The sequence below is a fragment of the Rickettsia parkeri genome, assembly GCF_051427245.1.
Taxonomy (GTDB): Bacteria; Pseudomonadota; Alphaproteobacteria; order Rickettsiales; family Rickettsiaceae; genus Rickettsia; species Rickettsia rickettsii.
In genome coordinates this window covers 1-922,746 of the sequence record NZ_CP195774.1, presented here as the reverse complement: position 1 = coordinate 922,746, position 922,746 = coordinate 1, and the positions used below count along the sequence as shown (strand labels likewise).

Sequence of the window (922,746 nt, the reverse complement as noted above, 5' to 3'; positions counted from 1 at the left end):
AGTACCGATTGCATATCATAATTCAGGTCTTGATAATAAAGTATTAAACTTTTTTAATATTAATATCATGCCATCTAAATTAGATAAATGGCATGATATAATTAATAGGCTAAAAGATTCTAATTCAAAAGTAAGAATCGCTATAATAGCTAAATATCATAAATTAAAAGATGCTTATAAATCAGTAATCGAGGCACTTGATCATGCAGGTATTTATTACAAATACAAAATTGATTTAGTATGGATAAATGCTGAAAATCTAACTGAAGAGAATATTAATAAAAAATTATTAGATATAGATGGGATTTTAGTACCAGGTGGATTTGGAGAACGGGCAACTAAAGGAAAAATTATAGCAATAAAATATGCCCGTACTAATAACATACCTTTTTTTGGAATATGTTTCGGTATGCAACTTGCGACGATCGAAATAGCTCAGAATTTAATCGGTATTAAAGATGCAGTAACGGAAGAATTTAAAGTAGACGGTACAAAAATTATTGAGAAAATAAATAAAAACTGTGAAGACTCAAAAATAACAATTGAAAATGTAAAAAAGACTATGAGGCTCGGCTCTTATCCTTGTAGTTTGGTCGCAAGTACCATTGCAGCTAATGCTTATAAAAGCCTTGAAATAAATGAGAGACATCGTCATAGATATAAATTTAATAATGAATTTCAAAATATTTTTGAAAAACACGGAATAGTATTTAGCGGTTTTTCAAAAGATGAAGAGATTGTAGAAATAATTGAACTACCGCTACTGCGTTGGTTCGTAGGAGTACAATTTCATCCGGAATTTAAATCTAAACCTTTTGAAGCTCATCCGTTATTTATTCAGTTTATTAAAGCAGCGATTGAGTATAACAAATGTAATTAACAACAATATATGAGACTATTTTAAAAAATCTTGACATAGTTTTTATTATAGTCTACGGTGCATAAAAAATAATAGCCGGACAGTTTCTAAAAAGCGTTTGAGGTCATTCCCGCATATGCGGGAATGACCTATAACACTCTAAGCCTTGCAAAAACATAACATTTTTAAAAACTATCCGGTACTAAAAAAATAAGCTCATAGTAAATCAATGGATAGCGTGGATTCTAATTTCACAATTTGGAATAAAGCCAGAAACAGTAAATTTAGGCATATAGTATGGCCGATTAGATCGTATGAATTAACCAAGTTCATCCCGATGGCTTTACTAATGTTTTTTATTCTACTTAATCAAAACTTAGTTCGTAGTATTAAAGATAGTTTTGTTGTTACCTTAATTAGCTCGGAAGTATTGAGTTTTATCAAACTTTGGGGCGAAATGCCGATGGGAATTTTATTTGTTATTTTTTATTCTAAACTCTGTAATATTATGACAACAGAACAAGTTTTTAGGATAATTACCGGTACTTTTTTATTTTTCTTCGCAATTTTTGGTTTTATTTTATTTCCGTACAGAGAGTTTTTTCATCCCGATCCCGAATTAATTAAGCACTATATCACTGTTCTTCCTCACTTAAAATGGTTTTTAATAATTTGGGGACAGTGGAGTTTGGTATTATTTTATATTATGGGAGAGTTATGGCCGGTTATAGTCTTTACTCTTTTATATTGGCAGCTTGCAAATAAAATTACTAAAGTCGAAGAAGCACCAAGATTTTACTCATTTTTTACTTTATTCGGACAAACTAATTTACTCATCTCAGGAACCGTAATTATTTATTTTGCTAAGAGTGAGCATTTCTTATTACCTTTATTTTCTCATCTAAACGATACAAATGAAATTCTTTTAAAATCATTTATTACGGTTATTTTAATATCCGGATTAATTTGTCTAGCTCTTCATAAACTTATTGATAAATCAGTCGTAGAAGCTGACAAAAATATTAAATTTAAAAACCAAAGAATGGATATATTAAAATTAAGCTTGGTCGACAGTGCAAAAGTAATATTAACTTCTAGATATCTCGGTTTTATTTGTCTTCTTGTAATGTCTTATTCTATGAGTATTAGCCTAATAGAAGGATTATGGATGTCCAAAGTAAAACAACTCTATCCCGCTACAAAGGATTTTATAGCCTATCACGGTAAAGTGTTTTTTTGGACGGGAATACTCACGTTAGTTAGTGCGTTTTTAGGCAGTAGTTTAATTAGAATATGCGGCTGGTTTTGGGGAGCTATTATAACACCGATTATGATGTTTGGAGCAGGTGTTATGTTCTTTTCATTCACGGTTTTTGAAAATCACCTAGGAAATATCGTAAATACTCTCGGCTATAGTGCACCGCTTATCGTTATAGTTTTTATCGGCGGACTTTGGCATGTACTTTCTAAATCCGTAAAATATTCACTTTTTGATGCTACCAAAGAAATGGTATATATTCCGCTCGATAGTGAAATGAAGACCAAAGGTAAAGCTGCAGTTGATGTTATGGGTGCTAAAATCGGTAAATCAATAGGTGCTATTATTCAATTCATATCCTTTAGTATTTTCCCGAACGCCATACATAACGACATAGCCGGTTTATTGATGTTTAGTTTTATTATCGTATGTCTATTATGGCTATATGGCGTGAAAGTTTTATCAAAATATTATAATAAAATGATACAACGTTGATAAGGATATCCATTCCTGCGAAGGCTTGCTTGCGTTGATACCTATAATCTTCATGAGCTACGTAGGCGTTGTTGCATGACTCAGAAAAGGCGTACGATGTCATTCGTAGCTCAATATTGTTGCGTAGACCGGTAAAATCCCCTGTGTCATCCCGTGGCTTGACCACGGGATCCATAAAAACAATAAAAAATACTAATAATTCTAGTATTTTTAACTGGATCCCGTGATCAAGTCGCGCGGGATGACATCGGGAAAACTGATCCACGCAACAAGGCCCAAAAGCGGGGATCTAGCACAATAACTTCAAATATCGATATAGAGAAGTTATTTATTAAAAAAATAAACCTAAAAAAACAAATTTTTTATAGGTTTTACTAGATTTCCGCCTACACGGGAATGATATAAAACGATCCATGTATACAATGCTGAACAGAAATGACCAGTGCTTTTCAAAAATTGCTTGATGCTATGAATCAAACTACTGTATTTTGAACATCCTCTCCTATTAAATCCTTGATCAAGCAAATTAAAAGCCTCATCCAAGCACTTATATACTGCATTTTCTTGAGCTACTTCCGAATAATTTTCGATTAACCCTAGCTTTTGACAATAATAACAAGTTGAGCTTTTAAACCATCACTCTATTGATTTTTAATATTTTTAAAACAGCTTGGCTACTATCCTTTGCTTTTTCATATTTATTTTTTAAGCTCTGTAATCTGTCAACATATATTCTTAACGTCTCTACTTCTTGACTTTGATATATTAAGCTCTCTATTTTTTCAATTTTATTAACCGCTCTGCCTCTTCATACGGTTCTTTACATTGTCTTACTAAATTTGCTTTTGTAAAATTAGTATTAGCATTGTTATGCATTAATAGTGAAAGAATAATTTTGTTTTCTACTAAGTTACGACCACAGTAATGTAATACTTCAGTCATCTGTTTATAAGTCATTCACCGTAGCACCATATTCAAGTAACATTTTGGCTTTTTTAAAATTACCTGTAACCTCTAAAGCAGTATCACCATTTTCATCTTGTATATTAAGATCAATACCTTTTTGCAGTAACTCTTTAAGGTCTGCTAAGTCAGTTACATAATGTAGGGTACTTTTGTTTTCTGGGCTATCTACCGTATCAAAACTAACGTCTTTACTGTTTTACTATTAAGATTATTGTTAATACTAATGCGTAAATCATGAAACATTTCTGGAGCGGTTTTACATTCTTTTGCATTACTCCCCTTTCCTATACAAGATTTAAAAATATTTATTAACTTAGAAATTTTAGGCATAATTATTTTTTTAGTTATTTTATTAAAATTCCATGTTTCATGGTATTTTTGACTCGACATTACATTATATTAATATATTTTAATAAAGTCAATGTGAATGGTTAATTTTTATGAATTAACCAATTAACAATATAATTTAAAAATTCTTTTTTCTTGAATCTATTTGTAATATAGTAATAGGCATATTTAATATTTGTAGAGGGAGTAATGAAACAAAATCCAAAAATCTCATTAATAGGTAGCGGTAACATAGGTGGTACACTTGCTCACTTAATTAGCCTTAGAGAACTCGGCGATATCGTGTTATTTGATGTGACTGAAGGAGTACCGCAAGGAAAAGCATTGGATCTCATGCAAGCCGGTACAATAGCCGGGTCTGATATCAAAATAAAAGGCACAAACGACTATAAAGATATTGAAGGCTCTGATTCCATAATTATTACTGCCGGTTTACCAAGAAAACCAGGGATGAGTAGAGAAGATTTAATTAGCATTAACACCGGTATTATGAAAACGGTTGCAGCAAATGTTAAAAAATACGCTCCTGATGCCTTTGTAATAGTAATTACCAATCCACTTGATGTTATGGTATATGTCATGCTTAAAGAAAGCGGATTGCCTCACAATAAAGTAATCGGTATGGCAGGAGTACTTGACTCATCAAGATTTAATCTTTTTCTTGCTGAAGAGTTTAAAGTATCGGTTAGCAATGTTAATAGCATGGTTCTCGGCGGTCACGGCGATGCTATGGTACCTCTTGCAAGATATTCTACAATATCAGGCGTGCCAATACCTGACTTGATAAAAATGGGATTATCAAGTAATGAAAATATTGAAAAAATAATCGATCGTACTAGAAACGGCGGCGGTGAGATTGTTGCATTACTTAAAACAGGTTCTGCTTATTATGCTCCCGCAGCCTCAGCAATAGAAATGCTTGAGTCATATTTAAAAGATAAACGTCAGATTCTAACTTGTGCCGCTCATTTACAAGGTGAGTACGGCGTACATGATTTATATGTCGGAGTGCCTATTATGATCGGTAAAGAAGGTGTTCTAAGAGTAATAGAACTGCAGTTAACCGCAGAGGAAAAAGCACTATTTGATAAATCAGTCGAGGGAGTTAAAAAACTCATTGAGACGATAAAATAAATGATAAAATTATATTATTGAAGCACAAATGCAACAAGATTTAAAATATTGAATTAATACTAATTATTAGTATTGTTAATTGAACATAAATGGTATTACATTTTGGTTTATTTTTATTAATAGAGGGAAATTATGAAACATAAGAATGAATTAGACCGGCTAATAAGAAATCTTTATTTAATAAAAAATACTAATTTAAATAATATTTTAGAAACAGATAAACTAGCTATAACACGTACAACTATTTTATAGAAGCTCTAATAAACAAAATAGACCCTAGAACGCCGGGACCGTATGTTTCTCAACAACAAGCTAACTTCAAAGTAACAAATGATAAAAATATACAGGGTGCTAGTAAAGAAATTTATTTAAAAAATCTACCTATTAGTATTGGTAAAGTTGAAGGCTTTAAGGAAGACGGAAAAGGTCGAAAAACAAAGGCTCAACTTGATATCCTAATATCCCCTTCAGATTTTTCAGCATTATTAAGACTAAGTACTTCATTACCGATCACTAATGAGCAAGAACTAGAAATAAAGGGCAATATTAATCTATTGCAATTGATGGAAGAAGTTGTTCAGAAAGTAGGGGAAAAGAACTTAAATATAAAGCAAGATAAAAAAGTACTTACCTCACAAAAAAACGAACAAGCTATAACACACGGTCAACAAAAAGTAGAACTTAGCCTTAAAGAAGAAATAATCAAGTTAAGGGAAGCAGTTCAAGAAACAATCAAAAATCCAACTAATAATGAAGAATTTAATAAGACATCAAAAGAAATTTTAGGTTTGATTAATAATATCAACGCTCATCAACCATCTAGATTACAGGCAACTAGAAATAAAATCCTGAGTAGCGGAGAAATCCCTAATACTAAAAATACAAAAATAGAGGGGTTTTTTCTTGAACAACATGAATGGGATAAATTTCAAGAATTACGAGAGAGATTACAAAAAATAAAAGAGCCTAGAGAAAAATAATATGAAATGAAAAATTTTTATGATGTGATTAATTCATTAGATAAAAATATCATTCTAGGAGTAATGCAAGAGAAACAAAAAGTGCAACAAGCGTCCAATCAAAAAGCGCAAGAGATTATAAGAAGTAAATTTTTATACCTTGATAATGCCTGGGATTTTTCAGATGGTTTACAAAATTTATTTGAGAAGTTAAAAAATAAAGAAGCGACAGGGGAAAAAGAACTTATAGAAGCTTCTAAAAATATACTCAGCAAAAGTATATCAGTAAATAAAAATTACCTCCGTAATACTAATAATTCAAACGAATTAGATTTACAATATAAGATGTTGTTAAGATAATATCTCGCAAAATATAAAGGAGGCTCTAGTCTTATATGCCAGAAGTAATAACAATAACAAAATTGATATATTATCCAAATAAATTTATATCAAATTTAATCAAGCAAAATGAATCGGTACTACAAAAAGAAACAGGTAAATATTCTCGTTCTTTAGAAACTATACCTGAAGATTCTATACCTAAGTTATCACCGGCAATAGTACATTCCTCAACAGAACTTTTTGCAAAACTAGAAAATTCATTCAATGAACTAGCACAATTCACTGATAAAATATTAATAGATACCGGCAAATCTTATGTACAACAGGCAAATATTAATCCTCAATCTAATACCGTTTCTAGATCTTCTTCTATTGATTCAGGAATAGCATCAAGTCAAGAAGAATTATCTACCACATTTGGAAAAAGCAGCTCTACTAATTTAATTGAAGCTCTTTTTAGTACAAGCGAAAATTTTATCAAATTCAAATATAGCAAAAGATAAGTTAACGGTAACAAAAGAACTACAAAAATCTATCCAACAAAAAGAAGTAAGCAATGAAAGACTTACTCAAGAAGAAATAGATAATATTTATAAGACACTAGGTATATTTGAAGAAATTAAGGAATATGAAAAGAGCGACAATTCACGTGTTCCTCGTTTACTAAATAAAAATTACTATAAGCTAACTGATCCTCGTGAGGAGCGTAGAAGCGATAATATCGCTTTAGAGCAGGATGATACAATGCTAACTACTGATACTGATTTAGAGTGGGATGACACCGGAATACTGCCTCCTGCCCAAAATAGTGCCGTTTCAGATAAATTAAAAGAAGCAGTAGATGATTATATATCTGAGCTACAAAATGAAAAGCTATCTAAAGATACATCCCCGAAACAAGTTGAGGCAATAACTCATCCAATGCAGGAAGCAATACCGACTCCTCTTGCTCTTTCCTGAAATACTCATCCTATATTCGATGATACAATAAAGTTCTTAAAGAGGTTTAAAGAAGAGATCGATAAATTTCCACAAGATTATACTAAAGCCTCTACCATACCTCTATATTGAAATAATGTTAATAGAAATTTAGGAAGAAGTGAATTTTTAGCAAGTATGGTATCAACTTCTCAACAAGATGAGAGAATTAATGATATATTAGATAAACTTCAAAAAATTTCTACTAATTGTAGTAAGATAATAATGATGATAAATTTAATCAAGAGATTAAAGCATCTTTTTTAGAAATTAATACCACATTAAAAAATATAATGGAATATAAAGGACCCGAAATAGAATATTTAAATTCCAATATAGAAAAAGTTTAAAAGAATTTATCTAATTTAGAATCTTTGACTTATGAATTATCTAAAAATACATCTCCGAAACATATTAAGCAATCAACCCAAGATCAACCTAAAATATCTACAGGAGCAGTTACCGGTATAAAAGATAGAATAGCAAAAATTGAAGCAGACTCTGACAGCAAAATCAAAAAATACTGGACAGAAGAAAAGAAACAGACTGTAGAAAAACAACATGAAAATACTCAATCTGACTATATAACTCCTCAGAAAAATTTTGAGTTTGAAAATCGAGGTAAAGAAATTAAAGAGAATAGTACCAAAAATTTAATAAACAAATTTGAAAAAGGCTTTGATAGTAAAACAACAAGATACTGGACATCACCGGCTGGATAGGATAAATGGGAGGAAGAAAAACAGAAAGGTATAGGAAAAGAGAATGAACTAATAAGACCTCGTACAAAATTTGCAATAGAACATTCTAAACATACTCAATCTAAAGAGCCTATATATCATCCAACTCCTGAAAAATTGAATATTAACGAAATAACTCACGATTTAAAGCTAAAAGGCAATACAAAAAACTTAAAAGACAAATTTGAAAACTTAGCAAAAGAAGCGAAGCAAATTGGGACACAAGCACAGCAACGCTCCAAATCTTCAAGTAGTCCTAACATAAAACCTACAGGTTGCAGTAAAGACGGAAGAAATATATAAGGCAATTGATGTTATTCTTGTTTTTGGGTCTTGTTGCATGGCTCGTTTATGTCATTTCCGCGGAGGCGGGACTCCAGTAAAAAAAACAAGTTTTTTATGTGTTTATTTTGTCAAATATATCAATATTGAAGTTATTTTGCTAGATCCCCGCTTTCGCGGGGATGACATTGAGTAGGTTTTTCAAGCCATGCAACAAGACTTTACTGTTGTGAGGATGACATCCTACGTAAAACCAACACTGTACTCATTAATATTATAAGCAAAAATATGAAAAAGCTTAAAGTGAGAGATAGTGACTTAAAATTTTGCCATAACAACATACTAAAGAAAGGAGTAGTTGAGGATAGAATAATACCTCCAAAAGAATGTGATAGACTATAAAGCCTCATTTTAACATTAGTCTTAAATAAGGATTGAACAATAATTTGTAGCGGTACTGCATAAAATGCTGCAAGTCCTATTAATATAACGGGACAGAGAATATTAAATATTTGTTTGTATAACATTATTTGCATTCCTAAAGCAACAATAATGCTGACAAATAAAGCCCATGTAATCTGTCTTAAAGGGTTTATTTTATCGGCAAACAGCCCTGCAAAAACAGCTGATATTCCATAGGTAGTAGTAAGAGCTATATTCATAAATCTTATTTCAGGATGATTTATAAGAGCTATTTTTGTTAAAAAAACTCCTAAGAAAATTACTAAAAAGTGATACACTCCTCCAATAGCACCGTTTATTAGTAATGCTATTATAACGGATAGTTTATTATTCCATATAATTTGCCGCAAGGTACTTTTTGATGACGTTCTTAAAAACTCGCTACTTTCTTTAAAAAAATTTCTCATCAAAATAGCAAATAAACCAAATATTGCACCAATAAAGAAATTAAAACGCCATAAATATTGGATATCGGAATTACTAGCGTAATAATAAGCTATAGCCGCAAGTAATGCACCTATTTGGCCACAGCATGAAACTATTCCTATATTTAAATTTTTCTGATTATCTCCTGTTTTTTCAGCTACATAAACCTTTATTCCGTCAACCTCTCCGGCAAGGCTTGCTAAAAAAACCATTCGACATAATGTTAGTATTACCGTAGCAAAAATACCTATTATCTCAAAGGAAGGAGTAATAGCAATGAATCCGGTAGCAATGCTACTCATGCACATTGATATCTTGATAGATTTAGTACGCCCGTATTTATCTCCGATAAATCCAAAAATTAAGGACCCTAAAGGTCGTACTATAACAGCTGCACTAAGAATAGCAAAAAAACCAAGTAGTTGTTTATCCTGCTCTATATTAGGTAAGAAATTTTGTGCAAGAATACTAGCCGATAAACCGAATAGAGCATAATCATAATAACGGATAATCGTTGTAAAAAATGCAACTAAAAAAGCTGAATTAGACATATAATATTTTCTTTTTGTGGCAACAGCATATGATACCAACTATTTAGGCTGTGTGAAAGAAAATTAATTTAATCTATTTTTACTCTTTGCGTCTACAAATTATAAGATTTTTTTGAAATAGGAACAACTACAGCATAATTTCAATATAGAAATCTTTTATATTTATTTTACTATTGTAGTTTTAATTATAATATTTTATATTTGGTATATATTTAATTTTTAACCGTTTTAAAAATATGCACTTAGAATATAAAGTTACTATATCTGAAAATGGCAGAATAAATATTCCTGCAAAAATTCGTGATCAATTACATCTTGCTTCAGGAGATCAGTTAATGCTAATACTTGATAAAGAATTAACATTGATTCCTCTAAAAAATAAAATTAAAGAATTTCAAGCATTAGTAAAATCTAGAAATAAAGATAACATATCATTAGTTGACTCTTTAATTGAATCAAGAAGAAAGGAATTTAATAATGAATAAATATATTTTAGATTCATCTGCTTTACTTGCATTATTTAACTTAGAAACTGGTAGTGACAAGGTCGAAGAATTATTACCGTTATCTATTATGTCTACAGTAAATATAGCAGAAGTAGTAGCTGAACTAGATAAAAAATTGAACATATCTTTTATTCAAAGTAAAGAAATGATCTCAGCTTCCATAAATAAAATTGTAGCCTTAGATTTTGATCAAACTATAGAAATTGGACGCTTAAAGAAAGAAACAGAACAATTTGGCTTATCTCTTGGTGACAGAGCTTGCATTAGCCTAGGATTAATTACAGGCTATCCTATATATACTGCAGATAAAATTTGGGCTAAACTGCAATTAAATTGTAAAATCGTTCTAATTCGCTAAGCTCTACGAAGATTTCTAATTGATTTGCTATTTTGAGGTATTTTTTAGCGAAAATTAATAAGATTTTTGAAAGAATAGCTACTCCTATTTCAAAGAAACCTTATAATTTGCAGCAAAAAATAACCAAAATTAAATCTTCTTAGAAATCTTCATAGAGACTAACAGCTCATTTTATGATAAAATTTGAAAAAAGAGCCATTATGATACTATAATAATTACCTTCCTCTTCCTGAGTTTTGCTTTTCTATTTTTGCTCTTCGTGCTTTCATAGCCTTTGCTAGTTCTTCTTTATGCTGATCTCCTCCTTGAGGCATTTGTTTACCAACATCCTTTGCCTCTTTTTTTATAGTTTTTGGAATTGATATAGGTGGTGGCGGAGGCGATGGGGGAATAGGAATACCGCTTCCAGGCATTAGAGGCGGCATCGGTATAGTACCGCTAGGCATAGTTGGAGTATTTTTTGAAGATTGATTAACAGCTGCTGCTTTATCTTCTCTTCTTTCATACGTTTTATAGCTGCTAATGCTCCTTGTTGCTATAAATCTGCAGCTATCGGCTCTCTTTTTGTAGCAGTTAAGTGTTTTATTTTTATTATCAAACTTTTGTTCTATATCGGAAGCACTATTAATAGTATTATGTTCTTTTTCTATAGCCTTAAATTGATCATTAATAGCTTCTAATTCTGCAGCGATTTTCCATCTTTCTTCTCTAGTAATATTAGAATTAGCTTTTTTTTCTTCAAGCCACTTTTTCCTCTCTTCTAGTTCTTTCTGTTTTTGCTTTAATTCTTCTATACGTTTTGCATGATTATCTATTTTTTCTTCTATACTCTTTGTTTGCTGCTCGAAAACATCCTGTACTTGTCTGCTTTGAACTTTTTTCTTTAACTCTTCATCAAAAGAAAGCGGTTTATTTCGTACAGGCTGTCCTAAATCAGAATGTATTAGATCGTCAAAATTTTCTCTAGAAGCTAACGGTTTTTTACTGGCATCAGGTATTTAAGGATCATGTTTTCGTAAATCTTTTGTAATTTCTTGTATATTTTTATGAAGTTCTGTAATCGACGCCACTTTACCTCTCACAAGTTAATTGATTTTAAAGATATAGTAATTAAACCTCGTTTATAGCTTCAACGCAAGCAAAAGTTGCTATTTTTAGTATTTCATTAGCTGTTGCTGCAGCTTGAAGTATTTGAACGGGTTTTTCAAAACCGTTTGTTATAGGACCTATAAAGCTGTTTGACGAAAATTCTTGTAACAACTCAGTAGAAATAGCAGCTGAATTTAAACCAGGCATAATTAATACATTTGCAGATCCTGATAATCTACAAAATTTATATAATTTACGTAAATCACCATCTAAAGCCACTTTAACCGACATCTCTCCGTCATATTCAAAATCTACCTTCATGCCGCTCAGCTCTTCTTTGTCATTGCTAAAATTATCTAGTATATTTACTGCTTCACGAATACGAGCTGTTTTTGCCTTAGAAGAATTACCGAATGTTGAAAAAGAAAGAAGTGCAACACGAGGCGTGATTCCCATATTTTTAGCAATTTCTGCAGTTTGGGTTGCTATTTGTGCAAGTTCCCAACTGTTTGGATATTCTGTAATACAATTATCGGCAATAATAATATTATTATCTTTAGCAATCATAATTGAATAGCCAATGATGCTACGATTAGTTTTTGGTGAAATGACTTTCATGATATCTTCTAAACTATCGATATAACTTTGTGTAACACCGGTTAGAAGAGCATCACCGTCACCGCATGCTAACATACAAGCAGCGAAAATATTCTTATCAGTTTTAACAAGCTTTGCACAATCACGGTATAAATAACCTTTTCTCTGAAGTCTTTTATATAAATAATCAGTATATTTCTCTAAACTATCGCTTAAGGCCGCATTCATTATTTGAATTCCGTCTAAGCTAATATCTTGACCTATCTTTTTTAACATAGCCTCAATTCGTTCAACACGACCAATTATAATCGGATGACCGTATTTCTTGTCTCGCATCATAAGAGCGGCAGAAATTACTTCTTCTTCTTCACCTTCAGCAAAAACAATCCGTTTAAGCGGTGCATTATGAATTTTTTCAGCTAAGAAATTCATATAGTTAGCAGTAGGATTTAATCTGCTACCTAATTCTTTCTTATATTTACCTATACTAAAATCTTTAACCCTAGCAACGCCGCTTTCTATTGCAGCAACGGCAACCGCCGCTGCTACTACGGTAATTAAACGAGGATCAAACGGTACAGGAATGATATATTCCTTACCAAAAACCATCTTACGCCCTGAATAAGCTTTATACACCTCTTCCGGTACAGGTCTACGGGCTAAATCTGCAATGGCTTTTGCTGCAGCTATTTTCATTTCCGTATTAATAGTCTTAGCTCTTATATCTAATGCTCCTCTAAAAATATAAGGAAATCCCATAACATTATTAATCTGATTATTATAATCAGATCGCCCTGTTGCTATAATCGCATCATCGCGTACAAGTTGTATATCTTCCGGAGTAATTTCCGGATCAGGGTTAGCCATAGCAAAAATAATTGGATTACTTGCCATTCTACTCACCATATCTTTAGTTACTGCGCCTTTTACCGATAACCCTATAAATACATCAGCGTTATTTAAGCTTTCCGCTAAAGTTCTAAACTTGGTATCACTTGCATATAGCTCTTTCCATTTATTCATACCTTCTAGGCGTCCTTTGTAAACAACGCCTTTAGTATCACATACAATAATCTTTGATTTATCAGCTCCAAGAGCAATTAATAAATCAATGCAAGCAATAGCTGCTGCACCTGCTCCGTTAACTACGATTTTTAAATCTTCAAGCTTGCGATTAGTAAGATACGCAGCATTTATTAGCCCTGCGGCGGTAATAATCGCTGTTCCATGCTGATCGTCATGAAAGACCGGTATATCCATTAAAGATTTTAATTTTTCTTCTATAATAAAACATTCCGGAGCTTTAATATCTTCAAGATTAATACCCCCAAAACTATAACTGAGATACTTCACGGCATTAATAAATTCTTCAGGATCTTCCGTATTCACTTCCAAGTCAATTGCATCAATATCAGCAAATTTTTTGAATAGTACCGCTTTACCTTCCATCACCGGTTTTGAAGCGGCAGCTCCTAAATTACCAAGCCCAAGTACGGCAGTACCGTTAGAGATTACGGCAACTAAATTACCGCGAGCAGTATATTTATATACATCCTCTAAATTTTTAGCAATTTCAAGGCAAGGAGCCGCAACCCCTGGGGAATAAGCAAGTGATAAATCTTGCTGAGTAACTAAAGACTTTGTTGCAGAAATAGCGATCTTACCAGGCTTATCTTTTTCATGATATTCAAGGGCCTCAGCATAATTTATTTTATTCATTTCATCCATTTTAGAAATTCCTGTTTTATTTGTTTGTTTTAGTTTGTCGTCATTGCGAGCAGACGCAATAGGCATCGACGAAGCAATCTCAGGCAACATTCCTGAGATTGCCATGCTCCTTTCAGTCGCTCGCAATGACGTGGTAAATTCACCCCATTATATACATAATAATTGATATAGTAACTACCGAGAAAAAAGTAGTAAATGTTATAATCGACGCCATAGAATCAGGATCACCGTCAAGTTGACGAGATAAAACATAAGCCGTACTCGCACATGGAAGGCAGCTATATAATATTCCTACCGATCTATTTAATCCGTCAATAGACATTAACCATAGTACTACTACACTAACTAGAGGAAATGCAACTAATTTAACAAAGCTTGTAAACATTACATTATGTAAAAGCTCTTGTCTAATAGTAAAATTAAGCCCTGCCCCAACATTTAGCATACCGATAGCTAAAGCGGCATTAGAAAGGCTATCTAACGTTTTCTTAAGCCCTAAATGTAATTCAAGATTTGAGTAATTAAAAACGAATCCTACTAAACTTGCGATAATTAACGGATTACGCACAATTAATTTCATCATTAAAACAAAACTAGTGCTAATAGTATTAGTCACGGATTTATTAGGGATATAATAAGCGAAAATCATTACCGATAAAATATTGGTAAAAATAATCATATAAGAAGAAATAATGGCAACGATTGAAAGTCCGCTAGAACCAAGCAAGGGGCTACTTACCCCAAAAAAAATGTAGCTATTATAACGAATCGATCCTTGAAAAATGGAAGTAAATTGGACTTTATCTATGTTGTATTTTTTTTGGTAAATTATAAGACCGATTGATACAAGAATAGTGGATATAATAAGAGCCACTACTAATTTAATTATGGGTGCAATGCTTAAATCGGCAGTAGATACGTAACTAAACAACATGGCAGGAAATAGTACAAAATACGATAATTTCTCAATACCACGCCAAAATTCTTCTGAAGTTAACCATTTATTTTTGATAATACTACCAAGCAGCGTAATTAAAAAAATAGGTAACGTACTACAAAAAATTTCATTCATTTGTTAATAGTTTTTATTTTAACGTCATTGCGAGGAGCGAAGCGACGTGGCAATTTCGTCCAACTTCCTGAGATTGCCACACTCACTTCGTTCGCAATGACGCTTAGATACCCATGCGGGAATGATATATAGGCTACAACTGCCCTTCAACCAGCTTTTTCATTTCCTGCACCCCGTAAAGCTTTATCAAAGTCCCAAGTCTTGGACCTTCATTCTGTCCAAGCAATATTTGATATAAATCTTTGAAGTAATCACGCAGATTTTCATATCCTGCTTTCATTCCTATATCATATATTGCTTTCTGAATTGCTTCAGCTTCGGTTTGATCAGCTATATCAGATAACATATCTAATATATCCTGCAAAATAACCTTATGCTTTTCAGAAGGAGATAAATATGATTTATGTGCTTTAATAAAGTCATTATAATATCTTATAGCAAATTCTGCTAAATGGTCAAGATAAGGGTTAGTATTTGGAGTTGCTTTTGGCTCATATTTGCTAATAAATCCCCAAAGCACCGATTTATCCGAAGGATTACACACAGAAGTAAGATTTAAAAGCAACGAATAGGTAATTCCAAAAGTCTCAATTTTCGGTACATTTCCGTGATGGATGTGATAAACGGGATTTGCAAAACGCTTTGCCCTGTCCTCTTCTAAATGATATTTCTGGTTAAAAGTAATATATTCATCAACATTTTTAGGAATTACATCAAAAAACAAACGCTTAGCTCTAGTCGGATTTTGATACATAAATAATGCCATACTTTCAACAGGAGCATATTTAAGCCAATCATCAATGCTAATACTATTACCTTTTGATTTTGATATTTTCTCACCGTTTTCATCTAAGAATAACTCATAACATAACTGCACCGGCGGCTTTCCTCCTAGGATTCGGCAAATTTCCGAATAAAGACGAGCATTTGCCAAATGGTCTTTGCCGTACATCTCATAATCGACTTTAAGCGCAGCCCAACGCATACCAAAATCCGGCTTCCACTGTAATTTGCAATGCCCTCCCGTTACCGGTACTTCTATATAATTACCGGCTTTGTCTTTATACGTTACAGTGCCTGCTTTAGCATCCCATTTCTCTATAGGTACTTGCAGTACCTTACCTGTTTTCGGACATATAGGCATGAAAGGTGAATAGGTAGCCTTGCGCTCTTCTCTAAAAGTCGGTAGCATTAGCTCCATTATCTCGTCATATTTCTCAAGCACCATTATCAGCATCTCATCAAACATACCAGCTTTATAACAGTTAGTACTGCTATAAAATTCATACTCAAAGCCGAATTTATCAAGGAATGAGCGAAGCTTTGCATTCATATAATGCCCATAACTTTCACATTCACCGAATGTATCAGGGATAGAAGTAAGCGGCATATCCATATACTGTGCCACCATTTCAGGATTTGGGATATTGCTAGGTACTTTACGAAGCCCGTCCATATCATCGGAAAAGCAAATTAGTTTAGTCGGAATATCGGATAATTGCTCAAATGCTTTCTGTACCATCACCATACGGGCATTTTCACCAAAAGTACCGATATGAGGTAAACCTGAAGGACCGTAACCCGTTTCAAATAATACATACCCCTTCTCAGGAATTTGACCGTTTAAGCTATCTAATATCTTCTTAGCCTCAACAAAAGGCCACGCGTTTGACTTAATAGCATCTTCCCAAATTTCTGACATTGATTTTTCTTGCGCTTTAATTAATAATCAGTGACAATATACTAAATTTATTTATTTGTAAAATATCAAATTAAACGCCGTCATTGCGAGGAGCGAAGCGACGTGGCAATCTCATCAAACTTCCCGAGATTGCCACGCTCCTTGCAGTCGCTCGCAATGACATTAAGAAAAAAAAAACATGCCATTTAATACTATTATAAATTACATCAGAAAAGATAGCTATAAAGTTCTACATTTAGGACTGATCGCAATTTCTATAATAGCACTTTCTACCGCTTATATTGCTGAATATATATTCCATTATACACCCTGTCCTTTATGCGTTTACGAACGATTTCCCTATTTAACCCTAATCAAAATTTGCTTAACTGCTTTAATCATCCGACAGTTAAGTAAGTATACTTTAATATTCATTCTCCTAACTATCCTTAGCTCTTGTATATTATCAACCTATCATAGCTTCATAGAAAGAGGCATATTACAACCAAGTGCTCTTTGTTCATCAATGCTTCATATCCCGAAAGGCTTGTCTATACAACACATCAAACAAATGTTCTACTCACAGCCAATCACGTCCTGCATGAAACCCGCCATCAAAATCTTTGGTATTTCTATGACAGAGTATAATCTACTCTTAAATATCGGTCTTCTAATCTGTTTACTCCTCGTTTGGTTTTATCCAAAATCTAATAAATAGTTAAAAAATTAACTATTGGATTGCAGAAACTCAAAATATTATGTATAATGCTCGCACGACAAAATAATATTTAAACATAAAGAAATATTTATATGATGAATCAACCAACAAATAATGCAAATTACAGACTTCCAGACGGTAGTACGGTTTTACATAATGCAGCAACATATAGGGAATGTAAATAATGTTAGACTTTTACTTTCACAAGGTGCCGATGTTAATGCTTTAGATGCTAAAGGAAAAAAACTATAGATTATGCATCTAAACCAGAAATTAAAGAAATACTAACTGATTCCGCTAATGCACGCTCAGCACTACCTGAATTCAAAGCAGAACAAAAGCTTGCTGAGATGAAGAAAAATATTAAAAATGAGGATGATAAAAATAAAATTATCAACGGATTAATTATGAATCCTGAATTTTATTCTGATATAGATGATGTTACAAGAGAGAAATTAATAGAAAAACTTTTTAATTATAATTTAACGATAATAATCCAGTAATAGCTCCGGTAGCAGCACCGGCACCAGTAACAACCACTACTTCTACAGAAATAGCAGCAGAGGACAATGTACGTGCACCAAACCCTGAAATATATGACACCTTAATTGAAGCTGAAGACAACTGTACACCGTTTAGTATAGCAGCCTCAGCTGGAAATGCAAATATTGTTCAAAAATTAATTGAGCAAGGTCATAATGTCAATGCTAAGGATGAACAAGGAAATACGGCATTATTGTATGCAAGCACTAAAGAAATAGCTAAAATTTTATTAGACAAAGGGACAAGTTTTGAAGTTGAGCATAAATATCTATACTCACCTATACATTATGCGGCAACAATAGGAAATAAGAAGTTTTTTACTTAAAAAAAAATGTGGATGTTAATACTAAAGATGGAAAGGGACGTATACCTATACATTATGCAACTTATTCTAAACAGCACGAAATAACTCAAATTTTATTACAACCCGGCAGTGAAATTGATACAGTAGACAATTATGGCGGCACACCTTTTTTCTATTTGCTACTAAAGCATGAATCAGGTCAAAATAAAACGTTACTGGACTTCTTTTTACGTTAATCTTAAGATTAATACGTGTGGTGAGTCAATTTTTAATCACGCACTAACATCAAGAGATAAATGGTTACTTGAGAAGTTAAGATCTAAAGGTGCTGATATAGGACGACAAGGCGTTCTATTGCATAATCCATTCGATCACAGAGCAAAACTTGTAAAGATAGGTGTTGATAAAGAAAAGATAATTCTCATATTAATGAGCAATTAAAAATTAACACCATACAAAAATACTTGGGTGCAAAATCAGCTAACAATTATAAAGACATGGATGTTAATGATTATAATTATGATTTACCGGATGAAGAAGGGTTTGCAAAAAATACACACGAAAAATTATTAAAAGATGTTATGCAACGTCTTAAAAACGGTGAAGATAAAGATGGCATTATTAATACATTAATTGAGATTAGTATTAATGAAGATACAAGAACAGAGTTAATAGAAAAAGTTTTAAATTATAATGTTAATGATAATAATCCTGTAGCAGCTCCAGCATTAGTTACTCCTGTAGCAACAGTAGTACCGGCTCCATCAACTTCAACAGAAGAAAAGTTATCGGCTGAAGTGAAGACACGCCTTACAATAGGGAAAATAAGGATGATATTATTAATTTCGTGCTTCTTTATCAGACTACTAACGAGAATGTAAAAAGTGAGTTAATAGATTATATCTGTGAATATTCTTTCGATACTGAATTAGCCGGACAGATAGGTGCAGATATTCAATTCTAATTTAAAATCTCTTTAAGTTCTTTTAAAGAAAAACCCGGTGGTTTTAGGTAGTCTAGTACTACCTTACCACTATCTAAGACTATAAGCCTTTTGCCGTAATTTACGGCATCTTCTAAATTATGCGTGATCATAACGGAAGTGATCTTATGTTTCTCTATAATCTCTGCTGTTTTTTTCATCACTTCCAAAGAAGCTTTCGGATCTAAATTTGCCGTATGTTCGTCTAGAAATAATATTTTAGGTGGATGAGCTATGATAAGTGCCAGCAGTATCATCTGCTTTTCTCCACCGGAAAATTTACCTAATGGCTGTGAAAGTAAAGGCAAAAAGCGTTGAGGCGCACCTGTAAGCTCTAACAACTCGCTACTTGCTAACCGTTCATTACTAGAGAATCTACTTTCCCACAAAATGATATTTTCTTCAAGGGTTAGCTCGGTAAATAGCCTCTCTTCAACTTTTTGTGTTAATGTAACTAATGTAGAAGCTTTTTGTCCTTTAGGTATTTTATCGATTCTGACTTGATCTAGAAACACTTTCCCGCTAGTAGGTTTTAAATAGCCGGCAAGTATTTTAGCTAAAGTAGACTTACCGCTACCGTTATGACCCAATATTACAACAAACTCTTCTTTAGCAATATTTAAAGTAGTTTCAGCAATTATAGGTTCGGTTCTTTCTTTAACTTTAAACTGTATATTTTCTGCATATAAATAAGGTTTCATAAAGCCTCTCTTTTTACAGAACTCAACGAAATAAACAATACTATACCTAAAATAAGCTTAAGATTTATGGGATCGATTCCAATTCGGAGTAAAAAGCCCAGAGCAATAAAGTAAAATAATATACCTATCAAACAAGACAATATCTCTTTAAGCGCATTAAAATTATTAGCATGGATTAAAATATGACGCCCTATAACAATTGCACCAATACCGACTAGTGCCACCCCGAAACCCATATTAATATCGGCAAAACCATTTACTTGTGCAGATAAAGTACCGGTTAAAGCAGCCAAACAATTACTTATGCTAAAACCGATAGTACGGTAAAGCTCAGCAGGTTTTCCTAAATTAATCAATAAATCTTTATTAAAACCAAAAGCACGAAGAAATAAACCGAGCTTACCTTTTAATAAAATTATAACTGAACATATAATAAGACAATTGATTATTACTAAAGGTATTAACCAATTTTCGAGATCTAATATAGATAATAGAGTCGGCATACCAAGAACCGATATATTAGGACGCTGCATAATTTGTAAGTTAACCGAATAAAGCATAAAACTTGCAAGTATTCCGGCTATAAGCCCGTTAATGCGGTTATTCTTCTGCATAACACTAACTATACTGCCTATAATTCCGCCTGCTATTACGGCAAATATTAATGCAGGAAATAACCCAAATGAAAGGCTGCGGGCAAACACTGCCGCACCAAGTACATAAGTACCGTCTACGGTAAGATCGGTAATTTTGAGAATCCGATAACTTATATACATCCCTAAAATAAGCGGCAGCATTATTAAGGATTGCTCAAGAGCAGTAACTAAAATGTTCATGTTACTACTCTTCAAGTTCTTTACGCGCGAAAGGCAGTACGGATAAATTTTCTTTAGTAAGAATATCTTGTTTAACAAATGATTTAAGGTTAATAAATAAAGTTAAGTCTTTCATATCCCCAAATGGAATATCTTTCGGTTCTATTCCTTGTAAGATTTTTTTTGCCATTAAACCTGCTTCTACGCCTATTTGCTTCTCTTGTACTCCTACCGCAATAGTTGCCCCGCTAATTACCGAACCTTCATCGGAAGCAATTATCGGAATACGGCGTTTAAATGCTTCTTGCTTTAAAATATTAATCCCACTGACTATTAAATGATCTTTCAAAATTATAAAACTCTGCGTATTTTCAGGAGCATTTTTTACAGCCACAGGCATATCATTGAAATTTTGTATAATTACCGTGTGCAGAGAAATATTGTTTTTTCCAGCATATAATTTTAACATTTCTACTTCAGGTATAACTTTCTCACTACTGCTATAAATTAAAGTGATATTCTGTAAAAAAGGTAATTTACTAATGGTGTCAGTGATTTTTATCTCATCGTTAACACCAGTAACTAAAGGTAGGTTTTTACTATTAATCATAGCAGCAGCACAAACAATCGGTTTATTTGTTATATGAGAAATAACAGTTTGGCTGGCTGTCGTGCCTATTGGAATTATTACATCAATATCCTGATCTATTATTTGCTTTATAATGGCAAGTAAAATATTAGAATCAGCATGAGCATTTTTAACTATAATTTCTGCATCTATATCTTTTAGCGACTCTTTAATTCCTGATATAATCTCAGTCATTGCGGCATGTTCAAGTGGCACAATGACTGCTACTTTTTTTTGATCCGCATAAACTGCAGCTGTGATGAATAAAACAAAAAGAAAAGAAAAAAATTTTTGAAAAATATTAGAGATAAACATTTTAATATCCTGTTATAAGTTATAATTTAATAATCAAAATTTAAATTTGCATATAGCAAACACATAAACGCAAAAAATTATCTACGCCAACGCCAATTTTGTATTAAACTATTAACCTTTAAAGATATCATAAATATTTTTAACTGTAGAAATATAAAGTAAAGATAAAAAACTTAGCTTTCTTTGACTAGAAGCTAAATAGTCAAGAAAGCTCTACCTTAATGTCAATAACCAATAAATAGTACTAAAAGAATTACTTGAGATAGCCTATACTTCGATGTCATGACCACTTTTACGAAACGTTATTATTGCATAAAGTTGTTGCACGGCTACAAACAACCTACTCGATGTCATCCCCGCATAACATTGTTGCGTAGATCGCAAAATGTATTTGGTGTCATACCGTAGCTTGACCACGGCATCCATAAAAGTAACTTTAAGATACTAAATTTTTAGTATTTTAAATTGTATCCCGCGATTAAGTCGCGGGGATTACAGGGGTGGAATCGATCCACGCAGGAATAACCTAAACAAGCCATTAATCCTCTTAATGACGATTCAGTACCCATGCAGCAAGGCTTGCAAAATGAAAAAGGAATTCATTTCTTAAACTATGCATTTTCTGTTTGTTCTAATACCGTTTGCCCTAGTAATTGCGATAGAACATCTTGACCTGCTTCAGTCCAACTTACAGGTGGCTCTTCGTTTGGTAAACCTGTACCATAACGATCATTAAATACTCTCACTGCTTGCTGAGTAAATTGATCAAATGTACTTGTGGATTCCACTCCATAGCCATATTCTTTTAAATTTTCCTGTAAAGTATTAACTTTTTCTCCAGTACTATCAAGACTTAATAATAATTTACTCTTTTGCTCTTGCGTAGTCTCAAAATATCTACCAAAACCAGCTTCAGCTAATTCTTTCCAAGGAAATTTTGATCCAGGAGCTATATGAGCATTGCCTTCTCGGTTTACAGTTACTTCACCAAGGCCGACTAAATCATGTTTTAAATCTAAATTTGGATATCTTTCTGTTACATCCTTAAGAAATTCTTTTAATTTCCCTATTTGCTCTGCAGGAAAATCACTTTTTGCATCATTAATAAGCATGACTCCAATACCAAACTTATTAACACCTACTTCTCCTTTCCAACTACTCTTGCCTGCATAAAAAGCTTGATCTGTTAAATCATTATGATATTCTTTTTGAGTCCCATCCTTATCAATTATGTAATGAACACTTGCACCTCGCTCATCCAATACTTCACGAACAGCCTTAATATCCTTGCTTACAGAATAAGTAATTACTACACAGGTAGGTTTTACTCCTTCCGGTCTTGGGGCCATATATTTACCATTTGGACTATTGGTATTACTAATACCGTTATTTTCAATAGCCTTACTTTTACTCATAACCTTCCTCCAATATATTTAATAATTGTTGACGGTTCAGAATTTACTAAACCTTAACGAAAATTAATACTTTGGTAATGCTAAGTCAATGAAAATTTAAATATTATTCACAAGGTATCGATACTGATCTGACACGTTCAATGATTATTTTTCTAATATTTGTAGTAAATGCTCTAGTTAACGATAAAAGTGCTCTTTCCATAGTCCTTGATAATTCTTTAGAATCAAAAGAGACGTCATGTTCATATTGCCCTTCTGCTTCAGCAATATTATTTAAGAAATCACTTTCTATTTCTTTGAATAGATATTCAATTTTATTATTAGGAGTATTTTCATTGTCAACTTTTAACTTTTCTTCTTCAGAACTATTAAAGAAATATTTTAAAGGCGTATTTAAAACTTTTGCAAAAACATATAACCTACTTATAGGTATATTACTTAAACCTTCTTCATATTTTTTAACTTGGAGAGCACTAATATCGCAAAAACTTGCCCTAATTCTTTTTGGATAATACCTACAGCAAGACGTCGTTCTTTTAAACGTTCACTTGCGAGTTTGTCTGGATGTTTTATTGAATAATTCATTTTAACAATAAGCTTTAATTAAAAATTAATTATTAATAAAGACTATTCAACTTTAAATGCAGTATATATTACTTTATATTTAATCAAGCAACTTTATTAAAAATTTAATATAATAATGCTAAAACCCTTTGGTGATCAAGAATCAAGGCTAATAAATAATTAATTAAAAGTATAAAAACGATGAGTAATAAAATAGTAAAATTACCGAATTGTGAGAATATAGTGGGAGAGATTAGTTTTTTAGGAATTAAACCTTGAGTACCATTTATTTCATTTAGATTTAGTTTTTTTATTGTTCTGCCAAAAGGATCTACTATAGCTGAAATACCGTTATTCGCTACTCTAATCATAGGTAAACCGTTCTCTACGGCTCTACTTCTACTAATATGAAAATGCTGATATGGACCGCTGGATTTACCATACCATGCATCATTTGTAATATTAATTATTACATCGGCTATTTCATTATTCGTCCGTACAAAATCAGGAAAAATAGATTCATAACAAATTAAAGGTTTAATTTTAAGATTATATTTTTCAAGATAAACAAGCCCTCCGTTTCCTTCTTTATAATCAATTAAACCATGAGTTAATTTTTTAAACGGTAGTATCTTTTTAAGGGGCATATACTCACCGAAAGGTACTAAATGTGATTTATGGTATTCAAATAATTTATGATTATTTTTATCAAGAGCATACATAGCTGAGTAAAGTTCAAACTCATCACCTTGTTTTTTATTATCCGAAATTCCTCCTGTTATCAAAATAGCATTTGTAGAATTTAGCATTTTTAATAATTTTGATTTAACTTGCGGTATATCATCAGGTACTACTAATGCTGCCTCAGACCAAATAATTAAATCGGTAGGTTCCAAATTTTCCGATAAATTAATATGTAGCATTAAATTATGCCAAAATTCTTCTTCATTCCATTTTTCGGTTTGAGGTATTGAAGGTTGCACTAATCGTACTTTTATATCAGTGAAATTTGTATGGTTATTACTTAGCCTTACTGCTCCATAAATGACAATGATGGTTAATACTAGGACTGAACTAGCTAGTAATATTTTTAACTGAGTAAATTGCTTGCTAAATAAAGGATAAGCTGATGTAGAAATATATATAACTATAAAACTAAGCCCATATATCCCTATTATACTTAAAGGCTGTATTAAAATATCTGAAAACGAAAAAGCATAACCAATCAAATTCCAAGGAAGACCGGTAAAAATCCATGAACGTACCCACTCAAATAATACCCAACATAAACAGAATATAAATTGGTAATATTTATTATTTTTAGCAAAAAAACTAAGAGTGCAGCTTGCCGATATAAAGCAAGCTAAAACTATAGGTAGTCCAAATAACGCAAAAGGAATTGCCCACCAAAAATCTGCAATATAAACGCTAACACCGATACTTATCCAATATATTCCACTTAAAAAATGCCCAAAACCGAATAAATAACCAAATTTTGTGGCTTCTTGCCAATTTTCGGATTTTTGAACTATATAACATAAGTAAGATAACGTTAATAATGCCGGTATAAAGAAAGTCGGAGCAAAAACTAAACCGCTTAATATCCCTAGCAGTAAACATATAATTTTAGGTTTATACATTTTTATCGATTATTTGTTTACAAAATAATACATCATGCTATCATTTCAGCAAGTTTTAATATAATGAGTAAATAAATGACTACAGGATTACTACAAGGAAAAAAAGGCTTAATTACAGGTATTGCAAATAATATGTCAATATCGTGGGCGATTGCACAGCTTGCTAAAAAACACGGAGCAGAGCTATGGTTTACTTATCAATCGGGAGTACTAGAAAAACGAGTTAAACCACTCGCTGAGGAAATAGGTTGTAATTTTGTTAGCGAACTTGATGTTACGAAGCCAAAATCAATTAGTAATTTATTTGATGATATAAAAGAGAAATGGGGTAGCTTCGATTTCTTACTTCACGGTATGGCTTTTGCCGATAAAAATGAATTAAAAGGACGTTATGTTGATACTAGCTTAGAAAATTTTCATAATTCTTTACATATATCATGTTACTCTCTTTTAGAACTCTCAAGGTCCGCAGAAGCCTTAATGCATAACGGCGGAAGCATTGTGACATTAACTTACTACGGCGCTGAAAAAGTTATACCTAATTATAACGTTATGGGAGTAGCCAAAGCTGCACTTGAGGCTAGTATAAAATATCTAGCAAACGATATGGGAGAAAATAATATTAGGGTAAATGCTATTTCGGCAGGACCTATCAAAACTTTAGCATCTAGTGCAATAGGTGATTTTAGTACTATGCTTAAATCTCACGCTGCAACCGCACCGTTAAAACGTAATACTACCCAAGAAGATGTAGGAGGAGCAGCAGTATATTTATTTAGTGAATTATCTAAAGGTGTTACCGGTGAAATCCATTATGTAGATTGCGGTTATAATATTATGGGAAGTAATAAATTATAAATTATTGTAGGGATTAATGTCATTCCCGCAAAAGGCTTGCTTGTGTAGACCAATAAAATCCACTGTGTCACCCCGTGGCTTGACCACAGGGTCCATAAAAACAATAAAAATACTAATATTATTAGTATTTTAAGCTAGATCCCGTGAATAAATCACGGGATGACAACTGTATTTTTCAAGTCACACAACAAAATCATCACAATCCATGATTTCTTTTTTTGAGGTGTTCAGGTTTTGGAGGAACAGGCGGTTTTTTAGATTTTGCCTGAACCTTTTTAGCCTCTAACGGCAATGCCAGATTATTGAATCTATTTAACTCTTTTGAGATTTGTTTTAACTGTTCTTGTACTTCTATCTTTAAAGGAGTATGAGAATTTTTCATTTCCCTATTTATTATTGTGCCTATTTTCTCAAGATTTTCTTTAGAAATAGAATATGATTTTATACCTATATAATTAACAATCTTTGACCACCAAGTTTGTCCTTTATCTAATCCTTGATATACTACATCTACTAAATCATTTTTTTTGAATGTTAATATATAATCAGAAGCTCCTTCTAAAGATTTAGATAAATGCCTTTTTATTTCTCCTTGTCTCTTATCTTCAATATTTACTTTTTTGTCTTTCTTGAGTTTTGTTATTGCTTTTTCAATTATTGAAGATATCTTAGTTTCTTTTCCTTCATGTGCTTTATTTTCTAAATTTTCTTTGGTATTAAAATTTATATTAGTTCCTATTTTAGCATCTACTAATTGTTTAGCATACTTACCGTTAGGATCTTGTATTTCTCGCTCTATCTCAGCAGATTTTAAACCTAATTTTGTATATATATCTGATTCTCGGAAAAGTGGAGCATATAATAAAAAATTAATACTTTGAGCTATTCTACTATCTATCAAATCTTTAGAATCTCTTTTGGAATAAAATTTTTCTTGTAAAATACGATAGTGATCTAATATTTCCTGTGTTATATCTTTTACATCAAGAGATTGTAATTCTCCTTTATCATTAAATTTTGCTTTCATACCTGAGCGTTTGGCTTCCAATAATAATATTTCTTGAAAAACTTTATTATTAGGAGTACGACAAACGAAATTAGGATCGTTATCCGGCATTAATTCATTTGCATTTTCCATTATTGCTTGATTGAGTTTATGTAATTGCTCTTTATTAAGTTTTTTATCTAACAAACTTATAAAAGCTTCTCTTTGTTTTTGCTTACTTGCAGTACTAAAAGCCTGCTGCATCTTTTGCAAAACAACAAAATCAAAATTTTTGTTACCTATTTCTTGGATAACTAAATTTGCTAAATTTTTTGTTTCAGTATTCACTGTTTCTTTTTTATTTTTTGTAGCCATATTGAGTATTAATCTCACTTATAATTATTTAAATATTAATGATAGATTAAATCAATTTCTAGATGTTTTTACTATATTTATAATCAAAACTTTAAAACAGTATCTAGCAAGTCATACTGGTTCTGAGCTATTACCCAAAATTTCTATTGATTCTATTGTTTCATTATGCGATTGACTATACATTACTAAATCTAAAATATTTGAAGATGTTAAATTGCTAATATAAACACCTTGTATATCATTTAATACATAATCAACCACTAATAATTTAGAATCAGCAGAAGTTCCATATAATGACATTTTTGCCTCAAATAATTTTTTAAATGTATCTAATTCAAGTAATTCTTCACATACAGCATATTCTTTAATATCTCTACTTACAAATAAACTCATTATGCTTCGTGCTAAACTATTTTTAATATACAAGCCTTTTAAGCATTCAATAAAATTTTCAAAAAAATTTAGTTCTTCAAAAGGAATGTTGAAATCAGGTAATAATTCTTGATATAATTTTTTCTGCAATTCCTTTTTTTCAATTAGTTCTTCAAAAGGAATGTTGAAATCAGTGAACAATTCTTGATATAATTTTTTCTGCAATGCCTCCTCCTCAAATTTTTTCAAATAGAAATTATCAATTAATAGCTTGTAAAGCTCAAGTATCCCACTAGGAAAGTTAATTTTCAAAGTTCCTTTTTTATCAATTTCTACAGTAAACCTGTTTTCTTTTGCTTCTAAATATATTAGATCTCGAAATATACTATCCTCTTTTGTTCTACGAAGTAAAAAAGCTGCATCTTTAGAATCAACTAAATCTAAAGCATGTTTCATTATTGTTGCATTAAGCTCATGTAACATATTGTTAGATATCACCTCTGCTGCATCTGCTAGAAAAGATTTTTTATCATCTATTTTTAATTTCCTTAAATTTTCTAGAACTTCTAAAGTTATTTCTCCTTGTTGAATTTTTTTAAGTAACTCATAATAGTTGCGAAATTTTACTTCTTGATTTTTGCATCCTAACCCGGCATAAACATTGCATCCTGATTCTTGCTTTTGAGCTAATCCAGGATATTCTTTTTCAATTTCTCTAGGTTTACTAATACAAGAACTCATAATGTCTTTTAGCTTCATATAATTTATTCCTTACATTTAATAAGGATTATTATATTTAGTTAAGAAATATTAACAAGTACTTTATAGAAGATTAAGATAAATTAATTTTTATTGAGAGGATGATGCAACAATGCTTTTTTGAGATGATTAGTTTGAAGATGAGTATATATTTGGGTAGTAGATATATCAGCGTGACCAAGCAGCTCTTGAATTACTCTTAAGTCTGCTCCGCCCTCAAGCAAATGACTTGCAAAACTGTGACGTAATATATGCGGAGAAATATACTCAGGGTTAAGTCCTGCATAAAGGGCAGCAGATTTTAACAGAATAGCAAAATTTTGCCTAGTCATATAACCCGCTAAAGCTGATGAAGGAAATAAATAAATTAGATTTCTTGGTTTAGCTTTATTCACAAAAACACCTCTAATTGCAAGATATTTAGCAATACTGATAACTGCCTGTTCATTTATTACTATGACTCTTTCCTTATTACCTTTACCAAGTACCGAAAATATTTTTCTTACTTCTCCTTTAGACGTTTTATTAGTCAGAATATCAGCAAGCTTAAGACTAACAAGCTCCGAGACTCTAAGACCGCTAGCATAAAGCAAATGAATCATAGCATTAAGCCTGATACCTTCAGGAGAATTATCTTGAGAGCAATGTTCAAGTAACGATTTAATTTGAGCTATAGATAATATTTCGGGAAGTTTATTTTGATATTTGGGCAAATCTACGTTAAGAACCGGATTAAACGCGGTATGGTTTTCGCTAATTAAAAATTCATAATAACTTTTTATAGTTGAGATTTTTCTGTTGATTGAGCGTGCTTGCAAATCATTACTTGCTAGATACTCAATCCAGTCTCTAATATTCTCAGTAGTAATATTTAATTCGGATAATTTGTGTTTAGCAAGATAATTTTGAAAATCGAATAAGTCACGCTTATAGCTAAGTATAGAATTTTTTGACAATGCTCTCTCGGCTAAAAGCATTTCTAGGAATTGCGCAATAAATCCCATAAGATGTTTTAATTTCTATAATGGAGGCCAGGGTCGGAATCGAACCGACGAATAGAGGATTTGCAGTCCACGGCATTACCACTTTGCTACCCAGCCTAATCAGTGTCATACCACAATCCTATGTCATTCCTGCGAAAGCAGGAATCCATAAACGGATAATTGTATTTTTACTGGATTCCCGCTTTCGCGGGAATGACATAAATACTACCAACATCGATACAAAAAAGCAACTATTTTTATATTAAACTCCTAATCCTTGCAGGATATTTAAACGATTTATCCTTCATACAATTCAAGAACTGCTAACTGAATCTACTATATCGTCATTTTTAATATGGGGAACATTCAGTAATTCCTTTAAAATTATGCTTGATTGTTTAGGTATTAGAACACTAGCCGATTGAAATAAAGGAACTACCGAGGCGAATCTTGTAACTTTATCAAAGCTTGGCTTAATTCCTATCACTCTAATATTACCACCTAAAAATCCTATATCTTGAATCAATTGTTGACCACTTGCTTTATCTTCGATTAATATAAATTTTGGCTGATATTCTCTAGCTAATTTTTCCATCAAATTCTTAAGCTCAGGATAATTAATTTTTTTCCGTACTAATGATACTAGATAATATTTCTGAATCCCCCATATATTACAAACACTATAATCGGAATCTTCGGAACTCTTAATTGCCGTATCCCAGCTTTGCACAAAATAATCAAATCTTGAAGGTAGATTTTCATAAAATCTAATATCTTCCATATTCAGTAACGATGACCTTTGTGCTATCGGTTCTTGTAAATATTGAGCATTATCATTATAGCTACCTATTTCCTGCTCTAATTTCATTAAACAATCAAGAGGTTCTTTAATAGCTGTCTAATAACTTTACCACTAAGATATTGATATTCTTTATTCATTAATTTAAAGGAGTAATCTTGAATGCTAATCGCCGGAATTTTTAAATGATGCCATGAATTGCTATTATTAAGTAGATAACCGGATAAATCATCCGTATGCAGACGCTGCATAACTAAAACTATCGCTCCCTTATTACGATTATTTAGTCTGCTAACAAAAGTTTGCTCAAACCAATCTATAAACTTTCTTACGTATTTTATAAGAATGAATTTGCGTGGGGTTATGAGGATCATCGATAATTAAGATATCACCACCCTCACCTGTTGCCGATCCTCCAACCGATGTTGCAAATCTAAAGCCACTAGCTGTCGTTAAAAACTTACTTTTTTGATTATGGGGTTTACTAAGGATAGTACTTGGGAAAAGTTCTTTATACCAATCAGAATTTAAAATGAACTGACAATCTAGTGAGTGTTTAATGCTAAGTATTTGAGAATAGCTGGCAACCATAATCCTTTTGGTAGGATTAACCCCCAATAAATAAGCAGGCCAAGCAACGCTAACACAAATAGATTGTAGTAAGCTCCTTGGCGGTATATTAATTATTAAACGATTAATATCACCGCTTTGCACGGCATTTAAATAATCGGTAGATATTCTTGTAAGAGTTCTTTAGAGTGGAGCATATTGTACCTACATCGTCATTGCGAGGAAAAATTGTAAGTTTTGACTAAGCAATCTCAGGCAAAATTCCTGAGATTGCCACGCTCCTTGAAATCGCTTGCAATGACCTTAAAATCTTATCATAAATTATCATTGCCATTAATCCCCTATAGTATATAATTTTGAAAAATAATATATTTATCTATGAAATTACTAAAAATTATTTTTATCATTACTATATGCATTAATTTTCCCATATTCGCAGAAAATTTAGAGTCGGTTACTACAACCGAAGATATTGAAGATGACGTATTTATCCCTCTTGATGAAAATCATCCTATTTTAAATCCAAACGATAATATTAATGATAGTTCTGAGTTTAAAAATTATACAAATGGCAAAATTATTGCTCTAAATAACATTACTGCTACTTCTGAAGAGATAGATTTTAAAGTCGGGGAAGAAAAATATTTCGGTAATATAAAAATCAAATTGCACAAATGTATAAAAAACCTTGATCCATATAATGAAGATAATTATTTGTTGATGACCATAACGGAATATAAAATAGACGAAGATCCTAATTTACTCTTTCAAGGATGGATGATTTCTTCAAGCATTTCACTTTCAACGTTTGAACACCCAATCTACGAAATTTTTGCTAAAGATTGTTTTTAGATGCAATATTTAATTTCAAGTTTAATATTTTTAATTCCAAGCCTTGGGATGCTGGCGGGCTTATCCGCTGCAGCTACTGTTACAATTTTTTTGCTTATATCATTCCTGCGAGGTATTAATCGTCATTGCGAGCGACTGAAAGGAGTGTGGCAATCCAGTAACAATGTCATACCGTGGCTTGACCACGATATCCAAAAAATAAAAAAAGACTGGATCCCACTACAAGCTCACGGGATAACAATGTTATTCACCGCTTGGTGCTTTATATCTTGTTTATTCGCAATTCATCTTATTAATAGCTTAGCTACTTTTACTCAAGTTTTTATACTCTTATTTCTTGGCTTTGCAGTTAGTAATTCTGCTCCTTTTCAAAATCGCTTACAACTTAAAAAAGCCTTAATATTCGGAATTCTCACAGCAATATTATTATTCTTCATCGAATATTCTTCTAATGGATTTTTAACAAGAATATTCAAAACTAGTTTTGGCTTATATATGCTAGATCGTGGTTGTGCTTTACTTTCAATTACCGCTTGGGTAGCGATTATAATTTTACTTTCTAACGGTAAAAAACGACATACCTTAATGCTATATATATTAGTACTTTATTTACTAAGTATTTCCGATAGTTTAGCAAGTTTTTTAGGCTTCGGTATAGGAGGAGTAATATTTATTTTAACAAGATTTATGAAGCCGATATTTTTCAAATTAATCGCAATAAGTTTAATTACCGGCTCGTTACTATTTCCTGTGATAGCTAAACAAATAGAACCACAAGATTTATCTGAAAAATATTTAGCTACACAACCTTCCGCTGCTCATCGTTTATTTATTTGGCATTTCGTCGCAAACAAAATCATTGAAAAGCCGATTTTAGGCTATGGCTTAGCTTCTTCTAAATATATCAAAGCTGGTGATAGTGAAATGATCAATTACAACGGAGAAAAATGGCATCCTTTGCCGCTTCATCCTCATAATAATATATTACAAATTACTCTTGAACTCGGTATAATAGGTTTAATATTATTTTTATGCTTAGTTTATAAATATCTCAAACAAATTAGTAATCTCGAAAATAAAAATTTCAAGGCAATTTCCTATGCATGTTTTATAAATTACTATATTATCGGCATGATTTCATATAATATTTGGCAAATATGGTGGATATCAAGCGGTATTTGGGTACTAGTTTTAATGAAGCTACTAGTTAAACCTGATATTGTCATTGATAATTGATGTTATTTGAGGTAAATATAGAGTTAAGTGTCATTAAATCTACGTCATTGCAAGCAGCCGTAGGCTGCGTGGCAATCTCATCAAATATCCTGAGATTGCTTCGTCGCATTACTGTGCAATTCTTCTCGCAATGACGGAACAATATAATAAAAAACATATGCTACAAAACTCAGAACTTTTACAAGAATATCTACCGATTGCTATATTTTTTGGTATTGCGGTATTGGTTTCCGGTTTAATAATGATTCTACCTAACCTATTATCGACAAAAAAATATAATAAAGATAAGCTAGAACCTTATGAGTGCGGTTTTGAGCCTTTTAGCGATGCAAGATCAAAATTTGACATATGTTTTTACTTAGTTGCTATTTTATTTATTATCTTTGATCTTGAAATTGCATTTTTAGTGCCTTGGGCTATTAGTCTTAATACGATAGGTAAAATAGGCTTTTTCTCAATGATGTTTTTCTTATTCGTACTTATTATCGGGTTCATATATGAATGGAAGAAAGGAGCTTTAGACTGGTAGTAATATGAAAAATAATTTTTATCAAGAAGACGAATTATTAAGTAATGAGCTTTCTAATAGAGGATTCTTACTCACTAAAGTTGATGACGTTATAGGCTGGGCGAGAGCTAATTCCTTATGGCCTATGACTTTTGGGCTTGCTTGTTGTGCTGTTGAGATGATGCAGGCAGCAGCAAGTAGATATGATATGGATCGCTTCGGTATGTTATTTAGACCAAGTCCAAGACAGTCCGACCTTATGATAGTTGCAGGAACGCTTACTAACAAAATGGCACCAGCTCTACGTAAAGTATATGATCAGATGGCTGAACCTAAATGGGTGCTTTCAATGGGTAGCTGTGCCAATGGCGGCGGCTATTACCACTTTTCCTATTCGGTAGTGCGTGGCTGTGATAGAATCGTACCGGTTGACGTATATGTCCCTGGCTGCCCTCCTACCGCCGAAGCATTAATTTACGGGCTGATGCAGTTACAGAAAAAAATTAAACGCACTACAGGTTTTAAGTATGACGCTAGACAAACTCATTGAAAGACTTGCAGCTAAATCTAGCATTTTAATAACTCCGATCACGGTTAAAGATTACCTAGCTTATAAAATCGAGCCGAATTTTTTATTGCCGTTTTTAAAAGCTTTAAAAGAATCGGAAGAATTACGCTTCACTTTACTTACTGATTTATTTGGGGCTGATTTTCCTCAGAATAACGTAGTCAATTCAGTTGGGCTTGGCCACAAGGAGCAAGGCGCGAAGCCTATAACTAATAGGAGAACGACGAGCGACAATGTAGGCGAGTCCAAATCAATTGACTATAAAAGGTTTGAAGTAGTATATAATTTATTAAGCTTAAAATTAAATAAGCGTCTTATAATAAAAGTATATATATCTGAAAAAGAAACTATACCTTCAGCAATGAATATATTTAGTGCCGCTTGTTGGTATGAGCGTGAAGTTTATGATATGTACGGGGTAAATTTCGAGGGTAATGACGATAAAAGACGCATACTAACCGATTACGAATTTGAGGGGCATCCATTACGTAAAGATTTCCCGTTAACAGGCTATACACAAGTTAAATATGATGAGAAGCTAAAGAAAGTAGCTTATGAACCGGTCGACTTAGACATAGAATATCGTGAGTTTGATTTTAGTTCGCACTGGCATAGCCCGAGTTATGTATTGCCAGGTGATGAGAAGGCAACCGATGTCATTCCTGCGAAAGCAGGAATCCAGAAATAAAATGAATGTCATCCTGTGACTTGATCGCGGGATCCAGAAAAAATACAAAAGACTGGACCCCGTGGTCAAGCGAACTAGGTGACAGTAGGAAAAATACTATGACTAACAACACCAAAACTATAACTCTAAACCTTGGTCCACAGCATCCGGCAACTCACGGAGTTTTAAGGTTAATCCTTGAGATGGACGGGGAAGTAGTAAATAATGCCGCCCCTCATATTGGGTTACTTCATCGTGGTACGGAAAAGCTTATTGAGCATAAAACATATTTGCAGGCTATACCATATTTTGATCGTCTTGATTATGTTTCACCGATGTGTCAGGAACATGCATTTGCTTTAGCTGTTGAGTCGTTATTAGAATGCGAAGTCCCACGAAGAGCTCAGTTTATCAGGGTACTATTCTCAGAGCTAACAAGAATTTTGAACCATACTTTGAATATTGGCAGCCAAGCTTTAGATATCGGTGCTACTACTCCTTTATTATGGCTCTTTGAAGAGCGAGAAAAGATCATGGAATTTTACGAGCATGTTTCCGGCTCTCGTATGCATTCAAACTACTTTAGACCGGGCGGGGTTGCAGCAGACTTACCCGAAGGTTTACTTGAGGATATAGATAAGTTTATAGAACAGTTTCCTCCTAAACTTCACGATATTGAAAGTCTACTAAATGAAAATAGATTATGGAAACAACGTTTAGTAGATATCGGCGTTGCGTCTCAAAAAGAGGCAATGGACTGGGGGTTTTCAGGACCAATGCTTAGAGGTTCGGGTATAGCTTGGGATTTACGCAAATCAAACCCTTATGACGTTTACGATGAAATGGACTTTAAAGTACCAATCGGCAAAAACGGTGATTGTTACGACAGATATTTCGTTCGTATGCTTGAAATGTACGAATCAATCAAGATAATCAAGCAATGTATAGAAAAAATGCCGAAAGGTGCAATTAAAACCGATGATCCTAAATTAACACCACCGACAAGAGCCAAAATGAAAGAATCTATGGAAGCAATGATTCATCATTTTAAGCTCTATACGGAAGGATATGACGTCCCAGCCGGCGAGACCTATAAAGCCGTAGAAGCCCCTAAAGGCGAATTTGGTGTATATTTATACTCGCAAGGAGGTAATAGACCTTATAGATGTCGTATTAAAGCACCCGGCTTTGCTCATTTGCAAGGACTAGATTTTATGTCTAAAGGTCATTTAATGGCAGATGTTATTACTATTATTGCAACGCTTGATATAGTATTTGGTGAGATAGATAGGTAATATATTTGTCATGCCGCGGGCTTGTACTTGCGTTACTCTGTCATTCCTGCGAAAACAGGATCCATAAAATAAAACAATACATTTAAAAAGCAAAAAATGTATTGGGTATATATATTATGCTCTAATAAGCATGGTACTTTATATATTGGTATTACTAATAATATAATAAGTCGTGCTTATGAACATAAACAAAAAATAATAAAGGTTTTACCTCAAAATATAATATTATAAAACTTGTTTATACAGAAGAATTTACTGATATTCAAAAAGCACTTACAAGAAAAAAACTTGAAAAAATGGCAACATAGTTGGAAAATAGAACTGATAGAAAAAACTAATCCTGAATGGAAAGATTTAATTAAATAGTTCTACGGATTCCTGCTTGCGCAGAAATGACATAAAACTATACCGTACTAAAAATATATGAATACAAAAATTACAAATTTTACATTTGATAAGAAAAATTTAAATCTAGCAGAAGAGATTATAAAAAAATATCCACCGCATGGAAAAAGAAGTGCAATACTTCCGCTGCTTGATCTAGCACAACGTCAAAACGGCGGCTGGCTACCTGTTCCTGCTATCGAATATGTCGCAAATATGTTAGCAATGCCTTATATACGGGCTTATGAGGTTGCAACATTTTATACTATGTTTAACTTAAAGCGAGTTGGTAAATATCATATCCAAGTATGTACTACTACTCCTTGCTGGCTGCGTGGTAGTGATGATATAATGAAAATTTGCGAAAAGAAATTAAGTGTACAACTCAAAGAAACTACTGAAGATCAACAATTTACTTTAAGCGAGATAGAATGTTTGGGAGCATGCGTTAACGCTCCGGTCGTACAGATTAATGACGATTATTATGAAGATCTAACTCAAGAAAAAATGGGGGAAATAATAGACAAGCTTCAAAATGACTAGAATCTTATTATTATTACTTGGATTTTATCAATATTTCATTTCTCCACTACTTGGCAATAATTGCCGGTTTCACCCCACTTGTTCTGAATATGCCAAAGAAGCTATATCAATGCACGGCAGCATAAAAGGCTTGTGGTTTACCTTTAAAAGAATCATCAAATGTCAACCGTTTTGCGACGGTGGATATGATACCGTTCCAATCTCTATAAAAAATTCTAAACCACTTAATAAAAAAATATAAATTATGTTTATTGTAAACCTTAAATATACCTTAGGCTTAGATCTTTCTTCTGTTGAAAAATTTATTACGAAACATAGAAAATGTTTAGATACATGTTATGATAAAGGACATTTTATTAGGTCCTATACATCCAAGAATTGGCGGTATTATTTTAGCTAATATAGAAAAACTAAGTCAACTTAAAGATATATTAAGATAAGATCCTTTTTATATAAATAATATAGCTGAATATGAAATTACTAACTTCACTCCTATAAAATGGAATAAGAATTTAAATATTTTTTTTCAAAAACATGAATAAACTAATTCCTGTACCTCGTGAATTTTTTGCAAGAGATACTAATGTAGTAAGCACTGAGTTAATCGGTAAAGCTCTTTATTTCCAAGGTAAAACAGCTATCATTACTGAAACTGAAAGCTATATAGGGCAGAATGATCCTGCTTGCCATGCAGCAAGAGGGCGGACAAAAAGAACGGATATAATGTTTGGTCCTGCAGGCTTTAGCTATGTCTATTTAATTTACGGAATGTATTATTGTTTAAATTTCGTAACCGAAGCTAAAGGCTTCCCTGCTGCAACCTTAATAAGAGGCGTACATGTTATTTCGCCTGAAAATCTATACCTCAACGGTCCGGGTAAATTATGCAAATATTTAGGAATTAATATTTCTCATAATAAATGCGATCTTATAAATAACAACGAATTTTTTGTCGGCGATATCGGCTTAAAGCTACCCTACTCTACTACTGCTCGTATAGGTATTACTAAAGGCACGGATAAATTATGGCGTTATGTTGTTACAGATATCACTAATTTAATCTCTCAATATAATGTACAGCCTTAATAAGGTCATATTGATTTACGGCAAAAGGACCTCGAAAAGGTTTGTCTAATATAAATAATAACAAAAGCATTGATGATGAAGTGATACAAACTAAACCAACCGAAATCTTATGTAAATAAGCTTGGTGCCAAACATACAGACAAAAATTAAATTAATAGCAGTCATTATACATACAACTATCCAATATTGAATATTTAAGGAAAAATAGGACATTTTAATCCTGTTATACCTTACTGTATAAAGCTCTTTTATCTCCTCAATGATTTCCTGCTTAGTCAATAGCTGCATTTGCTCACTTGCTTTATAAGCTTGTAGTCTCTTATTAATATCTTGGAGGAAACTAAGAGCTTCATGACCGATTTGCTTGCCGTCTTTCATTAATTGCCATTCACGCCGCATTACACCTTTGGTATAATTTTTAATATCTAGATAAATTGTAGGCCTCATTTCATGAGGAAGCCAACCTACACTATCTGCAAGCCTCATCAACACTATAGATTCTGCTGCCACCCCTTCTTGTGCTTTATTAAAATTACCGAGTAAATAAATTAATACCAAACCGGTTGATACCGCATACATACTACCGACTACACCCGATAAAAACCCGCCAAGACTTCCAAGCTCTTCTTTTTGAAAATTATTAGGAATAATGTATTTTGTTAAATATAAACATCCCGCACAAAAACTCATCAAAACAATATTTATTATGATGAATAAAACAATATTAGGAACGGTATAGATAAAGTCAATTATATGATTACATAGGTATTATTAACCATGTCCTGCTGAATATTTATGTAATATACTAGAAATAAGATTTGATAAGGTAATCCCTCATAAGCAGCTTTTTGTTTTATTCTCATTAAATCACTACTAGAAATACGAATATTTATTCGAGTATCTTTTTTTAAATAATTAGCTGCTGCCACTTGTGATATATGTTTCTCTTGTTCAAAATTTTTAATTCTTTACCATTCATCATTTTCAAAAGACTCCAGCAATGCGTTTTCTTCAGCATCTAGTATTATATTTGATATATTCTCTTTATTTCTCATTACTTTTTCCTATTTTTAGATATTTCTGAGTAGCTTTGTGACGTGGAATAATAGTATTTAAAAAAACTGTTCCATCAACTTCACTAATAAAAGGCACTAAATAGGCGTATTCATTAAATTTAACTATATACATTTTTTGCTCTGAGTATTTATTAGGATTTGGATGTTCTATTATATCCAATAAACAATTACTTTCTATAACTTATATTATTTCTTCAAAACTTACCTTGCGCTCACTTATTAACTTATAATTTTTTTCAGCAGAAAAGCTATAATTACATTTCTTTGTCATCTTATGATATTAGTACAATGTATGCTTGATGTCAACACTACACTTCCATCTCTTCTAAGACCACTGTAGAATCAGCAAGTTTAGTAATTTTTTCAATTTTTAACCGAGCTTCTTTTAGTTTTTTCTCACAATGATTCTTAAGTAAAATACCTCTTTCAAAGCTATTAACTGCCGTCTCTAGACTCTCTTGTCCGTTATCTATTTTTTTAACAATTTCCTCAAGCTCTTTTAAAGCTTCTTCAAAGCTAATATTTGCTTCTAAAGTTTTAGTATTAGTCATTTATTTTTATTTTTTAATGGTTATCTGTAGTAATTGTGTCTTCAGTTGTTTGGGGCATAAGTAATTTTTTTAGCTCACTACTATCAAAAGTTTTCTTAGGAGCAAAAATACTCCCTTGCATTTTTATATTAAGATGTGCCAAGCTATCTTTATCAGAACTTGTATTTGAGGTATTTAACTTAACAAGCCTTGCCGGCACGTAAAATGATAAAATACTAGATGCATCCATATCAAAATTATATATATTAACTGCAAAAGAGGCCGCACCGCTACTATATTGTGTTGCAAATTTTACTTTCTTTAAAAGGGCAATACCTTTTTGTAGTTCAATATCACCGCTTATACCTCTAATATTTTCTTGTCCTGTGGTTATAGCACTATTTATATCTTTATCTAAATTTTGTACCTTATAATCAGCTGTATCAATTTTTTCTATAAAAGCATCAATTGCAAAATTATTAACATCTATATTGTTTATAGCAAATTGTGATTTTGTAGTAAGGTTATATAGCTGGCTTTGAAGAGTGTTACCGTTAGTTCCTAAACTACCGCTTATACTTATTTTTCCGCCACTTACAGTAAATATTTTAGGCATAAGAGCTGAAACTTTGTTTAAATCTATTGTATTTAAAGCATATACGAAATTTATAGCATAAGGTTCTAATAAAATATTGCCGTTACCTTGAAACTTACCACCTAATAATTCTGCTTCAATATTATTAAATTGTAATAAATTATTATTATTTGCTACATAAAATTTAACATTTTTCAATATTAAATCATTTTGTAATAATGTCGACAATGTACCGGAAACTTGTAAGGTAGCTTTATCTAAACTATAATCATTTATTAATTTATTTCTTAAATTAAGCATTCCTGCCGGTGATAATAAATCAGTAGTAAGATTACCGTCCTTAATTTCTACGGTCAAAGACGGTAATACACTCGATGCATCTAAGTTCCAGCTAGTTGATAAATAGCTGTTAGCAGTTTTAAAATCTAAATTACTAATTTTTATATTAGCTGGTACGATTTTAGCAAGCAAATTCATTTTGTCAAATACATGATCGTTATACTTAACGCTATCTATCAGAATATCTAAATTAGCTAAATATCCTATTGTTCTAATAGGGATGAATTTACTTGGATAATCTAGAGCTTTCATATCTTTAGTTAAATTTTTTGTAAATTCGATAAGCGGCGAAATTATTGGATACGTTCTACTGCTTAAATCAAGCGAAGATATATTAAGCGTAGCGTCTAAACGAGGTGTTTGAGCAATAAATTTACTAGAAAAATTTCCTGATAAATTTAAATTATCTGTTTTGAGTAATAAATTTTTAAAAAATAAATCTATTAAAGTGAGTTTTAAATCCGATGACAAGCTAAAAGGAATAGCTTCTTTAATAGTAACGTCGTTAAATCCTAAAATATTCAGTAACGAATTTATATCGTTGTGCTTTAAATATAGCTGTCCATCGAACATACTTCTAACGGCATTCTGTGTTACATTACCTGTAAGCTTAAATTCTCCACCTGATTTAATATTACCTGAAAATTCATTTATCTTTAAAGTACCATTTAATAAGTTAGAAGAAAAGACTATTTTTTTTAGTTCTTCATTATTACTTAAAATTATTTCGTTAATTGCCACGTCTGCTTTAAGTAATTTATTGGCAAAAATAAATCTACTATTTGAAGAAGAAGTATTAAATGTTACCTCTGCATTTGGAGAAATTAACGAACTTAAATCTATTTTAGGAAAATCCAGTTTTACACTAGTAGTAATATTATCATTTTTAGCAATGTTAACAAATCCATGACCAATAATAAAAGATGATGCTATTACTATGTCTTTTAGTTCTATTTCATCTTCATTATTTGAAATATTAAATTTAACGTTTACTGCCTCATGTTGATTAAATTTATTAAAAAGATGGTTTAAATCCGGTAATATATTATACATTACCGATGCTAAATTTTTAATCTGATATTCACCACTACCGCTAGTAAGCTTAGAATCTTTGTACATTTGCGATAACTTAAAACCATAATCATTATTATCAATATTAAGACTAAAATCTACTATATCGTCACGTTTATTAATTGAACCTGAAATTTTACCTATATAGTTACTTGTAGTTTTAAATATGTAATTAGACGATAAAGCATTTTCTTTTTTTAATATACAATTATTAAAATTTAAAATAGAATAATCTTGTTTATTAATAATACTTAGATTAGTAACATTTAGATTTATATTTTGTAATTTATATTTAAAGAAATTCTTTATTAACTCTTCATGATTATAAATATTTAATACATTAGAATGTGAATAAAATTTAGCATCTAATATATCTATTTTATTAATTTTAGGATTAAATTTTATAAGCGACCACAACGAAAAATGAATTTTAATCTGCTCTAAATCTAACTTTCCTTCTTCTCTTATCGTCTCAATAACTAAATAGGACAAAGGAAATTTATTCATCTTTATTTTTCCGATATTTTCTTTCGCAATTCCTAAATGACTGGTAAAATTATTAGTAACCGAATTATAGTTAACAAACGATAATGCACCAAACATTATAAATAACAATAATGAAAAACAAATTATGACGCAGGCAGCTATTTTTTTTATCATGTCTGTAAAAAAGTTTTTAAATATATTATTATATATAACTATCAAAATTTAAAGACAAATTAATGAATTCTTTAGAAAATTTAATTTTAGTCGGTGTAATAAAATCATGTCATGGAATTAAAGGTCATGTAATGTTAAAATCTTTTACCGACCCTGCTACAAAAATACTTGAAAGAAATTTAGTAAATGAGTCAGGAGCAAATATACATATTAAGCTAATTAGCCAAAATGCCAAAGGAGAATTAATTTGTACATTTAATGATATAGCTACTCGAAATGAAGCTGAAAATTTAAAAGGTTATAAAATATTTTGCTTAAGAGCAAGTTTACCGGAACTAGAAGAAGATGAATTTTATATAGCAGATTTAACTCATTTACCGGTATTAAACCAAGATCATAAAGAAATAGGCAAAATTAAAAATATTCTTAACTTTGGTGCCGGTGACATAATTGAAATAGAATTTTCAGATCAAACAACCGAATTATTACCTTTCAATAAAGAATTTTTTCCTATTATAACTAAAGATTATGTGATTTTAAATTATCAAAGAGAAGCTTGAATAATTACCGTAGTTTTCAATTTCTTTATAGTACCCTACGATTCTTATTCACCTCTGTCTCATCCCGTGGCGTGACCACGGGATCCAGTTAAAAATACTAAATTTATTAGTATTTATTGTTTTTATGGCCCCCGTGGTCAAGCCACGGGGTGACACAGTGGGTTTTACCGGTCCCACGCAACAACGCCTCGTGGGAATGACATAGAATATAATTATTTTAATCCTTAATTGAGTAAATTATATAAAATTGACAATTAATCCTTAAATACTATAATTAATATTATGTATATAAATAGAAGGTTAAGCTCTATGCCTAAAACTTTAAAATACTCACTTATTATATTTATAAGTATAATATTATTATTAATTGTTATTCCTTTCTTTATTCCTTTAAATAATTATAAAGGAATAGTAATAGATAAAGTTAAAGAGGCTACAAATAGAGATTTAACTATTAACGGCGACATAAAATTATCTTTACTACCGAATCCCGCAATATCACTATCAGAAATTAAATTATCATCAATAAACGGTACAAAAGAACCTCATCTAGTTTCCGTTGAAGGTGCTAAAGCGTCATTGCGACTTTTTCCTCTTTTTAGAGGAGCAATTGAAGTAGCTTCTATAAAACTGCAAAAACCGATTATAAATCTAGAAGTTTTAAGTAATGGACAAAAAAATTGGCAATTTTCTACACCTAATAATGCATCCAAAACAAATGAACTTAGCTCTGTAGAATCTACCGATACTAAAACTGAATTAGCACTTCCTATTTTGATTAGTCATTTTAAACTTATAGACGGCAAAGTAATATATATAGAAAAAAACAGTGAGAAAATATTTAACGATATTAACTTAGAGACTAAAATTAAAAGCCTTAAAGGTCCTATAGATTTGACTTTAGCTTTAAAGGCTTTGGAACAACAAATTAATATAGACGGCAATATTGAAGAAATCGGTAAAATAATTCCGTTAAGTGCCAATATTAATCTTGCCGGTGAAAAAATTAAAATCGAAGGAAAATTTGATAGCGAAAATAATTCGTTCATAGGTAACGCAAATATTAAAGGTAATACTAAAACTTTAGGTATGCCTGCTGATTTACAAAATGACTACGAACTCACTACGGCAATTACTGCCGATAGTAAAAATATAGCTATTAAAGATGCTAGACTTAATTATCCAAATATAGAATTACTAGCAAATGCAAATTATGATATAGAGCGTAATAACCTGAAATCAAATATTATTATCAATCCCGGTAACATTATAACCGAGATTAGCTCTAATTTAGATAAGACAAATATTATGCTACAAGCTGATAGTTTAAAACCTATACTTGATGCTCTAAAACTAAAGACCGATAAATTACCGCCTATTATTAACCAAAAACTTATACTTACTTCTAATGTAATTAGTAATTCTCAAGCAATAAAATTACAAAATATTAATTTATCGGCTGCAAATAGTAATCTAACGGGAGATATTGAGCTTAAAAATTTAGCACAAGATATAACTATTTCGCACAATCTAAAAATTAATAATTTTGAGTCGTTTATGTCTCTTATGGGAGTAAGTAATTTAAGTCAGATTGGAGTATTGCAGTTAAACGGAGGAGTGCAAAAAATTAAAGATACTTTCCATATTAATAATAAAATATCCGCTTTTAATACTAATATATCTATTAAAGGAGATATTAATTTAGAAACTCAGAAGCCCAATTTTAATCTTAACTTATATAGTCCGTTAGTTAATTTGGATAAAATTCTTACAAGTAATAGTCCTACTCCTGCTCCAAATAAAACTAATAGTCCTGCTACTCAAAACATACCTACAGCTAAAAATAATTCTCCTTGGTCAAATAATCCTATTAATTTAGGGTTTTTAAATGAAATTGAAGGGCAATTATCCGCAAATATTGATAAATTAACTAACGACTCATTAATCATAAATAATTTAAAAGCAAAATTAAATATCACCGGCGGCACGCTGAATATTACTTCAGTTAATGCAAGCATTTACGGTGGCGAACTAAGTAGCACCGGTTATGTGAGTTCAGCCAAAGATCAAAATGCTGCAATTAAAATCGATTTAAAAAATGCCTATCTCAAAAGTTTCACTCCGCAATCGGATAAAATAAAAATAACTGATGGGCGACTAAGCTTTAAAGCCGATCTTACTTCTCGCGGTAATAGCGTTTATACATATGTTAATAATCTAAATGGACAATTTAACGTAAATAGCGATAACGGGGAAATAAGCGGATTTGATTTAAACCGAATCGCAGATGCGGTAAATAATGCTAAAAATACCGAAGGAGTATTGCGACTTATTAACAGCTCCTTTAGTGGCGGATCCACATCTTTCAAAAATTTAATTGCCAGAGGAAATATAACGCAAGGCAAGCTTAATTTAAATGAATGTAGTTTAGATGCTTCACCTGCCACAACAAATGCAAGCGGTCAAATTAACTTACCACAATATATGATGGATGTTAGTGCAAGCGTTACTATTGCGGATTTACCGCCTATAGCCGTTAAATTATACGGATTCATAAATAATCCGCAGCATAAATTAGACGTTCAAGCCTTTCAAACATATTTAGTTAAAAACGTATTTAATAGCGTTATTAAAGACTTAAAAAGCGGAGAGAAGAAACCTGAAAATATTATTAAAGATGCTTTGAGTCTCAGAAAGAAAAAGGATACAAATACAGAGGAACAAAACAGCCCTCCGCAGGAAAACCAACAAGCAGATCCTGTGAATAAGCTTCTACAAAAAGGATTGAAAAAACTGTTTTAATGTGACCGTCACGGATGTTGTGTGACTTATTATTCCTCTCTATGTCATCATCCAGCAAAACATATAATATAGTGTAGTAACAATGTTGAAGTTATTTTTTCTAGACTTAGTTAGCAAGCAACTAGATGACAGTGCAAAACTCATAAATACCCACGTTTTGATACAGTTATTCCTGTGCCAAACCTAATTGGATACAAATCCTTTGTTTCCTCAGTATCTAATACCAAATTAGGTATGTTTTTAGGGAAATCTTGAATTACTTTAGTAATTTTTGCTGCTTCTTCATCATAATTTGCCTTTTTCAACAAAATAATAAGGTCTTCATATAATGATTTTTTATTTGGATTTAACCCTATAGCTCTTTTGATAGAAGCGAGTGCTTCCTCCGGATTTATTTTATGTAATTTATTAAAAAACTCTTCGTGATAGTATGCTTTACTTGGATCTCGTTCAATAGCTTTCTTTAATGATTTAATCGCATTATCTTGTTGTTTTTCCATTAAAATAGAACTTAAACTATGAAAAATTTCAGCTTCTCTATTGTTATATTTTTCAGTTTTATCATAAGTTTCAATAAAATTTGAAAGTTCTTCAGGATCAGTTTCAACGAATCTTCGTAGATTGTCTTTTTCTTCTTGATATTGGATATTTGTTATGAAGATCGAGATATTTTTTCACTACTTGCTTTAGCAATTTCAGAAGTTTTAAACTTCCAATAAGGCAAAATTTCATTTTTATATGGTTGACAAATGCATACTCCTTGCTCCCCTTTACCTACTCTATAGCTTTCCGGGCATTTACGATACTCAATATCATTTTTCCATTTATAACTTTTATTATCACAATTTAGATAGCTTGGTTTTTCCATAACTTATGATATATTTGTAATTAATAATTTATAACCACAATTTCAATGTAAGTAAATAAATCTGAAGTTTGTAAAGCTAAGTAAGTAGTTTAAATAAACTTTAATTTAAAATCGTATGATTAAGAAAATAGTACAAAATACGAAAACTTTGCACGTACGTCCTAATGGAAGATCAGCTGATTACATAACGCCTAACTTCATGTATGGCTGTACCGGAGGTTGCAGAAATAGTTATTGTTATGTTATGCATCATAACTATGAGACATTATATATCAATGAAAATATAGATCAAATACTTGACGTATTGGATAAACATATAGCAAATTTACCGACTAAAATTTCCAATCAAACAGATTCTAAATATTGGACATATGATATAGGTTGTTCTACCGATGTAAGTTTGCATTGGAAACACACTAATTGGTTAAAGATATTTAATTTCTTTAAAGAAGATCCACGTGCTAAAGCAACTTTTGCTACTAAATATGTCAATCCTAAATTACTTAATTTTAATCCTGAAAACAAAATAAGGATTAGATTTAGTTTGATACCGACAAGAATGCGTGAGATATTAGAGCCAAAAACGAGTCCAATTATCGAGAGAATAAAAGCGGTGAATATTTTTTATTGAAGCAGGTTACGAAGTTCATCTAAACTTTGCTCCTATTATTGCTTATGAAGGCTGGCTTACCGAATATGCAAAGTTATTTGAAGATTTAGCTCAATACATAAACAACCAATATAAACCGTTTATAAAAGCGGAATGCATATTTTTAACGCATAACGATAAGCAGCATGAAAGAAATATTGCCTCAAATAGATTAGAGAGTGAAGCTTTAATTTGGCAACCAAATTATACAGGAAAATAAAGTAAGCAAATATGGAGGCAAGGCGGTATGTTATAAAGCCGGTATTAAGAGTAGTTTTATCCAACGATGGAGTGTGTTGCATGACAGGTTGCGCCCATGGAATAAAATACGATATATATTCTAACTCTTCTTATCAAAATTATGAAACAAAAGCATAAAATTTAAAAATTACAGTTATAAATAAAAAATCACTTGCATGAAAATACACTTATGATATGTTTCTTCACGTTGGGTTTCAATTTTAGCTTCTATAAAAGTAACCCAACACTATTATCTCTCAGCTAATAGTGGATATAGTGTTAGTTGAGTACAAAAGTAAAAATATAAAAAACAAGTAAAATATCGAATAGGCAAAAAATCGTTTAGCTTGTTTGTTATCAGGGGTGTCATAGAATAAAGAACCGGCATAATATAGAAATACTACCCCAAGGATACCAGAAATTATTAAATATATAAAATTATTCATTCCAATAAAAAAAGGCATTAGCGAAACAATAAATAAAAGAATACTGTAAATTAGAATTTGTTTTTTAGTATATAAAGTCCCCTTTACTGCAGGCATCATCGGTACTTTACAGTTTTTATAGTCATCGTTACAGAATAAAGCAAGAGCCCATGAATGCGGCGGCGTCCAAATAAAAATAATCAAAAATAATATAATCGACTCTAGAGATATAGTATTGCTTACCGCTGCATAACCTATCACAGGAGGTAATGCTCCCGATACTCCGCCAATAACGATATTTTGTATAGAACGACGCTTTAACCAAATAGTATAAATACAGATATAATAAAAAATAGTGAATAGCAGTAAAAAGGATGCAAGTAGATTAACACATAAAGCCATAAAAAATACTGCAAAAAATCCCGTTATCAAACCAAAAGATAAAGCTTCATCAGATTCTATAACTCCTCTTACTATCGGTCTTTTTTGGGTACGTTTCATTAAGCTATCGATGTCTCTATCGTACCACATATTAATTGCCCCTGCACTACCTGCCCCAAGCGCTATGCAAACAACTGCAATACCAGCAATAAAAGGATGCACGGAATAAGGAGCAAGCCACATACCTACAAAACCCGTAAAAATCACAAGCGACATTACACGCGGTTTCATAAGTAAAATATAGTCTTTAACAGTACTTTGTGAATGATTGATTTTACCTAAATTGATTGGTCTTACTAAGGAACTCATATGAAATATTTTTTAATTAAATATAAAAAGTTTTAGGTTAAAAATCAATGATTGACTTTGATGCAAGAAATGTATATATTTTTTTGTAATTCAAATAATAAATAATAAGTTAAGGATATTATCAGTGACAAAAATTGTTCGTTCTAAATATAAAGCTAGTAGAAGACTTGGAGTAAGTCTATGGGGTGATAGCAAGGATGCTTTCAATACACGAAATTATCGTCCCGGGCAACATGGGCAGAATACCATGATTAAAACTTCAGATTATGGTTTACATTTAAAAGCTAAGCAAAGATTGAAATGCCACTACGGTCGTGTCACTGAAAAACAATTTAGAAAAATTTTTGCACTTGCTCAAAAAATGAAAGGTAATACCGGTGAAAATTTCATTGGGTTACTTGAAAGTAGACTTGATACGGTAGTTTATAGAATGAATATAGCTCCAACTATTTTTGCTGCAAGACAGTTAGTTTCACACGGACATATTAAATTAAACGGTAAGAAAGCCGATATCGCAAGCATACGACTAAAGGCAGGCGATGTTATAGAAGTTAAAGAATCCGTAAAACAAATACCGCTTATCCAAGAATCCGTTTCAAAACAAGGTCAAACAACACCGGGGTATTTATCATTTGATGTACCTTCATTAACCGGTAAATATTTAAGAGTTCCTGCTCTTTCTGATGTCCCATATCCTTTTGAAGCAGAAGTGCATTTAGTAATCGAGTTATATTCTCGTTAATAATTATAAAAAGGCAGGTTTTATTTAGCTGCCTTTTTACTTTCTTCCCTACACCTACATTTTTTCTTTATACTATAATACAACTTATCACCTAATTCGGCAGCTTTTATTAAAGATAGATTAGTTAAAAATTTAACGTCTGAGCTAAGAAAAAACTATAATTTTTGACGAAGCAAGGAAGTATAAAAATGCTAATTTTTAGTATTTTTTTATTATTTTTATGGAGTGCCACGCTACTTTCAATCGCTCAAAAGGTAATTGCTGCGTGGATCAGTTTTTCAGTTGTTTTTGGATACCGTGGTCAAACCACGGTATAACACCGAGTGCCTTTTTCGATACACACAACAACGCCCACTCACAATAACGATATCTATTTTTAATAAAAATAATAGCTGCTTCTACCTTTTCCAAAAAGTTAGCATATGGAACGCATTTAATAATTAGCGGTATAATTGGTTTTATTGTAAATGGGACAACAGGAAGCAGTCTTTTTGTTTCGGCAACTCTTGCTGATGAAATCTTAATAACCGAAGGGTATTTTCAGAAACATTATCTTACTTCTGCCACCACATTTAAAGGAAATTTAATCTACCCTATTACTACAAATCTCATCACAACTTTTCCTAATTATTCAGTACCAATTTATTTAACTTCTACAGCTGCAATAGTAGGCTTAGCGCATATTATGGGGACTGATTTCTTAAATTATCAGGAAAATTTAAAAGAAATTCAGATAAACTTAACTCCTAATATTAGGGTAATTGATCCTAATATACTTTCTAACAATTTTAAAAATGATTCAAAAAATGAAATTAAAGATGTAACCCAAGGGTTTTAGATTTAATTGAAGCATACATAAATAGTAGTTTTATTAACTATACCGGAAATGATGGCAATACATTAATTGCATTAACCTTACTCATACAGGACCCTAATGCTGATATCGGACCTCTTGTTTCTCAAGGAGCAAAAATCAGTATTTTATGGTGTGGAAAAAATATAATAAGCACACTATTCCAATCATATAAAGTTTCTTTAACACAAAATACTCAAGATTTAATCGAACAAAAAACTTTAGAACTGTTACTAAACGAAGAATATAAAAGTAAAATCTTAGGATTAAAGGATATAGAAGCTATTACTAATAATTTATTTAATGATCTTAATAATACTTTCACTATTGGAATTTTACAATTAGGGAATTTAACCACTCAAAAAATTATACAGCTTATTGCATTGCAAGATATAATGAATTTAGTTCCAGGAGCTATTATATTTAATGCGTTTGAAAATATTAAGGAAAGATTTTTAAATATATTATATCAACTGAATATTTCTTACAGGCAAGAAGCCAGAGGAAATTAACGAAAATACAGCTTCTATAGTAAGAAATATATCCTCTAATACTTCAAATATCTTGTTAACTGATTCTGCTCAATTTGTACAAAATCAATATGCCAAGCAACTTAAAGCTAAAAAAGAAATATCAAAGAAAATGTTGTTTTTAGATAGCACAAAAAATACTATAACTACTATACTAGATATCTCCGATAAATTCATAAAATCACTTTACTATATTTATAAAGTAAAAAATGGAGAGATTACGCCTGAGCAAACTCTACTACTTAATCCTTGGCTTGAAACCTTAAAATCATTCTTAACAAGTTCCTCATTAAAAATAATCTTTAGTGGAGCAGTTAGATAACAAGCGAGAATTACAAAATTAATAGAGGCAATTTCTTCTGAGAATAAAAAAGGAATAACATGGTCTACTAATGATACAAACGATGAACTTGTAATTTCTGATTATAACCTAATTATAGAAGAAAGAACTATTTTGAGTTTTGAAAAATTAGTATTCAAACTAGGAGCACATGATCTTTTTTCAGCTTCCTCAGGAAAAGGCAACACTACTTTTTTAAAGAGTTTAGTCAATTGTATTGCTGATCCATGCCATAGCGTTGGTGAAATTTCCATACCTACCCATTATCAAAATCCAAAAATAATATTCATTGATCAGAATAGTTACATACCGGTTTAATCTACTTTATTTGAAATAATAACCTCCAACCTTGATCAATCAATCATTAAAAGTAATAAGCAATTATTAGAAGAAAAAATTAACACACTACTTATAAAATTAGATCTAGGTACATTAATTAAGCACTTAAGTGATAAAAATTATGATGTAATAAATGCACCAAGTGGCAGCTGTCAAAAGAAAAAAATTGGAATCATTAAAGCTATAATTTCAAACCCTAAAATATTAATTTTAGACGAGGTATTTGCTAATCTTGATAAAATATCTATAGAAAATGCATAACAAGCTTTAAAAGAATTTTTACCGGAAACTTTAATGCTTGTAGTGCATCATGATGGTAAATCTCATGACTATAATAATTTTTATGATCAGTATAAATCTTGAAGATTTGTATGCTGAAATAAAATTATTAGGAGAATAGCTATTCTATTCAACCCTATATACTTGACTACTTTTCATTTATCATGAGTATATACTAAATCTAGATGTTCAATTATGGGAGTTTTTTAAGATTTCTTTATAGATTTCAAGGTTTTTTCTTAGCATCAGATCAAGAGAGAAATTATTAATTACCGTATGTCTTGCCGCTTCTTGGATTTTCTTAGCAAGATCAGTACCTAAAATCGAGAAACAATAATCGATTTTCTGTGCTAACGCTTCGGCATTATTTGGTTCTACGTGGAAACCGGTTATATTATTATTTATTGTCTCTACTGCCCCACCGATATTAGTTGCAATAACAAGCTTCTTCATCGCCTGCCCTTCTATAATAGTACGCCCGAAAGCTTCAGGCTCGATTGAGGCAGAAATGATAATATCGGAAATCCCATATAGGTTTATTATATCCGAATCATTACCAAAAATTTGAATTTTATTTTGAAGTTTTAAATTAGCTATAAGCTCTTTTACTCTATTAGTAAAATTGGGATGTCTAGATATATCACCGACCATTAAACAATAAAAGTCTCTATGTTTTAATTTACTTAATGCTTCTACTAGAACAAGATGTCCTTTCCAACTTGTCATTCTAGAAGGCATTAATATTATCGGCACGTTACTCGGTACATCATATTTATCACAACATTTTTCAAGTTTTTCCGGCGTTAAATTTGCGGGATCGAAATAATCACAATTCACTCCACGCTCAATTACTACTATTTTATCTTCATCAATTTTATAGTTTTCGAGCAAGTGTTGTTTTACAAAATTAGACACGGCAACAACTTTCTTGCCTTTTAGCATTATGCTATTATAATATTTTTTAAAACTATTCGGAATATTATAAACCCCATGAAAGGTAGTCAAAAATTTAGCATTTGTCCATTTTGTTGCTAGATATGAACTCCATGCCGGTGCTCTTGATCTTGTATGAACTATATCAACATTATATTTTTTGATTATTTCTGCTATCAATTTTGCATTATTCAGAATTACAAAAGGATTTTTACTGTTACTATTCATTTCAATATGCAATATATCTTCCTTATCTAACTCTTTAACTAGAGTACCGCCTGCTGAAATTATGATAGGAGTATGACCGAGAATTTTAAGATATTTTGCAACTTCTATAGTACCTCTTTCAACCCCTCCCGAAACTAGAGCAGGCACTACTTGCAAAATAGTATATTTATTGTATCGTTTACTTGACTTTAATGAAGGCATTAAATCTCAATCTATTAAAATAATTATTTAAAATGCACAAACTTTATAATAAAACACAAGACAAATTTATTGTCTATGATAATTATAGAATAATTAATACAAATATTCCATCTGTAATTTTTTTACACGGCTTAATGTCTAGTATGCAATCAACTAAGGCTATCTATTTAATAGATTATTGTAAAAAAAACAATTATAATTTTATTGTTTTTGATAATTTCGGCCATGGAAACGCATCAGGACAATTTAAGGATCAAACAATTAGTGATTGGTTAGAAGGAGTATCACTAATTTTAGATAAATTAATTAATACGGAGGCGATATTAGTAGGTTCGAGCATAGGAGGATGGCTAGCACTTCTTGCGGCTTTAAGATTTCCTGATAAAATAAAGGGACTTGTGTGTGTAGCCCCTGCTCCAGATTGTACTGAAAATATTTGGCAAAATATATCTCTAAATGATCAAAATAAGATGCAAAAAGAGGGAATACTAGAAGTAAGCGGTAAAAATTGTGAGCATAAATATCCTATAAGCTATAAACTGATAGAAGATGCAAAAAAACATTTATTATTGACAAAGAAACAGATTGATATAAATATACCGGTACATCTCATTCATGGGATGTTAGATGAAGACGTGCCTTATAATGTTTCAGTAAAATTATTAGAAAAAATAACGAGCAAACAAATAGTAATGAAGCTAATTAAAGACGGTCACCATAATTTATCTAGAGAAGAAGATTTAAAGGTAATGACAAATTCCTTAGAAGAAGTAATTAGACTCTTAAGTAAGATTAAATAAACAATAACTATGTATAGCAACATACATAAAGTTCATGATTTTAAAGAAGTTATAGAAGCGGTAAAACAAGCCGATAATACTAGCTTGGTGCTTTTTGATGTAGATGAAGTAATTGTAATGGATAGTGATGAATCTAGGTTAACACATGATTATAGAAAAGAATTAATGAAGAACATTGAAAAAAGACTTACTAGAAAAGAATGTGAATTGTTACTTAGTATTGTTCTTAAAGATAGGAAAGCTAGATTTGTTAACCCAGATATCTTAACGATATTTGCTCTACTTACAGAAAAAAATGTACCGGCAATGGGTCTTACTAAACTTCCTACCGGTAAATTCGGCGTAATTGAAGATATGATCGAATGGAGAATTCGTGAACTCACTGAATTAAAGGTAAATTTTCAAGAATTTTCACCTTTAGAAGATGAGATAATAATAGAAGATTTTAATGCCGGTTACGGTAAACCTACATTAAAAGACGGAATAATTTACACTGCGGAATATGATAAAGGAAGCATACTTGAGTATGTATTACGAAAAACAAGTTATTATCCACAATCAATAATATTTATCGATGATATAGAAGAAAATTTATTATCATTACAAGAAATTTGTAAGAAACTAAAAATTAACTATCAAGGATTTGAGTTTACCGGTTCTGCTATCGTTCCTGAACCTGTTCTTGATGCACAATTAGAAAAAATTAGATTTGAAATTCTAGAAAAAGAATATAAATGGTTAACGGATGAGGAACTGAAAAAGCATACTTTGTCATCTAGTAGCTTGTCCACAGTATCCAGCTAAAAATGTCACAACAACATACACTTTTAGTTGCTTTTCCTAGATGCCGTGGACAAACTACTAGATGACACCTATGCACCTTAGAGTATAATATATGATGTTTGCAAAACTTATTGTTCTTTTTACCTTACTTATCTCGTTTTCTACTATGGCAAGTAAAAAGGAAGAAGAAAAAATTACAGCAGTAAAAGCAACTAAAGTACAAATTGCTGAGCTTTACGACATATTTAATATTGTAGGGCAATGCCAGAATGATAATAGTCGTGATTATTATGCCAATGCCACCGGAGTAGTTGAACAAGTCTCAGCACATCAAGGAGAAATAGTAAAAAAAGGGGATATATTGCTAGTTATAGATAAAAACATAGCAGAAACCACTAAATCTAGAGCAGCAGCGTTATTAAATACAAAACAAGAAGATTATAATAGAAAAGAAGCTTTATTCGCTAAAAAATTTGTAAGCAACGAGGAATATAAAAGGTCAAAAAGCGAACTTGAAGATGCAAAATTTAATTATTCCAAAGCTCTAAAAACATATAATGATATGATAATTACTGCACCCTACTCTGGTAAAATAGGCGTAATTAAGTCTATGGTCGGCGATGAAGTAAAAATAGGTGACTATCTTTTTAGCATTACCGGAACAGAAAATTCACAAGGTATTTTTATTGAATTGCCGGAGTCTTTAAGCGGAAAAGTTGGCGTCGATACTGAAGTTTTAATTGCAGGAAAAATTAAAAGTACAATCGGGGCAGTATCGCATTACTTATCAGATAATGGTACTTTAACAGCTAAAATTATTTTACCTATGGGTACAAAAATCCTGCATAATAGCTTTGTAGATGTTACGCTTATAATTAACCCTCATAAAAACCTAACCGTTCCTGAAAGTTGTATTCAACGAAATAATCAAGGTACTTTTATTTATAAAATAGAAGGTTATACGATAAAACAATTATATGTAAAAATCGGTACACGTACAGAAGGTCTAATTGAAATTATCTCTGACGATATTAAAGCAGGTGACTTAGTCGTTACCGAAGGTATGACTAAAATTGGTGATGGCTCAAAAGTTAAGATACTTGAGGAATAGTTATTTATATATGCTTTTTAAGCCATCTCTGTATTCTAGAGATTGTTGCACGTATTCCTTCTTGCCTTATAGAAGTAATAGTTAATAAAATCAAAATTTTTGTCACAAAGCAATAGGTTCGTATTTTTTGAATTACATAATTATTTTTGAAAAAAGAAATATTACTTTTTTTATAGTCTTTATTTTTATTTTCTAGTAATCTTAATTGTGTCACAGCTGCTAATAACAAATTAATAGTAAACGGACTAAATTTACTTAAATAAGAATCATTAAGAACATAAGAAGTAATATTTATTAAACCTACTGAATATTTATTTGGGTCCATAAACGTATTAGTACCACCGCTAATTCGTACTTTAGACAATTCTTTGTCTATACCGCCTATTGAGTTTTTACTAGCAATAGATATCCATAAACAACAATCTTCACCGCTTCTTATATTTTCAGGAAATAAATTTTCTTGAAATAATGTCAAAGTTCCCATAACTGTCGGCATTGCTATTGGACAAGTTTGTATGACTTGAGGAAAAACATTGCCACTAAAAAGCCCGGAATGAACAGATTCGATATATTTTCCTTTTTCATTTATTTTTTGATATGAAGTATGAGAAAATATAAAATTATTTTCTTCCATAAACTTTAATTGGATTTCTATTTTATCCTTATAAAATAAATCGTCCGAATCAAGGAAAGCAATATATTTTCCTATAGCATTTTTAATACCTAAGTTACGTGCAGCAGCAGGTCCTTCATTTTTTTTATGAAAATATTTTATTCTTTTATCTTTTTTGCATATTGCAGTTAATTCTGATATATCATCAGTCGACCCATCATCTATTATAAGTATCTCAAAATTTTTGTGTGTTTGAATAAGTACACTTTCTATAGCTTCAATTGCCCAATTTATTCTATTATATACCGGTATAATAACACTAATTTTAGTATCATTTAGTACTTGTTTAGCCATAGTATTTGCTAAATCACAGGCTTTTTTATACGGAGTATTATTGGATAAAAAAGTAGCTGTACGAGTTAAAAATAAATAAGGAGAACCTTCCATTTTGATCATTTCTTCTTCTGTTAACTCGTGAAGAAACGATGACCATAATACATTACATTCTTCGTTATGATTTGATATTTTTTTACTACCTTGCTCTGAATGAAAACGAGATTTAATTAGGATAGATTCGTCAAAATGAATAGGGGCAACACGGAAAATTTTAAACCATAAATCATAATCTTGCGTTGTCGGTAAAGCCTCATTAAATATACCGACTTCATGAAAATATTTAGCAGGCATCAATAACGAACAACCATGTATTAATCCTCGTAATAAAGGTAATAAAGAAATATTAAGTTTATTTATAGGTAGCACACTATCCGGTTTAATATAACGTAGAGAGTTGCCTTTTTCATCGATTAATTCATAACCACCGTAAATGATAGTATCTTTATTATCTAATTTATTTAATATGTCAACTTGATGCTCGATTTTATTAGGATAATATATATCATCATGGCTAAGCCACGAAAAATATTCCCCTTGCATGTTTTTTATACCGTAATTTAAGGCCGAACCGCAACCTCCGTTTTCTTTATGAAAATAGCGTATTTTATCACCATATGATAATGCTACACGTTCTGTCTCTCCATTATCTTTTGAACCATCATTAACAACAATAATTTCAATATTTTTGTAAGTTTGTGCTAAAGCACTATTTATAGCTTCTTTCATATAATTAGCCCCATTATAGACAGGTATAATAATGGAAACTAAGGTATGATAAATATTTAGAGGTTTATCTTTTCTAGTTGTCATAACTTTTAAAAATAATTTATAAATTGTTTAAATTTTCTATAGAGCTTTAGAAAAATAGATTTTTCTTCTTCACTAATAATTAGTTTATTTTTAAATTTTTATTTCTTCTAAAGCATTATTTAGCTCTGTTACAGTATTATTTAATTTAGTGTTTCTCTTCGCTATGTTTAAATGCATCTCTAGTTTGCAGCAATTGTTTTAATATATCTTGGGATTGCAAACCTAGCTTTTCTAAAAATTCCAGAGTCCAAGCTGAGATTGGATAGTGAAATAATTGTTTTATAGGCTTTAAATCTGAGTTACTATATATACAGATTATAGAATTAGGAGGATTTTTTCAGAATGCGTGTCGTTAGTTACACCATCTACTCCTTCATAGAAAAATTCTTTGTTCGGATATGATTCAAAGTCTTTTTCAGTAATTCAATTAACTAAATGATGTATATTCCCTTCCGATTCATTAAAAGGTACATTTACTATTAATCGTTTTTTATATTTAAGATTAAGTGCTAGATTTAACCCATCTTCAATATGCTCAAGTGCATGTCGTGATACAATATAATCACATTCTTCTGCCTTTTTAATAAAACTAACTAAATCAGATTTAATATATTGTATATTAGATGCTCCACAATTTTGTTCAGCATAAATTATAGATTGTTTACTGATATCTATTGCTGTAATTTCTACTCCTAATATATCGCTAAGCATGAAAGTTCCGTGTCCCGTTCCACAACTTATATCTAAAATTTTTATTTTTTGATTTAGCATTAATGGGCTATTAAGTATATCGGCTTCTATAATTTTTTTAAAAATCTTATAGCTACTTTTATGACGCATTACCTTTAAAACATCATAAGTTGCCCCAAGAATTAATCTTTCTCCATCATTATAAATTTCTTCTAACATAAATTATTTAAACTATTATAATTTTAATAAATATTCGGCGATAAATGCAGCAGGGTTTTCTACAGGATCAAGCATCTTTTTAAATTGATTTCTGCCACTACTATTTTCATAATAAGGTAAATAATGATTTTGCTTAATAAATTCTATATAGTTAATAATATCTTGCGGCTCATAAGCAAAATACATATATTTTTTTAATTCTTTAGATAGAGCATTGCTATTAAATTCATTATTCCAACCATTACTTAAGTAAATTATAGGCTTATCGGCAACTACTACTTCAGCAAGAGATGAAGTACCGTCACTTATTACAATATCTGACACCATTATATCATCCAGTAACGACCTGAATGCATGTGCAGAAATAGTAACATTCTTTAAAGAGTTAAATCTACTTAATATATTATCCATATCACTTTGGCTTAAGTAATTTTTACCGACTGCATAGGTAAATAGTGTAACATGCGGTCTTATAATAAGATGAATATTAGGATGTTGTAATGCATAATTATAGAAAAAATAGTGATAATTTAAGAAAGTAGAACCTCCTTCATATAAATCTCTATTTTTAAATGATAATTCCCATCTAGGAAGCCATAAAATGGTTTCCGAGTTTGGTTTTTCTTTAATATTATAATTTCTTACTTCATAGTATGGTTGATAACCTGAAACAATAACTCTATCCTTAGGAAATTTATAATTACTAATAAAGATATCCTTTGTACTTTCTGAATCAACAAATACCGTCTCTATGCAACTTGATAACTTATCATCATCAATATTTTTTTGATGAAAGATATGCGGACCATAGACTATATACATAATTTTTGTTTTAGTTCCTCTAAAGCTCTTATACAAATTAGCAGCCGTAAAAGGTTCTGATATATAGCCTTGAAAATTTTCGTAAGGATTTTGCGTAAAGATAAAATCCGGCTGATAATTTTTTAGTTCAGAAATTTCACATTTTGTATTAACATTTGAATAAGAAGCATACTTACCGCATGGATATATCACATCTTGTGCATCAAATTTACTAATAAACCCGGTATCTATTCCTCCTTGAATATTGGGATGAGGATGAGGTACTATTACAATTTTGACATCATGACCTATTTTTTTCATCTCATTATACATTGCGTATACGCCTTTGCCGCCGAATGTCTCTGTACTAACAAGGAAAACTATTTTTTTATAAGAATTTTCTTTGGAATAGCAAAAAGAAGATATAAGAGTTATTAGTAAAAAAACACTTAAACATAAAGTGTTAAGTTTTATTAATTTAAAAAATTTCATGTTTTTGATATGATAATAATGAATAGGATTACTTTTTAAACCATACTGTATGGTTAACATAATCCACATAACTTAAAACTATACGTAATATTTTCTTTGATACAAGTCCTGCTTCTGCATAATCCGGCACGATCTCTTGCAAGCGTTTATTATTCTCGTGTTCTTCCGTAATAGCTTTCACCGATTGTAGTACCCGTTCAGCCTTAAAACCCGACATAATAAGCGTTCCGGCGTCCATACCTTCAGGACGTTCATGTGCTTCTCGAATATTTAAAGCAGGTAAATTAAGTATAGATGCCTCTTCAGTGATAGTACCGCTATCGGATAAAATACAAAATGCATTCATCTGAAGTTTGACGTAGTCCGTAAACCCGAAGGCTGGCAAAAATCTTATTTTATCGCCAAGTTCTTTAAACTCCTCTAAATCCTCAAGCCTTTTTTTAGTCCTTGGGTGTGTTGAGAAGATTACAGGAAAATTATACTCTTTAATAAGCGTTTGTAAACTACTTAATAATTCTTTCAGATTATTTTTGACATCAACATTTTCCTCACGATGTGAGCTAATTAAGAAATATTGCTTTGTGGTAAGTGACAATTTATCTAAAATATCAGACTTTAATATTTTAGACATAAAGCGATCAAGGACCTCAGGCATATGCGAACCTGATTTAAAAATAAGCTCAGGCGGTAAACCTTCAAAAATTAAATAACGTCTTGCATGCTCGGTTAACGTAATGTTAACGTCACTAATATGATCAATGATTTTACGGTTTATTTCTTCAGGTACACGCTGATCAAAACAACGATTTCCCGCTTCCATATGAAAAATCGGAATTTTACGGCGTTTAGCGGCAATTGCCGATAAACATGAATTAGTATCACCGTAAAATAGAACGGCGTCGGGCTTTTCTTTCTCAAGTACTGCATCAACTTTTTCGATAATAAGCCCGATAGATTTTGCCGTATTATCTGCTGCTACTTCTAAGAAATAATCGGGTTTTCTAATTCCCATATCATCAAAAAAAACCTGATGTAATTCATATGCATAATTTTGACCGGTGTGAACTAGGATGTGATGAGTATATTTATCAAACTCAGAAATCACGCAGCATAGTTTAATAAGTTCAGGACGAGTACCAACAATCGTCATTACCTTAAGCATTTTTTAGCTCCTCTTGTACGTAATCAAGAGTCAGTAATAACTCTTTTACTTCTTCTAAATTTAAACGTTTTGTATTATGGGAAGTGTAATCCTCTAAAAGTGCTACTTTCTTTTCACCTTCAACAAAATATTTTGCATAATTAAGATCGCGCCCGTCCATAGGAATACGGTAATAATCCCTTAAATCATCAGCTTTTGCCATTTCTTCTGATGATACTAATGATTCGTAATGTTTTTCGCCGTGACGTGTACCGATAAAACGTATTTCATTTTTACTATCGAATATATCTTGTAACGCTTTTGCGAGTACTTCAATTGTGCTTGCCGGAGATTTTTGTACGAAAATATCACCCTGATGACCATGCTCAAACGCATATAAAACTAAATCCACCGAATCTACAAGCGACATTAAAAAACGTGTCATTGACGGTTCTGTAATGGTTAATTCCTTACCTTGTTTTATTTGATTGATAAAAAGAGGAATGACCGAACCTCTAGAAGCCATAACGTTACCGTATCTAGTAACGCACAGCACAGTCTCACCTGGAGAACGCATACGTGCTTTTGCTATTGCTAACTTTTCCATTAATGCTTTAGATAATCCCATTGCATTAATTGGATATACAGCCTTATCGGTACTCAGTACAATAACTTTTGTAACTTTGTTATTAATAGCAGCACTTAAAACATTTTCAGCACCTAAGACGTTAGTATTTATTGCTTCCATAGGATAAAATTCACAAGTCGGAACCTGCTTTAAAGCAGCGGCATGGAATACATAATCTACACCATGCATTGCCTCATCAATACTTTTATAATTGCGTACGTCCCCGATATAGAATTTAAGTTTCGGATTATTTAAAGCAATACGTATATCCTCTTGCTTTTTTTCATCTCTACTGAAAATACGAATTTCCTTAATATCGTTAATAATACCGGATTTAAGAAAACGAGAAAGCACTGCATTACCAAACGAACCGGTGCCTCCTGTAATCATTAAAGTTTTATCTACAAACATTATATATAAATACCTATTTTGTTATTATTCATTCTGTCATTGTGTCAATCGAGAAACACTCTAAGGTAGTCATCCTGTGGCTTGTCCACAGGGTCCAGTTATAAAAAATACAAACATAAAAAGCTCGATTTATCTCACTTTATGCTGGATTCCGTGTACAAGCCTATATTCGCAATGACAATTTACTTAAACTCACACATACGCTTTACAAGCTCACGCCATTCAGGAGGCGTATATCCCGTCACCTCATTAAAACGAGTGCTATCTAGTGAGCGATCTACTACAAGCTCATCTGATGAAATAATATCGATGTCTTTATTATATATTTCTGCTACTAATTTTAACAATTCTAACTTATTAATCGGTTTTGAGGCAACATGATAAAGCCCGTGCAACTCTTTATTAGGTAACACAAAATCCCTTATTATTCTTGCAAGCTCTACTGTCGGGAATCCTGAATAAATAGCTTTCTCAAACCCTTTCACTGAACCTTCTGCACTTAAAAACCAATTGATTAAGCTTCTATTGCCTGCTAGCTCATGACCTATAATGGAAGTACGCAATGTGATAGCATGCGGATAATCTACCTCACCAAGAAATTTTGAACGACCGTAAAGGTCATAACAGTCAGAAAAATCGCTTTCCTTATAATTACCTTTTTTTCCTGAAAACACACAATCAGTACTAATATGGATTAACCTTGAATTAGCTAGTTTACATAAATTAGCTAGCCTATGAGGCAGCAAACTATTTATCGGTAATGCTTTTAACGGGTCATTAGCATCTGCCAATTGTTTTACAAGCCCTATACAATTTATTACTATATCGGGTTTTGTTTGATCAAATACCTCAACTAACGCATCATGGTTCTCAACATTTACATTTGTAATTAATTTATCGGATAAATCCTTAGAAAAGTAAGAACGAGCTGAATTATTTCGGGCTGTCGCAAAAATGTCAAATTTTTTATCACTACTTAAAAACCTGAATATGCTATTACCTAGCATACCGGTAACACCTAAAATTAATATTTTCATAGTATATTTTATTTATTTTTACCGAATCGGTTCGGTTCTATCATAAATAATATATCTTTACAATAGTGTTTTGAGTGCGTAACAATATTGAGTTATAAATAATTAACTTGCCATAGAAAAGGTTCTTATTCTATCTTCTGTAATTTTCCAACCTTCATCTTCTGCAAGCTCTAAATCATATTGGTCTTGCATATTCCCAACGAGGATTAATATTAAAATACTTACCCAAACGAAGGACTGTATCAGCGGCAATTAAACGATGATGCTTAATTCTATTATTGATCCTAGTAACGGGTACATCAATATCACGAGCAAGTTTGCTTTGACTAATCCCCATAGGTTCCATAAATTCTACTAGTAAAATTTGTCCCAGTGAAATAGGAGGTAATTTATTCTTGGCTTTGTTGCATGGACCGTTTTATGTCATTCCCGCGTAGGCGGGCATCCAGTAAAACCTATAAAAACTTGTTTTTATAGGTTTATTTTGTCAAATATGCCACTTCTATATCAATATTGAAGTTATTTTGCTGGATCCCCGCTTTCGCGGGGATGACATTGAGTAGGTTTTTCGATCCATACAACAACTCCTCAATTCTTTCCTAATTAAATATTTTTTATAGAATCAAGCACGGTTTCAAGAATCATACTAGCAGCTACTGCATCATCGTTATTATTACGGTCTTTTCTTTTCACTCCAAACGATTTAAGCAAATTATTTGCAGCTTTGGTAGTTAATCTTTCATCTTGTAAATATATAGGCAAGTTTATAGATTTTGCTAGCTCTTCAGCAAATTTCATCACTATATTTGTTTGCTCCGTTACTGCTCCGCTCATATCAATCGGTAGACCTATTATAACACCACAAACTTTATATTTCTCGATGATATTAAGCAAGGAAGTAATAACAATTTTTTTATTTATCTCGGTTATAGTATTTAAGGGCATAGCAATACTACGTTCTTGATTAGATAATGCGATTCCTAATTTTTTGCTTCCGTAATCAATAGCGATAAGCGGAGCATTTGGTATTAAAAGCCGATAAAATTCTTGAAGATTTTTTATGATCATGATAGTTATAAAAATTACTTTATTAATTATTATTTATGCTAAAAACTATTCAGAAACATTTAGATACGAAATTAATTAAATTATCGGCGATTTTAGCCTTTATTTATTGTTTATTATTTAATACCGCAATATTGATTTATAAATTTGATTATTATAAAGCAACAATCTTTAGAGGGATATTAGAGTTATCAAAAGATTTTTGCTATATTTATATATTTTCTTTTATAGCATTTTTCGGTCTTAGCGTACATAGATTAGTGTTAAAAATCGGCGTGGGGTTTTTATTTATAACATCCGCTATTGCTAGTTATTACATTTATTTCTTCAAAATCAATCCTACTAAACAAGTAATAGGTAGTTTTTTCTCAACGGATTTAAACGAAGTTTATGAATTAACCAGCATTAAGTTAATAATATGGATAATTTTTTGCCTTTTTACCTGTTTTTATACTCTCAAATCTTTTGCCGCCGAAAATTCTAAATCATTCGTAACAAAACTATTATCTACCGCTTGCTTACTTATTTTTGTATATAACATTATCACGCCTTCATTTAAGATACTAAAAAATTATTTTCCCATTCAGTATTTACATAATAGCTACCTTAATTTTGCCGGAAATTTCGGCGAAAAAAATTATGCATGTATAGATATTAGCAAACAATATAACTTTATAGATAAGTCAGATAAAGATATTATCGGTGTTTTAGTTATAGGAGAATCAGCAAGATTTGATCATTTCAGTATTAACGGTTATGAAAGAGATACGACTCCTTACTTAAAGACTATTCAAAACCTAATTTCTTTCAAAGCTAAATCTTCTTCTAACCTTACCTATCTTTCCGTACCGTCGTTACTTTCACGTTATCCTGCAAGTCAAATTGAAAATAGTAGACAAGAGAACAGCTTTTTATCAATTTTAACAAATCTTGGCTTTAATACTACCTGGATCGGTACTCAAACTTTAATGAGGAGTTTTGCAAATTTTGACCTCAGTAATATATATAATGACGTTAATTTTACTATAGTACCGGGCGGCTCTGCCCTATTTTCTTTAAATGATCATGATGAAAAAATATTGCCTTTTATAAAAGAAATACTAACAAACTCAGAGAAACAATTTTTAGTAGTTCACACTTCCGGCAGCCATTGGAACTATAATGCGAGATATCCAAAAGAGTTTGAGTATTTTACCCCTACCTGTCCTATTAAGGTTAAGGGAGATGCAAGTGATTGCGATAAGCTTGCTTTAGTTAACAGTTATGATAACTCTATTTTATATACCGATTTTTTTTTATATAATTTAATAGATTTGCTTAAAGATAAAAATGCATTTTTATTATATGTATCTGATCACGGCGAGTCCCTCGGAGAAAATGGTTATTACGGTCACGGCGGTCCACTACTTGCAGAACAAATAACCGTACCTCTTATAGTTTGGGTATCAGATGATTTTCAAGCCAAATATCCTAAATCAGTATCTTCAATTAAAAATTATGCTAATACCGAAATTAGCCATGATTATGTATTTCATTCAATCCTTAACTGTTTAAATATAGAGTCCGACATAATAGATAAAGACTTAAGTATATGTAAATCTAGTTAAAAATTATTGAATTATTAAAAAATTTATATATAAATTAAGAAATCAATAATTATATGATTTATTATTATGTCTGATATACCTAAACTAGACGACTATTATTATAGATTTTTACAAAGTATTTTACTTAAAACACTAGAACAAAATAAAGCTGCTGAAACGTATTTATTGCAGAAAGATTTTAATAGCGCTTTAAATGAGATACAAAATGTAAATGAACAACTTGAAGAATATTCAAGCATTCTTTCTTTACTCAAAGTAATTAAAACCCATTTTAATGATAAAAAAAATATATAATTAAGTACCGTTTAACTTAAATCCTTTTTTTATAATTAAAAATAATATAGAGTGGAAATAAAAAAAGGTATTGAATTATGGAATATGCATTATTAATTTTCAGTATTATAGCGATTTTAGTTATAATACAAATGGTTAAAGTTGTACCGCAACAACAAGCATGGGTAGTAGAAAAACTTGGAAAATTCGATAAGGTACTGCAGCCTGGCTTAAATTTACTCATCCCTGTTATTCAGAGAGTAGCATACAAACATACTTTAAAAGAAGAAGCAATAGACGTTACCGCTCAAACAGCTATTTCAAACGATAACGTAACATTATCTATAGACGGTGTTTTATATGTTAAGATCATTGATCCAATGGCAGCATCTTATGGTGTTAATAATCCTTACTATGCCATAACACAGCTTGCTCAAACTACTATGCGTTCGGAAATCGGTAAACTCCCTTTAGATAGAACTTTTGAAGAGCGCGAAACTTTAAACGTAGCAATTGTAGCAGCTATTAATCAGGCTGCTATAAATTGGGGCATACAATGTATGCGTTATGAAATTAAAGATATTCAACCTCCGCAAACTATACTTAAAGCTATGGAATTGCAGGTAGCGGCAGAGCGTCAAAAAAGAGCTCAAATTCTAGAGTCGGAAGGTAATAGACAAGCAAAAATTAATCATGCAGAAGGTGAAAAAGCACAAATCGTACTGAATTCAGAAGCTTCTTATACAGATCAAGTTAACAGGGCAAAAGGTGAAGCTGAAGCAATAGGCTTAGTCGCTACCGCTACGGCAAATAGTATTGAGATTGTCGCAACTGCCGTACAAAAAACGGGAGGAAGTGATGCAGTAGCTCTTAAAATAGCCGAGCAATATATTAGTGCGTTCGGTAATTTGGCTAAAGATACCAACACCGTAATTTTACCTGCAAATCTTTCAGAACCGAGTAGTTTTATAACCGAAGCATTAACTATATTTAACCAATTAAAAGCTTCTTCTTCGGGAACGAAAATAGATAAGTAGCAATTTATAACGATTTATTATTGTAATAATAATTAGTTTTATATATCATATCAGATTATTAATTAATAAAAGGTTATGAATATGTCAGTATTTGTCGGCAAAACTGCTCCCGATTTTACAGCTAAAGCTATTATGCCTAATAATAATATAGACGATAAGTTTAAACTTAGCCATTATGCTGCAGGGGATAATATAGTATTATTTTTTTATCCCCTAGATTTTACTTTTGTTTGTCCATCGGAAATTATAGCATTTCACAATAAGCTTGGTGAATTTACCGAAAGACGTACTAAAGTAGTAGCTGTTAGTGTTGATTCTCATTTTAGCCATTTAGCTTGGAAAAATACTCCGCATAATAAAGGCGGGCTTGGACAAGTACAATTCCCAATGGTTTCCGATATAAAAAAGGATATTTCTTCAAAATATAATGTACTTAATGAAGACGGTGTTGCTTTGCGTGGAACTTTTTTAATCGATAAGGATTTCATAGTACGTCACATGCTAGTTAACGACTTACCTATCGGTCGTGATATTAATTATACATTAAAAGTAATCGATGCTTTAACTCATCATCAAAAGCACGGCGAAGTTTGTCCTGCCGGTGGCATAAAGGTGAGGAAGCAATTACCCCATCACATGAAGGTATAGCACATTATTTAAGCTCACATGCAGAGAAGCTGTAATATATTACTACTGTGTTATTAAAGTGGAAAACTGTCCTACCGTGGCTTGTCTAGTGTTGTTGCATGGTTCGATGTCATATCCCGCGAAAGCGGGAATCCAGCAAAAAATAACCTTAACATTGATAAACAATTACATATTTAACAAAATAAACATATAAAAACACAAATTTTTATATGCTTGACTGGATTCCCGCCTAGGCAGGAATGACATACAGCACTAACGCAATATCAAATAACCCTAAATAATGTTGAAAGAATTATTTTCTGCTCCTAAAATATCTTATAATATTGAAACAATTAATATTTTACGTCTTATTAGGAGTGAAATATCGGTCCTAAAACTTTCTTTAGTTTAATTAAATTATTTGGTGATGTAGCAACTGCCACAGATAACGTTCCGGATTTTTCATTGCGAGGCGGAAAGTCAAAACCAATTAAATTTTTCAGTAAAAGCGATGCTGAAAAAGAGTTAGAGCTTCTCGAAAAAGACAATGCTAAGATCATCACATATAAATCTCCGGAATATCAAAATTATTACTTGAAATTTATGATCCACTGCTAATATTAAGCTATAATAATATAGAGTTATTAAATCATACTATATAAATGTGTTGCAATAGTAGGTACAAAAACGCTGCTGCAAACGGAAGAAGCTTTGCGCATAAAATTGCAAATGATTTAGTAAAAGAAGGTTATATAACCGTTTCAGGGTTAGCACGAGGAATAGATAGCAGCGTACATCAAGCTGCAATTTCTCAAACTATCGGAGTTATTGCAGGCGGTATTGATCATATATATCCACCGGAAAATAAAAAACTATTTGAAAATTTAGCAGAAGAAGGTTTAATATTATGAGTTACCTATCGGCTTTACCCCGCTTGGAAAACATTTTCCACAGCGTAACAGGATAATATCGGGACTAGCCTTAGGAGTAGTGGTAGTAGAAGCAAGCTTAAAATCCGGTTCATTAATAACTGCAAAATTTGCACTTGAACAAAATAGGGAAATATTTGCCGTTCCCGGCTTTCCTTTAGATCCAAAATGTCAAGGTACAAATAAATTGATTAGAGAGGGAGCATATTTAGTGGAATCAGTAGACGATATTGTAGCTAATTTACCGCAATATGAAGAATTTATGAAAAAAGATGATGGATTATTTAAGGATTTTGTTGAGCTAGGAACAGTAAATACGAGATATGTTAAAGAACCGTTACAAAAGGAGCGTACTGCTTGCTATATTGGAATTATTATCGGCAGTACCCATAATAGACTTGGAATATTTACAAAAAGAAATAGAATTACCGCTTCCTATCCATATATACGGTAATATTAGAATTAGAATTCGCCGGGACAGTAATGCGTCACGCCGGTAATAAAATATCATTAGTTTATAATAAGTAGATGAAATTAGTAATAGTAGAATCGCCGGCAAAGGCAAAAACGATAAATAAATATTTAGGTGATGAGTTTAAGGTCATTGCATCATTCGGTCATATTAGAGATTTACCTTCTAAAAAAGGCTCGGTGTTACCTGATGAAAATTTTGCAATGAAATATGATATTTCCGATAAAGCCGGTAAATATGTAGATGCCATAGTTAAAGATGCTAAAAAAGCTGATGCAGTATATCTTGCAACCGATCCTGATCGTGAGGGTGAATCTATCTCATGGCATGTTGCAGAGGTAATAAAAGAAAAGAATCAAGTTAAATCCGATGATTTTTTCAAAAGGATAGCCTTTAACGAAATCACTAAAAAAGCAATTATTCATGCCGTTGAAAACCCTAGGAAACTTGACACTAACTTAGTAAATGCCCAACAAGCAAGAAGAGCTTTAGACTATTTAGTCGGCTTTACCCTTTCACCTCTTTTATGGCGTAAGTTACCGGGATGTAAATCGGCAGGACGTGTGCAGTCCGTGGCTCTGCGATTAATATGTGAGCGAGAAGATGAAATAGAGCGTTTTAAGTCAGAAGAATATTGGGATATTAGCCTTAAAATGCAAAATAGTAATAACGAACTATTTACTGCTAAATTGACTCACGTAAACGATCAGAAGTTAGAAAAATTCTCAATTATTAACGAAAAAAACGCCAAAGATTTAACCAAAAAATTAAAATCTCAAAAATTTCATGTTGATAAGATAGAAAAAAAACAACAAAAACGTCAACCACAACCTCCTTTTATTACTTCATCACTACAACAAGAAGCAGCAAGAAAATTAGGTTTTAATGCTAAAAAGACTATGCAAATAGCACAAAAACTTTATGAGGGTGTTGATATAGGTAAGGAAACTATAGGGCTTATTACTTATATGAGAACCGACGGCGTTACATTATCAAATGATGCAATAGCAGATATACGTAAGTTAATCGATAAAAGTTACGGCGATAAATATTTACCGACTAGCCCTAGAATTTATAAATCCAAAGTAAAAAATGCTCAAGAAGCTCATGAAGCAATAAGACCCACAAATATTACTTATACTCCTGATAGCTTAAAAGAAAAGCTAGACAAGGATTATTATAAGCTTTATGAGTTGATTTGGAAAAGAACTATAGCCTGCCAAATGGAAAATGTTATAATGGATTTGGTAGTTGCAAATTTAGCTTCGGAAAATAAAGAATATTTGGCAAAAGCAAACGGATCGACTATAGCCTTTGACGGATTTTATAAGGTTTATCGTGAAAGTATGGACGATGAAGCTGAAGAAGAAAATAAAATGCTGCCGCCTTTAACAGAACAAGAGCAGCTGAAAACTAAAGAAGTTATTCCAAATCAACATTTTACCGAACCGCCTCCAAGATATTCAGAAGCAAGTTTAGTGAAAAAACTTGAAGAGCTTGGGATCGGTCGTCCTTCGACCTATGCTAGTATTTTATCGGTTTTACAAGATCGAAAATATGTTGCTCTTGAGAAAAAACGATTTATACCTGAAGAGCTTGGACGTTTGGTAACGGTATTTTTAGTCGGTTTCTTCAAAAAATACGTTGAATATGATTTTACTGCAGGACTTGAAAACGAATTAGACGCAATAGCAGCCGGCAAACTTGAATGGAAAGCTGCTTTAAATAATTTTTGGAGCGGTTTTAACCATAATATTGAATCAGTAAACGAGCAGAAAATAACCGAGATTATTAGCTATGTACAAAAAGCCCTTGATTATCACCTGTTCGGTGAGAATAAAGAATCTAAAATTTGTCCTTCATGTAACACGGGCGAGCTTAGCTTAAAGCTTGGTAAGTTCGGAGCGTTTTTAGCATGTAGTAATTACCCTGAATGTACTTTTAGAAAATCTATTGTTAGCGGTAACGATAACAACGAGAATGAAGGCGAGCCTGCCGCTATGCCTAATGAGAATAAAGTTTTAGGTACGGATAAAGACGGAGTAGAAATATATCTGAAAAAAGGACCTTACGGACCTTATATTCAACTTGGCAAACAAGAAGGCAAAGTAAAGCCGAAACGTAGCCCCGTGCCTGCTAGTTTGAACCAAAATGATATTACACTTGATATAGCATTAAAGCTTCTAAGCTTACCGCTAAAAATAGGTATTCATAAAGATAGCGACGAGGAAATTATGATAGGATACGGTAAATTCGGTCCTTACATAAAATATATGGATCAATTTATTTCGGTGCAAAAAAAATATGATTTTCTAAATTTAAGCTTAGATGATGCGATGAAGCTAATTGAAGAGAATAAAGCGAAATTAGAGAAGAAACAGGCGTAAATGGTTTAGTGTCACCCCGTGACTTGATCACGGGGTCTCAGGACACAGGCTGTGATACAAGATCCCGTGGTCAAGCCACGGGATGACAATTAATAAAATTACTTATTTATGACAAAAGTTATAACACGATTTGCTCCGTCACCGACCGGTATGTTACATGTCGGGAATATCAGGGCAGCATTGCTTAACTGGCTATATGCAAAGAAGCATAACGGACAGTTTATTTTAAGATTTGACGATACGGATTTAGAGCGTAGTAAACAGGAATATAAAGACGCTATCGAGGAAGATCTAAAATTTTTAAATATTAATTGGGATCAGACATTTAATCAATTAAGTCGTTTAAGTAGATATGATGCAATCAAAAATCTATTACTAGACAAAAAAAGATTATATGCCTGCTATGAGACTCCTGAAGAGCTAGAATTAAAGCGTAAATTTCAATTATCTAAAGGTTTACCACCGATTTATGATCGAGCTAGCTTAAATCTAACTGAAGAGCAAGTAAAGAAATATATAGAACAAGGAAGAAAACCGCATTATAGATTTTTGGTAAATCATAAACCGATTAGCTGGCATGATATGATCAAAGGCGAAGTTAAATATGACGGCAAGGCTTTAAGCGACCCAATAGTGATAAGAGCAGACGGTAGTATGACCTATATGTTATGCTCAGTTATTGATGATATTGATTATGATATTACTCATATTATTAGGGGTGAAGATCACGTTAGCAATACCGCCATTCAAATGCAAATGTTTGAGGCTTTAAATACTACTCCTCCGACTTTTGGGCATTTAAGTTTAATAATCAATAAAGATGAGAAAATTTCTAAAAGAGTTGGAGGGTTTGAGATCGCAACTCTTAGAAAAGAAATCGGAATCGAAGCTATGGCAATCGCTAGCTTTTTTAGTTTACTTGGTTCATCAGCACAAATCTTGCCTTATAAATCAATGGAGAAGCTAGCAAATCAATTTGAGATAAGTAGTTTCTCTAAAAGTCCAACTATCTATCAGCCGGAAGATTTAGAAAGATTAAATCATAAATTACTTATAAGTTTAGATTTTGATACAGTAAAAGAACGCCTTAAAGAAATAGATGCCGAGTATATTGATGAAAATTTTTGGTTATCGGTAAGTTCTAACTTGCAAAAATTACGTGATGTAAAAGATTGGTGGGACATTTGCCATCAAACTCCGAATGTAGAAAATCTAAATTTAGATAAGGACTATTTAAAGCAAGCAGCAGAATTATTACCGAAAGGTGAAATCACTAAAGATAGCTGGAGCATTTGGACTAAAGAAATAACAAATAGAACAGGCAGGAAAGGTAAGGAGTTATTTTTACCTCTTCGCCTTGCTTTAACCGCCAGAGAATCAGGACCGGAAATCGCAAGCGTTTTACCTTTGATTGATAGAGAAGAGATAATAAAGCGTTTAACTAGTGCGTGACTCTCTATGTCATTCCCGCGAAAGCGGGGATCCAGTAAAAATAATCTTATTGGTACAAAAATTGTATATTTGGTAAAATAAACATATAAAAACAAGTTTTTATATGTTTTACTAGATTCCTGCTTTCGCGGGAATGACATAGAAACCATGCAACTCCTCGCAATGACAATTGAGTATGACAATATTTTAATTATAATACTCTATCATGTGAGTATTAATAGCACCGGCAAGCTTTGCGGTATCACCGTAAATATTATCGGCAATCAGAGAAACTATACCTGCTGTTCCTGCTACTAAACCTTCCCACAGTTTCATAAGCTACATATCCTGCAGTTAGTCCTGCTTTTACTGTATTTTTTAATCGGACGGCGAAATTAAAATTGCTCCTAATGTAAAAGCACCGATAAAAACCGGAGGATTGTAATAAGCAAAAGTTGCAAGGCTTGCTACAGTTGCTTGAGCAAATGTAGATACAACAGAATAATTAGAGTTGTTCACATCAGAAACACAACCCTGAACGGAACATACAGTTTTTGCACCGTTTTCTATCACATTAATAGCATGTTCCGTTGCTAAGGTAGCACATACATTGTGAAATCTGTCGCAGCTTTGGTAGCATTTTGAAAATGAATTGTAGCACTGTCAAAGTAACTAGATGTTTTTTTTGAAGTTTTTACAATCATTATTATTGTAATTGACGTTTCCGCCATTTATTTGTGGCCCCGTATAGTTTTTTGTCATGATTGTTCCCCTTAAAATTAAATCGTGACGCAATTATAATTTAAATGTTGTTGTGTCAATGGATATTATTAATAAATAATTAAAAAATTAATAATACTTTAAGGCAAAAAGAAGTTTTAGCTGTTAAAAAACTTTTTGATTTTTAGCTTATCTTCTTTAGACAAAGTAGGCTTGAACCCGTATATATCTTTTTTATTAGCACTTTCAGGTCTAAATTGAAACTCGCCTTTAATTGTGTTGCTTGTAACTATCTGATCAGGAGAACCCCATTTAGGAAAATCATATTTTATAACTATGTCCCTGTTTCTAAGTCCAGATTTATAAGCGTTACTATTTTCGTCAATATCTTTTATTGTATAATTATTTATTAAAGCATCTCTATCAAAACCACGATCATATGCCCACATTGTTATTTTCTCGATCGGCAGCACTTTTAGCAACATTAGCTAAATCTATAGTTTTACCTTGTTCTATATATTCGTTTATCTCTTTATCTATGCCCTTTGGAACATAATTTTTAACTATTGTTTTAAAATAATCGCTTGAAAATTCTTGTTCTTTTGAGGTTTTAAATAAATCAAGCATAACATTATCCAGCGATTTACTCTTATTATTCTCTTTAATGAAATTGTCCAAATAAAGTGCCAAAACAAATCCACGATAATATGGCAATCTTTGTACTACATAATCTTGCCAATAATCTGTTTCGATTAAATTATTAGGTTCATTTATAACAGGTGATAAATAATAATTCTCAAAGAATTTATTAAATTCTTCTACAAATTCCTCAAGCGTTATAACACTAGAACGTAAGGCTAAAACCCTGCTATAATAATCGGTAAATCCCTCACTCCACCAATAATTTAATCGTTCTAAGTTATTACGTATTTTCTTCCCTGTCCAATTATGTAGATGTTCATGAGCAAGTAACGTTATATAATCCTGTTTTGTCCAAACCTTGAGGAATAAATGCAGTAAAACTATGAGTTAAGCCCGTTCTGCCTATATGTCTAGGTTGATTCCCCTCGATTAAGCTTAGTAGATAATAAGGAAAATCATTATCATGGAAAAATGTTCTTTGTCCCTTGATAATTTTATTTATATAAGCAGCTATTTCTTAATCTTTAAAATCAAATTGACCATGTAACGAAAGATATACAGGATTTTTTTGATCGACAATTTTGTAAACACGTAAATCACCCGCTGCATAAACTGCACTATATAATTCAATCGGCATAGCTTTAAATTTCACGCTTTTACCAAGACCATAATCTGATATTGTTTCCCAACTATCAGGAATATTATTCCATTCAATGTTAAACGCTACTATATCATTTCCATTTAGATCACCGGAAGTAGCAAAAAGCCCATAACCCGATGAATGAATTAAATTTTGTCTAATTATTGCTTCGTGGATATCACAAGGATTACCGGTTTTTTGATATATTGCGTAGCTTAAACGAATAATATTGATTTTTCCCGTATTTAAAATAGCTTTATTCGAGTCTTGATTTCTAAACTGTAATTTTCCAATGGATATTCTAGCTTAACATTTTTGATTTGCTTGTAATATGTAGGCATTTGCCCATGCATAGGGTAAATCTAAAACAACCTCACCACTCATATTGCCGATTATTTCCGTCTCAACTTTGATAGCTGAAACAGACGTATTAGACAAAGGTGTTATTTTGTAATGTATCTGCCTATAAGTATTTGCGGATACTAGATTTGAAATTAGAATTCTGATTTACAGAATTTTTATTATTTTTTATGGATTGCCACACCGCCTATATGGCTGCTCGCAATGACGATATCTATTGTATGCATGTATTCTATTTAATTATTACTGCCTGACCATTAGCCCATAAGCTTCTATGTCTTCAAGCTATTTAGCGTTTTCTATTAAATATGATTCTTAAAATTCGGCAAGTGTAGGATCAGGTTCGCCTGTTAAATTTTTAAGCCCGTCAAATAAAATGTCTAAAAAAACTATTTTATTCTTTTTACAATAATCTCCTACATCTTCAATATGCTTCGCACGATCATCAACAAATACAATAAACTAGCATTTAGCTCTTCAGAAAATTTTGATAAAGTACCACTTTTTGAGTGATTACCGGTTATAAATATACCTTTATAAAAAATAGCATCATCCTTTTGTCCTGAATTATAAATTGCTAATTTTTCATTATCTGAAAATTCGATACCCAGCTCTTTTAGTTCTTTATATCGCCAATCTTGCATAGAAGGAATATTGCCGAATGCTCCCGTATTCATTTGTGTAAGACCATAAACCGAAAACTTTTCCTTGAGCTTGTTTATAACTTCTACCCACTCTTCATCAATTAATATTACTTTTCGCTGCAAACGCCAATTACTGATAATTTCCTCATAATTGTCATAACTACTTTTATTTTCCTTAATTCTATCAATTATTTGATTATAAGGCGGCTGCTTAAAAGTTTTTGATTTAGGAGTTATAAGCGTATCGTCAACATCAATGAATATAGATGCACGAGTAGGAGCATTTTTTATTATTAAATCATAAACTTTTTCGGCACTATCGGCAGTTTCAAAATCTTTCATATATACTCCGAAGTAAAATGAAGAGTAGTGATACGAAGTTTAACTTGGAAAAGAGTAACCGGTCTGTCAGCCGAGGAGCGGATCGTATATTAAACGTTCAGCATCCGAGGTCTTACAAAGACATTGTTGCTAATTTTTCAAGTGTGGCGAGTATCAAATTTAATATTAAGTTCTTCAGTTAAAATAGCCATTAATTCAAGCCCTGCTCTATTTGTCCATTCGCCTTGTTCATAAAAAAAATGATAAGGACCGCTAACCGGCGACGACAACCAAATTTCTTTGGCGGCACTTTGTTTATTTATTACATATACCCCTTTATCAGTATCAAGATTTAATATATCGCCTTGTAAATCTACATCTATACTTGCTTCTTTATCCTGCTCTTCTATCTTTTCTGCTATATATGCAATTGTTGTCTCGGCTATTTTACTAAATTCACTATTATTCATGATAACATCCCTTAAGTAGATAAAAATATACGCAAATCAACTTCAAAAAGAGTAAGGAGTCTATAAGGCAAGGAGCGGAGCGTATACTTAATACATAAGCACCACAGCTCTTATAAGACGACGCAGCCAATTTTGAAGTTCATCGAGTAGATGGTTTTTCAGGATCAATTGCCGGCTCAGGTACTTTAATCAAACTTTTTCGATAAATTTCAACAAATCTATTATGATCATTAAGATTGTTAGAAAAATTATGCCCGCCTTTACCGTCAACTACAAAAAATAATGCATCCGTTTTAGCAGATTTTACCACTGCTTCTAAAGATTTTAACGACGGACAAGAAATTGGACCGGGTGGTAAACCTTTTATATAATAAGTATTATAGGGTAGTTCTTGCAATAAATCTTTTTTTGTTAAAGCTCTTGCTAATTTAAATTTTCCTTCAGTCAAAGCATATATAGTAGTCGAATCGGCTTGTAGCTTCATATTTTTCTTTAAACGATTAATGAATACTGCTGCTATAATAGGCTTTTCTGCATTTGAGCCGGCTTCTTTTTCAATTATCGAAGCTAGCGTTAATACCTCAAGTCTAGTTTTTAATGGAGAATCCGGTGCAAGATTTTGCATTACTTTATCTAAATTAGCAGACATTAAATTTCTCATGTGATCAATTATCTGCTCTTTTTGATCACCGTAAGAAAAAAAATACGTGGAAGGCATTAAAAAACCTTCAGGTATTATCCCTTTTATTTCTCCAAGTAATCGACTTTCTTCATTAATTTTCTTTATAACCTCACTAACTACCGTACCTTCCGGGACAATTATCTTGTGTATTATAGATTTACCGCTTGCTAATATTCTTAAAGTTTGCAGAGGCGATATATTACGAGTAAACACATATTCACCACTTTTAAGAGGTCTTTTTATAGAATAAATTTTAGCAATTACCTTAAAAATTCTTGGATATTTGATTACTTCATTTAGAATAAAGTTTTGTAACTATTTGATTTACGGATAATTTAGGTTCAATAATTATCGTTTTATTTTGAGTAAGATCACCCGGCACAAAAATATAAAATATACTAAAATTTAGCAAAGTAATAAATATAGTTAGAGATACTATAACTAAAAAAAGTTTAGTTTTTAATAGGTTGTTTAACATAATAACTATTATTTTTATAAGGCTTAGAAATATTGATAAAAATAATTACCATGAAATGTGGTTTTTTTCTTGACATTTGAAATAACATATAGTAAAACTAACTTTTTGCTAAATTTAAATTATATAGTTTGTGCTAAATCAATCAATAGTTTTAATATTTGGTAATTAAAATGAGATAACTAATGAGCAACACATTAATAACGCAAACCAATTTACTATAACAATAGTATACTCCTGTAAAATGAAAAGTTAGAATTTTTATTACAAACAAAAAATATACATCTTTATTCATAGTGCATATTTACTATACCGGCGTTAATACTGATCTTATAATGGGCATTATATATTATGATACAAGATCACAATACCGATCTAAAACACGAAGAACAGACTGAAAGGTTAAAAGCTTTACAAAATAAGTTAGGAAACTTATCCGGTTTCTTGACAACAATGCGTTCTGATAACAATGAGGAATACAAAAAAATTTCCAATGATTTAAAAATTTTAATGAAACAAATTAATACTATAAGAAAAAACATGGAAATATATTTTGTTATTATATTAATATTAATGTTTATTATAATTCAGAAAATGTTGTGGACCACCGGTTTCAAGTACTAATCTTTCTCTTTTAACAACTTTATTTTAGGTTCTAAGAACTCCTGTTTAATAATTGCTGCAGCTATATAAGAAGGTACAGCGTCATCTCGATCACTTGATACAAGCGAATTTTCCAAGCTAAGCCTGTGTTCACGTACTTTTGTACACCTAGCTAGCTTGCCTTTAAATTCATCGTGTCTAAAACTTTCTGAATTTAGCTGTAATCGGTTTGATTTAAATCCTAATTGCTGCAAAATTTTTTGGCTTTCTATTACCTGCTCATAAGCTTTCTTAGAATTAAATAATAACTCTTGAAGCTTATTACTAATAAGATTAGCTCGGCAATTAAATTGGATAAATTCCGGAACTATTTCTTTATCGGCTATAATATTTATCAACGTAACATATTTTATTTTTATCAATAGCCTGATAATAAAAAAGCTTATAAGATTAACTTTATAAGCCACAATCATAGGAGTACCGGAAGCTGCTATCTCTAAAGTATTAGTACCGGATTTTGCTAAAGCTACATCCGCAACAGCATAAGTTTTAAGTCTCTCACTTGAAAATAAATAATTAAACTTAACATCTTCTAGAAACGGTTTTATTATTGCCTCATGAGCAGGATTTGCAAGAGTAAATATAACTTTAAGATTATTACAACTCTTGAATATTTCTTCAATAGAAGAAACAAAAACCGATAAATGCCTTAGAATCTCACCCTTCCTACTACCAAGAGTAACACACAAAACTCTCTCATTCTCATCTATTTTAAACTCTTCACGTAAAGCTATTTTATCACTATAAAACTCTTGCTCCATAATCGGATGACCTATATATCTACAATCAAGACCGACTTTAGTAAAATATGGAGGTTCAAACGGTAGTAAAGCAAATAAACAATCATAAATTTTAGCGTATTTTACTGCCCTACCCTCTTTATATGCCCAAACTGATGGTGCAACGATATGAATCATTTTCAGCTTTGGTAAAAGTTTCCTTACTCGCTTTGCCACACGATAAGTAAACCCTGGTGAATCTATGGTAATTAATAAATCAGCTTTACTATTTATTATATCCTCCACAGTTTTATCAATTAATTTTTTAAGCTTAAAAATATGAGGCAAAATTTCTACAAAACCCATTAAATTTATGGAAGTAATAGGAAATAAGCTTTTAAAGCTACCGGCTTCCTCCATATATTTGCCGCCAACACCAACAAACTGTACAGCGTCATTCACAAAACTTGATACAGGTGAATTGAGTTGTACTCCTGTATTGTTTTTTAAATGCTGCATTATACGACCACCTACAAAGTCTCCTGACACCTCACCAGCTATAAAGTAAATTTTTGTCATTAAAGATAGTTATTTTTTAAGGTTCTCAATTTCTGTTTGTAATCGCTATATTTCTTTTATAGATACTTCAGTAATCTCATGTATTTTTTCTATCGAGTTTTTTTTCATTAACATCTTTGTTGCTATTTTTATACTTTTTGTAACTTCACCTTCTTGTTTACCTTTTTTCCTCCCCTCCTCTATTCCTTTTGCCATACCTTGTTCTCTACCTTTTTCTTCAGCAGAAACTATATAATCACGCTCTTTATAGCTTTTATTCATATAGGCATGATAAATTATTTGCTCTTTAGGAGTTATCTTCAGTATATCAAGACGTTTTGCTACTTTCTTCATATATGGTGATTTAAAATCTTTCTTAACTTCAGAATGTTTTACTACATATAGCCATTCATCCAATTCATCTCTTATAACATCATTAAATAATGGTACTGATATTACAACATATTCTGGCAATACATTATATAAATCAAATATTTTACCTCTCATATCTCCCAAAGAAAATTGCATAGGGTGTTTTTTATCAACTTCTCTAAAAATAGTCTTACCGTGATATAAAGGTGCTTTCATATTATCAAAAGGAAAATACAATAAATTAATATGAAATATTTTTTTATAGTAGAATAATCCTCGCTCTTAGAAATACTATCAACTATTAATCTACTAGAATTAAAACAAGCTTTATGCATAAAAAGATTTGTATAGGATTTATCTATTTCTACTATATATTTATGTCCTTCTTCATCTTCCACAATGACATCTGCTACGCTAGATTTTAAGCTATCATTTTCTTTATTACTGGCACTTTCTAGTAAGGAGCTTTTATTTTAACAGCACTATAACCAGCATCTTTAAGAATAGCCGAAATAAATCCCTCAACTATTTCATAATCCCCTTTATCTCTTAATAAATATTTTATAGCGTAATCAAAACTTATTATAGTACTCATATCTCTTTTCTTGAATTAAACTTACTTTCTCAACTCTTGCAGCTATATATTCAGATTCTTCCTCAGAGTTATCTACAATCAAGTCATAATTATAAACATTAATACTAGATACTTCTATATGCAAATCAAATCTATCCATAATAGGTCCCGATACTTTCATTTGATAGTCGCTAGCACATTTTGGAGCTTTCATACATTCTTTATAAGAATCGCCTCAATAACCGCATTTACAAGGATTCATAGCTGCTATTAACTGGAAATTTGCCAGATATTTTATATGAGCATTTGATCGTGAGATTAGTATTTCACCGTTTTCAATAGGCTGTCTTCATGCATCAATAACCTGCTGTGGAAGTTCAGGTAGTTCATCTCAAAATAATACTCCGTTATGAGCTAGCGTAATTTCCCCAGGCTTTACTTTTTTTCCGACACCGCCACCGACCATAGCGGCCAATGAGCATGAATAATGTGGAGTTCTACACGGCCTTGCTTTGGTAAGTTTACCGTCTAAAAATTTTCCTGCAACACTTGTAATCGTACTACATTCTAAAATTTCTTTTGTAGACATTTTAGGTAGTATACTGAGAAGACAGGCAGCAAGTCTTGATTTACCGGTTCCGGGAGGACCAAACATTAAAAGGTTATGCCACCTGATGCTGCAATTTCTAAAGCTTGTTTAGCAATTTTTTGACCTTTTATATCTTTAAAATCGGGATAATTTATCGGCTCATCTTGTAGCTTAGCTTCCGGAGGAGTTAAAACTTGTGAACCTTTAAAATGATTTACTAGTTCAATTAAATTACCTGCAACAAGTATATTATCATTACCCGACCAAGCAACTTCCGAGCTGTTTTTACTTGAACAAATAAGACCTTTACCTCTAACAGAAGCCCCAATCGCTGCAGGTAAAGCTCCACTTACCGGTAAGCTTGAACCGTCTAATGATAGCTCTCCTATTATCCAACATTCCGCAATTTCAAGTTCAGATAAAATATTCATTGCGGTAAGTATCGTACAAGCAATCGCAAGATCGAAGTGGCTTCCTTCTTTTACTAAATCTGCCAGAACTAAATTTATTAAAATCTTTTTAGTATGTAGTGCAAGCCCTATAGAAGATAACACTGCTTTAACACGTTAGACTTGCTATATGCCTTATCATGAAATTTTTCTTAAAATACTATTTTGCTAGGTTGTAGATGTTATTGCATGAATACTACTAAATCGTCATTGTGAGCAGACATAGGCTGCGTGGCAATCTCATGAAATAATAACAAACTCCTGAGATTGCTTCGTCAATTACTGACGTAATTGCCTCGTAATGATGAAAAATAACAATCTTACCTTAACCATTGATTGAAAAACGTACTATAGAACAAACTTAGCTAAGTCGAGATTAGTTATTATTTTTGATAATTGATTTTCTACGAATTTATCATCGATAGTTATTTTTTTGCCTTTCATTTCGCTAGCTTCAAAGCTTATATCCTCAAGCAAATTCTCAAGTATAGTATGCAGCCTTCTAGCCCCTATATCTTCGACTTCTAAATTAACGGTGATCGCATAATCCGCTATCTTCTCAATAGCAGAAGCAGCAAATTCAAGACGTACATCTTCAGTACCTATTAACGCCGAATATTGTTTTATTAAACTAGTTTCAGGCTCAAGCAATATTTTAATCATATCATCTTTGGTAAGCGAATTTAATTCTACTCTAATCGGTAACCTTCCTTGTAACTCCGGTAATAAATCAGAAGGTTTAGCAATATGAAAAGCACCGGAAGCAATAAATAATATATGATCGGTTTTAACCGGTCCATATTTAGTATTAACCGTCGTGCCCTCTATCAAAGGTAGCAAATCTCTTTGCACTCCCTCTCTACTTATTTCGGCATTTTTTGCTCCGGAACTACCAGTTGAAGCTATTTTATCAATTTCGTCAATAAAAACTATACCGTCATTTTCAGCTAAATTTATAGCTTGCTGAATAATTTTTTCTTGGTCTATTAATTTTTCTGATTCTTCAGGTATAATAATAGCCATAGCATCTTTAACTAGCATTTTTTTTGTTTTAGTCTTACTACTGCCAAGGGCTCGTCCAATCATATCGCCAAGATTAAGAACGCCCATAGATGCTCCCGGCATACCCGGTATTTCAAAACTTCCACCGCCGACAGGTGTAGTATCAGCTACGCTAATTTCAATTTCCTTATCATCAAGTTCGCCGTTTAAAATTTTTTCTTTGAACTTTTCTCTAGTCTCACTACTAGAAGTTTTACCTACTAAACTATCTAATATTCTCTCGATCGCTTTTTCACGGGCATGAATATCTACTTTCGTTTTTGCTAAAGTTTTTTCAGTATTAACGGCTATTTCGACTAAATCACGAATTATTGATTCTACATCACGCCCTACATATCCGACTTCGGTAAATTTAGTTGCTTCAATTTTATAGAAAGGAGAATTAGTCAGTTTTGCAAGGCGTCTTGCTATTTCCGTTTTCCCGACACCGGTTGAACCAATCATTAAAATATTTTTCGGTACTATTTCATTACGTAAATTACCTTCTACTCTTTTACGACGACAACGATTTCTAAGTGCAATAGCAACAGCTTTTTTGGCCTTTTCTTGACCTACGATAAATCTATTAAGTTCATTCACTATTTGAGAAGGGGTAAGCCCCATAGGGTCTTTTTTATAAGTAGTTTTAGTAGCTTTCATACAACTTTTTCCATTATAATATTATGATTAGAAAATACACACAAATCTGCAGCTATATTCATAGATTTTAAAGCAATTTCTTCAGCAGTTAAATTATTCTCGTAAGACATTAGAGCGCGAGCGGCAGATAGCGCAAATAAACCGCCTGAACCTATTGCTGCAACATTATTTTCAGGCTCTACAACATCACCGTTACCGGTTAAAATTAATATATGACTACGATCAGCAACAATCATCATTGCTTCCAAACGTCTCAAATATTTATCGCTACGCCAATCTTTTGCAAGCTCAACTGCACTTCTAAGTAAATTATGCTTATGTTGCTCTATCTTTACTGCAAGCTTTTCAAATAACGCAAGACCGTCAGCCGTAGAACCCGCAAAACCGGCAATAATTTTATTATTTGCTATAGTCCGAAGTTTTCGTGCTGTAGATTTTAGTACGGTATTACCATGCGAGACTTGTCCATCTGCTGCTATAATTATTTCTTCGTTCTTTTTTAAACAAAGTATTGTTGTACCGTGTAAGGATAAATTATCTGACATAATATAAAATTTATTGATATTAAGTTGTTAATTAAGTACTATTAGAATTACTGTTAAGTAGACGAATAGACGAAGTTTAATTTGGAAAAGAGCAAGGAGTCTGTAAGCCGAGGAGCGGAGCGTATATTAATACGTGAGCACCCGAGGACTTACCAAAACGACGTAGCCAATTTTCCAAATTAAACGAGTATACTTAGACTAATCCAGAGTATACTTGAGTATACTTGACTAATCCAATTTAATTAATTATTGTCCCTTGAATTTTCAAGGCTTAAACTTAAATAATGAATATATACGCAATATACATTAACTCCACACAAAAAAATAATAATTTTATTGTTATTGCAGAAGGCTTTTCATGGATAGCAGCTCTTTTAAGTATATTTTGGGCATTATACCATAAAATGTGGTTAATTGTTGCTATTGCCGTAATAGCGAATATAATCGTTACGGCGATTAATATCGAAGAGTTAAAGTTTATATTTAAGATAGTCTTAATATTAGGCTTCGGCTTTTTTGCTTCAGATATTAGAGAAAATTATTTAAAAAGAAATAATTACCGACTAGAAGATATAATAATTGCCAACTCTAGAATTGAAGCTGAATTAAAATTTCTAAAACGTAGTATGCTTGTTTAACAGCAACGTGGTTTCATACATATTAAATCGTCATTGCGAGAGCAGTCGTAGACTGCACGGCAATCCAGAAAAAAATTAAAGAAATGCTAAAATTAGCATTTCTTACTGGATTGCTTCGTCAAAACTTACATTTTTTACTCGCAATGACGGAAAATTAAGCCATACAATAAAGCTTTTAACAGGAATAAAATGATGTATAACAAAGAAAATGTTTTTGCAAAAATCATAGGTAAAAATCTTCCGGCAGAAATAATTTATGAAGACGAACAAATTTTAGCATTCAAAGATATAGCACCCGTAGCACCTGTACATATTATCGTTATACCTAAAAACGAATATATAGATTATGCCGATTTCATCTCTAAAGCTTCTATAGACGAAATAAAACATTTTTTTGCTAAACTTTCTGATATAGCAAATGAAGCGGGTTTAGATAAAGACGGTTATCGTTTAATAACTAATAAAGGCGAGAAATCGGGACAAACTATTTTTCATTTCCATTTCCATATTATCGGAGGTGAAAAACTCATCGGATTAATAAATAATGACTAAAAAATACAATATTGCAGTAATCGGAGCTACAGGAAATGTAGGGCGTGAAACTCTCAATATTCTAGCTGAGCGTAATTTCCCCATTAATAAAGTTTATGCTATAGCTTCAGATAGCTCTCTAGGGCGGAAAGTAAGCTTTGGAGAAAAAATACTACAAATTAATAGTTTAAAAAGTTTACATTTTGACGATATCGATATTGCTTTTTTTTGTGCAGGTTCAGAAGTGTCAAAAGAATTTATACCAAAAGCTACTGCTAGTAATTGTGTAGTTATCGACAAATCCTCACTTTTTAGAGTTGATAATCAAGTGCCGTTAATTGTACCTGAGGTTAATTTATCAACACTTAAAGAGTTTAATACTAAAAATATCATAGCTAACCCTAACTGTATCGTCATTCCGCTTGCAGTAGCATTAAAACCGCTAGATAATGAAATAAAGATTAAAAGAGTAGTGATATCTACTTATCAATCAGTATCAGGAGCAGGTAAAGCAGGAATGGACGAACTCTACGACCAAACAAAATCTAAATATGTTTTTGGAGAGAATGATCCTAAGAAATTTCCAAAACAGATTGCATTTAATCTTTTTCCTCATATAGGTGATTTAAATAAAGATGGCTATACAAGTGAAGAAGCAAAAATTGCTTCTGAACTAAACAAAATTATAGGTAATCACTTTAAAGCTAGCATTACTTCTGTTAGAGTACCAGTATTTATCGGTCATTCTATATCGGTTAACATAGAATTTAACGACAAAATTGATGCCAAAGAAGTCGAAGAAATATTACAAGATGCCGATGGAATTGTTACAATTTCTAATAATAATTACCTTGCGTATATCTCACCCGTTGAAGTGGTAGGCGAAGATGCCGTATATGTCTCCCGAATTAGAAATGACGTAAGTAGAGATAATACGATAAATCTATGGATCACATGTGATAACTTACGTAAAGGAGCAGCTTTAAACAGTGTTCAAATTGCTGAAGAATTAATTAATAATTATTTATAATAATAACTAATATGGATAATAAAAATAATAATCTAAATAAAAAAAACCCACTAGTAATAGCATTAGGCGAATGTATAACAGCTTTTTGGATAGTCTTTTGGTTTGCTTTTGTAATCAACTTACTAATGTTAATTACTCCTCTTTACTCACTACAAGTTCTTGATAGAGTCCTTGGAAGCGGTAATCTACAAACATTATTATTTTTATCAATAATAATCGCATATATTTATTTTGTTTACGGATTATTACAAATTGCTCGTTCTTTTACACTTATAAAGGTAGGAGAATGGCTTGATAGAACAGTAGCTCCCGTAATTTTTGCTTCTTCAATTTCTGCAGCTGCAACACGAGCAAATATGGGTTCTAGCCAATTATTACGTGATTTTCAAGCCGTCAAAACATTCCTAACAAGTACCGGAATTAATACTTTATTCGATGCCCCTTGGAGCCTTATCTATATTGCGGTTATTTTTTCAATTCATCCATATATCGGTCTTATTACCGTTTTTGGTGCAATTATAATAGTTTCAACCGCTTTCTTTAACGCTGCAGCTACTAATAAAACACTTGGTGAAGCTACCGAATTTTCGATAAAAGGTATGACACAAGCCGATATTGCAAACAGAAATGCAGAAGCAATTGAAGCAATGGGAATGATGAAGAATGTTACAAAAAATTGGCATAAATTTAACATATTAGCACTTGATAAGCAATCGGTTGCTAGCTATCGTAACAGTGTTATTTCTAACTTTTCAAGGTTTATCCGTAATATAATGCAAATGGCTGTTACCGGAGTCGGTGCTTACATTGTTGTAAAATCTCACAGTGCAGATATGACTCCCGGTAATATGATTATGAGTTCTATCATAGTCGGTAGAGCTCTTGCTCCTTTCGATAATGCTATTGATTTATGGAAAAGTATGAGCGGTGCTATTAAATCATACAAAAACATTAATAATTTATTTAACACTTATTCTTCTAGAGACGAAACGATGCCAATTCCGAACGTTGATGGTCATCTTACTGTTGAAAATATTTATTATGCTCACCCTATACCGCAATATTTACCGCAACCTCCCGTACCGAAATATATCTTAAAAGGCGTTAGTTTTGCAGTACAACCGGGCGAAGTTTTAGCAATTATCGGTCCTTCGGCTACAGGAAAATCAACTTTAGCTAAAATCATAGTCGGGGTATGGAAAGAATCATCAGGTTCCGTACGTTTAGATAGTGCTGAAATTTATCGTTGGAATAGAGAAGATTTCGGTAGACATGTCGGCTATCTTCCTCAAGGAATAGAACTTTTTAGCGGTAGTATTAAACAAAATATAGCTAGAATGGAAGAAGATGCCGATCCGCAAAAAGTTATTGAAGCAGCTAAAATAGCCGGAGCTCATGAAATGATATTAAGATTCCCTGACGGTTATGATTCTGATATCGGTCCTGCAGGCTCTAATCTATCAGGTGGTCAAAGACAGCGTATCGGGCTTGCTAGAGCTTTTTACGGTAATCCAAAACTCATCATTTTAGATGAGCCTAATGCTAATTTAGATGAGGCAGGTGAAGTTGCCCTTGCAAGTGCCTTAAAACAAGCAAAACTTAAAGGAATAGCAGTTCTTGTAATTTCACATAGACCATCCGTATTATCCGTTGTTGATAAAATTCTAATATTACAGGATGGAGCCGTTGCAGTTTACGGAACGGAAGAAGAGATTCAAAAACACTTTAAAACTTTAAAAAGCGGTACAATTCATATTAATAACTAAAGTGTCATATCGTGACTTGATTGGCATTGTTGCATGGCTTCCAAATCATCATTGTGAGGGAACTTTAGTGAGCCTGGCAATCTCATGAATTCTATCAAGATTGCTTCGTCAATTACTACATCATGTCCTCGCAATGACGCAAAATACAAACAATACTGACTAAATATAATAATGATTAAATATTATGCAGGACTTAAAACACAATAAACCTCAAATTACTCCGGAACAATTAAAACAATTATTGTCCTTAAGAGCAGATGCGTTAAATCTTAAAGGTCAAAGTTCTAAACGTAAAGCTTTAATAAATACTACATTAAAGAAAACCTCTCATGCTATAGAATTCTTATTAGTAAAACTTGATAGGTTTGTTAATTTTATTACCAAGAAAACCGATAAAGATCGTAATAACGTAGCCCAAGCTGCAAGATCACCTATACTTTTCGGTATTTATGTTATGATCTTTTTAGTATTAATAGGTGGATTATGGTCAGCTCTTGCTCCACTTGATAGTGGTGCTGTAGCTGTCGGTATCGTAATGCCAAGCACAAATAAAAAAACGATTCAACATCATGAAGGCGGAATAATCAATGCTATTTATGTGAAGCAAGGTGATAAAGTCAAAGAAGGCGATAAATTAATAGAGCTTGAAGAAACTAGAATAAAAAGCGAACATGAAAATATTCTTGGTCAGTACCGTAATTTTTTAGCAACTGAAAATCGTTTAATTGCCGAACGTGATAATTTAGAACAAATCGAATTCTCTGATTTTCTAATGCAGGATATCAATTTACCGGAAGTAGCTAAAATAATTCATACGCAGGAAAATTTATTTAGATCTAGAAAAGAAGTATATAACTCAGAGAAAGATGCATTACATCAAAATATTGCTCAACTTGAGAAAAAAATTGAAGGTTTAGAAGCAAAAAAAGTTGCCGCCTCCAAAACTGCTGAAGTTTATCAAGACCGTTTAAAAGCTTTAAGAACGTTAAAAGAAAAAGGCTTTGTACAAAAAGCAGCCTTATTAGACCAAGAGGCAAAAGTTGCAGCTTCAAAAAGCGATGTTGCAACAACTGAAGCCGAAATAGCAGGAATACGCCATGCTATTACCGAAACTCAAATTAAAATTATAAATCAACAAAATAAATACACTGAACGGACTTTAACAGAGCTTCGTGAAGCTCAAGTACAAACCGCATCTCTTAAAGAAAAATATAATGCCCTAACGGATTCGCTTAATCGTGTGATAATCAGATCACCTGTTGACGGTATAGTTAATAGTTTAAAATATCATACAATAGGCGGTGTTATAAGTCACGGACAACCTATTATGGAAATTTCGCCAACTAATGACCCATTAATAATAGAAGCAAAGGTATCTCAAAAAAACATTGACTCAGTACATGAGGGATTAGTTGCAAAAATACGTTTCAGTGCATTTAAATCAAGAACAACTCCAACATTTACCGGTAAAGTAGTAAGCATATCTCCCGATATCGTACAAGATGAAAGACAGTATCCAGGACAACAGCAAGATAATTATTATGTTGCAAGAGTTGAAATCGATATGGATGAATTTAACAAAGTTGCTAAAGTTAAAAATCTTGAATTACACCCCGGTATGCAAGCTGAGGTACAAATCGTAACAGGTACTAGAACACTACTTAGATATTTACTTGATCCCGTTACTGATACTGCATTTAAAGCTTTCAGAGAAAAATAGATAATTTGAAAATTTTAAGTTAGATAACTTTACGAAACCTAAATATTTACAATATTTATTAAAAATTCTTAATCCTTTATTGACTTTGAATCAAAAGCAGTATAGCTTATTTTGTAATCTAATTAATATACAAAGGTTATGTTAGGCTACGAAAAAGAACAAAGAAGTTTAAATACAGAACAAAAACAAGCAGTCGGATTACTTTCTATAGGTACATTTCTAGAGTATTTTGACCTTATGCTTTATGTGCATATGGCGGTGCTTTTAAATAATTTATTTTTTCCGGAATATGATCCTTTCACTTTTTCGTTGCTTACTGCCTTTTCTTTCTGTTCTACCTATTTGCTAAGACCTATAGGAGCATTAATATTTGGGTATATAGGCGATCATTTTGGACGTAAGATTGTAGTTGTTTTAACTACCCTATTAATGGCTATTACTTGTGTGATTATAGGCAGCATGCCAACATATGCACAGATAGGTATAACAGCCTCTTGGGTTTTTACTATATGTCGTATAATTCAAGGTATGTCAGCAACTGCAGAAGCACGAGGTGCAGAGCTGTACTTAACCGAAAATTCATCTCCTCCTATACAATATCCATTAGTAACAATTATAACCGTATTTTCTGCCGTAGGCACTACGGTAGCACTAGGTATTGCATCAATTTTTACTAATCAAAATATTTATCACCATGAGTCAAGTTGGCGTATAGCCTTTTTCGTTGGTGCAACTATCGCTTTTGTAGGTACTATTGCAAGGACTAGTTTAAAAGAAGCAGAGGCATTTTCAAATAAAAGAAACCAATTAAAACTAAGACTTCAAGAAAATAATATTATGCTTGAAGAAATTGACAAAGATATTCTAGATCAAAAAGTTCCAAACACCACTTCTATTTGGTATTTCTTTATCCAGTGTGCTAGACCACCGTGTTTTTATTTCGTATATATATATTGCGGTGATATATTAAAAAGAGAATGTGGATTTACTCCAAGTCAAATTATAAATCAAAATTTTTGGGTATCTATAATAGATTTACTCGGTATTATCGGTCTTGCATTTATTAGCTATAAAATCCATCCTTTAAAAATCCTAAAGGTAAAATTATATCTATTTTTTACCTCTCTCATTTTTTTTCCTATAATGTTAAATTATAACCCTACTCCCTTATATATTTTTATTTTTCAATGTTTAGCTGCATTATTCGTATTTGATCACGTACCAGCAGCTCCTATATTTTATAAATATTTTCCGGTTTTTAAGAGATTTACATATACTAGTATGCTAAGTGCAATAGCAAAATTATTTACTTATATTATAACGTCATTTGGTTTAGTTTATATTACCAATTATCTAGGATATTGGGGATTATTTTTAATTTTCATTCCGGTAGGTATAACTTTTTTTATGGGAGTAACTTATTTTGAGAAAATGGAAACGAACCGAAATTTATAATTTTATTAAAAGTAGAATTTATATTAAATTTTAAATTATTTTTATAACATTCAGCATATATAAGCTCTGAAACTGAAGGTATTTCAAGTATTTCACTTAACACTAAAAAGCTTTTTAATGTCTCTTTAATTATTTTATGAGCTTTTTCAGGCGATTTTGCTTCCAAAGTTTGTAAATTATGTATTCTATCAAAAAGTTTTATAAGAGCAGTATCGTATCTTTTTTGTTTAATTAATAAAATAAGACTTTTCTCGCTACTTATTTTGCCCCAAGGTTTAATTCTAGTTAGACCTGCTACATGCCTTGCTACTTCTTCATCAAAAATATTGCTAATTATTTCTTCAGTAAGTTCAGTATCTTCAATAGTGTCATGAAGTAATGCAGCTTGTAGCATTCTAAAAGTAAAGAGTTTAGGCACTTCTTTTGCTACAAATTCCGCTACCATAATCGTTACTGCGATTGGATGAGAATAATAAGGGTCACCTGATTGACGCATTTGCTCACCATGATATTTACGAGCATAATAAATACCTTTTTGAACTTCTCTAATATCGATAGGTTGTTTGACTTGGGTATTTAAAAATAAAAGCCTTTCGATTAATTGATCTGAATATTTACAGCTTTCAAAATTTTTTTCCCAATATTCTATATCTTTCATACAATCGTCCCATATATATATATATATTATTTTATTGTTTTTTTTGATGATTATCTTTTATATTTTCTTTTTAAAATCCAATTATTATTTATTAAAAATCTCTATATTTAATAAATTTTCTATTTTTAATGCTAAAAAATAATTATATATTAAAAATAGTTTTTTACAAAGGTTTATATGTCATTCTTAACTATCACCTACATTTTTTCTCATTACAACAATATTTCTTTTTCGTCTGTATGGCTTAGGAAGTATTCTTTCGAGGGTTTTTTAAAAGAACATTACAAAATCTTTTACCAGAACAGCAGATTTTAGCTGTTATTATAGCATCTTTAATATTTGGGATTACATATTTTCAAGGCAGAATATATAGCTTTAAGCACTATATGCGGTTTTTTCTATGGTTATGCATATTATAAAACAGGCAAAATATTTATGCTCTGTGATAGTTCATTTCGGTCTAAATTTATGCCATGTATTATTATTTACTTATCCTGCTCTTAAAACTTTGTGAAATAAATGTAATTTTAATAGACAAAGTTATAGAGTTTTTTTATTTACAAATAGTAAACATAATAACTAAGTTTTATGAACAAAGACATCCCTACAGATTTATTACCTTCAGAATATGAAGTTAGCAAGCTCTAGTAATGCTGCTTTGACCCTATTTTTAATGGAAGCAACCTTATTACTCTTGTTTGGTTATTGCTGCTACTGTTGTTTCAATAATGAGCCAAAAGATATGGGGCTTGAATTAATCGGTAATCAACACGAACATGATGAATAATATTTTTTAATTATTGCATGGTTCTTAATGTCATTCCTGCGAAAGGCTTGCCTACGTGGCTCGAAAATAGTCATTGCGAGGAAATTATGAAATAATTGATGAAGCAATCTCAGGAGTTGGTTATTATTTCATGAGATTGCCATGCAGTCTACGACTGCTCGTAATGACGGGGTGGTATCCACGCAGGCAATGCCCAACCTACAATTTACTTGGATCAAAGCTAAAATTAATCTCTTTCCAATGGTTAAAGCGTGCAGAGTCAAGGTTTTCGATAGGGCTTGCCTGCCATACCGCTCTAATTGCATTATCTGCCAAAGCTTCACAAACACTAGCCGGAATATTAGGACAGATTTTTTTGTTAACCTTTGCCTGCTCAACATTACCTGCTTTATCTAGCGTAATACTAATAATGACTTTTACCTTATTATTACCTCTAACTCCTGCCGGTACATTACTCCAATGTCTTTCAATCTGTCTTTTTATCAAAGATGTTTCACTATCGGAAAGAGGCAGCCCATCCGTATAAACCCCTTTAGCTTCTTGTGCATTATCAGCTTTTTTTGACCTTTGATGCTTATTGGATTTTACATTATCCCCTTCTGAAGATTGCTCTAAATGCTTCAGCAAAGAATCAAGCTCATCGGTTTTAGGCTCTTTTTTCTTCACATCTTTAGGTTTCTCAGCCGGTTTCGTTTCCTCTTTCTTTTCTTCGTGCTTCTTCTTTTCTTCTGCTTGTTTTTTTTCTTCTTCTTTAGGTTTTTCTTCCTTTACTTCTTCTTTCTTCTCAGGTAACGCTTCTTTTGCTTCTTCAGACTTTGGTTCTTCTATAGGTTTTTTCTCTTCTATTTTAGGCTTTGCTTCCATTGTTTTAGCCTCAGGCTCTTTTGCTTTTTCTTCTTTAGGCAAATCTTGCGGTTCTTCTTTTGGCTTACTCTGCTCAGATTTTTTAGCGTCTTCGTTTTCTATAGGGGCTTCTTTTTGCTTTGTCTGAGTGATAATATTTGATTTATCGCTAACAGGTAACATTTCAAAAGTTATAGTTTGCTCTTCCGGTAATTTTTCAAAAAGTGACGGCATACCGAATAGAAAAAAATATAAAAGAAGTAAGTGCAGAACAATAGAGAAGCTAAGGAAAACCGTAAAATTATCCTTATTTTGATTACTTTTCATTATTTTTAATATTTGAAATAAGAGCTACACGAGAAAAGCCGGCAGCATGAATTTCGGCAACTATCTCTACTACCTGCCCATAAGAAACATTTCTATCGCCTCTTACAAAAATTCTAGCATCCTTTTTTTCTTTAGTGATATTTGCAAGCTTGTCGGTTAAATGCATTCTTTCTATTGGAATTTCAAGTAAGAAAATTTTGCCTTTATTATTGATCGTAACAACCAAAGGCTCATCCTGACCTGAAATCGGGCTTGAATTTGTCTCAGGCAAATCCACGTTTACTCCTGACACAAGCATTGGAGAAGTAATCATACAAATAATTAATAGCACAAGCATCACGTCAACAAGCGGCGTAACGTTAATTTCGCTAACTACCGCTCTTTTACTTTTTCTATTACTTCCGGCAAGCTTTATAGCCATTACATTTTCTCCTGATCAATTGCCTTAGAAAGTATAGAGTTTAACTCACTAATAAAATCTTCAATCTTATTATTGATAAGAGTAATACGGGAAATCAGATAATTATAAAAAATTACTGCCGGAATAGCTGCAAATAAGCCTATCGCAGTTGCAAGTAACGCCTCAGCAATTCCGGGAGCTACTACGGCAAGAGAAGTATTTTTTGAAGTAGCAATCGATTGGAAGCTATGCATAATCCCCCAAACGGTACCGAATAAACCTACGAAAGGAGCACTTGATCCAACAGTTGCCAAGAAGCTTAAATTTTTCTCGAGCTTTTCAACTTCCCTATTTTGAGCTAAGTACATTGCACCCGTTATACGCTCTTTATGGTTGTTTTTTAAGCCTTCAGAAAGCCCTTTAGTACTTAAGCTTTTACACTCATCCATAGCTGAGACAAAAATTAAAGCTAGCGGATTATTAACCGACCTCTTTATGCTTTCATATAATTGTTCTAATACTCCACCGGACCAAAACACATTTTCAAATGCCCGCATGCTTTTCTGCACTTGCACTAGCTTAAATATTTTATCCAAAATAATAGCCCATGACCAAATAGAGGCAATAAGCAACATCAGCATAACTGACTTACCGATAATGTCGGAGGAGCTTATTAAAGAAAAAATCGATAAATGATCTTGCGTAATGACTTCTAAACCATCGCTAATATTAGTATCTGCACTCATTGAATATATATTATTTAAATTATTCTAAAATTAAATAATATATTCATATTTTATTTTTGTCATTAGGTTATGTGAAAAATTTTAGTCATCAATTTAGTATGGCTTTTGAAAAACACTTCAGTGTCATACCGTGGCTTGACCACAGTATCCAGAAAACAACTAAAAATACTAATATTATTAGTATTTTTAACTGGATTCTGTGAATAAATCACGAGGTGACACATATTTTTAAACCATTAGTTTAATATCTCTTGACTCATGTCAATTTTTCATATAAAATGCTGCTCTTAAATTTAATCTAAAGTTGCACATAAGATTAATTCAATATTTAAAAAAACTTGAATCTATAGCTTTTGTTCCATGGCTTAATAAATACAAACAATTATTTACCTCAGATGAATTAGAAACTGAGTTGTTTGATGATATAATCATTCAAACTCACGAAAATAAAAAACATTTTAATAAAGAGTTATTTATATTATCTAATAACGTTATTGAGAGAGCAAAGAGAAGAGGTAAAGCAATCAGAAGTTGCTGTTATTTTTTCTTCGGACTATAGAGCAAATTTATATTCTATATTTACTTGGTTAACTAACTTTCAGTTAGAACAATATGCTAGATTTATATTAAATCTTCCAAAGAATTATAAGGACTATGAAGATTATTTTTTACAAGAAAAACAACAAGACAGATATTCAAAAATCAAAGCTTTTAATAATGTTCAAGATAAGAAATTCTTGGCGAGAAAATATTTCAATTTATCAAAGCACGAATAATCAAATAATTACCCATTGTTTCAAAAAAATACTTTAAAATTGCAAAAATATTTAGAATATCCTTATGAATATAATACTGCAATTGATAAATCTGAATTTCTAGGTTCTGTAGATAGCTATTATAATTATTCTTGTGATAATATATAAAAATTATATATTAATAAAACAATCATTTATTAATAAAATTAATATGCTGAAATCAGAAAATATACAAAAATCCGATAAAGCTCCTAAAGTTATAAGTAAAGACACTTTTTGTAGACCTTATGGCCTTCCATCTTATTCTATTTACTATATGGATGACGGCACAACTATATATCGTGAATCTGAATCACCTTATTATTATGATAAAGTTAAAATGATAGGTCATGATACCGGATATTTTCATAAATATTTTACTGGATTTGGGTTTGAATAGACATTACTTAGAAAGAATTGCTTTGTGAGTTAATTGAGCCTCTCGATGTCATTCCTAGCTAAAGCAGGAATCCAGTAATAAAAAGTTCATACACTGTAAGTTTTTAATAATAATTCTATGTAAAATTTTAAACCTTTCCTATCACATTGTAGCAGTTCTTAAGCCCAACTAATACTAAATTATATTCATGAACAATGCAGAACCTTCAATTACTTTTAAGCTTGATATTATCACGGTTTATAACACCCTCAATATATTATCAGAAAGTAACATAAGAAATTTTAGAAAAAACTTTTCCGGTCTTGATGTAGTAGAAATGGATAAAAACTTTTCATCTATACCAACTGTTGGTGCCGCTATAGAAGTAATGCATTATATCAGTAAGTAGCAAGAAAGTTACAGAAATTAAGCATTCACTAATACATAAATTAATGCCTAATTATCCATATGAAAGTTACACAAATCATGAATTGTTGAAAAATTATGAAATAATACCAGGCTTTTTTGAATATCAATTAGATGGTGAACTCATAAAATGGATGCCGGATAAAATCATTTCTATACCACCTGATACGCTAACCAAAATTCAAATAATGAGTCTTGCCTTTCAATGTAGTATATTAAATAGACACAATGAAGCTGCTAAAGAGATATTTAAATGTATAATTGCAGCAATAAATCTATATTTTAATTACTTTGCAAAAGAAGTTGAACAATATAGCAAATGTGCAGAATATCTACTCCCCGTACTAAAGCTTATTGAACCGGAATCTAAGCTTAAAATTACCCAAGCACTAGTACCGTATATAAAATCCAACTTAGATTTGTCAGGTCAATTCTCTGATTTATTAATGGAAAATAAAAATTTTGAAGGGGTCAAAGCTTTACTTGAAGAATCTATTTTTTCGTTAAATACTCACACTGAAAATCAGGTTTTAGCCCAGTGGTATTATAGAACAGGGCGTGTTTATGAAGAAACCGGGAACTATGATATGTCCACTAAATGTTATGAACATGCTTTTGTGCTTCTACCTACACATCCAACAGCAGCCTATCATTTATGGTCTAATTATAGAATACAAGGCAAATGTGATAAAACTAATGACTTAATACAATATGTGCCGGTAGAATATATACAATACATTCTAGAAATGTTAACTAATCCATATGAAATTTCTTATAAGACGTTAGATATAATAAAACAAATACCTTAGTTCTTTTCTATTCATCAATATATGATGGCTGTGAATACATGGCTTTTTATAACAGCATTTCCAATAAAAAAATTAACAAAAACCAGCAATCAATATTAACCGCAAAACTAAAAGCAATTAGTGATACCCCAAACAACATACTTCTAGCATTCTCACTTGCCCTATGTAGTAAGCAATTTAAAACGGCTTCTGATCTTTTAAATAAGATACCTGAGCATCAAATAAATTTGTATGAAAAGGCTATTATAAAACTTCGAAGTTACGTGGACCCAAATTATACGTTACCTCAAAATAATACTCTAACATCCAATGAAAAAACAGAGGTTCTTAACGCCGTTAATACCGGTTTAATAGCAGATAACGAGACTAAATTAACTTCTGAAAAATCTAAAAAGATTTTCCAAAATGTTGAAAATGCTCTGCAAAATGATTCTTGCAATGAAAACACTTTAGAAATTGGAGTAGTTACCGCCTTATTAAATAATAACCTAAAAAAGTACAAGAATATGCAAGTAAATGAAGTCAACAAAACAAGAAGGGATTATTGCAAGCTATTCCCCCGATAATAAGCCAATAGAAAACTTAGAACAATTAACCCTTCAATATTATACAAAAAAAATCCATCAATATTATCAACTAAAAAAGAAACATGAATTTTATCTAGCCACTCACAAAATTACCAACTTCAATAATAATTCTTGGAATATTCCTAAAGAAGGTCAAATTAAAATTGATAATCAGGAAGTAACAAAAGGTACGGATAAATTTCTTGGCAAATATAGAGGATTTGATTGTTACGGTACAATAAAAAAATCTATAACACCTTTGATAAAAGTAAAGTTACCTCTTTTGTTTCTGCTTTAAAAAAAGGAATAATATATCACAAACACGGAGTAACCGAAGTTAAACTTATTAAAGAAAATGCTTTTAAAGCTAAGTGGGACTGTGATGACTGATTATTTACGAATATATTATATTTTAATGAACAAGGGTTATTATTAAATGTTGATGAGTATGGTAACCATGCTGAAATAAAAAAGTTTATTAGCGGTCATCATTTGGAGTTTTATAATGTGGAGTGATTAACTTTAAGATTCTGCTTTGTTGTATGACTCGATTTTTATTGTCATTGCGAGGAAATTGCATAGCAATTGACGAAGCAATCTCAGGATATTTGACGAGATTGCTACGCAGCCTATGGCTGCTCGCAATGACGATATCTATATTTCATGAGCAATACCTAAAACTTAGGATAATTTTGTAGTAGAGCTTAAATAATCGTTGCCGTATTTCTCAATATAATCATCATAAAGATTGTTGATTTTAATTTACCTTTAAAATCAACAATCTTTTTCCTATGGGAAAGAGCAATAATTCCGATCGTACGTTACTAATATTACCGTACCATCAAAATCAATTAGCGATTTTTTAAGAGCTTCTCTTGACTCTATATCAAGATGGTTTGTCGGTTCGTCGAGTAGTAAAATATCGGGATTATTAAATAGACTTTGTACGAGTAATACACGAAGTTTATAACCTTCTGACAACGCAGAAAGCGGCTCATAATGGTATTTTTTGGCTATTCCAAGACCTACAAGCAAGCTAGCTGCAAAAATTCCAGCAGTATAACCGTCATTAAAGAAACTGATCTTGTTTTAAACAACCTATTTTGGAGTTTTTTGGTATGTTAATCTCACCGAAAGCTGGCTCTTCTTCCTTAGTTAAGACTTTGAAAAAAGTTGTTTGACCTGCTCCGTTGGCACCTACTACACCATATCGTTTATTGTTTTTAATATGCAAATTTACATCGGTAAATAGTATTTCTTGTACCATAACTCATGGCTAAATCGTTTATAATAATCATATTTTTAGATGTCGTGGTTAAATGGTGTTATTGTATAGACACCTAATCGCCATTGTGAACAACTGCAGATCTTGTTGCATGGCTCGTTTTATATCATTCCAGCGAAGGCGTTGTTGCATAGATACCGCCCTGTCATTGCGAGCAGTCGTAGACTGCGTGACAGTCCAAAACAATAATAAAAAAATTCTGTAAATCAGAATTTTTACTGGATTGCTTCGTCAAAACTTACAGTTTTCCTTGCAATGACGACCTTCAGTATCCACACAACAAGACCTATGCAGGCATAACATAAGAGCCATGCGGGCAATGCCGAGCTTGTGGCAAGAGTCATAAATGCTTATTACTTAAAGTTAGTTTTGATGGATACCATGGAAGGTTCACGGTATAACAATAAAAAATCTTATTTCTTCAATAGCTCAAGAGCTTTTGCAAAATCTACTATATATTCTTCTGCTTTTTTTAAGTCTTTAATTTTTAAGTTATTATTCGCCTGCTCTTCGTCACCTATAAAAATAATAAATTGAGCATTTTCATTAAAAATGCGTTGCATTCTTTTAGCTATTTTACCTAGAGATTCTATGATAATAGCAATATTTTCTGTTCGCAATTTATCTACAATTTCTAAAGCATAGCAAATATTATTTTTGCCTATAGGTAATACAAATACCGGCTTAACTTCAGATATATTATATTCCCGCATTAAAGCAATTCGCTCAATACCGGCAGCAAAACCGATAGCCGGCACATCATCGTTATTACCCATGATTTTAGCAAGCCCTCATAACGTCCACCAGCTAGAATAGTAGATTGGCTCCCTAACTTTTTTGTAGTGAATTCAAAAGCAGTATGGCAATAATAATCAAGCCCTCTAACCAAGCGTGGATTTATGCTATATTTCACACCTAAAATATCTAGATACTGTATTAACTCCTCAAAATATTCTTTGGATTCATCAGTGTAATATTCAGATAAAACCGGTGCGTTTGCTATTATTTTCTGATCAGTCTCACTTTTAGAATCAAGTATCCGCATTGGATTTTTGGATAACCTTATTTTGCTTTCTTCTGATAATTGATCTTTAAAATCATTTAGATATTCTACTAATTTTTGCTGATAAACGCTTCTTGATTCATTACATCCAAGAGAGTTAAGCTCTAAGGTAGTATCCTGCTCTATTTCGAGTGCTTTTAATATATCAACGGCTAACTTCAAAGTATCAGCATCAGTAATTGCTCCTTTAGCACCGATATACTCATAATTTAGTTGGTGAAATTGTCTTTGACGCCCTGCTTGCGGTCTATCATAACGAAAAACAGGACCGGTAGAGAAAAACTTTAATGGTAATTTATGTTGTAATCTGTTTGAGATGAGGCTTCTTATAATACATGCTGTAAATTCAGGTCGTAATGCTACGAAATCATTGCTTTTATCTAAAAAACTATAGATTTCTTTGCTGATTACGTCAGAGCTTTCACCCATCGAACGGTTAAAGACTTTAGTATACTCCACAATAGGAGTACTCATTTGTTTATAGCCGTACAATACTCCAACATCTCTTGCTTTGTTAATTATATAGTCGTGAACTTTATAATCATCCGGCAAGAGATCTTTCATTCCTCGGAGTGGTTGCAGCTTTTCAGTCATTTGGTTAATTTTGTTTTGTTGCGCGGATACTACTAACTCGTCATTGCAAGGAGAGGCAAAGCCTTGACTTGAAAATCTCAGGAATTTTGTACTACTTCATGAGATTGCCATGCTCTCTACGTTCGCTCGCAATGACGGATATCCCCCTCTTAATTCTGCTCTTTTTGCATAAAAAACGATCTTATAATATATAAAACAAATATTGTAATAAACCAATATATTAATGCACGACCTGCGGTTAATAGATTAAATTCACCGTCATATATTTGAATAAATAGTAAATATGCACAAGCAATTAAAATAAACGGTACGATAATAAATACTAAAGGACATCTAAAAGGTCTTTGAGCATCAGGTAGCGTGACCCTAAATAATACCACTATTATTGTAACGGTTATATAATCAATAAGAGCTCCCATTGAAGTTAATTGCGTTAATAATTCCGTAGAACAAAATCCTCCAAGGATAGCGGCTAAAGAAGCAAATATTATAATCGTAATATACGGACTATCATATTTTGGGTGCAGCTTTGCAAAACTTTTCGGTAGTAAACCGTCACGTGCAATAGCATAAAAAATACGAGAAGTACCGTAAATATTCATCATCAACACCGTCATCATACCGCAAACTGCTCCGGTTGCAACAATAGCAGAGCCGATCTTGCTATTATTGATAGTTAAAGCATAAGCAAGCGGTTGATCGTTATTTAACTGATCAAAAGGTGCAATACCGGTAACAAGCCCTGCCATTGTTACATAAACTATAGTAGTTAGAACAAGTGAGCCAATAATACCGATCATTATATCGCGTTTTGGGTTTTTACACTCCTCAGCTGCGGTTGCAATCGTTCCAAAACCCGTAAAAGCTAAGAATAAAATAGACGCACCTACTAAAACATTACTAAAACCGAAAGGCATAAAATTACTCCAGTTAGTAGCATCAAAATGAGGGGCAGCAGCGAGTATAAATACAAATATTGCAGTCATTTTTATGAAAACTAAAATTGCATTTAGTCTCTTACTATCTTTAGTACCTAAATATAAAATAAATCCAATAAATCCCGAGATTAAAAATGCCGGTAAATTTATTATACCTCCGTTTGTCGGTACAGTAGTTAATTCTTTCGGTAAATTGATTCCACCTGCTGCTAGTATTCCTTGTACGTAGCCCGACCAGCCTGCAGCTACTATTCCTGCAGCAACACCAAGTTCTAATATTATAACACTACCGATCATCCAAGCAAATACTTCGCCAAATGCTACATAGGAATAAGTGTAAATACTTCCTGATGTCGGAAGCATTGCAGCAAGTTCAGTATAAACAAGCGCTACAAAGATACAGGTAATACCTGCAATCGCATAAGATAACATTACCGCAGGTCCTGAATATTTAGCAGCAATTATACCGGTAACGACGAATACGCCTGTGCCGATCATCGCACCAAGACCCAGTAATATTAAATCGAATGCTCCAAGTGTCTTGCTAAGACCGCTTGAACTGCCTATCTCTTTTACTGATTCAAAACTTTTCTTCCTTAAAAAACTCATTAGTTTCTCCTGTTTTAGTGAGCTTATTTTTTTGTGAATTGTGTCTCATTGCGAGCGACTAAAAGGAGCGTGGCAATCTCAGGAGGTCTAACTAGATTGCCACGTCGCTTCGCTCCTCGCAATGACACAATTACCTTATCTCTCTAGTAATCCATCCGCCGCCAAGTACTCTTTCACCGGCATAAATAACGCATGCTTGCCCAGGGGCAACGGCTTTTTCTTCGCATAAAAATTTTACTTTCATTTTATCATCACCGAGTTTACTTATTTCGGCTAGACGCGGCGGTCTTGTCGAGCGAATTTTAACTGCTACTTCTAACTTTTCGTTATCTTTAATCTCATCTGCAAGCCAATTCACATCTCTAATGATAAATTCCTGCACGTTTAATGCGGACTCCGGTCCTACATATACTATATTGTCCTTAGGATCAATCTTTACTACATATAAAGGCTCATTATAAGCTATACCAAGACCACGACGTTGCCCTATGGTGTAGTTAATTATACCGCTATGCTCTCCTAGCTCAAACCCGTTTACATGAATAATTTTACCGCTTTCACTGCTATTTGGACGTATTTTATTTATTACACTCTTATAATTTCCGTCAGGTATGAAACAAATATCTTGGCTGTCGGGCTTATCCGCTACCTCAAGCCCAAATTTACTAGCAAGCTTTCGTGTTTCATCCTTAGTAAGCCCTCCTAGAGGGAAACGTAAATATTCTAATTGCTCTTTAGTTGTCGTAAATAAAAAATAACTTTGATCTTTTGCTGGATCAAGCCCTGTATGTAATTCCGCTCCGTTATCACCGTTTATTTTTCGTACGTAATGACCGGTAGCAAGCTTATCTGCTCCAAGCTCTCTAGCCGTTTTAATTAGATCCCTGAACTTTACCGATTTATTGCATTGCACACATGGAAGCGGTGTTTCACCTTGTAAATAGCTATCGACGAAATTATCTATTACCGACTCTTTAAATTTGCTCTCATAATCAAGTACGTAATGGGGAATACCTAGCTTATTTGCTACCATTTTAGCATCGTAAATATCCTGACCGGCACAACAGGCATTTTTCTTCCCTACTGCCATACCGTGATCATATAGCTGCAAGGTAATACCTATAACATTATGTCCTTGTTCATGCAGCATTGCGGCAACCGCCGAACTATCAACCCCGCCTGACATTGCGACAACTATAGTAGACTGCTTATCCCCTAAATTAATCATATCAACCTTAAACAAACAGCAAATTATACTAAATTTATAATTAAATTACAACACTATCTTTTAATATATTAAAATGCTATAATTGGCGTTGTCTAATAATTATCGATTTCGTCATTGCAAGCAGCCCTAGGCTGCGTGGCAATCTCATGAAATAATAACAAACTCCTGAGATTGCTTCGTCAATACTTCGTATTTCCTCGCAATGACGCTTTACTAATCCACCTGGGAATGACAAAATGCTTCAAATAATGCAAAAAAATTATATGTTATTTAAAATATTATACAAAACAGTTATTATATTAGTTCTAATTTATTTCATACTGATTATTTTAGAATATGCACGTCAAGGTTTTCTTAATGACTTATCGTTACAAAAAGTAGATTTATCTATTCAGAATTCCATAAAAGAACCAATTTATTTAGTTTCTTATGCCGACGGTCTGGAGTATGTTTATCGTAATCAAAATGCAACCACTCATTATGCAATTAATAAAGGTATAGACTTCATATTTAACTATAAGAAAAAGCACATAAATCAAGCGTTTATAGAAAAAAACCAAGAAATTTTTAATGAACCTGCAGGAGCGGGGCTATGGTTATGGAAGCCTTATATTATACTTGAAACAATGAAAAATGCACCAAAAGGAGCTATTATAGTATATTTAGATTCAGCATTTGTTATTAAAAAACATATCAGTAATTTAACAAATCTTTTAGGCGATAATGATATATTACTGGTACATGATCGCAATCGTAAAAACGGTAGTTTTGTTAAAGGCGAAACCTTTGCTTTAATGGATTGCCTTACAGACGAATGCAGAAATGACGATCACATTTGGAGTGCCGTTATTATTGTACGTAATACCAAGCTTTCTCGTTCTTTCATTGAAAAATGGCTAAAAAGTTGTGAAGATATTAGAATTCTTTCAGGTAAAAATTATAATATCCATCCTAATTACGATGAATATAAATGGCATCATTCCGATCAATCGGTACTGAGCCTTATATATCATAAAAATCCACAATCGGTTAAAGTAATAGAATATGAAAAAACAACACCTTCTTTATCTTGGTTCCACCGTAAATATTCAAATAGCTCACCGTTAAAACCTTGGTATAGCATATACGGTATAGATCCTATAATTAATTTTAATACTAACGGCAAAGTTTTACCTGCTACCTCTCTTATAAATACTCCGGCGATTGTTAGACTTCGTAAATGGGTTGTCGAGTATATTCAATGAGCCGGTGTTGTTGCATAATTCCAAAGCCGTCATTACGAGCGAACGTAGAGAGCGTGGCAATCTCATGAAATAATAACAAACTCCTGAGATTGCTTCGTCAATTACTTACGTAATTTCCTCGCAATGACGACATCTCTCGTACTTTAAAAAAACTATAAGATAAAGTAAGTACTTTAATGTCTTGCATTTCAGGATCAAGCTCAAAATCCTTATCTATATAAAATGTAACCGGCATTAAGACTCTTTCGCCGGCTTTTAATAATTGTTCTTCAAAACAAAAACAATGAATTTTTACGAAATATTTTCCTGCTTTATTTGGAGTAACATTATATACGGAAGTACCTATTATATCGTTATCGCTTAGATTCTCCGTTTCATAGAACACTAGAGTATTCTGCCCCGGAACAATTTGCACTCTTTGCTGCCTTGGAATAAACCGCCAAGGTAAATCTTTACCAACATTAGCATCAAACTCGATAATTATAGGTTTAGTGCCTTTTACCTTAGAATATACACTCACCGTTTCTTTTGCAGTAGTGCCGCCATATCCTGTAACTTTACAAAATAAATTATAGATAGGTACGGAAGCAAAACTGAGTAACACCATACTAATTATTAATCCCAGCAAGGAAAAAGCTAAATTTTTATTGGATTTTTTAGACATTATTTGATTTTATTTAAAAATACTCTAGAAAAAGTTTATTTTAGATCATATATGTGTTAGTATAAAAAAAATAGTTTTTAAGGTTAGTATGACTAATAATATTAATGCATTAGCAATTTCTAGCGAATCAGGATTTTATAGCTACTTACAGAAAATCAATAAAATTCCTTCACTTACGCAAGAAGAAGAATTGTTATTAGCAAAATCCTATTTAGAAGGGAATGATCTACAAGCTGCACATAAATTAGTAACAAGCCATCTTAAACTTGTTGCAAAAATTGCAAGCGGCTATAGGACTTACGGTCTTCCTATGACCGAATTGGTTTCAGAAGGTAATATAGGTTTAATGCAGGCAGTAAAAAAATTCAATCCCGAACTTGGTTTTCGCCTATCAACATATGCGATGTGGTGGATTAAAGCAGCCATACAAGAATATATATTAAAATCTTGGTCATTAGTAAAGATGGGAACAACGGCCGCACAAAAAAAATTATTTTTTAGTCTTAATAAAGTTAAGCATAAAATTACTAATTTATACTCAAGGGCTATTACTACCGATGATTTTGTACAAATAGCAGATGAGCTAGGCGTTTCGGTTAATGAAGTTTCTGAAATGAATACTAGAATTTCAGGTCCTGATTTATCGTTAAATAACTCTATAAATAGTGACGATGCAGAATCCGGAGAATTAATAGAACTATTACCGGAAACACGCCCTACTCCTGAAACTATGGCTATTAATAAGCAAAATTCTACCAGTAAAAGGCAGTTACTATCAAATGCTATGAAGATTTTAAACGACAGGGAACTGCGTATTTTAACAGAACGTAAATTAACGGATACTCCTAAAACTCTAGATATTCTAAGCAATGAGTATAATATTTCTAAGGAACGTATTAGACAAATAGAAAATACGGCTTTTGAAAAAATAAAGAAGTTTATTTTAAACCATAGTAGAGAAGCAGCTTAAGCCTTATTGGACTGTCATCCCGTGGCTTGACCACAGGATCCAAAAACAACTAATAGTATTTTTACTGGATACCGCGATTAAGTCACGGTATGACAACGGAAAAACGATCCACCCAACAATGCTTTCGTAGAAATGACATTAGTTCAGTACACCTGACCATTCTGGATCAGAAGCATCTGCCGGTGTCATAATTTCTCTTTCATTATGACCTGTTAGATCAATTGCAAAAATTTTGTTTTTTCCCGGAGCTTTAGCGCTCGACGGCCAACCTTTAGCAAACATAATAACTCGTCCGTTAGGCGACCAACAAGGACTTTCAACTAAATATCCGCTTGTTATTATCCTTTCACTATTCTCATCATCTTGAGGACATGCTTTCATAATTCCGATATTAAAAGTTTTTCCTCCGTCTCCTTTAGTAATCTTAGTAAATGCTATATAGTCTCCTCTAGGCGACCAGCTAGGAGCTGCGTAAGAACCACCGCCAAAACTAATACGCTGAACGTCACTTCCGTCTGAATTCATGATATATAATTGAGGCACACCGTTTCTATCGGAATTATATACAATTTTTTTACCGTCCGGTGAATAGCTAGGAGAGGTATTAATACCGAATCCGTCAGTTAATTTATGAAGCCGTTTAGTAGCAAGGTCGATTTCATAAATATGCGTCGAGCCGTTTTTAGCTATCGACATTACAGCTTTTCTACCGTCTGGTGAGAATCTAGGAGCAAAAGATATACCGGGAAAATCACCTACTACACTTTCTTTGCCTGTTTTTAAATCTTTTTCATAAACAAGTACTCTTCTTTTAGTAGCATATGAAACATAAAGAATCTTATCCGCCGAACGAGCAAATCTTGGGGTTAAGACTAGTGACTTTCCATTGGTAAGGTATTTATTATTAGCCCCGTCATAATCCATCAAAGCAATTCTTTTTATTTTCGGTAAAGAGCTGCTTTCTGATACATACACTATTTTAGTGTCAAAATAACCGGCATCACCGGTAATTTTTTCATAAATTTTATCGGCAATTTTATGTGCTGCTCTTCTCCATAGATTTTTCGGTACTTCAAGCATTTCACCGGCGAGCTGTTTTTCAAGCAACGTATCCCATAATATAAAGCTAACTTTAAATTTACCGCTTTCTAGTTTTTTAACTTCACCGTTTACTAAAAGACTAGCATTAATTTGACGCCATGCAGCAAAAAGCGGTTTATATTCTATTCCTGTCTTCTCTTCTATAAAAGAGGCAGCAGAAATAGGACGGAATAACCCCGAAAGCTTTAAATCATTAGAGATAACTTTAACCATATCGTGACCTAATACATCAGCGGCAGAATTATCGGCATCAAATTTATTGACCGCTATAGGTGTTGGGTCAGCTCGCCCATGCTCAATGTTTATTGTTTCAAGTGCATAGCTGGTAACGCTAAATAATAGTGATAATATAAAATATATAATATTTCTCACTTAAAATACTCCTTTTTATCAAATTCCGTTATGGTTGTTGTATGTCATTCCTGCTTTCGCAGGAATGACATATATTACCCAAAAATCTTCATCAGTTCTTCCCATTCTCTCTTAGTCATATCACTAGTTTCATGGGTAACTTTTTCACCGTTTATCATTCTTTTAATTACATCCAAACCTTTACGTGAAATGTTTGCTCCCTGCAAACGATATTCTTCAAACGCTTCGTAAACAAAAGGAACCCAAGCTTTGACTATCTCAAGCATCTTTTCAGCATAAACTCTAATTTCATATTGAGCGTGAGGGTCGGCTCGCAATCTTAAAAAATGAAGTAAATTATGTAAATTAATCTTCCAATACCATTCCGTATAATAATTTAAAGTTAAATTCATACGAGCAAGCTCTCTTGCTATCCCTGTGGCGTTCTCATCTATAATATTACCCTCTTCATCGGCATTCATCAGTTCCTTATAATGCCCGTAGCACTGTCTAGCATCTTCCTCTAAAATTGCAAGGACCTTTTCAGCCACTTCTTTCGGTAAGCTATCCCCTTCCCTACATTGTTTATTTACAGCAGATTGGGAAGCAATATTTGCCGGTTCAGGTAGATAAAATTCATTACCTAAAATAGAATACCTTGCCGAATATTCGTTAACGCTAGCTGTTCTATGCCTAATCCATTGCCTTGCAATAAATATCGGTAGTTTAATATGGAACTTGATATCACACATCTCAAAAGGAGTGGTATGATAATGACGAAGCAAGTAGTTTATCAGCCCTTTATCTTGGTTTAATTGCTTCGTACCCTTACCGTAAGAAACACGAGCTGCTTGTACTATAGCACTATCATCCCCCATATAGTCGATCACTCTAATAAAGCCGTAATCTAACACTTTTATAGGCTCATATAAGATTTCTTCAAGTGCCGGGACTGTTACTCTTTTTGTGGTGTTATGCATTCTATTTATCCTTTATGTTTTTCTTTAAATTAACCTTTCCGATGTCATTACTGCGTTGTTGCATGGCTCGTTTTATGTCATTTCCGCTTTCGTGGGAATGACATAAAGTTATGGAAAATAACTATATAAATTCTTACCGTTTCTTTTTAGCCATAATTTTGCCGGTTGGTATTCGGGATATATATCCTCAACTAGCTCCCAAAAATTTTTACTATGGTTCATTTCTTTTAAATGTGCCATTTCATGAGCTACTAAATATTTCAGTACTTCAAAGGGGGCAAAAACTACCCGCCAATTAAAAACAAGATTCCCTTTGCTACAACAACTCCCCCAACGGCTAACATTTTCCATTATTCTAATATTGGAATAAGTCAAATTATGTTTTTTAGATATATTCTCTACTATTATTTTTATTTCTGCTAATAATTTCTTTTTAAGGAATACTTCTATACTAAGTTTTTTTAGTACCTGACTACAACAATACACTTCTAACGTAGAATCATTTAATTTTATCTGATTTTTAGACGAATCAATATGTATTATTTCATAAGATTTACCCAAAATAGAAATCTTATCTTCATCTTTTGGTATCGCAGTTACATTACGACGTAATTTTTGCCTAACCCAATATTCTTGACTTAACAAAAAATTATAACCTTTTTCGGCTTTTACCTTAAGAGGTAATACAAGCTCTGCACCTTTAGACGTAATGCGGATGGCTATATCTTTAGCTTTGCTACTCCTTCTTACTATAACATTTTGAGGTTCACCATATTTGGTAAGAGTAATAACATCTTCCATTTAAAATTCTATATACTTATTAGGATCAACTGCTATTTTATTTTTACGCATAGCAAAATATAATTTATGTTCTACATGTCCGATAACACTATTTCTAGCAATTTTATCACCTTTTTTCAGTAATAAATCATCTAAACTCGCATATGCTACTTCTAGATCGTCTTTATCTAATTTAACTATTACTAAATTACCGAATTGCTTATTATAACCTGAATATATTACCGTTCCTGCAGCTATCGATTTAACTTCACTATATTCTTTAGCTACAATATCTATCCCTTTACTTTTACCGGCTTTAAACTCGGTAATAATTACCCCATTTAACGGTTTTACAAAGTTTAATTGTTCTATCGATTCTTCATCTTCGTCTTCATTCCGAGACATAGGAATCTCAATATCATCATTATCATCTTCTATAATTTTTGCCTTTGGCTCTTCGAGTCTACCGCTAACTTTTTCTGACGTGGGATTGTCTTCCATAGTTCTTTGAACTATCATACCCTCATCGTAATCTAGTGCGGTAGAATTATTATTTGCAGTAACATCTCCTACTTTATACTCAATTGGAGCCGGTGGCTGATCAACACAAGCAACTAAACAAAAACATATAACGATACTAAGTACAACAGGATATTTCATATATTTAACAAAACTATTATTTACATTAGAAAACAAATCTTACATAGTATATAATTTTTATCATTATTTTCCATCAAAAAGTTAACTATGAAAACTTATAATATTGTCATAGCTAGTGATCATTCAGGTTATGAGCTTAAGTCTGAAATTATCAATTATTTAGAGCAGAAATCTCTAAAGATTTATGACTGCGGAACAAATAATACACAAACCGTTGATTATCCTGATTATGCTAAGAAAGTAGTAGATATTATTATTGAAAAATCAGCACCTATCGGTATTTTAATTAGTGATACGGGGATTGGTATGTCTATAGCTGCGAATCGTAGCTCGGAAATAAGAGCCGCTTTGTGCAACAATATATTAACTGCCGAAAATGCTAAAGCTCATAATGACGCTAATATCTTGATACTCGGAGCAAAAACCATAGACCAAAAAATAGTATATGATATTATAGATAAGTTTTTAACTACCCAATTTGAAGGCGGCAGACATAGCACCCGCCTATCAAAGATAAAATAGTTGTATAAACTGTTAAACATTGTTATTATCCGTCATTGCGAGGAGAGGCAAAGCCTCGACGTGGCAATCTCAGGCATGTTTTGCACTATTTCATAAGATTGCTACGCTCCTTGCAGTCGCTCGCAATGACGATTCGGTATCCATGCAATAAAGCCAAACTATAATATAAATTATGCTGCTTAATATGAATCTTCAAGAGTTGAAACAAAAATATAATTACGATGTTGCAACGAAAATGATGCAGCAATATCTAGACATTAAATTTGCTCATTTAGATTGTTTACTACTATTTAGAATGGGTGATTTTTATGAAATGTTCTATGAAGATGCAATTCTAGCAAGCAATGTACTTGGCATTGCTTTAACAAAGCGGGGCAAAAACGGCGAAGAAGAAATTGCGATGTGCGGGGTACCTTATCATGCCCTTGAGAATTATTTAACTAAGTTAATTGAAGCAAATTATAAGGTTGCTATTTGTGATCAACTAGAAACACCTGAAGAAGCAAAGAATAGAGGCGGTTATAAAGCGGTCGTTACTAGGGATGTTACACGTATTATAACTCCGGGAACTATAATTGAAGAAAATTTGATTGCTTCAGCCGAACCTAATTATTTAGCAAGTCTCGTAATACCGAAAAATAAAGAAACAGCTAGCCTTTGTTATGTTGATCTTTCTACTTCCGAAATTGTTGTAGTTAATGTACCGGAAACGGAAATTCTTAATGAGCTGGCTCGTTTAAAACCTCGTGAAATTCTGCTTAGCGAAAATCTGAGATCTTCTAATCTTGCGGATAGTATTTTCAAACAATTAAATTTTCGTATTACCTATCAAGTTGATAGTTTTTTTGCGATTAATAAATGCGAAAAAATCATTTTAGATTTTTATAAAATGAAAGATATTAAAGGAATCGGCGAGATATCTAGTAGTCAAATTTGTGCCATAGGTAGCGTTTTAGAATATTTATCGTTAACGCAAAAACAAAATATTCCTCATTTGCCAATCCCTAGAATTATCAAATTTCATAGCTATATGACTATTGATTTCTCTACTAGACGCAACCTTGAAATTGTCACAAACTCACAAGGCGGCTCGCAAGGAAGTTTATTAAGCACCCTTAATCATACGGTTACTAAACAAGGTGGGCGTTTACTATATAATTTTCTTTCAAGTCCTTTAACCAACATTGCTAAAATAAATCATCGTTTAAATATTACCGAGTTCTTTTATTCCAACTTAGAAATAGTAAAAAAAATTAGAGAACTTCTAAAAAAAACTAGTGATATAGAACGCTGCTTAACACGTATTACGATGAACAGAAGTTCAGGTCGTGATTTACTTAGCATTAAATATACTTTAGAAACGGCAACGATTATTAAAGGAGTATTCTTTGACGCTTACGGTTTTAATTTACCTGATTTTATCGAAAAAATTATTAAACCTCTATCAGGTGATGCAGAATTATATAATTTAATAGACGAAACAATACGAGAAGATGCACCGAATAATTTAAATGACGGAGGTATAATAAAACATGAATATCATCCGAAAGTAGCCCAATTACATGATTTAATTAATAACGGAAAATTATATATTGAAAAGCTAAAAGATCAATATCGCAAAGAAACGGGAATAGACAGTTTAAAAATATCTCATAATAATGTTATAGGGCTTTTTATCGATATCACCGCTAAAAATGTTAATAAAATCCTTGATCCCAAATTTATTCACCGTCAAACAACGGTTAATCATGTTCGTTACACTACTGCTGAACTACAAAAGCTTGAAAGTGAGTTAGTCAATGCTAAAACCTTAGTAATAAGCTTAGAAAAAGAATTATATGCGGATATTTGTAGCCAAGTAATCGAAAAAGCTTCCTATTTACGAATGCTTGCAAGCTCCTTAAGCGGGCTTGACGTATTTTGTAATTTTGCTTACATCGCTGATGAATATGATTATGTTAAGCCTGAGTTTACCGATGATTTAAGCTTTGATATCGTTAAAGGACGGCATCCTGTAGTAGAGAAAGCACTACAGCGAGAAAGCAAAAGCTTTGTATATAATGATTGTAATTTATCAGAGCTTGAGCGTATTTGGTTAATTACCGGTCCTAATATGGCAGGTAAAAGTACTTTTTTACGTCAAAACGCCATTATTGCAATCATTGCTCAAATAGGTTCGTTTGTGCCGGCAAAAAGTGCTAAAATAGGGGTAGTCGACAAAATATTTAGCCGAATAGGTGCTGCCGATGACTTAATTAAGGGACAATCGACCTTTATGGCAGAGATGCTTGAAACCTCGGCAATTCTTGCTCAATCTACAAAAAACTCACTAATCATACTTGATGAGGTAGGTAGAGGCACATCCACTTATGACGGGGTATCTATAGCATGGTCGGTGCTTGAATATATTCATGATAAACTGAAATGTCGCTGTTTATTTGCAACGCACTATCATGAGCTAACCGTTATGAGTAATTTCCTGCCGGCTTTGCAAAATTATACTATTGCTATTGAGGAGTCAGGTAAAGATATTCTATTTTTACATAATATTATATCAGGTGCTGCCGATAGGTCCTACGGTCTTCATGTTGCGGCTCTTGCCGGTCTTCCTGCGAGTGTTATAAACAGAGCTGAGCAGATTCTGCTTAAATTTGAAAAAACTTCTACAGGTAAAGGAAAAAATATTTTATCAACGGAATCAAATAATTTGAGTTTGTTTTATCTTGAACCTAATAAAACTACTATAAGCAGCAAATTAGATAAAAAATTCAGCACTATCGATCCTGATAAACTATCCCCTAAAGAAGCACTTGAGTTAATTTATGAGTTAAAGAAGTTGGTTTGATGCGAGTTTGGCAGTGCCTGCGTGGATCAGTTTTTTCATCATTGCGAGGAAAAACTGCAAGTTTTGACAAAGCAATCTCAGGAGTTTGTTATTATTTCATGAGATTGCCACGCAGCCTACTGCTGCTTGCAATGACGATCTAGTATCTATGCAACTTTGCCTCCCTTTCCAACCAATATTTACTACAGGCGAAAAAATTAGGATTAGCAAAACTTTCTTTACCGTAAGTAATTTCTTGTCCATGCGTATCTAAAATATTACCACCGCCGGCTTTAATTAAAGCATGACCTGCCGCTATGTCCCATTCCATAGTTTGACCGAATTTTGGATATATATCAGCTGCTCCTTCAGCAATTAAGCATAGTTTCATTGAACTGCCTATTGCATTTATTTGACCGAATGAATACTTACTTAAAAACTCTTTAGTAGCTTTATTTGAATTATAAAAACCTATTACCGCCTTAAGCTCTTCATGTTTCGGTTCATGATTAACAAATATTTCTTTAGAATTCTGTTCGATTTTTAACCGACCGTTTACATCAGTATAATATAGCTTTGCTGTTTCAGGGTGATATATCAAGCCGATGGTTGGAAAACCGTTTTCAATAAGCCCTATATTGACCGTATATGTACTTTTACCGTTTACATAGCTCCATGTCCCATCAATAGGATCGATTAACCAAAAAGTATCACTGCTGAATATAGGTAGCGGCTGCTCTTCACATACTATAGCTATTTGAGAGGTTAAGGTTTGTAGAGTTTGATAAATTATTTTACTAATTTCTTTATCGGCATTAGTGACTACTGACCCATCTGATTTAATATCAGTCAACATTCCTGCCTTTTTTATATCTAGTGCAATCTTGCCGGTATTAATAATTAAATCTTTTAAAGCATTAATTAAATTGTCATTCATAATTATTTATTTAACATCTTTGCAGCTGTATCATCTTCTAACCACTGACCGGTATTTAAAAACGTAGATTGCTGCAACTCAGCGATTTGATGATCAGGTGACCCCGGTAACATTTGCCACCCCAAATATTCAATTCCATAATATCCTATATCAACCATACTTAAATAAGAGTCCATATTTTCTAAATCTTTTTTATTATTTGCAAAAACTACTATTTTTTTAGGTTGTTTCGGTATAATTTTTAAGAACTCTATAAGAGCTTTTACTCTATTTATATTACCGGTAAATATTATACCTAAATAAAAAATAGGGGCTTCAGCATCGCTTGGATTAAATCTAAATACATCTTTATCATTAACTTTATTAGTAAAATTAATATTGAGTCCGTAAAGTAAGGTATATAACCATCCTTCATAATTTTCAATTAAATTACATGGGGCCGTTATTTCCTGAAGACCTAAAACCGTTGCACCTTGCTGTTTCATCTTATTAATTAAATCTACCCATTTAGCTTCAACAAGCATCATCTGACGCTGCACTATCAATTTTGCAATAGTTTTATTAACTGATGCGTTATCCGCTGCAAGACTATATAAATATTTAGTAAAATTTATATAAGAATTATCCTGATATCGAAATAATTTGGATTTCGGTGTTATGATAGTATTATCTATATTTATAAGTACCAGCGTATCTGCATCTATCTTCGGTAATAAGTTTTTCATTGTTACTGAATCTACGGAGTAAGTAGGAATAATTTGACCGTAGCCCGCATACGCAATAACTAAGCAAAGTAAACTCAATAAAACTTTATTTATTCGTGTCATAAGGATTTTTACCTTTTGCATTATTATTCTTTAAAGGTGGATTATTTCTTTTTAGCTTATTTATTTGAGATATTAAATCATTAATCAGTTTAGTATAATATGCAACATCTTTATTTTTCGGAGTATTTTTATTATTATAATGATAACCAATAAATAATATATTAGAACTATAACTACTAAGTTGCAATTCCATTGAGCTTAGCAATTCTATGCTACTACTAATCATTATAAAGCATTTCGGTATAAAATTCATTTGAATAAGGAAATTGAGCATCATTTCCGCTTCCGATATATTATTACTCGTCAATATACCCTTATAAAATACCGGATAAGTATTAGCAAAACTGTCTAAATTATTAAAAATAATATAATTATTGTTTGGAAAACTATTTGAAAAATCAATATCGAAATTTTTCTTTAAATAATCGGCAAACCATATCTCAAATTTAGGAATATTATTAAAATTACCGGTAAACCCATCATTTACTGCTATTATAGGGATTTTACTATTACTCATTTCATTTACAAAATTTGGAAAATCAGATTCTTGTAATTCTTTCTTATAACTATCATTAGTTAAAATCAATTGCTTTATATAAATAGTTTTTGAATTTTTATTAATATTACGTAAAAGAGGAGTTAGTGTAGTAAGATAAATGTCTTTATCAAGCTGTGCAACGATAGGCACTAAAGACTTAAACAAAAATTCATCTAGAACCGTTACTACTAATAAATCCTGAGGTACATAATTTTTATTATAATTTTCTTTAAAATCTTGTTTTATTTTATTTAAACTATCCACTTCTATAATTTCTGCACGAGCTATAGAAGCAATAAATAATATTAGAATAAATATATATTTTTTAAACATTTATGATTTCCATTTTTTTAAAGGCAGCATATCATCCTGTGATTTTCTATGTCATTCCTACGAAAGCGGGAATCCAGAAAAAATAACCTTAATACTTGGTACATGTTTGACAAAATAAACATATAAAAGCTTGTTTTTTTATATGTTTTCCTAGATTCCCGCTTTCGCCAGGAATGACATATATTAGTGTTATCACATCATACTGCTAATATCAATCCATATTAAATTATAATATGGTAAATATGTTTGGAAGTTTTTTTAGTTCGCTTGGCTGTACTGTTGGAAATGCATTTGGCGGCGGCATATTTTCAAGCGTGGGAAGATTTGTCGGCAAAATGCTTGGTGAGTATTTAGATTAACTAAATCACGAACCGATAGAATATGACAATATTAAAAATTTCAAAGAAAGTTTTAAATATGTAACAGCTAATTACGGCAAACCTATACCGCTAATTTTCGGTACTGCAAGAATTAACGGACAAATAATTTCAAATCAAAATAAGCAACTAAATTGTTATGTTCTATAACCAGTTCCGTAACAAGAGCCGGTAGTAAGTAAATCTCTTTAGGGTACGAGTCTAGAGCTGATAAAATATAACTATTACCGAATAATAATTTGCTTGCAATTAGCTCACTAACAAAATCCGCTCCGGCTTTTTTGGGATTCGGTTTTTTTAGTAAATAATGCACCGGATAGTCTAAATATTACTTCTCCGGTTTTACTTTTAAGCACTTTCCATGGAACATGTCCCGCCGATTGTGCAATTAAATTAATACATCTATATACTATAACATTTTCTCGATAAGCTTCTATGTCGACTCTGATTAAATTACCATATGCAATGTCGTTTAGTTCAATAAAATTTTGTGATTTGGTAGTACTATTCTTCCAAAACTTTTTCCGATAATTTTTTATCATATATCCTAATATATTTATTGTTTTCAGGATTATATAATAATTTGGGAGGTAGACTAAGAGAGCTTAATAAGATGTTAATGTTCGTTAATGTAATTAAAATTATTTCTTTACAAATAGAAAGATATACTGTTTAAAACATATTACCATGAAATATAGCAACTTGATAGGATATAAAACATTTCTTTACCATCTGAATATTATTCACAATGACCCACAACAGCTTTGAATAAGCTAATAAAAAATTTTATAAAAACTAAAAAATATGACGAAATAAAATCAATTTTAGCATCTAAGAACAGCTATAATTTGTTAGGGTTACATCATGCCATTACGTCATTTGATCTAGAAGCATATACACTTATTATTTCTTATGCTAACCCTAGCCACTTTACTTCTGCTGAATACGATAGATATATACATAACATCGATGATACATCTATGCTTGATGTAGCAGCATTTATAAATTTTGATACTATACAATATAGAGATACAAAAAGCAGCATGTTGCAAGAGTTGATTAAGTTTAAGAAGAGAACGATTGAGGAGCACAATAACAATGCAATTAGTGAATTTAAAATAGAAGGATTTGAATTAAAAAATTAGCTAGTTATTTAAGTTTTCAAGAGTTTAAAAGCTTTATTGAAGATAATAAAATTGAGATAAATATTGAAGAACTTAATATTGCAAAATTTAAAATAGAAAAATTATCACCGATTGCATATAGCGAAAACTCTGATATTACTATTTTAATGACAAGGATTTACAATGTAAGCGATTTAAATGACAATATAATTCTTCATAACTATACAAAGCTTTTGCAATAGGGGCCTACAAATAAGTTATTAGCCTATATAGCAGCGGTTAATATTAAAGTGCAAGATAGCCTAAAAATAATATTTGATAATAAATCATTTTCTCATTACGATTGAGACAATAACCTAATATGTATAGGCGCAGAAAAATTAAATTTAGAATCAATAATAGCACATGAATTTGGACATTATGCAATAGAGAAAATTTTATACAATGCAAGTATCCCACTAAATAATAGTTTTCAAATTTTGAAAACAGATTTCGTAAAAAATGTACCATATCAAAATGATGATAAAATATTTTTGCCTAAAAATTTTGAAAGCTTAAAGCGCTTAATTAATAGTTCATATGAATATAGTAGAGCGGCAAAACCAATACTTGATTTAACGGCAAATTTAATATTAACACCAGAGGAAAAAAATGAAATTAGTAGTAAATATAACGATAGTAAAGAATTGATTAAATATTTAAAAAACGAGACTATATTACCTATATTTTACTTTAATCATTATAGACCGGAACAGATACAAGAGAATTAGAGGAAGTTATAAAAACTAATTCTCATGCCCATATTATGTGACCAATTTAATTATTAATTTACTAAAATTACCTTGTGTAAACGAACAGGATTATTATGAATTATTTGCAACTGATCAAAAAGTTCAATTGCAATGTATATTAACCAAGATTCTACCGCAAATAATAAAAGATAAAGATCTTACTAGCGAGCAAGTTTACTACTTAGAAAGAATTGGAAATCTTATACACAGAGAATCAGATGATAGCGCTGCAGAGTTCATAGTTAGGTATCTAGAAATTAATATAGATAATTTATTGCATCCTATCGAAGATTCACTTATTATTAATGCAATGCAACCACTGGCAGATTTTTGGGAGGAACACATAGTTCCTAAAATGGAATCTACTATTATATGATGTACAAAGGAATATAATTGTGACACATTTGATGGAGCGTAATTAATTTAGCTATTGTTGTGTGGCGCTTTTTATGTCATACCTACGCAAGTAGGAATCCAGTACTTTAAAGCTTTTTAAAGATTTTACTTTAAAAGTGAAACAATCTAATAAAAAAATCTTTGCAATCAAGATTTTTTTAGCCTGTATCCCTGCCTTCGCAGGTATGACATCACTGGCTTTTCGAAAACTATCCGGCACTATAACAAAAAAACCCTAATCACTAAAATTATACCTAATATTTTTTCTAGCAGAACTTATATCTTTTAAACGTTCACAAACCTTTTCAAAGACTTGTTTAGGCAAGATATTTGAAGCATTAATTTGTAAAAATTTATCGTCTTTTAATTTAATCGAAAAAGAAGGCTCTTGAAATTCTGGCCCATCAATTTCTCTAGCAATTTTTATATAATAACCGATTATATGACTGTTATAATAATCACTTTTACTAATCATTTTCTTAGCTATTTTATTAATCTGCATGTCAGTTTTAGCAGTATAAGTAACCGTAAGGGCAATACCTAGCATAAGACGCTGTCTATGACTAAAAGGAATGTCTGAAGATAATATAAATTCCGAAACAAAATTTGCTCTAAGCGTTTTATCAATATTTTTATTATATTGTGCTAACATTATAGCGAGTTCAATAACAATAAGAGTCGTGGCATCGGCATTAATTAAAAGATATTGTACTGCTTCAATATATTTTTCAATTTTACATATATTTCTATCAAATTTTACTAATCTCTTCACCCTCTCATAAATAATATCTTTTTCTGTTTCATGAGACGGCAACGAGTCAAATCTTACTCCTTCTTTTAAACCGTAATTTGAGATAATAATTTTTTCCGGTGAAAATACCTTAATCATTGCTTTTATTACTAAAACTGCATTATAATTTATGACTTTCTGCTCATAATAACTCAGCTTTAATTTATCGATTTGCGATAATTTCTCTAAATATAACTCAAACTCTACACGATTTATTTCAAAATTATGTAAATTTTTAAGGGGATAATTTATAGACTCCATGTATATACGGCTCATTAGACGTAATGCACCGCCAATTAAATATAAATTAGGATAATGTGCAGCTCCAAATTCTTCCTCTAGCATTTTAGTAATCAGCCCGACATCACCAAAATTGCTACTAACAATAATTTTTGTACCAAGCGGCAATGATTTTAATTTACCGACTTTTTTATTTCCAATCTGTGCAAGCTCAAGACTTCCACCTCCAAGATCAGCTACAATACCGAAAGCATCACTAATACCGGAAATTAATCCGGCAGCAGTTAAATAAGCTTCACGTTCACCTGAGATAATTTCAATATCAATATTAAATCTCTTTTTAATTATAGCTTTGAATTCATCTGCTTTAGGATGCCCCCTAAGTATAGCTGTTGCAACACATCTAATATTAGTAACAGACAGTTTGGTAAAAATATGAATAAGATATTGTAGAGATAAATATGTTTGATGTTTTACGTCTAAATTATCTAAATTAAGTAAATTTGTAAGATAATTTCTAAATTTATAATTAAAAATTTCCGGCGCTCCAAGCTCATCACTTTCATAAACTACAGCTCTTAAAGCATTTGAACCGATATCAATAATAGCTGAACGCATTTTACTCATTATTTTCCGGAACAGTTATTGTTTCGGTCTCTTCCGAAGCCCCATTATTATTTGCCCTAGGGTCAAAAGGTACTTGAGTAGGTACAAAAGTCGGCGGTAATAATCTACTAGTAAAAAACTTATCTTCATAATACTTAATTTTACGCGATTTTATAGGCGGAAAGGATTCTATTAAAACAATTTGCTCATCTCTCGGTAACTGTATTACTTCTTGAGGTAAAAGTAAAGCTCTTTGAACCTGAGAAACGTTTTGGGTTCTAGTAGCAATATTAAGATCAAAAAATAAAGGTTTACTAAATGATCTTTGTTCTACCGTCTTATTACCGACAAGCTGCGATATTAAATTTGCCGTTTCATAGTTATTAGCGGCAAAAGTAATACGATATGTTGCATTAGATAAGAAAGAATTCATCCCTGCATCTTCATATGTTCCTTTTAACTGCTGTGTATCTTGGATAATTAAAAATAAACGAACTCTATAACCTCTAAAATAAGCTATACCGGCTTTAAAAGTATCCATCTTCCCGAGCGTCGGGAACTCGTCAAGTAAGAACATTACTCCATACGGCTCTTCCTTTAAATCCGGCATTTTGCGGCTTAAAAATTCTGTCGCCTGCTGATAAAACACCTGCATTAATTTTTGTAAACGCTGTATATTATCGGGTGTTAACCCTACATATACGGTTGTTTTGACTTTTTTAAATTCTTGTATATTGAAATCAGAAGATGCTGTAGCTGAATCAATAAGTGGATTTGCCCATAATTCAAGCGATGAGTTCATTGTAGATATTACACCGGAACGCTCTTTATCGGCTTTTTGCAAAAATGCAGCAATATTCATATATGCAACAGGATGTATTACACCACCAAGCGTATCGAGTACGACCGCTAGATTATAAACTACGTCGTCACTCCTCATAGTACGCACTACTTCACCGAAAGATTTAGTTTTAGTAGGATCGGCTATTAAATATAGAGTTACGCCTAAAAATAAGCTTCGTGCCTCATTATTCCAAAAATCCTTTTCCGGCATTATAAGATTTGAAATTTTTTGAACGTCATCAACCATTTGCCCAGGCTTAGTACTAACCCAATCAATCGGATTATAACAATGAGTAACACCATCGGGATTAGAAGGCTCCCATACAAAAACTTTCTGCCCTTGCTTCTCACGCCAACCACTTGTCAACCCGTGATTTTCAAGCTTTATGTCATGCACTACTACCGAATCACTCCAAAATAACAAATTAGGTATCACAAACCCTACACCTTTACCTGAACCGGTAGGAGCAAATAATAAAGCATGCTGGAACCCGTCTGCAACAAAATATCCACCAGCATCAACACCGATCAGCATACCTTTCTTAGATCTAAGACCTGCAGCCTCTATATCTGACGGATTAGCCCAGCTTGCATCTCCATATACTTTTTCATCTTGTTTGAAAAATTGTAATGATTTTATTCTTTCAAAATTTTTAATGTAACATATTATAACAATAATAGCCGGACTGAGAAGAGAGGCAAGTAGCTTCAATTTTAAATAATTATAGTCGGCAATTTTTAACTGCCCCCAAACGTTAATAAGCCAATAAGCCCACTTATAAGCAATATTTATAGCATTTATATTTACACCTAAAGCTCCAACCTCATTAGTAAAAATTGCAACAAATGCACCGCTTATCCAAATGGTACAAAAAATAACAACCGGATGAATTATAGCATGACCGAATATATTTCTAGTAACTTTAAGTATCTTATGCCATTCCATGAATTGATATTCCTAGTTTATGCTTATATATTAGTTTTTGCGTCATTGCGCACAACTAAAAAGAGCATGGCAATCTCAGGATTGTGGCCTGAGATTGTGCTTAGTCAATTACTTCGTAATTTCCTCACAATGACCTTTTTAAACCATCCCCTCAGCGTTCTTGTTCTTCTTATAATATACTTCCGAAACATATCTTTTCCCGCCGCTACCGCGTTTTAACTGCACAACGATATCTACAACGGTTAAAATATACTTCTTTACTTCTTCAGGCGGCATACCAAGATCTGCTTGCATAACCATAAGCTTTAACTGCTCAATAGCCATAGCGGGACTATCAGCATGCAGTGTTGATATTGAACCGGGATGACCTGTATTAATAGCACGCAAAAAACTAAAAGCTTCCTTACCTCGAAGCTCACCTACTATAATCCTATCTGGTCTTAAACGCAAACAGGCCTCTATTAAATCTTGAGTAGTAACATTTGCACGCCCCTGTCCTCCTTTGGAAGCCAGTAAATGCACTCTGTTAGGATGGCGTGATAGCACAACCTCACGAGCATCTTCTACAGTAATTAATCTTTCTATTGCAGGTATTTCAGTGAGTGCCGCATTAGTAAAAGTAGTTTTACCGGTTGAAGTACCGCCGCTAATTATGATATTTTTCTTTGAAACAACTGCATGTCTAATAAATTCTTTAATCTTTTTTTCAGCTAAGAAATTATTTAAAATTACTGCATCTTCATCTACTAAACTCTCTGTTGCAGTATCATCAAATGCCCCCATTTTAGCATATTCATCTAAAGTTAGATTCATACCGCTAGGCTTTCTTATAGCATAAATGATTTGTCCTATCTCACAAGCAGGAGGAAATACTATTTGAATACGGTAGCCATTCGGCAAAGTTGCCGAAAGAAGCGGTTTTTCTTCTGAAATCATCTGTTCGGTAGATTGAGCGACTAAACTCCCTAATGCAAGTAGATGTTCGCTATCCAGTTCCGGTATTTGCTTAGAATATATATCGCCTTTTTTTTCAACCCATACTTCTCCGGGCTTATTAACCATAATTTCGTTAATACCGTCTTCAGCAAATAAATTTTTAAAAGGAAGTAAAAACGTCTCTAAGGCTGCAAATTCTTCACTCATTTCATTACCTTCGATTTTAATAAAACGGCTTTTGGGAATTTATAATCCTTATTAACGTATATTCTAACCGGCGTACCTTGATTAACCGTTGTAGTCGGCTTAAACTGCTGCTGAGTTATCATATTTTTTACAACATTCGTTACATCCGTAAAAGCTTGAGTAGAAGCTTGTTGTGCTTGAGTCGGAGTTGATGCTATAGAGGTAGTAGTAAGCAAACTTGAAGCTGCCGTATTAACTGCCTGTACTAAGGTTTGAAGTCTCTGCTCAGCAGTATTCGCTGAAGAAGCAGTTTGTGCGGTTGTACATGCTTGAGTCATAGTAGTATAAGCAGTCGAAGTTTTATCGGTAATAGCAGCAAGTATATTAGTACAAATTGTAACTATCCTAGTATTTGCATCCATAGCGGTATTAGACGCAATAGTTTGAGCAATATTTAACAATTGTTTTGCCGTAGCACTATTGGTAGCCGCTGCCTGAGAAGCTATAGGAGGCGGCACTAACTTATCAAGGACTTTAGCAAGCCCTATATTAAAGCCGGATTGTAATACGGCATCTGCAAATTGTTCTTTATATTTATTATCAACTCTTCCTTGTAATCCCGGTCTACCTAAATTATCAACTGCAGGTGAGTCGAATTCTATAGTATAACCGCTCGTTAAATCGATTCTATCCCATATTATAGAAACTCTACCATAACTATCGGACGAAGTTGAGGTTGCATATTTACCGAATATTTTTGACCCTTTCGGTATCAATATCACTTTATCTTTCTCAGAAAATACGTCTCTACTAATAATGGCTCTTATTTCACCGCCGAGATCACTATTTATTGCCGTCTCAAGGACTGCATCAATTAATTTACCGCGTCCGAGAACCAAAGACATATCACCGCGATCTTTAAAGGTCGTTTCTGCCGTAATCTGTTCCGGTGTTTTTTTAGGCTCTACACCACCAATTAACACTATAGCTGATTTTCTTTTTGCTTCACGACGTCGCTTCCCTGCATCGCTCTCAACTAACGTTCCTGAAGTCGAAGACAACGAAACCGGCGGCAATGGAAGCGTTTTGGTTTTGTCTTTATTCTCTTCTACAGGAGTAGTAGGAGGTAAGACCGGTGGAACTTTTACTACCAGAGGGGGAGGCGGTGGAGGAGCGGTGGGCGTCTCAAGCTTAGGCGGATCAGGTAACTTTGGAATCTCCGGAATACTATCATCAACCTCCGTAACAGGTTTTACAATATTACTCGGTATCTGAGTCTCCGGTATTTCTTCTTTTGCAGTACCGAAAAAAAGAGTATAAAAAATATATATAAAAATACCACAAATTACGACTACTATCGCAATACTCTTATTAAAGCTAACCGAAACTTTTGATAATTCTCTTTGTACTTCAGGAGAATCTGCTCCTGATAAAGAACCGGTATTATGATTGTTATTTTGCTCTTCAGCCATATCTAAATTATATCAGTTAAAGTGTTTTTATTGTCATTGTTACGTGGATCGATTTTTCCGTCATTGCGAGGAAATCTCAGAACAATTGTACGTCCGCAATCTCAGGAGTTTGTATTATCTCATAAGATTGCCACGCAGTCTACGGCTGCTCGCAATGACATATCTACGCAGAAATGACATCGATTAAAATCTTGCCATGTAATTACTATTTTTCTTAGGGTAGTAAAATTTAATTACATATACTAAATCCCTTTCGTTACCCATCATAAGTTCCGTAGAAGCGATATCAAATTCATATATTCTTTTATTAGTTATAATAGTCATATTTGTACGAATATCTTTTTCAAGAGGCTTAATAAATAATCTATTTGCCAAAGGAGTTATTTTCCAAGCATAAGCATCCCCAAGAATTATATTTTGGACTTCTTCGTTTTTAGCAAATTCTATATGCGATTGAAAGCCAAAATGCAAAACTAATAAATAAACTTCATTTGGATTATATATATAAGTTTTTATCCTATTATCTTTAGTTATAGATAAATCATCTACATAATTATTACTACTATTACATGGATCATCTACAAGTGGACATTCTCGTTGTACTGTAAAACCGCTTAATAATATAAAAACTAAAAAATAAAATCTAACTATTGTCATCGTCTACCCTATATCCGTTCACTTGAAACCCTACCGGATTTACATCAAGTTCTGAATCTGTTAATTGCATAGGCACATAAGCATAACTTACTACCGCTATTTTATTATAAACTAATTGGTTTCCTGATGTTTCATTTACGGAAAATCTAACTATATATTTATCTGCTGCGATTTTTGACCATGATTTTATTACTAAAAATGTAGTATTCTCTTCTTTATATTTTAAAGTAGGATCAAAATCTTTATTTCTTATATAGCCAAGATAATTGTAATAAACACTGCTTGTTGAAAATAATCTTATTGTCGTACGAGCTATCGTTGCAAAATCAACCGGATTATATGTTTCCCGTGCCGTTATGTATTTCTTTATAAAATACCTTGTAAGAGACTCATCCGTCGTTAACACTGGTGATGAAATAGGTTCTACCACTGAGGCACGTCCGGTATTACTATTAAGCTGAACAACAAAAGGCTCAAACTGTTTAGATTTCACTACAAAGGCTATTACTAAAGTTGCTATAACCATAAAAATGGTTAGTAGTATTATTAATATGATAAGTAAGTTACGTTGAACAAGTAACTTATCAGATCGCTCTTCATACCAATTCTGAGTAATTTTTAAAGGATTAGCCGATTTAATACTTTCTTGCGTTTGTGTATCTCCTGCACCGCTTTGCGAGTTATTACTTGATTTAAAGAAGCCAAATATATTATTCATATCAAAGGTATTTTTATTATTACATTGTTATTGTGTAAAACTATTACTTTTATACTATATTTACTGAATTAACAGGTCTTCTTATACAAGGATTTACGCTTACACTCGAACCATCATCTATATCAGTAGAAACGCACGGGCTTTTAATTTCATAAGGAGCTGAAGGGGTACATGACAACAATTGAGCAAGCATAATTAATACTAATAAAAGCTTTAATGATTTTAACATTCTAATTATACATTATTAAATTATCTTGTTACTATTTTAAAATTACCTTACTATACAATAGTTCACAAGCATTTTTTAAAAAAATCTATTTATACATATAAAAAAATATTAAAAAGAATTGTAAACTATTATACTCTGAAGTAAATAAAGAGTAGTTTTATACGAAGTTCAGCTTAGGAGAAGAGCGTATACTTCATACGTGGCTACCTGCGGACTTATAAAGACATTGTCGCCAATTTTTCAAGTGGGATGAGTATAACATAATAACTACCATCAATAATTGTTATTGTATAATTTTAATTTATAATTTATTTATTTTAATTTTAAAGTTAAACAATATTTGGTATTGTAGCAACAATATAAACTTATCTTATAGCTTAAAATAACATTAAATTAAATCATAATCATATTATAATAATTATATGATAGAGTGTTAAAACAGAATAAAATTAGATATTAATCTAGTAATTATGGACCCATTAACCAACGCAATACAAGAATATATAAAATCCGGCGAATATTTTATTGATGCAAGAAAATGGTATAATTTTAAGTATATCTTACCGTTAAGTCATAGAAGTCTTCTGCTTTTAATATGCACGATTTTTACCTTATTATTAACCTTAATTTGTATAAGTATCAACATATTGCTACCTATAAACAAAAAAGTAACTTATTTAATAAAAGATGATGCCGAAAAACAAGCTACCGTTACTAATACTAAACATTCAACATTAGTAAAGCCTTATATCTCTATTGCAAATATTATGATTCAGCATTATGTAAACCAACGAGAAGAATACAATTACGATATATTAAAAGAACAATTTACCTTTATCAAAAATGCTTCTACGAGTATTGTTTATATGCAATTTGCTAATTTTATGAATATTGATAACCCATTATCACCGGTCATAAGATATCAAAAACTATATAGACGCTCAATTAATATATTATCAATTAACAATATAAACGATAACGAGGCAGTTGTTACTTTTGAATCATTGGCAAAAAATAGTACGGATGCAATTTTAGAAAATATGGTATGGGAAGCAAGAATCGGATTTATAATGGATTCTATCAGTACAAATACATCACCTAATATGCCGTTCAATTTTACCGTTACTAGTTACAAGCTAAAGTTATTAAGGAATAAAAATCAGAAATAATATGAAGCAACTAATAATATTTTGTACTTTTATAATACTTACATTAGATGTATTTGCTCTTACTCTATCACGACCTCTAGGTCGAGACCCACGTCTAAGAGTTATGACTTATAACCCTGACGATGTTTTCAAATTCACAGGATATTACGGCTATCAAGCAAGTATAGAACTAGCAAGAGACGAGGAAATAGTAAGTATTTCTATGGGAGATACTACTTCATGGCAAATAGTACCTGCCGGTCATAGGATTTTTATTAAACCGATGGAACCGGATGCTACTACTAATATGACTTTAATTACTAATAAACGGACGTACTTCTTTGAACTATATGCCGCCGAAACTCTTGATATGCGTGATCCTGAAATGGTCTTTAACGTAAAGTTTCTTTATCCGGATGACGAAAATGACAATATGAGCGGTCATATGCAAACTTTTTCTGCTGCCCTAGCAAGTCCCGACCTGACTCATCCTGAAAAATATAACTTTAATTACTATATTAGCGGCAGCGAAGAAATAGCTCCTATTAAAATTTTTGATGACGGCGAGTTTACTTATCTGCAATTTAGAGATAAAAACGCTGAAATTTCCGGTATTTTTGCTGTAGATGATTCACTTCGAGAATCTTTAGTAAATTATCGCCTTGCTCAAGATAATCCTAATATGGTGATCCTTGAACAGGTTTTTCCTAAGCTCGCTATACGTAAGGGCAAAAAAGTCACATGCGTATTTAATCAGTCTTTCAAAGCGTATTAATGTCTACCAACGTCATGGCGGCAATGACGATGAAACTGATTCACGTCACAATACTTTTCTTACAATAACAATATAATTATGCATAATTTAATATATTTCTTTGCCTTGATCTTACTAAATAGCGGCTTATTTATAATGCTTACAAGTCGTAATTATATTCATAAAATTATCGGGCTTGGAATCTTTCAAAGTTCGGTGTTAGTATTTTATTTAAGTATCGGAAAAATTAAAACAGGCGGTGTACCTATTTTCCAAGAGGGCATCACTACTTACACTAGCCCTTTGCCTCATGTATTAATGCTAACTGCTATAGTAGTTGGGTTTGCTACTCTTAGCGTAGCTTTAAGTTTAATATATCAAATTTATAAACATTTTGGTACAATATCAGAAAATGAAATTAATTTTGATAAATGATTCTAGCTAACCATGTCCCTATCATACAAATATTATTCCCTTTATTTGGGGCTTTACTCTCAATAATATCTTTTCGCTTTATTACCTTTGCACGAATAATTACTACGATTTGTATTTTATCTAGCCTTTTGGTCAGTGTTTATGGATATAGCATTATACAAAATACGGAGCTATCTTACACCATGGGAGGATGGACTTCAAAAATAGGAATAGAATATCGGCTAAATGCACTAAACCAAGCTATTATTATTTATCTTAACTTGGTTTTATTATTCTTTTTAGTTTTTTGTCATAAGATTACTAATCAAACTATCTTAAAATATATAAACAATAATAGAAAATCTTTATTTTACGGTATATTATTATTCGCTCATACGGGCTATTTAGGGATGATGGCTACTCACGATTTTTTTAATCTATATATATTTATAGAGATTTCGGCACTTAGTAGCTATGTCCTGATAGCCTCAGGTAATAATCCAAAATCTTTAATCGGAGCTTTTGATTATTTGATAATAGGTAGTATCGGTGCAACTCTTATTCTTATATCTATAGGATTTCTGCTAAGCATTACGGGTAGTTTGAATATGGCAGAAATTGCAGCGTATTTACAAGAACATACTAATTCCCGTATAATCACTATAGCTATCGGTTTTTTCTTAATAGGTGCTATTTTAAAAACAGCTTTTTTCCCTATGCATTTTTGGATGATGAGAGCTTATAATAACACGGCTTCAGTTATTTTAGTATATTTAGCAGGGATTTCTACTATAATAGGAATATATATAATATATAAATTTACTTATATTATTATAGGCTATGAGACAATTAAAACGGCTATTACAAATTTTATAAAACCTATCGCTTTAGCTACTCTTATTATAGCCCCATATTTTGCTTACCAAACAAAAGATTTCAAGAATATTATAATTTATTCATGTTGTACTCAAATAGGTTACGTATTTTTATTATACGTAACCGAAAACGGTATAATAGTTTTACCAAGTTTATTACTTGCGGATAGTATAAATAAAATAGCTCTTTTCTTGATAGATGCTTATAATGGAAGCTATAAAAGAGAGCCTAACAAAGTTTTAATAATAATTGCTATTATGTGCAGCTGTGGCTTACCTATCAGTCCATTATTTTTTATCAAAGTAAATATTCTTGAATTATTATTAACACACAATCTACTATTAGATTTTATTATAATTTTACTTAGCTCCGTAGGATCGTTATTTTACCATTATAAAATGGTACTATTGTCATTCCCGCGAAAGCGGGAATCCAGTAATTAAAAAATATAAACACAGTAAGTTTTTAAAACTAAAAGCACTATTTATCTCGCTTTTTCTGGATTCCCCCACTTTTAGCTAGGCATGACATAGAAAGCCATACAGGTAATGCTCTAACCATACTATCAAAAAAAGTATAACAGCTTATCATGATTACACAATTTACTACTCCGAATCTTTTGATTCTATCAACTTTGCTAGTTGGTGCATTAAACTTAACTAGCCCGTATGCCACTCAAAAAGATAGCTTTATACGTAATTTTTTACTTATTACTATTGCTATTTTTTTCTTCGGTAATATTTTAATTATAGACTGGTTGTTTTTAAAAGGTATTAGAGCAGGATTTGAATTTAATATATTCGGTAATTACTCTATAGGATTCCATCTTGAACCTTTAGGGCTTATTTTCTTAAGTTTAATAGGCTTTTTATGGATTTGTGCTTTACTTTACACTCCTAAATATCTTGCTATTAATAATATAGACTATTCTTCTAGATTCTTATTTTTCTTTAACTTCACTATTCTAATCGGTGTTTTAATTGCTTTATCTAGCAACTTATTCACGATGTTTATTTGCTATGAGCTTTTAACTATTTCTACAGCTTTTTTAATAGGACATACCAAAAATAATATAGTACTTAGCGGGTTATATAAATATCTAAAAATTCTGATGATTTCTGCCACAATATTATTTTTACCGGCAGTGATAATTATTTATACTAAAACCGGTAACGGAGATTTTGCAAGTGGAAGTTTAGTAGAAAATTATTTTTCCAAAAACCAGTCAATTATTTTATTGTTAATGTTTATTTGCGGTATTGCTAAAACTGCCATTTTTCCGGTGCATTCATGGCTTCCTGCTGCAATGGTTGCACATTACCCCATTAGTAGTTTGCTGCATGCCGTAATAGTGGTTAAAACCGGATTATTTTGTATTTACAAAATCCTATTATATATATTCGGTTTATCGTATTTACAAATGATATTTGCCGAGTTTAACTGGTTAATTTTTATACCGATAGTAAGCATATTTTATAGCTCAATCAAAGCCCTAGACACGGATAATATCAAAAAAATACTCGCCTACTCCACTATGAACCAATTAAGCCTTGCATTGCTTAGTGCTTTCATGTTAACACCTAAGGCACTTGGAGCCGCAATACTCCATTTAGTTTCACATTCTTTTACAAAAATCTGCTTATTTTATAGTATGGGAAGTATTTACAGTTTAAAGAAAACCAATCAAGTACAGAATTTACATGGTACATCCAAAGAATTTCCTTTAATTTCTTTTATTATATCTATCTCTTCATTATCATTAATCGGTATACCTATCTTTAGCGGATTTATTAGCAAATTCTCAATATTACTTGCCGCAAGCGAACAGAATCAAATCATTGTTATGATTGTCGTAATAGCTAGTAGTATATTCTCAAGCCTTTACCTGCTCAAAATATTAAGCTCTATTTATAACCCTTCTTTAGTAGAATCTAGCGTAACAAAACCACTCCCCTACTCTATGCAAATTAGTATAATAATGTGCTGCTGTGCCGTAACTCTTTTCTATTTTATTCAAATCTTAATCAGAGAATTTTTAGCTTATATTACATAAACATATTTACATAATCTACACATAATCATATAATATTTATACCGTAGATACTTCAAAAGTTGGAAGTCAAATAAGCAGTGCACCTACACAGCGTACAATAGTGAGCACAGGCGAATCCCGAAATTTGACGTACCAAATCTTGAAGTATCTACGGTATAAATATGGTAATTATTTTTGAGGATAAATATGGCACAAATTATTAGAGCAACAGAATTTGTACGATCTTTTTCAGATATTATGAATAGAGTTTACTATAAAGACGAAAGCTTTGACGTTCAAAAAGGTAATCATATCGTAGCAAGGATTACGCCTGCAGAAATCAAGCCTTCTGTAGCAGTAAGAGACTTAGAGGAAGCTTTTAAAAATGGTCCACATCTTGATCCTGAAGATGCTGATCAATTCATGAAAAATCGCGAAGAAATAAGACACAATACTAAACAAGATATTAAAAAATTGGTTGAAAGTGGGATTAATTATTGATACTGCTATAATCATAGCTTTAGAAAGAGAAAAGGTCAGTACTAAGCAATGGTCACATTACGGTCAGACTTATATTAGCCCTATTGTGTTAACTAAACTATTAATAGGAGTAGATAGAGTCAAGAATGAGAATAAACGTATAAAATGTTTAGCTTTTATAGAATACGTAAAAAGTCTGTTTACTATATTACCTTTCGATATTGAAGAAGTATATACATATGCACGTATTACTCATGATTTATACACACAACGTATAACTATAGGAACTCATGATATGCTTATTGCAGCAACGGCTATTACAAAAGGTTTTCTGATATTAACTCTAAATGTAAAAGACTTTAAAAGAATCCAGGGACTAGAGGTTTTAACAGTTTCTTCTAAGGATTAAAATGTTTATTCAAAATACCAAGTGTACATTTCCGCTTACTAATTTTGAGCTTATGTTTGATTTTCACCCACAAAATCAGCTAATAGCTCTAGCATTTCTAATTGTTACTGCTATCTTAAATCTTTATACAATTTCCCAAAATAGAAAATTAGAATGCTTAATCGGTAGTTTATACTGTTTATCCTCTATTATATGCATATTTGCAGCTGATTTTATTTCCATGATAATCTCGCTTGAATTCATGACGATTTTTGCCTGCATAATTATTTTTTGTGACCAATTAAAGATAAAACCGGCACGTCAATATTTCCTCACTCATTTATTCAGCAGCGGGCTAATCTTAATCGGTATGACTCTTCTAATCCAAACAACAAGTAATACGACTTTTACTTCTTTAACAGAATCAGTAAATAATTTTGAGTTACCAGCAATATTCATACTTGCAGGTTGTTTAATTAATGCCTCGGCTATTTTTGTAAACGGCTGGGTGGTTCATTGCTATCCTATAGCTTCAAGTAGCGGTATTGTATATTTAATTAGTTTTACTACTAAAGTTATTTTAATTATCATTTTAAAATTATTTAGCGGTCTTGAGATATTAAAGTTTTTTGGGATATCAATGATCATTTACGGATTAGTATTGTCTCTAATTGAAAAAAAACTTAAACGATTAATATGTTATCTTACCGTATCACAGCTTGGTTTTATATTAACGGCTATTAGCATAAACTCTCCAAATATAGCTTATCTTATTACAAGCTTTATATTCATACATATATTATATAACGGATTATTTGCTTTATATTTCGCTTATATAGAAGATGAGTATGATATTAAAAATTACCAAGATCTTCAGAATACTCAAATTAATTTTATTTTATTAAGCGGATTTGTTATTAGTATATTGATCTATACATCTATACTGCCTATTCGTTCTTCTTATATTAAAGATGAAATAGCTAATATTTTAAACGAGAATAGTGTAATGCTATTTTCCAAGATAGCGACTTGTACCGTATTATTTGGGTTGTTGATGGAGAGTTCTACGTCATTCCTGCGAAAGCAGGAATCCAGTAAAAACCTTAAAAATAAAAGCTTTATAATATTTCTGGATTCCCGCTTTCGCAGGAATGACATAAGAACTATAACCTACCTCTCTTTCTGCATCATAACTTTATGCATATGTTTATTCTACCCTATTCAAATATCACATACTGCTAACTTTAAGCTAGTGATCCTTGCAATCTCACTGTTATTGGCTTTAATATTTAGAAAAATACCACGCATTTCGACAGAAAACATAAACCTTGACCTATACCAATATATTGAAAAATTTATATATTTCAGTATCGATAAATATAAAGAAACGACAGACAATAACGAAGATGCGGCAGAATATCTTAATTTTAAGGTTATTTGGGATAATATTTTAAGTAAAATATCTGCTTGGCATAATCAGCAAACTGCTATATTGATTGTATTATTCCTATTAATTAGTTTGATTTTAACACTACAATAATTCGATGTTGTATAGATACCAAAATCGTCATTGCGAGAAGAAACTGTAAGTTTCAACGAAGCAATCTAGTAAACAATTCTGATTACAGAATTTTTTTATTATTTTACTAAATTGCCGCGTCGCCTACGGCTCCTCGCAATGACGACTTTAGGCATAACAACACAAAAAAATAAACAACATGAAACCACCAATAACAGACAAACAAAATTACAGCTTTGAAGTTCACGAAGCAACAATAAACGATGATTATCACTGGCTGCGTGATCCTAAGTGGCCAAATGTAGAAGACTCTAAAATTTTAGATTATTTAAAAGCTGAGAATCAATATACCGAAAATTTCTTTGCCGATCTGCAAAATGATAAGGAAAAGATTTTTAAAGAATTAAAAGGACGGGTTAAATTAGACGATGAATCGGTTTATGTTAAGAACAAAGATTATTACTATTACCATAGAGTAGAGGAGAATAAAAATTATCCGATATATTGCAGAAAGCATAATAATATGGAGTCAGCAGAAGAAGTAATATTAGATGTCAACCTTCTTGCTCCAAATAGCAGTTTTACTGATGTTGCTACAGTTGCAATGTCACCTGATCACAATTTAATGGCTTATAGTGTTAATTTTACAGGTAATGAACAATACAATATCAAAATATACAACCTTAAAGAACAAAAATACTTACCTGATGAATTAGGCAATGTACAGCTAAATCTCGATCGCTTCAGACAAGACGAATTTCAGGACAAGCCTGCGGAACGTACAAATGTACGTGAGCATAGGCGAATGCCGCAAAATTCGCTTGTATCAAGCGATCGAGATTTAGCTGTAGCTCCTACTATAATTTGGCATGAACACTTAAACGGCTTTTTCTATATTACTATTAATGAGAATCAACGCTGGGATAAGGTAATGTTTCACCGTCTAGGTGAAGAGGTCACTCAGGATAAATTAATATTCGAGGTAAAAAACCCTCTTCATTTTATCAGCTGCAAGAAATCAGCAAGTCATGAATATATTTTTATAAATTCAGGCGATCATAATGAAAATGAAATTTACGTAATTTCTATGCAGGATGATAGTTTTACGCCTAAATTAGTACGAGCTGCAGAAAACAAAATATTCTATGAAATAGAATATAATGGCGATTATTTTTATATTAAAACTAATTATAAAGCTAAAAATTTCCATGTTATAAAACTGCCGGTAAATAATTTTGAAAATACTAGCTGGGATGATTGGGATGATATTTATATTAAGGAAGAACAAGACAAATATTTAAAAAGCTTTAATGTTACAAATAATTATTTAATCTTAAACTATCGTGACCAAGGTTTACCGCTAATTAAAATAAAGCGATTTAAAGATTTACAAGAAAATACAATTTATTTTCCCGACGAAAGTTTCCAAGCAAGTAGTTTTTCTACAAACTTTGAGGAAGACGATATCAGAATAGATTACTCTTCTCTAGCAAGACCCAATACCACTTATAGTTACGATTTTAATAGCGATAAATTAACGATATTAAAGAGCCACGAAATACCTTCAGGCTTTAACCCGGAGGAGTATAAAGTAGAGAGAATATTTGCAGATAATGAAGATGTAAAAGTACCTATAACCTTGTTTTATAAAAAATCTTTATTTAAAAAAGACGGTTCAAATCCTTTATATCTAATGGGTTACGGTGCTTATGGCATCGCTATGCCCGTCAATTTTAGAAATACAGCAGTGACACTTGCCGATCGCGGTTTTATTTACGCAGTTGCTCATATTAGAGGTGGCGATGATCTAGGTCATGATTGGTATGAAGCTGCTAAGTTTTTAACCAAAAAAAGAACATTTGAAGACTTCATAGCCTGTAGTAGAGCTTTAATTAACGAGCAATATACACGTAACAACAATATAGTAATAATGGGCGGTAGTGCCGGCGGTATGTTAATCGGTTACATACTCAACGAAAAACCGGAAATCTATAGAGCAGCAATCGCGCATGTACCGTTTGTTGATGTTTTGAGTACCATGCTTGACGAAAGCTTACCGTTAACTCTCTTGGAATATAATGAGTGGGGTAATCCGAAAGAGAAAGAATATTTTGAATATATTAAATCATATTCCCCTTATGATAACGTAAAAGCACAAAACTACCCTGCTCTATTCGTTACTTGCGGTATATCCGACCCACGTGTAGGTTACTGGGAACCTGCTAAATGGGTAGCAAAATTACGAGCACTAAAAATGGACAATAATCCCTTATTATTAAAAACAAATATGGATACGGGACATAAAGGTTCTGCCGGTCGTTTTGATTATCTGAAAGAGATAGCTGACGAATTAGTATTTATTTTTAAGGTGTTTGATGTTGAGGTTTAGTTAGCAGATTTGTGGCTGGAATCCTGTTATGTCATTCCTGCGCAAGCAGGAAGCCAGGAACAAGCGCAATAAATTGAGCTTTTAAAAAGCTTTAAAGTACTGGATTCCTGCTTGTGCAGGAATGACATACAACACCTCTACTGAATACAAAAACAATGCATAAAAATTATCTAGAACAATTACAAAAATTACCGATTACTTTAATTTTACTAATTAGCTTAATTTGCTGTATTGGTTTCATTGTGCTTTATTCTGCAGCAAATAGTAATTTGCAGCCCTGGGCTTATAAACAAATTATAAATTTTTGTATATTCTTGCCTTTAGCTATTATTATTGCATTAATTGATTTACGCATAATATTTAGGTTATCGTATATCTTTTATTTGTGCGTACTCGCTTTACTAGTAGCCGTGGAGCTTTTCGGCTCAACTGCCATGGGCGGTAAAAGATGGATTGATATCGGTATAGTTAAGCTTCAACCTTCCGAACCGATAAAAATCGCCGTTGTACTAATGCTTGCTAGATATTTCCATTCACTAACAATTGATGATCTTACAAAATTTCATAAAGTTATTATACCGATTATAGGAGTTTTAATACCGGCTTTTCTAATAATTAGAGAACCAGATTTAGGTACGGGAATGATTGTTTTAATTGTTTCGGCAATTATATTTTTTGCGGCAGGTCTTAGAATAAAATATTTTATAATACTAGGTCTTGCTGCTCTTATTAGCCTACCTATTGCTTGGAATATGATGTATGATTATCAAAAAAAACGGGTAATGGTTTTTTTAGATCCCGAACATGATCCGCTCGGTGCTAGTTATAATATTATTCAGTCTAAAATCGCTATAGGTTCAGGTAGCCTATTTGGACGCGGTTTAAATCAAGGTAGCCAAAGCCATTTGGATTTTCTTCCCGAACATCAAACTGACTTTATCTTTGCTACCTTCGCTGAAGAGTTCGGCTTTATAGGAGGAATGTTTTTACTAATATTATATTTTGCACTTATAACTATTTCTTTATTAATTGCCGCAAATTGCCGAGAGATTTTTAGTAAATTAATGGTAATAGGTATTACTTCAATCTTATTTATTCACGTATTTATTAATATAGCTATGGTTATGGGCTTGCTTCCCGTAGTAGGCGTACCGCTACCGTTTATTTCTTACGGCGGAACAATGATCGCATCCATGTTAATCGGCTTTGGGCTTGTGATGAATGCTCAGGTACACAGACATACCGCTTTAAACTAGTGCAATTATATTGACAAAATGGATAACATAAATTAATAATAAGTTGCACTTCACTTTCTGATTTTCGTATAAAGCGAAATTTCCTATTGACTTTTATATAAAACAGTATAGATTTCTTTACAATTTAATTTTTTATAAAGAATTTATGCTCGGCTATGAAAAAGCACAAACAAGTTTAAATAGAGAACCAAAACAAGCATGAGGTATTTTGTCTATTGGCACTTTTCTTGAATATTTTGATTTATATTTATATGTACATATGGCAGCAGTGCTTCTCAACGAGCTTTTCCTCAAGCTGATCCTCAAACTGCTCTAATCTATGAAGCAGCTGCATTATGTTCAACATATGTATTTAGACCGATAGGAGCATTAATCTTTGGTTGGCTTGGTGATAATATAGGAAGAAAATCAACTATAATAATAACTACTTTGCTTATGACTATAGCTTGTTTTATTATGGCAAATCTTCAGCTTATGATGAAATAGGAATTGTAGCTACATGGGTTATGATAGCATGCCTTATGGCACAAGGCATATCCTCAATGGGGCAAGTAATAGGAGCAGATGTATATTTAACTGAATTTATTAAACTACCTGTACAATATCCAACTGTAGCAACTTTAGATAGTTTTTGTATATTAGGTGGTTTTGGAGCATTATGCTTAGCTTCTTTAGTTACTTCATTTGGTTTTAGTTGGCGTATAGCTTTTTTAATCGGTGCTGGAATCACTATAGTAGGAGTCATCGGGAGAACTTCGCTTAGAGAGACACCGGAGTTTGTGGATGCTAAACGATATTTAAGAAAAACTTTAGAACAAGCTAATATTGATCCTAAGAAGATAAAAGTAATATTAAAACTATTATAGCGTTTTTTTTTATTAGATTGTACAGGTCCTGTAGCATTTTATGTATCATATATTTATTGTGCTAATATATTAAAAATACTGTGAATTATAGCCCTGCAGAAATTATTCATCAAAATTTATTTGTAGCACAGTTTAATTAATTGTTGTTTTATTTCATGTGCCTCTATATACACAACAATTTTTACAACACTAATTAAACTTTCCTCATTTTTTCAGGTGATTTAGCACCTAAAGTTTGTAAATTATACATTCTGTCAAAGAACTTTATTAATACTGTATCATATCTTTTTTGTCTAACTAACAAATTCAGACCTTTCTCACTACTTATTTTTCCGTAAGGTTTTATTCTAGTTAAACCCTCTACGTGCTTTGCTACTTCCGGTCCAATAGTTATTACTTCTTCAGTCAGTGCTATATCTTCAATAGTATCATGCAGTAAAACAGCTTGCAGCATAATAGCATTATAAAGCTTAGGAGCTTCTTCGGCTACAAACTCTGCGAGCATAATCGCTACTTCAATCGGGTGAGAATAATAAGGATCGCCTAATTGACGTATTTGTAAGTCGTGATACTTGCGAGCGTAGTAGATACCTTTTTTAACTTCTTCTATATCAACAGGATTTTTTACTTTAGCATTTAAATATTCGATGTTGTCTAATAGTTTTTGAGCGTAAACGCAAGTTTCAAACTTTTCTTTCCAAGAGCTTAAATCTTCCATAAAAGTCATTTCTTATTTTTATTAATAATAGTTGATTACAATTAAAACAAAAATTAAAAATTGTAATAATAAATAGCTTTTTAATCCTAAAGAAGCATAGTAATTTTAACCTTTTGGTATTTAAGCAACTTCATTATGTTTTATTAGTGCTGTTATTACTTATCCCGTATAAAGCTTATCTGCCAAAAACTTTCTTCTTTATATTATCTTCTTCTAAAAAATATATCACTTTTTTCATTCAATATATCATCACGGTTTGTATATAAAGATTCAATAAATAAAATAGAGTCCTTTAAAGCTAGTTGCACAGCTATATTATCCTGATCATGTCTTTCTATAGCTTTAGAAAGCCTAAATTCTTTAACTACATTACCTAATTCTTTTATATTAGCTCGAAATCTAGTAGAATCAGAATTTGATATAGGTGTTTTTGAGAGATTTATTATTTCGTTTCTACGTGCTTGTGTTTTAATAATAACTATTTTCTTTAAGTTATCGTCTAAATCTTCCATTCCAATTTTATTGCGAATAATATCGTTTATACTAATTACTTTATTTCCATGCTTTCTCTCATGCCTTGCTGCTACTATACTGCAAGCCACATCTGTTAATATATCTATTAAGAAACTTTGCGTTATTAAATCTATACCTTTTACTAATATTTTTATTATACCCTCTTGCTCATTAATATTATTTTTAAATATTTTAGTTTCAGCAATACAGCAAGCATTTATGATATTTTTATATTCCAATAAAATGCATTACAGTAATCGTATAATAATGGGCTTTCTTGTACTAAACTTTCAATTTCTCTAAAGATTTCTGCTTTTTGCATTGTTCCACTATAGTGTTTTATTGTGGCTATCTATCTTAATTTCATAGGCACCTAATCTTTTATTTGCCCCGGCATCTAGTAATTTAAAATTACTGGTTTTCAACCTTATTTTTGCATCTTGAATTATTTCACTTGCAAACTTCATCTTACTACTATATTTAAATATCTGTTTTTCTTCTTCAGGCTTAAGCTTTTCATTCTTAATAAAGCAATCACATTGTTCTTGGGCTGCTAATTCGTTAAATAGTTGCCCTCTTAGTTCTGTGTTAATTTCTGCTGGATAAATAGTGGCTATTTTCTTTAAATTATCCTCACCAAATTTATATATTAGATGATCACTGAAAATACTTCACTTATCTTTATTATCACCTGCATAAGATAAAATATATTTTCAGTTGTAATACTACTTACGTAATTAATATCACTTGCTGCTATTTTAAGAGCTAATCCTTTGTTTAGGAATAGAGGTTTATTTTATATTGTTCTGCTAACGGAGCATCTGTTTCTGCAAGTAATTTAGTTATAAACTCCTCTAAACTTACTATTTTGCTTGCTGAATTATCGGTTGTAAATATTTCATAGTTTCTATCTTCAAATATTATCTTGCCTTCTATTCCTGGTGCTTTACTAACCGATACCGTAAAAGTAAAATTATATTTCTTTATACTATTTAAAATAAACTTACGCTCAACTCATTTATCACACCGCTTTTTAATATGCTTTTACATATTTCTTTTAAAAAGATTTGCGTTTCGCTTATATTCGGTAATTCGTTAAAACTCGCAATAAACCATTCTATTACTTCAGGATTTTTACTTTTTTCATATTCTTGAGTGATGTAATCGGTTATTGTGTGTAGAGTAGTTTTGGCGTCTATTTCTAAATATAAATCCTTATCAAAAATTTGAGTTCTATGTAGATCAATTATTTTTATTAACCTATTAACTTGTTTATAACTAGCTTTATCAAATGATCTTACATTTATTATATTAATTAAACTTACAGCAACTGCATACTTAGCATATCTGTCAACATAAGGGTCACTGAGTATATCTTTGAACACTTTAAATGCTTCTTCTACCGGTTTTACCTTTCCTAATTCAACTAAACTTAAAGCAGACTCGGATTTGTCAGAATTACTAAATAAATTTTTCAGTATTTTAGATACGTCATGTGATATATTGGGGTTTATTTGTATTATCCAACCTAGGATTTTGGCGATTGTGAATTCAATATAATTACTAGGGTTATTAAGTAGTGTATTCAATATTTTTAATGTCTCTTGGGCTAAACTAGGATTTATACGTACTGTTTCAGTTAAGCTCCAAATAACTACAATAATGTTAAACTTGGTACAATATATATTAACTATAAGCTTACAACAGCCGTAGCCTTAATATAAATATTAGAATCATTTAGTAGATCTTGCAGTGTATTTAAAGCTTATTGTTCATACATTACACTTAGCATTTCAGTTAAGCTTCTCGAGTAGCTTGATATAAAATTTCATTATTAGGGTTACCAAATAGTTATTCTGATTTTAAACATTGCACAGTATCAAATTTGACATAATTAGGCATTACGGATTAGTGTTTTCAATATGTTCAATGCTTCTTTTACTAAACTAGGCTTTGCCTTTACTATTTCAACTAAAACTGAAACTGCCTCGAACTTGAAATTTTCTATAGGATCATTAAATAATTCTTGCAGTGCATTAAATGCCTTGGGTGCTATATTAGGTGTTGTATTTACTATCTTAACTAAGCTTTTAGTAACTAAGTATTTGTTGTATAATTTTTTTTACCTGATTTAATATTTTTATATCTAAATTAGGCATAATATTAATTATTTCAATCAATATTATATTTACATATTCATTTAATACCTTTTTATTTAATAACGGTATTATTTTTTTTTAACTTTCCTGTAATACTGTCTTATCTATCGTCTCATCTCATATTTGGGCTAATTTTTGTAATTGTTCATCTTTAATTTCTAATAGGCTTGTTAACTTCTTATAAATTTTTGTTTTACTGCCCCATTCATTTCTTATTTGCTAATCCTGTGATGATTCCTATAACTTTTTTAAATTCTTGAGGGTCAGTTTTTTTATTTTGTAATTTTTCATTTACTGTTTTAACAATCGCTTCCGATAAATAACCACTGTCTATTATATGTTGTTCCCAACCTGTAATATCTTTTAGCACAACTTCATCTATTAAATTTTGTATTTGTTTTAAATTCGGTATTCTACTATCAAATTTCCCGTTAATGTTGCTTTGAGCTAATAAATGCATTAAGAGTATAATCTTTCTTTCAATCCCTAACTCTAATATCCTATCCACATTACATGTTACAGCTTTCCAAAATATTTCTATTAACTCTTGATTATTTTCATTACTTACCATCCCTGCTAGAAACTTCAGAGTCATTAGATATTTCGGATCGTTTCGATGCGCACCTATAAAATTTGCTGCTTTATATTTTGTGTTGTTATCTGCTAACTGATTTTTTAAATAACATGCAGCTAGATATTCTTGAAATGTTAAATGAATAAATTGAAAATTTTGCCCTTCTATTCTTAATATCCCTTGTTCTATAACTTCGTCTATATCTAATATATCTTTCTTGCTTTCTACTACTTTGTTCTCTACTCACTTCCCTGTTGCAACAAACGACTCATAAGCTATTTGCTCTAAAAAACTCATTTTGTTTTTTAAGTGATTATTAGCTTCAGTTTTATTTTTATATTTAAGTCGTTTATATAGTGAAATAATAAACTGGCTTAATAATAGGCATCTAGAAAAAAAACAAATTATTATTTCACTATATAAACGACTTATATTAAAATCTTGATTACTGTTTTTTTTGAAATTTATCCCTTATTTCTTGATCGCTCCAAATCAAACATATTAATGCAGTATTGATAGGAACTGCACATATTTCTTTTATTTGGCCATGAGTATCCAAAAAGATTTTTAATGGTGTTCCAAGCTCTTTATCATACTCAAAATTTTTATGTACATATTGCTCTATTCCCTCACTATCCCAGCCTGTATTGTCTACTTTCTGCTCAAATCTGTTGCTCATTTCTTCTATAACCGCATTAGGCCTAGAACTCATTACGATATTTTTATACTGAAATACCGAATCCATAATATCTCGGTCATCACGATTACTCTGTGATAAAAACGCTACCTCATCATAACCATCCAGTAGTAATAATATCCTATCTTTATCTTGTATGCTTTTTATATCTTCAAGTTTTATATCGTTAGAATCTAAACAATAATGGACAAAACAACTTAGTATATCGTCATCTATATTAGTACCATAACGTACTGTCCAGCTTAACAATTCCTTTAACCTGATTCTAAATACATAATCAAATTTGTTGTTCCATAGTTTTTCTTTTCCCCATTTATAAGATAGATAATGCATTAACGTGGTTTTACCTATTCCTGCACTACTGAGTAACAATACTTTACCTATATCAACTTGCATTCTGTTTATTTTCTCAACTATATTTTTTATTTCTGAGGTACTTTTATTAGTTAGATTTCTGCGAAGTATCGCAAACTTATTTTCTTCATTTAGTGACTTAGCTATATTATCAATTTTTTCTTCTTGAACTTGATAATTTTTATCAAACAACTCCCTTATCTTTTCTTCCGTATCTATGGCTTTAAAAATATTCTCTATTTCTGCCGGTGATGAGACAGAAGTAGATTTCGGTACGTGGGCTAGTCCTTTTGTCGGCAATAGTCCTCAAAAGGCACAAAATAATCTAAGCGGTTATAAATATAACTCAACCAGCAGTACTGTCGGTTTTGATAGTTGAATAGGCGATGATTTCTTACTTGGCGTTGCTAGTGCATGGCAAACGAACTCTTACGACTGATATGGCACTGAGATTAGGTAAATATTTTCACACTTCAGCCCAGTTATGGATTAATTTACAAGCAAGATATGATTTAAAATTAGCCTAGCGTAATGAATGGCCTCATATTAAAATCGTATTCGTACTATGGAAGCAGCAAGAAAAGCTAGTTGATCATTTCCTAGCAACGGCAAAAGATTCAGGATGTCTTATGGCAATATCGATATCCTGCATAAATCTTATTCTTATACTGTCGCTTGTACCAAGTGCATAAGGGTTAACTAACACATCTAATACTCCCCATTGCCCGACATAAAATATTAAATAATACTTTTTATCACGGAGTAATACATTATAAAAAAGGCAACAAATACTACCCTCATATTTACAAGCCTATTGTTACTAAAGAATTATAGAACAAATAGAAAAAGTTTTTGCATCAATGTATATTGAGCCTGATTTATTGAGCAAAATAATTAAAAGTGTTAAAGAATCGGCAAAATATGAAAAAGATTATTATAACACAAGAATAACAGAATGAAATAAAGAGCTTATCAGTGTAAAAAATAGCCTTGATAAGCTTAGAAGTAAACTTTTAGAAGGTATATTTACAAATGAAGAATACGAAGAAGATAAATATAAATTAACAACACGTCGTGATAAAGTAATGTTAGAGATAGCAGAGCATAATAAAGGTGATGATTGTTTTACGGACAAAATGATAGATGTACTAAATTTAGTTGCCAATGCACATCAATATTTTGTTTTGTCGAATGCTGAGGGAAAAAGACACCTAATAAAAACTGTGTTTTCAATTAAATTAACAGGCAAAAAGCTTGACTTTATGCTGCATTCGCCGTTTGATTCATTCGTAAAGTTGTCAAAAATTGAGGAATGGCTCCCCGGGCCGGACTCGAACCAGCGACCGAACGGTTAACAGCCGTTTGCTCTACCACTAAGCTACCGAGGAACATTAGAAGCATCTGGAAGATTCAGATACTTTCTTATAACAAATCTTTATTATAACGTCTAGCGTTTTCTTTATATAAAATAAAAAAGTTTTATTCATCACCTATTTTTAAAGCTGCAATAAACGCAGCTTGCGGAATTTCGATATTACCGTACTGTCTCATTCTCTTTTTACCTGCTTTTTGTTTCTCAAGTAATTTACGTTTACGACTTATATCACCGCCGTAACATTTAGATAAAACATCTTTACGTAGGGCTTTAATAGTCTCACGAGCGATAATACGACTACCTATACTTGCTTGAATTGCTATATCAATCTGCTGTCTCGGTATTAAATCCTTTAACCTTACGCATAATGCCCTCCCCCTTTGCTCGGCACGTGAGCGGTGTACGATTGTGGATAGTGCATCAACCACCTCTGCGTTAACCAAAATCCCAAGCTTAACAAGTTCGGAAGGTTCATAAACATCCATTTGCCATTCAAAACTTGCATAACCTTTAGAACAGCTTTTTAAACGATCGTAGAAATCGTAAACTATCTCATTTAGCGGTAATTTATAAATTATTTTAGCCCTATTTGCTATATAGCTATGATCAAGCTGCATCCCTCTCTTTTCCGTACAAAGCGATAGTACCGCACCTAAAAACTCATCAGGTACCATTATAGTTGCCTTAATCCAAGGCTCTTCCATTGATTCGATTTTTTGTAAATCAGGCAAATCTGCTGGGTTATGTATCTCTAAGTCCTCACCGTCCCGCATATGAATTTTATACACCACGCTTGGAGCGGTAGTGATTAAATCTAAATCGAATTCCCTACTTAAACGTTCTTGTATTATCTCTAAATGTAACAGCCCTAAAAAGCCACATCTAAAACCTACTCCGAGTGCCGAAGAGCTTTCCATTTCATACTCAAAACTAGCATCATTAAGGCGTAATTTAGCCAGTGAATCCTTTAGATGCTCAAATTCCGAGCTATCCGTTGGATAAAGACCACAAAACACTACGGGTAAGTTTGGTTTAAAACCCGGTAGAGCTTGCTCACAAGGCTTTTTTTCATCAGTGATAGTATCCCCAACTTTACAATCCGCTACTTGCTTTATAGCCGCAGTAAAGAAGCCGATTTCGCCTGCATGCAGAACATCCGAAATATGTTTTTTCGGAGTAAAATAGCCAACATTCTCAACGGTATAAACTGAGTTAGTAGCCATCATTTTAATACGCATATTCTTACGTAAGTAGCCATCAATAACACGTACTAAAATAACCACGCCAAGATATGGGTCATACCAACTATCAACAAGCAAAGCTTTCAAAATATCAGAACTACTTTCTTTTGGCGGAGGTAATTTATTTACTATAGCCTCTAAAACTAAATCAATCCCTATACCGCTTTTAGCAGAGATTAGCACAGCCTCACTTGTATCGATTCCGATTATATCCTCTATTTGCTGCTTAACCTGTTCAGGTTCTGACGCCGGTAGGTCAAGCTTGTTAAGCACCAGTACAATCTCATGATCATTCTCGATTGCTTGGTAAACATTGGCAAGCGTTTGTGCTTCTACTCCTTGCGTACTATCAACTACCAATAACGAGCCTTCACAAGCAGCAAGTGACCTACTAACTTCATAAGCAAAATCGACATGCCCGGGAGTGTCCATTAGATTCAAATAGTAGGTGTTACCGTCTTTAGCTTTATATACAAGCCGCACGGTTTGTGCCTTAATAGTTATACCTCTCTCTTTTTCAATATCCATCGAATCTAGCACTTGCTGGCTCATTTCCCTAGCCTGCAAGCCGCCGCAATGTTCAATTAACCTATCGGCTAACGTAGATTTACCGTGATCAATATGGGCGATTATTGAGAAGTTCCTTATATATTTTTGATGATTCATAATTATTGTGATATAATTTGCATTTGTTTATTGTCTGTTATCCCGCGATCAAGTCGCAGAATGACACTAAACTACGATAATATATAACAAAATCGAACTTTATAACAGGAAAAAATAATGCGAGCTGAAATAGAAAATTATGTAAAAAAAATTGAGCAGTCTTTAGAACTACTTTGGAGGTCACTTTGACGTTGAAGCATCAACTGAAAGACTGAACGCGTTAGAAGAGTTAACAGCCGATCCTAGTTTATGGAATGATCAGGCTAATGCTCAAAAATTACTGCGAGAAAAAAGTAATCTAGAAGAAAAACTAAACGCTTTTAATAAACTCAAATCCAATTTAAAAGATGCTTTAGAACTTGAAGAAATGGCTGAAGCCGAAAACGATTTAGAAACACTTTCACAAATTGAACAGGACTTAAAAAATTTAAGCATCATTGCTGCCAAATTTGAAACGGAATGTTTGTTTTCAGGTGAAGCAGACGGTAATAATTGCTTTTTAGAGATTAATGCTGGAGCCGGGGGAACTGAAAGCCATGACTGGGCGTCTATTATGATGCGTATGTATTTGCGTTTTGCCGAAAGACTCGGCTTTAAAACCGAAATAATCAATATGATTAACGGCGAAGAGGCAGGCATTAAATCATGCACGATTAGGATAATAGGAAAGCATGCTTACGGCTGGTTTAAGACCGAAACTGGCGTTCACAGATTAGTGCGTATTTCTCCGTTTAATGCAGCCGGTAAAAGAATGACTAGCTTTGCAAGTAGCTGGGTATATCCCGAAATTGATGATAATATAGCAATTACTATTGAGGATAAAGATTTAAGAATCGATACTTTTAGAGCATCGGGAGCCGGCGGGCAGCACGTTAATACTACCGATTCAGCTGTACGTATCACTCATATACCGACCGGTACGGTAACACAATGCCAAAGCGATAGATCGCAGCATAAAAATAAAGCTCAAGCTATGAAAATGCTTCAAGCCAAACTCTATGAGCTTGAAATGCAAAAACGTACCGATAGCGTTAACGAGCAGAATGCCGCTAAAACCGATAATAGCTGGGGACATCAAATTAGATCATATGTTTTGCAACCTTATCACATGGTAAAAGATTTACGTACTGATTATGAAACTTCCGATACTAAAGGAGTGCTTGACGGTGACCTTGAAGAATTTGTTTCCGCAAACCTTGCTATGAATGTGGGTGGTAAGAAGTAGTGAAAATCAATGAGCAATACTTTAAGTAATGAATCATATACTAATTTAATTAAAAATTTAAAACAAGAAATTAGCAAAGCTCGTATTAGAGCCCATTTAGCAGCAAATAAAGAATTGATAGTTCTTTATTAGCATATAGGAAAATTAATTTTAGAACGTCAGAATAAAGAAAAATGGGGATCAAAAGTGATTCAAAATATTTCTGATGATTTGCGTAAAGAATTTCCTAAAATGAAAGGATTATCATATCAAAACCTTTCTTATATGCGTCAGTTTTTTGCAGAATATAATAATGACCAAATTCTCCAACAGGCGGTTGGAGAAATCCCATGGAGTCATAATATTATTATTTTTTCAAAACTAAAAAATATAAATCAAAGAATTTGGTATGCACAACAAACCATCGAAAATGGTTGGTCAAGAAATGTATTATCTTTGCAAATTAAAAGTAATTTACATGAAAGGTCAGCGAAAAAGGTATAAATAACTTTTCCAATACTTTACCTGAGCTACAGTCCGATTTAGCCAGGTCGATTATAAAAGAACCGTATAACTTAGAATTTTTAGATATTCAAGGTAAAATAATAGAACGAGATTTAGAAAATAAATTGATAGATAATATTAAAAACTTTTTATTAGAGTTAGGACAAGGTTTTGCATTTGTTGGCAATCAGTATCATATAGAACTTGAGGGAGAAGATTATTATTTGGATTTAGTTTTTTATCACATAAAACTCAAATGCTATGTATGTTGTTATTGAATTAAAAACCGGCAAGTTTAAGCCGGAATATGCCGGTAAACTAAATTTTTATCTTAATTTAATGGAGCGCACAATTAAAGATAATTCGGACAATCCTACAATTGGATTAATTTTGTGCGAAGAAAAACAAGGTATTACTGTAGAATACGCTATAGAAGGCATCCAAAAACCAATAGGAGTATCACAATTTAAGCTTACAGCAACATTACCTAAAAAGCTTGAAAAATTCCTGCCTACCCCTCAAGATCTAGCAAAACTAAAAAGCGAATAAATTACTAAAAGTTATTTTTCTTGATACCATGGTCAAGCCTTGGTATGACCTCTTCATATTTCAACCTTATTATTTTTATCGCAACATGAAAAACTAGAAAAACTTTACTACTGCTATTTCTATATTTATTATAGCTATAGTCTCGGTTCTAGGATTTCAGAGTTATCAAAAATTTACTCAAGATAAACATTTTGAGCAGGTAATAACCGTAAATAATCTAGAGTTTGATCCTGCTAATGAAAAAATCCGCAAGACATTCTTATATCAAAATACCTATCAATTCCGATACTCAAAATATAGAGGCTGCAGATAAAGAGGACGGATATAATAGGATGAGGCTTGGCATAGATAGAGATTGCAAGAGAAGTAGCAAATAAAAAACTTGATAAGCAAATATCTAGCCTAACATATGAAGAATTGCAAAAATACGGACCGATGATTTTGTTTAACGGCGGAGCGTATGATATAAATTACTACAAGAAGCGCTTGATAAAAATATTATTACCGATTATCCAAAAGAAAATTTTTATATTTTTACGCTGCCGGAATACCAAACCAATACCGGCGCGGACAATTTAACACTCTATATAAAGAGCATGAAAACGGTAATATTGACTTAAGTAATGCCGAAATTGCTATTGTTACTCATGCTTATCATTTTCCGCGTGTTAATCGATATTTTGATAACAAACCGAATTTTGACTTCTTCTTTATTCATAACACTAAACCTATAATTTTCTTAGTCGATCGAAAATTTGAAACCATAGGAGTAGATAATGAACTAAAGCATGAGCTAATAAAACTACCTAACTATATATAGAGAAAGGTTTTGTTTCAGAAAAATTAGCAATGCTTGATTAATTAATGACTATCTCTCTTGCTTCTTGTTCTTTAATCTCAATACGAGGTAGAATAATAGTAAGTATTCCATTCTTAAGGCTTGAAGAGATATTTGCCTGATCTACATCTTCATATAATGATATTACATAATTAAAATTTTTATTCATATAATTATCTGAATAATCAGCTTTATTTTTTTCTTCTATATTCCCTGTAATAAATAATTTATTACCGTTTACTTTAACCTTAATTTGACTTTTATCAAAGCCAGGTACTTCCATAACAATAATATACTGCTTATCTTTAGTAATAAAATTGCTTTTTATGCTATTAGATTCATAAAGCGGCAATCTATTTTTAAATAAATTATCAATATTTGTAATTTGATTATCTATTAAATCTGCTACCTGACGCAGTGGCGTTGCATTACCGGCATCATAATTCTTATTAGCTATTGCAATATTACTAGATAAAATCATAGCTGCTATAGACGGAATATATAATCTTACGCTCTTTAACATAAAACCACCATTAATTTTGTTAGTTATATACTTAAATATATAAAATTATCTATTTAAAATTCAAGTCTTATATTTCCATAATTTGCTGAAAGTACGCTGCCCAAAATAAAAACTAATAATCTCCGCAAAAATAGTTTGATCTTCTATGCTCCATAATATATCTAGATATTCAACTAGCAGAGCAGAACTTTTTAATGATTTATATTGAACATATTTAACTCCTCCATACATTGCAAAAAAGCTATAGGCAAGCACGGGTCTTACCGAGCCATTTAAAGCATCAACCCAACTAACACCTGATTTATAAGTGGAGTAAAGAGAATATTACTCCGCCATTTCTTGTGATATGGTAAGCTCTGTAAAAGTTTTAGACTGATTAAGTTTTTGTTATTAGCAATTTGACGGTCTAAAATATTTATCTCGTGTTTTTTGTCGTTAATATCTTTATATATTTTCAAAATTTCAGGAATTATTGAACTCATAAATCCTGTTATCGCCACAAGTAAAGTAATCATAAATACCTATCTATATAAATTTTAGGATAAGTATAGCAAAGATAAGTCATTATACTAAGAAAGAGGCAAAAAGGGGCAGCATGGACTGATTATTTATGTCATTTCTGCGAAAGCAGGAATCCAGTAAAAAATGATAAAAACACAGCAAACTATATAAAAATTTAGTATATAATTAGATTAAAAAACTAGATTCCTGCTTTCGCAGAAATGACATTGAACATGTTTAATGATCCATGCAACAACGCCAATAATAGGAAAACTGCTCCACTCAACAATTACTTTAAATTAGACCAAATGCGGTTTTTTGCAATATAGAAAAAGATAGTAAATACCGCTAAAAACATCATAACTTTAAGACCCATAGATTTACGATGTTCCATTTCCGGCTCAGCTGCCCATTGTAGAAATACCACAATGTCTTGCGACATCTGCTCTACACTTGCGTTAGTACCATCCATATAGGTTACCTGCCCGTCTGTAAGCGGCGGCGGCATTGCTATTTGCTCGCCAGGGAAATAGGGATTATAATGAGTTCCCTGCATCAACTTAAAATCTGCCGGCGGTTCGGTATAGCCGGTAAGTAGCGAATATATATAATTAGCTCCGTCATGACGTGCTTTTATTATCAACGATAAATCAGGAGGATGGGCACCGTTATTAGCTGCTCTTGCTGCTTGCTCATTAGGGTAAGGAGGTACAAAACGATCAGAGGGAAGAGCGGGGCGGTCAAACATCTCACCATCATCATTAGGTCCGTCTTGTATCGTATAGCCTTTGGCAATCTCTTTTATCTCATCATCCGAAAAGCCGATATCTTTAAGATTACGGTAATATAAATTGTTTAAACCGTGGCAGACACTACAAACTTCTTTATAGACCTGAAAACCTCTTTGTGCTGCTTCACGATTAACTGTACCAAATACGCCGTCAAACGACCATTTCATCTTTTTTGGATGTAATACTTCTTCGTTGGCTAAACTTAAGCACGAAGTTAGTAGTATGATGATAGAGATAAGTAGTTTAGTTTTCATAAATTTTTTTGAGTCGTCATTGCAAGGAAAAATTGAAAATGTTGACGAAGCAATCTCAGGAGTTTATATATTATTTTATAAGATTGTTGTGTTGAGATTTTGTCTTTCCTTCCAATTTATTCTATTAATTTAATTTTTTTGTTGCTTAAACCGGCTTTAATTTGTTTTTCTCTATTTATTGCTGAATTCATAGTTGATGAACCTCATAAAATATCAATTTTTACTAAACTCCTTAATTGTATCATTTTTGTGTTGATATATTCTTTTTATTAAATTAAAAGTAACACCAGTATAGAGTATACCATTTTTCTTATTAGTTACTATAATATACTATTGGTTACTTCATAAATTTGTATAATACAAAAAACGTCATTGCGAGCAGCCATAGGCTGCACGGCAATCTCATGAAATAATAACAAACTCCTGAGATTGCTTCGTCAATTGCTATGCAATTTCCTCGCAATGACATCTCTTCGCAATGACTTAACTCTTACAACTCCTCCGGCAATGGCAGCGGTTTTTCATATTTACCTATCAGCGGCAGAGCTACTAAGACATGAAAAAAGTAATAACAAGCAGCAAAACGGCTAATGGTAATATACGGCTCTTCTGCCGGCTGCCCACCTAAATAACCAAGCAATAAACAATCTGCCATAAATATCCAAAAAGCCATTCGGTATATCGGTCTATAATTGCTACTTCTAACTTTTGAAGTATCAAGCCAAGGTAGTAAAAATAACACAAATATACTTCCGAACATTAATAGCACCCCACCGAGCTTAGACGGCATGGCTCTAAGTATTGCATAAAACGGCAGAAAATACCATTCAGGGACAATGTGGGCAGGCGTAACTAACGGATTTGCTGGAATGTAATTATCGGGATGTCCTAAATAATTAGGTTCGTAAAAAATAAAATAGGCAAATATTATGAAATAAACTCCGAAACCGAAAAAATCCTTTACGGTATAATAAGGGTGGAACGGAATAGTATCTTTAGGGCTTTTAACATCTATACCTTTTGGGTTATTTGAACCATGCTGATGCAAGGCCACTAAATGCAGCATCACTAAAGCAACAATAATAAACGGCAATAAATAATGCAGTGAGAAGAACCTATTTAATGTCGGGTTATCAACAGAAAAACCACCCCATAACCACGTAACTATGAATTCCCCTATTAACGGAATAGCGGAAAATAAATTAGTAATAACCGTTGCTCCCCAGTAGCTCATCTGCCCCCAAGGAAGCACGTAACCCATGAAAGCAGTAGCCATCATGGTTAGAAAAATGATGATACCGATATGCCAAAGCAGTTCTCTAGGTGCTTTATAAGAGCCGTAATACAAACCTCTTGCTATGTGTAAGTATACGGCGGCAAAAAACATCGATGCACCTACCGCATGAGTATAACGCAGTAACCAACCGTAATTCACGTTACGCATGATTCGCTCAACACTATCGAAAGCATGATCAACATGCGGAGTATAGTGCATAGCAAGTATGACGCCGGTGATTATCTGAATCACTAACGCAATACCGGCAATAGAGCCTAAATTCCACAAATAGCTAAGATTTTTCGGAGTTTGATAATGACTAAAATGCTTTAGGAATGCAAAAATAGGAAGACGATAATCTATCCATTCTATAATAGCATTAGGCTTTTTAGGGGTAATATCTTCATTCATAAATAATTACCCGATTCTAATTTTTTTGTCGCTAATAAAAGTGTAAGGCGGCACAGCTAAATTTAAAGGAGCAGGACCTCTTCTAACTCTACCTGAAGAATCATATTGTGAACCATGGCACGGACAGAACCATCCATCATATTCACCTTGATTAGCAAGCGGTACACAACCTAAATGCGTGCAGATCCCGATCGTCACCAGCCAATTATCATGCCCTGCTTTCACACGTGCTTCATCTGCTTCAGGATCAATCAGCTCTGACATTTTAACGGCTCTTGCTTCAGCTATTTTGTCAGGCGTACGGTTAGTGATAAAAACCGGTTTACCTTGCCATTTAACCGTAACTGTTTGACCTACCGCAATATTTGATAAATCAACCTCAATTGATGATAAAGCTAGCACGTCCGCAGAAGGGTTCAAAGAATTAACGAGAGGCCAAAGAGTACATGCTGCCCCAATTGCTGCAACACTACTAGCCGTTAGAACCATAAAATCACGACGTGTTGTTTGTTTGTTTTTATTATCTTCAGTATCCGACATATAATATTAAAGTGACATAAATTAACGATTATTATTACTACCGCTTGGGGTATTATTAAGATTATTTGGATTTTCTAGTGCTTCATAAGGATTTATTATAGGACGTTCAGCGTCTGCAGCACTATCTGCTTGTTTTGGCGTAAGTTTATTGATTTCATCTTCTAACACTTTTGCTCCTGTCCCTTCTTCATGCTTATATTCGCCAGGATCACTTAAGCAATTCCAAAAACTAACTAAACGATTCCAATTAGGACCGAGTTTTGTAGTACAATTTTGAGCAACTGCTTTAGTTGTATCTAATATCTCGACTGTAGTTTCAGTAAAATAATCTATAAACCCAATTTTTTTTAAGCCCAATACTGTATAATATAAAGTAATTAAGGAAGAAACTGCTATAATTAAATACCATTTAGTGATAATAGACCACAGAAAAAATCCCATAGGATTTGCTGCCATTAACCTTCGTAAAGCCTGCCACATATATTTTGCTCAAAAAATTTATTAATAATATTCATCTTATTTTATATCACTACATTAGTAAAAATAAAGCAAAATCACGTAATATTATAAATATTTTTAATTAAACAGGAACTCAAGAAGAATGAAATCGGTAAAAATACTAAATTAATTCCTATCATAATAAAAATTAATTGTAAGTTATTATCTTGTAATATTAAACCTGTCATTATAATATTCGGAATTAATAACGGCATGATAAACGTACCGACAAAGTTAGCATTCTTCTTAAAATAACATTGCACGCTACCGGATAACACTACTAAACTACTTGATAACACTAATATCATCCATACACTAATAAAGAAAAATATTATCTCAAGCAAAGTTTTATCAAACAAGACATAAATAATGGGTAAAACAAAAACCAGCCCTATCGTACTACTGATAAATATAGCAAAAAATTTAGCCAATATAATTTTTTCATGACTAACAATTGATAATAATAACTCTAAGCTTCCGTCTTCCAAATCAGATTTAAATATAACCGAAGAAAAACCGATTAATGAAATTAATAAACAAATGACCGCAAAAATTAAACCGAATTTGTTAATATCCCTTTCACTGTTAATTAAAACAGTACTAATTATGCAAAATAAAAAAAATATAACTAGATATTTAATTATATTATTAATGCGATTCTGCACTATCAATTCACGCTTAATTAGTACAAATAGACTATTCATAATTATTAAATACGTTGTAAATTAAGTACATAATAGCTGCAACAGTTAAACCTATACCAATTTCAACAATAACTATCGCAATATGCTGAGCAAGTAGCTTATCATTGATAAAATTTGTTAGTGCATAATAATTTAAATAATTATCGTTAAAAAAGAGTGATATTGTTCCTACAATTGCATATATTGCTACACCTAAAACCGCAATACAAACTAGCACGTTAGGAGGAAAATATCGGCTTAATTTTCGATTACCGTAAACTAAATCATAAGCAATAAGACTAGATGCAAATATAACACCTGCTTGAAACCCACCACCCGGCGAAGACTCACCGTTAAGCTGAATATATATACTATATAAAATTATATAAGGTATTATAAAACTAGTAATATATTTTATTATTGGATTTGTCATCCCGTGGCTTACCACGGGATCTTGTATCGCCTGCTGTGTCCTGAGATACCGAGATCAAGTCGCGGTATGGCATCATCAGACTTTCTTGAAAATATCAACAGCACGGCAATTCCTGCAATTAAAATTACGCTAGTTTCACCTAAAGTATCATATCCACGATAACTTGCAAGAATAGCTGCAACAAAAGAAGGTATACCTATATCTCTAGAGGTATTTTCGATATAATATTTACTTGAATGCATATGAATAGGAGCATTATCATCACCGTAATTCGGTAATTCTAGCCCCATATAAGCAAGCGTTACTACAAACAATAAACATATTAAACTTGCTGGAATAATATTAGTTCTCTCAATATTCTTTAAATCCGAAGGTAATTTACGCAACAAATTCAAATATACGCATGTTGATAAGCAAGCTCCAAGTGCTGCCTCGGTCATTGCGACATCAGGAGCATCCATAATAAGATAGGATACACCAATTAATAAGCTAAATACAGAAGCAGCAATCACTGCATTTAGTAAATCTTTAGCAAAAATTATTTTTATCGAGATTAAGATCAATAAAAAAGCAATTAAGTTAAGTAGGTAATTGCCGAGATCAAAATTTAAAGCTGTCTTTACTGTCATATGGTTATTAAAATTTAACGTCATTGCGAGGAGAAACGTAATTTCGACGTGGCAATCTTATCAAGCATCCTGAGATTGCTTCGTCAATTACTTCGTAATTTTCCTCGCAACGACGGTACTATCAGCTCTAATTTTCATAAATAAAGATGCTTTACCAAGTGCATGAGTTGCTACCGGATTTAGTATAAAAATCAATAAAGCCGCTAAAATTAATTTAACAGAGTTCACAATATCTGCTTCAATGCACGCAAAACCTATTAAGCAAATAGGCACGCCGAAACTCTCAATAACACTTGCTGCATGTAATTTAGTATAAAAATCAGGAAATCTAAAAAAACCGATTATTCCTGAAAATATAGCAAATAATCCAATAATTACTAATAAAATTCCTATATAGTATAGTGTCATTGTGTTTATCCTTTTTTCATCATTGCGAGGAAATTATGAAATAATTGACGAAGCAACCTCATGCACAAGTCCTGAGATTGCCTCACGAACTAAAGTTCACTCGCAATGACGTTTTTACTCACCTTGAGCCAAGCTATAACCTGCAACCCCGTCAAATTCAAACAGATTCTCTACTTTGATAAAATCGATATTTGCTGTGCTTAAAGCTTCAAGCAATCTTGTTATATCTAAATGCTTTATTTCTGTGCCGTCTTTATTCATAAAACGACAACACCAATGATCGGAAACAGTTTCAAACCTTGTATCACGAGGCCACAGCTTTAATCCTTTTGACGAGATTGTTTTTAACTCAAAATTACCAAGATCAAGTTTATTAATTTTATCTGCTATATCATGAGCGGAAGATACATTCATATTCACAAATATATCCGTACCAACCAATTTCTTAACTTCTTTAGTATCAATTTTATAATCTATATTGCTTTCTTGCTTCTCAGCAATTAAGGGATAATCTGCTTTAGGTAGCTTTGTCGGTAACTGTCCTAATCTTTTCGTTACTTCTGCGGCAAATTCTTTTGTACCGACTTTTTTACTAGAACTCTGCTCGTTATATATATCGGCTGTATGAACGCCATCCTCTATAGTTTTTTTCCAAGCATTTTCGATTAATGTAGCGATATCACCCTGCCCTATATGTACTAGCATCATTATTGCAGCATTTAAAAGCCCTGAAGGATTTGCGATATCTTTACCGGCAATATCGGGAGCACTTCCATGTACCGCTTCAAACATCGCATAATGCTGCCCAATATTTGCAGAACCTGCAAGACCTACCGAGCCTGAAATTTCAGCAGCTACGTCAGATATGATATCACCGTATAAATTAGAAGTTACGATAACGTCAAATATTTCCGGTTTGGTAGCAAGCCTTGCCGTCCCAATATCGATAATATAATGCGCGTTATTAATTTGCGGGTATTCTTTTGCAATCTCATTAAATACTTTATGCAAAATCCCATCGGAAAATTTCATAATATTATCTTTGCTTAAACACATGACTTTTTTACGGTTATGTTTTACTGCATATTCAAAAGCATATCTAATAATCTTCTCACATCCTGTATGACTTATCAACTTCATTGACTCATACATATTATGCGTTTGACGGTATTCTATACCTGCGTATAAATCTTCCTCATTCTCACGTATAATAGTTAGGTTCAAATTTGGATGTAATGTTCTAGTAAAAGGATGAAACGAAACGGCAGGACGAATATTAGCAAAAAGCTGTAATGTTTTACGAATCGTGACATTTAAACTTTTATATCCTCCACCTTGCGGAGTAGTAATCGGGGCTTTAAGTATAATACCGGTGCGTTGTATTGATTCCCAGCTTTCCTCGCTTATGCCTGAAGTATAATGCTTCTTGTAAAGCTTTTCACCTACTTCAATGGTTTCTAAACGAATACGAGCCTCGGCTTTACGTAATATATAAAGCACTGCCTCCATTATTTCAGGACCTATACCGTCCCCGTATGCAATTGTAATCGGTGTAAATTCTGCCATATTAAATACTCTCTTGTTTATATCATTCCCGCGTAGGCGGGAACCCAGTAAAATCTATAAAAACTAGTTTTTATAGATTTATTTTATCAAATATGTAACTTCTTGTATCAATATTGAAGTTATTTTTCTGGATTACCACCTACGCGGGAATGACACACAAAAATCCATAAAATACTATCAATAGTTTATCGTTACTTCTTTTAATCTCTCATTCAACATAAAAGTCACTTCGGAAGTTATATTCAAATTATTTTTGGCATATAAGACTTGAGCACTTGGAATTACCAAATTAAGGTTATATTTCTCGGCAAGTTCACTAATTATTGTAATAGTTGTTTCATGGACTCTACTCATAGCCTCAGCGTGGGCTTGTTCAAGCTTTGTTTTCTTAATCTGAATTTCTTTTCTAACGTGGCTAACTTTTGCATTAAATTCGTTTACTTTATGCTCAAATTCAGTTTCACTTAAATGAGAACGCTCATTTAGCAGCTTCTCTTCCAGCGGTTTAAATTCTGCTTCTTTTGCAGCAATATTCTCTTGAATTTTATGATTAAGCTTTTCGATTTTATTACGCAAATCTTTTATAGCGATCGAACCTTCCAATATAGATTGTACATCAGCAACAGCTACTCTAACTTTAAAATTATCTTCTTTAATTGGCACATTTTGTGCCTCCGTAATCGTTGAGAAATTTATTATGAATATGCATAAACATAATATTCGATATATCATCCTTTGATCCTTTTAGGTTAAACGGTATCGGCTAGAATTGTCATCCCGTGGCTTGACCACGGGATCTTGTATCACAGGCAGTATCCTGAAATTCCGCGATCAAGTCGCGGGATGACATTCAAGATGACTGGATTCCCGCCTACGTGGGAATGACACTGGAGCAACACCCTTATTAATCTAAGAATAAATAATATCAAGCAATTTGTCTATAATTAAAAACTTAACCTTTACCTAACATTGGCACATTCCCACCTCCCCATGGTATATATTCGCCATCTGAATAATAATCACTAGAAATAGGTTCAAACGAAATAGCTTTTATTGCTTCAGGACTTAAATAGGTACTCTCTCCATCACTAAGCAAAGGTTCAGTAGCCGGTTCTTCTAGCTCAACATAAATTTCATGCTGTTCATTTCATTAAATTCATATAAAAAAAGCTTCATGAATATGCTCTGTTCCTTTGTTCTTAACCAAAACTACTGTAATACCATAATCTTTTGCAGCACTGACAGTTATTTCGGTATGATTAATTATTTCTCTTATATATTCTTTTTTAGTACAATTTTGTATTTCTTCAAAATTATTAGAAGGTAAAGCTGATTTTATATAAATTTTTGCTGCATCTTCCTTTCCTAGTAACCTTGCTAATGCATATTTTACAGCATGAGGATAATCATTAAATGATGCTATAGCTATTTTATGACCGGATAATATAATATTCTTAAAAAGGCGTGCTATTTGCTCTTCATTTTCCAACCTAAATTTTCATTATCTAGGAATTTCTCCATCAGCTCTATAGAAAATTTTTGCTCAAGCCTAACTTTTTCTTGCTCTCGTTCTTCATAGGAGCTAAAAAAGCGATGTTGTATATTACGTACTATTAAACCTCCTAACCTCTCTCCGATATAATTATGCGAATGTCCAACTAAAGTATTGTCACAATCAAATATAAATAAAACTGTATTATCGTTCATTAATTTCTCTTATTTTAAAGTTTAAAAATTCTTAGTAATTTTTATTCTACAGTTAAATCCATTTCTTTTTCAAGAACTTATATTCCAATTTTTGGTATTTTAGTGTATAATACGAAAAACTATTGTAAACTTGTGAGAATTTTTAAAGATGACATCTATTCGTAATATAGCAATTATTGCCCACGTTGATCATGGAAAAACTACGCTTGTTGATAACATGCTTAAACAAAGCGGAACATTTAGAGCTAACCAAGCAGTTGCTGAGCGTGCTATGGACTCTAACGATCTTGAGCGTGAGCGTGGAATCACGATACTTGCCAAATGCACTGCTCTTATGTGGAACGATATCCGTATCAATATAGTTGATACGCCAGGACACGCCGATTTTGGCGGTGAAGTAGAACGCATCCTTAGCATGGTTGACGGTGTAGTACTACTTGTCGATGCATCGGAAGGACCAATGCCGCAAACAAAATTCGTGCTTTCTAAAGCGTTAAATCTCGGCTTAAAACCTATTGTCGTTATTAATAAAATCGATAGAGATGACCAAAGAATTAAAGAAGTTATCGATGAAGTATTTGAGCTATTTGTGGCACTTGAAGCAAACAACGATCAGCTTGACTTCCCTATAGTTTATGCATCAGGTAGAGCAGGTAGAGCATCTTTAACCTTTGATGATAAAATTAATCCTTTAGACAATTTAGCAGATGATTTAGCACCGCTTTTCGACCTTATAGTACAGCATGTACCAAAACCCTTAGCCGATGACAAAGCACCGTTTTCTATGCTTGTTACTACTAGAGAATATAACTCTTTCTTCGGTAGGGTTTTAACAGGTCGTGTACAAAGCGGCACTGTCAAAATTAACCAAAACGTAAAAGTATTAAATCGTGAGAATAAAGTACTTGAAACCGGACGTATCACTAAAATATTAGCCTTTAGAGGCTTAGAGCGAATCGCTATAAATGATGCTACAGCCGGCGATATTATTGCCGTAGCAGGCGTTGAAAACGCCAACGTTGCCGATACTATCTGCTCCCCTGAGGTAACCGAGGCCGTACCGTCTCTACCTATCGATCCGCCGACTTTATCCATGACTTTTAGCGTTAATGACTCACCGCTTGCAGGAAGCGAAGGGACAAAAGTTACGTCGAGCTTAATTGGAGCTAGGTTAATGCGTGAGCTTGAAAGTAACGTTGCCTTAAAAGTTACTGAAGCTGCCGAGAAAAATGCTTTCCAAGTTGCAGGGCGTGGTGAGTTACAACTTGGTATCTTAATTGAAACTATGCGTCGTGAAGGATTTGAGCTATCTATTAGCAGACCCGAAGTATTATTCCAAACTGATGAGAAAGGTAATAAGCAAGAACCGATGGAAGAAATCCAAGTTGACGTTGATGATGATTATGTTGGAGTAGTCGTAAAATCTTTAACACTGAGAAAAGCCGAAATGACTGATATGAGGCCGTCAGGCGGCGGTAAAAGCCGTGTTACGTTTATCGGACCGTCTAGAGGGTTAATCGGCTATCACAGCCAGTTTTTAACCGAAACACGAGGCACAGGGATTATGAATCGTATTTTCCATGGATATGCTGATTATAAAGGAAATATCGAGGGAAGACGTAACGGTGTGCTTATCTCTAACGGTAACGGGGCAGCAGTCGCATATGCTCTATGGAATCTAGAAGAAAGGGGAAAAATGTTTATAAACCCTAGTGACAAAGTATATAGAGGCATGATTATCGGCGAACATAATCGTGATAATGATTTAGAGGTAAACCCACTAAAAGCGAAACAACTGAGCAACGTTAGAGCAACAGGTAAAGACGAAGCCATAAGGCTAACTCCGCCAATGCTTTTAACGTTAGAGCAGGCAATCAGCTATATACAAGATGACGAGCGAGTTGAAGTCACACCGAAATCTATTCGTTTACGTAAAGCTCTGCTTGACCCTAACGACCGTAAAAGAGCTGCAAAGTAGATATGCCTAAAAAAGTTGACATCGTCATTGCGAGGAAAAACTGTAAGTTTTGACAAAGCAATCTCTGGAATCTTGCCTTATGAGATTGCCACGCTCCTTTCAGTTGCTCGCAATGACGAAAAAACTAAGCTAATACATTAAATACTATAATAATAAACCTTTTTAACGGCTTCTATTACATCGCTCTCACTCGGCAGAGCTAGTGTTTCTAAATTAACAGCATAAGGAAGGGGAAGATCTTTGCCGCTTACAATCTCTATCGGAGCATCTAAATAATCAAATGCTTCTTTCATAACAATAGAAGCTATACTTGCACCAACACCTGCAAAAAACCACCCTTCTTCCACTACAACTAAACGATTAGTTTTTTTCACTGATTCTATTATTGTCTCAGTATCAAGCGGTTTAATAGTGCGAAGATCAATAACCTCACAATCAATATTATCATTCTGCACAACATTTGCAGCATCTAAGGCAAGTTTTACTTGAATCGAGAAAGTTACTATAGTGACACTACTACCCTCTCTTAAAATTTTTGCCTGACCAAAGGGTATAGGCTCGATTGTTTTCGGCACGTCAAAACTATGACCGTATAAAATTTCATTTTCTAAAAAAACAACGGGATTATCGTCCCTAATAGCTGTAAGCATAAGTCCTTTATGATCTTCTGCACTATAAGGAACTACTACTTTTAATCCCGGAATGTGGGAATAGCAAGCTGTATAATTTTGGCTATGTTGTGCAGCTACTCTACTTGCTGCTCCGTTTGGTCCTCTAAATACTATCGGACATTTGACCTGCCCGCCTGACATGTAATGCGTTTTTGCAGCTGAATTAACTATGTGATCGAATGCTTGCATAGCAAAGTTAAAGGTCATAAACTCTACGATCGGGCGAAGTCCTGCAAAAGCTGCTCCGACTGCAAGCCCTGCAAAACCATATTCCGTTATCGGTGTATCAATTACCCTCTGAGGACCAAATTGCTCTAGTAATCCTTGAGTTACCTTATAAGCTCCTTGATATTCTGCAACTTCCTCGCCTATGACGAAAACCTTGTCGTCTCTTATCATCTCTTCTTGCATGGCATCACGCAATGCTTCACGTACCGTTATTTGCATTTTTCTTTTTTATTTGATTAAATTAAACGTGAACGTCATTGCGAGCAGCCGTAGGCTGCGTGACAATCTCATGAAATAATAACAAATTCCTGAGATTGCTTCGTCAAAACTTACAGTTTTTCCTCGCAATGACGCCTTAACAGTACACCTGTGTATACAACTCCCCTTCATCAGGGAGCGGTGAATTTTCTGAGAATTCTACTGCTTCTTTCACAATTTCTTTTACCGACTGTTCTATTGCTTTTAAATCCGCTTCGGTTACATATTTATTGTCGAGTATCGTTTTTCTTATTATTACCAACGGATCACGCTCTTTATATTGCTCAACTTCTTCTTTACTACGATATTTTGCCGGGTCGGACATCGAATGCCCACGATAACGATAAGTTTTTACCTCTAATATCAGAGGAAAGCTATTTTCTCTAACATACTCGGCTGCTTGCTTAGAGCCGTCATACATTTCTTCAAAATCCATACCGTCTAGCTGAAATCCTTTAATCCCAAACGATGCCCCTTTCTTATATAAATCACGCATAAAGGTAGAACGTGCTACAGACGTCCCCATCGAATATTCGTTATTTTCAATAATATAAACTACCGGCAAACCCCATAAAGCAGCCATATTAAAAGCTTCATATACCTGACCTTGATTAACGGCACCGTCACCTAAAAAAGTAAAACAGATATTATGCGTATCGTTATATTTTTCAGCAAACGCAAGCCCTGTGCCTATTGGTACTTGAGCCCCTACTATACCGTGTCCACCGTAAAATTTGTTTGGTACATTAAATAAATGCATCGAGCCACCCTTACCTTTCGAGCAACCTGTAGCACGCCCCATAAGCTCGGCAAGAACATACTTAGGCTCAGTGCCTGCTAAAATAATATGAGCATGGTCACGATAGCTAGTAATAGTGCTATCACCTTTTTGTTTAACCATATCTACCGCAGAAATTACTGCTTCTTGCCCTATATATAAATGACAAAAACCACCGATTTCTCCCATTCCGTATAACTGACCGCATTTTTCTTCAAAACGACGCAGTAGGAGCATATCTTTAAAGCTTTTTATATATTCTTCCTTTGTCGGCTTATATTTTCCTAACTTAATATCCACTAATTACTCCTTAAGACTATTGTCATCCCGTGGCTTGACCACGGGATGACATCTGTAAATTAAAAGTCACAAAATATGGTACATGATCCGAAGGTGAAGACCAATCACGTGCTTCTGATAGTAAATGCATAGAAAATAATGCACCTTTTAAATTATCGCTAACCCAAATATGATCAAGTCTTCTACCTCTGTTAGATTTTTTCCAATCTATATTTCTATAACTCCACCAAGTATAAAATTTTTCGTCAAGCGATACGAAATATCTGCTACTATCAATAAAACCTAACGCATTTTGTAGCTCTACCAATAACGAGCGTTCAATATCGGTATGACTGATAACATTTCGCAACTGCTTACTAGACCATACATCATGTTCATGCGGAGCAATGTTCAAGTCCCCAACAATAATCATTTTATCGTTTTTAGTACGGTTAGTCGTTAACCATTCCTGCATTAACCTTACATATTCGAGCTTATGCTTAAATTTTGTATTTACCTCGATATCAGGTATATCACCGCCGGCAGGAACATAAAAATTATGTATTTCTATATCATTAACTATAGCTGCTATATGCCTTTTATCACTATTATATAACTCCAATGAAAAAACATTATTCAAAGGAAATTTTGAAATAATAGCAACACCGTTATATGATTTCTGCCCTGAATATATTACATGTTCATAGCCTATATTTTTAATAACTTCAAGAGGAAATAATGAGTCAGCTACCTTTGTTTCTTGAAGTAAAATAATATCCGGCTGATGTTCATATGCTAATTTTCTTAATAAATCGATCCGTAGACGCAATGAATTAATATTCCAAGTAACTATCTTCATTAGACTTGTTGTATAACCTCCTTCTAAAGGTAATTTGTATGTCAATCCGGTACTCGCATCCTCACGTACTAAGTGTACGCTGCGGTGCTGCGTTCCGTGTTTCTTTCAAATTCCTCTTTATAAGATAGGTTACACAACAAGTCTATTTAATTTTTTATAGCTGCCCCTATTATTGCATCTCTAAAATAAATTATTCCAAGTTGATTTAAAGGATTTTTCATGTCAATTTTATCTTTTTCTTCTTCAGGAATTTTTATCATAGTATTACTGAGTATAGCAAAATAAAGATTATCAGGCAAAACATATCCTGCTTCACTTTGTATTCCAAGGGCCTTTCCCGTATAATGAATCATTAAACGCTTAGAATCAAGATCAGTAAGAAAAATACCGTAACCCATATAAGACTTACGCCCTTCTATATCTTGTGCTAAAAAATATTTAGTAGTCATAAGTTTATACGACTTCTTAGAAAGAATTTTCTCCTCATTTAATGCCCTATACCATCTAATAAGATCAACCGGTGTTGATATTATACCACCGTCAGCACAAGGAACTGCTACAAAATCAGCAGTTACAGGAGTAAATATAGGTTTATTACTATTATTAGGCGTTAAAAAATATCTTACTGGATAATTAGAACTAATAACGTTTTTCTGGATTCTAGCGGCTTCACTATATGAAGCAAAACTAGTAGATTTCATATTAAGCGGTTTAAAAAATTCATCATAAAAAAAGTTAGCTAAATCTTTTTTAGCCACCTTTTCTATAATCATACCGAGTATAACAAAATTAGTATTACTATATTTAAATTTTTTCCCTATAGATATTTCTAAAGGCTTAGAAGAAACAAATTGTAATATTTTCTTGTGAATCTCTTTCTTAGGCATATTTAAATCAAGTTTAACAAAACTAAAATATTCAGCAATACCGCTACTATGCGTTAATAAATTATGGATAGATATTTTATATGCCCAATCCGGCACTTTTCCACCCCACATTTCCGGATCAAGATATTTATAAATTTTATCGTTAATATTTAATAATGCCTGTTCTTGTAATTTTAAGATTCCCGCTGCTGTAAAAGGCTTTGTAGCAGAAGCAATAGGCATCATTTCATTTGCTTTTAATTGCTCACCATTTAAAGCAAAAATTCCTTTAGCACCGGTTAATAAAGGTTTATAATCATCGGCAAACATAAAAACGGCATTTAAAAATCTATTACTGATATATTCTTTTTCTGCTTCATTGATTCTTTGCTGTATATCTGCAAAACAATCAATACAATTAGTAATAAAAAAAAGCAACAATAAAAAATATCTACGCATCATAACTGCAACACTCCACAAACTTATCAATAGATGTCTTACATAACGCAGCTAATAAAAAGAAATTTGAAGGAGACACGGAACGCAGAACCACAGCGTACACTTGACATGAGGATTCGAGTACCGGATCGACGTACAAATTACCTTTAGAAGCAAGTTATGTAAGACGTCTAGTAAAATAAAACGGTAATTTTGCTTCTAACTTACTCTCTTGACCAAAAATTTTTTCAGATAAACATATATTATTAGCATGCAAGAACATATATTTACTATATGGCATTATTTCTTTATTACCATATTTATCATCTCCCAGTATCGGACAACCTAATAATTTAGCATGCAACCTTAATTGATGCATTCTACCTGTAACCGGCGTAAATTCAATTAAAAATAAGTTATTATCAAGTGATTTAAGTACTTTATAATAAGTAATGGCAAGTGTACCATTTTCACTATCAATATCAGTAATTTTAGGTGTACTTCCTTTACTCTTTTCTATATTACTTCTAACTTCGCCTACATTTTTAATTGGCTTCCCATAGGTTACGGCAAAATATGTTTTTACAACCAATTTTTCTTTAAAAGCATTATGAAGTTTTACACTACTTAAATAATTTTTGGCTATTAAGAGCAAACCACTTGTTTTTTTATCTAATCTATGTACTAGCTTAAAATCAGCACCTTTATAATTCAAATATTTTAATGCAGAGTCAATAGATAAATTTATTTTAGTGCCGCCTTGAGTAGCAAGACCTGCAGGTTTATTTATAGCTATTAAATTATCATCTGCATATACCAAATAATCGGTAGTAATTTTCTTCGCTAGCTTAATTTCAGCGTCGGTAAAAACTAATTTTTCAGGTTGCTTAACAGGTAAATTAAACTTATCGTTAATAAAAATTTTATCGCCGCCCTTTACTCTTAAACTCGCTTCTGCTTTCTGAGCATTAACGGTAATTTGTTTTTGACGTAATGCTTTCTCTATTACTCCTTGAGTCAATAAGGGATATAGACGTTTTAAATACTTATCTAATCTAGAAGAAATAGGAGTATTGACATCGATGATCATATTTTTAATAAATTAGGAACTTTTTATTAAAAAATAGCACCAAATTATTATAGATAAAAGGATTATAGCAAAAAGCTGATGTATAGAGGCAATTATTATAGGTACAGAGTATAAAAGAGTAATTATTCCGGTAGATACCTGCATAAATAATGCAATCATTAGAAAATACGCTATCTTATTTAATTTCGGATGCTCTATTTTTAACAAGCAAATTATCAAAACTACAACAACCAAAAATACGCTATAGCCGACTAAACGATGTATGAATTGTATAAAAACCGGATCATACCAATTTTTAAGATCAAAGAAATTATCTTTTATCTCCATCGGGATAAATCTATCATCCATTAGCGGAAAACTATTATATATCAGCCCTGCATCAAGCCCCGCAACTAAAGCACCTAAAAAAATTTGCACATATACTACAGTAATAGCAATACCGGAAAATATTAATGGTAATTTAAAATCTGTTTGTGACGGGATTAACAAAATATCACAACGATTTTTTATTAGTTGATAAAAAAGTATGTGATAAATAATTACGGCGATAATTAAATGAAAAGCAAGTCGAAAATGACTAACATACGGGCTATTCAACAAGCCGCTTTTAACCATATACCACCCTATAAAGCCTTGTACGCAAAATAACAACAAAGCAATTATATAAGGTAGCATGTCACGATTTTTTATAACATCTTTAAAATAAAAATATATTAAAGGTACAATATATATTAAAGCTGTAATTCTACCGAGTAATCGATGTATAAACTCTAACAGATAAATAAACTTAAACTGTGATAAAGTAATTCCGTAATTAACGGAGTTATATTCAGGAAAAGCTTTATATTTAGCAAATTCCGATTGCCAGCTTTCAAAACTAAAAGGCGGCAAAATACCGGTTACCGGACGCCACTCAACTATAGATAAACCAGAACCGGTAAGCCTTGTTATCCCCCCTATAACAATCGTCGCTATGACCATTATACAACTTATACACAACCATTTTGTAATTAAACTTTTCTGCACTTTTATTTTAAGTTTATGTTTTTTATCGCGTCATTACAGCATTGCTATGTCATCCCCGCGTAGGCCTTGTGGCGTGGATAGGTTTATCATTTATCATCCCGCGACTTGATCGCGGGATCCAGCTAAAAATACTAATATTATTAGTATTTTTTATTATTTTTATGGACCCCGTGGGCTTGACCACGGGGTGACATTAAGGATTACTGGATTCCTGCTTTCGCAGGAATGACATATTAGCCCTCAAATCAAGACTCTGCATTCTTTTCCGTATCTTCGACGGTATCAGAAGGACATTTCTTATTTGATGTTTTATTACGATATCTACGTTTTGTCTTTTTTGGAGCAGCTTGTGCTTCTTCTAAGCCGGCATTACTTTCTACAACTTGCACCTCTTCCACAACGCTTACGGTTTGCTCCACCGATTCTTCTGCCTCTAAACTCTTATCTTTTACTTCATTAGCAACATTATTACTATTATTAGCTGTTTTCCATTTATGTTTATTTTTGCGTAACTGTTCTTTTTTCAGATCTTCTTCAGTATAATCGGCATTATGATTCTGAATTACCGGCTTAACAGAATTAAAATTATTGTTAGTTTTCTTAAACAGCTTCACTTTTTCAATCGAATAACTATCTGATGTAGCATTAGGATCGGAATAAAAATTAAGCTTTATATTATATTTTTCTTCAATAAATTTTATCTCAGCACGTTTATTATTAAGTAGATAAAGAACTGAAACGATATTGGTAAAAACATTTATTACATCAATTCTTTCTTCAAAAATTTCATTCTCTATAGTACGTAAAATTAACATAGCATTAGCGTCACTTGCTCTAATGACTCCTTTACCGTTACAATGAGAACAAATTGCCGAATTAGTTTCTAAGAAAGAAGAACGTAATCTCTGCCTTGAGAATTCAAGTAGTCCAAACTGACTAATATTACCGGTTTGTATACGAGCACGATCACGACTTAAAAACTCTTTAAAGGATCGTTCAATAATTTTACGATTCTTAGCTTCGCTCATGTCTATAAAATCAACAACTATCAAACCTGATAGATCTCTAAGCTTTACTTGCTTTGCTACTTCTTTGGCTGCTTCTAAATTAGTTTTTAGTGCCGTTTCTTCAATATTTTGTTCAGAAGTTGATTTACCGGAATTTACATCAATTGCAATAAGAGCTTCCGTGGGATTAATAACGATATATCCTCCTGAAGGTAACGTCACTACAGGCTGATATAATTTAACTAATTGCTCTTCTACTTGAAACTTAGTAAATATAGGAGTTTTACTTTTATGCTCTTTCAGCTTTACAAGCTCTGAAGGTAATAAATCCTGCATAAATTTTGAAGCATCTGCATAACCCTCTTGTCCTTGAATTACCACCTCTTTAACATTGTGATCGCACATATCACGTATGGTTTTACGTATTATACTATCTTCCTCATGAATAAAACACGGAGCCGGAAATTTAATAGTACTTTTACGAATTTTATTCCATAACCTTGCTAAATAATTATAGTCTTTCTTTAAATCTAAGGTGCTACTTCCTCTACCTGCTGTTCTAACAATGACGCTATAAGCATTTTTGTCACCGCTTACTATTTTATTTAAAATATCTTTCAGTCTTTTTCTTTCTTCCCCGTTTGATATTTTACGCGATATACCGTTTTGCGAACCTTTATTAGGCATTAAAACACAATATTTACCAGCCAAGGATATATAAGTAGTAAAAGCGGCGCACTTATTTCCTCGTTCTTCCTTAGTAACCTGCACTAATAATATTTGGTTTTTTCTTATTACTTCTTGAACTTTATATTGTTTATATTGCGGAATATTTGACTCAGGGGTACCGCTTTGAATCATTTCAATATCATCAGCCGCTTCTAAATTAAGTTCTGACTGGAATGTACTCTCTACTAAATCTTCTATGGTTTTTAGGTCAATTTCTTCACTATCAACCAAAGAATCATATATAGCAGCCGGTTTCTCTTTATCATCCTCAACCGTAATATTTGAAAGAGCTATTTCAGGAAAAGCATTAACCGGAAAATTTCTCTCCGAGGTAGGCAAATTGTAATAGTTAGGATGGATTTCACTAAACGGTAAAAAACCGCTTTTATCCATTCCGTACTCTATAAAAACAGCTTGTAGCGACGGTTCTATTCTTGTAACTTTTGCTAAATAAATGTTACCTTTATTTTGTTGTCTTACGGTTGTTTGAAATTCAATATCTTCTATATTGTTGCTTTGTCCTAATAAAACTACTCTTGTTTCGCTTGGAAAATTAGCATCAATTATAATCTTTTTATTCATTTATCTTGCTCACTAACTTGAAGAACAAATAATTAATATAATGCTTGTATCTTAAGAAAAATCATTGTTTATCTTGTATTAATTTATTTAAATAGATAATTTATCTATGAGTAAAGAGCAAAAATGAAATTCTAGATAAACTTCAAATAACACCTCTTTAAAATACTAAAAAATATATTATTATTTTTCTTACATTAAAATATTTTCATATTATTTAATTCATTAATTTTTTTTAAAATTCAACAATAATTATATACAAATTACAAATAAGACTACCATACTTGATTAAAAGCTGATAATCTAATAACTATCCATATATACTTAAATAATGGAATTATGAATCTCTTTAATTTTTAAGATAATAATCTTAATCATTATAATTATGAGTTATATACCATGTATTTATGTTTAGCAAACACTTAATTTATGACTTTAAAAAACGATTACAAAACTATTTTTTTCTCACTTTTGGGAATATTTATTTTTTCCTGTATCAATGCTATAAATTTTTATAATTTTAAAATCTTTTTACTGCTAAATAAAAATCTAGGCGGAGAACAAATAAATCATATCAATCAAACTAAATTTATAGGTTCGATAATCGCAGGCTTTGCCTTAACACAGTTAATTAATAAGTTAAGTAATCAAAAAATTATTTTAATTAGCTTATCTTTATTAATTATTTGTACAATAAACCTAATTTTATTAAATAATTATACTCTAATTAAAATTAATTTTATTGTAATTAATTTTGGAACATTTTCATATTTCACTTCTATAACATTAGACATTATTGAGAGTAGCAAAGAAAAGAAATATTTTTTTTTAGCTTGTATAATGTTGTTATGGGCGGGTGGAAACTTAATGGTAGATTTATTAAATCCATTTATAACACCGACAAATAATACTATAGTAATTTGTGCATTGTTATATTGTATCAATATACTAACCGAATTTCTGCATTATAATCCTACATCTCATAAATTAAATTTAAATTCCAAATTTTCATCCTTAATAAAAAATGTCGAATTACAATTATTGACAGGCTTCGTAGTTGCTTATGTCACCTTGGATATATTATGGTATTATGAAGCTTTTGCATTAAAGAAAGAATTAGCATTAATTAATTTAAGACTTATACTAAAATATATTTTTCTAGCAATATGTTTTTCTATAATTCCTATATGCTATATATTAAGCAAAGTAAATAAATATTTGGCTAATTTATCACTAACTATAATTCTGCTCGTCTGCTTTATTTTACTACCGCTTCATGGAACTAATAAAAACCTTAATATATTATATATAATACTAATCGGTAGTTGTTTAGGATCCATTTATATTTGCAATATTTTAATACTAATTGATAAATTTAGGGATTACGAACTTAGAACAGCTTTATTTTCGTATTTTTCAATGTGCAGCATCGGTACATATGCCGGAGCTTTATCATCTCATGTACCTTACGGCACTATTAACGGCAGTGATTTCTTATTTTCTATTTTTGCCGTAGTCGGTAGTTTTGTAGCTTATCATTTTTGGTATTTTATTAAGTATACATTATATAGATTTTAATAAGACTCTTGCATAACTTGCTAATAAAGGTAATTTGTACGTCGATCCGGTACTCGAATCCTCACGTTACTTGCGTGTACGCTGCGGTTCTGCGTTCCGTGTCTCCTTCAAATTTCTCCTTATTAGCAAGTTATGCAAGAAGTCTTATACTAACAGACGAAGATCAACTTCAAAAAGAGCAAGGAATCCACAAGGTGAGGAGCGGCGCGTATAATTAATACGTGAGTATCGCAACTCTTGTAGGATGACACAGCCAATTTTTGAAGTTCATCGAGTATATGTGTAATATTCTGTAACATACTATAACTTGTATAATTTGGCATTAAATATTAATATCTAAATATATTTTTACAATGCCTAAAATGCAGCAAAGTACATTATTAAAACCGGTTAGTTGTTACGGAATCGGGGTCCACTCAGGAAAACGTACCCAGTTAACTATAGAGCCCGCTAAAGAAAATACCGGAATTATATTCATTAGAACCGATATATCTTCTGAAAATAATTATATTGAAGCTAGCTATTTCAATGTTTCCGATACCTTGTTATCTACCACTATCAGTAATGATCATAAAGTTCAAATTTCAACAATTGAACATTTAATGGCAGCACTTTGGGGATGCAGCATTGATAATGCAATTATTAAAATTGACGGTCCTGAAGTACCAATTATGGACGGCAGTAGTAAACCTTTTGTGTTTATGATTGAGTGTGCAGGAAAAAAATTACAAAATGCTCCTAAAAAATATCTAAAAATTTTAAAAGATATAAAAGTAGTTCATAAAGATTGTGAATTATATTGTACTCCTTCCGATCACATGACTGTAGATTTAACCATTGATTTTAGTAGTAAAGCTATAGGCAGACAAAATCTAAGTTTTAGGGCTCAAGAATCTTTTACTAAAAATATTGCGGATGCTAGAACCTTTGGCTTTATAAGAGATGTTGATTATTTGAAAAGCAAAGGGCTTGCCCAAGGTGCCTCATTTGAGAATGCTATAGGAATAGATGAGCAGGATAAAATCTTAAACCCAAACGGCTTACGTTATGAAGATGAATTTGTTCGCCATAAACTATTAGATTTATTCGGTGATTTATATACCAACGGCACTAGCATTGTAAGTGCAATTAAAGGCTACAAAACTAGCCACGCTCTTAATAATGAACTATTGCATAGAATATTTAGCGATACTACCTCTTACAAATTTGTAACTAGCAGTGAGTTATAATAATCATTTCATATTGTTAAATTTCGCTTTCTTTTTTGCATCCTTTTTAAATTTTCACTTTTTGTCCTTTTTATTTCAGCATTATTAACTTTATCTTTATCCATAGCTTTAGTTAAAGGATTATATCCTTCGGCTTTACTAGGATTTTCATAAAATGGATTCATTACATTTTTAATATCTTTAACATAGCTCTCTTTGCTATTATCCATTGTTATTTTATTTTCTCTAAAAAATTCTTCTAAACCGTTTCTTTTTATTTCAGAATTAAAACTGCCTATTATTTCTCGAAATTTTTGTATTGTTTGGTCTTTATTCATACTCCAATAATTCTTATCCGTTATTAATTTTTTTAAAGCTAATGTTTGCAATACTTGATTCTTAGTATAATTCTCTAATTGTTCTAAATTTTTATATATAGGAGTATCTTGTTTTTTATATTCTTCATTTATATTTAATTTAAATATTGCTTTTATTTCTATTTTTTCCTTTTCAGTAAGACCGTCGATAATTAATGATGCGGTCGTAACTACACCGTAACCCGTAGCTTTTAATATATCAAGCACATTACCGCTCGCACCTTTAATAATAGAAGCGGCCCAATTTGCGGCTCCACCTAAATTATTGCCAAATATTCGTCCTGTACTTTTCAATTTATTTACATTTAACTCATACTTATCTTGAGTAGCATCCTTACCTGCCGTTTGCGGCGTATATAATTCATTTTTCAAAATATCTTTTAAGCTCGGTTCTAATGATAATATATAATCTTGCTGACTTTTAGCATTTCTGTTATGTACTAATAAATTATTCTCTTTATGAAGTTTACGCAAATCATGCACTTTCAAAGTCTCATTTACAGCTTGAATTCCTACGCTAACTCCTGAAACAACAGCTACAGCTATAATTATCGGTGATATAGGAGTAAAAAGTCCAGAAACTGTAATTGCTATAGAAGCTATGGAAACTGCATAACTTAAACTATTGCTAAATAATATTTTACCGATTTTACTTTGTCTAAAACTAGTCCAATAAGATTTTAACTTATTAAATATTTTTCTCACCCTTGATTTTTTTGACATTTATTTTTTTCTCCAAAGAACAAATATTTTTATAAATTTTTCTTTTATTTATTTAATTAACTTCTCTTACAACTGAAATTATAGTATAAATTCTAATAAAAAAAACAAAATAAATGTCTGGAAAAGAATTAAATAAAATTGTTGCAGCCATCTTATTTGCTAGTTTAATTGCTATGATGGTTGGATTTGTTGCAAATATATTATACAAGCCCACTCTAGAGTTACAACATCGCGGCTATAGCGTTGCGGTTCAAGAATCATCAGAAAATCAAAATACTACCGCACTAGAGCAAGCACCGGTAAATATACCGGAATTAATGAAGACTGCTAACACCGATAACGGTCGTGAAATAGCCAAGAAATGTTTAATGTGTCATTCCCTTGATAAAGACGGTCCAAATAAACTAGGACCGCATCTTTGGGATGTCGCAGGCAGACCAAAAGCAAGCATAGCAGACTATAAATATTCCCCTGCTCTATCAAAACTTGGCGGCGTATGGGATGATGATAGTTTATTTGCTTTCTTACATAAACCAAGTAGCTATGCACCAGGAACTAAAATGTCCTTTGCCGGTATCTCAAAACCACAAGACATAGCTGACGTAATATTATTTTTAAAAACTTATGTTCATGATAAATAATTATCTCACCGAAATATGGTTAATAATAGGTATAATTTGCATAGTTGTTGAATTCTTTACAGTTCCAAGTATTGGATTCTTATTCTTTGGGCTTGGAGCGTTATCAAACACTCTTGTGGTATATAACTACCCTCTAGTTAGCTTAACAAATCAAATAACATTTTTTGGTATATTATCACTTATTTGGTTTTGCATATTATATTATCCTCTTAAAAAATATGTTTATAATAAAACTGATAAAACAAAAAATTACTCGGATATGATAGGCAAAACGGTAGAGGTTTATAGTGCTACAGTTTCTTCTGATACTATAGGACAAGTAAGATGGTCCGGTGCTATTATGAATGCTTACCTTGTTCCAAATGAAATCGATGCAAAAACAGGCGACCGACTTTTTATTATCGAAGTTAAAGGGAATGTACTAATTTGTTCTAGAGAAAAACCTAATAATAATTCTTAGCAAAATATTTCTAAATGACATTGCCCGCGTAAATACAATTCCTCATTGCAAGTAGGTATTGTTGCGTGGATCATTTTATGTCATTCCCACGGAAGCGGGAATGACACTAAATGCATTTTCCAGTCCAACGCGGGCAGCCTCTCTAAATATTCTCTTTAAACCAATCAAAAGCTTTTTTAAAGAAACTACTATTTGCATCAAGTCTAATATGAGTAAATTCTTTTTGCTGTTTTAGAGCATGAATTTTTAGCATTCCTATAGTTGCTGAATACATAGCCGGATTATAGTCTTCTATAAAACCGGCAATAATCTCCGGTTTACCGATTCTACTCTGTTTTTCAAAAATTTTATTTGAAAGCTCTTTAAGTCCTCTAAGCTGAGACCCGCCGCCGGTAATTACAACTCTAAAAACTTCAACCTGCCCTTTTGTTGCTTTATCATATTCGGCTTTTACCATTGATAATATTTCTTCGGCTCTTGCTCTTATTACCTCAGCCAATTTATAAATTGTTACGGAAGTATTTAAAGTATGATGAGTATCAACCTGAAAATCCTCCATATTTACAATACTATCTTTCTCAAATAAAGGTATCATTGCATTACCGTATAAAATTTTTAATTTCTCTGCCGTAACAAGATCAATACCAAAGACTTTAGCAATATCCGAGCTAATATGAAAACTACCTATATTTACATGCCCCGTATATATTAATTTACCGGCAAAAAAAATGCCGAAAGAGGTAGTTTTATCCCCCATGTCGATGATAAGCGAACCTAGATTTTTTTCATCATTCGTAAGACAGCTAATAGCAGAAGCATAAATTGCTAGAGTAATATTTGTGACTTCAACATGACATTTAGCGAAGCATTGTACAATATTTGATAACATATTTGAACTAGCAGCAATAATATGTAATTCACAACTAAGTTCTCTACCGTACATACCTATAGGATTCTCGACTGAATTATTATCAAGGGTAAATTCAAGAGGAAAATAATGAATAATTTCCTGGTTTTTAACTTTAAATTCAAGTAATGCTTTTTGTAGTAACTTTTTAATATCCTGCTGCGTTACGGTTTGCCCGTTAACTTTAATGGTATAATTAATATAATAAGATTTAGTGTCGGCACCTGATAACGATAATATAACTTTTTTTATATTTTTACCGCAATCTTTTTCAAGTGCGTAAATTGCTGAAACAATGCTAGTTTCAGCATTTTTTAAATCTGATATAACTCCTGATTTAATACCTTTAGAATGATGCAAATTTTGGCTAGCTACTTTAATTTCACCTTTTTTACTAATATAGGCAGCAATTACGGCAATCTTACTACTACCGCAATCAAGTGTAACAAAATTTGATATTTTCTCTTTCATTTTTTTATGCTTGTTATTCCAAAAACGTCATTGCGCGAAGAATTACAAAGTAATGAGACGAAGCAAGCTCAGGATGCTTGACAAGAGTACCACGTCGAAACTACGTTTCTCTTCGCAATGACGATTCTCAGTACTTCTCTATATAATACTTATTCTTATCCCTTAAATCCAAAACCTTATAATTTTGGTTAAATAGCTTATTAGCTTTATTTAGTGCATCGACATATTTTAATGCTTCTTCAAACTCTTTTTCAGGTAACTTAATACTTATATTACCTTTAAGATTTAAATCCCACCTTCTATCTCCGAGTCTTACAGCAGCTGAAGTTTTATTCATTAATGCCGGATATTTCTGCAGCTCTAATACTAATGTACCTGCATAGATATTCGCCCCTTCTCCTACAACATGTAATAAATGAGGAAAAGGTTGAATATTTTTACTAATTTCGTAACCTTCTTCATCGACTAAGAAAAGCTGATTATTAATTTGCCAAATAGCAATAGGTTCTCTTTCAAATAATTTTATATATACCGTATTTGGTAATCTTCTACTAACATATACTTCCTTGATCCATTTATTTTTCTTTAAATTATTTCTAATTTCGTCTAATTTAAGAGCAAAAATAGGACTGCCCTTATTCGCATTTAAAACCTTTAATATTGTAGGCTCATCGACATTTTGCTGTCCTTCAATGATAACATTCTCAAGTTTAAACCCAAGTTTTGTTGTTGTTTGGTATATATTTGTTGTTAAGTAGGTTTTTATGCCGGCAAAATATTTTGTAAAAACAAATAGACATACAAAGATAATTAAAGCAATCTTAAGCCCTAATATTGCTTTTTTGTAAATTAGTCCTAATTTTCGGCGTAATGAGATATTATTAGTTTTTTTTGTTTGTTTTTTTTTATTGGAGCTTGTTTTTTTTCTCATGATTCAAAGCTTGCCGTCTTTATAATTTCTTCAATTAAGTTAGTAAAATTTATCCCTGCATAAGCTGCAATTTCCGGCACTATTGATAAAGACATCATACCTGGGTGAGTATTTATCTCCAAAGCATATAACTTGTTTGTCTGCTCTTCTAAAATAAACTCTGCTCTAGCAGGACCTTTACAATTCATTGTTTTATAAATTTTTTCTGACTCTATAAGTAATTTCTCATATAAATTAGCAGGTAGCGGAGCAGGACAAAGATGATCAGCAAATCCTTCGGTATATTTAGTTTCATAATCATAGAAACGATTCTTTAGTAATTTAATCTCTAAAGCTCCAAGAGCTTTGCCGTTTAATACCGCTACTTGCAATTCTCGCCCTTTTATATATTGTTCTATTATTACCTGATCACCGTAAGGAAAATCATAATCGGCAAAGTTAAAATCGTCTTCTGCAAATATCACCTCAACACCAATACTTGAACCTTGCGTAAGAGGCTTAATAACGTACGGTCGTTTCATAGGATCATTTTTTATATTATCGCTTTTATTTACAACAATGCTTTCTGCCATATTAATATTATTCGTTAAGAACCAGATCCTAGAATGTATTTTATCGAATGCTAAAGCTGAAGATAACACGCCGCTATGAGTATAAGGAATCCGCATTATATTAAGTAATCCTGGTAAACAACCGTCTTCACCATATGTACCGTGCAGGCAATTAAAAACGATATCAGGTTTTATTTCTTGTAATCTAACTGCAATATCCGCTCCCATATCAATAAAGGTAACTCTATATCCTAATTCAATTAAAGCTTTACTAACTCCTTCACTTGACACTAACGATACTTCACGCTCAGCAGACATACCGCCTGCCATTAATGCTATATGCTTTTTACCGGTACTACTTAATATTTTGACTATAGAGTGTTCTACCCAATGTGTTTGATATTTATGCACGTTTTTTCCTTTCTTATTAAATCCATTGTAATTCCTAACTAAAAGCGGCCTTGTTGCATAGCTCGAAAAACCTACTCGATGTCATCCCCGCGTATGCGGGGATCCAAAAAAATAACTTCAATATTGATATAGAAGTTACATATTATAAAATAAACATATAAAAAACTTGTTTTTTATATGTTTTACTGGATTCCCGCCTTCGCGGGAATGACATAAAACTAGCTGCAACAACGCCATTTTTAATTAGGGATGACGTCCGATTCTCTTAATCTCCCACTCTAACTTAACCCCGCTATCTTCACATACTTTCTGCCGGACAAAATCACCTAAATCTTCTAAATCCTTAGCGGTAGCATCACCATTATTTATCATAAAATTACAATGAAGTTCTGACATCGAAGCACCGCCTATTCTATAGCCTCTAAGCCCCGCTTTGTCAATAAGTTCCCAAGATTTACGCCCTTCAGGATTTGCAAAAGTACTACCGCCCGTACGCTCTTTAATAGGCTGTGTAGATGATCTTGCGTTATTTATTTCATTCATCCGTAATAATATATTTTCACTATTGCCTTTATTTATTTTAAAAACAGCTTTGAGAATAATTAAATTCTTTGGTAAATTATTACTGCGATATTTAAAACCGATTTCTTCATTTGTGAATGTTAAAAAGTTTCCTGCAAAGTCAATCGCTTCAATCTGCACTACAATATCTTTAAATTCAGAGCCGTAAGCACCGGCATTCATAGCAACACCGCCGCCGATAGTCCCTGGAATACCTACTAAAAACTCAAAACCGGAAATAGCATTTGCTTGACAAAATTTTGCTAAATTATAATTAAGGCAGCTGCTACCTACTATTAAATGATTATCTATAAACTCAATATTGCTAAAATTCTGACCAAGTTTTATAACGACCCCTTCTATGCCGCCGTCTCTTATAATAACATTTGAGCCTGCTCCAAAAGTCTTTATAGGTAATTTTTGCTTATTTTGTATTAAGAAACTTTTTAAATCTTCGCTATCTAAAGGTTTAAAGAAAATTTCAGCATTACCGCCTACTTTAAACCATGTTAAGTGTTTTAAATTATAATCTTTTTTATACTCGCCTTTTACTATCGGTAAAATTAACATATTTAGTCCTGCTATTCGCTTTACTGTTATCTTCACTCTTTTGTCCCTTAGTTCGCTTGACCCTATGTTATACGAACAGATGTCATTCCCGCTTTCGCGGGAATGACATAAGAGCTATGCAACAATACCAGTCAAACCACGGTATGACAGCTAAAGCCACGGGATGACAATCTCCCCTCTAATTCATTAGCAAAACTTGAAATATTACCTGCTCCCATCATAATTATCATATCACCAGAAGCTGCATTATCTATAATAACTCCAACCGCATCATCTAGCTCTGCTAGAAAATTTGCTTTATCGTGATGTTTACGCTTAGTAATCTTATCAACTAAACTTCGTCCTGTAATTCCTTCTATAGGGTTTTCACCTGCAGCATATATATCAGTAATATAGAGTATATCGGCATCAGCAAAGCAAAACATAAAATCATCAAATAAATACTGCATTCTTGAATATCTGTGAGGCTGAAAAATAGCAATAACTTTACCGTTTTGTTTATTTGCTATATTTTTAGCCGTCGCAAGCGTTGCTTTGATTTCCTCAGGGTGATGAGCGTAATCATCGATAATTGAAGCGTTATTATATTCAGCTACTTTAGTAAATCTCCTCTTCACTCCTTTAAAATTATTAAAACCGTTTTTAATAGCTTTAATACCGAAATCTAATTCTATCCCAACGGCAATTGCAGCAAGACTATTTAAAATATTATGTCTTCCGGGCGTTGGAATAGTAATTTTTTCAATAATTGTTGTACCTAGTACATTTGGTAGACTAATTTTTACGTCAAAAGTAGAGGAGGCAATATCAGTGTTAATATTAAATGCTATAATATGAGCATCTTCCGAATCGATGCCATAAGTAACAATCTTCCTTTCAGTAGTATCGTCTACTAACTTACGAACTATTTTATGATCGATACAACAAACGGCAAAACCGTAAAACGGCAAATTAGTAATAAAGCTTCTAAAAGCACCAATTAATGTTTCAAAATCTCTATAATAATCTAAATGTTCAGGATCAATGTTAGTTATTATCGCAATAGTTGATGGAATATGAATAAACGTTGCATCCGATTCATCGGCCTCCGCAATTAAATAATTACTTGAACCAAGATATGCATTAGTCGATTTATTATTGATGATCCCACCGTTAATAACCGTAGGACATAAACCAGCTGCCTCAAATAAACAAGCAACTAAAGAAGTAGTAGTGGTTTTACCGTGCGATCCCGAAACTGCTACTGAACATTTTAATCTCATAAGTTCAGCAAGCATGTCCGCACGTCTAATAATTGGAATTTTACGCTCCAAAGCTTCTTTTATTTCAGGATTCTTTGGATTAATTGCCGATGAAATAACAACATACGACACATTGGTAATGTTCTGCTCGGCGTGTCCTAAAAATATTTTAATACCGTATGACTCAAGCCTTTTAGTATTATAATTTTCTACTAAATCGGAACCTTGTACTTTATAACCTAGATTATATAATATCTCGGCAATACCGCTCATGCCAACGCCGCCGATACCTATAAAATGTATAGTTTCTAAGGTTTGATTAGTTTTTTTTAATTCAAGTAACAGCATTTAAGTTTAATCATTTAAAATTGAGTTCTGCATATAGGTTTTAAGTAACATTGTCAAGCACTAACTGTGTCATACCGCGACTTGATCGCGGTATCCAGTTTAAAATATTAAAATCATTGATATTAAAAGTTATTTTTATGGATACCGTGGTCAAATCACGGCATGACATCGGAGTCTTTTTCAAGAGCCATACAACAAAACCGGTTCAGTATGACAATCATTAAACCTCATCCACCCTATCAAATTTTGCTTCGGAATAGAAGTTTCCTTGTAGCCCACCGACTTTTAGATCAATTAAAAATTTAGCTATTTCTCCGTTTTCTACGAATTCAGCTACCGTTTCAATACCTAAATCTTCTGAAATTTTAATTAATCTTTCTACGAAATACCTACTTTGTACATCACTTGTAATACTACGCACATATTTACCGTCAATTTTGATAATATCAATTGGTAAGCTTTGAAGTTGTTTAAAAGAAGTAAAACCCGCACCAAAATCGTCTAATGCAAATTTACATCCGTACTTACGTAGTTTATTAATAAATAAAGTTATTTTATCGTAATTCTGATTGAAAGAAGTTTCCGTAATTTCAATAATTAAACGATCCCCAACATTATGAGCTTTTAATAAGTTTTCTGCTATTTCCCATAAAGCTTCATCGCCTGTTCCTATATTTGAAATATTAACGGCTAACATTAAGTTTGGGTTACGGGCAAGTTCATTAACAGTCATTTCTAAAACAATTTGATCAATTATAAAAATTAATCCTTTATTTTCAGCAATAGGGATTATAGGACCTACGGAAATATAAACACCGTTCTCGTCAGGTATACGAAGCAGACATTCATAATAATGAATCTTCATAGTATTACGATCTATTATAGACTGATAAGCAAATCGCATAGTCTTTTTTGCTAAGGCTTGTCGTAGTAAGTTAAGCTGAAGATTAGATTTTCTTATATTTTCCAAATCATGTTCTGTACTGCTATATTCACGGTAATAATAATTATTATTTTGTGAAAGTAACATATTTAATGTTTTTTCAATTTCTTTAGCATTATTACTTACTTTTTTTGGAAATTTAATACTAGCAATATAACAATTCATATAAATTGCCGGCTTCTGTTCATTAATATAAAGCTGCAAAAATAAATATAATTTTCTAGCAAAATTTTTAATTAAGTCAGAATTAGTAGTATTTAGGATAAATAATATTCTATCTTTCTTTATTTTCTTAAACTTTGAAAAAATATTAAGTTCTTTGCTTACATCTTCAATGATTTGATCTAAATCTTCAATTATAAAATGCTTACCCTGCTCTATAAATTCTATTTCATCATAATTAACTAATCTACAAGCAAAACATACGCCTTTTTCCAATTTATCTATCGCATCTTGTAAATCTTTATAATTCGTTCTTAATTCCGACATTGCCATGTGTATCATAAAATTATATACTTAAGAATATTAGGGCATTTTTACTGTAAATGAAATAAAAATATGAACCGCATAGAAATGATACAAGAAAAATTAAGTGTGTTAAAACCACATTTTCAAGAAATAATAGATGAAAGCTATAAACATGCTAGTCATTATAACGGAATTCACAGCCATATAAAAATAAGAATTTCTGCAGAAACATTACAGGGGAAAAGCCTAATTGCCAATCATCGCACTATTAATAACTTACTTGCCGATGAATTTAATAGCGGCTTGCATGCTTTATCGATAGAGGTACTATGAAAACAAATAATATTTTAAAAGTAGCCGTTGGAGCTAGCAGCGTAGCACAAAAAGCCTTAAATAGTATAACGGATAAAAGCTGTGGCATAATTGAGGATAAAATACTTAAAGGTAATTACGTCACTCGCGAAGAATTTGAAAAATTACAAACTTTAGTAATAAAACTCAAGAAAGAATTAGCAGAGTTAAAGAGCAAATAATTAATCAACTAGTTTCAGAATGTTCTATTTTTGCTTTTAACTCTTCTATTTCTTCTATAGTTAGCCCTGTTGAATCTGCTATTATATTGTGACATCTATATCTTTAAGTCACAAGTTCTTTGCTATTTCTATGCTTCTTTCTTTCCCTTTTTCACACTGTTCTTCCTAAAGCTATTTCCTCGGCATCTTCCATTAATTTCGCTCTTATATAGGCATCATATTCTTCGGCGGTGAGGTTATGCATTTCTATTATATTGTATACATCTAATAACTTCTCGCTCTTTATATTTGCAGGTGGGCTGTTTTCTGTTTCTGCACACTTAAATAAATGTAGCCACTCATCTATAGTAGTTTCAAGCTTATCTTTATCAAAATTTTAAGCTCTATAAATACATAGGAAAAATCAAATAAATATTGCTTATTTGTTTCGGTAATAAATCTTTATGCTTTATTCCTTGTGTAAGTTGTAAGCTCGATTATATACCAGCTACCGGCTTCATCTTTAACCTTTAAAATCAAATATGCTTTTTGTTCCCTTTATCGAGCATAGGTACTTGCTCTACAGGTATAAATTCTATTGCTTTAATTCTAAGCCCCTCAGGTAGTTCAAGAACTGCATTGATAAATTCCTTGAACCTCTCTAAATCACGAAAGATTTTTTTAAATACACTATCAATTAGTGGGATCTAAATATCTTTGCATATTAATTATTACTTTTGGTATTACTCATATTATATAGCTTTTTAAGTAATCAGTAAATAATACTAGAATATGTACTTTTAATAGAATAATTATTGCTATTTTTTAACAAAAATTACGTACTTTGATCCGTTCTAATGGATACGATTGCTGACATGCCGGGAACTAGATTAGCATTTGGGGATTCAAAATCTATTAAAACAGGTACACGTTGTACGCTTTTAGTAAAATTACCGGTAGCATGATCTGGTGGGATTAAGCTAAATTTAGAGCCGGTCGCAGGAGCAATATTACGAATCTTCCCGTAAATTACCTTTTTAGGCAAAGCATCAAATTCAATTTTGACTTTCATGCCGGACTTAAATTTCTGAATTTGTGTTTCTTTAAAATTAGCCTGAATATACATAGTATTATCTTGAACTATAGAAAACAACGCCCTACCCGGTACTATGTAATTTCCGACTTCTAAACTACTATTACCGAATATACCGGGTACCATAGCAATAAGTTTAGTATTTTGTAAGCTCCTTAAGGTTACTTTTTTATTTTCTGTTAGCTCTTTAAGTTTTTCCTGTTCTGCTGCTTTTTCAAGCTCAAGAAGCTGTAAATGTTGCTTAGATATATCTAAATCTAACGTTGCTTGTTTATAATCCGTTTTGGCTTTTTGATATGCGTTTTTAGAATCATCTAACGTTTTAGAGCTAGCAAATTTTGCCTTATTTAACTCCTGCACTCTCATAAAATCTGTTGCAACAATATCAAAGCTTATTTTATTAAGCTTTAATTTTTCAGCTGCTTGCTCTAGGCTAATCTGCCCTATTGAGATTTTTTGCTCTATAATTTCTATATTTTTTATGCAAGCTTCAATAGATGCTTCAAGTGCTGCAAGCTTTGCCTTATAATCTCTATCGTCAATTTCACCTATCAGATCGCCTTTATTAACTTTAGTATTATCGGTAACAAATAACTTTGTTAAAACACCGCTAACTTCAGCACTAACATTTGAAATATCTGCATCTATGTAAGCATTATCCGTAGATTGTGTATTTGCCCAAACATAAATTCTATATCCCAAATAAATAAATATGATTAAGGCTATAATAATTACATATTTAGTAAATGGATGATGTTTATATTTGTCGATAGCTTGTTGTAATACACTCGGCATAATTAACTTTACCAATACCCTCTATGTTTAAAAAAATAACAAATTGGTATAGAAAGAATATATATAACTGCAATTAACGGCAGTGAATACCATGGATATATGATAAGATTTATAATAACAATAGCAACTAAAATCATTGCAAGCGATAAATATTCAGGTTTAATACTCAAATTTTTTGTTGAGATTGTAGGAAGCCTACTAGCAAGTAGAAAAGCTATAATAGCCAAATATATATTAATTGTTATAGTATGAGTACGGGTATTGATATTTAATAACGTACCGATTTCAAAATCTATCATTACAGGCATTAAAGCAAGTAAAGCACCGCATGGGGCAGGTACACCGGTAAAAAAATAGTCAGTTTTATCTTGTTTCGGTTGATAAATACCAACGTTAAAGCGAGCTAAACGTAGTGCCATACACACTATAAATAATAACATTACCGCTGATGAAAATACCTTATACTCATATTGTTGAAAAGACCATAAATATATCAGATAGGCAGGAGCTATACCGAAATTAGCAAAATCGCATAATGAATCAAGCTCTGCACCAAATGGACTAACTGAATTTAGCATCCTTGCTATTCTACCGTCGATACCGTCAATAATTGCCGCTACTATAATGCAATATACCGCAAGTTCCCATCTGCTATCCAAAGCAAATTTTATAGAACTCATACCGGTTACTAAACCAAGCAACGTAATAAAGTTGGGAATTAATTTTATTAGAGGTACAGGCTTAGTTATTATAGATTTACGAATTTTTAACAATTTTTATACTCAAAATGTATTTATCACGTCATTGCAAGGAAAAAACAGTGTGGTTGCATGGCTGTCGATGTCTCATTCCTGCAAAAGCAGGAATCCAGAAAAAAATAATCTTAATTGGTACAAAATTATATATTTGATAAAATAAACAGATAAAAAACTTGTTTTTTATACGTTTCACTGGATTCCCTCCCGCCTACGCGGGAATGACATAAACAAACCATGCCTACAGCTGCTCGCAATGACGGTTTTAAAGTGATGAGGCTACTTCCTCTCAAACTTAAATTCTGTTGTCTTTTTACGTCCAAAATCAGCAATGATAGTTTCACCGCCTATAGCAGTCTGCCCTTTACTCACTAATAAAGCTGTTTTCAACGGTAAATAAACATCTACTCTGCTACCGAAACGAATTATACCGTATCGCTCGCCCGTTTTAACTTCATTACCCTCTTCTAAATCACAAACTATACGCCTTGCTATAAGTCCGGCTATTTGAACAAAAACAATTTTCTGACCTTGAGCAGTTTCCATTAATACTGATTGACGCTCATTATAAATACTAGCTTTATCGAGTGAAGCATTAAAAAATTTTCCTGGATTATAATGAAGTGCTAAAATTGTTCCGTTTGCCGGGATTCTATTAACATGTACATTAAAAATATTTAGAAAAATACTAACTCTAATCATTTCCACATCACCAAGTCCTAATTCCGGAGGCGGCAATGCTTCCTTAATTTCTTGAATTATTCCATCTGCAGGACTTATTACCAGATCATCACTTATAGGCACAAAGCGATCAGGATTACGGAAAAAATAAATACACCAAGCAGTAGCAATACATCCAATACAGCCAAGTTTTTCATTAAATGATGCTAATAAAAAACTTACTAATGCAAAGCTAGCAATAAATATATATCCTTCGCGGTGAATAATTTTAAATAAATCATTATATTGTTTCATTTTAATCTCTATGAATCTCCTTATTATTTTTAACTATGCCTGCTCTACTTTATCCTCTTGGTTCTCACTCTCATTTTCATCTTCGTCTTGAGGGGTAGCTTGGACTTCTTGCGCAGAACCAAGAGCATATACGCATAAATCCGAGAGTGGAACACCGTTTTTTTTGGCAAGATCATTTAGCTGTGATATTGCTTTCATAACATCATCAGGAATAGTACCGCCTCTTTCGTCAGATAACCATTTTGCTTGAAATTGTAGCGGATGATGCCCTTCTTGAGGCGTACCTATATAAAACTTAAACTTGGCTCTTTGTCCACTAAAATCGCAGTCAAATGCAAACTCTTTATAATGTGCCATAACTTTATGAATTAATAATTATATTAATATTATTATAACAATAAAAATGCAAATCTAAAATAATTTCTTGTCTAATATTTTTTAAGTTTTTTAGCAATATAACGATTTGAATATAGAAATTTATCGCTAGAATCTATAATTATCCCGCCTGCTTCCTTAATAAAAAGCTCAAATGCATAATATAATGTAAAATTTAATAATGATAAACATATTAAATCCGCTTTACCTGACGCTACAAGCGTAGCCCCATAGCAAAGAGAACCAAAAGATCTAATATTATCTACCTCTATCTCCTCCAAATCATTATGATTTACACCTTCAATAATTGCTAAACAGTTTTTTAAATCGGCATTATCGGAAACTCTAAGTCTTAATCCTTGATAATTAGAGTTTAAATTATTTTTTTCTATCCAAGCTCCCTTACCTTTTTCAGCATAATAAATTTCATTAAGAGCAGGAAAATATATTACTGTAGAAGTAGGAATTAAAACTTCTTGATTCCTTTTTAAATAAGTTACGGATATCGCAAAAAAAGGTATGCTTCTGGCGAAATTATTTGGGCTATCTATAGGATTAATTAAAAAAACACCCTCATAATTATTATTTAAATCGAATTTATCCTCCGGAAAAAATAAATATTGTGTATATTTTTGTAATTCTTCACATAATAAAGTTTTTAATTTTAAATAAGATCGCTTACAAAATTCTTCATTTCTTACAGAGTTTTTTTGTAGCATTTCAAGTTCTAAAAAATCTCTATGCAAAAACTTAACAGCTTTACGCAGGGCATTAATTAATAAATTAGTTATAGGTTGCATTTGATATTTTTAATTATTAGTTTTAGAAATTATGTCGTATGGCTTTAAAAAATTGATACCATTCCTAGCTAAAAGCATTGCCTGAGTGGATGCTGAAAGTCGTCATTGCGAGGAAAAACTGTAAGTTTTGACTAAGCAATCTCAGGATATTTGACGAGATTGCCACGCAGCCTACGGCTGCTCGCAATGACGGGGTGGTATCCATAGTTCAATAAAACAGCTTACTTCGCTCGCTCGACATATGTCATATCATCAGTTTTAACCACAATTTTTTCTCCTATTTCTAAATATTGCGGGACCTTAACTTTAATACCGTTTTCTAAAATTGCTGGTTTATAAGAAGCGGTAGCGGTTGCTCCTTTTATTACCGGATCAGTTTCACTAATTTCAAGTATAACAGTTGGAGGAAGCTCAATATTTAAAGGCTTGTCATTATAAAATTCGACTTTAACAATCATATTTTCAGTTAAGAAAGATAATTTTTCTTCTAACATTTCCTTGGAAATATTTATTTGATCAAAATGTTTGGTATCCATTAATACCAAATCATCACCTTCAAAATATAAAAATTGATAATCTTTTTGTTCAAGTTCAGCTTTTTCTAAATAATTGGCAGAACTGAATCTTTCGTTACGCTTTGTCCCTGTTTTTAAATTTTTCATCTCAACTTGTACATAAGCTCCACCTTTCCCGGGTTGAGTATGTTCCGGTGTTTTGCTGACAACCCATAAATCATTATTATACACTAATATGTTACCTGTTCTAATTGAATTTGCTGAAATTTTCATATATCTTACATTTAAGACTTAAAATTAAAGTATAAATATACAAATTATTTCCTTTAAAAACAAGAATTTAATCTTATGACCACAATATTAGTAGTAGATGATATAGAACCCAATATTAAGTTACTAACAGCCAAACTTTTAAAAGAGTATTATACGGTTCTTACTGCAAATAGCGGTAAAGAAGCACTAGCAATTCTTAAAAAAGAAAAAATTGATATTATACTACTTGATGTTATGATGCCGGAAATGGATGGATTTGAGGTATGTAAAACGATAAAAACCGATCCGGAAACTACTCATATACCGGTTGTAATGGTAACTGCACTTTCCGATATTGATGATCGAGTTAAAGGTCTTGAGGCAGGAGCTGATGAGTTTTTAACAAAGCCGATTAACGATACTGCTCTATTTGTAAGACTTAAATCGCTATCTAGAATGAAAAGTTTAATTGATGAGTTAAAGCTTCGTAATAGCACTAATGCATTATTAGGCGTAACAAATATCGAAATGCATGACACTTTTGCAGATAAAAAAATATTACTAATTAATGATGATGTGGTACAAGCTAAAAATATAAAAAAAATGTTACTTAAGCTTACCCAAAACGTAAAGGTAATAAGTAATTCCGATGAATTAGATATTATAAATGAATATACCCCCGATTTAGTAATTATCAGTAGTACGCTCGAAAATGACGATCCTTTGAGGATCAGTGTTATTTTAAGAGGTAAAGTAGAAATAAACGGCGTAGTAATAATTTTACAAATTGATGAAGACGGTATGCCTTTGGTTGTGAAAGGTATTGAACTCGGTATTAATGATTATTTCGTTTATCCTATAGAGGAAAGCGAATTGCTTGCTAGAATTAGAACACAATTAAGACGTAAGCAATATCAAGATAATTTACGTAATGATCTTGAACAAAGTGTCAATTTAGCAGTTAAAGACGGTCTAACCGGCTTATTTAATCGTCGCTATTTCGATATACATCTCAAACAAATTATTGAGAAAACTAATAAAGAAAGTATTAAATTATATTTACTTATGTGCGATATCGACAATTTTAAACATGTAAACGATACTTACGGTCATCAAGCAGGCGATAAGGTTTTAACAATTGTATCCCGTATTTTGAAGAATACTCTCAGAGTAACAGACTTAATAGCAAGATTCGGCGGTGAAGAATTTACTATACTCTTAACGGATATAGATATTTCTAAAGCAATTGAAACTGCGGAGAGAGTTAGAGTTAAAATAGAATATATGAATTTTCACATTGAAGATCAAATTAAACCTTTAAAAACAACTATTTCAATCGGAGTTACGAAATATAAAAAAGAAGAATCAATAGAATCTTTCATTGAACGTGCTGACAAAGCTATGTATGAAGCTAAAACAACGGGTAAAAATAAAGTAGTAAAATTATAATTGATTTTTTAAAGTAAAAAAATAATGAGCAATTCTTCCAAAAAACATCTTGATTTACCATATAGACCAGGGGTCGGCATGATGATATTAAATGCCGATAACCATATATTCGTCGGTAAAAGAATAGATACAAAAATATCTGCATGGCAAATGCCGCAAGGTGGGATAGTTCCCGGCGAAACACCAAGTATTGCAGCAATGCGTGAGATGTTAGAAGAAATAGGCAGCGATAAAGGATATATTATTGCCGAAAGCAAATTCTGGTATAGTTATGATGTACCAAGCTTTTTAATACCTAAACTGTGGAACGGTAATTTTCGTGGACAAAAACAACGCTGGTTTTTAATTAGGTTTACCGGAAATAACGAAGATATTAATATAAATACCTCTAATCCGGAATTTGACCAATGGCGTTGGGCATCACTTGATGAACTCTTATCTATTATAATACCGTTTAAACGTAAACTTTACCAAGCCGTCGTAAAAGAATTTGAATCATTAATTCAGTAAAAATTTTATATATATAGTACTTGTAGAACAGCACTATTTACCTCTTTATCACCTTCAATTCATTCATTTATAGCACTAAATAATGAAATATCCCCGTATTATTGCCTAAAGTAAATACAGCACACTCATTTGTTCCTCTAGACAATAAACTAATCTTTATCGCAACTAGATTCAATCATATAATATGTACGTACTATCATTCTTTATTAGGTTATAATTATTATCACCGATTATATGTGCAGTAAATGCATTTGCTAGATTAGATATAGTTATATTAGCAATAAAATCTTTTACTTCTCTTATATGAAATAAGTTTATAATGAATATTACTTAGACAGTAATTTGTTGTTGTTTCAGTTTCCCAATTAACCGTATCAATTTGAGTTTCCGGCATTAAAAATCATGAATTTATATCTTCAAACGCAAATTTTAGCTCTCTAACCAATCCATATAAAATATATTTTTTATCAGCAATATGTACAAAGGTATGATCAGGATGCTCATCTAAAAAATATGTAGAGGTATTAGAAAAAGGTTTTAAATGTACAGAATATACCTTATTTCTATCAAGGCTTTGGTCATAACTATTTTCACTAGAATCAGCTGGTATTAAATTTGGTAATAAAATAAGTCTACAAAAATAACCGATTAACTTAACTCTATTTGGTAAAAATTTAATATGATAATTTGGCATAACGTTACTTTATGTTTATTATAACATGTCTTATTATTAAATTTTCTCACTTAATACTGTCATAGTTTTTTTTCTATATCAAAGTTAAAATATTGATCTTTATAAGGCTCATCTGCAAGTTGTATAATGCCACCACTCAATTTTACATGCTTTAAAATTATGGTTTTGCATCTTAGAACATAAATAATTACGTTTTGCTAAATATTGCTTATCAATTAATTTACTATCATGAGGTAAAGCTTCATCAAATAAGTCAAAAGAAGTATAAATGTCTACCGTATTGTCATCTAAAGAGGATTATAACACGCGCGTCTTTCAGCTTTCTCTTAATAATGACTTCAGAATTATTATTAACTTCCTTCTGAAGCTTTATTATTGATCAATCTACAGTACTCCTACTATGACTAGATCTTTCAGCTATATAACCTAATATAAAACATTTAGACTTATCTGTATACGGGTAAAAGCTTTCCTTATTTTTTTGATCAATATTATCTTTGCTCCATCTTAAAAATGTTGTACAGCTTTTTGTGGTCTATATACATATAATCAGTGAATAACCATCTTTTTGTACCTCAGCTTGTACTGCTTTAAGAGCCTTAACAGCTTATATGGTTAAAATTGCTTCCGGTGCTTTATAACCATCTACCTTTTTACCAACAAAATTTTCATCTGAATAATAATGCATATTTTGAATAATTGTAGGGTCGATATCTTTCAGATACATGCACCCTTTAAGTAAGGATTTAGCATATATTGGAAGAAAACTCATAAATATAAAAATTAAACTTGTTAAAATCAATTTCATAAAATGCTAGGCTTTGTAAAGATTTCTAATTGACTTTATTTTGAGATATTTTTTAGTGCAAATCAAATCGTTTTAGAGATCTTCACAGAACCTAATATAAAATAGACTCCTTGGCATAATCTCTTTCTAAAGGTAATTTGGATCTGGTACTCGAATCCTTACATAGATTTGTTGGCTACGCTCCGGTTCATAGAACTGTCAAAAAGACGGATGAATGGTAGCGAGGGAGGGATTTGAACCCCCGACACACGGATTATGATTCCGTCGCTCTAACCAGCTGAGCTACCCCGCCAGGGGAAAAGTGTTTATATAATTTGTTAAGAAGTGTCATTCTAGATAAAAGCGGTTGCATGGCTTGGAAAATGTACTTATTAATTTAAATATTTTAAGCTGGATCCCACGATCAAGTCGCGGGATGACAATAAAAAATTGATCCATGCAACAATTGACTAGCAACTTCTCAAATTGTATCTTAACGTTTAGAGAATTGTGTTTTCTTACGTGCTTTACGTTGTCCGTATTTCTTACGCTCTACTACCCTAGAATCACGTGTTAAAAGACCACCTTTACGCAAAATAGCATGAAAATCCGGAGCAGCTTTATCTAAAGCTTTAGAAATTCCATGTAAAATAGCACCTTTCTGTCCTGAAATTCCTCCACCTCTAACAGTACAAATTATATCATACTGATCAATAGTTTTTGTTAAGACAAACGGCTTTAAGATAGTTTTTACATAAGTTTCAGAAGGAAAGTACTGGGCTATTGTTTTTTTATTAACAACTATTTTTCCTTTTCCTACTTTAAGCCATACTCGTGCTATAGCATTTTTTCTTTTACCTGTAGCATAAAACTTGCCTAAATTATCTATTTTTTCTTTAGGAGTTTTTAATACTAAAGGTTCTTTAGTTAACTGCTTTTCTACTTTTTCTGTTTTAATTTTTAACTCGGGCATATTCTATTACTTTTTATTTTTTGGATTTTGGCTTGCAAAATCATAAACAGTAGGTTGCTGTGCCATATGAGGATGATCACCATTTGCATAAACATACAAATTACTCATTTGCTTAGCACCTAAAGCATTTCTTGTAATCATTCTTTTTACGGCCATTTTAATAACTCTCTCAGGGTGTTTACCACTTAAGATTTTACCTGCCGTAGTATCTTTTATCCCACCTGGAAATCCTGTATATCTGTAATATATTTTTCCGTCTTTGGGATTTGCTTTTTTACCTGTTAATTTTACATGCTCCGCATTTATTATGATTATATTATCACCACAATCTAAATGAGGTGTAAAGCTAGGCTTATGCTTACCACGTAGCATATTAGCAACTCTGCTAGCGAGTCGTCCTAGTACAATATTTTTTGCGTCTATGACCCACCATTTCTTTTCAATTTCCGATGGCTTTGCCGAGTAAGTTTTCACAATAGTATCTTTTTAATTAGAATTTAAAATTAAAGAATCAAGCAACATACTTAATAGCATTAATACCCGCTATCTGTCAAGCTAAATATAATTTATTTACTTCCGAATATTATTTTTCTATCGGTAGAAAAATATAAATTATTATTTGCGCTTAGCCCATAATAACGAATATTTTTTATAATTTTGACAACATGAGGTATCATGTTTAATCCATTATTATCAACATCAAAACTATATAAAACACCGTTAACGGAAATAACATTTAAACTTCGCTTATTGTTATTATTAACTCCAACAAAAGGTACTAAAAAAGCAGCAGATTTTAGTTTCTTAGGATCTTGTCCATCATTTAAATCAGCTACAAACTTTACTTTCCCTGTTTCAGGATTAAATGCTGCTATTTGTCTAGCATTATTTGTTACAAATAGACTATTACCGATTAAAGACATTGATTGAATATCCTCGGCATTTACCTGCCAAATCACACTGCCGGTTGCTACATTAAGCTTAATAAGCTTACCAAGACCGGTTGCTATATACAGATTCATATTATCATGAACGGGAGTACATAAAATACTTGATTCGTCAAAATTCGGTATAGCTGTACGATCATTAAGATTTGTAAACTCAAAATTCCATTTTACTTCACCGTTTGTTATATTTAAGGCAAGTATTTGCCCGGAATTATAAGTTACTATTACATTGTCATACTGTACTATCGGCGTCATAAAATAACTAGCCGACAAAACTTCCGCTAGGCTTTCATGTTCCCATACGGTTTTTAAAGTTTCTGCATTTAAAGCAATAGTTTGATTACTGATAGTTTGCACTAAGACAGTATTATCATTGAGCACAATAGGCTTAATTCTAATAATATCCGGAAGTTCTTTTCTAATTATTTCATAACCTGATTTTGCATCTAGCACTACTAACAACCTTGAACCGTATGTTACGTATAATTTTCCGTTATGGTGTAAAATTCCGCCGCCTATATAATTATCTTTTTTATGTCTACTTAAATTATAAGACCAAATAATCTTATTTTTCTCTATAGAAAATGCAGAAATATTCGATCTAATATCCAATGCATAAATCATATCGCCTATAAAAACCGGCTCGGTAATCGTTTTACTTCTAGCGAAACTATACTGTTTATTCTTAAGCATATTTGCATTAAATGCATATATATTTGCATTAGAATCTAAATATATAGGCTCATGAGTCTGAATTGCTAATTTAGAAGTCAACTCAACAATATTTTTTACCCTTTTTGGTCCAAGCCCGTTACATGAAATTAAAATAAACGGTAATAACAGAAGTGCTATTTTTTTTGTCATATTTTTCCTTAAGTACGAATTATTATTTATTTAAATTTACAAGCAATGCTTTAGCCTGATCTTTTATTAGATCAGATACATTATTTGAAATTAATAAATTTTTTAGATTTTTTTCTGCTTGCGGTTTCATATTATTCTTAATATCCCACATAGCTTTTATAATAGTTGCTGTAGCCCAAAAAGGTTTTTTCTCGTCATCAAAATAATTTAAATATTTGGTCAATTTCTCTTTATCTTGAATATCTAGATTGTGATCATCAATAACAAGACTACACCATGAAATACGTGCATAAGAAGTAGAAATTTCGGAATATTCTTTATTTTCAATAATTTTATTAAGCAGGTCTTTCGCTTCTGAATATTTTTTTTTTGAAATCTTTATGGCTACTTGTTCTAATGCAGCTATTTCTTTGATTTTAGTATTACTAGTAGTAACTAAATTCTCTAAAGTATTAAAAGCTAATTCTTCATTATCTTTTGTTGTTTCCAAACCAACAGTCTTAACAAGAATATCTCCGTTTTTTTGGTTATTTTTAATTCTTTTATCTTTATTATTATTAATAACAACCATTATAGTAATAGCTATTATAGAAATGATTATTATTATAGGTAAAAGCTTTTTGAAAAAAATTAACCTTTTTTCTTCATTGTGATCACTCAGTACTTCATCCAAAATATCAGTCATATTTTATTATTTTTATTTATTTTTACAGCCAAATTTAATCTTAGCATCTTCTGCCATTTTCTTGGATGCGGCAGTTCTATTAGTTGGAAATTCCTTATCAAACTTAGCAAGCATATTACATGCTTCCTGAGTTTTTTTTAGTTCGCCTAAGGAAAGTGCTAACTTCAATAACCCATCGGAAGATTTTGCCCCTTTCGGTAACTCTTTATAGCCTTTTAAATAGTTAACCGCTGCCCCGTTATAGTCTTTTTGTTTAAAAAAGCATTCCCCATACCAGAAATAAGCATTACTAATTAGCAAACTGTTAGGATATTTTTGGATAAAATGTTTAAACTTATCTTTTGCTTCAGTAAGTTTATTATCTTTATAAGCAGCAAGAGCCAAATCGTAGGCTTGCTTATCAGGAGCTATATCCTTATTAACCGCAATAGGTTTTTTAGGCGCATTATCCGGCATATCTTTAAGCAAAGCTATATCAAAAACATCTTGTTTTTTTGAATCACCGGCTTCTAAAACTTCAGTATTTTCTTCTTGATTTGAAATATTTGAGTTCTGCGTTAGCATATCAATTTTATGCTGTAAAACCTCAACTTTACCGATTAGCCTTCTGATTTCTTGTTCCTGTTCATCTAGTCTATTTTCAAAATCATTATTTGCTGCATATTTTAAAGGCTTTCCTTTAATAGTTTCGCTTTCTCCGAAAGAAAACATAGAAAATAAAAAAGTAAATAATAAGACAATCAGTTTCATATATTTTTTAAAAATTTATAATTTTTTTATAATACCGAAATTTTTTTAATATTCCACACAATTTTTTATATTTCAATACTACAGTCATATGTAAACGTTATTGTTATGGTGGTACCTTCATTTATCTTACTTTGCAAATCAAATTTACCGTTCATAAGTTCAACCAGCTTTTTAGTAAGCGGCAACCCAAGACCGGTACCTTCATATTTTCTACTAAGCTCACTATCAATTTGACCGAACGCCGATAAAGTTTTTGGGATATCTTTTTCCTCAATACCGATACCGGTATCTATAACTTTTATATATACTAATTTTGCTAACTCATCTTTTTCAAGTGCAATAGTAACACTTCCTCCGGAATTCGTAAATTTCACGGCATTTGATAAAAGATTTAAGAATACTTGTTTTAGCCTTTTTGGATCAGCCTTTATAACCACATGCTCTTTCGGTAATCTACTAATTAAAGCCACTTCGGCTTGATCGGCACGAGTCTTAACAAGTATCAGCGAAGAACGAATTAATTTATTTAAATCAAGATCTATACTATCTACTTTTAATTTATCGGCAGAAGCTTTAGAAAGATCTAAAATATCATTAATCATACTAAGCAAATGCTTACCGGCATCATTTATATCTTTAATATAATTTTTACTTTTTTCTGCATCTCTTTCCGACATAAGAATTTCCGAAAAGCCTATTATAGCATTAAGCGGTGTACGCAATTCATGACTAATATTAGTAAAAAACTTTGTATTTGAAGAGCTGGTTTTTTCTACTTTTACTATTTGAGCTTTTAAATTTCTATTTGTTTCAAGCTGCTCCTCAATGATTTGTCTAGCATAGTTAGTATTACTAATAATTATAGTGCAGAATATTATAAAAATAATGATAAAAGTTATAAAAACCTTTTGCTCAAGAGAGGTTATATTTTGCCACTGGCTGGTAATATTAGTGTTAATCTCAAATACTACATCTACGGGAAAATCTAAATTATTACTTATAACAGGGATATAGCTAGTAACAAAAGAAGCCTCTTCCACTGTTAAATCACTTTCATTTTCTATTACTACCCTTGGTAATAATATATGACTTGTAATACCTTCAAAAGCATCTCGAAGCGGAGCTTTTGAAGTAAAGGATTTTAAAAAAAATTTATCGATTTTTGCGGTAACTATCTCAACCAAACTATCATCTTTATAATTGTCTACACTATACATATGTAACATATTACTAGTGATGAATTTATTACCTTTGAGATCGTAGAGAGAAATATTAATATTAAGATTGGTGAACCATTGAGCGGTAATCTTTGCAAAATTAATAAACTCTTGATCTTGTAATAGTTTTAAATAATCGAATTTGTGTAATTTACTGATTACGTTCTGATGAGTATTCCAAATATTATCAGTGTAAAGTTCTACAATTTTAGTATGTTCCAAAGCCACTTGTTTTACTATCATTTCTTTTATCATAAAATAACGATAAAACATCATATTTATGACAATATTAAGAAACAATATAATGAATGACAATCTTACTATATACTTATTATGGTTCATTATAAGACCTAGTAGTTATTTTTAACTCAACTGATGTCATCCCTGCGGAAGGCTTGCTCGCATACCAAATCGTCATTGCGAGTGACTAAAAGGAGCGTGGCAATCTCATAAACCAGGGTTCCTGAGATCGCGTACGTACAAAACTTACAGTTTTTCCGTAGCTTATGACGAAGAATCTATCCATGCAGCAAAACCGAGAATGATATTATCCTCTCTACTTATCTTCTTGTTTAACTCTCTCTTTTGTTTCCAGCTTCTTATTAATAATCAACCCTGTAATTACATCATAAGCACGAGCAAATTGATAATCTTTTTTGTATAATTCCGATAATTCATTCTCTTCTTGTTTATTATTTTTGGCTTTTGTTTCTTTTTGGCTATCTTTGTTTTTAGATGCATTATCTTTGTTTTTTTCATTATCATTCTTCAAATAATTTTTTAAAGAACTCTCAGAAAAACGCTTATCTATTTTTTTCACTTCTGGATACTCAACTTTCGCCGACTCAATTAAAATATCAGGCTCTATTCCTTCTGCTTGAATAGAACGACCGCTTGGGGTGTAATATTTAGATATAGTCAGTTTTACGGCAGCCCTAGAATTGATTTGCGTTAAAGCCTGAACTGATCCTTTACCGAAAGACTTAGTGCCAAGTATTATTGCTCTTCTATGATCTTGCAAAGCTCCGGCAACTATTTCCGAGGCAGAGGCAGAATTACCGTTTATTAAAACTATCATAGGTACTTTGGGAGCTTTTAACGAAAACTCATTTGCTTTAATTTCGCTATTACTTGATGTAGTTCTACCTTTTGTTGTTACAATTACACCGGAATCAATAAAATAATCACTAACAGCAATAGCTTGATCGAGTATACCTCCGGCATTATTACGTAAATCTAGAATTATACCTTTAAGGTCATCTTTACTCTCAGTTTTTAACTTCTTTACTGCTGCCTTCAGCTCAGAAATTGTTGACTCATTAAAAGTAGTTATACGTATATATGCAATATTATTTTTTTCTAAATGTGCTTTTATCGGCTTGATTTTTACTATTTCGCGAGTAAGCTCTAGCTCTTGCGGTTTTGCCTCTTCTTCCTTAATTATCAACAATTTAACCTTAGTACCAGGCGTACCACGCATCTCTTTTATAGCTTTATTAGGACCAAGCGTAGAGACTAACTCGTCATTCACGCCTACTATATAATCCCCACCTTTAAGCCCTGCTTTAAAAGCCGGCAAATCGTCAATAGGCGATATTATCTTAATTGCTCCGCTATCATACATTATTTCAACACCGATTCCGCCGAATTCACCTTTTGTAAAAGTAAAAATATCTTCTAAATCCTCATCGGTATAATAGCTTGAATGGGGATCAAGTGAGTTTAACATACCGTTAATTGCTTCATCTATCATTTTTTGCTTATCGGGTACCTGTACATAAGCCTTTTCGATACGTTCAAATACGTCTTGAAATTGCTTATAAGCTTCCTGATTTGATATTTTATTTTCAGTTTCTTTTTCTCCTTCTGCAAATGCACAAATAGAATTTATAATAAAAAATAGTGTTATAATTAAACGTAATAACATAATACTCCAAATATGTGTGTTTTTTTAAGCAAAGCGTCATTGCGAGGAAAATTACGAAGTAATCTTAGGATATTTGACGAGATTGCCGCGTCGCCTACGGCTCCTCGCAATAACGATTAAATATCCAGCTCACTAATAATTTTATCCATTTTAACTAAAGCCTGTTCATAAATAAATTGAAATCTTTTTTCCGGCTTTTTACCCATTAAATCATCTACTATTTTATCAACATTTTGAAAATCTGCTAAAGTTACCTTTAAAAGCGATCTTTTTTCCGGATGCATAGTAGTTTCCTTTAATTGTGCAGGCATCATTTCACCGAGACCTTTAAACCTACCTACTTCAATTTTAGCTTTACTAGCTTTTAATAATTTATCCGTTAACTTAGCTTTTTCCTCTTCATCGCCTGCATAATAAGTTTTATTAGACTGCGTTAAACGATAAAGCGGAGGCTTAGCTAGATATAAATGCCCCTCTTCTACCAATTTCGGCATTCGTAAAAAAAAGAAAGTCATTAATAATGAAGCTATATGAGCACCGTCAACATCTGCATCAGTCATAATAATTATTTTTTCGTAACGCAGATTTTCTTTTTTATAATTCTTTAAACTACCGCAGGCAAGAGCTATTTCTAAATCTTGTATTGCTTGATTATTAACGATTTTCTCAAGCGTAGAACTCGCAACATTTAGAACTTTACCCCATAGCGGTAATACTGCTTGCGTTTCTCTATTACGTGCTTGTTTTGCAGAGCCTCCTGCCGAATCACCTTCTACAATAAATAATTCCGTCCCTTCAGGTGAAGTGCGTGTGCAATCGGCAAGTTTACCGGGTAAACGTAATTTTTGAGTGGCATTTTTACGGGAAATATTTTTTTCGTTTTTCTTACTGATTCTAAACTCAGCAATGCTAATTACATGCTCAAGTAAATTAGTAGCTAAAGCTTTATCGCTACTAAGAAAATGGTCAAAATGATCTTTTATTATATTCTCGACCGGTTTACTTACACCGTTTGATACTAATTTTTCCTTAGTTTGTCCTTGAAAAGACGGCTCAGCTATAAAAATAGAAAGTACGACACTTGCGGTTTCTAAAATATCCTCAATAGTTAGATTAGCAGCTTTTTTATTCCCTATCATTTCACCATATGCTTTAAGCCCACGTAAAATAGCCGACTTAAGTCCTTGCTCATGTGTTCCTCCTTGAGGAGTCGGAACAGTATTACAATATGATTGAACAAATGCCGAGCTATCGTTATTTTGCCAACAAATCGCCCATTCAAGTTTTATCCTGTCCGACGTAGACTCTATATTACCTGCAAAAATTCCGGAATAACTAAATTATCTAAAGTTATTTTTGAACTTAAATAATCTTTTAAACCGTTCGGGAAACTTATTAATGCCTTTTTAGGTATATCTGACTGTACTTCTACTTCGCATGCCCATTCTATAGTAACACCGCGATATAAATAAGCTTTTGACCTTGCAAGCTCATAAATCTTTTTAGGATTAAAATGTAATTTTTCACTAAAAATTTCCGGATCGGGAGTGAAATTTATTGATGTACCTCTTAGCCTTTTAGATGCTTCTTCACATATTAAATCAGTTAATTTTTCTCCTTTAGAATAACTTTGGCTATATAATTTACCTTGTTTATAAACCTTTATTTCTAAATGTTTAGATAAAGCATTTACTACCGATATTCCAACACCATGCAATCCGCCTGCAGTATGATAAACATTATTTGAGAATTTACCTCCTGAATGAAGAGTAGTTAAAATTACTTCTAAAGCTGATTTGTCAGGAAATTTAGGATGATTATCAATAGGGATACCGCGACCGTTATCAAATATAGTAATACTATGATCATGATGCATTGTTATCGTGATGATACTTGCAAAGCCGGCAACTGCTTCATCCATAGCATTATCCAGCACCTCAGATACTAAATGATGCATAGCATTTGAATCAGTACCCCCGATATACATCCCCGGTCTTTTACGAACAGGCTCAAGCCCCTCTAATACTTCAATATCTTTTGCACTATAGTTATTATCGACTAGCTTATTTTTCTTTTCTTTGTTAAAGCTGAATAAATCGCTCATATATTAGAGATTTAATTAATTATTTTCTCTCCTAAATTAAACTATTTAACATAGAAAAGCAATTAAGCTTTAAAGAAATTGTTTGAAAATTCTACGTAATTGCGAGGCAAAACTGTAAGTTTTGACGAAGCAATCTCAGGATTTTATACTATTTTATGAGATTGCCACGCTCCTTACAGTCGCTTGCAATGACGATAAAAATAATCTTATCAATATCCCTTAGCTTTGATTAACATACAAGCTATGTTAGCGTTGCCTTGAGCTAATGCAATATCTAATGGATATTGGCACTCATCATTTAGAGTAGAAATTTTAATACCTCGTATGACCAAAAATTTTGCTAAATAGTAATTATCGTTATAAATAGCAGCAGTTAGTAATGTCTCACCGCTTCTACCTTTTTCTTGCAATATAGGATAAACGTCAAGTAACGCACGCAACCCAAAAAGATTGTTTCTATCCACTGCTCTAAAAGCATTCTCTACTGCACTACAATAAGATAGATTGGCATAAATATCTTTCTTTTTATTTATATCATTACCATATTTAATAAAACTCTCTACAACTTTTCTTCTTTCGGCACTTGCTATCCATTCTGCTTTCTTTTGGAACAGCTCTATATATGCATACATATCCATCTGCTCTAAAGTCGCCTGCTCTGTTAGTTTACCAAGAACTATATCATCATCAGGTAAAAGTAACATTTGTATCTCATCTTTAACAAATTTTGTTACCAACTCCGATGTTTCATTATTTACGTTATTATCTTGTTTTTGAATCGTGACATTTGGAGAGCTTACCGGAGGTGATTTCTCTTGATTATTTGTAGTTTGATTATTATTAATTTGTAAAGGCTGAAGTTGATTCAGCTTCACTACAACAACGGGTATAAGCGGCTTATTCCAATCTTGTTTTTTTGGGACATCTGAAACAGCTACAAATGTCTCTTGCGAGTTATTGAGTGCTGCTGAAGAATCGGTTGTAGGAATTACTTTAGACGGAGTAGTAACGGGTGTATTTGGGCTAGTCGGTGTTATAGGCTGTGTAGAAGGTTGATTTGTAGGCATTACCGAAGGTGCAGGTACATTACGAGGTACTGCCGGAGGTACTGTTGTCGGCATAGTACTTGATGTATTATCTTGGGTTACCGGCGGGCTAACCACAGGCGGAGAAACAGCAGGTATATTAGTTATAGAGGGCGGTGCTATCGGTGCTACGCTTTCTTCCTCTTTATTAGCATCAGGAGGGGGATTAAGCGGAATAGGCTTATGCACAGGCGGCAAATTGGTTGGTTTATATATTTGCACCGGTCGCTGCGGAGGCACTACATAACTTTCTGCTTGAGCCGGAGGCATAGATACTATCGGTCTCGGTACGTTAGGAATTATAATATTAGAAGCTAAATTTGTATCATTATGCTCATTAGAAGCAACTTGTGCTTCATGCATTTCATTACTTGTAACACTAGGTAACGTTGCACTACCAATATCTATAAAAGGTTCAGATACCTCGGCTTCATTAGATTCCTGAATGTCATGAGAAGCTAAATTTACACTACTTTCATGACTGGGATTTGTATGAACGTTATCACTTGTAGCACTAGGCAATGCTGTATTACCGACATCTATAAACGGCTCAGCTTGTTCATTGTCATTAGGCTCTTGGGAAGCTAGCTTTGGTTCTTCTTGATGGGCTGCTTTAGTTTGTTCACTTGCTTGTTTAGGGGGTATATCTTTCTTTTTTGGTTTACTAAAAAATTGCTTAAATTTATCAAAAAAAGAAATATCGGCACTAGAGCGAACATCCTTATCTTTAGTATCTACTTCGGCAGCCGGTAATGATGGCGGTAAGGACGGAGGTGAAGCATAACTTTGAACTATCACTAATAATAGATTTATAAAAAATAATATCTTACATAATTTATTTAACATATAATGCCTTATTAAATAATTTATTTGATAGCAGGAGGTTGTTCGATGTCATTCCTGCGAAAGCAGGAATCCAGGGTAAAGCGAGATAAATCGAGCTTTTAATATTAAAACTTACTGTGTATATACCTTTTAATTGCTGGATTCCCGCGCCCGCGGGAATGACATAAAAAAGCCATACACCTCCCCCGCTTTTAGCTAGCAATGACATTCACTGCCCTACCTCTTACTATTCTGCACCAATTTCTTTATCTCAATCTCTACTAACTCTTTAACAAGTACAGGTAGATTTTTATCAAGCCAAGCTTTAAGTTCTGGTTTTAACATCTCAATTACTAATTCTTCAAGTGCATTTTTAGATGAGATATTATTACCCAGCTTTTTATCTTTAATAGTATCGGTAAAATTTTTAAAAATATCACCTACCTCTTCAGCAGATTTAGTTGATATTAACTTTTCTTCTTCATCTTGATTTACTATTTCCGTTAGCTCTAATACATCTTCATCTTCGCTATCATTTTCATGAATAGGATTTTTACGCTCGTTTATTACTCCTTTAATCGATTTTAATATGTCTTCTATCGACATATCTTGGTTCTTTTTATTGTCCTTACTCACGTTAGAAACCTATAAACATTTTCTTTTTAATAGTCTTAAACTCTTCTTCAGGACTAAAATATTTTACTTTAAGTTTTAAACTTTGAGCCGTTAGCTCGCCAGTTAACAATTTCATTTGATATGCCGCAAGTACTGAAGATTTATACGCATCCACACGAGTTATTTTTGCTTCGTATAATTTTTCTTCGGCAGTTAAAACATCTAATATTGTTTTAGATCCGACTATTTCCTCTTGCACAGTACCGTCATATGATATTTGAGCAGCATCCACTCCTTGATTAGCGGCAACAATACGAGATTTTGCTGCTTCAAATCCCTCCCACACGCTTACAACCCTGCTTGGGTCTGCTTTATCACATTATCAAGCTGAACTGCACTATTTCTTGTTTGATTTTTAGCCGATCTGATTCTTGAATATTGAGCTCCTCCCTCAGGATAAATAGGGATATTTACCGAAAGAGTAGTAGTATAGCTTCTATTATTTATAGCATTTATATCACCTTGTGGATTGTAGTATGTTCTACCGGATTGCAGTTGCACACTTACTTGCGGTAATAATTTCCCTTTTTCTGCCATTTCTAAAGCTTTAGCCGCAGTTACATTATGCCTTGCCGAATCAATATCAGGATTGAGTTTAGCAGCTCTTCCAGTTAACTCATCTAATGAAGCAGGTAACATTTTAGGTAACTCAGGCATAGTTATATTAGTCGGCTCTATTCCAAATACTCTAATAAAATTTGCTTTTTTTCCTTGAAAATCGGCATAAGCAGCTAGTTTATTCGTTTCTGCTGCTGCAAGCCCCGCTCTTGCGGTTGCTATATCTACTTCCGTTGCTTCTCCAAGTCTTAATTTTTCCTCAACGGTGTTAACTTGTTGTATGTTAGTGCGAACTCTACTTTCGGAAATATCATATTTCTCTTTGCTCTCAAAACAATCAAGATACGCAGTTATTAAATTTAATAATATTTTTTGTTCACCGGCATAATATGCACCCCGTGCAGCTCTAAATCCTGCTTGAGCAGCTTTAAGAGCCGCAACGCTAGAACCACCATTAAATAGAGACTGTTGAATTGTTAATGCACCTTGATCACTATCTGTGTCCCTTGGAGTAAGACCAAGCCTATCAGCATATTTTTTATTATATTTAGTCTTATTATGTTGTCTATTAATCTGTAATCCGGCACTAGGCATAAACCCCGAAAAAGCTCGCGGAAACTGCTCAATCGAGTCTAAAAACTTAATTCTAGCAGCTTTCAGCTCCTCATTATTCTTATATCCTTCAGTTAAAGCTCCCTGCAAATCAACTGCTGCAACCGAACTAGTTAGTAATAATGTAACAATAAATGTAATTAATTTACGCATAAATTTCTTGAATCATTGATAATATGTTAGTTAGTTTAATCTTTCAAGAATATACCCATATCCTAATAAAACAATATAAATCTATTGTAGCAATGTTAGCACGTAATATAACAAAAATTAATATCAAGGGCAATGATAACTATTTTACTATGTCTATACTTGATTTTTCTAGTTTCAGCGGATTAAATAAAGAATAACAAAGATTTTTAATAAAATTAAAAGGTTTTACCAAATCTTTGAAAATGAATGTAAAAGATTTAGAAGATCTTATTTTATATTTTACAAAATTCTTTAATGAATTATCTCACACTGAAAATATCGATGTAGCTAAAATAGAAAAACTTTTTAATAGGACAATCCAAGAATCTATAAATACTTTATCTGAAGCACTTGAGAAAGCATATCAAGAACAGTTAAAAAACAAAAGATATCTTTTTATTTGACAGGATTATTGTAGAAAAATGTTTAAATGTTTTAGAACACATTTTATTTCAGCAAGAATGAGATAAACTCTATCCTGGAGCTTCTAAAAAAATTATAGAATCATTAGACAATATATTAGTCGGGGTTATATCGACTCAAATACCGATGCTTGGAATATTTATACAAACAAGAGGAATACTTGAAAAAGTAAATAATCTTATTGACTCTGAAAAAATTATTGCCAAAAATAACAAAATTGCATAATAATATAAAAGAAATAAGGGAAGAAGCTAAATCTCATGAGAAGCTTGAAAACATCTATGAAAAAGCCAAAAAAGTTGCTACAATTTCAGAAATATCAAAAGAACCGACTCGAAAAATTATTGAAATAGCAAATAAAAACCCTAATAACCAAGCTTCACTAGAGAATATTGTAAAAGCTACTAAAGCTATACCAAAAAGCAAAGATGAAGTAGAAGAAAAAATAACAAAACTAAAAAGTAATATTGAAAGTGCAATTCCACAAGATACAAATATTGACAAATTAAACTTTGTAAAGAATACTATTTCTGGTAATCTAAATGAAGCTAAAACAGAATTATTAAAAGTATTACATCCGGAAGCTTCTTGTAGCGAAAAGATAGAATCCTTATGTAAAGCAGCAGAAAAAGCTACGAAAATTGCAAGCAACATAAAAAAATAGTAGGAGTAATACCAGGAAGTCAAGAACTCGGAAATGTTATAAGTCTCACAATAAAAACTAACTTATTACCGCCTCCGGTCTTAGCAATTGCAAAGCTCACTCCTGATATAGCTAACTTAGTTAATATAGGTAAAGCAGTGGTTACTATACTTTCTAAAACACACAACTTAACTCAACAACAAGGAAGAGCAAAATAGTGTCTAATTTTAATACTCATGTTTTAATTGCCATAGGTTGCTTATTAGCATTATTATTAATATTTTTTAATGTATAAGCAAATAGCAAGCACATAAAAAAAAAATATATTACCTGTGAAGGAGGTAATGACTTCATGATGCCAAATGTGGCCCTTATAGTCAAAAACCAGAAAATAAAAAGCTGACATTACAAGAAAGAATAGAACTATCTTGGAAATTCCTTTATAACATCACGGAAGTTATTTTAAATAAAAAAAATTCTCTTCTCTAAAGAAGATGTTATTCAAGTGAATAAATGCGGTCAAGTTTTATTTGAAAATGGCGTTAGATATGAACATGTAGTCGATCTTGCAATTCCTCAAGTTAAGTCTCATACTCAAACAGTTGAACAAGAACAATCTAAAGGAAAAAAAGCCTTAGGGGTATAACTCTTTTCATGAAAAGTAGTACTTTATACTTTTCTATAAAGCCATGTTAAAATTCTCAATTATGTTTAGTTATCTTACTTATATACTAATGTAACTATTTAGGAGTTTACTCCTAAATAGTTATTTTTTAGCAATAAACTCCAATTAAGTTAGATTATAAAAGGCAGCATTCTTAGCTAAATAGGTAAATTTTATTTAAACTATGTCTAATATATATCTTGTTACTATATCGTTTAATAAAAGTAAGCAATTCTTATTATTGGCATTTACTTTGTAGTTTTATCGGTTCTTTATACCAAAACGGTAATATATTAAATAATGGAGAATTTTTAGTCTTACAAAAAATAAATTGGTTTTTTATGCAGTAATTCCTAATAAAGATGCTTTGCATGCTTCACATTTAAGACATATCATGCATTGAAAGATAAAGATGAATTAGAGCAATTGGGCGTAATAATTAGTTATAAAATAACAGCAGACTATGTTAGTGAAACACCTATTGATATCGAAAAAAATATTGAAAATGCAAAATTCCTCTATAACCTATTTCCTATGGTCAAAACGCTTTATGAAGAGCAACTTATATTACGTACAGATGAGGGGAGATATCTACCTTTATATATAATAAATGATAAAGACTGATATCTCGGAGGAACAATTACTTCTTGGCAAAATGATTATGCGGCAGCTTATGGCTTTCAAGCTATAAACATTAGAACCTTTAATGGAAAAACAATTAGCAGAATTAGATAGTGATATTTCTATAAAAGGAAGAAAAATGAGTAAGCGAATACAAAAATGTTTAAAAAAGAAAGTTTTTTATCCTATAGCAGCACTGGTATCAGGAAACTCCTATGCACGTTCTAATTATTCAAATTGTCCATCTTGTAAAAAAGATTGGCAATTCAAAACAACATTTCCTGAAATATTTGATTATAAATGTAATAAATGCCTTTTATTAGGTTATGAACTTCATAGTTAGCTTTTTGTTGCCTAGAGATACCTTACATATTCTTAATATAACGCCGGTTTAAACAAATCCGTTAACTTGATGCTCCCAGAGTTCCTTAAAAGTGCCGTCTTCTACGATCTTGCCTTTATCCATAACAATAATTCTATCCATATGCTTGATAGTAGATAATCTGTGGGCTATAGCAATTATTGTGACATTCTCAATATCAAGCATGGTATTAATAGATTTTTGTACTTCTTGCTCTGTATGGCTATCAAGGCTTGAAGTTGCTTCATCTAAAACCAAAATCGGAGCGTTTTTAAGAATAGCACGGACAATTGCTATACGTTGCCTCTGTCCACCACTTAGCTTTACTCCTCTCTCACCGACAATGGTGTTATATTTTTCCGGTAAACTTTCGATAAATTCATGGATATTTGCAGCTTTGGCGGCATTTTCTATTTCCCAAGGCAAAGCTTTTGCATATCCGATATTCTTACCTACTGAGCGATGAAAAAGCATAATATCTTGAGGAATTAATGATATCTGCTCCCACAGGCTGTCAAAGGAAGTATCGTAAAGGCTTTGGTTATCGATTATAATATCAAGTGGATTTACCGCTACCTGAATTCCCGACAATACCCACTTTCTCACCGGCTTTAATATACAAAAATTAAGAGACTGGAATACACTACTCCCCTCTTTATAAGCAAACGATATATCCTTAAATATAATCTCCCCTTTGAAGATTTTTAATGCAGCAGCATTTTTTATCTATAGTATCTTGTGGGATTTGCATGATTGTAAAGGCGGAGCGAAACGCTGCTATATCTTCTAAAAAGTCTTTAAGTTCCATAGTGGCATGCCACGAATTTTCAGTCACTAAAAAAGTAAGGGACATAATAAAAGCAATATCGCCGATACTAATTTCACCAAGATTACGTTAAATGAATTACATACACAAATACACCTATATACCCAATATACTAAACTGAGTATTATACAAATAATTAAATCATATTTGTAATATTTTTATTAGAGGGTTATGTACATTATGGTAATAATCATTTACTTTATTTAATTCTCGCTGCTTTGCTGCAAACGAAAAAATAGTAAAGATGTTTATAATACAATCAGCTACCAAGAATCTTGCTTATCTTGTTCCATTGTAACAAGTTTAGTAAAAAACTGTAAAGCAAGCGGTAAGTCAATAGCCATAAAGGTACTAATGACAACAAATACTTTAATATTAGTAAGACCCAGTGCAATACCGGAAAGCAAGGTAATTAATAACGGTTTGCTTAATTGATACTCGATTGCTTGGTGCATTTTATAATAATTATCACCTATGCCCCGTACTCTTCCAACGATAGAACCGGAAAGGTTATTTTGAAAATAAGTATACGGCAAATTAAAACAGTGATTACATATTTTATTCATCATGCCTTGAAAGATATGAGGCATTGCTTTAAGTTGTGCAAAGTTATGAGCACGCCAAGCACCATCAAGTATAGCTTGTGCTGCTACAAACCATATTATCGGTTTATAACTTTGAGCAAATATAATCTTTTCATTTTGGGTAAATAAATCAAGCACAAGCTTTACGGCATAATTATATATAATAGGATGAAAGCCGCTTGCAATAGGCCCAAGCATCATAACAAAATACCAATATTTATACGGCTTTATAACAGACCATAAAAAAGAAACATGATAAGTTTTGATTTTCATAAGTTGAGAAATGTATGTTATTCTTAGATAAAAGCGGCCTTATTACATGGCCCGTTTCATATCATACCTGCGTGCCCTTGTTGCATGACTCTTATGTCATTCCCGCAAAAGCGGGAATCCAGTACCTTAAAGCTTTATTTGAAAAGTAAAATTTATAAATCTTGGTCTAACCTTAAGTTGTCACCCATGTGCGATCAACGGAATGACATTATTGTAGATAATCTATTAATATATTAGTATCAAAGGTAGCTTTCATTCGTTCCACTCATTACATAATTTAGCCTGATATTCTACACTATCTAGATTTTTATCTTTCCAGAGTCCAAAAGCGTTTTCAAATGCCTTATTATTGTGATCATTACTAGCAATGTAACTAGTTAAAGCTTGCCCAATAATTTTATCTCTTGATATTTTTTTCTTGGATATTTTATCTAGAATTTTAATTTGCGAATCAGCTATATTAATATAATAGTTCTCACATAATCTCCTTAGGATTTTTTCCTAATTAGGATATCATATCCCTATGATACGTATTATTATCTTATATAATCCTTTAGATTTAAAATCTACAAATATTTCTCATTCTCTTCTTTAACCACAGCTATTAACTGCTCAACCGATAATACTTCTTGGTCAGTAGTTCCGAGCCTTCTAATCGCTACTTGTTTATTTTCTTGCTCTTGTTTACCAATTACTGCAATCATCGGTATTTTTTGATTAGAAAACTCACGAATCTTATAGTTAATTTTATCAGGTGAGATATTAAAATCCGTTCTTACCCCGTTATCAATTAAAGCTTTCTGCACTTCCAAAGCGTAATCGTTCAAATCGCTGGTAATAGTTGCAATAGCAACCTGCACTGGTGCAAGCCAAAGCGGAAACCTACCTGCATATTCTTCGATCAATATACCAATAAAACGCTCAAGTGAGCCAAGGATCGCTCTATGTAGCATTACGGGTCTTTTTTTCTCTCCGCTTGCTGCAACATAGCTAGCGTCTAACCGCTCCGGCAAAACAAAATCCATCTGAAGCGTACCGCATTGCCATTGCCGCCCTATCGCATCGGTTAATACAAACTCAAGCTTCGGACCGTAAAATGCCCCCTCGCCCGGGTTTAGTGTATAATTAAACCCTGATTGTTCTACTGCTTCTTTTAAAGCATTCTCAGCCTTATCCCAAACTTCATTGCTCCCTGCTCTGATTTCAGGACGATCAGAGAATTTTACCTTTATATCAGTAAAGCCGAAATCCTTATAAACTTCAGTCAGTAATTTACAAAAACTAACCGTTTCATCGGTAATTTGTTCCGCAGCACAAAATATATGTGCATCGTCTTGCACTAAACTCCGCACTCTCATTAAACCGTGCAATGCACCGGATGCCTCATTACGATGGCACAAACCAAACTCCGACATACGAAGAGGTAAATCACGATAACTCTTGATACCTTGTTTGAAAATCTGCACGTGGCAAGGGCAGTTCATCGGCTTCAAAGCTAATGTCTTGTCGTCTGTTTCTAACGCAAACATATCATCACGAAACTTTTCCCAATGTCCTGAAGCCTCCCAAAGGCTTTTATCGACCAAAACAGGAGTCTTAACTTCGGTATAACCATTTTTACGAATCTTTTTCCTAATATACTGCTCAATGGTACTATATATACTCCAGCCTTTATCATGCCAAAATACCATTCCTTGAGCTTCTTCTTGGAAGTGGAATAAATCAAGCTCACGCCCAAGCTTTCTATGATCACGCTTTTCGGCTTCTTCAAGCATCAAGAGGTAACTATCTAGCTGCTCCTTCGTGGCCCAAGCAGTGCCGTATATACGCTGCAACATCTCATTACGACTATCACCTCGCCAATACGCTCCTGCAACTTTCATCAACTTAAAATGCTTAACAACCCCTGTAGAAGGAGCATGCGGACCTCGGCATAGATCAATAAAATTACCTTGCCTGTATAAAGTAATTGGCTCACCTGCCGGAATTGAAGCAATAATTTCGGCTTTATAATGCTCTCCTATCGATTTAAAAAACTCTACGGCTTTATCCCTATCCCATAGCTCTCTTGTTACTTGCTCGTTCTTTTGTGAAAGTTCTTGCATTTTAGCTTCTATAACGGCTAAATCATCAGTGGTAAAAGGTTTATCACGAGCAAAATCGTAATAATAACCGTTTTCAATTGCAGGACCAATCGTTACCTGAGTTTCAGGGAATAGTTCCTTTACTGCTTCTGCTGTTAAATGTGCCGCATCGTGCCTTATTATCTCGAGACATTCAGGATCTTTCGCAGTTAAAATACGAAGCTTGCAATCATTGTCAATTACGATACTTAAGTCTTGAAGCTCACCGTTTATTTCAGCAACCATTGCTGCTTTAGCAAGTGACATTGAAATTGCATTTGCTACTTCATAGGCAGTAATGTTTTTTGCAAATTGTTTTATACTCCCATCGGGAAAGGAAATATTAATCATTCTTTTATAACTTATTTTTTCTTCAAATTTTTTACTTGTAGACCTTATCTCGTAGCTCTTATGTCATTCGTGCAAAAGCAGGAATGACACTTAGACTACTTGCTTTCTTGATCTATCATAGCCATGGCATTTATAAATTCTAATACTCTTGCATCACTAAGGATCTGATCAATAGCTTTATCGTTAAAAGTTAGTCCGGCGTCTTTACTTTTTACATCCACTACTAAAGATTCACCGTCTTTTAATTCAGAATTTTTACTAAAAACTTCTATTGCCCTAAAGCCGTATTGCTTTATTACTGAAGATTGTTTTCCTAGATTTAAAGCAAATTCCTTAGAATCTTCTATTTTATTAAGCACCGGTACAATAGCATTATTAGTATAATGCACAAAATTATTTATAACCACACTCGGATCCGATAATTTTATTACGCTTTCTAGATTCAGAGGATTATCTATAGTAGGCATATCAATATCAATAGCAAAATTAAAATCATCCATTACAAGATTAGTTTTACCGGATAATTTTTTTGCTTCAGGATCAAACTGACCTTTTAAATTAAATTCGGAATTATTTATTTTTGCAAAAACACCCATTACTCTTTCCCCATCTTCTTGAGTAATAGGGCTAGTTAGTTTAAAACTTTTATCTAACTCAGCTCTTTTGTTTAAACCATTACTAAAGTAGCTGCCTAAAGCTTCAGCTGCCGTTTTTTGGTATGTTTCAGAAGGTTCTATAGTAGATTTAATATTTAAAGCAAAATCAAAAATTTTATCTTTTTCTATATTTAATTTATATAAATTACTTTCTACTTTTCCTTTTCTTTCAATATCACAAGCAACTAAAAACGGCTTACCTTTTACTAATTCTCCTAACATCTGCATAAAAATAACAGCATACATCTTCTCATCTTGCCTTTGATCTAGAGAAAAATTTTGAATTAATAATTTCCCAAGAGCTACTAACTCATCACTATATTTTAGTTTTAATTTGGAATTGTAAGAAATAGGTAAATTCAATATATCTAACTTTGTCAAACCATACTCAAAGAAAGCAGTATCAGAGTCATTAGCTATTTGATTTCTCAAAAATTCAAAAATTTTATCATATAAATTTCTTCTGTAATTTTCAGAAATAAAAGAAACAGTATTTTTTCCATCCAAAATTAACAAATTAAGGTTATCCGATGTCTTAGTATTAGTAATTACAGAATTACTAATATCACTCTCTGCTAATTTTTCTGCATCTAGAGAACTATAAAGAGTTGATTTATTGTCACTCAAGCTTAATTTCCAATAATCAGGCTCTCTATTAAACAAAGATTTTCTAAACCAAATTGTTGTATGATGATCAGGTGAGTAAAAAATATTTTTTTCATCTTGAGCGGTAGTAATTTTTACATTATTTCCGTAAGAATCAATTTTTGTAATATTCAAAAATGGTATATGTCTAATAACTATTTCATCAAAATAAAAATCTATAGGTTTTAACATTACTTTATTTAAAGTAACACTAAATCCATATTTATTAACTTTTATTGCATCATAAGTTATATATTCTTCATATTTATCAAGAATAGAGATAATATTTTCTTTACTTTGATGTTCAAATTTATAGGCAGCATATCCCCACCCTACTAGGATTAGAGCTATAAAGCTTATTATAATAAATCGTATTTTCATCTTTTTTACCGTAAAAAATTATTAAAAATCAGAAATGTTGTTCCTGCGTAGACACCTAATCGTCATTGCGAGCAGCAGTAGGCTGCGTGGCAATCTCATCAAATATCCTGAGATTGCTTCGTCCATTACTTCGTAATTTTCCTCGCAATGACGAAAAACTGAACTTTGTAATAAAACCTTAAACAGTCCAAAATAGTATATATCGCTTAAAAAATATATTTATTTTTCTTTTAAACGATCAGCTATTAGCTGATATGATTCAAAAACCTTATTTGGTTCTTTTTCAAGCAATTCAAATCCCAATTTTTCATTACTGTTAATATGCCATAATCTACAATTATCCGGACTAATTTCATCAGTTAACATAATGATAGATTCTTCACCGTTAAACACACGCCCAAATTCTAATTTACACTCAACAAGCCGAATCCCGACACCGATAAATAAGCCGCTTAGAAAATCATATATACGCAAAGCCTGCTCTTTTACCGCTTTAATTTCATCCCTAGTTAACCAACCGAAATTTAATATTTGATACTCATTAACTATCGGATATTTAAATTCACGACTTCGGACCTTAAAATCAATAATAGGTTTATCAAATACATACCCTTCATCAATTCCGAATTCTTTTACAAATCTACTGCACGCTACTGATGATATTATTACTTGTATCGGGAAAACCTCAACATATTGAATTAATTGCTCCCTCATATTTATTTTTTCGATAAAATGATTTTCAATGCCGATCATTTCCAGTTTATCCATTAGAAAGGAAGAAATATTATTATTAAGTACTCCTTTACCTGATATATCAACAATCTCACCTGTTTCTAAAATAGCCTTATCGGAAAAAGCCATTATAAGTAAAAAATCTTCTTCGGCAGAATATAAAATTTTACTTGAACCTTCATATAATTTTTTTTTCATTTATTTGTCTCAAAATTCATTTTCCTCGTCATTGCGAGAAAATTACGAAGTAATTGACGAAGCAATCTCAGGAGCTTGTTATTATTTCATGAGATTGCTACGCAGCCTACGGCCGCTCGCAATGACGACTCTGGTATCCACACAAGCATATCATTAAAATCCCTGAAGATCATTCGGACCGATAATTGCCGACGTAGTAGTACCACTAAATATTTTATTTGCCGTATTAATAATATCATCAGCTTTTATGCTCATGATAATTTCCATAATCTCTTCAGGAGAAATATATTGACCGAAAACAGAATAATTTTTACCTATTTCTTCTGACTTATAGGTATTTTTCTCTTGAGCCATTTGTAAATTACTACGTAGTTGTGTTTTAGCTCTAAGAATCTCTTCTGTGCTTACTTGTTCAGTCATTTTTATTATTTCGTTTTTAATCTCTCTATATAATAATTCTAATTTATCATGTGCAGTGGATGCATAAATTGTAAACACTCCACTATCAAAATAAGCACTATTATAACTACCTACTGCATATGCTAAACCTAATTTCTCACGAATACTTTGAAATAAACGCGATGACATACCGCCACCAAATATTATAGAAAGTAGATGGGTTTGGTAAAGCTTTTCTAAATTAATATATGATGTACCTTCAAACCCTAGCACTAAACTAGTTTGCTCTAACTCCTTATTAATAAAGCCGTTTCCGCCTATATATTTTGCCGGAATAAAGCTACTTTTTACTCCTTGCTTCAAAGAAGAAAATAACTGTTCCGCTATAATTACTATTTTATCATGATCAATATTACCGACAATTGATAAATAGAGATTTTCAGCATTATAATGCTTATCTATAAAATTAAAAAAATGTTCTTTCGTAAAAGTTGCAAGGGTTTTAGCAGTACCTAAGATTGACTTACCCAACGGTTGTTCGCTATAAACTTTATTATAAAATTTCTCATATACTAGGTCATCTGGATTATCCTGATGATGAGCAATTTCCTGCATGATCACCTGATATTCCTTAGCTATTTCCTCATCAGAAAAAATAGAATTTTGAATTATATCGGCAAGTATATTAAGTGCTTTATCACAATTTTCAGACAAGACTCGTGCATAATATACCGTATTCTCATGACCGGTATAGGCATTAAAATGTCCGCCTATAGAGTCAAACGCTTCCGCTATCTGTTTTGCCGTTCTAGTTTTTGTACCTTTAAAAGCCATATGCTCAAGAAAGTGAGATATGCCATCCTCTTCTGCATTCTCATAACGTGCTCCAACTTTAGCAATTAAATTTATTGCTACCGAATTAACATAAGGCATATTATATGTTAAAATTGTCAAACCGTTTTTTAATTTACTAACATTAAAATTTTCTTTCATAATTTATCTTTTATTTTCTAAATCGTCATTGCGCGGAGATGCATAGCATCGACGTGGCAATCTCAGGAATTTTATATTACTTCATGAAATTGCCACGCTCCTTATAGTCGTTCGCAATGACGTTTTTTGATTTAAACGATGACTCTCTTAACTTCGTAAGCCTTAGAAATCTTGCAAAAGCAAAAATTATTGAATCTACAAAACCGTCAAAACCAAATACAAAATAGCGTCTGATAAAAAACGCTTTAAAAAACCACCATATCATTTCTGTTGTTAAACGAAAATTTGAAAGCTTTTTTCCTTGCTTAACTAAATCTTTTGCTTGCTCGTTAGAATAAAAATTTGCTTTAGTGACCAACTGCTCAATTGAAGTACCAGAATAATGATAAGCAGCTTCATTTAATAGATAAATTTTACCTGCAAAATCAACATCTTTATTAAATATTACCGAATCATGAGTAGTACTATTTACGGTATTTGCAAAGCTTGCAAATTTTTTATTATACAACCGAGTACATTTATTAAATGGAGCAAACATTCGTGGCTTTTGATCATTACGATGCATTATTAACAGCTTTATTTGATAAGCTAAATAACGATCTTGATTATGAGAGGCAAAAATATACTCTATTTCGTCTTGTAACTCTTTAGACAACTCCTCATCGGCATCAATATTAAGAACCCAATCATTTACGCAAAGGCTTTCGGCAAAAGATTTCTGTCCTACATAACCAAGCCACGGTTTTATTACTACCTTTGCTCCTAATTTTTCAGCTATTGCTACCGTATCATCAGTACTTTCACTATCGACTACTATCACCTCATCAGTAATATTTTTTACGCTATTTATAGCTCGTGCTACCCTTGTGGATTCATTTTTGGTAATAATAAATGCTGAGATTTTTTCAGTTAATGACTTATTCATAATACGTATACATTCTAAGAATTTTTACAACTTTTTCTTGTTTATAAACTTCATAAACCAACCTATGTTGAATATTAATTCTTCTTGAATAGCAACCGCTAAAGTCACCAACGAGCTTTTCATATGGAGGGTAAAGTTTCCAAGGATCAGTACTAACTATGTTTAATAAAACTTCTACTTTATTCTTTAAACTGGCTTGCACTATTTTCTTAGCATCTTTTTGTGTTTGTATAGTATAACGAATTATATACATTTATAAAAAATTACCAATTTAATTTATCGCTACACTTTGCTATAGGCTCTGCTCGTCCTTCAATTATAGACTTATGCATATTTGGAATAGATAATAAATATAAAGTTTCTTCCATATTACGATAATCTTCTTCTGAAATTATAACTACATTATTTCTTTTACCTTTAATATAAACAGGTTTGTGTACATCAGAAACATAATCTATAAGTTTATAAAGCTTACTTCTTGCTTCGCTTGTATTATATATTTCCATTATTTTTTCCTTATAGTTAGTGAGACTTAATATTAATAACGTACTATAAACAGTACGTTTTGTCAAGGTTATATTCCTACTATCACCCTAAACACCAGCTTAACTACATAAGTTAAAAGTAATGTGGATAATAATCCGCTAAGCCATAGGATAATAAACCATTGCCACCCTTTGAGACAAGAGGTTATTTTTTTAAATTTTTTAATATATCGGATGATGAGATGATTTGCCACGAAATATATAATAACAATAGAATGTGTAGCCAAGTATGACAGGTAGGAATATCCCAGCCCCTATCAACAGTAAAGACTGTGACTCCGGTGCTGCTGCAGCAGTTTCAAGCGTAACTTTATAAGGAACGATATATGGCCATATGCTTATCGCGAGCCCTAAATATCCTAATAAAAATAACAAGATCGTATAAATAAACGGCTTTACTTCTTTTTTCTGCTTAACGGCTTTAATTAACTTGATAAATATTAAAGCAGTTACAATAGGTACAATAGATAAATAGTAAATATTAGGTACACTAAACCAACGATGATTTATGTGGTTATTTAAGAAAGGAACCCATAAGCTCACAAGCCCCATAAAAAGTGCAACGTAAAATAAAATATATAAAGCAGATTTATAAGCCCAATCTTGTGTTGTCTTTTCTGTTTTCAGAATAAGCCAAGTAGCACCCAAGAGTGCATAACCGAATATTAATGCTATCCCCGTCATAACGGAAAAGGGAGTAAGAAAATCAAAGCTCCCTCCTGCAAATTCTCGTCCTTCTATCTCTATTCCTTGGACAAACGTACCAAGCATTAAACCTTGACAAAAAACAGTAATCATAGAACCGAAATGAAAAGCGTAGTCCCAAATATAACGATGACCTATATGAGCCTTAAAACGGAATTCAAAAGCTACACCACGAAATATTAGACCGAGTAACATCAATATAATAGGAATATATAAAGCCGGCATTAATAGCGAATACGCCAACGGGAAAGCCGCAAATAAACCACCGCCGCCAAGTACTAACCAAGTTTCGTTACCGTCCCAAAAAGGAGCAATAGAATTGATCATTTTATGACGGCAATCATCGGTAGGTGCAAACGGAAATAAGATTCCTACTCCTAAATCAAAACCGTCTAATAAAACATATAAACAAATAGCGGTAGCTATAAGCCCACCCCAAACAAGCGGTAAATCTATATAAGGTGCAAAATTTAACATAAGCTTATTACTTTTCTAATAATGGGTTATTCAAACCACTCTCTCCGTACATTTCTTTATTATCTATCACTTCTATACCTTTCTTTATCAAATGCATTATATAATATATACCCGCTCCGAAAATGATCACATACACTACTATAAAAGCAATTAGAGAAATAAATACATATTTGCCGAGTACCGGTGATACCGTATCCACGGTTTTTAAAATATTATATACTATATAAGGTTGTCTACCTACCTCGGTTACGAACCAACCAGCAAGTACTGCAATAAAACCTGAAGGTGACATTAATATATACCAATATTGAAACCAATGCGTAGTATATAATCTTTTCTTCAAGTAAAGATATAACCCCACAATACCTATAAATACCATTAAGCAACCGATTCCTACCATAATACGAAAACTAAAAAATACTACTGCAACCGGCGGACGCTCTTCTTTTGTCCATTCTTTTAATCCTTTCACTTCACCATCTAAACTATGCGTTAAGATTAAACTACTAGCATAAGGTATTTCTACAGCATATTTTGTTTTTTCTTCTTCCCCATCAGGAAAGCCGATAAGATTAAAAGCTGCTCCTTTGTCTGTATTCCAAATACCTTCCATAGCCGAGACCTTGACCGGCTGATATTTAAGAGTATTTAAACCATGCAGATCACCAATAACTATTTGAATAGGTGCAACGATTAACGCCATTAACACCGCCATAAAAAGCATAATTTTAGCATGCTCTTTATAACGATTATTTAGTAAATAAAAGCTAGCTACACCACCGATAACAAAAGAAGTAGTTAAATAAGCCGCCGTAATCATATGGAAAAAGCGATATGGGAAAGAAGGGTTAAAGATAATTTCTAGCCAATTTAAAGGATAAAAGAATCCTTCGCCTCGCAGTTCAAAACCAGCAGGCGTATGCATCCAACTACTAGCTGCAAGTATCCAAAAAGCTGAGATTACAGTACCAACGGCAACTATTAACGTAGAAATAAAATGTACTTTTTTACTGACTTTATTAAAGCCGAATAACATTATACCTAAAAAAGAAGATTCGAGGAAAAAGGCAGTAAATACTTCAAAACCGAGAAGCGGACCAAGGACATTTCCAACCTTATCTGAAAAATTCGACCAGTTAGTACCGAATTGATAAGACATTACAACACCCGAAACTACTCCCATACCGAAAGTAACGGCAAAAATCTTCACCCAAAATTTGTATATTTCTTGATAAACCGGCTTTTTTGTTTTCAACCATAACCCTTCAATTACCGCTAAAAAGCTTGCAAGCCCTATAGTAAAAGCAGGGAATATTATATGAAAACTTATGGTAAAAGCAAATTGAATCCTTGATAATAATCCTTGATCAAATTCCATATTTAAGCTGCTGTTTTAAAATAATAAGCTTTGTGACAATAACAATATACTCCCAGTGTAATAACGTATACTTAATAAGTGAGTACCACAGTACTTATAGGACGACGACGTAGCCAATTTTTCAAATTAAGCGAGTATACAGTATTTGATTTAATCATCCACCTTTGCTATTATTAAATTCTATCTGATTAGTTTTAACAAATTTTCCTTTTTCGGAGTTCCAATTATAATGAACATTTACTATTCTTACTTCTGTAACATTAATATCACCATTGGGCAATTGCGTTACATCATACCCTTTTCGGATAGAATCCGTAATTAATAAACTTGCTTGACAAATATATTTTACATCAAAGAACGGAGAATTGTCTTCCTTAGACTTTTCTTGTTCTTCTAAAAAATTATTAGATACTTCTTTTTCTTGCATTTCTAATGATGTTGAAGTTATTTTCTGAATTTTGTAGCATTATTTAAGGTAAGAAGCAAGGCTTGTTTATTATTTTTCCACAGATTTAATATTTTTAGGTATATTTTAAAATAATTAAAATATGCTCCAAAATAACACGAATTAATATATTATTTTAAAATCGAGGTACATTATCGTGATAAAATACTCTACTTTATCTAAATCAACATTTAGCTTAAGTATTTATTTTTTAAAATTCGATAAAGTTAAAATGACTTTATTGACTGTAATTTGTATTTTACTCGGTATGATTCCAGCGATTGATAGTATATTACTTCAGAAAATCATTGATTTAATAGAATCTTTCAGCGATAAGAACGCTAATAATCTTTTATCTTCCATGATTTACTGGGCAGTATTTTATGCTCTTTGGTGGGAGAGTATTAATATAGCATATCGTTCATATGATTATTTGTATCTCAAGACTATGCCCATAATAAAAGGGAAAATACTAAATGAACTTTATAATTATACCCAATATCATAGCCATAAATTCTTTCAGGATAATCTAGCAGGACATATTAGCAATCGTATTACCGAAACTGCAAGATCGTTTGAGATTATTATTTCAATATTCGGTGAAAACATTCTTCGTAAACTCGCTATTATTGTATTTGCATTAATTGCTTTACATTCGGTACATTACGTTTTTGCTACGATATTTATTTTATGGATTACGGTTTTTTTAGGACTTAGTGTTCTTTTCTCCGATAAAATCAATAAATACTCATTAAATTATGCTAGAAGCCAATCTTTTGTTGCCGGTAGTATCGTAGATGCAATTAGCAACATTAATGCGGTTAGAATGTTTACAGCCCATAAATTCGAACGTCAACATCTCGAAACAAGAGTAGAAAATGCCGTAGCCGATGAGCAGACTATGCAATTCTTTATGTTCAAATTGCGTTATGCTCTTGGGACTTCTTGTTCAATAATGATTTTTATAATGATTTATTATTTATCTAAACTTCGTAGCGAATTATCTATAAGCATAGGTGATTGCGTATTAGTACTAACATTATGTATAAATGTAGCAGACGATATTTGGGATTTAACGCAAGAAATCGGTGATATGTTCGAGCAGGTCGGGGCATTTAATCAAGGCTTATCTTTAATGGCACCGCATATTATAACTGATATTGCAAACGCTACTCCATTAGATATCAAAGAGGGGGTTATTGAATTTAGAAATGTTACATTTAATTATCATCATAATAACAAGCTATTTTATAATAAATCGGTATTAATACCGAGTAAACAAAAAGTAGGACTAGTTGGATTTTCAGGTTCAGGGAAAACCACTTTTATTAGTTTACTCACGAGGTTACATGATATAGAAGAAGGAATGATTTTAATAGATAATCAAAATATTAAAAACGTAACTCAAGATTCTTTAAGAAAAGCCATTAGCCTTATACCTCAAGAACCGGTGCTTTTTCATCGTACCATTTTGGACAATATCAGATACGGGAAAAAAGAAGCTACTCTTGAGGAGGTTATAGAAGCAGCAAAAGCTGCACATATTCATGATGTTATCGATAATCTACCGGACGGTTACGATACTATGTGCGGTGAACGGGGGAATAACTTATCAGGCGGTCAGCGTCAAAGAATTATCATAGCAAGAGCCATCTTAAAAAATGCTCCTATTTTAATTCTTGATGAAGCAACAAGTAGCTTAGATAGCGAGACGGAAAGCCTGATTCAAGAGTCAATGGATTATTTAATGCAAAATAAAACCGTGATAGTCATTGCCCACAGATTATCTACTTTACTCAATATGGATAGAATTTTAGTTTTTGAAAAGGGAAGTATAATCGATGACGGTAACCATGCAGAATTACTAAAAAATAGTAAGCTATATCAAAAATTATGGAACTCTCAAGTTAAAGGGTTAATAGTGTGAGGAGGTATTACCCATGTTTTATGTCATTCCTGCGAAAGCAGGAATGACATAAAACCAGCCTCAACCTTTAAACTAAATCATTATGAGCCACTATTTCTCCTGTTGCTTCAACTTGAAGTAGTCCGCACTCTGTCATCGCTTTTATTGCACTCTTAGGTAATTCTATCTTATCTGTAGCGTTACTATCAATAATATCTTCAATTTTTTAAATGCATAAAAACTCTAAAGGCGGTATCAATTTAGCTATCTTTCCTACTAATTCTATTAATGGTTGTTTTATAGAATCATCATTAGAAACATCTTTTACAACCGGTAATATTGCTGCTTTCCATTGAACAAACGCAGCTAAATCTTTCTTGTCAATAGCCTTAATTTTCTTGTAATCATTCTTACGCAATGTGGATTCAAGCGTTAAAAGAGCTTTCAGAGGTTCATAAATTGCTTCCTTGTCACGGACCATTTGACCGTCAGGATCGAGTATATCCGATTAGCACCATATTGTAACAATACTTTTACCATATCTGTACTCTGCTTACTATCATTAAGCTCTCTAGTTAGGTCTACTAAACTTTTAAATGCGGTTTTTCATATTAGCACCATAAGCGAGCAATTTAGTTACCATGGCTATATTTAGGTATAGGACGTACATATTTCTAAATAAGTCATATTGTCACCTGTTACGTAATTAGGATCCGCACCATTTTCAATTAGAAATGTTGCCATATCAAAATGTTGAGCTGTTAGGGCAGTGTGAAAAACGGTACCGCTGTTGTGGTCAAGGATTATATTTGCACCTTTTGCAAGTAGAAGCCTTACTATCCCTTTCTGATTATTATGACACGCAAAATATCAAAAAGATTTAGCCTCACCTTCCAATGTATATACTTCTGTATTTGGATCAATATTTAAAGCGGTTAACATACTATAAACTAAATCATAATCACCTTGACAAATTGCTTTAACTATAGCAGTGTCAGGAGATCTTGCTATTTTATCTACAGTGCAGTATGCCATATTGTACACACTAGAAATATTTGTATTTGGATCTTCAATCAAAGCTTTGAATTCTTTGACAAAACTTTCTCTAAAAAATTCATATCTTTTTATTTTATATATATTATTAAATCCCATATTTTCTTCTATATCTCTTAATATCTCATGAAATTTATTTCTAATTATATCATCGATTATCAAGTATTTCCCTTAATGATTCAATTGATAGTATTTTGTATCGTACAGAAAAAAATCATTTTATCAACAAATAGTTTATTTATTAGTAAGCAATCAATAAACTAAAATATTATATTAAATATTGTCATATGCTGTTATAATTACTTTTTTAGCCACTAATATTTAAACAATGAAACTATCTGATTTTGACTTTGATTTACCAAGCGAACTGATCGCACAATATCCATCTAGTGAACGTGATAACTCAGATTTACTAATTGCTGTTACGCCGCCTATTAAAACCAAATTCTACAACATAATAGATTACTTAAAAGAAGGGGACTTATTAGTCTTTAATAATAGTAAGGTAATAAAAGCAAAGTTAAATTTGGGGAAAAATATTACAATAAATTTGAATCAAAAATTATCAGATGATAGTTGGTCGGCTTTTGCTAAACCAGCTCGAAAGCTTCATGTAAATGATGAATTTTATTTTGATAATCATAAGGTAATTATTACCGAAAAACTTGCAATGGGTGAGATTAAAGTAAAATTTGAGCTTAATGATATTTCTGTATTCGAGTTCTTAAATAAATACGGTGAGATGCCGCTACCGGTTTATATTAGGCGTTCACACTCATTATGTCATCCCGTGGCTACGACCACGGGATCCAAAACATATTTAAATAATGACTGGATACCGTGGTCAAACCACGGGATGACAAACACTCAAAACGACAACGACCGCTATCAAACTGTCTATAGCCAAATAGAAGGTTCAGTTGCAGCACCGACAGCAGGCTTGCATTTTACAAAGGATATACTTGATAAGCTTAAGGCAGAAGGCATACAAGCCACATTTTTAACATTACATGTGGGAGCTGGAACTTTTTTACCTGTAAAAACCGAAAATATTCATGAACATAAAATGCATACCGAATATTGCTCTATTACTCCTGACACTGCTGAAATTATCAATAAAGCAAAGCAAGAAGGGAAACGTATTATCGCAGTCGGCACTACAACACTTAGAACACTTGAGAGTTCTTGCAATAACGGCATCGTAAAAGCAGGTAGCTTTAAAACCGATATTTTCATAACCCCAGGTTTTAAATTTCAAACAGCCGATATGCTACTTACTAATTTCCATTTTCCTAAATCTACTTTATTTATGCTTATATGTGCTTTTGCCGGATTTAAAGAGATGCATGAATTATATAAATATGCTATAAAAGAAGCAATGCGTTTTTTTAGCTACGGCGATGCAACGCTTTTATGTAGGAAATGATAATCACAACCGTCATTGCGAGCAACTAAAAGGAGCGTGGCAATCTAGCAAAAATAACAAAAAATGCTAAAGGTTAGCATTTTTCACTGGATCCCGTGGTCAAACCACGGGATGACGGAGGTGACATTGATCCACACAACAAAGCCTTCCTGCTTTTAGCTAGGAACGACATTTTAGAAAAAACCTATAACAAACTAGATAAAAAATATTTTGGATGATTAAATCCTCTACTTCATTAATACGAGATTCAAAACAAACTGCTTTACGAGAAGAATTAAAACAGCTGGCAGCAGCACTTAATAAACCTAAAAGGTTATTCAAATTCTTTAATCAAAACAACTTAGAAAGCGGAATTTATTTATACGGTCCGGTGGGCAGCGGTAAAACTATGCTCATGAATTCTTTTTGTGAAGAATTAACCACACCTAAAATAATAATACATTATCAGAACTTTATGCAGGAAATTCATAAATCTATGCATAAATTACAAACAGCAAATCAGAAAGATATCATCCCTAAAATTGCTAAAAACTATACTAAACAAACTAAAGTGTTATGTATAGATGAGTTTGAAATTAAAGATATTACTGATGCAATGATAATCGGTAGATTATTTAATGAATTAATAAAGCAAAATATTTTTATTTTTATAACTTCTAACACGAGTCCCAATAATCTGTACAAAGACGGATTACAACGAGAATCTTTCTTACCTTTTATAAAGATAATCAATAATACATTTTATGTTAAATATCTAGATAATCAACATGATTATCGATTTGATAAAGCGTTAAGAGTTAAAGAGGCAAGGATAATTTATCCTTTAACTTTAGAAAACCAAAACAAACTTGAAAAAATTATCACGGATATTAGTGATAATAATCTTGCTCCTCAAAATATACAGGTTCTAGGTAGAGAAATATCCTTTCAAAAAGTGCATAAAAGAATATTAGTAACAGATTATAATGAATTATTTACAAGAGGCTTAAGCTATATCGATTATGTTAATATTTGCCAAAATTTTAACGTTATTATAGTGGGGAACGTTCATACTATCGATTCTAACGATACAAATACAGCCGTTAGATTTATCAACTTTATCGATAATGCCTATTTCTATAAAATACTCTTATTTATGAGCCTAGAAGATAACCCAAATAAAATATATCAAGGTTCAGCACGAGCCGCAGAATTTAAACGCACTATTTCAAGACTAAATGAAATGAATAGCGAATCTTATTTATTAAATAATGAGATTTTAAGAATTAACTTCAATTTTCGCTAAAAAAGCTCTTTAATTACTAATTAAAATTTATTTACAGATGACCTCTAAGAAACTTAATAAATTCATCAATATTGATCTTTATATCGTCTTCTAAATGCTCTTCTGTTGTCTGATGATCTACATAAAAAGGATAATAATCGCATGACATATAATTTGCCATTCTTTTATAAAAACTTCTAGAGGAAGTTGTACCGTGATCAATCTCTACTAATTTGCATTTTGGAGCCGCAAAAATAAAGTTAGCAAATCCTGATCCGTGCGATCCAACTATTATTTTTGCTTTATTAAAAAGCCGAGCCTGTTCATACGGGAAGGATAGCTCTAGATATATTACTTTCAAACCGGATCTCTCAATTTTTTCTATTAATTCCTCTTCATTAACTATTTTTCGGGTAGAAGCGTATTTACGAGAAATATATATTTTATCGTATAGTATACTTTACTATTATCTTTAATAAAAATATTTCTTAAATCTTTTTTTAACCATAAAGGCAAAGGTGTACCTTTTACCGGAATAAACGGTACAGATGGAACAATTAGTCTAGTAGCTTGAATTATACAGTCACTATTTACTACAAAAAGCTTATCTTCCGGTATATTTAAATAATTTAATACTATTTCTAATGACTTAATTTGCCATGAATATTTTAAATTATTAATATAGATACGATCATATTCAAGAGCTGATTCTTTTAATATAATTAATCTAGGCAAAATTTGTAGCAGCCAATGATACCAATTTTCAGAACCAAAAGATAAAATTACTGCTAATTTTCCATTAAAATATAAAGGATTTTCAGTATTAATATCTCGTTTTTTTAATAAACGATGTTGATCACCTAAGCTTGTTTGAGTATCTTGTAGAATATAACCTTCTTGAGTTAAAATTCCACCTTCATTAATTACTGTGACGTTTGGTAACTCTAAAATAAATTGATGTTTATTCTTTAATACGTAAGCATTACTAATATAGAGAAAGGTAAAAATTATGAATATAAAATATTCTCATAAAGAGAAAGAAAGGTAATTAACAATTTGCATTGCAAGCTTGGCAGCGACTTACTCTCCCATGCCTTATGACATAGTACCATTAGCGCTATGAGGTTTCACATTCGAGTTCGGGATGGGATCGTGTGTTTCACTCATGCTATAACCACCAAGCTAGCAATACAAACTTTTAAAAAGATAGATTTGTATTATAGTTTGCTGTTAATGTTGTTGCACGACTCAAAAAAATTCTCAACATCATATCTTAACTTTTATACGATACTCAGCAAAATCATTTTCGCTGGATATCGTGGCAGGGCTACAGTATAAAATTAGTTATGCAATAACATTTTTATTAGTTGATAAAACTATTTAACCTGATAACTTGTGAGTAGATACTACACTCTTATAGCATTAACACTATATGCATATGTAATCTCACAGCAAAGTAAATCAATCGAGCTATTAGTATCGGTTAGCTACACACATTACTGTGCTTCCACATCCGACCTATCAACGTGGTGGTCTTCCACGGCTCTAATGGGGAAGTCTAGTTTTGAGGTGGGTTTCCTGCTTAGATGCATTCAGCAGTTATCCCTTCCGTACTTAGCTACCCAGCTGTGCCGTTGGCACGACAACTGGTCCACCAGGGGTACGTCCACCTCGGTCCTCTCGTACTAAAGGCAGATCCTCTCAAACTTCCTACACCCACGGCAGATAGGGACCGAACTGTCTCACGACGTTCTAAACCCAGCTCACGTACCACTTTAATCGGCGAACAGCCGAACCCTTGGGACCTTCTCCAGCCCCAGGATGTGATGAGCCGACATCGAGGTGCCAAACGATTTCGTCGCTATGGACGCTTGGAAATCATCAGCCTGTTATCCCCGGAGTACCTTTTATTCGTTGAGCGATGGCCCTTCCACTCGGGACCACCGGATCACTATGACCGACTTTCGTCTCTGCTCGTCTTGTCAGACTCGCAGTCAGGCTAGCTTATGCCATTGCACTCTAAAAGTTGATTTCCGACCAACCTGAGCTAACCATCGCGCGCCTCCGTTACTCTTTGGGAGGCGACCGCCCCAGTCAAACTACCCACCATGCATTGTCTCGGATCCTGATTCAAGGATCTCGGTTAGATGTCAAGCACCAAAAGGGTGGTATCTCAAGGGTGACTCCACAAAGGCTGACGCCTTCGCTTCGTAGTCTCCCACCTATCCTGCACATCTGATTCCTAACACCAGTGCAAAGCTATAGTAAAGGTTCACGGGGTCTTTCCGTCTGACCGCGGGAACTCCGCATCTTCACGGAGAATTCAATTTCGCTGAGTCGATACTGGAGACAGTGGGGAAATCGTTACGCCATTCGTGCGGGTCGGAACTTACCCGACAAGGAATTTCGCTACCTTAGGACCGTCATAGTTACGGCCGCCGTTCACTGGGACTTCAATTCAGAGCTTGCACCCCTCCTTTTAATCTTCCAGCACTGGGCAGGCGTCAGACCCTATACATCGTCTATTGACTTTGCAGAGCCCTGTGTTTTTAATAAACAGTCGCTACCCCCTAGCTTGTGCCACCTGCACATGGTTGCCCATATACAGGTCATCTTTCTTCCGAAGTTACAGATGCAATTTGCCTAGTTCCTTCAGCATCGTTCTCTCAAGCGCCTTGGTATACTCTACCTGTCCACCTGTGTCGGTTTCGGGTACGGTCTATAATAAAGGTGTTATTTCCTGGAAAATATTCACCGCACAATCAATCCAATAAGACTGTACAATTTACTATTTTCGTCACATCCTTCAGGTTCAGGAATATTAACCTGATTCCCATCGATTACGCCTTTCAGCCTCATCTTAGGGGCCGACTAACCTTGCGCAGATTAACTTTACGCAAGAACCCTTGGACTTTCGGCGAGAATGTTTCTCACATTCTTTATCGCTACTTATGTCAGCATTCTCACTTCCGATACCTCCAGCAAACCTCACGGTTCACCTTCGCAGGCTTACGGAACGCTCCGCTACCATTTATGCCAAATGCATAAACCCGCATCTTCGGTACATGACTTGAGCCCCGTTACATTGTTGGCGCAAGAAAACTTATTTAGACTAGTGAGCTATTACGCTTTCTTTAAATGATGGCTGCTTCTAAGCCAACATCCTAGTTGTTTTGGTCTTCTCACATCCTTTAACACTTAGTCATGATTTAGGGACCTTAGATGGCGGTCTGGGCTTTTTCCCTCTCGACTATGGACCTTAGCACCCATAGTCTGTCTGCTATGCTGTACTCATCGACATTCGGAGTTTGATTGAGTTTGGTAAGTCTGTGGGACCCCCTAGCTCATTCAGTGCTCTACCTTCGATGGTAATCGCTATAACGCTCTACCTAAATAGATTTCGCGGAGAACCAGCTATATCCGAGTTTGATTGGCCTTTCACCCCTAACCACAGCTCATCCCCTACTTTTTCAACAGTAGTGGGTTCGGTCCTTCAGTGGATTTTACTCCGCTTTCAACCTGGCCATGGCTAGATCACCCGGTTTCGGGTCTAATTCATCTAACTAAACGCCCTATTCAGACTCGCTTTCGCTACGCCTACACCTAACGGCTTAAGCTTGCTAGATAAACTAAGTCGCTGACCCATTATACAAAAGGTACGCCGTCACAAGACATATAAATACGCTTGCTCCGACTGCTTGTAAGCATTTGGTTTCAGATACTATTTCACTCCCCTTGTCGGGGTACTTTTCACCTTTCCCTCACGGTACTTGTTCACTATCGGTCACTAGAGAGTACTTAGGCTTAGAGGGTGGTCCCCCTATGTTCAAACAGGATTTCACGTGTCCCGCCTTACTCAAGGACTTCAAACTTTTTACCTATACGGGACTATCACCCTCTATGGTCAACCTTTCCATGTTGTTTTAGTTATTTTTTTGAAGCCACTGGCCTGATCCGCGTTCGCTCGTCACTACTAACGGAGTCTCGGTTGATGTCCTTTCCTCCAGCTACTTAGATATTTCAGTTCGCTGGGTTTGCCTCATATAGCTATGTATTCACTATACAATACCTAATAAATTAGGTAGGTTCCCCTATTCGGAAATCTTCGGATCAAAGTTTATTCGCAACTCCCCGAAGCTTATCGCAGCGTATTACGTCCTTCATCGCCTTCTAGTGCCAAGGCATCCACCAAATGCTCTTATTATATTTACTTATGCTTTTAACTTGAGATTACACAATGCATACAGAATTAATTTCACAATTATTTTTCTTATTTTCAGCATCTACTCACGATATAAATTTTTATTATCGCGGTGTATTTAGTTTTTAGCTTTATCAACTTTTTAAACAGCTACAAAGTTTTACGTTTCAAACTTTGCGTGATAGTTTTATATCTATATTTTTAAAGCTTGTCAAACACTAATTTCAAATAATTTTAATTTTATTTCTTATGAGAGGGCTTAAAGTTATTTTAACCTCTTTTTAAAATAGGCTTTGTCGGCTTTTTGTTTAGATTTGTGGTCCCTAATTTTGTATCTACCTTACCGCCTAAATCTTCAAACAAAAATCTGCCTTTTTGTAAAATATGATTTACTGCTGTCATTTCTCCTTCTCTATTTATCAAACCGCTTTGAGTTTTAACCCATAATAATTTACCGTCTTTTCTAAAGACTGGATTTTCATCAATTGCAAAATCTTTAGTTATACTTAAATTACCGTTCTTATCAAATTTACCTAAAATATTTTTCTGTAAATCAGCAAATACGGCATGAGCGTATAATTTTGAAATTTCTTTTATTTGCTTTGGATCGTTTATATGTGCGCCGGCTTTGTTAATAAAGCCGCTAATTTCATATTGAGATGTTTTACCATGTGGAGTTTTTTTCACAAGAAATTGAGTTTCCGTAAGTAGCTTAGTTTGATCCTCTACTTCATCATCTACTATATTAATTACTTTCCTTTTTAAAGAATAAATATCACTATTCTTTTCAAACTTTGAGGTAAACTCCTTAACGTCTCAATTATCATTAAACCTAACTTCTTTTTTATCTTTACCCATAATAATACTCTTATTTTAATACTGTATCTTTTAAAATATTTGTACCACGTAAAAATTCTTCTATATTCAAAGCTTTTTTACTCTCTTGCTGAAGTTTTTTCACTCGTAATATACCGCTTCCACAAGCTATTTCCAGCTTATCGCTAATAACGGTACCGGAAGTAAAGTGATGATCCGCATTTAAATATTCTGCTTCAAGGATTTTAATTATTTTATCATTATAACTAAAATATGCTCCGGGCCAAGGATTCATGCCCCTTATTTTACAATCTATTTTATATGCGGATTCATGCCAATTAATTTTTCCTTCTTCTTTAGTTAATTTATGAGCATACGTAACGCCGTCACTTGGCTGTGTTATTGGTACTATATTATCGATATTTGCAAGTGTTTTAATTAATAACTCCGCTCCGAGATTTGCACATTTGTTATGCAGTTCTTCCAATATTATTCTTTCTTCTAAATCAAAATCTTCTTTCATCAATATATCACCTGTATCAAGCCCTGTATCCATACGCATAATACATACACTACTTTTCCGGTCACCCTCTATAATAGTACGCTGCAGAGGAGCCGCTCCTCTGTGACGAGGCAAATCGGATGGATGGATATTAAGACAGCCGTATTTCTTAGCTTCTAATATAGCTTTCGGCACAATAAAACCATAGGCAATAACAACTATAATATCAGCATTAACTTTATTAATTAGATTTATTATTTCATCATTACGAAGAGTAGAAGGAGTATAAACAGGAATTTGATGCTCAAATGCTAATTGATGTATTGGAGATTTAGCTAAGTTAAGTCCTCTGCCCTTAGCTTTAGGTTGCTGTGTAAAAACAGCTTTAACTTCGTGATGAGTTATAAGTTTTTTAAGAGCGGGAACAGCGAATTCAGGCGTTCCCATAAAGATTACTTTCACACTATATTATTTTTGAGTTTCTTAAGCTTACGAAGTACTACATCTCGTTTTAAATTACTTAAATAATCAATCATAAGCTTACCTTCTAAATGATCATACTCATGCTGGATAACTCTTGCAAGCCAATCATTTGCTTTAAGCTCTTGCGATTTACCATGATAGTCTAAATACCTAATCTTTATAGATTCCGGTCTTGCCACCTCAATACGTTGCTCCGGTAATGAGATACAACCTTCGTTAGCCGTAACTAGCTCTTCTGCTTTTTCTATTATTTCAGGATTCACTATAAAAAGCGGATAAAAATCTTTTGGTCTTGCTACCGAATCATGATCTTGTATATCAATTACTAAAATACGTTTCAATACCCCTACTTGTACTGCTGCAAGCCCTGCACCATCTTCATGGTACATAGTTTTAAGCATATCATCCATAAATTTTCGTGTTTGATCGGTAAACTCTAAAACCGGCTGAGATTTCTGCTTTAATCTTTCATCAGGTGCCATTACTATCGGTAATATTGACATAATTAAATCTTAATATTTAATTTTAATATACTATAAAATCACCAAAATGTAAAGAAAGCAAACCTGCCTAATTCCGGCAATAGTTGCATAATAAACTCACCTATTTGCAATAATTTGTCGAATTAATAATATTTAGTAAAAAATAATAGCAAATATCAGATAACATGTTAATAAATAAGGCTTGCATAAAATTAAGGAGGAATAATAATGCATTGGGATGATATTGAAGAAATTGCCGAACAACTCGAAGAACATTGTAGCGATCAGTATAATGAAAAAAAAATTTCATTATTAAAGCTAGAGAAACTAATTAGAGATTTAAAGGACTTTGAAGATGGAGAAAAAAAAGTCGAAGAAGTTACATTAGAAGAAATTTTAGACAAATGGGAAGAATTACGTAAAGAAATTAGAGAAATCGATTAAGTAGCTTTTGAGTTATTTTCAGACATTTATAAATTAACTTTATAAAAATACATTATAATCAATAAAAATATAGCAACTGCCTGAAAAAAAACCCTTAAAGTCATTAACTTTGAACTAAATTTCTTATCAAACTTTCCTTCGATAGCCATCGATACTACCCCTATAATAAGAACCGCAACGGTTAAACCAATTGCAATTAATAACCACATCATAATTTATTACCAATATATCACTTTCCACACAAAGATTATATGCTTTTTCTCTTTTAAATCAATTATATAATATTTGAGATTTGATTAAAAAATTCACTAATTCTTCGTAAAAAATAATAATTCAAGGAACACACACATATCTAATTTATCAAATATAGATAATTCAACAATTACTTTAAAAGCAAAAGAGATATTAGGCTCTTGCGTTCTTATTAATTTTTGCTCAAAAATATCTAAAAATACAAATAATTTAATTTTCTGCACGCAAGAACCTAGAGTATTTTGAGAAACCTCGTCCTATTGCTAAAATATTTATTAATGCTCACGGTGGAACATGACTTGCTTAAATTAAGCTTTCTGAGTTACACTATATATATTATCTATCAGTTTAACAAAAGCACCATTTCCTAAAACATTAGCACAAGTGATCACAGGATCAAATAAGATATAAAGAGCTGTAATCAGAGACATCATATTAGTATTAAAACCTAGATATTGTTCAAGTATAGGGAGCATTACAATAATTCTACCACCTGGTATAGCTGCTACTGAAAATTTTGCCAATACAAAATAAAAAGTAAAATAATTAAATAAAGTAGGTTCAGCTAATCCATAACTTTTTAGTATAGCATAAGCCAAAATCGATATGGCAAAACAATCGCCAACAAGATGAATATTGACTGTTATTGGTCAACGGTACGAGCGAGTGCTTTATTATTTGTATTATTTTCCGCTCCTATTTTATACTAAGTGGCATACTTAATAACACTAGACATTGCACTAAATCCACTTATAGACGCTGGCATCATATTACTAAGGCTAGCTATGCATTCCTTAACTCGACAGTTACTTAAAATAAAATAAGCAAGAAAGATATAACCAAACTGAGCAAATACGATCGTCACAAAAATGAACATATAATCTTTAATAATTATATCTAATACTTCATCAAACTGTAGTTTTACGATAAAGCCCATTATAAATAAGGGCATTATATAGATCAACAATCACAATATTTTTGCAACAAATGCTTCTAGCTTACAAGCCAATCCAATTGCAACTTCAGCACACAATTTTGAGGAAATAAAGCCTAAGATAATACTACTAAATACGATTTTATCATTAGAAATAATATTAGGAAAATTAAGCAACCATAAAGGCTTTAAACTATCATTTTCTATAGGAGAGATCATTGATAAAGCGAATTGATATATGTATTACCTACATAATAACTTATGAAGGTAGAACAAACATTAGACCCACATACTAGTAATAATATTAAGAAAACTATACGTGTTGCATCCTTTGGCTAGCATTACAACAGATTTAAAAAGTAAACCAAAAATAATTAAAGGCAGAAATAATCCAATTATAGAAATAGATAGACTTATTGAATACAATAACCTTTGTACTTCTAAACTCATTAGTGGGTTTAACAATATGATAGCTATTAATAGCCATTAAAATAAGTGGCATTTTACGCAACATAAAACTTACCTAATAATTAGTTAATTTAAATAGATGAATATAATTAAAAGAAAGATATAGAGCTATTGTTACCGGCTTAGACCGGCTATAGTAGTAAAAAAAGACTGGAAAGTTAATATTTGCATATTAATTTTATTATAGAGAGAAAAATTAGTGTTGCAATACTTTTCTAGAAGTTCTTTTGGGGGGGTATTGTTAACTAAAAGCAGATCAATTAATAAATTAACGTCATTGCGAGGAAAATTACAAAGTAATTTGTACGTCCGCAATCTCAGGAGTTTTATTATTTCATGAGATTGCCACGTTAGCCTATGGCTGCTCGCAAGGCATTGTTGCGTGAAGCAATTTCACCTCTGTCATCCCGTGGCTTGACCACGGGGTGACACAGTGGGTTTTACCGGTCCACGCAACAATACCTCCTCGCAATGACGACTTAGGTATCTATGCAAAATGCTTTCGCAAGAATGACATCGAGAGCTTTTTAAGAGCTATGCGGGAATAACAACGCCTCAGCCCTTACACCTCTTCAGATTGCTCTAATCCCTCTTCCTCTAACTCACTATCTTCTTCACTTTCAGCAGTTTCAGCAATTAAAGAGACAGACACGACTTTTTCACCATCATCTAGCTTAAATAGGATTACGCCGCTAGTGTTACGTCCCGTAATACGTACTGACTCAAGTTTACAGCGAATTAACTTACCGCTATTGGTAATCAGCATTAACTCATCATCCATTTTAACCGGCATAACACCGACGACTAAACCAGTTTTGTCGTTAATATCCATATTGATTATACCGCTACCGCCACGGTCAGTAATTCTATAGCCATAAGCTGAGCTTCTCTTACCAAAACCGTTCTCAGTTACGGTTAAAATGAATTCTTCGGAATTTGCCATTTCTACAATAGCCGGGGCAGTTAAGCTTACGCCAAGTTCTTCAGGATTAAACTCCTCACCTTTAGCAATCTCTAATCTCTGCTCCCACGGCACGGATAAATAAGCATCTCTATCCTCTTTTGTACTACTAATACCTTTAAGCACAGTCATAGAAATTACAGAATCCTCTTTGGCAAGCTTCATACCTCGTACCCCATCAGAAGTACGGCTCTTAATAACACGCAGCGATTCAACAGGGAATCTTAAAGCTTTACCGGCTTTGGTAGCAAGTAAAATATGCTCGTCTTCTTTACATGGTTTTACGTCTATTAATTTATCGTCCTCATCAAGCCTAATAGCAATTTTACCATTCGACTGAAGCTTTTTGAAATCTAATAAATCGCTTCTTCTGATATTACCTTTGGCAGTTGCGAACATAATGTTTAAATTATCCCTCTCATCCTGATTTTCAGGTAGCGGCATAATATTCGTAATATGCTCATTTGCTTTCAGCGGTAATATATTAACCATCGGTCTACCCTTACCCTGCGGATTACTTAAAGGCAGTTTATACAGTTTTAAACTATAAACCTGACCGATATTTGAGAAGAACAACATAGGAGTATGGGTACTACCGACAAAAACTTGCGTGGTAATATCTTCATCACGCATTGAAAGCCCTGATCTTCCTTTACCGCCACGTTTTTGCGCACGATAGCTACTTAGAGGTACACGCTTGATATACCCGCCAAGCGTTACGGTTACAACCATTTCTTCACGCTGAATTAAATCTTCTATATCTTGATCAAATTCGCCGAATTCAATTGAAGTAAGACGAGGAGTCGCAAATTCTTCTTTAACTTTAATGAGCTCTTCCTTTAAAATTTCAAGTAACCTTGTACGAGAGCCAAGTATATTAAGATATTCGGTGATTTCCGTAATGAGGTTCTTTAAATCCTCTTCAAGCTTGTTTTTCTCCATAGCGGTCAGGCGTTGCAATCTCATTTCTAAGATTGCCTTAGCTTGCACTTCGGTAAAGTTACATTTACCCTGCTCGTTTAACATTGCTTTATCATCAACCAACTTTACAAGAGGTAGGATATTTAATGCTTCCCACTGACGAGCCATTAATTCTTGTTTAGCTGCATTCGGGTCATTTGAAGCTTTAATAATACGTATTATTTCATCGATATTACTAACGGCAATAGTTAGTCCTAGTAAAATATGAGCTCTATCTCTTGCTTTATTGAGTAAATATATAGTACGGTTAGTAATTACTACTTCCCTAAAACTAACGAAAGCTGCAATTACTTCTTTCAAATTCATCACTTTCGGTAGCCCGTCTTTAAGAGCAAGCATAATAACACCGAAGCTAGTTTGTAGCTGCGTACATGCGTATATTTGATTTAAGACTACTTCAGCAACTACGTCTTTCTTTAACTCAATAAAAATCCTTACACCGTTTTTATTCGATTCATCACGTAAATCACTTATACCTTCTATACGCTTTTCCTTAACCATTTCAGCGATTTTCTCAACGAGCCTTGCCTTATTTACCATATACGGTATTTCGGTAATAATAATTGCTTGACGGCTATTACCGATATTCTCAATCTCGGCTCGACCTCGCATAATGATACTCCCTCTACCGGTAAGATATGCCGATCTAATACCGCTAATGCCTAAAATCATTGAACCTGTAGGAAAATCCGGTCCTTTAACAACTTCCAGTAAATCTAATATTTCTATATCGTTATTATCTATATATAAACAGCACGCATCGATAACCTCACCAAGATTATGAGGCGGGATATTAGTTGCCATACCGACCGCAATGCCTCCGCTACCGTTCACCAATAAATTGGGAAACATTGCAGGAAGTACGGAAGGCTCTTCTTCAGAACCATCGTAATTAGGGTTAAAGCTGACAGTCTCTTTATCGATATCCTCTACGAGCTTATACGAAACTTTGGCCATTCGAGATTCGGTATATCTCATTGCTGCCGCCGCATCACCATCCATCGAACCGAAATTACCCTGCCCGTCTACAAGCGGTAAACGCAAGGAAAAATCTTGTGCCATACGTACTAACGCATCGTAAATAGCACTATCGCCGTGCGGATGGTATTTACCCATCACGTCACCGACTATTCTAGCGGATTTTCTATAAGGTTTACTAGCATGATTACCGGCTTCATGCATGGAATAGATAATTCGGCGATGTACCGGCTTTAAGCCGTCCCGAACATCCGGTATAGCTCTACTTACTATAACGCTCATAGCATAATCAAGATAAGATACTTTCATCTCATCTTCGATATTTACCGGTACTAAATTAGAAGAAGATTTATCAGTCACGATTACTTAGCCTTAAATTTAATGAATTATATTTAATAATAGAGACATAATAAATTTCTTTCAAGGATTGCTTGTATTTATAATCGTGGCATTATTTCTAAGTTACCGATGTCATTGCTGCGGGACATTGTTGCGCGGATGCCGATGTCATTCCTGCGAAAGCAGGAATCTAGTTTTTTAAGCAAATTATATACTAAATTTTTATGTAATTTTCTTTGTTTTATCATTTTTTACTGGATTCCCGCTTGCGTGGAAATGAAATAAACGAACCATACAACAAGGCCTTTAGTCACTTACAATGACGACATCAACCGTTTCTATGCAATAACATAATCGTAAAAGTTAACAAACTTTATTATATATTAGAATTATTTTATACTTTCTAAATATAATGAACGCTGCTCTATTTTTGTTATCTCATCTACCGTTACCTGTTCTGCTAACCTTTGTTTAAACTTAGATCTTAGTTTTTCTAAATCTTTATTTTTCTTAGAGAACGGTAATATTTTAGATAATAATTTATTATTTTTGTTGAACATGTAGTTGCTCCCGTGATTACACTTAAATTGCTCAAGTTTTAACCACCGAAGATTTTAACTTCGGGTGGTTGGGACATTCAAAGAACCGTCACAGAACAATTATAATAGCTTTTAGGTTTAAAGCTTACACTTTAAACCTTGTACATAGCTACTATCCCCCGACCATGAAGTCGAGGATTATACCATTTATACGGCTGATAATACCGCTTAGGATAGAGGCTTTGAAACCCCGGAATAACGTCACCGCTATTCTTGCAAGAGATTTTAGCCAATTTTTTGAAATATCAATTAGCTATCCATGTCATTCCTGCGTGGATCAGTTTTTTTGTCATTGCGAGGAAAATTACATAGTAATTTGACGCAGCAATCTTGAGAAGAATTCCTGAGATTGCACGCTCACTAACGTTCGCTCGCAATGACGACTTGATATCCACGCAACAACACCTCCGCGGGAATGACATCGAGCTGGTTTTACCAAACCACTTAACAAAGCTTGTAGTTGATATAATGATAAATTTTAAGAATGTTCCTCTTCTTGCTATTTATACCAAAGTTCGGCATAATAGCCTTTGTGCTGTAGCAAGGTTTTATGGTTGCCCCGCTCAACTATATAACCGTTATCTAAAACGATAATCTCATCTGCATCGATAATAGTTGAGAGTCTATGGGCAATGATAAGGGTAGTATGGTGAGCCGAGATCTCTTTAAGGCGTGCTTGAATTAGCTTTTCGGCTTTAGTATCAAGCGAACTTGTTGCCTCATCAAAAACATATATTGCTGGATTTTTTAAGATGGTTCTTGCAATTGCAATACGCTGTTTCTCACCGCCCGAAAGCTTTAAGCCTCTCTCGCCTACCTGCGTCTCATACCCTTCAGGTAACGTGCTAATAAACTCATGAATATGAGCATTTTTTGAGGCTGCTATAACTTCATCGTAGCTTGCTGCATTATTACCGTATGCGATGTTGTAATATATCGCGTATCGTTAAACAGTACCGTATCCTGTGGGACAATTCCAATAGATTTACGCAGCGATTGTTGCGTGACTTCTCTTATATCCTGACCATCAATAGTAATATTGCCGCTATTAATATTGTAAAACCTAAAAAGCAAGCGTGATATCGTCGATTTCCCTGCCCCGCTACTACCGACTACTGCTAAAGTTTTACCGCTCTTGATCGTAAAACTTATATTATGTAAAATCAGACGTGCCTGATTATAAGCAAAGCTAACATTATCGAAACTAACCGCACCTTTTAAGATAATTAGCTCCTTAGCGTTCAAAGCATCCTCTACTTCTACAGGTATATCAAGCAGCTTAAACATATCTTCCATACTAACTAGAGCGTTTTTAATTTCTCTATAAGCAAAGCCAAGTATTGAAAGCAGAATTGATAGCTGAAATAGATAAGTATTAACCATTATTAAATCGCCGACGGTCATTTTATTTTGGTTAATAGCATTTGCTGAAAGTATCATAAGGCTAACAAGCCCTAAGGATATTATAACATCCTGCCCGATATTTAAAATCGATATGCTGTTAGTAGTTTTAGTAGCTGATTTTTCATAAGTTTGTAAAACCTCATTAAACTTTATCGCCTCATATTCTTCATTACCGAAATATTTAACGGTCTCAAAATTCAGTAAACTATCGATTGCTCTATTATTGGCGGTGTATCGCTTTGGTTTATTTCCCTTGCAAAAGAAATACGCCAAATACTGATTAGGCAAATATAACCAACATAAACTATCATTGTTATTAAAATAGTTACGGCAAACCAAATACTGTAAACATACCATAACATCCCGCTTACTAATATAATTTCTACGCTTGTCGGAAAAATATTAAATAACGAATACCGCAGTACCACTTCAATACCTTTAGTACCACGCTCTATTGACCTACTTAAGCCCCCTGTGTTTCTAGTAATGTGAAAACGCATACTTAAAGCATGTACTTAAAGACATTTAGAGCAACTAAGCGAGTTGCTTGATGCCCTACTTTTGAAAAAATGATATTTCGTAATTCACTGTTGAACAAGTATTTTTGTTCCGCCATATGCAACAATAATCCCGATCATAACCGAAAGAGCAAAGTTTTTATTTAGCACATTTATTATATATTTATAAACAATAGGAACGAAAATATTTATTACTTTAGCTATGACTAGACAAATTAAGAGAGGTAACAATACGCAGGCGTATATCAAAATCCTTCGACCATAAATACGGCAGAAGTAGAGAGAATGAATTTTTGCGAGTTTTATTTTTGAACATTTTAAAGTTTTGGTAGTTTTCAGCATCATTGCAAGCGGGCATTGCTCGCGTGGATACTAAATCGTCATTGCGAGCGACCGTAGGAGCGTGGCAATCTCATAAAATAATAACAAACTCCTTAGATTGCTTCGTCAATTACTTCGTAATTTCCTTGCAATGACGTTTTTATTAATTACGCTCCGGCAGCAGGTGAAGTCGTCTTTGGCTGATTTTCTAACAGCTTATCTAACCTTCCCTCTTTTTCAAGATCAAACAGAGCATCACAACCGCCAACATGCATATTATCTATAAATATCTGCGGGACGGTCTTTTTTCCACCGGATTTCTTAATAAATTTTTCTTTCTCTTCCTGAGTAAAATTACTTACTTCAATTTCCTCATAAGCAACATTTTTCTCATCAAGCAATGCTTTAGCTTTTATACAATAAGGACAACTAGCGAGAGTATAAACAATAATTGTGTGTAATATAGCTTTATTCATAATATTATATTTTTTTGTGAGATTTTAATATATTATCTTAAACTATAGTTTTTAAAGCAAGTAAAAATGCATGAATAATTTTTCTATTATCTCAGAATATAAACCGGCAGGCGATCAACCAAAAGCAATAGATGAAATTATAGCAGGGTTAAGTAGCAAAAAACGCTCACAAATGTTGCTTGGTATTACGGGATCAGGCAAAACCTTTACTATGGCAAATATTATAGAGAGAACTAATCGTCCTACTCTTATTATGGCTCATAATAAAACTTTAGCTGCCCAAATCTATTCAGAGATGAAATCGCTTTTTCCAAAGAATGCCGTTGAATACTTTGTCTCATATTATGATTATTACCAGCCCGAAGCTTATATAGCACGCACCGATACTTTTATAGAAAAAGACTCATCAATTAACGAACAAATTGATTTAATGCGTCATGCCGCTACAAGATCACTATTAGAGCGTCGTGACGTTATAGTAGTTTCTTCCGTTTCCTGTATTTACGGCCTTGGCTCTCCCGATTTATATTACCAAATGATGGTTAATCTAGAGCCTGGTCAAAGCTACCCTCGTGATCAGCTACTAAACAATTTGATAAATCTACAATATGAGCGTAACGATATCGGATTTGAGCGTGGCTGTTTTAGAGTTAAAGGCGACAACATCGATATTTTCCCCTCACATTACAGCGATAAAGCTTGGCGTTTATCGTTTTTCGGTAATGAACTCGAATATATCCATGAATTTGATCCCCTAACAGGTGAAAAACTTGCTAAGCTCGATAAAGCTATGGTTTTTGGTAATTCACATTTTGTGATGCCTCAAGAAACGGTCAATAATGCCATATCAGGTATTGAAGAAGAATTACAAAAACGCTTAGAGTTTTTAAAGTCACAAAACAAACCACTTGAAACTCAAAGGCTAAATCAACGTACTCAATATGATCTTGAAATGTTAACGGAAACCGGCAGCTGTAAAGGCGTTGAAAACTACTCTCGCTTTTTCACAGGACGTAATGCCGGTGAGCCGCCTCCTACATTATTCGAATACCTACCAGAAGATGCATTATTATTTGTTGATGAAAGCCATGTATCCGTACCGCAAATTAGAGCGATGTATAACGGCGATCGAGCAAGGAAAAAAGTTTTGGTAGAGCATGGGTTTCGTCTACCCTCTGCACTTGATAACAGACCTTTAAAATTTGAAGAATGGGACAAATTTAGACCACAAACTGTGTTTGTATCTGCAACTCCAGGACCGTTCGAGTTAGAAGAAACCGGCGGCACGGTTGTAGAATTGATTATCAGACCTACTGGGCTGCTTGATCCTGAATGTATTATCAAACCCGCTACTAACCAAGTTGAGGATTTAATTAGCGAAATTCAAACCACTATCGCTCAAGGTTTTCGTGTTCTAGTCACCACCTTAACTCAAAAAATGGCAGAAGATTTAACCGCCTATTTACAGGAGCTAAAATATAAAACTTCTTATTTACATTCTAACGTTCATACTCTAGAACGTATAGAGATTTTACGAGATTTAAGACAAGGTACTATTGATGTTTTAGTCGGTATTAATCTATTAAGGGAGGGGCTTGACATCCCTGAATGCGGCTTAGTTGCTATACTTGATGCAGACAAAGAGGGGTTTTTGCGGTCGGAAGTATCGTTAATACAAACAATAGGAAGAGCTGCAAGAAATAGCGCGGGTAGAGTTATACTTTATGCCGATAAAATGACTAAATCTATCGATAAAGCCGTTAGTGAAACGTTGCGTAGAAGGCAAATTCAGCAAGAATATAATGAAAAACACGGCATAATTCCAAAAACCATCAACCGTGCTATTCACGCTTTAGCAGAATTTGAGAAAATCGATAGTAAGCTTGATAAAAAACAAGCTCATACTTTATTTGATAATCCTGCTAAGCTAAAAACCCATATTGATAAATTAAAGAAAGAAATGCTTAAAGCCGCAAGTAATCTTGAATTTGAACAAGCCGTAAAACTTCGTGATCAGCTAAAAACTCTAGAAGAGGCGGCACTCGAGTTGAGTTAATGGTGTGCGTTGTGGATACCAAAATCGTCATCGTCATTGCAAGGCAAAACTGTAAGTTTTGACAATCTCAGGAGTTTGTTATTATTTCATGAGATTGCCACGCAGCCTATGGCTGCTCGCAATGACTATTCAGTGTCCACACGGGCAATACCATTAACAACACCTAAAACTCCTACGATGATACGGTGATAAGCCATGTATATTAATAGCTTCGATATGTTCTTTGGTACCATAGCCGGAATTTTTGTGCCATAAATATTGGGGAAATTCAGCACTTAAGTCTAGCATCAAACGATCCCTAGTAACTTTTGCAACAATAGAAGCAGCAGCAATCGATAATGATAAATTATCACCGTTAATTATACTGACAAATCTTTCATCCTTAAACTGCATATTACCGTCAACTAACACTATTTCTGGCTCAAGGCTAAGATTTGCTACAGCAATAGAACAAGCTTTTTTAGTTGCCTCTAATATATTAATATCATCAATTTCGGTATGAGAAATAATAGCAGTTGCCCAAACATAATTACTAGTGATTTGTTCATATAGTAATTCTCTTTTCTTTTTGGAAAGCTTTTTAGAATCTTTAATTCCCGTTATAATATTGGCGTTATCTACTATAACGGCACTTGCTACTACCGGACCTGCAAGCGGTCCTCTACCTGCTTCATCTATACCTGCTACAATACAGTTATGATATTTTTTTTCAAAATGTAATAGATCTACTTCCATAATTGTATTTTTTTAATTTTTGATATATGATAGAGCAGTTTAGAATTACAAAAAAGGAAAAGTGCAAAATTATTTTCAATTATTAGGACTTCCGCAAGAGTATAATATTAATTTAAAGATATTAGAAAAGCAATATTTTGCTATGCAGGTAAAATATCATCCCGATAAAGCAAAAACTTTGCAGGAAAAGGAACAAAATCTAATTACTGCGGCTGAATTAAATAACGCTTACTCTACTCTTAAAGATGCCTTAAAGCGTGCTGAATATATGCTGCTTTTGCAAAATATAAATTTGAATGACGAAAAAACACGTAGTTTACTTTCGCCTCTAGAATTAAGCATATTCTGGGATGAAATGGAAATAATCGAAAATACTATCTTATTTAGTGATTTAGAAAAAATAAAAGACAAATATGAATTAATGAAAAAGCTTGAAATTGATTCTTTAAAACAAGCTTTTGAAGAACAAAATCTATCAGACGCAACTATAAAAACTAGCAAGCTTAAATATATTGGGACATTGCTGCATAAACTGCAAGAAAAAATAAAATCATGCAAATAATAGAAATTAGGGAACCGGAGCAAGCTGATTTTAAGCAAGAACGGCAAATAGCAGTCGGTATCGATTTTGGCACTACTAACTCATTAATAGCTATTGCAGCTAATAGACAAGTTAAAGTTATTAAATCTATAGATGATAAAGAATTAATCCCAACTACTATAGATTTTACAAGTAACAATTTTACTATAGGTAATAATAAAGGACTGCGTTCTATTAAAAGACTATTCGGTAAAACATTAAAAGAAATTCTAAATACTCCGGCACTTTTTTCGTTAGTTAAAGATTATCTAGATGTAAATAGTAGTGAGCTTAAGCTAAATTTTGCAAATAAACAACTGAGAATCCCTGAAATTGCAGCAGAAATTTTTATTTACCTAAAAAATCAAGCAGAAGAACAATTAAAGACTAATCTAACTAAAGCAGTAATAACAGTACCTGCACATTTTAACGATGCAGCAAGAGGCGAAGTAATGCTTGCGGCTAAAATAGCAGGTTTTGAAGTATTAAGGCTAATTGCCGAACCTACTGCAGCTGCCTATGCTTACGGCTTAAACAAAAATCAAAAAGGCTGTTATTTAGTATATGACCTAGGCGGCGGTACTTTTGACGTATCTATTCTTAATATACAAGAAGGTATTTTTCAAGTTATAGCAACAAACGGCGATAATATGCTTGGTGGCAACGATATAGATGTAGTAATTACACAATATCTTTGCAATAAATTTGATTTACCTAATTCTATAGATACTTTACAACTTGCAAAAAAAGCAAAAGAAACTTTAACATATAAAGATAGTTTTAATAATGATAATGTATCAATTAATAAGCAAACATTAGAGCAATTAATTTTACCCTTAGTAGAACGTACTATCAATATAGCTCAAGAGTGTTTAGAACAAGCAGGAAATCCAAATATAGACGGAGTTATTTTAGTAGGGGGTGCAACCCGCATTCCTTTAATAAAAGACGAATTATATAAAGCATTTAAAATAGATATTCTATCAGATATCGATCCTGATAAAGCAGTTGTATGGGGGGCTGCATTACAAGCAGAAAATTTAATAGCACCCCATACAAATTCATTATTGATTGATGTAGCACCTTTATCGCTGGGTATGGAATTATATGGCGGTATAGTTGAAAAAATCATCATGCATAATACTCCGATTCCTATTTCGGTCGTAAAAGAATTTACGACTTATGTCGATAATCAAACCGGTATACAATTTCATATATTACAAGGTGAACGTGAAATGGCTGCCGATTGCCGCAGTTTAGCCCGATTTGAGTTAAAGGGACTTCCTCCTATGAAAGCAGGATGTATTAGAGCCGAAGTTACTTTTTCTATTGACGCAGACGGTATATTATCCGTTTCTGCTTATGAGAAAATCAGCAATACATCACATGCTATAGAAGTAAAGCCAAATCACGGTATTGATAAAACGGAGATTGATATTATGTTAGAAAACGCGTATAAAAATGCTAAAATAGATTATACTACAAGATTATTACAAGAAGCAGTAATTGAAGCAGAGGCTTTAATCTTTAGCATAGAACGTGCTATAGCGGAATTAACAACTTTATCATCGGAAAGTGAGATATCTATAATTAATTCTTTATTAGATAATATAAAAGCAGCCGTACACGCTAGAGATTGGATCTTAATTAATAATTCTATTAAAGAGTTTAAATCCAAAATAAAAAAATCTATAGATACAAAGTTTAATATAATAATTAATGATTTGCTAAAAGGCAAAAATATCAATCAAATTAAATAGCCTCAGTTATATATAATATATTATATATAATCGAACTAATTTAGATAAGGAAAAATAAGAAGAATGTCAGGAAAAATAAAAGTAACATTTATTATAAATGATGGAGAAGAAAAAACAGTAGAAGCACCGATAGGGCTTTCTATTTTAGAAATTGCCCATAGTAACGATCTAGACCTTGAGGGAGCTTGTGAAGGATCGCTTGCTTGTGCTACTTGTCACGTTATTTTAGAAGAAGAATTTTACAACAAATTAAAAAAACCTACGGAAGCAGAGGAAGATATGCTTGACTTAGCCTTTGGTCTTACCGATACTTCTAGATTGGGATGTCAAATTATTTTAACCGAAGAATTAGACGGCATAAAAGTACGCCTTCCTGCTGCTACTCGTAATATAAAATTATAATGGATTAAAAAAGTGATACGTAAAATACTTCTTTTTGTGTTTTTAGCCTTTACTATAATATGGTTTGCAACTGCATATACTATAAAAAATAACGTTGTAAGTTTAATGACGAATTCTGAATCCGATAATCTTAAAATATCTTATAATGTAGTTAAGTTTTCAGGCTATCCTTTTAATTGGAAAATTACCGTAACGGATCCTAAAGTAAAATTAATTGATCATGTAAATTCTAAAGAATTTACATGCGAAAATATTGTCCTAAATATAGCTTTTAGTACTAAAAGAGCCGCTCTTAATTTCGGTCCTTTTATTAGAGAAGTCGATAATTACGGCGACAAAACATTTACCTATGATGTACGCAGCGATGATGACATAAAGGGTATAGGAAAATTTAATAAACCTTTATATAAAATATCAAAAGATGATAATTTAAAAGAAATATTAAAATCAATTCAGTTAAATAATAAAGCATTATTGATATTTAAAGATAATCAAGAAATCTTTAAAATTAATGATTTAGCATTTCTTATAAGAAAACAGAATTTAGCAAGTGAGGAAAATATATCCTTATTTTTAAACATGAATTATTATTCAGAAAAAGATATTTTGAATTTTAAAAATGCTAATTTAGATATTGCTGCTTCTTTAAAATTTGCTGAAGACGGAGAAGATTCAGCTATTTTACAAGATTTTAATATAGAAAGATTTATTTTTACTTGTGATAATGATTCTAAAATTAATTTAAACGGTGATTTACAACTCTTTGCCAATAAATTACCGAAAGGAAAACTATATTTTGAGCTAGAAAATTATAATTCCATAGTTGATAAATTATTACCGAATAATATTATTTTTTCTAAGAAACTAATTAAAACAATTATTGCTAAAGCAATTAATAAAGCTTCCGACATGCAATTAAATACAGAGCAAAATGATTCAAATTCGGCTTACAAAAATATAGAAAAAGCTAAGTTTGATATTGAGTTTTCAGACAAAGGAATAAATATCGGTGCTATTAATTTATTAGAACTAAAACTTGGTGAACATAAAGAAGACCAAAATACCACAAATAATTCAAATTAGCTTTATGAACAATTTTAAACTAGCGACTATTATTAGCATATTTCTTATTTGCAGTAATATTTATGCTGCTCCAAAAGTCATTAAAATCGGTACCGGCTCTATTTTAAAAGGATATTATGCTATTGGACTTGATTTATGCAAGACTATTACAAATGACGATAAAAATAATGAACATATTAAATGCGAAGTTGTTGCAACAAACGGTAGTATAGAAAATTTAAAATTATTACAACAAGGCAAAATTGATTTAGCCCTAGTGCAAGCTAATATTGCAGTAGAAGCATATGAGGGCATAGGTTATTATCACGATCAAGAAAAAATGCAAAATTTACGTCAGGTGCTTAATCTACATGATGAGTTTTTTACGGTTATTGTAAAAGATGAGGATAAAATAAAAGGTTTTGCTGATATTGACGGAAAAAAAATAACTAACGGTCCAGCATTTTCCAGTAGTCATATTACTTATGATATCGTACGTTCTTTATATAAATTTGCTAAGGAACCTGAAGAGCTACACATTAATTATGAAGATTCTAGTGATCAATTCTGTAATAAGGAAATAGATGCTATAATAATGATGGTTGGACATTCTAACCCCTTAGTAAATTTAATAGCTAATAAGTGTAAAATTGATTTCATTTCTATTGACAATGATAAAATAACGGAATTAATAAAACAAAATAGAGCTTTTCATAAAGCCATACTTCATAAGGGCTTATATCCAGGGATTACCGATAATCAAACTACAGTAAAAGTATCGGCAATCCTAGTAACTAGAGATGAGGCAAATCGTGATATTTTAGATAAATTTATCGGAGCTTTTCATAGAAACGTAGCAAATTTTAAACTTTCTAATTACTTATTAAATAACCTGGACATTAACTATTTCGCCGATACTAAAAATTTTGTTCTACCAAAACATGATTCAGTAAGAAACAAAAACTAACAATATCTTATGTCTGAAAATACTATATTTAAAAATATACTGATACCTATAGATTTAAATGATAAAAAATCTATAAAAGGTATTCTTTCTAAGGCTTTAATGCTTGCGACGAACTTTCAAGCAAAATTACATTTTATGTATGTAATTCCTGAATTCGGTACGAAAATGTTTGAAGATTATTTACCTAAACATTGGAGAACAGAGAAAAAAGAAAAGTATAAAGCTCAAATTAAAGAGCTTATCAAACAATATATTCCTGATGAAATTGAAACAGATTATTATATAGGTAGCGGTGCCGTTTATGATGAAATAATTAAGCACTCTAATGAAATTAAAGCCGATTTAATCATAATCTCTGCAGTCAGACTACAATTAAAAGATTATATGCTTGGACCTAATGCTTCTAAAATCGTCCGTCATTCAGATATATCAGTGTTAGTAGTAAGAGACGAGTAATAAGTATTATTTACGACTCTTGGGAGTGCATTGCTAGCGTGGATCCATAATCGTCATTGCGAGCAGCCGTAGGCTGCGTGGTAATCCACAAAAAATAAAAAAAATGCTATAAATTAGCATTTTTTACTGGATTGCTTCGTCAAAACTTACAGTTTTTTCTTGCAATGACGATTTTGGCTGTTATAACTTCACTTTCAACTTCACAAAGCCTTGATAGCTTTGATATTTCTTTTGTAAATGACAGTGATATTCAAGTAATACGCTTACATTATCTTTTTCAGTTAAAACGCTAGCACCGATATTATAAGCGACTTTATGTTGCTTCGGTAATGCGATAGTTTCATTAGCTTCTCTATCTTTCCATTTTACTTTAGCATTAAGTTTTTTACTATTATCATTAAGTAATGTTCTACAGATGCTTGAAGTGCAGGCATAACACTGAAACCTTCAGCTATTTTCTGCGGTGCTAAAGAACTACCTTACCGCCTAAAATACCGCTCTATAAATGCTACTTTTAGAAGCAATACTCAAATGCTGAATACCTACAACATCACTTTCTTGATATGTATCGTCTTTAGAGTGGCCGTATCTTATACCAAGATTTGGAGTAAGAGTAATATCACCATTCATAAGATGATTATAACTTAATAAAGTTTCAAAGTTATAATTATTATCCTTATATTTACCGGTTGCAATAGTACCTAAACGGTTGATTTACTCTTTACTATATTATGATTGTAAGCAAACATAGCTTGTATCATAAAGTTTTTCGGTAATTCTTTTTGTCCGTATAAAGTTACGATATGGCTATCGATATTAGTATTTGACCTGCTACCGTTAGATTTAAACTTTGAATCCAATTTAGTATAAGCAATACCGACTAAATCTTTGTAGTTATCAGAACCAATATCAAAACCTATAGTACCACCCGCAACATGACTTTTATAACCGGCAAAACCTTTTTGCGTATTAGTACCGTAAGTACCTGCAATCCAAAGGCTTTTATCTAACACTTTTTCATCTTCATCACCCGCAGCAACCACAGCACTAGAGAACATTCTATGCGATATAATATTACAGCTCATTTGAGTGATATCATGAATCGGATTATATATTGCTCCAATCATTTCTTCGTCTTGTTTTACTGCATTTTGCATTTCTACAACTTCAGCAGCTTCAACTCTTACAGCTTCAGCAATGCTTGCTTCTGCGGCTTCCTTTATAGAAGCAACTACTTTTGCCTCCTCTTCTTGTCTAGCTTCCTCTTGCTTCGAGTTTTCAAGGCTAACTTCAGAATCCTTAGATTCTGATTTATTTGTACTACTAGATACTTCTACTTTTGTTCGCTCCTGTATTATATTATAATCATCATTTTCATAATCTTCTTCAATGTTAAAATCATCATCTTTATCATCAAAGCCTTCAATATTGCCCTATAAAGGAACAATCCTCTCTATACGTTGAACAATCATAATTTCTGCACCAGTATGTGGAACTTCTTCCACCGGAGGCGGAACTACCCCTACATCTTCCATATTAATAACTACCGGTGCCGGTGCTAATGGAGCTGCAACTGCAGGAACAGCTATTACCTCTTCTGCATCCTCTTCAGGATCTGCCGGTAAAACCAACGGTGCAACAGGAACCACAAAAGCAACAGCAGGAGCTACTACAACTACTCCACCATAGCTTACGTCTCCATTTGCTACTGCTTGTGCTGCTGCTGACTCAGGATGTCTTGTAGCAACTTCTGCTTCATTTACAGCTACCGCTTCTATAATTGCTGCTAACCTAGAATTATTCGCTTTAAGTTGCTGCATTAATCCTGCATCTTGATTCATTCTAACATATAGATTTCTTGTTTCCTGATCTATACCACTTGCTACTTCTCTTTTAGGACCTATGAACTCAATATTGATTCCTTCTTTTATAGCTTGAGCTAATTGATTTATATTACCATCAAGTGCATCTGCATTTTTAGTTGTATATTTCTCAAAAACTTCTTCTACAATTAATGCTTTTAGTTTTTCCTTTCCTTGAGTCTTTATTGCTAACTCTCTTTTTAAATCCGTGTCAACTGAAGCTGCTATAGCTTGAACAACGGTTTCGTATTTTTTCCCCTATTTTAGAAGTAGGAGCAATATAAGCTACTGCCACTGCAACCGCAGCATTTTTTTTAGGAAAAAGATTTACGATAGGCTTTAGACTGTTCCTCTTTCTGACTAAACCGTCCATACCAAGCCCATTATATCCTATCCTCGTAGGTAGTGGCAGTCCACCTGCTACCACTATTACTGGTGCAATAACAGGGGTATTAGCAGCTTTACTCCTTCTTAATACCGCTTCTATTTTCTCATCACTTAATTATATTAAGAAATTTTCCTCTTTTAAGAAATCTTTAGTATTAGGTATTAAAGCTTTCATTTTTGCATTAAAATTATTTTGTACGGCGTCTGTTATATTTTTCTCTGTAATGGTTTTAGAAGCTTTAGATAAACCAGCTGCATTATCGGCTAAAACTTTTCTTAGTAATCTAGCATTAGTATCAACTGCCGTTTCATAAATTCTTGATAATGTTGCCGGTACAGCTTTATTGTGTAAAAATGTTAGCCTCTATCTATATTACTTTCCACTGTTAAATTAACAATATTGTTATTAATCCAATTATTTATTTGAGTATTTACTTTGTTTGCTTTAGGAGTAAGGGCTATATTATCGTGTACTTCTCCTTTATTAGGAGCTAGATCTAGTACATCGGAAAATTTTATCTCTATTTCATTATTTAAAGAATTTGCTCCTAAAACATTTTCATTTTTAGCAATATAATCTATTCTTGATATAACTGTTTTCTTATCTTGTAGTTCATATTTTATTTTTATTTCAGTACTTCTTGCCGTAATATGATTTTGTAAGTCCAGCGGTAATTTATCAAAAGTATAGTTTAACGGTCTATTGCATTATGTTCTTCTTCATTAAATAGCTCTTTAAAAAATTCCTTGTTGGCTATTTTATTATTTAAAGTTAAAGCTTGCCTTGAAATTTGCTTTATTACATCATCATCTTTTAGTCTATTCCAAATATTCTCAGCTTTTATCATTAATTGTGCTTTATCAGGCTTTGCTTCTGAAAATAATGTTAAAGACTCAAGTGAACTTTTCCTTTCTTCTAAAGTTAAAAGTGTTTTGATAGTAATCCCTAAATCTGTTTCTGCACCTAATCTAATGTTCTTACTTCTAGCTTTCCGGGATTTCCATTATTTTTAGCTAAATACATCTCATTATGAAATATTCTGTCTAAAGTATTCGGAGCTACAAGAACTTCTGCGACTGCTCTGCCTACAACCGGTGCCGGTGCAGCTATTCTTCCTCTTAATGCAGCATCTTCTTTTGCCTTTAGATTTATAACCTGCTAATTTTAGTTCATCATCACCTATGGCATCTAGATTTGCTATATCCCTAGCTATTGCAAGTCTTATACCTACACCTGCCGGAGGAGGAGCTGCTACTCCACCCGGTAGAGGTGGAGGAGGCGGTACTACTCCTGCCATTGCTTGAGGTGCTATATTACAAGACCTACTAGACCCTCATTATCTATTCTTATTTCACCTACAGTCTTTTTTAGGACAAGTGCCAGATCACTCATTGTTTAAAGCATCGAAATTATTTATCAATGCCTGCATTTTCTTACCATCCAAATCTTTAGTTATTAAACCGGCATCTTTTAAAATCTTGTTATAACTTTTTAGACCTTGCTCATCAACTACCTTATCGTTTTCATTCACTATCTTAATTTTACCGTTATCAATATATGCTTCTTTTAATTTAGCCATCTGCTCTCAATAATTAACTACTATTGCAGGATCAGCTAACTTCATTACGGATTGTCTTATGGGAATACTAGATTGTTTAGACTCAAGCTCAACTAAGTTTTGATTAACATAGTTTTTAAATTGATCTAATAATTTATGTTTTGCTTCCGGAGTAGCTACGCTTTTAAACTTATTTAAAAGGGCTGTTTCCTGATTCAGAGTATTTAGCATTAATATAGATGCTTCTTACAGATTATTTACAACTTTTAAATCGTCATTAGCATCTACACCGCCTGTCATAGCTATATATTTTAACTGCTCCAAAGGTGTATTTAAATTTTCTATGTTATAAAATTTATAGCCTTTTTAATTTTATCGTTAATACTGACAGCATTTGCCCCTTCAGCTTTAGCAAGGATTTCCAATACTTGAAGTCTATTTTCTAGAGCCATCTCTTGCTCGTTACGTCCTGTTTCTACTGCTGTATTACCTGTTAAATCAACAACTTCAACACCGGCTGCACGTGCTTCTCTTCTTTCTCTAGCACCGTTAAGTACAGGAACAACTGCTTGAAGTCTAGTGACTTCTATTATTGCGTTATTGAATAATCTTCTTTCCCCCGGCATAAGATCGTCAACAAGGTCACCAAAATCTGTACGGTCCTGAATTCCTTTTATAACATTAAGCTTTTGAGCAGGAGTTAATATTTGGTAGTCAGCAGCATGGTTCAATATATCATAGATTTTCTATATCTGCTCTTGCTTCCCCGGTCACAGCGGTAAGGATTGCAGCATTAGCACAGTTAAGTAAGAATAATTTTGTAAGTTTAGAATTTATAGATTTAATATTTTTTCCATAATATCTAATTTCTCTTTAATAAATTTATTACTTAAAATATTAATACTTTTTTGTTATTAAAGATAATGATACATAATCTATTATGTCAAAAATTTATATTGATGAGTTATAAAATAGGATAGTAACATGGATTTTATATGATATTTTAGTATTTATAGGAAATGTTATTTTTGTTAATGTTTAGTTAATTTATTAAAATCTCGTAGCACATTATACGATATTACTTCTATACATGCAAGCTATATTATTAAAATTTTCATTATTTTTAAAATGCTTTATAATGATTGTTATATAAAATGATGTCATTCCCGCATGAATACCCAAGTCGTCATTGCGAGCGAACGTTAGTGAGCGTGGCAATCTCAGGAATTGTTCCAATATTGCTTAGTCGAAACTTGCAGTTTTTCCTCGCAATGATGCAAAAATCGTTCCACGCAACCGCGCTTTCTTACCTACACGGGAATGACATTAAACCATAAGGTATATTACTTTGTCTCTCAAAACCAAATTACTTTTTATTACAATTAGCGGCATTATAATATTATATTTTGCTATTCCTCCTGCACCTTTACTTAAAGACGTAAGTTTCTCACAAAGAGTATTTGACCGAAACGGCGAGTTAATGCGTATTTCGCTTTCTAAAGACGATAAATATAGGATATTCACTCCTATACGTGAAATACCGGCAAGTTTTATAGAAACAGTACTATTATATGAAGACAAGCATTTTTATGCGCATTTTGGCGTTAACCCCGTTTCTTTAGCCAAAGCTTTTGATTCTACTTATTTACAGAATAATCGTAAAATAGGCGGCTCTACTATAACAATGCAAGTAGCACGTTTAAGATATGGAATAAACTCTTCTACTATTCTTGGTAAAATACATCAAATCATTAAAGATATTCATGTAGAGCTACATTATTCAAAAGATGAAATCCTAGAAGCTTATCTAAATCTAGTGCCTTACGGTAATATTGAAGGGATAGCAGCCGGCAGTTATATTTACTTCAATCGTGACCTAAAAGATTTAAATTTGATCGATATTCTAAGCCTTGCAGTAATCCCACAAAATCCGCTTAAAAGAGGCGGGAATGATATTAATATTTTTAAAGCACGTAAATATCTATTTACCGAGTGGCTCACGATTCACCCACAAGATATTATTTATAATAAGTTAATTAGTTTGCCGGTTAAATTTAATCAAAATAAAAAGCTTCCTTTTATTGCACCGCATTTTACTTTAGACATACTAGCAAATAATGATAGCCCTATTATACGCACTACTATAGATAAAAATCTGCAAGCTGCTATAGAACAACAAGTTCGGCTATATATTAATGATCGGAAAAAATATGGCATTAATAATGCCTCCGTAATTCTTATTGATTTTACTACTATGGAAGTGCTTGCAAGTATTGGCTCCGGAGAGTTTTTTAATAACGATATTTGTGGACAGATTAACGGCACTAAAAGCCATAGATCTCCAGGCTCAGCTTTAAAACCGTTTGTCTATGCACTTAGTTTTGATCAATCACTAATACATCCGTTAACTTTACTAAAGGATACACCTACTTACTATGATTATTATAAACCGGAAAATTTTGATAGTAGGTTTGCAGGCGGTTTAAGTGCTAGAGAATCGTTAATAAAGAGCCGTAACGTACCTGTAATATTTCTAGCGTCTAAGTTAAAAAACCCGAATTTTTATGAGTTCTTACAACAAGCAAAAATTAGCGGCTTACGAAAACCTGAAAATTACGGTTTATCTATAGTGCTCGGCACAGCAGAAATTACTCTTGAAGAGTTAACTACTCTTTATGCTATGCTTGCTAATTTCGGTACTTATAAACCGCTTAGAAAAGTATTGGATTCTACTATGTCATTCCTGCGAAAGCAGGAATCCATAAAAAATTACCTAAATGTTGGAACAAAAATTTCATATGATTTACTGGATTCCCGCTTTCGCGGGAATGACACAGGAGAGGACAAGGATGACACAGACACCGTACTACTATCCCCCGAGGCAAGCTATTTAACACTTGATATTATAAAAGATACGACTCGTCCTATTACCTATAATAATACAAGACATAACTTACCGATTTATTGGAAAACAGGTACTTCCAGCTCATTTAGAGATGCACTTAGCGTCGGCATATTCGGGAAATACGTACTTGCTGTTTAGGTTGGGGATTTCAAAGGGCAAACTCACGGAACATTTACGGGTAATATTGCTGCAGCCCCTTTATTCTTTAATATTATCGAAGCCATAGCTAGACCAAATAAAGATGAGGATTTAATCCTTTCAAAAATTAATGCACTAAATATTACTAAAGTAAGAGTTTGTGCAGATACGGGAGATATCGATAACGATATGTGTCCGGTTAAAGCAGAAACCTTATTCATTCAAGGCAAATCACCGATAAAACAATCCGGTATTTATAGAAAAATGTTGATAGATTTAAAAACCGGTATGCCTGCTTGTAACTTTATTAAAGGACAAACAGAATATAAAACAGTAAATTTATGGCCAACAGATATGCTTGCGGTTTATCAAAAAGCAGGAATACATATATTACCGAAACCGATACCTACAAACCATTGCAATAGGTTGATAAATTGGCATCATCAAAAACCTAAAATTATATACCCGTTAAAAAATTCCGTACATTCAATTAAAAATAGTGATAACATTACTTTTAGTGCGATTAGCGATAATAAAACCAACAACATTTTTTGGTTTGTGGAAAATGAATTAATAGCAACCGCGAAACCAAACGAAGCAGTAATATGGAAAGCAAAAGCCGGTGAATTTATTATTAGAGCTATCAGCGATAGCGGCGAAAGCGACAGTATAAAAATTTATATTAAAGAATAGATTAGCGGTTATATATGAAATTTAAAATTCCCACAGAAATTGAGATTAAACCTTTCACAGAAGAAGAAACTGCTCTTGATGCTTTAAAAGCAAATATTCTCAATGCATTGACTGAAGTGAATTATTCACTAATACCAGCAGGAAAAACACCAGAAGCTACAGAGTAGTAATAGGGTTACCTTATAGCGGAAAAAACACATTTTTAAATGCTCTTGAGAACAACCTTAAGATTAACGGTGAAGAATTTACATTTGATAAATTATTTGATTTTGAAACAACGCCGGAAATTCAGCATAAATATGAACCGGCTATATATGATCCCAAAAAATTTGAAATTGCAGAAAAAGTATTTTGGGAATGCTCTAACGGAGTACCCGATACAGTGCAAGAGTTAATCAATGTATTTTCCATTCAAAAGCTAGTTCAAATGACCGATAAATTAAAATTTATCATAGTAGCAAAAGAAGAGACCGTAAAATCCCCTAGTATCTTTAACAGGATTATAGACGACTTTAAAAATATTTTTCCTACAGAAGAACACAAAAAATTAAAAGGAAATGTTATATGCGTAATAACACAACATAATGAAAATAATCATGAAAACATTATACCGATGTACAAAATAGCATTGCTATTAACAAGGATATATTAGAATTCTCTGATATAAAATTTTTCTACAAACCTACTTCTCAAAATGGGGGAATAAACCTCTCTCTAGAACTAAAACACCTAGAAGAGAAAAAAGGAGTACAAAATTTAGAGATAAAGCAGCTAAGTTCATTGTTAAAGGAACAAGAAAGTCTGATAGAAAATTTACATACACAAATACAGATAAATGTAGAATGTATAATTAATACTATCCAATCAATTTTTGAAGACTTTAATGTATATACACCTCTTAACTACTCAAAATTTTTTAACTATAAGGGTTATATTAAACCATATTTACCAAGTTCTCCAATACAATACCGGCTATAGAAAAAACTCTTTCTTGTTTTGAGGGATTAGCACAATTATCAGAATTTCAAGCTATCATATTAAACAAACAAGCTAATAACCTTATAGGGGTAATATTGCAAATTTTAGACTCTATTGAGAAATTCACGGACAATAAACCGGTTATTCAAGCTTACCGATATGTATTAAACCTACAAATTAAAGAATTATCATTATTTGAAGAAATGTTATCTGGTCTCAATCCAATGATTGCTATAGTTCCTTAATTGAAATATGATTCATACAAAATCACTATCTATCTTCTATAAAAAATATAGAACCTAAACACGATCAACCAGTGCAATATTATAAAGAAGCCATAGAGTGTAAATAAGTACTCAGACAAAGCAGAAGTGACTCAAACTATAGCTAGCTGCTACTCTAAAATAGGCGATATATTGAGCGAAGCAGAAGATTATAATGAAGCTCTAACATGTAATGAAGAACTTAAAGAAATGTACAATAAAATCGACGATATGCTATTTAACTTAGGACGTGAAGACCCAGCTATCATCTTTTATAGAAAGAATAATAAATTAGACTCTATATTAAAATGTTATGACAGTCTTATAAATAATGCTGAAAAGCCTATAAAATATGATTTATATATGGCCCAAGGAAACGAACTTTGCTTTCAAAAACAACAGGAAACAGATGCTGCAGAATCATATTTTAAAGCAGCTGGTGTTGTACGTGATCCTCAAAAACAACGAGATGCAATGCTTATGGCATACAATATTCTTAGGAAACCCAAATAATAACGCAATTCAACAAACAGATATTTCAGAACAACAACAAAGAGAGGGATATCTTAATGGTATAATCGGCGATATTATTGATCTGTGACCTTTCACTGGTATTAAGCGGCTTATTATTCCTCTCTTTCATCCCGTGATTTATTCACGGAATCCAGTAAAACATATAAAAATTTATTTTTATATGTTTATTTTGTTAAACATGTAGTGTAGGTAACAATATTGAAGTTATTTTTCCTGGACCCCGTGGTCAGGCTACGGGGTGACAGTGAAAAACCCATGAACGCTCACCTTGATCTATCTATCTCAGTAAATCATTTATGCTTACTTTAGCTCTAGTAGTTTTATCGACTTGTTTTACGATAACTACGCAATAAAGTCCAGGCTTACCGGCTTCCTTAGCAGGTAATACTCCTGGAACTACAACGGAATAAGCCGGAATTCTGCCGTAAATAATTTCACCTGTATCTCTGTATACTATTTTTGTAGAGCTACCGATAAACACCCCCATACTAATTACTGCTCCTTCCTCTACTATTACACCTTCTGCTATTTCCGATCTTGCACCGATAAAACAATTATCTTCAATGATAACAGGCTTTGCTTGCAACGGCTCAAGCACCCCACCTATTCCCGTGCCACCTGAAATATGACAATGCTTGCCGATTTGAGCACATGAGCCGATAGTAGCCCATGTATCAATCATTGTTCCCTCATCTATATAAGCACCTATATTAATGAAAGAAGGCATAATTACAACATTTTTAGCTATATAAGTACCGGTTCTAACAACAGCTCCGGGCACTTTGCGTATAGCTGCTTCTTTGAATGTATTTTTATCAGTATCTGCAGAAAATTTAGGAGCAACTTTGTCATACCAACTATTATAATTGTTATTATAAAGTTGTGATTCCGTAGTGATAAAATATAGCAATATAGCTTTCTTTACCCATTCATTAACGTGCCAACTATTTTCTTGCTTTTCACACACACGAATCGTACCTTGATTTAAGCTTTCTATACTATCATTAAGAGTTTGCTTTAATGTTATAAGCTTTGAAGAATCTTGAAGAAGTTTGTCCTTAATTTGCCAAGCTTCTTCAATTTCTTTAATAAGAGAGGACATATCTTTTAACTGTTTTATTGCCAAAAATAATAAATGAGATTATCATGAAGTCAAACATAATAATTATAATTAACTATGCATATTACTTGCCCAAATTGCCAAACAAGATTTATTGTTACAAGCAATCAAATAGGTATTAACGGACGACGAGTAAAATGTTCCAAATGTAGCCATTTGTGGTATCAGAAATTAGACTATAATACTAGTACATTAAATGACTTTAAAGATAAAGTCAACACGGGAACTATTAAAACTCCTATTAAAAATCATTACAATGCTAATGTGCCGGTTATTTTACCGTATATTCCTCCTAAGAAAAAATATAATATATTTCCAATATTATGGACTAGCTTTATAATTTTTTGTTTAGTGATATTACTAATAGATAGCTTTAAATTCTTAGATAAATATGATCAATTAAAGATAGAAGAAATTAATTTAGGCAAATCTCGTCATATAGGCGGTATGAAGATATTTTATAAATTATCTAATGAGTCTGATTATTTAATTTCCGATCCTATAATCAAAGTAAGAGTAATGGATACTAATAATCAAGCTTTAGATGAATATGTATCAATTACAAAACTACAAACAAAAATCCCTGCAAAACAAGCAATATATCTAGAAATGAATATTGAAGGGATCCCTATTACAGCAAAATATATTGATATTGTTATAGGTAATAGATTAGGACTTTTATTTAAGTGAGGATGTTGTTGCATAGACCGACAAAATCTACTGTCATCCTGTGGTTTAACCACGTGATCCATCAAAACAATTAAAACACTATTGAGTATTGTACGAATGTTGCTGTTGACCTGAGTATAAAGGCAATTGATGTCATTCCCACGTAGGCGGAATCCAGTAAAACATATAAAAACTTGTTTTTATATGTTTATTTTTATTAAATATGTAACCTATATTAAGGTTGTCTTGTCCCTACCTTTGCAGGAATGACATAGGGGCTATGCAACAACATCACTTAAAAATAAAAATACCCATAAGCCGAAGCTTATGGGTATTACTAAAGATATAATAATTTTTTTGTGTATTAGGAAATACCACAAGTTGAGGTATTACTATCACTTGATACCATATCAACAATATCTGGAGCTTTAAATAATATAATGATTGCAGTAACTACCACTAAAGCTACTTCCCACTGCAATTTTCCTCTTAATGTTTGAACTCCCAGAACAATTATACCGACAATAGCTATACTTTTTGCAGTATTGCCTCTGAATACTCTAATTACCCTACATAATGCATTACCTACAGGATCGCCGACCGTATTATTACCTAAGCTATCAAAAGCTACCATAATAATAGCCACGCTTAGAATAGTAAATAATATGCGTAATGATAGATTATAATCGATTAATTCTTCGTTTAATTTACGAATAGGAAAGCTCATATGTTTTACCTCAATAAAATAATTAGTATTTGAAAAATAATGTACAGTTTATTTATATATAAATCAACTCCTAAATATATGCAATTTTAATTAATATGCAAAAACATTTTAAAAACACTTATTTTAAGTAACATTATAATCACATATAGTATAATTTAACTTCCAAATATATAAACAAACGTAAATAAAAATAACCAAACCACATCTACAAAATGCCAGTACCATGCAGCACATTCAAACCCTAAATGTCCATTACCTTCTGTAGTAAAATCTCCTCTTTTTGCTCTAAAGTAGCAAACTATTAGAAATATAGTACCTATAATTACATGAGCTCCATGAAAACCCGTGGCTAAATAAAAATTAGAAGCATATATACCATCTGTAAATTTAAACGCCGCATGGTAATATTCATATGCCTGCATAGTTGTAAAAAATATTCCAAGCAATATGGTAAGAGCAAGTGCAGTTACACAATCTTTTTGATTTTTTTCTTCTAAGGCGTAGTGAGCCCAAGTAACGGTCGTACCTGATAAGAGTAGTATTAAAGTATTGATAAAAGGAATATCAAACGGCTCAAAAGTTTTAATTGTAGGTGGAGGCCAAATGCCCTGCTTTACAACCCATACACCGTCTAAAAGACCTACGGGTGATAGACTTGATTTAAAAAAAGAAGCAAAAAATACGCCAAAAAATACTATTTCCGTTAAGATAAATAACGCCATACCTATTTGCAAACCTTTTCTAACAGGACTAGTATGCTGATGTTCGACTATTCCTTCTTTCACTATATCTCTCCACCAAGAATATAAACAGTAACCTACTGAAATAATCCCTGCAGATAAAATATATATATTAAATTTGTATCCATGCATGAACGAGACGCCGCCTATAACCAAAAGAAGTAAAGCAAAAGATGTTAGGACGGGCCAAGGGCTTGGGTCTACTATATGGAATAAGTGCGATTTAGTAATAGAATATGAATTATTTAAAATTATTTTTTGACTCATATTGCTACATATTGTTATTTTATATTTCCTAATTATCACCAATAACAAACTACAAAAGTAATCTGCTATTCGCATGAGTGAAAATAAATATAAATTATTATTGATGTAAAAGCAAATGCTAGAAGGAGAGTATATAGAAAATATACCCCCAACTCAGAATTACATTATTTATTATCAATGACAACTAAAATCTCTTGACTCTTTATATTATTCAACTAATATATAGACCGCTAATAATGTTTAAACTCCATTGTTGCAAGACCCATCTGTCAAAACTTAATATTAAGTTATGCCAGGAGTCTATTATTACAAGTGAGTAAAATCATGAAGTATAATGGAGGTTGTTGTCTTACAGCAACGGATCTTAACCCCTGGCCCCTTTATTTATTAATTCTAAAAAATACAAATGCAAAAAATAAAGAACAAATTTAAAAAAAGTTTTTCTTTTCATCACCATTTCTAATAATATTACTAATGTTTTTTTATTATCTTCTTAATATCTTAGAAGTAAAATATTTCTAGATTTTTTAACTAATTAAGTTGTTAACTCTAAATTTTCTTACTTAAAATTATAGAGATACGACAAATTATCTTCACTATTTTACTAGTTATTTCTGCAAATATTGCCTCAGTACTATCATTCATTATAGCAATATTTTTATGTTCAATTTCATCAAGTCGAAATTTAATAATATTATTTAATAATTCTGACTCAACATTTTTATTTTCTAAATAATTTATTTGCTGTTCATAATGTTTTTCTATTACTTCTTCTACACTCTCGGTAATAAGCATCGCCGTTTTTATTCCCATCAAGGAAGATAAAGCACCAAGTAAAAATCCGTAATGATGCCAAAAAAATAATAAAAACGTGGGTCTCACTTCTTTTTCCAGTAATTTTTTTTCAAAATAATTTAAATGCACTTCTTCGTGGTCAAGCATTTCTTTAATCAATATACGATCATTTTGAGATTTAATATATTTTAGCTGTCCTTGATAAATTCTTTTTGCACCATATTCTCCGGCATGATTAACTCTAATTATCTCGTGAATTTGTTTGTCAGGGTCAGAAAAATCAGGTCTAGGCATAATGTATACTCGTTTAATTTGAAAAATTGGCTACGTCATCTTATAAGAGCTACGGTGCTCACGTATTAAGGGTGCTCACGTATTAAGTATACGCTCCGCTCCTCGCCTTATAGTCTCCTTGCTCTTTTCCAAATTAAACTTCGTCTACTCTTCATTTACTTTGGAGTATACTTTGGAATAAATCGAAACTAGCAGGATTTAACTTATAATCCACTTCTGCCTGTTGTAGCACTTTTAAAGTCTTTAGACATTCAGTGAGGCTAAGACCGTTTGCTATCTTCGTAAAATCATTAATATACTGATAGAAAATCGGTGGTGATAATGATTTTATTGCGAGTTCCAAACGCTCACCGTTTTTTACTTTCGACAAAACTATATATAAACTTAAATAATGCCTTATTAATGCTCTAATAATTAAAACTTCATTGATATTTTGTTTTTTTAATATATCAAGCTCTTGCAGAAAATTACTATAATCTTTTTTTGAAAAATACATTGCTAAATCACTGCCGTTTGCCGTAATTTCGCTACTTATAACTTCTAGAACGTCGTTTAAAGTAATTTCGCGTGCGTCGTGAACAAAATATATTAATTTATTTATTTCGCTACAAATTAAATCATGATCACCTTTTAAATGAGCTTTTAAATAAGTGATAGCTTCTTTACTTATAACTTTATTAGTTTTTTCTACTTTACCTAAAATAATTCGTTCAATTTTTGCTTCATCATCATGATAACAAGCAACTGCTGCTAAATATTCTTCCGTTTCAAAAAACTTTCTAATGCTCCCACTAGAAGTCATTTCTTCACCTATAAATACAGGAAAATTTATATAATCACTGTTTAGAATTGTTTTTAAATTCTGATCGATTGAATTCCCAACCGATCTAATTTTAATTAATTCTTTTTGACCAAAAAAATTAGACGAATTAAGTAATATTTCTAAAGATGAAATATTAAGATCTGCGTATTCTATAGAAGTTTGTAGCATATTTAAGCTTTGTACTAAATGCTTACAAATTTTTTCTATATAACCTTTATCAGGACCATATAGTAAAAGAGCTCTAATCTTTCCGGATGTTATTAGTTCAAATAATCTACCTATTTGTGAAAAATAAAATTTCATAACTTAACTATTTCCGTGTAAAATATAAAATTAATCTGCTACGAATTTCTTCTGCTGCTTGATATGCCAAGTCTATTCCTGTTTTATCTCTTTCAACATTTGTCGCATATGGTGTAAAAATAGCATTATATGACGTGTTTTGGTAAAACTTCTCTTCAATTAAAACCTTTTGGCTTTCTATATCAATTAATTTATATCTAACTAATTGATTAATATATTCCCTTAAAACATTGGAGTTTTTTTCAATAGTAGCAGGCATAGTTGTTGCGATAAGCTTTACTTTAAGCAGGTATTTTGCTTGTGCTTTCTGAGGTAAAATACTAGTTAAACGATGATAAAACTCAGCCCCTTCAATTGTTCGAATTGGTTCAACTTCAATAGCTTCTAAATCATTATTTCTACTGTATTTTTCACTATATACCGGTTTTAAATTACAACTGCTCATTAGAAAGAATATAATTATTACAAATAAAGAACGCATATATTAGATTAAGATTGGTTTTTTTATATTAATAACAGTTTATTGCGATTTTGTGAAAGAAAATTATAATAATGAGCATTTATTAATATTTATAATAATATGTTAATTTATGTTGACATTAATAAGTGAGGCTTGTATGCTGCCACTTCAAAATTTTTAAGGTATTAGATGTTATTACATAAACTTGTTCTAAGTATTCCAATACACATACACACAGCATTGGTAAAAATAAGAGCACATTTTCTCATACTAGAAAAAGTAATTTTAACAAAATATAGCTTAACAGAAAATATTGAAACGCTCAAAGTAAATACAGATGAAGCTAACACTGTAAAGATTACAAAAGAGGATTTAAAAAAATCTTTTGAGTTATATGAAGAAAAATTGATAATATTAGCACAAAAACTATCATTACAAACATCAATTAGTTATGATGCTTATAACCCTCAAACAGAGTATTACCCATTGATAGGAGAAGATGGAAATATCAATTATATCCCTATCACCGAATTATAATATTTTAAGCTTTAAATTTAATCGGTAAGTTTTACATACTTACCGTTTTTTATTAAAGAACTCTCTATATCTTCCTTGCAAATCTAATACTCTATGTTAAATTTACAAGGAAGATGCTTGTCCGATAATTTACAAAATTTTTATACAAGCTCCATTATTGTATGCTTATTTTTTCCGATTATAGACATATCATCTCTAAATATTTTATCTTCTGCCCAACCATGCCATGGTTCTATATTAAGCCGGTCTATAATATCTCGTTCACAATTTTGCAATATTTCTAATATTTCTTTACTAGTATTATAATATGATGGAGTAAGACCTGAAGCATCTTTGATCATTACTAAATAAGGATTTTTTAAGTTTTGATAATCTCTTTGTTAGCAATTCCTGTAACTGCTGAATGTAATACTGTTGAATCGTTATAGGTTATCTTTGTTACGTATTTAGCTAATTCTAATATTTTTTCAACTAATGTTTTATCCTCAACCGCATCATGTAAGATATACTTATTATTTTTATCAAATAGAAGTGTAGTGCAGCTTCATCATTCTTGTCTATTAATGCTTTGAATTTTCTTAAGAAGCTTCTTTTTTAGAAACATCCCTCTCTATATCATCATCTGAACGTGGTGATGTTAGTGAATGCTGAGTATTAGAGTTATTACTATTTTTTGTAAAAAACTTAAAAAAAGATGTTTTTTGTTTTATCTACTGTAGGTATTTGTTCTTTAGTCATTAATTCTCCTAAATTTACTAATTATTTTAGGAGAAATTGTTAATTAGCTATGTTTCTTAGGTGGTGAGTAAGGGGCGTTTTTTCTGTCATTGCGAGGAAATTGCATAGCAATTGACGAAGCAAAATCTCAGGAGAGTTTGTTATTATTTCATGAGATTGTCACGCAGCCTACGGCTGCTCGCAATGACGGTTTTAGTATGTATCCACGCAACAATGCTGTCTCGCTTTTGCAGGAATAACATAAAGAATATTTATCAATCCACTCAAAAATGACCTAGTTGGCGAACTACTCTGAGCTAATTTGCAATTCTCCTAAAATATAAGATTATAAATTTAAGAATAATAACGCAACAAACCAAGTTGAATTATATATTACTTCATCGATTAAGAATTGTTAATTTATCACAATGTCATTAGTTACTGAAGTTTTATATTTTCCATATCCCAATCATGAGAAATAGTATTATACTTTAATATATAAGGCTTAGTATCTATAGAATCTAGAGTTACATCAGCAATCATATCATCATGCGACGAGATAAGTTCATTATAACCGAAATTAGCATAATAAGGTTGATAATTTCTAAATCTAACCGTTATAAACTTCTCTTTGGTAATAGCAGGCAAGAATTTCACCAAATCATCAAGATTACTTAAAGCTAAATCTTTCATCTCAAAAATTTGCAATCTATAAACATTTTTATAATCTTTAGTAAAAAACGTTGGTATAGAGCTAAAGCTACTACCGGATTGAACGGAAGCTATACTTAGAGCTTTAAGAGGAATACCTGATTTATTACTAAAATAATCATCGGCTTCAAAAAATACTGCACCGCCGAAATTTATCATTTTAGCGATTTTATTATTGTTCACATCATATAAATCTACTGCTTGTTCTAGCTTTTTTCCGTCACGAAATATAGTAAGTTTAATAGCTATTCCTTTGAAATTATCCATTTCTCTATCAAATAATGCTAGATTGCCGCCGAGTTCCTTATCATTAACTGCCCAAATAATATCACCGGCTTTTAAAGATTTTGCGGCAGGTGATCCGGCTAGAACTGCCTTAATACTTATCACTCTATTTCTACTATCAGGAAATTTCTTTATATATTTATCCATTTCTTCTTTAGGGAAATTGTGATGTCTCACTGCTTTATTTAAAGAATATAACTCGCTTATTATTCCTATATGTTTTCTGCCTGGTTGTTTATTATTCTTTAAACTTTCTAAAGTGCGAGCTACATAATCACCGTGCAGCGCTAGAGAATGAGTTTTACCGCCACCATATAATACTCCTATAGCCTCAATCTTATCGTTTAATACCGGTGAACCGCTAGCACCTCCTGTAGTATTTAAATTAATAACATAAGTACATTGCGGCATTAAACCTTCAATATTATAAAGATCGGACAAATAACCGGTATGGAAAGAAAAACCTTTTGCTTCTGTGTTACCGACTACAAAAACCTTTTGATTTAATTTTGGCAATTCGCTTGCAAAAGATATTTGCGTTGCTGATGCCGGTATATCTTTACTCTCTACTTTTAAAACGGCATAATCTTGCCAAATATCGTAATAGATAAGTTTTGCTTCTGCCTGCTCACCGTTATAAAAAGTAACAAAATAAGTTCCGATAGACGCACCACCAACAACATGAGTATTAGTAATTATATAACCGTTGTTCTTATCGTTGATAAATCCCGTTCCAGTCCAACTACTTGTATCGTCATATGCCGATACGGCAATTCTAGTATCGATCGTTACGATTGCTTTCTTTGCTTTTTCAAATATACTAGTGCTTGTTTCGCTAGATGCTAAAACTATATTATTTAGGAAAACTAAATTAATAATAAATAAAAGTTTTAGTAAAATCGGTAGTTTTTTCATTGTCACCTCTTGTAAAATCATTTAAGCCACACTATATCAAATCAAAAGTCATAATAAAATAAAAAAAAGAAAACGAGGAATCTTATGGGAAAAGTAATAGGTATCGACCTTGGGACTACCAACTCTTGTGTTGCGGTCATGGAAGGTAAAGAACCAAAGGTAATAGAAAATGCAGAAGGTGAAAGAACTACGCCGTCAATAATAGCTTTTGCAAACGGTGAAAAATTAGTCGGGCAATCTGCTAAGAGGCAAGCAGTAACTAACCCTCGCAATACTATATATGCGGTAAAGCGATTAATCGGTAGAAATTTTATCGATCCTATGGTTAGGAAAGACCAAGGTATTGTACCGTATAATATAGTTAAAGCCGATAACGGGGATGCATGGGTCGAAGCGGATAATAATAAATATTCACCAAGTCAAATTAGTGCATTCATTTTACAAAAAATGAAAGAAACTGCTGAGAATTATTTAGGAGACAAAGTAACACAAGCAGTAATTACCGTACCTGCTTATTTTAATGATGCACAGCGTCAAGCAACGAAAGACGCCGGTAAAATAGCAGGTCTTGAGGTCCTTAGAATAATCAACGAGCCGACTGCTGCAGCTCTTGCTTACGGTTTCGAGAAATCGGCAAGTAAAACTATTGCAGTATACGATCTTGGCGGCGGAACATTCGATGTTTCAATTCTTGAGATCGCTGACGGTGTTTTTGAAGTGAAATCAACAAACGGCGATACATTCCTTGGCGGTGAAGATTTCGATACAAGAATATTAAACCATTTAATAGATGTATTCAAAAAAGAAAACGGTATAGATTTAAGTAAAGATCCTTTAGCACTTCAACGTTTGAAAGAAGCCGCGGAAAAAGCTAAGAAAGAGCTATCTTCTGCAGTAACTACCGATATTAATTTACCTTATATTACGGCTGATAGTAGCGGTCCAAAACACTTAAATATTAAATTTACTAGAGCTGAACTAGAAAAATTAGTAGATGATTTAATTGAAAAAACAATTGAGCCTTGCCGTAAAGCATTACAGGATGCAGGTTTTAAAGCTTCTGATATTCAAGAAGTAATATTAGTAGGCGGTATGACTAGAATGCCGAAAGTACAAGAAGCCGTAAAAAAATTCTTCGGACGTGAGCCGCATAAAGGCGTAAATCCCGATGAGGTTGTAGCTCTCGGTGCTGCTATTCAAGGCGGAGTACTTAATAAAGAAGTAACGGATATATTATTATTAGACGTTACACCTCTATCCCTTGGCATTGAAACTCTTGGCGGCGTATTTACAAGATTAATTGATCGTAATACTACTATACCTACTAAGAAAAGTCAGATATTCTCAACTGCTGATGATAACCAGCATGCCGTAACTATTAGAGTATTCCAAGGTGAACGTGAAATGGCAAAAGATAATAAATTACTTGGTCAGTTTAATCTCGAAGGTATACCTCTTGCACCAAGAGGTTTGCCACAAATAGAAGTAACGTTTGACATTGATGCTAACGGAATAGTGCATGTTTCAGCTAAAGATAAAGCAAGCGGTAAAGAGCAGAAAGTAACTATTCAAGCTTCCGGTGGTCTTAGCGATGCGGAAATTGAACAAATGGTTAAAGATGCCGAACAAAATGCTGATGAAGACAAAAAGCGTAAGGAACTTATTGAAGCAAAAAATGCTGCCGATAGTTTAGTTTATTCTACTGAAAAAACTCTTACAGAATATGGCGATAAATTATCATCAGACGATAAAGGAGCTGTTGAAGAAGCACTAGCCACTTTAAAAGCCGTGCTTGAGTCGGAAAATACTGCTTTGATTAAAGAAAAGACCGAAAGTTTAACTGCAGCTAGCATGAAAATCGGTGAAGCGATGTATAAAGCACAAAGCGAGAGCCAACCTGCTGCAGAAAGTGCCACTAATGATGAAAAAATAGTAGATGCCGACTTTCAAGATGTAGAGAAGAAGTAGAAGTAATTTCGTCATTGCAAGGAGCGAAGCGACGTGGCAATCTCGTTAAATATCCTGAGATTGCTTTGTCAAATTACTATGTAATTTTCCTCGTAATGACGTTACAATCTCATTTTATAAATTAACTTATGTCACAAAATTATTACCAAATACTAGGGGTTAGTAAAACAGCTAGCCAAGCTGACCTTAAAAAAGCCTACCTCAAGCTAGCCAAGCAATATCACCCTGATACTACTGATGCTAAAGATGCTGAAAAGAAATTTAAAGAAATCAATGCCGCTTATGATGTTCTAAAAGATGAGCAAAAAAGAGCTGCTTATGACCGTTTGGGACACGATGCTTTTCAAAATCAACAATCACGAGGGGGAGGAGGAAATCATGGCGGTTTTCACCCTGACATTAACGACATATTCGGTGACTTCTTTAGCGACTTTATGGGAGACAGCAGAAGATCATCACGCCCAACTTCAGCTAAAGTTAGAGGCTCAGATTTAAAATATAATCTGACAATTAACCTAGAGGAAGCATTTCATGGTATAGAAAAAAATATTAGCTTTTCTAGCGCAGTAAAATGCGATACTTGTCACGGTAGCGGTTCTGAAAAAGGTGAAACCGTAACTACTTGCGATGCTTGCAGCGGTGTTGGAGCGACTAGAATGCAGCAAGGATTCTTTACGATCGAACAAGCTTGTCATAAATGCCAAGGTAACGGACACATTATAAAAAATCCTTGCAAGAAATGTCATGGCATGGGACGTTACCATAAACAACGAAATTTATCGGTAAACATTCCTGCCGGTGTTGAAAACGGTACTAGAATAAGACATACCGGAGAAGGGGAAGCAGGTATTAGAGGCGGTAATAGCGGTGATTTATACGTTGATATAACAATAAAACCACATGATATTTATAAAGTAGACGGAGCAAATCTACATTGTAAACTACCTATTAGTTTTGTGAATGCTGCTCTTGGAGGAGAGATAGAAGTACCGGTAATTGAAGGCGGAAAAGTAAACTTAACAATTCCTGCAGGCACACAAAACGGTGATCAATTAAGGCTACGCAGCAAAGGTATGTCTAAAATGAGATCAACTATTAGGGGTGATATGCTTACGCATATTCATGTCGAAGTACCTAAAAATTTATCTAAAAGACAACGTGAATTACTAGAAGAATTCAAAAAAGAATCCATAAATGAAAAAGAAAATGACGGCAGCTTTTTTAATAAAATGAAAAGTCTGTGGTCGTAAATTTTATTTACCTTTCCTATAGCAATGAAACCTCCAATATTATAAAATATTATTTGCATAATATTACCGGAGGTTTTTATGCCTTATAAGAATAATAACGATTTACCTGATTCAGTTAAAAATCATCTTCCGAGCCATGCTAAGGATATTTATCGCGAAGCTTTTAATCATGGCATTTGAACCATATAAGGATGCCGATAAAAGACGTGGAAATGACTCTAGAGAGACAGTTGCACATATAAGTAGCATGGTCGGCCGTAGAAAAAAAATACCATAAAAATGATAAAGGACATTGGGTAGAGAAATAAGTCCAAGAATATAGACCTATTCTTCTAGGGGTAATTTGTACGTCGATCCGGTACTCGAATCCTTAAGTACAAGTGTACGCTGCGATTCTGCATTCTGTGTTTCCCTCAAATTCCTCCCTATAAACGAGTTTCTGAATAGGTCTAATTTATAAGTTTGTGAGATTTTAAATTGAATCCTTGAAATTCTGTAAGCCTATATGTATATTTAGTTATTAACTGAATTTAAGTTCTTATGAAATTAACAAAATTATTGAGTACCCTTTTAGTTATAGGGTTAGTTTTAGGCGGGTGCAAAAACAAAAAAAACAGTGATGACATAGTAGTCCCTATCGCTACCCTTTATAATGAAGGTATTACCTTATTGGAAAAGAAAAAATATAAGAACGCTGCAGAAGAATTCGGAAGAGTATTGTACCAGCATCCAGGTAATGAAATGACTCCGCAAGCCGAATTGATGCAGGCTTATTCTTTATTTCTCGCCGCTCAATATGAAGAAGCGGTTGATGTGCTTGATATGTTCATTAAGTTGCACCCTGCAAATGTTGACATTGCTTATGCATATTACCTTAAAGCATTATCATATTATATGTTAATTTCAGACGTAAATCATGATCAATCTAGAACTTTCCTAGCTAAAGATAGTTTTGAAGACGTAATAGCAAAATTCCCAAATACTAAATATGCTATTGATTCATCTTTAAAAATTGACCTAGTAAACGATCATTTAGCAGGTAAAGAGATGATGGTAGGTCGCTTTTACTTAAAGAAAAAGAATCCGATGGCAGCTATAAATAGATTTGAAGAGGTAATTGATAATTATCAAACTACTTCTCACTCGGTAGAAGCTCTTTACCGTTTAGCCGAGAGTTATATGATGCTTGGACTTCCGGATGAAGCAAAAAAATATGCCTCAGTGCTAGGTTACAACTATCCTGATAGTCAATGGTATAGTTATGCGTACAGGCTAGTTCAGAACCACCAAAATTAAGCGGCATATGTTCTACAGTCTCTCAGTTAAAAACTTCATTCTGATAGACGAGCTGGAAATTGAGTTTAATAAAGGTTTATGTGTTATTACCGGTGAAACGGGAGCCGGTAAATCTATTTTACTTGATGCTATTTTATTTTGCTTAGGTTATAAAACTTCAAATAATATAATAAAGCGTGGAAAAGATTACGCTGTTGTTAATATACTATTCTCTTTAAATGAAGAAATAAAAAATTTTCTGGTTCAAAATTTTATTGAACCTGAAGAGTTATTATTTGTAAAGTGTCTGCAAAAAGCCGAAGGACGAAAAAATTTTTTCATTAATAATCAAGTGGTTACTAAAGCTCTTATGCAGCAATTAGCTACTTATTTATTCGAGCTTCATGGACAAAATAATAATATTTCTCTTCTAGAAGCAAATATGCAGCGTGATATTTTAGATAGTTATGGAAATCTTTTGGACTTTCGAGCGGAGCTTTCCAAATGCTATCAGGCTTGGCAAAATACTCGGAAAGAAATGGCCGAAATAACACTTAAGCAAAATTCTATAGAACAAGAAATTGATTATTTGAGCTTTGCAACGGAAGAATTAACTAAACTGAACATTCAAACAGGTGAAGAAGAAAAATTAGCAAATCTACGAAAAGATTTGCAAAATAAAGATAAGGATTTACAGCTAATAAAAGATATTCTAGAACAGATTAATAACCCTGAAATAAATACATCGATTAATAGAGCAGAGAAATTATTAGCAAGGCAAGGCAACAATGAGCGTTTTGAAGCTATCATTACAAGTTTAGAGGAAGCCTATAATAATCTAGAAGAAGCACGCCAAGAATTATCAAATCTGTTAGATAGTTTCAATTATGAGGAATATAATCTTGAAGAAACAGAAGAAAGATTATTTTTAATAAAAGCTATTAGCCGTAAATATAATGTTCCTGCTGATGCGTTAGGTGTATTTTTAGATAAATCTTTAGAGCAGCTCAGTATATTAAAAAACAAAATAGCAAATAGTAATGAGTTGAAAGCTCAAGAAGTACTACTGCAGAAAAAATATTATGAACTAGCGAGTAATTTATCTGCAAAGCGTCTTATTGTTGCAAAACATCTAGAAGAATCGTTGCATCAGGAGCTAAAGCAGCTTAAAATGGCGAAAGCAATTTTTGAGATTGAGATAAATGCTAAAGAACCAACAGCCGACGGTAATGACGATATTGTGTTTAAAGCGTCTACTAACCCGGGAACGGCAGCTGCAGCAATTAATAAAATCGCTTCCGGCGGTGAATTATCAAGATTCATGTTAGCTTTAAAAACTTCTTTGTTTGATAAAATGATAAAACCATCTATTATATTTGATGAAATAGATGTCGGGATTGGCGGAGAGGTCGCAGATAAAGTAGGTGAGCGATTAAAAAAACTTAGTAGCGTTACTCAAGTAATAGTTATTACGCACCAACCGCAAGTAGCAGGTAAAGCGGATTTGCATATAAAAATCGAGAAAACACAGCTAGAGAAAGAAACGAAAGTAACGGTAAAAGCTTTAAATTTAGCTGAAAGACAGGAGGAACTCGCCCGCATGATTTCAGGTAAAACAATCACCAAAGCAAGTTTAAAAGCAGCAAAGGAGTTGTTGCATTTGTATAGGCACTAGCGGTACGGTTTTTATGTCATTCCTGCGAAAGCGAGAATCCAGAAACATAACCTTAATATTGCTACAAGAAATTACATATTAATTAACAAATAAACCTATAAAAAACAAGTTTTTTATAGGTTTTACTGGATTCCCGCTTTCGCGGGAATGACATAATAGGGAACATATGAACAACAACTACACAAAATTAGAAAACGAATTTGCAACCATCTCACATTTTAATAATATCTTGAGCATCTTATACTGGGATGTTGACGTAAATATGCCTATGGGTTCAGGTGAGAGTAGGACAAACGAAATAGTAACTTTAACGTCGCTAGTTCATTCTATGCTCAAATCTCCTATTCTAAAGGAGCTACTTAGCAAGGCAAAAGAAGAATCAAAGAACCTTGATGAATGGCAGAATGGTAATATTAGAGAGATTGAGAGAAAAGTAACAGATGCAAATTGTATTGACGAGCAGCTACAAAAGAAATTGGTAGCAGCTACTACTAAAGCCGCACTTGTTTGGCGAGAAGCAAGAAAACATAACGACTATAATTTATTCAAATCACACTTACAAAAAGTCTTAGATTATACGAAAGAAGTTGCTAAAGTACGAGCAGATGCTTTTAATTGCGGATTATACGACTCATTAATAGATATGTTTGATCCAAGCAGAAAAAGTAGCGAGATCAAACAAGTTTTTTCAGTACTTAAAAAAGAACTCCCGCAGCTCATAAATAAAGTTTTAGAAAAACAGAAAACCGAGAAAGAACTAGTAAAACACAGCAAACTAGCTCCTGAAATGCAAAAGCGTATCGGAAAACGCATTATGGGAATTATGCAGTTTGATCTAACAAAAGGACGATTAGACGAATCGACGCATCCTTTTTGCGGTGGAACTCCAAACGATATACGTTTAACTACTAGGTATGATAAAGATAATTTCATAAGCGGTTTAATGGGAATTATTCACGAAACAGGACATGCTTTATATGAGCAGAATCTACCGGAAATGTATAAAGGGCAGCCTGTTGGGCTTGCTAAAGGTATGGCATTCCATGAAAGCCAATCTTTATTTATGGAAATGCAAGTAGGTAGATCAAGAGAATTTACCGAATTTTTAGCTAAATTACTTAGAGACGAATTTGCTGTTAAAAGCGAAGAATATTCAGCAGCAAGTTTATATAGAAAAATTACAAGAGTGACGCCTGATTTTATAAGAGTAGATGCAGATGAAGTAACTTATCCGATGCACGTAATATTACGTTTTGAGATAGAGGAAATGCTTATCAATGGCGACTTGAATCTCGATGAATTACCAAGCTGTTGGGATAGTAAGATGCAGGAATATTTAGGCGTTAAACCGGTAAGTTTTAGTAACGGCTGTCTTCAAGATATTCATTGGTCACACGGAAATTTCGGTTACTTTCCCGCCTATACAAACGGTGCAATTATCGCATCAATGGTGATGAAAAAAGTAAAAGAGATGCATTCAAATATAAAAGATGATATATTAAAGGGTGATTTTAGTAATCTAAATAATTATCTAAATAAGAATTTTAGAAATCTCGGTTCGTTAAAAAATTCAGCCGATTTATTAAAAAGTGCTAGCGGTGAGGAAAAAATCAGCCCTAAGGTGTATATAAGATATTTAGAAGGGAAGTATTTATAGTAATAAAATCGTTGCGAGGAAATTACGCAGTAATTGACGAAGCAATCTCGGAAGAATTGCTGAAATTGCCACGCTCCTTGCAGTCGCTTGCAATGACGGCTTATGACAACAACTAAACAATACAAACAATAATATGGAAGAAGACTTTAAAACAACAGATTATTTATTTGGCGGGAATGCTGTTTTTGTTGAAGAGCTATATAAGCAATATCTAGCCAACCCTGCCTCGGTTGATCAAACTTGGCAAGAATTTTTTGCCGGCATTAAGGATAATAATACTTTACTCAACAAAAGTACGGCAAAAATAATTATCCCTGATGAAATAAAAAAAGAATCGTTAAATAATAATTTATCTTCTGAAGACTTAAATAGTTTAAAAGCTAAGGAAATGATCAATGCTTATCGCAAGCATGCTCACTATTTAGCGAATCTTGATCCGCTTGGTCTTGAGCTACGTAAAACAAAAAATGATTTAAAGCTTAATATAGAAACTTTTGGTCTTGATAGCGGTCATCTAGAAGAAAATATCAATATTACGGATGAATTTGTCGGTACTTGGAACTGTAAATTATCTGAATTAGTGACCAAGCTCGATAAAGTTTATACAGGTTCTATAGGTGTAGAGTTTGAGCAAATAGAAAATGTAGCAGGAAAAAACTGGTTATATAATAAGCTAGAAAGCGAAGTTACGTTTTCTTCTGAAGACAAAAAAACTATCTTAAATGATTTAGTAGAAGTAGAAGGGTTTGAGCAGTATTTACATACAAAATTTCCCGGAGCTAAGCGTTTTTCCATTGAGGGTGGTGATGCTTCTATAGTTGCTATGAGTAAAGCTATAGATTTATCCATGCATCAGGGCGTCTCAGAAATCGTTATCGGTATGGCACATCGAGGGAGATTAAACACTCTAACTAAAGTAGTAGGTAAGCCATATAAAGCCGTTATTGCTGGCTTCATAAGCGGCAGCGTATTTCCTGATGAGCTAAATGTTTCAGGCGATGTAAAATACCATTTAGGCTATTCGTCCGATAGAACTCTAGAGGATAAGAAAATACACTTGTCGCTAGCCGATAACCCTTCACATTTAGAAGCGGTAAATCCTATAGTTGCAGGAAAAGTAAGAGCAAAGCAAGATATTCTTGGAGATACTAAACGCAGCAAAGTCAAAGCTATTTTAGTGCATGGCGATGCTGCTTTTTGCGGTCAGGGCGTGGTTGCCGAGAGTCTATCAATGTCACCTTTAGCTGCTTATGATATCGGCGGGATATTGCATTTCGTCATTAATAATCAGTTAGGTTTTACGGCTAACGCTGCAGATACTAGAGCTAGTAGATATTCTACGGAGTTTGCTAAAATCATAGCTGCCCCGATTTTACACGTTAACGGTGACGATATAGAAGCAGTGTTAAAAGCCACCAATATTGCGGTAGAATACAGGCAGAAATTTGGTAAGGATGTTGTAGTAGAAATTATTTGTTACCGTAAATATGGGCATAATGAGGGCGATGAGCCGATGTATACTCAAGGCAAGATGTATAACAGTATTAAAAACAAACTGACCCCTGGAAATATTTACGCAAATGAGTTAGTAAAAAGCGGTGTAATCGACAATAATTATTTTGCTAAGTTAAAAGAAGAATTTAAAGCAAAACTAGATAAGGAATATGAGCAGGCAAAAAGTTATAAGCAAGAAGCACATTTCTTAGGCGGATTATGGCAAGGTATTTCTCGTACTCGTACACAAGCTACAATAACGGGTATCAGTAAAAAAACATTACACGATTTAGGCACTAAACTATGCGAAATACCGAAAGATTTTGCCGTTAATCCAAAACTTGTAAAACTATTTGAAGCTCGAAAAGCCACTCTAACAGCTGATCAACCTATTGATTGGGCGACGGCAGAGCAGCTAGCTTTTGCAAGCTTACTTGCTTCAGGCACAAATATAAGGCTAACCGGACAAGATTCGGGACGCGGTACTTTCTCGCATCGTCATTCAGTATTGCACAACCAAATTGATGGTACTACATATATACCTCTAAATAATTTATCTAAAGAACAAGCAAAATACGAGGTAGCCGATAGTAATTTATCTGAATATGCGGTGCTTGGTTTTGAGTATGGTTATTCACTCGCAAACCCAAAAAATTTAGTTTTATGGGAAGCACAATTCGGTGATTTTGCTAATGGAGCTCAGATTATTTTTGACCAGTTTATTTCAAGCAGCGAAAATAAATGGCTTCGTATGAGCGGGCTTGTGGTTTTGTTACCTCATGCATTTGAGGGACAAGGACCGGAGCATAGTTCGGCAAGACTTGAGAGGTTCTTACAACTGGCGGCTGAGAATAATATGTATGTTACATACCCTACTACCCCTGCTTCGATTTTCCATCTGCTACGTCGCCAAATACTTGATGATACCCGTAAACCGTTAATCGTAATGTCGCCGAAATCATTATTACGTCATAAATATGCCGTATCTAAACTTGACGAGCTAGGTGAAAATACTACTTTCTTACCAGTTTTAGATGAAGTAACTAAAGTAGATACAAACAATATTACTAAAGTAATTTTATGCAGCGGTAAGGTATATTACGATCTATTTGAAATGCGTGGCAATAACAGTAATATAGCGATTATTAGGCTTGAGCAATTATACCCTTTTGAAAAAAAACTTGTAGCATCGCTATTAAAAAAATATAATAGGACGCAGGAATTTATTTGGTGTCAGGAAGAACCAAAGAATATGGGAACTTGGTGTTATATAGTTGCTCACTTAAACGATGCTTTAAAAGAAGCAGGAATTAAAAATGAATTCAAATATGTAGGTAGAGAGGAATCAGCCTCTCCAGCAGTAGGCTCGCTGCAAGCACATAATAAACAGCAAGAGAAGCTATTAAGGACAGCATTGGGAATATGATTCTTAGGGTATTGCCTAATAATCATCATTGCGAGCGACTAAAAGGAGCGTGGCAATCTCAGGAATTTGCCTGAGATTGCTTCGTCGACGCTTATAGCGTCTTCTCGCAATGACGATAAAACTATACAGGGCGATGCTATACAAATATAGGAGTAAAATAAATTATGAGAGTTAAAATTATAGTACCGTCGCTTGGGGAGTCCATAACGGAAGCAACTATTGCCAAATGGTATAAGAAAGAAGGCGATTCGGTTAAAACCGATGAATTACTGTTAGAAATCGAAACCGAAAAAGTGACTTTAGAAATTAATGCTCCTTGCAATGGTACTATAGGTAAAATATCGAAAACTGACGGTGCAAATGTAGCAGTTGGCGAAGAAATAGGCGAAATAAATGAAGGAGCATCTGCAAATACTGCCGGTACTAATAATGAACCTGCTAAAGCTCAAGCAGTAACACAACCTACTTCAGAAAAACCTGCCGTGGCTAATAATACTCTTGCTCCTTCTGTACAAAAATTAGTTACCGAAAATAAGCTTGACCCCAATAATATAAAAGGAACAGGTAGAGACGGTAGAATTACCAAAGGTGACGTGCTTGCAACAATAAACACTACGACTACTTCTGCTCCTGCAATAAGTAAATCTAATGAAGAAAGAGTGCAGCGTGTTCGTATGTCACGCTTGCGTAAAACTATTGCACAGCGTTTAAAAGATTCACAAAATACAGCAGCTATTTTGACTACTTTTAATGAAATCGATATGTCAAAAGTAATTGCTTTGCGTAATCAATATAAAGAAGAGTTTGAGAAAAAGCACGCTGTGAAACTTGGGTTTATGTCTTTCTTTGTTAAAGCAACAATTGAAGCTTTAAAGCTTATTCCGTCGGTAAATGCTGAAATAGATGGCGATGATTTAGTATATAAAAATTACTATGATATAGGTGTAGCTGTCGGAACAGAGCAAGGGCTTGTTGTACCGGTTGTTAGGGATGCCGATAAAATGGGATTTGCCGAAGTGGAGAAAACTATAGGAATTTTGGCTAAACAAGCTCGTGAGGGTAAGCTTTCTATGGCTGATTTGTCAGGTGGAACATTCTCGATTTCTAATGGAGGCGTATATGGCTCATTATTATCTACACCAATTATTAATCCTCCTCAATCAGGTATTCTAGGCTTACATAAAACCGAGGAAAGAGCTGTAGTTATAGACGGTAAAATTGAAATACGTCCGATGATGTATATAGCTTTATCTTACGATCATCGTATAATTGACGGGAAAGAAGGAGTATCGTTCTTGGTAAAAATTAAGCAGCTTATTGAGAATCCTGAAAAGTTATTGTTAAATTTGTAAAAAATTGTCATTGCGAGCAGCCGTAGGTTGCGTGGCAATCTCATGAAATCATAACAAACTCCTGAGATTGCTTCGTCAATTACTTCGTAATTTTCCTCACAATGACGTGGTCCTGTTTTTACTCTTTGAAAAAAAAGTAAAATCATTCAAAGAAAGGAAGTATATAATAATGATAAAATGTACTCGTCGTATTGAGTTCGATGCAGGACATAGAATTATAGAACATCAAAATAAATGTCAATTCCTGCACGGTCATCGCTATGTTCTTGAGATCGCTATAGCCGCAAACAAAACCGATAAACTTGGTATGGTAATCGATTTTGGTTTAATTAAGGATTTAGCTAAAAAATGGATTGATGAAAATTTTGATCATAGCTTAATCCTACATCAAGACGATAAGGAAATGGGGCAGCAAATAGAAAATTGTACCGGTCAAAAAATATATTACATGCAAAATAACCCGACTGCAGAAAATATAGCGACGCATTTAAAGAATGAAATTTTTCCTAAACTTTTTGTAAGTCAAAACTTCTTCGTAACTAGCCTCAAACTATATGAAACACCGAATTGTTTTGTTGAGGTTTAGGCATGCAAGATTGCTGTTTAATTTTAACTACTACTAATGATTTCCAAATTGCCGAGAAAATAGCATCTGTTTTGTTAGAATTAAATCTTACTGCCTGCATTCAAATTGACGATGTCAAAAGTTACTTTAGATGGAATGGTAGAGTAACTTTAGAAACTGAATATAGACTTGTAATTAAAACAAAATCTTCTAATTATAATGAAATTGAAAATAAACTCCTTGAAATTCATAATTATGAATTACCACAAATAATAAAAATAAATATTGACTATGGCTTTCAAAAGTACTTAGAATGGATTAATCAAAATAATAAATAAACTTATAGTTGAGTAAATTTAAAAATTAAGTAAGTAAATTATGAAATTATGGCAAAAAGTTACCTTAGGGTTAATCTTAGGTATTATATTTGGTATATACTTACCACAATACGTTAATTATATTAAACCTATCGGTGACATTTTCTTACGTTTGATAAAAATGATCATTACCCCTTTAATTTTCTTCAGTTTGGTTTCCGGTATCACTAGTATGAATGATAATTCTGCCCTTGGTAGAGTAGGCATGAAAGCGGTAGCCGCTTTTTTAGGTACTACTTTTTTTGCCACGGTTTTTGGACTCACTGTTGCCTTAGTATTAAAGCCAGGAGTAGGCGTACATATAGATTTCACCTCTTCAGGAACGACAAACAGAACTTCATTTAATATAATTGATTTTTTTGTAAATATCGTCCCTGATAATGCTGTTGGGGCTTTTGCAAACGGTGATGTCTTACAAGTTGTATTTTTTGCTATTTTTGTTGGAATTACCTTAAACAAAATGAAATCTATCGGTGAACCTATTACTGATTTAATTCATGTAATGTCAAAATTAATATTAAAAATGATATCGTTTGTTATTCAATTATCCCCTTACGGTGCTTTTGCTTTAACAGGCTGGATTGTAGGCATGCAGGGAGTTGAGGTAATGATTAGTTTATCAAAACTTGTTGTAGCGGTAGTTGTGGCGATGACATTCCAATATTTAGTTTTTGGCTTACTTATATGTGTATTCTGTCGTGTTTCACCTATACCTTTTTATAAGAAAAGTTTTGAGTATCAGATACTTGCTTTTTCTACTTCAAGCAGTAAGGCAACTCTTGCAACTACTATGCAAGTTTGTCGTGCAAAGCTTGGCATTTCAGAGTCTAGTACTTCGTTCGTACTTCCGATAGGTGCGTCAATTAATATGGACGGCTTTGCTATAAATTTATCTCTTACCACCATATTTTTTGCTCAGATGATGGGAGTAACGCTTGCTCCTCACGACTATTTAGTCATTATTCTCACCTCAACACTTGGATCTATCGGTGGTGCCGGTATTCCCGGTGCCTCTTTGATAATGCTTCCTATGGTTCTTTCTTCGGTTCACTTACCTATAGAGGGAGTAGCAATTATTGCTGGTATTGACCGAATACTTGATATGCTACGTACTACTATCAATATTACCGGCGATGCAACAATTACTATGATTATAGATAACAGCGAAGATACTTTAGATAAGGAAGTATATTTATCTTAATGATATTGCTAACTAAGACCAGACATTGTCATTGCGAGCAACTATAAGCATTGTTGTCTGAATTGAAAAATGCGTTTTATGTCATTCCCGCGAAAGCGGGAATCCAAGGAAAAGCGAAATTAAAATATAGTTATCAAAAAGAAGATAATAGAATAGAATTTTTACAAGGTGATTCTAATAAAGTAGAGGCAATATTCCCAAAAGAAAAAATATCTGAAATAGTACATCCTATACTTTGAATAGAAGATACTCATATTAATACTATAGGTATTTTAGAATATTTTTGAAGAAGGGGATTATTTCATCATTGAAGATACTAATATTGACTATAATAATGCGTGCTATGATGTTTGGAGAAAAATTTTAGATGAAAAAACTTGTATAGCAACATTAGAAAATTTAAACAATAAAATCGTTAGATTAACTAGCTGGTTGAAAGAAAACAAAGATTTATATTTAGTAGATACAAAATATGTAAATTATACAAAAGAAATTAAAGATGCCGTAAATAATAATGCAGAAATTATACATATAAAAAATATCGATCAAAAAAATTATAATATAAGGACTCCATATTTTGTCATATGTATGGAGTAATAGGGATAATTGGTAGTTTGCCTGTATTATATAAAGAAGATAAGAATATTATTAGAGCAGTAGCACCAAGACGTAATTCGCATAATGAACATAGCTCTCAATCGCCGTATTATTCTACGTCAGAAGCATGTAAAGTTCTATTAGCATCCACCGCTATCTAATCTCAAGCTCTTTTCCCTTTGCAATCTTTAATTTTTTGATCCGCTCCATATTCTAATAAAATACGAGTAGGTTCAACATTAAGATATGATGATGCATAATAAGGGAAGTCATTCCGGTTTTAGAATTTTGAACATTAGGATTAACACCTAACTTAAGCAAAAGTTTTATTAAATCAAGATTATTTCTTTCTGCGGCTAGCATCATTCCGGTAATACCGTCTTCATATCTTAAATTAGGACTCATTCCCTGATTAATTAAAAGTTTGGCAATTTCCGGCTTCATAAATCCTATATTTATATGGATTAAATTCATAGGTGCACCACACTTTAATAAAAAATCGGCAATTTTTATATTATTATTCGATATAGCATAATCTAAAGGAGTCCAGCCCAAGTATGGTTGATTTACTCCATATCCCTAATCTAATATTTTTTTACTTCATCAATATTATCTGCTTTAATAGCATTTGCTATCGGTGTAATTGGATTTTCGACTTTTTGATCATACTCAACACCATTCACATATATCTTTTTTAAACTCAAGTTTACATTCCATAACATGAATAGAAGCAATAATAAAAATAATTATAAACTTTAAAATTACTTGAATAATTTTCATATAATCAATCTAGGTACTATGTAGCTATACAGCATTAAACCTTTGTCGGTAAGATAGATATTTTCATCTAGTCTAATTAAGTCTAACGCTTGATAATGCTTAAGATTATTCATATCTAAAATATTCTCTAATTTCGTGTTTAATTTCTGCTCTAATGTAGAAATATTTATACCTTTGCTAAGGCGTAAACCCATCATTAGCATTTCTTCAATAATCTCTTGATGTGTTAACTTAGTATTAGTTTGAATACCAACATTTTTTGTTTTAACCGCATCTAACCATTTTTCAGGTTTATGCCACATCATAATTGCCGATACCGAACTTGAGGATTCAATGATTCTACTATGAGCTCCGGGGCCTATACCTAAATAGCTATTATAATTCCAATAAGTTAAATTATGCAAACATTCATACCCTATCATAGCATAATTGGATATTTCATATCTAAAATACTTTTTAGATTCTAGATAATGATTAGTCCATTCATACATTTCAGCTGCCGCATCTGAATGCGGCAAAATCAGATTACCCTCCTTAAATAATTTATAACACGGCGTACCTTTTTCGATAGTCAATTGATAAAGAGAAATATGTGAGGTAGCGAGCTGCATAGCTTGTTTTAATTCTTCTTGCCAGTCTTTTAATGTCTGACCGCTACGTGCATATATTAAATCAAATGACACTCGTAGAAAAATCGTATTTGCCACCTCAATTGTTTTAATGGCCTGCATACAATCATGAGTTCTACCTAATTTTTTTAAATCGTCCTCTTTTAAGGATTGCACTCCTATTGAAATACGATTAATTCCGGCGGCTTTGAATGCTTTAAATTTTTCAGTTTCAAATGATGTGGGATTAGTTTCTAGAGTTATCTCGGTTTGATTATCAATAATTGCTAGATTACTGATTTTATTTATTATTCCTTCAACTATTACAGGATTCATTAAAGAGGGAGTACCGCCCCCAAAAAAAATAGATTTTATATATTTATTTTGAATAATATCCTTAAAATATTCAATTTCAGTTTCATAAGATTTAAGCCACTGATTATGATCTATAGTACTTGCTACATGAGAATTAAAATCACAATACGGACATTTGGACAAACAAAAAGGCCAATGAATATAAATACTTAAATCATTAGCCATAACTCTCATATTTTGTATTTTTGCTAGTGCTAACTTAGGTTTTGTGGACATTGCTAAAAAGATTTAATTTTGGTTATTTTTTGCTACAAATTATAAGATTTTTTTGAAATATGAATAACTATTTCTACAAAAATCTTATTAATTTTCGCTAAAAAAGACCTCAAAATAGCAAATCAATTAGCAATGTCCACAAAACCTAGCATTTTCTTTGATGTTATTCAAGGTGTATGATAAAACACTATTCTAATTCAAAGAAAACTTTAAATAAAGCTTTTAATTTAATAGATATTATTAAAATAATAAAAAAAATTACCCACTATTTTATAATTTTTTGTGTTCAAGCTATGGGAAGTAATAATGAACAAATATATAACCCAAAAAACACTAAATTTCTAGAAGAAACTGAAGCTCTAAAATGGGCAAAAGAGCGTACTGATAAAACAGCAAAGGCTTGCCAATCTATGCCTACTTATAAGGTAGTTAAGAAAGAACTAGAATCTGTTTGCTATGATCAAAGAAAAACTCCTTTTGGTGCTATACGTAAAGGTTACGTGTATAATTTTTGTATGGATTATAAAAACCCGCAAGGGTTATGGCGTAGGACATTAGTTGAGAATTACTCGAAAGATAAACCAAAGTGGGAAGTTCTAATCGATTTTGATAAATTATCCAAAAAACTCGGTAAAAAAGTAATGTATAGAGGTGGGAGTGATTGTTTTCAAAATCCTAATCGTTTCTTAATTACCATGTCATTTGGCGGTAAGGATGAGATGTTTTTTAGAGCATGGGATTTAGAGAAAAAGATTTTGTAAAAAATGGTTTTGAACCAAAAACAAGTAGCGGGAAATTACTAGAAGGTAAATTTACTGTCCCTACTTGGGTTGATCAAGATACTATTATATTTATCCAGTTTTGCATCAAGAGGAAGTGACTGACTCTTTATATCCTAGCTTGCTCTACATATGGAAGCGAGGAGAACCTATAGAGAAAGCCAAAAAACTATTTGAAATACCAAAGAATTATATACGTGTATCAGCCAGTAAGCTTTTACCGATAATATTTCTTCATCTTTAATATTTATATCTGTAAATAAGGCTTTTTATAATTACGATAATTATATTTTAGATACTAAAGATGAGAGCTTAAAATTACAAAAAATAAATATGCCATCAGATGCAATACCTGAAGGTTCTTTTAAAGCATATGTATTTTGGCTACTGCGTTCCGATTGGCAATTTAAAGATAGTAATATAGAGCAGGTTCACTTGTTGCCATACACTACGCTGATCTTCTAAAAGAAGATAGCGATAAATCTAGCTTAAAAATATTATTTACCCCAACAGAGAGGGAAGTATTGTATTTTGTAGGAATGACTAAAGATACGGTATTTTTAACTAGCTATGAGAATGTTATTTTCAAAAGTAGTAACATTTACATTAGAAAATCATGAATGGATAAAACCGGTAACTTTACTGTCTTATGAAAATACAATTTTTGGTATGTTGTCTGATGATGAGGAAGAAGATGCATTAATTACTATAGAAAATTCTATAGTTCCTCCCACTATCTATTTATGGGATAAAACTCATGAATTAAAAGTTATTAGAAAGCCTTTATATCCGTTTGATAGCAAAAATTATGTTGTAGATCAAAAGGAAGCTACAAGCTCGGATGGAGTTAAAATACCATATTTTATTGTCTATAAAAAAGGTACAAAGATTGTAAGAATCCAACATTACTTGAAGCATACAGCGGTTTTCAAGTAATCAACTCTCCATATTTCTCTCGCATGGAAAATGAAGTATGGGTTAAACATGGCGGGGTTAGTGTTCTTGCTAATATTAGAGGTGGCGGAGAGTTTGGTCCTGAGTGGCATAAGGCGACTCAAGGAATAAAACGTCAAACCGGCTTGAATGATTTTATTGCCGTAGCAGAGGATTTAATAAAGCAAAATATTACTAGTCCTGAGTATTTAGGAATTAAAGGAGGAAGTAACGGCGGATTGCTAGTAAGTGTTGCAATGACACAGCGTCCTGATTTATTTGGAGCTATATAGCATGTGAAGTGCCGATACTTGATACGATACGATATAAAGAATTCGGAGCAGGACATTCATGGGGTACAGAATATAGTGAGAAGATTTAGTACATATCAAAAAATATGCACCGCTAGAGAATTTATCTTTAACGCAAAAATACCAAGCTGTGTTAATTACAGATTTCAGTATTAGAGCAGCGTGTACACCCATGACATGGAAGAATTTTTGAGTATGTGCTTGAGAAAAACCCAAATACTAAAACTTACTTTCTAGGAAGTGTAGATAGTGGGCATGGTAGTGGGAGTGATTTAAAAGATAGTGCCAATTATTTGATCAATATTTATATATTTTTTGCAAATGCTTTGAAATTAAAAATTAATTAAATTTAATACTAGGTCAATATGTGTTACTTATTATACTACTGGATAGTTTAAAAAAAACCGTCGATGTCATTCCTGCAAAGACACATGGGTGTCAACTTAAGGAAAAGGTCACTCCGTGGCTTGACCACAGGATCCATATAATTTTAGTATTTTTAACTGGATCCCGCAATCAAGTCGGCATTGTTGCATGGATCGGAAAACCTACTCGATGTCATTCCCACGTAGGCGGGAATCCAGAAAAATAACTTCAATATTGTTACAGAAGTTACATACTTGATAAAATAACCATACAAACACTTGTTTTTATATGCTTGACTGGATTTCCGCTTCGCAGGAATGACATAATGTAGATATAATATAAATTCAAGAAAACAATTTTCCAATTCCGCTACGTAATAGATTTTTAGGATTCATTTTACTGGCTTTTTTCATTATCTCGCTTATTTGTTTATATTGCTTTAGCAAAATATTTACCTTTTGTACCGTAGTTCCTGCTCCAACAGCTATACGTTTCCTACGAGAAGCATTAATTATATCGGGATTTTTACGTTCTTTTGGCGTCATAGATAAAATAATTGCTTCTTGATGTTCAATTATTTTACTATTTAATTTTGATTGATCTATTTGATCCATAATTTTACCGCTACCCGGTAACATACTAAGTATACTTCCAAAACCTCCCATTTTTTTTATACTTCTCATTTGCTGAAGATAATCATTTAAATCAAACTTACCCTTTTTTAATTTAGCTGCCGTTTTTTCGGTTTCTTCTCTATCAACAATACTAGCTGCTTTTTCAACAAAAGAGATAATATCACCCATATCCAGTATTCGAGAAGCTAAACGTTCAGCATCAAATTCTTCTAAATCAATTAGGTTTTCACCGCTACTTAAAAATTTAATCGGCTTTTTAGTAATATATTTTACACTGAGTGCTGCACCCCCCTTGGAATCGCCGTCAATTCTAGATAAAATTAATCCTGAAATTGCTAACTTTTCATTAAAACTACTTGCCGTAACTACTGCATCCTGCCCTGTCATACTGTCGATTACTAACAAAGTTTCTGTAGGCTCCACTATCTTTTTTATTGCAAGCGCTTCCTCCATCATCGCTTTATCAATTTGTGTACGACCTGCCGTATCATAAATTACGACATCATAAGCAGAAATTTTAGCCTCAGCAATAGCTCTTTTGACAATATCGAGGGGTTTCTCACCTTGCACAATAGGTAATGAATTAATCTGTACTGAGTTTGCAAGTATAGCGAGTTGCTCTTGTGCGGCCGGTCTGTAAGTATCCAAAGAAACAAGTAAAACTTTCTTATTTTGATTTCTAAGCCGTAAAGCAAGCTTACTACTCGCCGTAGTTTTACCACTCCCTTGCAGCCCTACCATTAGGAAATTTACGGGCGGCTTTGAATTTAAATTTAGCTTTGTCTCACTTTTACTTGAAGCTAAGAGATTGATCATCTCTTCATGGATAATTTTAATTATCATCTGTCCAGGTGAAACAGACTTAATAACCTCCTGCCCTAAAGCTTTCTGTTTAACTTCCGCTATAAAATCTTTTATCACCGGTAATGCAACATCTGACTCTAAAAGAGCCACTCTTATATCCCGCATAGCAGCATCTATTTGGGCTTCCGTCAAAATGCCTGAGCTAACTAGCTTATCAAAAATCTTCGTTAAATTTTGTGTTAAAGTTTTAAACATGCAAATAATTTAATTTATAAAGTTCCTAAAACCTAATATATACTACGAGTAAATGAACAATAGTCAAAATAAAACATAAATTAAATTTATATTCTAGAGGGAAGCCGCTTTCTATCTTGAATATCTATTAACTATTAAAAAAAAAGGAGTATCTCAATATATTTTGTTGTTTTATGGATAACATAGAAAGGAACGTAGTGATATCGTGTTAATTACTAGAAAACTCATTCACCACTAATATATAACTTGTTTTTAAGTCCAAATCATAATCAATGGTATTATATATTAACTTTTTTATGTCGGTAAATTTTTGCAGTAAATATGAAGGGTGTCTATTTGATAGTTTATTAAAAATCTTATTTTCCAAATCTAGAAGTTCAATATTAACGTTGGCAGATTTTTTAAGGATTCTATTCATTAATAATAATAAATTATCAATAAAATCTAGCCATAATTCTCGGTCTTTAGTAGTAAAGCGATGAATAAAATCTAACGTTTTGTTATCTGCTATCGACTGAATAAACTCGGAATATAATTCGTTTTTAGTATGATGGATAGATGATCTAACATTAATTTTAAAACATCTTGATCTAATTGTAGAAATAATACTTGCAGCTCTTGAAGTAATTAAAAAAATGTAACTATTCTTTGGTGCATCTTCAAGAATTTTTAAGCATGAATTCGCTGCATTCAAATTCATAAGCTCTGCCGAATAAATTATTGCAACTTTATAACCTGAAATTGCAGAAGTTTTACTTAAGAAGTCTTGTAATTTTCTTATTTGTTCAATAGAAATATTTTTAGCATTAGATGTAGCTGAAGTTTCCCTAGCGATGAAATGATAATCAGGATTGTTGTCAAGAGGAATGCTATTCTTAAAAAGCTTAATATATATAAACTCTTCTAAATCTTTTAAAGCTTGCTCTATATTTTCGGCTTCGATAAGCCAACTATTGTATAGCTTATTATGTTTTAAGTTAAACTCTAGGCGTTCAATTATCAATGGTTGTAATATCATTATGAATTGTACTTAAGAAGTATTCTATATCATTCCGGCTTTTGCAGAGCATTATTGCATGAGCTGGTTTTTCTAGTGTCACCCCGCAAGCGTGTAACGGGGTTCGGAAATTATTAGTACTGTAAATACGTTACTTCTTTTAATTACAAGCTTCTTTCATTTTTCTTCCGGCTCTAAAAGTAGGTTGATTGTAAGCATCTATTTTCATTTTTGCTCCGGTTTTTGGGTTACGACCCTCACGTGCTTTTCTATGATGTATTTCAAATGAACCAAAACCTGTTATATTAATATTATGGTGGCTCTTTATAGCACTAATCACACTATCAAGAACTAAATTAAGTGCTTTCTCGGCTTCAGCTTTTGTTAATGTTTTATGTGAAGCATGTTTATGATTATGACCATGGTCGGTCATAAATGCTATAAACTCGGTTTTATTCATTTTTTTTGGTTCTTTTGTGTTATGTGTACTCATAATAAAATCAATTCTCCTTTGATAGGTTAATATGTATTGATGTTTTTTTATAAAACAATATATACAACTGGCAATAATATACATCAATATATTTTTTATGTGAGTTAATTATAACAAACTACCCACATACTGCAAATGCCAGTTATTTACAAAATTTAAAATATATACGTTATTATATTAATTTATAGAAAAATGTAGCCATTTTACATCAGTTATACTGTTAAAACTATCTTAATCAAGTAATTAAAGTGAAAATTTATCGTTAAAACCTTAATGTACATAAAAAGTGGAAACCGTCTTTCACCTTTTATATAGAATATTTCTAACCGAATAGCAGATTATGTAATAATTCACTATACACATTAATTTAGAATAAAATTTTTAATCCAATGTTATTGTCTAAAATTTGTATTAAACGCCCTGTCTTTGCTACAGTTTTGAATTTGGTTATCGTAGCTCTTGGAGCAATTTTTTTTACCAAACTACAAATTAGAGGTACTCCGGATATTTCAGTTCCTATTATAAATGTCGAAGCTCATTATGCAGGTGCCGATGCCTTATATATGGAGCAAGAAATAACGACACGTATAGAAAAAGCTTTAAAGACGGTTAAAAATTTAGATTATATAACTTCTCAAAGTTCTACCGGCGAAAGTAGTATTACTTTATCGTTTCTATTATCTACCGATATTGAAGTAGCACTAAACGATGTCCGCGCCAAAATATCGGATATCACTTATATGTTCCCGCAAGATATGAAAACCCCGTCAGTTACAAAACTTGATGCCGATAGTTTCCCAAGCCTCTTCATAAGCATTGAAAGTGATCAATATAGCGATTTAGAATTAACAAAGATCGTCGAAGATAATCTACAAACACCGTTAGATAAACTTGAAAGCGTAGGACAGTCACAAATTTACGGCGGTCGGGAATATATAATGAGAATAGAACCCGATTCTAAAAAATTATATCAACATAAAATTTCTTTATTGGAGATTGAATCCGCAATAAAAGAGCAAAACAAAGATTATCCCGCAGGTACGATTAAAACAAAAAGCAATAATTTTATAGTAACTCTTGCAGGTTCTTTATCTACACCGGAAGAATTCGGTAATATTATTCTAAAAGTACAAAACGGAGGTATCATAAAATTACGAGATATAGCAAAAATATCTTTAACTTCTCACGATGAGGACATAATTTTTAGATATAACGGCAAAAGCTCTATTGCCCTTGGTCTTATAAAAGAATCAAAAGCTAACGTCATAGATTTATCACATGAAGTAACTAAAGCACTAGAAAGAATTAAAGAATCCATGCCCAAAGGAATAAGCATGGGTATCGCATATGATGCAGCAACACCTGTAAAAGCATCAATTTATGCAGTATTTCAAACAATTTTTGAAGCTTTAATATTAGTAGTTTTAGTCACTTATTTATTTCTTGCTTCTGCTAAAATTACCTTAATTCCGTTTGTAACGATTCCGGTATCGTTGATCGGTACTTTTAGCGTAATGTATGCTTTTGGATTTTCTATTAATATATTTACGCTCCTTGCTATGATACTTGCTATAGGTTTAGTGGTCGATGATGCGATAGTTATGCTTGAAAACATTTTTAGATATAATGAAATGGGGCATAAACCCATGGAAGCGGCTATGCTTGCTTCTAAAGAAATCGGCTTTGCAATCATTGCTATGACTATTACGCTTGCTGCCGTATTTTTACCCGTGGGTTTTATAGAGGGTTTTATCGGGAAATTATTTATTGAATTTGCTTGGACTTTAGCATTTTGTGTTTTGTTCTCAGGATTTGTTGCTTTAACTTTAACTCCTATGATGTCAAGCCGTATGGTTACAAAACATAATACGGACTTACCGAAATTCTTAGTAAAGTTTAACGACATTCTACAATTTATTCAAAATAAATATATTTACTATCTAAAGCTAACTTTTGACAATCAAAAGAAATTTGTCATCATTATTGCATCATCATTTATAGTGCTGATTATTAGTTTTAAATTTACTCAAAAAATTTTCGTACCCCAAGAAGATGATGGATTCTTACAAGTTTCTCTTAAAGGTCCTGAAGGTTCTAATTTAGAATCTTCTACTAAAGTAGTGAAAGAAGCCGAAAAAATTCTTGCTAATTATAAAGATATATTAGGTTATCTGATGGTAATAGGTGCAGGCGGTAGCGATAACGTTTTTGGATTCATTCCTCTAAAAAATTGGGGTGAGCGTTCTTGTTCCCAAGAAACTATTAAGAATATGTTAAATAAGCAGTTTTCTGAAATACCGGGCATGTCGATTTACGCTATGGATCCACGTTCAATGGTTAGCGGGAATGCAAGTAGCCCTATCGAGTTTACTATTCAAACGAACCTTAAATATGATGATCTAGATAAAATATCACAACAATTTATTGATATAATGAAAACAAATCCTATTTTCTTAAACGTCAATAGAAATTTACAATCGGCAATGCCGACTATAAGTATAGAAGTCAACCGTGATAAGGCTTATTTATACGGAATGGATTTGGCAAATATAGGCAAAACGGTACAATATTTACTTGCAGGTCAACAAATCGGGCATTTTAGAATGAGTAATGATTTATATGACGTTATATTACAATTTAATCAAAAAGATCGAAAAGATATTAGCGATTTTAGTAAAATTTTAATCAGAGCAAAAAATAATAATATGTTACCGCTTGAATCGATAGCCAATATTACGGAAAAAATATCAGTAAAATCATATAGTCATTATAATAATTCAAAATCCGTTACTATTTCTTCCGATCTTGCTCCTGACAGGAAAATTGATGATGCAATTAATGAAATCAATAAAATAGCCGCTAAGTTACTTGATCCTAGTAATACTATAATTGAATATATCGGAGAAATTAAACAAATGAGAGAGGCAGACAGTAATATGCTTATAACATTTGTGTTTGCTCTTATATTTATCTATTTAGTGCTTGCAGCTCAATTTGAAAGCTTTACTGACCCTTTATTAATATTACTCGCCGTACCTTTCTCAATAACCGGTGGTGTACTTGCTCTCTGGCTTGCCGGTAATAGCCTTAATATGTATAGTAATATCGGACTTATTACTTTAATTGGATTAATTACTAAGAATTCTATTATGATAGTAGAATTTGCTAATCAGCTAAGAGCAAAAGGAGTAAAGGTTCAAGAAGCTATAATAGAATCCTCAAAACTTCGCTTGCGTCCAATTCTTATGACTACTCTTGCTGCCGTAGTCGGAGCTTTACCTCTAGTTTTTGCAGACGGGGCCAGTGCTGCTGCTCGTAATTCTATAGGCTTTGTAATAGTTGGAGGATTAAGCATCGGTACTATATTTACAATTTTTGTTATACCTGTAATATATCACACTTTTAAGAAGGATTAATAAATTATAGAATTATAAAATTTAGTAGACATATAGCTCAAAATGAGGAATGATTATTTTACGTTAGTTTTGTTGCATGGTTCGGAAAACGCATGTAGTGTCATCCCGAGGCCTCGCCACGGGATCCAAAAATGTAACTCATAATACTAGTGTAATTTTAGTATTTTAACTGGACCCCGCTATCAAGTTGTGGGATGACAGAGGTATGAGCCACACAACAAGGTCTTTTACGTTTAACTAAAAGGAGATTAAATATGTTAATAAATACTTCTAATAATCCACTTATTACTACTGTACATTTATTATCTTCTATAGGTGCTATAAATTGGGGCTTAGTCGGATTATTTAATTTTAATTTAGTCACACTTTTATTTGGCTCATCTCCAATTATTGTTACAATACTTTATATAACTATAGGCTTTTGTGGTGTATATTCTTTCCTTTGTTTAGGTAAGCTATTTTGTAAACCCGGAATAGAAAAGGCGAAGTAACTCTACCTTTTCGTCATTGCGAGCAGCCGTAGGCTGCGTGGCAATCTCATGAAATCATAACAAACTCCTGAGATTGCTTCGTCAATTGCTATGCAATTTCCTCGCAATGACTACCTAACAACCTCACTTGTGCTATAGCAGTTATTGCTGCTGTTTCAGCACGTAATATATTACTTCCTAAACTTATAGATTTTGTATTCTTATATGAGGCAAGAAGTTCCAGCTCATCATTAGTAAAGCCTCCCTCCGGTCCTACAATAATAGTTATATCACTATTACTAAGTGATGATGAAATTCGTAATATAGAATTTTCTTCTTTTTCATGTTCATTAGCATATAACATCAAATTATTATTCTTTTTTAGGTAATCTTGTATTGTGATAGCTTTTTCAATTATCGGGGGAGTAAGACGTTCTGATTGCTCTGTTGCCTCAATAACACATTTTGTTAAACGTTCGATATTTACCGATCTAAATTGACACCACCTAGTAATTAACGGAATAATTTTAGTTATACCGAGTTGCGTAGCCATATTTATTGCAAGCATTAATTTATCTTGCTTTATTATAGCAACAGCAAGAGTTAACGTAGATTCTGTATAAGGCTTTTTTAACTGTTCTTTAAGTCTAACCGATAGGTTATTTTTACCTATATCGTTAATTTGTGCTAGAAATTCTCCATCCGTACCGTTAAAGAGACGTAAGCCATCATTTACTTTAAGACGTAGCACCGTTTTGACATAATGAACATGATGATCACTTGCTAATTCTATCTTGCTATTTTCAGCTAAACGACTATTAATATAAATACGGTTATATTTCATATATTTAGTACTATGGACGATAAAAAAGATAATAGACATCTTTCCAAACCAGCTTATAGAGAGGAATGTACAGGAGACACGGAACGCAGCACTACAGCGTATATGGACATACGTGAGGATGTGAGTACCGGATCGACGTCTAAATTACCTCTAGAAGCGAAGTTTGTAAAGATATCTAATAATATATCAGAAAAAGAAAATTTACCAAAAGAAAAAGAAATTGGCGGTGTTAAAGGTCTAGAACCGACAAGATACGGGGACTGGCAGCATAAAGGTAAAGTCACAGATTTCTAATGCCTTGCCTTCAACACACTAAAATTTTACCCTATAAACCGCAAGAATTGTTTGATTTGGTCTGGGATGTAAAATCTTATCCTAAATTCTTGCCTTGGTGTTCTGCTTCTAGAATTATTTCAGAAAATAATCAAGAGGTTATTGCTGAATTAGTAATTCAGTTAAAAGGCTTTTCAGAAAAATATAACTCACGAGTTACAAGCGAAATAACAGATGATGGAATATATTTGATTAATACGGTAGCTATTTCAGGACCTTTTGAATATTTAAAAAGTACTTGGCAATTTGTTCCATGCACAGCAGGAACTGCATTAAAATTCTTTATTGATTTTAAAATGAAATCCGTAATACTGGATAAATTAATCGGCACTTATTTTACCAAAGCAACCGAAAAAATGATTATAGCTTTCGAAAGGAGAGCTAAAGAGGTTATTAAATAAAAAAGAGTAAGGTTATAGATCTATAACCTTACTCTTTAGAAAGTTTTGTATTTAGTTACTAGGCAATATCAGATATATATCCTGCATCTCCCTCATCTCCTAAGATTTGAGTTTGATCACCATTAAGACTATTATAATCAAAGCTATAAAACTGCTCTTCTTGTTCTTCACCAGTACTGGAAGTATGATAATTAAATAATTTTTCATAAGCTTCATTTATTTCAGCATATTTCTGTATTTCTTTTGAAAGTTCTACTACTTTATTTTGTATAGCTTTTTCTGTACCATGCCATAACTTACTTGTCAAATTTGGCTTGTATTCTGCTAATTGGTTATCTTTGTAACTTTCTCTCTTTGCAACAGTTCCTAAACTTAAAGCTTTTTCAATATCGTCACTTGAATAGCCATTTTGTATTAGCTGCTGAATAATACAAGCATGTAAAGGAAGAATACTAGTATCTAGAACTAATTTATTTGTATATTGTCCTTTCACGCCAGGTATTACCTGATATAACACACGATCTGTTGATTCTACTATTTCATAGCCACCATTATATTTGTAACCAACGCCGTCTCCCGTTAAACTTAAGGTTGGTACGCGAGTTATTGCATTAGATATTATCTTAGCGTTTGTTCCTTCAATATATTTACCGGTAAATTTATCTATACCGTTTTTATCTATAGCAGTACCGTATACAAAACTTCCTAACCCCGAAGTAGCCAAATACTCTTCAACTTTAGTTGCTTCATGAGCTTGAGTAAAAAGCTTTATTTGTTCATTACTCTCCATAATGCCTTTTGCCCCATAACTAGTACCAAAAACACCCCATGTTATTAAAGGTATTTTGCTTAACCAACTACTAAATGAAAACAAACTACTTACTCCTACAAAAAAGCTTCCTGATGCTAATTTTGTATAAAAACTATAATCTGCTTTTGCTTTTTCTATTAAAGATAAGTAAGTAATCGGTTTATTACTTCCGAATAAGTTTTGTATTAATAATTTCAACATAGTCTATCTCCTAATTTAAATCACCATATTTCATGGTTGTAAATGCATTATATAACAAAAGTAATCAAATATCAATCCTTTATTTAATAATAGATTAATCTTTGACTTGACATTTTTTAGAAAAAACCATATTTTATGGTAATATTGATCAAAAAGAGGTAGATATGCCTACGTACAAAAATTCTAAACATATTAGCACTAAAAAGCTTGCTTATATAGGTTTAGACCTCGCATATAAAACAGATGATTTAAATATTTATAAGCTAAAAGCATCAAAGGTCAATGAACAATTAACAGATAGCGGCTGGGAAATACTGACTGCTTCATGTGATAATATCAACACTGCTAAATATGCTTATAAAGCCGTCGCATTTATAAATAAAGACACTAAAGAAGTTCATATTGCTAGTGCCGGCACAAAATTCAATATATATGATTTATTAGACGACTTGCTTATCGCGCTGCACTACTTACCTACTAAACTAACTCCAATTCAGGATTTTGTTAATGAAATAATTAACAAATTAGGCGGCTTAAGTAAAGCCACAGAATATAGTTTTAATACTAGCGGTCATTCACTTGGAGCAATCATTGCAGATTTAACCTTAGTAGAAATACATTCTCGCAACCTACATTTTAATAAATCTACAACTTTTGACAGCCCTGGCTCAAAACCGATAATTGAAAGAGGCATAGAAAAAAATTTATTTACCGGAAAAGTAACAACTTCAATAAAAGAGCTAGCTACCCATTCTAAGATATATAATGCAAAACATAATCTTATTAATATTACTAATAAGCATTTTGGACAAACAACAATGGTACTTCCTGGTAAAAAAACAACACTATCACAATCAGAAGAATGGGCATCATATTTATATAATTTTGCCAAACAAAAAGTTACAAAATATCTAGGAATTAATGGAATAGTCGAAGGCTTTGAAGAAATCATAGCCGGAATCAGTAAACATGGACTTGTTAATTTTTCTGATTTGAAACAGAATATTACTTTAACCATAGATGATTGGGAAGCAGCAACACCAAAATATGCTAAAAATACTCTAAATTTAAAAAATAATTTATATAATCAAATAGTTGAAACTGAAACCGGAGCTAATTTAGTTGGGATGTATAATAATTTTCAAAGCTGCAATCAAGAATATGCTCAGGAAGTCCAAACAACAGGAGATATAAGTAATTATCATCTATATCCTCTAATATGTTAAATAAAAAAATAAATTTATAGGCAGAAATCACCTTTCGCCTTTCATATTCATTATTTCTTATTTAGAGCAACTAAATAGATTTCCGTAGATTCACTGCGGCTGGATGAAGGTTTAAAATGTTGCACTGTTTTAAATTCACGCTTTACTTTATGTAATAATTCATTTTCTGCACCGCCACGAAAAATTTTAGCAATAAAATGACCGGAGGGTTTTAGTACTTTTAAAGCAAATTCAAAAGCTTGCTCACATAAAAGTAAGGTTCTTATATGGTCTGTAGCTTTATGACCTATGGTATTTGATGCCATATCACTCATTACTATATCAGCTCTACCGTCTAAAGCCTGAATAATTAATTCTTCCGTATCTGCTTCAAAAAAGTCCTTTTGAACAAATTCAACTCCAGCAACATGTTCAATTTCTAACACATCGATAGAGATTATTTTATTATTTAGGTTATTATCCGAAGCTTTAATCAGCTTGGAAGCTACTTGACTCCATCCCCCAGGAGCTGCTCCTAGATCAACAATTTTCATGTTAGGAGTAAAAAGTTTAAATTTTTCATGAATTTCAAGTAGTTTATATGCAGCTCTCGACCTAAAGCCGTCTATACGTGCTTTTGCAACATACGGATCGTTTAATTGGCGTCTAAGCCAATTACTAGAAGAGACGGTGCGTTTTTTAGAAGTCTTAACTCTAACGAATTTATTTCTATAACCGCTTAAATTATTTGTCATAAAATCTTTTATACTTATAAATAAATGAAGAATAAGTAGACGAAGTTTAATCTGGAAAAGAGCAAGGAATCCACAAGATGAGGCACGAAAGCCGTTAATAATACTTGAGTACCACAGTACTTATAGCCAATTTTTCAAATTAAACGAATATGCTCTTTTGCTATTTTATCTAATACAGAATTAACAAAACCAATTTCATGCTCATTTAACATATCATTTGCTATGTCCGTATATTCGTTGATTACTACTTTAGCAGGCGTAGTAGGGCAAAACAATAGCTCACATATACTAACACGCAATAAAGCTCGGAGTAAGATCGGCATATGTGCAGGATCTTTATCATTTGTTAAATGATTGTCGATAATTTCGTCTAGTTTATGAATATTTTCAAATACTGACTTTACCAGCATTTTAAAATGACTTATACTTAATGATATTTTTAAATTCTCAGGTAAATCTGTTATAGAATTATTATTTTGATAAAAAAAAAGTACATTTTGCATGATATCATCCATATCGTCGTTATTTTGCAATATGTTTTGATAAATAGCTTGCACTGCTGCAATACGTGCAATCGACTTTTTATTAATTTTATTTGAACTCATAGAGAAAAGAAATTTAAAATTTAATTTTCGTCAATGCGTAAGGTGATATGGCGTGATGTCATTCCCGTGAAAGCGGGAATGACATCGGAAACCAAGGAGCAACGTCCACTCACAACGACGAAATGATATCTATAACCTTACAATGTATACCTTAAAATAATTTATTAGTAAACTTATAAATTTTTATGCTCTCTATAATAGGATTTATTATAACACTTAGTATCTTGGTATTTATCCATGAATTTGGACATTATTGTATTGCTAGATATTTTAATGTAAAAGTTGAGGAGTTCTCGATAGGTTTTGGTAAAGCACTAATAGGCATTACCGATAAAAAAGGAGTTAGGTGGAAGATTTGCCTTATACCGTTTGGCGGTTATGTCAAGATTTACGGCTATGATCGCAGCCTTATGGATAAGACTAAAGAAGTTAACGAAAAAGTAGCTTTTGATGCTAAATCTTGTTTAGAACGTTTTTTAATCGTTGCAGCAGGTCCGTTAATTAATTATTTACTTGCCATAATAATATTTGCAGGTTTTTATTGTTACTTTGGAAAAACAGAGATTCCTCCTATAATAGGTAATGTAGTAGCTTCATCACCGGCAGAGAGAGCAGACTTAAGAGCAGGAGATAAAATTGTTAAGGTTAACGATAAGTCTGTTAAAGATTTCGGGGACGTGCAAAGAGAGATATTAATTAACGGTTTTAGCTCTTCTACTTTAACTATAGAAAGAAAAAGTGAGGAATTTATCGTTAATATAATGCCTCAAGAAATAATTATATCACCTCCCGAAGAAAAGCAAGTTAAGAAAACTCTTCGCATCGGTATTATAGCTAAAAATGAACCTATTCATACTAAAATAGGAATTTTAGGAGGATTATGGGAAGCTATTAATACTACTATAGATATGTCTGCTTTAACTCTAAACGCAATATCGCAAATGATTGTAGGAAAACGTTCATTCGATGAGATAGGAGGGCCGATAGCTATTGCTAAAGAGTCAGGCAAATCTATAGCTGGTGGAACCCAAATGTATCTGTTATTTATAGCAATGCTTTCCGTTAATTTAGGGTTACTTAACTTACTACCTATACCGGTGCTTGACGGCGGACATTTAGTATTTATATTATATGAAGCAATTACAGGTAAATTACCGCATCCTAAGACTAAAAATATTTTGTTACAATTAGGAGCAATAATCATAATTTTTCTTATTATAATTGCTGTTTCCAACGATATACAAAATTTGTTTTCCTAAATTATAGATTTGCTTGCTCTCGTTTATATTATCTACTATAGTGGAGTATATTAATTATGTTTGAATTCATTAGTTAGGAGAACTTTGTATTATTCTTAGCTAAAAGCGGAAATCCAGTTCTTTGTCATACCGCGACTTGAACGCGGTATCTAATTTATTATTTTTACCGTGGTCAAGCCACGGGATGACATTGGGTTTAAACACAGAAATTTAAATTAAATCTTAAAGAAGGTTTTAGGTGACAATCAGATCAATTAGTAAGTTAACAATTTTATTATTAACGATTTTTTATTATCATATTTCATTAGCTGACTCTGTAATTCGTAAAATAACTATCGAAGGTAATCATAGGGTTGAGCGTTCTACTATTGAGAGCTATTTAAAGCTTAAGGTAGGAGAAACCTATAATAATTCTAAAGAAGATGAGGTAATAAAACGTTTATATGCCACCTCACTTTTTAGAAATATAAATATGCATATAACAAATGATGGTAATTTAATAGTTAACGTTACTGAAACGCCTTTTATAAGTAGTGTAGTATTTAGCGGTAATTCTAAAATCAAAACTAATATGCTCGCTAAAGAAATTTACACAATGTCGGGTGAATCTCTTAGCCAAGCTAAAATTGAATTAGATGTAAAGAAAATATTAGAAATTTATAAACGTAGCGGACGTTTTGCTACTACGGTAACACCTAAAATCGAAAATTTAGAAAACAACAGAGTTAAGGTTATTTTTGATATAGCAGAAGGACCAAAAACCGGTATTAACTATATTTATTTTAGCGGTAATGAAAATTATAGTGATTCAGAACTTAAATCTATTGTTTTAACTAAAGAATCTCGTTGGTTTCGTTTTTTAGAAAGTAACGATACTTACGATCCTGATAGAATGGAGTATGATAAAGAATTACTGAGAGAGTTTTATCAATCTGTAGGTTTTGCAGATTTTAGAGTAATTTCGGCATCGGCAGAACTCAATAATACTAAAGAATATTTCACCCTTACCTATTCCATTGAAGAGGGAGAAAAATATAGCTTCGGTAATATTACAATAGACAATAAATTAACTAATATAGATATAACACCGCTTAATAAAATTGTTAATATTAAGCAAGGCAAGGTTTTCAATATGAAAAAGGTTGATGATATAGCTGAAAAAATCGGAGAATATTTTACAGCGAACGGTTACCCTGCGGTAAATGTTTATCCGGATATAATGAAAAATGCTAATCATACTGCAGATATTAAATTTATTATTGAAAAAGCCGATAAGGTTTATATTAATAAAATTAATATTATTAATAACCTTAAAACCGAAGACCCTGTTATAAGAAGAGAATTTAAAATAGAAGAAGGTGATATAATTAATCGTTCATATATTGAAAAAGGTGAGCGTAATCTTAGAAATTTAGATTATTTTGAGAAAGTAGCAATTAACTTAGCTCCGACTAAAGCTAAAGATAAATATGATGTTAACGTTGAAGTTGATGAAAAATCTACTTCCTCTATAGGTTTTGATTTAGGATATAATACTGCCGGCGGTTTATTCGGACGTTTCGCTTTCTTAGAGCGTAATTTAGTCGGTACCGGGAAACTGCTTAATGCCGGTGTACAAATAAGTAAAAACACTACAAGCTATTACGGTGGTATTACCGCACCGCACTTTTTAGATCGTGATTTATCACTTGGCGTAAACACATTTAGAAACTATACCGGACGCGGTGCTAGTGTATTAAATACAACTGATCAACGCTATAAGTTACACTCTATAGGAGTCAAAACTTCTCTTGGTTATGAAATTAAAGAGGATTTAGGTCACGAAATAGATTATTTAATCAAACGTGATACTTTAAGTGCTCCAACTCCATCAAGCTCAATATTCTTAAAGGAGCAAATGGGAAGATTCATTACTTCTGCTATAGGACATACTATTACTTATGATCAAACCGATAATAAAATTGTTCCAAAGAACGGTTATTTAGTAAGTGGCACACAAGAATTTGCCGGCGTTGGAGGTGATAACAAATATATAAAGCATGAAGTTGACGGTAAATATTATAAATCTTTCATACATAACAAGCTTACTTTAAAATTATCTGCTTCCGGAGGCGATATTGCAAGCCTTGGAGGAAAAATTATTAGAATTTCCGATCGCTTTAATTTAGGTGATTATAGTTTAAGAGGCTTTGCAAGCGGTGGTGTAGGACCTCGTGAAAAGGTCACTAACGAAGGACTTGGTGGTGAGCGATATTACACATTCTCAACAGAGCTTAATTTCCCAACACCTATACCTGAGGAATTTAATTTAACCGGTACAGTCTTTATGGATTTAGGAAGCGTTTGGGGAGTAGGCCTAAATAAGAAACAATATCAAACTCCAAACGGTTTTTATAACGATAAATCTCTTAGAGCTTCCATTGGTTTCGGCTTTATTTGGGTAACACGTTTTGCACCAATCAGAATGGATTGGGGTTTCCCGGTTAAGAAGAAGAAATATGACGATACGCAGCATTTCCATTTAAGATTTTCGACGCATTTATAAAGATGTCTCATTGTCACCCCGTGGCTTGACCACGGGGTCCAATTAAGGATGCTAGTCTTTTAGCATTTTAAAATTTTTTATTGGATTGCCACGCTCCTTGTCAGTCGTCGCTCGCAATGACGAAACATGTCTCGTAGGAATCCGTATCTCAGCATAATATAATCATATTTCAGCCGATGTAGCTCAGCTGGTAGAGCGGCGCATTCGTAATGCGTAGGTCTGGGGTTCAAATCCCCACATTGGCACCATCTTCTAAATAAAACTATAGCCCTATTTGTGATAGGCGTGGTAGAACCTGATATACTAATAATGTGTAGAAAAACGCTTTCGTGTCATACCGTGGCTTGACCACGATATCCAAAAAAATAACTTAAAATACTAATCATTTATTATCACCCTCAATTCAAGTGGTCAAAAAGTCCAGCATCTAAAGAACCTAAAGCGGTTTTAAAAAATGCTTATAAAATAAGTAATGATACTGAAAAACTTATTGCTGTTGATATAAAAAATGACCAGTTTGTAATATTTGATAATACAAGTGGTAATGTAGCTCATGTAAGGACATATCAAGAAATAGAGAGAGATGCTGTTTTAAAAAATAACCTAATCACAACAAAAATATGCAAATAAGGTAATAAAAACTTTAATGAAACCTCGAAGCGGTATAAATTATTAGAATAACAAAATGAACTAAACAATGACAGATAAATTATGGTATGCAAAAATAAATGAAGAAGATGCATATATCAGAAAAACACTTCAAGAATATATAGATTTATATTTCTTTGATTCTGTAGAATTTAAAGCAGTAGAAGATATAACCTTAGAAAATTTAGGTGAATTATATGATACTGGAGAAATATTAGAAGAATATTTCGATTATGTTTTTATGGATGATGAAAAATATATACATTATCCTAAATATTCTAAAGAGGATAGACGTAATTTAGGTTGGTTATTGATAGTACCTTATATACAAATGTGTAATCCAAGACTATTTCCAGAAGATGTCCCGCATTTAATAGAATTTTTACACGCTAAAGATGGAGAAGTGACAAAGGCTCAAGAAAAGCTAAATACCTACCTTGCCCAATTTGATTTAATGAAAAGACAAGATGAAGATTACAGATGCTGGGAAGCAATCACGAAAGAACGTCAGCAAGCTATAGCAGAAAATAAACCTTTACCAATAAGACCTATGAGTATTGAACTATCAAAATGCTTGAAAGATTGAAGTGGGAAACTTTTTTAAGACCATCATAGAGCTAGCGAAAGCATCGGGAGTACAGCTGGCAAAGATGATAGCGATAGAGAAAGTAACGGAACTTGCAGTAAATGCTGTAAATAACAACGCACTATCTGGTTTAGGGCAGAAGATAGAGAATAAAATAGCGGGGAGCGTTACTCCAACTTTAAATTCTAATAACGGGATATTGCTAAGTGCTTACAGTCGTTTAGAGCAGGACGGTAACAAGAGAATATGACGCCATTCGTGATTCCCTGAACCAATAAATATAGGCCAGATTGCAGCAACTGCGGTAATGCACTTTATTAACCGCAAGGTCACCTGAGTATTTTAAACTGGATCTCGCTACAAATGAGCTAGGATGACAGGGTGGAATTAATCCATGCAACAACACCAATGCTACACGGAAATGACAATAAGGTCTTTTTAAGCATGGGGTAAAACAAAACTACCTTTTTTAGGTAATTCCACCATTATATTTTGTAAAGAATTATAAGTTGTTGCTAAAAAATAATATATACTTAGCTTTATATAAAAAGTGAAAGCCAATTGTCACCTTTTATATTCAACTTCTTAAGCCGAATAGCAGATTATGTAATAATTCGCTATTTGTGTTAATTAACTATTATCTTTTTTCTTGGAGGAATATAGATTGTTTCATCTTCAGCATGCGAAATCTTTTCTAAAAGTCCGATAAAACGGTCGTTATTAGGTACTAGCTTTACTATCGCCCACCCCTCTTCTATTGATTTCTTTATGCGTTCTATATCAGATTTATGCTCTGAAAAAGATATAACTTTTTGTGCTGGGTTTTGCATATTGATAAATCAATTATAGTTAATTGACATTATAGTAAATATTTTTCATAAATCAATCACATATTTATTATTTGCTAAATATAAATAAAATGATTACCATATATTATGTCTTGTCTACTTATATCCTAATCAATAGTTTAATTAAAAATTAACAGTTGTACGATGATTTTTTATTTTAAACATATATGTCACTTATTAACTTTATTTAATTTAAACTGTATAATTTAATTATGTCAAATGATAATTTACAACCGCCTGCTCTTTCTAAAAAGCAATTATTTGCTTTTTTTGGTATGGTTGTCGGCATGTTTATGTCGGTACTTGATATTCAAATTGTCGCTAGCTCATTATCCGTAATAGCTGCCGGTCTTGCCGCTTCAAGCGATGAACTTTCTTGGGTTCAAACATCGTACTTAATAGCTGAAGTTATCATTATTCCTATTACCGGCTTTTTAGCAAGGTTACTTACTACTAGAATTTCTTATTTTATTGCAGCTTTAGGGTTTACGGTTATGAGCGTATTATGTTCGCTTGCAACTAATATTGAATCCATGATTATCTTTAGAGCATTACAAGGCTTTTTTGGCGGTGCTATGATACCGACGGTCTTTAGTACCGTTTTTATACTTTTTCCTGCATCGCAACGTCCTATCGTTACTATCTTAATTGGACTTGTCGTAACTGTTGCCCCTACTTTAGGACCTACACTCGGTGGATATATTACGGAGATTTTATCATGGCATTTTATGTTTTTATTAAACGTCATACCCGGTATTTTCGTATGTACGGTAGTTTTTTTATATGGGGATTTTGATAAACCAAATTATAAATTACTGAAAAATTTTGATTTTCTCGGTATATTATTAATGGCTTTAACGCTTGGCTTATTACAGTATGTGTTAGAAGAAGGAAACAAAAAAGGTTGGCTTGAGGATAATTTAATATTATTCTTAAGTATTACAGTAGTTTTAGGTTTTATTTTATTAATCATTAGAGAACTAACCTTTATTAATCCAATTTTAGACTTAAAAACATTTCTTTATAAAGACTTTACTTTTGGTTGCCTTTATTCGTTCGTTATGGGTATCGGATTATACGGGGCAGTATATATATTACCGCTATTTCTCTTTACTATTGCCGGATATGATACATTACAAATCGGGGCTACTATGATGGTGACGGGCGGAGCACAATTTTTATCTGCACCACTCGCCGGTAGAATGTTAGGGTTAGGGGTAGATTTACGCCTGATGCTTATTATAGGTCTTGGAGGGTTTGCTCTTGGATGTCATTTGAATAGTTTTCTAACGCCTGATTCTAAATTTGCTGCATTTGTGCTTCCTCAATTTGTTAGAGGGCTTTCATTAATGTTTTGTTTTATACCGACTAATAATATAGCTCTTGGCAATATGCCAAAAGAAAGAGTAGGTAACGCTAGCGGGCTTTATAATCTTACTCGTAATTTAGGAGGAGCGGTAGGGCTTGCAATAATCAGTACTATACTTACTAATGATACTAAAACCTTTATGCAATATTTATCGGAAAATATCTCGTCTACTTCTATAATAGCATTAGAACAACTAGATTCTTATACTGAATTATTAAGCGGAAAAGTTTTAAATCCCGAAAAAGCATCATATTTGTTATTAGCAAACAAATTAAATCATGATGCTTTTGTAATTGCAATAAATAATATATTTAATATGATAGGGCTGTTATTTGTATTTATAATGCTACTAATACCTTTTACTTCAAATATCAAATTAACCGAAAATGTTAATGCTCACTAAAATTAAATTTATATTATATTTTCCTTGGTTATTATTAGAAATATGGAAATCGGCTTTCGCGGTTATTAAAATAATTTGGCAAAGAAAGATAGGAATAGAGCCAGTTTTTGAATGGGTTGACGCAGAAGGGCTAGAAGAAATAGGCGAAATAATTTATGGTAATTCGATTACTCTAACTCCAGGTACAGTAACACTTGATATAAATAATAATATGTTATTAGTGCATGCACTCAATAAATCATCGATTACCGACCTACAAAGAGGTATAATGATTAAAAAAATTAAGCAGATATTAAAAACAACTTGAAGCAGAAAATGATATCAGATATAAACGCTCTAAAGTATAAAAAAGTTTTACTTAAAGTGTCAGGGGAAGCTTTAATGGGAGATAAGCAATTTGGGCATGAATATGACGTAATAAAAAAGATTGCCATCGATATTAAAGAAGTTATCGATTTAGGAGTAGAAGTCGCTATTGTAGTCGGCGGTGGAAATATTTACCGCGGGATTAATGCAGCACTTGTCGGTATGGACCGAGCTTCAGCGGATTATATAGGTATGCTTGCAACGGTGATTAATGCTTTAACTTTACAAAACGTTATGGAAAGCCTCAATATCTATACAAGAGTTCTATCGGCTATTCCTATGATGAGCGTGTGCGAACCTTATATTCGCCGCAAAGCTAAAAGACATATGGAAAAAAAGCGTGTAGTAATTTTTGCCGGCGGTACGGGTAACCCGTTTTGTACAACCGATAGTGCCGCAGTACTTCGCGCAATCGAAATGAATTGCGATATTTTATTAAAAGCAACTCAGGTTGACGGTGTATATGATTCCGACCCTAAAAAAAATCCGGATGCTAAAAAATATTTCACTATTAGCTATAAAGATGTTATAACTAATAACCTGCAAGTCATGGATACGGCAGCTATTGCAGTTGCAAGAGAAAATAAATTACCTATAAGGGTATTTTCGATAAAAGAACAGGGAAATTTTGCTAGAGTAATACAAGATAAGGGGGAACATACGACAATTGAGGAATAATATATTGTAGTGTGAATTGTTGTATGATTTTTATGTCATTTCCGCATAGGTGTTGTTGCGTAGAGACTAAATCGTCATTGCGAGCAGCTGTAGGCTGCGTGGCAATCTAGAAAAAATAATAAAAAATTCTGTAGATCAGAATTTTTTACTAGGTTGCTTCGTCAAAACTTATAGTTTGTCCTTGCAATGACGGAAAAACCAATCTACGCGGGAATTACATCGGGGACATTTCCTAATACATATAACAATGTCTCAATTCGTGTACTAATAATATATGGATAAATAAAGATGGATAAAGAGCATTTAAAGAAAAACTTACAAGAAAAGATGGAGAAAGCTCTAAAAGTTTTAGATCATGAACTTAAAGGGCTACGTACCGGTAGAGCTTCAGTGAATTTACTTGATAGCGTAACCGTGGAAGCTTACGGGAGTAAAATGCCGCTTTCACAAGTTGCTTCTCTATCCACCCCTGATGCACGAACAATTAACGTGCAGGTTTGGGATAAATCTATGGTATCATCGGTAGAGAAAGGAATTACGATAGCAAATCTTGGCTTAACTCCTGCAACGGACGGTCAATTAATCAGACTGCCGATACCGGCTTTAACTGAAGAAAGACGTACAGAACTGGTAAAACTTGCTCATAAATACGGTGAAGATACTAAAATTTCATTACGTAATATTAGAAGAGACGGCAATGAAGCACTTAAAAAGCTAGAAAAGGATAACGTTATCGCAAAAGATGAGCATCATAGCTTATCTGAACAAGTACAAAAGCTAACCGATGATTATAGTAGTAAAGTTGACTCGGTAATAAAACAAAAAGAACAAGAAATAATGACTGTTTAATTTTCTATGTCATTCCTGCTTTAGATTTGTTTCGTGGATACTAAATCATCATTGCGAGGAGGCCATTGTTGCGTGGGCCGGTAAAATCCACTGTGTCACCCCGTGGCTTGACCACAGGGTCTATAAAAACAATAAAAAATACTAATAATTTTATAACTGGATCCCACAATCAAGTCGCGGAATGACAGCAGTGGAATTGATCCACGCAACAATACCTTGCGAGGAGAAAAGCGGCGTGGCAATCCAGAAAAATCGATCCATGCAACAATGCTACGCGAGAATGACATACATTGAATCTATACTGACAAAATAAAATGACAAAATTAGTTAGAGATTTAATTCCAGAAATTATCTTAAAATCAGGCAGGATACCAGTTACTCATATTGCTGAATCATATGAGTATAAAGAATTATTAAAAAATAAACTACTAGAAGAAATAGAGGAAATTTTACAAGATGAGTATATGGAGAAGTTGCCGATATATTAGAAATACTTGAAACAATCTGTAATATTAATGGCTATAAACTAAAAGATATATTAAAAATTAAAAAACAAAAAGAAAGTTAATGGTGGTTTTGATAATAAGATAATTTTAGAAAAAATAACTAATTAGCTTTTTTGCCTTAATAAAATAAATGAGTCATGCAATAAAATCGGCTATAGAACCTTGTATCACAGGCTGTATCCAGGATCTAGCTCACAAGTCGCAGGACGACAGAAATACCGTTACAAACAGGCAAGCCTTCACAGGAATAACATCAGACTATACCACTCAAAATAATAAAACTATGATAACAAAAGAAGAAGCACAGAAAATAGCAAAATTAGCTAGATTAAAATTTGAAGAAGATACTGTAGAAAAATTTTTTACTCAGCTTAGTACTATTATGGATATGATCGATATTTTAAATGAAATAGATTGCAAAGATATAGAGCCTTTAACTTCGGTTTGTAATATGAATGCTAGAATGCGAGAGGACGCCGTTACAAGTTCTGATTTATCAAGTGAGTTATTTGATAATGTAAGTGGAAATAGTGCTCAGCTGGCTAAAGAAGTAAAATATTTTATCACTCCAAAGGTTGTTGAATAATTATGACGGAACTAAACAAACTAACAGTAGCAGACAGTATAAAAGGTCTAAAAAATAAAGATTTTACAAGTACGGAATTAATAGGTGCACATATTAAACAAATAGAGAAGCATAGAAACCTAAATGCTTATGTTACCGACACTTTTGACTTAGCTTTAAAACAGGCTGAAGCAGCCGATCAAAATTATGCTCAAAATAACGCAAGAACCCTTGAGGGTATCCCGTTTGCCGCTAAAGATCTTTTCTGCACGAAAGGAATTAGAACTACGGCATGTTCTAATATACTGAAAAATTTTATACCTAATTATGAATCAAGTGTTACACAAAATATTTTTGATAAGGGCGGTGTGATGCTCGGCAAAACCAATATGGATGAGTTTGCTATGGGTTCAGCAAATATCACTAGTTGTTTTGGAAATGTAATTAGCCCTTGGAAAGCAAATGATGATAATGCTGATTTAGTTCCAGGCGGTTCTTCAGGCGGTTCAGCTGCAGCAGTTAGCGGATTTATGGCATCTGCTGCTCTTGGTAGCGATACGGGCGGCTCGGTACGTCAACCTGCAAGCTTTACGGGTTTAGTCGGTTTTAAACCGACATATGGTCGTTGCTCAAGATACGGAATGATATCGTTTGCTAGCTCCCTTGATCAAGCAGGAATATTTACTAGAAGCGTTTTAGACAGTAGCATTATGCTTGAAGCGATGATGGGGTTTGACGAAAAAGATTCTACTTCGATTAAAGCAGAAGTTCCAGAGCTACAATCCGCTATCGGAAGTTCTATGAAAAATATGAAGATAGGCGTACCTCTTAGCCTTGGTGAGGGCAGTATTATTGAACCTGATATTATGAAAATGTGGCAGGATACCATAGAACTACTTAAAAACGCCGGTGCTGAAATAGTTGATATTACTTTGCCGCATGCTAAATACGGTGTTGCTGTTTATTACGTAATAGCCCCGGCTGAAGCTTCTTCAAATTTATCTAGATATGACGGCATTAGATACGGTCTTCGAGTAGAACGTGAAAATATGACGCTTGACGAAATGTATGAAATGACTAGATCAACTGGATTTGGGGAGGAAGTAAAACGTCGTATTATGATTGGAACATATGTGCTATCATCTAGTGGTATGGATGCATATTATCTAAAAGCTCAAAAAGTACGTCGTTTAGTTGCAAACGATTTTAATAATGCTTTTGCAAAAGTTGATGCCATTTTATTACCGGCTGCCCCGACTGCAGCTTTTAAGATTGGTGAAAAACAAAATGATCCGACTATTATGTATTTAAACGATTTATTTACTATTCCTGCAAGTTTAGCCGGTTTACCTTGTGCATCGGTTCCTGCTGGATTATCGGCACACGGTTTACCTCTTGGGATACAGATTATAGGTAAACAATTAGACGAATATAATGTTTTGAAAGTAGCATCGACAATTGAGTCAGGTGTAAAACATATTAAATTTGAACCAAAGGGTTTTTAATTATGGCATATATTGAAGGTAATACGGGGAAATGGGAATATGTAATAGGGCTTGAAATCCATGCTCAAATTTCCTCAAAATCTAAGCTTTTTTCAGGAAGTAGTACTATTTTTGCAGCAAATCCAAATTCGCAGGTTTCCTATGTCGATGCAGCAATGCCCGGGATGTTACCGGTATTAAATAAGCATTGTGTACACCAAGCAATTAAAACAGGGCTTGGGCTTAAAGCTAAAATAAATAAATATTCGGTATTTGACCGTAAAAATTATTTTTATGCCGATCTGCCGCAAGGTTACCAAATTTCGCAATTTTACTATCCTATAGTACAAAACGGCACTATGGAAATACCGACTAGTACCGGCGATCTTAAAACTATTCGTATTAACCGTTTGCATTTAGAGCAAGATGCGGGTAAATCTATGCATGATCAATCACCACATTACAGCTTTATCGATTTGAATCGTGCCGGTATTGGACTTATGGAAATTGTGACCGAACCTGATATATCATCACCGGAAGAAGCAGCTGAATTTGTAAAAAAGCTAAGAAACTTGTTACGTTATATTGGCAGCTGTGACGGTGATATGGAAAAAGGCTCGATGCGTTGCGATGCTAATATTTCAGTAAGACGTAGCGGCGAACCACTCGGCACAAGATGCGAAATTAAAAATATTAATTCAATTCGTAACATCATTAAAGCAATAGAATTTGAAGCTAAAAGACAAGTGGACTTGCTTGAAAGCGGTGAAGAAATAATTCAAGAAACACGCCTATTTAATGCCGATAGCGGCGAAACAAGAACTATGCGTTTAAAAGAAGAAGCACTTGATTATAGATATTTTCCTGATCCCGATTTATTACCGCTTGTTATTTCTGATGAGTTAATAAATGAGCTAAAAGCAAATTTACCTGAGCTACCTGATCAAAAGATTGAAAAATATACGAAGGAATTTAGCTTAAGTAAATATGATGCCGAAGTAATAGTAGCCGATGAATCGGTTGCTGAGTATTTTGAGAAAGCAGCAAATGAATGTAACCCTAAAATGCTTACTAATTGGCTAACTAGTGAATTATTTGGCCAATTAAATAAAGCATCGATAGGAATAAATGAATGCAAAATTACCCCCAGTAACTTTGCAAAACTGGTAAAATTAATAGAAAATGATACTATTTCCGGTAAAATTGCAAAAACCGTTTTTGAAATTATGTTTGAAACCGGTAAAGCACCTGATAAAATAGTAGAAGAAAAAGGACTTGTACAAGTTTCGGATAATAACGTGCTAAACACGGTAATTGACGAGGTAATAGCTGAAAATCCTGAATCAGTAGAGGGTTATAGAAGTGGTAAGGATAAATTATTCGGTTTCTTTGTAGGACAGGTAATGAAAAAAACCGGCGGTAAGGCTAATCCGACGCTTGTGAATCAGTTTTTAAAGGAGAAATTGAGTTCTTGATGCTATTCCTTTGAAGATATTGCCCGAGTGGATAGATTTTTCTGTCATTGCGAGCAGCCATAGACTTTGTTGCATGGCTCGGTTTCATCGTTATTGCAAGCAGCCGTAGGCTACATAGCAATCTCGCCAAATATCCTGAGATTGCTTCGTCAATTACTACGTAATTTTCCTCGCAATGACGATTTGATATCCGTACAACAAGGGCAATGCCTCGTAGGATGACACAGAACATACTCAAACTTAAAACATTATTTTTATGAAATTTCTGAAAATATTTTTACTATCTTGCTTACTAGTTTCTTGTGAAAAAAAAGAAACGGAAAAAACTTTAATAGTCGGTACTGCCGCAGATAATCCTCCTTATGAATTTATCCAAGACGGAGAGATTGTTGGGATTGATATTGATATTATCAAAGCAATAAGCGAACGTCTAAATAAAAAAGTTATCATAAAAAACTTCGACTTTAACGGTTTACTTGCAGCTTTGGTTAGTGAAAATATTGATGTTGCGGTGGCGGAGCTTTCCGTAACACGGAGCGTGCTGAATATATCAGCTTTTCCAATAATTATGCTACTGCAAGATTTGCCATAATATATAGAACAGGTGATAATATACAAAATAGCAAAGATCTAGAAAATAAAATAGTAGGGGTACAGCTCGGTAGTGTTTTAGAAAAAAAAGCACACGATCTATCACAGACGATAAATATTAAAGTTCATTCTTTAGCAAATCATTTAATGTTGGTTGAAGAATTAAAAGCCAGAGTCATAGATGCTATTATTTCTGAGGAATTTCAAGGCAAAAAATTAAAAGAAAATAATTCAAATTTAGAAAGCAGTACTTTAGAAGAATTTTCATCCGATTTTGCTATAGGCATGTCTAAAAACTCAGGACTAATTAATGAAATTAATGAGGCAATCGATTCATTAAAAAAAGACGGAACCATTAACAAAATTATGAAAAAATGGCTGGGACAGTAACAGAAAGTCAATTTAAAGATGCTATGAGCCGATTCCCTCAGGGAGTGACTATTATAACAACAAATTGCAATAACGAACTTTTTGGCTTTACTGCTAGTTCTCTTACTTCCGTATCTTTAAAACCGCCGTTAATATTATTTTGTCTTAATAAAAACTCTTTTAGTATCAACAGTTTTCAAAAAAGTGATAAGTTTGCAATTAGTATTTTAGCAGAGAATCAAATTGATATCTCAAAACATTTTGCTAAATCACAATCTAATAAATTTACAAAAATTGATTATGAGCTTGGTAATAAAACTGATTGCCCTTTAATAAACGGTGCAACTTATCATATAGAGTGTAATAAATATGCTTCTTACGATGCTGGTGATCATGTTATATTTATCGGTGAAGTAATAAATACCGCTATTAAAAATGATTTAAAGCCTCTATTATATTTTCATAAATCGTATACAAAGATTTAATTTTGGTTATTTTTTGCTGCAAATTATAAGATTTTTTGAAATATAAGTAACTATTCCAGCAAAAATCTTATTAATTTTCGCTAAAAAATACCTCAAAATAGCCAATCAATTAGAAATATTCACAGAACCTAGTTTAATTTGAAAAATTGGCGTCGTATAATAAGATCTGCGGTTCAAACTATATTAAGTATATACTGCGATCCAAGGACTTTAGATGCCTTGCTCTTGTCCAAATTAAACTTCGTCTACTTACTGTTCATTTATTAGGAGTATACATTGCCAATATGTTAAATATCGGTCTTAGTGGTTCTACCGGTAAAATGGGAGAAACCATTCTAGAGAGAATAGATAAATTTAAAGATTGCAAAATTGCAGCAAAATTTAATAGTACTAATAATTTAGATGATTTAGATAATTTTTGTAAAAATTCTGATGTGATCATCGATTTTTCTACCCCTGAAATATTAGAAAAATTAATTAATTATGCATTAAAACATAATACAAAATTAGTAATCGGAACCACAGGTCTCCAACCTCAACATTTTAAGCTTTTAGAAAAAGCAGCTCAAACTTTACCTGTTTTATATTCTGCAAATATGAGTATAGGAGCTAATTTGCTTAGCTATCTAGCTAAAGAAGTAACAAAAATACTAGATGATTACGATGTTGAAATTCTAGAAACGCATCACCGTAATAAAAAAGATTCACCCTCAGGAACTGCTGTTATGTCTTGCTGAAACAATTGCCAGCAAAAAAGGATTAAATATAACATTTAATCGTGGTAATAGACTAAGAAGCGAAAAAGAAATAGGTATTTCCTCGCTTCGTGGTGGAAATGTTCACGGTATACATGAAATATCTTTCCTAGGTGACGATGAAATAATCACCTTAAAACACGAAGCTCTGAATAAAAATTCTTTTTCTATTGGTGCAATTAAAGCCGCTATTTGGCTACAAGATAAACCTTCTGCTTTATATTCAATGCAAGATATTTATAAAATATAATTAATATAGCTTGAAAAAATACCTTTAAGAGGCTATATTTTATTATGTAAATAACATAATCCTAAGGTTACTTATGATCGATTATACAAAAACTTTAACTGCCACCTCAAAAAATAAAACTTTTGATGAAGGCTTAAGACAATACATGCTTAAAGTATATAATTATATGGCTTTAGCACTTTTACTAACCGGTGTAGCAGCCGTAACGACTATATCAGTTGAGCCTATTTATAATTTAATGTTTCAAACAGGTTTCGGTACTATTATAATGTTTGCTCCGCTCGGTATTGCTTTATATTTCTTTATGGGCTTCGGACAAATGAACCTGCCAACGGCACAAATATTATTTTGGGTTTATGCCGGTTTAACCGGTATGTCGCTTGCATATTTAGCTCTTATTTATACCGGTGCATCAATAGCTCGTACTTTCTTTATTTGCTCTTCCGTTTTTGGAGCAATGAGTTTATACGGTTATAGCACAAGTAGAGATTTAACATCTATGGGTTCATTTTTTGCAATGGGTCTTATAGGTCTTATCATTGCTTCATTAGTCAACTTGTTTCTAAAAAGCTCGGCTCTTTCTTTTGCTACTTCTCTTATTGGAATAGTAATATTTATGGGATTAATTGCTTGGGATACTCAAAAGATTAAGTCTATGTATTACATGGCAGGAAACGATGAAGTAGGACAAAAGCTTTCTATTATGGCAGCCTTTACTTTATATTTAGATTTTATAAATCTTTTCCTATATTTAATGAGATTTTTAGGCAATAGAAGAGATTAATTGGTATCATTCTTGCAAAGTCATGATTTTATTTCATTGCTTCGGTTTTTTCATTGTTATATCACGATCAAATCTATAGTACTGAATAGTTTTTAAAAAGACCTGGATGTCATATCCCCGCAAAAGCGGGGGCTTTGTTGCACGGCTTCAAAAACTTATTCAATGTCATTCCCACGTGGCATTGTTGCGTGGATACCGAATCATCATTGCAAACGGCCGCAGCGAACTCGGCAATCCAGAAAAAATAATAAAAAAATTCTGTAAATCAAAATGTTTACTGGATTGCTTCGTGGTTTCCTCACAATGATGAGGATTTTGACCCACGCAACAACACTTTTTCACTATTAGTTAATATTAAGCAGGTTATTTTTATGTCTAAAGAGAAAACTCAACAAGGATTATTATTACAAGAGCAACTTTTTAAAGCCCTGAAAACTAATGATACAGAATTGAATGCCAAAATATCTAGAACCTGCAAAGGCATTGCCGAATCTGTTATTGACCTTTCTAATGACCAATCTCCTACTGCTGAAAGCCTATATATTAGCTATATGGCCCTAGCCGATTTAAACACTAAGGATTTAGCTAAAGTTACAACAATAATAAAAAACTCGTTTCCAGGAGATAAAAACAAGAAATTAAGGGAAATAATCGATGCACCTCTTTTAGAGCACTTAGTTATGATAGAGGCAATTGAACGACAGGTTGGATTAGATGATAGCCGATATAACGCAGATTACAGAAAACGTGAAGAAATAAGAAATCCTAATGACCCTAAAAAAGTAATTGATGCTATGCTACGTGATAAGAGGGTGGCACAGCAAGCTGAGTTTGAGGAGAAAGGAAAAAAGGCAGCAGGCGTCTCAGCCGGTTATGTTGCTAAAGATAACGCCGGTAATACTTTTATTTTAAAACATTTTTATAAAACTCATGCTGCATGCCAAAAAATACAAGGTAATCATGCACAAAGACAGGCTATGGCTGACCGAAGAGACGGAGTACAAGAATTAATAGGCTCTACCATGTATCAATTTTTATTACATGATCGCGCACCAAAAGAAGGGCTGGTAACAGCGGATGAACAACACCCTGATTCACTTTATGTACGTTCTAAATTTTTTGATAATGCTGTAACACTAACAGAATTTTCCGGTTTATCAGGTGAAACTAGAGTCAGAGATAATGATCAAAATTTAAAAAAGTTGGAAGGATTTGAAAAAGCCATAGCTGCTTGTCATATGCTGGGGAAGTAGATTATCATGCTGGTAATTTAATGGTACAGGATGGTAAAACAATAACCAAAATTGATCATGGTCGCTCTTTTTTAGCATTTCATAAGAATTTTAGCAGTATGATTCAATCAACAGCTAAAATGTTTACACATCCTGGTGTTGGCTACAGTGCTGCTATTAAAGCAGGTAATTTCTCATTTAGTATCGATAAATATAGCGAATCATTAAATCAAATGATAAGTCAATTTGATGAGAAACAGATGGAAGCAATAGTTGATCAAAAAATTGATGAATTAAACAAAGCTGGGTTTGATCCAAAAAATATTATGTTATCCACTAATATTCAAAATTTTGATGATTTGAGAAAACACTATAAAAGCAGTATAAAAGAAAATCTTGTTAATATGCAAGAAGTGGCCAAAGGAGCTGAGATAGTAACAAAATTCAGTAATGTTTCACCTGAATTTAAAAATGGTGGTTGGTTAGAGGCTTTCGCTAATTCACCTGTAAAAGACCCGGTACTCTATGCAATAGATAATAACATTACAATTGAAGGTAAAGATGCTAAAGAGTGGGCGTATGAAAATAATTACCAAATTAAAATTTCTATAGGCTTGAAAAAAGAAACAATCAAGGAACAACAATGGAGCAAAGATTTGGACGGAAAATGGAAAGAAAAAGAAGTTGAGGTTAAGACAGATAAAGTAGAAGTACAAATTTCTGATCCTGCAAAATCAATGCGTATACAAGACAAATCTACAGGCGAAAAATTGGCATCACTAATTGTTGATTTTACAAAGCAGGCAACAACTAAAAACGTAACCGATAAAGCAGTAGCAAAATTCTACGACAATATAATGAAAGTGCTAAAAAAAGAAAATTATCTTACCGAGCAAGATATTAAGGGTATAAAGAAAAATTTAAAATATCAGGATAACATCGAAAACACGACCAACTTATTAAATGCTAAATCTTTCAAGTTAAATTCTAAAGATACTATATATTACAAGGTAGGAATTTTTTGTGAAAAGAGAGGTTTACCTAGTATCTCAAATTATTTTATGAAACAAATTTCTCCTGAGAATTTAAATAAAATTCATAATACAGAAAAACTTATAGCAGAAAGTATAAAAATTGGTAATATACTACAACAGAAGAAGCAAGAAAGACTCCAAACCAAAAGAGTAGAAACGGTAAAAGAAATCGCATTCTCTCAATTACAAGCTAGGAAGGAAAAACATCAACAAAGATAAGCATTATTGAGTATATGCCTTAAACGTCATTGCGAGCAGTCACAGAGTCGTTGCATAGTCCTAATGTCATTTCTAGCTAAAAGCGGAAAGCCAGTAACTATTAATCTCATCCTGCGACTTGATCGCAGGATCTAGTCTTTTTTAAATTTTTTTCTCGATACCGTACAACAACTATAAATTCTTATTCTTTTTCTGCATTTTTTCTAGCAGACGGTGAGAGCATAATGCTTAGCTCTTTTAGAGCTTTATCCTCTACATAGCTTGGGGCGTTCATTAGTAAATCTTCAGCCTGCTGGTTTAAAGGAAACGCAATTATTTCCCTTATATTTGTTGCTTCCGCAAGCAGCATAACGATTCGGTCAATACCGGGGGCTATTCCACCATGTGGTGGAGCTCCAAACTTAAATGCTCTAATCATCCCTCCAAATCTCTTATCAACTTCCTCTTCACTATAACCTGCTATGGAAAATGCTTTATACATAATTTCCGGCTTATGGTTTCTAATAGCACCGCTGGACAGTTCAATACCGTTACAAACAATATCATATTGGTATGCGGTAAGTTCTAATAACTCTTCAGTGGTTTTAGCTTGCTCTAAAGCATCTATTCCGCCCTGCGGCATAGAAAACGGATTATGGCTAAAATCAATTTTTCCTGTTTCTTCATTTAACTCATAGAATGGAAAATCGGTAATCCAGCAGAATTTAAAACAATCTTTTTCAAGTAAATCAAGCTCTTCACCAAGTCTTATTCTAACCTTACCGGCAAGTTTAGCAGCTTTCTCTTTCTTATCGCTAGCGAAAAATACAGCATCACCGTTACTAATACTAGCTGTAGCTTTTAGACTCTCTAATTGCTGCGGGCTTAAGAATTTTACTACCGGTCCCTTTGCTTCACCGGTTTCACTAAACTGAATATAGCCAAGTCCACCTGCTCCTTCTGATACCGCAAACTCTATCATTTTATCGAAGAAACTACGAGGCAGTGCAGCTGCCTTAGGTGCAGGAATTGCACGCACTATGCTACCTTTTTTAATATTCTCTCTAAAGATTGTAAAATCGGAATCTCTAAATATCTCAGTTACATCGGCAATTATAATAGGGTTACGCAAATCAGGCTTATCAGAGCCGTATTTTAGCATAGATTCATTATATGGAATACAAACAAAAGGAGTCTCTGATACTTTCTTATCCGTGAATTTAGTGAATAAATCATACATCACAGGCTCAATAGTACTAAATACGTCTTCCTGTGTAACAAACGACATTTCTACATCTAGCTGATAAAACTCGCCGGGTGATCTATCGGCTCTTGCATCTTCATCCCGAAAACAAGGAGCAATTTGGAAATAACGATCAAAGCCTGATACCATCAATAACTGCTTGAATTGCTGAGGTGCTTGCGGTAATGCATAGAACTTACCCGGATGCATTCTACTAGGTACTAAAAAATCCCTAGCCCCCTCAGGTGAGCTTGCTGTTAAAATCGGAGTTTGAAATTCGGTAAAACCGCTTGCCGTCATCAAATGACGAATATGAGAAATAATTTGTGAGCGGAGTATTATATTATTATGTAATTTCTCACGCCTAAGATCTAAAAAGCGATGTTTAAGCCTAGACTCTTCGGGAGCATCTTTTTCAGTATTAATAACAAAAGGTAGAGTGTCCGCAGCTGACTCAACACTAAATTCCACAGCTAGCACTTCAACATGACCTGTCGGAAGCGTATTATTAATCGTGTCCTCTGATCTTGCTACAACTGTACCCCTTACCGTAATTACCGACTCATAACGCAAACGACTTGCATCCTCCATAAGCTGAGGATTTTGATCGGTAAACACGATTTGAGTTATACCGTAATGATCACGTAAATCTATAAAAACTAGATTCCCGTGATCTCTTCTTCTATGTACCCAACCGGATAGCTTAACTTCTGTTTCTACATGGGATATTTGTAATTCGTTACAATTATGAGTTCTGTATTTATGCATTTTTATTTTTTTATTATACGATTTCCCCATTATATACATAAAATCACAAATTTTCGCAAATAAAAACTAAAAATTTATCTTGCCAAAGTTTTATCTTGATATTGCAGCAGCTTTTGGCTTTGATGGGCGTTGCTGATAATTTTGTTGTTGAGGTTTTACTTGATTTAACTCACCTTTAATCCATTCATATATTGCTTTCTTAGGATTTTTAATTATCTCTGCAACATTTTCGACTAGATTTATTATTCCTTTAACTAACGATAATACATCTTTTGCTATTTCACCTATAGAATTATTACCTGCTTGTAGTTTTTCTTGGTCTTGCTTAGACAAATTACTACGTATCCTATTCATTCTTGATTTAAGCTCATCTTGTTCTAGCTCTTCTTTTGTAAAATGTGACTTAAGTTTTCTATCAACAATTTTTTGTTCTTCCGGAGTTAAATTTTTATATTGATCAACAAGCTTATTAACTTTTTCTTGTTCTTCCGGTAGTTTTGAAATATTTTCAGCAATATTTGACATTTGTTTCTCTTCTCTTATAAAGTTAAAACATATTAATTTACATTATATATATATTTTTATACAAGAAAAACTTTAATAGAAATTAACCTTTGAACGCAGCCTTAATACCTAGAAAGTCTAAAAAATTTCGTAATTCTTGACGTGCAAGCACGTGTGAGCTATTAAATGCTCTATCATATTTTGCAGTTTTTAGATCAAGTAATGTTAGACCTTGTAAAAATAACTCCCTATATATTACACGTTCACTAAATCCTTCTGCGAGTTTAAAGTTAATTCTTTTAGCAAGTTTAGCTAATACATTTCCTACGCGTCTTTTATTTAATGCATCAAGATTACTTAAACGATTACGAAGTATGACCCAATCTATACTAATTCTATCACGACTAGCACGTTCCATTTTCTGCTCCCAAATCATTTGACTATATATTGATGGGCTAATAATTTCATCCTTGCTATCGACTTTTGCTATTACGTCTAAATCTAGAAAGCTATCATTAATCGGTGTAATAATTGTATCGGCGTAAGAATGAACAACCCTTGATAAAGGAGTATGACTGCCTGGGGTATCAATCACTATATAATCGACATCCTGATTATTTTTGAGTATCGGCTCAAAACTCTTTGCTTGCTCTTCTACTTTGCTTTCCGATATATAAAAATGTTTCGGTACTAATACAGGTTTATCAGGATTGTGTTTATTATATAAATCTCGATTTTTTAAATAATTCGTTAACGAACTTTGACGTGAATCGGTATCTATACTTACTACCGAATAATTTTGATAAAGCAGAGCGATTATTAGATGCATAGAACAGGTAGTTTTACCTGCTCCGCCTTTCTCATTACCTATAACAAATATATAAGGTTTATTTATTGTGTTCATAATTATATTCAGAATAAACGAATAGTAAATAGACGAAGTTTAATGTCATTCTTAGCTCAGTATTACACATGTGGATAGTTTTTTCCGTCATTGCAAGAAAATGACGTAAGTAATTGACGAAGCAATCTCAGGATATTTGACGAGATTGCCACGCAGCCTAAGGCTGCTCGCAATGACGACTCGGTATCCATGCAGGCAATGCAACGCAAGAATAGCATTTAAGTATATTCTTTGATAAATTTCTCTAGTAATCTCACGCCGTATCCTACTGCCCCCTTAGGACCGAGTGCTGAAGCTTTATTACTATTTGCAACACCTGCTATATCTAAATGAGCCCAATCTACTCCATCTTTAATGAAACGTTTAATGAAATGTGCAGCTATGCAGCTTCCGGCAGCTCTCGGTACGTTCCCGATATTTGCCATATCGGCTATGTCGGAGTTAATCATTGCATCGTACTCATCATGCAGCGGCATTCTCCAAAGTTTTTCATTAACTTCTTCCCCTACTTTTATTAACTTATCAGCTAACTCATCATTATTGGAAAAACAACCAGCATATGTATTACCAAGTGCTATGGTTATTGCTCCTGTTAGAGTTGCAACGTCAATCACGCATTTAGGCTTAAATTTTTCTTGTGCATACCAAACAGCATCAGCAAGTACTAACCGCCCTTCTGCATCGGTATTTAAAACTTCGGCAGTTTGCCCTGACATGGTAGTTACTACATCCCCTGGACGCTGTGCATTACCGGACGGCATATTTTCGACAAGCCCTACAACACCGACTATATTTATAGGTAATTTTTGACCAGCAACCGCAATGATGGTACCCACAACTGCTGCAGAACCTCCCATATCGTATCGCATTAAGTGCATATCACTTGACGGTTTTAATGAAATACCGCCTGTATCAAAAATCACTCCTTTACCGACCAAAGCAATAGTCGGAGCATCTTTACTGCCACCTTTATATTCCATCACCACTAACTTTGACTCGTTTTGTGAACCTTGCCCCACACCAAGTAATGCTCCCATACCAAGGTTTTTCATCTCACGTTCACCGATAACATCAACATCTACCCCTAGCGGTTCAAGTCTATCAACTATTCTTTCGGCATAAACTTGAGGAGTTTTAATATTTGACGGTTCATTACTTATATCTCTTGTAAAAAATACTGCTTCAGCAATTAATTTTTTGATTTCAAATAATTTTGCCGTTTCAGTGCTATTATCAGTAAAAATTTCAATTGACTCTACTGCGAACTTCTCTGCTTCTTTTAAGGTAGTTCTATATTTATCAAATCTGTAAGAAGCAAGAAACGCACCGCTAGCAACTAAAGATGCAAATGTTTGAGATGTAAACCTGCTAATTCTACTTGTAAGTTTCAAGCCAATAGTAGAAATTTTACAACCGGTTGCATGCTGTAAGATTTTGCCGCCTAACTCTTCAATTTTTGCTTCAGTTAATTTTTCTTCATTCCCAAGACCTGCTATTATCAAATATCTAACCTCGCCTGATTTAATGACGGACGGAATAACCTTGATCTGTCCATATTTACCGGTAAATTGCAGTTTATTCTGAATAGTTTTAGAAATTAATCCATGATGTTGTTGATCAAGTCCTATTAAATTACTATCAAGCTTTAACTGTTCATCAATAAAAACTACTAGACCTTGATTAGTAGATGATTCTTCATTCACAAAATTTACGTTAAGCATATTGACTCCTTATATTATTTTTGACTTTGGATCATTCTATTTATCTTGATAAAACTTTGCAAGTATTATATATTGACTTAAAATAAAACCTCATTAAATAGCATTTGACAAATGTTAACGTTTTTTATATCTTACTGACGAATTAGTTAAATTTAAGTAATAATATGCCAGTATATGACATCACTTCTCATTTAATTAAGCAGAAGTATACAATGATTAAAGCATCATGTGAGTTAAACCAAGATATGGGTAAGATTTATAGTCTCACTCCTCATCCAATACGATATAATTGCCTTAACTATTTAAAGTTATTATCTCTACCTATATCGCTAGCATTTTATATAACAAAGCTTTGTTTTACGGCTAATCCGTCATGGACATGGATCGGGGTTAATATTTTGCATGAGAAGATGGGTCAAGCAACAGCAAAAAAAATACTACACGGCTTACCTGACGAAGTAGAACCAGATCAAAATATACCTAAAATTGTTGAGTATGTATTTAGACAATATGAAGAAAATCCTACATTAACCCCTATTATTGAACCTACATTTATACAAAAATTTTTAGCAAAGGCCAGTAAATATATTCCTGCTTTGTCTAGAATAGTAAAGTTTTGGAATGAAGGAGGAATTAACTATTCTGATGAAATACAAACAAAACGAGCATTAATTGACGTTATTTATAAACACATTATTGCTAAAGCTTATGAAGTAGGTAAAAAAGGAGGAAAACTTGAAATAACGGATGTGACAGCACTTTTCCCAGAGATAAATTTTGAAGAACAAGTCAATACTGCATCAGCAAATCTTGAAACAGAGAAGGTAGAAGTAAGCAATGAAGAGTCTTTAATTTCTGAATTGCCTGTTAGACATCTTTCTAAACCAGCTTATAGAGAGGAATTTAAAAGAGATACGGAACACAGCACCGCAGCGTATATAGACATACGTGAGGATGCGAGTACCGGATCGACGTCTAAATTACCTCTAGAAGTGAAGTTTGGAAAGATGTCTATTGATCAAAAACACGAAGAAGCTACGATTACTACTAATGCAAATAATAGTATTAACCCATTAGTAAACTTACTCATGTTAAAAGCTTTACATGATGCAATTCGTCAAGAAGTACTGAAAACTTATGTTGAACATTGTTTAGCAGAAATTCAGATATCTAAAAATCAAGAAACACTTGAAAACTTCCAATATGACGATTCTCTAGCAAAATTACAATTATACGGTAATTATGATAACAATAATACGTATATCTTTGAACAACCAGTATCTTATTTAGGTCAAACCTACGAGCATTTAACAGCACCGATTGCTTGTTATTAAAGCGTCATTTCTGCAAGTGGGCAATAAGAAAAAGCCTATAAAAAACCAAGTTTTTTATAGGCTTTTTTTTGTCAATAATGCGTAGTAAGGTTATTTTTCTGGATTCCCGCTTCTGCTAGGAAGGCATTGTTGCGTGGATACCACCTCGTCATTGCAAGGACATTACAAAGTAATTGACGAAGCCAGCTCAGGGGAGTTTGTTATTATTTCATGAGATTGCCACGCCAGCATAAATGTTGGCTCGCAATGACGGGTTTTTTATAAACTATCCGGTACATACGAAGATCAACTTGGAAAAGAGCAAAGGGTCTGTAAATCGAGGAGCGGAGCGTATATTAAACATTCAGCATCCTACGACTTACAAAGACGACACAGCCAATTTTTCAAGTTCTATCTTAGTATATTTATACATTCTCTTCATCAAGCTTTGCGGCTGCTTTACGCATTTTATCCATAAAGTAACCGGTTCCAGCAGGTACTAATCGTCCAACTATCACGTTTTCTTTTAGTCCTCGCAACTTATCTACTTTACCAGCAATAGCTGCTTCAGTTAAAACTCTAGTAGTCTCTTGGAATGATGCCGCGGAGATAAACGATCTAGTTTGCAGAGAAGCTTTAGTAATACCTTGTAATATTAATTGTGCTTCAGCAGGTTTTAAACCATTTTTCATAGCTTTTTCATTTATCTCATCAAATTCATGTCTATCTATTTTTTCACCTACTAATAACGTAGTTCCGCCTGAATCCGTAACCTCTACTTTTTGTAACATCTGACGGATAATAACTTCTATGTGCTTATCATCAATCTTTACACCTTGTAGACGATAAACGGCTTGAACCTCATTAACAATATAATTTGCAAGAACCTCTACGCCCATTACTTTTAAAATATCTTGAAGTACCGGATTACCGTCAATCAATAAATCACCTTTTTTAACAAAGTCACCTTCGTTAACTACAACATGCTTGCCTTTTGGTACCATATACTCAATAGACATTGTTTCATCAATCGGATGTATAATAATACGTCTTTTAGATTTATAGTCTTTACCGAATTCTACTCTACCGTCAATTTCGGCAATAACTGCATGATCTTTAGGGCGTCTTGCTTCTACAAGCTCGGCAACTCTTGGTAAACCACCTGTAATATCTTTAGTAGTGGTTGATTCTTTCGGTATACGTGCAATGATATCACCTACCGATATTTGTACTCCGTCTTCTACGCTTAAAACTGCTCCAACCGGCAAGTAATATCTAGCTTCTAAACCGTTTGATAAGGTGATAACTTCACCTTTAGCATCTAAAAGCTGTATACGCGGACGTAATTCTGCACCGCGTGAATATTGCTTTGATTCAATAATAACTTTACTCGGTATTCCGGTAGCTTCATCAGTTACGTCACGAATAGAAATACCCTCAACCATATCTTTGAATAAAACTTTACCTGACTTCTCCGTGATAATCGGTATAGTATAAGGATCCCATTCTGCTAGTTTTTGAGTTTTAATCACCATATCACCGTCATCAACAAGTAATCTAGCACCGTATGGAATTTTATGACGAGCCTTTTCATTACCGTTATTATCAAGCAATAATAATTCACAATTTCGGCTCATAACAATTTTGCGTTCTTCAGAATTAATCACAACGTTACGACTTATAATTTTCACTTTTGCGTCATAGGAAGCGTCTACGGAAGAAACCTCAGCACCTTTTGTTGCCGCTCCTCCAATATGGAAAGTTCTCATTGTAAGCTGCGTACCCGGTTCACCGATAGATTGAGCAGCAATAACCCCGATTGCTTCACCCTCCGATACTAATGTACCGGTAGCAAGATCCCTACCGTAACATATGCTACATATACCGGTAGTACTTTCACAGGTTAATACGGATTTTATCATAATTCTGTCGAATCCTGCCGACTCAATCTGCTCTAACTTTGCTTCATTAATAAGCTCGCCTTTATTGAGAATTAGATCATTAGTTACCGGATGAAATATATCAATAGCAGCAGTACGACCTAAAATCTTTTCCGCTAAAGGTACTATAACTTCTCCACCTTCAATAACACTCTTAACTTCAATTCCTTTATCAGTTCCACAATCTTTTTCAGTAATAATACAATCTTGTGCAACATCTACTAATTTTCTTGTTAAGTAACCTGAGCTTGCCGTTTTTAAAGCCGTATCTATTTGCCCTTTACGCATTCCGTTAGCAGAATTAAAACACTCAAATTCAGTTAATCCTTCCTTAAAGTTAGAGATAATAGGAGTTTGTATAATTTGACCGTTTGATTTGGTCATTAAACCTCGCATACCACCTAGCTGCTTAATTTGCTGGAAAGAACCTCTTGCTCCGGAAATAGCCATCATATATATAGCATTTATTTTCTGATGATTTGGAGCATCATTAACCGGCGGCATAGCAATCTCTTTCATCATGTCGTTTGCTACTCTATCGGTACATCTTGACCAAGCATCGACTACTTTATTATATTTCTCTCCGTAAGTAATTAAACCGTTTGAATATTGTTGTTCAAATTCTTTTATTTCAAGCTGAGTTTCGTTGATATGAGTACTCTTAGATTCCGGTACTACCATATCGTCCATTCCAAAAGAAATACCTGAAGAACAAGCATATTTAAAACCTAGTTTCATTAGCTGATCGGCAAAAATTACCGTAGCTTTTTGACCGCAGTGACGATAAACTAAATCTATAACTAATGATATGTCTTTTTTAGTTAGTTGTTTATTAATACACTTGAATTCTATATTAGGGTTAGAAGGCAATAACTCACCGACCATTAACCTACCGTAAGTAGTATCAATGATAACAGGGACCATTTTACCTTCGGCATTTAACTGATTTCTGCGATATTTTATCTTTGTATGAATAGTTATAAATTTATTATATAAAGCATGTTCCATCTCAGCTAAATCTGAGAACATCATCCCTGCACCTACTTCATTATCAAATGCAAGGGTTAGATAATATAAACCAAGCACTATATCTTTATCCGGTACAATGATAGGACGACCGTTTGCGGGGCTTAAGATATTATTTGTAGACATCATAAATACCCTAGCTTCAAGCTGTGCTTCAATCGATAACGGGATATGTACTGCCATCTGATCACCATCAAAATCCGCATTGAACGCAGCACACACAAGCGGATGAAGCTGGATCGCTTTACCTTCAATTAATAGCGGTTCAAATGCTTGAATACCAAGCCTATGTAACGTCGGAGCCCTATTCAGTAAAACCGGATGCTCTCTAATTACCTCTTCAAGCACGTCCCACACTTCGGATTTTTCAGCTTCCACCATTCTTTTAGCGGCTTTAATAGTTGTAGCGATGCCGTACAACTCAAGCTTAGAATAAATAAACGGCTTAAATAACTCCAGAGCCATTTTTTTAGGTAAACCGCACTGGTGAAGTTTAAGCTCAGGTCCTACCACGATAACCGAACGTCCTGAGTAATCAACCCTCTTACCTAGCAAGTTCTGACGGAAACGCCCCTGCTTACCTTTAAGCATATCACTTAATGACTTAAATGGACGCTTATTAGCATTTTTCGCTGCTCTACCGCGACGACCGTTATCAAATAACGCATCCACCGCTTCTTGTAACATTCTTTTTTCGTTTCTGACTATTATATCAGGAGCTTTTGACTCTATTAATTTCTTTAAACGATTATTTCTATTAATTACTCTTCTATAAAGTTCATTTAAGTCTGAAGTAGCAAATCTTCCGCCGTCAAGCATAACAAGCGGTCTAATTTCAGGAGGAATAACCGGTAAAACATCCATAATCATCCATTCCGGCTTGTTTTCCGACTCTAAAAAATTCTCTACTAATTTTAAACGCTTTACTAATTTTTTCTTTTTGACTTCTGAAGAAGTGGTTTGTAATTCCTCGTATAACTCTTGCTTTAACTTTGAAAAATCAAGCTCTTTAAGCATTTGTTGTATTACTTCTGCACCTATAGAGGCAGTAAATGCATCTTCACCGTACTTATCTTTTGCTTTCTGTAATTCTTCCTCTGTTAAGAGTTCGCCTTTTTGTAAAATCGATAGCCCTGGGTCAACTACTACATAATTTTCAAAATAAAGAATCTTTTCTACATCTCGCATTGTCATATCAAGAAGTGTACTAATTCTTGAAGGTAGCGACTTTAAAAACCAAATATGAGCAACGGGAGCTGCAAGTTCAATATGCCCCATTCTTTCACGTCTTACTCTAGAAACTGTAACTTCAACGCCGCATTTCTCACACGTAATGCCACGATTTTTCATCCGCTTATATTTACCGCAGAGACATTCATAATCTTTTACCGGACCAAAAATTCTTGCACAAAATAAACCATCTTTCTCAGGCTTAAAAGTTCTATAGTTAATTGTTTCAGGTTTTGTTACTTCACCGAAAGACCACGAACGTACCTGATCGGGACTTGCTATATTAATCCTTATCTGATCAAATTGTTGAGTATTACTTAATTGTCCGTAAAAATTTACTACGCTCATAAATACTTTTCCTTAAAAATTACTCGTATATACTCAGTGAATTTCAAAAATTGGCGTTGTCGTTCTACAAGTTCTGCGATGCTCACGTATTAAGTATACGCTCCGCTCCTCGCCTTGTGAACTCCTAGCTCTTTTTGAAATTGACCTTCGTCTACCCAGAGTTCTTATTGCACCCTATATGTCATTCCCGCAAAAGCGGGAATCTAGTAAAACAGATAAAAAACTTGTTTTTTATCTGTTTAAATGACCTGTCTTTCTTAACTTGAAGTTACTTCAAGCTTTACGTTAAGACATAAAGATCTAAATTCTTTTATCATAACATTAAATGATTCAGGAATGCCTGATTCAAAATTATTTTCACCACGTACTATAGAATCATAAGTTTTGATCCTACCGTTTACGTCATCCGACTTAACCGTTAACATTTCCTGTAACGTATAAGCTGCACCGTAAGCTTGTAATGCCCAGCATTCCATTTCTCCGAAACGCTGTCCGCCGAAATGAGACTTACCTCCAAGCGGTTGCTGCGTTACTAAGCTATAAGGTCCTATAGAACGGGAGTGAATTTTATTATCGACTAAATGATGCAATTTCAGCAAATATTTCTGTCCGACGGTTACTAGACGGTCAAAATATTCACCGGTTCTACCGTCAATTAATTTCACTTGTCCTGAAGGGTCTTGACCGGCAAGCTTTAGCATATCTTTAACGTCCTGAACTTTTGCTCCGTCAAATACAGGAGTTGCAAAATGTACGCCTTTACTTACTTTCTTACAAAAAGAGATAATCTCTTCTTCCGGTCTTTCAAGTATAGAATTAATATTTTCTCCATACAGTTCAATTAAGAATTTCTTAATCTGCTCAATACCTATATGTTTATTTTTATATTCCTTTACTAAGGTAGATATTTTTTTTGCTAAATTTATTGATGCCCACCCAAGATGCGTTTCTAAAATCTGTCCTATATTCATACGGGACGGAAGACCTAGAGGGTTAAGAACGATATCTACCACAGTTCCATCTTCTAAAAACGGCATATCTTCTTCAGGTACGATACGTGAAATAACACCTTTATTTCCATGTCTTCCTGCCATTTTATCCCCGGGTTGTAATTTATGCTTAGTTGCAATAAATACTTTTACTACTTTTAAAGCTCCCTGAGGTAAATCATCACCACTTTGCAATTTCTCTACCTTAGTAGCAAATCTTTTATCAAGAGCCTCTTTTTTCTCATCATAATGAGTCTTTATCTGCTCTATTTCATTCATTACATTTGCATCTTCCACGATAATCTGCCAAAATTGCCCTTTAGATAAGCCTTTTAGCATTTCAGTAGTAATAGTTTGTCCTACTTTTACTTGCTTAGGACCGTTAATAATCACCTGCCCTACTAAAAGCTTTTCAAGCCAACTAAACACAAAATGCTCAATAATTTCTAATTCATCGTCTCTGTCTTTTGCGAATTTTTCAATTTGTTGTTTTTCAATAGCAATAGCTCGCTGGTCTTTTTCTACACCTCTACGAGAAAATACCCTTACTTCTACTACAGTTCCGCTCACTCCGGAAGGTACATGCAGCGATGAATCTTTTACGTCAAAAGCTTTTTCCCCGAAAATAGCACGTAGTAGCTTCTCTTCAGGAGTAATAGGCGATTCACTTTTTGGTGTTACTTTTCCAACTAAAATATCACCGGCTTTTACTTCTGCACCTATATAAATTATTCCGACCTCATCAAGATGACGCAACGCTTCTTCACTTACATTCGGTATATCACGGGTAATTTCTTCAGGACCAAGGCGTGTATCTCTAGCTATTACTTCAAACTCTTCAATATGAATAGATGTAAATACATCCTCTTTTACTATACGTTCGGATATTAAAATGGAATCTTCAAAATTATAACCGTTCCAAGGTAAGAAAGCCACAAGCACGTTTCGACCTAAAGCAATTTCACCGTTATCCGTACTAGGACCGTCAGCTATAATATCGTTTTTCTTAACGTAATGACCGACCTTAACTAAAGGCTTTTGATTTATACAAGTATTATGATTGGATTTTTGGAATTTTAGTAAGTTATAAATATCAACCGAAGGAGAACCGTCAACTTTTTGTTCTAGAGTTCTAATCACGATTCTATTTGAATCTACCTGCTCAACAATACCGTCATGTAATGCAAGCACTGACGCTCCGGAATCTTTAGCTACTACCCCTTCAACTCCGGTACCTACAAAAGGTGCATCCGTTTTAATTAAAGGAACGGCTTGTCTTTGCATGTTTGAACCCATCAAAGCACGGTTAGCATCATCGTTTTCTAAGAAAGGTATAAGAGAAGCCGCAACCGATACTACCTGCATAGGAGTCACATCAATGAAGTCTACCTCATACGGTTCTACCATTACAAAATTACCGCCTTCAACACGGCAATTAATAAACTCTCCTTGCAGCTTTCCGTCTTTATTAATTTTAGAATTTGCTTGTCCGATTTTGTATTTACCTTCTTCAATAGCAGAAAGATATACCACTTCATCGGTTACACATCCATCTTTAACTCTTCTATACGGACTCTCTATAAAACCATGTTTATTTATTCTAGCATAAGTAGCCATAGAGTTAATTAACCCGATATTCTGACCTTCAGGTGTTTCAATAGGACAAATACGACCGTAATGAGTCGGATGTACGTCACGCACCTCAAAACCTGCTCGATCTCGACTAAGACCTCCGGGACCGAGTGCCGACAGCCTTCTTTTATGAGTTATTTCCGATAATGGATTTGTTTGATCCATAAATTGGGATAATTGGGAGGTACTAAAAAATTCTTTTACTACTGAAACTAAAATTTTAGAATTTACTAAATCATGAGGCATTACGGTATCAACATCACCTGCCGACATCCTTTCAATTACAGATTTTTCCATTCGGACTAAACCTATTCTAAATTGATTTTCTATCAATTCACCTACCGATCTAACCCTTCTATTACCTAAATGATCAATATCGTCTATGATACCTTTACCGTCTTTAAGCTCTACTAAAACTCTTACGATATTTTTAATATCATCAATTGTTAAAACCGTAACTTCTTCAGAAATATTCAGCTCTAACCTAGAATTCATTTTTATTCGCCCGACTTCTGACAGATCATATCTTTCCGTATCAAAGAATAAATTATAAAACAGGCTTTCAGCCGCTTCGATATTAGCAGGTTCGCCTGGTCTTAGAACTCTGAAAATATCACATAATGCTGCCTCACGATCCTGATTTTTATCAGCAAATAAGGTGTTCCTTATATATGGACCGGATTGAGGATTGATTACTAATACGTTAACATTTTTAATTTTAAGATCATTAATAACATTTAGCATATCAGCAGTAATCATTTCACCGATTTTTGCTAATACTTCATCGCTTGCAGGATCTCTTAAATCTTCGGATAGATATTTGCCGATTAAGGTTTCACGAGCTACTAAAATATTATTAAGCCCTTCCCCAAAATATTTTTTAGCCAAACGCGGAGTAATTTTTTGTCCTGCTTTCAGTAGAATATTTCCGGTATCTGCATCTACTAAATCACTTGTTAAACGATGAGCAGTAATATGCTGAGGTATAAATTTAACCGCCCAACCTTTATTTTTAACAAGCTTATAAGTTACTGAATTATAATAAAATTTTATAATTTCTTCAGTACTCATACCTATAGCTCTAAGCAAAGTAGTAGTATAAAGCTTTCTTTTTCTATCAATCCTGAAATAAATCACATCCTTAGCGTCGAATTCTAAATCAAGCCAAGACCCTCTATATGGAATAACACGAGCAGAATATAAAAGCTTGCCGGAAGAGTGGACTTTTCCTTCATCATGATAAAAGAATACACCAGGTGAGCGATGCATTTGTGATACAACTACTCTTTCCGTACCGTTGATAATAAAAGTACCGTTTTTAGTCATTAATGGGATATCACCCATATATACTTCTTGCTCTTTAATCCCTTTAATTTCTCTAGTACCGGTATCCTCATCTATATCCCAAATACTTAATCTTAAAGTAACTTTAAGAGGAGCAGCATAACTTAAACTTCTTTGACTGCACTCTTCTACATCATATTTTGGAGTATCAAATTCATATTTTACAAATTCTAAATTAGCAATATTGGAGGAATCTGAAATAGGAAAAATCGAGTTTAATATAGATTGTAAACCTTTGTTTTTTCTTTCAGAATCTTTAATATTTAACTGTAGAAAATTTTTCTCATATGAATTTTTTTGAATTTCAATCAAATTCGGTATATCTGCTACTAAATTTATGTGACCGAAATTTTTTCTTATTCTTCTATTATGTGACAAGGGTTGTGCTTCTATATTATCCCTTAATGAAACCATATAATCTCCTGACTGATAAAATTACTGCCCATATTACAGTGATTAGGTCCTATGCACTTTTAATAGAATAATCATAATTATGGCTCTTTTTAGCTGTAAATCATAAGATTTTTTTGAAATAGTAATAAACTCTCCTCTCAAAAATCTTATTAATGTTTGCTTAAAAATATCTCCTAATTAATAATCATTAATCAAAAGTGTTCAGAACCTAGGTTCTGTATATAAAATTTAAATTATTTATATTTTAAACAATAAAGTTTTTATTGGAATAGATACCTATTTCAATAAAATACTTATAATTTGCAGTAAAATACAATATACTGTTTTAAAATTTTTCACATAAAACTTAAATTAAAGAAACCTAGTAAGTTTCTTATTTAGATCTTGTGTAGGCTCTACGAACATTTCCAAAAAGATTTGATTTTGGTTATTTGTTTGCTGCAACAAATTATAATATTTTTTTAAAATAGGTAGCTATTCCTTCAAAAATCTCATTAATTTTCACTAAAAATCAATTATAAATGTTCACAGAACCTAGAAAATTTCAATAATTTAAACTTCTAGACGTATAGTACATTAACAAAATTATTTTAATCAATAAGATTTTTAATGTAATAGCTTTATCCTATTGCAAAAAAATAACTTAAATTAGCTTTAAATTAACTTCTTAAAATCCAAAAAGCCTTATTTAGTAATTAAATTTGAATAAGGCTTTTTGGATTTTAAGAAGTTAATTTAAAGCTATAAAATATTTCATCTGTAATGCAAAAACATTAGGTCCTGTAAAAAAATTAATCTATACTTAGTTGTTTTTGATTAAAAATTATAAGATTTTTCTTGGAATAAAAACAACTGTTTCAACAAGAATCTTATTAATTTTTACTTAAAACTATCTAAAATACGAATAATTCAACTTTTCTTTACAGAACCTAGTGCAGAAATAATTATTTTAATTCAACTTTTGCTCCAGCAGCTTCTAACTTACCTTTGATTTCGTCTGCTTCTGCTTTTTTCACATTACTTTTAATCGGCTTTGGAGCTTCATCAACTAACTTCTTAGCTTCAATTAAACCAAGACCTGTGATATCTTTCACAACTTTAATTACTTCAACTTTCTTATCACCGGCAGCTGTTAAAACTACTTCAAACTCAGTTTTTTCAGCTACTGCTTCAGCTGCAGGAGCTGCAGCACCGGCAGCTGCTACAGCTACAGGAGCTGCTGCAGATACACCCCATTTTTCTTCTAGCATTTTCACAAGCTCAGCTGCTTGCATTAACGTTAATGATGATAATTGTTCTTCAATTTTAGCTAAATCTGCCATAATTTTTTCCTTTTTACTTTTTTTATATTGAGAGATTACTACATCAGGCATTTTAAAGTTAATTAAATTCTTTTGTGTTTCAAATTATAAGACTTTTTTAAAATAAGAATAATATCCTATAAAAAACCTTATTAATTTTCACTATAACAGCTCTTTAATTATCAATTAAAATACCTGATGCAGTAACCTTTAAGTTAATTTTTACTAGCATGTGCTTGTATTACTCTCGCCATACTCGAAGATGGGGCTTGTAAAACACCTACAACCTTAGTAGCCGGTGCTTGTAATAACCCAACAATTTTACCCCTAAGCTCATTAAGTGTAGGTAGCTTAGAAAGTTCTTTTATTGAATGTTCATCTAATACGTGATTATCTACTATTCCACCAATAATCTTAAGATTATCATTAGCCTTAGCAAAATTAACTACTAATTTTGCCATCTCAACCGGTTCTTTAGAATAAACAATAGCAGTAGGACCCGCAAATAAATTAACAATACTATTAAGCCCTGTTTGATTTGCAGCTATTTTTGCTAAAGTATTTTTAACTACTTTAAAACCTGCTTCTTTAGATTTAAGTGATTCTCTAAGCGAACTCACTTGACTAACGGTTAACCCGTGATAATGAGTAATAATTATAGAGGGCGATTCTTTATAAATATTTACAATATCCTCTACTGCTACCGGTTTTTCTGATCTTAACACCTTTTAATTCTCCTTTTATAATACAGTTTAATATATTTAAACTGATACAAATGCTTAAAATAACAAAAATTTTTTATTATTACTATACTACCGTTAAACGGCTATAAAAATTATGCTATACTAGTTAAATCTATTTGTACCGATACTCCCATAGTAGAAGATAAATACATTGCTTTTAAATAACTTCCTTTTAATCCGGCAGGTTTTGCTTTAATTACTGCCTCAATAAACGCATTTAAATTTTTTAATAAATCTTGGTCTGAAAAAGATAATTTTCCAAGCCCTGCATGAATTATACCTGCTTTCTCTGCTCTATATTCTACCTGACCGCTTTTAGCATTTTTAATAGCATTTTTAATATCTAAAGTTACGGTACCAAGTTTAGGGTTAGGCATTAAACCTTTTGGTCCTAAAATTCTTGCAACTGAACCTATAGCTACCATCATATCGGGAGTAGCTATACATACATCAAAATTAATTTTCCCTGCTTTAATTTCATCAATAATATTTGTTGAACCTACTAAATCTGCTCCGGCACTTTTAGCTTCTTCTTCTCTTTCTTCTTTACAAATAACGGCAACTCTTACGGTTTTGCCTGTACCGGCAGGTAAATTAACTACACCACGTACCATTTGATCGGAATGCCTAGAATCAATTGCAAGCTTCATAACTATTTCTAAGGTTGGATCAAATTTAACATATGATGCTGATTTTAATCGTTCAACTGCATTTGTTAAATTATATAAAGTATCTGATTTTACTTTTTCTCTAGCTTCTCTTATTTTTTTACCGCCGCTAATTTTTACAGCAACATCTTTCTTATTTGACATAATAATTAATTCCCTACTACTTCAAGTCCCATAGATGCAGCACTACCACAAATAATTTTTGTTGCTGCTTCAATATTTTTTGTATTTAAATCAGGCATTTTTAACTTTGCAATTTCACGACAATCATCCATAGTAACTTTACCTACTACGGCTTCTTTTTTAGTAGCACTAGAACCTTTAGTAATTTTAGCATATTTCTTTAAAAAGTAAGAAGCAGGAGGAGTTTTTATTTTAAAAGAAAAGCTACTATCTTCATAAACGGTAATTACGGTTGGCAGAGGTATTCCTTTTTCCATACCTTGCGTAGCATCATTAAAATCTTTACAAAATGCTGCAATATTAACTTTTCTTTGTCCTAGGGCCGGTCCTATAGGAGGTGCAGGAGTGGCTCCAGCAGCTGGAATTATCAAGTTAATATAACCTTTTATTGCTTTCTGAGACATTTATAAATATCCTTATTTTTCTCTTAAATTAATATTACTTTGTAACAATTGCATGGATCTTGTTTCCCATCATTGCAAGGAAAAGCTGTAAGTTTTGACAAAACAAGGAAGAAAAAAAAATCTGTAAATCAGAAGTTTTTTATTATTTCTCCTAGATTGCCACGCAGCCTACGGCTGCTTGCAATGACGACACATTATCCCGCAACAATGACATCCTGAACATTCGTACAATACAGCTTAAGTAACTTATAAACCGTATTTAGTCCAACTTTTAATCATTTTTCTTTACTTGATTAAAATTTAGTTCTATTGGAGTTGCTTTACCAAATATTGCAACTGAAACTTTTAACCTATTTTTTTCTTGATCTATTTCTTCTACTGTACCCATGAAAGTTTCAAAAGGACCGTCTGTAACAGTCACTATTTCACCAACTTCATACAATTTAGAATTCTTTGCTTCTTTAGCTTCTGCTTCCAAATTATTAAAAATATTTTGTATTTCACTTTCTGTAAGAGCTTTTGGCGTGGTTTTGCTTCCTAAAAAGCCGGTTACTCCAGATATATTTTTTACTAAATGCCAAGATTTATCAGTCATATTCATCTTTATCAAGATATAACTCGGCATTAGTTTTTTTTCTACCTTGACATTTTTACCGCGTTTAACTTCAGAAACTCCAAAAACAGGTATTAATATATCTTCAAAAAAATCCGTCATGTTCTGTTTAGCGATTTTTCTAAGCATATCTTCTTTAATGCGTTTCTCTACTCCTGATGCCGTATGTACTACATACCACTGCTTTACATTTTTTTCAGAAGAAGGCAATATATTATCTATACTCTGTGCTGTCACAATTTATTCCTTATACTATTTGCCGATATTAAGCAAAAGCTGCATTATGTTATGTATACTATAATCAAGTACCAAACAAATTAGGCTAAAAATAAAAACTGCTACTACCACTACTAATGTTGAAGCAACAAGCTCTTTTCTAGTTGGCCACACTACCTTATAAGTTTCTTGTTTAACTTGTTCAAAAAACTTATAAATTTTATATTCTTTAAACATATTTTTGTTAGGTAATTTATTAGACTTCTTACAAAATGCTACTTCTAGAGGCAATTGAGACGATAATCCAGCACTGGAATTCTCACATACTAGTATGTACGCTGCGATTCGAGGTGAAGTACCTCTTTCAAATTTCTCTCTATAAGCAAATTTTGTAAAAATTCTATATTTTATAGCAAAAAAGCTCTAAGCCTATAATGGCAGGAGCGACAGGTATCGAACCCGCAACCTCCGGTTTTGGAGACCGGCGCTCTACCAATTGAGCTACACTCCTATCATATTTTTAATAAAAAATCAATAAAAGTTATTAAAAATATTTGTTATTATTAAAAAATTACTATAATAAACAGTACTGTTAATTTATAAGCTGCCACGGCAAAACAACATTTATTTCTGTAAGACGTGACACCTCACCCCTAAATTATTTTTTAGCTTTAATAATATCAGCTACTTGACTCGGCACTTGATCATAATGAGAGAATATCATACTAAACTGAGCTCTACCTTGAGATAAAGACCTAAGCGTATTAACATAACCAAACATTTCCGCTAAAGGAACATTCGCAGTAACTACTTGAGCATTCCCTCTTGGATCCATGCTTTGAATTTGTCCTCTACGACTATTTAAATCACCTATAATATCACCCATATATTCATCAGGAGTGATAACTTCAACTTGCATAATCGGCTCAAGTAATTTAGGATTACCTTTCGGCATCCCTTCTCTAAATGCTGCCTTTGCAGCAATTTCAAACGCAAGTACACTAGAATCTACATCATGAAACGCACCGTCAACTAAAGTTGCTTTAAAATCAATCATAGGATAACCGGCAATAACACCGGTTTCTCTAATATTATTTAATCCTTTTTCAACACCTGGTATATATTCTTTAGGCACGGCACCGCCGATGATTTTACTTTCAAAGACAAAAATTTTATTTTTATCTTCATCTTTTAGATCTTTTACCTCTTTTAGAGGCTCAAAAATAATTTTTACACGAGCAAATTGTCCTGCACCGCCGGATTGTTTCTTATGGGTATAATCAATTTCACAAACTTTTGTTATAGTTTCACGATATGCTACTTGAGGAGCTCCAATATTTGCTTCGACCTTAAACTCTCTTCTCATACGATCAATGATAATTTCTAAATGGAGCTCTCCCATTCCTTTTATCACTGTTTGTCCTGTTTCATAATCAGTTGACACTCTAAATGATGGATCTTCAGCTGCTAAACGAGAAAGTGCGAGGCCCATTTTTTCTTGATCGGCTGTTGATTTAGGTTCTACCGCAAGCTCAATTACCGGCTCTGGAAATTCCATTCTTTCTAAGATTACTTGCTGATCAATATCAGATAACGTATCACCTGTGGTAGTATCTTTAAGACCTGCTAAAGCTACTATATCACCTGCTGATGCTTCTTTTACGTCTTCACGATTATTAGCATGCATTAATAGCATTCTACCGATTTTTTCTCTTTTATTCTTTACGGTATTAATAACAGTTGTTCCTGAAGTAATTTTACCTGAATATATTCTAATAAAAGTTAATGAACCGACAAATGGGTCATTCATAATTTTAAATGCTAAAGCTGCAAAAGGCTCAGTTACCGAAATAGGGAAATCTTTTTCTTCACCGGTACTTACTTCCATACCTTTTACTATACCTATATCAATAGGCGAAGGTAGGAAATCTACTACGGCATCAAGTAAAGGCTGTACCCCTTTATTTTTAAAAGCACTACCGCATAAAACCGGATAAAATACTGCTGAAATAGTACCTTTTCTGATTAATCTTTTAATTTCTTCTGCTGTTACTTCTTCACCTGATAAATATTTTTCCATAACATGATCATCTAACTCAACAACCATATCAAGTAATTTAGCACGATATTCTTCAGCTTTATCTTTCATATCGGCAGGTATATCTTCTTCAAAATACTCAGCTCCAAGTGCTTCATCTTTCCAAATCACTGCTTTCATTTTAATAAGATCAATGATACCTTTAAAATTTTCTTCAATCCCTACAGGCAACTGAATAACAAGCGGTTTTGCTCCTAAACGATCTTTGAGCATTTCCACGCATCTATAAAAATCTGCTCCCATTCTGTCCATTTTATTGACAAAACACATTCTAGGAACATTATATTTATCTGCTTGCCTCCAAACCGTTTCTGACTGCGGTTCAACACCTGCTACACCGTCAAATACTGCAACCGCACCGTCAAGAACACGAAGCGAACGCTCTACTTCGATAGTAAAGTCAACGTGTCCAGGAGTATCGATAATATTAATTATTTTATCTTGCCATCTACAAGTAGTAGCAGCTGAGGTAATGGTTATACCACGTTCTTGTTCTTGTTCCATCCAATCCATGGTAGCACCGCCCTCATGAACTTCACCTATTTTATGCGATTTACCGGTATAATATAAAATACGTTCGGTAGTTGTGGTTTTACCGGCATCAATGTGAGCACATATACCGATATTACGAATATGCTCAAGTTTATTTATTTTACTCATTATACCCTACCTTATTTCATTTTTTTAGGGCTAAAATGAGAGAAAGCTTTATTAGCTTCGGCCATTTTATGAGTATCTTCTTTCTTCTTAATGGCAACACCTCTATTATTAGAAGCTTCAAACAGCTCTTCGGCAAGTTTATCAATCATCATTTTTTCAGAACGTTTTGACGCAGCATTAATAATCCAACGGCTAGCAAGGGCATATCCTCTTCTTTCATCAACATGCGTCGGAACTTGATAATTAGCTCCTCCAACCCTAATCGAAGTTACTTCTAAATGCGGCTTCACGTTATGCATAGCATTATTAAAGGTTTGATACGGATCAACTCTATGCTTCTTTTCAATTTTATTAAAGGCTGAATAAACAATTTTCTCTGCAAGGGCTTTCTTCCCTTCTTTCATAATATTATTGATAAATCTTGACAGTAAAATACTGTTATATTTCATATCAGGTAAAATTACTCGCTTCTCTGCGGCATGACGACGTGACATTTTATTTTTTCTCTCTAACTAATAATTTATTTTTTTGTAACTGCAACTTGTTTACGAGGAGCACCGTAACGTGACCGACCTTGCTTACGTCCTTTAACTCCGGCAATATCATAAGCACCGAGTACGATATGATATTTCACCCCGGAAGATCAGGAACCTGACCGCCTCTTACTAACACCCTATCATGTTCCTTTACACTATGCTTTTCACCAGGAATATATGCATTTACGGTTCTTTTATTACTTAAACGCACCGTTGCAATCTTACGAAGTGCAGAGTTAGGCTTTTTAGGGGTAACGGTTTTTACAACTAGGCAAACACCGCTTTTAAAAGGATTAGATTCTAAGGCAGGAGATTTGGTCTTACGAGTTTTTGACTTTCTCCCAAAACGTACTAATTGATTATATGTCGGCATTAAAAAAAATACTCCAAAAAAAACTTATATATACGATAATTAAAGGGTGAAAAATACTTCCACCCTTTATTTTCAATCATTTCTAAATACAAATTATAAGAATTTGTAAATTACACTAAACTTAAATTATAATTACTTTTTCCATAAAAGCAAGTATGTTTTAATTAACAATCATTTTTTTCTCAATTATTTTTGCTATAAAGCTGATTAACATCACTAAAATATAGTAACAGCACGCAGCAATAAGCATTGGAAAAAAATAATTATATGTTTCAATTGATACAATTTGTGCTCTACGCATTAAATCCATTTCTCCAAGCATAGAAATAATGGCTGATTCTTTAATCAAATTTACAAGCTCATTTACTAATGACGGAAAAATATTTTTAACTGCTTGCGGCAGAATTATATCTTTCATTATTAAAAACTTTGGAATAGCAAGAGCTTCAGCCGCTTCAAACTGCCCTTTATCAACTGCATTAATCCCTGCCCTGATTACTTCGGAAACATATGCTCCCGAATTAAGAGAAAAAGCAATAGCTCCCGCCATAAACACACTAAATTTAATGCCTATGATATAAGGTGCAGCAAAATAAATAATACTTAATTGAATTAATAAAGGCGTTCCTCTGAAAATAGAAGTATAGAAATTTGCAAAAAGCCTTAAAGCACGATTTTTATTTACCTTACAAATAGCGAGCAGCATCCCTATTACTAAACCGAATATAACGGCAATAACGCTATATTTTAAAGTTACCAAAGTTCCCTCTACAATAAAAAAGATTTTTGGATAGAATTTTATTAAATACTCAAACATATTTTATATATATTTTTTTCTGTCATACCGCGGCTTGACCGCGATATCTAAAAAATAAGCATTTTTGGATCCCGCGATTAAATCGCGGGATAACATTAAAGGTTTCTAGATTCCTGCTTTCGCATGAATGACATAAGAACATTAATCAGTACACTCTCTTCACCGGCGGGACTGCTGTTACTTCATCGGTTAAAGTAGTTAAAGTCACAGGTTTATAATCAAGAACTACTTTACCTGCTTCATCGATAGAGCTAAGAGTATGCTTCATCCAATCCTCATCATTACGATCAGGATAATCTTCACGTGCATGAGCTCCTCTGCTTTCTTTTCTTGCAGCTGCCGAATATACCGTTACTAAAGCTTGATCAAGTAGATTATCTAGCTCTAAGGCTTCCACCAAATCACTATTCCAAATTAAAGATTTATCGTTAATTTTTATATCTTTATAGCCGCTTCTTATTTCGCTAATCATTCCTGCCCCTTCATCTAGTACCTCTTGAGTTCTAAATACCGAAGCATGGCTTTGCATAGTTCTTTGCATTTTAAGCCTTAACTCTGCAACTAAAATATTACCGTTAGCGTGACGGACTTTATCAAATCTATTTATAATGTTTTCAAGGCTTTCTTCTTTTATAGACTTGTGGGGACTCGCAGGCTTAATAAGCTCGGCTGCTTTTAATGCCGAACTTCTACCAAATACTACTAAATCAAGCAAAGAATTTGATCCTAATCGGTTAGCACCGTGTACCGATACGCAAGCCGCTTCACCGATTGCCATAAGCCCTTTTACTACACTATTATGATTTTTACCGTCTTTAATTATGACTTGACCGTGATAATTCGTCGGTATCCCGCCCATATTATAATGTACCGTAGGAAGTACCGGTATCGGCTCTTTAGTCACGTCAACACCGGCAAAAATTTTAGCCGTCTCAGAGATACCGGGCAAACGACTATGTAAAATCTCCGGCGATAAATGATTTAAATGTAAAAATACATGATCTTTATGCTCACCGACTCCTCGCCCCTCTCTGATTTCTATAGTCATTGCTCTTGAAACTACATCTCTTGAAGCTAAATCCTTTGCAGCAGGAGCATAACGCTCCATAAAACGCTCACCGTTTGCATTAACGAGATATCCCCCTTCGCCTCTTGCCCCCTCGGTAATAAGACAGCCGGCCGAATATATACCTGTCGGATGGAACTGTACAAATTCCATATCTTGCAGTGGAAGACCGGCTCTAATCGCCATGCCGCCCCCATCACCAGTACAAGTATGAGCAGACGTCGCCGAAAAATAAGCACGCCCGTATCCGCCCGTTGCAAGCACTACATTATGCGCTCTAAAACAATGCAGACTACCGTCATCTAAATTCCACGCAACTACACCTCTACATTCACCATCTTCCATCAATAAATCAATAGCAAAATACTCAACGAAAAACTGTACTTTATGTTTTAGTGACTGTTGATATAAAGTATGCAGTATGGCATGCCCTGTACGATCTGCCGCAGCACATGTACGCTGAGCTGCTTTTCCTTTGCCGTACTCTGTTGTCATTCCTCCAAAAGGACGCTGATAAATTTTTCCCTCTTCAGTTCTTGAGAAAGGTACGCCGTAATGCTCTAGCTCTAAAATCGCATCGGGAGCGTTTTTGCACATATACTCAATGGCATCCTGATCGCCTAACCAATCAGAACCTTTGACCGTATCATACATATGCCAACGCCAATCATCTTCGCCCATATTCCCAAGAGCCGCACTAATTCCGCCCTGAGCAGCCACAGTATGACTACGGGTTGGGAACAGCTTAGTTATACAAGCGGTATTTAGCCCTTCTTTAGCCATACCGAATGCAGAACGAAGACCTGCTCCGCCTGCACCTACAACTACTACGTCAAATTTATGATGAATGATATTATACGCTTTGGTCATTAAATTAATTTTTTACTATTTTGATACGTGAATTGTCTACCTCTGTCATCCCATGGCTTGACCACGGGGTCCAGTAATTCAATACACAATATTGTTTTCTGGATACCGCGGTCAAGCCGCGGTATGACAATTTTTATCCTTTATAAAACAGCACTACTACAAAAGCTACAATAGTAACAATGCAAAATAATTGCACTATTATAATCAATGTATTACGTAATTTGTGATCACTTATATAATCTTCAATTACTACACGCATACCAAGCATCGCATGATACAACGAAATAACCACCGTAATTAACAAAGCTACTACATTAAAAGGCTTTTTAAGTTCCCACAACATAATAATATTTATATCATTATTTTTGTTGGTTAACGTAAAATATATTAGCCACACAGAACATAAAGCTAATATAATCCCCGTTACTCTTTGCAATAACCAATGATGAGAACCGCTTTTAGCAGAACCGCTATTTTTTGCTTTTACAATTTCTGCTTTAAAATCATATACCATTAATTTTCTCTATTATTTGTTTTAGCTTTTCGTCATTGCGAGGAAATTGCATAGCAATTGACGAAACAATCTCAGGCATTTGTTATTATTTCTGAGATTGCCACGTCGATGCTACGCATCTCCTCGCAATGACATTTTTAATTACTACACCCATAACAATACCGTTAATAATACAGATCCTACCACTACACACCAACCGGTGATATTAACCAATTTTATAGAAAAACCGTAACCGATATCCCAAAATAAATGCCGAATGCCGTTACATAAATGATAAAACCAAGCGTAGCTAACAGCTACTAAGCATATTTTTATAATACAGCATTCAGCAAGCTGTAAATAATTATTGTCATATTTACTAAGAATCAACCACCACACCAAGATTGACACCGCAAAAAACAAAGCTACGCCGGTCATACGATACAAAATTGATAATGTAGAACTTATTTGCGGCTTATATATAGTTAAATGCGGTGAAGTTGGACGCTTATTATAAATTTCTTGTTTGGTTTTAGTCATATATTTCTAATAAATAAACAAAGGGTTATGTCATTCCCGCGAAAGCAGGAATCCAGTAATTAAAAAATACAAATATACTGAACTTTTAAAATTAAAAGCTCTCTTTTTTCTGGATTCCCGTTTTCGCGGGAATGACATACTACACGTTTCAATCGGTCAACGACATCTATCTCTGCAACCAATGTCTTTCTACAGGCGATAAATCATCTGTCACTGCTCTCCTATCATCGAAGACAAAACATTCACCTTGCCATAAATTGTTCTTGTTTTGTGTATCTTCTAGATATTGCAGTATTCCACCCTTTAAATGATATACCTCATCATAACCTATGCTTTTAAGTAAGCTGGTGGATTTTTCACACCTGATACCACCTGTACAAAACATAGCAATTTTCTTACCTTTGAGCAATTCTTGATTCTGCTGAACCCAAGCAGGAAATTGTTTAAATGTTTTGGTATTAGGATTAATTGCTGATTTAAATGTACCAACCTCTACTTCATAATCATTTCGAGTATCTATTACTATAACATCTTGTTTTGTGATAAATTCATCCCAATCTTTCGGCTCTATATATTTGCCTTTAAACAAATCAACATTTAAATCATCAACGTTCATTGCTACGATTTCTTTCTTCAGTCTGACTTTCAATTTCTGAAAAGGATGAACATCACTATAATTTATTTTAACGTTAACATCTTTGGGACCGGTCAGCTTTATCAATTCTTCAAGTACAAGATTTACATTTTCATATGAACCTGAAAAAGAACCGTTAAAGCCTTCATTAGCTAATAAAATAGTACCTCTAACATATTTTCTTTTACCTATAAGCAAAAGTTTCGGTATCAAATTCGCCGGTTCTTCTATATTAACAAAACTATATGCACTTAAAATTGCTATTTTTTCATTCATACATAAATTATTTAGGTATTATTTTTACATTCTATGTCATTCCCGCGAAGACGGGAATCCAGCAAAAGCTATAAAAAACTTATTTTTATAGCTTTCTTTTATTAAATATGTAATTTTTGTATCAATGTTAAGATTGTTTTTCTGGATTCCCACCTTCGTGGAAATAACATAGAAAACTACATAACCTGCAATGGTACGAACATATTACTACTCCCCCTTTCAATCAAGAGCAAAATATTTTGCTTATCTGATTTTTTAGCATTTTCATATAATTCTTCTAGCTTACTTATATCGTCTATGCTTTTCTGATTAATATTGGTTATCAGATCACCAATTTTGAAGCTACTTTCTTCTTCATCAATATTGGTTATCACTATTCCCATTTTATCTTGAGGAATAGTATATTTTTGTCTTAGTTCTTCAGTCAAATTACCAAAAGTAATATTATTTTTAGTAATAGATAAATTATTTTCTTCTTTATTTGTTATTTCTTTCTTATTGGTCTCTTCTGTAGAATCTTTGGTAACCTCTTCATTATCCGAAGTAATTTTAATAGGTAACTCAAGCTCCTTTTTATCACGAAGTATTTTTACTTTTACTTCCTGATCAATAGGAGCATCTGCAATAATTACACGTAATTTTTTAGTATTTTTAACCGGTATATCTGCAAACTCTATTATTATATCACCTGTTTTAATTCCCGCTTTATCACCTGGACCGTCTTCTTGTACTTTAGCTACTAACACCCCTCTAGTATTTTTAAGTCCTAGCCCTTCAGAAATTTCCTCGGTTAAATCTTGTATTGTTACTCCAAGGCGCCCTCTACTTACTTTTCCATCTTTCTTAAGACGTTCGATTATAGGCTTTGCAGTATTTGACGGTATTGCAAAACCGATACCTATATTAGTACCGAGCGGTGAAAAAATTGCCGTATTTACGCCGATTACTTTCTGATCCAAATTAAACATAGGACCACCGGAATTACCGTTATTAATTGCAGCATCCGTTTGAATAAAATTATCGACTATATTGTCCGTATCTATATCGATATCCCGCCCTTTAGAAGAAATAATACCACTTGTCACCGTACCACCTAGATTACCGAACGGATTACCGATCGCAATAACCCAATCTCCTACTCTTGCATCATTTGAATCTCCAAACTCAACAAAAGGTAGAGGTTCCTCGCTATCTATTTTTAAGAGAGCTAAATCGGTTTTAGTATCGTTACCTATTAATTTAGCCGATAATTCGGTATTATCTGCAAGTTTTATATTAATTTTATCAACATTTGCAATTACATGATAGTTTGTCACTATTAAGCCGTTAGGTTCAATAATAAATCCTGAACCAAGCGGGACACTTTTCGGAGTTTGATCAACCTCTTCCAAATTCAGCGGTATATTAAGCTTTTCTAAAAAATCATTAACTTTTTCTTGCAGAGGATCTTTCTCGGCGTTTTCCGATTTACTATTAACATATTCTATTGTTGAAATATTAACGACTGCAGGAATTAACGGTTCAACTATATCGGCAAAGCTATAACGAGCGGCTTCACTTACTTTTAAAGGAGCAGAATTTATTTCCGTAAATTCATTCTCTTCTTGAGCTGCTACTTTTAAAGACCTACTATTTTCTTTTGCTAGAACAACGTTACTTGATATTAAAACTATTATAACAATAACTATTTTCAGATTAACCATATACTCCAAGTAAATAAAAAGTAGATAGACTAGTATACTACTTAGTGAGATTTAGATATTTTAAAACTTCAGCATCCGGTGAAATTACAAAATTAGTATTCTCTTTCTTTAAAGAATTTTTATATACTAAAAGTGATCTATAAAATTTATAAAATTCCGGATCAACTGAATAAGCAGAATTATATATTTTTGCCGCTTTCTCATCGCCGTCACCTTTAATAATTTGTGCATCTCGATAAGCTTTAGCAAGTATTATTTTACTTTCTTTATCTGCTTTTGAACGAATACGCACGCTTTCTTCTTGTCCTTCCGCTCTAATTTGGGTTGCTTCTTTTTCACGTGCCGTTTGCATACGACGATAAATAGCCGCACTATTTTCTTTTGGTAAGTCTGCTCTTAAAATTCTAACATCTACAACATCAATACCGAAGCTTTTAGCTTCACCGTCCACTTGATTTAAGATATTTAACATTACATTACTACGTTCCTGACTTAAAAGGCTACTTAGCGAGATTTTACCTATCACCTTACGCATTGACGATTCAAGATTACGAGTCAGCCTAATTTTCACACCTTGATAATCATGTACCGTTTTATAAAACATTACGGGATTATTAATTTGGAATTTGGCGTAGGCATCAACAATAACTCGTTTACCGTCAGCAGCCGTTAATTCTTTTGCCTCAACCTCAACATCTAAAAGACGCTTATCAAAAAATTCAACATTTTGAATAAACGGGATTTTAATATTCAGTCCTGGATTTTCTATAGTTCTAACTGCCTCACCAAACTGGAATACTACTGCAGATTGGCGTTGGTCAACTGAAAATAAGGAGCTAGAAATCAGTATCAGTCCAAAAACAATTGTAAAAATTATATAATAAATCTTTTGTTGCATTTAATATTCCTTGTTGTTTAGATGTCATTTGTGTATAGCGTGAAAAACACGCTTGATGTCATTCCCGCAAAAGCGGGAATGACAATAGCACCCCTATGGTTTAATAGCCATGTGCGGCAGTAGTGCATTATTAATAATCGTTTTATTTGAACCGCCTAATATCTCTTCGACTACTTCTAAATATAATCTATCTCTAGTTACTTGCCTACCTGTAGCATATTGTTTATAAATAGCATTAAATCTTTGGCTATCACCTTCTGCTTTCGATATAACTTCTGCTCTATAACCTTCTGCTTCTTGTATAATCTTTGCAGCCGCTCCTCTAGCTTCCGGCAAAATCTTATTATTATAGGCTTGAGCTTGATTTATTTCTTTTTCTTTATCTGCTTTTGAAGTTTGCACGTCTCTATAAGCGTCTATTACTTCGGCAGGCGGCTCGGCTTTTAATAATTGTACTTTCTCAATCATAACGCCGGCATTATAACTATCCAATATCTTCTGTGCTAATTTCTCTATTTTATAAGTAATCTCCTGCTTTTGATCGGATAATACCCAAGAAATAGGAGTATTGCCTATGACTTCCCTAACGGCACTCTCGACTGTTGCTTTTACTGTTTCTGCAGGTCTTTGTACGTTAAAAATAAAATCTTCAAGATTATTAATATGCCACATTACGTCACAATTTAAAGCAATGATATTTTCATCACCGGTGAGCATTATACTTTCACCGGCAATATTTTTAGTATTATCGCCACCGCTACGCAGAGAGCTATTTGTACGATAACCAATCTCAATCCGACGTGATTGTTTAACTTTCTCAACTATTATCTTTTCAAAAGGTGCCGGTAAATGATAATTAAGCCCGGGGTAGCCCTTACGCACAAAACGCCCAAATCTTATTACCGCTGCTTCTTCGCCTTCTTTTATTTCATAAATACCCGAAGCGAGCCATAAAGCAACCACTGCAACAACAGCTAAAATTATTGTTTTAGCATTGAAATTAAACGGGAATTGAACTTGATCAAAATTAAATTGATTTTTACGCGGTCTTGTGAATATGTTATCTTCTTTATCAGAATCAAAATCTTTCCATGGGGATTTTTTTAAAATTGAGATATGTTTTTTATTAAGCATTTGCTTTATTGTTTTATATTATTTTTAAAGATGAGATAATTATATATATTATAGTATATAACGTCAAGTTACGCGCTTAAACAGCTTTAAAAAGGAAATTTAATATGGCGAATTTACACCAACGACAAATTATAGATAAAATTCAGCATATTACCTTTAAAGACGGTACTTTTTTAAATGAAGTTATATCGGATATTATAATTAAAGGTAATAATATCGGTTTCTCAATAGATATATCAGGTAAAAACAAGTTAGAAGCCGAAGAAATTAGACTTAAGGCAATTAATAAACTTAACAAGATTTCGGAAGTAAATAAAATAACAATTGTTTTTACCGAAAGTAAACCGATGGAGAAAAAAGTTCAAAAACCAAAACATTTTGTAGAAAATGTAAAAAAAATTATCTTAGTAGCGTCAGGTAAAGGCGGAGTCGGAAAATCTACAATATCGGCTCTTATCGCTCAGCAGTTAAGTCTAGCAAATTACCGAGTCGGGATAGTAGATGCGGATATTTACGGTCCGTCAATTCCGCATATATTCGGCATTAACGAAGTACCGCAAACGAAAGATGGACGAATAATACCGGTACTTGCTCAAAGCATCGAAATTATATCTATAGGCTTCTTCGTTAAAGACCACTCGGCAATTATTTGGCGTGGTCCTATGGCGAGTAAGACTATTTATCAATTATTATCGGTAACAAAATGGGATAATTTAGATTATTTAATTATCGATATGCCGCCGGGAACAGGTGATATTCATTTAAGTATACTAGAAAATTATCATTTAGACGGCGTAATAATCGTAACTACACCACAAAAAATATCAGAAATAGACGTAATACGTTCTATAGATTTATATCAAAAACTAAATTTACCTATTTTGGGAATAATTGAGAATATGAGCTATATGCTTAAAAATAATAGTGGCGGACATTTATCACAAAAATATAATATACCACTAATCGCTCAAATTCCGATCACACCACAAATAGCCGAGGCTTGCGATAAATCACTACCTCTAACAAACTTATTAACATTACCTTTAGAGAAGTATTTACAATGAAAATACACGTATTGGAAGATAATAGAACAGGCAACACCCATCAGGCTATTGCACTTGCTGAAAAATTAACGGAAGAATATACAACAATTAAGCTTGAATATAATTGCTTAGCTAAGCTACCGAACTTTTTACTAAAATATTATCCTATCCATATAAAAAGTGAGCTATTGCAGTATCTTTTGGATAAGTCCCCGCCTGATATGATAATTACCGCTGGAAGAAGAACGGCAGTACTAGCATTTTATTTAAAAAAGAAATTTAAAGATATCAAGTTAATACAAATAATGCAGCCTAATCTTCCTTACAATGCATTTGATGCCGTTATTCTGCCTTATCATGACCAACGTCATTGCGAAGCCACAAAGTGGCTGAAGCAATCTCAGGGCTTTTTTACTAGATTGCTTCGTCAATACTTCGTATTTCCTCGCAATGACGACTTTAAAAACATCATCCCCATCAACGGAGCTATCAACAACGTAACTGAACAGTTCACCGCAGCGAACTTGGAACTCCAAAAACATTATCCTAATCTTAAACAGTTTATTGCAGTGATAATCGGTGGGAATAATAAAAAATTTAATTTCCATGAAGATGAAGCAGTTTTATTTGCTTCATTATTAAATAAAATATATACTAATCAAAAAATACCTTTTTTCATTAGTTTTAGTAGACGTACACCACACACTGTAAAATCAATTATTAAAAATAATATGCCGTCCTCCACAATTATTTATTACCCGAACGAATACGCAGGCTATAATCCTTATATAGCTATGCTCTCCAAGGCAAAATATATCATCTCTACGGCCGACTCAATCTCAATGTGCAGTGAAGCAGCTTCAAGCGGCAAGCCTCTTTATATATTCTGCCCACCAAACTTTAATTCGTCAAAGCATAAGATTTTTATAAAGCAGTTAGTAGAACAGAAGATAGCAAGAATTTTTGATAAGTCGGCTATTGCTCTAGAAGAATATAGCTACAAACCCTTAAATGAAGCAGAAAGAGTAGCTGAAATTATTAAATCTTTAATCAAAAGCTGGTAATTATATGGATAAAGATATACAATCATATATATTCATTAATAAGCTAAAATCTTTACCGTTTGTCAACGAAATATGGCTTTTTGGTTTCTCGTGCTAGAGGGGATAACGATGAGCATTCTGTATCTGCCCTAATATTCCAAGATCAAGAATGGCTAGCAGTTATTTCTATTATAGAGAATGCCGACACGCTTTTAAAAATAGATTGTGTAAGGTTTGAAAGTACTAAAATAAGCTCTGAGCTTTATAAAAATATATTAAAAGAAAAAAAATTATATATGTCAAAAATAAACCTTAAACTTGAAAAATTTCGTAAAGCTTTTATGACGCTTGAAGATATTTATTTAAAACTGACAACAGAAGATAGGGCTTATATTGATGCCACTATACAAAGATTTGAATTTACTTTTGAACTCGCTTGGAAGTTTTTAAAAGAATATTTTTCTCAAAAAGGCACATTTCTTCACTATCATAAAGCAGTGATAAAGGAAGCTTTTGTTGCCGGTATTATAAATGATGAGAGTTTATGGATTTATATGCTTACTGATCGTAGTAATATGATATCTTATACTTACGATAAAAAGCTTGCTGATGAAATATATAACCGAATAAGAAATTATGTTCCTGAACTTAAGAAATTACTAAATATCATTGATTTAAAGATTTAATAATACCTTGCAGAGTTTGGACTTCAGGGAAGAGAGACTATTTATACGTGTAAATATATTAGTGATATTTTGTTGCATAGCAGTTTTTTTGTCGGGAGCCTTGAAGAATCCAGCTTTATCGAGTTTGCCGAATAAATTTACTAAAAAATGCTCTATTTCTTCTTTAGTAGCTAATTTTTGAATGTTATGTACATCCTCTCTGGGCGTAGAATTACGCAACAACTCATAGCATATAATAATAACCGCTTGAGCAATGTTTAATGAGCTAAATTCGGTTGTATTAATAGTGATAATCTTATTAGCAAATGCGATTTCTTCGTTGCTAAGCCCATTATTTTCCCGTCCGAACATTATCCCGACTTTTTCAGAATTTGGATAATCTAAAGGTAAATTTTGTGAAAATACATAATCTTTATTCATAGCCCTTTTAATGCAAGTAGTAGCATATAAATATTCGAGGTCTTTAATGCTATCCTCTAGGCTATCAAAAATTTTTGCATGATCTATAATATTAACCGCTCCGACTGCATTACTACGTGCTTGCTCATTAGGCCAGCCGTCTCTTGGAGCCACGATTCTAAGCTCATTTAAGCCAAAATTCTTCATTGCTCTTGCAGTAGCACCGATATTCGCACCCATTTGCGGGGCAACTAATATTATTATTGGATTCATTTTTATTATTGGATTCATTTTAATAATTTTTTGTAACTAAGCAGGTATAGGCAATCGCTACGGCGTCAGCTTCATCAGAATTGGTAATTAAGGCAGTGCCAGACAGCAAAAGCTTTATCATATGCAACATTTGGTCTTTCTCTGCATGCCCATATCCTGTTACGGTTTTTTTTACCGTATTTGGCTTAAACTCTCGCATGTCCAAATTATATCTACCGATCAGCGACATTATCGCCCCTCTAGCATATCCAAGCTTTAAAGAAGTCACGCTATTAGTATTAACAAATGTTTCTTCAATCGCTGCCATATTTGGTTGATATTCTAATATTACTTTTTCTAATGTACTATTAATAAAAGCAAGTCTATGATGAATTGCATCCTTACTATTTGTTCTAATAATACCACTAGCTAAATATTTCAACTGTGCGGTCTCCTTTGCCACTACTGCCCATCCAAGACTCCCAAGTGCCGGATCAATCCCAAGTATTATCATGATTATTTAATGTTATTTTTATTGGCATTATTATATGGCTTTTATGTCATTCCCGCTTTCGGGGGAATGACATCGAAAACGATCCAACAAAGCCTGTCAAGCCACAGGGTGACAGCTTTATATCTTCATATACTGATAAAATTCTTGATTATTCTCCCACAGCTCACGCACCTTAACGAATAAAAATAAATGAACAGGAAATCCAAAAAATCTCTCCATTTGCATTCGGGATTTTGCTCCTATTTCTTTGATTTTAGAGCCATTTTTACCGAGTATTATAGTTTTATAGCTCTCTCTTGAAACTACTATAACTTGATTAATCTTTACGGATTTGTCTTTAAGATCTTCCCATTTTTCGGTTTGTACGGTTAATTTATAAGGGAGTTCTTTCTGCAAATTTAAAAATAACTGCTCTCTTGTAATTTCTGCTGCAATAAAACGCATAGGTAAATCCGTTATGTCGTCTTCCGCATAAAGCCAAGGAGAAATTTTGGCCTTACTTGTTATATATTCAAGTAATCCATCAATATTTTTGCCTGATAAAGCAGATATAGGAAAAAGCAAGCTATCAGGATGATTTTCTGTTAAAAAAGCTTTAATGTCATTTAGATATTTTGATTCGATGTCTATTTTGTTCAATAAAAATATCGGAACAATATTAAGTGAGCGAAGCTTATCTACAATATTATGCGTTATATCATCAAACGACTTTAGACTATCAATAATTAACAGAACTAAATCCGCACTATGCAAACTAGACCACGCACATCTTACCATTGCTTTCTCTAAGCTCCCTTTCGGCTCAAATATACCGGGCGTATCGTATAAAATTACCTGTGTATCTTTTAAGGTAATAATACCGGTAATAATTGACCTAGTAGTTTGAACTTTTGGGGTAACGATTGAAAGCTTCTCACCGATTATTCTGTTTAATAAAGTTGATTTTCCGCTATTAGGTCGCCCGATTATACAAACCGATACCGTTTTCTGATTAGACATCTTCCCAAACTGCACTTCTAGAGGTAATTGAGACGTCGATCCAGTACTCGCATCCTCGCGTACTGCGGCGGCAAGTGCTTCCATGTCTCCTTTAAATTCCTCTCTATAAGCGAATTTGGCAAGATGTCTATTAGTCATTTTTAAGTCTATGCAATAAGCTGCGTGCTGCGTTTTTCTCTGCTTCTTTTATTGCGTGACCAGTGCCTGTTTGTTCATAATCTTTTACTTTTACAAGAACCGTAAAAGTCGATGAATGGGAGGCTCCTTCTCTTTTTATCAGACGATATATAGGTAGGTGATGATCACTAGCTTGAGCCCATTCTTGTAAAGCAGTTTTTGGGTCATAATCCGTTAAATTCTGAACTTTTATAAATTCTGCCCATAACTTCTCGATAATATCATGGGTTGTTTCAATATTGCTATCAAGATATATAGCTGCAATTAAAGCTTCCGTGGCATTTTCTATATTATTAAGATTATCACGCCCGCCTGCTACTTCTTCGCCATAAGTCATAATTATATAATTTTTTAAAGTAAGTTTAGCTCCAACCATGCATATTGTTTCTTTGCAAACCAAATATGATCTAATTTTAGCTAAATTCCCCTCATTATAATTTGCAAAATTTCTAAATAAAATTTCTGTGATTACTAAATTTAATACAGCATCACCTAGAAATTCTAATCGTTCATAATCTTTATCATCCTTGTACTCGTGATGTTGCCTTAAAGACGGGTGACTCAACGCCTCTATTAAAAGCTCTTTATTTTTGAAACTATAGCTAAGTAGCTTTTCTAACTTCTCAAATGATTCCATTACGCATCCGTGTTATAAAGATTTCTGAAAATTCGATTTAACCTAACAGATTCAATCCATGGCTTTAACTTTAGTACTAGATTAATAACTCCTATATCATTATCCCACCAAGTTATTTTTGTTGAGAACCAAATAAATTGTGCTTTAGCAATAAAATTTTCAAACGGTACAAATCCAAGATTTACTCTACTATCATTTGACTGATCTCTATTATCCCCTAAAAAGAAATATTGCCCTTCAGGTACATAAAAAACATCCGTATTACCGTATCTATCATTATATATAACGCCATAAATAGGAGCAAGCTTATAAGAAAAATATGTTCTACCGTTTGGCAGTGTTTCTTTAAACTTTAAATATTTTATTCCCTCTTCGCTTATATAAGTTCCAACTTCCGTGCGTTCTATTTTTTTGTCGTTAATATATATTACGTCATCAATCAATTGAATTTTATCACCGGGTAGCCCTATTAAACGCTTTATATATCTAACACTCATATCGTTAGGCGGACGAAAAACTACAATATCGCCACGATCCGGTTCACGAGCAAATATGCGCCCTTTAAAAAGAGGAATAAAATCAAAAAAAGATAAAGAATAATTACTATAACCATAACTATATTTCGTAGAAAATATATAATCATTCTCAAGTATGGTTGCTTTCATAGACCCAGTCGGAACGGTAAACGGCTCCATAATAAGTATTCTAATAAGTAAAGCGATACATATTACAAAAGCAAAAGACCCCCACTCTTGCTTAGCTGTTTTATTAGTGTTTGATTTTGTATTATCTGTTTGCATAATCTCTTAATTATTTATAAATTGGAATCGTCATTGCGAGGAAATTACAAAGTAATTGACGAAGCAATCTCAGGAGTTCGTTATTATTTCATGAGATTACCACGCTCCTTTCTCCTTTCAGTCGCTCGCAATGACGGCTTAGTATCCACGCAGGCAATATCTCCTCACAATGACGATAAAAAGTCAAACCACACTATCACTCTTTATCCTTGCCTCAATCTCGCTTCTAAAATGGCGTATCAGCCCTTGAATCGGCCAAGCTGCCGCATCACCTAAAGCACAGATAGTATGCCCCTCTATTTCTTTCGTAACGTTAAGGAGTTCGTCTATCTCAGATTTTTTGACATTACCTTTAACTAGTCGCATCATAACTCGCCACATCCAGCCCGTACCCTCACGGCAAGGAGTACATTGCCCGCAAGATTCATGCATGTAAAATTTACTAAGCCTTGCTATTGCATAAACAATATCGGTAGATTGATCCATAACTATAATACCTCCTGTACCAAGTCCAGAACCTGCTGTTCTTAAACTATCAAAATCCATATCCACTTCACATAATGACTTAGGAAGTAAAGGCACGGAAGAACCGCCCGGGATTATGGCTTTAAGATTATCCCATCCACCACGAACACCACCCGCATATTTCTCAATCAATTCTTTTAACGAAATGCCCATTGCTTCCTCAACATTACAAGGCTTGTGAACATGCCCTGATATGCAGAAAATCTTAGTGCCCGTATTGTTAGGTTTACCTATACCAGCAAACCAGCTAGCTCCTCGTCTTAAAATGGTTGGCACTACTGCGATAGACTCAACATTATTTATAGTAGTCGGACAGCCATATAACCCAAAGCCGGCAGGAAAAGGCGGCTTTAAACGAGGCATACCTTTTTTGCCCTCTAAGCTTTCAAGCAATGCCGTTTCTTCGCCACAAATATAAGCACCCGCCCCACGATGTAAATAAATATTACAATCAAAGCCCGAACCGCAAGAATTCTTTCCTATTAACCCTTCCTTATAGGCTTCATCTAAGGCACGCTGAATATTAGAGGCTTCATTATAAAACTCACCTCTAATATAGATATAACAATTATTCGCTCCTATAGCAAAGCTTGCAAGCAAGCAACCTTCTATTAATTTGTGCGGCTCAAACCTTAATATATCACGATCCTTACAAGTGCCAGGCTCAGACTCGTCGGCATTTACTACTAAATAGCAAGACTTCTCTAAATTTTTAGGCATAAATGACCATTTCATACCGGTAGAAAATCCGGCACCTCCTCGCCCTCTAAGCCCTGATTTCTTAACCTCTTCAACGATGAAATCTCTACCTTTATCAAGCAAAGCTTTAGTATTCTCCCAATCGCCTCGCTTCTTGCTAGATTTCAAATCATGGCTTTGCTGCCCATGCAGGTTAGTAAAAATTTTGTCTTCTTCTTTTAGCATAAACTATTCTCGTTATGGCTTAAAAACGTCATTGCGAGGAAAAATTGAAAATTTTGACGAAGCAACCTCGTGCCAAAATCCTGAGATTGTCATGCAGGCTACGGCCACTCGCAATGACAATAAAGCCGGCCCAAGCAACAATGCCTGCTCGCAATGATGATTCTTTACCTTTCTATTACTTTTTTATTAAACTTCCTATTAACAAACATTGTAAGTATCGGAGCAGAGATAAAAATTGAGGAATAAGTACCGGCTATTATCCCAAAAAATATAAGTACGCTAAAACTACGGATTGCCTCACCACCAAAAAGAATAAGGGCTAAATTGGCAAGTAGCGTGGTAATGACAGTTAAAATAGTTCTTGATAAAGTCTCATTAATACTTAAATTTATAATTTCCGTGATATTTTTTTTATGATATTTACGTAAATTTTCTCTAATCCTATCATATATTACTACCGAATCATTAACGGAATAACCTATAATAGTTAACACTGCAGCAATAGTACTTAAGTTAAAATCAAGCTTTGTCATACTCATAAACCCAAGAGCGAGTATTACGTCATGCACTAAGGCGATAAGTATACCAAGACCAAAATACCACTCAAAACGCACCCAAATATAAACCATAATTGCTAAGAAAGAGAATAGCATCGCCATAGCCCCCGCTTCTATTAGCTGCCTACCGACTTGCGGACCGACAAAATCTACCTTACGATATTCAAACTTATACGGAAAATTACTTTGCAAAAATCCTTTAATTAACTCAATATTTTTCATGAGATTTTCTTCACTACTACTACCGAATCTAATCGATAAATCACGCTCACTACCGAAATTCTGTAAGACCACCTCACCTATTCCAAGCTTGCCTAGAACCCCACGCATTTTTGGCAAATCAGGAGCTTGATCAAGCCTTACTTCAATAACTATACCGCCGGCAAAATCAATACCGAAATTAAATTTATATATACCGATCCAAATAAAGCTAATGAGTGATAAAATAATTGAGAAAGTGTAACTAACTTTTTTAAAATTCATAAAATCAAAATCGATTTTATTAGGTAAAAGTCTTAAAGGATAAATTTGCATTATTATATATTTTGTTGAATAAGGATTATATTTGTATTATATAGTAAATTCAAAAAGGTTAAATGATTTTTTATGTCAGAAGTAGTAGTAAAAGAACAATTAGAGCAATATATAAGCAAAATAGAAAGATTAGAACAAGAAAAAGCTGATTTATCTCAAGAAGTAAAAGATATCTTCCAAGATGCTTCTTCACATGGATTTGATGTTAAAGCTATGAAATCTATATTGAAACTAAAGAAATTGGATAAAGATAAACTTGCCGAGCAGGACGCTATGCTTGAGCTTTATAGAGATACTTTAGGGATTTGAGGCATACGTCATTGCGAGGAAATTACGAAGTAATTGACGAAGCAATCTAAGGAGTTTGTTATTATTTCATGAGATTGCCATGCAGCCTACGGCTGCTTGCAATGACGTATTTAGTATTCACGTAGCAATGCACTCTTTCGCAGTAATGACATAAGAGATACAAATATATTTAAGCTTTTGCTGCCTTAGTTTTAGCAATATGGATATGTCTCTCTTTAATTCTAGCCGACTTACCGCTTCTATTTCTTAAATAATAAAGTTTAGCACGACGAACTACTCCGTATTTTACTACATCAATAGAGTGTACTATCGGCGAGTAAGTCATAAAGCGTCTTTCGACTCCTTCACCGTGGCTAATTTTACGTACTAAGAAAGATGAAGTAATACCGCGATTTCTTTTTGCGATAACTACACCTTCATAAGCTTGAAATCTTTCCGTTAATTTTTCCTTACCGTCTTTCTCAATCGATCTATCAATAATTTTAACAGTTACCTTAACTGTATCGCCGGCTTCAAAATCAGGAATTTTTTTATTTGCAGTACGCTTTGAAATATTTTCCTGTTCAAAACGGTCAATAATATTCATTTTTTAACTCCTTAACTCTATAAATCTTTAAGTAACTCCGGACGGCGTAATTTAGTAATCATATGTGATTGCTCTTTTTTCCATTCATTAATTAGCCTGTGGTTACCGGATAACAAAACACTCGGTACAGCTCGATCACGCCAAATTTCAGGTCTTGTATATAGGCTGCATTCAAGCCCGCCCTTAAATTCCCCGTCTTCTTCAAAAGACTCAGAAGATAAGGTATTTTGGTTCATTAAAACACCTGGCAGTAGTCTAATTAAGCAATCGAGAATGGTGAGGGTAGGTATTTCTCCGCCGGATAAAATGTAGTCGCCTACACTAATTTCTTTAACATTATACTCTTCAATTACACGTTCGTCAATCCCTTCGTAACGTCCACATAAGAATATGAGGTTTTTATTTTTTAACATCTCTTTAGCAAAGCTTTGGGTAAAGACTCTACCGCGAGGTGAAGGATAGTACATTTCAGCATTAGGATTTAAAGCAAGAGCATGATCTATGCTACTGCCTAGAACATCAGGACGCATTATAAGCCCGTTACCACCGCCATAAGCCTCATCATCAATATTTTTATGCTTAGTTAAACCGAAATCTCGAATATTAATAACGTCATATGACCAAATATTTTTATTTAGTGCTTGTCCTGCTAAAGAATGTCCTAGAGTTCCAGGAAACATTTCAGGAAAAACGGTTAAGATTGTGGCATGAAGTATAGACATACGTTTAAAATAGTAGACAGTACCAATTAACGCAATAAAATTATAATTTAATTATTTATCCCACCCACCTGTCCTATACTCTTCTTTTCTTTGTTTTTTAGCAGCAGCTGTTGTACCACTCCTAAATGCTTCAGCTTTTTGTTGATGCGTTTTATGAGCTTGATCACTTTGAAATTTTTGAAATTCTGCTTTCTTAGCAGCTTCTATATTAATGGACTTGTTATTTTCTCTAAGCGTCTCATAGCATCTTTATCTAAACTAATACCTGCTTCTTTTGCTTGCTGCTCTATTTTTAATGCTGTCTTATAACCTGCTGCTGCGTTTTTAGCTATAACTTGCCTCTGCATCAACCCACTTTTCTAGAATCTTTCTTCATTGCATCATTATATGGATTTATCTTATTATTTTTAATATCCTTTATTTGTTTTTCTGCTTTCTTTTTATCAAAAAATCTTCTCGCATAACTTCCCCCAAATTTAAGTTAAAAATATATCTATAGTTGCATATATTTCAAAAAAGTTAATAAAGAAAAATAGAGGTATAAGTAATTAAAAATTAACCAATTTGTGTTATAAAAACTTCATCACTTCCTCAGCGATGATTAGCTCTTCGTTTGTCGGCACAGCGAAAACTTTAACCTTACTGCTTTCAGCACTTATTAGATGCTCATTTTTTTGGTTTTTTGTATCATCTATTTTAATGCCTAGCCATAAAAAGTTTTTCAGTAATCATTTCTCGTATTACAGCGGAATTCTGTCCAACACCGGCAGTAAAAATTAGACAATCAACTCCCTCAAGTGCAGCAGTTAGCTTACCTATTTCAAGTACAATGCGATACACAAATAAATCTATAGCAACTTTAGCATCAGGTGAGTTACTGGCAAGCAAAGTACGCATATCGGAGCTTTCACTGGACATACCGAGTAATCCTGATTTCTTATATAGTAACTCGGTTACTGCTTTCATAGTCATTTGCTCATGATCGATAAGATATAACACTACTACCAGGATCAAGGTTACCTGTGTCCTTGTACCCATCATAACACCGTCAAGTACGCTAAAGCCCATGGAACTTGTTAAACTAAGACCGTTTTTAATAGCACATAGACTACTACTGCGTCCTAAATGAGCTATAATAGTCTTTGTAGGTAAATCTTCCTTTGTCATTTCGTTAAAATGGCTGCTAACATATTTATATGATAACCCATGAAAACCGTAACGAATTATCCCTTTATCATAATATTTTTTCGGTAAACCGAAAGCTTTTGTAATAGGAGGATTGGTAAAATGAAACGACGTATCAAAACAAGCTATATGTGAGATTTCTTTATATTTTTGAAGAAATAAAGCCAGTACCTGCAAATTATAAGGTTGATGCAAGGGGCTTAGAGGTATTAATGGTCTTAAATCTTCACTAACTTTTTCATTAACAATAACCAGTTTATTAAAAATTTTCTCGCCATGGACAATACGGCGACCGGTTGCAATTAACTTGAGATTTTGTTGTTTTTTCCACCAATCTTCAAAAAGATCAATAATCATTTCAATAGCATCATCTTTAATGTCGGTAGCAGATGCCTGTGTTTTATTTATATGAAATAATATTTTATTATCATTTTTTCTAAAAAAATATTATAAATTTTATCCTTAACTTTTTCATTCTGAATTTCAAAAATAGAAATTTTCAAACTAGATGAGCCGGCATTAGCTATTAAAATAACATTTTTCATTATTTACCTGCTTGGATATGTAGCTTCGCCTTAGTGTGATTATAAATAAATGAAGCAAGTACACAGGAAATAATACGCATATCCATAGGATCGGCTCTACTTGTTAAAATAATAGGCACACGGGCTCCAAGAACGATACCCGCCATAACCGCTTGACCCAAATATTTTAGCTGCTTTGCAAGCATATTGCCTGATTCAAGATCAGGTACTACTAATATATCAGCATTTCCTGAAACTGAAGAGCTAATGCATTTTGCTTCTGCAGCAAATAAAGAAATAGCATTATCAAACGCAAGCGGTCCGTCAACTATAGCATTCGTAATTTGCCCTCTATCTACCATTTGCGATAAAGCAGTAGCATCAAGGGTTGTAGGGATTGCAGAAGTTACCGTCTCAACTACCGATAATACCGCAACTCTAACCTGCGTGTCTTCTCTGATCATATGCATTAAATCAATAGCATTCTGCACTATATCACGCTTATCTTCTAGAGTAGGACGAATATTAATAGCAGCATCGGTAATAATGAACGGTTTTGGAAATGTAGCAACTGCCATTAAGAAAGCATGGCTTATACGACGTTCAGTACGTAGAGTCCATTCTCCTTATAAACTACCACAGACATAAGCTTATCAGTATGAAGCGCCCCCTTGGCATAATAGCCGCAACTTCCCTTTTCTTCGCAAGCTCTACGGCTTTTTTTGCTGCTTCGTGGCTATGCTCAACATTAATTACTTGATAATCCTCAAGATCGACATTATTAACTTTTGCTACTGATTCAATTTTATGTTGTGGACCAATCAAGACCGGTTTTATTACATTAAATTGTGCCGCTCTAACTGCACCAAGTAATGATTCTGTATCGATCGGATGAACTACTGCAGTTTTAACAGGCTTAAAGGCGTCGGCTCTAAGTAATAGATCGATGAAATGCTTTGCTGCTTCATCACAGTCAGGATCGTTGATTTCTTTTGGAGGAGTATAAGTAGTACCTAATTTCTTAGCTAGAATGGCATCTAAAAAAGTCTCGTTTATTATATGTTGCTTCTTCATAAACCCCTTAATAAATTAATCACTAACTTAATTAGATCGTATATAAGTTAATTAATAAAGGGAAAACTAATTATTGTTTTTAGCGGGCATTTCTTAAATGCTATTAACGCAACAGTGTATATTCGAATTCCGTGTAGGCATTGTTGCGTAGTTTGGAAAATACCCTTATAATGTCATTCCCGCAGAAACGAGAATCCAGTCAAGCATAAAAAAACTTGTTTTTTATATGCTTATTTTATCAAATATGTAACTTCTGTATCAATATTGAAGTTATTTTTCTGGATTCCTGCTTTCGCAGGAATTACATAAGAGCTACATATCAATCATTTAAATAATTTCCAATTTCGTTCTTGCGGTGGAGAATCTTCTCTTCCTTCAGAAAAAAATCATTAGTAGGATTTGAGCTTAGTTCTGTAAATAGTTCTTCCCAACTTTTTGCGGTTTTAAGCTTTTATCTGATGATAAATACTTGAGTTCTTCAGAACCATTTTTAGTTTGATCGTTCATCAATATGTTTGTTTTTACATATTCTATATACTGTAATTGTTTAAAAAAACAATTATTAGTTATTCTACTTCATATTTCTTAAATGATCTTCTAATTTTCTTAGCTTTCTACCCTCGTTTACTATAGGCTTTACATAGGTTTGCATTTTGGCATTTTCTCTATATTTATTAATCTTATCGATCTGAGCATTGACTTCATCGGTAATGGCTTGCTTTCTATCCTCTATTTTATTTAATACTTCAGTACTATATTCATAATTTTTAACATCAGCATTAAAGTTATTAAGCTCTTCTGTAATCTTTTGGTCTATTTCAGCTCCCTCGGCGGTATCTTTAACTTTTTGTGCTATTAATGCCGGCATTTCTTCGATCTTGATATCATCTCTTTTGAAATGATCTTTAAGCTCTTTATAAGTTTGCTCTAAATTTTCCTGGGCTTTCTCGTGCATAATATCATAATGCTCTTGGCGACGAATATATCGATCTCCATCTATAAATTCTGCATATTTTCTATGAGCGTTATCTATCATATCGCGCATCTGAGAATCAGTAGCTTTCTCACGCATAAATCTGTCGCCCATCATTACCGGTTCACCTTCCTCAAATAACCTACCATGCACCTCATGAATAAGCTTTCTTTGAGCTAATTCTTGATAATATTCCACATCACTATGTCTACCTGCTTTTTCTAGTCTTGCTAGATATTCCGGTGATAATATATCTGCTTGAACAGCTAGCGCCTCCTTATTAATATGCATTTGGAGCTCTTCATGTTCTCGTGCTTTTTCATCATCTTTTAATTTTTCGCTATAAGTTCTAAGCCTTGGATCGTTATATTCAAAATCATGCCATTCGGCACTGGTTAGATTACCCTCATAAGCATCACGTAAATCTTTACCGACTATTGCAGTTAAAGCTCCTCTTTTTATTCCTGTATAACCTGCATATATTTTTTCGCCTATACCTACACGCTTTTCTTCTTTTAATCTACGTTTTGTATCAACACGATGCTTTATCTCTTGCCAACTTCTAAGCACTCCTATATTCTTACCGAACAGACCAACACCTCGCCCGGACATTTCTTGGTGAGCATTTTTATAAGCATCTTGATAATCTCTAGTAAAGTTTGCATCGCTAGCGAGTTCACGTAAGTTAGCATCTTTTAATGACTTATCAAGCTCAGCTTTTTGTTCTTTACTTAAAGCAGCGTAATCTTTCACTCCATATTTATTTGCAGCAATTTTATCTCGAAGCTGAGTAAACTTCATTTGCGATAGTTCTTTTGCTTTTAATTCATTCCCCTTAGGTAAATTCTTTAATAATCCTGCAATACCGTTTTCATAATCCGTAATAGCATTCATTTTTACATCTTTAGAATCTATACCGTATTTTCTCTTAACCTCATTTTGTACGGTTTTATTTGCTGAAGAACCGAGAGCTTGCTTTTCAAGCCTTCCCATCATCATATTTTCAAATTTCTCGGCAAAAAACATACGAACTTGCTCTTTCCCTGCACTTACACGGCTAGTTACAGGTGCACTTACCGTCTTAGCCACATAATTTAGCGGTCTATTCATTTGTTTCGCTGCAGATTCATAAGATTGCTGATTAACTTTTTGTATTTCTGTTAAATTACCTGAAGTACCGGCAATAAATTGTACCGTCGATATAGCAGTATCGTTAAATTTACTTAGCAAATAAATAGACACAAAAATTAGTAATATCCCGTCAAGTTGGACAAATTTCCCATTTATAAAATTACTAATTCTTTTTGCATCTTTAACTAAATCTAAAAACGGTAATTCAATATAGCGTTCATCTATACACTCATACGCAGCACAATGCTTACATTTATCAGGGTCATTCTTACAAGAATCATCTACTATTATATGATCTTTAGGAACTAATATATTTGCTTTGTGGAAATTATTTATACCGCCTTTCATCGGTACTGGGAACCACCAATAAAATATTGAATGACCCAGGCTTGGATCTATATCCTCAAGGAAGCTACCAAATATTTCATTTATCGGACCTAAATTAGGAAAATCATGTTTACATACTGCAAAACCAAGCGTTGAATATATTTCGGTTCTGATGATCATTGAAATAAAAGCGATACCGGTAAATAAAATTATAGGCTGTAATGCATATGATATTAATTGTCTTAACCAATTCTCAAATAACGAACGAGTTATATTAAACAACATGAAACAAATAAATATCGGTCCCATAATTATAATCATACCGATAGTTATAAGAGCGGTTAGATAGATAATAGTAGCTTTAAATATAAGAAAGAAAATAAAATATAAGGCTATTAAATATAGAATGATATATATAAAACCAAGCCAATCAACAAATAGTAAAGAAAATAATTTAGATAAAGTTTGAGGAGAAATAAGTAACCCAAGCAAGCTTTGAGAACCGGGACCGGTAGCCGAAGCTTCATTAATTATTTGCAGTATTTGCTGAACCCCATCAATAAAAAATACGAATAAATAATCATGAAAAAATGTCCAAGCTTTATCAGTACTTAATAATATTGAGACTATACTAACTTTTAATATTCTAACTATAAGTTCGACATGAGTAAGGTTTATATTACCTATTAAAAAGGAAAAACCTGTAAACATTATGTATAGAGTTAAAATAGCCGAGACACTCATCCTATAACCCGACGTATCAATTATTTGTTGATAAGTTTTCTTTATAATCCCATCCTTACCAAATAATACTCCTTTTATTAAATCCGTTAAAAATTGTAGCGGATCGGGTCTAGTATCAGTAACTCCAGACTTTATTACTAATCTATATTGCCCGCTATTATCATTATAAAATTTATCTATAATCTTAAAATAAAGAGGAGATTGAGCATATTTTGACTTATCTTCACCTTTATATTGATAATTTATACCGCCGGCTTCCAAGAATTGTCCTGTACTACTAGTACTATAAAATTCATAGCCCGAAGTAAGCTCCTCTCCTAAATGCTGAGTTATACCTTGCGGTTTACTCTGTGAGTCCGGTGAAATATTGGGATCGGTATTTTTAGCGGCAATAAGAAAATAAAGCCCGACACCGTTTGTCATTATACATGGAGCATTACTAATCATTGCATCATTTTGATTTGCGGGATTAGGAGTACACATATCAAGTCTAGTATTATCCCAAAAAGTACACGGTTGTAGCTTAACGCAAAAAGCAGCCAAAGTAGTTGTGTTATTTTTTTGACCATACCATGGACACCATGCAGATAACTGACCTGAAGTATTTTTATCGCCAAGTATATAACTCCACGGTCTTACCATAATGGTTAAAGGATAGCCGTTTACTTTATAAGCACTATCACGCCATGGTGCTACCTGATTACCTTCCTGTCTTGAAGTAATTTCTTCCGGATCATATCTAGCAGAGACATTGAATTTGATAAAACCGAAATCATCAGGGTCAATACAAGTATCGCCGGTACAACCGGAAAGCAGCAATAGCGATATTAATAATGTAATAAAAATATTTTTGTTCATTTATTATGTGTTATTTCCATATGTCTTAATTTCAATGTCATTGCGAGCGACCATAGGGAGCGTGGCAATCTCATGAAGCAGTACTAAATTCCTGAGATTGCTTTGTCAATTGCTATGCAATTTCCTCGCAATGACGTTGAAAATATTTACAATTATTCTTTCTTCTCTCCTTCCTCTTTCTTCACATCATTACGCTCAGCAAGAAATTTATTTGTAAATTCACCACCTACTTCCGGTTTTCTAGCTTTATAATTTTGATCAATTATCTTGTCTTTGAAAACTCTAGCCGGAGCCATTGCAGCCTTTTTAATCGGTTTTGTTACTGAATCTATATCCTGCATAACGGCTCCCACAGGATCAGAACGTTCTTGATAATTTCCTGATATTCGTGCCGGTGTAACATTTGTAAGCATTCCAACTACTATATTTACAAAAGTTACTAAACTATATGACATCAAGCAATATGAATAAAATAATAAAGCCGTAGTAAATAATACTAAGAAAGTATTAGCATTGTTCGTTAGAATATTCGAGCTACTAATTTCTGGAACATCCGGTACATAGAAAGGTATTCCGGGTAAGAACGGTAATGTAAAAGAGAACTGAATCGGAATACCAAGATGTGTTAAATCAAGCCCTATTTTTATTGGTATAAGAGTATCCCAACAGGCTCTAACTACCACTTTTAAAAGCTGCTCAGATAAAACCTGATCTATCAATAAAAAGAAAATCAATAATATTGTCGGCTGCACTACATAGCTAAGCAATGTCGATATCCAATTATCAAATAAACTTTTAGTTTTTTCAAATAACATTAATATTATAAAAAACGGTGCCAATGAAATCATAACAGTTACCCCTATGAATGCAATCACATAACCTATTATAACTTCTAAAATAGCTCTAAAATAAGTAATAAGTGAATAAATGGTTATAATAGCGATAAATGCTAAACCATTATGTATTTGTAATAATTCAATAAATAGTAATCCCCAAATCCTACCGTTAGTATATTTATCAAATATAGGATCAATAAAACCAAAAATATTAGATCTAGAGCTTGTAGCACCTACTACGTTAGTTACAAAGAAATCAATACCGTCAGTAAATGCACTAAAGAAGTATGTATTAAAGAAGCTCCAACTTTCTTCTCTAATTAAAAAAGCTACTATAGCTATTTTGCATATACGTGTTATTACTTCTACGGCAGTTAATTTTAATGCTCCTGTAACGAACATTAACCCAAATATAGTAACATAAAGGGTTAATGCAGTTTTAACTAAATTCTGCACTGCAGAATTTTTAACTAACTTAATATAAAAGTTTTGACTAAAAGTTCTAAACTGATCGGTAATAGGTTTAATAGCACCGTTATATATTATATCAGAAAACCAAGTTGTACCGGTATAATTAGCATAATTTACACTAACTACCCCTTGTATATTACTATTAGGATTTACCACCCTTAACCATAAATATCCATCTTGCGGGGCATCAGTCGCAAAGTTATAATCTACCGGCATACCACGAACAGATGGATCAGGTAATGTACCATCAGACGTTATTAAATATTCTAACTTTATATTTTGTTGATCATCAGGATTAATTAAATTTGCCCCATTACCTATTTCAACAATCATCGAATAACAACCAAAATATAAAAAATTAGCTGACCAATCATTCTTATTTATATAATCTACAAAACTAGCATAATTTGAAAAATTTCGGCTCCAATCACTCATTAAAACTGAATTACTAAACATGTTACTAACTTGCCAATCGCTAGTAAAATCCATAGTACCACCGCTAGTGGCTTGATAATATATAAAGCTACTTTGAGTACTGCCTGAATTTACAAAACTCTGATCTTGTCCCTTAATAACCTGCCCGCCTACTTTAATTATCATCCCTCTACCTTGATCGTAATAGCAAGCAGGGCTAGTATTTATGCCGGCATTAGCAGGACAAGCCTTAATTAAGCCCATAAAATACTGTACCGCTCCCGTTATCATAGGCTTACCGACTATTACTCCATTATCGGTATTTTTATACTTTGTAGCAGTACCCGTGCCGCTACATACACTTTTTCTTTCCTCATCTATCATATTACACACCTGCTCTGCAGAAGAGTAAATTATTCTATTATCAAAATCTCCAAGGTTACTTTGAGTATAAAGTGCAGAAGCAGCGAATATCGAGCTATCAAGTTCCTGTGTTAAAATATTATCTACGGTATTAGGAAGTTTTAGAGTATTAGGGCTAAAAAAATTATCTTTACCAACTAAACTAATATTTACTACATCGCCGGCCTTAACTTCAATTCTCGAATTACCGTTAGAATAGTTAAAATATTTAACAAAATCAGACATTTTAGTAAATGAAAGTGCATCAAGGTCTTTATCAGGCGGTATAGTCCCCGGTGTTTCACTGTTATTGTCCGTAACAAAACGAGGAAATCCTAAAGCTTCAAATTGTAATTTAGAATAATTATAAGTTTTAATGAAAACTTGCGGCATACTAAACCTTGGATCAATTCTATATAATACTAGATATTTTCTAGGTTCAAGAGTAATACCTGAAGTAGACCAATTTATTTTTAACAATTTACCTTTCTGAACAGTATTACCTGTTGATTGCCAAAGTCCGGCTGTAGATAAACTAATTCCTATATTACCCTCTTGAAAACTTATAAATTCAGGCACTTCTAAACAACCGAATAAGCTTTTTAACCCGCCAAAACTGGTTGACATCCATGAAAAAACATCATCGGCTTTAGCTGGCATCGCCATAAACAAAACTAATAAAACTAAACTCTTAAGAATTTTCATAATTTTAAATTGTTATCCAACACGTCATACCGTGGCTTGTCCATAGTATTAAATAGTAAACCCGTCATTGCGAGCAGCTGTATGGCTGCGCGGCAATCTCATGAAATAACTCCTGAGATTGCTTTGTCAATTATTTCATAATTTCCTCGCAATGACGATTTTCGATTCACCCTCTATTTCGGTGTTTCAGGTTTAGGTGGTTCTTCATTTGTCTTCTCGCTCCCTTCTTTTGGCGTATTTTTCCTATTTTTCTCAGCCTGATCTAATGTCTTATTGCGTTGTTTTAATCGTGCTTCCGCTCTGCCGGTAATACCTTGTCTTGTTTTATCATCCATTCCTATTGAACTTAATGCTTTTTGTCCTGCATCATGAGACATTTTACCACCAATTTCAGTAGCCGAAGGCCCAACAGCACTAGTTAATTTTACTACCATACGTCCTGAAAATTCGACATAACCGTACATACCGTAAGCAATAATAACTAGAGCTACGATATTTTGCATATTTACTCCCATCATACCCGACATATAATCCATTCCCCAAGGGGCAAACCAATTAATACAGAAGATAGGTACATTCAGCAAGGCAATAGGTAAAATAGTACCGATAAACGGAATTTTTATCGGTAAAGCACATTTCCAACACACGCTATAACCTAAAACAAAATCTAGATAAATGGTAAATAGTTGTGTTAGCACTATAATACCTGCCATCATAACTACCGGTTCCATCATATAGCGGATCGTAAACCTCACCCAATTATCAAATAAATACCTAGTAAAATCAAATAATAAGAAACTAATAAATAAAGGGGCTATACCGATTAATATACAAGTTGCCATAAATGCCATAATATAAACGGCAACAGCTCTAAGCGCCGTAATAATTACTATACAAACCGCAATAAAAGTAATTATAAAATATATAATACCGCTAAGCCCAAGAGAAAGAAGTGCAAGTAATTGAGCGATAAAGGTTTGACTAAAAAATATTTTACTCATTACTGCATCTAAAAACATGAAAGGATTAGAAATAGTATTAGTAGAAGTAAACAAACTATATCCACTCATATTAGCAATAATTGAGTCTGAAAAATTGGTAATTGCATCAAAAAGATAGTTATTGAAAAATTCAAAGGTATTACCGTTCATCAGTCCGCTAACTACCCCGATTTTTGCTATTCTAATTACTAGCTCTTTTTGGTTTATCTTAGCAAAACCAAGTAAAAACATTGCTCCGTAAGTCATCACATACAGAATTAAAATTGCTTTAATATAGGTAAAAAAGTTAGTACAGGACGAACTATCATTAGCTTTATAACATACCATATTTTTAAAAATAGAAGTAGCAGCCCCTTGCACTTTAGTTTTAAATAACTGAAGTAACGGATTCATTACTTTAATAGTAAAACTTCCTACTTTTAAGGATGTTGAGAAATGTACTTTATAGCTACCTTCACTATCTTTATAGTCCCTTAAATTATTACCAGGATCATTTAGAATTTTCATCCATATATAACCCGCCTCATTTGCGTTAAAGCTATATTTACCTTCACTATCAACGCTAATTCCTTGAGGTGAATAGGTTTTACCGCTAGTATTCGGGTTTTCCGAAGGCTTTACTATGATGTATTGCACTCGTCCTCGATCATCAAAAGTATCGTTAAAACTATTACCGTTTTCTCTATAGCATTTAGTCTGTTTAATATTTAAAACGTATCCTCCCGTATTCTTACTACTATCTTGTGAGGTAGGCGACCACAGCCTATATTGTAAATAACTTTTTGCAATATTACTGTTAAAAGGTATATTATATATAACTTTATATAAATATTTACCGTCTTTATCTTTATAGTCAGGCGGTTGATCTGTATCTGCAACAAATTTAGCAAATTCTAGCTTAGAAGGCAGAGCTTGACTTACAGAACCCGCATCATTCATTTGATATATTAATCCAGTTGGTCCTTTGCCTCCTTTACCGTCCGCCGTATACCAAAATCTCCGATTCTTTTGAAAATCTCCATCGCTACATATGCCCGAAGTACAATGTACACCTCCAATATAATCTTTATCTTTTGTACGACGATCGTGAACACGATCAGGACATTGATCAACTGGAGGAATATTAGCATTATAAGAACATTGAAGGGCTGAATAGTCGATAAATAATTTACCTGTGTTGTCAGACCACGAAAATGTAAAACTCTCATCATCTAGGTAGTTTTCTGGTGCTGGTCTCGTTATATTAACCCAAGCCATACATTTCGTTGTACATTCTGGTATCTTTGGACAAGCCTTAACACAGCCCAATTCTCCCCAGTCGCAACCTATTTGCTCATACCATTTAGGGCACCTCCATGTGACTTGACAATTCCAATACTTCTCTTTTAACTCGCAAGCATTGACATACTTACCTGAATAAACAGAATATTTTCCACAAATTGGATTATAAGTAGTTTTATTCTCTGAACAATCTTGCGTAACTTCAGCACCTTTAAAAGCATCTTTAACTGTCGCATCCGTATTGGCAAAATTAGGAGATACGGAAACTAAAACTCTATCATTGGCGTATAATTCGGCAATATTACGCCATTCATTATTTTTTGCATCCATTATTAGAGAGACAGGTGGATTATTTGTATCGTTAATACGAGGAATCGGGATCATTTGACCGTTATCGTCTAAATTAGATCCAGCCCCTGTACGTTGTAAATTATCTTTCGGTATATAAGCTAAACACAAACTAACCTGACCGACCACTTGTAAATTCACCGGTTGGCTGTTTTCTACTAGCACCTGAGTATTTAGCCATTCACCGTAACGAGTAGGATCAGGAACAAGCAGAGTCGTGCCGTCGGACAACATCTTAGTAGTGTTTACATAATTAGCATTAGCATTAAGGGTTATAGTATCGGTTATTGAATCCACTCCTCCTTGACCGTCCGACGCATATCTCATGTAGCAGCTGTCACCGACTTTTACTGCTCCTATCATACCAAGTGCTGCAAAAATAAAGCAAACTAACGTTGCTACTATAGCAAGTACTCCTAAAACTTTTAATAAGTTACCCTGCATATTCTATCATTTACCTCCACCCGAACCGCTTGCTAAATCCCCGCCTTGCTGCTCTCCCTCTTTACGCTTACCTCCAACACCCGGCTTATCTCCTACCAGCGGCTTACCTTGCGAAGCCATAGCAGCATCCTTAAGGAAAGCTGCTCCTTTCTTTACTAAACCAACGATTTTAGTGGGACTTGCCGTTACTGCATCCATATTAGGACCATTAGTTAAATCAGAAGCAAATCGCCCTATAGATTTAGAGAAGTAATAAAAAATAACCGAAAATACTAATACGCATAAAAGTTCTGCTAAAATAGATACAACATCTCTAACAATTGATTTTATTGGAAAAAGTATCAATAAATGCTCTTCCCAACCTTTACCTGCATAATATTCTAACATTTTATATCCAAAACTTTCCTGACATTGATCTGCCCCGCCAACAGGAAGCCTTAACTCAAAAGTACTAAATCTAATATCCCCTTTTTCATAATCATATCTAAGGAATTCACAATTTTTAAATATTGCGGAATCATACATAGTTATTAATAAAGCTATAAAACCTGCTACTACTGCCGGCTGCAATGCACATGAAATACATACTTTTAGCCACCCGTCAAAATAAGCTTTTGTACGAGTAAATAGAGCCATAGGAATGAATATAGGAGAAATATATGTCATAACGTAAATAGTAATCATGCAAACTAAATAATGCGTAATAAAATATAAAAGTATAGATAAAAATATTACAGAAAATACTAAACCTGCTGCAAGTATAATAACATTTCCGGCCATAAAGAATCCAAACATAACGGTAAAAAATCTAAGTGCTCCTGCTTTACTTAAATCCTTCGGTCTGTCATTTTTGCCTTCAGGATCAAAATTAGGTATAGGTGTATTATTACCACGGGGACCATTGCCGACCACATTCCCTAACACTCCATTCTTATCTATATTATAAAGTAAATCCAAGCCAAAATAATAACCTATACGGCAATCAATCGCGTCCCATAAACCGTAAAATTTATAACCGTCCTTATACTTTGAATTATCAAATTGACATAATCCTCTAGAACCTGCTGCATTAAAGATCATCTGTGCAAAGTCCGGTGCTGCTCCTGTCAAAAGAGGTAATCCATATTTTAACATACCGTTTTCTTTTGTCGGCTGACCGCCGCTAAAATCTAAAGGTCCAAGACCGATAGAAAAATAAGCAACAAATAAGAATTTTATTACAAAAAGAGCTATTTTTTCAGTACTTGCATATTCTGTATTTAGAGCCATATTAAAGGCAAAAAACATAGTATAAAGAATTAATGCCGCACCTATAATTCTCTTTAAATAACCTTGAAACGTAGAAAAAGCAGCAAGATTAGTTATTCTAGAATTTTGATCTTGAGCACTACAACTCTTTCCAACAAAAAATATTTTATTAAGCGTTTCACTCAAACACTGAACTGCAAGACCGGAAAAATTAATTAACGATTGACTATAATTTGCTCCCGTATAGCAACTTTTTCCTATATTACAATTCTCATCCTCAGAAGGAGGTGGAGTCGGTGTAGCACTCAAAGATTTACATGCTACCGGCATCGGTCCCCTTGACGTAGGCATAACTAAACATAGATCATTATCCCATTTTTTAACCGTTAAAACGATATTCTTTAATACAGGATTTGCTCCAAGATCAGGATTATCATCGGTACTTAAATCACTAATCTTTTTAGAGTCACCTTCATTTAAAGTATACATGGTGCAAGGGCTACTACTACCTTCTACATTTTTAAAACAAAACGTTATACTAGACGCAACTGAGTTACAATTACCTCTCGGATCCTTCATATCAATATTACGAATTATATAGCCATATGCCGTGTCCGTTTCTAAATACCCATCTGAAGTAGTCGGTAAACTAGAACATGATTCTCCAAAGCCGGCAAAGCTAGCTAAGCTTACAGACGCTATACAAACTGTAATAAATATCTTTAAGGTTTTAAGAGTTTTCATTAGAACTATTATCTTTTTTTTCTGTTACTACACCGCTTTTTACTAACTCATCCCATGCCTTTTCAGCATTTGCACGTCGTTCTGATATTTCTCCTCCTTCTTGTTCTCTTACTCTTCCTCCTCCACTTGCTACTAGTTCATTCCATGCTTTTTCTACTTTTACACGTTTATCTCGAATCTCTGCATTTTCCCGTATCTGTTTCACGCCTGTCGGATTATCATGTTCCTTTAAGTTAAAACTATAATCAATTACTCCTGTACCTTTACTTGTGCTGTCAACTTTTTCTTGTGGAGCTGCATTATCAACTTTTTCCTGTGAAGGCGGAGTATTATCAATCTCTTTTTTACTTTCTTGATTATTATCTCTTATGATTTTTCCAACACGTGGTGCAGGTGTAGAAATAGAAGTTCTAATACTAACAGACGGTGGTGAAACAGCTTCTGTAGGAGCAGGAGGAGTAACAACATCTGATCTTGCTTCACTACTTACAGTTTTTGGGCTAGAAGTTGCTACAGAAGACGAAGCTGTCGGCGTTGTTACCGCAGGTGCCGACGTACCTCCGCTTGCAGCAATATTATCATTTGGTAGTCCGCCTTTCCCTACCTCTAAATCACTTGCTCCTCCACCTTGACCAGCTTTTAAATCACCAACTCCTCCTCTACTTGCTATCTGATCGCCCCCCTTAGTTGCAGCACCCGCAGTAGCAAGTACTGCCATAGCTGCCTTAAATATTGCTTGCGGTTTTATAGCAACATTATTAAGAGCTACTCCTTCCGTCATATCTGCAGCAAATTCAGCTAGCTGACTACTAACATTATACATCAAATACAATGTAAAACATGCCATAACTAACGCAAGCAAAATATTTTTAATTTTCTCAAAAAGCACTTTTGGAGACATGAAAAACATTCCGGGCCCTAAAACTACTCCTGATAAAAACTGGAATTTAGCAAGAAATTTATCGGTAGTGGTATTACCCGGTTTACTATCGACAATTTCACTTACACTATCTTTTGTAAAGTTAAATACCGTGGTAATAGGATTATTTAACATATAACCTAAACTATTTTGACAGCTTTCTACGGCATCTTTATCAGGATACTGTGACGTATCATCCCAATCATTATTAATGTAAAATATTAAAACATCCCTCTTAGAAGTAATGCCACCTTGAATTTTGTCTTCTATACTATTGTGAATTAACTTGCTCTTATATTGACATTTACCGTAGAAACCATAATCATATACCGAAAACATCGTGATCATAAAAGTAACTACCACCATAGGTTGTAGCAAGAACGAGATCATTAGTTTAACCCAGCTCTCAAAATAATTTCTTGTATATGCGAATAAAAACATAGGTACAAAAAGAGGAGCCAAAATACCGAGTATTACTATAGATATCATACACATAATCGTTGCATTAACCATAAAGGCAGCAACCGAAATCACAAGTAACGGATAAGAAAGAGCGAGTGACACCAACATCATATTACCGGAGATTATCGCCGGAATTAGCAAATAAATATATGGTGGAGCACTAAAACTAAAGAAATCAAAATTTAAAAAATCATGACTGCGATAAGCATTTTCGACAAGTAACGTAGATAATATATCAAGCCCTAAATAATGAGCTACCCTACAATCTAATGCATCCCATAATGCAATATAAGAAACAGTACCGTCATAAGAAAGATTGTTAAATTTACATAAACCGGACGGAGCAGCATTCATAACCCAACTTGCTAAACCGTTTATACCGTCAAGTAAGAAAGGAAACGCCCACTGAATCATGCCGTCTAACCGGTCATACGGAGAACCATTACCAGGGGTTATATTAATTCCTATTGAAAAATAAGTTACGAATATCATTTTCAATATAAAATTTATATACTCACTTTTTGGCGGCACTTCACCTGCAAGTAATAGTTTAAAGCCAAAAAACATAACATATAAAGTTAGAAAAGCCGTAACTATTTTATACATTCCTACTTGAAACTGAAAGAATACACTATCTTGCCTTGAAACCAAATTAACCACTTGGCTTACATTATCAAAACTACAAACATCTTTACTAATTAGTAATCTAGCAATCATTTGCCTCATACATTCTATAAGAGGAGAAGTCATGACTACTGCAGTTTTTGAAGCATTATAAGCTTTTTGATAACATCCATCACCCGCTGCACTACAGGAAACTAAAGCTAAAGGATCGGTAGGAGTTTTATTTGGATCCTCAATAAAATCCTTATCTGCTACATCCATAAAGCTATTATACATGGATTTTGGAAACGGCTCTTTCATATATTTACAGCCAACGGGAACGTCTCCTGTAAATCCTTTTGTCGATACGCATATTCTATCTTTATCTTGAATAACTTTCCAATATATTACAGGAAAGCCTAAATCAAATGCAAAACCATCCTCACCGGCTTACCAACATATGGAACATGATATTCCTTTTTTTTATTTGCCCACGCTGTCTTTATATCATCCCAAGGGTCGCTCCCTGTTAAGACGGCTTTAGCAATAGCAAGTGCCGATTCTGCAACAGATTTTGCCCGAGATACAATTAATTTAGCATTATTACATAAAGCAAAGCGTAATTCTGGATTTTTAGGATCAATTCTGTTTTCACGAGTACATTGACCTCGGGAAAATTCCCAAAGTTACTATCGTTAAATAAATCACTGTCGTTTATTTTAAGCTTTAAAAACGTATTCATGTATAAAACGGGAGAGACAAGATTCATTACCGCAAAAGTAAAGAACGGAGCAACAATACATGTATGAGAAAATTCAGTACGCAGCAAATCGCCTACGCCTTGGGTTTCGCAAGTTAAGCCACTCAAAATATCTACGATGCTATCAAGAGTATCTTTAGCATGAGTTTTAGTAACTATCCCTAAATTTAGGGCAAAGCTTAATACTAATGTTATAAGTATACTACGAGGAAATAATTTCATAACTAGTTACTTGCCTCGCATTGTAAAAATGTCATCCCGTGGCTTGTCCACGAGATCTCAGAATACAGTCTGTGAGACAAGATCCCGTGGTCAAGCCGTGGGATGACAGACAGGCATTTATAATGTTTTAACTGCTGCATAAAATATAGGTAACCATTTATCCGGATCATTGCCGTGTTTCTCTCTAATTTGATCGAGCAATATTACAGTCTCAACTCTACCGGATAAAACACTGATTATGTTATCCATACCATCTAAGCTAACTTTTGCCACTACGGCATCTATTCCTTGTTTTATTAAAAAATAACGTGTAGTAGGGTCGGTAGTTTTAATTAAAATATATTCTCGTTGACTTAACATAAATGCACTACGATAAATATCCGTAGCTTTCAAATTAGGTAAAAAAATCTGCGTAGCTGTTTGTTGAATCAACGTATCACTAATTCTACTTTTTGCAGCATCTTCGACACTCTGCGTAGCAAATATAACAAAAGTATTTAATTTTCTCAACACTTTTAACCAATCTTTGATCTTAGGTGCAAATACCGGATTATCGATTAAAGCCCATGCTTCATCAAGTACTATCATAGTTTTCTGCCCATCTAAAGAGATATTAATACGATGGAAAATATATAGTAATACCGGTGCAAGACTTACAGGATCTTTAAGTAATTCAGTCATATCAAAACCGAATACTCTTACTTTCTGTAAATCAATATCATCTATTTCATTGTCAAATATCTTAGCGTGTGAACCTTTACCAACCCACATTGCAATCCTACTTGCCAAACTATTTGGTGTATCAATACCAAGAAATGCTATAACATTACTAAGCCTTCTATCTCGTTTTGCTAATCTAAAATTACCGCTTACCGCTTGAGATAAGATTTTATTATCTTGTGCAGTTAAACTTTCACCGTTAGAAGTTACAAGCACACGAAGCCACTCTAAAATAAACGTTCTATTCTCACTAGTATCTTCAAGCTGTAAAGGGTTAAAGTTGCATTTTAAACCCGGATCAATTACTGTATAAACTCCGTTTAAAGCACGTATAAATATTTCTGCTCCTCGATCTTTATCAAAAAAGAACATACGAGGTTTGAATTTTTGTGCTTCAGCACATAAGAAATTCATAAGAACTGTTTTACCGGCACCGGTTGGACCGATAATGAGAGTATGTCCAACATCCCTTACATGGAAATTAAAATAAAACGGTGTACCTGAAGTAGTATCAAGTACTGTGACATATTCTCCCCAATGGTTATCTCTAATTTTACCGAGCGAATAATTATGTTGTGAGGCAAAGCTAGCCATATTAAGAGTATTTATAGTGGATTTACGCACTATATAATCCATATTTCCCGGCAACTGTCCCCAATAGCTAGGTTCCATGTTAACTTTTTCTCTAACCGGCTGAATTCCTGAATTAGAAAGCTCAACTGCTGCCATTGACAATATATCTTCCAAAGCTTTAATATTATTTGCGGAACATAAAAGCGATAAATGATGCTCACCGAAAGCGATATCACCGCTGGTGGCCATATCAAGGGCCGTATTAATTTCAACAATTTGTGAAGTAGCTTTATCACCGGATTGTATCATTCTATTTTGCTGTAATTGCATTTTACCGATCGCTACTGTTCTATTAACAAAGACAAAGCTTTGCGTCATAACAAATTCAAAAGGCATTTGCAGGAATCCGTCAAAAATTCCTGCCGAAGTATTAGGACCGTATTCAAGTATACTGATCATTCCAGCATATTTCTTGCCAAGCGGACTTCTTGCTTCAATAGTACGAGAATCAAAAAATAAGCGATGAGTCGGTAAATACTCGTCAATAGTACCACGCGGTAATGCTATAGGACCCGGTGAATCGCCGCAATTGATTAAAGATGAAAGGAATTCTAAAATTTCACAATAACTACCTGACTGCGTTTGACGAACTCCAAGTAATCTTGCTCCGTAACTTCTGAATGTATTAATCACTCTAGTTGACATTTCTTGAAGATTTTCTTTCATCTCTTTCATGTCGTTTTCCCAAGCGGTTTTATTAGATTTCTGTCTAAGCTTCTTTAGAAAATACTCAACTATAGCAACACCGCCAGTATCAGGCTTATATAAAATACTAACATATAATTCATTAAAAAACGACCTAGCCCCAGCATGTTTCTTACGCCATTCTGCACCTAAATAAGTAATAAAATCATTAGGGACTTTTACGGTAGGATCATAAGTAAATTCCGTATCATCAAATATTACTGCTTTACGTCTTCTAATAGTATGGAAATACATAACGACATTTCCCGAGACCATATTTTTAAGTAAGGCATTTCTGATATTCTTTTTAATGTCTAGATCTTCATCATCAGCAGTTTCAAAAGAAAATCCATTTATTTTAATAACTTGTAATAAAGAATTATCTTTTGTTAAAATAGTATTACTATCCCAATGACATTTATAAGGAATAAAATGCGAAGTGGGTCTTTCTTGTTTAGACCTTAATTCTTTAGCGGCTCTAGTTCTAAATAATTTCATTACCTCACCTGATTTAACTATTTTGATTTATTTTGTCAGTTATACCTCTTTTTATGTCATTCCCGCGTAAGGCGGGAATGACATAAAACTCAAATATTATACGAATTTGCTCCGTAGTAAAATTTATTAGGACATTGGCTAGTTCTTGACATTTTATTTAAATATAGCTCTATGAATCTCGGTTCTTTAAAACATATAATATAAGCTACCAAATGCAAAGCAGCTGCAATGAATAAAACCATAATGCCGTTATTCCAAATAAATACTATCATCGTCATTATCATATTTAATGCAGCAAACTTAATACTTACTCCAAATATCATCGGCGGTCTAGTTAACCCTACAAATAAAGGATCGGATGCTAATGCTCCTGCCATAAAAAACCTCTATTAATTTATATTAATATCAAACATAGTTGACAATATTGAATTCGGTGCTTCACTATTCACAAAATGTACGTAACCATTATTATTTTCAAGGGCATTAACTGCTATCTTAATTAATGCTTCTTCGATGAAATTATTACTATCATCTAACATTGATTTCAACAAGTTAATATCTCGTATTTTTATATTATACGGAAACGTCTCGGATACCTGTAATATCTCATATGGCAATATTAAATGTTCTGTACTTAATGCAGTAGCAATTGTTGCTAACGTTAAGTTAACATTTAATAAATGCGTTTTCTCCTGATCGTCGCTCGCAAACGGTGCTATCACGGATATAATATTATTATCTGCAAAATTTAATAAAATTTCTGGATTAATCATAATAGGCTCGCTTAAAAAACCAATATTTATAACATCATGATTTACAATTTTTCGGTAAGATAGTTTTGATTTTTTTGCTTGCAGTAAATTAGCATCCTTACCTGAAATACCAACTGCATAACAACCTATACTACTTAACTTTGTTACTATAAGCTTGTTAACGTAACTGGATAAAATTTCCATAATAATAGGATTATTTAGAGAACTATAGTCGCTTATTTTACTAATTTTTTGACTAAACTTTTCATCTATTTGTGATATTAAAGACGAACTTCGTAAATCAATATGATCATGTACTATATATATTTTAGCACCGCACATCTCAAGCAATCTAACAGATTCAATAAAAGCCGTAAATAATTTATCGTCAATAATAATAGTAGCAGGTAATTTTAGAACTATTGCTTGATTCTTCAACTCACTACTACACTTTATTATATTCTTAATTATAGCAATGTTATTTAATGAAGAAATACTATCTACCTCTTTATTTTTGAGGTTTGATGCATTTTGCCAAACTAGCTTTAAGTTCTCTTGCACCTTCTTTACTCCTATTGCTTACATACATAACATTACATGAGTAGTTTAAAGTTGCAAGAAAATTCTGTGCTTCATCGTGAAGGTTTTTATGATCCGTAACTTTATCGGATTTTGTGAAAATAATTTGAAATTCTCTTTTATTTGCAAGTAATAGATCAGCTACTTTCTTATCATTTTCTTTTATACCCCTTCTTGAATCAATCAATAAGTTAACTAACCTTAAATTATAACTATTTCGTAAATAATAACTAATTAACACTCCCCACTGCTCTTTGACTGATATAGGAACATTAGCAAAACCATAACCGGGAAGGTCAACTATAATAAGTTTATCTGCAAGGTTAAAGAAATTGATTTGCCTAGTACGCCCTGGAGTATTAGAAACTTTAGCAAGATTTTTATTACTACATATCGTGTTTATTAGGCTTGATTTGCCGACATTTGACTTACCGACAAAAGCAATTTCCGGTAATGAAAAATTGGGGATTTGATTTATATTCATAGCACCGGCTACAAATTTAGCTTGATGACGAAAAAGCTTACTGCCATCAGTTGATTTTGTAGGCACTATTTTCTGAGTAGTCATAATTTGCTTTCGTATTGGATGTAAGGCATTGCCTGCGTGAATACCAAGTCGTCATTGCGAGAAGGCATTATTGCGTGGTTCGGTAAAATTCGCTGTGTTACCCCGTGGCTTGACCACGGGATCCAGTTAAAAATACTATATTAGTATTTTTTATTGTTTTTATGGACCCCGTGGTCAAGCCACGGGGTAACACAGCGAATTTTACCGAACCACGCAATAATGCCTTCTCGCAATGACAGGAAAACCAAACCATGCAACAACACTGAGTTAGGAATGGCATCAGCAGACTTCAATAACGCTATAAGTGAGCTAGCATGACATTAAAAAATATGGTAGCGGGGGCTGGATTTGAACCAACGACCTTCAGGTTATGAGCCTGACGAGCTACCGAGCTGCTCCACCCCGCAATAATTGAGAATTGACGATTTATCTGTGTTATATTTTGTTGTTAGTGTCATTCTTGCGTAAATACCGAGTAGTCGTAGACTGCACGGCAACCCAGAAAAAATAATAAAAAAATTCTATAAATCAAAATTGTTTACTGGATTGCTTCATCAATTGCTATGCAATTTCCTCGCAATGACGATTTGTTATCCACAAACAAAGCCTAGCTAGCTTCTTTCTTACTACCGAAAGAAAGACCTGAGAATCTTTTATTAAAATCACTAACACTTTTGTTCGATTGATTTACTACATTTCCGGAATCTTTATTCCATGCCGGATGCTTTCTAAAATCAACATCCATTAAAATTTCACCTGTAGGATGAGTAGACATTGTTTCAAAAACATCGCTTCCTACTTTAATCAAAAACTTTTTATATTCTGGATGTATACCGCTTTTCATAATGATTTTGCTGTTTTAGTCTGAATTATTTTTTTCTTAATAGCTCTAGCGTTACTTGATAAAACATTATCATCGGCTTTTAGAATATATGCATCAAAACCCCGGCTTTTTCCACTGAACTAATACATCTAGCATTAACCGATAATCTATATTCCCCGGCTGTTATATCACTTGTAAACTTAACCGATCTTAGGTTAGGTTCAAAACGTCTTCTAGTTTTACGCTGAGAATGTGATACATTGTTGCCGTATAAAACACCCACACCTGTGAGTTCGCACTTACGAGACATAAGCTAAATACCTTAAAACTTATAAAATATACTTCAAGTAAATGAAGAGTCATATACGAAGATCAACTTCAAAAAGAGCTAAGAGTTCACACGCCGAGAAGCGGAGCTTATACTTAACAAGTGAGCACCGCAGATCTTGTAGAACGACGTAGCCAATTTTGAAGTTCATCCAGTATATACAATAGATAAAGAATATAAAGCAATACTCCCCTAGTGTCAAGAGATAATTATTTTGTAGCTAAGTATTAGCTAATGCTTGATTTTTATTAAATAACAGAGTTTTATATAAAAATATAAATTAATTAAACTATTATAAATCTATGCTTATTAATGGGAAGCCAGTTCAAGGTAATATCACCGGACTAATTAAAAAATTAGGCGAGTTGCCTTCAAGTTTTCCTGAATATATTAGTAATCTTAATCCAAAACCATTAAGTACAAAGGAGCAAATTGATCATAATCAAGCAGCTTTTTGTATAATGAAGGATTAAAATTATATAGATAATCATCTTGTTGCTCTTAAACAACTACAACAAGCTGAACAAATTGCTATAGGTCAAACTGACAGTAATTTTCTTTCCTACTTTCCTATATTAATACTATGATAGGACGTAGCTATCAACAGCTAGGACTGTTTGATAATGCTATTCAACAATTTCAAGATAGCATAGAGAATTCTTTTGAAGCAAAACAATATTATAATGTCGAAAATTCATACTAAAGAATTAGTCACTGCACATCAACCACAAGGAACATTAGCCAAGCTAAAGAATTAATGGCAAGATTAGCTTTAGGAGCTGCTTATAAAACTCAAAACCGTAAAAAAACTTCAATAGCGCAGTATGCATATGCTTACTAATTACAGCAAGGTATAGTTGATTATGAAGCTGTTCGTGTGGAACAGCATAAAGTTGGTTTTTCTGATAAAGAAAAGATAGGCACTGATAACATTCAACAATGCGTTGCTGTAATTTTACATGATCCATTAACTAAAAAAACTGCATTAGCCCATGTTGACAGATTTACTGATGCTGGTTCTTTAACACATGATGTAATAAGCAACTTTCCTCCTAATACTCAATTAGAAGCTTATTTAGTAGGAGGGCGTGATAGATCTGCAGTATCAATTTCGGCATCAGATGGTAATATTCGTAAAGTAACACAAGAATTAACTAACCACTTTAACGTAAATATAAAATCTGCAGATATAGAAGACAAGGGAGCCCCATTAGGAATTATATTTGATCCAATAACAGGTAACTGTTCCGGATAGAGAGGATAAAACAACCACTGCTAGACAAGTACATTTAAGTATAGGAAGTAATACTCCTGTACTTTATAAAGCTTTTGATTTCACTAAAAATAAAAATATACCTAATCGCTCTTTAAATGAAATCCAACAAAAACATATTATTCAGCAATATTTATTAGGATCTAATCAAAATCCTAATTCTATGGACACATGGCAATCTAATCAAATATCAAGACCACTTACTAAAGTAGCAGAGGAAATTCAAAAAACTAATCCAAAATTAGTAAAAAATGTAGTAACTAAAAATATTAATAATCGAGTTCACGAATTGAATCTAAAGGATCAAGAACAAACAAAAATTGTAAATAATTTAATAGCTAAAACTGATTATTTATTATCTAACAATTTAAATCCGTTGGAAAGTGTACGTTCAGAAATTAATAAAACATTAGCACTTACTCATTCTACCTACCAACAAGATAGTAATATTAAAAAATCCTGGATACAAAAAAGTGTACAAAAAATAAAAGATTTGTTCATAAATATTTTTAGTAGTAATAAAACAAAAAATGAACCAAAATTAAACTTAACAAGTGATAAGATATTAAAAAAATATAAGTACTAAGACAAAAATAGCTGCACCTAGCTATACTCTTCCCAATAAAAATATTGCTTTACACAAAAATAATCAACAAAGTAAATAAACTATGCAAATTGAAATTAACTCACAAGAATATAAAATTTTTGATATAAATGATGATTTAGTAATTTATACTAAAGATTTAAATGAAGAGATTGCCTGTAGTTTCTTTTCCGTAAAATGAAATAAAATAGCATTAGCTAGAAATATTAATTCACAACAGTTAGAGCAATTAATTACTGACTTTAATCAGAATGAATTGATAGAACAAGATTTAATAAAAGTACGAATAATTGGAGGTAATGATTCGCCTGAATCATCTAAATACTTGGAAGATATTCGTACTACTTTAAATGGTATTGATAATAATACTAATATGATTAATATAATAGGTTTAGATGCATGTAAAAATATACATCCCAATTCTTTTGAATTAGATGGCTATCACGGGGAGTTAGAGCTTTAGATTAATTGTAGAATATTAAATTGATACTATTAGAAGAGAAAATAGCTGAGATGTGGGGCGTCACTAATAGCAATATTTATCTTTATGGTCCATTTAGTAAAGAAATAAAGATAGGTACGATGTATTTATACGTGAAATAGGCACAAGACAAGCCTAACATAGTACCGATAACGATTATACGGAATTTTGCAGGACTAAAAATTAAAATAACTATTCCAAGAATAATTACTATTTTTATTATATCATCTGTCGTATAAGAGCTAGAATTTATAGCATAAACATTTAGATTTATACCTAGAAATATTATTATACATAATAAGTTCTTAAACATTTTATACCTCTATAGGCCCAGTAGTTAATCCATTTATAAATTGTTTTAAATAAGGATTATCACTATTACGCATTTCATCTTTACTACCGTACCATTTAATTTTTCCTTGATAAATCATAGCTACTTCTTTAGCTATTTTTGCGGCACTAATCATATCATGAGTTATAGTAATCGTAGTTGCCTCTAACTCTTCTTGGATTTTTATAATTAATTCGTTGATAACATTTGCCATGATAGGATCAAGCCCTGTGGTCGGTTCATCAAGAAATAAAATCGACGGTGTACTACAAATAGCCCTAGCAAGGGCTACTCTTTTTTGCATTCCTCCCGATAATTCGGCAGGGTAAAGCTCGAGTATTCTAGGAGATAAACCAACGGCATTAAGCTTTGCACCGGCAAGGTCGTTTTTTTCTTTCCTAGATAATTTTTTAGTCTCGAAAGTAATATTATCACGTATATTTAAGGAGTCAAATAATGCTCCGCCTTGGAATAAAAAACCTATACCATCCATAATCTCAAATTTTTGTTTACTTGAGATATCTTGGATTTCTACATTATCAATAAAAATTTTACCTTTATCAGGTTTAATCAATCCTACTATATTTTTAATTAGAACTGATTTGCCACTACCAGAACCACCTAAAATCACCAATGAACTACCCTTTTTTACATCCAAATCTATTCCGTCTAACACCTTATGATTAGCAAATGATTTATATAATGACCGAATTTTAATTTTAAATTCTTCTACACTCATGCATACTCCAAATAAACAAAAAAACTTTATACTCGTTTAATTTGGAAAAGAGCTAGGCGTTTTATATTTTTTGACCGCAGCGTACATAAACGTACGTGAGGATCAAAAAATATAAAACAACAAAACCAATTTTTCAAATCAAACGAGTATACCTATACTTTAAAAAATAATTCGGTTATTAAATAATTACTGATTAAGATAAGGATAGAAGAATTCACTACTGCCGAGGTAGTTGCTCTTCCAACTCCCTTAGCCCCTTTACCTGAATAATAGCCGCTATAGCAACTTATTATAGAAATAATAAACCCAAAAACTCCCGCTTTAACAAGACCGGAAATTACGTCAATCGGTTCTAAATACTGAAAAGTACTGGTTAAATAAGCTGCACTATTAAAATCAAGTTTATATACCCCTACCAAATAACCGCCCATAACACCAATTATATCCCCGATTAAAACAAGACAAGGCATTGTAATAATAGCTGTTATTACTCTTGGAAAAACTAAATATTTAATAGGATCGGTAGATAAAGTATATAAAGCATCTATCTGCTCCGTTACTCTCATTGTGGCTATTTCGGCGGCGATTGATGCCCCAACTCTTCCCGCTACCATTAGTCCAGCTAAGACAGGTCCAAGCTCTCTAGTCAGCGACAATACTACTACCGTTGCAATAGAGCTTTCAGCTGAGAAACGGGAAAAACCGATATAGCTCTGTAATGCAAGTACCGCCCCTGAGAAAAAAGTCGTCATCGCAACAACCGGAAGCGAGTGAAACCCGATAAATAATAATTGTCTGATAATTAAACTCAAATATAAAGGCGGTCTTATGATACTGCTAACGGCAGCAAAGCTAAATAGAGAAAAACTACCTACACTTTGTGCAAACTTTACAGTACGTTTACCGACCGAATTAGCTATATTGAATAACATTTGTATTTTTTCTATTTAATTTAAGTACGCTATGTCATTTCTGCACAAGCAGGAATCCAGTAACCTCTAATGTCATCCCGCGACTTGATCGCGGGATCCAGTCTTTTTTAATTTTTTTCTGGATACTGTGGTCAAGCCATGATATGACACAGATATCTACCCGATATACTTTCTTTTATATCTACTACCAAGGTTAGTTAATACCTCATACCCGATAGTACCTATAATACTCGCTATTTTATCGGGCGTGCAATAATTTCCGATAATTTCCGCTTCCTGCCCTAGAAAAATCTCGGATGGTGGTAGATCGGTAACATCGATATTTATTAAATCCATCGATACTCGCCCTACTATAGGAACGCTGCGACTGTTAATAAATACTTCGCCTTGATTGCTAAAATTACGACTAAACCCATCGGCATAACCAAGCGGTAACGTTGCAATGACACTATCACGCTTAGTTGTAAAAGTCATATTATAACCGATATGGCTATCTAGTGTCAAATTCTGTAAGTGAATTATAGGAGCTTTTAAGGTTACGGGATTCTTTGTTAAGGGATTAAGACCATATAAGGCTGCCCCTGGTCTTGCTAAATCAAAATGGTAATCCTGTCCTAAAAATATGCCGCCGGAATTAGCAAGGCTTGCTTTGACGTTTGGGAAATATTGTAAATAAGCTTTAAATCTGTTTAATTGTTCTAGATTATAAGGATTATCTATTTCCTCGGATATAGCTAGATGGCTTATAATATATTGTAAATCTAGACCTTTTAACAAATCACGATCATTAATGAGCTGCTCTATCTCATTAGAGCTTAAGCCAAGACGATTAATCCCCGTATTGAAATGTAAATAACAAGGCAATAATCGGTTTTTCAAATTACTAAATTTTTGCCAAATTTCTATTTGTTTTAAGTTATTTAGGACAGGTGTTAAATTATATTCTATCAGCTCTAAAGCATCATGTTCAAAAACGCCGTTAAGAACTAAAATATTAACATCTAATCCTAAAGCGTTGCGTAAATTCACTCCTTCTTCACTTGAGGCCACAAAAAAATGCCTACAATTTTCTTCTATTAAAGCTTTAGAAATTTGTACTGCTCCAAGACCGTAACCGTTAGCTTTAACGGCAGCACCGACTAATGAGGTTTTGCAAATATCTTGTAATAAAAGGTAATTATTTTTTATTGTAGATAGATTTATTTCTACAGTACACAAGCTCATAGTATATTTATTAACTCTTTTACGATGATAGACAATACGGGTATTATATGAAATTTTGTAGATAAGTCACTTGTTTCTAGTATCCGTGATAAAAATATTGTCTATTAGACCTCTTGCATAACTTGCTTCTAAAGGTAATTTGTACGTCAATCCAGTACTCACATCCTCACGTACTAAAGTGTACGCTGCGGTGCTGCGTTCCGTGTTTCCTACAAATTCCTCTTTATTAGTTTCGTTCTCCAAGAGGTCTATTATCGAATTTTTAGAACCGGCCGGCAGAAAACACTGCATGAGTTATAAAAGCACTAACCGATAAAGCCGAATGTTCTTTTAAAAATCTCGCTGCTTTTACGATTGTTTCTCCACTATCTATAATATCATCAATTAATATGCAATTTTTGCCCTCTACACTACTTGTGATTGTCTCGCAATTATTATTTATATCCCTTTCTTTGTTTATATAAGCTGAATCTATATTTAGTAAATTACTAATTTTTTGAACTCGATTGATACTTCCTTTATCAGGTGTAACTATAGCGAAATTGCTATAAGTGCTTGAAAACGGGATATATAAATTTATAGGTTCAAGATTAGAAACAGGAATATTAAAAAATTTTTCTATTTTATCGGAGTGTAAATCAATAGTAATTACATGGTTTACTCCGAGCTTCTCTAAAAAATCTGCTATTAACTTAGCAGGAATTATATTTTGAGAATTTATATTATCTTGCCTTGCATAACCAAAATAAGGCATTACTAAAATTATTCGATTTGTGCTCCCGCTTTTTTTGCTGCATCTACTAGCAAAAACAACTCAATTAAGCGATCATTAACGGATTTTGATGTGGATTGTACTATGATTATATCTTCATTATGAAACGATTTTTGAATTTCTACTTTTATTTCGGAATCATTGAAATAGGTAATTTTCGGCTCAATATATTTAATATTTAATGCTATAGCTAAACGCGTTGCAAATAACTTATTACTACTTGCCTGCTAAGATTTTCATGTGAGTGATTTATGTTGTTTAACGCTATTAGCGAGCGGGCTTTGTTGCGTGGATATCTAATCGTCATTGCGAGCAGTCGTAGACTGCGTGGCAATCTCATGCAATAATAACAAACTCCTGAGATTGCTTCGTCAATTGCTACGCAATTTCCTCGCAATGACGACGAGGTGTCTACGCAACAATACCTACTCACAATGACGATTTAAGATGAAAGTGAAATAAGCTTAAGAACGACTTTCTAATTTTTGTATTAGTGCCTTAAAGCCTTGATTTTTTAAAGTATCAGTAAACTCGTCTTGTTGAGCTCCAATAAGACTTACACCTTCCGTAATTATATCAGAAACTTTAAAAACGTCTTTTCCGTTTCCTTTCATTTCACGTACAAGATATTCTACTTTAATAGGATCTTGCTCTTTATTACTAATGATATTCATAGCAACCATAAAATCGGTTGAGCTTAAAGGACGAACTCCTACTATTTTAGGCTGTTTGCCTTTATAATCTTTTATTAAATCAGTATAAGATTTAGTAACATATTTAGAGTAAACTTTGATGAATTCCTGAACCTGCCCACCTGATAAAGTTTTTATCCCATTTCTGCCTAATGTATATTTAGCCATCCAATCAAAATCTAGGTTCTGAGACATTAACTCACGTGCTTTAGCAATTTTTACTCGCTCAGATAACTTACTATCGTTTAATATACTAGAAGCTTCATTTACTAAATTAGTAACGTAACTGTTCAAACCGGCAGGCACTTTTTCATTAGAATAAGCGTAAAACGTCATAACTAATAAAAATAAACCTGTAATAATTTTTTGCATATAATCCTCTTTAATTTCATTAATTCTTGAGTTTAGGACATTTAAAATTTTCAGGATATTGAACCGATGCTTCACGAACACGATGTAATGCTGATCTAATAGCCACATAAGGATCAGTAGAATTCTTCATCACATAATCACTAAACGGTAATACAACATATCGATCGTTTATTTTACTAACTGCTAGTACTCCTAAGTCAAAATCATTATGAGTGTAGTACATTAATGGATTAAGAGCATAATTAGTAATTACCGAATCCGTCATATCTCTTGCGTTAGTACTACCGATTATTGGCAATACTAAATAAGGACCTGGGGCAACTCCATAATGTGCGAGGGTACTACCGAAAGTTTGACGATCAGACGGCAAACCTACTTTACCTGCCACGTCAAATAAACCGCCTATGCCAAGCGTCGTGTTAATGAGAAACCGCCAAACGCTTTTCATAGTTTTATCGTAATTTAACTGAAGCCCGTAATTTACCGCCGTAAGCGGTGTATCGACATTACTGACGAAACTATTAACGCGTGCTTTTACGTAATCATTCGTGATGTTCTTATAACCTATCGCTAAAGGACGCAATATTATATAATCTAACACAGAATTAAATGCAAACACTTTACGGTTAAATTTTTCATATGGATCATAAACTTCCACGCAACCGTTTTCATTGCTTCCACCATTATAGTTATATATTTCATTATCAACATATTCAAGATCAGCTCTTATCGATAATGAACATAAAATAATGGATAATATAATTAATATTCTCATTGATTTATGCTGTTTTCTTACAAACAATAATACTATATTTATTGTTTTCCGCTAGTATTATTTCTTCCGAAGTTAATATAGTAAAATTATTTTTTTGTAAAAAATTATTTATTTCATTCAAGTTAAAAATAAATTCTTTGCGTTTTACTGAAAATTGTGTCTTCGTCGCATTCGGTAAACAAAGGGCAAAATACCCTTGTTTATTAAGAGATGAGTATATTAAATTAAAATATTCTATTAAATTGTTAGTAAACGATAATCCGCAAAAACTAAAAATAATATCAAATTTATTAGAGTTTTGTTTTAAAAATTCATCGATAGCAATATTATATATTTGATCGTAAATTTTAGTGTTCGGGTAATATGTTGCTTGTAACTTACTCATTAAAGCAGAAACTTCTACACCGGTTAAAGTCAAACGTTCCGGAAAACGTTTTTGTATTTCATAACCTACAAGCCCTATATTACTTCCCAGTTCCAAAATAGAGTAATTATCCGGTAAATCAGATATCTGCTTAAGTGCTTCATTAACAAACCTATACGGAAGATGGATATTTTTATCGTTATTAAAAATAGTAGGATAATATTGTGCAGTTAAATCACGATATTTTCCACAAATTTCTTGAGGTATTTCAGTAATATCCTTATAATTTTTCAAAAAATTTATAAATATAGGTTTATATTTTTCATTAGATTTTTCTAAATATTCTATAGCTTGCCTGTAATTATTTTTTAAAAAATAAACCCATCCGAGTTGAGAATATACTTTAGAATCATTAGGATTAAAAAATTTATCGACTAGTTTAAACCTAAGTAATGCATCATTTAAATTACCTCTATATAAATGATCGAGTCCAAGTTGATAATTAGTTTCGGTTAAATGAGAGAATTTATATTTACAATCACTTATATAATTTTTAAATTCTAAAATTTTATTCTTAATAAAATTCGGTACATTTATTATTATAGTTAAGCAATAATGTTTGATTTTGTCTTTTATTTTACCGAGCATAGTTTAATTACTAAATTAATATTACTTACTATAATAAAGCATATCTTGATAAATTTTTAAATAAAATAATAATTTTACTTGTGAATTAATGGTATTGAAGCTAGGATGTACATGTTATTATATGTACATCAATCAGTAGGTAGCTCATGAACTCAATTAGCGGCACTTCATTTAGAAAAAACTTAAGCTCTGTACTAAATACCGTAGAAAACGATCATGTCCCTTATCTTAATTAAAAGAAAGAATCATAAGAATATTATTCTTTTAACCGAAGAAGAATATGAATCTACAAAAGAAACATTATATTTATTATCTAATCTGGGGCTAATGCGAATCGAATAAAAAAATCTATCGAACAAGCAAAAAGCGGAGAGTTTGCTAAAGTTAATTTAGATGATTGAGATTGAGTAGACACTAGAAGCAGCGGAGGATTTAGCGTATTGGAAAAAATACGATATTAAAAAATATCCAAGAAGCACCGGTTACAGGTATAGGTAAGTCCGAATCTTTAAAACATATATTATCAGGTTTATGGTCACGTAGAATTAACCACGAACATAGACTAATATATTCTGTCAATACTAAACAAATTATAATATATAATTGTAACTTTCATTTAATACGGACTCAAATTATGTCAATTATTTCTACGAGGCTAAGTTCTATAAAACCGTCGCCGACCCTTGTAGTCGTTAAAAAAACTCTTGAACTTAAAAAAGCGGGAGTTGATATTATCACACTCGGTGCCGGTGAGCCTGATTTTGATACGCCTGACAATATTAAGGAAGCGGCGATTAAAGCGATTAAAGACGGCTTTACTAAATATACTAACGTTGAGGGTATGCCTCTTTTAAAGCAAGCAATAAAAGACAAATTCAAACGTGAAAATAATATAGATTACGAACTTGATGAAATAATAGTAAGCACCGGCGGTAAACAAGTTATATATAATTTGTTTATGGCATCTTTAGACCAAGGGGATGAGGTAATTATTCCAGCACCCTATTGGGTTTCATATCCTGATATGGTTGCACTTAGCACAGGAACACCTGTTTTTGTAAATTGCGGAATTGAAAATAACTTTAAATTAAGTGCAGAAGCTTTAGAACGTTCAATTACGGATAAAACTAAGTGGCTTATTATTAACTCACCTAGTAATCCAACAGGTGCAAGCTATAATTTTGAAGAACTAGAAAATATTGCTAAAGTTTTAAGAAAATATTCACATGTAAACGTAATGTCCGATGATATTTACGAGCATATTACTTTTGATGATTTTAAATTTTATACATTAGCCCAAATAGCACCTGATTTAAAAAAGAGAATATTTACCGTAAACGGAGTATCTAAAGCTTATTCTATGACGGGTTGGCGTATAGGCTACGGTGCAGGCTCTAAAACTTTGATTAAAGCAATGACTATTATTCAGTCGCAAAGTACTTCAAACCCTTGTTCAATAAGTCAAATGGCTGCTATTGAAGCATTAAACGGTCCTCAAGATTATATAAAGCCTAATGCTTTAAATTGTCAAAAAAAGCGTGATCTTGCTTTATCAATTTTGAAAAGAGTAAAATATTTTGAATGCTATAAGCCGGAAGGGGCGTTTTACTTATTTGTTAAATGCGATAAAATATTTGGGCATAAAACTAAATCAGGAACAATTATTGCAAATAGTAATGATTTTGCCGAATATTTACTTGAAGAAGCAAAAGTTGCCGTAGTACCTGGTATCGCTTTCGGCTTAGAGGGATATTTTAGAATCTCTTATGCTACTTCTATGGAAGAGCTAGAAAAAGCTTGTATTAGAATTGAGAGAACAATTGATGTCATTCCTGCTTAAGGCTTTGCATGGATACCAAATCGTCATTGCGAGCAGCCATAGGCTGCGTGACAATTTCGTCAAATATCCTGAGATTGCTTCGTCACTTACTTCGTAATTTCCTCGCAATGACGGAAAAGTTAAAAAGCCACCTAAACCAACAAAAAAATAATGCGGAAAGTTTTTAAAAAATTTTAAAAAAAAATAAATACGTACTTAGTATAATTACTACTTTACTATATTGGTATTTGCGTTTTGTTTACTTTACTTCAAAGCAGAAATTTATATTTTACGATAACGGCAATAAGGAAAAATTCCTAAACGAACAAGGGGTAATCTTTGCATTTTGGCATAATATGCTTGCCTTAAGTCCGTCTATGTTTATAGGACATAGAAATATCTATGCTTTAATATCACCGCATTTAGACGGAAAAATTTTAAACGATCTAGTAGGAAAATTCGGTTGCAGAGTGATAGTAGGTTCTACTAATAAAAATCCAATTGGAGCTTTACGTAATATTATAGGTAAGTTATCTCAAGGTGCAAATATAATAGTCACGCCGGACGGTCCTAAAGGACCGGTATATAAAGTAAATAGCGGTATTACCGAAATTGCCTATAGATATAACACAAAACTTATTACTATAGTCAGCTCCACTTCTAGATGTTTCAGATTAAAAAGTTGGGATAAATTAATAATACCCCTACCGTTTGGTACCATTAAAATCATAGTTGGCTCGCCTTTAGAACTCACAAATGATAAAATACAAAACCATATAAGCCTTGAAAAACAATTAGCAAGCTTAACAGAAAGTTTAAAGAAATGATGTTATTATATTATGCTTTAAGCTTTATATTATTACCTGTTTATTTTATCATAATTCTTATACGTTTATTAATAGGTAAAGAAGATATAAGACGCATCCAAGAGCGTTTTGCTATTGGCAAACACAGACAAGACGATTCATTAGACTTCATGCAAACGTCCGCTAATAAAGAGGAATTTAAAGGAGACACTTCACTGCGAACCACAGCGTATACACTAATACGTGAGGATGAAGGGTTAGGATCAACGTATAAATTACCTTTAGAAGCAAGTGATGCACGAAGGCTGATATGGATTAATGCAGCAAGCATTGGCGAGTCTATGGTAGCTTTAACATTAATACATAATATAAGTAAACGCTATCCTGACGTTCGTTTTCTAGTAACCTCTTGGACTAACAGCTCCGCTAAAATATTAACTGCCAAATTACCTAAAATAGCAGTTCACCAATTTTTACCGATAGATAATATTATTTTTACTCGAAAATTTTTAAGAAATTGGCAACCTGATTTAGGCATTTTTATAGAATCGGAATTATGGCCGTGTACTATTAATGAGGGAGCAAAGCAGTGTAAATTACTACTAGTTAATGCTCGTATTTCCGATAAATCGTTTAAAGCTTGGCTACAAAGAAAAAGCTTTTTTCAGCTTATTCTCAAAAATTGCAGTAAAATTATCGTGCAAAGCGAACGTGACTTACAAAAATTCAATGAACTTGGCGTATCAGATGCAGTGAATTTAGGCAATATTAAATTTGCCAACGAAAAACTTCCGGTTAATCAAGAAGAGTTATCAAAATTAAGCTTACATTTAGACAATAAGCGAGTCGTGCTATTTGCCAGCACTCACCCCGAAGATGAAGAGGTGATTTTGCCTATAATCAAAAACCTAAAAGAGCAGTTTTTAGACTGCTATATTATCTTAATTCCAAGACATCCTGAGCGAGTTAAATCAATTATCGATAATTGTAAGTCACATAATTTATCCGCTACCGCTAAGTCGCAAAATGATTTACCTGTTTTAAGCGATGATCTTTATATAGTTGATAGGTTCGGCGAAATGGGACTATTTTTTTCTGTAGCTACAATTTCTTTTATCGGCGGTTCTTTTAAACAAGGCGGGCATAATATTTTAGAAGCAGCCTATTTCTCTAATTGTATTATATTCGGTCCCGATATGAGCAAAAACACCGATATCGCTAAAGGCGTACTGCAAAATGAAGCAGCTATCCAAATCAAAAACGGTGAAGATTTACTAACTAAACTAACATATCTACTCAGGTCTAATAATGCTCTAGAACTTACAGCTTACCGCGAAAATGCTTTAAAGTTTATTAAGGACAACCAAAAAGTCCTAGATGAATATTTAAACGTAATTACGAAGTTTCTTTGATAGAATTTAACTAAAAACTCTTATTCTCCTAAAAGCTCTATAGTAAATTCAGGATCTACGTGACTGATTTCTATACTTCCGTTATTTTCTAGTATTTTCTTATTCAAATACCTATAATACCCACTATTTATAGGCAAAGAACATAATTCACCTTTATAAACGGTTAAGGCCGGATACCATTGGTTATGAAAAATTATAGGTGGGTTTGGCAACGATAACTTATTTAATTTTCCGTCTCTACCGTAATGTATCTTTAAAAAAGCAGGATCTGCTTTAGGCATATTTGCCCCATCAGAATATTTTAAAATTAGCGAAATATCAAAAGTTTCTCCTGTATCTTCTGTAGTATCAGGGACAATCATGCTTCTAAATTCTTTAATCTTAACTATACGCTTGTTATTTAATCTTAATGTTAAGGAAGCTTCAATTGTCTCTTCCAACACAATACCGCACTTATAACCGTTTTCGGTTTTAAATTCTTTTTGAACAACTTTAAGCTTAGTAGGTTCAGAAAATATAAATTTTTCCTTACCGGTGCTGTTAAAAATCACTTCCTGGACCGACGACTTCTATTGTACCGATTGTCACTTTATAAGCGTTTGAAAGGGTTTTAGCTCCAATCTTTGCACTATCTACCAGTTTTTTTCCGTATATTTTAGCCTTTTCTCTTTTAGAGGTAGGAGTATTAGGGGAAGTTTGCTCTAAAGGATCTACACGATTAGTTGTCATCGACTGAGTGGGAGTACTCGTATTACCTCGAGACGAAGGATACTTTGTTATATAAGTTATTTTACTTTCAGCATCAGTACCGAGTACTGCTATTTGTCCACTTCCTATCTTATAGGCGTTTTCTATAATTTTACTTCCTGTGACGGTAACTTTTACTGCCCCTTCTACTGCTTTATAACATGCATAACCAGCACATACTATATTAATGTAAGATTTTCTATGATTAAGTCAATATAAATCTTTTATTATAAAGTAAAAAACCGAAAATTATTTATTAATAGATAGTTTTGTAGTTAGAGAGATATTATAAATACGAGTTTAGAATAAGCACTTATCCTAAATTCGCCTTTGTTTGCTTTGAAAAGGTGTGAGTGAGTATTCACGAGTTTTTTACTGTCACCTAGTTCAATTGACCACGGGAAGGTATTATTGCGTGGATAGAAAAACGTATTCGGTGTCATACTGTGGTTTGACCACGGTATTCATAAAAATAACTAGTATTAGGTGTTTTTATATTTTTACTGGATCCCGCGATCAAGTCGCGGGATGACAGGATAGAATTGTGTCTGCACAACAACGCATGCTCACAATGACGATTTGGTATCCACGCGGGAATGACATTGAAGCTATGAAACAAGCCCATTAACCTTGCGTAATGGCAGCTACTTCATCGGCAAAGTTTTTTTCTTCGTGTTCTATACCTTCACCAAGTTCGTATCTAATAAATTTGGCAATTTTAATTTCTGCACCGAGTTCTTTTTCAGCATTTTTAATTACTTCCGCAACGGTAAGTTTAGGTTCAAATAAGAAATTTTGCTGAAGTAATACAACTTCCGAGAAGAATTTACGTATTCTACCTTCTACCATTTTTGCTATAATATTATCAGGCTTTCCTTCTTCTTTAGATTTTTCAAAAAATACTTTTCTCTCACGCTCTACGAGTGCTTGATCCAAGCTTGAATCATCTATACTTTGCGGGTTATTTCCTGCTACATGAACAGCAATTTGTTTAGCTAACGCTTCTAGTTTTGCTTTATCTTTTGCGTTAGACGCAAGACCTACTAATACGGAAATTTTTCCTAAATTCGGTACAACTTCATTATGCACGTACGAACCGATTGCTCCTTCAGATATCTCTAATATATCCATACGACGTAATGTTAAATTTTCACCGATTGTAGCGATATTTTCTATAATTTCTTCTTCAACTGATTTACCGCTTTGCATTTTAAATGTTTTTAGCGTGTCTATAGTTTTTGCAATTACTGCAAGATTTGCAATATCCTTAACTAGATCCTGAAACTGCTCATTTCTAGCAACAAAATCCGTTTCGGAATTTACTTCAATTACCACTCCGGTAAGCCCATCAACTTTTGCAGCCGTTAAACCTTCAGAAGCAATGCGTCCGGCTTTCTTTGCAGCAGCAGCTAAACCTTTCTTACGAAGAAAATCAATGGCTTCTTCAAAATTACCGCTGGTTTCTATTAATGCTTTTTTGCAATCCATCATACCTGCACCGGTTTTTTCTCTTAATTCTTTAACTGCTGCAGCACTTATATTTATTTCACTCATACCTTACTTTCTCCTTAATTATTATATTTGGCTTGGGTTGTAGCTCGAAGAACGACCCCGGTGTCACCCCATGGCTTGCTCCTGGGGTCCATAAAAACAATTTAAAATACTAATATTAATAATATTAGTATTTTAAGCTGGATCCCGCGATCAAGTCGCGGGATGACAATGGGAAATCCGATCCATGCAACAACACTTATGCATTATCAGAATTTTTATTTTCATCGGCATCATTTAATGCTTGCTCAAATTCTGTATTTGTCTCTTCATCAATATTTTTCGTTTTAGAGAATTTTTTAGCTTGTTTTAATTTAGAAACATTTTTAGAAGTTAACCCCTTATCTGTATGCTCTTGCATAGCACCCATATCAACTCCTGAAGCTTTCATTGATTCTTCAAGTCCTTGTAATGCCGCATCTGCAAATAAACTACAATAAAGTCTTATTGATCTTATAGAATCATCATTACCCGGAATAGGATAATCTACATTATCAGGATTAGAATTAGTATCAACTACTGCAACTATAGGAACATTAAGCTTTACCGCTTCATTAATTGCGATATGCTCTTTATTAGTGTCAATAACTACTAGAAGATCAGGTTTAGAATTAAGATTTCTAATACCGGCAAGAGATAGAAGTAATTTATCTTTCTTACGGCTCATATTGAGTATCTCTTTCTTAGTATAACCCATAAGTGCTTCTTCGTTTTCTAAGGTTTTGTCTAACTTATTTAGCTTTTCTATTGAACCCGCAATAGTTTTCCAGTTAGTTAGCATACCACCAAGCCATCTATGATTTACGTAATACTGCCCGCATTTTTCGGCATATTCCGCTATAATATCGCTTGCCTGTATTTTAGTACTTACAAATAATATTTTACCGTCTTTTTTTACAGTTTCATATATTGCATTCAAAGCAACGCTCATTAAAGCGACACTTTGTCTTAAATCGATTATATGAACATCATCACGTTCACCATATATATAAGATGCCATTTTAGGATTCCAGCGTGAGGTCTTGTGACCGAAATGCACGCCCGCATCTAATAATGCTTTAATGTTAACAGATGGTATTTTTGACATTTTTAAATTCTCCTAATTTGTTAGTTTATACCTCCGTAAGATGTCCATTCTGATGAACTAACATATATCTTACGTGTGAATTTTTTGCTTAAGTTTTGGATAATCGTCATTGCGAGCAGCCGTAGACTGCGTGGCAATCTCATCAAATATCCTGTGAGATTGCTTCGTCAATTATTACATAATTTCCTCGCAATGACGACTTACAAGCCCATAAATTATATACGCATATTGCGTAATTTACAAGCTTTTATTCTTTTCGCCAAATAGTAGTACCATCAGATCGATCTTCTAGAATTATTTTTTCCTCTAATAACTGGTTACGAATTTGATCGGCTAATAACCAATTTTTTTGTTTTTTTGCTTCCAAACGCTTATTTACAAGCTCATTTACATAGAGTTCATCCACACCGCTATTAAACCACTCGTGTGGAGTCTTATTCATTAAACCAATAAAATTAGCACAAGTAATAATAGCAGAGGCGTTAAGCTGCCTTTCTTCTTCAGTTTTAGAAATAAAAACACCTTTAGCGTAGTCATTAATGATTTTAACGGCAAGCGGCGTATTCATATCATCAAGTAAGCTTTGCATGAAATCATGAGGTAAATCTATTTTCTGCACATTAATATTTTCTATAGCTCTATACCAATAATCTAAAGTTTTCTTAGCATCTTCTATAGCTTTATCATTATAATCAAGAGGACGCCTATAGTGACTACTTAATAAAAATAACCTTACTACTTCTCCTTGAATTTGTTTATCCATTAAATCCCTTACAGTAATAAAATTACCAAGAGATTTACTCATTTTCTCGCCGTTAACCGTTAGAAACCCATTATGTACCCAATATTTAGCATAGGTAGAACTTGGAAAAGCACATCTACTTTGAGCAATCTCATTGGTATGATGCGGAAAGATTAAATCTGCTCCGCCGCCGTGAATATCAAAATTCTCACCTAAATATTTGTAGCTCATGGCTGAACATTCAATATGCCATCCAGGGCGACCAAGTCCCCAGGGGCTTTCAAAATTCATATTTGCCGATTCATTTTGCTTTGCCGGTTTCCATAATACAAAATCTTGTGGATTTTTTTTGGTTTTACTATTTTCTACATGCACTCCCTCAAACATTTCTTCTAAATTTCGGTTAGATAATTCCGTATAATTTGGCGCTGATAAAACATCAAAATAAACATGATTATCAGCAATATATGCGTGATCTTTTGCTATTAAGCGTTCTATTATTGCGATCATTACATCAATATGCTTTGTAGCTTTCGGCTCAATACTAGGTAGCATACAACCTAAATATGCCATATTTTTATGAAACTCTTTCGTAACTTTATCAGTCAACTCATCAATAGTAACACCAAGTAGTGCAGCTCTATCGATAATTTTATCGTCAACATCCGTAATGTTACGTACATATTTTACTGCCTTCTCACCAAATATTTTTATAACTATACGATAAAGTAAATCATATACTACTCCCGACCTACTATTGCCTATATGAGGATTATAATAAACAGTCGGTCCACATACATACATTTTTACGTTAGCTTGATCTTGAGGATTAAAAACCTCTTTAGTACGACTAAGAGTGTTATATAAGTGAAATTGAATTTGCATATTTTATATTTACCAAAAACTGAAGTACCTTTCTTTCAAAAGTAGTTTACATACTCCTTTTGAAAAAAGTTTAAAATTCGGAGTATACATTAGCTTGTGATATATTAAACACATTTTGGCTAAAAAATTTATTGGTTAACAAAAATTAGTAATTAATAGTTCACATAAGTTAACAAAAATTATATAATTCGCCTCGTTTATATAAAAAATAATAACTAATCGAGGTTTGAATGAATCTACAAAAGTCCCACTCAAAAAAATATGTTTTAACTTTTTTCATGTCAACATGTTTGTTGACTAGTAGCTTTTTAAGTACAAGTGCTAGAGCGGCAAGCTTTAAAGATTTAGTTAGTAAAACCCCGGCATGGGAAAAGCACAATTCAACACAGCAACAAAATATTTGGAAAGATTTGACTCCAAATGAAAAAATCAAAAAATGGCAAGAAGCAGCTTTAGTTCCTAGTTTTACTCAAGCACAAAATGATCTAGGAATAAAGTATAAGGAAACAGATTTATCAAGTTTTTTAGATAATACTAGACATAAAGCAAGACAAGCAAGAGCTGAAATTTTATTATACATCGAAAGAGTAAAACAACAGGATTTTGATACAAAAAAACAAGAATATATTAATCAAGGTGTAGTTCCTACAGATATAGAAGCAGCAACAAATCTTGGAATAAGTTATGACCCTAGCAAAATAGACAATAAGGTAGAACACGATCAAAAGGTACGTCGTGCAGAAAAAGACAAAAAAGCAGTAATCGAACTATATATCAGCTCAATAAACAGAGGTATTAAATACAAACATTATGTTGATAATGATATTATCCCTGAAATGCAAGAAGTAAGGACTGCTCTTAACATGAATAAAGATGATGCACAATCTTTTGTTGCTTCAATAAGAACTGAAATTATGGAAAACGCAAAGGGACAATATATAGCCGATAGCCATATTCCTACAGAAAAAGAGTTAAAAAAGAAGTTTGGTATATCTCGTGATGATAATAGAGACGGCTATATTAAGTCAATAAGACTTAAAGTTATGGACAAAGAAAAGCCACAATATATAGCCGATAGCCATATTCCTACAGAAAAAGAGCTAGAGCAGAAATTTGGTGTTGATAAAGGTGAGGCAACAAACTATATCGCATCAATAGCAACTCAGATGATGCTTGGTAAAAAATCGTACTATATAGATAATAATATTATCCCTAACGCTGACGAATTAATGAATGAATTTAAGATAGGGCCAGTAAAAGCAACTTCTTATATAAACCAAATAAAAGCCGGAATAGAAGCAAACCAGTTTCTAAACAACAATGATACTACTAAACCATCTACCGGACGCTCTCAACAAAAGAGCGGAAGCAAAAACAACCCTTGGTATATGTCAAATCAAAGTATACATAATACAGAAACATCTTCACAGATTTCCACGGGTAGAGACAAGAAACAACGATATTTTTTTGATTCTATAAGTACTTTTAAAACTCAGTTTAATGCTAAAGCAAATAAGGGTAATTTAACACTGTCTCAACAAAATATAAATAAACTAATAGAACAAGAAGAAAATATTGAACAATTTAAAGATCTTATTAAAACAAATCCTATAGCAGCATTACTTCTTCAAGTAGATAGTAGTTATAAAAATCAAGCAGTAAAGATTATCTTAAAGGATCGTAATGATAATACTATTCAAAGGTTATTATTTACCAATGATACGGGACAATTAGATTTCAATACCAATATTAAAGTTAAAAATAGACCTATTTTACAAACATTCCTAAACAATAGTACTTCTAAAGACAAAACTAAATTTGCTGAAATAATTCAAGACTATGCAACACGAAATATATCTAATAGTCAATTTGAAGAAAAGGCACGATTAGATCTTATCAAAATAGCAGCAAGTAAAGATAAGAGTTCAGTAGAAAACTTTTTAACTCTGCAATTAGAGTTAAAAAACAGAATGCAACCCTATATTGTAAACAGCGTCTATATTTTAACACCAGAAATAGTAAAAGAAATAAATATAGAACTAAAAAATAAAGGGCTAATAAGAGATAGTTTAACTAAAGACTATATGATTAAACTAGCAAAAGAAGTAAATAACCACACATTAAATTCAGTAATTAAAGTAATATTATCTGATAGTAACATACTCAGCAATGAAGCCAATAAAATTTTAGGGTTAGCAGTAGGTAATAATGCAAATAATTTAGAACAAACACAAAGCGACATTCCGAATCCACCACCTTTACCGCTAAATGGGGGTATTCCAAATCCGCCTCCTCTACCGCTAAACGGCAGCATACCACCACCACCCTTACATTCTCAAGGCTTTATTAGCAACTCTCAACATTTTGATTTAAATCAGTTACAAACAGAATATCCTCACATACATTCATTATATATTCAGTTTACTCACAATACTACTGTTCAATCAAAAGCACCACTTCAACCTACAGCTTCTAGTACAACCAGCACAGTCAGAAGCACGCCAGAGACAGCTTATGCCAAACTATATGCAGAATATAGAACTGAGACAGGAGGTACAAAAGCTAATGATTTACAAGATCAGCTTATAAAAAGACAAGCTGATCTTACAAATGTTATACGTCAAATATTAACAGAATCATACGCCAACCAAGGAGCTGACGAGAAAACTCTTTTAAATTTATTTAGCATTTCAACCCCTGAAATCGCAGAAAAAGCTAAAGAAGCTTTTAACACCCTTGCTCAAGACCAGTATATAAAAGATATAACCGTAAATGGTAAGAAAACAATAACAAGCGAAGAGATAATTAAAAATCTTTTCAATGAAGACACTGATGATGCAGTAAAACGTATTTTATTATCGTCATGTAAAATATCTGAAGAATTAAAGAGACCTATTAAACTTAAATTCAATCAATCAGAATTGATTAGAAAGTTACAGGGCAAACAAAATCCGTTTGAACAATTAGAATTTGCCTATATTAATGCAAAAAACTTCGATCAAGATATATTTGGCAATAGAGTCGACGAGTTAATTAACAACCCTAATATATTAACTATAGTACAACAAGCTACTTTTTTAATAACAGAAGATACAAACTTAAGAAAAACAATTAATTCTGATCAAGCACAGGCTAAACTTGATGATTTAAGAACAGCTATTTTAAGCACAATAAAATTTGAAGAATTAATTACAGCAAATTTACCTCAACATGATTTTATTGCTATAGTAAAGGAAAAAGACCCCGAATTATTAAAAGAGTTTTTAAAAGCTACTACTCTCAAAGTAACAGGTAATAATAATTTAGATCAATTAAGATTAGCTTTGCCTTCATTTACAGGCATGAGCAATGAACAAATAAGAATTCTTTCTAATAAATTAAATCTGTCTATAATATTACAAGCTCTTCAAGAGTGCTCGCAAGAAAAAGCTACAAAATACATCCATACCGGAAACATGCCACCACCACCACCGCCACCGCCACTGCCTAATTCACAAGATTTGGAATCAGCTTATCTAGCAAGTTTAGGGATTACTAAATCCACATCTACTTTTAAAACAAAAACAACTCCAAAAACTTATCACTTTAGGTCCGATATAGCTTTAAAATATAAAGAATTTACTTTATCAGGACAAAAATCAGCAGGATATAAAGCAGCATACTCCGATGCCGATTTATTGAAAAAAGCTATAGTGGAATCAGTAGCATTTGAGCATTCAAAAAATTTATCTGAAGCTCATCAAAATACTGATTATTTTGAACAAGTCGAAGAAGCAGTCAACACTATGCACTCTAGCTTTACAGGTCCTAGAACTGAAATGGGACAAATAATACATAATATTTATATTTCTAAACTTTTGGAATTAACAAAAGATAAAGAATTTATTAAATATGTTGAAGATAATATTATACTTAACAAAAAATTAACGAAGGCGTTTACTTCCGCTGGCTCTGGTTTTATAGATTCTAGAACTAGACTAGAACAAAAAATACATGATATTTATATACAGCAATTGACAAAATATCCAGAGGAGGAAGCGGTAAAAGAGGCATTTAATACTGCTAACCCTGATTTTATAGGTCCTAGAACTGAAATAGGGCAAGAAGTACATAATATTTATAAATCTCAACTTTTAGAGTTAACAAAAGATCAAGAATTGTTTCTATTTACTCAACAAATACTAGCAGAGTCTACTGAACTAGAACAAAAATATGGTAGTGATATTCAATCAGAAAATAGTGACAATGAAAAGACAGTAGGACGTTTAGATAATGAAAAGACAGTAGGACGTTTAGATAATGAAAAGACAGTAGGGCGTTTAGATAATGAAAAGACAGTAGGGCGTTTAGATCAGGAAAAATTACAATCATTCAAACAAGAAAACGAAGCTACAAATGACGAATCCTCAACAAAGGATGATACACAACCTGAAGATAGCAATAAAAAGTCAGAGCAATCTGATTCAAAAACCGCTTTATCACCGAGATTATTGAGTTCTAACGATAGCAAAAATGATAAATCATCAGATGACAAAAAATCACTTCTAGCATTAAGATCTAGTGATGAAGACGATACAGGGTATGCAACTGATGAAGAAGAATTAGAAGAAAGCAATAGCACCACTGACGAAGAATTAAAAAAAGATGTAGTTTTAGAAAGCGAAGATGAAGCTATCGATGTGTCATTCAAAACTGAAGCAATTACAGAACAAGATGAGGTGACACAGAGACAACAGGTATCTGATTATACTAGTGGGAAAGTAGCAATATTAGTTCAGGCGACTTCAACTCTTCACAAACCTGTTCACTATAATATAAATGATAGATTAACGATTGCTGCAATAGGGGCCGGTGATGAAGAAACTAGTATAAACAGAGGGGTATGGATTAGCGGCTTATACGGCATCAACAAACAAAGAATTTGGAAGAATATTCCAAAATATCAAAATCGTACAACCGGCATAACCATCGGGACTGATGCTGAATTCATCAATAGTCATGATGTTATAGGAATAGCTTATAGCCGTTTGGAATCCCAAATTAAATATAATAAAAAACTAGGGAAAACAACAGTTAACGGTCATCTTTTAAGCATTTACAGTCTAAAAGAACTAATTAACGGTTTCTCATTGCAGACTATAACATCTTACGGTCATAATTATATTAAGAATAGATCTAAAAATATTAATAATATAATTGGAAAATATCAAAACAATAATTTAAGTTTTCAAACTTTATTAAATTATAAATATCGTACAAAATACGATTTACATTTTATTCCTAATATCGGTTTTCAATATGATTATTCAAGAGCTAGCAACTATAAAGAGTATAATGTAGATATAGAAAATCTCATGATTCAAAAGAAATCAAATCAATTATTTGAAAGTAGCCTTGGCGGTAAAATAGTGTTTAAGCCTATAGTGACCACAAACAATATAGTATTAACACCAAGTTTGTATGGTAATATTGAGCATCACTTCAATAATAAAAATACAAAAGTTAATGCAAAAGCGACTTTTAAAGGACAAACATTACAAGAAACAATTATTACACTAAAACAACCTAAGCTTGGATATAATATTGGTAGTAATATACTTATGAGTAGAAAAAATATCAATGTTCTACTTGAGTATAATTATTATACGCATAGAAAGTATCAAAGCCATCAAGGACTTATTAAACTAAAAGTCAATTTGTAAATCACCAATAGAAAATTTAAATAAGGATAAGCTTTTCCTAAGAGCTTATCCTTTCTTAATGAATAAACTTATTAACCAAACTCCTGCATAGAATACTGGAGTACTAAATATAGTAAAAAATAAAATGAATAGCTATTAAGTACAAGATGACCTAATTGGTTAAAAGGAAAAATATTAAATAAGCTCATAATACCAATTACAATAAAAGTATCGATAAATAAAGAAATTGCCATACTAAAATTATTTCTGATCCATAAATAGATATTAATATCAACAAGTTGAGCTATATAACAGGCAAAAGTTGATACTAAAAAAGATATTAGTAGCTTCCAATTTATCCATGAGACTTATTATTAAAACTACTATTACATTAAAAATAATAGCAAGCTTTACACAAAAATTGGCTCTTTCTTTACCGTAAAACTCAGCTATTAAATCCGTTAATAAAAAAGTTAACGGGTAAAAAATTGCTCCTATAGATAATTCAAGAATATAAAAATTAAAAATATTAAGGTAAACAAATTTTTGCTATATTAAGTTTCCTACTTATAATAAGGACTGTAAAAAACGTACATAAAATGATATAAATTTTTTCTTTTATATTAAATTCTATAGACATTTCTAAAATTATTTTAGGTGCAAAAATATTGCTGTACTCTAATAATATATATTGGGAGTTCTGAAAACTATACTAAATTCTCTGATGTCATGCCATTGATCCATAGGTGTTGTTACATGACTCCTGTTATGTCATTCCCGCAAAAGCAGGAATCCAGTACTTTTATCTGTCACCCCGTGGTCAAGCCACGGGGTGACACAGTGGATTTTACCGATCCACACAACAATACCAACAAAGGTAGACAATGACAAGTATGAGAGATATTACTAAGATAAAGCTGTAACTATTTAGCTATAGGTAAACTATTTTCTGCTTGATTTTCTTCAATTTCATTAATCTTAGAAACTAAATCAGATTTCTTTTTTGAGGAAAGGTTAGCAAGTACTATTGCATTTATTAAAAATAATGTTGTAAGTATTATAGTGCTTTTAGTAAGAAAATTACCGACTGTTTTAGCACTGACTACTCCCATATTATTACCGCCGCTTATACTACTAATTCCATCCGATCCACTACGCTGCATCAGAATAACTATAATTAGCAATATTGCAATAGTAATATGTACAAAAAGAAGAATGTCTATCATATAATAAAATAATCGTTACCGTATTTTAAATGTAAATCATACATTAGTTTTATATTATTTGCAACTTAGCTTTTAAAATAAATATAATACTATAATAGTATCTGACAGACACTAGACTAAAATCAGCATATGAGTTTTTCAAGAAAGGTTAAAAACTCACAAAGCTTAGGATGTGTGGTGGTGCTACTAGGGGGAATCGAACCCCCGACCTCTTCATTACCAATGAAGTGCTCTACCCCTGAGCTATAGTAGCAAGATTATTTCAAACCCTTTTTGCCACATATTTGTCATTAAATCAAGAAAAATTTTGGAAATTCGTTTACTCTTTACAAAAAAGCTCTTATTCGATCTCTTCATTCGCTCCACTTATATGTATCCCATCATAAGATGCTACTGTAGTTTCATTAGCATGCATCCCAAATTCTTTCTGTAAATAATCACTTAAAATCTTTAGTGTTTTTTCTTTGGTTTGGCATGCTAATATCATTTTATTATCTTGTACTAACTTGTGTAATTTGGGTATCTCTTCTGCAGTAACAAGCCTCATTGCCAAACAACCATTTTCTTCTTATTATAGAAGGTCAGCCGTTACACTCGTAGTAACTCTATGACATGTACCGAATAAGTCTAGATCTATCCTTGAAATTGCTTCGTCACTAGTTACTTCTTTAAAAGTTCTGGAATGATTGATGTATCCTCAGAAATACTGGCAAAGACTAATCCCTTTTCAGTTATTTTATGTTCACAAGCATCGCCATATTAATAACTCTTAGGTTTAAAGACTACAATTTTGTTATTAAATTCAACTAGGTTTGCAGGTTTTGTAATTTTTTTCATATTTATCTAAACTTCTATTTTTGTAAAAAAATAAGGCAATCAATGCAAAAATACAGCTTAATATGACATAATAAACTGCTGAGGTTACATGCCCTGTTTTGTGTAGTAAATATTCAAAGACAAAAGGCGTAGTACCACCAAAAATACTTGTAGCAGTGTTATATGAAATAGAGAGAGCAGTATTACGTATATTTGTAGGATACAATTCTGCTTGTAATGCCGGTTCAGGACCGATATAGCTAGCAGCAAGTATAGCAAGTATCAATTGTGAGATAATTACACTTGTGAAGGCCCCATTCTCAAAATTATTAAGTAAAAATGGCGTTGTTACAATAATTATTATCAGATTAATTACAAAAATTTTCCTGCGACCTATAATATCGGATAGATAACCACTTAATAAAGTTACGGCTATCATAATCACGTAACACACACTAGCAAGGCTATTTACCTCATTTTCAGTAAAGTTGCGGCTGATTTTTAAAAACGATACCAAGTAAATTGTAGTGAGATAGAATATTATCGAACCGGGAGCATTGATAAAAAGCGAGATTAATATATCAAACCAATAATTGGTAATGACTTTTTTTAACGGTGATTGTAAAATCTTTTTCTGCTCTCTTAGATTTTTAAAATTCGGTGTTTCTTGTGTATTTTTTTTAATATAAAATGCTGCAAAAAGAATAAAAAAACCAAGTAAAAAAGGTATTCTCCAGCCAAAACTATCAAATTGTGGAGCTGTTAGGATATTCTTAACGATATAAGAAACAAAAGAACCAAGCAATAAACCGGAGCATATACTAGACATTGAAATACTACCGGTGAAGCCTTGGTGTTTATGGCTAGTATGCTCAATAACAAAGGAAATAGAGCCGGTCAAAACTCCCCCCATTGATAATCCTTGTAGAATTCGTACACAAATCATTAATATAGTCGCAGTTATACCGATAGTATGGTAAGTTGGTAATATTCCTATTAATACGGTTGGGGCAGACATGCAAAATAACGCACTAGTTAAGGCTACTTTGCGTCCAAATCTATCACCGATAACACCAAAAAATATGCCGCCCAACGGTCTTGCAAAATAACCTATAGCAAATACTAAAAAAACCTGCAGTAAAGACGTATTAGCATCATCATTTGGAAAAAATTTTGTTCCTATTATGGGTGCAAAATAACCGAATAATACATAATCATACCATTCAAAAGTGTTAGCGATACCGCTTGAAAATACTAGTTTACTGCGATTCATGTTTTCTATTCATAGTTTTTTTTTCGGAATATATTATAAACAAGGTGGTAGGAATTATTATTACTGCTCCATGAAGTGTGCTTTTATCAGGAAATTCGTTAAATATGAAATATGCCGCTATTACCGAAATCACCAGCTCTAAATATCTATAAGGAGCGGTAGCGGTTGCATCTACCATAGAAAAAGCTTTAAGCAGGAAGAATAATATTAAGCTTCCGCTACTACCGAGTACAAATAATAAAGCTAATTCAAAACTACTAGGAGTTAGCCAATACTGCGATGCTACAGGTAACGACACTATAGCAGTTACTATTGCCGAATAAAATAGCATGCTAATCATCGATTCTTTTATTACGAATTTTTTATTAATAATATCAAGCATAGCAAATGAAATAGCGGCTAATACAAAATACAAAATTTCTGGGTTAAAATCCTCGGCATGCGGTTTAAGAGTAACAACAAGTCCTATAAATCCTACTACGGTAACTACCCATCTTGGCCAAATAATATTTTCGTTCAGAAAAAATACGGCAAGTATTAAAGTAAATAAAGGAATAGAAAAACTTACGACTGTTGCAGTAGTAACGGGAGCTATGGTAAGACCGTAAGTCCAAGAAGTCATACCGAAAAATAATAATAACCCTCTTAATATATGTACAAAAGGACGACTTGTTTTTAAAGTATTTTTACCATAATAAACAACAAAAGGTAGTAAAACTATGCTACTGAAAAAGAAGCGGAAAAAAGCTACTTCAAAGCTATGTAAACGAGTCCCAAGATATTTAGATATTACATCATTGGCACTACTACTTACTAAACTAAGTAAAAACCAACCTATACCGGTTAAATATGTTTTTAATGCATCATTCATTAATATGCTCCAATAATTTCTATAATTTTACTTAAATGTCTTGACTTTTAGCATAAAAGAATTCTATCTTTTATGACAATGGTATAAATATATAAACAAAAATTTTATATAATAATACGGTAATCAATTTTAAGCAAGTAAAGGTTATAATTATATGTTAAGAATAGTGAAAAAATTAGGGATAATTTTGTTTGTATCCACCATAAGTATTAATAGTTTTGCTAAAAGCATGTATGATGATGTAGACTCTGCTTCTGACTATGATAGTACACCGTATTACGAAAACGAAGGCAGTTTAGTTTTCAAGATGCGTCTAGGAGGTGTTGTTTCAAGTGCTAAGCAAAAAGGATTACCTACTCCTACCTCTCCTCAACCTGTTTCAGTAGGAGAAGTGGCAAAAAACGGTTATGGAGGTGATGCGTCCACTACTATATTCTTTAATAATTATTTAGCTACTGAATTATCACTTGGCTTTAATGTTTTACGCACTAAATATACATCCCTTGCAGCCGTTGCTCATAATTATGGCGTTGATAATGTTAAACTAGGAAAAAACAAACCTATTTATATGATTCCTGCAACAATTACCGGACAATTTCATATAGCTCCTTACGGTGGAATAAGACCATATATAGGTATAGGTTATCACGGTTCTTATATGCTTACTAAAGCTACCGGTCTTAAAATTAGAAACGGACACGGTGCCGTAGGACAAATAGGTGTAGATTTTTATGCTAAAGACGATACTTTAATCAATATTGACGTAAGACAATTTTTCTTAAATCCTAAACTTGAGTATAAACCGAATTTAGTAGTAGGTAATAAAACCATGACCTCTAAAGTTAAACTTAATCCTTTAATAGTTTCTATAGGTATAGGATTTACTTTTTAGCCTTGTTGCATGGTTCTTGAAGCGTATTTGTCATCCCGCGACTTGATATCGCGGGATCCAGTTTTTTTATTTTTTTTGGATACCGTGGTCAAGCCGCGGTATGACACTAAATAGCTAATAATATAAACATACATTCACCTATGTCCCTACAAATTATCCAGTTATTATACTTAGTTGCGGCTGTTTGCTTTATTCTATCACTCAAATTCTTATCCTCACAGAAACAAGCACATTTAGGCAGTACCATAGGTATTTTGGGGATGGCGATAGCAGTCATCGTTACTTTTTTCCTACCGGGTTTTACTCATAAATTACCCATTATAGCAACCATATTATTAGGTGCTGTAATCGGCGGGATTATCGCACTTAAAATCTCCATGACGGCAATGCCTCAATTAGTAGCGGGATTTCACTCTTTTGTCGGTCTTGCTGCGGTATTTGTAGCTTATGCTACAGTACTTGCTCCTGAAAATTTTTCTATAGGAATAGCAGGAAGTTTACCGATTAATGCATTAATAGAAATATCAGTAGGCGTATCTATCGGTGCTTTAACTTTTAGCGGTTCGATTATAGCTTTTCTAAAACTACAAGGCTTAATGAAAAGTAGCCCGTTAAAATTCTACGGTCAGCAATATATATGCTTATTAACGGCAATAATATTGGTTATTCTAGTAATATCGTTTATTCGTTCAGAGAATATATTTTTATTTAATCTAATAGTCTTTTTATCACTGTTAATCGGAGTATTACTAATAATACCGGTAGGCAGTGCAGATATGCCTGTTATAGTCTCAATGCTAAATTCTTATTCAGGTTTTGCGGCAGCAGGTATAGGCTTTACGCTTAGCAATAGCCTACTTATTATTACTGGAGCATTAGTCGGTAGTAGCGGAGCTATACTTAGCTATATAATGTGCAAAGCGATGAATCGCTCATTAATTAAGGTTATTTTTGGGGCGTTTTTGCCTGCACCTACTGGAATTAACAAGGATATAGACGACGATAAAATAGCAAAAACAAGCTGCCCTGAAGATGCGGCATATTTACTACTTAATACATCATCGGTGATAATTGTTCCCGGTTACGGTATGGCAGTAGCCCAATCTCAGCATATCATAAAAGAGATGGTTGATATATTAGAACGTTCAGATATTAATGTACGTTTTGCCGTACATCCGGTAGCAGGTAGAATGCCGGGGCATATGAATGTTTTACTTGCAGAAGCTAATATAGATTATGAGAAAGTACTTGAGCTTGAAGAAATTAATAGAGATTTCGCTACCACTGACGTAGTGCTTGTGATTGGTGCAAATGACGTAACTAATCCTGCTGCTAAAAATGATCCGAACAGTCCAATTTACGGTATGCCGATACTCGATGTCGAAAAAGCACGTACGATTTTGTTTATTAAACGTTCTATGGCATCAGGATATGCAGGTATAAAAAATGCGCTATTTTATCACGATAATACTTTTATGTTATTCGGCGATGCTAAGAAAGTAGTGGAGGAGATAGTTAAGTTTCTAAATGAAGATTGACTTAAATAACTCTATTTGTTATAATTTCTTAAATTAAGCCAAAAAACAATTATCATGAATTCGCAAAAAACATTACCGCTTCTGCCAAAAGCCACGGCTATATGGTTAATTGAAAATACTTCTTTAACTTTTAAACAAATTGCCGATTTTTGCGGTATTCATGAATTTGAAATAAAAGGTATGGCTGACGGTGAAGTAGCACAATCTATAAAAGGTTTAAATCCAATTGCAAACGGTCAGTTAACTTTAGAGGAAATTGAGCGTTGCAGTAAAGATCCTAATGCTAATTTACAAATTTCATATAGCCCTGCTTATGAATTGATGAAAAATCAGAAAAAAAAACGTGCTAAATACACTCCTATAGCAAGACGTCAAGATAAACCGGATGCTATATATTGGTTATTGTCTAATTATCCGAACATCCAAGACCATCAAATAATTAAATTAATAGGTACTACTAAAATTACTATAGATGCTATTAGAACCCGTAGCCATTGGAATATGAATTCTATTCGTCCTCGTGATCCCGTATTACTGGGGATCTGTAGTCAAATAGACCTAAATAAAATAGTAGAAAGCCTAAAGCCTCCACAAAATCCTACAAAAGAATCATAAAATTATACTAACTGCTATCCTGCGAAAAGCTTACTTACGTGAATTATTTTTGATTGTTACCCCGCCTTGATCAGCGTTATTGCGTGGCTCGTTTATGTCATTCCTGTATAGTCAGAACATTGCTGGATAGACCGGTAAAATCCACTGTGTCAAGCCACGGAATGACAACGGATGCGTTTTTCAATCCACACTGACAATACTTTTCGCACAAACTGATTTTTTTATGGATTAGAAAAGTGATTATTGCCTAATAAATCGTTTATCGCTAGGTAAAGTATAACTTTTATCGGTAGAACGATAGGGACAAATATCAATGCCTCCACGCCTAGCATATACTATATAAATAGAAAGAAAATCAGGACTTATAGCATTTTTAATATCTGTAAAAATACGCTCAGCACACTGCTCTGCAAACTCATTACAATTTCTAAAAGATATTAAATATTTCAGAAAAGAATCATATTTTAACTTTTTTCCTTTATATTTTATAACGATTGTACCCCAATCCGGTTGACCGGTTACTAGGCAATTTGATTTGAGTAAATTAGAATTAATCTCTTCTTCTACCAAAACATCTTCATACTCAATTAAACTATTATCGGGTGCACCGTAATTATTGCATACTATATCTAAATCATCGATATTTTTACCGCTTGGAACACCAAATTCTACTTTTGTATTTATAGGAAATATACGTCCTGTTACTTTAGCGTGTGTAACATTACTTAGATCCTGCAAGATAATTCTTTCTAGTTCTTTTACTGATTCAACAACAAAGTTATTAAAAGAATTTAGATATAATTTAAATGATTTTGATTCTACTATATTTTCAGAATCCGTCGGTATATAAAAAGTGCCTACTCCAACCCATGGCTTACCGTTCTTATTAAGACAAGATAGTTCATATGTATTCCAAACATCTACACCATAAAACGGAAGATTATTACTATTTATTCCAAGTTCGTTTCGATTATTTATACGTGGAATTTTAAATAATAAAGTTACATCATAACTATCTTTATAAGTACTTTTTTTACCAAGTAAAGAAGTAGATAAAGGCATTAATTATGCTCCTTGTGCTAAAATTTCTTTTTGTTGTAACTCATCATATTCTTTTAGCATATAACCACGTCCCCATACTGTATCGATATAATCTCTACCACCGGCAGCATCACTTAACTTTTTACGAAGTTTACAAATAAATACGTCAATAATTTTCATTTCTGGTTCATCAACACTACTATATAAGTGATTTAAGAACATTTCTTTAGTTAAGATAGTTCCTCTTCGGAGTATTAATAGCTCTAAAATAGCATATTCTTTGTTCGTCAAATGTACTTTTTTGCCGTCAACTTCTACACTTCTAGTATCTAGGTTTACGCTAACCTTATCAAACCTAAATACTGATGCTGCATGACCTTTAGAACGTCTAACTATAGCTTTAATTCTAGCAATTAATTCCTCTCTTACAAACGGCTTGGTTAGATAATCATCGGCTCCGGAAGAGAAACCAGTAATCTTTTGATACGTATCCATTAAGCTAGATAAAATTAAGATTGGGGTTTTTATTTTTGCAGCACGCAATCTTAGTAATATCTCAAAACCATTAATATCCGGTAACATAAGGTCTAAGATTACTAGATCATAACCACCAACTTTACCAAGTCTTAAACCTTCTACACCAACTGAAGCTTTATCGCAAACTATCCCTTCTGAAGCTAAAGTTAGTTCAATTAAGTTAGCCATTTCCGGCTCGCCTTCAATTAACAAAACTCTCATTATTTTTCTCCATAAAATTCAATTTTTATATTGTGCTATAATTTAATTACAGTTAATTATTGTTAACTAAATTATAATTTTTTATCTAGTGCTTTATACATTCATTAATAACATAAGTAAAGAATATTTAATCAAATTGATAAAATTTTTACTATTAAGCTCTATCTGTGGTTTAAAAACCATGGCGTTTAAAATGAAATTTATTAAATAATTAAATGATTTTCTTAGTTTTGATGCTCTGACATTTTCTTATGATATAAGGCACCAAAATCTATAGGATCAATCATTAAAGGCTGGAATCCTGCATCTTGAGTACAGCTAGCTATAATTTTTCTGGCAAATGGAAATATCATTGCCGGACAATGAACGGATAATAAAACCGGATGTTGTTCAGAATCAATATTAATTAAATTAAATACTCCAGCATATTTTAATTCTATCTGAAATAATTTATATTTCTCATTTCTTGCAATTGCCTCGATATTTAACTCTACTTCATAGAAATTTTCTTCCGATAAATTAGTAATATTTATATCTAGAGATAAATCAATTTGAGGGCGTTGATCCAAAGCCGCAAGAGAAGACGGGGCAGAAGGGTTCTCAAGAGATAAATCTTTTATATATTGTGCATTAACGGAAATATGCGGCATTGTCTCATTAGTATCGGTGTTTATTGTACTCATAAAAATCCTTATTAAAAATTTAATATAATTTTCTACATAAAAAAGTTATGTTAGCGGTAAAGTTACGCCTACTTGTTTCATATATTTTCCTTGGCGATCGGCATATGAAGTATCACAAATTTGATCACTCTTTAAAAATAAAAACTGACAAGCTCCTTCATTTGCATATATTTTAGCAGGTAATGGAGTAGTATTAGAAAACTCTAAAGTTACATGTCCTTCCCACTCCGGTTCTAACGGAGTCACATTTACTATTATACCGCATCTTGCATAAGTAGACTTGCCGACACAAATAACTAATACATCACGCGGTATTTTAAAATATTCTATAGTTCTGCCAAGGGCAAAACTATTAGGTGGGATAATACACACATCTACTTCTCTATCAACTAAATTATATTCACTGAAATTTTTTGGATCAACCGTAGTAGAATTTATATTGGTGAATATTTTAAATTCATTAGATACTCTAGCATCATAGCCGTAAGAAGATAAGCCGTAAGAAATAATCTTTTCTTTATTATGCACTCTTACCTGCTTTTCCGCAAAGGGCCTTATCATACTGTGATTTATAACAGCTTCTTTTATCCACTTATCTGACATTATAGCCATAATCAAAACTTGATTTAATTAATAAACTAATGATTATAACTCATAATTATTTACAATACAAAATTTTTCTTTAAAACTATAAGTCTGAGACTACTTGAATAATGATAGTGATAATAATACAACATTATATACTTAAAATTAAATTATTACAAATTAAAATAGTTTTTTATTGTCAATTCTGAAAAGTATTATTATATTATAATATGGTTGATTTATATTTATTAATACTAAAAATTTACTTTGTATAGTAAATATTTATTTAAATTTATAGGAGCTTTATTAAAGTGAAAAAATTATTATTAGCTGCAAGTATTATTTGCCTTGCATCGGCTGGTCTTGCCGAAGAAAATCCAACACCTGTTATTTCTAATTCTGATACTGAAATAAAATTAGAAGGATTCTATTTATTTGAAAACGGTTATATTAAACAGGATCATTTAATTTTATTTGATAAAAATGTAACTGATAACAGGAAAAAGCTAGGGTTTTACACGGAAGCAGCGTTTGCGGCCACTATTGCTAAAACTATCAATGATGTAATAGCAGGTGCTAAAATAGTGCTTCAGCCTACTACAAGAGCAAAAACCTCTACAAGTTATAATGGATCACATATATTTATTGAAACTAGTTACGGTAAAGTAGAACTAGGCTCTCCTGCTGATGCAAGCGCTAAGTTGCGTATTACCGGTAGTCAAGTAACTGCAGGTACCGGAGGATGGTCTAGATATGCTCTACTTGATGGTCAATATATGCGATATAATGGTTTAAAATCGGATTTTGATACTAATGCTAGCTTTTATCTTGAGTCATACTCTAATTCTTTTGATCAAATCAATGATAAAGCTGAGAGAGCTAGAAGATTGAATTTTTTCACGCCTAAAATGAAAGGCTTCCAAGCCGGAGTTTCTTATACTCCCGATACTGCTAATACAGGCGGTAATAGAGATATAAATAATTTAACGCTTGCAAGCTCAGGCAGAAACGGAGTTAGTGTTTCTAAAACTGGAATAAAGACGGTTAAATTAGAGAATAACGAAACCATGACTATTAATCAGAATATTAGGGATGCTTTTTCTGCCGGCTTAACTTATGAACATGAAATTAGCGAAGATGCAGACTTAAAACTATCTGTCACCGGAGAATACGGTAAACCTGCTCGTCGTCTTATTCATGCTAAAATGGACGGAACTACAATTCAAGTGCTTAATACCTATAAACTTTCTAATTTAAAAGCATATAATCTTGGAGCTGTATTTACTTACGGTAATTTCTCTTGTGGTGCCTCTTACGGTAATTTAGGTAAAAGCTTAACCGCTAAGGAATATTATAAAGTCGGTCGTGATACCTATTATTACAATGGAGCAGTTGCTTATGGACAAGGACCTATAAAAACAAGTCTTGAATATCTTAAAACTTCAAGATATAAAAACACCGTTGATGCTGTAAGCCTCGCTACTGAATATAAGATCATGCCTGGTTTATTACCATATGCTGAAATTTCTCATTTCCAAGCTAAAGGTAAACCTGTATATTACCCTGAAGCACCTAGTAAAACAACACGAGGTACTGTTGGCCTTATAGGTACAAAACTTAAGTTTTAATTATTTACAAATTAATTGCCATCACTATTATAATCAAGGCTTAGAGTAATCTTATGCCTTGATTATTATATTTTTTTTAATTGAACTATCAATAAACTTTATAGTTCCGTCGTTGTAATAATCTTGTTTTCTTTTCTGTTAAATCTTTAAACCATTCTATTAGCTTACAGTACTCTAATTCTTGTCAAATTATGTTTAGCTTTTGTACTTCAAGTACCGGCCCAAACCTTGAAAAATTTATGCTATACTGCCTTTTGATTAAATAAAATTATATATTTTACTTTTTTTATTTTTAGATATTGATTTTCTCTGATTACCATATATTGGCAACCACAATATATGGTAATCATGTGATATATGATTTTTATTATTTTAAAACAGGAGTAACACTATGAATCATGCTCAATTTACAAGCTCAGGATATTCCTTTGTAAATGGATTAAAAGCAGTTACAAGATATGCAACCGCTTCTAAATTATTATTTAAAGATGCCTATAATTTTGTTTCTAGTTCCAACTTAAAAAATATTTACAATATTACATGCTTTAAATATTCAGAAAGTCTATACAAAAGACAGGGATTTTGAGACAGCATTGAAGTTTTTTAATATGCAACAGGATAATTCTCTAAAGATATGTAACTCAGAACATCGAAAACCAGCATCAGAGGACAATGAAAATCTTTTCCCTCCTATATTAATATGATGAAAATCTATTATTTTTTGGGAAGCCCATAGGAGGTAATTTACCGGTACTACCTCTTTTGCCTAAAAATGCAACAATGTTTTTCTCAAGTTTTACTTTTCCATTGTTATTCCAACCTAAGCCGTCTTCTTTATTGAATATTTTAATATCTAGAAGCTTAGCATTCTTAAATTTTTGCAGCGTTACACCTTGCCCTTTTTTCATTTCAGGTATTTCATCTATATTAAATACCAGTAATTTACGACTTTCACCGATACAAGCAATACTATCACCGTTTACAGGTAAACAAGCTATACACACATGACCATCCGGTACATTCATAATTTGCTTTCCTGTTTTTGTTTGAGCCATTACTTCATTTGAATTAACTAAAAACCCCTTACCTACACTACTTGCAAGTAATAAAAGCTGATCAGGTTTATAGACTAAAATATTCGTAATATCGTTATTACCTATATCCACAAGTAGTTTTATAGATTCCCCTGTTCCTTTACCTTTGGAAATATTATCGGCAAGCAAAGTAAAAAATCTGCCTTCTGAACTAACTATTAATATTTTATCAGTCGTGTAAGCTTCTAAAATAAATTTTTCTGCATCACCTTCTTTATATTTGATAGTCGATAAATCGGTGTTATGACCTTTTAACGAACGCACCCACCCCATTTTTGAGCAGATAATAGTAATCGGCTCTTTAGTAATGAAAGCCGTTATATCAACTACTTGATTCGTAAGCGTTACTTCCTCAAAGCTTGTACGCCTTGCTCCTATTACCGTATTTAATCCAAATTTCGTTTGTACTGTTTTGATTTCTTTTTTAACTATTTTCCATAGTTCTTTAGGATTATTTAGAATTTCTTCTAATATAGCTTGTTGCTTCTGCAAATTACTATGCTCATTAATAATTTCCTGCTCTTCAAGCTTACGAAGCGAGCGAAGACGGGTATTTAATATCGCTTCTACTTGTATTTCGGTTAGTTTAAACCGCTCCATCATTATCGCTTTTGGCTCATCTTCTTCACGAATAATTTTAATTATCTCATCAAGATTTAGATAAGCTATCCTAAGCCCTTTTAGAATTTCTAAACGATGCTTGATTTTGTTTAAAAGATAAGTTGATCTGCGAGTAACAATATTTTGTCTATGATATAGAAACTCTTGTAAAATCTCTAAAATATTCATTACTCTCGGCACGTTATTACTGCCGATCACATTCATATTTAACTGAATGCGGCTTTCTAAATTCGTTAGCTTGAATAGAGATTCCATAACTATTTGCGGATCACATCCCCGATCTCTCGGCTCTATAACCAACCTTATAATGTCTGTTGATTCATCTCTAATATTGCTAACAAGGGGAATTTTTTTATCCTTTAGTAATATTGCTATTTGTTCTATAAGTTTTGATTTCTGAACCTGATAAGGTATCTCGGTTACGACTATCTGATATGTACCGTAACTTAGCTCCTCTTTTTCCCATCTGCTTCTTACTCTAAGACTACCGCGTCCAGTAGTATATGCAGCATTAATAACTTCAGCTTTATCAATAATTATGCCGCCGGTCGGGAAATCAGGACCTTTGACAAAGTTTATTATATCGTTAATTTCAGCTTTCGGATGGTTGATTAAATGTATTAGAGCATCACAAAGCTCATGTAAATTATGCGGCGGTATATTGGTTGCCATACCGACTGCTATCCCTTCAGAACCATTAGCTAGTAAATTCGGAAAACTTGCCGGCATTATTACCGGTTCTAAATCGGAACCATCATAAGTAGGGCGAAAATCTACCGTATCTTTATCGATGTCCTCCATTAATAACGTACATATGTCCGTCATACGTGATTCGGTATAACGCATAGCTGCTGCATTATCACCGTCGATAGAGCCGAAATTACCCTGCCCATCAATTAAAGGATAACGCAACGAAAAATGCTGAGCAAGGCGTACCAAGGTATCATACACTGCCACATCACCGTGCGGGTGGTATTTACCTATTACGTCACCGACCACCCTCGCACATTTCTTATAGCCGGAATTCGGCTCAAGCCTTAACTGTAGCATTGCGTATAATAACCTACGATGTACAGGCTTGAGTCCGTCACGTACGTCAGGAAGCGAACGTGACATAATTGTTGATAACGCATAAGCAAGATAACGCTCTGATAATGCATTACCAAAGTCAATATTTTCTACTTTAGCTTCTTTCATAAGTTATTTAGTTTTTATTTATAGTCGTTGTTGCGTGGTTCTCTATGTCATTCCTACGAAAGCAGAAATCCAGAAAAAAAGTATAAACACAGCAAATTCTTAAAATTAAAAGCTCGATTTATCTCGCTTTATGATGGATTTCTGCTTTCGCAGGAATGACATAAGAGTATACAAATATCACTTCAACACACAACTCTGCTTATTATAAGCTAATTTCTTACAAACCGCTTTAGCTTGACTAAGACTACCATAATCACCGGCTAAGATTAAATAGAAAAATTTGCCGTCGTCATATTTAACTTTTTTGGTTGTGATAACAACATTTTTAAGAATTTTCGGGAATTGCTTTTTTATTCTTTCCCCTTCTTTCATTGCTTCTGCTTCAGATTTTACCGAACCTAGTTGTACTTTATAACTTTCATTATTTTTACAATTTTTAGCATTACTAACCTTATCTTTACTTCCTTTTTCAAGCTTTATTATATTTAAATCCGTTTCATTTTTGGCGTTATTATTTGGCTCTATTAATGCAATAAGATTAGATATTTCATCAAAAGATTCATCGCTTTGACTTTGGTTGCGAGAATCTATACTCATAGGTTTCTCAGGGTCAGGAAGCAATTTTACGGTTTTAATATTTGTATCTTTAGCAATAAGATTTTCATATATCGTACTATGTACTGCGGCTATTTGGTTATTCTCTATTATAGACGGTTTTATTTTTGTAGGCAGCTCATCAGGATAAATAGTAATTACCGGCTTACTATTCTGATAATATTGATAACCAAAATAAATAGCGGACATACATACTAAAAATACTAGAAATATTTTAATAAAAATATTATTGATCATATTTAGTAATTTGATAATAGAAAAACGTCATTGCGAGGAAAAATTGTAAGTTTTGACGAAGCACTCTCAGGAGTATTATTTCATGAGATTGCCACGCAGCCTACGGCTGCTCACAATGACGACTCGGTATCCACATGAGCAACACCTCCTTGCAATGACGATGAAAACCTAACTACATTTTGTTCATTGGTTCTACACCTATCACTTCAAGACCACTAGCTATAACTTTCTGTATAGCACTTGTAAGAGCAAGGCGTGCTAGAGTTAATTCTTTATTGCTCTCAATTACAAATCTATAATCGCTATTTTCTTTACCGAAATTCCACATAGAATGAAATTTTGAGGCTAAATTTATTAAATAAAATGCAATGCGATGCGGTTCAAAATATTTTGCAGATGCTTCTAATGTTTTTGTCCAGCTAGCCAAAAGTTTTATAATCTCAATTTCTTCTTCAGAGGATAATAAAGATAAATCATACTTACCTGATTCAAAGTTATTATAAGATTCAGGCATTAATTCTTTAGCTTTTGATAAAATAGATATCGTTCTCACATGTGCATATTGTACATAAAAGATAGGATTTTCTCTTGATTGTTCTTTCACTTTTACCAAATCAAAATCAAGTGGCTTATCATTTTGTCTAGTTAACATCATAAATCTTATGATATCTTTCCCCACCTCATGATTTACGTCTTGCACACTAGCAAAGCTCCCAAGACGTTTTGACATTTTAACCGGCACACCGTTTTCAACGAAATTGACCAATTGACAAATTTTAACGTCCACTTTAACCTGCTCCTTACCTAAAGCTTTAACTATTGCCTCAATTCTTTTAACATATCCACTATGATCGGCACCAAGTACATAAATTAAGTGATTCGCTCCCCGCTCTATTTTATCCTTAGCATATGCAAGATCAGAAGCAAAATAAGACCAACTTCCATCAGCTTTTTCTATAGGACGATCTTGACTATCACCGTACTTAGTAGATTTAAATAATTTTTGAACTCTATTATCCCACTCTTCGTGAATTTTACCTTTAGGGGCAGGTAACGTACCTTCATAAATTAGCCCCATACGCTCCAGTAGTTTAACTGTTTCCTCTATCTCACCTTTATCATGCAATGATTGCTCAGAGAAAAATATATCATGTTTAATCCCTAAATCTGCTAAATCTTTTCTATTTAAATCAAGCATTTTTTCTACGGCAAAACTTTTAATTATTTTGAACCTTTCAGCATAGTTCATCGTTAATAATTTATTGCCGTATTCTTTCGCTAAAATTTGCCCAAGCGGAATTAAATACTCTCCCGGATATAACCCGGCAGGGATAGTAATTTGCTCACCTAAAGCCTCTTTATAACGTAATAATACCGTACTAACTAAATCATTTATTTGTGAGCCTGCATCATTAACATAATATTCTTTTGTAACGGAATAACTTACCTTTTGCAAAATCCTTGCTAGCACATCACCATATACCGCACCCCTAGCATGCCCTATATGCATTGGACCGGTGGGATTTGCCGAAACATACTCGATGTTAATATTTTTGCTTTTATCTATATCAATTTCAAAAAACTTTTCTTCATGCTGTAAAATATCCTTTATTGATGCCTGCCAACTATCAGCTTTTATAGTAAAATTAATAAAGCCAGGTCCTGCTATTTCTATACTTGCAATATAAGGTAATGTTATAAGGACTTCTTTAAATTTTAAAGCCACTTCCCGAGGAGCAATACTTTCTTTAGCTGCAATAATCATTGCAATATTACTTGATAAATCACCGTTAAAACTATCTTTCGGTATTTCAATAGTAGCAGTATTTGCTATTTCTTGATTATTATATAATTGCCTGCTTGCCACAATTATATCTTGTTTCAATTGATTAAATATATTCATAATTATTAAATGTTATTAAAATTCAGCGAATAAAATTCTTACAAACGCTTGCTAATAAGGAGGAATTTGTAGGAGACACAGAACGCAGCACCGCAGCGTACACTTTAGTACGTGAGGATGCGAGTATCGGAGCGACGCACAAATTACCCTTAGAAGCAAGTTATGTAGGAAGTCGAGCAGAGCTGATTATATTCCTGAATGGCAAAACGGTCAGTCATCCCTGCTATATAATCAGCAACAACTCTAGCTTTACTATATGTTTCATTAGAGTCTATTAGCATTTTCCAATTAACCGGCAATAAATTAATATCATCCATATAAACCTTAAACAGCCCTTGTACGATTTTAGTACATTTAAGGCTGATGGCCGTAATTTTATTACTTTTATAAACTCGCTCATGAAGAAACTTCTTAGTTTCCTTAATATTTTTATTAGTTTTTTCCGTAAAATCCACTATCTGATAATTTAAGTTACGTATCTCATCTATGTTAGTAATTTTTTCTTTATTTAAATTTTCTTTTGTTTGCCATAATAAATCGGTAATTAACTCATGTATTAGCTTACGTACTACCTCATAAATCAGACATGAGGAACTAATATTTTTAAATTTTGACTTGAGTTCAACAACATGTTGATCAATATATTTAAGTTCAGCAAGACTATGAAAATCGATAATTTTAGCACCGATACTATCTTCCAAATCATGCGAAATATAGCTAATATCATCGGCAAGAGCTGCTATTTGAGCCTCTGCTGATGCATAGGTACTAAGTTCTAAATCATTTTGCTTATTATACTCTGCTATATATTCATTTATCTCGCCTAGTATAGGACCGTTATGTTTTACTATTCCTTCTAAAACTTCCCATGTTAAATTTACTCCATTATAAGCCGCATATCTTTTTTCAAGTAATGTTAGTATCTTTAAAGATTGAGCATTATGAGAAAAGCCGTTATACTCTCTCATACATTCATTTAAAGCTCGCTCTCCCGCATGACCGAAAGGCGTATGCCCAAGATCATGAGCAAGTGCTATTGTCTCAGCTAAATCATTTGATAAATTTAAAGTACTAGCGACCGAACGTGCAACAGTCGAAACCTCTAGAGAATGAGTTAGCCTATTTCTGTAATGATCTCCCTCGTGATTAATAAAAACTTGAGTTTTATATTGCAAACGCCTAAATGCATTAGTATGTATAATACGATCACGATCACGTTCAAACTCGTTTCTATAAGAGGTCGGGATTTCCTTATATAATCTTCCCCTACTTTTAAGAGGATCAGAAGCGTATGAAGCAAGCATCGTTATCCTTTATTTTGAAAGACGTTGTTGTGGTTCTAACTTTTCGTCATTGCGAGGAAATTGCATAGCAATTGACGAAGCAATCTCAGGAGTTTGTTATTATTTCATGAGATTACCACGCAGCCTACGGCTGCTCGCAATGCCGATTGGGTATCCACACAACAAAGCCAACTTGAAAAATATCAAGATATACTATATAATTTATGAGACTTTTACAAGGTAATTTTAAGTGACGATAACAATTACGGATAGAGCTTTTGAACGGGTTTGCGAGTTAGTAAAGCTAGAAAAAGATAAGAATTTAGTACTGCGAATTTCGGTTGATAGCGGCGGTTGCTCAGGACTTATGTATAATTACGAACTAGTCTCAAAAGATAATATAGAGCAAGATGATTATGTCATTACTAAACATAATGCTACAATTATTATTGATCCTATCTCTCAAAAATTTATGCTAGATTGCACTCTTGATTTTATAGAAGAACTAGGCAGTTCATATTTCAACGTTAGTAATCCGCAAGCTAAAGCAAAATGCGGCTGCGGTAATTCTTTCTCGGTGTAAATGCAAGTATTGCGAGTGGACATTGTTATTAGAATACCGATGTCATTCCTGCAACAGCAGCAATGACATCGCAACGTCAAACTTTTAATGTTAATCATTAAGTTGCATAGTTGCTCCACCTACCTCAACTTCGTCATTGTTATCATAAGGAGGACGCTCTACTTCATTACTATTATCGTTATTATCTTTATCTTCTTCGTTATCTGAAGTATTACTATCTCATGTTAATATAAACATGTTGTTCTTGGACTTGTTGAGAGCTATTAAACTTTGTTTTAATGTTTCAGCTTGAGATTGTCTTATTAAATCATCGCATACCAAAACTCCGTAGTCCTAAGTATTTCCTTCTTCTTGTTGTTGAGTTTTTAAATCCATTATTTCTGCATCAGAGCAAACCTCGGTAATAAGTTTTATTAAGTCAGGACGATCATTTAATGATCTGCCCAAAGGATCATTATAAGTAAATATTATCTTATTTGTATCATTATCTCATATTTACCCAATGCCTATGTCCTGTATTAATTGGCATTTGTTTACTTCTTGTTGATTATTAGTCAATTGCTCATTTTTTGTTGTACTTCTGGCCACTCCTTGGCTTGCAGCTCCGGCAGTGAAACAAAATCATTTATTATAGTCTGTGTATCACTTAAAAATTTTGTTCTGTCAGCCTCTTTAGTAACTATACTCAGATCTTCCATCTTACCTTTGTCAAGCATTGAGCGTATAAAAACAGTATTTTCCTCCATCTCCGTACTATAAACTTTATGAACTTTTAACAATAATTTTTGTTCTTCCTGAGGGCTAGCTATACTTGCAGCCTTTAAATATTCAAAAGCAGCTAGTGGTATTAAATTTAATTTAAATAAAAATTCTTCTAAAGATATATAAAGATCTTTTTTTAAAGATATTTTCATAAATCATACCTAAATAATAATGAGCATTGGCTTTTATTTCATTTATAGATATAATAATATGCTCAGCTTGCGATCCCGTAAGTTTATCAAGCCATTCTAATGCTTCTTTATAATATTTTTTTTGTTCTTTATTAGATTCTACATTATCGGTTACTTGATAAGGTTTTAATTTTATATTATTATTTACTCCGTCAAAAAATCATTTATATTTTTCTGTTTAGGACTACCAAGCAGTGTACTGCCAACTGCTTTTATTTGATTCCATATAATAATTATACCTATAAATTATTTGCATTTATACAAATAAAAACATTTTTGATCTATAAGCTGAATAAATTAATATTAATACTATTTAAAAAAATTCTAAATAAGTAAATTTACAACAAAGATTTAAAGGCGAATTTGTGAAATTCTAACGATAAGAAAGTTCTATTTTTTTATATTGTAAAAAATTATTACTTCTATTTTAAAATTGAATTAATAGGGGATATTTATATATATTTTGAAAGGTAAAACTTGAAGTTATTTTTCTTTTGTAATTTTATCATATTTTTTTAGTTTGATAAGAATAGACTCTAGATTATCCAACTTCATCATACATGGACCATCGCTTGGAGCGTTATCGGGGTCTTGATGTACTTCCATATACATACCGGCGATACCTACAGAAGTTGCTGCCTTTGCAAGTAACTCTACATATTTTCTTTCTCCACCGGTACTGCCTCCTAGCCCGCCCGGTTGCTGAACGGAATGTGTGGCATCAAAAACTACAGGTACATTTAACTCTGCCATTATTGCAAGACTACGCATATCAGATACCAAGTTATTATAACCAAAACATGCTCCTCGCTCTGTAAATAATATATCCTTTACTCCAAAAGCTTCTAGTTTTGTTTGTACATTTTTCATATCCCACGGAGCTAGAAACTGTCCTTTTTTTACTTTTACTATTTTACCTGTTTTTGCTGCAGCTTGAAGCAAGTCGGTTTGTCTACATAAAAATGCCGGAATTTGTAAAATATCTGCTACTTCGGCTGTTTCAGTACATTGACTCTCTGAATGAACATCAGTAACAATAGGGCAATCGAATTCAGATTTTACTTTTGATAAAATTTCTAAACCTTTCTCAATACCAACTCCTCTAATCCCATGTACGGAAGTTCTATTAGCTTTATCAAAAGAAGATTTATAAATAAATGGAATCTCAAGCTTGCTAGTTAATTTAACAAGTTTTTCTGCCATAAACAACGCATGATCTTTTCCTTCAATCTGACAAGGCCCTGTAATTAGAACAAACGGTAAATCATTTCCTATTTTGATATTGTTAAGTTTTACTACTTTTTGCATAATTCTTAGATTTAATCAATTGAACGAGGCACGGATTAGTGTTTCTCTGTTATATCAGGTACTGATTCATTTTCTATTAAGTCATTATTAATTATTAGTGTATAATATTTTTCTTTTATTGTCGTTAAATCATAACTACCATGATAATAACCTTCTAGATTAATAATTTTTTTTAAATAAAAATTTACCTGCTCTGTTTCTAACGGTTCATCTATATTTTTTACAATAGATGACTTAATATTAATTAAATACGCTTTTATTTTTTTTAATTCTTTAATAATTATAAAAATATCATGCGGTTTTGTTACCAATATTCCTACAAACAAAATTAATAATATTTGTGTTAAAGACATATTTATATTAATTTCTTATGTTTATATTTTGGATTTAAAATACTTTCCCTGTTAGTACTTAGCATATATTCATGATAATCTTGATAATTTCCTTCAAACCATGTAGCATTATTTTCTTTATCATATGATATAATATGAGTGGTTATTCTATCTAAAAACCATCTATCATGACTAATCACTAATACACAACCTGCAAAATCTAAAATAGCATCTTCAAGTGCTCTTAACGTATCAATATCTAAATCATTAGACGGCTCATCTAATAATATAACATTTGCTCCTTCTTTTAGTAATTTTGCCAAATGTACTCTGTTACGTTCTCCACCTGAAAGTTGTCCAACTTTTTTTTGTTGATCACCGCCTCTAAAATTAAAAGCTGCACAATAAGCTCTACTTTTAATTATTCTATTACCAAGTTGTAATTCATCTAGACCTTCTGAAATTTCTTCCCATATAGTCTTATTATCATCTAAATGATCCCGTGATTGATCGACATAACCTAATTTGACCGTTTGACCAATTTTAATAGAACCACTATCTGGCATTATTTTACCTGTAATAATATTAAACAAAGTAGACTTACCTGCTCCATTCGGTCCAATAATTCCTACAATAGCTCCACGTGGAACTTTAAAACTAAAATCTGATAATAATATTTTATTATTAAATTTTTTAGCTATATGTTCTGCTTCAATAACAAAATCACCTAAACGAGGTCCGTTAGGTATAATTATTTGAGTAGGATCAGTTTTTTGTTCTTGTTGTTTATTTAATAACTCTTGATATGCTGTAATACGTGCTTTATTTTTTGATTGTCTAGCTTTTGGAGTTTGACGAATCCATTCAAGTTCACGATTCAATTGTTTTTTTCTATCATCGTCTTCTTTACTTTCTAAAGCTAATTTTTTTTGCTTCTGCTCAAGCCAAGAACTATAATTTGATTCCCACGGTATACAATTTCCACGATCTATTTCTAATATCCATTCTGTAACATTATCTAAAAAATAACGATCATGGGTAATTACTATTACAGTACCTTCATAATGCTTTAAATAATCCTCAAGCCAAGAAACTGATTCTGCATCCAAATGATTTGTAGGTTCATCAAGTAACAACATATCAGGTTTCTCTAAAAGCAATTTACATAAAGCCACTCTTCTTTTTTCTCCACCGGAAATTTTTGTAATATCTGCTTCTTTTGGTGGGCAACGTAAAGCAAGCATTGCAATCTCTATTTCACGTTCTAGATTCCATCCATCACAATTGTCTATTTTTTCTTGCAATTCTGCTTGTTTATCAAAAAGCTTTTGCATTTCTTCATCAGTGATTTCAGCAGCAAATTTGTTACTTATATAATTAAATTCATCAATAAGTTTTTTCTTTTCATAAAGACCTTCTATGATATTATCAAAAACATTTTTACTAGCATCAAGATACGGTTCTTGAGGTAAATATCCTACTTTTATACCAATTTTAGCTGTTGCTTTACCTTCAAACTCTTTATCAATACCTGCCATTATTTTTAATAAAGTCGATTTGCCTGCTCCATTTGGACCTATTATACCGATTTTAGCTTTTGGTAAAAATGATAAATTTGTTTCTTTTAAAATTCGTTTACCATTTATAATTTTGCTTAAACCAACCATTTCATAAACATATTGATATGACATAAATTACTTATTTCCTTATATTATTATTTTACACCGATATATATTATTTACTACTGTATTGTATGAATTTATTGCTCTATGATCATATAATTCAAAATTAGACATTGTAATTTCTATCATTGTGTTTCTCGTTTAGATATTTATTTTAAGAAATAAAATGCTGTATATATACTTTAATTTTAGCAGCTTGAGGATTGTGTATACTTTTATACTTATAATTTTTCGTTCAAGCTTATTGATAATTTTTCCATATGCATTTTAATTTAATTTTAACAATATCAAGTCTAATTCTTCCAAATCTTTATAATGAAATATTAATTTTCCACCTAATGGATAATTTTCTATTGTTATTTTTATACCAAATTTTTCTGATAAAGCTTTTACTAATAATTCTAGATCATTATCCATAGCGTTGTCCTTTAAAAAACGCTTTCCTATTTTGTTATTATTGTTCGGGGATTTTGTATACTCATTTTTATACCATTGTCTTACTAGTTCTTCTGTTTGACGTACATTTAAATCATTATTTATAATATAATCGGCTATTACTTCTGCATGTTCATGATTTATTAAACACCGAGCTTGACCCATACTTAGTATATTTTCATTTACTTTATCTTGAATAGACTGCGGCAAATTATTAAGCCTTAATAAATTAGCTATATGACTACGACTTTTACCAAGCCTTTCAGCTAATTTTTCTGCCGTATAATTAAAATTTTCTATTAAATATTTAAAGCCACGAGCTTCTTCCATCACTGTTAAATCAGTTCTTTGTATGTTCTCAATTAATGCTATTTCCATACTCTCTCTAGCATCTAAATTTTTTATAATTACCGGTATCTCTAAAACTTTTGCTAATTTACATGCACGCCAGCGTCGCTCTCCTGCTATAATTTGGAAATTATTATCAACAATAATAGGCTGTAATAAACCATTATTCAATATAGAATCTGCTAATTCTTTTATTTTATCATATTCAAAGTTTTTTCTAGGCTGATTCTCGTTTGGTCTTATTTTATCAATATTTATTATTTGTACTATTTCTGATTCTATAGAAATAACTTCTTCTCCAAGTAATGAAGATAATCCTCTTCCTAGTCCTTTATTTTTCGCCATATCTTTCTAAGATTTCTTTTGTAAGTTCTATATATGCAACTGCTCCCGAACATTTATAATCATATATAATAGCCGGTTTTCCATATGAAGGAGCTTCAGATAGTTTAATATTTCTTGGAATAACGGTTTTAAATACTAATTCTCCTAAGCATTTTCTAACATCATCTTCTACTTGTTCCGTTAAACGATTACGCTTATCATACATTGTAAATAATATACCTGCAATCTTTATCTTAGGATTTAATTTTTTCTCTACAATTTCAATTGTTTTTAACAAATGACTTAATCCTTCTAAAGAATAAAAATCACATTGCATTGGAATCAGTACTTCATCGCTTGCAACTAAAGCGTTTACCGTTAATAAATTTAATGAAGGAGGGCAATCAATAATTATATAATCATATAATATTTTTATTTCTGCCAATAGCTTCATTAAAATATATTCTCGGTCCTTTAATTTTGTTAAGTCTAATTCAGCCGCAGATAGATTAGTGTTTGAAGTAATTATTTCTAAATTTGGTATATCTGTAGAAATTATTGCATCTTGCAATTCTATTAAATTTGTTAATACGTGGTATATAGTATTTTTGCGTTGTTGCTGACTAATTCCAAAACCGGTACTACTATTCCCTTGAGGATCAAGATCTATAACTAAAATTTTTTTATTTACAGCAGCAAAAGCTGTAGCTAAATTCACAGTAGTTGTAGTTTTAGCTACCCCTCCTTTTTGATTAACAATAGCAATTACTTTCATATCATTTTTGTTAAATTACTAACTTCTAGAATTTTCCCTTCTTCACAAGTAATACTTTGATGTATTAAATAACCAAATAACCATCTCTCTTTAGCTTCTACTATTTCAGTTAAATAATTTTTTCCTTTTAATAACAAAAATTTTTCTCGTACTGAAATATTTTTTATGCAATTAAATATTGTATTTAAGTTAGAGAAAGCTCTACAAGTTAATATACTACAATCTATTTCTACTTTTTCTATTCTTTGATTGATTATTTGTATGTTATTATTTGATATCTTTGATGCTTTTTCTAAAAATATACATTTACGTAAATCAGCTTCTATTAAACTTACTTGCGCTACCCCCGCTATAGATAATACTATACCAGGCAAACCGGAACCGCTTCCTATATCAACCAAATGTATTTCTTTATTATCAATATATTGTATTAATTGTAATGAGTCTAATATATGACGTTGCCAAAAATTATGTATAGTATTATCCGATACAAGATTGATTGATTTATTCCATTTTTTAACTAACTTTTGAAAAATTTCTAACTTTTCAATTATTTCACGTGGAACTTCCATCACTATATTTAGTTTTTAAATAAATTATAATAGCCGTAATTGCTGCAGGTGTAATCCCTGGAATTCGACGTGCTACACCAATAGTAGTAGGTTTATGGGAAGAAAGTTTTTCCTGTATCTCTAATGATATACTCGGTATTTTAAAATAGTCAATATTTTTAGGTATGAACTGCGCCTCTTCACTTTTAAATAAATTAATATCTGCGTGTTGTCTAGTTAAATATGAAGCATATTTTGCTTCAATATAGAGTAATTGCAAAATGTTATTATTTTGTGTTTCTTTAAGCATAGGAAAAATTTTAATAGCTTGTTCAACATTAAAATTAGGTATTTTAAATAAGTCTAATACTGTTTTATATGTACCATCCTGTGCAACCTGTATACCCATTTTAGCAAGTTTACTAGTAGTTAAAGACAAGGTATTTAATAATGATTTTATTTTTTCTATGTCTTCACATTTTTTTGTGAATATTTTTTTACGTTTTTCTGATACGACTCCAATGTTCATCCCTAATTCCGTTAAACGTAAATCAGAGTTATCTGCTCTTAAAGATAATCTATATTCTGAGCGAGAAGTAAACATACGATAAGGTTCTATAGTACCAAATGTTGTTAAATCGTCAATCATTACTCCAATATAACTGTTTGCTCTTGTTAACATAAACGGTGCTTGATCTTTTACTGCTAAAGCAGCATTTATACCGGCTATTATACCTTGCCCTGCGGCTTCCTCATATCCTGTAGTACCGTTAATTTGCCCGGCCAAATACAATCCAGCTATTTTTTTTGTCTCTAACGTAACACTTATTTCACGTGGATCAACATAATCATATTCTATAGCATAACCTGGACGTAAAACCTTTACATTTTCTAATCCTGGTATTGTTTTGATCAATTTATGTTGCACATCTTCAGGCAAAGAAGTAGAAATACCGTTTGGATAAATCGTATAATCATCTAACCCTTCAGGTTCTAAAAATATACGATGTTCTGATTTTGTACTAAATCTGACTATTTTATCTTCAATAGAAGGACAATATCGTGGTCCTATTCCTTCTATTTGCCCTGAATACATTGCGGATTTATCAAGATTCTCACGTATAATATCATGAGTTTCTGAGGTTGTTTTTGTGATAAAACAATTTATCTGAGAAACATTAACAATATTTGTTAATTCAGAAAAAGGACGAGGAATTTTATCACCGGGTTGTAAAATTGTTTTACTATAATCAATAGTACGTCCATCAATGCGAGGCGGTGTACCTGTTTTTAAACGAGCCAGTTTAAAACCTATTTGTTTTAATGTATTTGATAATCCATACGAAGGCTCTTCATCTACTCTACCTGCAGGAATTTTTTTTTGTCCAATATGAATAAGACCTGATAGGAAAGTACCTGTAGTTAATATAATTTTTTGACAAAGAATTTTGCTACCGTTATTTAAAATAACCGCTTCAATTTTAGAAGATTTAATTTCTATATCTTCCACTTTTCCATATAATATATCTAGATTAGGATAATTTGTTAATATTTGATACATTGCTTTTTTATAAAGCTTTCGATCAGCTTGAGCTCTAGGTCCCCAAACTGCTGGTCCTCTAGTCTCATTCAGCATTTTATAATGTATACCGGCTTGGTCTATAACATAACCCATTAACCCATCAAGTGCATCGATTTCTTTAACTAATGTGCCTTTTGCAATGCCACCGATTGCTGGATTGCAAGACATTTCGCCTAAATTTTCCGGTTTTAACGTAATTAAGAGAGTAGGAACTCCAAGACGTGCAGAAGCAGCGGCTGCTTCTACGCCTGCATGTCCACCGCCTATAACTATTACGTCATATTTTAGCATTAATTATTCTATAATTTCAGATTTATTAAAGAAAAATTCGATTTCTCTTTTCGCACTATTTTCACTATCTGAACCATGAATACTATTAGCCTCAATTGATTCGCCTAAATCTTTTCTAATAGTGCCTGCTTCAGCTTCAGCAGGATTAGTTGCACCCATAATGGTACGGTTTAAAGTTATAGCATCCTCCCCCTTAAGCACTTGAAGTACTACCGCTCCTGAAGTAATATATTCAACTAAGCTATTAAAAAACGGTCTTGCTCTATGCTCATCATAAAAACATGCAGCTTCATATTTAGTTAAAAATTTCATTTTCTGAGCCACTATTTTTAAACCGGCATTTTCTAAGTAAGTATTAACTTGCCCTATTTTATTCCTTTTGATAGCATCAGGCTTAATCATTGAAAAAGTATATTGTATTGTCATTTTGTAACCTATTTATTATAATTATTAAATATATTTTTTAGCTGAACGATTCCATATTAAAGCAAATAATCCTCCTCCTAAAAGAGCAGAAATACTGAAAAATATAAATACCCCATTCCAACCATAATTATCGCTAATCCATCCTACGCCGACTCCCGCAATAGCCGCTCCTAAATAACCAAATAACCCTGATAATCCATTAGCCGTACCGACAGCCTGACGGGTACTAAAATCAGCAGCTGCTATACCTACAAGGAGCTGAGGTCCTGAAACAAAAAAGCCTATTAAAGAAAGAATTACTATACTTAATAATTCACTGTGAATAGGAAGTTTCCAAAACAAGACTAACAATAAGCTAAGCAATACCATACATATGGATGCAACAGGACCTCGACGACCTTGAAATAGTTTATCAGATAAAACACCTGCTATTAATGCCCCTGGGATACCTATCATTTCATATAAACCGATTTGTAAGCCTGCATTTGCAAGACTTATATTACGTAAATCTTTTAAAAATGTTGGAGCCCAATAAATTACTCCGGAACGTATCATATAAACAAACATGTTTGCTAAACAAACATACCATATTAGCTTATTACAAAAGACCATTTTAAGTAATTGTGGAGTTAATAGCTTCTCATAATCTCCTATAGCTTCAAGCGGATATTCTTTATATTCCTCTACGGTAGATAAACCTACTTCTTTTGGAGAATTACGAAGCCTATTATATAAAAAAAGCGATACTACACAAGCAACTACACCTGGAACAAAAAAGGCAGCTCTCCAATCAAATTTATCGATTAAATAACCGCAGCTTATCATAGCAAGGGCACCACCTATTTGATTAGAAGTTGCACCCATAGCCCATTTAGTTCCAAGTTCTTTTGAAGCGAACCAGTGAGTAAGCATCTTTGTTGCAGGAGGCCAGCCCATAGATTGAAACCAGTTACTGGCTATCCATAAAATTCCTATAAGCCATAAAGAATCTGAAAAACCTATTAGCATAGTAATGATCCCGACAAATAAAAGACCCAAAACCATAAATATCCGAGCATTAACTTTATCGCTAATAAACCCGTTACACGCTTTACTAACTCCATACATAATAGATGAAGCAGTTAATATCCAGCCAATTTGCGTTTTAGTAACCCCAAAATATTCTCTTATAGCAGGAGTTGCTATATTAAAATTCTGACGACAAAAATAAAAAGTTGCGTAACCTATAATAATAGAATACAAAATCCTTACTCGCCAACTATTATATTTTTTTACATATGGCGATCTTGGAGTTTTAATTTTGGATCTTGTATTTGTCATATTATAAACTCTCCAACTATAAAAAAAGCAAGTTTAAGAGTCTAGCAGTAAATAAATTTTCATTAATAATTAAAGAGCTTTTTTGCTACAAAAATATTATAATTTGTAGCAAAAAAGCTCTTTAATTATTAATGAAAATTTATTTACTGCTAGACTCTTAAACTTAAATTTTAACAAATTCTATTTTCGGTTTTATTTACCAAAACTTTATACTCTTTATTTAAACCTTTAACGGCATATATCCATAATATTACTATTACAAAGAATATAGAAGCAAAATAAGGAGTTGCCTCTACAAAACCAAATGCAGGAAATAAAATAAAGAATGTAGATTGAATAATAGCACCGCCTGATTTACCAAATCTTCCTCCGATAACTTCAACAGCAGCTTGCCCTTTTACTCGTAAATCCTTATCAAGCGGAATATACGCCATGTTTTTAGTGGCATCAAATAAAGAATATTTTACACCTTTACTTAAAACATTTTGAATCATACCGATAATAACAGCAAGTGCTAAAGGACCTGAAGCAAGAATACCTGTTAAATGCATAGCAATAACACTATCAAAAAAGATAAATGCAAAAAACGCTGCACCGGTAATTAACATCATTAATGGAGTTATCATAGCTGCAGTTAGCCATGATACTTTTCTTAAAATATTACTACCTATAAGCATGAAAGCAATTGCAACCCAACCCTGATAAAATTGGAACTTCCCCATATATATAGTGTAAGCCTCTTTCGTCGGATATAATTCTTTTACTTTGGATTTCCAAACACCTTCAACTAAATTTACTGAAACACCGTAAGCAATAAGTAACAATGCAATATAACCTACATACTTAGAAGTAAAGATCATTTTAAAACTGTCTATTAATGACATTTTAGCTTTAGCTTTCTTTTCTTTTACTAATGCCGGATCATAAAGTCTAGGATCGGTTAGAACGTTTTTATTCATCCATCTATATGTTAATATTACCAAAAAGCTACTTGTTATCATTATAACAAATAAAGGCACAAATTTTAGATGTTCTGCAACTATTTGAGTTTTTTCATGCAAGCAATATCCAATAATTACGGATGTTACAGGCAATGCTAAATTAGCAAGTAAACCAAACATTGAGTAAAAACGTTTAGCTTCATCGGTTTTAGTAATTTGGTTAGCAAATTGCCAAAATAATAAACTAAGCATCATTGTTCCCCAAAGCTCTGCCATAGTATAAAAAGATGCAAAACTCCATTTCCCAACTATTCTTATAAACCATTTGAAATTAGGATAAGCTACACTCCAAGATTCTATGGTTTCAGGATCAGGATGAACTAAATCAGGGTAAGGGTAAAGAACAAACGCAAATAATGCAAAATACCCTAAGAAAAATGAAGTAATAACATAAAACACGTTTTCTTGCTTTAAAATATCGCAGAGCTTAACATAAATTACCATAGCGATTACGGCAGAAGGTAGTACTATATATGTTTTTAAGAAACTTATTGCTTCTGCTCCTATATCCGTTACTACAAACCCGTCTTTAATTGAACGAAGCGTTGAGTAGTTTAATAAAATACAGAACATCATAAACGCCATAGGAAGAAACTTCTTATTTTCATATCTTTCTATAGGCCAAATTACCTTGCTTAGTTCCGAGAGATAATTGTCATTTTTGGGAGTATTCATAAATTAAATTTTTCTATTTATTTTGAAGATAAATATTATACTAGAATATGTTAGAAAAGTCAAACTTATTGATTTTTCTCAAAAGAAATTAAATAAAATTATTAACTATAGGATGCGTAAAAGAAATATGACAATTTATTTACTTGATTTTAGTTTCTATCTATAATTTTCTATTTATAAATTATTATAATAAAATATATGTCCAAATTAAAAACAGCTCTATTATTAACTGCTATAATTTTTATAACAGGTTGTAAAAGTAATATGAAAAATGAAAACAATATTTCATTACCGCAATATGTAACTTTGAACATTCAAACCTTAAATAGTTTAGAGGATAAAACTATTAGAATAAAGGCAAAAACTTTAAACTTTCCGTTATCTTCAGAAGATTTACGTGATATATCTATTTTAGAAAAGAAATATGATCAAGAAGAAAATTGTGCAGGACTTGCTGCACCGCAAATAGGCATATCAAAATGTATAATAATATTTGCAGTACATGAAGATGCAGAGTTAAAAAAATGGCATCCTGACCTTAAGGATACAATGCCTAAAACTATTTGGATTAACCCCTCATATAAACCGATAGGTATTGATAAACATGAAGATTACGAGGGATGCTTTTCTGTTGAAAATGCTACAGGACCGGTAGCAAGATTCAAGAAAATTCATTATCACGCATATGATATAAATGGCAATCAAATTCAAGGTATCGCAGAAGGATTTTTAGCAAGAGTTATCCAGCATGAAATTGATCATCTAAATGGAAAAGTATTTTTAGATTATGTAGCTCCCAAAAAAATAATGACTAAAGAAGAATATTTAGAAATGCGTAAAAAAGCAATGGAGCAGGAAAATATAAAATCTTAGAGTTCTCTAAATCTCAAATATCATTCTAGCTAAAATTTGAGTATGTCATTCCCGCGAAAATTTACTTTATATTATTTGGCATAATACTATTGAATCGGATACGGGACGCACGCGATGTTCGCCTAAAGCTTCATCTTCATCACCTGTTACATTATTTATAATTTTTCCGCCCATGAATAATGTAGAAGAACCGCCACCGTATAAATTGATTGCCGATTCATATCCAAGTTAACATATAATCTGCAAGTTCTGTTTTAGTTAATCCTATCACAGTATAATTAACAAGGTGTTTTTCTAAAATTTTCAAAGCTTCAGGGATTATTAATTTATCAACATTTATTTCTTTCTCTTGCCGTAATATTGATCTTACTTGCACAAGCTTAAGGTCTTTTACATGTTGCTTATAAATATGCTCGACTACAACTATAACTATAGTGCCGTCATTACACACTCCTAAGGCAGTACGAGCATGAGCCGGATCATCTTGCTTTGGATTATCTACAACATTTTTACCGTTTTGAACCAATAAGGGAATACCGGTTACTATTGAAGCAGTGTTACTTAAATTTATAAGCTTACCGTCTTTATCGATAAATTCCAAAATTAACTTTACAGAATCATTTATATTTACTACCGGCAAACTTGTTGCTTGTGGAAAGGACAATATAAAGCCTTTCTGTGGGATTTGATTATCACCATGCTTACTTATTGCCGTAACAATAAAATTAGACCTATTCTGATCAATCAAAATTTCTTTGTTAGTATACGACGTTAATGTGGTAGACGCCCAAACATCATTATAGAAAGTAATATCTTTTAGGTTTGAAAAATAATGAACTTGATTTGGAATAACAGATTTATCGCCTATTGCTACTAAAATTTTTGCACTAGCCTTGGTAATTTGAATATTGCCCTGATCTATAATTAACAAACTTTGTAGTTGTTTTCTAAGGCTAAATAGCTTGCTGTCTATCATTAAAGTAAGACTTGGTCTGCCGTCATCACTACCAGCGATTTCAAAGAATCCGACATTAATAGCAGCAGCTGCATTAGTGCGGTATGCCATAACGTTTACTGTTTCTCTGCCTTATCACCTGATTATGAGCTTTAACTAGTTTTAACCCAAAATTCTTAGGATCAATAGTTAAGACATGAATCACATGCTTATCTTTTTCATAACGATTATATGTTAAGCCTTTATATTCCTTTATATTTTAAAACTGATTATTAAAGCAAGAAATAAGTAAACTAATCTAATCATATTGTTTTACTTTTTTTAACAATAAAATTTAACCATAATGCCTCTTTACTTGGAGAGAATCTCTTACTCTTTTCCGTCCATATTTTAACTATTTCAAAAAGCCTGTTAAAATAAGGTTTTATTGTATCTTCATGCATATTGTAAAAATCGCGATCATCACGTTGTATAATATCTGAACCGTATCCGTAAGAAACATAAAAAATGCCTTCCGGCTTTAATGCAGCATGAATTTTTATACACATTGATTGTTTCATTATAAGGTACATAAAGGAGAGTTGCTTGAGCCCAAACACCATCAAACGACTCCTTAAAATCGATATCTTGAAAAGTGGAGTGCAGTACATCTATTCCGGTTGCTTTTATAGCTCATTTAACCATTTCGGTTGAACCGTCCAAAGCAGTAACTTGATATCTTTGACTTAAACAATATCGTGTATCACGACCAACTCCGCAACCTGCATCTAAAATATGAGCTTGTTCAGGTAAATAGCTAGTAAATGCTTTATAGTTATCAGACAAATCTGCATTGATTGTTCTGCTATAAAACTCTTGAGCGTTATTATTATAATATTGTATATTTTTCCCAACTATTAGTATATTTATACTCACCAAACAATAACATACAAATAGAAAATACATATAATTTCTATTATATAATAGACTTCTTTTCGAACTCGCTTATAGGGAGGAATTTGGAGGAAACACGGAACGCAGCACCGCAGCGTATAAAAAAGTACGTGAGGATGCGAGTACCGGATTGACGTATAAATTACCCCTAGAAGTAGAGTTCCAAAAGAAGTCTATTGACTATTAGACTTAAAAATGGTCTACTTATCAAGAATAAGGCTTAAGGTTTATATGATAAAAAAAATAATATTTGGAATAGCTATTTTACTTAGTACAAGCTGCTTTGCCAATAGTACAACTTCTGACGGCTCAAAAAAAGATGCAGCAAAAACTAACGATATTACAACACAAAAAATTATAGATGATTTTTCTGCTTACGCCGGTACTATAAAACCGGAAGTACGGGAGGAAATACAAAAATATAGAGTAGCAATAGTCAAGATTAATAAGAAGAAATGTGAACTATATAACAGGCTTTCCAAAGAGGCTCAAAATTTTTTAGCAGAGCAACAAAAATATAAACAAAAACTATCTATCTCTAAGCTAACGGTAGAAAACGACCAAAAGAATAATACTGCTGATTCTAATGATAATAAGAGCAAAAATACAAAATAAATTACTTTTCTTAGCCGTTATTGTGCGGGTCAAAAATCGTCATTGCGAACAGCCGTAGGCTGTGGCGGCAATCTCATGAAATAATAACAAACTCCTGAGATTGCTACGCAATGTCCTCGCAATGACGGATAAACCTATCCATACAACAACTCCGCTTTTAGCTAGGTATTTCATAAATCTGCTCTACTACACCATCAAGACCCATTAAAAAAGTATAAACTTTTAATTGGGGGAATTTTTCTTTTATTATATCACGGGCCTTGTTTAAAATTGCTGCATGTGCTGCCGTTTCTTTTTCCTTGGTATTTAGCTGTTCCTGACCTATAAGTATTTTATAAGCTCCACATTCTCTATGATCAAGAAAAACAATTTGTTTTATGTTATGTAATTCTTGCAAAATCTCAATAGTATCTTCTATTGTTTTTCCCCAATAAGTATATTTGTCGTTAATGAGAGCAAGCGATGCACCGGGCAGTGATACTTTATCAAAATTATCTTCTAATCCTAATTGCTTCATTAATTTATCTGTTTCGTCTATTAATCTAAAATCTACACAACTAATTAAAAGAGTAGAAGCTTCATTTAATGTTTTTAAATGTTCATTACTTACTTCTACCTTCACAACTTTCTTATTGGCAATTATATCATTGTTAGCAGCGTAAAGATTTAAACTAGACACCATAATAAACCCTAAAATTATATATTTTACATGTATCATAAAATTCTCCTATTTAAAAATATTTCTTACAGGCTTTAAAATAAGAATAACCTGTAATGATTGTTAAAAAAGCGGCAATCCATAAAATTATTTCCCCTACTATATCTAAATAAATAATTCCTGAACCTTTTGAGCCTAGTATCAATATCGATAAAGCAAACATTTGTAAAAACGTTTTTACCTTAGCAAGTCTCGATACAGGCACACTAACCTTTACTAGAGTTAAAAATTCCCGAAGACCGCTAACTAAAAATTCTCGTGCTAAAATTAATAAGCAAGGTATCTCATCTACATTATCTTTTTTTAGTAGCATGATAATAACGCAACCTACAAGTAGCTTATCTGCTATAGGGTCAAACATCTTGCCGAAACTTGTAACTAAATTATATTTTCTTGCAATATAACCGTCAAAAAAATCCGTAATACTAGCTAAAACAAATAATAATGCCCCAAGTGTACGTGCAAGTGAATTATTTATATAAAATACCAGTATAATAACTGGAATTACCATTATTCGAGCAATAGTTAAATAATTAGGTAAATTTTTATCTATTCTCATTAATTAAATTTATTAATATAATATTGTTGAATTATGGATAGAATATTATTCCAAGACCAATATATTAAAAGTCCCACAGGAAAACTACTAAACATAAATAAAAAAATTAGCGGCATAAATTTCATTACTTGAGCTTGCATCGGATCCGCAGGTTCAGGACTCATTTTTTGCTGTAAGAACATAGTAATAGCCATTAAAATAGGCCATGCTCCAATCATTAAAAATGACGGCGGCGAAAACGGTAATAAGCCGAATAAATTAAAAATAGTAGTAGGGTCAGATGCAGATAAGTCTTTAATCCAGCCGTAAAACGGTGCTTGCCGCATTTCAATAGTTACATACAATACTTTATAAATGGAGAAAAATACCGGAATTTGAACAAGTATAGGTAAACAACCAGCTACCGGATTTACTTTTTCTTTTTTATATAAAGCCATAATTTCTTGATTTAAACGTGCTTTATCACCACTGTATAAATTTTTTATCCTATCGATTTCCGGCTGTAAATTTTTCATTTTTTTCATCGAACGATAAGACTTATTGGCTAAAGTAAACATTAATAGCTTAATTATAACCGTAACAATTAATATACTAACACCGAAATTACCGACATAGCCATAGAAAAAATTCATGGCGTAGAAAACCGGTTTGGTAATTATATAGAACCAGCCGAAATCAATAGCTCTATCAAATAATTTAATATCATATTGCTTTTCATATTTATCAAGCAAGTCTACTTTTTTTGCTCCAGCAAAAATTCTGCTTTTAATTGAAAAATTTTCGCCAGGCTTTATTATTTGTACCGGTGAAATAAAATCTACCTGATATCTTTCAGTCCCTTGCTTAGGAGCATAATTAAAATTCGAGCTGTAATTACTTGATTTATCCGGAATCAAGGAAGATAACCAATATTTATCGGTAATCCCTATCCAATCAACCTTACTTGCTGCAAATTTTTCACTTTTCTTATCTTTAATATCATCATAAGAATATTCTTTAAGATTCTCGTCTATACACCCGATAGGTCCTTGATGTAATATATTCACCGCTTTCTCTACGGCAATATATTTACGATTTATTAAACCGTAAGATTGCACAGGAAGTTCTTTATCACTATTATTAACGATGGTTTGCTCTATAGTAAATAAATAGTTTTCATCGACAGTAATAGTAACTAAAAATTTAACTCCGTCTTCATTAACCCAAAATAAATGCACAGGTTTTTCAGGGCTTAATATTTCACTATCACTATTCCATATAGTATCGTTGTTAGGGAGTTTTACACTAGATAAATTACTAACTAAACCAACTTCAGCAAAATATGCATTTTCTGTATTAGCCGGTGAAAATAATCTCACTTCAGGACTATTTTTAGATAAATCTTGTTTATATTTCTTTAATATTAAATCATCAAATCTAAGTCCTTTTAATGAAATAGAACCGGTAAGTGATTCAGATTCTATTTTAATACGCTGTACTTGACTTTCTTCTTGCACAATAATACCAGTTGCAGGTTCGACTAAAGCTTTTAACTGTTGTTTCTTTAAATTTTCTGCTTTCTGCACTGCTATTTGCTGTTGCTGTTTTTTTTGTTCAGGTTTTACAACAAAATACTGCCAACCGAAAATTATACTTAAAGACAGTATAATAGCGGCTATTAAATTAATTATATTATTATTCATTCCTAGGTCTTAAATTTTAATATTTTTAAAGCTTTAAGTTTTAAAGCATTTAGAGCAAATAATCAAGTAGTATAATATACTTCTTTGCTTTCAAAAGTAGTAAATATCCAAGCTGAAAGACAACTTCCATCTTGGATACAAATTTAATTTATTTTTACTACTTTTCATTTTACTTCGGATATATTATACCACTCCTACATTCTGAAATATTTTTAATTTAAATTCAGGAAGTATAGAAATGAAATGTTCAGAAATATTGTCCTGTATATTTTCATAACCTACTAAATTTACTTCTTTAACAAAGATATATATTTCTATAGGCAACCCATTAACCGTAGGTTCAAGCTGTCTTACTAGAAAAGTAAACCCTTCGGTATAAACTGCTGGATTATTTTTTAGATATTCCTGAATATATAATTTGAATAGTTTAATGTTGGTTAAATTTTTCTCTTCTTTATCAAGAGTGATTTTATCTATTACATCCTTTGATATATAAGGAGATTTTTTTAGTGCTTTTAAAATAGTAGCATCACAGAAGTTAATAGTTGCCATATTAATATTAAATACTCTCTTTACCCTTCTTGCTCCTGATTCACTAATTCCTCTATAATTAGTTACGTTAGAATTTAAAATGCTGTAAGTAGGAACTGTGGAAATAGATTGGTCAAAATTCCTAATTGTTACTACGGAAATAGTAATTTTTTCAACTGTTCCTTCAATTGCGCCTATACGTACCCAGTCTCCAATATTAATAATTTCTTGAGTAGTTAGTTGCAAGCTTGCAAGTAATCCTAAAACAGTATCTTTGAAAACAAATGTTAAAAGAGCTGCGGCTGCACCTAAGCTTGTTAAGAATGTACTAAGCGAAATATTTAATATATATGAAATAGTTACCATTGCTGCAATAACTATGACAATAATTTTTAATATTTGAAAATATAAGCTAAGCGGTGCATTTTTTGTAACGGCTTTGATTCTATTGTGATACAGATCTGCAAAAGCATCTATAAGCGTTAATAATAACATCGTCACAGATATACCAGTATATAAGATTACTATAGTATCTTTGATTCCCAGTAATACATGTGCTTTAAAAGAAGTAGGATGAAAAATCTTGCCCCAACATACAAAGTAAAGTGCTAATAAAGTATGTAATAAATAACGAAATATAGGATATTTTTTTATCCTTTCATAATCATCATAATGATGTCTAGTTAAATAATTTTTTACCGGAATAAAAATTAATCTTTTAATTAGAAATATCACCGGTATAAGAGATACTAACATAACAAACAATAATACTAACTCAGTACTTGAGGTATGATATAGATCCATTAAATATTGCATATTTTACCTATCATTATTATTATAAATATAAATCTTTTTTATTATTACTAAGAATTTTATTTTTATCAATAATTTTAACTCAAAAGAATTTGGTATTGCTAAGCAAATATAGATACTGTCATTGCAAAGCCACGAAGCAGCTGCGGCAACCCATAAAAATAATAAAAAACTGAATTGCCTAGTCAATTACTTACGTAATTTTCCGTAACTCAGACGTTAAATGAATTAAATAACTTATTTATCTATGACATTTCCTAATATCAATCCAATTATTTTCTCTATAGGTCCACTTGCTATCTCTTGGTATTCTCTTTCATATGTAATAGGAATTTTGCTAGGCTGGTTCTATGCAAATAAAATTATAGAAAAATTTAAGCCTCAAATTACCAAAAAAAATCTAGAAGATTTCATTACTTATGCCGTTATAGGCATAATAGTCGGAGGCAGACTAGGGTTTGTTTTATTATATAACCCTTCTAGATATTTTTCAAATCCAATAGATATCTTAAAAACTTATGAAGGCGGGATGTCTTTCCATGGCGGAGCTTTAGGGGGGATTATTACTGCTTATTTGTTTTGCCGAAAATATAAAATTAATTTTTTAAGTCTCACGGATATAATAGCCCCTGTAGTACCTATCGGATTATTTTTAGGTAGAATCGCTAATTTTATTAACGGCGAACTATACGGACGTATTACAAATTCTTCTTTTGGTATGATTTTTCCGAATAGCGATTTGATGCCAAGACATCCTAGTCAATTATATGAAGCTTTTTTTGAAGGTTTAGTATTATTTAGTATCTTAGCATATACAACATTTAAGCACAAAACTCTTAAAAAGTGCGGTTTAAACTCAGGAATATTTTTCACATTTTACGGTCTTTTCCGAATCACTATTGAAATATTTAGAGAACCCGACATACAAATCGGGTTTATTTTAGATAGCTTAACTATGGGACAGATTTTATCTGTACCTATGTTACTTTTAGGAAGTTATTTAATATGTCAATCGAATCCAAAATAAGACAATTAATTGATCAAAACGGTTATATTACTTGCGATGTCCTCATGCAGGAGGTATTAAACTTAAATCCTACTTCCTATTATAAGCAAGTAAAATCATTAGCTAATGAAGGTGACTTTGTTACGGCTCCTGAAATTTCACAGCTATTCGGTGAAATTATCGGCTTATGGTGTATCAGAGAGTGGCAAAGAATTGGCTGCCCAAAAAGTCTTAGTTTAGTAGAGCTTGGTCCTGGTCGAGGTCTATTAATGCGTGATTTACTACGTACTGCAAAATTAGTACCGGAATTTTATAAAGCCTTATCAATTGAACTAATAGAAATTAATAAAAATTTTATTGCTTATCAAAAGGCTAATTTACAAGATATTAACTTACCGATTAGTCATCAATCATTTGTAGAAGATATACCAAAAAAACCTACTATAATAATAGCTAACGAATTCTTTGATGCTATACCGATAAAGCAATATATTAAAGTCAAGGAATTATGGTATGAAAGAATATTTGTAGTGCAGCCGGTAGACGAAAGAATTAAATACGATAAAATAAGCGTTAATAAGCAACTACAAGAATATCTGCTGTGTACTCATATTGAAGCAAAAGACGGGGCAGTACTTGAAGAATCTTATAAATCGATAGAAATTATAAAATTTATAGCGCAGCATCTAAAAAGACTAAGCGGCAGTGGCTTAATAATAGATTACGGCTATGATATAGCTCCGAATGGTAGAACTAGATATCAATATAATCAAACATTACAAGCGGTTAAAAACCATAAATATTGCCCCATCCTTGAAAATCTTGGAGAAGCTGATTTATCGGCACATGTGGATTTTTATGCATTAAAGACGGTAGCTAAAAACAGCAAAATAAACGTAATAGATACAATATCGCAACGAGATTTTTTAATAGAAAATGGAATCTTATTACGTAAACAAACATTGCAAGACAAGCTTAATGATAGACATCTTGCCAAATTCGCTTATAGAGAGGAATTTAAAGGAGACACGAAACGCAGCACCGCAGCGTACACTTTAGTACGTGAGGATGCGAGTATCGGATCGACGTATAAATTACCTCTAGAAGTAGAGTTTGGAAAGATGTCTGAGCAGGCACAAATAATAGAAAGACAGGTAGAAAGACTAATATCACCGAAACAAATGGGAGAATTATTTAAAGTATTACAAATTATGAATTAATTTAGGTTTTGTGGACATTTCTAAAAAGATTTAATTTTGGCTATTTGTTGCTGCAAATTATAAGATTTTTTTGAAATATGACTAACTATTCCGCAAAAATCTTATTAATTTTTGTTACAAAATACCTCAAAATAGCAAATCAACTAGAAATGTCCACAAAAAAACCTAGGTTCTGAGTCTTGATTATAAATGGACAACTTAAGTCCCCTTCTTCACATTTCAGCATGGCTTCAAATTCTTTTTTATACGCTCTTCGGTTTTTCCTGTAAGATGTAAGACACATAAGCAGTATCATTGGATATACGGAACCGCCATAAACCCCAAAACTTCGAAATTCACAATCAGCATCTCGGTACTTAATCCATAAATTTGGGGATTTTTTAAGTAAATTAACTTGTTCTCGTTTGTCTGAAATATGTTTTAATATTTCTTGGTATATTTGATTTAGTTTCTTATCAACTTTCTTATATTCTGCAGCGACACAATAATTCATATCACCTTGTATCATGGTATTATTACAATCAACAGAAAATAATTGCTTTTTTCATTATTTTATCATTTTTAAAAATAATTAATTAAGAATCACAAACCGTGACGTTCTGCAATTAAACTTTTTATTTTACCGATAGCTTTAGCAGGATTTAAGCCTTTCGGGCAGGTCTTAGTACAGTTCATAATCGTATGACAACGGTAAAGCTTAAATGGGTCTTCTAAAGCTTCAAGACGTTCACCGGTATTATCATCCCTTGAATCGGCAATCCATCTATATGCTTGTAGTAAAATCGCAGGACCCAAATATTTATCACCGTTCCACCAATAGCTAGGACAAGAAGTAGAACAGCAAGCACATAATATACACTCATATAAACCGTCAAGCTTTTCTCGGTCTTTAATCGACTGTAACCTTTCAGAGTTTGAAGGGGTAGGGCTATCGGTTTTGAGCCAAGGTTCTATAGATTCGTATTGTGCATAAAAATGCGACATATCAGGTACTAAATCTTTCACTACTTTCATATGAGGAAGCGGATAGATTTTGATATCGCCTGATATATCTTCTATTGGTTTTATGCATGCTAAAGTATTTGTACCGTCAATATTCATTGCACAACTACCGCAAATTCCTTCCCGACAAGAACGCCTAAAAGTTAAAGTAGAATCGATTTCGTTTTTGATTTTAATTAAAGCATCTAAAACCATCGGTCCGGTTTTGCTTAAATCTATCTCAAAACTATCGATAGTAGGATTCTTATCAAGATCAGGGTCATACCTATAAATTTTTATCTTTCTAGGTTTAAGCATTTCCTCTTGTTCTTTATGCTCTCTACCTTTTTTTACTACTGAATTTGGCGGTAACCTTAACTCTGCCATTTTAAGTACTCTCTTAAAATTTGTTTTTAGAACTATACAAAATAATTAGCTAATTCACAATCTTTCATACCTGTTACGTGGATGACATTAATGTCTCTAGGTTGCCATGCTACTTACAGTTACTCACAAGGTATTGCCAGCGTGGATACCGATGTCATTCCCGCAGCAGCAGGAATCCAGAAAAAATAGTCTTAGTACTAACAAAATAAACCTAAAAAAACAAATTTTTTGTAGGTTTTACTGGATTCCCGCTTCTGCGGGAATGACATCAAGAGCATTTACTGGTCCACGCAACAACGCCTACTCACAATGACGATATTTATAGTTAGCAATCCATATACGAAGATCAACTGCAAAAAGAGCCAGGAGTTCACAAGACGAGGAACGCAGCATATACTTAATACGTGAGTACCGCAGTACTTGTAGAACGACTTAGCCAATTTTTGAAGTTGATCGAGTATATTCCATTATCCATTAAACTGCTCTTTTATTGAGTCATATATATTTTATAATCTCATCTAATTTTTTAGTTTCAATTACGCTGCCATTATTAATATTCAGAATATTTTTAACATTCTCAAGCAATAATATATAGGGTTTGTGATATTGTACTATTATGATTATTTCATACAAAAGTCTACATCTCCTATACCAAGCCTCTTACCTGAAATACTAAAAGATTGGCAAGGAAAACCGGCATATAAAATATCATGTTTAGGGATTTTGGTTTCTGATATTTCCGTAATATCACCGTATGGCTTATCACCGAAATTTCTTTTATATGCTTCTTGTACGTCTTTGTCTATGAAAAAACACATTCAAGACCCTTTATTTCCAAGGCTTTTCTAAAACCACCGATACCACAAAATAAATCTATAAATTTATACATAAATTATACTACTAAACTTAGGAAGCGTAATTTTCTTTTTTAGCTTTAGTTGTTTTTGTTTTCTCAGGTGATTTTTCTTTATCTATTTTTATAGTAGATGAATCATTAAAAGGAAATTTATTCTCCTCTTCTGAATCTAAAGCTCTACCACTAAGTAAATTTTTAATTTGCTGACCGGACAATGTCTCATATTCAATTAAAGCATTTGCTAAGGTATGAAGTTGATCTATATGTTTTGTTAAAATATCTTTTGCAAATTCATATCCTTGCGTAATAATTCTTTTAACTTCAGCATCAATTAACTCTGCAGTAGCTTCCGAGGTTTCATTATTAGGTTGTCTACCATACATATCGTCACCACTTGAACCGTGAAATATCGGTCCTATTAAATCACTTAAACCTGCTTTTGTAACCATCGCTCTGGCAATATTAGTTGCACCTTTTATATCCGACGAAGCTCCTGAGGTAACTTTATTTCTACCGAAAATAATTTCCTCCGCTACTCTTCCTGCCATATAAACTGCTATAGATGATTCCATCTGTTCACGATTCTGAGAATATTCATCAGTTTCAGGAAGTCTTTGCACCATCCCAAGAGCATTACCACGCGGTATAATCGTAGCCTTATGAATAGGCGATGCTGCAGGACAATAAAGTCCTACTAATGCATGTCCGCCTTCATGATATGCAGTCAACCTTTTTTCTTTCTCCGACATTGCAATGGAGCGACGTGCAACTCCCATCAGCACCTTATCTTTTGCCTCTTCCATGTCGTGCATATCTACTTCTTTCTTACCAAGCCTTGCAGCAATAAGAGCAGCTTCATTAACTAAGTTAGCAAGTTCAGCACCGGAAAAGCCCGGGGTACCGCGAGCAATAATTCGTGCTAGTACCGTACTATTATATTTAATTTTCTTTAAATGTACTTTTAGAATTTGCTCACGACCGTTTATATCAGGGTTTGCAACGGCAATTTGACGATCAAACCTACCGGGACGCAGTAATGCACGATCAAGAACGTCAGGACGGTTTGTAGCTGCAATGATCACAACTCCCTCATTTGCTTCAAATCCATCCATTTCGACTAACATTTGGTTTAAGGTTTGCTCACGTTCATCATTGCCGCCACCCATACCGATACCTCTATGACGACCTACCGCATCAATTTCATCGATAAAGATAATACAAGGAGCATTACGTTTACCCTGTTCAAACATGTCACGCACACGGCTTGCACCGACACCTACAAACATTTCAACAAAATCAGAGCCGGATATGCTAAAAAACGGAACATTAGCCTCACCTGCAATTGCTTTAGCAAGAAGTGTCTTACCGGTTCCGGGAGGACCTATAAGTAAGCAGCCTTTCGGTATTTTACCACCAAGCTTTTGGAACTTGCTTGGATCCCTTAAAAAATCTACTATTTCAGTTAATTCTTCTTTTGCTTCACCGATACCTGCTACATCTTTAAAGGTAATTTTTGGTCCTTTATCTGATAGCAACCTAGCTTTAGATTTTCCAAACCCCATGGCTTTCCCACCTCCATGCATTTGACGCATGAAAAAAACCCAAACACCTATCAATAAAAGCATAGGAAACCAAGAAATTAAAAAGCCTAAAAAGGTATTCATTCTTGTTTCAAGAGGCACTACTTCAATATTAACGTCATTGCTAGTAAGACGATTTACTAAATCAGGATAATCAGGAGCATAAGTATTAAAAGTAGAGCCGTCATTTGAAGTGCCTTCAATTACTCTACCCTGAATTTTTACCGAATTAACGGTCTTTTCATCAACTCGTGTTAAAAAATCCGAGAAAGTTATATTATTTCTTCCACCAAGTAAACTGTCAGATTGGAACACATTAAAAAGTAATATTACAAAAATAAAAAGTGCTGCCCAAGCTAAAATACTTCTACCTTGATTATTCATCGATATAAAACCTAATAAAAATTTTTATTGGTATAAGAGAGGTCTGTAAATAAATTTTATCGTTAAAATTTATTTACAGATAACCTCTTAAATACCGGTGTTAGCAAAAATGGGTGAAACGAGATACAAAATTTGGAGAAAAAGATACTTCAAAGTTCCACATGTCGTTATCATAATATGATATATGTGGTATTGCTATAACTTTTTCAAGTATTTTAATGATAGGTAAGGTCAATAAAACTGCATTGTGGTTTTTGCAGGATAGATTTTTCAAAGGTTCTAAATCTAATTGTTTCTTTATTATTTTATAATCTTTTAACGATAGATGAGTTACAAAACAATTTGGAGTTTCTTGATTTTTTGTGATACAAAATCTATTATCCCAAATAACGGATTTATCTAGTAATATTTTACTCTCAGGCAATTTTTTGCCGAATTCCCTGTATATAAGTAACTCGTTTTGTATGCGCTTAATTATACAGCCATGAAGTGTATTCTTAAAGTTTACGTCTTGAGTAATTAATTTCAAAATAGGTTCTACCGAATAAAAACGAGCTGCTCTAGATTGTCCACTAATTATTATCAGTAAAAAATTAATTATTTGTACTTTCACCTCATTTGAAAACTTATCAAATTTAACTAAATCAAGAAAAGCAAAGCCATATTCAAAAATCTTGACCGCTTCAGCTATCGCCGATATTAATTCAGGCTTAAACTCGTTTTCTATAAGTTTGTTGGTTTTAAGTTGTTGTGAGATTATTGCGGCTTTAGACATCTTTCCACACTTCGCTTCTAGAGATAATTTAGACGCCGTTCCGGTACTCGCATCCTCACGTACTAAAGTGTACGCTGCGGTGCTGCGTTCCGTGTCTCCTTTAAATTCCTCTCTATAAACTGGTTTGGAAAAATGTCTAATATAATCTGCACCTTTAGCTAATTTTTGCCTAATAACATTTCGTCTATATTTATCAGATGAATTTGACTCATCTTCAAACCATTTTATATTATGCCTGACTAAATATTCTACTAATTCACTTTTTGGAATATTATATAGCGGTCTAATTATTTGTATATTATTATACCAATTGATATTACTGCTACTAAGTCCAAATATACCGCTATTACGCTCTAATCTTAAACAAAAATTTTCTACGTAATCATCTTCATGGTGAGCAGTTAAAAGTACTAATATATCGAGTTCTAGACATAGATTTGTCATCAAATCATAGCGTCCTTCTCTTGCTCTTTCTTGTAAATTGGAAAAATTATTTTGATGGTCAAAAGATAAACTATAATGCTTGCGATTTAGACTATTACTGATATTTTGGGTATAATGGGTCTCTTGCTTCGACTGTTCCCGTAAGTTATGATCAACCGATATAACAAATAATTCTATATTATTTTTCTCTGCCCAAATATTAGCAAGATAAAGAAGTGCTACCGAATCGCTCCCACCAGATACTGCAATCGATATTTTAGATAAGCCAAAATTACCTATTAGATTATTGATATTATACTCAAATTTTTCATATAGCATGGTTGAAAAATGTTAGTATTGTAAAGTGTTTGGATATTGTGGTCAAACTTAGTAGTATGTCATTCCTGCGAAAGCAGGAATCCAGAAAAAAAGTATAAACACAGCAAATTCTTGAAATTAAAAGCTCGATTTATCTCGCTTTATGCTGGATGCCCGCCTACGCGGGAATGACATCGAGCAAGTTTCTCAATCCATACAACAATGCTCTACTTTTGCAATGGTAACAAAAAACTACACAATTAGATGATAAAAAAAATTTATGCTGACTCAGCTAAATCTTCTGAAGTTTCAGTCTTTTGTTCGCGTAAATAATCTTGTGCTTCTGATTCTGATCTTGCAACAATAACCGTAACTATAGCATTAAGCTCTGCATGGAGTCTTATTTCAACTGTATAAATTCCGGTAGATTTAATTTGTTTATCAAGAATAATATTTGAATGAGAAATATTATAAGATATATTTTCAGATAATTTATCGGCTATTTCTTTATTAGTAACCGAACCGAAAAGTTTACCGTCATTTGATGTTTGACGGATAAAAACTAATTGTTGATCTTTAATAAGAGCATTAATTTTTTCTACTTCTTCTCTTATTTGCTTATCTTTTGCTTCAAATTCGTGTTTTTGTTTAACTATTAGCTCTTTATTAGGCTCAGTAGCTCTAATAGCTAATTTTTGCGGTAAAAGATAATTACGACCAAACCCGTCTGCTACTTTGAGTATGTCGCCAATTTTACCTAATTTTCTTACGGGTTTTATTAATATAATTTCCATGTACTATGCCTTTATTTAGCTTGAAATACAAAAGGTAATAACGCTAAAATTCTTGCAATTTTAATAGCATTATTTAGCTTTCTTTGTTTCTTTGCACAAACATTTGTGATCCTGCTTGGTAACATTCTACCGCCTTCAGAGACAAATTTTATTAAAAGCTCAGGGTTTTTATAATCAATAACAGGTGCATTAGGCACAGAAAGAGGGCATCCTTTACGTCTTCTAAAAAATACTTTTTTAGCAGTTTTATCTCCTACCTTGTGAGCAGCTGTTTCACTAACATTATTACTTTTTAACATTCTTTAACCTTAATTCTTACAAATTTAATTATTAATCGTTACGTCAATTACCGGAGTATTCTCTGTACTTTGATTTTTTAATATCGGTGAAGGTTCACTACTAATTGAATCTGCTTGAATTGTAAGAAATCTAATGATATTTTCGTTAAGCTTCATTTTTCTTTCTAGCTCTTCTTTTACATTACCAGTAATATCTAGACCTAAAAAATAATAATGTCCTTTTTTGTTATTACCGATTTTGTAAGCTAAAGTTCTTAACCCCCAATATTCTTTTTTTATGATAGTGCCATTATTATCTTTAATAATTTTAGCAAAATCATCAACGATTTTATCTATATCGTTTAATGATACGTCTTGACGTATAATAAAAACTGATTCATAAAAGCTCATGATATATAAGAATCTCCAACAAACAAACTTTAAAATAAAGCTATTTATAGCAACTAAAACTATTAAATTCAAGTATTATCTTTAAAAAATTATTATTTCTTTGTTTCTTTTTATAAAAAGTTTGCTATAAACCCTAATAAATTAGAAAATTATTACAAAAATTTTTAATTATTTACTAAATATTAATGAAGATTAATTCAGTGTTTGATAAGCTATTACCTGAAGTTTTAATTATAGAAGAAAAAAATAAAAAAGTGTTACTATTGCTTTAAGTAATAATATAAGAGAGAGCAGGATTTAATATAATGAGGGCTTCAACTCTAGAAAAAGCATTAACTTATTTTTTTTAGTCAGCTGCTTGTTATTATGATTATTAGTGCAGAATTACAAGAAAATCCTTTAATAACAATAAATAACTAACAGAAATATAACGTACTATTTTTTTATAAGCCCTTCTTATCTGAGCAAATAGTAGGTACTTTAAAGAGCTTATTGAGACGTTTCAAGTCAGTTGTACAAGATAATATTATTAAATTTAAGAATCTAAATATTGATTTAAATACTGAAAAAGTATACAAAGACGGACTGAATATTCCTCTAGGTCCTACTGAGTTTAAAATTTTACAACTTTTTTTTCAGGTTCCAAATGAAGTATTTTTGCGTCAAGAAATAATAAAATATTTATGGGAAAGTGAAGAGACCTTTTTAATGAACGTCTCATAGATGTTCATATAAATAGGATAGAGGTCTTAGGGAAAGACAATTTAATTATTACAACCGTTCGTTTATCGGTTATTGTCTAAATAAAGGATAACTAGAATTTTATTGTCAAAATTTTCTTTGTATTTATGCATTAAGTATGTTAATATCTATTAATACTGATGTATAATATAATTAAGATTTTATTCGTTGCCGATTTATATATTTTATAACTAAAAACTGTAAATTTTATGTTAAGTAAACTAAATAAGCCCGCTTTATTTGCTTTAATATTTTATCCTATTTTTATTATATCTCTTGTAGTTAAATATTCGTTTGATTATGGAATAGGGCTAACTGAAGTTATTTTTATAATTGCTAGTTATTATATTAATAATATTACCGTTGGGATCGGTCTGCATAGGTTATGGTCTCATAATGCCTATAAAATAAATAAATATGCCGAGTTTGTCTTAATTATGCTGTCTGCAGGAACATTACAAGGACCAGCTTTATCTTGGGCATCGAATCATTATAAACATCATAGATATACGGATCAAGACCAAGATCCACATACTCCTTTAAAATTTGATAATAAATTTTTAGGCTTTATGTGGTCTCATATAGGATGGATGCTAGTCGGAAGCGGTAGCTATAAGTCTATTGATCGCATTACTTGGGCTAAGCACGGGAAAAACAATTTATTAAAATGGCAGCTAAAATATTATTGGCAAATAGCAGCTTTTATGAATATTGTCGTGCCTTTATTTATCGGTTACTTAGTCGGTGGTACTATGCAATCGGCATATGCAGGATTTTTATTTATGGGGCTCGGTAGATTCCTACAGCAGCAAGCAACCTTCTGCGTTAATTCTTTATGCCACTTTGCCGGTAGTAAAAAATATTACAAAGGCACTGCTGGAGATATTTGGTGGATGGCATTATTCTTACTCGGTGAAAATTGGCATAATTACCATCATGCTTTTCCTTCAGATTATCGTAACGGTGCAAAATGGTATCATTTGGACGTTCACAAATGGATAATATTTTTAATGAGTAAAATCGGTTTAGCTTCAGAACTTGAACGTACTACAAAAGTACGTATACAGGCAAAAACGCAAGAAACTTTAAGCTATCTTAGTGAAAAACAAAAGCAAAAATTGACTTTAATGCAAACTAAAATAGATCATTTATTAGAAAATCTATGCTTAAAAATTAAAGAGCTTGAAGAATCATCTATTACTATCAAAGAACAATTTAAAAAATCTTTTGTAGAAATACAAGAATCACTTAAAAATTTAGCGGAGCAAGTAAGTGCTGCAACGCAAATAACAGAAAAATCTTCGGAAAAACTATTAAAAATAGTTAATAAAAAAATTATTGATGCCGAACAATCTATTTATAAGCTGTATAATCAATTAAATACCTTAAAGGTATCTAATTAGGCATTATTAAATTGATTGCAAGCGGGTGTTGGTGTTGTCACATGGATCCTGTTATGTCATGCCCGCCTACGCGGGAATGACATCGGTATCCACGTGGACAACACCTTCTCACAATGACGCAAACTATCATTTTTTACTTAACAACGCCTCTAATTAGTTTCAATTTGAATGATAAAAATTTTAGGTATAGAATCAAGCTGTGATGATACAGCTGTTTCTATAATCACCAAAAATCGAGAAATCTTATCTAATATAATCATTTCACAAAATACAGAACATGCAGTTTTTGGAGGGGTAGTACCTGAAATTGCTGCACGTTCTCACTTATCACATCTAGATAAAGCATTAAAAAATGTTTTAAAAGAAAGCAACACTAAATTAACGGACATTAGTACAATTGCTGCAACTTCCGGTCCAGGTTTAATCGGCGGTGTTATAGTTGGCTCAATGTTTGCAAGATCACTAAGCAGTGCTTTAAAAAAACCCTTTATTGCAATTAATCATTTAGAAGGTCATGCTTTAACCGCAAGACTAACCGATAATATTCCTTATCCTTATTTACTCTTGTTAGCTTCGGGCGGACATTGCCAATTTGTAGCAGTTTTAGGTCTCGGAAAATATAAAATACTAGGATCTACTATAGATGATGCCGTAGGCGAAGCCTTTGACAAGGTAGCCAAAATGCTAAACTTAGCTTTTCCCGGAGGACCTGAAATTGAGAAAAGAGCAAAACTTGGCGATCCTCATAAATATAAATTTCCAAAACCTATAATTAACAGCGGTAATTGCAATATGTCCTTTTCAGGACTTAAAACTGCCGTGCGTACTTTAATAATGAATTTAAAGGAAATTAATGACACTGTAATCAATGATATAGCAGCAAGTTTTCAATTTACTATAGGAGAAATTCTAAGTAGTAAGGTACAAGATGCTATTAGAGCATATGAACAAATAACAAATAATTTTGATAAGAAGAATATAGTTATTGCCGGCGGTGTCGCTGCTAATAAATATTTACAACAAATATTAAGTAGCTGTGCTAAAACATATGGTTATCGGCTTATTTATCCACCTATCCACTTATGCACCGATAATGCTGCAATGATTGCATATGCAGGACTTGAGCGTTACAATAATAAGTTATTTACTCCTTTGAATTTCTGTCCAAAAGCTAGGTGGAGTTTAGAGGATATTAGTAATTAAAATTTATTTACTGATATCCTCTAAGAAGAAATATAATTTTTTAATATTGACACTTCTTAATTTAGTAGTATGATATGTAATTACCATGAAACATGGCAATTACATATATAAAAAAGAGGTAAGTTTATGAGCAATAGCAATTATGAAAACATATACAAAGCATTTTATTGTTTTTCAGAAGCAACCAATTCTGCCTATTCAGCCGTAAATACTTTTTTAGAACTACCTAATGTATTTAATAAATATCCTACTGTTATTTCTTTAATTTTTTCTAAAACAGCAACATTAGACTCTAATATAACCAATATAATTAAAAACGGTGTTATTATATATGATATATCAACAGCCTTAATAGGGGCCGTAAATACTTTTTATAAAGATAAAAAACTAGTCGATAAAATATTAAAAGACGGACAGAATGCTATTGATAAGCTTATTGAAACAACAACCTATTTATCGCCAATAGTTACAGATATTACAAATTCTTACTTAGTTGATCCGTATAAAGAAGAAAACTCACTATTATTTGACTTACAAATTCCTAACTCTACTAGTAGTGATTATTATAAATTATCAGGTACTGAAAGTATAACATTAGCTGAAATTGAATATTATTAATACTAATTTATAAAATTTTCGTTTTGTGTCATTCCCGCTCCTGCAGGAATGACATCAAACGCGTTTTTTGAGCTATGCAACAAATCTTTTAATAGCTCGCAATGACAAAATCAATAATTATTAGACAGTGCCTTTAACAAGAATATTGGATTATGCGATAATTCGTTATTCGGAAAAAATTAATCAACTCATTGTTACCTTCAATTCTTTATCCTTTGAATTTATTTTAACCGTTTTACCGCTACTTATTTCGCCTGCTAAAATCATTTTGGCTAAATTATTTTGTATTTCCCGCTGGATAAGACGTTTTAAGGGTCTTGCTCCAAAGCTTGGATCATAACCTTTTTCGGCTAAATAATTTAATGCAGATTCATCAAATTCAAGAATAATATTTTGTGCTAGTAAAATTTTCTTTAAACTTTCAAGCTGTATCTTAACTATATCATGAATATTATTACGATTTAGGCGATGGAATAATATAATCTCGTCTAGTCTGTTTAAAAACTCAGGTTTAAATACTGCTTTTACATATTCCATAACCTCATCCTTTACTTTATATGTATCTTCGTCCTCTTTCTGATTAACGAGTACCTCAGCACCTAAATTAGACGTTAAAACTATTATAGTATTCTTAAAATCAACCGTTATACCTTGACTATCTGTTAATCTTCCCTCATCAAGTATTTGCAGCATAATATTAAATATGTCGGGATGGGCTTTTTCAACCTCATCAAATAATATTACCTGATAAGGACGGCGTCTTACTGCCTCCGTCAACACTCCGCCTTGATCATATCCGATATAGCCGGGAGGAGCTCCTATCAGGCGAGAAATAGCGTGCTTCTCCATATATTCCGACATATCTATACGAAGTATTGCATTACGGTCATCAAAAAGAAAACCAGCTAAGGCTTTGGTAAGCTCGGTTTTACCGACTCCGGTCGGTCCTAAGAATAAGAACGAACCAAGCGGGCGGTTAATATCTTGAATCCCTGCACGTGATCTTCTTACCGCATCACTAACACCTTTAATTGCCTTATCCTGCCCTATTACCGATTCTCGTAATTTCTGCTCCATCACAAGCAAACGCTCACGTTCACTTGATAGCATCGTATCAATTGGAATACCAGTAATACGAGAGATAATACTTGCTATATCACTTTCCGATACAATTTCTTTTAACAGCCCTTTATTATCCATACTTTCGGCTTCCTGAATCTTTTTCATAATCTCAGGTATAATTCCGTATTTTAGCTCACTAGCTTTAGCGAGATTAGCATCACGTTCGGCACGTTCAAGCTCGTTTCGGCTACGGTCTAGTTCTTCTTTGAGCTTTTGTGTTTGCTGTAGTTTAGACTTTTCAGCTTGCCATTTAGCTCCCATATCATAGGATTGAGACTCTAATTTTTCTAATGCTGTAGTTAAATGCTCTATTTTCTTTTTAGAATGCTCGTCATTTTCTTTTTTAAGTGCTGCAAGCTCTACTTTTATCTGAATAATACGACGGTCCAGCTCATCAAGCTCTTCTGGTTTACTGGATAGCTCTATTTTCATACGGCTACAAGCTTCATCAATCAAATCAATAGCTTTATCAGGTAAATAACGATCGGTAATATAACGGTTTGATAACGTCGCTGCTGCAACTATTGCACTATCGGAAATTCGCACTGCATGATGCAGCTCATATTTTTCTTTAATTCCTCTAAGTATTGATATAGTATCCTCAACCGTCGGCTCACTCACGTAAACAGGCTGAAAACGACGAGCAAGTGCCGCATCTTTCTCGATATATTTACGATATTCATCTAGAGTAGTAGCACCGATACAATGCAGTTCACCACGAGCAAGCATCGGCTTTAGTAAATTCGAGGCATCCATAGCACCGTCGGTTTTTCCCGTACCGACTAATAGATGCAATTCATCGATAAATAAAATAATTTCACCGCTTGATTCTTTGATTTCGCTAAGCACTGCTTTAAGACGTTCTTCAAATTCGCCTCGATATTTAGCTCCCGCTATTAAAGCTCCCATATCAAGCTCAATAATACGGCAATTAACAAGCGATTCAGGTACGTCCTTACTAAATATTCGTTGTGCAAGCCCCTCTATTATAGCAGTTTTACCGACTCCAGGTTCTCCAATCAATACAGGATTATTTTTCATACGTCGTGATAGTACCTGCACCGTTCTTCTTATTTCTTCATCACGTCCGATTATCGGATCAAGCTTACCACTTTCGGCAAGCTCTGTTACGTCTCTGCCGTATTTCTTTAAAGCATCGTAACTATTTTCTGCCGATTCGGTATCTGCTTTTTTGCCTTTACGAAACTGTAAAATAGCTGTTGCTATTTTTTTATTATTAATTCCATTATTCGTTAAAATTTTACCGGCTATAGTATTATCATACGTTAATGCTTCAAATATACGCTCTATGGTTACAAAGCTATCCCCACTGTCTTTAGCAATGCTACTAGCTTTTTCTAAAACTTTAAGAGCTTCAGCAGAAGAATAAACTTGTCCCCCTCCCTCAACCTGAACTTTTGGGATTTTATTTAGTTCTAGCTGAACTTGATCTTTTAATAAGGTTATATTACCGCCAGTATTATTAATAAGGGTTTGAATTATACCTGTTTCTTCACTTAAAAGACTAGATAATAAATGCAAAGGTAATATTTGCTGATGATCATTTTTAGCAGCAAGTGATTGGCTACTAGCTATCACTGATTTAGCATGTGCAGTAAATTTATCAATATTCATATAAATAATATATTTTAATTAATAAAGTTAAATATTTTTAACTAAACTATTTTTATATAATAATTTTTAATTAAAATAACAAGAGATGCACAACTACATATAGAATTTTATAATGCTTTCATCATTAAAAAAACAATTTGATAACGATAAGGAGTTTTTATTAAATCATACAAAAGAATTTTTAACCACACCCGGAGTAGGCGTTACTTTAGAAACAAATAGAGCGAAAATTGAAGGAAAAAACGGTGAAACTCCAATATTAATACGTGACGGTCGTAACAATCCCAATGAAAAAATTGTTTTAGGCACTAAAGCTTTTGAAATGCAATATTTAAATGCTATCAGAGGAGCGATAAACATAGCAAAGGGCAAAAATAAACCTGAGCTTGTGCTGAAATTAAATAAAAAAACAGTAAAATTTATTAATAGTTTTAATGCTTTGAATATGGAAAAATCACAAGAAAACATCTCAAAAATAGGCAAGCTGAAATTGACAGTGTTGCTGAATTGCTAGGAAAAAATGATATTAAAAATGCTCATAAAAAATTAAATGTTGCTAAAGATTTTCAAAATTTCAATGATGAGCATTGTAATATAGTCACTTTGTCAAAAGTCATCAATGATGAGGGAAAAGAGCATATTGTAGTCGAAGCGGAAGTAGCTTTTAAAGACTTGACAGAAGAACAAAAGCAAGAATATCAAAATAGAGACGGTAAAAACTGGTATAATGTAATGCCTGAATGCGAGAGGAAGCTTGTTGATCAGTATACTGATACAATTTAAAACGGTAGGCATGTTATCCCAACCCAGTTACGACAAATTGTTGGCATGAAAAACGCCTTTGAGAAAATTGGGTCAATAACCGACAAAGACGATAAAAATTTTGAAACATTGCTTACATCTAAACATGCAGGTACATTAGCTTCGATTTCAAATGATATAGATTCTAGACAAAAAATTACCAAATTAAATGCACGCCAAGCTCAAGAATGGCTTGAAGACGGCGTTATTCTTCATACTAATACATTAAACTCAGGTCCTATAGGAGCTGGCAATGATCCCACAATTGCTGATCAGACAAAAAAATCTATGGAAAATGTCGGTGGGAAAAATACTAATACTCCTCTTAATTTATTTAGGCTTATAGGAGTAACAAATAACTTTGCAGGAGTGAGTGATACTTTAAACAAAATAGCAAAAAATTTACCGACTGAAAAAGGAATTGATGAATTAAAAGCACATATTAAACCGAGAAGCAAATTTGAACATTTTTTTAGGATAAATAAACCTAAAGGAAATGCAGCAGAAACAATTAACAATGCAAATTTAACGGATCAGGAAAAAGAAATATTAAAAAAAGCTGTAACATTAAGAAAAAATATTGAACAAGCAGATATTCCTTTTAGAGTATCCTTCGAGACAAAACTTCCTTTTATATCTTTTGATAAAGAAAATATTAATCTAAATATATAAGATGTCTTAAGTAATTTAACAGCGAAAATAAGACAAAATAAACAAGAAACTAAAACCACTAGTTTAATAAATTTACCTCAGGAAGAAATATGCACAATGTGTGCCAGCGGTAAAGATAGAGAAGGGCTTAATGAACATAATAAAATATCTCAAGCAGTATCAAAATATACCGGTATAAAAAGAAAACAGACATCGATAAACAATTACTTAAAAACTGTCATATTACTCAGCAAGCAGGTAGTATTTATGCAGGCGGTGCAACAATAGGTTGTTACGGCACTATAAAAAAGAAAATAAAAGAGTCATTCCAAAAAGTAGAAAAGAAACACTTGCTGCTATAATTGCATTAACTGCTAAAACTAATAAAATTGCAGACAAAAAAAAGATGGATAAAAGATAGATGCAGAATATGAAAAAAATCACCCTAGAAAATCTATCGCAATACGCAGTGATAGGAAAGTTGTTAAACCGTTAACTAAATCGGTATCACAGCTTAAACTAAGTATAACCCCACCGGTTAAATTTAATAAAAGTCAAAATATAGGTATGGAGAAATAATGTCAGAACTTACAATTGTAACAGGTGGTACTAGAAGAATAGGTAAAGCTACCGCTTTAGAATTAAAAAATAAGGGTCTTACGGTAGTTGCTAATTTTTTCAGCAATTACGACACTGCTAAAGAAATAGAAGAAAAATACGGTATAAAAACCAAACGCTGGAATATTGCGGATTTTGAAGAATGTAGAAAAGCAGTAAAGGAAATTGAAGAGGAGTTTAAAAAACCGGTAAGTATTCTTGTAAATAATGCCGGTATTACCAAAGATAAAATGCTACATAGAACGAGTCATCAAGATTGGAATGATGTGATTAACATTAATCTCAATTCTTGCTTTAATATGTCTAGTAGCGTAATGGAGCAGATACGAAACCAAGATTACGGTCGTATAATAAATATCAGTTCAATTAATGCTCAAGCAAGGCAGGTTGGGCAGACTAATTACTCTGCTGCTAAAGCTGGAATTATCAGCTTTACTAAGGCCCTTGCTCGTGAAACTGCTTCTAAAAATATCACCATTAACTGTATAGCTCCAGGGTATATTGCAACCGAAATGGTAGGAGCAGTACCCGAAGACGTGCTTGTTAAAATCGTTAATAGTATCCCCAAAAAAAGACTAGGACAGCCGGAAGAAATAGCTAGAGCCGTGGCATTTTTAGTTGATGAAAATGCCGGATTTATCACAGGTGAGACTATTTCTATCAACGGCGGCCATAATATGATTTAAACAATTAACTAATAATAGATTAGAATATGAAAGAGATCGTAAACCAATTAATCTCTAAAGGAAGAGAACTTGTAAGTAAAAATGAATATAAAGAAGTACTTAATATATTTACCTTAAATTAAACAATATAAAGGTTTTCTACATATCTATTATTATGAAGGCATCACTTACTTGTGTTGGGAAGAGTATTATAATAATGTTGAACAAACAGACCTTTACCTTAAGGCAGTAGCTTCATTACGACAAACAGCTCTATATACAATCTAAACCTAAAGATACTGATATTTTATTAGGAAAAGCTTTTTATAAAGCAGGCAAATTAAGCGAAGCTGTTACTGTACTTAACAAATATATATATATATCTTGTCCAGAGAATGAGGAAGAATTTCAGGAAATTCTCAGTCAAATAACTCCAGAACTTAATAAAACTAATAATTCACCGATGTTATCGAGAGATAGTAGTCAATTAACTTCGTTTAATAATAAAGATTCGCATGATATAATAGAAGTGAGTCAAACATTAAATGCATTAATAAGCATAATAGCTAAACATGACCACGATATAGCTCGACATGCGCAAGCAATTGCAGACATAAAAAAATGTTACAATCTGCAAATGTTGGGTATACTGCAGATATAAACAACCAAATTAAAGAATTGAAAGTCATTAACCCTAAATTAGAAGAATATTATAAATGTTTTAATATGGCTTTACAACAATGTATGTATTGCTGCTAGTGCTGTAAGTAGCGGTCTAGTAGTTCCTGATGCAGGGTATTTAACGTGTGAGTGCCTCTTCTCCTATAAAATGGGTTTGTTATCTTGGCGACATAGCAGCGTCCGGTTTTTTAAATTCTATTGCCACTGCTCTAATAGCAGTTCTACATGATGCCGGTGATAATATGTTTAACTCTAAGGAAGAAAAAAAGCTAGTAGATGTACTTACTAAATTTTGTAAAATGATTAATAAACAATCTGATATAACCGTACCTGTAGGACAAGATCTACAGAGATTAGCTTTACTTTTTGCTAATTTAAGGAGTGTAGAAATCAAAAAAATAATGAGACAGATTTCAGTAATTTCTTTACGACTAAATTGCCAATGCATAATAAATTTTTTCGTTATGATACCAAATAATATCAAAGAAATGAATAGTAATCCTATGGAAAAATTAGCGTTTCAAGATGCTATTTCTTTGATTAGTTATATGTATCATCATGCAGAGTATATATTAAAGAGTTCTAAATCGTTGTTAAATCAAATTTTAACTACTACAAAAGAAGGATTAAGCACATCATGGAATGATATAAAGAAAACTACTTCCGGCAATGTAGAGTACGATTTATGGCAAATGGAAAAGCAAGTACCTGAATCTGAAATAATAACTGAGAAAGCAAAAAGCGGACAGCTGCGAAGTATAAAGATATCTTGCTTTTCGGTTGATTGCTCAAAACCACTTTAAAAAAATAGCGATTTCTTCAACCGGTATCAGAAGAGGAGTTGAAGATTTTCTTAATCAAAAATATTTTGCTGATAAATTTACTGAAGAAAAACAAGGTTGTTTTGTCTTATTCTTAGCATATAAAATATTTAGATATGGTAATAAGGTATGTCTCAAATATTGTAGCGAGCAACAGCCGGAGCTAATTACAAAAATTTTCGATGATTATCCTCATTTATTTTTTAGGAGAGAGGCAATTAACATATGTATTAAAAATAAAGATGGTAGACAAAAAGCATTAGATGCAATAAAGTTAAAATCGTCAAATAAATTTTTTAAAGATTGCTTTGATACAGTATTCCCTAAGGTAGATGTTGTCGTAAACCTCATATTTGAAGAAGAACCTAAACCGAAGCACGTACCTAATGAACCTGAGCTTGTATTTAACTTAGAGCTCATACCTTTAAATATAGACGAAAATTAGGATGTACTACCAACAAGTAATGTAGAAAATAACCACTGAATTTTTAAAATGACTAGCATATATCACATTCTTGACCGTGTTCCTGCTATTTATAAGCAGGACATGGAAATAGAGTATGAGCATTTGGCTATGCAATTAATTAAGTCCGGTAAATTACGGATAGATACCGATGATTGCTGCAATTTTGCAAGGTTTACCGAACCTGCTCTTAATATAAGCTTAATGGTTAGTCAAGAAGAGCTAACAAGCCCGCATTTAATCCCTGAAACTACCAAGCTTTTTCAAAATTTATACAAAAATTCCGCTTCAGATCAAAAAATAAAATCAATTTTCGATAATTTAAAAAAGCAAATACAAAAGCTACAGCCGGTTAAGAAAGAAGTAACCGAAATGCTAGCACGTATTTTTGTTCAGTCGGCTCATCCGATCGTAATAAGGTGGCTTCTTCTTAATAAGACGGAAGTATTTCTTACCTACTCACATAATATCGGCGATATGATGGATATGGTTAGCTGGCAACGAGTAGGCGGTAATAGCGGTATGCAAAGCACTAACGGCAAGGACGTAGCTATTTTTGTTTCATGCGGCGGTAATCCTTTTGCTGAAAACAATAAAGATCATCCGACTTACGGCAACGGCTTTGCTGCGGCAGCAAGACTTCAGATTATCGCAGCCCAAGAGCTTGGGCATTTTGCCGATATAAAGAGAGATGATAAAGGCAGGCAAATAACTCGCCATTCGGCTAATTTTTCCGGTACTAAAGCTACCGATAAAGTACGAATTGCTAGAAAAAATGACATAATACATTGTCATAATTTGCTGAGTAAGCTCCTTAAAGCAGGTATGAAAAAGCAATTAGATTATGAAACGAAACTTAAATTTTATAATGCAAATAAAATTAGCGGCTTAAAAGTTTATGCTATAAAATTCATGATTTTTATATATAAATTTCAGCTTCTAAATTATAGCAGTAGGAATAATCTAATATTTGTAAGAAAATTTAAAACCGATGAATATATGGCATTAATGATTGATGCTATGTTTAAAGATATGCAAGCTAATTTATCACCGGCAGCTGACGTGTATAAAAATAAAAACCCTGAAATTGAAGAAGCGATAGCCTGCATTGAAGCCTTAGCAAGAGTACCGCAACAAACCGTAAAATGGGGATATTTAACTACCAAAGAAACTATGCATGACCTTTATAAAATATATTATAACGAGGTTATACCTTCTTTAATTACTAGCTATAATGCTATCACCGGTGAAAATTATCAACGTGATTTTAAAAAGCCAAAAAGTAATTTCTTTTCTAAAATCAATATCTTTAGTAACAAAAAGTTAGTACTAAAACCGGTTAGGGAATTATGAGTATACTGATGTGAAATGAAGAATGGTAGACGAAGATTAACTTCAAAAGGAGCAAGGAATTCACAAGGCGATGAGGCATTGCTGCGTGGATATTGTTTTTTCGTCATTGCAAGGAAAATTACAAAGTAATTTGACGAAGCAATCTCAGGAGTTTGTTATTATTTCATGAGATTGCCACGCAGCCTACGGCTGCTCGCAATGACGATTTGGTATCCCGCACAGGAATGATATTTTTAGAACAATATCTTTAACTTTATGAACCTTTAGTGGCTAGTATATTTGCTGTGTAAATTACAGTTATACGTTGCAAATAGCTCAATATTCTTATGAGCGGTAAGTAAACTTGCACCTACATTATAGCCAACTTTCGGTGTGCTACTACTTGTAGTGTTCTCAAAGTAATTATCTGCCCAAATAAATCTAGCTTTCACCTTAGGTTGCTTATTGCTAAAGCTATTTTCTACAGAAGCATGTAGTCCCGGTACTATTTGAGTATCGTTTGATAATCTCTTAGGAGCGGTTAATTTTATGCCTGCAATCCCTGTAGTTAAGTTACCGGACTTACCAGCGACATACATATTATTCACACCTGTACCGGTTTGCTGCAGTATAAGTATATCCATTAGGAACAAATCCATCTCCATTACTCATCCTCAAAATTGATAGGGCGGCTACATCATTCGCCGTGTGAACCCTATTAATATTAATCACAATATTTGTACCGAATGCCGTAGGGAGATTTTGAAAAACTATATCGCTTTCTCCTAAAGCATTTATAGTAATATTACCTTCAAGTACTACATCACCGGTAAGAATTACGTTACGTCTAAGATCGAATGTCGAGCCATTAACGTTACCGTTAATTGTAATGTCCTGCGTGCAAATATTATAAGTTCCCGAATCAAAATTAGTTTGTCTAGAATGAATATCATTATGCAATTTGTGTTCATGATTACCTTCAAACATCACTTTAGAAACTTGTTTGGTTTGTGAGCCGATTTCATAAATATCAGGAATCTTTACGAAAGTTACCTCTCCTCTCATAGTTTTAGTATTAGTAATATTACCGGTAAAACCTTTATTAACCCTTACCTTCCCAAAACTTATAAACTCTAAATTCCCTGTATGTATTACACTGCTGTTGCGATGTTTCATATCAACTTTTTCTTTAAATACAAGCTCAATAGATTCAACGGCACTAATATCATTACCGGTAATGGTTAGCTCAGAACTTGTTCCATTACCGCTTATAAGCTTTAGCTTTGCTTTTGCATTATTATTATTGGCGCCATATGCAAGAGGTGCTCCTAAAGCATTTTGAACTGCCCTTTGAGTTTGCAGATTGTCAACGTTAGTTATATTGTTAATACTAACTCTTGTAGTTGGATTGCCTTCAATAATAGTAAATACCCCATTAAAACCATAAAGATTAATATCATTAATATTAATATTTTGGGCAAAATTAACCATATGGTTATTTTCTGCGATAATAATATTGTCATTATCTTGTGGAAGATAATGGTTGTGATTATATCTTCAATCATTCATCGTACCTATATTAGAAGATGGATTTCCCGCCGGAATAATATCCGCCGCAAAGCCTCCCATGCTTGCAAGCAGCCCAATAATACTACTGGTTGCTAGTAAAAGTTTATTAAAAAAATTTTGTTCTTATTAGTTATAATTTCCCCTATAACTTATTGCTTTTAATGATTTTACCACTTAACTTATCGGTCATTATACACTATTTATTTACAACACACAATAATTAATGAATAAATTTACTATTAGTTAATATTTATTAATTATTTACGATGGCGTGATTTATGAAATTTAAGGGAAATAGGCTGGTTTAATGAAAGGTAGGGGTTATGGTGTTTGTTTGGTAGGTAATCATCATTGCGAGCAGGCATTGCCCGTGTGGATCAGTTTTCCGTTGTCATCCCGTGGTTTGACCACGGGATGACACCGAGTGCGTTTTTCAATTCGCACAATAATGTCGTAATTTCCTCGCAATGACGTCAAAATAACATCCTATTCATCATCTATATTAGAAAGCTCATCTTGTAATTCTCGAGAAAATACATCCTCATCATCGTTAGAATCATTCGATTTCTTAAGAGAGTTTTTGAAATTATTTAGGTCTTTATTTTCAAATATTTCAATAGATTTTAAAGTCTCGTTTGGAATTATAACTATAATATTTTTACTTAATTCATCTAAATAATCAGTGGTAACGGCAACTTTCAGTACTCCTCCATATTTGCTCTGTTTGCTACTTACTACAAAATCTTTTAAAGATTTACTTTTAAAATAGTTTTCAGAAGTAAAGATCATTGTTATAAAAAATAGTACTAACGAGATAGTAGTACCCACGGCAAATCCTGCTAATAGCCCTAAGAATCTGTCAATAAAACCGTTTCTCATAAATGAAATTATAGCAAGAAATTTATAAACTATAAAAACACATAAAATTAAAGCAATAACATAAGATATAACACCGGCAATAATTATTCTTATAACCTCATTATCCATATATTTCCCGATTAGGTCAGAAATATATGGATATAAAAAATATCCTAACATTATAGAAGTAATAAAACCGAGTGTTCTAGTTGCAAACCCGATTATGCCTTGATATAAGCCGAAAAATGAGAAAAGAGTAATAATAGCAAAAATAGTAATATCAAAAAATGTGATCATTATTGTTAACTTCTATTGAATAATTGGATTTAAATCTTATATATTATATAATTAAAGTTTAATTTATGGGCGATAAAATTTTTCATAACTTATCCGGTAAAACACTAGTTGCTACACCGCATGTAATTACAAAAGGCATTTACCATAAATCCTTAATTTATATGTTATCACACACGGAAGAAGGAGCAATAGGATTAATATTTAACCGCTTAGTAAATCATATAGATTTAAAATCGTTTTTTAAAATAAAAAATGACAAAATAACAACCCCGGTTATGGTTCCTATATATCTTGGCGGACCCGTAGAACATGAAAAAGGGTTTTTTCTTCATTCTAGCGATTATAATAAAAATTTGTTATTGGATTTCCATAATGATTTAGCAGTAAGCTCTAATTTAGAAATTTCAGAAGATATAGCTTTCGGTAAAGGACCTAAAAATAGCTTATTCATTGTCGGTTATACAGCATGGAAACCAGGGCAGCTTGAAGAAGAATTAGAGACAAATCTATGGCTGGTTATGGATTGTAATAAAGAATTTATTTTTGCCGATAATCCTGAAAGTAAATGGCATAATGCATTAAAACACTTAGGCATTGATGAAATACATTTCTCATCACAAATAGGAAATGCTTAGAGATTATCTGTTAACCATTTTTCGGTAAGCCTAAGTAATAATGCTTTAAAAATTTTCCCTGACTGCTAATTAAATACACAAAATTAGAATGTTGTAATTCATATTTGTTTGTTTTTACATCAAATATTTTGGATGTATAGAAGACCTTAAATTGATCTGCTAATTGTTCAATATCTTGGACTCTCCCTGTTAAACCTATAAAATTATCATCTATTTTTTCTAAATATTTTTTTAATACTTCACTTGTATCATGCTCAGAATCTAGAGTAATAAAAACTACTTGTACTAAAATATTCTCTTTCTTCAAAATCTTAATAATATCTTCTACTCTTTTTAGTGTTTGATTGTCATATAAGGAATAGGTAGTACCAAAATAAATCAAACTTAAATGACCTTGCAAATGGATACTATCAAATTTCTTTCCTTCTTGATCTATAAGAGTAAACTTAATTTTAGGCGAATCGTCCATATTACTAGTTTTCGCACCAATCTTAAGCTTAGACGGAGTTAATGAAGAATACAATAAACATAAAAATATTATGCCCGTAATCATAGCTAGGGCTATAAAAATTTTTATAATATACATTTGGTTTTTATTATTTCTCATAACCTAAGTAATTATTAATATTTATTTATAATAAAACTTATTCTTATCATATATGCAATAAAAATCATCTTTCAGTATATTAAATATCGTAATATCTAAATTGTGATATTTTTAGTTAAAATTAATTAATTTATTAACTAAATTGAAATTTTTTTGAGTTAAGATTATTAAATAAAAAACAACTAAGAAACGGATTAATTATGTACAATTATACCGTTTATGTAAAACGTTTAAATGATAAATTTAAAAAACAAGAACATACGGAAATAGTAGATAGTACTATTTCAAATACTAAATGACCACAACAATGCAACTCAACCGATACAAACACACTCCTAAATCAAAATTCGTTTGAAATAACAAATAATATTGAACACAATAAAGCAGAAAATATGAGGGATATAATGATGTTGAAAAAAGAAGAAATAAAGGAAGCAGAAATGGAACATTTTATATCCAATATGTAAAGGATAAAAATTGTATCGACTTAATTAATAAAGATAATGAGAAATATGAATCTATTATTGATAGGAGTAATAAAGCTATAATTATATTAGGGCAAGAGAAAGAAGATTTAAAGCTCATAGCTAATTTTCTTAAAGACGGTGAATTAATATTAGAAAGTAATGAGTATGGAGATTGGGACTGCTCAAAAAAAGTCTAACCACAAGTTCAAATATTTTAGATAGTTTTTATATAAAAAACGCAAAATATTTAACATATAACAGTTCTTATTTGGATGCGGCTAATTCATCCTCTGAATCTACTATTGACAAATTTTTCCTACAAAAAATTCTAACTTTTCCCTTATCAAAGGCAATGTCGGTATATTTGAACAATTTACTAAATTATATTGATATAAATGAAGGTAATTTATCTATAGTAGTGACTGATAGCCCAAACAAGCAATAATCATACTCGTATATCTAAAATTATTGATGAAACTATAAAACTCGGTAATTTTAGCGATGAACAAAAGAGTATCATTAATAAAATAAAAGATTCTATTTTTACTTCAAGCTAGCGAGCAAGCAAAAGACTATACAAAGCTATTAAATATTAGAGATGATAATTATATCATTCTAGATGAATATAATAAAATAACAATCGACGGCGAAAATTTAACATATATTTTAAATTCTATAAATATAATTAATAAAGAAGTACCAATTAGTATCAATGAGCTTAAAACATATATAGAAAATAATTTAAAGTTTTGAAGATGTTTTGCCTAAAACAGACAAATTGAAACAATTAATAGATATAGTAAATTATTATAAACAGTTAGAAGACAATGCCAAAACTATAGGAAATTTCTTAGAAACCGTTAAAAAATTAAATCAGCTTTTAGAAACACCGAAATCAGAAAATAAATTAGAGAATCTTCTAAATTACCTTAAATATATTTATCTAACATCAAATTTTCCGAAAAAGAAAATTTGATTACACTTAATTCTGCAAAATGGTTTAACGATTTATTTACCTCGGGGTATATAATATAAAAGAAAAGTTATTAGAATCATTTAAGCATACAATATGCAAAGATAAAGATTCATTTTATAATAAATTAAATGAGACTATTGAAAAATTTTATGAAGATATCAAAAATAACGATGTTTTAGACTTAAAAGCAATCAATAATATATATAAAAACTTTTTACAGCATATTAACAATTCTAGCACTGATGTTGAAAATTTAGATAATATTAAATTATTTTTAACAAAGAGCTTTAAGAATTTTAATAATATATTAGGTATAACTATAAATAATAGCATTAGTAATTTAGAAAAACTAATAGGCTCAGTCAGCAAGCAAGAAGCTAAATCTCTTTGGAAGTATATTACCGCCTCTAAATCTATTACAGAAATATCTCAAAATCTCGATAAAGTAATATATGATAAGCTTTTACATCAGCCTGTGTTACCTGATCAAGCGCTACCTATTTATAATTTATTAGAAAAATTACTAAAAGAAACTCACAAATCTATTAATGATTGTTATAAAAACGAAAAATTATATAAACATCAATTAGCAAAAATTTATTGTCAACAAGCACAAATCTGTACACCTAATGGCTCAACAAAACTATCTAAAGACTCAATAGGATTGTATGAAAACGCTGCTAACCTTGGTTCTGAAGAGGCAAATATAAAACTTGGGAAGATTGAATTTAAGAGCGGAAATTATGTAAAAACTTTAGAATATTTTAAAAATACTACTCATATATCTTATGCAAAAGAAGCTTTTAATGAATTATTACATCTAAAAGAATCAGAACTAAAAAAGAAAATACAGCAAAAGAAGCTAAATTAGCATCAGAAATAATTGAATTATATTCAAGCCAAGGTGATTTTTATAACCAATATAATCTAGATATATCAGAAAAAAGTCTGCAAGATTCACTAAAAGTATTTTGTCTTAATACGAAAGCTCTCATAGAAGAACAAGGAAGACCTAAACCTTATGGAATATTATATGATTTGTCTAAAGAGTTAACATCAATAATTTCTTCACCGTGTAGTCAACTTAAATTTATACAAAAAACTGAAAAATATAAAAATTTAACAGAAAAATTTAAAGAAGAAAAACTAGAAACTAATTATACGAATATTACGACAAGCCGGTCACATGATTCATACTTTAAAGAACCTTTACTGAAGTTCGATGATTTACACCTTAATTCTTCATTTAGACCATATTATGATAATAATGAAGATTCTAGCAATATGTTAGGTGCTTGTTATAATTCCTCAGAGTTAGCCTCAATGAGAAAAATTTAATATCTCTTAATACAATTTTTATAGACAAGCAGAAATGTGGTGCTAGTATAAAAATAGCTATATTTAACGATGAATTAGATTATGACAAATAATCAATTTTCTGAAGATACCAAAAAAATTGCTGATCAAATAAAAGATGCATTAATGGGTATTAGTGACGATCTTGTACTTGAAAGTAAAGAGGTAGAGGAAATTTTTGAAGAATTAAGCCAAAATGAAGAATTTGAGTATGAGATGGAACGAATGCTTTCTATCTTAAATGAACAAACTATGGATTTAACTCAACTGCAAAGTCGGATTATCTTATTAATCCGTAAGTATTTAGGTAAAACTAAAAACTTAAAGCTTAAAATGCTTAAAATGGATGAGAAACTCATTAACAAAAATGTTGCCGAAGTCAGTAATTATTTAATGCATCAGCATTCTAAAATAGTTAGAGATGCTAATAAAAACCTTACAAACCCAAAAGACAAATTACAAGGTTTAACCAAACAAGCTAGAATAAACTTAAAACGTTTATTAAAAAGCTTTGCCGTTTACCAAATTTATATGTTTATGAACCCAAAAAGAATAGCAGGCGAAACGAAGCTAATGAACTTCGCCTATAATATGATCAAAGGGGGCATGAAACTCGCTAAAAAATATGAAGGCGGCAAGGAACAAGAAATTAAATCATATTCACCTAGACTTATTAAAAAACTTGAAAAAGCTCATGTCGGCTTTAAAAAAAGTGGTGGTATATCAATTTAACTATTGTATCTTTTTATAAATTTTTATAAAGAGCTTATACTAAACTAACATTAATATTATGATAGGTATCAAGCTTTCAACTTAAATTATGTAAACTTAATATTGCGGAACTAATAACTTGGGTACATCTTGGCTGCAGTACTCAAGAAAAACACCACGCTCAACCTGTAAAAATTAACATAAAACTCTTTCTCTCAACTCCTCCCCTTGCTACTGTAACGGATAATATAAACGATACTGTTTGTTATGCAAAAATCGTACGGCTAGTACAAAAACTTTCTCAAGAAAATCACTTTAATCTTATCGAGTATTTAGCCGCACAAATATATGTGATATTATTTATCAAAACTTTATCGAATCTAAATTAGAAAAGATTTTTCTAAACGTAACCGTTACTAAATTAAAATCACCGGTTTCAGGAGTGCATGACGGAGTTTCTTTTTCTTATTCAGGAAAGGAGACACTATGATTTATATTTCTATAGGCAGTAATTTAGGTAATAAACTTTTAAATATTAAAAAAGCTCTAAATTCACTAAAAAGTTGTAATTTTATATCGCTTAAGCAAGCCATTCTACAACCTAATGCAGATAAAGCTTGGGATAAATCATATTTAAATATGGTGGTGCAGGGCAAAAGTACTTTAACGCCTAGTAAACTTCTAATTGAGCTTAACAAAGATTGAAACAACTAGGTCGAGCAAGCTCTTACGATAAATGGTCTCCAAGAGTTATTGACTTAGATATCCTACTTTGGAATAATTGCCATATAGATTTACCTGATTTAAAGATACCGCATCCTGAAGTATTAAACAAACCGTTTCTTATTCATCTAATTGCAGGTTTAAGCTTGGAATGTCGTTATTCATGTCCGATCAATAATTTTTACAACAATAAAACCTTTGCAGAAATAGCACATTTAATTGAACATCAAGGAGTTATACGCTCTCTTGTTTTAAATCCTCAATTTGTCGGTATTTTAAACATTACTCCTGATTCTTTTTCTGATGGAGGATTGAGTTTTCATAAAGAAGATGCCGTTAGAAATTTTGTACGCTTGATAAATGAAGGGGCTACAATAAATTGAGCTTGGATCACAATCAACACGTCCTTCTGCTTTAATTATTAATGAAGATGAAGAATATGCAAGGCTTAATAATGTTCTTGAAGAGCTTAAGGAAGTTATAAAGGAAAAAAAAGTTATAGTCAGTATTGATAGTTTTACTCCTGAAGTAATTAAACGTGTTTTAAAAAAATACCCTATTTCCTGTATCAACTTGGTTAAAAATAATCTAGATGATTATACATTACTATTAATTGCCGATTATAATTGTAAAATTATTACTATGCATTCATTAACCGTTCCACCGCAAAAACAAAAATGTCTTGATTTCGATAAATCTCCACTTGCTAGCTTAAATATATGGACAGAGCAAGAAATAACAAAATTAGAAAAATGTGGATTTGATAGAAAAAATATCATTCTTGATCCTGGAATTGGTTTTGGAAAATCCGTTTATCAAAATTTATATATTACAATATATTAAAGAATTTAAAAATCTAGGATGTGAGATATTGTTAGGACACTCACGAAAATCTTATATTTCCGCTTTTTATAATTCCAAAGCATCGGAAAGAGACTTAGAAATAATAGCAATATCAAAATATTTAATGGAAAACGTAGTTGATTATTTACAAGTGCATAATGTTATAGAGCATCAAAAATTTTTTGTAGCAGACCATATGATTAACTATATCTTATGAAAAATAGAAAAATCATCGGTATAATGGCATGTGACCCACAAGGGGTGATAGGTAATAAAGGTCAGATGCCTTGGTCTTATACTAAGGAGTTTGAATATTTTTATCAGACGGTAAAAAATAATATTATAGTCATGGGACGAAAAACCTTTGACTCTATACCTACAAAGATTTTAAAAAATTGTATTTGTATTGTTTTTTCAAGAAATACATCATTACAATCTTATAATAATATATTTTTTATTAAATCCTTAGATGATTTTTGGCAGGTAATAAAACCTTTTACTGATAAAAAAATTTTTATGGTTGGAGGGACAGAAATAGCAACTCTTTTCCTAGAACAAAATCTTATTGATGAATTTTTACTTACAAAAATAAATAAAAATTATGATGGAGATACTTTTTTGCCTCTTAATCTTTTAGCAGAATGGCATTCTGTAATAATAGATAAAACAAACAATTATCAGATTTATAAATTTACTAAGAGGAGGTAAGATGAAATTTTTAGAACAGCTTAATATAAAAATCTTGAGCAATATAACCTCTTAAATCATCCATTTTTCAATTATGGCATATGGGAAAACTTACTCATTCTACTTTACAAATTTACACAAAAGAATATTATCATCACGTTACAGCTTTCCCACGTTATATTAAGTGCAATACATTCCAAATGTAGTGATATACACGCTAGACAAATATTACTTGGTAATCTTATAGAAGAAGAACAAGGTGAAGAAAATCACCCGGAACTATGGAAACGTTTTGCTAAAGGACTTGGATGTTTAAGAAACCAACGCACTTCAGAACCTAAATTAGACTCAACTCAAAAACTTGTTCAAGGTTATTAAATTAACAGAGGAATCTTTTTCTATAGGTCTTGGAGTACTTTATGCTTATGAGCGTCAGACTCCTAAAGTATCTGACTCTAAAATTCAAGGATTACAAAAATTTTATGGAAATTCAGATTACAGAACTTTACAGTCCTTCATTGTTCATAGTAAAGTTGATCAATGGCATACACAAGAATGTGCAAATTTGATTAATAATTTAAGCTCAAAAGAACAAACATTAGCACATCAAGGAGCAAAACTACTATGGCAATTTCTAGAGGGTATAAATGCAACGTATCAATAATTTAACTATTATTCTTTCATAAAATGAAAAATATCTTTCTACATTCCTTAAGTCTTGAGAATTATCGTAATTTTAAAAATCTTGAACTAAAAACAGATAATACACCAATAATTTTAATAGGTGAAAACGGTAGCGGTAAAACTAATATTTTAGAAGCTATATCGCTATTTTATCCAGGAAGAGGGCTGAGATCAGCAAAACTTGCCAATGTATGCAAAACTTCAGAAGATCATTGTCTAGTTAAAGCTCTATTGCAAAGTAAGCTAGGACTTGCAGAATTTACCACCCAATTTAAACGTAGTTCTAATAGAAGGATAACTGAGTATAACGAAAGTAAAATAGCCAATAATGAGTTAAGTAAATTCACTAGCATGGTATGGCTGACTCCACACATGGAAGGAATCTTTACAAGCGGTAGCAGTGATAGAAGAAAATTTCTTGATAGAATAGTTTATAATTTTGATCCAAAGCATGCAGAGCTAGTTAGTAAATACGAATATTACATGCATGAGAGAAATAAAATTCTAGTAGAAGATATAAGAGATGATAATTGGCTTAAAATTATTGAAGAAAAGATGGCTGATATTTCTAACCATATTGCTAATAATCGCTTAAAAACCTTAGAATTTATGCAGCAAGCAATAGATGACCTTGAAAATGAATTTCCAAAAGCCGATTTATCGATTGACGGCATTGTTGAACAAAAAATATTAAACGGCAAAAAAAATATTGTTAGTTTTATTACTGCAGAACTTTATCAAACAAGAAGCAAAGATAAACTACTTGGTCGCACTAGTTTTGGAGTTCATAAAAGTGACTTTTTAGTAAAGCATCAAAAGAAAAATATCTTAGCCAAATTCTGTTCTACCGGTGAACAAAAAGCTATATTAATTGCAATAATCCTTGCTGAAATGAATTATGCTATAAAGCTAACTAAAATAGCACCGATTTTACTTTTAGATGAGGTCTTTGTGCATTTAGACGACAAAAGACGTCAATATTTAATCGAATTTTTGACCGGCTTAAACATGCAACTATGGGTTACCACTACCAATCTAGAGGGAATAGAAAATTTTGCAACTAAAGCACAATTGATTAAGTTATAGTTTGTTTAATAATGTCATTCCTGCGCAAGCAGGAATCCAGGCATAAAGCGAGATAAATCAAGCTTTTAATTTCAAAAATTTGCTGTATTTAATACTTTTTTTCTGGATTCCTGCTTGCGCAGGAATGACATTGAACACTTTTCTCACACCATGTAACAACGCCCGCTAAAAGCGGGAATGACATCAAGTGTATTTTCTGATCCATACAATAAAGCACTATCCCAATCAGATTCACAAGAAAAATTTCATCCTTCTTGATTTTTATCGCACCTCTTAAAAAACCAAAATAACTATTATTATTTTTCATAAAATAAAATTACACTTCACTTACATATTATTAGTTAAATTTAAAGTTTTTTGTATATAAATATATTGCTTAATCTTTTGAAACTGCTTAAAATTGATTTTTAATTTATGTAAATACTATGACAAAACAAGCTAATAAAATATCCTATGATGAAGTACCTTATTCTCCATTTACTTTCAGTTATACCTCCCCACCTTATTTAAGAACTATCGGCAAGCTATTCGGGCTAAACCCTCCACCTCTTGAAACTGCTAAAATACTTGAACTCGGTTGTGGAATCGGTGTTAATCTGCTTAACTTTGCTGAAACATATCCTAAATCACAATCTCTAGGTGTTGACTTATCCAAAACACAAATAGAATTAGGTAAAAAATTTATCAGTGATTTGAAAATAAAAAATGCTGAACTAAAGGCATTATCTATATTGGACCTTGATGAGTCATACGGTAAGTTTGATTACATAGTTTGTCACGGCGTATATTCATGGGTACCTGAAGAAGTACAAGATAAAATACTCAAAGTCTGTAATAAACTGCTAAATCCGAACGGCATAGCTTTTGTAAGCTATAATACGCTCCCGGGCTGGAATATGCAGAGAACAATACGTGAAATGATTATGTTCCATTCAGAGCTATTTAATACTAGCCATGATAAATTACAGCAAGCTAAATTACTTTTAAAGTTCATCAATGACTCATTAGAAAGCTCCACAACGCCTTATTCTAATTTCTTACGAGATGAAACAAAATTATTATCTGCATATACGGACTCATATGTATTACATGAATATTTAGGCGAAATTAATACAGGTATATATTTTCACCAATTCATAGAAAAAGCTCAAAAAAATCATCTAAATTACTTAGGTGATACGTCGCTTACTGCAATGTTTATCGGTAATTTACCTACTCAGGCAGCAGAAAAGCTACAAGCCGTTAATGATATTGTTCGTACTGAGCAATATATGGATTTTATCACTAATAGAAAGTTCCGCTCGACATTATTATGTCATCAAAACATACCTATAAACAGAAAAATTGAATTTAATAATTTAAAAGAGTTTTTTACTAGCCTTAATATTAGACCGGTAATTCTAGAAAAAGCTGTTGATTTAACTAACGAACAGGAAAATGTTAGCTTCTATTACGAAAATTTACCTGAGCCTTTTATTTCAACCACTTCGCCGATCATGAAAGCTATTTTATATGTATATGCCGAAAATATTAGCAATCCGATAAGCTTAGAACAAGTAGCAAAAGAAGCTTTTAAAAAGCTTGGTAAATATCAATTACAAGATTTCTTAGCAGCATTAGAACAGCATTTTATCATATTCATTTTTCAAGGTTATCTCAAAATATTTGAGACAAAACCTCATGCTATAGCAACTATCACCGAAAAACCTAAAACTAGCGAATTTGCAAGATACCAAGCAAAACAAGCATATTTTAATAATGTAACTAGCGTGTTTAGCGTCACTAATAGACTTAACGATATGGTAGGTATACCGATACATGAAAAATATATTTTAGAAATGTTAGACGGTACACATAATATTGATGATATTAAGAAAGGCGTGCTTGAAAAAATTAATTCAAAACTTTTAACTGCTCGTGACGATAAAGGACAGGAAGTAACAGATCCAAAATTATTAAAAGAATTTGTTGACTATGTAGTCAATACATCCCTTGAGAAATTCCGGATAAATTATCTGTTAGTAGAGTAATTAAAATGTTCGTGATCAAGTCTGATTTGTTGCATGGATCAGCTTTTTCGTTATTGCGAGTAGCCGTAGACTACAGCCAATCCATAAAAATATAATCCGAGTAAATGAAGGGTAGCTATACGAAGCTCAACTTGGAAAAGAGCAAGGAGCCTGTAAGCCGAGGAGCAGAGCGTATACTTTTAATACGTGAGCATCCGAGGACTTACAAAGACGACACAGTCAATTTTTCAAGTTGAACGAGTATAACTATGCTACTAATTTTTCACGCAATACTTCAACTAACTTATTAATTGCTTCGGTTGGGTGGATGTTTTCAAGGATAGCAAGCTCGCCTGCAAGTCTATTTAAAGCTGACTCGTAGAGTGTTCTTTCACTGTAAGAACGATCATTATCAACATTTTTATGTAAGTCCCGTAATACTTCGGCTATAGCTACAATATTACCTGAGTTAATTTTGCCTTCATATTCTTGGGCTCTTCTACTCCACATTCTATTTCCTTGTTTTGGTTTACCTTGAAGAGTTGAATATATGACATCTAAATCTTTTCTGCTTGCAACCGCTCTAAGACCAACAACCGCAGCTCTACTAACAGGCACTTTTAATGTCATTTTATCCTGCGAAAAGGAAATTACATATACTTTAATTTCAGTACCTGCAATAGTATGATATTCTATATTTGTTATTTCACCAACTCCATGTGCAGGATAGACAATTCTCTGCCCTATTTTAAACTCAGATTTTTGTTCGGATTGTGTTGTATTTGCCATTATTAATTCCTCCGTAGTGGTTTTAGCGCCTAAGAACTTAATGTTAGACTATTATTTTCTATAGCATAGCACATTTTGCTTTTATTATAAAGTAGAGATTTTTATTGAAATAAAATTGATACGATCTTATTGTAGATAATATTAATAAGTTAAAGGAATAAATATGCGAAGTATTTTTATTATACTAATATTTTTATTATTTTTGAGTAGCTGTTCAGAAGAAAAAGCACAAGATAAGAACCATGAGGAAAAACAAATAATAGAGCACGAAACTCAAAATAACGAAACTTCTAAAACAACGAATCAGGAAGCCGTAAATTCTGAAAATACGGCTGAAGCAATAGTTCCTGCTAATGATAATAATCAGACTGATGAAGTATCAACGCCGGCTTCACAAAAACAAAAAAATCCTGCAATAAAACCTGTTAAAGTCACTTTTAAAGTTGATGATAATGATATGGTTCTTGGTAACAAAAAATCAAATGTTATAGTAGTCGAGTATTTTTCTCCTACCTGTCCGCATTGTGCTTATTATCATCAAACAATTTTTCCGGAACTTAAGAAAAAATATATTGATACTAACAAAATTGCATATGTGGTTCGTGAATTTATTGCTACTAAACAAGATTTAGATGCTGCAATTTTAGCCCGCTGCAAGGGGATACAAATAGTTTTACACAACTTCATAATATCATATTAATACAACAAGATAAGTGGGCATATAGCAATAAATACAGAGAATTATTAGCTGATATAGGACAACTTGGCGGTATTTCTCCGGAAGAATATAAACAATGTTTAAATAATGATAAAATTACTGCAATACTAATTGCTAATACCAATTTTGTAGCAAAAGCACCCCAATTTATAGGTACTCCTTCTTTCTTCGTTAACGGAGTACAAACAGGAAGTTATAGCATAGATACTATTTCCACAGCAGTTGATAAAGCTTTAGAGGAGCAGAAAGAAAAAGCAAAAAATGAAATGAGCTTGTAATTTAGATCGTCATTGCGAGCAGTCGTAGACTGTGCGGCAATCTCGTTAAATATCCTGAGATTGCTTCGTCGACGGCTATGGCGTCTTCTCGCAATGACGGAGATAAACTAATGAATACGGAAAAACTAAAAGATATCAAAGCAAGAATTAAAGACTTAACAACCCCTAAGTTTTCTAATCCTAAAATTCGGCAAGAAATTAGCCCCTTCACTATCGCTGTAGATTTAGTTTCAGGTACAATGGTAGGTGTCGTAATTGGAATATTTACGGATAAAATTTTTAATTCTAAACCTTTATTTCTTATTATATTTACAATAATAGGAATGATTGCCGGCTTTAACATTATAAGGAAAAAAGTAAATAATAAAAAGTAAGGAAATGACTCATAGCCCTTTAGCACAATTTGATATCAAAAAATTAATAGACATCAAAATATTCGGTTTTGACGTCAGCTTTACTAATTCGAGTATCTATATGTTACTTGCTAGCATCTTAGCTCTAACTTATTTTTACTTAGCTTTTTATAACCAGAAATTAGTACCTTCTAGATTACAAGTGAGTGCTGAAATAGTTTATAATCTTGTAGCTGATATGTTAAATCAGAATATAGGAGTAAAAGGACGTAAATTTATTCCGTTAGTTTTTAGTTTATTTATTTTCATTTTATTCTGTAATTTACTTGGTATAACACCTTATAGCTTTACTACTACTAGTCATATTATCGTTACTTTTACCTTGGCAATTCTAGTATTTTTAATGGTAACTATAGTCGGTTTTGTAAAACACGGCTTACGTTTTTTAACCCTTTTTTTACCGCATGGTACTCCTTTATGGTTAGCACCGTTGATGATAGTAATTGAACTATTTACATATTTAGCAAGACCGGTTAGTTTATCATTGCGACTTGCCGCTAATATGATGGCAGGACATGTTTTATTAAAAGTAATAGCCGGTTTTACCGTGTCATTAATGATTTACTTGAAATTTCTGCCAATCCCTATTATGGTGATACTAATTGGGTTTGAAATTTTTGTTGCAATACTTCAAGCTTATATTTTTACTATTTTATCTTGTGTGTATCTTAATGATGTTATTAATTTACACTAGGCTTTTTGCACAACTTGCTTCTAAAGGTAATTTGTACGTCAATCCGATGCTTGAATCCTCACGTACTTTTTTGTACTCTGCAGTTCTGTGCTTCGTGTTTCCTGCAAATTCCTCTTTATTAGCTTCGTTGTGCAAAAAGCCTATTATACAGATAATTAGATAAAATTTTTTGATTAATTAAAAGTGAGTTTTTTTATGGACATGGTTTCTTTAAAATTTATTGGTACAGGACTTATGGCTATCGGCATGTACGGTGCAGCTTTAAGCGTTAGTAATATATTTAGCTCTCTACTTAGTTCAATAGCACGAAACCCTTCGGCTACAGAAAACTTACAAAGAATGGCTCTGATCGGTGCAGGTCTTGCTGAAGCAATGGGACTTTTTTCCTTTGTAATTGCTATGTTACTTATTTTTTCTTAAAATTCATTTTTAAATAAGATGCCTCAATTTGATATTGCTACCTATTATTCACAAATTTTTTGGCTTATCATTACTTTCGGCTTATTGTATATCTTTGTTTATAAATTTATAACTCCAAAAGCTGAAGAAATTTTTAATAATAGACAGACAAATATTCAAGATAATATTACGCAAGCCGATACACTGACCATAGAAGTAGAAAAGCTAAATAAATATTATAACGAGGAAATAGACAAAACAAATGCTGAAATAGATAGACTAAAAAAAGAAAAAATAGACTCTTTAGAATCAGAATTTTTAATTAAAAAAAAGAATCTAGAGCAAGATTTAAAAAACGCTATAAATCAAAACATTGAAGATATAAATTTAGCTGCTAAGCAATTTAGAACTAATAAAAGCGCAGCAATCATAAAGCTTGCCGTTAATATTATTGAAAAAATAGCTGGCACTAAAGCAGATATGAATTTACTACAAAATATAAAAGTAAAATAATGAATTTCCTAGATGATAGCTTCTGGCTTGCCGTTAGTTTTGTAATCTTTTTATATTTAGTTTATAGACCGGCAAAAAAAGCCATTTTAAATTCTTTAGATGCTAAGATTTTAGAAGTCCAAGAAAAAGTTCTACAAGCTGAAAAGTTAAAAGAAGATGCTGCTTTGCTCTTTAAACACACCAACGCACAAATAAAGAAATTAGAAACTTTACGCTCTCAAATGATAGAAGACAGTAATGAAGTTACCAAGAAAATCATTCAAGAAAAAACTAAAGAAATTGAAGAATTTTTAGAGCATAAAAAATCTGATGCTATACAGTTAATGCAAAACCAAAAATTAACCGCAAGTAAAGAGCTACAAGATGAATTTTGTGATGAAGTGATAAAACTTGTATCCGAATATTTTCAATCAGTTAAGCTTTCAGAAAGCAACATTGCTAAAAATTTAATGGATAAATCTGATTTTCCTCAGGATGAGGGTAAAGTTACATAGCCACACTAACCACTAGCTAGCAATTTATTTAAAATTGCTTCATCATTAACACATACCCGTAATATTGAGCCATCAATAAAATATTCAGGATGTTCGTTTGTTATCTTATTTGTTAATTCAGGATAGGCTCTAACAAATTCTTTTACACAAGTGAAGTTTTTGCTAGAGCTGTTAATCGCTCCTAAGCAAATCGCTTCAAAACATAACATTTTAGCTATTTCTATATTTTTAAGGTCAGATAAAAACTCCTAGTTGTTTTGCTATAAATATCTATCACCTAAATAACCTTGCACCCCCAATTTCCTAAGATTGAGAACTTACTATTCCACTTATCTTTAGCAACATTAATATATATTTTATTTAAAACATTCTTTTGTATTTTTTGTTTAATTTCTAATGTAACTTCCTCAAAATCGCCTCTTTATAATATAAACTCCCTAGTTTCATTATTTTTTATAAATTCTGGTGCAATTTTTTTGAGATAAGTTTTTAGCCTTGTAGTGGCCTAAACCTAAAGTTTGACGTACATTAAATAAGATTGTTTATAGAACTCTATAGCTTCGTATGTATTATCTAATTTTCATAAATCACTCCGATATTATTAAGAGAGCTAGCAATAAAAGAAGGGTGAACTAATTCTTGATCGATTTTTAAAGCTTTCTTATAATATTTTAACGATTCTTCAAATTTACATAATATATATTCATTATAATAACCCATTTTTTGGCCTTTCTACATTTATCCATTTCAATATCATCATTTAATATTTTTACTACATGGGGATAAAATATTTTAGAATTTTCCCGGTCTTCACTTGGAACATCTGTTAATATTGGAAATAAATCATCTAAGATTTCTGCTAGTCTTGTATAAATCTCTTTTTCATCTATCGCATGTTCTTTATTTTATTTATATATTGCTTTGTTATAAATTACATTAATCTATGTAATTGTAAGCCGGCTTGTCTATTTTGGTATGTTAGATTCATTACCGATAATGCTTCTATAACCTTTTTATAGGTTCTTGTAGCTTTTCTTCATCTATTAAAAATAATTCTTCGAAAATCTCTATACTGATAAACTCAGGGTCTAAATCTGCAGAATATTGTAAAATATCTGCCAAGCTAAAGGTGATTTTTCTAATAATTGTAGTAATAAAACGGTTTCTATATGATCATCTTTGCTATTTTTAATAATTAATGTTAATCATTTACTTTAAGTAATTTATTTGCTTTTAAATATGCTACTGCTTTAGATAGCCTATAAGGTGATGCAGCATCGTTACTACCAAAGTCTTCTACTAATTTATCAATATCTTTCTTGTTTAATCTATTTTTTAGAGATTTCTTTAAATATAATATCGCTTCTTTTTTACTAAAAGACTCTACTAATATAATATTTTCTATATCATCACTTAAATTATTATTTTTAGTAGTAATTATCACTTGTGCCTTATCACTAAGTATATTAATTATACTGTTAAGATAAGGCTCTATATCTTTATGATCTTCAACATTATCAAAAATAAATAATATAGCTGAATTTAAATTAGTAATCCTTTCATGGACTAATCTTATTATGTTTTCTTCCTTTTCATCTATTACGTAAATAGTAAATTCTTTAGCAAGTTGTTTATATGCTTCAAGGACTTTGTCTGCAGAATCTACGTTAATAAAACGTACTATTTTCTTTTTCGCTTGTGTTTGTCTATCTCCATATTTTATAGCTAGAGTGGTTTTACCGGCTCCAGCTAAAGCATTAATTGTTACAAATCGTTTTTCGTTTAAAGTTTCTTCTATTTGTTGTAATATTTCATTATGGACAATCAAATTATAAGTTGATAAACTTACTTCAATTAACCTTAAAATTTGCTCTCTTAAATCATCTACTTTAACTTTAGGTAAGTTTGTAAAGATATAATATTTGCCATATTGAGGTTCATATAGTTTTTTTATTACTTTTAACTATTGTTTTATTAAATTTGGTATTTCTTTTTTATCTATACTCAATTTGCTCAACTGTGCTAGATACCAATCACTACTGCCCTTATTATTTGTATTTGCTATATCTACAGACAAATTTACTTCTTTTATACGATAATGACCTTTGTAAGAAAGTTCAAATGTTCCCTCAGGGGTTATGATCTCTTTTGATGGGCAACCTTGTGCGGCATTATTTTCTAAATGCTTATAAACCTCTAAAAATTGTCCGGTTGCAATATTACCGCTTATAGGCTGATCGATTACCTCTAAGAAGCTTCCAAATGTCGTTGCAGTAGCATTTTTATATATTAGATTACTTGCTAAAGGTAATAAATATCAAGTGCTTTTATTAATATGCGGATTACAGACATTTACAAAATTTGGAGCTGATAAATAAGTTGTTATATTTAAAATTTTTACGTCAAAGGTAGTTTCATGGCTATACATCTGCGGCTAAAGATTTTCTGTAGCTAAATCCGGGCTATCGAATGTGATTGCCTTTGCTTTTGGATAATGAAAATCTCTATGAGCAAAATATAAACTAAGCTCTGCGAGCTATACACCTAAAGAATGACCTGTGAAAGATAAATTATCATTATTCTCTTCAGCATATTTGGTAATCTCCTTTGTAGCTTCATATGCGGCCGCTTGCTGTGCCACTATCTGTCCACCTAAAATACTTTTAAAATGAGCTTTAAACGGTGAATTAGTTTTGAGCAAATCTAATTTTTCAAATGTAGTACCTCGATAGGTAAGTACAATTTGTTTTACTTTTTCATTTACATATGCTACTGCGTAATATCTACCTATTTCAGGCTCCAGTCTTTTAATTGTTCATTTCGGGTTTTGACCTTTTCATTATTTTCTTTTTCTACAGCAAACTCTACAATATAATTTTCCGTAGAATCCATATAAACATGTAAACTAAATAACCCATGGACAAAGTCGGTAGGGTGGTGCTTTATAGTTTTGATTATTTAAGATCTTATATTATAGGAAAATATAGAATGGTGACCCCTACGGGACTCGAACCCGTGTTCCCACCGTGAAAGGGTGGTGTCCTAACCGCTAGACGAAGGGGCCTTAATTTTAAAGTAAGCAATATAGTTAGTCATACCGTGGCTATGACCACGGCATGACATTAAGTTAGAAGTTTTATATAACACCTTTGCAAATATTGCAAGTATAAAAATTATAGGTTTACCTTAAGCTTAACACTACCTTGATGACTTCTATAATGTTTATTTAGATAATAATTATAATCCAACGAAATAGTAGTATTTTTGATACTGCCTATAATACCCGTTCCTAAATTATAGGATGTTTTCGGTTGCTTCGGTATTAGATAATTATGTTTGAATGTATTATCAAATATTTTAACAACTCTATTTATTCTTTGGGTTTTCTCTTTAAAATTATGTTCTACCGCTCCTTGGAATGTTAGACCTAAATTATTAAATTTTAGAGCATCTTTTAAAGGTACTGTGACTTTAGTACCGACAATTCCGGACAATATATTATTCTCTTTCATTGTAAGAGCTATTTCTTGTACGTTAACACCGGTTTCATTATATACCCCGTCTCGTGACTTCCCGTATCTTAAGCCGATATTCGGGGTAATAACGAACTTGCTCTGCAAAAGATAATTATAATGCAGTAATGCTTCCACATTATAACTATGATTACGATGTTTTACATTACTTTTAATTTTAGTATCACCATATGAATAAGTTGTTTTATCTTTAATAAAGTTTTTAGAAGCAGATATTAAAGCTTGTAGTGCAAAATTCTTCGGTAATTCTTTTTGTCCGTAAATAGAAACCACATGACTATTAATAAGTTCTTTATCATTATTTTTACTATTTTTAAATTTAAATACTGAATGAACATTACTATAAGCTATACCTACGATATTATTGTCGATTTCAGCATCGAACCCGATAGTAGCACCTTTGTTAGTACCTCTATAACCGGTCATATTCTCAACGCGTCCATGATTATTAGTGCCGTACATACCACGCATCCACAAACCTCTTTTTATATGAGACTCTTCTTCATCACCGGCTCCCACTGCTACCATATTATTAGACATATTCATAGATGCATCTAATCTGTTACGAATCATATTATTTACAATAGTATTAACAACTTTCGCTTGATTTAAAGTAGGAGCGTTTTCTGAAATTTGCGTTTGCATTTCTTTTTTTGCTTCCTGTTCAAGAGGAATAACCGTATCAACTTCCGTTATTTTAAGATTACCCCCATCGGAATCGGATAATTGCCCTATTGTTTCTTCTTCCTCTTCAAACCCTGAATCATAACTTTCTTCATCTTCGCTACTATCGCCTAATGCTAAACATTCCTTTTCTCTATCGTCACTTAATGCTAATGCACTCTCATTACTTGATGCAAGTGCAGGTAATGAAGATAATTGTCTACTTACTTCTGTGTCTTCTTGTTCTTCATCTCCTGCAGGTAAGGTAGATTCTGATTTACCATCCGACACTAACATTTCTTGTAGCAATAACTGAGCAAGAATATCTGTAGCTTCTTCGCGAAGTAACGAAGAAATTTTTTCATCATGTTCTTGTAATTGTGCATTTATTGCTAAAAGCATTTTTTCATCTAATTCCTCTACATCCTGTATACGATTACTTATATAAACCATTGCTTCTTTAATATGATTAAGTTCCTCACTTCTAGAACTTGAGCCAGACAATTCTTCTATTTTTTGTATTTTATTGCTTAATACTCTTATATAGGTATCTACATAATCTTTATTAATTTCTATATTTAGAGTATCTACCGGAGTTACAACATCACGACTATTCAAATTATCATCATTAGAGAAGCTGTTTATGCTACCAACTGAAGATGAACATGAAAATACCGGCTTACTCTCAGTTACCTTAGGTTTAGATTCAGTATCTAGATGCTTTATCTTCCCTTCTAACAAAATCTTTTCTTTATTTAAAGTATCTAACTCCAATTCCTTATTATACTCATTGGCTATTTTTTCATGTTTAGATTTTAATTCCCCTAATTGCATAACATTAGAATTGTTTAAATCCTCTAAGCCACTAACCGAAGGTGAATGGGATAGATTTGATTCTGCATCACTAAGTACACCGCTTATGTCATCAATTGAATAGGAACGTATTGATACATCTGTGCTTGAAGACTTTTCATTTAAAGAAAATTCTGCTTCTATGGCTTTCCTTTTTTGTTTTAATTGTGATTCTTTTGAAGATAAGTCTAGTGCTTCCATAGCTAACCGCTTAAATTCTAGGTTTTCTGGATCTTGATATTGATTCAACTTGGCAATAGCTTGCTTTTCCTTAACTATTCTAGCTTCCTCTACTTCTAATAGTTTATCTTCTAAATCCAAATACTCTAATTTCTTGTCAAGTTCTATGGCTTTCCTTTTTTGTTTTAATTGTGATTCTTTTGAAGATAAGTCTAGTGCTTCCATAGCTAACCGCTTAAATTCTAGGTTTTCTGGATCTTGATATTGATTCAATTTGGCAATAGCTTGCTTTTCCTTAACTATTCTAGCTTCCTCTACTTCTAATAGTTTATCTTCTAAATCCAAATACTCTAATTTCTCTGTCAAGCTCGGGCTACACTCTGAATGTAAGTGGTATAGGTATTTTCGTTGTACTTAGTGATTCGTGCGAGACCTTATAGATGGCTTGATGGTTGCTCTCGTCTTACTGTCTTATATATTTTTTCTGATGCTAAATTCTCATAACTAACCGACTCATATATAGTAGATAAATTAGATAATGGCTGTGTACCTTTTTTAATAGTACTATCAACCAAATTTAGTCTACCTTGTGATCTATCATTTATTATAATATTTTTATGATCTTCTCGAAATTGTTGAGCTTGCGGAGAGTTATATAGTGACCCTACATTTATAGGTGGGGTTACAGCTAAATTGGTAGCTATCCTATTAGCAGTCGGCATAGAATGATATTTCCCCCATTTGGATTAAATCCAACATCTACATCTATTTCTATATTATTAAAGTGTTTATCTGCTCTGCTTTTAATAGCATCCAATTTTTTTTCTGCTTTTGCGTTATAAGCTTTTATATCTTCGTTTGCGTATTAATACCTGCTGTAATTTTTGAGAGATCTTAATTGCTTCTCGGTAATCATTTTTATTTCTGTAAAACTAAACTAACTGATCTTCTTTGTGAAGACTGGTTGTTTGCAGTATTGCGGTTCTCTTTGCATCTAAAAGGCTTATAAGCTGAGTTGCCTTTTTTATGCATCCACTAACTACACTTAAACTAGACTCCTTATGATTCTCATTTCCCCAAACGTGGCCAAATTCTCCCTCTTGATATACTGTTCTTTGCTTTGAGGTTTCTCCATCTCTTTTCCTTCTTCTGTTCTCTGCATAATTTGTTTGCAAAATTGACCCTACTTTGAAAAGCTTTCTTTATTATATTACCTTGTTTTTTCTTACTAGAAACTAAATAGGTACTTTCTTCAGTTAAAGTTTCTTGAGGTGCATAATGTAAATCTAGCCCTAGATCATCCTGCACACCTAAAGTTTCTGTACGCATTTTTTCTGATTGCAGTTGTTGTATCTCCGAAATACTTCCACTTACATTATTTTTCCTCGATGAGTCACTTTTAGCAACAGTTGTATTTTGTGTTGGCGTTATTAAACCAAGAGTTTCTATAGTTAACGTATCAGGTTGTTTTAGATTCTGAACGAACGCGTCGCCAGCTAAATCTAAATATTCTAATCCTCTTTTATCAAGCTTTGGACTTGAAGAATATAGTGCAGAATTTTTCCAATTGTTGTCAGATCTCAAGCTTTCATCTGTAGTTGTGGTTTGTAAAAATGCTGATTTTTCTTCAAAATTTACACTTTTAGCTGAAGACGAGCGTGATAATACTGGAGTACTGCTTTTTCTTGAATTCTCTTCATACTCTGCATAAGGCTGAGATATTTCCGCTTGCTCATATACTTTTTGAGTTTCTAGAATTCTAGCTTGCTGAATTTCATATAACTTCTCGAACAAACCTTCATATTCCTTTATACTGAAAAGATGTGCAATCTCACCTAATTTTTTACTAAATTGATCCGCACTAAACTTTCTCATTTCTGTTGCTAAACTATCTATTACACTATCTATTTGAGCTTGATTTGACTGATTTGGCTGTATGCTATTCAAATAATTAATGTATTGTGAAACCTTAGCCTCATAAATATCTTTTGAATGACTTGGAATAGGGTCCTCTATTTTTTGATAAGGTTGCTGCTGAACTTTTATTGGCACTAAGTACCCCTCTTCATCCTCTGGTTGTTCACCTAAAATTCTCTGAACCCCATGACTTAATGGTATAGTTGGCTTTGCTTTTGGCGACTGCTTATAAGTAGGACCGGTAGAACTATTATAAACAACAGGAGTTAATAACTTTAGATTTTCCTCTATATTCATTTTATCTTGCATGGCTCGTAATGCCGTTCTACTTGTTTTTTTTTCGCACTAGCAGCTACTTCTTTAGCTTTATCTGATGCCGTTTTTATAGCTTTTTCTTGTTTCTTTATTTCTAATAACTGCTTTTGTGCTTCTTGTTTTTTCTTTTCTCTTTTTATTCCAGCACTACTTTTTCTTACATTATCTCCGCTTGATTTATTTTTATTAAATACACCTTGCCGAGCCTCATTAATTCTTGCTTGCTGTGCTTGAAACGCACTAACTTCGGTTGACGCCGTTGTAACCGGAACTGTTTCCTGCGATTTTATCGAAACTTTATTTGCTGGAATATCTATTTTTTCTATTTTCTGAAATAATCTATCTGCTTTATTGTTTTTACTTGTTAACTCTTTTTCAAGTTTCTTTATTTTATCTTTATTTTTACCTATTTTGATTTTTGTTTCTATCTCTTCAGCTCTTGACTTGAGTGTTTCTGTTGTTTTTTGTGTTGAAGTTAGCTGCGTATACAACTTCTGCAATCGTTTTTTATCTTTTTTATCTGTGGTATCTTTAATAGCCTGTGTTACTTCAGCTAACTTGATTCCTATCATCTCATTAACTCGTGATATATTACTTACCATTCCTGCTACAATTTCAGTACTGCGTTTTTTTATAGGCAACGGTACAAATGTCGGCTTCGGAAGAACTTCTGATTTAACCTGTGAGCTAGATTGCACTGCCTGTTGTTGCGGGTCGCTACTGCTAAACGATAATCTTCGTGCTGCCTTTGAGTTTGTGTTTATGTTTGGTGGTGGATTAGCTCCTAAACTATCATTTGGTTTAGAATCTGAAGTAGACTGATACGGAGTCGCCGGTGTTGATGATGAAGTACCAGTTGCCGTAGTATAATGTTCAGGTGATGTCAGGGTAGTATTTGTGTATTAGGTGCAGTGATAAAACTATTTGAAGCTGGGCTAACAGTAGGCGAAGACGCTGTTATTATAATCTCTGGTTTTTGAGGCATTTGTTCTGTCGATTCAGGAGTATAAGTATTTTGACTTTGTTCTGTTTTTTCAATGCCTGCAAATGTTTTGCATCTAGTAATTGGTCGTACTTTTCTTGCTTTCCCGACATCAGACTTACTACGTGCTACCACTTTATAATGATCCTCTATAGGAACATCTTTTAATGGATTATATGCCTTAGGTTTGTTAGATATTTTCATTTCTCTTATTTCAGATGGAGTATATGTGTTTATTTCTGGTTCCGATACAATTACTGTTCCTATCTGCTTCGGGGTATTTGTCGTATCTTTGTTTCCGTTTAATCGTGACACGTGATTCAACAATTTACTACTGAGATCGATACGAAATGCTTCTTTACTCATCGCCATACCCTCAAAAGGTATTGCAGCTCCTACTGAAATAGAGGCAAGCAGAGAATATTTTAAAAATCTTGATTTTTTTAGTAAATGTTGTTCTGTTAACTTATTCATTACAAATATCTCAATTTAAATTAAAATTTCATGTACATAATGTTGGACATTATAATAAATAAGTTAATAAAAAGCAATATATAAATTAATTTATCTTAACTTATAATTACAAAAGAATTTTGTTCTAATTATTGAAAATATAACAGATATAACGTATAATGTATTTTTAACTTTTGATAGAAAACACTGCGATATTTTAAAATAACTTTGGAAATAGAGTATAATAATTTAAATATTTGGTATTTTGTTAGTTTTATTTACGGTATTATTGTTTATTTTTCGCTTGATTTTGAGCTTTCATTTACAACAATTTTTTTCATTTTTTGTGTTTGTTTAATATTAACCTTTACTAGAAATTCTAATATATTTTTACAGTTTACTTACTGAATGATTATTGCTTTTATTTTTGGCATATTCATCTCTAAATATCGTGTAACAAATTTACATAGCGAAATGCTTTATAAACCTATCATCACTAAAATTAGCGGTAAAATAGAATCGATAAAACCGACTATTATAGGAGGATAAGTATTATTAAGTCGCATAAAGATAGAAAAAATTAATCGTAACTTACAAAAAGTTAAAAATTAGTATACCGAAAAAATATATACAAGAAATTAGGGTAAATAACCGAATTACTTTGCTTGCTAAGCTCTATAAGCCGCAAAATAGTATACTACCCGAGGGTTATGATTTTGGTTTTTACGCTTATCTATCGGATATTGGAGCAAACGACTATGCGATGTCTGAGCCGCAAATTATAGAACGTAATGAAACAAATTTTGATAGTTTTATTTATAGAGTGCGTTCCTATATTTATAATAATTTAATAGAAAAGATAAAGGGAATTTTGCAGCTGCAATATTACTTGGCAAGACAAAAGGTTTAAACAGGCAAATAATGCAGGATATGAGGCAAAACGGTATATCACACGTGCTTTGTGTTTCAGGATTTGCATCTATCTTTAGTTGTGATGATTATTTTCCTTACTAAAGGTTTTTATTAAATCTTTCATAATTATTTGGCATATAATTTCAATATAAAATTAATCTCTGCTTATTGTTCGCTAATAGGAAGCTTTGGTTATTTAGAACTAAGCGGTATGCAAATAGCAGCGACTAGAGCTTTTATTACTGCTGCAATTTTTATTTACGGTATTATATTTTGTCGGACGCTCTTGCTTTCCCCTTCATTCACTTGCAATTGCGGCTTTTATAATATTATCGTTAAATCCCGAATATATTTTTCATCCAAGTTTCCAATTATCTTTTATCGCCGTATTATCGCTTGTTGCCGGTTATGAATTTTACTTAAAGAATTCATGGTTACTTGGAGAAAAGAAAGGCATTTTTGGAGCAGTAAAATTTTATACAGCCTCAAATATTTATTCAAACTTCTTAGCAAGCATCATAACGGCACCTGTAGTAATTAATCAATTCTTTATATTTGCTACTTACTCAGTACCAGTAACCTCATTGTCGTTCGATAACGTCCTTTTTTCTTATGCCCTCTTGCTTTGTTATCTCTGCCTTTTACCATGATCGGGTTTGATAACTATATCCTAAAACTTATGGGATTCTTTATTGATATAATAATAAAATCAGCCGCCTATTTTAATAGTTTACCGGCTGCTGTATAGTATTTCAGTTATATTACCAATTTCAGCATATTACTCTTTTTTATTCGGCTTTTTTGGCTTTGTATATGGAAAATGCTTGGCGTTTGCTTGGTCTTGCAATCATGGCAATATCTTTTATATTTATGTCCTACTCCCCAAAGCCGGAATTAATATTTGATGCAAATCATATGGCGGTAGGCTTTAAAGATAGAGAAAATAAACTAGTAATACATACTGATAAAATACCTGCTTTCAATAGAACTTACTGGGCTAATTGTTTGGACAAAAAGATAGTATGGTGTTACCTTTAGAGAATAATATTTTTTAACCAACTACGGACAAAAAATTGTCATTAATAAAGATAATCATTGTGAGAAAGCCGAAATTCATATTAATCTCAATTATAAATCTAAATGCCGCGAGAGCTTAATAACGATTAATAAAGATTAATAAAAAAAAAGCTCTATTATACTTATCTTTTGCAATAAAAAGGAATGTACGTAAAATCTTAGTACCGGACTGTTCTTGTTCTATGTCATTCCCACTTGGCATTGTTGTGTGGATACTGAGTCGTTATTGCAAGCGACTGTAAGGAGCGTGGCAATCCAGAAAAATAATAAAAAAATGTTAAAAACTATCATTTTTTACTGGATTGCTTTGTCAAAACTTACAGTTTTTCCTCGCAATAACGACTCAGTATCCACACAACAATGCCAAGTGGGAATGACATAAACGAGCCATATAACAAGGTCCAGTTTTTAGCTAGGATGACATCAAAGTCTGTTTAAAAACTATCCGATACTTTAGGTAAAATCGAATAATGCAAGTTACACACAAAATACTAAAAATCCCCTCAAAAGGATATAGAAAAATCTTGAGTCTCTTAAATGAAAAAGGACAAGCAAGGCTTATAGGCGGCTGCGTACGTGATGCGTTACTAGATCTCTTGCATAACAAAACTAATAAAGAGGAATTTGAAGGAGACACGGAACGCAGAATCGCAATGTACATAAACGTACGTGAGGATTCGAGTACCGGATCGACGTACAAATTACCTTTAGAAGCAAGTTATCCAAGAGATCGACTTGAGAAAGGTAGCTGCGATATAGATATAGCTACTAATTTGACACCTAGTGAAGTAACAAATATTTTATCTGGAGCTAAAATAAAAACTATTCCGACCGGTTTAAAATTCGGCACGATTACGGCTACTTTAAATAATGAAAAATTTGAGATCACGACTCTTAGGAAAGATATTGAATGTAACGGCAGACATGCCAAAGTAATATTCACCAACGATTTTGCCGAAGATGCCACAAGACGAGATTTTACTATTAATGCTTTAAGCTATTGTCCCTTTAAGAACGAGATATATGATTATTTTGAAGGGTTTAAGGATTTGCAGCAGGAAAAGGTTGTATTTATAGGGGAAGCTCTAGATAGAATTAAAGAAGATTATTTGCGAATTCTACGCTTTTTTCGGTTTTCTAGCTATTATGCGAATCAGCTTGATGATGGCAACTTTAAAGCATGTAAAGCTTTAAAAGACGGCTTAAAAACTTTATCACGAGAGCGAATTAAAAGCGAAATGGATAAAATTATTGTTTCAAAAAGAGCAGCACAAATTTTAAAAGCTATGTTTGAAATAGGAATATTAGAACTAATATTCTCTATCCAAAATTATGAAATAAAATTTTTTGAGCAGGCAAATGATTTTAAATTAGAATTAGTTACTCGATATGCACTCTTATTATATTGTCAAAAAGATTTAAATTTAAAGGTCTTTCTAGATTGGAAATTCTCAAAACATGAAGCAATGCAAATATTATCAATAACGAACTTTCTGAATGACGCTAAATTTAACATGAAAAAAATTTGGTTTGAAAAAAAGAATTATAAGGAATATTTATTAGCAGCTAGAATAATCGGTAAATTAAATCATTCACAAGTAAAGAATTATTCTTAAATATGATGCGTTATTACGTCCTAAATTCCAAGTAAACGGTAATGATTTGTTAAATATGAATATAGAAAAAAAAAAATAGGAGCAAAACTAGAATATCTAAAAATTTTTGGATAGAGCAGGATTTTAAACTAGTAAATTAGGTTGTTGGCGAAATTATGAGAGCTAGTACGTCAAACCGTCATTGCGAGGAAAAATTGAAAATTTTGACGAAGCAATCTCGTGCCAAAATCCTGAGATTTCCACGCTCTTTCAGTCGCTAGCAATGACGATTTGGTATCAACGCAAGCAAGCCTTCACAGAGATGACATACCTAGCATTACTATTCCTTACATTCCTCAGCCTTACTAGCTATGCTAAGCCTAAGATAGTTGTAAGTATTACGCCAATCGGCAGTATTGTTTCGATGCTTGTTAAGGATAAAGCGAATATCGAGAGCTTAGCTATTAGTAGTGACTGTCCACATCATTATAATTTAAAACCTAGTGATTTAGTAAAAGTCAAAAATTCTGATATAGCAATTTATATTAATGAACAATTTGACGGTTTTGCCGAGAAATTAATTGATAATCATAGCAAAAACATTATAAAAATCAGTGATATTAAATCTTTAACCACTATAAAAGATAATTGGCATATTTGGCTTGATCTTAATAATGCTGTGATTTTACTACAGGAATTTGCACAAATATTTAGTGAAAAATTTCCTGAGCTACAAGAAGATATTAATAATAACCTTTCAACAGCACTTAAAGAATTAAATAAGCTACAAGAGATTAAAAATAATGAGCTTGCAATGATAAAAGACGTAATTTTATTAAGTGACAGTAGCGAGTATTTTTTTCTTAATACTAATATTAAAACTGCAAAATTATATAGCGAAAGTCAAAAAAGCCTCCGATATATAAGCAAGCTAGAAGATTTAATTAAAGAGTCTAATAATAACAAATGTCTTGTTTTAAGTAATGAACAAAATTCACGATTATACGACAAATTAAACGCTAAAATAATAATATTAAATAGCGAAAACTGGAATGTGCAGAATATAGGTTCCAACACTTTTCAGAATCAATATTTACAAATGATTTATCAAGTTAAAAAATGCATACACTAAATAGCGAAGAAGAGACAAAGAAGCTTGCAAAGCTTTTAGCACAAAACTTAAAACCAAATGATATAGTTTTACTTAACGGTGACCTTGGAGCAGGTAAAACATTTTTTTGTCGTGAAATTATTAAATATTTTTGCGGTGAAAATACAAGCATTATAAGCCCTACTTTTAACTTACTGCAAACTTATAAAGCATCTAACTTCACTATATATCACTATGACCTGTATCGTCTTAAATCACCTGAAGAAAATTTATGAACTTGGATTTGAAGAGGCATTAAACGGCAATTTAATTTTAATAGAATGGTCTGAAATTATTAAGCATTTACTTACTCCGCCTTTAATCGAAGTAAATCTAGAAGTATTAGATAATAACAAACGTTTATGTAGTATAATAACAAATCATAAAGAAAATTCACAAGAATCTTCCCTTATTGATTTTTTACAAGATTCTCCGCTATTCGATACAAAACTTGATATTCAAAGAGATAAAAGCCCTACTAGAAAAGTTAAGTTATAATTATGAACTATTTAATTTTTCTTTTAACTAATTTATTTCCATCATTTCTTTTTCCTATAAGAAAGATATTTAATATCTTATTTAAAAAACCCTTACTCTCTTCCTCTGATAAAAAACCACTTTTACTCGCATTTTTTGCTTGCATTGCCCAATACATATCTTCAAGCTAATTACATTTTCTCATATTTTTCATGTGATATAAGAACAACTATGAGCTTACCGTATTATTAATATCTAACTAATCAATTGTCATGTAATAAAAACGCCTTTTCAATAGGAAGTAATTTTAATTCCGGTAACATCATCGGCATAATTAAATCTATTCCGGCTTTTTCGTTACTATTACCGTGTACCAATATAAAAGAACCATTTTGAACTTTTTCGCCTTTAGCAAGCCATGCATTACTCCCAAGCGGAATAAATCCCAAATCTTTTAATTTTTCTATTAATGTTTGATCGGAAACTAATCCAGGAAAACGAAAGAAAGGTGACGGAGCAATATTATAACTTACTAATATTTTCCCTGCTTCTAATACTTCATTTTCAAAATCATCTTTATTGGAAAGAAGGAAATTATCTCCAAGAGGTTTATCTTTAAAATAAGGATGACTAAATGAATGATTAACCCATGTTATTTGTAAATAACCGTTTTCTAGGTTTATTTAGTTTGATCGATAATTCTACGAGCTTTTTAAAAAAATCTTCTTCAAAGCTTTTGGAAGAAGGACACATGTCAATTGTCAAGAACTGTCTTTTACTTTATACATGCTACTCGTAGCACCGTAATTTGTTGTATATAAGGTGTAGAGCTAGAGCTATATTATTTAAAACTTTAATATACGGAGTTTTACTTAATTTTTTTAGAAGATTTTCTTTTTCTATTTTATTCGTAGGTAAAATTACCAGCTCTTGTAGGGCTATTTCAGTTTTAAAAGAATTCGGATCTACTAAAACGAAATATGATTTTTCATTATTTAAATAAGAACGAATAGCAATTCTTATTTTTTTATTTTCAGCAATTACAGGCAAAAATACCGGTTTATAATCAGTTATAATTACTGCTTTTTCACTTGCATAGCTTAAACTAAAAAATAATATTACAAAAATAAAACTTAAAATTCTTTTAATTTATTCGTCTCCATAACGCTCGTATAAAATTCCGCAATTTTTCTTACAGCTAGAGGATCGTTCATTAAAACAGCACCTCTAAACTCTGCTGAATTCGGTAAACCGCTACTATACCAGCCAATATGCTTACATGCAATAGGTACGCCCACAGATTCACCATAATAATCAAGTATTGCCTCATAATGCTCGGTTACGATATCTAGCTGCTCTGCTATAGAGGGAGCAGATTTTTCTTCACCTTTTTTCTTCACCTGTTTTAAGATAATGATCAATTTGGGAAATAAGCCAAGGTTTGCCATATGCTCCTCTACCGACCATAATACCGTCTGCACCAGATTTTTGTAGGGCTTCTTTTGCCTTAGCAAAATTAGTAATATCACCATTAGCAATAACCTGAATCTTTACCGATTCTTTAACTGATCGTATAAAATCCCAATCGACATTACCGGAATAAAACTGGCATCTAGTTCTACCATGAACGGTAATCATCTGAACACCTGAGCTTTCAGCAATTTTGGCTAAAGTCGGAGCGTTTTTCGTATTATCATCCCAACCTATACGCATTTTAACATTACCGGCAGCTTAACCGCTTCAACGGTAGCTTCAAAAATTTTAGCTGCCAGCTGCTCATCCCTCATTAAAACCAAGCCTGAATAACCGCCTACTACTTTTTCGCCGGACAGCCAAAATTAAGATCGCTAATTTTTGCTCCCATACCCTCATTCATTTTAGCAGCTTCTGCTATCACATTCGGCTCACAGCCTGCTAGCTGTACGCAAGCACTTGTTGCATCATCACGCATAAGGGCACTTTTTTTTAGTGACTGCCTAGATTCCACAATCATTGCTCTATACTTGCTACCATTTCAGAAACTACAAGCCCTGCACCAAATCTTTTCACTAATCTTCTAAATTCCAAATCCGTAACACCTGACATTGGAGCTAGTATAATATTTGAAGAAAGCTCAATATTGCCGATTTTGATCATAAAAACCGTTATAAAAATAAACACTCATGATATCATAATTAAGTATTTTTGTCTAATATTACTAATTAAGAATAGACAAAAGCCGATTAATCTATTATAAGCTTAAGTTATATTTCCTTACACCCTAATAAATGAAAGAATAGTATAGACGAAGATCAAATTGGAAAAGAACAAGGAGTCTGTAAGCCGAGGAGCGGAGCGTATACTAATACGTGAGTATCCGAGGACTTACAAAGACGACGAAGTCAAATTTTCAAGTTCATCGAGTATATACGGCCACGTAGCTCAGTCGGTAGAGCAAAGGACTGAAAATCCTTGTGTCGTTGGTTCAATTCCAACCGTGGCCACCACTATTCCTTACTTTAAATCCCGTTATTTTATATCTTCAATTAAATTTCTATTGATCTGTAAACTTATTTTTGTAATTTTAATTAACTTTAGGTTAATAAGGATAAATTATATTGATAAGATTTGTACTACAATAGCTACTTCTATTTCAAAAAAGCTTTATAATTCAGTAACAAAAAATAGCTACAATATATTAATTTAATTCTTCTTAATAAAACGTAAATTAATATTTGTGACTTTTTATCTATTTTTTTCCTAGATATTACAATCAAGTAGACGTTGTTGCGTGGATCGGTTTTTCCGTCATTGCGAAGAATTTGCATAGCAATTGACGAAGCAATCTCAGGAGTTTGTTATTATTTCATGAGACTGCCACGCAGCCTACGGCTGCTCGCAATGACGACATCATTCTTTACTTAGCAATACCTTTTATTCCACCTGTAAATTTTGTTGCATAATAAAACTATCACTTATATACTGTCGCTAATGATTAATTTGCTTAAAGTTATATGGTAAGTAGTAATTTTTATAAAAATCTAGGGCCACGAAAACTAACAGCAATTATAGATTTTTTACACGATATTATAGCACCTCCTAAGATTCATGAAGATATAGCTATTCATGATATTAAAATTCTGCAGGAAGCATCACCAAATGATATTAGCTTTTTAAGCAATCCTAAATACTCCGAATTTTTAAAAACTACCAAAGCTGCTGCTTGTATAGTGCCGAAAAATTTTACGGGAGAAGCAAATCCAAATACTGTTTTATTACACGCCCAGAACCCATATTTTGCTTACGGCAAATTAATAGATTTTTTTTATGCTCCTATTAAATCATACCCTGCTAAAATAATGAAATCCGCTATTGTTGCAGATTCGGCGACTATCGGAAAAAATTGTTATATAGGTCACAATGTAGTTATTGAAGACGATGTTATTATAGGTGATAATAGTATTATAGAAGCTGGAAGTTTTATAGGTAGAGGAGTAAATATCGGCAGAAACGCTAGAATAGAACAACATGTTTCAATAAATTATGCAATTATAGGCGACGACGTCGTAATACTTGCAGGTGCAAAAATTGGACAGGACGGGTTTGGATTTTCTACCGAAAAAGGCGTACATCACAAAATATTTCATATAGGAATAGTTAAAATCGGCAATAATGTTGAAATTGGTGCAAACACTACTATTGATAGAGGATCACTTCAAGATACAATTATAAAAGATTTATGCCGCATAGATAATTTAGTACAAATAGGGCATGGCGTCAAAATAGGTAAAGGCTCTATTATCGTAGCACAAACAGGTATAGCAGGAAGTAGCACGATCGGTAAATATTGTACTCTTGGAGGGCAAGTAGGAATCGCCGGACATCTAAATATAGGCGACGGGGCACAGGTAGCGGCACAAGGCGGTGTAGCACAAAATATAGAAGCAGGTAAAATTGTCGGCGGCAGCCCTGCAATTCCTATTATGGATTGGCATAGACAATCTATTATTATGAAACAATTACTAAAGACCTCTAAATTAAAAAAGTAGCTTGCTATTGAAAAGAGCTTTGTTGTTGCATGAATACCTGAGTCGTCATTGTGAGCAGCCATAGGCTACGGTGGCAATCCAAAAAAATTAGCAAAAAGTGCTGATTTTAGTACTTTTTACTAGATTGCTTCGTCAATTATTTCATAATTTCCTCTCAATGACGGAAAATTTACATTAAAGAAGAGATCTAAATAAATGATCATAGATATTACCGAAATCATGGATTGGATACCTCATCGCTATCCATTTTTATTAGTAGATAGAGTACTTAAAATCGATCCTAACAAATCAATAACAGGTATTAAAAACGTTACTGTTAACGAACCGCAATTTACAGGACATTTTCCGGCAAGGCCTGTTATGCCCGGCGTTCTAATGGTTGAGGCTATGGCACAATTAGCTGCTATATTAGTTGCTAAATCTTTAGGTTCTACTAAGAATAAAGAAGTGTTTTTAATGACTATCGAAAATGCAAAATTTCGTAGAATTGTTCAACCGGGGGATACTATGCATATCCACGCTGTTATTGATCAGCAAAGAGCTAACGTATGGAAATTTTCAAGTACGGTTACGGTCGAAGGTGAAATAGCTGCAGAAAGTAAGTTTACCGCAATGATTAAAGATAAAACATAGGGACATAGTGTCAAATTCTAATATCCATACTACAGCTGTAATTGCAGAAGGTGCAAAGCTTGGTAAAAACGTAAAAATCGGACCGTATTGTATTATAGGTCCTGAAGTTGTGCTTCATGACAATGTCGAGCTAAAATCCCATGTAGTAATTGAAGGGATTACCGAAATCGGCGAAAATACCGTAATCTATCCTTTTGCATCAATAGGTCAACCTCCACAAATCTTAAAATATGCTAATGAGCGATCAAGCACGATAATTGGCTCTAATAATACTATTAGAGAATATGTTACGGTACAAGCAGGAAGCCAAGGAGGCGGAATGATGACAAGAGTAGGAAATAATAATTTATTTATGGTCGGCGTCCATATAGGTCATGATTGTAAAATCGGCAATAATGTAGTATTTGCTAATTATGTAAACCTAGCAGGTCATATTGGGGTAGGTGATTATGCAATAATCGGCGGACTGTCTGCAGTACATCAATATGCTAGAATAGGTGAATATTCGATGATCGGCGGGCTATCGCCGGTCGGAGCAGATGTAATACCGTTTGGGCTTGTAAGTAGCAAACGTGCGGTGCTTGAGGGCTTAAATCTAATCGGTATGAATAGAAAAGGGTTTGATAAAGTAAAGTCTTTAAGTGCTTTAAAAGCTATCGAAGAAATCTTCTCAGGTGAAGGTAATTTTGCTGAGCGTATAAAACAAGTTGCTGAGAAATATAACAATAATTCTATAGTAATACAAATTATCGATTTTCTTAATCAAGATAGTAGTAGAGCATTTTGTCGTTTTGAGAAGTAAATTTATTTAACTAGCGATTGTAACACTTTGTGTTACAATTAAATATTATAAGGAGGATAAAAATGACAAAAAGTATTACGACTAGTATACGCTTAGAAATAAATTTAAATAAAAAACTTGAAAAAGCAACTTATGATTTACACCGTGAAAAAAGCTGGATAATTAGTAAAGCAATAAGTATATATCTTAAACAACTAGAAAATTCAGACCTAGCCAAAGAAGCTAAACGTCAATCCTTATTAGCTAGTAAAGAAAACAATCCTGATGCCAACTTATGGTTAAAACACAATGAAGAAAGTTGGTTAGATGAATGGAAATAATAGAAATTAAAAAAAGATATATTGTTGCTTGGTGTAATATCTGGAGATTATGGTAAACCTCGCCCCGCTGTTGTTGTTCAATCTAATTTATATAAAAATCATCCCAGTATAACAGTTTGCCTTCACAACGGATTTAATAGATGCCCCACAACTTTTCACCTGTTATTAACTCCTACAGAGCTAAATGGTTTTAATTTAGAATCTCATATTATGGTTGATGAAATTAGTGCTATAAGAAGTGATAAAATTCAAAAAAATTGGTGAATTATCACCTGAACAACTAGAAGAGTTAATTGAAGCTATCATATTAAATTATGGATGAATTAGCCACTAATTTTCTCATTTTTTCTTGCAAAGAGTTTTGGCGTAAACGAGTTTTCAAGCTCTTAAAATCAACTATTTCTGCATTTTGATTTTGCTGGCTACATGCAAAAATATATTTCTGCTCTCCTTTAACTTTTTGAATACATTGTCCGCAAATTCCTTTCATCATACATTGCATCGATGAATTAACGCTAACTATTATTTTTGTATTTTCACTGAATATTTCATTTTTTAGACTTTGCAATTCTTCTATTATTTCAGGAGAAGCATTAATTATTACTATATCCACTGAAACTAATTTACGGATTTTTATATCAGGATAGGTAACAAATATAACTTCATTATTATTTTCTTTTAGAACTTTTAATAAGCCTATATTACCGACTTCGAAATCAACAATAACTATTTTTTTATTTTGAGGTATTTCTAGCGGCGAACCTGTCGGTCCCATTAAAACTACTTTCTCATTTTCGGATAATGTTTTACATAAGCTAGTAGATTTACCGACTTCAAAAACTATAAAGTTAATTAAGCCTTTTTCTACATCAATATCGATAGGGCTTAAGGCTACAGGCTCTATTAACTTAGCAGCATCTTCAGAATGATTTTGTAAGCGAAAAAACTGTCCGAACTTAAAATTTTTAGCAGCAAGCGGCGAATGAATTATCAACTCAAAAGTTTTATCATCTAAAATATTTATTTTATTAACCCTAGACGTCAGCAAATAATCAAGCTGCGTACAAAAATCTTTATAACTACCTTTAAAGCTAGGATTTTATTTATAAGCTTTTTGTTAATAGCGTCGTACCCTTCTTTGGTACTAGCAAGAGCCTTCACTACACTACCCGAATATTTAGGATTACAATCACCGAAATAGCTATATTTATCCTCATTGAATTGAGTGTTATTTTCTATACCGATTGCCATAATCACGGTTTTGGTTTTGATGTCATTGCGAGGAAATGCGTAGCATTGACGCGGCAATCTTGTTAAGCCAAACTCCTGAGATTGCCACGCAGTCTTTGACTGCTCGCAATGACGGTTTCGATTCTCAAACTCCACAGATTCCACATGACCGTATTTATCAACATTAATCCTTAAAGGTTGCATATTTTCCTTAAAATCAACACCGAGTGCTAATGTATATATTAACTCCTCGTGATTTAATTTATATGCCGGCGAATCTTGCAATCTTCCACGATAGTAAACAGTAGCACCCCCAAGCTTATTAAAAACCTTTCTTAATTCTTCATTATTCTTAGCTTCTTTAAACAATTTTGCATGAGCAATAAATTCTTCAGCTATTTCTTTATCTTCCTCCGTTAAATCTTTTTCTATATAATCTTCGGCAAATTCCTCTACTTGTTTTTTATAGTAATATAAACTTTCCGTTGCTGCGTCTAAGGAAGTAAGACCGCCGCCTATTACCGCAATCGGCATCCTAATTACCATATTAGTACTAGAATTTTTCAAAAATGCCCCTCCGTTTTGCAAAGTCATTAAGAAATCAGAAGCCGTTTTTACGCCCTTAGCTTCAAAATTTTCTATATCCAAAACTTTCGGCTGACCTGCTCCAATGCAAAAAGCTATATAGTCAAAACCCAAATCGAAAGCTTGTTCTTTCGTTATATTAAAATCTAAAGCTACTCCGTCATAATATTTGAAATTATTATTTCTCTCTAATATTAGCCGCAATATATCGAGATTGTTTTTATCCCACCGAACGGTAATCCCATATTCCGCTACCCCTCCAAATCCTCTTGGCATTCTTTCCGATAACAAATTTTTATATTCATGCCAAAATTTTATAGGCTTATGAACGTCAAAAGGCAGTAGAGTAATTCTTAAACCGTCAATAGCCACAACATTATGACCTGACCGTAATAAATAATAGCTAAGACTAAAACCTGCAGGACCAAGACCGGTAACTAAAATATTATAATTAGTAGGTTCTTTCGGAAGCGGTGCATAAATATTAAGCGGATTCCAACGAGTAAGCAGTAAATATATCTCTAAGCCGTAAGGTAATTTAAGTGTTTCTTCTAAAATATTTGATTCTATTAATGGGATATTTACCGGATCTTGCTTTTGGTAAATACAAGCTTTTTGAATCATTACAAATTCTATGACCTGTTGCTGCAACCATCGGATTATCAATAACGATAATAGCAGAGCACTTAGGTTAAAACCTTGTGCCTTAACATAGTTCATTTCAGAAATTTTTTGTTTTAAACGGGCAGCCTTGTTTTAATTCGCATTGCGAGCGACTGCAAGGAGCGTGGCAACTCGTCAAATCTCCTGAGATTGCCACGTCGCTTCGCTCCTCGCAATGACGATTCTGAGGTTGCAGTAATCCCTTAGAACAGCTATCCTTATCTTGCTTATGGCAATAAATACAATAATGAGAATGGTTTAAAGCTTCATCTAGATTTAAAAAAGAATCTGTATAGTCAAAATCTACTCTCTCATTTTTTTGATATTTTAATATTTTTTTATCGTCTATTAGATTTTCTTTATCTAGTTTTTGTGGGAGGTTGAATAGGATGTTATCCTGTGGCTTGATACCCTCACACAAATAAACCCTATACGCAGCATACCTAGCTGCTATGTCTAATTCTTCTGCAAAACTTTCTTCTGCCTGTTGCCATATAATTATTTGTTTGGCAAATTCTCTAGAAGTAAAATTCGCACCTATTAAATCAGTTAGTTTTAAATACACATCTTAAAATCAATATCTTTTATTTTTTCCGGTGGATATTTTTTTACGGCAACACGTTGAACAAATTTTCTTTTACATTCATAAATAATATCAAAATCTTTATGTTTTAACCTTGATATCGTTATTTCCTTTGAAATACAAAATAACTCTGCTAAAAAATCGTCTAAATGAGGGGAAATTTTTAGCAAAAATTCTGAATAATCTTTTGGAATAATGGAGAGAGGAGCCGATCTAAATAACATTAAATCTTTATGCAAAGATCTATCAGCTTTAAAGAGATAATCTAAAAATATTTGATCTAATTTTTTAAGTCCGGTTAAATCTAATTCATTAAAATCTAGATTAAAACCAAGTTTCATAAATAATAAATAACTCTTTTAGAAAATTGTCTATAAATTAAATAACTGATACAAACAGTAATAAATGCAACTATAATAGACTTAACTATCAGCATCATATCCGGTAATGTTCCGTCAATCACCAACGCTTGTACGGGTCTTATAACTAAAAAGAACGGATTAAATTCAAAATATATCTTTTTAGACTCCGGAATTAGCGAATATGGATAAACTATCGGTATACTCCAATAAATAACTCCAAGAATAACACTCAACATTTGCGGAATATCTCGAATATACGGCGTTAAAAATGCTACTGCGATAGAACCGCTAATCACACATATTATTAAGGGCAAAATTAATATCGGCATAAATATTATTTGCCAAGAAAATTTTTCTGGAAATAATAAAATAAAAGCAAAATACATTGCCGAAAATGAGCAAATTAAAGTATATAATTGCCCTAAACTATCCGCAACAGGAAAAAAAGTCTTAGAAATTCTAACTTTTTTTATTATTTGATCACGTGTAACTAAAGAACTTGAACAAATCGTTAAGCTGCTTACTATAAAACTCCACAAAGGAATACCGCCGACTAAGTTCATTACCATAAATTCTCTCGGCTGTCTTAATAAAAAACCGAAAAAATAAATTACCATTATGTGAATAAAAGCTGAATTAACTCCATAAAGAACCTAAAAAAGAATCTTTATTTTGCCTAATTATAGAAGCTTTAACTAGTAATGCTATTGCTCGCCAGTATTTTTTAGAAAAAAAATACTTTATCATTTATGAATTTCCTTGTTGTTGATTATAGATTTTAAACATTTCCGATGGTGTACCATCACCTATAATATTGCCGTCTTTTAATAAAATACATCTATTGCAATTATCTTTTATAATTTCTTCTTGATGGCTTACTATTATTGAAATAGGAGTATTTTTAAATTTATTCTTCATTAAACTAAGAGATTTTTCTATAAAATAGCTATCGCCTGCCGCAAAAACTTCATCAAGTAATAGAATCTGCGGATTTTGAAATATCGATACAGAAAAAGCAAGACGTGATAACATACCGGAGCTATAAATTTTTATCGGTAAATCAATTTTACTACCAAGTTCTGAAAAATCTATAATTTCTTTTTCAATTTTTTTGCTATATTTATCCAGCATATTATTATATAGCATTAACATTTTTATATTTTCACGACCAGTTTGCTCAGACTCAAAACCAACTCCCATATCTATAATTGCCGCAATATCTCCATGAACTTTGACTGTACCGGATTTTAACGGATATATTCCGGCGATTAACTTTAGAAACGAACTTTTTCCCGAACCGTTACTCCCTATAAAAGCTATTTTTTCTCCCTCATAACAAGAAAAATTAATATTGTTTAATATAGGTATATTTGGAGAAAGAGAGACTCCTTTTTTCAAGAAGAAATGCTTTAAACCTTGAGCTCTTTTATGAGTATCAATACCTTCAACATAACCATTAGTTATCTCTATAAATACTTTTGGATAGCTAAGTGACATAAAATAAATATTAAATAGATTTATTAATCCAATCTAAAAGAGAATTTTTTTGTTGCAAACCTATTTTAGTATCTTTTTGTTCACCATTTTTAAATAACATTATCGTTGGAATACTACGAATACCGTATTCTGAAGGAGTGTTAGGATTTTCATCAATATTCATTTTAAGTACTTTTACTTTGCCTTGTAATTCTTTACTGATTTCATCTATTATCGGTGTTAACATTTTACACGGTCCGCACCATTCTGCCCAAAAATCAACCAGTACAGGTAAATCCGATTCTAATACTTCCTTTTTAAAAGAGCTATCCATTACGTTATTTGCCATAAATTCCTCTATGTTTTTGTAGCATTGTCCATATGGCTTTTATGTCATTCCCGCGTGTAGGGGGATGACATCGAGTAGGATTTTCATCTATGCAACAAAGTCGCTTTTTAGCTAGGAATGACATAGTGTTGCTTTCGGATTCATATGGACAACATCTATATTTATAAATAAAATTATAAAGTACAGACTTCTACTTGTAAATAATGAAAATCTTTTTATTTATTATATTTATTTTTTCTATTATAATATATTCGCATTATTAAAGCTGCTGTTTCCTCTATTGATCTAGTCGACACATCAATTACCGGCCAATTTCTTTGATCACAAATTTTTCTGACTTCTAGGCACTCTTTTTGTACTATATTAAAATCCGTATAGCTTTTATTTTCGTTAATTTGTAATAGATTTAATCTAGCTTCTCTTATCTCAATTAACCTATTTGGATTAATAACGAGTCCTACTACCAATTGATCTATATCTTTTTCTATAAAATCAGGAAAGGGGCAATTATAAACATAAGGAATATTGGCAGCTTTTAAACCGTTATACGCTAGAAATACGGAAGTCGGTGTCTTAGAAGTTCTAGAAGGACCTATTAATATTATATCAGCCTCTGATAATTCATTAAGCATTTGTCCGTCATCATGTCTTATAGCATAATCTATGGCATTAAGTGTATCAAAATAAGTTTTATCAAATTTATAATTGTAATTCTGTTCTTTTTCTATTTCAATACCTGAAAAAACAGACATTTCTTTAATAATTTTACCTATTACAGAAATACATGGAATTTTTAATTCATAGCAAAATTTCGTTAAAGTTTTTCGGAGTTCTTGATCGGCAATCGTGTATAATACTATCCCATGTTTATATTCTATTTTACTTAATACTTCATTTAGCAATTCCAAATTTCTAATCATTGGCCAATGATATAATTTTGGTTTTACGGAAGTAAATTGTGCAAGGGCAGAATTTGCTGTATATTTTGCAGTTTGCACGGAAGAGTCTGAAACTAAGTGAATAATTAGCTTTGTCATACTTTACACATGTAATTGTGGATAAATTTTTTAATAACTTATTATTTTTCCTATTAAAACCTATTAAAAATTTCCTCAAATCCTTATTAAATCAAGTAAATCTAGTGTATTTTCTTTTAAATAAATAGTTTGTGGATAAAATTGTGAATAAATATCATTTTGAAAAAATAGTCTTTTCTAAGTATAAATGAATTTTACACTTAATTATCCACTTGTATAAATTCATTACAAACTTTATGTGAATTAATAATAAAAATACCTATATTTTTAAGAAAATTTTCATTAAAATTTTGTTGATAACTCTGTTTAAAAAAATTTAATCTACATAATTCTATTTACATAAACAACAAATAATAAATATATTTATTATTTTAATATTTTTAGTAATAGCATGAAGCAAATTATAAATCCGTTAAAAGGAAATAATAATAAAGTACCTATTTGGTTTATGCGTCAAGCAGGTAGATATTTGCCGGAATATAAAAAAGTAAGAAAAACAACAAAAAATTTTCTAGATTTTTGTTATGATGTTAGCAAAGCAACAGAAGTAACCTTACAACCGATAAAACGTTATGGATTTGATGCAGCTATTATTTTTTCCGATATATTAGTTTTACCTCATGCTCTTGGATGGGAAGTGGATTTTAAAGAAAATATAGGGCCTATATTAAAGCAATTCAAATCACAAGAAGATTTTAAATATCTGCAAATCAATCCGAATTATAAATTAGAAAAGGTTTATGAAATAATAAAAAAAGTAAAAAAAGAATTACCATCCCCCATTTCTTTAATAGGATTTGCAGGTAGTCCTTGGACAGTGATGAGTTACATGCTAGAAGGAAAAGGAAAACAGGATTTTAAAACGAGCAAAAAATTCATATATGAAAATAAAATATTGCTGAAGAATTATTAAATTTTATTACGGAAAAAACAGCTGATCATCTTATAAATCAAGCAAAATCTGGAGCAGATGTTTTAAAGCTTTTTGATTCATGGTCAGGAGTTCTTGCAGAAGAGGAATTTACTGAATTTGTAATAGAGCCGACAAAAAAGATTATACTAAAAGTAAAAGAAGTTTTTCCAAAAACTCCTATAATTGCTTTTCCTAAAGGAGCAGGATTATTGTACGAAAAATTTATAAAAGAAGTACCGATAGATGTTTTAGCCGTAGATCAAATGGTCCCTCTTAAAAAAATGAAAGAGTGGAGTGATAAAGTAATAGTACAAGGTAATTTAGATCCGGTTGTATTATTAACTAATAAAGAAATTATTAAAGAAAAAACTTATAAAATTCTTCAGGTAATGAAAGGAAAGAATTTTATCTTTAATTTAGGACATGGTATTTTGCCTGAAACACCTACGGAAAATGTAGAATTTTTGACAGAATATGTTAGGTTATATGAAGAAAAGAATAGCAATAGTACTTTTTAATTTAGGCGGTCCAAAAAACCTTAAATCAGTGAAGCCTTTTCTATTTAATCTATTCTATGACAAAGCTATAATTAATCTACCAAATCCTTTACGTTATATTATCGCTAAAATAATTTCTATTACTAGAGAGAAAAAATCTCAAAAAATTTATTCTTTAATCGGTGGTAAATCTTCTTTACTTCAGGAAACAGAGGAGCAGAAATTAGCACTAACCGAAAAGCTAAAGCAACTTATAAAAGAAGATTTCGTTATTTTTATAAATATGAGGTATTCAGCACCGTTTGCTAAAGAAGTAATAGGTCAAATAAAAAAATATAATCCAAGCGAAATAATATTATTGCCTCTATATTCTCAATTTTCAAGTACTACGACAGGATCATCGGTTAAAAATTTTTTACAAAACCTTGATATTGATATTCCAATTAAAACAATTTGCTGTTATCCTCTAGAAAAAGATTTTATAAAAGCCCATGTTTCATTAATTAAAGAAAAACTATACGATAAAAATTTTCGTATATTATTTTCTGCTCACGGGTTACCCGAAAAAATAATAAAAGCAGGCGATCCTTATAGTTTTCAGATAAAAGAAACAGTACAAGCAATAGTTAAAGAATTAAATATAAAAGATCTAGATTATAAGATAACTTATCAAAGTAGAGTAGGACCTATAGAGTGGTTAAAACCGAATACGGAAGATGAAATAGAGCTAGCAGGAAAGTTAAAAAAAGACATAATTATCGTACCTATATCCTTTGTATCCGAGCATGTTGAAACACTAGTAGAGCTTGATATTGAATATAAATTAATCGCAGATAAATATGAAATTCAATATACCCGAATTCCGACACTTGGAACAAATAAAATTTTTATTAATAGTTTGACAAATATATTGCTACGATTTATTAATAAGGTTGATACTAATTTAGTTATGAGTAGCTCTAGTACAAGAATATGTCCAAACGAATTTACTAAATGTTTGTGTAAATTAACAAGTTAATAAGGAAAAGAATGGCAAGTTACTATCTATGGTTTAAGTCAGTTCATCTGATATCTGCTATATGTTGGATGGCAGGGCTTCTTTATTTACCTAGAATATATGTTTATCATATCAAAGCTAAAATAGGTAGTGAGCTAGATAGTACTTTACAAGTAATGGAACTAAAATTACTCAGATTCATTATGAATCCAGCAATGATTAGCACATTTATTTTTGGTTTAATAAATGCTCATATTTACGGGTTTGTTGCTCTTGATACTTGGTTTCACATTAAAATGTTTGCAGTATTAGTTTTAGTGATATTTCACGGTTTACTTGCAAGATGGCGAAAAGATTTTGCAAATGGTAAGAATGTCCATTCAGAAAAATTTTATCGCATAGTTAATGAGATTCCGGCTATTTGCATGATTGTTGCAGTTATTATGGTTATAGTGAAACCATTTGACTAGTATACTCTTTGTTATTTGAAAAGGGATTGTTAAAGATATATAGTCATTGCGAGCAGGAAATAATAACAAACTTCTAAGATTGTGTTTCGTCAATATTTTCTTTTGAAGTAAACTCTGCTACGAGTTCAGGTAGGCTCTTGTTAGTTTGGTTGGATATGTAGTTACTCCCGATTAATTAAACTAAAGCATTGCTTTTAAGCTCTGGACATTCCTATTATAGCTGACTTTTGGTAGAGATTGCTAAACCCCGAAATAGTGTTTTACTATTTCAGTTAAAGTTTATACCTAACTTCCTTTAAAAGCCAATCTATAACTTATTTTAAACTAATAATTTATTTATCTAAAAGATTTTTTAGTTCTAATGTAAAATTTATTTAGAATATCTATAATTCATAAAAAATAATATGGAACATTATGAATAATAGCGATAAACTTAATAAGTTAGTAATCTTTAAAGATAAAACCATTAGAAGAATTTTGCATAATAACAAATGGTGGTTTTCAGTAGTCGACGTAGTAGGAGCATTAACTGATAGTAGTGACCTTGGAGCTTATTGAAGAAAACTAAAACAAAGGTTAAACGAAGAAAAAAGTGAGGTTATGACAAACTGTCACGGACTGAAATTAACTGCTACAGATGGAAAAAAATATATAACAGACTGTGCAAATACAGAGTTATTACTTCATATTATACAATCTATTCCGTCTCCAAAGGCAGAACCATTTAAACAATGGCTTGCTAAAGTCGGTTATGAGAGGATTCAAGAAATTTCTGATCCGGAAAAGTCAATTGATAGAGCAAGGGATAATTGGAAACGACACGGTCGTAGCGAGAAATGGATTCAACAACGTATGATGGGGCAGGAAACACGAAATAAATTAACTGATTATTTTGGAAAAACCATGAAGTAACAAAAGAGAATGAATTTGCTATATTAACTAATATTATTTATCAAGAATGGGCTGGTATAACTTAAAGAACACAAAAATATAAAGGGCTTAACAAATCAAAATTTACGTGATTACATGAATGAAGCAGAATTAATTTTTACTGCTCTTGCTGAATTATCTACTCTCGTCAGGTAGTAGAAACTAATAATGCAACAGGAATGGAAGAAAATAAGGTTGCAGGTAAAATAGGAGGAAGTATAGCTAAAAACGCTAAAACGGCCTTAAATAATATATCTCATATCGTAAATGGGTTGGCATTCGCTATATCCTTAAAAAAATAAAATATTTCTTATAAATATCACCTAATTCAATGCATTTCACTATAAACCAAGGATTGCATTGGTTTTGTGGAAATACTCTCACTTTTGACAGAAGTTTCAACACACCGAAATAGCATTTTGCATTCCGTTATGATTTAAAAAAAGTCAATTAAACTTTACTTCAGGTGGCAACGACATTAATATTGCTTCGACATTCCATCGGTCATTAAGCCGAATTTAGTACCGCGGTCATATAGCAAATTAAATTCTACATATCTACCTCGCCTTATAAGCTGGTATTCTTTCTGCTCAGCTGTCCAAGGTAAAAATAACTTACTTCTAACGATTTCAGGATATACCGACAACAAAGCCTTACCTACGTCCTGTGTAAAGGCAAAATCCTGTTCAAAATTACCGTTATTTAAGTAATCATAGAATATTCCGCCTACTCCTCTCGGCTCTTTTCTATGCTTTAGAATAAAAATATTCATCACATTGCTTTTTGAATTTAGGATAATAGCTAGAATCATACTTATCGCATGCTTCTTTAAAAGCTGCATGAAACTTTACAGTTTCGTTTTTTTCCGGATAAAAAGGTGTTAAATCGCCACCGCCGCCAAACCAACTTTTAGAAGTTTCTATATAACGAGTATTAAAATGCATAGCGGGAATTAGCGGCGATTTAAGATGTGCGACTAATGAAATGCCTGTTGCAAAGAATTTCCCGTCTAGCTCTGCTCCTGGAATTTCGTTGCGGAATTCGGGAGAAATTTTACCAAATACGGTAGATATATTAACCCCGACTTTTTCAAATACTGCTCCTTTCATGAGAGACATGACACCGCCACCGCCGCCGTTACGTTGCCAGCTTGAGCGTACAAACTTAGCCGGTTTTAAACCTTTGGTTTGTGCATATTCTTCTTCGATTTTTTCAAATTCTTTGCACAATAAATCACGTAAATTAGTAAACCAACTACTTGTTATTTCTTTATTTTCTATGTTCATAATTATTAAGCAACGATTTAATTACTTTCCTCATCATATATATAATCACTAAAAATACGGCAGCAATGATCATAATATAAAAAGCCGGAGCATAAAATAAGCCTGTGCGCTCTACAAGCCAACGAGAAATAATAGGTGAAGTTCCGCCGAATATCGCTATTGCAAAATTGTAGCTGAAAGCAACACCGGTAAATCTTTGTTCTGCCGTAAACAAGGATATAACGAGTATATAAGCTGTACCTGCTATGCTTCCTGCGATCATACCAAGCATTGTAAGAGCTATAATTTGTTGCCACATCTCTTCTGTCGACATAAGTAACATGGTCGGTAAAATCAATATCAAGATAGCAACACCAACAAGTATTGCCATTTTAAATTTTCCGATAATATCGGCAGTACCGCCGCAAGCGGCATCGCTATCATCGCAATAAACGAACTATTACGCTAAATATGATAAAGCAATAGTATTACTAAGATGCATTACATTATAATAGAAAACATTTATATATGTTTTTACTAAATACATAACGCTGCTAGCGATAGCACCTATACACATAGTTAAAAACATCGATCTCCAAGCAGTTCTAATTACATTGGAAAAAGGTGCTTTAAGAACTTGTTTCTTTTTCTCAAGCATTTTAAAAATCGGTGTTTCCGATACGCGCAATCGCAAGTAAAATCCTGCAAGACCCATAAATCCGCCAAGCAGAAAAGCAAAACGCCAAGCAAAATCTATATGAGAGAAATAACGTTCTATTATAATACCGATAAATGTTGCAATTAAGGTACCGGCGATATTTGAACCATGTACTAAACCTGCCGTAAAACCCGGTCTTAAATTTTGACTATGTTCAAGGATAAAAATAGCCGCTCCCGTTCCTTCACCGCTAATACATAAACCTTGAATAAGCCGCATTATAACTAGAGTTATAGGGGCATAAATCCCAATACTTGCATATGAGGGTATGAGACCCATAATAAAGGTCGGAATAGTCATACCTAGCATCGAGATTATTAAAGCGATACGTCTACCGTATCTATCACCGATATAACCGAATAATATGCCTCCTATCGGTCTTGTCAGAAAGCCAACCGCAAATACTCCAAGGCTTAGAAGAATTCTAATGAATTCTGATTCGCCTGGAAAAAAAACTTGTCCAATAATCAGCGAAAAAACTGAATATACCGTAAAGTCATAATATTCGAGTACATTACCTGAAATAGCAGATAAAAAAATGAACTTAGACCTATTATTCATCGAGCTTTAAATAACTTAATTACTAATTAGTTATTATAGACAAGTTACATAATTTATAAAGTATAATTTATAGTACTATAAATTATACTTTATAATATTTAATTGTCGGCAATATTAATTTGGTCATAATTATTATAATATACACGTTATAATGGTCAAGCACTTATAACCTAGTTATCCTCTAGTGGTACCGGAATTCCTACTTTTGTAAGTTTAGCTCCCTTTGGCTTTTTAATTCCTGCAAATTTCTGTTCTTCTTGTTGTTTTCGTAGTTTTTTTCCTATTTTTGCAGCTTCTCTGCTACCTTTAAGAGCATTTTTACGGGCTTTGTGTTAATATTCGTAACACCTTTGAAGTCTTAATACTTCAAATCTTTATCAAAATATTTTACGTTTGTAGCAATACTTAAATGGTAAACTCCGCTACCTTTTTGTATAAACTGATTTTGATTTTGTAAAGCTTTACCTTCTAAATCTAAGAATTTACCATCTTTACCAAAATCACCTACTTCTACAACTTTTGTACCACTAAGATCATATGTGTAAAGTTTTTCTTCATAGAAATCTAGGTTGTTTAAAAAGTTCTCTATAGAATTCTTATCATTAGTAAAATTGCCTAATTCATGGGTGCCTATAATTTTCTCTTCTTTGCTTACTACTTTTTAATAATTCCAAGATAGGCTAGAGCTTTTTTAAACTTACCCAAATTACACTTTACCTCAACTTCTACGGGTCTAGAAAATTCTTTTTCTTTTACTTCTTCAACTTCTCCTATAACTAATTGCCCATCTATGGGGCTGCCCAGTTCATCTTTAAAATGAATTAGTTTGGCATTTTACTCTATTTAAGTCAGTTTCTTCAGTTTGAAAATGTAGATGTTTTTTTCTGGCATAAATTCCTCCTTGAATAAATTGTGGTTTATTTCAAATGTAAAGGAGTAAATTAAATTTTTGCAAGAAGTTTTTATTGTTAGTTATTTCTCGATAAATAACAAATATTAAGAATTAAAAACTACTGTGCCATCCAGCCGCCATCTATCAAGAGTCCACTACCTGTTATTGATGATGCTTTTTTGTCACATAAGAATATTACTAAGTTTGCTATTTCATCAGCTTCTACAAATTTTTTCGTAGCTTGAGATTTAAGTATTACATTTAACGCTGATTCTTCACTGATATGTCTAGCTTTAGCAGTATCTGCTATTTGATTCCTTACTAATGGTGTGTTGACGTAACCGGGACAGATAGCATTAACTGTAATATTATTCTCAGCCACTTCTAAAGCAACGGTTTTGGTAAGTCCAAGGATACCATACTTACTGCTACATATGCCGACTTGAAAGGTGATGCGACATATGCATGAGCGGAAGCGATATTAACAATTCGCCTGAAGCCGTTTTTTCATAATCTGTATTGCGTATTTTGTAGTATAGAAAGATGCTATTAATCTATACGCAAAATTTGCTCCCATTTATCTTCAGGAAATTCATCGATAGGAGCAACATGCTGAATACCTGCATTATTTACTAATATGTCTATTTTACCGAATTCTTTTATTATCCTCTCAAACATAGAATGAATTTCATCAGGTTTTTCCAAATTTATTCCTTGATAAAATACAGCCTTTGCCCCAAGTTCTTTCAATTCTGCTGAAATTGTGGCTACTTCATCTTCTTTTGCAAAACCGTTTTTGCAAAATGTTTTGCTATCTCAAGCCCGATACCGCTAGTAGAACCGGTAATAACTGCTACTTTGTCTTTCATTTTTATCTCCTTATAAAATATGTACTGTCATACCGTGGCTTGTACCAGCCAGCTAAATCGTCATTGCGAGCAGAGCCATAGGCTGCGTGGCAATCTCAGAACTTTGGCACTAGATTGCTTCGTCAATTACTTACGTAATTTCCTCGCAATGACAAGAAAATTAGAACCATGTAACAAAGCTGATCAAGTCACGGGATGACATATTTAATCAAGTAATATTTGTCTTTTATTTAAAAGTAACTTATATTAGATTACACTTAAAGAAATAATGTATAAATCTATGGAAATTGTTAAATAGCGTTGAATGCATCTGTATCTTGCCAGGGCAAAGAACCTCCATATGACCATCCGAAAGTTTATTTAGAGATAGATAAAAAAAAAAAAAAGAAGTTATCTGCCCATATTGTAGTAAGAAATTTAAACTAGTAACAAAATGACTATAAAATTTCTGTCAGAAAGTACTATCAACCGAATTGCTGCCGGTGAGGTTATAGAAAGGCCCGCATCGGTAGTAAAGGAATTAGTTGAAAATGCTGTTGATGCAAGTAGTACTAAAATAGATATTATTTTAGAACGTGCCGGTAAAAATCTAATCATTATTTCCGATGACGGTATCGGTATGACTGATAAGGAATTAGAAATTGCTGTTGAACGTCATACAACTTCTAAGTTTGATGAAAGCGATTTTCTAAATATTAATACTTTTGGTTTTAGGGGTGAAGCACTGCCGTCTATTGCTGCTATTAGCAAAATGCTAATTACTTCTAAAAAACGAGATGCCGACAAAGCATTTCAGATTAAGTTAATTGGCGGCAATGAAAAACAAGTTACTATTTCTGTTCATAATGAAGGTACTAAAATAGAGATACGTGATTTATTTTTTGCAACACCTGCACGTTTAAAATTTCTTAGAGCCGATAAAACAGAGCTTGCAGCAACTGTAGATGTGGTTAAGAAAATCGCTCTAGCACATCCTAAAATTTCTTTTAGTTTAACACATGACTGCAAGAATTTATTAAAACTAAAGGGACAAAATAAAGATGCTGAAACTAACCTAAAACAGCGTATAATTGATGTAATAGGTGATGATTTTATAAAAAACGCTGCTTATATAGACTTCAAAACACCTGATTTCTCTATTTGCGGCTATACTAGTAGCCCGACATATAATAGAGCTTCAAGTGAAGATCAGTTTTTATTTATTAATAATAGACCAGTAAAAGATAAATTATTACAGGTAGCTTTAAGGGTAGCATATCAAGATTATTTAGCTCGTGATCGTTATCCGATATGTGCTATATTCTTACAAATCGATCCGCAACTTGTTGACGTTAACGTACATCCGGCAAAAGCAGAGGTTAGGTTTCATGACCCGAATTATGTGCGAAACTTATTAATAGAAGCAATTAAAAATGCTTTAACAAATAAAAGCCATGTTACTTCTACTACTATCGCCTCAGATGCTCTTGAGTTATTTAAAAATCCTTTAGTTAACAAACAATCGCCAGTAAGTAAAGTTATAAATGTTAATAGTAAATCGGCAGATTATAGACCTACTACTCATTCTACACTTAATACAGTTCCTCAAAATCATGTTTGTCAAAAATTAATCGATACATTATCACATGCTAAAATAGAACAAGAAGTAGAAAATCGTATAGAACATGAACAGCAAACCCGTAAACAATATAAACTTGGGGCAGCTAAAGCACAACTTCATACGACTTATATTATTTCACAAACCGAAGATAGTATAGTGATTACCGACCAACATGCAGCACCACGAACGTTTAGGGTATGAAAAAATAAAAGATTACCTTAAAACGGAAGAGTTAATCAAACAGCGTTTGCTTATCCCTGAGATAGTAGAACTGCCAAATGAAAAAAAAGCAGATTGTTTATATGACCATAGAGAAAAACTATATAAACTTGGTTTAACTCTAGAAAAATTCGGCGAAAAATCTATTATAGTAACTGAAATTCCAAATATCCTTGGAGATGTAAACGTACAAAAGTTAATTCAGGATCTCGCCGATCATTTATCGGATTTTGGCAAGAATATAGCTTTGACAGAGTTAATCGAGCATGTAACGGAAACTTATGCCTGTCATTACTCTATTAGAACAGGACGAAAATTATCGGCAGATGAATGAATGCCTTACTGCGTCAAATGGAAAATACGCCGCTTTCAGGTCAATGTAATCACGGCAGACCTACTTATATTGAGTTGAAGCTTAAGGATATCGAACGCTTATTTGGACGGTAACTCGTTTAATTTGAAAAATTGGCGTCATTGCGAACTACTGCAAGGAGTGCGGCAATTTCGGGAAATTAAAACTAGATTGCCACGCTCCTTATTAGTCGCTCGCAATGACTTATCTCTCTTTATTTTGCAATGCCTAGTTTTTACTTGACTATTTTTCAATTTCGTTTTATTCTGCTTTTCTTAGAATAATAAAATAATATCTTGATTTAAGGTGTCAGCTAATGGCAAAGAAAAATAAAAATGTTTTGGTAAGGCTAGTAAGTACTGCCGGCACAGGTATTTTTTGGTAAAGAACGTAATCGAAGACCCAAACCGAGAAGCTTTCTTTTCGTAAGTATGATAAAGTAGTTAGAAAACATGTTCTTTTTAAAGAAGAAAAAATAAAATAATTGTAAGTAATATAATATGGCAGTAAAAATTCGTTTAGCTAGAGGCGGTGCTAAAAAGCGTCCTTTTTACCGTGTAGTAGTAGCTAACGCAACAGCACCTCGTGACGGTGACTTTTTAGAAAAAGTCGGAACTTATGATCCAATGCTTGCTTCAGATAATAGTGAGCGTGTTGTTTTAAAAAAAGATCGTATAAAATATTGGCTTGGCACCGGTGCTAAACCAACTGAGCGAGTCGCAAAATTTATTGAGCAAGCGGGTGTTACTCTTCCTGAGAAAGTTAAAAAGGAAATGGAAGTGAAAGCAAAAAACCGCAAAGCTAGACTAAGTAAAAAGGAAGCTAAAGAAGCTTAGTTTATAGTGTATTTTCGTCATTGCGAGCAGGCATTGACTGTGTGGATCAATTCAGCCCCTGTCATCTCCCGCTATTTGATTGCGGGATTTAGTAAATTTGACTATTACAAGTTATTTTTCTAGATATTGTGGTCAAGCCACGGGTATGACAGCACATATCTCTTCTCTATAATCATATTAATATGCCGGATTAGCTCAGTGGTAGAGCAACCGCCTTGTAAGCGGTAGGTCATCAGTTCAAATCCGATATCCGGCACCATCGAAATTTTTCTGTCATACTGGGACTATCTTTATATAGATACAAATCGTCATTGCGAGCAGCCGTAGGCTGCGTGGCAATCTCATGAAATAATAACACACTTCCTGAGATTGCTTCGTCGAATTACTGTGTAATTCTTCTCGCAATGACGATTTACCGATCCATGCAAGCAAGCTTTCACAAGAATTATATAGAAAAAAACATACAATAGTGACATCCTTTAAAGTTTTTATATATGATAGTAATCGATAAAACATCTTATAGAGCTGTGGGATTTGATAAACGTATTAAATTCCTAGTGCTACATTATACACAGTGTGATTTTAAGCAGTCTTTAGATTTTCTAACCGGTGAAAAGTTAAGTAGCCATTATTTAATAAACAATGAAAACCCTGAACATATATTTCAATTAGTAGAAGAGCGTGATGGGGCATGCTGGAGAAAGTTACTGGCAAGGTCATGAGCATATTAATGATACATCAATCGGTATTGAATTCGTAAATCCTGCTTTTGAAGTAAATGCAGAAAACAATGATATAGTTTGGACCCTATTCGGAAAGGCAAATTAATAGTGTTATAAGTTTGTGTAAACAGATTATTGCTAGATATGATATTAAACCTACTAGAGTAGTTGGGCATTCTGATATTGCTCCAGGTAGAAAACAGGACCCTGGCCCGCTATTTCCTTGGAAACTATTATATGATAACGATATTGGAGCTTGGTATGAGAACAGGTGTTTTAACGATCTATGCCGCAAGTCGACATAACCGATATTGCAAGCAATTCAGCAAAAATTTATTACATACGGTTATAAACTTGAAGTTACCGAAATTTTAGATTCTAAAATGAAAGATATTATAATTTCGTTTCAAATGCATTTTCGTCCTAGTAATTTTTCTGGCGATTTGGATGCTGAAACCATAGCAATTTTAGATGCATTAATATTGAAATATAAATCTGAATTAATATGATAAGATTTATAACTATACCGGATTTTGCGGATTATCAAGTTACTTTGAAATTAATGGAAGATTACGTTAACAAAGTAATTAGTGATCATGAGCCGGAAATTATTTATTTAGTTGAACATTTGGAAGTATATACAGCCGGTACTAATTATAAACAAGAAGAATTATTAAATTACGGTGATATTCCGGTAATTTACACAGGACGTGGCGGTAAATTTACTTTTCATGGACCGGGTCAGCGTGTTATTTATCCAATTCTTAATTTAGCTTCACCAAATCGACACAAAGATTTAAAGCTATATATAAAAATGCTTGAAGAATGGATTATAAATAGCTTAAATTATTTTGGAATTAAAGCATATATTATTAAAGATAAAGTAGGAATTTGGGTAAAAGTAAGGAAAGATGAATTTGCTAAAATTGCTGCAATAGGTGTTAGAGTAAGAAAATGGGTTACATATCACGGTGTAGCTATAAATATTTCAACAGATTTAAGTAAGTTTAGTGGGATTATTCCTTGGGACTTGAAAATTCTTTAGTAACATCTTTAAATCAGTTAGGGATTCATGTTGAAATGTCTGAATTTGATAAAATTATTCAAACTGAATTTAATAAAATATTTAAATGATCAGAAAATTTTTACTCACAATTTTTGCTCTTTGGGTCGGTGGTTTTGGTTATTATTTATATTTAATAAATTCTTATAAGCTTAATAGTAATACCACTAATGCAATAATAGTATTTGCAGGAGGAGGACATAAAATTGAAACCGGTATTGCTTGGCTTAAGGCAGGTTATGCACCTATATTATTTATTACTGGTATAGAATCTACAGAGCAATTAAAAATTTTGTTAAAGGAACGTAATGTTATAGAACAGCAGGTAATATTTGCTCCGAATAAAATAATGTCTGAAGAAGATAATATTAAGAAAGTGGTTGATTTTATTGTAACTTACAATCTTACTTCAATAATTTTAGTAGAGCATAATTATAATATGCCTTTTATGCTAAATAAGCTTGAAAAAGCGATTCCTTCTTCTAATAATATCTATATAGTACCATATCTGTTTTTTCCAAACAAAAATATGATGTGTTATTAAAATCCTATTATCGTTATTTAATGAGTATACTCGTTTAATTTCTTCTTTACTCTTTTCCAGTACAATATTTTAGAACGGCTACGCCAATAATGCAGAAATTAAAGAGTCTATTATTACTGCAGCTCTCATAGAGTTTGAAGGGCAGCTGCTCTCAAACGTAAAATACTACCTATAAATAAACTTAGGGTAAATCCAATCCCTCCAAGTATAGCTATAGAATAAAATTTTAACCATGAAGTATCACTTGGTAAGTTACAGAGTTTAAATTTTACAAATGGATATGAAAATAGCATAATACCTAATTGCTTACCTACAAATAAACCAAATATTATCCCATAAATTAAAGCAAGTATTGAGTTGGAACAAATGCCTTTAAATGCAAAATATTCTAAAAGGATACCGGAATTCATAAATACAAAAAGCGGTAAAATAAAGTAATTTACAAAATGACGAGTTAAGTTTTCAAGTTTTTTAAAAGAAGTGTTAAAATTCTCCTTTTATATTAACAGGTATAAAAAGTGCTATAATGGCTCTGCATAAGGTATCGTGAATACCTGACTCCACCATACTAATCCATAATAATAAACCTACAATTATATAATAAAATAATTGTTTAACTTGTCGATAATTCAATATAAACAAGATGAATATAATTATAGAGGAAATTAATAATTCCGGAGTATTGATTGTTTTAGTATAAACTAGCATAATTAACGCAAAAGCATCGTCAATTAATGAAAAACCTATAATAAAAGCTCGTAATTCTAAAGATATATGTCGGCTGAAAAAAGATAAAATACCAAGGACAAAAGCAGTATCAGTTGCGATAGGAATAGCCCATCCTTTTATTAATCCCGGTTTATCGTAATTAAAAAACATGTATATTAGAATTACCACACCTCCAAGGGCTGCCGCTGCAGGTAATATTAGTTTTTTTATTTTTATGTTCACCTTCTACTAGGTGAAATTTCATCTCTAAACCTATTAATAAAAAGAAGAAAGTCATGAGACCGTCATTAACTAACTCTATAAAAGTTGTTTTTTGTACTTTTATAAGCTTGTATAATAAGTGTAAGAAGATATAATTATTAATTACAAAAAAATATCTAAGCAATTCTTATGTTAGCAGAACAGCAAACCGAATGGATTATCAGCAATAACCTTGTAAATAAGGGATGGCATATAGATAATGATACTAAAAAGAATGTTTATTTCCAAAAACCAAAATCAAAAACAGAACAGACAAGATTAAACGGAAAAAGACCTGATCATATCTTATATGAAAGTAATAATGATAAACCTATTGCAATAATAGAAGCAAAAAAGCAGGAGTGGATTTAAGGCAAGCTTTAGATCAAGCAACGGAATATGCAAAATTGCTTGATGTACCTATAGTGTTCGCAATGAATGGAGCTTACTGCGAAGCTCGTTTTGTTGCTAATAATAAAGAGCTTATATTAAATCGGTGATGAAGTAAGGGAATTACTACATGAAAAAGAATTATTATCTGCTTTTTTAGAAGCAAGCAGTAATGAAGTTTGGACTATACCGAAAGAAATTAAAATACCACGTGAAGAATTAATATCAATATTTAAAAACTTGAATAATCTTTTAAGAAATGAAGGGCTCCGAGCAGAAATAGAAAGATTTAGCGAATTTGCAAATATATTATTCTTAAAATTATTAAGTGAAAACAACGAAAAATCCTGGTGGAATAATATCAAAGCACAATCAAACGATGATATTATCGGTTACATTAATAGCTATGTTATAGAACAAATTAAGAATAAATACGGTGGTGATGTTTTTACGCCTATTTCTCTAGGCAATTACATTACTCTCCGCCACATTATCGATGCAATTGATCCTCTTATTTTATCTACGATAGATACAGATATAAAAGGCGACGTATTCGAGTATTTCTTAGAAAAAACTACATCAACGGAAAAATGATTTAGGCGAATATTTTACACCGAGAAATATCGTTAAAACCATTATTAATTTGGTTGATCCTAAATTTAAAGAAACAATTTATGATCCTTTTTCGGTACCGGTGGGTTCTTAACTGAAGCTTTTAATTATATCAAAGAAAATAATATAATTAATACCGATGAAGATTTAGAAAAATTAAGATTTAATACATTATATGGGTGAGAGTTAACCAAAACCGCTAGAATCGCTAAGATGAATATGATTTTGCATGGTGACGGACATAGCGGAATTCAGCAAATAAATAGTCTTGAGAACCCTAATGATGTTAAACCCTTAACTGATCAGCAGTTAAAGTTTGATGTAATTGTTACTAATTGCCATTTTCTCAAACTATCACTAAAAAAACTAGCAAAAACGGCAAAACTATAACAGAAAATCATATAACTTCTCTTTTTAATAACGGCATTGCAAAAAATAACGGTGATGCTGCTTGTGTTTTGCATTGCCTGCAAAATTTAAAAGAGGGTGGTAGAATGGCATTGGTAGTACCTGAAGGGTTCTTATTCAGAAAAGACACCGCTGCTGTTCGTCAATTTTTACTATCAAAAGCAAAGCTGCAACTCGTTATCTCTCTACCGCAAGGTACTTTTTTACCTTATACAGGAGTAAAAACGTCAATACTTTATTTTATCGATGTACATAAAACCGAATAATCAAAAAGAATATTGGTTTTATGAGGTTAAGAATATCGGCGTTACGTCTAGACAATAAAAAAAGAAAAATTGTCGGTATAAATGATTTAAACAGGCGAGGATGAAAAATTAAATTTATCTAAAATTCCTTTTATAGATCTCGATTTTTATCAACTAGCTAAAAAGGGTTGGTGAAAAACAATGATATTTTAATGTGTAAAGACGGAGCATTAACGGGTAAAGTGTGTTTTGTAGATGATAAAATTTTACCGCAAATAGAAGTAATGGTTAATGAACATGTTTATATTTTTAGAGGGAAACCGAATATTATACATCAATCTTATTTATTTTATTGTTTAAATAGCGATGTAATTCAAAATCAAATTTAATAAGAACTTAGCTTATAATAAAGGTGCTCAGCCTGGTTTAAATAGAGAACATATAAACTCAATTTATATTCCTCTTCTGTCTCTAGAAAAACAACAGAAAATTATTGAAGAATTGAATAGCTATCAAAAGATAATAGAGGGGGCAAAACAGATAATAGATAATTGGCATCCTTATTTTGAAATAAATAAACAATGGGAAATTGTTAAATTTGGCGATATCGTTATCAATAAATTAAAAAGTAATATTTTATCTCTTGAGCATAAGGAGTATACAACATTAATAGTAGGTAAAAAAGGTAAAATGATTAACATTAATACTGCAATTAAGGGGGATATTCCAGTAATAGCATCTGGTCGGGTTAGTCCTTATTCACATAATCAATATAATTTTAACGGTAACATAATCACTATTTCTTCATCGGGAGCATATGCTGGATATATTTGGTATCATAATTCACCAATGTGGACTTCAGATTGTAACGTAATCTATTCAATTAATGAAAAACTATTGTTAACTAAATATCTATATTATATTTTAAAATCTCAGCAAAATATAATATACCAAAAGCAAGCTGGATCAGGTCAACCTCACGTTTATTTGAAAGATTTAGAGGATTTACAAATTCCTATCCCGCCTTTTGAAGAACAGCAAAAAATGGTAACAGAGCTTGATAATAATCAAAGTAAGATTCAATTTGAAAACAAACTAAAAACCACATTAAATTCTCTTTGGCAATAATTGATGTACATTAACTACTTAAAAGATTTGATTGGTTTTAAGTCTGTAACTCCTAAGAGCGATGGGGCTATTGAGTATATTAATGATTTGCTTAAACAGCACGGCTTTAAGACCGAAATAAAAATATTCGGTGATTCTAAAAGTGAGCAAGTCACTAATCTTTATGCTGTTTTCGTAGCAATGAGCCTAATATTTGCTTTGTTGGTCATGTAGATGTAGTGTTGGCAGGCAATCATGAGCTTTGGCATAATGCGAGTCCATTTAAGTTAGCCAATGATGGTAAGATATATGGCAGAGGTGCGGTGGATATGAAAGGGGCTATAGCGTGCTTTCTAGCTGCCAGTTTAGATTTTATAAAAAATAATACCGATTTTAAAGGTTCCATTAGTTTCTTACTTACTAGTGATGAAGAGGGAAAAGCAAAGCATGGTACTAAAGAAATGCTGCAATATATTTATGATCAAGGATATAAGATAAATTTTGCTATTGTCGGTGAACCTACTTGTGAAAAAGAAATAGGCGATGCAATTAAGATTGGCAGAAGAGGAAGTGTTAACTTTAAATTAAATATAGAAGGCTTAAGCGGGCATGTAGCTTATCCTCATAAAGCAAATAACCCATTGCCTTGCTTAATAATAATATTGAATGAGTTAACAAATATAAAACTTGATGAAGGTACTGAATTTTTTCAACGTTCAAATCTTGAAGTAACGAATATCGAGGTCAGTAATAATACTTCAAACGTAATTCCAGCAAGTACGGAAGCATCTTTCAATATACGTTTTAATAATTTACATAGTGCAGAAACTTTAGCAAAACAGGTAGAAGAAATTATTAAACAGCATTGTAAAGAATATAAAGTAGATTATAAGTTAGAATATAGTAGTTCTGCTGAAAGTTTTATTCAGAACCCTAGCGATAAAATAAAAGAATTTGCTAAAGTAGTAGAGCATACGCTTAAAATAAAGCCTGAATTCTCTACAAGCGGCGGTACGTCGGATGCAAGATTCGTCAAAAATTATTGTCCGTTAGTAGAGTTTGGTTTATTATCCGAAACGGCACATAAAATAAACGAATACACAAAAATTAGCGATTTACAAAAATTATATGATGTGTATTATAACTTTTTGATGGAAATACTTTGATGTCATTCCCGCAGAGGCAGGAATGACATAGAATCCATGCAACAAGGCCACCCTTTTACAGGAATGGCATTACCATACGCGGATGTGATGAACTGGTAGACATGCAGATTTAGGTTCTTGTGCCGTGAGGCGTGGGGGTCAAGTCCCTTCATCCGTACACTTAAATTTTCTCATAAAAATAACATAAATTTTTTATGCAGCCATTTAGTATTTATCAAACAAGCGATGAATGCTTCTAAAATCGATATTGCTTCTGATAGAAAAATGCTATCACTCTGATCTTAAAAGCGTGATATTAACTGCAGATGCAGATCAACAAGAAATGCTCAATAAAAATCTTTGGACTTATTCACGTAAGCAATTTATACCTCACGGTAGTAAACTTGACCCGCAGCCTGAAAAACAGCCGATTTATATTACTGATGAGTTACAAAATCCTAATAATGCTAGTGTGCTTGTTATTATTTCGCCTACAGATATAGGAAAAATTTTACAAGCAAAAGAGTATATAAGAGTTTTCAAAAGGATAATTATAATAACTGATTTACCGGAAGATTTAAAAGAATTAACAGTTAAAATAAATAAATTTACCGGACAGAAAAACAAAATAGATTGTTTTACTCAAAATCCTCGTGGAGCTTGGAATAAAGTAGTCTAATAAATTTATATTCTTTTACGTACAAATAAATATAATCCGATCGTTAAAGCAATAACCAAATTGAAATAACAAGCAAAAATAAAATCTAGATTTTTTGAAGCAAAATTTTGTAATATAAAATGAATTGAAGTAACTAGCAATACTGTTAAGGCAGAAAATAATACCGGCATAAAAGTTGTTTTTTTGCTATAAGGATATCTCAAAAAAACTGCAAGTGCTACAAAAGGTAATACAAAATTGTATAAAGGCCAAATTATTCTTTGATGTGCTTCAGCAATTAATTTAATTTTTTTAGTAATAGCTAAATCATGAGGAGGGGCAAGTAATTCGCTTATATAATATTCGTTTGCTTCTTTATTATGTTTAGTTCTTTGCGATACTAAAGGATTATCATTTTGCAGTTTTATCATTAAAGAATCGAAAGTTAACTGAGTTAAATTACCGTTTACGTCATATTCTTGTCTTATGCCTTTATTAAGTTCAAAAATCGGGCTATTATCATATATATTAAGAGTACCTGAACCCGCAAATACTACTGATGGGTTATCAGCGTTGCGATTATCAAATATTATTACGCCGTTCATAATATTTCCTGCTGATTTTTTATCTATAAAAACAGTGATATCTTTCGTTACTTTATTAAAAGTTTTCTCTTCAATCATACTTGAGATATAATTATTCTTTATAAAGTTTAAACGTGATTTTAAGTTTATATGAGATAACGGCAGGATGTTAGAAGATATATAATAGGCAAGTAGCATAAACTATTAATGCGACATATAAAGCAGGCAGTGCTAGCTGTACATTATTAACTCCTGAAGCTTGTAATATAATTAATTGTCGCTCGACTTTTAAATTATTATAGATATAGATCACGGTAATAACCATTATTACCGGTAACAGAATAAATAATAAAGTAGGAAGTACTAAAACTATTAAACTGAAGAAGTCCATAACTTTTATACCTTTATCAAATAAATATAAAAGTTTTAATATTTGCGTTATCCATACTATACTAGTCACTGAAAAAGTAACGACTATAAGCAGCGGTAAGATATTTTTTATAAAGTATTTTCGGTATAGTAGCATAATGTTTGTTTGGTTTTTTGATGTCATTCTCGTTTTTAGCTAGGAGCGACATCAAACGCTTTTTTCAAAAACTGTCCAGTACTATGGATGGTTAGATGGTTTTTGGGGGAACTCGTTCCCGGTTCATTTCAAAATAATTAAAAACCAAGTGTACTGTGTGAACCTAATTTTATTAACTCCAATGTGTCAGCATCGGGTTTTCTATAAATTAATACTAAATCCGGTTTAATATGACAATCTCTATAATCTTTCCAATTACCTATAAGGGCATGATCTCTCATATGTATAGGTCATGTTATATCAGCAACTAAGTATCTAACTGTTTTCAGTAAAATATCATCCAAATTTATTCCACGTTTAAACTGTACGTTTAATCGTTCTCATTTAAATCAGATAACAAATTATTGATATTACCAACATGAACTAATTTGCCGCTTCTTGCAGCTTTCATAGCTTTAATTGTTTCATCATTTGGGATAAGTGGCTCAAACGGCAATGCTTTTTCACGAGCAACACGAAATAACAGCATACGAACAGCATCAGATAAAGTAAGTCCCATAGCAGCAAGCACTAAAGCTGCTTCTTCTTTCACGTCTTCATTAATACGGGCTCGCACAATAGAATCAGCAGACATAAAAATCTTCTTTCAATAATGTAGCTACATTGTAGCGTGCATATTAAAAACTTTCAAGATTAAAAAACAAGTTTTTTATATGTTTTTTCTTAATTACTGCCTCATTAATAGAAAATCCCCGATCTTTCTTATTATATGATTTGCAAAGATGCGATAAATTAACTTACCTATCAGTATTGTTATAAATGTAATAATAATGCCGTAGATTATATCACTTGGGTAATGCATAGCAAGGCTTATGCGAGATAAAGAAACGAGCATAATAACACAAATCATTAAGATTTTTAATGGTAATTTTATATAATTCCAAGCAAAATACGTTACTAACACGCTAAGAGCTGCGTGGCTGCTTGGAAAGCTTGAAAAGCATCTTTCGTTTGCAGTATTTATTATGGTCATGAAACTATCTACAGGAAGATTGCAATAAGGGCGAGGGAAATTAACTGAAAATTTAAGAGCGGTAAAAATTAAACCGAATATCCCGTATATTATACCGATTTCAACTAACTTATTATAATTGTGCCAGAATTTATTTTGCCGCTTCTTATCATTTTTGGTTTTCTTTAATTGAATATAAAAATATATACAGTATAAAATATATATTAAAGCGAAATTAGCGATATTAAAACAAAACGAAATTATTTTAAAAAAATAAGGTATAAAGCCGATATTAGTAATTTTATTCAAAAATAAGAATATTTCTTGATTTAAGCCGCAAAAATTATAAAAAACTTCAAACATTATTTTAAATATTTATGTTACAAGTAACAATACTTGGGTGTGGAGCATCTATAGGCGTACCGGTGATCGGGTGCGATTGTAGTACTTGCACATCTCCTTCAAAGTACAATAAAAGGACTAGATCAGCAATATATATTAACGATGAAAATAGTCAAATATTAGTTGATTTCGGTTTTGATATTAGAAATCAACTATTACGAGAAAAGATAAATAAGCTCGATTGTGCTATATTAACACATTATCATTCCGATCACGTTAATGGCATCGATGATTTACGAGTATTTACTTTTATGCAAGGCAAGCCATTTGAAATCTATACAGATCACGATAGTACGGCAAAGCTCCATACAAAATTTGATTATCTATTTAACAATAAGTTATTTAAGCTTGGGCGACTGTTCACAACTCAATCTGTTAGTTTTTTTGATAAAATTAAGATTAATACTATTGAAATACAATTTTTTAGACAGCATCACGGTCCTATAGATAGCTTGGGCTTACGTATAGGTGATTTCGTTTATTCGCCCGATTTAATCGATTTTCCTCCTGAATCAGATAAATTTTTAAAAGATATAAAAATATGGATATTAGATTGTATGGATTATAAATCAAATCCGAATCATGCAGGGCTTGATAAAGTTCTAGAATGGCGTGAAAAATATAAACCTGAGCAGATATTATTAACCAATATGAGACACACGATAGATTATCATGAGATTACGAAAATGCTTCCAAATAACGTTAAGCCGCTTTATGACGGTTATAAATTTACGGTTTAGTTTATGATTATTTTAGAAAAAGTTTGTAAGCGTTATGGCAAGAATTACGCAATTAAGAATATTGATTTAAGTTTTACTACTAAGGAAACTACTGTAATAATCGGTCCTTCGGGAAGCGGTAAAACTACTCTGCTTAGAATTTTAAATAATTTAGAAGAACCAAGTAGCGGTACTTTTTTGGTAGACGGGAAGAAGCTACTGCTTAAAAATAGAAGAAAGCTTCTTTTAAAAGTTGGTATGGTTTTTCAAAATTTTAATCTATTCCCGCATTTAACGGTAGGAGAAAACCTAATCTATACGCCGGTAAATGTTTTAAATTTGTCAAAAGAACAGGCAATTTCTATGGCAAAGGAATTGCTTGCAAAATTTAAGCTAACGCAAAAATTTGACTCATATCCGGCAAGCCTATCAGGAGGGCAAAAGCAACGCACCGCAATAGCAAGGGCTTTAATGATGAAGCCGAAAATTTTGTTATTTGACGAACCGACTTCGGCACTCGATCCTGAAAATATTAAAGATGTTATAGAGAATATAAATTTATTAAAAGATCAAATGAGCATGGTAGTGGTTACGCACCATTTGAAGTTTGCAAAATTAATAGCGGATCGTGTTATTTTTATGGATCAAGGACAGATTTTAGCAAATCAGCCTGCTGAGGATTTTTTTAATAAACCGGCATCGCATCGAGCTAGGTTGTTTTTAGAGAATATCGGCGATTTAAGGTGATTTTCTTGATAAAGATAAAATGATAGCCTATAATTAGTATTAATTATAGGTATCCTCGATGAACTTAAAAAAACTGGCTACGTCGTCTAAATAAGTTTGCAGGTGTAGCCACGTATTAAGGATACGCTTCCGCTCCTAGTTCTTGTAGACTCCTTGCTCTTTTCCAAGTTGATCATTCGTTAAACTTTCTCTTCCGTTTACTTGGAGTCAATAATGGAACATATTTATGCAAATCTAGCAGTTAGTATATCAGAATTTAAAAAAAGCCCTACTGCATTATTGGATAAGGCAAGTGGTGAGCCTGTTGCCTTATTAAATCATAATAAACCGACTGCTTATCTAATTCCAGCTGAATTATATGAGCAAAGTATTGAAGCTTTAGATAACAAATATTTATTAGAGCTTGCTACTATTAGATTAAAAGATAAAGAAAAGGCAATAGCGGTTATTAAAGTATATTAATTTGTTCTAGAAGCTGGATTCCTGCTCTTTCGCAGGACAGGAATGACATAGAATCAATAAATAATATCGCCATATGAATAAAAAGCTTATCCTATTTTTTAGTATAATGTTACTATTATCACATCGTACAGTTTTGGCATAGACATGAGTATAATGACCGCAAAAACTAAAAAGCTTGAATTACAAGGAGGAGCAATTGCAATTTTATACAAAGGTGAAGTTATTTATAAAACAACGTTTGGAAATCAGAAAGGTAATAGTGGAGTTATTTATGGATAAAACTTTATTTACTTTAGCATCGGTTTCAAAAGCTGTTTCAGCAACGGCAATTGCATTAATGGTAGATCAAGAAAGTTGAGATTTTGATGAAAAATTCAAATTACCATACCTAAAAATGCTATTAGTCTTAATAATATTTTAAGCCATACAACAGGTTATCAATTCTCAGGAAATATTGAAATTGAGCAACGTTGCTAAAAAAACAACAAGCTAGTTGTAAACCCGGGCAATGCTATAAGTATAGTAACATATTTTAGTTTACTTGAAGAAGCTTTAAATTGTAAAAAATCAAGTTTAAATGCTACAATAGATAATTTGCGTACAACGCTTAAAACGCAAGATATACAAATATTACCGTTAGGGCCGAATGGATATGTACAACTTGCTTATCCGCATTCTAAAGCAATCTAAAGCAATAATAGACGGACAGGAGGTAATAACATTGCTGTCGTTTCCGCCTTATTACCCAAAGACGGTACCTGCATCTGTCGGTATTTTTGCATCGATAGATGAAATATTCACACTTAGTTTTGGTTATAAACCGAATCTTTATTGCTAAAAGTACTTTAGATCGTATGTGTAAAATAGTAAAATCAAACAAAGATGTTTTTGGATTTAAATGGTAACCGATTTGGCCTATTGATCAAAAAATGATTGAGTCATATTATGCTCTTGGATGGCGTATTCTTAAAGTAAAAGGATGCTCAAATAAGGATTTAATTTTTCACTCAGGCTATATAATTAACGGTATTAATTCTTTTATTGGCTTTATACCGTCAGAAGAACTTGGAATTATTATTCTAGTGAACCAAGAAGGTAGTTTTCCACTTAAAAATGGGCTGGGACTTTGGTTTGATTATATAGATTAAAATTTATATACTCAGATAGAACTTCGTATACCTATTCTTTATTTACTTGTTAGTATATTATATGAATAAAAAACTCATAAAACTTATTTTTATCATTTGTAGCACCGTAATTGTAACCGGTTTATTATACAAATATATCAATCAACATTATCCAAAATTTTTTAAAGCACCACAAAATATAGGGAGTTTTTGTGCGTCATTATTAATATTATTTAGTATAATTTACAGTACTATTAGCCAAAATGAAATACGCAGATTTTGTTTGCAATTAGCAATGTGGGCAGTAATTTTCTTAGTTATAATAACCGGTTATGCTTTTAGGTTTGAGCTGAACTACGCTTATCATAGAGTAATGTCTGCTTTAATTCCATCATATAAATGGTCTACTGAAGTCGGAGAAATTATTATAGCCCGTAACAGAGACGGGCATTTTTATATCAATGCTTTTGTAAATAACGTTAAAATAAAATTTATGGTAGATACAGGGGCAAGTGATATAGCTTTAACTAAAGAAGATGCTCAAAAATTAGGCTTTGACTTAACTAAATTAAAATATACTAGAACTTATCTAACAGCTAACGGCGAAAATAAAACCGCCCCTATAACCTTAAATAGTGTAGTAATGGTAAGGAATTTAAGAACATCAAAGGACATGTAGTCTTGGTGACCTTGATATTTCGCTTCTTGGTATTCGCTACTTGAGCGTTCAAAGTTCAGGATTGATAAGGATTTATTGATCTTGAATTATTAAACTTCTGCATAACTTGCTTCTAAAGCAATTTGTACGTCGATCCTAATCCCCTAATCTTCACGTATGTCTATAATATGCTGCAGCGGCAAGTGCTTCCGTGTATCCTTTAAATTCCTCTCTATAAACTGCTTTGGAAAGATGTCTATTTTTTACAAATTTCCTTTTTATTAAGAAATAGTTAAATTATTAATTATTTCTTGGCCTTTATATCAAAAAGTGCTAACATGCCTTTTTTAAATAAAAGGGGTTTTGTGTATAAATCTAAATATGACGAAATCAATTTGTTTAATGCTATTTACAATGAAGACATTAAGAAGATCAAAGAACTTGTAAATAATAAGATTATAATATTGATGTTGTTAAACTTTATCTACAAGATGCTTGTAATTTGAAAAATTTTTTAGAAATCGGTAAAAAAGAGTTAACAGAAGAGCAAAAAGAAAAATTAGATAAACTAAACGATATGATTACCCCTTCTCTTAAGGATAAAATAGGGATAAAACGCTATTGAAATATAAATAAATATATAATGATGACAACAATAAAGAATATCAAATATTAAAAGAGAAACTTAAAGTTTTGCCTGAGATAGTGCAAACAGAGCTTAACGAGATGTTTGGGATAATACATCTTATTGTGATGATATTTTGTGAATAAATATGGATACCAAATTGTCATGAGCTAAGCGACTAAAGACGTTGTTGCGTGGAGCAGTTTTTCCGTCATTGCGAGGAAATTTACAATAGTAAATTGACGAAGCAATGGGAAGAATTCCTGAGATTGCCACGCTCACTAACGTTCGCGTGCAATGACGACTTGTATCCACTCAACACGATCTTTGCAAGAATGACATAAGAGCCGTGTTAAAACGGCATTTTAAAGCCTGTGGTAATCTCATACCGTTTAAAAGCTCCTGATAAAGAATTTTGAGAATCTTCATCACATTTTTGTTGAGCATCATTAAAGGCAACTTTAATTAAATCCTCAAGCATTTCTTTTTCTTCTGCTTTTAATAAAGATTCATCAATTGAAATCTTTTCAACTTCGCCTTTACCGGTTGCAATAACCTCAACAAGTCCGCCGCCGGCTTTACCGGTATATCTTGCATTTGCCATTTGCTCTTGAGCTTCTTGCATTTTCTTTTGCATTGATTGGGCTTGCTTTAAAAACTGATTAAAATTTACCATAATTCTATCCTATATATTTTTAGCTTTAAGTAAAATATCCGAAATTGTTATATTTGGGAATGTTTTTTAATTAAACCAAAATCGTTACTTGCTTCAATCTTACCAATTAACTGATTCTTAGGTTTGCTTGTTCTGCTCTTTTATTATTACTATCTCAAACTTTTCATTAGTAAAAGCAGCTAACAAATCGTCTATTTGTCTTTTTATTTTGCTTGTAACTTCAAGACTTACGAACTCTAATCTATTATTACTGAGATTTTTAAGTTCCGTATGATTGAGCAGGAAATAATATATATCTATCTCATTATTTTTATATAAATATTCAAGAAAATCTACAATTTCAAATTTTTTTTTTATTTCCGGATTAATTGATTGATTTAAATTTTGATTATTACCGTCAAAATCTGTAAGCAAGGGTAGCGACGTCGAATATATAGATTTTATAACTAACATTTCCGTTTCTGTTAGTTGGTTATAGGAAATTTTTATTTCCCCTACTCCCTTATTATATATTTGCCATAAGATTGATAAGTGCGGCAAGCTGGTTTTATCTAATATGTTTTTAGTTCTATCATTAAATGATTCATATATAGGCAAACTATAATTAGGTAACATTTTTACTTTATTAAGATAAGCAATAAAATCTGATGCCGATTCTATAAAAATCTCAAGATTAACCGAAGAACCGTAAAGTTTATTTATTAAATTTATAGCTTTTTCCGTCTCTCTGTAGATAATACATTCGACAAATTCTATTATAACCGAACTATCGACAAGCCCAAGCATTTGATTAATTACTTGAGGACTAATTATATTGTCAGATTTCACCGACATACTAGCTGCTTGATCTAAAATAGAGACTGCATCACGTGCCGACCCTTCCGATTTGTAAGCTATAATTCTTAGTGCTTCTATATCGGCTTTTAAATTTTCTTGCTTAGTTATATATTCAAGTAGCTTAAAAATCTCTTCAAAACTCAACCGCCTTAAATCATAACGTTGACATCTTGAGATAATAGTTGCAGGTATCTTTTGTACTTCCGTCGTTGCAAAGATAAATATTATATGAGGTGGTGGTTCTTCCAGTGTCTTAAGAAGTGCATTAAATGCCCCTTTAGAGAGCATATGCACCTCATCAATAATGAAGATTTTATGCTTACCTTGTAGGGGCTTATACTCGGCGGATTCTATAATTCTACGTATGTCATCTACGCTAGTTTTACTTGCCGCATCAATTTCGATTATATCAGGGTGATTATGATTATTAAAGCTGATGCAATTCATACATTGCTCGCATGTTTTAATAGTCGTATTTTCGGTAATTAAAGCAGAACAGTTGACGGCTTTAGCAATAATTCGGGCGGAAGTAGTTTTACCGACTCCTCTAATACCTGTTAAAAGATAGCCTCCGGCGAGCCTATCGTTTAAAATAGTATAGCTTAAAACTTTGACTAATACCTCTTGCCCCTGAAGCTCGGCAAAGTTACTAGGACGATATTTCCTTGCAAAAGGAATATATTGATTTGATGAATTTATATCTAGCACGATAGTTATAAGACTTTATAAAAAATTTATTTTGTATATGTTTTACTGAGAATTCCTGCTTTCGCGGGAAATGACATAAAACGAGCCGCCTTGCTGTAGAAATGAAATCAAAATTAGAATAATGCTAGTAATGACCCATCGAATCCCACTCTGCGCTTTCGCTGCTTCCTTTCAGACCTGACCGACTAAACAGGTACAATGCCCACTACTAGCATAATTAACATAACCTGTTTATTTTCAAGAAACAATATATTTTTTTTCTATTTCCGATTTTGTTAATCTTTTAGGAGGACCGAATATTTCAGGGTTTTTTATTTTAAACAAATCATCGGAAAATTTTTGTACTTTAGCTATTTTATCAAAAGTAATAGTGACTATATTATTATCTTCAAATATTTTTAATGCTTCAATTTGTTGAGTAGCTTTATTAAAAGTAATTTCGCTACGTTTTTCCGTTAGAGTATGATAGATAGTAATTTTAGAAATATTTCTTGCGTTAATTACCGCTTCAAAAACAAAATATATCCTTGTCAAATGCTCATTATCTTCTAATAAAAAATTAAAATTTATTTTAACTCGCCTTCTATTATACTGGCTTACTTGCTCCATATCATAATCATACATCGATACGAAATTTTTAGTACCTATTATAACTAAAGGGAAAGGAGGATAATAATTACATCTAAAATTATAAGGTTTATGGATCAATAATTTTCCTTTAACTATTTTACCGTACGAATCTTCTTGAGTAAAATCTATCGCAACCGATTTTATCTTACGTAGATAAGTTTTTAGTTCCGAAATAGCTGTTTTATCATCTGCCCCAAATGTTAAGCTTGAATTCACAAAAAGATAAATAATGATTAGAAAAAATATTTTTTTCATTTTCGTTGTTTTATATTTTAAATTATGTTTAAAATATCTTATGTATTCAGTTAATGCAAAATATAATTAGTATTTATGAAAATCGTTGCTTTAAAAGAAAAAGCCAAGCATGAAACACGAGCCGTAATAACTCCTGAAGTAGCAGGATTGTTAGTCAAAAAAGGCTATACGGTTATGGTAGAAAAAGATATAGGGCTTCATGCCGGTTTTCTTGATGAAGAATATGTTGCTCTAGGTGCTAAAATATCTTCGGTACCACTCGAAATTATTTCTGATGCTGATATTATATTAAAGGTGCAACCTTCATCCGTTACGGATAAATATAGTGAGCTTGAATTTGCAAAGAAAGGAGCAATTATTGTAGGATTATTATCGCCTTATTTAAATCATGAATATATAAAAGCGGCAGCTAAAAAAAACCTTACGACTTTTGCTATGGAGTTTGTGCCGAGAATTACTAAAGCTCAAAATATGGACGCTTTATCTTCTCAAAGTAACTTAGTAGGCTATAGAGCGGTAATTGAAGCAAGCTATCATTATACAAGGGCTTTTCCTATGATGATGACGGCAGCAGGGACAATTTCACCGTGTAAAACTTTAGTGCTTGGTATCGGTGTTGCCGGTCTTCAAGCTATTGCAACGGCAAAAAGGCTTGGTAGCATTGTTGCAGGATATGATGTAAGAGCTGCTACCAAAGAGCAGGTAGAAAGCTTAGGAGCTAAGTTTGTTTCACCGGAATTACAGGGATTTACAAGATAAATCAGGCTATGCTCAACTGAGAGTTCGAAGATTATAAAGCTAAACAAGAAGAGTTTTTAGCAAAAATTATTAAGGATATATATAGTGATTACTACCTACTGCACAAATTCCGGGAAAAAAAGCACCTCTGCTTGTTACGGAAAAAATGCTAGAATCTATGAAGCGCGGCTCAGTGATTGTTGATATAGCGACTAGTACAGGCGGGAACGTGGAAGATTCAGAACCGGATAAGATCGTTACTAAGCACGGAGTTACCATAATAGGTTTATCAAACCTTGCTACTAAAATTGCTACCGACAGCTCAAAATTATATGCTAAGAATTTGTATAATTTTCTAACCTATGCATTGCAAGACGGTAAGTTTAATATGGATGATGCGTTAGTACGTGAGATGTTGATTACTAAAGACGGAAAAATTGTGAGTGAGAAATTAAATATATGAATCAATTACCGACGATGGCTAAACAGGCTGCTGAAATTGCCCATAATACCCAAGAATTATCAGATAAATTAAAATATTTGGTAATAGATACTAGTTGGCAAACAAACACAAGTACTATAGATCCGCTAGTATTTGCTATAACTATTTTTGTATTAGCTTCTTTTGTGGGCTATTATTGTGTGGAAAGTAACGCCTGCACTCCATACTCCGCTTATGTCTATTACTAACGCTATTTCAAGGTATTATGGTTCTTAGTTCTATGATTGCTTAATACTCTGCTTTTGGTGTTTTCCCGGTCTACCTAGGTATTTTGCAATGGGGGGGGCGGCCTGCCTTGTTTCAATAAATATCTTCGGCGATTATAGTAACAAAAGAATGCTCGAGATGTTTAAGAAGAAGTAATTAATAATGTCATACCTGCGTGTTGATACCCAATCGTCATTGCAAGGAGCAGGGGGTGTTACATGGATCGAAAAACCTACTCGATGTACCTACTCGATGTCGTTCCTGCGTAGGCGGGAATGACATAACAAGCCATACGGTTAACGTTTATAGTGACAAAAAAATCAAATTAAAGTTCTAGTTCTTTATATTCAACGGTAACTACTTCATATGATTTAGATCCTTTCGGTGTTGTAACTTCTACAAAATCACCTACCGATTTTCCAATCAAAGCTTGCTATAGGAGAAGCGATTGAAACTCTTTTTCTAGTTATATCAGCTTCATATTCTCCTACAATAATATATGTTACTTCTTCTTCAGTATCGTCGTCGATCAAAGTAACCGTAGCCCCGAATTTTATGTTATCTCCCGATAATTTACCAATATCAATAATTTCCGCTCTTGCTGTCATATCTTCAAGCTCTTTAATACGCCCTTCTATAAATGCTTGTTTCTCACGTGCCGCTTCATATTCCGCATTCTCGGATAAATCGCCGTGCTCTCGTGCTTCGGCTATATCTGCACTAATTTTTTTACGTTCTACATGTTTTAAATGTTTAAGCTCGTGTTCTAATTTTTCAAAACCTTTAGCGGTGATAGGAAATTTTGTATTCATAATTATATTGTATAGATTTAGTAATTTTAGTATACTATTTTCAATAATATAGATTTCAGCAAGTATATTTGTAATAGTGAAATTTGTCAAATAAGCCTTTTTAATTATTTGGCATTGCCTAAATATCGTCATTGCAAGTGGTCTTTGTCTAAGCGGATTCTGTTATGTCATGCCTGCGAAAGCAGGAATGACATCGAATACTGTTCGCAATGATGTTGGCATTATTTCTCATATAACAATAGCAACAAATTAGTAATCTTATGGAAATTAAAGATTTTGACTTTGAGAAAAAGCGTAAAATTTTCCACCTATCGGCTATAATATTTCCGCTGCTTTATTTATTTATTCCAAGAACCGCTATTACGTTATTATTATTTATAATAACGGCTATTACATTATATTTAGATGTATCACGTCATAATAATGCAAAAATTAGTGAATTTGTAACTAGATTTTTTTCAAAAGTTATAAGGCTTGAAGAAAATAACGGTTCTTTTGCTTTAAGCGGCGTTAGTTTTATGATGATCGGTTTTTTCTTAACTGCTCTTCTTTTCCCTAAAAATTTAGTGATTTGTTCGTGGTTGATTTTAATTATTTCAGATTGTTTAGCGGCTCTTTTCGGCGTTAAAATAGGAAATAGCTTAGGTAACGGTAAATCTATAGCCGGTTCTATTACCTTTTTAGCTTCTGCAATTTTTATAAGTATATTAGTGTATTTCTATTTAGGATATAATACAAGTTTTATTATTATTATTATAAGCTGCATAGGGGCTACAGTAGCTGAATTTTATTCAAAAGATTTAAGAATTAACGATAATTTATCTATACCGCTTTCTTATTGTCTTTCTACAGCTATTCTTTCCTACATATTGTAATATAATGAGAGTTGCACCGGAATTTTATGAGTTCTTAAGAAACCGTATTAACATATCGGATGTAGTGCGGCAAAAAGTAGCTTTAACTAGAAAATCCGGTAACTATGTAGGTTTATGTCCTTTCCATCAAGAAAAGACCCATTTTACGGTTAGTAATAGTAAGAGATTTTTCTAATGTTTTGTTGTAAAGCAGCCGGTGACGTTATAAAATTTACTTCTAATATTAGCGGTTTATCTTATAATGAGTCTGCTATAAAGCTTGCAATCGATTACGGTATAGAGATACCGAAATAACTGCAAAACAGAAAGAATTTTATGAAGAATCCGATGAAATTCTAAATATTTTAGAACTCGCCAATAAGTTTTTCAGGACACAATTAACACCTGAAATATTACATTATCTACACGAAAGGGGTATTACCGAAGAAACAGTAAAAGAGTTTTCAATAGGTTTTGCCCCGAAGAATAATAAATTTGAAAAATTTTTTCACGATAAAAATATAGATATTATAAAGCTTGGTAAAGCAGGGCTAATCGGCAAGCGAGAAAACGGTGAAATATATAATTTATTTTCTAACCGTATTACTATTCCAATTAGAAATATTTACAATAAAATTGTAGGCTTTGGCGGTAGAGTACTAGGGGAGGGGCTGCCTAAATACTTAAATTCACCTGAAACTACAGTATTTCAAAAAAGTGAAACTCTATACGGTGAGCATAAAGCGATAAGCAGTAGCTATAAAAAAAATCATTCGATTTTAGTAGAAGGTTATTTTGATGTTATAGCACTACATCAAGCAGGTTTTAGTGAAACGGTTGCGAGTCTCGGTACTAGCGTTACTGAGAATCACTTACATAAATTATGGCGTGCTGGTGATGAAATTATATTATGTCTTGACGGAGATAATGCAGGCATAAAAGCTAGTATAAGAACTATTAACTTAGCATTACCGCTTATTAATAGTGAAAAGAAAATTTCTTTTATTAGGTTACCAAGCGGACTTGATCCCGACGATGCAGTAAATAAAAACGGTGCTGATTTTTTTGCAAAGCTTATAGATAAAAGAATAAGCTTATCAGAAATGATTTGGCATATTGAGTATAGCGGCAAGAGTTTTAAAACTGCGGAAGAAAAAGCTAATTTAGAAAAAAATTTAAAAAATTATTGCAGCAAAATATCGGATAGTGATTTAAAAGTAAGTTATTACAGGTTTTTTAAAGATCAAATATGGCAAAATTTAGTTACAACGCAGAAGAAAGCTACAACTAAAACTCAAATTTGGCTCCTATAATTTCAAGTCACGGCTATTCGGAGCTTGAAATACTAGAACACGCTTTTTGTGCTTTGTTGGTTAAATTTCCTATAATACTTGAAGAAAAAGATATTAGAGATTTCATCTTAAATTTAAATTTTAATAATAAATCGCTTGAAGAATTCCGTAATTGGTATTTAAACGAGATTATAGATAATAACGTAGAAGCAAGTGAAATTACTGCAATTGTGGAAAAAACTAGCTTTTTTGATATTTTTTTATTATTATCAAAAACGGATAATTTGTTTTTAGATATCTCATTTAATAAAAATAATATCAGACTGGATTTATTATGGCAGTGGCTACATAAGAAATATTATCTAATAAATTTACAACAAGAATACGCTATTACCATAAACAGTACTGACAATCACGACTTTGAAAAAGTTTTACTATATAAAAAAGAAATTCTGAAGATTGCAAATGAACTGCAAGTTTTAAACGAATCTTTTATTAATCACACGATAACTTAATTATTTCAAACTTCTTTTAAAAGAAAAAAGCATATAGGTATTTAATGAGCAATAGCAATATAGACAATGATCTAGATAAAATAGATAGTTTACTTAAAAAAGCTAAATCTAAAAAGATCCGGTCACTTATGATGATATAAACACGCTCTTCCTCTTAATAAAAATCCTTCAATAAGACAATTAGAGGAAGCTATATTAAAATTTTCCGATGCAGGAGTAGATATTTTAGAATCTAATGAAGATGATGAAATTAAGCTTGATATCGGAATGGATGAAGAATTTAAGCTATCTACCAATGTTGATAATGAACCTGAGGATGAGGTAGAAGAAGAAAATATAGGTACTACCGATGATCCTGTAAGATTATATCTTAAGGATATGGGGGGAGTCGATCTTTTAACTCGTGAACATGAAGTAGAAATAGCAAAAAGGATTGAGGAAGGACATAAAACAATGACTGCTTCCTTATGTAGAAGCCCTATTGCTATGCGTTGTTTTATAGTATGTATGAAGATTTAGTTAATGAAAAAATGTTACTACGTGATCTGATAGATTTAGAAGCTAACATGTTACATGACGAAACACCCGAAAATGATGAAGAAAATAGTAGTGAGACCGAAGGAGAAGAGCATGAGGATAATCACTTATCTATGTCTAGAGTAGAAACGCAGATATTACCTAATGTTATAGAGCGTATGAAAAAGATTGCTTTTATCTGTGAAGAGCTACTCATTGAAGCTAAAAAATGTTATGAGAAATCTTTTGAGCCGAAGGTTTTACAAAATAGCAAAAAATATAATAATTTGGAATTATTAATAAATGAAGTTTCGGAAATACATTTTAATTCTAAAAGAACGGAAGAAATTTTAGGTAAGATGTATGGAATAAATCGTGATTTAATTAATAAAGAAACAGCTTTTTTAAAACTTGCTGAAAAATATGGAGTAACTCGCCAAAATTTCCTTGATGAATATATAGGATCGGTTATCAATGCAGCATGGAAAGAAAAAATGCTGAAAAATAAAAAAGTCGCTTGGAAAGAGTTAATGACTAAAGAATCGGATTATATAGATCAAATGATTGCTGAATTATCGGTTATAGAATCTAAAACCGGTCTTTTAGTTAATGATTTTAAAAAACTAGTGAATACTATACAAAAAAGCGAGAGACAAACGCTACAAGCAAAAAAAGATATGATAGAAGCGAATTTACGTTTAGTTATATCTATTGCTAAAAAATACGCTAATAGAGGATTGCAGTTTTTAGATTTAATTAAGAAGGTAATATAGGACTTATGAAAGCGGTGGATAAATTTGAATATCGCCGTGGTTATAAATTCTCTACCTATGCTACGTGGTGGATTAGACAAGCTATAACAAGAGCTATTGCCGATCAAGCAAGGACTATACGTATTCCTGTGCATATGATTGAAACAATTAATAAGATACTACGTACTTCAAGACAAATGCTTAATGAACTCGGATACGAACCAACAGCAACGGAAATCGCTAACCGTCTTTCAATGCCGCTTGATAAAGTGCGTAAAGTCATGAAAATAGCTAAAGAACCTATAAGTCTTGAGAATCCCGTAGGTGATGATAGTGACGGCGGTCAATTAGGCGATTTTATCGAAGATAAGAAGCAGTAGCACCGATTGATGCGGCAATTCAGTCAAATTTACGAGAAGTTACCACTAGAGTACTTGCAACCCTTACGCCTCGTGAAGAAAGAGTGCTTAGAATGCGTTTCGGTATAGGTATGAATACTGACCATACATTAGAAGAAGTAGGGCAGCAATTTAAAGTAACTAGAGAACGTATAAGACAAATCGAGTCAAAAGCTTTAAGAAAGTTACAACATCCTATTAGATCCAAAAAACTTAATAGCTTTAGAAGTGGAGGAAAGCGTGGTGACGGTAATCCATCGGATTTACTAGAAGCATGATAATACTTATACTGTCATCCCGTGATTTGGGATCTCAGGACATGGGCTGTGATACAAGATCCCGTGGTCAAGCCACGGGATGACAGTGGGCTATTATGTATCGATATAAAATTACCATTGAATATTTAGGCACGGATCTTGCAGGTTGGCAAAGACAAGCAGGAGTAATGTCGGTACAGCAGATATTAGAAGAAGCGATTTATAAATTTTCCGGTGAACAGGTGATATTGTTTGGGTCAGGAAGGACAGATGCCGGTGTTCATGCTATAGGTCAAGTAGCACATTTTGATCTTTCAAAATATTTAGAACCTCACAAAATTATTACAGCTATCAACTATTTTGCAAGACCGTATGCCGTAGGAGTATGGAATTGTGAATTAGCCCCCAATAATTTTCATGCTAGGTTTTCGGCTACTTCTCGTTATTATATATATAGAATTATTAATAGACCTTATCCATCGGTAATTGATTTAAATAGAGCATGGTGGATTAGTTCACCTTTAGATGTTCCGGCTATGCAACAAGCTGCCGTCTATCTATTAGGCAAACATGATTTTACTTCATTTAGGGCTAGCTCATGTCAATCAAAATCATCGATTAAAACTTTAACTGAACTTAATATTATTAAAGAAGACGAAGAAATAAAATTATATCTTTCAGCCCCGTCATTTTTGCATCATATGGTACGTAATATTGTCGGCAGTTTAGTACTTGTTGGTAAAAATATTTGGCAGGCAGAACAAATTAAAGATGTTTTAGAAGCCAAAAATAGAAAAGCCGCTGGTCCTACTGCTCCCGCCTCCGGTCTTTATTTTGTGAAAACAGCGTATTAACAACCATAAATTTTGTCATTACAATGCCTCCATAGGCATTGTTATGTGGATACCACCTTGCTACAAAGCACACTCGTAATGACGTCCTAAATTAGTACACTACGACACTGTCAATAAACTGTATAATTTTTCATGGATGTTAGTTAGCTTACCTATATCATTTCCACCGGCTTGAGCAAGGCTTGCTTGTCCACCTCCGCCGCTGCCACCTAAGAATAAAGAAAGTTTTTTTGCAATTATATCTGCATTGTATTTGTCTGTTATAGCTTTACTCACCGCAACCGTAATAGATAATTTACCAATTCCCTCGGCAATATATACCATTATCAAATCTTCTACTTTTTTTGTTAAATTTTCGGCAGCTTGACGTAATATTTTATTGTCTATATTTCCTACTTTTTTATATAATAGTTTTATTCCTGTTATTTGTGCAGCTTGCTTTTCAATTTGCTCTATACTTAAATCTAAACTAGCTAAAAGAGTTTTTTCTAACTCTTTCTCAACTTCCTTGTTACGCTCTAAGATATTATTAACCTTAGTAATAAGTTCATTTTTATTAGTTTTGAAACTGCTTTCTATCGATTTAAGTAAACTATCCTTTTCTCTCATTAATGTAATTACGAATTCACCGCAAACTGCTTCAATTCTACGAACACCTGCTGCTATAGCACTTTCGCTTGTGATTTTAAAGCAACCGATGTCACCGGTACGTCTGACATGCGTACCGCCGCATAATTCTAAAGAAGTCTCACCCATCTTAACTACTCTTACTTCAGAGTCGTATTTCTCGCCAAACAGTGCCATAGCTCCTTGTTTAATTGCATCTTCAGTTGCCATTAATGTAGTAGTTACTTCATGATTATCTCTAATAATCTCATTTACCTTATCTTCGATTAAAGTGATTTCTTCATTAGTCACAGCTTTAGAATGGCTAATATCAAAGCGTAAATAAGTCGGAGCGACTAACGAACCTTTTTGAGTAACATGTTTCCCAAGTACCTCATGTAGTACTGCATGTAATATATGCGTTGCCGAGTGATGAATTCTTAAATTTTGCCTATATCTTATGTCTATACTAAAATTAGCATTCTCGCCTACGTTAATCTGCCCCTTTTTCAAAATACATTTGTGGATTATAATAGAACCTAAATATTTTAAAGTATCTATTACTTCTACTACAGATCTTTTGCAAATATCGTTCCGATGTCACCTATTTGACCGCCTGATTCACCGAGAAAGGAGTTTGGTTGCTGATTAGTAGGAATTGTGTATCTATTTCTTTTATATCATTAACTAAATTATTATTTTTGATTAATGCAATTATTTTACATTTTGCTTCATTAAGTGTATATCCTAAAAACTCCGTGCTACCATGTTGCTCTTTGATATCAAACCACAACTGATCGGTTTTTGATTCACCGGAGCCAAGCCAAGATTTTCTAGCACGTTCTTTTTGCATAAGCATTTGCTCTTCAAACCCTTTGTGATCAACGGCAATATCACGGTTTTTTAGAATATCTTCGGTTAAATCAAGCGGAAATCCGTAAGTATCGTATAGTTTAAATGCTACTTCTCCTGATAATTCGTTACCTTTTGTTAGTGTTTCTGTTTCTTCGGTAAGAAGTTTGAGACCACGTTCTAATGTGGCTTTAAATCTAATTTCTTCTTGTTCTAAGATACTGCTTATAAAGCTTTCTGCTCTTTTAAGTTCAGGATAAACATTCCCCATTAAATCAACAAGTTTTGGCAGTAATTTATACATTAACGGTTCTTTTGACCCAAGCATATGAGCATGCCTCATGGATCTTCGCATAATGCGGCGAAGTACGTAACCACGCCCCTCATTTGAAGGAATAACGCCGTCAGCTATTAAAAAGCTACTTGCTCGTAAGTGGTCGGCAATAACTCGGTAAGAAAATTTAGCTTCTCCCTCTACTTTCACTTTTACTATATTTTCGGTAAAATTAATTATTTCCTGAAATAAATCTATATCATAATTGTTGTTAACATGCTGTAATACTGCCGTCATACGCTCAAGACCCATACCGGTATCGATAGATTTTTGCGATAATTCTATGCTAGTATCTTTATCGATTTGTTCATATTGCATAAATACCATATTCCAAATCTCGATAAATCTATCACCGTCTTCATCTTTAGTACCAGGAAGTCCGCCATATATTTGTTCACCGTGGTCGTAAAAAATTTCGGAACAAGGACCGCAAGGGCCAGTATCACCCATTGACCAAAAATTATCGTTTGTTTTGATTCTTTATGATGCGATCATCCCCAAAACCTGCTATTTTTTCCAATAAGCAGCTGCTTCGTCATCAGTATGATAAATTGTTGCATAAAGCTTGTCTTTTGGGAGTTCAAATTCTTTAGTCAATAAATTCCAAGCGTAATATATGGCTTGTTCTTTAAAATAGTCACCGAATGAAAAATTACCTAGCATTTCAAAAAAGGTATGATGTCTTGCCGTATAACCGACATTCTCAAGGTCATTATGCTTGCCGCCGGCTCTAAGAGACTTTTGACTAGTTACCGCTTTGTTATAAGGTCTTTTTCCTTGTCCGGTAAAAACATTTTTAAATTGTACCATTCGAATTAACAAACATTAAGCTAGGGTCATTGTGTGAATTAAAACGAGCTGGCCGGTACATGTGTATGATTATTTGCTTTAAAGTAAGTTATAAATTTACTTCTAACTTCTTCGGTGGTAAATTTAGTCATGGTAAGATATATTATTTAATGTTATGTCATTCCGGAGAGGATCATTTTTCGTCATTGCGAGGAAAATTACGTAGTAATTGTACGTACGCAATCTCGTGCCAAAGTCCTGAGATTGCCACGCTCCTTATCAGTCGTTCGCAATGACGGTTCGGGTATCCACGCAGAAATGACGTCCAGTATAGTAAAATACACTGAATTATGATTAAAATAAATTTATTTATGAAAAATATTTTTGATTCGATCAAATTACATTTTGTTCAATTTGCTACAAAATTAAAAATATTTTCTTTCAAAAGAAAAAAGATTGTGGTGTTACTAGGTAATAAAGGTGTATTTCTTAGTACTTTTCTCGATAATAAATTATTAGATAAATTATTTATCCCTACTCGGGAACAGATAGACTTAAATCCTTATAAAAACTTTTTTAGTAAATTTCCAAAAAGCGATATTTATTTTTTACTTGACGCAGTGAATGTAAAACACGGCACGATCAAATACCTATATTACAGTCAATAGTTTAACTTGATCCTATTGAACAATTTATTGAAGGTTATTTTAATAAAGAAGACATTATAGCACATTGTGTTTACGAAATTACTACTACCCCAAGTGAAATTTGGTCGACTTTAATTATGTCGTGTCCATTTGAAACACCTTTAAGTGATATAATTTCATGCATTATAGATAACAGATCTCTTGATTTAAAAGGAATTTACTTTTTAACGTTAGAGCTAAAAGTTATTATAAATAAAATAGTGCAGAATATAGAAAATGATAAATATAACGATTATTTTCAAATTTGTGTATATGTATCACAAGCTAGCGGTATAAAATTTATTATCAAACATAAAAATAATATAATAACAATTAGAAATCTTGAGTATCCATTTGATAAAACAACCGGCTATGTTCAAGGTATTATAGAACAAGAAATTAATGATTGTTTGATATTATTTAAAAACTATATAAGTAATCTTGACCAAAGAGCCTGTATAATTCTTATAGTAGATGAAGAGTTAAAATCTTTATTAGAATCAACAAACTTTGAAGAACGCCCTGTAATCTTTATACCGGTTGATAATATACTAAATAAGCAAACTCTAGAAAAAGAAAGATTTATAGATACGAATATTAGTAGACTGTTTCTAGAATATAAGAGTTTTCCCGCTTATAATAATAATTTAAAATCAATAAAAAAACTAGTTACTATAAAGGATCTGACATTTAAATTATATAGTGCATTACTTATAATATTAATATTAGTGGTCGGTATTATCAAATATAATATAAAACAAAATTACAAAGACATAAACTCTATTAATGAAAAATATTATGCAACAACTCAAGAATATGATGTATCAAATATAAATATCCTTATATTAAAAATACTACTAGCCTAGCTGATTTATATGTAATAGAAAAATTACTAGAAGCACCGGTACCACTGCCGTTTGATTTACTTAAAAGGCTAATAATTACTTTAAATCCGGCTTTTAAATTAGAAGAAATTAAATGGGAATTAACAAATATAGATAATATTTTGTTAGTTTCTAAGAGACAATTAATATCAAGTTAAATACTTAAATATCATACTAATAATCTATCGGTGGATGAATCTCTAAAGATGCTAGATGATCATATAACAAACGCAAAAAATAAATTATCTAATTTGCAGATAGATTATGTTATATATAAGGATAAAATACTTGATATATTCGGTAAGGTAGTAATTCCTTTATCGGTTAATATAGTTGATAATAAAACGTAATATTCCATGTCATTCCCGCGTAGGCGGGAATGACATAAACCATGCAACGGCACTAATAACCCAAGGTAAAAATAATGTTTGAAAAATATATTATGTATTTAAAGAATCTTATATTTTTTCAATTTATTATATATTTCTTCTTTATTTCCTTAACTATTTGGATAATAAAAATTTTCCAGCAAGAATACAGTAAATCTATTCTTGATAAACAAGTTTTACAAGAAAATCTAACAGAGGAAGTTTTAAAGCTTTATTCTGTCATTAACTCTAAAGAAGAAATATTAGAATCGTACAAAAAATATGTAGATTTAAGCGTGCCAAGTAGTGTGAGTTGTTTAAATTATCAAGAACTAATTCCTAAAATAAAAAGCTTAAGCAATAAATATGATTTAGTAGAACCTATAGATGTATTTGTAAATTCAGTATTTTTTAAAAATAATGTTCAGGCGATTGAAGGGGAAGGTGAATCGATTCATGTAAATAATTATAGCATAAATATAAAATATGCATGTGCAGATTTTTTGACTTTTCTAAAAATATTCTCTGAAATTTATTCTTATATGCCTCCTAATACTCTTATATCTTTTGTACGAGTACGTAATGAAGAAGTGTTAACACCTAAGAATATATATAAACTTTCAGTAAATCATGCTCCTAATCTTATTTATGCTAAATTGATATTATATATCAGAGAATTAGCCTCAAAATAAATTACCAAAATGAATAATGCAATAGTACTTAATAACGTAAATACTAATTTATTTAAAAAAGATATTGTTAATAATTTTGTCAATAATCTTATGAAATCTACTTGCTCTACTATTGCAAATATGCTTGCTATAGATTATACGCTAAGGCTTAATTCTAAACCAGAGGCTGAAAATATATTATAAATGTATTTCTAGACTCAAAATTATTTAGGTATGCGGGTTATTAACGATGATAGTTTTTCCGTAGCATTAGAGTTATTTGCAATAATGATTACTTCTGAAGACGAAAATGAGCAAAATAAGAATAATATTTTAGAGCAATCACAAGATATAATAGCAGAAAATCTTGTAGAAGTTTATTTTGGAGATGAAATAAATAGTACCGAAAAAGAAAAAATTAAAAATATATTTAAAACTCTTTTAAAAGAGAAGAATTTTGATAAAATAATAAATTATGCGGAGTCTCACAAAAAATTATTTAAGGTTTCTGTAATGTATGCCATGAAGAAATATAATAATATTGATAAAGCAACCATCTATATAAAGAAAGAATTTAATAAAATATTAGAGATGTCTTTAGTATTTACACAAAAAAGTAATGTATTTAAACAAGCAACTGGAAAAATCGTCGGTGCTGTTTGTGCTTTATTAGTCGGAGCAATCAGTGTTGCGACTGCAGGAGCGGCTTTTTCTATCATAGTTGTACCGGCATCAATTTTTGCCGTCAGATATGCACCTGAACTTGGTGAAAAAATTGGAGGATTAATTTTGAATAATGATAATGCAATAAAACTAGAACAAAGCAATATAGATAAGTTTATGAAAACATTACAAAATGATAAAGAAAGTCTTCTATCTCAAGAAAAAACAAAAAACATCAAACAAAATATTAAAGTTTCTCCTTCTCAAATCAATGTTAAATTAACTAAGAAAGTGGTTAATGAAAAACATAGATAGGGTAGTCATTGCGAGAAGAATTACGCAGTAATTCGACGAAGCAATCCAGTAAAAATCTGTAAATCAGAATTTTTTTAATTATTTTTCTAGATTGCCACATCTCTACGCTCCTCGCAATGACAACTACGGTATCAACGCAAGCAAAGCTATTTTTACTTGAGAATATAAAATATTACTCCTAGTATCTTTTTTTAAATCAATAAAATAACTTAATGAGAAAAGTTAGTAATATCCGGCATGATCGGCAACGCTTTAGAATGGTATGATTATGCATTATATGCGCAATTTGCTTATATTATAGGGCAGCATTTTTTTCCGGATCCAGAAATGCAAGAGACGTTAACTTTTGCGGTATTTGCTGCAGGCTTTGTAGTACGACCGCTCGGCGGTATTATTTTCGGTAATATAGGTGATAGATTCGGTAGACGTACTGCTTTGGTGATGGGTATTATAGCTATGGCAATACCGACTGCCGGGATAAGGGCTCTTACCAAGTTATAAAACTATTGGAATTGCCGCTCCTATTATTTTAACTATTATCAGACTCATACAAGGTTTTTCTTTAGGAGGGGAATTTAGCGGTTGTATTTCGTATATTGTAGAACATGCTTCGTTCGAGCAGCGAGGACTTGCGGGGAGTAGCTCATTTGTTAGTATGTGTGGCGGTATGCTGCTTGGACTTGGTACAGCAGCCGGTTTTGCTTATTTTATGCCTGCCGATATGCTATTTGAATGGGGTTGGAGGATACCTTTTATTGCCGGTTTATTTATTAGTTCCGTAGGTTTATATATTAGAAAAAACCTAGCAGAAAGTCCTATTTATAAAAAAGCTAAGGGAACAAGGCGTTGAGCACGTTTTCCTTTACGAGAAACATTAACAAAATACCCAAAAGAACTAATTATCGCACTTGGTCTGTATATACCGTAACTGCTTCTTTTTATACTTCTACGGTTTTTATTGGTAATTTTATGCAAACACTCGGTTATACTAATCAGCAAAGCACAATTGTTAGTAGTATAATATTAATCGTAATAATGATAGTATTTCCTATATCTGCGTATGTTTCGGATAAGGTGGGGCGATCCTGTACTAATATTGGGGATTATCTGGTTATTTTTATCAGTCTATCCTATTTTTGTAGCCTTAGGATCGATGAATATTACTTTAGCTATAATATCTAAAGTAATATTTGCTGGAGTTATTAGCATCTATATGGGGCCTATTCCAACGGTTTTAGTAGAGATATTTCCGACTAGCATAAGATTTTTACCGGTGTTGCACTTTCGTACAACCTTGCAGCTGCTATATTTGGCGGTACTGCTCCAATGTTAGCAATGATATTAACGAAAGTTACCGGAGACAATTATGCTATTGCATATTATTTAATTGCACTTGCCTTGTTATCTTCTATAATTCTAAAATTCTATAAAGAAACCTATAAAAAGAATCTAGTAAATTAATATGAGCGAAGTTTTTGAAATACCAAACGGTGAAAGTAAGGTTTTACTCCATTGTTGTTGTGCTCCTTGTGTTGGCCCTTTAATGGAAAAAATGATCGATACCGGCATTAAGTTTATGCTTTTTTTCTATAATCCTAATATTCATCCTAAAAAAGAATATGAGCTTCGTAAAAACGAAAATATTAAATTTGCCGAGAAACATAATATAGAATTTATCGATGCAGATTATGATCCACAAAATTGGTTTAGGCGTGCTAAAGGGATGGAGCTTGAGCCTGAGAGAGGTATACGCTGTACAATGTGTTTTGATATGCGTTTCGAGCGTACGGCTTTATATGCTTATGAGAACGGCTTTAAAGTTATAACTAGCTCGCTTGGTATTTCTAGATGGAAAGATATGAACCAAATTAATGAATCAGGAACTAGGGCGGCATCTCATTATGAAGGGGTGATCTATTGGACTTATAATTGGCGTAAAGATGGCGGTGCTAGCAGAATGTACGAAATTGCAAAAGAAGAGCACTTTTATAAACAAGAATTTTGCGGCTGTGTTTATTCTTTCCGTGATACTAACGATTGGCGAGTAGCAAACAATCGTCCTAAAATCGAGATCGGCAAGGAGTATTATTAAGACCTCAAATTAATAAAAAAATGTTTTATTTTTTTGCATCTTTATATTATAATAATCTGGATAATCTAGCTATATGAGGATTTTATATGAATAAATGGCAATTACACGAAGCAAAGAATAAGTTAAGTAATATTATTGATATTGCAATGCATGGTACCCCTCAATGTATTACAAAAAGGGGTGAAGAAGCAGTTGTAATTATTTAGTATAAAAAGACTATAAACAATTTACTAAACAAAAACCTGATTTCAAAGAATATTTATTGAGCTACCTAAGACAGATAATTTGGATATTCAGAGAGCAAAAGGATATGCTAGAGATTTTGAATTATGAAATATTTATTAGATACTAATGTTGTATCTGAAATTCAAAAGAAAAATTCCAATTCTCAAGTAGCAGCATGGTTTTCAATTATTCATTCTAGCCAGTTATACTTGAGTTGTATTACTATCGGCGAAATAAGAAAGGGAATATCAAAATTAGCAAAGAAAGATAAAATAGCAAGTTTGAAATTAGAAAAATGGTTAGAAAGAATAATAATAGATTATAATGAAAGAATTCTTAATATTGAAAAAGAAATGTGAGGGGTGGGGTGAATTAATGAGTATTGATAGTACAAATGCAATCGATGCTTTAATAGGCTGCACAGGCAAAACAAAGTAATATGATACTAGTTACTAGAAATATTAAACATTATAATATGTTTAATATAAAAATATTTGATCCTTTTAACTGATCAAAATTTTCTTTCCCAATAATAATACCCTATGAAAAAACTATCATTTCAGCAAATTATTCTGACATTACAAAATTATTGGCAGGATTATGGCTGTGCAATATTGCAACCTTACGATGCCCATGTTGGAGCCGGTACGTTTCACCCTGCAACTGTACTTCGCTGCCTTGGTACTAAACCTTGGTCTGTTGCATATGTTCAGCCATCAAGAAGACCAGGGGATAGCAGGTATGGCATGCATCCTAATAGAATGCAGCATTATTATCAGTTTCAAGTTATCTTAAAGCCGTCTCCAGATAATATTCAAGAGTTATATCTTAAAAGCTTAGAATGTTTAGGCATAGATTTAAAAATTCATGATATCAGATTTGTTGAAGATGATTGGGAGTCGCCAACCTTAGGTGCTGCCGGGCTTGGCTGGGAAGTATGGTGTAACGGTATGGAAGTATCGCAATTTACTTATATGCAGCAAATCGGTGGTATTGAATGCCGTCCCGTTGCCGGTGAAATCACTTATGGACTCGAGAGGCTTGCTTTATATATTCAAGGTGTTGATGAAGTAAGAGAGCTTGATTGGAGCGGGCAAGTAGGGAAAAAGCTTTAAATACGGTGAAGTGGATTTCGAAGCTGAAGGGCAATTTTCAAAATATAATTTAGAGCTTGCCGATAGTGAAATGTTACCGCGACATTTCAAGGATAGCGAAGACCAGTGTGAGAGATTAATCAAAGCTAATTTACCTATGCCGGCTTATGATGAATGCCTTAAGGCAAGTCATGCATTTAATCAACTAAAGCACTTGGAGTAATCAAGCGTCACTGAGCGTGCTTCTTATGTTTTAAGAGTGCGTCATTTAGCTAGAATTTGTTGTACAAAATGGTTGGAGATGAACAAGTGAGCGAGTTATTATTAGAACTATTTAGCGAAGAAATTCCGGCTTTTATGCAAAAAAATGCTGAAGAGGGTTATTTAAATATATTCACGAAAATTTTTGAAGAAAACGGAATATTTGCAAAAGTACAAGTATTCGCGGGACCTCGCAGGATAACGCTGCATGCTACCCATTTGCCAAAGATAACTTTGCCAAAAGAGGAAGAAATTAAAGGACCAAGCATAGAAGCTCCGGAAGCCGCTATTAACGGCTTTTGTAAAGCTCATAATGTTAGTAAATTAGAGCTTCCTACTAAATTAATTAGTAATCAGCTATATTATTTCTTTGTCAAAAAAACAGAAGAAAGAGAAATAAAAGAGATTTTGCCGGAGATTATTATAGAGGCTATTAATAAATATAGCTGGGCAAAATCGATGTTTTGGGGTGATTACAAAATAAAATGGATTAGACCTCTGCGAAATATTTTATGCATATTTGACGGCGAAATATTACCGATGCAATTTGGGCATTTAACCGCTAATAATATTACGTATGGGCATCGTCTTACTGATAATAAAAAATTAGAAGTAACAGATTTTGAAGATTATAGAAATAAGCTTTTAGAAAATCATGTTATTTTAGAAAGAGCAAAGAGAGAGGCAATAATTAAAACCGGTTTACTGGAACTAGCAAATTCTCATGAGTTAATTATAAAAGAAGATAATCGTTTAGTAGAAGAAGTAGTAGGGCTTAGCGAATTTCCTGTTGTGTTGCTTGGAAAAATACCGCAAAAATTTTTAGAGTTACCTAAAGAAGTACTTATTTCTTCGATGCGTACGCATCAGAAATATTTTTGTTTATTTGATAAAACAGGAAATTTCACACCGTATTTTCTCTTTGTCAGTAATGGCAGATTTACAAATGCTGAACTAGTTATTCAAGGTAACGAGAAAGTTCTATCGGCACGTCTTTCGGATGCTTTATATTTTTGTAAGCAGGATATAGCTAAAACTTTAGAATCAAGATTAGGCCAATTAGAAGCTGTGACATTTCATGCAAAGCTTGGTAATTTAAGAGAAAAAATTGAACGCATAACCGATATTTGCAATTATATAGCTCCAAATAATAAGGATTTGATTACAGCAGCTAGACTTTGCAAAAGTGATCTGTTTCTGAGATGGTCTGGGAATTTCCTGATTTACAGGGGATTATGGGTTATTATTATGCAAAACATGAAGGGCTAAATGCAGAAATAGCCGCTGCAATTAGAGACCATTATAAACCGCAAGGTTTGAGCGACAATTTACCAAGTGGAAATGCGGCTTTACTTGCTTTAGCCGATAAGCTAGATAGTTTAGTAGGTTTGATGATAGCAGGGGAAACACCAACAGGCTCAGGTGATCCATATGCCTTAAGACGTCAAGCTCTTGGTATAATAAGAATAATACTTGAAAATAAATTAGAGCTAAATTTTAATGATTTAATTAATTTTTCTATAAACTTATATAAAGATTCATCTGACGAAAATAAGAATTTAATAATATCTTTTTTTGAAGAAAGAGCAAAATTTTACTTTAAAAATGACTATGATATTGCGTTAATTAATGCAGTTCTTGACTTAAATTTAGTAGATACAAACTTTAAGCTTGATGCGTTAAAAGAATTTTTAATAGAAGACGCAGGCAAGCAATTATTAAATGCTTACAAACGAGCTAGCAATATAATTGGTGATCAGAAAATTACCGGCTTAGTTGATGCGAGTCTCTTTAGTACACAACCTGAAAAAGAATTATTTGAAGTAATCCAAAAAATTTCTCCGCAAATTATAGATAGTATAGCTGATAAAGATTATAAGAAAGCATTAAATTTATTATCGTCTCTATTAACTCCCATTACTAGCTTTTTTGATAATGTACTCGTTAATGACTCTGATCCAAAGATCGCTCAAAATCGTTTGTCGTTATTACAGAATATTTGTGAATTATTTGATAAAGTAGCTAAGTTTAACCCGCTTATGATAAACAAAGCAGTTCAATTTATAAAATCAGGTAAAGTGGTTGTTTTTCCGACTGAAACAGTCTATGGGATTGGTGCGGATGCCACAAATAATGAGGCGTGTTTAAAGATTTTTCAGTTCAAAGAGCGTCCTGCTATCAATCCGCTTATCGTGCATGTCTCCTCCATAGAGCAAGCAAAGGAAATAGGGGAGTTTGACGATTTAGCTACAAAAATAGCAGAAAAATTTTGGTCTGGACCATTATCTATAGTTGTCCCTTTAAAAGAGAATGCAAATATTGCTCCTAGCGTAACAGCAGGACTAAATACCATAGCACTTCGGATACCATCTTATCCTGTAGCGTTAGAGCTTATCAGACAATCAGGCATACCTATAGCTGCCCCAAGTGCTAACCCTTCAAACTATATTAGTCCGACTAACGCTGAGCATGTCACAAAACATTTTAAGGATAATCAGGAAATTTTTATTTTAGCACCTGAAATCTATCAATCTAAATATGGGCTAGAGTCAACGATAATTGATACAACAACTGTTACTCCTACTATTCTTAGAGAAGGGTTTATAACTGCTGAAATTTTAGGAGAAATACTAGGGATAGAAGTTTTAAAAGCATCAGAGACAAGTACTATAAAAGCTTCGGGAATGCTTGCAAAACACTATTCACCAAAAGTACCGGTTAGGCTAAATGCTATAAATTTAGAGGATAAAGAAATCGGATTAAATTTTAGCAATAGCAATCTTACAGGAAGATTTTCATTAAACTTAAGTGTAAAAGGTGACTTTATAGAAGCCGCTGCAAATCTTTATGCTTATTTAAGAATACTTGACGATTATGCTGCATCTCATGATGTAAGAGGTATAGCAGTTAGCCCTATACCTCAAGTGAATATAGGGGCTGCAATTAATGATCGCCTAAAACGTGCCGCAAAATCATAAATTTCGGCGTTCTATTCGCCTTAATAGCTTTTTGATGATATTTGGTAATTACATAGTTATCGTGCGGTTTTAAATAATCATTTTTATTTATAATTTCAAAATTACCGTTCTGCTGTATTAACTCTATTGCTTCATAAAAATAATTTTCGATATCGGAAGCAAATACTAAATTACCATTGTCTTTTAGCTTATCTTGTAAAAGCTTAAGTCGTTCTTTATTGAAAATACGTTTCTTTTTTTGCTTATTTTTTATCCATGGATCGGGAAATAAAATATAAATTCCATCAAGGCTATTACTTGGTATCTCATTTAATATTAAATCCAAATTATTAGGGAATAATAAAAAATTCGTGATATTTTGTTCGCCTGCAAGCTTTAAAACATTTGCAACTCCGTTTAAATATACCTCTATCCCAATAAAAAGTGCATTAGGATTCATTTTAGCTTGATTAATGAAATGCTCACCCATACCAAAGCCTATCTCAAGAAATACTTTACGTTTTTCATTTACAAGCTTTTCTTTAGAAAATAAATATTTTGGTAGTTTGTTATCTAATAAATTCTTTTGCACTCCTGATAAGCTTTTACCGATACGTCTTGCATATGACCGATTGAGATTAATAGGAGAAAATAATATTACCCTACTGTGACCTTGTAGATCCTTATAAACGCTTTCAATATTATAACCATGATCTAAGAAAATTTGGGTTACCGCTTCTTCCTGTTTAAACCCTATTTCTAATATAATCTTACCGTTTGGTTTTAAGAATTGTTTGGCATTTTCGGCGATGAGAAAGTAAGCTTGCAGTCCGTCTTTTTCAGCAAATAAAGCAATAGACGGTTCATAATTGATTGTTTCAATTGCCATCTCTGATTTTTCGCTGTGAGCTATATATGGCGGGTTGCTAACGATAAAATCAAATTTCTGAGTTTCAATATTCTCAAACCAATTACTGTGAATAATCTGAATGCGATCCGTTACCTCATATTTTGCCGCATTACTTTTGATAATGTCTATAGCATCAAGACTTATATCGGTTGCAATTACATTAGCATTCGGTAACTCACATAATAGACTGATAGCAATGCAGCCGCTACCTATGCCAAGTTCTAGGATATTTAAGAATTTGTCATTGCAGTTTTCGCTTATGTCATTCCCGCGAAAGCAGGGATTCGGTTGCTTTTTTTCTGGATTCCGCTTTCGCGGGAATGACATTGAAATACAACATCCACCAAAACTTCAGTATCGCTTCTTGGAATTAATACATGTTTATTAACAATAAATTCACGTGAGTAAAATTCTTTAACACCTGTAATATATACTATCGGTTCATGCTTTAATCTTCTCGCTAACAGTTTTTCAAAAGCTTCTATCTTGGCTTCATTTAACTGTTCATCAAGATTAATAAGTAAATACTCAATAGGTTTATTTATAACATGCTGTAGTAAAATTCGTGCTTCTAATTGCGGCGAACTAATACCTATTTTATTTAATTTATCTGTAGCGTCACTAAGAATTTGCTTTATAGAACATTGCATGGAAAGTTTTATTTTCTGCCAAAATTTTTCATTTCTAAAATCTCATCTACACTACCTAGCGGTGCTCGTTTTTTAAGTTCAGTAAATTCACGAAATATATTATTACCAAATTTATTCTTATAATATTCGGGTTCCAGAGTTATAATATCTATTTTAAGATAATTTTTGGTTTTAGGTATTTTAATTATTTTCATAAACCGTTTTATGTTATTATATCACCAATTATTTCTGAATAATATCTATATAGCTATTTTTAAAGCTAAGATTTGCTAATGTTTCTAAATCACAAGTGATTAAAGGTTCTTGTTTGTGTTGATTTTTTAATAAATAAGGACTAGTACAAAACCAAGCGAACTCTCCTTTTATCTGGTCAGCAGTTAGTTTATTTAGTACTTCACCATTTTTCCCATACAAAACCAAGTCAGAAAAAGTACCATATCCTGCTTCGGTAAATTTTATGGGAGCTTTCTTCTCACCTAAAATTTGTTTTTTCTCATATTCTTTAATAATAATATGAGTTATATTTTTTGTTGGAACAGTAATCATATATTCTTTTTTGTTAGGATAAATAATCTCTGCACATTTAGCAATAAAATTATGAAGTTTAAGCGAAAGACTAGAATGTTTTTTAGTATTATTATAGTCATATATTGGAGCTTTAAATAAAATTTGCGTTCTGGAAGTTGCCATAGTTATGATCATTTCTACCGATGGTATATCAATACTACTTTTCTGTTCCCATGCTTTATTATAGGTAAAAACTACATATACATATGTTAAATCTTGGTCATGATATTCTATGCTAGAGTCAAAAGCATCTAGGCCCATAAAAGCTTTTCTATATTCTTTTTCCCGGACTGGTTTATAAACTCCCCCTGTTTCTTTGAGAAATTTTGCCAAGTAGTTACATTTACTCCATTAACTTTTACCATATAAAAATGTAAATCATCTTCTACTTCATAATGATAAATTTCTGATTTCACTTCTTGTGCTTTATATAGCTTTGTAAAAAGATGTTGTAAATTAGAATATTTTTCATCTATTTTACTGAAATCAAATTCAGAGAAAATCCGCAGAGCTTGCATATATTGCATGTCTATATTATCAGGTGCTTTTGCTTCTTTGCATGCAACTTTTATAAATTTATTTAATTGTTCTTCTTGCTCTTAAAATCATTTTTTTAAAATTCTTCTAAAAATTTTTTTAATAAAAGTTCTTTCCTATAATTTGCATCATCAATATACGTACTATTATTAATATCTATGCCTGTTTTTAATCTTAGAGAAAGAATTTCATTGACGAATTCAGAAATTTTAATTTCATGTTCTGTACTAATATTAGGAAGAGCTAGCAATTTTTATAGATTGCGGTTTAAAAGATAAATTATTACCTAATTTTAAAATAAAATCTTTTACTTCTGGCCAATCTCTATAATTTTATATATCTAAGGAAATAATTTTGTCTGTGGCGGTACTTAAATCTTGCAGAAAAGTAAAAATCTTTTCTAAGCTCGCTTTTTGTTTTTAAGGTTTAAAATACCCTCTTCCATAGAATATAAGGCTTCTTCTAATTTAGCATTAGCTTTTTTCATTTTATAAATAAATATTAATTTTTAATATAATATTAAGGATTAATATTTTGTCAATTATAAACTAATTATCTCTTCCATATCCCTTGGCAACTCACAAGAAAATTCCATAATCTCATTACTAGTCGGATGAGTAAAACTTAAATACCAAGAATGCAGGGCTTGACGTTTAAAATCAATTAATTTTGCTTTTAGTTCAGGGGGAGAATGAGCAATTTTTCGGTCGTTATTGCCGTAAGTTTGGTCGCCGACTACCGAATGCTTTAAATGGCTTAGCTGTACTCTAATTTGGTGAGTTCTACCCGTACTAAGCTTGCACTCCACCATACTAATACTACCTTTATAAAATAATTCTAGAGTCTTATAATGTGTAACGGCTTCTTTGCCGCCATATTTTAATATGGTCATTTTTTGGCGATCGCTTCGGCTGCGACCTATATTATTCTTAATGACTCCTTCTAGCGGATTTATTACTCCCCACACTAACACTTTATATTTCCGTATTACCTGCCTTTGTTCTATCTGATTTGCAAGTAGCATATGTGCTTTATTATTTTTAGCAACTACCATCAAGCCCGTAGTGTCTTTATCTAAACGATGTACTATCCCGGGTCTTTCTGATGAGCCGATATCCGATAAGTTTTTTGTATGATGTAATAAAGCATTAACAAGCGTATCGTCATGATGCCCTGCTCCTGGGTGTACCGTCATACCTGCAGCTTTGTTAATTACTATCAAATCATCGTCTTCATATATTATATCAAGTGCTACATTTGCTGCTGCAATTTTTAGCTCTTCAGGTTCTTTAAAAGAAAATAATATAATATCATTCTCCTTGACCAAAACATCAGGATCAGAAATAATTACATCATTAACTAGTACTTGCGAATCTTTAATAGCTTTTTGGATTTGATTCCTTGAAACATTTTCAAGAAGCGATGATAGAGCTTTATCAAGCCTTATGCCATTTAGTTCGTGTGGTACGGAATATTTTAACATATTTTATTTTAAGATAATGAATAATACGCTTAAATGGTTAAGTGCAATCGGTGTTGAATATTATTGCCATGAACATCCACCGCAATTAAAGGTACGTAATAATACTGAACTAACTGAAAAGCCACAAGTAAAACTTATGTCTACAAAAGAAACTGCATTCAATATGAATGATAAAGTTCATGATAATATAACCCTAGCAAGATCTCTTGCCGATAAAGCTAATAATATCGAAGAACTAAAAGAATCTCTACTAAATTTTAATGGTTGTGAACTTAAGAAATTTGCTACTAATACGGTTTTCGGTGACGGTAATTTGGAAGCTAAAATTATGTTAATAGGCGAAGCCCCGGGAAGTACCGAAGATTTGAAAGGAATACCTTTTTACGGCGAAAGTGGCAATTTACTTGATAATATGCTACATGCTATCGGAATTTCACGAAAAAATAACGCTTATATTACTAATACGGTATTTTGGCGTCCTCCTGCTAATAGACAGCCGACGTTCGAAGAAGTCGATATTTGTAGACCTTTTGTCGAGAAGCATATTGCTCTTATTAACCCGCAGCTAATTATTCTAGTCGGTAGCACGGCTGCAACTAGCTTACTTGGAAAAAATTCGGGTATTACTAAAATTAGACAAGAATATTATTTTTATACCAATAAATATCTATCCGCTCCTATTCAAACTACGGCAATCTTCCACCCTGCCTATTTACTCCGCCAACCTATGCAAAAACGCACCTCTTGGTATGATTTACTCAAGATTAAGGAGTATTTAGTCAATAATAGACTTCTTGCATAACTTGTACATTAATCTAGTACTAACAGCTTCACGTACTTTTCAAAATAATTTTCTACTGGACAATTAGTCGTATATATGCGACAGTGTAATCATCTCTAGTTAAGCTTAATATGCAAAACACTAAACAAATACAATTTTTATAACAGATATTCTGCTATTAAATGCAGGTAATAAAGATACTCAAGGCAAAGATATTAAAAAAGCCTTAGAAATAATAGGAGAAGTTTATAAACGAAATTGAGGGTGTTATATGGAAAATTTACAGATTATTTAAAAGAAAAATTACAACATGAGGAAATATTAGTAGGGTATATTAATGAAGCGTTAGAGCAATATTTCGTGGATCATAATAATGAGCTATAATGGCTATTTTAAAAGAAGCCATTATAGCAAGAGGAGGTAAAGCGAAAATCTCTAAAGAAGCTCATATAAATAGGCAACATACAATATATATAATATTATCTAGCAAAGGTAATCCAAGTGTCGACAATATAGGATCTTTATTAAACGCTTTAGGCTTGCAGTTGAAAGTAGAAGCATGTGCGTTTTTAATTTTCATTAACCTTGCAAGTTGAGCAAGATATCAAAGAAAATTTTTAAATCCTAATAAATCATAATGCATTTCTAATTTCATTAAATTAGGGTTATACTTACTGATGTATAAAAATAAGGTATATCCATATGACCAATGAAAATAATAATGATTCAGAATTTGCTGAATTAAAAATCAGAGGAAAAATATTTAAATTACCTATACTTAAAGCAAGTATCGGTGAGGATGTAATCGATATAAGTAGGGTATCTGCGGAAGCCGATTGCTTTACTTACGACCCGGGTTTTATGTCTACTGCTTCTTGTCAGTCTACTATCACCTATATAGATGGTGATAAAGGAATCTTGCGGCATCGAGGATATGATATTAAAGACTTAGCTGAGAAAAGTGATTTTTTAGAAGTGGCATATTTACTGATTTATGGGGAACTACCAAGTGGCGAGCAGTATAATAATTTCACTAAACAGGTTGCTCATCATTCATTAGTGAATGAAAGATTACACTATTTATTTCAAACCTTTTGTAGCTCTTCTCATCCTATGGCTATTATGCTTGCGGCTGTCGGTTCTCTTTCGGCATTTTATCCTGATTTATTGAATTTTAAGGAAGCAGATTACGAACTTACCGCTATTAGAATGATTGCTAAGATACCTACCATCGCTGCAATGTCTTATAAATATTCTATAGGACAACCGTTTATTTATCCTGATAATTCGTTAGATTTTACCGAAAATTTTCTGCATATGATGTTTGCAACCCTTGTACGAAATATACAGTAAATCCAATAATAAAAAATGCTCTTAATAAGATATTTATCCTACATGCCGATCATGAGCAGAATGCTTCTACTTCAACAGTCCGAATTGCCGGCTCATCCGGAGCTAACCCTTTTGCTTGTATTAGCACGGGTATTGCCTCACTTTGGGGACCTGCTCACGGCGGGGCTAATGAAGCGGTAATAAATATGCTTAAAGAAATAGGTAGTTCTGAGTATATTCCTAAATATATAGCTAAAGCTAAGGATAAAAATGATCCATTTAGATTAATGGGTTTTGGTCATCGTGTATATAAAAACTATGACCCGCGTGCCGCAGTACTTAAAGAAACGTGCAAAGAAGTATTAAAGGAACTCGGGCAGCTAGACAACAATCCGCTCTTACAAATAGCAATAGAACTTGAAGCTATCGCTCTTAAAGATGAATATTTTATTGAGAGAAAATTATATCCAAATGTTGATTTTTATTCGGGTATTATCTATAAAGCTATGGGTATACCGTCGCAAATGTTCACGGTACTTTTTGCAATAGCAAGAACCGTAGGCTGGATGGCACAATGGAAAGAAATGCACGAAGACCCTGAACAAAAAATCAGCAGACCTAGACAGCTTTACACCGGTTATGTACATAGAGAGTATAAGGGTATTCGGGAGAGGTAAACATTTTCGTCATTGCGAGCGACTGCAAGGAGCGTAGCAATCTCAAGAGATTTGATGAGATTGCCACGTCGCTTCGCGCCTCGTAATGACGTTGAAAATATAAATCATATGCATTTTATTGATGAAGTTAAAATATATATAAAAGGTGGGAACGGCGGCAATGGTTGTGTTAGTTTCCATCGTGAGAAATTTATTGACAGAGGCGGACCGGACGGTGGTGATGGTGGACGTGGTGGTAGTGTTATTTTCAGGAGTAATCACCATCTTAATACGCTAGTAAATTATCGATATAAACAGCATTTTACCGCAGAAAACGGCGAAAACGGTAAAGATTCAAATAGAAGCGGTAAATCAGGAAAATCATTAGTTCTTGATGTTCCGATCGGTACTCAAATCTTTTCCGAGGACGGCAATATATTATTTTATGATTTCACTGTTGATGATCAAAGCTTTGAAATAATTAAAGGAGGAAGTGGTGGTCTTGGTAACAGCCATTTCAAATCGTCGGTTAATCAAGCTCCAAAAAGCGTACGGAAGGAGAAATTGCGAAGAAATGTGGATTCATTTAAGTTTAAAACTTCTCTCTGATGTTGGGCTTGTGGGGCTTCCAAATGCCGGTAAATCTACTTTTTTATCCGTTGTAACGGCAGCCAAGCCTAAAATTGCCGATTATCCCTTTACTACTTTAGTGCCAAATCTTGGAGTGGCATATGTTGATGACGAAGAGTTTGTCATAGCCGATATTCCTGGTTTAATTGAGGGGGCTCATCAAGGTCACGGACTTGGCGATAAATTCTTAAAGCATATAGAAAGATGTAATGTATTAATACATTTAATAGATGGCTCTAGTAATGATGTAGTTGCAGATTATAATACGGTACGTCTTGAGCTTGAATTATATTCCGATTATCTAAAAAATAAAATCGAAACCATATGTCTTAATAAATGCGATGTTCTCACAGATGAGGAAATACAGGAAAAAATAAATAAGCTGCAGAAAGTTACTAATAAAGAAATTTTTCCTATCTCTACCTGCACTAATGCTGGAGTAAATAAAATAGTAAAACTTGCTTTAGAGACTATAAAAAATCAGGAGTAATACTACTAGGTATTGCCTTGCGTGGATACTGAGGATTGTCATTACGAGGATGCCTGAGATTGCCACATTCACTAACGTTCGCTGGCAATGACAATGAGTAAGCTTTAAATTAAAGTAATACGTTGCTCTTCTGCTTCTAGATATTTCTCTAGCTCTTCCTTAGTATATTTCTTTTCTTTAAGCTTTATTTCGTGATTAAATATATATTGTACAGCTTTATCTTCTAAGGCAGGACCTTTAAGTCCTTCAATTGCTCTAGGATTATTTTTATAAAAATCAAATATCATATTTTCCTGCCCAGGAAAATTACGTGCTTGTTGCATAATAATTTTTCTTAAATCATTCAGGCTCTAATGCAAATTTTAGATTTTGCATATTCACCAAGTAATAAGCCTATTCGCGCACGCGTAGGGCTAATTTATTATAATATGCTGTTATTTCTTTAGAGGATTTATCTTTCAATAATGATTCGTCTTGTTCATTTTTATCGGTTCCGGACTTTAGAATATTTTTTTCTTGCTCTAATAAAGATTCCGGTACATCAAAATCTAACAATTTTTCTAACTTATCAAATAAGTTCATTTTCATTATAGTATTAATAGCTTCTTCCGACTCATTTTCTATTTGTTTAGTAAAATGTGTACGCAATTCTTCAAGGCTATTACTTTGGAATTTTTTAGCAAATTCGTCATCGATAACGGTAGGTTCTGCAGTATGTACTGCTTTAATTTGTACTACAAAACGAGCATCCTTACCTGCTAAATCTTTAGCATGGTAATTTTCAGGAAAAGTAACATTAACATCTACTTCACTACCTGTTTTAGAACCTATTAATTGTTTCTCAAAACCGGGAATAAGTGCATTACTACCTATTATTACCTTAAAATCATTTAATTTACCGTCCTCAAAAGCTTTCTCCTTGATGTACCCGATTGCATCAATAGTAACCTGATCTCCGTCTTTTATTTTTGCTTTACTTTCTTTAGTATAATTTTTTGTTAATGCAGCAAGTTTTTCTAGTTGTTCTTCAACATCTTTAGAGTTTACTTCTAATTTTGGACGATCTAGTGAGATTCTTTTTAAATCCGGAATAGTAATTTTAGGTAATAGCTCTATTTTTACGGTAAATTCTAAAGCTTTATCGGATTCGTTTTGTAATTCTTCAATTTTAGGTCTACCGATTATATTTAGATTATGCTCTTTAATAACGTGATTTACTGAATGGTTAATTCTTCTTTCTATTATATCATTCCTGACGGAAGTACCGTATTTTTTCTTAACAATTGAAACCGGTACTTTACCGGCTCTAAAACCTGCTATTTTAACTTTTTTGGTTAAATCAAGTAATGCTTTTTGAATATCGTCATCTATCTCACTTAAAGGAGTAGAAATTCTTGCATGAAAATCCAATCCTTCGTTTTTTAATATGGTAATTCCCATTTTAATAATCCATTAATTCTGTATCATAGTTTGCTAATCAAAATAAACTAAAGAGCTGCAATATGCAATAGTTTTTGTAAAATCCCATTAGGATTAGGCATTGCTAACTGTGAGTTTCGCAGAACTCACCTTTGCTGGCATATAGTCGTCTATTTTTGCAATCACTAACTATTTCGCGTTAGCACTTAACAGCAATTGAGCCATTTCCATAGCAGTAAGCTCCTGCTTCTTATAATTTTCAAGGGCTTTAATAATTTTGGATATATCAAATATCTTATCGGTATTATTAATATAACAATATTTAGCCCGATTTCCCTTTTTTATTGTATTAATGTTCGGTTCGATGTTATAGTACGTAATAACCTTAATTTGTGTCTATAAATCATTATGATAATTTTTTTCTGCTACTTTATTCTTAGTGCTAAGTAATCGTTTGCCGTTGCTTTTTTGTACTTTTCGTTTTGTTCATCAGGATAAGTATTAAGCAATCCATGTAGGCTATTTGAGCATTACTAAATTCTTTCCCTGGATGAGCTTTAAGGAACTCAATAACTGCATTTTTACGGTCAAATTTTTTATTATAATATACCTCATTATAATTAACCGCTCTATTAGTATTATTAACATAACAATATTTAGTCAAAAGCCCTTTTTTTATTATCTTAATGTTCGGTTCTATTTGTTGTATAGCGTTCAATAGCTTATTCAATTCATTTCTATAAATCATGATAATAATTTTTCTCTTTCTTACTTTGCTTTTAGCATTAAGTAATCGTTTATCATTGCTTGCTTCCTCTTTTTTCTTTGCTTCTTCAGGATAAGTATCAACTACTAGGTTGCTATTTTAGAAGCAGTAAACTCTTTGCCGCATGAGTTTTAAGAGTTTAATAATGGCAGTTTTGCGGTCAAAAAAAGACATATTCGGTAATTATATTAAGTTAAAATTCATATTACTTTATTTTTTAGACATTGCTAAATTAAAGATGGATATTGTCATGAGCTAAGCGACTAGCCGTAGTCGATTTTGTAGAAGTACTTTTTTCTTTTTTGTTATTGCTCTTTTGTTCTTTATCTGAGTTAACTTTAAAAGCTCAATAATTACAGCTTTGTATTGAAATTTTGCAGAAAAAATAAATTATAAATTCTTCAAAGTAAACAAATTAATTATATAGAAATAAAAAATTAATATTATAGTGGTATAAAAATACAACTATTTTTTAAATTATATAAAGATAAGGTATTTATGGGGTAACCCTTTATTTTTTAAAAAGAATTTAAAGGGTTATATCTTACTTTTTTAGAGTATATTGCAATAAACTAGATGATTTAGGAGCAAAAGCAAGTAAATAAATTGGGTATAAGATTTGTGGCATTGTTAACCAAAGATAGATATCGTTATGAGCTAAATAACTGAAAGTGTTGTTGCGTGGAGGCCAAATCGTCATTGCTAGGCGCGAAGCGACGTGGCAATCCAAAAAAATAATTAAAAAAATTTTGATTTACAGAATTTTTTACTGAATTGCTTCGTCGAATTACTACGTAATTCTTTTCGCAATGACGGAAAACCAATCCACGCAACAATGCCACGCAGGAATGACATTAAGAGCATTTTTTATTAGACCGCTTAGTCAATTACTGAGTAATTTTCCTCACAATGGTGTTAAGCAATAAGATTTAAGCGTACTTCTTCGTTCAGTTCTTAAGCAGAAGATAATTCTAATATCAAGTTCGGCAAATATCTGCACTAAAGCTACAGATAAATCATTGATCATTTTGTCGGTATGGGCAGGGGTTGGGATGATGCGGAGGCGTTCCGTACCTCTCGGTACGGTTGGAAAATTGATATGTTGAACGTAAATACCGTATTCATTAAGGAGCATATTTGAGGCTTTTGCCGTTTTAATCGGATCACCAATAATTATCGGCACTATATGACTTTCATTTTTCAAATAAGGTATATTAAAACGTTCAAAAGAATTTTTAAGTTTTGTAACTACTTCTTGATGTTTTATTCGTTCTTCATTCGATTCTTTAAGATGTCTAATACTATGCGTTGCAGCGGTAGAAATTACCGGCGGCAATGAAGTAGTGAAAATAAACCCTGGAGCGGTTAGTCTTATAGCATCGACTAAATTATGGTTGCTAGTGATATAACCGCCGATAGTACCATATGCTTTGGCAAGTGTCCCTTGAATAATATCGATTTGATCACTACAATTAAGAAGCTCGGCAATACCGCCACCCTGTTTACCGTATAAACCGACCGTATGAACTTCATCGATAAAGGTTAAAGCATTATATTTTTTGGCTAAGTTGATTATATCTTTGATAGGTGAGAAAAAACCGTCCATAGAGTAAGCCGATTCAAAAACAACAATTTTCGGTCTATTAATATCGACTGATTGTAAAAGCTCTTCTAGATGCTTAACGTCTAAATGTCTATATATATATTTCTCGGCTCTTGAACTTGTAATCCCTGCAATTATTGATGCATGATTTAGCTCATCGGAGAAAAATACTATATCCGGCATGATTTTAGCAAGACTTGCAAGCGTTGTATCATTTGCAACAAAACCGATGTAAAAACAAAGCTGCTTGCTTTTTGGGTAAATTTGCAAGTTCTTTTTCAAGCTCAAGAATGGCAATATTATTACCGCCGATATTGCGAGTTCCACCTGATCCAACACCGTATTTTAGCAAGGAATCTATAGAAGCGTGCATTACTTTTGCATGTTTACTCATACCCAAATAGTCATTAATGCACCACATAACTATTTGTTTATTAGCGTGTTCTGCAAAAGGAAAATTATCGGCTTGTCTTTTTAAGGCCTTAAATTCTCGATATCTTCCTTCGCTTTTGATCTTATCTATATGTTTGCTAAATATAATATCGTAATAAGACATTTTCTCGATGTCATTCCCGCGTAGGCGGGAATCCATTTTATTAATTATAAAATTCTATAATCAGATATTTTGAATGTTCTTTCTAGATTCCCGCCTACGCGGGAATGACATCGAACAGAACAATACTTCCAAACTCACGTTTGCAACTATTCTACATTAAAATTAAAAAAGTTTAAAGTTATAATATGGCTTTTTGTACAATATCGTTTAATCTCTTTGAAAATGCACCTGTATCAGCAACCGGTTCACCCTCTAAAATACAGGCTTGATCAAATATTAGATTAACCAATTCTTCATTATTTTTATTATTTGCTTTTAAGTCGTTAAAGATTTTCTCTATGATTTTATTTTTAGGGTTTAACTCTAGATTTTTAGCTGAGGCATTAGCTATTTGTTTCTGTTCAATCAAAAATCTCTCCATACGAATATCCATAGCAGCGTCGCTAACGGCAAGACAAGCAGGACTTGAAGTAAGTTTTTTAGAGATCTTAACTTCTTTTACCAACTCCCCTAGTGTCTCTTTAAAATAATCTGTTAGCAATTTATATTCATCATCGGATTTTTTACTATCTGTATTTTTCTCCTCAGATTGTGAAGTAGTTTGTTCTACATCGATATCGCTTCTTGTCGCTGATTTAATAGCATGTTCTTTATATTTGCTATTAACATTTACCCAAAAATCATCCACTGTATCGGTAAAAAGTAATACATCGATTTTTTTACTTAACAACCCTTCGATTTGTGGGCTTGAAAGTAATTTATCGGGGTTATCACCGCTTAAATAATATATAGTACTCTGCCCTTCTTTAAAATTTGCTATATATTCGTCAAGGCTGATCATTTTATTATGCAAGGCACTTCTGAATATGCATACCTCTAATAATTTTTCATGGTTGGTAGTAGCCTCACATAAACCCTCTTTTAAAGCACCACCGAAATTAGCCCAAAACTTATTATATTCTTCAGGTGATTCCTCTTTCTTTTTTCTAAGCTCGCCAAGCACTCTTTTTGTAATAGCATTTTTGATTTTCTCAAGCACGCTATTATGCTGCAGTGATTCACGGCTAATATTTAGTGGTAAATCTTCTGAATCAACCACGCCTCGTAAAAATCTTAAATATGACGGGATTAAATCTATATTCTCATCAGATATAAATACTCTTTTTATATATAATTTTACTCGCCTTTTGCGATCAGGGTGGAATAAATCAAATGTTTTGCTTGATGGAATGAAAAGTAGGTTAGTAAATTCTATAGCTCCCTCGTTTTTATTATGCATAGTTATCCAAGGGTCATCAATGGCATAAGATAGACTTTTGTAGAATTCTTTATATTGTTCTTCCGTAATTTCCGATTTCGGTCTTGTCCATAATGCAGAAGCTGAATTAAGCTGGATTTCATTATTACCCAGCTTCATCAAAGAAATATATTGGTACTGCTATGTGATCGGAATAGCTTTTAACGATGTGTTTTAATCTAAAATGATCAAGGAATGTATCTTCTTCCTTTTTGATATGTAAAACGATTTCCGTGCCTCTTGTGAACTCTTTATCTGAATCTGAGACAGTATATTCACCAAGTCCGTCTGATTCCCAAATATGGACTTTATCTTCCCCAGCTTTTCTTGAGGTTACAGTCACTTTATCGGCTACCATAAAGCTTGAATAAAATCCAACACCAAATTGACCGATTAGCATATTGTCTTTTTTAGAATCACCGGATAGGCTTTTAAGAAAATTTGCCGTACCCGATCTTGCAATAGTACCGAGATTTTCAATTAAATCGTCTTTATTCATGCCGATGCCATTATCACGGATAATGATTTGTCTGTTATCTTTATCGACTTTAACCGTAATTTTAAAATTGCTATCGCCAGCTACTAATTCACTATTACTTTGAGATAAATAACGTAATTTATCACAAGCATCCGAAGCATTGGAAATTAACTCCCTCATAAAAATCTCTTTATTACTATAAAGAGAGTGAATCATTAAATTTAAAATCTTGCCAACCTCGGCATCAAATTTCTTTTTTTCTTGTATCATAATTATTCCAGTTAATAAATTATTTTTTCGTCATATGACTACTTATGTCATTCCTGCGGAAGCAGGAATCTAGAAAATAATAAATATAAACTGGATTCCCGCCTATGCGGGAATGACATTGGAAGTCTAGCAACAACTGCACCTTATTTAATATAGGAATTAATAATCAAATTTAAATAGTCTTCATTAATATTTTTTATCAATATCGTTTTTAAGCTATGAGTATGACCTTTAATAATTTCGATATTACTACGTGATAATTTCCATTCTTTTGCTAAATAATTTATGATTTCTTCATTCGCTTTACCTTGTTCCGGTATTGCTTTTATAGATAATTTTAGATATGGGATATTATTAATAATTACAAAATTGCTAATTAGATTTTGTTTAGAATTAGGCTTTACTTTAAAACTAAGTAAAGCCTGATGTGAAGAAGAATTGTAATTGTAGAATTTATCCATGAATATTTTTTATCATATTTGCTTATTATTTTTAATAAAAAAATAATCCTTGAAAAACTTTGCTTAAACTGATATTATGTTTACCATAAATGTTTAGCACCCTTAGCTCAGCTGGATAGAGCAACAGATTTCTAATCTGTGGGTCAGAGGTTCGAATCCTTTAGGGTGCGCCATTCTGCATTTCTCGGTATTTCTACAAACGTATCAAACCGCAGATGCAGCATAAAATCAAGCTTTTGACCGTTTAACTGAATATTAATTGTCTTTCACCAAGTCTCTAAACTAAGCAGCTTTTCTCTTTCTGCTAAATAGTAAATTTATCACCTTATAAAACGAAATATTAAAAATATTTCTCAAGTTTATTAATTAAAGCTTTAATTTCTTTTGTGTTAACTAATATTTAATATCATGATATCACCAAGTATCGCTCCATATTTAGACATAAATATGAAAATTTGCTTAATGGAGCTAATAATGGATTAAAAGAAGAAATGATTATTAATACCCTCACAGAACTATCATCAGACCATTCTGGTGTAATGCTTAATTTAAAACCGAGTAATAACGAAAAAGAGTTTAAAGAAAAATTAGAAAAGATTATTAATACTTATGAAAAATGGAAGGAAAATCCTGAAAACAAAAAAGCAATTTCTCAATAACTCAAAAAAGAATTAGAGAATCTAGATATATGGTGCAAAGAAACAGCTAAAAAAGATAATTCGCATGTTTTTAAAAATATTGGACAAGTTATAAAACATAGTTTTAAAGCTTTGGCTAACATAGGAAATAAAGAAGCTTTCAAAAAAGAACAGAAAGAAGTAGGTATTTTTATATGGATGCTATAACACATGCTAATAAAAATACTAAACAAACACTAGAACGCATAAGGGCTACTATTAACAAACATAAATCTCCCCTTCCTCATTTCTTATTACTACTCCCAAGAATATATCGCAAAAAAGCAAGCGAGGATCTGTAGAAAGATAAATAATAATTACTCGAAGCTGGTAAATGTATCGATAATCGTCCACTAGGGTGTGCCATTAACCGAAAACCAACAAGCCGCCTTAATCTCGTTTATTTTCAACTGTGGGGCTGGGGCATTTCAAGCATCAACATTGCAGCAAAAGCTAAACCGAGGTGAATATGCAAACGCTGCTAACGAGTTACTGCGATGGATGTGTGCTAAAGGCGGTCTTAAGCTGCAAGGCTTAGTGAAACATCGGGAATATTATAGATTATAATTATTACTAATTATTAAAACTTTTGATTATTTCCTGTAATTCTCTAATAATACGCTTAAACTAAGAGATATTACAGGAAACCTGCTATAAATATTTATCAATTAAGCAGACATCACCGGAGAAGGAGCAAAAGATTTTGTCGGATAATTTCCACTTTCTTTCTCCAATTTTTCAAAATGAATATACAAATCCAATACTTGTTGGAATCATAATAATTAATACTTCCAGTTTCTAAAGGTTTTTATTAAATGAGGAAAGCCAAAAGAGCTAATAACATACATACAAGCAGCTGATACAACATATGTAAATGTTACGGAAGTAAAGCGTTTAAAGATTGGAAAATGTCTAAAACAATTTGGTACAGCCGGCTAACATTAAGGGCAAAAGCCATGATAAGTGCTTGAATATAAATTAATAATATTTCCTAATGCCTAATTACAAATCAGAGGAATATCTAATATATTAGACCAAACTTTATCCCAACCTTTTGCATGAGAAATATTAGGAAAAGTTTGCTTTTTTACACACGGTGAGTTACTTGTTTTTACGTAAAGTGCTGCTATGAAAGGCGGGACTCTTTTGTCATCCATGCCGGAGAGATGTAATTGAGGGATATTATTAACCTGTTTTGCATAATTTATCGGGTTTAAGGATTTAACTAAGTAACCACGATAATTATGATATTTATCAAACTTTTTAGTATCTAAATTACCGGCAATCGTTATAATATCTTTAACATTACTATTTTGAGCGGCAATTAATATTGTAAGCCCGCCGCCACCGGAGAAGCCGACTAAGCTAAATTTTTGTCCGTTATTGATAATATTTATGACATTGTTAATTGAATCTACGACTTCTTGCCCCATTCTTTTATCTAACCAATAATCGCTAATGCATTTTGAGTTCATTTCTAAAGGAGTATATTGGCAAGGTCTTGCTATAAAACAATATTCGGTCTTTTATCCATTGTAGCAAGCTTTAAGAGCATCGGATTAACGGGAGTAGGGTTGTCGGAATTAGCAGATCCATCCGTAAGATGTCCATTTCCCTCAATATAGAAACAAAAGGTAGGTTACGGTCGGTAATACGCTGATAAGTCGTAAGAGTAAAATCACCACCGTTTACTAGCCCATCTGAAAGTTATTTTGAGTTGCTATATTTGCGAATGCTTTACCCTTCTAGCTACATCATGAGTAGTAGAACACCCTGAAAAGAAATATTGGTATTAAAAATATTATTGCCCAAATAAAATTTTTCATAACAATTTTGATTAAAACGGTATTTCGTCGTCTAAGTCGCTATGGTCAAAGGAATGATTTTTAGTTTCAGGATGTTTATATTCGCTATGCCCTGAATCTTGATTATGATTATTAGAGTTTTTACTATCTAATAATATTAATTGTGAATTAAAGTTTTGTAACACAACTTCCGTGGTATATTTTTCTTGACCTGAATTATCATTCCACTTACGGGTTTGCAATGAACCTTCAATATATAATTTGCTACCTTTTGTGACATAGCGTTCTACAACAGATACTAACCCTTCACTAAATATAACTACTCTATGCCATCAGTTCGTTCTTTTCGTTCGCTGGTAATGCGATCTTTCCAAGTTTCGGTTGTTGCTAAGGAGAGATTAATGATTTTTTTTCCTTCGCCCGTAGTTCTCATTTCCGGATCACGCCCTACATTACCTATTAATATTACTTTATTTAAACTACCTGCCATAGATTACTACCTACTTTAAAATATTACTATTGCAATAATAAAATAAAAGAGCCTATAATACTACAGGTTTTTTAAAAAATATCTCAAAAATTTTGTAGTGAAGTGATTATGAACCAAGAATATATTAAGGTACGCGGTGCTAAAGAGCATAATCTAAAAAATATAAATGTTAATATTCCAAGGAATAAATTTGTTGTTATAACCGGTCTTAGCGGTTCAGGCAAGTCTTCTTTAGCGTTTGATACTATTTATGCAGAAGGTCAAAGGCGATATGTTGAAAGTTTATCTTCATATGCAAGGCAATTCTTACATTTACAAAATAAACCTAATGTAGAATCTATTTCCGGATTATCGCCTGCTATTGCAATTGACCAAAAAACTACTTCCAAAATCCACGTTCTACGGTTTGAACTATAACGAAATTACGATTATCTTAGGTTATTATATGCAAGGGTGGGTATTCCTTACTCTCCGGCAACGGTCTTCCGATACATAGCCAAACAGTTTCCGAGATGGTAGATATAATTAACGAACTACCTAAGGGTACGAAAATATATTTACTCGCTCCTATTGTTAGAGGACATAAGGGTGAGTTCAAGCGTGAAATTATGAATTTAAAAAAGCAAGGCTTTCAAAAATTAATAGTTAACGGGGAAGTTTGCGAAATTGATGATTTACCGAAACTTGATAAAAATAAGAAGCATAATATAGAAGTGATCGTTGATAGAATAGTTCTAGACGAAAGTTTAGGTAATAGACTTGCAGATAGCTTAGAGAGTTCGTTAAATCTTGCCGAGGGTATTACTTATTTGGAAATTGTAGAATTACCCCGGGCAGTTAAGAGCGAGTTTGAAAAAATCAGCGTATTACTTTTTCCGAGCAATATTCTTGTCCGGTTATCGGGTTTTCAGCTTACTGAAATAGAGCCTCGAATCTTTTCTTTTAATAGCCCTTTTGGAGCATGTCCTAAATGTGAAGGGATAGGTAAGGAGTTTTTCTTTGATAGAGATTTAATAGTTCCGGATCAAAGAATTGCTATTAAAGACGGTGCAATAGTGCCTTGGGGTAGTATAGCTTCTAAATTTATCCTAGAGACATTAAAGGCTCTTGCCGATCATTATAAATTTTCTATTGAAGTACCTTTTGTAAGTTTATCACAAAATGTTAAGGATATTTTATTTGAAGGTTCAGGAGAAGAGGCAATAAAGTTTGAATTTCACGATGGTTCTAAAACGCAAATAATAAAACAACCTTTTGCCGGTATAATACCAAGTTTGCAAGAAAAGGACCGTACTATAGAATCGGTTTTAATTAAAGAAGAACTAGCTAAATTTAAGTCAGAGCATAAATGTACTGCTTGTTCAGGGTTTAGATTAAAAGACGAAGCATTATGCGTTAAAATAGCAAATTTGCATATAGGCGAAGTAGCAGGTATGAGTATTGCAGCCTTGCAAAAATGGTTTATTCACTTAGAAGAAAAATTAAATAAAAAGCAATTATTTATTGCTGAGCGTATACTCAAAGAAATTACCGAGAGATTAAAATTTCTTATGAATGTCGGGCTTGATTATCTAACGTTATCACGAGAAGCAGGTACTTTATCGGGGGGGGAAAGTCAGCGTATTCGTCTTGCATCTCAAATAGGTTCAGGACTGAGCGGTGTTTTATATGTACTTGATGAGCCGTCTATTGGTCTTCATCAACGAGATAATACAAGATTAATTGAGACACTAAAAAGGCTTAGAGATTTGGGTAATACCGTTTTGGTAGTCGAGCATGATGAAGAAACAATATATGAAGCAGACCATATTATTGATATAGGACCGGGAGCCGGTATTCACGGCGGTCGTGTTATTGCGGAAGGAAATGCTGAAGAAATAAAGAATTTTGAAGAAAGTATCACAGGTAGGTATCTAAGTGGTCGTCAAACAATCAAAGTGCCGTCTGAAACAAGAGTAGGGCATGATAATAGAGCAATTGAATTACTTGGGGCGGTTTCCAACAATTTAGATAATGTTGATATCAAAATTCCGCTTGGTACTTTTACCGCTATAACGGGAGTATCGGGAAGTGGTAAATCAAGCTTGATGATTCATACTCTGTATAAAGCGGCTCTAAAGCATTTAGAGCCAACTAGCAAAGTATTTCCTGGCAAATATAGAGAGTTAAAAGGACTTGAATATATTGATAAAATTATCGATATTAATCAATCTCCGATAGGTAGAACTCCTCGTTCAAACCCTGCGACTTATACAGGTGCCTTTACCCATATTAGGGATTGGTTTGTGGAGTTACCTGAATCAAAAGCTAGAGGGTATAAAGTAGGCAGATTTTCGTTTAACGTTAAAGGTGGTAGATGTGAAGCATGCCAAGGCGATGGGCTAATAAAAATAGAGATGCATTCCTACCTGACGTATATGTAAAGTGTGATATTTGTAACGGTCACAGATATAATAGAGAAACGCTTGAAATAAAATATAAAGGTAAATCTATTGCCGATATTTTGATGATGACTGTAGAAGATGCGATGCAGTTTTTTGAAAAAATACCGTTAATCTATGAAAAATTAATTACCTTAAATGAAGTGGGTCTAGGCTATATTAAAATCGGTCAGTCTGCTACTACTCTTTCAGGTGGTGAAGCACAACGCGTTAAGCTTGCTAAAGAATTATCAAGACGTTCAACCGGTAAAACGCTTTATATACTTGATGAACCGACTACGGGATTACATATCGACGATATTAATAAATTGTTAAAAGTGTTACATAAACTTGTTGATATGGGCAATACCGTTTTAGTTATCGAGCATAATTTAGATGTTATAAAAACTGCAGATTATATTATTGACGTCGGTCCTGAAGGTGGCGACAAAGGTGGTAAGATAGTTGTATGTGGCACCCCTGCTGACATCGCTGCCTGTGAGGAAAGCCATACCGGTAGATATTTAAAGCAATATTTGGTGTGATCTAATATAAATAGCAAGTTACTCTATATAATTTGCTATTTGATGTATTTCTAAATTATCCTTAACACTCATCCCTTGATTTCGTTAAGAAAAATTAATCTAATCCTTGCTATTTTCTAAAAATTATCATGTTTTATGGTTTTCTGTAGAATAATTATAAAAGAAGAAATTAATGTAAAGTTACATTTAATAGTATTGAAAAAATTTATAATTTATTAACTACCGAAGAATGGATAGATAAATAAGATCCAAAGCAACGCTTGGAACAATTAAACAAAAAACTAGCGAAAGCTAGTGATCCAAAAGAAAAAATTAATTTAGAAAAGGCCATAACAACCTTAGAAGAAAATGCTAAAAGTAATCCCATGACTTTAAAAAAAGCTGGAATAAACCAAGACGATGCTGAAATATATTATATAAAGAGGGCTTTAATAAAAAGTCTAGTGATACATTAAAAGAATTATTAGAAAATAATTTTGATCAATTAGATACTAATGATGTTTTTGAAAAAATACATAAGCAATATTTAAGTACAAATACACACCTTAAAAAAATCTTATTAGTAAAGACTATGTAAGGAATATTGCCATATTGTCGAAAATCGCTGACTTATATACGGAGAATGGCGGTTTAAATTCTTTAGAAATGGCTAAAAAAGTATCTACTTACTTTGGAAATTTAGAAGATATAAAAAGTTACTTAAAAACTGTTAATTATGATACAAAAGAAACAATAGAATTGAGTTTTCAATTTAATTTACTACAAACATTGTCTTCCAAAACATTAGAATTTTTTCAAATTTTAAATAAATCTGGAAGAGACTCATTATATATTTTCAGTAATGCACACTTACTGGAAAAAACTGAAAAATTTCAAAAAATTCTTAAAGAAAATAAATTAAATGATTTTCAGCAGATAACTAAAAATGATTTAAAGAATTAGTAAATCAAGTAACTGAAATAGTAATTAAAGAATCTTATAAGTACAACGAAGAAGAATTATCAGAAGAAAATAAATTACATGCAAAAAATTTAGCTAATTTTTCTTTAAAAGGAAAACTAGATAATAATAGTTTTCAAAAAGCATTGAACTTTATAAAAGAATATTATATGCCTGATATTAATTTTGATATAGAGGTAACAGGCAAAAAGTATAATTTTCCTAAATTACCTGCCGATGATATGAAAGGTTTTATGCTTGGTAAATTTAGTAATTCTTGCCAATCTATAGGACATGATTCCGAAAGATGTATTTTAGACGGTATGAGTAAAGCAAATGCCGGTTTTTATATAATTACGGATGATGAAGGAAATATAAGAGCTCAGTCATATGCTTGGCTTGCTGGAGAGGGAAAAAAGAATGAAAAAGCCACTTCTATGTATGGTACTAGATTCATTTGAGCATTTAGGGAAAGAAGATAAATTATTATTTGTACCTATAATAAATAAATTGAGATAAGCATTACAAAAACAAGCATTAAATTTATATGTAGGATGTGGCGGACAAACTCCTAAACTTGATATAAACACTATACTGCATCCAAAACCAATGGAGCAAGATTTATATATGCAACAAATGTTTATCCTATTACAAGAGAAGTACCAACAATAGAATTAAACTTAGGAAAAAATGCTAATAACCAGGTTAATCAATATTCTACTATTGAAGAGCTAAAAACTGATAGTAAATTACTACAATACTACAACAAATTATAATAAGTAAGCAAATTAACCGAGATTTAACAGAAGAGGAAATATCGTTGCTTAACATAGGTTTTACTTTTGCACAAATTTCGAATATAGAAAACAATAAACAAGAATTCTTTGTTGAAAATGACGATAATATAAAAAGTTTGACTGACGCCGGTGTTAGTGTGAAAGAATTACTTGCAATGGAACCAAGTCAGCAGAAACTCTTTATTGAAAATAGTTATAAGGTAAAAAGCTTATCTAAGGCCAGGCTCATTACGAAAGAATTGTTTAATGTGATAACAGGCCAACAAGAATCAGGTAATACAAATGAAAATGATTTAACTCAGTTCGATAATACGGATCACAATGCATTAAAAGTAGAGTTGATAGGTGATGCTACAGAACAAGCTTAGGTGAGCGTGGAATACAATTCAAGTATAATAGAATTCTTGCATAACATAGCTAATAAGGAGAGATCCTTTTGGAGACAAATAAGTTATGCAAGAATTCTAATGCTTATGGTCATGGTGGTGGGTATAGAAGCCTAGAGCAGAAAGTGCATTTGAGAATTCAGAGTTAGGAGTTATTTCATTTGGTATTCCGCTGCAACATATGTGACCGTTTAAGCATATCACTTGATCGGAGTTTTTTATTACGGTAAATAAATCATGAGAAATCATAAAAACCGTAATATTGAGCTTTTTACGAATCAAATTAATAAGCTGATAAAATTCTTGTTGGCTTGTTACGTCTAAAGACTGTAACGGTTCATCTAAAATAATTAAGTCGGGATTATTAACTATTGAACATGCAAGAACTACCTTTTGAAACTGCCCTCCTGAGAGCTTAGAAATTTCTTGATCTTTTATATGTTCCAAATCAATAAATGAGTTAATCTCTTTAATATTGTTATTAAAATTACTCGGTGCTAACAACTCTAAAAAATTTTTTACTGTAATAGGTAAATCAGGGGGTAATCCGAACTTCTGCGGTACATATCCAATTTTTAGTTTGGGATCAATTATAATCTCGCCGCTTGTAGGTTTTTCAAGTCCAAGCATTAAGCGTACTATGGTAGTTTTACCTGCACCGTTAGGTCCGATTAAAGTAGTGATATTATTTTTTTTGACAGTGAAGCTAACGTTATTTATCGGCAATTTATTACCGAATTTTTTAGATACGTTATGAAACTCGATTATAGGTTTTTGCATGTGTCAGTTCACTTCTGTCATCCCGTAGCTTGACCACGGGATCCAGTAATAAATACTAAAGTTATTAATGTTTTAAGTTATTTTTCTAGATCCCGTGGTTAAGCCACGGGATGACACACAGTGGGCAATAAATAGCATTCATTAAATAGAATAAATGCCGATTAGTGCTGCCTCGGCAAGTAAATGCTTTTGCAGGGCTAATACTAAATCTGGCTTGCTAGCATTCTCATCAAGCTCAAGATAATCATTTAGGGCATATAGTTTAAAAAAATAACGATGAGGTTTGCCGGCAGGTGGACAAGGACCGCCGTATTTTTTTTCTTGCCAGCTATTATTTAAAATTTTAATACTACTATCTATTTGTCCTTCTGAAAGCTTAGTAATAGAAGCAGAAATATTATATATTACCCAATGATCCCATATACCGTGTGGCGGTGCTATTTCTACCGGTGCATCCGGATCATCCATTATAAGTGCAAAAGATTTAGTATCTGAAGGAGCATTACTCCATTCTAGATGCGGTGAAACATTTTGTCCTTTACAAGTAAATTTATCAGGAATGCGATCATTATGTTTAAATGCCGTACTTGTTATTATGAAAGTCATAGGTTGCTCCTTTTGTTATAACGTCATTGCGAGCAGCCATAAGCTGCGTGGCAATCTCATGAAATAATAAAATTCCTGAGATTGCTTCGGCAATTACTTCGTAATTTTCCTCGCAATGACGTTTTGTCTATCAATTTACAACTTGCCATTGTCCGTCAGGTTGGCGGCATGCATTACCGTATGCTTTTTGTTGTTTTCCGCCTATTACAACTGTTTGAGTGTACTCACGGCAATATTGACCAGTGCTATTTCTATAAGTTTTATTAGGTGTTACGTAACCGTAATTGCCGTTATCCGGATTACGCCATTCTACGTTACTACCACTAGGAGCTGTTTCTAAAGCTCTCTGTGAGGTAAGCTCTGCAAGTCTTCTATCCTGTTCATCCATACCTGCACCGATTTGTCCACCAAGAACTGCTCCAAGTAATGCACCTACACCTACTCCAACAAGCTGTCCTTTGCCCTTACCGAATTGAGAACCAAGTAATGCGCCGCCAGCACCGCCAAGAAGTGTTCCTGTACCTTGTTTATTCATACCGCCCGGACCGTTACAGGCTTGTAACATAGAAGTTGCAAGAGCTATAACCATAATTTTAGATAATAGTTTCATATAATTCTCTCTAAATTAATATATAATTAATAAGTATATGGTTTTTAGAATTTTGTAAAGCTAAAACTAGATTCTGTAAACAAAATTTAAATTATTTGTATTTTAAAATATTATTTTTAACAGAACCTCATTATAATTGAATTTTATATTTTCTTTGTTAAACTACAAATAAATAAATTGGAAAGATTTGTCATGGATACTAATAGCCGTAATCGGTTAATAAAATCGGCATCTTATTTATCGGTTACTACGGCATTAATTATTTTAAGTATAAAATTATATGCTTGGGTTGTTACCGATTCGCAATCAATCCTTGCTTCTTTAATTGATTCAATGCTTGATATAACTTCCTCCTTTATTAATCTAATAGCTTTAAGATTTGCCCTGCAACCGCCGGATCATCATCATCGATTCGGGTATGAAAAACTGCAGGATTTAACAATTTTTTCTCAATCGATATTTTTCTTTGCTTCAGCTTTTTTTGTAGGCTTTTCTTCGGTTAAATCTTTATTTGAAAAAACAAAACCGGAGAATATTAGCGACGGTACTACTGTAATGTATGTATGTATATTCTTAACAATTATTTTAGTGTTTTACCAAACTTATGTAATTAAAAAAACAGGATCGGAAATAGTAAAAGCCGATAAGCTTCATTATTTCACGGACTTACTAACTAATGTTATAGTAATTATCTCTATAAATTTAAGTGATTATTTTTGGTTTGTTGACCCATTATTTGGTGTAGTTATTTCGTTATATATATTTCACTCTTCTTATTCTTTATTTAAAAAGGCATTTAAAAATTTAGTAGATCATGAATTACCCGAACAAGACAGACAAAAAATTATCTCGATAGTTAATAACCATTTAGGGGCAAAAGGTATGCACGAAATGAAAACTAGATATGCCGGTCAAAAAGCTTTTATCCAGTGCCATCTGGAAATGGACGGCAATATGTCGCTTTATAATGCTCATAAAATTAGCGATGAGATTGCTTTTGAAATATTGCAGGAATTTCCGGAGGCTGAAATAATTATCCACCAAGATCCTTTTGGAATCGAAGAACACGTAAAGTACCGTGAATATATTGTTAGATAAAGAAGCTAATTTTAATAATTTTTTCATGGAGCAAGCTTTAAAACAAGCAAAGATTGCTTTTGATAAAAATGAAGTCCCGGTCGGAGCGGTAGTTGTAGATAGGTTAAATCAGAAAATTATTGCTAGTACCCATAACAATACGGAAGAAAAAAATAACGCTCTTTATCATGCTGAAATTATTGCTATTAATGAAGCATGTAATCTTATATCTTCTAAAAATTTAAATGATTATGATATTTACGTTACTTTAGAACCTTGTGCTATGTGTGCGGCAGCTATAGCTCATAGCAGGTTAAAACGTTTATTTTATGGGGCTTCTGATTCCAAGCACGGAGCAGTTGAAAGTAATTTGCGATATTTTAACAGTAGTGTTTGTTTTCATAGACCGGAAATATATAGCGGAATTCTTGCCGAAGATTCGGGGCTATTAATGAAAGAGTTTTTTAAGAGGATAAGAACTGTTATTTCTAGCCACAGAATGACATAAAGAAGTAAGAAAACATGCTAAAACTATTAACCCCCTATTATTTTAATAAATTATCAAAGGTTATAATACCTATATTAGCTATATCTACTTGCGTAATGATGATTATAGGTCTTTATTTAGCCCTCATAGTTTCGCCGGTAGATTATCAGCAAGGTGATTTTGTACGCATTATGTATGTTCATGTTCCTGCCTCTTGGATGGCTCTTGGTGTTTATGTTTTCATGGCAGTATGCAGCTTTAGCTATTTAGTATGGAAAACTACTATTAGCTATTTGCTAGCCGTAGCTTCTAGTTACGTTGGGGCTACTTTTACTTTGATTAGTTTAGTAACAGGTTCTTTATGGGGAAAACCTATATGGGGGACATGGTGGGTTTGGGATGCAAGACTTACCTCCATGCTCATATTATTTTTATTATATTTAAGCTATATTATTATAGTGAATAGTGCGGATAATATAAGAAAGGCACAAAATCCTTCTTCTATTATTGCTCTTATCGGACTGATTAACATACCGATAGTAAAATTCTCGGTAAATATTTGGTATAGTCTGCATCAGCCTGCTAGTGTTTTAAGGCTAGGGAGTCCAACTATTCACTCTTCAATGCTAAAGCCTTTAATTATCATGTTTATTAGTTTTATATTATATTTTTTATTAGTATTACTTTTAAGAACTGCTATATTAATCGACAAAATCAAAAACAGATAATAAAATGACTTATGTTGTAACCGATGAATGCGTAAAATGTAAATATACCGATTGTGTTGAAGTATGTCCTGTAGATTGTTTTTATGAAGGTGAAAGGGAAGATGATTTTATGTTAGTCATTAACCCCGATGAATGTATAGATTGCGGCGTTTGTGTTCCTGATTGTCCTATAGGTGCTATTAAACCTGAATCACCGGGGTTAATAGAATGGGTAGAACGTGCAAAAGATTTTATAGAAAATAAAGGATGGAAAAATATTACAAAAAAAAGAACTGCTTTGCCTGATGCCGATAAATTTAAAGATGAGAAAGATAAGTTTAATAAATACATAGGTTCTGTGAAGATTTCTAATTGATTTGTTATTTTGAGATATTTTTAAGCGAAAATTATAAGATTTTTGAAGGAATAGTTAATCCTATTTCAAAAAAATCTTATAATTTTCGCTTAAAAATATCTCAAAATAACAAATCAATTAGAAATCTTCACAGAACCTAAAATAACATGAATTAACTATATGTGTTTATTTTGTCACAAAACTAATAAAAGCTTTATTATATGAATCTAATTGCCGATTAAATATAGAACTAAAAAATATAATATGTTATATATGCCATAAGATAATGTTTAATATTTAATTTGAGGTGCTAACCATGAAAAAGTTACTTTTAATAGCTGCTACAAGTGCAACAATTTTGTCTTCTAGCGTATCATTTGCTGAGGGCATGGATCATGAGTGGTATTTAAGAATAGATACCGGTGCAGCAATGTTTAATGAAGAAAAAGATAAGGCAACCGGTGTTAAATTAAAATCTAATACAACTGTTCCAGTTGCTTTAGGTATCGGTTATTATATTTCCGAAAACTTTAGAGCCGATTTAACTTTAGGTACTATAATCGGTGGTAAGTTAAAGAAATCCGGAGCTGCGACTAATGCACCTTTTACCCGTACTAATGTTTCAGCAAGCCATAAACCTACTATTACACGTTTACTTATTAACGGTTATGTAGATTTAACTAATTTTGATATGTTCGATGTTTTTGCTGGTGCCGGTGTTGGTCCTGCATTAGTTAAAGAAAAAATTACATATAATGGGATAACCGGTCTTTCATCTAACACTAAAAACAGAACTAATATTTCTTACAAGCTAACTTTAGGTACTGCTGCACAAATTGCCGACGGTGTTAAAGTAGAACTAGCTTATAGCTGGATAGATGATGGTAGAACCAAAAGTAAGAATGTAATTTACCAAGGAACAAGTGTACCAACCGGTGGTATGCATTATCAAAGCCATAACTTAACAGCGGTATAAGATTTGATATATAATTAACAAGGAATATATTAATAGTTTTAGGTAATAACCTAATATCATACCGTGGCTTAACCACGGTATCTAGAAATACAAAAAAAAAGACTGGATTCCGGTGGTTAAGCCACGGAGTGATATTAGATGATAACTCAGAAATGTCACTTAAAGCTATTTTTTATCGAATTTAGGTAAAAATTGTAAAATTATTATCTAATATCGTTTTTACTAACAACTAATAAAATTTAAAGGAAAAATTTAACAATATGAAAAAATTACTTTTAATAGCAGCTGCAAGCACAGCACTTTTAACTTCTGGTCTTTCATTTGCTGATTGCGATATGAATTCTTCTGTAGATTCATCTACTAATTCATCGATGTCATCATTTGTGGAAAATCAATGGTATTTAAAACTCAATGCCGGCGGTGTGATTTTTAACAAAACAAAACCTAAAGGAGCAGATTTTAAGTTAAATAATATAAAGTCTAATACAGGATTTACAGGTGAGATCGGTGCGGGTTACTATATCATGGATAATCTAAGAACCGATTTAACAATTGGAACGGTAGCAAGTAGTCATTTAAAGAAATCAAAAACTTATCCAGACGGTAATTCTTTCTCAGTAAAAAATAAACCTACTATTGTAAGTGTATTACTTAACGGTTATGTTGATTTCGTCGATTTAAGCATGTTTAAAGTATTTGCAGGTGCAGGTGTTGGTGCTGCTTTTGTAAAGGAAAAAATTAACTCTAAAGATATTAAAGGTGGTGTAACTGACACTTTCAACGGTACTACTAAAAACAAAACTAACTTTGCTTATCAATTATCTTTAGGAACTTCATTTGAAGTTGCACAAGGTGTAAAAGCTGAACTAGTTTATAGCTGGAGAGATTACGGTAAAACAAAAAATACCACCAAAACTATTAACGGGGATAAAGTTAAATTTGGTGGAACCCATTATAAAGGTCATAACTTAATGGCAGGATTAAGATTTGATATGTAATTAGTCTTAAATCTTTTTACAAACTATTAACACGAAAAAGAGTCTTTATTAAAGACTCCTTTTTTTGTTTGTATGTCTTGGTATTGCCTACGTGGATACTGAGACGTCATGAGCTAAGCGACTGCAAGGTATTATCGCATGATTCAGCTTTTTTGTTATTGCGAGGAAAATTACGAAGTAATTGACGAAGCAATCCAGTAAAAAATTCTGACTTACAGCATTTTTATTATTTTTCCTAGATCCTACGGTTGCAGAGTTGTTGTATGGTTAGCCCGTACGATGTCATTCCCGCGGAAGCGGGAATGACATAAACTGAGCCAGGCAACAACACCTACAAGCTTGCGGAGTTATAGTAGAGATGGCATTGATATTCATGCCAACAAACTCTTAATCTAAAGACTCTTTTTGCCTTTATAAAACGTTACGTTCATTTGATGTATTGCTGCAAAGCTAAATAAATTTATACGTTCTAGAATAATATCTTGATAATAAGGTAATTCTGCTGCAGTAGCATTATCTTCAGCTTGTATAAACAGCGTATTAATCTTTTGTTTTTTATAAGTATAGGTGGTGATTTTTAAAGGTAATGCTTTAGTGCTGAAGTTAAACCCGACTATTTTATTCCAGTTAATCATGATTTCAGGCAGCAATGGATGTTGTTTAGCAAATATACGTCTAACTATTTTATCGATATCCTCTTTAATTAGCTTCATTTTAATAAACTCTGCACTGTTAAAGTTATGACTGCTAAAGCAAGCATTATAGATATTACGGGAAAATGTAAAGATGTAACCGATATGATCATTAAAAATATATTACAAACTGCTATAATCGATACTACTTGTTTATGAGATTTACCTTTTTGTACTGCTTTTTGAAAAAAATGTTTTAAATGAGGCTGCCAAATTTTTTCTTTATTGAGTAGCCGAATTAATATGGTTAGCACTGCATCAGTGATGTAATATAAGCTAGCAATAGCACAAGCTATAAATAAATTAGTGCTTGTAAGAGCCAGCAGGAGCAAACAAAGACCCGTTAAGAATCCAAGACTAATACTTCCCACGTCTCCTAAAAATATTTTTGCCGGATGCCAATTAAATATTAAAAAACCACAAGAGCCACCAAGAATAATAACATTTACACTAGCTATAAAATATGGATTATTAATAGTCGGAAATTGTAAAAAACATAATATAAGCATAGTGCTAGATAGATGGATAGATTCCACACAACTCATACCGTCTATACCGTCCATAAAATTATATATATTAATAAAACCGCTTAAAGCTATAACTAAAATAGAATATATTAGTATATGTACAGAGTTTAGCTGCGAAAAAAGAAAAATAGCAAAAGCTGCACAAATTAAGTGGACTATTAAACGAATTAGAATAGGTACGGCTTTTAAGTCATCTAAAAAGGAAATCGAAGCAATTGCCAATAATAACGGTAATATTTTTATTGAATTAACAAAGTTATTGCTCGTTATATATTCAAACCCGCTCAAAGCAATCATTACAACAACTACAATAGCAAGACCGCCGCCGCGCGGTGTTATCTTATCATGAGAACGACGGTTACTTGGTATATCAACTAAACCGATAGTAGGAAGATATTTAGTTAATATATATGTTAATATAGCGGTGAATATAAAAGAAAAAATAAATAATGTGCTGTAGCTATTTATATTCATAGGAACATATTAGATTTAAAACTATAATATTTACGGTTTGGCATGTCTCTACTATCTTATTTGTCATATGAATGTTGGCTTTTGAAGGTTCAGGGCTACCGCTTGGATGATGATGCACAAGTATAAGGCTGCTTGCTTCGTTAAATAAAGCTCGTTTAATTATCTCACGTGGATATACCGCAGCTTGGTCTATAGTTCCTTGACTTAAAACCTCATCAGCAATTAAAATATTTTTCTTATTCAAAAATAATATACGAAATTGCTCGAGTCGCATATTGCCCATATTAACTTTTAAATAATCAATCCAAGAACTCCAAGAAGCATTAATATTTTTATTTATTATTTTTTGTTTCAATACTCTAATTTATCAGCTCACGTAGAGCAAAATTGATATATAAATTTTCATTGGTGCCTTTAATACTAAGTAGCCTTTCCTTATCAAGGTTAATTAAATCCGTAATATCAAAATGATCAAGTAATTTTTTAGCAAGAGGTTTTATGTCTTTACGAGGGATAGCCGAAAATAACATTACTTCAAGTAATTCGTAATCAGAAAAATGTTCTGCTCCAGCGGCAACGAAGCGTTCTTTTACTCTTTTACGGTGACCTATATAATGAGGCGTATCTATTATTTCATCATTACTAAATTCTAACAAATTATTTTCTAACATTTTTTATGTTTATTCAAATTATAAATAAGTAAAATGTTGCTGATGTCATTCCTAGCTAAAAGCGGGAATCCAGTAATCTTTAATGTCATCCTAGCTAACTTGATCGCGGGATCTAGTCTTTTTAAATGCTTTTTGGATCCCGTGGTCAAGCCACGGGATGACACTGAGTGCGTTTTTTGATCCACGCAACAATGTCCCGCGGGAATGACATAGATAGCCATACAACAAAATCAAGTTTTACCCTACAGTTTAGTATGGAGGATAATCAAGTTTTTTAGGTGATAACGTAAATATTTCAAAACCGTCTTTAGTCACGCCTATAGTATGCTCAAATTGAGCCGATAATGATTTATCACGTGTAGTAACTGTCCATCCATCTAGTTTACTTAATATAGTGTCATAATTACCGGCATTTATCATAGGTTCAACGGTGAAAAACATCCCTTCTTCTAACGTTAGACCCGTGCCGCTGCGACCGTAATTTAATATTGACGGTTCGTCATGAAAAACTCTTCCGATACCGTGACCCGTATAATCTCTAACCACAGAATAATTATGTTTCTCGGCATAGCTTTGAATAGCATGTCCGATATCACCGAGTTTAGCACCGGGTCTAACTACTTCAATCCCTTTCATCATTGCATCATAAGTTACTTGAATAAGACGCTTTGGCTTAATTGCTACGTCACCGACATAATACATACGGCTAGTATCACCGTACCAACCGTCTAAAATTACCGTAACATCAATATTTACTATATCACCGTTTTTTAACGGTTTATCGTTTGGAATGCCGTGACAAACCACATGATTTATAGAAGTACAAATCGATTTCGGAAAGCCTTTGTAATTTAACGGTGCAGGAACGGCATTATGAGAAGTAATAAAATTATGACAAAGGCCATTTAAACTATTAGTAGTGACATTCGGTTTTACGTGATCAGTAATAAAATCGAGCGTCTCTGCAGCTAATTTTCCTGCTGCCCGCATCTTTATGAAATCTTTTCCCGTGTGGATTTTTATGGTCATGAATTTTGGTTACCTTTCCCTCAAAAAAATATATTTTCATAATACAAAATGGCTCTTTTAATGTAAATAACTTATCCTATTATTGTGAGAAGTGCTGCTATGTTACTTGATGTAGATTTTGGATATTATATAATTGCTAATATAATTATTATTTAACATAATGGGTGTAGTGAGGTTATTATTTGCTCTTTCTGTTGTGGCTGCACATTCAACTTTTCATCCATTGCTTAAATTTATAGGTACAACAATTGCAGTACAATCTTTTTTCATGATTTCCGGCTTTTATATGGCTATGATTCAGAGCAATTATACAAGCAAAATAAAATTTTGGAAACGTAGATATTTAAGGCTTTATCTTACTTATATCTTTTGTATTTTAGTTACTTTCTTCTTGCAGCAAAAATTTTCTTTTTTAAGCAATTGTGTCATCTTCCATTTCCGGCTGGTTTTTTTAATTTTTGCAAACCTAACAATGTTGTTGCAAGATGTAACAATGTTTATTGGAATTAATAATAATACAGTACATTTTACAAAATACTTTATTGACTCCACGCCTCCTCTTTATCAATTTTTGTTGATACCTCCTGGTTGGTCAATTGGGCTAGAAATTTCTTTTTATTTAATGGCACCTTGGATTCTAAAAAAGAAAAATATCTATATTTTATCCATAATTTGTATATCTTTAATTACTAGAATTATTCTTCAGTTTAATGGATTTATAGGAGATTCTTGGTCTTATAGATTCTTTCCTTCTGAACTTGCAGTTTTCTTAATTGGTAGTCAAGCATTTTATATTTATACTAATCAAGAAATAAACGAAAAAAAGTCTTGGCTTAGTCAATTACTCTATTTATATATTATATTAATAATTATTACTTTTCCGTTTATCCCAATAGAGCCTCAACTAAAAAAATTACTTTTTTATTGTTTATTTGCTCTATCTTTAGGAAAAATATTTGACTTAACCAAAGATAATAAGTTAGACAAATTAATTGCTTTACTCTCTACCCAGTATATTGTTGTCATTTAATTGTCTTGTATAATATATTACCTGCTATTTCATATTGGGCTGATAATGGGACATTTAATACGTTGGTTACTTTTATAACAGTAATAATTATTTCTTTATTGAAAAGCCTATAGAGTATTATAGAAAAAGATATAAAACTCATAATTTAGCTTAATATTTAAAACTATGCTATATTACATAAATAAAATTCTTTCAAACAATAAGGTACAAGCGGTTATCTTAGGGATAATCGGGCTTGGGATTGTTACTGTTCTCACGTCATATAATATAGACGATCCGTCATTTAACTCGGTCACAACAGAGTACCATAGTAATTTAGTAGGAATTTTTGGCTCTTATTTATCGGATTGTTTATATCAATTTTTTGGGTTGGCTGCTTTTATCATACCGCTTGCTTGCTTTGTTTGGGGGAGAAATTGTTGGTATGGAAGATATCGCGGCTCATTTATCCGTATGTTTGTAATGTTGCTTGCTCTCGTTAGCAGTAGCACATTATTATCTAAGATTAAGCTAGAATTCATACCGGCAAATGCAGGTGGAGCTATCGGAATAATAGCTTCTAATTTTTTTGAGCGATTTACAAATCAACTATACTTATTATTAATATTTTTTACCTTTATTATATTAGTTGTTTTATTTGAAATTAAATTTACTTCTTTAAGTAATTTTATTATTAAGCTAGGGAAATTTTTAATCTATCGGATACAATCTTTTTTACATAATGTATTTTCACGATTGTCGTCGATAAGATTATTCCCTACTAAAAACAATGATAAGATAAATATAACTTCTTCTTACCAAAAGCCTGTAAGTGAAAAAGTAAAATTTCCTGAAGAAGCGAGATCCGTACCTGCAAATCCTATAAAATTCTTTAGCAAACCTGTTAGCCCTAAAATATCTCAAAGCGAAATAGCAGAATTGCCGCCTATTTCGTTATTACGTGATCCTGAAAAACATCATGTAAAAGGAGCTTCGTCCTCAGAGCTTAAACAAAAGGCTGAAGAGTTATTAACCGTGCTGAATGATTTTGGAGTTAAAGGGCAGATAATTAATATCAATCAAGGACCGGTGGTAACTCAATATGAATTTGAGCCGGCAGCAGGTACGAAAACATCAAGGGTAGTAGGATTATCTGACGATATAGCACGCTCACTATCTGCTTTATCAACAAGGATAGCAGTCATACCCGGCAAAAATGTACTTGGTATTGAGCTTCCTAATAAGCAGCGTGAATTCTTTTGCTTAAAAGAACTTATAGAGACCCCAGAATACCAAGACAAATCAACTTTATTGCCGTTAGTCTTGGGTAAAGATTTAGCAGGTAAGCCGCTGATTGCCGATCTTGCTAAAATGCCTCATTTATTAGTAGCAGGAACCACCGGCTCAGGTAAATCCGTCGGTATTAATGTGATGATTGTGTCGCTCTTATACCGCTATACTCCCGAAGAATGTCGCTTTATCATGATTGATCCGAAAATGCTTGAATTATCGGCTTATGATGGAATACCGCATTTGCTAACTCCTGTGGTAACCGAGCCTTCTAAAGCGGTAGTTGCTCTTAAATGGGCAGTTAAGGAAATGGAAAACCGTTATAGAATGATGAGCAATATCGGTGTTAAGAATATCGCAGGTTATAATGCAAAAATCTTAGAAGCGGTTAAAGAGAATAGGGTAATTGAGCGTTCGATTCAAACTGGTTTTGACCCTGAAACAGGTAAGCCTATTTACGAAACCGTTACAATGAATATGGAAAAACTGCCTTACATAGTGGTTATTGTTGATGAGATGGCTGATTTAATGCTAGTTGCCGGTAAGGATATTGAAATGCTGATTCAAAGGCTTGCTCAGATGGCAAGAGCGGCAGGCATCCATATTATTATGGCAACGCAAAGACCTTCTGTAGACGTTATTACTGGTGTCATTAAAGCCAATTTTCCAAGTCGTATTAGTTTTAAAGTTACCTCTAAAATCGATAGCCGAACGATTTTAGGAGAGCAAGGCTCCGAGCAGTTACTCGGTATGGGTGATATGTTATTTATGGGGAGTACTTCCAAGATAAGTAGGGTACACGGACCGTTTGTTAATGAAGCCGAAATTGAGCAAATTACGGAATATTTGAAAGAGAGCGGTACGCCTGAATATATTTCTGCCGTTACCGAGCAACCTGAAGAAGACGATAGTAGCATTGATATCGGTGACGGCACCTCTGATGAAGTGCTTTACAAAAAAGCTGTGCAGATAGTGCGTGACGAACGCAAATCTTCCATTAGCTATATCCAAAGGTCGCTTAGAATTGGCTATAACAAAGCTGCCAACTTAGTTGAGAAGATGGAGAAAGAGGGAATAGTCTCACCACCGAATCATACAGGTAAAAGAGAGATATTATTGCCTGAGAGGTAGGGTATTTTTTCGTCATGCGCTACGCAGCCGTAGGCGTTGTTGCATGGCTCTTATGTCATTCCTGCAAAAACAGAAATCCAGCATAAAGCGAGCTTTAAATTTCAAAAATTTGGTAGAAACTTTATTTATATAGTAAAGGTGTTGATGCCCAGTACAAAGACCAATTAGGACGTATAGCTCTGCATCATGCTATAAAAGCTAATTGCGGTGAAGAATTAATACAGTTTTTAATTGAACACACTGCGTATATTAATTATCGTGATAAATCAGGTCTAACACCGCTGGCTATGGTGAAGAGTAATCATTGTGTCCCGGCTACAGAATTATTGCTCAAAGCTAATGCTTCTGAACATTATATGTATGATGTGTTATTAAGGTGTTAGGAGAATATGGATACTAAATAGTCATTGCGAGCGGGCATTGCCCGCGTGGAGCGATTCCCCCTGTCATCCCATGGTTTGTCCACGGGATGACACCCAGCAGATTTTTCGAGCCATGCAACAAGGCCAACGTCGCTACGGAATGACAATCTATACATAAAAATATCATCTATGTTATTAATTATAATAGACATACTAAAAAAGTTGCGTTATAACACTTTTTAAGTGAGTTAATTTTTATTAAGGTTTACATATATGGCGAATATTTCTCCAAAATTATTTCAAAAAGCAATACAACAAGGTCTTAAAGCTGCTTTATTCACCACCTCAACCGCAGCGATAATGCTGAGTAGTAGCGGGGCACTCGGTGTTGCTGCAGGTGTTATTGCTACTAATAATAATGCAGCATTTAGTGATGATGTTAACAATAATAATTGGAGTGAGATAACGGCTGCAGGGGTAGCTAATGGTGTTCCTGCTGGCAGTCCTCAAAACAATTGGGCATTTACTTACGGTGGTGATTATACTATCACTGCAGATGCAGCCGATCGTATTATTACGGCTATAAATGTTGCGGGTACTACTCCCGTAGGTCTAAATATTGCTCAAAATACCGTTGTTGGTTCGATTATAACGGGAGGTAACTTGTTGCCTGTTACTATTACTGCCGGCAAAAGCTTAACTTTAAACGGTAATAATGCTGTTGCTGCAAATCATGGTTTTGATGCTCCTGCCGATAATTATACAGGTTTAGGAAATATAGCTTTAGGGGGAGCGAATGCTGCATTAATTATACAATCTGCAGTCCCGGCAAAGATAACACTTGCAGGCAATATAAATGGAGGAGGTATAATAACTGTCACGACAGATGCTGCCATTAACGGAACAATAGGTAATACAAATGCATTAGCAACAGTGAATGTAGGAGCAGGTGAAGCCACGTTAGAGGGAGCGGTTATTAAAGCTACTACGACTAAGTTAACAGATGCTGCGTCGGTATTAACCCTTACAAATGCAAATGCAGTATTAACAGGTGCGATTGATAACACCACAGGCGTTGATAATGTAGGTGTCTTAAATTTAAATGGTGCATTAAGTCAAGTAACCGGGAATATAGGTAATACAAATTCATTAGCCACGATAAGTGTAGGAGCAGGTAAAGCCACGTTAGGGGGAGCGGTTATTAAAGCTACTACGACTAAGTTAACGGATAATGCGTCAGCAGTGACATTTACGAATCCTGTAGTGGTGACCGGAGCGATAGATAATACCGGTAATGCAAATAATGGTATAGTGACGTTTACCGGTAATAGTACAGTAACTGGCAATATAGGTAATACAAATGCATTAGCAACAGTGAATGTAGGAGTAGGTTTGCTACAAGTACAAGGCGGAGTGGTAAAATCGAATGCAATAAACTTAACGGATAATGCGTCAGTAGTGACATTTACGAATCCTGTAGTGGTGACCGGAGCGATAGATAATACCGGTAATGCAAATAATGGTATAGCGACGTTTACCGGTAATAGTACAGTAACTGGCAATATAGGTAATACAAATGCATTAGCAACAGTGAATGTAGGAGCAGGTGAAGCCACGTTAGAGGGAGCGGTTATTAAAGCTACTACGACTAAGTTAACAGATGCTGCGTCGGTATTAACCCTTACAAATGCAAATGCAGTATTAACAGGTGCGATTGATAACACCACAGGCGTTGATAATGTAGGTGTCTTAAATTTAAATGGTGCATTAAGTCAAGTAACCGGGAATATAGGTAATACAAATTCATTAGCCACGATAAGTGTAGGAGCAGGTAAAGCCACGTTAGGGGGAGCGGTTATTAAAGCTACTACGACTAAGTTAACGGATAATGCGTCAGCAGTGACATTTACGAATCCTGTAGTGGTGACCGGAGCGATAGATAATACCGGTAATGCAAATAATGGTATAGTAACGTTTACCGGTAATAGTACAGTAACTGGCAATATAGGTAATACAAATGCATTAGCAACAGTGAATGTAGGAGCAGGTGAAGCCACGTTAGAGGGAGCGGTTATTAAAGCTACTACGACTAAGTTAACAGATGCTGCGTCGGTATTAACCCTTACAAATGCAAATGCAGTATTAACAGGTGCGATTGATAACACCACAGGCGTTGATAATGTAGGTGTCTTAAATTTAAATGGTGCATTAAGTCAAGTAACCGGGAATGTAGGTAATACAAATTCATTAGCCACGATAAGTGTAGGAGCAGGTAAAGCCACGTTAGGGGGAGCGGTTATTAAAGCTACTACGACTAAGTTAACAGATGCTGCGTCAGCAGTGACATTTACGAATCCTGTAGTGGTGACCGGAGCGATAGATAATACCGGTAATGCAAATAATGGTATAGTAACGTTTACCGGTAATAGTACAGTAACTGGCAATATAGGTAATACAAATGCATTAGCAACAGTGAATGTAGGAGCAGGTTTGCTACAAGTACAAGGCGGAGTGGTAAAATCGAATGCAATAAACTTAACGGATAATGCGTCAGTAGTGACATTTACGAATCCTGTAGTGGTGACCGGAGCGATAGATAATACCGGTAATGCAAATAATGGTATAGCGACGTTTACCGGTAATAGTACAGTAACTGGCAATATAGGTAATACAAATGCATTAGCAACAGTGAATGTAGGAGCAGGTGAAGCCACGTTAGAGGGAGCGGTTATTAAAGCTACTACGACTAAGTTAACAGATGCTGCGTCGGTATTAACCCTTACAAATGCAAATGCAGTATTAACAGGTGCGATTGATAACACCACAGGCGTTGATAATGTAGGTGTCTTAAATTTAAATGGTGCATTAAGTCAAGTAACCGGGAATATAGGTAATACAAATTCATTAGCCACGATAAGTGTAGGAGCAGGTAAAGCCACGTTAGGGGAGCGGTTATTAAAGCTACTACGACTAAGTTAACGGATAATGCGTCAGCAGTGACATTTACGAATCCTGTAGTGGTGACCGGAGCGATAGATAATACCGGTAATGCAAATAATGGTATAGTAACGTTTACCGGTAATAGTACAGTAACTGGCAATATAGGTAATACAAATGCATTAGCAACAGTGAATGTAGGAGCAGGTGAAGCCACGTTAGAGGGAGCGGTTATTAAAGCTACTACGACTAAGTTAACAGATGCTGCGTCGGTATTAACCCTTACAAATGCAAATGCAGTATTAACAGGTGCGATTGATAACACCACAGGCGTTGATAATGTAGGTGTCTTAAATTTAAATGGTGCATTAAGTCAAGTAACCGGGAATATAGGTAATACAAATTCATTAGCCACGATAAGTGTAGGAGCAGGTAAAGCCACGTTAGGGGGAGCGGTTATTAAAGCTACTACGACTAAGTTAACAGATGCTGCGTCAGCAGTGACATTTACGAATCCTGTAGTGGTGACCGGAGCGATAGATAATACCGGTAATGCAAATAATGGTATAGTAACGTTTACCGGTAATAGTACAGTAACTGGCAATATAGGTAATACAAATGCATTAGCAACAGTGAATGTAGGAGCAGGTTTGCTACAAGTACAAGGCGGAGTGGTAAAATCGAATGCAATAAACTTAACGGATAATGCGTCAGTAGTGACATTTACGAATCCTGTAGTGGTGACCGGAGCGATAGATAATACCGGTAATGCAAATAATGGTATAGCGACGTTTACCGGTAATAGTACAGTAACTGGCAATATAGGTAATACAAATGCATTAGCAACAGTGAATGTAGGAGCAGGTTTGCTACAAGTACAAGGCGGAGTGGTAAAATCGAATGCAATAAACTTAACGGATAATGCGTCAGCAGTGACATTTACGAATCCTGTAGTGGTGACCGGGGCGATAGATAATACCGGTAATGCAAATAATGGTATAGTAACGTTTACCGGTAATAGTATAGTAACTGGCAATATAGGTAATACAAATGCATTAGCAACAGTGAATGTAGGAGCAGGTATAACATTACACGCTGGAGGAAGTCTAGATGCGAATAATATAGATTTTGGAGCCAGGAGTACTTTAGAGTTTAACGGACCTCTTGATGGTGGTGGTAACGCAATCCCTTATTATTTTAAAGGAGCTATAGCAAACGGCAATAATGCTATATTAAATGTTAATACAAAGTTACTTACGGCATATCATTCAACTATAGGAACAGTTGCAGAAATCAATATTGGAGCCGGTACTCTTTTTGCAATTGATGCAAGTGCTGGTGATGTTACTATATTAAATGCTCAAGATATTAATTTTAGAGCTCTAGATTCTGGTTTAGTACTTTCTAACTTAACCGGAGTCGGAGTAAATAATATATTATTAGCAGCTGATTTAGTAGCTCCCGGTGCTGATGAAGGTACGGTAATCTTTAATGGTGGGGTTAATGGTCTGAATATTGGGAGTAATGTAGCAGGTACCGCTAGAAATATCGGTGATGGAGGCGGTAATAAATTTAACACTTTACTTATTGATAATGCCGTTACAATAACTGACGATGTAAATTTAGAAGGTATACAGAACGTGCTTATTAACAATAAAGCAGATTTTACTAGTAGTACAGCATTTAATGCTGGTGCTATACAAATAAACGATGCTACTTATACGATTGATGCAAATAATGGTAATTTAAATATACCGGCAGGAAATATTCAATTTGCACATGCGGATGCTCAATTAATATTACAAAATAGTTCAGGAAACGACCGTACGATCACACTAGGTGCGAATATAGACCCTGATAATGACGATGAGGGTATAGTAATATTAAATTCTGTAACTGCAGGAAAAAAATTAACGATAGCCGGAGGCAAGACGTTTGGTGGAGCTCATAAGTTACAAACTATAGTTTTCAAAGGAGCGGGAGATTGTGGCACGGCAGGTACCACTTTTAATACAACAAATATAGTGCTTGATATTACAGGTCAATTAGAACTTGGAGCTACTACGGCAAATGTAGTTTTATTTAAGGATGCTGTTCAATTAACTCAAACCGGTAATATTGGAGGTTTCTTAGATTTTAATGCAAAAAACGGTACGGTAACATTAAATAACAATGTAAATGTTGCGGGAACAGTCAAAAATACCGGTGGTACTAATAACGGTACGTTAATAGTTTTAGGTGCAAGTAATCTTAATAGAGTAAACGGGATTGCTATGTTAAAAGTAGGTGCAGGAAATGTAACTATTGCCAAAGGCGGTAACGTTAAAATCGGCGAAATCCAAGGTACAGGTACAAATACTTTAACATTACCTGCACACTTTAACTTAACAGGCAGCATAAATAAAACCGGTGGTCAGGCTCTGAAGCTAAACTTCATGAAAGGCGGTAGTGTTAGCGGTGTTGTAGGGACTGCGGCTAATTCGGTTGGTGATATCACAACGGCAGGTGCTACAAGTTTTGCAAGCAGTGTTAACGCAAAAGGTACCGCGACACTTGGCGGTACTACAAGCTTTGCCCATACATTCACTAATACAGGTGCGGTTACTTTAGCCAAAGGTTCTATCACTAGTTTTGCTAAAAATGTAACGGCTACCAGCTTTGTAGCTAACAGTGCTACTATTAATTTCGGCAATAGCCTAGCCTTTAATAGTAATATAACAGGTAGCGGTACTACACTTACTTTAGGTGCAAATCAAGTAACATATAATGGTACCGGTAGCTTTACCGATACGCTAACCTTAAATACTACTTTTGACGGAGCAGCTAAGTCAGGTGGTAATATCTTAATTAAATCAGGTAGTACTCTTGATTTATCAGGGGTTTCAACTTTAGCACTTGTTGTTACTGCTACTAATTTCGACATGAATAATATAAGCCCAGATACAAAATATACGGTAATATCTGCAGAAACAGCAGGTGGTTTAAAGCCTACTCCTAAAGAGAATGTTAAAATAACTATTAATAATGACAACCGTTTTGTTGACTTTACTTTTGATGCATCGACTTTAACGTTATTTGCAGAGGATATAGCTGCAGATGTTATAGATAAAGATTTTGCACCGGGTGGACCGCTTGCAAATATCCCAAATGCTGCAAATATAAAGAAATCGCTTGAGTTAATGGGGGATGCTCCCAATGGTTCAGATGCACGTCAAGCTTTCAATAACTTTGGTCTAATGACACCGCTACAGGAAGCAGATGCTACAACTCATCTTATGCAAGATGTTGTAAAACCTAGCGACACTATAGCTGCCGTTAATAATCAAGTTGTAGCGAGTAATATATCAAGTAATATAACTGCTCTAAATGCTAGAATGGATAAAGTACAAGTAGGGAATAAAGGTCCTGTTTCTTCTGGTGATGAAGATATGGATGCTAAGTTTGGTGCGTGGATAAGCCCGTTTGTCGGTAATGCAACGCAGAAGATGTGTAACAGTATAAGTGGTTATAAGTCTGATACAACTGGTGGCACTATAGGTTTTGATGGCTTCGTTAGCGATGATCTAGTACTCGGACTTGCATATACAAGAGCCGATACTGACATTAAGCTAAAAAATAATAAAATGGGCGATAAGAATAAGGTAGAGAGCAACATCTATTCTTTATACGGTTTATATAGTGTACCTTATGAAAATCTCTTCGTTGAAGCTATAGCATCTTACTCAGATAATAAGATAAGAAGCAAATCAAGACGTGTTATTGCAACGACACTAGAGACTGTTGGTTATCAAACTGCAAACGGTAAGTATAAATCCGAAAGCTATACAGGTCAGTTAATGGCTGGTTATACCTATATGATGCCTGAGAACATTAACTTAACACCGTTAGCTGGGCTTAGATATTCGACTATCAAAGATAAGGGCTATAAGGAAACCGGTACTACTTACCAAAATCTTACCGTTAAAGGCAAGAACTATAATACTTTCGACGGTTTACTCGGTGCTAAAGTATCAAGTAATATCAATGTCAATGAAATAGTGCTAACACCTGAGCTTTACGCAATGGTCGATTATGCATTCAAGAATAAAGTTTCGGCGATTGATGCAAGATTACAAGGTATGACTGCTCCTCTTCCAACCAACAGCTTTAAGCAAAGAAAAACAAGTTTTGATGTTGGTGTCGGTGTTACTGCTAAGTATAAAATGATGGAATACGGGATTAACTACGATACCAATATCGGAAGTAAGTATTTCGCTCAGCAAGGTAGTGTAAAAGTTCGTGTTAATTTTTAATTAACCGTTCTATAAGCATAAAAAAAGCCTATATAGTTTGACTATATAGGCTTTTTTGCTTTATAATGTAGTTTTGAGAAGCGTCATTGTGAGGAGCGAAGCAACGTGGCAATCTCGTCAAATATCCTGAGATTGCTTCGTCACTTACTTCGTAATTTCCTTGCAATGAAGATAAAAACTTAAATAAAAAATTATGTTAGATAATATTAGAAAAACTGCCGATAGTTTTATAATGCGGGTTTTATTCGCAATGATAGCTTTTGCTTTTGTCGGCTTTGGTATTAAAGATGTATTAAATGGAAGAAGAAGCGGCGATATTGTTACTTTTTCTCATGTGAAAAATATCTCCCAGGAAGATTTTTTGAGAGCAAAATCTTTAGAAATTAATGTTATAAGTAAGCAAACGGGAACAAGTTTAACGGATGAAGAAATAGCACAGTTAAATATTGATAACCGAATCCTAAAAAGGCTTGTTTACGATAATGTCTTAGATTATTTAGTGAGTTATTATGACTTAGATCTAAGTGATGATACAGTTAAAATTTTAGTTAAAGAATCACCGGTTTTTAAAAATGAGCAAGGTGTTTTCAATATAAAAATTTTTAAAACTTATTTTAGAAATTCTTATATGGATGAAGAAAAATATTTATTAAACTTCAAAGAAAAAGCTCTAAAAAATATTTTTGTTGGTACTTTTATAGAAAGTTTCTATGTTCCTAAAGCTATGACTGACAATATAGTAGATTATATGGCTGAAAAAAGAGAAGTAGAATTAATACAAATAGATTTACAAAATAAACCGAAAGATTTACAAATCCCTACTCCTACCGGTCAGCAATTAAAGGATTTTTACCAAGATAATAAAACCGCGTTTGAGGTACCTGAGAAACGCAGCTTTTCTTATATTAAAGCTAATATTAAGGATTTAAAAGTCTCAGTTACTCAAGATGAGTTGTTAGAATTTTATAATGAAAATAAAGATGAATTCGGTGATCAAAGTTTTGAAGCGGTACAAAAACAATTACATGATTTATTAAAGGCTCAAAAAATCGACATACTTAATATGGAGTTTGCTAAAAAGCTGGAAGATGAGACGGCAGCCGGTTCTAGCTTAGTTGAAATTGCCGAAAAATATAAGCTACCGATACAAAACGTTAACTATATCAGTTATGCAGAGCTTATTGAAGATAAAATAATTGCTGAAAGTGCCGATAGTATTTTTGAGCTTTCGGAAGGTGAATTATCTTATCCTATAGAAACAGAGGATAAAAGCTATCTTATATTGGTAGAATTAAAATCTATTCAGCCGGCAAAAATACCTGAATTTGATGCTATTAAAGAGCAGGTAAATAAAGCTTGGATAAAGCGGAATATTGCAGATGTAAACTTAAAAATTATCAAGGATTTAGCAAAGGAATATAATTCAGATCAAGAGAACATAAAAGAGCTTAAAGCTACCGGAATAAAAATAAGCAAAAAAAGCTATATTAGATCCGAAATGGAAAATGATCTAACACTAACTCCTGAAATATTATTATCAATTTTTAATACTACAATAGGAAGTAATACGCCTGTATTTCAAGTAGGTGATGAAGTATATTTTGCACATATTAAATCTAGCAGTATCGATGAATTAACAGCTAAAAATATTCATGTCAATTCAGAAAAAAATATAATATATAATATTAAAAATTCTGTAATTGACGAGCTAATTAACTACACAATTATTCAGAATGATATGCAGGTAAAAGCTAATTTTAGTAAGTAGCGAAATCCATCAGGTCATACCGTATCGTCATTGCGAGGAAATTACGAAGTAATTGACGAAGCAATCTCAGGATATTTAATGAGATTGTCACGCAGCCTATGGCTGCTCGCAATGACGATAAAATAAGCCGCACATTATAAACAAAAAAAACTATGAGCTTTAAAGATTTACCGGAGTTTTTAAAATTTTTAGAAAAAAACGGTGAGTTAAAGCGTATTGCTCTTGAGGTTAAAACTGACTTAGAAATTACTGAAATTAGTAGAAGAGTATTAGCACAAGGCGGACCTGCATTACTTTTTGAAAATGTTATAAAAGTCGACGGCATTAAGTCCGACATACCTGTTCTAACTAATCTTTATGCTAGTATAAATCGTATTTGTATGGGGCTTAAACTTAAGTCACCCAAAGAATTAAGAGAACTTGGCGTTTTACTAGCATTCCTTAAACAGCCGCAACCACCCGCATCTTTTAAAGAAACATTGTCAATGTTACCGCTTGCTAAGCGTATATTTGCTATGTCTCCTAAAACCGTATCAAAAGCAGCTTGTCATGAAATCGTCATTGACAAACCGAATATTAATATATTGCCGATCCAAAGATGTTGGCCGGATGATATTTCGCCTTTAATTACTTGGGGTATAGTATTTACTAAAGGTCCAACAAAAGATAAAATCGATAATTACAACCTTGGCATATATAGAATGCAGGTTATTTCAGAAAATAAGCTATTGATGCGTTGGTTAAAGTTACGGGGGGGAGCAGAGCATCATAAACGTTGGAAAGAAGCAAAAAAAGAACCTTTTCCTACTGCTATCGTTATCGGGGCAAATCCAGCGGTAACTTTGGCAGCAGTTATGCCGATACCTGAGAATATCTCGGAGTATAATTTTGCTGGTTTACTCGGTAATAAAAAAGTAGAGTTGGTACAATGCAAAACTATTGACCTCAAAGTACCTGCACATAGTGAAATAGTTCTGGAAGGCTATGTAAGTTTAGAGGAGTATTTGCCTGAAGGTCCTTTTGGGGATCACACCGGATATTATAATGATGTTGAGGAATTTCCTGTATTTACGGTTACCGCAATAACGATGAAGAAAAATCCAGTATATTTAAGCACCTATACAGGAGAACCGCCTGATGAGCCATCAATCTTAGGTGAAGCATTAAATGAAATTTTTATTCCTATATTACAGCAACAATTTCCGGAAATAGTCGATTTTTGGCTTCCACCTGAAGGTTGTTCATATAGAGTTGCGGTAGTATCGATTAAAAAATCCTATCCCGGTCATGCTAAAAGAATAATGCTTGGGATTTGGTCTTACTTACGGCACTTTATGTATAGTAAGTTTATTATAGTTGTAGATGACGATATTGATGTTCGTAATTGGCAAGAAGTAATTTGGGCAATAGCAACAAGAAGCGACCCAAGGCGTGATACGAGCTTTATAGATAATTCCCCGATAGATTATTTGGATTTTGCATCTCCTGAGTCAGGCCTTGGTAGTAAAATGGGAATAGATGCAACCGATAAAATATACCCTGAGACAAATAGAAAATGGGGTAAAAAAATAGAAATGAGTCAGGAAGTTATCGACAAGGTTAATAGTATGTGGAATAGTTTAAAGATATAAGGTATACTCGTTTAATTTGAAAAATTGGCGTCGTTGTTTCATATTTTTTGATCCTCACGTAGGGCTAATGATTTAATTTGGACGTTTTTTGTCAATAATTACTTACTCGGTAAAAAACCGATGCATTTTGATTTGCTATATTGGAATGCGGATTCTACTAATTTGCTGGCAAAAATGTATGAGGAATATTTACAAAATACATATTGCAATAACTTGCTAAAAGAGTCTAATAATTTAGAGATACTCTGAACAAAAATAGATCTTGGAAAAGTTAATTGTAACTCTTTTTTCGTAGCCGCAAAAGAAGATCATATAGCTCCATGGCGTTCAATATATGATGGAGTAAAATTATTAAACGGACATAAGATTTTTTGTCTCACGGATTCAGGGCATGTAGCAGTTGTAGTTAATCCTCCCGCTAGTGCTAAATATAATTATCGGTTTAATGACGACTTAAGTTTAAGTAGTCATGAGTGGCTTATGAAAGCTACGGAATATAAAGGCTCATGGTGGAATTATTGGCTTAATTGGCTTATAAAAAATAATGATAATAAGCTAGTAGATTCTTTAGATTATCAGAATCTAGAGGTTATTGAAGAAGCTCCAGGAAGTTACGTAAGGAAGTAGGTGTTGTTTGTGGGGATACTAAATCGTCATTGCGAGCAGCCATAGGCTGCATGGCAATCTCATGAGATTTTGCTTCGTCAATTACTTTGTACTTTTCCTCGCAATGACGGAAAAGCCGATCTATGCAATGCCTAAAATATAAATAAGTCATGAAGAGAAAAAATAATAAATTTATAGAAATATCTATTGCCTTTATTTTGGGAATTGCTTTAGGTCTTTATGGACAGAATCCGGATTATTTTACTAATCTAATAAGTCAAAAATCATTAGCTTTATCTGCTATGCAAATAAAGCATTACAATATTTCAGAGCTTTCAAGAAGTAAAGTTAGTACATGTTTTACTCCGCCTGCCGGTTGTACTAAGTTTATAGCCAATCAGATAGATAAAGCTGAAGAATCTATTTATATGCAGGCATACGGTATGAGCGATGCGTTAATTACTACTGCACTTATTAATGCACAAGCGCGAGGAGTAAAGGTTAGAATATTGCTTGATCGTAGTAATTTAAAGCAAAAATTTTCTAAATTACATGAATTACAACGAGCAAAAATTGATGTAGATATAGATAAAGTACCGGGAATCGCTCATAATAAAGTTATAATTATTGATAAAAAGAAAGTAATAACCGGTTCGTTTAATTTCACGGCTGCTGCCGATAAACGTAATGCTGAAAATGTAATTATTATAGAAGATCAGGAGCTAGCAGAATCTTATTTACAAAATTGGTTAAACAGAAAGGCGAGCAACTGAGAGGAGATTTCCACTATGTCATTCTTGCGAAAGCAGGAATCTAGTAGCTAAAAGATATAAATAGATTTTAAACATTTTTGATGACATTCACTAGCTTGTTTGAAATCTTTAGAAGTTGCTGCTTCTTTAGTAGTATTCAAAATAGTATTAACATTATTTTGTATAATTTCGGAATTTTTCTTAAGCAAAGATTGCATGCTTTCTGTAGCAATTTGGTTAGTTATTAAAAGAATATTCATAGCTCTTTGCATTGTATTTGTGATAGATGCAAGATCTACACTAGGGATATTTTTCATAGAACTCATATAAAATTCTGGATTCATATAGGATTTCATTAAAAATTGTGTATTATTTCACATTATTCATTATCCTAAAAAATTTTTTGTGTTTTATAGGTTACGTATATGTAAACATAAACCCTCAATTCATGCTCACATTTATAAAATTATGAGTCAATAATTGTTAGCATTAAGAATAATATTAAAAATAGTTAAGTTTTTATAAATGTTAGATACATCAATTCAAGCATTAATAAATAAGTGGCAAAAATACCTCGTTTTGCAAAGAAATTACTCTAATCATACAGTAAGTTCTTATAATAATGACCTTAAGCATTTTCTTGAGTTTATGAATTATTATAATTCAGAGCTTGTAACGATAAATCATATTAAAACCGCAGATATCAGATTAATCCGAAGTTGGCTTGCAAAACGTAACTGTGATAATTTTACCGCTTCTTCAATTTCACGTGGTTTGTCTGCAGTAAAAAATTTTTATAGGTTTTTAGAGAAAACAACACAATTAAATAGTCATATAATTTTTTCTATAAAATCTCCTAAAAAGACTAAATTGTTACCAAAAGCTTTATCGGAAGATGATGTAGTAATATCACTTGAACATATTGAAGAATACGGGAATGTTAAGTGGGTAGAACTTAGAAATAACAGGTTGGCTGATAAGTCCCCGGTCTAAGCTTGCATGCCTGCAGGTAACTTCGTATAGTACACATTATACGAAGTTATCTCTAGATTATTTGCCGACTACCTTGGTGATCTCGCCTTTCACGTAGTGAACAAATTCTTCCAACTGATCTGCGCGCGAGGCCAAGCGATCTTCTTGTCCAAGATAAGCCTGCCTAGCTTCAAGTATGACGGGCTGATACTGGGCCGGCAGGCGCTCCATTGCCCAGTCGGCAGCGACATCCTTCGGCGCGATTTTGCCGGTTACTGCGCTGTACCAAATGCGGGACAACGTAAGCACTACATTTCGCTCATCGCCAGCCCAGTCGGGCGGCGAGTTCCATAGCGTTAAGGTTTCATTTAGCGCCTCAAATAGATCCTGTTCAGGAACCGGATCAAAGAGTTCCTCCGCCGCTGGACCTACCAAGGCAACGCTATGTTCTCTTGCTTTTGTCAGCAAGATAGCCAGATCAATGTCGATCGTGGCTGGCTCGAAGATACCTGCAAGAATGTCATTGCGCTGCCATTCTCCAAATTGCAGTTCGCGCTTAGCTGGATAACGCCACGGAATGATGTCGTCGTGCACAACAATGGTGACTTCTACAGCGCGGAGAATCTCGCTCTCTCCAGGGGAAGCCGAAGTTTCCAAAAGGTCGTTGATCAAAGCTCGCCGCGTTGTTTCATCAAGCCTTACGGTCACCGTAACCAGCAAATCAATATCACTGTGTGGCTTCAGGCCGCCATCCACTGCGGAGCCGTACAAATGTACGGCCAGCAACGTCGGTTCGAGATGGCGCTCGATGACGCCAACTACCTCTGATAGTTGAGTCGATACTTCGGCGATCACCGCTTCCCTCATAATTTAATCCCTATTTGTATAATTCGTCCATTCCACCTGTAGAGTGTCTTCCCTCTGCTCTTTCATATTGCTCTACAATCGTATAGTCTTCATTATGTGACGTAATATCCAGCTTGATATTGACGTTGTATGCTCCAGGTAATTGTACCGGTTTCTTAGCTTTGTATGTCGTCTTGACCTCGGCATCATAATGGCCTCCATCTTTCAGCTTCAGGCGTTGCTTGATTTCGCCTTTAAGTGCTCCGTCCTCCGGGTACATTCTCTCGCTGCTGGCTTCCCAGCCCATCGTTTTCTTCTGCATGACAGGTCCGTCTGACGGAAAGTTTGTGCCGCGCAGTTTAACTTTATAAATAAATTCTCCATCTTGCAGTGATGAATCCTGCGTCACCGTAACAACGCCGCCATCTTCGAAGTTCATGACGCGTTCCCATTTAAATCCTTCCGGGAAAGACAGTTTAAGGTAGTCAGGAATATCCGCAGGATGTTTCACATAGGCTTTAGAACCATACATAAATTGCGGTGAAAGAATATCCCACGCGAATGGAAGCGGTCCGCCTTTTGTGACCTTAAGTTTAGCCGTCTGTGTGCCTTCATACGGTCTTCCTTCGCCTTCGCCTTCGATTTCAAACTCATGACCATTAACGCTTCCTTCCATGTGCACCTTAAATCTCATAAACTCTTTGATGATCGCCATATTATCTTCCTCTCCCTTGCTGACCATTATAATATCCCTTATGTTACTCAGATAACTTAGGATAAATCATACATAATGTTAATGCAACAGTTATTTAATGTATGGTTGTAATAATAAAACTGTAAATGGTATGCTAGATTAAAAATAAAATCATCAATAAATATCCGGGAAACTTCCGGAGATTTTTTGAGGCAGCGCGCTGGGCACTTGTTAGTGCGCGCGTTTTATGCTAGCATGCGGCGATCGTTCTAGGAGGAGCCGTAACTTCGTATAGGATACTTTATACGAAGTTATCAGACCGGGGACTTATCAGCCAACCTGTTAAAGCCCTACTTGTCCTTATATATGCTTCAGGTCTACGTATATCGGAAGCATTATCAATTACGAAACTTCATCTACAAAATCTAGAATTTATAAGAATAATAGGTAAAGGTAGTAAAGAAAGAATAATTCCGTGGTTACCGATTGCTAAAAATTTAATTACCCAATATTTAGAAATATTGCCGTATAAGTTAGGTGATAATGAACCCATATTTAGAGGAAAGCAGGGTAAGAAATTGCAACCACCGGTATTTAATCGTGAATTAATTAAATTAAAGCATTTTTATGGTTTACCGCAGCATTTAACTGCTCATTCATTTAGACATAGTTTTGCTTCACATTTGCTTGAGCATGGTGCAGATTTACGCTCTCTTCAAGAACTATTAGGTCATAAAAGTCTATCTACTACACAAAACTATACTAAAACAAGTATAAAGCATTTAGAAGCTGTATATACTACCGCATATCCAATTAAAAAATAAAATATATTAATATTCATAATCTTCTTGCATTAATTTTAAGTTATATATTATTTTAAAAACCTTATAAACATAATATATTAAAGTTAATATTGAGATATTAATATGCTAGAAACACTTTTAAAAACCTTATAAACATAATATATTAAAGTTAATATTGAGATATTAATATGCTAGAAACACCTAAATTACCTATGGGATATAAACCTTCTCAAGATGAAGAATATATGTGTCCTAATCACCTAGAATATTTTAGACAAAAACTTTTAAGATGGAAAGAGGATTTATTAAAGGAATCTCAAGAGACTTTAAATCATTTAAAGGAAGCAAATTTAAAAGAATCCGATCTTAACGATTGTGCTACTCATGAAACAGAAAGAGCTTTTGAGCTTCGTAGTAGAAATAGATATTGTAAATTAATGAGTAAAATAGAAGAAGCATTATCACGTATTAAAAATGGAGAATATGGTTACTGTGAAGAAACAGGCGACCCAATAGGTATAAAAAGATTAGAAGCACGACCTATTGCTGCATTATGTATTGAAGCTCAAGAGCGTCATGAAAATTATGAGAGAAGTCATTTGGATGAGCCTGGGAATTAAGTAGCTAGGTAATTTATGTGCGTGGATCGCAAGAATCCAAAAACATTTAATGCCACCCCGTGGCTTGACTTGACCACGGGGTCTAGAAAAACAAATTATTATATTAATAATTTTAGTATTTTTAACTAGATTCCGTGATCAAGTCGCGGAATGACAATAATTCATTTTTGCAGGCATGATATTTGAACATCTAAAACCTAAAGAAGTTAGAGCATTTACTGTTTCAAATAAAGGTAATCCCATAACATTTGAATATGAGCCGGAAATAAATGAGATAAAAGCTTCTGCATAACCGGAAATTTTACATCCGCTGGCTTTATCTATTCCCTCATCCAAAGAACAATAAAAATTAATCTCTTCATCACTTAATTTTTTGAACTTAACAATAGTCTGAACTATTTTTTGTCTAACTGTAAGCTGATCATTCTCTTTTTTGATAATACATAAACCGGTATAGACACGATGACGACGCCCGGATAACATCTTAATACAATTCTTGACTTCTTCATAAGTAGTAGCTTTCGGCAATATTCTTCTACCTACTGCCGCTACGGTATCGGCAGCTATAATTATAGCTGATTCCTCTATTTGAGATGCAATTTTTATAGCTTTTTCGTAAGCAAGTCTTATGGCTAAGGGAGCGGGTAATTCACGCAAATTAGGTGTTTCGTCTATATCTGCCAGAATAATTTGTGAAGGGATAATTTTGATTCTGTTTAGTAACTCAATTCTTGCAGGAGAGCTTGATGCTAATATAATCGGTAGGTTTTTTCTGTTCTGCTTCATACTTATAAAGACTAGTGACGATGAACCACACGCCCCTTAGTTAAATCATAAGGAGTCATTTCTACCATAACTTTATCTCCTAGTAATATTCTGATACGATTTTTACGCATCCTACCGGAAGTATGAGCAATAATTACATGATCATTCTCAAGCTTTACTCTGAAAGTAGCATTAGGTAAAAGTTCAAGTACTGTACCTGTAAACTGAATGAGGTCGTCTTTTGACATTATAATTTATGTTTTTATGGTCGGGGCGGAGAGATTCGAACTCCCGACCCTCTGGTCCCAAACCAGATGCGCTACCAGGCTGCGCTACGCCCCGATAATTAATTATGTCTATACTATATACTCTATTATTCGTAGCAAATCAATTTGTTTATATAAAAATTTATAGATTTTACCTAGAAAAAGTGGTTTTGTTAGGTTCTAAGCGTCATTGTATTAGTCCTGCGGCTTTGTTGTATGGCCCTTATGTTCATACCCGTGGAAGCGGGAATCCAGTCTTTTTTGCTGTTATACTGTGACTTGACCCCGATCTTGTATAACAGACTGTGTCCTGAGATCCCGCAATCAAGTTGCGGGATGACATTAAAGATTACTGGATTCCTGCTTTCGCAGGAATGACATAAGAGGTACAAAAATTAATAAAGTTTTGCGGTTTGCACTAAGAAGCTAAAATAGATAGGTTTTACCCTTGTATTTCTTAAGTTTTATATACGATTTACCGAATTTCTATAAAGAGTACATAAAGTTTAATTTATTTTAAACAAGAAAAAGTAACCATAAGTTACTTTTTCTATATAGAAAATACCTTCTTTATAATTATTTTTTATAGATATTTTTAGTATTAATTAGTGTTTTTCAATTAAAAGTAATATGTTATTTATATAACAAAATCATAAGTTAGAAAAATTAAGCCCAAATTTAGGAGATATTATGTCAAGTCAACGATAAAAAATTTAATAAAAAAAGGCATGTTTACATCAATTGCGGCATTGATGCTTGCTAGCACTAGTTAGTGCCCTTTGTATTGCTAACCGAATCGTAACAGTAGGGGGTGGCTCAGTAGCTGATGGTAGTGCTTTTGGCGGAGGAGCATATGTACTAGGTTCATTTGTAAGCCTTGGCGAAGTAAATAATTTTACTGCAGATGTGCCAGCAATGCCTGCTATATATATTTAGAGATACCTTTAATAATGCAACAATGACTGTGCCAAATAACATATTTTGGATCGGTTATACCTGTTGATCTTACTAAAGAAAATGTCGGGCGTGTTGTAGATGTCCCTAACGCTATAAACATCACTTTAACAGGTACGCCAGTTACAAATGCACAAGCACTTGCAGTGGTTCCTCCTTTTGCTCCAGGACCAGGAGAAGCACCAGGGAATACTTACTATTTTAACAGCTTTAATTTTAACGATTTAGCTAGTACTTTGATTTTTCAGGCTACATCACTTTTTCCTTCTACTGGTGATAATAGAATCGCCTTTATCTCAGGTCCAGGTAGTATAGTAACTTCTGTTCAAGGCCAGGCAGATCTTACATTACAGATTGACACTGACTTTCAATTTAAACATCCAAGTTGGATTAAGGCAAAAACTTTTAATATTGCAAATAATAAGCTACTTAATTTTGCTACTGATACTTCACCAGCCGCAGGTCTTTACGTTAATGTAAGTTATGGATATACAACCTATAGACATAGTATCAAGTTCGGCGGCCAAAATGCTACTTATGACGTAAGTAATGAATCGCCAAATGCTGCAGAATTTGTGGCTAGCTTCAACCTAGTTCCAGCAAATGATGTAGATGGTCAATTAAGAGTACACGTGGTTTCCGGTAGCCGAGAAATTGCACTTAATGCAGGTAGCGGTAATGGAACAGGAGGGACAATAAGGCTTAACAAATTTTTAACCGATGGGATAGGAGCTCCTCTAAATCACACTCCAGCTACAATTACAGGAACCATCTTTGCCCAAACTATTCAGATAGGGAACCAGTATCAGCCTATTAATATAGGAGTAGACACGCCGTATGGTGTGGATTGGATACCGGCGCGGGAGGATTAGTACAATTTACGCAGAACTCGTTAGTACGATTTCAGCAAGATGTAATTTCTGATATAGATTTTAACGGTACGGCCGTACAAGTAACAATCGCTGATGGTAAGAATGTTGGTGGGGCTACCGGTGGTAATATAGATAATAAATTAGGAGGAGGTGTTAAATTTTGTCGGTAATAGTACGGTTATCGGTAATGTAGGAGCTACAAATCCGGTTAATATATTAAATGTTCAAGGCAATAATGCCGGTACAATAAACCTTGCTGCGGGCGGTAATTTAGCGGCAGTAACAAGTAGCGGAGGTGTTAACGGCATTGTTAATGTTTTAGGAGTAGGTACGCTTGGACCTGTAACAGGTATTGCGGCTTTGAATCTTAACGGAGCAGGGAATGTTATGATAGTCGGAGCATCTAGTGCAACTACTCTTACCATAAATAATGCAGGTGTGGTAGCTACAGCTGCGGGTGGTTTTACCAGTAATGCTGCGGTCGGAGCAGGCCAACTTACAACAAATACTACGGGTAATGTTACTGTCGGAACAGGAACATATACAGGCAATATTACCGGTAATGCAACTTTTTGCGGGGCCGGAACTATTAACACAACAGTTATTACAGGACAGACTGATTTTAAAGGGTCTGCAGGTACGGTTAACGTTAATGATATCGGTACTTTAGCAGCAGTGACAAGTAGTGCAGCAACTAACAGTAATTTAGTATTTTTAGGAGGCGGTAACGTTACCGGAGTCATAAATAATATTGGAGCAATTACTGTTAATGCAGCGGGTAATAAAACGGTTATCTTGCAAAAAAGTGTATCCGCTACTTCTTTAACACTTGGTAACAATGCTGTGGCGAATTTACAAGACTCGCTTACAAAAAGCGGTAACGTGGATTTTACCAATGGCGGTGTTTTAGAGTTTTCGGGAGCAAATCCTGCAGGTTATTTACTTAACAGCCAAATCAAAAACGGGAACACAGGAACATTAAACGTTTATACTACCGGTACTACTTTAACGGCTACTGATTCAAGTATAGGTATGGTAAACACAATTAATATCGGGCAAGGAAATGCAGTCGCGGCATTTACGATAGATGTATCTAACAAGGCTTTAACGCTAGGAAGTGATATTAATTTGAATAATACTAAATCCGTATTTGGTTTAACTACTAGCAAAAATCAACAAGTTACCTTTATGAATAGTGTCGATGGTTTTGCCGGTGGAGGCGGTAGCGTCAATTTAAGTAGTACTTCTAGTACTATACCTAATAATAATGTGTTAACTTTGCAGGGTAATTTGGGTAATGAAACTCTTGGCACAAAGGCAAATCCCCTTGCTGTTATAAATGTTAGTGGTAATGTCGGCGTTGTTGGTACTAATGCTACGTTAGGTACAAATGGACTTGATATGAGTAATACTGCAGTGCTTAATATTGCTGCTGGCGGGGTTTTTGCCGATGCATCACTTACCTCGGCTAAGATTGCCAAAATTAATATCGGTGAGGTTAATGCTGGACCAGCCGTTTATGCCCTTGATGCATTAAACGGTGATTTTCCATTAGATGCACCAGGTGTTACATTCGTGAATTCCGAATCTGTTTTAAAGTTAATGACTACCGTAGCTAGAGGCAAAAACAGTACTATAGAGTTAACAGGTAATATAGAGCCAGTTGTTCCAAATACCGGTGTAGTTGAGATAAATGCAAGAAATGCTAATACCAAGTTAACAATAGATGGTATGGCTAATAAGTATGCTATCGGAACAAAAGCAAATCCGGTGAGTAAAATACAACTTACAGGGCACGGAACACTGGTAATAACTGCTCTTAATACCCCAAAAATATCGACGTATCCGTTGCAAAAGTTGCTATAGGATCACAGTTTGGATCAAATTTTTTTCTCCACTCCTTCCGGTTCTATTAATAGCGAGCTTGGGGCTGTAAAGATTGACGGTAATATGAATTGCCAAAATAATGCCGGTACCCTAGCAATATTTGCTAGTGATATAGCAAATAATATAACATCAGCTATTACCGGTAATATAACAAGTACCGGAGGTACTAACGGTACTATAGGTACAGTTGACTGTAATGGAAACTTAACGAATACAATTACGAACCTTGCAATGTTAAAAGCGGGTGTTGACAACAGCACTGTTACGATTAACGCCGGCGGTAATATGTCAATTGCTGAAATCCAAGGAACCGGCACGGGTAATAAGTGTTTACTCAAGCAACTAATTTAACCAGTGGTATTAACATCACAGGCGGTAAAGATGTGGATTTAATGTTTACCGGTCCAAGCAGCGTTAGTGGAGCTATAGGTAGCAGTACTTCAAAAGTGGGTGATATAACTATTAGCTGTGATGTATTAAATTGTACCGGAGGTATTAATGCAGGATATGTAATATTAATAAATGGTGGCGACATAAAATTTAAGGGAACAACGAATAGTTTAGATATTTCTAAAGGATCAAGCTTTTCTCCTTTTGCTTTTAAATCCTGAGGATAGAGCATGGTGATTTTTGATGAATTTACTGCTATTACTTATTCCGGTAGTATAGGTACTAAAGGAATGGTCGATATAGTTCAAATAGACAGGGGTGATGTTACAATTCAAGGTACTGTGAAAACAGGCTCGATTTCATTTACTACTGCTCAGTCTGCAACTTTAAGCCTTAATAATACAAGTATAATAAATGAATCAATTACGACCACAGGTAATAAAATCCATACTCTTGCAATATCAAATGATTTAACAACTGGAGCTAGCGGTAGTGGTTCGGTAGGTTCAGACTCAAATCACCTTAAAACCGTTCAGTTCAACGGTGTAGACAGTAAAATCACAATCGATAGCGAAGATTTTTACTCGAGTATAACAACCAAGACTAATAATCAAGGTACGGCAATATTTAACGCTAATAATGGTTTGACCGATGATTTAGGCGGTGAGAATTTAAACCTTAAACTAGTTCAGTAGTAATAAAGACACGGTAAAAGGGGATACCTATGCTAAAACTATTGATGCCGGTAAATCAGCGGTATTTACCGGTTATAACAGTAGAAGTTTAGACATTTCATCAGCCACGGTCGGCGGTGTTAAAGTGCCAAGAGCAACAACAAAATTTCATTACAAAACAAAAATCGTTTCAGAGAACTTCAAAGGGAGCAGCAGCAACTCTTCAGCGGAATACATTAATGCTGCACTTGTACAAGCACCGATTAATGGCGGTAGTCATAAATTCGATGATGATGTATGGTTACAAAAAGCGGTAACAGGCACTAATACTATTACTTTTGCACCGAAGAAAACCGCTTTTATTATTGCATCGGATTTAGGAGCAAATACTATAAGTTGCCGATCAAGCAACAATGATGTTTACCTGTGATAATACTAGTGTAAATGTCGGGGGCAATATCTCAGGAAGTAATATAACTTTCGATCTTGGTAATAATAAAGTTACTTATACAGGCTCTGCTACTCCTACCGGTGAGCTTATTATAAATGTCTTCTATGATACTATAAATGCAGGGCAAACAGGCAACGCTAATAGCGGTAATATAGTACTCGCAAGTGGTAGTACCTTTGATTTATCAAATGTTTCTTCAATTAAAGTATTTTTAACTGCACAAAATAATCCCTTTGCTATTGGGCAAGGTAGTGCTTATCCTATCATCACCACGGCAGGAGGTAATATAATAGTTGGTCATGCTGTAAGCTTACCGTTTAATGTAACCGCTAATGAAGGTGGTTTTGTCAGATGGCAAATTACAGGTAATTCCTTTGTACTTTTGATGATAGAACCAACAGGAGATGTAACAATAGATAATATCATCAAAATTTTAATAAATACTCCTGTTGGTAATGTTATAGTAAATACCCTTGTAGAGCAAAGATGAGAAGTCGTTGAACATCTATTACCTATAATTCAAAGACCTTCAAATGAAATACATAGAATAACTACTCCGCTTATTACCCCAATGGGGTCCTTCCGTCGGTTCGAGTGTTGGAGGTTTTAGCCATCTACAGCCGCCACCAACTAGCGGTAGTGTAGTTAACAATATATAATATATATGTTCCGCCTACCACTCCGGGCGGCTACGACGTAACACCTAGCAATCCGGCAGGATATAATACTCCGACTACTCCGGTTACAGGCACAGGCGGATTTGGTTCTAACGGACCTGGTACAGGAGGTAATATTGGTACAGGCGGCGGTAGCCCATCAGTTGGTACCGGTGGTTTTGGTCCTAACGGTCCTGCTAATGTCGGAGGCAATCCTTACGGTCCGAATGCTTCGGTCGTAACGATTCCAACCTCAAACGTAGGCGCTAACCAGTTATCAACTGGAGGAGGCGGTAGCTTTGGAGGTACTACGGGTTATAACAGTCCGTCAACAGGTGGCTCAAGCTACAATAGTCCAGTTTTCGGTTTGGATGTATACAGTCCATCAACGGCTTCTAGTGGTTAGAGTGGTGCCGGTGGCTCAAGTTATAATAGTCCTGCTGCAACCGGTATTGCTCCTGCTAATAGCGGTAACTCTTCAGCACAAGGGAGCAGTTCTAGTTTGGGAGGTACAACTAAAGGCGGTGTAACCAACAGCGGAAGTAGTCCATACGGTAATAGCTATAATCCTAAAGCAACAGGTATTTCTCCCGCTAATAATAGTAACGGCATGGGAAGTAGTTCCGGTAGCGATATGTCTGCTATAGGTAGTAGCCGAGATAATTCTGCAGGTACAAGTAGCGGTGGAAGCTCAGGTAGCGGAATAAGTCGTGCTAAAGCGAATGACGGCTTTAATGCTGCACAAGATAATACTAGTATCGGTAATCAGAAAGTAAGGGAGAGAATTAAGGCTCTTGAAGATGAAAATAACAATGCTACGAATCCTACAACAGAAGATGCTACATCACGTAAGAGAGGTGTAGCTTGTCGGAGGCGGTGATTGTGAACTTGATGAAAGTAAAGCTAATAATTCCATTTACGGGGTATGGGCTAGCCTATATTACGGTAAGGCAGTACAAAAAGCCTTTAACGGACTTTATAAAGCTAAATCTACCGGTGGCTCAATCGGGATTGATACCGTTATAAACGATAATATAGTTCTGGGTGCTGCTTATTAGAGTCGATACGAAGTTACGTAAAATGCTAAAGCCGGCAATACTACTAAGGTCGGAACTAATATGGGCTCTATATACGGTTTATATAGCTTTATAAATAACCTATTTATAGAAGGCGTAACCACCTATGCACGAAGTGATATTAAAACTAATGAACTACGTAATATTTATAGGCGGTTATGAAACAGCACACGGTAAATATAATTCAACTTCTTATAGTGGTCAAGTAGTTGGGGGTTATAATTATCTATGGAAAGAAACTTCATTTGCACCGATGGCAGGAATCAGGCTTACTAAGATTAAAGATTCCGGTTATCAGGAATACGGTACTTCTTTCCAAAACCTAACTATTCAGAAACGTCAATATAACAAGGTTGAAGGTATACTCGGCGGTGAAATTAAGACAACCTACTATAAGGATGAATTCATAATTAGACCGCAAATTCATGCCTTTATTAATTACGATTTCAAAGGTAAAACACCGGCAATCGTTGCAGATCTTAACGGTCTTAATGAGCCTCTACCGGTACTGGCACCTAAACCTACTAAAATGCTATATGATTTAGGGGCAGGTGCAGTAATTAAGAAGGGTAGAATGGAGCACGGAGTGCATTACAGTCTGAACTTAGCTAAAAAATACCATGCCCAGTCCGGTACGCTAAGATTTAAAGTAAACTTCTAAAAACCCGCATCAATTAAGAATAAGGATTTTAAAATCCTTATTCTTAATTACACACCGAATAGCGGATTACTATATAATCAGCTGTTTGCATAAAATTAAATAACAAGTTGAATTTATACAAGGATTATCATATTAATATTTGTAATTATTTTTCGGGAACTGCGATAGTTTTTATGGTAATTGCATGTAGTTTTTTATTTAATATTTCAGACAGGACGTTTTTTACTAATTTATGTTGATTAATTAAAGAAAGTCCATTAAATTGAACATCTGATATTTCTAAGGCATAATGGTCTTGATCTCCTACTAAATCAGTAATTTTCATTGTACTGTTCGGAAATGATTCTTTAAGTATTTTTTCTAACTCTTCTACAGATATTGCCATTATTTTATCAATATTAATTTAAGTATTAATTAAAGTTTTTTTGCTTAAAGTAAAGCTTTATATGAATTTTTATTATAGAATTTTAAACATTCATTGATAAAATCGACTCTTATGCATATAATAATTAATATTATTATGTCATTCTATTAATTATTATGAAAAAAGAAACTGAAGAATTAAAATTATTTATCTTAGAATGTTTAAGTGAGAAAAAAGCAGAAGATATTGAGGTAATTGATTTAACAGGAAAACATAAATTAGCCGATTATATTATATTTGCTAGCGGTCGTTCGACTAAAAATGTTGGAGCAATTGCTGAATATGTAGCTTTAGAATTAAAAAATAATGCTGGTATAAATAGTAATATTGAGGGGCTTGGTAAATCAGAATGGGTACTAATAGATGCAGGTACTATTTTAATTAATATTTTTTATCCTGAAGTACGGGAGCATTTTAAGTTAGAAGAAATTTGGAAAAGATGAACGATCATATTCTTATTAACGTTATAATTTTACTCGGTACTGCGGTTTTTATCGTGGCTATACTTAAGCGTCTTAGATTAAGTCCGGTACTTGGTTACTTAATTGCCGGAGCTGCAATAGGTGATCACGGTTTAAAAATCGTAACATATGACCAAACTAAGTTACTAGGTGAACTTGGTGTAGTATTTTTATTATTTGCGATAGGACTTGAGTTATCCTTCGAGCGATTAAAAGCTATGAGACGATATGTATTTGGTCTCGGTAGTTTGCAAGTTTTAACAACCGCTATAGTAATTGCCGGTGCAATGGTGCTTATAGACGGCAATAGTAGTGCGGCTATTATTACCGGCGGTGGTCTGGCCCTTTCATCTACAGCACTTGTTATGCAGGTTATTGAGGCAAATCGTAGTCAATCAACGCAAATAGGAAGAGTTTCTTTAGCTATTCTGTTACTACAAGATTTGGCCGTAGTGCCATTGCTTGTGATAGTTCCGTTACTTGCCGGTAACAATAAAGCCTCGCTTGCAGTGGCTCTTGGTATTGCACTCTTAAAAGCCGTAACGGCCTTACTTACAATATTTATTGTCGGTCGTGTTTTTCTTCGTCCTGTATTTTCATTCATTTCATCAGAAAGTAATAATGCAAGCGAGTTACCTATTTCGATGACTTTGTTAATAGTACTTTCTGCTGCTTGGGCTACCGAAACATTTGGTTTATCTTTAGCTCTAGGGGCATTTGTTGCCGGAGTATTAGTTGCAGAAACTGAATTTAGATTGCAGGCAGAGGAAAGTATTTATCCTTTCAAAAGTTTATTTTTAGGATTGTTTTTCATGACCGTGGGTATGAATATCGATGCCCTAGAAATGTATGAAAAAATATCTCATATTCTTACTTTATCTATTGCTTTAATAGGTATAAAAACCTTAATCATAACGGCTTTTTGTATTTTATTCGGTTTTAATAAAGGAGTTGCTTTTTATTCAGGCTTATTATTATCGCAAGGTGGAGAGTTTGGTTTTATATTATTCAGTTTAGGTAAAGATAGTGGAGTATTAGAAGAAAGTACTGCCGATATATTATTACTCGTAGTTACTTTTACTATGGCACTTACTCCATTACTCGCAGCTTTAGGGCAAAAGATTGCTGAGAAAGTTGATAAAGGACTTGGTAAAACTCCGACTCAAATGATTGAGCTTGGGGCAAGAGATTTAACAAACCATATTATTATTGCCGGACTCGGTAATACCGGTAAAATGGTAGCAAGAGTTTTGGAAGCGGAAGGTATAAGTTACGTAATACTTGATTTAGATGATGATAGAGTAAAAGAAGAGCTATCAAACGGTTTGCCGGTTTTTAAAGGTGATGTATCGCAAGCCGATACTCTAAAGGCATTAGGTACGGAAAGAGCATTCGCTATAATACTTACTATGAATAATCAAGTAACTATCAAGAAATCGCTTAAAACAATTAGTGGTAATTATCAGGATATACCGGTTGTCGTTAAGTTAAAAAATTTAAAAAATGCTAGAGAGTTTTATGATTTAGGTGCCACAACTATTATTCCAGAAAGTTATGAGACTGGATTACAAATAGGTGGAACAGTCCTAAAAAATATAGGTATTAGTGAGCAGGAAATTAATAGAATAAAAGTACAATTTAGGCTTGGTAATTATATAATAGCAAAAAAAGAGGATGCTTTATCTGAAACGGAAGATAATGATTAAAATTCTTATTACTTTAATTATTGTAATATTATCAACAACAATTAATGCCGATAATAAAAAATTGCCTATTCCGAGATTTGTTTCAATAAAATCTAATGAAGTAAATGCAAGGAGCGGACCAACTACTAAATCTGCCGTAGAATGGGTTTTTGTTAAAAAAGGCGAACCGGTAGAAATAACTGCAGAGTACAAGCAATGGCGACAAGTACGTGACATTAACGGCGAAGGCGGTTGGATACATTCAAGCGTTTTATCAGGTAAAAGATCAGTAGTTATTACTTCTGATAAGGAAATAGAACTTACCAAATCCGCAGACCATAAAAGCCGAGTTATAGCAAAATTAATGCCAAAAGTTCGTTGTAGTTTAAAAAAATGTAAAGAACAATTCTGCCAAATTACATGTAAGGATTACACAGGTTGGATTTCCAAGAAAGTAATTTGGGGAGTGTATGATGATAATGATAGGTATTAATAGGCTTCTTGCATAACCTCCTTCTAAAGGTAATTTGTACGTCAATCCGGTACTCGCATCCTCACGTACTTTTATGTACGCTGCAGTGCTGTGTTCCGTGTTTCCTTCAAGTTCCTCTTTATAAGATAGGTGATGCAAGAAGCCTAGTACCGATAATAAATTGTAAAAGTAATTTACTGCCTGAAGTTAATTTGCTATGTATAAAAACTTACCAAAGATATAATTATTTATCCAAAGATATTTAGACGGTACAAATGATGTCGTATTTAAAAAACTATTTAGCGATAAAGTAAAATTAATAAATTTATTGAACTCTCTTCTTAGGTTATCGCAAGGAGATAGAATCATAGATTTAAGCTATATAACTACTGAACAGTTCCTTGTATTTCTTGAAGGGCAAAGAAGTTTGTTCGATATAAAAGTTAAAGATGAAACCGGTAGATGGTATATAATCGAGATGCAGCGTAAAATGGAGAAAGATTATCTTAATAGAACGCAGCTTTACGGTTGTTATACCTACGTTAGTCAAATTAAGAAGGGTATGAAACATAAGGATTTATTGCCGGTAGTAATAATTTCTATCATAGGAGCAAAAGCTTTGCCTGATGAATTGCCGTATATTAGCTATCATCATATAAAAGAAAGCAATATACATAAATAATATTTGTTTTCATTAACTTATGTATTTATTGAACTAGGGAAGTTTAAAAAAATGATCTTAAAGATGATACCGATGAATGGTTGCATTTATTAAAATATGCTTCGCAAGAACAAGAACCGCCAAAAGAGATTAAAAATGAAATTGTGTTATCGGCATATGCAAGTTTAGAGCAATATAAATGGACAGAACAAGAGCATGATGATTATTTTAGAGCTGAAATGGCTATATAACAAGACATAGACAAGTTTGAAGGAAAGTTTAATGCCGGGATGGAGAAGGGCATAGAAAAAGAGAAAATTGAAACTGCAAAAGAAATGCTAATAGAGAATGAACCTATAGAGAAAATAGCACGATATACTAAGCTTACAATAGAAGAAATAAAAAAGCTAAAAGCAGAAAAATATAAAGTATAGATATTTAAATGAAAACCACCTTACCCGAACGTTCTCTTAAAATTAGAGCAAGGCTTAATTTTATAGTGCAGCAGATTTTAGATATTGCACAGGAAAAATCGCTATGATTATCTTGTACGGCTCTTTTGCTAGAGGCGATTGGGTACATGATCTACCTTACGGCTATCATAGCGATACTGATATTTTGATAATTCTGAAAAAAGGTAAATATAAAGGATACACTGCTTTAAGATTAAAAGATAATATAAATATATAAGATTAGAAAACACAGGAATAATAAACCCTAAGCAAATTATTCCGTATGATTCAAGAATATCGATAATTCTAGAGTCAATAGAGGAAATAAGTAGGCAGTTAGAAAAAGGACGTTATTTTTATACCGATATAAAAAAAGAAGGGAATTTATACTTAGCGAGGCTAAAGATTTATCTTGGAGCGATTGGTAGAGGTAAAGGTTTTTTAAAAGGGGCAACTACTTATTTAAGCGATTTGTAGTATGCTTTTTATCAGCCTTTGCCCTTTATCAAGCTACGGAAAGTCTTTACAGTACTATTTTATTAGTTTCCTCAAACTACAAACCTAAATTACATAATTTACAAGAACTAGGTAGCATGGCAGGAAATTATGACAATGAATTATGGAGTGTATTTCTTCAATTAACCGAAGAACAAAAAAAGTGTTTTGAGTTTCTTGAAAAAGCTTATGTTGATGCAAGATATGATAAAAACTATAAAATTACTAAAGAACAGCTGCTTTGTCTTATTGAAAGAATAGAAAAATTAAAAGAAATCACCGCAAGAATCTGCACAGCAAGAATTAATCCGTAAGGATTGAGTGTCATTCCTAACTCAGCATTACCTGCGTGGATACCGAGTCATCATTGCGAGCGACTGCAAGGAGCGTAGCAATCTAGCAAAAATAATAAAAATCTAAATATTAGCATTTTTAACTGGATTGCTTCGTCAAAACTTGCAGTTTTTCCTCGCAATGACGGGGCTTTTAAAGATATCTATAGTTATTGAGCAATGCCCATCAAGGTTTTAGTTTAAAGATTGATATAAATATAGTATAATATAAAACTTTAGTATATTCGATGAACTGCAAAAATTGGCTGAGTCGTTCTACAAGAGCTTCGGTTCTCGCGTATTACGTTATACGCAGCTCATCTTGCCTTGTGAACTCCTCGCTCTTTTTGAATTTGATCTTCGTATACTAGGCTTTTAGTTTAAAGATATATATATATAAAATTATGAGTAAGAAGCTTTATATTAAGACCTACGGATGTCAGATGAATGTTTATGATTCCGTTAAGATGCAGGATTTGCTTTATCCCTTTGGCTATGAACCTACTGAAAATATTGAAGAAGCAGATGTTATTATTCTAAATACTTGTCATATCAGAGAGAAAGCAGCTGAGAAAACTTATTCTGAACTCGGTCGTATTAAGAAACTACAAGATACCAGAACAAAACAAGGTTTAAGTTCTGCAATAATAGTTGTAGCCGGTTGTGTTGCACAGGCGGAAGGGGAGGAGATTTTTACAAGAACTCCTTATGTTGATATTGTTGTCGGTCCGCAATCTTATTATAACCTACCGGAATTAATCTCAAAAGTCGTTAGACACGAAAAGCACTTAATCGATCTTGATTTTGTTGAAGAAGCAAAATTTGATCAGCTACCTGAGCAATTATATCCGCAAGGAACAAGTGCCTTTATATCGGTACAGGAAGGGTGCGATAAATTTTGTACTTTCTGCGTAGTACCTTATACTAGAGGTGCTGAATTTTCAAGAAATGTAGAGCAGGTTTACAGAGAAGCACTAAAAGTAGTTAGTAGCGGTGCTAAAGAAATTATGTTACTTGGACAAAATGTCAATGCATATCACGGTAAAGGTCCTGCAGATAAAATATTTAGTCTAGCCGATTTACTCAAACATCTAGCACAAATTCCCAATTTAGAGAGATTACGTTATACCACCTCACACCCGATAGATATGAATAATGATCTAATAAAGCTGTACGGCACCGAACCTAAATTAATGCCGTTTCTACATCTACCGGTGCAGTCAGGTTCAAATAAAATATTAAAAGCCATGAACCGCAAACATGATCGGGAATATTATTTTGATATAATTAATCGCTTAAGAGAAGCAAGGCCTGATATAGTTTTATCCTCTGATTTTATTGTCGGGTTTCCCGGTGAAACAGATGAAGATTTTGAGGATACATTAGATTTGGTCCGTAGAGTAAAATACGGTCAGTGTTATTCGTTTAAATATAGCCCACGTCCCGGCACACCTGGTGCAACTAGAACTGACCAAATACCTGAACATATAAAATCAGAGAGATTAACTATATTACAACAAGAACTCATAGCTCAGCAACTAGCTTTTAATACAAGTTGTGTTGGTAGTACTATGAAAGTTCTATTTGATCGCAATGGTAAATTCGACGACCAGATAATAGGTAAAACTCCATACATGCAGTCCGTATATATCCAAAACCCTAATAAATCTTTACTTGGTAAAATCATTGATGTAAAAATTACTAAGGCTTCACTTAATAGTTTAACAGGCGAAATATTATAAGTTATGTATAAATCTCTTCTTTTTTGTTTAAAAATTTTTGTCTTCCTTATTTTAGTAGGTTGCGGGATTACTGCTTATATAATATACCACTATTCACGTGATTTGCCTGATTACTCACAGCTTGCACGTTATTATCCGCCGTCGGTAACGCGTATTTATTCCCGTGACGGCAAATTAATGGAGGAGTACGCTTTTGAACGTCGTGTATTTGTACCGATTAATAGCGTACCGAGTTCGCTAATAGAAAGTTTTATTGCAGCTGAGGATAAGAATTTCTATAACCATCCCGGCGTTGATTTGTTTGGAATAGTTAGAGCAGCATTTTTAAACATATCTAATTATTTACATCATAGGCGTATGGAAGGAGCGTCTACCATTACTCAGCAAGTGGTTAAAAATTTTCTGCTAACTAACGAAGTTTCTCTTGAACGTAAGATTAAAGAAGCGATTCTTTCTTATATGATTTCAAGAGTATTTACTAAGGATCAAATTTTAGAATTATATCTTAATCAAACATTTTTTGGTCGTGGTGCATACGGTGTTGCGGTAGCTGCACAAAATTATTTTAATAAATCCGTAGAAGAACTTACTATTGCAGAATCAGCTTTTATTGCAGCACTGCCTAAAGCCCCTTCCGAACTTAATCCTGAGAGAAATTATGCTAGAGTAAAAGCTCGTCGTGATTACGTAATAGCACGTATGTTTGAAGATGGTTATATAACAAGAGACGCTGCGAAAGAAGCTATGGATAGCCCGATAGTTTTACGTAAACGAGCTAAGGAAGAAACTGTTACGGCAGATTATTATGCTGCACAGGTCAGAGAAGAAGTAATTAGGATGTTAAATAGTAAGGAAGAATTTTATACCGGAGGTCTTACTATCATTACTTCTTTAGATGCAAAGATGCAGCAATTAGCTGAAAACTCTCTAAGAAAAGGTCTAAGGGAGTTTGATAGAAGGCGTGGTTTTAGAAAGCCTATAGCTAATATTTCTCTTGATAATTGGCAAGGAGAGCTAAAAAAACTACCGACTCCTCCATCGCTTTTAGAGTATAAATTAGCTGTAGTTCTAGATGTAGCCGATAATCATGTAGAGATTGGACTTATAGACGGCAGCAAATCTAAGATGCCTATTGCTGAAATGAAATGGGCAAGAAGTAATTTTAAATCAGTTAAGACCTTGCTTAAAAAAGGTGATGTGATAGTGGTTGAGGCTATAAAAGAGGGGTATGCTCTTCGTCAGATTCCTGAAGTAAACGGTGCTATTATGGTTATGAACCCAAATACCGGACAGGTACTTGCAAGCGTCGGCGGTTATGATTTTTCCACAAGTAAATTTGATAGAGTAACTCAAGCACTGCGTCAACCCGGTTCTTTGAGTAAAACCTTTGTTTATTTAGCAGCTCTTGAAAACGGTGTTAAGCCGAATCAGATTTTTAATGATGGACCTATTGAGATTTCGCAAGGTCCAGGGATGCCTAGTTGGCGTCCTAAAAATTATGAGGGTAAGTTTTTAGGTGAAATCACTATGCGTACTGGTCTTGAAAAATCTCGTAATCTTATAACCGTAAGAGTTGCAACTGCCGTAGGACTTACAAAAATCGTTGATATAATTAAGCGTTTCGGTATTAATAATGAACCAAAAAAAGTTTACTCTATGGTACTTGGTTCCATTGAAACCACACTTAGCAGAATGACTAATGCTTATGCAATTATTGCTAACGGCGGTAAAAAAGTTGAGCCTCATTTTGTAGAATTAATTAAAGATCGTAATGGTAAAATTATTTATAGGCGAGATGATAGAGAATGTCTTGCTTGTAATGTTTCGGATAGTAATTTAGATACCGCAATATTAGAAATACCGAAAGAATATATCTATAGAGTTACGGATGAAGCTAGTGATTATCAAATTACTTCGTTTTTAACCGGAGCAATAGATAGAGGTACCGGTTATGCTGCGAAGAAGTTAGGGAAAATTATCGGCGGAAAAACCGGTACTAGTAACGATAGTAAAGATACATGGTTTGTAGGTTTTACACCCAAAATAGTAGTCGGCAGTTATGTGGGTTATGATACACCGAAAGAGCTTGGAAAAAGAGCAACAGGCTCAAACGTAGTATTACCGATTTTTATTGATTTTATGAGTAATGCTTATAAGGATAAGCCATCGCTGCCTTTCAAAGTTCCAGATTCAATTAAGCTAATCGCCGTAGATAGCGCAACTGGTAAAATTACACCAAGCGGTACTGTTATAGAAGCATTTAAAGTAAATAATGTTCAGATGCTTGAGAATGAAGATATGATTGATAATCAAGATAATAATGATATTTTTGATTATGTACCGAGTAAGGAAGATCAATCGCAGGAAATTTACTAAACTGTATAATTAGTTTAAGCCGATGTCATTCCCTGTTCTCTATGTCATGCAACAAAACCACCTATTTTTATTTGAACCTATGAAAAAAATTATTTTATATCTCACTGTCCTAATATCACTTACTATAACTTTTATAATTCAAGCGGATTGTTTTTTAGTTAATGAAAATTATAAAACAAGAAGGTAATTGTGAGTCTCGTTATGCTCCATGCTCAACATTTAAAATTGCTATATGTTTAATGGGTTATGATGATGGGTTTTTAATTGATGAAACTCATCCAAAATTACCTGTTAAAGAAGGATATGCTGACTATCTTGAAGTTTGGAAACAATCCCAAACACCTAAAGATTGGATGAAGAATAGCTGTGTTTGGTATTCTCAGATTATTACTAAAGAATTAGATATGGAAAAATTTCGTGATTATGTAACATAATGTGATTATGGTAATCGTGATATTTCATGAGGAGATAAAGGAAGGAATAACGGTTTAACTAATGCATGGCTTTCTAGTTCTTTAGAAATTTCACCGTAAGAACAATTAGCTTTTCTTCAGAAACTGGCAGAGAATAAATTGCCTGTAAGTGTTCAAGCCCAAGAAATGACTAAAAATATTTTGTTTATTGAAGATTTTGTAGATTGTTGGAAGCGTTACGGTAAAACAGGCAGTGGTAATAAACTTAGCCAAGATAGAACTGTAAAGTTAAAGGATCGTAAAATCGGATGGTTTATAGGTTGGCTACAAAAAAATGACAGAACAGTTTTCTTTGTACATTTCATTGAAAATAATAAAAATTATGATTCTTATGCAGGGCAACGTTCTAAAGAAGCAGCGAAAGAAAAGCTAAAAGAATTGATAAATCAAGAATTGAAATAAATCTCAATTTTTATTTTCGAGGAACAACCAACAGTGAATTTGCTATTGGTTGTTGATTAAAAAGCAATACTCTAGGTTATCTATACTAAAGTACCTTCTTCTTCATAGGAGACTCCGGTCATATCTACCACAGCATGATCATTATCAAGTAGAGTGTTATTTTCAGTAGTAACATCTTCATTAATTTCAGCAGCAAGTTTTTCAGCTTCAATTTCATCAATATATTGTTTTAATTTAGCGTTTGTTGCGTTTTTATTTCTAACATACCAAGTTACCCCTACACCTATTATAACAGCTATGGAGGCAACTACAGCTGTGCCAATGCTTATATGTTGAGCAACCAAGGAATTATCGTTATCACTCTCATCAAACATATTTTCTTGAGAGTTGTAAGTTGTATTGAAAGCAGTATTAGTAAGGTTTGCTACGGTGTTATTAATTAAATTTATTCCCGTTTCAGTCTAACTTTCGGTGTTATCGGAAAAGATTGATTCAGAAATTTCGGCAGTAGAGCTTGTTATTGTGTTATTAATCGGATTAGCTGCTATTTCAGATAAGTCTTTTGTTATGAGTTCTAATAAGTTTTCTATTGTGTTAGTACCTTGAGTAGTGCTAGATATCGGGTTAGATATTAAATCCTTTATTTCTGAAGAAATTCCATTCAAATTATTTCCTTTAAGTACCTCAAATATTTTGCATCCTTTACTATAACCTATAGTAATAGGGTTATTAGTTGCTGCAGTATTAAGTATATACTCAATAGTAGGGTTTTAAATTTTAGTATAATTTTGTGGATCAAAATAATAACGAAAATTTTCTTGACATATTTTCATCAATGCTTCCTCATACATTATAGTCTCCATTATCATTAACTGCAGTAATAATAGCCTCGTCTATAGTTAGTTAACACTTTCTTTATTTTGAAAAACCCTCTAAATATTAGGTTCATGATATCGTTATTTAATAATTCAATTCTTTTGCTATACTCCATCGCTGCCATATTGTTTTTAGGACAATTTGATACAATTAAATTTTTTGTAGTAGGATCTATATAATAATTTTCTCCGTTATATCCTATTTGAAGCATATTATATTCTTGATCTCCAATTGTTGCTCTTGCTGTTGTAGTAATTCTTGCCACAGTGGTTAAAAATGAAGTTAATTGATGTATCATTTTGCTATTCCTTTGGATTTTTAAAATTGAAGGGCATAATCAGCAGTACTTATTTGATAGTCAAGAAATTATTAACAAAAAATTATTAATAAAAATTAATAATTAATATATAATCATTGCAATTAGGTGAAATTATATAAATTTCAATATCACTTGAAGTATCTAAAGAAATGTTATAAAGTCAAAAAGTTCATAGAAATTTAAGGGTATTATGCAAGTAGTAAAAGCTTTAGAACAAATTTTAGCAGATAGCTATCTTTATATTTTAAAACACAAAATTATCATTAGAATGTAGAAGGAGCAGAGTTTAGAAGTCTACATTTATTATTTGAGGGGCAGTATGAAGATTTAGCTGAAAGTTTAGATGAGCTTGCTGAAAGAATAAGAAGCTTAAATGCTAAAGTTCCCGCATTATCAGATTTAATAAAACTTGCATCTATAGATGAGGCAAATCTAAACGCAACGGCAAATGAAATGCTGAAAAGTCTAACAAAAGATCAAGATATTATTAGAGATACATTATATAAGGGACTCAAAGTAGCACAAGCAGAGGGCGATGAGGGTACAGCCGATATGATTATTGGACGAATTAAGGTGCATGAAAAGAATAGATGGATGCTGAAGAGTAGTATACTCTAGTGTCATTTCCATTTTCGTCATTGCAAGCGACTGAAAGGAGCGTAGCAATCTCAGGAGATAGTGTATGATTCCTGAGATTGCTGCGTCGATGCTGTGCATCTCCTCGCAATGACGTTAATGTGCATAACAAACTAACAAAATAAAAATAAAATGGAACAATATGATGTAGCCGTTATAGGCGGTGGTCCAGGTGGATATGTTGCAGCAATTAGAGCAGCACAATTAAAGAAAAAAGTTGTATTAATAGAAAAAGAGCATTTGGGTGGGGTATGTCTTAATTGGGGGTGTATACCGACTAAATCCCTGCTTAAATCTGCTGAGGTTTTTGAATATATAAAACATGCTAAAGATTATGGAATTGATGCTAAAGGTGCTGAAATCAACATTAAGAAAATAGTCGCACGCTCAAGAGAGATTTCAAATAAGCTTGCAGGCGGTGTTAAGTTACTACTGAAAAAAAACAAAGTGACCGTGATAGACGGAGTAGCAAGTCTTGCAGGAAATAAGGTAATAAATATAAATGATAAACCTACAGTAAAAGCAGGAAATATTATTATAGCTACCGGCGCAAGATCTAGGGTTTTAAAAGGCTTTGAGCCTGACGGTAAACAAATTTGGACTTCTAAAGAAGCTATGATACCGCAGCATGTGCCGAAATCTATGATTATTGTCGGCTCAGGTGCAATCGGTATAGAATTCGCTTCGTTTTATAATAGTATTGGTGTGGATGTTACCGTAATTGAGGCACATAATAGAATATTGCCTGCTGAAGATATGGAAATTAGCGGAATCGCTCATAAGAACTTTGAGAAGAAAGGTATAAAAATTATTACAAATGCTAAGTTAATTAAGCAAACAAAATCAAAAGATAAGATAGAAGTTGAGTTAGAGTTAGCAGATAAAACACAAAAATTACAAGCTGAAATTTTACTTATGGCAGTAGGTATTACAGCTAATACGGAAAATTTAGGTCTTGAGAAAACAAAAATTAAAGTAGAAAACGGCTATATAACTACTAACGGGTTAATGCAAACTGCGGCATCAGGAATTTATGCTATAGGCGATGTAGCAGGAGTGCCTTGTTTAGCTCATAAAGCAAGCCATGAAGGTATTATTGCAGCGGAAAGCATAGCGGGCTTAAAACCGCATACTATTAATAAACATAATATTCCTGGTTGCACTTATTCTTCGCCGCAAATAGCAAGCGTCGGTTTGACTGAAGAAGCAGCAACAACCTTAGGTTATGAACTTAAAATAGGCAGATTTCCTTTTATAGCTAACGGTAAGGCTTTAGTAAGCGGTGATAGCGATGGTTTAATTAAAACTATATTTGATGCTAAGACGGGTGAGTTGCTTGGAGCTCATATGATAGGTTCGGAAGTTACGGAATTAATACAAGGATATGTGGTTTCAAAAAATTTAGAAGGAACGGAGTTGGATTTAATTAACACTATCTTCCCGCATCCGACTTTATCGGAAATGATGCATGAATCAGTATTCTCTGCTTATGATAGGGCAATACATATATAATACTTGATGAACTTCAAAAATTGGCTACGTCGTCTTATAAGAGCTGTGGTGCTCACGTATTAAGTATATGCTCCGCCTTGCCTTATAGACTCCTTGCTCTTGTTGAAGTTGATCTTCGTATATACGTTTCATTTTACTTCGGAGATATAAATTAAGAAAATGAACAAAGGTAATTTAATCAAGAATTATGCAGTAGCGTTATTAAATAACGCTATGGTTGATAATATACAAGATAAGATCTTTGAAGAAATTACTTCTATAAACCGTATAATTACCGATAATTTTGATATTAGAGAGTTCCTATTTTCTCCTATAGTAAATAAGAACGACAAAATTAACGCAGTCAATTCATTAGCAAAAAATATCAAAATTAGCACAATAGTACAAAATTTTTTATTGTTATTGGTAAAAAATTCTCGTACTGCTATTTTATCTAATATAGTAGATGCTTATAATACTTTACTATATGAAAGTAAAAACATAAAGATAGTTCAGGTTATTTCTGCAAATAAATTACAACCTAAAGAGCAGGAGTGGATTAAATCTCGTATAGAAAAAGAATTAAATCAAAAAACAGAAATATTATTTGATATAGATAATACTATTATTGGCGGTATTGTAATTAAATATGATAGTATGTTGCAAGATTACTCAATAAAAGGTAGTTTAGAGAAAATAAAGAAAGCTTTAAAGACAGTTAATATTGCTGTATAGATATTTATATAGTCATTGCGAGGAAATTACGAAGTAATTGACAAAGCAATCTCAGGATATTTTATAAGATTGCCACGAGGCCTACGGCTGCTCGCAATGACGACTCGGTATCCACACGGGCAATGCTCGTTCGCAATGACAAGAAAATTAGGAGACATAAACCACATGAAACTAAAGCCTATTGAAGTAGCTGAAATATTACAAAAGGAAATAGCTAATATTAATTGCTTAAGTGAGCTTGAGGAAGTAGGGCAGGTAATAACCGTCGGTGACGGTATAGCCCAAATTTACGGTCTTGCTAATGTAAAATCCGGTGAAGTAGTAGAATTTAAATCCGGTGTTAAGGGCCTTGTTTTAAACTTGGAAAACGATAGTGTCGGTGCTGTAATTATGGGGGATGATAACCAAGTACAGCAAGGTGATAATGTCAAAAGAACTAAAGCAGTTTTAGGAGTACCGGTAGGAAAAGCTTTACTTGGTCGTGTTGTTGATGCTCTAGGTAATCCTATTGACGGCAAAGGCGATATTGCAAGTAAAGAGTACAGACATATCGAGATGAAGGCTCCGGGGATAATAGAAAGAACGAGCGTGAGTGAACCCGTACAAACCGGAATAAAGGCTATAGATTCGTTAATCCCAATAGGTAGAGGACAAAGAGAGTTAATAATCGGTGATAGGCAAACTGGAAAAACGGCTATAGCCGTTGATACTATTATTAATCAAAAACAAGCTCATTCACTTACTAATGAAAGTGATAAAATTTATTGTATTTATGTAGCTATTGGGCAGAAAAGATCAAGTGTTGCACAAATAGTAAAAAAACTAGAAGATGCCGGAGCCATGGACTATACACTTATTGTTTCGGCTACTGCTTCGGAAGCTGCAGCTCTTCAATTCATTGCCCCTTATTCTGCCTGTAGTATGGGCGAATATTTTCGTGATAACGGCATGCACGCACTTATTATTTATGATGATTTAAGTAAGCATGCCGTTGCATATAGACAAATCTCATTATTACTTAGAAGACCTCCCGGGCGAGAAGCCTATCCCGGTGACGTGTTCTACCTGCATTCAAGGTTGCTTGAGCGTGCTGCTAAAATGTCAGAGGAAAAAGGCAGCGGTTCACTTACTGCTCTTCCTATAATCGAAACGCAGGCAGGTGACGTATCCGCATATATCCCAACAAATGTTATTTCGATTACCGACGGTCAAATTTTCTTAGAAAGTGAGCTATTTTATAAAGGCGTAAGACCTGCCGTTAATGTCGGTATTTCGGTAAGTCGTGTTGGTTCTGCAGCACAAATAAAGGCTATGAAGCAGGTAGCAGGTTCGGTAAAGCTAGAGCTTGCTCAATTTAGAGAGCTTGAGTCTTTCTCGCAATTTGGATCAGATTTAGACCCTGCCACTAAAGCACAAATCGATCACGGTAAAAGATTAGTTGAGATATTAAAACAAGCTCAATATCATCCTTTTCCGGTAGAAGAACAAATAGTAAGTATTTATGTCGGAACTAAGAAATATTTAAATGATGTCCCGCTTCAGAAAGTAAAAGAATTTGAAGATAAAATGCTTACGGAGATAAGGTTAAATAAAAAAGATATTTTGGAATCAATAAAAAACGAGCAACGTATAACCGAAGAAACCGAGCAGAAACTGAAAGCATTTTTAGAAAATTTCGTTAAGGAATTTGTTAAATAAGATGATGTTGTTTTTGTGTGGATACTAAATCGTCATTGCGAGTGACTGAAAGGAGCGTGGCAATCTCAGGATATTTGACGAGATTGCAACAAAGCTTCGTTCCTCGCAATGACATAAAAATACTAAATAAATATGTCAAATTTAAAGCAGTTAAGAACTAGAATTAAAAGCGTTAAATCTACACAAAAGATTACTAAAGCAATGCAACTAGTATCAGCTTCTAAAATGGCAAAAATAAAGAGTCAAATAGCCAATTCAAATTTTTATATTGAGGCTGTTAGTAAAATGATGTCTGCTATATTATCAATTGATATGTATGAGTTATCTATAGAAGAGCAGAAATTTTTTAATACCGTGCCGAATAAAGCAAATTTATTGATAGTTATGACATCACAGCGTGGTTTATGCGGAACGTTTAATTACAGTATAATTAAGCAAGTTAAGAATGATATTAAAGAGTTAGAAAATAAAGGCGAACAAATAAAACTTATCATTATTGGAAAAAAAGGTTACGAAGCACTAAAAAGGCAATATGTAAATTATATTGATAGTTATTTTGAGTTACCCAAAATTCATGATGAAAATCTGATGCTACAAGTAAAACAAAAAATTATGTCGGCAGTAGAAAATCTAGAAGTTAGTAATTGTGTTATATATTTTAATAAATTTAAGAACGCAATGACTCAAATTATGACTAGACAACAGATTTTACCAGTAGCAAAATATCAGGATGATTCTATGATAGATAATCCTATAGTTAATTTAGTCGGATTCGGATACAAGGAACGAGGAGTGAAGCCTATAAATAATAGGAGAGCGACGAGTGACATAGTAGGCGAGTCCAAATCAATTGACTATAATTATGAATATGAGGGAGAAAGTCTCATTTCTAATCTAATTAATTTATATGTGAATTCCCAAATAAATTATGCTTTATTACAAAGTAGAGCAAGTGAGGAGGGAGCTAGAATGACCGCTATGGAAAATGCAACAAATAATGCTAATGATTTAATAAGCAAGTTAGTTTTAAAGCTAAATAGATCAAGACAGGCTATTATTACTACGGAATTAATAGAGATTATAGCCGGTTCAGAAGCGGTTTAGATATACTCGTTTAATTTGAAAAATTGGCGTCGTTGTCTCATATTTTTTGATCCTCACGTACTAGTATATACGCTGTCAAAAAATATGAAACGCCTTGCTCTTTTCCACATTAAACTGCGTCTATCTGTTCTTCATTTTATTTGTATTATATTTTTTAACAAAAGAAAAAATCATGACAAAAAATATTGGAAAAATTACTCAGATTATTTCAGCGGTGGTGGATGTAAAATTTACGAATAACGGTGAGTTACCGGAAATTTTAAATGCTCTAGAGTGCTATAACGATAAACAAAGGATAGTCCTGGAAGTAGCACAACATATAGGTGATGATACAGTGCGTTGTATTGCTATGGATTCTATGGAAGGGTTAGTGCGGGGCGTAGAAGTAATAGATACAGGCAGTCCTATTCGTATTCCTGTAGGTACTGAGACGCTTGGGCGTATTATGAATGTTGTAGGTGAGCCGATTGACGGTAAAGGAGACATTAAAAGCTCAAATATTTCTTCTATATATAAGCCTGCTCCTGATTTTACCAATCAGTCAACCGAGCGTAATATATTAGTAACTGGTATTAAAGTTATTGATTTACTTGCTCCTTATACTAAAGGCGGTAAAATAGGACTATTCGGTGGTGCAGGAGTCGGTAAAACCGTGCTTATAATGGAGCTTATTAATAACGTAGCTAAAGCACACGGCGGTTATACGGTATTTGCAGGAGTTGGTGAGAGAACTAGAGAAGGTAATGATCTTTACCATGAAATGATTGACTCGGGTGTTATTAACCTTGCAGAGCCTGAAAAGTCAAAAGTAGCTTTAGTTTATGGACAAATGAACGAGCCGCCGGGAGCAAGGGCAAGAGTTGCGTTAAGCGGTCTGACCATTGCAGAGAGTTTTAGAGATATGAATGAAGGGCAAGATGTTTTGTTTTTTGTAGATAATATTTTCCGTTTTACTCAAGCAGGTTCTGAAGTATCGGCGTTACTCGGTAGGATTCCGTCAGCGGTAGGGTATCAGCCTACTCTTGCAACCGATATGGGTGAGCTACAAGAGCGTATCACCTCTACTAAGTGCGGCTCAATAACTTCCGTGCAGGCTATATATGTACCGGCGGATGATTTAACTGATCCTGCTCCTGCTACTTCTTTTGCACATTTAGATGCTACAACGGTACTTAGCCGTCAGATAGCTGAGTTTGGGATTTATCCGGCAGTTGATCCGTTAGATAGTAATTCGCAGGTACTTGATCCGATGATTGTCGGTGAAGAACATTATAGTGTAGCAAGACAAGTGCAGCAGGTTTTACAAACTTATAAATCGTTGCAGGATATTATCACTATTTTAGGTATGGATGAGCTATCCGAAGAAGATAAACTAACCGTGGCACGTGCTAGAAAAATACAGCGTTTCTTATCGCAGCCTTTCCATGTCGCTGAAGTATTTACCGGAGCTGCAGGCAAATTTGTTAATCTAGCCGATACTATCGCAGGCTTTAAAGGACTTGTAGAGGGTAAATACGATGATTTACCGGAAGCTGCTTTTTATATGGTCGGAACTATAGACGAGGCTATAGAGAAGGCGCAGACGTTGAAGTGACGTTGATGTCATTCCCGCGTAGGCGGGAATGACGTAGTAATTTTACTATATTATTCTATGAACGCAACAATTCTAGTCAAAATAATTACTCCTTTAAGTATTGCATTGGAAAAGCAAGCTAAAATGGTAACAATGTCGGGTGAGGAGGGTATGTTTGGAGTGCTGCCGAGTCACGTTCCGATGATTGTTAGTTTAAAAGCCGTTTAGTGCAGGTTTATATAGATGATATGCATAAATCCGAAAACACTTATCTTATTTCCGGCGGTGTAACCGAAGTAACGGCAAATTATATTAATATAGCTACGGAAACGGCTATTAACGTTACGAATTTAAGTGAAGCGGAAATAGCAACTAAGCTTCTCGATCTTCAAAAAACTTTATCAGATCAACATTAATTTGTTTGAAAAATCTACGTTTTGGGATAAGGTTATTTTAATGTCATTGCAAGGCTTTTTTCCGTCATTGCGAGGAGCGAGAAGCGACGTGGCAATCTTGTCAAACTTCCTGAGATTGCCACGCAGTTCTACGGCTGCTCGCAATGACGATGTTTATTCCACATAATCAAGTGAGAAACAAATGTCAAAAGTACATAATTCAGAATATATACAAGAGTTATCAGTCGATAATACTTCATACAAAATTTACGATATAAATAAAGCGGCAAGCGATATAGATCTTCCCTTAAAAAAGCTTCCATATAGTTTAAGAGTATTATTTGAGAATGTATTACGTTCTAATGGTTCAAAGCAAAGCTTACTTGTATTTAAAGAATGGCTAAAAACTAAAAAATCTGATGCGGAAATAGATTTTATGCCGGCAAGAGTTTTGATGCAGGACTTTACCGGTGTGCCTGCTATTGTAGATTTGGCGGCTATGCGTGATGCGATGAAGAAAATAGGAGGTGATCCGTTAAAAATTAACCCGCTTATTCCTGTTGATTTGGTAATAGACCATTCCGTAAGCGTTGATTCTTATGCAGCTAAGGATTCATTCAATAAAAATGTTCAAATGGAAATGAAACGTAATATAGAGCGTTATGCATTTCTTAAATGGGGGCAGCAAGCATTTAATAATTTTAAAGTAGTGCCGCCGGGTACAGGTATTTGTCATCAGGTAAATTTAGAATATTTAGCAAAAGTCGTGTGGCATAAAGACGGCACCCTTTATCCTGATAGTTTAGTTGGAACGGATAGCCATACAACTATGGTAAACGGTTTATCGGTGCTTGGTTGGGGAGTCGGCGGAATAGAGGCAGAAGCTGCCATGCTAGGTCAACCTCTTACTATGATTCTGCCGGAGGTAATTGGGGTAAAACTAACAGGAAAATTAACAGGTATAGCTACCGCAACCGATTTAGTTTTAACCGTTACCGAGATGTTGCGGAAAAAGAAAGTAGTAGGTAAATTTGTCGAGTTTTTCGGTGAGGGTCTTAAAAACCTAATGATTGCCGATCGTGCTACTATTTCTAATATGTCGCCTGAATACGGTGCTACTTGCGGTTTTTTCCCGATTGATCAAGAAACTATAAAATATCTAGAGCTAACAGGTAGAGAAAAAACGCAAATCAGATTAGTAGAGCAATATGCAACCGAGCAGAATCTTTGGTATGATTTTGAACATGCGGTAGAATATACTGAGGTTTTAGAGCTAGATTTATCTATGGTACATAGTTCACTTGCCGGTCCAAAACGTCCGCAAGATCGAGTAAACTTAAATGATGTAGCAAGTAATTTTAAATATGAATTACCGAATTTTGCTTTAGACAATAAAGACATTGATAAAAAATATGCCGTAGCAAATCAGAATTACGAAATTGGTAACGGCGATGTGGTAATTGCAGCAATTACTAGCTGTACTAATACTTCTAATCCTTCGGTTATGATTGGTGCAGCACTTCTTGCTAAAAAAGCACTAGAACACGGGTTAAAGGTAAAACCTTGGGTTAAAACTTCTCTTGCTCCTGGTTCAAAAGTCGTAACGGAATATTTGAAGCTTAGTGGTCTTGATAAATATTTAGATGAATTAGGGTTTAATCTAGTAGGTTACGGCTGCACTACTTGCATCGGTAATTCCGGACCTCTAAATCCAGAAATAGAGGAAACTATTAACAAAAACGGGCTAGTTGTTGCTTCTGTTTTATCTGGTAATAGGAATTTTGAAGGGCGCATTAATCCGCTTACTAAAGCAAGCTATCTCGGCTCGCCTATTTTAGTCGTAGCATATGCACTTAGCGGCACTCTTAATATAGATCTAACAAATATGCCCATAGGAGAAAATATTTATTTAAAAGATCTTTGGCCAAGCAAAGAAGAGATAGATGAAGTTATTGCAAATTCAATTAATTCCTATATGTTTATAGAAAAATATTCTGATATATTTAGCGGAACGAAAGAGTGGAAAGATTTACAGGTTACTAATAGTTCTACTTATAACTGGAATAAGAATAGTACCTATATTAATAATCCGCCTTATTTTAAGGATATAGGCAGCAAGAATAATAATATACAAGATATAAAATCTGCAAAAATTCTAGCAATTCTCGGTGATTCTATTACTACCGATCATATGTCGCCGGCAGGTAGTATTAGTAAAACCAGCCCTGCTGCTAAATATTTAACGGACCATCATATAGAGCCTCTAGATTTCAACTCTTACGGATCACGTAGAGGAAATCATGAAGTAATGATGCGTGGCACATTTGCTAATATTCGTATAAAAAATGAGATGTGTAAAGGTGTAGAAGGCGGGTTTACCATAAACCAGTTAAACGGCACGCAGCAAACTATCTACGATGCAGCTATGGACTACAAAGCTCATGATGTATCGGTAGTGATTTTTGCAGGTAAAGAATATGGCAGCGGCTCATCTAGAGACTGGGCAGCAAAAGGACCTGGGTTGCTTGGTGTAAAGGCAGTGATTGCCGAGAGCTTTGAGCGAATACATCGCTCAAATTTAGTAGGTATGGGTATTTTACCGCTAACTTTTACCGGCAATAATACAAGATTAGATTTAAAGTTAGACGGTTCAGAAACTATTGACATTACAGGCTTAAGCGAGAATATAAGCTCGTATCATCCTGTTAAATGCGTGATAAAAAAACAAACCGGTGCAATAAGAACAATCGATTTAATATTGCAAATATTTACGGATAATGAGATAAATTATATAAAGCACGGCAGTATTATGCATTTTGTGGTAGAGAGTTTGAAGGGGTAGTTTGCTGGTATCACCATTGCGAGGCAATTGCGTAGCAATTGTACGCACGTAATCTTGGGAGTTTGTTATTATTTTATGAGATTGCCACGCAGCCTACGGCTGCTCGCAATGACAGCTCAGATAGCCATGCAACAACGCCACATGGGAACGACATAAAGAGGTAAAAATATGGACAAGCATCTTAAAGAATATACCGAGAGTGGTAAGAAAAATTTAATAGTGGTATATATATTATATTTATGCGGGATCGTAGCTCCGATATTGCCGTTAATCGGGGTATTTTTTGCATATCTTAACAAAGATAAAGGCGATAACTTTGCAATTAGTCATTACGTGTTTTTATTTCGTACTTTTTGCCTTGGGGTTCTTGGGTGGATTGTATGTTTTATATTTACGTTTATCATGATTGGAGTAGTACTATACGTTATACTCGCTGTTTGGTATATACTTCGTGTTGCCATCGGTTTTAAATATATGATAGAAGACAAAGCATACCCAAACCCTATGACTTATTGGATAAAATAAAAATGATAAAGCTGAACGTAGACGGTTCTGAAATAGAAGTATCAGAAGGTAGCACCGTTTATCAAGCCTGTACACAAGCAGGAAAAGAAATCCCTCATTTTTGTTATCATGAGCGTCTAAAAATTGCTGGTAATTGCCGTATGTGCTTGGTTGAAATGGAAAAATCACCAAAGCCTATAGCTTCTTGTGCTATGCCGGTAAGTAACGGTATGGTTATTCATACCAATACGCCGATGGTAAAAAAAGCACGTGAAGGGGTGATGGAGTTTTTACTGATTAACCATCCTTTAGATTGTCCTATTTGTGATCAGGGCGGAGAGTGTAATTTACAGGATCAGGCTTTCAGATACGGCAAAGGTACTAATAGATTCCACGAAAATAAGAGATCTATTAAAGATAAATATATGGGACCGTTGATTAAAACAGCGATGACTAGGTGCATACAATGCACAAGATGTATTAGATTTGCGAGCGATATAGCGGGAATAGAGGAAATAGGAGCTATTCACCGTGGAGAACACATTGAAGTAACTTCATATTTAGAGCAAACTTTAGATTCCGAAATTTCCGGTAATATGATCGATATTTGTCCCGTCGGTGCTTTGAACTCTAAGCCTTATGCTTTTAAAGCTCGTAAATGGGAGCTAAAACATACCGCTAGCATTGGAGTGCATGATGCCGAAGGTTCTAATATTCGTATTGATAGTAGAGGCGATGAGGTAATGAGGATATTACCTCGTGTTAATGAAGAAATAAATGAAGAGTGGCTTTCGGATAAGAATCGTTTTAGTTATGACGGTTTAAAATATCAGCGCTTGGATCGTCCTTATATCAGAAAAAACGGTAAGTTAGTAGAAGCTAGCTGGAGTGAAGCTTTAAAGACAGTAGCGGATAAAATAAAATCCGTAAAACCAGAAAAGATTGCTGCTATTGCTGGTTCTCTCTCTTCTGTCGAAGCAATGTTTATGTTAAAAACATTATTGCAAAAGCTTGGCTCTAATAATTACAGCGTTAATCAGTTTGACTATAAACTAGATACCATGCAGCGAGGTAATTATTTATTTAATACTACTATTGCAGGGATAGAAAAGGCTGATTTATGTCTGCTAATCGGAGCAAATCCAAGGCAAATAGCTCCAGTATTAAATAGTAGAATAGGTATGCGAGTACGTGCCGACTCACTAAAAGTAGCAAGAATAGGTGGGGGGCATAACCAAACCTATAAAATTCAGGATTTAGGAAGTGATATTAAGATTATTGAGGAGCTAGCCATTGGTACTCATGAGTTTACGAAAGCCTTAAAAGCAGCAAAATATCTGATGATTATAGTAGGTGATGGTGTATATGCAAGAGATGACGGATATGCTATATTGTCGCTTATTCATAAGATAGTGACTGAATATAATATTATGCGTGATGATTGGAAAGGTTTTAATATATTGCATAATCACGCTTCTATAGTTGGCGGTCTTGATATTGGTTTTAATACTCCTATTAAGCTCGAAGAGTTGGAACTCGCTTATTTACTTGGAACGGACGCCATCCCATTTGATAAGCTGAAATCGACTTTTATAATATATCAAGGACATCACGGGGACGCAGGTGCTAGCAGTGCTGATGTAATTTTACCTGCGGCTGTTTATACCGAGCAGAGTGGAATTTACGTAAATTTAGAAGGTAGACCGCAAATAGCAGAAAAAGCAGTATCGCCTGTAGGGGTAGCTAAAGAAGATATAGAAATTATTAAAGAGCTTGCCGGTTATCTAAAAATAGATATCGGAATGGATAATTTGCAAGAAGTAAGAGTAAGACTTGCTAAAGAATATAAGGTATTTGCTAGTATTGATAGAATTATAGAAAATAAATTTAGTAAGTTTAGCTCTAAAGATAAGTTATCAAAAGAGCCTATAACTGCAGAACCTATTAATTATTATATGACTGACGTGATTAGTAAAAATTCGGTTACTATGGCTAAGTGCGTTGAGGCTAAGGAAGCAAGAGACGAGGAGGTGGCATGATGAAAAATATGCTATTCTCACCCCGTATGTCATTCCTGCAAAAGCGGGAATCCAGCTCTTTTTTTGTAAATTATTTTCTGGATTCTCACTTTTGCGGGAATGATATAATAAGAGTACAACCATGCTAGAACTCTTTTTTGAATATATTTTTCCGTTAATTATCATCGCTCTAAAGGTAGTTGCAATTACTATCCCTTTAATATTGTGCGTTGCGTATTTAACATATGCAGAGCGTCGTGTTATTGGATTAATGCAGCTTCGACGAGGACCTAACGTTGTCGGTCCGTTTGGATTACTTCAGCCTATTGCCGATGCGGTTAAGCTCTTATTCAAAGAGCCGATCATTCCAACCAATTCCGATAAAATATTATTTATTTTAGCACCGATGATAACTTTTATATTAAGTTTAATCGGTTGGGCAGTTATACCCTTTGCAAAGGGCGTAGTTCTGGCAGATATTAATGTAGGTGTTTTATATATTCTTGCTATTTCTTCTTTAAGTGTTTACGGCATTATTATTGCTGGCTGGGCTAGTAACTCAAAATATGCTTTTTTAGGAGCTATACGTTCCTCTGCCCAAATGATTTCTTATGAAGTGTCGATGGGGCTGGTTATTATTACCGTGCTACTTACTACCGGTACTCTCAATTTAAGTGAGATCATTGAAGCACAAAGAACAATGCCGTGGTGGATTGATTTAATGCTACTACCTATGGGTGTCGTGTTTTTTATCTCGGTGCTTGCCGAAACAAATAGATTACCTTTTGATTTACCTGAAGCAGAATCGGAGTTAGTTGCTGGCTATAATGTTGAATATTCCTCTATGGGATTTGCTTTATTTTTTCTAGGTGAATATGCTAATATGATATTAGTTAGTGCAATGACTACGACTTTCTTTTTAGGAGGTTACTTGCCGCCCTTTAATATATCGTGGTTAGATTGTATTCCGGGGTTCTTTTGGTTTGTATTTAAGGTCGGATTCTTATTGTTTTGTTTTTTATGGATTAGAGCGACCTTACCAAGATATCGCTATGATCAATTAATGCGACTTGGCTGGAAAGTATTTTTACCTCTAACTTTATTTTGGGTAGTGTTAGTATCAAGTGTGCTTGTTTATACAGATAATTTACTGAGTATTTAGGTGTTATTATCATTGTTGCTTGATCGGTTTACCCGTCATTGCGAGGAAATTACGAAGTAATTGACGAAGCAATCTCAGGATATTTGATGAGATTGCCACGCAGCCTACGGCTGCTCGCAATGACAACTCGGTATCCATGCGGGTGATGCCCCGCAGAAATACATCGATCTTTAATATATAATTTTTATGATACACTATTTAAAATCGTTTTTTCTATATGAGATAGTAAGGGGGATGGCTTTGACTTTAAAGTATTTCTTTAAGCCCAAAGTTACCATAAATTATCCTTATGAAAAAAGCCCTATTAGTCCAAGATTTAAGGGTGAACATGCCCTGCGTCGCTATGAAAACGGTGAAGAACGCTGCATTGCGTGCAAACTCTGTGAGGCGATTTGTCCGGCACAAGCGATAGTAATTGAAGCGGACGAACGAGAAGACGGCAGCAGGCGTACTACTCGTTATGATATAGATATGACAAAATGCATTTATTGCGGATTATGTCAGGAAGCTTGCCCTGTAGATGCAATAGTTGAAGGTCCTAATTTTGAGTTTGCAAGTCTAACTCATACCGCACTTATTTACGATAAGGAAAGATTACTGCAAAATGGCGATAGATGGGAACAGGCACTCGCTAGTAAACTACACAAAGATTACGAGTATAGGTAATATACTCGTTTAATTACTCTTCATTTATTCGGAATATATACGTATATTATGCTATTGTGATTCTGTTAATAGGTTCATTTCAAAAAAGTTAAATTAAAAAAATATATCATGAAAATTCGAACCTTGCATTCGAGATTTCATAAACCTTTGTAATTTAATTATTGCTTTTCTTTTTTTTGACTTTTATTCTCTTAATTATAAAAACTAAAAAACTATATTCCTACTGGAATAAGAGGAACTCATAAAATATATAGTACTAATGAGCAATATTTAAAGCTAAAATCATATGATAAGGATTTATATGAACAATTAAAAGCCTCCAAAAGAGCTAGAAGACAAGAGAATTAGTTATAAGAATAATATATAAAGTTACTAAAACACATGCTGTAAGTACAATAATTAATTGTTCAATTTGGATTATAGTTAGCCTTATATTTTTTATTGTACATTGGGAGATTTATAAAAATACGCAAAACAATAATAATTAATCAAGCCGTAATATCTGTGCAGATTTTATAGAGCTTTCTAGATGAGAGGATAGAAGAACAATACCGCCGCTATTTGCTTTCATGACAATTAGATTATTGAGTAAAGCCCTATTTTCTTTGCTTAAGTTAGTTTCAACTTCATCAAGTAGCCATAGGTCAGATTGGCAAGCAATAAGCCTTGCTATGGCTACGATTTTCTGCATTCCGCTAGACAAACTATAGCATTTTTTATCTAATAAGTCGTGTAATTTGAAGTAATGAATAGCAGCATATAGGGTTGCAGCGGAATTATAAATTTCTGACCAAAATTTTAGACTCTCAAAAACAGTCATTTCTGATTTTAGACCTAAATTATGACCGATATAAGTGCAGTAAAGTTTAGCGATAGTGTTAATATTACAGTTTCTATAGTAGATATGACCGCTACTCGGTTGCATAATTCCTGCTATCATTCGTAGCAACGAGCTTTTCCCACAACCGTTAGCTCCTTTTATATATGTTATAGAAGAAGGAAGAAAAGTAATATTTAGATCAAATAAGTTTTTAAATTGTAATTGATGAAGTGATAGCATGTCCTTGTTATACCATAGCTTGACCACGGTATCCATATAAAAGCAATTCAAAATACTAATAATTTTACTAGATATCGTGGTCAAGCCACGGTATTACATCTGTTGCTTTTTAATAAATTTAATTTTCATGATGCTCTTCTGGTGTGGTCCGTTAATTCTGTATTATCTTGTTGATTATTATGACCAATTCCAAGTTTCTCATGAGCATCTCTTCAAGCTTCTTTATGATCTGATGCATCAGGATTTACCACATGACTTATATCTATGCCTGTTACCTTATTAGCTTCTTGACCTAGTTTTTTAGTTGCGTTGTTTAATTCATGGTTTATTTTTTAGGTTCTTTTGCTATTTTTCATATAAATCTCACTTTTAAGTTCTATAATTAGAGTAGCATTTATATTTTTTGTAAGCAATTAAAATTTTACCAGCAAATTTTCCACCGATAAGCTAAATACATTTAAAATAGAACTCGGCATTAGACCAAAGTAAATAATTAATAATATTAAAGGAGCTATTGAGATTATTTCGTATTTATATAAATCTCTGAAATGCATAATTTCTTTATTGGTAATTTCACCGAGCATTACTTCTTTGTATAATTTCAGCATATAAACCGCCCCGAAGATTATGCCGAGAGCTGCTATAAAGGTTGCTACTACATTCACCTTATAAATCCCAAGCAGGCTTAAAAATTCTCCAATAAATCCACTAGTTCCGGGTAACCCGACAGAGCCGAGCATTGCAATCATAAAAAATACGGCAAGCACCGGCATTTTACTTGCTACACCACCATATTTAGCTATTTCTTTTGTATGTAATCTTTCGTACAAAGTACCGACTATTAAGAATAGACATGAAGAAATCACACCGTGGCTAAGCATCTGAAATATTGCTCCGCTAACTCCGGCTTTAGTAAAGCTAAAAATACCTATCGTAACATATCCCATATGTGCAATAGATGAATATGCTATCATCTTCTTCATATCTTTTTGAGCAAGCGCAACGAGTGATGCATATATTATAGCAATAACGCTAAGGTAAATTACGTAAATTGCAAATTCTTGTGATACACTCGGACATAGAGGTAGTAATACTCTTAAAAAACCGTAACCGCCGAGTTTTAGCAAAATACCGGCAAGAATAACCGAGCCGCTGGTTGGAGCTTGTACGTGTGCATCGGGTAGCCAAGTATGAAAAGGAATAATAGGGATTTTAACGGCAAAAGCAATAAAGATAGCCCACCATAAAATTTGCTGAGCAAATAATGGAATATTATCGGTAAGCTGAAAGATATAGGTTAAATCAAAGCTATGCATTTTGCTATAAATATAAATTAATGAAAGTAGGAAAAATACAGAACCAAAGAACGTGTATAAGAAGAATTTAAGAGCCGCATATATTCTATTCTTGCCACCCCATACGCCGATAATAATATACATCGGCACTAATATTGCTTCAAAAAACAGATAAAATAATAGTAAATTTACCGAGGTAAATGCCCCTATACAAAAAGATTCCATTAATAAGAAACATACCAAATATTCTTTAATATATTTTTTAACGGTAAATAAGCTTCCAATTATACAAATCAGATTAAGAAAAGAAGTTAGAACCACAAAAAATATTGATATACCGTCAACGCCTACATGGAATTCAAGCCCGATCTTATCAAGCCAAGCGTAGCGTTCAACGAATTGATAAGCGGGGTTTGAGGAGTCAAACTCTATTAAAATATAGATAGTTGAGATGAATGTTAAAACAGAACTAAGCACTGCAACATACATTACATATATCGGTTTATCTGCTTTTTTACTTTGACTAATAAACAGCAAAATATATAGCGCGCTTATTAGCGGCAGAAAAATACTGATAGATATAATAGGTAATTCTAACATTCTTTAAGATTTTATGAGTTTTTTTCCGTCATGGCGAAGCAAATTACGAAGTAATTGACAAAGCAATCTCAGGAATTTGTTATTATTTTATGAGATTGCCACGCTCTTTACGTTCGCTCGCAATGACGGTTTTAGTTTTTAACGCAAATAACATCAGTACATTATGTTTTTCCAAACAAAATAACTAATTGTTACAACAATAAATGATACTATATACAAAGCATAATTAAAAACATATCCTGTTTGTATTTTGCCGGTAAGAACGCTAAAGCAATTAACGACTCGTGAAAAACCGTTTGGTCCAAAACGATCGATTATTTGCTGATCGCCAAGATAAAATAAAGAAGCTAAACAGTTAATAGGTTTCACAATTAAGCAATTATATATTTCATCGAAATAATATTTATTGCGTAATATGTTGGAAATTAATACAAGGGGTGTCATCCCGCGGCTTGACCGCAGGATCCAGGCGTTTTTAATATTTTTACTGGATTTCCGCTTTTGCGGGAATGACATAACAGTACTTGACTTATATAAGTAAATCCCAGTAACAATTCCCACTATACCGACTGCCATAGGTAGTAGCTTAATATATAAAGGCGGGTGGCTAATTAGTAATTTATAAATATGTAAATTAAATAGGCTTGCATGGAAATAACCGTTTGGTTTGTCCATAGCAAGTAAATAATGGCCGATCATACCGCTAAAAAAGCTCCCGGCGACAAGTAATATAAGTGGATTATTCATTACTTTAGCCGGGTCGTGAGCATGCTCAAAAACATCTTTTTCTAGCTTAGTTTTGCCATGAAATACCAACATAATAATCTTCATTGAATAAATAGCGGTAAGTATTGCTGCTGCTATTCCAAAAATAAACATAAACGAGCCGCTACTATAAGCCGCTTCTAAAATCGAGTCTTTAGAGTAAAATCCTGCCAAAGGATAAATCCCTATTAGTGCAAGTGAGCCGATTAAGAAGTTGCCATAAGTTACCGGCATTTTATTTCTTAAATCACCCATTTTAAAAATATCCTGCTCGTGAACGGCATGTATTACGCTGCCGGCTGATAAGAATAATAAGGCCTTAAAAAAGGCATGAGTTACTAAGTGAAATATTCCGCTATTATAGGCAGATACTCCGCACGCCATGAACATGTAACCAAGCTGACTGCAAGTTGAGTAAGCAATAATCTTCTTGATATCGCTGTGCATAATAGCAATGCTTGCAGCAAAAAGACAAGTAACACCGCCGATAATCGTAATAAATTGTAGAATTAAAGGGCTATATTCAAATAAATACGAGCAGCGTGCTACTAAGAATACTCCTGCCGTTACCATGGTTGCTGCATGAATAAGTGCAGATACCGGAGTCGGTCCTTCCATCGCATCAGGAAGCCATACATGTAAACCGATCTGTGCAGATTTACCCATACAACCGATGAATAATAATAAACAAATAATGTCTAGAATAGAAAAATGTAAAAATATTTTTATATTAGATAATAATTCTGCAGATGACAATACATCTTTGTAATTTGCTGAGCCACAATAAACAATAATCGTCATTACGCCTAAGATAAAAGCAAAATCGCTGGCTCTATTTATTATAAAAGCTTTAATCGCTGCTTTATTGGCTGATTCTTTTGAATACCAAAAACCTATTAGTAAATATGAGCAAACGCCGACGCCCTCCCAACCGAAAAATAACTGTAAGAAATTATCGCTAGATACTAGTATTAACATAAAAAAAGTGAATAAAGAAAGAAAAGACAAGAAGCGTATAATCCCCTTATCTTCGGCCATATAGCCAAGCGAGTAGATATGCACGATGCTTGACACCCATGTTACGGCTATAAACATTATGCTAGTTAGCTGATCGATATAAATCGACCAATTTACTTTAAAATTTCCAACCTCAATCCATGGTAATAATTTAATATGGATTATATTCCCGTCTAAGCCTGCATCGCAAAATATTATTAATGAGAATAAGGCAGATAAAGATAAAAAGCCGGTTGCAATTACTTGCGCTAATTTTTTGTCTATTACCCTTACGAATAACCCGTTTATTATGCTAGATGCAAGCGGTAACATGATGATCATTATGCAAATATTTTGATACATCATTATCCCCACATCTGATTAATGTCAGTAATTTCAATGGAGCCTTTATTACGGAAATATATTAGTAATATTGCAAGCCCGACTGAGGTTTCGGCAGCTGCTACGGTTAAGAGTATAATACTAAAAATTTGTCCCGATAATTCTTGCATATATACGGAAAATGCAACAAAATTTATGTTAACTGCAAGCAGCATTAACTCAATAGACATTAATATATTGATAATATTTTTGCGATGCATAAATAATCCAAACATTCCGATAGTAAAAACTAAGCTGCTTAAGATTAAATAATGATTAAGCGAAATATATTCATTCATATTTAATATTCTCAACACCTTTATTTAGAATAGGCTTTGTCATTAATACGGTATTTTCTTTATTGTGACGTAGTTGTTTTGATATATCTTGACGTTTTACTCCCTCACGCTTCTTTAGTGTTAACGTAATACATGCAATCATAGCGACAAATAATATAAGGCCCGCCATTTGAAACGGTAGCATAAAGTCTGTGTAGAGTACGCCTCCTATTGCTTTAGTATTTGAGATATTATTTGTTATGGTAAACGATACATTGGAGTTGAAATTAATATTTTTAGTACCAAGTAAAATAATTATTACTAAATCGGCAAACATAATCAAAGCTATAAAAATACTTAAAACTAGATTTGCTTTTAACTGCGTTATTGTCTTATTAAAATGCATATCTAGCATCATTATCACAAATAAGAATAATACTGCTACAGCTCCAACATAAATCACTATCAGCATCATAGCTAAAAATTCTGCTCCAAGCAAAATCATAAGCCCTGCACCGTTGATAAATGCAAAAATTAACCATAATACCGAATATACGGAATTTTTGCTTAAGACAACGCATACGCTACTGATAGTTATTAATGTTGCAAATAAATAAAAAAATATAGGCATGGTGTTTATATAGGTTGTGTCTTATCTCTATTTTATCCTCGTAAAACTCGTTTCACAACATTAGGTTCTTTCTCAATAATCTTAAGAAGTAATTTTGCAGCTCCGGTAGGTAATCTTCTGCCTTGTTCCCAGTTTCTTAAAGTTGCAACACTCACTCCAAATGTTGTAGCAAATTGTTGTTGTGTTAATTTTAACTTATCTCTTGCTTTATGCACGTCTATATTAGATAATTTTATATCATGTTTATTTGCTTTTAATTTTCCTTTAGTGTATAAAACAGCCTCTTGCATTCCAATTAATATACTTTTGTCGGTTTGATTAGTATTTTTATTATTTATTTTTGCCTCGTCCGACATATAATTTTCCAATTCTTCAGTTAGTTTTTTTAATTCATTACAACTATTATGATTAATATTTTCCATCTTACTTTTTATAAAACCGGTTATTAAAAATACCGGCATATTTTCATTGTAGTAAAAATAAATTATTCTTATACTGCCACTTTTACCTTTATTATTACTACTTAAAGTAAATCGTAACTTTCTTCTTATACCTCCAGTGCCTTTTATTATATCACCTTGGTCAGGATTAGCAGCAATGTAATGTATTATTTCAAAGCATTCTTTTCATTTAAATTATTCTTAGCGAATTTTTGAAACTCTGGAAGCTCAACAACTGAAATCAGTTTTTTACTCATAATAATTATACGCCATTGGCGTAGGAGAATCAATAAATAATTTTTGTTTAGTATCATGGATACCGTGGCAAGACCACGGTATGACAGAGTGCAAATTGGCTACACCAACAAAGCATTAGAAGAAATTTCTTGATCATCAGAATATAAATAAGCTTTCTAGTTCTTTGCGTATTCTTCTTGTGTTTCTACTTTTTGACACCTTCTTTACTTAAAGTTAGCTCGCCTTTTTCTACATGACAAGTACAGCCTCAATGATTGCTTTTTTTTATCATGTTTACCATCCATATATCTAATTGCAAACTTCTCAAAGAAATTAACGCCGATCGGTTCATGTTTTAAATTTGTAACCCACATAGAAGGTGTATGGGTTGCTTGAATGTATCACCATTTTTGTTGTTTTAGGCTTATCAAGCTCAGGGTTATTTCGATGCTTCTGATTTGTAATACTAATATAACCTTGCAGTACTAGCTTCATTGCATTATTTAAAAACTCAGCTTTGATTTCGTTTAATTTAGTATTATGTAGCTTTTTATTAGCTTCAGTTTGGTTATTTCTCAAAGCTTAACGGATTATTTAGATTTTCGCTGAAAGTGTATAAAATAGCTTTCATATAAGGCGAACTAGTTGTTAAGTTAGAGTCTTGATTGCCGTTTAAGAAGAATTTTAAATTTTCGGAAGCATTATTAAGATCTACTTCTTTGAGTGGTTTTTCAGGCACTATATTAAAGATTATATTAAATTTTGTTATATCATCATTGTTAATATTTCTATTAATTTTCACATCACTATGACATAGTAAAGTGGTTCTAAAACGACGATTCGTAATGAAATCCATATATTGTTCGGTTCTAACTATATCGTTTACCGCTTTTAACTGCTCTACTACTTTCGGCGGCATATTACCGAGATACATAGTCGAAAGATTACAATCGGCTAAATATTGTAAATTGTGCTTTCTTGCTTCATTCATAAATTCATGGAAGTAGAATTGAGCATTTTCTTCTTCTAGATGATCATGACGTAAATAATGATCGGTTTGTTTAGCAAGTAGCCCTGCTTCGGTTTTTAATGCTTCTGCATAAGGAGTTTTAGAGTTTTCTAAGCTATCCTTAACAAATTCTAGTAACAATCTAGATTGAGCTATTCTATCCCGTACATTTGCAAATGAGCTAGAATGATACATCATCATATCTCTAATAGTACGGACCATATTCCAGCCAGGGAGGGTATTATAGCTAATATATGCTATTCCGTTTGGACTAAGATTTTTATTACAAACTTCAAAAATTTTATCTCTAACGGTTTTTGGTACCCAAGAAATTACGCCATGGCAAATTATATAATCAAACTTACCGAAAGAATCGTTAATATCAGTTATCGAACAATGATGGAACTCTATATTTTTTAATCCTAGTGCTTTAACATTTTTATTTGCTTCGTCAATTTGTACCTTAGACAAATCAACCCCAACAAAATAAGCTTTTGGATAAAGAACTGCATGTGGTATTAAATTACCGCCTGCTGCACAACCAAGCTCTAATATTTTTGCATTCTCGACTTCAGGAGCATTTACACCGAAAAGAGTTGCAAGTGTACTTAAGTGATAAGGATTTGTAAGAGCATATGGGTAGCTTTCATACGGTATTTCATCATAAGTGTTATGATCTGAAACCGCACCGTTAACAACGGATTGTGCGGAATGTGTTTTTTTTGCCATCTTATCATGACCGTTAGGGGTAGAAGAAGAGTTAGTAACTTTTGGAGACATATTTTTCCCTTATGTAGTTGAATTATTCGTGTCATCCCGCGGGATGATGACATTGTAGCTTTCATATAAATATTTCACAGAATTATTAAAATGGCAATCTATAAGTAAATCCTATGCCAAATTCTCCAACGGTTATAGTTTTTTTGATAGGATTTGTTGGCACGAATTGCCCCGTTTTCATATCAAGCGTATCATAATTAATTCTTACTCTATATGCCGTTTGTAATTTTGCAGTTGCATCAATACTTAAATTTGAAGTTACATCTTGTGAAATTCCAAGACCTGCTTGCCAAGCAACACAATTTTTATGAGTTTTTCTTACTTTAAAATAATCGCTATTTATAACATGCCACCTAGAAGAGGTAGGTTTAACTTTTACTTGTGCTATTCCACCTCCAAGTATTACAAAAGGTGTGAAAGTTTTGATTTTTTCTAAATCATAAATAAGATTTAGCATATATAGATTTGATAATACGGTAGTATTACCTGGGGTTTTAGGAATAGTGAGACCATTACTTAAATTTTGCTGAGGTAATACGTAATGCAGACTATATTTAGGTTGATAAGTTGCTGAGAATTCAATAGCTATCTGTGGATATATTATATAGCCTATTTTTCCACTATACATACTTGATTTTTTTAAAATTATTTCGGTATTTGAGTGTTTATGTCGGAATTTACTAACGACCGGTTCAATTATTCCGCCTTCTACTCCTATATAGAACCCTGTTTCTTTTGCGAAAGCAATGTTATTAAAAATGATGATAGTAATAAAAAATAATTTTAGTAATTTAGTCATTATAATTGCTTAAAAAATAAAAAAATATTATATACCCCCTTTATTAATGGTCAATCATATTTTTCCTAATTATGGAAACAATTATACCAAATAGTAATAAAGTAATAGTTACAGTGAACGCAACATATTCCGGAATCGCTATATAATGATGAATAAATATTTTAAAGCTGATAAATATTAAAATTAAAGCCAAAGAATATTTTATATAACTGAAACGTTCTACAATTTCTGCTAAACAAAAGAATAACGCTCTAAGCCCTAAAATAGCAAAAATATTTGAAGTATAAATTATATAAACATCATTAGTAATTGCGAATATTGCCGGTATACTATCTATAGCAAAGACTAAATCTATTGCTTCTATCAGTACTAGAGATATAAAAAGGGGGGTGCAATATAGTTTGTTATTACGTTTAACAACAAATTTATCCCCTTCAAGGTTAGGGGTAATATTTAGATTTTTTATTATTGACTTGTAAATATAAGAATTCTGTATATCAAAAGTTTTATGTGATACATAGAAAGTTTTTATACCTGTAGCAATAAGTATTACGGCAAAAATATATAATAACCAGGCAAATTTATTTATAAGAATAATACCGCCGTAAATCATTACAGCTCTGAATATTATTACGCCTATTATACCGAAAAATAAAACACGATGTTGATATTGCCAGGGAATTTTAAAAAATTGGAAAATAATAGAGATAACAAAAATATTATCAAGTGACATAGCTTTCTCAATGAGAAAGCAAGTATAATATTCACGAGCATGATCTGCCCCCGTATTATAGTAAACATAGATACCGAATAAACAAGCTATTACAAGATAGAAAAGACTAAAAAGTACGCTTTCTTTAAAGCTCATTATGGTATTTTTTTTGTGTATTATTCCCAAATCGAGAATCAGTAAAGCAGCGATTACCGTATAAAAAATAATCCAACTCATTTATTTATCTCTTCATTTTATATTGCATGTGGAAATATAGTCCTCCATCAAACATAACTCTTAGCTGGAATCTTATAGTATTTTCTCCTTGTTTTAAATAACGCTTTATATCAATCGGTAAATTTTTAGCTTGTAATGCTTGACCTTGGTCATTTCCATTGTTACAGTACCTTTTCTCATCTAGAGAATCAATTTTAGTAGGGAAGCTAAGTAACTTTGTGCCGTTGACATATATTAATGTGCAATCATCATACCATAAATCTTTTACTTCAAAATACTCAATATCGTCCATTATTGCATCTAAAGTTACTTTGAATTCTACAGTATGCAATATTGTATTGTCCGGTTTATTTGTTGCAGTTATACGTGCTCCATTGTTTGGAAATGCCATAATGCTCCCATATGGTAACGGTTTTTTGTTGAAGATATAGTCACCTATTTGAGTTACCGGATTATAAGGGGTCTCAAGTAATTGGTCTGATGGAAAGTCGTTATAACCAACTTTTATGGGGAATCCTTTAAATTTTCTACAGCCGACATTGTGGCCTAAAGGTTCAAACTCGACAACCTTTCTATCAAAATATGATAAACAATGGCGTTCTAAAGGTTTATTAGGATCAATAGGTATCCAATTCGTCGGGCATTTTCCTTTTGCAAGTTCTCCTATATCGCTTTCAGGCCATTCTGCATTACCGTGATTGTTACCGGAAGGAGCTTTCTCTGTGCTAGGAATTTTAGCACAAGTAGGTACTAATATAGGAACACAAAGATTTAGCTCTTGCCAAGTTTTATCTCTTACATCCTCAGTCTCAGCGTTATATGTCGGCTCAGGAGGAGTATTGTTATCTCCTTTTGTATATGTCACTGTATAATATTTTGAAGGATCTACCGGTACTAATATTGGTCCTATGTTAGGTTTCGGCTCGATTCTATCTGTATAATCCCTACTTAAAACACATATTGGAGTATTAGCCTTATCGTTATTGGTATAGCATTTACTCGGAATCTTATTTATATTGCAAGTATAAATTGTAATACCTCTTCCTGGACCTGACACTGTTTCTTCTAGAGTACAGCGCGTTAGATCTATATCTTTTTTACATAAGCCAAGATTTGGATATTTAACGTTATATTTATTTTTAAAATCTTTGCAATTTATAGTATCGTTGTTGTTGAGTTTAGCAAGTACACAATTTGTTGAGTCATGATTGTAACCGGGCATAGGTGATCCATCAGGTAAAGTAGGACGCAGCATAGGGTTACAATGTTGGAAATTTTTCGGCATCAAGCAGGCATGCGTTCCACCTTGGATATATTTACCATTTATATATTCTAAATATTTTAAATATACCGCACTTGAGTCAGGATTTCCATTACTATCATAAGGTGCTTTATCGTCTTTATATTTACCGTGAATAGTCAACTGATTTAGAACATTCTCTCCTGAAAACGGCATAGCAATATATTTATCTTCCTTTGGATCTTTAGGTATAAACGCAACGGAAGAACTATACTTATAACCGGCAAGCATTACTATGCTTTCTGTGTCAGTGGGGTTGGGAGGTGGAGGTCCGGCGTATGCTAACGGCGTTACAAGAGTGCTTGTTTCATCTATGATATTGTCGCCTTCTCTTACTTGTACTGACGCAATGAATTGCGGTTTATAATAAGCATCGTTGGGATTGCTATTATTAGTACAGGTAATTCCGGCATATTGCTTTGCACATTCATAAGCAGCTAAGCTGTAAGAATGATTTACTCGCGGTACACAATCTATTAAATTACCGGACTCAAATAAGCAAATATTATTAGGATTTTGCTTATCGTCTTCGGTATTACTAATAGAGACATAAAGCTTTCTATCTTTACCGTTGTTGTCTTTTAAGATGACATCTGTCTTTATAGGCATTAAGCTAGTTGTATCTTGCTTTTGTACCTCAGGAAATTTTACGCTTACATCCTTAAATTCACCGATATTAACTCCCCACACTTTTTGACAGGTAGTTGAATTAGAACTTGGACAGTCCGGTATATCGCTTATGTAGTAATCGCTGGGTGTTTCTACATTTCCAATTTTCTGCGAATATACTATTCTAAATCCCTCATTACAACCGTTAGCCGTAACACTACATGGCGTAGAAATTTCTGTATTAATACATGGAGTGTTGCCTGAAGTATTCTTACACGATTTAATTAAATCTTTAAAAGCCGTATTAGTATGAGTAATTTTTGCTGAAGAAAAATCTATATTACGTGGTTCTACACAAGTTTTGAGGTCAGAGCGAGAACTCGTGCAAAGCGGAACAAGATTGCTAAAGCTAACACGTATGGTATTATTAACAATATTGTTTTTAACATTAATATTAGATGGCACTACACAAGCCGGATTAGTAGAAGATTGGTCAAACTGGCCGCTTGCATCTTTTATGCTACATACATTATGAGCACTCGCACTAGTGCTAATATAATCTAAATTTGGACAATATGGTGGTGGAAAAGGCCCTAAAGGTAATTGTACACAACCAAAAGAATAGCTATCTACAGCACCGTTTAATGACCCAAGTGCTTCAATAATTTTTATTATTAAAGCAGGAAAAAAATTAAAAATCTCTCCTATTGCATTAAGTATTGATTGAAGTACTTTTATAAATTCTGAATTTTGATCTATCATACCAAGAAGCTGCCCTAATAAACTTGGTAAACTTACTCCTTTTATCGTTTCAACTAAAAATTTTAATACTTTTGCAATAGGGCTAAGTTTGTTAGTTTGATGAAGAGGTTGACGATTAGGATTCCAGTCCATCGGATCAAGATGTACACCAGAATCTGAAACAAGGTTAACAAGTCCAGGATCGCTATAAGCACAAAGTTTAGGAGGTTTTAAAGTAATTATTTTTCCGTCTATACCGATTATCTTATTATCAGTTTCTGTATAACCGACTTTATTGAGATGTACTCCATCGGTATAACCTGGATCTGCAGGGGAAGGTGGGGCATTTATCCCGGGAGGTGGAGGCATATCCGGTACGGCAACTCTAGCACAGACTCTAGTTAGAGGTATACCGTAACCTGTAGGCCATAATACACATTCTCCATCCCAATTTAAAGTAGAGTTTTGGTGCCAACAAGCTATGGCATTACAGCTTTGAACTCTAATACGAATTTTTGGAGTAAAGTAACTACTATCAGGAGCTTCTTCTGCACATCTATTGAGTAAAAAACCGATAAATATACCTGGGTAATCAAATTTTAATAAACAAGTATCATTATTACGACCGTCGCTTTTATTCCAAGGAGGACATAATGTGCCTGGTTTAAAAGGTCCTCTTGGCTTTGCATTGATGCCTCCATCCTTATTCCAAATTTCCGTTCTCTCACTTTGACCGCAATTACATGGATCGCTAAGACAAGTGACTATATCATCCCAAATAGATGCATATACATTAAATGAGAAAAATGAAAATAGGAAAAATAGTAAATATTTTTTTAACACTTTGAGTATTCTTTATGCTCGTTGTTTTTATAGTTCATAATAAATTATTGTCATCCCACGAGCTTGTAGCGGGATCCAGTCCTTTTTAATTTTTTTTGGATCCCATAATAAATCACGGGATGACAGAGTGAAATATTAGTCCGTATTTAACTCATTATATAGGTAATTAACCCAATTATCCGGAGGACCTTGGTGTTGTTCAAGTATTTTTTTATAAATATCCATTTCCTCCTGTCTGCTTGATAAAATACGGACAACTCCTATTAAAGCGGCAATACTTAATTCAGAAGCTATCGATTCATTATCCTTACTAATTAAGAACATTCTTGCAGAAAGTGTTAGCTGTGATAATTTTCGTATTTCCGGCTTGCTTAAACCTAAAATTTTATCTAAATCTTCTATTTTAACGTCAGACGGTAGAATAATTTTAGTATTAATTAAATCAAGCCAAGGTTTTATAGTATATTTTGGATATGACTTAAGATAAATAAAATTGAAATTACTGACGAAAATACCGTTATTTTGAGACAAATTATTATAGATTAAATTTATATTATCATAATAAATCTCAGGTCTGTAAAGTTTATCAAAATTATCGGCAGCAAATATTTTAGGTTTTGTGCCAACTAGACTTAAATGATAAGTAAAAGCATAAATTACTGCTGCACTAATACTTTGGTGTTTCTTTAAATTATTATTAAATTGTTCTAAAAATTTTCTCTCCGTCGGGTAAAATTGTTTAGAAAACGGCTCATCAGAAAGTTTATATAAATTAAACCCTATAACTTTCCCTTCTTCAATGTTAAGAGACGATCCGTCAAATAATCCGGAATATAATTGTTCTTCGGTAAAAACTTTAAGTTTATCAAGTATTTGTATTCCTCCTTCCTCCTTAAAATCTTCTAATTTTAAAATATCGGAAAAAATACGTTTTTCTTTTTCAATTGATAAAATTTTATTTTTTAATTTCTCTAGAAAGGATATCTCTATTTCGCTAAGAGGTGAAATATAATGACCACTGATTAATTTTAAAAATTCTAAAATGAATGCTTGTGATTTTTCTGTATCATCTACTAAAAATGGATTGATAATTTGTTTGTCCGGTTCTAACCATTTGCCTTCTATTGCCTCGATAAAAATTTTAGAATCATTATTATTAGAGATATAAATTATTGTTGGATCGTATTTAGTCGATTCTGATATTAAAAAGTTCAATAATACGGTTTTGCCGGTTTTCCCCGTACCAAAGATGCAAGTATTACCTTTATTCGTTTTATCATGAAAATTCATGAAATATGGAGTACCTTTCTCGGTTCGCAGTAAAGTTATAGCCTTACCCCAAGGATTATATTGATTACCGAGTGTAGTATTATGAAGAGCGGTAAGAGAAGCAATATGCTCTACGGATAATGGCGACATTCTACGTATAAAGGCAAAGTTAGCAGGTAATTGCGACCAAAATATTTGCTCAATATTAATATCTTCTTTTACATGAATAATACCAAGTTTAAAAAGTTCGGTTGATGCTTTAGCTACGGCTGCATCTAGTTTATTTTCATCTTCTTCTATAACGGCAATTGAAATTTGCTGATTACAAAATTGAAAATCTAAATTAGCTGCATCAAGCTTATTAATCCCTTTGTGATTAAGTAAAGTTGAGTCGTTAGTAATTTTTAGAATATAATCTTGACCACGCAATTTGGATATTACTTGTTTTTTGCTAACAAAGTAAAATATTTCAGTTATTATTAATTCAATCGGTAACTGTAAAAATTTATCCAGTGTATTAGAAGGAGTTTCATGATATTCTTTTATAGATAGTAAAGAAACGAATTTATTATTTTTCTCATGATCCGTAACTACCATTTTATCGCTGCTAATTTTATAAATACTTCTACCTATTGCATCGGATAAATCTATTATAGGTACCAAACAATCATTATTATTAAGGTTAGCTATGCGATTATATAAAAATAAAGGATTAGAAAAAACATTATCATTTTCAAATGTTATACCGAGTTTTTCAGCACTGAATTCGTTTAAATCATTTAAAATATTATTAGTGATATTGTCTAATTTTTGAAAAGCTGAATCTAAGTACTTATTTTCAAAATCAGTAATTAATTTATGAGATAAAGAATTTATTAAAGAGTTAAAATTTGTGATGTTAACTTTAGCAGAATCATGTACTATAGATATATATAAAGTATTAACGAATTTATCATTCCAATGGTTTTTTCTTTGCCATAAGGTATGAATATTTGCCGGTAATAATTTTTTGTAAGGAGTTGAATCGTCTAAGTTTTGTTTTTCTCGTATTGTATGTAGCCAAAAAGCAAAATCATAATCGGTTATATTCTTTTTTATAGAAACTCTAACCATTTCACGTAAATTTTGTATGTTATCGCTTATTTTCTCTGAGGTAATGCCGTGTATTTTGATAATTTGTAGTAATTTACCGTCTTTGGTAAGTAAAGTATTTTCATTATAATGACATGCTATAGGTATAAAATTAGGAGCATTATAATTATATATATCTTTATCAAATTTTCGTAAACCACTAAACACAAATAACCTGAATTTAAATTATCGTTTTGTATACTCGTTCAACTTGAAAAATTGGCTACGTCGTCTTTGTAAGTCCTCGGATGCTCACGTATTAAGTATACGCTCCGCCCCTCGGCTTACAGACTCCTTGCTCTTTTCCAAGTTGAACTTCGTATAATAACTCTTCATTTCACAGGAGTATATACTAATGAACTTTGCCTGCGTGGATGCTAGAGGCGTCATTGCGAGCAGCCGTAGGTCTCTACTCGATGTCATTCCCGCGAAAGCGGGAATGACATAAGAGCCATGCAACAAAGCCAATTTAACAACAACTAGAAACTTTATATTTAATAAACAATTATTCACTATAGGCAATGATTTTTTGTAATCCTCCCATGTAATTTATCAAGACATCCGGTATAGTTATTGATCCATCTTCATTCTGATAATTTTCAAGTATTGCAACCATAGTTCTTCCGATAGGTAATCCTGAAGCATTTAAAGTATGAACTAAGGTAGTTTCGTTACTGCCGAATTCTTTATATCTTGCTTTCATTCTACGTGCTTGAAAATCTCCACAATTAGAACAGCTAGCAATTTCGCGATATTGCTTTTGTCCCGGAAGCCATACTTCTATATCATAGGTTTTTTTTGCCGCAAATCCCATATCTCCGGTGCAAAGTAACATAACACGATAAGGAAGATTCAGTTTTTGTAAAATAGTCTCTGATGCATTAGTTATATATTCATGCTCATTTGTTGATTCTTCAGGGGTAGTAATAGATACTAGCTCAACTTTACCGAACTGATGTAATCTAATCATACCTCTTGTATCTCTACCGCTACTACCTGCTTCTGATCTAAAGCACGGGGTGTAAGCAACATAACGTATCGGTAATTTTTCTCTTGGTATAATAGTATCGGCGACCATATTTACTAAAGATACTTCTGCGGTTGGAATTAGTCTGTAACCATTGGTTGTTGCAAAAGACTCTTCGGCAAATTTAGGTAGTTGTCCTGCATTATACATAGCATTATCTCGAACTAATACCGGAGGTGATATCTCAAAGAAATCCCACTCTTTAGTATGAACATCAATCATAAAATTAATTAAAGCACGTTCTAGCTTTGCTAAATCACCTTTTAACGTTACAAATCTAGTTCCAGAAATTTTAGCAGTTTGTTCAAAATCCATTAAATTTAATTTTATACCTAGTTCAAAATGCTTTTTATTCAAAGCATTTGGATTTGTCTCTCCGTAAGTACGAACTAATTTATTCATACTTTCATCCATTCCGTAAGGTACTTCTTCGTCCGGAATATTAGGAAACATATTTAATAGTTCATTTAATTCGTTATTATTATTTAGATCCTGTTCAAGTGCTTCCAACTTCTCATTTATATGTTTGACATCTCTTTGTAACCCTTCAAATTCTTCGCCGCTTTTAGAGGCCATATTACCTAAAATCTTTGATTTTACATTACGTGCATGCTGAAATTCTTGAATTAAACTCGTAATTTTTCTTTTCTCTCCGTCGAGCATAGCAATTTTACTAGACATAGGTTCAATAAATCTTTGGCTAAGCTTTTCATCGAACAATTCTTTATTTTTTCTAATCCATTTGATATTTAACATTTAGTGTCCTCAGTTTTTCTATAAAATTACATATCATTATTGAAGTTTCATATAATAAAAGTAGCGGTATTGCAAGAGCAAACTGGCTTAAAATGTCAGGAGGCGTTAATATTCCTGCAATAATAAAGTTAATTACCACGGCAATGCATCTTTTTTGCTTAAGTGTTTGTACCTTAACTATTTTTAGTATATTTAATATCATTATCACAACTGGCAGTTGAAAGGCGACTCCAAAAGCAATAATTAAATGAATAACTAAATTTAGATACTCGCTAATTCTTGCTTCCAAAACTATCGGTACGATCATATCACGTTTTTCAAAACTAAGAAAAAAATTCCAAGCTTTCGGCATTACAAAGTAAAAAACAAAAATACTACCGCACCAAAATAAAATAGGCGACATAAAAAGAATAAAAGCGATAATTTTTTTTTCATGGCGGTGTAACCCGGGACTGATAAATAAATAACACTCCAAAGCAATTATAGGTATAATAATAGTAAAAGCAGTAAAAGCTGCAAGTTTAATATAGGTAAAAAATGCTTCTGTAAGCCCTGTATAAATTATATTTCGTACCGTATCACCGCTTAGCTTAGCAAGCGGTTTTAATAAAACACTATAAATATTGTCGCTAAAATAATAGCAAATAGCAAATATAATTATAAAAGCAGTAAATATTCTAAGAAGCCTTATTTTTAATTCTAATAAATGTTCTTGAAAACTATATAGTTTCATAAAAATTCTGACTCTTCATTTCGCAGAAATATATATCAATATTATAAACTTTTTTTAATAATTGTCATATCTTTTTAGAAATATTCACAAAGCCTAGTTTCTTTCTATATATTTTATAAAATATCGGGATAAATAACATGCTAAACAGAGTATTACCTAAAAAGAATACAGGCCAAGTAAGATATTTTGCACAAATACCGCCAAGGCTAGCTAGAATAATACGGCTAAGCGAGCTAAAAGATGCAATAATAGAATATTGTGTGGCAACAAATTCACTATTGCAAAGGCTAGCAAAATAGATAGAGATAATAGTTCCTGCAAAGCCTGCACAAAAATTTTGTACTGTAACAGTTATTATAAATGTCTTTATATCATAGCCGATAGTAGCAAGAATCATAAACATAAGAGGTGACAATAATTGAATAACTCCACCAATTAAGACACTATGAAATATACCCATTTTTGCAGCTAAAACGCCGCTTAAAGCTCCTCCGACGATCATGATTAGTAACCCGTAAGCTTTGTAAATAACGGCAATTTCATGAGTAGTAAAACTTAAATCGAGCAATAAAGGCGAACTCATAGCCATAGGTATAGAATCCGCAGCCTTATATAAAAAGATAAACAATATAATTAGCAGTAAATATTGCTGTTCATTTTTTAAGGAGATAATACTTTTTTTAATAACTTCAAAATATTGTTGTAATCCTATTAAATGAGTAGTTGTATGGTGTATTTCTTTTGATTGTGGTTCTTTGATACATAAAATTACTATAGGTCCAATTAGAGTAATGAATAGAGCCGATTTATATACTGTATTCCAGCCGAAAATAATTGATGAATATAAAGTACCGACGCTGCCAAGTAACATACCTAAACGAAACCCTATGCTACTAAAGGTAAAAGCCATTGAAAGCTCTTCTTTAGATGTAGGTCTCTCAATTCTATATGCATCAAGTACAATATCTTGTGTAGAACTGCAGGATGAAATAATAAATAAGATAATTGCAGTAATATATAAGTTATTACAAGGGCTTATGTTTAAGAACCCCGTCATCGCTAGGATTAAAAATATTTGTGATACCAATGCCCAGCCACGCCTGTGACCGAATTTAGAACATAAAAAAGGTATAGAGTATTTATCTATAAAAGGTGACCATATGACCTTTAAGCAATACGGAAAGGCAGCTAGTGATATCGAACCTATTATATCAGTGGTGTATTTTGCTTCGGATAATTGATATGGAACTGTAAAAAAAATTAAATTGAACGTCAGACCGGAAATTAAGCCTAAAAGTAAAATACCGATTAAATATGTATGGTTATTTATGTCATTCTTGCATGAATTGATCTTCAACGTCATTGTGAGGAAAAACTGTAAGTTGCGACGAAGCAATCCAGTAAAAAATTCTGATTTACAGAATATTCTATTATTATTTCTGGATTGCCACCACGCTCCTTGCAGTTGTGGCTTTGTTGTATGGCTTGCTTCCACTTCTGTCATCCCGCAAGTTTGTAGCAGGACCCAAATACTAATATTGTTAGTATTTTTAGTTGTTTTCTGGATACCGTGGTCAAGCCATGGTATGACACCGAACACGTTTTTTGAGCCATGCAACAACGCTTTCAGTCGCTCGCAATGACGATTAGGTACACACGCAATAATGCCTTGCAGGAATGACATAAGGGAATGATTAAAAATTTTGTACATGAAATCTAATAGCTTTAAATAGTTACTTAATATTTCATTTTTAGGGAGTAAGGAGCGACTTTAGAAAATATTTTACCGACTACCGGTATTTTAGTTACAATAGTGCTGATTAAGAAAAAGGAAGGAATAACATTTCCTTTAACCATAATTAATTGCTGCTTGGTATCAATATTACCTGTCATAGTAAAATCAAAGAACGGTCCATGTGCTTCCGTATCAAAAATTGTAATTATATTTCCTCTATAATTAAATTTACCGCTCATATCTTCAAATAAAATATGTTTATTATTAGTTATTGAACTAAGAAAACCCGGTAACGAAACAAAGGAAACAAGCCGTGTTAAAAAAGGAGTATCGACTACCGTAAAATGTTTTATAGAAAATTTGCCGTCTAATATTGGCACTATTTCACCTTTTTTTACTTCATATCTTTTTGTATTTAAGTTGATGTTAATTTGACCGTTTTGCATAGTGGTATACATTCCAAGTCCCTTAAGCAATGCTCCGGCATTATCGGATTCAATGAACCATTGTTCAAAAGTTTCCTTAGCAGTAAGCGACATCTTAACTTTTTTATTATCAATATTAGCATTTAGAAAGCCGGAGAAACACCGCACTTTATCACATTTAATTGCTAAATCAAGATTACCTAGAATTATATTATTCTTTAAAAGTATTTTTGATATATTAGTTTTTAAATTAATATTACGTGTAGAATCTCCCGCTTTTTCTAAAAACTGCATCATATTAGCATTTGATAAATCTAATCTGTTTCCATAAAGTGTCGTATTAAGATTATGGTTATCTATGATTATGTTTCCTTTTAAATCCGTATGATTATGTTTAACAGAGGCTAGATTAATATTATAAATATTTTTCTTAATTAAGGCATTACCGTTAATTTTTAGATTATCCTGCCCTGAAAGGTTAAATACAATATTTCTATCGAAATTTTTATCATTTAATTTAGTATATAAATATAAATTGGCTTTTTTATATAATTTTTTATGAATAGATACTTTATCTATATAAAATTCTAAATTATTAAGATTAGAATTAACGGTAATAAAACTCTCATTAGTATGCTGTTTTTTATACTCAAAATTTAAAACGGTGCTGCCTGAAATTAATTTAAATACTCCAAATCTTTGATTATTTGCCGCAATATTGCTTTTTATTTTAAGTAAACACTCATTATTTTTATCCGATATATCATGATCATAAGTAAAGCTGCTTGCATAATTATTAATGTTACCTTTACCGCTAATATTTAGTTTATTATCTTTAAAACTACCTTTGGCTTCACCGTTTTGTAATAGGATATTATTGTCTAAGGTGTTAAAAGAGATATTTGTTAATGTCGACAAAACATTATAGCTATTAGGGATATTGGGGCTAATAGGAATTATTAGCTCTATTATTGAATTTGCCGTTCCTTTGATTTTTTTAAGATCAATATTTTGAGCTTTAATATTTTGATATGCATCATTTGGAACAAAGGCAATTAAGTCATTAATTTCACCTTTAGCAGTAGCATTAAAAACAAATTGTGATTTATCCAGTCCTTCCCATTTGAAAGTCATAATACCGTCTGAAACGACACTTTTACCGCTATATGCTTCATTAATTAGAAATTTTATTTCCGGTCCTGAAATGATTATATTAGTATCAACTTTAGTCAAAGGTGGTAAATCTGTATGATATTTATATTCAAAATTCGAGATATGTAAATTTGCTTTTAAATTATCTTCTACTAAAATATTTTTTTTAAAAAATTTTTTATCTAATTTAATATTTAATTCTCCGTTTTGGATGTAACCTTGTTTTATATGTTCTCGTAAATATGAGATTATAGGATTATCCGGAATGATTTTTTCGACTGTTTGATAAATTATTAAAGGCATATTTGCGGCAGCTGCACTTGCATCGATATTTTTATCGGTTATTATACCGCTTAGTGATAAAAAAGCTTTGTTCCCAAAGGTGAGTTTGCAATTAACAGTCTTTGGATTATATTTAGAATAGGTGGTTTTATATGAGCATAAAGCATTTCCTAGAGGTAAGTCTGCTCCTTGCTCATCAGTTAGGATATCACTTTTTATTGAAGTTAGTCGTATGTCGGTTAGGGAATTTTTTTTAATTATATTTAACGAATAATCACCGGTCGTTGAAGTATTTATAATCTCTTCATCGTTATTTGAAATTACGGAAATTTTATCGATATTAAAATTAGCCTCTATTAACGAATTAGAGAAGAAATTTTTGAAATTAAAGAAAAGATTAAAATCGTTAATTTCTCCTCTAGCATTATCTATAAGACTTAAGGAAATTTTATCTATGGATAATCGGTTTTCTTTAAATTCTAAATTATGTAGTACAGCCTTTATATCATTTTTACTTAAATAAAATTCAATTATTTTTTTCAAAGGTTCATTTAAGTGTCCTTTATTTGCACTATAAACAGTTAGAGTTATAGCCAAAGATAATGAAATCAGAATTATAAAAATACTAATAAAGGTTTTTTTAATAAAATTCATTTGAGCTTGTAAATCTATTGAAATATGATAAAAGCTTTATATACTCGGATAGAACTGCAAAAATTGGCTACGTCATCCTACAAGTACTCCGGTACTCACGTATTAAGTATACGCTCTGTTCCTCGTCTTGTGGACTCCTTGCACTTTTTGAAATTGAGCTTCGTCTATACTACTCTTCATTTATTTGAGGTATACACTTGGAATATAACGTATAATTTAAAAATTTAATATAAAAATCACAAAAAATTATGAATATTACATTTATCGGTAGCGGATATGTGGGATTAGTCTCAGGTATTATTATGGGCTATTTAGGTCATGATGTTACTTGTCTTGATAATGATGAGGTTAAAATATCCAAATTAAATAAGCAAATATTACCGATTTATGAAGCTAAACTTGATGAGTATCTTAAGCAAGCTTTAGAATCTGATAGGTTAAAATTTACAAATATTTATAATAATGAACTTCAAAATGCTGATGCAATATTTATTACGGTCGGTACACCTTCAAAAGGGTTGGGAGAAGCGGATTTAAAATATGTTTATGATGCTATTGATAAAGTTTTCGAGCATATAAATAAAGATTGTTTAATAGTCATAAAATCTACCGTTCCGCCGGGTAGTTGCAGTAATATTATAGCTTATTTAAAATCAAGAGGCTTTTCATTTAATGTTGCTTCTAATCCTGAGTTTTTAAGAGAGGGTAGTGCGGTAGAAGATTTTTTATATCCTGATCGTATAGTTATCGGTGTAAATAATAAAGAATCAGAGGAAATATTGCGAAAAATTTATGCACCTTTACAAGGTGTAAAGTTTGTGGTTACCGATTTAGTGACGAGCGAACTTATTAAATATGCTTCAAATAGTTTCTTAGCTACCAAAATTGCTTTTATTAATGAGATGGCTGATTTATGTGAAAAAATCGGCGGTAATATTAAAGATTTATCTAAAGGTGTAGGACTTGACCAAAGAATCGGTCAAAATTTTTTAAATGCAGGACCTGGTTTTGGCGGTTCGTGCTTTCCAAAAGATATTCTAGCATTAAATAATCTTGTAGAAAATCATCATATAGATTGTAGGATTCTTAAGGCAGTAATTAAAAGTAATAAGCAGCGTCCAAGTAATATGGTAGATAAAATAGCTACTTTGTTAGACGGAGATTTAAAAGGTAAAAATATAGCAATTTTAGGCTTAACATATAAAGCAGGAACAGATGATGTAAGAGCAAGCCCTGCCATCGCAATTGTAAAGATCTTATTAAATAAAGATGTATATGTTAAAGCATTTGATCCTATCGGTCTTGAAAATGCTAAAAAGAATTTGGAACATAAAAATTTGCTATATTTAGATTCAGCAGTTGACGCCTGTAAATCAGTAGATATTATAGTTATTGCAACTGAATGGTCAGAATTTAAAGAACTTAATTGGCAAGAAATTTATGATTTAGTAAAATCGCCGATAATCATTGATTTTAGAAATATACTAGATAATGAAGCAATGAAAAAAATCGGTTTTAGATATTATGCAGTTGGAAGTAAAATTTAGTCTTGTCGTTAAGGCTTCCGATGTTATTCCCGCGTAGGCGGGAATCCAGGGTAAAGCGAGATAAATCGAGCTTTTAAAAAGTTTTAAAGTACTGGATTCCCGCCTACGCGGGAATAACATAAAAAGTCTACGGGAATGACATAAGGAGTCATACAGTAAGACAATAAACTTTAACATTAATTTAAAATGCGACCTGAATTTATTCATTTAAGAACTCAAAGCTCTTATTCTTTTCTAGAAAGTGCATTAACGATTGAGAAGGTAGTAGAACTTGCTTCATCGAATAAAATGCCTGCTATTTGTTTGGCAGATAAGGGAAATTTATTCGGCTCATTAGAGTTTGCATTATGTGCAGTAAAAAAAGGACTGCAGCCGATACACGGAGTTATTCTAAATATAAAATACGATATAGATATTTTTGCTCAAATTTTGCTTATAGCTAAAGATGAAACTGGTTATAAAAATTTACTCAAACTATCAAGCCTTACTTTTACTAAAAATGATCGTAAGATATGCGATCACATTGATTTTGAAGATTTAATCGAATATCAAGAAGGATTAATAGGATTATGCTGTTATACCGACGGTATTGTCGGAAAATGCTTGCTAGCTCGCAACGAGGAGCAAGCGATGCTGTTTGCACGTAAATTACAGGAAATTTTAGGAGATCGTTTTTACTTTGAGATTATGAGACATGAGCTACCGGAAGAACAGTTTATTGAGGATAGTTATATTAGAATTGCTGCCGAGCTTGCTATTCCGCTTGTTGCTACTAATAAAGTTTTGTTTAGTGAGAAAAGCATGCATGATGCACATGATGTATTGTTATGTATATCAGCCGGTGTTACTAAAGAATATCTGGATCGAAAAACAGTTAGCGAAAATTGTTATTTTAGATCACCGCATGAGATGATAGAGCTTTTTTCCGATTTACCTAGTGCCATCCAAAATACCGTGAATTTAAGAGAGCGTTGTTATTTTGCCGCACATGCAAACCCGCCGATGCTGCCTAATTTTGCCACCAAAGATATTAGTGAAACGGATTTAATTAAAAAAGATGCAAAAGAAGGGTTGCTTGCAAGGCTTGCTACAAAGTTTAAATCTGAAAATATTGCGTTAGAGAATCAAGAAGCATTGAAAACCGAATATTTTGCTCGTCTTAATTATGAGCTGGATATTATCTGTAATATGAATTTTGCCGGTTATTTTTTGATTGTATCTGATTTTGTTAAATGGAGTAAAAAAGAGGGTATTTTAGTCGGACCGGGTAGAGGATCGGGAGCAGGCTCGGTTGTTGCTTGGAGCTTGCTTATTACTGATCTCGATCCGATTAAATTTGGCTTATTATTTGAAAGATTTTTAAATCCTGAACGTATTTCAATGCCTGATTTTGATATTGATTTTTGTCAGGAAAGGCGTGAGGAAGTAATTAATTACGTACGTTCCAAATACGGTAATAATAGAGTAGGACAGATTATAACTTTCGGTAAGATGCAGGCAAAGGCTGTAATTAAGGATGTCGCTCGTGTGCTTAGCTTACCTTATAAATTCGCTGATTATCTAACGGAGCTTGTCCCTTTTAGTGCAGTTAATCCAGTTAGCTTAGAACAGGCAATGCGTGAAGTTCCGGAGCTTGCAAATGCCGCTAAAGGTAATGGGCTGTATAATTTAGACGGTGAAGCGGAGTTAATTAAGTTAGTGATTGATACTTCGTTAATTCTTGAGGGGCTGCATAGGCATTCCTCAACTCATGCTGCAGGAATCGTAATAGCAGGTACTGATTTAGTCGATATAGTACCGGTATATAAAGATGCTAACTCCGATATGCTGGTAGTCGGTTATTCTATGAAATATTCCGAGATTGCCGGTTTAATTAAATTTGATTTTTTAGGGCTACAAACCCTAACGGTTATTACCGATTGTAAGAAACTGCTTAAAGAGCAAGGGATAGAAGTAGATTTTAACAATATGACGTTTGATGATAATAAGACTTATCAAATGTTGTGTAAAGGTAAAGGAGTCGGCGTTTTCCAATTTGAAAGTATCGGGATGAAAGATGCACTTAGACGCCTTAAACCTGATTCTATACATGATTTGATAGCTCTTGGTGCGTTATACCGTCCTGGTCCTATGGAAAATATTCCTACCTATATAGCTTGTAAGCATAAATTACAACAGCCTGATTATTTACATGAGCTATTGCAACCAATCTTAGAAGAAACTTACGGAGTGGTGATATATCAGGAGCAGGTACAAAGAATTGCTCAGGTTCTTGCAGGTTATACGCTAGGAGCTGCCGATTTACTTCGGAGAGCAATGGGTAAGAAGATAAAAAAAGAAATGGAGGAGCAGGAAGAAATTTTTGTTAAAGGAGCAATTGCTAATAATATTTCGGAATCTCAAGCTAAATCCATTTTTGCGACCGTGGCTAAATTTGCCGGATACGGTTTTAATAAGGCACATGCTGCGTCTTACGGTGTTATTTCATACCAAACTGCATATCTTAAAGCTAATTATCCTGCTGCATTTTTAGTAGCATGCTTAAATCTTGAATTGAATAATCACGATAAAATTAATTTATTTTTACAAGAAGCAAAAGATAACGGCATAAAAATTATTGCACCTAATATTAATATTTCTGAAGGGTATTTTAGTGTAAAGTTTTCGGACACTGTCATCCCGCATAGCGTAAAGCCTGTCATCCCGCGACTTGATCGTGGTATCCAGGAAATTTCAAAAGATACCGTGGTCAAGCCACGGTGTGACATCGCGGGTGCAATAATCTTCGCCTTAGGTGCTATTAAGGGAGTTACGCCGAATTTCGGTAAGTTAGTAACGGATGAGCGAAAAGCAAGAGGGGCGTTTAAATCAATTACTGATTTTATTGAAAGATTACCCCCAAAATCTATTAACAGTAAATTATTGGAAAATTTAATTAAGTCAGGCTGTTTTGATGAGCTGCATGATAATCGATTGCAATTATTGTCAAGCATTCCAAAATTGCTTTCTTATTCAACTGCATATCACGAAGAGCAGGAATCTAATCAATTTAGCTTAATTAAAGTTTCTAGTTTAAGTCCAACTATTTTAGTATCAAGCGATTATGCCGATAAAAATACTTTAGCCTTTTATGAATTTGAGGCTATGGGTTTATTTATCTCTAATCATCCTCTTACGGAATATCAAGAAATATTTAGTCGTTTAAATATTTTAAATACTGCGGATTTGCATAATAACTTACCTGATGGTACTAACCGAGTAAATCTTGCCGGTGTAATACAAAAAAAGGATTCTCGTATGTCGGCAAGAGGTAGGTTTGTGACGCTCGTGCTTTCCGATCCTGAGAATATCTTTGAACTTAGTATTTTTAGTGAGGAAGTTTTAAAAGATTATGTACATTTACTTGATGTTAAAAGTTTGGTAGTTGTTAATTGTGACATAGTTAAAGATGAGGGAGGAATAAAACTAACGGCAAAAAGCTTTTCATCAATTGAGGATGCAATTAATAATAAACAATTTGAATTACAGTTTTATCCACAAAATCATGAAGAATTACGGCAGATAGTAACCTTGCTTGCAGCTCGTATAAATAATGAAGATCAGAGTAATGCTAAAGCTACAATCTATTTACAAAGCGCAGATGTAAAAAATTTTGTAGCAAAAATTACATTACCTGAAAAATTCTTGCTCCAAGGGCAAGATTTTGAGATTTTAAAAGGATATAGTAAATAGCGTAGTTGTTGAGTGGTTCGGTTTTCCACTGTCATTCCCGCAAGGCATTGTTGTGTGGATATCGGGTCGTCATTGTGAGCAGAGCCATAGGCTGCGTGGCAATCTCATGAAATAATAACAAACTTGAGATTGCGGACGTACAATTACTTCGTAATTTTCCTCGCAATGACGAAAAAACCGAACCATGAAACAAAGCCAATGCCTCGCAGCATCGAAACCTTGAGTCAACTTTTTATAGGCAATACCTGAATTGACAGTAAAATGAATCTATTATTGATATAATTGAGTAATATTCTTTGATGTTTTTTTACCGCTAAATACTGCATTATTATTTTTATTATCGCTAAGTTCCATATATTTTGTTAGTAGATGTTTGTCTGCTATTAACTTTGCTTCTTTTTCTAAATTGATATTTTGCTCAAGATTTGGGTCTTTAATTAATTCTTTAAAATAATTACTTATGGATTTTAATCCCAATTTTCTCGTTAATTTACTTAAATACTTATAAAATTTATTTTTGATAGTTTGTTTTTTAGGTTCTGAATTTTTATTGAATGTATTATTGGTTTTAACTTCTTATTTTTTATCTTCTAATACTCCTGTATTAATTGATCTTTTGGTGTTTGATTTAGTTTTGAATTATCTGCTCTTACCCCAGCACCGGCATTATATATATACGATAATTTTTTCCGTTTTCTTTAGAATATTTTATAACATTTGTATGTAATCCTGTATTAGTAGGAGCATTAGAATATGATAAATATGCTTCTCCGGTTTTTTGTAGTTTATCATATATTTCATTTGTAGTTTTTTCTAAAAATTTTTTTAACTGTTCTGCTGGTGGTAATTCAGTTGAGCTAGTTAATTTATGTAAAAAGGATTGCTTATAAATCTCATCTAAGCCATCCATAAAATGGTCTAATTTTTTATCTGTATTTTCGTCAGGATTTAAAGCTTTATACGCTTAGCCGTTATAAAATGAACTGAGCCTAAATTATAATCTTTTGTGGATTTATCATAGGTACGGGTATCGTCAAGCATTTCGCAATACTGAGTTGCTTTTGCTTCATACTCATATTTCCGTATGTTATTTAAGGCTTGAGTGATATTTTCATAATGTTCTTTCAGCTTATTTTGGTTATTCTTGTTTAGAGCAGTATTTGTAAGTTGATTATCATAATTTTCTAAGTTACCGAACTTTCTATTATTATTTACATTCTCAACCATATTTTCAACTAACTAGTTAAGCAGGGATCAAAATAATCATGTATTACGAATAAATGTCAATAATTACTCACCTCAATATATCTACTTTATCTAACTGTTCCCATGTAAAATTTGCGTCTTCTCGGCCGCAATGACCGTAAGAAGCCGTTTTTTGATAACATGGAGTGCGAAGCTTAAGATGTTTAATAATTCTTCCTGGACGCATATCAAAATGCTGTGTTATGAGCTTAGTAATTTGTTCTTTGCTTAATGTGCTAGTACCGCAAGTTTCAGCATAAACAGATACGGGAGCAGCTACGCCTATTGCGTAGGATATTTGTATTTCACAGCGATCGGCAAGTCCTGCTCCTACTATATTCTTAGCAATATAGCGTGCCATGTAAGCAGCCGATCTATCTATTTTTGTTGGATCTTTTCCAGAAAAGCAACCGCCGCCGTGTCTTGCCATTCCTCCATAGCTGTCCACGATAATTTCCCTACAGGTTAAACCGCAATCTGCAACGGGACCGCCTATAACAAACCGACCCGTCGGATTAATTAGGTATTTAGTGTCTTTATGAAGTAAATTGCTTGGTAATGCTTGTTTAATAATTTCTTCCATTACTGCTTCAATAAGGTCTTTTTGTTGTATTTCCGGATGATGCTGAGTTGATAAAACTACTGTATCAATGGCAATTGGTTTGTTATTTTCATATCGTAACGTGACTTGAGATTTTGCATCGGGTCTAAGCCAAGACAAGATATTTTGTTTACGTAAATATACTTGCCTTTTCATTAATAAATGAGCGTAGTAAATCGGTGCGGGCATGAAACTATCCGTTTCATTACAGGCATAACCGAAAACCATACCTTGGTCTCCTGCACCTATTTCATCGTCATTTGCATTGTCAACACCCATAGCTATATCGGGTGATTGTTAATGATAGCTGAAATTACGACACAACAGCTACCGTCAAATCCATAATTTGGATTATTATAGTCGATTTCTTGTATCTTGCTACGTACTATTTGCTCAATATCCACATAGGTACTAGGCCGCTCACTAGAACTAGACCGGTTGTTACAAATGTTTCACAGGCAACACGACCGTTAGGGTCTTGTTTTAGAATCTCATCAAGTACCGTATCTGAAATTTGATCGACAATTTTGTCCGGATGCCCTTCAGAAACTGACTCAGACGTAAATATAAAATTTTTCATACATTACGCTCCTTTTAAAATTCTTCAAATGTTATATTAATATATGATTTTTTATATGCTTATTTTGTCAAATATGTATGTTGTATTATATGTTGAAGTTATTTTTCTGGATTCCCGCTTTTGTGGGAATGACAGCAAGTCATGCAATAACGCCGCCTTTAGCTAGGAATGATACACCTTCAATGAATTTCCATCCAGTTATTACCTGCTCTAATTTCGGTTATAATCGGTACAGCCATATTAGTAGAATTTTCCATGATTTTTTTAATAATAGGTGTTATAATTTCTACTTCATCAATCGGTGCTTCAAATAGTAATTCATCATGAATTTGCAGTACTAATCTTGTTTTAAGTTTACGTTTTTCTATTTCTTGATCTAGATTGATCATAGCAATTTTAATTATATCGGCATTAGTTCCTTGAATCGGAGCATTAATAGCCGCACGTTCTGCGAATTGTTTAAGCTTTTTATCATGAATTAGAGGTACAAAACATTTTCTGCCAAAGCAATTTGTGACATAGCCGTTGCTACTTGCAAAAGCTTTTGTTTGCTCCATATATTCTTGCACTCCTTTATATTCAGCAAAATATTTCTTGATATATTCGGATGCTTCGCCGTTAGTAACGTTTAATTGCTTAGCAAGCCCAAAAGCACTTATACCGTAAATGATACCAAAATTTATAGCTTTTGCTTTACGCCTATGTTCGCTAGTTAGTTCGTGTTTTTGTAAGTTAAAGATCTGACAAGCAGTTTGAGTATGGATATCGTCTTTATTGATAAATGCTTGTTTTAGTGCATCTATATTTGCGATATGGCTTAATATTCTAAGCTCAATTTGAGAATAATCGGCAGATATTAATTTATAACCTTCTTCAGCAATAAAAGCTTTTCTGATTTGATTCCCCTCACTAGAGCGAATAGGTACATTTTGTAGATTAGGTTCCTGTGAGCTAAGTCTTCCTGTAGTGGTAGAAGTTTGTAAAAATGTCGTATGTACTCTATGTGTTATATTATCTATCTGTTTCGGCAAACTATCGGTGTAGGTATTCTTTAATTTTGTTAGTTGCCTCCATCTTAATAACAAATCTGCAATATTATATCCATGCTCACTAAGTTTTTCTAGTATTTCCGCTCCCGTTGAGTAAGAGCTTGCTTTAGCTGAAGCTTTACCGAAAGGTAATTGCATTTTTTCGAACAAGATTTCGCCTAATTGTTTTGGCGAACCAATATTAAATTTAGTTCCGCTAAGAGCAAAAATTTCTTCTTCAAGTTTTAGAATTTCTGTTCCAAATTCAGCGGATAATTGTTTTAGGTAATTAGCATCTACTGTAATACCTACTTTCTCCATTTTATCTAAAATAAAACAAATAGGTAAATCAATGTTGCTATAAAGTCTAAAGGTTTTGTTGTCTTTAAGTTCCCATATAGTTTGCTTATAAAGTGCGATAAAGTTTATTACTATTTTTGCTGATTCGATAATTATATTTTCTATCCAAGTTTCTTTCAAAACTTCTTTAAATAAATTTTTCTGTGATAAACCAGCAGATAATGCATACTGCATTAATTCTAAATCTTCTATAGCCGTAATGTCATGAGATTGGTTTGCATAAAATTTAAGTAGAGGTTTAAGAGAGTAAGTAATTTTTTTTATGGATTTATCGGTTAGTAAATTGAAGATTATATCCGAAAACCAGTTGTTATTACTTTTAGTATTATAAGAAAATAGATCATGAGAAGTGTTTGAAATTTTAATAATATAGCTTTGGTTTTGCAGTGATAAAATAAAAGCAAGATTAGCTCCTTTATGCTGTAATAAATATATCCCGAATATTCCTATTTTCGTGGCTTCTTTAGCAAAGTCTGCTAACTCATTAGCATTATTAATTTCTTTTATTTCCGTTACTTTATTATCTGCTATCTCTTTGTGGTCGTTAATTTTAATATCCAATAAATTTTCTACTCTTTTATATAAAGATCTAAAACCGTATTCCTGTAAAAATCCTGTTAATTTATCGCTATTTGGAGGTGACCATTCTAAATTATTTAGCTGAAAATCTAAATCAACATTAGAATTAAGCCCTATTAACTGCCATGAAATTAATGCCGCTTCTCTTGAATTTTGTAAAGTTTCACGTTGTTTTACGCTTGAGACTTGGTCTAAAGAGTTAAATATATTTTCTACAGAACCAAATTGTGTTATAAGACTACTTGCAGTTTTTGGTCCAATAGATGGTACACCCGGAATATTATCCGATCTATCGCCGATTAAAGCCATTACTTCACGTAATTTATCAGAAGTAGTGCCAAATTTTTTAACCACATCATCCTCCGTAATATATTTCCCTTTTAACGGATCATATATCTTGATGTTTTCAGTCATTAGCTGTAATAAATCTTTATCGGAAGAGATAATGACTACATGTGCGCCAAGTGCAGCAGTTTTAGTAGCAAAGGTTGCGATAATGTCATCGGCTTCATAACCGTTCTTCTCTAGAATAGGAAAATTTAAGTTACTTGCAACATCACGAACTAAAGGTAATTGTATAATTAAATCTTCAGGGGGTGGAGGGCGGTTAGCTTTATAGTCGGGATAAATCTGATGGCGAAAATTTTTCCCGCCGCTGTCAAATACTACAGCGACATGTTTAGGCTTAAAGTCGCTCAGTAATTTTAGCAGCATTGAAGTAAAACCGTAAAGAGCACCGACAGGCTCGCCTTTTGGTGAAGTTAAAGGCTGTTGTGCATAATAGGCTCTAAAAACAAATCCGTATCCGTCTATGAGCAATAAGGTATTTTTTTGAGTCATTTTATGATTTTATTTTTAATTAGATCGTCATTGCGAGGAAATTACGTAAGTAATTGACGAAGCAATCTCAGGAGTTTATTATTACTTCATGAGATTACTGTGCAGCCTACGGCTACTCGCAATGACGACTCAATATTCGTGCGGGCAATGATGTAGCAAAACCTCACAACCCCACTAGATTTCTAGCAAAATCATGTTGGTTGAATATTTTTAAGTCCTCTATCTTCTCGCCTATACCGATAAAGTATAAGGGTAAATTAAATTTTTGTACTACTCCGACAATTACGCCCGCTTTAGCACTGCTGTCTAGTTTAGTCACGATAAGCCCCGTCAAATTAGTAGCATCATTAAAATGTTCTACTTGGTTATAGGTATTTTGTCCGGTAATAGCATCAATGACTAAAACGCTATGAGTGGGGGCATTCTCGTCTAGTTTTTTTATAACTTTTACAATCTTAGACAGTTCATCCATCAAATTTTTCTTATTATGAAGCCTACCTGCTGTATCGATAAAAAGTATATCGATATTTTGTTTTATCGATTCTTCCATCCCGCGATAAGCAACACTTGCGGGGTCAGCCGATTCTTCACCGGTAATAAGTAGTGCATTTGCTCTATCTGCCCAAGTACTTAGCTGATTTACGGCAGCTGCTCTAAAAGTATCGCAGGCTGCAACTGCTACTTTTTTCCCTTGTGCCGAGTACATTGCAGCAAGCTTACCTATAGTCGTGGTTTTACCTGCTCCGTTAACACCGCACACTAAAATTACGTTTAATTTATTTTCGCTTAAAGTAAAAGGAATTGCTGATTTTGATAGCTGCTGCTCTATTAATTTAGCAAGGGCTTCTTTTACTGTATCACTATCTATTTCTTTGTCAAATTTTACCTTTTTAAACTCTTCAATAATATTAGTTACTACCAAAACACTCATATCACTTGAGATAAGTAGCTCTTCTAGCTCTTCTAGAGTTCCTGCATCTAATTTTTTCTTGTAAAATATTTTGTCGATACCTTCCGATATTTTATTAGAAGTTTTAGATAAACTTTGTTTTAATTTACTAAATATCGAAATCATATTAGATAGTTTTTTGTTTTATGGGTGTTGGTGTTACGCCTGCGTGAGTATCAAATCGTCATTGCGAGGAAATTACGTAAGTAATTGACGAAGCAATCTCAGGAGTTTGTTGTTATTGCATGAGATTGCCACGCAGCCTATGGCTCGCAATGACGATTAGGTATCTACACAGATAAGCCATCTTGCAATGATGATTAAGGTACTTATCTCTTTTTCTTATTTTTGCTTTTGTTTTTATTTCCGTCAGTGGTTTTATTGAATCTACCTAAATTTTTAACAAATTTTTGTAGTCCGTTAAGTTCCGTTCCATATGTCCTAGTATATTCATGGACTATTTCTATATCTTGTCTATGAGAATCATCTATTACTACTACTTCCTGCATAAAATTATTAGCATCAAACGTAATTTTTACTATCTTCTGCTTTTCAATTTTTGGATTGAGCCAAGCTCTTTGAGACATAACTCTTTCAACATAATACCAGGTATTTTGGGAATATTCCGGTACTATAGTAGGCGTACCTATTAACTCTACGACTTCTGTTTTATTTAGTTTTTTAGACTCTAATTTTACAAGTGCCGAATCATCTATAGATTGCCCTCTATTTTCGATAGTTTTGCAGCTGCTTAAGGAAAAAAAGGCTAATATACTAAAAATGTATGTTATAAAAATTTTCATAAGTTTAATTTTATCTAGATTTTATTACAAGATTATAATATACTGCTTCACTAATTTGACAAATACTTTTTAATTTATATTTAGAGAGGCTAATAATGGCAGTTCCAAAGAAAAAAACATCAAAATCAAGACGTAATATGAGACGTTCGCACTTAGCACTTGGCAAAGTTAACGTAATAGTTGATTCGCAAACCGGTGAATATAAGCTTCCGCATCACGTTTCTTTAGTCGACGGTACTTATAATAATCGTCTAGTAGTAACAAAGAAAATTAAAACTGAAGAAGAAGTAGCCTAAAAGATTTATGACCTGTAAAATTATTGGTTGCGGCGGGTATCTTCCTTCAAAAATAGTTAGTAATGACGAGCTTGCAAAATTCGTAGATACTAACGATGAATGGATTAGAACAAGAACAGGTATTACGCAGCGTCATATAGCAGGTGATACAGAATATACTTCCCATCTTGCTTTAAAATCAGCTGAAAAAGCTATAGCAGATGCAGGGATATCGGTAAATGATATTGATTTAATTATTACATGTACTACTACTCCCGATAATAGCTTCCCTTCGGTTGCCTCTAAGCTTCAAGGTTATCTTGGTTTAACTAATATACCGTCTTTTGATTTACAAGCAGTATGTGCCGGCTTTGTTTATGGTTTACAAGTAGCAAATTCTCTTATCTCATCAGATAAATATAAAACTATTTTGCTTATAGGAGCCGAGAAAATGACGTCGTTATTAGATTGGAATGATAGGACTACTTGCGTTTTATTCGGTGATGGGGCCGGTAGCGTAATATTACAGTGTAGTAGTGATGATTCCGGTTTAATAGATAGTAATATCTTCTCAAGCGGGGCTGATTATGATGAAATATTATACACAAACGGTGGTGTAAGTATGAACGGTATTAGTGGCAAAATAGTTATGCAGGGGCAAAAATTATTTCGTCATGCAATAGAAAAAATGCAACAATCTATAAAAGATTTACTGCATGCTAATCAATTCAGTGTAAGCGATATTGATTATTTTATACCTCATCAAGCAAATATCCGTATTATAAATAAACTCGCTGAACTATTAAATATAGAAGAGCATAAAGTAGTGAAAACCGTAGACAAACATGCTAACTGCTCTGCTGCTTCTATTCCGCTTGCTTTGAGTACTCTCAAAGCATCAGGCAAAATAAAAAAAGGTGATATTCTACTATTTTCAGCTATCGGTGCAGGTCTTACTTGGGGCAGTGCATTCATTAGATGGTGAATATACTCGTTGTATTACATCTTCGGAAACTCTACTACTAGAGGTGATTTGTACGTTGATACTGTACTCGAATCCTCACGTACCTCTATGTACGCTGCGGTTCTGTGTGCCGTGTCTCCTTCAAATTCCTCTCTATAAGCGAGTTTCTGAAGATGTCTATTTGAAAAATTGGCAACACTACTTATTTGCTTATAATTCTCACATATTATATATACGCTGCGGTTATAAGCTTCAAAATCGATTCCTCTTTTCCCCATTAAACTGCATCTATCTATTTATCCAAAGTATATACTTGTATTAAATGATATTTTTACCACATTTATACATGAGTAATTGCATTTTATAATATTTTAGCCTTTAAACTAATAAAATAATGATATATACTAACTCACATAGCTTTTGGTTAGTTTAGTTTTATGACTAGCTAAAATGAATTCAATATTAATAAATTATAATCTCAAGGAGTTTAATTATGAAAACAAAAATTACATTAGTTTTTCTTGCATTATGTGTGCTTGCAGGGTGTAATACAACAAAAAGAGCACCGCAATTTGACGGTAATATGAACCAAAGTGAAGAAACTTCATTAATGAAAGATTTCGAGAAGCATGCAGGAAATGCAGTATGGTTTGCTTTTGATAGCTCTGCTTTATCACCAAAGGCTAAAGAAGAACTAGAGAGACAAGCTTGCTGGTTATCAAAGCATCCTGAAGTAAAAGTTACTGTTGAAGGACATTGCGATGAAAGAGGTACCAAAGAATATAACTTAGGTTTAGGTGAAAGAAGAGCAGCAGCAGCGAAAAAATTCTTAGTTCATAAAGGAATCGATCATAACAGATTAAATACAATCTCTTATGGTAAAGATAGACCTGCTATGATGGGTAATACTGAAGAAGCTTTTGCCTATAATCGTAGAGCTGTAACAGTTGTACACCACTAAAATTATTTACTAATTATAGTATCCTAAAAGGTCGAGTTTACTACTCGGCTTTTTTTATTTATAACTTGATGTTATTATTGCGAAAGCGTTGATGCGTGGATACCAAACCGTCATTGCAAGTCATAGGATGCGTGGCAATCTCATGAAATAACAACAAACTCCTGAGATTGCTTCGTCAATTACTTTGTAATTCCTCACAATGATGAAAACACTGAACCATATTGCCCTGTTTTTTAGGCGATACCTCAAAAATATAAAAATTTTACTAGACTTAACTGCATAATAATTATATAAATTTCAAATGAAAAGGGGCTGTAGCTCAGTTGGTTAGAGCACGCCGCTCATAACGGTGTAGTCGTAGGTTCAAGTCCTACCAGCCCCACCACACAAATTCTTATTTAAATTCGCATTAGCACTGAATTTATAATGATTAATCTAAAAACACTTTCTTGGTATCTTACTAAATTATATTCTAAGTGTTTCTTTATTATATTATTTCTTTTAATCGGGCTATTAATTATCTCAAATGTTTTTGATCTTTTACAAAAATTCAAAAATATTTATGTTCCTTTTAGTTTTTTTTGGAGACTTATCTTATATAAGATTCCTTATTTACTAGGTCAAGTATCTTCATTAATTAGTTTTACCGCTATGTTATTTTTTTTTAGAAATCTAACAAAAAATAATGAATTAACGGCTATGTTATCTAGCGGTATTCATATTTGGCAAGTGCTTGTTATTCCATGTATTGTAACTTTAATGTTAGGTATAGTTTTTACGACTATATTGAATCCTATCGGTACTATAGGCTTACAAAAATATGAGTTATTAGAAGCAAAACTAACTAAAAAAGCCTTGAGTGAGGGTATAATATCTAAATCAGGCTTATTATTTTTTGAATCTTTAAATGATGAAACTCAAATTATCCAAACACAATTTATTAATGTTGCCGAGAAAAAATTAAATAATATTACAATTTTATTTGTTGATCATAATAATTCTTTTTTAAAGAGAATTGATGCATTATACGGTATTATTGAAAATAAAATGTTACATTTAAATAGAGTTAAGGTTTTCACAAAAGGGGAAACTAAGGCTTACAATAATTTAACTATGCAGACAAATTTATCAATTAATAGTTTAGTAAATAAATTTATTCGTCCTGAAATGGTTTCTATTTGGGCTTTACCTAAATTAATTAATGAATTATTAAATTCAGGTTTACCGGCTATTAATTATCAAATTTATTATTACAAGCAATTATTTAAGCCTATAATGATGATGGCAACCGTAATTTTAGCAAGTTGTTTTATTAGTCTTAAACAGCGTGATAATTCCCAAGAAAAAATACTGCTATTAGGTTTATTTTCAGGTTTTATAGCATATTCGTTATCAGAAATATTATTAAAAATACTTACTTATAATAATTTGTCTTTAATTGCTGCTATTTTATTACCTAGTATGCTAATATTTTTTATTAGTAACTTTATTATGTTACATTATAAAGAAATTTAATATAGACGAAGTTTAATTTGAAAAATTGGCATCGTCGCTTCTCATTGTTGATCCTCACGTAGTATTCTACGCTGCGGTCAAAAATTCCGAGGCTTCTCGCTCTTTTCCAAATTAAACTTCGTCTATATTAAATTTTTATTTACTATGGGATTGTTTATTTTGTTAACAGTTCTATAGAAGTGTTTTTAGAATTTAGAGAGAAAAAATAAAATGATAATGAAATTTTTGGAAGGGTTTTCTTCCGGTATGGCCATAGATCTTGGTACGGCAAATACTATTGTCTATCAAAAAAATTGTGGAATTGTTCTAAGGGAACCTTCTGTTATTGCGTTAATAAAAAAAGACGGTGCTTTTGTGCCTTATGCTTATGGTCATGAAGCAAAAATGATGCTTGGGCGTACTCCTACGGATATTGAAGCAAAAAGACCTTTAAAAGATGGTGTTATTGCCGATTTTAAGGGTGCAGAGGAAATGATAAAGTATTTTATTAGAATGGTACATAATCGTCGCTCTTTTTTTGGGCCGACAATTGTTATTTGTGTGCCTTCCGGTTCTACGCCGGTTGAGCGTCGTGCTATCCAAGAAGCAGCAGAAAGTGCAGGGGGTAGGGATGTCTACTTAATTGAAGAACCTATGGCGGCAGCGATCGGGGCAGGGCTACCCGTAACGGAAGCAACCGGTTCGATGATTGTTGATATTGGAGGAGGCACTACCGAAGTTGCAGTTTTGTCACTAGGGGGCATAGTATATGCAAGGTCGGTAAGAGTCGGCGGTGATAAGATGGATGAAGCTATTATCTCATATATAAGAAGGCACTATAACCTATTGATAGGTGAGGCTACTGCCGAAAAGATAAAGCAAGAAATAGGTACGGCTTATGTAGATGAAAATGTTGAGCCGAGAAAGATGGAAATTAAAGGACGTGATTTAATTTACGGTATTCCTAAAGAAATGATATTGAACGAAAGACAAATTGCTGATAGTCTAATTGAACCGGTAAGTCAAATTGTTGAAGCGGTAAAAGTAGCACTAGAAGCAACACCTCCTGAATTATCTTCAGATATAGTTGATAAGGGAATTGTTTTAACAGGCGGCGGCTCATTATTACGAAATCTTGATTTTGTTCTTAGTGAAGCCACTAAATTGCCAGTAATAGTTGCAGATGATGCCCTCTCTTGTGTGGCACTTGGAACAGGAAAAGTACTTGAAGATTTTACAAAGCTAAAACATGTACTATTTAAACAGGATTAAAAATGGCAATACTTGCAAATAGAGTAAAAAATTCTTCAAATTCATTAGAATTAATAAGAATAATATCAAATACTCTTAAGCGTTTTTTTGTTATATTTGGGCTTGGATTGTCTGTATATTTATTTTTTGCTACACCTAAAAAAATATCTAGTATATCACTTGAAGTAACCGGTAGTATAGTATCAATCGGTTTAGCAGTGTATGAAGATATATTTGAATATATAAATTCAATAACACAAAAATTTGTTTATTTTCAAGATTTAGAACGAAAAAATATAGAACTTAAACTTGAGATAGCAAGATTACAACATTTACAAAGTGAAGTAGAATTGGTAAGAGCCGAAAACATTGCATTAAAAGATTTGTTAACGATTGCTGAGGAAGAAGAATTTGAATATATTACTACTAAATTACTGAGTGTTTCCTTTAATCCCTTTTCTAGAACTGCTTTGATTTCTGCAGGTAAAAAGCAAGGCATTGAACCTGATCAAATCGTTGTTAATTCAGGAAAATTAGTAGGAAAAGTAATAGAAGTGAGTAATAATTATGCGAAAGTAATGTTAATTAGCGATGTTAATTCTAGAATACCTATTAAAGCTAATTCTTCAAGAGAACAAGGTATTTTAGCAGGTAATAATAATAATAGTAAAATTTTATACTTGCCTAACAATCATTTAGTACAGAAAGATGAGGAGATAGTAACCTCTGGACACGGTAATATTTATCCTGCAGGTATTTTAGTGGGCTATGTGTCTAAAGTGACAGAACATGATGTTATGGTAAACGTAGCAGCTGATCTATCTAAAATGGAATTTGTACAAGTATTATTGCCTAAGGAGTAATGTCTGTTTTTTTTACTCTATGTCATTACCGCGTAGGCATTGTTGCATGGATCGGTACAATCCCCTGTTGTGTCACCCCGTGGCTTGACCACGGGGGCCAAACAACAATAAAAAATACTAGCAACAAAGTTTTCCCGTGTAGGTGGGAATTCAGCAAAATAACTTCAATATTGCTACAGAAGTTATATATTTGATAAAATAACCATATAAAAACTTGTTTTTATATGGTTTTACTAGATTTTTGTTTACGCGGGAATGACATTGAGTAGGCTTTTCGATCCATGTAACAAGGCTGGTAATACTCGACTTTGTATATATCTATCCTTTATTTATTCAGAGGTTATTAATATGGCACTTGCTACTAAAGTAAAAGAATTTTTAGAAGAAAAATTAAAACAAGAAAAGATAGATCGTAAATATCTTGCCGAAGTCACTAATATCCCTTATACTACTGTTAGCAGAATTATGAGAGCGGAAGCTAATCGTGAATTCAACCCTGAAATAGATACTATTTTAAAAATAGCAAAATATTTTAATTGTACTATGGATGAGGTAATAAAAAGAAAAGTACAGAATAATTCATAAAGCTTGATACAAGCGAATTTTGCATGACTCGCCTGTACTCACTCACGTAGTTTACCTACTGCTTTCGCAGGCTTGCATTTAAATGCATCTTGTCTAAATCTTTCTGAAATATGCTGTACCTACGAAATAAAACATAAAATATGACAACAAAAAATAAAAGAGTTCTTCAGAAATGCGCTTATAGAGAGGAATTTAAAGGAGACATGGAACGTAGCGCCGCAGCGACGTCTAAATTACCTCTAGAAGTAGAACTTTCGAGGAATTCTAAAGGACTGATTATAATTTTATCTTCCCCTTCAGGTACAGGTAAGTCGAGTTTAGCTAAAGCATTATTGGAAATAGATAATAATTTGCGTTTATCTATTTCGGCAACTACAAGAAAACCACGTTTAGGAGAATTAGAGGGCATAAACTATTACTTTAAGACCGGTCTAGAGTTTGAAGAATTAGTTAAGCAGAATAAATTCCTTGAATATGCTAAAATATACGATAATTATTACGGTACGCCTAAAGAATATGTCGAAATGTTATTAAATCAAGGCTTGGATGTTTTGTTTGATATTGATTGGCAAGGAGCAAGGAGTATTAAGAAAAATGCTACTAATGTTGTTACTATATTTGTATTGCCTCCTAATATTGAAGTATTGGAACAACGCTTAAGAAATAGAGCGACCGATAATGAAGAAGCAATAAAATTACGTATGCAGTTGGCACAAAACGAAATATCACATGCTAATGAGTATGATTATGTAGTTACTAACGATGACTTTGACCGGACGCTTAAAAAAATACATGCGATTATAGTTGCAGCACGAGACAAAGCGTTTTGACTTTGTCGTTTTTTCTTTCTATACTGAGAATTAGACGTTATGTTTCTAATTTTCAGAGTACTAATTTAAATGCTTAGAAAACAATTCCTTTCATCAATAATAAAACATTTTAAAACTCATAAAGTTTGTGCCTTGTTAGGACCAAGGCAGTGCGGAAAAACTACACTTTCTAAACAATTCGTAGAAGCTTATAATATTCCTAAAATCAATATTTTTGATCTTGAAAATCCTTTAGATTTAGCAAGATTAAATGAACCGATGCTTGCTTTGTCTGATCTAAAAGGATTTGTTATTATTGATGAAATTCAGTATAAACCGAATCTATTCCCTATTTTAAGAGTTCTTGTTGATACAACTGATATTAAATTTTAGTACTAGGCAGTGCATCAAGAGACTTAATTAAACAAGGTTCTGAAACACTAGCAGGTAGAATAGGTTATATTGAAATGACACCGTTTACCTTATCTGAAGTGTCAGGTACTCAGCAATTATGGATACGCGGCGGATTTCCTTTATCATATCTTGCAGATGATGAAGAGTTAAGTGCTTTATGGCGTCAGAATTACATTAAAACATTTTTAGAAAGAGATATACCAAATTTAGGTTTTACAATTCCGTCTATGCAGTTACGTAGGTTTTGGTTAATGCTTTGCTATTATCACGCTAATATATTGAATGCTTCAGAACTTGGAAATTCTTTCTCTATCTCATATCATACCGCAAAGCATTATTTAGATATTTTAGAGGGAACTTTTATGATCCGTATTTTGCAGCCTTGGTATGAAAACCTTAAAAAAAGACAAGTTAAGACTCCAAAAATCTTTTTTAGAGATAGTGGAATATATCACGCTTTATTAGGCTTAAATAATTATGAAGCTTTAAGCACTCATCCTAAAATAGGTGCATCATGGGAAGGATTTGCCTTAGAACAAATTGTTAGATATTATAAAGCCGAACCCGAAGAAGGTTATTTTTGGTCATCTCATAATGGAGCGGAAATAGATCTTTTAATTTTTAAAAATGGAAAACGTTTGGGGTTTGAAATTAAATATACAAATACACCGAGCATTACAAAATCAATGCAAATATCTTTAGAAGATTTAAAACTTGATCAAATTAATGTAATATTTCCAGGTGAGATTAGCTTTAAATTGTCAGAAAAAATACAGACAATAGGTCTTTCGAGCTTAATTCAAAATGATACAAAAGCTGCAACTATATAGTTACAGCTTTTAGAATGTTATATTATTTCACATACGCCTTTAGAAGCTTTACCGGCAAGTTTGATATCTTTGGAAGCATTATCCACACAATTACCTAAATCTTGATTATATTGGTGGATTTGACTACTCGCTTGCATAGCTTCTTTAAATATTGCGTTATGTTTTTGCTGTTGTTCTTCAAATTGTACTTTTGCAGCTTCTAAAGCTGCTTTTCTTTGTTCAGGAGTTAATTTTTTAAATTTAGACATAATAATTACTACTTTAGTTAAATTCCTCTCGTTTTATTATTTGTAACTTTAATATTAGGAGTACGAGCAGGAGATAAACTCCTAGCATTAGTATCTTTTACTTGTGTTTGTTCTCTGATTTTATTAGCTAAAGATTTAGTTTTATCCACGTTAATTTTATTTAGTACTTTATTATGATGCTCTATATCTTTTACAACGCCGTCTGTCTTAATTGCTTTATGCTGATGTTTTAGAACTAAATATTTTTCATATGCATCTAAATATTTTTCTGGTTCTTTTTTATAACGCTCTTTAATATCACTTCCTAATTTCTTTATTTTATCTTTATTTATGTTGTGTTCTTTTTCATGTTTAATAATTTCTTGATCTAATATTTTTTTACTATTTTCAATCTTCTCTACATGTGCCTTATGTATTTTTAACATTTCTTGGTGAAATTCTAATTCTCCTTTTAATTCTTTAACTTTTTTTGGTGCTAAGCCTTTTTCTTGTAATTGTTATGATAAATTCGTTATTGTTTTATTTAATTCATTTAATTCTGTATGTGCTTGTTTGTGTTCTTCAGTTATTTTTTTATGGTTTTTATGTAATACTTTATACGCTTGATTTAGTTTAAATATTTCTTCATGAGTTAATATTTCACGATTTAACTCTTCATGATCAATAATGTTTTCCTTTTCTAGTTTAGTTATTATCTTATCTAAACGCTTATTACTTTCTTCAATTCTTTTAGTATCTTTAGTAATATTTTTTATAAATTCATTATGCAAATTATTAAGTGCAGCAATTCTTTGTGCGATTTCTTTTTCTTCTTCGGCAAGTTTTATTGCTCTTTGTGATTTTAGAAATTCTTCTTGAACCCTAGCTTTCTCAATAGATTGTTCTACTTCATAGTTCTTGAGCTTAGTTTCAGCAGTCTCTTTTAGATTGGATATGTCAAAATTCAAGCCATATGAAGCTGCTTCGCTTTGTAAACTACTCAATTCTCCTAGAATTATTTCTATTTGAGAGCGAGAATAAGAATTGTTAAGACGCTCTTTTAAATTATCGAATTTATATTTTAATGTAGCTGTTATATCAGACATGCTCATCATCTTTAATATTAACGCCAAGAAACGTTAACAAAAGTTAATAATTAAGTCAAGAAAATTTTAATAAAAATTAATCTTGTATTTCTAGCCATTGATTTAATAACTCGTCTAGTTTCTTTTTATCATTAATTAATTGGCTAGTAATGCGGTTATATTTTTGAGGATTATCTAAATATAGATTAACGTCTTCAAGTTCTTTTTCTAAGTGTTTGATGGATATTTCTAGCTTTTCAATATAGTTGGGTAATGTTTCAAGCAAACGCTGATATTTATAAGATAGCTTTTTATTTAGAGGTTCTTTTTGAGAAGTTAGTGGTAGTGGTTTTGAAGCTTTTTTGGCTATAGGAGAGGTAGTAAAATACTGCTTATAATCTTCATAACCTCCTGTTAAATCATGAATTTTACCTTGAGCGAAAACTAAAGTTCTAGTAACTAACCTATCTAAAAAGTCACGATCATGGCTCACGACTATTAAAGTACCTGAATAATCTGTAAGTATATCTAGTAAAATTTCCAGACTATCCATATCGAGGTCATTAGTCGGTTCATCTAAAATTAACAGATTGCCAGGGTTAATTAGAATTTTTGCAAGTAATAATCTATTAGCTTCACCGCCTGATAAAATAGCGGTTTTTGCATTAAGTAGTTTAGGATTAAACATGAATTGTTTTAAATAACCGGCAACATGCATGGTTTTACCGTGTGGCAAAAATACTTGATCACCGCCTGTAGGACATAAAGTTTGTTGTAATGTATGATTAGGCTCTAGTTTTTCTCTATGTTGATCAAAATATGAAATATCTAAATTACCGCCATATATAATTTTGCCGCTTTCAGGGGTAAGCTGTTTTGTTAGTAGTTTGATAAAGGTAGATTTGCCTGAGCCATTTGCACCGATTATACCAATTTTCTCGCCGTTTTTTACACGAAAGCTAAAATTATTGATAATTTTAGTATTTTTATAACTAAAAGTAATATTATCTGCTTCAATAATGAATTTACTTTTAGCTATATTTTCGGCAAGTTCTGCCCTAACTCTTTGTGTTGAACTAGCTAGTTTTGCAGTCTGTTCTTGTGTTATTGTTCTTAAAGCTTTCAAATCCGCAAGTCTCTTTTGATTTCGTTTACGTCTAGCAGTAACACCGGCATTTAACCATTCATTTTCTTGAGATAATTTTTTATTTAATTTCCGAAGAGCGGCTTCTTCTTGGTCTATGATAATTGTTTGCCATTCATCAAAAAATTTAAATCCTTTATCGGATTTACGTAAAATTCCTCTATCAAGCCACCAAATTTTATTAGTAACATTTGAGAGGAATGTTCTATCATGACTAACGCAAATAATAGCACCGTTATAAGATTTAACAAATTCTTCTAACCATTCGATTATTGCAATATCTAGATGGTTAGTTGGTTCATCAAGTAATAATATTTCCGGCTCTAATATTAAAGCTTTAGCAAGGCTTGCTCTTCTCAGTTGACCGCCTGAATAGGTGGATAAATTGTCTGTTCCGTTGATTTGTAATTTTTCTAGAATTATATCGATTTGGTATTTATCTATTTCTTTTGTACTATCTGTTTGTTGTAAAACAAAATCATAAACAGTTAGATGAGTTTTTATAGAAATATCTTGTCTTAAATAACCGGTTGTAACTAAAGGATCTTGAAATAATGCACCGTTATCTAACTCATAATCACCTGATATGACTTTCATTAAGCTTGATTTCCCGCAGCCGTTACGTCCTATAAGACAAATCTTATCGCCTGTGTACAAATAAAGCTCTAAATCAGATAAAATTACTTTATCCGCAAAACTTAAGTTACCGTCTTTAATGTAATAAATTGGGGTCATAGTTGATTATTGGCTAGTTTTAATGTCATTCCTGCGAAAGCAGGAATCTAGAAAAATAACCTTAATATTGGTACAAAATTACATATTTGATAGAATAAACATATAAAAATAAGTTTTTATATGTTTTACTGGATTCCTGCTTTCGCAGGAATGACATTAAGTTAAAGGTTGGTAAACGAAGTTTAATTTGGAAAAGCACAAGGAGTCCATAAGACGAGGAGCGGAACGTATACTTAATACGTGAGTACGGTGCTTATAGGACTTTGTGCCAATTTTTTAAATTAAACGAGTATACTCTTAATCACTAAACTAGCATTAGTACCACCGAATCCGAACGAGTTGGAAAGCACGTAATCTATCTTAGTTTTCTTAGCTTTAAGTGCAACTAAATCTATATTCACCTCATCCATAGGGGTATCTAAGTTTAAGGTTGGCGGTGCAATCTGGTCTCTAATTGCAAGAGCTGAAAAGATAAACTCAACACTTCCTGCCGCACCAAGCAAATGTCCTATTGATGATTTAGTAGAAGACATTAAAACTTTGGGATTCGCTTCTAAAAATAATTTTTGTACGGCTGCTAATTCTATTCCATCACCAAGTGTAGTAGAAGTACCGTGTGCATTAATATAATCAATCATATCGGGCGTGATAGTTGCATCTAGCATTGCGTCTCTCATCGCTCTATAAGCTCCTCTACCTTCAGGATGTGGAGCTGTCATATGATAGGCGTCACCTGTAGAGCCGTATCCTATAACTTCACCGTAAACTTTAGCCCCTCGATTTAAGGCATGCTCATATTCTTCTAAGACTACAACGCCTGCTCCTTCACCCATAACAAAGCCGCTGCGGTCTTTATCCCAAGGTCTTGAGGCTTTTTTAGGATTATCGTTATATTTAGTACATAATGCTCTAGCAGCAACGAAACCTGCAACTCCGACAGGTGTAACTGGAGCTTCCGCACCGCCTGCGATCATAACATCGGCATAGCCGTGCTTTATCATACGCATAGCATCGCCTATAGCATGTGCCCCTGTAGAGCAAGCTGTTACTGCCGTTTGGTTTGGACCGCTAAAACCGTATTTTATAGAAACAAGACCGGATAAAAGATTAATTAATGAAGCGGGGATAAAGAAAGGACTAACTTTGCCGTTATTTTCTTGATAAAGTTTGATAGAGGTATCTTCGATCATTTTAAGTCCACCGATTCCTGAACCTAATATCAAGCCGGTTCTATCACGAGATTTTTCATCGTCGGGTAACCAGCCGCTATCTTCAACTGCTTCGGTTGCGGCTGCTACTCCGTAATGGATAAATTTATCCATTTTACTTAGTCTATTAATGTCATCTGCTTGTATGAAATTTTCAAGTTTAAATCCATCTTTCTCAGAGTTATCTATAAGTCCGGCAATTTTACACGCAAGTTTAGAAGTGTCAAATTCTGTAATAGTTTTTATACCGCTTACTCCATCTACAATATTTTTCCACGATGAGCTAACATTAATCCCAACAGGAGTAACAAGTCCAAGTCCGGTAATAACTACTCTTTTATTTACTCTTTGATTCGACATTTTTATTATCTATTAGGGATTTTTTATGCAGATTAAGATTGGCGTTCTTTGATATATTTTATAACATCGGATACGGTTTTAATTTTAGTGGCTTCATCATCAGGAATATCAATACCGTATTCAACTTCTATTGCCATCATTAACTCTACGGTATCAAGGCTATCAGCTTTCAAATCTTCTATAAATCTTGAATCTGTAGTTATTATCGATTTATCTTTATTTAGCTTTTCAGCAACCATTTCAATAACTTTCTGTTCGATCTTATCCGTTGTACTCATAATTTTGAACTCCATAAATCATTTAATTTTATATGCCGTATAATAGTGGTTATTCAGCTATTAGACGTTATTTTAACTGTATGAATATTTATTTAAAATATTCATTGCATTTTATCTTTAAAAGAACTTCTAGCACAAAAAATTATTTTATGCTAGCACAAAATAATCTTATTAATTTTTATACCATTAACATACCACCGTTTACATGTATAGTTTGACCGGTAATATATGATGCCTGATCGCTTGCTAAAAATGCAACTGCGTTTGCCACGTCTTCCGGCATACCGTAAGTGCCTAGCGGAATTTTTTGTATTATAGCTTCTCTTTGTTTTTCATTTAGTTTATCGGTCATATCTGATTTAATAAATCCTGGAGCTACTGTGTTAACCGTAATGCCTCTGGTTGCAACTTCGTAAGAGAGCGATTTGGTCATACCTATTAAACCTGCTTTAGAAGCACAATAATTAGCCTGCCCGGGGTTACCTGAAATTCCTACTATTGAAGATATGTTAATAATACGTCCATACCTGTTTTGTATCATTTTTTTTATTGCTTCACGATTTAAAATAAAATTTGCTTTTAAATTAATATCAATAACTTTGTCAAAATCTTCATCTTTCATTCTAATTGCTAGCGTATCGCTAGTAATACCGGCATTACATACTAAAATATCTAACTTTGATGCTTTAGATATTAAATTGCTACATTCTTCCTTATCGGCAAGATTACATACTTCTATCGTATAATTATCTTTTACAACCTTTCCAAGGGATTTTAATTTTTCCTCATTACTACCGCTAATAATTACATGGCTTCCGAGTTTGTGCAGTAACCTCGCTATAGCTCCGCCTATGCCTCCTGAAGCTCCCGTAATTAAGGAAGTTTTACCTGTTAAATCAATCATTTTCTTCCTCCGTTTGATCAAGATTTATATTAGTAATTTTTGATGATTTTTCACGTATTATTTTCTCAATTTCGTTGGAAATTTGTGGATGTTCTTTTAAATATTGTTTGACGTTTTCACGCCCTTGACCTATGCGTACGTTCTTGTAGGAAAACCAAGAGCCGGATTTCTCAACAATATCAAGCTTAACTCCAAGGTCGATTATCTCGCCTTCTTTTGAAATACCTGAACCGTACATTATATCAAAATCTGCAGTTTTAAATGGAGGAGATACTTTGTTTTTGACTACTTTTACTTTGGTTTGGCTGCCTATTACTTCTTCTTTATCTTTAATGGAGCCGATTCTTCTTATATCGATCCTAACAGAAGCATAGAATTTTAAGGCATTACCGCCTGTCGTGGTTTCAGGACTACCGAACATCACACCTATTTTCATTCTGATTTGATTGATGAAAACAGTAATACAATTGGTGCGATTAATTGATGCAGTAAGTTTACGCAAAGCCTGGCTCATTAACCTTGCTTGAGAAGCCATTTGAGCATCACCCATTTCGCCCTCAATCTCTGATTTCGGTACTAAAGCCGCAACACTATCTATTATTATCATATCAATACCACTGGAGCGAATTAACGTATCGGCAATTTCTAGGGCTTGTTCACCTGTATCGGGCTGTGAAATAATAAGCTCATCAATATTTACGCCTAATTTTTTAGCATAAGCAGGGTCTAATGCATGTTCGGCATCAATAAAAGCACATGTACCACCCTTTTTTTGAGCTTCTGCAATTAAATGCAATGTTAGAGTGGTTTTACCTGAGCTTTCAGGACCAAAAATTTCGATGATTCTACCTTTGGGAACACCGCCGATTCCAAGAGCTATATCTAGCCCAAGTGAGCCGGTTGATACGGCCTCTATATCAACATGCGGACGCTGCCCTAGTTTCATTACCGAACCTTTACCGTAGCTTTTTTCAATTTGTGCGAGTGCTGCGGCAATGGCTCTTTCCTTATCTGTATTTGACATAAATTTCCATATTATAAACTTACCAATTAAAATATAAGCTTGAGAAAGAAAAATCAAATTTTATTTATGTTATTGTGCTTGTAAGATTAAATCTTGACTTCCATACTAGGTGATGCTTAGATATTAAATTTACTTGTGTTATGGTTAATTGATTTGGACTTGCTTACTATGTTACCAACTGAATTAACCTAGGACTATTAACAAAAGAAATTTTAAAGCTAATTAAATTACTTGTTAACAGTCCCATAGTTCTCGAAAAAGATAGATTTAGTAAAACCCTTATTAAATAACTTATCACATATGGTACCACAATTTCCGCAAACTGAATATATCGCTAAAGATAATTCATCATCTATATCTTATAAATTTAGATGGCATATTTTAATTATTTTAAGCATTTGCTTACTTTTGGTATCGATGGATGCTACAGTCTTGTATGCTGTTATTCCTACTATAATCCTTGATTTAAAACCATCTAATTTACAACAATTATGGATAATCAATGCATATGCATTAGTATTATCAGGTCTTCTCATTACCGCAGGTGCATTAGGAGATAGATTTGGTCGTAAAAGATTATTACTTTGGGGGCTTTTAGTTTTTTCCATCGCTTCAATGTTAGTTTATGTATTTGATAGCTCATGGGGATTAGTATTATGTCGTGCTTTACTTGGGTTAGGAGGATCAGAGATGATGCCTTCCATTTTATAATACACATGAACGTATGATCGCAATATCCGTGTGGGGAATAATGGCAACCGTAGGAGCAGCTATAGGACCAGTACTAGGAGGAGTATTGGTTGAGCTTTTAAGTTGGCAATTTGCATTTTTTAATAAATGCACCTATTGCATTAGTAATTATTGCTTTTGGTATAGTTTGGATTCCTAAATCATCTAATCCTAGTAATGAACCCATGGGATTGGATAGGAGTATTTCAATCGTTTTTTGGGATGGCAGCTTTAGTTCAAGACATTGAGATGTTGGCTAAATACGGTATTATGAATCTAGCATCCGGCGGAATGCTATTAATTGGCATTGTGTTACTAATAATAGTTACCTTACGTTATGCCAACTTAAAAGTGATGATCCGTTAGTGGATATGCGTTTATTCTTAATTAGCAATTTTAGTATAGGAGTAATAGTTTATTTGCTGATTACGTGTGTCTTAGGATCCATAATGTATCTTATGTCCTTATGGTTACAGTTTATCAAAGGGTTAAGTCCTTTGTATGCAGGTCTTTATATGTTGCCTGCAGCAGTTTTTGCTTTAATTGCATCTTTAGTTATGCCATATTTACTCACACGATTTATCGCACGTGTAATAATGTTTAGTGGGCTTATCTTTACTACTATATCATTGATTTTACCTAGTATATTAGACTATAGAGATTTATTATCGAATACTATGTTATATATCTTGGATTGCTTGGTATAGGAAGTAGTCTATGCCTCTCTACACCGTAACAGTTATGATGAATGCAGTACCGGCAGAGAGATCTGGAGGTGCAGCAGCATTACAAGAAACAGCATATGAATTAGGTAATGTATTAGGTATAGCTGTTATTGTGAGTATTACGTCTTTATATATATATAGTAACAATCTAGTAATGCCTCACGGTGTTTCTGTATCAATTGCAGAAATAGCTCATGACTCAATCGGTGAAGGAATAATTATTGCTCAACAACTACCACCTTCATTTGCTTACGAATTAATTAAGGATGTTAATATTACTTTTATAAATGCATTTAATATAGTAGGTATTATTCTAGGAATAATCATGCTAATATTGGCGGGTGTGATTATGTATGTTCTTCCTCCTTTTAAAGTATCTACCTCTCTACATTAATATGATGAAACTGGTATAGAAACCTTACCGTCTTTTGCTATTTTTGCACTATTTACCATAATGGTTAATAATGATCTTAGTGCTTATTTTTATAGTAGGTAGTTAATAAAATGAGATGATGATATTTTCAAGGCTATAAATCATTACTAAATATTTTTTCTAATTCTGTTAAGCGTTGTTCTATTCTTTCGATATCGCTTTTTGTTATAGGTCTTTCTAGTAAATCTGCTATCTTGGCTCTTAGATTTTTTTATTTTCATTTAAAATAAATTCTATGATGAGTCTTGAGATGGTTTTAGTATTGTGGTCAGACATATTTGTTCCCGATTAATTAAACTTACACTGCTTAAGTTTCAACCACCGAAGAGAAATAAACTCTTAGTGGTCGGGGGAGTAAGAAAACCATCAACGATAGCCATAATAGCCTTTAGGTTCTAAGCTTAAGCTTTAAACCTTGGACATAACTATTATAACCCCGACCGTGAAGTCGAGGATTGCATCAGTTTTGTAAGAAATGCTCTCACTTTTGGCAGAGGTTTCGACACCCCGAAATAACACTTTGCTACTCTAAGCATCATTTTATATATAACTTTCAAAAAGTCAATAATGGTTTGTTATGGTATTAACAACGTTCTATACTTCTATACCTAAGGAGTTATATGGTACATCGGCTAATAACGGCATTTCGCAATTTTGATAGTCAATATCTGTGTAACAAGGATTAAATATCTCAAATATTTCTATAATGCTTTCTTTATATTTTTCAGACTTGGGATTTGTTGTTCGTATAATTGTTATTAAGCGTGCAAAGTTGCTGATAGTCTGAAAACTATCATCACCGCCAAGACTCTTACATATTTCATGCAATATTCCGCTTGAAGAATCTAAGTTTATTGCTATAGCGGATGGGGAATTTAATTTTACAATTTCATTATTTAAATTAGTTAGTGGTAGTATTGAGAATTCATATTCCTTAATAGATTTTGCTAGTTTTATAATATCATGTAAATTATTTATTTTTATAACTTCATCGAATATAACTGCATTCTTCTTAAAATTTTCATATAGTAGTTCTACAAATGCTAATTCTTTATTCTTCATTATTAAATCTAAATTTTCATTTTGTATATTTCTTCCCTTATACCAATCCCATCCATATTTAATACAATACCCTAAGATCGTACCTACAGCTAATGTTCCTAATGCTATTCCAGCTATATAAGCACCGCTGCTATATCCACCGTCATTTGTATCATCGTTAGGTCTTTCTGTAGTAGTAGGGTCAGTGTAAGCTTTACCGAGTTGATCTAAAATATTTTTACCTATTTCTGTAGGAGAGACATTATCTAAAGAGAGACCTAAGTGATTTAGAGTATTTTCAAGAATATTTATAAACGATTTACGAGGGATTAAAGTTTCTTTATAAGCGTTATAGTTTTGTAAAGCACTCATAGCTGCTTCTTTAGTGCATTCATTTAAACCTAAGAAATCAGCTCCGCTAGTTTCGGTAATATTGCCTTGAGAGAATATATAATCATTTATTACTTTATAAAGTTGACTAAGAATACTAGCCGTACCGTTTTGATGAGGTGTTACGGCTTGTTGTAAAAGTATATGAGGATTATTTTCAGCATCGATAAAAATATTATTTATTGGAATATTTAAACCATTGTTGCACTCTTGGTATAGTATTGAAAAATCATTTGGGGACTCATTGAAAGATTGTTCAATGTTTTTCCAATTACACTGTGTATTATCCACTATATAACCTTTTTTAAAAGCTCCTTCAACAGTACTATATACTGATGAAAATATAGTACTGCTTAATTTATGAATGATGTGGCTTACATTACCCGGTAAACGGCTTACTATTTCATTGCTAAATATAGGCATAACGCAGTTAAAATTTATATTTAATATAGATGCCATAATGTTACTCCTTTAATTAATAAAACGTGGTTTCTAAAGTATGTTAATGTTTTTGTCAAGATAAAGTTAAAATAAATTAATATATGGAAAGATTTGAGAAAGATGATTTGTTATGCTGTAATGTTTCGTTTTTTCGTCATTGCGAGGAGAGACAAAGCCTCGACTTGGCAATCATTTTGTACTAGACTTCTTGCATAACCTATCTTATAAAGAGGAATTTACAGGAAACGGATGTGAGTACCGGATTGAAGTACAAATTATCTTTAGAAGGAGGTTATGCAAGAAATCTACTGTTTCATGAGGTTGCCACGCTCCTTACAGTCGCTCGCAATGATGATTTGGTGTCCATGCAATAATACCTTGCGGGGATGACATAGAACGAGCTATACAATATTACTTACCTATGCAGAAATTTTTAAAGATCTCGCCTAGTATTTCTTCTACGTTGATAACACCTGTAATTGCACCGATGCAGCGTGCCGTCATTCTAATATCTTCAGTTGCTAGAACTAAATCATTATCTAAGCTAAAAGCCGTTAAATGTGAGAGAGCTTGTTGTAAATAGTTACGATGACGCTGATTTGTTATATAAGGAGTTTCAGTAAATCCTGCCATATTTTCGGCAATATTTTCAATATTTTTTAATATACTTGAAAGAGCAATATTATTTTTTACTGAAACTCTTAAGCATTTATATTTATTTTCAATAGAAAAGATTTTACTAGCTTCGATTAAATCGATTTTATTAATTATTGTGATAGTATTTTCATCAATTAAATTAATAATATCTTCATTTATAGAGGAGTCTAATTTTTCGGCATCAAACATTATAATTTTAATATCTGCTGTTTTAGCTGAATTTATAGCTCGTTTTATACCTTCCTGCTCGATAATGTCACTACTTTCTTCTCTTATACCTGCTGTATCCTGTAAAATAATAGGATAGCCGCCAATGTCTAAATGTCCCTCAATTATATCTCTAGTAGTTCCTGCAATATTTGAGACAATCGCTATATCTCTCTGCATTAAGAAGTTTAGTAAGCTAGACTTACCAACGTTTGGCGGACCGATAATTGCAAGCTTAAGACCACTTCGTAGTAATTCTCCTTTTCTGTTATCATTAAGATATTCCGATATTGTATTTACAAGAATTGTATGAGTATTAGTAACTTCATTAAGGACGGTATCAGGTATATCTTCATCCGGGAAATCTATATAAGCTTCAAGCAGAGAGATCATTTTTAAAAGCTGACTACGCCAATTATTATATAATGCTTCAAGTTTGCCGCTTGCTTGTCTAATTGCTTGCTTATGCTGCATTATAGTTTCGGCATTAATTAAATCGGCTATCCCCTCTGCTGCTGTTAAATCAAATTTGTTATTTAAAAAAGCTCTTTTGGTAAACTCTCCTGCTTCTGCCAAACGAATACCAGCTATATTTAATAATGCATTTGTCAGCATTATAGATATAGCTTTACTGCCATGCGTGTGAATTTCGACTACGTCTTCCCCGGTAAAGCTACCAGGTGACTTAAAATAAACAACCATAACATTATCGATTAGCTCCTTAGTTTCAGGGACTGTAATTTGTTGATAATACATTAATCTTGATTTAAAGTCCTTTCTACCGGTAAGTAGCTGTAAAACTTCTAAACTTTTAGGACCAGAAATCCTAAAAACTGCTACGCCTGCTTTACCGAATGCAGAGCTTTGTGCAAATATCGTTTCCACTTATTTTCTATGCCTCTTGCTTAAGTTATTTTATATAATATAATAACAACAGAAATAATCATATTATTATTAATTAAGAAAATCATGACCCCAAAAACAACCTCTTTAAACTTTAGCCGTTTAAATTGTCAAATCCCGAATTATAAAACTAAAATTCTAGAACTTAGCAAGGAACGTGAGGCAAGTTCCATATATATAGATTTTGTTCAAAAGTTTTTAAATTATATTCCGATAGATTATGATTTTGAGAATAGAGCAAAATTATTCCAAAATTTTGCAGATGAAGCCTTTAAGTTTTTTAAGCAAAGGATAGCAAGAGCAAGAAAAATAGCAATAACAAAGGCAGTTATCGAAAATGATCCGGCAATAAATGTCTTGATATTACTTGATAATAAGCCGCATATTGTTGATTTTATCATATGTCTGCTTAAAAACATGAATTTGCAAACTAAGTTTTTACTCCATCCGGTAATAAACTGTGTCCGAAATAGTAAAGGAGAATTAGAAAAAATATTAGCAAATTCTGTGTCGGATGAAAAATCAGAATCAATACTACATTTAACCATTTTAGGAAATTTTGACGATAAAACTACTACATTTTTAACCGAGGCTATAAATGAAAGATTAGAAAAGTTAGAGCAAAGCTATAGCTATTTACCGCAATTACGCACAAAATTACAAGATTTATCTAAAAATATAATTGATAATTATAAATTAAATTTTAAAGAGGCTAAAGAATTCTTAAATTGGTTACAAAACGATAATTTGGTTTTATTAGGGACTCTTGATTTTGAAGTAAAATCTTTAAAATTAAGCAATGAAATAGGAGCAGCAAAAATATGGCAAGAAGTAAAAGACGAGATTGATGATATTATAAAATGTTCTGCTAATCCTTTATATCAAAATCAATTAATAATACTCGGTAAAATAAATAGTGCGTCGCTTATCCATTCAGATAATTTAATCGACTATATCTTAGTGAAAAATTTTGACTCTTCGGGTGAATATATTGCGGGAAGTATAATTTTCGGTATATATAATTCAAATATGTATTACCATTCAATAAGTAATATTCCAATCCTACGACAAAAATTTAATTTTGTAATTGAGAAAGCCGGTTTTGCATTATCTGGTTATAATGCTGATAAGTTAAGAATTTTAATGGAGTCGTTACCGAGAGAAGCTTTAATACAAATTGATCAAGGCGATTTATATTGTATGTGTTTACATATGCTCTCAAGTATGATGAGTAAGAAGCTTAAATTATTTATTCAATATGATTGGTCTAGTTCTTTTCTTAATATCATAATTTTTCTGCCACGAGAACGTTTAACGGCTGAAATCCATAATATGATAGATTGTTATTTAGCAGAAAAATTCGGTAGTAAAATTTTATCCAACTATATCACCGAAGTAGCCGGTAATTTTTCTTATCTTTTTGTAACGCTTGAAGCACAAGGGGAACATAAAATAAATTTTGAAGCAGAAATAATACAGCACGATTTAGATCGTATCTCTACATGTTGGAGTGAAGATTTTTATTTTAAGTTTTCTAAAAAATTCGGCGAATATCAAGCAGGTATTAATTTAAAGCTTTTTGATAATGTTTTTTCGGCAGATTATCGGCAAAAATTTTCTCCGGAAATAGCTTTAGTAGATATTGAATATCTAACGGAAGCAAGTAAGTCACAAAAATGTATGTTTAATCTAGTTTCTGTAAATGAAACGGAATTTTACTTAAAAATATATAGTCCAAAAGTAAAACTTGCACTTTCTAACATATTGCCGCCAATAGAAAATTTAGGTTTTAAAGCAATTGATGAACAAACTTTTGCAATTAAGGAGGCTCTCGAAATCAAAGAAAGCTGGATATATAATTTTATCTTAACTTCTATTGTACCTGTAAAGGATAATATTACCGAATTAAAAATAAATGTTGAAGAAGCTTTAGACAAAATGGCACTTGGGATGCTTGCTAATGATTCTTTAAGTAAATTAATAGTGCTTGCCGGTTTTAATTGGAAGCAAGTTAAACTCGTCAAAGCTTTAACAAGATATTTACATCAAACGGGATTTAGTTACGGTAAAGGCTATGTACAGTTAACGTTACTTAAACATCCCGAATATACAAAAATGTTGGTAAATCTATTTGATATAAAATTTAATCCTAAACATTCGGATAATAATTGTGACGTAATTAAAGATAAACTAAATAATTACTTAGTAACCGTTGAGATGAGTAGTGAAGATAAAGTACTACGTAATATGCTTGGTATAGTTAATGCTATTACTAGAACAAATTACTATCAACCACATAAACATATTTTTTCATTTAAGTTTGATTCTTCAAAAGTACCGGATTTACCTAAACCTGTTCCGTTTGCCGAAGCATTTGTTTATTCTAGAAATTTTGAAGCTGTTCATTTAAGAGGCGGTCCCGTATCACGCGGAGGGCTTAGATGGTCGGATAGAGCAGAAGATTATAGGCTTGAGGTCCTTGGGCTTATGAAAGCACAAATGACTAAGAATTCTGTTATTGTCCCTGTCGGTTCTAAAGGCGGATTTTATGTTCATTTTACTGAGGAAGGGCTTACTCGTGATGAATATATGGAAAAAGTGGTAGAGTGCTATAAGAATTTCCTTAGAGGTTTATTAGACATAACTGATAATATTATTGACGGTAAAGTAGTACATCCAAAAGACGTTATTATTTATGATAAAGAAGATCCTTATTTAGTGGTTGCTGCCGATAAAGGTACAGCCTCATTTTCGGATTATGCTAATAGTGTGGCAAGAGAATATAATTACTGGCTTGATGATGCTTTTGCTTCCGGTGGTTCTGCAGGTTACGATCATAAAAAAATGGCTATTACTTCCAAAGGAGCTTGGATTTCCGTAACTAATCACTTTAAAACTTTAGGGTTAGATGTCCAAAAAGACCCTATTACCGTCGTAGGTATAGGAGATATGTCGGGAGATGTGTTCGGTAACGGTATGCTCAGATCAGAGACTATTAAGTTAGTTGCTGCCTTTAATCATAAACATATATTTATTGATCCTACTCCTGATCCTTTATCAAGTTTTAATGAGCGTTTGCGTTTATTTAATTTAAAGGGGTCTAATTGGTCTGATTATGATTCTAAGCTTATTTCTAAAGGAGGCAAAGTATTTGAACGCAGTAGTAAATTAATAAAATTATCGCCGGAAATTAAAAAATTACTTGATATAAATGATAATGAATTATCACCGGAAGAATTAATTAAAGCTATTTTAAAAGCAGATGTTGATTTATTGTGGAATGGCGGAATAGGCACTTATATCAAAGCTAAAACGGAAAATAATTTAGAAATCGGTGATAAAGCAAATGATAACCTTAGATGTAACGGTGAAGAAATTAGAGCAAAAGTTATAGCAGAAGGCGGTAATGTTGGGGTATCACAGAGAGGTAGAGTTGAATATGCTAAAAAAGGCGGGCGCATAAATGCTGACTTTATTGATAATTCAGCAGGTGTTGATTGCTCCGATCATGAGGTAAATATCAAGATTGCTTTAAGTAGTGCGATAACCTCAGGAAAAATTACTTTAGAAGAACGTAATAAACTTCTAAACGATATGACAAAGCAAGTTGAAGAGTTAGTATTACTTGATAATTATAAGCAAACCGAAGCAATAACAATTATGCAACTATCTCCTACTTTAACTGTTAATATACTTAGTCAATTTATAGATATTTTAGAAGAAGAAAAAGTATTAGAGCGGGAAAATGAATTCTTGCCTAGTGCAGAAGAATTGAATAGCAGAGCTATGAGCGGTGAAGTATTAACTCGTCCTGAGCTTTGCATATTGCTATCATATAGTAAGAGATCTGCTTATCATGAGTTAATTAATTCTACTTTTTCCCATGATAAATATTTTGATGCATATCTTATAGATTATTTTCCTGAAATGATGCAAAAAAAGTTTCGTAATGAAATTTTATCTCATCCACTTAAACATGAGATTATTAAAACCGTTACTATAAATAAAATAATGAATCAGCTTGGAGGACCGCTTATTAGTATTGTAAAGCGTGAGATTGGGGCTCCTCTTTGTGATATAATAAGGTCATATACCATTATTTGTGAAATTTTTGATCTTGATGGTATATGGGAAACGATAAGTAAGCTACCTACTAATATTGATTACAATGTAAAAATCGACATGTTTACCGAAATAACGAAATTAATGCGTCGAGGTATTTCGTGGTTTATTAAAAATTTAAAACATCCTATTAATATTAGTGAAACTATAGAAGAGTTTAGAGTTCCTGCACAAAACTTAAGAAAAACGGTAGATACTTTATTAGTCGGAGAAACTAAAATAAGATTTGAAGAAAAATTAAATTATTATACTACTAGCGGGGTAGAGGAATCATTGGCTGCTACTATCGCTACATTTGACAATTTAATTTCAGTATTTGACATTATATATGTAACAAAACAGACTTCAGGGAATAATAAAGAGATAGCAAAAGTTTATTTTGTTATAAGTGATATGTTTAGTCTTGATTGGTTACGTAAAGCTTGTGATAGGCAATTGAACGATTCATTTTGGCGTCGCTTAGGTATTCAATCGCTAAAAGATGATTTATATGACAAACAACGTAGACTATTAATAAAAATAATTAATAAATCTAAAACAACTATTGATTTAGATTTATGGATTGATAATAATAATAACTTAGTTAGAAATTTGCTTGATTTTATTAAAGAAATTAAAGCTCAAGAAACTATAGACTTAAATATAATTATTTTAGCAAACAAGAAATTTGAAATATTCTTACAGAAACTTGAGTAAATTATGTCGTCAATGCTTAAGCAAATTAGGTTAGATTCAGGTAAAACTTTAAATCAGGTATCTAGTGATTTAAAAATTAGAAAAAAATATTTAGTAGCTTTAGAAGAGGGTGATTTTGATGTTTTACCGGGAGAAGTATACGTAAGAGGTTACTTAAAATTATACTTGGATTATCTTAATGTAAAAGATAGAAATGCAGAGCAGATAGAAGAAGCTACTAAACAGAACGAAACCGAAAAATTATTAAATAATAAAAGAGCTATGGTGATAAATTATAAACGTAAAAAACAATTAGTACTTATATCTATTATAATGTTATCAATTATTATTGTAAGTCATCCATTCATAATTAACGCTTAAACGAAAATGGATAATGAAATATTAGACTGCTTACAGAATGAAGCTAATAAAGAGGCATTTGAAGGAGACACGGAACGCGGCACCGCAGCGTACATAGGCGTACGTGAGGATGCGAGTACAGGATCGACGTACAAATTACCTTTAGAAGCAAGTTATGTAAGAAGTCTAAAGAAATTAATGGAAGAAGTAGAACATAAACTCGATGATTTGTTGAGTATGCTTGTAAATAATCAAAATGAAGTTCAAAAATTACAAAACGAAAATAAAGCATTAAAAGATAATTATATAATAATGCTAGATCAAATTAACATTTATATTAATGAACTTGAAGAAATAAAAAAACAGCAAAAATAATTATGTCAATTGTTACGGTAACATTAAATAACAAGAGTTTTCAATTATATTGTAATAATGGAGATGAGGAAGAATTACTATCTTTAGCGAATAAATTGAATGATAAAATAGCGGAAATTAAACTTGGTAGTCCCACAGCCTCTTTTGAGCTATTATTAGTTATGGCATCACTTAATGCACAAGCTGAAATAGCTAGTCTAACAGAAAAACTTAATAAAAATGGTCTTCAAAAAAATCATCCCGACGAAGAAAAATTCGCAGAAACCTTAACTACTATAGCAGGTTACCTAGAAAACCTTGCACGTAAAATGGGAAAGTGATATATTAACTATTAGCTGCTTGGTTCGTGAGCTTAATATTAACCTAGGACTACCACTAACTTTTAGGACATCGTCCCTGTCTAATACTAATTCAGTTTAGATATATGAAGTCCACCTTTACATAAAGGTCTTTGAAGGATTTTAAGTAACGGCCAAAGCGGTCATGTATACTCGTTTAATTTGAAAAATTGGCTACGTTGTCTTTTGCTGATAATCCTCACGTACTAGTATGTACACTGCGGTTATCAGCTTCAAAACGCCTTGCTCTTTTCCAAATTAAACTTCGTCGTCTACCTACTTTTCGTTTACTCACAGTATACCTTTAAAATGAAACAAACAAAATCACGCAATAAAGTTCTCGGTGCTTTTTTAGGCACTATTATTGAATATTACGACTATAGTTTATATGGTTTTTCAGCGGCAATTATCGCTGATAAATTCTTTTCAGCCAGTACTGATCTATTAACAAAGCTTGTAAATGTTTTTGCCGTTTATGCAGCAGCATATTTATCAAAGCCTATGGGTGCTTATATTTTTGGACGTATAGGGGATATATACGGTCGAAAAAAAGCCTTAAGTTTTACGATTATCGGTATTGTAATCCCTACCTTAATAATAGGTTTATTGCCCGATTATTCCTCGATAGGAGTTTGGAGTACAATAATTTTAGTTTTATGTCGTTTCATGCAAGGTATTTTTATTGGAGGGGAATATGACGGTGCAGCGATTTATGTTATTGAACATTTAGGAGCAAAATACCGATTTACTGCCTCGGCAATAACTAGATGTACAGGAGTAATGGGTTTATTATGCGGAATCGGTGCAACTAATTTCTTTAATTCTCATATTTTTCCGGAGTGGGGTTGGCGTATTCCGTTTTTACTAAGTTTACCACTTGCATTAATAACTCTTTATTATCGCCGGAAATTTGATGAAACACCGGAGTTTAAAAAAGCACACTATAGCCAAGATTCTATTGAAAAACTTAGTTCTATAATTAAAAAGCAATGGAAAAATATTGCACGGTTAATATTTTTAGCCGGAGGTTTTGGAGCAACATATCAAATTGCGATCATCTTTATGAAGCACTATTTACCGATCGTATTACCTTCAGTCGGTATTATTATGAGTGCTTTTTCGGTCTTAATAGTAATATGTTTTGCTGTTTGCATGCCGATTGCCGGTTTTATTGCCGATCGCTTAGGAGTTAAGTCAGTATTAAAAATCGCATTTATATGTACTATTACAGCAAGTGTATTTTTTGTGATAGCAGTAAAATATCAAATGACTAATTTAGGGCTTGCAGCTAGTTTAATGTTAGCTGCATCAGTTGCACCTTTTAATTCTCTTGCTCATAGTATAGTTATTAAGTCTTTTGTAGTTAAAGAACGCTATCGTGTTATAAGTTTAGGACATAATATCGGCTCAATGTTAATGTCCGGTACTGCTAATTATATTTGTGCAAAGGTAATAAAATCATTTGATTTTAACCTATTCCCGATTTTATATCTTTGCATGTTTGCCGTACTTGCTTATTCTATGACCATATTATTTAACCGTAATAGGTAAAAAATAAATCTTGACGGTAACTTTAAATGTTATGCATAAAATTTTTCATAAATCTATAATTTTTATTATCTTATGTATACAAGGAAATATTAGTTTTACCGATGCAAACGGAAGTATATACGTTAGATATTGGTAATTGCAAAGAACGTAAATATAACTATGAAGATCATTTGGAAGAATTATTGAAGCAAGAAATTTCTTTAGTAATGCAGAAGAATGGTTTAAGAGTTAAGCTATTGTACAACAAAGATATTAGAACACAAAAGCTTGATGATTTAGTATCTCGTTTCCGTAGCTCCTATAATAATACTTATACTGCTTTATATACGCCTTTATTATGGTCTGAGGTGAACCTGTTATAATGTTAGGAGAAAAAACAGGAGCTGATATATTTGTATTACTTAATTATGTGCAAATGATAAAGACTAATGGAGCTCGTACACATGACTTTTTAATGAGTGCTTTGGGTTGTTCAGTAAGTAATGCAGATAATATATTTATGTCTATAGGAATAGTAGAAGCAAAAAGTGGTAGAATATTATGGACTAATGCAACGCCCCAAGCACAACCATTTAGTAGCTCTATTTTCTCTTCTTGTGATAAATCAGAAATTGGCAATTTTTATTCAGTAATAAATATGCTTTTATCTCCATTATAAACTGAATTTTGTGTCGTTCAGGGGTGGTTGGTGTGGCTTATTATTCCTCTCTGTCATTCCGTGATTTATTCACGGGATCCAGTAAAACATATAGTATGGGTAGACAAAACACATCTAATTTAAGTGCATAAACTATAAATCATTTTTATCAAATAGGAAAAATTCACCTATTTCAGGGGTAATCAACTTATTTTCATCAATATTATGTTTTTTTCCGATCTCTTTAAAAAGATTATCGTTATAACCCGAATCACCTATAAAACAAATATCTCCTATCTTAGTTTTAATGATCAAAGTTCCCCATAATGCTTTATTTTTATCAAATATTCCTCTAGCCGACCAATGCTGTGTCGGTTCTAAATAAAATTCTACATCGCCTTTAATTTCATCTTCTTAGAAACTTTTTGAATTTAGCTGTATTTCTTGTTCTTTATATGACTCTCCCCCCACCCTAAGGTAACAATTTCTGCATCGGTAATATGTTTTTTGATTATTACGTCATTCATTAGCGGTGTAATAATCTTAGGGTTATCTTGTACCCATAAATCTTTAATTGTTCTGATGTCTAAATGGTCATAGTGATTATGGCTTATTAATATAACATCTATTTTAGGTAAATCGGTAAAATTAATACCGGGTTTTACCACTCTCGTTGGTCCTGTAAAAGTAAAAGGACTAACCCGCTCCGACCATACCGGATCGGTTAAGATATTTAAACCGTCTATTTGAATTTAAAAGGTTACATGTCCTACGTAGGCTACTCGTACAGTGTCATCTCGATCGCTTGATACTAATGAATTTTGTGGAACTCGTCTGTAGTCACATACTAATGTACACTGTGCAGACTCGTCCTTAAATTCACCTTGTCTGAAGCGATCGAGATTTAGCTGTGTATTTTTACTGCTAGTTATTTTTTGTGGTGGAATATCAGTGGAAGTAAACGGCAGTGTTGTCGGCCATTTTGGTCGTTTTGAAGTTATTTTCCAAGTAAGGTTTTAAGTGTTATATTAGGCTCAATATTGAAAAACATATTTTTATTTAGATAGACCTTCCTTTCGGTTTATTAGAGTTTTTAACTTGTTCAGCAAAAGATTTTGTCTTTTTAGTTGTTGGTTTATGAATAAACCCTCTAGTTTTTTCTCCTATCAACATGGCTTCTTGCAGTATATCTTTTGGTAGTTTAGCTATAGATGCCGATATTTCCGGAGTTTGTTTTATTTCTACCGTTATCTTTTTTGCTTTATTTATATCTCTGCCTATTACTTCATCTAGTGGAACATTTTTATAATCTGCAAGAGCAACAATTGCTCCCATATCAGGCATTTTTGTACGACCATCTAGAAAATTTTTCCACGCTGTTTCATGAGTACCTGTTTTTTCACTTAACTTATACGGGGTTATATTGTCTGTTTCTAATATATTCAGTACAAATTTTTTAAAATTATTTCTAATTTCTTCTGGATCATCTTTATTTGTTTCTGATATATCGTTAATCCGATTAAATCGTTCTTTTGACCTTATATCTTCGCTCATTATTTGTTCCTGTAAAATTTACTCCTAAAAATTGAGAGTTAAAATAACTTCATAGATAGTCTCTTAGACTTATTTATTAATATATAACTAATAAATAGTAAATAGAAGATAATTATAATGAAAATAATAAATTTAAGCTATTGAATTAAGTATTTAGGTCTTATATATGAAATTTAAATTAATCTATTTTAACTTTTTTTGTCACAAATTATAAAATTTTTCTGTAGTATGAGCCATGTTTGTTCCACTTCTTTTTCTATAAATTAAATTTCAGATGCAGAATCTAAGATATTTTAAAAAGATTATATAAATTAAAAATTGTTTTTTCTGCATCTTGATCATTTATGAATAAGGTAATTTTAACTTCTGATAATTGTATCATGTGAACATTTATATTATCGTTCGTTAACTTTGATAATATCGTTTCAAGTAATTTACAATCATTTTTAATCCCATAACCAATAAGAGAGATTGTAGCAATTTCGGTATCAAAAGTAAAATCTTGTATCTGCTTATCATCTTTTAAATTAGTCAGTAAAGCTTGTAAATTATTTTTATCGGTTAAATTTGTAATAAAACTATATTCTTCATTATTTTTTATCTCTTGCATAAACTCAATATGATTATTATTTTGTGTAATCATATTTGCAACTTGCAAAAAACTTAAAGACATGCTCTTTACAGATATTTTTAATAAATTTTTATTAGAAGTAATGCTGTTAATAATCCCATTCTCCATATTTTTATCCTTTGAAGTGATTAACGTACCTTCTGTATCCGGTGAAAATGTTGACAGAACACGCATATCTATTTTATACCGCATTACTAACTCTCCGGCTCTAGGGTGTAGTACTTTTGCTCCACTTGATGCTAGTTCTAACATTTCTAAAAAATCTATTTCTTTTATCTTCTTGGCATTTGGAATAATTCTTGGATCAGCAGTAAATATTCCCTCTACATCGGTATAAATATCACATCTATCGGCTTTCATAGCTGCAGCGATTAAGGCGGCAGTAGTATCAGATCCTCCTCTGCCCAAAGTAGTTAACCTATTGGATTTGTTAATTCCTTGAAAACCGGCTATTATAGGGATGGTATTTAACTGTAAATATTTTTCTAGTAAATCTGTAGTAATTGATTCTACTAAAGCTTTACTATGATTATTATCGGTGAGCATCGGTAATTGCCAAGCTAGAAATGATCGCGCCTTTATATCTTCTTCTTGAAGAGCGAGCGCTAGTAATGAAGCAGTGACTATTTCACCGCTAGAAAGTGCTACATCATATTCTGCAAATTGAGAAATGTTATTAAGGCTTGATACTTCATTACACAATGTGACAAGTTGATTAGTAACACCTGCCATAGCCGAAACTACTACAATTACTTGGTTATTTTTAGCTATTTCGGTTTTTATGATAGGAACGATTTTTTTTATTCTATCAATATTTGCAACGGAAGTGCCACCGAACTTTTGAATTATTAAGGCCATAAATAAAGAAAGCCTAATAGAATATTATGTTATATAACTAATTTCCGCCTGTCGTCATCTAGCGCACTTACAGACATTATTGTGTGGAACGGTTTTCAATTGTCATCTCGCGACTTGATCGCGGGATCCAGCTTAAAATACTAATAATATTAGTACTTTAAATTATTTTTATGGGCCCTTTAGTCAAGCCACGGGGTGACCAAGTGGACTTTACCAATCAACGTAACAATGCCATAAAAAGCATTTTTCGTTCCACGTAACACTAGTAGATCAAATCGCAATACTTAAGTACTTGCAATTTCTTTAACATTCACGATTTTATGATTTCGCTTAGTTAAAAATTCTACTCTACCTTCTATCAAAGCAAATATTGTATGATCTTTGCCAAGCCCTACATTCGTTCCAGGATGAATTTTTGTGCCGCGTTGTCTAACTATAATATTACCGGGTATTACATATTGTCCATCGGCTTTTTTGACTCCCAGCCTTCGACCGGCCGAGTCTCTTCCGTTTCTAGAACTACCACCGGCTTTTTTGGTTGCCATTTTATAATTCCTTTTAAGTTATTATTATTGTTTGGTAATATCTAATATTTTTAATTCCGTCAATTCTTGACGATGACCGGCTTTACGACGATAATTTTTTCTACGCTTTTTCTTAAAGACTATAATTTTATTATCTTTAAGTTGGTTAGTAATTTCAGCCGTAACGACAGCCCCTTTAACTATTGGAGTCCCAATAAAAGAAGGCTTTGAGTATTCGCCAATCATTAAAATTTGATCAAACTGAATTTTAGAGCCAAGTTCTCCATCAATTTTTTCGACTTTAATAATACTATTTCTGTCTACTTTATATTGTTTTCCACCTGCTTTTATAACTGCGAACATGAAAACTATCTCTTTAAAAATTTATAAATATTTATCGTATCATATTATTATATTAGAAATTAGTCAATGATCTTTTTTTATAGCAAATCTATTGTCGAATATCTATTAACACAAATATAATTGTGTATTGAGTTACCGCAGCAAATATTGCGGCTAGCAAATCATCAAGCATAACGCCGATACTGCCCTTAATATTTTTGTCCAACCAATTAATAGGCCAGGGCTTTACTATATCAAAAAATCGGAATAGACAAAAAGGTAATACGAAAAGTAATATAATATTTATTGTTAGCGGACTAAAATATTTAATTAAATACGATTCATTAGCAAATAAAGCGGAAAAAAATACTAAAACAATAGTTAGTATTTGCCCTACTACTTCATCAATGACCACTTCTTTAGGGTCTTCTGAATTTGTATAATTTAAATATATTTTAGTAAAATAAGTGCCGAGTATTAAGAGTATCAAACATAGGCTAAAGCTTATAATAAATATACTGACAAGTTGAGCTTCACCGAGAGTAAGACTTAAGAAAGGAATGATTATTTTGTTATTAACAATAAAATATATTAAGAAATAAGTTAGAGGGAAAGCAGCAATCGATCCAAAAGTGCCTGGGCAGTATTTTATTTTCCCGATATAAAAAAAAGTAGCAAAAAATTCTGAAAATTGTTTTTTAGTAAACATTTCTTTAATTATTTTATCCTAGATTAGAGCTATAATATCTTATATAATTAAATTTTAACTTATACAGCAAAAAAAATATCATGGGAATGAGCTTTAGCCATTTATTAATAGTTTTATTAATTATTTTTGTATTATTCGGTGCCGGCAAATTACCGCAAGTCATGTCCGATCTTGCTAAAGGTCTTAAAGCTTTTAAAGACGGCATGAAAGACGACGGTAGTGATAATGATAAAAATAAATAATTAATCTTTAGTTAGTGTCCCTTTGTCATCCTGTGGCTTGACCAGCCTTGTTGCATGGCTTGAAAAACCTACTCAATGTTATTCCCGCGGAAGCGGGAATCCAGAGTAAAGCGAGATAAATCGAGCTTTTCAAAAAATCTTTAAAGTACTGGATTCCCGCTTCCGCGGGAATAACATCCTGAACATTCGTACAACACATGGTCAGGTCACTGAGTGACCAAGATACAACAACGCCCTAATTTCCTGAAACAGTAGAATATATCCCATTCTCTTTCCTAATAATATCATATCGTCTCTGAGCTACTCCATCGATGAAATAAATATTACCGGATAAACCTATATAAGGTTGTCTACTGTTCATTCTATTTAAAAACCTTTCAGATGCAAATTCATTGCCTATATAGTTTGCAGTCATACGTCCTAAATCATAAGAAAGAAGATGCATGAAGCCTATATGGTTAATACCTAAGTCTTTTGCCCTATCCGGAACGTTGCTATTGAGTAAATTTAAAGAGCCGGTAAAGCTAATATCGATATTTTCAGGGTAATCGATATCAATACGATGATCACCGATTAAAATAGCCTTTTTATCTAAATTATATTTACGAATACTATCAGCAAGTAGGTTTAAATTTTTTGGATCGTCTGATAGATAAATAACCGGTTTTGTCGTGTCGCTATGTTCATTTATAATATCGGTATTGTCTGAAATATTTCTTGCGGCTTTTGCTATAGATTCAGGATTATCCTCATAAAATTCAGTGCGTGATAATGATGCATTGTTCTGAATCAATATATTTTGCATTACTTGACTAATAGTTTGCGAATGCTTCCCTTTAGGTAATAATGCCATAAAATCTTTATGGTTGTTACTTGCGTAATAATTAATGATACGTATCAGTTGTTTTAAAGGTGCATGACCGAATACAAATAATTTATCTTCTGCAAGAGCCGGATTATTTGACATAGTTATTATAATAATATCATTTGCCTTTGCTTTTTCGGCTATTAGAGAGGTAAAGTTAGAATATAGAGGACCTAAAATAATCTTAGTTTTACGTGCTACTATTTTATCCATAGCAGCTAAAACGTTTTTTTCGTCTGAACCATCGTAAGAAGTAACATGTATGTAAGATTTGATTCCGTCGTTAAGTCCCATTTTAATTAAATCTTTATATTGTTTCCCGACAATACTATCAGGACCCTGATTTGGCATTAAAATTGCAATCTCAATTTCTGTTTGTTCTTTTTTAGGAAAACTTATAGGTTCTTCTTTAGGAGTTTGACAGGACGTTAAATATATCAAGCAAAAAAATGATAGAACGATTCGTAGTTTATGTTTTATACTAGCCATAATGTTACTTAAAATTAAAAAACTATGATTAGATATCTTTCCAAACCGGGATTATATATTGTTTCAACACCGATCGGTAATTTTGAAGATATAACGCTTCGTGCTATATCGACTTTAAAAAATTCGGATATTATCTTATGCGAGGATACTAGAATATCACAAAAATTGCTAGCAAAACATGATATTCATACAAAATTACAAATTTATAATGATCATAGTGACGAGAAAGATAGAGAAAATATCATAAGTTTAATAAAATCGGGCAATATAATAAGCTTAATTTCTGATGCAGGGACTCCTTTAATTTCCGATCCCGGCTATAAGTTAGTTAGAGGTATACGCAATCTTAATTGTCATATAGACGTAGTACCGGGAGTATCTGCACCGGTTACTGCTCTAACTTTATCGGCTCTTCCTACTGATCGATTTTTATTTCACGGGTTTTTACCTAAAACTATAGAAAGTAAGAAAAAGATTTTTTCTGAACTAGTAAATCTTAAGGCTACTTTGATTTTTTTTGAAACGGCTCCTCGTTTGATAAATACTTTATCGGTAGCTAAGGAAATACTAGGAAACCGAGAAATATGTGTAGCTCGTGAGTTAACTAAACTGTATCAAGAAATAAAAACAGGGGATATAGATGAAATAATAGAGTTCTATCAAAATAATATTTTAAAAGGTGAGATAGTATTGTTGATTTCAGGAAATATACAGGAACAAAACCAACACAAAAATTTAGAAAAATTTATAGAACTTTGCTTAAGTAAAAACTTAAGTAGCAAAACTACTACCGAACTTGTTTATGACAAATTCAAAGATGTTTATAGTAAAAAAGAGATATATAGATTGGTGAATAAGCAAAAGATTTAATATAAATTTATAGTAGAATATTTACCTCAGAATATGCTAAAATAAAGAGAAAATCACATTTAGTAACATAATAATATGTCAAAAGTTAATCCGAGAGTAGATTTAGCATTTAAAAAAATCTTCGGAGTAGAAGAGAATAAAGATTTATTGATATCGCTTATTAATTCGATAGTAAGTGAGAAAGATCAGATTGTAGAAGTAACATTACTTAATCCGTATAATCCAAAGAATTTTAAAGCCGATAAACTATCTATACTTGATATAAAAGCCAAAAGTAAAAGCAGTAAAAGGTATAAATCGAAATCCAAGTAACCGATGAAGTGGATTACGATAAAAGAGCTTTGTATTACTGGGCGAAAATGTATACGGAGCAACTGAAAGAGGGATCAGATTATGTGGCATTAAATAAAACAATAGGGATACACATACTTAACTTTACCAGTATTACAGATACAGATGAATATCATAATTCTTTTCAGTTAAAGGAAATAAAAAGTGGTTTAGTATATTTTAAAGATATAGAGTTACATACGATAGAGATTAATAAATTTGCTAAGCATCCTAAGGAGGAGTTATCTGATGTTGTCAAGAAAGTTAAAAATGCTTTAGATATATGGCTAGCATTTTTAACACGTAATGATTTATTAAATAAAGATAATTTACCGAAAGAATTGGATAATGATGTATTGAAAAAAGCATTAACCGTGCTTGAGGTAATAAATTTAAATGATGCAGAAAGAGAGGAATATGAAAATCGTTTAGAGTGGCTTAGAATTGAAACTAGTGCTTTTAAAAAGATGAAAGAGGAAGGAAGAGCTGAAGGCGAAGCTAGAAGAAATATTGAAATAGCAAAAGAAATGCTAATTGATAAAGAGCCTCTAGAAACAATAATTAAATATACTAAACTTTCAAAAGAAGAAATAGAAAAGCTAAAAGCAGAAATCGATGAGGCAGAAAAATAAAAAGTCGTCTGCGATATATACTCCGAGTAAATGAAGAATTGGCAGACGACCCATTATAAAAAACAGTATTATTTAGTTAGCTGAGCTGTGAGGACAGCCGCAACCTTTTTGAGGCTTATTGCTTTCTGCCGAATCTTTAAGTTTTTTACCGGCTGCCTGTATATCTTGACCTGCACCTTGCATTGTGTATTACAAGCACTTGTTAAGAAAGCTACAGCTACTAATATAGAAGTTATAAGTGCTGAACGCATAAATTTTACCTTTATCAAATTGAGCCTAGATATAAAAAATTGTCAACTTGAAAATATATTAAAATTTAAAGTATTTATACACATCACTTAGCCGTATCTTTATAATCACATAAGATATTTTGTTGATAAAATATTAATTTTTAATATTTCTTTAAGAATTAATATTTAAAAGATTTATAAAATGAAAGAAAAATCAATGATCAATTGAAAGAAGCACTATCTTTTATGAAAGACGGTGTCTTAGATTGTACAAATTTAGAGGGAATAAGCTTACAAGAGATTTTTAATTTTCTTCAAAATCCTTATTATAGTAAAGGATAAAATTATCGCTCTTGATATATCAACTTATGAACATTGGACAGAAGTAAATGATTTTATTTTGCAATTAAATGATAATTCATCTTTTAAGCCCCAAACTATAGAAATTTATACCTTCTATAGATATATGGAAGATATTTTGAATTTAAGATTAAAAACAGGCATAAATATTACTAATCATATTGATGTTAATATGACAGATCGCAGAAAAGAGGCTTTATTAAAAAAATTCTTAGAGAAATTTAAAAAAAATAATTTTACTAAAGATGAAGAACAGTTAAGTCAATTTATAAAAGCTGTATGTAAAGAAGATAAAACCCCGGATGGAATCGAAATGCAATATGGGCGAGCTTTACGGCTTGGTTCTAAGTATAATTTCAGTAAAATAGATAAACAATATTCTGATTTACAGGGTATTTTTAAAAAGTTACAAGAGACACAAATACAAAAAGTAAATTCAGAAATTCATCATTATAAACAGGAAGATGATTTACATTTTTATATGGTAAAAGTCAACGGAGCGAATATGTCTGCTTGGCAAGATTTTTTGGGTAAGCAGAGTAGCTTTCAAAGTTCTTATCAAGGTAATGATCTGGTGATAAAAATTTTTAAGGGGAAGTATGCCTTTTCCGCTAGCTTAGATTATCATGATCAAGGCTTAACCGATGTATTATGTAGCCTTTGTTTCCAATAAAATATGACTCGCGTGATACTTCATCTATAGAGATGTTTATAACCATGCTGACTTCTCAAAATGCAAGCTTTATTTCGCATTCTGGTATAGCAAGACTTCCAATATATCAAGAAAAACCTTTTATTATAAAACATAAAAATCTTGCAGTTAAACTTCATAGTTTTATTGCCGCCTGTGCCAAAGATATTTATTCTAATAAAAAAGAATATATGATTACTGTACCGGTAAAAGAAATGACACAAATAATTCTTAAAGAATATGAGAAAAAAGGAGTTTTAGATAAAATATATATAGGACATCAGCAAGAAAATTTAGATAATAAACAAACCCCTATAAAACTTATTGAGGATAATGACAAAACTTTATTTAGTCTTTATGATAAAAACGGTAATATATTACATGAATTAACTAGTGCACAAATGGAAGGAGAATTCGCTTGGTTTTGCAAACATCCGTATCTATGCAGGGGGCAAGGTAAAATGTGCACCGTTCGTTACTTGTCATTTAGAAACATTAGCAACACTTGATCCTAAACCTAATTCTATAGAACATGAATATTATTCAGAAATAATTGGTAATTTATAAGATTTACTATAACTCTTGTTTAAGGTTAAAATAATAATCGCAATACTCTTTAATAGGGCAGGTGTTGCAATCGGGTTTTCTAGCTTTGCATATATATCTGCCGTGCAGAATTAGCCAGTGATGGGCATGCGTTAGCCATTTTGTATCGATAATCTGCAGTAGCTCTTTTTCTACTATTTCAGGAGTACCGCCTTTAGCAAGCCCGATTCTGTTGGCTACTCTAAAGACATGCGTATCAACTGCCATTGTAGGCATGCCGAATAAGCAATTTAGTACAACATTAGCAGTTTTTCTGCCAACGCCCGGTAGTTTAATTAATGCCTTAAAATCATTCGGTACTGAAGCTTGATAATTGCTTATCAATATTTTACATAATGCGATAATATTTTTTGCTTTGCTGTTAAATAGTCCTATAGATTTTATATATTTTTTAAGTCCTTCTTCGCCGAGTTCTAAAATTTTTTCTGGTGTATCATAAGTTGCAAATAAAGATTTAGTTGCTAAATTTACTGATATATCGGTGGCTTGAGCAGATAATATTACCGCTACTAATAAGGTAAAATCATTCTTATATATTAATTCGGTTTTCGGATTTGGATTATTCTTGCTAAAAATCTCAAAAATTTTATTAACTATTTGTGCTTGCATATATTGCTATAGAAAGTGTATTTTAGAAGATAAATTATTGAGTCTTAAAATGCTAGAAAATAAAAATTTTAAATTTATAGAAAATGAGATAAAAAATAATAAAGTAGTATTGTTCATGAAAGGTATTAAAAAGTCGCCTGCATGCGGATTTTCAGGAACCGTAGTAGCTATTTTGAATAAATTAGGTGTAGAATTTCGTGATATTAATGTACTTTTTGATGCTGAATTACGTGAAGATTTAAAAAAATTTAGCGACTGGCCGACATTCCCACAATTATACATTAACGGAGAATTAGTCGGCGGGTGTGATATTGCTAGAGAGTTATATCAAAGTGGAGAACTTGAGAAGATGTTGAAAGCGTATACTCGGTGAATTTCAAAAATTGGCGTATTCGTCTAGTAAGTTCTGCGGTGTTCACGTATTCAGTATACGCTCCGCTCCTCGCCTTGCAGACTCCTTGCTCTTTTTGAAATTGACCTTCACTACTACTCAACCTTAATATTTTAAGTACATAAACATATAAAAACATGAGCAAATATTTAGAATACCCCGAAGTAGAAAGTAAAGAGCAGCCGCCGAAGAAGCTAGTAGTATTACTGCACGGTGTCGGCTCGGACGGACATGATTTAATAGGACTTGTGCCTTATATCAAAAATTATTTACCCAATTGTCATTTTATTTCCCCGCATGGTATCGAGGCTTATGATATGATGCCTTATGGTAGACAATGGTTTAGTTTGCAAGACCGCAGCCCGCATATTATGGCAAAGCTAATTGCAAATAATATTTCTAAGGTTGAAGATATAATAAAGCAAAAGCAGGACGAGTTAAATCTAACCAACAAAGATACTATCATTATTGGCTTTTCTCAAGGTACGATGATAGGATTATATTTAACACTAGTTCAAAAAGAGCCGTTTTGCTGTACTATAGGTTTTTCGGGTGCATTAATTCCACCTATGGAAGTGAATAATAAGCTTACTCCTATATGCTTGATTCATGGGGAATTAGATGAGGTGGTCGGTGTTAGCGAGATGTATAATGCTTCAAACTATTTATCTAAGCTGCATATAGAGCATAGCGGACATAAATTAACGTTTCTTGCTCATTCAATAGATGGACGGGGGCTTGAGATTGCGATTAATTTTATAAATAACCGTCATTGCGAGCAGCCGTAGGCTGCGTGGCAATCTCAGGATTTTGGTATGAGATTGCTTCGTCAAAATTTTCAATTTTTCCTCGCAATGATGATTAGATATCCACACAACAAAACCAAAAAAATATGAGGATGAATGAATATTTTTAATAATAATTTACACGAAACGGATAAAGAGATTAATGAAATAATAAAGCATGAAAAGCTACGTCAAAGTAGCGTAATCGAGCTTATTGCATCAGAAAATTTCGTAAGTCCTGCTGTGCTTGAAGCTCAAGGGGCGCTTCTGACTAACAAATATGCCGAAGGATATCCAAGTAAGCGATTCTATAACGGTTGCGAGGAAGTAGATAAAGCTGAAAATTTAGCTATAGAACGAGTAAAAAAACTCTTTAACTGCAAATATGCAAATGTCCAACCTCATTCAGGATCACAAGCAAATCAGGCTGTATATCTTGCTTTATTACAGCCGGGTGATACGGTTCTTGGTATGTCCTTAGATAGCGGCGGGCATCTAACGCACGGTGCAGCTCCTAATATGTCTGGTAAATGGTTTAACACCGTTTCTTATAGCGTAAATAAAGAGACTTATTTAATCGATTATGATGAGATTGAACGCTTAGCGGATTTGCATAAACCAAAATTACTTATAGCCGGTTTTTCTGCTTATCCTCGTAGTATTGATTTTGCAAAATTTAGAGAAATCGTGGATAAAGTAGGAGCTTACTTTATGGCAGATATTGCTCATATTGCAGGACTTGTTGCCACAGGTGAGCATCAAAGCCCTATTCCTTATGCTCACGCTGTTACCTCTACTACTCATAAAACACTTAGAGGTCCAAGAGGCGGTTTAATTTTATCTAACGATGAAGCGATAGGTCACAAAATAAATTCTGCATTATTTCCAGGACTACAAGGTGGTCCGTTAATGCATATAATAGCTGCAAAAGCCGTAGCTTTTTTAGAAAATTTGCAGCCTGAATATAAAAGTTATATTCAGCAGGTAATAAGTAACGCTAAAGCTTTAGCAAGTAGCTTGCAAGAAAGAGGATATGATATATTAACAGGTGGTACCGATAATCATATTGTTTTAGTGGATTTGCGTAAAGACGGAATCACGGGTAAGCTTGCCGCAAATTCTTTGGATAGAGCAGGGATTACGTGTAATAAGAATGCTATCCCGTTTGATGAAACTTCGCCTTTTATCACTTCAGGTATTCGCCTTGGTACTCCCGCATGTACTACTAGAGGCTTTAAAGAAAAGGATTTTGTATTAGTCGGTCATATGGTAGCAGATATTTTAGACGGCTTAAAAAATAATGAAGATAATAGCGCTCTTGAGCAGAAAGTATTAAATGAAGTGACAAAATTAATTGAATTATTTCCGTTTTATGGCTAATTTAAATAAACGACCTGATTGGATAAAAGTAAAAGCTCCTAATTCTACAGAGTACTATAATACAAAAGATTTAATAAAGAATCTGAGATTAAATACTGTGTGCGAGGAAGCTGCTTGTCCTAATATTGGTGAATGCTGGTCAAAAAAACATACAACGGTGATGATTTTAGGTTCGGTTTGTACTAGAGCTTGTAGGTTTTGTAACGTTAAAACGGGTAGACCGGATTTACTTGATCCGTATGAACCGCAAAGGTTAGCGGAGGCGGTACAAAAGCTAAATCTTAAGCATGTAGTAATTACTTCCGTCGATCGTGATGATCTTGAGGATGGCGGAGCGTCACATTTTGCGGAGTGTATTAGCGAAATCCGAAAATCATCGCCAAATACTACTATTGAGATTCTAACACCCGATTTTTTAAGAAAAGAAGGAGCAGCTGAAATAATAGCAAACGCAAAACCTGACGTTTTTAACCATAATGTCGAAACAGTACCGTCTTTATACAAAACGATTAGACCAGGGGCTAGATATTATAATTCTTTAAGCTTACTTCATAATATTAAAAAATTATCTCCTGAAATTTTTACAAAATCCGGTATGATGGTAGGACTTGGGGAAGAAATAAATGAAGTAGTACAGGTTATAGATGATTTAAGAGAAGCAAAGGTTGATTTCCTAACTATCGGGCAGTATCTGCAGCCTACCAAAAATCATGCTGAGGTCGCAAAATATGTTACGCCGGAAGAGTTTAAATATCTAGAGCGAGTAGCAAAAACAAAAGGATTCTTGATGGTTTCGGCAAGCCCGCTAACCCGTTCTTCATACCATGCCGATGAGGATTTTCAAAAATTAAAAGAGAATTACCAACAAAAACTGGTGTCTTAAAATATCATGCTTATTGCCTGTGTGGTCAGTTTTCATAGCTATTATCTTTGTTTACTAAAGTAAATAATCCTTATGTTGATTAATTTATATATATGATATCATACGTGTAACACACGTGTATACACGAGTATTTTATGCAGAAGAAATTGACAATTACTATAGATGAAGCGGTTTATTATATGCTTTATTCTGTAATAGGTGAACGTAAAATTAGCAAATTTATTGAGCAACTTGTGTAAAACCTTATGTAATTAATGAGAAGCTTGGAGCCGCTTACAAAGCCATGGCTCAAGATACAAAAGCTGAGTAGAAGGCCAATGAGTGGGTAGAAGGGTTAATAGAACGCGATTTTTATGAAAAGAGCTGAGGTATGGTGGTCGACTTTAATCCTTTGTTAGGTGGGAAGTCGCTAAGGTAAGACTGGCAATAATTACTCAAATGCTTCATTAAATCGTGTGCAAGTAATACCTTTAACTAGTAACATCGATAAATGCTATCCTTGTGAAGCCTACGTAATGATAGGTAGCAAAAAAGGTAAAGCCATGACTGATCGAATAATGACAGTAAGCAAATTAAGATTAAAATCTAAAATTAACGTTATCTCTAATGAAGATATACAGCTTTTAAAATATGCTCTTAAGTTACAGCTAAGTCTATAGCGACTATTTATTCAATATTTGGTACAATGATAAACGTAGAAATTGTAAGAAAATACAACAAATGGCGTGAGCATAAGCAGATAAATAAGAGTTTAATCAAAAAAATAACTCAAAATATTTTATTGCGGTTTGATAATTTTAGTAAAATAAAACAATTTGAATTATCAATTTTACTAACAAATGCTGCAGAAATATTGACCTTAAACAAACAATTTCGTAATATAGAAAAAGCTACTAACGTTCTTTCTTTTCCAAGCAACGAATTAAATTGGCAGGATTTATATTCTAAACTTGAATTTTTAGGTGACTCTGATTATATGCATTTAGGTGATATAGCATTTTGTTATGAGGTAATATATAACGAATCGTGCGAGCAGCACAAAACTTTTGAGAATCATTTTATTCATCTTTTAATACATAGTATTTTACACTTAATTGGTTTTGATCATCAAAGTGACACAGAAGCAAATATTATGGAAAATCTAGAAATTGAAATATTATCATATTTCGGTATTTTCCCCCCTTATTAACTAAATAAAAAAATTTATGTTAAAATCTTCAAAAAAAGAAGATTCTAGTAAAAAAAATCAAAATAATAAGTTAATTTTTACTGTACGAAAATTATTCTCTCCGATAAAAAATTTTTTTAGAAAAACAAAAACGCCCGATAATTTTTTTGGTGTCATAAAACGCCTTAAAATTAATAGCCAAAAAATGACTTTAGACGAGCATAATATTTTAGCTAATTTATTGGAGCTAGAAGATAAAACTATTGAAGATATAATGGTACCGCGTTCCGATATTGCGGCAATAAAATTAACTACGAATCTAGAAGAATTAAGTGAGTCTATTAAGTTAGAAGTCCCACATACACGAACTCTTATATATGACGGTACTTTGGATAATGTAGTAGGGTTCATTCATATCAAGGATTTATTTAAAGCATTGGCTACAAAGCAAAGCGGTCGTTTAAAAAAGCTTATACGTAAGCATATAATTGCAGCTCCTTCTATGAAATTATTAGATTTGCTAGCAAAAATGCGTCGTGAGAGAACACATATTGCAATAGTTGTTGATGAGTATGGCGGTACTGACGGTTTAGTTACTATTGAAGATCTGATAGAAGAAATAGTAGGACGAATAGATGATGAGCATGATCAGCAATTAGATAGCGATAATTTCAAGGTTATTAATAACTCAACAATTATTTCAAATGCACGTGTTGAAGTAGAAGTGCTGGAAGCAATAATAGGAGAAAAGCTACACAATGATTATGATGAATTTGATACGATAGGTGGATTAGTATTGACTAGAGTCAGTAGTGTTCCGGCTATCGGTACTAGAATAGATATTTCAGAAAATATTGAAATTGAAGTTACAGACGCAACTCCTCGTTCTTTAAAACAAGTCAAAATTAGACTAAAAAACGGTTTGAATGGTCAATGAATACGAATTTAGAGTCGGTGTGTCCTCTAAATTCGTTAAAAATATTTTATTATTATATTGCAGCTTGTGCTTCATTTCCTATCATCGGACTTTCTTGCGAAGTTGCGTCTGTATAATGCTCATATGCTAGCATTGCTTCCATTGTTGCTACTATATCGGCACCACATTTGAGAATAAAAGCCGGAGATTTAAGTAAATCACCTGCTATCACATAAATTCCAACAGCACATGCTCTTACTACTGCAAGCTTACCATACCAAGGGGTTGGTATCATCACTTCTAAATAATTCGACTATTTTGTTAAGCATAAAAATAAACCTAATTAGTTAATATTAAATTTTAGTTATGCGATATATAACTAAACATTAACTAATTGTCAATGATAATTACCATGAAACATGGACAATATAATTTTATGCAATTATTGTCATTTGACTTAGCAGAGAAATTTGAGTTAAATATCAAAGCTCTATACATAAAAAATTATCATTATGAATGAATTATATATTAAACTACAAAATTACAGTAGTACATATCCTGAAGAAATTGTTACAAAAACAAAAATGCTTGAATTTTTAAATGAATATGAAAACCCTTTTAGCTGAGATTTACAAATAGGACATTTCACTGCTTCGGCTTTTTTACTTAATAATGATAAAACTAAATTTTTATTAATGCACCATAAAAAGCTTGATAAGTGGCTTCAACCAGGCGGTCATTGTGATGGAGATAGTAATATATTAAATGTAGCGGTTAAAGAAGCTATAGAAGAATCCGGAATTAATGAAATCAAAACGATAAATAAGGAGATTTTTGATATAGACACCCATTATATTCCGCGAACTCATAAGGAGCCTGCTCATTATCACTATGATGTACGATTTTTACTAAAAACAGTAAATAATGATAATTTTATAAAAAATAACGAATCGAATGAACTTAAATGGTTTAACTTTTCTGATTATTCAAAATTAGATATTGAGCTAGAACGTTCTGTTACTAGAATGATAGAAAAGTTTATGACAATTAACCATCCTGCTTGTTAAATATAAATTATTGCTCTATAATAAATAGCGTTTTTTAAATAAAATGTAAATCAAATGCCATCATCTAGAATTTTTTCATTCCGTAGTAAGAACAAGGAAGATAATACTCCAAAAAACCTAGAAATTACGCATCCAGATTCAATTAATAAGAACAGATATCCGAACTCTCTAGCAGGCGAAGTTGTTACTATTAAACTTAAGGATTAACCTCAGCCTCATAATTTTATAAAGAGTGAAAAAGTTACCCTAACTTCATTTAAACCGCCTTCTTATTAAAGTAAAGACGATATCTTAAAGGATTTTGAGATTTTCTTAGATAATATAGAGACTAAAGCTTTAGGAGAGATTGATTCATAGTAACATCGATAGTTTTATGCTGTAAGGTTCCTAGCTAAAAAGGGCATTACCCGCATGGATCAAAAAACGCGTTCGGTGTCATACCGTGGCTTGACCACGGTATCTTGGTCACAGACTTGTATTCTTAGATTCCGTGGTCAAGTCGCGGGATGACAATAATTTATTTTATGCTATTTTTTGATATTCAAAATATATTTTTCTTACTGCATAAATCCACGCTAAGCATACAAAAGTAAATACCACCATTAGAATTGGTGAGATTAAGGTAAAAGTAGCGGTTGGAACTAAAGTAAAAATAATAGATTGCACAAGACCGCTAGAGGATTTGCCGACTTTTGCACTTATCACGTCAACCGCAGCTTTGCCTTTGGTTTTAAGCTCCTCATCAAGAGGGATATATAACATTTCTCTTGAAGTATCCCATATAGAATATTTAGTACCTTTAGCTAAAATATTTTGAATACCACCGATTGAAACGGCAAGAGCAAGAGGTGACATTAAAACTGCTCCATCAAATAATGATAAAATTTGTTGGTCAAATACGATAAGTACAAAGAACAAAATGCCGGTCACCATTATTATAACCGGTGAAATAACTGCTGCTACAAACCAGTTGTGCATACGCATAATGTTATTACCGATAATGGTCATAACCATTATTGCCACGCCTGTCCAAAGTATATACAGACTGTTAAATTCAGCATAGGTATTTACAGTCGGATATAATTCCTTAATTTTTGCTTTCCATACGGCTTCGACTAAGTTAATAGCAAATCCGAAAGCTGCCGAACAAATTAAAAGTAGCCATAAATATTTTGATTTCGCAATATATTTAAAGCTTTTAATTAGCCCCATACGTTCTGAAGTTGAGCGACCGCTTTTTGCTTTAGCATAAAATAACGGATTAGTAAAAACGTTCTTGCTAATAAATCTAACTAACAAACAACAAATAATAGCAACAATTGCCACAATTGTCGTGGATACTTGAACTAAAGTGATTTTACTATCCGAAATACTCATAAACTTCTTAATAATAGTATCTTCCGATGATAGATTCATCATTAAAAAGCCGACTAATATTAAAGAAGAGTTGCCGAATAGCGAAAAGAGAGTATAAAATCTTTTTGCTTCTTCGGTAGTAGTAAGTTCATTAGCAAACTGCCAAAATAATAATACGTAAAAAATATTAGGCCAAAGCTCGGCAAGACTATAATATACTATATAACCCCAATTACCTACTAATGAGATGTACCACTTAAAATGAGGATAACGTTCCATCCAGTCAGCTAGATTATCGGGATGTACATGAAAAATATGAATATTAGGATAGATTACAAAAGTGAATAAAACAAAAAAGCTGATAAAAAATGCACTTAAATAATAAAAGATCTTTTCAAAAGTAAGATAATTAATCATTTTAGCATAAATAATCACGAATAAAGCAGCGGCAGGCGTAACGCAATAAACTTTAGCAAAACCTGCTATTTCTGCACTAATCTCGGAGATTAAAATACTATCTTTTAAGATTCGTAAAACATTTTGATTAAATAAAATACAAAACATTAAGGTACTCATCGGAATAAACTTTCCGAGTTCGTAATTATGCACAGGCCAAAATGCTGCTCTGAATTTGTTTTTAAACGATCGTGATGAGGTACTTAGCATTATAAATCCCTAAGGACAAAAAAAAAACTTAAGCACTTCAAGATTTTATGAAAAGATATTTCCCCTAAAACTTTAGAGCCTATATACTTGTTATTACATTCTGAAGGTGCTGAACTTATACAATATATTTAGCCTTTTGTCAAGAATTACTAGATACTCTCAATGCTAGATAGTAATAAACTACAGGAATATTGTGACCTTTATAATAATTATACAAAGACACCTAATTTAGGTAATTAATATTTAAAATCAGGTAAAATAGTAATGCAAACAGAGCATTATAGGGTGTTGTATTACTCGGCGTTATCCCGTGGTTTGTCCAGAGATTCCAGTAAAAATAAATTAAAAATGGATTCCCGCTTTCGTGAGAATGACAAAGGGGAAGTCAGGAATGACATAGAAAGAAGTCAGGATGACATCAAAACTTTCCTAATCATCCTCTCTATCTTCAACTTACTGGAAATATTTTTTAGCTCGTGACAAAAGTTTTATTGAAACTTTGAGAAGCTACGGTGAAGTTTATTTAATAGATTGGCTAGAGATTGAGGAACCTAAATATTTACTAGACGAATATGTGCATAAAATAATCGAAGTAATAGATAATTTGAAAATTAAAGACATTAATTTAATAGGTCATTGTATCGGCGGTAACCTTGCGATAGCTACAAACGTACTTATGCCTAAATTTATCAAAACTCTGACTTTACTTACCTGCCCGTGGGATTTTTCTCATTTTTTCTATATAAGAATGTTGCATCGATATTTAAAACTAGATAGTGGCATAGACAATTTACGATAATTCCTAAAATTCATATTCAAATTTTATTTTTTCTTTTATTCCCTGATTATTTCAATGCTAAATTAAAAAATTTTTTCTCTATAACTTCCGATAAGGAGCAAGAATTAGCATTGAGAATAGAGAATTGGTTTATGTCAGGTAATAGTATATCTAAGGAGGTTTATAATCAAATTATACAAAATATATTAGATGACAATATGTTTATAAATCTTAAATGGAAAATCGAATAATTTTATTATTGATCCGAGTTTAATTCATTGTCCTGTATATATATAGTAGCAGCAGAAGATGATCAAATAGTACCTAAATTTTCCATTTTACCTTTGCAAAAATTATTAAAAAACTCTAAGCTTATAGATGTAGCAGGCGGACATATTAGTTATTTAATAAATGATAAACTAGATAAATTGTTTAAGGAGTACACATTATGACAAAACTGGTTTATATAACTTATGCGAAAAGGACTACTTTCGGCTCGTTTATGGGTATAGTACAACGGCTGCACCTATGCTTGCTGCTCATTTAATAAAGGATATACTGCAAAACAGCAAAATCGATCCAGCTTTAGTAGGTGAGGTAATCCTTGGACAGGTAATAACCGGCGGTAGCGGGCAGAATCCGGCGAGGCAAACTCTGATTTATGCGGGAATACCGAAAGAAGTGCCGGGCTATACGATTAATAAAGTATGCGGCTCAGGTCTTAAAAGCGTAGTACTTGCAGCAAATTCAATTATGATGGGTGATAATGAAATAGTTATAGCAGGTGGGCAGGAGAATATGTCGCTCTGTATGCACGGTAGCTATATCAGAGCAGGAGCTAAATTCGGCGATATTAAAATGGTTGATCTAATGCAGTATGACGGATTAACCGATGTATTTTCAGGAGTATTTATGGGTATTACAGCCGAAAATATCTCGAAACAGTTTAATATTAGCAGACAACAGCAGGACGAGTTTGCCTTAAGCTCTCACAAGAAAGCAGCTAAAGCACAGCTAGCAGGAGTTTTTAAAGATGAAATCTTACCTGTCGAAGTAACGATTAAAAAAACTACTAGTTTGTTTGATCATGATGGAACAGTAAGACCTGATATCAGCCTTGAAATTCTGAGTAAATTACGTCCTGCTTTTGATAAAAACGGTGTAGTTACAGCGGATAATGCTTCCTCTATTAATGATGGTGCGGCATGTCTTATGGTAGTTTCCGAAGAAGTTTTGAAAAAGCATAATTTAACGCCGCTAGCTCGTATTGTTTCTTATGCTTCAGCCGGTGTTGATCCAAGTATTATGGGTACTGCCCCTGTTCCTGCATCCAAAAAAGCTTTAAGTAAAGCAGGTTGGAGCGTTAATGATTTGGAAGTTATCGAGGTTAATGAGGCGTTTGCCGCTCAAAGTATTTATGTAAACCGTGAAATGAAATGGGATATGGAGAAGGTTAATGTTAACGGTGGAGCAATAGCCATCGGTCATCCGATCGGGGCAAGCGGCGGACGTGTACTTATTACTCTGATACACGGCTTACGCAGAGCTAAAGCTAAAAAAGGCTTAGTTACTTTATGTATCGGTGGCGGTATGGGTATGGCTATGTGCGTTGAAGCGGTTTAAATGTGCATTTGACTATATAGGCATTCATTGCTTTATTTGTTAAAGAAGAAAGTTGTATTCATCTGAATTAACTATAGTTCATTGTAATATATATCTGATCTAATATCTCTACAACCTAATAATGCATCATTACAATGTGTTATTGTATTTATAAACTCATGAAAGGTAGAAAAATGAGAGAATGCCTCCGGTTCATAACTCTCCCAATAATTTTCTGCTTCTTCTATATTATTACAAACACGCTTTAGCTTTTGACCAAAATATTTAGGAATATTCCCTAAATTTTTTGCCTAACTCCATACCATAAAATAGTTAGGATTAAAATCAGTAGAATCTATAAGAGGAGTTAGTTTAAAATGCTTCAATAAATTAGAAAAGTTATTTATGAGCTTATGAGAGGCTAACGCTTCATTGGGTATATAATTCTCATCATCAAATTGATGAAATATTTTTAATCTTTTTAGGCATATAGGTATCTCTTTTGCAAGTTCCATATAACGGAGAAGATAGAAATTGGGTATTATAAAGGGTATAAGTTTGATTGCTTTTAAGCCATTCCTGGGCATTATTTATTATTTGTGCATCTTCATGGATATGCATCATTCCCATCAATTAAACAAGACAATATATAAGGTAGCTAATTGTATGCTTGGTGACCAGTTTATAGGATTCCAATAAGACCAAATGCTAGACACTATATATTTAATAATTTCCTTATTAGTTTGCATTTATTATATCCTATTTGGGTTAAGGAAATATATTAAATGAATTTATAAAATACTAAATTTTATTAAATCATTAATAATTTGGTGATAATTGTGTTAATTATACACATCTTTATATGCTATAAATAGTAACATTAAAAAGTTGTTTACTTCTTCTAGTTTCATACTTAGGATATTTCTATTTTAAGTGTACACTTCTTTTGATGTACAATCAATCTGATGAACAAATCAAATCTATCCTCGGTGTATGGAAGATTATTGAAGTACTAACTCCTAATAAAAACGAAAATTTAAATAGATATTTTGACATTATTAGAGAACATACCGATAAAAAAGGCAGTTTTAGTTGCAAACTGGATAAGAAAGAAACACTTTGTTCTTAAAAGATGCTTAGTTTGTGGATAAAACAAAACTCGGTATTGATCTTGAGAAAAACGAAGTAGCAGTTCATTGGCATATTTATCTCGGTTATTTAAAATGGTCGGAAGCTGCACTTGATATTTTAAAGAAAATCCAAAATATCACTAAATTAGATCAAGAATTCTTAAATGATTATAATAACCATCAAGATAAGCAAGAGCAACCGACAAACACCTATTGCTGGTTTAACTATAGATGAAAACGGTAAATATATTGAAGGATTGATGGTTATCTCTACTGCTGCTTATGCTCTCGGTAGAATCATGAGAGATGAGTTCCAAGAAAAAGAATTAAAAGATTTACCAAATTTTGTAGATAATAATAACAGCCTAATAGAGGAAGTATTTTCAGAAAGTGAGAGAATATATTTTAAGGATAAAAAGCAAGATTCTTGAGTTAAAACTCTAGATTTAAAAATGATTAATCTTATGATTGATCTTGTAGTGCAGAAGTTAGAAATTGACAAAAAATATTTATTTAGCCGCTCTGAAATATGCTTAAGAAGAGTTACCTCGCATAAAAAGAAAAAAGATAAACCGGTAATTTATAATTTTGCCGCTCCTTCCTTAGAAATGTTTAATAGTTTTTTTCTAAGACCATTAGATTTTGTACGAAGTAATATAGAAAAAATTGACTCGGAATCAGCAATTGCCAAATATCTCGGTAAAGAAGATAAGCCGGATTCCATAGATGTTTTAAAGCATCAAGAAAGTCTACAAGAACTGTTATCTCCATTTATGATGCAACCGATGCGTTGGTGTTCATCGCCGAGTCACTCTCTTGCGGTACTGCAAGCTGTTGCGATTAATTTGGTATTACCCTCTTTTCAGGAAAACTTTTTGCTGTTAATGGTCCACCTGTACAGGAAAACCACTATACTTTTTGATCTTATAGCAAATATCTATGTAGATCGTGCTTCTTATTTAGCAACTTTAGAAGATCCTAAGGAGGGGTTTCAAAATAAAAAATCTTCCTTACATACACCAAATTTTGATTATCATGTTAATTCTTTAAAACCGGAATTACAAACTTACGGTATGGTTGTTGCATCATCTAATAACAATGCCGTTGAAAATATATCTAAAGAAATATCGTTATATAGTAAAATAGATAAGCTATATCATAAAGATTTAAGTTATTTTAAATAACTTTTATTGAAAGAGGAAAAAGAGAAAGATAGGGGTATATTTGCTGCGGTGCTCGTTAATCATGGAAAGAAAAAGAGATTTTCAAATAAGTTTTGGAAATATAAAGATGAAGAAGAAAACGATGATAAGAATGATGAAAAACATACAATGCTGCAATATCTTAATCTGCTAGTTAATAATAAATGTAGAGATAAAGCCCCTGCACATTTTAAACCTGAGTATTGTAATTCTATAGATGAAATTAATAATGAATGGAAAGAAGCGTGTGCTGGTTTTAACAATTTATACAGTGAAATTCATGAAGTTTATGAAAATATTGCATCAGTTATTGAATTTAATAAAAAGAAAAGAGAGTTAATTAAGGAAGAGGATTGATATATGCAGAAAAAAAGAAGAGTAAAATGAGTTAGAATTAGAGCTTGATTATAAAAGCTCTAAAAATACTTAAAATTGATTGTGAAATAAAATTATTAAATTTGGGTTTTTTTGAAAAAATTCATGCATTTTTTAAAACCGCAAAATACAATTTTTGCTATGAGCAAAAACGGGATTTAATTAAGCTAAAAAATAAATCTTCAGAAGAAATTGACCGGATAAAAACTGATATTAAGAATATTAAAGCTGCAATTAAGAAAATTGAAGCTTCTGTAGAAGAAATAAAACAGCTTAACGACGATATAAGCTTGGCTATCGTAAGTTTAAAAGATAAATATTTCAATATTAAGGATTTTGAAGAAGATTTATTTTGGAAAAATTGGCAAGAAAATTTTTAACTTACAAAATTGCTTGGCAAAATTTCTTTATGGTCATACCTGTTGTGTCTACAACTTTTCACTCATTCGATAAAATGTTGACAACATCCGAACATAATGCAATTCCTTGGTTATTTATTGATGAAGCAGGGCAGATACCGCCACAATACGCAGCTAGTGCTATTTACAAATCAACAAAAGTCGTAGTAGTCGGTGATCCGCTGCAAACAGATCCTATTGCTATATTAAAGCAAGATTTAATCAAATTATGTGAACATTTTAAGGTTTCATATCCTAAGTGGTCACCTTCGGAAGTTTCATTGCAAAACCTAGCTGACCGTAATTCTTTATATCAAACAAAAATAGATGATGTTACGGTTAGTTTCCCTTTATGAGTGCATAGAAGATGCCAAAATCTGATGTTTAAAATATGTAACAAAATAGCTTACGGTGACAAAATGATTTTTGCTACCTCTGACTGTAACTCTGATATTAGAACGATTTTAGGTACTTCAAAATGGATAGATATAAAAGATAATAAGGTTCAACGTTATAAATATGAATCGGAAGCCGAATTTCAAAAATTACTAGAGTTATTAAAACCAAGTATTAAAAGAGAAAAATGGGGATGATTTGCTCAAACAAATTTACATCATTACAATGTATAAAGATTACAGCGAATCTATTCGTAGAAAATTGAATGAAATATATGACGATTCAAGATATGAGAAAACAATTCAAGTATTTGGATATAAAAATATCGCCACTATTCATGCATTTCAAGGCACAGAAAATGATACGGTAATAATACTACTAGGAGCTCAGCATCCTCTTGATAAAGGTGCACGAAATATAATGACGCAAGAGCCAAACGTTTTAAACGTCGGTATTAGCAGAGCTAAAAATAACCTTTATATTATCGATAGCCTTGAGATTTGGCTGAAACATAAATATATGCCGGAAATCTATAATATGCTTGGTGATAAAGATTATACTTAGATAGCACTACAAGAATTGGTTAACTGTCTAGACTGGGGGGGGTACGTTATGCAAACCCTTAACCAGTTTAGATTAGCCTTGATTCAGGCTACGCTTAGGCCTGTTTATGCATTAGTACCAGCTCCAAATATTTAGTTTAAATATATTTATACCCCATGCTCATTAGTCCGGCTAAAATAAGCTCCTTATCATCATTATTAATTGCTTCGTAGATTAAATTAGGGCTTAGTAATGTAGTGGCCACTTGTAGCAATTCTGGATTATTGAAAAGCGGTTGGTAATAAATCCTTTGCTATAAATGTAATTATACTAGTGGATTCGTTTATTTCTTGAAGTATTATTGTCTCAATTTTCTTTCTTAAATCTATAACTGTTCCTTTAGTAATTTTGCCATCTAAAAGTTTCCCCATCCAGTTTGTTATTTGCTCTATACTAACATTGTTTTCTAAAGTTTGTACTTTACTTGATATTTCGTTTATTTGTGTTTGTATCACTGCACTATCTTTAATGTTAGCAGTTTCTAATTTCGTAATTATTTTTTTACTGTTGCGTTGAATATATTTAACTTTTGTTGCGTTTGTTTTTCTGCCATTTCATTAACTTCATCTTCTAAATATACAACTGTCCCCTCGGTAATTTCGTTTCCTATAAGTTCTGTTATACTTTGAGTTATATTTATTATGTCGTTTTTATCTGTTAGCTTCTGAACCTTATTAAGTATTCTATATAAGCTATTCTCTATATGGGCTTGTCTGCTTCATCAATATTAGTACTATTTTGTAAGTTAAAAATTATCTTGCCTATTATTTGGTAAATATTTGCTTCCTCTGCAATAATAAGTTTTTCGTCCTCGTTCTTATATATATTTGTTTTATTGAATTGATTATTTAGCTCATTTACTCTTAAAGTTAATAAGTCATATATATTTTTAAAATTATTTTTTATAACTAAATTTAATACTGTTTCACCTTTATTATTAACATGATGAATAGCTTGAATAGTCGTTCTAGGTATTAATATAACTCACAAACCCTTTCTAAACCCTTCCATACAGCTAAAGTTAAGGCTATAGTACCATAAGTTTTGGTAATAGTATTAATAGCCGGATCGCTCATTAGAGGGATTAGTTGCATGCATACTTTACTTAAGCCTTTACTAGCAGCATAAGTTAAAACCGTTTCACCATTGCTATTAATAGTACTAATAGCCTGATTAGACATTTTAGAGATTAGTTGCAAACTTTATCTAATCCTTATATAAGCAGCTAAAGTTAAAGCCGTATCGTTGTTATCGTCTATCTTGTTAAGCGTGTCACCGTTTAGCTCTTTAACTAAATTTTCTGCTTCTTCTTCCGTACTTTCTTTTATTACTAAAATTAGTTGATTATATTTTAGCTCATCAAGCTTGAGGTTTTGCTGTTGTTTTTCTTGTTCTTGCTTTTGCTGTTCTTCATATTTCTTTTCTGCTTTTTTTGGTTATAGTTTTATTTCTGTACAGATATTCATTAATTATTTTAAATGTTGCCTCGCCTATGTTGTTCCAAGGAAGATAAAGCGACGTTAAAGATCTATTAGCTTTAAGTGCTGCAGCTAAATCTTTTGCTTGTTCATCAGTTATATTTTTATTACTAAGGTCACTTGTTGTACTTTCGGATAATCTTTTGTGCCAGTTTGTTTTAAAAATGTTTAGTATGAACATAATTATATTCTTATTAAATTCTATAAATTTTAATATTTTGTTAAAAATGAGCTATAGACAGAATCATAATAAGAAACTTTAAGAACGCAATAGAAATTTAACTAAAAGCATAAATAAATTGGAATTGATTTAGGGAATTTTTGAATATATAGAAGATTAAGAGAGATTATTTTAATAAATGATAATAATTACAATTAGTAATTTAATATATTAGTTAATTATTTTAAACAATCAGTTACTACATTTGCAGCAACCGCAATCTCATTAGCAATTGAGGTTGTGTCTGTTGCACTTAAGGACAATGACCGCTCTATTTGCCGGCGTGTTACTAAGTATAGTACCGGACAATTTTTAAAAAGCCCTAGATGTCATCCCTGCGAAAGCAGGGATCCAGGCTAAAAAATCTTAATTTTAAAGATTGTTTATTATATCATTTTTTTCAAGGTAAAACTTTTAAAAAAGCTTTAAAGTACTGGATTTCCGCTTTCGCAGGAAGGCATTGTTGTGTGGATCAATTTCACCTCTGTCATCCCGTGGATTGACCGCGGGATCCAGTTAAAAATACTAAAATTATTAGTATTTTTTATTGTTTTTATGGACCCTGTGGTCAAGCCACGGGATGACAGAGGTGAAATTGATCCACACAACAATGCCTCGCGGGAATGACAGTAGCACCTCAAATTGTTTGATTAAATCAGTCATAATTTAATCCTTTAAATAATATCTCAACTACTAAGCTATAATTATTGTAAGTTGAGTATTGAAGTGTTATAATATCTTATGTGGGTTCGTCCTTTCCCACCAATGAGCTGAAGAGGTCGTTTACTGGGTAGCGGGATACGATTTTGTATGTTGTGATTGCGTAGTTAACGCAATTTCTGCTATTTTGCATCTCGATTATATACCAGCTACCGGCTTCATCTTTAACCTTTAAATCAAATATGCTTTTTTTCCTTTATTGAACATAGGTACTTGCTCTATGGGCATAAACTCTATTTCTTTAATTCTAAAACCCTCCTGAAGTTCAAGAACTGCATTGATACATTCCTTTAATCTCTCTAAATCACGAAAGATTTTTTTAAACAAACTATCATTCTTGGGTCTAAATATCTTTGCATATTAATTACTACTTTTAGTATTACTTATATTATTTTCTATATTTAGTAATTATGGCTTTTGATATCTTACTTATGTACTTTCCGAATAAACCGTAATTTTTTGGTGTGTAATTGCTACTCAGATATAAATTCTATTAAACCTAAGGTTACAGGAGATAAACCTTATATTTATATAGTGTATTATAGGTTTTCCTACTTATGATTTAGCAGATTTGTATAATTTATGTTGTAATCAAAAGCTGAAATAGCTAGGTTATTTTGAATAAATAGAATTTAACTATTGTAAGAAGTAAAAAATGAAAGAACAAAAATTATTTATAAATGAGATGAATTATATAAATCAACACTTGGAAATACAGAAGGAGTACAAGGTTGGTGTTGGGGTTTGTTTCACAAATACGATAGTAGTTTACCTTATGTTTCTTGGTGTACTAATGAAGATATAAATGATATAAGAAGGACAGTTTCGCAAGGCGTAAATAATATATTTAATGAAGTAATAGATGGTTTTCGCAACATAAGTGATATAAAATTGGCTACCTTAGAGGAAGTAACACAATTAAAAGATTTAGTAGCAAATGATAAAGTAAAATTAGGATGTACCATGTGTAATAATGGTAGCACAGACTGTAGTAATAAAGAAGAAACTTTGAAATTTTTAAACCTTTATATTTCCGACCCAACCCTTGAGCTTTATTTAAGTCCTCACTCAATTCTGGTAATAGGTGCAATTTTTATACACAAAATTTTATACACAAAAACTGAAAAATTTTGGTATAAACAATTAATTCTATTAAAAAAAATTTTTACAAAAAGCCCTCCAATCCCTTATTTTACGAGGAATAGCCCCTAGTTTGTATAGCGTACATATTTTTAGAAAAAAAATGGCTAAAATTGGTGAAATTTGTAGAAAATAACGTATAAGTAACAGAAAATATTAGAGAAAAGTCTAACATAAACTAACATATGAATAGCATAGAACATATTAGTAGGTTTGTATTAAGAGCTGAAATCCTTGTTAAATCAAGGCAATAAGGCGATAATGTGTATTTGTGAACCTAAATTTGAAAGGCGGAAATCTTGATTACTCCTTGGCTTTTCCATTCGATAAACTACAAGGATTGGCTAACTATCCAGACTGGCGGAGAGAGAGGGATTCGAACCCTCGATACGGTATGACCCGTATAACGGTTTAGCAAACCGCCGCCTTCGGCCACTCGGCCATCTCTCCGGTTATGGCTTTACTTTATATCATCTAATAAGCACAATTTCTAGAATTATTTTATAATTTTTCTAACTAAATATAATCATTTTCCGGCTTTACGGAATTGCCCATAATCAAAGCTTCCTTATCACATCCGGATGGCCCTTTAAAGTCCATATACCAATAACTAGGTAAATCATCCCAACTACGGAAATATTCAATATATTTGTAAAACTGTTTAGCCTTGGCTTCGAGAGTTTTAATATCCGTGTTATCATCACAAATATCAAAAAGTTGTTGGGTTATGTAATAAATAGATTTAGTATCATTTTTATATTTATCTATTAAGTACTCTATAATTTCGATTCGCTTGTTTAAGCTAAGATTATAAGAGTCTGAAATTAACAATTTTACAAAATTCTCACTATCACTACAGATGCTAAATAATATGTTCTGAATGTTCTCAAATAATTTCTGATATTTAACTAAAAATCTATTCCAAGTTATTGCTTTAAGATTGACAAAACTCTTATAGTCTTTTGGTTGGCATTCGGGAATATATTTTTGTAACGGAAAAATTGAGGTTATCTAAATTTTGATGAAAATTGTTTAATTCTTCAAAATATGCAGCCATAAAAATGATTGCACACTGAGTAATAAGAAAATCTACAAAATAAAATTGATAAATAAATTTGATGATATTTGAATATCTGCTACTAACTTGCTGTCTAGTTTTCTAATATCATTTACTATATCACCTATATATTTTATCTATTATGGTATAGTTTTTAATTATAGGTTCTTCATAATTAGCAATAATATAAATTTCCGGATTATATATATCTTTGAAGTTATTTCGCAGCATATTTTTTACTGCTTTTACCGTATTTTGATTTAGATAATCAAGCTCTAATATATGAGAATATTGGTAAGTAATAAACTTGCATGATCTATTTTATTAAAAGGAGCAACATACCATGGATATTCACCTTCTTTAATGTCTTTTTGGATAAGAGCAATTATAACATTCTTCTTTTAAAAATGTATCATTAGTATCTGTTAAGGCTAAATTTTAAAATCCTCTATTACCTTGTCTAAATAGCTCTGCCAATCACTAGTGAATAATTCTAGTAATTGCTTAAAAAAACTAAAACTAATTTGCATATAATAATATTAAGTTAATTTAAAAACTTTATGAATCAGAAGTTATTAGAGACAGTTATTGACTAATGTTATCTAAACAATGCTGTAGTTCTTCTAAATTACTTATATTACTTAACTTATATGGATAATTAATTTTCCGGAGCATATTTGTTAGTACGCTTCCTGCCCCTATTTCTACTATATGAGCAATTTCTAATTTGTGAAATAGTTCTAAAGTTTCACGCCATCTAACTCGCCCGCATATCTGAAGCATTAAATTTTGTTTGATTTCTGTAGGATCTAGAGTAGGTTTTGCGGTATAATTTTGGATTATCGGTATCAGAGGTTTATTAATTACAGCTTTATCAAGAGCTACTCGCATTTTTTCTTCTGCCGGCTTCATTAAGCTACAATGAAATGGAGCACTGACTTTCAGCTTTATTGCTTTATAACCTAAATCTTTAATTATACTAATAGTATGATCTATAGCTGTGGTCTTGCCGCTAATAACTATTTGTCCTTCGATGTTATCGTTGGCAATTTGGCATAAATTTATTTTGTTGATCTCTTCTAATATTTCTTCAAGTTTTTGAAGCGGAATATTGATACAAGCCGCCATGCTTCCCTCACCTTCAGGACATGCTTCCTGCATAGATGTACTACGTATATGAAGTAGTTTTGCTGCTGTCTCAAGGTTAATACTTTCGGTGCTACATAAAGCACTATATTCACCTAGCGAATGACCGGCAGCATAATCGCAAAGACTATTCAAACTTTTACCGGTTTCAGCTTTGATAATATTTATTATTGCCATAGATACTGCCATTAATGCCGGTTGTGCGTTAGTGGTTAAGGTAAGTTCTTCAGAAGGTCCATTAAAAATTATATCAGTGAGTTTTCGGTTTAGTACTTCATCAACGATTTGAAAAGTTTCTTTGGCGGGTTTAAAATTATCATAAAAATCTTTTCCCATGCCGATCAATTGCAACCCTTGACCGGGGAAGATAAAAGCTGTTTTCATATTTTGTATTATCGATTGAGTTTATTAATAGATTTTATTAAAATTTTCTAAAATAGTCAAATTATTTTAAGCATTTTAACACTGTTTTTCAATTTTTACGCTATATATAATTTTTACAAAAGTATTAATTTTTCTTAGCTCTATAACTTGATTACTTCCAACTAGTACTATAAATTAAACTAAGAAAATATAAACAAGGAAATTAGTTATGAAGTTAAAAGAATATTTTAAAAAGTTAGAAAGTACAGCTTTTGGTCCGTGGCTTGCTGCATTTAAAAAATTATTTAGTAAAGAGGCATTAGAATAGGAAATACTGAATATAAAACTAAAGGAATCTGAAAAGCAAGAGGTTAATAAAAAAGATTTAGTTATTTTATCTAATAATGTTATTGAAATTGGACAAAAAGATACAATAGCGCATGAAATTTCAAGAGTTAACCAATATAAAGAAAATATAGGTTTGGTATTTACTCTAATTACCAATATTCAATTAGAAAAATTTGCAGAATTTATCTCTAATTTACCGAAAAAACATAGTGAATTTAAGGATTACTTTCGTAGTGAAGAACAAAAAGATGGGTTTTTTAAAGAAGATGCTTATAAAAAAGTTGTTAATAAAGGTAAATTAGTTGAAAAATTCCAAAACTCATATAAATATAATTATGAAAAAGTAGAACAAAATGTTCATGAATTACAAGCTTATTTAGATTCATATGAATATAATTGTGGTATTCTTAAATCTGATTTATTAAGGCATGATTATTATCATAATGCATAAATTATTATGCTATCTATTTTAGAAGTAGCGGTTTCAATAAAAATCTTATTAATTTTCTTATGACAATATCTATAAATGATTTAAATTTAAGATATAGGAGTTAAATTGAAATAAAAAATATTTAAGTTGAAATTCAAATAAATGTTACTACTATTATGTAGTATCTAACTAAATTCTGTGAAATTAATGATGTTTGATCAGTTAAATATCTTATATCCTCTGTTAATAAGTATTTTTATTTTTCTTGTTGTAGTTTTTATTTCTAAAATAACAAAGTATAAACAAGCCTTAAAAGAAAAAAATTTAAGTATTATTCCTTATGACCTTTTTCATAATAAGCATAATGCAGGGATGGTAATTGTTTAACCTTTCTATTTTAATGCTTGCTTTATTTTCAAAGAAACTTTCTAAAATTTTTAACATAAGATGCTATTTAAATATATGTGCGTCTTAATAGTCTATTATATTTAATATAGCAGCTACTAATTGAGAGATTTATCGCAAGTTTGTTTGGCTATTTCATACCAGCAATTTTCAGGAGTGGTAGATTTATTACTAAAACCGCATATAATCAGTCTGTCTTTAGCTCTTGTCATTGCAACGTAGAGTAGTCTTATATATTCTTGCAAATCTTTTAATTTTTCAGCTTCTTTCAGCTCTTGCAAAAACTCAGGAGTATCGGCAGCATTAGCAGAGAAAAACATTTCTCCTTTATCATCCCAAATAAATTTATTGCTGCTTATCGGTAAAGTAGTAGAATCGCATAATATAACAATAGGAGTTTCAAGCCCTTTAGAGCCGTGGACGGTCATTACTCTTATTTTGTCTGAATGCTCTATATCACGTTTAATATAGATATCGTTATTCTCAAACCAAGCAACGAATCCTTGCAGTGAATTATCTATATCATTTGCATAGTTTTTGCTTAATGTTAATAGCTCATTTATCATATCATCACTATCATCATCGTAAAGCTCTCGTAAATTTAGATTATGTACCACTAAATCAAAGAAGTTCTCAACAATAGATATTTTATAAATTTCAATTAGAGAATCTAACTTATTATATATCTCCTCATGTGAAGAGAGTATATCCCATAAGCTATTCTCACTTTTATTTACAAGAAGTTCGTATAATTGCTGCTCGCTTATTCCAATAATCGGTGATTTTAGTAAACCGGCAAGATTTAAATCATCATCAGGTAGTAACACAAATTTAGCTAATGAAATTAAATCCATTATAGTTAGATTTTCCTTAAGGTTCATTCTATCGCTTACCTCAACTTTAAGTTTAGCTTTGCTAAGTTCTTTGATCAGATTATTACTAAATTCATCTCTCTTTCTGACTAATATCATGAAATCTTTTTCAGATATTCTGTTTGCAGTAGATGGTAAAATTTCTTCGCTTTCTATTTGTTCTTTTATAAAATTTACGATTTTTTCTATGAGTAAATCGGCAGCAGATTTAGAATTTTCATAATCTTCAGGTAGTGCCCAAAAAAGCTCTTCTTGTTTTTCACTCGTCACTAATGGCCAAACCGTTACAGAGCCTTGATGTGTACGAAATGAGGATATTAAAGGATTATTCAAAAGGAATAAACCCGGGTAATTGGATTTTATATTTTTTAAAACATTATAAGTAAATTGTAAAATCTCTGTACATGATCTATAAGAATATTCAAGGGTGATATTTTTGAATTTCTTATTAGCATTTGTAAGATTTGCTTTTAGTCGCTCATTTACTAAGTTGAAATTACGAAGATCAGCCCCTTGAAAACTGAAGATCGATTGTTTATCATCGCCGACTATGAAAACACTATTATTTGGCCTCTCTACAGCATTAAACTCTGTTATTAAAGTAGTAATAATATTCCACTGCGAGGGGCTTGTGTCTTGTGCTTCATCGACAAGAATATGATTTATCTCGCTTTCAAGCTTATGCAGCAACCACTTATGAGTAGTTTTATTATTTAGTAATTTCTCGGTGTAGTAAATTAAATCGTCGTAATCGAGTAAATTATTTTCTTCCTTATATGAATCGTATTTTTTTAAAATAATATGTGCAAGTTTAGTAAGTAAGTTCGTATGATATTCTAGCTCTTCTATGCGACGCAGCTCATCTAATCGGTAAATTTCAGAGGTAATTTTTTCTAGCTCTAGTAATAATTTAGGATATTTCCTTATTAATTCTTTCGATAAAAGGCTTTTTCGTTTTTTCCCATCTTTGGTAAAAAAAATTTCTTTCGGTGCTATCTCCACATCATACTCGGCAAATAAGTTTTTTACCTTATCGTAAATATTATTTAATTCCCCTAACGCTAATCTTTTATTAGATATTTCTTTGGGAATTTGCTTATTTATAAATAACTTTCTGAATTTAATTTTTTGCTCGATTATCTCGGTAAAAATATCTTGCAGAGTTATTTCATGAAATCGGTTAAGTAAAATTTTCATTAAGTCATTATGTTCATCGCTTAAGTAAATTTCGTTTTTGATATTTAGGAAGATATCTTGTAATTTAGTTTCTTCAAGGATTTTAAATTCTGGTGTTATGCCGGCTTCTAAGGGAAAAGTGTTAAGGATTTTTTGACAAAAAGCATGTATTGTATAGATATTTAAAAGCTTATTGCTATTTAGTATTTTATCATATAAAGTTTTTGCGTTTTCTGTGTCTTGCGGCGATGGCTTATTGCCGCTCATTAAGAAAAGTGCTTCTTCTAGTTTCTCGGCGTTGCAAAGAGAAAGATATTTAAGTCTGCTATTAATCCTTACTTGCATCTCTATAGCTGCAGCATTAGTAAAAGTAAGGCATAAAATATTGGAAGGCTCTACGCCCGTTATTAACAGACGTAAAAATCGATCGGTTAGGATTTTGGTTTTACCGGTACCGGCAGATGCCGATACCCAAACGGAGTAATTAGGATCGGATGCTTCTCTTTGTAAGTCACTCATTTATGTATCGATTTTCTACTGTTACCCCGTGGCTTGACCACGGGGTCCAGTCTTTTTAATTATTTTTCTGGATCCCGCTACAAGCTCGCGGGATGACATCCACAGCCATATAACGACGCCGATAAATTACATATATTACGATTAAAGAAATAGCAAGTCCAAACCAAGTTAGGGCGTATTCTAAATGGTCATTTCTGATTGCTGCTAAATGATTTATTGCAAGAGGTAATAAAATATCTAGATTGCTAATATCTTTTCCTTCCGCAATAATATAAAAATTCTCAAGATCTAAGCCTAACACTTTGGATGTTTCTTTTAAATTTAGCGTTAGCCACACATTATTTTTTATATCGTTAGCAGGTAAGTAGATACGAGTTTTTTCTGATGGCATGGTAACACCGATAATCTCGTGCTGCCGGTCGTTTGTAGCTTGCGTGATAATATTTTTATTGCGATTACTGAACCAACCTCGTGCTACTAAAATAACTTTATCTTCTATGGTTTTAAAAGGAGTAACTAAATAATATCCGTCTTTTTCACTCGACATTGACCTTCTACCGTATAAATATATGTCTTTATTAGGCAAAAATTGACCGGTAATTTTTACTTTGTGATAAGGTAAACCGTCTTGAATTTCTGCTAAATTAATTGCAGGTGAGGTTAGGTTAGCTTGCATTGAAGCTAAAAATAATTTCTTTTCTTTTAAACGACTAAGCTGCCAAAAGCCTAAAGAGATAAGTATTGTAAAGGTTATAAATACAAGAAAATTTGTTTTCATAGATAAGGGGATTGTTGATAATCGTCATTGCGAGCGACTAAAAGGAGCGTGGCAATCTCATGAAATAATATAAAATTCCTGAGATTGCCACGTCGAGGCTTTGCCTCTCCTCGCAATGACGTTTTACTAAGCAGTTTTTAAAATCCTACTGAGAAACTCTTTATGTTTTTGCAGCTCTTCTTTTGTAGGTTTAATAACAATAGTAGTTTGCTCTGTTTTGTTATTTACTTGATTAGTTGCTAAATTATTTATTACGGCAGATTTATCAACCATTTTAAAAGCGGATTGTCTACCGCCCATTAACTCTACATATACTTCTGCAAGTAATGCGGCATCTTTCAAAGCTCCGTGAAGCTGCCTACCTGAATTATCAACTTTAAATCTTTTACATAATGCATCAAGATTATATTTTGAGCCTGGAAATATGCTTCTAGCCATTACTAAAGTATCAATAGTATTTGCTAGTTCCAAGAGTTTAATGTCGGTTCTTTTTAATAATGATAATTCGTGATTTAGAAATTTAATATCGAAAGGAGCATTATGAATAATCAGTTTGCTATCTGAAATAAACTCTAAAAAATCATCGGCTATTGTATGAAATAGAGGCTTGTCTTTTAAAAATTCGCCGGATATGCCATGAATTCTATAAGCCTCAAACGGCATATCTCGCTCAGGATTAATATAAAAATGAAAATTCCTGCCTGTTAATACCTTATTTACCATCTCAATAGCACCGATCTCAACGATTCGATGACCTTGTCGTGGGTCAAGTCCCGTAGTCTCGGTATCTAAAATTATTTCTCTTAAACTCGACATTCCAAATCCTTTATTAGCTTCGCTATTTGTTTTTCCAAGTCTAACATATCAACGCCGCTATTTATAGCAAAATCTGCTTTTGCTATTTTGCTTTCTTGTGATAGTTGAATTTCTTTGATTTTATTATAAATTTCTATATCAAACGAAGATCTCGTTATTGCTCTTTGCATTCTTATTGCTTCAGAGCAGTATATTGTTACGACAAAATCAAAATATTTCTCAAATTTAGCTTCATAAAGCAGCGGTATTTCGGCAAAGCCAAATTTGGAATTAGCATTTTCTTTTTTAAATAAAATGAGTTTATCTATTAGTAAGGGGTAAATAAAATTTTGTAGTTTTTCTCTAGCTAGGTCGTTATTGTAAATTAAATTACTGATTTTTCTAATATTGAAAGACTCAAGTTCAGGTAGTAATTTTAAAATCTGAGTTTGCAAAACTACATCTTGATATAATTCTTTTATGCATCTATCGGCACAAAAAGTTTTATATCCTTTTTCTGTTAAATAATCCAACATAAAAGTTTTACCCGATGCATAGCTACCGGTAATACCTATTGCTAACATTTTGTTATAAAAATTTTATGTTCATTAGCGAGTTTTATAGTTAATTCCTCTTCGACTATAATTACGTTATTTTTTTGAATCGCTACCCCTTTGTAATTATATTTAGCAAGATTCTTTATAGTATTAGGACCGATCGTCGGCATATCTAGTCTATTATCTTGACCTAATTTCGCTATTTTTACTAATACTCCTCCATGAGGATTTTTACGTAAACCTGCACATCTCGTTATTAAATTATCCGTTCCTTCGGCAGCCTCTATACCAAGTATATAGCCACTTTCAACTATAACCGATTGTGCGATATCGAATGCACTTAGATGATTCAATAATTTTATTCCAAGCTCAATATCATTTTTATCTGAACTTATAGGGTTAGTATTGGTTATAATATTGGAGTTACCTTGTTGATTTTTATATATTTCATTACTTGAAATTACCTTGAAACCGTAACTTTCAAAAAAATCCGCTACTATTTTTAGCAAACTATCATCTCCTCGAATTTTTTGCCCAACTATTTTGAAAAGCAATAAACCGCCTATTTTATCTACGGCTAAATTTTTAAAATTCGGTCTATTAACTCCACCGATAAAAATAATATTTTTTACCTTATGCTCCTTAAAATATTTTATAGCTTCCCCGACCATACCGATTTTTAAAATCTTATATTCAAAATCTTTAATTTGCTCTATATCAGCTTCGTCTTTAATTGCTGCGATATAGCAATTACCGCCTTGCTTTGTATAATTACCTGCTATTAAGTAAGGTAATGAACCTCTGCCGGCGATAATTCCAAGATTTGGTAGCATAATTAAGTTTTTAATTTAGAATTCTAACCATTTATTATAAGTCCATTTTTAATATAAATCTAGAATTCTTATTTGGCCTTTACATTTTAATCAAATTAAGGCATAATATTTGGTGCTAATATAGCTATAGTAATAAACGTAATTTAGAATAGAGGTTGCGGACTCGGGGCAGTACCCGACGCCTCCACCAAAACTTTCTAAATAACTTGCTCCTAAAGGTAATTTGTACGTCGATCCGGTATTCGAATCCTCACGTTACTTGCGTGTACCCTGCGGTTCTGCGTTCCGTGTTGCCTTCAAATTTCTCTTTATTAGCTACGTCATTTAGAAAAGTTTAAATATGTAATAACTCTTAAAGAGTAGACAATACGAAGTTCATCAAGTATTTTTGGGGGGCGAAATAGGATCGACGTGCCTAATAAAAAGATTGCTTTTACTCGGGATGATTCCGCCGATGGCTTGTGCCATATGGGTCAAAACAAAGAAACGCAAACGATAATAATCGTTCTGTAGGTCATTTAGCTTTAGCAGCTTAATCCTACGCGGCTGGAGGGTGTGCCGGCAACAGAACAACCCTCACTTATACTTGTTTAATTTGAAAAATTGGCATTGCCTAAAAACGGTTGATCTTGTCATTGCAGGCGAACGTAGAGAATGTGGCAATCTCATAAAGTAGGACTCCTGAGATTGTTTCGTCAAAACTTACAGTTTTTCCTTGCAATGACTTAAACTGTTCAAATTAAACTTCGTTGACTTATTTTTATTTATTTTTCTCGTATGAATATTGAATATAAAAAATTTGTGCATGAATATATGCTAGAATTTGTGAAAAAAATTCTAACAAAAATTCAGCATGAAAATTTATATTGGGATCAGTTAATATACATATCGTACAGAACCGATAACCCTGCAGTAATTTTACCTTCAAAAGTTAAACAGGCATATCCGAAACAGATAACAATAGTACTGCAATATCAGTTTGAAAATTTAATAGTAAATGATACGGGCTTTTCTTTAACGGTAAGTTTTGACGGTGTTAAAGAAATAATTTACGTACCTTTTGATGCACTTATTAGCTTTGTTGATTCCAATAATAATTACAGTCTCACTTTTAATCAGTCGTTAAATATACATGAAAATCCTCAACATGAAGAGGCAATAAGTAATAATAAAAGTGATCAGACTTCATCATCTTCAAGTCCAAATGTTATAATGTTAGATAAGTTTCGTAATTCTTCTAAACCTAGTTAATGCATATTATGGATTCAAAAGTAGTGATATATACTGATGGTGCATGTGCAGGTAATCCAGGTCCCGGAGGGTGGGGAGCTTTGCTTCAATTTAATGATACTAGCAAAGAAGTATTTGGGTATGAGTTAGATACGACTAATAATCGTATGGAAATTACGGCAGCACTTGAAGCCTTGAGGATTTTAAAAAAATCTTGTAATATTGAGATTTATACCGATAGTAAATATTTGCAACAAGGAATTACCGCTTGGATTCATAATTGGATAAAAAATAATTGGTGTAAAAGCAACAATGAACCCGTTAAAAATGCTGATTTATGGCAAAAATTATACGCAGAATTGAGTAAACATACTATTATTTGGAAATGGGTAAAAGGTCATGCAAATAATAGCGGTAATGTTGCTGCCGATAAACTTGCAGTGCAAGGAAGAGAAACTGCTATAGAAATTTTAAAATGTCGTGGATAGATAAGTGTTTTATTACTTTTTTTCACAAAAAAGTAGGAGAAGATGAGTTTTTGAATCAATATTATGAAAGCCGTAATATTGATTATTTAGGGCGTCCAAGGAGGTTTGTTATTTATAAAAATGTAAATGAACCTACAAAAATTCCGCCAAGTTGGCACGCTTGGTTACATCATTTAGTAAATGAGATACCAAAAAATATTCAGCTTTTTCCATGGCAAAAGAATAATAAAATAGTTAAAAAGCTGCCTAAAACATCAAATCTTAAATATAATAGATGGCAACCGTAATTAATTAATAAAATATAAAAAACAATGCAACAGAACATTATTGAAACAATTATAGGCTTTGTAGTATTAATTATTGCTTTGCTATTTTTGATTTTTGCCTACAAAACAGGTAGTTCTATAACTAGCTCAAAAGGATATCAGGTAACTGCTCATTTCCAAAGTGCGGAAGGGATAGCAGTTGGAAGCGACGTAATGATTTCAGGTATAAAAATCGGTAGTGTAAAGCAAATTACTTTAGATCCAAATAGTTTTGATGCAAGTGTATATCTAAATATTAATGATGATGTTAAAATACCTAAAGATTCTAAAGCCCAAGTAGTCACCAGCGGGTTACTTGGAGGTAAATATATTTCAATTGTACCGGGTAATGACGATGAAAATTTAGCGGCTAATGAAGAGATAAAATATACTCAATCAGCAATTAATATTGAGTCATTAATTAATAAAATTGTTTCTTCATTCGGTAGTAAGTAGAAGTAATACGAAATAAAAAATCATTAAATTTAGCCGAATCTAGTTTAGATTCGGTTTTTTTATTGTTTAAGCTATTGTAAAGTTCTTATAAGAGGAGCATCGTATAAGTTTTGTAGGCAAAATAATTTGCTTAACAAAATGTAAACTAATAAAGGAGTAAATTATGAAAGAATCAAATTCAAACTCTGCTAAAGCAGATGTCGAAGGTATCAAAAAAGATATTGAAAGCTTAGTGTCAAGATTACGTAATTTAAAAGGTAATCCAGAGATATTCTAGATGAGCAGTTAGGTAATTTATCATCCCGTTATGGAACATTATAAAGATAAAGGAATGGATAAAGGTAAAGCTAATGTAGCGGATTTATGTGAGTTGACACGTGACCACCCTTTGCGGAATCTCGCTTACGCTTTTGGTGCAGGTGTATTGCTCGCTATTCTTATGAAATAAGTAATTCCATGTTAAAATCTCTAATATATTAATTATTAAAAAGTAGCATTAAGCAAGAAGAGAAATCTTATGGCAAATCATTTGTCTATTTTTTTAATATTCTAGGTTTAGTTTTAATAATTATTGCTAATTATTGTTATTGTTCGGATAGTCTGGAATTTTATTTTCTTATGCAAAGCGGAATAATTTCTATTATATCTTCTATGGTTATTGAAGCTGTTAGATGTTATTTAAAATACAAAAATAGATATCGTACTTTAGATTGTTTAAGATCAAAAAGTAGAGAGTTAGTAGGGAGCATCAGTACGTCGTTTACTGACTTAGTCTCAACTAAGACCTTAATAAGATATTTACCTACGATAATTCGCTATGTTCCAAGTACCGTACTGACATTTTTAGTATGTACTTATATTAAAAGAAAATTCTTAAAAAATGTTACATATCCACTTTTAGGTAAGTAGTAATTTATCTCTCGGTTTAGGTAACTCTAAACCGAGCTTTAAATAACTCTGTCTTACTTAAAAATATAGTTTCAATATTAAGCTCTTGATACCGAATTTGGTAAGATTCGCTTATACGACTTCGTTAAGCTCACTCTTAAATTTGTTATTTGAGTGTCTAATTTTGTTTTTGCATTATCTTAGCCAAGTGTATGAAAGTGTTTAAGCTTTCTTCGTCGTCTTTGGTCATTATATAATGCACTTTGACATATATAAGCATTTGATGTGTTTTGTCCGATATTTTATTTTTCTCTAAAAACGCATATGATTTATGAGTATTGTTATGTTCATCTTGTATACTAAACACTTTATTTACTGTAACTGATTTATCGGATTTTGATATAAAATCATCAATAAAATAGTTTAAAGAATCTCTAAATAATTCGCTTAATTGCTTATCATTTTCAAGTTCTTCATATGATAACGATCTTGCGGTTTTCAACTTAAAATATGATTTAATCATTTCAAGAGCAGAATATCTATCGCAGTTATTATTAAGAATTTTATATAACATTTTTTTATCAAAATATGCAGGTATTATTTTTAAATCCTTATTAATAATTTGCTGTTTGTAATAAGATAATTGACGCATAAACACGATAAAAGTAGCTGTAAGACCTGCAACTAAGATAGAGTATAAATTTAGTGATTGAAAAAGCATATTTTGAATATATTTAATTATAACTACCAATGATAGTATAGTATTTTTGCTGTTCAATCTAAAAATGAACCATTATTACTGTACATTATTTATTTTTTCTTTCAATTAGTTTATTTATCACATATCTATCCATGCTAATAAAATAAAGTAAATTTAAAGTACTAATTGTTAGTTTGTTTCTTGCTTTTAACGTTACTATTTGCTGGGGAATACAGTTAAATCTATATAATTACAACTATAAAAAACATCGCAATATATTATAGCTTTTTTCTATCAATTCACGGCATATATTAAGTTGCACTTCCTTTTCTTATTTATCGTGTAAAGTGAAATTTTCTATTGACTTTTATATAAAACAGTATAAATTTCTTTACAATTTAATTTTTTGTAAAGAATTTATGCTAGGCTATGAAAAAGAACAGAGAAGTTTAACAAGCGACCAAAAAGCAGCCACGGGAATTTTATCTACAGCTACTTTGCTTGAGTATTTTGATTTAATGTTGTACGTCCATTTAGCAGTATAAATGAATTGTTCTTTCCTAAATATGATGCGAGTGCAGCTGCTCTTCTCTCTGCCTTTACCTTTTGTTCTACCTTTATATTTAGACCACTAGGAGCATATGTTTTTGGTCGAATAGGTGATATAAATTAGGGCGAAAATCTACTATTATTATCTACCTTAATGGCTTTATCCTGTATAATTATGGCAAATGCTCCTACTTATGAGCAAGTAGGTTATTTTGCTGCTGTATTAATCACAATTTGCCGTGTAATTCAAGGTATAGCTTCTGTAGGTGAAATAGTAGTAGCAGAACTTTATTTAACTGAAATTACAAAACCACCTATACAATATCCCGTAGTTTCTTTTATCGCCGTAGCATCAGTAATTGGGACAACTGTTAGCTATATTATCTTTAGTTACTACTCAAGGATTTAATTGGCGTCTTGCCGTTTGGATAGATGCAATTATTGCAGTTGTGAGAGGTTACGCTAAAGCTCATCTTAGAGAAACGCCTGATTTTGTAGATGCAAGTGCTAGACTTTTACGAAAATATGAAAAAGCAAATATCGACAAAAAAGAATTAAAAAACGATGAGATTTTTTACCAAAAACCTAATAAGAAGACAACTATATATTTTTTCATAATGGTTGTGCTTGGCCCATATTTTCTACTATACTTATATTACTTGTGGTGAAGTTTTAAAGAATGCATTTGGATATAGTGCAGCTCAGGTTATTCATCATAATTTTATTATTTTAATGTTCTACCTAGCTAGTATGTCTTTAATATGTTTTCTAAGTTATAAAATATATCCTTTAAAAATTCTTAGAGTAAAATTAGCTTTACTCTTATATTTATTCTATTTGCACCATACCTTTTAAAAAGTACAACTACACCTTTCCAGCTTCCTTTAATTCAAATAGGTTTGATAATATGTTCATTTGATACTGTTCCTGCTGTTTCAATCTTTTTTAGGCTCCGGTTTTTCAACGCTTTACAGTAGTATGATATATGCTGTTTCTAGAGCCTTAATGTGTATAATTACTTCGTTTGGAATTATATATTTAACAAAATATTGGGGTCAATATGGTTTGTTTGTTGTGATGGTTCCATTACTTATAATTTGTATGTTTGGTCTAAATCATTTTCAAAAGTTGGAAAAAGAAACAGGTTATTCATAGTGAATAATGATATTTATTTTTGTTGAGAAAATTTATCTTTGTATAAAAACCTATAGCAAATTTCATTAAACTTTTTTTCAATTTCATAACACTCTAAATGTATAGCAACAACTAGAAACTTCTTAAATGTTTCCACAATGATCTGCTTCGCTTGTTCAGGTGATTTAGCTGCTAATGTTTGTACATTATGAATACGAAAATAATTTATAAGTGCGGTATCCTATCTTTTTTGCTTAATTAATAGGTTTAAGCTTTCCTCGACACTGATTTGTCCGTGAGGTTTAATTCTAGTTAAACCTTCTACATGTTTTGCTATTTACTTTACCAAAAATTTCGATGATCAGCTTTTCAGTAAGTTCTGTATCCTCAATAGTATAGTGGAAGTAGAGCAGCATTTATCATATTAGAAGTAAAAAGCTTAGGCGCTTCGTCTGCTACAAACTTTGCAAGCATAATCGCTACTTCGATCGGGTGCGAATAATACGGATCACCTGACTGACGCATTTGTGAACCATGATATTTACGAGCGTAGTAGATACCTGTTTTAACTTCCTCTATATCAACAGGATTTTTTACTTTAGTGTTTAAATATTCGAGTTTATCAACTAGCTTTGTAGCGTAAACACAAATTTCAAACTTTTCTTTCCAAGATTTTATATCTTCCATAAAAGTTATTTTATTTATATTAATAATAGTTGATTACAATTAAAGCAAAAGTGTAAAAATTGTAATAACAAATAATTTTTTAACTTTAAATAGATTAATAGTTTTTGGTTACATTGTATTTAAACAATTTCATGTTGTGTTATTATTTATTTTTGCTTCTTGTTCTTGCTGTAATTTATACCCTGCTGCTTTTTCTTCTATATAGTTAAAAAAGAAATAACAAAAAGTTAAAAAACTAGTGAGAATAATAGCAAATGTTATTAATATTAACTTAAGCTCTTTCCTTGCATTGTGAGCTTTTAAACGCTTTTCCTCCTCTTCATCTATTATTCACTCAAAGGTTAAAGTTTCTTCTTCTTTATTTTCCATATTTTAACTCTTATAAATTAAATTATATTATGAATGACAGAGTTTAATTATCATTTTTAAGAAAAGTAATCTATAAAGTAATTAAAATAAGTCAATGACTATAATTATTTAGAGTTGAAAAGATTATCATTACGCGGGAATGACATCGGAAGGCTAAATTACAGCATAAAACAACTGCTTTTAATCTTAATTTTTATATTCCAGGATAAGCTATAGTATGCTAAGATATTACTTTTAAAAATAAGTGATTATCAGTGTCAAAATTTTCTTTTAATATTCATCATCAGCATAAAAAAGCTAGAAGCGGTATTATCGTAACCGCACACGGTGAGATGCGTACACCCGCTTTTATGCCAGTTGGAACTAGAGGAACGGTTAAGGCAATGCTACCTGAATCGGTAGCAGAAACGGGGGCGGATATATTGCTTGGCAATACTTACCACTTAATGCTTCAGCCGACTGCCGAACGTATAGTACAGCTTGGTGGCTTACATAAATTCATGAATTGGGATAAGCCGATATTAACCGATTCTGGCGGTTTTCAGGTAATGTCGCTATCGAAGTTATGCAAGATAACCGAAGAGGGAGTAAGTTTCAGCTCTCATATTAACGGCGATAAATATATGTTAACTCCTGAGCGTTCTACCGAAATACAATATCTGCTCGGTAGCACAATCACTATGGCTTTTGATGAATGTACGCCTTACCCTGCAACCTTTGAAGAAGCTAAAACTTCTATGCAGCTTACGACTAGATGGGCGAATAGATCACGTAATGCTTTTGTTAAGCGGGAAGGCTATGCACAATTCGGTATTATTCAAGGTAGCGTTTACGAAGAATTACGTGAGCAATCGGCTAAGGATCTAGTAGAACTTGATTTTGAGGGTTATGCTATAGGTGGACTTGCAGTAGGTGAGGGGCAGGAGCTTATGTTTAAAGTACTTGATTATGCTCCTGAGTTTCTGCCGCAAAATAAGCCGCGTTATTTAATGGGAGTCGGTAAGCCTGTTGATATTATAGGTGCGGTTAGCAGGGGTATAGATATGTTTGACTGTGTAATCCCGACACGCTCAGGTCGCAACGGTCAGGCTTTTACGAAATACGGTACGGTAAATATCCGCAATAGCAAATATGCCGATGATAACAAGCCGCTAGAACATGATTGCCTATGTCCTGCTTGTAGAAACTATAGTAAAGCTTATCTACATCATTTAGTTAGAATCGGTGAAATACTTGGCTCTATGCTAATGACATGGCATAATTTAACATATTTCCAAAATCTCATGAGCCGTATTAGAGCATATATTAAACTAGGTAAAGATTTTGATTTTGATTCTTAAAGTGACTAGTTATAAAACATGCCTTATTACATGTAAACGTACTTAAGTGTGTTATGTTATGAAAAAAGTTTGTGCAGATCACACTTCAGTGATTGTAACTAGACAAAAACAAAAACCGGTGGTTATTATGTCGCTTGAAGATCATAATGCTATGGAGGAAACTATACTTGTTAAAAAGTCCTAAAAATGCTGAAAGACTAAAACGAGCAATTAGCGATTTTGAAGAAAATAAAAATTTTAGGAATTGGATTTGATTGTAAATTAAAATAAAAGTATGAACTACTAATGCAAAATATTGATTTAATATCTGAAGAGGAAGCACAAAAATTACTAGAAGAACTCGCTGATAAAATTGCAGCGTATAACCATGCTTATTATATAGAAGATAATCCTTTAGTTTCTGATAGCGAGTATGATCAGCTATTTAATACCAATCTCAAGTTAGAACAAAAATTTCCTCATTTAATTTTAGAAAATAGTCCTAGCAAAAAAGTAGGGGCTAAAATAGCAAATAAATTTGCTAAAGTTACGCATCAAGTGCCCATGCTATCTCTCAGTAATGCTTTTGATGAGCAAGATGTGAGAGATTTTGTAGACCGTATAAAAATTTTCTTACGCCTTAATGAGTTTGCTCCTATCTTTTGTGAACCTAAAATAGACGGTTTGTCTTTTTCTGCTGTTTATAAACACGGGGTGCTTACAACGGGAGCTACAAGAGGTGACGGATATGTCGGTGAAGATATAACAGCAAATATTAAAACAATCAAAAATTTTCCTCATAAAATAGATAATGTTCCGGAGTTTTTAGAAGTACGAGGGGAAATTTATATTGAAAAACAAGATTTTTTTAAATCTAAATAAAGAACAAGAAGAGCAGGGCAAGGATAAATTTGCCAATCCTCGTAATGCTGCTGCCGGATCACTTCGTCAGCTTGATTCTTCTATTACGGCTAAAAGACCGCTCAAATATTTTGTATATTCAGGAGGGGTAACTGAACAGAATCTCGCTTCTTCACAAGATCAATTACTTACAAAATTAAAAGAATGCGGCTTTAACATTAATGAAATATCTAAACTTGCGAGTTCTGAAGAAGAAATTTTCGCCTTTTACGAATATCTCAAAACAAATAGAGAAAATTTACCTTATGAAATTGATGGAGTAGTATATAAGCTAAATGATTTTGCACTGCAAAATAGAATGGGCTTTATTGCACGAAGTCCACGCTTTGCTACCGCTCATAAATTTCCTGCAATAATAGGACAAACAAAGTTACTTTCTATTACTGTACAGGTCGGTAGAACTGGTACGTTAACGCCGGTAGCCGAACTTGAACCCATAGAAATAGGCGGGGTAACTGTTAGCAGAGCAACATTACATAATTTCCAAGAAATTGCACGAAAAGATTTGCGGATTAAGGATTATGTATTCCTGCAACGTGCTGGTGATGTTATTCCTAAAATCATGGGAGTTGATTTTGATAAACGTCCTAATGATACAGAAACGTTTGATACTCCTTTATTTTGTCTGTCATGCAATTCTAAATTGCATTATACGCCTGAAGATATTATTATACGCTGTGATAATGGCCTTAACTGCCCTGCTCAGAATTATGAGCGTATCCGTCATTTTGTATCGAAAAATGCTATGGATATTGAGGGGCTTGGGCGTAAGCAAGTTGAGTTTTTAATAGATAAGGGATTGATTAGTAATCCTTTAGATATTTTCTTTTTAAAAGAAAAAAATGACTCTAGCTTAGCAAAACTTGAAAATATGGATGGATGGGGTAAAAAATCAGTAGAAAATCTTTTTAAAAATATAGAAAAATCAAAAAACGTTAGTTTGCCAAGATTTATATATGCATTAGGCATAAGGCATATCGGTGAACAAAATGCTAAATTACTTGCTAGAGAATTTGGCAGCTATAATAATTTTATAGCTCAAATGGAATTGCTTAGAACAAATGAGCCTGATATTTATCAAAAACTAAACAATTTAGAAGGAATCGGTGATAAGATTTTAGTAGATATTATTGATTTTTTTGATGTTAAAGAAAATATTGAGCTTATCAAAAAACTTGGTGAAATATTAAATATTGAAGATTATAAAGAGACTAGAGAACAGAGTAGTTTAACGGACAAGATAGTCGTATTTACCGGTAGTTTACCGACGATATCTAGAGCAGAAGCTAAAGCAACGGCTGAGAAGCTTGGGGCTAAAGTTGCAGTTGGCGTATCATCGAACACGGATTTAGTTGTAGCCGGCGTTGATGCAGGCAGTAAACTTAAAAAAGCTAAAGAGCTTAATATTAAAATTATTGATGAAGAAGAATGGCTTACGCTTATAAAAAATGTTTAAAGCAAGGCATTGCTAACTAAATAGTAAATAAAAAACTCGATGTCATTTCCACGAAAGCGGGAATGACATCGGAAAGCTAAACTACACTATAAAACAACTTTTTCTAGGCAATGCTAAACTTTTTGACAAAGATAGAACAGTTATTACAAAACATATTAATAAAATTCTAAAAGAAAGAAAACTAGACAATATAGTATGTGCAAAATTTGCACATACTGCCGCTGATGGTAAAACATACCAAGTAGAATACTATAATTTAGATATGATAATATCAGTAGGATATAGGGTAAATTCTAAGAGAGGGATCGCTTTCAGAAAATGGGCTACTAACTTACTTAAAGAATGTCTAATTTAAAGGCTATAGTATTAATCTACACTGCTTTTACGAAAGATTGCACAGTAAAATTATACTATGATATAATATATAATTACTGTAGCTAAATTAGACGAGATGCCTAAATCTATTAATACGAGAAGCCATTAAAAATTATTTACGTGAACTAAAAGAAGATAGAGAAGATGCAGAAACTGCTTTAGCAAGAAGCAATAATAAAAGTGATAAATTACTTACTTCAGCAGAAGCAACGGAATTCTTAAAAAAGAAATATGGTTTATAAAGTATATGCTCTATGTCATTCCCGCGAAAGCGGGAATGACATAGAGCCATACGTGCGAGTTGGTCATAGAAGTGAAATTTATGATTAATTTAAAATGAACTATCGTCATATTTATCATGCAGGCAATTTTGCCGATATAGTCAAACATTTAGTCCTAATTAGTATTTTAGAACAGCTCAAGAAAAAAGAAAAACCTTTTGCGGTTTTAGATGCTTTTACTGGGCTAGGTCTTTACGATTTAAACTCGGAGGCGGCTTCTAAAACTCTAGAAAGCGATACGGAATTAATAAATTACTGCAAGCTACCGATCCTATTCCTCAGCTCTTACAAACTTTTTTAAATATAATAAATATAGCAGGCAAAAGTCACTACCCAGGTTCACCTTTTATAATTAAGCAATTATTAAGACCAAATGATCGCTTAATTGCCTGCGAACTTCATCCAAGCGATTATTTAAGTTTAAAAAAATTATTACCAAATGATACGCATAATATATATGCTTATAATGCTATCAAAGCTTTGCTACCATTTAAAGAGAATAGAGGATTAATTTTTCTTGATCCGCCTTTTGAAGTAAAAAATGAGTTTCAAAAATTACTTGAAGCACTTAAAAAAATTAAGCTACGAGTTCTTAATAATACTGTCTTAATTTGGTAACCTATAAAAGATTTATCTTTAGTCCGTGATGTTTACCATAATTACAAATATATCGGATTTAAAGAAACTATGATTATTGAATATGAGCTTTTAAATAGTGATAAAAATATGGTAAAGTGTGGGTTAATGTTAATTAACCCCCTAAGATATAGAGGAGAATTAGAGAAATTAACAGAATATTTTAGTGGCACTCTTAATTTGAAATTTACATACATTTATCTTTAATGTCTTTTAAAAAATATATCTTTTTACTGTTTATAGTTTTTCTTGTTCCAAGGTTGTAGCAGTATTAAAAATCTAGTGATACTACGTTACTTGCTACTACTTCATCTCAATTAAAAACAAAAATATAAAATCAGCCATGCGGATTTAGTAGTACAGTATGATTTAACAAACAAAAATAGCAAATGTATATATGCAAAAAACTTAGGTCTAATAATTAATAACCCTAAACAAAATAAGATTTTTTTTTACACAAATTACATAATAAAAACCTGGCAGAATTTAATGAAGCAGCCGAAATAAAAATAGCTAATATAAAGGCAGTTGTAACGAAACTACATTCAAAATATAAGTTTCTCTCTAAACAGGAAGCTAGCTATTTTGCAAAAAAACAAACTCATAGGAATAATATCTCAGAATTAAACCAAGCTTGATAAAATAATTAGTACAATACCACTTATGATGCCGGAATATGAGCCGAAAATTACTAGTCATTACGGAACTAGGACAAGTCCTCATAAAAAGAAAAGAAAAAAGAAATGTTTCCATAGCGGTATTGATTTACAAGCTAAAAAAGCAGCACCGATATATGTAGCAGCAAGCGGAATTGTTATAAAAGCCGCTAGAGCACCTGATTACGGGGAATTTTGTTGAGATTAAAACATGGACGCAAATTTGTTACGAAATATGCTCATTTAAAAGAAATGTCAGTCAAGGAAGGAAATAAAATTAAGCGTGGTCAATTTATCGGTATACAAGGAAGCACTGGTAATGCAACGGGTGAACATTTGCATTTTGAAATTCTGTTAGATAATAAAGCAATCAATCCGTTTGACTTTATTTTTAACTACCATAAATGTTAAACTATGATCAAACTTTTATATCCTGGAATTTTGGCAGAAGCGAAATATTATAGCTTATTTGCTTTTGCCTATAAGCGTGATATATCAATTTTTAGGCTATTTACGAGCTAGTTTAGCACGGTCCTATTATGTTGCCTGCTAAAGTTATTTGTGTCGGTAATTGTAGCGTAGGAGGTACGGGTTAAGACGCAGATAGTAATGTATCTAGCCAAATTACTAAAAGCTAGAAATGTAAGTTTTTGTAATAGTAACTAAGGCTTATGGTAGTAACCTTAAAAGTGCAACTACCATACATCAAGGACATACAGCATTAGAGGTAGGAGATGAGGGGGTAATACTTGCAAAGTACGGAGCAGTTATTGCTACTAAAAATATTAAAGAGATTGTGCCGTTACTTAACGAGCTTAAACCTGATATAATAATAGTTGATGATTTCCTACAAAATCCTTATTTTCATAAAGACTTTACTATAGTCTCAGTAGATAGCCAAAGGCTTTTCGGCAACGGTTTTCTAATTCCTGCTGGTCCTTTAAGACAATATCCAAATAAAGTCCTTGATGCAGCTGATTTAATTTTTTTAGTCAGTAGCCACCAAGATAAAAATACCAAATATTTTAACTCCTTATGTCAATAAGTTAATAAATGCTCAAATAGTTCCTTCAAATAATATAGATAAAACTAAAAATTATTTTGCTTTTAGCGGTATCGGTAATCCTGAGCGTTTCTTTGCGACTTTTAAAAAATTACGGATTAAATATAACCGGTTACAAAATTTTTCCTGATCATTATAATTATTTACAAGCAGATTTAGAAAATTTATATTCATTAGCTAAAGAGCATAATGCTACCTTAGTTACTACAAGAAAAGATCATGTTAAGTTTAATGATTTAAATAATAATATTGTCTGTCTAGATGTAGAATTATCTATAAACCATCCTGATTTATTAAATGAAAAAATTTTTAAAAAAGCTTAGATATTTAATTGAGTATTTTATCGTTGTTATATTCCTGAAAGTAATAGGAATATTCGGTGTAGATAAAGCGGCGGATATTTGTAGTTTTATAGCAAGAAAAGTCGGTATATTATTTGCTGTTAATAAAATTGCTAGACGAAATATTAAAGTAGTATTCGGCGATATGTGTGATGTTGAAACAATCATAGATCAAACTTGGGATAATTTTGGTAGTTTATCGGTGAATTTACATGTGTTAGCAAGATGGATGAAGCCGAGTTAGAGCGTAGAATCGCAATAATCGGCATAGAAAATATTAAAAAACTTGAAGGACAACCTTTTTTATTATTTGGCGGTCACTTTGCCAATTGGGATATTAGTATTAAGATTCTTCATAAATTTTTATCCGAAAGTTGCCGTAATTTATCGTAAAGCAAATAACCCGTATGTTAACAAGTTGGTTAATGAAAGTCGTGCCGGTGATAAATTAAGACTTATACCGAAAGGTCCTGAAGGTAGCAGAGCTTTAGTCAGGGCTATCAAGGAGAGTGAATCTATTGTTATGCTTGTTGATCAAAAAATGAACGATGGAATTGAAGTGCCTTTTTTAGGGCATCCTGCTATGACTGCAAGCGCCATCGCTAAAATTGCTTTGCAGTATAAATATCAATTAATACCTTGCCAAATCATTAGAACTAAAGGCAGTTATTTTAAAATAATAGTTCACCCGCAATTAAAGTTTGAGCAAACCGGCGATAATAAAGCCGATTGCTATAATATTATGCTTAATATTAATCAAATGCTAGGAGAATGGGTTAAGCAAAATCCTGCTCAATGGTTTTGGTTTCACAATAGATGGAAGAAATGAAACGTCATTGCGAGCAGCCGTAGGCTGCGTGGCAATCTCGTCAAATATCCTGAGATTGCTTCGTCAATTGCTATGCAATTTCCTCGCAATGACAAAAAAATGAGCCACGGTATGACATTTTAAGAAAGCATAGTCCGTTAATTTCTCAAGTACTTCTTGAGCGTGATTTTTAGCATTTACCGACCGCCAAATATGCATAACTATGCCTTCCTTATCAAGTAAAAACGTAGCTCTAATCAATACCCATATATTTTTTACCGAACATTGATTTTTCTATCCATACCCCTAGTTGTTCGCATAAATTTGGAATTTGCATCAGAGGCTAAATCAAATCCTAAAACTATATTTTTCTTTAAATTTATCATGAGAGTCAAGCTTATCTTTGGATACTCCGATAATTACCGTATTAAGTTTATCGAATTCCGGTTTTAGCTTGTTAAAATCTTGTGCTTCAATAGTACATCCAGGTGTATCGTCTTTCGGATAAAAATATAATATTACGAATTTTCCTTTTAAATCCGATAGTTTAATTACGTTATCTTGACCTATGTGTAAAGATAAATCAGGAAGTTTTTTTCCTAGTTCTAATGTCATAACACCCTCAAATTTATTTGATATAATAACTATATATTCAATATGTACTTTATTGAATATATAGTTATTATATCAAATAAATTTAAAATTGCTTTTTATAATTATATTATTTATGATACCGGTATATAATATTTAAGTTTAATTTTTATTAAACTATTTCAATAAAGAGGTTTTATAAGCACTATAAGTGAAGCACTTGAAGAATTACATTTAAATCTTAAGGACTCTGCTAAAATTATTACTGTCGATTTTAATAAAAAATGTCATGAAGTAGCAGATAAATTATCCGTCAAAATTAATGATTTAGAGGAATATGCTAAGGATAGTAAAGACCATTCTTTAGAAACTATAAAAGCGCAATATAAAAATTTTAACGAAAGAGTTACAGGATTATCAGAAAATTAAAGATGATAAAGTGGAAGAATATAGACAGACTCTTGTGAAAAAACTTGATGATTTAAGTAAGAAAGTTGAACAATATAATAATAAACATAAATAATTGGTGAATATAATGAAAAAATTTTTAATAACATTAGGTGCTACCGCTACTTTATTATTAACACCTAGTATTTTTGCAGCTTTGCCTACCAAGGATGAAACAAAAGCAAATGAAGTGCAAACCGCAGAAGTAGCTACAAGCAGTACAAAAACAATTACCGAAAACTTACAGGAATTAAAAGACAATTTAACGAACCTAGCACAAACGGGAGCCGATAAATTTAATCAGACCTTAAGCAATACTTATGATCAGATAGCCCAAAGCGTTACAGAGATAAAAAAGAATGTGAAAGATCAGAAAGATAAAAAAGGTGAAGAACTGCAAAAATCTATAGATGCTGTAAAAGCAAAAATGGAAGCTTATAAAAAAGCAGGCAGCAAGAAGCAAGAAAAAATACGTCAGCACCTAGTGGATAAATTAGAAGAGCTAAATAAAAATATTAACGAATATAATAACGATAAAGAAAAAGCAAATTCGTAATTTTTTAATGTCATTGCGAGGAGATGCGTAGCATCGACGCGGCAATCTCATAAAGTAGGATCAACTTCTGAGATTGCTTCGTCGAAACTTATAGTTTCTCCTCGCAATGACTGCAGACAATATACCCTTAAAAACCGGTATTATTTATGACTATTACCAAAGCAAAAATTGCAGCTATGTTAAGCTCTAAATTGGGTTTTTCAAATAATTTATGCGAGGAAATAGTTCATACGGTTTTTTCTAATATTTTAGAAATAGCAAAAGAGCAAAAATTAACTTTAAAGAATTTTGGTAGCTTTGAGGTGAAACAAAAAAATCCACGTCCCGGAATAAATTTTCATACCAAAGCACCGGTAATTATAGAATCAAAAAAGCATTTACGTTTTGTCCCTTCTTCTAAATTAAAAGCTTTAATTAATGAATCTACTCGATGAACTTCGTTATAATTTGTTGGCTTGTTGTATGTCTCGGAAAATGCTTTTTATGTCATTCCCGCGAAAGCAGGAATCCAGTAAAACCTATAAAAAACTTGTTTTTTTAGGTTTATTGTGTCAATAATGTGTATCAATAGTAAGGTTATTTTTGGGACTCCCGCCTACGTGGGAATGACATAAAACGAGCCATGCAACAAAATCTGTATTCGGAGTATATGACAAACAATAAGCTAACAAAAAAATATTATTCTGCTAGTGAAGTGATTAAGCATTTAAATATTGCTTTACATCAATTAAGATATCTAGAGACAAAAAAACCTGATTTATCTAATTATAAAATAAATAATAGAAAATATTATACTGCTAATGATATTGATCTACTCCAAAAATCTTTAAATAAAGATATTACATCTCTTTCTACCGCTAGAATCGATATATTACTTACCAATTTCCATAATTTGTCTCTTCAAATAAAAAAAATTCTTGCCGATTCCTCGATGACGTGCGTATAGTACTTGTCATATCACGTTTTAAAGAAAAGAAAGGAACATATTATGACAATAAGACAAATGGTAAAGCCAGTAATTATAGGTATATCTGGTCCTGAATTAACCGATGCCGAAAGAGAATTATTTGAAGAGCATAATCCTTTAGGTGTAGTTTTATTCCGTCGTAATATTAGAAAGAATGATAACGGTGCGCAGGCTAAAGAAGCCCTTATTAAGCTTATTGCAGATATAAAAGAAGTATTAGGGGAAAATACTATCATCTCTATAGATCAAGAAGGCGGTAGGGTACAAAGGCTTATAGCACCGACTTTTTATGACGCTCCGGCTGCTCAAACTTTTACTGATCCCCAAGCATGTAAACAAAATTATAGTGATATTGCGAAAGAGCTGAGAGAAGTAGGCATTAATCTAGATTTTGCACCGGTAGCGGATTTGCTCCACGAAGGAGCAGACAAGATAGTCGGCGATAGAAGTTTCGGCGGGGAGCCGGAAGTAGTCGTGCCTTTATGTTTAGCTGCTATAGACGGATTACAAGAAGAGAAAGTCGGGGCTTGTATAAAACATATTCCGGGCCATGGTAGAGCTACGGTGGATAGCCATAAAAAATTACCGATTGTCGATGTTGATATAGAAGAGTTAGCAAAAACAGACTTTAAAGTATTTAAGGAGCTCGGGAAGCACGATAATATTAAACTTGCTATGACGGCACATATAATTTATAAAGCTCTTGATCCTGAGAATCCTGCCACCCTATCAAAAAAAGTGATAGACTATATTAAAAATAATATCGGCTTTAAAGGGCTTATTATTTCCGATGCAATAGATATGAAAGCTTTAAGCGGTAGTATGGCAGATATGACCAAAGAAGTTTTAGATGCAGGCGTAGATATAGTGCTTGAATGTACCGGAGAATTTAACAAAATGTCTGAAGTTCTATGTAGTGTGTCGGAAAGTTCTATAGATAAATTTTCTGACTTGTTTATTGCGTAAGGCTATTATTCATTTAATGTCGTACCGCGGCTCGACCGCGGTATCTTAGGACACAGTCTGTGATGTAAGATCCCGTGGTCATAAAGCCACGGGATGACAACAGAACTGCACAACGGCAGGTATTTAGCCGTAAAATGGCTATTAAGGAACTTATCCAATTAATCTAAGTTAAAATTAATTAAACAATTATATTGAAAAAATTTATTTTTACTATTAATCTGTTTTTTAATTTTTAGTTAAAGAATTAATTTTATAAATTACTTGAATAGTGTTATGAACAGTCTTGTGGATTTAAGTTCTAAAAGCTATAGGTAATATTTACTAAGAATAGAGATATAGAGAATTTTAGGTAGCAGGAGGGGATTTGATTTGTGATATTATTAATCTGCTTAAAGAAGATTTAAATAAAGCAGATATAGAAAATGAGATATATATGCGTCTTAAAGAACCTTATTCTGTTTTAAAAAAGATGAAAAGGAAAGAAGTGCCGATTGATGCATTGAAAGACTTAATTGCATGTAGGATTATAGTTAAATCTAAAGCTCTATGCTATAATGCTTTGGACGTAGTTAAGAGTTCTCCGCATTTAGATTGGTTATACACCAAAGATTATATCAATAGACCAAAAAGTAACGGCTATCAGTCTCTTCATAATATAGTGCAGCTTTTACACTCTAAACGTAATTTTGAAATACAGATAAGAAGTGAAAATATGCATAAAGATGCCGAGCTTGGTAGAGCAGCTCATTTAAATTATAAAGAAGAACAAGACCGTCATTTGCAAAAAGTTTTTGACGTTACTAATGACACGATACTTTCTAAAGCACGTCAAATGGTGAAACAATTTGAAGGATTCGAAGAGCAAATTGTAGAATATGAAAAAGAAATTATGCTTATTTGGCATACTAAATACGACGAAATGCTAAAATGGGCAAATACTGCTGAAGTGCTAATATTTAACAAAGATTAGGGGGATAATTAGTTCGTCATCCCGTGACTTGACCACGGGATCCAGTGCTTGGTGTCATACTGCGAGCTTGTAGCGGTATCCATCTAAAAAAATCAAAAATGTATACTTATTAAGTTATTTTTTTTGGATCCCGCGGTCAAGCCACGGGATGACACTGATAAGGCATAACGCCAATGTGGTAAAAATATAACATTTAAATATAACATTTATTAAAACTTTATAAAAAAACTATAGCGATGCTTGTAATTATATACAATATATAGTATGCTCAGCTCGTAGTTTAGAAACTATTGAAACAAAATATTAGGTTATTTCCTTATCAAATGTGGGATATCTTGACTCACGTTTGATTGTTTTAATACTAGGTACTAAATTTTAACTTAAATATAGGACAAAAATTATGGCTCAAAAACCAAATTTTCTAAAAAAATTAATTTCCGCAGGGTTGGTAACTGCTTCTACAGCTACCATAGTAGCCAGTTTTGCAGGTTCAGCTATGGGTGCTGCTATACAGCAGAATAGAACAACAAACGCAGATGCTACAACTGTTGATGGTGCGGGATTTGACCAAACTGCAGTTCCTGCAAATGTTGCAGTTCCTCTAAATGCAGTTATTACTGCTGCTGCTCATAAGGGTATTAATTTAAATACTCCAGCCGGTAGTTTTAACGGTTTGTTTTTAAATACTGCAAACAATTTAGCAGTGACAGTGAGTGAAGATACTACCTTAGGGTTCATCACTCGTGCTGTTAATAACGCTAACTTCTTTAACCTTACGCTTAATGCCGGTAAAACTCTTACTATAACAGGTCAAGGTATTACTAATGTACAAGCTGCTGCTACAAAAAATGCTCAAAATGTTGTTGTACAAGTTAATAATGGTGCTGCTATTGAAAATAATGATCTTCAAGGTGTAGGAGAAATAGACTTCGGTGCTGCGGCTTCTACATTAGTATTTAATTTAGCAAATCCTACAACTCAAAAAGCTCCTCTTATACTTGGAGATAATGCTACAATACTTAATGGTGCTAACGGTACATTAAATGTTACTAATGGATTTATTAAAGTTTCAAGTAAAAGTTTTGCTACTGTTAATGCAATTAATATCGGTGACGGTCAAGGTATCATATTCAATACTGATGCTAATAATGCTAATGCTTTAAATTTACAAGCAGGTGGTACTACTATTAATTTTAATGGAACAGACGGTACGGGTAGATTAGTATTGTTAAGTAAGAATGCTGCTGCTACCGACTTTAACGTTACAGGAAGTTTAGGCGGTAATCTAAAAGGTATTATTGAATTTAACACTGTTGCAGTAGACGGTCAACTTAAAGCTAATGCAGGCCCTGCTAATGCAGTAATAGGTACTAATAATGGCGCAGGTAGAGCTGCAGGATTTGTTGTTAGCGTAGATAATGGTAAGGTAGCAACAATCGATGGACAAGTTTATGCTAAAGACATGGTTATACAAAGTGCTAATGCAGTTGGACAAGTAAATTTTAGACACATAGTTGACGTTGGTACAGACGGTACTACTGCCTTTAAGACAGCAGCTTCTAAAGTTGCAATAACCCAAAACTCAAACTTTGGTACTACTGATTTCGGTAATCTTGCAGCACAGATTACAGTTCCTGATGCTATGACCCTTAAAGGTAATTTTACAGGTGATGCTAGCAATCCCGGTAACACTGCAGGTGTGATAACTTTTGATGCTAACGGTACTTTAGCAAGTGCTAGTGCAGATGCAAATGTTGCGGTGACAAATAATATTACAGCAATTGAAGCATCAGGTGCCGGAGTTGTCCAATTATCAGGAACACATGCTGCCGAGTTACGTTTAGGAAATGCCGGTTCTGTCTTTAAACTTGCTGACGGTACAGTTATAAACGGTAAAGTTAACCAAACTGCTCTTGTCGCCGGTGCTCTTGCAGCCGGTACTATTACCTTAGACGGTAGTGCTACAATTACCGGCGATATAGGGAATGCTGGCGGTGCTGCTGCGTTACAAGGTATTACTTTAGCTAACGATGCTACAAAAACATTAACACTTGGTGGAGCAAATATTATCGGTGCTAATGGTGGAACGATTGATTTCCAAGCTAACGGTGGTACTATTAAATTCACAAGCACTCAAAATAATATTGTAGTTGATTTTGATTTAGCTATAATTACTGATCAAACAGGCGTTGTTGATGCGAGTAGCCTAACAAATGCTCAAACTTTAACTATTAACGGTAAAATCGGTACTATTGGAGCTAATAATAAAACTCTTGGACAATTTAATATTGGCTCAAGTAAAACAGCTTTACGTGACGGTGATGTTGCTATTAACGAGTTAGTTATTGGAAATAACGGTGCAGTACAATTCGCTCATAATACTTATTTAATAACAAGAACTACAAATGCTGCCGGTCAAGGTAAAATAATATTTAATCCTGTTGTAAATAATAATACAACTCTTGCAGCCGGTACAAATTTAGGTAGTGCTACAAATCCACTTGCAGAAATTAATTTTGGATCTAAAGGGGTTAATGTTGATACTGTATTAAATGTTGGTGAAGGTGTAAATTTATATGCTACTAATATTACTACTACCGATGCTAACGTAGGTTCTTTCATCTTTAATGCCGGTGGAATAAATATAGTAAGCGGTACAGTCGGTGGACAGCAAGGTAATAAGTTTAATACTGTAGCATTAGATAACGGTACTACTGTTAAGTTCTTAGGTAATGCAACATTTAACGGTAACACTACAATTGCAGCTAATTCTACCTTACAAATCGGTGGTAACTATACTGCAGACTTTGTTGCATCTGCCGATGGTACTGGTATATTAGAATTCGTTAACACCGGTCCTATTACCGTAACATTAAACAAACAAGCTGCACCTGTTAATGCTTTAAAACAAATAACGGTTTCTGGTCCCGGTAACGTAGTGATTAATGAGATAGGTAATGCAGGTAATTATCATGGTGCCGTGACTGATACGGTTGCTTTTGAAAATTCAAGTTTAGGTGCAGTTGTATTCTTACCTAGAGGCATTCCATTCAATGATGCAGGCAACATAATGCCTTTAACAATTAAAAGTACCGTAGGTAATAAAACAGCTACAGGTTTTAATGTTCCTAGCGTGATTGTTTCAGGTGTTGATAGTGTCATCGCTGACGGTCAAGTAATAGGTGATCAAAATAATATCGTAGGTCTAGGTCTTGGAAGCGATAACGATATAATCGTTAATGCTACTACATTATATGCAGGTATCGGTACTATAAACAATAATCAAGGTACTGTCACACTTAGCGGTGGTATTCCTAATATCCCTGGTACAGTTTATGGCTTAGGCACAGGTATTGGCGCTTCAAAGTTCAAGCAAGTAACGTTTACTACAGACTATAACAATTTAGGTAATATTATTGCAACTAACGCAACAATTAATGACGGTGTAACTGTTACTACAGGCGGTATAGCCGGAATAGGTTTTGACGGTAAAATTACTCTTGGAAGTGTTAACGGTAACGGTAATGTAAGATTTGTTGACGGTATATTGTCTAATTCTACAAGTATGATTGGTACTACTAAAGCTAATAATGGTACTGTAACTTATTTAGGTAATGCATTCGTCGGTAATATAGGTGATTCAGGTACTCCTGTAGCTTCTGTTAGATTTACAGGTAGTGATGGTGGTGCAGGATTACAAGGAAATATTTATTCACAAGTCATAGACTTTGGTACTTATAACTTAGGTATTTTAAATTCTAATGTAATTTTAGGCGGCGGTACTACTGCTATTAACGGTAAAATCAATCTTCTTACAAATACTTTAACATTTGCAAGTGGTACTTCAACATGGGGAAACAATACTTCTATTGAAACTACTTTAACATTAGCAAACGGTAATATAGGTAACATCGTTATTTTGGAAGGTGCGCAAGTTAATGCAACAACCACAGGAACTACAACCATTAAAGTACAAGATAATGCCAATGCAAATTTCAGTGGTACACAAACTTATACTTTAATCCAAGGTGGTGCTAGATTTAACGGTACTTTAGGAGGTCCCAACTTTGTTGTAACCGGAAGTAATCGTTTCGTAAATTATGGTTTAATACGTGCTGCTAACCAAGATTATGTAATAACACGTACTAACAATGCAGAAAACGTAGTTACTAATGATATCGCAAATAGTCCGTTTGGAGGTGCACCGGGTGTAGGTCAGAACGTTACAACATTTGTAAATGCAACTAATACTGCAGCATATAATAATCTTCTTTTAGCTAAAAATAGTGCTAATGCTGCTAACTTTGTTGGAGCTATCGTTACCGATACAAGTGCGGCCATAACTAATGCACAATTAGATGTAGCTAAAGATATCCAAGCTCAACTTGGTAACAGATTAGGTGCTCTTAGATATTTAGGTACTCCTGAAACTGCTGAAATGGCTGGACCTGAAGCTGGAGCAATACCGGCTGCGGTTGCTGCAGGTGACGAGGCTGTTGATAATGTAGCTTACGGTATATGGGCAAAACCTTTCTATACTGATACACATCAAAGTAAGAAAGGTGGTTTAGCTGGTTATAAAGCTAAAACCACCGGTGTCGTAATCGGTTTAGATACGCTAGCTAACGATAACTTAATGATCGGTGCTGCTATTGGTATCACTAAAACTGATATAAAACACCAAGATTATAAGAAAGGTGATAAAACCGACGTTAACGGTTTCTCATTCTCTCTATATGGTGCCCAGCAGCTTGTTAAGAACTTCTTTGCTCAAGGTAGTGCAATATTTAGCTTAAACCAAGTGAAGAACAAAAGTCAGCGTTACTTCTTCGATGCTAACGGTAATATGAGCAAGCAAATTGCTGCCGGTCATTACGATAACATGACATTCGGTGGTAACTTAACAGTCGGTTATGATTACAATGCAATGCAAGGTGTGTTAGTAACTCCAATGGCAGGACTTAGCTACTTAAAGTCTTCTGACGAAAACTACAAAGAAACCGGTACAACAGTTGCAAACAAGCAAGTTAACAGCAAATTTAGCGATAGAACCGATTTAATAGTAGGTGCTAAAGTAGCCGGCAGTACTATGAACATAACTGATCTTGCGGTATATCCGGAAGTTCACGCTTTTGTGGTTCACAAAGTAACCGGTAGATTATCTAAAACTCAGTCTGTATTAGACGGACAAGTTACTCCGTGTATCAGCCAGCCTGACAGAACCGCTAAAACATCTTATAATTTAGGTTTAAGTGCAAGCATAAGATCTGATGCTAAGATGGAGTACGGAATCGGTTACGATGCTCAGATTTCAAGTAAATATACTGCACATCAAGGTACTCTAAAAGTCCGTGTAAACTTCTAATCGCTCCCGATTAGCCGGTTTATAAGTTCCTCAAGAAAAAAGCCCTCTTTGAAAAAAGGGGGGCTTTGTTTGTTCTTTCTTCCCGCCTACATGCCTTGTTGCATGGCTCAAAACCTATTACATTCCCGCGTAGGCAGGGATCCAGAAAAAAGCGAGATAAATCGAGCTTTTAATTTTACAAACTTATTGTGTATAATCTTTAAATTACTGGAGTCCCGCTTTCGCGGGAAGGACATAAACGAGCCATACAACAACCCTTCGCCTATGCGAGAATGACATCACCTACTTTTCCACCCCGTGCAATACCTTCACTAACCTCAAATTTTATTGACTTCTAGTCGAAAAGATATAAATTTTTACAGCTAAGAATTTAAAATTAATAAATATTATGAAAAAAATATATATTAGTGATTATTATGCTTCTAATAAGCTGCAGTATATTTGCTCAAAGTCAAATATCCAATTTAGTTGTACCGGTTAGCTATTTTATAAATCATGTATCCCAATTGGAAAAACTAAAGGAAAATCTTAATAAATATAAGCAATCTAGTGTAGTAGGGGTAAGTGGTATGGGTAAAACGCAGCTTGCTAGAATGTACGCTTATGAAAATAAAGATAACTATAACATAATTTGGTTGATTGATTGTAATCTAAATATAGAGCCGCAATTACTCAAATTATCTAAAACTATTAATACCGAGGTAAAATCACCGGTGATTTCAGAAGATATGGCAGTGATGAAGAAAGATTTAATGGTTTATCTAGTAAGTAAGGATAAATGGTTATTGGTGTTTGATAATTTAGAAATAGGCGCGAATAAGAAAATAGAGGATTTTATTAATTGGGAGTATAAAGGTAATATTATATTTTGTACCCAAGACGATGAATTATTATCTAACATAATCAAAGCAAACGCTTTCACTAAGCCGGAAGCTGCATTACTTGCAACAAATATATTGGAAAATAAAAATCTGGAATTAATAAATTGTTTGACTCAAGCATTTGGAGGTTATCCGATTCTCATAGTTCAAGGAGCACAAATATTAAATCAAATACAAGGTTTAAACTTAGAGAAATACAAGAAAAAGATAAAAGCCTCTAAGGATAAAATTGAGCTAAATATAAAACTTGTTAGCAATGAATTAAAGCCTAGTGCCAAGAGATTACTAGATGGGATAGCATTGCTTAATAATCAAAGTGTTTCAAAAGAATTATTAAATTCTATTACTGAAGATAAGCATAGTCTAGATGATGATATTTATCAGTTTTCTAAATTTGCTTTGATCTCTAATATTGAACCTAATGAAGTTAATCCGATATTTGAAATGCATGATGGAAAAAATATTACAAAATATTACAAATAAATGGAGATAAAGGAAATAAAGAATATCTTAAACGTAGTGTTACTAATCTTTTTAAGTCTATGCCTAAAAGTTTAGTAAAGGGGCGTATTTTTAGAAATGCTAAAACTATACCGGATTAATTACAAAAAATGCAGAAAAATACGATATATCAATATATAAAATTTTAGAGTTATAAATTTATTAATACAATATGCTAATTCTTCCGACTTATATAACTCAAAAAAATTAGTAAATTGGTTTGATAAAAACGATCAAAAAGGTAAATTTAAATTATGGACAATGAATAATGAAGAAAAATTTGCTTATGCTGCATATTTAGGACGCATAGGGTGGTATTATAGAACCTGGTCAGATCCTAAAAAGCAATTGAATAGATACGAAAGCTAAGCAGGTATTTGATGAAGTGAAAGTATATGATTCCATAAAATGTAATGTAGTTTTCGGTTCGGCTATATCCAATATTCAGCTAGGAAATCTAGAAGAAGCAGAAAAAAATATCCAAATGATGGAAGATATGTTCAATCAAAATCTAGTAGATCAAACTGACATAGCAACTATATATTATGCAAAAGCTAAATTATTTAATATCCAAGGTAAAAATTATGAAGCATTAAGAAGAATTGACGATACTATAAATGCTTGTATCGAAAACGGGATGAAACCTCAAGATTTATTTCTTACCGGTTCATATCTCATTAAATTAGATGTATTAAATAATCTTAAGAAACATCAGGAAGCTCGTTCTTTATTAGAATAAGTATATGATATGAATAAGTCGAGTAAAAAAGAGGAAAATCAAGTATTTGGACGAATTTTTACCCAAAAATCAAGAGTAAAACTAGGTTTAGGTGATGTTACCGAAGCTCTAGAATAAAAAAGCTAAAGCAATTTTTCTTAATGATCCAACTAGACCTAACAAAGAGATTATTATATCACCGGATATAGATTTGGCAAAAACGTTTGTTGCTGAAGGGGATGCACTAGTGTTACTTAATCAAAATGAGGAGGCGGTAGATACTTATGCTACTGCTGAAAATATATATTGGAATAATTATAAAGAAAATATGAAAAATGTGTATGAAATAAGTAATATGTATTTTGCAGCCGCTAAAGCTAGTTGTACTTTACCTAAGAAATTTTGGTATGAAAAATTCCGTAATAATCAGATAGAACAATTCGGTGCTGATCATCCGAATAGTATTAAAATTTTAAACCTTAAATGTGATGGTTCAAATTAGCTAGAATTTTTTCTGATTAGTGCAATAAAAAAACCGGACGCGGTAAGAATAATTCCAAGCCAAATAAAGCTTATCGTTGGCTTGTAATATATTTTAGCATGGATTATATCGCCGTCTATATTACTTAAAACTGCGTAAAGATCATATAATAAGTAAGAGTATATATCACTTTCTTGCGATAAACTCTTTTCAACTATATAAAGTCTATTTTCCGGCTTTAATATAGTTATATTACGGCTATTATCCTCAAGCCAAAATTCAGCGATTTGTCTATAATAATTTTTACCTTGAGCAAACTTAATATTTTGCAATGTTACTTTAAATTCGTTAAATGTTTTACTTGTTCCTACTCTGCCGGTAAAATCCATTTCACTTTGTAATAATGTATTCATAGTAATACTAAAACTAATTAGTGCAAAACCAAAATGCCCAAGGATCATACTAGCGTTACTTGCTTTAAGTCTATTTCTACAATAATTAGTTTTAACCAAAAGATAATGAATATTATGAAGCATAAGAAATATAGATGCGATTATAGTTAAAATCGATATAACACTAAATGTTACTTTTAATGATATTAAATAAGTAATTATTAGAGATAATATTAGAATTATAATATGTTTTTTAATAGAGCTTCTGGTAGTAAATAATCCTATGGTACCAAGAATAGGGATAACGAATATAATAAAATTATTAACAAAAAATGTTTCACTAATAATAATAGATTTATCGTCGAATAAAGAGTAAATTGGCGGATAAAGTGTGGCAGCTATTAGCACAATAAGGCTAAGAAGGAGGAATATATTACCGAGGAGTATGGAGTTTCCACAATGCGTCATTGCGAAGCCACGAAAGTGGCTGTGGCAATCTCGGTTAGCTTCCTGAGATTGCTTCGTCAATGTTAATGCATTTCCTCGCAATGATGTGGTAGTATACCACCCAATACTACCAATCCCCATAATCAAAAATATTCCAAGCAAGTATATTCCTCTCTCAGGTGAGAATGCAAAAGAGTGAATTGAGGTAATAAAACCGGAACGTACTAAAAAAGCACTAAATATTACTAATAAAAAAGTAATGATGGATAAAATTACTGTCCAGTTTTGCATACGTCTGGTTTTTGTTGTTACAATTATAGAATGATGGAGCATAATTCCGGATAACCAAGGAAATAGTGAAATATTTTCTACCGGATCAAAAAACCAAAATCCGCCCCAGCCGAGTTCTCTATATGCCCACCAAGAACCAAGGCTAATTCCTATGGTAGTAAATAAGATACCGATATTGGAAAATGTTTTGAGAAGTCTTATGTCATTAATGGATTCCCGCTTTCGCGGGAATGACATAAGTGGGTATGAGAATGACATAGAGGCACAAACAATAGTAAACGGTACTACATAGCTAACATAGCCTAAATAAAGCAGAGGAGGATGGATGCTCAAAGCAATATCTTGTAGCATCGGGTTTAAGCCTAACCCTTCTTTAGGCACGAAAGAAAACACGTTAAAAGGATTGGAGGTAAAGTAAATAAAGCTGCTAAAAAATAATTGTATGGCTGATAGAATAATAATAGATAAAAATTTAAGACGGTTATCTTCAAGTAAAAATATATAACAGCAACTAACGATTTGTAATAAACAAAACCATAATAACATTGAGCCTTCGTGGCTCGACCAACTACCGGCTATTTTATATATTAAAGGTTTTAAAGTACTGGAATTTAAGAAAACATTTTGTAGTGAAAAGTCAGAGATAATAAAAGCATAGACTAGGGTAAAAAAGGCAAGTATAGTACATGAGGCAGCTATGTAGAAGGGGCAAGTAATGAGGTAGTTGTCATTCCCGCGAAAGCGACAATCCAGTCTATAAAGTAGAGATTTTTTATGGATTCCCGCTTTCGCAGGAATGACATAAAAGACAAAAGACAAACCGATAACCGACAAGTACATCGTTGTTAGTAGTAAAAAATTACCGATTTCACTCACTGCTTATTGTTGCCTCGGTAGTAGGTAATACGGTAATTTTTACGCTATCAATCTTATTGGCAATTTTCTTTAAAATAATTACCTTTAAATTAAATATTTCAATTACTTCCCCTTGATTTGGAATTCTAGCAATTTTATGGATTATTAATCCTGCTATAGTGTTTGCATCTTCATCCGATAAATTCCAATCAAGTTCTCGGTTAATATCTCTAATAGTCGTAGTTCCTTTTATAATGAACTCGGTATTAGACTTCTTGATAATTTCATTATTAAGTCTATCATGTTCATCAGTAATAGGTCCTACGATTTCTTCTATAACATCTTCAAGAGTAATAATACCTAGTAGAGTACCATACTCATCTACAACACAAGCAAAATGATTATTACGTTCTCTAAATGCATGTAGCTGGTCTACTACAAGTGCATTCTCAGGGATAAACCAAGGTGGGGTTAGAAGTTTATTAATATCAACTTTTTTTGCATCATTATTATTTTCGTATAATGCTTTAAGCAAATCTTTTAGATTGAGAATCCCTATTATATTATCTCTATTATCTTGCCACAAAGGTATACGTGTATGAGCACCCGATAATAAAGTTTTAATTATCACTTCATGAGGTAGGTCGATATTAAGGGCTATAATACTACTTCTGTGAGTCATAATTTCCGATACCGTCATATTACGTATATCTAATATCCCGCCGAGCATATTACGATCAGATTTATAAACTCCGCCTTCTTGATGGTAATGCTCAATCACGCCTCTTACTTCTTCCGTTCCTGATATTTGAGGATTTAAATTAATACGAAATGTGAAGCAAAATATTTTTGTAATGTAATCAAGAGCAATATTAATAGGTTTGAAAAGCTTTAAAAATATTACAATAGTTGAAGCCATTTTTAATGCTAATTGTTCAGGTTTAGCAACGGCTATTGCTTTCGGTACTACTTCGGCAAAAACAATAATTATAAAAGCCATAACGCCGGAAGCAACAATGGGTCCATTATCTCCAAGAAAGCTAATAAAGAGAGTAGTAGCAATAGTGGTACAAACAGTATTGATTAAACTATTACCTATTAATAAAGTTCCTATGACCTTTTCTTTTTTCTTAAGAACCTCTAAAATTGTTTTAGCACGCTTATTACCGGCGATTTTAAGCTTATGAATCTTCCCTGGGGAAGAAGCGGTAATAGCAGTTTCGGTAGCGGCAAATAAAGCAGATAATGCGATCATTATTATAATAACGATCACAAGTATGGTAGTCATTCTTTGTTAAAATATAAATTAACTATAAATAATTATATTAGTAATTATAGATTTTGCCTAATGTTTTTTTGTTATCAACGACTCCTTTCAGTATCTTTTGTTTTTCGGCTGTTAATAAGATTGTGAAATTTGTTATTTGTAGATGATGTCTTGCGTGATTCGTGTCCAATCGCTATTGCTTGTTGCTGTATTAATAATGTATTAGCTTGAGCTTTCCTTAAATTTATACCTTGGTCTTTAGATTCTTCAGTAGTTAGAATTTTTTGCCCTTTAGAGAGTTTGATCGCACTATCGCATACGAACACTCCGCAATCATATACATTTTCTTGTTGCTTGGTATTTAGGTCTGTTATTTTTGCATCGGGATAAATTTCGGTAATATATTCTGTTACTTTTGGTCGAGATTCCAATGGCTCACCATAGGGATCATTATACATAAAGTTTATATTACCTTTATCATCTTTACTAGCCATTAAGAGTAACCAATGTTTATGTCCTGTATTTAGTGGTATAATTGCAGGCTTATTATCTAGTATTAAATCCTCTACTGTAACACGAAGAGTATCTTTTAGTATTTCCGGCTCTTCTAAAGAGGCATGATGAAATATAGAGAACATATTCTTATCTATATTTGCTTCCAATATATTTTTTATATCATCTTCAGTGTATAAATAAGTAGGTTGTTTTATATTTCCTGTATTATAAACACCAACTTGATCTTCAGTATTTATAACCAGTGATGATTTTTTTTCAGGTATCTGCTGTTTTGGCTCTATTACTGGTTTGGCTAATTGTTGTTCTGCTTTTAGAGATTCCTTATACATTTCCTGTGGAATTCCTAATTTTTCCCATGGTTTTTGATTATTAGCGGGAGCTTGCTGTTGCGGTGGATTTATAGAAGATGCAACAGTGGTTAGTGGTTCTTCTGTTATTGTCGGCTTTGCTTCCGTAGTTGGAGTTGTTGATTCGTGAGTTTTAGGTTCTTCTTTTTTGCCGAATATTGCTTCTTTAAAACTAGTTATTATATCTTTAAAATAGTTAAAAATTCTTTTAAAAAAACCTTGCGGTTGTGGTTGGTTTGCTTTTGGAGGTTCATATGATATTGTTTGTTCTACTTGTATATCCTTAGGTCTATCATTCATAACTTTCTTTGTATTAATAAAATTAAAGTCAATAGGATTTACCTCAGTTTTACCTAAATCTTTTTGAAATTGCCTAGATATTTGTGATACATATTTTTTTAAGTTTTCAGCAGCATTATTTGCATCTTTTAAGATTTCATTAATTTCGAGTTTCAATCCGTAAATTTGATCTTCAGAGGTAATACCGAATTTAGCAGTGATAAGATTTGTTGCTTCGTCTGCAGAAAGAGGCCAAGTTTCTATAATCACTCTACCGCCTTGATTTTTAGCGTTTTTTATTATTTTATCTAGCTTTTCTTTATCAGGTATTGTACCGGAAAGTAATTGATCAATTTTACGATCAGATACAAGATTGTTAAAAGCAGATGTTACTAAACTTATATCCGTAATTGTAGTGGCTTTATCTTTTGGTACTATACCATCGGCTATAGATAAATTTTGATCTGCTTCATTTGTAAAAAAAACATGATCAACTTTTTTCATAATTTGCTTCCAATAAGCTTCTAGTTCAGAATTTTGGGGTAATGAATTATATTGATCAAAAGTAATAGTAGTTTTTATATTTAAATTTTGTAAATTAATTAAATCTTGTACCGTAAAAATGGGTTGTATATTATTGTTATTAAGTTGAATATTAAAAATCGGTGTTTTGTCCTTTTTGTGGGATTCTTGTAAGATCTCCGAAAAAATACGTTCTTTATCGGGTATATGTGATGCTTTATTAACTTCTAGCCGGATAATAGGCAGTTTATTTTGAGTTTCCTGCTTGTTTATTTTCTCTAATATCCGATCTTCATCTCCAAGTAAAAGAGTAAATATAATAGGCTCAGCCATTACTAACCTTTATTAAAAGAATATTGGGTTCTGTGAAAATTTCTAATTGATTTGCTATTTTAAGATATTTTTTAGCAAAAATTATAAGGTTTTTGAAGGAATAGTTATTCATATTTCAAAAAAATCTTATAATTTGCAGCAAAAAAGAGCCAAAATTAAATCTTTTTAGAAATCTTCACAGAACCTACATATAATTATTAGAATTTTTGAGCTTTAAATCAAGCTATATTTAATAATCTGTGCTTTAGCTTATATAATTTATCCATTTTATGTGCTAATTCATGGTTATGTGTTACCATAATAATTGCGGTATTTTGTTCTCTTGCTACTTTTAAAAATAAATTAAATACTTCATTTGTAGTTTTGGGATCTAAATTACCTGTCGGTTCATCTGCTAAAATAATTTTCGGCTTATTAATTAAGCTCCGAGCTATAGCGACCCGTTGTTTTTCTCCTCCCGATAATTCTCCAGGCATATTATAGAGTTTTTTCCCAAGCCCTAAATCATCTAATATCTTTGTTGCATCTTCTATTGCTTCTTTTTGATCAAGACCACTAATAAGCCTTGGCATAATAACATTTTCAAGAGCGGTAAAATCTTTAAGTAAGTGATGTTGTTGATAGATAAAACCTAAATAATGAAGACGAATGAGATGATATTTTTGATACTTGCTATTTGGTATGATGACTTGACCTTTTGTAGGTTTATCAAGCAAGCCGGCAATATGTAGTAAAGTTGATTTGCCGCTACCTGAAGAACCTATTATAGCGATTAATTCACCTTCATTAACCGTTAGATTAAGATCATCTAGTACTCTAACAATAATTTTGCCTTGGCTGTAATGTTTTGAGATATTTTTTAAAATGAGGACTGTATTATTCATATCTTAGGGCATCCACGGGATTTAATTTTGAGGCTCTATAAGAAGGATAAATTGTCGCAAGAAAACACAATATTATAGATAAAGAGGTAATTAAAATAATATCCTCAGCTCTTACTTTTGAAGGTAAACTATAAAGAAAATAAATAGCTGCCTCGAAAATTTTAGTACCGGTTATACGCTCCAAATAATTCTTGATAGTTTGAATATTATAAGAAAAGGTAACACCAAGGATTACACCTAGTGTTGTGCCAAGTAATCCTATAAATATTCCGTTATAGATAAAAATAAGCATTATTTGCTTAGTGCTTGCTCCCATAGTTCTAAGAATTGCAATATCTGAAGTTTTATCTTTAACAAGCATAAATAAGCTTGAAATAATATTAAATGCGGCAACCGTAATAATTAAAGATAGAATAGTAAACATAGCTGTACGCTCAACAGCAAGAGCACTTAAAAATTGTGAATTTAAGGTTTGCCAATTAAATACATATAGGGTTGGACCTAAGAGTGATTGTATTTTATGTGAATATGTGAGAGCTTTATCGGGATCTAGACTATTAATTTCAATTAAATTAATATCGTTGCCGAGAGATAAGAAATTTTGTGCTGCGGTAAGCGGCATTAATATCGTTGTCAAATCATAATCATACATACCGCTATTGAAAATTGCTATAACTTTAAATTCTTTTGATCTTGGCATACTGCCAAAGGTGGTAGAAACTGAATTATTCGGTGAAATTAATCTAATCTTATCCCCAACGGTTACGCCTAAATTGCTTGCTAATTGTTCTCCGAGTGCTATTACGTTTTTGCCGTGAAAATTATCAAAACTACCAAAATTTACATTTTTAAAAATTTCATTTCTTATACTTAGATCCTTTAATTTCATACCTTTAACAAGCACACCGCTATTATTACTTTTACCAAGAGCCAAAGCTTGACCGTGAGCAATGAATGTTACATGTTTTACATAATCTTGTTTTAGGAGTTTGGCTTTAATCTCTTCATAGTTATCAATACTACCACCTTGCCGATTTATCACTATATCCCCATTTAAGCCGATAATATTTTTAGTAAGCTCTATATGAAAACCGTTCATAACGGACATGACTACTATCAATGCTGCAACGCCGATCATGACGCCCACTAAAGAAAAGGCAGAAATAATAGAAACAAACTTTTCGTTTTTCTTAGCTCTAAAATATCTGAAAGCTATCTTGAAGATAAAATTGTTATTGATCATTTGTTTATTTTTTCTTACATCCGTTTCTAGGTTATTCCTGTGTGAATCAGCTTTTTTGTCATTGTGAACAGCCGTAGGCTGCGTGGCAATCTTATGAAATAATAACAAATTCCTGAGATTGTTTCGTCAACACTTACAGTTTTTCCTCGCAATGACGACACAATTGATGACATAAAGACATCTACACGTTACTAGAAATCTCAAAGACTTTATCATACTTAAATAATTTAGGTAATGTTACTAACCCAAATAGTGTAACACTGGATATAGTAATGCCAAGAGGAGTAAAAGTACCGTTATATAAAAATCCTACTAATTGCAGCCCAAATGCCGTTAAAATCAATCTAGCCACAGTGAAAATAGCCATCATACGAGCTTTACCGTCCGGAATAGCTTCTAAAAGCAATGGCCATAATATGTTAATCGGATATATCACGCCAAGAGATAATAATAAAGTAACTATTGTTATGGTTAAAGGATTATTAATATTATATACAACTAATATGCTATTGCCTAGTAGGAATAGTATTATAAATATAACTCCAAAATAGAAGCAATTTTTAATACCGAATTTTTTAAAGCAATAACCGCTTGAAAAGCTCATAATTGAGAATAGAGCTGCCATTGCTCCTTGATAAAGTCCGAAATATTCTAAAGTTACACCTAAATCTTGCATATATAAAATAGGAGCAATCCCAATAAATATCCAATATCCTTGTGCAAGAAATATCATTGTAAGTATATAATATATAGCTTTTGGCGATTTGAAGATAGGTATATATTCTTTTAAAGAAATACGTATTTTTTTATTAACTTCTCTTTTTGGAATAAATAATATACCAAGAATTAGGCTGATCAAACCTATTATAAGCAACAAAACAAAATTGCCACGCCAGCCCCAAAATAAATTGACGTAGCTACCTATAACCGGTGCTATTGCCATAGAAAGGGCAATAGTGCCGTTTAAAATGCCCATGAATCTTTGCTGTTCTTGTACCGAATAAATATCGGCAAGAACAATATATACTAGTACTGCAACCGATGATATCCCGCATCCTTGCAAAAATCTTCCAAATAATATAGCTGCATAATTATTTGCAAATACACAAAATAAACTACCAAGATTAAAAATCAGTAAACCGAGTATAATAATCGGTCTGCGTCCGTACCTATCTCCTAAATTACCGACTATAAGCGAAGTAATACAATAAGCAGTTAGATTAACACCAAGTAGTAACTCTGTCATAAAAGTTGAAAGGTTGAATGTATCTTGTATTTCAGGAAAACTTGGAATGAATAAATCTATTTCCGCTCCAGTGAGTATTTCCATGATGATTACGGTAATAATTAATTTCATAATTAATTGTTAGTTTGAGGTTATTTTAGCAAAGTATTATTGAAGCCGAAAGCCTTGCGCGATGTCATCCCTGCAAGGCATTGTTGCATAGATACCAAGTCGTCATTGCGAGCGAACTTTAGTGAGCATGGCAATCTCAGGAATTCTTCCCAAGATTGCTTCATCAATTTACTATTGTAAATTTTCTCGCAATGATGGAAAAACCGATCCACGCAACAACATTTTTGCGGGAATGACATAAATAAGGATGCAGGAATGGCAGCAAAGCCACACAACAAATTAGCCTTCTATATTCTTATAGCTTACAATAATTAGTGTATTGTTTTACTAAAGAAAGAATAAATGAATATTTATGTTCGTCTAGCAATTTTTATTTATCAGGAGTATATACATGACACGATAACAGGAAGACTGAAAGGAAGTGCAAGCAGAAACTTTTAGTAATATATGTTAATAATAATGATTCCTAACATGTGGGACTATTAACAGAATAAATTTTAAAGCTAATTAAATTTATTTTTACTGCAAATTATAAGGCTTTTTTGAAAATAGGATTCACACTATTCCTTCAAAACTCTTATTAATTTTCGCTAAAAATTCTTTTTAATTATCAATTAAAATTATTTTGTTAACAGTCCCCTATCAATTTTAAAAATTAATTAAAATATTACTGATTAATTCCTAAAGCTTGTTTTTGAGTATCGGTAGTATTCTCCATTACCCACTTTTGGACATCAGGACTTAACATATTATACTGATCTGCTGTTAAACTAGCAACCCAAGCTTGTTGATCGTCAGTACTCATAGCTTGTATTTGGGTTGTTGTAACTGAAGCTGGGGCAGGCATTTGCATTGATGAAGCAAACACTGAGCTCGCGAAAGTTAGAATTAATAAAATCTTTAATAAATTTTTCATTTTGTAAACCTTTTTTGTTTTGTAATTACGATTATAACAAAGCTACGGCAGCTTTCAAGCTAAATTATATTAAACATTTAAATTTTTTATACTAAGGAACTTTTATTGTAACAAATATATCAATTATATACTTTATTGTCATTCCCACGAAAGCGGGAATCCAGTAAAAAGCGTTCAGTATCATACCGTGGCTTGACCACGGGATCTTGTGTCACAGATGATGCCCTAAGATACCACGCTCAAGTCGTGGTATGACATTAAGGTTGACTGGATTCCTGCTTTCGCAGGAATGACATACCCCTTTATATTGTTAACTGCTCTCTGCAAATATTTTGATAAATTTCTGAGTTTTTAGATAAATCATTATGTGATCCTTCAGCGACTACTCCTCCTTTATCTATGACTAAAATATAATCAGCTGATTCTATACTACTAATTCGATGGGCAATTGATATAATAATGTTCCCTCTCATTATTTTTTTTATAGACTCTAGTAATTTCTGTTCGCTCATCGTATCTAAAGCACTCATTGCCTCATCAAGAAGCAAAATTTGCGGCATGCGTAGTAATGCTCTAGCAATAGCTATTCTTTGTTTCTGTCCTCCTGATAATCTAACCCCTCTTTCACCGATTTTAGCATTTATACCGTCATGAAGTTTAGCAGCAAATTCTTCTATTCCTGTAATTTTTATTATCTCATTTATTTCGTCGTCGCTTGCTTCATTATTACCGAATATAATATTTGATTTTATAGTGCCGGAAAAAATGCTAGCCTCTTGAGGAACATAGGCAATTAATTTACGAATTTCAGCAGGATTTAAAAGAGTTATATCTTGATTGTTAATAAGGATAGTGCCGTTTTCTTGCCGGTAAAAACGCAGCAGTAACTGTATCACAGTACTTTTTCCTGCACCTGATCTACCTACAATACCAAGAAACTTATTGGCATTTATCTTCAAAGACATATTATTAATAATCCTTAAATTAGGTCTTGAATGATAGGTAAAATCAACATTTTTGAATTCTATCGAGATTGGATCGGAATTATTTAATTCTAAATAATTATTATGTGCTATAGGTGTCTTATCTATAATTGTAATTATTCTCTCAAGGGCTGTAACAGGTAAATGCATTTCGCTTAGTAGCTCAAAAATACCGCCACAGCTAACTCCGGCGATAATCGCATAATAAATAAACGAGATAATTTGTCCCGCAGATAAATGACCTTTCACTATATCTGAAGCTCCGATCCAAACGACTAAAGTAATCGCAAGAAATATAACGGCTATTGAAATCGCAAAGAATAAAGCACGAATTTTTAAACGGGTTTTGCAGTATATTAAATAGTTTTGTAATTTAGTGTCAAAATCGGCAATTTTGTTTATTTGATGGTTAAAAGCATAAATAGCTCTAATATTATTAAAAGTTTCATCAATATCCGATGCTAAAAGTGACTTAGATTCTAGAGCTTTTTTAGATAAAACCTTAACATGCTTGCCGAATTTAATTAAAGGAATTAATAAGATAGGAATGGTAATAATTACTATAGAAGCGAGTTTAAAGCTTTCAAAAAACATTAATGTAATGCTGCCAATTAGCATCACCGAATTGCGAATAAAAAAAGATAAGAAATTAACGATGAGAGTAGATATTTGATCTATATCATTTGTTAGGCGTGAAATTATATCGCCGATTTTTAGTTCTTCAAACTCTTCAATTTCATAATTAATTAAATTACTATAAGCTTCTTTTCTTATTTGATTAACTGCCTTTTCAGCAACATTATTGATAAAATATGAACGAAAAAAACTAGCAATACTTAAGATGATAATTAATAAACAAATATATAATATAGATTTATCAACCGATGAAATATGGTCTTTGCTCAAGCCTTTATCAACTAAATTTCTAAAAACACTACCGATTAGTAATAATGAAGCTGATACGCTAAGTAAAGAGATCATAACGATGATCAAATCTTTTTTATAGAACCTTAGATATTTAGCTAGTCTATATAAAAGTTTGATATCCATAAGAAAAAAATGTCATTGCGAGCGACTGTAGGAGTTGTTGCATGGATGTCAAATCGTCATTGCAAGGAGCGAAGCGACGTGGCAATCCAGAAAAATAACAAAAAAGTACTAATTTTAGCATTTTTTACTGGATTGCTTCGTCAATTACTTTGTAATTTTCTTCGCAATGATGATTTGGTAACCACACAACAATTCCAAAATATGGGGCGAGTGACGGGATTCGAACCCGCGACCCTCAGAACCACAACCTGATGCTCTAACCAACTGAGCTACACCCGCCATAAATTAACAACATAAATTTAGATTATCAGAAGGAGTTAGTCAAGAATATTTATTGTATTAACATATATTATTTGACTTATATATTATAACTATATATAGTTACAACATGAATCAGTATATAAAACTTATAAATAAAGAAAGCTAAACAAAATCCTAAAGGATTTGATTCATACTTTAATGACTAAGTGCGGTTGGGTTAAAGATAGGCAAAAAGGTAGCCATCAGATTTGGTACTTGCCCAAAGGAAATAGGTTATCTATTCACACTTTTGGAAATATGGAAAAAGAATATCAAGTTCGACCATTTTTAAACTTTGCAAAAGGAAATGAAGATGAAAACAAATGATACATTTGATGGGTTTACTATAGAACTTTTTAAAGATACGGATGGAGATTGGCTAGCAAGGTTTGAAGAGCTACCGAATGTATCAGCTTTTGGCAATTCGCCTGAAAAAGCACTGCAAGAATTACAACAAGCTTGGACTTTAATGAAAGCAAGTTATATAAGTCATAATCAATCTATCCCCTTAGCTCCGTCTAGGAAAGAGTATAGCGGACAGTTTAATGTTAGAGTAGATAAACGTGTGCATCGAGCTTTAGTACTTGAAGCACTTAGAGCAAAAATTAGTTTAAATGCTTTAGTATCTCAAAAATTAACTTTATCGGTAAAACAATGAAAAAAAAAGCAGTTATTTTATTAAGCGGTGGACCTGATTCTACTACGGTTCTTGAGATAGTGAGCAAAACAGATTATGAAATTTATGCTCTAAGTTTTAATTATCATAGACGCAATAGTCTGGAGGTCCAAAAAATCCAAGGATTAATTAAAGATTATAATGTAAAACAACATAGGGTTATTAATATTGATTTGCAGTCATTTATCGGTTCTGCATTGACTGATGATAATATAGATGTACCAAAATTTAAAAACACAGATCAATTACCAAGTGGCATACCGGTTACTTATGTACCGGCACGTAATACAATATTTTTAAGCTACGCACTAGGAGTTGCTGAGGTTATAGGAGCTAGAGATATTTTTATTGGGGTACACACTAATGATTATACTAACTATCCTGATTGTCGTCCTGAATATATAAAATCTTTTGAAGCAATGGCAAATTTAGCAACTAGGGTAGGAGTAAATGGAGAAAAAATTACTATCCATGCTCCTTTAATAAATATGACCAAAGAGCAAATAATTAAAAAAGGGCTTGAGCTTGGAGTAGATTATAGTAAAACAATATCATGTTATGATCCAACAGAAGACGGTTTATCTTGTGGTCAATGTCTATCATGCATTGCACGACTTGATGCTTTTAAAAAGAATAATGTACAAGACCCGATTAAGTATGTATAATTATAGATATATACTCATAAAATTAATAATAAAATAATATGAAGTAAATTTGTATACAAGGTGGAAACCATTGTTCACCTTGTATACTCATTATTTAAAAATCTTCTGTATAATATGAATATGCAATATTTATATTATACAGAAAAATAGTTAGTATATATGATAAATAGAGGACATTTATATGCCCCTTTTCCTGTGCTTGATTTAAACGATATAGTTTTACGAGAGTTAGCCGCGGAGGATGCACAAGATTATTTTAATTATATGAGTAAGCCGGAAATGGCTATTTATATAACTGATAGCAATAGGCCTAAAGACGTAGAAGAAGCCGGAGAGGAAATACGTTATTGGTCTAGTTTATATAAAAATCATAGAAGTTTTTATTGGGGAATTGCCATTAAAGACGATAATAAATTAATAGGTACTGCCGGTTTTAATATAATAAATCTAGAGCATCATAGAGCAGAAATAAGTTATGATCTAGATCCTAATTTTTGGGGTCAAGGTATGATGTTAAAATCTATAAAGAATATTTTAAAATTTGCTGATTATATTGGTATTATAAGAGTACAAGCAACAGTAATTACTGATAATTTTCGTTCAATTAATCTTCTTGAGAGATGCGGTTTTGCTAGGGAAGGAATTCTTAAAAAATACGAAATAGTTGCAAATGAGCATAAAGATTATTATATATACGCAAGAGTACTATAGTAAGAATTGTTAAAATAAACATAAAAAAGAAAGTTAATGGTAGTAGAAGCTGATAAAAAAGCATTGATTTGTTCGTTTTGTAGTAAAAAACAACATGAAGTAAAAAAACTGATAGCAGGTCCTGCAGTATTTATTTGTGATGAATGTATAGATTTATGTACAGATATTATGAAAGAAGAAAATAAAGTTGCTTTAAAGCAAATTACTTCTTCAATTCCAACGCCGCAAAAAATATGTGGTATTCTAAATGATTATGTAGTTGGGCAAGATCAAGCGAAAAAGATTTTAGCAGTAGCGGTTTATAACCATTATAAGAGGCTTGAATATGTACAATCCGGCAATAATGACGTTGAGCTTAATAAGTCGAATATCTTACTGATCGGTCCTACCGGTTCAGGAAAAACTTTACTTGCTCAAACGCTTGCTAAAATTTTAGACGTACCTTTTACTATGGCGGATGCTACTTCTTTAACGGAAGCCGGGTATGTCGGTGAAGATGTTGAGAATATATTACTACGTTTATTGATAGCATCTGAGTTTAATATAGCAAAAGCACAAAAAGGTATAATTTATATTGACGAGGTTGATAAAATTGCCCGTAAATCGGAGAATCCTTCTATTACACGGGATGTATCGGGTGAAGGAGTACAGCAGGCATTACTTAAAATTATGGAAGGAACAGTTGCTTCCGTGCCTCCTCAAGGCGGTAGGAAACACCCACAACAAGATTTCGTACAGTTAGATACTTCAAATATCTTATTTATTTGTGGTGGTGCTTTTATGGGGATTGATAGTATTATAACCTCAAGAACTAATCATAGTTCTATAGGCTTTGCAGCTAACGTAAATATAGATAAAGAGAAAAATAATAGTGAGGTTCTTAAATCCCTAGAGATTGAGGATTTAACTAAATTCGGTTTAATTCCTGAATTTATCGGTAGATTACCTATCGTTACTACTTTAGATGAGTTAGACAAAGAAGCTTTAATTACAATTTTAACTAAGCCTAAGAACGCCATAGTAAAGCAATATCAGAAACAATTTGAGCTTGATGATGCTGAGCTTGTAATTGATTATTCAGCCTTAGAAACTATTGCCGAAAAAGCTCTAGCTAAAAAGACGGGAGCAAGAGGACTTCGTTCAATACTTGAGCATCTTTTGCTTGATAGTATGTATAAAGTTGCCGAGCTAAAAAAACAGCGTGTTACTATTACAAAAGAGGTAGTTAACGGCTTAGTCGAACCGATAATGACCTCTCTCATTTCTACAAAATCAAACAAAAAACAACCGATTATTGCAGATATACCGGCGTAAATATTATTGCTTCTCTATGTCATTCCCGCGTAGGCGGGAATGACATAGAGAAGCATGCAACAAGACCTACGACTGCTCGCAATGATGGGTGGGTATCCACACAACAACGCCGGCTTGACCACGGGACAATACTAATTTAGTATAAAATTTATCCTAAACTAGTATTATAGCGGTTTAAATACCATTAAGAAAAAAATAATACTCAAACTGATAAATACCGGCCAGCCTAGGTAGAATCATAATTTAAATAATTTATAATATTTTTTCGGTAGGGGAATTCGCGGTTTTAATGCTTCAAGTGCCATATTTCGTAGTGGAATTTGAATCCATACCACCAGAAGCCAACAACTACCGGCGATTATGTATCCGATATAAGTTAAGGTAAGCCATAAATCAAAATAATTATAGCCAAGCATATTTACTAATATTATGCCGCTAACCGGTTGAATTATCACAGTTGGAGTAGTAAAAAGAAGATCAGCTATTGTAGTGCGAGTTGCATATACCGTTGCATTCAAATCACCGGTTTTATTTGCCCACCACATAAAAAAAAGCAGTACCAAATAAAGTGGTAGAGCTAATAATATGCATAGTTTTTATAAAAAGATAATCCATTATTTATCTCGTTCTATTGCCATGAATACTGAAGTAAGTAATATTACTGGAATATTTTTAAATATCGGACCAAACGGATCTAGCCACAATATTGGCTTAAGATATGTTAATAGTAGAGTATAAGCTAGTATTAATAAAATTTGTAAACTACATATCCTATTTATTTTATTTTTGATAATTAGTAGAATTCTAAGAATAATATCTGTAAAGCAGCTTCCATATAATATGTAAGGTGCTATTTGTTTATCAAATCCTAGTGATATTATAATTTGCATACTAGCATCATAAACAAAAATGCTTGAAATAATTCCTGTCATTATCCAAAATAGTCCTAAGACAATTTTTATTATAGGTTTTAAAAAATAAAGCCTAGCGTGCCATATGGATTGTACGGTTAAAGGTTCGGTTGCAAAACCTTGTTGCAAGTTTCTAGGGATTATAGAAGTAAAATCGATAAAATCTTTTTTATCAGCAATATTAGGTTGAAGTAACATATTATACGCAGTAGAATTAATGGGTCCTATTTTTAGACAATCCCCTAATTTAGCTGCTATTTTAATGAATATTAAAGGAATTTTTATTAGTCTTCCATGACTCCAAGCCATCTTCTGAATCCAAGCAAGATATCCTTCATGTTCACTATGTCTGGTCCAACTATTTTTAATAATGTGTGGATTTTTCCTTCCCTTTCTATACAGTGAATAATTACTTTCGTTAAATCATCAATATGAATAGGTTGAAATTGTTGTAAACCATCACCTATTAAAGGAATAAAATACGGTAATGTTGCAAGAGCCCTAAATAGCGAGGTACCACCATAACAACCGCTTGCGTAAACAAGAGACGGTTGTAAAATTATCCAGTCTATATTCCTAATTTTTGTACATATTCTTCAGCTGCTTTTTTAGTTAAAGCATAAGCAGTGTTTTTTTCATTATCTATTCCAAGAGCTGAAATATGAATAATTCTTTGTACATTAGTAAGGGTGCAAGCCTTAAATAGAGCCTTTGGATCATTGACATGAACATTGCCAATATTATTGCATGACTAGACGTTAACACACCTGATACATTAATAACTATATCTATGTTATTTAACCTATTTATCCAGCTTTGTGGTGTTAGGTCTATATTAAAATCACAGTATATCACTTCTGCAGTAGGGAATTTTTCCTGGTCGATTCAACATCTCTAACACAGCATATTACTTTATAATTATTCTTTAATAATTCAGCTGTAATATATGATCCAATAAAGTCGTTAGCTCCTGTTACTAGTATTCTCATTATAATATAAACTATTCAGGTACTGATATTTTTTATATCATTAATCAGATCCTGTTGCCAATAGAAGATAAAAAAGGATATGTTATGTCCACAACTATTGTTTTTTTGGTTAAAAACTTTTATAACCCAATCCTCTTCTCTCTTATCATAAACTGGGGTTGCTCGTGTGTGACTTTAATGTTAAAATAATTAAAGATTATAAATGATTATATATAAAAGATTTGAATAAATATTAAGAGATGTTTATATTTTTAATATTTATTTAATTAAAATTATGAGTAATAAACTAGAAGTAATAATACAATATTATAATGATATATCAAATTTAGGCGTAAGATTATGGAAAACTACTACAGCACTTGCTAGTTTTAATTTAGGTGAGGTATGGAAAATATGGTTCTGTGATAAAAATTTTCAAGATCTACTGACACTAGATCAAAGTTTAATTTATACTCAATCTTTAGAAACAATGTTAAGTAAAGTAGCTGCTACCGGAAAGTATCAAGATAATAATATTGATCATTCTCAATGGAGCCATTGTTTTGAAGAGCTAAATAATTGAGATCATTTTTCTACAGAAGTTAATAGGAGTAGAAAACAAGAATATCATTGATGCTATGCTAGATGATATAGGGGATATAAATTCATTAGATTTTAGTACCCTAATTACTAAAGTCCAAGTGTTTTTAAAAAATAATTTAGATCAATCTGAACACGTGATTAAAGCAGCCAAAGAAATCGATGCTATGGCATATCCTCTGACGAGAGAATATTTTTTATATCGCTATATAGCTAAAGCAATATTACTTACAAATAATTTAAATGCGCCTTCCTCGTATGAAAACGAGTTTAATATAGTAAAAAAAGCTCATTTAAATTTTGCAAATTATCTTAATTCATTAGAGCAAAGTCTTACTAGAATAGAAAAAGCTAGTGATAAGTATAATGAAGATCACAAAATTGCTTCTTGGTTAACCAAAAAATCAGCTTTAGTTAGTAATCATTCAGGTAAAATAGCAATTACTTATGTTTCTCTTATAGTGGGTGTAATTGCTTTACGTTCATATGTAATTGACGAAAAGGATCCTTGGTATGAATTATGTGCTTTACCGACCACTAACCTTGCGATGTTACAAATTTTATTATCTTTCCCGGTACGGTCTTATCAAATAGACAAACTAAAGAGATGAATAATAATATGTTTCAAGCATTAGAAAATAACAATGACAATGCTGAAGATGTTATATTTTTATTTGATCATACTCCAAGCTTTGCTAATGATGCAGTAAATACAACTGCGATTTGTTTTAGATATGCTGCTAATTTAGGGTTGCAGCCTATTGATTTATTAAATAATGATACTATTAATCGTATAATTGTATGTACTGCTATATGTTCGGCAATAGCCACACTGATTTTGGATTATATCTGTTTTTATTTTCGTAATCCAGCATTAGAATTTTATGAAAATCCAATGTTTTATGCATCAACTTCTGTTAAATTCATGCGTCTTGCTTCTTTATATTAGTATCAACATATTATGGCAATAAAGTTATAGAAAATATCACCAACAAAACATTAACTAATGATGTGTTTTTTCAAAAGTTTTACTATAATGATACGGCAAGATTGACCCTAGCGATAGTACCTTTAATAATGTTTGAGTCTATTAAAGATTTAAAATTCTTAAGTCTTGCAACTTTAATAGATGTTTTAACAACTGTTATATCGGATTTCAATGTCGGCAAGGCAATTAGTAGTGCAGGCAAGAATATTGCCAAGAAAACCGCTACTACCCTTACTTGGCTTAATAAGGTTACCTCAGGCACAAACGATGATACAGTTATTGATATTGATCCTACAGAAGAACTACCATGCTTAGAGGTTTTAAAATTTACGTTATTTAATGTGCTCTTCCCATTTCAAATATAATTGAATCTTCAGAATTAAGTGTTGCATATATTAAAAAAGGCGAGGTGACATAGGACTGCACTTCGCTATGCATAAAAGCTTGGTACATTATCAATCTCTAAAGTAAAGTTTTTGCTATATTCAAGAAGTTTTTGAGCAGCTTTTAAGTGTATCAAATAACCTGTAGTTGTATTAAAGTAACCACCATGATCTATCTTCTTTAAATACGGATTATTGTAAATATTATAAAATATTTTGTTTTTAGAATGTGACAAAGACAAATAAATTAAATCCCAGTCGGTAGGTAAATGCTTAAGCATTGTTAAAAATTTATTAAGGAAATCGTCATTTAGTATAGCATCATCTTCTATTATTAGGGCATAAGGTATATTGTCTTTAACCATTTTAAGCCAAATTTCTCTATGGTTACAATAACAACCGAGTTCACCTGCCGTTAAAGTATGATTTAATATTTTGCTATCGGAATAATAATTTATATTTTCCGAAGGACAAAGTACAGTATAACCGTTATTAAGGGATAAAAGAGCAGGGTTATTTTTTACATCTAATCCGGTAAATCTTTTTCCCCCTGAATCTGTTATAGATAAATTATAACCGTTTCTTCAAGTGGAGCAAGAACCTATTTGATAAGTTTTTAAAAATATAAAAAGCAATGATAAACAAATAATTATAATTGATATTATAAAAATAGTTTTTAATTTGTATTTAATAGAGGTAATTATTTTCTGAAGCCGGTACAATCTTATTATTATATATCTTATAATATTTTTCATCATCTTTATCAACAGAAATAATATAATTATATAAATCTTCTTCTGAATAATCTTTAGCAAATATTACTGAATTAGGGTTTACATCTTTTATATAACTTTTATCTGCATAATATATAATAGGTACTGCTCCTGCTAAATAAGCTTGAAAAGGTTTTGCAGTAACATACCCCTCAGATGTTTTATTTTCAAAAGCAATAACAAATTTACATTTAGATAACCATTCACGAGTTTTTTCTTTTGGTATAATTGTAGATTCAGTATTTAAATATTTACTGCCGCTTACTACTTTTTTATACAGCGACAATTTATGAAAAAATCGATTTCTTGCTATGCAGCCGTCGTTCTCAGGATCTTCTATACCGTTAGAGACTAAGAAACAAGCAAAATACGTTTTGTTCCGATTGTATTTTGAGCGTTTATATTCAAGTACTGATGTCATTAGTACAATACATATAATATAAAGGTATTCTTATATAATTTGGATGATCTATATAATCAAACCTATAGATATATCATATAATTTTCTAGCTTTGGTCTAACCGATTCACCGGTAAAAAATATCTTTATACTATCGTTATTACTAATAGTTTTTTGACCAAAAACACTATCAATAATAAGGTCATAATTGTTATGATCTATAACAATTGTTTGTCCGTTTTCTTCAATGATTTCTTTTATCATCGGTAGCTCGTCTATTGTAAAGCCCGGCCAAATATTAATAAAACTCACTCTTATAGCATGTTTGTTTTCTTTTTTAGGAGCTTTAATCTTATATGCTTACACATAGTAACAATATGGCTATACAGATTATGGAAAGTTTTTTTAACATTTAAATTACCTATTACGAGAAAAATTTATTTATAATTTTTCTGCTATTTGTGGTGGATTTTCTGCTTCCACTTCAATAATCTCAGATTTAGAGGAAACGATTTGATAACGCTCTAAGGTAGCCGGCATGGCTTTATTCCCTGAATCAATACCGAGTTTTTGAATATTCTTTACTCTTGACATAAAATTACGATTAAACGAGGCAGCAAATTTATCGTAATTAGTAACCATATTATGCAGGTTATTACCGATCTTTTGAGAATAATCTGCCATAGTACCGATGGAGTTTAATAGCTTTCTCACTTCTTCAATGATTACCTTATAATTTTCTGAGCGGCGATGATCGGTAATTTGAAATTTTGCAAATGATAGCATATTCATAAGGCCGCTAGGTCCTACCGGAAAGATATTACAGCCCCAAGCTTTTTGTAAAAATTCAGGGTCGGCTGCAATAACTTTCTCAACCGCTTGTTCAGTCGGCAAAAACATTAAAGTAATAACATTGTTAAAGCTCTGATCCTTTTTGTTTAGATTAGTTAAAATATTTGCGGCATATTCTTTATTCGCCAAAGATTTTAAATGGTAATTCATAGTTTTATTAAGACTCATGTTATTATCTTGCTCGTCTACAAGAAACTTTGAAGCTTTAGAATCAATAACCATTAAATTACCAGAAGGAAGAAAAATGAGCGCATCAGGTCTTAGCTTTCCGCTATCTAATGTAGTTAGACCGTATTGCATAATGAAATCTAAATTAGGACGTAAGCCCGAAGATTTTAAGATATTCTCAAGGGTAATCTCAGCAAGTAGTCCCGCCCCGATCGGAGAAAGCAGAGACTGTTTTATCAAATCAACCGTACCTTTTGATTGCTCTATATCTTTATTTAATGCTCCCACCATCGTAATTAACCGTTCAAACTCACTATTAAATTTTCCTGAAGCAGTAGCGATATTTTTCTCGGCTAGCTCTCTTGCCGCCGTGTTTTCCATTTTATGTATCTCTATTAATTGTTTAGACAAATCTTGACCTAAATCAAATAACGCAGCTTTAGCCGATGAAAATGACTCTTCTCTTATTTTTTCTGAATCCTTAATAGTCTGTGCTTGATATTCTATTTTACACTGCAATTGCTCAATTTTCTGTAAATATCCTATCTTTTCTTGATTTAATAATTGGTTGTTATTGCTAATTTCTAGATTCTGTTCTGATAAAAATTGTAGCTGTGTCCTTAAGGTTTGAGTTTTTACATAAAACCAAATTATTAGCGCTAATAAAATAAGTAGAGTAGTTATAATAGTGGGTAATAAATAAGGCATAGAATGAAGCAAAGTTTAATGTTAAATAATACTAAAGTACCGCATAATTTGCACTAATTATTTTGGCATTGCCTAGAAAAGGTTGATATAGTCATTGTGAGTTACTGCAGGTGTTGTTGCATGGCTCGTTTTATGTCATGCCTGCGCAGGTCTTGTTGTGTGGACCGAAAAACCCGTTCGGTGTTATGCAGTGGCTTGACCACGATATCCAAAAACACAACTTAAAATACTAAAATTTTAATGTTTTAAACTGGATCCCGCGATCAAGTCGCGGGATGACAATTAGGAAACTGGTCCACGCAACAAAGCATTCTCGCTTTCGTGGGAATGACATCGGAAGGCTAAACTATAAAACAACTTTTTCTAGGCAATGCTCAATTTCAATACTACAAGTAAGACTATTTCGATATTAGCCTATAATATTTTTATAAACTTATAGAAATATTATAATGGATAGGTTACATAAAAAGCAAGTTGAAGAATATCTAACAAATTACGGTAAGCTTGTATTTATAAGCGGAGCAAGGCAAGTAGGAAAAACTACAATATCAAAACAAGTAATTAAGCCTAATCCTAATTCAATTTACCTAAATTGGGATTATCTAGAAGATAGAAATAAAATCTTAAACAAACACACCGAACTTTTTAAAAATCTACTTTCTACTATATCCGATAAGAAACCGTGCTTAATATTAGATGAAATTCATAAATATAAAGATTGGAAAAATCTTGTAAAAGGATTTTATGATAAATTCGGAGAAAATATTGAATTTATTATAACAGGTAGTGCCAAATTAAATATATATAAAAAAGGCGGTGATAGCCTAATGGGACGTTATATAAGTTTAACCGTGCATCCGTTATCGGTATCTGAAATAGCTAAAAATTTTGATAATGACATTGATTATATAAAAAGCCCCAAAAATATCACTATAGATGAATGTGAAGCTTTAATAAATTTTGGAGGATTTGCAGAAAGTTATTTAAAAGCAACTGCTAAATTTCATAGAATATGGAGTAATCAAAGATTCGAGCAATTATTTAGAGAAGATGTAAGAAATACTGAAGATATCAACAATATTTGTGCGTTAGAATTACTTGCTAGCATTATAAATGAGCAAGCAGGCTCATTTATAAGCTATACAAACCTTGCTAACAAAGTTAGAGTTTCAGACCAAACAATAAGAAGATGGCTCTCTTTGCTAGAAAAGCATTATTATTGTTTTGCTATCAAACCTTGGTCTAAAAATGTTGTAAAAAGTTTGATAAAAGAGCCCCAAATTTACCTTTGGGATTGATCGCAAATAAAAGATATAGGAACGAGATTTGAAAATCTTGTAGCTTCTCACCTTTTAAAAGCCGTATATTTTTGGAACGAAACAGGGTTTGGTGATTTTGGTTTATACTATCTGCGTGATAAACAAAAACGTGAAGTCGATTTAGTAATAACAAAAGATAACCAACCGTGGATTTTAGTGGAAGCAAAAGTAAGTGACTCAACCGTTTCTTCAAGCTTAAAATATTTTCATGAATTACTTAACCCTGAGTTTAGTGTTCAAGTAATTCAAAATAAACAAACTATTTCGGACTCTTGCTTTGATAAACCGGGTTTATGGATAGTACCGGCTATTACTTTCTTATCTCAACTTGTTTGATATGAATTTTTGCAAAAAAGGTAATCTAGGCAAATGTAAATCATATGACTATTTCGTTGCTTATATCGAAATAGTCATTACCAATTCGACATTTAATGATAAGCTGTATCCTCGCACATACCACTAAATGTAGCTGAATTGACTATATTCACTTTATCTTCTAGCGGTCCGAGTGGCTGAGCCGGTTTTAACAATTCCGGCGTTAATATAAATTTAGTTTTTTTCTCGATATTCGATAAAAAAGGTAAATGTGAGCCATGAGGGTTGTATATTATTGCATATTTATCCCATTCTGGATATTGTCTATTCAAATTCTCTTTATATTCAGATGGCCCATATACTTCTATACTACCAAATTTATATTTTTTTAAAGGATATAGCTCATAATCATAAAAAAAATCATTTGGATATATATTACGGATACTTTGATTAAAATGAACAAATTTATCATTTTCTTTATGAAATACGAAAATATCTAAGCATCTTTCTCCGCAAATTACATAAATTTTAGTATGTTTAACACGATATCCTAATTGTTCAAATTGCGGTAATATTTGTTGCAAACGTATTTCGTCTTCATGCATAATGCCGATATCTAAATCATCGTCAAAAGGAATTATGCCTTGATGTCTAACGGCTCCAAGCAGAGTGCCGCTGTATATCCAATAATTAATATTATTCTTACCAAGTAGCTCATGAGTGTCTTTCATTAACTGATAAAGGGCAATAGCTTTTTTCTCGCTAAGCCTGTATTTTTTTACTTGTTCATCACTTAAGGTTACATATCGCCAGTCATGTTCTAATACATAAGCATAAAACAATATCCCGGCAAATATAATTAATATTGAACCTATAATATTTTTAAAGGATAATATTGACTTTAATTTTATCATCTTTCATCTCAAATTGTATTTCTTCTGCCGATGTGACGTTTTTTAAATCTTCTGCTAATTCTGCAGATAATACTATGCCGCTAACTTCAAGCAATTTTATTGGAGTTTTTATAGATAGATTCTTCTCAGCTTTGAATTTTCTGACGATATCTAGTATTTCAAGCAGCCCTTCTGCTCCTTTTGCATTAATTTCATAATTTAAGTCACTGTAATTAACCCAGCTACCTTTAACATGAATAGAATTTTCACTATATAATATTTGGTATAATTCTTCGGTAATATGCGGCATGAAAGGTGCAAATAGTTTCAGTAACGTTTGCATAACATGATATAAAGTTAATATGCTACTATATTGTCCTTGTGGATTTTTGTGTTCCTCATCATAGCTTCTTGTTTTGCTTATTTCTAAATAATTATCACACAATACCACCCAAAAGAATTTTTCCGTCAGATGCATAGCATTTGCATATTCGTAGTTTTGTAACTCATTTGTAGCTAGCTTAACTAATTCCACTAGCTTATTAACCATCCATTTATCAAACTCGTTAGTGATTTTTTCTTTAATATCGAGTAAACTCGCTTTTTTATCTTCACCTTTCAGTTTATCAAAATGTATAAAAACAAATTTAGCGGCATTCCATAGCTTGTTAACAAGCCTTTTGCCGTTTTTCATAACGTCTTCAGAATAGGTGGTATCAGCACCTAGCTTTGAATTTGCCGACCAATAACGTATCACGTCGGAACCATATTGTTCTAACAGTTTTTCAGGAACTAAAACATTGCCCTTAGATTTTGACATTTTACTTCGATCTTCAGCTAAACACCAACCGCTTACCATGATGTTTTTCCACGGCAAAGTATTTTGGTGTAAATGAGCTTTTAAAATAGTATAGAACGCCCAAGTTCTGATAATTTCATTTGCTTGAGGTCTTAAATCCATCGGAAATAATTTATCGTGCCTATCTTTATTAATAGCGAAATCGTCAGAAATCCCATGAGTAGAAAGTTGAGGTGAAACGGAACTTGTTGCCCAAGTATCCATTACGTCATAATCAGGTTCTACTTCTTCTTTACTATAACCCATAGGTAAATCTTTTAACGGATCGATAGGTAGCTGCGTAACATCGGCATATAAGATTTTTCCTTCCTCACCTACTCTTTTAGAGTACCAAACAGGGAAAGGCACACCAAAATAACGCTGCCTACTTATACACCAATCCCAACTAATGGCATTAATCCAATTCTCTAAACGAATCTTCATATTTTTAGGATGCCAATTTAACTCATTCGCTCTTTTAAGCAATTCTTCTTTATGTGATATAGTTTTAACGAACCATTGCGGTACAGTTAGTATCTCAAGAGGAGCACCTGACCTCTCGGCACATTTAACGGTATGAATGATGTCTTCTTGTTTAATAAGCAACTCTTGTTCTTTTAAAATATCTATTATTTTTGTTCGAGCTTCTTTAATTTTCAACCCATCTATAGAAGTTTTATGTTGGAAGTCTATTGTACCTTTTTTAGTGATAATAGTTTTTAAAGGTAGATTATGCGTCTTCCACCAAGTAATATCCGTTTGATCACCAAACGTACAGCACATTACCAGTCCCGTGCCTTTATCTTGTTGTACTAAAGGGTCAGCAAGCAGTGGAACTTGCTCATTAAAAAGTGGGGTTATAGCTGATTTACCTGCTAGATGCTTATAACGTCCATCGTCAGGGTGATAAAATACGGCTACGCAAGCCGGTAATAACTCAGGTCTGGTAGTGGCTATAGTAAGCGGGTCTCCTTGCTCGGTTTTAAACGTAATATAATTCATGAAAGAGGTTTTTTCCTTATCCTCAATATCGGCTTGGGCAAGAGCTGTACCATCTACTGGATCCCATAAAATCGGTTGATTAGTACGATAAATTTCTTCTTTTTGTACTAAATCAAGAAAAGACATTTGTGATATTTTTCGTGATAACGGACTAATAGTTTGGTACTCTAAACTCCAATCAACCGATAAAGCTATTTGGTTAAATAGACTTCTAAACTTTTCTTCTTCACTTTCTACTACCTCTTCGCAAATTTTTATAAATTCAGATCGATCCATATTATAAGCTTTGATCTGTTTCTGCTTTTCAACAAGTCTCTCGGTCGGTAGCCCGTTATCGTCAAAACCCATAGGATAAAAGATATTTTTACCCATCATACGCTGAAAACGTACAATAAAGTCGGTTTGCGTATAGCTATAAACATGACCGATATGTAACTGCCCTGAAACTGTCGGAGGCGGAGTATCGATTACATAGGTTTCTTCTTTTGCAACGTTTGGATTATAAGCATAAATTTGTTTCTCTTGCCAAATTTGCTGCCACTTTTTTTCATTTTCGGTAAAATTATAATTTTTTGGAAATTCTTTCATAGATTTTGTAGTTGATTCAAGAATATTATTATAAAGGTTATATGTGATTATGACAATAGATGCTTTTCTTTGGGAGGATATGGATATTTAGGATTTGTGCAAGTGGTGCTTGCATGATTAAGTACTTATTTACAATTGAGCGAACGAAAGTTTCTTGAAGACCTGTAATTTTGGCAATAACAGGAATTTTAAAGCCCTGACTGAACATTTCCTTCGCTATAATTACTGCCTTATTATGTTCGCCCTCAGCTTTGCCTATCTCAATACCCTGCACCTTATCCTTCATCTCTATATGTATCAGCGATAGTTTTCATAATAGTATCCTTATCTTGCGGTAATAGATGTGTATCCAATACTTCTACTAATTCCGGTTGTTTTTGTGTTAGTATACCATAAGAACGATCTTAGGTCAATATAACCTTTTTCTTTATCCAATATTATAATATGCTTAAACTCTGTTAAAAACTTCTCCCATAGTTTTATCATATCCTGCATATTGGATATGCTGCATCATATATTCTAGCATACCTAAATGTTTTTTCTTGACGATTTCATCATCTGTCATAGCTTGCAAATCTACTAATTGATAATCTTCCGCCATTAATTTCTTTGCCATCACACTATCAGTAAATAAACTCCACAGATTTCTTGGAGCATTATAAATTTCTTTACCGTTGTAAATAACTAAATTATAGACTAGCGGTAATTTATCCTTTCCTTGCTTATGTCTTTCACATAATAATAGTGTATATTTCCATAACCGCAAAGCCGTCCAATAATCAATTGTTGATTGGGCCTCTACTAATACATAAACAAATGCTTCTTCTTTATTATTGGTGCTAATTTTATATGTTATATTACTATATTTCTTATTTAAAGATTCCTCAATGTAGCTTTCTTGTTCTACCGTTATTTTTGATAAATCTACTATTAAAATCATCGGGTAAATAATATTACAAAAATTCTTGTGCTGCTACCGGGTGGTTCATTATTATTTTTACTAATGAATCATGTTTTAATTTTTTAGCCATAAAAATCTAGTAGCTTTATTTCGTGGCGTATTGTATCTTAAATTATCTATAATATCCATATTTATTTAAATTTAAAGTTTAATATGCTAATCCTAGACAAACTTTTGCTTACCTTAAAATTAATGCGTGCAGATAAGCTGGTAGCTTATTTGCTGGTTTTTTTTCCTGCTTTATTTGGGTTACTGCTTGCAAACCCCTCAAGAACGGAGTTAATACATTTATTACCGTTATTTATTTTAGGTAGTATAACAGCTAGAAGTAGCGGGTGTATTATTAACGATATATTTGATAGAAAATTTGATAAGCATGTCGCAAGGACTAAAGAGCGACCTTTAGCTAGCAAGGCTTTATCTGTTTCTTATGCTATTTTGATACTCTTTATTCTTAGCGTTAGCTCACTTTGTATTTTGCTACTTTTAAACAAAACAGCTATATATATAGGTTTTTTTGCGGTAATAATGATTAGCCTATACCCGTTAATGAAACGTATTACTTATTTCCCGCAAATCTTTTTGGGATTTACATTTAAGCTAGGGGCCTTAATAGCTTATGCGGCAGTTCAGGATACACTTGATATAGCAGCGATTATTATGTATTTAGCATGCTGTTTTTGGGCCATCGGTTATGATACGATTTACGGATATATGGATATAAGAGATGATAAGAAAATAGGAGTGAAATCGTTAAGTATATATTTAGAGAACAAGCATTCTAAGCTTTGGCTTTATATATGTTATATAGGTTTTATATTGTTATTTATTCTGGCAACCAAAATGGCTAACCATAATATCGACTATTTACCTATTTTAGCTGCTTTAATTTTACTGATATTACAAGTAGCAACTCTTGATATTGAAAATCCTGCCAATTGTATGACAAGATTCAGAGCTAATAATTATATCGGATTAGTTTTGAGTATGGTGTTTTATTAAATTCTTTTCCTAATAACAGTCTTGTTAGGGATTAGATAATGTTCTTGATGTCATTCCTGCGAAAGCAGGAATCCATAAAAATAACATTAATATTGCTGTAAGTATTACATTTCTAGTAAAAAACATATAAGAATTTAATTTTTATATGTTTTACTGGATTCCTGCTTTCGCAGGAATGACATTGACCCGTGCAACAACTCCTCTAACAGCCCATAAAGTGACCATCGATATTGCGGTTATATAAACCGCAATTGATAAAGAGTTGCTGGTTACATACCATAGCATTAGGCAGATTGACGGAGTAAGACGTCCGATTAATGAAGCACCTATACTACTGCCGATACCGACTAACATATATTTATCGGCAGTTTTAAATAAATCATTTAGCCAGCAGTTCAAAGGTGCCAAGAACCCGACACCGAGTATTATAATCCAAATACGTACAAAATTAACATACCATATAGATGCATTATTCAAGCAGAGCCATAAAGGAATTATGCTTAAACTCATTAAAATAAGAGTACCGTTTAGTATTTTAAGGTAATGTAGCTTTTTTGTTAGATGCCCTATTATCGGAATCATAATCATATCAAAAATCAGAAACTCAGTATTAAATTTCATCATTATTTCGAGTGATATATCAGTGATAAGCGGAATAAAACTATTCAAAAAGACGAAAGGTACTATATAAGTCATATATGAGAAACCTATGGCAAAACTAATGCGTAAGATACTTAGTTTACAGTTCCAAATTGTAGTTAAGTCTTGTAATAGTGATGATACTACGTCATTGCGAGGAGAGGACCCAGGTGTCACCCCGTGGCTTGACCACAGTATCCAAAAATTACGTAAAGTAATTTTATCTTTTTTATTGGATCCCGTGGTCAAGCCGCGGGATGAAAATGAGGGCTTGACTACAATATCCTCGCGCTTTCTTAAAAAATAACCTATCAGTGCTGTAAGTCCGCCAAATATGAAACATAAACGCCAATATGTATTATACTCTACATTTAAAACTATAGTACTGATAAATGAAGCAAGAATAATACCGACCATAGTAGATGTTTGATAAAGGTAAGAAGCTTTAAACGCTTTTTTTTCTTCTTTATTCTCTAAAATAAATAATTTAGCAATGGCACATTCACCCTCGGAATATACTCCTTGCAACGTTCTAAGCAACACTAATAATAGCGGTGCAAGCCAGCCTATTTGAGCATGTGAAGGTATTAAACCGATTAGGCTAGTTGTTAAAGCAACGCCGATTAAAGAGTAAGATAAAGCAAAAACACCGCCGTATTTTTTAGCAATTACGCCAAAAAAATAAGAGCCTATGAGACGTGTAAATAAAGACGCAGCAAGAACACTATAGGTAAGTATTAAAGCAACGACTTTATCATGATTCGGAAAAAAAATACCAGCAAGTAGCGGAGCAAGAAACCCATAAAGTGCAGTATCGAAATGATCCATCGCATTACCGATTAGGATCGAAACATCCCTTTTACTTAATGCATTATTCATATATTAATAATTTAAAATTTATAATGGATTATACTCGATGAATTTGGAACATTGGTGACAATGTCTTTGTAAGTCCTCGGATGCTGAACGTTTAATATACGCTCTGCTCATCGGCTTACAGACCGATTACTCTTTCCCAAGTTGATCTTCGTATAACAGCGCTTCGTTTTGTAGGAGTATATAAGTATGTAATCTTCCTTGTAAATATTTTTTTAAGAGATATGATTATAAAGTTATAGCTTAAAGTAATTGTAATGAATGAATAATTTGAAACAAGGAAAGTTTATTACATTTGAGGGAGGGGAAGGGATAGGCAAATCTACTCAATCTCAAATGCTCTATGAATATTTACAATCTCAAAATACTCCCGTTATTTTAACTCGTGAAGTCGGTGGTACTATTGTAGCCGAAAAAATGCGTGAAATTCTAGTACATGAAGAATTACTACCCATGTCCGAGCTATTACAAGCTATGGCAGCACGTTATGATCATATGGCACGGAAAATTATACCAGCTCTACAAGAAGGACATATTGTAATATGTGATAGGTTTATTGACTCAACTGTATGTTATCAAGGATTAGAGCTAGAAAACGGCATAGATTTAGTTTATAATCTGCACAAAACTTTAATGCCTTCTCCTATGCCGGATATTACGTTTTTTATTGACGTAGAGCCGGATACTGCTATTAAGAGAGTCAATTCACGAAATATGAACAATAAATTTGACATAAGAGGTATAGATTTTTATAAAAAAATCTATTATTGCTTTAAAGAATTAAGTAATAGATTTCCTGAGAGAATAAAAACAATTAAAGCTTCAGATTTAAGTCCACTTGAAGTACATGATTTAATAAAAAAGCATTTATGAATAATACTTACTACATTACTACCCCTATATATTACGTTAACGATATTCCCCATATCGGTCATGCTTATACTAGCGTTGCAAGTGACGTAATCGCTCGTTTCATGCGACTTCGAGGTTTCGATGTAATGTTTTTAACAGGTACTGACGAACATGGGCAGAAAGTAGAAAAAGCAGCTATTAATAAAAATATTGACCCACAAAAATTTACCGATCAAACATCCGAGAGTTTTCGTCATCTGATGACTGCTATGCATATTTCCAATGATGATTTTATCAGAACAACGGAACACAGACATAAAGAAGCTGTAGCTGTTTTTTGGCAGAAATTACTAGATAACGGCACTATTTATGAAGGTTTTTATGAAGGGTGGTATGCAGTGCGAGATGAGGCTTTTTTTGATGAGTCGGAACTTACGAGGGACGGTTTAGCACCGACGGGTGCTCCAGTTGAATGGGTTAAAGAGCCTAGCTATTTCTTTAATCTTTCAAAATGGCAGGATAAATTGCTTGAGTTTTATGAAGCAAACCCTGATTTTATCAGACCTATATCAAGGCGTAACGAAGTAATTAGCTTTGTTAAATCGGGTTTAAAAGATTTATCGGTATCGCGTACTACTTTTAACTGGGGAATAAAAGTGCCAAATAATGAAAAACATGTAATTTATGTTTGGCTTGATGCACTGGCTAATTATATTTCAGCACTCGGTTATCTTGACGAACAAAGTAATTACAATAAGTTTTGGCCGGCTGATTTACATGTAGTCGGTAAAGATATCTTACGTTTTCATGCCGTCTATTGGCCTGCTTTCTTAATGGCTGCAGAAGTTCCGCTGCCGAAAACAATTATGGCTCATGGCTGGTGGACGAATGAGGGGCAAAAAATCTCTAAATCTCTTGGTAATACCATTGATCCGATTAAGTTAATTGATGAATTCGGTGTTGATCAAGTTAGGTATTTTCTGATGCGTGAAGTAACTTTTGGTGCGGACGGCAATTTTGCTCGTAGTAATTTAATTACCCGTATTAATAGCGAGTTGTCAAACAAAATAGGTAATTTATTACAGCGTACTACATCTTTTGTTTATAAGAATAATGACGCCAAAGTGCCTTTGCTTACGCAAGGTGTTATAGATAAAATATATGAGCTACCGATTTTAAAAACCGCAAGTAAATTTGTCGAGCAGAATATTTTATTGATGGACAAAACAGAGATTAATAAAATTCTTGAAAATATTATTAATTTGGCCGAAGATGCAAATATCTATATTGATAGCGAAGCACCCTGGAATTTGAAAAAAACCGATCCAGATAAAACGTTAGAAGTGTTATACGCTTTACTAGAAGTTTTACGCTATATTGCGATAATGCTTCTGCCTTTTATACCGAGTTCAGCAAATAAAATGCTTGATCAGTTAGGGGTAAATAAAGAAGAACGTCTATTTAAGCATTTAATACGTGATTATACTTTAACAGCGGGTAGCAATATTTTAGAACCTACCATAATATTTCCAAAATTTGAATAGTGTGTCATACCGTGGCGAGACCGCAGTATGACACACCTACTAAGAGTATAATATGTTAATAGATTCACATTGTCATCTTAATTTACGTAGTAACTTGTCATCCCGCGACGTAGATACCGTAGTCAAACCATGGTATGACGCAGTGCTTTTAGATTCTGTCATTCAAAGAGCATTAGAAAATAATGTGCAGTATATGCAAACTATCTGCACTAAAATTGAAGATTTACCTATTATTTTAGAGATAGCTGAAAAATATGCAAATGTTTTTGCGAGTGTTGGGGTGCATCCGTGTGAAGTGAATTCTTTTATTAGTCATTGCGAAGCACTGCAAGTGCTGTGGCAATCTCAGGAAGCTTGGACAAGATTGCTACGTCAAGACTACGTCTTTCCGAACTCAGATGCTGAGGCAATTATTATGCTAACCCAGCATCCGAAAATTATCGGAATCGGTGAAACGGGGCTTGATTATTATCATCAGCCTTACGATCAAAAATTACAAAAAGATTTGTTTGTAGCACATATACATGCGGCGTCTAGTACACGTCTGCCTGTTATTGTTCATACAAGAGAAGCAGACGAAGATACTATTGACATTTTAACCTCAGAAATGCGTAACAGCACATTTCCAGGTTTAATACATTGTTTTACCTCTTCAAAAAATCTAGCGGCAAAAATGCTAGATATCGGTTTATATATTTCAATGTCAGGGATTATAACTTTCAAGAATGCTAATGATTTACAAGAAATAGTCAAATATATACCGCTTGATAGGTTATTAATAGAAACCGACACTCCTTACTTAGCTCCTACGCCTATGCGAGGCAAACAAAACGAACCGGCATTTGTTAGGTATGTCGCTGAAAAAGTTGCCGAACTCAAAAATATAACATCAAAAGAAGTAGCAAATGTTACTACTCATAACTTCAAAACATTATTTTCTAAATTTGAAAAATATATAAATAATACTTTATAAAAACAGCAAGTTTGATAATTTAAAGTTGAAATTTTTTAAAATAATATGTATATTTTATATAGTATTTCAATTATTAGTATATTTGATATGGAATTTAATCGCAAAAATACCATCATTGGTTTTTTAAAAGCACATGAAGATCAGAAATTTACCTCTTATGGTATAGCTGAATGGTTTGTAGAAAATCACATTGACTAAGCAAGACTCAAGAAGAAAAAGATAAGGAGATTATAGGAATTGATGCAGGTGAAATTAGCAGTAGTAAGCTTTCTGCTGAACGAAGACAAGAACCTAATATTAGAATAAAACCTAAGCTAAAGTTTTATTATTCGCAAAACCCTGATTACTATGTCAATAATGAACAAGCCACAGAACCTAAAATAAATGCAAATAAAGAAGATAAAATAACCGCAGTGCAAGTATGTGATGCACTGGCATTATATCTTCAAAACAAATTGAAGATTCATAATATGCCTATTAAGCATAATTTTTCTTCAAATAAACAAGGCACTAAAGGTAATAATAAATGGTTACCCCAGATTGGGTAGGTATGGAAGTTCTTAATGAAAAGTGGAGTTTACTAATTAAAGATTGTGCTAAATATTATGCATGAAAACAAGCAAGGTTTTGGTCTTTTGAAGCAAAAAAAATTATCAATCGTAGTAATTTACTAGAATCTTTTTTTCAGGCTTTATCAAATTCCTCATGTGCACATTATGGTTATTTAGTTGCTGCTGATTTAATTGAAAGTAGATAAAATGATACTAGGCATGGTATAGGATTTATTTTAGTAGATATAGAAAATTCTGAAGATAGTAAAATATCAATTCCTGCTAGAGAAAGACCGGAAATAGATTGGAATATGGCTAATAGGTTAGCAGAAGAGAATAAAGATTTTGAAAATTATATAAATAATATTGATACAGTCTATAAAAAACAGAAAGTAAATGATAGTACTTGGTTTAATATTAATGACCACGTAAATAAAATTCCTAAGCAAAATAAGAAGAAAAAAATAAACATATTTATATATAGACCATTATTATCACGCATTTATAAAAATTTAAGCAGTGAGTCCTAAAATTAATGTACTGAGAATTTTTAGTGTTAAACTAAATTTATATTAATTATTTTTAAATTTGTGGATAAATTATGATTAACTGTGATTTAAGTACTAATTATACATATTATATGTTAGAGGGGCTTAGAGCACAAATTGCTCCAATGCATTTAGGTATAAAAATTCTAAAAGAAGCATATTAACATGAGATAACGGTTTTGCAAGAATTATGCATGCTTATTTAACGCTTTGTGAACGCATGACTAGAAAATATGAAAAACCCGAATTTAATAATCCTTGAAACAATTATTGATGATAAAACCTATAAAATTAATGAAAAAGTTATACTAAAAAAGTCTTTTTGTGAACTAAGGCATTTGCAGAAAATAGGTTTTAAAAAAGAATTACCTCAATTATTAATAGTAGCACCCATGGCCATGGCGGGACATCACGCTACTTTACTTAGAACAACAGTACAAGAATTATTACTGTATACCGGTATTTATATTACAGATTGGACGGAAGCCAGTTATGTGCCGCTTGAAGCAGGGCATTTTGATATGGATGATTATATTGATTACGTAATGGAGTTTATCAATTTTATAGGACCGAATGTTCATACTATGGCAGTTTGCCAACCTACTGTTCCATTGCTTGCCGCCATTAGCTTAATGTCGGAGAGTAATAGTCCAAATGTGCCGAGTTCGATGATTTTGATGGGCGGCCCTATAGATGCTAGAAAAAATCCCACGGCAGTTAATGAATTCGCTCAAAGTAAAAGTTTAGAATGGTTCTGCCAAATGGTTACAATGCAGGTGCCGCCAAACTATCCCGGTTTCCTCCAACTTGCCGTCTTTATGGGTTTAAACTTATGTCGTCATATAGATTCACATTTAGAATTATGGCAAAGTTTATTAAATTCTGACTATAAAAAAGCCGATCATACTATTAAATTTTATTATGAGTATTTAGCAGGTATGGATATGCCGGCAGAGTTTTACTTACAAACTATAGATGAAGTATTCTAACAATTTTCGTTAGCAACAGGTAAATTAGTTTCTGAGAAGCGTCCGATCGATTTAAAACATATTACTAAATGTGCTTTACTCGGTATTGAAGGGGAATTAGATGATATTGCAGTGGTAGGGCAAACAAAAGCTGCTTTAAAACTTTGTTTAAATATACCTGAATCAATGCAAAGATACCATTTACAAAAAGGGGCAGGGCATTACGGGGTATTTAGCGGAAGTAAATTTAAACATTGATAAAACTAATTTCAAGCAATCTAAACTTAAGGCAGCATAAAAATAGTCATTATGAGCGGGCATTGCCTGCGTGGATTGTTTTTTCCGTCATTGCGAGGAAATTACGTAAGTAATTGACGCAGCAATGCAGTAAAAAATGCTGATTTACAGCATTTTTTTGTTATTTTTTCTGGATTGTCACGCTCCTTTCAGTCGCTCGCAATGACGAGGTGGTATCCACGCAACAATACCTTGCTGGAATTATATCGCAGCCATACAACAAGATCATAATTAAAGGAGAAGTGTGGTAATCTAATATTCAACTCTTATTAATCTTTTGAATTTCTTGTTGTTGCTGTTGTCTGTATTCTTCCGCTTTTTCTTCGATGTAATTAAAAAAGAAATAAGTAAAAGTTAAAAAACCGGTCAAAATAATACCAAATGTTATTAGTATTGCTTTAAGTTGCTTTCGTGAATCTTCTGCTTTTAACCTTTTCTCTTCTTCATTTATGTCTTCATCATTTTTGACTTCAGATATTATTGTTTGTTCTTCTGTAGTATTTTCCATGTTGTAACTCAACTAAAATGAACCGCTTTATTACTAAGTTGTTCCTATAACTTACAGATTTTTGAAGTTTATAAGATTAGCTATATTTGAATGATGAGGTTTAAACTCATAAAAATAGGATATATAAGCAATAACGCTATGTCAATAGTCTTGAATATTAGCGGTGTTCAAACAAGGTTATACATATTATTATAATTTGAGTCTCGTTGAAGTATTTAAAGTATCGGAGTAAGCAGCTGATAATATAGCATCATCAAAAGTGATATTAAGCTGTCCTATATAGTCTTGAATAAAATTGTTAACAGTAGATTCAAAGTTTGTATATTTTTAGGATATGAATAAACAAGCTCTGTACATTCTGTATTTCCTAATTTACTTCCAATCAATGTTAATAACATAGAGTTATATTCATCTTGGGGGTGTTACGATTAATTATTTCGTAAGTTTTAGCAAGAATATAACAAGCTTCGTTATTTCCCTTCATAGTTTCTAATTTTATTTCTTCAGAAGATAAAATATTATTTAGAAAAGCTTTTTCATATATTTCATAATTCGGTGATGAATCAGATTTTCCGTTAAAAAGAGCAGAAAATAGGATTTTAGCTTTCTCTAGATCATTCATTTTTGATTTATCGGCAACCAAAAGACCGTTTTCATAGTATCGATAATTATGAAATTGTCAAGACCTTAATTTATTATTAGAACTAATGAAAGAGTTTGTAGTATTGCTTGTTACTACGTTTCCCTCGCAATAATTATAGTTTATATTCCGGTGTTTTACCTGTAATAAGGAATGCCAAGTACCAAGATCGTTCCAAGCAAAATCGGCTTTTATCATGACCATTCCCGAAATATATTCCATTATGGTATTGTCTATAGAAATTGCTGCGATTTCATTATAAGCCTCATTGTCTATGGCCAAACTATTCTCATTTTTTACGGCAGTATTAAATGCTTTTTCTGCAATACAGAATAAATCAGGTTGAAGGTTCATTGCTAAGTTTAAGAAGAAGTTAACATCGTATACACAAATTCCTGAATTCCAAAAATATTCATTACTTTGAAAATGTTTGCTTGCTCTAATATAGGTTGTGCAATTAAATGATCAACTAGATAAACATTTTCTGCAATTGGTAATCCTGTGTTTATATAGCCATACTTGGCACTTATAACATTTATAGGAATATAGTGCAAATGCCGCATTCATTAACATAATGTAAAGCTTTATTTATAGTATTAAGATAATTTATATCATCCGCTATATGATGGTTTGAAGGTAGTAACACTACAATATCAAATCCTAGTGCTGTAGCCGATAATGCCGTAATAATGGCACAAACGGCAGTATTTTTTTGTAAAGGCTCGGTAATTAATGCTATTTCTACATCTATTTCTGCTGCTTGTTCTTTAGTGATTGATTCATATTTTTTGGAAGTAATAATAGTAGGTTGTCCTAAAAATTTATTGCGGTTTAATGTTTGCTGAAGTAAAGTTAGATCACTCAATATTTTTTTAAACTGTTTCGGTTTATCCTTAGATGCCAAAGGCCATAGTCTTTTACCGTTACCTCCTGCCATAATCACCGGTTTTATTAGACTCCTTGCATAACCTCCTTCTAAAGGTAATTTGTATACCTTTGATACTTCAAGATTTGGTACGTTAAATTTCAGGATTTGCCTGTGCTCAGGTATTTTTATACGCTGTACAGGCTCACCACTTATTTGACTCCCAACTTCTGAAGTATCTGCGATATACGTCGATCCAATACTCGCATCCTCACTTACCTTTTTGTATGCTGCGGTGCTGCGTTTCATGTCTTCTTCAAATTCCTCTTTATAAGATAGGTTATGTAAGGAGTCTACTTTCATATATTTTACAACTATTAATTGAATTAAATAATAAAGCGCTTTATAAATAGTTTTAAAAAATATGTCAAGTGAATTAACTATATTGGCAAGTTTTACAATAAAAAGTACTTCTGCCTGAATGTTTTATCTTGATAATAGTGCTAGAGCAGCTTAAACAACTTTGTCCCTCTCTACCGTAAACCTTAAGTTGCTTAGTAAAATAACCAGGTTTGTTATCGCCGTTTACAAAATCTTTAAGAGTAGTACCGCCGGCAGTTATAGCTTTAGTTAACACATCTCTAATCGCTTTAATTAAATTTTCTATTTCATCATTCCTTAAATCGTTACCTGATTTATCCGGATGAATTCTAGCTAAATGCAGACTTTCGGAAGCATAGATATTACCGATTCCGACTATAACTCTATTATCCATAATCAAGTTTTTTATTGGTATTTTTTTAGTTTGTAGCTTATCTTTTAGATATTCTAATGTCAATAAATCAGAAAAAGGCTCTATGCCTAAATCATTAAAAAATTCTTTTTCTAAGAGATCAGTCTTAAAACTATAAATCATACCGAATCGTCTAGTATCGTTGAAAATTAACTTTTCGCCGTTACTTAAATCAAAAATCACATGATCGTGTTTTTGAGTTTTATAATTAGCAGATTGCAGAGTAAATCTGCCGCTCATGCCTAGATGAACTATTAAAGAATAATCATTATTAAAATCTATAATTAAATATTTTGCACGACGCCTAACATCCAGTATATTAGTATTTAAGATTTCTGTAGCTAAAAGCGGGGATAGCTTATAACGTAAATTATCTCTTTTTAACTCTACATTTTCTATAATAAGCCCGATTATCTTATCTTTTAGAGAGTTTTTAAGAGTTTCTACTTCAGGAAGTTCCGGCATTTGATACTAATATTTATAATAAAAAACTATGAACCAAACAAATTTTGGCTTTAAAAAAGTAGACTACACTAAAAAACAAGGCTTAGTAAATAACGTTTTTTCTAATGTCGCTGATAAGTATGATTTAATGAATGACTTAATGAGTTTGGGATTACATCGCTTATGGAAAGATGAATTTATTAGGCAAATTCCAAATCTTAACTCTCATATATTAGATGTTGCTAGCGGTAGCGGTGATATTGCTTTAAAACTTGCTAAAAAAGCAAGAGATAGAGTTAATAATATCTCTTTAACTTTAAGTGATATTAATGAAGAAATGTTAAAGCAAGCTAAGAAAAAAGCAATAGATCTGAATTTATTTCAAAATCTTAAATTTACTGTAGCAAGTGCTGAAGAACTACCGTTTCCGGATGATAGTTTTGATTATTATACTATAGCATTCGGTATTAGAAACGTACCTGATATAAATAAGGCTTTAAAGGAAGCATGTAGGGTTTTAAAGCCAATGGGTAAGTTTATATGTCTTGAGTTTTCAAAAGTAAAGGAAGGGTACATAAAAGATTTCTATAAATTCTACTCATTTAATATTATACCGAGTATTGGTCAAATGATAGCAGGTAATAAAGAGGCATATGAATATTTGGTCGAAAGTATAGATTTATTCCCCTCACAAGACGAGTTTAGAATAATGATTAAAGACGCCGGTTTTGAGGAAGTCGGTTATAAAAATCTAAGTGGCGGAATAGTTGCTATCCACAGTGCGTATACTCAATGAACTTCAAAAATTGGCTACGTCGTTCTACAAGATCTGCGGTACTTACGTATTAAGTATACGCTCCGCTCCTCGACTTGTGAACTCCTTGCTCTTTTTGAAGTTGATCTTCGTATACTATTCTTTATTTTACTTCGGAGTATATAATAGATGATAAGTAATTTTTTTAATTTAATACGTATTTTTCGTATCATCAGTAAAAAGCAAATCTTAATTGATTCAAGAAGTCCTAAATATTGCAGGTTTATCGGTTATATATTAGCCTTATTTTTTGCTCCGGTCTCGTTAATAAAAAAATCACGGGAAGATTACGGCAAACGCTTAATAGATTGTTTAAGTGATCTTGGACCTATTTATATAAAATTTGGACAAACTCTTTCGACAAGAGCCGATTTAGTAGGAACAGAGATAGCAGGTTATTTAAGGTTACTGCAAGATAAGCTACCTCCGTTTGATGGTGGGGTGGCGAGAAGGTTGATAACGTCATTGCGAGGAGACATTTATGTCGACGAAGCAATCTCAGCAAGCAAACAAAAGATTGCCACGCAGTCTATGACTGTGAGCCATGACGCCCTCCCTTTCTTACACCTCGACGATACCCCCATCGCTGCCGCATCAATTTCGCAGGTACATAAAGCACAACTTATAACCGGTGAATATGTTGCGGTAAAAATTTTGCGTCCGGGTATTCATAAAAAATATAACAGAGATATTAAGCTGCTATATTTTCTTGCAAAAATTATCTCAAAATTTTCTAAAGCAAAAAGGCTCAAACCGATTAAAGTAGTCGATAAATTTCATGAAACTATGAAATTTGAGCTTGATTTACGTTTAGAGGCGGCAGCAGCTTCTGAGCTTACGGATAATATGCGAAATGATATTAACGTGATAATCCCTAAAATATATTGGGATTTAACATCAGAAAATATACTAACCACCGAGTGGTTAGACGGCACTTCTATATATGATACTTTGCTACTAAAGGAAATGGGGTTAGAGCCTGCAAAAATATCTCAGGATTTTGCCGTAATGTTTTTCAATCAAGCCTATAGAGACGGATTTTTTCATGCTGATTTACATGCAGGGAATATTTTAGTGAATAAGCAAGGTAAAATAATTTTACTTGATTTCGGTATTATGGGCAGACTTAAAGAAAAAGATCGTTTAGCCGTTGCCGAAAGTCTAGTTGGCTTTTTAAGGCGTGATTATAAATTAGTTGCTAAAGTACATTTAAGAGCCGGCTATATCCCATCAAATACCGATTTAGCTTTATTCGCTCAAAGTTGTAGAGCAGTTACCGAGCCTATAGTAGGGACGCCCATAAAAAATATTTCCATAGGTAAGCTGCTTGCACATTTATTTAAAATCACGGAAGATTTTGGCATGGAAGTACAACCGGAGTTGTTGTTATTGCAAAAGACTTTAATAATGGTGGAAGGGATAGGCAGACAGTTAGACGGTAATGTTAATATGTGGCAGCTCGCCGAACCTTGGATTAAAAAATGGGCCGTGAAAAATCTAAGCCCTGAAGCGAAGTTGTTACGATTGGTAAAGCATGACCTAGATAGTCTAGAGGATATTATTTGACATATAAAAAATTAGCCTTATATATTAAGAAATTTTTTATTATGAAACTAAAAGATTTATTTATTAAATATCCTATTACTACTCCTTTTTTGGTTGATTGTAAAAATGATAAATTAGTATTTCCTTCAGATAAAGAACAAAAATATAAAAGAGACCTAAAAGAAAAAATAGGAGAGGAAGAGTTTGAAAAATTAACGGCTTTAGATAAAATTGTTTAATACCCCGAAAACTTAGAAAATATAGCTTTAGTAAGTATAGAAAGACATCTCGATAAACCATTTATAGTAGCGAAATTGTTTAATGATGTACAACGTGAATATTATAAATCCATATAGATCCCGATAATAATATTAAATCGATTTTGCATTTCTCAGAAATATATTTTATCGGTGATGTAGGGTGAATGCTGGCTGAAGTTTTAAAACGCGAGTATAATGTCGGTACTATACAGCAAAAATCTTTACCGAAAATCATGGAATTATGGCCTGACCCTTACTATTACAACTGGATTCAGAAAAATAAAGAGTATAACAACCCGGATATAGATCCTCAGGTAATGGAGAGTATTGTTTTATTGTGTGGAGAGGTTAGTATGGATTTACCGGTAAATGAAAAATTATAGTAAAAAACCATTGCAAGATAACCATGACTTTTAAAATTAACAAAAATTAAAAAGTAAAATTTTATAAACCTTTAAATTATATAAAGGTATTTAAATGTCTAAAAGCCAAGAGCAAGAGCAGGAATCCATTGATAAGATAAGGCAACAGTTTGATGAAGAATATAAAAATCTTTCGTGGGTTCAAGTTGGATATTTAGCTCTTGGAGCTGACACAGGTAACAAAAAATATGATGAGTTAAATAAACGATATCTAGATCTTAATAAAGATAATTTAGGTATAATACAAAGTGTTATCCAAGCAGTCGGGAATGTTCCTAGTGCATTGCAGTTTACCTGGGAGGCTTCTCAAGTTTTACCTGATCTTGCATTGGAGCTTAATAACCTCAGAAAAGCGAGAAGTGCTACCACTAGTGTAGGTTCTATTGACGCTGGTTGCAAGATGATAGCAGATGCAGCATCGCTTATAAAAAAATGTGCTTCTGTTTTACATTCCGCAACTATATCCAATAGTTCAAAAGAAACTCTTTTACAGTCTAAAGTTATCCCATATCTCTTCTCACGCCTATTTTAAATAAGAGGCTTAGCAAAATAACAAAAAACTTTCAAACTTCCGAAACAGAAAAAATAAATGTATTAGACAAAATAAGTCCTAAATTTATCAGAGAATTATCTACACTAGGAGTAGATTTAATATCTAAAGCACTAGAAAGCGATTTAAACCCAAAAGTACAAGAAATATATAAGAATATTAAACAAAAAAACACGTCATCTCAAGGTGCTATATTAAAAATATACATGACATTTAAAGCACAAAAAATCGCTAAACCTGAATTAATTGCAAATACAGTAGCACTACTTGTAAATTCTAGCGAAAAATTAATTGAAAGTACTCCTTCAGCTATAAAAGCTTATAGTCAGCTTAAAGCAAATCAGCGTTGGACTAAAATTAACCTAAATATGGAAGGGTTAGATACTGAAACTAAAAAAGAGTTATTAAAAGGCAAAAAACCTCAAATAGTAGAGTTAGTTGAAAATGCCAAAAAAATTATTGATAATTTATCTCCTGTTTTAGAAAAAAATTACCGCGATATTTAGATAGTAATAAACAGGATATATTAGATGTTTTAAAACATCCTAAAGTAACGGAAAGAATAGAATCACAAGGGAAAGATCCGGAGTTTATACATAAGGCATTAGATGCATCTACGTCTTTTTTAAAAGAGGCTCTGCCGTCAATTACTAAACTTGCAAGCCTCGCTCTTCCCGATAGCGATAAAGTTGCTGATATAATACAAAAATTTCAGTTAATTAAGCCACTTCCAAAGGAAGAGAAATCAAAAGAAGAAAAGGTAAAAGAGGTAAAGGAATTGATTAGTCTTTTGATACAAATTAAAAACCATAATCCGGAAATAAGAAAAATAATTGAAAAAGACCTTCCTGAACTATTAACAAAACATGTAAGTAGTTTAGGACCGGTTGTAGATGAGTTGTGAAATAAAACACCTAAGGGTCAAAAATTAAAATTAGACGGTGAAAAATTAGTAAAGATAGCCGGTAAGTAAACATGCACCTGAATTAATTCAAATTTCCGATAAATTTAGCAAACATGAATACGGTAAAATTATTATTGCTGGCGTTAAAATGATTATCAGATCCAAAAGTGCTAGGAGTATAGTAGCAGAAACTATAGTTAATTTAGGAAAAAGTAAATTTAGTAAAGATAAATAAGCAGTAGGACCGCATACAAGTAAGGTATTAGAAGAAAGACAAAGAGAGATAGGAAAATCCGGTAGAGGAGCCTAAGTCCTGTACACTTTTAATAGAATATTATGGCTCTAGTTGGCAATTATCAAATTTTTTTGAAATATGCATAACTATTCCTTCAAAAATCTTATTAATTTTCGCTTAAAAAGATCTAATAATTATAATCATTAATCAAAAGTGCACAGGACCTAGAAACATCTTGCTATTATTTGATTAAAATTATATTGTAAATTCAAAGTGTCATTATGAAATTACAAGGATGATAGACAGAAATTATTATTTAACACATATCGCAAGTGCCCTTGAGATATTCCCTATTTGTGCCATGCTCGGTCCAAGGCAATGTGGTAAAACTACTTTAGCTCACGCTTATATTAAACAGCTTAAAGAAGATGAAAAGAGCTACTTTTTTGACCTTGAGGATCCAGCTCACTTAGATCAATTTAAGAATCTTAAAACAACTCTTGAGCCTTTAAACGGTTTAATAGTAATTGATGAAATTCAAAGACAACCTGAAATGTTTCCTTATTTAAGAGTTCTTGCTGACTATTCAAACAAAAAATTTTTAATATTAGGTAGTGCTTCTGGAGAATTATTGCGACAATCTTCAGAATCATTAGCCGGCCGTATTGAATATATGGAGCTTACTCCGTTTAATTTAATAGAGATAAATGATTTTAGGGAGTTATGGTTAAGAGGTGGTTTTCCTAAATCATATTTAGCAAAAAATTATGTCCAAAGTCTTAGATGGCGTAATAGCTACATCACTAGTTTTATCGAGCGTGATTTGCCTAGTTTAGGAATATCTCTTAATGCACATGTAATGAGGCAGTTATGGATGATGCTTGCTTATAATCATGGGCAATTATTAAATTATAGCGAGCTTGGAAGGTCGCTCGGTTTAACGGATATGACTATAAAACGTTATACTGAAATATTAGAGCAAACTTTTATGATTCGGCTATTAAAACCTTGGTATGAAAATATCTCAAAACGTCAAGTGAAAGCACCAAAAGTCTATATACGAGATAGCGGAATACTACATGCATTATTAGGGATTCACGAACATGATTGGTATGTTCATCCAAAACGCGGTCTTTCATTTGAAGGGTTTGTAATAGAGGAGTTAATACGTAAATTTAAAACGGATGCAGAGTATTTTTTTTGGCGAACGCAAACAGGAGCAGAATTAGATTTATTTATTATTAAGAATGGTAAGAAATACGGCTTTGAAGTAAAAAATGCTGATGCTCCTAGTATTACTAAATCAATGCATACCGTTCTTGCCGATTTGCAGTTAGAACATTTATATATTGTTACCGCCGGGAATAATACATATAAAAAAACAGAAAAAATAAGTGTAGTTGGAATAGCGAACTTATCTAATTTACAGCTTGGTTAAAGTATATAAGTTACCATAGTTCATTACCTTTAGTCTTATCATTACTTAATAAATTCATGATGACAATTAGAATCAGTAATATTATCTAGTAATATATCTAATTCAGATTTTTCGGTGCTAATAACTAAACTGTTATTAATTAATTTTAAACTACACATACGGGTTTTTAGTTTTTACGTAAATGAATCTAATAGGAACGCCCGGCATGTCAAAAGCCTCACGCATATTGTTTACTAAATACCTAGTATAGCTATCGGTAATTTTTTCCGGATTATTGGAGAATAGTTTGAAAGTAGGGGGGCGGGTTTTTGTTTGAGTCATATATTTTACACGCACTCTTCTGCCTCCTTTTTGTAAAGGCAGCAGATGTGCTTCCGTAGTAAAATTAAGCCATTCATTTAATTTGCTAGTAGTTATTTTCTTATTCCAAATTTTATAAATTTTAAGACAAGCATCTAGCACTTGTTCAATATTTTGTTTATTTATTGCTGAAATGAATAGAACGGGGATACCTTTAACTTGAGGCAGATGAGTATTTATCTGATAATAAAATTCTTCCTGAAATGCTTCTTTTTCGGATTCTTTAACTAAATCCCATTTATTCACTACTATAACTATACTTCTTCCTTCATTTACCACATGGCTTGCAATATTTAAATCTTGTTGTTTTAAAGGAGCTAAAGCATCAATCATTAAGATTACGGTATTAGCAAATTTAATACTGTTAATAGTATCCGATGCCGATAATTTTTCTAAAGACTCTGTAATAGTAGATTTCTTGCGGAGTCCTGCCGTATCAATCAATTTAATATGATTATTTTTATATTGCCAATCAATTTCAATTGATTCACGAGTAATGCCGGCTTCAGGACCGGTTAATAATCTTTCATCATTAATAAGAGCGTTTATAAAAGTAGATTTTCCGGCGTTAGGTCTGCCACTAACTACTATTTGCAAACAATCTCCTTTAATTGGATCGGCTATATTTGTCTTGATTGATTCTTCTTCAGGTAACTTGGCAATAATTTCGTCATATAAATCAATTAAGCCTGTGCCATGTTCGGCAGAGATAGCTATCATACTATCAAACCCTAATTTGTAGTACTCTTTATCAAAATCAAAAGCTTTCTCGCATTTATTAACTACCAATATAGCAGGCTTATTATATTTTCTAACAAAACTACTAAGTAGCTTATCATCAGGTAATATTCCGCTTCTACCGTCAACCATAAAGCAAATTAAATCTGCCTCTAAAATTGCTTTAGTAGTCTGCTCAATTAACCTCTCTCCCATACTATTAGGATTCTCGTCAAGTCCTGGGGTATCAATTAACAAAAATTCAAAAGAGCCGATTTTGCCGTCTGTATATTTTCTATCTCTAGTGACGCCTGGCAAATCGTGAACGATAGCTTTTTTACGTATGCTTAATCTATTGAAAAGCGTTGATTTGCCTACATTCGGACGGCCAACTAAAGTAATGATTTGCTTAGTCATTATTTAATATATTATTATGGTTAAGAGAACTAATAATGCCCCGATAAAACCTACTATATTTGCTATTATAATAGGTGTATTTTTTATTAATATGCCGTATATAAGCCAACTACAAAGAGCAATAGCACTTATAGTAAAGGCGGGCATAGAAACAGAAGCCGAAGATTGGCAGGTGAAAATCTTATGAGCCTGTACATAGAACATAAAATTGCCGATTGTACCGACAATCGTCATATATTTTTCGTAAAATGTCATGAATTTTGGAGACATATATTTATTTTTAAAAAGTGGTCTATGTCATTCCTGCGTAGGCAGGAATCCATTAAAATCATATAAAAACTTGTTTTTATATGGTTATTTTATCAAATTATGTAACTCCTATATCAATATTAAAGCTATTTTTTTGGACTCCCGCCTACGCGGGAATGACATACGGCATCCTAAGATAGCAACATTCCACATTGACTATCCCTTAAAACTCGCAATTACCGGTATATGATCTGAAGGTTTTTCTTGAGTCCTTAAATTATAATCCATATAGCAATTTTCTAAATAGTCAATAGTATTATTACAACCAAGAATCATATCAATCCTCATACCTTTATTTTGTTCAAAACATCCGGCTCTATAATCCCACCATGAAAATTCTTGTTTACTCGGATGCATTAATCTGTATAAATCCTCAAATCCGGAATTTAGAATAGTGCGTAATTTTTTTTGTTCAACCTCAGTAAAACAAGTAGTTTCAGCCAGTAGCTTAGGTGAATATACGTCTATATCGAACGGTGCAATATTGAAATCACCGCCTATGATAGTTTTTTCGTCAAAAGATTTTTTAGTTGATAGATAATTGATAAAATTATCATAAAATGCTAGTTTTGCTACAAATTTATCGCTACCGACAAATGAACCGTTAGGAGCATAGAGCGAGATTATATTACAAAACCCTATAGGTAATGATAATTTTATTTCTAAGAATCTTGCTTGATCACTGCAGTAATTATTCGGAAAATCCTTAATTATTTCATCGGCAGGAAATTTTGAAATTATAGCAACGCCGTTATATGATTTTTGTCCGTGAACATAAGAATTATAAGGTAGATCGGATAATGCATCAAAAGGAAATTTTGCGGTTTCGCATTTTATTTCTTGCAATAATAAAATATCCGGATTTTCTTTAGATAAAAAATTACGCAATAAATTAAGTCTTGTTTTTATGGAATTAATATTCCAAGTAGCTATCTTCATGTTTGTTTTGCTATATCTTCTAATTTTGTATTACGGAATCGCCACTCAAGAAAACCAAAATGATAAACTAAGAGACTAGTAATAAATGCTCTGGCAATTACTATACTCATTGAATATTTTATTGTATGATAATTTGGATTCCCACTGTACATATCTAATAATATGCTAAAAGCTATACCCCATAAATACAGTGATTGCAATACTAACTCCTCTTGGTGTCCTCTTAATTGAATTTTCTTTCATAATAAAATCTCGTAATATTGTATCGCAATTAGCTGTAATGAAAGCAAAAAACGGTCTCCAAAAACTTAGAGGCTCAATTTTGTGAATAATAACCATTGCAACTCCTCTCAGTAGTATAAGTAGCTCCTGCTGTCATGTCGGCATTGCCGCTTTGAATATCTAACTTGATACCAGCTATCTTGATTGTACTCAATATTGATACCTATTTTTTCAGCAATAGCGTTCATTAATTCTATATCCATATCGGAAACGGTAGTATGACCGTTTGAAGCAGCAATTAAGTATTGATAAGGCTCATTTACATACTATGCATTTATCAAAGTTTTTTTATCAGCTGTCCCTTCGCATTCTAAAATTGCTTGTTGTTCGTTCGTGCCTATGCTTAAAGCATACAAATTTTTAGAAATGAGAAGTATAAAAACCAAAGCCTTTAAGCACGAACTACTTTAATTTCACCGTCAGAAAATTTAATATTAAAAATTTTTTCATTCGCAGCAGTAATTTTAGAAGATAAAAAATTACCCGTTTCTCCTTTAACTATAGCAAAACCTCGTTTTAATACGTTGTGATAATCAAGGCTTGCAAGTAACGTACTATTTAATTCTAATTTATACTCAAAGTTTTTCAAAGTATTATTTGCCGATTTTGATAGATAAGCTGTTTGATGTGTTAATTCTAATGTTTTGTAATTGATTATTTTAGCAGGGTTAACTCTTTCTTTAGAAAAAGACTTTATCTTTGTTTCTTGTAGTTCAATAAAGCACGGTAAAGCATCTAGTAAATTAAAACCGGTTTCGTCCAGTAACTGCTGCCTATTATTTATATAGTGAGAGAGATATCTGTGTATTTTATTGTAATTTACTATATTTTGTTCGTGATATTTAATTAACCGGCTAGTATTATTCAATAATATTTGTTCATAAGATTGTAGCGTATTATTTAAAATAGAGCGTACCGGTACAGCAAATTCTGCGGCAGCAGTCGGTGTTGGAGCTCTTTTATCGGCTGCTAAATCTATTAAAGTATAATCCACTTCATGACCTACTGCGGAAATAATAGGAATTTTTGAGTTATAAGCAGCACGTACTAATATCTCATCGTTAAATGACCAAAGATCTTCTATAGAACCGCCACCTCTAGCAACGATTATAACACGTGGTTTATTTACCTCTTCTAAATTGTTAAATCCTTCAATTGCTTCAGCAATTTCATTGCCAGAATTTTCGCCTTGTACGCTAACCGGCCATATTATTATCCGAGTCGGAAAACGTTCGCGAATACGATGAATAATATCTTTAATAACAGCACCGGTTATTGAAGTGATAACGCCTATTTTATCAGGTAAAAAGGGTATAGGAATACGTATTTTATTAAATAAGCCTTCTTTCTCGAGCCTTGCTTTACGCTCATTTAGAATTTGCAGCATAGCTCCAAGTCCTGTGGGTTGCAAATTATCTACCGATAATTGATAACGTGAATTACCTGCATAACTTGAGAGTTTACCGCTAATTACTACTTCCATGCCGTCATTTAAAGGAAATTTGATTTTAGCAAGAATAGGACGCCAGCAAGTACAGGCTAAAATGGCGGTATTTTCTTTTAAGTTAAAATAAGCATGACCTGAGTTTGCTATTTTTAAGCCTGAAATTTCGCCTTTTACCTTAATATAGCCAAAATTATTTTCTAATAGCTCTTTGATTTTATTAGAAATCTCACTAACTGAAAACTCTTTGGTTGCTTGATGCGCAATGAAATTGTCTAGCATTTTATTAGTACTTGGTTTTTTGCGCTGAGGGTAACACATTATTCGTCATTACGAGGAGAAACTATAAGTTTTGACGAAGCAATCTCAGGAGTTTATCCTACTTCATGAGATGGCCACGTCGATGCTATGCATCTCCTCGCAATGATGATTATCATCTCCATAGAATAACCTTGTACTACAAAAGAGCAAGCAAAATTTTTTATTATTTGATATATTGCTAATAGCTTGCTATTATTTTTTACTATTAAAATATATTTATTAATATAAATGCTACTGCGAATAATATGTTTGCTTATTATCATAATATTTTCTTTGGTAAGTTTTGCCGCTCTTTCTAAGAATGGTCAAAATATTAAAATAAGCAATATTATAGCTGACTTCGTAGAGTATAATGAAAATCAGGATTTGATATATGCTAAAGGTAATATAAGAATTATCACGGATGAGTATTTATTAACAGCAGATAATTTACTTTATGATATAGAAAACGATATTTTAAGGGCAGAAGGTAATATCCGAATTAAGGATAAACAAAATCGGATAATAGAGGGAGACAAAGCGGTTTTAAAAGATGAATTTAAGAAAGGTATCATATCGGAATTCATTTTGCTTTCCGGTGATAATAATCTTTTAATTGCTAAACTTGCCGAAAGAATAGATGAAAATAATCTTAAGCTGCATCATGCCGAGTTTACCCCTTGTGATGTTGCTTGTAATAGAAATCCTATTTGGCAAATTGCTGCTAAGGATACTTATATTCATTCCGCAGAGCATAGAGTAGTTTATAAAAACGTGTTTTTTGAAGTGTACGGTGTACCGATTTGTTACTTACCGTATTTTTTCCATCCGACTCATACGGCCCCTGCAACTTCTGGATTATTGGTACCTGACGTCAAAAATAAAGGGTTTGGCATCCCCCTATATCTACGTGCAAAACCTAATATCGATTTTACTCTCACTCCAAGAATTTTTAGTAAATATCAAACTTATGAGCTAGAAGCACGTTATCGCCTGAATGATACCGATAATATGAATTTTCAAGTTAGTTACGGTAAATTACCGTATTTTCTAGAAAAAGATGGAAGTGTAGTGAAAAATAAAAAAGTTTCTTCTTATCATTATACAGCAAGCGGTAATTTTATTAGTACCGATAAAGTTTATGATTACGGTTTCAGGGTGGAGCGTACATCGGATAAAGCTTATTTAAAAAATTATTATAATAACTACGCTTCATATTTAACTTCTAAAATATTCTTAAATAAAATTCATGAGGCTGATTATTTTTCGGCGGAAGGATTAAGTTTTCAAGGCTTAGGTAGTAATGATCGTAAATATACCGATCCTCTAGTATTACCAAAAATCAATACAAAAAACATGATAAATTTGAATGATAATGACAACAGCCATATCGTTGTTGAAAATAATACGTTAATGTACAAAGAAAGAATAGGAAAACAAGTTGCTAGAACCTCTTTGCAACTATCCTTTATGCATAATGTGCTGACTGCTTCAGGACAAATTTTTGATTTTGCTGCTAAAGATAGAGGCGATTTTTATCTTGCTAGGTGGGATTATGTAGATAAGCCGAGAGAAAGTAAAGCATTTCAAAGGAATATACCGGAATTGCAAACTTTATGGCGTTATCCGTTAGTAGGCAATATAACAAAAACGATAAATTTAATTATTGAGCCGGTAGTTTCTTTTACTATGGGACGTAAACTATCTAAGAAAGATAAAAAATTTGTTATAATTGATCCTGCTAAATATGAATTATCCGAAAAAAATATCTTTTTATCCAACCGTTATAGCGGTATTGATTGCCATGATTTCGGTAATAGATTAAGTTACGGCTTAAATACTAGTATTGCTAAAGAAGAAAATTATTTAAAATTATTTTTAGGACACTCCCGTAATACAAGATATAGTATAAATTTGCCAGCTGATGATAAGGACAATGTAGGGCAGATACTAGGTAATCTTTCTAATAATTTAGAAGTGTTTTATAGCTTTCGGAAAGATAGATATTTCAGACCTATTAGGGATGAAGTGGGAGGAAATTTTAACTATGATAAGATTAACTTTCTAGGTAGTTTTATTCAGCTTACCAATCTTAACAAAGATTATTCCGTAGAAAGTATAAAGGTTTCAAATAATAGAGTACGACAATTTTATGGAGACATAAATTATCAGCTAGCGGAAAATTGGACTATAGGCTTTGGTGCACGCATTGATCTCTCTAGACGGTCTCCAAATTTACTTACGCGAACTATTAGGATGACATATGCTAAAGATTGTGTTAGAATTACTGCAAAGATTTATTCCGATTATATAGCCGATGAAAGTAGAGGAATCAAAAAGACTACCTCTTCGCCGACTATTTCTATCGGTTTAAAAGTTTTAAACATGTGAGTATACTCGTTTTATTTGAAAAATTGGCTATGTCGTCTTATAAGTTCTGCGGTGCTCACGTACTAAATGTACGCTCCGCTCCTTGACTTATAGACTCCTTGGTCTTTTCCAAATAAAACTTCGTCTACTTACTGGTCACTTATTCAGAGTATCACATGAGAAAATTATTATTAATCATTACCGTTTTTTTTACTTTTAATGTAGCACAAGCATCATTACCGAATATAGTAGCATCCGTAAATGATGAACCTATTACTCTTAATGAGTTCCGTGCTAGAAAAAAAATGATTATGGCACTAAATAATGTTGAAAGTCTAACGCCTGCTCAAGATAAGCAGCTAAGTGACTTAGCACTTAAGAGCTTAATTGACGAATCTTTGCTTTTTCAATATGCAGGAGATAGAGAAATTCCGCAAGAAGAGATAGAGAACGCTATTAAGTCTATTGAAGATCGTAATAAAATGCCTCACGGTTCTCTTCTTCAGTATCTAAAAAGCAGATCAGTTAATCCTGATAGTTTTATTTCCCAAATTAAATCTGAGTTGATTAAAATGAATATTTTATCAAGTCTATCAAGATCGGTACAAGTAAGTAATAAAGAAATAGATGTTGCAATTTTATCTAGCGATCAAAAAGACGTAGAAATTTCAATGCAAGTATTTACATCTAAAGATGGTGGCAATAAAGCGTTTACGCAGATGAATAATTTGAAAAATCGACTAAAAAAATGTGCGGATGTTAAAAAATCGCTTTATGATAATTTTGCTACTATGCAAATTATTACCGATAAGCTTAGCAAGATAGAAGGTGTAAAACAAACTATTGTAAAGGACTTAACTCCTGATAAAGCAAGTAATGTTTTTGAAGTAAATAACAAATTTGAAATAACATTAGTGTGCAGCAAAAAAATATTAAATGTTAATGAAGATGAAAATAATTATGTAGTAAATTTCCTAACCAATAAAAAGATTTCGCAAAAAGCACAAAAAATGTTTGAAAATATGCGTAAGAAAGCAGCTATAAAAATAATGCTGCCGTCTTAGTGTGTTATTCTATGTCATTCCCGCGTAGGCGGGAATCCAGACAAATAACCTTGATTATTAATACAGAATTATATTTGATAAAAACAAACATATAAAAACAAGTTTTTATATGTTTTACTGGATTCCCGCTTTCACGGGAATGACATACCCTATGCTCCCTTCAATTGCAAAACACGCAGCTTTACATCAAGTTAATCCTCTTAAAAAGCACGGACAAAATTTTATTTTTGACAGTAGTCTATGTGATAAAATCGTACGTGCAAGTAACCTGGCAGAAAATAGCCGAGTATTAGAAATAGGGCCCGGCACAGGAGGGTTAACTAGGTCAATATTGCAGAAAAATCCTGAATCCTTAACTGTTATAGAAACAGATGAGAGATGCCTCCCGCTCCTTAATGAGATTAAAGAATATTATCCTAATCTAAATATTATTAAACAAGATGCTCTTAAAATAAATTTAACTGATTTAAGCTGTGATATAGTCAATTCAGTTGGATTTGCATACAAGAAGCGAGAAGCGAAGCCTATAACTAATAGGAGAGCGAACGATATAGGCGAGTCTAAATCAATTGACTATAAAGTAACTATAATCTCTAATTTACCGTACCATATAGGTACTGAGTTAGTGATTAGATGGCTGAAAGAAGCACGGCTAATTACTAGTATGACGCTAATGTTACAAAAGGAAGTAGTAGAACGTATTTGTGCTATACCCTCAACTAAAGCATATGGCAGGTTATCGGTAATATGTCAGTTAATAGCTAAAGTGGAAAAGTGCTTTGACGTAGCGCCAACTGCTTTCTATCCACCTCCTAAAGTATATTCTGCGATAGTTAAACTAATACCTTTAGAAAATTCGCCGTCTATTGCTCTGATAAATAAAGTTGAGCAAATAACAAAGCTTGCTTTTGCAGGACGACGGAAAATGATCAAATCATCACTGAAAAATCTTGTACCTAATATACATGAAGTATTAACTCAGTTGAAAATCAATGATAATTATCGCGCTGAAAATCTTGCCCCTCAAGATTATTTGAGAATTGCTGAAATACTATAGCTTGCATCATTCAGCTTTATCTAACTTTTTTGCTTCTGCTTCTTGCTGTAGTTTATATTCTGCTGCTTTTTCGTCTATATAGTTAAAAAAGAAATAACAGAAAGTTAAAAAACTAGTCAAAACTATGCATTTTGAACTTTTAATTTCTTTTCTTCCTTTTCATCAATATAAGACTCAGAGGTTAAAATTTCTTCTTTATATTTTAACTCTTTAAAATTAGCTTATATATTAATGATAGAGTTTAATTATCATGTGAGAGAAGTAATTTATAGGGGGGAATAAGTTAATAATTATATATTTAATAAATCTATCTTACTCAAAAATACGGCTTTTTCTATTTACTAGGTAAATACAATTTAGTTCTTGAGTCTTATAATAAAGCAATTGAACTTGATCCTACAAATTCTAAAGCACAATATAATAAACAACATTTATTAAAGCGTATGTGTTATTAAGTAAAAAACGCTGCAAAGCTTTTACTTATTGCCTTTTCAATCTATTCTGTTTGCTAGATTTCTTTAGTCTAAAATAAGCGAAGCAGTGATGCTATTCGTCTATTGTAATTTGCTTGATTTCGACAATTGTCTTATACAAATGTTCAGCTAAAGTAAACATATTAAATAGCATTGGCTTGGTGGTTAGTGTTTTGTGGCAATCTCTAAATCAGTTTCACTCATAATATCTAGTTGCGATGTGAATTAATACATTAGGGTCACAGCTACGCATTAATTTCGGTTATCGCTACAGGTTTCCTTGATATCAACAGCCTCAAGTGCCTATAAGATATTTAAAAGTTCCAGGGTGAGCGAAAAAAGACGTTTAGTAAATTTAATATTTGGGAACTTAATATTGAAACCTGAAAAGCTTGATTTTATGCTACGTTCGCTGTTTGATACATTGGTGAATTTGCCTAAAAATGGCGAATGGTACCCGCGGCCGGACTTGAACCGGCAAGAGCTTACGCTCCACGGATTTTAAGTCCGTTATGTCTACCATTCCATCACGCGGGCAGCTGTGGATATTAAGGTTGCATTTGCTAAGTGGACAGATTAATAAAAAAAATACGAAAAAGCAAGTACTTTTATCGTTAATATATTAGTCTGATATGAAATAAGTTATTAAACACATTTAAAATCGTTAGTTTACTCATTAATTTATTAGATAATTAACTTAAATAGTGACAAAATAGTAATAATATGATAGATTAGTTTCAGGAAGTAATACTTTCTCTTGCATGTTATTGACATGTTTATTGACAAATGCCGCAAGGTAAGGTAGTTTTGCATAATGAATTTTTATCGGCTCTTATATTTAAGTAAGGCTTAAAGTAAAATTTAAGTTTTAGTTATTATAAGCGTGTGTTAAGTTCAAATAAGTAATTTCTATCTAATAAAGGTTTTTATGGCTACAAATATAGTAGGTAAAGTTAAGTGGTATAATTCTACAAAGAATTTTGGATTTATTGAACAGGACAATGGCGGCAAAGATGTGTTTGTACACAAATCAGCCGTAGACGCAGCAGGTTTACATAGCCTTGAAGAAGGACAAGATGTAATTTTTGATCTTGAAGAAAAGCAAGGAAAAGCCTATGCTGTTAACCTCAGAATTAAATAAATTTATAATACCAAAAGCAGCTATCCAAAATTGTTTATAATTTAGGGTAGCCTAGTCATCTTTATCAAAATAGTAAATATTTTGTTTTTGTCTTATAATAACCTATATAATTTTAAGTATAATAAATTATTTTTACTAAAGGGCATGAAAGTGCCCTAATATTATTCTGGCTTGAATAAGATTCTAAAATAGTTTCATTATTCATTATCGTTTTATATATTTAGTGGGTGTTTTGTAATCTAGCTTAAGCATATTTTTTGATTCAGGATAATTATATAAGTCGTTATTTTAATTTACTATAACTTATTTTTTATACAATAGACCTCTTGCATAACTTATCTTATAAAGGGAATAAGAACTTCTACTCTACGCAGCGTACATAGTTAAGTATGTAAGGATGAGAGAGCAGTGTCGATGTCTCATATATCTTTAAGAAATGAGTTATGTTAAGAGGTCTAATCAATAATGTGCATATTTTGATTTAAAACTATATTGGATTATATAATGAAAAATTTTAATTTATCTGAAGAATTAATTATTGCTCTCGAGACAATGAATATAACTGAGCCGACTGAAATACAAAAGCAATCGATTCCGGTTGCAATGGCGGGATCGGACATACTCGCTTCTAGCCAAACAGGTTCAGGCAAAACTCTTGCTTATTTATTGCCGTTAATTGATTCATTTATTAAAAATAAAACTACTGCTTTAATTCTTGTTCCGACTAGAGAATTAGCAACGCAAATACACAGTACTTTAAATAAAGTAACTACATCCTATAAAATTAATAGTGCAGTTTTGATAGGCGGTGAACCGATGCCTAAACAATTTATGCAATTAAAAAAGAATCCAAAAGTGATTATTGGTACGCCGGGGCGTATTATCGATCACTTAAATAGGGGAAGTCTAAAAATTGATCGTATAGGCATAACCGTACTTGACGAAATGGATAGAATGCTTGATATGGGGATGAAAGAACAATTAGAAGAAATCAATAAATTTTTACCGGAAAAAAGACAAGTTTTAATGTTTTCCGCTACTATGCCAAAACATATTATTGCTGTTTCTCAAAAATATCTAAACAATCCGGTACGTATTACGGTAGGTGCTACTAATAAAGCAGCTGCAGAAATAAAACAGGAATCAATGCATGTTTCTGATAAAGAAAAATTTAGTGCATTAACTAAACAACTTGGTAATAGGGAAGGATCGGTCATTATTTTTGTGAAGACTAAACGTTCTGCCGATCAATTAGCTAAAATGTTGAAATATGAAAATCATACAGCAGAAGCTATACACGGTGATTTAAGTCAGCGTCAACGTGAAAGAGTAATTTTATCATTTCGTAAGTCAAACCATAGAATAATGGTAGCAACTGATGTAGCGGCTCGTGGGCTTGATATTCCTCATACACAGCATGTTATTAATTATGATTTACCTATGTGTCCTGAAGATTATTTACATAGGATAGGTAGAACGGGTAGAGCAGGGGCTACCGGACATGCGTTGTCTTTTATTTCTCCTGATGATGTTATTAGATGGCGTGCAATCGATCGTTTAGTAAATAAAGGAGAATCTACGCCACGTAGTGAGTTTAGAAGTGATAAAAATAATCGTAAAAGATCATTCGGTAAAAGAGCCAGCGGTGACGGTAAAAAGTTTAATGCTTTTGATAGTAGCCGTAAAAGAACCTTTGATGGTAACAGCTACGGTAATAAAAGAAAGAAAGTATCGTAGTTTAGATTTACGTCATTTATATCATTGCGAGGAAATTACGTAAGTAATTGACGAAGCAATCTCAAGAGTTTATTATTATTTCATGAGATTGTCACGTAGCCTTATGGCTGCTCGCAATGACGATTAGATATCCATGCGGGCGATGATGCCTTTGCAGGAATGACAACCGTATATTTTAAAGGAGGATAAATTCATAAGTTTAAATTTTTCACGATTTCAATATATATCTAATATTTTCTTTATATTAATAATTTCTTTTCCTGGAGGTTTAATTTATTTACTTACCGGTTCAACTCTTTCTTTTTGGCTTCGAGAATCCGGTTTTGATAAAATCACTATCGGGCTTTTTAGTTTAGTGAATTTTATTCATATATTTAAATTTTTATGGGGTCCTTTGCTTGAAAAAGTAAGTTTTGCTCCTTTAAGTAAGCGGGGATATAAATATTGTTTAATTATTGCTTTGGTTAGTTGTATTTTTTGTGTATATGTTCTAACAAATTTTAACCCTAACACTCATTTTATACCATTTGCTTTATGCTTAGTAGCTGTGGCATTTTTTTCGTCCATTTATGATATGTTACTTCAATCATCACAGATGTTACTGATTACAAATAAAAATTGGGGCATAAGTGAGGCAGCTTGTACTACAGGCTTTAGAATAGGTATACTTATAGCAGGTTCAGGAGCGTTATATTTATCTACTATCATATCCTGGCAAGATGTTTATCGTGCTATGGCAATTTTATGTATACCGTCATTATTATTAATTATAATCTATCCGCTTAAATTTAAAGATAAGATAATTATTAATGATTTTGATAGATTTTGGCATGCTTTTTATGATTTTGTCAAGAAACCTAAATGGCTAATAATTGTTAGTGTTATGCTTCTATATCGTCTTCAAGATAATTTTCTGTCAATTATGCCGAATATGTTTTATCTCGATATTGGGTATACGAAGAAAGATTTAGCTCTTGGATATAAAGCTTTCGGTATGTGTGCTACAATCCTTGGAGGTTTTATAGGTGGGTTTTTGTGCCGAAAATATGAATATTCTTATTTGCTTAAAAGAGTATTAATATATCATGCTTTATCTAGCCTATCTTTTTTATTTCTCTATTTTTATAATCGAGATATTACAAGTTTGTATATAGCGGTCTTCTTTCAAGAATTTACCAAGGGCTTAACTATGTCGCCGTTTTTTTCTTACCAATTAAGATGCTGTAGTGCTAAATATTGTATAACCCAAATTGCTTTAATTACTTCTATTGCTTATATTAGTACCATATTGTTTGGTAGTATTTCAGGCTATGCAGCTACTTATTTAGGCTGGACTTATTTCTTTATTGTAGCAGGATTCTGTTTTATACCGGCTTATATATTAATTAGATATTTGCCGCCTTATGTTATTTCTAGCTAAAGCGGGAATCTAGCAAAATATTTATAATTGTCATTGCGAGGAGGCGTTGTTGTGTGGATCAATTTCACCTCTGTCATCCCGTGGTTTGACACCGAGTGCTTTACCGGTCCCTGCAACAATGCCTTGCGAGGAGCGTAGCGACGTGGCAATCTCTCTTAAATTGCATGAGATTGTTTCGTCGGCATAAATGCCTTCTTGCAATGACGTGGATAGGTAGTATTGGATTCCTGCTGCCGCAGGAACGACATACTTTTGAGCGCCATGTAAAAATGCCTAAATACAAATATATTGTAAAAGTAGTACTATCAATTTATAATAATCAACAAATTTATTAGTGTGCTTTAATTATGTTTATTCAAACTGAAGATACTCCAAATCCGGATGCAATAACATTTTTCCCAGGGCAGGAAATAAGTAGTGATCAGCCGGTATTTTTTAGTGAGCTTGCTGAAGTAAAAGGAAGAAGCAAACTTGCAGAATCATTATTTTATATTAATAATGTAAAATCGGTGTTTTTCGGTAGTGATTTTATAACAGTAACTAAACAAGCTGAAGGTAATTGGCAAGTTATAAAGCCTGAAATTTTAATGGTTATTATGGATCATTTTGTTTCAGGCTTTCCTGTATTTGAAGAAAACACCAAAGCAGATAATGTAAATCATAACCTTGATGGGCTTTCGGAAATAGAGAAGCAAATCGTAGAGATTATTGAAACTAGGGTGCGTCCATCTGTTGCACAAGACGGCGGCGACATAATATATAAAGGCTTTGAAAACGGTGTAGTTAAATTAGCACTTCGTGGTGCATGCCTTGGATGTCCTAGTTCCACCATCACCTTAAAAAACGGCATTGAGTCCATGCTTAAACATTTTGTACCGGAAGTGCAAGAAGTTGAAGCTGTAGAGGAAGATTTTGAGTAATTTAGTATGCTAACTGTGTTAGTCTTCGTCATTGCAAGAAGAAACTGCAAGTTTCGACTAAGCAATCTAGTAAAAATTTCTGGTTTACAGAATTTTTGATTATTTTTTCTGGTTCTTCCTTTGCAGAATTGATTGTATCATTTTGATGCCAAATAACGTAATGTAGTTCAACATCTTTTGGAGCATATACTACGATAGGTAGTTTGCTATTATATCTTCAAAATGTTTCATCGCCTAAAAATACACTAACCGTTTGTATGGTTGCTTTTACGTTTGGGCATGCCATCATTGTACTAGCAGGGTGATCGCTAACTTGATCGATTATATAATAATTATATCCCCATCCTTCTAAAGTTTTTGTTTCCAGCTTACCACCAAACCAAACACGATTACAATCTTGCATTGCATTTTTTGTTGCTTGCAATTCTACTTTTAGCTTTTCTTCATTTGACTCTGTAGGTAAATGAATTACATAACACTTTTGATTTTCAAGTGGTGTAGGATAGGGTGCAATATCTTTTAACCGCTTATCGGTATCGGCTAATAAATCAGTATTTAAAAAACATGATAAAATAGTATAATTTTATTTGGCATATGATTATTTTTTTAATTAGAATCCATTATCTCGCCTAGAGGAGTTATATAAGAAGCATTTATTTTACCATTGGCTATAATATCAGTACTAAAGCCTTCACTATAGTCAACATCACCATTTTCGTTTATTTTTGTACTTAAAAATAATATAGAATTTTCAAATTTATTTTCTTTTAATATAGGCTGATTATTTAAACTAAAAACTTTCATGGCAAGCCTTTCATTATTAGGTAATCTAAAATATATTTCTGATCCGTTATTGGATTAAAATTACATTTATTATAAGCACCTAATAATAATAAATTATTTAATATATCTATAGTAACTTGTTCTTCAAGGTTTATAATCTTAGGAAATAATATGTAATTATTGTGATTATTTTGTATATTTGAAATAAGAATACTTTGAGAGTTATATTGTTGTTTTTCCAAATATATTTTTGCAAAATTATGTTGTTTTAATTCTGTAAAGGTTAGTTCAGCCTTATATTTTTGTTTGTCACTAGAAAAGTTAGGTAGCGTTTCTATTAAATGAAAATCAAGGGAGGTTGCGCTAAATCTTGTATTCAGCATATTATTTTGATTTAATTCGGTAAAATCTAATGCGGCATAGTATGTTGCTCCTCCGTCAATGTCTAAACTATATACAGGCTTATCTTCCAATATCTCTTCAAATAAATCTTCCCATAGCTCGTGTAACTCTTGTAAAAAATTTTGAACATGTTCTTTAGTTTTACAAACATCAATTTGATTTGCAAAGCTTTTTGCTATAAAAAACTTTAAATCTTTTTGATCCGATAAAGATAAATCATGAATGTGACATTTAAATGTTTTATCTACATAATTTATTAGTGATGCAGTATCTGCAGGAAAATTTTTAGTTATTTCTAATAATTCTTTTTTTATGCTGTTCTGAAATTATATTCATTTTCTAATCTAATCCCGTTTCTTTCTTAAAAAAGCCGGTATGTCATGAATATCAGACTCTTTATTATCTTGATCTAGAGTACTAACAACAACGTTTTTGCGTTCTAAAGTTTGATTATTTGAAGCACGCAGAGAACCCCATATTTTTCCTAAAAATGATGGTTTGGGTGAGTCATCTTCAGATTTGTTGAAAGTATTGGCATGTAACCCTAGCTCTTTTTTATTTCCGATAAAATTTTGATTTATTGGAGAGTCGGTAATTTCAATATTTTCGGTACTGTAGCTGTTAAAATCAGGCATTTCTTCTATTTGTGTAGGTTGTGCTATAGCTTTATTATAAGTTTCCTCAGGAACTATATTGGTAGTTTCAGCTATTGCGGGTTTATATGTCGGTACTTTATCGGCATCAATACCGGTAGCAACAACTGATACTCTGATCATTCCTTTTAATTCCGGATTAAATGTTGAACCGAAAATAATATTAGCATCAAGGTTGTCTACTTCTTCTCTAATTCTATTAGCAGCGTTGTCAACTTCAAATAAGGTCATGTCGGAACCGCCGGTAATATTGATTAATACACCTCTTGCACCGCACATTGAGCTATGATCTAGCAGTGGATTTGAAATTGCAGATTCTGCCGCTTTAATAGCTCTATCTTCGCCACTAGCTTCACCTGTACCCATCATTGCTTTACCCATTTCACTCATTACTGCTTTAATATCGGCAAAATCAAGATTAATAAGTCCCGGCATAATCATTAAATCCGTTACTCCTCTAACGCCTGCATGTAATACGTCATCTGCCATTTTGAAAGCATCGGCAAACGTCGTTTGTTCATTAGCAATACGGAATAGATTTTGGTTCGGTATTACAATTAAAGTATCAACGAATTGCTGTAATTCAATAAGTCCTTTATCGGCAGTTTTCATACGATGACCGCCTTCAAAATGGAAAGGTTTAGTTACTACCCCAACCGTAAGGATGCCTAGTTCTTTAGCAATGCGTGCAATAACCGGTGCAGAACCGGTACCTGTACCACCGCCCATACCTGCCGTAATAAATACCATATTGCTATTTTCTAGGTAATTACGAATTTCGCTTTCTGATTCTTGAGCAGCAAGTGCTCCAACCTCAGGAGAAGCTCCTGCCCCAAGACCTCTAGTCGTAGAAACACCGAGTTGTATTTTGTTAGTGCATAAAGAATGTTCAAGCGATTGTGCATCAGTATTAGCTACTACAAAATTAGCACCTTGCAGATTAGCACTAATCATATTATTTACTGCATTACTACCTGCACCCCCAACGCCAAAAACTGTAATGGTTGGTTTTAATACTATATTTTCAGGAGCTTTGATATTTAAAACCATGATACTCTTTTATTTTATATAATTAATGTTTAAGTATAATAAAAGATTTAGAAATTTCCATAAACTTTTTATGAAAAATATGGATTATTGTATTATAAAATAGTGGAATGCCGTTATTATGACATGCTTTGATTAATGCTTTATAGTTAGTGGTCATAGGTAAGTACTTCATGCATGGCAGTTAATAAATAAGTTGTATCATATGTAGTAAGATTGTTGGCTCTTGCAGTTTAATTTCATGTATGGAAAAATTTAAATTTGATATATTAAGGGGGAGAGAGTTTAAAAAATCTATAATTTTAATAACCTCTACTGATTTTATTCTAGCACGTTTTTCTGCTATTAATATTACATTAGTTACTTCAAGTCTCCAAAGAGGCGGTACTATCACTCTAAACTTATAACAATAATCTAATGTAAAATCTGAATATTTATCACGTTCATCATAAAAGAACCATGAGACAGTTATGGAGCAATCGGCTATAAACGGTTTAGAATTCACCATTGTCTACCTTCATCTCTAAGCTCTTTAATTAGTATAAGGAGCTCTAATGTTTTGCTTTTGTGGAATTCTCTTATTTGCTCTACTATATTATCCATTTTAGGTTTTTGAGTTATAATTTTTGCAACCGGCGTATTATGCTTACAAATGGTAATTTGCTCTCCGTCTTGTACACGCTGTATTAGATCAGAAAAATGAGTTTTTGCTTCGAGTAGGTTAATTTGATTAGATAAATTTTGTTTCACATAGGTAATATAATAATAGACTAATTTAATATTATCCTATTTATAAGATTTTATACAGTAATATTAATAGTTTAAATTAATATCTTTGTATAAAACCTAAGATTGACTAACCATTTTTTCAGGTACTACTATTTTATCAAATTTTGCTTCCGATAGAAGATTGAGTTTTTTAGCTGCTTCTTTTAAAGTGATCCCGTGCTTATGTGCTTCTTTAGCAATTTTTGCAGCATTATCATAGCCTATATGTGGATTAAGAGCTGTAACAAGCATTAGAGATTTATCACGTAAATCATTAATGCGTGCTATATTGGGTTCTAATCCTTTAACACAGTGAGTAACAAAGCTATTTACGCTATTGGATAACAGCTCTATAGATTGTAGGATATTGTATATTATTACGGGTTTAAATACGTTAAGTTCAAGATGTCCGTTTGAGCCGGCAATAGTAACCGTAACATGATTCCCCATCACCTGACTGCACACCATTGTTAAAGCTTCGACTTGTGTAGGGTTTACTTTACCGGGCATAATAGAAGAACCAGGTTCATTTTCAGGTAAATGTAGCTCACCAAGACCGCATCTTGGACCGGAGCCGAGCAGTCTTATATCATTTGCTATTTTCATTAAGCTAACTGCTATAGTATTAAGAGTTCCTGAAAATTCTACTAGTGCGTCGTGAGCAGCTAGACTTTCAAATTTATTAGGAGCCGTCTTAAAGGGTTGTTTAGTAAACTCTGCCACTTTCTCGGCAAATTTTATATCAAAGCCTATTTTTGAGTTAATACCTGTACCGACTGCTGTGCCTCCTTGGGCAAGTAGATAAACTTTTTGTAGTGCATTTTCTATGCGTTCTAAAGCATACTCTATTTGTGTAATATATCCGGAGAATTCCTGTTTAAGAGTTAAAGGAGTTGCATCCTGCAAGTGGGTACGTCCTATTTTTATGATTTTGTCCCAATCTTTTGACTTATCCTGCAAAGAGGTCAGTATATTATTCAAAGCTGGTATCAGTTGCTGTTTAGTTGCAAGTACGGTTGCTATATGCATAGCGGTTGGAAAAGAGTCGTTGGATGATTGTCCTTTATTAACATGATCGTTAGGATGTACCGGAGATTTGCCGCCTTTCTTGCCTGTTAATTCTTCGTTGGCAATAGAGGCAATAACCTCGTTCATATTCATGTTTGTTTGTGTTCCTGAACCTGTTTGCCAAACTACTAAAGGAAAATTATCCTCAAATTCGCCTTCTAAGATTCTATCCGTGGCTTTATCTATACTTATAGCGATTTTAGCTTCTAAATCACCAAACTCATGATTAACCTGTGCTGCACATTTTTTTAAAATAGCAAGAGCACGAATTAAAATTTCAGGCATTTTTTGCTTGCCTATTTTAAAATTTTCTAAAGATCTTTGAGTTTGAGCCCCCCAATAAAATTTTTCTTCTATTTGAATTTCTCCAAAAGAATCACTTTCGGTTCTGTAATTTTTCATAAATTGTTAAATGTTATATAATTATCTATTTTTTTCATAAAATGATCACTTACTGCATTCAAGTCTAATTGCTGGGCTAATTTAGCAAAGCTATAATATAATTTGTCTGTTAAAGAAGCTTTTTTTAGATTCTTAGCAATAAATATTAATGTGCTTTCTATCATAAGATTACGATTAAAACTATAAAATTTTTGCCAATGTTCGTTATATTTAGGTTCGGAAGATGTTATATAATCGGAATATATAGGTTTAGTAATTACTGTTTTACCTTGATATATATCAAATATAATATCATTAATTAATCTTTCATTCTTGAGGTTATTGATCACTTTATCAAAAAAATTGTTTAATATAGCTGTTGTTATCTCTTTTTCTGTAAGTGCATTTATAAATATGTCTAATTGTTTTTCAAAACTCTCGATAATTTGTTCATTTGGTTCCCTTTTCATTACTTTTCTCTCAAATTAATTGATATAATAAAAGTTTATGACTTTAATTTTAGTAGACTAAATATTTATATCGAAGTAAATAAAAAACAATATTTGATTTATTAAAAATATTATTTATGTAATGAATGAAAAATTATAGAAGCGGCATTTGATACATTAAGACTTTCTACTCTCTGAGAAATAGGGATTTTGGCTAAATAATCACATGTTTCTGCAACTAATCTTCGTATACCTTTATCTTCTGAGCCAAATACCAATACTATTTTGTCGGAAATTAATGTATCGGTAAAGTAGTCATTTGCAGAACCTGTTAGACCTATAATCCAAAAGCCGTGTTTTTTAAGATAATTCATACATGAGCGTAAGTTAGTAACTTTAATTATAGGTATTAATTCTAAAGTACCGCAAGCCGCTTTAGCAATGCTGCCGCTTTCATTTGGAGAATTATCTTGAGGTAATATTATAGCATTTATATCAAAAGCAGCGGCACTACGAATAATTGCGCCAATATTTTGTGTGTCTGTTATTTGATCAAGAATCGCAATTTTACATTTTGGATTTGTTATATCTATGTCCTCTAAATTGTAAGAAAAAATTGGTCTAATTTTTGCAGCTATTCCTTGATGTGTTTGGTTTTCCAGTAATTTAGATAAAATATCGTTATTAACAATTTCATAAGCTCTAGTACCTATTAATTTTTTATTTGTCTCAAAAATTTCCCTAGTGCATAAAATATTGTCAATTTGACGTTTTGGATTATTTAGAGCAGAAAATACAGGATGTTTCCCATACATATAATAACAATGTTTAGAATCAAGTTTTTTATTTTGCATCTTATTGAAAACCGTCAGTAATTTGTTCTTGACAGAAACTACTATTTATTATAGAAAGTTACAACTAAATAAATGTGCAAGATGCTATTTGTTTATTTGATGATTCGGCAAGAAGTTTTATAAGTCCTAATACTAATTATATATTGTATTTTACAGTGAATTAGTCTATTTAATACAGTAAAGTTCTTTAGGAGGGGTGGCCGAGTGGTCAATGGCAGCAGACTGTAAATCTGCCCGCGTAAGCGTTCGAAGGTTCGAATCCTTCTCCCTCCACCACTTAAATGGTTCAGGGAAGCATATCATTTTATTTAAAAATAAAACATAATTGTGTATATTTATAAATCTGAATAAAATTGATATAGCACTGTTAACAAAATAACTTTGAAATTATTTTATTAATAGTGCCACAATGCGGGTGTAGCTCAATGGTAGAGTTCCAGCCTTCCAAGCTGGCTGTGTGGGTTCGATTCCCATCACCCGCTCCAGAGATAGTGGTAACAAATAAATTTAGCAAAAAAATGCACTTATAAAAAAATAACTTGTATTAAACCTAAAAAATTGTAGAGAGTAATAATATGGCAAAAGCAAAATTTGAACGAACTAAACCGCACGTTAATATAGGTACGATCGGTCACGTAGATCACGGTAAAACTTCCTTAACCGCAGCAATAACTATAGTACTTGCTAAGACAGGTGGAGCACAAGCTACAGCGTATGATCAAATTGATGCTGCTCCTGAAGAAAAAGAAAGAGGTATAACTATTTCTACTGCACACGTAGAATATGAGACTAAAAATAGACACTATGCACACGTAGATTGTCCGGGACACGCTGACTATGTAAAGAACATGATAACCGGTGCCGCTCAGATGGACGGTGCAATATTAGTAGTTTCTGCTGCTGATGGTCCTATGCCGCAAACTAGAGAGCATATATTACTAGCAAAACAGGTAGGTGTGCCTGCTATGGTAGTATTCTTAAATAAAATAGATATGGTGGATGATCCTGATCTATTAGAACTAGTAGAGATGGAAGTAAGGGAATTATTATCAAAATATGGTTTCCCGGGTGATGAAATACCTATTATTAAAGGTTCTGCACTTCAAGCTTTAGAAGGAAAGCCTGAAGGTGAAAAAGCTATTAATGAGCTAATGGATGCAGTAGATAGCTATATACCGCAGCCTGTAAGAGCTACGGATAAACCTTTCTTAATGCCAATAGAAGATGTATTCTCTATTTCAGGAAGAGGTACTGTTGTAACTGGTAGAGTAGAGTCAGGAATAATTAAGGTAGGTGAGGAAATTGAAATAGTCGGTCTAAAAGATACGCAAAAAACTACCTGTACCGGTGTAGAAATGTTCAGGAAATTACTTGATGAAGGACAAGCCGGAGATAATGTTGGCATATTACTACGCGGTACAAAAAGAGAAGAAGTTGAAAGAGGACAAGTTCTCGCAAAACCTGGTAGCATAAAACCGCATGATAAGTTTGAAGCTGAAGTATATGTGCTTAGTAAAGAAGAAGGTGGACGTCATACCCCATTTACTAATGACTATCGTCCGCAGTTCTATTTTAGAACAACAGATGTTACCGGTACAATAAAATTGCCTGCTGATAAGCAGATGGTTATGCCTGGAGATAATGCTACTTTTACAGTGGAATTAATTAAACCGATTGCGATGCAGGAAGGGTTGAAATTCTCTATACGTGAAGGTGGTAGAACAGTGGGTGCCGGCGTAGTAACTAAAATAAATAATTAATTGATTTTATAAATACCTATTATTTTTTAATAATAGGTATTTATATTTTAAGATGTAATAGACATTTTTCCGAACCGGCTTATAGAGAAGAATTTGAAGGAGGTACGGAATGCAGAACCGCAGCGTATATAACGGACGTGAGGATTCGAGTGCCGGATCGACGTACAAATTACCTCTAGAAGTACAGTGTGGAAAGATGTCTAAAAAAATATCTTGCTGTTTAAATATTAGGTTTACTGAATGAAAAATAAAATCAAAATTCGTTTAAAATCATTTGATCATCGTAGTCTTGATCAAGCTACAAAAGAGATAGTTAGTGCTGTTAAAAGAACGTTTGCTAACATTAATGGCCCTATTCCTTTACCTAAAAAAATTGGAAGATTTACCGTAAATAGGTCTCCTCATGTACATAAGAAGTCAAGAGAGCAATTTGAAATTAGAAAGCATAAAAGATTATTAGTTATAGGTGATCCGAATCCGGCGGTGGTCGATGCTTTAAGTAAAGTTGATTTAGCAGCAGGTGTTGATGTAGTGATTGAATTAGAGAGTGGGGAATAAATGAGAACCGGTATAATTGCTCAAAAAATTGGGATGACTAGTGTTTTTAATGATAAAGGCGAAAGAATTTCTTTAACATTAGTAAAAGTTGATGATTGTCAAGTAGTAGGACATAAAACTCTAGAAAAACATGGATATAATGCTTTGGTTATAGGTGTAAAAGATAAAAAAATATCTAGAGTAACCAAACCTATGAGACAAGTTTTTGCTAATGCTAAAATATCTCCTAAAACTAAATTAAAAGAATTTAGAATTTCTGAAGAGAATTTTATTGATATAGCAGCAAGTCTAGAAGTAGACCATTTTACGGCAGGACAATTTGTGGATATAACGGCAACTACTATAGGTAAAGGATTTGCCGGTAGTATGAAAAGACATAATTTTAGAGGTCTTGAAGCTTCTCACGGTGTTTCGATATCCCATCGTTCGCATGGTTCTACAGGACAAAGACAAGATCCAGGAAAGGTTTTCAAAGGCAAAAAAATGGCCGGTCATATGGGATGTAACCAAGTTACTATTCAAAATTTGAAAATATTTGCCGTTGATAAAGAGCGTAAGCTTATTATGATTCAGGGTAGTATACCCGGTCACAAAAATTCGTATCTTTCAGTAAAAGATGCAATAAAAAAGATTTCAATCACTGTATAATAGATATTTAGACATGTTTGTTGAGGTTAAAGGTTATCACGTTAACAAAACGCCATGCAATATTATTTATATAAAAGTTTTATATAAGACTGTATAAGGTTAAAATAAAGATGAAAACTAAAATATTAAGTCTTGCTAATGAAGAAGTTGGTGAGATTAGCTTAAATGAAGATATATTTGCTGTTGAATTTATCAGAGATGATATAATAAAGCAGGTTATTGATTGGCAGAGAGCTAAGGCAATGTCTGGTAACCACAAAACTAAAACAGTATCAGAAGTATTAGGAACCACAAAAAAACCGTTTAAGCAAAAAGGTACAGGTAATGCAAGACAAGGCTCCCTTAGATCGGTACAGATGCGTGGTGGTGGTGTAGCTCATGGACCTAGAGTACGTAGTCATGCAACGAAATTACCTAAAAAAGTACGAAAACTTGGTTTAATTCATGCTTTATCTGAGAAATGCGCTGAAGGAAAATTATTAGTAATAGATTCTTTAAAGTTAGATAAGCCTAAAACTTCTGCTCTTGTAAATATATTAAACAAATTTCAAGGAAAAAGTTTCTTTGTAATAGATGGAAATGAAGTAGATATTAATTTTTCTTTAGCTGCAAAAAATATTTATAATACTGTGATTGTTCCACAAATAGGAGCCAATGTTTATGATATAATACGACATGAATATGTCCTATTATCACAAGAAGCAGTGAGTGTTTTAGAAGAGAGGTTAAGATGAGTTCTTATAAATACTACGATTTAATTAGAAAACCTATTATTACAGAAAAAACTACAACCCTTTCCGAACAAAATAAATACGCTTTTTATGTAGATAAATTTGCTAAAAAACTTACCCTTAAAAAGGCTATAGAAGAAATATTTAAAGTAAAAGTAAAAAAAGTGAATATTTTAAACGTTAAAGGTAAGAAGAAAAGATTTAAAGGAATTATAGGGACTCAAATCAATAGAAAGAAAGCTATTGTTACATTAGAAAAAGACCATAATATCGATTTTGCCGGAGGAATTAAATAAATGGCTTTAAAAAACTTTAATCCAATTACTCCTTCTCTTAGAGAGTTAGTTCAAGTTGATAAAACTAGTTTATGGAAAGGCAGACCTTTAAAATCTTTGACCAAAGGTATATCTAAAACCGGTGGACGAAATAATCAAGGTAGAATTACTTCTTGGCACAGAGGTGGAGGACACAAAAAGTTATATCGTATTATTGATTTTAAAAGAAATAAAATTGATATTTCTGCTATTGTTGAAAGAATAGAGTATGACCCTAATAGAACTGCTTTTATTGCTTTAATAAAATATGAAGATGGGGAATATTCTTATATTCTAGCACCACAAAAATTATCTGTAGGTGATAGAGTAATATCAAGTCAAGATGCTGATATAAAAATAGGAAATTGTTTACCTTTAAAATGCATTCCTATCGGTACTACTTTACATAATGTTGAAATGAAAGTCGGTAAGGGCGGTCAAATTGCAAGGTCTGCAGGTACTTCAGTAGATCTAGTGGGTAAAGATTCAGGATATGCTCAGATTAAATTAAGATCAGGTGAATTTAGGTTAGTACCTTTAGATTGTAAAGCTACTATAGGTAGTATATCTAACCCGGATCAAAAAAATATTAATTTAGGCAAAGCCGGTAGAAATAGATGGCTAGGTTGGAGACCGCATGTTAGAGGTGTAGCAATGAATCCTGTAGATCACCCTCATGGTGGTGGTGAAGGTAAAACTTCAGGAGGTCGCCATCCTGTTACTCCTTGGGGATTCCCAACAAAGGGTAAGAAGACACGTAAAAATAAACGTACTTCAAAATTTATCGTAAAGAAAAGAAAATAGATTTTAAATTAATTAGGTATTAGTATGGCACGTTCAATATGGAAAGGGCCTTTTGTAGACGGTTATTTAATAAAGAAAGTTCAAAAATTAATGGAATCAGGTAAATATGAAATGATTAAAACTTGGTCTAGAAGATCAACGATTTTACCTATTTTTGTAGGGTTTACCTTTTCTGTGCATAATGGAAATAAATTTATTCCGGTTTCTGTAAATGAAGAAATGGTTGGAAGAAAATTAGGTGAGTTTGCTCCTACTAGAACATTTCACGGTCATGGAGCAGATAAAAAAATCAAAAGAAAATAAAGATTTATATGGTACAGGAAAATAAAAATTTTGCTACGGCACAAGCTAAATCTATTAGAGTAAGTTCAAGGAAGCTCAATTTAGTTGCAGCCTTTATTAGAAATATGAAAGTATCTGAAGCATTGGTACAATTAACTTTTTCTCCTAAAAGAATTGCAAAAGTTGTAAAAGATTGTTTACAATCTGCTGTTGCAAATGCTGAAAATAATTTAGGTCTAGATATAGATAGATTGGTTATTACTAAAGCGACTGTAGGTAAGGCTTTAGTAATGAAAAGAGTTATGCCAAGAGCAAAAGGAAGAGCAACTAGAATAAATAAGTTTTTTAGTAATCTTTATATAACTGTTACAGAAAAAGAGGATAATTAAAATGGGGCAGAAAGTTTGTGCACATGGTTTTAGAGTTGGACCGACTTTAATTAAAGGTTGGGATTCCATATTATATGCAGAAAAACATTATAAAACTCTTTTTATACAAGATTTAAAAATTAGGGATTTAATAAATAAGGGTTTTAATCAAGCCCAAATTAGTAGAGTTTTAATTGAACGCCCTTCTAATAAAAGTATTATAATTAATATTAATGCCAAAAAACCAAATATCATTATCGGTAGAAACGGTAGTGAAATTGATAAGCTAAAAAAAGCTATCGAGAAAATGACTTCTTTAAAAGAAGTTTATATAAATATTCACGAAGTTCGAAAATTTAATATAGATGCTGCTATAGTAGCTCAAACTATAGCACTACAGCTTGAAAAAAGAGTTTCTTTTAGAAAAGCCATGAAAACAGCAATTCAGGCGTCATTTAAACAAGGTGGACAAGGTATCAGGGTTAGTTGTTCAGGACGACTTGGAGGTGCTGAAATTGCTAGAACCGAATGGTATATAGAAGGAAGAATGCCGTTACATACTTTAAGAGCTGATATTGATTATTCAACAGCTGAGGCTATAACTACTTATGGAGTTATAGGGGTTAAAGTGTGGATTTATAAAGGTGAATATACAGAAAATAAAAGATATAATTAATTTTAAGTATTAAAATGTTAGCTCCGAAAAAACAAAAATTTAGAAAAGCTCATAAGGGTAGGGTTGCTTCAACAGCAAAAGCAGGTACGACGCTTGCTTTTGGATCATTTGGTCTAAAATCTATAGATGGTTGGCGTGTTACTGCAAGACAAATAGAAGCAGGAAGAAAAGCTGCTACTAGATGTATGAAAAGGCAAGGAAGATTATGGATTCGCATTTTTCCGGATGTTCCCGTTTCTAAAAAGCCTGCCGAAGTAAGAATGGGTAAAGGTAAAGGTTCTCCTGAATTTTTTGCAGTTAGAGTTTCGCCTGGAAGAATTATGTTTGAAATTGAAGGGGTAGAAGAAAATGTTGCACTTAGAGCTTTGGAGCTTGCAAGTGCAAAATTACCTGTTAGAACAAGAATAGTGAGACGTTATGAATGATTTAAAATTATTAAGAAGTAAGTTATCTACTGAAACAATAGAAGAGCTTTATAAAAACCTTAATCTTTTAAAAAAAGAATTGTTTAATTTAAGATTTCAACAAGCTTTAGGTGATTTAAAAAATACTAGTAGGTTTTCGTTAGTCAAAAAGTCTATAGCACGTATTAAAACTGAATTAACAAAAAGAGCTAATAGTGAGGAATATTAAAATGCCGAAAAGAGTGTTACAAGGCGTGGTTATAAGTTCAAAAGCTGATAAGACGGTTACAGTAAAAGTAGAAAGAAAGTTTAAGCATCCTATTTATAAAAAATTTGTGAAAGTATCTAAAAAATATGCTGCTCATGATTCAGAAAATAAATATCAAGAAGGAGATAAAGTTAGTATAATTGAAAGTCGGCCTATCTCAAAAACCAAAACATGGGTAGTGGTAAATGGGGAATAAAGTTTTTTAATCTTTGACTTTATAAGGTAGATTGTTTATTTTATTTCTCGTGTATAAAAAATTGGAAGTAGTTTATGATTCAAATGCAGAGCATCTTGGAAGTTGCAGATAATTCCGGTGCTAAAAAAGTTATGTGTATTAAAGTTTTAGGTGGCTCTCACCATATGGTGGCAAAGCTGGGTGATGTTATAGTTGTATCTGTTAAAGACGCTATACCCGGCGGTAAGGTTAAAAAGGGTGATGTTTATAAAGGCGTGATTGTTCGTACAAAGACTGGAGTAGTAAGACCTGACGGTAGTACAATAAAATTTGATCAAAACGCATTAGTGCTTTTGAATAAACAAGATGAACCTATCGGTACTAGAGTTTTTGGTCCTGTTACAAGAGAACTTAGAGCGAAAAAATATGTTAGAATAATGTCGCTTGCAGAGGAAGTGTTATAAATGATTAAATTAAAAGTAAAAAAAGGTGATGAAGTTGTTGTTATTACCGGAAAGCACAAAGGAAAAAAAGGTAAAATATTAAAAGTTTTCCCGGAGGACAGTAAAGTAATTGTTTCTGGAGTAAATGTAGTAAAAAAGCATACTAAATCTAATCAAATGAGTGAAGGCGGGATAATAACTAAAGAATTACCTATACATATCTCAAATATTGCACACATCGATCCAAAAACCGGTAACCCTACCAAGGTAGCTTTTAAATTCTTAGAAGACGGTTCTAAGGTTAGAGTAGCAAAGAAATCAGGGGAAATTATTGGTAAGGAAGGTAAATAATGTTAAGATTTAAAGAATTATATCAGCAAAAAATTATTGAAAACTTACAAAAAAAATTTTCTTATAAAAATAAACACGAAATACCGCAAATTAAGAAAATTGTGATAAATATGGGAGTAGGGGAAGCAACAGCCGATTCCAAAGTAATTAATAATGCAGTAAATGATCTTACTTTGATTTCCGGTCAGAAGCCGGTTGTAACGTTAGCAAGAAAATCTATTGCAACTTTTAAGTTACGCGAAAATATGAAAATAGGTTGCAAGGTTACATTACGTAAAGATAGAATGTATGATTTTTTAGAGAGGTTAGTAATTGTTGCATTACCCCGTGTTAAAGAATTTCGCGGTTTTTCTTATAAAAGTTTTGATGGTAAAGGGAATTTTACTTTTGGGTTAAAAGAGCAGATAGTTTTTCCTGAAATTAATTACGATAAAATCGATACAATAAGAGGTATGGATATTACAATCGTTACATCTGCTAAAACAGATCAAGAAAGTAAATTTTTGTTATCAGGGTTTAATTTACCTTTTTATAATTAATTTTTAGGATATATATAATGGCAAAAGTAAGTTCTATAAAAAAGAACGAAAGTAGGAAAAAAAAATCACAAAGTTTACATAATAAACGTTTAGCACTAAAAAGTAAAATTTATGATAAAAATATTTCATTAGAAGAGCGTTTTTCTTTGGTAATGTCACTTGCACAATTACCTAGAAATTCATCATCTACTAGAATAAGAAATAGATGTGAGCTTACAGGTAGACCAAGAGGTGTTACAAGAAAGTTTGGTATATCGAGGAATAAGCTTAGAGAATTAATAGGCAGAGGCTTAGTTCCCGGTGTAGTTAAGTCAAGTTGGTAAAAGTCGATAGGTAAATCATATGTCAATGACGGATAATGTAGCAGATATGTTAACTAGAATTAGAAATGCTTATAAAAGCAAATTGATAAATGTTTCTTTTCCTAGTTCTAAAATTAAAACTTCAATTTTAGATGTTTTGCAAAAAGAAGGTTATATAAAAGATTATATAACTACTCAAAAAAATAATATTAGTTATACTGAGGTAGCTTTAAAATACTCTGTTAATGGCGATGCTTCTATATGCGAAATTCATAGAGTATCAAAGCCTGGAAAAAGAGTATATTCTGCTATTAAAGATTTGAAAGGATATTATAATAATATGGGTATATATATTCTTTCTACTCCTTACGGTGTTATGTCTGATAGAGAAGCTCATATTAAAAATGTCGGCGGCGAAGTAATTTGTAAAGTATTTTAAGGTAAAAAATGTCACGTGTTGGAAAATTGCCAATTACTATACCTGAAGGTATAAAAATTGGTTTAAATGATTTAGAAGTAAAAATATCCGGACCTAAAGGCGAATTATCAAAAACTTTTAAAGGTAATATAGCAATTTCATTGGCAGAAAATAAGCTTTTAGTAAAACCTTTAGCCGCAAATAAAAATGCACGTGCTATGTGGGGTACTGCAAGAAGCATAATATCAAATATGGTTACCGGCGTTAAAGAAGGTTTTAAGCTTAAACTCGAAATTAACGGAGTCGGTTACAGGGCGATGGTAAAAGGTAAATATTTAAATTTAATGCTTGCTAAAAGCCATAATACAAAAATTGAAATACCTTCAGATATTAAAATAGAGATGCCTAAGCAAAATATTATTATTCTTGAGGGAACAGATAAAGAAAAATTAGGACAATTTGCTTCAATTATTATAAAACAGAGACCACCTGAGCCTTATAAAGGAAAAGGAATTAAATTTGAAAATCAATTTATACCGCGTAAAGAAGGTAAGAAAAATTAAATTTAAGAGTTAAATATGCGTAGTGCTAAGCTAAAATTTGAAAAAAGAAGAAGTAGAATAAGACATAAAATATCTAAAACATCTAATAGAGTTAGATTATCAATATTTAAGTCAGGTAGACATATATATGCACAAATTATTGATGATTCTAAGTCTATAACGATTGCTGCTGCTTCAACTTTAGATGAGAAAATAAAAAAATTAAAAAAATCTCATTGTAATATTGAAAATGCTATCAAAGTAGGCGAAGAAATAGCAAAAAAAGCTGATTCTGCAGGGATAAAAGACGTAGTGTTTGATAGAGGCGGATATAAGTATCACGGTGTTGTAAAAGCGCTAGCTGATGCAGCTAGAGAGAAAATAAAATTTTAGGTTATAAGGTTGTAGTAATGTCTAAAGTTAAAAAAAATGACGAGACTTTAAGTGAAGTTTTAGTTGATGTAAATAGAGTTACAAAAGTAGTAAAAGGCGGTAGAAGCTTTGCTTTTTCTGCTTATGTAGTGGTCGGTGATAAAGCCGGCAGAGTCGGAGCGGGACACGGAAAAGCTAAAGAAGTAAATGAAGCTCGAGGAAAGGCAAAACAAGCCGCTAAAAAGAGAATGATGAAAGTACCGTTATATCAAAATAGGACTATTCACCATGACGTTGTCGGTAAAAGTGGAGCTGCTAAAGTGATTTTAAGAAGAGCTAAAGCAGGTACAGGCATTATAGCCGGAGGATCTATGAGAGCAATTTTTGACTCTTTAGGCGTTCATGATATTGTTGCTAAATCAATAGGTTCAACGAATGTTTACGCAATGATTTCTGCAACATTTGATGCATTAAATAAACTTGCATCACCAAAATCTATTGCTATGAGAAGAGATAAAAAAGTAAATGAAATATCTGTAAAATCTGCTGACATTCAAGTTAATGAATAATGTTGTATAAGTAAGGTGAAGTTATGAATAATAAGATCAATAATATAAAAATTACTCAAGTTCACAGTGCTATAGGTCGTAAGTATGATCAAAGGTTGATATTAGTTGGGCTTGGTTTAAACAAAATTAATAAGAGCGTTATTCTTGCAAATACTAATTCAATCAAAGGGATGGTTAACAAAGTAAAGCATTTGTTAAAAATAGAAAATATGTAATTAGAGTTTTTAAATGAAATTAAATGAATTATATAATAATATAGGTGCTAAAAAAAATAAGAAAAGAATAGCACGCGGTATTGGTAGTGGTAAAGGAAAAACCGGAGGTAGAGGAATTAAAGGTCAAAAATCTAGATCCGGCGTTGCAATAAAAGGTTTTGAAGGTGGTCAAACACCTATTATCAAAAGACTACCTAAAAGAGGGTTTAATTGTATTTCAACTAAAAAATACAATATAATAAATATTTATAATATTGAAGAAGCATTAGCCGATGGGCGTTTAAGTGCTGGTGATAATATTACGAAAGAAAAATTGGTAGAAGCCAGAGTAGTTAATAATAAAAATAATAAGAAATTAGTGAAATTATTATCTATTTGTAGTGATGATTTCGCTGCTCCTCTATCATTAAAATTAGATGCTTATTCTTCTAAAGCTAAGGATTTAATCGAGAAAGCAGGTGGAAAATTATTATAGTATATGGGGCAGAATTTTTCTAAAAAATCCGGTAATGATTTAGTTAGTCGCATTGTTTTTACTATTCTCATTCTTATAGTATGTAGATTTGGGTCTTTTATACCTATACCTGGTATAGATTCAATTGCTTTGAGTAGTGTGGCTGCAAAGAATCAATCCGGAATACTCGGAATGTTTAATATGCTATCCGGAGGATCGCTAGGTAGAATGTCCATTTTTGCTTTAGCAATTATGCCGTATATTACTGCCTCAATTATTATCCAATTAATGTCAGTTGCATATAAACCTTTGGAAAATTTAAAAAAAGAAGGGGAAGTCGGCAAAAGAAAAGTAAATCAGCTATCGAGATGTTTAACGGTTCTGCTTGCTTCTTTTCAGGCTTATGGAGTTGCTATAAGTTTAGAGTCGATTGTAACAAATACTGGTCCTGTAGTAATCTTAGCGGGTTTTTTCTTTAGAGTTACAACCGTAATTACTTTAGTTGTAGGCACGATGCTATTAATGTGGTTAGGAGAACAAATTACAAAACGTGGAATAGGTAATGGTACGTCTTTAATTATATTTATAGGTATAATTTCAGGAGTACCTAGTGCTATTATTAGTATGTTTGAATTATCAAGAAAAGGAGCATTATCGCCTTTAATAGCGATAGCTGTTTGTATTGGAGTAGTTGTATTAATAGCTATAATTATATTTTTTGAAAGAGCCCAAAGAAAATTATTGGTGCAATATCCTAAAAGACAAGTAGGAAATAAAATTTATGGAGGCGAAGCAACCCATATGCCTATCAAGTTAAATACTTCTGGTGTAATACCTCCAATATTTGCTAGTTCAATTTTACTATTTCCTGCTACGCTTGCTAATTTTTCTAATAGTAATTCAGAAACTATGGGCATGCTTACTTATTACTTAGGGCATGGAAAACCTGTATATATTTTATTATATGTAGCATTAATTATGTTTTTTAGTTTTTTTTATACTGCAATAGTATTTAATTCTGAAGAAACTGCTAATAATTTAAGGAAATACGGTGCTTATATTCCAGGTAAAAGACCAGGAAAAAATACGTCTGATTATTTTGATTATATACTTACAAGGCTTACGGTTATAGGTGGGATATATTTAAGTGTAATATGTGTAATTCCGGAGCTATTAATGAATAAATATGTAATCTCTCTTTCTTTAGGAGGTACGAGTTTTTTAATTGTAGTGAACGTGGTACTTGATACTATGACTCAGATTCAAACTTACTTATTTAGTAGTAAGTATGAAGGTTTAATGAAGAAAGTAAAATTAAAAAATTAAAAATGAGTTTAAATAGTGATAGTAATTTTTTTAGGTCCTCCAGGAGCGGGAAAGGGCACACAAGGAAAAAAGATAGCTAAAAAAATTGATTTACCACATATAGCAATCGGTGATATATTTAGAACAATTATTAAAACATCAACTAGTGAAGCAGAGTTAATTAATAATTATGTTAGGCAAGGGGAGCTTATCCCTAATGAAATAGTTAATCAAGTAATCAAAAATTTTTTATTATCCTCTGAATATAAAAACGGCTACATATTAGATGGATATCCGCGTAATTTAGAGCAAGCGAAATTTTTTGAATCATTTATTAAAGAAAAAATTAAAATAATATATTTTGATGTTTCAGATGAATTATTAATTAAAAGAATTTTAGGAAGATATAGTTGTAAAAATTGCGGTAAAATATATAATAGATACTTCTTGCAGCCTAAAACTGATAATGTATGTGATGTTTGCGGTTCAAGTACATTTGATTATAGAAAAGACGATAATGAAGAAGTAATAAAAAAAAGAATTGAAGTATATAAAACAGAAACATATCCGTTAATAGATTATTATAAAAATAGTGGTAATTTTTATATAGTTAATGGAAGTAAAAATGAACAAGAAATAGAAATTGATATACAGAAAATACTAAAAATAAATTGACTTTATCAAAGATTTTTATATTATTTTTTAGTTACCAGTAAAATTTTGGAGATTATTTGTGGCAAGAATTGCAAGTGTTAATATTCCTGATAATAAACGTTTAGTTGTGAGTTTAACTTACATTTACGGTCTTGGGCCTACTATGGCAGCAGAGATCTGTAATAAAGCAAAAATATCGAAAGATAAAAAAGTGAAAGAACTGACAGATCAAGAGTTAATAGGCTTACGTAATATTATTGAAAGTGAGTATAAAGTTGAGGGTGATTTAAGACGAGAAGTTACGCTTAATATTAAGAAAAAGAAAGATATAAGGTGTTATCAAGGACTTAGACATATACGTAAGTTGCCGGTGAGAGGACAGAACACGCATTCTAATGCTCGAACTAGAAAAGGTAAAGCTATTGCGATAGCCGGAAAGAAAAAAGCTGTAAAATAATAGTTTAAGTATAGAGTATAAATAATGAATCAGACGGTTAAAGTTAAGAAAAAGAAAAAAACTATCACTCTTGGTGTTGTACATATCCGAGCATCATTTAATAATACTATAGTAACATTTACTGATATCCAAGGTAATACTATTGCTTCTGCATCGGCAGGAGGTAATGGGTTTAAAGGGGCAAGAAAAGCAACACCTTATGCAGCTCAAGTAACAATTGATAGAGCATCGGAAAAAGCAAAAGAATATGGTCTAAAAACTATTTCTATTAGGATTGGAGGACCGGGGCTCAGCGTGAATCAGCAATGAGAGCTTTATTCGGACAAAATTTTGTGGTTACATCAATTTTAGATGTATCGTCGATTGCTCATAATGGAGTAAGACCGCCAAAAAGAAGAAGAGTATAAGAGAATCATAGGTATTAAATGTTATCGTTAAGTAAAAATTGGAATACTTTAATAAAGCCGAATAAAGTTGCTTATGAAAATTTTCCAGAAACCAATAATAAAGCTAAAATTGTAGTTGAACCTTTAGAAAGAGGTTTTGGTTTAACACTCGGTAATGCTATGAGAAGAGTATTACTTTCTTCTTTACAAGGAGCAGCTATCACGTCTATAAAGATCCCTGCTATAGAACATGAATTTTCTTCTATACCCGGTGTAAAAGAAGATGTATCTGAAGTGATTTTAAACATTAAAGGTATTGAAGTAAAAATGCATGTTGCAGAAAAACGTATCATGAAATTAAAAGCAACAGGACCTTGTGTTGTAACGGCCGGTATGATTGAAACAGGTCATGATGTAGAAATACTGAATCCGGATCATGTAATTTGTGATCTAGCTAAGGACAAGCAGCTTGAAATGGAATTAACTTGCAAGGTTGGTAAAGGATATGTACTTAGCACAAATAGTTATGAGGATAATTTACCTATTGGTGAAATAGCTATAGATGCTTTATTTAATCCGGTAAAGAGTGTTACTTATAAGGTAGAAAATACTAGGGTAGGTCAGGTTACCGATTATGATAAATTAATTATGTTTGTAGAAACTAACGGTGATGTATTACCTGAAATGGCTGTAGGTTTAGCTGCACGTATTTTACAGGAGCAATTACAATTATTTATTTCTTTTGAAGAACAGGAAGAAGATAAGCAAGTTAAAACTGATGCTTTACCATTTTCACCTTATTTACTTAAGAGAGTTGATGAATTGGAATTATCGGTTAGATCGGCAAACTGTTTGAAAAATGATAATATAATATATATAGGGGATCTAGTAAAAAGAACGGAATCCGATATGCTAAGAACTCCAAATTTCGGTAGAAAATCTTTAAATGAGATTAAAGAAATATTGGCAAAATTTAATTTAAGATTCGGTATGGATGTACCGGATTGGCCACCGGAAAATATTCAGGAATTATCTAAACGTTATGAAGATTCTTATAATTAAGGACTAAAAAATGCGACATAAAATTAAAGGCAGAAAGTTAAATGTAACAAGTAGTCATCGGCAAGCAATGCTCGCTAATATGGCTATAGCACTTGTAACCCATGAACAAATTAAAACTACTTTACCAAAAGCTAAGGAATTAAGACCTTATATTGAAACTCTAATTACTAAAGCTAAAAAAGCTGATTTAATGGTAAGAAGAAGCGTTTTATCAAAAATAAAAGATAAAACAGCAGTAGAAAAGCTTATAAATATTTTAGGTACCAGATATAAAGATAGACCTGGCGGTTATACTAGAATAATAAAAGCCGGATTCCGTTATGGTGATTTAGCACCGATAGCATATATTGAATTTGTAGATAGAGATATTAATGCTAAAGGAAATATACAGCAAGATGCTAATGAAGAAATTAAAAATTAAAATATAAGGGACTCGGTGATGGCTAATCATTCTTCAGCAAAAAAAGCTGTTAGACAAACAGTAAAAAGAACTCTAATCAATAAAAAACGATCTAGTGCAATAAAGACTTTTATAAAGAAAGTTGTACATGAAATCAGTCTTGGTAATAAAGAAAATGCTAACATAGCTTTATCTGTTGCTCAGTCTAAGATAATGCAAGGTGTGAAAAAAAATATAATTAAATTAAATACCGCCTCAAGAAAAATCAGCAGATTATCAAGGCAAATAAAAAGTTTGAAAGTAAATAACACTTTATAGTAATTTAAAAGCAAAAACTAATAAAATTTTGCTAAATTATTTATATACTTCTTATGAATTATAAATGATGTTATTTTACTAATTAATAAAAAATATGGGCGATTAGCTCAGCTGGTAGAGTATCTCGTTTACACCGAGAGTGTCGGCGGTTCGAGTCCGTCATCGCCCACCAATCAAAAGTTTTTAGTATTTCAACGATCAAACAATGAATGAAGCTTAAACTCAAGTTTTTCAGTTTTAAATGTTACAATAATTAAACCGATCAAGAAAAACAGTATCTTTGTGAAAGGGCATTTCTAACTAAGTATATATTAGTTAATAATTTAATGCCATTGCTAGAAAGTTACAAAGTAAGTGAAGAAATAATCCAGTATAAAAATACTAAATTTTAGTATTTTTATACTGGATTATTTCTTCACTAAGCTGATTAAATCGCTGTTGTTTTTCTTGATCGGTAAATCTAAAGTAATTCTTATCTTGTAGTAATGCGTTTAATGCTACAGTTTGAATAGTGTGTTTATATCCTATCTCTGCTAATGCTTGTATATTTTTATAATTACCTATATCTGCTTTTTGTGTTTCTTGATTAATATTATGGTTTAGCTCCTTAATTAACTTTATCCTATCTTGGATCTGATTGACCGAATCTTTAGAACCTTTTAATGATTGTAATCCTATATTTATTGATGAAATTATTTGTGCTACATTATTACCGACTATAGCTGCTGATATCCCCGCCACGTTTACTATATTATTTATTACATTTGTTATAACCGATGCTATAAATAATGATTTAGTACCTTTATTACTTTTGTCTTTCGTTTGTTGCTGCTCATTATGTATATATAAATCATCTTTTAAAATATCTTTTTACTTTGGATCAATTTTTAGAAGAGCTTGTTGTTTACTCAAATCATCACGATGTTTTTCTAATAATTTATTTTCTTGTGTAAGAAGACGTATCTTGCGAGTATGTACTACATCTATTATGGCTTTACCTACTATAATGTTGCCATGGCAGCAGCTGATACAAACGTAAATGGAGCTGTGGCAGGTGCTATAGTTGTCAGCATAATACTACTTGCTATTAATCCGAGTACGCTAGCTGTGGTTTTATTAAAAAGAATCTTTCTTGTTACGTTGCTTATTTTCTTTATATTACCCCATTTTTGAGGTCTTAATACTATTTATAATACTGGATATTCTTGAGTTATTTTGTGCTTTATACTCACTTTTATAAATTAGTATTGGGGTGTTGTTCATGGGTTGTTAAGGCGTGTGTGCCTCTACTCATTAATTGCTGTATCCGTTCTTGCTCTATTATATATAAATCATCTTTACTTTTTACTGTTTCTTGAGAAATTATACGCTCCAAGTTACGCCTTTGTATAACTTCTATATCATCCATACTTCTAAATATTGGAGGCTGCTTTTTAGGTACTGTGTCTATATTATTGGATGATGCCTTTACAATATCTAAATCCTTTTCTAGTGAGTGTGGCATATTTCTTTTCTTCTTTTATAGGTCTTGCCATTCTATTCGCTCCATTTGTATGTCTTTAATCTGTTTTAGGGTGCATTATAGATAATTATTAAAATTTTATGTCAAATACACCTAAGTTAGAAAATCACTATAATAAATTGTTACAAGATATTATGCTTAAAACATTAGAGCAGAATCAAATTGTAGAAACCTATTTAATACAAGAAGATTTTAGTAGTACTTTAGATGAGCTGCAAAAAATAAACGCAAAGCTTGAAGAATATTGTAAGGTTTTTGCTCTGCTTGAAAGAATTAAAACCGAATTAGCTGAAGAAGATAAAGTATATAACTAATTTAATTGATATAAAAGGTGCAAGCTGCATTTCGCCTTTTATATTCAATAATAATTTCCTGCTTCAACTTCTAGCTTTTTAAAAGATGATATACCGAGGCTATACCCTATAATAATAGGAATTACTATCATCAACAATCCTAAATTATTAAAACGTTCTGTTAAATAAACAAGTCCAAAAGAACTAATTACATAACATAGCGGCTCTTGAATAAGCATATATAAAGCTAGCATAGGTAAATCGTTTTAAAACCGGAAAACTTTTATAAAATATTGGAATTGCCGGGGATTCACTTGGAGAAAAAGTCACTACAATTAGTGGAATTAAGAGAATTTGCTAACCTTGCGTTATATTATCTAATATTAATGGACTAGATAGAAGAAAAGTTAAAAATATTACTAATTGCATTTATAGCATAAACACGTAAGTGCTAGTGCTACAAAAAATTCTACTATAGAAATTTGTATTAAAAAATAATAAATTGCAGTCTTCTTATTAACTTTTTCCTGCCATACAAGATTATTTTTTATCTTTGCTACATCAATTATATTACTATCTTTTATCGTTTTCTTGTATTCTATGCTTAGCATCAACAAAATCCGGTGTTTCTCGCAAAGTAGTCCTAGCAGCACTACCTATTAATGCAATTCCTGTACCTACCCAAAATGCGATACGCTAATTAAAGTCATAGGATGTAACTAAGGTTTCTACGCCAAAGGCCACAGTTAATCCTAAGCACACACCTCTACAAATGCTACGGCAGGAAAGCGTTTAGGAACTCCAACAGATTCCGTTAAATATAATTCTGCTCCTACTCTTGCTCCCATGGATGATATACCTTGCACTATACGGCATATTGTTACTATGCAGGCGGCACTAGCACCTACTTGGGCATAAGTAGGAAGATTAACCATAACGATGCAAGAAAATGACATTAAAATAGTGGTAATAATGACTGTGGATTTCCGACCTATATTATCAGCCAAATAATAAAGTTCCTAAGGGTCTAAAAATAAAAGTAGAACAAAAAGAAAAAACTGCAAGAAGTCGATTAACGTGAGTATCATATTGCGGAAAGAAAAGCTCATCAATTAGTACTGCCATATGAACATATAGCATAAGATCAAAATATTCTCAAAAAGTACTTATAGATAGTAAGCCTATGCCTATAGCCCGTTTTTGTTCTCTGTTTAAACTTTTTTGTTTTTTTTCGTATCCCAACACAATTTTTTCTAAAAAGTTAATTTATAGCAATGTTATATTGAGAAGATTTCAAGTCTATAAATTATTCAAGGCAAAAGTTACAATGTTTTATGATTATACTTATTTAAAACTTCTTTGACTAATGAAGTTGTTATTTTTCTTTTGGAAATTAAAGCAAAATAGTTAATATTGTTTAATATTTCTATAATTTTCGAATATTCCCTAGGCAAATTTACTAAAAGAAAATCTATTATTTGTCGGGATATTGTTACCGAAGAAATAGCAAAATGCTTAAATATTAGAATTTTGATTAATTCATCGTCAGGTGAGTTTAATAGAATACTAAGTACTGATTTAATACGTGAAGATAAATCGGGTAAAGTAAAATTTCTGCTTTTATCAGATGCGGTAAGTAAAAGATATTTTTGTTTTTCGTTAATAATATTAAATATATGAAGTAATGTCGGCTCTTGCCAGTTTTCAATATCTTCAATGATGAAAGCATTATATTTTTCTGAAATTTCTTCATTAAAAAAAATATCTTTAATAATATAGGCATTGCTTAAATTTTGCCATATTTTGGTTAAATAAGTTTTGCCTGACGAAGAAGGTCCTTTAATTAATAAAGTAAATTTATAAGGGTTAACGCCAAAGCCGCACTGCCAATTTTTTATAATATTATAAGCTTGATCGTTAGAACTAGAAACAATAAATTCATCAGGATGATATTTACTAGAAGTAGTAAAACGAAATATATATTGCTGCACTGTTATAAGAATTTTTTAGTCGTCTATTCGATAGAATTTGCTAGATTTATAAAATTTAATTAGATTCAAAAGTAAAATTTTTGTAATCCCTGCAATCGGTATAGCAAAAAATATTCCAATAATTCCAAATAAACTGCCGCAGGCAAAAATTGAGAATATAATCCACAGAGGATGCAACCCTATTTTATCACCGATAATTTTAGGGGTGAAAATATAAGACTCGCAAATATTTCCAACTAGATAAATTATCATTATATATAGTAATTTAGTAGTTACACCAAAAGTTAAATAGCCGATAATTAGAGTTAAAAGAAACGATATAAAAGTACCAAGGAAAGGAATAATAACTAAAAATCCTGTTAAAATGCCAAGTAAAAGAGCGAGATCAATACCTATTACGGTAAATGCAATACTATAATAAGTAGATAATAATAAGCAAATATTTAGCTGTCCTCTTATGTAAGCAGATAACAGATTATTAATTGCCGATAATATTTCAAGGATTTTCGGTCGGGTTTTTATAGGTAATAATGATTTCATGTTTGCAATAATTTTAGCCCAATCACGTAGGAAATAGAATAATATTATAGGTATAAGTAAAAATAAAACAAATATGTTAATAGTTATAATAGTATAACGCCAAAAATTATTAGCAATACTGCCAAGTATAGTAAATATACTATTTATAAAATTGCTTAAAGAATTCTTGATTTTATAGGCAATATCAGGTTCTATCGAATAAATTTTTACCATTATAGGCGGTAATATTTCTGCCTGTAAATAATTGTTATATTTTGGAATATTATTTATAAAAGTAAAAATTTGTCCATAAATTATCGGCACTAAAATAGTTAAGCTTAAGAAAAATATGCTCAAAAATATCAGATAAATTATGCTTGATGCAAATTTATTTGATATTTTAAATTTTGATGCGATAAAACCTATAGCAGGTTGTAGTAAGTAAGATATTATAAATGCGATAAAAAATGGTTTTACTGCGTCTGAAATTAGCATAAAACCGCTGATAAAAAGCCCTAAAAAAACTAGCCAAAATATAACGGTTCTATTCATTATTATTTTCCTCATTTTCTATACGAAGATCAACTTCAAAAAGAGCTAGGAGTTCACAAGGCGAAGATCACAGCATATACTTAATACGTGAGAATTGAAGTTCTTGTAAAACGACGACGCCAATTTTTGAAGTTGATCGAGTATTAAGGTTTTTTAACTACTTGTACGGTAGCAGGACGAAGTAGTCTATCTCTAATTTTATATCCTGATTGCATTAAAGTAATAATACTATTCGGTGCATGATCAGGATGTTCTATCTGCGCAATTGCATTATGTAAATTATAGTCGAACATTGATCCTATTTCCGGCTTTATTTCTTCAATATGATGTTTATGAAAGACTTTGTCTAGCTCGTCTTTAGTCATCTGAACGCCTGCAATAATATTTGTGACTTCTACATCAGAATTTGCCGGTTTATGTGCTAATGCTCTTGAAAGATTATCACTAACATTTAGTAGTTCTTTAGCAAATGTAGCAATTGCATAATCTTTTGCTTCGTCACGTGCTTTTTCTAAACGCTTTCTTGTATTGTCTATTTCAGCAGTAGTTCTTATTAGCTTATCTTTTAGCTCTTCAATCTCGGCTTTTAACGCTGTTACCTCCGGATTTGCTGTTTCAACTATCTCTTCAGCAATATCATTTATTGTTTGTTCACTATTTTCTATATTATCGTCTATCATATTATTTACTTTATATTTATGTTCTTTTTTGAGATATATATATATAATAAAAATTTTTTCAATGGTATACTCGTTTAATTTGAAAAAATTAAACGAGTATACCATTGGCGTCGTTGTTTCGTATTTTTTTATCCTCACGTACTAGTATGTATGCTGCGGTCAAAAAATATGAAACGTCTTACTCTTTTCCAAATTAAACTTTACTATTTATTTTTACTTATGGAGTACAAATTGTATTATGAGACAGTCAGGAAGAAAAAGCAACCAATTACGTCCTATTTCATTAGAATTATCCCCGCTTATTAATGCGGAAGGTTCATGTCTTATTAAAATCGGTAATACACATGTCATGTGTAGTGCTACTTGTGAAACTACCGTACCGCCATTCTTGAGGGGACAAAATCAAGGCTGGATTACTGCCGAGTACGGTATGCTTCCCGGTTCTACATCACAGCGTATTAAAAGAGAAGCGGCACTTGGGAAACAAGGCGGAAGAACGCAAGAGATACAGCGTTTAATAGGTAGGGCGATGCGATGTGTAATTGACGTGAGGAAACTCGGCGAGAGGCAAATTATCATAGATTGTGATGTTATTAATGCTGACGGCGGTACTAGAACTGCAGCAATAACAGGGAGCTATGTAGCATTGCACCTAGCTATTAGGTCCTTGATGAAAAAGAGAGTTTTAAAGGTGAACCCGTTAATTAGTCAAATTGCAGCTATTTCTTGCGGTATATATAAAGGTGAGGCGATACTAGATTTGGATTATTTAGAAGATAGTGATGCGGACGTGGATAGTAATTTTGTGTTTGCAGGTAACGGTAATTTAATCGAAGTACAAGGCACGGCAGAGAAAAATCCTTTTTCCGAAGAGCAGTTTTTAGCAATGTTAAAACTTGCTAAAGGCGGAGCTGCGGAATTATTTAAACTACAAAATCAGGTACTGCTTGGGTCTTAGAAAGTTGCTAAGTGGATCAGTGTTCCCGTCATTGCAAAAAATGCTAATTTATAGCATTTTTTTATTATTGCTCTGGATTGCCGCATCGCTTTGCTCCTCGCAATGACGGTGCATGTATCCACGCAACCAATCTTCCACGAGAAGAACGTATTTATTAAGCGTATGGATTATCATCAAAAGCAATATGTTCACCTGATAATATAATTATCTTATCTCGATTGGTATTATTTATAAATACCTTATGATTAAGATCTGTTACTTTAACACTACTATGTGGTCCTAAGATTAATTCCGCAACATTGCCTAGGCTTTCAAACGTAACACGCTGATTAGCTCCAATTGTTATTTTATTGGGCGATATATTAATATTTGCTGTTCTATTTTCTTCGGTAAAAGTAATAGTTCTATATTTTGGATCGTTCATATTTTCCTCTTTGAATGAATTTTAAGTTATAAAATCATTACTACAATATGCCATATACTACTTCAATTAAAAATCTTTTAACCTAGCTCTCTACTCAATTTATAATTGCTACTATAGTGTATTTTTTAAATTTAAGCGGCTATGGTATTAAGATTATATTATTGTCGTCTATTATGCCTTATTAGTAGAATTATCCTCTGATCAATATGAGCAATTTGTAAGTAGTACTGTAGAATAGGTATTACCGATAATCAAAATATTGGAGTACATTTTTTGTACAAAGAAGATAAATTTTTGAATGAAAAAAACATAAGCACGGATGCTTCTATTTACTATAAATTGAAGCTATTTGAAGATAAAGATTTTGTTATTGCGGCTCAGCCTAAAATTTTAATGAGTAAGAGTAAAAAGCTTAAAGAAGATTTTTTAGGCGAGATATCTTTACTAATGGGAATGTCTAAAAATATCCACCCTGTTATTATTTTTAATCAAAATATATTTAGCTTTGGACATTCAATTAATATTGGTTCTAAGAAGATGTATTATATTTCTACTTATGAAGGGATTAAATTTAAAAACGGCATAATGCTTACAAGTTTTACAAAATACCATACTCGGCAAAATTACGGCTATGTATATGATGGTTCAGTTTATGAGCAGTTAGGAATTGCAAAGATAATTAATTTTGGTAAAGAGAATAGAAACTTGTTAACTGCTCAAATCGGTCATTTTTGGGATCGCAGTCTTTCAAATTAAGAAATATAAAATATCAGGTATAAATTTTTCAGCATGGTTAGATATATAAATGAAGATATAATATTACAGATAATCAGAGATAAAAACTTATTAGGTAAAAAACAAGCTAGTAGTTTAAAAGCTATGATCGAAGAAGCAATTATCGATAATGAGATAATGATTGATATATTATATGAAAATAGAATATTGCTGCTAATAAGCAATATTTCTTATATTAAAATTTATAATTATTCTTATATACAAGCCTATGTAGTGAATGGTTATTGTATATATGACGATGTTCATGGTAATACAATAACTGCTATAAATGATCTAAAAATATTGTTTAGTAATAATAATATTTTTAGATCTATAATGCTGATCAAGAAATATTATTTTTATAAATTATTAGAAAAAAATTTCGCCTATTTAACTAGTATCAAAGCAAAATATGCTCTTGAATTTAAAGTCGGACTGATTATTGCTAAGAATATTAAGTATACCAATAAAATAATAATATTTTTCGTCGTGTTTATAGTCACATTGATTTATCTGCCGGTTTTATTTCATGTTGCTAATAATATAAGCTATTGTTTACAAAATATTTTAAAATCTCTGTTATGTATAAGGGCAGTAAGAGAATCGCCTTCGGTAAGGGTTGTATGGATTGAAAAGCGTATTCGGTGTCATACCGTGGTTTGACCACGGTATCCCGAAAATAATTAAAAATACTAATATTAGTATTTTTAACTGGATCCCGCGATCAAGTCGCGGGATGACAGAGGTGGAATCGCTTCACAAAACAAGTAGTACTAAAAATCATTCGGTGGAATCACAAATTTTTCAAAATGAGGAGAAAGCTTTACCGGTTTATACAGTTTTAGTACCGTTATATAAAGAATTCAGTAAGTTAAGGTCAATAATTAAAAATATTTCATTAATTAATTATCCAAAAGATAAGCTAGGCGTTAAAATTATTATCGAAGATGACGATTATCTAATGATTAAAGAAATAGTATTATATAATTTACCGTCTTATTTTCATGTTATATCTGTTCCGAAAAGTCTACCAAGAACTAAAAGCCGAAAGCCCTTAATTATGCTCTAGAATATTCACATGGCGAGTATCTAGTAGTATATGATGCTGAAGATAAACCTGAACAGCTACTTAAAGCTCTAGCAATGTTTAAAAACTTACCTCTAGAATATGCTTGTCTTCAAGTTAAGCTTAATTTTTATAATAAAAATGAGAATATTTTAACCTATTCTCAAAAATGTTTAATATAGAATATAGTTTATGGTTTGAATATATCTTGAAAGGATTAAGTTTGCTAAAACTTCCTACACCTCGGGGGTACTAGTAATCATTTTAAAACGGATTATTAAATAAGCTTGGCGGATGGGATTCTTATAATGTAACAGAAGATGCCGAGCTTGGTATAAGAATTTACTCACAGAACTATAAAGTAGCTATTCGTGATTCCTATACTCTAGAAGAGGCTCCGAATAGTTTAGGTAATTGGCTAAATCAAAGATCACATTGGATTCAAGGCTTTTTGCAAACATTTTTGGTATTTAAAGCACAAAAAGATAAATGCCAAAAGTTTACTTTATTGCAAGTAATAACAATTTATATTTTCATCGGCTTATCTACTTATAATTTTTGGAGTTTACCCTTTATAATATTTTCTATTGTTATAAATAAAAATTCTATAATTAATTATTTATGGCTTATTAATAGTATTTTTTCGCTTTTATATCTATATGGTACAGCTCTGTATATAATTAAAAAATTCTTTAAAAAGCGGAAAAGTAAAATTTCAGGATATAGTAGCTTTGAGCTGGTGGGCTAGTTATTTTATATACATACTTTAGCTTCATATAAAGCAGTATTTGAAATAATTTTCTGTCCTTTGAATTTGAAATGGAGTAAAACTAAACACGGCACTAGTTTAGAGGATTTTGAGAAAGAATAGACCTCTAATAAAAAAATTTTTATTCTTGCCCCTTGAACTAACAAAAATAAAATATATATAGTATGTACATTTAAAGATTTAATAATTGGAGGTTAAAATGTCTTTTAAACCATTACATGATAGAATTGCAATAAAGCCTATCGAACAAGAAGAAAAAACTAAAGGTGGAATTATTATTCCGGATACTGTAAAAGAAAAGCCGATGCAAGGTGAAATAGTAGCCGTAGGTAATGGTATTCGTAATGAAAAAGGCGAAATTCATCCTTTAGAGCTAAAAGTAGGCGATAAAGTTTTATACGGTAAATGGGCAGGCACCGAAATTGAAATTAAAGGCACAAAACTGATCGTTATGAAAGAAAGCGACGTATTTGGTATTATTAATTAATTATTTGTTTTTAAGGAGAAATTAAATATGGCAACAAAACTTATTAAACACGGCTCAAAAGCTCGTGAGCAAATGTTAGAAGGCATTGATATACTTGCAGATGCAGTAAAAGTTACTTTAGGTCCAAAAGGCAGAAATGTACTTATAGAGCAATCATTCGGTTCACCTAAAATTACAAAAGATGGTGTGACGGTTGCAAAATCGATCGAGTTAAAAGATAAAATTAGAAATGCGGGAGCTCAGCTATTAAAATCAGCTGCTACAAAAGCTGCAGAAGTAGCCGGTGATGGTACTACTACAGCTACGGTACTTGCTAGAGCTTTGGCTCGTGAGGGTAATAAGCTAGTAGCTGCCGGTTATAATCCTATGGATTTAAAGCGTGGTATGGATTTAGCGGTAAACGCAGTAGTAGAAGAAATTAAAAAATCCAGTAAAAAAATCAATAGCCAAGAGGAAATCGCACAAGTCGGTACTATCTCTTCAAACGGTGATAAGGAAATCGGTGAGAAAATTGCTAAGGCAATGGAGGAAGTCGGTAAAGAAGGCGTGATAACCGTTGAAGAAGCAAAGAATTTTAGCTTCGATGTTGAAGTAGTTAAAGGTATGATGTTTGATAGAGGTTATCTATCACCGTATTTTGTAACGAATTCTGAGAAAATGGTTGCTGAGCTTGAAAATCCTTTCATCTTACTATTTGAGAAAAAATTATCAAATTTACAACCGATGTTACCTATACTTGAGGCTGTAGTACAATCACAACGCCCTCTATTAATTATTGCTGAGGATGTTGAGGGCGAAGCTCTTGCAACGCTTGTAGTCAATAGATTACGTGGTGGTTTAAAAGTTGCGGCAGTAAAAGCTCCCGGTTTTGGCGATAGAAGAAAAGCAATGATGGAAGATATTGCTATCCTAACTAAAGGTGAGCTTATTACTGAAGATTTAGGTATGAAGCTTGAAAATGTGAGTATTAAGAGTCTAGGGACAGCAAAAAGAGTAACAATTTCTAAAGAAAATACCGTAATTGTTGACGGTAACGGTGATAAGAAAAATATTGAAGATAGAGTATTACAAATTAAATCTCAAATAGCTGAAACTACTTCTGATTATGATAAAGAAAAACTGCAAGAGCGTTTAGCTAAACTTTCCGGCGGTGTTGCCGTATTAAAGGTTGGCGGTGCTACGGAAGTTGAAGTGAAAGAGCGTAAAGATCGTGTTGAAGATGCACTTGCTGCTACAAGAGCGGCAGTTGAGGAAGGTGTTGTTGCCGGTGGCGGTGTAACATTACTTCATGCATCACAACCTTTAACAAAGCTTAAAGTAGAGAATAAGGATCAACAAGCAGGTATTGAAATAGTAATAGAAGCTTTAAAGGATCCGTTAAAACAGATTGTTGAAAATGCCGGTGAAAACGGTGGCGTAGTAGTTGGTAAATTACTAGAACATAAGGATAAAAATTATGGCTTTAATGCTCAAGATATGCAATATGTCGATATGATTAAAGCAGGAATTATTGATCCAGCTAAAGTAGTGCGTACTGCACTTCAAGATGCCGCTTCCGTTGCTTCGTTAATTATTACCACGGAAACTTTAATTGTTGACGAACCTTCTGATAAGGCAGAGCCAATGCCAATGCGTGGCGGTATGGGAGGCATGGGCGGTATGGATTTCTAAGTCTATATCTCTATAAGATAGGTTATGCAGTAGATCTAATAAACCCGTTTTGTTGTATTGCTCGTTCCCCTCATTGTAAGGAGGCATTGTTGCATGGACCGCAAAACCTGCTCAATGTCATATCGTGGCTTAACCATGGTATCCAGAAAACAATACTAATAATATTAGCATTTTAAACTGGATCCTGCTACAAGCTCGCAGGATGACAATTGAGAAACTAGTCCACGCAGGCAATGCCTGCTCCGCAATGACGATTTTAACAACCTGCTGTACAACACATTATTAAAAGTCGCAGTAGGACACAACTGATTTATGCAACAAATGGGGTTTAAAGCGATTCTTTGCTTAATTTGAAAATAAACTCTTTAAGAAAACTCTTCCTCAAAAAATAAAATATAGAATTTCTTGTAATTATTTCAATAAATGACTGCAAATTATAAGATTTTTTTGAAATAAGGATATTTATTACTGTAAAAATCTCTTTAATTATCAATTAAAGTTATTTTGTTAACAGCCTTATATAGGATGATCAAAAGGTTTTAAGCGGTTTTACGCTTTAATTATTAAGAATAGATTTCTTGTTGCAGTTATAGGCAAGGTTAATCTATAATGTATATATTCGTTTAATTTAAAAAATTAGTAATAACTGTTTCTAGCTTTTGGTTGGTTAAACTATGCTAACTAAAATTAGTAAGGTTTTAGAAAAATTACTATTCTTATTTTAAAAAAATCTTATAATTTATACAGTTAAGAAAGACTAAAATAAGATAATTTAAATTTTATATATAAAACTTAAAAAATTGGGTTCTAAAAGCTTTAAGTAGATAGTAACGCAACAATGCTTAAATTCTTGCGTTACTATCTACTTAAAGCTTTTAGGCCTTCCTTTAAGCCGTCTTTTATAAATGAAATTTTAGCTTGTTTGCCGTCTGCGGTAATTAGTTCTATATAATTATCGTTTGATAAAATCATGTCTAGATCGTCTTTTGTAATAATAGCTAAAGCCTGACAGCCGTTTACTGTACAATTTACATATTTTCCGGCTGCTATTCGTTTGTCACCGCTATTAATAACTGTACCTGCCGGAATTTGAACATTTGACGGGACTATTTCTATTATTTTTAATTCCTGTTTTTCTTGTTCCCCATTGAAATAACCTATGTGATAAATGGCTAATATTTCCTTTTCTTTATCTTTCTCTAGATTATTAATTTGTTGTGATAAGAAGCAAAGTTGTTTTTTCTCATTATTAAGAGTACAATTTAAAGTCCAAGCTCCGTACTTTTTTGGTGCTGTTGATGCGTTGACGTTTTCTATGCTATACAAAACAAAAGTGCCGGTTATTATAAATAATCCACTAAAAATAAAAGCAATTTTTTTTATACAATCTTTCATATAATTTTTAACCTTTTTAAAATATTTTCTTTTCCTAAAATTTCTGCAATCTCAAATACGCTAGGTGATGCAGTCATACCTGTTATTAAAGCTCTTACCGGTTTCATAATGTCATTCAGCTTTAAGTCGTTTGCTGCTGCTATTTCTTTAAATTTATTCTGTACGGATTCCTTATCAAACTGCTCAAGTTCACTTAAGTTTTCTATAATTTGTTTGATTAAATTCTTATCGCAATTTTCTATAATTTCTTTTGAATCTTGGCTGTAGATGATAGGCGAATCTACTAGATAAATTTGAGCAAGGCGTGTTAGTTCTAGTAATGTTTCACTTCTAACTAACAAGCTTGGCATTGCTTGTTTGATATAGCCTATTTCCTGCTCACTAATCTTAAACTTCTTCGGCAACTCTACTGCTAGGGGTAATTTGTACGTCAATCCGGTACTCGCATCCTCACTTATGTCTATATACGCTGCGGTGCTGCGTTCCGTGTTTCCTCCAAATTCTTCCCTATAAGGGAGCTTCCGAAGAAGTGTATTATAATTTTGTTCCAATATCTCTACAGTCTTTGAAGTTAAGCTATCATTGTCAAGCATTCTTAAGTAATGAGCGTTAAGGCTATTCATCTTAGCAAAATCAAGCTTAGAAGGTGATTTACCGAGTGAATCAAGATTAAACCAGTCTATAGCCTGAGTCATTGAGATAATTTCATCATCGCCGTGACTCCATCCAAGACGCAGTAAATAATTGCACAAACTTTCCGGTAAATACCCCATATCCTTATAAGCTTCAATGCCTAATGCTCCATGCCTTTTGGATAATTTTGCTCCGTCTGCTCCATGAATTAATGGTATATGAGTCATGCTCGGTACTGCATATCCGAAAGCCTGATAAATAGCGAGTTGTCTTGCTGCATTGGTTAAATGATCGTCACCTCTAATAATATGAGTTATACCCATATCATGATCGTCTACTACAACTGCTAGCATGTAAGTAGCAGTGCCGTCTGCTCTTAATAGTACCATATCGTCTATATGAGAGTTTTCAATTACTACCTCACCTTGTAAAGTGTCATGAATTGTTATGCTACCCTCTCTTGGAGTTTTTAGACGTATTACTGGCTTAATATCAGTAGGATAGAGAGATGGATCTTTGTCACGCCACTCGCTATTAAAAATAAAATGCTGTTTATGTTCTAAAGCTTGTTGTCGCTGTCTTTCTATTTCTTCTTGGCGAGTAAAACAATAATATGCTTTACCGTTTTGCAGTAATTTTAGTGCAGCTTCTTTGTAAAGATTATTACGTTTAGACTGGAATATAACCTCACCGTTCCAATCAAGCCCTAGCCATTTTAGACCTGAGAATATAGCTTCTACCGCTTCTTTAGTTGACCTTTCTTTATCAGTGTCTTCAATGCGAAGCAAGAACTTACCGTTATGATGCCTTGCGAACAAATAATTAAAAAGGGCGGTTCTTGCCGAACCTATATGTAAAAACCCGTCGGTGACGGAGCAAATCTAGTAATTACGTTATTATTCATTTATTATCTTTTTTAAATATATACTAAGAACTGTGTCATACCGTGGCTTGCCACGGTATCCAGAAAACAACTAAACATACTAATAATATTAGTATGTTTAACTGGATCCCGCGATCAAGTTGGCTGTGTTGCATGGATCAGTTTTTGCGTCATTGCGAGGAAAGTGCATAGCAATTGACGAAGCAATCCAGTAAAAAATGCTAAAAATTAGCATTTTTTTATTATTTTTCTGAATTGCCACGCTCCTTACAGTCGCTCGCAATGACGATTCGGTATTCATGCAACAAGGCTGATCAAGTTAGTTAGGATAACACATACTCTTTCTCCCCAAACATATAAAATAATTTACGTCTATATCATCGCTTAATTTCCACTCATTTTTAGCCGGATCATATACCAAGCCTTTCAGCTCTTTAATTTCAATTTTGGTATCCGTAAGCATTTCGTAAATTTCCAACGGTTTTAGGAATTTGCTATAATCATGAGTGTTTTTTGGTACCCAACCTAAAATATATTCGGCAACTATTATTCCAAGTATATAAGCTTTTTTAGTACGGTTAATCGTAGAAATTATTGCCATACCGTTTGGCTTAATATGCTTCACCAAATTTAGTATAAATTGCTGTACGTTTTCTACGTGTTCAATAACCTCAAGACAAATTACCACATCATATAGCTTGTCACTTTCTAATTCTTCTATAGTAGATTGTAAATAATTTATTTTTACGCCGTTTTCCTTAGCATAAGCAGTTGCCGTTTCAATATTACTTTGCAGTGCATCAATGGCTGTAACGTTAAAACCTTGAGCCGCTAAAGGCGTTGCAATTAACCCTCCACCGCAACCGACGTCTAATATTTCTAATTTAGAAATATCGTTAGACATCTTTTCAAACTCTACTTCTAGAGGTAATTTGTGCGTCAATCTGCTGCTCGCATCCTCACGTACCAAAGCGTACGCTGCGGTGCTGTGCTGCATGTTTCCTACCAATTCCTCTCTATAAGCGAGTTTGGAAAGGTGTCTATTGTAATGCGTAGTTATTTTCTCTATTATATATTCAAGGCGAATAGGGTTTATTCGGTGTAAGATACCGAATTCTCCGTCCTTATTCCACCAATTATGAGAAATTTTCTCAAATTTTTCTAATTCTTTTTTATCGATTGAAGACATAGTCTATGATTCTTTCCAATGTCATCCCGTGGCTTGACCACGGGCTCTATAAGTACAGCCTAAGAACTTTAGTGGATCCCGTGGTCAAGCCACGGGATAACAAGAGGCCATACAACAAACATATATAATATACTCAGATGACTTTAATAATACTAGCCTTAATTTTAATTAGCTGCATATTTGCCCCGCTTGGTTGCATTGCCCTATGGAAGAGATATATTTATTTCGGTGACGGGCTTGCTCATAGTAGTTTTTTAGTGGCTAGTATAAGTATTATAGCACATGTTCCATTAATATATTCAGGCATAATAGTTGCAATTCTTTTTTCGTTTTTTGTGTTTATTTTTAAAAATAATTCTGAAAAAAACGCAGTTATTAATTTGATTTCTAGCTTTATGCTAGCTGTTGCTTTAGTTATTAATTATTTTACTTCTTTGCAGAATAATATAGTGAATTTGTTGTTTGGGGATATTTTATCCGTATCTTTTAATGATTTGATGATACTTGCAATAGTGCTAATAACTATTATAGGCTTTATAGTATATTTTTATAATCAAATTCTTCTTATTATTATCAATAGAGATATTGCCGTCATAAAAGGCTTAAAGGTTAATATTATTGAGCTAATATTTTTACTTCTTCTCTCATTATCGGTATTTTCTGCTATAAAGATTGTCGGAGTACTTATGGTAACTGCTATTTTACTTATTCCTGCAATGATTGCACGGTTTGTAGCATATAGCCCCTCCCAGATGATTATAATATCAATTCTTATATCTTTATTTATTAATTTTTGTGCTGCATTTAGCTCTTTCTACTTTGATTTACCTTTAACTCCATTGTTTATTATATTAGGTACGTTTATTTATGGTTTGTTGTATTTAAAGCGGTTATTATGAACCAAAATGCATTTACTGAATATGTCAAAGAATTGTTAGAACCATATGGTTCAGTAGTCGTTTGTGTAATGTTTGGTGGATATGGTATATATAAGGGTGGTGTTATGATAGGAATTATTAAGAGCAATGAATTATATTTTAAGTCAGACCTAAGCACTTATGAATATTTTCAATCTTTCGGTTCTGAGTCATTTGTATATCAAAGTAAAGGTAAACTTGTAACTCTATCATATTGGAAGGTGTTACCTGAAATTATGGAGGATCAAGAGTTATTAGGTAAGTGGTTTAAATTAGTTTTGAATGCTGCTATTAATAGTCAAAAGAAAAAATAAATGTCGTCCCGTGGTTTGACCAGCGTTGTTGTGTGTGGCGTTTTTTTCCGTCATTGCGAGAAGACACCATAGGCGTCGACAAAGAAATCTCAGGCACGATTCCTGAGATTTCCACGCTCCTTGCAGTCGCAATGACGTTAAAATCTATCCACGTTTTTCATAATCTCAAGATAATCAATTTTGCCGTTTGTAAGTAGAGGTACTTCTGAATCGGTAATAATTACTTTCGGTAAATGTAGTAAAGGAATTTGAGCTTTAGATACAGCATCTGCAAAGTTCTCTCTATTTATATTGGAACCGGTAGTAAGTAAAATAATCTTGTCTTCGTGCGTTTTATCGGGAATAGAAATAGCAGCGTGCAAGGAATCAGGATCAATTTCGCTTGCAAGTTCTTCAATTTTTGTAAGAGATATCATTTCCCCTGCTATTTTAGCAAAGTGTTTTAAACGTCCTAGAGTTGTTATATATCCTTCAGAATCGATTTTGACTATATCGCCTGTGTCGTACCATTCTTTATAAGTACGGTGACCTTCTAAGTCCAAGTAACCAAGCATGATGTTAGGACCCTTAATGAATAAACGTCCCCCTTCATTTATTCCCTCTACTTTCTCAAGCTTATAATCAATTTTCGGTAATAATCTTCCTACCGTGCCTGCTTTATTATGCATAGGGGTATTGCAAGCTATAATAGGTGAGGCTTCTGTAATCCCATATCCTTCAAAAATACGTATGCCATACTTATTAAGCCAAAATTGTCGTGTAGATTCTTTTAATTTCTCGCTACCGGCAAATATATAGCGTAATGAGTAAAAATCATATGGGTGAGCGTAATTAGCATAACCGTTTAAAAAAGTATCGGTAGAAATTAATATAGTTGCTCCAATATCGTATATAACTTCAGGAATGCTACGATAATTTAGTGGAGAAGGATATAGAAACAGCTTAATACCGTTTAAAGTTGTAATAATTGCACCACTAAAACCAAAACAATGAAATAGCGGTAGCGCATTAAATACTATATCTTCAGGGCTAAAAGGTACTTTAGCGGTTATTTGATATCTATTAGTTTGTAAATTTCTGTGAGATAATAATACGGCTTTAGGTTCACCTTCAGTACCCGAAGTAAAAATTATCACTGCCGGTTTTTCGTCATCACGATTACGACAAAAATAATTGTAATAAGTTTGGGCACAATAACTTCCTATTTTTGCTTTTAGTTTTAGGGCTGTACCAATCTGATTTTTAAAATCTTCTAAATATATTATTTTAATACCGAAATCTAATAAGTTAGTTATTAATTCATGTAAATTTGCTTTCTCAATAAATTGTTTTGAAGTGTAAACTACTTTAATTTGTGCAAGTTTACAGGAGTTAATAATAGTACTTATGCCGCTGCTCCAGTTAATTATAGCAGGAACATAACCGCTAGATTGCATAGCGTAAAAAGTAATTAACGTATTCGTGGTATTAGGCAACATTAAGCCTAAATTTCTGCCAAAGATATTATTCTTTTTGATTAAATCACCTAGGATAAAAGATTTTAATATTAAATCTCGATAAGTAACCGCATTATTTTCAAAATCATCAACTATTTTTTTCTTAAATCCATGAATTTTAGCAGCTTCTATAAGAGATGAGAATACAGTATTTTGATAGTCTGAACTTTCAAACATCATGTCAGCCATGATATCATAAAGAGTCCTAGATATATAACTGCGTCGTTCTTGATTGCTTGTAGCATCCATATTAGCGAATTTTACCGGCGGTAAAACGGTTATAGTAATTTTAGGAAATATTTTTCTTTTTAATATGTTTTTTAATTTTGATAAATGAGTAAATTGAGTACCGTCTATTCTAACCGGTAAGACGGTAGCACCGGCTTTATCGGCGATCATTCCCGGTCCTTCGTATATTTTCATTAAAGAGCCGGTAACGCTTATTCTACCTTCAGGGAAAATTGCTACTTTCTGATCCTTTTGTACTTCTTTTACTAAAGTCTTTATTGCCATTGGGTTACTTGGATCAACCGGCAAAGTTCTTGCCATACGTAAAAACGGTTTAATCCACCATATTTTTTGTATATCGGGACTAATTGCAAAAGTCATTTCTTCTCGTAAGTAAGTAGCAATTAGCGGCGGATCTAGATATGAAATATGGTTAGCGACCACTACTACTTTTTTACCTGCTTTTTGAAAATTTTCAAATCCTTTAACTTCAACATTATACATAAGATCAAAACAGATTTGGAATATTCTTCGCAATAGCTTAAATGGAATAATTTTAACTTCAGGTATTAAACGGTAAATATGTATAGTAACGATTATATTAGCTAGGCTAATAAATAATATAATCCAGGGTATAGTGAAATTTAGGTAAAATAATAAAGATAGAATTATTGTGGATCCCACCATGAAAATGGAATTGATAAGATTGTTAACGGCAATAATTCGACTACGATGAGTAGGGTTTGCGTAATGCTGTAATATTGCAAAAAGCGGAACGATATATAATCCGCCTATTGCCGCTAAGAACAATAAATCTATAACTATGCGCCAATTATGTCTTTTCGATAAAAATACTAAAATACTTTTTAGCTGAGTAGGTTCGTAGTTAACTGAGCTAATTCTACTTGCAAAGAATAAATCAATACCGAAAATACTAATGCCTAGGGCTGAAATAAATAGATATTTAACGGTAATCTCATCTTCAAATATTTTGCTACATAAAAACGAACCGACCCCAACACCAAGCGAGAAAACCGCTAAAAATAAATTAGCAACATTCTCATCAGCTTTAAAAGTTATCTTAGCAAGTAAAGGTATTTGAGAAATTATAGCAGCTCCGATAAACCAAAACCATGAAATACCAAGTATAGCTAAATATATCTGTTTTTTTGCTTTGGCATATTTAATCATATTTATGCTTTCATCTATAATATTAAAATTTAGTTTAATATCACGATTTACGTTTTTAGATTTTGGGAAAAAAGGCTTGTAATAAAGCCAAGAAAAGCGATGGTAATTAAGGAATAAATTATAAAATTATTGCTGATTGTATAATAGCTGCCGATTATAGTACCGATAAAAATACCGATAAAAGTTCCGGCTTCAACAAAGCCGTTAGCTCCAAGTAGTTCGTCTTTATTTAGGTGATCAGGTAATACGCTATATTTGATTGGACCGAAAAAAGTAGAATGTATACCCATTAAGCAAATAGAACAAAACAGGATTAACAGATTATTATGATGAAATCCGTAAATTGCAAAGGCAATTATACCGATTTCACAAATCTTAATAATTTTAATAAGATTTGTACGCTCGTATTTATCGGCAATTTGTCCTGCTATGCTTGCGAATATTATAAAAGGTAATACAAAAGTAGCATTAGCAATTAAAACAAGTAGATTATTATATTTACTTAAAGCTCCTGAAATACCATAAGTTATAAGGATTACCAGAGCATTTTTTAATATATTATCATTAAGACAACCGCATAACTGCACTATAAAATTCGGTAAAAATCGTCTATCTTTGAAAAGATATAATTTGTTTGTGTCCATGATATAAAATATTTTAAATGCTAATTTTATTGGGTGACTCTTATGTCATTCCCGTGAAAACAGGAATCCAGTAATTAAAAAATATAAATACAGTAAGTTTTTAAAACTAAAAACTCGATTTATCTCGCTTTACCCTGGATTCCCGCCTATGCGGGAATAACATAAGCGAGCTATGCAACAAAACCTAAACTCCCCAAATATTAACAATTTATATTAATATGTCAAATGTGGTGCTTATTTACTTTCTGTTTCTAAGCATCTTGATTTTATTAATTCATCTACAAGAGAAATGTTTTCGTCCGTAGAATCAGTGTAATTTTTGACTATTGTTTGTAATGCAGATAAAGCTTGGCTTGTAGTATCTTTCGTTTTAACTTTCTTTCTTCTTTGTAAATTCTTTTTTAAGGCAGTTGATAAATTATCAAATTTAGCCGGTGATTTGGCTTTTTTCGGTGCTTCTTTGATATAGTTGGTAGATGACATAAATAATTATCTTTTCACATTAGCATTATTATATTATATTATGGATATTTTGGAAAATAAAACTATAAATAATCTATGAATCAAAGTAATATAATCTCTCCTGAGTTATTGGATGAGAGAAGAAATATTGCAAGGCAAGGGGGCGGTGAAGCTAGGATCAACGCACAACATCAAAAAGGTAAGTTAACTGCACGAGAACGCATAGAAGTATTATTAGATCCGAATAGCTTTACCGAAACAGGTATGTTTGTATCCCATAGATGCGATAATTTTGGGATGCAGGATAAAAAGTTTTTAGGTGACGGCGTTGTAACGGGACACGGTACGATAAACGGTAGGTTGGTATTTATTTATAGCCAAGATTTTACCGTACTCGGTGGCTCTCTCGGCGAATATCATGCTAAGAAAATCTGTGATATTATCGATCAAGCTATAGAAACCGGTGCTCCCGTAATCGGTATTAACGACTCAGGGGGAGCAAGAATTCAAGAAGGGGTTGATGCTCTGGCCGGATACGGTGAATTATTTCAGCGTAATGTTTTAGCGTCGGGTGTCATCCCTCAAATTACCCTAATTATGGGCCCTTGTGCCGGTGGTGCGGTATATTCTCCTGCCTTAACCGATTTTATATTTATGGTTAAGAATAGTTCTTATATGTTCGTAACTGGTCCCGATGTAGTAAAAACCGTTACGGGTGAAGAAGTAAGCCAAGAAAAGCTCGGCGGTGCTAGGATGCATACCACTAAAAGCGGCGTTGCCGATCTTGCATTTAACAATGATATAGAAGCATTGCTTGAAATTCGTAAATTCTTTAATTTCCTTCCGTCATCCAATCGTAGTCCTCTTCCTGTTCGTTCGACTGTTGATCCTGCCGATAGAGTTGATATGTCTCTTAGCACGTTAATACCTAACACTCCTAATAAGCCTTATGATATGAAAGAGCTTGTTGAGCGTATCGTTGATGAGGGAGAATTTTTTGAACTACAACCTGATTTTGCTAAGAATATCATTATTGGCTTTGGTTATATGGAAGGTTATCCGGTAGGATTTGTGGCTAATCAGCCTTTGCATTTAGCAGGATGTTTAGATATAAACGCCTCAAGAAAAGCAGCAAGATTTGTTAGATTTTGTGATGCTTTCAATATTCCTATAGTAAGTCTTGTTGATGTGCCTGGATTTCTGCCTGGTACATCCCAAGAGCATGACGGTATTATTAAACACGGGGCTAAGCTGTTATACGCTTATGCGGAAGCTACAGTGCCGAAGATTACTGTAATTACCCGTAAGGCTTATGGAGGTGCTTATATAGTTATGAACTCCAAGCATCTTAGAGGCGATATAAACTATGCTTGGTTTAATTCGGAAATCGCTGTTATGGGGGCAGAGGGAGCAGCCGAGATAATATTTAAGGAAGAATGTAAAAACCCTGAAGCTAAAAAACAAAAAATCGATGAATATAGGAAAGTAGTAACTTCGCCTTTTGTTGCAGCATCTAGGGGATATTTGGATGATATTATAAGACCGCAAAATACCAGATGGCGAATATGTAAGGCGTTAAATTTCCTGCGTACTAAAAAAGTAGAACTGCCTTGGAAGAAGCATGATAATTTGCCGCTTTAGCTGTCATCCCGTGGCGTGACCATGGGATCTCAGAATACAGCCTGTGACACAAGACCCCGTGGTCAAGCCACTGGGTGACATTAGGATATAAAAAACTATGAATAAACCATTATTTGATAAAATTTTAATTGCTAATCGTAGCGAGATCGCCGTTAGGATAATACGTACCTTAAAAAAGATGGGATAAAGTCGGTTGCAGTATATTCTGAAGCAGATACAAACTCAATGTATGTGCAGCATGCAGATGAGGCTTATTATATAGGTGATTCCCCTGCAACGGAAAGTTATTTATCTATTAAAAATATTATTTCGGCGATTCGTGAAAGTGGCGCAAGTGCAGTACATCCAGGTTACGGTTTTTTATCAGAAAATCCAAATTTTGCCAATATTCTTAAAAGAGAAGGTGTTGTTTTAATAGGACCGAGTGCCGGAACTATTAAAAAAATGGGCGATAAAATCGAAGCAAAAAAGATAGCGATAGAAGCCGGAGTTAGCACCGTGCCAGGTTATATGGGAACTATAAACGATGTTAAACAAGCTATAGATATTGCTAAAGAGATTGGTTTTCCGGTAATAGTAAAAGCGGCTGCCGGCGGCGGTGGACGTGGTATGAGAGTAGTGAATAATCCCGCTGAAATGGCCAATGCTTTTGAGTCGGCAAAGCTTGAAGCAGCCAATAGTTTTAGTGACGATAGATTATTTATTGAGAAGTTAATTCAAACTCCCCGTCATATCGAAATTCAGCTAATTGCCGATCAATACGGCAATAGTGTATGTCTCGGAGAGCGGGAATGTTCAATACAGCGTCACCATCAAAAAGTAATCGAAGAAGCACCAAGTTCTTTTATTACTGAAGATATAAGGCAAGAAATGTATCGGCAGGTAATATCCTTATCTCAAAAAGTTGGATATTATTCGGCCGGTACCGTTGAGTTTATAGTAGATAGCAATAAAAATTTCTATTTTTTAGAGATGAATACTAGGTTGCAAGTCGAGCATCCTGTTACTGAGCTAATTACCGGTATAGATATCGTTGAAGAGATGATACAAATCGCAGCCGGCGAGAAATTATCATTTACACAAGATGACGTAAAATTAAAAGGTTGGGCATTTGAATCACGAATTTGTGCCGAAAACCCAAGCCGAGGTTTCTTACCTTCTAGCGGTAGAATTATAGCTTATTCCGAACCTGCAAAGAGTCCTAATATCCGTATAGATACAGGGATTGGGCTTGGCGGCGAAGTAAGTATGTTTTATGACTCAATGATTGCAAAATTATGTACTTACGGTGAAACAAGAGAGCAGGCAATTGAGCTAATGCATTCTGCTTTGAGTTCTTATATAATTAACGGTATTGCTCATAATATCAGTTTCTTAGAAGCGGTAATGCTACATCCACGCTTTGTTAACGGCGATATTTCTACTGCCTTTATTCAAGAAGAATATCCTGACGGTTTTTCCGGAGCTAGTCTAACTTCAGAAGTAACTACCGTATTTTTAGCAACGGCTATTTTTATTTATATATCGGAGCAAAGACGTGCTTCTTTAATTTCTGGCAATATTAACAATCAGGCTAACAAAATAGGTACAAGGTGGGTAGTAACTATCGATGATAAGCTATTTCCTGTATTAATTACACCTGTTGAAAACGGCTATAATATACGTCACGAAAGCGATAGAATATATATTCGTAGTAACTGGAATTTAGGTAATGAACTTTTTACAGCTATAATTAATGGTAAAAAGACAAATGTGAAAATTGAGAATATCAGAACCGGTTATTTATTATCGCATGCCGGTATTAGCGTAAAAGCCTTTGTACGCTCTCCTCGTATCTCAGAACTTGAAGCGTTGATGGTCTCAAAAGTAGTGGTGGAAGAAAGCTCCGAACTACAAGCTCCTCTAAGCGGTCAGATTGCTGCGATAAAGGTGAAAGAAGGGCAGGAAGTGACGGCAGGACAAGAAATTATGATTTTAACTGCTATGAAAATGGAAAACCTGATTCTTGCCGAAAGAGATGGAAAAATAGCTAAAATTTTTGTTAATGAAAAGGATAATGTTATAAGAGGGCAGGTATTATTAGAATTTGCTTGATATATTAGATTCTGTAAAGGATAATTCCATTATTTATATTTTCAGATATTTTTTAGCGCAAATTAATAAGATGTTTGCAGTAATAGTTGTTCCTATTTCAAAACAATCTTATAATTTGCAGCAAAGAAGAGCAAAAATAGATTAATTTAATTTTCCTTCACAGAACCTAATATATTGTCTTTTGCTTATAATTCGCTACTATAGTAAACTCAGCTCCATTTTATGACAAGCGTAAGGGTAGAGCCTATATATTAATAGGCAAGACAACGAACAACGAAGTACAAAATGGAGATCAGTTTACTATATTCATTTATTTAGAATTAATTAAGTCAAAATTTTGCTCAATAACTGAAATATTTGAGCTAGCTTTTTCAAATAGATAATGATTTTTGTTTACCTTATTATATGCCTCTACAGCTTCTGTAAATTCTTCTTGATTAAGGTAACACTCTCCTAAATAATATTGTGCTTCTTGATAATAATTAGAGCTTTTGTGTATTTTACTATACATGTCTATAGCTTCTTTATAATTTCTCATTCCTAAAATAATTATTTCCTTCCGTAAGATTTGGATGAGCCATGGTTCCTCCGTATTTTAATTAGATTTTTTTATAAAAAAGTATATATTACCATGAAATATGATCCTCATGTTTTGTGGTAATATATATGTATCTAATAAATGTGTAAGAGGTTTTGTCGTCATTGTGAGGCAAATTGTAAGTTTTGATTAAGCAATATAGTTAAAAATACTAATAATATTAGTATTTTTAACTAGACCCCATGGACAAGCCACAGGGTAACAATTAGGAAACTGGTCCACGCAACAACGTCTATGCAGGAATGACATAAGAGCAGGCAATGAAGCAATCTTATCGTAGGAATGACATTATTAAAGCTCAGAATCAAATATTTTTATATCACCGCCTAAAGACGTTTCTTCATCAAGTCTCTCAAGGGCAAAAGTGCGAAATATACCTGATTTAGAAGGAGTATGTTCTAACCTAGAGCCTGTGTTAGGTTTTTCAGTTTCAACCTTAAAATCAGAAACATAGCCCTCGTCTTCTACTACAGTATTTGTATTTATTGGAATTTTCTTCCCGCTAGAATAATCTTCTAACAGTGCTTTAATTTCTGCGAAATTTTGTAAATCTTTAGATAGTTGTTTTTTGAATTTAGAAAATTTTTGCTTTATTTGTTCTGATGATAAATTCTTATATCCGTCATAATGTGATGATATACGTGTTTTTCATATCGTCTCTAATATATTGGTGGTTAGGATTATTAGCTTTTTCACACAATGTAGAAATCTCAGTGATTTGAGTGAGTTGACACGATACATCGCTATGTAAGTTATCTTTTTCCCATCCTTTAACATTATAGTTACCGTGTTTAAGTAAATATTTTACTATTGTGACCTGCCCATACTCTGATGCAAGCATTAAAGGTGATACATCTGTATTGCCGTTAATCGTTTGCATCTAATAATGTTTTTACCGCATTTAAATTACCGTATATTATTGCTACTTCTAGAGCTACATCTAAATTAGCGTTTTTAGATAAAAGATACTTTGCAATTTCTTTTCTATTTTTTAAATTTGCGGTACTTAATGGTGTGTTAAACGATATTCAGTATTAACATCAAAACCGTATATTTCAACAAATTTTTTAATTACTTCAAGCTTATTTTCGTTTATTGCTTTAAAAAAGATTTGCTTATGAAGATCGTTTACATTTTGACCACCTTGTGCTGCTTCTTCTAAGGTTGTATTTAAATAAGTTGCTCCTTTTATTAAAAGATCACATGTAATGTCTATTTTGTAAGGTTCTTCCAAACCGGCAGTAACATTTAGTGTATTAGAACCATAATGACTAAAATTTACATTCACTCCTTTTTCTTCTACAAAATACTTTACTAAAATTAAACTTTTATTGTGTATTGCTTGTATTAGACTGGGATTAGGTTCAAACGTAAGATGATTAAGTAAATATTCAGCTTGTGCATTATTGTTTTTCAGTGCAAATTCTAATGCTTTGTATTTATTTTACACCTTGCGATATAAGGTCTTCCATGAGATTTATTTTATTTAAATTCGGATCATCTAAGCTAGCTATAATATTTAATGCTGTCCCGTCTTTAGGATGAAACGCATCAAAATATTGTTTTAAATACCCTAGAGTTATTACATTTTCTGTTTTAGTAGTTTCCGGCTTAGTAGTTCTTTTTATTTGAGAACCCCCTGGAGCTGTGGAGGAGTTGTGCATGATAATTTACCTTAAATTAATTTATAGCGTGCGTACTATAGATTAATCTAAGTAAATTATCAACATCTTAATTGATAGTAAAATAATTTACGATTTCTTAACTTTAAGTTGTATTTGATGGTTCTCTAATTCTACTTTACTTACATAATCAGGCGTGAAATTTTTAGCAAACTCGCCTAAAGTTTGTTCTTTAATAAAGTCTCCATAATTATCAATTATCTTAGATAAATTAAACTCGCTTATTATCTCAATTAAAATCCTGTCAGTGATAGAGAAATCGGCATCTTTTCGAGCCTGTTGTATAAAGCGTACAATGTCTCTTGCGTATCCTTCTTCTATTAACTCAGGTGTTAGCTCTAAATCAAGTATTAACAAGCTACTATTATTCTGAAAACTTGCTGCTCCTTTGATATGTGAATACGGCTCTAAAACTAGCTTATATTCGTCACTATTTAAGGTTTCACCGCATATAGCTAAACCGCCTGCGATAGCTTCCCACTCACCTTTTTTAGAAGCTGCTATAATCTCTTTCATTTTATGCGGCAAACGTTTGCCAAGCATTGGGAAATTAATCGATAGTTTTTTGCTTGCGTAATTCTCTAGATCGTCACGATAAATTACTGCCTTAACATTAATTTCATCTTTAATTAAATCTTCAAAATCTTTGAGGTTGTTATTATGTTTACTGATAATAGCTATGCTAGCAAGTGGTTGCCTTACCCTGATATTTTCAGTGCTTCGGATAAATAGGCTATTACTGCAAATATCAAGCACGTTATCCATAGTAGCAACCAGCTCGTGATTTATTTCAAAGTCTGAGAGAGTAGGGTAGTTGCAGAGATGTACGCTAATCGCGTCATTGCGAGGCACTGAAAGTGCCGTGGCAATCTTATGAGATACTCCTGAAATTGCTTTGTCAAGACTTGTGTCTTTCCTCGCAATGACGTTGGATTTTCCTGAGAGTGCCGTGTCGTTACGCTCCTCACAATGACGTAATCCCTTATATATCGCTTCCGAAATCATAGGCACTAGTGCCGACATCGCAATAGCCATGGTGTCTAAACATGAATATAGAGTATTATAAGCATTTTGCTTATCTGTATCTTTTTCGCTTGTCCAAAATCTAGCTCGGCTTCGTCTTATATACCAGTTATTCAAAACTTCAAAAAATTCTGAAACTGCATGATAAGCTGTTTGCGTATCGAAATTATCTAAGCTCTCTTCAATTTTTTGTACGGCTATTTTAAGCTTAGATAATATATAAACATCAAGTACGTTTTTAGAGCTAAAATTAAGCTTGCCTTTAAGCGAATCGGCATTAGCATACATCGTAAAGAAATGGTAAGCATTCCATATAGGTTTGATAAATAGACGAAGCGTATCAAATACCATTTTGCCGTCTTTATCAATTAATAGCTCCTGACCTTTAACAACGTTTGAAGATAACATCGTAACTCTTAAAGCGTCAGAGCCGTATTTATCAAATAGCTCCAGCGGATCGGCGTAGTTATTAAGACGCTTTGAAAGTTTTTGACCTGTAGAGTCTAAAATTATGCCGTGGCATATACAATTTAAAAACGGTGGGCGATCAAATAAAGCGGTAGATAGCACCATTAAAGTATAAAACCATCCGCGTGTTTGAGCTGAATACTCAACTATAAAATCAGCCGGAAAATGATCCTCAAACCACTCTTTATTTTCAAAAGGGTAATGGGCTTGCCCATATGGCATTGAACCGCTTTCAAACCAGCAATCAAACACATCTTCTATTCTACGCATTGTTGATTTACCGGTTGGATCGTCGGGATTTGGTCTTGTCAGTTCATCGATAAACGGACGATGTAAATCAGTAACTTTAACACCAAAATCTTTCTCTAATTCCTCTATAGAGCCGTAAACGTCTATGCGTGGATATTTTGGATCATCGGACTTCCATACAGGTAGCGGCGTTCCCCAGAATCTATTACGGCTTATCGACCAATCACGGGCATTTTCAAGCCACTTACCAAATAAATTATCTTTAACATGGAAAGGTATCCAGTTAATTTGCTGATTTAACTCTACCATTCTATCTTTAAATTGCGTAACCTTTACGTACCATGACGGAACAGCCTTATATATAAGAGGCGTATCTGTTCGCCAGCAATGAGGATAATTATGAATATACTGCTCGGTTTTTAGCCAATTTCCTTGCTCTTTCAGTTTGATTATTATTTTGTCATTTGCATCAAATACTTGTAAGCCCTCTAAATCAGGAATTTCTTTAGTGAATTTACCGCTATTATCAACAGGACAAACAAGCTCAATACCTTTCGATTCACAAAGTATTTGGTCATCTTCACCAAAACCTGGAGCCATATGTACGACTCCTGTGCCGTCACCCTCAACCACGAAATCGCCTGCAAATATCTTGAAGCTGTTTGGATGATTCTCGAAATAGTCGAATAAAGATTTATAGTTCAATCCTTGAAGTGCTGAGCCTTTAATTATCTCAAAATTTTCTTCACCGCTAAGTCCTAATTCTTTAGCATATTTAGAGACGGAATAGGCAGCTATTATATAACAAACATCATTTTTAGGGACTAATGCATAATCTATATCACTACCGACTGCTAAGGCTAAATTTGACGGCAATGTCCAAGGTGTTGTCGTCCAAGCGAGTATACGGTATTCTTTAAAAGATCCTGTGGTCGTAGCCACGGGATGAGATAGTACAAAACTCACCGTTACAGCTTTATCGGCTCGCTCACGATAAGAATTATCAAGTCTTGTTTCAAAATTAGAAAGCGGTGTTTCGCATGCCCAAGAATAAGGCATTACCCGCATAGATTCATACAATAACCCCTTATTATATAACTCCTTAAATGCCCAAAGTACGGATTCCATAAAATTCTTATCCATCGTTTTATAAGAATTTTTAAAATCCACCCATCTTGCTTGACGAGTTACATATTCTTCCCAATCATTAGCATATTTCATTACCGAAGCTCTGCAATGTGCATTAAACTTTTCTATACCAAAATTAGCTATTGCAAGACGTCCTGAAATGCCAAGTTCTTTCTCTGATTGCATTTCAGCAGGAAGACCGTGACAGTCCCAACCAAAGCGACGTTCGACTTTCTTACCTTTTATGGTTTGGTATCTAGCATATACGTCTTTAATAAAGCCGGTAAGCAAATGACCGTAATGCGGCAAACCGTTTGCAAAAGGCGGGCCGTCATAAAAAATAAATTCTGACTCTCCGTTCCTATCATCAATAGATTTTTGGAATATAGTATTGTCTTGCCAAAATTTTAGTATCTCTCGCTCTAAGCCTGCAAAATCAGCATTCGAGCTAACTTCAGGATAATATTTAGTATTTGTCATTATTTTAGAAATTATTTTTAAAAATATCTTCATTATATGCAAGAGAGGTCATAATACAAGAATTTTTAAGGTATTTAAGAAAGTAATAAGGTGTATTACAGATTAAAAGATGATATAGAAATTTTGTCTAACTCAATTCATTTCACTATTAGTTACTAGCTATCGTTTCAGCTTCATAAGCCGGATAATATTTGTGCTTCGTATCCTAAATACTGCCACTCTTCATTTAAATATTTAAACATTACTTCAACTCTAGTATATTTTGTTAAATCGCTAAGGCCCTGTGCTTTAGCATCACTTTCTACTTTATTACTTAAATTTAGTAGGAGCTTTTGTTTTTGCTCTAAATTAATAGTTTTCATAAGAGCTAGCAAATCACAGATTTTAAATATTAAATTCTTTACATATTTCTTTTCTGTTTTATAAGAATAATATTTGTCATCATTTATCTTCTCTTGAAGATCTAAATTATTCAGAGAAAAGTCTCTTTAGTGTTTTTGAATTTTCACCGAAATAACTTATAGGGATAACTTGATTATTAACTAATGTTCTATCATGTTCTTTATTAGAACATGCTTTTTTAAATTGAGTTTTCATATTATGTGAATTAGCAAATCAAAACAATATTGCAACTTAATTGTAAGCTAGCTCAAGCTTTGTCTGCTGTATATATCGGATAATTTTTTCCTGTCCTTTTTCTTCCGCAAGTAAAGCCATCAAGGAAGAAGATCAAGAATTATTGTTATGAGAAGACATTATTGGGTTACAAGTTAAAATTTAGAATTTTCTTTATTCGCTTTTTGATATTTCTGTTTTAAAAATTCATCAACAAATGATTCTGATTTAGAACCATGTTGTTTAAACAATGCTTGAGCTTCTTTTACAGTCTTATGACAAGTGATTAAATGTAATTCATTATTAACTTTATTTATAAGTTTCAATAGCATTTTTATATTTGATATGGAGTTAATATTACCAATTAAGCATATCTACGTAAACATTCTAACTATGGGGATCTTTGAAGGGGCGAGTAATTTTTTCATCTGTGAGAAAGTTTTTACTATATTTTCTACGGCAGTCTCAATCAATTTATCGGTTTCAATATAATTTTCCGATTCGTCTTGGATATAAAAAAGAATAGATGAAACATAAACCGAGAGCAATAAGCTTCTTTTGGTATAATAGTTAAAATCAAGAGATTTATCACCGGCATAACGCCAAATAGCATCACAACTACGGAATGCAACTTCAGTTCCTTGTATTGGGTTTAATGCAAAATAAGCGGCATTCTTACTATGAATAATAGGAAGTACGGTTTTGACCCTAGTCTTTACGGCCAAAGATATTTTTTCTCTTATTTTTGATGGTTCTACTATTATCTTTAAGCTTTCTAGCATAATATTATCTAAATACTCTTCCAAGAATCCTACTATTTCGGATAAACCTTCTGGAAAAACTATTAAGCTATAGCCTTTTGCGAAACCGCATTGTTCTTCTGCTTCTTCGAGTAGTTTATTATTCCATTCATTAAACGGTAATAATTCTAATAAAGATTGCACGAAGCTTATTTTTTTGATATGGTGTTCTTCTTGAATGCTCATATTTTTAACCTTGACATATAACTGAATTATAGGGTATAGTTCAATAAACCACAATATCTTTTAAGGAGAGTAATTTTAGTGATACTAGTAAATGTTCACGCCGGTAATTGTGATAATACGCTTAAGAATTTTAAGAAAAAGCTACAAAGAGAGCTTTATTTTCGTAAGATGAAAGAACAGCGTTATTATGAAACACCTTCAGCGAAGCGTGTTCGTAAAGTACAAGAAGCAGCAAGAAGACAGAGAAAATTTGCTCGTAAAAAAATGTTTGATGAATAAAATTTCAAACAATTTTCATACTAAATATAAAGCTAGAAATATTAATATTTCTAGCTTTTTTTATTGTCATCTAGTTGCTTGACCATGTGTTTGTGTTGTACGAACGTTCAAGATGTCATTCCTGCGCAAGCAGGAATCCAAAAAATAGCCATACAAAATTTTATGTATTTGATGAAATAAATATAATAAAAAAACAAGTTTTTATATTTATATGTTTGACTGGATTCCCGCTTCCGCGGGAAAATGACATAAAAACAATCAATGCAACAACACCCCGCTTTTGCAGAAATGACAATAAGACACTTAAAACTTGAAATATTTTCAATTAGCTTTTTTTTATGTTATAAAGAACTGTTATAGTCATATAAACAGTATCTATGCTTAGTTATCTTAAACAAAATTTTTCTAGTAGAGTACTAATTTTTACTTTAGCAACAGCAGCTATTATTTTTGCTTGTGCTACTTTTTATGTGATATCTTTAGAATCAAAGAATTTTAGTACGATTATTGGATTTTTATTAGTTGATTTAGCAATTTTTTTAATTTTAGGTGTTGTACTAACTCAAAAATTTTTTACTAAAAATAATAATAACGATAGTTCTAAATTACAAAATCGTATTGTAATTGCCTTTAGTTTAGTTGCAGCTATTCCAACTATAATTGTTTCGGTATTTTCTGTTTATTTTTTTAATCTTAGTGTTCAAGCTTGGTTTGATAAGAAGATTTCTACGGTTCTTGATCAATCCGTGATAGTTGCAGAATCGTATATTGCCGAGCATAAATTACAGCTAAAAGAAACGGCTTTAGCCGTTGCTGAAGATTTAAGCGATATGTATTACGATTTAATTCACAATCCCGCTTTATTTACTAAAACACTTAATACTGAAGCAGAGATGCGTTCGCTTGATGAGGCTATAGTTTTAAACAAATCTACTAATACTATAGTAGCTAATAGTTATTTAAGTTTTTCATTATCATTTGCAACTATCCCTGCACATTTAATAAAAAAAGCGGATTTAGGTGAACTGGTGGAAGTAAAATCCGATCCAACCAAAATAAGAATGCTGATTAAATTAAAAGAGTATAATGATGTGTATTTATTAGTTGGTAGATTAGTAGATAATAAAATTATCGACCATGTAGATGCAACTAACGGAGCAGCTGCCGAGTATAATAGCCTTAAAAATGAAATAGATAATATACAGATTAAGTTCTCTATAATGTTTATCTTTATTGCCTTATTACTTCTTTTTGTAGCTATAAGTTTCGGGGTTATATTTACTGCTAAAATAGTAAAACCTATTAAAAAATTAGTTACTGCAACCGATAACGTTAAAGACGGCGATTTAACGGTACAAGTGCCTGAAAATGAAGTAGATAAAGACGAAATAGGCACGCTTTATGTGGCATTTAATAGAATGATTAAGCAGCTTTCTCGCCAGCAGCGTGATTTAGTTATAGCACAGAGGGCTATGGCTTGGTCGGATGTTGCAAAAAAAGTAGCCCATGAAATCAAGAATCCGTTAACTCCTATTTTACTTGCTTCTGAAAGATTGCTGAAGAAATTTAGCCCTGAAATTAAGGAAAGGGTAGAATTTGAAAATTATTTAAAAATGATTATTCGCCATACTAACGATATTAAAAATATAGTATCCGAATTTGTTCTTTTTGCACGTCTTCCTGCTCCTAAATTTACGAAGAGTGAATTAGTTTATTTAGTTAAACATATTGTTGAAGCACGTAAATTACTTAATGATCATATTTTGTATAAATTTGAGTCTAACGTAGAACAATTTGATTTTATGTGTGATGCTACCCAAATAAATCAAGTTATGATCAATTTATTGAAAAACGCAGAAGAGTCAATAGAAGGACGAGAATCAGGGAAAATAGAAGTTACTATAGATGTTCAAGATGAGTTTATTAGCGTTATTGTAACGGATAACGGTAAAGGATTTCCGCCTGAGCTAATAGGCAAAGCTACCGAAAGCTATGTTACGACCAGCAGTAAAGGTATGGGAGTAGGGCTTGCTATAGTTAAAAGAATAGTCGAAGAACATTGCGGCATTCTAGATATAGCAAACAGAGAAGCAGAGGGAGCAATAATCGATATAAAATTTGATTTAAAAGAATTGGATTTAAAGGTTAAGCGTTTGGAAATGTAGTATTTTACTAGAGGATGCAGTTCTTAAAGAAAATTTAGAATCAATTATTTATCACCTAATATGAACACAAATCATAAACAAAAAGCAAAGTTATGAATGTAGAAATCACAGAGTTTTTAGCAAAAGAGCTTATTACAGAACAATCCCCTAAATGGTTTCATTTACCTATCAAACCGGTTGAATTTAGTGGTTATGATAATAGAACCTTTCATTTAGGCGATGAAATGTTAATTAGATGACCAAGTGCAGCAAAATATGTAGGTGCGGTTTCAAAAGAACACAAATGGTTACCAATATTAGCGCCTAACTTGTCATTTCATATCCCTAAGCCTTGAGCTTTAGGTAAACCTTCAAAAAATTATCCTTGGAATTGGTCAATATATAAATGGATTGAAGGAAAAGAGTGCAAATAGCTTTGATACTAGTAGCTTAAATTTATCTCTAATTGCTTCTGATCTAGCAAAATTTCTAAATGAATTGCATAAGATTGATATAATTGATGGACCTGTTCCAGGTACTCATAACTTTTGGCGTGGAGGTGATCTTGCAGTTTATGACCTTGAGACAAAAATAGCAATTAAAAATTTAAAAGATTTGGTTGATGCAGATAAAGTTCTATCTGTTTGGGAAAAAGCATTAAAGTCTCAGTGGAATAAAAAACCTGTATGGATTCATGGTGATTTTGCAAGTGGTAATATTATTATAAAAAATGGTAAGCTTAATGCAGTAAGCGATTTTGGAGGTATGGGTATTGGTGATCCTGCTTGTGATTTGGTAATAATTTGGACTTTTCTACAAAATGAAGCAAGAGAAATTTTTAAAGAACAGCTAGCATTAGATGATGATACTTGGGCAAGAGCACGAGGTTGGGCTTTGTGGAAAGCTTTGATTGCTCCACTAGATGGTTTGGATGCTGTTAAGAATTTACAAATTATTCATGATATTTTATATGAGCATGAAAAATTATGATTGAGATAGCTATTTATAAATACTATATCAATGAGTAATAGACATCTGCGAAGTATATAGACTAGATTTTAACTAAAGTTTTGTAATTATTATAAACCGTTTAAAGAAGGATCTAAATCTAGATATATAGAACAAAAATAAAATAATTTCAAAATTGTAGTTGACATAGCTGATTATATTGAATATAACTACATCTATCCAAAGCGATAAATGAAAAATAAGTCGCAGCTGTTTTTAAAAGTAAATAATTAGATATAGATAGTGACAGTAAACATGTACATATCACAAAAGTGATAATTAAACCTGTCAATTTTTAAAGTAAAACTGACAGAATCAAACTTGAGAGTTTGATCCTGGCTCAGAACGAACGCTATCGGTATGCTTAACACATGCAAGTCGAACGGACTAATTTGGGGCTTGCTCCAATTAGTTAGTGGCAGACGGGTGAGTAACACGTGGGAATCTACCCATTAGTACGGAATAACTTTTAGAAATAAAAGCTAATACCGTATATTCTCTGCGGAGGAAAGATTTATCGCTGATGGATGAGCCCGCGTCAGATTAGGTAGTTGGTGAGGTAATAGCTCACCAAGCCGACGATCTGTAGCTGGTCTGAGAGGATGATCAGCCACACTGGGACTGAGACACGGCCCAGACTCCTACGGGAGGCAGCAGTGGGGAATATTGGACAATGGGCGAAAGCCTGATCCAGCAATACCGAGTGAGTGATGAAGGCCTTAGGGTTGTAAAGCTCTTTTAGCAAGGAAGATAATGACGTTACTTGCAGAAAAAGCCCCGGCTAACTCCGTGCCAGCAGCCGCGGTAAGACGGAGGGGGCTAGCGTTGTTCGGAATTACTGGGCGTAAAGAGTGCGTAGGCGGTTTAGTAAGTTGGAAGTGAAAGCCCGGGGCTTAACCTCGGAATTGCTTTCAAAACTACTAATCTAGAGTGTAGTAGGGGATGATGGAATTCCTAGTGTAGAGGTGAAATTCTTAGATATTAGGAGGAACACCGGTGGCGAAGGCGGTCGTCTGGGCTACAACTGACGCTGATGCACGAAAGCGTGGGGAGCAAACAGGATTAGATACCCTGGTAGTCCACGCCGTAAACGATGAGTGCTAGATATCGGAAGATTCTCTTTCGGTTTTCGCAGCTAACGCATTAAGCACTCCGCCTGGGGAGTACGGTCGCAAGATTAAAACTCAAAGGAATTGACGGGGGCTCGCACAAGCGGTGGAGCATGCGGTTTAATTCGATGTTACGCGAAAAACCTTACCAACCCTTGACATGGTGGTCGCGGATCGCAGAGATGCTTTTCTTCAGCTCGGCTGGACCACACACAGGTGTTGCATGGCTGTCGTCAGCTCGTGTCGTGAGATGTTGGGTTAAGTCCCGCAACGAGCGCAACCCTCATTCTTATTTGCCAGCGGGTAATGCCGGGAACTATAAGAAAACTGCCGGTGATAAGCCGGAGGAAGGTGGGGACGACGTCAAGTCATCATGGCCCTTACGGGTTGGGCTACACGCGTGCTACAATGGTGTTTACAGAGGGAAGCAAGACGGCGACGTGGAGCAAATCCCTAAAAGACATCTCAGTTCGGATTGTTCTCTGCAACTCGAGAGCATGAAGTTGGAATCGCTAGTAATCGCGGATCAGCATGCCGCGGTGAATACGTTCTCGGGCCTTGTACACACTGCCCGTCACGCCATGGGAGTTAGTTTTACCTGAAGGTGGTGAGCTAACGCAAGAGGCAGCCAACCACGGTAAAATTAGCGACTGGGGTGAAGTCGTAACAAGGTAGCCGTAGGGGAACCTGCGGCTGGATTACCTCCTTAAAGACTAAATTAGTATATTACTTATACAAATATAAGTAATTACTCAGTCCAAATATTTACTGTCACTATCTTTAACTAATTGTTTGCTTTTAAGACTATAATTTCTTTTCTTTTTTCAATTTCCTATATCTCTTCTCAAAAACAAATACTGTTTTGTCTAAAGAAAGCATTAAAGTAATGAGTAACAAAACTTATTGGCTTATATACTCATTAGACTTATTGCATATACTCCTTTTAAAGGTAGTTTGTCCACAGAATCTAGTAATGCTTGACATATTTTATATTAACAATATCTTTTTATTAAAATTTTGGAGATATTTAGATTAACTTATGAAAATTGCTAAATTTACAGGCAAAGATACTTTTTTCAGCATTAAATAAATGGAATAACGCCGGTTTACTTGGATAATACAACTATATTACTTAAACACGATATAGAAATATTAAATTTTGATTGGAAGAAATTATCTAGATATTCTTTTTGGGTTTTTTGAATATGTATAGTTAATGCTATTTTGTCTGATCGTTATATACGCGAATTATTAGAATATATTTTTAATGTCCCGTATCTGCTGAAATTTATTACCTTATCAACTTTATCGGGAATAATTTATTTTGTTGGTTTTAAAAGACAGCAACAAAAACCAGAGAAAATTTTTAGCAATGGGTCAGTATTATTTTGAGGGTCTTAACCACTGTTTGTGCTATTATCAACTAGGAAAAGCATTTGATTCAGGGAGTGGACATTTTTCCATTTTATTGCTTTTATCTTTTATTGTTTATACCATATTAGGATATTTCTCTAAATCAAATTTAATTTGGTGCGTTGCTTTAATTGCACTAGGTAAGTTGGATAGGAGCAGAAACCGGGTATATGTCAGGATGGGGAGCATATTACTTAGGTATGAATTTATCCATTACGTTTTATATTATTTGGAGGAATATTAGCATTCTCTGCTATTGCACTAGAAGAAAATAAAACATTCAATCATTTTACTCAAGTAACTCTTGTAGTTGGTTTATTATACTCATTATTGCAATGTGGTTATTATCAATATTTGGAAATTATGATCCTGAAGATTATTACTTAAAGCCGGTGTAAAGCCGATAGAATTATTTCATTGGTCTTTATTATTTGCTTTGATGTCTGAGCAGCTATTTATCACGGTTCAAAACAAGATAATTCGGTAACTAAAGGATTCGGGTTACTTTTTTATTTATTAATTTATATACAAGATTTTTTGAATACAACTCATAAAGCAGTATTTTTACAATTCTAGGAATAAGCTTTGGTAGCTTGGAAGTAAAGCAGAGAAAATTTGGAATCTTACTGCAAAAAAATAATTAATATATAAAGTTCTACTTTTGTAAGGAACGTATATATTAAGATAGAACTTAAAAAATTGGCAGCAATGTCTTTGTAAGCCCTCGAATGCCGAACATTTCATAACTGCTGTTGTTTCTTGTCTGTGGCTTCTCTGCTCTTGTTAGCTATAAATTATAAGGTTTTTTTGAAATAGGATATATCCTCTCAAAAATATTAAGGATACAATATATGAATTACTTAGGATATGGTGGTGGTATTGCTTTTGGAACAATACTTGCAATAGTAATATCATTTAATGTGAATAAATCAATATTATGGGCTATTATTCATGGATTTTTTGGATGGTTTTATATTGTATATTATTTGTTATTTAGAAAATAGACTTCTTGCATAACCTCCTTCTAAAGGCGATTTGTACGTTAATCCGGTACTTGCATCCTCACGTTACTTGCGTGTACGCTGCGGTGGCAAGTGCTTCCGTCTTTCTTTCAAGTCCCTCTTTCTAAGATAGGTTATGCAAGAAGTCTAATAATAGGAATCAGCTACGAGAATAAAAGCTTTCAGTTGCTTTAAAGAGTGAAGTTTGTTAATCTCTATAAAAACATATTTGAGATTATATGATAACTACATATTTAAAGGAAAATAGTTCTATAGTAAAAAATGCAGAATATATTATTAATGAATCCACATTATGGATTGATTTATTCAATATAACAGATGAAGAAAAAGTAATAGTAAAAAATACATTAAATATAGAAATACCGACTTTAAAGGACATATCGCAAATTGAGATTTCTGAGAGGTTATATGTTGAAAATGAGGCGTTATATCTAACTATTACGGAACTCGTTAATAAAGAGCAAGAATTTCCTGAAACACATTCTATAGTATTTATTTTGCATAAATGTTGTCTTATAACAGTTCGTTACGTAGAATTAATACCCTTTAATGACTGTATAAATAAATTTGCTAAGCAGCTTAATAACAAACATAATGCAGAAAATATTTTATTTATGTTACTTCGTAATATGGTAACAAGATTATCGAATATTGTACAGTCGATTAGTATGGATATTGATGATTATGGACGTTTAATACTTGATAATAATATTAATGATTTGCGTATAGATCATACCAATGTATTAAAGAAAATAGGTCGAAAAGGTGATTTACTTTCTAAAAGCCGTGAGTGTTTATTTTCTTTAACTATGGCTATTCAATATATTTTAAAATCTCCACAAATAACTCACAATAAAGCATCTAAGGATCTATTAGATACATTGCTTCGAGACGTAGACTCAATAATTAATTTTTCACAATTTATATCTAGCGAGATTGCAAGAACCCTAGACGCAGCACTCGGTATGATTGCAATTGAACAAAATAATATTATTAAAATTTTTTCGTTGGTTACTATATTTTTTCTCCCACCCACTTTAATAGCTAGTATTTACGGCATGAATTTTACCGTAATGCCTGAGCTTAAATCACCGTATGGTTATCCTATAGCCTTATTCTTAATGCTATTATCTACAATTATTACCTATAAATATTTTAAGAAACGGAAGTGGTTGTAAGTTTTTATTGAGAATAGTTCGATAGAATTTTGCATAAAAATCAATGACCGTATTTTATAGTCAATTGATTTGGGCTCACCTACATCATTACTCGTTGCTTTCCTATTAGTTATAGGTTTCGTGCCTTGCGCCTTTTATGCAAATCTCATTGAATTGACTATATTACCAACAGTTAAAATTTCTTAAATTTCAATTTAATAATAATTAGGATTTAAATATGAGCGAATTAGATTTTGAAGTAGAAAAGACAAGTTTTGTAGTAAGTGTTATTGATGCTATTGAAGAGTATATAAAAGCAGAATTTTTATTTGACTATGAAAAGCAAAAAGAAAATTTTCAATATATCCAAGGTGATTTAAATAATTTGGAATTGCCTGAGATTATTAAAAATTCTGCAGTCATGCAAGAATTCTTTAGATTAAAATCAGAATTTAGGAAATATATTAAAGATAAAAATTATGAATTTTTTGCAGAAGTATATAAAAAATCAAGTATATCTATAGAAGAGAAATTTGTAGAAATAGATACAAAATAGAGCGTATTAAAAACGATCAACCTGAAAATGAAGAAAAAAAGGCTTGGGAGTAGAATAAGAGTAATGAATTAGAGCGAAAAGCAATAGAAGAGGTGTATAAGAAAAAACAAGATAAGGAAAGTATAGATAGTTATAAACAATTAGGGGCAAGGGTACAAGCGGTAAGAGCTAATCATCAATAGAAAAGATGGAAGATCATTTTTTAGTGAAAGAGAAAATATTAAGTGCAGAAGAAATGAAAGCTATTATTTCAAATCATAAATTATTAAATACATTAGCTAGTTATAATGATATAGCTAGTGCAAATGCAGTAACAAAATTATTTGAAATTGCTCGTAATTATTATGAAGATGATAAGCACAAAGGCATCAATGAACTTGGAGCAATAAACGATACAAACAATTATCTTCTTAATGAACATATTTAAAAATTATTGAAACAAAAGCAACTTAGTTTTAAAGATATTGATTACGTAGTTGGTCATGAGTTAGATAAGTTATGTGAGTTAATAGCAGGAAATAGTACAATCCTTACTTTTAATAATGATCAAATACATAACAAGTAATGATTTTGTGATTTAGCAATATTAGATAGGTTAGAAGAAACGCTCAAAAAGTGAGCTGATGATTTTACGGTAAATGATGAGCGGATAAAATTCTATAGAACACTAACAGAAGAAAATAATAAAAAATTCTTTTTTGAAATTGGAAGTTAATAAAATGGTGTTCCGATACCATAACTTATAAGGAGCTATTGCAGTTGTTACCTAGTAAAAATTTTATTAGATCTCTTAAAAGATAGAAATTTATATAAATTAACAGAAAAAATGACTATTTCTAAAAATGAGTTACTTGAGATGTCAAAAGGGGCATAAGAAAATTATTTAAAAGAAATAAAGGTTGAAGATTGTTTAGATATTCATTTAGACTCTATGCATATGAATACTCTTAAACTTATTATAGCATCAAATGTGATTCTTAGTAATATCTCATTCAATTCTGATACTACCGTAATTATAGAAGCAGGAAGGTCTTTGAATATCTTTGGTACACTAAATCTAGTATCAGGCAGTACTTTTAAATATATCTAGTGAGGTACATTAGGGTCAAATATTGTTTCAAAAGGTTAAAATAGAAAATATAGATAATGGTCAATCAGTAATTAAGGAATCACTTCTGAAATTCTTTTAAATAATACTATTGCACTCAATTTAAATTTTATGGAAGAAAATACGGATAATAATTCAGATACAACAATATTGGGAAATACTGATCCGGAGATTTAATAAATAATATTGCAAGTTCTTTCTAAACTCTATTTTTATTCGCAACTAGGGATAGATTGTTTTAAATCTTATCCCTTTTTTGTGCCGGTTACTTTATAGCCTTATTTTCAATGCTATTATCTATATAATTATCAACTCTAAATTTTTATAAATACTATATAGCTTTATATGATTTTTTCTTATTAAAACTTGACTTTTATAAAAATTCCCATATTATGTGGTAATTCCCATAGAATATGGTAATTAAGTTAATTATATAAGGATATAAATATGCAAAAAATATTGTTTAAAGGCCGCCGAATATAAGTATGAAAAATGAAACCTGATATCAAGGAAATAAAAACCTTAGCTGACTTACCTTCAGGTACAGGTAGTGAATATTTTATAAATGTACATGGATCAGAGTTTTCTATAAACCTACTAATTTAGGTTTATGGGGAAAAATTAAATCATATTTTATGCCTGAGCCTTCTTACTTATCAATGAGTATATTTTCTGATGAAGGTACAACTTCTGTTTTAGATATTACACTGCTTAATAAAATACAAAAATTACTATTGCAAATCAATGTAATATTGTTCATATATTTTCTTGTCATTCAGGAGCCGCTCAACATCATTTAGATTGGATACAGGGCAACATGGTGTTATGCACTTATAATAAGGCCAGCGATGCAAATATTATACAATTAGCTCAAAATAATTACGATGCTAGAACACAAAATGACTTTTTATTGATTGAATATATAAGAGATCATTTTCATCTATTAGTAGCATCAGATTTTAGTATATAAGCTAATAAATTAGACGATCAAATTTATAGTTTTTCTTTAAGTGCTAATAAAATTAAAAAGATGAAAAGCATAGCGGAGTGTTGCCGGCTTTTCTACATAAAGAATATAAAGCTTTGTAAAATTTTATAAAAATATTCATGCGAAATATCATGAATCATATCCTGAAATATTTAACTTAAATATAGAAACAAAGCCGAAAGAATTAACATACGATGACTTAATCAGGGTATTTAGTAGAGCTTTAACTTAGAAACATATAATTTTAATAAATTTTCTCTAAGCAAGATAGAGACTATGTTAAATCAGAAAGGATTATACACTGATGCTAGTATAGGGAACGCTATAGAGCAAGGGAATTCTGAACTATTAATTTGTTTACTTAATTATGGTAATACTAAAGTAAGTACCCATAATCTTGATAAGGCTATAGAGAAAGGTGATTTTAGCTATTCTAAAAGCTGTACTTGAGCATAGTACTACAAAAATAGAATTATATAATCTTGGTAAGGCTATAGAGAAAGGTGATTTAGCTATTCTAAAAGCTGTACTTGAGCATAGTACTACAAAAATAGAATTATATAATCTTGATAAGGCTATAGAGAAAGGTGATTTAGCTATTCTAAAAGCTGTACTTGAGCATAGTACTACAAAAATAGAATTATATAATCTTGATAAGGCTATAGAGAAAGGTGATTTAGCTATTCTAAAAGCTGTACTTGAGCATAGTACTACAAAAATAGCATCATATAATCTTGGTAAGGCTATAGAGAAAGGTGATTTAGCTATTCTAAAAGCTGTACTTGAGCATAGTACTATAGAGGTAGGTAGCTCTAATATTTATACGGCAGAAGAGACGCATAATTTAGACGTTATCGAATTAGTAAAAAAATATTATAATTCTACTATAAATACTATTACGTCTGAAGAAAATACTATAGATACAACACTTACTGTAGTAGAAGAAGTACCGGCATTAGGAGAGGGGACAGAGGGAATATAAGTAAATTCAATATTATTCCCGTGGAAGGCTTGCTTGCATGGCTTGAAAAACCTACTCGATGTCATTCCCGCGAAAGCGGGAATGACATAAAACGAGCCATGCCACAACGTAGCGACTAAGAAGCGTGGCAATCTATAAAAAATAGTAAAAAATCTGTAAATCAGAATTTTTTACTGGATTGCTTCGTCAAAATTTTCAATTTTTCCTCGCAATGACGGCAAAACCAAGCCACGCGAGTAATGCCAAGTCATTTCAATAGACCTCTTCGGAAACTCTACTTCTAGAGGTAATTTGTACGTCGATCCGGTACTTGTGAATCCTCACGTACTCTTTTGTATGTTGCGGTTCTGTGTTCCGTGTCTCCTTCAAATTCCTTTCTATAAGCGAGTGTCCGAAGAGGTCTATTGAAATCTAAATATTTCTTAGAATTACTTTACTTAATTCATAATTCAAGTGTGAGAAGTTTATCTCTTCAAATCCTTTTCTCGGAATAATAATCATTGCAAATTTTATAGCCTTAAAGCTAGAATCACTAACAATAATTCTAATTAGATGTCGTATACGCCTTTTAATTTTGTTGCGAACTACAGCTTTGTTATTTAGCTTTCTGCTAACTTTGATTCCTAAAAAGGTGTTATATTTTGATTCAAGGAAGATTTTTGGAAGTTTTGTGGCGATTACCAAAATAAAATATCTCTCATGGAGCTTCTTTCCAAGCTTATTTATAAGCTCAAATTCTTTTTGATTTTTTAAAGAGGTAATAGACAATTTGATAAATCAGATTATTTTAAGCAGATAATTTATGTCTACCTTTAGCACGACGTTTTCTTAAGATTGCTCTTCCGGTTGGAGTAGCCATTCTAGATCTAAAACCATGTCTTCTTTTTCTAACTAAATTACTAGGTTGAAATGTACGTTTCATAATATTTATACCGAACGAAAATAAAAATTAATTATTATAAATATGTCATCCCGTGGCTTGACCACGAGATGACATTAAATACTTAAATATGTGCTTTTGCTTTTTCTACGATACTTACGAATCCGTCACTGTTATTGACGGCAAGTTCTGCAAGTACTTTACGATCTATATCGATTTCTGTTTTTTTAAGAGCTCCCATAAATTGAGAGTAAACAAGCCCATGTTCTCTTACTGCTGCATTTATTCTTTGAATCCATAAGCCTCTAAAATCACGTTTACGGTTTCTACGATCTCTATAAGCATATTGGAGGGCTTTTTCTACTTTCTCAATAGCTACTCTAAAACAGCTATTTGCTCTACCTCTATAGCCTTTGGCTAATTTAAGGATTTTTTTATGTCGATTTTTGGAAATTTTTCCTGATTTTGCACGTGTCATTGCTTTAGCTCCTAGTTAATTAATTTATACCGTACGGTAAAAAATATTTTTTAATATTATATCCGTCTTGAGGACAAAGTATTGTAGTTCCTCTAAGGTTACGAATTTGAGCTTTAGTACGACGACGCATAAAATGTTTTTTACCTGCTTGAGATGCAATAACCTTGCCGCTAGCAGTAAGTTTAAAACGTTTTTTTACGGCAGATTTTGTTTTTAATTTAGGCATATTGTTCCTTATAATTGGTATTTCTAGGTTTAAACGGTAAAACATTAGGCATACCAAAGCCATATGACCGATGAAACTTAGATAATAGTTTTTTTTATTAGTTATTGCAAGATTTTTTTATAAAAATGTACTATAATGTTTTTAATCAATCGATAATAATTTAAAAATGTTTGGACAAAATCCTAAAAGAAGCATATTAAACGGTGACGGTACTCAGTTAGAGGTACAGTCTATTTTTAAGACTATACAAGGGGAGGGCATTTTTGTAGGTTGTCCTGCGATCTTTATTAGGCTTGGAGGATGTAATCTTGCTTGTAATTTTTGTGATACGGAGTTTGAAGATTTTGATTTAGTAGATATAGATAAGATTTTGAATAAAGTAGAAAGTCTGGCATTAAATTCTAAAAATGAAAAATCGATTAATTTAGTAGTAATAACCGGCGGTGAGCCGATGCGTCAACCTATAGAGTTATTATGTCAGAAGTTATTAGACCGAGATGTTAAAGTTCAAATAGAGACTAACGGTACGTTGTATCGTTCTTTGCCGAAAGAAGTGTCTATAATTTGTTCGCCGAAGGTAGGTAAAACCGGTTATAGTAAAATAAGAGAAGATTTATTGCCTAAAATTAGCGCGGTGAAATTTATCGTTGCTAAAAATATTTTAGAATATAGTCTCATACCGGAAGTAGGGCAAACCTCTTATAATATACCGGTTTTTATTCAACCTATGGATCAAAACAACCAAAGACTTAATGGCGAAAATAATGAGTTAGCAGTAAAATTAGCATTAGAAAGCGGTGCTAGATTATCTCTGCAAACTCATAAATTTTTAAATATCCCATAGATTTAGGTCGCCGTATGACCCCTTTTCATCACCTAATAATATTACTATTCCAACGTTACCATTGTCAGAATTAGAAAAGGGTAAAGCTCTTTAAAATTTTTAATTATAACGATATAATTTTCCTAATTGTCTTTGTTGTTCTACAGAAGGGAAAGGTAAGATAATTTTGTCAGCATCTATGTTGCTTTTTGATGTTGATGTTATCATAGATTCAATTGAACTTTCGGTACAGAATTGTTGGAGTTGTATTACATTTAATTACCTGCCTTTCATTGTCTAAATTAGAAACCTTCGCATTTTCTGCTTGTTCTCTAACATTTGTTTGGTAGCACATATGTAATATACTAAACTAAATCTAAGTGAATTTTGCATTCCGGTTCTTTATTTTTAACAAGAGTATTTATGCATAAGAATCGTCATCTTCACTCTCGCTGTCACGCCCAATATAGTCAGAGTCAGAAGAGTACATAATAGATTCAAGGAGAAAATCCTTATTATATCCTTGGCAGCAATTTCTTCTCCACAGTTTGAGGGATTTGCACTACGCTTAGGTTGTATCTGTTTCATAATTTCCTTACAAAATAATTTCGGTTAGAACTAAATTTCTTTTCAATATCCAATAAATTAAAGAATTTTAACTAAGGAATATATTACTCCTATATTCTAGTCAAAATTAATTTACTTGAATTTTTAATTGTAATTAAGTATGATAATGAAGATTTATTATAAGTTAATATGGAGTAATAATGAGTGAAATATTAGAACTTGAAGCGGAGTCCCGCACGGAATTCGGTACGGGAGCAGCAAGAGCATTAAGAAGAGCAGGGCGTGTTCCGGCTATTATTTATGGAGCGGGTAAAACACCTGTTAGTATTTCTTTGGAAGAAAAGGAAATAACTAAATATTATAGAAAGCCGGCTTTTATCTCTCAGTTAATTAATTTAACAATTGATAAGAAAAAATATAAAGTATTGCCGAAGGCTGTAGAATTACATCCTGTTACGGATATAGTACGCCATGTTGATTTTGTCTTTTTAGAAGAGAAAACCCAAAAAATGGAAGTACCTGTAGTATATGAAGGGAAAGAAAGAGCTTTAGGCGTTAAAAGAGGTGGATACTTTAATATAGTAAAAAGAAGAGTTACTTTATTATGTGATGTTAATAATATTCCAAGAAACGTAACTATAGATGTTACTAATATGCCTATGGCTACTTCGCTAAAATCGTCAAAAATAGAATTACCGAAAGGATGTAGTTTTGTTACAAAAAAAGAATTTGTCCTTGCAACTATTATAGGACGTAGAGGAGCAAAAACTGAAGCTGAAGGGGAACAACAAGCCGCTGAAGCAGGGAAGTAAGATAATTCTCACGATAAGGACTTGCTTAGATACTTAAATCGTTATTGCGAGGATTCGTAGGCGTTGTTGTTTGGCTCGTTTTATGCCATTCCTAGCTAGAAGCGGGAATCCGGTAATCTTTAATTGTCATACTGCGAGCTTGTAGCGGTATCCAGTCTTTGTTAATTTTTTTCTGGATACCGTGGTCAAGCCACGGTATGACATCGAGTAGGTTTTTCGATCCACGCAATAATGCTGAGCTAAGAATGGCATTATTCTGTACTTCTTGCAAATCAATACTTCTTCAAAAATTTTCCATTACTAGTTATTAGGTAAATTATTATGCTTCTTGTTATTGGTCTTGGTAATCCAGGAAAAGAGTATCAATATACGAGGCATAATGTCGGCTTTATTGCTATAGAGAAAATAGCAAACCAATATAATTCATCATTTAGTACAAAGAAAAAATTCAATTGTGAAATTGCTGAAACTATTAGTGATGGACAAAAGATAATTTTTATAAAGCCTACCACCTATATGAACTTGTCCGGTAAGTCAGTGATATCGGTGAAAACATATTATAATATCTACCCCGCAAAAATCTTTGTTATTCATGATGATATTGATTTAGAAACAGGTAGAATAAAATTTAAAACCGGTGGCGGTAATGGCGGGCATAATGGTTTAAAGTCGATTGATGGGGTTATAGGTAATAATTATAACCGGATTAGGATTGGAGTCGGTAGACCGCAAAATAATCAGGATGTAGCAGATTACGTACTTAATCATTTCTCTAAACCGGAGTATGAAACAGTAATGCAAGCTATAGATAGAATCACTAGTAACTTTGGTTTAATATTAGAGAATAAGTTAGAAGAATTTAAGAATAAGATAGCTTGATATATTCAATGTTATTCCTACGACTTGATCGACGTTGCTGTGTGGATGATACCAACTCGTCATTGCGAGGAAAAACTGTAAGTTTTGACGAAGCAATCTCAGGAATTCTATACTACTTCACGAGATTGCCACGTTGATGCTATGCATCTCCTCGCAATGACGGGAAAACGATATTAAAACTAAACAGCAAAGAAGCAAAGATTTATGACACAAAATTTTAAAATTGTTTATGCTGATGCAATGGATAGAACTCATAGCACTATAATTATTGAGGCTTTGAACAAAGATGCTAGAGAACAAAAGGGGTTAGTAGGAGATATTGAATCTTTTTCATTTTCCTGTTTAGATCAGGATAAAAATTTTGTTGTAGGAATTAGCGGTATGAGTTCTTGGGGGGATTTTACATTGATTCACTCTTTGTTAATGAAAATATAAGAAACTAAAATTATGGTATTGTACTAATGCAAAAGGTTGAGGATTTAGCACGTGAACGAGGCTGTAATTTTATTCATCTTGTTACTATGGACTGCAAAGCAAAATCGTTTTATGAGAAACTGGGGTTTGCTATGCACGGTTGCGAAAAAGATTCTATAATGTATTATTTACGGAAAAATTTATGACACTAAAACTCGGAATTGTTGGGTTGCCGAATGTCGGTAAGTCGACGTTATTTAATGCCTTAACGGCAAGTCAGGCTGCAGATGCCGCTAATTATCCGTTTTGTACTATTGAGCCTAATAGCAGCAAAGTTTTAGTGCCTGATGCGCGTTTGCATAAACTAGCAAGCTTAGCCGGAAGCGGTAAAATTATTCCGTCTTATATTGAGTTTGTCGATATTGCAGGGCTTGTTAAAGGAGCAAGCAAAGGGGAAGGGCTAGGTAATAAGTTCTTATCTCATATCAGGGAAGTCGATGCAATACTGCATGTACTGCGTTGTTTTGAAGATGAGGATATAACGCACGTACATAACAAAGTCGATCCGCTGCATGACCTCGAGATTATTGAAACGGAATTAATACTTGCCGATATAGAATCGGTTGAAAAGCGTTTAGCTACAAGTGAAAAACGCTTGAAGTCAGGCGATAAAGCTATGGCAGAGCAGATAGAGCTGTTAAAAGAGGTTTATAAGGTATTAGGTGAGGATAAACCTGCAAGAGTGCTAAATGAAGCTTTAAGAGTTGATAATTTAAAACAATTGCAGTTAATTACCTCTAAGCCCGTTTTATATATATGTAACGTACTTGAAAAAGATGCAGCTATAGGTAATGAATTTACAAAATTAGTAGCGGAAAGAGCAAAGAAAGAAAATGCTAAAAGTGTCGTAATTTCTTCAAAAATAGAAGCTGAAATTGCTTTACTTGAAAGCATGGAAGAAAAGGAAGAGTTTTTAAAATTTATAGGTTTAGACGAAACAGGGCTTAATAAAGTCATTAAAGAGGGGTATAATCTTTTAAACCTTAAAAGCTTTTTTACTATAGGACCAAAGGAAGCCCATAGCTGGACTTTTAAAGACGGCACACTTGCACCGGCTGCTGCCGGTATTATTCATACCGATTTTGAAAAAGGTTTTATCAGAGCAGAAGTTATCGGCTATAAAGATTACATAAATCTCGGTAGTGAAGCAAAAGCCAAGGAAGTAGGTAAAATGCGTTTAGAGGGTAAAGAATATAAAATGCAGGATGGGGATATAGTACATTTTAGATTTAACGTTTAAATAACGATCAGTTATGAAAACAATTTGACCAAAACGGTCTCTTGAAGTGCAAGATAGGCTTGATTATATAGTGCAGCAAATTTTGGCTGTTGCCAAGGATAAAATTGCCCTGATTATCTTGTATGGCTCGTATGCTAGAGGTGATTGGGTTAAAGATATGTATACGGAAGATCATACTACTTATAGTTATACAAGTGATTTTGACTTTTTAGTAGAAAAAAAGGTAAATTTAAGGAGCATGCTACTTTAAGGGTAGAATCTAAGATAGAAAAAAGGTTAGAACAAACAGGCTTAAGAAAAGCCGAGGTTTTTTCGCTAGAACCTTGGATATCTATAATATGCGAATCTATAAGTGAGGTAAATGACAAGCTTGAAAAAGGGCGTTATTTTTATACCGACATTAAGAATGAAGGTATTCTTTTATATGATAGTGGCGAGCAGCTTTCTCGAGCTAAAAATTTGCCTTGGAGTGAAGTAAAAGAAATAGCTAAAGAAGATTATGAATACTGGTTTGGTAGAGGCAAGAGTTTTTTTATTGATTGTAAATACCCATTAGAAAGAGGTGATTTTAGTAAAAGTGCTTTTGAGCTGCATCACAAGCCACTGAAAGTGTTTACAGTAACATTTTATTAGTTTTGGCCCGTTACAAACCAAAGTTACACGATATAAGAAAGCTAGGTGGATATTGTGCAAATTTATAATGTTGAGCTACTTAAAGTATTTCTGCAATCGTCTCCCGAACAAAAAGAATGTTTTGAATTACTAGAAAAAGCTTACGTTGATGCAAGATATGATAAAAATTATAGAATTAGCAGAGAGCAGTGACTTTACTTGATTGAGAGAATAGAAAGATTAAAAATGATAATGGAAAAATTTTGTTTGGAGCGGATTAATCGATAAAACTCGATGAACCGAAATAAAAAAAATTATTGCGAAGATTCCGGCATGGATGCTTCTATGCTTATTTATTTTATCGCCGACTACCAAAACAATTTATACTTCAGGATTACCGAGTTTAACCAAATATTTCGGCATTGACGGCGCTCTCACTCAAATTACATCTACATTATATTTTCTATGGTTTGCGCTTGGTATATTATCACTCGGCAGATGATCGGATATTTACGGCAGGAGACCTATAGCTTTATTAGGGCTTTTTATTTATGTTGTATCTTCAATTATTAGCATTTTTGCAGTTAATATAGAAATGCTGATGATAGCTCGTGTTGTGCAAGCTTTCGGTGTAAGTGTAGGTTCTGTTATTGGGCAGGTATGGCTGGAGACTCCTATCAAGGCTTAGAGTTATCATATGTCTATGCTAGCTTATCTCCGTGGCTGTTATTTATCCCTTCTCTAGGTTCATCTATAGGGGACTATATTATAGAATATTCAAGCTGGCATTATGTTTTTGTATTTTTTAGCCTTACCGGTACTATATTATAAAGTTTTACCTGAAATAAATTCTTATATAGATTTTTCCCAAAGCAGTAAATATTTTGAGGTTTTGCAGGTAATTATTAAAGATAAAATTCTTTGGTTATATGCTTTTATCATCGGTGCATTTAACGGCATATATTACGGTTTTTTCATAGAAGCTCCTTTTATTTTGATTGATAAAATGAAAGTTTCTCCATCTTTTTACGGTAAATTAGCGTTTTTGTTATCTTTTGCCGCTATCTTTGGAGGCTTTTTAGGAGGGGGTATTTAATAAAAAAACGCCATGTACACGATAAAAAAGTTATGGGTTTAGGATTTATTTTTAGTTTGTGCGGTTGTATATTATTTGCGGTAAATGCTTTTATATTAGAAGTTATTTCAACGAGTCATAATCTTGCAATCGCTATGATATTTGCACCGATGATGATTCATATGGTTGGGCATAATCTACTTATCCCTATGACGCTTAGTTATGCACTGAAGGATTATGCTAAAGTAACAGGTACGGCAAGGATCTATATTTGGTGCAATATACTACGTAGTTATCGCTGCTGTAACTTATTTGGTTTCTAAAATACACGGCGCAACGATAAGCAATTTTGCTTTATTATGCTTCGTTTTAAGTATTAGCTCTGCTATTTCGTTTTACTGTATTTGGATTTTATATAAGAAGAAAAAGTCAAATATTCCTAACTAAACACAGGTGTCGTCATTGTGAGCAGCTGTGGCGTTGTTGTATGGCTCGAAGAAAGCGTTCGATTTCATTCCTGCGAAAACAGGAATCCAAGGTAAAGCGAGATAAATCGAGCGTTTAGTTTTAAAATTCTAGCATATTTATACTTTTTTGACTGGGATTCCCGCCTACGCGGGAATGACATTAAGAAAGTTAGAGATAACCTTGTACATCATCTGTATGCTCTTCACCCTCAAGAGTCATATCCTCTTTTAAGGCTTCCATACTACAGCTACTAAATACATCAAGGTTATTCTGCTCTGTTTGCCATTTTAATCTAGCTTCTTTAAAAGTAACAATACCGTTTTCAATTTCTGCTAATGTCAAATTTTTTATTTCGTGTAAAAATTTCTCTATATCTACTTTTGCTTCTGGATTTTTTTCGATGAATGGATTAAAAAACTCCTTGATACCTGCTAATAATTCTTTTTTCCCAGGTTCTATATCTTTAGAATCTAGAGCTTGAGCTATCGGTGTATTCACTGCATCCTCGTTGTTTGCTATATCCTCTTCCTGTTCAAAACTTTTATCAAGTGCGTTATTAGAAGTATTAATATGGAATAACTCTTTGTAAAAATCATTCATAACAATTTGGTCGTTAGGGTTATTTGCATTATAATTAGTTATTATTTTATCAATAGCTTCTTTAAACTTTTCATTATAAGGTATATTTCTAAAGGTGGAGCTTCCATATATAGATTTTTTAGCAAATTCTTTTAGTGCTTGCAGATTTTCAGTACTAGAATTACTCATCTCAGCATGTTTTTCTGGAATATAAGTAGCTATTTCTATTAATTTATTACCAAAAATGCTTTGAGCGGTTTGTTCATCAGCTTGTTGTGTTGCTGCTAATATTTTAGCGGGCATATTATTTTTCACTAGTTCTAGCATGCCTCCGCCGCAACAAACAGTTTGGTAATCATCATTATTTTCTTCTTTTAATGATAAATACAAAGCGTTTTCTATGTGATAGTTATTTTCTTTTAATAATTGCCATGTTTGTAAGGTTGGGTCATTAGCATATACTCCACCATCAATAATTTTATGTGATTTAGTATTGGTTATATTACGGAAATTGTGGCTGGGGAAATATCCAGGTGCTGCAGTGATGCCTTGTATTATATCTGAAAGGTAATAATTATTCTCTTCACTTTGTCTAGCATCTATAGTAGAGAAGGTCATAAGAGGATTTTGTTTATTATTTAGATCATAACCTGTAACTACAACATCACCGATTAAATCCTTGAGGGTATAATCCTTACAATATGCTTTCAATAATTTTACTAATGGTTCAGGAGAAAATTTATGGCTGAATAAGCCATTAAAACTCCACAATTTTCTAAAAGTTAATCCTACCGGAAAAATATTGTGTGCCATTTCTTCAAACAGTTCTTGAGCTTGCGCTGCACTGAATAAAGGTTTTCCGGGATTATTAGGATTCGGTAAATTAAGCAAAATAGAAATAAGTCCTCCAACACTGGTCCCTCCAGTAAAATCGAATATCTCACAAGTAGGCTTACCGGTTATTTGCTCCATTATTTTTAATTTTTCTAAATGGATATTTCCTTTTACTCCACCGCCTTCAAATAGTGCTAAGCTAATCTTATTGTTGTTTATATCTACCATAACTACCTTTCAAAAAAAAAATACTAAGAGGGCAAAATACAATAAAAATTAACTTTTGTCAATAAACTTATTTGTCTAAAGTCTAAACTGAAATTTAACTTATAAAATAAATTGTAACTATTAGTAAAGAAAACTTAATTAATAGTGAATATTTTAGTATATAGCTAATATTATAACTATGATGGTATGAGATATGCTAAGTCATCCTAGTAATATAGATCCTCAGTTATTAGCTCAAGAAGTAAATACAATGATGCCCTTAGTAGAGAAAGATTTAGCTGATGTTGAAGATACAATAACTTATGGAAAAGAACGATTATTTAAATTTGTTAAAGATAAGAAAATTATGGAAGCTTTGGCATTTATGTATTGTTTTGAGGGAAATACTGGACAAACTTTAGATATTAAAGAATTATGTACTACAGATGATTTATTATATAGAGATGATTTTAGTGCCCTTACGGAGACACTAGATACTTTAATCCCCCTTATAGGGATATTTGTTTCTAAATAATTTAACACTCATTCTACTATAAATAATAATGCTAAAATACAAAAACTTTGATAGCTCCTCTGATGAAGAGTTAAAAGAAAATTATACTTTACCTAAGTATCTTAATTTTTTACTTAAAAATATACTAGATATTAATTATATATATAACTCTGAAGATTTTAAACTTAAACTAGGTTTAGTATTACATAATTTAGCTGATAGATTTTTTAAATATTCTACTATTAGAAATATTTATAAAAAAATTAAATCTGAAATATTAGTTGTAGATAATAATTATTACGAAGAAAATTTTAATATTATCAAAACTGCTTTTAATAAACATAATTATTTAAAAATTATAACAAAGAAAATATAAGTGATAAGGATTATCAAAAGCTATTGCATTGTGTATTTAATCCAAATCACTCTATTCCTAAGATAGTTGCTTTAGCAGACGATATTACTGCTCAGCATGCAAAGAAAGTATTATTATAAGAATTGCAAAACAGTAATATCAACTTAAAAAAGTATAAGTAATAACCCATACATAATTCTAAAGGACTTTTAGCTTTTGCTGAAATGATTGGCAGGAATAATAAAATCAGCTAAAGCACCGGATTTTAGAAGAAATAAATAGTGATTTATCTACTATATGTAAGATCTCAAATACTAAAGAAGAAACTTTTACAATGAATCATATAGTACATTATAAAACCGGTAATGTACAAACAGATGTACCTGGCTTAGGAAAGTATGATGAAATTTTATCTAAATTTGAGCAAGAACATGAATATAAACATGCTATTATAAAACGTATATTTGAAGTTGTGCATGCTAAAGCATCGACACAAAATATAGAAGAATTACCGCGAAAACTAAATTACTTTGCAGAAAAGTTAACACATTTGTTATTTATGCTTGCAACGCATAGAAATAATGCAACCTTATTTACGGTTCCTATGTTTTTAGAACTTATTGATAAAAATAGTATATTTTTATCATATAAGGAGTTTTTTCCTATGTCTGCTGAGCATGCCGTTGCTCAAACAAGAGGTATACTGAAAAACTATAAATATGTGTTACCAAATTCCTGTCCAATAGATTATGACACTACAAATGTACAAAATGGTAATCTATTACTTATTAAAGAAGGTAGTATATTAATAGAATGGCTTAGTAAAAAATTAAATAATTATAAACTAGCAAATATAGCACGAATATTTGACATCTTAGCTTCAATGTAATTTTACAAAAATATGGATAATGTAAAAAGCAATGATATAAAATCTTTTTTAGCAAAAGTTCATAAATTAGAGCATTGTCCTATAAAGTTGTTAAATTCATTAGACCAAAATTTAACTGCTTTAATTCTTAAAGTAAACAATATAGGAGAACGTAATTTAAAGCTTACAAAAACTAAATTGCTTGAAAAAAAGGATTTTTCTCAAGATTTAAAGGATTTAATTGAAATAACCTACTTGGAATTTACTGAAAGCTTAAAAAATATTGAAGGGTTTTTAGCTCAAAAACAAGCATCTCTCAAGACAGAAATTAAAAAAAATCCTACCTGAAATTCTACAAATTTTATGTGCTAAAATAAAAGAATGGTATGATATTGATGCACCTGAATATGCTAAGAATGTATTACAAGATATTACCCCCCAAATTTAATCAAACTATTTCTCCTACCTCGTTTCAAAAGAGATTAAAACTTTCCTTGTCTAAAAGAAAAGATATATATGATGCAAATGATGATGATAATAATCAAACTTTGGAAACAACTGATATAGACAATAGTATGAAAGAATATTTTAAACTAATTGGAGAACATACTAATACTATATACGATTAAAAACAGTATTAATATTATGGTCTTTTTGAGGTCCTAGAATTTGGTAGCTAAGAGTAAATGAATCAGGATTTAAAAATACATAGGTAGTATTAATATTGATCTTTACCACATAGATGACTGCCTGTAGCTTGTATACTCAAATGATTTGAAGAATTGTTTCTGCAAAACTTCGGAGGACTCGCATGCTCACCTATTAAGGGCTGTGCGTACTCGCTCCTCGTTTTACATTCCAATTCTCCAAATCATTTGAGTATACCCTGTCTGCATCAACAAATTTTAATTGATAAAATAAGTGCTTTTCAGGAGCAATAAAATATTTTGTAATATTACTATTCTTAAAAATATATCTATATTCTTGATTAGCGTGGATTTGATAATCGTAGTCGAGATAGTGAATTTGTAATTCCTATTTATTAATTCATTTAAACTTTTAAGTAAGAAATATGCTACCCCCTCACCGTAACCATAATTATCTTTATAATTCTGTTAATTTGGTATTTTCTGAAGAATCTTGAAAAAAATTTCTTTTACTGAATCGTTTTTTGAGAGCATTTGATATATATATCTATATAATTTCTGCGACGTTTTGGCTTTATTGTATGGCTGTTTATGTCATGCCCACGAAAGCGGGAATCCAGTAATTTAAAGGTTATACACAATAAGTTTGTACAATTAAAAGCTCGATTTATTTTGCTTTACCCGGGATTCCCGATTTCGCGGGAATGACATCGAGTCGGTTTTTCGGACCATGCAACAAAGTCAGCTTGACTACGGTATGACATTTAGTTCTGCAATATTTTCATTAGCAAATTAATCTCTTCGCGTAATTCTATATCGTTTTCCAGTAATTCTTCTACTTTCTTAATAGCATGCATAACCGTCGTGTGGTCTTTTTTACCGAATTTTTTACCGATATCTGCAAGACTTTTCGGCGTTAATGCTTTACTAAGATACATGGCTATTTGACGCGGTCTTGCAACTTCTCGTAATCTCCTTGATGAAGACATATCGGATAACTTAATATTATAACGGCTAGCTACCTTTTTCTGAATATCTTCAACGGTAATTATTCTTTCATTAGAACGCAGTAAATCCCGCAAAATATTTTGTGTGTTTTCGAGTGTAATTTCTTTTAAAGTAAAATTAGAATGAGCGATCACCTTATTTAAAGCTCCTTCAAGTTCTCTAACGTTTGAAACGATTTTAGATGCTAAAAAATCAATTACGTCTTTTGGTATTTTAACGTTCATCTGCTCAATCTTAGATTCTAGAATACCGAGTCGTAGCTCATAAGTAGTACTATGAACGTCGGCAACTAAGCCCCATCCAAGACGAGATTTTATCCGATCTTCAATATTATCTAAATCTGAAGGCGATCTATCACAAGAAATAACCATTTGACGGTTATTATCAATCAATGTATTAAAAGTATGGAAAAATTCTTCCTGCGTACTATCTTTACCGCAAATAAATTGAATATCATCAATCATTAACACGTCAACCGAACGAAATTTCTCTTTAAACGAGATTACTTGTTTGTTACGCAGAGCTTTAACAAATTGATACATAAATTTTTCTGCCGACATGTATATCACTTTGCGGCTTGGATTATGTTGCTTGATGTACCAACCGATTGCATGCATTAAATGAGTTTTACCAAGCCCTACGCCGCCATATAGAAAAAGCGGATTAGACTCAGAAACCGCACCTGATGATTCTGCAACCGCTCTTGCGGCTGCATAAGCTAGCTCATTTGGGGCTCCAACCACAAAATTATCGAAAGTAAAACGTACATCAAGGGTTGAAAAGATATTTTCCGAATTAAGCTCACTGCTGCCGATATCGGCAAAAGTCTTAGTAGGTAATTCTGTAACTGTTTGGGTTGTTCCAGGTAACTCTTTAGTAATTATTTCAATTGACTTAATGGTATTATTATAATGTTGAAATAGTTGCAATATAACCATAGAGTACTTGGATTTTATCCAATCTCTAACAAAGTTAGTAGGGGCACAAAGAATAACGGTATTTAATGAAGACTCTATAAAATTGACTTTACTAAACCAGCTATTATATAGAGTTTCACCGTAATGATTGTAAAGATCTTGAGCCACGTGACTCCAGACATTTACATAATTATTACCTTGATCCGTTAAAATTATTTGGTTAGTACTCAC

The 922,746-nt window shown here is 32.6% G+C and carries 899 protein-coding genes, 19 tRNA genes, 3 rRNA genes, 2 other RNA genes and 132 pseudogenes (1 of these 1055 only partly in view); 541 read left to right on the top strand and 514 right to left on the bottom strand.

Annotation, left to right across the window (positions count from 1 at the left end; translation table 11 throughout):
• Positions 1-880: pseudogene (gene pyrG, locus ACSFFC_RS05275) on the top strand (CTP synthase) (it extends 732 nt beyond the left edge of the window).
• Positions 881-1,088: 208 nt separating this feature from the next.
• Positions 1,089-2,612, top strand: a complete 1,524-nt coding sequence (tlc2, locus tag ACSFFC_RS05270; RefSeq protein WP_014410625.1) for a nucleotide exchange transporter Tlc2 — start codon at positions 1,089-1,091, stop codon at positions 2,610-2,612.
• Positions 2,613-3,386: 774 nt separating this feature from the next.
• Here tlc2 and ACSFFC_RS05265 read toward each other — a convergent pair.
• Positions 3,387-3,569 (bottom strand): hypothetical protein, encoded by a 183-nt coding sequence (locus tag ACSFFC_RS05265; RefSeq protein ID WP_014410623.1) that lies wholly within the window; start codon positions 3,567-3,569, stop codon positions 3,387-3,389.
• A 174-nt stretch (positions 3,570-3,743) separates the two neighbouring features.
• Entirely contained in the window at positions 3,744-3,968 is a 225-nt protein-coding gene (locus tag ACSFFC_RS05260) for a hypothetical protein (protein WP_014410622.1), read from the bottom strand.
• Positions 3,969-4,115: 147 nt separating this feature from the next.
• Between ACSFFC_RS05260 and mdh the strand changes: the two genes are divergently transcribed.
• From mdh to ACSFFC_RS05220, 8 genes and pseudogenes are all read left to right on the top strand, one after another.
• Positions 4,116-5,060 carry a malate dehydrogenase gene (gene mdh / locus ACSFFC_RS05255; protein WP_014410621.1) on the top strand — a complete coding sequence of 315 codons (945 nt, stop codon included), beginning with the start codon at positions 4,116-4,118 and terminating at the stop codon, positions 5,058-5,060.
• 563 nt (positions 5,061-5,623) lie between these two features.
• Positions 5,624-6,040, top strand: a complete 417-nt coding sequence (locus ACSFFC_RS05250; protein WP_231282988.1) for a hypothetical protein — start codon at positions 5,624-5,626, stop codon at positions 6,038-6,040.
• 6 nt (positions 6,041-6,046) lie between these two features.
• Entirely contained in the window at positions 6,047-6,379 is a 333-nt protein-coding gene (locus tag ACSFFC_RS05245; protein ID WP_041472202.1) for a hypothetical protein, read from the top strand.
• Between the two features lie 35 nt (positions 6,380-6,414).
• Positions 6,415-6,864 carry a hypothetical protein gene (locus tag ACSFFC_RS05240; RefSeq protein WP_014410619.1) on the top strand — a complete coding sequence of 150 codons (450 nt, stop codon included), beginning with the start codon at positions 6,415-6,417 and terminating at the stop codon, positions 6,862-6,864.
• Positions 6,806-7,321: a hypothetical protein gene (locus ACSFFC_RS05235; RefSeq protein ID WP_014410618.1), complete on the top strand. Its 516-nt coding sequence runs from the start codon at positions 6,806-6,808 to the stop codon at positions 7,319-7,321. Before ACSFFC_RS05240 ends, ACSFFC_RS05235 begins: the two co-directional genes overlap by 59 nt.
• 156 nt (positions 7,322-7,477) lie before the next feature.
• A pseudogene (locus ACSFFC_RS05230) lies at positions 7,478-7,689 on the top strand (hypothetical protein).
• Positions 7,690-7,713: 24 nt separating this feature from the next.
• Positions 7,714-8,061, top strand: a complete 348-nt coding sequence (locus tag ACSFFC_RS05225; protein WP_014410616.1) for a hypothetical protein — start codon at positions 7,714-7,716, stop codon at positions 8,059-8,061.
• A gap of 135 nt (positions 8,062-8,196) precedes the next feature.
• Positions 8,197-8,382: a hypothetical protein gene (locus tag ACSFFC_RS05220; protein ID WP_004995935.1), complete on the top strand. Its 186-nt coding sequence runs from the start codon at positions 8,197-8,199 to the stop codon at positions 8,380-8,382.
• A gap of 200 nt (positions 8,383-8,582) precedes the next feature.
• On the opposite strand, the gene ACSFFC_RS05215 is transcribed toward ACSFFC_RS05220, so the two are convergent.
• Positions 8,583-9,800 carry an MFS transporter gene (locus ACSFFC_RS05215; RefSeq protein ID WP_014410615.1) on the bottom strand — a complete coding sequence of 406 codons (1,218 nt, stop codon included), beginning with the start codon at positions 9,798-9,800 and terminating at the stop codon, positions 8,583-8,585.
• Positions 9,801-10,036: 236 nt separating this feature from the next.
• Here ACSFFC_RS05215 and ACSFFC_RS05210 point away from each other — a divergent pair, with 236 nt between their 5' ends.
• Both ACSFFC_RS05210 and ACSFFC_RS05205 read left to right on the top strand, forming a co-directional pair.
• A complete protein-coding gene (locus tag ACSFFC_RS05210; RefSeq protein WP_010977150.1) occupies positions 10,037-10,285 on the top strand; it encodes an AbrB/MazE/SpoVT family DNA-binding domain-containing protein in 249 nt (82 codons plus the stop codon).
• On the top strand, positions 10,278-10,664 hold the full coding sequence (locus ACSFFC_RS05205; protein ID WP_004995939.1) for a type II toxin-antitoxin system VapC family toxin: 387 nt from the start codon (positions 10,278-10,280) through the stop codon (positions 10,662-10,664). The genes ACSFFC_RS05210 and ACSFFC_RS05205 overlap by 8 nt, the downstream gene beginning before the upstream one ends.
• A gap of 215 nt (positions 10,665-10,879) precedes the next feature.
• Here the strand turns inward: ACSFFC_RS05205 and ACSFFC_RS05200 are convergent, their stop codons facing one another.
• From ACSFFC_RS05200 to ACSFFC_RS05185, 4 genes are all read right to left on the bottom strand, one after another.
• Positions 10,880-11,110, bottom strand: a complete 231-nt coding sequence (locus ACSFFC_RS05200; protein ID WP_014410614.1) for a hypothetical protein — start codon at positions 11,108-11,110, stop codon at positions 10,880-10,882.
• Between the two features lie 664 nt (positions 11,111-11,774).
• Positions 11,775-14,078: an NADP-dependent malic enzyme gene (locus ACSFFC_RS05195; RefSeq protein WP_014410613.1), complete on the bottom strand. Its 2,304-nt coding sequence runs from the start codon at positions 14,076-14,078 to the stop codon at positions 11,775-11,777.
• 139 nt (positions 14,079-14,217) lie between these two features.
• Positions 14,218-15,150, bottom strand: a complete 933-nt coding sequence (locus ACSFFC_RS05190; protein ID WP_012719627.1) for an AEC family transporter — start codon at positions 15,148-15,150, stop codon at positions 14,218-14,220.
• A 133-nt stretch (positions 15,151-15,283) separates the two neighbouring features.
• The gene (locus ACSFFC_RS05185; protein ID WP_014410612.1) at positions 15,284-16,852 is read right to left on the bottom strand and encodes a lysine--tRNA ligase; all 1,569 of its coding nucleotides are present in this window, start codon (positions 16,850-16,852) and stop codon (positions 15,284-15,286) included.
• 178 nt (positions 16,853-17,030) lie between these two features.
• Here ACSFFC_RS05185 and ACSFFC_RS05180 point away from each other — a divergent pair, with 178 nt between their 5' ends.
• From ACSFFC_RS05180 to ACSFFC_RS05160, 5 genes are all read left to right on the top strand, one after another.
• The gene (locus ACSFFC_RS05180; protein WP_012719625.1) at positions 17,031-17,549 is read left to right on the top strand and encodes a disulfide bond formation protein B; all 519 of its coding nucleotides are present in this window, start codon (positions 17,031-17,033) and stop codon (positions 17,547-17,549) included.
• 350 nt (positions 17,550-17,899) lie between these two features.
• Positions 17,900-18,052, top strand: a complete 153-nt coding sequence (locus ACSFFC_RS05175; RefSeq protein WP_004995953.1) for a hypothetical protein — start codon at positions 17,900-17,902, stop codon at positions 18,050-18,052.
• 50 nt (positions 18,053-18,102) lie between these two features.
• Entirely contained in the window at positions 18,103-18,417 is a 315-nt protein-coding gene (locus ACSFFC_RS05170) for an ankyrin repeat domain-containing protein (RefSeq protein ID WP_331270841.1), read from the top strand.
• 8 nt (positions 18,418-18,425) lie between these two features.
• On the top strand, positions 18,426-18,632 hold the full coding sequence (locus ACSFFC_RS05165) for an ankyrin repeat domain-containing protein (RefSeq protein WP_004995956.1): 207 nt from the start codon (positions 18,426-18,428) through the stop codon (positions 18,630-18,632).
• Between the two features lie 228 nt (positions 18,633-18,860).
• Positions 18,861-19,277 carry a hypothetical protein gene (locus tag ACSFFC_RS05160; RefSeq protein WP_014410608.1) on the top strand — a complete coding sequence of 139 codons (417 nt, stop codon included), beginning with the start codon at positions 18,861-18,863 and terminating at the stop codon, positions 19,275-19,277.
• A gap of 79 nt (positions 19,278-19,356) precedes the next feature.
• Here the strand turns inward: ACSFFC_RS05160 and ACSFFC_RS05155 are convergent, their stop codons facing one another.
• The 4 genes from ACSFFC_RS05155 to ACSFFC_RS05140 all read right to left on the bottom strand — a co-directional run bounded on the left by ACSFFC_RS05155 (position 19,357) and on the right by ACSFFC_RS05140 (position 23,252).
• On the bottom strand, positions 19,357-20,079 hold the full coding sequence (locus ACSFFC_RS05155; protein WP_014410607.1) for an ATP-binding cassette domain-containing protein: 723 nt from the start codon (positions 20,077-20,079) through the stop codon (positions 19,357-19,359).
• Complete coding sequence (locus tag ACSFFC_RS05150) at positions 20,076-20,915, bottom strand: ABC transporter permease (protein ID WP_014410606.1); 840 nt, start codon at positions 20,913-20,915, stop codon at positions 20,076-20,078. The genes ACSFFC_RS05155 and ACSFFC_RS05150 overlap by 4 nt, the downstream gene beginning before the upstream one ends.
• 4 nt (positions 20,916-20,919) lie before the next feature.
• Complete coding sequence (locus tag ACSFFC_RS05145) at positions 20,920-21,837, bottom strand: ABC transporter substrate binding protein (protein ID WP_014410605.1); 918 nt, start codon at positions 21,835-21,837, stop codon at positions 20,920-20,922.
• Between the two features lie 611 nt (positions 21,838-22,448).
• Positions 22,449-23,252, bottom strand: coding sequence for an N-acetylmuramoyl-L-alanine amidase (locus tag ACSFFC_RS05140; protein WP_004995964.1), 804 nt, complete (start codon positions 23,250-23,252; stop codon positions 22,449-22,451).
• A 140-nt stretch (positions 23,253-23,392) separates the two neighbouring features.
• Between ACSFFC_RS05140 and ACSFFC_RS05135 the strand changes: the two genes are divergently transcribed.
• On the top strand, positions 23,393-23,764 hold the full coding sequence (locus ACSFFC_RS05135) for a hypothetical protein (RefSeq protein ID WP_014410604.1): 372 nt from the start codon (positions 23,393-23,395) through the stop codon (positions 23,762-23,764).
• A 177-nt stretch (positions 23,765-23,941) separates the two neighbouring features.
• Here the strand turns inward: ACSFFC_RS05135 and lnt are convergent, their stop codons facing one another.
• On the bottom strand, positions 23,942-25,456 hold the full coding sequence (gene lnt, locus ACSFFC_RS05130; RefSeq protein ID WP_004995965.1) for an apolipoprotein N-acyltransferase: 1,515 nt from the start codon (positions 25,454-25,456) through the stop codon (positions 23,942-23,944).
• Between the two features lie 75 nt (positions 25,457-25,531).
• Here lnt and fabI point away from each other — a divergent pair, with 75 nt between their 5' ends.
• Entirely contained in the window at positions 25,532-26,314 is a 783-nt protein-coding gene (gene fabI / locus ACSFFC_RS05125; protein WP_014410603.1) for an enoyl-ACP reductase FabI, read from the top strand.
• A gap of 196 nt (positions 26,315-26,510) precedes the next feature.
• Here fabI and ACSFFC_RS05120 read toward each other — a convergent pair whose 3' ends face one another.
• From ACSFFC_RS05120 to ACSFFC_RS05090, 7 genes are all read right to left on the bottom strand, one after another.
• Positions 26,511-27,674, bottom strand: a complete 1,164-nt coding sequence (locus tag ACSFFC_RS05120; RefSeq protein WP_014410602.1) for a DUF5410 domain-containing protein — start codon at positions 27,672-27,674, stop codon at positions 26,511-26,513.
• Between the two features lie 111 nt (positions 27,675-27,785).
• Complete coding sequence (locus ACSFFC_RS05115; RefSeq protein WP_014410601.1) at positions 27,786-28,805, bottom strand: DUF5410 family protein; 1,020 nt, start codon at positions 28,803-28,805, stop codon at positions 27,786-27,788.
• Between the two features lie 83 nt (positions 28,806-28,888).
• Entirely contained in the window at positions 28,889-29,809 is a 921-nt protein-coding gene (locus tag ACSFFC_RS05110; RefSeq protein WP_004995969.1) for a site-specific tyrosine recombinase XerD, read from the bottom strand.
• 21 nt (positions 29,810-29,830) lie between these two features.
• Positions 29,831-29,905: transfer RNA gene (locus ACSFFC_RS05105), tRNA-Cys, on the bottom strand.
• Between the two features lie 196 nt (positions 29,906-30,101).
• The gene (gene terL / locus ACSFFC_RS05100) at positions 30,102-30,656 is read right to left on the bottom strand and encodes a phage terminase large subunit (protein ID WP_041472201.1); all 555 of its coding nucleotides are present in this window, start codon (positions 30,654-30,656) and stop codon (positions 30,102-30,104) included.
• Entirely contained in the window at positions 30,656-30,838 is a 183-nt protein-coding gene (locus ACSFFC_RS05095) for a hypothetical protein (RefSeq protein ID WP_004995971.1), read from the bottom strand. Before ACSFFC_RS05095 ends, terL begins: the two co-directional genes overlap by 1 nt.
• Before the next feature lie 55 nt (positions 30,839-30,893).
• The gene (locus tag ACSFFC_RS05090; protein ID WP_231282986.1) at positions 30,894-31,301 is read right to left on the bottom strand and encodes a hypothetical protein; all 408 of its coding nucleotides are present in this window, start codon (positions 31,299-31,301) and stop codon (positions 30,894-30,896) included.
• 234 nt (positions 31,302-31,535) lie between these two features.
• On the opposite strand from ACSFFC_RS05090, the gene ACSFFC_RS05085 reads away from it, so the two are divergent.
• The 10 genes and pseudogenes from ACSFFC_RS05085 to ACSFFC_RS05040 all read left to right on the top strand — a co-directional run bounded on the left by ACSFFC_RS05085 (position 31,536) and on the right by ACSFFC_RS05040 (position 38,296).
• Positions 31,536-32,009 carry a DUF2155 domain-containing protein gene (locus tag ACSFFC_RS05085; protein WP_014410600.1) on the top strand — a complete coding sequence of 158 codons (474 nt, stop codon included), beginning with the start codon at positions 31,536-31,538 and terminating at the stop codon, positions 32,007-32,009.
• The gene (locus ACSFFC_RS05080) at positions 32,010-33,245 is read left to right on the top strand and encodes an O-antigen ligase family protein (protein ID WP_014410599.1); all 1,236 of its coding nucleotides are present in this window, start codon (positions 32,010-32,012) and stop codon (positions 33,243-33,245) included. It abuts the gene before it with no gap.
• Between the two features lie 157 nt (positions 33,246-33,402).
• Positions 33,403-33,774, top strand: coding sequence for an NADH-quinone oxidoreductase subunit A (locus tag ACSFFC_RS05075; RefSeq protein WP_012737002.1), 372 nt, complete (start codon positions 33,403-33,405; stop codon positions 33,772-33,774).
• A gap of 4 nt (positions 33,775-33,778) precedes the next feature.
• On the top strand, positions 33,779-34,303 hold the full coding sequence (locus ACSFFC_RS05070) for a NuoB/complex I 20 kDa subunit family protein (protein ID WP_004995988.1): 525 nt from the start codon (positions 33,779-33,781) through the stop codon (positions 34,301-34,303).
• Positions 34,281-35,009 (top strand): NADH-quinone oxidoreductase subunit C, encoded by a 729-nt coding sequence (locus ACSFFC_RS05065; RefSeq protein WP_014410598.1) that lies wholly within the window; start codon positions 34,281-34,283, stop codon positions 35,007-35,009. The genes ACSFFC_RS05070 and ACSFFC_RS05065 overlap by 23 nt, the downstream gene beginning before the upstream one ends.
• Before the next feature lie 98 nt (positions 35,010-35,107).
• Entirely contained in the window at positions 35,108-36,283 is a 1,176-nt protein-coding gene (nuoD, locus tag ACSFFC_RS05060) for an NADH dehydrogenase (quinone) subunit D (protein ID WP_014410597.1), read from the top strand.
• A 96-nt stretch (positions 36,284-36,379) separates the two neighbouring features.
• Positions 36,380-36,649: pseudogene (locus tag ACSFFC_RS05055) on the top strand (GIY-YIG nuclease family protein).
• A 57-nt stretch (positions 36,650-36,706) separates the two neighbouring features.
• Entirely contained in the window at positions 36,707-37,210 is a 504-nt protein-coding gene (nuoE, locus tag ACSFFC_RS05050) for an NADH-quinone oxidoreductase subunit NuoE (RefSeq protein WP_014410596.1), read from the top strand.
• Positions 37,203-37,451 carry a membrane protein insertion efficiency factor YidD gene (gene yidD / locus ACSFFC_RS05045; RefSeq protein WP_014410595.1) on the top strand — a complete coding sequence of 83 codons (249 nt, stop codon included), beginning with the start codon at positions 37,203-37,205 and terminating at the stop codon, positions 37,449-37,451. The genes nuoE and yidD overlap by 8 nt, the downstream gene beginning before the upstream one ends.
• 293 nt (positions 37,452-37,744) lie before the next feature.
• Positions 37,745-38,296: a DNA-3-methyladenine glycosylase gene (locus ACSFFC_RS05040; RefSeq protein WP_012719608.1), complete on the top strand. Its 552-nt coding sequence runs from the start codon at positions 37,745-37,747 to the stop codon at positions 38,294-38,296.
• Here ACSFFC_RS05040 and ACSFFC_RS05035 read toward each other — a convergent pair.
• The 5 genes and pseudogenes from ACSFFC_RS05035 to ACSFFC_RS05015 form a co-directional block, all read right to left on the bottom strand.
• A pseudogene (locus ACSFFC_RS05035) lies at positions 38,262-38,986 on the bottom strand (bestrophin-like domain). The gene ACSFFC_RS05040 and the pseudogene ACSFFC_RS05035 overlap by 35 nt on opposite strands.
• A 59-nt stretch (positions 38,987-39,045) precedes the next feature.
• Entirely contained in the window at positions 39,046-39,225 is a 180-nt protein-coding gene (locus ACSFFC_RS05030) for a hypothetical protein (protein ID WP_231282985.1), read from the bottom strand.
• Positions 39,226-39,340: 115 nt separating this feature from the next.
• A complete protein-coding gene (locus ACSFFC_RS05025; protein ID WP_041472200.1) occupies positions 39,341-39,532 on the bottom strand; it encodes a hypothetical protein in 192 nt (63 codons plus the stop codon).
• 148 nt (positions 39,533-39,680) lie between these two features.
• A complete protein-coding gene (locus ACSFFC_RS05020) occupies positions 39,681-39,923 on the bottom strand; it encodes an exodeoxyribonuclease VII small subunit (protein ID WP_004996011.1) in 243 nt (80 codons plus the stop codon).
• Positions 39,924-39,936: 13 nt separating this feature from the next.
• A complete protein-coding gene (locus ACSFFC_RS05015) occupies positions 39,937-42,567 on the bottom strand; it encodes an AsmA-like C-terminal region-containing protein (protein ID WP_041472277.1) in 2,631 nt (876 codons plus the stop codon).
• 62 nt (positions 42,568-42,629) lie between these two features.
• Here ACSFFC_RS05015 and rimM point away from each other — a divergent pair, with 62 nt between their 5' ends.
• Positions 42,630-43,127 (top strand): ribosome maturation factor RimM, encoded by a 498-nt coding sequence (gene rimM / locus ACSFFC_RS05010; protein ID WP_012719604.1) that lies wholly within the window; start codon positions 42,630-42,632, stop codon positions 43,125-43,127.
• Between the two features lie 309 nt (positions 43,128-43,436).
• Complete coding sequence (locus ACSFFC_RS05005; protein ID WP_014410591.1) at positions 43,437-45,929, top strand: AsmA family protein; 2,493 nt, start codon at positions 43,437-43,439, stop codon at positions 45,927-45,929.
• A gap of 140 nt (positions 45,930-46,069) precedes the next feature.
• Here ACSFFC_RS05005 and ACSFFC_RS05000 read toward each other — a convergent pair whose 3' ends face one another.
• Positions 46,070-46,429: a hypothetical protein gene (locus tag ACSFFC_RS05000; RefSeq protein WP_014410590.1), complete on the bottom strand. Its 360-nt coding sequence runs from the start codon at positions 46,427-46,429 to the stop codon at positions 46,070-46,072.
• Between the two features lie 152 nt (positions 46,430-46,581).
• Positions 46,582-46,797: a DUF4385 family protein gene (locus tag ACSFFC_RS04995; protein WP_014410589.1), complete on the bottom strand. Its 216-nt coding sequence runs from the start codon at positions 46,795-46,797 to the stop codon at positions 46,582-46,584.
• A gap of 115 nt (positions 46,798-46,912) precedes the next feature.
• On the opposite strand from ACSFFC_RS04995, the gene ACSFFC_RS04990 reads away from it, so the two are divergent.
• A complete protein-coding gene (locus ACSFFC_RS04990; protein ID WP_410526326.1) occupies positions 46,913-47,428 on the top strand; it encodes a spore photoproduct lyase family protein in 516 nt (171 codons plus the stop codon).
• 515 nt (positions 47,429-47,943) lie between these two features.
• On the opposite strand, the gene cyoE is transcribed toward ACSFFC_RS04990, so the two are convergent.
• Positions 47,944-48,861: a heme o synthase gene (gene cyoE, locus ACSFFC_RS04985; RefSeq protein WP_010977112.1), complete on the bottom strand. Its 918-nt coding sequence runs from the start codon at positions 48,859-48,861 to the stop codon at positions 47,944-47,946.
• 124 nt (positions 48,862-48,985) lie between these two features.
• Between cyoE and rpsD the strand changes: the two genes are divergently transcribed.
• The 4 genes from rpsD to ACSFFC_RS04965 all read left to right on the top strand — a co-directional run bounded on the left by rpsD (position 48,986) and on the right by ACSFFC_RS04965 (position 51,644).
• Positions 48,986-49,603, top strand: a complete 618-nt coding sequence (rpsD, locus tag ACSFFC_RS04980) for a 30S ribosomal protein S4 (protein ID WP_014410587.1) — start codon at positions 48,986-48,988, stop codon at positions 49,601-49,603.
• 685 nt (positions 49,604-50,288) lie between these two features.
• Entirely contained in the window at positions 50,289-50,441 is a 153-nt protein-coding gene (locus ACSFFC_RS04975) for a hypothetical protein (protein ID WP_014410586.1), read from the top strand.
• A gap of 579 nt (positions 50,442-51,020) precedes the next feature.
• Entirely contained in the window at positions 51,021-51,308 is a 288-nt protein-coding gene (locus ACSFFC_RS04970) for a hypothetical protein (protein WP_014410585.1), read from the top strand.
• A 132-nt stretch (positions 51,309-51,440) separates the two neighbouring features.
• Positions 51,441-51,644 carry a hypothetical protein gene (locus ACSFFC_RS04965; protein WP_081497768.1) on the top strand — a complete coding sequence of 68 codons (204 nt, stop codon included), beginning with the start codon at positions 51,441-51,443 and terminating at the stop codon, positions 51,642-51,644.
• A 489-nt stretch (positions 51,645-52,133) separates the two neighbouring features.
• Here the strand turns inward: ACSFFC_RS04965 and ACSFFC_RS04960 are convergent, their stop codons facing one another.
• Positions 52,134-53,306, bottom strand: coding sequence for a glycosyltransferase family 4 protein (locus tag ACSFFC_RS04960; protein ID WP_004996031.1), 1,173 nt, complete (start codon positions 53,304-53,306; stop codon positions 52,134-52,136).
• A gap of 32 nt (positions 53,307-53,338) precedes the next feature.
• Between ACSFFC_RS04960 and ACSFFC_RS04955 the strand changes: the two genes are divergently transcribed.
• The 3 genes from ACSFFC_RS04955 (at position 53,339) to ACSFFC_RS04945 (ending at position 56,000) form a co-directional block, all read left to right on the top strand.
• Positions 53,339-54,106 carry an alpha/beta hydrolase gene (locus ACSFFC_RS04955; protein ID WP_012719599.1) on the top strand — a complete coding sequence of 256 codons (768 nt, stop codon included), beginning with the start codon at positions 53,339-53,341 and terminating at the stop codon, positions 54,104-54,106.
• Positions 54,107-54,115: 9 nt separating this feature from the next.
• Positions 54,116-54,910 (top strand): DUF2608 domain-containing protein, encoded by a 795-nt coding sequence (locus ACSFFC_RS04950; RefSeq protein WP_014410584.1) that lies wholly within the window; start codon positions 54,116-54,118, stop codon positions 54,908-54,910.
• Between the two features lie 91 nt (positions 54,911-55,001).
• Complete coding sequence (locus ACSFFC_RS04945; RefSeq protein ID WP_014410583.1) at positions 55,002-56,000, top strand: efflux RND transporter periplasmic adaptor subunit; 999 nt, start codon at positions 55,002-55,004, stop codon at positions 55,998-56,000.
• 4 nt (positions 56,001-56,004) lie between these two features.
• Here ACSFFC_RS04945 and ACSFFC_RS04940 read toward each other — a convergent pair whose 3' ends face one another.
• From ACSFFC_RS04940 to ruvX, 9 genes are all read right to left on the bottom strand, one after another.
• Entirely contained in the window at positions 56,005-57,819 is a 1,815-nt protein-coding gene (locus ACSFFC_RS04940; protein ID WP_014410582.1) for a glycosyltransferase family 2 protein, read from the bottom strand.
• A 423-nt stretch (positions 57,820-58,242) separates the two neighbouring features.
• Positions 58,243-58,728 carry a class I SAM-dependent methyltransferase gene (locus tag ACSFFC_RS04935; RefSeq protein WP_014410581.1) on the bottom strand — a complete coding sequence of 162 codons (486 nt, stop codon included), beginning with the start codon at positions 58,726-58,728 and terminating at the stop codon, positions 58,243-58,245.
• Between the two features lie 15 nt (positions 58,729-58,743).
• On the bottom strand, positions 58,744-60,090 hold the full coding sequence (locus tag ACSFFC_RS04930) for a glycosyltransferase family protein (protein WP_014410580.1): 1,347 nt from the start codon (positions 60,088-60,090) through the stop codon (positions 58,744-58,746).
• Positions 60,050-61,183, bottom strand: coding sequence for a non-hydrolyzing UDP-N-acetylglucosamine 2-epimerase (wecB, locus tag ACSFFC_RS04925; RefSeq protein ID WP_010977102.1), 1,134 nt, complete (start codon positions 61,181-61,183; stop codon positions 60,050-60,052). The genes ACSFFC_RS04930 and wecB overlap by 41 nt, the downstream gene beginning before the upstream one ends.
• A complete protein-coding gene (gene capD / locus ACSFFC_RS04920) occupies positions 61,176-62,201 on the bottom strand; it encodes a UDP-glucose 4-epimerase (protein ID WP_014410579.1) in 1,026 nt (341 codons plus the stop codon). The genes wecB and capD overlap by 8 nt, the downstream gene beginning before the upstream one ends.
• 182 nt (positions 62,202-62,383) lie before the next feature.
• On the bottom strand, positions 62,384-63,238 hold the full coding sequence (locus tag ACSFFC_RS04915) for a dTDP-4-dehydrorhamnose reductase family protein (RefSeq protein WP_014410578.1): 855 nt from the start codon (positions 63,236-63,238) through the stop codon (positions 62,384-62,386).
• A gap of 102 nt (positions 63,239-63,340) precedes the next feature.
• Positions 63,341-63,430: a hypothetical protein gene (locus ACSFFC_RS04910; protein ID WP_012150658.1), complete on the bottom strand. Its 90-nt coding sequence runs from the start codon at positions 63,428-63,430 to the stop codon at positions 63,341-63,343.
• Positions 63,414-63,575 (bottom strand): helix-turn-helix transcriptional regulator, encoded by a 162-nt coding sequence (locus tag ACSFFC_RS04905; protein ID WP_041472274.1) that lies wholly within the window; start codon positions 63,573-63,575, stop codon positions 63,414-63,416. Before ACSFFC_RS04905 ends, ACSFFC_RS04910 begins: the two co-directional genes overlap by 17 nt.
• A 266-nt stretch (positions 63,576-63,841) precedes the next feature.
• Positions 63,842-64,306: a Holliday junction resolvase RuvX gene (gene ruvX, locus ACSFFC_RS04900; protein WP_004996057.1), complete on the bottom strand. Its 465-nt coding sequence runs from the start codon at positions 64,304-64,306 to the stop codon at positions 63,842-63,844.
• 35 nt (positions 64,307-64,341) lie between these two features.
• Between ruvX and ACSFFC_RS04895 the strand changes: the two genes are divergently transcribed.
• The 9 genes and pseudogenes from ACSFFC_RS04895 to gltX (ACSFFC_RS04855) all read left to right on the top strand — a co-directional run bounded on the left by ACSFFC_RS04895 (position 64,342) and on the right by gltX (ACSFFC_RS04855) (position 73,087).
• Positions 64,342-65,910: a phosphoethanolamine transferase gene (locus ACSFFC_RS04895; RefSeq protein ID WP_014410576.1), complete on the top strand. Its 1,569-nt coding sequence runs from the start codon at positions 64,342-64,344 to the stop codon at positions 65,908-65,910.
• Between the two features lie 66 nt (positions 65,911-65,976).
• Positions 65,977-66,204, top strand: a complete 228-nt coding sequence (locus ACSFFC_RS04890) for a hypothetical protein (protein ID WP_004996061.1) — start codon at positions 65,977-65,979, stop codon at positions 66,202-66,204.
• Positions 66,205-66,281: 77 nt separating this feature from the next.
• Positions 66,282-67,220: an SPFH domain-containing protein gene (locus ACSFFC_RS04885; RefSeq protein ID WP_004996064.1), complete on the top strand. Its 939-nt coding sequence runs from the start codon at positions 66,282-66,284 to the stop codon at positions 67,218-67,220.
• Between the two features lie 81 nt (positions 67,221-67,301).
• Positions 67,302-67,903, top strand: a pseudogene (locus ACSFFC_RS04880) (peroxiredoxin).
• Between the two features lie 328 nt (positions 67,904-68,231).
• On the top strand, positions 68,232-68,465 hold the full coding sequence (locus ACSFFC_RS04875; RefSeq protein ID WP_331270840.1) for a DNA processing protein DprA: 234 nt from the start codon (positions 68,232-68,234) through the stop codon (positions 68,463-68,465).
• Positions 68,466-68,509: 44 nt separating this feature from the next.
• On the top strand, positions 68,510-68,758 hold the full coding sequence (locus ACSFFC_RS04870; RefSeq protein WP_014410573.1) for a DNA-processing protein DprA: 249 nt from the start codon (positions 68,510-68,512) through the stop codon (positions 68,756-68,758).
• Positions 68,759-68,765: 7 nt separating this feature from the next.
• Positions 68,766-69,230 carry a DNA-processing protein DprA gene (locus ACSFFC_RS04865; RefSeq protein WP_331270839.1) on the top strand — a complete coding sequence of 155 codons (465 nt, stop codon included), beginning with the start codon at positions 68,766-68,768 and terminating at the stop codon, positions 69,228-69,230.
• 74 nt (positions 69,231-69,304) lie between these two features.
• Positions 69,305-71,635: a type I DNA topoisomerase gene (gene topA / locus ACSFFC_RS04860; RefSeq protein WP_014410571.1), complete on the top strand. Its 2,331-nt coding sequence runs from the start codon at positions 69,305-69,307 to the stop codon at positions 71,633-71,635.
• Positions 71,636-71,743: 108 nt separating this feature from the next.
• On the top strand, positions 71,744-73,087 hold the full coding sequence (gltX, locus tag ACSFFC_RS04855; RefSeq protein WP_014410570.1) for a glutamate--tRNA ligase: 1,344 nt from the start codon (positions 71,744-71,746) through the stop codon (positions 73,085-73,087).
• Between the two features lie 186 nt (positions 73,088-73,273).
• On the opposite strand, the gene ACSFFC_RS04850 is transcribed toward gltX (ACSFFC_RS04855), so the two are convergent.
• From ACSFFC_RS04850 to mltG, 10 genes and pseudogenes are all read right to left on the bottom strand, one after another.
• A complete protein-coding gene (locus ACSFFC_RS04850; protein WP_014410569.1) occupies positions 73,274-73,402 on the bottom strand; it encodes a hypothetical protein in 129 nt (42 codons plus the stop codon).
• 42 nt (positions 73,403-73,444) lie between these two features.
• A complete protein-coding gene (locus tag ACSFFC_RS04845) occupies positions 73,445-73,639 on the bottom strand; it encodes a hypothetical protein (RefSeq protein WP_014410568.1) in 195 nt (64 codons plus the stop codon).
• A 305-nt stretch (positions 73,640-73,944) separates the two neighbouring features.
• Positions 73,945-74,235, bottom strand: coding sequence for a hypothetical protein (locus ACSFFC_RS04840; protein WP_045798662.1), 291 nt, complete (start codon positions 74,233-74,235; stop codon positions 73,945-73,947).
• On the bottom strand, positions 74,222-74,464 hold the full coding sequence (locus ACSFFC_RS04835; RefSeq protein WP_231564149.1) for a hypothetical protein: 243 nt from the start codon (positions 74,462-74,464) through the stop codon (positions 74,222-74,224). Before ACSFFC_RS04835 ends, ACSFFC_RS04840 begins: the two co-directional genes overlap by 14 nt.
• Positions 74,465-74,632: 168 nt before the next feature.
• Positions 74,633-74,716: pseudogene (locus ACSFFC_RS04830) on the bottom strand (M61 family metallopeptidase); the annotation flags it as partial.
• Between the two features lie 658 nt (positions 74,717-75,374).
• Positions 75,375-75,506, bottom strand: coding sequence for a hypothetical protein (locus ACSFFC_RS04825; protein ID WP_261763533.1), 132 nt, complete (start codon positions 75,504-75,506; stop codon positions 75,375-75,377).
• Positions 75,507-75,743: 237 nt separating this feature from the next.
• Complete coding sequence (locus ACSFFC_RS04820; RefSeq protein ID WP_269208368.1) at positions 75,744-75,857, bottom strand: hypothetical protein; 114 nt, start codon at positions 75,855-75,857, stop codon at positions 75,744-75,746.
• Positions 75,845-76,414: a DUF2608 domain-containing protein gene (locus ACSFFC_RS04815; protein ID WP_014410565.1), complete on the bottom strand. Its 570-nt coding sequence runs from the start codon at positions 76,412-76,414 to the stop codon at positions 75,845-75,847. The genes ACSFFC_RS04820 and ACSFFC_RS04815 overlap by 13 nt, the downstream gene beginning before the upstream one ends.
• Before the next feature lie 137 nt (positions 76,415-76,551).
• The gene (cyaY, locus tag ACSFFC_RS04810) at positions 76,552-76,863 is read right to left on the bottom strand and encodes an iron donor protein CyaY (RefSeq protein ID WP_014410564.1); all 312 of its coding nucleotides are present in this window, start codon (positions 76,861-76,863) and stop codon (positions 76,552-76,554) included.
• 139 nt (positions 76,864-77,002) lie between these two features.
• Positions 77,003-78,023, bottom strand: a pseudogene (mltG, locus tag ACSFFC_RS04805) (endolytic transglycosylase MltG).
• A 348-nt stretch (positions 78,024-78,371) separates the two neighbouring features.
• On the opposite strand from mltG, the gene ACSFFC_RS04800 reads away from it, so the two are divergent.
• Positions 78,372-78,644 (top strand): hypothetical protein, encoded by a 273-nt coding sequence (locus ACSFFC_RS04800; protein ID WP_004996088.1) that lies wholly within the window; start codon positions 78,372-78,374, stop codon positions 78,642-78,644.
• Here the strand turns inward: ACSFFC_RS04800 and lpxB are convergent.
• From lpxB to hslV, 8 genes and pseudogenes are all read right to left on the bottom strand, one after another.
• Positions 78,641-79,981 (bottom strand): lipid-A-disaccharide synthase, encoded by a 1,341-nt coding sequence (gene lpxB / locus ACSFFC_RS04795; protein WP_014410562.1) that lies wholly within the window; start codon positions 79,979-79,981, stop codon positions 78,641-78,643. The genes ACSFFC_RS04800 and lpxB overlap by 4 nt on opposite strands.
• Positions 79,982-80,026: 45 nt before the next feature.
• Complete coding sequence (locus ACSFFC_RS04790; protein ID WP_014410561.1) at positions 80,027-80,569, bottom strand: RpnC/YadD family protein; 543 nt, start codon at positions 80,567-80,569, stop codon at positions 80,027-80,029.
• Positions 80,545-80,733 (bottom strand): hypothetical protein, encoded by a 189-nt coding sequence (locus tag ACSFFC_RS04785; RefSeq protein ID WP_231282997.1) that lies wholly within the window; start codon positions 80,731-80,733, stop codon positions 80,545-80,547. Before ACSFFC_RS04785 ends, ACSFFC_RS04790 begins: the two co-directional genes overlap by 25 nt.
• A 53-nt stretch (positions 80,734-80,786) precedes the next feature.
• Positions 80,787-80,927 carry a hypothetical protein gene (locus ACSFFC_RS04780; RefSeq protein WP_014410559.1) on the bottom strand — a complete coding sequence of 47 codons (141 nt, stop codon included), beginning with the start codon at positions 80,925-80,927 and terminating at the stop codon, positions 80,787-80,789.
• Positions 80,905-81,561: pseudogene (locus tag ACSFFC_RS04775) on the bottom strand (ATP-binding protein). Before ACSFFC_RS04775 ends, ACSFFC_RS04780 begins: the two are co-directional and overlap by 23 nt.
• Positions 81,561-82,049 carry a magnesium chelatase domain-containing protein gene (locus ACSFFC_RS04770; protein WP_041472198.1) on the bottom strand — a complete coding sequence of 163 codons (489 nt, stop codon included), beginning with the start codon at positions 82,047-82,049 and terminating at the stop codon, positions 81,561-81,563. The pseudogene ACSFFC_RS04775 and the gene ACSFFC_RS04770 overlap by 1 nt, the downstream one beginning before the upstream one ends.
• Positions 82,050-82,292: 243 nt before the next feature.
• Positions 82,293-83,645 carry an ATP-dependent protease ATPase subunit HslU gene (gene hslU / locus ACSFFC_RS04765; RefSeq protein WP_004996100.1) on the bottom strand — a complete coding sequence of 451 codons (1,353 nt, stop codon included), beginning with the start codon at positions 83,643-83,645 and terminating at the stop codon, positions 82,293-82,295.
• Positions 83,642-84,190, bottom strand: coding sequence for an ATP-dependent protease subunit HslV (hslV, locus tag ACSFFC_RS04760; RefSeq protein ID WP_004996101.1), 549 nt, complete (start codon positions 84,188-84,190; stop codon positions 83,642-83,644). Before hslV ends, hslU begins: the two co-directional genes overlap by 4 nt.
• A gap of 81 nt (positions 84,191-84,271) precedes the next feature.
• Here hslV and ACSFFC_RS04755 point away from each other — a divergent pair, with 81 nt between their 5' ends.
• The 7 genes from ACSFFC_RS04755 to ACSFFC_RS04725 all read left to right on the top strand — a co-directional run bounded on the left by ACSFFC_RS04755 (position 84,272) and on the right by ACSFFC_RS04725 (position 91,330).
• A complete protein-coding gene (locus ACSFFC_RS04755; RefSeq protein WP_014410558.1) occupies positions 84,272-84,373 on the top strand; it encodes a palindromic element RPE5 domain-containing protein in 102 nt (33 codons plus the stop codon).
• A gap of 101 nt (positions 84,374-84,474) precedes the next feature.
• A complete protein-coding gene (locus ACSFFC_RS04750) occupies positions 84,475-84,828 on the top strand; it encodes a DUF2628 domain-containing protein (RefSeq protein WP_004996102.1) in 354 nt (117 codons plus the stop codon).
• 192 nt (positions 84,829-85,020) lie between these two features.
• Positions 85,021-85,380 (top strand): HIT domain-containing protein, encoded by a 360-nt coding sequence (locus ACSFFC_RS04745; protein WP_012150637.1) that lies wholly within the window; start codon positions 85,021-85,023, stop codon positions 85,378-85,380.
• On the top strand, positions 85,373-86,389 hold the full coding sequence (gene asd, locus ACSFFC_RS04740; protein WP_014410557.1) for an aspartate-semialdehyde dehydrogenase: 1,017 nt from the start codon (positions 85,373-85,375) through the stop codon (positions 86,387-86,389). Before ACSFFC_RS04745 ends, asd begins: the two co-directional genes overlap by 8 nt.
• Positions 86,390-86,400: 11 nt before the next feature.
• Positions 86,401-88,155 (top strand): type I secretion system permease/ATPase, encoded by a 1,755-nt coding sequence (locus tag ACSFFC_RS04735; protein ID WP_014410556.1) that lies wholly within the window; start codon positions 86,401-86,403, stop codon positions 88,153-88,155.
• Between the two features lie 184 nt (positions 88,156-88,339).
• Positions 88,340-89,875, top strand: coding sequence for an HlyD family type I secretion periplasmic adaptor subunit (locus ACSFFC_RS04730; protein ID WP_014410555.1), 1,536 nt, complete (start codon positions 88,340-88,342; stop codon positions 89,873-89,875).
• A gap of 138 nt (positions 89,876-90,013) precedes the next feature.
• Positions 90,014-91,330, top strand: coding sequence for an MFS transporter (locus ACSFFC_RS04725; RefSeq protein WP_045817005.1), 1,317 nt, complete (start codon positions 90,014-90,016; stop codon positions 91,328-91,330).
• Here the strand turns inward: ACSFFC_RS04725 and ACSFFC_RS04720 are convergent.
• The gene (locus ACSFFC_RS04720; protein ID WP_014410553.1) at positions 91,281-91,988 is read right to left on the bottom strand and encodes an HD domain-containing protein; all 708 of its coding nucleotides are present in this window, start codon (positions 91,986-91,988) and stop codon (positions 91,281-91,283) included. The two genes, ACSFFC_RS04725 and ACSFFC_RS04720, sit on opposite strands and share 50 nt — an antisense overlap.
• Positions 91,989-92,296: 308 nt before the next feature.
• Between ACSFFC_RS04720 and ACSFFC_RS04715 the strand changes: the two genes are divergently transcribed.
• Both ACSFFC_RS04715 and ACSFFC_RS04710 read left to right on the top strand, forming a co-directional pair.
• The gene (locus tag ACSFFC_RS04715; protein ID WP_331270838.1) at positions 92,297-92,407 is read left to right on the top strand and encodes a hypothetical protein; all 111 of its coding nucleotides are present in this window, start codon (positions 92,297-92,299) and stop codon (positions 92,405-92,407) included.
• Positions 92,408-92,576: 169 nt separating this feature from the next.
• A pseudogene (locus ACSFFC_RS04710) lies at positions 92,577-92,775 on the top strand (hypothetical protein).
• Between the two features lie 198 nt (positions 92,776-92,973).
• Here ACSFFC_RS04710 and tolA read toward each other — a convergent pair.
• The 3 genes from tolA to tolQ are packed head-to-tail and all read right to left on the bottom strand — an operon-like array spanning position 92,974 to position 95,091.
• Positions 92,974-93,945, bottom strand: a complete 972-nt coding sequence (tolA, locus tag ACSFFC_RS04705) for a cell envelope integrity protein TolA (RefSeq protein ID WP_014410551.1) — start codon at positions 93,943-93,945, stop codon at positions 92,974-92,976.
• A complete protein-coding gene (locus tag ACSFFC_RS04700) occupies positions 93,935-94,366 on the bottom strand; it encodes an ExbD/TolR family protein (RefSeq protein ID WP_014410550.1) in 432 nt (143 codons plus the stop codon). The genes tolA and ACSFFC_RS04700 overlap by 11 nt, the downstream gene beginning before the upstream one ends.
• Positions 94,366-95,091 carry a protein TolQ gene (tolQ, locus tag ACSFFC_RS04695; RefSeq protein WP_004996137.1) on the bottom strand — a complete coding sequence of 242 codons (726 nt, stop codon included), beginning with the start codon at positions 95,089-95,091 and terminating at the stop codon, positions 94,366-94,368. The genes ACSFFC_RS04700 and tolQ overlap by 1 nt, the downstream gene beginning before the upstream one ends.
• A gap of 494 nt (positions 95,092-95,585) precedes the next feature.
• Between tolQ and ACSFFC_RS04690 the strand changes: the two genes are divergently transcribed.
• The 6 genes and pseudogenes from ACSFFC_RS04690 to ACSFFC_RS04665 all read left to right on the top strand — a co-directional run bounded on the left by ACSFFC_RS04690 (position 95,586) and on the right by ACSFFC_RS04665 (position 98,455).
• The gene (locus tag ACSFFC_RS04690) at positions 95,586-95,867 is read left to right on the top strand and encodes a hypothetical protein (protein ID WP_155813498.1); all 282 of its coding nucleotides are present in this window, start codon (positions 95,586-95,588) and stop codon (positions 95,865-95,867) included.
• A 133-nt stretch (positions 95,868-96,000) separates the two neighbouring features.
• A complete protein-coding gene (locus tag ACSFFC_RS04685; protein ID WP_014410549.1) occupies positions 96,001-96,285 on the top strand; it encodes a hypothetical protein in 285 nt (94 codons plus the stop codon).
• A 187-nt stretch (positions 96,286-96,472) separates the two neighbouring features.
• Complete coding sequence (locus ACSFFC_RS04680) at positions 96,473-96,673, top strand: hypothetical protein (protein WP_045798660.1); 201 nt, start codon at positions 96,473-96,475, stop codon at positions 96,671-96,673.
• Positions 96,674-96,716: 43 nt separating this feature from the next.
• Complete coding sequence (locus ACSFFC_RS04675; protein ID WP_231282982.1) at positions 96,717-97,499, top strand: tetratricopeptide repeat protein; 783 nt, start codon at positions 96,717-96,719, stop codon at positions 97,497-97,499.
• 38 nt (positions 97,500-97,537) lie between these two features.
• Positions 97,538-98,065 carry a hypothetical protein gene (locus ACSFFC_RS04670; protein WP_014410548.1) on the top strand — a complete coding sequence of 176 codons (528 nt, stop codon included), beginning with the start codon at positions 97,538-97,540 and terminating at the stop codon, positions 98,063-98,065.
• A pseudogene (locus tag ACSFFC_RS04665) lies at positions 98,016-98,455 on the top strand (hypothetical protein). The gene ACSFFC_RS04670 and the pseudogene ACSFFC_RS04665 overlap by 50 nt, the downstream one beginning before the upstream one ends.
• Before the next feature lie 399 nt (positions 98,456-98,854).
• On the opposite strand, the gene ACSFFC_RS04660 reads toward ACSFFC_RS04665, so the two are convergent.
• The 5 genes and pseudogenes from ACSFFC_RS04660 to mnmA all read right to left on the bottom strand — a co-directional run bounded on the left by ACSFFC_RS04660 (position 98,855) and on the right by mnmA (position 103,782).
• A complete protein-coding gene (locus ACSFFC_RS04660; protein ID WP_014410546.1) occupies positions 98,855-99,100 on the bottom strand; it encodes an ATP-binding cassette domain-containing protein in 246 nt (81 codons plus the stop codon).
• 34 nt (positions 99,101-99,134) lie between these two features.
• Positions 99,135-99,332 (bottom strand): ATP-binding cassette domain-containing protein, encoded by a 198-nt coding sequence (locus tag ACSFFC_RS04655; protein WP_004996141.1) that lies wholly within the window; start codon positions 99,330-99,332, stop codon positions 99,135-99,137.
• Between the two features lie 431 nt (positions 99,333-99,763).
• Positions 99,764-101,007: pseudogene (gene hisS, locus ACSFFC_RS04650) on the bottom strand (histidine--tRNA ligase).
• Positions 101,008-101,156: 149 nt separating this feature from the next.
• Positions 101,157-102,554, bottom strand: coding sequence for an amino acid permease (locus tag ACSFFC_RS04645; RefSeq protein WP_004996146.1), 1,398 nt, complete (start codon positions 102,552-102,554; stop codon positions 101,157-101,159).
• Positions 102,555-102,684: 130 nt separating this feature from the next.
• Entirely contained in the window at positions 102,685-103,782 is a 1,098-nt protein-coding gene (mnmA, locus tag ACSFFC_RS04640; protein WP_014410544.1) for a tRNA 2-thiouridine(34) synthase MnmA, read from the bottom strand.
• A gap of 263 nt (positions 103,783-104,045) precedes the next feature.
• Between mnmA and ACSFFC_RS04635 the strand changes: the two genes are divergently transcribed.
• Complete coding sequence (locus ACSFFC_RS04635; RefSeq protein WP_014410543.1) at positions 104,046-105,026, top strand: hypothetical protein; 981 nt, start codon at positions 104,046-104,048, stop codon at positions 105,024-105,026.
• Between the two features lie 97 nt (positions 105,027-105,123).
• Here the strand turns inward: ACSFFC_RS04635 and ACSFFC_RS04630 are convergent, their stop codons facing one another.
• Positions 105,124-105,690: a cytochrome c oxidase assembly protein gene (locus ACSFFC_RS04630; RefSeq protein WP_014410542.1), complete on the bottom strand. Its 567-nt coding sequence runs from the start codon at positions 105,688-105,690 to the stop codon at positions 105,124-105,126.
• An 88-nt stretch (positions 105,691-105,778) separates the two neighbouring features.
• Here ACSFFC_RS04630 and rpoH point away from each other — a divergent pair, with 88 nt between their 5' ends.
• Positions 105,779-106,660, top strand: coding sequence for an RNA polymerase sigma factor RpoH (gene rpoH, locus ACSFFC_RS04625; protein ID WP_014410541.1), 882 nt, complete (start codon positions 105,779-105,781; stop codon positions 106,658-106,660).
• Between the two features lie 138 nt (positions 106,661-106,798).
• On the opposite strand, the gene tolB is transcribed toward rpoH, so the two are convergent.
• From tolB to ACSFFC_RS04605, 4 genes are all read right to left on the bottom strand, one after another.
• Entirely contained in the window at positions 106,799-108,133 is a 1,335-nt protein-coding gene (tolB, locus tag ACSFFC_RS04620; RefSeq protein WP_014410540.1) for a Tol-Pal system beta propeller repeat protein TolB, read from the bottom strand.
• A gap of 74 nt (positions 108,134-108,207) precedes the next feature.
• Entirely contained in the window at positions 108,208-109,092 is an 885-nt protein-coding gene (gene thyX, locus ACSFFC_RS04615) for an FAD-dependent thymidylate synthase (protein ID WP_004996155.1), read from the bottom strand.
• 108 nt (positions 109,093-109,200) lie between these two features.
• The gene (locus ACSFFC_RS04610) at positions 109,201-109,893 is read right to left on the bottom strand and encodes a M48 family metallopeptidase (protein WP_014410539.1); all 693 of its coding nucleotides are present in this window, start codon (positions 109,891-109,893) and stop codon (positions 109,201-109,203) included.
• Positions 109,894-110,568 (bottom strand): murein hydrolase activator EnvC family protein, encoded by a 675-nt coding sequence (locus ACSFFC_RS04605; protein ID WP_014410538.1) that lies wholly within the window; start codon positions 110,566-110,568, stop codon positions 109,894-109,896. It lies immediately after the preceding gene.
• Between the two features lie 51 nt (positions 110,569-110,619).
• Here ACSFFC_RS04605 and rpiB point away from each other — a divergent pair, with 51 nt between their 5' ends.
• Together rpiB and mutS are read left to right on the top strand one after the other, a co-directional pair.
• Positions 110,620-111,054: a ribose 5-phosphate isomerase B gene (rpiB, locus tag ACSFFC_RS04600; RefSeq protein WP_014410537.1), complete on the top strand. Its 435-nt coding sequence runs from the start codon at positions 110,620-110,622 to the stop codon at positions 111,052-111,054.
• Between the two features lie 184 nt (positions 111,055-111,238).
• Positions 111,239-113,899: a DNA mismatch repair protein MutS gene (gene mutS / locus ACSFFC_RS04595; protein WP_041472269.1), complete on the top strand. Its 2,661-nt coding sequence runs from the start codon at positions 111,239-111,241 to the stop codon at positions 113,897-113,899.
• A gap of 139 nt (positions 113,900-114,038) precedes the next feature.
• Here the strand turns inward: mutS and ACSFFC_RS04590 are convergent, their stop codons facing one another.
• From ACSFFC_RS04590 to ACSFFC_RS04580, 3 genes are read right to left on the bottom strand one after another with little or no spacing between them, the layout of a single operon-like run.
• Positions 114,039-114,815, bottom strand: coding sequence for a 3'(2'),5'-bisphosphate nucleotidase CysQ family protein (locus tag ACSFFC_RS04590; RefSeq protein WP_014410535.1), 777 nt, complete (start codon positions 114,813-114,815; stop codon positions 114,039-114,041).
• Positions 114,816-114,817: 2 nt separating this feature from the next.
• Complete coding sequence (locus ACSFFC_RS04585) at positions 114,818-115,663, bottom strand: DUF2608 domain-containing protein (RefSeq protein ID WP_014410534.1); 846 nt, start codon at positions 115,661-115,663, stop codon at positions 114,818-114,820.
• Positions 115,626-116,513 (bottom strand): DUF2608 domain-containing protein, encoded by an 888-nt coding sequence (locus ACSFFC_RS04580; protein WP_014273340.1) that lies wholly within the window; start codon positions 116,511-116,513, stop codon positions 115,626-115,628. Before ACSFFC_RS04580 ends, ACSFFC_RS04585 begins: the two co-directional genes overlap by 38 nt.
• 233 nt (positions 116,514-116,746) lie before the next feature.
• On the opposite strand from ACSFFC_RS04580, the gene ACSFFC_RS04575 reads away from it, so the two are divergent.
• On the top strand, positions 116,747-116,872 hold the full coding sequence (locus ACSFFC_RS04575; RefSeq protein ID WP_014410533.1) for a hypothetical protein: 126 nt from the start codon (positions 116,747-116,749) through the stop codon (positions 116,870-116,872).
• Between the two features lie 112 nt (positions 116,873-116,984).
• Here the strand turns inward: ACSFFC_RS04575 and ACSFFC_RS04570 are convergent, their stop codons facing one another.
• Together ACSFFC_RS04570 and ACSFFC_RS04565 are read right to left on the bottom strand one after the other, a co-directional pair.
• On the bottom strand, positions 116,985-117,203 hold the full coding sequence (locus ACSFFC_RS04570) for a hypothetical protein (protein ID WP_014410532.1): 219 nt from the start codon (positions 117,201-117,203) through the stop codon (positions 116,985-116,987).
• A complete protein-coding gene (locus ACSFFC_RS04565; RefSeq protein ID WP_041472197.1) occupies positions 117,148-117,432 on the bottom strand; it encodes a hypothetical protein in 285 nt (94 codons plus the stop codon). Before ACSFFC_RS04565 ends, ACSFFC_RS04570 begins: the two co-directional genes overlap by 56 nt.
• Before the next feature lie 222 nt (positions 117,433-117,654).
• On the opposite strand from ACSFFC_RS04565, the gene ACSFFC_RS04560 reads away from it, so the two are divergent.
• The 4 genes and pseudogenes from ACSFFC_RS04560 (at position 117,655) to ACSFFC_RS04545 (ending at position 119,440) form a co-directional block, all read left to right on the top strand.
• A complete protein-coding gene (locus ACSFFC_RS04560; protein ID WP_012719552.1) occupies positions 117,655-118,035 on the top strand; it encodes a hypothetical protein in 381 nt (126 codons plus the stop codon).
• Positions 118,036-118,493: 458 nt separating this feature from the next.
• Positions 118,494-118,784: a hypothetical protein gene (locus ACSFFC_RS04555; protein ID WP_004996179.1), complete on the top strand. Its 291-nt coding sequence runs from the start codon at positions 118,494-118,496 to the stop codon at positions 118,782-118,784.
• A 127-nt stretch (positions 118,785-118,911) separates the two neighbouring features.
• The gene (locus ACSFFC_RS04550; RefSeq protein WP_045799494.1) at positions 118,912-119,181 is read left to right on the top strand and encodes a hypothetical protein; all 270 of its coding nucleotides are present in this window, start codon (positions 118,912-118,914) and stop codon (positions 119,179-119,181) included.
• A gap of 73 nt (positions 119,182-119,254) precedes the next feature.
• Positions 119,255-119,440 (top strand): annotated as a pseudogene (locus ACSFFC_RS04545) (hypothetical protein).
• Here the strand turns inward: ACSFFC_RS04545 and ACSFFC_RS04540 are convergent.
• From ACSFFC_RS04540 to ACSFFC_RS04510, 7 genes are all read right to left on the bottom strand, one after another.
• The gene (locus ACSFFC_RS04540; RefSeq protein ID WP_012719549.1) at positions 119,437-120,849 is read right to left on the bottom strand and encodes a Ppx/GppA phosphatase family protein; all 1,413 of its coding nucleotides are present in this window, start codon (positions 120,847-120,849) and stop codon (positions 119,437-119,439) included. The pseudogene ACSFFC_RS04545 and the gene ACSFFC_RS04540 overlap by 4 nt on opposite strands.
• A 1-nt stretch (position 120,850) precedes the next feature.
• Positions 120,851-122,626, bottom strand: a complete 1,776-nt coding sequence (locus ACSFFC_RS04535) for a type IV secretory system conjugative DNA transfer family protein (protein ID WP_014410530.1) — start codon at positions 122,624-122,626, stop codon at positions 120,851-120,853.
• Between the two features lie 138 nt (positions 122,627-122,764).
• A complete protein-coding gene (gene virB11 / locus ACSFFC_RS04530; protein WP_014410529.1) occupies positions 122,765-123,769 on the bottom strand; it encodes a P-type DNA transfer ATPase VirB11 in 1,005 nt (334 codons plus the stop codon).
• Entirely contained in the window at positions 123,766-125,220 is a 1,455-nt protein-coding gene (locus ACSFFC_RS04525; protein ID WP_014410528.1) for a TraB/TrbI/VirB10 family type IV secretion system protein, read from the bottom strand. Before ACSFFC_RS04525 ends, virB11 begins: the two co-directional genes overlap by 4 nt.
• 183 nt (positions 125,221-125,403) lie before the next feature.
• Entirely contained in the window at positions 125,404-125,877 is a 474-nt protein-coding gene (locus ACSFFC_RS04520) for a TrbG/VirB9 family P-type conjugative transfer protein (RefSeq protein WP_004996190.1), read from the bottom strand.
• Positions 125,864-126,595 (bottom strand): VirB8 family type IV secretion system protein, encoded by a 732-nt coding sequence (locus ACSFFC_RS04515; RefSeq protein WP_014410527.1) that lies wholly within the window; start codon positions 126,593-126,595, stop codon positions 125,864-125,866. The genes ACSFFC_RS04520 and ACSFFC_RS04515 overlap by 14 nt, the downstream gene beginning before the upstream one ends.
• A gap of 49 nt (positions 126,596-126,644) precedes the next feature.
• Entirely contained in the window at positions 126,645-126,824 is a 180-nt protein-coding gene (locus ACSFFC_RS04510) for a DUF2706 domain-containing protein (protein ID WP_004996194.1), read from the bottom strand.
• Between the two features lie 470 nt (positions 126,825-127,294).
• Between ACSFFC_RS04510 and ACSFFC_RS04505 the strand changes: the two genes are divergently transcribed.
• The 13 genes and pseudogenes from ACSFFC_RS04505 to ACSFFC_RS04445 all read left to right on the top strand — a co-directional run bounded on the left by ACSFFC_RS04505 (position 127,295) and on the right by ACSFFC_RS04445 (position 138,946).
• Entirely contained in the window at positions 127,295-127,993 is a 699-nt protein-coding gene (locus ACSFFC_RS04505; protein WP_014410526.1) for a VirB8 family type IV secretion system protein, read from the top strand.
• A 1-nt stretch (position 127,994) separates the two neighbouring features.
• Positions 127,995-128,747, top strand: coding sequence for a P-type conjugative transfer protein VirB9 (gene virB9, locus ACSFFC_RS04500; protein ID WP_014410525.1), 753 nt, complete (start codon positions 127,995-127,997; stop codon positions 128,745-128,747).
• Positions 128,748-128,825: 78 nt separating this feature from the next.
• Positions 128,826-129,161, top strand: a complete 336-nt coding sequence (locus ACSFFC_RS04495) for a Na+/H+ antiporter subunit C (RefSeq protein ID WP_014410524.1) — start codon at positions 128,826-128,828, stop codon at positions 129,159-129,161.
• The gene (locus ACSFFC_RS04490; protein ID WP_010977037.1) at positions 129,158-130,459 is read left to right on the top strand and encodes a proton-conducting transporter transmembrane domain-containing protein; all 1,302 of its coding nucleotides are present in this window, start codon (positions 129,158-129,160) and stop codon (positions 130,457-130,459) included. Before ACSFFC_RS04495 ends, ACSFFC_RS04490 begins: the two co-directional genes overlap by 4 nt.
• Positions 130,460-130,605: 146 nt before the next feature.
• Complete coding sequence (locus tag ACSFFC_RS04485) at positions 130,606-132,069, top strand: proton-conducting transporter transmembrane domain-containing protein (RefSeq protein ID WP_014410523.1); 1,464 nt, start codon at positions 130,606-130,608, stop codon at positions 132,067-132,069.
• Positions 132,070-132,106: 37 nt separating this feature from the next.
• Positions 132,107-132,225 (top strand): annotated as a pseudogene (locus ACSFFC_RS04480) (palindromic element RPE5 domain-containing protein); the annotation flags it as partial.
• Between the two features lie 30 nt (positions 132,226-132,255).
• A complete protein-coding gene (locus ACSFFC_RS04475; protein ID WP_014410522.1) occupies positions 132,256-132,549 on the top strand; it encodes a hypothetical protein in 294 nt (97 codons plus the stop codon).
• On the top strand, positions 132,533-132,937 hold the full coding sequence (gene vapC, locus ACSFFC_RS04470; protein ID WP_014410521.1) for a ribonuclease VapC: 405 nt from the start codon (positions 132,533-132,535) through the stop codon (positions 132,935-132,937). Before ACSFFC_RS04475 ends, vapC begins: the two co-directional genes overlap by 17 nt.
• A 1-nt stretch (position 132,938) precedes the next feature.
• Positions 132,939-134,456, top strand: coding sequence for a proton-conducting transporter transmembrane domain-containing protein (locus tag ACSFFC_RS04465; protein ID WP_014410520.1), 1,518 nt, complete (start codon positions 132,939-132,941; stop codon positions 134,454-134,456).
• A 178-nt stretch (positions 134,457-134,634) separates the two neighbouring features.
• Positions 134,635-136,824 carry a prolyl oligopeptidase family serine peptidase gene (locus ACSFFC_RS04460; protein WP_014410519.1) on the top strand — a complete coding sequence of 730 codons (2,190 nt, stop codon included), beginning with the start codon at positions 134,635-134,637 and terminating at the stop codon, positions 136,822-136,824.
• 155 nt (positions 136,825-136,979) lie between these two features.
• Positions 136,980-138,080 (top strand): rod shape-determining protein RodA, encoded by a 1,101-nt coding sequence (gene rodA / locus ACSFFC_RS04455; RefSeq protein WP_014273323.1) that lies wholly within the window; start codon positions 136,980-136,982, stop codon positions 138,078-138,080.
• A 243-nt stretch (positions 138,081-138,323) separates the two neighbouring features.
• Complete coding sequence (locus tag ACSFFC_RS04450) at positions 138,324-138,566, top strand: MFS transporter (protein ID WP_324602880.1); 243 nt, start codon at positions 138,324-138,326, stop codon at positions 138,564-138,566.
• A complete protein-coding gene (locus ACSFFC_RS04445; protein WP_014410518.1) occupies positions 138,527-138,946 on the top strand; it encodes an MFS transporter in 420 nt (139 codons plus the stop codon). The genes ACSFFC_RS04450 and ACSFFC_RS04445 overlap by 40 nt, the downstream gene beginning before the upstream one ends.
• Positions 138,947-139,139: 193 nt before the next feature.
• Here ACSFFC_RS04445 and ACSFFC_RS04440 read toward each other — a convergent pair whose 3' ends face one another.
• The 5 genes from ACSFFC_RS04440 to ACSFFC_RS04420 form a co-directional block, all read right to left on the bottom strand.
• Positions 139,140-139,664, bottom strand: a complete 525-nt coding sequence (locus tag ACSFFC_RS04440; RefSeq protein WP_014410517.1) for an HD domain-containing protein — start codon at positions 139,662-139,664, stop codon at positions 139,140-139,142.
• 203 nt (positions 139,665-139,867) lie between these two features.
• The gene (locus tag ACSFFC_RS04435; protein ID WP_014410516.1) at positions 139,868-140,416 is read right to left on the bottom strand and encodes a hypothetical protein; all 549 of its coding nucleotides are present in this window, start codon (positions 140,414-140,416) and stop codon (positions 139,868-139,870) included.
• A 753-nt stretch (positions 140,417-141,169) separates the two neighbouring features.
• On the bottom strand, positions 141,170-141,766 hold the full coding sequence (locus ACSFFC_RS04430; protein WP_014410513.1) for a hypothetical protein: 597 nt from the start codon (positions 141,764-141,766) through the stop codon (positions 141,170-141,172).
• Between the two features lie 775 nt (positions 141,767-142,541).
• Positions 142,542-142,931, bottom strand: a complete 390-nt coding sequence (locus ACSFFC_RS04425; RefSeq protein WP_004996233.1) for a hypothetical protein — start codon at positions 142,929-142,931, stop codon at positions 142,542-142,544.
• A gap of 424 nt (positions 142,932-143,355) precedes the next feature.
• Complete coding sequence (locus ACSFFC_RS04420) at positions 143,356-144,261, bottom strand: NACHT domain-containing protein (RefSeq protein ID WP_231282980.1); 906 nt, start codon at positions 144,259-144,261, stop codon at positions 143,356-143,358.
• Between ACSFFC_RS04420 and ACSFFC_RS04415 the strand changes: the two genes are divergently transcribed.
• Complete coding sequence (locus ACSFFC_RS04415) at positions 144,191-144,340, top strand: autotransporter outer membrane beta-barrel domain-containing protein (RefSeq protein ID WP_315941661.1); 150 nt, start codon at positions 144,191-144,193, stop codon at positions 144,338-144,340. The genes ACSFFC_RS04420 and ACSFFC_RS04415 overlap by 71 nt on opposite strands.
• Before the next feature lie 7 nt (positions 144,341-144,347).
• Complete coding sequence (locus ACSFFC_RS04410) at positions 144,348-144,488, top strand: HigA family addiction module antitoxin (protein WP_014410510.1); 141 nt, start codon at positions 144,348-144,350, stop codon at positions 144,486-144,488.
• Between the two features lie 786 nt (positions 144,489-145,274).
• On the opposite strand, the gene ACSFFC_RS04405 is transcribed toward ACSFFC_RS04410, so the two are convergent.
• Together ACSFFC_RS04405 and lepA are read right to left on the bottom strand one after the other, a co-directional pair.
• A tRNA-Asn gene (locus tag ACSFFC_RS04405) sits at positions 145,275-145,349 on the bottom strand.
• A gap of 91 nt (positions 145,350-145,440) precedes the next feature.
• Entirely contained in the window at positions 145,441-147,243 is a 1,803-nt protein-coding gene (lepA, locus tag ACSFFC_RS04400; RefSeq protein ID WP_014410508.1) for a translation elongation factor 4, read from the bottom strand.
• 117 nt (positions 147,244-147,360) lie between these two features.
• On the opposite strand from lepA, the gene prfB reads away from it, so the two are divergent.
• From prfB to ACSFFC_RS04365, 7 genes and pseudogenes are all read left to right on the top strand, one after another.
• Positions 147,361-148,468, top strand: a protein-coding gene (prfB, locus tag ACSFFC_RS04395) for a peptide chain release factor 2 (RefSeq protein WP_155813495.1) whose coding sequence is annotated in 2 segments (ribosomal slippage) — positions 147,361-147,429 and positions 147,431-148,468 — 1,107 coding nt in all. Because the reading frame shifts where the segments join, the coding sequence is not laid out codon by codon here.
• Between the two features lie 9 nt (positions 148,469-148,477).
• Positions 148,478-148,600 carry a hypothetical protein gene (locus tag ACSFFC_RS04390; protein WP_261763522.1) on the top strand — a complete coding sequence of 41 codons (123 nt, stop codon included), beginning with the start codon at positions 148,478-148,480 and terminating at the stop codon, positions 148,598-148,600.
• A gap of 54 nt (positions 148,601-148,654) precedes the next feature.
• Positions 148,655-148,951: a DUF1016 N-terminal domain-containing protein gene (locus tag ACSFFC_RS04385; protein WP_041472193.1), complete on the top strand. Its 297-nt coding sequence runs from the start codon at positions 148,655-148,657 to the stop codon at positions 148,949-148,951.
• A pseudogene (locus ACSFFC_RS04380) lies at positions 148,948-149,160 on the top strand (PDDEXK nuclease domain-containing protein); the annotation flags it as partial. The gene ACSFFC_RS04385 and the pseudogene ACSFFC_RS04380, both read left to right, overlap by 4 nt.
• Positions 149,161-149,175: 15 nt before the next feature.
• Positions 149,176-149,500, top strand: a pseudogene (locus ACSFFC_RS04375) (PDDEXK nuclease domain-containing protein).
• Positions 149,501-149,736: 236 nt separating this feature from the next.
• Complete coding sequence (locus ACSFFC_RS04370; protein WP_014410506.1) at positions 149,737-149,877, top strand: hypothetical protein; 141 nt, start codon at positions 149,737-149,739, stop codon at positions 149,875-149,877.
• 58 nt (positions 149,878-149,935) lie between these two features.
• Positions 149,936-150,120 (top strand): annotated as a pseudogene (locus ACSFFC_RS04365) (hypothetical protein).
• A gap of 237 nt (positions 150,121-150,357) precedes the next feature.
• Here the strand turns inward: ACSFFC_RS04365 and ACSFFC_RS04360 are convergent.
• The 15 genes and pseudogenes from ACSFFC_RS04360 to ACSFFC_RS04290 all read right to left on the bottom strand — a co-directional run bounded on the left by ACSFFC_RS04360 (position 150,358) and on the right by ACSFFC_RS04290 (position 160,558).
• A complete protein-coding gene (locus ACSFFC_RS04360) occupies positions 150,358-150,861 on the bottom strand; it encodes an Hsp20/alpha crystallin family protein (RefSeq protein WP_012719531.1) in 504 nt (167 codons plus the stop codon).
• A 60-nt stretch (positions 150,862-150,921) separates the two neighbouring features.
• The gene (locus ACSFFC_RS04355) at positions 150,922-151,092 is read right to left on the bottom strand and encodes a hypothetical protein (protein WP_016769997.1); all 171 of its coding nucleotides are present in this window, start codon (positions 151,090-151,092) and stop codon (positions 150,922-150,924) included.
• A 559-nt stretch (positions 151,093-151,651) separates the two neighbouring features.
• The gene (locus ACSFFC_RS04350) at positions 151,652-152,407 is read right to left on the bottom strand and encodes a cytochrome c1 (protein WP_012719530.1); all 756 of its coding nucleotides are present in this window, start codon (positions 152,405-152,407) and stop codon (positions 151,652-151,654) included.
• A gap of 213 nt (positions 152,408-152,620) precedes the next feature.
• Complete coding sequence (locus ACSFFC_RS04345; protein WP_231282994.1) at positions 152,621-152,707, bottom strand: GIY-YIG nuclease family protein; 87 nt, start codon at positions 152,705-152,707, stop codon at positions 152,621-152,623.
• A gap of 190 nt (positions 152,708-152,897) precedes the next feature.
• Positions 152,898-154,094, bottom strand: a complete 1,197-nt coding sequence (locus ACSFFC_RS04340; RefSeq protein WP_014410504.1) for a cytochrome b — start codon at positions 154,092-154,094, stop codon at positions 152,898-152,900.
• A 6-nt stretch (positions 154,095-154,100) separates the two neighbouring features.
• Positions 154,101-154,634, bottom strand: a complete 534-nt coding sequence (gene petA / locus ACSFFC_RS04335; protein ID WP_014410503.1) for a ubiquinol-cytochrome c reductase iron-sulfur subunit — start codon at positions 154,632-154,634, stop codon at positions 154,101-154,103.
• A 21-nt stretch (positions 154,635-154,655) separates the two neighbouring features.
• Positions 154,656-155,114: a DUF2670 domain-containing protein gene (locus ACSFFC_RS04330; protein ID WP_014410502.1), complete on the bottom strand. Its 459-nt coding sequence runs from the start codon at positions 155,112-155,114 to the stop codon at positions 154,656-154,658.
• 74 nt (positions 155,115-155,188) lie between these two features.
• A complete protein-coding gene (locus ACSFFC_RS04325) occupies positions 155,189-155,836 on the bottom strand; it encodes a heme exporter protein CcmB (RefSeq protein WP_014410501.1) in 648 nt (215 codons plus the stop codon).
• Positions 155,829-156,901, bottom strand: a pseudogene (locus ACSFFC_RS04320) (DUF4040 domain-containing protein). Before ACSFFC_RS04320 ends, ACSFFC_RS04325 begins: the two are co-directional and overlap by 8 nt.
• 63 nt (positions 156,902-156,964) lie before the next feature.
• Complete coding sequence (locus tag ACSFFC_RS04315) at positions 156,965-157,285, bottom strand: Na+/H+ antiporter subunit G (protein ID WP_014410499.1); 321 nt, start codon at positions 157,283-157,285, stop codon at positions 156,965-156,967.
• Positions 157,286-157,399: 114 nt separating this feature from the next.
• Positions 157,400-158,851, bottom strand: a complete 1,452-nt coding sequence (locus tag ACSFFC_RS04310; RefSeq protein ID WP_014410498.1) for an NADP-dependent isocitrate dehydrogenase — start codon at positions 158,849-158,851, stop codon at positions 157,400-157,402.
• A gap of 177 nt (positions 158,852-159,028) precedes the next feature.
• Positions 159,029-159,583, bottom strand: coding sequence for an OmpH family outer membrane protein (locus ACSFFC_RS04305; protein ID WP_010977007.1), 555 nt, complete (start codon positions 159,581-159,583; stop codon positions 159,029-159,031).
• A 220-nt stretch (positions 159,584-159,803) separates the two neighbouring features.
• On the bottom strand, positions 159,804-159,947 hold the full coding sequence (locus tag ACSFFC_RS04300) for a hypothetical protein (protein WP_014410497.1): 144 nt from the start codon (positions 159,945-159,947) through the stop codon (positions 159,804-159,806).
• 60 nt (positions 159,948-160,007) lie between these two features.
• Complete coding sequence (locus tag ACSFFC_RS04295) at positions 160,008-160,340, bottom strand: hypothetical protein (RefSeq protein WP_014410496.1); 333 nt, start codon at positions 160,338-160,340, stop codon at positions 160,008-160,010.
• Positions 160,319-160,558, bottom strand: a complete 240-nt coding sequence (locus ACSFFC_RS04290) for a hypothetical protein (RefSeq protein ID WP_014410495.1) — start codon at positions 160,556-160,558, stop codon at positions 160,319-160,321. Before ACSFFC_RS04290 ends, ACSFFC_RS04295 begins: the two co-directional genes overlap by 22 nt.
• A 148-nt stretch (positions 160,559-160,706) precedes the next feature.
• On the opposite strand from ACSFFC_RS04290, the gene typA reads away from it, so the two are divergent.
• On the top strand, positions 160,707-162,536 hold the full coding sequence (typA, locus tag ACSFFC_RS04285; RefSeq protein ID WP_014410494.1) for a translational GTPase TypA: 1,830 nt from the start codon (positions 160,707-160,709) through the stop codon (positions 162,534-162,536).
• A 137-nt stretch (positions 162,537-162,673) separates the two neighbouring features.
• Here typA and ACSFFC_RS04280 read toward each other — a convergent pair whose 3' ends face one another.
• The 5 genes and pseudogenes from ACSFFC_RS04280 to ACSFFC_RS04260 all read right to left on the bottom strand — a co-directional run bounded on the left by ACSFFC_RS04280 (position 162,674) and on the right by ACSFFC_RS04260 (position 166,937).
• On the bottom strand, positions 162,674-163,654 hold the full coding sequence (locus tag ACSFFC_RS04280; RefSeq protein WP_014410493.1) for a pyruvate dehydrogenase complex E1 component subunit beta: 981 nt from the start codon (positions 163,652-163,654) through the stop codon (positions 162,674-162,676).
• Positions 163,655-163,790: 136 nt separating this feature from the next.
• Positions 163,791-164,771 (bottom strand): pyruvate dehydrogenase (acetyl-transferring) E1 component subunit alpha, encoded by a 981-nt coding sequence (gene pdhA / locus ACSFFC_RS04275; protein WP_004996289.1) that lies wholly within the window; start codon positions 164,769-164,771, stop codon positions 163,791-163,793.
• Between the two features lie 22 nt (positions 164,772-164,793).
• Entirely contained in the window at positions 164,794-165,609 is an 816-nt protein-coding gene (gene xth / locus ACSFFC_RS04270; protein ID WP_014410492.1) for an exodeoxyribonuclease III, read from the bottom strand.
• A gap of 12 nt (positions 165,610-165,621) precedes the next feature.
• Positions 165,622-165,740, bottom strand: a pseudogene (locus ACSFFC_RS04265) (palindromic element RPE1 domain-containing protein); the annotation flags it as partial.
• Positions 165,741-165,755: 15 nt separating this feature from the next.
• Positions 165,756-166,937 carry a serine hydrolase domain-containing protein gene (locus ACSFFC_RS04260; protein ID WP_014410491.1) on the bottom strand — a complete coding sequence of 394 codons (1,182 nt, stop codon included), beginning with the start codon at positions 166,935-166,937 and terminating at the stop codon, positions 165,756-165,758.
• A gap of 44 nt (positions 166,938-166,981) precedes the next feature.
• Here ACSFFC_RS04260 and ACSFFC_RS04255 point away from each other — a divergent pair.
• Positions 166,982-167,110, top strand: a pseudogene (locus tag ACSFFC_RS04255) (palindromic element RPE1 domain-containing protein); the annotation flags it as partial.
• Here the strand turns inward: ACSFFC_RS04255 and ACSFFC_RS04250 are convergent.
• The 3 genes from ACSFFC_RS04250 to ACSFFC_RS04240 form a co-directional block, all read right to left on the bottom strand.
• Positions 167,092-168,003 (bottom strand): RluA family pseudouridine synthase, encoded by a 912-nt coding sequence (locus tag ACSFFC_RS04250; RefSeq protein ID WP_045817006.1) that lies wholly within the window; start codon positions 168,001-168,003, stop codon positions 167,092-167,094. The pseudogene ACSFFC_RS04255 and the gene ACSFFC_RS04250 sit on opposite strands and share 19 nt — an antisense overlap.
• A 12-nt stretch (positions 168,004-168,015) precedes the next feature.
• Entirely contained in the window at positions 168,016-169,029 is a 1,014-nt protein-coding gene (locus ACSFFC_RS04245) for a COX15/CtaA family protein (RefSeq protein ID WP_014410489.1), read from the bottom strand.
• A 245-nt stretch (positions 169,030-169,274) separates the two neighbouring features.
• A complete protein-coding gene (locus tag ACSFFC_RS04240) occupies positions 169,275-171,347 on the bottom strand; it encodes an Rne/Rng family ribonuclease (protein ID WP_014410488.1) in 2,073 nt (690 codons plus the stop codon).
• Positions 171,348-171,773: 426 nt separating this feature from the next.
• Here ACSFFC_RS04240 and ACSFFC_RS04235 point away from each other — a divergent pair, with 426 nt between their 5' ends.
• Positions 171,774-172,922: an MFS transporter gene (locus ACSFFC_RS04235; protein WP_014410487.1), complete on the top strand. Its 1,149-nt coding sequence runs from the start codon at positions 171,774-171,776 to the stop codon at positions 172,920-172,922.
• A gap of 12 nt (positions 172,923-172,934) precedes the next feature.
• Here the strand turns inward: ACSFFC_RS04235 and ACSFFC_RS04230 are convergent.
• Positions 172,935-173,049 (bottom strand): annotated as a pseudogene (locus ACSFFC_RS04230) (palindromic element RPE1 domain-containing protein); the annotation flags it as partial.
• A gap of 235 nt (positions 173,050-173,284) precedes the next feature.
• On the opposite strand from ACSFFC_RS04230, the gene lpxC reads away from it, so the two are divergent.
• The gene (gene lpxC, locus ACSFFC_RS04225) at positions 173,285-174,151 is read left to right on the top strand and encodes a UDP-3-O-acyl-N-acetylglucosamine deacetylase (protein WP_014410486.1); all 867 of its coding nucleotides are present in this window, start codon (positions 173,285-173,287) and stop codon (positions 174,149-174,151) included.
• 8 nt (positions 174,152-174,159) lie between these two features.
• On the opposite strand, the gene ACSFFC_RS04220 is transcribed toward lpxC, so the two are convergent.
• Complete coding sequence (locus tag ACSFFC_RS04220; protein ID WP_014410485.1) at positions 174,160-175,230, bottom strand: hypothetical protein; 1,071 nt, start codon at positions 175,228-175,230, stop codon at positions 174,160-174,162.
• A 113-nt stretch (positions 175,231-175,343) separates the two neighbouring features.
• On the opposite strand from ACSFFC_RS04220, the gene ACSFFC_RS04215 reads away from it, so the two are divergent.
• A complete protein-coding gene (locus tag ACSFFC_RS04215) occupies positions 175,344-175,871 on the top strand; it encodes a c-type cytochrome (RefSeq protein ID WP_014410484.1) in 528 nt (175 codons plus the stop codon).
• The gene (locus ACSFFC_RS04210) at positions 175,855-176,331 is read left to right on the top strand and encodes an NfeD family protein (protein ID WP_012719513.1); all 477 of its coding nucleotides are present in this window, start codon (positions 175,855-175,857) and stop codon (positions 176,329-176,331) included. The genes ACSFFC_RS04215 and ACSFFC_RS04210 overlap by 17 nt, the downstream gene beginning before the upstream one ends.
• 142 nt (positions 176,332-176,473) lie before the next feature.
• On the opposite strand, the gene ftsA is transcribed toward ACSFFC_RS04210, so the two are convergent.
• The 6 genes from ftsA to ACSFFC_RS04180 form a co-directional block, all read right to left on the bottom strand.
• Positions 176,474-177,709, bottom strand: a complete 1,236-nt coding sequence (ftsA, locus tag ACSFFC_RS04205) for a cell division protein FtsA (protein ID WP_014410483.1) — start codon at positions 177,707-177,709, stop codon at positions 176,474-176,476.
• Positions 177,710-177,836: 127 nt separating this feature from the next.
• Entirely contained in the window at positions 177,837-178,640 is an 804-nt protein-coding gene (locus tag ACSFFC_RS04200) for a cell division protein FtsQ/DivIB (RefSeq protein WP_014273294.1), read from the bottom strand.
• Entirely contained in the window at positions 178,637-179,602 is a 966-nt protein-coding gene (locus ACSFFC_RS04195; RefSeq protein WP_014410482.1) for a D-alanine--D-alanine ligase, read from the bottom strand. Before ACSFFC_RS04195 ends, ACSFFC_RS04200 begins: the two co-directional genes overlap by 4 nt.
• Before the next feature lie 243 nt (positions 179,603-179,845).
• Positions 179,846-180,733, bottom strand: coding sequence for a UDP-N-acetylmuramate dehydrogenase (gene murB, locus ACSFFC_RS04190; protein ID WP_014410481.1), 888 nt, complete (start codon positions 180,731-180,733; stop codon positions 179,846-179,848).
• A gap of 131 nt (positions 180,734-180,864) precedes the next feature.
• Positions 180,865-182,322 (bottom strand): UDP-N-acetylmuramate--L-alanine ligase, encoded by a 1,458-nt coding sequence (murC, locus tag ACSFFC_RS04185; protein ID WP_014410480.1) that lies wholly within the window; start codon positions 182,320-182,322, stop codon positions 180,865-180,867.
• Positions 182,323-182,542: 220 nt separating this feature from the next.
• A complete protein-coding gene (locus tag ACSFFC_RS04180; RefSeq protein WP_014410479.1) occupies positions 182,543-183,769 on the bottom strand; it encodes an EAL domain-containing protein in 1,227 nt (408 codons plus the stop codon).
• A 54-nt stretch (positions 183,770-183,823) separates the two neighbouring features.
• Here ACSFFC_RS04180 and ACSFFC_RS04175 point away from each other — a divergent pair, with 54 nt between their 5' ends.
• Positions 183,824-184,066, top strand: coding sequence for a BolA family protein (locus ACSFFC_RS04175; RefSeq protein WP_004996335.1), 243 nt, complete (start codon positions 183,824-183,826; stop codon positions 184,064-184,066).
• Positions 184,063-184,266 (top strand): hypothetical protein, encoded by a 204-nt coding sequence (locus ACSFFC_RS04170; protein ID WP_004996338.1) that lies wholly within the window; start codon positions 184,063-184,065, stop codon positions 184,264-184,266. Before ACSFFC_RS04175 ends, ACSFFC_RS04170 begins: the two co-directional genes overlap by 4 nt.
• A gap of 515 nt (positions 184,267-184,781) precedes the next feature.
• On the opposite strand, the pseudogene ACSFFC_RS04165 reads toward ACSFFC_RS04170, so the two are convergent.
• From ACSFFC_RS04165 to efp, 7 genes and pseudogenes are all read right to left on the bottom strand, one after another.
• Positions 184,782-184,968 (bottom strand): annotated as a pseudogene (locus ACSFFC_RS04165) (hypothetical protein).
• A gap of 112 nt (positions 184,969-185,080) precedes the next feature.
• A complete protein-coding gene (locus ACSFFC_RS04160) occupies positions 185,081-186,133 on the bottom strand; it encodes an HlyD family secretion protein (RefSeq protein ID WP_014410476.1) in 1,053 nt (350 codons plus the stop codon).
• 8 nt (positions 186,134-186,141) lie between these two features.
• Entirely contained in the window at positions 186,142-186,906 is a 765-nt protein-coding gene (pssA, locus tag ACSFFC_RS04155) for a CDP-diacylglycerol--serine O-phosphatidyltransferase (RefSeq protein WP_014410475.1), read from the bottom strand.
• 261 nt (positions 186,907-187,167) lie between these two features.
• A complete protein-coding gene (locus ACSFFC_RS04150; protein ID WP_014410474.1) occupies positions 187,168-187,863 on the bottom strand; it encodes a phosphatidylserine decarboxylase in 696 nt (231 codons plus the stop codon).
• A gap of 33 nt (positions 187,864-187,896) precedes the next feature.
• Positions 187,897-188,220, bottom strand: coding sequence for a DUF2610 domain-containing protein (locus ACSFFC_RS04145; protein WP_014410473.1), 324 nt, complete (start codon positions 188,218-188,220; stop codon positions 187,897-187,899).
• Positions 188,221-188,291: 71 nt separating this feature from the next.
• Positions 188,292-189,038 carry an inositol monophosphatase family protein gene (locus ACSFFC_RS04140; protein WP_014410472.1) on the bottom strand — a complete coding sequence of 249 codons (747 nt, stop codon included), beginning with the start codon at positions 189,036-189,038 and terminating at the stop codon, positions 188,292-188,294.
• 221 nt (positions 189,039-189,259) lie between these two features.
• Positions 189,260-189,826, bottom strand: coding sequence for an elongation factor P (gene efp / locus ACSFFC_RS04135; RefSeq protein ID WP_012719501.1), 567 nt, complete (start codon positions 189,824-189,826; stop codon positions 189,260-189,262).
• A gap of 75 nt (positions 189,827-189,901) precedes the next feature.
• Here efp and ACSFFC_RS04130 point away from each other — a divergent pair, with 75 nt between their 5' ends.
• Both ACSFFC_RS04130 and ACSFFC_RS04125 read left to right on the top strand, forming a co-directional pair.
• Positions 189,902-191,254 carry a PleD family two-component system response regulator gene (locus ACSFFC_RS04130; RefSeq protein WP_014410471.1) on the top strand — a complete coding sequence of 451 codons (1,353 nt, stop codon included), beginning with the start codon at positions 189,902-189,904 and terminating at the stop codon, positions 191,252-191,254.
• Between the two features lie 24 nt (positions 191,255-191,278).
• The gene (locus ACSFFC_RS04125; RefSeq protein WP_004996360.1) at positions 191,279-191,764 is read left to right on the top strand and encodes an RNA pyrophosphohydrolase; all 486 of its coding nucleotides are present in this window, start codon (positions 191,279-191,281) and stop codon (positions 191,762-191,764) included.
• Positions 191,765-191,935: 171 nt separating this feature from the next.
• Here ACSFFC_RS04125 and ACSFFC_RS04120 read toward each other — a convergent pair.
• The 17 genes and pseudogenes from ACSFFC_RS04120 to ACSFFC_RS04040 all read right to left on the bottom strand — a co-directional run bounded on the left by ACSFFC_RS04120 (position 191,936) and on the right by ACSFFC_RS04040 (position 206,620).
• Positions 191,936-192,158, bottom strand: a pseudogene (locus ACSFFC_RS04120) (hypothetical protein).
• A 6-nt stretch (positions 192,159-192,164) separates the two neighbouring features.
• On the bottom strand, positions 192,165-192,458 hold the full coding sequence (locus ACSFFC_RS04115) for a hypothetical protein (RefSeq protein ID WP_014273276.1): 294 nt from the start codon (positions 192,456-192,458) through the stop codon (positions 192,165-192,167).
• 108 nt (positions 192,459-192,566) lie between these two features.
• Positions 192,567-192,728 (bottom strand): M15 family metallopeptidase domain-containing protein, encoded by a 162-nt coding sequence (locus tag ACSFFC_RS04110; RefSeq protein ID WP_014419740.1) that lies wholly within the window; start codon positions 192,726-192,728, stop codon positions 192,567-192,569.
• 337 nt (positions 192,729-193,065) lie between these two features.
• Positions 193,066-193,266 (bottom strand): hypothetical protein, encoded by a 201-nt coding sequence (locus tag ACSFFC_RS04105; protein ID WP_014410470.1) that lies wholly within the window; start codon positions 193,264-193,266, stop codon positions 193,066-193,068.
• Between the two features lie 215 nt (positions 193,267-193,481).
• A tRNA-Met gene (locus ACSFFC_RS04100) sits at positions 193,482-193,558 on the bottom strand.
• A 180-nt stretch (positions 193,559-193,738) separates the two neighbouring features.
• Positions 193,739-194,218: a 30S ribosomal protein S9 gene (gene rpsI / locus ACSFFC_RS04095; protein WP_014410469.1), complete on the bottom strand. Its 480-nt coding sequence runs from the start codon at positions 194,216-194,218 to the stop codon at positions 193,739-193,741.
• A gap of 6 nt (positions 194,219-194,224) precedes the next feature.
• Positions 194,225-194,692 carry a 50S ribosomal protein L13 gene (rplM, locus tag ACSFFC_RS04090; protein ID WP_004996373.1) on the bottom strand — a complete coding sequence of 156 codons (468 nt, stop codon included), beginning with the start codon at positions 194,690-194,692 and terminating at the stop codon, positions 194,225-194,227.
• A 92-nt stretch (positions 194,693-194,784) separates the two neighbouring features.
• Entirely contained in the window at positions 194,785-196,029 is a 1,245-nt protein-coding gene (locus tag ACSFFC_RS04085) for an outer membrane protein assembly factor BamB (protein WP_014410468.1), read from the bottom strand.
• Positions 196,030-196,051: 22 nt separating this feature from the next.
• Positions 196,052-196,714: a DUF2659 family protein gene (locus ACSFFC_RS04080; protein WP_014410467.1), complete on the bottom strand. Its 663-nt coding sequence runs from the start codon at positions 196,712-196,714 to the stop codon at positions 196,052-196,054.
• A gap of 12 nt (positions 196,715-196,726) precedes the next feature.
• Positions 196,727-197,464: a tol-pal system protein YbgF gene (gene ybgF, locus ACSFFC_RS04075; RefSeq protein WP_004996379.1), complete on the bottom strand. Its 738-nt coding sequence runs from the start codon at positions 197,462-197,464 to the stop codon at positions 196,727-196,729.
• Between the two features lie 65 nt (positions 197,465-197,529).
• Positions 197,530-199,023 carry a sensor histidine kinase gene (locus tag ACSFFC_RS04070; protein WP_014410466.1) on the bottom strand — a complete coding sequence of 498 codons (1,494 nt, stop codon included), beginning with the start codon at positions 199,021-199,023 and terminating at the stop codon, positions 197,530-197,532.
• A 214-nt stretch (positions 199,024-199,237) separates the two neighbouring features.
• Complete coding sequence (locus ACSFFC_RS04065; RefSeq protein WP_014410465.1) at positions 199,238-200,608, bottom strand: S41 family peptidase; 1,371 nt, start codon at positions 200,606-200,608, stop codon at positions 199,238-199,240.
• A 116-nt stretch (positions 200,609-200,724) separates the two neighbouring features.
• Positions 200,725-202,712, bottom strand: a pseudogene (gene parE, locus ACSFFC_RS04060) (DNA topoisomerase IV subunit B).
• Between the two features lie 209 nt (positions 202,713-202,921).
• Positions 202,922-204,643, bottom strand: a complete 1,722-nt coding sequence (locus tag ACSFFC_RS04055) for an ankyrin repeat domain-containing protein (protein WP_014410464.1) — start codon at positions 204,641-204,643, stop codon at positions 202,922-202,924.
• Complete coding sequence (locus ACSFFC_RS04050; RefSeq protein WP_014410463.1) at positions 204,633-204,851, bottom strand: hypothetical protein; 219 nt, start codon at positions 204,849-204,851, stop codon at positions 204,633-204,635. The genes ACSFFC_RS04055 and ACSFFC_RS04050 overlap by 11 nt, the downstream gene beginning before the upstream one ends.
• Positions 204,852-204,859: 8 nt before the next feature.
• Positions 204,860-205,258: a DUF2497 domain-containing protein gene (locus tag ACSFFC_RS04045; protein ID WP_014410462.1), complete on the bottom strand. Its 399-nt coding sequence runs from the start codon at positions 205,256-205,258 to the stop codon at positions 204,860-204,862.
• Position 205,259: 1 nt separating this feature from the next.
• A pseudogene (locus ACSFFC_RS04040) lies at positions 205,260-206,620 on the bottom strand (TolC family protein).
• Positions 206,621-206,643: 23 nt separating this feature from the next.
• Between ACSFFC_RS04040 and ACSFFC_RS04035 the strand changes: the two are divergent.
• From ACSFFC_RS04035 to ACSFFC_RS04010, 6 genes and pseudogenes are all read left to right on the top strand, one after another.
• Positions 206,644-206,817: a hypothetical protein gene (locus tag ACSFFC_RS04035; protein WP_499217198.1), complete on the top strand. Its 174-nt coding sequence runs from the start codon at positions 206,644-206,646 to the stop codon at positions 206,815-206,817.
• A 45-nt stretch (positions 206,818-206,862) separates the two neighbouring features.
• On the top strand, positions 206,863-207,063 hold the full coding sequence (locus ACSFFC_RS04030; RefSeq protein ID WP_014410460.1) for a hypothetical protein: 201 nt from the start codon (positions 206,863-206,865) through the stop codon (positions 207,061-207,063).
• 200 nt (positions 207,064-207,263) lie between these two features.
• Entirely contained in the window at positions 207,264-207,746 is a 483-nt protein-coding gene (locus ACSFFC_RS04025) for a hypothetical protein (RefSeq protein WP_196792914.1), read from the top strand.
• Between the two features lie 196 nt (positions 207,747-207,942).
• Positions 207,943-208,371 (top strand): annotated as a pseudogene (locus tag ACSFFC_RS04020) (DUF2660 domain-containing protein).
• Between the two features lie 417 nt (positions 208,372-208,788).
• Positions 208,789-209,013: a hypothetical protein gene (locus ACSFFC_RS04015; protein WP_499217197.1), complete on the top strand. Its 225-nt coding sequence runs from the start codon at positions 208,789-208,791 to the stop codon at positions 209,011-209,013.
• Between the two features lie 82 nt (positions 209,014-209,095).
• A complete protein-coding gene (locus ACSFFC_RS04010) occupies positions 209,096-209,353 on the top strand; it encodes a DUF8594 domain-containing protein (RefSeq protein ID WP_041472191.1) in 258 nt (85 codons plus the stop codon).
• Between the two features lie 48 nt (positions 209,354-209,401).
• On the opposite strand, the gene ACSFFC_RS04005 is transcribed toward ACSFFC_RS04010, so the two are convergent.
• The 13 genes from ACSFFC_RS04005 to ACSFFC_RS03945 form a co-directional block, all read right to left on the bottom strand.
• Positions 209,402-209,869 carry an ATP-binding cassette domain-containing protein gene (locus ACSFFC_RS04005; RefSeq protein WP_267878485.1) on the bottom strand — a complete coding sequence of 156 codons (468 nt, stop codon included), beginning with the start codon at positions 209,867-209,869 and terminating at the stop codon, positions 209,402-209,404.
• Positions 209,870-210,460: 591 nt separating this feature from the next.
• Positions 210,461-211,054, bottom strand: coding sequence for an ABC transporter ATP-binding protein (locus ACSFFC_RS04000; protein WP_231282976.1), 594 nt, complete (start codon positions 211,052-211,054; stop codon positions 210,461-210,463).
• 252 nt (positions 211,055-211,306) lie between these two features.
• Positions 211,307-211,519 carry a hypothetical protein gene (locus ACSFFC_RS03995; RefSeq protein WP_081497804.1) on the bottom strand — a complete coding sequence of 71 codons (213 nt, stop codon included), beginning with the start codon at positions 211,517-211,519 and terminating at the stop codon, positions 211,307-211,309.
• 101 nt (positions 211,520-211,620) lie between these two features.
• Positions 211,621-213,528, bottom strand: coding sequence for a threonine--tRNA ligase (thrS, locus tag ACSFFC_RS03990; RefSeq protein WP_014410456.1), 1,908 nt, complete (start codon positions 213,526-213,528; stop codon positions 211,621-211,623).
• A 95-nt stretch (positions 213,529-213,623) separates the two neighbouring features.
• Complete coding sequence (locus ACSFFC_RS03985; protein ID WP_014410455.1) at positions 213,624-215,210, bottom strand: hypothetical protein; 1,587 nt, start codon at positions 215,208-215,210, stop codon at positions 213,624-213,626.
• A 219-nt stretch (positions 215,211-215,429) separates the two neighbouring features.
• The gene (locus tag ACSFFC_RS03980; RefSeq protein ID WP_004996420.1) at positions 215,430-216,140 is read right to left on the bottom strand and encodes a phosphoribosylaminoimidazolesuccinocarboxamide synthase; all 711 of its coding nucleotides are present in this window, start codon (positions 216,138-216,140) and stop codon (positions 215,430-215,432) included.
• A 153-nt stretch (positions 216,141-216,293) separates the two neighbouring features.
• Positions 216,294-217,532 carry a M16 family metallopeptidase gene (locus tag ACSFFC_RS03975; protein ID WP_014410454.1) on the bottom strand — a complete coding sequence of 413 codons (1,239 nt, stop codon included), beginning with the start codon at positions 217,530-217,532 and terminating at the stop codon, positions 216,294-216,296.
• Positions 217,533-217,608: 76 nt separating this feature from the next.
• Positions 217,609-218,457 (bottom strand): glycosyltransferase family 2 protein, encoded by an 849-nt coding sequence (locus ACSFFC_RS03970; RefSeq protein ID WP_014410453.1) that lies wholly within the window; start codon positions 218,455-218,457, stop codon positions 217,609-217,611.
• Positions 218,450-218,710: a Txe/YoeB family addiction module toxin gene (locus ACSFFC_RS03965; RefSeq protein WP_014410452.1), complete on the bottom strand. Its 261-nt coding sequence runs from the start codon at positions 218,708-218,710 to the stop codon at positions 218,450-218,452. The genes ACSFFC_RS03970 and ACSFFC_RS03965 overlap by 8 nt, the downstream gene beginning before the upstream one ends.
• 10 nt (positions 218,711-218,720) lie before the next feature.
• On the bottom strand, positions 218,721-218,963 hold the full coding sequence (locus ACSFFC_RS03960; RefSeq protein ID WP_004996433.1) for a type II toxin-antitoxin system Phd/YefM family antitoxin: 243 nt from the start codon (positions 218,961-218,963) through the stop codon (positions 218,721-218,723).
• A 201-nt stretch (positions 218,964-219,164) separates the two neighbouring features.
• On the bottom strand, positions 219,165-220,184 hold the full coding sequence (gene cydB, locus ACSFFC_RS03955) for a cytochrome d ubiquinol oxidase subunit II (RefSeq protein ID WP_012719479.1): 1,020 nt from the start codon (positions 220,182-220,184) through the stop codon (positions 219,165-219,167).
• A 7-nt stretch (positions 220,185-220,191) separates the two neighbouring features.
• Positions 220,192-221,562, bottom strand: coding sequence for a cytochrome ubiquinol oxidase subunit I (locus tag ACSFFC_RS03950; protein WP_004996438.1), 1,371 nt, complete (start codon positions 221,560-221,562; stop codon positions 220,192-220,194).
• Positions 221,563-221,716: 154 nt separating this feature from the next.
• Positions 221,717-221,989 (bottom strand): DUF2671 domain-containing protein, encoded by a 273-nt coding sequence (locus ACSFFC_RS03945; RefSeq protein ID WP_014410451.1) that lies wholly within the window; start codon positions 221,987-221,989, stop codon positions 221,717-221,719.
• 175 nt (positions 221,990-222,164) lie between these two features.
• Here ACSFFC_RS03945 and ACSFFC_RS03940 point away from each other — a divergent pair, with 175 nt between their 5' ends.
• Positions 222,165-223,934, top strand: coding sequence for an ABC transporter ATP-binding protein (locus tag ACSFFC_RS03940; RefSeq protein ID WP_014410450.1), 1,770 nt, complete (start codon positions 222,165-222,167; stop codon positions 223,932-223,934).
• A 205-nt stretch (positions 223,935-224,139) separates the two neighbouring features.
• On the opposite strand, the gene ACSFFC_RS03935 is transcribed toward ACSFFC_RS03940, so the two are convergent.
• The 3 genes from ACSFFC_RS03935 to ACSFFC_RS03925 form a co-directional block, all read right to left on the bottom strand.
• A complete protein-coding gene (locus tag ACSFFC_RS03935) occupies positions 224,140-224,394 on the bottom strand; it encodes a hypothetical protein (RefSeq protein WP_014410449.1) in 255 nt (84 codons plus the stop codon).
• Between the two features lie 170 nt (positions 224,395-224,564).
• Entirely contained in the window at positions 224,565-224,753 is a 189-nt protein-coding gene (locus ACSFFC_RS03930) for an ankyrin repeat domain-containing protein (RefSeq protein WP_317133659.1), read from the bottom strand.
• Positions 224,754-224,783: 30 nt separating this feature from the next.
• Entirely contained in the window at positions 224,784-225,128 is a 345-nt protein-coding gene (locus ACSFFC_RS03925) for a hypothetical protein (RefSeq protein ID WP_041472190.1), read from the bottom strand.
• A gap of 166 nt (positions 225,129-225,294) precedes the next feature.
• Here ACSFFC_RS03925 and queA point away from each other — a divergent pair, with 166 nt between their 5' ends.
• On the top strand, positions 225,295-226,392 hold the full coding sequence (gene queA / locus ACSFFC_RS03920) for a tRNA preQ1(34) S-adenosylmethionine ribosyltransferase-isomerase QueA (RefSeq protein WP_014410448.1): 1,098 nt from the start codon (positions 225,295-225,297) through the stop codon (positions 226,390-226,392).
• 214 nt (positions 226,393-226,606) lie between these two features.
• Positions 226,607-227,677 (top strand): cell division protein ZapE, encoded by a 1,071-nt coding sequence (gene zapE / locus ACSFFC_RS03915; RefSeq protein WP_014410447.1) that lies wholly within the window; start codon positions 226,607-226,609, stop codon positions 227,675-227,677.
• Between the two features lie 31 nt (positions 227,678-227,708).
• Here the strand turns inward: zapE and ACSFFC_RS03910 are convergent, their stop codons facing one another.
• From ACSFFC_RS03910 to def, 7 genes are all read right to left on the bottom strand, one after another.
• On the bottom strand, positions 227,709-228,062 hold the full coding sequence (locus tag ACSFFC_RS03910) for a glycosyltransferase 61 family protein (protein ID WP_331270837.1): 354 nt from the start codon (positions 228,060-228,062) through the stop codon (positions 227,709-227,711).
• The gene (locus ACSFFC_RS03905) at positions 228,059-228,391 is read right to left on the bottom strand and encodes a glycosyltransferase family 61 protein (protein ID WP_231282975.1); all 333 of its coding nucleotides are present in this window, start codon (positions 228,389-228,391) and stop codon (positions 228,059-228,061) included. Before ACSFFC_RS03905 ends, ACSFFC_RS03910 begins: the two co-directional genes overlap by 4 nt.
• 332 nt (positions 228,392-228,723) lie before the next feature.
• Positions 228,724-228,838 (bottom strand): 5S ribosomal RNA (gene rrf / locus ACSFFC_RS03900).
• Positions 228,839-229,108: 270 nt separating this feature from the next.
• Positions 229,109-231,869, bottom strand: a 23S ribosomal RNA gene (locus ACSFFC_RS03895).
• Between the two features lie 258 nt (positions 231,870-232,127).
• A complete protein-coding gene (locus ACSFFC_RS03890) occupies positions 232,128-232,544 on the bottom strand; it encodes a hypothetical protein (RefSeq protein ID WP_014410446.1) in 417 nt (138 codons plus the stop codon).
• Positions 232,545-232,725: 181 nt separating this feature from the next.
• Entirely contained in the window at positions 232,726-233,637 is a 912-nt protein-coding gene (fmt, locus tag ACSFFC_RS03885; protein WP_014410445.1) for a methionyl-tRNA formyltransferase, read from the bottom strand.
• Positions 233,634-234,161 carry a peptide deformylase gene (gene def / locus ACSFFC_RS03880; RefSeq protein WP_014410444.1) on the bottom strand — a complete coding sequence of 176 codons (528 nt, stop codon included), beginning with the start codon at positions 234,159-234,161 and terminating at the stop codon, positions 233,634-233,636. The genes fmt and def overlap by 4 nt, the downstream gene beginning before the upstream one ends.
• A 207-nt stretch (positions 234,162-234,368) precedes the next feature.
• On the opposite strand from def, the gene iscX reads away from it, so the two are divergent.
• Positions 234,369-234,584 carry a Fe-S cluster assembly protein IscX gene (gene iscX, locus ACSFFC_RS03875; RefSeq protein ID WP_014410443.1) on the top strand — a complete coding sequence of 72 codons (216 nt, stop codon included), beginning with the start codon at positions 234,369-234,371 and terminating at the stop codon, positions 234,582-234,584.
• Positions 234,585-234,610: 26 nt separating this feature from the next.
• Here the strand turns inward: iscX and ACSFFC_RS03870 are convergent, their stop codons facing one another.
• From ACSFFC_RS03870 to ACSFFC_RS03855, 4 genes are all read right to left on the bottom strand, one after another.
• Complete coding sequence (locus ACSFFC_RS03870; protein ID WP_010976936.1) at positions 234,611-234,796, bottom strand: twin transmembrane helix small protein; 186 nt, start codon at positions 234,794-234,796, stop codon at positions 234,611-234,613.
• Between the two features lie 96 nt (positions 234,797-234,892).
• Positions 234,893-235,060, bottom strand: coding sequence for a hypothetical protein (locus ACSFFC_RS03865; RefSeq protein WP_014410442.1), 168 nt, complete (start codon positions 235,058-235,060; stop codon positions 234,893-234,895).
• 84 nt (positions 235,061-235,144) lie between these two features.
• Positions 235,145-235,435, bottom strand: a complete 291-nt coding sequence (locus tag ACSFFC_RS03860) for a cation:dicarboxylate symporter family transporter (protein ID WP_010976935.1) — start codon at positions 235,433-235,435, stop codon at positions 235,145-235,147.
• Positions 235,436-235,803: 368 nt separating this feature from the next.
• Positions 235,804-235,989, bottom strand: a complete 186-nt coding sequence (locus ACSFFC_RS03855) for a hypothetical protein (RefSeq protein WP_045798656.1) — start codon at positions 235,987-235,989, stop codon at positions 235,804-235,806.
• A gap of 42 nt (positions 235,990-236,031) precedes the next feature.
• On the opposite strand from ACSFFC_RS03855, the pseudogene ACSFFC_RS03850 reads away from it, so the two are divergent.
• Positions 236,032-236,297: pseudogene (locus tag ACSFFC_RS03850) on the top strand (hypothetical protein).
• 503 nt (positions 236,298-236,800) lie between these two features.
• Here the strand turns inward: ACSFFC_RS03850 and gyrA are convergent.
• Positions 236,801-239,518 carry a DNA topoisomerase (ATP-hydrolyzing) subunit A gene (gene gyrA / locus ACSFFC_RS03845; RefSeq protein WP_014410440.1) on the bottom strand — a complete coding sequence of 906 codons (2,718 nt, stop codon included), beginning with the start codon at positions 239,516-239,518 and terminating at the stop codon, positions 236,801-236,803.
• A 368-nt stretch (positions 239,519-239,886) separates the two neighbouring features.
• Entirely contained in the window at positions 239,887-240,057 is a 171-nt protein-coding gene (locus ACSFFC_RS03840) for a hypothetical protein (RefSeq protein WP_014410439.1), read from the bottom strand.
• A gap of 369 nt (positions 240,058-240,426) precedes the next feature.
• On the opposite strand from ACSFFC_RS03840, the gene ACSFFC_RS03835 reads away from it, so the two are divergent.
• Positions 240,427-240,690 (top strand): DNA gyrase subunit A, encoded by a 264-nt coding sequence (locus ACSFFC_RS03835; protein WP_499217196.1) that lies wholly within the window; start codon positions 240,427-240,429, stop codon positions 240,688-240,690.
• Here ACSFFC_RS03835 and ACSFFC_RS03830 read toward each other — a convergent pair.
• Positions 240,596-242,334: pseudogene (locus ACSFFC_RS03830) on the bottom strand (ABCB family ABC transporter ATP-binding protein/permease). The gene ACSFFC_RS03835 and the pseudogene ACSFFC_RS03830 overlap by 95 nt on opposite strands.
• Positions 242,335-242,506: 172 nt before the next feature.
• On the bottom strand, positions 242,507-242,815 hold the full coding sequence (gene grxC / locus ACSFFC_RS03825) for a glutaredoxin 3 (RefSeq protein WP_010976927.1): 309 nt from the start codon (positions 242,813-242,815) through the stop codon (positions 242,507-242,509).
• A gap of 70 nt (positions 242,816-242,885) precedes the next feature.
• On the opposite strand from grxC, the gene uvrB reads away from it, so the two are divergent.
• Positions 242,886-244,871: an excinuclease ABC subunit UvrB gene (uvrB, locus tag ACSFFC_RS03820; protein WP_014410436.1), complete on the top strand. Its 1,986-nt coding sequence runs from the start codon at positions 242,886-242,888 to the stop codon at positions 244,869-244,871.
• Positions 244,872-245,024: 153 nt separating this feature from the next.
• Here the strand turns inward: uvrB and rnhB are convergent, their stop codons facing one another.
• Positions 245,025-245,606 carry a ribonuclease HII gene (gene rnhB / locus ACSFFC_RS03815; protein ID WP_010976924.1) on the bottom strand — a complete coding sequence of 194 codons (582 nt, stop codon included), beginning with the start codon at positions 245,604-245,606 and terminating at the stop codon, positions 245,025-245,027.
• Positions 245,607-245,667: 61 nt separating this feature from the next.
• Between rnhB and hscB the strand changes: the two genes are divergently transcribed.
• The 6 genes from hscB to ACSFFC_RS03785 all read left to right on the top strand — a co-directional run bounded on the left by hscB (position 245,668) and on the right by ACSFFC_RS03785 (position 250,833).
• Positions 245,668-246,168 carry a Fe-S protein assembly co-chaperone HscB gene (hscB, locus tag ACSFFC_RS03810; RefSeq protein WP_004996487.1) on the top strand — a complete coding sequence of 167 codons (501 nt, stop codon included), beginning with the start codon at positions 245,668-245,670 and terminating at the stop codon, positions 246,166-246,168.
• Positions 246,159-247,946: a Fe-S protein assembly chaperone HscA gene (gene hscA / locus ACSFFC_RS03805; RefSeq protein WP_014410435.1), complete on the top strand. Its 1,788-nt coding sequence runs from the start codon at positions 246,159-246,161 to the stop codon at positions 247,944-247,946. The genes hscB and hscA overlap by 10 nt, the downstream gene beginning before the upstream one ends.
• Before the next feature lie 63 nt (positions 247,947-248,009).
• Positions 248,010-248,348 (top strand): ferredoxin family 2Fe-2S iron-sulfur cluster binding protein, encoded by a 339-nt coding sequence (locus ACSFFC_RS03800; RefSeq protein WP_004996492.1) that lies wholly within the window; start codon positions 248,010-248,012, stop codon positions 248,346-248,348.
• Positions 248,349-248,360: 12 nt separating this feature from the next.
• Positions 248,361-249,431 carry an RP198 family tick cell line-upregulated protein gene (locus ACSFFC_RS03795; protein WP_014410434.1) on the top strand — a complete coding sequence of 357 codons (1,071 nt, stop codon included), beginning with the start codon at positions 248,361-248,363 and terminating at the stop codon, positions 249,429-249,431.
• Positions 249,432-249,435: 4 nt separating this feature from the next.
• Entirely contained in the window at positions 249,436-250,377 is a 942-nt protein-coding gene (locus tag ACSFFC_RS03790; RefSeq protein ID WP_014410433.1) for a TAXI family TRAP transporter solute-binding subunit, read from the top strand.
• A 9-nt stretch (positions 250,378-250,386) separates the two neighbouring features.
• A complete protein-coding gene (locus tag ACSFFC_RS03785; RefSeq protein ID WP_012736528.1) occupies positions 250,387-250,833 on the top strand; it encodes a universal stress protein in 447 nt (148 codons plus the stop codon).
• Positions 250,834-251,319: 486 nt separating this feature from the next.
• Here the strand turns inward: ACSFFC_RS03785 and ACSFFC_RS03780 are convergent, their stop codons facing one another.
• From ACSFFC_RS03780 to ACSFFC_RS03740, 9 genes and pseudogenes are all read right to left on the bottom strand, one after another.
• Positions 251,320-251,529, bottom strand: a complete 210-nt coding sequence (locus ACSFFC_RS03780) for an autotransporter outer membrane beta-barrel domain-containing protein (RefSeq protein ID WP_081497762.1) — start codon at positions 251,527-251,529, stop codon at positions 251,320-251,322.
• A gap of 5 nt (positions 251,530-251,534) precedes the next feature.
• Entirely contained in the window at positions 251,535-251,990 is a 456-nt protein-coding gene (locus ACSFFC_RS03775) for an autotransporter outer membrane beta-barrel domain-containing protein (protein ID WP_014410431.1), read from the bottom strand.
• Positions 251,991-252,266: 276 nt separating this feature from the next.
• A complete protein-coding gene (locus ACSFFC_RS03770) occupies positions 252,267-252,674 on the bottom strand; it encodes a hypothetical protein (protein ID WP_014410430.1) in 408 nt (135 codons plus the stop codon).
• A gap of 232 nt (positions 252,675-252,906) precedes the next feature.
• Positions 252,907-253,122 carry a hypothetical protein gene (locus tag ACSFFC_RS03765; RefSeq protein ID WP_014410429.1) on the bottom strand — a complete coding sequence of 72 codons (216 nt, stop codon included), beginning with the start codon at positions 253,120-253,122 and terminating at the stop codon, positions 252,907-252,909.
• 652 nt (positions 253,123-253,774) lie between these two features.
• Positions 253,775-253,930 carry a hypothetical protein gene (locus ACSFFC_RS03760; RefSeq protein WP_004996505.1) on the bottom strand — a complete coding sequence of 52 codons (156 nt, stop codon included), beginning with the start codon at positions 253,928-253,930 and terminating at the stop codon, positions 253,775-253,777.
• Positions 253,931-254,110: 180 nt separating this feature from the next.
• The gene (locus tag ACSFFC_RS03755; protein WP_014410427.1) at positions 254,111-254,380 is read right to left on the bottom strand and encodes a hypothetical protein; all 270 of its coding nucleotides are present in this window, start codon (positions 254,378-254,380) and stop codon (positions 254,111-254,113) included.
• Between the two features lie 87 nt (positions 254,381-254,467).
• A complete protein-coding gene (locus ACSFFC_RS03750) occupies positions 254,468-254,662 on the bottom strand; it encodes a hypothetical protein (protein ID WP_016926024.1) in 195 nt (64 codons plus the stop codon).
• Positions 254,663-254,668: 6 nt separating this feature from the next.
• Complete coding sequence (locus ACSFFC_RS03745) at positions 254,669-254,872, bottom strand: hypothetical protein (protein WP_004996507.1); 204 nt, start codon at positions 254,870-254,872, stop codon at positions 254,669-254,671.
• 110 nt (positions 254,873-254,982) lie between these two features.
• Positions 254,983-255,415 (bottom strand): annotated as a pseudogene (locus ACSFFC_RS03740) (cell surface protein).
• 574 nt (positions 255,416-255,989) lie between these two features.
• Here ACSFFC_RS03740 and pbpC point away from each other — a divergent pair.
• From pbpC to ACSFFC_RS03715, 5 genes and pseudogenes are all read left to right on the top strand, one after another.
• A pseudogene (gene pbpC, locus ACSFFC_RS03735) lies at positions 255,990-258,377 on the top strand (penicillin-binding protein 1C).
• Positions 258,378-258,391: 14 nt separating this feature from the next.
• On the top strand, positions 258,392-258,544 hold the full coding sequence (locus tag ACSFFC_RS03730; RefSeq protein ID WP_004996517.1) for a hypothetical protein: 153 nt from the start codon (positions 258,392-258,394) through the stop codon (positions 258,542-258,544).
• Positions 258,545-258,759: 215 nt separating this feature from the next.
• The gene (locus tag ACSFFC_RS03725) at positions 258,760-259,029 is read left to right on the top strand and encodes a hypothetical protein (protein WP_014410424.1); all 270 of its coding nucleotides are present in this window, start codon (positions 258,760-258,762) and stop codon (positions 259,027-259,029) included.
• 421 nt (positions 259,030-259,450) lie between these two features.
• A complete protein-coding gene (locus ACSFFC_RS03720; protein ID WP_155813489.1) occupies positions 259,451-259,600 on the top strand; it encodes a hypothetical protein in 150 nt (49 codons plus the stop codon).
• A 126-nt stretch (positions 259,601-259,726) separates the two neighbouring features.
• Positions 259,727-260,131 carry a hypothetical protein gene (locus tag ACSFFC_RS03715; protein ID WP_014410423.1) on the top strand — a complete coding sequence of 135 codons (405 nt, stop codon included), beginning with the start codon at positions 259,727-259,729 and terminating at the stop codon, positions 260,129-260,131.
• 298 nt (positions 260,132-260,429) lie between these two features.
• Here the strand turns inward: ACSFFC_RS03715 and dapD are convergent, their stop codons facing one another.
• Positions 260,430-261,254 carry a 2,3,4,5-tetrahydropyridine-2,6-dicarboxylate N-succinyltransferase gene (dapD, locus tag ACSFFC_RS03710; protein WP_012719460.1) on the bottom strand — a complete coding sequence of 275 codons (825 nt, stop codon included), beginning with the start codon at positions 261,252-261,254 and terminating at the stop codon, positions 260,430-260,432.
• 75 nt (positions 261,255-261,329) lie between these two features.
• Between dapD and ACSFFC_RS03705 the strand changes: the two genes are divergently transcribed.
• Positions 261,330-261,962 (top strand): MJ0042-type zinc finger domain-containing protein, encoded by a 633-nt coding sequence (locus tag ACSFFC_RS03705; RefSeq protein WP_010976905.1) that lies wholly within the window; start codon positions 261,330-261,332, stop codon positions 261,960-261,962.
• Positions 261,963-262,305: 343 nt separating this feature from the next.
• On the opposite strand, the gene ACSFFC_RS03700 is transcribed toward ACSFFC_RS03705, so the two are convergent.
• The 5 genes from ACSFFC_RS03700 to ACSFFC_RS03680 form a co-directional block, all read right to left on the bottom strand.
• Positions 262,306-262,668, bottom strand: coding sequence for a TrbC/VirB2 family type IV secretion system protein (locus ACSFFC_RS03700; RefSeq protein WP_014410422.1), 363 nt, complete (start codon positions 262,666-262,668; stop codon positions 262,306-262,308).
• A gap of 155 nt (positions 262,669-262,823) precedes the next feature.
• Positions 262,824-263,675: a cytochrome c oxidase subunit 3 gene (locus ACSFFC_RS03695; protein WP_014410421.1), complete on the bottom strand. Its 852-nt coding sequence runs from the start codon at positions 263,673-263,675 to the stop codon at positions 262,824-262,826.
• A 549-nt stretch (positions 263,676-264,224) separates the two neighbouring features.
• A complete protein-coding gene (locus tag ACSFFC_RS03690) occupies positions 264,225-264,764 on the bottom strand; it encodes a demethoxyubiquinone hydroxylase family protein (RefSeq protein ID WP_012719456.1) in 540 nt (179 codons plus the stop codon).
• A 151-nt stretch (positions 264,765-264,915) separates the two neighbouring features.
• A complete protein-coding gene (holA, locus tag ACSFFC_RS03685) occupies positions 264,916-265,890 on the bottom strand; it encodes a DNA polymerase III subunit delta (protein ID WP_014410420.1) in 975 nt (324 codons plus the stop codon).
• Between the two features lie 7 nt (positions 265,891-265,897).
• The gene (locus tag ACSFFC_RS03680) at positions 265,898-266,371 is read right to left on the bottom strand and encodes a hypothetical protein (protein WP_012719454.1); all 474 of its coding nucleotides are present in this window, start codon (positions 266,369-266,371) and stop codon (positions 265,898-265,900) included.
• A gap of 168 nt (positions 266,372-266,539) precedes the next feature.
• Between ACSFFC_RS03680 and ACSFFC_RS03675 the strand changes: the two genes are divergently transcribed.
• A complete protein-coding gene (locus ACSFFC_RS03675; protein ID WP_014410419.1) occupies positions 266,540-266,887 on the top strand; it encodes a hypothetical protein in 348 nt (115 codons plus the stop codon).
• A gap of 140 nt (positions 266,888-267,027) precedes the next feature.
• Here ACSFFC_RS03675 and ACSFFC_RS03670 read toward each other — a convergent pair whose 3' ends face one another.
• Positions 267,028-267,228: a hypothetical protein gene (locus ACSFFC_RS03670; RefSeq protein ID WP_010976898.1), complete on the bottom strand. Its 201-nt coding sequence runs from the start codon at positions 267,226-267,228 to the stop codon at positions 267,028-267,030.
• 814 nt (positions 267,229-268,042) lie between these two features.
• Positions 268,043-269,536, bottom strand: a complete 1,494-nt coding sequence (locus ACSFFC_RS03665; protein WP_014410418.1) for a S1C family serine protease — start codon at positions 269,534-269,536, stop codon at positions 268,043-268,045.
• 63 nt (positions 269,537-269,599) lie between these two features.
• Here ACSFFC_RS03665 and dnaK point away from each other — a divergent pair, with 63 nt between their 5' ends.
• The 3 genes from dnaK to ACSFFC_RS03650 all read left to right on the top strand — a co-directional run bounded on the left by dnaK (position 269,600) and on the right by ACSFFC_RS03650 (position 272,913).
• A complete protein-coding gene (gene dnaK, locus ACSFFC_RS03660) occupies positions 269,600-271,483 on the top strand; it encodes a molecular chaperone DnaK (protein WP_014410417.1) in 1,884 nt (627 codons plus the stop codon).
• Positions 271,484-271,611: 128 nt separating this feature from the next.
• On the top strand, positions 271,612-272,733 hold the full coding sequence (gene dnaJ, locus ACSFFC_RS03655; protein WP_014410416.1) for a molecular chaperone DnaJ: 1,122 nt from the start codon (positions 271,612-271,614) through the stop codon (positions 272,731-272,733).
• Between the two features lie 78 nt (positions 272,734-272,811).
• Complete coding sequence (locus ACSFFC_RS03650; protein WP_014410415.1) at positions 272,812-272,913, top strand: ChaB family protein; 102 nt, start codon at positions 272,812-272,814, stop codon at positions 272,911-272,913.
• A gap of 144 nt (positions 272,914-273,057) precedes the next feature.
• On the opposite strand, the gene ACSFFC_RS03645 is transcribed toward ACSFFC_RS03650, so the two are convergent.
• Positions 273,058-273,150, bottom strand: coding sequence for a palindromic element RPE1 domain-containing protein (locus tag ACSFFC_RS03645; RefSeq protein ID WP_231282974.1), 93 nt, complete (start codon positions 273,148-273,150; stop codon positions 273,058-273,060).
• Positions 273,151-273,273: 123 nt separating this feature from the next.
• On the opposite strand from ACSFFC_RS03645, the gene ACSFFC_RS03640 reads away from it, so the two are divergent.
• The 11 genes from ACSFFC_RS03640 to ACSFFC_RS03590 all read left to right on the top strand — a co-directional run bounded on the left by ACSFFC_RS03640 (position 273,274) and on the right by ACSFFC_RS03590 (position 284,513).
• Positions 273,274-274,029, top strand: a complete 756-nt coding sequence (locus ACSFFC_RS03640) for an outer membrane protein assembly factor BamD (protein ID WP_004996548.1) — start codon at positions 273,274-273,276, stop codon at positions 274,027-274,029.
• 7 nt (positions 274,030-274,036) lie between these two features.
• Entirely contained in the window at positions 274,037-275,683 is a 1,647-nt protein-coding gene (recN, locus tag ACSFFC_RS03635; RefSeq protein ID WP_014410413.1) for a DNA repair protein RecN, read from the top strand.
• Positions 275,684-275,849: 166 nt separating this feature from the next.
• A complete protein-coding gene (locus ACSFFC_RS03630; protein ID WP_014410412.1) occupies positions 275,850-277,340 on the top strand; it encodes a carboxypeptidase M32 in 1,491 nt (496 codons plus the stop codon).
• A 133-nt stretch (positions 277,341-277,473) separates the two neighbouring features.
• A complete protein-coding gene (locus tag ACSFFC_RS03625; RefSeq protein ID WP_014410411.1) occupies positions 277,474-280,260 on the top strand; it encodes a 2-oxoglutarate dehydrogenase E1 component in 2,787 nt (928 codons plus the stop codon).
• A 164-nt stretch (positions 280,261-280,424) separates the two neighbouring features.
• Positions 280,425-281,612: a 2-oxoglutarate dehydrogenase complex dihydrolipoyllysine-residue succinyltransferase gene (odhB, locus tag ACSFFC_RS03620; protein WP_014410410.1), complete on the top strand. Its 1,188-nt coding sequence runs from the start codon at positions 280,425-280,427 to the stop codon at positions 281,610-281,612.
• Positions 281,613-281,781: 169 nt separating this feature from the next.
• Complete coding sequence (locus ACSFFC_RS03615; protein ID WP_004996555.1) at positions 281,782-282,198, top strand: 6-pyruvoyl trahydropterin synthase family protein; 417 nt, start codon at positions 281,782-281,784, stop codon at positions 282,196-282,198.
• Positions 282,199-282,200: 2 nt separating this feature from the next.
• Positions 282,201-282,515 (top strand): divalent-cation tolerance protein CutA, encoded by a 315-nt coding sequence (gene cutA, locus ACSFFC_RS03610; RefSeq protein WP_012719443.1) that lies wholly within the window; start codon positions 282,201-282,203, stop codon positions 282,513-282,515.
• Between the two features lie 40 nt (positions 282,516-282,555).
• A complete protein-coding gene (locus tag ACSFFC_RS03605) occupies positions 282,556-283,755 on the top strand; it encodes a dicarboxylate/amino acid:cation symporter (protein ID WP_004996557.1) in 1,200 nt (399 codons plus the stop codon).
• 53 nt (positions 283,756-283,808) lie between these two features.
• A complete protein-coding gene (locus tag ACSFFC_RS03600) occupies positions 283,809-283,994 on the top strand; it encodes a hypothetical protein (RefSeq protein WP_014013930.1) in 186 nt (61 codons plus the stop codon).
• A gap of 193 nt (positions 283,995-284,187) precedes the next feature.
• On the top strand, positions 284,188-284,352 hold the full coding sequence (locus tag ACSFFC_RS03595) for a hypothetical protein (protein WP_155813487.1): 165 nt from the start codon (positions 284,188-284,190) through the stop codon (positions 284,350-284,352).
• Positions 284,340-284,513 (top strand): hypothetical protein, encoded by a 174-nt coding sequence (locus ACSFFC_RS03590; RefSeq protein ID WP_196792913.1) that lies wholly within the window; start codon positions 284,340-284,342, stop codon positions 284,511-284,513. The genes ACSFFC_RS03595 and ACSFFC_RS03590 overlap by 13 nt, the downstream gene beginning before the upstream one ends.
• A gap of 52 nt (positions 284,514-284,565) precedes the next feature.
• On the opposite strand, the gene ACSFFC_RS03585 is transcribed toward ACSFFC_RS03590, so the two are convergent.
• Complete coding sequence (locus ACSFFC_RS03585; RefSeq protein ID WP_014410409.1) at positions 284,566-284,907, bottom strand: ankyrin repeat domain-containing protein; 342 nt, start codon at positions 284,905-284,907, stop codon at positions 284,566-284,568.
• A gap of 221 nt (positions 284,908-285,128) precedes the next feature.
• On the bottom strand, positions 285,129-286,331 hold the full coding sequence (hemW, locus tag ACSFFC_RS03580; RefSeq protein ID WP_014410408.1) for a radical SAM family heme chaperone HemW: 1,203 nt from the start codon (positions 286,329-286,331) through the stop codon (positions 285,129-285,131).
• Positions 286,332-286,579: 248 nt separating this feature from the next.
• Between hemW and ACSFFC_RS03575 the strand changes: the two are divergent.
• Positions 286,580-288,701: pseudogene (locus ACSFFC_RS03575) on the top strand (prolyl oligopeptidase family serine peptidase).
• Between the two features lie 363 nt (positions 288,702-289,064).
• Here ACSFFC_RS03575 and ffh read toward each other — a convergent pair.
• From ffh to ACSFFC_RS03560, 3 genes are all read right to left on the bottom strand, one after another.
• Entirely contained in the window at positions 289,065-290,414 is a 1,350-nt protein-coding gene (gene ffh / locus ACSFFC_RS03570) for a signal recognition particle protein (RefSeq protein ID WP_014410402.1), read from the bottom strand.
• Between the two features lie 208 nt (positions 290,415-290,622).
• Positions 290,623-291,432, bottom strand: a complete 810-nt coding sequence (locus ACSFFC_RS03565; RefSeq protein WP_010976879.1) for a DNA polymerase III delta subunit-related protein — start codon at positions 291,430-291,432, stop codon at positions 290,623-290,625.
• A gap of 139 nt (positions 291,433-291,571) precedes the next feature.
• Entirely contained in the window at positions 291,572-291,904 is a 333-nt protein-coding gene (locus ACSFFC_RS03560) for an HU family DNA-binding protein (protein WP_004996579.1), read from the bottom strand.
• A gap of 389 nt (positions 291,905-292,293) precedes the next feature.
• On the opposite strand from ACSFFC_RS03560, the gene ACSFFC_RS03555 reads away from it, so the two are divergent.
• On the top strand, positions 292,294-295,320 hold the full coding sequence (locus ACSFFC_RS03555) for an efflux RND transporter permease subunit (RefSeq protein WP_014410401.1): 3,027 nt from the start codon (positions 292,294-292,296) through the stop codon (positions 295,318-295,320).
• A 254-nt stretch (positions 295,321-295,574) separates the two neighbouring features.
• Entirely contained in the window at positions 295,575-295,811 is a 237-nt protein-coding gene (locus ACSFFC_RS03550; protein WP_014410400.1) for a DUF378 domain-containing protein, read from the top strand.
• A gap of 88 nt (positions 295,812-295,899) precedes the next feature.
• Here the strand turns inward: ACSFFC_RS03550 and ACSFFC_RS03545 are convergent, their stop codons facing one another.
• Complete coding sequence (locus ACSFFC_RS03545; protein WP_004996584.1) at positions 295,900-296,634, bottom strand: 16S rRNA (uracil(1498)-N(3))-methyltransferase; 735 nt, start codon at positions 296,632-296,634, stop codon at positions 295,900-295,902.
• Positions 296,635-296,646: 12 nt separating this feature from the next.
• On the opposite strand from ACSFFC_RS03545, the gene ACSFFC_RS03540 reads away from it, so the two are divergent.
• Both ACSFFC_RS03540 and ACSFFC_RS03535 read left to right on the top strand, forming a co-directional pair.
• Positions 296,647-296,928: a DUF1674 domain-containing protein gene (locus ACSFFC_RS03540; RefSeq protein ID WP_004996593.1), complete on the top strand. Its 282-nt coding sequence runs from the start codon at positions 296,647-296,649 to the stop codon at positions 296,926-296,928.
• Complete coding sequence (locus ACSFFC_RS03535) at positions 296,928-297,368, top strand: type II toxin-antitoxin system RatA family toxin (RefSeq protein ID WP_004996594.1); 441 nt, start codon at positions 296,928-296,930, stop codon at positions 297,366-297,368. Before ACSFFC_RS03540 ends, ACSFFC_RS03535 begins: the two co-directional genes overlap by 1 nt.
• Before the next feature lie 58 nt (positions 297,369-297,426).
• Here ACSFFC_RS03535 and srfB read toward each other — a convergent pair whose 3' ends face one another.
• A complete protein-coding gene (srfB, locus tag ACSFFC_RS03530) occupies positions 297,427-298,380 on the bottom strand; it encodes an effector protein SrfB (RefSeq protein ID WP_014410399.1) in 954 nt (317 codons plus the stop codon).
• Between the two features lie 164 nt (positions 298,381-298,544).
• Between srfB and rlip the strand changes: the two genes are divergently transcribed.
• Positions 298,545-299,606: a secreted effector lipase Rlip gene (rlip, locus tag ACSFFC_RS03525; RefSeq protein ID WP_014410398.1), complete on the top strand. Its 1,062-nt coding sequence runs from the start codon at positions 298,545-298,547 to the stop codon at positions 299,604-299,606.
• 50 nt (positions 299,607-299,656) lie between these two features.
• Here the strand turns inward: rlip and ACSFFC_RS03520 are convergent, their stop codons facing one another.
• Together ACSFFC_RS03520 and nusB are read right to left on the bottom strand one after the other, a co-directional pair.
• Positions 299,657-300,340: an RlmE family RNA methyltransferase gene (locus tag ACSFFC_RS03520; RefSeq protein ID WP_014410397.1), complete on the bottom strand. Its 684-nt coding sequence runs from the start codon at positions 300,338-300,340 to the stop codon at positions 299,657-299,659.
• A 134-nt stretch (positions 300,341-300,474) separates the two neighbouring features.
• Positions 300,475-300,945: a transcription antitermination factor NusB gene (nusB, locus tag ACSFFC_RS03515; RefSeq protein ID WP_014410396.1), complete on the bottom strand. Its 471-nt coding sequence runs from the start codon at positions 300,943-300,945 to the stop codon at positions 300,475-300,477.
• Positions 300,946-301,130: 185 nt separating this feature from the next.
• On the opposite strand from nusB, the gene rseP reads away from it, so the two are divergent.
• From rseP to ACSFFC_RS03490, 5 genes are all read left to right on the top strand, one after another.
• Positions 301,131-302,204 (top strand): RIP metalloprotease RseP, encoded by a 1,074-nt coding sequence (gene rseP / locus ACSFFC_RS03510; RefSeq protein WP_014410395.1) that lies wholly within the window; start codon positions 301,131-301,133, stop codon positions 302,202-302,204.
• A gap of 238 nt (positions 302,205-302,442) precedes the next feature.
• Positions 302,443-304,749, top strand: coding sequence for an outer membrane protein assembly factor BamA (gene bamA, locus ACSFFC_RS03505; protein WP_014410394.1), 2,307 nt, complete (start codon positions 302,443-302,445; stop codon positions 304,747-304,749).
• 172 nt (positions 304,750-304,921) lie between these two features.
• Positions 304,922-304,997 (top strand) — tRNA-Thr (locus ACSFFC_RS03500).
• Positions 304,998-305,446: 449 nt separating this feature from the next.
• Positions 305,447-305,983, top strand: a complete 537-nt coding sequence (locus ACSFFC_RS03495; RefSeq protein WP_014410393.1) for a hypothetical protein — start codon at positions 305,447-305,449, stop codon at positions 305,981-305,983.
• A 64-nt stretch (positions 305,984-306,047) separates the two neighbouring features.
• Positions 306,048-306,233: a hypothetical protein gene (locus ACSFFC_RS03490; protein ID WP_014273210.1), complete on the top strand. Its 186-nt coding sequence runs from the start codon at positions 306,048-306,050 to the stop codon at positions 306,231-306,233.
• Positions 306,234-306,609: 376 nt separating this feature from the next.
• Here the strand turns inward: ACSFFC_RS03490 and ACSFFC_RS03485 are convergent, their stop codons facing one another.
• Positions 306,610-306,813, bottom strand: a complete 204-nt coding sequence (locus tag ACSFFC_RS03485; RefSeq protein WP_004996604.1) for a DUF2674 domain-containing protein — start codon at positions 306,811-306,813, stop codon at positions 306,610-306,612.
• Between the two features lie 230 nt (positions 306,814-307,043).
• Between ACSFFC_RS03485 and ACSFFC_RS03480 the strand changes: the two genes are divergently transcribed.
• The 13 genes and pseudogenes from ACSFFC_RS03480 to risK1 all read left to right on the top strand — a co-directional run bounded on the left by ACSFFC_RS03480 (position 307,044) and on the right by risK1 (position 320,245).
• Positions 307,044-308,603, top strand: a complete 1,560-nt coding sequence (locus ACSFFC_RS03480; protein ID WP_014410391.1) for a DHA2 family efflux MFS transporter permease subunit — start codon at positions 307,044-307,046, stop codon at positions 308,601-308,603.
• Positions 308,587-308,910, top strand: a complete 324-nt coding sequence (locus ACSFFC_RS03475; protein ID WP_004996606.1) for a monovalent cation/H+ antiporter subunit E — start codon at positions 308,587-308,589, stop codon at positions 308,908-308,910. Before ACSFFC_RS03480 ends, ACSFFC_RS03475 begins: the two co-directional genes overlap by 17 nt.
• Positions 308,911-308,918: 8 nt before the next feature.
• Positions 308,919-309,647 (top strand): UMP kinase, encoded by a 729-nt coding sequence (gene pyrH / locus ACSFFC_RS03470; RefSeq protein ID WP_014410390.1) that lies wholly within the window; start codon positions 308,919-308,921, stop codon positions 309,645-309,647.
• A gap of 288 nt (positions 309,648-309,935) precedes the next feature.
• Positions 309,936-310,496, top strand: coding sequence for a ribosome recycling factor (frr, locus tag ACSFFC_RS03465; RefSeq protein WP_012736453.1), 561 nt, complete (start codon positions 309,936-309,938; stop codon positions 310,494-310,496).
• Positions 310,497-310,810: 314 nt separating this feature from the next.
• Complete coding sequence (locus ACSFFC_RS03460) at positions 310,811-310,984, top strand: nucleoside triphosphate pyrophosphohydrolase family protein (protein ID WP_014410389.1); 174 nt, start codon at positions 310,811-310,813, stop codon at positions 310,982-310,984.
• Between the two features lie 301 nt (positions 310,985-311,285).
• Positions 311,286-311,588, top strand: coding sequence for an Asp-tRNA(Asn)/Glu-tRNA(Gln) amidotransferase subunit GatC (gatC, locus tag ACSFFC_RS03455; RefSeq protein WP_014410388.1), 303 nt, complete (start codon positions 311,286-311,288; stop codon positions 311,586-311,588).
• Between the two features lie 2 nt (positions 311,589-311,590).
• Complete coding sequence (gatA, locus tag ACSFFC_RS03450) at positions 311,591-313,072, top strand: Asp-tRNA(Asn)/Glu-tRNA(Gln) amidotransferase subunit GatA (protein ID WP_014410387.1); 1,482 nt, start codon at positions 311,591-311,593, stop codon at positions 313,070-313,072.
• A gap of 2 nt (positions 313,073-313,074) precedes the next feature.
• Positions 313,075-314,526 carry an Asp-tRNA(Asn)/Glu-tRNA(Gln) amidotransferase subunit GatB gene (gene gatB, locus ACSFFC_RS03445; RefSeq protein ID WP_014410386.1) on the top strand — a complete coding sequence of 484 codons (1,452 nt, stop codon included), beginning with the start codon at positions 313,075-313,077 and terminating at the stop codon, positions 314,524-314,526.
• 256 nt (positions 314,527-314,782) lie between these two features.
• Positions 314,783-315,507 (top strand): annotated as a pseudogene (locus tag ACSFFC_RS03440) (ABC transporter substrate-binding protein).
• Positions 315,492-315,971, top strand: coding sequence for a flavin reductase family protein (locus tag ACSFFC_RS03435; protein WP_010976860.1), 480 nt, complete (start codon positions 315,492-315,494; stop codon positions 315,969-315,971). The pseudogene ACSFFC_RS03440 and the gene ACSFFC_RS03435 overlap by 16 nt, the downstream one beginning before the upstream one ends.
• 284 nt (positions 315,972-316,255) lie before the next feature.
• Positions 316,256-316,976 (top strand): annotated as a pseudogene (gene dapB / locus ACSFFC_RS03430) (4-hydroxy-tetrahydrodipicolinate reductase).
• Between the two features lie 73 nt (positions 316,977-317,049).
• On the top strand, positions 317,050-317,760 hold the full coding sequence (locus ACSFFC_RS03425; RefSeq protein ID WP_014410384.1) for a Bax inhibitor-1/YccA family protein: 711 nt from the start codon (positions 317,050-317,052) through the stop codon (positions 317,758-317,760).
• Positions 317,761-318,131: 371 nt separating this feature from the next.
• Positions 318,132-320,245 (top strand): annotated as a pseudogene (gene risK1, locus ACSFFC_RS03420) (T4SS effector phosphatidylinositol 3-Kinase RisK1).
• A gap of 181 nt (positions 320,246-320,426) precedes the next feature.
• Here risK1 and aspS read toward each other — a convergent pair.
• The 4 genes from aspS to ACSFFC_RS03400 all read right to left on the bottom strand — a co-directional run bounded on the left by aspS (position 320,427) and on the right by ACSFFC_RS03400 (position 325,364).
• A complete protein-coding gene (aspS, locus tag ACSFFC_RS03415) occupies positions 320,427-322,235 on the bottom strand; it encodes an aspartate--tRNA ligase (protein ID WP_014410382.1) in 1,809 nt (602 codons plus the stop codon).
• Between the two features lie 90 nt (positions 322,236-322,325).
• On the bottom strand, positions 322,326-322,760 hold the full coding sequence (locus ACSFFC_RS03410) for a DUF3106 domain-containing protein (protein WP_004996619.1): 435 nt from the start codon (positions 322,758-322,760) through the stop codon (positions 322,326-322,328).
• An 82-nt stretch (positions 322,761-322,842) separates the two neighbouring features.
• Positions 322,843-323,643, bottom strand: a complete 801-nt coding sequence (locus ACSFFC_RS03405) for a division plane positioning ATPase MipZ (protein ID WP_014410381.1) — start codon at positions 323,641-323,643, stop codon at positions 322,843-322,845.
• A 218-nt stretch (positions 323,644-323,861) separates the two neighbouring features.
• The gene (locus ACSFFC_RS03400) at positions 323,862-325,364 is read right to left on the bottom strand and encodes a leucyl aminopeptidase (protein WP_014410380.1); all 1,503 of its coding nucleotides are present in this window, start codon (positions 325,362-325,364) and stop codon (positions 323,862-323,864) included.
• A gap of 164 nt (positions 325,365-325,528) precedes the next feature.
• On the opposite strand from ACSFFC_RS03400, the gene ACSFFC_RS03395 reads away from it, so the two are divergent.
• Positions 325,529-326,698 (top strand): palindromic element RPE1 domain-containing protein, encoded by a 1,170-nt coding sequence (locus ACSFFC_RS03395; RefSeq protein WP_014410379.1) that lies wholly within the window; start codon positions 325,529-325,531, stop codon positions 326,696-326,698.
• Positions 326,699-327,102: 404 nt separating this feature from the next.
• Here ACSFFC_RS03395 and rpoC read toward each other — a convergent pair whose 3' ends face one another.
• The 20 genes and pseudogenes from rpoC to hflK all read right to left on the bottom strand — a co-directional run bounded on the left by rpoC (position 327,103) and on the right by hflK (position 351,826).
• Complete coding sequence (gene rpoC, locus ACSFFC_RS03390) at positions 327,103-331,221, bottom strand: DNA-directed RNA polymerase subunit beta' (RefSeq protein ID WP_014410378.1); 4,119 nt, start codon at positions 331,219-331,221, stop codon at positions 327,103-327,105.
• Between the two features lie 257 nt (positions 331,222-331,478).
• A complete protein-coding gene (gene rpoB, locus ACSFFC_RS03385) occupies positions 331,479-335,600 on the bottom strand; it encodes a DNA-directed RNA polymerase subunit beta (RefSeq protein ID WP_014410377.1) in 4,122 nt (1,373 codons plus the stop codon).
• 944 nt (positions 335,601-336,544) lie between these two features.
• On the bottom strand, positions 336,545-336,922 hold the full coding sequence (gene rplL, locus ACSFFC_RS03380; protein WP_014273192.1) for a 50S ribosomal protein L7/L12: 378 nt from the start codon (positions 336,920-336,922) through the stop codon (positions 336,545-336,547).
• A 194-nt stretch (positions 336,923-337,116) separates the two neighbouring features.
• Positions 337,117-337,626 (bottom strand): 50S ribosomal protein L10, encoded by a 510-nt coding sequence (rplJ, locus tag ACSFFC_RS03375; RefSeq protein WP_004996634.1) that lies wholly within the window; start codon positions 337,624-337,626, stop codon positions 337,117-337,119.
• A 110-nt stretch (positions 337,627-337,736) separates the two neighbouring features.
• Entirely contained in the window at positions 337,737-338,456 is a 720-nt protein-coding gene (gene rplA / locus ACSFFC_RS03370) for a 50S ribosomal protein L1 (protein ID WP_014410376.1), read from the bottom strand.
• A gap of 5 nt (positions 338,457-338,461) precedes the next feature.
• A complete protein-coding gene (gene rplK / locus ACSFFC_RS03365; protein ID WP_004996639.1) occupies positions 338,462-338,899 on the bottom strand; it encodes a 50S ribosomal protein L11 in 438 nt (145 codons plus the stop codon).
• Positions 338,900-339,170: 271 nt separating this feature from the next.
• A complete protein-coding gene (nusG, locus tag ACSFFC_RS03360) occupies positions 339,171-339,749 on the bottom strand; it encodes a transcription termination/antitermination protein NusG (RefSeq protein WP_014410375.1) in 579 nt (192 codons plus the stop codon).
• Positions 339,750-339,764: 15 nt separating this feature from the next.
• Positions 339,765-339,965 carry a preprotein translocase subunit SecE gene (secE, locus tag ACSFFC_RS03355; RefSeq protein ID WP_004996644.1) on the bottom strand — a complete coding sequence of 67 codons (201 nt, stop codon included), beginning with the start codon at positions 339,963-339,965 and terminating at the stop codon, positions 339,765-339,767.
• Positions 339,966-340,163: 198 nt separating this feature from the next.
• Positions 340,164-340,239: transfer RNA gene (locus ACSFFC_RS03350), tRNA-Trp, on the bottom strand.
• A gap of 147 nt (positions 340,240-340,386) precedes the next feature.
• Positions 340,387-342,486 (bottom strand): elongation factor G, encoded by a 2,100-nt coding sequence (fusA, locus tag ACSFFC_RS03345; RefSeq protein WP_014410374.1) that lies wholly within the window; start codon positions 342,484-342,486, stop codon positions 340,387-340,389.
• 11 nt (positions 342,487-342,497) lie between these two features.
• On the bottom strand, positions 342,498-342,980 hold the full coding sequence (gene rpsG / locus ACSFFC_RS03340; protein ID WP_014410373.1) for a 30S ribosomal protein S7: 483 nt from the start codon (positions 342,978-342,980) through the stop codon (positions 342,498-342,500).
• A gap of 26 nt (positions 342,981-343,006) precedes the next feature.
• Positions 343,007-343,395 (bottom strand): annotated as a pseudogene (rpsL, locus tag ACSFFC_RS03335) (30S ribosomal protein S12).
• Positions 343,396-343,555: 160 nt separating this feature from the next.
• Positions 343,556-344,212: an amino acid ABC transporter permease gene (locus tag ACSFFC_RS03330; protein WP_014410372.1), complete on the bottom strand. Its 657-nt coding sequence runs from the start codon at positions 344,210-344,212 to the stop codon at positions 343,556-343,558.
• Between the two features lie 145 nt (positions 344,213-344,357).
• Positions 344,358-346,148, bottom strand: a complete 1,791-nt coding sequence (sdhA, locus tag ACSFFC_RS03325; protein WP_014410371.1) for a succinate dehydrogenase flavoprotein subunit — start codon at positions 346,146-346,148, stop codon at positions 344,358-344,360.
• A gap of 133 nt (positions 346,149-346,281) precedes the next feature.
• Positions 346,282-346,662 carry a succinate dehydrogenase, hydrophobic membrane anchor protein gene (gene sdhD / locus ACSFFC_RS03320; protein WP_014410370.1) on the bottom strand — a complete coding sequence of 127 codons (381 nt, stop codon included), beginning with the start codon at positions 346,660-346,662 and terminating at the stop codon, positions 346,282-346,284.
• A gap of 144 nt (positions 346,663-346,806) precedes the next feature.
• Positions 346,807-347,181, bottom strand: coding sequence for a succinate dehydrogenase, cytochrome b556 subunit (gene sdhC, locus ACSFFC_RS03315; protein WP_010976843.1), 375 nt, complete (start codon positions 347,179-347,181; stop codon positions 346,807-346,809).
• A gap of 166 nt (positions 347,182-347,347) precedes the next feature.
• Positions 347,348-348,091: an oxygen-dependent tRNA uridine(34) hydroxylase TrhO gene (trhO, locus tag ACSFFC_RS03310; protein ID WP_014410369.1), complete on the bottom strand. Its 744-nt coding sequence runs from the start codon at positions 348,089-348,091 to the stop codon at positions 347,348-347,350.
• A 176-nt stretch (positions 348,092-348,267) separates the two neighbouring features.
• Positions 348,268-349,794: a Do family serine endopeptidase gene (locus tag ACSFFC_RS03305; RefSeq protein ID WP_004996653.1), complete on the bottom strand. Its 1,527-nt coding sequence runs from the start codon at positions 349,792-349,794 to the stop codon at positions 348,268-348,270.
• Between the two features lie 37 nt (positions 349,795-349,831).
• Positions 349,832-350,692 (bottom strand): protease modulator HflC, encoded by an 861-nt coding sequence (hflC, locus tag ACSFFC_RS03300; protein ID WP_004996654.1) that lies wholly within the window; start codon positions 350,690-350,692, stop codon positions 349,832-349,834.
• 93 nt (positions 350,693-350,785) lie between these two features.
• Positions 350,786-351,826: an FtsH protease activity modulator HflK gene (gene hflK / locus ACSFFC_RS03295; RefSeq protein ID WP_014410368.1), complete on the bottom strand. Its 1,041-nt coding sequence runs from the start codon at positions 351,824-351,826 to the stop codon at positions 350,786-350,788.
• A gap of 104 nt (positions 351,827-351,930) precedes the next feature.
• On the opposite strand from hflK, the gene ACSFFC_RS03290 reads away from it, so the two are divergent.
• From ACSFFC_RS03290 to ACSFFC_RS03280, 3 genes are read left to right on the top strand one after another with little or no spacing between them, the layout of a single operon-like run.
• The gene (locus ACSFFC_RS03290; RefSeq protein ID WP_014410367.1) at positions 351,931-352,890 is read left to right on the top strand and encodes an Mrp/NBP35 family ATP-binding protein; all 960 of its coding nucleotides are present in this window, start codon (positions 351,931-351,933) and stop codon (positions 352,888-352,890) included.
• The gene (locus ACSFFC_RS03285; protein WP_014410366.1) at positions 352,887-353,933 is read left to right on the top strand and encodes a mitochondrial fission ELM1 family protein; all 1,047 of its coding nucleotides are present in this window, start codon (positions 352,887-352,889) and stop codon (positions 353,931-353,933) included. Before ACSFFC_RS03290 ends, ACSFFC_RS03285 begins: the two co-directional genes overlap by 4 nt.
• Before the next feature lie 59 nt (positions 353,934-353,992).
• Positions 353,993-354,598 carry a nucleotidyltransferase substrate binding protein gene (locus ACSFFC_RS03280; protein WP_231282973.1) on the top strand — a complete coding sequence of 202 codons (606 nt, stop codon included), beginning with the start codon at positions 353,993-353,995 and terminating at the stop codon, positions 354,596-354,598.
• Here the strand turns inward: ACSFFC_RS03280 and ACSFFC_RS03275 are convergent.
• The 7 genes and pseudogenes from ACSFFC_RS03275 to secF form a co-directional block, all read right to left on the bottom strand.
• Positions 354,579-355,270: pseudogene (locus ACSFFC_RS03275) on the bottom strand (RNA methyltransferase). The gene ACSFFC_RS03280 and the pseudogene ACSFFC_RS03275 overlap by 20 nt on opposite strands.
• 19 nt (positions 355,271-355,289) lie before the next feature.
• Entirely contained in the window at positions 355,290-355,763 is a 474-nt protein-coding gene (gene ruvC / locus ACSFFC_RS03270; protein WP_004996663.1) for a crossover junction endodeoxyribonuclease RuvC, read from the bottom strand.
• A 117-nt stretch (positions 355,764-355,880) separates the two neighbouring features.
• Positions 355,881-356,900 carry a GTPase Era gene (gene era, locus ACSFFC_RS03265; protein WP_014410364.1) on the bottom strand — a complete coding sequence of 340 codons (1,020 nt, stop codon included), beginning with the start codon at positions 356,898-356,900 and terminating at the stop codon, positions 355,881-355,883.
• Complete coding sequence (gene rnc, locus ACSFFC_RS03260) at positions 356,893-357,576, bottom strand: ribonuclease III (RefSeq protein ID WP_014410363.1); 684 nt, start codon at positions 357,574-357,576, stop codon at positions 356,893-356,895. The genes era and rnc overlap by 8 nt, the downstream gene beginning before the upstream one ends.
• Positions 357,576-358,376, bottom strand: coding sequence for a signal peptidase I (lepB, locus tag ACSFFC_RS03255; RefSeq protein ID WP_012719396.1), 801 nt, complete (start codon positions 358,374-358,376; stop codon positions 357,576-357,578). Before lepB ends, rnc begins: the two co-directional genes overlap by 1 nt.
• Positions 358,377-358,559: 183 nt before the next feature.
• Positions 358,560-359,825, bottom strand: coding sequence for an NADH-quinone oxidoreductase subunit NuoF (nuoF, locus tag ACSFFC_RS03250; RefSeq protein ID WP_014410362.1), 1,266 nt, complete (start codon positions 359,823-359,825; stop codon positions 358,560-358,562).
• Positions 359,826-359,989: 164 nt separating this feature from the next.
• Positions 359,990-360,916: a protein translocase subunit SecF gene (gene secF, locus ACSFFC_RS03245; protein WP_014410361.1), complete on the bottom strand. Its 927-nt coding sequence runs from the start codon at positions 360,914-360,916 to the stop codon at positions 359,990-359,992.
• Positions 360,917-360,988: 72 nt separating this feature from the next.
• Here secF and ACSFFC_RS03240 point away from each other — a divergent pair, with 72 nt between their 5' ends.
• Positions 360,989-361,225: a DUF2312 domain-containing protein gene (locus ACSFFC_RS03240; protein WP_004996682.1), complete on the top strand. Its 237-nt coding sequence runs from the start codon at positions 360,989-360,991 to the stop codon at positions 361,223-361,225.
• A gap of 169 nt (positions 361,226-361,394) precedes the next feature.
• On the opposite strand, the gene rplS is transcribed toward ACSFFC_RS03240, so the two are convergent.
• The 19 genes and pseudogenes from rplS to rpmB form a co-directional block, all read right to left on the bottom strand.
• The gene (gene rplS / locus ACSFFC_RS03235) at positions 361,395-361,811 is read right to left on the bottom strand and encodes a 50S ribosomal protein L19 (protein ID WP_014410360.1); all 417 of its coding nucleotides are present in this window, start codon (positions 361,809-361,811) and stop codon (positions 361,395-361,397) included.
• Positions 361,812-361,828: 17 nt separating this feature from the next.
• A complete protein-coding gene (trmD, locus tag ACSFFC_RS03230; RefSeq protein ID WP_004996686.1) occupies positions 361,829-362,533 on the bottom strand; it encodes a tRNA (guanosine(37)-N1)-methyltransferase TrmD in 705 nt (234 codons plus the stop codon).
• 203 nt (positions 362,534-362,736) lie between these two features.
• Entirely contained in the window at positions 362,737-362,880 is a 144-nt protein-coding gene (locus ACSFFC_RS03225; protein WP_014410359.1) for a hypothetical protein, read from the bottom strand.
• A 222-nt stretch (positions 362,881-363,102) separates the two neighbouring features.
• Complete coding sequence (locus tag ACSFFC_RS03220; RefSeq protein ID WP_267878541.1) at positions 363,103-363,228, bottom strand: hypothetical protein; 126 nt, start codon at positions 363,226-363,228, stop codon at positions 363,103-363,105.
• A 1-nt stretch (position 363,229) separates the two neighbouring features.
• Positions 363,230-364,075 (bottom strand): acetate/propionate family kinase, encoded by an 846-nt coding sequence (locus ACSFFC_RS03215; protein ID WP_410526325.1) that lies wholly within the window; start codon positions 364,073-364,075, stop codon positions 363,230-363,232.
• A gap of 47 nt (positions 364,076-364,122) precedes the next feature.
• Complete coding sequence (locus ACSFFC_RS03210; protein ID WP_410526324.1) at positions 364,123-364,263, bottom strand: hypothetical protein; 141 nt, start codon at positions 364,261-364,263, stop codon at positions 364,123-364,125.
• A pseudogene (locus ACSFFC_RS03205) lies at positions 364,263-365,316 on the bottom strand (phosphate acetyltransferase). The gene ACSFFC_RS03210 and the pseudogene ACSFFC_RS03205 overlap by 1 nt, the downstream one beginning before the upstream one ends.
• A gap of 571 nt (positions 365,317-365,887) precedes the next feature.
• Complete coding sequence (locus tag ACSFFC_RS03200) at positions 365,888-369,349, bottom strand: type IV secretion system protein (RefSeq protein WP_014410356.1); 3,462 nt, start codon at positions 369,347-369,349, stop codon at positions 365,888-365,890.
• Positions 369,350-369,501: 152 nt separating this feature from the next.
• Positions 369,502-372,177: a TrbL/VirB6 family protein gene (locus ACSFFC_RS03195; RefSeq protein ID WP_014410355.1), complete on the bottom strand. Its 2,676-nt coding sequence runs from the start codon at positions 372,175-372,177 to the stop codon at positions 369,502-369,504.
• Positions 372,178-372,350: 173 nt separating this feature from the next.
• A complete protein-coding gene (locus ACSFFC_RS03190; protein ID WP_014410354.1) occupies positions 372,351-375,251 on the bottom strand; it encodes a TrbL/VirB6 family protein in 2,901 nt (966 codons plus the stop codon).
• Between the two features lie 6 nt (positions 375,252-375,257).
• Positions 375,258-377,243, bottom strand: coding sequence for a TrbL/VirB6 family protein (locus tag ACSFFC_RS03185; protein WP_014410353.1), 1,986 nt, complete (start codon positions 377,241-377,243; stop codon positions 375,258-375,260).
• Positions 377,230-380,209, bottom strand: a pseudogene (locus ACSFFC_RS03180) (TrbL/VirB6 family protein). Before ACSFFC_RS03180 ends, ACSFFC_RS03185 begins: the two are co-directional and overlap by 14 nt.
• A 117-nt stretch (positions 380,210-380,326) precedes the next feature.
• A complete protein-coding gene (locus ACSFFC_RS03175) occupies positions 380,327-382,744 on the bottom strand; it encodes a VirB4 family type IV secretion/conjugal transfer ATPase (RefSeq protein WP_014410351.1) in 2,418 nt (805 codons plus the stop codon).
• An 89-nt stretch (positions 382,745-382,833) separates the two neighbouring features.
• On the bottom strand, positions 382,834-383,121 hold the full coding sequence (locus tag ACSFFC_RS03170; RefSeq protein WP_014410350.1) for a type IV secretion system protein VirB3: 288 nt from the start codon (positions 383,119-383,121) through the stop codon (positions 382,834-382,836).
• A gap of 12 nt (positions 383,122-383,133) precedes the next feature.
• On the bottom strand, positions 383,134-384,057 hold the full coding sequence (locus ACSFFC_RS03165) for an amino acid kinase family protein (protein WP_014410349.1): 924 nt from the start codon (positions 384,055-384,057) through the stop codon (positions 383,134-383,136).
• Positions 384,005-384,643 carry a ribosome biogenesis GTP-binding protein YihA/YsxC gene (gene yihA, locus ACSFFC_RS03160; protein ID WP_012719386.1) on the bottom strand — a complete coding sequence of 213 codons (639 nt, stop codon included), beginning with the start codon at positions 384,641-384,643 and terminating at the stop codon, positions 384,005-384,007. The genes ACSFFC_RS03165 and yihA overlap by 53 nt, the downstream gene beginning before the upstream one ends.
• Positions 384,644-384,973: 330 nt before the next feature.
• Positions 384,974-385,050: transfer RNA gene (locus tag ACSFFC_RS03155), tRNA-Met, on the bottom strand.
• Positions 385,051-385,250: 200 nt separating this feature from the next.
• Positions 385,251-385,487, bottom strand: a complete 237-nt coding sequence (gene rpmE / locus ACSFFC_RS03150; protein ID WP_004996719.1) for a 50S ribosomal protein L31 — start codon at positions 385,485-385,487, stop codon at positions 385,251-385,253.
• Positions 385,484-385,776: pseudogene (rpmB, locus tag ACSFFC_RS03145) on the bottom strand (50S ribosomal protein L28). Before rpmB ends, rpmE begins: the two are co-directional and overlap by 4 nt.
• 320 nt (positions 385,777-386,096) lie before the next feature.
• Between rpmB and ACSFFC_RS03140 the strand changes: the two are divergent.
• The 4 genes and pseudogenes from ACSFFC_RS03140 (at position 386,097) to ACSFFC_RS03125 (ending at position 388,134) form a co-directional block, all read left to right on the top strand.
• Entirely contained in the window at positions 386,097-386,267 is a 171-nt protein-coding gene (locus tag ACSFFC_RS03140; protein ID WP_014410348.1) for a hypothetical protein, read from the top strand.
• Positions 386,268-386,551: 284 nt separating this feature from the next.
• A pseudogene (locus tag ACSFFC_RS03135) lies at positions 386,552-387,049 on the top strand (hypothetical protein).
• Positions 387,050-387,230: 181 nt separating this feature from the next.
• Positions 387,231-387,653 carry a hypothetical protein gene (locus ACSFFC_RS03130; RefSeq protein WP_014410347.1) on the top strand — a complete coding sequence of 141 codons (423 nt, stop codon included), beginning with the start codon at positions 387,231-387,233 and terminating at the stop codon, positions 387,651-387,653.
• A gap of 274 nt (positions 387,654-387,927) precedes the next feature.
• A complete protein-coding gene (locus ACSFFC_RS03125) occupies positions 387,928-388,134 on the top strand; it encodes a hypothetical protein (RefSeq protein WP_499217219.1) in 207 nt (68 codons plus the stop codon).
• Positions 388,135-388,216: 82 nt separating this feature from the next.
• Here the strand turns inward: ACSFFC_RS03125 and ACSFFC_RS03120 are convergent, their stop codons facing one another.
• The 10 genes from ACSFFC_RS03120 to ACSFFC_RS03075 all read right to left on the bottom strand — a co-directional run bounded on the left by ACSFFC_RS03120 (position 388,217) and on the right by ACSFFC_RS03075 (position 395,001).
• Positions 388,217-388,465: a DUF5510 family protein gene (locus ACSFFC_RS03120; RefSeq protein ID WP_004996738.1), complete on the bottom strand. Its 249-nt coding sequence runs from the start codon at positions 388,463-388,465 to the stop codon at positions 388,217-388,219.
• Position 388,466: 1 nt separating this feature from the next.
• Positions 388,467-389,222: an ABC transporter ATP-binding protein gene (locus ACSFFC_RS03115; protein ID WP_014410346.1), complete on the bottom strand. Its 756-nt coding sequence runs from the start codon at positions 389,220-389,222 to the stop codon at positions 388,467-388,469.
• A 152-nt stretch (positions 389,223-389,374) separates the two neighbouring features.
• Entirely contained in the window at positions 389,375-390,154 is a 780-nt protein-coding gene (locus tag ACSFFC_RS03110; protein WP_004996740.1) for an MlaE family ABC transporter permease, read from the bottom strand.
• 156 nt (positions 390,155-390,310) lie between these two features.
• Positions 390,311-391,378 (bottom strand): alanine racemase, encoded by a 1,068-nt coding sequence (locus ACSFFC_RS03105; RefSeq protein ID WP_014410345.1) that lies wholly within the window; start codon positions 391,376-391,378, stop codon positions 390,311-390,313.
• Between the two features lie 66 nt (positions 391,379-391,444).
• On the bottom strand, positions 391,445-391,669 hold the full coding sequence (locus ACSFFC_RS03100) for a palindromic element RPE1 domain-containing protein (RefSeq protein ID WP_014410344.1): 225 nt from the start codon (positions 391,667-391,669) through the stop codon (positions 391,445-391,447).
• Positions 391,641-392,132: a ribose-phosphate diphosphokinase gene (gene prs, locus ACSFFC_RS03095; protein ID WP_014410343.1), complete on the bottom strand. Its 492-nt coding sequence runs from the start codon at positions 392,130-392,132 to the stop codon at positions 391,641-391,643. Before prs ends, ACSFFC_RS03100 begins: the two co-directional genes overlap by 29 nt.
• Before the next feature lie 8 nt (positions 392,133-392,140).
• Positions 392,141-392,317 carry a ribose-phosphate pyrophosphokinase-like domain-containing protein gene (locus ACSFFC_RS03090; RefSeq protein WP_231567163.1) on the bottom strand — a complete coding sequence of 59 codons (177 nt, stop codon included), beginning with the start codon at positions 392,315-392,317 and terminating at the stop codon, positions 392,141-392,143.
• A 297-nt stretch (positions 392,318-392,614) separates the two neighbouring features.
• A complete protein-coding gene (locus ACSFFC_RS03085; RefSeq protein ID WP_004996745.1) occupies positions 392,615-393,214 on the bottom strand; it encodes an MlaC/ttg2D family ABC transporter substrate-binding protein in 600 nt (199 codons plus the stop codon).
• A 19-nt stretch (positions 393,215-393,233) separates the two neighbouring features.
• The gene (locus ACSFFC_RS03080) at positions 393,234-393,989 is read right to left on the bottom strand and encodes an MlaA family lipoprotein (RefSeq protein WP_014410342.1); all 756 of its coding nucleotides are present in this window, start codon (positions 393,987-393,989) and stop codon (positions 393,234-393,236) included.
• 4 nt (positions 393,990-393,993) lie between these two features.
• Entirely contained in the window at positions 393,994-395,001 is a 1,008-nt protein-coding gene (locus ACSFFC_RS03075; protein ID WP_014410341.1) for a methyltransferase domain-containing protein, read from the bottom strand.
• A 216-nt stretch (positions 395,002-395,217) separates the two neighbouring features.
• Between ACSFFC_RS03075 and ACSFFC_RS03070 the strand changes: the two genes are divergently transcribed.
• The 5 genes and pseudogenes from ACSFFC_RS03070 to waaA all read left to right on the top strand — a co-directional run bounded on the left by ACSFFC_RS03070 (position 395,218) and on the right by waaA (position 399,038).
• Positions 395,218-395,343, top strand: a complete 126-nt coding sequence (locus ACSFFC_RS03070) for a type II toxin-antitoxin system Phd/YefM family antitoxin (protein ID WP_279624976.1) — start codon at positions 395,218-395,220, stop codon at positions 395,341-395,343.
• Between the two features lie 97 nt (positions 395,344-395,440).
• Positions 395,441-395,557 (top strand): annotated as a pseudogene (locus ACSFFC_RS03065) (type II toxin-antitoxin system YoeB family toxin); the annotation flags it as partial.
• Positions 395,558-395,635: 78 nt separating this feature from the next.
• Positions 395,636-396,841: a pyridoxal phosphate-dependent aminotransferase gene (locus ACSFFC_RS03060; RefSeq protein WP_014410340.1), complete on the top strand. Its 1,206-nt coding sequence runs from the start codon at positions 395,636-395,638 to the stop codon at positions 396,839-396,841.
• A gap of 150 nt (positions 396,842-396,991) precedes the next feature.
• Positions 396,992-397,647: pseudogene (locus ACSFFC_RS03055) on the top strand (lysophospholipid acyltransferase family protein).
• Positions 397,644-399,038 carry a lipid IV(A) 3-deoxy-D-manno-octulosonic acid transferase gene (waaA, locus tag ACSFFC_RS03050; protein ID WP_014410338.1) on the top strand — a complete coding sequence of 465 codons (1,395 nt, stop codon included), beginning with the start codon at positions 397,644-397,646 and terminating at the stop codon, positions 399,036-399,038. The pseudogene ACSFFC_RS03055 and the gene waaA overlap by 4 nt, the downstream one beginning before the upstream one ends.
• Positions 399,039-399,058: 20 nt before the next feature.
• Here waaA and ACSFFC_RS03045 read toward each other — a convergent pair whose 3' ends face one another.
• The 5 genes from ACSFFC_RS03045 to cysS all read right to left on the bottom strand — a co-directional run bounded on the left by ACSFFC_RS03045 (position 399,059) and on the right by cysS (position 404,050).
• Positions 399,059-399,589 carry a Sca4 family protein gene (locus ACSFFC_RS03045; protein WP_041472186.1) on the bottom strand — a complete coding sequence of 177 codons (531 nt, stop codon included), beginning with the start codon at positions 399,587-399,589 and terminating at the stop codon, positions 399,059-399,061.
• Positions 399,579-399,767 carry a hypothetical protein gene (locus tag ACSFFC_RS03040; RefSeq protein WP_010976795.1) on the bottom strand — a complete coding sequence of 63 codons (189 nt, stop codon included), beginning with the start codon at positions 399,765-399,767 and terminating at the stop codon, positions 399,579-399,581. Before ACSFFC_RS03040 ends, ACSFFC_RS03045 begins: the two co-directional genes overlap by 11 nt.
• A 642-nt stretch (positions 399,768-400,409) precedes the next feature.
• A complete protein-coding gene (tsf, locus tag ACSFFC_RS03035; protein WP_004996761.1) occupies positions 400,410-401,339 on the bottom strand; it encodes a translation elongation factor Ts in 930 nt (309 codons plus the stop codon).
• 196 nt (positions 401,340-401,535) lie between these two features.
• Positions 401,536-402,423: a 30S ribosomal protein S2 gene (gene rpsB / locus ACSFFC_RS03030; protein WP_004996764.1), complete on the bottom strand. Its 888-nt coding sequence runs from the start codon at positions 402,421-402,423 to the stop codon at positions 401,536-401,538.
• Positions 402,424-402,670: 247 nt separating this feature from the next.
• Complete coding sequence (gene cysS / locus ACSFFC_RS03025) at positions 402,671-404,050, bottom strand: cysteine--tRNA ligase (RefSeq protein WP_014410337.1); 1,380 nt, start codon at positions 404,048-404,050, stop codon at positions 402,671-402,673.
• Between the two features lie 230 nt (positions 404,051-404,280).
• Between cysS and ACSFFC_RS03020 the strand changes: the two genes are divergently transcribed.
• Entirely contained in the window at positions 404,281-409,752 is a 5,472-nt protein-coding gene (locus ACSFFC_RS03020) for an autotransporter outer membrane beta-barrel domain-containing protein (RefSeq protein ID WP_155813482.1), read from the top strand.
• A 45-nt stretch (positions 409,753-409,797) separates the two neighbouring features.
• On the opposite strand, the pseudogene ACSFFC_RS03015 reads toward ACSFFC_RS03020, so the two are convergent.
• The 6 genes and pseudogenes from ACSFFC_RS03015 to ACSFFC_RS02990 all read right to left on the bottom strand — a co-directional run bounded on the left by ACSFFC_RS03015 (position 409,798) and on the right by ACSFFC_RS02990 (position 413,917).
• Positions 409,798-410,371, bottom strand: a pseudogene (locus tag ACSFFC_RS03015) (VUT family protein).
• A 283-nt stretch (positions 410,372-410,654) separates the two neighbouring features.
• Positions 410,655-410,957, bottom strand: coding sequence for a preprotein translocase subunit SecG (gene secG, locus ACSFFC_RS03010; protein WP_004996773.1), 303 nt, complete (start codon positions 410,955-410,957; stop codon positions 410,655-410,657).
• A gap of 178 nt (positions 410,958-411,135) precedes the next feature.
• Positions 411,136-411,210 (bottom strand) — tRNA-Thr (locus ACSFFC_RS03005).
• A gap of 87 nt (positions 411,211-411,297) precedes the next feature.
• The gene (locus tag ACSFFC_RS03000; protein ID WP_014410334.1) at positions 411,298-411,510 is read right to left on the bottom strand and encodes a hypothetical protein; all 213 of its coding nucleotides are present in this window, start codon (positions 411,508-411,510) and stop codon (positions 411,298-411,300) included.
• 249 nt (positions 411,511-411,759) lie between these two features.
• Positions 411,760-413,046: an MFS transporter gene (locus ACSFFC_RS02995; RefSeq protein WP_014410333.1), complete on the bottom strand. Its 1,287-nt coding sequence runs from the start codon at positions 413,044-413,046 to the stop codon at positions 411,760-411,762.
• Positions 413,033-413,917, bottom strand: coding sequence for a DMT family transporter (locus ACSFFC_RS02990; protein WP_014410332.1), 885 nt, complete (start codon positions 413,915-413,917; stop codon positions 413,033-413,035). The genes ACSFFC_RS02995 and ACSFFC_RS02990 overlap by 14 nt, the downstream gene beginning before the upstream one ends.
• Before the next feature lie 154 nt (positions 413,918-414,071).
• Between ACSFFC_RS02990 and ACSFFC_RS02985 the strand changes: the two genes are divergently transcribed.
• The 3 genes from ACSFFC_RS02985 (at position 414,072) to ACSFFC_RS02975 (ending at position 416,962) form a co-directional block, all read left to right on the top strand.
• Positions 414,072-414,809, top strand: coding sequence for an OmpW family outer membrane protein (locus tag ACSFFC_RS02985; protein WP_014410331.1), 738 nt, complete (start codon positions 414,072-414,074; stop codon positions 414,807-414,809).
• A gap of 140 nt (positions 414,810-414,949) precedes the next feature.
• Complete coding sequence (locus tag ACSFFC_RS02980; RefSeq protein ID WP_014410330.1) at positions 414,950-416,347, top strand: NAD(P)(+) transhydrogenase (Re/Si-specific) subunit beta; 1,398 nt, start codon at positions 414,950-414,952, stop codon at positions 416,345-416,347.
• A gap of 54 nt (positions 416,348-416,401) precedes the next feature.
• Positions 416,402-416,962: a DUF1013 domain-containing protein gene (locus ACSFFC_RS02975; RefSeq protein ID WP_010976786.1), complete on the top strand. Its 561-nt coding sequence runs from the start codon at positions 416,402-416,404 to the stop codon at positions 416,960-416,962.
• Positions 416,963-417,202: 240 nt separating this feature from the next.
• Here the strand turns inward: ACSFFC_RS02975 and queF are convergent, their stop codons facing one another.
• From queF to dcd, 4 genes are all read right to left on the bottom strand, one after another.
• Entirely contained in the window at positions 417,203-418,024 is an 822-nt protein-coding gene (queF, locus tag ACSFFC_RS02970) for an NADPH-dependent 7-cyano-7-deazaguanine reductase QueF (RefSeq protein ID WP_004996784.1), read from the bottom strand.
• 3 nt (positions 418,025-418,027) lie between these two features.
• Positions 418,028-418,741, bottom strand: a complete 714-nt coding sequence (gene ctrA, locus ACSFFC_RS02965) for a response regulator transcription factor CtrA (protein ID WP_012719367.1) — start codon at positions 418,739-418,741, stop codon at positions 418,028-418,030.
• A gap of 224 nt (positions 418,742-418,965) precedes the next feature.
• Positions 418,966-419,424, bottom strand: coding sequence for a protein-export chaperone SecB (gene secB / locus ACSFFC_RS02960; protein WP_004996787.1), 459 nt, complete (start codon positions 419,422-419,424; stop codon positions 418,966-418,968).
• Positions 419,425-419,469: 45 nt separating this feature from the next.
• Entirely contained in the window at positions 419,470-420,036 is a 567-nt protein-coding gene (dcd, locus tag ACSFFC_RS02955) for a dCTP deaminase (protein WP_004996797.1), read from the bottom strand.
• Between the two features lie 284 nt (positions 420,037-420,320).
• On the opposite strand from dcd, the gene ACSFFC_RS02950 reads away from it, so the two are divergent.
• Complete coding sequence (locus ACSFFC_RS02950; protein ID WP_014410329.1) at positions 420,321-421,637, top strand: porin; 1,317 nt, start codon at positions 420,321-420,323, stop codon at positions 421,635-421,637.
• Between the two features lie 695 nt (positions 421,638-422,332).
• Here the strand turns inward: ACSFFC_RS02950 and parC are convergent.
• The 3 genes from parC to argS form a co-directional block, all read right to left on the bottom strand.
• Positions 422,333-424,549, bottom strand: a complete 2,217-nt coding sequence (gene parC / locus ACSFFC_RS02945; protein WP_014410327.1) for a DNA topoisomerase IV subunit A — start codon at positions 424,547-424,549, stop codon at positions 422,333-422,335.
• Between the two features lie 177 nt (positions 424,550-424,726).
• Entirely contained in the window at positions 424,727-425,401 is a 675-nt protein-coding gene (locus ACSFFC_RS02940; RefSeq protein WP_010976780.1) for an SPOR domain-containing protein, read from the bottom strand.
• 172 nt (positions 425,402-425,573) lie between these two features.
• Positions 425,574-427,304 carry an arginine--tRNA ligase gene (gene argS / locus ACSFFC_RS02935; RefSeq protein ID WP_014410326.1) on the bottom strand — a complete coding sequence of 577 codons (1,731 nt, stop codon included), beginning with the start codon at positions 427,302-427,304 and terminating at the stop codon, positions 425,574-425,576.
• A 29-nt stretch (positions 427,305-427,333) separates the two neighbouring features.
• Here argS and ACSFFC_RS02930 point away from each other — a divergent pair.
• Positions 427,334-427,540, top strand: a pseudogene (locus tag ACSFFC_RS02930) (palindromic element RPE1 domain-containing protein); the annotation flags it as partial.
• On the opposite strand, the gene ACSFFC_RS02925 reads toward ACSFFC_RS02930, so the two are convergent.
• The gene (locus ACSFFC_RS02925; RefSeq protein WP_010976778.1) at positions 427,454-428,608 is read right to left on the bottom strand and encodes a deoxyguanosinetriphosphate triphosphohydrolase; all 1,155 of its coding nucleotides are present in this window, start codon (positions 428,606-428,608) and stop codon (positions 427,454-427,456) included. The pseudogene ACSFFC_RS02930 and the gene ACSFFC_RS02925 sit on opposite strands and share 87 nt — an antisense overlap.
• Positions 428,609-428,837: 229 nt before the next feature.
• Between ACSFFC_RS02925 and ACSFFC_RS02920 the strand changes: the two genes are divergently transcribed.
• Positions 428,838-429,170, top strand: coding sequence for an iron-sulfur cluster assembly accessory protein (locus ACSFFC_RS02920; protein ID WP_012719360.1), 333 nt, complete (start codon positions 428,838-428,840; stop codon positions 429,168-429,170).
• 333 nt (positions 429,171-429,503) lie between these two features.
• On the opposite strand, the gene ACSFFC_RS02915 is transcribed toward ACSFFC_RS02920, so the two are convergent.
• The 12 genes from ACSFFC_RS02915 to tlc1 form a co-directional block, all read right to left on the bottom strand.
• A complete protein-coding gene (locus ACSFFC_RS02915; protein WP_014410325.1) occupies positions 429,504-429,617 on the bottom strand; it encodes a hypothetical protein in 114 nt (37 codons plus the stop codon).
• 107 nt (positions 429,618-429,724) lie between these two features.
• Positions 429,725-430,084: a hypothetical protein gene (locus ACSFFC_RS02910; RefSeq protein ID WP_014410324.1), complete on the bottom strand. Its 360-nt coding sequence runs from the start codon at positions 430,082-430,084 to the stop codon at positions 429,725-429,727.
• A gap of 522 nt (positions 430,085-430,606) precedes the next feature.
• On the bottom strand, positions 430,607-431,431 hold the full coding sequence (gene kdsA, locus ACSFFC_RS02905; RefSeq protein ID WP_012719358.1) for a 3-deoxy-8-phosphooctulonate synthase: 825 nt from the start codon (positions 431,429-431,431) through the stop codon (positions 430,607-430,609).
• Positions 431,432-431,466: 35 nt separating this feature from the next.
• On the bottom strand, positions 431,467-431,784 hold the full coding sequence (locus tag ACSFFC_RS02900) for a DUF2672 domain-containing protein (protein WP_004996813.1): 318 nt from the start codon (positions 431,782-431,784) through the stop codon (positions 431,467-431,469).
• A gap of 2 nt (positions 431,785-431,786) precedes the next feature.
• Complete coding sequence (gene ettA / locus ACSFFC_RS02895) at positions 431,787-433,454, bottom strand: energy-dependent translational throttle protein EttA (RefSeq protein ID WP_014410323.1); 1,668 nt, start codon at positions 433,452-433,454, stop codon at positions 431,787-431,789.
• 258 nt (positions 433,455-433,712) lie between these two features.
• Positions 433,713-434,573 carry a ParB/RepB/Spo0J family partition protein gene (locus tag ACSFFC_RS02890; protein ID WP_014410322.1) on the bottom strand — a complete coding sequence of 287 codons (861 nt, stop codon included), beginning with the start codon at positions 434,571-434,573 and terminating at the stop codon, positions 433,713-433,715.
• Positions 434,560-435,327, bottom strand: coding sequence for a ParA family protein (locus ACSFFC_RS02885; protein WP_014410321.1), 768 nt, complete (start codon positions 435,325-435,327; stop codon positions 434,560-434,562). Before ACSFFC_RS02885 ends, ACSFFC_RS02890 begins: the two co-directional genes overlap by 14 nt.
• The gene (gene rsmG, locus ACSFFC_RS02880; RefSeq protein ID WP_004996817.1) at positions 435,324-435,899 is read right to left on the bottom strand and encodes a 16S rRNA (guanine(527)-N(7))-methyltransferase RsmG; all 576 of its coding nucleotides are present in this window, start codon (positions 435,897-435,899) and stop codon (positions 435,324-435,326) included. The genes ACSFFC_RS02885 and rsmG overlap by 4 nt, the downstream gene beginning before the upstream one ends.
• Positions 435,883-437,751 carry a tRNA uridine-5-carboxymethylaminomethyl(34) synthesis enzyme MnmG gene (gene mnmG / locus ACSFFC_RS02875; RefSeq protein ID WP_014410320.1) on the bottom strand — a complete coding sequence of 623 codons (1,869 nt, stop codon included), beginning with the start codon at positions 437,749-437,751 and terminating at the stop codon, positions 435,883-435,885. Before mnmG ends, rsmG begins: the two co-directional genes overlap by 17 nt.
• Before the next feature lie 3 nt (positions 437,752-437,754).
• Positions 437,755-438,177 carry a nucleoside-diphosphate kinase gene (ndk, locus tag ACSFFC_RS02870; RefSeq protein WP_014410319.1) on the bottom strand — a complete coding sequence of 141 codons (423 nt, stop codon included), beginning with the start codon at positions 438,175-438,177 and terminating at the stop codon, positions 437,755-437,757.
• Positions 438,178-438,201: 24 nt separating this feature from the next.
• Complete coding sequence (locus ACSFFC_RS02865) at positions 438,202-439,497, bottom strand: MFS transporter (RefSeq protein ID WP_014410318.1); 1,296 nt, start codon at positions 439,495-439,497, stop codon at positions 438,202-438,204.
• Between the two features lie 170 nt (positions 439,498-439,667).
• On the bottom strand, positions 439,668-441,173 hold the full coding sequence (gene tlc1, locus ACSFFC_RS02860; RefSeq protein ID WP_014410317.1) for an ATP/ADP exchange transporter Tlc1: 1,506 nt from the start codon (positions 441,171-441,173) through the stop codon (positions 439,668-439,670).
• Positions 441,174-441,371: 198 nt separating this feature from the next.
• Between tlc1 and ACSFFC_RS02855 the strand changes: the two genes are divergently transcribed.
• Positions 441,372-442,046 carry a peptide deformylase gene (locus ACSFFC_RS02855; protein ID WP_014410316.1) on the top strand — a complete coding sequence of 225 codons (675 nt, stop codon included), beginning with the start codon at positions 441,372-441,374 and terminating at the stop codon, positions 442,044-442,046.
• A gap of 66 nt (positions 442,047-442,112) precedes the next feature.
• Here the strand turns inward: ACSFFC_RS02855 and ACSFFC_RS02850 are convergent, their stop codons facing one another.
• The 4 genes from ACSFFC_RS02850 to ACSFFC_RS02835 form a co-directional block, all read right to left on the bottom strand.
• A complete protein-coding gene (locus ACSFFC_RS02850) occupies positions 442,113-442,220 on the bottom strand; it encodes a hypothetical protein (protein WP_014410315.1) in 108 nt (35 codons plus the stop codon).
• A gap of 43 nt (positions 442,221-442,263) precedes the next feature.
• Positions 442,264-443,112 carry a phosphodiester glycosidase family protein gene (locus ACSFFC_RS02845; RefSeq protein WP_014410314.1) on the bottom strand — a complete coding sequence of 283 codons (849 nt, stop codon included), beginning with the start codon at positions 443,110-443,112 and terminating at the stop codon, positions 442,264-442,266.
• Between the two features lie 191 nt (positions 443,113-443,303).
• Positions 443,304-443,561, bottom strand: coding sequence for a hypothetical protein (locus ACSFFC_RS02840; RefSeq protein WP_014410313.1), 258 nt, complete (start codon positions 443,559-443,561; stop codon positions 443,304-443,306).
• 112 nt (positions 443,562-443,673) lie between these two features.
• A complete protein-coding gene (locus ACSFFC_RS02835) occupies positions 443,674-443,946 on the bottom strand; it encodes a class I SAM-dependent methyltransferase (RefSeq protein ID WP_014410312.1) in 273 nt (90 codons plus the stop codon).
• A gap of 19 nt (positions 443,947-443,965) precedes the next feature.
• Between ACSFFC_RS02835 and ACSFFC_RS02830 the strand changes: the two are divergent.
• Together ACSFFC_RS02830 and ACSFFC_RS02825 are read left to right on the top strand one after the other, a co-directional pair.
• Positions 443,966-444,115 (top strand): annotated as a pseudogene (locus ACSFFC_RS02830) (palindromic element RPE1 domain-containing protein); the annotation flags it as partial.
• Positions 444,116-444,165: 50 nt separating this feature from the next.
• Positions 444,166-444,549 (top strand): hypothetical protein, encoded by a 384-nt coding sequence (locus ACSFFC_RS02825; protein WP_014410311.1) that lies wholly within the window; start codon positions 444,166-444,168, stop codon positions 444,547-444,549.
• 157 nt (positions 444,550-444,706) lie between these two features.
• On the opposite strand, the gene ACSFFC_RS02820 is transcribed toward ACSFFC_RS02825, so the two are convergent.
• From ACSFFC_RS02820 to ACSFFC_RS02805, 4 genes are all read right to left on the bottom strand, one after another.
• Positions 444,707-445,267, bottom strand: a complete 561-nt coding sequence (locus tag ACSFFC_RS02820; RefSeq protein WP_004996838.1) for a carbonic anhydrase — start codon at positions 445,265-445,267, stop codon at positions 444,707-444,709.
• A 13-nt stretch (positions 445,268-445,280) separates the two neighbouring features.
• Positions 445,281-445,826 carry a CDP-diacylglycerol--glycerol-3-phosphate 3-phosphatidyltransferase gene (pgsA, locus tag ACSFFC_RS02815; RefSeq protein ID WP_012719345.1) on the bottom strand — a complete coding sequence of 182 codons (546 nt, stop codon included), beginning with the start codon at positions 445,824-445,826 and terminating at the stop codon, positions 445,281-445,283.
• Positions 445,826-447,508, bottom strand: coding sequence for a membrane protein insertase YidC (gene yidC, locus ACSFFC_RS02810; protein WP_014410310.1), 1,683 nt, complete (start codon positions 447,506-447,508; stop codon positions 445,826-445,828). The genes pgsA and yidC overlap by 1 nt, the downstream gene beginning before the upstream one ends.
• A 183-nt stretch (positions 447,509-447,691) precedes the next feature.
• Entirely contained in the window at positions 447,692-448,855 is a 1,164-nt protein-coding gene (locus tag ACSFFC_RS02805; RefSeq protein ID WP_014410309.1) for a mechanosensitive ion channel family protein, read from the bottom strand.
• Between the two features lie 244 nt (positions 448,856-449,099).
• Here ACSFFC_RS02805 and lgt point away from each other — a divergent pair, with 244 nt between their 5' ends.
• Together lgt and ACSFFC_RS02795 are read left to right on the top strand one after the other, a co-directional pair.
• Positions 449,100-449,879 (top strand): prolipoprotein diacylglyceryl transferase, encoded by a 780-nt coding sequence (gene lgt, locus ACSFFC_RS02800; RefSeq protein ID WP_014410308.1) that lies wholly within the window; start codon positions 449,100-449,102, stop codon positions 449,877-449,879.
• Positions 449,858-451,078, top strand: coding sequence for a class I SAM-dependent methyltransferase (locus ACSFFC_RS02795; protein WP_010976756.1), 1,221 nt, complete (start codon positions 449,858-449,860; stop codon positions 451,076-451,078). The genes lgt and ACSFFC_RS02795 overlap by 22 nt, the downstream gene beginning before the upstream one ends.
• 139 nt (positions 451,079-451,217) lie before the next feature.
• Here the strand turns inward: ACSFFC_RS02795 and ACSFFC_RS02790 are convergent, their stop codons facing one another.
• The 8 genes and pseudogenes from ACSFFC_RS02790 to rpsF form a co-directional block, all read right to left on the bottom strand.
• Positions 451,218-451,586: a lysozyme inhibitor LprI family protein gene (locus tag ACSFFC_RS02790; RefSeq protein WP_014410307.1), complete on the bottom strand. Its 369-nt coding sequence runs from the start codon at positions 451,584-451,586 to the stop codon at positions 451,218-451,220.
• Between the two features lie 74 nt (positions 451,587-451,660).
• Positions 451,661-452,446 (bottom strand): succinate dehydrogenase iron-sulfur subunit, encoded by a 786-nt coding sequence (locus ACSFFC_RS02785; protein WP_014410306.1) that lies wholly within the window; start codon positions 452,444-452,446, stop codon positions 451,661-451,663.
• A gap of 495 nt (positions 452,447-452,941) precedes the next feature.
• A pseudogene (locus ACSFFC_RS02780) lies at positions 452,942-453,335 on the bottom strand (DNA cytosine methyltransferase).
• 17 nt (positions 453,336-453,352) lie between these two features.
• Positions 453,353-455,266, bottom strand: a complete 1,914-nt coding sequence (gene ftsH / locus ACSFFC_RS02775) for an ATP-dependent zinc metalloprotease FtsH (protein ID WP_014410303.1) — start codon at positions 455,264-455,266, stop codon at positions 453,353-453,355.
• A gap of 100 nt (positions 455,267-455,366) precedes the next feature.
• Positions 455,367-456,803, bottom strand: coding sequence for a tRNA lysidine(34) synthetase TilS (gene tilS, locus ACSFFC_RS02770; RefSeq protein ID WP_014410302.1), 1,437 nt, complete (start codon positions 456,801-456,803; stop codon positions 455,367-455,369).
• A 257-nt stretch (positions 456,804-457,060) separates the two neighbouring features.
• Entirely contained in the window at positions 457,061-457,576 is a 516-nt protein-coding gene (gene rplI / locus ACSFFC_RS02765) for a 50S ribosomal protein L9 (protein WP_004996862.1), read from the bottom strand.
• 11 nt (positions 457,577-457,587) lie between these two features.
• Entirely contained in the window at positions 457,588-457,875 is a 288-nt protein-coding gene (gene rpsR, locus ACSFFC_RS02760; RefSeq protein WP_014410301.1) for a 30S ribosomal protein S18, read from the bottom strand.
• A gap of 24 nt (positions 457,876-457,899) precedes the next feature.
• A complete protein-coding gene (gene rpsF / locus ACSFFC_RS02755; protein WP_010976750.1) occupies positions 457,900-458,265 on the bottom strand; it encodes a 30S ribosomal protein S6 in 366 nt (121 codons plus the stop codon).
• Positions 458,266-458,757: 492 nt separating this feature from the next.
• On the opposite strand from rpsF, the gene ACSFFC_RS02750 reads away from it, so the two are divergent.
• From ACSFFC_RS02750 to ACSFFC_RS02735, 4 genes are all read left to right on the top strand, one after another.
• Positions 458,758-458,988: a winged helix-turn-helix domain-containing protein gene (locus ACSFFC_RS02750; RefSeq protein ID WP_014410300.1), complete on the top strand. Its 231-nt coding sequence runs from the start codon at positions 458,758-458,760 to the stop codon at positions 458,986-458,988.
• A gap of 227 nt (positions 458,989-459,215) precedes the next feature.
• A complete protein-coding gene (locus ACSFFC_RS02745) occupies positions 459,216-460,409 on the top strand; it encodes an acyl-CoA desaturase (RefSeq protein WP_014410299.1) in 1,194 nt (397 codons plus the stop codon).
• A 168-nt stretch (positions 460,410-460,577) separates the two neighbouring features.
• Positions 460,578-461,612 (top strand): tRNA (adenosine(37)-N6)-threonylcarbamoyltransferase complex transferase subunit TsaD, encoded by a 1,035-nt coding sequence (gene tsaD, locus ACSFFC_RS02740; protein WP_014410298.1) that lies wholly within the window; start codon positions 460,578-460,580, stop codon positions 461,610-461,612.
• 126 nt (positions 461,613-461,738) lie between these two features.
• Complete coding sequence (locus tag ACSFFC_RS02735; RefSeq protein WP_014410297.1) at positions 461,739-462,230, top strand: DUF5424 family protein; 492 nt, start codon at positions 461,739-461,741, stop codon at positions 462,228-462,230.
• Between the two features lie 183 nt (positions 462,231-462,413).
• Here the strand turns inward: ACSFFC_RS02735 and clpB are convergent, their stop codons facing one another.
• On the bottom strand, positions 462,414-464,987 hold the full coding sequence (clpB, locus tag ACSFFC_RS02730) for an ATP-dependent chaperone ClpB (protein ID WP_014410296.1): 2,574 nt from the start codon (positions 464,985-464,987) through the stop codon (positions 462,414-462,416).
• A 112-nt stretch (positions 464,988-465,099) separates the two neighbouring features.
• Here clpB and ACSFFC_RS02725 point away from each other — a divergent pair, with 112 nt between their 5' ends.
• The 9 genes from ACSFFC_RS02725 (at position 465,100) to ACSFFC_RS02685 (ending at position 471,040) form a co-directional block, all read left to right on the top strand.
• Positions 465,100-465,501: a hypothetical protein gene (locus tag ACSFFC_RS02725; protein WP_041472184.1), complete on the top strand. Its 402-nt coding sequence runs from the start codon at positions 465,100-465,102 to the stop codon at positions 465,499-465,501.
• Complete coding sequence (locus ACSFFC_RS02720) at positions 465,495-465,770, top strand: hypothetical protein (protein WP_004996879.1); 276 nt, start codon at positions 465,495-465,497, stop codon at positions 465,768-465,770. Before ACSFFC_RS02725 ends, ACSFFC_RS02720 begins: the two co-directional genes overlap by 7 nt.
• 45 nt (positions 465,771-465,815) lie before the next feature.
• Entirely contained in the window at positions 465,816-466,460 is a 645-nt protein-coding gene (locus ACSFFC_RS02715) for a hypothetical protein (protein ID WP_045798652.1), read from the top strand.
• 96 nt (positions 466,461-466,556) lie between these two features.
• A complete protein-coding gene (locus ACSFFC_RS02710) occupies positions 466,557-466,727 on the top strand; it encodes a hypothetical protein (protein ID WP_012150286.1) in 171 nt (56 codons plus the stop codon).
• A 290-nt stretch (positions 466,728-467,017) separates the two neighbouring features.
• A complete protein-coding gene (locus ACSFFC_RS02705) occupies positions 467,018-467,743 on the top strand; it encodes an SDR family oxidoreductase (protein ID WP_014410294.1) in 726 nt (241 codons plus the stop codon).
• 442 nt (positions 467,744-468,185) lie between these two features.
• Entirely contained in the window at positions 468,186-468,383 is a 198-nt protein-coding gene (locus ACSFFC_RS02700; RefSeq protein WP_004996895.1) for a hypothetical protein, read from the top strand.
• 145 nt (positions 468,384-468,528) lie between these two features.
• Entirely contained in the window at positions 468,529-469,206 is a 678-nt protein-coding gene (locus ACSFFC_RS02695) for a hypothetical protein (protein WP_014410293.1), read from the top strand.
• On the top strand, positions 469,184-469,669 hold the full coding sequence (locus ACSFFC_RS02690; protein WP_014410292.1) for a hypothetical protein: 486 nt from the start codon (positions 469,184-469,186) through the stop codon (positions 469,667-469,669). The genes ACSFFC_RS02695 and ACSFFC_RS02690 overlap by 23 nt, the downstream gene beginning before the upstream one ends.
• A gap of 48 nt (positions 469,670-469,717) precedes the next feature.
• A complete protein-coding gene (locus tag ACSFFC_RS02685) occupies positions 469,718-471,040 on the top strand; it encodes a DUF2748 family protein (RefSeq protein ID WP_014410291.1) in 1,323 nt (440 codons plus the stop codon).
• Positions 471,041-471,303: 263 nt separating this feature from the next.
• On the opposite strand, the gene ACSFFC_RS02680 is transcribed toward ACSFFC_RS02685, so the two are convergent.
• The 3 genes from ACSFFC_RS02680 to ACSFFC_RS02670 form a co-directional block, all read right to left on the bottom strand.
• Positions 471,304-471,663: an autotransporter domain-containing protein gene (locus tag ACSFFC_RS02680; protein ID WP_014410290.1), complete on the bottom strand. Its 360-nt coding sequence runs from the start codon at positions 471,661-471,663 to the stop codon at positions 471,304-471,306.
• A complete protein-coding gene (locus ACSFFC_RS02675; RefSeq protein WP_014410289.1) occupies positions 471,620-472,510 on the bottom strand; it encodes a hypothetical protein in 891 nt (296 codons plus the stop codon). The genes ACSFFC_RS02680 and ACSFFC_RS02675 overlap by 44 nt, the downstream gene beginning before the upstream one ends.
• Positions 472,511-473,074: 564 nt before the next feature.
• A complete protein-coding gene (locus ACSFFC_RS02670) occupies positions 473,075-473,743 on the bottom strand; it encodes a CvpA family protein (RefSeq protein ID WP_014410288.1) in 669 nt (222 codons plus the stop codon).
• 65 nt (positions 473,744-473,808) lie between these two features.
• Here ACSFFC_RS02670 and ACSFFC_RS02665 point away from each other — a divergent pair, with 65 nt between their 5' ends.
• Complete coding sequence (locus ACSFFC_RS02665; RefSeq protein WP_004996911.1) at positions 473,809-474,378, top strand: YqgE/AlgH family protein; 570 nt, start codon at positions 473,809-473,811, stop codon at positions 474,376-474,378.
• Positions 474,379-474,388: 10 nt separating this feature from the next.
• Here the strand turns inward: ACSFFC_RS02665 and ACSFFC_RS02660 are convergent, their stop codons facing one another.
• The gene (locus tag ACSFFC_RS02660) at positions 474,389-474,985 is read right to left on the bottom strand and encodes an SCO family protein (RefSeq protein ID WP_014410287.1); all 597 of its coding nucleotides are present in this window, start codon (positions 474,983-474,985) and stop codon (positions 474,389-474,391) included.
• A 639-nt stretch (positions 474,986-475,624) separates the two neighbouring features.
• Between ACSFFC_RS02660 and ACSFFC_RS02655 the strand changes: the two genes are divergently transcribed.
• The 13 genes and pseudogenes from ACSFFC_RS02655 (at position 475,625) to ACSFFC_RS02595 (ending at position 484,548) form a co-directional block, all read left to right on the top strand.
• On the top strand, positions 475,625-475,897 hold the full coding sequence (locus tag ACSFFC_RS02655) for a hypothetical protein (RefSeq protein ID WP_014410285.1): 273 nt from the start codon (positions 475,625-475,627) through the stop codon (positions 475,895-475,897).
• A 315-nt stretch (positions 475,898-476,212) separates the two neighbouring features.
• The gene (locus ACSFFC_RS02650) at positions 476,213-476,428 is read left to right on the top strand and encodes a hypothetical protein (RefSeq protein WP_045798651.1); all 216 of its coding nucleotides are present in this window, start codon (positions 476,213-476,215) and stop codon (positions 476,426-476,428) included.
• A 475-nt stretch (positions 476,429-476,903) separates the two neighbouring features.
• Positions 476,904-477,299, top strand: a complete 396-nt coding sequence (locus ACSFFC_RS02645) for a hypothetical protein (protein ID WP_014410283.1) — start codon at positions 476,904-476,906, stop codon at positions 477,297-477,299.
• Between the two features lie 167 nt (positions 477,300-477,466).
• Positions 477,467-477,766, top strand: a complete 300-nt coding sequence (locus tag ACSFFC_RS02640; RefSeq protein ID WP_014410282.1) for a hypothetical protein — start codon at positions 477,467-477,469, stop codon at positions 477,764-477,766.
• A gap of 81 nt (positions 477,767-477,847) precedes the next feature.
• A complete protein-coding gene (locus ACSFFC_RS02635; protein ID WP_014410281.1) occupies positions 477,848-478,516 on the top strand; it encodes a DUF5394 family protein in 669 nt (222 codons plus the stop codon).
• Between the two features lie 101 nt (positions 478,517-478,617).
• Entirely contained in the window at positions 478,618-478,884 is a 267-nt protein-coding gene (locus ACSFFC_RS02630) for a dihydroneopterin aldolase (protein WP_331270849.1), read from the top strand.
• Between the two features lie 97 nt (positions 478,885-478,981).
• Positions 478,982-479,200, top strand: coding sequence for a 2-amino-4-hydroxy-6-hydroxymethyldihydropteridine diphosphokinase (locus ACSFFC_RS02625; protein ID WP_014410280.1), 219 nt, complete (start codon positions 478,982-478,984; stop codon positions 479,198-479,200).
• On the top strand, positions 479,197-479,601 hold the full coding sequence (locus ACSFFC_RS02620) for a 2-amino-4-hydroxy-6-hydroxymethyldihydropteridine diphosphokinase (RefSeq protein WP_014410279.1): 405 nt from the start codon (positions 479,197-479,199) through the stop codon (positions 479,599-479,601). The genes ACSFFC_RS02625 and ACSFFC_RS02620 overlap by 4 nt, the downstream gene beginning before the upstream one ends.
• Positions 479,597-480,278: pseudogene (folP, locus tag ACSFFC_RS02615) on the top strand (dihydropteroate synthase). Before ACSFFC_RS02620 ends, folP begins: the two are co-directional and overlap by 5 nt.
• Positions 480,275-480,769 carry a dihydrofolate reductase gene (locus ACSFFC_RS02610; protein ID WP_014410276.1) on the top strand — a complete coding sequence of 165 codons (495 nt, stop codon included), beginning with the start codon at positions 480,275-480,277 and terminating at the stop codon, positions 480,767-480,769. Before folP ends, ACSFFC_RS02610 begins: the two are co-directional and overlap by 4 nt.
• 340 nt (positions 480,770-481,109) lie before the next feature.
• Positions 481,110-481,412 carry an iron-containing redox enzyme family protein gene (locus ACSFFC_RS02605; RefSeq protein ID WP_014410275.1) on the top strand — a complete coding sequence of 101 codons (303 nt, stop codon included), beginning with the start codon at positions 481,110-481,112 and terminating at the stop codon, positions 481,410-481,412.
• Between the two features lie 23 nt (positions 481,413-481,435).
• Positions 481,436-482,518: a DNA replication/repair protein RecF gene (gene recF, locus ACSFFC_RS02600; protein WP_014410274.1), complete on the top strand. Its 1,083-nt coding sequence runs from the start codon at positions 481,436-481,438 to the stop codon at positions 482,516-482,518.
• A gap of 425 nt (positions 482,519-482,943) precedes the next feature.
• Positions 482,944-484,548: a methyltransferase regulatory domain-containing protein gene (locus tag ACSFFC_RS02595; RefSeq protein WP_014410272.1), complete on the top strand. Its 1,605-nt coding sequence runs from the start codon at positions 482,944-482,946 to the stop codon at positions 484,546-484,548.
• Between the two features lie 246 nt (positions 484,549-484,794).
• On the opposite strand, the gene ACSFFC_RS02590 is transcribed toward ACSFFC_RS02595, so the two are convergent.
• Entirely contained in the window at positions 484,795-485,316 is a 522-nt protein-coding gene (locus ACSFFC_RS02590) for a CarD family transcriptional regulator (RefSeq protein ID WP_010976718.1), read from the bottom strand.
• 163 nt (positions 485,317-485,479) lie between these two features.
• On the opposite strand from ACSFFC_RS02590, the pseudogene ACSFFC_RS02585 reads away from it, so the two are divergent.
• From ACSFFC_RS02585 to ACSFFC_RS02575, 3 genes and pseudogenes are all read left to right on the top strand, one after another.
• Positions 485,480-486,312: pseudogene (locus ACSFFC_RS02585) on the top strand (DsbA family protein).
• A gap of 110 nt (positions 486,313-486,422) precedes the next feature.
• A complete protein-coding gene (locus ACSFFC_RS02580) occupies positions 486,423-486,686 on the top strand; it encodes an AtpZ/AtpI family protein (RefSeq protein WP_012719316.1) in 264 nt (87 codons plus the stop codon).
• Positions 486,687-486,690: 4 nt separating this feature from the next.
• Positions 486,691-487,419 carry a F0F1 ATP synthase subunit A gene (locus ACSFFC_RS02575; protein ID WP_014410269.1) on the top strand — a complete coding sequence of 243 codons (729 nt, stop codon included), beginning with the start codon at positions 486,691-486,693 and terminating at the stop codon, positions 487,417-487,419.
• Here ACSFFC_RS02575 and ACSFFC_RS02570 read toward each other — a convergent pair.
• Positions 487,414-487,593 (bottom strand): annotated as a pseudogene (locus ACSFFC_RS02570) (palindromic element RPE1 domain-containing protein); the annotation flags it as partial. The gene ACSFFC_RS02575 and the pseudogene ACSFFC_RS02570 overlap by 6 nt on opposite strands.
• Positions 487,594-487,614: 21 nt before the next feature.
• On the opposite strand from ACSFFC_RS02570, the gene ACSFFC_RS02565 reads away from it, so the two are divergent.
• Genes ACSFFC_RS02565 through ACSFFC_RS02555 form a run of 3 tightly spaced genes read left to right on the top strand, consistent with a single transcriptional unit; the run spans position 487,615 to position 488,825 of the window.
• Positions 487,615-487,839 carry a F0F1 ATP synthase subunit C gene (locus tag ACSFFC_RS02565; protein ID WP_014410268.1) on the top strand — a complete coding sequence of 75 codons (225 nt, stop codon included), beginning with the start codon at positions 487,615-487,617 and terminating at the stop codon, positions 487,837-487,839.
• An 18-nt stretch (positions 487,840-487,857) separates the two neighbouring features.
• Positions 487,858-488,331, top strand: a complete 474-nt coding sequence (locus ACSFFC_RS02560; protein WP_004996956.1) for a F0F1 ATP synthase subunit B family protein — start codon at positions 487,858-487,860, stop codon at positions 488,329-488,331.
• A complete protein-coding gene (locus ACSFFC_RS02555; RefSeq protein ID WP_014410267.1) occupies positions 488,331-488,825 on the top strand; it encodes a F0F1 ATP synthase subunit B in 495 nt (164 codons plus the stop codon). Before ACSFFC_RS02560 ends, ACSFFC_RS02555 begins: the two co-directional genes overlap by 1 nt.
• Before the next feature lie 5 nt (positions 488,826-488,830).
• Here ACSFFC_RS02555 and ACSFFC_RS02550 read toward each other — a convergent pair whose 3' ends face one another.
• The 7 genes and pseudogenes from ACSFFC_RS02550 to ACSFFC_RS02520 form a co-directional block, all read right to left on the bottom strand.
• Positions 488,831-489,034, bottom strand: a complete 204-nt coding sequence (locus ACSFFC_RS02550; protein WP_014419674.1) for a hypothetical protein — start codon at positions 489,032-489,034, stop codon at positions 488,831-488,833.
• Between the two features lie 364 nt (positions 489,035-489,398).
• Positions 489,399-489,571: pseudogene (locus ACSFFC_RS02545) on the bottom strand (tetratricopeptide repeat protein).
• A gap of 455 nt (positions 489,572-490,026) precedes the next feature.
• Positions 490,027-490,653 carry an NB-ARC domain-containing protein gene (locus ACSFFC_RS02540; protein ID WP_014410265.1) on the bottom strand — a complete coding sequence of 209 codons (627 nt, stop codon included), beginning with the start codon at positions 490,651-490,653 and terminating at the stop codon, positions 490,027-490,029.
• Between the two features lie 708 nt (positions 490,654-491,361).
• Positions 491,362-491,526, bottom strand: coding sequence for a hypothetical protein (locus ACSFFC_RS02535; protein WP_014410264.1), 165 nt, complete (start codon positions 491,524-491,526; stop codon positions 491,362-491,364).
• Between the two features lie 288 nt (positions 491,527-491,814).
• Positions 491,815-491,889: transfer RNA gene (locus tag ACSFFC_RS02530), tRNA-Glu, on the bottom strand.
• 109 nt (positions 491,890-491,998) lie between these two features.
• Positions 491,999-494,221, bottom strand: a pseudogene (gene sca1, locus ACSFFC_RS02525) (surface cell antigen Sca1); the annotation flags it as partial.
• 213 nt (positions 494,222-494,434) lie between these two features.
• Positions 494,435-497,741: pseudogene (locus tag ACSFFC_RS02520) on the bottom strand (autotransporter outer membrane beta-barrel domain-containing protein); the annotation flags it as partial.
• Positions 497,742-498,128: 387 nt separating this feature from the next.
• Here ACSFFC_RS02520 and ACSFFC_RS02515 point away from each other — a divergent pair.
• The 7 genes and pseudogenes from ACSFFC_RS02515 (at position 498,129) to tsaE (ending at position 502,952) form a co-directional block, all read left to right on the top strand.
• Positions 498,129-498,269, top strand: a complete 141-nt coding sequence (locus ACSFFC_RS02515; protein WP_014410261.1) for a hypothetical protein — start codon at positions 498,129-498,131, stop codon at positions 498,267-498,269.
• Positions 498,270-498,381: 112 nt separating this feature from the next.
• Positions 498,382-498,630: a hypothetical protein gene (locus ACSFFC_RS02510; RefSeq protein ID WP_014410260.1), complete on the top strand. Its 249-nt coding sequence runs from the start codon at positions 498,382-498,384 to the stop codon at positions 498,628-498,630.
• A gap of 20 nt (positions 498,631-498,650) precedes the next feature.
• A pseudogene (locus ACSFFC_RS02505) lies at positions 498,651-499,380 on the top strand (ComEC/Rec2 family competence protein).
• A 101-nt stretch (positions 499,381-499,481) separates the two neighbouring features.
• A pseudogene (locus ACSFFC_RS02500) lies at positions 499,482-499,687 on the top strand (hypothetical protein).
• Between the two features lie 492 nt (positions 499,688-500,179).
• Positions 500,180-501,465: pseudogene (locus ACSFFC_RS02495) on the top strand (palindromic element RPE1 domain-containing protein).
• Positions 501,466-501,728: 263 nt separating this feature from the next.
• Positions 501,729-502,436 carry a metal ABC transporter solute-binding protein, Zn/Mn family gene (locus ACSFFC_RS02490; RefSeq protein ID WP_499217221.1) on the top strand — a complete coding sequence of 236 codons (708 nt, stop codon included), beginning with the start codon at positions 501,729-501,731 and terminating at the stop codon, positions 502,434-502,436.
• Positions 502,424-502,952: pseudogene (gene tsaE, locus ACSFFC_RS02485) on the top strand (tRNA (adenosine(37)-N6)-threonylcarbamoyltransferase complex ATPase subunit type 1 TsaE). Before ACSFFC_RS02490 ends, tsaE begins: the two are co-directional and overlap by 13 nt.
• 7 nt (positions 502,953-502,959) lie before the next feature.
• On the opposite strand, the gene ACSFFC_RS02480 reads toward tsaE, so the two are convergent.
• The 3 genes and pseudogenes from ACSFFC_RS02480 to dusB form a co-directional block, all read right to left on the bottom strand.
• Positions 502,960-503,097 carry a hypothetical protein gene (locus ACSFFC_RS02480; protein ID WP_196792932.1) on the bottom strand — a complete coding sequence of 46 codons (138 nt, stop codon included), beginning with the start codon at positions 503,095-503,097 and terminating at the stop codon, positions 502,960-502,962.
• A gap of 97 nt (positions 503,098-503,194) precedes the next feature.
• A pseudogene (locus tag ACSFFC_RS02475) lies at positions 503,195-504,080 on the bottom strand (polysaccharide deacetylase family protein).
• Positions 504,065-505,067, bottom strand: a pseudogene (dusB, locus tag ACSFFC_RS02470) (tRNA dihydrouridine synthase DusB). Before dusB ends, ACSFFC_RS02475 begins: the two co-directional pseudogenes overlap by 16 nt.
• 274 nt (positions 505,068-505,341) lie before the next feature.
• On the opposite strand from dusB, the gene ACSFFC_RS02465 reads away from it, so the two are divergent.
• From ACSFFC_RS02465 to ACSFFC_RS02440, 6 genes are all read left to right on the top strand, one after another.
• Positions 505,342-505,417 (top strand) — tRNA-Phe (locus ACSFFC_RS02465).
• A gap of 507 nt (positions 505,418-505,924) precedes the next feature.
• The gene (gene lpxD / locus ACSFFC_RS02460) at positions 505,925-506,959 is read left to right on the top strand and encodes a UDP-3-O-(3-hydroxymyristoyl)glucosamine N-acyltransferase (RefSeq protein ID WP_499217218.1); all 1,035 of its coding nucleotides are present in this window, start codon (positions 505,925-505,927) and stop codon (positions 506,957-506,959) included.
• 195 nt (positions 506,960-507,154) lie between these two features.
• Complete coding sequence (gene fabZ, locus ACSFFC_RS02455) at positions 507,155-507,592, top strand: 3-hydroxyacyl-ACP dehydratase FabZ (RefSeq protein WP_004997000.1); 438 nt, start codon at positions 507,155-507,157, stop codon at positions 507,590-507,592.
• Between the two features lie 7 nt (positions 507,593-507,599).
• Positions 507,600-508,394 (top strand): acyl-ACP--UDP-N-acetylglucosamine O-acyltransferase, encoded by a 795-nt coding sequence (gene lpxA, locus ACSFFC_RS02450; protein WP_014410252.1) that lies wholly within the window; start codon positions 507,600-507,602, stop codon positions 508,392-508,394.
• A 62-nt stretch (positions 508,395-508,456) separates the two neighbouring features.
• Positions 508,457-508,714, top strand: a complete 258-nt coding sequence (locus tag ACSFFC_RS02445; protein ID WP_014410251.1) for a CopG family ribbon-helix-helix protein — start codon at positions 508,457-508,459, stop codon at positions 508,712-508,714.
• A gap of 24 nt (positions 508,715-508,738) precedes the next feature.
• Positions 508,739-508,978: a type II toxin-antitoxin system PemK/MazF family toxin gene (locus ACSFFC_RS02440; protein WP_014410250.1), complete on the top strand. Its 240-nt coding sequence runs from the start codon at positions 508,739-508,741 to the stop codon at positions 508,976-508,978.
• A 43-nt stretch (positions 508,979-509,021) separates the two neighbouring features.
• On the opposite strand, the pseudogene ACSFFC_RS02435 reads toward ACSFFC_RS02440, so the two are convergent.
• The 6 genes and pseudogenes from ACSFFC_RS02435 to ACSFFC_RS02410 form a co-directional block, all read right to left on the bottom strand.
• Positions 509,022-509,989, bottom strand: a pseudogene (locus tag ACSFFC_RS02435) (2-polyprenylphenol hydroxylase); the annotation flags it as partial.
• Positions 509,990-510,091: 102 nt separating this feature from the next.
• A pseudogene (locus ACSFFC_RS02430) lies at positions 510,092-512,116 on the bottom strand (FAD-dependent oxidoreductase); the annotation flags it as partial.
• Positions 512,113-512,884, bottom strand: a pseudogene (locus ACSFFC_RS02425) (ABC transporter permease). The pseudogenes ACSFFC_RS02425 and ACSFFC_RS02430, both read right to left, overlap by 4 nt.
• On the bottom strand, positions 512,885-513,634 hold the full coding sequence (locus tag ACSFFC_RS02420; protein WP_014410248.1) for an ABC transporter ATP-binding protein: 750 nt from the start codon (positions 513,632-513,634) through the stop codon (positions 512,885-512,887).
• Between the two features lie 10 nt (positions 513,635-513,644).
• Positions 513,645-513,962 carry a thioredoxin gene (trxA, locus tag ACSFFC_RS02415; protein ID WP_004997015.1) on the bottom strand — a complete coding sequence of 106 codons (318 nt, stop codon included), beginning with the start codon at positions 513,960-513,962 and terminating at the stop codon, positions 513,645-513,647.
• A 215-nt stretch (positions 513,963-514,177) separates the two neighbouring features.
• Entirely contained in the window at positions 514,178-514,999 is an 822-nt protein-coding gene (locus ACSFFC_RS02410; protein ID WP_010976691.1) for a pyruvate, water dikinase regulatory protein, read from the bottom strand.
• 391 nt (positions 515,000-515,390) lie between these two features.
• On the opposite strand from ACSFFC_RS02410, the pseudogene hemE reads away from it, so the two are divergent.
• The 6 genes and pseudogenes from hemE (at position 515,391) to ACSFFC_RS02380 (ending at position 519,108) form a co-directional block, all read left to right on the top strand.
• Positions 515,391-516,430, top strand: a pseudogene (gene hemE, locus ACSFFC_RS02405) (uroporphyrinogen decarboxylase).
• Positions 516,387-517,427, top strand: a complete 1,041-nt coding sequence (gene hemH, locus ACSFFC_RS02400; protein ID WP_014410246.1) for a ferrochelatase — start codon at positions 516,387-516,389, stop codon at positions 517,425-517,427. The pseudogene hemE and the gene hemH overlap by 44 nt, the downstream one beginning before the upstream one ends.
• 11 nt (positions 517,428-517,438) lie before the next feature.
• The gene (hemJ, locus tag ACSFFC_RS02395) at positions 517,439-517,876 is read left to right on the top strand and encodes a protoporphyrinogen oxidase HemJ (RefSeq protein ID WP_004997032.1); all 438 of its coding nucleotides are present in this window, start codon (positions 517,439-517,441) and stop codon (positions 517,874-517,876) included.
• 414 nt (positions 517,877-518,290) lie between these two features.
• Positions 518,291-518,434: a BRO-N domain-containing protein gene (locus ACSFFC_RS02390; protein WP_041472253.1), complete on the top strand. Its 144-nt coding sequence runs from the start codon at positions 518,291-518,293 to the stop codon at positions 518,432-518,434.
• A gap of 42 nt (positions 518,435-518,476) precedes the next feature.
• A complete protein-coding gene (locus ACSFFC_RS02385) occupies positions 518,477-518,788 on the top strand; it encodes a BRO-N domain-containing protein (RefSeq protein ID WP_041472252.1) in 312 nt (103 codons plus the stop codon).
• A gap of 197 nt (positions 518,789-518,985) precedes the next feature.
• Positions 518,986-519,108: a hypothetical protein gene (locus tag ACSFFC_RS02380; protein ID WP_269208354.1), complete on the top strand. Its 123-nt coding sequence runs from the start codon at positions 518,986-518,988 to the stop codon at positions 519,106-519,108.
• A gap of 144 nt (positions 519,109-519,252) precedes the next feature.
• On the opposite strand, the pseudogene hemF reads toward ACSFFC_RS02380, so the two are convergent.
• The 4 genes and pseudogenes from hemF to ACSFFC_RS02360 form a co-directional block, all read right to left on the bottom strand.
• Positions 519,253-520,092, bottom strand: a pseudogene (gene hemF, locus ACSFFC_RS02375) (oxygen-dependent coproporphyrinogen oxidase).
• A pseudogene (locus ACSFFC_RS02370) lies at positions 520,076-521,350 on the bottom strand (MFS transporter). The pseudogenes hemF and ACSFFC_RS02370 overlap by 17 nt, the downstream one beginning before the upstream one ends.
• Positions 521,351-522,360: 1,010 nt before the next feature.
• Entirely contained in the window at positions 522,361-522,624 is a 264-nt protein-coding gene (locus tag ACSFFC_RS02365) for an SDR family oxidoreductase (RefSeq protein WP_014411171.1), read from the bottom strand.
• A gap of 167 nt (positions 522,625-522,791) precedes the next feature.
• Entirely contained in the window at positions 522,792-522,992 is a 201-nt protein-coding gene (locus tag ACSFFC_RS02360) for an SDR family NAD(P)-dependent oxidoreductase (protein WP_014411170.1), read from the bottom strand.
• Positions 522,993-523,379: 387 nt separating this feature from the next.
• On the opposite strand from ACSFFC_RS02360, the pseudogene ACSFFC_RS02355 reads away from it, so the two are divergent.
• The 8 genes and pseudogenes from ACSFFC_RS02355 (at position 523,380) to ACSFFC_RS02320 (ending at position 528,485) form a co-directional block, all read left to right on the top strand.
• Positions 523,380-523,548, top strand: a pseudogene (locus tag ACSFFC_RS02355) (zinc-finger domain-containing protein).
• Positions 523,545-525,377 (top strand): annotated as a pseudogene (gene mutL / locus ACSFFC_RS02350) (DNA mismatch repair endonuclease MutL). Before ACSFFC_RS02355 ends, mutL begins: the two co-directional pseudogenes overlap by 4 nt.
• Positions 525,378-525,598: 221 nt before the next feature.
• Positions 525,599-525,766 (top strand): annotated as a pseudogene (gene rpmG / locus ACSFFC_RS02345) (50S ribosomal protein L33).
• A 16-nt stretch (positions 525,767-525,782) separates the two neighbouring features.
• Entirely contained in the window at positions 525,783-526,118 is a 336-nt protein-coding gene (gene rpsP, locus ACSFFC_RS02340; protein ID WP_014411167.1) for a 30S ribosomal protein S16, read from the top strand.
• 184 nt (positions 526,119-526,302) lie between these two features.
• Positions 526,303-526,377 (top strand) — tRNA-Thr (locus tag ACSFFC_RS02335).
• Between the two features lie 235 nt (positions 526,378-526,612).
• Positions 526,613-527,349: pseudogene (locus ACSFFC_RS02330) on the top strand (N-acetylmuramoyl-L-alanine amidase).
• Positions 527,346-527,974, top strand: a pseudogene (lipB, locus tag ACSFFC_RS02325) (lipoyl(octanoyl) transferase LipB). Before ACSFFC_RS02330 ends, lipB begins: the two co-directional pseudogenes overlap by 4 nt.
• Positions 527,971-528,485: pseudogene (locus ACSFFC_RS02320) on the top strand (YdcF family protein). Before lipB ends, ACSFFC_RS02320 begins: the two co-directional pseudogenes overlap by 4 nt.
• 87 nt (positions 528,486-528,572) lie before the next feature.
• Here ACSFFC_RS02320 and ACSFFC_RS02315 read toward each other — a convergent pair.
• Both ACSFFC_RS02315 and ACSFFC_RS02310 read right to left on the bottom strand, forming a co-directional pair.
• The gene (locus tag ACSFFC_RS02315) at positions 528,573-528,878 is read right to left on the bottom strand and encodes a Na+/H+ antiporter NhaA (RefSeq protein WP_269208374.1); all 306 of its coding nucleotides are present in this window, start codon (positions 528,876-528,878) and stop codon (positions 528,573-528,575) included.
• A gap of 52 nt (positions 528,879-528,930) precedes the next feature.
• A pseudogene (locus ACSFFC_RS02310) lies at positions 528,931-529,453 on the bottom strand (Na+/H+ antiporter NhaA).
• A gap of 113 nt (positions 529,454-529,566) precedes the next feature.
• On the opposite strand from ACSFFC_RS02310, the gene ACSFFC_RS02305 reads away from it, so the two are divergent.
• The 9 genes and pseudogenes from ACSFFC_RS02305 to ACSFFC_RS02265 all read left to right on the top strand — a co-directional run bounded on the left by ACSFFC_RS02305 (position 529,567) and on the right by ACSFFC_RS02265 (position 534,002).
• On the top strand, positions 529,567-529,788 hold the full coding sequence (locus ACSFFC_RS02305; RefSeq protein WP_014273881.1) for a hypothetical protein: 222 nt from the start codon (positions 529,567-529,569) through the stop codon (positions 529,786-529,788).
• Positions 529,779-529,916, top strand: a complete 138-nt coding sequence (locus tag ACSFFC_RS02300) for a hypothetical protein (RefSeq protein WP_016728405.1) — start codon at positions 529,779-529,781, stop codon at positions 529,914-529,916. Before ACSFFC_RS02305 ends, ACSFFC_RS02300 begins: the two co-directional genes overlap by 10 nt.
• Positions 529,917-530,046: 130 nt before the next feature.
• Entirely contained in the window at positions 530,047-530,400 is a 354-nt protein-coding gene (locus ACSFFC_RS02295) for a type I restriction-modification system subunit M (protein WP_004997087.1), read from the top strand.
• A gap of 28 nt (positions 530,401-530,428) precedes the next feature.
• On the top strand, positions 530,429-530,512 hold the full coding sequence (locus tag ACSFFC_RS02290) for a hypothetical protein (RefSeq protein WP_080582477.1): 84 nt from the start codon (positions 530,429-530,431) through the stop codon (positions 530,510-530,512).
• A gap of 119 nt (positions 530,513-530,631) precedes the next feature.
• Positions 530,632-531,092 (top strand): annotated as a pseudogene (locus tag ACSFFC_RS02285) (HsdM family class I SAM-dependent methyltransferase).
• A gap of 170 nt (positions 531,093-531,262) precedes the next feature.
• Positions 531,263-531,460, top strand: a complete 198-nt coding sequence (locus ACSFFC_RS02280) for a restriction endonuclease subunit S domain-containing protein (protein WP_014411163.1) — start codon at positions 531,263-531,265, stop codon at positions 531,458-531,460.
• A gap of 112 nt (positions 531,461-531,572) precedes the next feature.
• The gene (locus tag ACSFFC_RS02275) at positions 531,573-532,199 is read left to right on the top strand and encodes a restriction endonuclease subunit S (protein ID WP_014411162.1); all 627 of its coding nucleotides are present in this window, start codon (positions 531,573-531,575) and stop codon (positions 532,197-532,199) included.
• Between the two features lie 3 nt (positions 532,200-532,202).
• A pseudogene (gene dapE, locus ACSFFC_RS02270) lies at positions 532,203-533,344 on the top strand (succinyl-diaminopimelate desuccinylase).
• Positions 533,345-533,538: 194 nt separating this feature from the next.
• Positions 533,539-534,002, top strand: a pseudogene (locus ACSFFC_RS02265) (DNA polymerase III subunit chi).
• Positions 534,003-534,007: 5 nt separating this feature from the next.
• Here the strand turns inward: ACSFFC_RS02265 and ACSFFC_RS02260 are convergent.
• The 4 genes and pseudogenes from ACSFFC_RS02260 to ACSFFC_RS02245 all read right to left on the bottom strand — a co-directional run bounded on the left by ACSFFC_RS02260 (position 534,008) and on the right by ACSFFC_RS02245 (position 536,466).
• Positions 534,008-535,091: pseudogene (locus ACSFFC_RS02260) on the bottom strand (LptF/LptG family permease).
• Between the two features lie 137 nt (positions 535,092-535,228).
• Positions 535,229-535,372, bottom strand: a complete 144-nt coding sequence (locus ACSFFC_RS02255; protein WP_014411159.1) for a type II toxin-antitoxin system YafQ family toxin — start codon at positions 535,370-535,372, stop codon at positions 535,229-535,231.
• Between the two features lie 89 nt (positions 535,373-535,461).
• Positions 535,462-535,725, bottom strand: a complete 264-nt coding sequence (locus tag ACSFFC_RS02250) for a type II toxin-antitoxin system RelB/DinJ family antitoxin (protein ID WP_012151450.1) — start codon at positions 535,723-535,725, stop codon at positions 535,462-535,464.
• 93 nt (positions 535,726-535,818) lie between these two features.
• Positions 535,819-536,466 carry a phosphatase PAP2 family protein gene (locus ACSFFC_RS02245; RefSeq protein ID WP_014411158.1) on the bottom strand — a complete coding sequence of 216 codons (648 nt, stop codon included), beginning with the start codon at positions 536,464-536,466 and terminating at the stop codon, positions 535,819-535,821.
• A gap of 14 nt (positions 536,467-536,480) precedes the next feature.
• Between ACSFFC_RS02245 and ACSFFC_RS02240 the strand changes: the two genes are divergently transcribed.
• The 7 genes and pseudogenes from ACSFFC_RS02240 (at position 536,481) to ACSFFC_RS02210 (ending at position 540,843) form a co-directional block, all read left to right on the top strand.
• Positions 536,481-537,245 carry an MBL fold metallo-hydrolase gene (locus ACSFFC_RS02240; RefSeq protein ID WP_012737067.1) on the top strand — a complete coding sequence of 255 codons (765 nt, stop codon included), beginning with the start codon at positions 536,481-536,483 and terminating at the stop codon, positions 537,243-537,245.
• 3 nt (positions 537,246-537,248) lie between these two features.
• Positions 537,249-537,971: an amino acid ABC transporter ATP-binding protein gene (locus tag ACSFFC_RS02235; RefSeq protein ID WP_014411157.1), complete on the top strand. Its 723-nt coding sequence runs from the start codon at positions 537,249-537,251 to the stop codon at positions 537,969-537,971.
• A 213-nt stretch (positions 537,972-538,184) separates the two neighbouring features.
• Complete coding sequence (locus tag ACSFFC_RS02230) at positions 538,185-538,433, top strand: type II toxin-antitoxin system Phd/YefM family antitoxin (RefSeq protein ID WP_499217217.1); 249 nt, start codon at positions 538,185-538,187, stop codon at positions 538,431-538,433.
• Between the two features lie 196 nt (positions 538,434-538,629).
• A complete protein-coding gene (locus ACSFFC_RS02225) occupies positions 538,630-538,791 on the top strand; it encodes a hypothetical protein (protein ID WP_196792912.1) in 162 nt (53 codons plus the stop codon).
• Positions 538,792-539,362: 571 nt separating this feature from the next.
• Positions 539,363-539,581 (top strand): serine hydrolase, encoded by a 219-nt coding sequence (locus tag ACSFFC_RS02220; protein ID WP_012151443.1) that lies wholly within the window; start codon positions 539,363-539,365, stop codon positions 539,579-539,581.
• A 61-nt stretch (positions 539,582-539,642) separates the two neighbouring features.
• Positions 539,643-540,332 (top strand): annotated as a pseudogene (locus ACSFFC_RS02215) (aspartic protease APRc).
• A 388-nt stretch (positions 540,333-540,720) separates the two neighbouring features.
• Positions 540,721-540,843, top strand: a complete 123-nt coding sequence (locus ACSFFC_RS02210) for a hypothetical protein (RefSeq protein ID WP_014411152.1) — start codon at positions 540,721-540,723, stop codon at positions 540,841-540,843.
• Positions 540,844-541,195: 352 nt separating this feature from the next.
• Here ACSFFC_RS02210 and ACSFFC_RS02205 read toward each other — a convergent pair whose 3' ends face one another.
• The 3 genes and pseudogenes from ACSFFC_RS02205 to ACSFFC_RS02195 form a co-directional block, all read right to left on the bottom strand.
• A complete protein-coding gene (locus tag ACSFFC_RS02205; RefSeq protein WP_499217216.1) occupies positions 541,196-541,519 on the bottom strand; it encodes a YbaB/EbfC family nucleoid-associated protein in 324 nt (107 codons plus the stop codon).
• A 9-nt stretch (positions 541,520-541,528) separates the two neighbouring features.
• Positions 541,529-543,064: pseudogene (gene dnaX, locus ACSFFC_RS02200) on the bottom strand (DNA polymerase III subunit gamma/tau).
• 237 nt (positions 543,065-543,301) lie between these two features.
• Positions 543,302-543,949: an outer-membrane lipoprotein carrier protein LolA gene (locus tag ACSFFC_RS02195; RefSeq protein WP_499217215.1), complete on the bottom strand. Its 648-nt coding sequence runs from the start codon at positions 543,947-543,949 to the stop codon at positions 543,302-543,304.
• Between the two features lie 75 nt (positions 543,950-544,024).
• Here ACSFFC_RS02195 and ACSFFC_RS02190 point away from each other — a divergent pair.
• Together ACSFFC_RS02190 and ACSFFC_RS02185 are read left to right on the top strand one after the other, a co-directional pair.
• A pseudogene (locus ACSFFC_RS02190) lies at positions 544,025-545,172 on the top strand (NAD(P) transhydrogenase subunit alpha).
• Positions 545,147-545,552 (top strand): annotated as a pseudogene (locus ACSFFC_RS02185) (NAD(P) transhydrogenase subunit alpha part 2). The pseudogenes ACSFFC_RS02190 and ACSFFC_RS02185 overlap by 26 nt, the downstream one beginning before the upstream one ends.
• Positions 545,553-545,721: 169 nt before the next feature.
• On the opposite strand, the pseudogene greA reads toward ACSFFC_RS02185, so the two are convergent.
• A pseudogene (greA, locus tag ACSFFC_RS02180) lies at positions 545,722-546,208 on the bottom strand (transcription elongation factor GreA).
• Positions 546,209-546,468: 260 nt separating this feature from the next.
• On the opposite strand from greA, the gene ACSFFC_RS02175 reads away from it, so the two are divergent.
• The 4 genes and pseudogenes from ACSFFC_RS02175 (at position 546,469) to truA (ending at position 551,646) form a co-directional block, all read left to right on the top strand.
• A complete protein-coding gene (locus ACSFFC_RS02175; RefSeq protein WP_014411149.1) occupies positions 546,469-547,083 on the top strand; it encodes a diacylglycerol/polyprenol kinase family protein in 615 nt (204 codons plus the stop codon).
• Positions 547,084-547,087: 4 nt separating this feature from the next.
• Positions 547,088-548,869: pseudogene (gene dnaG / locus ACSFFC_RS02170) on the top strand (DNA primase).
• Between the two features lie 44 nt (positions 548,870-548,913).
• A pseudogene (gene rpoD, locus ACSFFC_RS02165) lies at positions 548,914-550,813 on the top strand (RNA polymerase sigma factor RpoD).
• Positions 550,814-550,908: 95 nt separating this feature from the next.
• A complete protein-coding gene (truA, locus tag ACSFFC_RS02160) occupies positions 550,909-551,646 on the top strand; it encodes a tRNA pseudouridine(38-40) synthase TruA (protein WP_014411148.1) in 738 nt (245 codons plus the stop codon).
• A 99-nt stretch (positions 551,647-551,745) separates the two neighbouring features.
• Here the strand turns inward: truA and ACSFFC_RS02155 are convergent, their stop codons facing one another.
• Complete coding sequence (locus tag ACSFFC_RS02155; RefSeq protein WP_499217214.1) at positions 551,746-552,765, bottom strand: DHHA1 domain-containing protein; 1,020 nt, start codon at positions 552,763-552,765, stop codon at positions 551,746-551,748.
• 91 nt (positions 552,766-552,856) lie between these two features.
• Positions 552,857-554,248: pseudogene (gene alaS / locus ACSFFC_RS02150) on the bottom strand (alanine--tRNA ligase).
• A gap of 329 nt (positions 554,249-554,577) precedes the next feature.
• Here alaS and ACSFFC_RS02145 point away from each other — a divergent pair.
• The 10 genes and pseudogenes from ACSFFC_RS02145 (at position 554,578) to ACSFFC_RS02100 (ending at position 564,464) form a co-directional block, all read left to right on the top strand.
• Positions 554,578-556,147: pseudogene (locus tag ACSFFC_RS02145) on the top strand (hypothetical protein).
• A 74-nt stretch (positions 556,148-556,221) separates the two neighbouring features.
• Positions 556,222-556,857 (top strand): hypothetical protein, encoded by a 636-nt coding sequence (locus ACSFFC_RS02140; protein ID WP_014411145.1) that lies wholly within the window; start codon positions 556,222-556,224, stop codon positions 556,855-556,857.
• Between the two features lie 9 nt (positions 556,858-556,866).
• Positions 556,867-557,814 (top strand): annotated as a pseudogene (locus ACSFFC_RS02135) (RP853 family protein).
• A 237-nt stretch (positions 557,815-558,051) separates the two neighbouring features.
• Positions 558,052-559,275: pseudogene (locus tag ACSFFC_RS02130) on the top strand (MFS transporter).
• Position 559,276: 1 nt separating this feature from the next.
• On the top strand, positions 559,277-559,906 hold the full coding sequence (locus ACSFFC_RS02125; protein ID WP_014411143.1) for an epoxyqueuosine reductase QueH: 630 nt from the start codon (positions 559,277-559,279) through the stop codon (positions 559,904-559,906).
• An 86-nt stretch (positions 559,907-559,992) separates the two neighbouring features.
• Positions 559,993-560,239 (top strand): annotated as a pseudogene (locus tag ACSFFC_RS02120) (type II toxin-antitoxin system Phd/YefM family antitoxin).
• Positions 560,236-560,642 (top strand): annotated as a pseudogene (locus tag ACSFFC_RS02115) (type II toxin-antitoxin system VapC family toxin). The pseudogenes ACSFFC_RS02120 and ACSFFC_RS02115 overlap by 4 nt, the downstream one beginning before the upstream one ends.
• A 31-nt stretch (positions 560,643-560,673) precedes the next feature.
• Positions 560,674-561,538, top strand: a pseudogene (locus ACSFFC_RS02110) (glycine--tRNA ligase subunit alpha).
• Positions 561,535-563,525, top strand: a pseudogene (glyS, locus tag ACSFFC_RS02105) (glycine--tRNA ligase subunit beta); the annotation flags it as partial. The pseudogenes ACSFFC_RS02110 and glyS, both read left to right, overlap by 4 nt.
• Positions 563,526-564,464 carry an L-threonylcarbamoyladenylate synthase gene (locus ACSFFC_RS02100; RefSeq protein WP_010977872.1) on the top strand — a complete coding sequence of 313 codons (939 nt, stop codon included), beginning with the start codon at positions 563,526-563,528 and terminating at the stop codon, positions 564,462-564,464. It begins immediately after the preceding pseudogene.
• On the opposite strand, the pseudogene trmB reads toward ACSFFC_RS02100, so the two are convergent.
• The 6 genes and pseudogenes from trmB to ACSFFC_RS02070 all read right to left on the bottom strand — a co-directional run bounded on the left by trmB (position 564,430) and on the right by ACSFFC_RS02070 (position 568,590).
• Positions 564,430-566,003 (bottom strand): annotated as a pseudogene (trmB, locus tag ACSFFC_RS02095) (bifunctional peptide chain release factor N(5)-glutamine methyltransferase PrmC/tRNA (guanosine(46)-N7)-methyltransferase TrmB). The gene ACSFFC_RS02100 and the pseudogene trmB sit on opposite strands and share 35 nt — an antisense overlap.
• An 8-nt stretch (positions 566,004-566,011) precedes the next feature.
• Positions 566,012-566,197: a hypothetical protein gene (locus ACSFFC_RS02090; protein ID WP_004997160.1), complete on the bottom strand. Its 186-nt coding sequence runs from the start codon at positions 566,195-566,197 to the stop codon at positions 566,012-566,014.
• Between the two features lie 28 nt (positions 566,198-566,225).
• Positions 566,226-566,831, bottom strand: coding sequence for a hypothetical protein (locus ACSFFC_RS02085; protein WP_014411141.1), 606 nt, complete (start codon positions 566,829-566,831; stop codon positions 566,226-566,228).
• Positions 566,822-567,088, bottom strand: coding sequence for a hypothetical protein (locus tag ACSFFC_RS02080; protein WP_146709460.1), 267 nt, complete (start codon positions 567,086-567,088; stop codon positions 566,822-566,824). Before ACSFFC_RS02080 ends, ACSFFC_RS02085 begins: the two co-directional genes overlap by 10 nt.
• A gap of 95 nt (positions 567,089-567,183) precedes the next feature.
• The gene (locus ACSFFC_RS02075; RefSeq protein WP_014411140.1) at positions 567,184-567,357 is read right to left on the bottom strand and encodes a hypothetical protein; all 174 of its coding nucleotides are present in this window, start codon (positions 567,355-567,357) and stop codon (positions 567,184-567,186) included.
• A gap of 291 nt (positions 567,358-567,648) precedes the next feature.
• Positions 567,649-568,590 (bottom strand): RluA family pseudouridine synthase, encoded by a 942-nt coding sequence (locus ACSFFC_RS02070; protein ID WP_012737048.1) that lies wholly within the window; start codon positions 568,588-568,590, stop codon positions 567,649-567,651.
• 16 nt (positions 568,591-568,606) lie between these two features.
• On the opposite strand from ACSFFC_RS02070, the gene ACSFFC_RS02065 reads away from it, so the two are divergent.
• The 5 genes and pseudogenes from ACSFFC_RS02065 to obgE all read left to right on the top strand — a co-directional run bounded on the left by ACSFFC_RS02065 (position 568,607) and on the right by obgE (position 572,479).
• A complete protein-coding gene (locus ACSFFC_RS02065) occupies positions 568,607-569,392 on the top strand; it encodes a uracil-DNA glycosylase (RefSeq protein WP_004997170.1) in 786 nt (261 codons plus the stop codon).
• Between the two features lie 237 nt (positions 569,393-569,629).
• Positions 569,630-569,755 carry a hypothetical protein gene (locus ACSFFC_RS02060; RefSeq protein ID WP_499217224.1) on the top strand — a complete coding sequence of 42 codons (126 nt, stop codon included), beginning with the start codon at positions 569,630-569,632 and terminating at the stop codon, positions 569,753-569,755.
• Entirely contained in the window at positions 569,755-569,967 is a 213-nt protein-coding gene (locus tag ACSFFC_RS02055; RefSeq protein WP_499217213.1) for a helix-turn-helix domain-containing transcriptional regulator, read from the top strand. The genes ACSFFC_RS02060 and ACSFFC_RS02055 overlap by 1 nt, the downstream gene beginning before the upstream one ends.
• Before the next feature lie 106 nt (positions 569,968-570,073).
• A pseudogene (locus tag ACSFFC_RS02050) lies at positions 570,074-571,380 on the top strand (citrate synthase).
• Between the two features lie 108 nt (positions 571,381-571,488).
• A pseudogene (obgE, locus tag ACSFFC_RS02045) lies at positions 571,489-572,479 on the top strand (GTPase ObgE).
• Positions 572,480-572,583: 104 nt separating this feature from the next.
• Here the strand turns inward: obgE and tig are convergent.
• The 5 genes and pseudogenes from tig to ACSFFC_RS02020 all read right to left on the bottom strand — a co-directional run bounded on the left by tig (position 572,584) and on the right by ACSFFC_RS02020 (position 579,329).
• Positions 572,584-573,919, bottom strand: a pseudogene (gene tig / locus ACSFFC_RS02040) (trigger factor).
• A gap of 404 nt (positions 573,920-574,323) precedes the next feature.
• A pseudogene (locus tag ACSFFC_RS02035) lies at positions 574,324-574,646 on the bottom strand (hypothetical protein).
• A gap of 933 nt (positions 574,647-575,579) precedes the next feature.
• Positions 575,580-576,823: pseudogene (gene hemA, locus ACSFFC_RS02030) on the bottom strand (5-aminolevulinate synthase).
• A 178-nt stretch (positions 576,824-577,001) separates the two neighbouring features.
• Positions 577,002-578,868: pseudogene (gene htpG / locus ACSFFC_RS02025) on the bottom strand (molecular chaperone HtpG).
• 143 nt (positions 578,869-579,011) lie between these two features.
• Positions 579,012-579,329: an A1G_07140 family DUF167 domain protein gene (locus tag ACSFFC_RS02020; RefSeq protein ID WP_004997180.1), complete on the bottom strand. Its 318-nt coding sequence runs from the start codon at positions 579,327-579,329 to the stop codon at positions 579,012-579,014.
• A 96-nt stretch (positions 579,330-579,425) separates the two neighbouring features.
• Between ACSFFC_RS02020 and ACSFFC_RS02015 the strand changes: the two genes are divergently transcribed.
• The 3 genes from ACSFFC_RS02015 (at position 579,426) to ACSFFC_RS02005 (ending at position 580,573) form a co-directional block, all read left to right on the top strand.
• Positions 579,426-579,502: transfer RNA gene (locus ACSFFC_RS02015), tRNA-Arg, on the top strand.
• A gap of 282 nt (positions 579,503-579,784) precedes the next feature.
• Complete coding sequence (locus ACSFFC_RS02010; protein ID WP_004997182.1) at positions 579,785-579,988, top strand: hypothetical protein; 204 nt, start codon at positions 579,785-579,787, stop codon at positions 579,986-579,988.
• 378 nt (positions 579,989-580,366) lie between these two features.
• Entirely contained in the window at positions 580,367-580,573 is a 207-nt protein-coding gene (locus tag ACSFFC_RS02005; protein ID WP_014411133.1) for a lysozyme, read from the top strand.
• 101 nt (positions 580,574-580,674) lie between these two features.
• Here the strand turns inward: ACSFFC_RS02005 and ACSFFC_RS02000 are convergent.
• From ACSFFC_RS02000 to ACSFFC_RS01990, 3 pseudogenes are all read right to left on the bottom strand, one after another.
• Positions 580,675-580,964: pseudogene (locus ACSFFC_RS02000) on the bottom strand (hypothetical protein).
• 40 nt (positions 580,965-581,004) lie between these two features.
• Positions 581,005-581,832: pseudogene (locus tag ACSFFC_RS01995) on the bottom strand (alpha/beta hydrolase family protein).
• An 11-nt stretch (positions 581,833-581,843) separates the two neighbouring features.
• A pseudogene (locus ACSFFC_RS01990) lies at positions 581,844-582,301 on the bottom strand (single-stranded DNA-binding protein).
• 108 nt (positions 582,302-582,409) lie between these two features.
• Here ACSFFC_RS01990 and ACSFFC_RS01985 point away from each other — a divergent pair.
• The 7 genes from ACSFFC_RS01985 to ACSFFC_RS01955 all read left to right on the top strand — a co-directional run bounded on the left by ACSFFC_RS01985 (position 582,410) and on the right by ACSFFC_RS01955 (position 587,370).
• The gene (locus ACSFFC_RS01985) at positions 582,410-582,718 is read left to right on the top strand and encodes a hypothetical protein (protein WP_499217212.1); all 309 of its coding nucleotides are present in this window, start codon (positions 582,410-582,412) and stop codon (positions 582,716-582,718) included.
• Positions 582,719-582,813: 95 nt separating this feature from the next.
• Complete coding sequence (uvrA, locus tag ACSFFC_RS01980; RefSeq protein WP_499217211.1) at positions 582,814-584,724, top strand: excinuclease ABC subunit UvrA; 1,911 nt, start codon at positions 582,814-582,816, stop codon at positions 584,722-584,724.
• A complete protein-coding gene (locus tag ACSFFC_RS01975; protein ID WP_499217210.1) occupies positions 584,667-585,266 on the top strand; it encodes an ATP-binding cassette domain-containing protein in 600 nt (199 codons plus the stop codon). Before uvrA ends, ACSFFC_RS01975 begins: the two co-directional genes overlap by 58 nt.
• Positions 585,267-585,526: 260 nt before the next feature.
• On the top strand, positions 585,527-585,721 hold the full coding sequence (locus tag ACSFFC_RS01970) for a hypothetical protein (RefSeq protein ID WP_004997188.1): 195 nt from the start codon (positions 585,527-585,529) through the stop codon (positions 585,719-585,721).
• A gap of 136 nt (positions 585,722-585,857) precedes the next feature.
• Positions 585,858-586,208 carry a hypothetical protein gene (locus ACSFFC_RS01965; protein WP_014411129.1) on the top strand — a complete coding sequence of 117 codons (351 nt, stop codon included), beginning with the start codon at positions 585,858-585,860 and terminating at the stop codon, positions 586,206-586,208.
• A gap of 167 nt (positions 586,209-586,375) precedes the next feature.
• Positions 586,376-586,666 (top strand): hypothetical protein, encoded by a 291-nt coding sequence (locus tag ACSFFC_RS01960; protein ID WP_014411128.1) that lies wholly within the window; start codon positions 586,376-586,378, stop codon positions 586,664-586,666.
• A gap of 359 nt (positions 586,667-587,025) precedes the next feature.
• Positions 587,026-587,370, top strand: a complete 345-nt coding sequence (locus tag ACSFFC_RS01955) for a hypothetical protein (protein ID WP_014411127.1) — start codon at positions 587,026-587,028, stop codon at positions 587,368-587,370.
• Positions 587,371-587,466: 96 nt separating this feature from the next.
• Here ACSFFC_RS01955 and ACSFFC_RS01950 read toward each other — a convergent pair whose 3' ends face one another.
• Both ACSFFC_RS01950 and ACSFFC_RS01945 read right to left on the bottom strand, forming a co-directional pair.
• Positions 587,467-588,168, bottom strand: coding sequence for an ATP-binding cassette domain-containing protein (locus ACSFFC_RS01950; protein WP_014411126.1), 702 nt, complete (start codon positions 588,166-588,168; stop codon positions 587,467-587,469).
• Positions 588,169-588,309: 141 nt separating this feature from the next.
• Complete coding sequence (locus ACSFFC_RS01945; RefSeq protein WP_010977848.1) at positions 588,310-588,774, bottom strand: YbhB/YbcL family Raf kinase inhibitor-like protein; 465 nt, start codon at positions 588,772-588,774, stop codon at positions 588,310-588,312.
• 45 nt (positions 588,775-588,819) lie between these two features.
• Between ACSFFC_RS01945 and ACSFFC_RS01940 the strand changes: the two are divergent.
• Positions 588,820-588,918 (top strand): annotated as a pseudogene (locus ACSFFC_RS01940) (lytic transglycosylase domain-containing protein); the annotation flags it as partial.
• Here ACSFFC_RS01940 and ACSFFC_RS01935 read toward each other — a convergent pair.
• Complete coding sequence (locus ACSFFC_RS01935) at positions 588,905-589,384, bottom strand: RT0821/Lpp0805 family surface protein (protein WP_014411125.1); 480 nt, start codon at positions 589,382-589,384, stop codon at positions 588,905-588,907. The pseudogene ACSFFC_RS01940 and the gene ACSFFC_RS01935 sit on opposite strands and share 14 nt — an antisense overlap.
• A gap of 192 nt (positions 589,385-589,576) precedes the next feature.
• Here ACSFFC_RS01935 and ACSFFC_RS01930 point away from each other — a divergent pair, with 192 nt between their 5' ends.
• From ACSFFC_RS01930 to ACSFFC_RS01905, 6 genes and pseudogenes are all read left to right on the top strand, one after another.
• Complete coding sequence (locus tag ACSFFC_RS01930) at positions 589,577-590,482, top strand: cation diffusion facilitator family transporter (protein ID WP_012736850.1); 906 nt, start codon at positions 589,577-589,579, stop codon at positions 590,480-590,482.
• A complete protein-coding gene (locus tag ACSFFC_RS01925) occupies positions 590,463-590,969 on the top strand; it encodes a nucleoside deaminase (RefSeq protein WP_014411124.1) in 507 nt (168 codons plus the stop codon). The genes ACSFFC_RS01930 and ACSFFC_RS01925 overlap by 20 nt, the downstream gene beginning before the upstream one ends.
• A 14-nt stretch (positions 590,970-590,983) precedes the next feature.
• A complete protein-coding gene (locus ACSFFC_RS01920) occupies positions 590,984-591,676 on the top strand; it encodes a heme ABC transporter permease (RefSeq protein WP_004997210.1) in 693 nt (230 codons plus the stop codon).
• 4 nt (positions 591,677-591,680) lie between these two features.
• On the top strand, positions 591,681-592,031 hold the full coding sequence (locus ACSFFC_RS01915) for a ferredoxin family protein (protein ID WP_014411123.1): 351 nt from the start codon (positions 591,681-591,683) through the stop codon (positions 592,029-592,031).
• 295 nt (positions 592,032-592,326) lie between these two features.
• Positions 592,327-593,000: pseudogene (adr, locus tag ACSFFC_RS01910) on the top strand (adhesin Adr).
• A gap of 246 nt (positions 593,001-593,246) precedes the next feature.
• Positions 593,247-593,984 (top strand): outer membrane protein, encoded by a 738-nt coding sequence (locus ACSFFC_RS01905; RefSeq protein ID WP_014411121.1) that lies wholly within the window; start codon positions 593,247-593,249, stop codon positions 593,982-593,984.
• 392 nt (positions 593,985-594,376) lie between these two features.
• On the opposite strand, the gene ACSFFC_RS01900 is transcribed toward ACSFFC_RS01905, so the two are convergent.
• The 5 genes from ACSFFC_RS01900 to map all read right to left on the bottom strand — a co-directional run bounded on the left by ACSFFC_RS01900 (position 594,377) and on the right by map (position 597,377).
• Positions 594,377-594,697, bottom strand: a complete 321-nt coding sequence (locus ACSFFC_RS01900; protein WP_499217209.1) for a DciA family protein — start codon at positions 594,695-594,697, stop codon at positions 594,377-594,379.
• Positions 594,694-595,677 (bottom strand): MraY family glycosyltransferase, encoded by a 984-nt coding sequence (locus tag ACSFFC_RS01895; protein WP_014411120.1) that lies wholly within the window; start codon positions 595,675-595,677, stop codon positions 594,694-594,696. The genes ACSFFC_RS01900 and ACSFFC_RS01895 overlap by 4 nt, the downstream gene beginning before the upstream one ends.
• Positions 595,664-596,032 (bottom strand): JAB domain-containing protein, encoded by a 369-nt coding sequence (locus ACSFFC_RS01890; RefSeq protein ID WP_014411119.1) that lies wholly within the window; start codon positions 596,030-596,032, stop codon positions 595,664-595,666. The genes ACSFFC_RS01895 and ACSFFC_RS01890 overlap by 14 nt, the downstream gene beginning before the upstream one ends.
• Before the next feature lie 4 nt (positions 596,033-596,036).
• A complete protein-coding gene (locus tag ACSFFC_RS01885) occupies positions 596,037-596,348 on the bottom strand; it encodes a UPF0758 domain-containing protein (RefSeq protein ID WP_014411118.1) in 312 nt (103 codons plus the stop codon).
• A 249-nt stretch (positions 596,349-596,597) separates the two neighbouring features.
• Positions 596,598-597,377 (bottom strand): type I methionyl aminopeptidase, encoded by a 780-nt coding sequence (map, locus tag ACSFFC_RS01880; RefSeq protein WP_010977838.1) that lies wholly within the window; start codon positions 597,375-597,377, stop codon positions 596,598-596,600.
• A gap of 160 nt (positions 597,378-597,537) precedes the next feature.
• Between map and ACSFFC_RS01875 the strand changes: the two genes are divergently transcribed.
• The 8 genes and pseudogenes from ACSFFC_RS01875 (at position 597,538) to pld (ending at position 613,176) form a co-directional block, all read left to right on the top strand.
• Positions 597,538-598,407, top strand: coding sequence for an acyltransferase family protein (locus ACSFFC_RS01875; protein ID WP_014411117.1), 870 nt, complete (start codon positions 597,538-597,540; stop codon positions 598,405-598,407).
• 165 nt (positions 598,408-598,572) lie between these two features.
• Positions 598,573-600,807, top strand: a complete 2,235-nt coding sequence (locus ACSFFC_RS01870; protein ID WP_014411116.1) for a DNA translocase FtsK — start codon at positions 598,573-598,575, stop codon at positions 600,805-600,807.
• 173 nt (positions 600,808-600,980) lie between these two features.
• Positions 600,981-601,190, top strand: a complete 210-nt coding sequence (locus tag ACSFFC_RS01865; RefSeq protein ID WP_331270848.1) for an ankyrin repeat domain-containing protein — start codon at positions 600,981-600,983, stop codon at positions 601,188-601,190.
• A gap of 252 nt (positions 601,191-601,442) precedes the next feature.
• Positions 601,443-608,398, top strand: a pseudogene (locus ACSFFC_RS01860) (autotransporter outer membrane beta-barrel domain-containing protein).
• 193 nt (positions 608,399-608,591) lie between these two features.
• Positions 608,592-610,166, top strand: coding sequence for a SurA N-terminal domain-containing protein (locus ACSFFC_RS01855; RefSeq protein ID WP_014411114.1), 1,575 nt, complete (start codon positions 608,592-608,594; stop codon positions 610,164-610,166).
• 152 nt (positions 610,167-610,318) lie between these two features.
• Positions 610,319-611,797 carry a UbiD family decarboxylase gene (locus ACSFFC_RS01850; RefSeq protein WP_014411113.1) on the top strand — a complete coding sequence of 493 codons (1,479 nt, stop codon included), beginning with the start codon at positions 610,319-610,321 and terminating at the stop codon, positions 611,795-611,797.
• Positions 611,798-612,277: 480 nt separating this feature from the next.
• Positions 612,278-612,424: a hypothetical protein gene (locus ACSFFC_RS01845; RefSeq protein WP_014411112.1), complete on the top strand. Its 147-nt coding sequence runs from the start codon at positions 612,278-612,280 to the stop codon at positions 612,422-612,424.
• 149 nt (positions 612,425-612,573) lie between these two features.
• Positions 612,574-613,176: a phospholipase D gene (pld, locus tag ACSFFC_RS01840; RefSeq protein WP_014411111.1), complete on the top strand. Its 603-nt coding sequence runs from the start codon at positions 612,574-612,576 to the stop codon at positions 613,174-613,176.
• 47 nt (positions 613,177-613,223) lie between these two features.
• On the opposite strand, the gene ACSFFC_RS01835 is transcribed toward pld, so the two are convergent.
• Complete coding sequence (locus ACSFFC_RS01835; RefSeq protein WP_014411110.1) at positions 613,224-613,499, bottom strand: phasin family protein; 276 nt, start codon at positions 613,497-613,499, stop codon at positions 613,224-613,226.
• Positions 613,500-613,680: 181 nt separating this feature from the next.
• On the opposite strand from ACSFFC_RS01835, the pseudogene ACSFFC_RS01830 reads away from it, so the two are divergent.
• Positions 613,681-614,127: pseudogene (locus ACSFFC_RS01830) on the top strand (site-specific integrase); the annotation flags it as partial.
• Between the two features lie 78 nt (positions 614,128-614,205).
• Here ACSFFC_RS01830 and aadA1 read toward each other — a convergent pair.
• Both aadA1 and ACSFFC_RS01820 read right to left on the bottom strand, forming a co-directional pair.
• Positions 614,206-614,994, bottom strand: coding sequence for an ANT(3'')-Ia family aminoglycoside nucleotidyltransferase AadA1 (aadA1, locus tag ACSFFC_RS01825; protein WP_001206315.1), 789 nt, complete (start codon positions 614,992-614,994; stop codon positions 614,206-614,208).
• Between the two features lie 10 nt (positions 614,995-615,004).
• On the bottom strand, positions 615,005-615,688 hold the full coding sequence (locus tag ACSFFC_RS01820; RefSeq protein ID WP_139162151.1) for a hypothetical protein: 684 nt from the start codon (positions 615,686-615,688) through the stop codon (positions 615,005-615,007).
• Between the two features lie 323 nt (positions 615,689-616,011).
• On the opposite strand from ACSFFC_RS01820, the pseudogene ACSFFC_RS01815 reads away from it, so the two are divergent.
• Positions 616,012-616,491, top strand: a pseudogene (locus tag ACSFFC_RS01815) (tyrosine-type recombinase/integrase); the annotation flags it as partial.
• Between the two features lie 167 nt (positions 616,492-616,658).
• Positions 616,659-617,090 carry an RNA polymerase-binding protein DksA gene (gene dksA, locus ACSFFC_RS01810; RefSeq protein WP_004997250.1) on the top strand — a complete coding sequence of 144 codons (432 nt, stop codon included), beginning with the start codon at positions 616,659-616,661 and terminating at the stop codon, positions 617,088-617,090.
• A 138-nt stretch (positions 617,091-617,228) separates the two neighbouring features.
• On the opposite strand, the gene ACSFFC_RS01805 is transcribed toward dksA, so the two are convergent.
• The 3 genes from ACSFFC_RS01805 to ACSFFC_RS01795 form a co-directional block, all read right to left on the bottom strand.
• Entirely contained in the window at positions 617,229-617,876 is a 648-nt protein-coding gene (locus ACSFFC_RS01805) for a Maf family protein (RefSeq protein ID WP_014411108.1), read from the bottom strand.
• 11 nt (positions 617,877-617,887) lie between these two features.
• Positions 617,888-618,103, bottom strand: coding sequence for a translation initiation factor IF-1 (gene infA / locus ACSFFC_RS01800; protein ID WP_014411107.1), 216 nt, complete (start codon positions 618,101-618,103; stop codon positions 617,888-617,890).
• 17 nt (positions 618,104-618,120) lie between these two features.
• Positions 618,121-618,197, bottom strand: a tRNA-Pro gene (locus ACSFFC_RS01795).
• Positions 618,198-618,877: 680 nt separating this feature from the next.
• Here ACSFFC_RS01795 and ACSFFC_RS01790 point away from each other — a divergent pair.
• The 9 genes from ACSFFC_RS01790 (at position 618,878) to ACSFFC_RS01750 (ending at position 623,839) form a co-directional block, all read left to right on the top strand.
• A complete protein-coding gene (locus tag ACSFFC_RS01790) occupies positions 618,878-619,057 on the top strand; it encodes a hypothetical protein (RefSeq protein WP_014411106.1) in 180 nt (59 codons plus the stop codon).
• Between the two features lie 164 nt (positions 619,058-619,221).
• The gene (locus tag ACSFFC_RS01785; protein WP_014411105.1) at positions 619,222-619,947 is read left to right on the top strand and encodes a hypothetical protein; all 726 of its coding nucleotides are present in this window, start codon (positions 619,222-619,224) and stop codon (positions 619,945-619,947) included.
• Positions 619,923-620,117, top strand: coding sequence for a hypothetical protein (locus ACSFFC_RS01780; RefSeq protein ID WP_014411104.1), 195 nt, complete (start codon positions 619,923-619,925; stop codon positions 620,115-620,117). The genes ACSFFC_RS01785 and ACSFFC_RS01780 overlap by 25 nt, the downstream gene beginning before the upstream one ends.
• Positions 620,098-621,813 carry a beta strand repeat-containing protein gene (locus tag ACSFFC_RS01775; protein ID WP_231282971.1) on the top strand — a complete coding sequence of 572 codons (1,716 nt, stop codon included), beginning with the start codon at positions 620,098-620,100 and terminating at the stop codon, positions 621,811-621,813. Before ACSFFC_RS01780 ends, ACSFFC_RS01775 begins: the two co-directional genes overlap by 20 nt.
• Before the next feature lie 9 nt (positions 621,814-621,822).
• Entirely contained in the window at positions 621,823-622,185 is a 363-nt protein-coding gene (locus ACSFFC_RS01770) for a hypothetical protein (protein WP_041472250.1), read from the top strand.
• Positions 622,161-622,445 carry a hypothetical protein gene (locus ACSFFC_RS01765; RefSeq protein WP_014411103.1) on the top strand — a complete coding sequence of 95 codons (285 nt, stop codon included), beginning with the start codon at positions 622,161-622,163 and terminating at the stop codon, positions 622,443-622,445. Before ACSFFC_RS01770 ends, ACSFFC_RS01765 begins: the two co-directional genes overlap by 25 nt.
• Positions 622,446-622,454: 9 nt before the next feature.
• A complete protein-coding gene (locus ACSFFC_RS01760; protein WP_010977822.1) occupies positions 622,455-622,919 on the top strand; it encodes a hypothetical protein in 465 nt (154 codons plus the stop codon).
• A gap of 124 nt (positions 622,920-623,043) precedes the next feature.
• Positions 623,044-623,328: a hypothetical protein gene (locus ACSFFC_RS01755; RefSeq protein WP_041472126.1), complete on the top strand. Its 285-nt coding sequence runs from the start codon at positions 623,044-623,046 to the stop codon at positions 623,326-623,328.
• The gene (locus tag ACSFFC_RS01750; protein ID WP_196792930.1) at positions 623,315-623,839 is read left to right on the top strand and encodes a hypothetical protein; all 525 of its coding nucleotides are present in this window, start codon (positions 623,315-623,317) and stop codon (positions 623,837-623,839) included. Before ACSFFC_RS01755 ends, ACSFFC_RS01750 begins: the two co-directional genes overlap by 14 nt.
• Positions 623,840-624,038: 199 nt before the next feature.
• Here the strand turns inward: ACSFFC_RS01750 and ACSFFC_RS01745 are convergent, their stop codons facing one another.
• Positions 624,039-624,218, bottom strand: coding sequence for a hypothetical protein (locus ACSFFC_RS01745; protein WP_014411102.1), 180 nt, complete (start codon positions 624,216-624,218; stop codon positions 624,039-624,041).
• 289 nt (positions 624,219-624,507) lie between these two features.
• Here ACSFFC_RS01745 and ACSFFC_RS01740 point away from each other — a divergent pair, with 289 nt between their 5' ends.
• The 3 genes from ACSFFC_RS01740 to ACSFFC_RS01730 all read left to right on the top strand — a co-directional run bounded on the left by ACSFFC_RS01740 (position 624,508) and on the right by ACSFFC_RS01730 (position 625,742).
• The gene (locus ACSFFC_RS01740; RefSeq protein ID WP_231282970.1) at positions 624,508-624,885 is read left to right on the top strand and encodes a hypothetical protein; all 378 of its coding nucleotides are present in this window, start codon (positions 624,508-624,510) and stop codon (positions 624,883-624,885) included.
• Between the two features lie 34 nt (positions 624,886-624,919).
• Positions 624,920-625,063 (top strand): autotransporter outer membrane beta-barrel domain-containing protein, encoded by a 144-nt coding sequence (locus tag ACSFFC_RS01735; RefSeq protein WP_231283020.1) that lies wholly within the window; start codon positions 624,920-624,922, stop codon positions 625,061-625,063.
• A 124-nt stretch (positions 625,064-625,187) separates the two neighbouring features.
• A complete protein-coding gene (locus ACSFFC_RS01730; protein WP_231282968.1) occupies positions 625,188-625,742 on the top strand; it encodes an autotransporter outer membrane beta-barrel domain-containing protein in 555 nt (184 codons plus the stop codon).
• A gap of 145 nt (positions 625,743-625,887) precedes the next feature.
• Here the strand turns inward: ACSFFC_RS01730 and ACSFFC_RS01725 are convergent, their stop codons facing one another.
• Positions 625,888-626,127 (bottom strand): BolA/IbaG family iron-sulfur metabolism protein, encoded by a 240-nt coding sequence (locus tag ACSFFC_RS01725; RefSeq protein WP_004997285.1) that lies wholly within the window; start codon positions 626,125-626,127, stop codon positions 625,888-625,890.
• A gap of 155 nt (positions 626,128-626,282) precedes the next feature.
• Between ACSFFC_RS01725 and rsfS the strand changes: the two genes are divergently transcribed.
• From rsfS to ACSFFC_RS01665, 12 genes are all read left to right on the top strand, one after another.
• Positions 626,283-626,609 (top strand): ribosome silencing factor, encoded by a 327-nt coding sequence (gene rsfS, locus ACSFFC_RS01720; protein WP_004997291.1) that lies wholly within the window; start codon positions 626,283-626,285, stop codon positions 626,607-626,609.
• Positions 626,606-628,333 (top strand): cation:proton antiporter domain-containing protein, encoded by a 1,728-nt coding sequence (locus ACSFFC_RS01715; RefSeq protein ID WP_014411100.1) that lies wholly within the window; start codon positions 626,606-626,608, stop codon positions 628,331-628,333. Before rsfS ends, ACSFFC_RS01715 begins: the two co-directional genes overlap by 4 nt.
• Positions 628,326-628,805 carry an SH3 domain-containing protein gene (locus tag ACSFFC_RS01710; protein ID WP_004997294.1) on the top strand — a complete coding sequence of 160 codons (480 nt, stop codon included), beginning with the start codon at positions 628,326-628,328 and terminating at the stop codon, positions 628,803-628,805. The genes ACSFFC_RS01715 and ACSFFC_RS01710 overlap by 8 nt, the downstream gene beginning before the upstream one ends.
• A gap of 307 nt (positions 628,806-629,112) precedes the next feature.
• On the top strand, positions 629,113-629,466 hold the full coding sequence (locus ACSFFC_RS01705) for a PD-(D/E)XK nuclease family transposase (RefSeq protein WP_014411099.1): 354 nt from the start codon (positions 629,113-629,115) through the stop codon (positions 629,464-629,466).
• Positions 629,467-629,546: 80 nt separating this feature from the next.
• Positions 629,547-629,696: a hypothetical protein gene (locus tag ACSFFC_RS01700; RefSeq protein WP_012151358.1), complete on the top strand. Its 150-nt coding sequence runs from the start codon at positions 629,547-629,549 to the stop codon at positions 629,694-629,696.
• A 39-nt stretch (positions 629,697-629,735) separates the two neighbouring features.
• Positions 629,736-629,879, top strand: coding sequence for a hypothetical protein (locus ACSFFC_RS01695; protein ID WP_014014833.1), 144 nt, complete (start codon positions 629,736-629,738; stop codon positions 629,877-629,879).
• A gap of 103 nt (positions 629,880-629,982) precedes the next feature.
• Entirely contained in the window at positions 629,983-630,135 is a 153-nt protein-coding gene (locus ACSFFC_RS01690; protein ID WP_004997297.1) for a nucleotidyltransferase family protein, read from the top strand.
• Between the two features lie 295 nt (positions 630,136-630,430).
• On the top strand, positions 630,431-630,706 hold the full coding sequence (locus tag ACSFFC_RS01685) for a HEPN domain-containing protein (RefSeq protein ID WP_100217526.1): 276 nt from the start codon (positions 630,431-630,433) through the stop codon (positions 630,704-630,706).
• 422 nt (positions 630,707-631,128) lie between these two features.
• The gene (gene miaB, locus ACSFFC_RS01680; protein WP_014411098.1) at positions 631,129-632,466 is read left to right on the top strand and encodes a tRNA (N6-isopentenyl adenosine(37)-C2)-methylthiotransferase MiaB; all 1,338 of its coding nucleotides are present in this window, start codon (positions 631,129-631,131) and stop codon (positions 632,464-632,466) included.
• A gap of 3 nt (positions 632,467-632,469) precedes the next feature.
• Positions 632,470-634,842: a penicillin-binding protein 1A gene (locus ACSFFC_RS01675; protein ID WP_014411097.1), complete on the top strand. Its 2,373-nt coding sequence runs from the start codon at positions 632,470-632,472 to the stop codon at positions 634,840-634,842.
• A gap of 161 nt (positions 634,843-635,003) precedes the next feature.
• Positions 635,004-635,276: a penicillin-binding transpeptidase domain-containing protein gene (locus tag ACSFFC_RS01670; RefSeq protein WP_014411096.1), complete on the top strand. Its 273-nt coding sequence runs from the start codon at positions 635,004-635,006 to the stop codon at positions 635,274-635,276.
• 165 nt (positions 635,277-635,441) lie between these two features.
• The gene (locus tag ACSFFC_RS01665; RefSeq protein ID WP_016830978.1) at positions 635,442-635,717 is read left to right on the top strand and encodes a penicillin-binding transpeptidase domain-containing protein; all 276 of its coding nucleotides are present in this window, start codon (positions 635,442-635,444) and stop codon (positions 635,715-635,717) included.
• 80 nt (positions 635,718-635,797) lie between these two features.
• On the opposite strand, the gene ACSFFC_RS01660 is transcribed toward ACSFFC_RS01665, so the two are convergent.
• The 3 genes from ACSFFC_RS01660 to ACSFFC_RS01650 form a co-directional block, all read right to left on the bottom strand.
• Positions 635,798-636,091, bottom strand: coding sequence for a hypothetical protein (locus ACSFFC_RS01660; protein ID WP_016945982.1), 294 nt, complete (start codon positions 636,089-636,091; stop codon positions 635,798-635,800).
• Between the two features lie 87 nt (positions 636,092-636,178).
• Positions 636,179-636,382, bottom strand: a complete 204-nt coding sequence (locus tag ACSFFC_RS01655) for a hypothetical protein (protein ID WP_016728372.1) — start codon at positions 636,380-636,382, stop codon at positions 636,179-636,181.
• 203 nt (positions 636,383-636,585) lie between these two features.
• Positions 636,586-636,891: a hypothetical protein gene (locus ACSFFC_RS01650; RefSeq protein WP_041472248.1), complete on the bottom strand. Its 306-nt coding sequence runs from the start codon at positions 636,889-636,891 to the stop codon at positions 636,586-636,588.
• A 211-nt stretch (positions 636,892-637,102) separates the two neighbouring features.
• Here ACSFFC_RS01650 and ACSFFC_RS01645 point away from each other — a divergent pair.
• The 12 genes and pseudogenes from ACSFFC_RS01645 (at position 637,103) to nuoI (ending at position 651,736) form a co-directional block, all read left to right on the top strand.
• Positions 637,103-637,530: pseudogene (locus tag ACSFFC_RS01645) on the top strand (Dps family protein).
• Between the two features lie 150 nt (positions 637,531-637,680).
• Positions 637,681-639,060, top strand: a complete 1,380-nt coding sequence (gene lpdA, locus ACSFFC_RS01640; protein ID WP_014411095.1) for a dihydrolipoyl dehydrogenase — start codon at positions 637,681-637,683, stop codon at positions 639,058-639,060.
• A gap of 159 nt (positions 639,061-639,219) precedes the next feature.
• Entirely contained in the window at positions 639,220-639,774 is a 555-nt protein-coding gene (atpH, locus tag ACSFFC_RS01635) for an ATP synthase F1 subunit delta (RefSeq protein WP_004997314.1), read from the top strand.
• A gap of 165 nt (positions 639,775-639,939) precedes the next feature.
• Positions 639,940-641,472 (top strand): F0F1 ATP synthase subunit alpha, encoded by a 1,533-nt coding sequence (gene atpA, locus ACSFFC_RS01630; RefSeq protein WP_014411094.1) that lies wholly within the window; start codon positions 639,940-639,942, stop codon positions 641,470-641,472.
• Positions 641,473-641,604: 132 nt separating this feature from the next.
• On the top strand, positions 641,605-642,576 hold the full coding sequence (gene atpG / locus ACSFFC_RS01625; protein ID WP_014273822.1) for an ATP synthase F1 subunit gamma: 972 nt from the start codon (positions 641,605-641,607) through the stop codon (positions 642,574-642,576).
• A 172-nt stretch (positions 642,577-642,748) separates the two neighbouring features.
• On the top strand, positions 642,749-644,170 hold the full coding sequence (gene atpD / locus ACSFFC_RS01620) for a F0F1 ATP synthase subunit beta (RefSeq protein WP_014411093.1): 1,422 nt from the start codon (positions 642,749-642,751) through the stop codon (positions 644,168-644,170).
• A gap of 57 nt (positions 644,171-644,227) precedes the next feature.
• A pseudogene (locus tag ACSFFC_RS01615) lies at positions 644,228-644,565 on the top strand (F0F1 ATP synthase subunit epsilon).
• Positions 644,566-644,746: 181 nt separating this feature from the next.
• On the top strand, positions 644,747-647,386 hold the full coding sequence (acnA, locus tag ACSFFC_RS01610) for an aconitate hydratase AcnA (protein WP_014411092.1): 2,640 nt from the start codon (positions 644,747-644,749) through the stop codon (positions 647,384-647,386).
• Between the two features lie 168 nt (positions 647,387-647,554).
• Complete coding sequence (locus tag ACSFFC_RS01605; protein ID WP_004997331.1) at positions 647,555-647,911, top strand: DUF4870 family protein; 357 nt, start codon at positions 647,555-647,557, stop codon at positions 647,909-647,911.
• 2 nt (positions 647,912-647,913) lie between these two features.
• Positions 647,914-649,929: an NADH-quinone oxidoreductase subunit NuoG gene (gene nuoG / locus ACSFFC_RS01600; RefSeq protein WP_014411091.1), complete on the top strand. Its 2,016-nt coding sequence runs from the start codon at positions 647,914-647,916 to the stop codon at positions 649,927-649,929.
• A gap of 121 nt (positions 649,930-650,050) precedes the next feature.
• The gene (nuoH, locus tag ACSFFC_RS01595; protein WP_014411090.1) at positions 650,051-651,070 is read left to right on the top strand and encodes an NADH-quinone oxidoreductase subunit NuoH; all 1,020 of its coding nucleotides are present in this window, start codon (positions 650,051-650,053) and stop codon (positions 651,068-651,070) included.
• 186 nt (positions 651,071-651,256) lie between these two features.
• Entirely contained in the window at positions 651,257-651,736 is a 480-nt protein-coding gene (gene nuoI, locus ACSFFC_RS01590) for an NADH-quinone oxidoreductase subunit NuoI (protein WP_014411089.1), read from the top strand.
• A 484-nt stretch (positions 651,737-652,220) separates the two neighbouring features.
• Here the strand turns inward: nuoI and ccmA are convergent, their stop codons facing one another.
• From ccmA to ACSFFC_RS01510, 16 genes and pseudogenes are all read right to left on the bottom strand, one after another.
• On the bottom strand, positions 652,221-652,796 hold the full coding sequence (gene ccmA, locus ACSFFC_RS01585; RefSeq protein ID WP_014411088.1) for a heme ABC exporter ATP-binding protein CcmA: 576 nt from the start codon (positions 652,794-652,796) through the stop codon (positions 652,221-652,223).
• Positions 652,797-653,209: 413 nt separating this feature from the next.
• The gene (locus ACSFFC_RS01580) at positions 653,210-654,691 is read right to left on the bottom strand and encodes an NADH-quinone oxidoreductase subunit M (RefSeq protein ID WP_014411087.1); all 1,482 of its coding nucleotides are present in this window, start codon (positions 654,689-654,691) and stop codon (positions 653,210-653,212) included.
• Positions 654,692-654,844: 153 nt separating this feature from the next.
• Complete coding sequence (gene nuoL, locus ACSFFC_RS01575) at positions 654,845-656,818, bottom strand: NADH-quinone oxidoreductase subunit L (RefSeq protein ID WP_041472247.1); 1,974 nt, start codon at positions 656,816-656,818, stop codon at positions 654,845-654,847.
• Positions 656,818-657,132, bottom strand: coding sequence for an NADH-quinone oxidoreductase subunit NuoK (gene nuoK, locus ACSFFC_RS01570; RefSeq protein WP_014411085.1), 315 nt, complete (start codon positions 657,130-657,132; stop codon positions 656,818-656,820). Before nuoK ends, nuoL begins: the two co-directional genes overlap by 1 nt.
• The gene (locus ACSFFC_RS01565) at positions 657,125-657,742 is read right to left on the bottom strand and encodes an NADH-quinone oxidoreductase subunit J (RefSeq protein ID WP_014411084.1); all 618 of its coding nucleotides are present in this window, start codon (positions 657,740-657,742) and stop codon (positions 657,125-657,127) included. The genes nuoK and ACSFFC_RS01565 overlap by 8 nt, the downstream gene beginning before the upstream one ends.
• Positions 657,743-657,774: 32 nt before the next feature.
• Entirely contained in the window at positions 657,775-658,227 is a 453-nt protein-coding gene (locus ACSFFC_RS01560) for a helix-turn-helix domain-containing protein (protein WP_499217220.1), read from the bottom strand.
• Between the two features lie 311 nt (positions 658,228-658,538).
• Positions 658,539-660,208: pseudogene (locus ACSFFC_RS01555) on the bottom strand (methyltransferase regulatory domain-containing protein).
• 85 nt (positions 660,209-660,293) lie between these two features.
• Positions 660,294-661,007, bottom strand: a complete 714-nt coding sequence (locus ACSFFC_RS01550; protein WP_014411081.1) for an outer membrane protein — start codon at positions 661,005-661,007, stop codon at positions 660,294-660,296.
• A 43-nt stretch (positions 661,008-661,050) separates the two neighbouring features.
• The gene (locus ACSFFC_RS01545) at positions 661,051-661,956 is read right to left on the bottom strand and encodes a TerC/Alx family metal homeostasis membrane protein (RefSeq protein ID WP_014411080.1); all 906 of its coding nucleotides are present in this window, start codon (positions 661,954-661,956) and stop codon (positions 661,051-661,053) included.
• A 4-nt stretch (positions 661,957-661,960) separates the two neighbouring features.
• Positions 661,961-665,449 carry a hypothetical protein gene (locus tag ACSFFC_RS01540; protein WP_014411079.1) on the bottom strand — a complete coding sequence of 1,163 codons (3,489 nt, stop codon included), beginning with the start codon at positions 665,447-665,449 and terminating at the stop codon, positions 661,961-661,963.
• A gap of 135 nt (positions 665,450-665,584) precedes the next feature.
• Complete coding sequence (locus ACSFFC_RS01535; RefSeq protein WP_014411078.1) at positions 665,585-668,017, bottom strand: VirB4 family type IV secretion/conjugal transfer ATPase; 2,433 nt, start codon at positions 668,015-668,017, stop codon at positions 665,585-665,587.
• An 84-nt stretch (positions 668,018-668,101) separates the two neighbouring features.
• On the bottom strand, positions 668,102-668,317 hold the full coding sequence (locus tag ACSFFC_RS01530) for a palindromic element RPE5 domain-containing protein (protein ID WP_014411077.1): 216 nt from the start codon (positions 668,315-668,317) through the stop codon (positions 668,102-668,104).
• A gap of 37 nt (positions 668,318-668,354) precedes the next feature.
• Positions 668,355-669,632 carry a serine--tRNA ligase gene (serS, locus tag ACSFFC_RS01525; protein ID WP_014411076.1) on the bottom strand — a complete coding sequence of 426 codons (1,278 nt, stop codon included), beginning with the start codon at positions 669,630-669,632 and terminating at the stop codon, positions 668,355-668,357.
• A complete protein-coding gene (gene tatC, locus ACSFFC_RS01520; protein WP_004997372.1) occupies positions 669,610-670,365 on the bottom strand; it encodes a twin-arginine translocase subunit TatC in 756 nt (251 codons plus the stop codon). The genes serS and tatC overlap by 23 nt, the downstream gene beginning before the upstream one ends.
• A gap of 64 nt (positions 670,366-670,429) precedes the next feature.
• Positions 670,430-671,965 (bottom strand): MFS transporter, encoded by a 1,536-nt coding sequence (locus tag ACSFFC_RS01515; RefSeq protein WP_081497794.1) that lies wholly within the window; start codon positions 671,963-671,965, stop codon positions 670,430-670,432.
• 137 nt (positions 671,966-672,102) lie between these two features.
• Positions 672,103-674,613 carry a YhdP family protein gene (locus ACSFFC_RS01510; RefSeq protein ID WP_014411074.1) on the bottom strand — a complete coding sequence of 837 codons (2,511 nt, stop codon included), beginning with the start codon at positions 674,611-674,613 and terminating at the stop codon, positions 672,103-672,105.
• Positions 674,614-674,861: 248 nt separating this feature from the next.
• On the opposite strand from ACSFFC_RS01510, the gene ACSFFC_RS01505 reads away from it, so the two are divergent.
• Positions 674,862-676,160, top strand: coding sequence for a UDP-glucose dehydrogenase family protein (locus ACSFFC_RS01505; protein WP_014411073.1), 1,299 nt, complete (start codon positions 674,862-674,864; stop codon positions 676,158-676,160).
• A gap of 186 nt (positions 676,161-676,346) precedes the next feature.
• Entirely contained in the window at positions 676,347-679,892 is a 3,546-nt protein-coding gene (gene dnaE, locus ACSFFC_RS01500; RefSeq protein ID WP_014411072.1) for a DNA polymerase III subunit alpha, read from the top strand.
• 270 nt (positions 679,893-680,162) lie between these two features.
• Here the strand turns inward: dnaE and ACSFFC_RS01495 are convergent, their stop codons facing one another.
• The 7 genes and pseudogenes from ACSFFC_RS01495 to ACSFFC_RS01465 all read right to left on the bottom strand — a co-directional run bounded on the left by ACSFFC_RS01495 (position 680,163) and on the right by ACSFFC_RS01465 (position 686,877).
• The gene (locus ACSFFC_RS01495; protein ID WP_014411071.1) at positions 680,163-680,369 is read right to left on the bottom strand and encodes a hypothetical protein; all 207 of its coding nucleotides are present in this window, start codon (positions 680,367-680,369) and stop codon (positions 680,163-680,165) included.
• A 172-nt stretch (positions 680,370-680,541) separates the two neighbouring features.
• Positions 680,542-680,802, bottom strand: coding sequence for a hypothetical protein (locus ACSFFC_RS01490; protein WP_014411070.1), 261 nt, complete (start codon positions 680,800-680,802; stop codon positions 680,542-680,544).
• A 38-nt stretch (positions 680,803-680,840) separates the two neighbouring features.
• Positions 680,841-681,119, bottom strand: a complete 279-nt coding sequence (locus ACSFFC_RS01485; protein WP_014411069.1) for a hypothetical protein — start codon at positions 681,117-681,119, stop codon at positions 680,841-680,843.
• A 67-nt stretch (positions 681,120-681,186) separates the two neighbouring features.
• A pseudogene (gene metK, locus ACSFFC_RS01480) lies at positions 681,187-682,318 on the bottom strand (methionine adenosyltransferase).
• A 179-nt stretch (positions 682,319-682,497) separates the two neighbouring features.
• Positions 682,498-685,125, bottom strand: coding sequence for a DNA polymerase I (gene polA, locus ACSFFC_RS01475; protein ID WP_014411068.1), 2,628 nt, complete (start codon positions 685,123-685,125; stop codon positions 682,498-682,500).
• A 163-nt stretch (positions 685,126-685,288) separates the two neighbouring features.
• Complete coding sequence (gene ftsY / locus ACSFFC_RS01470; RefSeq protein ID WP_014411067.1) at positions 685,289-686,200, bottom strand: signal recognition particle-docking protein FtsY; 912 nt, start codon at positions 686,198-686,200, stop codon at positions 685,289-685,291.
• A gap of 203 nt (positions 686,201-686,403) precedes the next feature.
• Positions 686,404-686,877, bottom strand: a complete 474-nt coding sequence (locus ACSFFC_RS01465; protein ID WP_014411066.1) for an outer membrane protein assembly factor BamE — start codon at positions 686,875-686,877, stop codon at positions 686,404-686,406.
• Positions 686,878-686,972: 95 nt separating this feature from the next.
• Between ACSFFC_RS01465 and rpmF the strand changes: the two genes are divergently transcribed.
• On the top strand, positions 686,973-687,173 hold the full coding sequence (rpmF, locus tag ACSFFC_RS01460; protein ID WP_004997395.1) for a 50S ribosomal protein L32: 201 nt from the start codon (positions 686,973-686,975) through the stop codon (positions 687,171-687,173).
• Positions 687,174-687,180: 7 nt separating this feature from the next.
• The gene (locus ACSFFC_RS01455) at positions 687,181-688,137 is read left to right on the top strand and encodes a beta-ketoacyl-ACP synthase III (RefSeq protein ID WP_014411065.1); all 957 of its coding nucleotides are present in this window, start codon (positions 687,181-687,183) and stop codon (positions 688,135-688,137) included.
• A 14-nt stretch (positions 688,138-688,151) separates the two neighbouring features.
• Here the strand turns inward: ACSFFC_RS01455 and ACSFFC_RS01450 are convergent, their stop codons facing one another.
• Entirely contained in the window at positions 688,152-688,394 is a 243-nt protein-coding gene (locus tag ACSFFC_RS01450; protein ID WP_014411064.1) for a palindromic element RPE1 domain-containing protein, read from the bottom strand.
• Between the two features lie 215 nt (positions 688,395-688,609).
• Here ACSFFC_RS01450 and pal point away from each other — a divergent pair, with 215 nt between their 5' ends.
• From pal to ACSFFC_RS01410, 8 genes and pseudogenes are all read left to right on the top strand, one after another.
• Complete coding sequence (pal, locus tag ACSFFC_RS01445; protein WP_014411063.1) at positions 688,610-689,077, top strand: peptidoglycan-associated lipoprotein Pal; 468 nt, start codon at positions 688,610-688,612, stop codon at positions 689,075-689,077.
• A gap of 308 nt (positions 689,078-689,385) precedes the next feature.
• Positions 689,386-689,462 (top strand) — tRNA-Ile (locus ACSFFC_RS01440).
• A 41-nt stretch (positions 689,463-689,503) separates the two neighbouring features.
• Positions 689,504-690,592, top strand: coding sequence for an LptF/LptG family permease (locus tag ACSFFC_RS01435; RefSeq protein WP_014411062.1), 1,089 nt, complete (start codon positions 689,504-689,506; stop codon positions 690,590-690,592).
• Positions 690,593-690,802: 210 nt separating this feature from the next.
• Positions 690,803-691,843: a rod shape-determining protein gene (locus ACSFFC_RS01430; protein WP_004997403.1), complete on the top strand. Its 1,041-nt coding sequence runs from the start codon at positions 690,803-690,805 to the stop codon at positions 691,841-691,843.
• Between the two features lie 2 nt (positions 691,844-691,845).
• A complete protein-coding gene (mreC, locus tag ACSFFC_RS01425) occupies positions 691,846-692,685 on the top strand; it encodes a rod shape-determining protein MreC (RefSeq protein WP_014411061.1) in 840 nt (279 codons plus the stop codon).
• 255 nt (positions 692,686-692,940) lie between these two features.
• Positions 692,941-693,270 carry a helix-turn-helix transcriptional regulator gene (locus ACSFFC_RS01420; protein ID WP_012720019.1) on the top strand — a complete coding sequence of 110 codons (330 nt, stop codon included), beginning with the start codon at positions 692,941-692,943 and terminating at the stop codon, positions 693,268-693,270.
• 140 nt (positions 693,271-693,410) lie between these two features.
• Positions 693,411-694,100 (top strand): guanylate kinase, encoded by a 690-nt coding sequence (gene gmk / locus ACSFFC_RS01415; protein ID WP_014411060.1) that lies wholly within the window; start codon positions 693,411-693,413, stop codon positions 694,098-694,100.
• A gap of 69 nt (positions 694,101-694,169) precedes the next feature.
• Positions 694,170-695,323 (top strand): annotated as a pseudogene (locus ACSFFC_RS01410) (ATP-binding protein).
• A 17-nt stretch (positions 695,324-695,340) separates the two neighbouring features.
• Here the strand turns inward: ACSFFC_RS01410 and ACSFFC_RS01405 are convergent.
• From ACSFFC_RS01405 to recA, 7 genes and pseudogenes are all read right to left on the bottom strand, one after another.
• Positions 695,341-695,571 (bottom strand): hypothetical protein, encoded by a 231-nt coding sequence (locus ACSFFC_RS01405; protein WP_014411059.1) that lies wholly within the window; start codon positions 695,569-695,571, stop codon positions 695,341-695,343.
• 17 nt (positions 695,572-695,588) lie between these two features.
• Positions 695,589-696,656 (bottom strand): annotated as a pseudogene (gene roaM / locus ACSFFC_RS01400) (actin-based motility regulator RoaM).
• Between the two features lie 76 nt (positions 696,657-696,732).
• Positions 696,733-698,514, bottom strand: coding sequence for an ABC-F family ATP-binding cassette domain-containing protein (locus ACSFFC_RS01395; protein ID WP_014411058.1), 1,782 nt, complete (start codon positions 698,512-698,514; stop codon positions 696,733-696,735).
• Positions 698,515-698,795: 281 nt separating this feature from the next.
• Complete coding sequence (gene fabF / locus ACSFFC_RS01390) at positions 698,796-700,082, bottom strand: beta-ketoacyl-ACP synthase II (protein WP_014411057.1); 1,287 nt, start codon at positions 700,080-700,082, stop codon at positions 698,796-698,798.
• A 32-nt stretch (positions 700,083-700,114) separates the two neighbouring features.
• Complete coding sequence (gene acpP / locus ACSFFC_RS01385) at positions 700,115-700,375, bottom strand: acyl carrier protein (RefSeq protein WP_008579292.1); 261 nt, start codon at positions 700,373-700,375, stop codon at positions 700,115-700,117.
• Between the two features lie 163 nt (positions 700,376-700,538).
• Positions 700,539-701,264 carry a 3-oxoacyl-ACP reductase FabG gene (gene fabG / locus ACSFFC_RS01380; RefSeq protein WP_012736653.1) on the bottom strand — a complete coding sequence of 242 codons (726 nt, stop codon included), beginning with the start codon at positions 701,262-701,264 and terminating at the stop codon, positions 700,539-700,541.
• Positions 701,257-702,288, bottom strand: a complete 1,032-nt coding sequence (gene recA, locus ACSFFC_RS01375; protein ID WP_014411056.1) for a recombinase RecA — start codon at positions 702,286-702,288, stop codon at positions 701,257-701,259. Before recA ends, fabG begins: the two co-directional genes overlap by 8 nt.
• Positions 702,289-702,588: 300 nt before the next feature.
• Here recA and ACSFFC_RS01370 point away from each other — a divergent pair, with 300 nt between their 5' ends.
• The 4 genes from ACSFFC_RS01370 (at position 702,589) to ACSFFC_RS01355 (ending at position 704,136) form a co-directional block, all read left to right on the top strand.
• Complete coding sequence (locus ACSFFC_RS01370) at positions 702,589-702,999, top strand: MFS transporter (protein ID WP_014411055.1); 411 nt, start codon at positions 702,589-702,591, stop codon at positions 702,997-702,999.
• 13 nt (positions 703,000-703,012) lie between these two features.
• On the top strand, positions 703,013-703,177 hold the full coding sequence (locus ACSFFC_RS01365) for a hypothetical protein (RefSeq protein WP_010977748.1): 165 nt from the start codon (positions 703,013-703,015) through the stop codon (positions 703,175-703,177).
• Between the two features lie 17 nt (positions 703,178-703,194).
• Complete coding sequence (locus ACSFFC_RS01360; RefSeq protein ID WP_041472245.1) at positions 703,195-703,383, top strand: hypothetical protein; 189 nt, start codon at positions 703,195-703,197, stop codon at positions 703,381-703,383.
• A gap of 351 nt (positions 703,384-703,734) precedes the next feature.
• Positions 703,735-704,136 carry an MFS transporter gene (locus ACSFFC_RS01355; RefSeq protein WP_014411052.1) on the top strand — a complete coding sequence of 134 codons (402 nt, stop codon included), beginning with the start codon at positions 703,735-703,737 and terminating at the stop codon, positions 704,134-704,136.
• A gap of 633 nt (positions 704,137-704,769) precedes the next feature.
• On the opposite strand, the gene ACSFFC_RS01350 is transcribed toward ACSFFC_RS01355, so the two are convergent.
• Together ACSFFC_RS01350 and mnmE are read right to left on the bottom strand one after the other, a co-directional pair.
• Positions 704,770-706,065, bottom strand: coding sequence for a DUF5460 family protein (locus tag ACSFFC_RS01350; protein WP_014411051.1), 1,296 nt, complete (start codon positions 706,063-706,065; stop codon positions 704,770-704,772).
• Between the two features lie 393 nt (positions 706,066-706,458).
• Positions 706,459-707,796 (bottom strand): tRNA uridine-5-carboxymethylaminomethyl(34) synthesis GTPase MnmE, encoded by a 1,338-nt coding sequence (gene mnmE / locus ACSFFC_RS01345; protein ID WP_004997443.1) that lies wholly within the window; start codon positions 707,794-707,796, stop codon positions 706,459-706,461.
• Between the two features lie 84 nt (positions 707,797-707,880).
• Between mnmE and ACSFFC_RS01340 the strand changes: the two genes are divergently transcribed.
• From ACSFFC_RS01340 to ACSFFC_RS01305, 8 genes are all read left to right on the top strand, one after another.
• Complete coding sequence (locus ACSFFC_RS01340; protein WP_014411050.1) at positions 707,881-712,632, top strand: NAD-glutamate dehydrogenase; 4,752 nt, start codon at positions 707,881-707,883, stop codon at positions 712,630-712,632.
• 3 nt (positions 712,633-712,635) lie between these two features.
• Positions 712,636-712,992 (top strand): helix-turn-helix domain-containing protein, encoded by a 357-nt coding sequence (locus ACSFFC_RS01335; RefSeq protein ID WP_014411049.1) that lies wholly within the window; start codon positions 712,636-712,638, stop codon positions 712,990-712,992.
• Between the two features lie 6 nt (positions 712,993-712,998).
• Positions 712,999-713,346, top strand: a complete 348-nt coding sequence (locus ACSFFC_RS01330; protein ID WP_014411048.1) for a palindromic element RPE1 domain-containing protein — start codon at positions 712,999-713,001, stop codon at positions 713,344-713,346.
• 2 nt (positions 713,347-713,348) lie between these two features.
• Complete coding sequence (locus ACSFFC_RS01325) at positions 713,349-713,666, top strand: cell division protein ZapA (RefSeq protein ID WP_004997454.1); 318 nt, start codon at positions 713,349-713,351, stop codon at positions 713,664-713,666.
• Between the two features lie 9 nt (positions 713,667-713,675).
• Positions 713,676-713,834, top strand: a non-coding RNA gene (gene ssrS, locus ACSFFC_RS01320) — 6S RNA.
• A gap of 159 nt (positions 713,835-713,993) precedes the next feature.
• Positions 713,994-715,235, top strand: coding sequence for an MFS transporter (locus tag ACSFFC_RS01315; protein WP_014411047.1), 1,242 nt, complete (start codon positions 713,994-713,996; stop codon positions 715,233-715,235).
• A gap of 101 nt (positions 715,236-715,336) precedes the next feature.
• The gene (locus ACSFFC_RS01310; protein ID WP_041472243.1) at positions 715,337-715,597 is read left to right on the top strand and encodes a hypothetical protein; all 261 of its coding nucleotides are present in this window, start codon (positions 715,337-715,339) and stop codon (positions 715,595-715,597) included.
• Positions 715,597-715,893 (top strand): hypothetical protein, encoded by a 297-nt coding sequence (locus ACSFFC_RS01305; RefSeq protein ID WP_004997460.1) that lies wholly within the window; start codon positions 715,597-715,599, stop codon positions 715,891-715,893. The genes ACSFFC_RS01310 and ACSFFC_RS01305 overlap by 1 nt, the downstream gene beginning before the upstream one ends.
• A gap of 132 nt (positions 715,894-716,025) precedes the next feature.
• On the opposite strand, the gene ACSFFC_RS01300 is transcribed toward ACSFFC_RS01305, so the two are convergent.
• The 7 genes from ACSFFC_RS01300 to ACSFFC_RS01270 form a co-directional block, all read right to left on the bottom strand.
• Positions 716,026-716,187 (bottom strand): hypothetical protein, encoded by a 162-nt coding sequence (locus ACSFFC_RS01300; RefSeq protein ID WP_004997461.1) that lies wholly within the window; start codon positions 716,185-716,187, stop codon positions 716,026-716,028.
• Positions 716,188-716,303: 116 nt separating this feature from the next.
• Complete coding sequence (locus ACSFFC_RS01295; protein WP_231283017.1) at positions 716,304-716,603, bottom strand: MBL fold metallo-hydrolase; 300 nt, start codon at positions 716,601-716,603, stop codon at positions 716,304-716,306.
• Between the two features lie 328 nt (positions 716,604-716,931).
• Entirely contained in the window at positions 716,932-717,426 is a 495-nt protein-coding gene (locus ACSFFC_RS01290; RefSeq protein WP_014411045.1) for a hypothetical protein, read from the bottom strand.
• Positions 717,427-717,709: 283 nt separating this feature from the next.
• A complete protein-coding gene (locus ACSFFC_RS01285) occupies positions 717,710-718,915 on the bottom strand; it encodes an aspartate kinase (protein WP_014273776.1) in 1,206 nt (401 codons plus the stop codon).
• A gap of 284 nt (positions 718,916-719,199) precedes the next feature.
• Positions 719,200-719,460 (bottom strand): 50S ribosomal protein L27, encoded by a 261-nt coding sequence (rpmA, locus tag ACSFFC_RS01280; protein ID WP_004997475.1) that lies wholly within the window; start codon positions 719,458-719,460, stop codon positions 719,200-719,202.
• A gap of 24 nt (positions 719,461-719,484) precedes the next feature.
• Complete coding sequence (gene rplU, locus ACSFFC_RS01275) at positions 719,485-719,802, bottom strand: 50S ribosomal protein L21 (RefSeq protein ID WP_004997480.1); 318 nt, start codon at positions 719,800-719,802, stop codon at positions 719,485-719,487.
• An 88-nt stretch (positions 719,803-719,890) separates the two neighbouring features.
• Positions 719,891-720,490: a phosphatidylglycerophosphatase A family protein gene (locus ACSFFC_RS01270; protein ID WP_014411044.1), complete on the bottom strand. Its 600-nt coding sequence runs from the start codon at positions 720,488-720,490 to the stop codon at positions 719,891-719,893.
• Positions 720,491-720,570: 80 nt separating this feature from the next.
• Here ACSFFC_RS01270 and tatA point away from each other — a divergent pair, with 80 nt between their 5' ends.
• A complete protein-coding gene (gene tatA / locus ACSFFC_RS01265) occupies positions 720,571-720,732 on the top strand; it encodes a twin-arginine translocase TatA (protein WP_004997483.1) in 162 nt (53 codons plus the stop codon).
• Positions 720,733-720,967: 235 nt separating this feature from the next.
• On the opposite strand, the gene ACSFFC_RS01260 is transcribed toward tatA, so the two are convergent.
• Entirely contained in the window at positions 720,968-722,086 is a 1,119-nt protein-coding gene (locus ACSFFC_RS01260) for a penicillin-binding protein activator (RefSeq protein ID WP_014411043.1), read from the bottom strand.
• Between the two features lie 24 nt (positions 722,087-722,110).
• Here ACSFFC_RS01260 and rsmI point away from each other — a divergent pair, with 24 nt between their 5' ends.
• The 3 genes from rsmI (at position 722,111) to ACSFFC_RS01245 (ending at position 723,918) form a co-directional block, all read left to right on the top strand.
• A complete protein-coding gene (gene rsmI / locus ACSFFC_RS01255) occupies positions 722,111-722,956 on the top strand; it encodes a 16S rRNA (cytidine(1402)-2'-O)-methyltransferase (protein ID WP_014273773.1) in 846 nt (281 codons plus the stop codon).
• 75 nt (positions 722,957-723,031) lie between these two features.
• Positions 723,032-723,268, top strand: coding sequence for a PD-(D/E)XK nuclease family transposase (locus ACSFFC_RS01250; protein WP_010977728.1), 237 nt, complete (start codon positions 723,032-723,034; stop codon positions 723,266-723,268).
• A gap of 8 nt (positions 723,269-723,276) precedes the next feature.
• Positions 723,277-723,918 carry an Rpn family recombination-promoting nuclease/putative transposase gene (locus ACSFFC_RS01245; RefSeq protein ID WP_331270834.1) on the top strand — a complete coding sequence of 214 codons (642 nt, stop codon included), beginning with the start codon at positions 723,277-723,279 and terminating at the stop codon, positions 723,916-723,918.
• A 72-nt stretch (positions 723,919-723,990) separates the two neighbouring features.
• Here ACSFFC_RS01245 and ACSFFC_RS01240 read toward each other — a convergent pair.
• A pseudogene (locus tag ACSFFC_RS01240) lies at positions 723,991-724,169 on the bottom strand (entericidin A/B family lipoprotein).
• 379 nt (positions 724,170-724,548) lie between these two features.
• Here ACSFFC_RS01240 and ACSFFC_RS01235 point away from each other — a divergent pair.
• On the top strand, positions 724,549-725,181 hold the full coding sequence (locus ACSFFC_RS01235; protein ID WP_499217208.1) for a hypothetical protein: 633 nt from the start codon (positions 724,549-724,551) through the stop codon (positions 725,179-725,181).
• Entirely contained in the window at positions 725,169-725,708 is a 540-nt protein-coding gene (locus ACSFFC_RS01230) for a hypothetical protein (protein ID WP_014411040.1), read from the top strand. The genes ACSFFC_RS01235 and ACSFFC_RS01230 overlap by 13 nt, the downstream gene beginning before the upstream one ends.
• 64 nt (positions 725,709-725,772) lie before the next feature.
• Here the strand turns inward: ACSFFC_RS01230 and nth are convergent, their stop codons facing one another.
• Positions 725,773-726,414 carry an endonuclease III gene (gene nth, locus ACSFFC_RS01225; protein WP_014411039.1) on the bottom strand — a complete coding sequence of 214 codons (642 nt, stop codon included), beginning with the start codon at positions 726,412-726,414 and terminating at the stop codon, positions 725,773-725,775.
• 49 nt (positions 726,415-726,463) lie between these two features.
• Between nth and grxD the strand changes: the two genes are divergently transcribed.
• The 7 genes and pseudogenes from grxD (at position 726,464) to tlyC (ending at position 731,958) form a co-directional block, all read left to right on the top strand.
• Complete coding sequence (gene grxD / locus ACSFFC_RS01220) at positions 726,464-726,787, top strand: Grx4 family monothiol glutaredoxin (protein WP_012151266.1); 324 nt, start codon at positions 726,464-726,466, stop codon at positions 726,785-726,787.
• A gap of 155 nt (positions 726,788-726,942) precedes the next feature.
• Positions 726,943-727,593, top strand: a complete 651-nt coding sequence (locus tag ACSFFC_RS01215; protein WP_014411038.1) for an alpha/beta hydrolase family protein — start codon at positions 726,943-726,945, stop codon at positions 727,591-727,593.
• A gap of 114 nt (positions 727,594-727,707) precedes the next feature.
• On the top strand, positions 727,708-728,970 hold the full coding sequence (glyA, locus tag ACSFFC_RS01210) for a serine hydroxymethyltransferase (protein ID WP_014411037.1): 1,263 nt from the start codon (positions 727,708-727,710) through the stop codon (positions 728,968-728,970).
• Positions 728,963-729,853, top strand: coding sequence for a lipoyl synthase (lipA, locus tag ACSFFC_RS01205; protein ID WP_004997515.1), 891 nt, complete (start codon positions 728,963-728,965; stop codon positions 729,851-729,853). Before glyA ends, lipA begins: the two co-directional genes overlap by 8 nt.
• A 437-nt stretch (positions 729,854-730,290) precedes the next feature.
• A pseudogene (locus ACSFFC_RS01200) lies at positions 730,291-730,512 on the top strand (type II toxin-antitoxin system PemK/MazF family toxin); the annotation flags it as partial.
• Positions 730,513-730,538: 26 nt separating this feature from the next.
• Positions 730,539-731,042, top strand: a complete 504-nt coding sequence (gene ybeY, locus ACSFFC_RS01195) for an rRNA maturation RNase YbeY (protein WP_014411036.1) — start codon at positions 730,539-730,541, stop codon at positions 731,040-731,042.
• 16 nt (positions 731,043-731,058) lie between these two features.
• Positions 731,059-731,958, top strand: a complete 900-nt coding sequence (gene tlyC / locus ACSFFC_RS01190) for a hemolysin C (protein WP_014411035.1) — start codon at positions 731,059-731,061, stop codon at positions 731,956-731,958.
• A gap of 52 nt (positions 731,959-732,010) precedes the next feature.
• Here the strand turns inward: tlyC and ACSFFC_RS01185 are convergent, their stop codons facing one another.
• The gene (locus ACSFFC_RS01185) at positions 732,011-732,232 is read right to left on the bottom strand and encodes a hypothetical protein (RefSeq protein WP_014411034.1); all 222 of its coding nucleotides are present in this window, start codon (positions 732,230-732,232) and stop codon (positions 732,011-732,013) included.
• 217 nt (positions 732,233-732,449) lie between these two features.
• Here ACSFFC_RS01185 and ACSFFC_RS01180 point away from each other — a divergent pair, with 217 nt between their 5' ends.
• Together ACSFFC_RS01180 and ACSFFC_RS01175 are read left to right on the top strand one after the other, a co-directional pair.
• A complete protein-coding gene (locus tag ACSFFC_RS01180) occupies positions 732,450-732,563 on the top strand; it encodes a hypothetical protein (protein ID WP_014411033.1) in 114 nt (37 codons plus the stop codon).
• Between the two features lie 9 nt (positions 732,564-732,572).
• Positions 732,573-733,004, top strand: coding sequence for an NUDIX hydrolase (locus tag ACSFFC_RS01175; protein ID WP_081463632.1), 432 nt, complete (start codon positions 732,573-732,575; stop codon positions 733,002-733,004).
• 522 nt (positions 733,005-733,526) lie between these two features.
• Here ACSFFC_RS01175 and tlc5 read toward each other — a convergent pair.
• The gene (tlc5, locus tag ACSFFC_RS01170; protein WP_012719990.1) at positions 733,527-735,026 is read right to left on the bottom strand and encodes a GTP/GDP exchange transporter Tlc5; all 1,500 of its coding nucleotides are present in this window, start codon (positions 735,024-735,026) and stop codon (positions 733,527-733,529) included.
• 162 nt (positions 735,027-735,188) lie between these two features.
• On the opposite strand from tlc5, the pseudogene ACSFFC_RS01165 reads away from it, so the two are divergent.
• From ACSFFC_RS01165 to ACSFFC_RS01115, 11 genes and pseudogenes are all read left to right on the top strand, one after another.
• Positions 735,189-736,256, top strand: a pseudogene (locus ACSFFC_RS01165) (alpha/beta fold hydrolase).
• Positions 736,253-737,427: pseudogene (locus ACSFFC_RS01160) on the top strand (acetyl-CoA C-acetyltransferase). The pseudogenes ACSFFC_RS01165 and ACSFFC_RS01160 overlap by 4 nt, the downstream one beginning before the upstream one ends.
• Before the next feature lie 928 nt (positions 737,428-738,355).
• Positions 738,356-738,535, top strand: coding sequence for a hypothetical protein (locus tag ACSFFC_RS01155; protein WP_014411028.1), 180 nt, complete (start codon positions 738,356-738,358; stop codon positions 738,533-738,535).
• Between the two features lie 14 nt (positions 738,536-738,549).
• On the top strand, positions 738,550-738,771 hold the full coding sequence (locus ACSFFC_RS01150) for a hypothetical protein (RefSeq protein WP_010977702.1): 222 nt from the start codon (positions 738,550-738,552) through the stop codon (positions 738,769-738,771).
• Positions 738,701-738,967: a hypothetical protein gene (locus tag ACSFFC_RS01145; RefSeq protein ID WP_146610387.1), complete on the top strand. Its 267-nt coding sequence runs from the start codon at positions 738,701-738,703 to the stop codon at positions 738,965-738,967. The genes ACSFFC_RS01150 and ACSFFC_RS01145 overlap by 71 nt, the downstream gene beginning before the upstream one ends.
• 21 nt (positions 738,968-738,988) lie before the next feature.
• Positions 738,989-739,720, top strand: a complete 732-nt coding sequence (locus tag ACSFFC_RS01140) for a hypothetical protein (protein WP_014411026.1) — start codon at positions 738,989-738,991, stop codon at positions 739,718-739,720.
• 6 nt (positions 739,721-739,726) lie between these two features.
• The gene (locus ACSFFC_RS01135; protein ID WP_014411025.1) at positions 739,727-740,095 is read left to right on the top strand and encodes a hypothetical protein; all 369 of its coding nucleotides are present in this window, start codon (positions 739,727-739,729) and stop codon (positions 740,093-740,095) included.
• Positions 740,096-740,196: 101 nt separating this feature from the next.
• Complete coding sequence (locus ACSFFC_RS01130; protein WP_041472302.1) at positions 740,197-740,493, top strand: hypothetical protein; 297 nt, start codon at positions 740,197-740,199, stop codon at positions 740,491-740,493.
• A complete protein-coding gene (locus ACSFFC_RS01125; RefSeq protein WP_041472242.1) occupies positions 740,475-740,867 on the top strand; it encodes a DNA2/NAM7 family helicase in 393 nt (130 codons plus the stop codon). The genes ACSFFC_RS01130 and ACSFFC_RS01125 overlap by 19 nt, the downstream gene beginning before the upstream one ends.
• Before the next feature lie 24 nt (positions 740,868-740,891).
• Positions 740,892-741,104, top strand: a complete 213-nt coding sequence (locus ACSFFC_RS01120) for a hypothetical protein (protein ID WP_041471938.1) — start codon at positions 740,892-740,894, stop codon at positions 741,102-741,104.
• Position 741,105: 1 nt separating this feature from the next.
• Positions 741,106-741,471 carry an AAA domain-containing protein gene (locus ACSFFC_RS01115; RefSeq protein ID WP_155813508.1) on the top strand — a complete coding sequence of 122 codons (366 nt, stop codon included), beginning with the start codon at positions 741,106-741,108 and terminating at the stop codon, positions 741,469-741,471.
• Between the two features lie 260 nt (positions 741,472-741,731).
• On the opposite strand, the gene ACSFFC_RS01110 is transcribed toward ACSFFC_RS01115, so the two are convergent.
• The 3 genes from ACSFFC_RS01110 to ACSFFC_RS01100 all read right to left on the bottom strand — a co-directional run bounded on the left by ACSFFC_RS01110 (position 741,732) and on the right by ACSFFC_RS01100 (position 743,169).
• Positions 741,732-741,965, bottom strand: a complete 234-nt coding sequence (locus tag ACSFFC_RS01110; RefSeq protein ID WP_014411023.1) for a hypothetical protein — start codon at positions 741,963-741,965, stop codon at positions 741,732-741,734.
• Positions 741,966-742,484: 519 nt separating this feature from the next.
• Positions 742,485-742,709, bottom strand: a complete 225-nt coding sequence (locus tag ACSFFC_RS01105; protein ID WP_196792909.1) for an ankyrin repeat domain-containing protein — start codon at positions 742,707-742,709, stop codon at positions 742,485-742,487.
• A 211-nt stretch (positions 742,710-742,920) separates the two neighbouring features.
• Positions 742,921-743,169: a hypothetical protein gene (locus tag ACSFFC_RS01100; RefSeq protein WP_014411021.1), complete on the bottom strand. Its 249-nt coding sequence runs from the start codon at positions 743,167-743,169 to the stop codon at positions 742,921-742,923.
• 1,503 nt (positions 743,170-744,672) lie between these two features.
• On the opposite strand from ACSFFC_RS01100, the gene ACSFFC_RS01095 reads away from it, so the two are divergent.
• The gene (locus ACSFFC_RS01095; RefSeq protein WP_014411019.1) at positions 744,673-745,140 is read left to right on the top strand and encodes a hypothetical protein; all 468 of its coding nucleotides are present in this window, start codon (positions 744,673-744,675) and stop codon (positions 745,138-745,140) included.
• Positions 745,141-745,426: 286 nt separating this feature from the next.
• On the opposite strand, the gene ACSFFC_RS01090 is transcribed toward ACSFFC_RS01095, so the two are convergent.
• The 3 genes from ACSFFC_RS01090 to fabD form a co-directional block, all read right to left on the bottom strand.
• Positions 745,427-745,518, bottom strand: a tRNA-Ser gene (locus ACSFFC_RS01090).
• Positions 745,519-745,584: 66 nt separating this feature from the next.
• Entirely contained in the window at positions 745,585-745,899 is a 315-nt protein-coding gene (locus tag ACSFFC_RS01085) for a hypothetical protein (protein WP_010977690.1), read from the bottom strand.
• 811 nt (positions 745,900-746,710) lie between these two features.
• Positions 746,711-747,655, bottom strand: coding sequence for an ACP S-malonyltransferase (gene fabD / locus ACSFFC_RS01080; RefSeq protein WP_014411017.1), 945 nt, complete (start codon positions 747,653-747,655; stop codon positions 746,711-746,713).
• Positions 747,656-748,115: 460 nt separating this feature from the next.
• Here fabD and ACSFFC_RS01075 point away from each other — a divergent pair, with 460 nt between their 5' ends.
• Both ACSFFC_RS01075 and ACSFFC_RS01070 read left to right on the top strand, forming a co-directional pair.
• Positions 748,116-748,433, top strand: coding sequence for a hypothetical protein (locus ACSFFC_RS01075; RefSeq protein ID WP_231282957.1), 318 nt, complete (start codon positions 748,116-748,118; stop codon positions 748,431-748,433).
• A 186-nt stretch (positions 748,434-748,619) separates the two neighbouring features.
• A complete protein-coding gene (locus tag ACSFFC_RS01070; RefSeq protein ID WP_041472240.1) occupies positions 748,620-748,799 on the top strand; it encodes a hypothetical protein in 180 nt (59 codons plus the stop codon).
• Between the two features lie 116 nt (positions 748,800-748,915).
• Here ACSFFC_RS01070 and ACSFFC_RS01065 read toward each other — a convergent pair whose 3' ends face one another.
• From ACSFFC_RS01065 to ACSFFC_RS01045, 5 genes are all read right to left on the bottom strand, one after another.
• The gene (locus ACSFFC_RS01065) at positions 748,916-751,384 is read right to left on the bottom strand and encodes a UvrD-helicase domain-containing protein (RefSeq protein ID WP_014411015.1); all 2,469 of its coding nucleotides are present in this window, start codon (positions 751,382-751,384) and stop codon (positions 748,916-748,918) included.
• Positions 751,385-751,439: 55 nt separating this feature from the next.
• The gene (locus tag ACSFFC_RS01060; protein WP_004997569.1) at positions 751,440-752,162 is read right to left on the bottom strand and encodes an SURF1 family protein; all 723 of its coding nucleotides are present in this window, start codon (positions 752,160-752,162) and stop codon (positions 751,440-751,442) included.
• A 126-nt stretch (positions 752,163-752,288) separates the two neighbouring features.
• Positions 752,289-752,978, bottom strand: a complete 690-nt coding sequence (gene dnaQ / locus ACSFFC_RS01055; protein ID WP_004997573.1) for a DNA polymerase III subunit epsilon — start codon at positions 752,976-752,978, stop codon at positions 752,289-752,291.
• Complete coding sequence (coaE, locus tag ACSFFC_RS01050; protein ID WP_010977684.1) at positions 752,966-753,541, bottom strand: dephospho-CoA kinase; 576 nt, start codon at positions 753,539-753,541, stop codon at positions 752,966-752,968. The genes dnaQ and coaE overlap by 13 nt, the downstream gene beginning before the upstream one ends.
• A complete protein-coding gene (locus tag ACSFFC_RS01045; RefSeq protein ID WP_014411014.1) occupies positions 753,535-754,347 on the bottom strand; it encodes an LpxI family protein in 813 nt (270 codons plus the stop codon). The genes coaE and ACSFFC_RS01045 overlap by 7 nt, the downstream gene beginning before the upstream one ends.
• A gap of 74 nt (positions 754,348-754,421) precedes the next feature.
• Here ACSFFC_RS01045 and ssrA point away from each other — a divergent pair.
• The 7 genes and pseudogenes from ssrA to ACSFFC_RS01010 all read left to right on the top strand — a co-directional run bounded on the left by ssrA (position 754,422) and on the right by ACSFFC_RS01010 (position 757,735).
• Positions 754,422-754,928: a transfer-messenger RNA gene (ssrA, locus tag ACSFFC_RS01040) on the top strand.
• Positions 754,929-755,124: 196 nt separating this feature from the next.
• Positions 755,125-755,598, top strand: a complete 474-nt coding sequence (locus ACSFFC_RS01035; RefSeq protein ID WP_004997576.1) for an SspB family protein — start codon at positions 755,125-755,127, stop codon at positions 755,596-755,598.
• The gene (gene rnhA, locus ACSFFC_RS01030) at positions 755,598-756,065 is read left to right on the top strand and encodes a ribonuclease HI (RefSeq protein WP_014411013.1); all 468 of its coding nucleotides are present in this window, start codon (positions 755,598-755,600) and stop codon (positions 756,063-756,065) included. Before ACSFFC_RS01035 ends, rnhA begins: the two co-directional genes overlap by 1 nt.
• Positions 756,053-756,352: an NADH-ubiquinone oxidoreductase subunit NDUFA12 family protein gene (locus tag ACSFFC_RS01025; protein WP_004997578.1), complete on the top strand. Its 300-nt coding sequence runs from the start codon at positions 756,053-756,055 to the stop codon at positions 756,350-756,352. Before rnhA ends, ACSFFC_RS01025 begins: the two co-directional genes overlap by 13 nt.
• Positions 756,353-756,376: 24 nt before the next feature.
• Positions 756,377-756,826: an outer membrane lipid asymmetry maintenance protein MlaD gene (gene mlaD, locus ACSFFC_RS01020; RefSeq protein WP_004997581.1), complete on the top strand. Its 450-nt coding sequence runs from the start codon at positions 756,377-756,379 to the stop codon at positions 756,824-756,826.
• A gap of 163 nt (positions 756,827-756,989) precedes the next feature.
• Positions 756,990-757,274: pseudogene (locus ACSFFC_RS01015) on the top strand (hypothetical protein).
• Between the two features lie 47 nt (positions 757,275-757,321).
• Entirely contained in the window at positions 757,322-757,735 is a 414-nt protein-coding gene (locus ACSFFC_RS01010; RefSeq protein WP_231283016.1) for a hypothetical protein, read from the top strand.
• 157 nt (positions 757,736-757,892) lie between these two features.
• Here ACSFFC_RS01010 and ACSFFC_RS01005 read toward each other — a convergent pair whose 3' ends face one another.
• Entirely contained in the window at positions 757,893-758,465 is a 573-nt protein-coding gene (locus tag ACSFFC_RS01005) for a hypothetical protein (protein ID WP_014411012.1), read from the bottom strand.
• 368 nt (positions 758,466-758,833) lie between these two features.
• On the opposite strand from ACSFFC_RS01005, the gene ACSFFC_RS01000 reads away from it, so the two are divergent.
• From ACSFFC_RS01000 to ACSFFC_RS00990, 3 genes are all read left to right on the top strand, one after another.
• The gene (locus ACSFFC_RS01000) at positions 758,834-758,959 is read left to right on the top strand and encodes a hypothetical protein (protein ID WP_014411011.1); all 126 of its coding nucleotides are present in this window, start codon (positions 758,834-758,836) and stop codon (positions 758,957-758,959) included.
• Between the two features lie 179 nt (positions 758,960-759,138).
• Positions 759,139-759,372, top strand: a complete 234-nt coding sequence (locus ACSFFC_RS00995; RefSeq protein ID WP_231282954.1) for an MFS type sugar transporter — start codon at positions 759,139-759,141, stop codon at positions 759,370-759,372.
• On the top strand, positions 759,323-759,631 hold the full coding sequence (locus ACSFFC_RS00990) for a proline/betaine transporter (RefSeq protein WP_231282952.1): 309 nt from the start codon (positions 759,323-759,325) through the stop codon (positions 759,629-759,631). Before ACSFFC_RS00995 ends, ACSFFC_RS00990 begins: the two co-directional genes overlap by 50 nt.
• Before the next feature lie 853 nt (positions 759,632-760,484).
• Here ACSFFC_RS00990 and ACSFFC_RS00985 read toward each other — a convergent pair.
• Entirely contained in the window at positions 760,485-760,784 is a 300-nt protein-coding gene (locus ACSFFC_RS00985; RefSeq protein WP_014411010.1) for a bifunctional (p)ppGpp synthetase/guanosine-3',5'-bis(diphosphate) 3'-pyrophosphohydrolase, read from the bottom strand.
• 129 nt (positions 760,785-760,913) lie between these two features.
• Entirely contained in the window at positions 760,914-761,114 is a 201-nt protein-coding gene (locus ACSFFC_RS00980; protein WP_231283015.1) for an RP671a family tick cell line-upregulated protein, read from the bottom strand.
• Positions 761,115-761,407: 293 nt separating this feature from the next.
• Here ACSFFC_RS00980 and tgt point away from each other — a divergent pair, with 293 nt between their 5' ends.
• The 9 genes and pseudogenes from tgt (at position 761,408) to ACSFFC_RS00935 (ending at position 769,030) form a co-directional block, all read left to right on the top strand.
• A complete protein-coding gene (gene tgt, locus ACSFFC_RS00975; protein ID WP_004997587.1) occupies positions 761,408-762,493 on the top strand; it encodes a tRNA guanosine(34) transglycosylase Tgt in 1,086 nt (361 codons plus the stop codon).
• Positions 762,494-762,551: 58 nt separating this feature from the next.
• Complete coding sequence (locus ACSFFC_RS00970; RefSeq protein ID WP_014364972.1) at positions 762,552-762,677, top strand: type II toxin-antitoxin system Phd/YefM family antitoxin; 126 nt, start codon at positions 762,552-762,554, stop codon at positions 762,675-762,677.
• Between the two features lie 101 nt (positions 762,678-762,778).
• Positions 762,779-764,849 (top strand): annotated as a pseudogene (gene ligA, locus ACSFFC_RS00965) (NAD-dependent DNA ligase LigA).
• A 67-nt stretch (positions 764,850-764,916) separates the two neighbouring features.
• Positions 764,917-765,204: a RhuM family protein gene (gene rhuM, locus ACSFFC_RS00960; protein ID WP_331270847.1), complete on the top strand. Its 288-nt coding sequence runs from the start codon at positions 764,917-764,919 to the stop codon at positions 765,202-765,204.
• Between the two features lie 356 nt (positions 765,205-765,560).
• Positions 765,561-766,348 (top strand): annotated as a pseudogene (rlmJ, locus tag ACSFFC_RS00955) (23S rRNA (adenine(2030)-N(6))-methyltransferase RlmJ).
• A pseudogene (locus ACSFFC_RS00950) lies at positions 766,348-767,208 on the top strand (M23 family metallopeptidase). Before rlmJ ends, ACSFFC_RS00950 begins: the two co-directional pseudogenes overlap by 1 nt.
• 3 nt (positions 767,209-767,211) lie before the next feature.
• A pseudogene (gene lpxK, locus ACSFFC_RS00945) lies at positions 767,212-768,183 on the top strand (tetraacyldisaccharide 4'-kinase).
• A pseudogene (locus ACSFFC_RS00940) lies at positions 768,158-768,594 on the top strand (LpxL/LpxP family acyltransferase). Before lpxK ends, ACSFFC_RS00940 begins: the two co-directional pseudogenes overlap by 26 nt.
• A complete protein-coding gene (locus ACSFFC_RS00935) occupies positions 768,488-769,030 on the top strand; it encodes an LpxL/LpxP family acyltransferase (protein ID WP_499217207.1) in 543 nt (180 codons plus the stop codon). Before ACSFFC_RS00940 ends, ACSFFC_RS00935 begins: the two are co-directional and overlap by 107 nt.
• 119 nt (positions 769,031-769,149) lie before the next feature.
• On the opposite strand, the pseudogene bcp reads toward ACSFFC_RS00935, so the two are convergent.
• A pseudogene (gene bcp / locus ACSFFC_RS00930) lies at positions 769,150-769,624 on the bottom strand (thioredoxin-dependent thiol peroxidase).
• Between the two features lie 511 nt (positions 769,625-770,135).
• On the opposite strand from bcp, the gene ACSFFC_RS00925 reads away from it, so the two are divergent.
• From ACSFFC_RS00925 to ACSFFC_RS00885, 9 genes are all read left to right on the top strand, one after another.
• Positions 770,136-770,603: a hypothetical protein gene (locus ACSFFC_RS00925; protein WP_014411005.1), complete on the top strand. Its 468-nt coding sequence runs from the start codon at positions 770,136-770,138 to the stop codon at positions 770,601-770,603.
• A gap of 146 nt (positions 770,604-770,749) precedes the next feature.
• Positions 770,750-771,037: an HU family DNA-binding protein gene (locus ACSFFC_RS00920; RefSeq protein ID WP_004997606.1), complete on the top strand. Its 288-nt coding sequence runs from the start codon at positions 770,750-770,752 to the stop codon at positions 771,035-771,037.
• 215 nt (positions 771,038-771,252) lie between these two features.
• A complete protein-coding gene (locus tag ACSFFC_RS00915) occupies positions 771,253-771,549 on the top strand; it encodes a MerR family transcriptional regulator (protein ID WP_014411004.1) in 297 nt (98 codons plus the stop codon).
• Positions 771,550-771,591: 42 nt separating this feature from the next.
• On the top strand, positions 771,592-772,536 hold the full coding sequence (gene nagZ / locus ACSFFC_RS00910) for a beta-N-acetylhexosaminidase (protein WP_014411003.1): 945 nt from the start codon (positions 771,592-771,594) through the stop codon (positions 772,534-772,536).
• Positions 772,537-772,900: 364 nt separating this feature from the next.
• Positions 772,901-773,506, top strand: a complete 606-nt coding sequence (locus ACSFFC_RS00905; RefSeq protein WP_045817003.1) for a RelA/SpoT-related domain-containing protein — start codon at positions 772,901-772,903, stop codon at positions 773,504-773,506.
• A gap of 400 nt (positions 773,507-773,906) precedes the next feature.
• A complete protein-coding gene (ompB, locus tag ACSFFC_RS00900; RefSeq protein ID WP_014411002.1) occupies positions 773,907-778,871 on the top strand; it encodes an outer membrane protein OmpB in 4,965 nt (1,654 codons plus the stop codon).
• Between the two features lie 506 nt (positions 778,872-779,377).
• On the top strand, positions 779,378-780,235 hold the full coding sequence (locus ACSFFC_RS00895; protein ID WP_231282951.1) for a hypothetical protein: 858 nt from the start codon (positions 779,378-779,380) through the stop codon (positions 780,233-780,235).
• Positions 780,236-780,638: 403 nt separating this feature from the next.
• Positions 780,639-780,992: a hypothetical protein gene (locus ACSFFC_RS00890; RefSeq protein WP_014410999.1), complete on the top strand. Its 354-nt coding sequence runs from the start codon at positions 780,639-780,641 to the stop codon at positions 780,990-780,992.
• 190 nt (positions 780,993-781,182) lie between these two features.
• Positions 781,183-781,473: a hypothetical protein gene (locus tag ACSFFC_RS00885; RefSeq protein WP_014410997.1), complete on the top strand. Its 291-nt coding sequence runs from the start codon at positions 781,183-781,185 to the stop codon at positions 781,471-781,473.
• On the opposite strand, the gene ACSFFC_RS00880 is transcribed toward ACSFFC_RS00885, so the two are convergent.
• The 9 genes from ACSFFC_RS00880 to ACSFFC_RS00840 form a co-directional block, all read right to left on the bottom strand.
• Positions 781,470-783,458, bottom strand: coding sequence for a heme lyase CcmF/NrfE family subunit (locus tag ACSFFC_RS00880; protein WP_081497791.1), 1,989 nt, complete (start codon positions 783,456-783,458; stop codon positions 781,470-781,472). The two genes, ACSFFC_RS00885 and ACSFFC_RS00880, sit on opposite strands and share 4 nt — an antisense overlap.
• Positions 783,451-784,725, bottom strand: a complete 1,275-nt coding sequence (locus ACSFFC_RS00875) for an HlyC/CorC family transporter (protein ID WP_014410995.1) — start codon at positions 784,723-784,725, stop codon at positions 783,451-783,453. The genes ACSFFC_RS00880 and ACSFFC_RS00875 overlap by 8 nt, the downstream gene beginning before the upstream one ends.
• Positions 784,726-784,799: 74 nt before the next feature.
• Positions 784,800-786,701 (bottom strand): Ulp1 family isopeptidase, encoded by a 1,902-nt coding sequence (locus ACSFFC_RS00870; RefSeq protein WP_014410994.1) that lies wholly within the window; start codon positions 786,699-786,701, stop codon positions 784,800-784,802.
• 218 nt (positions 786,702-786,919) lie between these two features.
• Entirely contained in the window at positions 786,920-787,585 is a 666-nt protein-coding gene (locus ACSFFC_RS00865) for an ABC transporter ATP-binding protein (protein ID WP_012719960.1), read from the bottom strand.
• On the bottom strand, positions 787,578-788,828 hold the full coding sequence (locus ACSFFC_RS00860) for a lipoprotein-releasing ABC transporter permease subunit (protein ID WP_014410993.1): 1,251 nt from the start codon (positions 788,826-788,828) through the stop codon (positions 787,578-787,580). The genes ACSFFC_RS00865 and ACSFFC_RS00860 overlap by 8 nt, the downstream gene beginning before the upstream one ends.
• A gap of 181 nt (positions 788,829-789,009) precedes the next feature.
• Positions 789,010-790,185, bottom strand: coding sequence for a multidrug effflux MFS transporter (locus ACSFFC_RS00855; protein ID WP_014410992.1), 1,176 nt, complete (start codon positions 790,183-790,185; stop codon positions 789,010-789,012).
• A 667-nt stretch (positions 790,186-790,852) separates the two neighbouring features.
• Entirely contained in the window at positions 790,853-791,101 is a 249-nt protein-coding gene (locus ACSFFC_RS00850) for a DUF2673 domain-containing protein (RefSeq protein ID WP_004997643.1), read from the bottom strand.
• 302 nt (positions 791,102-791,403) lie between these two features.
• The gene (locus ACSFFC_RS00845) at positions 791,404-793,134 is read right to left on the bottom strand and encodes an ABC transporter ATP-binding protein (RefSeq protein WP_014410991.1); all 1,731 of its coding nucleotides are present in this window, start codon (positions 793,132-793,134) and stop codon (positions 791,404-791,406) included.
• Positions 793,135-793,336: 202 nt separating this feature from the next.
• A tRNA-His gene (locus ACSFFC_RS00840) sits at positions 793,337-793,413 on the bottom strand.
• Positions 793,414-793,593: 180 nt separating this feature from the next.
• Between ACSFFC_RS00840 and ACSFFC_RS00835 the strand changes: the two genes are divergently transcribed.
• The 5 genes from ACSFFC_RS00835 to clpX all read left to right on the top strand — a co-directional run bounded on the left by ACSFFC_RS00835 (position 793,594) and on the right by clpX (position 796,800).
• Complete coding sequence (locus ACSFFC_RS00835; RefSeq protein WP_004997648.1) at positions 793,594-793,761, top strand: type II toxin-antitoxin system HicA family toxin; 168 nt, start codon at positions 793,594-793,596, stop codon at positions 793,759-793,761.
• The gene (locus ACSFFC_RS00830) at positions 793,748-794,092 is read left to right on the top strand and encodes a toxin-antitoxin system HicB family antitoxin (RefSeq protein WP_014410990.1); all 345 of its coding nucleotides are present in this window, start codon (positions 793,748-793,750) and stop codon (positions 794,090-794,092) included. The genes ACSFFC_RS00835 and ACSFFC_RS00830 overlap by 14 nt, the downstream gene beginning before the upstream one ends.
• Positions 794,089-794,775, top strand: a complete 687-nt coding sequence (gene queC / locus ACSFFC_RS00825) for a 7-cyano-7-deazaguanine synthase QueC (protein ID WP_014410989.1) — start codon at positions 794,089-794,091, stop codon at positions 794,773-794,775. The genes ACSFFC_RS00830 and queC overlap by 4 nt, the downstream gene beginning before the upstream one ends.
• A 159-nt stretch (positions 794,776-794,934) precedes the next feature.
• Entirely contained in the window at positions 794,935-795,486 is a 552-nt protein-coding gene (locus ACSFFC_RS00820; protein WP_014410988.1) for a GNAT family N-acetyltransferase, read from the top strand.
• Positions 795,487-795,522: 36 nt separating this feature from the next.
• Complete coding sequence (clpX, locus tag ACSFFC_RS00815; RefSeq protein ID WP_014410987.1) at positions 795,523-796,800, top strand: ATP-dependent Clp protease ATP-binding subunit ClpX; 1,278 nt, start codon at positions 795,523-795,525, stop codon at positions 796,798-796,800.
• Positions 796,801-797,036: 236 nt separating this feature from the next.
• On the opposite strand, the gene ACSFFC_RS00810 is transcribed toward clpX, so the two are convergent.
• From ACSFFC_RS00810 to ACSFFC_RS00800, 3 genes are all read right to left on the bottom strand, one after another.
• The gene (locus ACSFFC_RS00810; RefSeq protein WP_231282949.1) at positions 797,037-797,363 is read right to left on the bottom strand and encodes a DUF2269 domain-containing protein; all 327 of its coding nucleotides are present in this window, start codon (positions 797,361-797,363) and stop codon (positions 797,037-797,039) included.
• A gap of 51 nt (positions 797,364-797,414) precedes the next feature.
• Complete coding sequence (locus ACSFFC_RS00805) at positions 797,415-798,020, bottom strand: DoxX-like family protein (protein WP_014410985.1); 606 nt, start codon at positions 798,018-798,020, stop codon at positions 797,415-797,417.
• 542 nt (positions 798,021-798,562) lie between these two features.
• Positions 798,563-798,700 carry an NAD-dependent epimerase/dehydratase family protein gene (locus ACSFFC_RS00800; RefSeq protein WP_014410984.1) on the bottom strand — a complete coding sequence of 46 codons (138 nt, stop codon included), beginning with the start codon at positions 798,698-798,700 and terminating at the stop codon, positions 798,563-798,565.
• Between the two features lie 274 nt (positions 798,701-798,974).
• On the opposite strand from ACSFFC_RS00800, the gene ACSFFC_RS00795 reads away from it, so the two are divergent.
• The 4 genes from ACSFFC_RS00795 to ACSFFC_RS00780 all read left to right on the top strand — a co-directional run bounded on the left by ACSFFC_RS00795 (position 798,975) and on the right by ACSFFC_RS00780 (position 800,632).
• Positions 798,975-799,262 (top strand): hypothetical protein, encoded by a 288-nt coding sequence (locus ACSFFC_RS00795; RefSeq protein WP_016728319.1) that lies wholly within the window; start codon positions 798,975-798,977, stop codon positions 799,260-799,262.
• A gap of 55 nt (positions 799,263-799,317) precedes the next feature.
• Positions 799,318-799,890 carry a hypothetical protein gene (locus ACSFFC_RS00790; RefSeq protein ID WP_041472239.1) on the top strand — a complete coding sequence of 191 codons (573 nt, stop codon included), beginning with the start codon at positions 799,318-799,320 and terminating at the stop codon, positions 799,888-799,890.
• Positions 799,887-800,228, top strand: a complete 342-nt coding sequence (locus ACSFFC_RS00785; protein ID WP_041472238.1) for a hypothetical protein — start codon at positions 799,887-799,889, stop codon at positions 800,226-800,228. Before ACSFFC_RS00790 ends, ACSFFC_RS00785 begins: the two co-directional genes overlap by 4 nt.
• A gap of 62 nt (positions 800,229-800,290) precedes the next feature.
• Positions 800,291-800,632 carry a hypothetical protein gene (locus ACSFFC_RS00780; protein ID WP_231282948.1) on the top strand — a complete coding sequence of 114 codons (342 nt, stop codon included), beginning with the start codon at positions 800,291-800,293 and terminating at the stop codon, positions 800,630-800,632.
• Positions 800,633-800,697: 65 nt separating this feature from the next.
• Here ACSFFC_RS00780 and ACSFFC_RS00775 read toward each other — a convergent pair whose 3' ends face one another.
• From ACSFFC_RS00775 to ACSFFC_RS00760, 4 genes are all read right to left on the bottom strand, one after another.
• Positions 800,698-801,084: a glycosyltransferase family 25 protein gene (locus ACSFFC_RS00775; protein WP_231283014.1), complete on the bottom strand. Its 387-nt coding sequence runs from the start codon at positions 801,082-801,084 to the stop codon at positions 800,698-800,700.
• A gap of 253 nt (positions 801,085-801,337) precedes the next feature.
• Complete coding sequence (locus ACSFFC_RS00770) at positions 801,338-801,844, bottom strand: glycosyltransferase family 10 domain-containing protein (protein ID WP_014410982.1); 507 nt, start codon at positions 801,842-801,844, stop codon at positions 801,338-801,340.
• 62 nt (positions 801,845-801,906) lie between these two features.
• Positions 801,907-802,134 carry a hypothetical protein gene (locus ACSFFC_RS00765; RefSeq protein ID WP_014410981.1) on the bottom strand — a complete coding sequence of 76 codons (228 nt, stop codon included), beginning with the start codon at positions 802,132-802,134 and terminating at the stop codon, positions 801,907-801,909.
• A gap of 129 nt (positions 802,135-802,263) precedes the next feature.
• Complete coding sequence (locus ACSFFC_RS00760; protein ID WP_014410980.1) at positions 802,264-803,550, bottom strand: DNA recombination protein RmuC; 1,287 nt, start codon at positions 803,548-803,550, stop codon at positions 802,264-802,266.
• A 449-nt stretch (positions 803,551-803,999) separates the two neighbouring features.
• On the opposite strand from ACSFFC_RS00760, the gene ACSFFC_RS00755 reads away from it, so the two are divergent.
• Together ACSFFC_RS00755 and ACSFFC_RS00750 are read left to right on the top strand one after the other, a co-directional pair.
• Positions 804,000-804,848 (top strand): ATP-binding protein, encoded by an 849-nt coding sequence (locus tag ACSFFC_RS00755; protein ID WP_041472236.1) that lies wholly within the window; start codon positions 804,000-804,002, stop codon positions 804,846-804,848.
• Between the two features lie 6 nt (positions 804,849-804,854).
• The gene (locus tag ACSFFC_RS00750) at positions 804,855-805,205 is read left to right on the top strand and encodes a DUF4143 domain-containing protein (RefSeq protein ID WP_331270846.1); all 351 of its coding nucleotides are present in this window, start codon (positions 804,855-804,857) and stop codon (positions 805,203-805,205) included.
• Between the two features lie 92 nt (positions 805,206-805,297).
• On the opposite strand, the gene ACSFFC_RS00745 is transcribed toward ACSFFC_RS00750, so the two are convergent.
• The 3 genes and pseudogenes from ACSFFC_RS00745 to ACSFFC_RS00735 form a co-directional block, all read right to left on the bottom strand.
• The gene (locus tag ACSFFC_RS00745; RefSeq protein WP_014410979.1) at positions 805,298-806,098 is read right to left on the bottom strand and encodes a LicD family protein; all 801 of its coding nucleotides are present in this window, start codon (positions 806,096-806,098) and stop codon (positions 805,298-805,300) included.
• Positions 806,067-808,505: a valine--tRNA ligase gene (locus tag ACSFFC_RS00740; protein ID WP_014410978.1), complete on the bottom strand. Its 2,439-nt coding sequence runs from the start codon at positions 808,503-808,505 to the stop codon at positions 806,067-806,069. The genes ACSFFC_RS00745 and ACSFFC_RS00740 overlap by 32 nt, the downstream gene beginning before the upstream one ends.
• A gap of 37 nt (positions 808,506-808,542) precedes the next feature.
• A pseudogene (locus tag ACSFFC_RS00735) lies at positions 808,543-809,536 on the bottom strand (Rpn family recombination-promoting nuclease/putative transposase).
• Positions 809,537-809,619: 83 nt separating this feature from the next.
• Between ACSFFC_RS00735 and ubiA the strand changes: the two are divergent.
• On the top strand, positions 809,620-810,468 hold the full coding sequence (gene ubiA, locus ACSFFC_RS00730) for a 4-hydroxybenzoate octaprenyltransferase (protein ID WP_014410977.1): 849 nt from the start codon (positions 809,620-809,622) through the stop codon (positions 810,466-810,468).
• A gap of 150 nt (positions 810,469-810,618) precedes the next feature.
• Here the strand turns inward: ubiA and ACSFFC_RS00725 are convergent, their stop codons facing one another.
• Entirely contained in the window at positions 810,619-811,986 is a 1,368-nt protein-coding gene (locus tag ACSFFC_RS00725; RefSeq protein WP_014410976.1) for an MFS transporter, read from the bottom strand.
• A gap of 258 nt (positions 811,987-812,244) precedes the next feature.
• On the opposite strand from ACSFFC_RS00725, the gene tmk reads away from it, so the two are divergent.
• From tmk to phaZ, 5 genes and pseudogenes are all read left to right on the top strand, one after another.
• Entirely contained in the window at positions 812,245-812,856 is a 612-nt protein-coding gene (gene tmk / locus ACSFFC_RS00720; RefSeq protein WP_014410975.1) for a dTMP kinase, read from the top strand.
• Positions 812,853-814,379, top strand: coding sequence for a methionine--tRNA ligase (gene metG, locus ACSFFC_RS00715; RefSeq protein WP_014410974.1), 1,527 nt, complete (start codon positions 812,853-812,855; stop codon positions 814,377-814,379). The genes tmk and metG overlap by 4 nt, the downstream gene beginning before the upstream one ends.
• 52 nt (positions 814,380-814,431) lie before the next feature.
• Entirely contained in the window at positions 814,432-815,352 is a 921-nt protein-coding gene (locus ACSFFC_RS00710; protein WP_014410973.1) for a TatD family hydrolase, read from the top strand.
• A gap of 862 nt (positions 815,353-816,214) precedes the next feature.
• On the top strand, positions 816,215-816,433 hold the full coding sequence (locus ACSFFC_RS00705; RefSeq protein WP_014410971.1) for a hypothetical protein: 219 nt from the start codon (positions 816,215-816,217) through the stop codon (positions 816,431-816,433).
• A 71-nt stretch (positions 816,434-816,504) separates the two neighbouring features.
• Positions 816,505-817,677: pseudogene (gene phaZ / locus ACSFFC_RS00700) on the top strand (polyhydroxyalkanoate depolymerase).
• A 298-nt stretch (positions 817,678-817,975) separates the two neighbouring features.
• On the opposite strand, the gene ACSFFC_RS00695 reads toward phaZ, so the two are convergent.
• The 5 genes from ACSFFC_RS00695 to mutM all read right to left on the bottom strand — a co-directional run bounded on the left by ACSFFC_RS00695 (position 817,976) and on the right by mutM (position 820,987).
• The gene (locus ACSFFC_RS00695; RefSeq protein ID WP_014410970.1) at positions 817,976-818,224 is read right to left on the bottom strand and encodes an RP671a family tick cell line-upregulated protein; all 249 of its coding nucleotides are present in this window, start codon (positions 818,222-818,224) and stop codon (positions 817,976-817,978) included.
• Between the two features lie 388 nt (positions 818,225-818,612).
• Positions 818,613-818,867: a hypothetical protein gene (locus ACSFFC_RS00690; RefSeq protein ID WP_014410969.1), complete on the bottom strand. Its 255-nt coding sequence runs from the start codon at positions 818,865-818,867 to the stop codon at positions 818,613-818,615.
• Between the two features lie 36 nt (positions 818,868-818,903).
• Complete coding sequence (locus tag ACSFFC_RS00685; protein WP_045798641.1) at positions 818,904-819,218, bottom strand: mannose-1-phosphate guanylyltransferase; 315 nt, start codon at positions 819,216-819,218, stop codon at positions 818,904-818,906.
• A 181-nt stretch (positions 819,219-819,399) separates the two neighbouring features.
• Positions 819,400-820,092 (bottom strand): sugar phosphate nucleotidyltransferase, encoded by a 693-nt coding sequence (locus tag ACSFFC_RS00680; protein ID WP_014410968.1) that lies wholly within the window; start codon positions 820,090-820,092, stop codon positions 819,400-819,402.
• A 73-nt stretch (positions 820,093-820,165) separates the two neighbouring features.
• Complete coding sequence (gene mutM / locus ACSFFC_RS00675; RefSeq protein ID WP_014410967.1) at positions 820,166-820,987, bottom strand: bifunctional DNA-formamidopyrimidine glycosylase/DNA-(apurinic or apyrimidinic site) lyase; 822 nt, start codon at positions 820,985-820,987, stop codon at positions 820,166-820,168.
• A 28-nt stretch (positions 820,988-821,015) separates the two neighbouring features.
• Between mutM and ubiE the strand changes: the two genes are divergently transcribed.
• From ubiE to ACSFFC_RS00640, 7 genes are all read left to right on the top strand, one after another.
• Entirely contained in the window at positions 821,016-821,762 is a 747-nt protein-coding gene (ubiE, locus tag ACSFFC_RS00670) for a bifunctional demethylmenaquinone methyltransferase/2-methoxy-6-polyprenyl-1,4-benzoquinol methylase UbiE (RefSeq protein ID WP_004997739.1), read from the top strand.
• A 147-nt stretch (positions 821,763-821,909) separates the two neighbouring features.
• On the top strand, positions 821,910-823,346 hold the full coding sequence (gene ubiB / locus ACSFFC_RS00665) for a 2-polyprenylphenol 6-hydroxylase (protein ID WP_014410966.1): 1,437 nt from the start codon (positions 821,910-821,912) through the stop codon (positions 823,344-823,346).
• Positions 823,343-823,564: a hypothetical protein gene (locus ACSFFC_RS00660; RefSeq protein WP_014410965.1), complete on the top strand. Its 222-nt coding sequence runs from the start codon at positions 823,343-823,345 to the stop codon at positions 823,562-823,564. The genes ubiB and ACSFFC_RS00660 overlap by 4 nt, the downstream gene beginning before the upstream one ends.
• 185 nt (positions 823,565-823,749) lie before the next feature.
• Positions 823,750-823,968: a hypothetical protein gene (locus tag ACSFFC_RS00655; RefSeq protein WP_014410964.1), complete on the top strand. Its 219-nt coding sequence runs from the start codon at positions 823,750-823,752 to the stop codon at positions 823,966-823,968.
• 94 nt (positions 823,969-824,062) lie between these two features.
• On the top strand, positions 824,063-824,539 hold the full coding sequence (locus ACSFFC_RS00650) for a hypothetical protein (protein WP_041472232.1): 477 nt from the start codon (positions 824,063-824,065) through the stop codon (positions 824,537-824,539).
• A 224-nt stretch (positions 824,540-824,763) separates the two neighbouring features.
• Entirely contained in the window at positions 824,764-825,063 is a 300-nt protein-coding gene (locus ACSFFC_RS00645) for a hypothetical protein (protein ID WP_041472104.1), read from the top strand.
• 928 nt (positions 825,064-825,991) lie between these two features.
• Positions 825,992-827,134: an ATP-binding protein gene (locus tag ACSFFC_RS00640; protein ID WP_014410963.1), complete on the top strand. Its 1,143-nt coding sequence runs from the start codon at positions 825,992-825,994 to the stop codon at positions 827,132-827,134.
• A gap of 150 nt (positions 827,135-827,284) precedes the next feature.
• Here ACSFFC_RS00640 and der read toward each other — a convergent pair whose 3' ends face one another.
• From der to ACSFFC_RS00610, 6 genes are all read right to left on the bottom strand, one after another.
• Positions 827,285-828,628 (bottom strand): ribosome biogenesis GTPase Der, encoded by a 1,344-nt coding sequence (gene der, locus ACSFFC_RS00635; protein ID WP_014410962.1) that lies wholly within the window; start codon positions 828,626-828,628, stop codon positions 827,285-827,287.
• A 3-nt stretch (positions 828,629-828,631) separates the two neighbouring features.
• Positions 828,632-828,898, bottom strand: a complete 267-nt coding sequence (locus tag ACSFFC_RS00630) for a SemiSWEET family sugar transporter (RefSeq protein WP_010977607.1) — start codon at positions 828,896-828,898, stop codon at positions 828,632-828,634.
• A 195-nt stretch (positions 828,899-829,093) separates the two neighbouring features.
• Positions 829,094-829,876, bottom strand: coding sequence for an exodeoxyribonuclease III (xth, locus tag ACSFFC_RS00625; RefSeq protein WP_012736964.1), 783 nt, complete (start codon positions 829,874-829,876; stop codon positions 829,094-829,096).
• The gene (locus tag ACSFFC_RS00620; RefSeq protein ID WP_014410961.1) at positions 829,873-830,076 is read right to left on the bottom strand and encodes a hypothetical protein; all 204 of its coding nucleotides are present in this window, start codon (positions 830,074-830,076) and stop codon (positions 829,873-829,875) included. Before ACSFFC_RS00620 ends, xth (ACSFFC_RS00625) begins: the two co-directional genes overlap by 4 nt.
• Before the next feature lie 473 nt (positions 830,077-830,549).
• Positions 830,550-831,884: an exodeoxyribonuclease VII large subunit gene (xseA, locus tag ACSFFC_RS00615; RefSeq protein WP_014410959.1), complete on the bottom strand. Its 1,335-nt coding sequence runs from the start codon at positions 831,882-831,884 to the stop codon at positions 830,550-830,552.
• Positions 831,885-831,976: 92 nt separating this feature from the next.
• Positions 831,977-832,186 carry a hypothetical protein gene (locus tag ACSFFC_RS00610; RefSeq protein ID WP_014273704.1) on the bottom strand — a complete coding sequence of 70 codons (210 nt, stop codon included), beginning with the start codon at positions 832,184-832,186 and terminating at the stop codon, positions 831,977-831,979.
• Between ACSFFC_RS00610 and ACSFFC_RS00605 the strand changes: the two genes are divergently transcribed.
• From ACSFFC_RS00605 to ACSFFC_RS00590, 4 genes are all read left to right on the top strand, one after another.
• The gene (locus ACSFFC_RS00605) at positions 832,152-834,293 is read left to right on the top strand and encodes an LPS-assembly protein LptD (protein WP_041472231.1); all 2,142 of its coding nucleotides are present in this window, start codon (positions 832,152-832,154) and stop codon (positions 834,291-834,293) included. The two genes, ACSFFC_RS00610 and ACSFFC_RS00605, sit on opposite strands and share 35 nt — an antisense overlap.
• A gap of 155 nt (positions 834,294-834,448) precedes the next feature.
• On the top strand, positions 834,449-835,336 hold the full coding sequence (locus ACSFFC_RS00600) for a SurA N-terminal domain-containing protein (RefSeq protein ID WP_004997756.1): 888 nt from the start codon (positions 834,449-834,451) through the stop codon (positions 835,334-835,336).
• Positions 835,337-835,487: 151 nt separating this feature from the next.
• Positions 835,488-836,393, top strand: coding sequence for a 16S rRNA (adenine(1518)-N(6)/adenine(1519)-N(6))-dimethyltransferase RsmA (gene rsmA / locus ACSFFC_RS00595; protein WP_004997757.1), 906 nt, complete (start codon positions 835,488-835,490; stop codon positions 836,391-836,393).
• Positions 836,394-836,698: 305 nt separating this feature from the next.
• A complete protein-coding gene (locus ACSFFC_RS00590) occupies positions 836,699-836,848 on the top strand; it encodes a tetratricopeptide repeat protein (RefSeq protein WP_146610389.1) in 150 nt (49 codons plus the stop codon).
• Between the two features lie 469 nt (positions 836,849-837,317).
• Here the strand turns inward: ACSFFC_RS00590 and ACSFFC_RS00585 are convergent.
• Positions 837,318-837,403: transfer RNA gene (locus ACSFFC_RS00585), tRNA-Leu, on the bottom strand.
• 391 nt (positions 837,404-837,794) lie between these two features.
• On the opposite strand from ACSFFC_RS00585, the gene ACSFFC_RS00580 reads away from it, so the two are divergent.
• From ACSFFC_RS00580 to ACSFFC_RS00565, 4 genes are all read left to right on the top strand, one after another.
• A complete protein-coding gene (locus ACSFFC_RS00580; RefSeq protein WP_004997759.1) occupies positions 837,795-838,007 on the top strand; it encodes a cold-shock protein in 213 nt (70 codons plus the stop codon).
• 504 nt (positions 838,008-838,511) lie between these two features.
• Positions 838,512-839,744 carry a DEAD/DEAH box helicase gene (locus ACSFFC_RS00575; protein ID WP_014410957.1) on the top strand — a complete coding sequence of 411 codons (1,233 nt, stop codon included), beginning with the start codon at positions 838,512-838,514 and terminating at the stop codon, positions 839,742-839,744.
• Between the two features lie 193 nt (positions 839,745-839,937).
• Positions 839,938-841,164 (top strand): MFS transporter, encoded by a 1,227-nt coding sequence (locus ACSFFC_RS00570; RefSeq protein ID WP_081497789.1) that lies wholly within the window; start codon positions 839,938-839,940, stop codon positions 841,162-841,164.
• 347 nt (positions 841,165-841,511) lie between these two features.
• Complete coding sequence (locus tag ACSFFC_RS00565) at positions 841,512-842,084, top strand: NifU family protein (protein ID WP_004997765.1); 573 nt, start codon at positions 841,512-841,514, stop codon at positions 842,082-842,084.
• A 28-nt stretch (positions 842,085-842,112) separates the two neighbouring features.
• On the opposite strand, the pseudogene eco reads toward ACSFFC_RS00565, so the two are convergent.
• The 9 genes and pseudogenes from eco to rlmB form a co-directional block, all read right to left on the bottom strand.
• Positions 842,113-842,553 (bottom strand): annotated as a pseudogene (eco, locus tag ACSFFC_RS00560) (serine protease inhibitor ecotin).
• Positions 842,554-842,690: 137 nt separating this feature from the next.
• Positions 842,691-842,888, bottom strand: coding sequence for a hypothetical protein (locus tag ACSFFC_RS00555; protein ID WP_231282946.1), 198 nt, complete (start codon positions 842,886-842,888; stop codon positions 842,691-842,693).
• The gene (locus ACSFFC_RS00550; RefSeq protein ID WP_231282945.1) at positions 842,885-843,340 is read right to left on the bottom strand and encodes a hypothetical protein; all 456 of its coding nucleotides are present in this window, start codon (positions 843,338-843,340) and stop codon (positions 842,885-842,887) included. Before ACSFFC_RS00550 ends, ACSFFC_RS00555 begins: the two co-directional genes overlap by 4 nt.
• Positions 843,341-843,613: 273 nt before the next feature.
• The gene (ftsZ, locus tag ACSFFC_RS00545; protein ID WP_014410955.1) at positions 843,614-844,972 is read right to left on the bottom strand and encodes a cell division protein FtsZ; all 1,359 of its coding nucleotides are present in this window, start codon (positions 844,970-844,972) and stop codon (positions 843,614-843,616) included.
• A gap of 181 nt (positions 844,973-845,153) precedes the next feature.
• On the bottom strand, positions 845,154-845,477 hold the full coding sequence (locus ACSFFC_RS00540; RefSeq protein WP_012151159.1) for a type II toxin-antitoxin system VapC family toxin: 324 nt from the start codon (positions 845,475-845,477) through the stop codon (positions 845,154-845,156).
• Positions 845,471-845,719, bottom strand: a complete 249-nt coding sequence (locus ACSFFC_RS00535) for a type II toxin-antitoxin system Phd/YefM family antitoxin (RefSeq protein ID WP_014410954.1) — start codon at positions 845,717-845,719, stop codon at positions 845,471-845,473. The genes ACSFFC_RS00540 and ACSFFC_RS00535 overlap by 7 nt, the downstream gene beginning before the upstream one ends.
• A gap of 96 nt (positions 845,720-845,815) precedes the next feature.
• Positions 845,816-847,207, bottom strand: coding sequence for a class II fumarate hydratase (gene fumC / locus ACSFFC_RS00530; RefSeq protein WP_014410953.1), 1,392 nt, complete (start codon positions 847,205-847,207; stop codon positions 845,816-845,818).
• Positions 847,204-847,656 carry a hypothetical protein gene (locus ACSFFC_RS00525; RefSeq protein WP_012719922.1) on the bottom strand — a complete coding sequence of 151 codons (453 nt, stop codon included), beginning with the start codon at positions 847,654-847,656 and terminating at the stop codon, positions 847,204-847,206. Before ACSFFC_RS00525 ends, fumC begins: the two co-directional genes overlap by 4 nt.
• Before the next feature lie 110 nt (positions 847,657-847,766).
• Positions 847,767-848,489: a 23S rRNA (guanosine(2251)-2'-O)-methyltransferase RlmB gene (gene rlmB, locus ACSFFC_RS00520; RefSeq protein ID WP_014410952.1), complete on the bottom strand. Its 723-nt coding sequence runs from the start codon at positions 848,487-848,489 to the stop codon at positions 847,767-847,769.
• Between the two features lie 190 nt (positions 848,490-848,679).
• On the opposite strand from rlmB, the gene ACSFFC_RS00515 reads away from it, so the two are divergent.
• The 33 genes and pseudogenes from ACSFFC_RS00515 to ACSFFC_RS00355 all read left to right on the top strand — a co-directional run bounded on the left by ACSFFC_RS00515 (position 848,680) and on the right by ACSFFC_RS00355 (position 864,436).
• Positions 848,680-848,765, top strand: a tRNA-Tyr gene (locus ACSFFC_RS00515).
• A gap of 135 nt (positions 848,766-848,900) precedes the next feature.
• Positions 848,901-848,974: transfer RNA gene (locus tag ACSFFC_RS00510), tRNA-Gly, on the top strand.
• 90 nt (positions 848,975-849,064) lie between these two features.
• Entirely contained in the window at positions 849,065-850,249 is a 1,185-nt protein-coding gene (gene tuf / locus ACSFFC_RS00505; RefSeq protein ID WP_004997779.1) for an elongation factor Tu, read from the top strand.
• A 109-nt stretch (positions 850,250-850,358) separates the two neighbouring features.
• Positions 850,359-850,493 (top strand): palindromic element RPE1 domain-containing protein, encoded by a 135-nt coding sequence (locus tag ACSFFC_RS00500; RefSeq protein WP_014410951.1) that lies wholly within the window; start codon positions 850,359-850,361, stop codon positions 850,491-850,493.
• Positions 850,490-850,807 carry a 30S ribosomal protein S10 gene (gene rpsJ / locus ACSFFC_RS00495; RefSeq protein WP_010977588.1) on the top strand — a complete coding sequence of 106 codons (318 nt, stop codon included), beginning with the start codon at positions 850,490-850,492 and terminating at the stop codon, positions 850,805-850,807. Before ACSFFC_RS00500 ends, rpsJ begins: the two co-directional genes overlap by 4 nt.
• Complete coding sequence (gene rplC / locus ACSFFC_RS00490) at positions 850,808-851,455, top strand: 50S ribosomal protein L3 (protein ID WP_012151152.1); 648 nt, start codon at positions 850,808-850,810, stop codon at positions 851,453-851,455.
• A gap of 110 nt (positions 851,456-851,565) precedes the next feature.
• On the top strand, positions 851,566-852,189 hold the full coding sequence (gene rplD / locus ACSFFC_RS00485) for a 50S ribosomal protein L4 (protein WP_004997785.1): 624 nt from the start codon (positions 851,566-851,568) through the stop codon (positions 852,187-852,189).
• Positions 852,186-852,482, top strand: coding sequence for a 50S ribosomal protein L23 (gene rplW, locus ACSFFC_RS00480; protein ID WP_010977586.1), 297 nt, complete (start codon positions 852,186-852,188; stop codon positions 852,480-852,482). Before rplD ends, rplW begins: the two co-directional genes overlap by 4 nt.
• Entirely contained in the window at positions 852,483-853,304 is an 822-nt protein-coding gene (gene rplB / locus ACSFFC_RS00475; RefSeq protein WP_004997791.1) for a 50S ribosomal protein L2, read from the top strand.
• A 24-nt stretch (positions 853,305-853,328) separates the two neighbouring features.
• Positions 853,329-853,607: a 30S ribosomal protein S19 gene (gene rpsS, locus ACSFFC_RS00470; RefSeq protein ID WP_014410950.1), complete on the top strand. Its 279-nt coding sequence runs from the start codon at positions 853,329-853,331 to the stop codon at positions 853,605-853,607.
• An 8-nt stretch (positions 853,608-853,615) separates the two neighbouring features.
• Positions 853,616-853,975 (top strand): 50S ribosomal protein L22, encoded by a 360-nt coding sequence (rplV, locus tag ACSFFC_RS00465; RefSeq protein ID WP_004997796.1) that lies wholly within the window; start codon positions 853,616-853,618, stop codon positions 853,973-853,975.
• A 1-nt stretch (position 853,976) separates the two neighbouring features.
• A complete protein-coding gene (gene rpsC, locus ACSFFC_RS00460; protein WP_010977584.1) occupies positions 853,977-854,630 on the top strand; it encodes a 30S ribosomal protein S3 in 654 nt (217 codons plus the stop codon).
• A 14-nt stretch (positions 854,631-854,644) separates the two neighbouring features.
• Entirely contained in the window at positions 854,645-855,055 is a 411-nt protein-coding gene (rplP, locus tag ACSFFC_RS00455; protein WP_004997806.1) for a 50S ribosomal protein L16, read from the top strand.
• On the top strand, positions 855,048-855,263 hold the full coding sequence (rpmC, locus tag ACSFFC_RS00450) for a 50S ribosomal protein L29 (protein WP_004997809.1): 216 nt from the start codon (positions 855,048-855,050) through the stop codon (positions 855,261-855,263). Before rplP ends, rpmC begins: the two co-directional genes overlap by 8 nt.
• A 1-nt stretch (position 855,264) precedes the next feature.
• A complete protein-coding gene (gene rpsQ / locus ACSFFC_RS00445; protein ID WP_004997812.1) occupies positions 855,265-855,498 on the top strand; it encodes a 30S ribosomal protein S17 in 234 nt (77 codons plus the stop codon).
• A gap of 74 nt (positions 855,499-855,572) precedes the next feature.
• Positions 855,573-855,941, top strand: a complete 369-nt coding sequence (gene rplN / locus ACSFFC_RS00440) for a 50S ribosomal protein L14 (RefSeq protein ID WP_004997813.1) — start codon at positions 855,573-855,575, stop codon at positions 855,939-855,941.
• Positions 855,942-856,271: a 50S ribosomal protein L24 gene (gene rplX / locus ACSFFC_RS00435; protein WP_004997814.1), complete on the top strand. Its 330-nt coding sequence runs from the start codon at positions 855,942-855,944 to the stop codon at positions 856,269-856,271. It abuts the gene before it with no gap.
• Positions 856,271-856,810 (top strand): 50S ribosomal protein L5, encoded by a 540-nt coding sequence (gene rplE / locus ACSFFC_RS00430; RefSeq protein WP_010977582.1) that lies wholly within the window; start codon positions 856,271-856,273, stop codon positions 856,808-856,810. The genes rplX and rplE overlap by 1 nt, the downstream gene beginning before the upstream one ends.
• Before the next feature lie 17 nt (positions 856,811-856,827).
• Positions 856,828-857,133 (top strand): 30S ribosomal protein S14, encoded by a 306-nt coding sequence (gene rpsN / locus ACSFFC_RS00425; protein WP_008580947.1) that lies wholly within the window; start codon positions 856,828-856,830, stop codon positions 857,131-857,133.
• A 19-nt stretch (positions 857,134-857,152) separates the two neighbouring features.
• Complete coding sequence (rpsH, locus tag ACSFFC_RS00420) at positions 857,153-857,551, top strand: 30S ribosomal protein S8 (protein WP_010977581.1); 399 nt, start codon at positions 857,153-857,155, stop codon at positions 857,549-857,551.
• Positions 857,552-857,559: 8 nt separating this feature from the next.
• Positions 857,560-858,093: a 50S ribosomal protein L6 gene (gene rplF / locus ACSFFC_RS00415; protein WP_004997822.1), complete on the top strand. Its 534-nt coding sequence runs from the start codon at positions 857,560-857,562 to the stop codon at positions 858,091-858,093.
• 15 nt (positions 858,094-858,108) lie between these two features.
• A complete protein-coding gene (rplR, locus tag ACSFFC_RS00410; protein WP_004997824.1) occupies positions 858,109-858,465 on the top strand; it encodes a 50S ribosomal protein L18 in 357 nt (118 codons plus the stop codon).
• Positions 858,466-858,482: 17 nt separating this feature from the next.
• Positions 858,483-859,013, top strand: a complete 531-nt coding sequence (gene rpsE / locus ACSFFC_RS00405; protein ID WP_004997826.1) for a 30S ribosomal protein S5 — start codon at positions 858,483-858,485, stop codon at positions 859,011-859,013.
• Positions 859,014-859,036: 23 nt separating this feature from the next.
• Positions 859,037-859,228 carry a 50S ribosomal protein L30 gene (rpmD, locus tag ACSFFC_RS00400; RefSeq protein ID WP_004997827.1) on the top strand — a complete coding sequence of 64 codons (192 nt, stop codon included), beginning with the start codon at positions 859,037-859,039 and terminating at the stop codon, positions 859,226-859,228.
• 13 nt (positions 859,229-859,241) lie between these two features.
• The gene (gene rplO / locus ACSFFC_RS00395) at positions 859,242-859,703 is read left to right on the top strand and encodes a 50S ribosomal protein L15 (protein ID WP_014410949.1); all 462 of its coding nucleotides are present in this window, start codon (positions 859,242-859,244) and stop codon (positions 859,701-859,703) included.
• 3 nt (positions 859,704-859,706) lie between these two features.
• Complete coding sequence (gene secY, locus ACSFFC_RS00390; protein ID WP_014410948.1) at positions 859,707-861,008, top strand: preprotein translocase subunit SecY; 1,302 nt, start codon at positions 859,707-859,709, stop codon at positions 861,006-861,008.
• A gap of 15 nt (positions 861,009-861,023) precedes the next feature.
• A complete protein-coding gene (locus ACSFFC_RS00385; protein ID WP_014410947.1) occupies positions 861,024-861,662 on the top strand; it encodes an adenylate kinase in 639 nt (212 codons plus the stop codon).
• 58 nt (positions 861,663-861,720) lie between these two features.
• Positions 861,721-862,098 carry a 30S ribosomal protein S13 gene (rpsM, locus tag ACSFFC_RS00380; RefSeq protein WP_004997837.1) on the top strand — a complete coding sequence of 126 codons (378 nt, stop codon included), beginning with the start codon at positions 861,721-861,723 and terminating at the stop codon, positions 862,096-862,098.
• Positions 862,099-862,122: 24 nt separating this feature from the next.
• Positions 862,123-862,505: pseudogene (gene rpsK / locus ACSFFC_RS00375) on the top strand (30S ribosomal protein S11).
• Between the two features lie 18 nt (positions 862,506-862,523).
• Positions 862,524-863,546, top strand: a complete 1,023-nt coding sequence (locus ACSFFC_RS00370; RefSeq protein ID WP_014273682.1) for a DNA-directed RNA polymerase subunit alpha — start codon at positions 862,524-862,526, stop codon at positions 863,544-863,546.
• Between the two features lie 10 nt (positions 863,547-863,556).
• The gene (gene rplQ, locus ACSFFC_RS00365; RefSeq protein WP_014410946.1) at positions 863,557-863,967 is read left to right on the top strand and encodes a 50S ribosomal protein L17; all 411 of its coding nucleotides are present in this window, start codon (positions 863,557-863,559) and stop codon (positions 863,965-863,967) included.
• A gap of 18 nt (positions 863,968-863,985) precedes the next feature.
• The gene (gene rpsT / locus ACSFFC_RS00360) at positions 863,986-864,264 is read left to right on the top strand and encodes a 30S ribosomal protein S20 (protein ID WP_014410945.1); all 279 of its coding nucleotides are present in this window, start codon (positions 863,986-863,988) and stop codon (positions 864,262-864,264) included.
• A gap of 96 nt (positions 864,265-864,360) precedes the next feature.
• Positions 864,361-864,436 (top strand) — tRNA-Val (locus ACSFFC_RS00355).
• A gap of 209 nt (positions 864,437-864,645) precedes the next feature.
• Here the strand turns inward: ACSFFC_RS00355 and ACSFFC_RS00350 are convergent.
• Positions 864,646-865,005: a hypothetical protein gene (locus ACSFFC_RS00350; protein ID WP_014410944.1), complete on the bottom strand. Its 360-nt coding sequence runs from the start codon at positions 865,003-865,005 to the stop codon at positions 864,646-864,648.
• A gap of 493 nt (positions 865,006-865,498) precedes the next feature.
• Positions 865,499-865,768, bottom strand: a complete 270-nt coding sequence (locus ACSFFC_RS00345; RefSeq protein ID WP_014410942.1) for a hypothetical protein — start codon at positions 865,766-865,768, stop codon at positions 865,499-865,501.
• 98 nt (positions 865,769-865,866) lie between these two features.
• Here ACSFFC_RS00345 and ACSFFC_RS00340 point away from each other — a divergent pair, with 98 nt between their 5' ends.
• Complete coding sequence (locus tag ACSFFC_RS00340) at positions 865,867-866,100, top strand: hypothetical protein (protein ID WP_004997847.1); 234 nt, start codon at positions 865,867-865,869, stop codon at positions 866,098-866,100.
• Positions 866,101-866,144: 44 nt separating this feature from the next.
• Here ACSFFC_RS00340 and ACSFFC_RS00335 read toward each other — a convergent pair whose 3' ends face one another.
• The 5 genes from ACSFFC_RS00335 to grpE all read right to left on the bottom strand — a co-directional run bounded on the left by ACSFFC_RS00335 (position 866,145) and on the right by grpE (position 869,821).
• A complete protein-coding gene (locus ACSFFC_RS00335) occupies positions 866,145-866,333 on the bottom strand; it encodes a hypothetical protein (RefSeq protein ID WP_014410941.1) in 189 nt (62 codons plus the stop codon).
• A 498-nt stretch (positions 866,334-866,831) separates the two neighbouring features.
• Positions 866,832-867,086 carry a hypothetical protein gene (locus ACSFFC_RS00330; RefSeq protein WP_014410939.1) on the bottom strand — a complete coding sequence of 85 codons (255 nt, stop codon included), beginning with the start codon at positions 867,084-867,086 and terminating at the stop codon, positions 866,832-866,834.
• Positions 867,087-867,401: 315 nt separating this feature from the next.
• Positions 867,402-868,070: an HdaA/DnaA family protein gene (locus ACSFFC_RS00325; RefSeq protein WP_014410937.1), complete on the bottom strand. Its 669-nt coding sequence runs from the start codon at positions 868,068-868,070 to the stop codon at positions 867,402-867,404.
• A gap of 15 nt (positions 868,071-868,085) precedes the next feature.
• The gene (locus ACSFFC_RS00320; protein WP_014410936.1) at positions 868,086-869,141 is read right to left on the bottom strand and encodes an AI-2E family transporter; all 1,056 of its coding nucleotides are present in this window, start codon (positions 869,139-869,141) and stop codon (positions 868,086-868,088) included.
• Between the two features lie 143 nt (positions 869,142-869,284).
• Entirely contained in the window at positions 869,285-869,821 is a 537-nt protein-coding gene (grpE, locus tag ACSFFC_RS00315; protein WP_014410935.1) for a nucleotide exchange factor GrpE, read from the bottom strand.
• 238 nt (positions 869,822-870,059) lie between these two features.
• On the opposite strand from grpE, the gene rph reads away from it, so the two are divergent.
• Positions 870,060-870,779, top strand: coding sequence for a ribonuclease PH (rph, locus tag ACSFFC_RS00310; RefSeq protein WP_010977568.1), 720 nt, complete (start codon positions 870,060-870,062; stop codon positions 870,777-870,779).
• A 154-nt stretch (positions 870,780-870,933) separates the two neighbouring features.
• On the opposite strand, the gene ACSFFC_RS00305 is transcribed toward rph, so the two are convergent.
• Positions 870,934-871,203, bottom strand: coding sequence for a hypothetical protein (locus tag ACSFFC_RS00305; RefSeq protein WP_014410934.1), 270 nt, complete (start codon positions 871,201-871,203; stop codon positions 870,934-870,936).
• A gap of 273 nt (positions 871,204-871,476) precedes the next feature.
• Between ACSFFC_RS00305 and ACSFFC_RS00300 the strand changes: the two genes are divergently transcribed.
• The 6 genes from ACSFFC_RS00300 (at position 871,477) to groL (ending at position 875,970) form a co-directional block, all read left to right on the top strand.
• A complete protein-coding gene (locus ACSFFC_RS00300; protein WP_014410933.1) occupies positions 871,477-871,959 on the top strand; it encodes a hypothetical protein in 483 nt (160 codons plus the stop codon).
• A gap of 33 nt (positions 871,960-871,992) precedes the next feature.
• Positions 871,993-872,640: a hypothetical protein gene (locus ACSFFC_RS00295; protein WP_041472230.1), complete on the top strand. Its 648-nt coding sequence runs from the start codon at positions 871,993-871,995 to the stop codon at positions 872,638-872,640.
• A 73-nt stretch (positions 872,641-872,713) separates the two neighbouring features.
• A complete protein-coding gene (locus ACSFFC_RS00290; RefSeq protein ID WP_041472034.1) occupies positions 872,714-873,046 on the top strand; it encodes a glycosyltransferase family protein in 333 nt (110 codons plus the stop codon).
• Positions 873,047-873,377: 331 nt separating this feature from the next.
• Positions 873,378-873,791 carry a glycosyltransferase family 2 protein gene (locus tag ACSFFC_RS00285; RefSeq protein WP_231283011.1) on the top strand — a complete coding sequence of 138 codons (414 nt, stop codon included), beginning with the start codon at positions 873,378-873,380 and terminating at the stop codon, positions 873,789-873,791.
• A 220-nt stretch (positions 873,792-874,011) separates the two neighbouring features.
• Positions 874,012-874,299, top strand: coding sequence for a co-chaperone GroES (locus ACSFFC_RS00280; protein WP_004997871.1), 288 nt, complete (start codon positions 874,012-874,014; stop codon positions 874,297-874,299).
• A 27-nt stretch (positions 874,300-874,326) separates the two neighbouring features.
• Positions 874,327-875,970: a chaperonin GroEL gene (gene groL, locus ACSFFC_RS00275; RefSeq protein ID WP_012151120.1), complete on the top strand. Its 1,644-nt coding sequence runs from the start codon at positions 874,327-874,329 to the stop codon at positions 875,968-875,970.
• A gap of 858 nt (positions 875,971-876,828) precedes the next feature.
• Here the strand turns inward: groL and ACSFFC_RS00270 are convergent.
• From ACSFFC_RS00270 to ubiG, 3 genes and pseudogenes are all read right to left on the bottom strand, one after another.
• Entirely contained in the window at positions 876,829-877,365 is a 537-nt protein-coding gene (locus tag ACSFFC_RS00270; RefSeq protein ID WP_004997873.1) for an invasion associated locus B family protein, read from the bottom strand.
• Positions 877,362-878,902, bottom strand: a pseudogene (gltX, locus tag ACSFFC_RS00265) (glutamate--tRNA ligase). Before gltX (ACSFFC_RS00265) ends, ACSFFC_RS00270 begins: the two are co-directional and overlap by 4 nt.
• 298 nt (positions 878,903-879,200) lie before the next feature.
• Positions 879,201-880,070: a bifunctional 2-polyprenyl-6-hydroxyphenol methylase/3-demethylubiquinol 3-O-methyltransferase UbiG gene (gene ubiG / locus ACSFFC_RS00260; RefSeq protein WP_014410929.1), complete on the bottom strand. Its 870-nt coding sequence runs from the start codon at positions 880,068-880,070 to the stop codon at positions 879,201-879,203.
• A gap of 137 nt (positions 880,071-880,207) precedes the next feature.
• Between ubiG and ACSFFC_RS00255 the strand changes: the two genes are divergently transcribed.
• Both ACSFFC_RS00255 and ACSFFC_RS00250 read left to right on the top strand, forming a co-directional pair.
• On the top strand, positions 880,208-880,969 hold the full coding sequence (locus tag ACSFFC_RS00255) for a metal ABC transporter permease (RefSeq protein WP_004997884.1): 762 nt from the start codon (positions 880,208-880,210) through the stop codon (positions 880,967-880,969).
• Positions 880,966-881,301, top strand: a complete 336-nt coding sequence (locus ACSFFC_RS00250; RefSeq protein WP_014410928.1) for a TfoX/Sxy family protein — start codon at positions 880,966-880,968, stop codon at positions 881,299-881,301. The genes ACSFFC_RS00255 and ACSFFC_RS00250 overlap by 4 nt, the downstream gene beginning before the upstream one ends.
• Before the next feature lie 137 nt (positions 881,302-881,438).
• Here ACSFFC_RS00250 and ACSFFC_RS00245 read toward each other — a convergent pair.
• A pseudogene (locus ACSFFC_RS00245) lies at positions 881,439-884,860 on the bottom strand (acyl-[ACP]--phospholipid O-acyltransferase).
• Between the two features lie 234 nt (positions 884,861-885,094).
• Positions 885,095-885,343: a hypothetical protein gene (locus ACSFFC_RS00240; RefSeq protein WP_004997887.1), complete on the bottom strand. Its 249-nt coding sequence runs from the start codon at positions 885,341-885,343 to the stop codon at positions 885,095-885,097.
• A gap of 75 nt (positions 885,344-885,418) precedes the next feature.
• Between ACSFFC_RS00240 and ACSFFC_RS00235 the strand changes: the two genes are divergently transcribed.
• Together ACSFFC_RS00235 and ACSFFC_RS00230 are read left to right on the top strand one after the other, a co-directional pair.
• A complete protein-coding gene (locus ACSFFC_RS00235) occupies positions 885,419-886,963 on the top strand; it encodes an acyl-CoA carboxylase subunit beta (RefSeq protein WP_004997890.1) in 1,545 nt (514 codons plus the stop codon).
• Between the two features lie 97 nt (positions 886,964-887,060).
• A pseudogene (locus ACSFFC_RS00230) lies at positions 887,061-889,057 on the top strand (acetyl-CoA carboxylase biotin carboxylase subunit).
• A gap of 310 nt (positions 889,058-889,367) precedes the next feature.
• Here the strand turns inward: ACSFFC_RS00230 and ACSFFC_RS00225 are convergent.
• The 10 genes from ACSFFC_RS00225 to ACSFFC_RS00180 all read right to left on the bottom strand — a co-directional run bounded on the left by ACSFFC_RS00225 (position 889,368) and on the right by ACSFFC_RS00180 (position 896,286).
• Positions 889,368-889,595, bottom strand: a complete 228-nt coding sequence (locus ACSFFC_RS00225; protein ID WP_012719897.1) for a tetratricopeptide repeat protein — start codon at positions 889,593-889,595, stop codon at positions 889,368-889,370.
• Positions 889,596-890,277: 682 nt separating this feature from the next.
• Entirely contained in the window at positions 890,278-890,496 is a 219-nt protein-coding gene (locus ACSFFC_RS00220) for a hypothetical protein (protein ID WP_041472296.1), read from the bottom strand.
• Positions 890,497-890,521: 25 nt separating this feature from the next.
• Positions 890,522-890,683 (bottom strand): ankyrin repeat domain-containing protein, encoded by a 162-nt coding sequence (locus ACSFFC_RS00215; protein ID WP_146709550.1) that lies wholly within the window; start codon positions 890,681-890,683, stop codon positions 890,522-890,524.
• The gene (locus tag ACSFFC_RS00210; RefSeq protein ID WP_010977551.1) at positions 890,662-890,943 is read right to left on the bottom strand and encodes a hypothetical protein; all 282 of its coding nucleotides are present in this window, start codon (positions 890,941-890,943) and stop codon (positions 890,662-890,664) included. The genes ACSFFC_RS00215 and ACSFFC_RS00210 overlap by 22 nt, the downstream gene beginning before the upstream one ends.
• 151 nt (positions 890,944-891,094) lie before the next feature.
• A complete protein-coding gene (locus tag ACSFFC_RS00205; RefSeq protein WP_014410924.1) occupies positions 891,095-891,319 on the bottom strand; it encodes a hypothetical protein in 225 nt (74 codons plus the stop codon).
• 87 nt (positions 891,320-891,406) lie between these two features.
• Complete coding sequence (ileS, locus tag ACSFFC_RS00200) at positions 891,407-894,685, bottom strand: isoleucine--tRNA ligase (protein WP_014410923.1); 3,279 nt, start codon at positions 894,683-894,685, stop codon at positions 891,407-891,409.
• Between the two features lie 173 nt (positions 894,686-894,858).
• A complete protein-coding gene (locus ACSFFC_RS00195) occupies positions 894,859-895,047 on the bottom strand; it encodes a hypothetical protein (protein WP_014410922.1) in 189 nt (62 codons plus the stop codon).
• A gap of 106 nt (positions 895,048-895,153) precedes the next feature.
• Positions 895,154-895,282, bottom strand: coding sequence for a hypothetical protein (locus ACSFFC_RS00190; RefSeq protein ID WP_269208348.1), 129 nt, complete (start codon positions 895,280-895,282; stop codon positions 895,154-895,156).
• Between the two features lie 173 nt (positions 895,283-895,455).
• A complete protein-coding gene (locus ACSFFC_RS00185) occupies positions 895,456-895,632 on the bottom strand; it encodes a hypothetical protein (RefSeq protein ID WP_014410921.1) in 177 nt (58 codons plus the stop codon).
• A 42-nt stretch (positions 895,633-895,674) separates the two neighbouring features.
• On the bottom strand, positions 895,675-896,286 hold the full coding sequence (locus ACSFFC_RS00180) for a COQ9 family protein (protein WP_014410920.1): 612 nt from the start codon (positions 896,284-896,286) through the stop codon (positions 895,675-895,677).
• 78 nt (positions 896,287-896,364) lie between these two features.
• Here ACSFFC_RS00180 and rpsU point away from each other — a divergent pair, with 78 nt between their 5' ends.
• The 12 genes and pseudogenes from rpsU to ACSFFC_RS00120 all read left to right on the top strand — a co-directional run bounded on the left by rpsU (position 896,365) and on the right by ACSFFC_RS00120 (position 908,052).
• Complete coding sequence (rpsU, locus tag ACSFFC_RS00175; RefSeq protein WP_004997902.1) at positions 896,365-896,565, top strand: 30S ribosomal protein S21; 201 nt, start codon at positions 896,365-896,367, stop codon at positions 896,563-896,565.
• Between the two features lie 377 nt (positions 896,566-896,942).
• Positions 896,943-898,730 carry a sensor histidine kinase NtrY-like gene (locus ACSFFC_RS00170; RefSeq protein WP_014410919.1) on the top strand — a complete coding sequence of 596 codons (1,788 nt, stop codon included), beginning with the start codon at positions 896,943-896,945 and terminating at the stop codon, positions 898,728-898,730.
• Positions 898,731-898,822: 92 nt separating this feature from the next.
• Positions 898,823-898,969, top strand: a complete 147-nt coding sequence (locus ACSFFC_RS00165) for a hypothetical protein (RefSeq protein WP_014410918.1) — start codon at positions 898,823-898,825, stop codon at positions 898,967-898,969.
• Between the two features lie 151 nt (positions 898,970-899,120).
• Positions 899,121-899,699, top strand: coding sequence for a phosphotransferase (locus ACSFFC_RS00160; protein WP_014410917.1), 579 nt, complete (start codon positions 899,121-899,123; stop codon positions 899,697-899,699).
• Between the two features lie 335 nt (positions 899,700-900,034).
• Positions 900,035-901,535: ribosomal RNA gene (locus ACSFFC_RS00155) — 16S ribosomal RNA — on the top strand.
• Positions 901,536-903,090: 1,555 nt separating this feature from the next.
• Positions 903,091-903,243 carry a hypothetical protein gene (locus tag ACSFFC_RS00150; protein ID WP_014410915.1) on the top strand — a complete coding sequence of 51 codons (153 nt, stop codon included), beginning with the start codon at positions 903,091-903,093 and terminating at the stop codon, positions 903,241-903,243.
• A 236-nt stretch (positions 903,244-903,479) separates the two neighbouring features.
• Positions 903,480-904,439, top strand: coding sequence for a magnesium transporter CorA family protein (locus tag ACSFFC_RS00145; protein WP_010977540.1), 960 nt, complete (start codon positions 903,480-903,482; stop codon positions 904,437-904,439).
• Between the two features lie 217 nt (positions 904,440-904,656).
• On the top strand, positions 904,657-904,974 hold the full coding sequence (locus ACSFFC_RS00140; RefSeq protein WP_014410914.1) for a hypothetical protein: 318 nt from the start codon (positions 904,657-904,659) through the stop codon (positions 904,972-904,974).
• 187 nt (positions 904,975-905,161) lie between these two features.
• Positions 905,162-905,401 carry a hypothetical protein gene (locus ACSFFC_RS00135; RefSeq protein ID WP_014410913.1) on the top strand — a complete coding sequence of 80 codons (240 nt, stop codon included), beginning with the start codon at positions 905,162-905,164 and terminating at the stop codon, positions 905,399-905,401.
• A gap of 6 nt (positions 905,402-905,407) precedes the next feature.
• Positions 905,408-905,539, top strand: a complete 132-nt coding sequence (locus ACSFFC_RS00130) for a hypothetical protein (RefSeq protein WP_269208347.1) — start codon at positions 905,408-905,410, stop codon at positions 905,537-905,539.
• Between the two features lie 366 nt (positions 905,540-905,905).
• Positions 905,906-906,164, top strand: a pseudogene (locus ACSFFC_RS00125) (hypothetical protein).
• A gap of 365 nt (positions 906,165-906,529) precedes the next feature.
• Positions 906,530-908,052 (top strand): annotated as a pseudogene (locus tag ACSFFC_RS00120) (ankyrin repeat domain-containing protein).
• A gap of 257 nt (positions 908,053-908,309) precedes the next feature.
• On the opposite strand, the pseudogene ACSFFC_RS00115 reads toward ACSFFC_RS00120, so the two are convergent.
• The 5 genes and pseudogenes from ACSFFC_RS00115 to rpmI all read right to left on the bottom strand — a co-directional run.
• Positions 908,310-908,458, bottom strand: a pseudogene (locus ACSFFC_RS00115) (palindromic element RPE1 domain-containing protein); the annotation flags it as partial.
• Between the two features lie 5 nt (positions 908,459-908,463).
• Positions 908,464-908,820 carry a ribonuclease P protein component gene (rnpA, locus tag ACSFFC_RS00110; protein ID WP_014410910.1) on the bottom strand — a complete coding sequence of 119 codons (357 nt, stop codon included), beginning with the start codon at positions 908,818-908,820 and terminating at the stop codon, positions 908,464-908,466.
• Positions 908,821-908,839: 19 nt separating this feature from the next.
• Positions 908,840-908,974: a 50S ribosomal protein L34 gene (rpmH, locus tag ACSFFC_RS00105; RefSeq protein WP_011270688.1), complete on the bottom strand. Its 135-nt coding sequence runs from the start codon at positions 908,972-908,974 to the stop codon at positions 908,840-908,842.
• An 82-nt stretch (positions 908,975-909,056) separates the two neighbouring features.
• Positions 909,057-909,410 carry a 50S ribosomal protein L20 gene (gene rplT / locus ACSFFC_RS00100; protein ID WP_004997919.1) on the bottom strand — a complete coding sequence of 118 codons (354 nt, stop codon included), beginning with the start codon at positions 909,408-909,410 and terminating at the stop codon, positions 909,057-909,059.
• Between the two features lie 19 nt (positions 909,411-909,429).
• On the bottom strand, positions 909,430-909,636 hold the full coding sequence (gene rpmI, locus ACSFFC_RS00095; protein ID WP_004997924.1) for a 50S ribosomal protein L35: 207 nt from the start codon (positions 909,634-909,636) through the stop codon (positions 909,430-909,432).
• Between the two features lie 166 nt (positions 909,637-909,802).
• On the opposite strand from rpmI, the gene ACSFFC_RS00090 reads away from it, so the two are divergent.
• From ACSFFC_RS00090 to ACSFFC_RS00045, 10 genes and pseudogenes are all read left to right on the top strand, one after another.
• Positions 909,803-910,480, top strand: a complete 678-nt coding sequence (locus ACSFFC_RS00090) for a 7-carboxy-7-deazaguanine synthase QueE (RefSeq protein WP_004997925.1) — start codon at positions 909,803-909,805, stop codon at positions 910,478-910,480.
• A 746-nt stretch (positions 910,481-911,226) separates the two neighbouring features.
• On the top strand, positions 911,227-911,838 hold the full coding sequence (locus ACSFFC_RS00085) for a 50S ribosomal protein L25/general stress protein Ctc (RefSeq protein WP_012736701.1): 612 nt from the start codon (positions 911,227-911,229) through the stop codon (positions 911,836-911,838).
• 321 nt (positions 911,839-912,159) lie between these two features.
• A complete protein-coding gene (gene pth, locus ACSFFC_RS00080) occupies positions 912,160-912,717 on the top strand; it encodes an aminoacyl-tRNA hydrolase (protein ID WP_014410909.1) in 558 nt (185 codons plus the stop codon).
• Positions 912,718-912,921: 204 nt separating this feature from the next.
• Complete coding sequence (locus tag ACSFFC_RS00075; protein WP_014410908.1) at positions 912,922-913,152, top strand: hypothetical protein; 231 nt, start codon at positions 912,922-912,924, stop codon at positions 913,150-913,152.
• Between the two features lie 26 nt (positions 913,153-913,178).
• Positions 913,179-913,337, top strand: coding sequence for a GNAT family N-acetyltransferase (locus tag ACSFFC_RS00070; RefSeq protein WP_014410907.1), 159 nt, complete (start codon positions 913,179-913,181; stop codon positions 913,335-913,337).
• On the top strand, positions 913,334-914,431 hold the full coding sequence (ychF, locus tag ACSFFC_RS00065; RefSeq protein ID WP_010977527.1) for a redox-regulated ATPase YchF: 1,098 nt from the start codon (positions 913,334-913,336) through the stop codon (positions 914,429-914,431). Before ACSFFC_RS00070 ends, ychF begins: the two co-directional genes overlap by 4 nt.
• An 82-nt stretch (positions 914,432-914,513) precedes the next feature.
• Positions 914,514-914,681, top strand: a complete 168-nt coding sequence (locus ACSFFC_RS00060) for a nucleotidyltransferase domain-containing protein (protein ID WP_004997933.1) — start codon at positions 914,514-914,516, stop codon at positions 914,679-914,681.
• A gap of 209 nt (positions 914,682-914,890) precedes the next feature.
• Positions 914,891-915,064: a hypothetical protein gene (locus ACSFFC_RS00055; RefSeq protein WP_231282941.1), complete on the top strand. Its 174-nt coding sequence runs from the start codon at positions 914,891-914,893 to the stop codon at positions 915,062-915,064.
• A 54-nt stretch (positions 915,065-915,118) separates the two neighbouring features.
• Entirely contained in the window at positions 915,119-915,256 is a 138-nt protein-coding gene (locus ACSFFC_RS00050) for a HEPN domain-containing protein (RefSeq protein WP_004997939.1), read from the top strand.
• Between the two features lie 124 nt (positions 915,257-915,380).
• A pseudogene (locus tag ACSFFC_RS00045) lies at positions 915,381-916,565 on the top strand (Bcr/CflA family efflux MFS transporter).
• A 189-nt stretch (positions 916,566-916,754) separates the two neighbouring features.
• Here ACSFFC_RS00045 and ACSFFC_RS00040 read toward each other — a convergent pair.
• The gene (locus ACSFFC_RS00040) at positions 916,755-918,227 is read right to left on the bottom strand and encodes a patatin-like phospholipase family protein (protein WP_014410903.1); all 1,473 of its coding nucleotides are present in this window, start codon (positions 918,225-918,227) and stop codon (positions 916,755-916,757) included.
• A gap of 193 nt (positions 918,228-918,420) precedes the next feature.
• On the opposite strand from ACSFFC_RS00040, the gene ACSFFC_RS00035 reads away from it, so the two are divergent.
• The 5 genes from ACSFFC_RS00035 to ACSFFC_RS00015 all read left to right on the top strand — a co-directional run bounded on the left by ACSFFC_RS00035 (position 918,421) and on the right by ACSFFC_RS00015 (position 920,572).
• Positions 918,421-918,741: a hypothetical protein gene (locus ACSFFC_RS00035; protein ID WP_014410902.1), complete on the top strand. Its 321-nt coding sequence runs from the start codon at positions 918,421-918,423 to the stop codon at positions 918,739-918,741.
• A gap of 28 nt (positions 918,742-918,769) precedes the next feature.
• The gene (locus ACSFFC_RS00030; RefSeq protein ID WP_010977519.1) at positions 918,770-919,096 is read left to right on the top strand and encodes a hypothetical protein; all 327 of its coding nucleotides are present in this window, start codon (positions 918,770-918,772) and stop codon (positions 919,094-919,096) included.
• Positions 919,097-919,409: 313 nt separating this feature from the next.
• A complete protein-coding gene (locus ACSFFC_RS00025; protein WP_231282940.1) occupies positions 919,410-919,964 on the top strand; it encodes a hypothetical protein in 555 nt (184 codons plus the stop codon).
• Between the two features lie 12 nt (positions 919,965-919,976).
• Positions 919,977-920,291, top strand: a complete 315-nt coding sequence (locus ACSFFC_RS00020) for a hypothetical protein (protein WP_016926427.1) — start codon at positions 919,977-919,979, stop codon at positions 920,289-920,291.
• Positions 920,292-920,338: 47 nt separating this feature from the next.
• Positions 920,339-920,572, top strand: coding sequence for a hypothetical protein (locus ACSFFC_RS00015; protein ID WP_016728281.1), 234 nt, complete (start codon positions 920,339-920,341; stop codon positions 920,570-920,572).
• On the opposite strand, the gene ACSFFC_RS00010 is transcribed toward ACSFFC_RS00015, so the two are convergent.
• Together ACSFFC_RS00010 and dnaA are read right to left on the bottom strand one after the other, a co-directional pair.
• On the bottom strand, positions 920,559-920,681 hold the full coding sequence (locus ACSFFC_RS00010; RefSeq protein ID WP_231282938.1) for a DUF6314 family protein: 123 nt from the start codon (positions 920,679-920,681) through the stop codon (positions 920,559-920,561). The genes ACSFFC_RS00015 and ACSFFC_RS00010 overlap by 14 nt on opposite strands.
• 673 nt (positions 920,682-921,354) lie before the next feature.
• The gene (gene dnaA, locus ACSFFC_RS00005) at positions 921,355-922,746 is read right to left on the bottom strand and encodes a chromosomal replication initiator protein DnaA (protein WP_014410900.1); all 1,392 of its coding nucleotides are present in this window, start codon (positions 922,744-922,746) and stop codon (positions 921,355-921,357) included.

What these genes read in the sequence shown, in the direction of transcription:
- tlc2 (WP_014410625.1), top strand. Translation starts at nt 1,089, where the DNA reads ATGGATAGCGTGGATTCTAATTTCACAATTTGGAATAAAGCCAGAAAC.
- ACSFFC_RS05265 (WP_014410623.1), bottom strand. Translation starts at nt 3,569, where the DNA reads ATGACTTATAAACAGATGACTGAAGTATTACATTACTGTGGTCGTAAC.
- ACSFFC_RS05260 (WP_014410622.1), bottom strand. Translation starts at nt 3,968, where the DNA reads ATGTCGAGTCAAAAATACCATGAAACATGGAATTTTAATAAAATAACT.
- mdh (WP_014410621.1), top strand. Translation starts at nt 4,116, where the DNA reads ATGAAACAAAATCCAAAAATCTCATTAATAGGTAGCGGTAACATAGGT.
- ACSFFC_RS05250 (WP_231282988.1), top strand. Translation starts at nt 5,624, where the DNA reads ATGGAAGAAGTTGTTCAGAAAGTAGGGGAAAAGAACTTAAATATAAAG.
- ACSFFC_RS05245 (WP_041472202.1), top strand. Translation starts at nt 6,047, where the DNA reads ATGAAAAATTTTTATGATGTGATTAATTCATTAGATAAAAATATCATT.
- ACSFFC_RS05240 (WP_014410619.1), top strand. Translation starts at nt 6,415, where the DNA reads ATGCCAGAAGTAATAACAATAACAAAATTGATATATTATCCAAATAAA.
- ACSFFC_RS05215 (WP_014410615.1), bottom strand. Translation starts at nt 9,800, where the DNA reads ATGTCTAATTCAGCTTTTTTAGTTGCATTTTTTACAACGATTATCCGT.
- ACSFFC_RS05210 (WP_010977150.1), top strand. Translation starts at nt 10,037, where the DNA reads ATGCACTTAGAATATAAAGTTACTATATCTGAAAATGGCAGAATAAAT.
- ACSFFC_RS05205 (WP_004995939.1), top strand. Translation starts at nt 10,278, where the DNA reads ATGAATAAATATATTTTAGATTCATCTGCTTTACTTGCATTATTTAAC.
- ACSFFC_RS05200 (WP_014410614.1), bottom strand. Translation starts at nt 11,110, where the DNA reads ATGCCTAGCGGTACTATACCGATGCCGCCTCTAATGCCTGGAAGCGGT.
- ACSFFC_RS05195 (WP_014410613.1), bottom strand. Translation starts at nt 14,078, where the DNA reads ATGGATGAAATGAATAAAATAAATTATGCTGAGGCCCTTGAATATCAT.
- ACSFFC_RS05190 (WP_012719627.1), bottom strand. Translation starts at nt 15,150, where the DNA reads ATGAATGAAATTTTTTGTAGTACGTTACCTATTTTTTTAATTACGCTG.
- ACSFFC_RS05185 (WP_014410612.1), bottom strand. Translation starts at nt 16,852, where the DNA reads ATGTCAGAAATTTGGGAAGATGCTATTAAGTCAAACGCGTGGCCTTTT.
- ACSFFC_RS05180 (WP_012719625.1), top strand. Translation starts at nt 17,031, where the DNA reads ATGCCATTTAATACTATTATAAATTACATCAGAAAAGATAGCTATAAA.
- ACSFFC_RS05175 (WP_004995953.1), top strand. Translation starts at nt 17,900, where the DNA reads ATGAAGAAAAATATTAAAAATGAGGATGATAAAAATAAAATTATCAAC.
- ACSFFC_RS05155 (WP_014410607.1), bottom strand. Translation starts at nt 20,079, where the DNA reads ATGAAACCTTATTTATATGCAGAAAATATACAGTTTAAAGTTAAAGAA.
- ACSFFC_RS05150 (WP_014410606.1), bottom strand. Translation starts at nt 20,915, where the DNA reads ATGAACATTTTAGTTACTGCTCTTGAGCAATCCTTAATAATGCTGCCG.
- ACSFFC_RS05145 (WP_014410605.1), bottom strand. Translation starts at nt 21,837, where the DNA reads ATGTTTATCTCTAATATTTTTCAAAAATTTTTTTCTTTTCTTTTTGTT.
- ACSFFC_RS05140 (WP_004995964.1), bottom strand. Translation starts at nt 23,252, where the DNA reads ATGAGTAAAAGTAAGGCTATTGAAAATAACGGTATTAGTAATACCAAT.
- ACSFFC_RS05135 (WP_014410604.1), top strand. Translation starts at nt 23,393, where the DNA reads ATGATTATTTTTCTAATATTTGTAGTAAATGCTCTAGTTAACGATAAA.
- lnt (WP_004995965.1), bottom strand. Translation starts at nt 25,456, where the DNA reads ATGTATAAACCTAAAATTATATGTTTACTGCTAGGGATATTAAGCGGT.
- fabI (WP_014410603.1), top strand. Translation starts at nt 25,532, where the DNA reads ATGACTACAGGATTACTACAAGGAAAAAAAGGCTTAATTACAGGTATT.
- ACSFFC_RS05120 (WP_014410602.1), bottom strand. Translation starts at nt 27,674, where the DNA reads ATGGCTACAAAAAATAAAAAAGAAACAGTGAATACTGAAACAAAAAAT.
- ACSFFC_RS05115 (WP_014410601.1), bottom strand. Translation starts at nt 28,805, where the DNA reads ATGAAGCTAAAAGACATTATGAGTTCTTGTATTAGTAAACCTAGAGAA.
- ACSFFC_RS05110 (WP_004995969.1), bottom strand. Translation starts at nt 29,809, where the DNA reads ATGGGATTTATTGCGCAATTCCTAGAAATGCTTTTAGCCGAGAGAGCA.
- terL (WP_041472201.1), bottom strand. Translation starts at nt 30,656, where the DNA reads ATGAAATTAGAGCAGGAAATAGGTAGCTATAATGATAATGCTCAATAT.
- ACSFFC_RS05095 (WP_004995971.1), bottom strand. Translation starts at nt 30,838, where the DNA reads ATGCAGCGTCTGCATACGGATGATTTATCCGGTTATCTACTTAATAAT.
- ACSFFC_RS05085 (WP_014410600.1), top strand. Translation starts at nt 31,536, where the DNA reads ATGAAATTACTAAAAATTATTTTTATCATTACTATATGCATTAATTTT.
- ACSFFC_RS05080 (WP_014410599.1), top strand. Translation starts at nt 32,010, where the DNA reads ATGCAATATTTAATTTCAAGTTTAATATTTTTAATTCCAAGCCTTGGG.
- ACSFFC_RS05075 (WP_012737002.1), top strand. Translation starts at nt 33,403, where the DNA reads ATGCTACAAAACTCAGAACTTTTACAAGAATATCTACCGATTGCTATA.
- ACSFFC_RS05070 (WP_004995988.1), top strand. Translation starts at nt 33,779, where the DNA reads ATGAAAAATAATTTTTATCAAGAAGACGAATTATTAAGTAATGAGCTT.
- ACSFFC_RS05065 (WP_014410598.1), top strand. Translation starts at nt 34,281, where the DNA reads ATGACGCTAGACAAACTCATTGAAAGACTTGCAGCTAAATCTAGCATT.
- nuoD (WP_014410597.1), top strand. Translation starts at nt 35,108, where the DNA reads ATGACTAACAACACCAAAACTATAACTCTAAACCTTGGTCCACAGCAT.
- nuoE (WP_014410596.1), top strand. Translation starts at nt 36,707, where the DNA reads ATGAATACAAAAATTACAAATTTTACATTTGATAAGAAAAATTTAAAT.
- yidD (WP_014410595.1), top strand. Translation starts at nt 37,203, where the DNA reads ATGACTAGAATCTTATTATTATTACTTGGATTTTATCAATATTTCATT.
- ACSFFC_RS05040 (WP_012719608.1), top strand. Translation starts at nt 37,745, where the DNA reads ATGAATAAACTAATTCCTGTACCTCGTGAATTTTTTGCAAGAGATACT.
- ACSFFC_RS05020 (WP_004996011.1), bottom strand. Translation starts at nt 39,923, where the DNA reads ATGACTAATACTAAAACTTTAGAAGCAAATATTAGCTTTGAAGAAGCT.
- ACSFFC_RS05015 (WP_041472277.1), bottom strand. Translation starts at nt 42,567, where the DNA reads ATGATAAAAAAAATAGCTGCCTGCGTCATAATTTGTTTTTCATTATTG.
- rimM (WP_012719604.1), top strand. Translation starts at nt 42,630, where the DNA reads ATGAATTCTTTAGAAAATTTAATTTTAGTCGGTGTAATAAAATCATGT.
- ACSFFC_RS05005 (WP_014410591.1), top strand. Translation starts at nt 43,437, where the DNA reads ATGCCTAAAACTTTAAAATACTCACTTATTATATTTATAAGTATAATA.
- ACSFFC_RS05000 (WP_014410590.1), bottom strand. Translation starts at nt 46,429, where the DNA reads ATGGAAAAACAACAAGATAATGCGATTAAATCATTAAAGAAAGCTATT.
- ACSFFC_RS04995 (WP_014410589.1), bottom strand. Translation starts at nt 46,797, where the DNA reads ATGGAAAAACCAAGCTATCTAAATTGTGATAATAAAAGTTATAAATGG.
- ACSFFC_RS04990 (WP_410526326.1), top strand. Translation starts at nt 46,913, where the DNA reads ATGATTAAGAAAATAGTACAAAATACGAAAACTTTGCACGTACGTCCT.
- cyoE (WP_010977112.1), bottom strand. Translation starts at nt 48,861, where the DNA reads ATGAGTTCCTTAGTAAGACCAATCAATTTAGGTAAAATCAATCATTCA.
- ACSFFC_RS04975 (WP_014410586.1), top strand. Translation starts at nt 50,289, where the DNA reads ATGGGGACTGATTTCTTAAATTATCAGGAAAATTTAAAAGAAATTCAG.
- ACSFFC_RS04960 (WP_004996031.1), bottom strand. Translation starts at nt 53,306, where the DNA reads ATGCCTTCATTAAAGTCAAGTAAACGATACAATAAATATACTATTTTG.
- ACSFFC_RS04955 (WP_012719599.1), top strand. Translation starts at nt 53,339, where the DNA reads ATGCACAAACTTTATAATAAAACACAAGACAAATTTATTGTCTATGAT.
- ACSFFC_RS04950 (WP_014410584.1), top strand. Translation starts at nt 54,116, where the DNA reads ATGTATAGCAACATACATAAAGTTCATGATTTTAAAGAAGTTATAGAA.
- ACSFFC_RS04945 (WP_014410583.1), top strand. Translation starts at nt 55,002, where the DNA reads ATGATGTTTGCAAAACTTATTGTTCTTTTTACCTTACTTATCTCGTTT.
- ACSFFC_RS04940 (WP_014410582.1), bottom strand. Translation starts at nt 57,819, where the DNA reads ATGACAACTAGAAAAGATAAACCTCTAAATATTTATCATACCTTAGTT.
- ACSFFC_RS04935 (WP_014410581.1), bottom strand. Translation starts at nt 58,728, where the DNA reads ATGTTAGAAGAAATTTATAATGATGGAGAAAGATTAATTCTTGGGGCA.
- ACSFFC_RS04930 (WP_014410580.1), bottom strand. Translation starts at nt 60,090, where the DNA reads ATGTGGATTATGTTAACCATACAGTATGGTTTAAAAAGTAATCCTATT.
- wecB (WP_010977102.1), bottom strand. Translation starts at nt 61,183, where the DNA reads ATGCTTAAGGTAATGACGATTGTTGGTACTCGTCCTGAACTTATTAAA.
- capD (WP_014410579.1), bottom strand. Translation starts at nt 62,201, where the DNA reads ATGTTTGTAGATAAAACTTTAATGATTACAGGAGGCACCGGTTCGTTT.
- ACSFFC_RS04915 (WP_014410578.1), bottom strand. Translation starts at nt 63,238, where the DNA reads ATGAAAATATTAATTTTAGGTGTTACCGGTATGCTAGGTAATAGCATA.
- ACSFFC_RS04910 (WP_012150658.1), bottom strand. Translation starts at nt 63,430, where the DNA reads ATGCAAGACCAATATGATTTAGAGCTTGCAGAAGATGAAGGTTGGAAA.
- ACSFFC_RS04905 (WP_041472274.1), bottom strand. Translation starts at nt 63,575, where the DNA reads ATGGGGATTAGTCAAAGCAAACTTGCTCGTGATATTGATGTACCCGTT.
- ruvX (WP_004996057.1), bottom strand. Translation starts at nt 64,306, where the DNA reads ATGATCATAAAAAATCTTCAAGAATTTTATCGGCTTTTAATACCAAAT.
- ACSFFC_RS04895 (WP_014410576.1), top strand. Translation starts at nt 64,342, where the DNA reads ATGCTAAAAACTATTCAGAAACATTTAGATACGAAATTAATTAAATTA.
- ACSFFC_RS04890 (WP_004996061.1), top strand. Translation starts at nt 65,977, where the DNA reads ATGTCTGATATACCTAAACTAGACGACTATTATTATAGATTTTTACAA.
- ACSFFC_RS04885 (WP_004996064.1), top strand. Translation starts at nt 66,282, where the DNA reads ATGGAATATGCATTATTAATTTTCAGTATTATAGCGATTTTAGTTATA.
- ACSFFC_RS04870 (WP_014410573.1), top strand. Translation starts at nt 68,510, where the DNA reads ATGTGTTGCAATAGTAGGTACAAAAACGCTGCTGCAAACGGAAGAAGC.
- topA (WP_014410571.1), top strand. Translation starts at nt 69,305, where the DNA reads ATGAAATTAGTAATAGTAGAATCGCCGGCAAAGGCAAAAACGATAAAT.
- gltX (WP_014410570.1), top strand. Translation starts at nt 71,744, where the DNA reads ATGACAAAAGTTATAACACGATTTGCTCCGTCACCGACCGGTATGTTA.
- ACSFFC_RS04850 (WP_014410569.1), bottom strand. Translation starts at nt 73,402, where the DNA reads ATGAAACTGTGGGAAGGTTTAGTAGCAGGAACAGCAGGTATAGTTTCT.
- ACSFFC_RS04840 (WP_045798662.1), bottom strand. Translation starts at nt 74,235, where the DNA reads ATGTGGGCATATGATCGTGGTTTTGATAGAGATGCTTTAATAAATAAT.
- ACSFFC_RS04815 (WP_014410565.1), bottom strand. Translation starts at nt 76,414, where the DNA reads ATGAAAGATTTTGAAACTGCCGATAGTGCCGAAAAAGTTTATGATTTA.
- cyaY (WP_014410564.1), bottom strand. Translation starts at nt 76,863, where the DNA reads ATGAATAATAGTGAATTTAGTAAAATAGCCGAGACAACAATTGCATAT.
- ACSFFC_RS04800 (WP_004996088.1), top strand. Translation starts at nt 78,372, where the DNA reads ATGATACAAGATCACAATACCGATCTAAAACACGAAGAACAGACTGAA.
- lpxB (WP_014410562.1), bottom strand. Translation starts at nt 79,981, where the DNA reads ATGACAAAAATTTACTTTATAGCTGGTGAGGTGTCAGGAGACTTTGTA.
- ACSFFC_RS04780 (WP_014410559.1), bottom strand. Translation starts at nt 80,927, where the DNA reads ATGAGTACTATAATAAGTTTTGATTACGCTATAAAATATTTATTAAGA.
- hslU (WP_004996100.1), bottom strand. Translation starts at nt 83,645, where the DNA reads ATGAAAGCTACTAAAACTACTTATAAAAAAGACCCTATGGGGCTTACC.
- hslV (WP_004996101.1), bottom strand. Translation starts at nt 84,190, where the DNA reads ATGTCAGATAATTTATCCTTACACGGTACAACAATACTTTGTTTAAAA.
- ACSFFC_RS04750 (WP_004996102.1), top strand. Translation starts at nt 84,475, where the DNA reads ATGAATATATACGCAATATACATTAACTCCACACAAAAAAATAATAAT.
- ACSFFC_RS04745 (WP_012150637.1), top strand. Translation starts at nt 85,021, where the DNA reads ATGTATAACAAAGAAAATGTTTTTGCAAAAATCATAGGTAAAAATCTT.
- asd (WP_014410557.1), top strand. Translation starts at nt 85,373, where the DNA reads ATGACTAAAAAATACAATATTGCAGTAATCGGAGCTACAGGAAATGTA.
- ACSFFC_RS04735 (WP_014410556.1), top strand. Translation starts at nt 86,401, where the DNA reads ATGGATAATAAAAATAATAATCTAAATAAAAAAAACCCACTAGTAATA.
- ACSFFC_RS04730 (WP_014410555.1), top strand. Translation starts at nt 88,340, where the DNA reads ATGCAGGACTTAAAACACAATAAACCTCAAATTACTCCGGAACAATTA.
- ACSFFC_RS04725 (WP_045817005.1), top strand. Translation starts at nt 90,014, where the DNA reads ATGTTAGGCTACGAAAAAGAACAAAGAAGTTTAAATACAGAACAAAAA.
- ACSFFC_RS04720 (WP_014410553.1), bottom strand. Translation starts at nt 91,988, where the DNA reads ATGAAAGATATAGAATATTGGGAAAAAAATTTTGAAAGCTGTAAATAT.
- tolA (WP_014410551.1), bottom strand. Translation starts at nt 93,945, where the DNA reads ATGAAAAGTAATCAAAATAAGGATAATTTTACGGTTTTCCTTAGCTTC.
- ACSFFC_RS04700 (WP_014410550.1), bottom strand. Translation starts at nt 94,366, where the DNA reads ATGGCTATAAAGCTTGCCGGAAGTAATAGAAAAAGTAAAAGAGCGGTA.
- tolQ (WP_004996137.1), bottom strand. Translation starts at nt 95,091, where the DNA reads ATGAGTGCAGATACTAATATTAGCGATGGTTTAGAAGTCATTACGCAA.
- ACSFFC_RS04680 (WP_045798660.1), top strand. Translation starts at nt 96,473, where the DNA reads ATGAACAATGCAGAACCTTCAATTACTTTTAAGCTTGATATTATCACG.
- ACSFFC_RS04675 (WP_231282982.1), top strand. Translation starts at nt 96,717, where the DNA reads ATGCCTAATTATCCATATGAAAGTTACACAAATCATGAATTGTTGAAA.
- ACSFFC_RS04670 (WP_014410548.1), top strand. Translation starts at nt 97,538, where the DNA reads ATGGCTTTTTATAACAGCATTTCCAATAAAAAAATTAACAAAAACCAG.
- ACSFFC_RS04655 (WP_004996141.1), bottom strand. Translation starts at nt 99,332, where the DNA reads ATGGTACAAGAAATACTATTTACCGATGTAAATTTGCATATTAAAAAC.
- ACSFFC_RS04645 (WP_004996146.1), bottom strand. Translation starts at nt 102,554, where the DNA reads ATGAGTTTTTTAAGGAAGAAAAGTTTTGAATCAGTAAAAGAGATAGGC.
- mnmA (WP_014410544.1), bottom strand. Translation starts at nt 103,782, where the DNA reads ATGATTAATTTAGGGGATAAGCAGTCTACTATAGTTGTCGCAATGTCA.
- ACSFFC_RS04635 (WP_014410543.1), top strand. Translation starts at nt 104,046, where the DNA reads ATGTTATTTAAAATATTATACAAAACAGTTATTATATTAGTTCTAATT.
- ACSFFC_RS04630 (WP_014410542.1), bottom strand. Translation starts at nt 105,690, where the DNA reads ATGTCTAAAAAATCCAATAAAAATTTAGCTTTTTCCTTGCTGGGATTA.
- rpoH (WP_014410541.1), top strand. Translation starts at nt 105,779, where the DNA reads ATGACTAATAATATTAATGCATTAGCAATTTCTAGCGAATCAGGATTT.
- thyX (WP_004996155.1), bottom strand. Translation starts at nt 109,092, where the DNA reads ATGCATAACACCACAAAAAGAGTAACAGTCCCGGCACTTGAAGAAATC.
- ACSFFC_RS04610 (WP_014410539.1), bottom strand. Translation starts at nt 109,893, where the DNA reads ATGGAAGATGTTATTACTCTTACCAAATATGGTGAACCTCAAAATGTT.
- rpiB (WP_014410537.1), top strand. Translation starts at nt 110,620, where the DNA reads ATGAAAACTTATAATATTGTCATAGCTAGTGATCATTCAGGTTATGAG.
- mutS (WP_041472269.1), top strand. Translation starts at nt 111,239, where the DNA reads ATGAATCTTCAAGAGTTGAAACAAAAATATAATTACGATGTTGCAACG.
- ACSFFC_RS04590 (WP_014410535.1), bottom strand. Translation starts at nt 114,815, where the DNA reads ATGAATGACAATTTAATTAATGCTTTAAAAGATTTAATTATTAATACC.
- ACSFFC_RS04585 (WP_014410534.1), bottom strand. Translation starts at nt 115,663, where the DNA reads ATGCAAAAGGTAAAAATCCTTATGACACGAATAAATAAAGTTTTATTG.
- ACSFFC_RS04580 (WP_014273340.1), bottom strand. Translation starts at nt 116,513, where the DNA reads ATGTTTAAAAAATATATATTTATTCTAATATTATTTATTGCTTCTATA.
- ACSFFC_RS04575 (WP_014410533.1), top strand. Translation starts at nt 116,747, where the DNA reads ATGGTAAATATGTTTGGAAGTTTTTTTAGTTCGCTTGGCTGTACTGTT.
- ACSFFC_RS04565 (WP_041472197.1), bottom strand. Translation starts at nt 117,432, where the DNA reads ATGATAAAAAATTATCGGAAAAAGTTTTGGAAGAATAGTACTACCAAA.
- ACSFFC_RS04540 (WP_012719549.1), bottom strand. Translation starts at nt 120,849, where the DNA reads ATGCGTTCAGCTATTATTGATATCGGTTCAAATGCTTTAAGAGCTGTA.
- ACSFFC_RS04535 (WP_014410530.1), bottom strand. Translation starts at nt 122,626, where the DNA reads ATGGAATGGCATAAGATACTTAAAGTTACTAGAAATATATTCGGTCAT.
- virB11 (WP_014410529.1), bottom strand. Translation starts at nt 123,769, where the DNA reads ATGAGTGAAGAATTTGCAGCCTTAGAGACGTTTTTACTTCCTTTTAAA.
- ACSFFC_RS04525 (WP_014410528.1), bottom strand. Translation starts at nt 125,220, where the DNA reads ATGGCTGAAGAGCAAAATAACAATCATAATACCGGTTCTTTATCAGGA.
- ACSFFC_RS04520 (WP_004996190.1), bottom strand. Translation starts at nt 125,877, where the DNA reads ATGACAATAGTTAGATTTTATTTTTTAGTTTTTATATTATTAAGCGGT.
- ACSFFC_RS04515 (WP_014410527.1), bottom strand. Translation starts at nt 126,595, where the DNA reads ATGAATAATATATTTGGCTTCTTTAAATCAAGTAATAACTCGCAAAGC.
- ACSFFC_RS04510 (WP_004996194.1), bottom strand. Translation starts at nt 126,824, where the DNA reads ATGTTAAAATCATTAAAGCTTTTATTAGTATTAATTATGCTTGCTCAA.
- ACSFFC_RS04505 (WP_014410526.1), top strand. Translation starts at nt 127,295, where the DNA reads ATGGACCCATTAACCAACGCAATACAAGAATATATAAAATCCGGCGAA.
- virB9 (WP_014410525.1), top strand. Translation starts at nt 127,995, where the DNA reads ATGAAGCAACTAATAATATTTTGTACTTTTATAATACTTACATTAGAT.
- ACSFFC_RS04495 (WP_014410524.1), top strand. Translation starts at nt 128,826, where the DNA reads ATGCATAATTTAATATATTTCTTTGCCTTGATCTTACTAAATAGCGGC.
- ACSFFC_RS04490 (WP_010977037.1), top strand. Translation starts at nt 129,158, where the DNA reads ATGATTCTAGCTAACCATGTCCCTATCATACAAATATTATTCCCTTTA.
- ACSFFC_RS04485 (WP_014410523.1), top strand. Translation starts at nt 130,606, where the DNA reads ATGATTACACAATTTACTACTCCGAATCTTTTGATTCTATCAACTTTG.
- ACSFFC_RS04475 (WP_014410522.1), top strand. Translation starts at nt 132,256, where the DNA reads ATGGCACAAATTATTAGAGCAACAGAATTTGTACGATCTTTTTCAGAT.
- ACSFFC_RS04465 (WP_014410520.1), top strand. Translation starts at nt 132,939, where the DNA reads ATGTTTATTCAAAATACCAAGTGTACATTTCCGCTTACTAATTTTGAG.
- ACSFFC_RS04460 (WP_014410519.1), top strand. Translation starts at nt 134,635, where the DNA reads ATGAAACCACCAATAACAGACAAACAAAATTACAGCTTTGAAGTTCAC.
- rodA (WP_014273323.1), top strand. Translation starts at nt 136,980, where the DNA reads ATGCATAAAAATTATCTAGAACAATTACAAAAATTACCGATTACTTTA.
- ACSFFC_RS04440 (WP_014410517.1), bottom strand. Translation starts at nt 139,664, where the DNA reads ATGGAAGATTTAAGCTCTTGGAAAGAAAAGTTTGAAACTTGCGTTTAC.
- ACSFFC_RS04425 (WP_004996233.1), bottom strand. Translation starts at nt 142,931, where the DNA reads ATGACTCTGAAGTTTCTAGCAGGGATGGTAAGTAATGAAAATAATCAA.
- ACSFFC_RS04410 (WP_014410510.1), top strand. Translation starts at nt 144,348, where the DNA reads ATGATTTCTTACTTGGCGTTGCTAGTGCATGGCAAACGAACTCTTACG.
- lepA (WP_014410508.1), bottom strand. Translation starts at nt 147,243, where the DNA reads ATGAATCATCAAAAATATATAAGGAACTTCTCAATAATCGCCCATATT.
- ACSFFC_RS04390 (WP_261763522.1), top strand. Translation starts at nt 148,478, where the DNA reads ATGAGCAATACTTTAAGTAATGAATCATATACTAATTTAATTAAAAAT.
- ACSFFC_RS04370 (WP_014410506.1), top strand. Translation starts at nt 149,737, where the DNA reads ATGAAAAAATCCGCAAGACATTCTTATATCAAAATACCTATCAATTCC.
- ACSFFC_RS04360 (WP_012719531.1), bottom strand. Translation starts at nt 150,861, where the DNA reads ATGTTAAAGAGCGTAAGATTATATATTCCGTCTATAGCAGCTATGATT.
- ACSFFC_RS04355 (WP_016769997.1), bottom strand. Translation starts at nt 151,092, where the DNA reads ATGTATGGAGGAGTTAAATATGTTCAATATAAATCATTAAAAAGTTCT.
- ACSFFC_RS04350 (WP_012719530.1), bottom strand. Translation starts at nt 152,407, where the DNA reads ATGAAAACTAAACTACTTATCTCTATCATCATACTACTAACTTCGTGC.
- ACSFFC_RS04340 (WP_014410504.1), bottom strand. Translation starts at nt 154,094, where the DNA reads ATGAATGAAGATATTACCCCTAAAAAGCCTAATGCTATTATAGAATGG.
- petA (WP_014410503.1), bottom strand. Translation starts at nt 154,634, where the DNA reads ATGTCGGATACTGAAGATAATAAAAACAAACAAACAACACGTCGTGAT.
- ACSFFC_RS04330 (WP_014410502.1), bottom strand. Translation starts at nt 155,114, where the DNA reads ATGTGGCAGGCTTTACGAAGGTTAATGGCAGCAAATCCTATGGGATTT.
- ACSFFC_RS04325 (WP_014410501.1), bottom strand. Translation starts at nt 155,836, where the DNA reads ATGAATAGTCTATTTGTACTAATTAAGCGTGAATTGATAGTGCAGAAT.
- ACSFFC_RS04315 (WP_014410499.1), bottom strand. Translation starts at nt 157,285, where the DNA reads ATGACACTATACTATATAGGAATTTTATTAGTAATTATTGGATTATTT.
- ACSFFC_RS04310 (WP_014410498.1), bottom strand. Translation starts at nt 158,851, where the DNA reads ATGGCAGAATTTACACCGATTACAATTGCATACGGGGACGGTATAGGT.
- ACSFFC_RS04305 (WP_010977007.1), bottom strand. Translation starts at nt 159,583, where the DNA reads ATGATATATCGAATATTATGTTTATGCATATTCATAATAAATTTCTCA.
- ACSFFC_RS04290 (WP_014410495.1), bottom strand. Translation starts at nt 160,558, where the DNA reads ATGAACGATAATACAGTTTTATTTATATTTGATTGTGACAATACTTTA.
- typA (WP_014410494.1), top strand. Translation starts at nt 160,707, where the DNA reads ATGACATCTATTCGTAATATAGCAATTATTGCCCACGTTGATCATGGA.
- ACSFFC_RS04280 (WP_014410493.1), bottom strand. Translation starts at nt 163,654, where the DNA reads ATGCAAATAACGGTACGTGAAGCATTGCGTGATGCCATGCAAGAAGAG.
- xth (WP_014410492.1), bottom strand. Translation starts at nt 165,609, where the DNA reads ATGAAGATAGTTACTTGGAATATTAATTCATTGCGTCTACGGATCGAT.
- ACSFFC_RS04260 (WP_014410491.1), bottom strand. Translation starts at nt 166,937, where the DNA reads ATGATGCGTAGATATTTTTTATTGTTGCTTTTTTTTATTACTAATTGT.
- ACSFFC_RS04250 (WP_045817006.1), bottom strand. Translation starts at nt 168,003, where the DNA reads ATGATCATCGATGTCAATACTCCTATTTCTTCTAGATTAGATAAGTAT.
- ACSFFC_RS04240 (WP_014410488.1), bottom strand. Translation starts at nt 171,347, where the DNA reads ATGAATAAAAAGATTATAATTGATGCTAATTTTCCAAGCGAAACAAGA.
- ACSFFC_RS04235 (WP_014410487.1), top strand. Translation starts at nt 171,774, where the DNA reads ATGACTTTAAAAAACGATTACAAAACTATTTTTTTCTCACTTTTGGGA.
- lpxC (WP_014410486.1), top strand. Translation starts at nt 173,285, where the DNA reads ATGCAGCAAAGTACATTATTAAAACCGGTTAGTTGTTACGGAATCGGG.
- ACSFFC_RS04220 (WP_014410485.1), bottom strand. Translation starts at nt 175,230, where the DNA reads ATGTCAAAAAAATCAAGGGTGAGAAAAATATTTAATAAGTTAAAATCT.
- ACSFFC_RS04215 (WP_014410484.1), top strand. Translation starts at nt 175,344, where the DNA reads ATGTCTGGAAAAGAATTAAATAAAATTGTTGCAGCCATCTTATTTGCT.
- ACSFFC_RS04210 (WP_012719513.1), top strand. Translation starts at nt 175,855, where the DNA reads ATGTTCATGATAAATAATTATCTCACCGAAATATGGTTAATAATAGGT.
- ftsA (WP_014410483.1), bottom strand. Translation starts at nt 177,709, where the DNA reads ATGAAAGAGAAAATATCAAATTTTGTTACACTTGATTGCGGTAGTAGT.
- ACSFFC_RS04200 (WP_014273294.1), bottom strand. Translation starts at nt 178,640, where the DNA reads ATGAGAAAAAAAACAAGCTCCAATAAAAAAAAACAAACAAAAAAAACT.
- murB (WP_014410481.1), bottom strand. Translation starts at nt 180,733, where the DNA reads ATGTTAATTTTACCGATAGTAAAAGGCGAGTATAAAAAAGATTATAAT.
- murC (WP_014410480.1), bottom strand. Translation starts at nt 182,322, where the DNA reads ATGCTGTTACTTGAATTAAAAAAAACTAATCAAACCTTAGAAACTATA.
- ACSFFC_RS04180 (WP_014410479.1), bottom strand. Translation starts at nt 183,769, where the DNA reads ATGATACACATGGCAATGTCGGAATTAAGAACGAATTATAAAGATTTA.
- ACSFFC_RS04175 (WP_004996335.1), top strand. Translation starts at nt 183,824, where the DNA reads ATGAACCGCATAGAAATGATACAAGAAAAATTAAGTGTGTTAAAACCA.
- ACSFFC_RS04170 (WP_004996338.1), top strand. Translation starts at nt 184,063, where the DNA reads ATGAAAACAAATAATATTTTAAAAGTAGCCGTTGGAGCTAGCAGCGTA.
- ACSFFC_RS04160 (WP_014410476.1), bottom strand. Translation starts at nt 186,133, where the DNA reads ATGCCGAGTGTATTACAACAAGCTATCGACAAATATAAACATCATCCA.
- ACSFFC_RS04150 (WP_014410474.1), bottom strand. Translation starts at nt 187,863, where the DNA reads ATGAAACAATATAATGATTTATTTAAAATTATTCACCGCGAAGGATAT.
- ACSFFC_RS04145 (WP_014410473.1), bottom strand. Translation starts at nt 188,220, where the DNA reads ATGGCACATTATAAAGAGTTTGCATTTGACTGCGATTTTAGTGGACAA.
- ACSFFC_RS04140 (WP_014410472.1), bottom strand. Translation starts at nt 189,038, where the DNA reads ATGCAACCTATAACTAATTTATTAATTAATGCCCTGCGTAAAGCTGTT.
- efp (WP_012719501.1), bottom strand. Translation starts at nt 189,826, where the DNA reads ATGAAAATTTCAGCAAATTCAATTAGAACAGGTAACATATTAGTGTAT.
- ACSFFC_RS04130 (WP_014410471.1), top strand. Translation starts at nt 189,902, where the DNA reads ATGACCACAATATTAGTAGTAGATGATATAGAACCCAATATTAAGTTA.
- ACSFFC_RS04125 (WP_004996360.1), top strand. Translation starts at nt 191,279, where the DNA reads ATGAGCAATTCTTCCAAAAAACATCTTGATTTACCATATAGACCAGGG.
- ACSFFC_RS04115 (WP_014273276.1), bottom strand. Translation starts at nt 192,458, where the DNA reads ATGCCAAATTATCATATTAAATTTTTACCAAATAGAGTTAAGTTAATC.
- ACSFFC_RS04105 (WP_014410470.1), bottom strand. Translation starts at nt 193,266, where the DNA reads ATGAAATTGATTTTAACAAGTTTAATTTTTATATTTATGAGTTTTCTT.
- rpsI (WP_014410469.1), bottom strand. Translation starts at nt 194,218, where the DNA reads ATGCCCGAGTTAAAAATTAAAACAGAAAAAGTAGAAAAGCAGTTAACT.
- ACSFFC_RS04085 (WP_014410468.1), bottom strand. Translation starts at nt 196,029, where the DNA reads ATGACAAAAAAAATAGCACTTCTGTTATTACCGTTTATTTTAATTTCA.
- ACSFFC_RS04080 (WP_014410467.1), bottom strand. Translation starts at nt 196,714, where the DNA reads ATGACTGATATTTTGGATGAAGTACTGAGTGATCACAATGAAGAAAAA.
- ybgF (WP_004996379.1), bottom strand. Translation starts at nt 197,464, where the DNA reads ATGAAACTGATTGTCTTATTATTTACTTTTTTATTTTCTATGTTTTCT.
- ACSFFC_RS04070 (WP_014410466.1), bottom strand. Translation starts at nt 199,023, where the DNA reads ATGAACCATAATAAGTATATAGTAAGATTGTCATTCATTATATTGTTT.
- ACSFFC_RS04065 (WP_014410465.1), bottom strand. Translation starts at nt 200,608, where the DNA reads ATGTTATTACGTTTAATTATAACACTATTTTTTATTATAAATTCTATT.
- ACSFFC_RS04055 (WP_014410464.1), bottom strand. Translation starts at nt 204,643, where the DNA reads ATGTTAAATAAATTATGTAAGATATTATTTTTTATAAATCTATTATTA.
- ACSFFC_RS04050 (WP_014410463.1), bottom strand. Translation starts at nt 204,851, where the DNA reads ATGTCATTGCTAGCTAAAAGCGGGGGAGGTGTATGGCTTTTTTATGTC.
- ACSFFC_RS04035 (WP_499217198.1), top strand. Translation starts at nt 206,644, where the DNA reads ATGTTAGTTAGTTTAATCTTTCAAGAATATACCCATATCCTAATAAAA.
- ACSFFC_RS04030 (WP_014410460.1), top strand. Translation starts at nt 206,863, where the DNA reads ATGAATGTAAAAGATTTAGAAGATCTTATTTTATATTTTACAAAATTC.
- ACSFFC_RS04010 (WP_041472191.1), top strand. Translation starts at nt 209,096, where the DNA reads ATGGAAAAACAATTAGCAGAATTAGATAGTGATATTTCTATAAAAGGA.
- ACSFFC_RS04000 (WP_231282976.1), bottom strand. Translation starts at nt 211,054, where the DNA reads ATGAAAATCAAAACTTATCATGTTTCTTTTTTATGGTCTGTTATAAAG.
- thrS (WP_014410456.1), bottom strand. Translation starts at nt 213,528, where the DNA reads ATGATTAATATTTCCTTTCCCGATGGGAGTATAAAACAATTTGCAAAA.
- ACSFFC_RS03985 (WP_014410455.1), bottom strand. Translation starts at nt 215,210, where the DNA reads ATGAAAATACGATTTATTATAATAAGCTTTATAGCTCTAATCCTAGTA.
- ACSFFC_RS03980 (WP_004996420.1), bottom strand. Translation starts at nt 216,140, where the DNA reads ATGAAAAAAAAATTATATGAAGGTTCAAGTAAAATTTTATATTCTGCC.
- ACSFFC_RS03975 (WP_014410454.1), bottom strand. Translation starts at nt 217,532, where the DNA reads ATGAAAGAAAATTTTAATGTTAGTAAATTAAAAAACGGTTTGACAATT.
- ACSFFC_RS03970 (WP_014410453.1), bottom strand. Translation starts at nt 218,457, where the DNA reads ATGAATAAGTCATTAACTGAAAAAATCTCAGCATTTATTATTACCAAA.
- ACSFFC_RS03965 (WP_014410452.1), bottom strand. Translation starts at nt 218,710, where the DNA reads ATGTATATAATTCGTTATACTATACAAACACAAAAAGATGCTAAGAAA.
- ACSFFC_RS03960 (WP_004996433.1), bottom strand. Translation starts at nt 218,963, where the DNA reads ATGGAAATATATAATACAAGCGAAGCAAGAAGTAAGCTTTATAAACTT.
- cydB (WP_012719479.1), bottom strand. Translation starts at nt 220,184, where the DNA reads ATGTTAAATTTTGCACCTTATATAGATTTACCGCTTGTTTGGGGTGGG.
- ACSFFC_RS03950 (WP_004996438.1), bottom strand. Translation starts at nt 221,562, where the DNA reads ATGGAATTTGATCAAGGATTATTATCAAGGATTCAATTTGCTTTTACC.
- ACSFFC_RS03945 (WP_014410451.1), bottom strand. Translation starts at nt 221,989, where the DNA reads ATGCAAGAAAAAGAAGTATCTAATAATTTTTTAGAAGAACAAGAAAAG.
- ACSFFC_RS03935 (WP_014410449.1), bottom strand. Translation starts at nt 224,394, where the DNA reads ATGGTCCGTGACAAGGAAGCAATTTATGAACCTCTGAAAGCTCTTTTA.
- queA (WP_014410448.1), top strand. Translation starts at nt 225,295, where the DNA reads ATGAAACTATCTGATTTTGACTTTGATTTACCAAGCGAACTGATCGCA.
- zapE (WP_014410447.1), top strand. Translation starts at nt 226,607, where the DNA reads ATGATTAAATCCTCTACTTCATTAATACGAGATTCAAAACAAACTGCT.
- def (WP_014410444.1), bottom strand. Translation starts at nt 234,161, where the DNA reads ATGTCAATATTACCGATAGTAATGGCACCTGATGAAAGATTAAAGCAG.
- iscX (WP_014410443.1), top strand. Translation starts at nt 234,369, where the DNA reads ATGCATTGGGATGATATTGAAGAAATTGCCGAACAACTCGAAGAACAT.
- ACSFFC_RS03870 (WP_010976936.1), bottom strand. Translation starts at nt 234,796, where the DNA reads ATGATGTGGTTATTAATTGCAATTGGTTTAACCGTTGCGGTTCTTATT.
- ACSFFC_RS03855 (WP_045798656.1), bottom strand. Translation starts at nt 235,989, where the DNA reads ATGATCTCTCCTATAGAAAATGATAGTTTAAAGCCTTTATGGTTGCTT.
- ACSFFC_RS03840 (WP_014410439.1), bottom strand. Translation starts at nt 240,057, where the DNA reads ATGTTCAACAAAAATAATAAATTATTATCTAAAATATTACCGTTCTCT.
- grxC (WP_010976927.1), bottom strand. Translation starts at nt 242,815, where the DNA reads ATGAATAAAGCTATATTACACACAATTATTGTTTATACTCTCGCTAGT.
- uvrB (WP_014410436.1), top strand. Translation starts at nt 242,886, where the DNA reads ATGAATAATTTTTCTATTATCTCAGAATATAAACCGGCAGGCGATCAA.
- rnhB (WP_010976924.1), bottom strand. Translation starts at nt 245,606, where the DNA reads ATGGAAGTAGATCTATTACATTTTGAAAAAAAATATCATAACTGTATT.
- hscA (WP_014410435.1), top strand. Translation starts at nt 246,159, where the DNA reads ATGCAAATAATAGAAATTAGGGAACCGGAGCAAGCTGATTTTAAGCAA.
- ACSFFC_RS03800 (WP_004996492.1), top strand. Translation starts at nt 248,010, where the DNA reads ATGTCAGGAAAAATAAAAGTAACATTTATTATAAATGATGGAGAAGAA.
- ACSFFC_RS03790 (WP_014410433.1), top strand. Translation starts at nt 249,436, where the DNA reads ATGAACAATTTTAAACTAGCGACTATTATTAGCATATTTCTTATTTGC.
- ACSFFC_RS03785 (WP_012736528.1), top strand. Translation starts at nt 250,387, where the DNA reads ATGTCTGAAAATACTATATTTAAAAATATACTGATACCTATAGATTTA.
- ACSFFC_RS03775 (WP_014410431.1), bottom strand. Translation starts at nt 251,990, where the DNA reads ATGCAAAATGCAGTAAAACAAGACGAAGAAATGATTGGAGCAATATAT.
- ACSFFC_RS03770 (WP_014410430.1), bottom strand. Translation starts at nt 252,674, where the DNA reads ATGAATCAAGATGCAGGATTAATGCAGCAACTTAAAGCGAATAATTCT.
- ACSFFC_RS03760 (WP_004996505.1), bottom strand. Translation starts at nt 253,930, where the DNA reads ATGATAAAAGCTGAGAATATTTGGAATAGACTAAAAGATGATGATGTA.
- ACSFFC_RS03755 (WP_014410427.1), bottom strand. Translation starts at nt 254,380, where the DNA reads ATGGCAGGAGTAGTACCGCCTCCTCCACCTCTACCGGGTGGAGTAGCA.
- ACSFFC_RS03750 (WP_016926024.1), bottom strand. Translation starts at nt 254,662, where the DNA reads ATGGCTAAATTAAAAGAAGCATATATTGATAACGGTAAAATTAAGATA.
- ACSFFC_RS03745 (WP_004996507.1), bottom strand. Translation starts at nt 254,872, where the DNA reads ATGCTAAATACTCTGAATCAGGAAACAGCCCTTTTAAATAAGTTTAAA.
- ACSFFC_RS03730 (WP_004996517.1), top strand. Translation starts at nt 258,392, where the DNA reads ATGAAATTTAAAATTCCCACAGAAATTGAGATTAAACCTTTCACAGAA.
- dapD (WP_012719460.1), bottom strand. Translation starts at nt 261,254, where the DNA reads ATGTCCTCTCTTATTAAAGAAATTGAAGAAGCTTGGCAAATTAAGGAC.
- ACSFFC_RS03705 (WP_010976905.1), top strand. Translation starts at nt 261,330, where the DNA reads ATGCATATTACTTGCCCAAATTGCCAAACAAGATTTATTGTTACAAGC.
- ACSFFC_RS03700 (WP_014410422.1), bottom strand. Translation starts at nt 262,668, where the DNA reads ATGAGCTTTCCTATTCGTAAATTAAACGAAGAATTAATCGATTATAAT.
- ACSFFC_RS03695 (WP_014410421.1), bottom strand. Translation starts at nt 263,675, where the DNA reads ATGAGTCAAAAAATAATTTTAAATAATTCATATTCTATTACTAAATCG.
- ACSFFC_RS03690 (WP_012719456.1), bottom strand. Translation starts at nt 264,764, where the DNA reads ATGCCTAGACCTGATTTTTCTGACCCTGACAAACAAATTCACGAGATA.
- holA (WP_014410420.1), bottom strand. Translation starts at nt 265,890, where the DNA reads ATGAAATTTTATTTTTCACAAATAGGTAGATTATTTGAACTAATAACA.
- ACSFFC_RS03680 (WP_012719454.1), bottom strand. Translation starts at nt 266,371, where the DNA reads ATGCGTTCTTTATTTGTAATAATTATATTCTTTCTAATGAGCAGTTGT.
- ACSFFC_RS03675 (WP_014410419.1), top strand. Translation starts at nt 266,540, where the DNA reads ATGTTATTACATAAACTTGTTCTAAGTATTCCAATACACATACACACA.
- ACSFFC_RS03670 (WP_010976898.1), bottom strand. Translation starts at nt 267,228, where the DNA reads ATGATCAAAGATGCTTCAGGTCTTACTCCATCATATTATAATACTAGT.
- ACSFFC_RS03665 (WP_014410418.1), bottom strand. Translation starts at nt 269,536, where the DNA reads ATGATTTTACAAGAGGTGACAATGAAAAAACTACCGATTTTACTAAAA.
- dnaK (WP_014410417.1), top strand. Translation starts at nt 269,600, where the DNA reads ATGGGAAAAGTAATAGGTATCGACCTTGGGACTACCAACTCTTGTGTT.
- dnaJ (WP_014410416.1), top strand. Translation starts at nt 271,612, where the DNA reads ATGTCACAAAATTATTACCAAATACTAGGGGTTAGTAAAACAGCTAGC.
- ACSFFC_RS03650 (WP_014410415.1), top strand. Translation starts at nt 272,812, where the DNA reads ATGCCTTATAAGAATAATAACGATTTACCTGATTCAGTTAAAAATCAT.
- ACSFFC_RS03640 (WP_004996548.1), top strand. Translation starts at nt 273,274, where the DNA reads ATGAAATTAACAAAATTATTGAGTACCCTTTTAGTTATAGGGTTAGTT.
- recN (WP_014410413.1), top strand. Translation starts at nt 274,037, where the DNA reads ATGTTCTACAGTCTCTCAGTTAAAAACTTCATTCTGATAGACGAGCTG.
- ACSFFC_RS03630 (WP_014410412.1), top strand. Translation starts at nt 275,850, where the DNA reads ATGAACAACAACTACACAAAATTAGAAAACGAATTTGCAACCATCTCA.
- ACSFFC_RS03625 (WP_014410411.1), top strand. Translation starts at nt 277,474, where the DNA reads ATGGAAGAAGACTTTAAAACAACAGATTATTTATTTGGCGGGAATGCT.
- odhB (WP_014410410.1), top strand. Translation starts at nt 280,425, where the DNA reads ATGAGAGTTAAAATTATAGTACCGTCGCTTGGGGAGTCCATAACGGAA.
- ACSFFC_RS03615 (WP_004996555.1), top strand. Translation starts at nt 281,782, where the DNA reads ATGATAAAATGTACTCGTCGTATTGAGTTCGATGCAGGACATAGAATT.
- cutA (WP_012719443.1), top strand. Translation starts at nt 282,201, where the DNA reads ATGCAAGATTGCTGTTTAATTTTAACTACTACTAATGATTTCCAAATT.
- ACSFFC_RS03605 (WP_004996557.1), top strand. Translation starts at nt 282,556, where the DNA reads ATGAAATTATGGCAAAAAGTTACCTTAGGGTTAATCTTAGGTATTATA.
- ACSFFC_RS03590 (WP_196792913.1), top strand. Translation starts at nt 284,340, where the DNA reads ATGTATGGAGTAATAGGGATAATTGGTAGTTTGCCTGTATTATATAAA.
- hemW (WP_014410408.1), bottom strand. Translation starts at nt 286,331, where the DNA reads ATGTCCACAAAACCTAAGTTAGCACTAGCAAAAATACAAAATATGAGA.
- ffh (WP_014410402.1), bottom strand. Translation starts at nt 290,414, where the DNA reads ATGTTTAAAACTTTAACACAAAATTTAACGAAGATTTTTGATAAGCTA.
- ACSFFC_RS03565 (WP_010976879.1), bottom strand. Translation starts at nt 291,432, where the DNA reads ATGATATTACAACCATTGATAATTGAACGCCTAGAGTTTAACTTAAAA.
- ACSFFC_RS03560 (WP_004996579.1), bottom strand. Translation starts at nt 291,904, where the DNA reads ATGAGTACACATAACACAAAAGAACCAAAAAAAATGAATAAAACCGAG.
- ACSFFC_RS03555 (WP_014410401.1), top strand. Translation starts at nt 292,294, where the DNA reads ATGTTATTGTCTAAAATTTGTATTAAACGCCCTGTCTTTGCTACAGTT.
- ACSFFC_RS03550 (WP_014410400.1), top strand. Translation starts at nt 295,575, where the DNA reads ATGTTAATAAATACTTCTAATAATCCACTTATTACTACTGTACATTTA.
- ACSFFC_RS03545 (WP_004996584.1), bottom strand. Translation starts at nt 296,634, where the DNA reads ATGAAATATAACCGTATTTATATTAATAGTCGTTTAGCTGAAAATAGC.
- ACSFFC_RS03540 (WP_004996593.1), top strand. Translation starts at nt 296,647, where the DNA reads ATGGACGATAAAAAAGATAATAGACATCTTTCCAAACCAGCTTATAGA.
- ACSFFC_RS03535 (WP_004996594.1), top strand. Translation starts at nt 296,928, where the DNA reads ATGCCTTGCCTTCAACACACTAAAATTTTACCCTATAAACCGCAAGAA.
- srfB (WP_014410399.1), bottom strand. Translation starts at nt 298,380, where the DNA reads ATGTTGAAATTATTAATACAAAACTTATTCGGAAGTAATAAACCGATT.
- rlip (WP_014410398.1), top strand. Translation starts at nt 298,545, where the DNA reads ATGCCTACGTACAAAAATTCTAAACATATTAGCACTAAAAAGCTTGCT.
- ACSFFC_RS03520 (WP_014410397.1), bottom strand. Translation starts at nt 300,340, where the DNA reads ATGACAAATAATTTAAGCGGTTATAGAAATAAATTCGTTAGAGTTAAG.
- nusB (WP_014410396.1), bottom strand. Translation starts at nt 300,945, where the DNA reads ATGAGTTCAAATAAAATTAATAAAAAGTCGATTGCACGTATTGCAGCA.
- rseP (WP_014410395.1), top strand. Translation starts at nt 301,131, where the DNA reads ATGCTCTCTATAATAGGATTTATTATAACACTTAGTATCTTGGTATTT.
- ACSFFC_RS03495 (WP_014410393.1), top strand. Translation starts at nt 305,447, where the DNA reads ATGACAGATAAATTATGGTATGCAAAAATAAATGAAGAAGATGCATAT.
- ACSFFC_RS03490 (WP_014273210.1), top strand. Translation starts at nt 306,048, where the DNA reads ATGATAGCGATAGAGAAAGTAACGGAACTTGCAGTAAATGCTGTAAAT.
- ACSFFC_RS03485 (WP_004996604.1), bottom strand. Translation starts at nt 306,813, where the DNA reads ATGCAAAACCCAGCACAAAAAGTTATATCTTTTTCAGAGCATAAATCT.
- ACSFFC_RS03480 (WP_014410391.1), top strand. Translation starts at nt 307,044, where the DNA reads ATGTCAAATGATAATTTACAACCGCCTGCTCTTTCTAAAAAGCAATTA.
- ACSFFC_RS03475 (WP_004996606.1), top strand. Translation starts at nt 308,587, where the DNA reads ATGTTAATGCTCACTAAAATTAAATTTATATTATATTTTCCTTGGTTA.
- pyrH (WP_014410390.1), top strand. Translation starts at nt 308,919, where the DNA reads ATGATATCAGATATAAACGCTCTAAAGTATAAAAAAGTTTTACTTAAA.
- frr (WP_012736453.1), top strand. Translation starts at nt 309,936, where the DNA reads ATGGATAAAGAGCATTTAAAGAAAAACTTACAAGAAAAGATGGAGAAA.
- ACSFFC_RS03460 (WP_014410389.1), top strand. Translation starts at nt 310,811, where the DNA reads ATGACAAAATTAGTTAGAGATTTAATTCCAGAAATTATCTTAAAATCA.
- gatC (WP_014410388.1), top strand. Translation starts at nt 311,286, where the DNA reads ATGATAACAAAAGAAGAAGCACAGAAAATAGCAAAATTAGCTAGATTA.
- gatA (WP_014410387.1), top strand. Translation starts at nt 311,591, where the DNA reads ATGACGGAACTAAACAAACTAACAGTAGCAGACAGTATAAAAGGTCTA.
- gatB (WP_014410386.1), top strand. Translation starts at nt 313,075, where the DNA reads ATGGCATATATTGAAGGTAATACGGGGAAATGGGAATATGTAATAGGG.
- ACSFFC_RS03435 (WP_010976860.1), top strand. Translation starts at nt 315,492, where the DNA reads ATGGCTGGGACAGTAACAGAAAGTCAATTTAAAGATGCTATGAGCCGA.
- ACSFFC_RS03425 (WP_014410384.1), top strand. Translation starts at nt 317,050, where the DNA reads ATGATCGATTATACAAAAACTTTAACTGCCACCTCAAAAAATAAAACT.
- aspS (WP_014410382.1), bottom strand. Translation starts at nt 322,235, where the DNA reads ATGCATAAATACAGAACTCATAATTGTAACGAATTACAAATATCCCAT.
- ACSFFC_RS03410 (WP_004996619.1), bottom strand. Translation starts at nt 322,760, where the DNA reads ATGTCAAATATTGCTGAAAATATTTCAAAACTACCGGAAGAACAAGAA.
- ACSFFC_RS03405 (WP_014410381.1), bottom strand. Translation starts at nt 323,643, where the DNA reads ATGAACACAATAAATAAACCTTATATATTTGTTATAGGTAATGAGAAA.
- ACSFFC_RS03400 (WP_014410380.1), bottom strand. Translation starts at nt 325,364, where the DNA reads ATGCTTAACGTAAATTTTGTGAATGAAGAATCATCTACTAATCAAGGT.
- ACSFFC_RS03395 (WP_014410379.1), top strand. Translation starts at nt 325,529, where the DNA reads ATGCCAGTATATGACATCACTTCTCATTTAATTAAGCAGAAGTATACA.
- rpoC (WP_014410378.1), bottom strand. Translation starts at nt 331,221, where the DNA reads ATGAGCGTAGTAAATTTTTACGGACAATTAAGTAATACTCAACAATTT.
- rpoB (WP_014410377.1), bottom strand. Translation starts at nt 335,600, where the DNA reads ATGGTTTCATTAAGGGATAATATAGAAGCACAACCCTTGTCACATAAT.
- rplL (WP_014273192.1), bottom strand. Translation starts at nt 336,922, where the DNA reads ATGGCAGATTTAGCTAAAATTGAAGAACAATTATCATCATTAACGTTA.
- rplA (WP_014410376.1), bottom strand. Translation starts at nt 338,456, where the DNA reads ATGTCAAATAAGAAAGATGTTGCTGTAAAAATTAGCGGCGGTAAAAAA.
- rplK (WP_004996639.1), bottom strand. Translation starts at nt 338,899, where the DNA reads ATGTCTCAGAAAGCAATAAAAGGTTATATTAACTTGATAATTCCAGCT.
- secE (WP_004996644.1), bottom strand. Translation starts at nt 339,965, where the DNA reads ATGTTTAAAGAATATAAAATTTATAAGTTTTTTGAACAAGTTAAACAA.
- fusA (WP_014410374.1), bottom strand. Translation starts at nt 342,486, where the DNA reads ATGAGTAAAATAAATAAACTTGAGCATATTCGTAATATCGGTATATGT.
- rpsG (WP_014410373.1), bottom strand. Translation starts at nt 342,980, where the DNA reads ATGTCACGTCGTCATGCCGCAGAGAAGCGAGTAATTTTACCTGATATG.
- ACSFFC_RS03330 (WP_014410372.1), bottom strand. Translation starts at nt 344,212, where the DNA reads ATGTTTGAGTATTTAATAAAATTCTATCCAAAAATCTTTTTTATTGTA.
- sdhA (WP_014410371.1), bottom strand. Translation starts at nt 346,148, where the DNA reads ATGACCAAAGCGTATAATATCATTCATCATAAATTTGACGTAGTAGTT.
- sdhD (WP_014410370.1), bottom strand. Translation starts at nt 346,662, where the DNA reads ATGGTATATGATTTTAAAGCAGAAATTGTAAAAGCAAAAAATAGCGGT.
- sdhC (WP_010976843.1), bottom strand. Translation starts at nt 347,181, where the DNA reads ATGACTAAAACCAAACAAGAAATTTATAATAAGCGTCCAACTTCACCG.
- trhO (WP_014410369.1), bottom strand. Translation starts at nt 348,091, where the DNA reads ATGAATGAAAAAATAGCAATTTTAAGTGCATATAGTTTTGTTAATATA.
- ACSFFC_RS03305 (WP_004996653.1), bottom strand. Translation starts at nt 349,794, where the DNA reads ATGGTTAATCTGAAAATAGTTATTGTTATAATAGTTTTAATATCAAGT.
- hflC (WP_004996654.1), bottom strand. Translation starts at nt 350,692, where the DNA reads ATGCAACAAAAGATTTATTATATAATTTTTACAATTGTTTTTGGACTG.
- hflK (WP_014410368.1), bottom strand. Translation starts at nt 351,826, where the DNA reads ATGCTTAATAAAAAACATATCTCAATTTTAAAAAAATCCCCATGGAAA.
- ACSFFC_RS03290 (WP_014410367.1), top strand. Translation starts at nt 351,931, where the DNA reads ATGGCGAATTTACACCAACGACAAATTATAGATAAAATTCAGCATATT.
- ACSFFC_RS03285 (WP_014410366.1), top strand. Translation starts at nt 352,887, where the DNA reads ATGAAAATACACGTATTGGAAGATAATAGAACAGGCAACACCCATCAG.
- ruvC (WP_004996663.1), bottom strand. Translation starts at nt 355,763, where the DNA reads ATGATAATACTTGGGATTGATCCGGCACTTGGGAGTCTTGGATGGGCA.
- era (WP_014410364.1), bottom strand. Translation starts at nt 356,900, where the DNA reads ATGACTAATAGACATCTTGCCAAATTCGCTTATAGAGAGGAATTTAAA.
- rnc (WP_014410363.1), bottom strand. Translation starts at nt 357,576, where the DNA reads ATGGAATCATTTGAGAAGTTAGAAAAGCTACTTAGCTATAGTTTCAAA.
- lepB (WP_012719396.1), bottom strand. Translation starts at nt 358,376, where the DNA reads ATGCAAACAGATAATACAAAATCAAACACTAATAAAACAGCTAAGCAA.
- nuoF (WP_014410362.1), bottom strand. Translation starts at nt 359,825, where the DNA reads ATGCTAAAAGAAGAAGACAAAATTTTTACTAACCTGCATGGGCAGCAA.
- secF (WP_014410361.1), bottom strand. Translation starts at nt 360,916, where the DNA reads ATGCAAATTTATCCTTTAAGACTTTTACCTAATAAAATCGATTTTGAT.
- ACSFFC_RS03240 (WP_004996682.1), top strand. Translation starts at nt 360,989, where the DNA reads ATGTCAGAAGTAGTAGTAAAAGAACAATTAGAGCAATATATAAGCAAA.
- rplS (WP_014410360.1), bottom strand. Translation starts at nt 361,811, where the DNA reads ATGAATATTATTGACCGTTTTGAACAGGAAAATATTTCAAAGCGTACT.
- trmD (WP_004996686.1), bottom strand. Translation starts at nt 362,533, where the DNA reads ATGTCTATACTTCATGCCACAATCTTAACCGTTTTTCCTGAAATGTTT.
- ACSFFC_RS03225 (WP_014410359.1), bottom strand. Translation starts at nt 362,880, where the DNA reads ATGCAGAGGCAAGTTATAGCTAAAAACGCAGCAGCAGGTTATAAGACA.
- ACSFFC_RS03215 (WP_410526325.1), bottom strand. Translation starts at nt 364,075, where the DNA reads ATGATTATTGATCTTTTTGAAGATTGGTGGAAAAAACAACAAAATCTC.
- ACSFFC_RS03210 (WP_410526324.1), bottom strand. Translation starts at nt 364,263, where the DNA reads ATGAAAAATGTTATTTTAATAGCTAATGCCGGCTCATCTAGTTTGAAA.
- ACSFFC_RS03200 (WP_014410356.1), bottom strand. Translation starts at nt 369,349, where the DNA reads ATGAACAAAAATATTTTTATTACATTATTAATATCGCTATTGCTGCTT.
- ACSFFC_RS03195 (WP_014410355.1), bottom strand. Translation starts at nt 372,177, where the DNA reads ATGAAAATTCTTAAGAGTTTAGTTTTATTAGTTTTGTTTATGGCGATG.
- ACSFFC_RS03190 (WP_014410354.1), bottom strand. Translation starts at nt 375,251, where the DNA reads ATGCAGGGTAACTTATTAAAAGTTTTAGGAGTACTTGCTATAGTAGCA.
- ACSFFC_RS03185 (WP_014410353.1), bottom strand. Translation starts at nt 377,243, where the DNA reads ATGAAAACTCTTAAAACCTTAAAGATATTTATTACAGTTTGTATAGCG.
- ACSFFC_RS03175 (WP_014410351.1), bottom strand. Translation starts at nt 382,744, where the DNA reads ATGAAATTATTTAGAACTAGAGCCGCTAAAGAATTAAGGTCTAAACAA.
- ACSFFC_RS03170 (WP_014410350.1), bottom strand. Translation starts at nt 383,121, where the DNA reads ATGGCAGGAGCATTAGCATCCGATCCTTTATTTGTAGGGTTAACTAGA.
- yihA (WP_012719386.1), bottom strand. Translation starts at nt 384,643, where the DNA reads ATGACTACTCAGAAAATAGTGCCTACAAAATCAACTGATGGCAGTAAG.
- rpmE (WP_004996719.1), bottom strand. Translation starts at nt 385,487, where the DNA reads ATGAAAAGCGGTATACATCCAGAATATAAAAAGTTTTTGATTAAAGTA.
- ACSFFC_RS03140 (WP_014410348.1), top strand. Translation starts at nt 386,097, where the DNA reads ATGCTTATTAATGGGAAGCCAGTTCAAGGTAATATCACCGGACTAATT.
- ACSFFC_RS03130 (WP_014410347.1), top strand. Translation starts at nt 387,231, where the DNA reads ATGGACACATGGCAATCTAATCAAATATCAAGACCACTTACTAAAGTA.
- ACSFFC_RS03120 (WP_004996738.1), bottom strand. Translation starts at nt 388,465, where the DNA reads ATGTTTAAGAACTTATTATGTATAATAATATTTCTAGGTATAAATCTA.
- ACSFFC_RS03115 (WP_014410346.1), bottom strand. Translation starts at nt 389,222, where the DNA reads ATGAGTGTAGAAGAATTTAAAATTAAAATTCGGTCATTATATAAATCA.
- ACSFFC_RS03110 (WP_004996740.1), bottom strand. Translation starts at nt 390,154, where the DNA reads ATGTTATTCAATATAGCTAATTCGGTCGGTAAACGTACTGTAAAGTTT.
- ACSFFC_RS03105 (WP_014410345.1), bottom strand. Translation starts at nt 391,378, where the DNA reads ATGAGCTTGTGTACTGTAGAAATAAATCTATCTACAATAAAAAATAAT.
- ACSFFC_RS03100 (WP_014410344.1), bottom strand. Translation starts at nt 391,669, where the DNA reads ATGCAGTGTTTTCTGCCGGCCGGTTCTAAAAATTCGATAATAGACCTC.
- prs (WP_014410343.1), bottom strand. Translation starts at nt 392,132, where the DNA reads ATGCCTTATTTTGGTTATGCAAGGCAAGATAATATAAATTCTCAAAAT.
- ACSFFC_RS03085 (WP_004996745.1), bottom strand. Translation starts at nt 393,214, where the DNA reads ATGCAAAAAATTATTACAGGTTTATTTTTATTAGTTATGACGTTTTAC.
- ACSFFC_RS03080 (WP_014410342.1), bottom strand. Translation starts at nt 393,989, where the DNA reads ATGAGAATATTAATTATATTATCCATTATTTTATGTTCATTATCGATA.
- ACSFFC_RS03075 (WP_014410341.1), bottom strand. Translation starts at nt 395,001, where the DNA reads ATGCTCGGTAAAATAAAAGACAAAATCAAACATTATTGCTTAACTATA.
- ACSFFC_RS03070 (WP_279624976.1), top strand. Translation starts at nt 395,218, where the DNA reads ATGTCCCTTATCTTAATTAAAAGAAAGAATCATAAGAATATTATTCTT.
- ACSFFC_RS03060 (WP_014410340.1), top strand. Translation starts at nt 395,636, where the DNA reads ATGTCAATTATTTCTACGAGGCTAAGTTCTATAAAACCGTCGCCGACC.
- waaA (WP_014410338.1), top strand. Translation starts at nt 397,644, where the DNA reads ATGATGTTATTATATTATGCTTTAAGCTTTATATTATTACCTGTTTAT.
- ACSFFC_RS03040 (WP_010976795.1), bottom strand. Translation starts at nt 399,767, where the DNA reads ATGACAACTAATCGTGTAGATCCTTTAGAGCAAACTTCCCCTAATACT.
- tsf (WP_004996761.1), bottom strand. Translation starts at nt 401,339, where the DNA reads ATGAGTGAAATAAATATAAGTGCTGCAGCAGTTAAAGAATTAAGAGAA.
- rpsB (WP_004996764.1), bottom strand. Translation starts at nt 402,423, where the DNA reads ATGTCAAAAATACCATCTGTTAACATTAAAGCATTATTAGATGCGGGC.
- cysS (WP_014410337.1), bottom strand. Translation starts at nt 404,050, where the DNA reads ATGCAAATTCAATTTCACTTATATAACACTCTTAGTCGTACTAAAGAG.
- ACSFFC_RS03020 (WP_155813482.1), top strand. Translation starts at nt 404,281, where the DNA reads ATGAATCTACAAAAGTCCCACTCAAAAAAATATGTTTTAACTTTTTTC.
- secG (WP_004996773.1), bottom strand. Translation starts at nt 410,957, where the DNA reads ATGATAGACATTCTTCTTTTTGTACATATTACTATTGCAATATTGCTA.
- ACSFFC_RS02995 (WP_014410333.1), bottom strand. Translation starts at nt 413,046, where the DNA reads ATGAATCGCAGTAAACTAGTATTTTCAAGCGGTATCGCTAACACTTTT.
- ACSFFC_RS02990 (WP_014410332.1), bottom strand. Translation starts at nt 413,917, where the DNA reads ATGAATGATGCATTAAAAACATATTTAACCGGTATAGGTTGGTTTTTA.
- ACSFFC_RS02985 (WP_014410331.1), top strand. Translation starts at nt 414,072, where the DNA reads ATGTTAAGAATAGTGAAAAAATTAGGGATAATTTTGTTTGTATCCACC.
- ACSFFC_RS02980 (WP_014410330.1), top strand. Translation starts at nt 414,950, where the DNA reads ATGTCCCTACAAATTATCCAGTTATTATACTTAGTTGCGGCTGTTTGC.
- ACSFFC_RS02975 (WP_010976786.1), top strand. Translation starts at nt 416,402, where the DNA reads ATGAATTCGCAAAAAACATTACCGCTTCTGCCAAAAGCCACGGCTATA.
- queF (WP_004996784.1), bottom strand. Translation starts at nt 418,024, where the DNA reads ATGCCTTTATCTACTTCTTTACTTGGTAAAAAAAGTACTTATAAAGAT.
- ctrA (WP_012719367.1), bottom strand. Translation starts at nt 418,741, where the DNA reads ATGAGAGTTTTGTTAATTGAAGGCGAGCCGGAAATGGCTAACTTAATT.
- secB (WP_004996787.1), bottom strand. Translation starts at nt 419,424, where the DNA reads ATGAGTACAATAAACACCGATACTAATGAGACAATGCCGCATATTTCC.
- dcd (WP_004996797.1), bottom strand. Translation starts at nt 420,036, where the DNA reads ATGGCTATAATGTCAGATAAGTGGATAAAAGAAGCTGTTATAAATCAC.
- parC (WP_014410327.1), bottom strand. Translation starts at nt 424,549, where the DNA reads ATGAAAGAAGCTAAAGTAGAAAATATTGACTTTGGTAATGCATTATCA.
- ACSFFC_RS02940 (WP_010976780.1), bottom strand. Translation starts at nt 425,401, where the DNA reads ATGATCAATAATATTTTTATTAAAATATTTCTAGTATTTTTAGTATGT.
- argS (WP_014410326.1), bottom strand. Translation starts at nt 427,304, where the DNA reads ATGAATATATTTAATCAATTGAAACAAGATATAATTGTGGCAAGCAGG.
- ACSFFC_RS02925 (WP_010976778.1), bottom strand. Translation starts at nt 428,608, where the DNA reads ATGCTTGCTTCATACGCTTCTGATCCTCTTAAAAGTAGGGGAAGATTA.
- ACSFFC_RS02910 (WP_014410324.1), bottom strand. Translation starts at nt 430,084, where the DNA reads ATGAAAATATCTTTAAAAAAAGATCTTTATATATCTTTAGAAGAATTT.
- kdsA (WP_012719358.1), bottom strand. Translation starts at nt 431,431, where the DNA reads ATGCAAAAAGTAGTAAAACTTAACAATATCAAAATAGGAAATGATTTA.
- ACSFFC_RS02900 (WP_004996813.1), bottom strand. Translation starts at nt 431,784, where the DNA reads ATGTCTTTAACACAAATATTATTAATTTTGTTTGTAGGAATATTGGTA.
- ettA (WP_014410323.1), bottom strand. Translation starts at nt 433,454, where the DNA reads ATGTCATATCAATATGTTTATGAAATGGTTGGTTTAAGCAAAATTATA.
- ACSFFC_RS02890 (WP_014410322.1), bottom strand. Translation starts at nt 434,573, where the DNA reads ATGGCGAAAAATAAAGGACTAGGAAGAGGATTATCTTCATTACTTGGA.
- ACSFFC_RS02885 (WP_014410321.1), bottom strand. Translation starts at nt 435,327, where the DNA reads ATGAAAGTAATTGCTATTGTTAATCAAAAAGGAGGGGTAGCTAAAACT.
- rsmG (WP_004996817.1), bottom strand. Translation starts at nt 435,899, where the DNA reads ATGGAAGTTCCACGTGAAATAATTGAAAAGTTAGAAATTTTTCAAAAG.
- mnmG (WP_014410320.1), bottom strand. Translation starts at nt 437,751, where the DNA reads ATGCTAAAATATGACGTAATAGTTATAGGCGGTGGACATGCAGGCGTA.
- ndk (WP_014410319.1), bottom strand. Translation starts at nt 438,177, where the DNA reads ATGACAATACAATATACTTTTTCAATGATTAAGCCTGATGCTATCAAA.
- ACSFFC_RS02865 (WP_014410318.1), bottom strand. Translation starts at nt 439,497, where the DNA reads ATGACAAATACAAGATCCAAAATTAAAACTCCAAGATCGCCATATGTA.
- tlc1 (WP_014410317.1), bottom strand. Translation starts at nt 441,173, where the DNA reads ATGAATACTCCCAAAAATGACAATTATCTCTCGGAACTAAGCAAGGTA.
- ACSFFC_RS02855 (WP_014410316.1), top strand. Translation starts at nt 441,372, where the DNA reads ATGTCCAAATTAAAAACAGCTCTATTATTAACTGCTATAATTTTTATA.
- ACSFFC_RS02850 (WP_014410315.1), bottom strand. Translation starts at nt 442,220, where the DNA reads ATGGGCGGAAAAATTATAAATAATGTAACAGGTGATGAAGATGAAGCT.
- ACSFFC_RS02845 (WP_014410314.1), bottom strand. Translation starts at nt 443,112, where the DNA reads ATGGCATACCGCACTAATGCAGCTGCTGCTATTAATGTCGGATTCTTT.
- ACSFFC_RS02840 (WP_014410313.1), bottom strand. Translation starts at nt 443,561, where the DNA reads ATGAAACAATCAATGTGTATAAAAATTCATGCTGCATTAAAGCCGGAA.
- ACSFFC_RS02835 (WP_014410312.1), bottom strand. Translation starts at nt 443,946, where the DNA reads ATGTATTTTCTATTTGTATGTTATTGTTTGGTGAGTATAAATATACTA.
- ACSFFC_RS02825 (WP_014410311.1), top strand. Translation starts at nt 444,166, where the DNA reads ATGATAAAAAAAATAATATTTGGAATAGCTATTTTACTTAGTACAAGC.
- ACSFFC_RS02820 (WP_004996838.1), bottom strand. Translation starts at nt 445,267, where the DNA reads ATGATACATGTAAAATATATAATTTTAGGGTTTATTATGGTGTCTAGT.
- pgsA (WP_012719345.1), bottom strand. Translation starts at nt 445,826, where the DNA reads ATGAGAATAGATAAAAATTTACCTAATTATTTAACTATTGCTCGAATA.
- yidC (WP_014410310.1), bottom strand. Translation starts at nt 447,508, where the DNA reads ATGAATAATAATATAATTAATTTAATAGCCGCTATTATACTGTCTTTA.
- ACSFFC_RS02805 (WP_014410309.1), bottom strand. Translation starts at nt 448,855, where the DNA reads ATGCAATATTTAATGGATCTATATCATACCTCAAGTACTGAGTTAGTA.
- lgt (WP_014410308.1), top strand. Translation starts at nt 449,100, where the DNA reads ATGACATTTCCTAATATCAATCCAATTATTTTCTCTATAGGTCCACTT.
- ACSFFC_RS02795 (WP_010976756.1), top strand. Translation starts at nt 449,858, where the DNA reads ATGTCAATCGAATCCAAAATAAGACAATTAATTGATCAAAACGGTTAT.
- ACSFFC_RS02790 (WP_014410307.1), bottom strand. Translation starts at nt 451,586, where the DNA reads ATGATACAAGGTGATATGAATTATTGTGTCGCTGCAGAATATAAGAAA.
- ACSFFC_RS02785 (WP_014410306.1), bottom strand. Translation starts at nt 452,446, where the DNA reads ATGGCAGAGTTAAGGTTACCGCCAAATTCAGTAGTAAAAAAAGGTAGA.
- ftsH (WP_014410303.1), bottom strand. Translation starts at nt 455,266, where the DNA reads ATGAATAATCAAGGTAGAAGTATTTTAGCTTGGGCAGCACTTTTTATT.
- tilS (WP_014410302.1), bottom strand. Translation starts at nt 456,803, where the DNA reads ATGCTATATGAAAAATTTGAGTATAATATCAATAATCTAATAGGTAAT.
- rplI (WP_004996862.1), bottom strand. Translation starts at nt 457,576, where the DNA reads ATGGAAATTATATTAATAAAACCCGTAAGAAAATTAGGTAAAATTGGC.
- rpsR (WP_014410301.1), bottom strand. Translation starts at nt 457,875, where the DNA reads ATGTTAAAAAGTAATAATGTTAGTGAAACAGCTGCTCACAAGGTAGGA.
- rpsF (WP_010976750.1), bottom strand. Translation starts at nt 458,265, where the DNA reads ATGAGCTTTTATGAATCAGTTTTTATTATACGTCAAGACGTATCATTA.
- ACSFFC_RS02745 (WP_014410299.1), top strand. Translation starts at nt 459,216, where the DNA reads ATGTTAAGTAAACTAAATAAGCCCGCTTTATTTGCTTTAATATTTTAT.
- tsaD (WP_014410298.1), top strand. Translation starts at nt 460,578, where the DNA reads ATGATAAAAATTTTAGGTATAGAATCAAGCTGTGATGATACAGCTGTT.
- ACSFFC_RS02735 (WP_014410297.1), top strand. Translation starts at nt 461,739, where the DNA reads ATGAGCAATAGCAATTATGAAAACATATACAAAGCATTTTATTGTTTT.
- clpB (WP_014410296.1), bottom strand. Translation starts at nt 464,987, where the DNA reads ATGAATATTGATAAATTTACTGCACATGCTAAATCAGTGATAGCTAGT.
- ACSFFC_RS02725 (WP_041472184.1), top strand. Translation starts at nt 465,100, where the DNA reads ATGCTTTCATCATTAAAAAAACAATTTGATAACGATAAGGAGTTTTTA.
- ACSFFC_RS02715 (WP_045798652.1), top strand. Translation starts at nt 465,816, where the DNA reads ATGAAAAACGCCTTTGAGAAAATTGGGTCAATAACCGACAAAGACGAT.
- ACSFFC_RS02710 (WP_012150286.1), top strand. Translation starts at nt 466,557, where the DNA reads ATGTGTGCCAGCGGTAAAGATAGAGAAGGGCTTAATGAACATAATAAA.
- ACSFFC_RS02705 (WP_014410294.1), top strand. Translation starts at nt 467,018, where the DNA reads ATGTCAGAACTTACAATTGTAACAGGTGGTACTAGAAGAATAGGTAAA.
- ACSFFC_RS02700 (WP_004996895.1), top strand. Translation starts at nt 468,186, where the DNA reads ATGTTATCGAGAGATAGTAGTCAATTAACTTCGTTTAATAATAAAGAT.
- ACSFFC_RS02685 (WP_014410291.1), top strand. Translation starts at nt 469,718, where the DNA reads ATGACTAGCATATATCACATTCTTGACCGTGTTCCTGCTATTTATAAG.
- ACSFFC_RS02680 (WP_014410290.1), bottom strand. Translation starts at nt 471,663, where the DNA reads ATGGATATACTTATACTGCAGCAAACCGGTACAGGTGTGAATAATATG.
- ACSFFC_RS02675 (WP_014410289.1), bottom strand. Translation starts at nt 472,510, where the DNA reads ATGGTTAATTTTGCCCAAAATATTAATATTAATGATATTAATCTTTAT.
- ACSFFC_RS02670 (WP_014410288.1), bottom strand. Translation starts at nt 473,743, where the DNA reads ATGATCACATTTTTTGATATTACTATTTTTGCTATTATTACTCTTTTC.
- ACSFFC_RS02665 (WP_004996911.1), top strand. Translation starts at nt 473,809, where the DNA reads ATGGGCGATAAAATTTTTCATAACTTATCCGGTAAAACACTAGTTGCT.
- ACSFFC_RS02660 (WP_014410287.1), bottom strand. Translation starts at nt 474,985, where the DNA reads ATGAGAAATAATAAAAACCAAATGTATATTATAAAAATTTTTATAGCC.
- ACSFFC_RS02635 (WP_014410281.1), top strand. Translation starts at nt 477,848, where the DNA reads ATGACAAATAATCAATTTTCTGAAGATACCAAAAAAATTGCTGATCAA.
- ACSFFC_RS02625 (WP_014410280.1), top strand. Translation starts at nt 478,982, where the DNA reads ATGATTTATATTTCTATAGGCAGTAATTTAGGTAATAAACTTTTAAAT.
- ACSFFC_RS02610 (WP_014410276.1), top strand. Translation starts at nt 480,275, where the DNA reads ATGAAAAATAGAAAAATCATCGGTATAATGGCATGTGACCCACAAGGG.
- recF (WP_014410274.1), top strand. Translation starts at nt 481,436, where the DNA reads ATGAAAAATATCTTTCTACATTCCTTAAGTCTTGAGAATTATCGTAAT.
- ACSFFC_RS02595 (WP_014410272.1), top strand. Translation starts at nt 482,944, where the DNA reads ATGACAAAACAAGCTAATAAAATATCCTATGATGAAGTACCTTATTCT.
- ACSFFC_RS02590 (WP_010976718.1), bottom strand. Translation starts at nt 485,316, where the DNA reads ATGGCAAATACAACACAATCCGAACAAAAATCTGAGTTTAAAATAGGG.
- ACSFFC_RS02580 (WP_012719316.1), top strand. Translation starts at nt 486,423, where the DNA reads ATGAATACGGAAAAACTAAAAGATATCAAAGCAAGAATTAAAGACTTA.
- ACSFFC_RS02575 (WP_014410269.1), top strand. Translation starts at nt 486,691, where the DNA reads ATGACTCATAGCCCTTTAGCACAATTTGATATCAAAAAATTAATAGAC.
- ACSFFC_RS02565 (WP_014410268.1), top strand. Translation starts at nt 487,615, where the DNA reads ATGGACATGGTTTCTTTAAAATTTATTGGTACAGGACTTATGGCTATC.
- ACSFFC_RS02560 (WP_004996956.1), top strand. Translation starts at nt 487,858, where the DNA reads ATGCCTCAATTTGATATTGCTACCTATTATTCACAAATTTTTTGGCTT.
- ACSFFC_RS02555 (WP_014410267.1), top strand. Translation starts at nt 488,331, where the DNA reads ATGAATTTCCTAGATGATAGCTTCTGGCTTGCCGTTAGTTTTGTAATC.
- ACSFFC_RS02550 (WP_014419674.1), bottom strand. Translation starts at nt 489,034, where the DNA reads ATGTTATGTTTTGAAGCGATTTGCTTAGGAGCGATTAACAGCTCTAGC.
- ACSFFC_RS02515 (WP_014410261.1), top strand. Translation starts at nt 498,129, where the DNA reads ATGATTATTGCTTTTATTTTTGGCATATTCATCTCTAAATATCGTGTA.
- ACSFFC_RS02490 (WP_499217221.1), top strand. Translation starts at nt 501,729, where the DNA reads ATGCTTGTTAAGGATAAAGCGAATATCGAGAGCTTAGCTATTAGTAGT.
- ACSFFC_RS02480 (WP_196792932.1), bottom strand. Translation starts at nt 503,097, where the DNA reads ATGCAAGCAAAAAATGCGAGTAAAAGTGGTTTTTTATCAGAGGAAGAG.
- lpxD (WP_499217218.1), top strand. Translation starts at nt 505,925, where the DNA reads ATGGTAAGTAGTAATTTTTATAAAAATCTAGGGCCACGAAAACTAACA.
- fabZ (WP_004997000.1), top strand. Translation starts at nt 507,155, where the DNA reads ATGATCATAGATATTACCGAAATCATGGATTGGATACCTCATCGCTAT.
- ACSFFC_RS02445 (WP_014410251.1), top strand. Translation starts at nt 508,457, where the DNA reads ATGACAAAAAGTATTACGACTAGTATACGCTTAGAAATAAATTTAAAT.
- ACSFFC_RS02420 (WP_014410248.1), bottom strand. Translation starts at nt 513,634, where the DNA reads ATGTCACTTAGCTATCCAAAAGTATTTATAGAGATAACTAATGGTTAT.
- trxA (WP_004997015.1), bottom strand. Translation starts at nt 513,962, where the DNA reads ATGGCAAATAACGTAATGGATAGCTCTTTTAAAAAGGAAGTATTAGAA.
- ACSFFC_RS02410 (WP_010976691.1), bottom strand. Translation starts at nt 514,999, where the DNA reads ATGACAAAGCTAATTATTCACTTAGTTTCAGACTCTTCCGTGCAAACT.
- hemH (WP_014410246.1), top strand. Translation starts at nt 516,387, where the DNA reads ATGTTAGGTTATATGAAGAAAAGAATAGCAATAGTACTTTTTAATTTA.
- hemJ (WP_004997032.1), top strand. Translation starts at nt 517,439, where the DNA reads ATGGCAAGTTACTATCTATGGTTTAAGTCAGTTCATCTGATATCTGCT.
- ACSFFC_RS02390 (WP_041472253.1), top strand. Translation starts at nt 518,291, where the DNA reads ATGAATAATAGCGATAAACTTAATAAGTTAGTAATCTTTAAAGATAAA.
- ACSFFC_RS02385 (WP_041472252.1), top strand. Translation starts at nt 518,477, where the DNA reads ATGACAAACTGTCACGGACTGAAATTAACTGCTACAGATGGAAAAAAA.
- ACSFFC_RS02380 (WP_269208354.1), top strand. Translation starts at nt 518,986, where the DNA reads ATGGAAGAAAATAAGGTTGCAGGTAAAATAGGAGGAAGTATAGCTAAA.
- rpsP (WP_014411167.1), top strand. Translation starts at nt 525,783, where the DNA reads ATGGCAGTAAAAATTCGTTTAGCTAGAGGCGGTGCTAAAAAGCGTCCT.
- ACSFFC_RS02305 (WP_014273881.1), top strand. Translation starts at nt 529,567, where the DNA reads ATGTTAGCAGAACAGCAAACCGAATGGATTATCAGCAATAACCTTGTA.
- ACSFFC_RS02255 (WP_014411159.1), bottom strand. Translation starts at nt 535,372, where the DNA reads ATGAGAGATCATGCCCTTATAGGTAATTGGAAAGATTATAGAGATTGT.
- ACSFFC_RS02250 (WP_012151450.1), bottom strand. Translation starts at nt 535,725, where the DNA reads ATGTCTGCTGATTCTATTGTGCGAGCCCGTATTAATGAAGACGTGAAA.
- ACSFFC_RS02245 (WP_014411158.1), bottom strand. Translation starts at nt 536,466, where the DNA reads ATGTTTGAAGTTTTTTATAATTTTTGCGGCTTAAATCAAGAAATATTC.
- ACSFFC_RS02240 (WP_012737067.1), top strand. Translation starts at nt 536,481, where the DNA reads ATGTTACAAGTAACAATACTTGGGTGTGGAGCATCTATAGGCGTACCG.
- ACSFFC_RS02235 (WP_014411157.1), top strand. Translation starts at nt 537,249, where the DNA reads ATGATTATTTTAGAAAAAGTTTGTAAGCGTTATGGCAAGAATTACGCA.
- ACSFFC_RS02230 (WP_499217217.1), top strand. Translation starts at nt 538,185, where the DNA reads ATGGAACATATTTATGCAAATCTAGCAGTTAGTATATCAGAATTTAAA.
- ACSFFC_RS02220 (WP_012151443.1), top strand. Translation starts at nt 539,363, where the DNA reads ATGATTGAGTCATATTATGCTCTTGGATGGCGTATTCTTAAAGTAAAA.
- ACSFFC_RS02205 (WP_499217216.1), bottom strand. Translation starts at nt 541,519, where the DNA reads ATGGTAAATTTTAATCAGTTTTTAAAGCAAGCCCAATCAATGCAAAAG.
- ACSFFC_RS02195 (WP_499217215.1), bottom strand. Translation starts at nt 543,949, where the DNA reads ATGAAAAAAATATTTTTTCTAATCATTATTTATCTTTTTGTGAATTCA.
- ACSFFC_RS02175 (WP_014411149.1), top strand. Translation starts at nt 546,469, where the DNA reads ATGGAAATTAAAGATTTTGACTTTGAGAAAAAGCGTAAAATTTTCCAC.
- truA (WP_014411148.1), top strand. Translation starts at nt 550,909, where the DNA reads ATGTATCGATATAAAATTACCATTGAATATTTAGGCACGGATCTTGCA.
- ACSFFC_RS02140 (WP_014411145.1), top strand. Translation starts at nt 556,222, where the DNA reads ATGTTTGAAAAATATATTATGTATTTAAAGAATCTTATATTTTTTCAA.
- ACSFFC_RS02125 (WP_014411143.1), top strand. Translation starts at nt 559,277, where the DNA reads ATGAGCGAAGTTTTTGAAATACCAAACGGTGAAAGTAAGGTTTTACTC.
- ACSFFC_RS02100 (WP_010977872.1), top strand. Translation starts at nt 563,526, where the DNA reads ATGATAAACAAAGCAGTTCAATTTATAAAATCAGGTAAAGTGGTTGTT.
- ACSFFC_RS02090 (WP_004997160.1), bottom strand. Translation starts at nt 566,197, where the DNA reads ATGAAAATAATTAAAATACCTAAAACCAAAAATTATCTTAAAATAGAT.
- ACSFFC_RS02085 (WP_014411141.1), bottom strand. Translation starts at nt 566,831, where the DNA reads ATGGGCCTAGATGCTTTTGACTCTAGCATAGAATATCATGACCAAGAT.
- ACSFFC_RS02080 (WP_146709460.1), bottom strand. Translation starts at nt 567,088, where the DNA reads ATGCAAGCTCTGCGGATTTTCTCTGAATTTGATTTCAGTAAAATAGAT.
- ACSFFC_RS02070 (WP_012737048.1), bottom strand. Translation starts at nt 568,590, where the DNA reads ATGTTAAAATATTCCGTACCACACGAACTAAATGGCATAAGGCTTGAT.
- ACSFFC_RS02065 (WP_004997170.1), top strand. Translation starts at nt 568,607, where the DNA reads ATGAATAATACGCTTAAATGGTTAAGTGCAATCGGTGTTGAATATTAT.
- ACSFFC_RS02055 (WP_499217213.1), top strand. Translation starts at nt 569,755, where the DNA reads ATGGCTATTTTAAAAGAAGCCATTATAGCAAGAGGAGGTAAAGCGAAA.
- ACSFFC_RS02020 (WP_004997180.1), bottom strand. Translation starts at nt 579,329, where the DNA reads ATGGATAAATTCTACAATTACAATTCTTCTTCACATCAGGCTTTACTT.
- ACSFFC_RS01985 (WP_499217212.1), top strand. Translation starts at nt 582,410, where the DNA reads ATGAACCAAGAATATATTAAGGTACGCGGTGCTAAAGAGCATAATCTA.
- uvrA (WP_499217211.1), top strand. Translation starts at nt 582,814, where the DNA reads ATGGTAGATATAATTAACGAACTACCTAAGGGTACGAAAATATATTTA.
- ACSFFC_RS01975 (WP_499217210.1), top strand. Translation starts at nt 584,667, where the DNA reads ATGCCAAGGCGATGGGCTAATAAAAATAGAGATGCATTCCTACCTGAC.
- ACSFFC_RS01960 (WP_014411128.1), top strand. Translation starts at nt 586,376, where the DNA reads ATGCCTGATATTAATTTTGATATAGAGGTAACAGGCAAAAAGTATAAT.
- ACSFFC_RS01950 (WP_014411126.1), bottom strand. Translation starts at nt 588,168, where the DNA reads ATGCAAAAACCTATAATCGAGTTTCATAACGTATCTAAAAAATTCGGT.
- ACSFFC_RS01945 (WP_010977848.1), bottom strand. Translation starts at nt 588,774, where the DNA reads ATGACTTTCATAATAACAAGTACGGCATTTAAACATAATGATCGCATT.
- ACSFFC_RS01935 (WP_014411125.1), bottom strand. Translation starts at nt 589,384, where the DNA reads ATGAAACTATTATCTAAAATTATGGTTATAGCTCTTGCAACTTCTATG.
- ACSFFC_RS01930 (WP_012736850.1), top strand. Translation starts at nt 589,577, where the DNA reads ATGGATACTAATAGCCGTAATCGGTTAATAAAATCGGCATCTTATTTA.
- ACSFFC_RS01920 (WP_004997210.1), top strand. Translation starts at nt 590,984, where the DNA reads ATGCTAAAACTATTAACCCCCTATTATTTTAATAAATTATCAAAGGTT.
- ACSFFC_RS01915 (WP_014411123.1), top strand. Translation starts at nt 591,681, where the DNA reads ATGACTTATGTTGTAACCGATGAATGCGTAAAATGTAAATATACCGAT.
- ACSFFC_RS01905 (WP_014411121.1), top strand. Translation starts at nt 593,247, where the DNA reads ATGAAAAAATTACTTTTAATAGCAGCTGCAAGCACAGCACTTTTAACT.
- ACSFFC_RS01900 (WP_499217209.1), bottom strand. Translation starts at nt 594,697, where the DNA reads ATGAAGCTAATTAAAGAGGATATCGATAAAATAGTTAGACGTATATTT.
- ACSFFC_RS01895 (WP_014411120.1), bottom strand. Translation starts at nt 595,677, where the DNA reads ATGAATATAAATAGCTACAGCACATTATTTATTTTTTCTTTTATATTC.
- ACSFFC_RS01885 (WP_014411118.1), bottom strand. Translation starts at nt 596,348, where the DNA reads ATGTTAGAAAATAATTTGTTAGAATTTAGTAATGATGAAATAATAGAT.
- map (WP_010977838.1), bottom strand. Translation starts at nt 597,377, where the DNA reads ATGACCATAAAAATCCACACGGGAAAAGATTTCATAAAGATGCGGGCA.
- ACSFFC_RS01875 (WP_014411117.1), top strand. Translation starts at nt 597,538, where the DNA reads ATGGGTGTAGTGAGGTTATTATTTGCTCTTTCTGTTGTGGCTGCACAT.
- ACSFFC_RS01870 (WP_014411116.1), top strand. Translation starts at nt 598,573, where the DNA reads ATGCTATATTACATAAATAAAATTCTTTCAAACAATAAGGTACAAGCG.
- ACSFFC_RS01855 (WP_014411114.1), top strand. Translation starts at nt 608,592, where the DNA reads ATGTTAGATAATATTAGAAAAACTGCCGATAGTTTTATAATGCGGGTT.
- ACSFFC_RS01850 (WP_014411113.1), top strand. Translation starts at nt 610,319, where the DNA reads ATGAGCTTTAAAGATTTACCGGAGTTTTTAAAATTTTTAGAAAAAAAC.
- ACSFFC_RS01845 (WP_014411112.1), top strand. Translation starts at nt 612,278, where the DNA reads ATGAAAGCTACGGAATATAAAGGCTCATGGTGGAATTATTGGCTTAAT.
- pld (WP_014411111.1), top strand. Translation starts at nt 612,574, where the DNA reads ATGAAGAGAAAAAATAATAAATTTATAGAAATATCTATTGCCTTTATT.
- ACSFFC_RS01835 (WP_014411110.1), bottom strand. Translation starts at nt 613,499, where the DNA reads ATGAATCCAGAATTTTATATGAGTTCTATGAAAAATATCCCTAGTGTA.
- aadA1 (WP_001206315.1), bottom strand. Translation starts at nt 614,994, where the DNA reads ATGAGGGAAGCGGTGATCGCCGAAGTATCGACTCAACTATCAGAGGTA.
- ACSFFC_RS01820 (WP_139162151.1), bottom strand. Translation starts at nt 615,688, where the DNA reads ATGGCGATCATCAAAGAGTTTATGAGATTTAAGGTGCACATGGAAGGA.
- dksA (WP_004997250.1), top strand. Translation starts at nt 616,659, where the DNA reads ATGCTAGAAACACCTAAATTACCTATGGGATATAAACCTTCTCAAGAT.
- ACSFFC_RS01805 (WP_014411108.1), bottom strand. Translation starts at nt 617,876, where the DNA reads ATGAAGCAGAACAGAAAAAACCTACCGATTATATTAGCATCAAGCTCT.
- infA (WP_014411107.1), bottom strand. Translation starts at nt 618,103, where the DNA reads ATGTCAAAAGACGACCTCATTCAGTTTACAGGTACAGTACTTGAACTT.
- ACSFFC_RS01760 (WP_010977822.1), top strand. Translation starts at nt 622,455, where the DNA reads ATGGTGATTTTTGATGAATTTACTGCTATTACTTATTCCGGTAGTATA.
- ACSFFC_RS01750 (WP_196792930.1), top strand. Translation starts at nt 623,315, where the DNA reads ATGTTTACCTGTGATAATACTAGTGTAAATGTCGGGGGCAATATCTCA.
- ACSFFC_RS01730 (WP_231282968.1), top strand. Translation starts at nt 625,188, where the DNA reads ATGCACGAAGTGATATTAAAACTAATGAACTACGTAATATTTATAGGC.
- ACSFFC_RS01725 (WP_004997285.1), bottom strand. Translation starts at nt 626,127, where the DNA reads ATGGCAATATCTGTAGAAGAGTTAGAAAAAATACTTAAAGAATCATTT.
- rsfS (WP_004997291.1), top strand. Translation starts at nt 626,283, where the DNA reads ATGAAAAAAGAAACTGAAGAATTAAAATTATTTATCTTAGAATGTTTA.
- ACSFFC_RS01715 (WP_014411100.1), top strand. Translation starts at nt 626,606, where the DNA reads ATGAACGATCATATTCTTATTAACGTTATAATTTTACTCGGTACTGCG.
- ACSFFC_RS01710 (WP_004997294.1), top strand. Translation starts at nt 628,326, where the DNA reads ATGATTAAAATTCTTATTACTTTAATTATTGTAATATTATCAACAACA.
- ACSFFC_RS01695 (WP_014014833.1), top strand. Translation starts at nt 629,736, where the DNA reads ATGGAGAAGGGCATAGAAAAAGAGAAAATTGAAACTGCAAAAGAAATG.
- ACSFFC_RS01690 (WP_004997297.1), top strand. Translation starts at nt 629,983, where the DNA reads ATGATTATCTTGTACGGCTCTTTTGCTAGAGGCGATTGGGTACATGAT.
- miaB (WP_014411098.1), top strand. Translation starts at nt 631,129, where the DNA reads ATGAGTAAGAAGCTTTATATTAAGACCTACGGATGTCAGATGAATGTT.
- ACSFFC_RS01675 (WP_014411097.1), top strand. Translation starts at nt 632,470, where the DNA reads ATGTATAAATCTCTTCTTTTTTGTTTAAAAATTTTTGTCTTCCTTATT.
- ACSFFC_RS01670 (WP_014411096.1), top strand. Translation starts at nt 635,004, where the DNA reads ATGAAAATTATAAAACAAGAAGGTAATTGTGAGTCTCGTTATGCTCCA.
- ACSFFC_RS01665 (WP_016830978.1), top strand. Translation starts at nt 635,442, where the DNA reads ATGACTAAAAATATTTTGTTTATTGAAGATTTTGTAGATTGTTGGAAG.
- ACSFFC_RS01660 (WP_016945982.1), bottom strand. Translation starts at nt 636,091, where the DNA reads ATGTTTGATGAGAGTGATAACGATAATTCCTTGGTTGCTCAACATATA.
- ACSFFC_RS01650 (WP_041472248.1), bottom strand. Translation starts at nt 636,891, where the DNA reads ATGATACATCAATTAACTTCATTTTTAACCACTGTGGCAAGAATTACT.
- lpdA (WP_014411095.1), top strand. Translation starts at nt 637,681, where the DNA reads ATGGAACAATATGATGTAGCCGTTATAGGCGGTGGTCCAGGTGGATAT.
- atpH (WP_004997314.1), top strand. Translation starts at nt 639,220, where the DNA reads ATGAACAAAGGTAATTTAATCAAGAATTATGCAGTAGCGTTATTAAAT.
- atpA (WP_014411094.1), top strand. Translation starts at nt 639,940, where the DNA reads ATGAAACTAAAGCCTATTGAAGTAGCTGAAATATTACAAAAGGAAATA.
- atpG (WP_014273822.1), top strand. Translation starts at nt 641,605, where the DNA reads ATGTCAAATTTAAAGCAGTTAAGAACTAGAATTAAAAGCGTTAAATCT.
- atpD (WP_014411093.1), top strand. Translation starts at nt 642,749, where the DNA reads ATGACAAAAAATATTGGAAAAATTACTCAGATTATTTCAGCGGTGGTG.
- acnA (WP_014411092.1), top strand. Translation starts at nt 644,747, where the DNA reads ATGTCAAAAGTACATAATTCAGAATATATACAAGAGTTATCAGTCGAT.
- ACSFFC_RS01605 (WP_004997331.1), top strand. Translation starts at nt 647,555, where the DNA reads ATGGACAAGCATCTTAAAGAATATACCGAGAGTGGTAAGAAAAATTTA.
- nuoG (WP_014411091.1), top strand. Translation starts at nt 647,914, where the DNA reads ATGATAAAGCTGAACGTAGACGGTTCTGAAATAGAAGTATCAGAAGGT.
- nuoH (WP_014411090.1), top strand. Translation starts at nt 650,051, where the DNA reads ATGCTAGAACTCTTTTTTGAATATATTTTTCCGTTAATTATCATCGCT.
- nuoI (WP_014411089.1), top strand. Translation starts at nt 651,257, where the DNA reads ATGATACACTATTTAAAATCGTTTTTTCTATATGAGATAGTAAGGGGG.
- ccmA (WP_014411088.1), bottom strand. Translation starts at nt 652,796, where the DNA reads ATGCTATCACTTCATCAATTACAATTTAAAAACTTATTTGATCTAAAT.
- ACSFFC_RS01580 (WP_014411087.1), bottom strand. Translation starts at nt 654,691, where the DNA reads ATGTTAGAATTACCTATTATATCTATCAGTATTTTTCTGCCGCTAATA.
- nuoL (WP_041472247.1), bottom strand. Translation starts at nt 656,818, where the DNA reads ATGATGTATCAAAATATTTGCATAATGATCATCATGTTACCGCTTGCA.
- nuoK (WP_014411085.1), bottom strand. Translation starts at nt 657,132, where the DNA reads ATGAATGAATATATTTCGCTTAATCATTATTTAATCTTAAGCAGCTTA.
- ACSFFC_RS01565 (WP_014411084.1), bottom strand. Translation starts at nt 657,742, where the DNA reads ATGCCTATATTTTTTTATTTATTTGCAACATTAATAACTATCAGTAGC.
- ACSFFC_RS01550 (WP_014411081.1), bottom strand. Translation starts at nt 661,007, where the DNA reads ATGACTAAATTACTAAAATTATTTTTTATTACTATCATCATTTTTAAT.
- ACSFFC_RS01545 (WP_014411080.1), bottom strand. Translation starts at nt 661,956, where the DNA reads ATGAGTTGGATTATTTTTTATACGGTAATCGCTGCTTTACTGATTCTC.
- serS (WP_014411076.1), bottom strand. Translation starts at nt 669,632, where the DNA reads ATGTTAAATATCAAATGGATTAGAAAAAATAAAGAATTGTTCGATGAA.
- tatC (WP_004997372.1), bottom strand. Translation starts at nt 670,365, where the DNA reads ATGAAACTATATAGTTTTCAAGAACATTTATTAGAATTAAAAATAAGG.
- ACSFFC_RS01510 (WP_014411074.1), bottom strand. Translation starts at nt 674,613, where the DNA reads ATGAATTTTATTAAAAAAACCTTTATTAGTATTTTTATAATTCTGATT.
- ACSFFC_RS01505 (WP_014411073.1), top strand. Translation starts at nt 674,862, where the DNA reads ATGAATATTACATTTATCGGTAGCGGATATGTGGGATTAGTCTCAGGT.
- dnaE (WP_014411072.1), top strand. Translation starts at nt 676,347, where the DNA reads ATGCGACCTGAATTTATTCATTTAAGAACTCAAAGCTCTTATTCTTTT.
- ACSFFC_RS01490 (WP_014411070.1), bottom strand. Translation starts at nt 680,802, where the DNA reads ATGGATGGCTTAGATGAGATTTATAAGCAATCCTTTTTACATAAATTA.
- ACSFFC_RS01485 (WP_014411069.1), bottom strand. Translation starts at nt 681,119, where the DNA reads ATGGTTGAGAATGTAAATAATAATAGAAAGTTCGGTAACTTAGAAAAT.
- polA (WP_014411068.1), bottom strand. Translation starts at nt 685,125, where the DNA reads ATGACTCAAAAAAATACCTTATTGCTCATAGACGGATACGGATTTGTT.
- ftsY (WP_014411067.1), bottom strand. Translation starts at nt 686,200, where the DNA reads ATGATTTCGATATTTAGTAAATTAAAACAAAGTTTATCTAAAACTTCT.
- ACSFFC_RS01465 (WP_014411066.1), bottom strand. Translation starts at nt 686,877, where the DNA reads ATGAAAATTTTTATAACATACATTTTTAGTATATTAGCCTTTTTTTCC.
- rpmF (WP_004997395.1), top strand. Translation starts at nt 686,973, where the DNA reads ATGGCAGTTCCAAAGAAAAAAACATCAAAATCAAGACGTAATATGAGA.
- ACSFFC_RS01455 (WP_014411065.1), top strand. Translation starts at nt 687,181, where the DNA reads ATGACCTGTAAAATTATTGGTTGCGGCGGGTATCTTCCTTCAAAAATA.
- ACSFFC_RS01450 (WP_014411064.1), bottom strand. Translation starts at nt 688,394, where the DNA reads ATGGGGAAAAGAGGAATCGATTTTGAAGCTTATAACCGCAGCGTATAT.
- pal (WP_014411063.1), top strand. Translation starts at nt 688,610, where the DNA reads ATGAAAACAAAAATTACATTAGTTTTTCTTGCATTATGTGTGCTTGCA.
- ACSFFC_RS01435 (WP_014411062.1), top strand. Translation starts at nt 689,504, where the DNA reads ATGATTAATCTAAAAACACTTTCTTGGTATCTTACTAAATTATATTCT.
- ACSFFC_RS01430 (WP_004997403.1), top strand. Translation starts at nt 690,803, where the DNA reads ATGATAATGAAATTTTTGGAAGGGTTTTCTTCCGGTATGGCCATAGAT.
- mreC (WP_014411061.1), top strand. Translation starts at nt 691,846, where the DNA reads ATGGCAATACTTGCAAATAGAGTAAAAAATTCTTCAAATTCATTAGAA.
- ACSFFC_RS01420 (WP_012720019.1), top strand. Translation starts at nt 692,941, where the DNA reads ATGACATTGAGTAGGCTTTTCGATCCATGTAACAAGGCTGGTAATACT.
- gmk (WP_014411060.1), top strand. Translation starts at nt 693,411, where the DNA reads ATGACAACAAAAAATAAAAGAGTTCTTCAGAAATGCGCTTATAGAGAG.
- ACSFFC_RS01405 (WP_014411059.1), bottom strand. Translation starts at nt 695,571, where the DNA reads ATGTCTAAATTTAAAAAATTAACTCCTGAACAAAGAAAAGCAGCTTTA.
- ACSFFC_RS01395 (WP_014411058.1), bottom strand. Translation starts at nt 698,514, where the DNA reads ATGACCCCAATTTATTACATTAAAGACGGTAACTTAAGTTTTGCGGAT.
- fabF (WP_014411057.1), bottom strand. Translation starts at nt 700,082, where the DNA reads ATGTCGAATCAAAGAGTAAATAAAAGAGTAGTTATTACCGGACTTGGA.
- acpP (WP_008579292.1), bottom strand. Translation starts at nt 700,375, where the DNA reads ATGGAGTTCAAAATTATGAGTACAACGGATAAGATCGAACAGAAAGTT.
- fabG (WP_012736653.1), bottom strand. Translation starts at nt 701,264, where the DNA reads ATGATTGATTTAACAGGTAAAACTTCCTTAATTACGGGAGCTTCAGGA.
- recA (WP_014411056.1), bottom strand. Translation starts at nt 702,288, where the DNA reads ATGTCAAATACAGATAAGGAAAGAGCCATTGCCGCAGCACTCGCACAA.
- ACSFFC_RS01370 (WP_014411055.1), top strand. Translation starts at nt 702,589, where the DNA reads ATGGTACCACAATTTCCGCAAACTGAATATATCGCTAAAGATAATTCA.
- ACSFFC_RS01365 (WP_010977748.1), top strand. Translation starts at nt 703,013, where the DNA reads ATGATCGCAATATCCGTGTGGGGAATAATGGCAACCGTAGGAGCAGCT.
- ACSFFC_RS01360 (WP_041472245.1), top strand. Translation starts at nt 703,195, where the DNA reads ATGAACCCATGGGATTGGATAGGAGTATTTCAATCGTTTTTTGGGATG.
- ACSFFC_RS01355 (WP_014411052.1), top strand. Translation starts at nt 703,735, where the DNA reads ATGCCTCTCTACACCGTAACAGTTATGATGAATGCAGTACCGGCAGAG.
- ACSFFC_RS01350 (WP_014411051.1), bottom strand. Translation starts at nt 706,065, where the DNA reads ATGGCATCTATATTAAATATAAATTTTAACTGCGTTATGCCTATATTT.
- ACSFFC_RS01340 (WP_014411050.1), top strand. Translation starts at nt 707,881, where the DNA reads ATGACCCCAAAAACAACCTCTTTAAACTTTAGCCGTTTAAATTGTCAA.
- ACSFFC_RS01335 (WP_014411049.1), top strand. Translation starts at nt 712,636, where the DNA reads ATGTCGTCAATGCTTAAGCAAATTAGGTTAGATTCAGGTAAAACTTTA.
- ACSFFC_RS01330 (WP_014411048.1), top strand. Translation starts at nt 712,999, where the DNA reads ATGGATAATGAAATATTAGACTGCTTACAGAATGAAGCTAATAAAGAG.
- ACSFFC_RS01325 (WP_004997454.1), top strand. Translation starts at nt 713,349, where the DNA reads ATGTCAATTGTTACGGTAACATTAAATAACAAGAGTTTTCAATTATAT.
- ACSFFC_RS01315 (WP_014411047.1), top strand. Translation starts at nt 713,994, where the DNA reads ATGAAACAAACAAAATCACGCAATAAAGTTCTCGGTGCTTTTTTAGGC.
- ACSFFC_RS01310 (WP_041472243.1), top strand. Translation starts at nt 715,337, where the DNA reads ATGCAAACGGAAGTATATACGTTAGATATTGGTAATTGCAAAGAACGT.
- ACSFFC_RS01305 (WP_004997460.1), top strand. Translation starts at nt 715,597, where the DNA reads ATGTTAGGAGAAAAAACAGGAGCTGATATATTTGTATTACTTAATTAT.
- ACSFFC_RS01290 (WP_014411045.1), bottom strand. Translation starts at nt 717,426, where the DNA reads ATGAGCGAAGATATAAGGTCAAAAGAACGATTTAATCGGATTAACGAT.
- ACSFFC_RS01285 (WP_014273776.1), bottom strand. Translation starts at nt 718,915, where the DNA reads ATGGCCTTAATAATTCAAAAGTTCGGTGGCACTTCCGTTGCAAATATT.
- rpmA (WP_004997475.1), bottom strand. Translation starts at nt 719,460, where the DNA reads ATGGCAACCAAAAAAGCCGGTGGTAGTTCTAGAAACGGAAGAGACTCG.
- rplU (WP_004997480.1), bottom strand. Translation starts at nt 719,802, where the DNA reads ATGTTCGCAGTTATAAAAGCAGGTGGAAAACAATATAAAGTAGACAGA.
- ACSFFC_RS01270 (WP_014411044.1), bottom strand. Translation starts at nt 720,490, where the DNA reads ATGTTTACTAAAAAACAATTTTCAGAATTTTTTGCTACTTTTTTTTAT.
- tatA (WP_004997483.1), top strand. Translation starts at nt 720,571, where the DNA reads ATGGGAATGAGCTTTAGCCATTTATTAATAGTTTTATTAATTATTTTT.
- ACSFFC_RS01260 (WP_014411043.1), bottom strand. Translation starts at nt 722,086, where the DNA reads ATGGCTAGTATAAAACATAAACTACGAATCGTTCTATCATTTTTTTGC.
- rsmI (WP_014273773.1), top strand. Translation starts at nt 722,111, where the DNA reads ATGATTAGATATCTTTCCAAACCGGGATTATATATTGTTTCAACACCG.
- ACSFFC_RS01250 (WP_010977728.1), top strand. Translation starts at nt 723,032, where the DNA reads ATGTCAAAAGTTAATCCGAGAGTAGATTTAGCATTTAAAAAAATCTTC.
- nth (WP_014411039.1), bottom strand. Translation starts at nt 726,414, where the DNA reads ATGCAAGCACAAATAGTTAATAAAATTTTTGAGATTTTTAGCAAGAAT.
- grxD (WP_012151266.1), top strand. Translation starts at nt 726,464, where the DNA reads ATGCTAGAAAATAAAAATTTTAAATTTATAGAAAATGAGATAAAAAAT.
- ACSFFC_RS01215 (WP_014411038.1), top strand. Translation starts at nt 726,943, where the DNA reads ATGAGCAAATATTTAGAATACCCCGAAGTAGAAAGTAAAGAGCAGCCG.
- glyA (WP_014411037.1), top strand. Translation starts at nt 727,708, where the DNA reads ATGAATATTTTTAATAATAATTTACACGAAACGGATAAAGAGATTAAT.
- lipA (WP_004997515.1), top strand. Translation starts at nt 728,963, where the DNA reads ATGGCTAATTTAAATAAACGACCTGATTGGATAAAAGTAAAAGCTCCT.
- ybeY (WP_014411036.1), top strand. Translation starts at nt 730,539, where the DNA reads ATGATAAACGTAGAAATTGTAAGAAAATACAACAAATGGCGTGAGCAT.
- tlyC (WP_014411035.1), top strand. Translation starts at nt 731,059, where the DNA reads ATGTTAAAATCTTCAAAAAAAGAAGATTCTAGTAAAAAAAATCAAAAT.
- ACSFFC_RS01185 (WP_014411034.1), bottom strand. Translation starts at nt 732,232, where the DNA reads ATGATACCAACCCCTTGGTATGGTAAGCTTGCAGTAGTAAGAGCATGT.
- ACSFFC_RS01180 (WP_014411033.1), top strand. Translation starts at nt 732,450, where the DNA reads ATGAATGAATTATATATTAAACTACAAAATTACAGTAGTACATATCCT.
- tlc5 (WP_012719990.1), bottom strand. Translation starts at nt 735,026, where the DNA reads ATGCTAAGTACCTCATCACGATCGTTTAAAAACAAATTCAGAGCAGCA.
- ACSFFC_RS01155 (WP_014411028.1), top strand. Translation starts at nt 738,356, where the DNA reads ATGTACAATCAATCTGATGAACAAATCAAATCTATCCTCGGTGTATGG.
- ACSFFC_RS01145 (WP_146610387.1), top strand. Translation starts at nt 738,701, where the DNA reads ATGATTATAATAACCATCAAGATAAGCAAGAGCAACCGACAAACACCT.
- ACSFFC_RS01140 (WP_014411026.1), top strand. Translation starts at nt 738,989, where the DNA reads ATGATTAATCTTATGATTGATCTTGTAGTGCAGAAGTTAGAAATTGAC.
- ACSFFC_RS01120 (WP_041471938.1), top strand. Translation starts at nt 740,892, where the DNA reads ATGTTTAAAATATGTAACAAAATAGCTTACGGTGACAAAATGATTTTT.
- ACSFFC_RS01100 (WP_014411021.1), bottom strand. Translation starts at nt 743,169, where the DNA reads ATGTTCATACTAAACATTTTTAAAACAAACTGGCACAAAAGATTATCC.
- fabD (WP_014411017.1), bottom strand. Translation starts at nt 747,655, where the DNA reads ATGAAAACAGCTTTTATCTTCCCCGGTCAAGGGTTGCAATTGATCGGC.
- ACSFFC_RS01070 (WP_041472240.1), top strand. Translation starts at nt 748,620, where the DNA reads ATGATGTTTGATCAGTTAAATATCTTATATCCTCTGTTAATAAGTATT.
- ACSFFC_RS01065 (WP_014411015.1), bottom strand. Translation starts at nt 751,384, where the DNA reads ATGAGTGACTTACAAAGAGAAGCATCCGATCCTAATTACTCCGTTTGG.
- ACSFFC_RS01060 (WP_004997569.1), bottom strand. Translation starts at nt 752,162, where the DNA reads ATGAAAACAAATTTTCTTGTATTTATAACCTTTACAATACTTATCTCT.
- dnaQ (WP_004997573.1), bottom strand. Translation starts at nt 752,978, where the DNA reads ATGTCGAGTTTAAGAGAAATAATTTTAGATACCGAGACTACGGGACTT.
- coaE (WP_010977684.1), bottom strand. Translation starts at nt 753,541, where the DNA reads ATGTTAGCAATAGGTATTACCGGTAGCTATGCATCGGGTAAAACTTTT.
- ACSFFC_RS01045 (WP_014411014.1), bottom strand. Translation starts at nt 754,347, where the DNA reads ATGCTACCAAATCTTGGAATTATCGCCGGCAGAGGTTCATTACCTTAC.
- ACSFFC_RS01035 (WP_004997576.1), top strand. Translation starts at nt 755,125, where the DNA reads ATGAATATTGAATATAAAAAATTTGTGCATGAATATATGCTAGAATTT.
- rnhA (WP_014411013.1), top strand. Translation starts at nt 755,598, where the DNA reads ATGCATATTATGGATTCAAAAGTAGTGATATATACTGATGGTGCATGT.
- ACSFFC_RS01025 (WP_004997578.1), top strand. Translation starts at nt 756,053, where the DNA reads ATGTCGTGGATAGATAAGTGTTTTATTACTTTTTTTCACAAAAAAGTA.
- mlaD (WP_004997581.1), top strand. Translation starts at nt 756,377, where the DNA reads ATGCAACAGAACATTATTGAAACAATTATAGGCTTTGTAGTATTAATT.
- ACSFFC_RS01000 (WP_014411011.1), top strand. Translation starts at nt 758,834, where the DNA reads ATGCTAGGCTATGAAAAAGAACAGAGAAGTTTAACAAGCGACCAAAAA.
- ACSFFC_RS00995 (WP_231282954.1), top strand. Translation starts at nt 759,139, where the DNA reads ATGGCAAATGCTCCTACTTATGAGCAAGTAGGTTATTTTGCTGCTGTA.
- ACSFFC_RS00985 (WP_014411010.1), bottom strand. Translation starts at nt 760,784, where the DNA reads ATGGAAGATATAAAATCTTGGAAAGAAAAGTTTGAAATTTGTGTTTAC.
- ACSFFC_RS00970 (WP_014364972.1), top strand. Translation starts at nt 762,552, where the DNA reads ATGAAAAAAGTTTGTGCAGATCACACTTCAGTGATTGTAACTAGACAA.
- ACSFFC_RS00925 (WP_014411005.1), top strand. Translation starts at nt 770,136, where the DNA reads ATGAAAAAATTTTTAATAACATTAGGTGCTACCGCTACTTTATTATTA.
- ACSFFC_RS00920 (WP_004997606.1), top strand. Translation starts at nt 770,750, where the DNA reads ATGACTATTACCAAAGCAAAAATTGCAGCTATGTTAAGCTCTAAATTG.
- ACSFFC_RS00915 (WP_014411004.1), top strand. Translation starts at nt 771,253, where the DNA reads ATGACAAACAATAAGCTAACAAAAAAATATTATTCTGCTAGTGAAGTG.
- nagZ (WP_014411003.1), top strand. Translation starts at nt 771,592, where the DNA reads ATGACAATAAGACAAATGGTAAAGCCAGTAATTATAGGTATATCTGGT.
- ompB (WP_014411002.1), top strand. Translation starts at nt 773,907, where the DNA reads ATGGCTCAAAAACCAAATTTTCTAAAAAAATTAATTTCCGCAGGGTTG.
- ACSFFC_RS00875 (WP_014410995.1), bottom strand. Translation starts at nt 784,725, where the DNA reads ATGACTACCATACTTGTGATCGTTATTATAATAATGATCGCATTATCT.
- ACSFFC_RS00870 (WP_014410994.1), bottom strand. Translation starts at nt 786,701, where the DNA reads ATGGCTGAGCCTATTATATTTACTCTTTTACTTGGAGATGAAGATCGG.
- ACSFFC_RS00865 (WP_012719960.1), bottom strand. Translation starts at nt 787,585, where the DNA reads ATGAATAATACAGTCCTCATTTTAAAAAATATCTCAAAACATTACAGC.
- ACSFFC_RS00860 (WP_014410993.1), bottom strand. Translation starts at nt 788,828, where the DNA reads ATGATCAATAACAATTTTATCTTCAAGATAGCTTTCAGATATTTTAGA.
- ACSFFC_RS00855 (WP_014410992.1), bottom strand. Translation starts at nt 790,185, where the DNA reads ATGAAATTAATTATTACCGTAATCATCATGGAAATACTCACTGGAGCG.
- ACSFFC_RS00850 (WP_004997643.1), bottom strand. Translation starts at nt 791,101, where the DNA reads ATGAAAAATTTATTAAAGATTTTATTAATTCTAACTTTCGCGAGCTCA.
- ACSFFC_RS00845 (WP_014410991.1), bottom strand. Translation starts at nt 793,134, where the DNA reads ATGGATATCAAACTTTTATATAGACTAGCTAAATATCTAAGGTTCTAT.
- ACSFFC_RS00835 (WP_004997648.1), top strand. Translation starts at nt 793,594, where the DNA reads ATGACTAAGTGCGGTTGGGTTAAAGATAGGCAAAAAGGTAGCCATCAG.
- ACSFFC_RS00830 (WP_014410990.1), top strand. Translation starts at nt 793,748, where the DNA reads ATGAAAACAAATGATACATTTGATGGGTTTACTATAGAACTTTTTAAA.
- queC (WP_014410989.1), top strand. Translation starts at nt 794,089, where the DNA reads ATGAAAAAAAAAGCAGTTATTTTATTAAGCGGTGGACCTGATTCTACT.
- ACSFFC_RS00820 (WP_014410988.1), top strand. Translation starts at nt 794,935, where the DNA reads ATGATAAATAGAGGACATTTATATGCCCCTTTTCCTGTGCTTGATTTA.
- clpX (WP_014410987.1), top strand. Translation starts at nt 795,523, where the DNA reads ATGGTAGTAGAAGCTGATAAAAAAGCATTGATTTGTTCGTTTTGTAGT.
- ACSFFC_RS00805 (WP_014410985.1), bottom strand. Translation starts at nt 798,020, where the DNA reads ATGGCTTGGAGTCATGGAAGACTAATAAAAATTCCTTTAATATTCATT.
- ACSFFC_RS00800 (WP_014410984.1), bottom strand. Translation starts at nt 798,700, where the DNA reads ATGAGAATACTAGTAACAGGAGCTAACGACTTTATTGGATCATATATT.
- ACSFFC_RS00795 (WP_016728319.1), top strand. Translation starts at nt 798,975, where the DNA reads ATGAGTAATAAACTAGAAGTAATAATACAATATTATAATGATATATCA.
- ACSFFC_RS00790 (WP_041472239.1), top strand. Translation starts at nt 799,318, where the DNA reads ATGCTAGATGATATAGGGGATATAAATTCATTAGATTTTAGTACCCTA.
- ACSFFC_RS00785 (WP_041472238.1), top strand. Translation starts at nt 799,887, where the DNA reads ATGAATAATAATATGTTTCAAGCATTAGAAAATAACAATGACAATGCT.
- ACSFFC_RS00770 (WP_014410982.1), bottom strand. Translation starts at nt 801,844, where the DNA reads ATGACATCAGTACTTGAATATAAACGCTCAAAATACAATCGGAACAAA.
- ACSFFC_RS00760 (WP_014410980.1), bottom strand. Translation starts at nt 803,550, where the DNA reads ATGCCTTATTTATTACCCACTATTATAACTACTCTACTTATTTTATTA.
- ACSFFC_RS00755 (WP_041472236.1), top strand. Translation starts at nt 804,000, where the DNA reads ATGGATAGGTTACATAAAAAGCAAGTTGAAGAATATCTAACAAATTAC.
- ACSFFC_RS00745 (WP_014410979.1), bottom strand. Translation starts at nt 806,098, where the DNA reads ATGATAAAATTAAAGTCAATATTATCCTTTAAAAATATTATAGGTTCA.
- ACSFFC_RS00740 (WP_014410978.1), bottom strand. Translation starts at nt 808,505, where the DNA reads ATGAAAGAATTTCCAAAAAATTATAATTTTACCGAAAATGAAAAAAAG.
- ubiA (WP_014410977.1), top strand. Translation starts at nt 809,620, where the DNA reads ATGCTAATCCTAGACAAACTTTTGCTTACCTTAAAATTAATGCGTGCA.
- ACSFFC_RS00725 (WP_014410976.1), bottom strand. Translation starts at nt 811,986, where the DNA reads ATGAATAATGCATTAAGTAAAAGGGATGTTTCGATCCTAATCGGTAAT.
- tmk (WP_014410975.1), top strand. Translation starts at nt 812,245, where the DNA reads ATGAATAATTTGAAACAAGGAAAGTTTATTACATTTGAGGGAGGGGAA.
- metG (WP_014410974.1), top strand. Translation starts at nt 812,853, where the DNA reads ATGAATAATACTTACTACATTACTACCCCTATATATTACGTTAACGAT.
- ACSFFC_RS00710 (WP_014410973.1), top strand. Translation starts at nt 814,432, where the DNA reads ATGTTAATAGATTCACATTGTCATCTTAATTTACGTAGTAACTTGTCA.
- ACSFFC_RS00705 (WP_014410971.1), top strand. Translation starts at nt 816,215, where the DNA reads ATGGCTAATAGGTTAGCAGAAGAGAATAAAGATTTTGAAAATTATATA.
- ACSFFC_RS00695 (WP_014410970.1), bottom strand. Translation starts at nt 818,224, where the DNA reads ATGGAAAATACTACAGAAGAACAAACAATAATATCTGAAGTCAAAAAT.
- ACSFFC_RS00685 (WP_045798641.1), bottom strand. Translation starts at nt 819,218, where the DNA reads ATGAACCTTCAACCTGATTTATTCTGTATTGCAGAAAAAGCATTTAAT.
- ACSFFC_RS00680 (WP_014410968.1), bottom strand. Translation starts at nt 820,092, where the DNA reads ATGAAAGTAGACTCCTTACATAACCTATCTTATAAAGAGGAATTTGAA.
- mutM (WP_014410967.1), bottom strand. Translation starts at nt 820,987, where the DNA reads ATGCCGGAACTTCCTGAAGTAGAAACTCTTAAAAACTCTCTAAAAGAT.
- ubiE (WP_004997739.1), top strand. Translation starts at nt 821,016, where the DNA reads ATGAACCAAACAAATTTTGGCTTTAAAAAAGTAGACTACACTAAAAAA.
- ubiB (WP_014410966.1), top strand. Translation starts at nt 821,910, where the DNA reads ATGATAAGTAATTTTTTTAATTTAATACGTATTTTTCGTATCATCAGT.
- ACSFFC_RS00655 (WP_014410964.1), top strand. Translation starts at nt 823,750, where the DNA reads ATGCTGGCTGAAGTTTTAAAACGCGAGTATAATGTCGGTACTATACAG.
- ACSFFC_RS00650 (WP_041472232.1), top strand. Translation starts at nt 824,063, where the DNA reads ATGTCTAAAAGCCAAGAGCAAGAGCAGGAATCCATTGATAAGATAAGG.
- ACSFFC_RS00645 (WP_041472104.1), top strand. Translation starts at nt 824,764, where the DNA reads ATGACATTTAAAGCACAAAAAATCGCTAAACCTGAATTAATTGCAAAT.
- ACSFFC_RS00640 (WP_014410963.1), top strand. Translation starts at nt 825,992, where the DNA reads ATGATAGACAGAAATTATTATTTAACACATATCGCAAGTGCCCTTGAG.
- der (WP_014410962.1), bottom strand. Translation starts at nt 828,628, where the DNA reads ATGACTAAGCAAATCATTACTTTAGTTGGCCGTCCGAATGTAGGCAAA.
- ACSFFC_RS00630 (WP_010977607.1), bottom strand. Translation starts at nt 828,898, where the DNA reads ATGTCTCCAAAATTCATGACATTTTACGAAAAATATATGACGATTGTC.
- xth (WP_012736964.1), bottom strand. Translation starts at nt 829,876, where the DNA reads ATGAAGATAGCTACTTGGAATATTAATTCCATAAAAACAAGACTTAAT.
- xseA (WP_014410959.1), bottom strand. Translation starts at nt 831,884, where the DNA reads ATGCTAGACAATTTCATTGCGCATCAAGCAACCAAAGAGTTTTCAGTT.
- ACSFFC_RS00605 (WP_041472231.1), top strand. Translation starts at nt 832,152, where the DNA reads ATGCTACTGCGAATAATATGTTTGCTTATTATCATAATATTTTCTTTG.
- ACSFFC_RS00610 (WP_014273704.1), bottom strand. Translation starts at nt 832,186, where the DNA reads ATGATAATAAGCAAACATATTATTCGCAGTAGCATTTATATTAATAAA.
- ACSFFC_RS00600 (WP_004997756.1), top strand. Translation starts at nt 834,449, where the DNA reads ATGAGAAAATTATTATTAATCATTACCGTTTTTTTTACTTTTAATGTA.
- rsmA (WP_004997757.1), top strand. Translation starts at nt 835,488, where the DNA reads ATGCTCCCTTCAATTGCAAAACACGCAGCTTTACATCAAGTTAATCCT.
- ACSFFC_RS00580 (WP_004997759.1), top strand. Translation starts at nt 837,795, where the DNA reads ATGGCTACAAATATAGTAGGTAAAGTTAAGTGGTATAATTCTACAAAG.
- ACSFFC_RS00575 (WP_014410957.1), top strand. Translation starts at nt 838,512, where the DNA reads ATGAAAAATTTTAATTTATCTGAAGAATTAATTATTGCTCTCGAGACA.
- ACSFFC_RS00565 (WP_004997765.1), top strand. Translation starts at nt 841,512, where the DNA reads ATGTTTATTCAAACTGAAGATACTCCAAATCCGGATGCAATAACATTT.
- ACSFFC_RS00555 (WP_231282946.1), bottom strand. Translation starts at nt 842,888, where the DNA reads ATGAAAGTTTTTAGTTTAAATAATCAGCCTATATTAAAAGAAAATAAA.
- ftsZ (WP_014410955.1), bottom strand. Translation starts at nt 844,972, where the DNA reads ATGGTTTTAAATATCAAAGCTCCTGAAAATATAGTATTAAAACCAACC.
- ACSFFC_RS00540 (WP_012151159.1), bottom strand. Translation starts at nt 845,477, where the DNA reads ATGGTGAATTCTAAACCGTTTATAGCCGATTGCTCCATAACTGTCTCA.
- fumC (WP_014410953.1), bottom strand. Translation starts at nt 847,207, where the DNA reads ATGAAAAATTACAGAACCGAAAGTGATTCTTTTGGAGAAATTCAAATA.
- ACSFFC_RS00525 (WP_012719922.1), bottom strand. Translation starts at nt 847,656, where the DNA reads ATGAAAAGGGAACCAAATGAACAAATTATCGAGAGTTTTGAAAAACAA.
- rlmB (WP_014410952.1), bottom strand. Translation starts at nt 848,489, where the DNA reads ATGCAAAATAAAAAACTTGATTCTAAACATTGTTATTATATGTATGGG.
- tuf (WP_004997779.1), top strand. Translation starts at nt 849,065, where the DNA reads ATGGCAAAAGCAAAATTTGAACGAACTAAACCGCACGTTAATATAGGT.
- ACSFFC_RS00500 (WP_014410951.1), top strand. Translation starts at nt 850,359, where the DNA reads ATGCAGAACCGCAGCGTATATAACGGACGTGAGGATTCGAGTGCCGGA.
- rpsJ (WP_010977588.1), top strand. Translation starts at nt 850,490, where the DNA reads ATGAAAAATAAAATCAAAATTCGTTTAAAATCATTTGATCATCGTAGT.
- rplC (WP_012151152.1), top strand. Translation starts at nt 850,808, where the DNA reads ATGAGAACCGGTATAATTGCTCAAAAAATTGGGATGACTAGTGTTTTT.
- rplD (WP_004997785.1), top strand. Translation starts at nt 851,566, where the DNA reads ATGAAAACTAAAATATTAAGTCTTGCTAATGAAGAAGTTGGTGAGATT.
- rplW (WP_010977586.1), top strand. Translation starts at nt 852,186, where the DNA reads ATGAGTTCTTATAAATACTACGATTTAATTAGAAAACCTATTATTACA.
- rplB (WP_004997791.1), top strand. Translation starts at nt 852,483, where the DNA reads ATGGCTTTAAAAAACTTTAATCCAATTACTCCTTCTCTTAGAGAGTTA.
- rpsS (WP_014410950.1), top strand. Translation starts at nt 853,329, where the DNA reads ATGGCACGTTCAATATGGAAAGGGCCTTTTGTAGACGGTTATTTAATA.
- rplV (WP_004997796.1), top strand. Translation starts at nt 853,616, where the DNA reads ATGGTACAGGAAAATAAAAATTTTGCTACGGCACAAGCTAAATCTATT.
- rpsC (WP_010977584.1), top strand. Translation starts at nt 853,977, where the DNA reads ATGGGGCAGAAAGTTTGTGCACATGGTTTTAGAGTTGGACCGACTTTA.
- rplP (WP_004997806.1), top strand. Translation starts at nt 854,645, where the DNA reads ATGTTAGCTCCGAAAAAACAAAAATTTAGAAAAGCTCATAAGGGTAGG.
- rpmC (WP_004997809.1), top strand. Translation starts at nt 855,048, where the DNA reads ATGAATGATTTAAAATTATTAAGAAGTAAGTTATCTACTGAAACAATA.
- rpsQ (WP_004997812.1), top strand. Translation starts at nt 855,265, where the DNA reads ATGCCGAAAAGAGTGTTACAAGGCGTGGTTATAAGTTCAAAAGCTGAT.
- rplN (WP_004997813.1), top strand. Translation starts at nt 855,573, where the DNA reads ATGATTCAAATGCAGAGCATCTTGGAAGTTGCAGATAATTCCGGTGCT.
- rplX (WP_004997814.1), top strand. Translation starts at nt 855,942, where the DNA reads ATGATTAAATTAAAAGTAAAAAAAGGTGATGAAGTTGTTGTTATTACC.
- rplE (WP_010977582.1), top strand. Translation starts at nt 856,271, where the DNA reads ATGTTAAGATTTAAAGAATTATATCAGCAAAAAATTATTGAAAACTTA.
- rpsN (WP_008580947.1), top strand. Translation starts at nt 856,828, where the DNA reads ATGGCAAAAGTAAGTTCTATAAAAAAGAACGAAAGTAGGAAAAAAAAA.
- rpsH (WP_010977581.1), top strand. Translation starts at nt 857,153, where the DNA reads ATGTCAATGACGGATAATGTAGCAGATATGTTAACTAGAATTAGAAAT.
- rplF (WP_004997822.1), top strand. Translation starts at nt 857,560, where the DNA reads ATGTCACGTGTTGGAAAATTGCCAATTACTATACCTGAAGGTATAAAA.
- rplR (WP_004997824.1), top strand. Translation starts at nt 858,109, where the DNA reads ATGCGTAGTGCTAAGCTAAAATTTGAAAAAAGAAGAAGTAGAATAAGA.
- rpsE (WP_004997826.1), top strand. Translation starts at nt 858,483, where the DNA reads ATGTCTAAAGTTAAAAAAAATGACGAGACTTTAAGTGAAGTTTTAGTT.
- rpmD (WP_004997827.1), top strand. Translation starts at nt 859,037, where the DNA reads ATGAATAATAAGATCAATAATATAAAAATTACTCAAGTTCACAGTGCT.
- rplO (WP_014410949.1), top strand. Translation starts at nt 859,242, where the DNA reads ATGAAATTAAATGAATTATATAATAATATAGGTGCTAAAAAAAATAAG.
- secY (WP_014410948.1), top strand. Translation starts at nt 859,707, where the DNA reads ATGGGGCAGAATTTTTCTAAAAAATCCGGTAATGATTTAGTTAGTCGC.
- ACSFFC_RS00370 (WP_014273682.1), top strand. Translation starts at nt 862,524, where the DNA reads ATGTTATCGTTAAGTAAAAATTGGAATACTTTAATAAAGCCGAATAAA.
- rplQ (WP_014410946.1), top strand. Translation starts at nt 863,557, where the DNA reads ATGCGACATAAAATTAAAGGCAGAAAGTTAAATGTAACAAGTAGTCAT.
- rpsT (WP_014410945.1), top strand. Translation starts at nt 863,986, where the DNA reads ATGGCTAATCATTCTTCAGCAAAAAAAGCTGTTAGACAAACAGTAAAA.
- ACSFFC_RS00345 (WP_014410942.1), bottom strand. Translation starts at nt 865,768, where the DNA reads ATGCCACACTCACTAGAAAAGGATTTAGATATTGTAAAGGCATCATCC.
- ACSFFC_RS00340 (WP_004997847.1), top strand. Translation starts at nt 865,867, where the DNA reads ATGTCAAATACACCTAAGTTAGAAAATCACTATAATAAATTGTTACAA.
- ACSFFC_RS00335 (WP_014410941.1), bottom strand. Translation starts at nt 866,333, where the DNA reads ATGCTAGCTTTATATATGCTTATTCAAGAGCCGCTATGTTATGTAATT.
- ACSFFC_RS00320 (WP_014410936.1), bottom strand. Translation starts at nt 869,141, where the DNA reads ATGAATAGAACCGTTATATTTTGGCTAGTTTTTTTAGGGCTTTTTATC.
- grpE (WP_014410935.1), bottom strand. Translation starts at nt 869,821, where the DNA reads ATGATAGACGATAATATAGAAAATAGTGAACAAACAATAAATGATATT.
- rph (WP_010977568.1), top strand. Translation starts at nt 870,060, where the DNA reads ATGAGACAGTCAGGAAGAAAAAGCAACCAATTACGTCCTATTTCATTA.
- ACSFFC_RS00305 (WP_014410934.1), bottom strand. Translation starts at nt 871,203, where the DNA reads ATGAACGATCCAAAATATAGAACTATTACTTTTACCGAAGAAAATAGA.
- ACSFFC_RS00295 (WP_041472230.1), top strand. Translation starts at nt 871,993, where the DNA reads ATGGTTAGATATATAAATGAAGATATAATATTACAGATAATCAGAGAT.
- ACSFFC_RS00290 (WP_041472034.1), top strand. Translation starts at nt 872,714, where the DNA reads ATGACAGAGGTGGAATCGCTTCACAAAACAAGTAGTACTAAAAATCAT.
- ACSFFC_RS00280 (WP_004997871.1), top strand. Translation starts at nt 874,012, where the DNA reads ATGTCTTTTAAACCATTACATGATAGAATTGCAATAAAGCCTATCGAA.
- groL (WP_012151120.1), top strand. Translation starts at nt 874,327, where the DNA reads ATGGCAACAAAACTTATTAAACACGGCTCAAAAGCTCGTGAGCAAATG.
- ACSFFC_RS00270 (WP_004997873.1), bottom strand. Translation starts at nt 877,365, where the DNA reads ATGAAAGATTGTATAAAAAAAATTGCTTTTATTTTTAGTGGATTATTT.
- ubiG (WP_014410929.1), bottom strand. Translation starts at nt 880,070, where the DNA reads ATGTCTTCAATCGATAAAAAAGAATTAGAAAAATTTGAGAAAATTTCT.
- ACSFFC_RS00255 (WP_004997884.1), top strand. Translation starts at nt 880,208, where the DNA reads ATGACTTTAATAATACTAGCCTTAATTTTAATTAGCTGCATATTTGCC.
- ACSFFC_RS00250 (WP_014410928.1), top strand. Translation starts at nt 880,966, where the DNA reads ATGAACCAAAATGCATTTACTGAATATGTCAAAGAATTGTTAGAACCA.
- ACSFFC_RS00240 (WP_004997887.1), bottom strand. Translation starts at nt 885,343, where the DNA reads ATGTCATCTACCAACTATATCAAAGAAGCACCGAAAAAAGCCAAATCA.
- ACSFFC_RS00235 (WP_004997890.1), top strand. Translation starts at nt 885,419, where the DNA reads ATGAATCAAAGTAATATAATCTCTCCTGAGTTATTGGATGAGAGAAGA.
- ACSFFC_RS00225 (WP_012719897.1), bottom strand. Translation starts at nt 889,595, where the DNA reads ATGAGAAATTATAAAGAAGCTATAGACATGTATAGTAAAATACACAAA.
- ACSFFC_RS00220 (WP_041472296.1), bottom strand. Translation starts at nt 890,496, where the DNA reads ATGCTTGCATCAGAGTATGGGCAGGTCACAATAGTAAAATATTTACTT.
- ACSFFC_RS00205 (WP_014410924.1), bottom strand. Translation starts at nt 891,319, where the DNA reads ATGCACAACTCCTCCACAGCTCCAGGGGGTTCTCAAATAAAAAGAACT.
- ileS (WP_014410923.1), bottom strand. Translation starts at nt 894,685, where the DNA reads ATGACAAATACTAAATATTATCCTGAAGTTAGCTCGAATGCTGATTTT.
- ACSFFC_RS00195 (WP_014410922.1), bottom strand. Translation starts at nt 895,047, where the DNA reads ATGAAAACTATTAATTTAGAGCAAAAACAAAAGCTCCTACTAAATTTA.
- ACSFFC_RS00190 (WP_269208348.1), bottom strand. Translation starts at nt 895,282, where the DNA reads ATGAAAACTCAATTTAAAAAAGCATGTTCTAATAAAGAACATGATAGA.
- ACSFFC_RS00185 (WP_014410921.1), bottom strand. Translation starts at nt 895,632, where the DNA reads ATGCTATTGAAACTTATAAATAAAGTTAATAATGAATTACATTTAATC.
- ACSFFC_RS00180 (WP_014410920.1), bottom strand. Translation starts at nt 896,286, where the DNA reads ATGAGCATTCAAGAAGAACACCATATCAAAAAAATAAGCTTCGTGCAA.
- ACSFFC_RS00170 (WP_014410919.1), top strand. Translation starts at nt 896,943, where the DNA reads ATGCTTAGTTATCTTAAACAAAATTTTTCTAGTAGAGTACTAATTTTT.
- ACSFFC_RS00165 (WP_014410918.1), top strand. Translation starts at nt 898,823, where the DNA reads ATGAATGTAGAAATCACAGAGTTTTTAGCAAAAGAGCTTATTACAGAA.
- ACSFFC_RS00150 (WP_014410915.1), top strand. Translation starts at nt 903,091, where the DNA reads ATGAATTACTTAGGATATGGTGGTGGTATTGCTTTTGGAACAATACTT.
- ACSFFC_RS00145 (WP_010977540.1), top strand. Translation starts at nt 903,480, where the DNA reads ATGATAACTACATATTTAAAGGAAAATAGTTCTATAGTAAAAAATGCA.
- ACSFFC_RS00140 (WP_014410914.1), top strand. Translation starts at nt 904,657, where the DNA reads ATGAGCGAATTAGATTTTGAAGTAGAAAAGACAAGTTTTGTAGTAAGT.
- ACSFFC_RS00135 (WP_014410913.1), top strand. Translation starts at nt 905,162, where the DNA reads ATGGAAGATCATTTTTTAGTGAAAGAGAAAATATTAAGTGCAGAAGAA.
- rpmH (WP_011270688.1), bottom strand. Translation starts at nt 908,974, where the DNA reads ATGAAACGTACATTTCAACCTAGTAATTTAGTTAGAAAAAGAAGACAT.
- rplT (WP_004997919.1), bottom strand. Translation starts at nt 909,410, where the DNA reads ATGACACGTGCAAAATCAGGAAAAATTTCCAAAAATCGACATAAAAAA.
- rpmI (WP_004997924.1), bottom strand. Translation starts at nt 909,636, where the DNA reads ATGCCTAAATTAAAAACAAAATCTGCCGTAAAAAAACGTTTTAAACTT.
- ACSFFC_RS00090 (WP_004997925.1), top strand. Translation starts at nt 909,803, where the DNA reads ATGTTTGGACAAAATCCTAAAAGAAGCATATTAAACGGTGACGGTACT.
- ACSFFC_RS00085 (WP_012736701.1), top strand. Translation starts at nt 911,227, where the DNA reads ATGAGTGAAATATTAGAACTTGAAGCGGAGTCCCGCACGGAATTCGGT.
- pth (WP_014410909.1), top strand. Translation starts at nt 912,160, where the DNA reads ATGCTTCTTGTTATTGGTCTTGGTAATCCAGGAAAAGAGTATCAATAT.
- ACSFFC_RS00075 (WP_014410908.1), top strand. Translation starts at nt 912,922, where the DNA reads ATGACACAAAATTTTAAAATTGTTTATGCTGATGCAATGGATAGAACT.
- ACSFFC_RS00070 (WP_014410907.1), top strand. Translation starts at nt 913,179, where the DNA reads ATGCAAAAGGTTGAGGATTTAGCACGTGAACGAGGCTGTAATTTTATT.
- ychF (WP_010977527.1), top strand. Translation starts at nt 913,334, where the DNA reads ATGACACTAAAACTCGGAATTGTTGGGTTGCCGAATGTCGGTAAGTCG.
- ACSFFC_RS00040 (WP_014410903.1), bottom strand. Translation starts at nt 918,227, where the DNA reads ATGGTAGATATAAACAACAATAAGATTAGCTTAGCACTATTTGAAGGC.
- ACSFFC_RS00035 (WP_014410902.1), top strand. Translation starts at nt 918,421, where the DNA reads ATGCTAAGTCATCCTAGTAATATAGATCCTCAGTTATTAGCTCAAGAA.
- ACSFFC_RS00030 (WP_010977519.1), top strand. Translation starts at nt 918,770, where the DNA reads ATGCTAAAATACAAAAACTTTGATAGCTCCTCTGATGAAGAGTTAAAA.
- ACSFFC_RS00025 (WP_231282940.1), top strand. Translation starts at nt 919,410, where the DNA reads ATGAATCATATAGTACATTATAAAACCGGTAATGTACAAACAGATGTA.
- ACSFFC_RS00020 (WP_016926427.1), top strand. Translation starts at nt 919,977, where the DNA reads ATGGATAATGTAAAAAGCAATGATATAAAATCTTTTTTAGCAAAAGTT.
- ACSFFC_RS00015 (WP_016728281.1), top strand. Translation starts at nt 920,339, where the DNA reads ATGCACCTGAATATGCTAAGAATGTATTACAAGATATTACCCCCCAAA.